This is a genomic window from Rhizobium sp. KNZ14-9A (assembly GCF_056755015.1).
This window is the reverse complement of record NZ_JBPGXB010000004.1, coordinates 1,091,200-2,013,945: the sequence shown is the minus strand read 5'-3', so window position 1 is coordinate 2,013,945 and position 922,746 is coordinate 1,091,200. Positions and strand designations below refer to the sequence as shown.

General features: G+C 60.0%; 809 protein-coding genes, 1 tRNA gene, 34 pseudogenes and 2 riboswitches (2 of these 846 cut by a window edge). Of the genes and pseudogenes, 407 read left to right on the top strand and 437 right to left on the bottom strand.

Annotation, left to right across the window (positions count from 1 at the left end; genetic code table 11):
- Positions 1-1,627, bottom strand: the 5' portion of a protein-coding gene (locus ACR9ZQ_RS39540) for a methyl-accepting chemotaxis protein (RefSeq protein ID WP_481430647.1). 302 nt of this gene lie to the left of the window's left edge; only the first 1,627 of its 1,929 coding nucleotides appear in the window; its start codon is at positions 1,625-1,627; its stop codon lies beyond the left edge, outside the window.
- A 336-nt stretch (positions 1,628-1,963) separates the two neighbouring features.
- Here ACR9ZQ_RS39540 and ACR9ZQ_RS39535 point away from each other — a divergent pair, with 336 nt between their 5' ends.
- A complete protein-coding gene (locus tag ACR9ZQ_RS39535) occupies positions 1,964-3,004 on the top strand; it encodes an SMP-30/gluconolactonase/LRE family protein (protein WP_310380384.1) in 1,041 nt (346 codons plus the stop codon).
- Positions 3,005-3,973: 969 nt separating this feature from the next.
- Here the strand turns inward: ACR9ZQ_RS39535 and ACR9ZQ_RS39530 are convergent.
- Together ACR9ZQ_RS39530 and ACR9ZQ_RS39525 are read right to left on the bottom strand one after the other, a co-directional pair.
- The gene (locus ACR9ZQ_RS39530; protein WP_481430646.1) at positions 3,974-6,280 is read right to left on the bottom strand and encodes a molybdopterin guanine dinucleotide-containing S/N-oxide reductase; all 2,307 of its coding nucleotides are present in this window, start codon (positions 6,278-6,280) and stop codon (positions 3,974-3,976) included.
- Positions 6,277-6,969: an FCD domain-containing protein gene (locus ACR9ZQ_RS39525; RefSeq protein WP_481430645.1), complete on the bottom strand. Its 693-nt coding sequence runs from the start codon at positions 6,967-6,969 to the stop codon at positions 6,277-6,279. Before ACR9ZQ_RS39525 ends, ACR9ZQ_RS39530 begins: the two co-directional genes overlap by 4 nt.
- Before the next feature lie 154 nt (positions 6,970-7,123).
- On the opposite strand from ACR9ZQ_RS39525, the gene ACR9ZQ_RS39520 reads away from it, so the two are divergent.
- The 6 genes from ACR9ZQ_RS39520 to ACR9ZQ_RS39495 are packed head-to-tail and all read left to right on the top strand — an operon-like array spanning position 7,124 to position 13,560.
- Positions 7,124-8,611, top strand: a complete 1,488-nt coding sequence (locus tag ACR9ZQ_RS39520; protein WP_310380377.1) for an ABC transporter substrate-binding protein — start codon at positions 7,124-7,126, stop codon at positions 8,609-8,611.
- A gap of 6 nt (positions 8,612-8,617) precedes the next feature.
- Positions 8,618-9,457, top strand: a complete 840-nt coding sequence (locus tag ACR9ZQ_RS39515) for an ABC transporter permease (RefSeq protein WP_481430644.1) — start codon at positions 8,618-8,620, stop codon at positions 9,455-9,457.
- 4 nt (positions 9,458-9,461) lie between these two features.
- On the top strand, positions 9,462-10,382 hold the full coding sequence (locus ACR9ZQ_RS39510) for an ABC transporter permease (RefSeq protein WP_481430643.1): 921 nt from the start codon (positions 9,462-9,464) through the stop codon (positions 10,380-10,382).
- Positions 10,379-11,728: a M20/M25/M40 family metallo-hydrolase gene (locus ACR9ZQ_RS39505; protein WP_481430642.1), complete on the top strand. Its 1,350-nt coding sequence runs from the start codon at positions 10,379-10,381 to the stop codon at positions 11,726-11,728. The genes ACR9ZQ_RS39510 and ACR9ZQ_RS39505 overlap by 4 nt, the downstream gene beginning before the upstream one ends.
- On the top strand, positions 11,725-12,711 hold the full coding sequence (locus tag ACR9ZQ_RS39500; protein ID WP_481430641.1) for a hypothetical protein: 987 nt from the start codon (positions 11,725-11,727) through the stop codon (positions 12,709-12,711). Before ACR9ZQ_RS39505 ends, ACR9ZQ_RS39500 begins: the two co-directional genes overlap by 4 nt.
- A gap of 27 nt (positions 12,712-12,738) precedes the next feature.
- The gene (locus tag ACR9ZQ_RS39495) at positions 12,739-13,560 is read left to right on the top strand and encodes a sulfurtransferase (RefSeq protein WP_481430640.1); all 822 of its coding nucleotides are present in this window, start codon (positions 12,739-12,741) and stop codon (positions 13,558-13,560) included.
- Between the two features lie 244 nt (positions 13,561-13,804).
- On the opposite strand, the gene ACR9ZQ_RS39490 is transcribed toward ACR9ZQ_RS39495, so the two are convergent.
- Entirely contained in the window at positions 13,805-15,649 is a 1,845-nt protein-coding gene (locus tag ACR9ZQ_RS39490) for an ABC transporter ATP-binding protein (protein WP_310380364.1), read from the bottom strand.
- Positions 15,650-15,822: 173 nt separating this feature from the next.
- On the opposite strand from ACR9ZQ_RS39490, the gene ACR9ZQ_RS39485 reads away from it, so the two are divergent.
- A complete protein-coding gene (locus tag ACR9ZQ_RS39485; protein WP_481430639.1) occupies positions 15,823-16,827 on the top strand; it encodes a 1-aminocyclopropane-1-carboxylate deaminase/D-cysteine desulfhydrase in 1,005 nt (334 codons plus the stop codon).
- 42 nt (positions 16,828-16,869) lie between these two features.
- On the opposite strand, the pseudogene ACR9ZQ_RS39480 reads toward ACR9ZQ_RS39485, so the two are convergent.
- The 5 genes and pseudogenes from ACR9ZQ_RS39480 to ACR9ZQ_RS39460 form a co-directional block, all read right to left on the bottom strand.
- Positions 16,870-17,190: pseudogene (locus ACR9ZQ_RS39480) on the bottom strand (DDE-type integrase/transposase/recombinase); the annotation flags it as partial.
- Between the two features lie 199 nt (positions 17,191-17,389).
- Entirely contained in the window at positions 17,390-19,759 is a 2,370-nt protein-coding gene (locus ACR9ZQ_RS39475; RefSeq protein ID WP_481430638.1) for a CehA/McbA family metallohydrolase domain-containing protein, read from the bottom strand.
- Positions 19,760-19,772: 13 nt separating this feature from the next.
- Complete coding sequence (locus ACR9ZQ_RS39470; protein WP_310380358.1) at positions 19,773-20,543, bottom strand: ABC transporter permease; 771 nt, start codon at positions 20,541-20,543, stop codon at positions 19,773-19,775.
- A gap of 10 nt (positions 20,544-20,553) precedes the next feature.
- Entirely contained in the window at positions 20,554-21,549 is a 996-nt protein-coding gene (locus ACR9ZQ_RS39465; RefSeq protein WP_481430637.1) for an ABC transporter substrate-binding protein, read from the bottom strand.
- A gap of 13 nt (positions 21,550-21,562) precedes the next feature.
- Positions 21,563-22,318, bottom strand: a complete 756-nt coding sequence (locus ACR9ZQ_RS39460) for an ABC transporter ATP-binding protein (RefSeq protein WP_481430636.1) — start codon at positions 22,316-22,318, stop codon at positions 21,563-21,565.
- Positions 22,319-22,534: 216 nt separating this feature from the next.
- Between ACR9ZQ_RS39460 and ACR9ZQ_RS39455 the strand changes: the two genes are divergently transcribed.
- The 3 genes and pseudogenes from ACR9ZQ_RS39455 to ACR9ZQ_RS39445 all read left to right on the top strand — a co-directional run.
- Complete coding sequence (locus ACR9ZQ_RS39455) at positions 22,535-23,257, top strand: GntR family transcriptional regulator (RefSeq protein ID WP_481430635.1); 723 nt, start codon at positions 22,535-22,537, stop codon at positions 23,255-23,257.
- Between the two features lie 137 nt (positions 23,258-23,394).
- A complete protein-coding gene (locus ACR9ZQ_RS39450; protein ID WP_405049686.1) occupies positions 23,395-23,577 on the top strand; it encodes a ribbon-helix-helix domain-containing protein in 183 nt (60 codons plus the stop codon).
- 224 nt (positions 23,578-23,801) lie between these two features.
- Positions 23,802-24,128, top strand: a pseudogene (locus tag ACR9ZQ_RS39445) (4Fe-4S dicluster domain-containing protein); the annotation flags it as partial.
- 124 nt (positions 24,129-24,252) lie between these two features.
- On the opposite strand, the gene ACR9ZQ_RS39440 reads toward ACR9ZQ_RS39445, so the two are convergent.
- The 13 genes from ACR9ZQ_RS39440 to ACR9ZQ_RS39380 form a co-directional block, all read right to left on the bottom strand.
- Positions 24,253-24,744, bottom strand: a complete 492-nt coding sequence (locus ACR9ZQ_RS39440; RefSeq protein ID WP_481430633.1) for a VOC family protein — start codon at positions 24,742-24,744, stop codon at positions 24,253-24,255.
- A gap of 123 nt (positions 24,745-24,867) precedes the next feature.
- Positions 24,868-27,378, bottom strand: a complete 2,511-nt coding sequence (locus tag ACR9ZQ_RS39435) for an ATP-binding cassette domain-containing protein (RefSeq protein WP_481430632.1) — start codon at positions 27,376-27,378, stop codon at positions 24,868-24,870.
- Between the two features lie 63 nt (positions 27,379-27,441).
- Positions 27,442-28,509 carry a substrate-binding domain-containing protein gene (locus ACR9ZQ_RS39430; protein ID WP_481430631.1) on the bottom strand — a complete coding sequence of 356 codons (1,068 nt, stop codon included), beginning with the start codon at positions 28,507-28,509 and terminating at the stop codon, positions 27,442-27,444.
- A complete protein-coding gene (locus tag ACR9ZQ_RS39425) occupies positions 28,506-29,480 on the bottom strand; it encodes an ABC transporter permease (RefSeq protein WP_310380345.1) in 975 nt (324 codons plus the stop codon). Before ACR9ZQ_RS39425 ends, ACR9ZQ_RS39430 begins: the two co-directional genes overlap by 4 nt.
- Positions 29,481-29,900: 420 nt before the next feature.
- Positions 29,901-30,185 (bottom strand): YciI family protein, encoded by a 285-nt coding sequence (locus ACR9ZQ_RS39420; RefSeq protein ID WP_481430630.1) that lies wholly within the window; start codon positions 30,183-30,185, stop codon positions 29,901-29,903.
- Positions 30,186-30,382: 197 nt separating this feature from the next.
- Positions 30,383-31,447 (bottom strand): maleylacetate reductase, encoded by a 1,065-nt coding sequence (locus ACR9ZQ_RS39415; RefSeq protein ID WP_310380342.1) that lies wholly within the window; start codon positions 31,445-31,447, stop codon positions 30,383-30,385.
- A gap of 9 nt (positions 31,448-31,456) precedes the next feature.
- Positions 31,457-32,338 (bottom strand): intradiol ring-cleavage dioxygenase, encoded by an 882-nt coding sequence (locus ACR9ZQ_RS39410; protein ID WP_481430628.1) that lies wholly within the window; start codon positions 32,336-32,338, stop codon positions 31,457-31,459.
- A gap of 15 nt (positions 32,339-32,353) precedes the next feature.
- Complete coding sequence (locus ACR9ZQ_RS39405; protein ID WP_113320222.1) at positions 32,354-33,412, bottom strand: SDR family oxidoreductase; 1,059 nt, start codon at positions 33,410-33,412, stop codon at positions 32,354-32,356.
- A gap of 4 nt (positions 33,413-33,416) precedes the next feature.
- The gene (locus ACR9ZQ_RS39400) at positions 33,417-34,400 is read right to left on the bottom strand and encodes a zinc-dependent alcohol dehydrogenase (RefSeq protein WP_481430627.1); all 984 of its coding nucleotides are present in this window, start codon (positions 34,398-34,400) and stop codon (positions 33,417-33,419) included.
- 10 nt (positions 34,401-34,410) lie between these two features.
- Positions 34,411-35,424 carry a Gfo/Idh/MocA family protein gene (locus tag ACR9ZQ_RS39395; RefSeq protein ID WP_481430625.1) on the bottom strand — a complete coding sequence of 338 codons (1,014 nt, stop codon included), beginning with the start codon at positions 35,422-35,424 and terminating at the stop codon, positions 34,411-34,413.
- Positions 35,421-35,705, bottom strand: a complete 285-nt coding sequence (locus ACR9ZQ_RS39390) for a YciI family protein (RefSeq protein WP_113320225.1) — start codon at positions 35,703-35,705, stop codon at positions 35,421-35,423. The genes ACR9ZQ_RS39395 and ACR9ZQ_RS39390 overlap by 4 nt, the downstream gene beginning before the upstream one ends.
- Before the next feature lie 67 nt (positions 35,706-35,772).
- A complete protein-coding gene (locus tag ACR9ZQ_RS39385; protein ID WP_481430624.1) occupies positions 35,773-36,846 on the bottom strand; it encodes a 2,3-butanediol dehydrogenase in 1,074 nt (357 codons plus the stop codon).
- A 105-nt stretch (positions 36,847-36,951) separates the two neighbouring features.
- A complete protein-coding gene (locus tag ACR9ZQ_RS39380) occupies positions 36,952-37,740 on the bottom strand; it encodes a glucose 1-dehydrogenase (RefSeq protein WP_481430623.1) in 789 nt (262 codons plus the stop codon).
- A gap of 480 nt (positions 37,741-38,220) precedes the next feature.
- On the opposite strand from ACR9ZQ_RS39380, the gene ACR9ZQ_RS39375 reads away from it, so the two are divergent.
- Entirely contained in the window at positions 38,221-39,147 is a 927-nt protein-coding gene (locus ACR9ZQ_RS39375) for an NAD(P)-dependent oxidoreductase (protein ID WP_310380326.1), read from the top strand.
- A gap of 76 nt (positions 39,148-39,223) precedes the next feature.
- Positions 39,224-40,945 (top strand): extracellular solute-binding protein, encoded by a 1,722-nt coding sequence (locus ACR9ZQ_RS39370; protein WP_113320229.1) that lies wholly within the window; start codon positions 39,224-39,226, stop codon positions 40,943-40,945.
- Between the two features lie 82 nt (positions 40,946-41,027).
- On the opposite strand, the gene ACR9ZQ_RS39365 is transcribed toward ACR9ZQ_RS39370, so the two are convergent.
- From ACR9ZQ_RS39365 to ACR9ZQ_RS39355, 3 genes are all read right to left on the bottom strand, one after another.
- Positions 41,028-42,089, bottom strand: coding sequence for a ketopantoate reductase family protein (locus ACR9ZQ_RS39365; protein ID WP_481430622.1), 1,062 nt, complete (start codon positions 42,087-42,089; stop codon positions 41,028-41,030).
- Between the two features lie 43 nt (positions 42,090-42,132).
- Positions 42,133-42,369 carry a ketopantoate reductase family protein gene (locus ACR9ZQ_RS39360; RefSeq protein ID WP_310380321.1) on the bottom strand — a complete coding sequence of 79 codons (237 nt, stop codon included), beginning with the start codon at positions 42,367-42,369 and terminating at the stop codon, positions 42,133-42,135.
- A gap of 489 nt (positions 42,370-42,858) precedes the next feature.
- On the bottom strand, positions 42,859-43,020 hold the full coding sequence (locus tag ACR9ZQ_RS39355; RefSeq protein ID WP_481430621.1) for a hypothetical protein: 162 nt from the start codon (positions 43,018-43,020) through the stop codon (positions 42,859-42,861).
- 93 nt (positions 43,021-43,113) lie between these two features.
- On the opposite strand from ACR9ZQ_RS39355, the gene ACR9ZQ_RS39350 reads away from it, so the two are divergent.
- The 5 genes from ACR9ZQ_RS39350 to ACR9ZQ_RS39330 all read left to right on the top strand — a co-directional run bounded on the left by ACR9ZQ_RS39350 (position 43,114) and on the right by ACR9ZQ_RS39330 (position 48,881).
- On the top strand, positions 43,114-44,367 hold the full coding sequence (locus ACR9ZQ_RS39350) for an extracellular solute-binding protein (protein WP_007812247.1): 1,254 nt from the start codon (positions 43,114-43,116) through the stop codon (positions 44,365-44,367).
- 93 nt (positions 44,368-44,460) lie between these two features.
- Positions 44,461-45,360 (top strand): carbohydrate ABC transporter permease, encoded by a 900-nt coding sequence (locus ACR9ZQ_RS39345; RefSeq protein ID WP_007812246.1) that lies wholly within the window; start codon positions 44,461-44,463, stop codon positions 45,358-45,360.
- A complete protein-coding gene (locus tag ACR9ZQ_RS39340; RefSeq protein WP_007812244.1) occupies positions 45,357-46,241 on the top strand; it encodes a carbohydrate ABC transporter permease in 885 nt (294 codons plus the stop codon). Before ACR9ZQ_RS39345 ends, ACR9ZQ_RS39340 begins: the two co-directional genes overlap by 4 nt.
- Positions 46,242-46,270: 29 nt before the next feature.
- Positions 46,271-47,791, top strand: coding sequence for a DUF5060 domain-containing protein (locus ACR9ZQ_RS39335; RefSeq protein WP_481430620.1), 1,521 nt, complete (start codon positions 46,271-46,273; stop codon positions 47,789-47,791).
- Positions 47,792-47,810: 19 nt separating this feature from the next.
- Positions 47,811-48,881: an ABC transporter ATP-binding protein gene (locus ACR9ZQ_RS39330; protein WP_481430619.1), complete on the top strand. Its 1,071-nt coding sequence runs from the start codon at positions 47,811-47,813 to the stop codon at positions 48,879-48,881.
- A gap of 72 nt (positions 48,882-48,953) precedes the next feature.
- On the opposite strand, the gene glpK is transcribed toward ACR9ZQ_RS39330, so the two are convergent.
- The 9 genes from glpK to ACR9ZQ_RS39285 all read right to left on the bottom strand — a co-directional run bounded on the left by glpK (position 48,954) and on the right by ACR9ZQ_RS39285 (position 58,977).
- Positions 48,954-50,450, bottom strand: a complete 1,497-nt coding sequence (gene glpK / locus ACR9ZQ_RS39325) for a glycerol kinase GlpK (protein WP_481430618.1) — start codon at positions 50,448-50,450, stop codon at positions 48,954-48,956.
- A 117-nt stretch (positions 50,451-50,567) separates the two neighbouring features.
- Positions 50,568-52,298: an ABC transporter substrate-binding protein gene (locus ACR9ZQ_RS39320; RefSeq protein ID WP_481430617.1), complete on the bottom strand. Its 1,731-nt coding sequence runs from the start codon at positions 52,296-52,298 to the stop codon at positions 50,568-50,570.
- A gap of 79 nt (positions 52,299-52,377) precedes the next feature.
- On the bottom strand, positions 52,378-52,659 hold the full coding sequence (locus tag ACR9ZQ_RS39315; protein ID WP_439018778.1) for a DUF2160 domain-containing protein: 282 nt from the start codon (positions 52,657-52,659) through the stop codon (positions 52,378-52,380).
- Between the two features lie 12 nt (positions 52,660-52,671).
- Positions 52,672-53,493, bottom strand: a complete 822-nt coding sequence (locus ACR9ZQ_RS39310) for a carbohydrate ABC transporter permease (protein WP_481430616.1) — start codon at positions 53,491-53,493, stop codon at positions 52,672-52,674.
- Between the two features lie 14 nt (positions 53,494-53,507).
- On the bottom strand, positions 53,508-54,374 hold the full coding sequence (locus tag ACR9ZQ_RS39305; protein WP_481430615.1) for a carbohydrate ABC transporter permease: 867 nt from the start codon (positions 54,372-54,374) through the stop codon (positions 53,508-53,510).
- Between the two features lie 3 nt (positions 54,375-54,377).
- On the bottom strand, positions 54,378-55,448 hold the full coding sequence (locus tag ACR9ZQ_RS39300) for an ABC transporter ATP-binding protein (protein ID WP_481430614.1): 1,071 nt from the start codon (positions 55,446-55,448) through the stop codon (positions 54,378-54,380).
- A gap of 9 nt (positions 55,449-55,457) precedes the next feature.
- Complete coding sequence (locus tag ACR9ZQ_RS39295) at positions 55,458-56,534, bottom strand: ABC transporter ATP-binding protein (RefSeq protein WP_310380297.1); 1,077 nt, start codon at positions 56,532-56,534, stop codon at positions 55,458-55,460.
- Between the two features lie 42 nt (positions 56,535-56,576).
- Entirely contained in the window at positions 56,577-58,091 is a 1,515-nt protein-coding gene (glpD, locus tag ACR9ZQ_RS39290) for a glycerol-3-phosphate dehydrogenase (RefSeq protein ID WP_481430613.1), read from the bottom strand.
- A gap of 112 nt (positions 58,092-58,203) precedes the next feature.
- Positions 58,204-58,977 (bottom strand): DeoR/GlpR family DNA-binding transcription regulator, encoded by a 774-nt coding sequence (locus ACR9ZQ_RS39285; protein ID WP_310380293.1) that lies wholly within the window; start codon positions 58,975-58,977, stop codon positions 58,204-58,206.
- A 243-nt stretch (positions 58,978-59,220) separates the two neighbouring features.
- Between ACR9ZQ_RS39285 and ftsZ the strand changes: the two genes are divergently transcribed.
- A complete protein-coding gene (ftsZ, locus tag ACR9ZQ_RS39280) occupies positions 59,221-60,243 on the top strand; it encodes a cell division protein FtsZ (protein WP_310380292.1) in 1,023 nt (340 codons plus the stop codon).
- A gap of 92 nt (positions 60,244-60,335) precedes the next feature.
- Here the strand turns inward: ftsZ and ACR9ZQ_RS39275 are convergent, their stop codons facing one another.
- Entirely contained in the window at positions 60,336-61,559 is a 1,224-nt protein-coding gene (locus ACR9ZQ_RS39275; protein WP_481430612.1) for a flavin monoamine oxidase family protein, read from the bottom strand.
- A 104-nt stretch (positions 61,560-61,663) separates the two neighbouring features.
- Between ACR9ZQ_RS39275 and ACR9ZQ_RS39270 the strand changes: the two genes are divergently transcribed.
- Positions 61,664-63,205: a cation:proton antiporter gene (locus tag ACR9ZQ_RS39270; RefSeq protein WP_481431000.1), complete on the top strand. Its 1,542-nt coding sequence runs from the start codon at positions 61,664-61,666 to the stop codon at positions 63,203-63,205.
- Between the two features lie 60 nt (positions 63,206-63,265).
- On the opposite strand, the gene ACR9ZQ_RS39265 is transcribed toward ACR9ZQ_RS39270, so the two are convergent.
- From ACR9ZQ_RS39265 to ACR9ZQ_RS39255, 3 genes are all read right to left on the bottom strand, one after another.
- Positions 63,266-65,263, bottom strand: a complete 1,998-nt coding sequence (locus ACR9ZQ_RS39265) for a primary-amine oxidase (protein ID WP_310380289.1) — start codon at positions 65,261-65,263, stop codon at positions 63,266-63,268.
- Positions 65,264-65,330: 67 nt separating this feature from the next.
- Entirely contained in the window at positions 65,331-65,498 is a 168-nt protein-coding gene (locus ACR9ZQ_RS39260; RefSeq protein ID WP_310380287.1) for a hypothetical protein, read from the bottom strand.
- Positions 65,495-66,934, bottom strand: coding sequence for an APC family permease (locus tag ACR9ZQ_RS39255; protein WP_481430611.1), 1,440 nt, complete (start codon positions 66,932-66,934; stop codon positions 65,495-65,497). Before ACR9ZQ_RS39255 ends, ACR9ZQ_RS39260 begins: the two co-directional genes overlap by 4 nt.
- Positions 66,935-67,052: 118 nt before the next feature.
- Between ACR9ZQ_RS39255 and ACR9ZQ_RS39250 the strand changes: the two genes are divergently transcribed.
- Positions 67,053-68,096: an AraC family transcriptional regulator gene (locus tag ACR9ZQ_RS39250; protein ID WP_481430610.1), complete on the top strand. Its 1,044-nt coding sequence runs from the start codon at positions 67,053-67,055 to the stop codon at positions 68,094-68,096.
- Positions 68,097-68,135: 39 nt separating this feature from the next.
- Here ACR9ZQ_RS39250 and ACR9ZQ_RS39245 read toward each other — a convergent pair whose 3' ends face one another.
- On the bottom strand, positions 68,136-68,942 hold the full coding sequence (locus ACR9ZQ_RS39245; RefSeq protein ID WP_481430609.1) for a transporter substrate-binding domain-containing protein: 807 nt from the start codon (positions 68,940-68,942) through the stop codon (positions 68,136-68,138).
- A gap of 179 nt (positions 68,943-69,121) precedes the next feature.
- On the opposite strand from ACR9ZQ_RS39245, the gene ACR9ZQ_RS39240 reads away from it, so the two are divergent.
- Positions 69,122-71,449, top strand: a complete 2,328-nt coding sequence (locus tag ACR9ZQ_RS39240; protein ID WP_481430608.1) for a putative bifunctional diguanylate cyclase/phosphodiesterase — start codon at positions 69,122-69,124, stop codon at positions 71,447-71,449.
- Between the two features lie 23 nt (positions 71,450-71,472).
- Here ACR9ZQ_RS39240 and fhuB (ACR9ZQ_RS39235) read toward each other — a convergent pair whose 3' ends face one another.
- Genes fhuB (ACR9ZQ_RS39235) through ACR9ZQ_RS39225 form a run of 3 tightly spaced genes read right to left on the bottom strand, consistent with a single transcriptional unit; the run spans position 71,473 to position 76,483 of the window.
- The gene (gene fhuB, locus ACR9ZQ_RS39235; RefSeq protein ID WP_481430607.1) at positions 71,473-73,428 is read right to left on the bottom strand and encodes a Fe(3+)-hydroxamate ABC transporter permease FhuB; all 1,956 of its coding nucleotides are present in this window, start codon (positions 73,426-73,428) and stop codon (positions 71,473-71,475) included.
- Positions 73,428-74,345, bottom strand: a complete 918-nt coding sequence (locus tag ACR9ZQ_RS39230) for an iron-siderophore ABC transporter substrate-binding protein (RefSeq protein WP_481430606.1) — start codon at positions 74,343-74,345, stop codon at positions 73,428-73,430. The genes fhuB (ACR9ZQ_RS39235) and ACR9ZQ_RS39230 overlap by 1 nt, the downstream gene beginning before the upstream one ends.
- Positions 74,339-76,483: a TonB-dependent siderophore receptor gene (locus tag ACR9ZQ_RS39225; RefSeq protein ID WP_481430605.1), complete on the bottom strand. Its 2,145-nt coding sequence runs from the start codon at positions 76,481-76,483 to the stop codon at positions 74,339-74,341. The genes ACR9ZQ_RS39230 and ACR9ZQ_RS39225 overlap by 7 nt, the downstream gene beginning before the upstream one ends.
- 146 nt (positions 76,484-76,629) lie before the next feature.
- Here ACR9ZQ_RS39225 and ACR9ZQ_RS39220 point away from each other — a divergent pair.
- From ACR9ZQ_RS39220 to ACR9ZQ_RS39185, 8 genes and pseudogenes are all read left to right on the top strand, one after another.
- A pseudogene (locus ACR9ZQ_RS39220) lies at positions 76,630-77,526 on the top strand (LysR substrate-binding domain-containing protein); the annotation flags it as partial.
- A gap of 250 nt (positions 77,527-77,776) precedes the next feature.
- Entirely contained in the window at positions 77,777-78,022 is a 246-nt protein-coding gene (locus ACR9ZQ_RS39215) for a type II toxin-antitoxin system VapB family antitoxin (RefSeq protein ID WP_481430604.1), read from the top strand.
- The gene (locus ACR9ZQ_RS39210) at positions 78,022-78,426 is read left to right on the top strand and encodes a type II toxin-antitoxin system VapC family toxin (protein WP_481430603.1); all 405 of its coding nucleotides are present in this window, start codon (positions 78,022-78,024) and stop codon (positions 78,424-78,426) included. The genes ACR9ZQ_RS39215 and ACR9ZQ_RS39210 overlap by 1 nt, the downstream gene beginning before the upstream one ends.
- Before the next feature lie 326 nt (positions 78,427-78,752).
- Positions 78,753-79,586, top strand: a complete 834-nt coding sequence (locus ACR9ZQ_RS39205) for a metallophosphoesterase family protein (protein WP_481430602.1) — start codon at positions 78,753-78,755, stop codon at positions 79,584-79,586.
- Positions 79,586-80,749: an ABC transporter ATP-binding protein gene (locus ACR9ZQ_RS39200; protein WP_481430601.1), complete on the top strand. Its 1,164-nt coding sequence runs from the start codon at positions 79,586-79,588 to the stop codon at positions 80,747-80,749. The genes ACR9ZQ_RS39205 and ACR9ZQ_RS39200 overlap by 1 nt, the downstream gene beginning before the upstream one ends.
- Positions 80,742-81,668, top strand: coding sequence for a carbohydrate ABC transporter permease (locus ACR9ZQ_RS39195; protein ID WP_310380261.1), 927 nt, complete (start codon positions 80,742-80,744; stop codon positions 81,666-81,668). The genes ACR9ZQ_RS39200 and ACR9ZQ_RS39195 overlap by 8 nt, the downstream gene beginning before the upstream one ends.
- Positions 81,665-82,504 (top strand): carbohydrate ABC transporter permease, encoded by an 840-nt coding sequence (locus tag ACR9ZQ_RS39190; protein ID WP_310380259.1) that lies wholly within the window; start codon positions 81,665-81,667, stop codon positions 82,502-82,504. Before ACR9ZQ_RS39195 ends, ACR9ZQ_RS39190 begins: the two co-directional genes overlap by 4 nt.
- A 25-nt stretch (positions 82,505-82,529) precedes the next feature.
- Entirely contained in the window at positions 82,530-83,795 is a 1,266-nt protein-coding gene (locus tag ACR9ZQ_RS39185) for an ABC transporter substrate-binding protein (RefSeq protein ID WP_481430600.1), read from the top strand.
- 20 nt (positions 83,796-83,815) lie between these two features.
- Here ACR9ZQ_RS39185 and ACR9ZQ_RS39180 read toward each other — a convergent pair whose 3' ends face one another.
- Both ACR9ZQ_RS39180 and olsE read right to left on the bottom strand, forming a co-directional pair.
- The gene (locus ACR9ZQ_RS39180; protein WP_481430599.1) at positions 83,816-84,856 is read right to left on the bottom strand and encodes a substrate-binding domain-containing protein; all 1,041 of its coding nucleotides are present in this window, start codon (positions 84,854-84,856) and stop codon (positions 83,816-83,818) included.
- An 87-nt stretch (positions 84,857-84,943) separates the two neighbouring features.
- Positions 84,944-85,870 (bottom strand): ornithine lipid hydroxylase OlsE, encoded by a 927-nt coding sequence (gene olsE, locus ACR9ZQ_RS39175; RefSeq protein WP_481430598.1) that lies wholly within the window; start codon positions 85,868-85,870, stop codon positions 84,944-84,946.
- Between the two features lie 414 nt (positions 85,871-86,284).
- On the opposite strand from olsE, the gene ACR9ZQ_RS39170 reads away from it, so the two are divergent.
- The 10 genes from ACR9ZQ_RS39170 (at position 86,285) to ACR9ZQ_RS39125 (ending at position 93,923) form a co-directional block, all read left to right on the top strand.
- The gene (locus ACR9ZQ_RS39170) at positions 86,285-86,617 is read left to right on the top strand and encodes a hypothetical protein (protein WP_481430597.1); all 333 of its coding nucleotides are present in this window, start codon (positions 86,285-86,287) and stop codon (positions 86,615-86,617) included.
- A gap of 70 nt (positions 86,618-86,687) precedes the next feature.
- A complete protein-coding gene (locus tag ACR9ZQ_RS39165; protein WP_113320266.1) occupies positions 86,688-86,945 on the top strand; it encodes a CrpP-related protein in 258 nt (85 codons plus the stop codon).
- A 308-nt stretch (positions 86,946-87,253) separates the two neighbouring features.
- Positions 87,254-87,991, top strand: a complete 738-nt coding sequence (locus tag ACR9ZQ_RS39160; RefSeq protein ID WP_310380247.1) for a dienelactone hydrolase family protein — start codon at positions 87,254-87,256, stop codon at positions 87,989-87,991.
- Positions 87,992-88,261: 270 nt separating this feature from the next.
- Positions 88,262-88,615 carry a hypothetical protein gene (locus ACR9ZQ_RS39155; RefSeq protein ID WP_481430596.1) on the top strand — a complete coding sequence of 118 codons (354 nt, stop codon included), beginning with the start codon at positions 88,262-88,264 and terminating at the stop codon, positions 88,613-88,615.
- A gap of 264 nt (positions 88,616-88,879) precedes the next feature.
- On the top strand, positions 88,880-89,629 hold the full coding sequence (locus ACR9ZQ_RS39150; RefSeq protein WP_481430595.1) for a helix-turn-helix domain-containing protein: 750 nt from the start codon (positions 88,880-88,882) through the stop codon (positions 89,627-89,629).
- 113 nt (positions 89,630-89,742) lie between these two features.
- Positions 89,743-90,702 (top strand): alpha/beta hydrolase, encoded by a 960-nt coding sequence (locus ACR9ZQ_RS39145; RefSeq protein ID WP_481430594.1) that lies wholly within the window; start codon positions 89,743-89,745, stop codon positions 90,700-90,702.
- The gene (locus ACR9ZQ_RS39140; RefSeq protein ID WP_481430999.1) at positions 90,662-91,267 is read left to right on the top strand and encodes a nuclear transport factor 2 family protein; all 606 of its coding nucleotides are present in this window, start codon (positions 90,662-90,664) and stop codon (positions 91,265-91,267) included. Before ACR9ZQ_RS39145 ends, ACR9ZQ_RS39140 begins: the two co-directional genes overlap by 41 nt.
- Before the next feature lie 29 nt (positions 91,268-91,296).
- Positions 91,297-91,788 carry a nuclear transport factor 2 family protein gene (locus ACR9ZQ_RS39135; protein ID WP_481430593.1) on the top strand — a complete coding sequence of 164 codons (492 nt, stop codon included), beginning with the start codon at positions 91,297-91,299 and terminating at the stop codon, positions 91,786-91,788.
- 151 nt (positions 91,789-91,939) lie between these two features.
- Positions 91,940-92,917, top strand: coding sequence for a L,D-transpeptidase family protein (locus ACR9ZQ_RS39130; RefSeq protein ID WP_481430592.1), 978 nt, complete (start codon positions 91,940-91,942; stop codon positions 92,915-92,917).
- A 496-nt stretch (positions 92,918-93,413) separates the two neighbouring features.
- A complete protein-coding gene (locus ACR9ZQ_RS39125) occupies positions 93,414-93,923 on the top strand; it encodes an SDR family NAD(P)-dependent oxidoreductase (protein WP_481430591.1) in 510 nt (169 codons plus the stop codon).
- Positions 93,924-93,962: 39 nt separating this feature from the next.
- On the opposite strand, the gene ACR9ZQ_RS39120 is transcribed toward ACR9ZQ_RS39125, so the two are convergent.
- From ACR9ZQ_RS39120 to ACR9ZQ_RS39090, 7 genes are all read right to left on the bottom strand, one after another.
- On the bottom strand, positions 93,963-95,897 hold the full coding sequence (locus ACR9ZQ_RS39120; RefSeq protein WP_481430998.1) for a polysaccharide biosynthesis protein: 1,935 nt from the start codon (positions 95,895-95,897) through the stop codon (positions 93,963-93,965).
- A 172-nt stretch (positions 95,898-96,069) separates the two neighbouring features.
- Positions 96,070-96,651 (bottom strand): sugar transferase, encoded by a 582-nt coding sequence (locus ACR9ZQ_RS39115; protein ID WP_481430590.1) that lies wholly within the window; start codon positions 96,649-96,651, stop codon positions 96,070-96,072.
- Positions 96,652-97,004: 353 nt separating this feature from the next.
- The gene (gene repC, locus ACR9ZQ_RS39110; protein ID WP_481430589.1) at positions 97,005-98,216 is read right to left on the bottom strand and encodes a plasmid replication protein RepC; all 1,212 of its coding nucleotides are present in this window, start codon (positions 98,214-98,216) and stop codon (positions 97,005-97,007) included.
- 206 nt (positions 98,217-98,422) lie between these two features.
- The gene (repB, locus tag ACR9ZQ_RS39105; RefSeq protein ID WP_481430588.1) at positions 98,423-99,415 is read right to left on the bottom strand and encodes a plasmid partitioning protein RepB; all 993 of its coding nucleotides are present in this window, start codon (positions 99,413-99,415) and stop codon (positions 98,423-98,425) included.
- A gap of 193 nt (positions 99,416-99,608) precedes the next feature.
- A complete protein-coding gene (gene repA / locus ACR9ZQ_RS39100; protein WP_481430587.1) occupies positions 99,609-100,829 on the bottom strand; it encodes a plasmid partitioning protein RepA in 1,221 nt (406 codons plus the stop codon).
- A 748-nt stretch (positions 100,830-101,577) separates the two neighbouring features.
- A complete protein-coding gene (locus tag ACR9ZQ_RS39095) occupies positions 101,578-102,855 on the bottom strand; it encodes an L-fuconate dehydratase (RefSeq protein WP_481430586.1) in 1,278 nt (425 codons plus the stop codon).
- 60 nt (positions 102,856-102,915) lie between these two features.
- On the bottom strand, positions 102,916-103,650 hold the full coding sequence (locus ACR9ZQ_RS39090; RefSeq protein WP_481430585.1) for an SDR family oxidoreductase: 735 nt from the start codon (positions 103,648-103,650) through the stop codon (positions 102,916-102,918).
- Positions 103,651-104,016: 366 nt separating this feature from the next.
- Here ACR9ZQ_RS39090 and ACR9ZQ_RS39085 point away from each other — a divergent pair, with 366 nt between their 5' ends.
- The 3 genes from ACR9ZQ_RS39085 to ACR9ZQ_RS39075 all read left to right on the top strand — a co-directional run bounded on the left by ACR9ZQ_RS39085 (position 104,017) and on the right by ACR9ZQ_RS39075 (position 106,329).
- Positions 104,017-104,802 carry an IclR family transcriptional regulator gene (locus ACR9ZQ_RS39085; protein WP_481430584.1) on the top strand — a complete coding sequence of 262 codons (786 nt, stop codon included), beginning with the start codon at positions 104,017-104,019 and terminating at the stop codon, positions 104,800-104,802.
- Positions 104,803-104,878: 76 nt separating this feature from the next.
- On the top strand, positions 104,879-105,703 hold the full coding sequence (locus tag ACR9ZQ_RS39080; RefSeq protein ID WP_481430583.1) for an amidohydrolase family protein: 825 nt from the start codon (positions 104,879-104,881) through the stop codon (positions 105,701-105,703).
- Between the two features lie 218 nt (positions 105,704-105,921).
- Positions 105,922-106,329, top strand: a complete 408-nt coding sequence (locus ACR9ZQ_RS39075) for a helix-turn-helix domain-containing protein (protein WP_310380212.1) — start codon at positions 105,922-105,924, stop codon at positions 106,327-106,329.
- A 46-nt stretch (positions 106,330-106,375) separates the two neighbouring features.
- On the opposite strand, the gene ACR9ZQ_RS39070 is transcribed toward ACR9ZQ_RS39075, so the two are convergent.
- The 14 genes from ACR9ZQ_RS39070 to ACR9ZQ_RS39005 all read right to left on the bottom strand — a co-directional run bounded on the left by ACR9ZQ_RS39070 (position 106,376) and on the right by ACR9ZQ_RS39005 (position 120,622).
- Entirely contained in the window at positions 106,376-106,642 is a 267-nt protein-coding gene (locus ACR9ZQ_RS39070) for a hypothetical protein (protein ID WP_481430582.1), read from the bottom strand.
- 58 nt (positions 106,643-106,700) lie between these two features.
- Positions 106,701-107,447, bottom strand: a complete 747-nt coding sequence (locus tag ACR9ZQ_RS39065; RefSeq protein ID WP_481430581.1) for a TfuA-like protein — start codon at positions 107,445-107,447, stop codon at positions 106,701-106,703.
- Entirely contained in the window at positions 107,444-108,706 is a 1,263-nt protein-coding gene (locus tag ACR9ZQ_RS39060; protein ID WP_310380205.1) for a YcaO-like family protein, read from the bottom strand. The genes ACR9ZQ_RS39065 and ACR9ZQ_RS39060 overlap by 4 nt, the downstream gene beginning before the upstream one ends.
- Positions 108,707-108,719: 13 nt before the next feature.
- Entirely contained in the window at positions 108,720-108,863 is a 144-nt protein-coding gene (locus ACR9ZQ_RS39055; RefSeq protein ID WP_310380204.1) for a hypothetical protein, read from the bottom strand.
- Between the two features lie 102 nt (positions 108,864-108,965).
- Complete coding sequence (locus ACR9ZQ_RS39050) at positions 108,966-110,921, bottom strand: AfsR/SARP family transcriptional regulator (protein WP_481430580.1); 1,956 nt, start codon at positions 110,919-110,921, stop codon at positions 108,966-108,968.
- A 684-nt stretch (positions 110,922-111,605) separates the two neighbouring features.
- A complete protein-coding gene (locus tag ACR9ZQ_RS39045) occupies positions 111,606-112,418 on the bottom strand; it encodes an aldo/keto reductase (protein WP_481430579.1) in 813 nt (270 codons plus the stop codon).
- A 194-nt stretch (positions 112,419-112,612) separates the two neighbouring features.
- A complete protein-coding gene (nadC, locus tag ACR9ZQ_RS39040; protein ID WP_481430578.1) occupies positions 112,613-113,512 on the bottom strand; it encodes a carboxylating nicotinate-nucleotide diphosphorylase in 900 nt (299 codons plus the stop codon).
- Between the two features lies 1 nt (position 113,513).
- A complete protein-coding gene (locus tag ACR9ZQ_RS39035; RefSeq protein ID WP_481430577.1) occupies positions 113,514-115,058 on the bottom strand; it encodes an L-aspartate oxidase in 1,545 nt (514 codons plus the stop codon).
- A complete protein-coding gene (gene nadA / locus ACR9ZQ_RS39030) occupies positions 115,055-116,026 on the bottom strand; it encodes a quinolinate synthase NadA (protein WP_481430576.1) in 972 nt (323 codons plus the stop codon). The genes ACR9ZQ_RS39035 and nadA overlap by 4 nt, the downstream gene beginning before the upstream one ends.
- Positions 116,027-116,097: 71 nt before the next feature.
- On the bottom strand, positions 116,098-116,994 hold the full coding sequence (locus ACR9ZQ_RS39025) for an NUDIX hydrolase (RefSeq protein WP_481430575.1): 897 nt from the start codon (positions 116,992-116,994) through the stop codon (positions 116,098-116,100).
- Positions 116,995-117,093: 99 nt separating this feature from the next.
- Positions 117,094-117,897 carry a 3-methyl-2-oxobutanoate hydroxymethyltransferase gene (locus ACR9ZQ_RS39020; protein WP_481430574.1) on the bottom strand — a complete coding sequence of 268 codons (804 nt, stop codon included), beginning with the start codon at positions 117,895-117,897 and terminating at the stop codon, positions 117,094-117,096.
- A gap of 50 nt (positions 117,898-117,947) precedes the next feature.
- Positions 117,948-119,174, bottom strand: a complete 1,227-nt coding sequence (locus ACR9ZQ_RS39015; RefSeq protein WP_481430573.1) for an NAD(P)/FAD-dependent oxidoreductase — start codon at positions 119,172-119,174, stop codon at positions 117,948-117,950.
- Between the two features lie 8 nt (positions 119,175-119,182).
- The gene (locus tag ACR9ZQ_RS39010) at positions 119,183-119,497 is read right to left on the bottom strand and encodes a MocE family 2Fe-2S type ferredoxin (RefSeq protein ID WP_113320291.1); all 315 of its coding nucleotides are present in this window, start codon (positions 119,495-119,497) and stop codon (positions 119,183-119,185) included.
- Positions 119,498-119,533: 36 nt separating this feature from the next.
- Positions 119,534-120,622, bottom strand: coding sequence for a fatty acid desaturase family protein (locus tag ACR9ZQ_RS39005; RefSeq protein WP_481430572.1), 1,089 nt, complete (start codon positions 120,620-120,622; stop codon positions 119,534-119,536).
- Between the two features lie 134 nt (positions 120,623-120,756).
- On the opposite strand from ACR9ZQ_RS39005, the gene ACR9ZQ_RS39000 reads away from it, so the two are divergent.
- Both ACR9ZQ_RS39000 and ACR9ZQ_RS38995 read left to right on the top strand, forming a co-directional pair.
- Positions 120,757-121,785, top strand: coding sequence for a LacI family DNA-binding transcriptional regulator (locus ACR9ZQ_RS39000; RefSeq protein ID WP_310380182.1), 1,029 nt, complete (start codon positions 120,757-120,759; stop codon positions 121,783-121,785).
- Positions 121,786-122,000: 215 nt separating this feature from the next.
- A complete protein-coding gene (locus ACR9ZQ_RS38995) occupies positions 122,001-122,813 on the top strand; it encodes a TIM barrel protein (protein ID WP_481430571.1) in 813 nt (270 codons plus the stop codon).
- 5 nt (positions 122,814-122,818) lie between these two features.
- Here ACR9ZQ_RS38995 and cobM read toward each other — a convergent pair whose 3' ends face one another.
- Positions 122,819-123,577, bottom strand: coding sequence for a precorrin-4 C(11)-methyltransferase (cobM, locus tag ACR9ZQ_RS38990; RefSeq protein ID WP_481430570.1), 759 nt, complete (start codon positions 123,575-123,577; stop codon positions 122,819-122,821).
- Between the two features lie 4 nt (positions 123,578-123,581).
- Positions 123,582-124,811, bottom strand: coding sequence for a precorrin-6y C5,15-methyltransferase (decarboxylating) subunit CbiE (gene cbiE, locus ACR9ZQ_RS38985; RefSeq protein WP_481430569.1), 1,230 nt, complete (start codon positions 124,809-124,811; stop codon positions 123,582-123,584).
- On the opposite strand from cbiE, the gene ACR9ZQ_RS38980 reads away from it, so the two are divergent.
- A complete protein-coding gene (locus ACR9ZQ_RS38980) occupies positions 124,810-125,580 on the top strand; it encodes a cobalt-precorrin-6A reductase (protein ID WP_481430568.1) in 771 nt (256 codons plus the stop codon). The genes cbiE and ACR9ZQ_RS38980 overlap by 2 nt on opposite strands.
- Here ACR9ZQ_RS38980 and ACR9ZQ_RS38975 read toward each other — a convergent pair.
- From ACR9ZQ_RS38975 to cobF, 5 genes are all read right to left on the bottom strand, one after another.
- Positions 125,544-126,308 carry a precorrin-3B C(17)-methyltransferase gene (locus ACR9ZQ_RS38975; protein WP_481430567.1) on the bottom strand — a complete coding sequence of 255 codons (765 nt, stop codon included), beginning with the start codon at positions 126,306-126,308 and terminating at the stop codon, positions 125,544-125,546. The two genes, ACR9ZQ_RS38980 and ACR9ZQ_RS38975, sit on opposite strands and share 37 nt — an antisense overlap.
- On the bottom strand, positions 126,305-127,030 hold the full coding sequence (locus ACR9ZQ_RS38970; protein WP_481430566.1) for a precorrin-2 C(20)-methyltransferase: 726 nt from the start codon (positions 127,028-127,030) through the stop codon (positions 126,305-126,307). Before ACR9ZQ_RS38970 ends, ACR9ZQ_RS38975 begins: the two co-directional genes overlap by 4 nt.
- Positions 127,027-127,659 carry a precorrin-8X methylmutase gene (locus tag ACR9ZQ_RS38965; RefSeq protein WP_481430565.1) on the bottom strand — a complete coding sequence of 211 codons (633 nt, stop codon included), beginning with the start codon at positions 127,657-127,659 and terminating at the stop codon, positions 127,027-127,029. The genes ACR9ZQ_RS38970 and ACR9ZQ_RS38965 overlap by 4 nt, the downstream gene beginning before the upstream one ends.
- A gap of 2 nt (positions 127,660-127,661) precedes the next feature.
- A complete protein-coding gene (gene cobG, locus ACR9ZQ_RS38960; protein ID WP_481430564.1) occupies positions 127,662-129,023 on the bottom strand; it encodes a precorrin-3B synthase in 1,362 nt (453 codons plus the stop codon).
- A gap of 77 nt (positions 129,024-129,100) precedes the next feature.
- A complete protein-coding gene (gene cobF / locus ACR9ZQ_RS38955) occupies positions 129,101-129,865 on the bottom strand; it encodes a precorrin-6A synthase (deacetylating) (RefSeq protein WP_481430563.1) in 765 nt (254 codons plus the stop codon).
- A 202-nt stretch (positions 129,866-130,067) separates the two neighbouring features.
- On the opposite strand from cobF, the gene repA (ACR9ZQ_RS38950) reads away from it, so the two are divergent.
- The 3 genes from repA (ACR9ZQ_RS38950) (at position 130,068) to ACR9ZQ_RS38940 (ending at position 133,574) form a co-directional block, all read left to right on the top strand.
- Positions 130,068-131,264 carry a plasmid partitioning protein RepA gene (gene repA / locus ACR9ZQ_RS38950; protein WP_481430562.1) on the top strand — a complete coding sequence of 399 codons (1,197 nt, stop codon included), beginning with the start codon at positions 130,068-130,070 and terminating at the stop codon, positions 131,262-131,264.
- Entirely contained in the window at positions 131,261-132,250 is a 990-nt protein-coding gene (gene repB, locus ACR9ZQ_RS38945) for a plasmid partitioning protein RepB (protein ID WP_310380161.1), read from the top strand. The genes repA (ACR9ZQ_RS38950) and repB (ACR9ZQ_RS38945) overlap by 4 nt, the downstream gene beginning before the upstream one ends.
- A 196-nt stretch (positions 132,251-132,446) precedes the next feature.
- A complete protein-coding gene (locus tag ACR9ZQ_RS38940; protein WP_481430561.1) occupies positions 132,447-133,574 on the top strand; it encodes an RHE_PE00001 family protein in 1,128 nt (375 codons plus the stop codon).
- 140 nt (positions 133,575-133,714) lie between these two features.
- On the opposite strand, the gene ACR9ZQ_RS38935 is transcribed toward ACR9ZQ_RS38940, so the two are convergent.
- The 6 genes from ACR9ZQ_RS38935 to ACR9ZQ_RS38910 all read right to left on the bottom strand — a co-directional run bounded on the left by ACR9ZQ_RS38935 (position 133,715) and on the right by ACR9ZQ_RS38910 (position 141,506).
- Positions 133,715-134,431, bottom strand: a complete 717-nt coding sequence (locus tag ACR9ZQ_RS38935) for a Bax inhibitor-1/YccA family protein (RefSeq protein WP_113185105.1) — start codon at positions 134,429-134,431, stop codon at positions 133,715-133,717.
- Between the two features lie 20 nt (positions 134,432-134,451).
- The gene (locus ACR9ZQ_RS38930; protein ID WP_481430560.1) at positions 134,452-135,219 is read right to left on the bottom strand and encodes an anti-sigma factor family protein; all 768 of its coding nucleotides are present in this window, start codon (positions 135,217-135,219) and stop codon (positions 134,452-134,454) included.
- On the bottom strand, positions 135,206-135,745 hold the full coding sequence (locus ACR9ZQ_RS38925; RefSeq protein ID WP_481430559.1) for a sigma-70 family RNA polymerase sigma factor: 540 nt from the start codon (positions 135,743-135,745) through the stop codon (positions 135,206-135,208). Before ACR9ZQ_RS38925 ends, ACR9ZQ_RS38930 begins: the two co-directional genes overlap by 14 nt.
- A 177-nt stretch (positions 135,746-135,922) precedes the next feature.
- A complete protein-coding gene (locus ACR9ZQ_RS38920) occupies positions 135,923-137,173 on the bottom strand; it encodes an oxalate decarboxylase family bicupin (RefSeq protein ID WP_481430558.1) in 1,251 nt (416 codons plus the stop codon).
- A 31-nt stretch (positions 137,174-137,204) separates the two neighbouring features.
- Complete coding sequence (locus ACR9ZQ_RS38915; protein WP_481430557.1) at positions 137,205-140,315, bottom strand: efflux RND transporter permease subunit; 3,111 nt, start codon at positions 140,313-140,315, stop codon at positions 137,205-137,207.
- A 3-nt stretch (positions 140,316-140,318) separates the two neighbouring features.
- A complete protein-coding gene (locus ACR9ZQ_RS38910) occupies positions 140,319-141,506 on the bottom strand; it encodes an efflux RND transporter periplasmic adaptor subunit (protein ID WP_481430556.1) in 1,188 nt (395 codons plus the stop codon).
- Between the two features lie 318 nt (positions 141,507-141,824).
- On the opposite strand from ACR9ZQ_RS38910, the pseudogene ACR9ZQ_RS38905 reads away from it, so the two are divergent.
- Both ACR9ZQ_RS38905 and ACR9ZQ_RS38900 read left to right on the top strand, forming a co-directional pair.
- A pseudogene (locus tag ACR9ZQ_RS38905) lies at positions 141,825-142,017 on the top strand (non-homologous end-joining DNA ligase); the annotation flags it as partial.
- 58 nt (positions 142,018-142,075) lie between these two features.
- The gene (locus tag ACR9ZQ_RS38900; protein ID WP_481430555.1) at positions 142,076-142,723 is read left to right on the top strand and encodes an HAD hydrolase-like protein; all 648 of its coding nucleotides are present in this window, start codon (positions 142,076-142,078) and stop codon (positions 142,721-142,723) included.
- Between the two features lie 525 nt (positions 142,724-143,248).
- On the opposite strand, the gene ACR9ZQ_RS38895 is transcribed toward ACR9ZQ_RS38900, so the two are convergent.
- From ACR9ZQ_RS38895 to ACR9ZQ_RS38885, 3 genes are read right to left on the bottom strand one after another with little or no spacing between them, the layout of a single operon-like run.
- On the bottom strand, positions 143,249-144,865 hold the full coding sequence (locus ACR9ZQ_RS38895; protein ID WP_481430554.1) for an MFS transporter: 1,617 nt from the start codon (positions 144,863-144,865) through the stop codon (positions 143,249-143,251).
- A complete protein-coding gene (locus tag ACR9ZQ_RS38890; protein WP_481430553.1) occupies positions 144,862-146,010 on the bottom strand; it encodes an HlyD family secretion protein in 1,149 nt (382 codons plus the stop codon). Before ACR9ZQ_RS38890 ends, ACR9ZQ_RS38895 begins: the two co-directional genes overlap by 4 nt.
- A 7-nt stretch (positions 146,011-146,017) precedes the next feature.
- Positions 146,018-146,851, bottom strand: a complete 834-nt coding sequence (locus tag ACR9ZQ_RS38885) for a formate/nitrite transporter family protein (RefSeq protein WP_481430552.1) — start codon at positions 146,849-146,851, stop codon at positions 146,018-146,020.
- 528 nt (positions 146,852-147,379) lie between these two features.
- Here ACR9ZQ_RS38885 and ACR9ZQ_RS38880 point away from each other — a divergent pair.
- Positions 147,380-147,850: a DUF992 domain-containing protein gene (locus ACR9ZQ_RS38880; protein WP_481430551.1), complete on the top strand. Its 471-nt coding sequence runs from the start codon at positions 147,380-147,382 to the stop codon at positions 147,848-147,850.
- Between the two features lie 336 nt (positions 147,851-148,186).
- Positions 148,187-151,498, top strand: a complete 3,312-nt coding sequence (traA, locus tag ACR9ZQ_RS38875) for a Ti-type conjugative transfer relaxase TraA (RefSeq protein WP_481430550.1) — start codon at positions 148,187-148,189, stop codon at positions 151,496-151,498.
- 76 nt (positions 151,499-151,574) lie between these two features.
- On the opposite strand, the gene ACR9ZQ_RS38870 is transcribed toward traA, so the two are convergent.
- Positions 151,575-152,465: a LysR family transcriptional regulator gene (locus ACR9ZQ_RS38870; protein WP_481430549.1), complete on the bottom strand. Its 891-nt coding sequence runs from the start codon at positions 152,463-152,465 to the stop codon at positions 151,575-151,577.
- 88 nt (positions 152,466-152,553) lie between these two features.
- Between ACR9ZQ_RS38870 and ACR9ZQ_RS38865 the strand changes: the two genes are divergently transcribed.
- Entirely contained in the window at positions 152,554-152,796 is a 243-nt protein-coding gene (locus tag ACR9ZQ_RS38865; RefSeq protein WP_442207756.1) for a helix-turn-helix domain-containing protein, read from the top strand.
- Positions 152,797-153,604: 808 nt separating this feature from the next.
- On the top strand, positions 153,605-153,910 hold the full coding sequence (locus ACR9ZQ_RS38860; protein WP_481430548.1) for a hypothetical protein: 306 nt from the start codon (positions 153,605-153,607) through the stop codon (positions 153,908-153,910).
- Between the two features lie 43 nt (positions 153,911-153,953).
- Here ACR9ZQ_RS38860 and cueR read toward each other — a convergent pair whose 3' ends face one another.
- The 3 genes from cueR to treY all read right to left on the bottom strand — a co-directional run bounded on the left by cueR (position 153,954) and on the right by treY (position 159,623).
- Entirely contained in the window at positions 153,954-154,346 is a 393-nt protein-coding gene (gene cueR / locus ACR9ZQ_RS38855; RefSeq protein WP_007812037.1) for a Cu(I)-responsive transcriptional regulator, read from the bottom strand.
- Positions 154,347-154,358: 12 nt separating this feature from the next.
- Positions 154,359-156,905, bottom strand: coding sequence for a heavy metal translocating P-type ATPase (locus ACR9ZQ_RS38850; protein ID WP_481430547.1), 2,547 nt, complete (start codon positions 156,903-156,905; stop codon positions 154,359-154,361).
- A gap of 108 nt (positions 156,906-157,013) precedes the next feature.
- Positions 157,014-159,623 carry a malto-oligosyltrehalose synthase gene (gene treY, locus ACR9ZQ_RS38845; RefSeq protein WP_481430546.1) on the bottom strand — a complete coding sequence of 870 codons (2,610 nt, stop codon included), beginning with the start codon at positions 159,621-159,623 and terminating at the stop codon, positions 157,014-157,016.
- 242 nt (positions 159,624-159,865) lie between these two features.
- On the opposite strand from treY, the gene ACR9ZQ_RS38840 reads away from it, so the two are divergent.
- Together ACR9ZQ_RS38840 and ACR9ZQ_RS38835 are read left to right on the top strand one after the other, a co-directional pair.
- The gene (locus ACR9ZQ_RS38840; RefSeq protein ID WP_481430545.1) at positions 159,866-160,162 is read left to right on the top strand and encodes a hypothetical protein; all 297 of its coding nucleotides are present in this window, start codon (positions 159,866-159,868) and stop codon (positions 160,160-160,162) included.
- On the top strand, positions 160,152-160,727 hold the full coding sequence (locus ACR9ZQ_RS38835) for a type II toxin-antitoxin system VapC family toxin (protein ID WP_481430544.1): 576 nt from the start codon (positions 160,152-160,154) through the stop codon (positions 160,725-160,727). The genes ACR9ZQ_RS38840 and ACR9ZQ_RS38835 overlap by 11 nt, the downstream gene beginning before the upstream one ends.
- Before the next feature lie 108 nt (positions 160,728-160,835).
- Here the strand turns inward: ACR9ZQ_RS38835 and pbpC are convergent, their stop codons facing one another.
- Positions 160,836-162,917, bottom strand: a complete 2,082-nt coding sequence (gene pbpC, locus ACR9ZQ_RS38830) for a penicillin-binding protein 1C (RefSeq protein WP_481430543.1) — start codon at positions 162,915-162,917, stop codon at positions 160,836-160,838.
- Positions 162,914-168,394 carry an alpha-2-macroglobulin family protein gene (locus ACR9ZQ_RS38825; protein ID WP_481430542.1) on the bottom strand — a complete coding sequence of 1,827 codons (5,481 nt, stop codon included), beginning with the start codon at positions 168,392-168,394 and terminating at the stop codon, positions 162,914-162,916. The genes pbpC and ACR9ZQ_RS38825 overlap by 4 nt, the downstream gene beginning before the upstream one ends.
- A 202-nt stretch (positions 168,395-168,596) precedes the next feature.
- Between ACR9ZQ_RS38825 and msrA (ACR9ZQ_RS38820) the strand changes: the two genes are divergently transcribed.
- From msrA (ACR9ZQ_RS38820) to ACR9ZQ_RS38780, 9 genes and pseudogenes are all read left to right on the top strand, one after another.
- The gene (msrA, locus tag ACR9ZQ_RS38820) at positions 168,597-169,307 is read left to right on the top strand and encodes a peptide-methionine (S)-S-oxide reductase MsrA (RefSeq protein WP_481430541.1); all 711 of its coding nucleotides are present in this window, start codon (positions 168,597-168,599) and stop codon (positions 169,305-169,307) included.
- A 225-nt stretch (positions 169,308-169,532) separates the two neighbouring features.
- Positions 169,533-169,973 carry a response regulator gene (locus ACR9ZQ_RS38815; RefSeq protein WP_481430540.1) on the top strand — a complete coding sequence of 147 codons (441 nt, stop codon included), beginning with the start codon at positions 169,533-169,535 and terminating at the stop codon, positions 169,971-169,973.
- A gap of 876 nt (positions 169,974-170,849) precedes the next feature.
- Positions 170,850-172,157, top strand: coding sequence for an O-antigen ligase family protein (locus ACR9ZQ_RS38810; RefSeq protein ID WP_481430997.1), 1,308 nt, complete (start codon positions 170,850-170,852; stop codon positions 172,155-172,157).
- A gap of 210 nt (positions 172,158-172,367) precedes the next feature.
- Positions 172,368-172,555: pseudogene (locus ACR9ZQ_RS38805) on the top strand (glycosyl transferase family 1); the annotation flags it as partial.
- Positions 172,556-172,828: 273 nt separating this feature from the next.
- Positions 172,829-173,053 (top strand): annotated as a pseudogene (locus tag ACR9ZQ_RS38800) (hypothetical protein); the annotation flags it as partial.
- Between the two features lie 86 nt (positions 173,054-173,139).
- Entirely contained in the window at positions 173,140-173,949 is an 810-nt protein-coding gene (locus tag ACR9ZQ_RS38795) for an ABC transporter permease (protein ID WP_481430539.1), read from the top strand.
- Positions 173,950-173,984: 35 nt separating this feature from the next.
- Positions 173,985-174,728: an ABC transporter ATP-binding protein gene (locus ACR9ZQ_RS38790; protein ID WP_481430538.1), complete on the top strand. Its 744-nt coding sequence runs from the start codon at positions 173,985-173,987 to the stop codon at positions 174,726-174,728.
- An 86-nt stretch (positions 174,729-174,814) separates the two neighbouring features.
- Positions 174,815-175,345, top strand: a complete 531-nt coding sequence (gene rfbC, locus ACR9ZQ_RS38785; RefSeq protein WP_481430537.1) for a dTDP-4-dehydrorhamnose 3,5-epimerase — start codon at positions 174,815-174,817, stop codon at positions 175,343-175,345.
- A complete protein-coding gene (locus ACR9ZQ_RS38780) occupies positions 175,342-176,250 on the top strand; it encodes an NAD-dependent epimerase/dehydratase family protein (protein WP_481430536.1) in 909 nt (302 codons plus the stop codon). The genes rfbC (ACR9ZQ_RS38785) and ACR9ZQ_RS38780 overlap by 4 nt, the downstream gene beginning before the upstream one ends.
- 227 nt (positions 176,251-176,477) lie before the next feature.
- Here ACR9ZQ_RS38780 and ACR9ZQ_RS38775 read toward each other — a convergent pair whose 3' ends face one another.
- Positions 176,478-178,847 carry a glycosyltransferase family A protein gene (locus tag ACR9ZQ_RS38775; RefSeq protein ID WP_481430535.1) on the bottom strand — a complete coding sequence of 790 codons (2,370 nt, stop codon included), beginning with the start codon at positions 178,845-178,847 and terminating at the stop codon, positions 176,478-176,480.
- Between the two features lie 332 nt (positions 178,848-179,179).
- Between ACR9ZQ_RS38775 and ACR9ZQ_RS38770 the strand changes: the two genes are divergently transcribed.
- The gene (locus tag ACR9ZQ_RS38770) at positions 179,180-184,129 is read left to right on the top strand and encodes a rhamnosyltransferase WsaF family glycosyltransferase (RefSeq protein ID WP_481430534.1); all 4,950 of its coding nucleotides are present in this window, start codon (positions 179,180-179,182) and stop codon (positions 184,127-184,129) included.
- Between the two features lie 30 nt (positions 184,130-184,159).
- Positions 184,160-184,276: pseudogene (locus ACR9ZQ_RS38765) on the top strand (IS3 family transposase); the annotation flags it as partial.
- A gap of 130 nt (positions 184,277-184,406) precedes the next feature.
- On the opposite strand, the pseudogene ACR9ZQ_RS38760 reads toward ACR9ZQ_RS38765, so the two are convergent.
- From ACR9ZQ_RS38760 to rfbA, 13 genes and pseudogenes are all read right to left on the bottom strand, one after another.
- Positions 184,407-184,697 (bottom strand): annotated as a pseudogene (locus ACR9ZQ_RS38760) (transposase domain-containing protein); the annotation flags it as partial.
- Between the two features lie 108 nt (positions 184,698-184,805).
- Positions 184,806-185,905 (bottom strand): IS3 family transposase gene (locus ACR9ZQ_RS38755; protein WP_130767654.1). Its coding sequence is split into 2 segments (ribosomal slippage): positions 184,806-185,653 and positions 185,653-185,905, totalling 1,101 coding nucleotides; the frame shifts between segments, so codons are not numbered across the junction.
- Between the two features lie 188 nt (positions 185,906-186,093).
- Positions 186,094-187,011, bottom strand: coding sequence for an acyltransferase family protein (locus tag ACR9ZQ_RS38750; RefSeq protein ID WP_481430533.1), 918 nt, complete (start codon positions 187,009-187,011; stop codon positions 186,094-186,096).
- Positions 186,947-187,207 (bottom strand): annotated as a pseudogene (locus ACR9ZQ_RS38745) (acyltransferase family protein); the annotation flags it as partial. The pseudogene ACR9ZQ_RS38745 and the gene ACR9ZQ_RS38750, both read right to left, overlap by 65 nt.
- Before the next feature lie 271 nt (positions 187,208-187,478).
- Complete coding sequence (locus ACR9ZQ_RS38740; RefSeq protein WP_481430532.1) at positions 187,479-188,708, bottom strand: methyltransferase domain-containing protein; 1,230 nt, start codon at positions 188,706-188,708, stop codon at positions 187,479-187,481.
- Between the two features lie 60 nt (positions 188,709-188,768).
- Entirely contained in the window at positions 188,769-189,836 is a 1,068-nt protein-coding gene (gene rfbG / locus ACR9ZQ_RS38735) for a CDP-glucose 4,6-dehydratase (protein ID WP_481430531.1), read from the bottom strand.
- Positions 189,837-189,844: 8 nt separating this feature from the next.
- Complete coding sequence (gene rfbF, locus ACR9ZQ_RS38730) at positions 189,845-190,612, bottom strand: glucose-1-phosphate cytidylyltransferase (protein ID WP_481430530.1); 768 nt, start codon at positions 190,610-190,612, stop codon at positions 189,845-189,847.
- Between the two features lie 177 nt (positions 190,613-190,789).
- Entirely contained in the window at positions 190,790-192,010 is a 1,221-nt protein-coding gene (locus tag ACR9ZQ_RS38725) for a glycosyltransferase (RefSeq protein WP_481430529.1), read from the bottom strand.
- 2 nt (positions 192,011-192,012) lie between these two features.
- On the bottom strand, positions 192,013-193,299 hold the full coding sequence (locus ACR9ZQ_RS38720) for a rhamnosyltransferase WsaF family glycosyltransferase (RefSeq protein ID WP_481430528.1): 1,287 nt from the start codon (positions 193,297-193,299) through the stop codon (positions 192,013-192,015).
- A gap of 99 nt (positions 193,300-193,398) precedes the next feature.
- The gene (gene rfbD, locus ACR9ZQ_RS38715) at positions 193,399-194,289 is read right to left on the bottom strand and encodes a dTDP-4-dehydrorhamnose reductase (protein ID WP_481430527.1); all 891 of its coding nucleotides are present in this window, start codon (positions 194,287-194,289) and stop codon (positions 193,399-193,401) included.
- Positions 194,286-195,368 carry a dTDP-glucose 4,6-dehydratase gene (rfbB, locus tag ACR9ZQ_RS38710; RefSeq protein ID WP_481430526.1) on the bottom strand — a complete coding sequence of 361 codons (1,083 nt, stop codon included), beginning with the start codon at positions 195,366-195,368 and terminating at the stop codon, positions 194,286-194,288. The genes rfbD and rfbB overlap by 4 nt, the downstream gene beginning before the upstream one ends.
- A gap of 13 nt (positions 195,369-195,381) precedes the next feature.
- A complete protein-coding gene (gene rfbC, locus ACR9ZQ_RS38705) occupies positions 195,382-195,933 on the bottom strand; it encodes a dTDP-4-dehydrorhamnose 3,5-epimerase (protein WP_481430525.1) in 552 nt (183 codons plus the stop codon).
- Positions 195,933-196,811: a glucose-1-phosphate thymidylyltransferase RfbA gene (gene rfbA / locus ACR9ZQ_RS38700; RefSeq protein ID WP_481430524.1), complete on the bottom strand. Its 879-nt coding sequence runs from the start codon at positions 196,809-196,811 to the stop codon at positions 195,933-195,935. The genes rfbC (ACR9ZQ_RS38705) and rfbA overlap by 1 nt, the downstream gene beginning before the upstream one ends.
- Before the next feature lie 140 nt (positions 196,812-196,951).
- On the opposite strand from rfbA, the gene ACR9ZQ_RS38695 reads away from it, so the two are divergent.
- The 4 genes and pseudogenes from ACR9ZQ_RS38695 (at position 196,952) to ACR9ZQ_RS38680 (ending at position 199,313) form a co-directional block, all read left to right on the top strand.
- Positions 196,952-197,851 (top strand): glycosyltransferase family 2 protein, encoded by a 900-nt coding sequence (locus tag ACR9ZQ_RS38695; protein WP_481430523.1) that lies wholly within the window; start codon positions 196,952-196,954, stop codon positions 197,849-197,851.
- 7 nt (positions 197,852-197,858) lie between these two features.
- Positions 197,859-198,686 carry a glycosyltransferase gene (locus tag ACR9ZQ_RS38690; protein ID WP_481430522.1) on the top strand — a complete coding sequence of 276 codons (828 nt, stop codon included), beginning with the start codon at positions 197,859-197,861 and terminating at the stop codon, positions 198,684-198,686.
- Between the two features lie 11 nt (positions 198,687-198,697).
- Positions 198,698-198,859: pseudogene (locus ACR9ZQ_RS38685) on the top strand (IS630 family transposase); the annotation flags it as partial.
- Between the two features lie 175 nt (positions 198,860-199,034).
- Positions 199,035-199,313 (top strand): hypothetical protein, encoded by a 279-nt coding sequence (locus ACR9ZQ_RS38680; RefSeq protein ID WP_481430521.1) that lies wholly within the window; start codon positions 199,035-199,037, stop codon positions 199,311-199,313.
- Between the two features lie 112 nt (positions 199,314-199,425).
- Here the strand turns inward: ACR9ZQ_RS38680 and ACR9ZQ_RS38675 are convergent, their stop codons facing one another.
- From ACR9ZQ_RS38675 to ACR9ZQ_RS38665, 3 genes are all read right to left on the bottom strand, one after another.
- Positions 199,426-201,270, bottom strand: a complete 1,845-nt coding sequence (locus ACR9ZQ_RS38675; protein WP_481430520.1) for a hypothetical protein — start codon at positions 201,268-201,270, stop codon at positions 199,426-199,428.
- A gap of 130 nt (positions 201,271-201,400) precedes the next feature.
- Entirely contained in the window at positions 201,401-202,342 is a 942-nt protein-coding gene (locus ACR9ZQ_RS38670; protein WP_481430519.1) for a glycosyltransferase family 2 protein, read from the bottom strand.
- A gap of 544 nt (positions 202,343-202,886) precedes the next feature.
- Positions 202,887-202,962, bottom strand: a tRNA-Val gene (locus ACR9ZQ_RS38665).
- 159 nt (positions 202,963-203,121) lie between these two features.
- Between ACR9ZQ_RS38665 and ACR9ZQ_RS38660 the strand changes: the two genes are divergently transcribed.
- Positions 203,122-203,739 carry a class I SAM-dependent methyltransferase gene (locus tag ACR9ZQ_RS38660; RefSeq protein ID WP_481430518.1) on the top strand — a complete coding sequence of 206 codons (618 nt, stop codon included), beginning with the start codon at positions 203,122-203,124 and terminating at the stop codon, positions 203,737-203,739.
- 11 nt (positions 203,740-203,750) lie between these two features.
- Here the strand turns inward: ACR9ZQ_RS38660 and ACR9ZQ_RS38655 are convergent, their stop codons facing one another.
- From ACR9ZQ_RS38655 to ACR9ZQ_RS38630, 6 genes are all read right to left on the bottom strand, one after another.
- A complete protein-coding gene (locus tag ACR9ZQ_RS38655) occupies positions 203,751-204,776 on the bottom strand; it encodes an NAD-dependent epimerase/dehydratase family protein (protein WP_481430517.1) in 1,026 nt (341 codons plus the stop codon).
- Positions 204,777-205,226: 450 nt separating this feature from the next.
- On the bottom strand, positions 205,227-205,598 hold the full coding sequence (locus ACR9ZQ_RS38650) for a hypothetical protein (RefSeq protein ID WP_481430516.1): 372 nt from the start codon (positions 205,596-205,598) through the stop codon (positions 205,227-205,229).
- A gap of 280 nt (positions 205,599-205,878) precedes the next feature.
- Complete coding sequence (locus ACR9ZQ_RS38645) at positions 205,879-206,001, bottom strand: hypothetical protein (RefSeq protein WP_481430515.1); 123 nt, start codon at positions 205,999-206,001, stop codon at positions 205,879-205,881.
- Positions 205,998-206,309 carry a hypothetical protein gene (locus tag ACR9ZQ_RS38640; protein ID WP_481430514.1) on the bottom strand — a complete coding sequence of 104 codons (312 nt, stop codon included), beginning with the start codon at positions 206,307-206,309 and terminating at the stop codon, positions 205,998-206,000. Before ACR9ZQ_RS38640 ends, ACR9ZQ_RS38645 begins: the two co-directional genes overlap by 4 nt.
- A 171-nt stretch (positions 206,310-206,480) precedes the next feature.
- Entirely contained in the window at positions 206,481-206,726 is a 246-nt protein-coding gene (locus ACR9ZQ_RS38635; RefSeq protein WP_481430513.1) for a hypothetical protein, read from the bottom strand.
- 650 nt (positions 206,727-207,376) lie between these two features.
- On the bottom strand, positions 207,377-207,655 hold the full coding sequence (locus ACR9ZQ_RS38630; protein ID WP_481430512.1) for a hypothetical protein: 279 nt from the start codon (positions 207,653-207,655) through the stop codon (positions 207,377-207,379).
- An 831-nt stretch (positions 207,656-208,486) separates the two neighbouring features.
- On the opposite strand from ACR9ZQ_RS38630, the gene ACR9ZQ_RS38625 reads away from it, so the two are divergent.
- The 3 genes from ACR9ZQ_RS38625 to ACR9ZQ_RS38615 all read left to right on the top strand — a co-directional run bounded on the left by ACR9ZQ_RS38625 (position 208,487) and on the right by ACR9ZQ_RS38615 (position 210,656).
- Positions 208,487-208,846, top strand: coding sequence for a sensor histidine kinase (locus ACR9ZQ_RS38625; protein WP_481430511.1), 360 nt, complete (start codon positions 208,487-208,489; stop codon positions 208,844-208,846).
- A 22-nt stretch (positions 208,847-208,868) separates the two neighbouring features.
- On the top strand, positions 208,869-209,762 hold the full coding sequence (locus ACR9ZQ_RS38620) for a DUF3313 domain-containing protein (RefSeq protein ID WP_481430510.1): 894 nt from the start codon (positions 208,869-208,871) through the stop codon (positions 209,760-209,762).
- Between the two features lie 315 nt (positions 209,763-210,077).
- Positions 210,078-210,656 (top strand): hypothetical protein, encoded by a 579-nt coding sequence (locus ACR9ZQ_RS38615; protein ID WP_481430509.1) that lies wholly within the window; start codon positions 210,078-210,080, stop codon positions 210,654-210,656.
- 74 nt (positions 210,657-210,730) lie between these two features.
- Here the strand turns inward: ACR9ZQ_RS38615 and ACR9ZQ_RS38610 are convergent, their stop codons facing one another.
- From ACR9ZQ_RS38610 to ACR9ZQ_RS38595, 4 genes are all read right to left on the bottom strand, one after another.
- The gene (locus tag ACR9ZQ_RS38610; protein ID WP_481430508.1) at positions 210,731-211,492 is read right to left on the bottom strand and encodes an ABC transporter ATP-binding protein; all 762 of its coding nucleotides are present in this window, start codon (positions 211,490-211,492) and stop codon (positions 210,731-210,733) included.
- Positions 211,489-212,529, bottom strand: a complete 1,041-nt coding sequence (locus tag ACR9ZQ_RS38605; protein WP_481430507.1) for a FecCD family ABC transporter permease — start codon at positions 212,527-212,529, stop codon at positions 211,489-211,491. The genes ACR9ZQ_RS38610 and ACR9ZQ_RS38605 overlap by 4 nt, the downstream gene beginning before the upstream one ends.
- Positions 212,526-213,548, bottom strand: coding sequence for an ABC transporter substrate-binding protein (locus ACR9ZQ_RS38600; protein ID WP_481430506.1), 1,023 nt, complete (start codon positions 213,546-213,548; stop codon positions 212,526-212,528). Before ACR9ZQ_RS38600 ends, ACR9ZQ_RS38605 begins: the two co-directional genes overlap by 4 nt.
- A 222-nt stretch (positions 213,549-213,770) precedes the next feature.
- The gene (locus ACR9ZQ_RS38595; protein ID WP_481430505.1) at positions 213,771-214,817 is read right to left on the bottom strand and encodes a LacI family DNA-binding transcriptional regulator; all 1,047 of its coding nucleotides are present in this window, start codon (positions 214,815-214,817) and stop codon (positions 213,771-213,773) included.
- A gap of 165 nt (positions 214,818-214,982) precedes the next feature.
- On the opposite strand from ACR9ZQ_RS38595, the gene ACR9ZQ_RS38590 reads away from it, so the two are divergent.
- Together ACR9ZQ_RS38590 and ACR9ZQ_RS38585 are read left to right on the top strand one after the other, a co-directional pair.
- A complete protein-coding gene (locus tag ACR9ZQ_RS38590) occupies positions 214,983-215,930 on the top strand; it encodes a dihydrodipicolinate synthase family protein (RefSeq protein WP_481430504.1) in 948 nt (315 codons plus the stop codon).
- Between the two features lie 229 nt (positions 215,931-216,159).
- The gene (locus ACR9ZQ_RS38585) at positions 216,160-217,542 is read left to right on the top strand and encodes an MFS transporter (RefSeq protein WP_481430503.1); all 1,383 of its coding nucleotides are present in this window, start codon (positions 216,160-216,162) and stop codon (positions 217,540-217,542) included.
- A gap of 267 nt (positions 217,543-217,809) precedes the next feature.
- On the opposite strand, the gene ACR9ZQ_RS38580 is transcribed toward ACR9ZQ_RS38585, so the two are convergent.
- The gene (locus ACR9ZQ_RS38580; protein WP_481430502.1) at positions 217,810-218,793 is read right to left on the bottom strand and encodes a zinc-dependent alcohol dehydrogenase family protein; all 984 of its coding nucleotides are present in this window, start codon (positions 218,791-218,793) and stop codon (positions 217,810-217,812) included.
- A 188-nt stretch (positions 218,794-218,981) separates the two neighbouring features.
- Between ACR9ZQ_RS38580 and ACR9ZQ_RS38575 the strand changes: the two genes are divergently transcribed.
- The 4 genes from ACR9ZQ_RS38575 (at position 218,982) to ACR9ZQ_RS38560 (ending at position 223,071) form a co-directional block, all read left to right on the top strand.
- A complete protein-coding gene (locus ACR9ZQ_RS38575; protein WP_481430501.1) occupies positions 218,982-219,338 on the top strand; it encodes an SPW repeat protein in 357 nt (118 codons plus the stop codon).
- 29 nt (positions 219,339-219,367) lie between these two features.
- Positions 219,368-220,630, top strand: a complete 1,263-nt coding sequence (locus ACR9ZQ_RS38570; protein WP_481430500.1) for an MgtC/SapB family protein — start codon at positions 219,368-219,370, stop codon at positions 220,628-220,630.
- Between the two features lie 112 nt (positions 220,631-220,742).
- A complete protein-coding gene (locus tag ACR9ZQ_RS38565) occupies positions 220,743-221,567 on the top strand; it encodes a universal stress protein (protein WP_481430499.1) in 825 nt (274 codons plus the stop codon).
- A 13-nt stretch (positions 221,568-221,580) separates the two neighbouring features.
- Entirely contained in the window at positions 221,581-223,071 is a 1,491-nt protein-coding gene (locus ACR9ZQ_RS38560; RefSeq protein WP_481430498.1) for an acetyl-CoA hydrolase/transferase family protein, read from the top strand.
- Positions 223,072-223,214: 143 nt separating this feature from the next.
- Here the strand turns inward: ACR9ZQ_RS38560 and ACR9ZQ_RS38555 are convergent, their stop codons facing one another.
- The 5 genes from ACR9ZQ_RS38555 to adhP form a co-directional block, all read right to left on the bottom strand.
- On the bottom strand, positions 223,215-224,180 hold the full coding sequence (locus ACR9ZQ_RS38555; RefSeq protein WP_481430497.1) for an ABC transporter ATP-binding protein: 966 nt from the start codon (positions 224,178-224,180) through the stop codon (positions 223,215-223,217).
- Between the two features lie 111 nt (positions 224,181-224,291).
- Entirely contained in the window at positions 224,292-224,576 is a 285-nt protein-coding gene (locus ACR9ZQ_RS38550; RefSeq protein ID WP_481430496.1) for a hypothetical protein, read from the bottom strand.
- The gene (locus ACR9ZQ_RS38545; protein WP_481430495.1) at positions 224,539-224,868 is read right to left on the bottom strand and encodes a chaperone modulator CbpM; all 330 of its coding nucleotides are present in this window, start codon (positions 224,866-224,868) and stop codon (positions 224,539-224,541) included. Before ACR9ZQ_RS38545 ends, ACR9ZQ_RS38550 begins: the two co-directional genes overlap by 38 nt.
- A gap of 2 nt (positions 224,869-224,870) precedes the next feature.
- A complete protein-coding gene (locus tag ACR9ZQ_RS38540) occupies positions 224,871-225,797 on the bottom strand; it encodes a DnaJ C-terminal domain-containing protein (RefSeq protein WP_481430494.1) in 927 nt (308 codons plus the stop codon).
- Positions 225,798-226,130: 333 nt separating this feature from the next.
- The gene (adhP, locus tag ACR9ZQ_RS38535) at positions 226,131-227,183 is read right to left on the bottom strand and encodes an alcohol dehydrogenase AdhP (protein ID WP_481430996.1); all 1,053 of its coding nucleotides are present in this window, start codon (positions 227,181-227,183) and stop codon (positions 226,131-226,133) included.
- A 305-nt stretch (positions 227,184-227,488) separates the two neighbouring features.
- Here adhP and ACR9ZQ_RS38530 point away from each other — a divergent pair, with 305 nt between their 5' ends.
- Genes ACR9ZQ_RS38530 through ACR9ZQ_RS38520 form a run of 3 tightly spaced genes read left to right on the top strand, consistent with a single transcriptional unit; the run spans position 227,489 to position 232,357 of the window.
- Positions 227,489-228,517, top strand: coding sequence for an HlyD family secretion protein (locus ACR9ZQ_RS38530; protein ID WP_481430493.1), 1,029 nt, complete (start codon positions 227,489-227,491; stop codon positions 228,515-228,517).
- Positions 228,514-231,234 (top strand): ribosome-associated ATPase/putative transporter RbbA, encoded by a 2,721-nt coding sequence (rbbA, locus tag ACR9ZQ_RS38525; protein ID WP_481430492.1) that lies wholly within the window; start codon positions 228,514-228,516, stop codon positions 231,232-231,234. Before ACR9ZQ_RS38530 ends, rbbA begins: the two co-directional genes overlap by 4 nt.
- A gap of 1 nt (position 231,235) precedes the next feature.
- On the top strand, positions 231,236-232,357 hold the full coding sequence (locus ACR9ZQ_RS38520) for an ABC transporter permease (RefSeq protein ID WP_481430491.1): 1,122 nt from the start codon (positions 231,236-231,238) through the stop codon (positions 232,355-232,357).
- Positions 232,358-232,480: 123 nt separating this feature from the next.
- Here the strand turns inward: ACR9ZQ_RS38520 and ACR9ZQ_RS38515 are convergent, their stop codons facing one another.
- The 4 genes from ACR9ZQ_RS38515 to ACR9ZQ_RS38500 form a co-directional block, all read right to left on the bottom strand.
- Entirely contained in the window at positions 232,481-232,945 is a 465-nt protein-coding gene (locus tag ACR9ZQ_RS38515; protein WP_481430490.1) for a universal stress protein, read from the bottom strand.
- Between the two features lie 296 nt (positions 232,946-233,241).
- Positions 233,242-233,805: a LysE family translocator gene (locus ACR9ZQ_RS38510; protein WP_481430489.1), complete on the bottom strand. Its 564-nt coding sequence runs from the start codon at positions 233,803-233,805 to the stop codon at positions 233,242-233,244.
- 430 nt (positions 233,806-234,235) lie between these two features.
- Positions 234,236-234,634: a hypothetical protein gene (locus ACR9ZQ_RS38505; RefSeq protein WP_481430488.1), complete on the bottom strand. Its 399-nt coding sequence runs from the start codon at positions 234,632-234,634 to the stop codon at positions 234,236-234,238.
- 49 nt (positions 234,635-234,683) lie between these two features.
- A complete protein-coding gene (locus ACR9ZQ_RS38500) occupies positions 234,684-234,866 on the bottom strand; it encodes a twin-arginine translocase TatA/TatE family subunit (RefSeq protein WP_481430487.1) in 183 nt (60 codons plus the stop codon).
- Between the two features lie 431 nt (positions 234,867-235,297).
- On the opposite strand from ACR9ZQ_RS38500, the gene hemN reads away from it, so the two are divergent.
- The gene (hemN, locus tag ACR9ZQ_RS38495; RefSeq protein ID WP_481430486.1) at positions 235,298-236,650 is read left to right on the top strand and encodes an oxygen-independent coproporphyrinogen III oxidase; all 1,353 of its coding nucleotides are present in this window, start codon (positions 235,298-235,300) and stop codon (positions 236,648-236,650) included.
- 317 nt (positions 236,651-236,967) lie between these two features.
- Here the strand turns inward: hemN and ACR9ZQ_RS38490 are convergent, their stop codons facing one another.
- From ACR9ZQ_RS38490 to ACR9ZQ_RS38480, 3 genes are all read right to left on the bottom strand, one after another.
- The gene (locus tag ACR9ZQ_RS38490) at positions 236,968-237,420 is read right to left on the bottom strand and encodes a pseudoazurin (protein ID WP_481430485.1); all 453 of its coding nucleotides are present in this window, start codon (positions 237,418-237,420) and stop codon (positions 236,968-236,970) included.
- 301 nt (positions 237,421-237,721) lie between these two features.
- Positions 237,722-239,647: a hybrid sensor histidine kinase/response regulator gene (locus tag ACR9ZQ_RS38485; RefSeq protein WP_481430484.1), complete on the bottom strand. Its 1,926-nt coding sequence runs from the start codon at positions 239,645-239,647 to the stop codon at positions 237,722-237,724.
- Positions 239,648-239,664: 17 nt separating this feature from the next.
- Positions 239,665-240,393 (bottom strand): Crp/Fnr family transcriptional regulator, encoded by a 729-nt coding sequence (locus tag ACR9ZQ_RS38480; protein WP_481430483.1) that lies wholly within the window; start codon positions 240,391-240,393, stop codon positions 239,665-239,667.
- 233 nt (positions 240,394-240,626) lie between these two features.
- Between ACR9ZQ_RS38480 and ccoN the strand changes: the two genes are divergently transcribed.
- The 17 genes and pseudogenes from ccoN to ACR9ZQ_RS38395 all read left to right on the top strand — a co-directional run bounded on the left by ccoN (position 240,627) and on the right by ACR9ZQ_RS38395 (position 256,518).
- Positions 240,627-242,249 (top strand): cytochrome-c oxidase, cbb3-type subunit I, encoded by a 1,623-nt coding sequence (gene ccoN / locus ACR9ZQ_RS38475; RefSeq protein WP_481430482.1) that lies wholly within the window; start codon positions 240,627-240,629, stop codon positions 242,247-242,249.
- Between the two features lie 8 nt (positions 242,250-242,257).
- On the top strand, positions 242,258-242,992 hold the full coding sequence (gene ccoO, locus ACR9ZQ_RS38470; protein WP_481430481.1) for a cytochrome-c oxidase, cbb3-type subunit II: 735 nt from the start codon (positions 242,258-242,260) through the stop codon (positions 242,990-242,992).
- Between the two features lie 8 nt (positions 242,993-243,000).
- Positions 243,001-243,153, top strand: a complete 153-nt coding sequence (locus tag ACR9ZQ_RS38465) for a CcoQ/FixQ family Cbb3-type cytochrome c oxidase assembly chaperone (protein WP_007823787.1) — start codon at positions 243,001-243,003, stop codon at positions 243,151-243,153.
- Position 243,154: 1 nt separating this feature from the next.
- Entirely contained in the window at positions 243,155-244,018 is an 864-nt protein-coding gene (ccoP, locus tag ACR9ZQ_RS38460) for a cytochrome-c oxidase, cbb3-type subunit III (protein ID WP_481430480.1), read from the top strand.
- Between the two features lie 12 nt (positions 244,019-244,030).
- Entirely contained in the window at positions 244,031-244,216 is a 186-nt protein-coding gene (locus tag ACR9ZQ_RS38455; protein WP_481430479.1) for a hypothetical protein, read from the top strand.
- Positions 244,217-244,476: 260 nt separating this feature from the next.
- On the top strand, positions 244,477-246,045 hold the full coding sequence (ccoG, locus tag ACR9ZQ_RS38450) for a cytochrome c oxidase accessory protein CcoG (RefSeq protein ID WP_481430478.1): 1,569 nt from the start codon (positions 244,477-244,479) through the stop codon (positions 246,043-246,045).
- Positions 246,042-246,527 (top strand): FixH family protein, encoded by a 486-nt coding sequence (locus ACR9ZQ_RS38445; RefSeq protein WP_310390375.1) that lies wholly within the window; start codon positions 246,042-246,044, stop codon positions 246,525-246,527. Before ccoG ends, ACR9ZQ_RS38445 begins: the two co-directional genes overlap by 4 nt.
- Positions 246,524-248,806 carry a cation-translocating P-type ATPase gene (locus ACR9ZQ_RS38440; RefSeq protein ID WP_481430477.1) on the top strand — a complete coding sequence of 761 codons (2,283 nt, stop codon included), beginning with the start codon at positions 246,524-246,526 and terminating at the stop codon, positions 248,804-248,806. The genes ACR9ZQ_RS38445 and ACR9ZQ_RS38440 overlap by 4 nt, the downstream gene beginning before the upstream one ends.
- Positions 248,803-248,961, top strand: a complete 159-nt coding sequence (gene ccoS, locus ACR9ZQ_RS38435; RefSeq protein ID WP_007823792.1) for a cbb3-type cytochrome oxidase assembly protein CcoS — start codon at positions 248,803-248,805, stop codon at positions 248,959-248,961. The genes ACR9ZQ_RS38440 and ccoS overlap by 4 nt, the downstream gene beginning before the upstream one ends.
- 23 nt (positions 248,962-248,984) lie before the next feature.
- Positions 248,985-249,646: pseudogene (locus ACR9ZQ_RS38430) on the top strand (Crp/Fnr family transcriptional regulator).
- Positions 249,647-249,825: 179 nt separating this feature from the next.
- Complete coding sequence (locus ACR9ZQ_RS38425; protein WP_481430476.1) at positions 249,826-250,557, top strand: response regulator; 732 nt, start codon at positions 249,826-249,828, stop codon at positions 250,555-250,557.
- Between the two features lie 63 nt (positions 250,558-250,620).
- Entirely contained in the window at positions 250,621-251,802 is a 1,182-nt protein-coding gene (gene ccmI, locus ACR9ZQ_RS38420; protein ID WP_481430475.1) for a c-type cytochrome biogenesis protein CcmI, read from the top strand.
- Complete coding sequence (gene ccmE / locus ACR9ZQ_RS38415; protein WP_481430474.1) at positions 251,799-252,353, top strand: cytochrome c maturation protein CcmE; 555 nt, start codon at positions 251,799-251,801, stop codon at positions 252,351-252,353. The genes ccmI and ccmE overlap by 4 nt, the downstream gene beginning before the upstream one ends.
- The gene (locus tag ACR9ZQ_RS38410) at positions 252,350-254,344 is read left to right on the top strand and encodes a heme lyase CcmF/NrfE family subunit (protein ID WP_481430473.1); all 1,995 of its coding nucleotides are present in this window, start codon (positions 252,350-252,352) and stop codon (positions 254,342-254,344) included. Before ccmE ends, ACR9ZQ_RS38410 begins: the two co-directional genes overlap by 4 nt.
- The gene (locus ACR9ZQ_RS38405) at positions 254,341-254,808 is read left to right on the top strand and encodes a cytochrome c-type biogenesis protein (RefSeq protein ID WP_481430472.1); all 468 of its coding nucleotides are present in this window, start codon (positions 254,341-254,343) and stop codon (positions 254,806-254,808) included. Before ACR9ZQ_RS38410 ends, ACR9ZQ_RS38405 begins: the two co-directional genes overlap by 4 nt.
- Before the next feature lie 75 nt (positions 254,809-254,883).
- Entirely contained in the window at positions 254,884-255,576 is a 693-nt protein-coding gene (locus ACR9ZQ_RS38400; protein ID WP_481430471.1) for a CBS domain-containing protein, read from the top strand.
- Between the two features lie 606 nt (positions 255,577-256,182).
- The gene (locus ACR9ZQ_RS38395) at positions 256,183-256,518 is read left to right on the top strand and encodes a hypothetical protein (RefSeq protein ID WP_481430470.1); all 336 of its coding nucleotides are present in this window, start codon (positions 256,183-256,185) and stop codon (positions 256,516-256,518) included.
- Positions 256,519-256,588: 70 nt separating this feature from the next.
- On the opposite strand, the gene lysA is transcribed toward ACR9ZQ_RS38395, so the two are convergent.
- Positions 256,589-257,860, bottom strand: a complete 1,272-nt coding sequence (gene lysA / locus ACR9ZQ_RS38390; protein WP_481430469.1) for a diaminopimelate decarboxylase — start codon at positions 257,858-257,860, stop codon at positions 256,589-256,591.
- Positions 257,861-258,011: 151 nt separating this feature from the next.
- On the opposite strand from lysA, the gene ACR9ZQ_RS38385 reads away from it, so the two are divergent.
- A complete protein-coding gene (locus tag ACR9ZQ_RS38385; RefSeq protein ID WP_481430468.1) occupies positions 258,012-258,932 on the top strand; it encodes a LysR family transcriptional regulator in 921 nt (306 codons plus the stop codon).
- A gap of 56 nt (positions 258,933-258,988) precedes the next feature.
- On the opposite strand, the gene ACR9ZQ_RS38380 is transcribed toward ACR9ZQ_RS38385, so the two are convergent.
- The 6 genes from ACR9ZQ_RS38380 to ACR9ZQ_RS38355 all read right to left on the bottom strand — a co-directional run bounded on the left by ACR9ZQ_RS38380 (position 258,989) and on the right by ACR9ZQ_RS38355 (position 265,391).
- Positions 258,989-260,050, bottom strand: coding sequence for an ABC transporter ATP-binding protein (locus tag ACR9ZQ_RS38380; protein WP_481430467.1), 1,062 nt, complete (start codon positions 260,048-260,050; stop codon positions 258,989-258,991).
- 21 nt (positions 260,051-260,071) lie between these two features.
- Positions 260,072-260,926, bottom strand: coding sequence for a sugar phosphate isomerase/epimerase family protein (locus ACR9ZQ_RS38375; protein WP_310390282.1), 855 nt, complete (start codon positions 260,924-260,926; stop codon positions 260,072-260,074).
- A gap of 31 nt (positions 260,927-260,957) precedes the next feature.
- Entirely contained in the window at positions 260,958-262,196 is a 1,239-nt protein-coding gene (locus ACR9ZQ_RS38370; RefSeq protein ID WP_481430466.1) for an ROK family transcriptional regulator, read from the bottom strand.
- A gap of 41 nt (positions 262,197-262,237) precedes the next feature.
- Positions 262,238-263,080 carry a carbohydrate ABC transporter permease gene (locus ACR9ZQ_RS38365; RefSeq protein WP_310390286.1) on the bottom strand — a complete coding sequence of 281 codons (843 nt, stop codon included), beginning with the start codon at positions 263,078-263,080 and terminating at the stop codon, positions 262,238-262,240.
- Positions 263,077-264,006, bottom strand: coding sequence for a carbohydrate ABC transporter permease (locus tag ACR9ZQ_RS38360; protein WP_025669448.1), 930 nt, complete (start codon positions 264,004-264,006; stop codon positions 263,077-263,079). The genes ACR9ZQ_RS38365 and ACR9ZQ_RS38360 overlap by 4 nt, the downstream gene beginning before the upstream one ends.
- Before the next feature lie 86 nt (positions 264,007-264,092).
- Complete coding sequence (locus ACR9ZQ_RS38355) at positions 264,093-265,391, bottom strand: type 2 periplasmic-binding domain-containing protein (RefSeq protein ID WP_007825914.1); 1,299 nt, start codon at positions 265,389-265,391, stop codon at positions 264,093-264,095.
- A gap of 277 nt (positions 265,392-265,668) precedes the next feature.
- Here ACR9ZQ_RS38355 and ACR9ZQ_RS38350 point away from each other — a divergent pair, with 277 nt between their 5' ends.
- Positions 265,669-266,715, top strand: coding sequence for a Gfo/Idh/MocA family protein (locus tag ACR9ZQ_RS38350; RefSeq protein ID WP_481430465.1), 1,047 nt, complete (start codon positions 265,669-265,671; stop codon positions 266,713-266,715).
- A gap of 15 nt (positions 266,716-266,730) precedes the next feature.
- On the opposite strand, the gene ACR9ZQ_RS38345 is transcribed toward ACR9ZQ_RS38350, so the two are convergent.
- Positions 266,731-267,867, bottom strand: coding sequence for an ROK family protein (locus ACR9ZQ_RS38345; protein WP_481430464.1), 1,137 nt, complete (start codon positions 267,865-267,867; stop codon positions 266,731-266,733).
- Positions 267,868-268,080: 213 nt separating this feature from the next.
- Between ACR9ZQ_RS38345 and ACR9ZQ_RS38340 the strand changes: the two genes are divergently transcribed.
- A complete protein-coding gene (locus ACR9ZQ_RS38340) occupies positions 268,081-271,107 on the top strand; it encodes an alpha-mannosidase (protein WP_481430463.1) in 3,027 nt (1,008 codons plus the stop codon).
- A gap of 147 nt (positions 271,108-271,254) precedes the next feature.
- Positions 271,255-273,285, top strand: a complete 2,031-nt coding sequence (gene tkt / locus ACR9ZQ_RS38335; RefSeq protein ID WP_481430462.1) for a transketolase — start codon at positions 271,255-271,257, stop codon at positions 273,283-273,285.
- Positions 273,286-273,390: 105 nt separating this feature from the next.
- Here tkt and ACR9ZQ_RS38330 read toward each other — a convergent pair whose 3' ends face one another.
- From ACR9ZQ_RS38330 to ACR9ZQ_RS38310, 5 genes are read right to left on the bottom strand one after another with little or no spacing between them, the layout of a single operon-like run.
- Complete coding sequence (locus tag ACR9ZQ_RS38330) at positions 273,391-274,152, bottom strand: ABC transporter ATP-binding protein (protein WP_481430995.1); 762 nt, start codon at positions 274,150-274,152, stop codon at positions 273,391-273,393.
- A 5-nt stretch (positions 274,153-274,157) separates the two neighbouring features.
- A complete protein-coding gene (locus ACR9ZQ_RS38325; protein ID WP_310390299.1) occupies positions 274,158-275,006 on the bottom strand; it encodes an ABC transporter ATP-binding protein in 849 nt (282 codons plus the stop codon).
- Positions 274,999-275,910, bottom strand: a complete 912-nt coding sequence (locus ACR9ZQ_RS38320) for an ABC transporter permease (protein WP_439017381.1) — start codon at positions 275,908-275,910, stop codon at positions 274,999-275,001. The genes ACR9ZQ_RS38325 and ACR9ZQ_RS38320 overlap by 8 nt, the downstream gene beginning before the upstream one ends.
- A gap of 4 nt (positions 275,911-275,914) precedes the next feature.
- Complete coding sequence (locus ACR9ZQ_RS38315) at positions 275,915-276,976, bottom strand: ABC transporter permease (protein ID WP_439017382.1); 1,062 nt, start codon at positions 276,974-276,976, stop codon at positions 275,915-275,917.
- A 21-nt stretch (positions 276,977-276,997) separates the two neighbouring features.
- Positions 276,998-278,599, bottom strand: a complete 1,602-nt coding sequence (locus tag ACR9ZQ_RS38310; protein WP_481430461.1) for an ABC transporter substrate-binding protein — start codon at positions 278,597-278,599, stop codon at positions 276,998-277,000.
- A 123-nt stretch (positions 278,600-278,722) separates the two neighbouring features.
- On the opposite strand from ACR9ZQ_RS38310, the gene ACR9ZQ_RS38305 reads away from it, so the two are divergent.
- From ACR9ZQ_RS38305 to ACR9ZQ_RS38295, 3 genes are read left to right on the top strand one after another with little or no spacing between them, the layout of a single operon-like run.
- Entirely contained in the window at positions 278,723-279,433 is a 711-nt protein-coding gene (locus tag ACR9ZQ_RS38305) for a GntR family transcriptional regulator (protein ID WP_310390307.1), read from the top strand.
- Positions 279,434-279,446: 13 nt separating this feature from the next.
- Complete coding sequence (locus ACR9ZQ_RS38300) at positions 279,447-280,355, top strand: dihydrodipicolinate synthase family protein (RefSeq protein WP_113323839.1); 909 nt, start codon at positions 279,447-279,449, stop codon at positions 280,353-280,355.
- Between the two features lie 11 nt (positions 280,356-280,366).
- Positions 280,367-281,506: a mandelate racemase/muconate lactonizing enzyme family protein gene (locus ACR9ZQ_RS38295; protein ID WP_481430460.1), complete on the top strand. Its 1,140-nt coding sequence runs from the start codon at positions 280,367-280,369 to the stop codon at positions 281,504-281,506.
- 178 nt (positions 281,507-281,684) lie between these two features.
- Here ACR9ZQ_RS38295 and ACR9ZQ_RS38290 read toward each other — a convergent pair whose 3' ends face one another.
- A complete protein-coding gene (locus ACR9ZQ_RS38290) occupies positions 281,685-282,068 on the bottom strand; it encodes a nuclear transport factor 2 family protein (protein ID WP_310390328.1) in 384 nt (127 codons plus the stop codon).
- A 275-nt stretch (positions 282,069-282,343) separates the two neighbouring features.
- Here ACR9ZQ_RS38290 and ACR9ZQ_RS38285 point away from each other — a divergent pair, with 275 nt between their 5' ends.
- The 5 genes and pseudogenes from ACR9ZQ_RS38285 (at position 282,344) to ACR9ZQ_RS38265 (ending at position 287,940) form a co-directional block, all read left to right on the top strand.
- Entirely contained in the window at positions 282,344-283,681 is a 1,338-nt protein-coding gene (locus ACR9ZQ_RS38285; protein WP_481430459.1) for an epoxide hydrolase family protein, read from the top strand.
- 302 nt (positions 283,682-283,983) lie between these two features.
- Entirely contained in the window at positions 283,984-285,129 is a 1,146-nt protein-coding gene (locus ACR9ZQ_RS38280) for an extracellular solute-binding protein (RefSeq protein ID WP_113323835.1), read from the top strand.
- Complete coding sequence (locus tag ACR9ZQ_RS38275) at positions 285,129-286,019, top strand: ABC transporter permease (protein WP_481430458.1); 891 nt, start codon at positions 285,129-285,131, stop codon at positions 286,017-286,019. The genes ACR9ZQ_RS38280 and ACR9ZQ_RS38275 overlap by 1 nt, the downstream gene beginning before the upstream one ends.
- Positions 286,016-286,836: pseudogene (locus tag ACR9ZQ_RS38270) on the top strand (ABC transporter permease). Before ACR9ZQ_RS38275 ends, ACR9ZQ_RS38270 begins: the two are co-directional and overlap by 4 nt.
- Before the next feature lie 24 nt (positions 286,837-286,860).
- The gene (locus tag ACR9ZQ_RS38265; RefSeq protein WP_481430457.1) at positions 286,861-287,940 is read left to right on the top strand and encodes an ABC transporter ATP-binding protein; all 1,080 of its coding nucleotides are present in this window, start codon (positions 286,861-286,863) and stop codon (positions 287,938-287,940) included.
- 6 nt (positions 287,941-287,946) lie between these two features.
- On the opposite strand, the gene ACR9ZQ_RS38260 is transcribed toward ACR9ZQ_RS38265, so the two are convergent.
- Together ACR9ZQ_RS38260 and ACR9ZQ_RS38255 are read right to left on the bottom strand one after the other, a co-directional pair.
- Positions 287,947-288,783, bottom strand: coding sequence for an inositol monophosphatase family protein (locus ACR9ZQ_RS38260; RefSeq protein WP_481430456.1), 837 nt, complete (start codon positions 288,781-288,783; stop codon positions 287,947-287,949).
- A 130-nt stretch (positions 288,784-288,913) separates the two neighbouring features.
- Positions 288,914-289,945 (bottom strand): LacI family DNA-binding transcriptional regulator, encoded by a 1,032-nt coding sequence (locus tag ACR9ZQ_RS38255; protein ID WP_481430455.1) that lies wholly within the window; start codon positions 289,943-289,945, stop codon positions 288,914-288,916.
- Positions 289,946-290,155: 210 nt separating this feature from the next.
- Here ACR9ZQ_RS38255 and ACR9ZQ_RS38250 point away from each other — a divergent pair, with 210 nt between their 5' ends.
- The 5 genes from ACR9ZQ_RS38250 (at position 290,156) to ACR9ZQ_RS38230 (ending at position 297,032) form a co-directional block, all read left to right on the top strand.
- A complete protein-coding gene (locus tag ACR9ZQ_RS38250; RefSeq protein WP_481430454.1) occupies positions 290,156-291,439 on the top strand; it encodes an ABC transporter substrate-binding protein in 1,284 nt (427 codons plus the stop codon).
- 98 nt (positions 291,440-291,537) lie between these two features.
- The gene (locus ACR9ZQ_RS38245; RefSeq protein WP_442207678.1) at positions 291,538-292,470 is read left to right on the top strand and encodes a carbohydrate ABC transporter permease; all 933 of its coding nucleotides are present in this window, start codon (positions 291,538-291,540) and stop codon (positions 292,468-292,470) included.
- Complete coding sequence (locus ACR9ZQ_RS38240) at positions 292,467-293,318, top strand: carbohydrate ABC transporter permease (protein WP_481430453.1); 852 nt, start codon at positions 292,467-292,469, stop codon at positions 293,316-293,318. The genes ACR9ZQ_RS38245 and ACR9ZQ_RS38240 overlap by 4 nt, the downstream gene beginning before the upstream one ends.
- Positions 293,319-293,337: 19 nt before the next feature.
- A complete protein-coding gene (locus ACR9ZQ_RS38235; protein WP_481430452.1) occupies positions 293,338-295,929 on the top strand; it encodes a GH116 family glycosyl-hydrolase in 2,592 nt (863 codons plus the stop codon).
- Positions 295,929-297,032 (top strand): ABC transporter ATP-binding protein, encoded by a 1,104-nt coding sequence (locus ACR9ZQ_RS38230; RefSeq protein ID WP_481430451.1) that lies wholly within the window; start codon positions 295,929-295,931, stop codon positions 297,030-297,032. Before ACR9ZQ_RS38235 ends, ACR9ZQ_RS38230 begins: the two co-directional genes overlap by 1 nt.
- An 80-nt stretch (positions 297,033-297,112) precedes the next feature.
- On the opposite strand, the gene poxB is transcribed toward ACR9ZQ_RS38230, so the two are convergent.
- Positions 297,113-298,840, bottom strand: coding sequence for a ubiquinone-dependent pyruvate dehydrogenase (poxB, locus tag ACR9ZQ_RS38225; RefSeq protein WP_481430450.1), 1,728 nt, complete (start codon positions 298,838-298,840; stop codon positions 297,113-297,115).
- A 231-nt stretch (positions 298,841-299,071) separates the two neighbouring features.
- Positions 299,072-300,931 carry a TPR end-of-group domain-containing protein gene (locus ACR9ZQ_RS38220; protein ID WP_481430994.1) on the bottom strand — a complete coding sequence of 620 codons (1,860 nt, stop codon included), beginning with the start codon at positions 300,929-300,931 and terminating at the stop codon, positions 299,072-299,074.
- 767 nt (positions 300,932-301,698) lie between these two features.
- On the opposite strand from ACR9ZQ_RS38220, the gene ACR9ZQ_RS38215 reads away from it, so the two are divergent.
- A complete protein-coding gene (locus tag ACR9ZQ_RS38215) occupies positions 301,699-308,721 on the top strand; it encodes a DUF4082 domain-containing protein (protein ID WP_481430449.1) in 7,023 nt (2,340 codons plus the stop codon).
- 92 nt (positions 308,722-308,813) lie between these two features.
- Positions 308,814-309,998 (top strand): GTP-binding protein, encoded by a 1,185-nt coding sequence (locus ACR9ZQ_RS38210; protein WP_481430448.1) that lies wholly within the window; start codon positions 308,814-308,816, stop codon positions 309,996-309,998.
- A 69-nt stretch (positions 309,999-310,067) separates the two neighbouring features.
- Here ACR9ZQ_RS38210 and ACR9ZQ_RS38205 read toward each other — a convergent pair whose 3' ends face one another.
- The 5 genes from ACR9ZQ_RS38205 to ACR9ZQ_RS38185 all read right to left on the bottom strand — a co-directional run bounded on the left by ACR9ZQ_RS38205 (position 310,068) and on the right by ACR9ZQ_RS38185 (position 314,960).
- A complete protein-coding gene (locus ACR9ZQ_RS38205; protein WP_481430447.1) occupies positions 310,068-311,249 on the bottom strand; it encodes a M20 aminoacylase family protein in 1,182 nt (393 codons plus the stop codon).
- Between the two features lie 87 nt (positions 311,250-311,336).
- The gene (locus tag ACR9ZQ_RS38200) at positions 311,337-312,116 is read right to left on the bottom strand and encodes an amino acid ABC transporter ATP-binding protein (RefSeq protein ID WP_481430446.1); all 780 of its coding nucleotides are present in this window, start codon (positions 312,114-312,116) and stop codon (positions 311,337-311,339) included.
- Positions 312,113-313,054: an amino acid ABC transporter permease gene (locus ACR9ZQ_RS38195; protein WP_481430445.1), complete on the bottom strand. Its 942-nt coding sequence runs from the start codon at positions 313,052-313,054 to the stop codon at positions 312,113-312,115. Before ACR9ZQ_RS38195 ends, ACR9ZQ_RS38200 begins: the two co-directional genes overlap by 4 nt.
- Positions 313,051-313,941, bottom strand: a complete 891-nt coding sequence (locus ACR9ZQ_RS38190) for an ABC transporter substrate-binding protein (protein ID WP_481430444.1) — start codon at positions 313,939-313,941, stop codon at positions 313,051-313,053. The genes ACR9ZQ_RS38195 and ACR9ZQ_RS38190 overlap by 4 nt, the downstream gene beginning before the upstream one ends.
- A gap of 47 nt (positions 313,942-313,988) precedes the next feature.
- Positions 313,989-314,960 (bottom strand): substrate-binding domain-containing protein, encoded by a 972-nt coding sequence (locus tag ACR9ZQ_RS38185; RefSeq protein WP_481430443.1) that lies wholly within the window; start codon positions 314,958-314,960, stop codon positions 313,989-313,991.
- A 100-nt stretch (positions 314,961-315,060) separates the two neighbouring features.
- Between ACR9ZQ_RS38185 and ACR9ZQ_RS38180 the strand changes: the two genes are divergently transcribed.
- Complete coding sequence (locus ACR9ZQ_RS38180) at positions 315,061-316,389, top strand: aminotransferase-like domain-containing protein (protein WP_481430442.1); 1,329 nt, start codon at positions 315,061-315,063, stop codon at positions 316,387-316,389.
- An 18-nt stretch (positions 316,390-316,407) separates the two neighbouring features.
- Here ACR9ZQ_RS38180 and ACR9ZQ_RS38175 read toward each other — a convergent pair whose 3' ends face one another.
- The 6 genes from ACR9ZQ_RS38175 to ACR9ZQ_RS38150 form a co-directional block, all read right to left on the bottom strand.
- On the bottom strand, positions 316,408-318,093 hold the full coding sequence (locus ACR9ZQ_RS38175; protein WP_481430441.1) for a GMC oxidoreductase: 1,686 nt from the start codon (positions 318,091-318,093) through the stop codon (positions 316,408-316,410).
- A 73-nt stretch (positions 318,094-318,166) separates the two neighbouring features.
- The gene (locus tag ACR9ZQ_RS38170; protein ID WP_481430440.1) at positions 318,167-319,249 is read right to left on the bottom strand and encodes an ABC transporter ATP-binding protein; all 1,083 of its coding nucleotides are present in this window, start codon (positions 319,247-319,249) and stop codon (positions 318,167-318,169) included.
- Positions 319,250-319,255: 6 nt separating this feature from the next.
- Entirely contained in the window at positions 319,256-320,134 is an 879-nt protein-coding gene (locus ACR9ZQ_RS38165) for a carbohydrate ABC transporter permease (RefSeq protein WP_310382205.1), read from the bottom strand.
- A complete protein-coding gene (locus ACR9ZQ_RS38160; RefSeq protein ID WP_442207585.1) occupies positions 320,131-321,021 on the bottom strand; it encodes a carbohydrate ABC transporter permease in 891 nt (296 codons plus the stop codon). Before ACR9ZQ_RS38160 ends, ACR9ZQ_RS38165 begins: the two co-directional genes overlap by 4 nt.
- 74 nt (positions 321,022-321,095) lie before the next feature.
- On the bottom strand, positions 321,096-322,325 hold the full coding sequence (locus tag ACR9ZQ_RS38155) for an ABC transporter substrate-binding protein (protein ID WP_481430439.1): 1,230 nt from the start codon (positions 322,323-322,325) through the stop codon (positions 321,096-321,098).
- 55 nt (positions 322,326-322,380) lie between these two features.
- Positions 322,381-323,334: a sugar phosphate isomerase/epimerase family protein gene (locus ACR9ZQ_RS38150; protein ID WP_481430438.1), complete on the bottom strand. Its 954-nt coding sequence runs from the start codon at positions 323,332-323,334 to the stop codon at positions 322,381-322,383.
- Between the two features lie 233 nt (positions 323,335-323,567).
- Here ACR9ZQ_RS38150 and ACR9ZQ_RS38145 point away from each other — a divergent pair, with 233 nt between their 5' ends.
- The gene (locus tag ACR9ZQ_RS38145; RefSeq protein WP_481430437.1) at positions 323,568-324,647 is read left to right on the top strand and encodes a LacI family DNA-binding transcriptional regulator; all 1,080 of its coding nucleotides are present in this window, start codon (positions 323,568-323,570) and stop codon (positions 324,645-324,647) included.
- Positions 324,648-324,841: 194 nt separating this feature from the next.
- Here the strand turns inward: ACR9ZQ_RS38145 and ACR9ZQ_RS38140 are convergent, their stop codons facing one another.
- The 7 genes from ACR9ZQ_RS38140 to ACR9ZQ_RS38110 form a co-directional block, all read right to left on the bottom strand.
- Entirely contained in the window at positions 324,842-325,045 is a 204-nt protein-coding gene (locus ACR9ZQ_RS38140; RefSeq protein ID WP_481430436.1) for a hypothetical protein, read from the bottom strand.
- Positions 325,046-325,168: 123 nt separating this feature from the next.
- The gene (locus ACR9ZQ_RS38135; protein WP_481430435.1) at positions 325,169-325,906 is read right to left on the bottom strand and encodes a TfuA-like protein; all 738 of its coding nucleotides are present in this window, start codon (positions 325,904-325,906) and stop codon (positions 325,169-325,171) included.
- On the bottom strand, positions 325,903-327,060 hold the full coding sequence (locus ACR9ZQ_RS38130; protein ID WP_481430993.1) for a YcaO-like family protein: 1,158 nt from the start codon (positions 327,058-327,060) through the stop codon (positions 325,903-325,905). The genes ACR9ZQ_RS38135 and ACR9ZQ_RS38130 overlap by 4 nt, the downstream gene beginning before the upstream one ends.
- Before the next feature lie 48 nt (positions 327,061-327,108).
- Positions 327,109-327,327 carry a hypothetical protein gene (locus ACR9ZQ_RS38125; protein WP_310382211.1) on the bottom strand — a complete coding sequence of 73 codons (219 nt, stop codon included), beginning with the start codon at positions 327,325-327,327 and terminating at the stop codon, positions 327,109-327,111.
- An 11-nt stretch (positions 327,328-327,338) separates the two neighbouring features.
- On the bottom strand, positions 327,339-329,177 hold the full coding sequence (locus ACR9ZQ_RS38120) for an AfsR/SARP family transcriptional regulator (RefSeq protein WP_481430434.1): 1,839 nt from the start codon (positions 329,175-329,177) through the stop codon (positions 327,339-327,341).
- Between the two features lie 8 nt (positions 329,178-329,185).
- The gene (locus ACR9ZQ_RS38115; protein WP_310382213.1) at positions 329,186-329,617 is read right to left on the bottom strand and encodes a helix-turn-helix domain-containing protein; all 432 of its coding nucleotides are present in this window, start codon (positions 329,615-329,617) and stop codon (positions 329,186-329,188) included.
- Positions 329,618-329,929: 312 nt separating this feature from the next.
- A complete protein-coding gene (locus ACR9ZQ_RS38110) occupies positions 329,930-330,544 on the bottom strand; it encodes an NIPSNAP family protein (RefSeq protein WP_481430433.1) in 615 nt (204 codons plus the stop codon).
- A 127-nt stretch (positions 330,545-330,671) separates the two neighbouring features.
- Between ACR9ZQ_RS38110 and ACR9ZQ_RS38105 the strand changes: the two genes are divergently transcribed.
- On the top strand, positions 330,672-332,021 hold the full coding sequence (locus ACR9ZQ_RS38105; RefSeq protein WP_481430432.1) for a dihydroorotase: 1,350 nt from the start codon (positions 330,672-330,674) through the stop codon (positions 332,019-332,021).
- 40 nt (positions 332,022-332,061) lie between these two features.
- Here the strand turns inward: ACR9ZQ_RS38105 and ACR9ZQ_RS38100 are convergent, their stop codons facing one another.
- On the bottom strand, positions 332,062-332,745 hold the full coding sequence (locus tag ACR9ZQ_RS38100; RefSeq protein ID WP_310382217.1) for a GntR family transcriptional regulator: 684 nt from the start codon (positions 332,743-332,745) through the stop codon (positions 332,062-332,064).
- Positions 332,746-332,976: 231 nt separating this feature from the next.
- On the opposite strand from ACR9ZQ_RS38100, the gene ACR9ZQ_RS38095 reads away from it, so the two are divergent.
- The 3 genes from ACR9ZQ_RS38095 (at position 332,977) to ACR9ZQ_RS38085 (ending at position 336,417) form a co-directional block, all read left to right on the top strand.
- On the top strand, positions 332,977-334,020 hold the full coding sequence (locus ACR9ZQ_RS38095) for a nitrilase-related carbon-nitrogen hydrolase (protein WP_481430431.1): 1,044 nt from the start codon (positions 332,977-332,979) through the stop codon (positions 334,018-334,020).
- A 16-nt stretch (positions 334,021-334,036) separates the two neighbouring features.
- Positions 334,037-335,365 (top strand): Rieske 2Fe-2S domain-containing protein, encoded by a 1,329-nt coding sequence (locus ACR9ZQ_RS38090; RefSeq protein WP_481430430.1) that lies wholly within the window; start codon positions 334,037-334,039, stop codon positions 335,363-335,365.
- Positions 335,366-335,457: 92 nt separating this feature from the next.
- Complete coding sequence (locus tag ACR9ZQ_RS38085) at positions 335,458-336,417, top strand: PDR/VanB family oxidoreductase (RefSeq protein ID WP_481430429.1); 960 nt, start codon at positions 335,458-335,460, stop codon at positions 336,415-336,417.
- A gap of 156 nt (positions 336,418-336,573) precedes the next feature.
- Here the strand turns inward: ACR9ZQ_RS38085 and ACR9ZQ_RS38080 are convergent, their stop codons facing one another.
- From ACR9ZQ_RS38080 to ACR9ZQ_RS38060, 5 genes are all read right to left on the bottom strand, one after another.
- Positions 336,574-337,392 (bottom strand): ABC transporter permease, encoded by an 819-nt coding sequence (locus tag ACR9ZQ_RS38080; protein ID WP_481430428.1) that lies wholly within the window; start codon positions 337,390-337,392, stop codon positions 336,574-336,576.
- 2 nt (positions 337,393-337,394) lie between these two features.
- On the bottom strand, positions 337,395-338,213 hold the full coding sequence (locus tag ACR9ZQ_RS38075; RefSeq protein WP_310382222.1) for an ABC transporter ATP-binding protein: 819 nt from the start codon (positions 338,211-338,213) through the stop codon (positions 337,395-337,397).
- A 73-nt stretch (positions 338,214-338,286) separates the two neighbouring features.
- Positions 338,287-339,072 (bottom strand): SDR family NAD(P)-dependent oxidoreductase, encoded by a 786-nt coding sequence (locus ACR9ZQ_RS38070; RefSeq protein ID WP_037115559.1) that lies wholly within the window; start codon positions 339,070-339,072, stop codon positions 338,287-338,289.
- Between the two features lie 68 nt (positions 339,073-339,140).
- Positions 339,141-340,133, bottom strand: coding sequence for an ABC transporter substrate-binding protein (locus ACR9ZQ_RS38065; protein WP_481430427.1), 993 nt, complete (start codon positions 340,131-340,133; stop codon positions 339,141-339,143).
- A gap of 302 nt (positions 340,134-340,435) precedes the next feature.
- The gene (locus ACR9ZQ_RS38060) at positions 340,436-341,467 is read right to left on the bottom strand and encodes a nitrilase-related carbon-nitrogen hydrolase (protein WP_481430426.1); all 1,032 of its coding nucleotides are present in this window, start codon (positions 341,465-341,467) and stop codon (positions 340,436-340,438) included.
- 160 nt (positions 341,468-341,627) lie between these two features.
- Between ACR9ZQ_RS38060 and ACR9ZQ_RS38055 the strand changes: the two genes are divergently transcribed.
- Positions 341,628-342,323, top strand: coding sequence for a GntR family transcriptional regulator (locus ACR9ZQ_RS38055; RefSeq protein WP_310382226.1), 696 nt, complete (start codon positions 341,628-341,630; stop codon positions 342,321-342,323).
- 7 nt (positions 342,324-342,330) lie between these two features.
- Here the strand turns inward: ACR9ZQ_RS38055 and ACR9ZQ_RS38050 are convergent, their stop codons facing one another.
- A complete protein-coding gene (locus ACR9ZQ_RS38050; RefSeq protein WP_481430425.1) occupies positions 342,331-343,260 on the bottom strand; it encodes a dihydrodipicolinate synthase family protein in 930 nt (309 codons plus the stop codon).
- A gap of 159 nt (positions 343,261-343,419) precedes the next feature.
- On the opposite strand from ACR9ZQ_RS38050, the gene ACR9ZQ_RS38045 reads away from it, so the two are divergent.
- From ACR9ZQ_RS38045 to ACR9ZQ_RS38030, 4 genes are all read left to right on the top strand, one after another.
- The gene (locus ACR9ZQ_RS38045; protein ID WP_481430424.1) at positions 343,420-344,097 is read left to right on the top strand and encodes an SDR family NAD(P)-dependent oxidoreductase; all 678 of its coding nucleotides are present in this window, start codon (positions 343,420-343,422) and stop codon (positions 344,095-344,097) included.
- Between the two features lie 19 nt (positions 344,098-344,116).
- Positions 344,117-344,800 carry an SDR family NAD(P)-dependent oxidoreductase gene (locus ACR9ZQ_RS38040; RefSeq protein WP_481430423.1) on the top strand — a complete coding sequence of 228 codons (684 nt, stop codon included), beginning with the start codon at positions 344,117-344,119 and terminating at the stop codon, positions 344,798-344,800.
- Positions 344,801-345,009: 209 nt separating this feature from the next.
- Positions 345,010-345,696, top strand: a complete 687-nt coding sequence (locus tag ACR9ZQ_RS38035; RefSeq protein WP_481430422.1) for a dimethylsulfonioproprionate lyase family protein — start codon at positions 345,010-345,012, stop codon at positions 345,694-345,696.
- Positions 345,697-345,865: 169 nt separating this feature from the next.
- On the top strand, positions 345,866-347,149 hold the full coding sequence (locus ACR9ZQ_RS38030) for a cystathionine gamma-synthase family protein (RefSeq protein WP_310382231.1): 1,284 nt from the start codon (positions 345,866-345,868) through the stop codon (positions 347,147-347,149).
- A gap of 190 nt (positions 347,150-347,339) precedes the next feature.
- Here ACR9ZQ_RS38030 and ACR9ZQ_RS38025 read toward each other — a convergent pair whose 3' ends face one another.
- The 3 genes from ACR9ZQ_RS38025 to ACR9ZQ_RS38015 all read right to left on the bottom strand — a co-directional run bounded on the left by ACR9ZQ_RS38025 (position 347,340) and on the right by ACR9ZQ_RS38015 (position 352,662).
- Positions 347,340-350,441, bottom strand: a complete 3,102-nt coding sequence (locus tag ACR9ZQ_RS38025) for an efflux RND transporter permease subunit (RefSeq protein ID WP_481430421.1) — start codon at positions 350,439-350,441, stop codon at positions 347,340-347,342.
- Positions 350,442-350,450: 9 nt separating this feature from the next.
- Positions 350,451-351,695 carry an efflux RND transporter periplasmic adaptor subunit gene (locus ACR9ZQ_RS38020; protein ID WP_481430420.1) on the bottom strand — a complete coding sequence of 415 codons (1,245 nt, stop codon included), beginning with the start codon at positions 351,693-351,695 and terminating at the stop codon, positions 350,451-350,453.
- A gap of 109 nt (positions 351,696-351,804) precedes the next feature.
- Positions 351,805-352,662, bottom strand: coding sequence for a MipA/OmpV family protein (locus tag ACR9ZQ_RS38015; protein ID WP_481430419.1), 858 nt, complete (start codon positions 352,660-352,662; stop codon positions 351,805-351,807).
- Positions 352,663-352,886: 224 nt separating this feature from the next.
- Here ACR9ZQ_RS38015 and ACR9ZQ_RS38010 point away from each other — a divergent pair, with 224 nt between their 5' ends.
- From ACR9ZQ_RS38010 to ACR9ZQ_RS38000, 3 genes are all read left to right on the top strand, one after another.
- The gene (locus ACR9ZQ_RS38010; RefSeq protein ID WP_481430418.1) at positions 352,887-353,636 is read left to right on the top strand and encodes a response regulator; all 750 of its coding nucleotides are present in this window, start codon (positions 352,887-352,889) and stop codon (positions 353,634-353,636) included.
- On the top strand, positions 353,629-354,939 hold the full coding sequence (locus tag ACR9ZQ_RS38005) for an ATP-binding protein (protein WP_481430417.1): 1,311 nt from the start codon (positions 353,629-353,631) through the stop codon (positions 354,937-354,939). Before ACR9ZQ_RS38010 ends, ACR9ZQ_RS38005 begins: the two co-directional genes overlap by 8 nt.
- A gap of 298 nt (positions 354,940-355,237) precedes the next feature.
- A complete protein-coding gene (locus ACR9ZQ_RS38000) occupies positions 355,238-355,531 on the top strand; it encodes a DUF2934 domain-containing protein (RefSeq protein WP_310382237.1) in 294 nt (97 codons plus the stop codon).
- A gap of 174 nt (positions 355,532-355,705) precedes the next feature.
- Here ACR9ZQ_RS38000 and ACR9ZQ_RS37995 read toward each other — a convergent pair whose 3' ends face one another.
- Entirely contained in the window at positions 355,706-355,894 is a 189-nt protein-coding gene (locus ACR9ZQ_RS37995; RefSeq protein ID WP_481430416.1) for a hypothetical protein, read from the bottom strand.
- 76 nt (positions 355,895-355,970) lie between these two features.
- Here ACR9ZQ_RS37995 and flgD point away from each other — a divergent pair, with 76 nt between their 5' ends.
- The 5 genes and pseudogenes from flgD to ACR9ZQ_RS37970 all read left to right on the top strand — a co-directional run bounded on the left by flgD (position 355,971) and on the right by ACR9ZQ_RS37970 (position 359,758).
- On the top strand, positions 355,971-356,405 hold the full coding sequence (gene flgD, locus ACR9ZQ_RS37990) for a flagellar hook assembly protein FlgD (protein ID WP_481430415.1): 435 nt from the start codon (positions 355,971-355,973) through the stop codon (positions 356,403-356,405).
- A gap of 318 nt (positions 356,406-356,723) precedes the next feature.
- Positions 356,724-357,304, top strand: a pseudogene (locus tag ACR9ZQ_RS37985) (TetR/AcrR family transcriptional regulator).
- Positions 357,305-357,425: 121 nt separating this feature from the next.
- A complete protein-coding gene (locus ACR9ZQ_RS37980) occupies positions 357,426-358,028 on the top strand; it encodes a hypothetical protein (protein WP_481430992.1) in 603 nt (200 codons plus the stop codon).
- A gap of 99 nt (positions 358,029-358,127) precedes the next feature.
- Positions 358,128-358,982, top strand: coding sequence for a cytochrome b/b6 domain-containing protein (locus ACR9ZQ_RS37975; protein WP_481430414.1), 855 nt, complete (start codon positions 358,128-358,130; stop codon positions 358,980-358,982).
- Positions 358,979-359,758 carry a molybdopterin-binding protein gene (locus ACR9ZQ_RS37970; RefSeq protein WP_481430413.1) on the top strand — a complete coding sequence of 260 codons (780 nt, stop codon included), beginning with the start codon at positions 358,979-358,981 and terminating at the stop codon, positions 359,756-359,758. Before ACR9ZQ_RS37975 ends, ACR9ZQ_RS37970 begins: the two co-directional genes overlap by 4 nt.
- 82 nt (positions 359,759-359,840) lie before the next feature.
- On the opposite strand, the gene ACR9ZQ_RS37965 is transcribed toward ACR9ZQ_RS37970, so the two are convergent.
- Both ACR9ZQ_RS37965 and ACR9ZQ_RS37960 read right to left on the bottom strand, forming a co-directional pair.
- On the bottom strand, positions 359,841-360,869 hold the full coding sequence (locus ACR9ZQ_RS37965) for a CorA family divalent cation transporter (RefSeq protein WP_481430412.1): 1,029 nt from the start codon (positions 360,867-360,869) through the stop codon (positions 359,841-359,843).
- Positions 360,870-361,077: 208 nt separating this feature from the next.
- Positions 361,078-361,953, bottom strand: coding sequence for an AraC family ligand binding domain-containing protein (locus ACR9ZQ_RS37960; RefSeq protein ID WP_481430411.1), 876 nt, complete (start codon positions 361,951-361,953; stop codon positions 361,078-361,080).
- A 214-nt stretch (positions 361,954-362,167) separates the two neighbouring features.
- Between ACR9ZQ_RS37960 and melA (ACR9ZQ_RS37955) the strand changes: the two genes are divergently transcribed.
- From melA (ACR9ZQ_RS37955) to melA (ACR9ZQ_RS37930), 6 genes are all read left to right on the top strand, one after another.
- The gene (gene melA, locus ACR9ZQ_RS37955) at positions 362,168-363,634 is read left to right on the top strand and encodes an alpha-galactosidase (RefSeq protein WP_481430410.1); all 1,467 of its coding nucleotides are present in this window, start codon (positions 362,168-362,170) and stop codon (positions 363,632-363,634) included.
- 125 nt (positions 363,635-363,759) lie between these two features.
- Positions 363,760-365,847: an ABC transporter substrate-binding protein gene (locus ACR9ZQ_RS37950; protein WP_481430409.1), complete on the top strand. Its 2,088-nt coding sequence runs from the start codon at positions 363,760-363,762 to the stop codon at positions 365,845-365,847.
- A 222-nt stretch (positions 365,848-366,069) separates the two neighbouring features.
- The gene (locus ACR9ZQ_RS37945; RefSeq protein ID WP_481430408.1) at positions 366,070-367,077 is read left to right on the top strand and encodes an ABC transporter permease; all 1,008 of its coding nucleotides are present in this window, start codon (positions 366,070-366,072) and stop codon (positions 367,075-367,077) included.
- A gap of 1 nt (position 367,078) precedes the next feature.
- Positions 367,079-368,209 carry an ABC transporter permease gene (locus ACR9ZQ_RS37940; RefSeq protein ID WP_113323996.1) on the top strand — a complete coding sequence of 377 codons (1,131 nt, stop codon included), beginning with the start codon at positions 367,079-367,081 and terminating at the stop codon, positions 368,207-368,209.
- A 10-nt stretch (positions 368,210-368,219) separates the two neighbouring features.
- Positions 368,220-369,887: an ABC transporter ATP-binding protein gene (locus ACR9ZQ_RS37935; RefSeq protein ID WP_481430407.1), complete on the top strand. Its 1,668-nt coding sequence runs from the start codon at positions 368,220-368,222 to the stop codon at positions 369,885-369,887.
- Positions 369,888-369,909: 22 nt separating this feature from the next.
- Positions 369,910-371,274 (top strand): alpha-galactosidase, encoded by a 1,365-nt coding sequence (gene melA / locus ACR9ZQ_RS37930; protein WP_481430406.1) that lies wholly within the window; start codon positions 369,910-369,912, stop codon positions 371,272-371,274.
- 53 nt (positions 371,275-371,327) lie between these two features.
- Here the strand turns inward: melA (ACR9ZQ_RS37930) and ACR9ZQ_RS37925 are convergent, their stop codons facing one another.
- The 5 genes from ACR9ZQ_RS37925 to ACR9ZQ_RS37905 all read right to left on the bottom strand — a co-directional run bounded on the left by ACR9ZQ_RS37925 (position 371,328) and on the right by ACR9ZQ_RS37905 (position 376,561).
- Entirely contained in the window at positions 371,328-371,822 is a 495-nt protein-coding gene (locus ACR9ZQ_RS37925; protein ID WP_310382251.1) for an RES family NAD+ phosphorylase, read from the bottom strand.
- Positions 371,823-371,831: 9 nt separating this feature from the next.
- Positions 371,832-372,182 carry an MbcA/ParS/Xre antitoxin family protein gene (locus ACR9ZQ_RS37920; RefSeq protein WP_310382252.1) on the bottom strand — a complete coding sequence of 117 codons (351 nt, stop codon included), beginning with the start codon at positions 372,180-372,182 and terminating at the stop codon, positions 371,832-371,834.
- Between the two features lie 76 nt (positions 372,183-372,258).
- On the bottom strand, positions 372,259-373,872 hold the full coding sequence (locus tag ACR9ZQ_RS37915) for a GMC family oxidoreductase (protein ID WP_310382253.1): 1,614 nt from the start codon (positions 373,870-373,872) through the stop codon (positions 372,259-372,261).
- Positions 373,873-373,979: 107 nt separating this feature from the next.
- Positions 373,980-374,852: an amidohydrolase family protein gene (locus ACR9ZQ_RS37910; protein ID WP_310382254.1), complete on the bottom strand. Its 873-nt coding sequence runs from the start codon at positions 374,850-374,852 to the stop codon at positions 373,980-373,982.
- Positions 374,849-376,561, bottom strand: coding sequence for an IlvD/Edd family dehydratase (locus ACR9ZQ_RS37905; protein ID WP_310382255.1), 1,713 nt, complete (start codon positions 376,559-376,561; stop codon positions 374,849-374,851). Before ACR9ZQ_RS37905 ends, ACR9ZQ_RS37910 begins: the two co-directional genes overlap by 4 nt.
- A gap of 220 nt (positions 376,562-376,781) precedes the next feature.
- Here ACR9ZQ_RS37905 and ACR9ZQ_RS37900 point away from each other — a divergent pair, with 220 nt between their 5' ends.
- Both ACR9ZQ_RS37900 and ACR9ZQ_RS37895 read left to right on the top strand, forming a co-directional pair.
- Positions 376,782-377,807, top strand: a complete 1,026-nt coding sequence (locus ACR9ZQ_RS37900) for a Gfo/Idh/MocA family protein (protein WP_310382256.1) — start codon at positions 376,782-376,784, stop codon at positions 377,805-377,807.
- A 27-nt stretch (positions 377,808-377,834) separates the two neighbouring features.
- On the top strand, positions 377,835-378,506 hold the full coding sequence (locus ACR9ZQ_RS37895; protein WP_310382257.1) for a GntR family transcriptional regulator: 672 nt from the start codon (positions 377,835-377,837) through the stop codon (positions 378,504-378,506).
- Positions 378,507-378,510: 4 nt separating this feature from the next.
- On the opposite strand, the gene ACR9ZQ_RS37890 is transcribed toward ACR9ZQ_RS37895, so the two are convergent.
- From ACR9ZQ_RS37890 to ACR9ZQ_RS37855, 8 genes are all read right to left on the bottom strand, one after another.
- Complete coding sequence (locus ACR9ZQ_RS37890; RefSeq protein ID WP_481430405.1) at positions 378,511-379,497, bottom strand: PfkB family carbohydrate kinase; 987 nt, start codon at positions 379,495-379,497, stop codon at positions 378,511-378,513.
- Positions 379,494-380,549 (bottom strand): ABC transporter ATP-binding protein, encoded by a 1,056-nt coding sequence (locus ACR9ZQ_RS37885; protein WP_310382261.1) that lies wholly within the window; start codon positions 380,547-380,549, stop codon positions 379,494-379,496. The genes ACR9ZQ_RS37890 and ACR9ZQ_RS37885 overlap by 4 nt, the downstream gene beginning before the upstream one ends.
- Before the next feature lie 26 nt (positions 380,550-380,575).
- Positions 380,576-381,397 (bottom strand): carbohydrate ABC transporter permease, encoded by an 822-nt coding sequence (locus tag ACR9ZQ_RS37880; RefSeq protein WP_007816916.1) that lies wholly within the window; start codon positions 381,395-381,397, stop codon positions 380,576-380,578.
- Complete coding sequence (locus tag ACR9ZQ_RS37875; RefSeq protein WP_310382262.1) at positions 381,397-382,335, bottom strand: carbohydrate ABC transporter permease; 939 nt, start codon at positions 382,333-382,335, stop codon at positions 381,397-381,399. Before ACR9ZQ_RS37875 ends, ACR9ZQ_RS37880 begins: the two co-directional genes overlap by 1 nt.
- The gene (locus ACR9ZQ_RS37870; protein WP_481430404.1) at positions 382,335-383,666 is read right to left on the bottom strand and encodes an ABC transporter substrate-binding protein; all 1,332 of its coding nucleotides are present in this window, start codon (positions 383,664-383,666) and stop codon (positions 382,335-382,337) included. The genes ACR9ZQ_RS37875 and ACR9ZQ_RS37870 overlap by 1 nt, the downstream gene beginning before the upstream one ends.
- A 52-nt stretch (positions 383,667-383,718) precedes the next feature.
- Positions 383,719-384,378: a GntR family transcriptional regulator gene (locus ACR9ZQ_RS37865; RefSeq protein WP_310382264.1), complete on the bottom strand. Its 660-nt coding sequence runs from the start codon at positions 384,376-384,378 to the stop codon at positions 383,719-383,721.
- 23 nt (positions 384,379-384,401) lie between these two features.
- Positions 384,402-385,286, bottom strand: coding sequence for a dihydrodipicolinate synthase family protein (locus tag ACR9ZQ_RS37860; RefSeq protein WP_481430403.1), 885 nt, complete (start codon positions 385,284-385,286; stop codon positions 384,402-384,404).
- Positions 385,287-385,563: 277 nt separating this feature from the next.
- Positions 385,564-387,192 (bottom strand): GH39 family glycosyl hydrolase, encoded by a 1,629-nt coding sequence (locus ACR9ZQ_RS37855; RefSeq protein ID WP_310382267.1) that lies wholly within the window; start codon positions 387,190-387,192, stop codon positions 385,564-385,566.
- A 354-nt stretch (positions 387,193-387,546) separates the two neighbouring features.
- Here ACR9ZQ_RS37855 and ACR9ZQ_RS37850 point away from each other — a divergent pair, with 354 nt between their 5' ends.
- The 5 genes from ACR9ZQ_RS37850 (at position 387,547) to ACR9ZQ_RS37830 (ending at position 393,296) form a co-directional block, all read left to right on the top strand.
- Positions 387,547-389,448: an ABC transporter substrate-binding protein gene (locus tag ACR9ZQ_RS37850; RefSeq protein WP_481430402.1), complete on the top strand. Its 1,902-nt coding sequence runs from the start codon at positions 387,547-387,549 to the stop codon at positions 389,446-389,448.
- A gap of 66 nt (positions 389,449-389,514) precedes the next feature.
- Entirely contained in the window at positions 389,515-390,519 is a 1,005-nt protein-coding gene (locus ACR9ZQ_RS37845) for an ABC transporter permease (RefSeq protein WP_310382270.1), read from the top strand.
- A gap of 5 nt (positions 390,520-390,524) precedes the next feature.
- Positions 390,525-391,382, top strand: coding sequence for an ABC transporter permease (locus ACR9ZQ_RS37840; protein ID WP_310382271.1), 858 nt, complete (start codon positions 390,525-390,527; stop codon positions 391,380-391,382).
- A gap of 4 nt (positions 391,383-391,386) precedes the next feature.
- Complete coding sequence (locus ACR9ZQ_RS37835; RefSeq protein ID WP_481430401.1) at positions 391,387-392,421, top strand: ABC transporter ATP-binding protein; 1,035 nt, start codon at positions 391,387-391,389, stop codon at positions 392,419-392,421.
- Positions 392,418-393,296, top strand: a complete 879-nt coding sequence (locus ACR9ZQ_RS37830; protein ID WP_481430400.1) for an ABC transporter ATP-binding protein — start codon at positions 392,418-392,420, stop codon at positions 393,294-393,296. Before ACR9ZQ_RS37835 ends, ACR9ZQ_RS37830 begins: the two co-directional genes overlap by 4 nt.
- A gap of 39 nt (positions 393,297-393,335) precedes the next feature.
- Here the strand turns inward: ACR9ZQ_RS37830 and ACR9ZQ_RS37825 are convergent, their stop codons facing one another.
- The 15 genes from ACR9ZQ_RS37825 to ACR9ZQ_RS37755 all read right to left on the bottom strand — a co-directional run bounded on the left by ACR9ZQ_RS37825 (position 393,336) and on the right by ACR9ZQ_RS37755 (position 407,693).
- On the bottom strand, positions 393,336-394,487 hold the full coding sequence (locus ACR9ZQ_RS37825; protein WP_310382274.1) for an alpha-hydroxy acid oxidase: 1,152 nt from the start codon (positions 394,485-394,487) through the stop codon (positions 393,336-393,338).
- Positions 394,488-394,748: 261 nt separating this feature from the next.
- Positions 394,749-395,255, bottom strand: a complete 507-nt coding sequence (locus ACR9ZQ_RS37820) for a GNAT family N-acetyltransferase (protein ID WP_310382275.1) — start codon at positions 395,253-395,255, stop codon at positions 394,749-394,751.
- A 4-nt stretch (positions 395,256-395,259) separates the two neighbouring features.
- Entirely contained in the window at positions 395,260-395,541 is a 282-nt protein-coding gene (locus ACR9ZQ_RS37815; RefSeq protein ID WP_310382276.1) for a type II toxin-antitoxin system TacA family antitoxin, read from the bottom strand.
- A 261-nt stretch (positions 395,542-395,802) separates the two neighbouring features.
- A complete protein-coding gene (locus ACR9ZQ_RS37810; RefSeq protein ID WP_310382277.1) occupies positions 395,803-396,483 on the bottom strand; it encodes a spermidine synthase in 681 nt (226 codons plus the stop codon).
- 69 nt (positions 396,484-396,552) lie between these two features.
- Positions 396,553-397,452, bottom strand: a complete 900-nt coding sequence (locus ACR9ZQ_RS37805; protein ID WP_481430399.1) for an ABC transporter ATP-binding protein — start codon at positions 397,450-397,452, stop codon at positions 396,553-396,555.
- The gene (locus ACR9ZQ_RS37800; RefSeq protein ID WP_481430398.1) at positions 397,449-398,252 is read right to left on the bottom strand and encodes an ABC transporter ATP-binding protein; all 804 of its coding nucleotides are present in this window, start codon (positions 398,250-398,252) and stop codon (positions 397,449-397,451) included. Before ACR9ZQ_RS37800 ends, ACR9ZQ_RS37805 begins: the two co-directional genes overlap by 4 nt.
- Positions 398,249-399,127 (bottom strand): ABC transporter permease, encoded by an 879-nt coding sequence (locus tag ACR9ZQ_RS37795; RefSeq protein ID WP_481430397.1) that lies wholly within the window; start codon positions 399,125-399,127, stop codon positions 398,249-398,251. Before ACR9ZQ_RS37795 ends, ACR9ZQ_RS37800 begins: the two co-directional genes overlap by 4 nt.
- Position 399,128: 1 nt before the next feature.
- A complete protein-coding gene (locus ACR9ZQ_RS37790; protein WP_310382281.1) occupies positions 399,129-400,106 on the bottom strand; it encodes an ABC transporter permease in 978 nt (325 codons plus the stop codon).
- A 59-nt stretch (positions 400,107-400,165) separates the two neighbouring features.
- Complete coding sequence (locus ACR9ZQ_RS37785) at positions 400,166-401,812, bottom strand: ABC transporter substrate-binding protein (protein WP_481430396.1); 1,647 nt, start codon at positions 401,810-401,812, stop codon at positions 400,166-400,168.
- Between the two features lie 44 nt (positions 401,813-401,856).
- Positions 401,857-402,879 carry a glycoside hydrolase family 3 N-terminal domain-containing protein gene (locus ACR9ZQ_RS37780; protein ID WP_310382284.1) on the bottom strand — a complete coding sequence of 341 codons (1,023 nt, stop codon included), beginning with the start codon at positions 402,877-402,879 and terminating at the stop codon, positions 401,857-401,859.
- 26 nt (positions 402,880-402,905) lie between these two features.
- Complete coding sequence (locus ACR9ZQ_RS37775) at positions 402,906-403,385, bottom strand: GNAT family N-acetyltransferase (protein WP_481430395.1); 480 nt, start codon at positions 403,383-403,385, stop codon at positions 402,906-402,908.
- 183 nt (positions 403,386-403,568) lie between these two features.
- Entirely contained in the window at positions 403,569-404,381 is an 813-nt protein-coding gene (gene thiD / locus ACR9ZQ_RS37770) for a bifunctional hydroxymethylpyrimidine kinase/phosphomethylpyrimidine kinase (RefSeq protein WP_481430394.1), read from the bottom strand.
- Positions 404,378-405,013: a thiamine phosphate synthase gene (thiE, locus tag ACR9ZQ_RS37765; RefSeq protein WP_481430393.1), complete on the bottom strand. Its 636-nt coding sequence runs from the start codon at positions 405,011-405,013 to the stop codon at positions 404,378-404,380. Before thiE ends, thiD begins: the two co-directional genes overlap by 4 nt.
- Positions 405,010-405,810 (bottom strand): hydroxyethylthiazole kinase, encoded by an 801-nt coding sequence (gene thiM / locus ACR9ZQ_RS37760; RefSeq protein WP_481430392.1) that lies wholly within the window; start codon positions 405,808-405,810, stop codon positions 405,010-405,012. The genes thiE and thiM overlap by 4 nt, the downstream gene beginning before the upstream one ends.
- 51 nt (positions 405,811-405,861) lie before the next feature.
- Positions 405,862-405,959: riboswitch (TPP riboswitch) on the bottom strand.
- A gap of 210 nt (positions 405,960-406,169) precedes the next feature.
- The gene (locus tag ACR9ZQ_RS37755; RefSeq protein ID WP_310382290.1) at positions 406,170-407,693 is read right to left on the bottom strand and encodes an aldehyde dehydrogenase (NADP(+)); all 1,524 of its coding nucleotides are present in this window, start codon (positions 407,691-407,693) and stop codon (positions 406,170-406,172) included.
- Positions 407,694-407,918: 225 nt separating this feature from the next.
- On the opposite strand from ACR9ZQ_RS37755, the gene ACR9ZQ_RS37750 reads away from it, so the two are divergent.
- Complete coding sequence (locus tag ACR9ZQ_RS37750; protein WP_481430391.1) at positions 407,919-409,796, top strand: DUF4139 domain-containing protein; 1,878 nt, start codon at positions 407,919-407,921, stop codon at positions 409,794-409,796.
- 168 nt (positions 409,797-409,964) lie between these two features.
- On the opposite strand, the pseudogene ACR9ZQ_RS37745 reads toward ACR9ZQ_RS37750, so the two are convergent.
- Positions 409,965-410,398 (bottom strand): annotated as a pseudogene (locus tag ACR9ZQ_RS37745) (pyridoxamine 5'-phosphate oxidase family protein).
- A gap of 172 nt (positions 410,399-410,570) precedes the next feature.
- Between ACR9ZQ_RS37745 and ACR9ZQ_RS37740 the strand changes: the two are divergent.
- A complete protein-coding gene (locus ACR9ZQ_RS37740; RefSeq protein WP_439017461.1) occupies positions 410,571-411,647 on the top strand; it encodes a YihY/virulence factor BrkB family protein in 1,077 nt (358 codons plus the stop codon).
- Between the two features lie 86 nt (positions 411,648-411,733).
- On the opposite strand, the gene ACR9ZQ_RS37735 is transcribed toward ACR9ZQ_RS37740, so the two are convergent.
- The 12 genes from ACR9ZQ_RS37735 to ACR9ZQ_RS37680 form a co-directional block, all read right to left on the bottom strand.
- Positions 411,734-412,186 (bottom strand): hypothetical protein, encoded by a 453-nt coding sequence (locus ACR9ZQ_RS37735; protein WP_481430991.1) that lies wholly within the window; start codon positions 412,184-412,186, stop codon positions 411,734-411,736.
- Between the two features lie 568 nt (positions 412,187-412,754).
- A complete protein-coding gene (locus ACR9ZQ_RS37730) occupies positions 412,755-413,792 on the bottom strand; it encodes an endonuclease/exonuclease/phosphatase family protein (protein WP_481430390.1) in 1,038 nt (345 codons plus the stop codon).
- Between the two features lie 11 nt (positions 413,793-413,803).
- A complete protein-coding gene (ugpC, locus tag ACR9ZQ_RS37725) occupies positions 413,804-414,913 on the bottom strand; it encodes a sn-glycerol-3-phosphate ABC transporter ATP-binding protein UgpC (RefSeq protein ID WP_310382296.1) in 1,110 nt (369 codons plus the stop codon).
- A gap of 13 nt (positions 414,914-414,926) precedes the next feature.
- The gene (locus tag ACR9ZQ_RS37720; protein ID WP_481430389.1) at positions 414,927-415,841 is read right to left on the bottom strand and encodes an ABC transporter permease subunit; all 915 of its coding nucleotides are present in this window, start codon (positions 415,839-415,841) and stop codon (positions 414,927-414,929) included.
- A gap of 10 nt (positions 415,842-415,851) precedes the next feature.
- Entirely contained in the window at positions 415,852-416,736 is an 885-nt protein-coding gene (locus ACR9ZQ_RS37715; RefSeq protein WP_310382298.1) for a carbohydrate ABC transporter permease, read from the bottom strand.
- Positions 416,737-416,863: 127 nt separating this feature from the next.
- Complete coding sequence (locus ACR9ZQ_RS37710; RefSeq protein WP_310382299.1) at positions 416,864-418,222, bottom strand: extracellular solute-binding protein; 1,359 nt, start codon at positions 418,220-418,222, stop codon at positions 416,864-416,866.
- Between the two features lie 523 nt (positions 418,223-418,745).
- Complete coding sequence (locus ACR9ZQ_RS37705; protein WP_481430388.1) at positions 418,746-419,594, bottom strand: HpcH/HpaI aldolase/citrate lyase family protein; 849 nt, start codon at positions 419,592-419,594, stop codon at positions 418,746-418,748.
- Positions 419,591-420,043, bottom strand: a complete 453-nt coding sequence (locus tag ACR9ZQ_RS37700; protein ID WP_113320683.1) for a MaoC family dehydratase — start codon at positions 420,041-420,043, stop codon at positions 419,591-419,593. The genes ACR9ZQ_RS37705 and ACR9ZQ_RS37700 overlap by 4 nt, the downstream gene beginning before the upstream one ends.
- A complete protein-coding gene (locus ACR9ZQ_RS37695; RefSeq protein ID WP_481430387.1) occupies positions 420,043-421,908 on the bottom strand; it encodes an acetyl/propionyl/methylcrotonyl-CoA carboxylase subunit alpha in 1,866 nt (621 codons plus the stop codon). The genes ACR9ZQ_RS37700 and ACR9ZQ_RS37695 overlap by 1 nt, the downstream gene beginning before the upstream one ends.
- A gap of 9 nt (positions 421,909-421,917) precedes the next feature.
- Positions 421,918-423,528, bottom strand: coding sequence for a carboxyl transferase domain-containing protein (locus ACR9ZQ_RS37690; RefSeq protein ID WP_481430386.1), 1,611 nt, complete (start codon positions 423,526-423,528; stop codon positions 421,918-421,920).
- Positions 423,525-424,670 (bottom strand): isovaleryl-CoA dehydrogenase, encoded by a 1,146-nt coding sequence (locus ACR9ZQ_RS37685; RefSeq protein ID WP_481430385.1) that lies wholly within the window; start codon positions 424,668-424,670, stop codon positions 423,525-423,527. The genes ACR9ZQ_RS37690 and ACR9ZQ_RS37685 overlap by 4 nt, the downstream gene beginning before the upstream one ends.
- Before the next feature lie 65 nt (positions 424,671-424,735).
- Positions 424,736-425,812: an AraC family transcriptional regulator gene (locus ACR9ZQ_RS37680; protein WP_481430384.1), complete on the bottom strand. Its 1,077-nt coding sequence runs from the start codon at positions 425,810-425,812 to the stop codon at positions 424,736-424,738.
- A gap of 82 nt (positions 425,813-425,894) precedes the next feature.
- Between ACR9ZQ_RS37680 and ACR9ZQ_RS37675 the strand changes: the two genes are divergently transcribed.
- The 8 genes and pseudogenes from ACR9ZQ_RS37675 to ACR9ZQ_RS37640 form a co-directional block, all read left to right on the top strand.
- Positions 425,895-426,662, top strand: a complete 768-nt coding sequence (locus ACR9ZQ_RS37675; protein ID WP_481430383.1) for a 3-hydroxyacyl-CoA dehydrogenase — start codon at positions 425,895-425,897, stop codon at positions 426,660-426,662.
- Between the two features lie 23 nt (positions 426,663-426,685).
- Positions 426,686-427,873, top strand: coding sequence for an acetyl-CoA C-acyltransferase (locus ACR9ZQ_RS37670; protein WP_481430382.1), 1,188 nt, complete (start codon positions 426,686-426,688; stop codon positions 427,871-427,873).
- 12 nt (positions 427,874-427,885) lie between these two features.
- Positions 427,886-429,013 (top strand): acyl-CoA dehydrogenase family protein, encoded by a 1,128-nt coding sequence (locus ACR9ZQ_RS37665; RefSeq protein WP_481430381.1) that lies wholly within the window; start codon positions 427,886-427,888, stop codon positions 429,011-429,013.
- Positions 429,014-429,073: 60 nt separating this feature from the next.
- Positions 429,074-430,306, top strand: coding sequence for a thiamine pyrophosphate-dependent enzyme (locus tag ACR9ZQ_RS37660; protein WP_481430380.1), 1,233 nt, complete (start codon positions 429,074-429,076; stop codon positions 430,304-430,306).
- A 1-nt stretch (position 430,307) separates the two neighbouring features.
- Positions 430,308-431,321 carry an alpha-ketoacid dehydrogenase subunit beta gene (locus ACR9ZQ_RS37655; protein ID WP_310382310.1) on the top strand — a complete coding sequence of 338 codons (1,014 nt, stop codon included), beginning with the start codon at positions 430,308-430,310 and terminating at the stop codon, positions 431,319-431,321.
- A gap of 3 nt (positions 431,322-431,324) precedes the next feature.
- Complete coding sequence (locus ACR9ZQ_RS37650; RefSeq protein ID WP_481430379.1) at positions 431,325-432,554, top strand: dihydrolipoamide acetyltransferase family protein; 1,230 nt, start codon at positions 431,325-431,327, stop codon at positions 432,552-432,554.
- 3 nt (positions 432,555-432,557) lie between these two features.
- Positions 432,558-433,955, top strand: coding sequence for a dihydrolipoyl dehydrogenase (lpdA, locus tag ACR9ZQ_RS37645; protein WP_481430378.1), 1,398 nt, complete (start codon positions 432,558-432,560; stop codon positions 433,953-433,955).
- A 117-nt stretch (positions 433,956-434,072) separates the two neighbouring features.
- Positions 434,073-434,411: pseudogene (locus tag ACR9ZQ_RS37640) on the top strand (oligopeptide/dipeptide ABC transporter ATP-binding protein); the annotation flags it as partial.
- A 109-nt stretch (positions 434,412-434,520) separates the two neighbouring features.
- Here ACR9ZQ_RS37640 and ACR9ZQ_RS37635 read toward each other — a convergent pair.
- From ACR9ZQ_RS37635 to ACR9ZQ_RS37625, 3 genes are all read right to left on the bottom strand, one after another.
- Entirely contained in the window at positions 434,521-434,841 is a 321-nt protein-coding gene (locus tag ACR9ZQ_RS37635; protein ID WP_481431026.1) for a hypothetical protein, read from the bottom strand.
- 54 nt (positions 434,842-434,895) lie between these two features.
- A complete protein-coding gene (locus ACR9ZQ_RS37630; RefSeq protein ID WP_481430377.1) occupies positions 434,896-435,111 on the bottom strand; it encodes a hypothetical protein in 216 nt (71 codons plus the stop codon).
- A gap of 182 nt (positions 435,112-435,293) precedes the next feature.
- Positions 435,294-435,752: a helix-turn-helix domain-containing protein gene (locus tag ACR9ZQ_RS37625; protein ID WP_481430376.1), complete on the bottom strand. Its 459-nt coding sequence runs from the start codon at positions 435,750-435,752 to the stop codon at positions 435,294-435,296.
- A 316-nt stretch (positions 435,753-436,068) separates the two neighbouring features.
- On the opposite strand from ACR9ZQ_RS37625, the gene ACR9ZQ_RS37620 reads away from it, so the two are divergent.
- The 10 genes and pseudogenes from ACR9ZQ_RS37620 (at position 436,069) to fba (ending at position 446,229) form a co-directional block, all read left to right on the top strand.
- A complete protein-coding gene (locus tag ACR9ZQ_RS37620) occupies positions 436,069-436,950 on the top strand; it encodes a glycine betaine ABC transporter substrate-binding protein (RefSeq protein WP_310382324.1) in 882 nt (293 codons plus the stop codon).
- 101 nt (positions 436,951-437,051) lie between these two features.
- Positions 437,052-437,669, top strand: a complete 618-nt coding sequence (locus tag ACR9ZQ_RS37615; RefSeq protein ID WP_113183801.1) for an ABC transporter permease — start codon at positions 437,052-437,054, stop codon at positions 437,667-437,669.
- 10 nt (positions 437,670-437,679) lie between these two features.
- The gene (locus ACR9ZQ_RS37610; protein WP_481430375.1) at positions 437,680-438,321 is read left to right on the top strand and encodes an ABC transporter permease; all 642 of its coding nucleotides are present in this window, start codon (positions 437,680-437,682) and stop codon (positions 438,319-438,321) included.
- Positions 438,318-439,250 carry an ABC transporter ATP-binding protein gene (locus tag ACR9ZQ_RS37605; protein WP_310382325.1) on the top strand — a complete coding sequence of 311 codons (933 nt, stop codon included), beginning with the start codon at positions 438,318-438,320 and terminating at the stop codon, positions 439,248-439,250. Before ACR9ZQ_RS37610 ends, ACR9ZQ_RS37605 begins: the two co-directional genes overlap by 4 nt.
- Before the next feature lie 15 nt (positions 439,251-439,265).
- Entirely contained in the window at positions 439,266-440,345 is a 1,080-nt protein-coding gene (locus ACR9ZQ_RS37600) for an LLM class flavin-dependent oxidoreductase (protein WP_481430374.1), read from the top strand.
- Positions 440,342-441,661 carry an LLM class flavin-dependent oxidoreductase gene (locus ACR9ZQ_RS37595; protein ID WP_481430373.1) on the top strand — a complete coding sequence of 440 codons (1,320 nt, stop codon included), beginning with the start codon at positions 440,342-440,344 and terminating at the stop codon, positions 441,659-441,661. Before ACR9ZQ_RS37600 ends, ACR9ZQ_RS37595 begins: the two co-directional genes overlap by 4 nt.
- Before the next feature lie 12 nt (positions 441,662-441,673).
- The gene (locus ACR9ZQ_RS37590; RefSeq protein WP_310382328.1) at positions 441,674-442,675 is read left to right on the top strand and encodes an ornithine cyclodeaminase family protein; all 1,002 of its coding nucleotides are present in this window, start codon (positions 441,674-441,676) and stop codon (positions 442,673-442,675) included.
- A pseudogene (locus tag ACR9ZQ_RS37585) lies at positions 442,672-444,155 on the top strand (HAL/PAL/TAL family ammonia-lyase). Before ACR9ZQ_RS37590 ends, ACR9ZQ_RS37585 begins: the two are co-directional and overlap by 4 nt.
- A 5-nt stretch (positions 444,156-444,160) precedes the next feature.
- On the top strand, positions 444,161-444,973 hold the full coding sequence (locus ACR9ZQ_RS37580; RefSeq protein ID WP_481430372.1) for a phosphate/phosphite/phosphonate ABC transporter substrate-binding protein: 813 nt from the start codon (positions 444,161-444,163) through the stop codon (positions 444,971-444,973).
- 191 nt (positions 444,974-445,164) lie between these two features.
- Positions 445,165-446,229, top strand: coding sequence for a class II fructose-bisphosphate aldolase (gene fba, locus ACR9ZQ_RS37575; protein ID WP_481430371.1), 1,065 nt, complete (start codon positions 445,165-445,167; stop codon positions 446,227-446,229).
- Positions 446,230-446,292: 63 nt separating this feature from the next.
- Here the strand turns inward: fba and ACR9ZQ_RS37570 are convergent.
- From ACR9ZQ_RS37570 to ACR9ZQ_RS37540, 7 genes and pseudogenes are all read right to left on the bottom strand, one after another.
- Positions 446,293-448,038: pseudogene (locus tag ACR9ZQ_RS37570) on the bottom strand (glycerol-3-phosphate dehydrogenase/oxidase).
- Between the two features lie 12 nt (positions 448,039-448,050).
- Positions 448,051-449,586, bottom strand: a complete 1,536-nt coding sequence (locus tag ACR9ZQ_RS37565) for an FGGY-family carbohydrate kinase (RefSeq protein ID WP_481430370.1) — start codon at positions 449,584-449,586, stop codon at positions 448,051-448,053.
- A 36-nt stretch (positions 449,587-449,622) separates the two neighbouring features.
- On the bottom strand, positions 449,623-450,465 hold the full coding sequence (locus ACR9ZQ_RS37560; protein WP_481430369.1) for a DeoR/GlpR family DNA-binding transcription regulator: 843 nt from the start codon (positions 450,463-450,465) through the stop codon (positions 449,623-449,625).
- A 138-nt stretch (positions 450,466-450,603) separates the two neighbouring features.
- A complete protein-coding gene (locus ACR9ZQ_RS37555) occupies positions 450,604-451,551 on the bottom strand; it encodes a substrate-binding domain-containing protein (RefSeq protein WP_481430368.1) in 948 nt (315 codons plus the stop codon).
- A gap of 109 nt (positions 451,552-451,660) precedes the next feature.
- Entirely contained in the window at positions 451,661-452,713 is a 1,053-nt protein-coding gene (locus ACR9ZQ_RS37550) for an ABC transporter permease (RefSeq protein ID WP_439017495.1), read from the bottom strand.
- 23 nt (positions 452,714-452,736) lie between these two features.
- Positions 452,737-454,281 (bottom strand): sugar ABC transporter ATP-binding protein, encoded by a 1,545-nt coding sequence (locus ACR9ZQ_RS37545; RefSeq protein ID WP_481430367.1) that lies wholly within the window; start codon positions 454,279-454,281, stop codon positions 452,737-452,739.
- Positions 454,278-454,934 carry a DUF2291 family protein gene (locus tag ACR9ZQ_RS37540; protein ID WP_481430366.1) on the bottom strand — a complete coding sequence of 219 codons (657 nt, stop codon included), beginning with the start codon at positions 454,932-454,934 and terminating at the stop codon, positions 454,278-454,280. The genes ACR9ZQ_RS37545 and ACR9ZQ_RS37540 overlap by 4 nt, the downstream gene beginning before the upstream one ends.
- Positions 454,935-455,740: 806 nt before the next feature.
- Between ACR9ZQ_RS37540 and ACR9ZQ_RS37535 the strand changes: the two genes are divergently transcribed.
- The 7 genes from ACR9ZQ_RS37535 (at position 455,741) to derI (ending at position 462,913) form a co-directional block, all read left to right on the top strand.
- Positions 455,741-457,312 carry an FGGY family carbohydrate kinase gene (locus ACR9ZQ_RS37535; RefSeq protein WP_481430365.1) on the top strand — a complete coding sequence of 524 codons (1,572 nt, stop codon included), beginning with the start codon at positions 455,741-455,743 and terminating at the stop codon, positions 457,310-457,312.
- Positions 457,313-457,347: 35 nt separating this feature from the next.
- Positions 457,348-458,859, top strand: coding sequence for a glycerol-3-phosphate dehydrogenase (locus ACR9ZQ_RS37530; RefSeq protein WP_481430364.1), 1,512 nt, complete (start codon positions 457,348-457,350; stop codon positions 458,857-458,859).
- Positions 458,860-458,869: 10 nt separating this feature from the next.
- Complete coding sequence (locus tag ACR9ZQ_RS37525) at positions 458,870-459,802, top strand: sugar phosphate isomerase/epimerase family protein (RefSeq protein WP_310382339.1); 933 nt, start codon at positions 458,870-458,872, stop codon at positions 459,800-459,802.
- Positions 459,803-459,870: 68 nt separating this feature from the next.
- Complete coding sequence (locus ACR9ZQ_RS37520) at positions 459,871-460,806, top strand: sugar-binding transcriptional regulator (protein ID WP_310382340.1); 936 nt, start codon at positions 459,871-459,873, stop codon at positions 460,804-460,806.
- Positions 460,807-460,902: 96 nt separating this feature from the next.
- On the top strand, positions 460,903-461,679 hold the full coding sequence (locus tag ACR9ZQ_RS37515; RefSeq protein ID WP_310382341.1) for a DeoR/GlpR family DNA-binding transcription regulator: 777 nt from the start codon (positions 460,903-460,905) through the stop codon (positions 461,677-461,679).
- A complete protein-coding gene (locus ACR9ZQ_RS37510; RefSeq protein ID WP_481430363.1) occupies positions 461,676-462,461 on the top strand; it encodes a triose-phosphate isomerase in 786 nt (261 codons plus the stop codon). The genes ACR9ZQ_RS37515 and ACR9ZQ_RS37510 overlap by 4 nt, the downstream gene beginning before the upstream one ends.
- Positions 462,458-462,913 (top strand): D-erythrulose-4-phosphate isomerase, encoded by a 456-nt coding sequence (gene derI, locus ACR9ZQ_RS37505; RefSeq protein WP_481430362.1) that lies wholly within the window; start codon positions 462,458-462,460, stop codon positions 462,911-462,913. The genes ACR9ZQ_RS37510 and derI overlap by 4 nt, the downstream gene beginning before the upstream one ends.
- A 216-nt stretch (positions 462,914-463,129) precedes the next feature.
- Here the strand turns inward: derI and ACR9ZQ_RS37500 are convergent, their stop codons facing one another.
- Entirely contained in the window at positions 463,130-463,804 is a 675-nt protein-coding gene (locus tag ACR9ZQ_RS37500) for an SGNH/GDSL hydrolase family protein (protein ID WP_481430361.1), read from the bottom strand.
- A gap of 106 nt (positions 463,805-463,910) precedes the next feature.
- Between ACR9ZQ_RS37500 and ACR9ZQ_RS37495 the strand changes: the two genes are divergently transcribed.
- The 7 genes from ACR9ZQ_RS37495 to ACR9ZQ_RS37465 are packed head-to-tail and all read left to right on the top strand — an operon-like array spanning position 463,911 to position 471,433.
- Entirely contained in the window at positions 463,911-464,942 is a 1,032-nt protein-coding gene (locus tag ACR9ZQ_RS37495) for a LacI family DNA-binding transcriptional regulator (RefSeq protein WP_481430360.1), read from the top strand.
- A 28-nt stretch (positions 464,943-464,970) separates the two neighbouring features.
- Positions 464,971-466,572 carry an FAD-dependent oxidoreductase gene (locus tag ACR9ZQ_RS37490; protein WP_481430990.1) on the top strand — a complete coding sequence of 534 codons (1,602 nt, stop codon included), beginning with the start codon at positions 464,971-464,973 and terminating at the stop codon, positions 466,570-466,572.
- A gap of 40 nt (positions 466,573-466,612) precedes the next feature.
- The gene (locus ACR9ZQ_RS37485; RefSeq protein ID WP_481430359.1) at positions 466,613-467,884 is read left to right on the top strand and encodes an ABC transporter substrate-binding protein; all 1,272 of its coding nucleotides are present in this window, start codon (positions 466,613-466,615) and stop codon (positions 467,882-467,884) included.
- Between the two features lie 11 nt (positions 467,885-467,895).
- Entirely contained in the window at positions 467,896-468,828 is a 933-nt protein-coding gene (locus ACR9ZQ_RS37480) for a carbohydrate ABC transporter permease (protein ID WP_310382347.1), read from the top strand.
- Positions 468,818-469,660: a carbohydrate ABC transporter permease gene (locus ACR9ZQ_RS37475; protein ID WP_113324584.1), complete on the top strand. Its 843-nt coding sequence runs from the start codon at positions 468,818-468,820 to the stop codon at positions 469,658-469,660. The genes ACR9ZQ_RS37480 and ACR9ZQ_RS37475 overlap by 11 nt, the downstream gene beginning before the upstream one ends.
- A gap of 17 nt (positions 469,661-469,677) precedes the next feature.
- Positions 469,678-470,730, top strand: coding sequence for an ABC transporter ATP-binding protein (locus ACR9ZQ_RS37470; protein ID WP_481430358.1), 1,053 nt, complete (start codon positions 469,678-469,680; stop codon positions 470,728-470,730).
- A gap of 10 nt (positions 470,731-470,740) precedes the next feature.
- Complete coding sequence (locus tag ACR9ZQ_RS37465) at positions 470,741-471,433, top strand: hypothetical protein (RefSeq protein WP_481430357.1); 693 nt, start codon at positions 470,741-470,743, stop codon at positions 471,431-471,433.
- A 24-nt stretch (positions 471,434-471,457) separates the two neighbouring features.
- Here ACR9ZQ_RS37465 and kdgD read toward each other — a convergent pair whose 3' ends face one another.
- The 3 genes from kdgD to ACR9ZQ_RS37450 form a co-directional block, all read right to left on the bottom strand.
- Complete coding sequence (gene kdgD / locus ACR9ZQ_RS37460) at positions 471,458-472,381, bottom strand: 5-dehydro-4-deoxyglucarate dehydratase (RefSeq protein WP_310382350.1); 924 nt, start codon at positions 472,379-472,381, stop codon at positions 471,458-471,460.
- Positions 472,382-472,425: 44 nt separating this feature from the next.
- Positions 472,426-473,406: a mannonate dehydratase gene (locus ACR9ZQ_RS37455; protein WP_310382351.1), complete on the bottom strand. Its 981-nt coding sequence runs from the start codon at positions 473,404-473,406 to the stop codon at positions 472,426-472,428.
- A gap of 66 nt (positions 473,407-473,472) precedes the next feature.
- Complete coding sequence (locus ACR9ZQ_RS37450; protein ID WP_310382720.1) at positions 473,473-474,183, bottom strand: FadR/GntR family transcriptional regulator; 711 nt, start codon at positions 474,181-474,183, stop codon at positions 473,473-473,475.
- A gap of 121 nt (positions 474,184-474,304) precedes the next feature.
- Here ACR9ZQ_RS37450 and ACR9ZQ_RS37445 point away from each other — a divergent pair, with 121 nt between their 5' ends.
- The 5 genes from ACR9ZQ_RS37445 to ACR9ZQ_RS37425 all read left to right on the top strand — a co-directional run bounded on the left by ACR9ZQ_RS37445 (position 474,305) and on the right by ACR9ZQ_RS37425 (position 479,409).
- The gene (locus ACR9ZQ_RS37445) at positions 474,305-475,900 is read left to right on the top strand and encodes an ABC transporter substrate-binding protein (protein WP_481430356.1); all 1,596 of its coding nucleotides are present in this window, start codon (positions 474,305-474,307) and stop codon (positions 475,898-475,900) included.
- Positions 475,901-475,915: 15 nt separating this feature from the next.
- Complete coding sequence (locus ACR9ZQ_RS37440) at positions 475,916-476,944, top strand: ABC transporter permease (protein ID WP_477921355.1); 1,029 nt, start codon at positions 475,916-475,918, stop codon at positions 476,942-476,944.
- Positions 476,945-477,012: 68 nt separating this feature from the next.
- A complete protein-coding gene (locus ACR9ZQ_RS37435) occupies positions 477,013-477,843 on the top strand; it encodes an ABC transporter permease (RefSeq protein WP_481430989.1) in 831 nt (276 codons plus the stop codon).
- Positions 477,830-478,672, top strand: a complete 843-nt coding sequence (locus ACR9ZQ_RS37430) for an ABC transporter ATP-binding protein (RefSeq protein ID WP_481430355.1) — start codon at positions 477,830-477,832, stop codon at positions 478,670-478,672. Before ACR9ZQ_RS37435 ends, ACR9ZQ_RS37430 begins: the two co-directional genes overlap by 14 nt.
- The gene (locus tag ACR9ZQ_RS37425; RefSeq protein WP_481430988.1) at positions 478,672-479,409 is read left to right on the top strand and encodes an ABC transporter ATP-binding protein; all 738 of its coding nucleotides are present in this window, start codon (positions 478,672-478,674) and stop codon (positions 479,407-479,409) included. The genes ACR9ZQ_RS37430 and ACR9ZQ_RS37425 overlap by 1 nt, the downstream gene beginning before the upstream one ends.
- On the opposite strand, the gene ACR9ZQ_RS37420 is transcribed toward ACR9ZQ_RS37425, so the two are convergent.
- The 6 genes from ACR9ZQ_RS37420 to ACR9ZQ_RS37395 all read right to left on the bottom strand — a co-directional run bounded on the left by ACR9ZQ_RS37420 (position 479,402) and on the right by ACR9ZQ_RS37395 (position 487,213).
- Entirely contained in the window at positions 479,402-480,343 is a 942-nt protein-coding gene (locus tag ACR9ZQ_RS37420; protein ID WP_481430354.1) for a glycosyltransferase, read from the bottom strand. The two genes, ACR9ZQ_RS37425 and ACR9ZQ_RS37420, sit on opposite strands and share 8 nt — an antisense overlap.
- A 655-nt stretch (positions 480,344-480,998) precedes the next feature.
- Positions 480,999-482,762 carry a peptidoglycan D,D-transpeptidase FtsI family protein gene (locus tag ACR9ZQ_RS37415; protein ID WP_481430353.1) on the bottom strand — a complete coding sequence of 588 codons (1,764 nt, stop codon included), beginning with the start codon at positions 482,760-482,762 and terminating at the stop codon, positions 480,999-481,001.
- A 173-nt stretch (positions 482,763-482,935) separates the two neighbouring features.
- Positions 482,936-483,895, bottom strand: a complete 960-nt coding sequence (locus tag ACR9ZQ_RS37410) for a sugar-binding transcriptional regulator (protein WP_481430352.1) — start codon at positions 483,893-483,895, stop codon at positions 482,936-482,938.
- Positions 483,896-483,916: 21 nt separating this feature from the next.
- Positions 483,917-485,383: an FGGY family carbohydrate kinase gene (locus ACR9ZQ_RS37405; RefSeq protein WP_481430351.1), complete on the bottom strand. Its 1,467-nt coding sequence runs from the start codon at positions 485,381-485,383 to the stop codon at positions 483,917-483,919.
- 64 nt (positions 485,384-485,447) lie between these two features.
- Positions 485,448-486,404, bottom strand: a complete 957-nt coding sequence (locus tag ACR9ZQ_RS37400) for a transketolase family protein (protein ID WP_481430350.1) — start codon at positions 486,402-486,404, stop codon at positions 485,448-485,450.
- Positions 486,404-487,213, bottom strand: coding sequence for a transketolase (locus tag ACR9ZQ_RS37395; protein ID WP_481430349.1), 810 nt, complete (start codon positions 487,211-487,213; stop codon positions 486,404-486,406). Before ACR9ZQ_RS37395 ends, ACR9ZQ_RS37400 begins: the two co-directional genes overlap by 1 nt.
- Before the next feature lie 212 nt (positions 487,214-487,425).
- On the opposite strand from ACR9ZQ_RS37395, the gene ACR9ZQ_RS37390 reads away from it, so the two are divergent.
- From ACR9ZQ_RS37390 to ribB, 7 genes are all read left to right on the top strand, one after another.
- Positions 487,426-488,409 carry an ABC transporter permease gene (locus ACR9ZQ_RS37390; protein ID WP_310382361.1) on the top strand — a complete coding sequence of 328 codons (984 nt, stop codon included), beginning with the start codon at positions 487,426-487,428 and terminating at the stop codon, positions 488,407-488,409.
- A 116-nt stretch (positions 488,410-488,525) separates the two neighbouring features.
- Positions 488,526-489,455 (top strand): sugar ABC transporter substrate-binding protein, encoded by a 930-nt coding sequence (locus tag ACR9ZQ_RS37385; RefSeq protein WP_113298805.1) that lies wholly within the window; start codon positions 488,526-488,528, stop codon positions 489,453-489,455.
- A 27-nt stretch (positions 489,456-489,482) separates the two neighbouring features.
- Complete coding sequence (locus ACR9ZQ_RS37380) at positions 489,483-490,961, top strand: sugar ABC transporter ATP-binding protein (protein WP_310382362.1); 1,479 nt, start codon at positions 489,483-489,485, stop codon at positions 490,959-490,961.
- A gap of 22 nt (positions 490,962-490,983) precedes the next feature.
- A complete protein-coding gene (locus ACR9ZQ_RS37375) occupies positions 490,984-491,772 on the top strand; it encodes an SDR family oxidoreductase (RefSeq protein ID WP_310382363.1) in 789 nt (262 codons plus the stop codon).
- Positions 491,773-491,776: 4 nt separating this feature from the next.
- Entirely contained in the window at positions 491,777-492,514 is a 738-nt protein-coding gene (gene tpiA / locus ACR9ZQ_RS37370) for a triose-phosphate isomerase (protein ID WP_310382364.1), read from the top strand.
- Positions 492,515-492,588: 74 nt separating this feature from the next.
- A complete protein-coding gene (locus ACR9ZQ_RS37365) occupies positions 492,589-493,371 on the top strand; it encodes a glucose 1-dehydrogenase (protein WP_113321780.1) in 783 nt (260 codons plus the stop codon).
- A 106-nt stretch (positions 493,372-493,477) separates the two neighbouring features.
- Positions 493,478-493,622: riboswitch (FMN riboswitch) on the top strand.
- 117 nt (positions 493,623-493,739) lie between these two features.
- Entirely contained in the window at positions 493,740-494,366 is a 627-nt protein-coding gene (gene ribB / locus ACR9ZQ_RS37360; protein ID WP_481430348.1) for a 3,4-dihydroxy-2-butanone-4-phosphate synthase, read from the top strand.
- A gap of 167 nt (positions 494,367-494,533) precedes the next feature.
- On the opposite strand, the gene ACR9ZQ_RS37355 is transcribed toward ribB, so the two are convergent.
- From ACR9ZQ_RS37355 to ACR9ZQ_RS37330, 6 genes are all read right to left on the bottom strand, one after another.
- On the bottom strand, positions 494,534-495,658 hold the full coding sequence (locus ACR9ZQ_RS37355; protein ID WP_477921336.1) for a Gfo/Idh/MocA family protein: 1,125 nt from the start codon (positions 495,656-495,658) through the stop codon (positions 494,534-494,536).
- An 11-nt stretch (positions 495,659-495,669) separates the two neighbouring features.
- The gene (locus ACR9ZQ_RS37350; RefSeq protein ID WP_481430347.1) at positions 495,670-496,455 is read right to left on the bottom strand and encodes a ThuA domain-containing protein; all 786 of its coding nucleotides are present in this window, start codon (positions 496,453-496,455) and stop codon (positions 495,670-495,672) included.
- Between the two features lie 75 nt (positions 496,456-496,530).
- Entirely contained in the window at positions 496,531-497,559 is a 1,029-nt protein-coding gene (locus tag ACR9ZQ_RS37345) for an ABC transporter ATP-binding protein (RefSeq protein WP_481430346.1), read from the bottom strand.
- A 12-nt stretch (positions 497,560-497,571) separates the two neighbouring features.
- Positions 497,572-498,402, bottom strand: a complete 831-nt coding sequence (locus tag ACR9ZQ_RS37340) for a carbohydrate ABC transporter permease (protein ID WP_113322513.1) — start codon at positions 498,400-498,402, stop codon at positions 497,572-497,574.
- A complete protein-coding gene (locus ACR9ZQ_RS37335) occupies positions 498,402-499,388 on the bottom strand; it encodes a carbohydrate ABC transporter permease (RefSeq protein WP_113322514.1) in 987 nt (328 codons plus the stop codon). Before ACR9ZQ_RS37335 ends, ACR9ZQ_RS37340 begins: the two co-directional genes overlap by 1 nt.
- 83 nt (positions 499,389-499,471) lie before the next feature.
- Positions 499,472-500,737: an ABC transporter substrate-binding protein gene (locus ACR9ZQ_RS37330; protein ID WP_439017524.1), complete on the bottom strand. Its 1,266-nt coding sequence runs from the start codon at positions 500,735-500,737 to the stop codon at positions 499,472-499,474.
- Positions 500,738-501,036: 299 nt separating this feature from the next.
- Between ACR9ZQ_RS37330 and ACR9ZQ_RS37325 the strand changes: the two genes are divergently transcribed.
- Positions 501,037-502,062, top strand: a complete 1,026-nt coding sequence (locus tag ACR9ZQ_RS37325) for a substrate-binding domain-containing protein (RefSeq protein WP_439017525.1) — start codon at positions 501,037-501,039, stop codon at positions 502,060-502,062.
- 122 nt (positions 502,063-502,184) lie between these two features.
- Here ACR9ZQ_RS37325 and ACR9ZQ_RS37320 read toward each other — a convergent pair whose 3' ends face one another.
- Positions 502,185-502,976 carry a phenylalanine 4-monooxygenase gene (locus ACR9ZQ_RS37320; RefSeq protein WP_481430345.1) on the bottom strand — a complete coding sequence of 264 codons (792 nt, stop codon included), beginning with the start codon at positions 502,974-502,976 and terminating at the stop codon, positions 502,185-502,187.
- Between the two features lie 119 nt (positions 502,977-503,095).
- On the opposite strand from ACR9ZQ_RS37320, the gene ACR9ZQ_RS37315 reads away from it, so the two are divergent.
- Complete coding sequence (locus ACR9ZQ_RS37315; protein ID WP_113322518.1) at positions 503,096-503,557, top strand: Lrp/AsnC family transcriptional regulator; 462 nt, start codon at positions 503,096-503,098, stop codon at positions 503,555-503,557.
- 14 nt (positions 503,558-503,571) lie between these two features.
- On the opposite strand, the gene ACR9ZQ_RS37310 is transcribed toward ACR9ZQ_RS37315, so the two are convergent.
- Positions 503,572-504,072, bottom strand: a complete 501-nt coding sequence (locus tag ACR9ZQ_RS37310; RefSeq protein WP_310382370.1) for an Lrp/AsnC family transcriptional regulator — start codon at positions 504,070-504,072, stop codon at positions 503,572-503,574.
- Between the two features lie 127 nt (positions 504,073-504,199).
- On the opposite strand from ACR9ZQ_RS37310, the gene hppD reads away from it, so the two are divergent.
- The 4 genes and pseudogenes from hppD (at position 504,200) to maiA (ending at position 508,443) form a co-directional block, all read left to right on the top strand.
- Complete coding sequence (gene hppD / locus ACR9ZQ_RS37305) at positions 504,200-505,309, top strand: 4-hydroxyphenylpyruvate dioxygenase (protein ID WP_481430344.1); 1,110 nt, start codon at positions 504,200-504,202, stop codon at positions 505,307-505,309.
- 67 nt (positions 505,310-505,376) lie between these two features.
- Positions 505,377-506,738 (top strand): homogentisate 1,2-dioxygenase, encoded by a 1,362-nt coding sequence (gene hmgA, locus ACR9ZQ_RS37300; protein ID WP_481430343.1) that lies wholly within the window; start codon positions 505,377-505,379, stop codon positions 506,736-506,738.
- A gap of 49 nt (positions 506,739-506,787) precedes the next feature.
- Positions 506,788-507,814: pseudogene (locus ACR9ZQ_RS37295) on the top strand (fumarylacetoacetate hydrolase family protein).
- Positions 507,811-508,443, top strand: a complete 633-nt coding sequence (gene maiA / locus ACR9ZQ_RS37290) for a maleylacetoacetate isomerase (protein WP_481430342.1) — start codon at positions 507,811-507,813, stop codon at positions 508,441-508,443. The pseudogene ACR9ZQ_RS37295 and the gene maiA overlap by 4 nt, the downstream one beginning before the upstream one ends.
- 85 nt (positions 508,444-508,528) lie before the next feature.
- On the opposite strand, the gene ACR9ZQ_RS37285 is transcribed toward maiA, so the two are convergent.
- Positions 508,529-511,552 (bottom strand): CHAT domain-containing protein, encoded by a 3,024-nt coding sequence (locus ACR9ZQ_RS37285; RefSeq protein WP_481430341.1) that lies wholly within the window; start codon positions 511,550-511,552, stop codon positions 508,529-508,531.
- A gap of 509 nt (positions 511,553-512,061) precedes the next feature.
- Between ACR9ZQ_RS37285 and gfa the strand changes: the two genes are divergently transcribed.
- Positions 512,062-512,634, top strand: coding sequence for an S-(hydroxymethyl)glutathione synthase (gene gfa / locus ACR9ZQ_RS37280; protein WP_481430340.1), 573 nt, complete (start codon positions 512,062-512,064; stop codon positions 512,632-512,634).
- A gap of 92 nt (positions 512,635-512,726) precedes the next feature.
- Here the strand turns inward: gfa and ACR9ZQ_RS37275 are convergent, their stop codons facing one another.
- A complete protein-coding gene (locus tag ACR9ZQ_RS37275; RefSeq protein ID WP_310382377.1) occupies positions 512,727-512,957 on the bottom strand; it encodes a BrnA antitoxin family protein in 231 nt (76 codons plus the stop codon).
- Positions 512,958-513,125: 168 nt separating this feature from the next.
- The gene (locus tag ACR9ZQ_RS37270; RefSeq protein ID WP_113322525.1) at positions 513,126-513,773 is read right to left on the bottom strand and encodes a TetR/AcrR family transcriptional regulator; all 648 of its coding nucleotides are present in this window, start codon (positions 513,771-513,773) and stop codon (positions 513,126-513,128) included.
- A 136-nt stretch (positions 513,774-513,909) separates the two neighbouring features.
- On the opposite strand from ACR9ZQ_RS37270, the gene ACR9ZQ_RS37265 reads away from it, so the two are divergent.
- Positions 513,910-515,118 (top strand): HlyD family secretion protein, encoded by a 1,209-nt coding sequence (locus ACR9ZQ_RS37265; RefSeq protein WP_310382379.1) that lies wholly within the window; start codon positions 513,910-513,912, stop codon positions 515,116-515,118.
- 23 nt (positions 515,119-515,141) lie between these two features.
- The gene (locus tag ACR9ZQ_RS37260) at positions 515,142-516,737 is read left to right on the top strand and encodes a DHA2 family efflux MFS transporter permease subunit (protein WP_481430339.1); all 1,596 of its coding nucleotides are present in this window, start codon (positions 515,142-515,144) and stop codon (positions 516,735-516,737) included.
- Positions 516,738-516,837: 100 nt separating this feature from the next.
- Here ACR9ZQ_RS37260 and ACR9ZQ_RS37255 read toward each other — a convergent pair whose 3' ends face one another.
- From ACR9ZQ_RS37255 to ACR9ZQ_RS37235, 5 genes are all read right to left on the bottom strand, one after another.
- A complete protein-coding gene (locus ACR9ZQ_RS37255; RefSeq protein WP_310382382.1) occupies positions 516,838-517,911 on the bottom strand; it encodes an LLM class flavin-dependent oxidoreductase in 1,074 nt (357 codons plus the stop codon).
- Between the two features lie 85 nt (positions 517,912-517,996).
- Complete coding sequence (locus ACR9ZQ_RS37250) at positions 517,997-519,373, bottom strand: LLM class flavin-dependent oxidoreductase (protein WP_481430338.1); 1,377 nt, start codon at positions 519,371-519,373, stop codon at positions 517,997-517,999.
- 20 nt (positions 519,374-519,393) lie between these two features.
- On the bottom strand, positions 519,394-520,134 hold the full coding sequence (locus ACR9ZQ_RS37245) for an ABC transporter ATP-binding protein (RefSeq protein ID WP_481430337.1): 741 nt from the start codon (positions 520,132-520,134) through the stop codon (positions 519,394-519,396).
- Positions 520,110-520,988, bottom strand: a complete 879-nt coding sequence (locus tag ACR9ZQ_RS37240; RefSeq protein WP_310382385.1) for an ABC transporter permease — start codon at positions 520,986-520,988, stop codon at positions 520,110-520,112. Before ACR9ZQ_RS37240 ends, ACR9ZQ_RS37245 begins: the two co-directional genes overlap by 25 nt.
- Positions 520,989-521,029: 41 nt before the next feature.
- Complete coding sequence (locus ACR9ZQ_RS37235; RefSeq protein WP_481430336.1) at positions 521,030-522,055, bottom strand: ABC transporter substrate-binding protein; 1,026 nt, start codon at positions 522,053-522,055, stop codon at positions 521,030-521,032.
- 425 nt (positions 522,056-522,480) lie between these two features.
- Between ACR9ZQ_RS37235 and ACR9ZQ_RS37230 the strand changes: the two genes are divergently transcribed.
- Positions 522,481-524,055 carry a diguanylate cyclase domain-containing protein gene (locus ACR9ZQ_RS37230; protein ID WP_481430335.1) on the top strand — a complete coding sequence of 525 codons (1,575 nt, stop codon included), beginning with the start codon at positions 522,481-522,483 and terminating at the stop codon, positions 524,053-524,055.
- Between the two features lie 8 nt (positions 524,056-524,063).
- On the opposite strand, the gene ACR9ZQ_RS37225 is transcribed toward ACR9ZQ_RS37230, so the two are convergent.
- Positions 524,064-524,933 (bottom strand): LysR substrate-binding domain-containing protein, encoded by an 870-nt coding sequence (locus ACR9ZQ_RS37225; RefSeq protein WP_481430334.1) that lies wholly within the window; start codon positions 524,931-524,933, stop codon positions 524,064-524,066.
- 145 nt (positions 524,934-525,078) lie between these two features.
- Between ACR9ZQ_RS37225 and ACR9ZQ_RS37220 the strand changes: the two genes are divergently transcribed.
- Complete coding sequence (locus ACR9ZQ_RS37220) at positions 525,079-525,936, top strand: urea carboxylase-associated family protein (protein WP_481430333.1); 858 nt, start codon at positions 525,079-525,081, stop codon at positions 525,934-525,936.
- 36 nt (positions 525,937-525,972) lie between these two features.
- Here ACR9ZQ_RS37220 and ACR9ZQ_RS37215 read toward each other — a convergent pair whose 3' ends face one another.
- Positions 525,973-527,238: a glycerate kinase type-2 family protein gene (locus tag ACR9ZQ_RS37215; RefSeq protein WP_481430332.1), complete on the bottom strand. Its 1,266-nt coding sequence runs from the start codon at positions 527,236-527,238 to the stop codon at positions 525,973-525,975.
- Between the two features lie 175 nt (positions 527,239-527,413).
- Here ACR9ZQ_RS37215 and ACR9ZQ_RS37210 point away from each other — a divergent pair, with 175 nt between their 5' ends.
- Entirely contained in the window at positions 527,414-528,706 is a 1,293-nt protein-coding gene (locus ACR9ZQ_RS37210; RefSeq protein WP_310382390.1) for an MFS transporter, read from the top strand.
- 78 nt (positions 528,707-528,784) lie between these two features.
- Here the strand turns inward: ACR9ZQ_RS37210 and ACR9ZQ_RS37205 are convergent, their stop codons facing one another.
- From ACR9ZQ_RS37205 to ACR9ZQ_RS37195, 3 genes are all read right to left on the bottom strand, one after another.
- Entirely contained in the window at positions 528,785-530,245 is a 1,461-nt protein-coding gene (locus tag ACR9ZQ_RS37205) for an MFS transporter (RefSeq protein ID WP_310382391.1), read from the bottom strand.
- A 62-nt stretch (positions 530,246-530,307) separates the two neighbouring features.
- Entirely contained in the window at positions 530,308-531,144 is an 837-nt protein-coding gene (locus tag ACR9ZQ_RS37200; protein WP_481430331.1) for an alpha/beta fold hydrolase, read from the bottom strand.
- Between the two features lie 13 nt (positions 531,145-531,157).
- Complete coding sequence (locus ACR9ZQ_RS37195; protein WP_481430330.1) at positions 531,158-532,318, bottom strand: FAD-dependent monooxygenase; 1,161 nt, start codon at positions 532,316-532,318, stop codon at positions 531,158-531,160.
- A 111-nt stretch (positions 532,319-532,429) separates the two neighbouring features.
- Between ACR9ZQ_RS37195 and ACR9ZQ_RS37190 the strand changes: the two genes are divergently transcribed.
- Positions 532,430-533,365: a LysR family transcriptional regulator gene (locus ACR9ZQ_RS37190; protein WP_481430329.1), complete on the top strand. Its 936-nt coding sequence runs from the start codon at positions 532,430-532,432 to the stop codon at positions 533,363-533,365.
- A gap of 2 nt (positions 533,366-533,367) precedes the next feature.
- Here the strand turns inward: ACR9ZQ_RS37190 and ACR9ZQ_RS37185 are convergent, their stop codons facing one another.
- The 3 genes from ACR9ZQ_RS37185 to ACR9ZQ_RS37175 all read right to left on the bottom strand — a co-directional run bounded on the left by ACR9ZQ_RS37185 (position 533,368) and on the right by ACR9ZQ_RS37175 (position 536,062).
- Positions 533,368-534,180 carry an inositol monophosphatase family protein gene (locus tag ACR9ZQ_RS37185; RefSeq protein WP_481430328.1) on the bottom strand — a complete coding sequence of 271 codons (813 nt, stop codon included), beginning with the start codon at positions 534,178-534,180 and terminating at the stop codon, positions 533,368-533,370.
- Between the two features lie 20 nt (positions 534,181-534,200).
- Positions 534,201-535,241, bottom strand: coding sequence for a LacI family DNA-binding transcriptional regulator (locus ACR9ZQ_RS37180; protein WP_310382396.1), 1,041 nt, complete (start codon positions 535,239-535,241; stop codon positions 534,201-534,203).
- Positions 535,242-535,756: 515 nt separating this feature from the next.
- Entirely contained in the window at positions 535,757-536,062 is a 306-nt protein-coding gene (locus ACR9ZQ_RS37175; protein ID WP_310382397.1) for a hypothetical protein, read from the bottom strand.
- A gap of 338 nt (positions 536,063-536,400) precedes the next feature.
- Here ACR9ZQ_RS37175 and ACR9ZQ_RS37170 point away from each other — a divergent pair.
- Positions 536,401-536,610 (top strand): annotated as a pseudogene (locus tag ACR9ZQ_RS37170) (hypothetical protein); the annotation flags it as partial.
- A gap of 21 nt (positions 536,611-536,631) precedes the next feature.
- Here ACR9ZQ_RS37170 and ACR9ZQ_RS37165 read toward each other — a convergent pair.
- The gene (locus ACR9ZQ_RS37165) at positions 536,632-537,588 is read right to left on the bottom strand and encodes a formylglycine-generating enzyme family protein (RefSeq protein ID WP_481430327.1); all 957 of its coding nucleotides are present in this window, start codon (positions 537,586-537,588) and stop codon (positions 536,632-536,634) included.
- 428 nt (positions 537,589-538,016) lie between these two features.
- Between ACR9ZQ_RS37165 and ACR9ZQ_RS37160 the strand changes: the two genes are divergently transcribed.
- Both ACR9ZQ_RS37160 and ACR9ZQ_RS37155 read left to right on the top strand, forming a co-directional pair.
- A complete protein-coding gene (locus ACR9ZQ_RS37160) occupies positions 538,017-539,690 on the top strand; it encodes an arylsulfatase (protein WP_481430326.1) in 1,674 nt (557 codons plus the stop codon).
- Between the two features lie 40 nt (positions 539,691-539,730).
- On the top strand, positions 539,731-540,075 hold the full coding sequence (locus tag ACR9ZQ_RS37155) for a hypothetical protein (protein WP_481430325.1): 345 nt from the start codon (positions 539,731-539,733) through the stop codon (positions 540,073-540,075).
- 56 nt (positions 540,076-540,131) lie between these two features.
- Here the strand turns inward: ACR9ZQ_RS37155 and ACR9ZQ_RS37150 are convergent, their stop codons facing one another.
- The 3 genes from ACR9ZQ_RS37150 to ACR9ZQ_RS37140 all read right to left on the bottom strand — a co-directional run bounded on the left by ACR9ZQ_RS37150 (position 540,132) and on the right by ACR9ZQ_RS37140 (position 543,052).
- Positions 540,132-540,920 (bottom strand): hypothetical protein, encoded by a 789-nt coding sequence (locus tag ACR9ZQ_RS37150; RefSeq protein WP_113325725.1) that lies wholly within the window; start codon positions 540,918-540,920, stop codon positions 540,132-540,134.
- Between the two features lie 201 nt (positions 540,921-541,121).
- On the bottom strand, positions 541,122-541,949 hold the full coding sequence (locus tag ACR9ZQ_RS37145) for a hypothetical protein (RefSeq protein ID WP_481430324.1): 828 nt from the start codon (positions 541,947-541,949) through the stop codon (positions 541,122-541,124).
- 92 nt (positions 541,950-542,041) lie between these two features.
- Positions 542,042-543,052, bottom strand: coding sequence for an HAD family hydrolase (locus tag ACR9ZQ_RS37140; protein WP_481430323.1), 1,011 nt, complete (start codon positions 543,050-543,052; stop codon positions 542,042-542,044).
- A 198-nt stretch (positions 543,053-543,250) separates the two neighbouring features.
- On the opposite strand from ACR9ZQ_RS37140, the pseudogene ACR9ZQ_RS37135 reads away from it, so the two are divergent.
- The 9 genes and pseudogenes from ACR9ZQ_RS37135 (at position 543,251) to ACR9ZQ_RS37095 (ending at position 553,040) form a co-directional block, all read left to right on the top strand.
- Positions 543,251-545,136, top strand: a pseudogene (locus tag ACR9ZQ_RS37135) (sensor histidine kinase).
- The gene (locus tag ACR9ZQ_RS37130; RefSeq protein WP_481430322.1) at positions 545,136-545,771 is read left to right on the top strand and encodes a response regulator transcription factor; all 636 of its coding nucleotides are present in this window, start codon (positions 545,136-545,138) and stop codon (positions 545,769-545,771) included. Before ACR9ZQ_RS37135 ends, ACR9ZQ_RS37130 begins: the two are co-directional and overlap by 1 nt.
- Before the next feature lie 82 nt (positions 545,772-545,853).
- Positions 545,854-546,225 (top strand): response regulator transcription factor, encoded by a 372-nt coding sequence (locus ACR9ZQ_RS37125; RefSeq protein WP_481430321.1) that lies wholly within the window; start codon positions 545,854-545,856, stop codon positions 546,223-546,225.
- A gap of 106 nt (positions 546,226-546,331) precedes the next feature.
- Positions 546,332-547,813: an arylsulfatase gene (locus ACR9ZQ_RS37120; RefSeq protein ID WP_481430320.1), complete on the top strand. Its 1,482-nt coding sequence runs from the start codon at positions 546,332-546,334 to the stop codon at positions 547,811-547,813.
- A gap of 617 nt (positions 547,814-548,430) precedes the next feature.
- A complete protein-coding gene (locus ACR9ZQ_RS37115) occupies positions 548,431-550,392 on the top strand; it encodes an elongation factor G (RefSeq protein ID WP_481430319.1) in 1,962 nt (653 codons plus the stop codon).
- A 438-nt stretch (positions 550,393-550,830) separates the two neighbouring features.
- Positions 550,831-551,636 (top strand): annotated as a pseudogene (locus tag ACR9ZQ_RS37110) (IS110 family RNA-guided transposase); the annotation flags it as partial.
- A 172-nt stretch (positions 551,637-551,808) separates the two neighbouring features.
- Positions 551,809-551,946: a hypothetical protein gene (locus tag ACR9ZQ_RS37105; RefSeq protein ID WP_481430318.1), complete on the top strand. Its 138-nt coding sequence runs from the start codon at positions 551,809-551,811 to the stop codon at positions 551,944-551,946.
- 319 nt (positions 551,947-552,265) lie between these two features.
- A pseudogene (locus ACR9ZQ_RS37100) lies at positions 552,266-552,709 on the top strand (MFS transporter); the annotation flags it as partial.
- Between the two features lie 40 nt (positions 552,710-552,749).
- Positions 552,750-553,040: a hypothetical protein gene (locus ACR9ZQ_RS37095; RefSeq protein ID WP_481430317.1), complete on the top strand. Its 291-nt coding sequence runs from the start codon at positions 552,750-552,752 to the stop codon at positions 553,038-553,040.
- A 442-nt stretch (positions 553,041-553,482) separates the two neighbouring features.
- On the opposite strand, the gene ACR9ZQ_RS37090 is transcribed toward ACR9ZQ_RS37095, so the two are convergent.
- Entirely contained in the window at positions 553,483-554,394 is a 912-nt protein-coding gene (locus ACR9ZQ_RS37090; RefSeq protein ID WP_481430316.1) for an alpha/beta fold hydrolase, read from the bottom strand.
- A gap of 464 nt (positions 554,395-554,858) precedes the next feature.
- Here ACR9ZQ_RS37090 and ACR9ZQ_RS37085 point away from each other — a divergent pair, with 464 nt between their 5' ends.
- Positions 554,859-555,962: a Gfo/Idh/MocA family protein gene (locus ACR9ZQ_RS37085; protein WP_481430315.1), complete on the top strand. Its 1,104-nt coding sequence runs from the start codon at positions 554,859-554,861 to the stop codon at positions 555,960-555,962.
- 77 nt (positions 555,963-556,039) lie between these two features.
- On the opposite strand, the gene ACR9ZQ_RS37080 is transcribed toward ACR9ZQ_RS37085, so the two are convergent.
- Positions 556,040-557,656: a winged helix-turn-helix domain-containing protein gene (locus tag ACR9ZQ_RS37080; RefSeq protein ID WP_481430314.1), complete on the bottom strand. Its 1,617-nt coding sequence runs from the start codon at positions 557,654-557,656 to the stop codon at positions 556,040-556,042.
- A 778-nt stretch (positions 557,657-558,434) separates the two neighbouring features.
- On the opposite strand from ACR9ZQ_RS37080, the gene ACR9ZQ_RS37075 reads away from it, so the two are divergent.
- Positions 558,435-559,238, top strand: coding sequence for a helix-turn-helix domain-containing protein (locus tag ACR9ZQ_RS37075; RefSeq protein ID WP_481430313.1), 804 nt, complete (start codon positions 558,435-558,437; stop codon positions 559,236-559,238).
- Between the two features lie 2 nt (positions 559,239-559,240).
- Here ACR9ZQ_RS37075 and ACR9ZQ_RS37070 read toward each other — a convergent pair whose 3' ends face one another.
- Positions 559,241-560,137 carry a LysR family transcriptional regulator gene (locus ACR9ZQ_RS37070; RefSeq protein WP_481430312.1) on the bottom strand — a complete coding sequence of 299 codons (897 nt, stop codon included), beginning with the start codon at positions 560,135-560,137 and terminating at the stop codon, positions 559,241-559,243.
- 112 nt (positions 560,138-560,249) lie between these two features.
- On the opposite strand from ACR9ZQ_RS37070, the gene ACR9ZQ_RS37065 reads away from it, so the two are divergent.
- From ACR9ZQ_RS37065 to ACR9ZQ_RS37050, 4 genes are all read left to right on the top strand, one after another.
- Positions 560,250-561,356 (top strand): alkene reductase, encoded by a 1,107-nt coding sequence (locus ACR9ZQ_RS37065; RefSeq protein ID WP_113320623.1) that lies wholly within the window; start codon positions 560,250-560,252, stop codon positions 561,354-561,356.
- Positions 561,357-561,440: 84 nt separating this feature from the next.
- Positions 561,441-562,646 (top strand): MFS transporter, encoded by a 1,206-nt coding sequence (locus ACR9ZQ_RS37060; protein WP_481430311.1) that lies wholly within the window; start codon positions 561,441-561,443, stop codon positions 562,644-562,646.
- A gap of 73 nt (positions 562,647-562,719) precedes the next feature.
- Positions 562,720-563,826, top strand: coding sequence for an alkene reductase (locus tag ACR9ZQ_RS37055; RefSeq protein WP_113320621.1), 1,107 nt, complete (start codon positions 562,720-562,722; stop codon positions 563,824-563,826).
- A 12-nt stretch (positions 563,827-563,838) separates the two neighbouring features.
- Positions 563,839-564,498: a peroxiredoxin-like family protein gene (locus ACR9ZQ_RS37050; protein ID WP_481430310.1), complete on the top strand. Its 660-nt coding sequence runs from the start codon at positions 563,839-563,841 to the stop codon at positions 564,496-564,498.
- Here the strand turns inward: ACR9ZQ_RS37050 and ACR9ZQ_RS37045 are convergent, their stop codons facing one another.
- A complete protein-coding gene (locus ACR9ZQ_RS37045) occupies positions 564,499-565,647 on the bottom strand; it encodes an alkene reductase (RefSeq protein ID WP_481430309.1) in 1,149 nt (382 codons plus the stop codon).
- A gap of 286 nt (positions 565,648-565,933) precedes the next feature.
- Between ACR9ZQ_RS37045 and ACR9ZQ_RS37040 the strand changes: the two genes are divergently transcribed.
- Together ACR9ZQ_RS37040 and ACR9ZQ_RS37035 are read left to right on the top strand one after the other, a co-directional pair.
- A complete protein-coding gene (locus ACR9ZQ_RS37040) occupies positions 565,934-566,245 on the top strand; it encodes an ArsR/SmtB family transcription factor (protein WP_481430308.1) in 312 nt (103 codons plus the stop codon).
- Positions 566,246-566,949: 704 nt separating this feature from the next.
- Positions 566,950-567,939 (top strand): zinc-dependent alcohol dehydrogenase family protein, encoded by a 990-nt coding sequence (locus ACR9ZQ_RS37035; RefSeq protein ID WP_481430307.1) that lies wholly within the window; start codon positions 566,950-566,952, stop codon positions 567,937-567,939.
- A 300-nt stretch (positions 567,940-568,239) separates the two neighbouring features.
- On the opposite strand, the gene ACR9ZQ_RS37030 is transcribed toward ACR9ZQ_RS37035, so the two are convergent.
- From ACR9ZQ_RS37030 to ACR9ZQ_RS37020, 3 genes are all read right to left on the bottom strand, one after another.
- Positions 568,240-568,764: a protein NO VEIN domain-containing protein gene (locus tag ACR9ZQ_RS37030; RefSeq protein ID WP_481430306.1), complete on the bottom strand. Its 525-nt coding sequence runs from the start codon at positions 568,762-568,764 to the stop codon at positions 568,240-568,242.
- A gap of 380 nt (positions 568,765-569,144) precedes the next feature.
- Complete coding sequence (locus ACR9ZQ_RS37025; protein WP_113320612.1) at positions 569,145-569,543, bottom strand: nuclear transport factor 2 family protein; 399 nt, start codon at positions 569,541-569,543, stop codon at positions 569,145-569,147.
- 200 nt (positions 569,544-569,743) lie between these two features.
- A complete protein-coding gene (locus ACR9ZQ_RS37020; RefSeq protein ID WP_481430305.1) occupies positions 569,744-570,130 on the bottom strand; it encodes a DUF427 domain-containing protein in 387 nt (128 codons plus the stop codon).
- 269 nt (positions 570,131-570,399) lie between these two features.
- Between ACR9ZQ_RS37020 and ACR9ZQ_RS37015 the strand changes: the two genes are divergently transcribed.
- Complete coding sequence (locus ACR9ZQ_RS37015; protein ID WP_481430304.1) at positions 570,400-571,317, top strand: VOC family protein; 918 nt, start codon at positions 570,400-570,402, stop codon at positions 571,315-571,317.
- Positions 571,318-571,586: 269 nt separating this feature from the next.
- Here the strand turns inward: ACR9ZQ_RS37015 and ACR9ZQ_RS37010 are convergent, their stop codons facing one another.
- Positions 571,587-572,477 (bottom strand): LysR family transcriptional regulator, encoded by an 891-nt coding sequence (locus ACR9ZQ_RS37010; RefSeq protein ID WP_113320609.1) that lies wholly within the window; start codon positions 572,475-572,477, stop codon positions 571,587-571,589.
- 201 nt (positions 572,478-572,678) lie between these two features.
- Here ACR9ZQ_RS37010 and ACR9ZQ_RS37005 point away from each other — a divergent pair, with 201 nt between their 5' ends.
- From ACR9ZQ_RS37005 to ACR9ZQ_RS36960, 10 genes and pseudogenes are all read left to right on the top strand, one after another.
- Positions 572,679-573,524 (top strand): alpha/beta fold hydrolase, encoded by an 846-nt coding sequence (locus ACR9ZQ_RS37005; RefSeq protein ID WP_481430303.1) that lies wholly within the window; start codon positions 572,679-572,681, stop codon positions 573,522-573,524.
- 101 nt (positions 573,525-573,625) lie between these two features.
- On the top strand, positions 573,626-574,372 hold the full coding sequence (locus tag ACR9ZQ_RS37000; protein WP_481430302.1) for an SDR family NAD(P)-dependent oxidoreductase: 747 nt from the start codon (positions 573,626-573,628) through the stop codon (positions 574,370-574,372).
- A gap of 43 nt (positions 574,373-574,415) precedes the next feature.
- Positions 574,416-575,597, top strand: coding sequence for an MFS transporter (locus ACR9ZQ_RS36995; protein ID WP_481430301.1), 1,182 nt, complete (start codon positions 574,416-574,418; stop codon positions 575,595-575,597).
- An 89-nt stretch (positions 575,598-575,686) separates the two neighbouring features.
- Positions 575,687-576,148, top strand: a pseudogene (locus tag ACR9ZQ_RS36990) (cupin domain-containing protein); the annotation flags it as partial.
- A gap of 136 nt (positions 576,149-576,284) precedes the next feature.
- The gene (locus ACR9ZQ_RS36985) at positions 576,285-577,712 is read left to right on the top strand and encodes an LLM class flavin-dependent oxidoreductase (protein ID WP_481430300.1); all 1,428 of its coding nucleotides are present in this window, start codon (positions 576,285-576,287) and stop codon (positions 577,710-577,712) included.
- Positions 577,713-577,722: 10 nt separating this feature from the next.
- Complete coding sequence (locus tag ACR9ZQ_RS36980) at positions 577,723-578,595, top strand: glycine betaine ABC transporter substrate-binding protein (RefSeq protein WP_481430299.1); 873 nt, start codon at positions 577,723-577,725, stop codon at positions 578,593-578,595.
- Between the two features lie 69 nt (positions 578,596-578,664).
- Positions 578,665-579,222, top strand: coding sequence for an ABC transporter permease (locus ACR9ZQ_RS36975; protein ID WP_481430298.1), 558 nt, complete (start codon positions 578,665-578,667; stop codon positions 579,220-579,222).
- Positions 579,223-579,232: 10 nt separating this feature from the next.
- On the top strand, positions 579,233-579,871 hold the full coding sequence (locus ACR9ZQ_RS36970) for an ABC transporter permease (protein ID WP_481430297.1): 639 nt from the start codon (positions 579,233-579,235) through the stop codon (positions 579,869-579,871).
- Positions 579,868-580,798: pseudogene (locus ACR9ZQ_RS36965) on the top strand (ABC transporter ATP-binding protein). The gene ACR9ZQ_RS36970 and the pseudogene ACR9ZQ_RS36965 overlap by 4 nt, the downstream one beginning before the upstream one ends.
- A 136-nt stretch (positions 580,799-580,934) precedes the next feature.
- Positions 580,935-582,052 (top strand): annotated as a pseudogene (locus tag ACR9ZQ_RS36960) (alkene reductase).
- 517 nt (positions 582,053-582,569) lie between these two features.
- Here ACR9ZQ_RS36960 and ACR9ZQ_RS36955 read toward each other — a convergent pair.
- Positions 582,570-583,313 (bottom strand): SDR family NAD(P)-dependent oxidoreductase, encoded by a 744-nt coding sequence (locus ACR9ZQ_RS36955; protein WP_481430296.1) that lies wholly within the window; start codon positions 583,311-583,313, stop codon positions 582,570-582,572.
- A gap of 358 nt (positions 583,314-583,671) precedes the next feature.
- On the opposite strand from ACR9ZQ_RS36955, the gene ACR9ZQ_RS36950 reads away from it, so the two are divergent.
- Both ACR9ZQ_RS36950 and ACR9ZQ_RS36945 read left to right on the top strand, forming a co-directional pair.
- A complete protein-coding gene (locus tag ACR9ZQ_RS36950; protein WP_481430295.1) occupies positions 583,672-583,842 on the top strand; it encodes a hypothetical protein in 171 nt (56 codons plus the stop codon).
- Positions 583,843-584,692: 850 nt separating this feature from the next.
- Positions 584,693-584,989 (top strand): putative quinol monooxygenase, encoded by a 297-nt coding sequence (locus tag ACR9ZQ_RS36945; protein WP_481430294.1) that lies wholly within the window; start codon positions 584,693-584,695, stop codon positions 584,987-584,989.
- A 7-nt stretch (positions 584,990-584,996) separates the two neighbouring features.
- Here ACR9ZQ_RS36945 and ACR9ZQ_RS36940 read toward each other — a convergent pair whose 3' ends face one another.
- The 7 genes from ACR9ZQ_RS36940 to ACR9ZQ_RS36910 all read right to left on the bottom strand — a co-directional run bounded on the left by ACR9ZQ_RS36940 (position 584,997) and on the right by ACR9ZQ_RS36910 (position 591,880).
- On the bottom strand, positions 584,997-585,968 hold the full coding sequence (locus ACR9ZQ_RS36940) for a helix-turn-helix domain-containing protein (protein ID WP_481430293.1): 972 nt from the start codon (positions 585,966-585,968) through the stop codon (positions 584,997-584,999).
- Between the two features lie 598 nt (positions 585,969-586,566).
- Entirely contained in the window at positions 586,567-587,304 is a 738-nt protein-coding gene (locus ACR9ZQ_RS36935; protein WP_481430292.1) for an ABC transporter ATP-binding protein, read from the bottom strand.
- A complete protein-coding gene (locus ACR9ZQ_RS36930) occupies positions 587,301-588,077 on the bottom strand; it encodes an ABC transporter permease (RefSeq protein ID WP_481430291.1) in 777 nt (258 codons plus the stop codon). The genes ACR9ZQ_RS36935 and ACR9ZQ_RS36930 overlap by 4 nt, the downstream gene beginning before the upstream one ends.
- Complete coding sequence (locus ACR9ZQ_RS36925; RefSeq protein WP_481430290.1) at positions 588,070-588,903, bottom strand: ABC transporter permease; 834 nt, start codon at positions 588,901-588,903, stop codon at positions 588,070-588,072. The genes ACR9ZQ_RS36930 and ACR9ZQ_RS36925 overlap by 8 nt, the downstream gene beginning before the upstream one ends.
- An 11-nt stretch (positions 588,904-588,914) precedes the next feature.
- Positions 588,915-589,970: an ABC transporter substrate-binding protein gene (locus tag ACR9ZQ_RS36920; RefSeq protein ID WP_481430289.1), complete on the bottom strand. Its 1,056-nt coding sequence runs from the start codon at positions 589,968-589,970 to the stop codon at positions 588,915-588,917.
- A 12-nt stretch (positions 589,971-589,982) separates the two neighbouring features.
- On the bottom strand, positions 589,983-590,321 hold the full coding sequence (locus ACR9ZQ_RS36915; RefSeq protein WP_481430288.1) for a 4Fe-4S binding protein: 339 nt from the start codon (positions 590,319-590,321) through the stop codon (positions 589,983-589,985).
- A complete protein-coding gene (locus ACR9ZQ_RS36910) occupies positions 590,318-591,880 on the bottom strand; it encodes an FAD-dependent oxidoreductase (RefSeq protein ID WP_481430287.1) in 1,563 nt (520 codons plus the stop codon). Before ACR9ZQ_RS36910 ends, ACR9ZQ_RS36915 begins: the two co-directional genes overlap by 4 nt.
- Before the next feature lie 379 nt (positions 591,881-592,259).
- Here ACR9ZQ_RS36910 and ACR9ZQ_RS36905 point away from each other — a divergent pair, with 379 nt between their 5' ends.
- The 7 genes from ACR9ZQ_RS36905 to ACR9ZQ_RS36875 all read left to right on the top strand — a co-directional run bounded on the left by ACR9ZQ_RS36905 (position 592,260) and on the right by ACR9ZQ_RS36875 (position 600,446).
- Entirely contained in the window at positions 592,260-593,063 is an 804-nt protein-coding gene (locus tag ACR9ZQ_RS36905) for a MetQ/NlpA family ABC transporter substrate-binding protein (RefSeq protein ID WP_481430286.1), read from the top strand.
- A gap of 17 nt (positions 593,064-593,080) precedes the next feature.
- On the top strand, positions 593,081-594,208 hold the full coding sequence (locus ACR9ZQ_RS36900) for a methionine ABC transporter ATP-binding protein (protein WP_481430285.1): 1,128 nt from the start codon (positions 593,081-593,083) through the stop codon (positions 594,206-594,208).
- Positions 594,189-594,842 (top strand): methionine ABC transporter permease, encoded by a 654-nt coding sequence (locus ACR9ZQ_RS36895; protein WP_481430284.1) that lies wholly within the window; start codon positions 594,189-594,191, stop codon positions 594,840-594,842. The genes ACR9ZQ_RS36900 and ACR9ZQ_RS36895 overlap by 20 nt, the downstream gene beginning before the upstream one ends.
- A gap of 19 nt (positions 594,843-594,861) precedes the next feature.
- Positions 594,862-596,103, top strand: a complete 1,242-nt coding sequence (locus ACR9ZQ_RS36890; RefSeq protein ID WP_481430283.1) for an SfnB family sulfur acquisition oxidoreductase — start codon at positions 594,862-594,864, stop codon at positions 596,101-596,103.
- A 7-nt stretch (positions 596,104-596,110) separates the two neighbouring features.
- Positions 596,111-597,337 (top strand): SfnB family sulfur acquisition oxidoreductase, encoded by a 1,227-nt coding sequence (locus ACR9ZQ_RS36885; RefSeq protein WP_481430282.1) that lies wholly within the window; start codon positions 596,111-596,113, stop codon positions 597,335-597,337.
- A 25-nt stretch (positions 597,338-597,362) separates the two neighbouring features.
- Entirely contained in the window at positions 597,363-598,748 is a 1,386-nt protein-coding gene (locus ACR9ZQ_RS36880; RefSeq protein WP_481430281.1) for an LLM class flavin-dependent oxidoreductase, read from the top strand.
- A 1,173-nt stretch (positions 598,749-599,921) separates the two neighbouring features.
- Positions 599,922-600,446, top strand: coding sequence for a pyridoxamine 5'-phosphate oxidase family protein (locus tag ACR9ZQ_RS36875; RefSeq protein WP_481430280.1), 525 nt, complete (start codon positions 599,922-599,924; stop codon positions 600,444-600,446).
- Between the two features lie 394 nt (positions 600,447-600,840).
- Here the strand turns inward: ACR9ZQ_RS36875 and ACR9ZQ_RS36870 are convergent, their stop codons facing one another.
- Positions 600,841-601,713 carry an SDR family NAD(P)-dependent oxidoreductase gene (locus ACR9ZQ_RS36870; protein WP_481430279.1) on the bottom strand — a complete coding sequence of 291 codons (873 nt, stop codon included), beginning with the start codon at positions 601,711-601,713 and terminating at the stop codon, positions 600,841-600,843.
- A gap of 82 nt (positions 601,714-601,795) precedes the next feature.
- On the opposite strand from ACR9ZQ_RS36870, the gene ACR9ZQ_RS36865 reads away from it, so the two are divergent.
- Positions 601,796-602,233 (top strand): MarR family winged helix-turn-helix transcriptional regulator, encoded by a 438-nt coding sequence (locus ACR9ZQ_RS36865; RefSeq protein WP_481430278.1) that lies wholly within the window; start codon positions 601,796-601,798, stop codon positions 602,231-602,233.
- A gap of 116 nt (positions 602,234-602,349) precedes the next feature.
- Positions 602,350-603,339, top strand: a complete 990-nt coding sequence (locus ACR9ZQ_RS36860) for a DUF2332 domain-containing protein (RefSeq protein WP_481430277.1) — start codon at positions 602,350-602,352, stop codon at positions 603,337-603,339.
- A 188-nt stretch (positions 603,340-603,527) separates the two neighbouring features.
- Here ACR9ZQ_RS36860 and ACR9ZQ_RS36855 read toward each other — a convergent pair whose 3' ends face one another.
- Positions 603,528-604,520 carry a quinone oxidoreductase family protein gene (locus ACR9ZQ_RS36855; RefSeq protein WP_481430276.1) on the bottom strand — a complete coding sequence of 331 codons (993 nt, stop codon included), beginning with the start codon at positions 604,518-604,520 and terminating at the stop codon, positions 603,528-603,530.
- A gap of 187 nt (positions 604,521-604,707) precedes the next feature.
- Between ACR9ZQ_RS36855 and ACR9ZQ_RS36850 the strand changes: the two genes are divergently transcribed.
- Entirely contained in the window at positions 604,708-605,091 is a 384-nt protein-coding gene (locus tag ACR9ZQ_RS36850; protein ID WP_481430275.1) for a winged helix-turn-helix transcriptional regulator, read from the top strand.
- 273 nt (positions 605,092-605,364) lie between these two features.
- Here ACR9ZQ_RS36850 and ACR9ZQ_RS36845 read toward each other — a convergent pair whose 3' ends face one another.
- Positions 605,365-606,120: an SOS response-associated peptidase family protein gene (locus ACR9ZQ_RS36845; protein WP_481430274.1), complete on the bottom strand. Its 756-nt coding sequence runs from the start codon at positions 606,118-606,120 to the stop codon at positions 605,365-605,367.
- Positions 606,121-606,564: 444 nt separating this feature from the next.
- Positions 606,565-606,972, bottom strand: coding sequence for a hypothetical protein (locus tag ACR9ZQ_RS36840; RefSeq protein ID WP_481430273.1), 408 nt, complete (start codon positions 606,970-606,972; stop codon positions 606,565-606,567).
- A 471-nt stretch (positions 606,973-607,443) separates the two neighbouring features.
- On the opposite strand from ACR9ZQ_RS36840, the gene serA reads away from it, so the two are divergent.
- The 6 genes and pseudogenes from serA to ACR9ZQ_RS36810 all read left to right on the top strand — a co-directional run bounded on the left by serA (position 607,444) and on the right by ACR9ZQ_RS36810 (position 612,752).
- Complete coding sequence (gene serA / locus ACR9ZQ_RS36835) at positions 607,444-608,682, top strand: phosphoglycerate dehydrogenase (RefSeq protein WP_481430272.1); 1,239 nt, start codon at positions 607,444-607,446, stop codon at positions 608,680-608,682.
- Positions 608,683-609,303: 621 nt separating this feature from the next.
- Entirely contained in the window at positions 609,304-610,056 is a 753-nt protein-coding gene (locus tag ACR9ZQ_RS36830) for an ImuA family protein (RefSeq protein ID WP_481430271.1), read from the top strand.
- Positions 609,977-611,488: a Y-family DNA polymerase gene (locus ACR9ZQ_RS36825; RefSeq protein ID WP_481430270.1), complete on the top strand. Its 1,512-nt coding sequence runs from the start codon at positions 609,977-609,979 to the stop codon at positions 611,486-611,488. Before ACR9ZQ_RS36830 ends, ACR9ZQ_RS36825 begins: the two co-directional genes overlap by 80 nt.
- A pseudogene (locus ACR9ZQ_RS36820) lies at positions 611,485-611,895 on the top strand (PHP domain-containing protein); the annotation flags it as partial. The gene ACR9ZQ_RS36825 and the pseudogene ACR9ZQ_RS36820, both read left to right, overlap by 4 nt.
- A complete protein-coding gene (locus ACR9ZQ_RS36815; RefSeq protein ID WP_481430269.1) occupies positions 611,867-612,055 on the top strand; it encodes a DUF6719 family protein in 189 nt (62 codons plus the stop codon). The pseudogene ACR9ZQ_RS36820 and the gene ACR9ZQ_RS36815, both read left to right, overlap by 29 nt.
- Positions 612,024-612,752 carry a hypothetical protein gene (locus ACR9ZQ_RS36810; protein WP_481430268.1) on the top strand — a complete coding sequence of 243 codons (729 nt, stop codon included), beginning with the start codon at positions 612,024-612,026 and terminating at the stop codon, positions 612,750-612,752. Before ACR9ZQ_RS36815 ends, ACR9ZQ_RS36810 begins: the two co-directional genes overlap by 32 nt.
- 285 nt (positions 612,753-613,037) lie before the next feature.
- Here ACR9ZQ_RS36810 and ACR9ZQ_RS36805 read toward each other — a convergent pair whose 3' ends face one another.
- The 3 genes and pseudogenes from ACR9ZQ_RS36805 to ACR9ZQ_RS36795 form a co-directional block, all read right to left on the bottom strand.
- Entirely contained in the window at positions 613,038-613,541 is a 504-nt protein-coding gene (locus tag ACR9ZQ_RS36805; protein WP_481430267.1) for a GFA family protein, read from the bottom strand.
- A gap of 61 nt (positions 613,542-613,602) precedes the next feature.
- Positions 613,603-613,857, bottom strand: a pseudogene (locus ACR9ZQ_RS36800) (hypothetical protein).
- A gap of 15 nt (positions 613,858-613,872) precedes the next feature.
- A complete protein-coding gene (locus tag ACR9ZQ_RS36795) occupies positions 613,873-614,517 on the bottom strand; it encodes a heparin lyase I family protein (protein ID WP_481430266.1) in 645 nt (214 codons plus the stop codon).
- A 33-nt stretch (positions 614,518-614,550) separates the two neighbouring features.
- Here ACR9ZQ_RS36795 and ACR9ZQ_RS36790 point away from each other — a divergent pair, with 33 nt between their 5' ends.
- Positions 614,551-614,910 (top strand): hypothetical protein, encoded by a 360-nt coding sequence (locus tag ACR9ZQ_RS36790; RefSeq protein WP_481430265.1) that lies wholly within the window; start codon positions 614,551-614,553, stop codon positions 614,908-614,910.
- A gap of 321 nt (positions 614,911-615,231) precedes the next feature.
- Here the strand turns inward: ACR9ZQ_RS36790 and ACR9ZQ_RS36785 are convergent.
- A pseudogene (locus tag ACR9ZQ_RS36785) lies at positions 615,232-615,456 on the bottom strand (Na+/H+ antiporter); the annotation flags it as partial.
- 201 nt (positions 615,457-615,657) lie between these two features.
- Here ACR9ZQ_RS36785 and ACR9ZQ_RS36780 point away from each other — a divergent pair.
- Positions 615,658-616,086 carry a hypothetical protein gene (locus tag ACR9ZQ_RS36780; RefSeq protein WP_481430264.1) on the top strand — a complete coding sequence of 143 codons (429 nt, stop codon included), beginning with the start codon at positions 615,658-615,660 and terminating at the stop codon, positions 616,084-616,086.
- 457 nt (positions 616,087-616,543) lie between these two features.
- Here the strand turns inward: ACR9ZQ_RS36780 and ACR9ZQ_RS36775 are convergent, their stop codons facing one another.
- Complete coding sequence (locus tag ACR9ZQ_RS36775; protein ID WP_481430263.1) at positions 616,544-618,463, bottom strand: ABC transporter ATP-binding protein; 1,920 nt, start codon at positions 618,461-618,463, stop codon at positions 616,544-616,546.
- Between the two features lie 24 nt (positions 618,464-618,487).
- On the bottom strand, positions 618,488-620,341 hold the full coding sequence (locus tag ACR9ZQ_RS36770; RefSeq protein WP_481430262.1) for an ABC transporter ATP-binding protein: 1,854 nt from the start codon (positions 620,339-620,341) through the stop codon (positions 618,488-618,490).
- Between the two features lie 312 nt (positions 620,342-620,653).
- On the opposite strand from ACR9ZQ_RS36770, the gene ACR9ZQ_RS36765 reads away from it, so the two are divergent.
- From ACR9ZQ_RS36765 to ACR9ZQ_RS36755, 3 genes are all read left to right on the top strand, one after another.
- On the top strand, positions 620,654-621,523 hold the full coding sequence (locus tag ACR9ZQ_RS36765) for an aldose 1-epimerase family protein (RefSeq protein WP_481430261.1): 870 nt from the start codon (positions 620,654-620,656) through the stop codon (positions 621,521-621,523).
- A gap of 276 nt (positions 621,524-621,799) precedes the next feature.
- Positions 621,800-623,206 (top strand): FAD/NAD(P)-binding protein, encoded by a 1,407-nt coding sequence (locus ACR9ZQ_RS36760; protein ID WP_481430260.1) that lies wholly within the window; start codon positions 621,800-621,802, stop codon positions 623,204-623,206.
- A gap of 77 nt (positions 623,207-623,283) precedes the next feature.
- Positions 623,284-625,209: a hybrid sensor histidine kinase/response regulator gene (locus ACR9ZQ_RS36755; RefSeq protein ID WP_481430259.1), complete on the top strand. Its 1,926-nt coding sequence runs from the start codon at positions 623,284-623,286 to the stop codon at positions 625,207-625,209.
- Positions 625,210-625,217: 8 nt separating this feature from the next.
- Here ACR9ZQ_RS36755 and ACR9ZQ_RS36750 read toward each other — a convergent pair whose 3' ends face one another.
- The 5 genes and pseudogenes from ACR9ZQ_RS36750 to cyoA all read right to left on the bottom strand — a co-directional run bounded on the left by ACR9ZQ_RS36750 (position 625,218) and on the right by cyoA (position 630,255).
- A complete protein-coding gene (locus tag ACR9ZQ_RS36750; RefSeq protein ID WP_481430258.1) occupies positions 625,218-625,976 on the bottom strand; it encodes an SURF1 family protein in 759 nt (252 codons plus the stop codon).
- 46 nt (positions 625,977-626,022) lie between these two features.
- Complete coding sequence (gene cyoD / locus ACR9ZQ_RS36745; RefSeq protein ID WP_113320590.1) at positions 626,023-626,424, bottom strand: cytochrome o ubiquinol oxidase subunit IV; 402 nt, start codon at positions 626,422-626,424, stop codon at positions 626,023-626,025.
- Positions 626,421-627,041: a cytochrome o ubiquinol oxidase subunit III gene (gene cyoC, locus ACR9ZQ_RS36740; protein WP_007822614.1), complete on the bottom strand. Its 621-nt coding sequence runs from the start codon at positions 627,039-627,041 to the stop codon at positions 626,421-626,423. The genes cyoD and cyoC overlap by 4 nt, the downstream gene beginning before the upstream one ends.
- 6 nt (positions 627,042-627,047) lie before the next feature.
- On the bottom strand, positions 627,048-629,051 hold the full coding sequence (cyoB, locus tag ACR9ZQ_RS36735; protein ID WP_481430257.1) for a cytochrome o ubiquinol oxidase subunit I: 2,004 nt from the start codon (positions 629,049-629,051) through the stop codon (positions 627,048-627,050).
- A 42-nt stretch (positions 629,052-629,093) separates the two neighbouring features.
- Positions 629,094-630,255 (bottom strand): annotated as a pseudogene (gene cyoA, locus ACR9ZQ_RS36730) (ubiquinol oxidase subunit II).
- A 375-nt stretch (positions 630,256-630,630) separates the two neighbouring features.
- Between cyoA and ACR9ZQ_RS36725 the strand changes: the two are divergent.
- Positions 630,631-631,962: an MFS transporter gene (locus ACR9ZQ_RS36725; RefSeq protein ID WP_310382417.1), complete on the top strand. Its 1,332-nt coding sequence runs from the start codon at positions 630,631-630,633 to the stop codon at positions 631,960-631,962.
- Between the two features lie 71 nt (positions 631,963-632,033).
- Here ACR9ZQ_RS36725 and ACR9ZQ_RS36720 read toward each other — a convergent pair whose 3' ends face one another.
- The 10 genes from ACR9ZQ_RS36720 to ACR9ZQ_RS36675 all read right to left on the bottom strand — a co-directional run bounded on the left by ACR9ZQ_RS36720 (position 632,034) and on the right by ACR9ZQ_RS36675 (position 646,694).
- Entirely contained in the window at positions 632,034-632,501 is a 468-nt protein-coding gene (locus ACR9ZQ_RS36720) for a cyclic nucleotide-binding domain-containing protein (protein ID WP_025669918.1), read from the bottom strand.
- Positions 632,502-632,597: 96 nt separating this feature from the next.
- Positions 632,598-635,312: an ABC transporter transmembrane domain-containing protein gene (locus ACR9ZQ_RS36715; protein ID WP_481430256.1), complete on the bottom strand. Its 2,715-nt coding sequence runs from the start codon at positions 635,310-635,312 to the stop codon at positions 632,598-632,600.
- A 194-nt stretch (positions 635,313-635,506) separates the two neighbouring features.
- Positions 635,507-636,640: a glycosyltransferase family protein gene (locus ACR9ZQ_RS36710; protein ID WP_481430255.1), complete on the bottom strand. Its 1,134-nt coding sequence runs from the start codon at positions 636,638-636,640 to the stop codon at positions 635,507-635,509.
- A complete protein-coding gene (locus tag ACR9ZQ_RS36705; protein ID WP_481430254.1) occupies positions 636,637-637,884 on the bottom strand; it encodes a glycosyltransferase in 1,248 nt (415 codons plus the stop codon). Before ACR9ZQ_RS36705 ends, ACR9ZQ_RS36710 begins: the two co-directional genes overlap by 4 nt.
- 11 nt (positions 637,885-637,895) lie before the next feature.
- On the bottom strand, positions 637,896-639,104 hold the full coding sequence (locus ACR9ZQ_RS36700; protein ID WP_310382421.1) for a glycosyltransferase family protein: 1,209 nt from the start codon (positions 639,102-639,104) through the stop codon (positions 637,896-637,898).
- Between the two features lie 95 nt (positions 639,105-639,199).
- Complete coding sequence (locus ACR9ZQ_RS36695; RefSeq protein ID WP_310382422.1) at positions 639,200-640,375, bottom strand: ABC transporter permease; 1,176 nt, start codon at positions 640,373-640,375, stop codon at positions 639,200-639,202.
- Positions 640,375-641,373: an ABC transporter permease gene (locus tag ACR9ZQ_RS36690; RefSeq protein ID WP_025670158.1), complete on the bottom strand. Its 999-nt coding sequence runs from the start codon at positions 641,371-641,373 to the stop codon at positions 640,375-640,377. Before ACR9ZQ_RS36690 ends, ACR9ZQ_RS36695 begins: the two co-directional genes overlap by 1 nt.
- A gap of 3 nt (positions 641,374-641,376) precedes the next feature.
- Entirely contained in the window at positions 641,377-643,281 is a 1,905-nt protein-coding gene (locus ACR9ZQ_RS36685; RefSeq protein ID WP_310382423.1) for an ABC transporter substrate-binding protein, read from the bottom strand.
- Positions 643,281-645,170: an ABC transporter ATP-binding protein gene (locus ACR9ZQ_RS36680; RefSeq protein WP_481430253.1), complete on the bottom strand. Its 1,890-nt coding sequence runs from the start codon at positions 645,168-645,170 to the stop codon at positions 643,281-643,283. The genes ACR9ZQ_RS36685 and ACR9ZQ_RS36680 overlap by 1 nt, the downstream gene beginning before the upstream one ends.
- A gap of 183 nt (positions 645,171-645,353) precedes the next feature.
- Entirely contained in the window at positions 645,354-646,694 is a 1,341-nt protein-coding gene (locus ACR9ZQ_RS36675; RefSeq protein ID WP_310382425.1) for an adenylate/guanylate cyclase domain-containing protein, read from the bottom strand.
- Positions 646,695-647,111: 417 nt separating this feature from the next.
- Here ACR9ZQ_RS36675 and ACR9ZQ_RS36670 point away from each other — a divergent pair, with 417 nt between their 5' ends.
- Entirely contained in the window at positions 647,112-648,461 is a 1,350-nt protein-coding gene (locus ACR9ZQ_RS36670; protein ID WP_481430252.1) for a nucleotide sugar dehydrogenase, read from the top strand.
- Here the strand turns inward: ACR9ZQ_RS36670 and ACR9ZQ_RS36665 are convergent.
- The gene (locus tag ACR9ZQ_RS36665) at positions 648,451-649,626 is read right to left on the bottom strand and encodes a DUF3095 domain-containing protein (protein WP_481430251.1); all 1,176 of its coding nucleotides are present in this window, start codon (positions 649,624-649,626) and stop codon (positions 648,451-648,453) included. The genes ACR9ZQ_RS36670 and ACR9ZQ_RS36665 overlap by 11 nt on opposite strands.
- A 121-nt stretch (positions 649,627-649,747) precedes the next feature.
- Between ACR9ZQ_RS36665 and ACR9ZQ_RS36660 the strand changes: the two genes are divergently transcribed.
- On the top strand, positions 649,748-650,227 hold the full coding sequence (locus ACR9ZQ_RS36660) for a class I SAM-dependent methyltransferase (protein ID WP_439017635.1): 480 nt from the start codon (positions 649,748-649,750) through the stop codon (positions 650,225-650,227).
- Between the two features lie 7 nt (positions 650,228-650,234).
- On the opposite strand, the gene ACR9ZQ_RS36655 is transcribed toward ACR9ZQ_RS36660, so the two are convergent.
- On the bottom strand, positions 650,235-650,690 hold the full coding sequence (locus ACR9ZQ_RS36655; protein ID WP_481430250.1) for an Rrf2 family transcriptional regulator: 456 nt from the start codon (positions 650,688-650,690) through the stop codon (positions 650,235-650,237).
- A gap of 136 nt (positions 650,691-650,826) precedes the next feature.
- Here ACR9ZQ_RS36655 and ACR9ZQ_RS36650 point away from each other — a divergent pair, with 136 nt between their 5' ends.
- Positions 650,827-651,732 carry an NAD(P)/FAD-dependent oxidoreductase gene (locus ACR9ZQ_RS36650; protein WP_481430249.1) on the top strand — a complete coding sequence of 302 codons (906 nt, stop codon included), beginning with the start codon at positions 650,827-650,829 and terminating at the stop codon, positions 651,730-651,732.
- 12 nt (positions 651,733-651,744) lie between these two features.
- Here ACR9ZQ_RS36650 and ACR9ZQ_RS36645 read toward each other — a convergent pair whose 3' ends face one another.
- Positions 651,745-652,623: an FkbM family methyltransferase gene (locus tag ACR9ZQ_RS36645; RefSeq protein ID WP_481430248.1), complete on the bottom strand. Its 879-nt coding sequence runs from the start codon at positions 652,621-652,623 to the stop codon at positions 651,745-651,747.
- On the bottom strand, positions 652,623-654,338 hold the full coding sequence (locus tag ACR9ZQ_RS36640) for an adenylate/guanylate cyclase domain-containing protein (protein ID WP_481430247.1): 1,716 nt from the start codon (positions 654,336-654,338) through the stop codon (positions 652,623-652,625). Before ACR9ZQ_RS36640 ends, ACR9ZQ_RS36645 begins: the two co-directional genes overlap by 1 nt.
- Positions 654,339-654,530: 192 nt before the next feature.
- On the opposite strand from ACR9ZQ_RS36640, the gene ACR9ZQ_RS36635 reads away from it, so the two are divergent.
- Both ACR9ZQ_RS36635 and ACR9ZQ_RS36630 read left to right on the top strand, forming a co-directional pair.
- Positions 654,531-655,625 carry a glycosyltransferase family 4 protein gene (locus ACR9ZQ_RS36635; protein WP_481430246.1) on the top strand — a complete coding sequence of 365 codons (1,095 nt, stop codon included), beginning with the start codon at positions 654,531-654,533 and terminating at the stop codon, positions 655,623-655,625.
- Complete coding sequence (locus tag ACR9ZQ_RS36630; protein ID WP_481430245.1) at positions 655,615-656,382, top strand: polysaccharide deacetylase family protein; 768 nt, start codon at positions 655,615-655,617, stop codon at positions 656,380-656,382. The genes ACR9ZQ_RS36635 and ACR9ZQ_RS36630 overlap by 11 nt, the downstream gene beginning before the upstream one ends.
- On the opposite strand, the gene ACR9ZQ_RS36625 is transcribed toward ACR9ZQ_RS36630, so the two are convergent.
- Positions 656,364-657,194, bottom strand: coding sequence for an MBL fold metallo-hydrolase (locus tag ACR9ZQ_RS36625; RefSeq protein WP_481430244.1), 831 nt, complete (start codon positions 657,192-657,194; stop codon positions 656,364-656,366). The genes ACR9ZQ_RS36630 and ACR9ZQ_RS36625 overlap by 19 nt on opposite strands.
- Before the next feature lie 509 nt (positions 657,195-657,703).
- Here ACR9ZQ_RS36625 and ACR9ZQ_RS36620 point away from each other — a divergent pair.
- The 4 genes from ACR9ZQ_RS36620 (at position 657,704) to ACR9ZQ_RS36605 (ending at position 661,760) form a co-directional block, all read left to right on the top strand.
- Positions 657,704-658,819: an ABC transporter ATP-binding protein gene (locus ACR9ZQ_RS36620; RefSeq protein ID WP_481430243.1), complete on the top strand. Its 1,116-nt coding sequence runs from the start codon at positions 657,704-657,706 to the stop codon at positions 658,817-658,819.
- A complete protein-coding gene (locus tag ACR9ZQ_RS36615; RefSeq protein WP_481430242.1) occupies positions 658,812-659,771 on the top strand; it encodes an ABC transporter substrate-binding protein in 960 nt (319 codons plus the stop codon). The genes ACR9ZQ_RS36620 and ACR9ZQ_RS36615 overlap by 8 nt, the downstream gene beginning before the upstream one ends.
- Before the next feature lie 10 nt (positions 659,772-659,781).
- Entirely contained in the window at positions 659,782-661,461 is a 1,680-nt protein-coding gene (locus ACR9ZQ_RS36610; RefSeq protein ID WP_481430241.1) for an ABC transporter permease, read from the top strand.
- 83 nt (positions 661,462-661,544) lie between these two features.
- The gene (locus tag ACR9ZQ_RS36605; protein ID WP_481430240.1) at positions 661,545-661,760 is read left to right on the top strand and encodes a hypothetical protein; all 216 of its coding nucleotides are present in this window, start codon (positions 661,545-661,547) and stop codon (positions 661,758-661,760) included.
- A gap of 2 nt (positions 661,761-661,762) precedes the next feature.
- Here the strand turns inward: ACR9ZQ_RS36605 and ACR9ZQ_RS36600 are convergent, their stop codons facing one another.
- From ACR9ZQ_RS36600 to pcaD, 6 genes are all read right to left on the bottom strand, one after another.
- Positions 661,763-662,530 (bottom strand): SDR family oxidoreductase, encoded by a 768-nt coding sequence (locus ACR9ZQ_RS36600; protein ID WP_481430239.1) that lies wholly within the window; start codon positions 662,528-662,530, stop codon positions 661,763-661,765.
- A gap of 62 nt (positions 662,531-662,592) precedes the next feature.
- On the bottom strand, positions 662,593-663,639 hold the full coding sequence (locus tag ACR9ZQ_RS36595; RefSeq protein WP_481430238.1) for a 3-carboxy-cis,cis-muconate cycloisomerase: 1,047 nt from the start codon (positions 663,637-663,639) through the stop codon (positions 662,593-662,595).
- 120 nt (positions 663,640-663,759) lie between these two features.
- On the bottom strand, positions 663,760-664,371 hold the full coding sequence (pcaG, locus tag ACR9ZQ_RS36590) for a protocatechuate 3,4-dioxygenase subunit alpha (RefSeq protein WP_310382442.1): 612 nt from the start codon (positions 664,369-664,371) through the stop codon (positions 663,760-663,762).
- 1 nt (position 664,372) lies between these two features.
- Positions 664,373-665,122: a protocatechuate 3,4-dioxygenase subunit beta gene (gene pcaH, locus ACR9ZQ_RS36585; protein ID WP_481430237.1), complete on the bottom strand. Its 750-nt coding sequence runs from the start codon at positions 665,120-665,122 to the stop codon at positions 664,373-664,375.
- A gap of 10 nt (positions 665,123-665,132) precedes the next feature.
- Entirely contained in the window at positions 665,133-665,531 is a 399-nt protein-coding gene (gene pcaC, locus ACR9ZQ_RS36580) for a 4-carboxymuconolactone decarboxylase (RefSeq protein ID WP_113323682.1), read from the bottom strand.
- A complete protein-coding gene (pcaD, locus tag ACR9ZQ_RS36575) occupies positions 665,528-666,331 on the bottom strand; it encodes a 3-oxoadipate enol-lactonase (protein ID WP_481430236.1) in 804 nt (267 codons plus the stop codon). Before pcaD ends, pcaC begins: the two co-directional genes overlap by 4 nt.
- A 93-nt stretch (positions 666,332-666,424) precedes the next feature.
- On the opposite strand from pcaD, the gene pcaQ reads away from it, so the two are divergent.
- From pcaQ to ACR9ZQ_RS36540, 7 genes and pseudogenes are all read left to right on the top strand, one after another.
- Positions 666,425-667,363: a pca operon transcription factor PcaQ gene (gene pcaQ, locus ACR9ZQ_RS36570; RefSeq protein ID WP_481430235.1), complete on the top strand. Its 939-nt coding sequence runs from the start codon at positions 666,425-666,427 to the stop codon at positions 667,361-667,363.
- A gap of 58 nt (positions 667,364-667,421) precedes the next feature.
- Positions 667,422-667,901, top strand: a pseudogene (locus ACR9ZQ_RS36565) (NAD(P)-dependent oxidoreductase); the annotation flags it as partial.
- Positions 667,887-668,324, top strand: coding sequence for an NAD-binding protein (locus tag ACR9ZQ_RS36560; RefSeq protein ID WP_481430987.1), 438 nt, complete (start codon positions 667,887-667,889; stop codon positions 668,322-668,324). The pseudogene ACR9ZQ_RS36565 and the gene ACR9ZQ_RS36560, both read left to right, overlap by 15 nt.
- Before the next feature lie 81 nt (positions 668,325-668,405).
- The gene (locus ACR9ZQ_RS36555; protein WP_481430234.1) at positions 668,406-669,083 is read left to right on the top strand and encodes a response regulator transcription factor; all 678 of its coding nucleotides are present in this window, start codon (positions 668,406-668,408) and stop codon (positions 669,081-669,083) included.
- A complete protein-coding gene (locus ACR9ZQ_RS36550; protein WP_481430233.1) occupies positions 669,080-670,450 on the top strand; it encodes a sensor histidine kinase in 1,371 nt (456 codons plus the stop codon). Before ACR9ZQ_RS36555 ends, ACR9ZQ_RS36550 begins: the two co-directional genes overlap by 4 nt.
- A gap of 70 nt (positions 670,451-670,520) precedes the next feature.
- A complete protein-coding gene (locus ACR9ZQ_RS36545; protein WP_481430232.1) occupies positions 670,521-671,105 on the top strand; it encodes a class I SAM-dependent methyltransferase in 585 nt (194 codons plus the stop codon).
- A gap of 136 nt (positions 671,106-671,241) precedes the next feature.
- Positions 671,242-671,412: a hypothetical protein gene (locus tag ACR9ZQ_RS36540; protein ID WP_481430231.1), complete on the top strand. Its 171-nt coding sequence runs from the start codon at positions 671,242-671,244 to the stop codon at positions 671,410-671,412.
- A gap of 18 nt (positions 671,413-671,430) precedes the next feature.
- Here the strand turns inward: ACR9ZQ_RS36540 and ACR9ZQ_RS36535 are convergent, their stop codons facing one another.
- Together ACR9ZQ_RS36535 and ACR9ZQ_RS36530 are read right to left on the bottom strand one after the other, a co-directional pair.
- Entirely contained in the window at positions 671,431-672,186 is a 756-nt protein-coding gene (locus tag ACR9ZQ_RS36535; protein ID WP_481430230.1) for an IclR family transcriptional regulator, read from the bottom strand.
- A 113-nt stretch (positions 672,187-672,299) separates the two neighbouring features.
- Positions 672,300-673,211 (bottom strand): acetamidase/formamidase family protein, encoded by a 912-nt coding sequence (locus ACR9ZQ_RS36530; protein WP_481430229.1) that lies wholly within the window; start codon positions 673,209-673,211, stop codon positions 672,300-672,302.
- Between the two features lie 231 nt (positions 673,212-673,442).
- On the opposite strand from ACR9ZQ_RS36530, the gene ACR9ZQ_RS36525 reads away from it, so the two are divergent.
- From ACR9ZQ_RS36525 to ACR9ZQ_RS36510, 4 genes and pseudogenes are all read left to right on the top strand, one after another.
- Entirely contained in the window at positions 673,443-673,856 is a 414-nt protein-coding gene (locus tag ACR9ZQ_RS36525; RefSeq protein ID WP_310382724.1) for a YbaN family protein, read from the top strand.
- Positions 673,840-674,211 (top strand): hypothetical protein, encoded by a 372-nt coding sequence (locus ACR9ZQ_RS36520; RefSeq protein WP_481430228.1) that lies wholly within the window; start codon positions 673,840-673,842, stop codon positions 674,209-674,211. Before ACR9ZQ_RS36525 ends, ACR9ZQ_RS36520 begins: the two co-directional genes overlap by 17 nt.
- Before the next feature lie 879 nt (positions 674,212-675,090).
- Positions 675,091-676,371: an ATP-binding protein gene (locus ACR9ZQ_RS36515; RefSeq protein WP_481430227.1), complete on the top strand. Its 1,281-nt coding sequence runs from the start codon at positions 675,091-675,093 to the stop codon at positions 676,369-676,371.
- Positions 676,372-676,422: 51 nt separating this feature from the next.
- Positions 676,423-676,491 (top strand): annotated as a pseudogene (locus tag ACR9ZQ_RS36510) (IS66 family transposase); the annotation flags it as partial.
- A 27-nt stretch (positions 676,492-676,518) separates the two neighbouring features.
- Here the strand turns inward: ACR9ZQ_RS36510 and ACR9ZQ_RS36505 are convergent.
- From ACR9ZQ_RS36505 to ACR9ZQ_RS36495, 3 genes are all read right to left on the bottom strand, one after another.
- Positions 676,519-676,920: a hypothetical protein gene (locus ACR9ZQ_RS36505; protein ID WP_481430226.1), complete on the bottom strand. Its 402-nt coding sequence runs from the start codon at positions 676,918-676,920 to the stop codon at positions 676,519-676,521.
- A 168-nt stretch (positions 676,921-677,088) separates the two neighbouring features.
- Positions 677,089-678,321 (bottom strand): alpha/beta hydrolase, encoded by a 1,233-nt coding sequence (locus ACR9ZQ_RS36500; RefSeq protein ID WP_481430986.1) that lies wholly within the window; start codon positions 678,319-678,321, stop codon positions 677,089-677,091.
- 208 nt (positions 678,322-678,529) lie between these two features.
- The gene (locus tag ACR9ZQ_RS36495) at positions 678,530-680,335 is read right to left on the bottom strand and encodes an adenylate cyclase (protein WP_481430225.1); all 1,806 of its coding nucleotides are present in this window, start codon (positions 680,333-680,335) and stop codon (positions 678,530-678,532) included.
- Positions 680,336-680,642: 307 nt separating this feature from the next.
- On the opposite strand from ACR9ZQ_RS36495, the gene ACR9ZQ_RS36490 reads away from it, so the two are divergent.
- From ACR9ZQ_RS36490 to pcaF, 12 genes are all read left to right on the top strand, one after another.
- A complete protein-coding gene (locus ACR9ZQ_RS36490; RefSeq protein WP_310382456.1) occupies positions 680,643-682,268 on the top strand; it encodes a DUF1254 domain-containing protein in 1,626 nt (541 codons plus the stop codon).
- A gap of 46 nt (positions 682,269-682,314) precedes the next feature.
- Complete coding sequence (locus tag ACR9ZQ_RS36485; protein ID WP_481430224.1) at positions 682,315-684,522, top strand: DUF3604 domain-containing protein; 2,208 nt, start codon at positions 682,315-682,317, stop codon at positions 684,520-684,522.
- Positions 684,523-684,594: 72 nt separating this feature from the next.
- Positions 684,595-685,515 (top strand): peptidyl-prolyl cis-trans isomerase, encoded by a 921-nt coding sequence (locus ACR9ZQ_RS36480; protein WP_481430223.1) that lies wholly within the window; start codon positions 684,595-684,597, stop codon positions 685,513-685,515.
- Positions 685,512-686,522, top strand: a complete 1,011-nt coding sequence (locus ACR9ZQ_RS36475; RefSeq protein WP_481430222.1) for a HupE/UreJ family protein — start codon at positions 685,512-685,514, stop codon at positions 686,520-686,522. The genes ACR9ZQ_RS36480 and ACR9ZQ_RS36475 overlap by 4 nt, the downstream gene beginning before the upstream one ends.
- A gap of 64 nt (positions 686,523-686,586) precedes the next feature.
- Positions 686,587-686,856: a hypothetical protein gene (locus tag ACR9ZQ_RS36470; protein ID WP_310382460.1), complete on the top strand. Its 270-nt coding sequence runs from the start codon at positions 686,587-686,589 to the stop codon at positions 686,854-686,856.
- Positions 686,857-686,916: 60 nt separating this feature from the next.
- Entirely contained in the window at positions 686,917-687,342 is a 426-nt protein-coding gene (locus tag ACR9ZQ_RS36465) for a cysteine rich repeat-containing protein (protein ID WP_481430221.1), read from the top strand.
- 27 nt (positions 687,343-687,369) lie between these two features.
- Positions 687,370-687,939, top strand: coding sequence for an OmpA family protein (locus ACR9ZQ_RS36460; protein WP_481430220.1), 570 nt, complete (start codon positions 687,370-687,372; stop codon positions 687,937-687,939).
- A 31-nt stretch (positions 687,940-687,970) separates the two neighbouring features.
- Positions 687,971-688,660, top strand: coding sequence for a hypothetical protein (locus ACR9ZQ_RS36455; protein WP_310382727.1), 690 nt, complete (start codon positions 687,971-687,973; stop codon positions 688,658-688,660).
- Between the two features lie 94 nt (positions 688,661-688,754).
- Positions 688,755-689,246, top strand: a complete 492-nt coding sequence (locus ACR9ZQ_RS36450) for an ion channel (protein ID WP_309506874.1) — start codon at positions 688,755-688,757, stop codon at positions 689,244-689,246.
- A gap of 573 nt (positions 689,247-689,819) precedes the next feature.
- The gene (locus ACR9ZQ_RS36445) at positions 689,820-690,527 is read left to right on the top strand and encodes a 3-oxoacid CoA-transferase subunit A (RefSeq protein WP_481430219.1); all 708 of its coding nucleotides are present in this window, start codon (positions 689,820-689,822) and stop codon (positions 690,525-690,527) included.
- The gene (locus ACR9ZQ_RS36440) at positions 690,524-691,213 is read left to right on the top strand and encodes a CoA transferase subunit B (protein ID WP_310382465.1); all 690 of its coding nucleotides are present in this window, start codon (positions 690,524-690,526) and stop codon (positions 691,211-691,213) included. Before ACR9ZQ_RS36445 ends, ACR9ZQ_RS36440 begins: the two co-directional genes overlap by 4 nt.
- A 10-nt stretch (positions 691,214-691,223) precedes the next feature.
- A complete protein-coding gene (pcaF, locus tag ACR9ZQ_RS36435; RefSeq protein ID WP_481430218.1) occupies positions 691,224-692,426 on the top strand; it encodes a 3-oxoadipyl-CoA thiolase in 1,203 nt (400 codons plus the stop codon).
- A gap of 7 nt (positions 692,427-692,433) precedes the next feature.
- On the opposite strand, the gene ACR9ZQ_RS36430 is transcribed toward pcaF, so the two are convergent.
- Positions 692,434-693,321: an amino acid ABC transporter substrate-binding protein gene (locus ACR9ZQ_RS36430; RefSeq protein WP_481430217.1), complete on the bottom strand. Its 888-nt coding sequence runs from the start codon at positions 693,319-693,321 to the stop codon at positions 692,434-692,436.
- Between the two features lie 207 nt (positions 693,322-693,528).
- Here ACR9ZQ_RS36430 and ACR9ZQ_RS36425 point away from each other — a divergent pair, with 207 nt between their 5' ends.
- The 3 genes from ACR9ZQ_RS36425 to ACR9ZQ_RS36415 all read left to right on the top strand — a co-directional run bounded on the left by ACR9ZQ_RS36425 (position 693,529) and on the right by ACR9ZQ_RS36415 (position 697,591).
- On the top strand, positions 693,529-694,323 hold the full coding sequence (locus tag ACR9ZQ_RS36425) for an SDR family NAD(P)-dependent oxidoreductase (protein WP_310382468.1): 795 nt from the start codon (positions 693,529-693,531) through the stop codon (positions 694,321-694,323).
- 83 nt (positions 694,324-694,406) lie between these two features.
- Positions 694,407-696,563 carry a glycogen debranching protein GlgX gene (glgX, locus tag ACR9ZQ_RS36420; protein WP_029868496.1) on the top strand — a complete coding sequence of 719 codons (2,157 nt, stop codon included), beginning with the start codon at positions 694,407-694,409 and terminating at the stop codon, positions 696,561-696,563.
- A gap of 17 nt (positions 696,564-696,580) precedes the next feature.
- Positions 696,581-697,591, top strand: a complete 1,011-nt coding sequence (locus tag ACR9ZQ_RS36415; protein ID WP_481430216.1) for a DNA topoisomerase IB — start codon at positions 696,581-696,583, stop codon at positions 697,589-697,591.
- A gap of 161 nt (positions 697,592-697,752) precedes the next feature.
- Here the strand turns inward: ACR9ZQ_RS36415 and ACR9ZQ_RS36410 are convergent, their stop codons facing one another.
- The 7 genes from ACR9ZQ_RS36410 to ACR9ZQ_RS36380 all read right to left on the bottom strand — a co-directional run bounded on the left by ACR9ZQ_RS36410 (position 697,753) and on the right by ACR9ZQ_RS36380 (position 703,803).
- Positions 697,753-698,487 carry a glutathione S-transferase gene (locus tag ACR9ZQ_RS36410; protein WP_481430215.1) on the bottom strand — a complete coding sequence of 245 codons (735 nt, stop codon included), beginning with the start codon at positions 698,485-698,487 and terminating at the stop codon, positions 697,753-697,755.
- A 17-nt stretch (positions 698,488-698,504) separates the two neighbouring features.
- Complete coding sequence (locus ACR9ZQ_RS36405; protein WP_029868499.1) at positions 698,505-698,795, bottom strand: DUF3175 domain-containing protein; 291 nt, start codon at positions 698,793-698,795, stop codon at positions 698,505-698,507.
- Between the two features lie 72 nt (positions 698,796-698,867).
- Positions 698,868-699,182: a hypothetical protein gene (locus tag ACR9ZQ_RS36400; protein ID WP_029868500.1), complete on the bottom strand. Its 315-nt coding sequence runs from the start codon at positions 699,180-699,182 to the stop codon at positions 698,868-698,870.
- Between the two features lie 120 nt (positions 699,183-699,302).
- Positions 699,303-702,026: a hybrid sensor histidine kinase/response regulator gene (locus ACR9ZQ_RS36395; protein ID WP_029868501.1), complete on the bottom strand. Its 2,724-nt coding sequence runs from the start codon at positions 702,024-702,026 to the stop codon at positions 699,303-699,305.
- A 160-nt stretch (positions 702,027-702,186) separates the two neighbouring features.
- Complete coding sequence (locus ACR9ZQ_RS36390) at positions 702,187-702,366, bottom strand: hypothetical protein (protein WP_481430214.1); 180 nt, start codon at positions 702,364-702,366, stop codon at positions 702,187-702,189.
- A gap of 317 nt (positions 702,367-702,683) precedes the next feature.
- Positions 702,684-703,019, bottom strand: a complete 336-nt coding sequence (locus ACR9ZQ_RS36385) for a DUF2934 domain-containing protein (RefSeq protein ID WP_029868502.1) — start codon at positions 703,017-703,019, stop codon at positions 702,684-702,686.
- Between the two features lie 142 nt (positions 703,020-703,161).
- Positions 703,162-703,803 (bottom strand): UdgX family uracil-DNA binding protein, encoded by a 642-nt coding sequence (locus tag ACR9ZQ_RS36380; RefSeq protein ID WP_481430213.1) that lies wholly within the window; start codon positions 703,801-703,803, stop codon positions 703,162-703,164.
- A 117-nt stretch (positions 703,804-703,920) separates the two neighbouring features.
- Between ACR9ZQ_RS36380 and treZ the strand changes: the two genes are divergently transcribed.
- From treZ to ACR9ZQ_RS36365, 3 genes are all read left to right on the top strand, one after another.
- Positions 703,921-705,750: a malto-oligosyltrehalose trehalohydrolase gene (gene treZ, locus ACR9ZQ_RS36375; protein WP_481430212.1), complete on the top strand. Its 1,830-nt coding sequence runs from the start codon at positions 703,921-703,923 to the stop codon at positions 705,748-705,750.
- 76 nt (positions 705,751-705,826) lie between these two features.
- Positions 705,827-707,290, top strand: a complete 1,464-nt coding sequence (locus ACR9ZQ_RS36370; RefSeq protein WP_481430211.1) for a phospholipase D-like domain-containing protein — start codon at positions 705,827-705,829, stop codon at positions 707,288-707,290.
- 94 nt (positions 707,291-707,384) lie between these two features.
- Positions 707,385-708,209 (top strand): endonuclease/exonuclease/phosphatase family protein, encoded by an 825-nt coding sequence (locus ACR9ZQ_RS36365; RefSeq protein WP_481430210.1) that lies wholly within the window; start codon positions 707,385-707,387, stop codon positions 708,207-708,209.
- Positions 708,210-708,223: 14 nt separating this feature from the next.
- Here the strand turns inward: ACR9ZQ_RS36365 and tehA are convergent, their stop codons facing one another.
- Positions 708,224-709,180, bottom strand: coding sequence for a dicarboxylate transporter/tellurite-resistance protein TehA (gene tehA / locus ACR9ZQ_RS36360; RefSeq protein ID WP_481430209.1), 957 nt, complete (start codon positions 709,178-709,180; stop codon positions 708,224-708,226).
- Positions 709,181-709,252: 72 nt separating this feature from the next.
- The gene (locus ACR9ZQ_RS36355; RefSeq protein WP_481430208.1) at positions 709,253-709,591 is read right to left on the bottom strand and encodes a carboxymuconolactone decarboxylase family protein; all 339 of its coding nucleotides are present in this window, start codon (positions 709,589-709,591) and stop codon (positions 709,253-709,255) included.
- A 120-nt stretch (positions 709,592-709,711) separates the two neighbouring features.
- Between ACR9ZQ_RS36355 and ACR9ZQ_RS36350 the strand changes: the two genes are divergently transcribed.
- A complete protein-coding gene (locus ACR9ZQ_RS36350; protein WP_481430207.1) occupies positions 709,712-710,644 on the top strand; it encodes an AraC family transcriptional regulator in 933 nt (310 codons plus the stop codon).
- Positions 710,645-710,657: 13 nt separating this feature from the next.
- Here ACR9ZQ_RS36350 and ACR9ZQ_RS36345 read toward each other — a convergent pair whose 3' ends face one another.
- Entirely contained in the window at positions 710,658-711,563 is a 906-nt protein-coding gene (locus ACR9ZQ_RS36345; protein ID WP_481430206.1) for a LysR family transcriptional regulator, read from the bottom strand.
- A gap of 110 nt (positions 711,564-711,673) precedes the next feature.
- Here ACR9ZQ_RS36345 and ACR9ZQ_RS36340 point away from each other — a divergent pair, with 110 nt between their 5' ends.
- Positions 711,674-712,504, top strand: coding sequence for an SDR family oxidoreductase (locus tag ACR9ZQ_RS36340; protein ID WP_113323710.1), 831 nt, complete (start codon positions 711,674-711,676; stop codon positions 712,502-712,504).
- 6 nt (positions 712,505-712,510) lie between these two features.
- On the opposite strand, the gene ACR9ZQ_RS36335 is transcribed toward ACR9ZQ_RS36340, so the two are convergent.
- Complete coding sequence (locus ACR9ZQ_RS36335; RefSeq protein ID WP_481430205.1) at positions 712,511-713,500, bottom strand: aldo/keto reductase; 990 nt, start codon at positions 713,498-713,500, stop codon at positions 712,511-712,513.
- A 280-nt stretch (positions 713,501-713,780) separates the two neighbouring features.
- Between ACR9ZQ_RS36335 and ACR9ZQ_RS36330 the strand changes: the two genes are divergently transcribed.
- On the top strand, positions 713,781-714,671 hold the full coding sequence (locus tag ACR9ZQ_RS36330) for a LysR substrate-binding domain-containing protein (RefSeq protein ID WP_481430204.1): 891 nt from the start codon (positions 713,781-713,783) through the stop codon (positions 714,669-714,671).
- A gap of 3 nt (positions 714,672-714,674) precedes the next feature.
- Here the strand turns inward: ACR9ZQ_RS36330 and ACR9ZQ_RS36325 are convergent, their stop codons facing one another.
- The 9 genes and pseudogenes from ACR9ZQ_RS36325 to ACR9ZQ_RS36285 form a co-directional block, all read right to left on the bottom strand.
- Entirely contained in the window at positions 714,675-715,217 is a 543-nt protein-coding gene (locus ACR9ZQ_RS36325; protein ID WP_310382729.1) for a 3'-5' exonuclease, read from the bottom strand.
- A 133-nt stretch (positions 715,218-715,350) separates the two neighbouring features.
- Positions 715,351-716,430, bottom strand: a complete 1,080-nt coding sequence (locus ACR9ZQ_RS36320; protein ID WP_481430985.1) for an ABC transporter ATP-binding protein — start codon at positions 716,428-716,430, stop codon at positions 715,351-715,353.
- Position 716,431: 1 nt separating this feature from the next.
- Positions 716,432-718,360, bottom strand: coding sequence for a glycoside hydrolase family 127 protein (locus ACR9ZQ_RS36315; protein WP_481430203.1), 1,929 nt, complete (start codon positions 718,358-718,360; stop codon positions 716,432-716,434).
- 27 nt (positions 718,361-718,387) lie between these two features.
- Positions 718,388-719,251 carry a carbohydrate ABC transporter permease gene (locus tag ACR9ZQ_RS36310; protein ID WP_481430202.1) on the bottom strand — a complete coding sequence of 288 codons (864 nt, stop codon included), beginning with the start codon at positions 719,249-719,251 and terminating at the stop codon, positions 718,388-718,390.
- Entirely contained in the window at positions 719,251-720,162 is a 912-nt protein-coding gene (locus tag ACR9ZQ_RS36305) for a carbohydrate ABC transporter permease (RefSeq protein ID WP_025669883.1), read from the bottom strand. The genes ACR9ZQ_RS36310 and ACR9ZQ_RS36305 overlap by 1 nt, the downstream gene beginning before the upstream one ends.
- Positions 720,163-720,244: 82 nt before the next feature.
- Complete coding sequence (locus tag ACR9ZQ_RS36300; RefSeq protein ID WP_481430201.1) at positions 720,245-721,483, bottom strand: ABC transporter substrate-binding protein; 1,239 nt, start codon at positions 721,481-721,483, stop codon at positions 720,245-720,247.
- A 40-nt stretch (positions 721,484-721,523) separates the two neighbouring features.
- Positions 721,524-722,558 (bottom strand): LacI family DNA-binding transcriptional regulator, encoded by a 1,035-nt coding sequence (locus ACR9ZQ_RS36295; RefSeq protein WP_481430200.1) that lies wholly within the window; start codon positions 722,556-722,558, stop codon positions 721,524-721,526.
- A gap of 175 nt (positions 722,559-722,733) precedes the next feature.
- Positions 722,734-723,087 (bottom strand): hypothetical protein, encoded by a 354-nt coding sequence (locus ACR9ZQ_RS36290; RefSeq protein WP_113323718.1) that lies wholly within the window; start codon positions 723,085-723,087, stop codon positions 722,734-722,736.
- A 37-nt stretch (positions 723,088-723,124) separates the two neighbouring features.
- Positions 723,125-724,071 (bottom strand): annotated as a pseudogene (locus ACR9ZQ_RS36285) (GGDEF domain-containing protein).
- Positions 724,072-724,330: 259 nt separating this feature from the next.
- On the opposite strand from ACR9ZQ_RS36285, the gene ACR9ZQ_RS36280 reads away from it, so the two are divergent.
- Entirely contained in the window at positions 724,331-725,302 is a 972-nt protein-coding gene (locus tag ACR9ZQ_RS36280; RefSeq protein WP_481430199.1) for an alpha/beta fold hydrolase, read from the top strand.
- A gap of 56 nt (positions 725,303-725,358) precedes the next feature.
- Here the strand turns inward: ACR9ZQ_RS36280 and ACR9ZQ_RS36275 are convergent, their stop codons facing one another.
- On the bottom strand, positions 725,359-726,255 hold the full coding sequence (locus ACR9ZQ_RS36275) for a LysR family transcriptional regulator (RefSeq protein ID WP_481430984.1): 897 nt from the start codon (positions 726,253-726,255) through the stop codon (positions 725,359-725,361).
- 772 nt (positions 726,256-727,027) lie between these two features.
- Here ACR9ZQ_RS36275 and ACR9ZQ_RS36270 point away from each other — a divergent pair.
- Together ACR9ZQ_RS36270 and ACR9ZQ_RS36265 are read left to right on the top strand one after the other, a co-directional pair.
- Positions 727,028-728,131 (top strand): NADH:flavin oxidoreductase/NADH oxidase, encoded by a 1,104-nt coding sequence (locus ACR9ZQ_RS36270; RefSeq protein ID WP_481430198.1) that lies wholly within the window; start codon positions 727,028-727,030, stop codon positions 728,129-728,131.
- Between the two features lie 119 nt (positions 728,132-728,250).
- Entirely contained in the window at positions 728,251-729,369 is a 1,119-nt protein-coding gene (locus ACR9ZQ_RS36265) for a flavin-containing monooxygenase (protein ID WP_481430197.1), read from the top strand.
- A 37-nt stretch (positions 729,370-729,406) separates the two neighbouring features.
- Here ACR9ZQ_RS36265 and ACR9ZQ_RS36260 read toward each other — a convergent pair whose 3' ends face one another.
- Together ACR9ZQ_RS36260 and ACR9ZQ_RS36255 are read right to left on the bottom strand one after the other, a co-directional pair.
- The gene (locus tag ACR9ZQ_RS36260; RefSeq protein ID WP_481430196.1) at positions 729,407-729,874 is read right to left on the bottom strand and encodes a GNAT family N-acetyltransferase; all 468 of its coding nucleotides are present in this window, start codon (positions 729,872-729,874) and stop codon (positions 729,407-729,409) included.
- On the bottom strand, positions 729,871-730,860 hold the full coding sequence (locus ACR9ZQ_RS36255) for an aminoglycoside phosphotransferase family protein (RefSeq protein ID WP_481430195.1): 990 nt from the start codon (positions 730,858-730,860) through the stop codon (positions 729,871-729,873). The genes ACR9ZQ_RS36260 and ACR9ZQ_RS36255 overlap by 4 nt, the downstream gene beginning before the upstream one ends.
- A gap of 321 nt (positions 730,861-731,181) precedes the next feature.
- On the opposite strand from ACR9ZQ_RS36255, the gene msrA (ACR9ZQ_RS36250) reads away from it, so the two are divergent.
- The 10 genes from msrA (ACR9ZQ_RS36250) to ACR9ZQ_RS36205 all read left to right on the top strand — a co-directional run bounded on the left by msrA (ACR9ZQ_RS36250) (position 731,182) and on the right by ACR9ZQ_RS36205 (position 741,640).
- The gene (gene msrA / locus ACR9ZQ_RS36250; RefSeq protein ID WP_025668763.1) at positions 731,182-731,694 is read left to right on the top strand and encodes a peptide-methionine (S)-S-oxide reductase MsrA; all 513 of its coding nucleotides are present in this window, start codon (positions 731,182-731,184) and stop codon (positions 731,692-731,694) included.
- Between the two features lie 197 nt (positions 731,695-731,891).
- A complete protein-coding gene (locus ACR9ZQ_RS36245) occupies positions 731,892-734,966 on the top strand; it encodes an ATP-binding protein (RefSeq protein ID WP_481430194.1) in 3,075 nt (1,024 codons plus the stop codon).
- A 25-nt stretch (positions 734,967-734,991) separates the two neighbouring features.
- Positions 734,992-736,170, top strand: a complete 1,179-nt coding sequence (locus ACR9ZQ_RS36240) for a YcaO-like family protein (RefSeq protein ID WP_481430983.1) — start codon at positions 734,992-734,994, stop codon at positions 736,168-736,170.
- A 6-nt stretch (positions 736,171-736,176) separates the two neighbouring features.
- Positions 736,177-736,920 (top strand): TfuA-like protein, encoded by a 744-nt coding sequence (locus tag ACR9ZQ_RS36235; protein ID WP_481430193.1) that lies wholly within the window; start codon positions 736,177-736,179, stop codon positions 736,918-736,920.
- Between the two features lie 45 nt (positions 736,921-736,965).
- Positions 736,966-738,150: a gluzincin family metallopeptidase gene (locus ACR9ZQ_RS36230; RefSeq protein ID WP_481430192.1), complete on the top strand. Its 1,185-nt coding sequence runs from the start codon at positions 736,966-736,968 to the stop codon at positions 738,148-738,150.
- A 19-nt stretch (positions 738,151-738,169) separates the two neighbouring features.
- The gene (locus ACR9ZQ_RS36225) at positions 738,170-738,712 is read left to right on the top strand and encodes a hypothetical protein (protein ID WP_310382507.1); all 543 of its coding nucleotides are present in this window, start codon (positions 738,170-738,172) and stop codon (positions 738,710-738,712) included.
- Between the two features lie 261 nt (positions 738,713-738,973).
- Complete coding sequence (gene queC, locus ACR9ZQ_RS36220; protein WP_310382733.1) at positions 738,974-739,684, top strand: 7-cyano-7-deazaguanine synthase QueC; 711 nt, start codon at positions 738,974-738,976, stop codon at positions 739,682-739,684.
- Positions 739,684-740,040, top strand: a complete 357-nt coding sequence (gene queD, locus ACR9ZQ_RS36215) for a 6-carboxytetrahydropterin synthase QueD (protein WP_310382508.1) — start codon at positions 739,684-739,686, stop codon at positions 740,038-740,040. The genes queC and queD overlap by 1 nt, the downstream gene beginning before the upstream one ends.
- Entirely contained in the window at positions 740,019-740,765 is a 747-nt protein-coding gene (gene queE, locus ACR9ZQ_RS36210) for a 7-carboxy-7-deazaguanine synthase QueE (RefSeq protein ID WP_481430191.1), read from the top strand. Before queD ends, queE begins: the two co-directional genes overlap by 22 nt.
- 380 nt (positions 740,766-741,145) lie before the next feature.
- Positions 741,146-741,640, top strand: coding sequence for a hypothetical protein (locus ACR9ZQ_RS36205; RefSeq protein ID WP_481430190.1), 495 nt, complete (start codon positions 741,146-741,148; stop codon positions 741,638-741,640).
- Positions 741,641-741,836: 196 nt separating this feature from the next.
- Here ACR9ZQ_RS36205 and ACR9ZQ_RS36200 read toward each other — a convergent pair whose 3' ends face one another.
- Positions 741,837-742,391, bottom strand: a complete 555-nt coding sequence (locus ACR9ZQ_RS36200) for a hypothetical protein (RefSeq protein WP_310382511.1) — start codon at positions 742,389-742,391, stop codon at positions 741,837-741,839.
- Positions 742,392-742,681: 290 nt separating this feature from the next.
- Here ACR9ZQ_RS36200 and ACR9ZQ_RS36195 point away from each other — a divergent pair, with 290 nt between their 5' ends.
- Entirely contained in the window at positions 742,682-743,155 is a 474-nt protein-coding gene (locus ACR9ZQ_RS36195; RefSeq protein ID WP_477818639.1) for a hypothetical protein, read from the top strand.
- A gap of 184 nt (positions 743,156-743,339) precedes the next feature.
- Positions 743,340-743,606: a DUF2277 domain-containing protein gene (locus ACR9ZQ_RS36190; RefSeq protein ID WP_481430189.1), complete on the top strand. Its 267-nt coding sequence runs from the start codon at positions 743,340-743,342 to the stop codon at positions 743,604-743,606.
- Between the two features lie 148 nt (positions 743,607-743,754).
- Here ACR9ZQ_RS36190 and ACR9ZQ_RS36185 read toward each other — a convergent pair whose 3' ends face one another.
- From ACR9ZQ_RS36185 to ACR9ZQ_RS36175, 3 genes are all read right to left on the bottom strand, one after another.
- Positions 743,755-745,347, bottom strand: coding sequence for an IS66-like element ISRle3 family transposase (locus ACR9ZQ_RS36185; RefSeq protein WP_016737534.1), 1,593 nt, complete (start codon positions 745,345-745,347; stop codon positions 743,755-743,757).
- 74 nt (positions 745,348-745,421) lie between these two features.
- Positions 745,422-745,766 (bottom strand): IS66 family insertion sequence element accessory protein TnpB, encoded by a 345-nt coding sequence (gene tnpB / locus ACR9ZQ_RS36180; protein WP_003592504.1) that lies wholly within the window; start codon positions 745,764-745,766, stop codon positions 745,422-745,424.
- A complete protein-coding gene (locus tag ACR9ZQ_RS36175) occupies positions 745,763-746,113 on the bottom strand; it encodes a transposase (RefSeq protein WP_082935752.1) in 351 nt (116 codons plus the stop codon). The genes tnpB and ACR9ZQ_RS36175 overlap by 4 nt, the downstream gene beginning before the upstream one ends.
- A gap of 371 nt (positions 746,114-746,484) precedes the next feature.
- Between ACR9ZQ_RS36175 and ACR9ZQ_RS36170 the strand changes: the two genes are divergently transcribed.
- The 8 genes from ACR9ZQ_RS36170 (at position 746,485) to pepT (ending at position 754,729) form a co-directional block, all read left to right on the top strand.
- Complete coding sequence (locus tag ACR9ZQ_RS36170; RefSeq protein WP_481430188.1) at positions 746,485-747,207, top strand: FadR/GntR family transcriptional regulator; 723 nt, start codon at positions 746,485-746,487, stop codon at positions 747,205-747,207.
- Positions 747,204-748,370 (top strand): PLP-dependent transferase, encoded by a 1,167-nt coding sequence (locus ACR9ZQ_RS36165; protein ID WP_481430187.1) that lies wholly within the window; start codon positions 747,204-747,206, stop codon positions 748,368-748,370. Before ACR9ZQ_RS36170 ends, ACR9ZQ_RS36165 begins: the two co-directional genes overlap by 4 nt.
- Positions 748,371-748,406: 36 nt before the next feature.
- Positions 748,407-749,666: an ABC transporter substrate-binding protein gene (locus ACR9ZQ_RS36160; RefSeq protein WP_439017743.1), complete on the top strand. Its 1,260-nt coding sequence runs from the start codon at positions 748,407-748,409 to the stop codon at positions 749,664-749,666.
- Between the two features lie 93 nt (positions 749,667-749,759).
- Positions 749,760-750,695, top strand: coding sequence for a carbohydrate ABC transporter permease (locus ACR9ZQ_RS36155; protein WP_481430186.1), 936 nt, complete (start codon positions 749,760-749,762; stop codon positions 750,693-750,695).
- A 3-nt stretch (positions 750,696-750,698) separates the two neighbouring features.
- On the top strand, positions 750,699-751,529 hold the full coding sequence (locus tag ACR9ZQ_RS36150) for a carbohydrate ABC transporter permease (RefSeq protein WP_113321478.1): 831 nt from the start codon (positions 750,699-750,701) through the stop codon (positions 751,527-751,529).
- Between the two features lie 4 nt (positions 751,530-751,533).
- The gene (locus tag ACR9ZQ_RS36145; protein ID WP_481430185.1) at positions 751,534-752,592 is read left to right on the top strand and encodes an ABC transporter ATP-binding protein; all 1,059 of its coding nucleotides are present in this window, start codon (positions 751,534-751,536) and stop codon (positions 752,590-752,592) included.
- Positions 752,593-752,663: 71 nt separating this feature from the next.
- The gene (locus tag ACR9ZQ_RS36140) at positions 752,664-753,413 is read left to right on the top strand and encodes a metallophosphoesterase (protein WP_481430184.1); all 750 of its coding nucleotides are present in this window, start codon (positions 752,664-752,666) and stop codon (positions 753,411-753,413) included.
- Between the two features lie 83 nt (positions 753,414-753,496).
- Positions 753,497-754,729: a peptidase T gene (gene pepT, locus ACR9ZQ_RS36135; RefSeq protein ID WP_481430183.1), complete on the top strand. Its 1,233-nt coding sequence runs from the start codon at positions 753,497-753,499 to the stop codon at positions 754,727-754,729.
- A 20-nt stretch (positions 754,730-754,749) separates the two neighbouring features.
- On the opposite strand, the gene ACR9ZQ_RS36130 is transcribed toward pepT, so the two are convergent.
- The 5 genes from ACR9ZQ_RS36130 to ACR9ZQ_RS36110 form a co-directional block, all read right to left on the bottom strand.
- Positions 754,750-755,556, bottom strand: coding sequence for a cell wall hydrolase (locus ACR9ZQ_RS36130; protein WP_481430182.1), 807 nt, complete (start codon positions 755,554-755,556; stop codon positions 754,750-754,752).
- Positions 755,557-755,713: 157 nt separating this feature from the next.
- Positions 755,714-756,754: a sulfate/molybdate ABC transporter ATP-binding protein gene (locus ACR9ZQ_RS36125; protein ID WP_310382520.1), complete on the bottom strand. Its 1,041-nt coding sequence runs from the start codon at positions 756,752-756,754 to the stop codon at positions 755,714-755,716.
- A gap of 10 nt (positions 756,755-756,764) precedes the next feature.
- A complete protein-coding gene (cysW, locus tag ACR9ZQ_RS36120; RefSeq protein WP_439017749.1) occupies positions 756,765-757,652 on the bottom strand; it encodes a sulfate ABC transporter permease subunit CysW in 888 nt (295 codons plus the stop codon).
- The gene (cysT, locus tag ACR9ZQ_RS36115) at positions 757,642-758,499 is read right to left on the bottom strand and encodes a sulfate ABC transporter permease subunit CysT (protein ID WP_025668786.1); all 858 of its coding nucleotides are present in this window, start codon (positions 758,497-758,499) and stop codon (positions 757,642-757,644) included. Before cysT (ACR9ZQ_RS36115) ends, cysW (ACR9ZQ_RS36120) begins: the two co-directional genes overlap by 11 nt.
- 8 nt (positions 758,500-758,507) lie before the next feature.
- Complete coding sequence (locus tag ACR9ZQ_RS36110) at positions 758,508-759,533, bottom strand: sulfate ABC transporter substrate-binding protein (RefSeq protein WP_113321472.1); 1,026 nt, start codon at positions 759,531-759,533, stop codon at positions 758,508-758,510.
- Between the two features lie 355 nt (positions 759,534-759,888).
- Here ACR9ZQ_RS36110 and ACR9ZQ_RS36105 point away from each other — a divergent pair, with 355 nt between their 5' ends.
- Positions 759,889-760,911, top strand: coding sequence for a porin (locus ACR9ZQ_RS36105; protein WP_481430181.1), 1,023 nt, complete (start codon positions 759,889-759,891; stop codon positions 760,909-760,911).
- A gap of 90 nt (positions 760,912-761,001) precedes the next feature.
- Here the strand turns inward: ACR9ZQ_RS36105 and ACR9ZQ_RS36100 are convergent, their stop codons facing one another.
- The 10 genes from ACR9ZQ_RS36100 to ACR9ZQ_RS36055 all read right to left on the bottom strand — a co-directional run bounded on the left by ACR9ZQ_RS36100 (position 761,002) and on the right by ACR9ZQ_RS36055 (position 770,674).
- Complete coding sequence (locus ACR9ZQ_RS36100) at positions 761,002-761,457, bottom strand: PTS sugar transporter subunit IIA (RefSeq protein ID WP_481430180.1); 456 nt, start codon at positions 761,455-761,457, stop codon at positions 761,002-761,004.
- Between the two features lie 29 nt (positions 761,458-761,486).
- Positions 761,487-762,179: a response regulator transcription factor gene (locus ACR9ZQ_RS36095; protein WP_007820889.1), complete on the bottom strand. Its 693-nt coding sequence runs from the start codon at positions 762,177-762,179 to the stop codon at positions 761,487-761,489.
- Positions 762,176-764,887, bottom strand: coding sequence for a DUF4118 domain-containing protein (locus ACR9ZQ_RS36090; RefSeq protein WP_481430179.1), 2,712 nt, complete (start codon positions 764,885-764,887; stop codon positions 762,176-762,178). The genes ACR9ZQ_RS36095 and ACR9ZQ_RS36090 overlap by 4 nt, the downstream gene beginning before the upstream one ends.
- 64 nt (positions 764,888-764,951) lie before the next feature.
- The gene (gene kdpC, locus ACR9ZQ_RS36085) at positions 764,952-765,521 is read right to left on the bottom strand and encodes a potassium-transporting ATPase subunit KdpC (protein WP_310382527.1); all 570 of its coding nucleotides are present in this window, start codon (positions 765,519-765,521) and stop codon (positions 764,952-764,954) included.
- Positions 765,522-765,533: 12 nt separating this feature from the next.
- Positions 765,534-767,594 carry a potassium-transporting ATPase subunit KdpB gene (gene kdpB / locus ACR9ZQ_RS36080; RefSeq protein WP_310382528.1) on the bottom strand — a complete coding sequence of 687 codons (2,061 nt, stop codon included), beginning with the start codon at positions 767,592-767,594 and terminating at the stop codon, positions 765,534-765,536.
- A gap of 45 nt (positions 767,595-767,639) precedes the next feature.
- Positions 767,640-767,795: a hypothetical protein gene (locus ACR9ZQ_RS36075; protein WP_310382529.1), complete on the bottom strand. Its 156-nt coding sequence runs from the start codon at positions 767,793-767,795 to the stop codon at positions 767,640-767,642.
- A 9-nt stretch (positions 767,796-767,804) separates the two neighbouring features.
- Complete coding sequence (gene kdpA / locus ACR9ZQ_RS36070) at positions 767,805-769,508, bottom strand: potassium-transporting ATPase subunit KdpA (RefSeq protein WP_481430178.1); 1,704 nt, start codon at positions 769,506-769,508, stop codon at positions 767,805-767,807.
- Positions 769,509-769,560: 52 nt separating this feature from the next.
- The gene (locus ACR9ZQ_RS36065) at positions 769,561-769,650 is read right to left on the bottom strand and encodes a K(+)-transporting ATPase subunit F (protein WP_007825856.1); all 90 of its coding nucleotides are present in this window, start codon (positions 769,648-769,650) and stop codon (positions 769,561-769,563) included.
- A 385-nt stretch (positions 769,651-770,035) separates the two neighbouring features.
- Positions 770,036-770,398 carry a copper resistance CopC family protein gene (locus tag ACR9ZQ_RS36060; protein WP_310382531.1) on the bottom strand — a complete coding sequence of 121 codons (363 nt, stop codon included), beginning with the start codon at positions 770,396-770,398 and terminating at the stop codon, positions 770,036-770,038.
- Positions 770,399-770,473: 75 nt separating this feature from the next.
- A complete protein-coding gene (locus ACR9ZQ_RS36055; protein ID WP_481430177.1) occupies positions 770,474-770,674 on the bottom strand; it encodes a hypothetical protein in 201 nt (66 codons plus the stop codon).
- 239 nt (positions 770,675-770,913) lie between these two features.
- On the opposite strand from ACR9ZQ_RS36055, the gene ACR9ZQ_RS36050 reads away from it, so the two are divergent.
- The gene (locus ACR9ZQ_RS36050; RefSeq protein WP_481430176.1) at positions 770,914-771,957 is read left to right on the top strand and encodes an NAD(P)-dependent alcohol dehydrogenase; all 1,044 of its coding nucleotides are present in this window, start codon (positions 770,914-770,916) and stop codon (positions 771,955-771,957) included.
- 6 nt (positions 771,958-771,963) lie between these two features.
- Here ACR9ZQ_RS36050 and ACR9ZQ_RS36045 read toward each other — a convergent pair whose 3' ends face one another.
- The 4 genes from ACR9ZQ_RS36045 to ACR9ZQ_RS36030 all read right to left on the bottom strand — a co-directional run bounded on the left by ACR9ZQ_RS36045 (position 771,964) and on the right by ACR9ZQ_RS36030 (position 775,671).
- Positions 771,964-772,533, bottom strand: coding sequence for a DedA family protein (locus tag ACR9ZQ_RS36045; protein ID WP_481430175.1), 570 nt, complete (start codon positions 772,531-772,533; stop codon positions 771,964-771,966).
- A 34-nt stretch (positions 772,534-772,567) separates the two neighbouring features.
- Positions 772,568-773,929 carry an FAD-containing oxidoreductase gene (locus ACR9ZQ_RS36040; protein ID WP_481430174.1) on the bottom strand — a complete coding sequence of 454 codons (1,362 nt, stop codon included), beginning with the start codon at positions 773,927-773,929 and terminating at the stop codon, positions 772,568-772,570.
- Positions 773,929-774,387 carry a DUF4126 family protein gene (locus ACR9ZQ_RS36035; protein WP_481430173.1) on the bottom strand — a complete coding sequence of 153 codons (459 nt, stop codon included), beginning with the start codon at positions 774,385-774,387 and terminating at the stop codon, positions 773,929-773,931. The genes ACR9ZQ_RS36040 and ACR9ZQ_RS36035 overlap by 1 nt, the downstream gene beginning before the upstream one ends.
- A 96-nt stretch (positions 774,388-774,483) precedes the next feature.
- Positions 774,484-775,671 carry an acyl-CoA dehydrogenase gene (locus ACR9ZQ_RS36030; protein WP_481430172.1) on the bottom strand — a complete coding sequence of 396 codons (1,188 nt, stop codon included), beginning with the start codon at positions 775,669-775,671 and terminating at the stop codon, positions 774,484-774,486.
- 213 nt (positions 775,672-775,884) lie between these two features.
- On the opposite strand from ACR9ZQ_RS36030, the gene ACR9ZQ_RS36025 reads away from it, so the two are divergent.
- Positions 775,885-776,223, top strand: coding sequence for a cupin domain-containing protein (locus ACR9ZQ_RS36025; protein WP_310382538.1), 339 nt, complete (start codon positions 775,885-775,887; stop codon positions 776,221-776,223).
- Here ACR9ZQ_RS36025 and ACR9ZQ_RS36020 read toward each other — a convergent pair whose 3' ends face one another.
- Positions 776,224-777,168 carry a LysR family transcriptional regulator gene (locus ACR9ZQ_RS36020; RefSeq protein WP_310382539.1) on the bottom strand — a complete coding sequence of 315 codons (945 nt, stop codon included), beginning with the start codon at positions 777,166-777,168 and terminating at the stop codon, positions 776,224-776,226.
- Positions 777,169-777,420: 252 nt separating this feature from the next.
- Here ACR9ZQ_RS36020 and ACR9ZQ_RS36015 point away from each other — a divergent pair, with 252 nt between their 5' ends.
- The 7 genes from ACR9ZQ_RS36015 (at position 777,421) to mmsB (ending at position 784,601) form a co-directional block, all read left to right on the top strand.
- Positions 777,421-778,632: an ABC transporter substrate-binding protein gene (locus ACR9ZQ_RS36015; RefSeq protein ID WP_113321456.1), complete on the top strand. Its 1,212-nt coding sequence runs from the start codon at positions 777,421-777,423 to the stop codon at positions 778,630-778,632.
- 3 nt (positions 778,633-778,635) lie between these two features.
- Complete coding sequence (locus ACR9ZQ_RS36010; protein WP_481430171.1) at positions 778,636-779,421, top strand: ABC transporter ATP-binding protein; 786 nt, start codon at positions 778,636-778,638, stop codon at positions 779,419-779,421.
- On the top strand, positions 779,421-780,122 hold the full coding sequence (locus ACR9ZQ_RS36005; RefSeq protein WP_310382542.1) for an ABC transporter ATP-binding protein: 702 nt from the start codon (positions 779,421-779,423) through the stop codon (positions 780,120-780,122). The genes ACR9ZQ_RS36010 and ACR9ZQ_RS36005 overlap by 1 nt, the downstream gene beginning before the upstream one ends.
- A 4-nt stretch (positions 780,123-780,126) precedes the next feature.
- A complete protein-coding gene (locus ACR9ZQ_RS36000; protein WP_481430170.1) occupies positions 780,127-781,014 on the top strand; it encodes a branched-chain amino acid ABC transporter permease in 888 nt (295 codons plus the stop codon).
- A gap of 1 nt (position 781,015) precedes the next feature.
- On the top strand, positions 781,016-782,005 hold the full coding sequence (locus ACR9ZQ_RS35995) for a branched-chain amino acid ABC transporter permease (RefSeq protein ID WP_481430169.1): 990 nt from the start codon (positions 781,016-781,018) through the stop codon (positions 782,003-782,005).
- Between the two features lie 109 nt (positions 782,006-782,114).
- On the top strand, positions 782,115-783,710 hold the full coding sequence (locus ACR9ZQ_RS35990; RefSeq protein ID WP_481430168.1) for a GMC family oxidoreductase: 1,596 nt from the start codon (positions 782,115-782,117) through the stop codon (positions 783,708-783,710).
- Positions 783,711-783,719: 9 nt separating this feature from the next.
- On the top strand, positions 783,720-784,601 hold the full coding sequence (mmsB, locus tag ACR9ZQ_RS35985) for a 3-hydroxyisobutyrate dehydrogenase (protein ID WP_481430167.1): 882 nt from the start codon (positions 783,720-783,722) through the stop codon (positions 784,599-784,601).
- Positions 784,602-784,608: 7 nt separating this feature from the next.
- Here the strand turns inward: mmsB and ACR9ZQ_RS35980 are convergent, their stop codons facing one another.
- From ACR9ZQ_RS35980 to ACR9ZQ_RS35915, 14 genes are all read right to left on the bottom strand, one after another.
- Positions 784,609-785,658 carry a DUF2218 domain-containing protein gene (locus ACR9ZQ_RS35980; RefSeq protein ID WP_481430166.1) on the bottom strand — a complete coding sequence of 350 codons (1,050 nt, stop codon included), beginning with the start codon at positions 785,656-785,658 and terminating at the stop codon, positions 784,609-784,611.
- Positions 785,655-787,643, bottom strand: a complete 1,989-nt coding sequence (gene fhuB / locus ACR9ZQ_RS35975) for a Fe(3+)-hydroxamate ABC transporter permease FhuB (RefSeq protein ID WP_481430982.1) — start codon at positions 787,641-787,643, stop codon at positions 785,655-785,657. Before fhuB (ACR9ZQ_RS35975) ends, ACR9ZQ_RS35980 begins: the two co-directional genes overlap by 4 nt.
- Positions 787,636-788,511: an ABC transporter substrate-binding protein gene (locus tag ACR9ZQ_RS35970; RefSeq protein WP_481430165.1), complete on the bottom strand. Its 876-nt coding sequence runs from the start codon at positions 788,509-788,511 to the stop codon at positions 787,636-787,638. The genes fhuB (ACR9ZQ_RS35975) and ACR9ZQ_RS35970 overlap by 8 nt, the downstream gene beginning before the upstream one ends.
- Before the next feature lie 3 nt (positions 788,512-788,514).
- Positions 788,515-789,294 (bottom strand): ABC transporter ATP-binding protein, encoded by a 780-nt coding sequence (locus tag ACR9ZQ_RS35965; RefSeq protein ID WP_481430164.1) that lies wholly within the window; start codon positions 789,292-789,294, stop codon positions 788,515-788,517.
- A gap of 91 nt (positions 789,295-789,385) precedes the next feature.
- The gene (locus ACR9ZQ_RS35960) at positions 789,386-791,560 is read right to left on the bottom strand and encodes a TonB-dependent siderophore receptor (RefSeq protein WP_481430163.1); all 2,175 of its coding nucleotides are present in this window, start codon (positions 791,558-791,560) and stop codon (positions 789,386-789,388) included.
- 162 nt (positions 791,561-791,722) lie between these two features.
- Entirely contained in the window at positions 791,723-792,607 is an 885-nt protein-coding gene (locus tag ACR9ZQ_RS35955) for a helix-turn-helix domain-containing protein (RefSeq protein ID WP_481430162.1), read from the bottom strand.
- Positions 792,608-792,724: 117 nt separating this feature from the next.
- A complete protein-coding gene (locus ACR9ZQ_RS35950) occupies positions 792,725-793,480 on the bottom strand; it encodes a fumarylacetoacetate hydrolase family protein (protein ID WP_481430161.1) in 756 nt (251 codons plus the stop codon).
- Between the two features lie 78 nt (positions 793,481-793,558).
- Positions 793,559-794,926, bottom strand: coding sequence for an FGGY-family carbohydrate kinase (locus tag ACR9ZQ_RS35945; RefSeq protein WP_481430160.1), 1,368 nt, complete (start codon positions 794,924-794,926; stop codon positions 793,559-793,561).
- Entirely contained in the window at positions 794,923-795,243 is a 321-nt protein-coding gene (rhaM, locus tag ACR9ZQ_RS35940) for an L-rhamnose mutarotase (RefSeq protein WP_481430159.1), read from the bottom strand. Before rhaM ends, ACR9ZQ_RS35945 begins: the two co-directional genes overlap by 4 nt.
- Entirely contained in the window at positions 795,240-796,265 is a 1,026-nt protein-coding gene (locus tag ACR9ZQ_RS35935) for an ABC transporter permease (RefSeq protein WP_481430158.1), read from the bottom strand. The genes rhaM and ACR9ZQ_RS35935 overlap by 4 nt, the downstream gene beginning before the upstream one ends.
- Complete coding sequence (locus ACR9ZQ_RS35930; protein WP_481430157.1) at positions 796,262-797,251, bottom strand: ABC transporter permease; 990 nt, start codon at positions 797,249-797,251, stop codon at positions 796,262-796,264. Before ACR9ZQ_RS35930 ends, ACR9ZQ_RS35935 begins: the two co-directional genes overlap by 4 nt.
- 10 nt (positions 797,252-797,261) lie before the next feature.
- Entirely contained in the window at positions 797,262-798,797 is a 1,536-nt protein-coding gene (locus ACR9ZQ_RS35925) for a sugar ABC transporter ATP-binding protein (RefSeq protein WP_481430156.1), read from the bottom strand.
- A 72-nt stretch (positions 798,798-798,869) separates the two neighbouring features.
- Positions 798,870-799,865, bottom strand: coding sequence for a rhamnose ABC transporter substrate-binding protein (rhaS, locus tag ACR9ZQ_RS35920; RefSeq protein ID WP_310382556.1), 996 nt, complete (start codon positions 799,863-799,865; stop codon positions 798,870-798,872).
- A 47-nt stretch (positions 799,866-799,912) separates the two neighbouring features.
- A complete protein-coding gene (locus tag ACR9ZQ_RS35915; RefSeq protein WP_025669053.1) occupies positions 799,913-800,725 on the bottom strand; it encodes a DeoR/GlpR family DNA-binding transcription regulator in 813 nt (270 codons plus the stop codon).
- Between the two features lie 209 nt (positions 800,726-800,934).
- Here ACR9ZQ_RS35915 and ACR9ZQ_RS35910 point away from each other — a divergent pair, with 209 nt between their 5' ends.
- A complete protein-coding gene (locus tag ACR9ZQ_RS35910; protein WP_481430155.1) occupies positions 800,935-803,031 on the top strand; it encodes a bifunctional rhamnulose-1-phosphate aldolase/short-chain dehydrogenase in 2,097 nt (698 codons plus the stop codon).
- Position 803,032: 1 nt separating this feature from the next.
- Here the strand turns inward: ACR9ZQ_RS35910 and ACR9ZQ_RS35905 are convergent, their stop codons facing one another.
- Entirely contained in the window at positions 803,033-803,191 is a 159-nt protein-coding gene (locus ACR9ZQ_RS35905; protein ID WP_481430154.1) for a YqaE/Pmp3 family membrane protein, read from the bottom strand.
- A 78-nt stretch (positions 803,192-803,269) separates the two neighbouring features.
- Between ACR9ZQ_RS35905 and rhaI the strand changes: the two genes are divergently transcribed.
- Positions 803,270-804,562: an L-rhamnose catabolism isomerase gene (gene rhaI / locus ACR9ZQ_RS35900; RefSeq protein WP_481430153.1), complete on the top strand. Its 1,293-nt coding sequence runs from the start codon at positions 803,270-803,272 to the stop codon at positions 804,560-804,562.
- An 18-nt stretch (positions 804,563-804,580) separates the two neighbouring features.
- Here the strand turns inward: rhaI and ACR9ZQ_RS35895 are convergent.
- From ACR9ZQ_RS35895 to ACR9ZQ_RS35880, 4 genes and pseudogenes are all read right to left on the bottom strand, one after another.
- A pseudogene (locus tag ACR9ZQ_RS35895) lies at positions 804,581-805,040 on the bottom strand (carboxymuconolactone decarboxylase family protein).
- Between the two features lie 130 nt (positions 805,041-805,170).
- Complete coding sequence (locus tag ACR9ZQ_RS35890) at positions 805,171-806,439, bottom strand: flavin monoamine oxidase family protein (RefSeq protein WP_481430152.1); 1,269 nt, start codon at positions 806,437-806,439, stop codon at positions 805,171-805,173.
- Between the two features lie 46 nt (positions 806,440-806,485).
- A complete protein-coding gene (locus tag ACR9ZQ_RS35885; protein WP_481430151.1) occupies positions 806,486-807,175 on the bottom strand; it encodes a RibD family protein in 690 nt (229 codons plus the stop codon).
- A 32-nt stretch (positions 807,176-807,207) separates the two neighbouring features.
- Positions 807,208-807,870: an HAD family hydrolase gene (locus tag ACR9ZQ_RS35880; protein ID WP_477818593.1), complete on the bottom strand. Its 663-nt coding sequence runs from the start codon at positions 807,868-807,870 to the stop codon at positions 807,208-807,210.
- A 165-nt stretch (positions 807,871-808,035) separates the two neighbouring features.
- Between ACR9ZQ_RS35880 and ACR9ZQ_RS35875 the strand changes: the two genes are divergently transcribed.
- Both ACR9ZQ_RS35875 and ACR9ZQ_RS35870 read left to right on the top strand, forming a co-directional pair.
- The gene (locus ACR9ZQ_RS35875) at positions 808,036-808,905 is read left to right on the top strand and encodes a sigma-70 family RNA polymerase sigma factor (protein WP_481430150.1); all 870 of its coding nucleotides are present in this window, start codon (positions 808,036-808,038) and stop codon (positions 808,903-808,905) included.
- Between the two features lie 152 nt (positions 808,906-809,057).
- Positions 809,058-809,251 (top strand): annotated as a pseudogene (locus ACR9ZQ_RS35870) (c-type cytochrome); the annotation flags it as partial.
- 95 nt (positions 809,252-809,346) lie between these two features.
- Here ACR9ZQ_RS35870 and ACR9ZQ_RS35865 read toward each other — a convergent pair.
- The 3 genes from ACR9ZQ_RS35865 to ACR9ZQ_RS35855 all read right to left on the bottom strand — a co-directional run bounded on the left by ACR9ZQ_RS35865 (position 809,347) and on the right by ACR9ZQ_RS35855 (position 810,935).
- Positions 809,347-810,180, bottom strand: coding sequence for an IclR family transcriptional regulator (locus tag ACR9ZQ_RS35865; protein WP_481430149.1), 834 nt, complete (start codon positions 810,178-810,180; stop codon positions 809,347-809,349).
- Positions 810,181-810,211: 31 nt separating this feature from the next.
- Positions 810,212-810,541, bottom strand: coding sequence for a hypothetical protein (locus tag ACR9ZQ_RS35860; RefSeq protein ID WP_310382566.1), 330 nt, complete (start codon positions 810,539-810,541; stop codon positions 810,212-810,214).
- A 178-nt stretch (positions 810,542-810,719) separates the two neighbouring features.
- A complete protein-coding gene (locus tag ACR9ZQ_RS35855; protein WP_310382567.1) occupies positions 810,720-810,935 on the bottom strand; it encodes a hypothetical protein in 216 nt (71 codons plus the stop codon).
- Between the two features lie 130 nt (positions 810,936-811,065).
- Here ACR9ZQ_RS35855 and ACR9ZQ_RS35850 point away from each other — a divergent pair, with 130 nt between their 5' ends.
- Together ACR9ZQ_RS35850 and ACR9ZQ_RS35845 are read left to right on the top strand one after the other, a co-directional pair.
- Positions 811,066-811,689, top strand: a complete 624-nt coding sequence (locus ACR9ZQ_RS35850; protein WP_310382568.1) for a TetR/AcrR family transcriptional regulator — start codon at positions 811,066-811,068, stop codon at positions 811,687-811,689.
- 75 nt (positions 811,690-811,764) lie between these two features.
- Positions 811,765-811,950 carry a hypothetical protein gene (locus ACR9ZQ_RS35845; RefSeq protein WP_007825756.1) on the top strand — a complete coding sequence of 62 codons (186 nt, stop codon included), beginning with the start codon at positions 811,765-811,767 and terminating at the stop codon, positions 811,948-811,950.
- Here ACR9ZQ_RS35845 and ACR9ZQ_RS35840 read toward each other — a convergent pair.
- Both ACR9ZQ_RS35840 and ACR9ZQ_RS35835 read right to left on the bottom strand, forming a co-directional pair.
- The gene (locus ACR9ZQ_RS35840; RefSeq protein WP_439017782.1) at positions 811,947-812,387 is read right to left on the bottom strand and encodes a DUF1810 domain-containing protein; all 441 of its coding nucleotides are present in this window, start codon (positions 812,385-812,387) and stop codon (positions 811,947-811,949) included. The two genes, ACR9ZQ_RS35845 and ACR9ZQ_RS35840, sit on opposite strands and share 4 nt — an antisense overlap.
- A 73-nt stretch (positions 812,388-812,460) precedes the next feature.
- Positions 812,461-812,754, bottom strand: coding sequence for a hypothetical protein (locus tag ACR9ZQ_RS35835; RefSeq protein ID WP_113323296.1), 294 nt, complete (start codon positions 812,752-812,754; stop codon positions 812,461-812,463).
- A gap of 272 nt (positions 812,755-813,026) precedes the next feature.
- Here ACR9ZQ_RS35835 and ACR9ZQ_RS35830 point away from each other — a divergent pair, with 272 nt between their 5' ends.
- Both ACR9ZQ_RS35830 and ACR9ZQ_RS35825 read left to right on the top strand, forming a co-directional pair.
- Positions 813,027-814,397, top strand: coding sequence for an amidase (locus ACR9ZQ_RS35830; protein WP_481430148.1), 1,371 nt, complete (start codon positions 813,027-813,029; stop codon positions 814,395-814,397).
- Positions 814,398-814,467: 70 nt separating this feature from the next.
- Positions 814,468-815,328 (top strand): sugar phosphate isomerase/epimerase family protein, encoded by an 861-nt coding sequence (locus ACR9ZQ_RS35825; RefSeq protein WP_481430147.1) that lies wholly within the window; start codon positions 814,468-814,470, stop codon positions 815,326-815,328.
- Here the strand turns inward: ACR9ZQ_RS35825 and ACR9ZQ_RS35820 are convergent.
- Positions 815,325-816,215, bottom strand: coding sequence for a helix-turn-helix domain-containing protein (locus ACR9ZQ_RS35820; RefSeq protein ID WP_481430146.1), 891 nt, complete (start codon positions 816,213-816,215; stop codon positions 815,325-815,327). The two genes, ACR9ZQ_RS35825 and ACR9ZQ_RS35820, sit on opposite strands and share 4 nt — an antisense overlap.
- 115 nt (positions 816,216-816,330) lie before the next feature.
- Here ACR9ZQ_RS35820 and pobA point away from each other — a divergent pair, with 115 nt between their 5' ends.
- The 10 genes from pobA (at position 816,331) to ACR9ZQ_RS35770 (ending at position 825,993) form a co-directional block, all read left to right on the top strand.
- A complete protein-coding gene (gene pobA / locus ACR9ZQ_RS35815; protein ID WP_481430145.1) occupies positions 816,331-817,503 on the top strand; it encodes a 4-hydroxybenzoate 3-monooxygenase in 1,173 nt (390 codons plus the stop codon).
- Between the two features lie 69 nt (positions 817,504-817,572).
- Positions 817,573-818,745 carry an ABC transporter substrate-binding protein gene (locus ACR9ZQ_RS35810; protein WP_481430144.1) on the top strand — a complete coding sequence of 391 codons (1,173 nt, stop codon included), beginning with the start codon at positions 817,573-817,575 and terminating at the stop codon, positions 818,743-818,745.
- A gap of 95 nt (positions 818,746-818,840) precedes the next feature.
- Entirely contained in the window at positions 818,841-819,704 is an 864-nt protein-coding gene (locus ACR9ZQ_RS35805; protein ID WP_481430143.1) for a branched-chain amino acid ABC transporter permease, read from the top strand.
- On the top strand, positions 819,701-820,705 hold the full coding sequence (locus ACR9ZQ_RS35800) for a branched-chain amino acid ABC transporter permease (RefSeq protein ID WP_481430142.1): 1,005 nt from the start codon (positions 819,701-819,703) through the stop codon (positions 820,703-820,705). Before ACR9ZQ_RS35805 ends, ACR9ZQ_RS35800 begins: the two co-directional genes overlap by 4 nt.
- On the top strand, positions 820,702-821,466 hold the full coding sequence (locus tag ACR9ZQ_RS35795) for an ABC transporter ATP-binding protein (protein ID WP_481430141.1): 765 nt from the start codon (positions 820,702-820,704) through the stop codon (positions 821,464-821,466). Before ACR9ZQ_RS35800 ends, ACR9ZQ_RS35795 begins: the two co-directional genes overlap by 4 nt.
- Positions 821,447-822,163 (top strand): ABC transporter ATP-binding protein, encoded by a 717-nt coding sequence (locus tag ACR9ZQ_RS35790; protein WP_481430140.1) that lies wholly within the window; start codon positions 821,447-821,449, stop codon positions 822,161-822,163. Before ACR9ZQ_RS35795 ends, ACR9ZQ_RS35790 begins: the two co-directional genes overlap by 20 nt.
- A gap of 195 nt (positions 822,164-822,358) precedes the next feature.
- Complete coding sequence (locus ACR9ZQ_RS35785) at positions 822,359-822,529, top strand: hypothetical protein (RefSeq protein ID WP_310382582.1); 171 nt, start codon at positions 822,359-822,361, stop codon at positions 822,527-822,529.
- A gap of 16 nt (positions 822,530-822,545) precedes the next feature.
- Positions 822,546-823,673, top strand: a complete 1,128-nt coding sequence (locus ACR9ZQ_RS35780; RefSeq protein ID WP_481430139.1) for a tartrate dehydrogenase — start codon at positions 822,546-822,548, stop codon at positions 823,671-823,673.
- Positions 823,674-823,709: 36 nt separating this feature from the next.
- Positions 823,710-825,188 carry an NAD-dependent succinate-semialdehyde dehydrogenase gene (locus ACR9ZQ_RS35775; protein WP_481430138.1) on the top strand — a complete coding sequence of 493 codons (1,479 nt, stop codon included), beginning with the start codon at positions 823,710-823,712 and terminating at the stop codon, positions 825,186-825,188.
- A gap of 10 nt (positions 825,189-825,198) precedes the next feature.
- Positions 825,199-825,993 (top strand): HpcH/HpaI aldolase family protein, encoded by a 795-nt coding sequence (locus ACR9ZQ_RS35770; RefSeq protein WP_310382584.1) that lies wholly within the window; start codon positions 825,199-825,201, stop codon positions 825,991-825,993.
- 19 nt (positions 825,994-826,012) lie between these two features.
- Here the strand turns inward: ACR9ZQ_RS35770 and ACR9ZQ_RS35765 are convergent, their stop codons facing one another.
- The 6 genes from ACR9ZQ_RS35765 to ACR9ZQ_RS35740 form a co-directional block, all read right to left on the bottom strand.
- A complete protein-coding gene (locus ACR9ZQ_RS35765; protein ID WP_481430137.1) occupies positions 826,013-826,738 on the bottom strand; it encodes an SDR family oxidoreductase in 726 nt (241 codons plus the stop codon).
- Between the two features lie 12 nt (positions 826,739-826,750).
- Positions 826,751-827,812: an ABC transporter ATP-binding protein gene (locus ACR9ZQ_RS35760; RefSeq protein WP_310382586.1), complete on the bottom strand. Its 1,062-nt coding sequence runs from the start codon at positions 827,810-827,812 to the stop codon at positions 826,751-826,753.
- Between the two features lie 61 nt (positions 827,813-827,873).
- Entirely contained in the window at positions 827,874-828,080 is a 207-nt protein-coding gene (locus tag ACR9ZQ_RS35755) for a DUF2160 family membrane protein (RefSeq protein WP_439017792.1), read from the bottom strand.
- A 4-nt stretch (positions 828,081-828,084) separates the two neighbouring features.
- Positions 828,085-828,921: a carbohydrate ABC transporter permease gene (locus ACR9ZQ_RS35750; protein WP_113323263.1), complete on the bottom strand. Its 837-nt coding sequence runs from the start codon at positions 828,919-828,921 to the stop codon at positions 828,085-828,087.
- A 4-nt stretch (positions 828,922-828,925) separates the two neighbouring features.
- Positions 828,926-829,801, bottom strand: coding sequence for a carbohydrate ABC transporter permease (locus tag ACR9ZQ_RS35745; protein ID WP_113323264.1), 876 nt, complete (start codon positions 829,799-829,801; stop codon positions 828,926-828,928).
- Between the two features lie 96 nt (positions 829,802-829,897).
- Positions 829,898-831,331 carry an extracellular solute-binding protein gene (locus tag ACR9ZQ_RS35740; RefSeq protein WP_481430136.1) on the bottom strand — a complete coding sequence of 478 codons (1,434 nt, stop codon included), beginning with the start codon at positions 831,329-831,331 and terminating at the stop codon, positions 829,898-829,900.
- Between the two features lie 295 nt (positions 831,332-831,626).
- Here ACR9ZQ_RS35740 and ACR9ZQ_RS35735 point away from each other — a divergent pair, with 295 nt between their 5' ends.
- From ACR9ZQ_RS35735 to ACR9ZQ_RS35710, 6 genes are all read left to right on the top strand, one after another.
- Positions 831,627-832,511, top strand: a complete 885-nt coding sequence (locus ACR9ZQ_RS35735) for a sugar phosphate isomerase/epimerase family protein (protein WP_481430135.1) — start codon at positions 831,627-831,629, stop codon at positions 832,509-832,511.
- 64 nt (positions 832,512-832,575) lie between these two features.
- Positions 832,576-833,790, top strand: coding sequence for an ROK family transcriptional regulator (locus tag ACR9ZQ_RS35730; protein WP_481430134.1), 1,215 nt, complete (start codon positions 832,576-832,578; stop codon positions 833,788-833,790).
- A 26-nt stretch (positions 833,791-833,816) separates the two neighbouring features.
- The gene (locus ACR9ZQ_RS35725) at positions 833,817-834,794 is read left to right on the top strand and encodes a tagatose kinase (protein ID WP_481430133.1); all 978 of its coding nucleotides are present in this window, start codon (positions 833,817-833,819) and stop codon (positions 834,792-834,794) included.
- Entirely contained in the window at positions 834,794-836,068 is a 1,275-nt protein-coding gene (locus tag ACR9ZQ_RS35720) for a D-tagatose-bisphosphate aldolase, class II, non-catalytic subunit (protein ID WP_310382593.1), read from the top strand. Before ACR9ZQ_RS35725 ends, ACR9ZQ_RS35720 begins: the two co-directional genes overlap by 1 nt.
- Positions 836,069-836,092: 24 nt before the next feature.
- Entirely contained in the window at positions 836,093-836,818 is a 726-nt protein-coding gene (locus tag ACR9ZQ_RS35715; protein WP_310382594.1) for an SDR family oxidoreductase, read from the top strand.
- 11 nt (positions 836,819-836,829) lie between these two features.
- Positions 836,830-837,603: an SDR family NAD(P)-dependent oxidoreductase gene (locus ACR9ZQ_RS35710; protein ID WP_481430132.1), complete on the top strand. Its 774-nt coding sequence runs from the start codon at positions 836,830-836,832 to the stop codon at positions 837,601-837,603.
- 89 nt (positions 837,604-837,692) lie between these two features.
- On the opposite strand, the gene ACR9ZQ_RS35705 is transcribed toward ACR9ZQ_RS35710, so the two are convergent.
- On the bottom strand, positions 837,693-838,178 hold the full coding sequence (locus ACR9ZQ_RS35705) for a MarR family winged helix-turn-helix transcriptional regulator (RefSeq protein ID WP_481430131.1): 486 nt from the start codon (positions 838,176-838,178) through the stop codon (positions 837,693-837,695).
- Positions 838,179-838,227: 49 nt separating this feature from the next.
- Between ACR9ZQ_RS35705 and ACR9ZQ_RS35700 the strand changes: the two genes are divergently transcribed.
- The 6 genes from ACR9ZQ_RS35700 (at position 838,228) to ACR9ZQ_RS35675 (ending at position 845,770) form a co-directional block, all read left to right on the top strand.
- Complete coding sequence (locus ACR9ZQ_RS35700; protein ID WP_481430130.1) at positions 838,228-839,742, top strand: FAD-dependent oxidoreductase; 1,515 nt, start codon at positions 838,228-838,230, stop codon at positions 839,740-839,742.
- A 189-nt stretch (positions 839,743-839,931) separates the two neighbouring features.
- On the top strand, positions 839,932-841,485 hold the full coding sequence (locus ACR9ZQ_RS35695) for an ABC transporter substrate-binding protein (RefSeq protein ID WP_481430129.1): 1,554 nt from the start codon (positions 839,932-839,934) through the stop codon (positions 841,483-841,485).
- Positions 841,486-841,552: 67 nt separating this feature from the next.
- Positions 841,553-843,328: an ABC transporter ATP-binding protein gene (locus tag ACR9ZQ_RS35690; RefSeq protein ID WP_481430128.1), complete on the top strand. Its 1,776-nt coding sequence runs from the start codon at positions 841,553-841,555 to the stop codon at positions 843,326-843,328.
- A complete protein-coding gene (locus ACR9ZQ_RS35685) occupies positions 843,325-844,179 on the top strand; it encodes an ABC transporter permease (protein ID WP_481430127.1) in 855 nt (284 codons plus the stop codon). The genes ACR9ZQ_RS35690 and ACR9ZQ_RS35685 overlap by 4 nt, the downstream gene beginning before the upstream one ends.
- Positions 844,180-844,182: 3 nt before the next feature.
- Positions 844,183-845,172, top strand: coding sequence for an ABC transporter permease (locus tag ACR9ZQ_RS35680; protein ID WP_481430126.1), 990 nt, complete (start codon positions 844,183-844,185; stop codon positions 845,170-845,172).
- 115 nt (positions 845,173-845,287) lie between these two features.
- Positions 845,288-845,770: a helix-turn-helix domain-containing protein gene (locus ACR9ZQ_RS35675; protein WP_481430125.1), complete on the top strand. Its 483-nt coding sequence runs from the start codon at positions 845,288-845,290 to the stop codon at positions 845,768-845,770.
- Positions 845,771-845,838: 68 nt separating this feature from the next.
- Here the strand turns inward: ACR9ZQ_RS35675 and ACR9ZQ_RS35670 are convergent, their stop codons facing one another.
- Positions 845,839-848,118: a PAS domain-containing protein gene (locus ACR9ZQ_RS35670; protein ID WP_481430124.1), complete on the bottom strand. Its 2,280-nt coding sequence runs from the start codon at positions 848,116-848,118 to the stop codon at positions 845,839-845,841.
- A gap of 61 nt (positions 848,119-848,179) precedes the next feature.
- Positions 848,180-848,830: a response regulator transcription factor gene (locus ACR9ZQ_RS35665; protein ID WP_439017808.1), complete on the bottom strand. Its 651-nt coding sequence runs from the start codon at positions 848,828-848,830 to the stop codon at positions 848,180-848,182.
- 882 nt (positions 848,831-849,712) lie between these two features.
- Between ACR9ZQ_RS35665 and ACR9ZQ_RS35660 the strand changes: the two genes are divergently transcribed.
- Together ACR9ZQ_RS35660 and ACR9ZQ_RS35655 are read left to right on the top strand one after the other, a co-directional pair.
- Positions 849,713-850,360, top strand: a complete 648-nt coding sequence (locus ACR9ZQ_RS35660) for a response regulator transcription factor (RefSeq protein ID WP_310382605.1) — start codon at positions 849,713-849,715, stop codon at positions 850,358-850,360.
- 51 nt (positions 850,361-850,411) lie between these two features.
- Positions 850,412-850,798: a response regulator transcription factor gene (locus tag ACR9ZQ_RS35655; RefSeq protein WP_113323282.1), complete on the top strand. Its 387-nt coding sequence runs from the start codon at positions 850,412-850,414 to the stop codon at positions 850,796-850,798.
- Positions 850,799-850,804: 6 nt separating this feature from the next.
- On the opposite strand, the gene ACR9ZQ_RS35650 is transcribed toward ACR9ZQ_RS35655, so the two are convergent.
- Positions 850,805-852,340: a PAS domain-containing sensor histidine kinase gene (locus tag ACR9ZQ_RS35650; RefSeq protein ID WP_481430123.1), complete on the bottom strand. Its 1,536-nt coding sequence runs from the start codon at positions 852,338-852,340 to the stop codon at positions 850,805-850,807.
- 317 nt (positions 852,341-852,657) lie between these two features.
- Here ACR9ZQ_RS35650 and ACR9ZQ_RS35645 point away from each other — a divergent pair, with 317 nt between their 5' ends.
- The 3 genes from ACR9ZQ_RS35645 to ACR9ZQ_RS35635 all read left to right on the top strand — a co-directional run bounded on the left by ACR9ZQ_RS35645 (position 852,658) and on the right by ACR9ZQ_RS35635 (position 854,930).
- Positions 852,658-853,404, top strand: coding sequence for an SDR family NAD(P)-dependent oxidoreductase (locus tag ACR9ZQ_RS35645; protein ID WP_481430122.1), 747 nt, complete (start codon positions 852,658-852,660; stop codon positions 853,402-853,404).
- A gap of 309 nt (positions 853,405-853,713) precedes the next feature.
- The gene (locus ACR9ZQ_RS35640) at positions 853,714-854,493 is read left to right on the top strand and encodes an alpha/beta fold hydrolase (protein WP_481430121.1); all 780 of its coding nucleotides are present in this window, start codon (positions 853,714-853,716) and stop codon (positions 854,491-854,493) included.
- Between the two features lie 113 nt (positions 854,494-854,606).
- Positions 854,607-854,930 (top strand): hypothetical protein, encoded by a 324-nt coding sequence (locus tag ACR9ZQ_RS35635; protein WP_481430120.1) that lies wholly within the window; start codon positions 854,607-854,609, stop codon positions 854,928-854,930.
- A 127-nt stretch (positions 854,931-855,057) separates the two neighbouring features.
- Here ACR9ZQ_RS35635 and ACR9ZQ_RS35630 read toward each other — a convergent pair whose 3' ends face one another.
- On the bottom strand, positions 855,058-855,249 hold the full coding sequence (locus ACR9ZQ_RS35630; RefSeq protein WP_439017814.1) for a hypothetical protein: 192 nt from the start codon (positions 855,247-855,249) through the stop codon (positions 855,058-855,060).
- An 810-nt stretch (positions 855,250-856,059) separates the two neighbouring features.
- Here ACR9ZQ_RS35630 and ACR9ZQ_RS35625 point away from each other — a divergent pair.
- The 5 genes from ACR9ZQ_RS35625 (at position 856,060) to ACR9ZQ_RS35605 (ending at position 862,328) form a co-directional block, all read left to right on the top strand.
- Positions 856,060-857,019, top strand: coding sequence for an acyltransferase family protein (locus ACR9ZQ_RS35625; RefSeq protein WP_481430119.1), 960 nt, complete (start codon positions 856,060-856,062; stop codon positions 857,017-857,019).
- A gap of 312 nt (positions 857,020-857,331) precedes the next feature.
- Complete coding sequence (locus ACR9ZQ_RS35620; protein WP_481430118.1) at positions 857,332-859,437, top strand: VCBS domain-containing protein; 2,106 nt, start codon at positions 857,332-857,334, stop codon at positions 859,435-859,437.
- A 486-nt stretch (positions 859,438-859,923) separates the two neighbouring features.
- A complete protein-coding gene (locus tag ACR9ZQ_RS35615; protein ID WP_481430117.1) occupies positions 859,924-860,676 on the top strand; it encodes a Crp/Fnr family transcriptional regulator in 753 nt (250 codons plus the stop codon).
- Between the two features lie 68 nt (positions 860,677-860,744).
- Positions 860,745-861,641 carry a LysR family transcriptional regulator gene (locus ACR9ZQ_RS35610; RefSeq protein ID WP_310382617.1) on the top strand — a complete coding sequence of 299 codons (897 nt, stop codon included), beginning with the start codon at positions 860,745-860,747 and terminating at the stop codon, positions 861,639-861,641.
- A gap of 207 nt (positions 861,642-861,848) precedes the next feature.
- Positions 861,849-862,328 carry a carboxymuconolactone decarboxylase family protein gene (locus tag ACR9ZQ_RS35605; RefSeq protein ID WP_310382618.1) on the top strand — a complete coding sequence of 160 codons (480 nt, stop codon included), beginning with the start codon at positions 861,849-861,851 and terminating at the stop codon, positions 862,326-862,328.
- A gap of 77 nt (positions 862,329-862,405) precedes the next feature.
- Here the strand turns inward: ACR9ZQ_RS35605 and ACR9ZQ_RS35600 are convergent, their stop codons facing one another.
- The 3 genes from ACR9ZQ_RS35600 to ACR9ZQ_RS35590 form a co-directional block, all read right to left on the bottom strand.
- Positions 862,406-862,693 (bottom strand): GNAT family N-acetyltransferase, encoded by a 288-nt coding sequence (locus tag ACR9ZQ_RS35600; RefSeq protein WP_481430116.1) that lies wholly within the window; start codon positions 862,691-862,693, stop codon positions 862,406-862,408.
- A gap of 118 nt (positions 862,694-862,811) precedes the next feature.
- Positions 862,812-863,498, bottom strand: coding sequence for an MgtC/SapB family protein (locus ACR9ZQ_RS35595; RefSeq protein ID WP_310382737.1), 687 nt, complete (start codon positions 863,496-863,498; stop codon positions 862,812-862,814).
- Between the two features lie 91 nt (positions 863,499-863,589).
- Positions 863,590-864,522, bottom strand: a complete 933-nt coding sequence (locus tag ACR9ZQ_RS35590; RefSeq protein WP_310382620.1) for a hydrogen peroxide-inducible genes activator — start codon at positions 864,520-864,522, stop codon at positions 863,590-863,592.
- 190 nt (positions 864,523-864,712) lie between these two features.
- Between ACR9ZQ_RS35590 and katG the strand changes: the two genes are divergently transcribed.
- Complete coding sequence (gene katG, locus ACR9ZQ_RS35585; RefSeq protein WP_481430115.1) at positions 864,713-866,896, top strand: catalase/peroxidase HPI; 2,184 nt, start codon at positions 864,713-864,715, stop codon at positions 866,894-866,896.
- A gap of 372 nt (positions 866,897-867,268) precedes the next feature.
- On the top strand, positions 867,269-869,074 hold the full coding sequence (locus tag ACR9ZQ_RS35580; RefSeq protein WP_481430114.1) for a diguanylate cyclase: 1,806 nt from the start codon (positions 867,269-867,271) through the stop codon (positions 869,072-869,074).
- A gap of 25 nt (positions 869,075-869,099) precedes the next feature.
- Here ACR9ZQ_RS35580 and ACR9ZQ_RS35575 read toward each other — a convergent pair whose 3' ends face one another.
- The 4 genes from ACR9ZQ_RS35575 to ACR9ZQ_RS35560 form a co-directional block, all read right to left on the bottom strand.
- Positions 869,100-869,300 carry a hypothetical protein gene (locus tag ACR9ZQ_RS35575; protein ID WP_310382623.1) on the bottom strand — a complete coding sequence of 67 codons (201 nt, stop codon included), beginning with the start codon at positions 869,298-869,300 and terminating at the stop codon, positions 869,100-869,102.
- Between the two features lie 139 nt (positions 869,301-869,439).
- Positions 869,440-870,459 carry a quaternary amine ABC transporter ATP-binding protein gene (locus tag ACR9ZQ_RS35570; RefSeq protein ID WP_310382624.1) on the bottom strand — a complete coding sequence of 340 codons (1,020 nt, stop codon included), beginning with the start codon at positions 870,457-870,459 and terminating at the stop codon, positions 869,440-869,442.
- Positions 870,452-871,339: an ABC transporter permease gene (locus ACR9ZQ_RS35565; protein WP_310382625.1), complete on the bottom strand. Its 888-nt coding sequence runs from the start codon at positions 871,337-871,339 to the stop codon at positions 870,452-870,454. The genes ACR9ZQ_RS35570 and ACR9ZQ_RS35565 overlap by 8 nt, the downstream gene beginning before the upstream one ends.
- Positions 871,340-871,444: 105 nt before the next feature.
- Entirely contained in the window at positions 871,445-872,443 is a 999-nt protein-coding gene (locus ACR9ZQ_RS35560) for an ABC transporter substrate-binding protein (protein ID WP_481430113.1), read from the bottom strand.
- Between the two features lie 492 nt (positions 872,444-872,935).
- On the opposite strand from ACR9ZQ_RS35560, the gene ACR9ZQ_RS35555 reads away from it, so the two are divergent.
- The 18 genes from ACR9ZQ_RS35555 (at position 872,936) to ACR9ZQ_RS35470 (ending at position 893,950) form a co-directional block, all read left to right on the top strand.
- Positions 872,936-873,724 carry a GntR family transcriptional regulator gene (locus tag ACR9ZQ_RS35555; protein ID WP_310382627.1) on the top strand — a complete coding sequence of 263 codons (789 nt, stop codon included), beginning with the start codon at positions 872,936-872,938 and terminating at the stop codon, positions 873,722-873,724.
- Positions 873,714-874,550: a 5-dehydro-4-deoxy-D-glucuronate isomerase gene (gene kduI, locus ACR9ZQ_RS35550; protein ID WP_481430112.1), complete on the top strand. Its 837-nt coding sequence runs from the start codon at positions 873,714-873,716 to the stop codon at positions 874,548-874,550. Before ACR9ZQ_RS35555 ends, kduI begins: the two co-directional genes overlap by 11 nt.
- A gap of 5 nt (positions 874,551-874,555) precedes the next feature.
- Entirely contained in the window at positions 874,556-875,311 is a 756-nt protein-coding gene (gene kduD / locus ACR9ZQ_RS35545; RefSeq protein WP_310382629.1) for a 2-dehydro-3-deoxy-D-gluconate 5-dehydrogenase KduD, read from the top strand.
- 87 nt (positions 875,312-875,398) lie between these two features.
- Positions 875,399-876,082: an amino acid ABC transporter permease gene (locus tag ACR9ZQ_RS35540; RefSeq protein ID WP_310382738.1), complete on the top strand. Its 684-nt coding sequence runs from the start codon at positions 875,399-875,401 to the stop codon at positions 876,080-876,082.
- Between the two features lie 8 nt (positions 876,083-876,090).
- Positions 876,091-876,744 (top strand): amino acid ABC transporter permease, encoded by a 654-nt coding sequence (locus ACR9ZQ_RS35535; RefSeq protein ID WP_310382630.1) that lies wholly within the window; start codon positions 876,091-876,093, stop codon positions 876,742-876,744.
- Positions 876,728-877,456: an amino acid ABC transporter ATP-binding protein gene (locus tag ACR9ZQ_RS35530; protein ID WP_113320153.1), complete on the top strand. Its 729-nt coding sequence runs from the start codon at positions 876,728-876,730 to the stop codon at positions 877,454-877,456. The genes ACR9ZQ_RS35535 and ACR9ZQ_RS35530 overlap by 17 nt, the downstream gene beginning before the upstream one ends.
- Before the next feature lie 108 nt (positions 877,457-877,564).
- On the top strand, positions 877,565-878,359 hold the full coding sequence (locus ACR9ZQ_RS35525) for a transporter substrate-binding domain-containing protein (RefSeq protein ID WP_481430111.1): 795 nt from the start codon (positions 877,565-877,567) through the stop codon (positions 878,357-878,359).
- A gap of 230 nt (positions 878,360-878,589) precedes the next feature.
- A complete protein-coding gene (locus ACR9ZQ_RS35520; RefSeq protein ID WP_481430110.1) occupies positions 878,590-882,216 on the top strand; it encodes a hydantoinase B/oxoprolinase family protein in 3,627 nt (1,208 codons plus the stop codon).
- Positions 882,217-882,402: 186 nt separating this feature from the next.
- Complete coding sequence (locus ACR9ZQ_RS35515; RefSeq protein ID WP_310382633.1) at positions 882,403-882,933, top strand: winged helix DNA-binding protein; 531 nt, start codon at positions 882,403-882,405, stop codon at positions 882,931-882,933.
- The gene (locus ACR9ZQ_RS35510; protein ID WP_481430109.1) at positions 882,930-884,762 is read left to right on the top strand and encodes an ABC transporter ATP-binding protein; all 1,833 of its coding nucleotides are present in this window, start codon (positions 882,930-882,932) and stop codon (positions 884,760-884,762) included. Before ACR9ZQ_RS35515 ends, ACR9ZQ_RS35510 begins: the two co-directional genes overlap by 4 nt.
- 52 nt (positions 884,763-884,814) lie before the next feature.
- On the top strand, positions 884,815-886,335 hold the full coding sequence (locus ACR9ZQ_RS35505; protein WP_481430108.1) for an ABC transporter substrate-binding protein: 1,521 nt from the start codon (positions 884,815-884,817) through the stop codon (positions 886,333-886,335).
- A 61-nt stretch (positions 886,336-886,396) separates the two neighbouring features.
- A complete protein-coding gene (locus ACR9ZQ_RS35500) occupies positions 886,397-887,320 on the top strand; it encodes an ABC transporter permease (RefSeq protein ID WP_439017842.1) in 924 nt (307 codons plus the stop codon).
- A 3-nt stretch (positions 887,321-887,323) separates the two neighbouring features.
- A complete protein-coding gene (locus ACR9ZQ_RS35495; protein WP_310382637.1) occupies positions 887,324-888,172 on the top strand; it encodes an ABC transporter permease in 849 nt (282 codons plus the stop codon).
- A complete protein-coding gene (locus ACR9ZQ_RS35490) occupies positions 888,169-889,893 on the top strand; it encodes a M14 family zinc carboxypeptidase (protein ID WP_481430107.1) in 1,725 nt (574 codons plus the stop codon). Before ACR9ZQ_RS35495 ends, ACR9ZQ_RS35490 begins: the two co-directional genes overlap by 4 nt.
- Before the next feature lie 241 nt (positions 889,894-890,134).
- Positions 890,135-891,136 carry a sulfate ABC transporter substrate-binding protein gene (locus ACR9ZQ_RS35485; RefSeq protein ID WP_481430106.1) on the top strand — a complete coding sequence of 334 codons (1,002 nt, stop codon included), beginning with the start codon at positions 890,135-890,137 and terminating at the stop codon, positions 891,134-891,136.
- A 73-nt stretch (positions 891,137-891,209) separates the two neighbouring features.
- Positions 891,210-892,031 (top strand): sulfate ABC transporter permease subunit CysT, encoded by an 822-nt coding sequence (gene cysT / locus ACR9ZQ_RS35480; protein ID WP_481430105.1) that lies wholly within the window; start codon positions 891,210-891,212, stop codon positions 892,029-892,031.
- Between the two features lie 3 nt (positions 892,032-892,034).
- A complete protein-coding gene (gene cysW, locus ACR9ZQ_RS35475) occupies positions 892,035-892,922 on the top strand; it encodes a sulfate ABC transporter permease subunit CysW (RefSeq protein WP_310382641.1) in 888 nt (295 codons plus the stop codon).
- Positions 892,919-893,950, top strand: coding sequence for a sulfate/molybdate ABC transporter ATP-binding protein (locus ACR9ZQ_RS35470; RefSeq protein ID WP_481430104.1), 1,032 nt, complete (start codon positions 892,919-892,921; stop codon positions 893,948-893,950). Before cysW (ACR9ZQ_RS35475) ends, ACR9ZQ_RS35470 begins: the two co-directional genes overlap by 4 nt.
- On the opposite strand, the gene ACR9ZQ_RS35465 is transcribed toward ACR9ZQ_RS35470, so the two are convergent.
- The 6 genes from ACR9ZQ_RS35465 to ACR9ZQ_RS35440 all read right to left on the bottom strand — a co-directional run bounded on the left by ACR9ZQ_RS35465 (position 893,934) and on the right by ACR9ZQ_RS35440 (position 901,325).
- Positions 893,934-895,286, bottom strand: coding sequence for an amidase (locus tag ACR9ZQ_RS35465; RefSeq protein WP_481430103.1), 1,353 nt, complete (start codon positions 895,284-895,286; stop codon positions 893,934-893,936). The genes ACR9ZQ_RS35470 and ACR9ZQ_RS35465 overlap by 17 nt on opposite strands.
- Positions 895,287-895,356: 70 nt before the next feature.
- Complete coding sequence (locus tag ACR9ZQ_RS35460) at positions 895,357-896,871, bottom strand: ABC transporter substrate-binding protein (protein WP_481430102.1); 1,515 nt, start codon at positions 896,869-896,871, stop codon at positions 895,357-895,359.
- Positions 896,872-896,890: 19 nt separating this feature from the next.
- Positions 896,891-898,600, bottom strand: coding sequence for a dipeptide ABC transporter ATP-binding protein (locus ACR9ZQ_RS35455; protein WP_310382645.1), 1,710 nt, complete (start codon positions 898,598-898,600; stop codon positions 896,891-896,893).
- Positions 898,597-899,448: an ABC transporter permease gene (locus ACR9ZQ_RS35450; protein ID WP_310382646.1), complete on the bottom strand. Its 852-nt coding sequence runs from the start codon at positions 899,446-899,448 to the stop codon at positions 898,597-898,599. The genes ACR9ZQ_RS35455 and ACR9ZQ_RS35450 overlap by 4 nt, the downstream gene beginning before the upstream one ends.
- Positions 899,445-900,383 (bottom strand): ABC transporter permease, encoded by a 939-nt coding sequence (locus tag ACR9ZQ_RS35445; RefSeq protein WP_113182767.1) that lies wholly within the window; start codon positions 900,381-900,383, stop codon positions 899,445-899,447. Before ACR9ZQ_RS35445 ends, ACR9ZQ_RS35450 begins: the two co-directional genes overlap by 4 nt.
- A gap of 51 nt (positions 900,384-900,434) precedes the next feature.
- A complete protein-coding gene (locus ACR9ZQ_RS35440) occupies positions 900,435-901,325 on the bottom strand; it encodes a proline iminopeptidase-family hydrolase (RefSeq protein ID WP_310382647.1) in 891 nt (296 codons plus the stop codon).
- Positions 901,326-901,450: 125 nt separating this feature from the next.
- Between ACR9ZQ_RS35440 and ACR9ZQ_RS35435 the strand changes: the two genes are divergently transcribed.
- Positions 901,451-902,233, top strand: a complete 783-nt coding sequence (locus tag ACR9ZQ_RS35435; protein ID WP_310382648.1) for a helix-turn-helix transcriptional regulator — start codon at positions 901,451-901,453, stop codon at positions 902,231-902,233.
- A 53-nt stretch (positions 902,234-902,286) separates the two neighbouring features.
- Positions 902,287-903,201 carry a proline iminopeptidase-family hydrolase gene (locus ACR9ZQ_RS35430; protein WP_310382650.1) on the top strand — a complete coding sequence of 305 codons (915 nt, stop codon included), beginning with the start codon at positions 902,287-902,289 and terminating at the stop codon, positions 903,199-903,201.
- A gap of 42 nt (positions 903,202-903,243) precedes the next feature.
- On the opposite strand, the gene ACR9ZQ_RS35425 is transcribed toward ACR9ZQ_RS35430, so the two are convergent.
- From ACR9ZQ_RS35425 to ACR9ZQ_RS35385, 9 genes are all read right to left on the bottom strand, one after another.
- The gene (locus tag ACR9ZQ_RS35425; RefSeq protein WP_310382651.1) at positions 903,244-904,155 is read right to left on the bottom strand and encodes an ABC transporter permease; all 912 of its coding nucleotides are present in this window, start codon (positions 904,153-904,155) and stop codon (positions 903,244-903,246) included.
- Positions 904,152-905,252: an ABC transporter permease gene (locus ACR9ZQ_RS35420; RefSeq protein WP_481430101.1), complete on the bottom strand. Its 1,101-nt coding sequence runs from the start codon at positions 905,250-905,252 to the stop codon at positions 904,152-904,154. The genes ACR9ZQ_RS35425 and ACR9ZQ_RS35420 overlap by 4 nt, the downstream gene beginning before the upstream one ends.
- Positions 905,249-906,772 carry an ABC transporter ATP-binding protein gene (locus tag ACR9ZQ_RS35415; protein ID WP_481430100.1) on the bottom strand — a complete coding sequence of 508 codons (1,524 nt, stop codon included), beginning with the start codon at positions 906,770-906,772 and terminating at the stop codon, positions 905,249-905,251. Before ACR9ZQ_RS35415 ends, ACR9ZQ_RS35420 begins: the two co-directional genes overlap by 4 nt.
- Positions 906,773-906,775: 3 nt before the next feature.
- Positions 906,776-907,876, bottom strand: coding sequence for a BMP family ABC transporter substrate-binding protein (locus ACR9ZQ_RS35410; protein WP_481430099.1), 1,101 nt, complete (start codon positions 907,874-907,876; stop codon positions 906,776-906,778).
- A gap of 23 nt (positions 907,877-907,899) precedes the next feature.
- Positions 907,900-909,279 carry an amidohydrolase gene (locus ACR9ZQ_RS35405; RefSeq protein ID WP_481430098.1) on the bottom strand — a complete coding sequence of 460 codons (1,380 nt, stop codon included), beginning with the start codon at positions 909,277-909,279 and terminating at the stop codon, positions 907,900-907,902.
- A gap of 1 nt (position 909,280) precedes the next feature.
- Entirely contained in the window at positions 909,281-909,940 is a 660-nt protein-coding gene (locus ACR9ZQ_RS35400) for a glutathione S-transferase family protein (protein WP_481430097.1), read from the bottom strand.
- A complete protein-coding gene (locus ACR9ZQ_RS35395) occupies positions 909,937-910,782 on the bottom strand; it encodes an aromatic ring-hydroxylating oxygenase subunit alpha (RefSeq protein WP_113320132.1) in 846 nt (281 codons plus the stop codon). Before ACR9ZQ_RS35395 ends, ACR9ZQ_RS35400 begins: the two co-directional genes overlap by 4 nt.
- Positions 910,782-911,423, bottom strand: a complete 642-nt coding sequence (locus tag ACR9ZQ_RS35390; protein WP_481430096.1) for a Rieske 2Fe-2S domain-containing protein — start codon at positions 911,421-911,423, stop codon at positions 910,782-910,784. Before ACR9ZQ_RS35390 ends, ACR9ZQ_RS35395 begins: the two co-directional genes overlap by 1 nt.
- 150 nt (positions 911,424-911,573) lie before the next feature.
- Complete coding sequence (locus tag ACR9ZQ_RS35385) at positions 911,574-911,858, bottom strand: acylphosphatase (protein WP_081928525.1); 285 nt, start codon at positions 911,856-911,858, stop codon at positions 911,574-911,576.
- A 190-nt stretch (positions 911,859-912,048) separates the two neighbouring features.
- Between ACR9ZQ_RS35385 and ACR9ZQ_RS35380 the strand changes: the two genes are divergently transcribed.
- Entirely contained in the window at positions 912,049-912,606 is a 558-nt protein-coding gene (locus ACR9ZQ_RS35380) for a DsbA family protein (RefSeq protein WP_481430095.1), read from the top strand.
- A 186-nt stretch (positions 912,607-912,792) separates the two neighbouring features.
- On the opposite strand, the gene ACR9ZQ_RS35375 is transcribed toward ACR9ZQ_RS35380, so the two are convergent.
- Positions 912,793-914,055 carry a DUF763 domain-containing protein gene (locus tag ACR9ZQ_RS35375; RefSeq protein WP_481430094.1) on the bottom strand — a complete coding sequence of 421 codons (1,263 nt, stop codon included), beginning with the start codon at positions 914,053-914,055 and terminating at the stop codon, positions 912,793-912,795.
- Positions 914,056-914,274: 219 nt separating this feature from the next.
- On the opposite strand from ACR9ZQ_RS35375, the gene ACR9ZQ_RS35370 reads away from it, so the two are divergent.
- Together ACR9ZQ_RS35370 and ACR9ZQ_RS35365 are read left to right on the top strand one after the other, a co-directional pair.
- On the top strand, positions 914,275-914,856 hold the full coding sequence (locus ACR9ZQ_RS35370; RefSeq protein ID WP_481430093.1) for a BA14K family protein: 582 nt from the start codon (positions 914,275-914,277) through the stop codon (positions 914,854-914,856).
- Positions 914,857-915,044: 188 nt separating this feature from the next.
- Entirely contained in the window at positions 915,045-915,587 is a 543-nt protein-coding gene (locus ACR9ZQ_RS35365; protein WP_481430092.1) for a hypothetical protein, read from the top strand.
- Here the strand turns inward: ACR9ZQ_RS35365 and ACR9ZQ_RS35360 are convergent.
- From ACR9ZQ_RS35360 to ACR9ZQ_RS35325, 8 genes are all read right to left on the bottom strand, one after another.
- Complete coding sequence (locus ACR9ZQ_RS35360) at positions 915,584-916,207, bottom strand: response regulator (RefSeq protein WP_113320115.1); 624 nt, start codon at positions 916,205-916,207, stop codon at positions 915,584-915,586. The two genes, ACR9ZQ_RS35365 and ACR9ZQ_RS35360, sit on opposite strands and share 4 nt — an antisense overlap.
- Before the next feature lies 1 nt (position 916,208).
- Positions 916,209-917,597, bottom strand: a complete 1,389-nt coding sequence (locus ACR9ZQ_RS35355; RefSeq protein WP_439017865.1) for a sensor histidine kinase — start codon at positions 917,595-917,597, stop codon at positions 916,209-916,211.
- 58 nt (positions 917,598-917,655) lie between these two features.
- Positions 917,656-917,826: a hypothetical protein gene (locus tag ACR9ZQ_RS35350; protein ID WP_481430091.1), complete on the bottom strand. Its 171-nt coding sequence runs from the start codon at positions 917,824-917,826 to the stop codon at positions 917,656-917,658.
- 377 nt (positions 917,827-918,203) lie between these two features.
- The gene (locus ACR9ZQ_RS35345; protein ID WP_477920574.1) at positions 918,204-919,181 is read right to left on the bottom strand and encodes a glycosyltransferase; all 978 of its coding nucleotides are present in this window, start codon (positions 919,179-919,181) and stop codon (positions 918,204-918,206) included.
- Positions 919,182-919,302: 121 nt separating this feature from the next.
- Complete coding sequence (locus ACR9ZQ_RS35340) at positions 919,303-920,046, bottom strand: glycosyltransferase family protein (RefSeq protein ID WP_481430090.1); 744 nt, start codon at positions 920,044-920,046, stop codon at positions 919,303-919,305.
- Positions 920,039-921,532 carry a glycosyltransferase family 2 protein gene (locus tag ACR9ZQ_RS35335; protein WP_481430089.1) on the bottom strand — a complete coding sequence of 498 codons (1,494 nt, stop codon included), beginning with the start codon at positions 921,530-921,532 and terminating at the stop codon, positions 920,039-920,041. Before ACR9ZQ_RS35335 ends, ACR9ZQ_RS35340 begins: the two co-directional genes overlap by 8 nt.
- Entirely contained in the window at positions 921,529-922,158 is a 630-nt protein-coding gene (locus tag ACR9ZQ_RS35330; protein WP_007823215.1) for an HAD family hydrolase, read from the bottom strand. Before ACR9ZQ_RS35330 ends, ACR9ZQ_RS35335 begins: the two co-directional genes overlap by 4 nt.
- Positions 922,155-922,746 carry the 3' portion of a PI-PLC domain-containing protein gene (locus ACR9ZQ_RS35325; RefSeq protein WP_481430088.1) on the bottom strand. The gene runs 83 nt beyond the window's last position, so the window shows 592 of its 675 coding nt (coding positions 84-675); its start codon lies off the right edge, out of view; the stop codon is at positions 922,155-922,157. Before ACR9ZQ_RS35325 ends, ACR9ZQ_RS35330 begins: the two co-directional genes overlap by 4 nt.

Here is a 922,746-nt window from a genome sequence, read left to right as displayed (position 1 = left end):
AAGACTGTTCCTGCGCCGATTCCACAATCGCGTTGACGTGCCGGTTGATTTCCTGCACTTCCGCAACGATCGTCGCCAGCGCCTGGCCGGTCTGGCCGACCAGGTGCACCCCGGCATTGACCTGCTCGTTCGATGTCGTGATCAGCGCCTTGATCTCCTTGGCGGCCTTGGCAGAGCGCTGTGCGAGCTCGCGCACTTCCTGGGCGACGACGGCAAAGCCCTTGCCGGCTTCACCTGCACGAGCCGCTTCCACGCCGGCGTTCAGCGCGAGAAGATTCGTCTGGAAGGCGATGTCGTCGATGACACCGATAATGTTGCTGATCTCGCCAGAAGACTTTTCGATCTGTTCCATCGCCTTGACGGCGCGCTGGACGACCTCCCCGGAGGTTTCAGCACCGCTGCGGGTGCGGGCAACAAGGGCGCCGGCTTCCTGAGCGCGCTTGGTGGCGTCCTTGACGGTGGTGGTGATTTCTTCCAGAGCGGCGGCGGTTTCCTCCACCGAAGCTGCCTGCTGCTCGGTGCGCTTGGCCAGATCGTCGGCAGCCGCCTTGATTTCGGACGAGCCGGCTTCGATGCTGCGGGCATTCTCTGCCACCTGCTCCAGAGCCGTCTGCAGCTTGCTGGCCGAGGTATTGAAATCATAGCGGACACCGTCAAGCGTCGCGGTGAAGGGCTTTTCGATGCGGTAGGACACATTGCCGTCGGAGAGATGGCTCAGTCCCTCCGCCAGGTTGTCGACGGCGAACTTGATCTCGGCGGCTTCCCGCGTCTTCTGGGCTTCGCGATCCATGCGGTCGCGTTCGGATAGACCGCGATTGTCTTCCGCTTCCTGCTCCAGGCGAAGGCGCTCGATCGCATTGTCGCGGAACACCGCCACGGCTTCTGCCATCTGGCCGATTTCGTCCTTGCGGTCGAGGCCGTCGATGGCAGCTTCCGTCTGACTGGCAGCCAGCGAAGCCATGCGTTCACGCAAGCGGGCCATCGGTACGGTGATGCCCTTATGGGCGATAGTCATGGACAGGACTGCGGCGATCGCAATCCCCAGAAGCATCCCGCAGATCGCATAGGTAATCGTGCTGGAGACCGATTGGCTCAACGTCTTGGCGCCGTTGTTGAGGATTTCGGCCATGGCGCCGTTATTGGCGCCGAATTTCGGCGAGAGATCGACGATCGCCTGGTCGAGCTTGGCGGAGAGCGTGCGAACCTTTTCTTGATCGCCTGCGGTATGGGCCTTGAGAAGATCGTCGCCGATTGCCTTCAGTGCGTCCGCTCCGGCAAGCAGTTCGTCGATCGCAGTCTTGCGGCTTGGCACTAGCGCCGGGATCTGTGTCAACCGGTCACGGGCGCCGGCAAATTCTTTCGAAAACCGGCCTGATAGATCCTGGAAAGCCGGCGTTGCCGGGTCCTGTGCCAGCGCGCGGCTCAGCCATGTCGTCGCGGTCCACATGCCGGCCGCACCGCGGGGTCCGAAGGTCGCCGCATTGCTTTCCTTCTGCAGGAACCCGGAATAGGCCTCATTGGCAGCGCTGAACTTGCTGGTGACATACATCAGGCCTGCCAGCGAAATGACGGCAAGGACGGCAATCGCCATCAGGAATTTTGTTTTGATCTTTAAATTCTTAAACATCAGATACCTCAAAAAACGCTCAATGAATGAAGGTGTATTGAAAAGCAAAATGCAGGAGCCGCAGTGGACATAATGCGGTAGCGATCAAACTTGATTGTTCGTGGATCATAGGTGCTTTTTCATAATAAAATCTTACCCTTGTCGCAGCGCACAAAAGCGCACGCCGATCTCCAATCTGCATTTCACGGGTGCTTAACCAAGGTGACAGAAGGTAATCCTGGTTTGTTGCGGCGCACAACGGGCTGCCTTTAATTGGAAAGCGAACCGTGGTTTCGGTTCCCCGCCAAGTCGGGCAAATTGATATGAAATCAAAAATCACAATCGAAGGACTTCAATGTGAATTTTTCACGCCGCAACATCATGAAGCTTTCGGCGGCCGCCTTGGCAACCGTCGTCCCGAAAATGGCATCTGCGCAAGCGATCGGCTTTACGCCAAGCCCCATCTATCCCGATCCGGCCATCCAGATTCTCGATCCGAGCTTTGCGAAGTATCGTGTCGCCAGCAGCTCGCTCGAGCAGGTCGCAACCGGCGCTCGCTGGCTGGAAGGTCCAGTCTGGTTCGGCGACGGACGCTATCTGCTCGTCAGCGACATTCCAAACAACCGCGTCATGCGCTATGACGAAGCCAATGAGAGCTGGAGCGTCTACAACGCCAACTCCAACTATGCCAACGGCCACGCCCGCGACCGCCAGGGCCGCCTGCTTTCCTGCGAACATCTGACACGCCGGGTCACCCGCACCGAATATGACGGTTCGATCACGGTGCTTGCCGATAATTACAACGGCAAGAAGCTCAACTCTCCGAACGACATCGTCTGCAAGTCGGACGGCTCCATCTGGTTCACCGATCCACCTTTCGGCATCGCCGGCGAGTGGGAAGGCGAGAAAGCAATACCGGAGCTGCCGCACTCGGTCTATCGCATCTCGCCGGACGGCAAGCTCGATCTTGTCACCGACGAGCTGAAAGGCCCGAACGGCATTGCGTTTTCGCCCGATGAAAAGAAGCTCTACATCGTCGAAGGCCGCGCATCGCCCTACCGTATCATCTGGAGCTACGACATGGGCGCAGACGGCGTGAAGCTTTCGAACAAGACGGCGTTGGTGACGGCCGACGACAATGGCGGTCTCGACGGCTTCAAGGTCGACATCGACGGCAACCTCTGGTGCGGCTGGGGATCGAGCGGCGCTGCGGGCGCCAGGCCCGAGGATCTGAACGGCGTCAAGGTCTTCAACTCGATCGGCAAGGCGATCGGCTTCATCCGCCTGCCGGAGCGTTGCCCGAACCTCGTCTTCGGCGGCCCGAAGAAGAACCGCCTCTATATGGCGAGCAGCCACTCGGTCTACGCGATCTATGTGGAAACTCGCGGCGCCGTCTGAACGCGCGAACCAAAAGCGAAGCGGTCGGGCCACCAGCACCTAGCCGCTTTCATTATCAAAGGCCAAACCGTCTCTTGCGCAGCAAATATAGGCTAATGGAAAGATACTTGTAGTGGCAGCCTGAGGCCGCTCTCCTGCCGTGAGTTCGGCCGTGCGCACTTCGGCTCGCTCGCGAGCAAAGCGACAGCCCGCTCCCTAAGCGGAGGGTGCGGCCGCGGGTGTGAGGAGAAATAGGCGTGAGCTGCGCCTTCACGCCGATGTATTTGGCGAGCATGTTGCAGAGATCGATTTCGTAGCCTACCGGCTCGCGGATGTGCCCCAATCACCTCCTCGACACTGCCCCGTCAAATAGTCGATGAACAGGTATACACCGCCCCATGGGTGCCGTGCCGCCTCGGCATATCCACGCAGATGTCGCGCAGCTTCTGTGCGTAGAAAGGAAGCTGTTGCTGGCTGCGAACGCAGAGATGGAGTTCCGTCGACGAAATAGACGGTGTTTCTGCATGAACGAACCATTACCCAACGAGATCAACTTTTGGCAAACCCATGATTGCCGAGATATGTTGGTTGCAACCGTCATTTCCTTGATCGCATCCCGTCACGACCGACAACCACAGGTCCGACGGCATGCCCCCGTCCAAAGCGACGGCGCATCGAACAGGCCCGCAGCCGCTGCCCTTAGTAAAGACCATAGCAAATAGAACTTTCGAACAGTCGCACAAGGTGCTGACCGCGCGCGGGTCCGAAAGCTGGCGCATTGCAAGGAAGACGCAATTAGACGCACCGATCTCCAGATTGGATTTTACGAACGCGGCAAGATTGCTCGCTGCAAAGCGGCTGGCCTCAGTGTCGCGGTCATCGCGGGTTGATAATGGGTGGAGGAATAAAGGAGAATATGGTGGGCCGGCGTGAATATGAATCGAATAAATAGATACTCTCAGTCCAAACCTGCGACATCGGGTCCAAAAATCATGATGTAAAATCCGGAGTGTTGAAAGCCTCGACCGGCGGTGGGTCGGAATCGAGTCTACGGATAGCGACCAGACATGTTTGGGCGCTGCAGCCCTGTGACAGTGAAGACGCCGGAATGTCGAGCGTTACGGTATTCGGATTGCCATGCCGCTCAATATTGCTATCACGGTCCATATCGAACCAGGCGCCGGTGGAAAGCCTTAACACACCCGGCATGATCGCGTCTGAAACGACGGCCGCGGAGATCAGCCGGCCGCGGGTGTTGAAGACTTCGACCAGATCACCATCAGCGATGCCACGATCAGCCGCATCGGCCGGACTGATATGGATCGGCTCGCGCCCTGCCACCTTGCCTGCCTTGCTGTGCGGGCTGGCATCAAGCTGGCTGTGCAGTCGGCGCACCGGCTGGTCCGAGATCAAATGCAGTTCCTGTTCGCCGCGCGATGCGGCACCCAGCCATTCCGGCGGTTCGAACCAGATCGGGTGGCCGGGGCAATCGGCGAGTGCGAAGCTATCGACCGTCTCGGAAAAGATCTCGATCAGACCAGACGGCGTAGGAACTGGGTTCGCACCAGGCGCGTGGCGAAACGCTTCTAACATGACGACCGGGCCTGCCTCGGGGCCGAGATCGAACAGGCCTGCCTCCCAGAATGTCTCGAAATCCGGCATGGCTATGCCTCTGGCGGCTGCATTGTCTCGGCTCACGGCATAGATGCGCCGCAGCCACCCATCCTCGTCGAGGCCTTCGGAGAAATTGATCTCGAGCCGTTTGGCCAGCGCGTCGAAAATGTCGAAATCGTTGCGCGATTGGCCAAAAGGTTCTTCGACCTTCTTCATTGCGACGACCAGATCCTCGCCGCCGGCAGCGGCGATGTCATTGCGTTCCAGCGAGGTCGTAACTGGAAGGACGATATCGGCGAGCTTTGCCGTCGACGTCCAATAGGGCTCGTTGACGACGATCGTCTCCGGCTTTTCCCAGGCTTTCAGGAGGCGGTTAAGATCCTGATGATGATGGAACGGATTGCCACCCGCCCAATAGACGAGACGGATATCCGGATAGCTGTAGTTTTTTCCATTGTAGGTGAAGCTGCCGCCCGGATTGAGCAGCATGTCGGCGACGCGCGCAACCGGAATGAAGGTCGAGACCGGGTTCTGGCTCTGCGGGAAAGTGCCGAACTTGAACCGGGCATTATCGTGCCCTACGGAATTCAGTGCGCCATAGCCAACACCGAAACCGCCTCCCGGAAGACCGATCTGACCGAGCATCGCTGCCAGCGTCACCGTCATCCAGAAAGGCTGTTCCCCATGCACGGCGCGCTGCAGCGACCAGGAGACATTGATCATCGTCCGGCTTGCAGCCATTTCCCTGGCAAGCGAGGCTATCCGGTCGGCATCGATGCCGCAGATTGCGGATGCCCATTCCGGCGTCTTGGCAATGCCATCCGTGTGCCCGAGCAGATAGGGCCTGAACCGGCCATAGCCGGTACAGTGGCTGTTGAGGAAGACGCGGTCTGCGAGGTTCTCGGTCTCCAGCACAAAGGCGAGCGCCAGCATCAGCGACACGTCGGTATTGGGGCGGACCGCCAGCCACTCGCTATCGACCGGCATATTGTCGGAGACCGGGCTGATATTGACGAAGCGGGTTCCGGCCTTTTCCATGGCCCGCATGCCTGCCGTCACCCGGTGGCGGCCAGCGCCTCCCGGCGACATCTGGGCATTCTTCGTAGGCACGCCGCCGAAGGTGACGAACAGTGTCGTATGCTTCGTCATCACGTCGAAGGACGTATGCTGGTCGAGCAGGATTTCGGTCGAGGCAACCGCATGCGGCAGGATCACCCGACCGGCCGCGAGACTGTAATTGTCAACATGGCTCACATAGCCGCCGATCAGATTGAGAAACCGGTGAACCTGGCTTTGCGCGTGGTGAAACCGTCCGGCGCTGGCCCATCCGTAAGAGCCACCGAAGATCGCCTCATTGCCGAAGGTCGAGCAGACCCGCTCGAACTCGCGGGCGAGAAGATCAAGCGCCACATCCCATTCTACCTCGACGAAGGGCTCACGCCCTCGTAAGTGAGGATTCGAGCCGGGTCCGTTTTCCAGCCAACTCCTGCGGACAGACGGTCTTGCTATGCGCACCTTCTTCAGATCGCCCGACGCCATATGAAGGCCGATCGGCGACGGATCGGAATCCTCTGCGGCGCCCCTTATTGAGGGGCTGCCCACCGGCTGGGGCACGACCTCGTAGACACCCCAATGGGCGGCAGTGCGAATCTTGCTGTTCGATGCCTTGCCTTGGCCCGTCACTTCACGGTCACCCGTTGCGCTTCGCGCTGCTGCAAGGCTTCGATGACGATGCGCGCACCGTCCTCTATCGCATGCTCGATCGCCGCGCGGGCTGCATCGGCCCGCTTATGCTGTAGCGCCTGCATCAGGTCGTCGTAGTTGTGATGATCGCTGGACCCGGACTGAGCCTCCGGATAGAGGTAGTTGAAGCCCGGTCCAGCCCTCAGCCAGAGCATTTCAATAACGCCGAGGAGGGTCGGCATGCGAGCCGCCGCGTAAAGGACGAAGCGGAATTCCTTATTCAGCGTCAGCGCCAGATGCTGGTTCTTTTCTGCCTTCGCGGCGAGGTATTTCTTCAGCAACCCTCGCATCTCGGCGATTTCCGAGCCGTTAATTTTGCCTGCGGCATTATAGGCCGCAAGCCCTTCGACAGATTTGCGGATCTCGGCGATCTCGGAATATTGCGCCACCGTCATCGTCGGCACCCGGAAAGATTGAGCCGGTTCCGCGGCCAGGACACCCGAGGCGGCAAAGCGCACCAGAGCTTCGCGAACGGGTGTAATGCTAATGCCAAGCGAGTGCGCCAGATCCTTCGTGACGAGCCTGGTCCCGGGCTCCAGCCGGCCCTCGATAAGCGCCGCGCGGATTTCATCCTCGACATGCGTAACTAGGCTCTTTCTTGGAGCTGCATTGAACAAAGCCGTACTCACATCACCCTCGTCATTGGAAAATTTGCCTGTTTTTTATCACAGATTCGGAACTGCCCATATCTTGCTCATACAGGATATATCATATATCGTCACGTCATCAACTGCCGTCCTGCCGGACGGGGGAAATGTCAACTCCGGAGAAGGTGAAGGCCGAATGAAAAGACTAGTTGCTTTAGCTCTCGCGGCATCCATGCTGCTGCCAGTCACCACAGCGACCGCCGAGGCTGCCGATCTCGTCGTCGGCCGTAGCGCTTCCACTACCGCCATGGACCCTGGCTTCCTTCGCGAGGCCGCGACCATCGTCGATAATATTTTCGACACGCTGGTCATGCGAGACAAGGACATGAAGCTCGTACCCGGACTTGCGACCTCATGGACGGCGATCGACGACACGACATGGGAATTCAAGCTCCGCGAGGGCGTCAAGTTTCACAACGGCGAGGCATTCGACGCCGAGGCCGTCAAGTTCACCCTCGACCGCGTTCTCGATCCGGCGGCAAAGTCGCCGACGGTCTCTTACATCCGCACCATCGCCAGTGTTGACGTCGTTGATCCGTCGACCGTCCGCATTAAGACCAATGGCCCCGATCCGCTGCTTCCAACCCGCATGAGCCGCTACCCGGCCTATATCGTTCCGCCGAAATACGTGAAGGAAGTCGGCAACGACAAGTTTGCCACCCATCCGGTCGGCACCGGTCCGTATAAATTCGTCGACTTCATTCCGGACCAGCATGTCATTCTCGAAGCCAACAAGGATTACTGGCGCGGCGCACCGTCAATCGACAAGGTCACCTGGCGCTCGATTCCGGACGGCACCGCTCGCGTCACGGCACTTCTGACCGGCGAAGTCGATATTATCGAAAAAGTCCCGGTGGATTTGCTCCCGCTAATCAAGGAAAGTCCCGACGCCGATCTCGTGCAGGTGAAGAATGGCGGTCTTACCATCTATCTTGGTCTTACCATGAAGGAAAAGCCACTCGATAATGTGAAGGTCCGCCAGGCGCTCAACATAGCCATCGACCGCAAATCGATCGTCGATAATATTCTTCAAGGCATGGCGGCCCCACGTGGCACCCAGGTCGGCCCCGCCGACTTCGGTTACAAAGACGTTCCAGTTCCGGCCTACGATCCTGCCAAGGCCAAGGCGTTGCTTGCGGAAGCGGGCTATCCGAACGGCTTCAGCATCAAGATGCAGTCCTCGCACATCTACATCAAGGACAGCGAAGTGGCACAGGCGATCGCTCAGCAATATGGCGACATCGGCGTGAAGATCGACCAGGAAGTGCTCGACTGGTCCGTCTATGCGCAGCAGGTGCCGCGCAAGGGCCCGATCTTCATGCTCGGCTGGGGTTCGACCCAGACGCTCGATGCGGATGCTGCCGTCTATGCCATCATGAAGACCGGCGAGCCCTACTCGACGGCCTCGATCCCGGAGATGGACAAGCTTCTCGACGAAAGCCGGGCGATCGTCGATCCGGCGAAACGCGAAGCCGTGCTCGCTCAGATCCAGGATCTGGCCGCCAAGGACGTGCCCCTCATCCCGCTGTATCAGGAGGATGCGCTTTACGGAAAGGCGAAATCGGTTACCTTTGAAGGGCGTCCGGACGCGCGTATCCCGATCTTCGACATCAGGAAGCAGTAAGACAGCATGGCGCGGTTTTGGAATGTCCGGGACAACGCGGATGCAATATTTGCGACGTTCCTTCTGGTCACGGTTCTGGCGCTCTGCCTCTTCGTGCCACTTTTGTGGCCGATCGATCCGGTGCGCGGAACCCTGACCGCGACATTCAAGCCGCCGCTCTCCGTTGTCGGCGGAGAACTCCATCCGCTCGGAACTGACCAGCTAGGGCGGGATCTTCTCGCCCGGCTGGGTCTCGGCACGTTGATCTCACTGTCGATCGTGACCGCGGCATCTGCCATCTCCGTTGTGCTCGGCACGACGCTCGGCATGATCGCCGGTTATTATCGCGGCTGGTTCGACATCGTCATCATGCGCGCCGTCGATGTTCAGCTCGCCATTCCCTTCATCCTACTGATCCTGTTGATCGTCGCGGTCATCGGACCTAGCATGGCCAATCTGGTCGTGGTGCTCGGTATTACCGGCTGGGCGGTGTTTGCCCGTGTCGCTCGCGCCAAGACGCTGGAAATTCGCGAGCTGGAATATGTCGATGCGTCCCGCTCGATCGGACTGCCGGACAGGACAATCATCTTCCGCCACATCCTGCCGAACATCATTGGGCCGCAGACCGTACTGATGACGCTGGACCTGCCGCGCCTGATTATCCTGGAAGCCTCGGTCGGCTTCCTCGGTCTCGGCGTGCAGCCGCCGACACCGACGCTCGGCAATCTGATCGGCGAAGGTCGCTCCTATATCCTGCTTGCCAACTGGCTGATTCTCTATCCCGGCCTCGTCATAGGGGCATTGGTGATCGGCTGCAATCTCATCGGTGACTGGCTCGTGCGGCGTGCCGACAGTAGGAATGCCTGACGATATGAAACCAGCGAGCTTCATCACCGGACGAGCGCTGCAGGGCATTGTCGTCATGTTCGGCGTCTCGGCTATCGTCTTCTTCGCCCTGTTCCTGACCGGCGATCCGGCCGCCCTTATGATGACGCCCGATGCATCGCGCGAAGAAATCGAGGCCTTTCGCCAGGCCATGGGCTTCAACGATCCGATCTGGGTACAATATGGCCGTTTCCTGGCCGGCGCGCTGAGCGGCGAGCTCGGCACGTCGGTGCGCTTCCACCGTCCAGCACTTGATCTCCTGGTCGAACGCCTACCGGCGACGGCGCTGCTTGCCTGCACGGCACTCGTCTGGAGTTCGCTGCTCGGTTTCCTGCTCGGCACGATCGCAGCGGTGCGCAAGAACAGCGCCATCGATTTCGCCATTCGCGTCATCTCGCTTCTCGGCCAGGCGATCCCGGTCTTCTTGCTGGCGCTGCTGCTGATCATCTTCTTCTCGCTGAAACTGCGCTGGCTGCCGTCGAGCGGTATCGGCTCGGTTGCCCAACTGGTCATGCCATCGATCGCACTCGGCGCCTATTATCTCAGCGCCATCACAAGGCTGGTGCGTGCCAGCTTGATCGAGGTTCTAGGCGAAAACTATATTCGCACCGCCCGCGCCAAGGGCATTTCCTCCTGGCGCATCATCGTTCACCATGCGCTGCGCAACGCGTTGATCCCGGTCATCACCGTGCAGGGCATGTATTTCGCCTCGCTGCTCGGGGGCGCGCTGGTGACGGAAATCATCTTCGCCTGGCCGGGCATCGGTCGTCTGGCCGTCGAAGCCATCCAGAACCGCGACTTCCCCGTAGTCCAGGCGGTCGTGCTGTTTGCGGCCGCGGTTTTCGTGGTCGTCAACTTCCTGGTCGACCTCGCCTATGTCTCGCTGAACCCGAGGATCAGGCTATGATCGACGAGTGGGCGGTCGAGGAGGCGCTGCAACTGACGCATGACTGGTGCGCCATCCCGTCGGTCAAGGGCGACGACAAGGCGCTGCGCGTCCAGGCGGACGAGATCCGCTGCTGGCTCCAGCAGCAGCTCGGCGCCGAGATCATCTGCTCCAACTCGTCGCGGGGCCGCCCGCCCGTGGTTCACGCCCGCATCGACGTGGGAGCCGCAATCACCGTCATCCTCTACAACATGTACGACGTGATGCCTGCCACGTCGCAGGGCTGGTCCGTCGATCCGTTCCGCGGCGGCATCGTCGATCTGCCGGAGATCGGTCCGAGTTTCGTCGCCCGCGGCGCCGAGAACAACAAGGGGCCGCTCGCCGGCATGCTGCTCGCCGTCAAGGCGCTTGCGGATGCGGGAAAGCTGCGCGTCAATGTCGAGATCCTCGTTGATGGCGAGGAGGAAAGCGGCAGTAGCGCCATGCGCGACTACCTGGCCAACGATGCCTGCCCGGTGCGGCAGAGCGCAGCCGCGATCTTTCCCTCCTTCTGCGAATATGGCGGCGGTCCGCCGCGGGTCTATCTCGGTTTTTCCGGCATCGCTAAGGGCGAGGTCCGTGTCGAGGGCGGCGAATGGGGTGGCCCGAAAGCGGCCATTCATTCCAGCAACGCACCCTGGATCGCCAATCCCGCCAGCCGGTTGGTCGAGGCCCTGTCATTGATCGGCAAACCGCCGACCGGCGAACTCGGCGGGATCGAGATCGACGCGGAGGCTGCCGGCATCATCGCGAGGCTGGCCGCGTCTTTCAATCCGGCGGCGGAACTGCGCTTTCGCAGAACCGAAAAGTTCGCACTCGAAGGTGGTGGCAGATCCCTCCTCGAACATGTCCTGTCGGCGGCCTCCTTCAACATTTCCAGCCTCGAAAGCATGCCGCTCACCGCCGATGGAGTCATACCGCATGGTGCCCGCGCTGGCTTCGAACTACGCACCCCGCCGACGCTCAATCCTGCCGATTTTTTGGCCACCTACCGAAATGCATTAAAGGCAACGCCCGGCGCTGTCTTGAATGTTGCGGACAGTTATCCCGGCCATCGGTTTTCCGCCGATGCGCCCGGTGTCGCACCGCTTCTGAAGAGCTACGAAAAGACCGCCCTTGCCGCGCCGCAGGTCTGGCCCTGGGCGATCGGCGCCGCCCCCGCCTATGCTTTTGCGCGGCATGCGAAGTCCTTCCTTCTCGCCGGCGCCGGTCGCGGCGGCAATGCGCATGGCATCGACGAGTTCATGACGCTCGAAGGGTATCGCCGATTCATCGAGTCCATCGCCCTCTGGCTCGATCTTGTCGCCGACGAAGCGGAGGCCGCATGAACACTATCCGCCATCTCTCCCGTGCCGACGCGATCGAAGCCGGTGCCCTTGACTGGACAGAAGCCGTCAAGGACGTGCAGGCAACGATACGCCTTCTGCGTGACGGCAAGGCCGGCATGGTCGCCGAAAGCGTCATGCCGCTCGGCGCCGATCCTCGCAACAAGGCCTATGGTCTCCCCGCCTTCGTCGGCGGCGTCTACGACGCAGCCGGCCTGAAATGGACGGTCCATCGCACCGAACCGGTGGACGATCTTCCCAGTATCAGCAGCACCACATTCATCAACGCCCTGACCGATGGCGCGCCGCTCGGCACTGTCGAAAGCGCGCTTCTGACCCGCATGCGCACCGCCGCCGTCTCGGCCGCTGCGATCCGCGGCCTGATGCCGAACGCTTTCAAAGCCGTCTCTATCCTAGGTGCTGGCGCACAGGCGCAGACGCATCTGGACATGCTGCGCAGCCTGTTTCCGGACCTGGGCGAAGTTCATCTCTGGAACCGGACGAGAGCCCATCTCGATACGTTGATCAAACAGGCAATCCCAAGCGCGATCACGCGGCTCATCCCGCATGATCACCTGCACGACGCGTTGGAAAATGCAGATGTCATTCTCTGCTGCACCTCGGCGCCGGAACCGTTTCTCGAAGCCTCCGCCGTCGGCGCCGGCCGGTTGATCATGCAGATCGGTTTCAACGAGGTGAAGTTCGAGACGATCGCTGCGACGGATCTCGTCACCGTCGATCTCTGGGGCGATTTTGCCGATAAGAGTGCAAAAAGCCTCTTCCAGATGTATCGCGCCGGCCAGTTTGCGCCCTCGCGTGTCGCGGCGGACCTGCCAGCCATCGTCCTCGATGGCTGGCAGCCACCGACAGGTGCATCGCTGTATTTCTCGAGCTTCGGCCTCAACGTTTTCGACATTGCCTTTGCGGCACGTCTGTTGCGACGGGCAAACGAACTCGGGATCGGCACCGCGATGCCGGCCATCTGATGCCTATTGCAAGGAAAGGACCCGGTCATGATCATCACCGCCGAAGAACTGCTGAAGGTGCTACCGCAAGGACAACTTGTCCCAGTCGACGTTCGCCCCGAAGCCGCCTGGCGCGAAAAGACGCTGCCAGGCGCCATTAATCTCAACGTCTACGACTACTTCATTCCCCAAAGCGATGAGACGGGGATAAGAGGCATGGCGGCGGGCGCGCACGAAGCCTTCGAACGGCTCGGCATCGGTCAGGGACGCGTTCCAGTCTTCTTCGAGGAACAGACCGGCATGATCTCGCCGCGCGGCCTCTGGTTTCATGAACTGGCCGGATTCGATGGCGGCCTCGTTCTCGACGGCGGTATCCAGGCATGGGAGGCAATCGGTGGTGAGGTCGCACCGGCGACCGGCGCCACCGACGCCATCCGGCAGTCGGATACCTCTCCGAATGGGTTTCGGCGCGAGCTTGTCGCCTCGACCGACGAGGTTCTCGGCCATTCGGACCGCAACACCGAAATTTTCGACGTCCGACGGCAGTCGGAATTCGAAGGTACCTTCGTGCATCCGTGCTGCGCCCGACCCGGCCGCATTCCGCATTCGCATTTCGCCTTCTACGAGGACATGCTGCGCGACGGCAAATATCGCCCCGCCTCTGAGATCCGCGAAATCGCCAAGGCCGCCGGCCTGACGCCGGATCGCCAGATCATCACCTATTGCCACCGCGGCGCCCGGGCCGCCACCGCGCTCTACGGCCTCAGGCTCGCCGGCTTCGACAAGGTGAAGATCTATACCGGCTCCTGGCACGAATGGGCCGGCAATGCTGCCCTGCCGATCGAGATCGGACCCGCCGAAGAGGTTTAAAGCCAGCTCTGGATTTCGATCGGGCTGCCGTCCTGAACCAGAGGCGGGATGGCGACGGATCGACAGACGGCTTGTCGCCGATGGCGATCTGCGCCAGCAGCTCCGCTCACCCGCCCGATCCCGAAACCCATCCCGCATGGAGCAGTTTTGCTGCAATCGGCGCGCCTCCCCACGCGAAGCGCCACTGAACATCGCCACCGGGCAGGTTGTTGGGCATCGTTCTGCCCCTCCAACCTGTCAGATTTTACGCGGCAACCGCAGCAGTGCCCCATTCGTCGCCCCAGACCTGCACCCTATGTCCAGGAGAGACTTCGAGATAGTCCCGCTTCGGGACCACGTAGGAAGTCGGCCGGATGGGGCTCTTGATCTCGTCGTTGCTGAGGCCCCGCCGGATACCGCGGCGCGACGGATCAGGAACCGGAACCGCCGCCAGAAGCCGCTTCGTATAGGGATGTTGCGGGTTTTCGAAGATCGACTGGCGCGGCCCGATCTCGACGATCTCGCCGAGATACATGACGGCCACCCGGTGGCTCATCCGCTCCACCACGGCCATGTCGTGGGAGATGAACAGATAGGCAAGACCGAGGCTTTCCTGCAGGTCGAGCATCAGATTGATGACCTGCGCTTTTATCGAGACGTCGAGCGCCGAGACGGCCTCGTCGGCCACGATGATCTGCGGCGCCATGGCGAGCGCTCGGGCGATGCAGAGGCGCTGGCGCTGGCCGCCGGAAAATTCATGCGGGTAGCGGCTTGCCATATCCGGCTGCAGGCCGACCTTGAACATCAGGTCGGCGACCCCGTCTCGCGCGTCGCCCTTGCCAGACGCAATGCCGTGGGCCAGCAGGGGTTCCGCGACCGCATCGCCGACGTTTATGCGCGGGTTGAGGCTGGCGAACGGATCCTGGAAGATCATCTGGATATGCCGCCGCATGGCACGCATTTCCGCGCCCTTGAGATCAAGGATCTCCTTGCCGTCGAGCTTGACCGAGCCGGAATTGGCGTCCAGCAGCCGCATGATCGTGCGTCCGGTCGTCGACTTGCCGCAGCCGGATTCCCCGACAAGCGCCAACGTTTCGCCGGCTTTCAGATCGAAGGACAGGTCTTCTACCGCATGCACGCGTCCCGACGTCGCCCCGAGAAAACCTGCGCCGACATCGAACCGGGTTACGAGATTGCGCACCTGGAGAAGTGGGAGCGGTTTGACGGAGACGGTATCGGCAACCGGAGGCATATCGACCGGCACACCGCTTTCGACATCGATCAGCGGGAAACGCGCCGGGCCGGATGCGCCCTGCATGGAGCCGAGTTTCGGCACGGCGGAAAGAAGCGCCTTAGTATAGGCGCGCTGCGGTTGATCGAAGATCGCTTCCGTCTCACCGCGTTCGATCGCCTCGCCCTTGTACATGACGAGCGTCCGGTCGGCGATCTCGGCGACGACCCCCATGTCATGGGTGATGAAGAGAACGGCCATGCCATCTTCTTCCTGCAAGAGCTTGATGAGTTCCAAAATCTGCGCCTGGATCGTTACGTCGAGGGCCGTCGTCGGCTCATCGGCGATCAAGAGCCGTGGCCGGCAGGCGAGTGCCATGGCGATCATGATGCGTTGGCGCATGCCGCCGGAGAGCTGGTGCGGATATTCCGTGAGCCGCGTGCGGGCGGAAGGGATACGCACCTTCTCAAGAAGCCCGAGCGTCTCCTTTGCCGCATCCCGGAAAGGCAGGCCGCGATGGGCAACCAGCACTTCCGATATCTGGTCACCGACAGTCAAAGACGGATTGAGGCTGGTCATCGGCTCCTGAAAGATCATGGCGATACGGTTGCCGCGGATATTGCGCATCTGCCGCTCCGGCAGCGTCAAAAGCTCCTGCCCTTCCAGCCTCACCGAACCCTCGATCCGGCAGTTGTCCTGTCCGTAAAGCCGCATGATCGACAATGCTGTAACGCTCTTGCCGGAGCCCGACTCGCCGACCAGCGCCAGCGTTTCGCCGGCAGAGACATCGAAGGACACTTCGCGGACGACTGGCAGCCAGACACCCTTGCGCCGGAACGAGGTTTTCAGGCCAGAAACGGTCATTACAGGTTCGGTCATGTCCATTCCTTTCATCGCGAAAAGGCACCCGCATGCCCGTGCCTCAATATCTTGAATGCCACAAATAAAAGCACCTTGCCAGGGTCGATATAGGATATATTATATATCATGATCTGGCGGAACCGTCCTTTGCGGGGCGGGTCCGCCTCGGCAGCGATGAAGGAATTCCGCAGATGAAGCTCGAAGAAATCCCCCGGCTCTCCCTCGGCTACCTGCCGACCCCGATCGAACCGATGGAGCGCCTCGGCGCCGAAATCGGCATATCCCTGTCGGTTAAACGGGACGATTTCACCGGCTTCGGCGGTGGCGGCAACAAGGTCCGCAAGCTAGAGTACCTGATGGCGGATGCCGTCGCGCAGGAGGTCAAGGTGCTGATCACCACCGGCGGACACCAGTCGAACCATGCGCGCATGACGGCCGCCGCCGCCCGCAAGTTCGGGATGAAGCCGATCCTCGTGCTGCGCGGCAATCGTCCGGACCAGTATCAGGGCAATCTTCTGCTGGATCATCTGTTCGGCGCCGAGATCGATTTCCTCGATCCGGATGCCTATTTCACCGAAATCAACCCGCGCATGGATCACCATGCCGCGGAAGCAGAAGCCCGCGGTGAAAAGCCCTATATCATCCCGCTCGGCGGCGCGAGCGCGCTTGGCGCGATGGGCTACGTCAATGCCGTCAAGGAACTCTCGGAACAGTACATGGCCGTCGGCACGCCGGCACCGCAATATCTCGTCGCTCCCGTCGGTTCCGGCGGCACGCTGGCAGGCCTTCACATCGGCTGCTCGCTCTATTGGCCGACCACGGAAGTGGTCGGCATTGCCGTCACCGGCAGCGCCGTTCCCTTCAGCGAACGCATCGCCGCGATGGCGAACGCCGGCGCTGCGCTTCTTGATCTGAGGAAACGCTGGACTGGCGCCGACATCCGCATCGAGAACGACTATATTGGCCCCGGCTATTCAATCCCCTCGGAGGCGGGCAATGCGGCGATCAAGCTCGCCGGCAACCGCGAAGGCATGCTTCTCGATCCCGTCTATACCGGCAAGGCCTTCGCCGGCATCATGGGATGTGTCGAGAACGGTTCCATCGCCAAGAGCAGCTCGGTGCTGTTCGTCCATTGCGGCGGCTCCCCGGCGCTCTTCCCCTACGCAAGACTTCTGACCAGCGATCTGGCGGGCTGAATGCATGGTCCAGCGACTGAAGGCGGTTGGTTGAGGCTTCGATTACCTGGCAGCCTCGCGGTTTTCGAGATTCCTAGCGAGCAGTGCTACCGCCTTTGTTAGCGCGCTCGGTCCAATCCCGAAAGCACGTTCAACGATGCATGCTTCTCCACGGATGTCGCCGGTCAGGTTGAAAATCGCAGCCTGTCCTTTGCGCAAAGCGCGCATGACCTCGAAACCTTTGATCGTCGCATAGGCCGTTTTCAGCGTCTTGAATCCTCTCACCGGTTTGATCAGTTGCTACAGCTTGCCGTGATCGGCCTCAACGACGTTGTTCAGATATTTGACCTGCCGGTGCACGAGCTCTACAGGACATTTGGTTTCGGCGCCGAATGGCCTTTGGTTCTCGCTAGAGGCCTTACAATGCCGGAAAGTTGATTGTGGGCGTTACAACTGCATTGCTTGGAACACACGCCCCGCCCTAAACGAAGTCCCATTCCGGTTGGTCACGGTTTGCGGGCCAACCAGGTGGACGCCCGCTCACTTAGCCGAACTTCGGGACTGACGGTTGCTCAGTCTCAGTTCAGGCGGTCATGAATAGCGGTGACGTCCAAATGCGGGATTGATCCCTCTGTCTTGCTGTCAGGAAAAGCGGGTGTTCAGGCCCGTCGTTCAATGGAAGTCCTGCAAGCGGGATCTCACCCAAGAGGTCGCGCGGAAGAGGGTGATCGGTGACGCGCTCCAACAGAAGGCGCAATTCAACACCGGCAAGATCGACCGAGATGGAGCCCTGTGCGATCAGCTCGTTTCCGCTTGCCTCCAGCGACACTTCGGGGGCATGGAGATGCGGCGGCGGCTGGAGCGGATCTCCGATCTTGCTGTAGCCATGGAGCTTCACGGCAATAGCGATGCGCGCGTCGCGAAGGTCGGAAAGCTCAAGTTCGATCCCGTCGACGTCTCCATGCGTTGCCGTCCTAAAGCCGAGCGTGCCGAGCCCAGTGCGCCACACGCTTTGTTCGGGATGATCGAAACCGATCCCGTGCACACCCAGAAGCGCTGCACCGGTCACAACCACCTCCCCGCTCCAATAGGCAGCGCGATAGCGATCCTTGATCCGTGCGCCACCGAAGCGAATGCGCACTCTCCGCGCGCTGAAGCCCGCTTCGGCATGAAGATCGCGACGCCATACGACGCAATCTCCGTCAAAGAGCTGAACCTCCTCCCATCCGGCATCGCCGAGCAGGCGGTAAGATAGCGGCTCTTTGGATTCGGCGCTGAATACCTCGCCCATAAAATGCCTGCCTTGCGACAGAACGGCGAAACTACGTTCGCCAGTCGTGGCAAAAGTGCGCCTCGCCCGAAGCGCGCTGCCGACGCCGGCTCGGTCGAAGCGGTCGGCGATGACGCCGGTGAGCCCGCCGCGCGCGCCGAAAGCTCCGGTGGCCGGCGCACCACCGCCGCAGCGGCCCTGGTGTTCGTCGCTCGCAGCGGAAGCGCCGACCCTGTACCCGCGTGCCAGGGCTTCGGTGTAAAGCCAATGAAATTGTCCCCAGGCGGAACCGACCTCGATCAGTCGTTCCAGCTCCGGATGGTTCCAGTCCAGAATGCAGCGCCTGCCACCCACATGCGGGATTAGCAAATGGCCTTCCGGATCATCCTCATAGGCGGCATAGAGCCTGTCGACGGGCCATATCCCAGGACGGATCGCGCCCGCCGTCGTCTCATTCCATTCGAAAGAGCGAAGGGAATGCCCCTTCTCGTCGAACGGAAACCGGGGCTTGCCGTCGCGCAGAAAGACGACGTTGCGGTCGCCGCCGGCAGCGGAGTTGCCGCACCATTCGGTGCCCGGGTAGCAGACAAAACGACCGGGCTCGTTGAGATCGTGGATGATCTCCACCGCCTTGTCCCAATTCGCCTCGGTGATGTTGAAGTCGTTGACGGTATAGCCCACCACGTCAAGCCCGGCGATGTCGCGCCCGTAGGTGAGATTGTAGGTCGCGTCATTGGTGCCGACAGTGTCGTCGGAATGGACGTGCAGATCCGCATAGAGAGGGCGCAAGGCGCCGTCTTCCCCCTGGACATAGGCGACGCCCGCGGCGACGAAGGGTTCGCCGTTCAGCCGTGCTTCTAGTTTCCACTCGCCGGCGTCGGCGAAGGAAAGGCCGGAGATCCGCGCGAATGTCCAGCCTTCCGCGGCGAGTGCCACTGGCTCCGTTGTTTGCGTGCCATCCGGGGCGGTCATGACGAGCGAGCCCTGCAGGTCGCGACCGCGGCAAGTGTTTCCCCATATATCGTCGACGCGCACGATAGCGTCGAAGATTTGACCGAGGCCAACCAGCCGCGGCGCGATGACCTGAAGCGCATACGGCTCGCCGGCCGCGATTTCCAGAGTGCAGTCGCCTGGAACTTCTGCAAATTTCGAGCTGCCGAGCGGATCGACGAACAGCCGGAAACGGAACGCCTTCTCCACGAAAGTCTGCACCCGCGTGCCGGCGCCGCCCTGCCGCCGATCGCCCAGGCGGATGACGATCTTGTCGCCGGGATTGAGATAGCCGTCGACGACGTCAATGATGACAGCTTTTTGGAAGGGACGCTCGTGTCCCTTTTGATCGAAACGCACCTTCAATGCTTGAATCGTGCCTGGGCTTTGCCCCGAAACCAGAGGGCCGGCGTGGTATTCGGCGGAGACATAGTTGGCGCCCGTCGGCTCCGTTGTCTGGAACAGCGCCCAGTCGGAATAGAACTTGAAGGCGAGCTTCAGCCACGCGCCGTCGGCGAGGCCGACAGCGCCGACCTCATAAGTGAGCTCCAGTTCGGTCCACTCGCCCGCCGTCAACACCTGCCTCTGGCAGGTCAGACGGCCGAGAAAGGGCAGAGTATCGAAATGACCGGCAAGCCCCTTCGGAGAATGAACGGTGGTTTGAAAAGTCCGATGCGGCAAAATCTCTGTCATGGGGAATGTCCGTTTATTGTCCGCGCCAGCCTTCGTAGTGGCGCTCTATCCGTCGAAACACGAGACTCTCCATGAGCCACGCCGTGAGCCCGATCAGGGCGATGCCGAGAAGCACCTGCGCCGAGTTGCCCAGCTGCCCGCCCATGGCGACCATCCAGCCGATCCCCTCGGATGCTCCGATCATCTCTGCCGCCACAAGCGCACGCCACGCCTGGGAAAATCCGATGCGCAATGCGGCAGTCAGGAACGGGAGAGAGGCAGGAAGATATACATGAGCCAGCAATTGCAGCCGCTTGGCACCCAAAATGCGCGCCGCTCGCACTTCGCCACTGCTGATGGAGAGCACGCCCTCCTGAATCGTCAGGGCCATTGGAAAGGCCGATGCGATGAATATGACGACGGCAATGGAGAGATACCCAAGGCCGAAGAAAATCAGTGACAGCGGCGCCCAGGCAATCGGCGGGATAGCCATGAAGAGGCCGACCAGAGGCTGGACGAATTCACGGAAAGGCCGCCAGAGTCCGGCGGATACACCGATGAGCACAGCAGCCATGACGGCCGCTCCGAAGCCGCCGAATTCCCGCAACAAGCTCGCCATGACCTGGCGGCCCAACTCGCCCGACCGGATCCAGCGAAACCCTTCGGCCGCCACGTCCCATGGCTGCGGCAGCACATAGGAGGGAACGCGGCTTGCCGCGATGCACCACACGACAAGCAGGAACGGGAGCGCTGCCCAGCGCCAGGACGGTTGCGGAAAATGCAGCCGCGCTGCCAACTTCTTCATTGATCGGATCTCATCGTTGCGCGGCCGCTTTGACGGCGAAGCTGTCATCAATGATATCGTCGACATTCAAACGCTTATCGAGAAAGCCGAGGGCGACGGAATAATCGATGAGCCTCTGGATGAACGCACGATCGGAAGGCTCGATTTCGGCCGACCACCCAAGGCGCTTCCTTGCCTCCACGACGATCGCTTCCGGCGGAACGACACTTCCGTCCGCGGCCGTCAGAGATTCCAGCTTAAAGCTCCGGGCAATGATCCGGTCGGCCTCCTCGGGGTTCTCCCGCAGAAAGACGATGGCCTTCGAATTCGCCCGCAACAGCTTCACCAGATCCTCCGGTCGCTCCTTCAGCGTCTTGGCAGGCGCGGCGATGACGTACCAGGGATAGCCGGGCAGAGCTTCGTTCACGTCAAAGACGACGCGACCTGCACCACGCAGCAACGATTGGCTGATGAAAGGCTCCCACAAGAAGGCTGCATCGACGACACCGGTATCGAGAGCAGCGTTCATGTTGCCCACGGGCATTTGCGACAGCGCAAGATCCGTGTCCGGGCTGAGGCCGGCGGCCTCCTTCAGGACGTAGCCGCGCAGCAGCACATCCATGCCGCTGCCCCTGTTGACGCCGGCAAGCCTTTTGCCTTTAAGGTCGGAAAGCGCGTGGATGGAGCCGTCCGTCCTCGTGATCAGCGCTGCCTGACCATAATTGACCTTGGCGATGATTTTGGCATCGAGACCACGCGCTGCCCATTGATAGACCGGCGGCGCACCGATATAGGCCACGTCGATTTCGCCTCCAGCCACCGCCTGCTGGATGATCGGACCATCGCCAAAACCCTTGAGTTCGACGTTCAATCCCTCTTCCCGAAAATAGCCTTTCTCCTCGGCGATCAGCGCAGGCGCGTTCGCCATGGCTTGAACCCAGCCAATGCGAAGCGGCTGCGGGTCCCCGGCGTGGGCGGGCAAAGCCGCCGCAAGTGCGAGAAGAAGTGCAGGTAGAATGCGTTTCATCGGATGATCCCCTTCACGTAACGGGTTGATTGTCGGCCGTGACCTTGGCTATTTCCTCGCAGAGCCGTTCGCGCAGTTGTGCGAATAAAGGATTGGCTCTCGTGCCACGCTGGTCGCGAGGACGCGGCAGATCGATCGGCACTTCGGCGGTGATGCCTGCCGGCGGCAGCCCAAGGACGAGAACCCGGTCGGCGAGATAGATCGCTTCGTCGATGTCATGGGTGATGAACAGCACGGTTTTTCCCAAGCCTGACCAAATGCGAAGCAATTCGTCATTGAGAGAGGCGCGCGTCATCGCGTCGAGCGCCGCAAATGGTTCGTCCATGAGCAGTAGGCGCGGCTCAAGCGCCAGCGAGCGCGCTAGCGCAACCCGTTGACGCTGGCCGCCCGACAATCGGTGAGGTGGCTCATGCGCCTGCTCTTCCAAGCCGACAAGCCGCAGAAAATGCAGCGCGAGGGCTCGCTGCTCTTGGGACGATCCACGGCGATTGATGCGTAGGCCGAAGCGGACGTTTTCTAGGACGCTCAGCCAAGGGAAGAGATTTGGCAACTGGAATACATATCCGAGAACCGGATGCTCCGGCGCAACAGGCGCACCGTCTATGGTGATATGCCCCGATTGCGGGCGCAGGAAACCGGAAAGAAGATTGAGGAGCGTTGACTTGCCACAACCGGACGGACCGAGGATTGCCACGAATTCTCCCGGCCGAGCTTTCAGCGAAAACCGTTCGAATACGCCGCGTCGGCTTTCGGGATAGGCGAAAGCCATGCCGTCCACCGAGAACGCGGCGCCGGATGAAATCTGCCGTGGTGTAGATCGAGATGCCATGTTGCCTGAGGATGACCCTGGATTGGAGTTGCCCCAAGATTTAATACATTATAATACAGGCTATCAACGTGAAGAGTTCCCCTTGTCTGGCGACTAAAGGGAACGCTATTCCAAAGCTTTGCTGCTTCGTGGTCTTTTCGACCCAATGGAAGATAGATGAGTCTGATACGGAACAACCCGGTGGCGATGTATCTGCAGATCGCCGACCGCCTTCGTGGCGAGATCACCGAAGGGGCCTACGAACCCTCCGGACGGCTCCCGTCAGAATCGCAGACCATGTCCCGCTTCAATGTCAGCCGCGTTACCGTCCGGCTGGCGCTCGAACAGCTCGACAAGGACGGGCTGATCGAGCGTCGGAAAGGCAAAGGCACTTTCGTAGCAGGCAAGCAGGTGCGCCATCGGATCGATACGCTGCGTAGCTTTCATGAGTCGCTGAAAGTCCAGGGCTTCGATACCACCATGCGAATCGTTGAACTGACCGCCATTGAAACACCACCTGCCTTCATCCCGCTATTCGGAACGAAATGCGCACTTTTAGAACGGCTTCATGTCGTGAATGATGAACCAATTGCGTTGGGCCGAAGCCTGTTGCCGACCTTCATATTGGAACTAGAACCAGCGGTCGCAGAACAGCAACCGACTTATGCACTCCTCAAAGACAAAGCCGGCACCGACATTGTCTCCGCTGAGATTGCGATCGGGGCGCGTGCTGTCTCGCCTCGGATCACGTCGCTGATCGGAGCGACGGAAAATACCGTCCTGCTCGTGCTCGAACGAACCTCCTATTTCGATAACGGCGTCTGCGCCGAAAAGTCTGAATTCTTTATTCGGCCGGAGCGCTATAAGTTTGTCCTCGGTAATCGAATCCTCGAGCGCTGATTGTTTGAGTACTTGCTCTTGATGAGACCAGAACCCAGAGCGCTGCCATTACGATTCTATCTGCAGGAGATTCTGCAGGAATAACGGGAGCTTGGCCTTTGGTAGGTCTAAGACATGCTTGCCGCCGCGCAGCAATCATGTCTAACGTCTCAAAGGTCAGCATTGCAGTAACACCGCAGCAAGCTGAGCTTTTGCGCGATGCGGTCGAAAGCGGTGCTTATGCCAGCAGCAGCAGCGAAGTTGTACGCGAAGCCATGCGTGACTGGTCTGCGAAATGGGCTAGCCGGAAGGACGATATTGTGCATCTCCGCGAATTGTGAGCGCAGGGCAAAGCCAGCGGCGCGCCGCAAGCTATTAATTTCGAGGCAACCCACGGAAAAGCCCGTCAGAAACTGAACGCCGCTCGCAATCATGGCGGTTAAGCTCGTTTGGTCGCCTCAAGCCGAGGACGGCGTCATCAATACTTATGTCGAGATAGGTCTTCACCAACCTCAAGCCGCTGAACGCTACTATGAGCAGTTTAGGCAGAAAGTCGGCCTTTTGGCCGAAGGCCGATGGTGTCCTGACCTTCGACCGGCTGTCCTCGGTGTTCCTGTCGAACACCAATCACGAGGAAGACCAGCCGGTGCATCTCAAGGTCAAGGACATGGCGCTGCAGAAGTCGTCCGAGCACGACATCTATGCCGGTCCCTCGACCCGCTACTGTCCGGCCGGCGTTTGCGAATGGGTCGAGAAGGATGGCCAGGAAACCTACGTCATCAACGCCCAGAACTGCGTCCAATGCAAGACCTGCGACATCAAGGATCCCAACCAGAACATCAACTGGGTTCCGCCGCAGGGTGGCGAAGGGCCGGTCTATCCGAATATGTGACCGTTGCATCGACGCTGCCGCCAACCTGGCAGACGTCCGGTTCTTTGACAGTCACGCGAGGACAACATTCGCACTAGCACCGGCGCGCTTGACCCACCAACAACTCAACAGCTGGCGCCGAAGTTCACTTCCGCTCCACTCTCCATAACCGATGAGGCGAATTGCGCTCATAGCCGAGTTCCGCGAAGCTCGCGACTTCCAAAATCAACCCCCACGGGGCTCGGAAATAGATCCAATTGAATCCCGCCAATGGTCCGCTTTCAACTAAGTTGGGTCCATCCAGCATGTCGATGCCCTGCGCTCGCAATCGATTCGCGCACGCATGAACGTCGTCGACTTCAAAACAAAGATGCATGCCGCCGACCTCCGAGGATCGCTTCGGTCGGCTGTCTTCCTCGCCACTATATTCAAACAGCTCGACACTCGTCCCTTCGCCGCAACACAGGAACACCAGATCGCGTATGGTCGATTGTGCGGATGCGCCCAGCTTTTTTGCCATGAAATCCTGGTCGACATCGAAGGGTCCAGTACGAAAGACCTCGATTGCACCGAAAACCGCCCGAAAGAAAGCAATGCCCTCTTCAATATCCGGCACCGTAATGCCGATGTGGTGCATGCCGTAGACCCTGCCCGCCATATGATAACCTTATCCAATTTGTTGAGCCGCTCGAAAATGCCGGACGTGCGTGTGCTGATAGAAACCGCGGCTTGCCATCAGTCGCGGAGGAGGTCGCCTCAGCTAGTCTGCTGTCCGCCTGCGGGCAGCCGAATAGATCAGCGCCGCGACGACAATCAGGATGCCCTGGAACAGATATTGATAGGTCTGCGTGAGACTGAGGAATGTCACCGCGCTCAGCACTTCCGTCAGCAGGACGGCACCGAGGACCGTGCCGATGAATGTTCCGCGACCACCCGTCAGGCTCGTACCACCGAGTACGACTGCCGTGATGCTGGACAAGGTGTAGTTGACGCCCTGGCGTGGATCGCCGACGCCGATCTGTGTCATCAGCATGAGTGCGCCGACGGCGGTCATCAGGGAGCAAGCGATATAGCCGCTGATATAGGTCAGATCGACACGAATGCCCATTCTGCGTGCGGATTCCTCGTTTGAACCGACCGCCCGCAAGCGCCAGCCAAGTCTCGATCGGCGCAGCGCGTATTCACCAATCAGCGTCACGACGACGAGGATGAGGAAGGCGACGGGAAGCGGCCCCCATTGCCAGTTGATCCAATCTGTGACGGTCGAGCTGATATAGCCGTCCGGATTTTCGCGCAGCAGAAAGCTGAAACCCTGTATCGCGATATACATGGCAAGTGTTGCCGCAATCGGCGTAAAGTTCGCGTATCGGATCAAAACGCCATTCACGGCGCCCGTGACGAACGCACCCGTCAGGATGAGCAGAAATCCAATCAACATCATACCGCTCGACATATCCTCGGTGACGAAGAACGAGGCGACGACGACGAGAAAACCGGCAAGCGGGCCGACGGATAGGTCGATGCCGCCCATGAGCAGCGCGATCGTCTGTCCGAGGGCGATGAAGCCCAGTGCGGTCGACAGCAGGAGGATGTTGTAGATGTTGTAGATCGACAGAAAGTTGTCGTTCTGACCATTGACGAAAAGCCCGAGAAGAATAGTCACAAGCGCCAACGGCACGGCGGGCGCAATATCCGACTGCAGGAAATGGCGCAGCCCGTTCGGTGCGGTCCCCCCTGATATCGAACCGCTTTCGACATCGTGAGTTGCGGCCTTGACGGCCGCCGCGACGATGCGCTCTTCGGTGACATCATCACCGGTCAACGTTTCGACGACGTGACCGCGCGACATGACGATGACCTTATCGCACAGCCCCTCGAGCTCGACCGCATCGGATGAGTTGACGACAACAGGCGTTCCTGCCTCCGAGACGTCACGCAGGATACGATAGATCTCGAAGCGCGCGCCAACGTCCACACCCTGCGTCGGCTCGTCGGCAATGACAATGCCAGGCTCTGACAGGAGGGCGCGCGACATTACCACCTTTTGCTGATTGCCGCCGGACAAGGACATGATCGGTGCTTCGAGACCGGGAGCTTTGACTGCCAGCTCGCCGAAGATCGCGGTGACTTTTTCGTGCTCTCTCCTACTGTTCATGACGCCACTTGCGGCGAATTTCTCCAGCGCAGAGAAGGTGGCGTTTTCGCGCACCGTCAGGCCGCTCGCCACGCCTTCGAGATGTCTGTCAGACGGCATGAAGGCAGATTGACGCAACAGCGTCGGTTGATTGACGGCTTGCCCGTGAAGCGTGACCGCCCCCTCTGCTGTGTGCAGACCGGCAAGCGTGCGCATCAGCTCTGTCTGGCCGTTGCCGGAGACACCGGCGACGCCAATGATCTCGCCGCGCGCTACATCAAAACTTACATTGGTAAATCCGTGGCCGCTCAAACCCGCAACGGACAAACTGGCCTCACCGCCGACCCGCTTCGACTTTGGCGGAAAGGCAGCCTCCAGCGTGCGGCCGACGATGAGATTGACGAGCTCGGCATCGCTCGTGTCATCGACAAGTGCCGAACCGCGCACGCGCCCGTCTCGCATGACAGTGACGCGCTGGGCGATCTGGCGCAGCTCTGCCAGACGGTGGGTGATGTAGATCACCGAGGTGCCCGCCTTCACCGCCTTGCGGATAAGACCGAAGAGCATGTCAGTTGCCTCCTGGTCGAGGGAGGCCGTCGGCTCGTCAAGGATGAGGAGCTTCGGTTTCATTGCGAGCGCCTTGCCTATTTCGAGCAAATGCTTCTGCGCCACCGTCATCTGGCCGGCGCGCATGTGTAACGGTAGTGCCAATCCGACCGTGTCGAGCATCTCCCTTGCGACTTCGCTCATGGGCCTGCCGGAAAACATCGATGGCGGCAGGGCAACGCTCAGATTTTCGAGGATCGACAGGTCGTTGAGGATGGCGGGATGCTGGAAACAGATGGCAATGCCGATGGTGCTCGCGAACTCAGGCGTCATCTGCCTGATGCGCTCGCCCTCGAAGCTGATCTCGCCCTCGCTCGGTTGGAGCGTGCCGGCGATGATGTTCATCAATGTCGACTTGCCTGCACCGTTCTCACCGAGAATGGCATGGACTTCGCCCGGCCGGAATTCGACGCTCACGTCGCGAAGCGCGGCAACACCCCCAAAATATTTGTGGATTCCGGTCAGGCAGATCGTCTGGTCGGAACGGGTCGACAACGGTGTCGCGATTGCATTGATTTCTGCTGCAGCCATAGCTTGTCATCCGCTGGAAGAGAAAACCTGCCCGGAGCTCGGGCAGGTCCTGGATGTTTACGATTACTTTCCCACCGCCTTTGCCTGATCCTCGGCTGAAAGTTCGGAGGACAGGTAGATCGCGCCCGGAAGATCCTTGCGGCACTGCACCGCGCTTGGCTTGCCGGATACCGAATCCTCGAAGGCCGGTGCCTTGAAGACCTGTTCGCTCGGCGGCGTGCCGCCGGTGGCAAGCGCGACGGCCCATTGGACCGCGAGCCTGACATTGTCGTTGCCGGTTGCGACCGTGAAGAGCTTGAAGTCCGGATTGCTGTCCTTGTTGTCCTGCCAGAAGCAGCCGAGCGAATTGCCATCAGAGGTAGCAAGCGCCGGGATCGACTTCCCCTGTTTGGCAAAGAGCGGCAGCGCACCGACGAGAGAGGGACCGAAGTCGGAGATGATCACATCGATCTTCTGGTTCTTGGCGATTTCCGCCGTCAGTACCTTCTGTGTCAGCGCCGGATCCCAGTTGGTGACGGCGAAGGGCTCCTGATTGACGAACACATATTCGGGGCCAAGAACCTTCTTGAGGCCCTTGAGTTCATCGAGGCCCTGGCTGTTGCCGGCAGGCCCGGAGAGGAAGAGGAGGTTTCCGCCTTTCGGCAGGACGCTCTTGATCCAGTTGCCCCAGCTTTCGCCATCGTTTTCAAAGGATGCGCCGACGAATTTCGAATAATTCTGGCTATCCTTGCCACCAACGGCGACGCGATAGGGCACGACGACCTTGCCGGATTTGAAGACGCTGGTAATGGCTGGAAGCACGGCCGGGCCTGCATCGCCAAAGACGACAAGCGCATCAAGACCCTTGGCCGCCATGCTCTTGATGTCGGAGATCGATTTCAACGTGTCGCCCTGACCGTCAGCATATTCGTACTTGGTGATGCTGGGGCAAAGATCCACGGTCTGCTTGCCGGAGGCCGTCGTGACCTGGCGCCAGCTGTTGCCGCCATAACCGTCCAGTAGTCCGAGCGTTGCCTTCTTCGGGCCGCACCAGGATGGGGCCTCGGCCTTGGCGATACCGGTAGTGGCGAATGCAATGGTCGCGGCCACAACGGAAAGCGCCAGGTATTTCGAGAGAGATGCATGTTTCATGTTTTGTCCTCCACTTTTCTTGTCCCAGTCGTTGTCTTGCGGTTTACCGTCCAGCGGATCGAGTAAACACCGATGCCAAAACCCAGAGCCAAGGCCTGGATGATGGTTTGAGCTGAAAACGGCACCCCGACCGTCAGTGCGAATTGGCTCAATTGGTTGAGGAAAAATGCAGCGATGACCGTCGAGACGGGATAACCTCGCCCACCGAGAAGTGACGTACCGCCGAGAACCACGACAGCGACGGAGGGCAGCAGCAGGCTGTCCCCCTGAAAGGCGGTGGGTTCGCGGGTGATGCCGGCAATCAGTGTGCCGGCCATGCAATAGAGAAGCTGCGCATAGACATAGGCCATCATCTGGTGAATGCGCACGTTCAGGCCGGCAGCTCGTGCGGCAAGAGGATTGGCACCGATCGCCTCGAACCGTCGACCCGCCACCGTTTTCTTGAGCGCGAAGCTCACGAGCGCCATGCCCGCCAGCGCGAAGATGACCGAGTTTGGCAGGCCGAGACTTTCGCCGCCCGCGATCTCGGCCAGAAGGTTGGTGGTGATCGAGGGGACGCCGCCCGACACAGCAAAGACGACTGCGTAAAGCAGCGCATTGGTGCCGATCGTGGTGATGATCGCGTTCACCCTGAAGATGCTGACGAGAAGCCCGTTCAGAGAGCCGGCGACGAGCGAAATGCCAATCGACAGAAGGACTGCCTGATGGAGCAACGCATCGTTCTGCTGCGGAAAGTGGGTTGCGATGACGACGGCAAGCGACACCGCGCCAGGAAGGGAAAGGTCGAAGCCACCCTGCTGCACCACGAGCAACTGACCGAGACCGACAATGGCGATGATTGCCGCAAAGGGCAGGCTTCCCGAAAGCGCGCCCCAGGACAGGCTCGACGGCGCAAAGACCGCGCATACGAGAAGGAGAACGAGCGTCGAGAAGACGACGGTCACGAAGCTTCGTGCCAGCGGTATCGGCAAGATTGTCCCCCTTGGATGCTTGTTGGAAGCAATGGGAAAGGCGTTCGTCATCGAAGTCTGTCTTTCGCGCTGAATGTCATGGCTCCGCCGCCGAGCTCCCGGCAAAAACCGGAGGGCCCGTTCGGCAAATGTTCAAGAGAGGAGACCGACGTCAGGTATCCCGTTTCGGAAAAACCCAACTTATCGATGGGCCGGCCTTTGGCGGAGGTCGCAGGCGGCTAGGCCGTCGACGCGCTGACAGTGGGTGGGGCGGATTTCGCGATTCCTGGTACTCGACGTGAAATCCGCTGCAAATGCTCCCGGCTTCTGCGAGCCAGTCGCGGATCTCGTCCCAGTTGATTGTACCTGCCGCTTTCATTTTCCCTCCTCCTCAGAAAATCAGCTGCTGCCGGGACACGCGGGCATCCCGATGCGGTCATCTTAGCGATGGCCGCCGATCGTTGGCCGCCACTCGTAGATGGCGACGCTTGCATAGACGTCGTGGAGGACAAAGGGATCCTCCGCGCTGAAGCGATGCATTTCCTCCAGCGAACTGACGTCAGCCACGACAACTCCTCCGCTGCCTTCGCCGAATTCATCCACGATAGGTCCGGACTGGACGATGCCGACCCGACCGGACCGCAGATGGCGCTTGTGGTCCTCGAGATAGGTTTCGCGTTCGGCCGCCTTGCCGGGATTGGATAGTGCGACACGAACTGCAAGCATGACCTCTCCCTCCCTGGTAGCCAAATCGGCCCTCCGTCTCCCGTCCAATTTCGGATATCGGAAACATCGCAATAGTGATGGTAACCGCACTCTGAGCAAAGGAAACAGTGGAATTATCCATTTTGGATTTCCGGATTTCCCTGCCCCCACTACGCAAAACTCCTCGTCGCGTCCAACGCTCCCGGATGGCGGCGAACCTATTTTGCCCGGGGTTCGTCGCCCCGGAAAGCGCGCTCGAGCAGGTCGGTCAGACCTTCCTTTTCCAGAGCACGCGGGTTCCAGTAAGCATTCGACATGGCTTGTTCGACGGCAGCTCCTACACTGCCTTGTGGCATGCCGAGCTCCTGCAGAGACATCGTCGCACCGAGCCGCCTCGAAAGATCAAAGAGTGCCTGGGCGGGATCGGCGGCACCAAGCTTGCCGCCGAGCATGTCCATCGCTGCTGGTGCGGCACTGGCATTGTAGGCGATGGCATGCGGCAATACGACGGTATGCATTGCTGCGTGCGGCAGGTTGAACATGCCGCCGAGCGTGTGGCAGAGCTTGTGGTGCAACGCCATTCCGACCGACCCGAGACAAATACCGCAGAGCCAGGCGCCATAGAGAGCATCCGAACGGGACATCCTGTCTCCAGGGTTCTGGCTGATCCCGGGCAAGGCGCGAACGATCGCATTGATCCCCTCCAGCGCCATCATCGAAATGATCGGGTTTGCCTCCCGGGCATAGAGTGCCTCGACCGCATGGGCAACCGCATTCATACCGCTCGTGACGGACATTGAAACCGGCAGGCTGAGCGTCAGGTCGACATCGTAGACGATGATTTCCGGAAGAATGCGAGGATCGGATCGCGTCACCTTTCGTCCACCCTCGGTTTCTCCAAGGATCGGCGTTGCCTCCGATCCGGCATAGGTGGTCGGAACAACAATCTGTGCAAGATCGGTACGATAGGCGATCGCCTTGCCGAGACCCGTCGTCGATCCGCCACCGATCGCCACCAGGCCATCAGCTCGGAGTGCCTCGACCTGTCGCATGGCGTCGGCCGTCACATTGGTCGGCGTATGCATGGTCGCCTTGGAATACATTCCGGCCACGCGCGTACCGAGATGAGCGGCGATATCCTGCGCCTGGCTTTCCTGTTCCGGTGTGGAGAGCACGAGCAGGCGTCTTGCACCGAGCCTATCGGCCTCCTCCGCAAGCCTTGAGATCGTGCCGCTGCCGAAAATGACGCGGCCGGGATTTCCGGTATAGACGAAGTGTTCCATGCCGGCCTCCTAGCGCCCCTGCCCGGTGCGCGTGAGGACGAAATCGAAATCGGAGCGCCATATCGTGTCGCCGTTCTCGACAGGTTCGAAAGGCGTGACCAGCGTCTTCTTCACGCCGAAAACGGTGTCTGATTGAAGGTAGGGGTCTTTCCCGACGAAAGTGTGCGTCACGAGCTTCTGAAAGCCGTCGGCGCGGACCATGTAGTGCATGTGGGCCGGACGATAGGGATGGCGTCCGAGCGACGCCAGCATCTTGCCGACCGGTCCGTCATCGGGAATGGGATAGGAAACCGGCTTGATGCCGACGAAGCTGTAGGCTCCGTCGGAGCCGGTGATAAAGACACCGCGATTGTTCCACTTCGGCTGGATATCGGGCTGCTGCACGTCGTAATAGCCTTCCGCATTGTCCGACCAGACATCGATGCGGGCGCCCGCTACCGGATTGCCGTTAAGATCGAGCACCTGGCCGGTGAACAGACAGCTTTCGCCCTTGCCGTCGAGGCAGATCTGATCGCCCATACGGCGTACGGGAGCGCCCTCGACATGGAACGGACCGAAGACGGTGTTTTCGGTCGCCCCTTGTGGCCGTCGGTTGTTAATGGCGTCGACCAGCATGGAAAGACCGAGCGTATCCGAGAGCAGGATGAACTCCTGGCGTTCCTGCGTGCAGATGTGGCCCGTGCGGGTCAGGAAATCGATGCCGAATTCCCATTCCTCCTGCGTGAGCTCGATCTCGCGCGCGAAATTGTGGAGATGCTTCACGAGGGATGCCATGATCTTGGCGAGCCGCGGATTGACGTCCTTGGCCATGCGCGCATTGACGGTCTCGATCGAGTTTTCCTCGGTAAAATATCCCGCCGGCGAAACCGGTGCTGTGAGGTCGGCACTCATGCGGTCCTCCTCCAATCAGGGTATGATGCGATCCGCGCGCAGGCGGTCGAAAGCGTCGGTGAAGGACTGGGTCGTGTCCTGATAATCCATGAAGCCGAGCTTGCGGCTGCGGCCCATATCGTTGAAGGTCTCGACCTGCCGACCGAGATCTGCGTCCGAATGCCAGAAGGAGGCGACCCGCGAGAGCGCATTGGGCTGCAGGTCATATTTTCTGACCATTCCGTTCCAGATCTCGTCAGCGCCCGCCATCTGGTTTTCGAGGGGGTCGGGCGCACCAGAATAGGGTGCTGCCTCAATGCCGAAATAGGCGGCGATCCGCGGCCACAACCATTTCCACCGGAAGACCTCGCCGTTGACGACGTTGAACGCGAGATTGGCCGCTTCCTTCGTGGTTGCGGCCCATCGAAGATGCCGGGCAAGCAGGCGCGCATCGGTGACATCGGTCGTCGCCTGCCATTGCTGCGGCGATCCAGGGAAGACGAACGGCCTTCCCGTCTCCTTGCAGATCGATGCGTAGATTGCGAGTGTTGCAGCCATATTCATTGCATTGCCGACGGCATAGCCGATCAGCGTGTGCGGCCGGTGGATCGACCAGGTAAAGCCGTCGCGGGCTGCGGCAGCAAACACCTCATCCTCCTGGACATAGTAGAAATTTTCCCCCGGCAGGCGCTCCTGCTCTTCGCGGAAAGGGGTCTCGGGCTGTGTCTTGGCGTAGGATTCGAACGGCCCGAGATAATGCTTGGTGCCAGTCGTCAACGCGACATGGCCGACACTTGCGCCCTGCAAGCCATCGAGCACATTGCGGACGATCGCCCCGTTCACCTTGCAGTTTTCCGCTTCCGTCTCCTGGCGCGACCAGGCAGTGATGAAAACGTGGCTTGGCCGCAGACCGAGCAGCGCACCACGGACGGAATCCGGATCCACGAGATCGCACTGAAGCGTTTGCACCCCGGCGATCGGGCTGACGGATCGGGACAGGCCCGATACGCCCCAGTCACCCGCGGCAAGCAGGAGTTCGGCTAGGTTGCTTCCGGTAATGCCGGTCGCGCCGACAATCAGGGCATGCTTTGTCATGGGTTCAACCGTTCAACAGTGTGATCTTGATACTCTTGGTCGGATCCTGTCCGAAGGCAAAGGCCTGGACCGCCTCCGTCAGGGCAAAGTCATGCGTCTGGATCGGCGACAGATCGATGCCTGTTCGTTCCAGAAAGCGAATAGCAGCCGGCCATACACCCGGTGAGCCGATGCAACCGCGCACCGTCAGGTTCTTCATCTGAATCTGGCCGATCACGACCGGCACCTTGCGGCCGATATTGATGCCGACCATCGACACACGGCCTTCCTCGCGCGCGTAGTCGAAGGCTGCCGCAAGCGAGGCATCGTGACCGGAGGCCTCAATGACGAGATCGGCCCCCTTTCCGCCAGTCAGCTCGCGGATCGTCTCTGCAGCACCCCCGTCAGATGGATCGAGCGCGACGTCTGCGCCGAGCCGCTTTGCGACGTCCCGGCGCGAGGCAAGCGGATCGACGACGATCGCGCGCGCGCCCATGCCGATGGCGGCTGCAGCCGACACAAGGCCGATCGTACCGCCACCCGAGATCACGACGGTTTCGCTGGCATTTGTCCCGCCGGAACGAAGGACGGCATAAAAACCGCAGGTAAACGGCTCGATCAGCGCGGCTTTCTTGTCGTCCACGGCGTCCGGCAGCTTATGAAGCCATTCCGGATTGACCGTGAAATACTCGCGGTCAGCGCCGCTGATCGAAAAGCCGAAATGATGCAGGCGCTCAGGCGTGCGCACCACGCATTCGCCGACAACGCGGTCGCCCTTGTTGAAGCCCTGGACGTTGCGTCCGACTTCGACAATTTCGCCGCTCCATTCGTGCCCCGGTGTGACGGGGTAGGAGATCGGGATGATGTAGCGGCCGGCAAGCAGTTCATAATCGGAGTGGCAGATCCCGACAGCCTTGGTGTGAACGAGAACCTCGTTCGGCGACAGGTCCGGTATTCCAACTTCGGCGACGACGGGCTTTTCGGGAGCCTCGAAAACCAGAGCTTTCATGTCCTTCTCCTCAGACCTTCTCGAGCGTGCCGCTCTTTGCGGAGCGTACAATCGCTTCCAGCAGAGCGATATTGTTGATCATGTCCTCACCGGTGATCGGATAATCCGCCTCGCCACGGATCGCCCGGGCGAATGCCCTCAGATTGTCACGGACCGGTTCGGCCGGCGGCAGCTCACGAACGGTGATCTTCTCGTTCTTCCAGCCTTCGGTCACCACCCAGCCATCGGGTGCCTCGACATGGGCCCTGTCGCGCACTTCGATCCATCCCTCCGTCCCGAAGACGGCGAAGCGGGAGATGAAGGGGGTGGCGAGGGTTGCCGAGACATAGGCCGTGCCGCCGCCTGAAAAACGGATATGCGCACTCATCGTATCGCCCTGCGGGATGCTGGACGCGAGATTTTCGCAAACGACGCGCACGTCCGCGGCAGGGCCCATCAGCTTCACCGAGAGGTCGGTCAGATGGATGCCGGTCGCCGTCATGCCGCCTGCTGGCGCCTGATCGGCCTTCAGCCGCCAATTGGAGGGATCGAGTGCCAGAAACTTGTCATGGCTGAAATTCGCCTCGATCTGCAGAAGCCTGCCAAGCTTGCCCGATTTTGCAGCCTCCAGGATTGCAGCGATCGGCGGCTCGAAACGACGCTCGTGGCCCATGCCGAGGACAAGTCCCGCATCGCGACAGAGATCCACCGATGCCTGCGCGCCAGCCTTGGTCAGGTCCAGCGGCTTTTCGCAGAAGACGTGTTTTCCGGCTGCAACGACACGCGCGATCTGTTCCCGGTGCAGCGAATGCGGTGTCGCGAGCACAACGGCTTCGATCGTCGGATCCGCGAGCGCTTCCGCCATGTCATGGGAATATTGCAAGCCCATCTCGGCAGCAAAGGCGGCTGCGTCGGGATTGGGATCGATGCCGCGGACGAAATGCATTTTCGCGCCCCCGGCATTGACGAGGCTCGCCATCTTGCGACCCCACCAGCCGAGACCGACCAGCGCTGCGATGACGGGTTTATCTTCGCGCATGGTCATCGATTGTCCACTCGCTTGTTGAACGGGTGGATGTTGACGGTTTTCCAAACGCCGGCCTTGGTGAAAGGATCGGCCTTGTTGAACGCAACGATTTCTTCTTTGGTATCGGCCTCGAAAACGAAAAGCGAACCGATCATGGTCTCGTTGTCGTCGGCCAGAAGCGGACCGGAGATGACAGTCTTGGTCTTGCCGGTCGACAGATAGGCCTTGTGGGCGTCGTAATTGGCGTGGCGCTTGTCGACAGCCCCCTCGTGATCAAGGCAATGAACAACATAATGCATGTCTAATTCCTTTCGAATTCAGGCAATGGCGTGGTCGTCGAAGGTTTGGCGTTTGGAAGTTCCTTGATCAGGCCTTCATGTTGACGAGGATCTTCATGTGGGAGGCGGCCGGATCGATCAGGGCCTCGAAGCCTTCTTCGACCACGTCCTCCGGGGCGATCTGCGCCGTGACGATCTTTTCGACCGGGAAGATTCCCGCTCCGATCATCTGCGCGATGCGCGGCCAGATCTGCACCGGATAGCACCAGGTGGCTTCGACGGTGATGTCCTTGAGCGCCCAGAGCATTGCATCGATTGCCGCCGGCCGGACGTGAAGCCCGACCTGCACGACCGTGCCCTGACGCCGGACCGCCTTGGCGCAAAGATTGAGCGACGCCTCGGCGCCGACGCATTCCAAGGCGACGTCGACACCGACGCCTTCCTCAGTGTGGCTGCGGAACAGCGCTTCGGTATCGGTCTCGCGCGGATCGAAGACAATCGCTTCAGGAACGAGCGTCTTGGCCAGCGCCCTGCGGTTGGGATTGAGTTCCGAGACGAAAATCGTCGTGGCGCCTGCCGCCTTTGTCGCCAGGAGCACGAGGGCGCCGATCGGACCGACACCAGACACCAGCACCGAGCTTCCGGAGGTGACGCGACCGCGATCGACGCCGTAAAGCGCGACGGCAGCAGGCTCGATCATCGCTGCCTGAACATCGGAGACGCTGTCTGGGACCGGAAAGACGTTATAGCCATTGACGACGGCGCGCTCGCCCATTCCGCCCCAGTCCCATGACAGGCCGACGCAGGCCATCTTTTCGCTGAGGTGGAAGAGCCCACGCCGGCCATAATAATCGTCGCGCGGCGAGATCAGCGGCTGGATCGAGACGCGCGAGCCTGGAGCAACATGCGTGACGTTCCTGCCGACCTCCAGCACACGTGCGGAAAATTCATGACCGAGGATCTGCGGCAGCGTGGCGCCGGAATAGACATGGGGGGTGGCCGGGGTGACGATCGGCCCTGCAATATACTCGTGGATATCGGTACCGCAGATGCCGCAAACCAGGGGGTCGATCAGCACCATGTCGTCGCCCAGGCGGCCGCTTGGCGCCGGCACGTCTTCGACGCGAATATCTTTCTTGGAATAGTACCGTACAGCCTTCATCTTCACGCCTTTCATGATGAACTTGTTATTGAGCCGCCGTCGCAGACCGGTCCGATGCCCAAAGCAAGACGCTTTCCGGTCGGTCCTGTCACAGCGCTCGCCCTTTTAGATCAGCACCATGCCGCCATCGACCATGATGGTCTGGCCGGTGACATAGTCGGATGCCTGGGAGGCGAGAAACGTCGTGACGCCGGCGATATCCTTGGGAAGCGATACCCGCCCCAGAAGGATCGATTGAGAAAAATCATTGATCGCCTGTTCCGGCTTTTCCGTCAGGCCGCGCTCGATGAACTCGCGGTCGAGCTGTTCCCACAGCTCGGTTTTGACGACACCCGGGCCGAAGCAGTTGACCGTGATCTTGTGTTCTGCAAGCGCGCGGGCAGCCGCCTGCGTGATCGCAACAACCGCGAATTTGGAAGCGCAATAATGGGCAAACAACGGGTAGCCCTGCTTTCCGGCGATCGAGGCAGTGTTGACGATCTTGCCACCATCGCCCTGAGCGATCATTTGCCTTGCCGCCTCCTGGGTTCCGATCAGAACGCCGCGGCCATTGATCGCCATGATCCTGTCGAAATCCTCATCCGTCACCTCCATGAAGGGGCAGGTCTGACTGATGCCGGCATTGTTGAACATGACGTCTAGCCGGCCGAAACGAGATATGGTTTCGTCGATCAGCGCCCTGACGCTGGAACGGCTCGAGACATCGACGGCAATTGCAACCGCGCTGCCGCCCGCAGAGGAAATTCTTGATGCGGTTTGTTGCGCGCTATCAAGATTGAGATCTGCAATCACCACGCGCGCGCCATTTTCGGCAAGATCGGCGGCAATGCCCGCGCCTATACCGCGCGCCGCGCCGGTTATGACGACAACCTTATCGTTGACCAAGCCACTCATGGCATTCCCTCCTAATAGAACTCCCGTCGCTTCAGCTGAGACCGTCAGAAGTGACGGACAGGGCGAATGCGACAGGTTGCGGTGTGAGGGGATCCGACCAGAACGGCAGGCCGCCGCCTCATCTGATCTACCCCTCCCCTGAACTGTCCGAACCGCTGAGGACGCGGGATCAAGCGCGGAAGCGCTGGCTTCCGCGTCATCTCCAACATATTGACGGCAATATTCCTCCCACAGGAACCGCCGTGCGATCCGAAGCGAAGGCTAGAGGATCAACCTGCGCTTCGACAAATCCTTAATTGTCCGAAATGGATATTTTCAATGCAGCAATAGGTCTTCGGCTGACGCTAGTATTTCTTCGGGAGGAGACGGCGCTCGCGCCGAGTTGAGGCATGTTTTCGCCCGGTTCGCTGGCGCTCCTTCGACATAGAGCTGCATCGAGAATTCCGGTTGGCGATCACCTCCGGGGAAGGAAGGTTTTGCATGAGCGAGACGTTGAAAGTGGGATGGGCCGGCATCGGCAAGATGGGCGCGCCGATGAGCCGGCGCGTCCTCGAGAACGGATATGCCTTGTCCGTCTATGAGCCACTTCCGGAAAACCGTGCTTCCGTCGTTGCGCAGGGCGCGAACGTCGCCCACAGCCTGGAGGATCTGGTCGAGGCATCCGACATAGTGATCCTGACCATTCCGAATGACGAGGTGCTGCGTCAGCTCACACTTGCACCCTCCACGCTTGTCGAACTGCTCAAGCCCGGCCAGATCCTGGTGGAGATGAGCACCGTTTCGCCGGAGCTTTCGGCCGAAGTTGCAGAAGCCCTTCACCGCAAGGGCGTCGACTATGTGCGTGCGCCCGTTTCGGGCAGTACGATCACCGCATCCTCGGGTCTGCTCTCGGTCATGGTCTCTGGTCCCGAACAGGCATATAAAAAGGTCGAGCCCGTTCTGGCGAGCTTTTCAGCGAAACAGTTCTATCTCGGCGAAGGCGAGCAGGCACGCTATCTGAAACTCGTGCTGAATGCGCTCGTCGGCGCAACGGCAGCCCTTCTTGGGGAGGCATTGACGCTTGGATTAAAGGGAAATCTGACCGTCGAGACCATGCTCAACGTCATCTGCGAGAGTGCTGTCTCGTCACCGCTGATCGCCTACAAGCGCGACCTGCTGGTCAACCGCAATTTCGATCCCGCGTTTTCCGTCTCACAGATGATGAAAGACTTCGACTTGATCCTTGGGGCGGCAAAATCCGATCATGTTCCGATGTATCTCGCCTCGATGATCCGCCAGCAGTACGAGGCAGCCTTCGCCGATGGTCTTGCCGAAAAGGACTTCTTCGTGCTCTTCGAACAATATGAGCGCCTTGCTGGCCTGGGCCGGGAAAAGGCTGCTGCTTCGCACACCCTCAAGGCCATTTAGCGCATTGACGGGGCTGGCGAGCGGAAGAGTTGCCGGCTAGTCTGATTGCAGGCAGCGCGACGGTTGGGAGGCCGACGTGAACGAATATGAAATGCTGCGCGTCATCGATTTCATCGAGAAAACACGCCGCCCCTTCAGAGAGGTCGTCGAAGCGGCCGATGATGATGCGATCTGGCTTATCGTCACGTTCCTGATCAAGTCGCATATTCTGAGCCAGCCTGTCTCGATCTCGACGCTCGGGCAGGAATCCGGTCTTCCCTATGCAACCTCGATGCGATTGATCAATCGCCTCATCGATGCCGGTTACATTCTCAAGGTCGCCAAGGGACAGACAGGAAAGAGCTTCGCGCTGCAGCCGAGCGAGCAATTGCTTCGCTCCTTCGAGCTTTATGCCCGCAAGACGAAATCCCTGCTCGCGCAGACATTGGGGCTGCGGGCAGGCGAGGAGGAGGATGAGTATTATTTCGGCGGAACACCGCTCGGCTCGCAAATCATCCCACCGATGCGGCTGGTGCAGAAGCGCGCGGAATCGCAGATCGAGCTTCGTTTTCTCCTGAACGACGACAATTATTTCTCCGCGATGCGCAACATGTGGGCCGACTTCCGCAGCAACCTCGCTTCGCGCAAGAATTTCGACCTTCTGCCGCTTCCCGACCTTTATCGACGTGCGCGCGAAAATGGCGCCAAGCGGCTTTCCGATTACGACGTCATCGCCATCAACATGCCCTGGCTCGGCGAATTCGCCGAGAGCGGCGTTATCAGGCCGATCGACCAATATATCCAGAAGACGGGCATCAACCCGCTCGATTTCCATCCCTCCATCTGGTCTTCAGCGACCTGGGAAGGGCGTGACTATGGCGTTCCCGGCTATTGCACCATCGAGGTCCTTGCAGCGAGAAAGGACCTGTTTGCCGATGCGAGCCTGTCGTTCCCGAAGACATTCGATGATGTGATCAATGCCGGTCGCAAATTTCACGCTCCCGATGAGGGAATGTTCGGCGCGGTCTGGGATGGTGCGCGCGGCATGCCGATCGCCTCGAGCTTCCTGTTTTTCATGGGCGCCTGCGGTCAACCGGCGATTTCGCTGCGCAAGATCCGCGCGGGCTTCACGCTTGAGGGCGTCAACCTCGAAGAATTGAGCTGCACGATTCTGTCCGACGCTGGTTTTGCGGCGCTTGACTATATGCGCAGGCTGCTCGAAATCTCTCCACCCAAGATCCTTGAAATGGCCTGGGACCAGACGCTCGCAGTGTTCCTCAAAGGAAAAGCAAGTCTCGGCTATTTCTGGACCATGCGCGCGGCTCGCTTCGAATATGACGTCCAGTCGGTCGTCAAGCGCAGGGTCGAATATCTGCCTCAGCCCTCTGGCCCGGGCGGCACGCGCGCCTCGCCGATCGGGGGCTTTCTCTTCTGCATTCCGACAAATCTGCCCGAGGAACGAGTGGAACTGGCCGCCGATGCGATCGCCTGGATGGCATCGAGAGAAGCAATGAAAGCGCATGTGAAAAACGGATTTCCGGTCGCGCCGCGCTTTTCCGTCAGTGCCGATCCGGAGGCTGCCGCAAGTTCGCCGATCGTGCGTTTCGTGGACCAGCTCGCCAAGAAGAACCTTCTGCAGACCTGGCAGCGCCCAAAGATCCCACAATATACGACGATCGAGAAGGTCCTCGGCGAAGAGATCCATGAGGCATTGCTCGGCAATAAGACGCCGCGGCTTGCACTTGAGCACGCCGCCGCTCAAATTGAAGAAAGCCTCAAATCCACGCAGAGGAGCTGGACACGGCAGAGCACGGTTTAGCCAATCAAAATGCACCGGCGATGAACGACGACGGGTGGCCGTGGATATTTACCACGGCCCCAAAAAGCCGCCTGTTCTTATCCTAGCTGTGTGCCATCACGGCCTGGTATGCCTCGATCAGTAGTGCTGCATTCTCCGGTCGCGCATCGATCTGACCGGCTTCGATATCAAAAGCCACGTCCATGACCCGTTGATTGACCGGGGCTTCCTGTCCGTGCACGCGCAGTATATCGACAACCCAGCCATTGACCTCCCCAACTTCCGCTCGGCGTCCCTTGCGCCAATCCTGCAGCGACGTCGTCAATGTGTCGGCCTGTGAAAAGGTCTTCAGCACTTCGTCGAAGATCTGATCGACATAACGTTCCGGATGATTGGTGGTCACCGGCAGCATGCCGATGATCGGAACGATTTTGGCTCCGTCGGCGAGTGCTGCCCGCATCGCCTCATATCCGGCGGCCCGCATGACCTCGAGCATGCCCGGTGCGCGCGCTGCATCGGCGAGCGGCAGATTGATAATGGCCGACGGAATAAGTTCGGCGGCATTGACGACAAGCTTCATCCACTTGGCGGAACGAATGTCGTCCATCACTTCGACCGTGCCGGAATTGCGCAGCAGATCGGCGACTGCTTCCACGCGATCCTGCGTCTTCGGATCGAGCGCGCCGAGCGCAAACCAGGACGTGTCATGATCGTTCTGCCGGTTGGTGACGCCGGGCACGAACATATTGGAGGCGATTTCGATGACGGCGCCGATCGTCCGCTCGCGGCCGACCACGTCGGCAATATCCTCATGCGTCATGCCGTTCTGGAGACCGACGACCAGCCCATCAGGCGCCAGACATGGCTCGATCAGCTGGCATGCCCATTTGGTGTCGTAGGCTTTTACCACGAGGAACACGACATCGAAGGGTTCCTTGATTTCGGCGACCTGACACAGGTGTAAAGCCGGGACCTTCGCATTGATGGTGCGTTTCGGCAGGTTCACCGTGATGCCCTTTTCACGGATCGCCATCACATGCTCCGGCCATTGCTCGATGAAGGTGACATCAAGGCCTGCCAAGGCGAAATCCGCCCCGATGGACGCGCCTTGCGCGCCCGTTCCAACAAATGCAATCCGCGGACCGCGCGTCTCATCCCAACCCATGAACTTCTCCTCTCATACTGTTGCTCCGGCCGGTAACGGCCATTCATGCCTCGATAAGGGTGGCGTTTGGCGGTTGCGCCGAAAGGCTGCCGCGCTCGATGGCGCGGGCGATCTCGACGATCCGTTGATTGACAGGTGCGCTCTGGCCCGCCCTTTTCGAGGTTTCGACCACGTGACCGTTGAGATCGAGGACCTCCGCGCGCCGTCCCTTGCGCCAATCCTGGAGAGCGGTCGTCAGCGTATTCGACATCATCAGCAACCTCCCCTGGCGATGATCCATCACGCTACTCGGTTAGAGGCCGATGTCCGTGGATACGCCGAAATCCTCCCGAGATTTCGTGAGAGATCGTAGGAAAAATCTCCAAAATGTGAAACGACGCAATTATCCATTCTGGATGCCGGGCGTCGTCCAATCACGCAGCCCGACCTCCGAGCCGGGCGAGATCGTCCGGGCCATGACTGGCTGGTGCAGCCTCGCGACGATGGACGCCTCAAAGTCCGTCATGTCGAGACGCATGGCGCCCCGCCCTCGACCGCACGAAGGTCTGCTCGGCTTGCCCGGTCCTACACAAACCCATGAAGGCATGTAGAGGCGCTAGAGCTACGGCCACACGTTGCTGAAGCGCTCACTAAAAGTGACCGCGAACAAAACTGAAGCGTTTCCGCGATTGCTTGGCAGCTAATGCGTAGCGGCGATCAAGGTCGGATTCTCTCTCAGTCAGGATTAGACTAGCGCCCGCCACGAAGGGAGGGCTTAGTCCGACCGTAGTCACACCCCGGCGTGGCGCAGATTTTCGGCGTCTCTCAATCGAGGCTGGACGCCGAAGCTAGAAGGCGCCAGGTTTTTCCAACCTGAAATAACCATTCCAACAAACGGATCCTCCCCGGCCGCGGCCGCCCCCAGGGCCTCAACGAAACTGGCAGCGATCATAAGACGCCCATTCCTATGGTTAGCTCATCATACCAGTTGACATGTCAATGAGCATCCGGCAAGAAAGGCTCCAGCTTACAAGAGGAGGACGTAATGCTGACGCTTTCTGCAAAATTGAAGTCTTCATGCATGGCCGCCATCGCAATTGCGGCTGTTGCGGTCACCCCCGTCAAGGCCGAGGACATCACGCTCTGGACGCTGAACTTCGACAATAATGCCGCCAACGTCGCGTTGAAGAAGGTTGCGAGCGACTTCGAAGCGGCAAACCCGGGAACCCATATCGAGATCGTCCAGCGCGCCGTCGACGAGCACAAGACGGCGCTACGCGTCGCTGCCGGTTCCAACCGCGGCCCGGACATCTATTTCAGCTGGGCAGGCCTTGGCCTCGGCGGCGAATACGTGAAGGCCGGCCTGTCGCTGCCGCTCGACAAGTACTACACCGAATACAAGTGGAACGACGAGCTGCTTCCCTCTGCGGCTGCCTTTGCCGATCTTTATCCGGGCGGCAAGCACGGCACGCCCTTCACCTTCAAGGGTGAGGCCGTCTATTACAACAAGAAGCTCTTCCAGCAGGCCGGCATCACCGAAGAGCCGAAGACCTATGACGAGCTTCTGGCCGCAGCCGACAAGCTGAAGGCAGCCGGTATTCCGGGCTTCACCTTCGGCGGCACCGTCAACTGGCACGTCATGCGCCTGATGGATGTGATCCTGGAAACCAAGTGCGGTGCTGAAAAGCACGACCAGCTGAAGCTGATGAAGCTCGACTGGTCGAAGGAGCCCTGCGCGACCGACGCGTTCACCGAATTCGCCAAGTGGACGAAGGACTATACGCTGCAGCCTTTCATGGGCATCGACAACAAGCAGTCCTATAGTCTCTTCACCGCCGGTCGCGCGGCGATGATGCTGGAAGGCGACTGGCTGGTCGGCCAGCTGTCCGGCAGCGGCGTCAATCTCGACGATTACGGAATCTTCCCCTTCCCGACCAACACCAACCGTCTCTACGGTTTCGCCGAGTACAACTACATCAGCACCAAGACCAAGAACCCGGACATGGCTGCGAAATTCATCGACTATTTCCTGTCGACGAAAGTGCAGCAGGATCTCGTCGGCCAGATCAGCTCGATCTCGGTCAACAAGAATGTCCAGTACACCAACCAGAAGCCTCTGGAAGCCGAGTGGCTGGATATTTTCAAGACCTACAGCAAGATCTACATGAATGGCGACCAGGCCTTTCCGCTTGACGTGACGACGGAATATTTCCGCGTCATCAACGATGTTGCCTCCGGCAGCATCGAGCCGGCCGCAGCAGCCAAGCAGATGCAGGCCTTCATCGCCGGTAGAACCTAACTCCTCCCGAGACGCCGGCTGGCCGACACAATGTCGGTCGGCTGGCGCCGCATTCGCAAGACCGGCAGGGTCGTGCCCTGCCCGGAGGTGAGCATGTCATTGCGCCAAACAACTCATGATCCACGCATGCAGGCCTTCATCCTGCTCGTCCCGGCTCTGGCCATTTACGCGATCTTCGCGCTCTACCCGATGCTGAACGTGGTTATTATCAGCTTCCAGAAGTGGAACGGGCTCGATCCGCAACGGCCTTTCGTCGGCCTCGCGAATTATACGGCGATCTTCACGCGCGATCCGGTCTTCTGGGTTGCTTTCCGGAATACCGTGATCTGGACGCTGATGAGCCTGATCTTCCCGCCGCTGGTCGGGCTGCTCTTGGCGCTCAGCCTCAACCAGAAGATTTTCGGCCGCAACAGCCTGCGCGCCATCTTCTACCTGCCCGTCATCATTGCGCCGATCGCCGTCGCCACCATGTGGAAGTGGATGTACGATCCCTTCTTCGGCCTGTTCAGCCAGATGCTGACCTCCTGGGGCATGCAGACCTGGATCAAGGACTGGCTCGGCAACAAGGATATCGCGCTTTATTCCGTCTTCATCGCCTATCTCTGGCAGACCGTCGGCTTCTCGATGGTGCTGTTCCTCGCAGGTCTTCAGAACGTCTCGCAGACGCTGGTGGAAGCCGCCCGCATCGATGGCGCCGGCCGCTGGGCCGTCTTCAAGCATGTTACGCTGCCGGCATTGCGTCCCACCATTACCATCGTTCTGGTTCTCTCCATCATCTCGTCGCTGAAGGCCTTCGACATCGTCTATGGCCTGACTGGCGGCGGTCCCGCCCAGTCGACCCAGATGCTGGCGCTCTGGGCCTTCACCCAGGCCATGCAGATCTTCGATTTCGGCCGCGGTGCTGCGATCTCGGTGGTGCTGCTTTTAATCACCATGGCGATCGTCATCCCCTATCTGCGCTGGACGCAAAAGCATGAGGAGGTCGAATCGTGACAGTTCTCGGAGCGCAAGCCGACGATCTCGACATCGATACCAAGCCCCTTCGCCTGAAGCGCGACCCCATCCTCATCGGCTTGTGGATCGCCCTCATCCTTGTCGCGCTGATTTGGGTCGCGCCTTTCGTCTTCATCGTCTTCACCTCACTGAAGACGCCGGCCGCGGTCACCAGCACCGGCGCCTTCATGCCGCCGACCGAACTCGCCTTTCAAAACTACGCCGACGCCTGGAGCCGCGGCAATTTTGCCAGCTCCTTCTTCAACAGCGTCATCATTACCGTCATCAAGGTGCCGCTCGGCCTCGCGCTGTCGGCAATGGCCGCCTATGCGCTTGCCAAGATCAAGCTGAAGATCAGCAAGGCGCTCCTGCTGCTCGTGGTCTTCGGCACGATGATCCCCTTCCAGGTGATGCTCGCACCGCTCTTCACGCTGGTGAATTCCTTCGGGCTCATCGACACCTATCCGGGCGTCATCCTGCCCTATATCGCCTTCGGCGTTCCCTATCAGGTCTTCATCCTGCACGGCTTCTTCAAGGGCATTCCGAAGGAGCTGTCGGAGGCAGCCCTCATCGATGGCGCGACGCATTTCACTATTTTCCGGCGGATCTTCCTGCCCGTCTGCCTGCCGGTTCTCGCCGCCTTGCTGATCCTCGACTTCGTTTCCACCTGGAACGAATTCGCCATGGCGCTTGTCCTTTTGCAGGACCAGCACATGTGGACCCTGCCGCTCGGCCTCATGTCGTTCCAGGGGCAGTTTTCCAGCAATTACGGCCAGCTCAACGCCGCGATCGTCATGACCGTGCTACCGGCGACGATCGTCTATCTCATGTTCCAGCGCTACTTCGTGTCCGGACTGACTTCCGGGGCCGTTAAGGGCTGACCGAAATCTTGTTTACGAGGAGAGACAGAATGTCCGATGCAGCAGTCGAAAAATGGGGCGTGTTCGAAGCGGCCTTTGCCGGCCCGTCCGAAGGCAATCCCTATCTCGACGTGGCATTCGATGCCGTGTTCACGCAAAAGAGCCGCGAGGTCCGCGTGCCGGGCTTTTATGACGGAAACGGCACCTACCGCATCCGCTTCATGCCCGACGTCGAGGGCGAATGGTCCTTCAAGACGCGCTCAAAGACGTCGGCACTCGACGGCAAGACGGGTTCGTTTACAGCAGCTGCGCCGTCGGCAGGCAATCATGGGCCGGTGCACGTGCGCAACAAGTTCCATTTCGGCTATGCCGACGGAACGCCCTTCTTCTCCTTCGGCACGACCTGCTATGCCTGGACGCATCAGCCGCTGGAGATGCAGAACCAGACACTGGAGACGCTGAAGAAAACCCGCTTCAACAAGATCCGCATGGGCGTCTTCCCGAAGGACTATCCCTATAATACCAATGAGCCGCTACATGCCTGCTTCGAAAAGGGCGCTGACGGCAAGGAAGATTTCGACCGACCGAACCCTGCCCTCTTCCAGCATTTCGACCGGCAGGTGGCAGCCCTTTGCGCGCTCGGCATCGAGGCCGATATCATCATCTTTCACCCCTATGACCGCTGGGGCTATGCCGACATGCCGGCCGAGCAGGATTTCCGCTATGTCGCCTATCTCGCGGCGCGGCTTTCTGCTTACCGGAATGTCTGGTGGTCGCTTGCCAATGAATATGACTTCCTGATTGATACCAAGCCGATGGAGCAGTGGGACCGCTACTTCCATATCCTGGAAGAAAACGATCCCTACCAGCACCTGCGCTCGATCCATAATGGCGACGTGACGGCAAATTTCGACCATCGCAAGCCCTGGGTCACCCATACCTGCATCCAGAACCCCGACGTCAAGCGCACGCAGGAATGGCGCAACGCCTATGGCAAGCCGGTCGTCAACGACGAGCCGGAATATGAAGGCGACATCCTGCAGTCCTGGGGCAATCTTTCGGCTCAGGAACTGGTGCATCGCTACTGGATCACCATGGCGCGCGGCGGTTATGCCGGCCACGGCGAGACCTATTCGCATCCCGAGGACCTGATCTGGTGGGCCAAGGGCGGTCAGTTGCGCGGCGAGGCCTGGAAGCGCATCGGCTTCCTGCGCGATCTGCTCGAGGCGGATGTGAAGCACGGTTTGGAGCCGCTCGGCGTCATCGGCGAATGGCCCTGGTCGCGCGTCTCGGGCGCACGGGACGGTGATGGTGATTTCCGGTTGATCTATCTCGGCGAGCACCAGCCGGTCATCTGGTCATCGGGCCTGCCGCTCGACGACGACAATTACGATGTCGATATCATCGATACCTGGGAGATGACGATCACACCGGCCGAGAAGGTCGCTGCGCCCGTCCCGCATCCCACCCGCCATGGCGCGATCGTGCGCGGCGGCAAGCCGGATGCTGCTTTCGGCGTCAAGCTTCCCCGCAAGCCGCATCAGGCACTGCGCGTGCGCAGGAAGCGCTAAGGATAGAAGGAGCCCCCCCATGTCCGGATTGAGCATCAACAAAGTCAAGAAATCCTTCGGTTCGGTCGACATCATCCACGGCATCGATGTCGAGATTGCCGATGGCGAGTTCGTCATCCTCGTCGGCCCGTCCGGCTGCGGAAAGTCCACGCTCTTGCGCATGATCGCCGGCCTGGAGGAGATCAGCGCCGGCAAGATCAGCATCGACGGGCGCGTCGTCAACAATCTGCAGCCGAAGGACCGCGATATCGCCATGGTCTTTCAGAACTACGCGCTCTATCCGCAGATGACGGTCGCCCAGAACATGGGTTTTGCGCTGGAGCTTGCCGGCGCCAAGCGGCCAGAGATCGACAAAAAGGTGGGAGAGGCTGCTGCTATCCTCGGCCTGCAGCCGCTGCTGGAGCGCAAGCCGGCCCAGCTTTCGGGCGGCCAGCGCCAGCGCGTCGCCATGGGCCGCGCCATTGTTCGCGATCCGAAGGTCTTCCTCTTCGACGAGCCGCTGTCGAACCTCGATGCGAAGCTGCGTGTCAAGATGCGGGCCGAGATCAAGGCGCTGCATCAGCGCCTGAAGACGACGATCGTCTATGTCACGCACGACCAGATCGAGGCCATGACCATGGCCGACAAGATCGTCGTACTGCAGGGCGGCCACGTCGAACAGATCGGCAGCCCGCTCGAACTCTACGACCGGCCGCGCAATATCTTCGTCGCCGGTTTCCTCGGCTCACCGGCGATGAATTTCCTCGAGGGCACGCTTGAGAATTCCGGTAGCCCGAGCCTCGCTCTTCCCGGCGGCGCCCGCGTCAAACTCTCGCAAGCGCCGGAGAATTCCGCTGGCAAGTCGCTGACGCTCGGCATCCGTCCGGAGGATATTTCGCTCGGTGGCGATGAGGGCGTCGAAGCGATCGTGAAGGTCATCGAGCCGACCGGTTCGGAAACCCATGTCGCCGTCGAGGTCGAGGGCAAGGAACTCACCTGGGTTGTGCGCGAGCGTGTGAACCTTGCACCCGAGCAGCGGATCAAGCTGTCCTTTGCGACCCCGAAAGTGCATTTCTTCGACCGGCAGACACAGAACCGGCTCGACGCTTGAAGCAAGACATATCGATAAGCCGGGCGGCCTGACACCGCCCGGCTCTTTCTCTACGATGGTGGTCCGCCCCGGTCAGGTCACCGTACTGAGTGTTCGCGCAATCGCATTGCGCCAGCCGACAATTCTCGCCTGCCTGTCTACGTCGGTCATATCGGGCTCAAAGCTACGATCGCTCGCCCAGGCGCGTGCGAACTCCTTCCGGTCCGGCCAGACACCGGCCTTCGATCCGGCAAGCCAGGCCGCACCGAGTGCCGTCGTCTCCAAGGTCGCCGCCCGATCGACGGGACTTGAGAGAATGTTGGCGAGATGTTGCATGGTCCATTCGGAGGCCGACATGCCGCCATCGACGCGCAGGACCGTTTCGATCGGATGGTCGCCCCAATCGCTGCGCATTGCCACGAGCAGGTCGAGCGTCTGGTAGGCGACCGATTCCAGGACGGCGCGCGCCAACTCGGCCGGGCCGCTGTTGCGCGTCAGGCCGAAAATCGCGCCCCGCGCCTCCGGATCCCAGTAGGGAGCCCCGAGGCCGGTAAAGGCGGGCACGACATAGACCCTTTGCTGCGGATCGGCTCTGTCAGCCAGAGCACCGGTTTCCGATGCGTTCCCGATTATGCCGAGACCATCGCGCAGCCACTGCACGGCCGCACCGGCAATGAAGATCGACCCTTCCAGCGCGTAGGTGGTCTTGCCGTTCAAACGGTAGGCGATGGTGGTGAGCAGCCGGTTCTTCGAGTGCACGCGGTCGTCGCCGGTATTCAGGAGCGCAAAACAACCGGTGCCGTAGGTCGATTTGACCATGCCCGGCTCGAAACAGGCATTGCCGATCGTTGCCGCCTGCTGGTCGCCCGCGACCCCGAGGATCGGGATCGCGGCGCCGAAGATGTCAGGATCGACCGTGCCAAAATCGTCGGCACTGTCCTTAACCTCGGGCAGCAGCGCCCGCGGGATGCGCAGGATCTCTAGAAGCTCGTCGTCCCAGCGGTTCTCGGCGATATTGTAGAGCAGGGTTCGCGAGGCGTTGGTCGCATCGGTGACATGCGCCCGCCCGCCGGTCAGCTTGTAGATGATCCAGCTGTCGATGGTACCAAAACAGACCTCCCCGGCTTCGGCACGGGCGCGCAGTCCCTCGACATTGTCGAGCAGCCAGCGCAGCTTCGTGCCGGAAAAATAGGGATCGAGGAGCAGGCCGGTCTTGGCGGTGAAGAGCTTTTCATAGCCATCGACTTTCAGCCGGTCGCACATTTCCGCCGTGCGCCGGTCCTGCCAGACGATCGCCTTGTGTAGCGGCCGGCCGGTGGCTCTTTCCCAGACGACAGTCGTTTCCCGCTGGTTGGTGATGCCGATGGCAGCAATTGCGCCAGGGCCTGTGCCACTCTTTGCCAGGGCATCGCGGGCCGTCGAAAGCACCGTGTCCCAGATCTCGTTCGCGTCGTGCTCCACCCAGCCGGTCTGCGGGAAATGCTGGGTGATCTCCGTCTGGGCCGACGAAACGGTCCGCATCTGAGGGTCGAAAATTATGGCTCGTGAGGATGTCGTGCCCTGGTCGATGGCAAGGATATGGCCGCTCATGACATCTGTTTCCTGCGCGCAGCAGCGATCGTTCCGTCGGAACGGCAGCTCTGTCCCCGATATGATCATGGAAATTTAGGGATGGCCGGGCGCTGCTGCGCCCGGCCAGTTCGACGCCTACTTCTTGGCGTCGGCCCAGCTCTTGACGAGATCGTCATAGTTGACGGTGACGGGCTTTTCCTTCTCGTTCTCGATCTTCAGCTGCGGCGCAAGGTTGCCCTTCTTCACCGCGTCTGCGTTCCAATAGGCGAGATCATGCTCCTCCGCGAGTTTCGGGCCAATATCGCCCTGCACCTTCGCGCGTTCCAGGCGCTGCAGCACCTTTTCCTGTTCGCCGCACAGCGAGTCCATGGCTTCCTGCGCCGTCTTTGCACCAGAAGCGGCATCACCAATTGCCTGCCACCACAGCTGCGCGAGCTTCGGATAGTCAGGAACGTTGGTGCCGGTCGGCGACCACTGGACACGGGCTGGCGAGCGGTAAAACTCAATCAGGCCGCCGAGCTTCGGAGCACGGTCCGTGAAGCTCTTGTCGCGGATGGTGGATTCGCGGATGAAGGTGAGACCGACATGGCTCTTCTTCACGTCCACCGTCTTCGAGGTGACGAACTGCGCATAGAGCCATGCGGCCTTGGCGCGGTCGTCAGGCGTCGACTTCATCAGCGTCCAGGAACCGACGTCCTGATAGCCGAGCTTCATGCCGTCCTTCCAGTAGACGCCGTGCGGGCTCGGAGCCATGCGCCATTTCGGCGTGCCGTCATCGTTCATGACCGGCAGGCCGGGCTTGACCATATCGGCGGTGAAGGCCGTGTACCAGAAGATCTGCTGGGCGACCGCACCTTGTGCCGGCACCGGACCAGATTCGGAGAAGGTCATGCCGCCTGCCTCCGGCGGAGCGTAGGCCTTGATCCAATCGAGATATTTCGCGATCGAATAGACGGAAGCCGGACCATTGGTGTCGCCGCCGCGTGCAACGCACGAACCGACCGGACGCGAATTCTCGTCGACCTTGATACCCCATTCATCGACAGGAAGGCCGTTCGGCAGGCCCTTGTCGCCATTGCCGGCCATCGACAACCAGGCATCGGTGAAACGCCAGCCGAGCGACGGGTCCTTCTTGCCATAGTCCATGTGGCCGAAGACCTTCTTGCCGTTCACATCACGACCGGTGAAGAATTCGGCAATGTCCTCATAAGCAGACCAGTTAACGGGAACGCCGAGGTCGTAGCCGTATTTCGCCTTGAAATCGGCCTTGTTCTTCTCGTCGTTGAACCAGTCATAGCGGAACCAGTAGAGGTTCGCGAACTGCTGGTCGGGAAGCTGGTAGAGCTTCTTGTCCGGCGCGGTCGTGAATTTGGTGCCGATGAAGTCGTCGAGATCGAGGCCCGGATTGGTGACATCCTTGCCCTCGTTGGCCATCCAGTCCGTCAGCGGGCGAGCCTGCTGGTAGCGCCAATGCGTGCCGATCAGGTCGCTATCGTTGACGTATGCGTCATAGATGTTTTCGCCCGATTGCATCTGCGTCTGCAGCTTTTCGACCACGTCGCCTTCGCCGATCAGGTCATGGGTGATCTTGATGCCGGTGATCGCAGTGAAGGCAGGCGCCAGCACCTTCGATTCATATTCATGCGTTGTCAGCGTTTCCGAGACGACCTTGATGTCCATGCCGGCGAAGGGCTTGGCGGCATCGACGAACCACTGCATTTCCTTTTCCTGGTCGGCGCGGGAAAGCGTCGAGAGATCGCCGACTTCCTTGTCGAGGAATGTCTTGGCCTCGTCCATGCCGGCATAGGCCGACGCAGTCATCGCCAGCAGCAAGCCTGCTGTCGTCGTCAGTAAGTGCTTTCGCATAATATCCTCCCAGGGTTTGCGATTGCAGGTCTCACGTCTCAGGCGGCCAGTACCCCCGGCCATCCGTATTACCTTGGCATCACACGTAGCGGAACACGCCGATGGCGTAGATCACGGAGATGCCAAGAGCCCACCACAGGTTGGGTCCGATGAGACCCAGCCATGCAAGATGAATGAATGCTGCGCCGAGCAGCGAAATGAAGAGCCGGTCGCCGCGCGTCGTCTCGAAACGAAGCAAGCCAACGCGCGGCGAGCCGCCCGGCGAAAAATATTCCCAGACGCTCATGCCGATCAGCAGCGCCAGGATCGTCAGGAAGAACAGCGCCGTCGGCAGCGTCCAGGCCATCCAGGAAAAGCTCATGTCCGGTCCTCCTCAGACGCGGCCCAGGGCAAAGCCCTTGGCGATGTAATTGCGGACGAAATAGATGACGAGGGCGCCGGGAATGATAGTGAGCACTCCGGCTGCCGCAAGCACGCCCCAGTCCATGCCGGAAGCCGAGACAGTGCGCGTCATGATCGCTGAGATCGGCTTTGCGGCCGTCGTCGTCAGTGTGCGGGCAAGCAGCAACTCGACCCACGAGAACATGAAGCAGAAGAAGGCTGCGACACCCACCCCGCTCGCTATCAGCGGAATGAAGATCTTGATGAAAAAACGCGGGAAGGAATAGCCATCGATATAGGCGGTCTCGTCGATCTCCTTCGGCACGCCGGACATGAAGCCTTCGAGGATCCAGACCGCCAGCGGCACGTTGAACAGGCAGTGGGCGAGTGCGACAGCAATATGCGTGTCGATCAGGCCGAAGGCCGAATAGAGCTGGAAGAAGGGCAGTGCGAAGACCGCCGGCGGCGCCATGCGGTTGGTCAAAAGCCAGAAGAACAGGTGCTTGTCGCCGAGGAAGCGGTAGCGCGAAAAGGCATAGGCAGCCGGCAGTGCTGCGGCGACCGAGATCACCGTGTTCATCACCACATAGATGATCGAGTTGATATAGCCGTTGTACCAGGACGGATCGGTGAAGATGACCGCATAGTTGCGCAGCGTCGGGTTCGTCGGCCACAGCGAGAAGGCGCCGGTGATCTCGGCATTCTCCTTGAAGCTCATATTGACGAGCCAGTAGATCGGCAGGATCAGGAAGATGATGTAGATCGTCGGGACGAGCCAGGAAAGGTTGCCTGCAGGTTTGTATTTTTTGGTCATGTCTGCGCCCTCCGTCAGCCGTTCGCGTCGCCGCTGGTCATCACGGTGTAGAACACCCAGGAGAGCAGCAGGATGATGAGGAAGTAGATGATCGACATGGCCGCCGCAGGGCCGAGATCGAACTGGCCGACCGCCATTTTCACCAGATCGATGGAGAGGAAGGTCGTCGAGTTGCCGGGGCCGCCGCCGGTGACGACGAAGGGTTCGGTATAGATCATGAAACTGTCCATGAAGCGCAACAGCACGGCGATCAGAAGCACACGCTTCATCTTCGGCAGTTGGATGTAGCGGAAGACGGACCAGCGCGAGGCGCCGTCGATCTTGGCCGCCTGATAATAGGCATCCGGGATCGAAACGAGGCCGGCATAGCAGAGCAGCACAACGAGGCTCGTCCAATGCCAGACGTCCATGATGATGACGGTCACCCAGGCATCGACCGGATCGCGCACATAGTTGTAGTCGAGGCCGATCGCTTCCAGCGTATGGCCGAGCAGGCCGATATCGACACGGCCGAAGACCTGCCAGATCGTACCGACGACGTTCCACGGAATGAGGAGCGGCAGCGCCATCAAGACGAGGCAGACAGGAACGCCCGGCCCCGATTTCGGCATGTTGAGCGCGATGAAGATGCCGAGCGGAATCTGCAGCGCCAGAATGATGAAGGAGAAGAACAGATTGCGCTGCAATGCTTCCCAGAAACGGTCGGAATGCAGGGTCTGGACAAACCAGTCGGTGCCTGCCCAGAAGAACTCGTTATTGCCGAACGTATCCTGCACCGAATAGTTGACGACGGTCATCAGCGGGATGACGGCCGAAAACGCCACGAGCAGCAGCACCGGCAGGACCAGAAACCAGGCTTTGTTGTTCCACGTCTTCTGCATGGCTCAGGCCTCCCTGCCGACGCGCCAGCTGTCGGCGTAAATGCTGATGGCTGACGGATCGAAGCTGACGCGGGCGTCATCAGGGATTTCGCCATCCTCAGGCACGACGATTGCAATCGGCTGGCCGGCGAAACGGGCGCGCACGATTTTCTGACGGCCGATATCCTCGACCTTGCTTACCGAGACCGGCATGCCCTCACGTCCGAGCCGGATGAATTCCGGCCGGATGCCGAGCTCGGTCTTGGCCGCACCGTCGGTCTTCGGCGCGTAGTCGAGCGTCAGCGTCTCGTCGCCGACCCTGACGGTGCTGCCGTCGATCTTTGCCGGCATGACGTTCATGCCGGGCGAGCCGATGAAATAGCCGACGAAGGTGTGGCTTGGCCGCTCGAAGAGCTCGGCCGGCGTGCCGATCTGGACGATCTGGCCGTCATACATGACGACGACCTTTTCGGCGAAGGTCAGCGCTTCAGTCTGGTCATGGGTGACATAGACCATGGTGAAGCCGAACTGCTTGTGCAGCCGCTTCAGTTGCGAACGCAGCACCCACTTCATATGCGGATCGATGACGGTCAGCGGCTCGTCGAAGAGGATGGCGTTGACGTCGTTGCGCACCAGCCCGCGCCCGAGCGAGATCTTCTGCTTCTGGTCGGCGGTCAGACCCTGCGCCTTGCGCTTCGCCCAGCCGGCAAGGTCGATCATTTCGAGAATTTCGCGTACACGTTGGTCGACATCTGCTTCCGCCACGCCGCGGTTGCGCAGCGGAAAGGCAAGATTGTCGTAGACCGTCATCGTGTCGTAGATGACCGGAAACTGGAAGACCTGCGCGATGTTGCGGCTTTGGGTCGAAAGGTCCGTGACATCCTTGCCGTCGAACAGGATGCGGCCGTGCGACGGCTGGAGAAGACCGGAGATGATATTGAGCAGCGTGGTCTTGCCGCAGCCGGAAGGGCCGAGAAGCGCGTAGGCGCCGCCGTCGTTCCACTCGTGGTCGACTTCCTTCAGCGAATAATCCTTATCGCTCTTCGGATTGGCGCCGTAAGCGTGGCGGATATGGTCGAGCGTGATGCGTGCCATTGTGCTCTCCTAAACCTTTCCAACCGTAGCGATGGCCTGCCCATCGGCGCCGAATGCCATCAAGTGGCGCGTGTCGAGATAGGCTTCGATCTCCATGTCCGGATCGATGTCGTGAATGCCGTGTGCCAGCATCACCCAGCGCACGCCGTCATAGTCCAGATGAACGAAGCTCTCCGAGCCGGTGATTTCCGAAACCAGCGTGCGCGCCTTGAGGCGAGCCGCATCGCCGGTTTGCGGCGCAAGCCCGAGATGGTGCGGATGGAAGGCGATCGTCACGGGTCCATCGGACACGGTGGAAAGATGGGCCGGAACCGGAAGCGTACCCCCACCCGGGCGCACAAAGATAGGACCTGATTTAGTGACCTCGATGGCGTTCAGCGGCGGATCGGCGAAGATGCCGGCGGTGGCGAGATCGACCGGTCGCCGATAGACATCGATCGTCGGCCCGAACTGCGTGACCCGGCCGGCGTTCAGCGTCGCCGTATTGCCGCCGAGCAACAGCGCTTCTGATGGTTCGGTGGTGGCGTAAACGAAGATCGCCCCCGACTGGGCGAAGATCTTCGGCAGTTCCTCGCGCAATTCCTCGCGCAGTTTATAGTCGAGATTGGCGAGCGGCTCATCCATCAGCACGAGGCTGGCATTCTTGACGAGGGCGCGAGCGAGCGCGGTGCGCTGCTGCTGGCCGCCTGAGAGATTGAGCGGCGTGCGATCGAGATAGGGTGTCAATTTCAGGAGCTCGGCTGCCTTGCGCACGTCGCGGTCGATCGTGGCGCCATCCTTGCCGGAAATGCGCATCGGCGAGGCGATGTTCTCATAGACGGTAAGCCCCGGATAGTTGATGAACTGCTGGTAGACCATGGCGACATTGCGCTTCTGCACCGGCATGCCGGTGACATCGGCGCCGTCGAAATGCACGGAGCCTTCGGTCGGCCGATCAAGCCCCGCCATCAGCCGCATCAGCGACGTCTTGCCCGACAAGGTCGGCCCCAGCAGGACGTTCAGCGTGCCCCGCTCGAGAACCAGATCGGTCGGATAGATATGATAGTCCGCGCCCACCATCTTGGCGGCGTTTCGCAGCTCCAGCATTCCGATTCCCGTGCCTCCTCGCAACGGGGACCACACGCCACCTTATCCGGCCATCTGTGCCGGTATGGCAGCCATGTACTCCTCCAGTGATCTCACCTGCTCCTTCGAAAGACGCAGGCCATCCTTTGTTCTTCGCCAGAGCACGTCTTCCGCGTGCCTGGCCCATTCATGTTCGATCAGGTAGCGAACCTCTGCCTCGTAGAGATCGGACCCGAACAGCCTGCCGAGATCGTCTGTCTTCTGGGCATTGCCGAGAAGCGTGGCGGCTTTGGTTCCGTAGCGGCGGACAAGCCGGCGGGCATGCGGCTCGACCAGGAACGGAAAGCGGCTCTTGAGCTTGCCGACTTCGCCCTCATAGCCCTGCACCGGAAAGTCGCCGCCCGGCAGATGGCTGCCCGCCGTCCACGGCCTGCCCTTGACGCCGATCGCCTCGCCGATCTTTTCGAGCGCATGTTCCGACAGCCGCCGATAGGTGGTGAGCTTGCCGCCGAAAACATTGAGAAGCGGTGCCTCGCCCTGCTTGCCCTCGACCTTCAAGACATAGTCACGCGTCGCTTCCTGTGCCTTCGAGGCGCCGTCGTCGAAAAGTGGGCGCACCGCCGAATAGGTCCAGACGATATCGTCGGGCTTGACCGGCTCCTTGAAATATTCCGACGCCGCATTGCAGAGATAGAGCGTCTCCTCCTCGGAAATCTTCACATCCTTCGGATCGGCGGTGTAGTCGCGATCGGTGGTGCCGATCAGGGTGAAGTCGGTCTCATAAGGGATAGCGAAGATGATGCGGTTGTCGGGGTTCTGGAAGAAATAGGCGCGTGGCCCCTCGAACTTCTTCCTGACGATGATGTGGCTGCCCTGGACGAGGCGCACATGGCGGGCCTCGTTCTGGCCGAAGGCGGAACGGATGACATGGTCGACCCAGGGACCGGCGGCATTGATGAGCATGCGGGCCTGATGGCGCTCACTCTTGCCGGTGACGGTATTGATCGTCTCGATCGTCCAGACGCCATTCTCCTGTCTTGCGGACACCACCCTGGTGCGCGGCATGATCAGTGCGCCCTTGTCGGCGGCATCCCGGGCATTCAGCACCACCATGCGGGCATCGTCGACCCAGCCGTCGGAATATTCGAAGGCTTTGGAAAACAGCGCCTTCAGCGGCTTTGCCGCCGGATCGGTGCGCATGTTCAAGACCGCCGTCGGCGGCAGGAGCTTGCGGCCGCCCAAGTGGTCGTAGAGGAACAGGCCAAGGCGGATCATCCAGGCCGGGCGGATGCCGCCCTTGTGATAGGGCAGCACGAAGCGCAGCGGCCAGATGATGTGCGGGGCCATGGCCCATAAGATCTCGCGCTCCATCAAGGATTCCCGCACCAGGCGGAACTCGTAATGTTCGAGATAGCGCAATCCGCCATGGATGAGCTTGGTGGCACCCGACGAGGTGCCGGAGGCGAAATCATTCATCTCGGCAAGGGCTACCGTATAACCACGGCCAACCGCATCGCGCGCAATGCCGCAGCCGTTGATCCCGCCGCCAATGACGAAAATATCGTTGATACGGCTCATGCTCCCCCTCTTTGAGCCAGGACAGCGCAACGGTTCCCCCACCATTGCGAAAGTGAGGATGATTAAACCGAAAATTTTTCGAATGTCAAACGAATGTTATTCACGGCTAAAATCAGCGATTAGCTTTCGCTGTTTCGACCAGCACAACACCGCTCTGCTGACAGATATTGCGGATAGAAGGCGAATCGCATTGGTCGGTGATGAAGGTATGGACCTGCGAAATCTGGCCGATTCGGACGGGGGCAGTGCGCTCGAACTTGGTCGAATCCGCTACCAGAATGACGTGTCTGGCATTGGCGATGATGGCCTGGGCCACCTTCACCTCACGGAAATCGTAATCGAGCAAAGCACCATCCGGATCGATCGCCGAAGCGCCGATCACGGCATAATCGACCTTGAACTGCCTGATGAAATCGACGGCTGCTTCCCCGACAATGCCACCGTCGGATTGGCGTACCACACCGCCGGCGATAACCACCTCGATATTGTCGATCAGCCGTAATCTATTGGCGACATTGATATTATTGGTGATCACCATCAATTCGTGATGATCGGAGAGCGCCTCTCCGACAGCTTCCGTCGTGGTGCCTATATTGATGAAGAGCGAGCTGTTATTGGGAATGAGATCAGCGGCAGCAACACCGATCGCCTGTTTTTCCGTTGCGGCAATCTGGCGCCGCGCATCATAGCGGACATTCTCCGTCCCACGCGGGAAGGTTGCGCCGCCATGAATGCGTGTCAGAAGCTGCGCATCGCAAAGATCGTTCAGATCCTTGCGGATCGTCTGCGGTGTCACGGCAAACTGCGCCGCCAGATCATCAACCAGTACCCGGCCCGACGACCTCGCAAGCGCGATGATCTTCTCCTGACGATCCGACAGAAACATGCGCCCTCCCTTCGTTTCGCTTTCATCTTTAGCCAAACTTCGCCTCGAGGCAAAGCAATCGCTGCTGGTGCGATCTTCCGGATCAATCTCACCGTGCGGTCTTTTCGAACATGAACGAGTGCTGAAATCCCTTTGGATATTGCAAAGCTCGCCCCGCCTCTGCCTTGTTGCGCGCTTAACGTATTATGCGATTCGCTATCCGCGACGGGGCGGAGCATGCACGAGGGACAAAAGGAGAGTTCGATGACAGACGCCAAGAGCGGCATTACGGGACTACGGCCGCAGATCACGGTGATTGGCGTCGGCGGCGGTGGCGGAAACGCGATCAACAACATGATCGCCGAAAAACTGGCGGGCGTTGATTTCATCGCTGCAAATACGGACGCCCAGGTGCTTGCAACCTCTAAGGCGACGCGCCGCATCCAGCTCGGCGCCCATGTCACGGAAGGCCTCGGCGCCGGCTCCTTGCCGGAAGTCGGTCGCGCTGCTGCCGAGGAATCGCTCGACGAGATCATGGATCACCTGAGCGGCTCGCATATGTGTTTCGTCACCGCCGGCATGGGCGGCGGCACGGGCACGGGTGCAGCCCCCGTCATTGCACATGCGGCACGTTCGGCCGGCATACTGACGGTCGGTGTCGTCACCAAGCCCTTCACCTTCGAGGGCAATCGCCGCATGAAGATGGCGGAAGCCGGCATCGAAGCGCTGCGTCAGGCGGCCGATACCGTCATCGTCATTCCCAACCAGAACCTGTTCCGCATTGCGGACGCGAAGACCACCTTCGCCGATGCCTTTATGACGGCGGACCGTGTGCTTTATGCTGGTGTTGGCTGCATCACCGATCTCATCGTCAAGGAAGGCCTGATCAATCTCGACTTCGCCGATGTGAAGTCCGTCATGCGCGGCATGGGCCGGGCGATGATGGGCACGGGCGAGGCTGAGGGCGAGGCACGCGCGATGAAGGCAGCAGAAGCTGCCATCGCCAACCCGCTGCTCGACGATATCTCGATGAGAGGTGCCAAGGGCGTGCTGATCTCGATTTCCGGCGGTTCCGACATGACCCTCTTCGAGGTCGACGAGGCCGCAAGCCGCATTCGCGATGAAGTGCAGGACGACGCCGAAATCGTCGTCGGCGCAATCTTCGACCGCAGCCTCGACGGCAGGTTCCGCGTCTCGGTCGTCGCGACCGGACTTGAAGGCGCTGGAGCGACCGCTGCCGTGCCGGACTTCGCCGCCGGGCAGCTCCAGGGCCGCACGTTGCAATAAGGCGACAGGATCGCCTTATTGCATTGCCTGTGAAAGCATCATCATCCGAAAGCTGGGCGGCGAAAAACCGCCCGGTTTTTTTATCGCAGCTCTTAACTGATGCTGCCAATCACCTCGTCGGCGGCCCGCAACCCGCTTTCCCAGGCGCCATGCGCTGTCGAGAAGTCCGATTGATGCGTCGCCTCACCGGCGAAGAACAGTCGGTCGCCGACCGGACGCGCCAGGATGGTGCGCGCACCGGCATGGCCGGGCAGCGCATGGCTGTAGGAGCCGCGAACCCAATCCGTGTGGCACCAGGACGAGGCTGCGAGCGGACGCAGGTGGCGGCGGATGTTGTTCCCCAAGAGCGATGACAGCTGGTCGAGGGCGAAGGCGAAGGCGTCGAGCAAGCCGGCCTGTTCGATGACGACGGCGCCCTTACCGCCGAAGAAACCTTCGACAACCGGACGTCCGAGCGGCCGGATATAATAGCTGCCGGTCTCGTCGTTCCTGGCATCGCCGAGCAGATGCGTTTCCGGCTCGAGGCCATGATTGCCGTGAAGCCCCATGAAAAGCTTGTCAGCAAGGCCGAGCGGCAGTTGCGCTGCGGCGTGCAGGTGATCATCGGCCTCAGGGTCAAAGGCGATCATGCCGCGGGCGAGAACATTGGTCGAGACCGTGACGATTGCCGCACCTGCCGTGACCGCGCCGCGATCGGTTTCAACCCGGACACCCTCACCGGTTAGCGCGACACGGCGGACCGGCGTCGAGAGGCGCAGGGTCACGTCTGGAATGGCAGCAGCGATCAGATTTCCATAGCCTTCGTGCACGCGCCAGTTGGCATCGGTTGCGGCGTTGTCATAGGCAAGGAAGTCGGCAACCGACAGCCGCTCCAGCGGCGCGCCGTTCAGATAGCCGCTGAGCGACTGGCAATAGGCATTCCACTCACCATCCGGCTCCAGCGCATCCGAGGCCCTGTCGCTTGCCGGGGGATTGCCCCGCAGCCGCTTTTCAAGCGCCTCCCAGGCAGCGGCAGCAGCCGCACGTTCTTCCGGCGAGAAACCGAGATCACGCCATTGGTTCTGCCAGGCCGTCGGCCCGCGCTCGATCGTAAAGCCTGCCTCGCGGCCGATCGCGACAAGGGGATTGCGCTCGGCCGAATGCAGCCAGCCACAGCCCATATCGAGCGGCATGCCGGAAAGTTCGACCGTCCAGGCCCGACCGCCGACACGGTTGCTGGCTTCGAGGATGACGACCGAGCGTCCGGCATCGGTCAGCCTTCGTCCCGCAGCAATGCCTGCTGCGCCGGCGCCGATAACAGCCACATCGTAGTCCATCGTCACCGCTTCGCCCCGCGTTTCGTCATCACCTTGATAGGCTTAAGCTTTACATGGGAGCCGCACCCGCTTCAATGCGCCCGAAAGCCTGCTACTATGCCGTCATGACCTTCTTCGAAACTCTCGTTGCCCTGCTGGCCGTCGCCATCCTGCTCCTGCAGATCACCAGGCGCATGCATCTGCCCTATCCCGGCATTCTGGCCGCTGCTGGCGTCGGCGTGGCGATGCTGCCCGGTGCGCCTGTCATCCCGATCGACCCGCCGACGGCGCTTGCCCTGTTCATCGCACCGGTGCTCGTCGATTCCGCCTATGATTTCCCGATGGGGGCTGCGCGGCGCATGCTGCTGCCGCTGATCTTCTATGCCGTCATTGCCGTTCTGGTGACGACAGGCGTGGTGGTGTCGATCAGCATGCTGACGGTCGGGTTGCCGATTGCGGTTGCCGTGACGCTCGGCGCCATCGTTGCTCCGCCCGATGCTGCGGCAGCGACCGCCGTGCTTTCCAATCTGCCGGTGGATCGGCGTGTGGATGCGCTGCTCAAGGGCGAAAGCCTGTTTAACGACGCAACGGCGCTGTTGCTGTTTGGAGCAGCATTGACGGTCCAGGCACGCGGCGGGCTCGACGGAGCGACAGCGCTCCAGATTGGCTTTGCGGCACCCGGCGGCATTCTCCTCGGCATCGCCTTCGGCTTTTTCGTTTCGCGGCTCCGACCGATTACCGAAAATACGGTCGGCGGCACGCTGTTGCAGTTCGTCTATGCCTTTTCGACCTGGCTGATTGCCGAGCATCTGCATCTTTCGGCGGTGCTTGCGACGGTTGCGAGCGCCATGACGATCGCCACGCTTTCGACGGTCGACGATTCCCCACGCATGCGGGTGCATTCCTTTGCCGTGTGGACGACCGTCGTCTTCCTGCTGAACGTGGTCGCCTTCCTGCTGATGGGGCTTCAGGCGCGTAGCATTGTCGAATCCATGTCGGCCGAGGCCCTCGAGCGGTCGCTCGGCTTTGCCGCTATCGTCGTGGTCGGCGTCATCCTGGCGCGACTGACGATGGCCTTCCTGCTGCATGCGATCGTCATTTCGCGCCACCGGCGCGGCAATCTGCTGGCGCCCTTCAGGCACGGGGAGACCTTTCTGGTCGGCTGGTCCGGCATGCGCGGCCTGGTCACGCTCGCCACCGCCTTTGCCCTGCCCGCCGACTTTCCGGAACGTGACCTCGTCGTGCTGACAGCCTTTGCCGTGGTGCTGGCAACGCTCGTCATCCAGGGAGCGACGCTCGCCCCGATGATCCATTTCCTGAAACTCGGGCGGCAGGCGCAAGTTCACGACGAACTGGAAGCCGCAAGGCGCTCGCTTGCCGAAGCTGCATTTGAGCGGCTCGAGAAGGAAGGTGGCGCCGAGGCTGAGGCCATCAGGACGATCTGCAAGGATCACTGGACGGTGCCCTCGGACCTTGGCGAGACCTCGCCGCTCGTGCGCCGCCGCAAACTGACGATCGCCGCCGTGATCGCCCAGCGCCAACGCCTCGAAGAGCTGCGCGATAAGAACAGGATCGGCCCGACGCAATATCTCGAACTGCAGGAAGATCTCGACTGGAAACAGCTCTCGGTCGGCTCCGACGAGGATCGGCGCATTACCGAGAGCTAAGGGTAGGCTGCAGATAAGGGGCGACTTTTGCTGTCGCCCCAATACTGCATGCGATCCCCGTCAATGTCCGCAGCAACTGCCGCTGGCTTCATCCCCCTGATCGGAAGCGGCCGAGCCGTGGTTGTCACGGCTATGCTCATTGCGGGCAGCGGGGAGGTTCATGGCAATGTTGCTGTCGAAGAAACCGTTCGGTTTCAGGGTAAAGCCTGCATATTCGACCGGCATGATCGGAAAATCCTCCGGTTTGCAGACATGCGTATGCCCGAAAGAATGCCAGAGCACGATATCGGCGTTTTCGATATTCCGGTTGTTCTCGACATATTTCGGCAGGCCGTCCCCACCTGCATGCACATTCGGATAGTCGCCGGACGCATATTTTTCCTTCGCGTCGAAAGCCGTCACCCAGATGTGCTTCTTGGCAAAGCCGCCACGCTGAGCAACGGTCGACCCCTCCTGGGCGAGCATCAGGGGACTTGGCATGACGACCATTTTATATCCGGGCGCATTGCCCACGGAATTCTGCTCGTTGGAGTTCTGGACCTTCCAATACCTGCCGGTCTCGCCGTTGGCGACGGCGGGACTATCGAGCTCCCGTTTCAATATTTTCGTCTTCGTATCGAAGACATTGCCATAGGGATTGTCCTCGCCCCATGGGCGTGGCTGGAACTCATGCTCGGTGACGGTATTTCCGCCGCCATCGATATCCATGTGCAGGCGGGCATTGAAGAAATGCTGGTGGGTCGGGCCGCCGAGATTGTCGTCGACCATTCCACCCCAGGCATATTTCTGGCCACTCGCCACAGCCGCGGTCTGGATAATGCCAGTCAGCTTTGCTTCGAGCTGGATGGTGCCATCCTGGTAGAGATACCAGTAGAAGCCATAGTCATAATTGCCGACCGTCGCGAAGAAGGAGATGACGAGACGGCGCGATCTCCTCACTTCAAAAATGCCGTTTCTGAACTCGTAGTGCTTCCAGAGGATCCCAAAATCCTCCTCATGCATGCAAACGGCGTTCTTCATCATCACCGGCTGGCCGAAATCATCCGCCGACGGGATATCGAAATAGTGTATCTGGCCAAGGCAATCGCAGCCGAGCTCAAGGCTGTTGGCGAGCCGCCCCAGCCCATATTCTCCGGCGTCGAAAGCGCTCTTCCAATAGTGGTTGGCGGTCGGATCGGCATAAGGCACGACCATTTCGGTCACCGAGGCACGGAAGATCACGGGACGAAGCTTGCCGCCATTTTTAATACCGAGCTCATGCAGGACGAGACCTTCGCGAGGCGTAAAACCGACACGAAACGACCAGTCCTGCCATTGTACTGTCCAGCCATCGACCGAGAAGCTCGGTCCCTGCGGCTGCACGATATTGAGCGGCTTTACATCCTGACGGACATCGGGAAAGGACTCCTGTCCGTAATTGCGCTTCCTCCTCGGCACCGGAATGACGGTCTCGTCGTCGACGAGATCGACCACCTGATTGCTGATGAGGTCGACAACGGCAACAACCCCTTCGATCGGATGGGCGTAGCCATTGTCGCGGATATCTTCGCGCCAATAGGAGACGGCGCGAACGATGCGGGCGCCCTTCTCGAATTCGCGTCCGAAAAAACCCGAGGAAAACGGGTCGATCTGGACGAGCGGAATATCTTCCTCGGTGATACCGCGCTTCTTGACCGCGGCAATCCAGCGGGGGTCCGATTTGACTGTCGCCTCGACGGTCTCGAACTCGCAAAGCATGACGGGTGGCTGTCCGTAGGGCGCTGATTCAAGCGGCAGCCTCTTGTGCTCGACGACAGTTTTTTTCGACAGGTCGACGATCGATTCATGGACTTCGCCCGAGCTGGAATCCAGCGACAGGACAAATGCCAGCCGGGGAAGCTTCCTTCCGTCGCGATGCATTGCCATGTCGGATTTGGTCGGCTCCTCTAGGCGAATGATCGGGAAGCGGATCGATTGCGGCAGTTGCTTTTCGTCCTTCAGAATTGCGACGGCTTCCGAGATCTCGGTCAGGCTCAACGGGTCGAGCGGATAGGCGAGCGTTTCTACAATGGCGTCCATTGTCAGTCCTTCATGTGCTTTGGGTGGTGGCAGTGCGCATCTGGCTGCACACTGCAGGGCTCAGCCGTCAGCGGCCGGAGCAGATGTCCATTTCGGGCATGCGATCACCATGGATGCAGAAGACAGAGCAAAATGCGTGTGCTTCTGCCGCCATCAGGATTGTGGCGATGGTCAAAGCCATCAAGGTCATCAGCGACATCCGGTCGACGAGGGTCAAAGGTTGAAGTCTCGTCATTCGAAGGCCTTCCCAAGCGAAGCATAGAGTTCGGGCTTCACGGTCCTGATGCGCACTGCAAAGGCAGCCCCAATCAGGCCGGTCAGCACCACCAGCAGCGGGAAGGATTTCACAATCACGCTTTCCGATCCCGACAGGAGCGGCAGGTTGACGATAACGAGGACGATCGAGCCGAGGATACCGAGCAGCGCCAGGACCGGTGCCACCGTCGTGGTCCATAGACTGTAGCGATGCGGCAATCCCCGGAAGAAGAGAACGATGGCAACGCAGACGAGGGCCTGGACGGCCAGGATCCCGAGGACGGCCAGAGCAGACATCCAGGAAAAGACGACCGTATAGGGATCGGCGCCAGCTGCGATGAAGCAGACAAGGGCGAGGGCGGCAATGGCGCTCTGCATGGCACCCGCGATGTGGGGCGAACCATGGACCGGATGGACCTTGCCCAGAGCCCTGACGGCGAGCCCTTCGCGTCCAAGCGCGTAGAAATACCGGTTCAGCGTGTTGTGGAAGGACAGGATGCAGGCAAAGAGGCTGGTGATCAGCAGGATATTCATGACCTGCGACGACCATCGTCCGAGGACGGCGTCGGAAGCGACGAAATAGAAGGTTTCCAAGCCGCTGCCGGCAGTCGCCTGCACCTTTGAAGGGCCATAGAACTGCACGATGGCCCAGGTCGACAGAGCGTAGAAGACGGTGATCAGCAAAACGGCGGCATAGGTTGCGCGCGGGATTGTTTTTTCCGGGTTTTCCGCCTCTTCTCCGAAGATGGCAGTAGCCTCGAAACCGATGAAGGAGCCGACCACAAAGACGAGCGCGACGCCGAGACCCGGCGAAAATACCGTGGCCGGGCTGAAGGAGGAGAGGCTGAAACCTTCCGGCCCACCGCCGGTCAGCACAATGCCGATATCGAGAAGCAGAAGGATAGCGACCTCAGCCAGCATGCAGATGCCAAGGATCGTGCCTGAAAAGGCAATGTTTCGCTGGCCGCAAAGATGGACGGCCACCAGTGCGGCAAAGGACCAAGCCCACCACGGAAGCGTCACGATCGATGCCACGGCGCCGCTCATGAAGACGCCGAACAACCCGTAGATGGCGATCTGTACCGACGAATAGGTCAGAAGCGCCATCAGCGCACCACCAACACCGGCCGGCTTGCCGATGCCCTGGGTGATGTAGGTGTAGAAGGCGCCCGTCCCGCCGACATGCCGGCTCATCGCCGTGAAGCCGACCGAGAAGATGAGATACAGGATCCCTGCCAGGACGAAGGCACCCGGGACACCGGGTCCATTGCCGAAAGCGAAAGCTGCGGGCGTCGCGCCGACAACGGCTGTGAGCGGCGCTGCTGCCGCCACGACGAAGAAGACGATATGGGCAAGGCCGACGGAATTTTTCGCGAGGCGATCGGGAGGATTTCCCAAAGTGGTGTGCGTTGTCATGAGAACCCCTGTTTTTGATTTTCATCAACACGGTAGCCACGACCGATTGGCCTCAAAATTGCAGTTCATGCCAATGAATCGATAATTTGCGCCATCACTGGCGGCGGGGAACAAAAACATGTCATCTGCCCAGCAAACCGGCACGTCCGCGCAGATATTTGCTTCAATTCGTGCGTCTGTACTGCTGCCGCTCATCGAACAAATCGACCGGAAATCCGGCAAGGCAGATGTATTGCTTGCCCTTCATGGTCTTCTGCGCAGCCAGCTTGACGATCCCTATGCCATGATCCCCATGAACCGATATGTGGCGATTTTCGAAGATGCGGCATCGATCGTCGGAGATCCGACGATCGGCGCATTGCTTGGAACCCTGTTCAAGCCGAGCGATATCGGCCCGATCGGCGTGCTGTTTTCGATATCGAGCACGATCCGTACCGGCTTCGAACGATTGGCCAAATATGTGAACACTGTCCAGAGCGGCACCAATTCCGGTGTCTTTCAGGAAGACGGCAATCTGGTCTGGAGCTACCGCCTCGACGATCCCAGGCTCTGGCCGAGACGGCAGGACAGCGAGTTCACGCTGGCCGCGTCCTGCCAGCTCGTCCGTGCCTGCTTCGCACGCGGATGGAGACCCGTCGAAGTCCATTTTGAACATCGGGCGCCTCGCGATCCGACGACCTTGCAGCGGATTTTCCGGGCGCCCTTAAAATTCGGCGAGTCTGCCAATCGCATCGTGGTTTCGGCAGAAGACGCCCGCCGTGTCTACCGGCAGGAGCAGCCCGATCTGGCGGCGGTCCTGGAGCGCCATATCGCGGATCTGAGCGGCAAGTTGTTGCAGTCGGACTCGACCGTCGATCATGTGCGATCATTGATCGGGATCTATCTCGGACACAAACCCATCACGCTCGTCGGGCTTTCGCAGGAGCTCAGCCTTTCGCCGCGAACCTTGCAACGGCGGCTCTCCGAGCAGGGGACATCGTTGAGGGATCTGATGCGGCAATACCGCCAAAGTATCCTTACACTGCAGAGACAGAACGGCGCGGTCAGAATGAAAGAGCTTGCGCAAGTCCTGGGTTACGCGGACGAAACGGTGCTGTGGCGCGCCCGCAAACATTGGGAACGCATGCCGCAGGCGGCAAACAATGCTGCGGCGGATCCATAGGACCAGCCGCAACAATCAAGGGAATTCGGCCCGGCGCCCTCAACGGATGCTGAACGGGAAATATTTTGCGTTGATCGTGTCGTAGATGTCGTTAGCCTCGATCTCTGCAAGCGCAGCATTGAGCTTGTCCAGCAAAGGCTTGTCGGTCGGGCGCACGGCGATGCCGGCTCCGTCACCGAAATATTCGGTGTTCTTGATATCCTCGCCCTTGAATTCGCAGCAACCGCCCGCCTTGGTGTTTGCGAGCCAGTCGTAGACGGCGAGCTTGTCTTCCAGGATGATATCGACCTTGCCGTCGGCAAGGCCCTTGTAGAGATCCGGCGATGCCTGGAATACGGTCGTTTCGACGCCGCTGTAGAATTTCTTTGCGTAGGATTCCTGGGAAGTTGCTGCGGTCACGCCGAGCCGCAGTTTCTTCAGATCATCGGCTGACGTGCCGGCAATCTCGTCGTTTTTGCGCGCGATGAAGACCGTCGGGCTGTCATAATACTTCTCGGTGAAGGCAACCTTTTCTCGCCGCTCCGCGCTCATCGACATTGACGAGATGATCGCGTCATATTTGTTGTCGAGCAGGTTCGGGATCATCGCCGTCCATTCCTGGATGACAAATTCGCACTTCAATTTCGCGGTCTCGCAAAGGGCCTTGGCGATATCCACGTCGAATCCCTGAAGCTGATTATTGGAATCGACATAGTTGAACGGCGGAAATGCACCCTCGACGGCTATGCGGATGTTGTCGTTTTCGGCAGCCCGGACAATAGCGGGCTCAAAAATACTGACCGCAACAACGGCCGCACAGGCAAATGCGAAGAACTTCGAACGATAGAGAGATCCTAATCGCAACATATCAATCACCTTGATGTAGAGCTCGATCGCCAACCTTGCATCGGCAAGCGTTGCGCAATGAGCAGCCAATCACAAAACGATTAAAAAGCTCATCATTTTGGGCCATCAATTTTGATGCTGCTTGAAAAGCATTTTGTAAACAATCGCGGTCAGTATCAGGGCGCTCGGGAGAAGACTGCGTGCCTGCTGATCCGTCTTTAAGATTATTCGCTCACAGAGCGACCTGGACATCGTCCGGGTCGATACTGGTGCTGCTTGCCATCAGCGGCCTGGCAATTCTTGGCCTGGTGTTCCTGGCTGCTATCTGGGCCGGTAGGGAAAGCGACGCAGCCGCCCTCGATCGGCAGCGCCAACTCGTCAACAGCCGCCTCCTGGATCAGGTCAAGCGCGTATCGCAGGACATCCAGCTGATGGGCGCAGGCTATGCTTCGCTGCTGGTGGCGGATTCGGCGCCGACCGGCGGCAAGAGCGAGCGCGCAGGCACGACATCGGCCTCGACATTCGGCAAGATCGCGACAACGGTATTCGGCTACAATGCGGCATTCCTCGTGACCCCGGCAGGTGAGCTTGCGCTACAGTCCGATCCCGAAACGAAACGCCGCTTCAAATGGGTGCGACCGCTGCTTCAGCCGATGATCCAGGATCTGGAAGCAAGGAACCACGGTGCGCCGCAGGGGCCGAGTTCCGATCCGGAACCCAGCCGGGTGGAGCTGATGCGGCTTGAGGGCCGCCCTTCGGTCGCCGGCGTCGTTTCGGTCACGGGTTCTTCGAAAGTGGATCCGCAGGAAGGACATGACGGAAACAGGCTCTACCTCGTGGCGTTCCGCTTCCTCGACGGTGTCACGCTCGATACGCTAAGCCGCGAACAGGGTTTGGCCGGCGCTCGTTATGCCCGCACCGCGGACCAGGAACAGAATGAAGTTGCGTTCGAAATCGAGGCAACGGCATCTGGCGACCCGATCGGCTTCATCATCTGGAGGCCGGATCTGCCGGGCTCACGCGTCATCGGCCGGCTTGTTCCGGTGCTCTCCGTGGCCGGCCTTATCATCGCCGGCCTCTTCTTCGCCCTGATGGGCCGTTTGCGCGGCAGCCTCAGAGAACTCAGCGCGAGCGAACATCATGCACGGCATCTTTCACTGCATGACGTATTGACGGGCCTGCCGAACCGGGCGCTGTTTGCAGCCCGTTTCGAGCAATGCCTTGCGGCCATGAAATCGCCCGGCGAGCTCGCTGTCCTTGCCCTTGTCGACCTCGACAAATTCAAGGAAGTGAACGACATCCATGGGCATGCCGCCGGTGACGAGCTGCTGCGCGGCGCCGTCGACAGGATGAATGCTCTGATCGAACCAGGCGACACGCTTGCAAGGCTCGGCGGCGATGAATTCGCCCTGCTTCTTCCTGCTGTCAGGGAGGGCGACGATAGTTACATCCTCCTCTTCAACGCCATTATCGAGGCCCTGAGCAAGCCGTTCCAGCTTCGTGGCGGTGACGTCGTCGTCCGCATCGGATGCTCGATCGGCATCGCGGCCTTTCATGACGCGGCTGAGGCAACCAGCGAGATTTTGCGGCGTGCGGACGTCGCCCTTTATGAAGCCAAGACCAACGGGCGCGGCCGCCTGATCGAATATGATCCTTCGCTGGATCACCGGGTCGAGGCACGGGAAAACCTCAAGAACGATCTTCGCCTCGTGCTGGACGGTCGTACGTATATCCCCGATAGCGTCGAGAATGCGCATTCAGGTGATCCGGGCCATCTGGAGGTCTTCTTTCAGGGCGTGCATCGTGCTGACGCGCATGAAGAACTTTCGGGTGCAGAGGCCCTCGTGCGGTGGCGCCACCCCACCCTTGGGCTGCTGTCGCCGGACAAATTCATCCCGATCGCCGAGGAAGCCGGCATGATCGACCAGTTGGGCGAGTGGGTGTTGAGGAATGCAGCCAAGGCAGCCGCAGGCTGGCCAGCCGACATGTCGGTCGCCGTCAACGTCTCGCCCTCGCAAATCCGTCACCGGGACTTCGACGGCCACGTGCTGTCGATCCTGGCGGAAACCGGCCTGCCGCCATCGCGCCTCGAGCTGGAACTGACGGAAGCAGCCCTCTTCAACATCGACGAGACCGCGCAAGGGACACTCGGCAGGCTTCGGTCCCACGGGATCCGGATTGCGCTCGACGATTTCGGCACCGGCTTTTCTTCGCTCAGTCACCTCATTCAGTTCAATATCGACCGCATCAAGATCGACCGGTCCTTCGTGCGGTTGCTCGGAACACAGGCCGAGGGCGCCGCCATCGTTTCGGCGATCCTGGGCTTGAGCCGCACGCTTGGAAAAGCGACAACGGCGGAAGGCGTCGAGACGAGGGGGCAGAGAGATTTTCTCGTTGCTGCCGGCTGCAACGACTTGCAGGGCTTCCTGTTCTCCCGCCCCTTGCCTCCGGCTGATTTCCTGTCGTCATTGCCATCTGCCGAAGCCGCGCGGCCGCAGTCGGTTGTCGCATCGTCCCCGCGCGGCTGATCGTCCATTTCGACGGGCCGCTCTTACTGCCTTTTGCCTATCATCCAGACAAGGTATGGCGCGCCGGCGAAGGCCGCAAAGAGTCCCAACGGCAGTTCATAGGGAAAAGTGACAGTGCGGGCGCCGAGATCGGCGATCATCATCAGCACAGCGCCGATGACGGCGGAGGCGAGCAGGTTGCTGCCGGCCTTTTCGAAGCCGGCACGGTGGGCGATGTGCGGGGCCATCAGGCCGACAAAGCTCAAGGGGCCGACGAGCAGCGAAGCGGCAGCGGTCGCAATGCCTGCCGTCAGCACCATCAGCATGCGAGCACTGACAAGCGGTAAGCCAAGCGCAAGCGCGGTCGGCGCGCCAAGTGGCAGGATTGTCAGCCATCGCGTGAAGATCAGGCCGATTATCAGGATGACAATGGTGAGCCCGGCGAGGAACACAGCCGTTTGCGGCGTGGCGGCTGCAGCCGAGCCGCCGAGCCAGGAAAGGATCTGCCAGGCGCGCTGATCGCCGACGGCAAGAAGCGCACTCAGGATCGCCGACGAAAAGGCGCTGACGGAAATGCCTGCGAGCAGCAGGCGTTCAGGCGGCAGATGCCGGCGGGCGGCAAAGAGTGCCACGATGACAAGTACGACGATCGCGCCGCCGCCAGCGCCAAGAAAGAGGGCAGGCGCGCCGGCATTGGCGGAGAAGCTCAAGGCAACGGCATAACCGACGCCGGCCCCGCCGCTGACACCCAGCACCTCGGGGCTTGCCATCGGATTGCCGGTGAGGCGCTGCAGCATGGCGCCCGCCATGGCGAGCAGCCCGCCGGCCGCGGTCGATGCCACCAGCCGGGGCCAGCGGGCGGGAAAGAGTTCCCAGAAGAGATCGCCGCTCAGCAGCGTCCAACCTTCCGGCAGGCGCGCAACGCAGAGGGCCGCCCAGGCAAGCGGCGGCAGCAGGCAGGAGATGAGGACGAGGCGCGACAGCGGCGCGCGGGAGACGACGACGCTATCGGGCGGCTGCGGCGGCTCGACGGCCCGCACCTGCGGCAGCAGCCAGAGCAATAGCGGCCCGCCGATCAAGGCCGTCACCGATCCCGTCGGAAAGGTTTCGCCCGCCGAGGAGGCGACGAGCTGGACGATGCCATCGCAGAACCAGAGCAAGAGGCCGCCGGCAACAGGCGACAAAAGCAGGATGCTGCGCGTCGTGCGGATACCAAGCAGGCGCACCAGCGCCGGGGCGGCAAGGCCGACGAAGCTGACAAGCCCGACGACGGCGGCAACGCCGGCGCTCAGCGCCACGGCAAGGCTTGCAATAGCAATGCGTGTGCCGGCAAGTGCCACACCGAGCGAGCGGGCACTACTGTCGCCGAGGCCGAGCACGGTCAGCGGGCGCAGCAACAGGAGGGTGATGGCGAGGCCGAGCAGCAGTTCGAGGCCGAGGCTTACCGTCGCCGACCAGTCCTGCTGGCTGAGCGAACCGCCGTTCCAGGTCACCAATGACATCAGATATTCGCCCTGCGAGAGCGTCATCGCCGCCGATAGCGCATTGCAGGTAATGCCGACGAGCAGGCCGGAGACCACCATGGTGATGGGCTCGAAGCTGCGCCGCCAGCCGAGCAGGAAGACGATGGCGGTTGCCGCGGCCGCACCGGCAAGCGCAACAAGCCCGCGGTAGCCATCGAGCACCTCGGGGAAGAACAGTGTCGCAACGACGATCGCAAGCTGCGCGCCGGAGGAGACGCCGAGCGTCGAGGGATCGGCAATCGGGTTGCGCAGGAGGCGCTGCAAGAGGGCGCCGGCAAGCCCGAGGGCCGCACCGGCCAGAATCGCAATCGCCCCGCGCGGCAGGGCGGCGTAGGCGAAAATGATCTGCTGCGTCGTCATCTGCCCGGCATCGAAGGGCAAGGACGGCCAGTCGGCAAAAGGCAGATGGCTGAGTGCCGCCGACAGGAAGAGGCCGGCGGAGGCGAGAAGCGCGACGGCGAGTGCGGCGGGTCTCATCACGGCCTTTCCCCAGACGACAGCATCGCCGCCTTGAAAAGCCGCGTGAAGCGGGCGGCCGCCGAGATGCCGCCATAGGGATTGATATTGGAAAGCATCAGCACGCGGCCGGAGCGCACCGGCTGCAGCGATTGCCAGATCATGCTGTTCTTCAGGCCGTTGCGGGCTTCGACCGGGATATCGGAGATGATGACGATGCGCGCCTGAGGCTCTGCGGCGAGGTTTTCGATCGGCACCGGCGCGGCGAACGTATAGCGGGAACGGTCCGTCCAGGCATTCGGCAGGCCGAGCCGTGACAGGATATCGCCGAACATGCTGTCGGCGCCGAAAACGCGGACGTGCCTGCTATCACCGATATTGACGAGATAGGTCGGGCGCGCGGCAAAAGCCTGCAGGCTGAGGCGCGCCTCCTCGACAAGGGCTGCCTGTTCAGCCACGACTTCGCGGCCACGCTCTTCGAGGCCAAGCTCCTTTGCAAGTGCCGAAACGGCATCGATCGCCCTCTGATAGGGCGGCTCGCCCCTGTTATAGAAGGGCAGCGACAGGACCGGCGCAATCGCCCGAAAGCTCGCCTCGAACCTGACATAGAAGGGCGAAATCAGAATGAGGTCCGGACGCAGCAGGCGCAGGAGTTCGAGGTTCGGCGATCCGCGCAGGCCGAGATCGGCAACGCTCTCGGCCAGCATTGGCTCGACCGCATCCTTGCGGAACTGTACGAGTTCGGTCGCGGCGACTGGCATAATTCCGAGTGCCACAAGCGTTTCCAGCATGGCCCAGTCGATTGCTGCGACGCGCCTTGGCAGCGATTGGGACGCTTCCGCAAAGGCCTTGCCGGGAATTGCGAAAGCCGCCAGCAGGGTAAGCGCTTGCCGACGGCTGATGCCCCGTCCATATGCGTCTTGAAATTCACTCACCATTGAAAGGTCAGCTTACCCATCACCGTTCTGCCATCGCCATAGGTGCAGCCGAAGGAGCTGCAGCTTGCAACATAATCCTTGTCGGCAAGGTTCTTGAAGTTCAGCGAGGCGGTCACATTGTCCTTCTTGTAGTGCAGTGCTGCATCGAAGAGGGTCACGGCGTCAAGATCGAGCGTGTTCTTGGTATCTCCGTAGCGCTGGCCGACATAGCGCACGCCGCCGCCGAGACCGAAGCCTTCGAGCGCCGTATCCTCAGGGAAGGTGTAGTCGAGCCAGAGGCTGGCCGCATGCTCCGGCACATTGTCAGGGCGCTTGCCATCGTCGACACCGCCGACGATTTCTGCCTGCATGTAGGTGTAGGCGGCGCGCAGATCGAGCCCGTCGGTAAGGCTGGTAACGCCTTCCAGTTCGATGCCCTTGACCGCAACCTCGCCGATCTGACCGGTTCTCGTCGTGCCATCCGGCAGAGCGTAGGTCGCCAGTACGTTCTCCTGCTTCAGGTCGTAGGCGGCGACGGTGAAGAAGCCGTTCCAGCCCTCCGGCTGATATTTGACGCCCACCTCCACCTGCTCGCCCGTCGTCGGCTGGAGAATACCGCTCGTCGTGGAAACCGGCACCGGCTCGAAGGAGGTGGCGTAGCTGACATAGGGGGCGATGCCGTTGTCGAAGACATAGCTGAGGCCGGCCCGGCCGGTGAGCTTTTGATCGTCCTGATCGACAGGACGCGAAATGCCCGTCAGCCGGTTCGTCGATGTCCCATCGGTACTGGCCCAGTCCTGCCGAAGGGCTGCCGTTGCACGCCAGTTCTCATAGGCAAGCTCGTCTTGCACGTAGAGGCCGACCTGCGTCATCTGGGAATCGACATGGGTGCTGACCGTCGGGGCGATCAGCCTGACTGAGCCATAGACCGGATTGAAGGCATCGAGCGACGTGGCGCGCCAAAACTGCGTGCCGACATTGTTGCTGTAATAGCGATAGTCGAGACCAAACAGCATCTTGTGCTGGATCTCGCCGGTGTCGAATTCCGCAAGCAGGTTATTGTCGACGTTGAACGTATTCAGCAGCTCATCCTGGATGGTGGCATTGCGGTTGATCGTCCGGCCGCCGGTAAGGCCGATCGTCGACATGCCGAGTGCCTTATAATTCCAGTCGAAATTCTGGTAGCGCAGGTTCTGGCGGAAGGTCCAGGTATCGTTCAGGCGGTGTTCCAGCTCATAGCCGAGATTGGTCAACGTCCGGTCGGACGTATCGAAACTCTTGTCGCCGACGAAGAAATCCCGCGACAGGCGGTTGGCGCCCGTCGCATTGAGAGTGAGTGAAGGCGGCAGGCCGGATGGCGTGCTCGGATTGTCGTGCTGGATGCTGGTCAGGATCGTCAGCTTGGTATCGTCGTCCGGCTGCCAAGTGAGCGCCGGAGCGATGAAGTAGCGGTCATTGTCGAGTTCATCGACCTGCGCCGAGGCCGTCCTTGCAAGCCCTGTCAGACGATAGGCGAAATCGGAATTGCCGGGAATGATGTCGCCGAAATCGAAATAGGTGCCGTAGGTGTCGTAACTGCCGGCCTGAATGCCGACTTCGCCGAAGCGTTCGAAGACCGGCCGCTTGCTGATGAGATTGATCATGCCACCGGGATTGCCCTGGCCATACATGACAGAAGCCGGGCCGCGCAGCACTTCGATACGCTCGAGCTGATAGGGGTCGACCGCGGGCGCGCCTGCCGTGCGCATCATGCGCAACCCGTTCAGGAACTGCGCCTGGCGGCTGTCGAAACCGCGGATACGCGGCGAGTCGAAACGTGGGTCGGCGCCGTAGGGCTCGCCGACGACCCCGGGCACGTAATCGAGCGCCTGGCCGACGGTTTCGGCGTCCTGCGACTTCAGCTGGTCAGCCGTCAGCACCGAGATCGATTGTTGAGTCTCGATAAGCGGCGTGCCGGTCTTGGTCGCCGTAGCACTCGTCCTGGCAACGAAGCCCTTTACCGGCGCCGTCGGGTCCTCGCCCTTGGAGCCGCTGATGACGATCGGGGCGAGCGTCGTCGGATTGGCCTCTTGCGCGGTCGCCGGAAACAGCGGCGCCAGAAGCACGCTTGCCAGCGCTGTGGTCGAAGCAAATTTGAGGAGGTGAAGAGAACCAGTCATTGGGGGCTCGTTATATGCCGTAAAACTGGATTTTTCTAATCATGTTATTTTTCGAAGGTCCAATAAATGCGGCTCGAATTTTTTATAAGCGCGGGTTATGAAACCTGCCTGATGTCATAGATTTGAATTCTTCTAGGAGAACATGAGTGGCGCTGACCGACCCCGGCTTCGAACTCCGGCACTTGAGGTATTTCGTGACCCTGGTCGAAGAGCGGAATTTCGAACGTGCGGCTGCCAGGCTCGGCATCGCCCAGCCGGGTCTCAGCCAGCAGATCAGGAGCCTCGAAAAGATTGTCGGCACGCCGCTGCTCGATCGGAGCCGGCGCGGCGTGCAGCTCACGCATTCGGGCGAGACCCTGTTCCAGGAGGCCCGGAAAGTCCTGGCCCAGACTGAGGCGACGGTCGCCGCCATTAACCGCGCCGGGCGCGGCGAAAGCGGGCGCATCTCGATCGGCTATGTCGCGTCCGCCGCCTATTCCGGCGCGGTCGTCGGCTCGATCAGGGACTTCAAGCGCCACTATCCCCATGTCGAAGTCGAACTGCAGGAAATGGAGCTGCGCCAGCAGCTGCAGCGCATTGCCGACGGTCTGCTCGATTTCGGCTATATCCGCGCGCCGGCGCCGATACCGCCTAGCGTTTCCGTGCAAGTCGTGCTGCGCGAGCCGCTGGTTGCGATGGTCTCGGCGGATCATGAATTCTCAGAGCGCGCCATCGATACGCTCGCCCGACTGGCCGATAATACCTTCATCACGCCACGCCAACCGCCGGAAGTCGGCTTTCACCGCAACACGCTGCAGGCCTGCCGGGAGGCGGGCTTCGAACCCTCCGTCAAGGCCATCGCACACGACTTTACCGAAATCGCCGCCCTTGTCGGCATCGGCACCGGCATCGCTCTCGTGCCGCAATCGATGAGCCGCGTGGAACTGCCGGATATCCACTACCGGCCGCTTCAGAGCGTGACGGTGACGTCGGACGTGGCGATCGCCTACCGCAAGGGCGAAAGTTCGCCTGCCACCAAGGCTTTCATTGGCCGGTACCGGCAGAAGATCAGCCCTCCGGCATCCGGCGAGATGATAGTCAAAGCGCCGGTGTCTGGCGAACCATCGGACACGACCTTGTCTGCATTGCGCCGTTCGCCGCTCGTCGGGTCCGAACTTGATCTGTCGAGACCGGAAGAGGAAGGGCGTAAAGTCGATCTGTGACGCAGATCCATCTGTCATCCCACTTCAAAGCTTGGAATGAAGAACAAAGTGATCTGCATTATTTAAGGGAATTATCTACATGGAGCTGGCGATGGCCATCAACGTCAACAACGCAGAGGCGGATGCTCTGACGCGGGAGTTCGCCACCATGGCCGGGGTCAGTATTACTGATGCGATTGTGATCGCCATGAAAGAGGCTGTCGAACGTCGTACCAGTAGCGAGAGCCCGGCCGAGACTGCGGCCCGGCTCAGGAAGAAGCATGGCATTTCCCTGACACCCTCCTCCCGCAAGCCGCTTTCCCATGAGGTCATTGATTCCCCGTGGGACAAAGGCTGATGTTCATCGAGGTCTGCGCGATCATCGCCCTCCTGTCGGATGAACCGGAGGCCAAGCGGGTATCCGATGCGATCGCGGCGGCGCGCGACCCATTCACCTCTCCTGTCGCAATGCTCGAAGCGGCTTTGGGGCTCGCGCTACCCGACAAGTTTGGCTTGCCGCTTGATACAGTGGAAGCGCTGCTGATGGAATTTCTGGAGGCTCGCAGGATCGAGATCCGCGACCTTCCCCCGGCTCGTGAAACAACGCACCTCGCTCTTTCAGCTGCGCATCGATATCGCGCCAGCCGCAGAGGCCTTAACCTTGGCGACTGCCTCCACTACGCCTGTGCGAGGTACTATGACGTCCCAATTTTGGCGACCGATAACGAGTTTCGCGAGACCGATATCGAAACCGTTCCGTGATCTCTTCCCGATAGTTGGCCCGTAGGCCTTCGTGACTATCCGGCGCCCGGATAGCCCGATGCGGAAAGACGCAACTCACAGCTACTGCACAGCCAAGAAGAATTGGCCGCGGCCAACTTCTTCTCGACATGCATCGACCGACCTTTCGCGGCCGCCAGGATGCAGGGCATGGCCACGCGATCTGCTCCTCATGACAATTGCACGACACAATTGGAACAATGGTGGAAACGCTTGTAACCCGCCTGACATTGGGGCGCTCTAAAGAGGCGGCATCAGCATTGCCTGCCGCCGGAAACCTGCCGCGGGCCTTATTGGAGAGCGCCGGCATGAAAATCGTCCAGATCACCGACACGCATTTCAGCCCGTCGATACCGCATTTCAACGGCAACTGGCAGCCGCTTGCGGACTGGATCAACGGCAGCGGCGCGGATCTCGTCATCCATACCGGCGATCTTGCCGTCGATGGCGCCGACAAGGACGAGGATCTGACTTTCTGCATGGAGCTGATGCAGCAGGTGAAGATCCCGATGCTGATCGTTCCCGGCAATCACGATGTCGGCCATCTGCCGGGTTCGCTCCAGCCGGTCGATGCAACAAGGCTCAGCCGCTGGCGCAACCTCGTCGGCCCGGACTACTGGCTGGAGGATGCCGGCAACTGGCGCCTCATCGGCCTCGACAGCCTGCTGATGGGCATGGAGAATGACGAGCAGGAAACGCAATTCGCATGGTTGGAAAAGGCGCTTGCCGAGCGCGCCGGCCGACGGATCGCGATGTTTGCCCATAAGCCGCTTTTCGTCGATGCACCCGATGAAGGCGACACCGGCTACTGGAGCATCCGGCCGGCCCAGCGCCAGAGGCTCTATGATCTGATCGCCGCCCATGATGTCGCGCTCTACGCCAGCGGCCACCTGCACTGGGCCTGGAAGGGCCGTTTCAACGATACCTCGCTCACCTGGGGACCGTCCGCCGCCTTCATCATCGGCACGATGGAGCGAGAGATGCCGGGCGAGAAGCTTGTTGGAGCCGTGCTTCACGATCTCGGCGACGACGTCACGAGCGAGATCGTCCCTATATCAGGCATGGTGGCGCATGTGCTCGACGATGTGGTGGCCGAGGTCTATCCGCACGAGGCCCACAAGGTGCAGAAGGAGCCGGCGTAATGAGCGCGCTGACCCTTTCGGCCATTTCCAAATCCTATGGCGACAACGCCATTCTCAAAAACATCAGCCTCGATGTGCAGCCGGGCGAATTCATCGCCCTCGTTGGCCCCTCGGGCTGCGGCAAGAGCACGCTCTTGCGCATACTTGCCGGCCTCGACCATGCAGACGCCGGCGAGATCGTCATCGGCGGGCGGGAAATGTCCAATGTGGCGGCCGCAGACCGAAACATCGCCATGGTCTTCCAGTCCTACGCGCTCTATCCGCATCTGACTGCCGGCCAGAATATCGCCGTTCCGCTTGCCATGCGTCGGCTGAGCCGCATTCAGCGTCTTCCCTTCCTCGGCCCTGTCATGCCCGGCTACCGTGCCATTCGTTCCGGCATTTCCCGCGATGTGCAGGAAACGGCCAAAGCCCTGAAGATCGACCATCTCCTTGAGCGCAAGCCCGGCCAGATGTCGGGCGGCCAGCGGCAGCGCGTGGCGCTCGCCCGCGCCATGGTGCGCCATCCGAGCGTCTTCCTGATGGACGAACCGCTGTCGAACCTTGACGCCAACCTGCGCGTCCATGCGCGCGGCGAAATCGTCGAATTACATCGCCGCGCCGGCGTGCCGACCGTCTATGTCACCCATGATCAGGCCGAGGCGCTCTCCATGGCCGACCGCGTCGCCGTGATGATCGGCGGCCAGCTTTTGCAGCTGGCGCCGCCGCAGGTCATCTATGACGATCCCACCCATATCGAGGTCGCCCGCTTCGTCGGCCAGCCGCGCATCAATCTCTTACCGGCGCGCGCCAATGGCGGAACGATCGCCTTCGGCGATATCAGGCTCACGCTGGAAGAAGCCAATCCTGCCGGTCCCGACGTGACGATCGGCATCCGTCCGGAATTCGTGCGGCTTGCGGCGGAGGGCCAGACCTCTCTTCCCGGCCGCATCGAGCGTATGGAATTCCTCGGCTCCGAGGTGATCCTGTTCTGCCGACTGAATGCGATCGGCGAGACCGTACTTGCCAAGCTTACACCGGCCGATGCCGCGGGCCTTTCTGCCGGCATGCCCGTCACCCTCTCCTTTCAGCCCGACAAGGCCATGGTCTTTGCACCCGACGGCCGCCGGCTGCGCACTGCCGCACTTCCCGCCGATACCAGCAGGGAGAAGGCCCATGGCTAGCATTGCCGCAGGCGAGATCCGGTCGGTTGCACCATCCGTCAGGCATGAGCGACGCGAGGCACAGACGGCCTGGCTGCTGACGCTGCCAGCGATTATCCTGATCGTCCTCTTCGTGCTGCTGCCGATCGTCGCCGTCGTCTTCCTCGGCTTTACCGATTTCGAACTCGGCGCCGGCAAGTTCCGCTTCGTCGGCTTCGAGAACTATGCCGAGCTCTTTAGCGACCGCACCTTCCGCAAGTCCCTGTGGAACACCACGGTCTATACGGCGATCGTCGCACCCGTCTCGATCCTGCTCGGCCTTGGTGTGGCCATGCTGATCGAGAGCGAGGGCTGGGGAAAGAGCGTCTTCCGCACCGCCTATTTCCTCCCCGTCGTCTCGCTGATCGTCGCCATGGCAACCGTCTGGCAGTATCTCTTCCATCCGACGATCGGTCCGCTTAATGCGCTTATCGGTCTCGTCGGCCTGCCGAAGCCGAACTGGCTCGGTTCCTCGTCGACCGCCCTCTATAGCCTCTCGATCATCGGTGTGTGGCAGACGGTCGGCTTCAACATGGTGCTGTTCCTCGCCGGGCTGACGGCGATCCCGCGCGAGCTCTATGCCGCCGCCGAGATCGATGGCGCCAAATCCTCGCTCGACCGCTTCTTTCTCGTCACCTGGCCGATGCTCGGGCCGACGGCGCTCTTCGTCACCACGATCAGCGTCATCAATGCGGTAAAGACCTTCGAGACCGTCAAGACGCTGACGGATGGCGGCCCCAATCACGCCTCCGAAGTGCTTCTCTTCACCATCTATCAGGAGGGCTTCGTCTACATGAAGGTTGGCTATGCCTCGGCCATGACTGTGGTCTTCCTCGCCATTCTCGTGGTGATGATGTTCCTGCAATACCGCTTCCTCGACCGGCGGGTGCACTATTCATGAAGACGCGCTCCCGTTTCACCCTCGGCCGGCTCGTCCGCCTGGCGCTTTTGATCCTCGGCGCGGTCGTCTTCCTCGCGCCCTACATCTTCATGATATCGGCGGCCGGCAAGTCGCAGGACGATATCTTCACCGCAGCACTGTCGCTGATCCCGACGCATTTCTACTACGTGCAGAATTTTACCAAGGCGCTCGACAAGGTGGCGATGGGCACGCTTCTCTGGAACGGCGTGGTGGTCTGCGCGCTGATCTTTTTCTTCCAGGTGCTCGTCGCGATCCCCTGCGCCTACGCCATGGCGAAGCTGAAATTCCGCGCTGCCCGCATGATGATGGTGCTCGTGCTGCTCGGCCTCTTGGTGCCGATCCATGCGACAGCCCTTCCGCTCTATGTCGCCTTCGATAGCCTCTCGCTGCTCAACGGCTATACGGCGCTGGTCGCACCCTTCACCATCTCGGTCTTTGCGATCTTCCTGTTCCTGCAGTTCTTCCGCGCCATGCCGGACGACCTGATCCATGCTGCCCGCCTCGACGGCATGTCCGAACTCGGCATCGTCTCGCGCGTCATCGTGCCGAATGCCTGGCCGGCGGTCACGGCCTTCGCAATCTTTTCGGTCGTCGCCCATTGGAACGACCTCTACTGGCCGCTGATCGTCATCAGCAAGCCGGGTTACGCCACCCCGCCGCTCGGCCTGATGAACTTCCGCGCCGCGGAAGCCGGCGACGATTACGGCGCGCTGATGGCGGCCACCATCATCATCACCATTCCCCTCGTTGCGGCTTTCCTGCTGGCGCAGAAACGCTTCGTCGAGGGCATCACCATGACCGGTCTCAAAGGCTGACCGGCTGAACCCAGGAGAACGAGCGATGAAGCATTTCACCCAGTTCCTCGCAGCAGCGGCTCTGTCCGTGGCGGCAGCACTGCCGGCCCACGCCGAAACGACGCTGACGATCCACTACCCGATGCCGGGCTTCTTCAAGGACGTGATGGACACGATCTCGAAGAAGTTCATGGAAGAAAACCCTGATATCAAGATCCAGTTCGCCGCTCCCTCGGCGACCTATGAAGACGGTATCCAGCTGATCCTGCGCCAGGCCGGCACGTCTGAAATGCCCGACATCACCTTCATCGGCCTCAACCGCCTGCGCATGCTGAACGAACGCAATGTCGCCATCGACATGACGCCGCTCGTCCAGAAGGAAGGTAACATGGCCGAGCAGGGCTTTTCGGACACGATCCTGAAGCTCGCCCAGGTCAACGGCAAGCAGGTGGGCCTTGCTTTCGCCACCTCCAACCCGATCATGTATTACAATGCCGATCTCGTGAAGGCAGCCGGCGGCAATCCCGACACCCCGCCGAAGACCTGGGACGAAGTCATCGCGCTCGCCGGCAAGATCAAGGCGCTCGGCAACGGCGTCGACGGCATGGATTTCCGCTGGCAGGGCGACGACTGGATGTTCTCCGCCCTGCTCTTCGGTGCCGGCGGCAAGATGCTGAGCGACGACGAGCAGAAGGTGGCCTTCAACGGTCCGGAGGGCCAGAAAGCCGTCGAGCTGATCAGCCGCTTCGTCAAGGAAGGCGGCATGCCGGTCTTCACCAAGGCAGCAGGTGAACAGGCCTTCGCAGCCGGCAAGGTCGGCTTCGAATTCCAGACGACCGGCGCGCTCGTCAACACGATCAAGAATGTCGGCACCAAGTTCGATCTGCGCACCGCCCAGATCCCGCTGATCGATCCCGACAAGGGCCATCTGCCGACAGGCGGCAATGCCGTCGTCATCCTCGCCAAGGATGCCGCCAAGCAGGATGCCGCCTGGAAGTTCGCCAAGTTCGCGGCCGGCCCCTATGGCGCCTCCGTCGTCGTTCCCGGCACCGGTTATGTGCCGAACAACGAGCTTGCCGCCAAGTCCGCCGAATATCTCGGCGACTTCTACAAGAAGAACCCACTCTTCCAGGCTGGCCTCAGCCAGATGCCGCGGATGATCCCGTGGTATGCCTTCCCCGGCACCAATGGCGTCAAAGTCACCCAGACGATCGTCGACAATCTGTCACGCATCGTCGATGGTTCTGCTCAGCCGAAGGAAGCCCTCGACGACGCCGCCTCCGACGTCGAAGGCATGCTGCCGCGTAGCTAATTTTTGCAATTGGTCGCGGGTTAAGCCACCCGCGGTCTCGATCCGGAACCGCCGCATCCACGGGTTGTGGCGGTTTCTTCGTTTTGGAGGTTTCGCACCGTGCCGCCTGTCCGCAAGGCATGCGACAATTCCAGATGCCTCAGCGGTGCATCATTCTCGACGATATCGAGCAGCAACGATGCCGCCGTCGCCCCCATGCTGAGATCGGGCATTTCGATCGAAGTCAGCGTCGGATTGATGAGCTTGCCGATGGCGATGCCGTCGAAGCCGGCCACCGAGATATCGTCGGGAACACGCAAGCCCTCGCGATGGATGGCGCCGATGACGCCAAGCGCGATCAGATCGTTGGAGCCGATGATGGCGGTCGGGGAAAATGTCCGCAAGGCCTGGCCGAGATCCATCTGGTCATAGCCGCTGACGAAGGGCACTTCTACGGCCTCGAGCGGAGCCACGCCCGCTGCCTCCATCGTCTGCAGATAGCCGCGGTAGCGCAAAAGCGCACGGTCCGAGGCCTTGAAGCTGCCCGAGACATAAAGGATGCGCCGGTGGCCCATGGATAAGAGATGTTCGGTCATCCGGCAGCCGGCAGCGTAGTTGTTGACGGTGACGGCAGCTGGATATCGGGCCGTTGGAGAGCTGCCAAGCAGTACTGTCGGCGGCAAGTCCTGCGCCAATGCCGGGCTTGTCTCACCATTACAGACCGTCAGGATCAACCCGGTCGGCCGCTCCCCAAGCAGCCCTGCCACGGCATTGGCCTCCTGATCGGGATCGTAATTTGACTGGGCAATGAGAACGCTGTGGCCGGCGACCAGCATGCGGTTCTGGATGCCCGAGAGGGACGAAGCGAAAACCGGATTGGTCACGCTCGGCACCAGCACGCCGATAACAGGCCGGCGGCCGCTGCGGGAAGAGGATGCGGCCGCCCGATAGCCGACTTCGGCTGCAGCACGGCGCACGCGAAGTGCGGCCGCCTGGCTGACTGGACCGCTGAGGTTCAGCACGCGGCTTGCCGTCGCCATGGAACATCCGGCCCTTAGCGCAACCTGTTTCAACGTCGTCATCGCCGTCCTGTCCGTCTCCGTCGAGGTTTGCAGGCTCTTACGGGCGGATTGTCATGAAATGATGACGGCCAAAGGTCGATTTTGGTCTCAGCCGCGTTTGGGCTGACGGCCGAGGATCTGGCGCACGCCGTCCTTGGTGAAGGGCTGCGCCAATTGGCTGACGAAGCCGGGAGCGATCTGACCCTTGATGCCGATATCGGTCGAGGACGGGCGGTCGGGATTGAAATAGGTGCCGAACAGCTGGTCGAACAGCACGACATTCTCGCCGTAATTGGTATTGCCTTCGCGCAGATCCTTCGAATGGTGCCAGCGGTGAAGCCGGGGCGTCGAGAAGACGAAGTCGAAAAGGCCCGTCCGCATATCGACGTTGCAATGGGTCAGGATGCCGATGAAGGCCGTGACGGCACCAAGCCACCAGAAGACCTGCAGCGGGGCGCCGAGCAGGTAGAGCGGGATCTGGCTCAACGCGATCTTGAACAGGGAATCGATGACGTGGAAACGGCCGGTATTGATGACCCAGAGGCGGGTGACGCTGTGGTGCAGGGCATGGAAACGCCAGAAGAACAGCCGCTCGTGGGCGATGCGATGCGCCCAGTAGAGGCCGAATTCTGCGATGACGACGGCGAGGGCCGCCTGGAAGATCATCGGCCAGGATGCCGGCCAGAGGCTGAATTGCATGGCGGCAAGCGGCTGCAGCAGGGCTGCCGCAAGCATCGGAAAGATGACCCCGGCGAGAGCTGCCAGTTCGACGAGCCCCTTTGTCAGGACGGTGTGGGCAATATCGTTGGCCGTTTCACCATCTGCCTGGAGCCAGCGTTCTTCATAGGGAATGATACGCTCGAGCAGGAAGAGGAGCAGCACCGCGCCCGCATAGATTGCTGCAAATGCGACCATCGGATGCCCGCTTGCGAAGCCAAAATAGGCGCCCGTCAGACCGGAGAAAAACACCAGTGGCCAAGACAGATAGGCAAGAATGTACCTCGCGGCTGCGGCAGCTTTCAACGTCAATGTCATGTCCCCTCAGGAGCTCGCCGGCCTCAAGCGCGTTACCCAATTCCTCCCTTGATCGCGCGCCGCCCTCGCTGCACGGATCGATCCGGTAACGCCCCGGCCCGGTGTTCCCGCCACTCATGCCATTGATCGCGGCGGAATGCACGCCCGAGTTCTGCATGGCTGCGTGGAACATCCGGCAGAGCTCAGCAAATCTGGATGATCGGCAATCGCATCAGTCGTCACCAGATTGGCAGTATTTTTTGCACCCTTGTCACTCCGAGTGCGAACATAAACTTCCAAGGCTTGCGCTACGTCAATTTGAGGTGGGGGACGAACCGATTGCCAAATTGATTGATGTTAACCTTTGATTAACCATGGCTCCCTAGCCTTCAGGAGACGCAGCAACACTCTCCCGTAACTTTGTAGGAGGCCAAAATGTCGCTCGTAACCGTGCCCGGTAAGATCCGCCTTTGTGGCACTCATGCTGTTCTGGTCATGGCGGAAGGGAACCTGCATCAGGCCGTATGCATCGCGGGCGATGCCCTTCCTTCCTCTACTGGTGATATGATCCAGGGTCTCATCGAGAGGCTCGACCTGTACGAGGGTATCGCTGACCGCAAGTTCATGGACGGCGAACTGGCATATGACGGACGGGTCTGGATTACCTCATCGGACATCGATCCGCTGCCCCGCAAAACCGGCTTTGATAACCGCTGGCTCGCTCATTCGACCAGATCGTCGTCCGTAAACCAAATCGTCGCGGATTAACCTATTAATTAGTGAACGCTTGCATGAGTGGGCCGTAATGTTAGCTTCATCGCATCGATGAGGGTTGCGTATGACGATTGAAGAGCTGATCGATTTGCAGGAAGCGGGTTCACGAGCTCGAGTGCTCGGATTGAAGGCGCACGAGAACCCGTATCTCGAAGCTCACAGGATACCCATTGGTGACACCAGCGCCCTCGGCGATTGGCTTGCGCGACATGACGCGTGGAAATTCGGTTGGGAAGCAGAACACGCCAGCCGTGAAGGGCGGATTGCCACTCACGTCAAGGAACTGATTTCGTTTTCCAAACGGCCTGCGCTCGGCGCGTAATAGTGTTGCGGGTCGTGCGCCAACGACGAGTTCGCTCTCTTCTCAGCATCACAGCCGCGCAGTATCGAACTTCACTCAAGTGTTCAAAATCATCGGGCTGAGCGTAGGTTGGCTTGACGGAAGCCTGATAGGCTGGGCGATCCGCTTGACCATAAAATCCCTGTGAGCTTGAGGGCCGGATACGCCCCTCAGATATAAGGGAACGAGGATTCCGCCACGCATTCGTGTCTTGAGACTGTCGCCCGCCTTTGCCAGATTGGCGGCGGCGGCTTTGCGGCTGCCAGCAATAAGATCAAAGGGATTGGTCGATGAAACGCGATATTGAAATCACCACGGCTGACGGCGTTGCCAAGGCGTCACTTTTCCGCCCTGACGGCAGCGAGGACAAGGTTCTGCCCGGCATTCTCTACTATATGGATGCACTCGGACCGCGCGACGCAACCGACATCATGGGCGAGCGTCTGGCCAATGCCGGCTATATCGTGCTGCTGCCCGATCTCTTCTACCGGTTCGGCTCCTACGGCCCCTTCGACGGCACCTCCTTCGGCAACGAGACCTCGCGCGCCGAGATCATGAAGATGATCCGCGAAACGACGCAGGAGATGACGAAGAGGGACAGCGAAGCCTTCCTTGACATGCTCGAAGCCGAAGGCGTTTCCGGTCCGGTCGGCGCCGTCGGTTATTGCATGGGCGGCGGCCGGGCGCTGACGGCAGCGGCCACTTATGCCGACAGGATCGCGGCAGCTGCAAGTTTCCACGGCGGCAATCTGGCAAGCGAGGCGCCCGACAGCCCGCATCGCCTCGCCGGCGATATCAAGGCGCGCGTCTATGTTGGCGTTGCAGGCGTCGATGGCAGCTTCCCGCCCGAACAGTCCGCGCGGCTTGCCGAGGCGCTCCGAACGGGCGGCGTCGACCACATCATCGAGAACTATATCGGCATGTCGCATGGCTGGACCGTTCCCGATCGCGGCGAGACCTACAGCGAAAAAGGTTCTGAGCGGCACTGGAAGCGCCTGCTCGAACTTTTTGCAGAAACGCTGAGCTGAGATCAGCGAATGCGACCTCGCCCGGCCTCGGCGGGGTCTGCAAACGCTGCGACCTGCTATAACTTTGCTGACGTGATAGCGCGATCATGCCGGCCATCTGCGGTGCCCTACAGAACGGCACGCCGTTGCACTGAAGCAGGAAGGCGACATTAACCCATTGGGCTTGCACAGCGAATTATCTCGCCGCGTGGCGACAATACGCTTGGCCATCAGTTTGCCACGATGTGCCCTACCCTCCGCAGGCGTGTGCCCCAAACGAGAATTGGATTGATGATCAACTTCACGAAATCTGCCATCGGCATTCTGCTTGCCCTTGGCACTGTAGCCTCCACGTCGAGCATCGCGTCTGCGCAATATTACGAGGGTTACGACAGAGGCCCGCCGCCCCGTTTTGAACCTGACAGGGATTGGGGCAGGCCTCCCCCGCCGCCGCCCGGTTGGGGTCGTCCACCGCGCGGTGGCTGCGATCCCCGATGGGCAGAGGACAAGGCGCGTGATTTCGGCTTCCGCCGCGCTCGCGTCGTCGACGTCACGCCGCGGCGTGTGATCGTTCAGGGCTGGACACGGCGAGGTCCCGGCGAGATCAGCTTTGCCAATGTCCGCGGCTGCCCGGCGCTCCGATAGCGGCTTCCGGCCAATATGAAAAGCCCTCGGTCCGGTTTCCCGACCGAGGGCTTACGGACGAATTCTGTGCCTGGAATTAGAGCTCATTTATCACGGCCATGACTTTGTCCCCGCGTTTATATCCAGCACGAGGCGCCGCGATTTTTCACGCTCAGACTTCTGACGAAGCCGTGAACGGACCGTCATCCGATTGAATTTCACGCTGTCCGGCCTAACATCAGCTCGATGAGCGGATTGCGGGCGCGCACAGCGCAAAAGCGACTGATGGCCGAAAGCTTTGATGTGCCGCCCGGCGGTGGTGCATTCGTCTTGCCACGCATGGCTGTCGGCCTCTTCCTCACCGATCAGCCGGGCCACCGCATCGCCGTCGGATCAGACAGGCGAAAGCCCATTCCGCTTGCCGCGGGCGACGGTTGGATCCTGCCGGCAGGCACATCCGGCATCTGCGAATATGATGCGGCCCTCTCCTATCTGAAGCTCGAACTGACCGATGCATTGCTTGTCGATGTCGGCTTCGACCGGGCACAGGATGTAGGCCCGGTTGTCGGCCGCATCGATCCGCTGCTCGCAGAGTTGGCGCGCCAGGCGGTCTCGACGGCCGGGGAGCCGGCATCGCTCTATCGCGAGACGATGGAGCTCGCGCTTGCCGCCCATCTTGCGCATCTGCTGTCGTCGAGCACGGACGGGGCGGCAGCGGTCGATGACCGGCGCCTGCAGCGCGCCGTCGCCTATATCCATGATAATATCGCCGAAGAGCTGTCGCTGGACGAGATCGCTTCTGAGGCCGCGATCAGCCGATTCCATTTCGTGCGCGCTTTTCGGAAGGCTTTCGGCATATCGCCTTACCAATATGTCATCCACGAACGGATGGAGCGTGCAAAGATCCTCCTGAAGACAACGCGGCTACCAGTCGCGGAGGTCGCAGCCCGCGTTGGATACGACGACGTCTCCCGCTTCGGCCGGCATTTCCGGCGCCATGTCGGCACCACACCAGCCGCCTTCCGAATGGACTGACAGCCACAAAGCGCAAGAAATACCCACCCATCGCCAAGAATGGCTCCAGCTGCCGGCACTCATCCCTGCCAAATTCCCTTCGACCGCAATGAGGAGCGGATGGAGGATTTGCGATGAGACGCCTTGCTCTTTTGACGATCGGTGCGGCACTGATGAGCGCGAACGCCTTTGCGGCCGATATTAAGACGCGGCAGGTCTCCTTCGAGAACGAGGGAACGACACTCGCCGGCACGCTCTATCTGCCAGCCGATTTCCGGCCCGGAGCAAAGCGCCCCGGCGTGCTCGTCACCGGTGCCTGGACGTCGATCAAAGAGCAGATGTCGGGCCTCTATGCCCGCGAGATGGCCGAACGAGGCTTCGTGGCGCTCGCCTTCGATTTCCGCGGCTGGGGACAATCGGGCGGGAATATCCGCTTCAAGGAAGACCCAGCCGCCAAGACCGAGGATATTTCGGCCGCCGCTGACTATCTGGCCAGCCTGCCGGAGATCGATGCGTCCAGGATCGCCGGTCTCGGCATTTGTGCGTCGGCTGGCTATATGGCGGCGGCCGCGACCGGGAATGCCCATTTCCGGAGCGTGTCGCTGGTCGCTCCCTGGCTGCACAATGGCGGCATCGTCGAGCAGGTCTATGGCGGCAAGGATGGCGTCGACAGGCTGATCGCGCTGTCACGCCGGGCCGAAGAGGCCGAACGGAACGGTGAGCCGCAGCTCATCACGGCCGCCAGCATGACGGACAAGACTGCGCTCATGTACCAGATCCCCTATTACACCGAGACCGGCCGCGGGCTGATCCGCGAATATGACAACCGGTTCAACCTCGCCTCCTGGGAGCCATGGCTGACCTATAATTCCGTCGCGATCGGCAACCGCCTCGACAAGCCGCTGCTGATCGTTCATTCGGAGGCGGCCGCCGTGCCGCAGGGCGCCCATGCCTTCCTTTCGCTTTTGACGGGTGACGCCTCCGAGTTGTGGCTCGACAATGTCAGCCAGTTCGATTTCTACGACAATCCCGAGGATGTCTCGCGTGCTGCCGATGCCGCGGCTCAGCATTTCCGGCGCTTCAACAAGCCCTGACCGGACCGTCCTCAAGCCTGCCCTTCAAGGAGAGACCAATGAAACGCCTGACCCTGATGACGGCGATCTGCGCCCCTTTGCCTGCCCCGTTATAGCAGGCGCCGAGCCGATCGACATCGACGACCGCATGGCTATCATCGATACGATCACCAATATCGCCGCCGGCGCTGACCGGCACCAGTGGAGCCGTGTGCGCGGCGCTTTCGCCGATCAGGTGATGCTCGATTATACCAGCCTCTGGGGCGGGCAAGCGACAAGCCAGAGCGCCGACGAGATCGTTGCCCAATGGTCGGGCTTCCTGCCGGGCTTCGAACGGACGCTGCATCTCGTCACCAATCACGCGATCGTCGCGGCCGGCGATAGGGCGGCAACAGCCGAGGCCGATTTCCAGGCGGTTCATCGCATCGATGCCGAAACCTGGACGCTGATGGGCCACTATTGCTACGAACTCGCCAAATACGACGGCGCCTGGAAGGTCACGCGGCTGGTGATGACGCCGACGCATGAAACCGGCGACCGCAGCCTGGTGAACCGTGCCGCGGAGCGTGCCAAGGCTTCCCGCTGAGCAATCCCTCTCGACCCATGGAGATCGACATGCGCATTTCACAGGCTCTCACCATCTCGCTCGCGCTGTTTTCCGCGGGCGCGTCCATGGCCGCCAGTCCCGATGAGAACAAGCAGGTGGTTGCCGATTATTACGCCGCTTATGCGAGCGGCGACATGAACCGTGTCGCCGGCTTCTTTGCCGATGATATCGAATGGCACATTCCCGGCCATCATCCACTTGCCGGTACCAAACGCGGCAGGAACGAAGTCGTCGCCTTCTTCAGGGAACTCGGAAAGTCCGGCTTCCGCGCCGAACTCATTGCGCTAATGGCCGACGAGAACTGGGTGGTCGACATGCATCGCGGCTGGTCCAACCGCGAAGGCGGGACCAATGTCGATACAATCTGGGTGCTCGCCTTCCGCATTGAGGACGGCAGGATCCGGGAAGCCCGCAACTTCGCCTTCGACCAGGCCGCCGCCGACAGTTTCTTCTGGCAGGCCTATCCGCTGAAACCGCTGCCGGAGAGGCTGGCAGAGTAGGACGGGCGAAGGGCAGGCCTACCCGCGGTCATGCCGTAGAGGGGGCTGCAGACGATCCGCCGCCACACCCGGCCCGCCCTTGCCGGATCAAAAAGACCCTGTCCGGCAAAAGTCCAGAAGGAACCATTTTATCCTCCGTGATTTAAACAGCATGATCAAATCCATGCTCATTTGCGGCTTCATTTCGCTTTCAATCCACGGTGTCGGGAACGCCCAGTCCCTTGCGGCTCAAACCATCAATGACGCGTCGATTGATGCCATCTCCTCGGGCCCTCCGAGTGAAAGATCAACGACGCCGGATCCAGCCATCATTCATCTGCAGGTTCTGCTCGATCGCGCCGGCGCGTCGCCCGGAGTGATAGACGGCTTCTACGGCGAAAACGTCGTAAAGGCGATCGCTGGCTTCGAGATCATGCAACGCCTTCCGGTCGATGGAAAACCCGACCCGCAGATGCTCTCCCGGCTCCAGGACGATCGGAAGGTTATCGGTCCCTATGTGATTGCGCAGGATGATGCCGCAGATCTCGTCGAGGACATTCCGAAGGATTACGCAAAGCAGGCAAGGATGACGCATCTCGGCTACACAAGCGTCGCCGAGCGGCTGTCCGAGCGCTTTCATATGGACATCGACCTGCTGAAAGCACTGAACCCTGGCGCCCAATTCGCCCTCGGCGAAACGATTTCCGTTGCGGTCATCGGTACGCAAAGAATGGGGAAGGCCAAGCGTATCGAGGTCCGCAGGAAAAGTGGCGAGGTGCTGGCCTTTGCTGACGATGGATCTGCTCTCGCGGTCTACCCGGCGACAATCGGCAGCGACGACAACCCCTCGCCTGCAGGCCGGCACAAGGTAAACGGTGTCGCTCGCAATCCCAAATACATCTATAATCCCAAAGTAAATTTTCAGCAGGGCCATAACAAGAAGCTGCTAGAATTGCCGAGCGGGCCCAACAACCCGGTCGGGACGGTCTGGATAGATCTTTCCGAGCCGACCTACGGCATTCATGGATCGCCGGAGCCTTCGCTGATCGACAAGGCTGGTTCGCACGGCTGCGTGCGGCTGACCAACTGGGATGTCGAGGAACTTGCCAGCATGGTCAAGCCCGGCGTCATCGTCGACTTCGTCGACTGAACGATCCTCCGACCGAACGGACGCATAGACGAACACTTCGACGGGATCCTTGCTCTGCGTATGTCCACCCGGTCGTATAGCCTGCGTTGACACAGAAAGCGGATGCAGCAATTGAACCGCGGCGATAATCGCGGATCATGCCTTCAAGGGCAGGACTTCCGCTGCGGGCGACAGCCATAAGTGCCGCTTCTCCGCCGCCGTCACGGGCAAGTAGCGACATGCCATTCTGCAGCGTGGCGAAGAAGACGGCAGCGGCCCCGCAGTCGAAGGTGTCGGTCAGTTCACCCATCGCCGATGGCCCGCTCGAATCTTTTCCTAAGCTGGCTAATATTTTCGGCGCGGCGCTGCCTGAGATCCTCGCCGATCGCTTCGATTTCGCTGACCACCGGATGGAGCCAAGCACGATCATGCAGCCGGGCGGCTATAGGCGCGGGCGGTATTGGCGAGAAAGTGTTCGATCGCAGCTGCAATCGTCTCCCCCTCGTCGAGGGCGTTCGTGGAGACCTTCGGCCGCGTTGATATCCTCGTCAACAATGCCGGGATTTTCCATGCCGCGCCGATCGAGACCCTGTCACTTGACGATTTCGATCGGACCTTCTCGATCAATGTCCGCTCGGCCTTCGTGGCGTCGAAGGCAGCGCTATCCGTCATGCCCGATGGCGGGCGCATCATTTCGATCGGCAGCAATCTTGCCGTGCGCGCCACCTCCCCCGGCCTCAGCCTCTATACGGCGAGCAAAGCGGCGATTGCCGGCCTGTCGCAGGCGTTCGCCCGCGAGCTCGGCCCGCGCGGCATCACGGTCAATGCCGTGCATCCCAGCTCGACGGATACGGACATGAACCCGGCAGACGGCCCGCATGCGCGTGAGCAGAAGGGCCTCATGTCCAATCCGGCGGGCTTTGCCGATCCTGGCGAGATCGCCGATGTCGTTGCCTATCTCGCCTCGCCGGCCGCCCGCTCGGTCACGGGTGCAGCGTGGACGGTCGACAATGGGGCGAATGCCTGAAACTGAGAAGGAAAAGACCGGCGCAAAACCGGGCTTTGATCACGCGGCCGTATTGGTCTCGGCAGCGCTCAGCGCGAGATCTGTTACCTCGCCGGTCGAGGCATAGCCGGAGACGAGTTCGGCAAGCATCAGACGGGCGGCGGGAATGTCGTTGCGGTCGAGGGCGGCATCGAGAACCTTCAAGCGCTTGGAAAGCTCCGGCCAGAAGAGGAAATCCTCGCGTGCCTTCATGATGCGCGGATGCTGTGTCGTCTCGGGATTGTCGCCGATCAGCAGTTCCTCATAGAGCTTTTCGCCGGGGCGCAGACCCGTGACCGAAAGCTCGATATCGCCTTCGGGATTGTCGTCGCTGCGCACTGTCAGTCCCGAAAGATCGATCATCCGGCGGGCGAGATCGGCAATGCGAACCGGCTCGCCCATGTCGAGAAGAAGGACATCGCCGCCATCGGCCATGGCGCCCGCCTGAATGACGAGCTGCGAGGCCTCCGAGATCGTCATGAAGTAGCGGGTGATTTCGGGATGGGTCAGCGTCACCGGGCCACCATCCCTGATCTGTTGGCGAAACAGCGGTACGACGGAACCGGAGGAACCCAGCACATTACCGAAGCGGACCATCGAGAAATTGGTGTGCGTACCGGCCAGCTTTTCGGCCGATAGCGCCTGCAGCACCATTTCGGCAAGCCGCTTGCTGGCGCCCATCACATTGGTCGGGCGAACCGCCTTGTCCGTGCTGATCAGCACGAAGTTCGACACGCCGTATTTTTCGGCCGCCTGCGCGGTGATCAGCGTGCCCATGACATTGTTCTTGATACCTTCCACGGCATTCTGCTCGACGAGCGGCACATGCTTGTAGGCGGCGGCATGATAGAGCGTCTGCGGGCGCCAGCTCATGATGATATGTTCTATGCGGTCGCGATCGCGCACAGAACAGAGGATCGGCACGATCTGTACCTGCTGTTCATAAAGCTCCGAAAGCTTCAACAACTCGCCATGGATCGCATAAAGGGCGTATTCGTTCTGATCGACGAGGATCAGTTGCGTCGGGCCGCAGCGCAGGATCTGGCGGCAGAGTTCGCTGCCGATCGAGCCGCCGGCGCCCGTCACCATCACCACCTTGCCAAGTGTGGCCTTGTCGAGAAGCTCCTGGCGCGGCGCCACGGCCTCGCGTCCGAGCAGATCCTCGATTTCGAGTTCGCGGATATCGGAAACGGCGATGCGGCCCTGCGCGAGGGCGGTCAGATCCGGCAGCGTGCGCACATTCACCCGTGCCTTGCGGATTTGCTCGAGGATTTCGTTGCGGCGCTGGCGCGTTACCGAGGGCAGCGCCAGAAGTACGTTGTGAACATTCAGCGTCTGGACGAGCTCGGTCAGGTCGGAGGGATCGTAGATCGGCAGACCGCCCATGATGCCGCCCTTCAGCTTCGGATCGTCGTCGAGATAACCGACGGCGTTGAGCTCGGCACTATTCGTCAGTGCAGCGGCAAGCTGCCGGCCGGAACTGCCTGCGCCATAGATCAGCACCTTTGCCATCGCACCCTGGTGAAGGATGCGCTGATAGGTATCGCCGAGCCAGTAGCGGATGCCGAGGCGCGAAAGGCCGATTGCGATCAACAGAAGCAAGGGCTGCAGAATGCCGACCGTGCGCGGAATGCCGGGAACGCTGAGTGCGGTGAAGATCGTCGCGAAGGCAACGCCATAGATCGCGATCGCCTTCAGCACAGCCAGAAAAGCGGCAATGCCGGCATAACGGAAGATCGCCCGATACATGCCCATGACGACGAAGATCGGGAGCGCAAGACACAGCGACACGAGAACCGCGAGCCACTGTACGCCCGTCAGCACCGTCCATTCATTGAGACGGAAACAATAGGCAAGCCAGATGGTGAGAACACAGAGGCTGGAATCGACGATCAGTGCAAGAATGCGCTTGGCCGGACGCGGCATCGCCAAGAGCGGGCCGACCAGTGCCTGCATCGACATCCAGGACCGGCTGGCCTTTGATCCGTCGTTTGAGGGATCATAATGCATGTCTATACTGCCCACCCATCATTCCAGCCTGACTTCTTCTTGTCCTTTTCGATTTCAAGCGCAACCAAAATAATCGAGGGTCGCGCACGCAATCTGTTTATAACCTTAAGTCGTAACCTCAATGGGTTATGCCCTTGCTGCCCAATACCTTGGAGACAGTCGTTGCGAGAATGCGCATATCCATGAAGAAGGAGCGGCGCTGCAGATAATCAACGTCGAACTTCACCTTCTCCGGGATCGGCAGTTCGTCGCGCCCGTTGACCTGCGCCCAGCCCGTCAGCCCCGGAAGCAGGGCGTCGACACCTTCGGCCGTACGCAGCGCAATCAGATCGTCCTGGTTATAGAGCGCCGGACGCGGGCCGACGAAGCTCATCTCGCCCTTCAGGATGCACCAGAGCTGCGGCAGTTCATCGAGGCTCGACTTGCGCAGGAAGCCGCCGATCGGCGTCAAATATCGGGAGGGATCGTCGAGCAGATGCGTGGCGACCGTCGGTGTGTCGATCCGCATGCTACGGAATTTCGGCATCCGGAAGATCTCGTTGCGGCGCCCCACCCGGTTCGACCAGTAGAGCGCAGGCCCCGGAGAGGTCAGGCGCACGCAAAGCGCCACGACCATAATCGGAATGATTAGGATCAGGGTTGCCACCAGAGCCAGGAAAAGATCCACTGCCCGCTTCAAGTCCGTCCTCGGCTTTCTCATACTCTTCTGGCCTTCAATGGCCTGACTTGCCCTATCGTCTCCGGCCAATTCACGTCAACGACCCTTTCCGGCCTTGGGACGCTTTATGCGTTGTTTCTCAAGCATTTGCGGTAATTCCGCCACCGCCTTGCGAAACGCTGCTTCAGTCAAGCCATTGATAAGACGTGGCTCTCCTTCCATTGCGGAAGTGAACCCAGCCTTCATTTCCGACACCTGTCGTGCACAAGAAGAAGGACGTGCCTTTCGGATAGTCCTGATGACGCTAACCCAAAACGCGTCTTACGGCCATTCAGTAGCTTTCTCCTTCGAAATGAACGGTCACGGCAGCCAGTTATCGACCTTGCTCAAGTCTTTCAAGCCCTGCGCGCAACCGGGCTGTTCTGCCGTACCAGCGCCATCAGCATAGGTCCAAGCGAAAATTCTCCACGCGCTCCCTTGCGGGTCAAATCCCGCAGATAGCCGCCCGGTGAGTTGATATGGGTCGCCCGCTCCAGCATGCAGGCAATGACGACAGCAGCACTTTCCCGGCCAAGGCTTTCGCAAGCCGCGTGATAAGTCTCCGGGGTGATCCCCAGCATGGACCGTACGGTAACGGCAGCGATCACGAGATCTCTCCAGCTCCTGATCGCTCCTCCCTGAGCATAATCGCTGATTTGCGGGCAGGCCTGCAGGATGAGGGCGAGAGGGAATACCTTCTGAGATCCGTTCGGCTGAACCGTCCCGGATGCAATCGGCAGCGTTTCCACTTGCACCACCGGTACAGATTCTAATTCAAGAGATTCTATATCTGAATTCTGTATGTGCGGTTCATTTTGGACCGCAGTGGCGCTCGTTTTTTTGAAATTATCGAAGTTCGTCAACTGATTGACGATGTCGGTGCGGAGAGTTTCGAGGTTCAGTCGCACGCCGTCCAGATCGGAAGCTTCGGGGTTGCGAGACAGGCAGGCGAGGTGACGGGCATAGGCAGCCTCGATGTCGTCCCAATTACCGGGAACGCCGTCCTCGATTGCGGCATCGATCAGCTTGCGGACATCGCGGCGGCAGATGGTCAGTCGCTCACGCGCACGCCGGAGTGCTATCCGGTCGGCCTCGATCTTTCGAGCCATGGCGGACAGTTCCTCGCTGCGGGCAAGAAGCGGCGCCAGGCTGAAGCCATAGGCATCCTCCAGTTCACCGGAGGTCTTGCGGCGGGCAAAACGTTTTCCGTTGGCACTGTCCTTGCGGATGATCAGCCCGGCGTCGACAAGAGCCGCCAGATGCCGGCGCAGTGTGGTGACTGCAATGCCGTGCGCTCGCACTATCAGCTGCCGGTTGGATGGAAAGACGACCATGCTCGCCTCACCGGAGAGATGGTTCTCAGGATAGAAGGAGAGAAGGGCGTTCAACACAGCGAGTGTGCGGTCGGAAATGTCGAGCAGCGGGCGTGCTTCGCAGACGTCGCGAAACACTTTCCACTTGTCGACGGACTTATCTGGTTTAACTGATTCGGCCTGAAGCTGACCTCTCATCAAAGCAAGCGACATCGGCCGCCGCCCGAAAGGCGTCGTCACAAATCCCGTATCCATCCTGGTTCACCTTATACAAAGGCAAATCATCAGCGCCCGCCAAAACGGCGTTCAAAAACCTTGACAGCGATTCCGGGAAGTGCGATTCTCTAGGTGCTAAACGAGAGAAGAGGGCTTCCGGATGTTTGTTCGGGGGCCTTTTTCTTTGCCTATTGGCTCCTTTTCCTAACAGTCAAATCCTCGTCAGCGGCTTAGCCCGCCAACAGTTATCGTTGTGACCTGACGGCGCCGAACTCTTCGAAGAGCTCATCCAGCCGGGTCGTGAGATAATCGGCAAATTCAGGCACCATGCGCTCATCGAAAGTGATGCGCGTCCTGTTGCCGGAGCGCTCGATTTGCGCCGCCTTCTGTCCTTGCCGTGTTTTCCAAATATCGCCCGCCACCTTCTTCGCATCGCGCGCTGCGATTTTCGACAGCACACGCTGCAGACGCTGATCGCTGTCGAGATCGGCAAAGGTATCGTCCTCAATGATCGACTCGACTTTCTTCGGTAAGGAAGAGACAGCGTCGACGAGGGCGAGCCATCGCGCGCGGCCTGCCTTCGGTGCCGGGCCGATCGCCAGAATTACGTTCTGCGGTACGCCACGGGCGACCGAGATGTAACGGCTGAGATCGGCCTTGTCGGTCGAGAGTGCTGCTATGATGACATCACGCGGGTAACCCGCCTCTTCCAGACGATGGGCAAACAGCGCCTTTTCGATGAAGGAGAGATCCTGCCGGTCGAGATTTTCCTTGCCCTGGGCAATCACCAGTTCATTGTCGCTCAAGCTCTGGACGATCGCCTTGACCTTGAGCCCAAGTTTTGCAGCGGCACGTAGACGGCGACGGCCATAAGCGATCTGGTAGTGTCCTTCCTTTTCAGGGTCGGGACGTACCAGGATCGGTACTTTCTGGCCGTGTTCGGAAATACTCGTCACCAGTGCATCGAAATCGGCATCGCGCTCGACAGGGATACGATCGCTGATCGAGGAATTGGAAATATCCGACGGGTCGATTTCCAGAACGGAGAACCCGGAGGAAATCTGGGCCTGCAGCCGGCCGGCGGCACGCGCCGCTTCCGTCATTTCCTGCAGGGATGCACCCATGGCCGAGACGGCGCCGGTGCGCACGCGGTCCGGGTTCTTCTCGACGCCAGCGGAAGGCGCCGGCGTATCAGCCTTGCGCATGAAGATCGAATTGACGGTATCGCGTCGGCTCATCAATTCTCTCCTTTCCAGTTAAAGGCGGGCAAGCCGAAAGAGCGCAGTTGGGAGCTCCCAACACGCTTATGGGCTGCCGATAGATGGAGGGGTTTTTGCCAGGGGCTCACACCGCGCCAGCCCCTGTTGGGAGCTCCCAACAGGTCGGGCGTCCCGCTGAAACCTGATAAATCGCTGTCGATCAGCAAGAACGTCATGTGCGCCCCCATGCCTGCCGGATCAGCGTCTCGACTTCTCTGTTGACGGCATCGAGGGCTTCCATCGCGCGGTCATAGGTCGAGCGTGTCAGGTTCTCGCGGCCGATCTCATAAAGTGTCTGCTTGGTGAGGCCGGCATCGGAGACCGCTGCGGATTTCACCATCGCGTTGATCATGACGTGATCGTCGAACAGATTGCGCAAGAGGGCCGCGACCTTCGTCTGCGGCGCATCCTGCGGCTCGTAGCGGGTGAGTAGATATCGAATGAAATCGTAATTGAGCTCGCCCCCGGCTTCGCGCACGACGGAGAGAAGGTCATGCGTCATCAGTAGAAACTGGCTCATGGAGGCCACGTCCAGCATCTGCGGGTGCACGGTGACGATCATCGAGGTCGCGGCGCAAAGGCCGCTCAGCGTCAGGTAACCGAGCTGTGGGGGGCAATCGAGGACGACGACATCATAGTTCTCGGCGACATCGTCGAGCGCCTTGGCGACGCGCATGAAGAACACGCCTTCGCCGTCCCGGGAGCCGCGCATCAGCGCGCGCGGCGTCGTATGCTCGAACTCCATGAGTTCGAGATTGCCGGGGATGAGATCCAGGCCGTCGAAATAGGTATTGCGCACGACCTCGGAGAGAGGGCGTCGTTCCTCATCGTAACGGATTGCCGCATAGAGTGTCTCGTTGGAACGGACATCGGTCTCCGGCATGACGCCGAGCATGGCGGACATGCTGGCCTGCGGGTCGAGATCGAGGGCGAGCACGCGGTAGCCCTGCAGCGCAAGATATTGCGCAAGATGCACCGATGTCGTGGTCTTGCCCGATCCGCCCTTGAAATTGGTGACGGCGATGACCTGGAGATGTTCGTTCTCCCTGCGGCGCGGCAGGAAGTCATACGCCTCGCGACCACGGGCGGAGGCTGCAAGCAGGGCACGCAGCTCATTGAGCTGGCGCAAGGAATAGAGGCGCCGGCCGTTGGTGCCGACATCAGGCTGTGGGCCTTCGCCGGCAAGCGTCATCTTTCGCAAGGTTGAATCCGATACGCCGATCAGCTTGGCCGCCTCACCGGATGTGAAGCGGCGCAGCGTCTTGCTGGCGGTCGGCGGAAACAGGGCTTCGCTGATCGCCTGCAACTGCGAACTGATCGTCGACGCGTGGGCGCCGATCGTCTCATCGACGCTACGCTGAAGGGTCCGAGAAGTCCTTTGTGGCTTGCTCACGCTCTAATCTTTCATCACGGAAAAACACCAGAAACGGCTGTTTATCCGTGACGATTACCGATCGCAGCGATTCTGGCAAGCTACCACAGCAGAACAGGGCTTTCGCGGCCGCGGTCACGATCATGAGTTTACGACAGAAGGATTACAATTTCCCCTGATATCTCCGCCAGTTAACAGAAATCTGATTCGGCTTGCAATGCTGTGCCATCCTCACATCATTTTTTCGATCGATGCGGCAAACTGATGTTTTGAACCCGCAGACCGCCCCCGGGCGCATCCCATTGAGAAGAATCAGCAATTACCGACTCCTAATCTTCGCCGGCAAAGGATCTGATGACGAAGGGCGAGGCGGCCCTCTTGCCGCAATCACCTGGGCGTTGACGAAGACGGATGGCGCGCTTGTGTTTTCGAAATCCGGAAGACGAGATCGCGCAAGCCATGTCCGCCTGGAAAGTGAATACAAGCAAAAGGCTGTCTGACGCCGCTTTCGACGAAAGGACGTCCCAAAATCGAACAGGGGTGTGACGGAATCAATCCGCGAAATAGATTCCGTATCGATGAAAAATGCGAGAAAAAACAGCGAGATGTAAACGCACCAACAGGCTGTCCGAGCTCGCGAAAATGGTTCTTTCGAGCCCATCTCCACATACGTTTCTTATAAAGCATCCGGGACGTTTCTGCAATGATTGGCATGCTTCTATCCCCAGCAGACAGCTGGGGAAGCCATGCGCGTATAATGCCGTCTGCCCTAGCCGCGGAATGTGTAGCCGGCAATCGAGGCCGGTTTCATCTCAATCGAGAAGCCTGGCCGGGTTGGCGGCATATAGGCCGCGTCCTTGATGATGCAGGGATCGAGGAAATGTTCATGCAGGTGGTCTACATATTCGATGACACGGCCATCCTTGGTGCCTGACACCGCCACATAATCGATCATCGACAGGTGCTGGACATATTCGCAGAGCCCGACGCCGCCGGCATGCGGCCAGACCGGCAGGCCGAATTTCGCCGCCACCAGCAGCACGGCCAGCACCTCGTTCAGCCCGCCCATGCGGCAGGAGTCGATCTGGACGATATCGATCGCGCCTTCGGCGATGAACTGCTTGAACATGATGCGGTTCTGGCACATCTCGCCGGTTGCGACCTTCACCGGACAAATGCCCTGGCGGATCTTGCGATGGCCGGCAACATCGTCGGGGCTTGTTGGCTCTTCGATGAAGAAGGGCTTGGCGAAGGACAATTGCTTGACCCAGTCGATCGCCTGGCCGACCTCCCAGACCTGGTTGGCGTCGATCATCAGGTAGCGATCCGGGCCGATCACCTCGCGGGCGATCCTGAGGCGGCGGATATCGTCCTCAAGGTCGCGGCCGACCTTCATCTTGATGTGGTTGAAGCCAGCATCGATCGCTTCCTGGCAGAGCCGGCGCAGCTTCTCGTCCTCGTAGCCGAGCCAGCCGGCCGAGGTCGTGTAGCAGGGATAGCCTTCCTTCTCGAGCGTGGCGATGCGCTCGGCCTTGCCGGCTTCGGCCTGTCTCAGGATGGCGATCGCCTCATCGCGCGTCAGCACGTCGGTGAGGTAGCGGTAATCGACGATATCGGCGATTTCTTCGGCAGGCATGTCTGCAACGAGGCGCCAGACCGGCTTGCCGGCCTCCTTGGCAAGCAGATCCCAGACGGCGTTGACGATTGCACCGGTCGCCAGATGGATCGCGCCCTTTTCAGGACCGATCCATCGCAGCTGGCTGTCGCTGGTCAGATGCCGCCAATATTTGCCGGGATGGGCCAGCACGTCTGAAAGTTTGGTGCCGACGACGAGATGCCGCATAGCCTCGATCGCCGCGCAGCAGATGTCGTTGCCGCGGCCGATGGTAAAGGTCAGGCCGTGGCCGGCCAGACCGTGCTTGTCGGTTTCTAGGATCACATAGGCGGCGGAATAATCCGGATCCGGGTTCATCGCATCGGAACCATCGAGGCTTTGCGAAGTCGGAAAGCGAAGGTCGAAAACACGGAGGTCGGTGATGCGGGTCATGATGTTCTTCCCGTTGAGGGGCCGGTATCCTTCCTTGGAAGAAGCCGGCCATGCAAAAGCTCAAATCGTCCAGCCGCCGTCGATGGCGTAGGCCTGGCCGGAAGTGTAGGTCGCACCGGCGAGGTAGACGGCGAGATCGGCGATCTCCTCCGGCGTGCCGAGGCGGCCCATCGGCTGGCGGGCGATGAAGGCGGCACGCGCCGTGTCATAATCGCCCTGTGCGCGCATGCGATCCTGCAGCGAGGGGCTTTCGACAGTGCCGGGGCAGATGCAGTTGCAGCGCACGCCTTGCGTCACGTAATCGGCAGCGACGGACTTGGTGAGCCCGATCACGGCTGCCTTGGTCACACCATAGGCAAAACGGTTCGGCACGCCTTTGATGCTCGAGGCGACCGAGGACATGTTGATGATCGCGCCATCCTTGCGCTCCAGCATACCCGGCAGCACGGCGCGGATGGTGCGGATCATCGCCTTGACGTTGAGATCGAAGGCAAATTCCAGATCGGTATCCTTCATGTCGAGCACGGAGCCGTTATGGACGGTGCCGGCGCAGTTGAAGAGCACATCGACGGCGCCGATTTCGGCCACCAGCGCCTTGACCGCCTCGTCTTCGAGCACGTTGAGCTTGTGGGTGGAAATCTTGCTCTCCGCCCCGAGGGTCGCCAGCGCGTCGGTATTGATGTCGGTGGCATGCACCTTGGCGCCGGCAGCGGCGAAGGCAAGCGCGGTGGCGCGGCCGATGCCTTGACCGGCTGCGGTGATGAGAACGGTTTTGCCGGAAAGATTGCTTGTCATGTCATGGCCTCTTTGGGGATTTTTCGCGCGCTGGCGTTGTGCTGAATCTATCTCAAAAGGATCGGTCGGGATAAAGGTCGCGCTCGGCCACGTGCCTTGCAAGGCGATGCCACCTTTGTGCAGGCGATCACGATGTCCATGCGTTGCATGGCCTTCCTCCCTCTCCCGTTATCTTATTTTTGTCTCGCCTTGGCGAGCCTTTCCGGGATTGCGATCGTCCGACGTGAGACTATGCCGAACAACGTCCTCACATTTAATTTGTCTGTTTATAGACAAACAGACGATAGCCCCATGGTCAAGCGCGAACTTTCTCTTTTCCCTGTGCCCGCCTGCGTATATGCAGAATGATATTCACAGGAGGGAAGAATGGAGACCGACGAGTCAGATCGCTATCGCGCTCCGGCGCTCGACAAGGGTCTTGATATTCTCGAACTTCTGGCAAGCGTCGACAGCGGCCTGACGCAGGCGGAAATCGCCAAGCGGCTGGAGCGCAGCCCGAACGAATTCTATCGAATGCTCGACCGTCTCGTGAGGCGCGGTTACGTGACGCGGCTCGATGGCGACCGTTATTCTCTGACCTTGAAACTGTTTGGCCTGGCGCAGCTGCATGCGCCGGTGCGCCGCCTTGCCTCCTATGCCACGCCGCTGATGCGCGATCTCGCCCAGCGCTCGCGCCAGGCAAACCATCTTGCCGTATTCGACCGGGGTGCTGCCGTCGTCATCGCCCAGCAGGAGGCGCCGGACTATTGGGGCCTGTCGATCCGCGTCGGTTCCCATATCAGCCTCTTCGACACCGGCTCCGGCCATGTGCTGCTTGCCTTCCGCAGCGACGAAGAGCGCGAGATGATGATCTCGGAACATGCGCGCAGCCGCAAAGACGCTGATCTCGGCTCGGAATTTTACGAGCGGCTGAACCAGATCCGCGAGCGCGGCTATGAAATGATGGCAAGCGCCCAGACGGCCGGGGTCTATAATCTCTCGGCACCGGTCCTGGGGCCTGATGGGCGCGGTATTGCCGCGCTGACCTGCCCCTATATCGCGTTGGTGAATGCACCGGCAGCACCCGATATCAGCCAGGCGATCGGCATGGTGCAGAAGACGGCGGCCGAGCTCTCGGCGCTTGCCGGCGCCACAATCGCCGTGGCCGGTTAACACCGGCCGGAATTTCTATTTGAATAATCCATTCACCAAAGATAGGTTCTGCCACCACTCTTTGGAGGAGAAGAGCGTGTTTATCGACACCCATCTGCACGTCATCGACCGGTCAGTGCTGAATTATCCCTGGCTTGCCGATGTGCCGGCCCTCGACCGCGATTTTCTCTACGAGACCTATGCGACCGAGGCCAAACGCTGCGGCATCACCAAGGTGCTGCACATGGAGGTGGATGTCGATCCGATCATCATGCAGGCCGAGACCGACTATATCAGCCGCCTCGGCGATCTGATCGCTGGCGCGATCGTCTCCTGCCGGCCGGAAGAAGATGGTTTTGCCGACTATCTGGAGCGCCAGAAGGCCGATCCCTTCGTCAAGGGCTTTCGCCGCGTGCTGCATGTGGTACCTGACGACGTCTCGGAAAGTGTGCTCTTCCGCGAGAATATCAGAAGGCTTTCCGGCACCGGCCTGACTTTCGATCTCTGCACGCTGCCGCATCAGGTCGGCAAGGTTGTGGCGCTCGCCGATACCGCCTCCGATGTGCAGTTCATCCTCGATCATTGCGGCAATCCCGATATCAAGTCGAACGCCTTCGAACCCTGGAGCCGCGGCATTGCCGAAATCGCCCGCCGGCCGAATGTCGTCGCCAAGATTTCCGGCATCGTCACCAATGCCGATCCGGCAAGCTGGACGGCGGAAAACCTGCGGCCCTATATCGAGCACGTCATATCGAGCTTCGGCTGGGATCGTGTGGTCTGGGGCAGCGACTGGCCTGTCTGCACGCTGGCGAACGGACTTTCCACCTGGGTCGCGGCCACCCAGGCGGTGCTGTCAGGCACTGCGGAAACGGAGCGTTCGAAGCTCCTTCACGGCAATGCACAGCGTCTGTGGATGCTCTGAGTTTCACTCAGCTCCGCCCTTTTAGGGTTTAATTCTGCTGGATTCTCGCTTTAAGTGATCTGTCGCTGGGTGCAATCCGCAGCGGCTCTCGGATGGCGCGATGTTTTGGCCAGCCTAAACTACATCCAAGCAATTGCTAGGTTGAACCAACTCGGCTAAAAGTTGTTGTTACCGGCCGTGTAAGTTGTCGGTCCGGTTTTCGCAGGAGGGAATATCAGATGAAAGAAGAACCGCATTCCGTGGATGTTCATGTCGGCAAGACGATCCGTATACAGCGCCTGCTGAGAAAGGTTTCTCAGACGGAGCTGGGCGATCGCGTTGGCGTGACCTTCCAGCAGATCCAAAAATACGAAAAGGGCTCCAACCGCGTCTCTGCCAGCATGCTCGTCGAAATCGCCGGCGCTCTCAGCGTCGATGTCAGAACCTTCTTCGACGACCTGACGGCGCCCGCCGCCAACGCAAACGATAATCCCGCTCCGAGCGAAGAATTCATCATTTCGCGTGAAGGCGTCCAGCTCAACGCTGCCTTTTTCTCGATCAAGAACGAGCAGCTTCGCAAGAAAATCCTAAAGCTCGTCCAGGCGATTGCCAGCACGGAGCAGACTGAAATCGACGCTGCTGAATAACGCGTCGGCCTGATTTTCTAGCGCTCAGTCGCACCCTGCATCAGGGCTAATGGCGATCGATCACGATCAGATTTTCGCCAGCGTCCTTCATTGCGATCTTGGCTTTGCTACCGATGAGTTTTTCGAGGTTCGCATCGAGTTCCCTGTCCGGGTCGATGCCGTCCCAATCGATGACGACCTGCAGCAGCGCCATGTTTGTCAGGTGCATAAGATTGCGCAGCTGAAGTTTTTCAGCCTCGTCCTTGGCTGCCGACAGCAGCCGGAAGAGTCTTGCGTATTCCCTGCCTGCACCTTGGTCCCTTTTTTCGAACATTGTTTCCGCCCTCGACAACAGTCATATCCCCACACGACTTACCTTGGGCTTGGAACCGTTATTCGAGCGTTACAGGCTGCATCTGCTGCGTGACTTCGGCCTGCAGCACCTCGAAATGCGAGGTCGCAGCAAAGGTCCAATCACGCTTCGTTGACGCAAACTCGCCCTTTTGCAGCCATTCCAGGACGAGCCTTGCGTCGCTACGCTTGCGTTCGACGCGATTGGCACGGATCGCCGCCAGGATCTGGTCGCGGCGCGATTTGCGGGCAAAGTGGGACTCTTCGACCACCCTGGCATAGGTCCGTTCGGAGAAATGCAGGAAGCGTCCGGCGAGGAGCAGCTTCTTGCGTTCGCTGACGGTAATCTCACCCTTCGCATGCAGACCTTCGATCGTCGGCTCGAAATCGACCCAGGGAACGGAAAGCGGCAGCCAGCCAAGCTCCTGCGGTGCATGGACGAGCGCCACTGCCTCGTCGTCGACGAGATCGCCGGATTCGTAATCGTCGAAGATCGAGCCGATGCCGATCATGCCGAAGGCGGAGCATTCGGCAGCGCGCAGCGCGCCCATGCTGGAGCCGCCGGCAACGGCAACGCCATTTCCCAAGGCGAAGAGGATTTCCTTGTGCCAGACGGAGGGCAGGTCGCCGAAATAGCCGTCGATCAGGCCGATTGCGGTCGCCCCCTCCTGCACAGCCTTTAGAATGTCGCCGCAGGCGGCAGGCGGGCGGAAATCGATATCGGGATGCTTTTTACGAGCATTCGCAATCTCGCTTGCAAGGCTCGGACCGACGAAGAGGATCTTCATGCCGCAGCCTCCCTGATGACGTTGACGGCGCGCAGGCCGAGCTGGATGTACTGGCCGCTGATATCGACCTCGAGGCCTGGCACGATGACGCGCACGACGGAAACCGGAAGGGTGGGGTGTGACAGCGGCACGGCGATGATCTGGCCGATGCCGACAGCCCTCAGCCGGCCGGCAATGTGGCGGATCGTATCCTGGATCGTCATCGGACGCATCGGGCGCATGGGGAAGGGTTTCAGTGCCGCATCATTGTTGCAGAGATCGACGACCTGGCGCATGCCGGCGCTGCGGTCGATCCGCTGGTAGATCTTCGGCGAGAAATCATCGCGGCTGCCGGCAATCGCCGTCAACCGGCTCTGGGCAGCCTCGGTGATGGCGCGAAGAGCTGCGCGCACCGGATCAGGATGGCAGCCGCAACCACCGCACACCTGAGCCCAGCGGGCATCGACGCGGTCCGAGAGATTGCCGGGAATGATGACGGCCAGAAAAGCCGGGACACCGATATCGGTGGTCATGTCGATTAGCAGCAGGCGCATGCCAGCCTGGCGGATGCGATCGACCAAGACGTCGATCACGGCATCGCCGAAGGCGAGCGGATCGATGCGGTTCTGCTTGAGCTGTTGAGGGGATTTCAGCTGGGTCAGCGCCCAGGCATCGCGTTCGACGAGTTCGCAGAGCCCGTGCAACACGGCTTCGGCTGGCGTATTGCCCGAGGCCAGACCGTCGCTCGATTGTTCGAAGCCCGGCGGGCGTTCGCCGCGATGGTCGAGGCCGACCAGCCACCAGGGCACGAAAGTGGTGCTGCCTGAGAGGAGGTCGAAGCCGGAGCACCAGGGGATTTGACTATCGCCGATCTCGTCGGGCGCACAGCGCGCCACGCTGTCGAGGTCGATCATCGCGGCCCGTTCGGCCTTCATGGTCTCGAGACTGGCGAGCGTCAGGTTGGCTGGCGCAATTTCAGCGGCGCGGGTCTCTATTGCCTCCATGGCGGCAGAGGTCATTGCCGCTTCCTTGTCGATACCCTTGCCCTGGAAGACCGACAGCGTGTGGCTGTTCGGCCTTGTGGCGAAGGCAACCGGAATGTTCAGCACGTCGAGGCCGGTCAGCAGTCCGACGCGGGTGATGCCGAATTCGCGCAGATGCGGCTTGATCGCCGCAAAGGTCTGCGCCGGGGTCATCGACCGGTCGTGGTAGCTGTTGATGCCTGCCGATGATCTGTTGAGGTCAGCGGCAAGCGTTTCAAGGTCGGCCAAAGCAGACATGCTCATCGATTCCTTAGCGGAATCTCAGTGCATGCGTCAGGCTTTCAAGGCCGTTTGCCGAAACGTGGAGTTCGTCCTGCTTGACGGCTGCCTTGGCAGCAGCAGAGAAACGGAGTGCGGGTGCCTGGATTGCAGCGTTGGTTTCAACGGTTTTCATGATCTCTCTCCAAATGGTTGGGCGGCTGACCGCCGTTAACCATTCAAAAAGAACATTGCCTGCGTCATTTAAGCGTTACAGGCTTCGTTAAAAGGCCTTGCATTAGGGAAGACCGGCGAGTTGCAGGCCTTTTATCAACGGATCAGTGAAGGCCGGATCGCGATCGGGGACGAAATGACGGATCTCTTCGCTGCGGAAATCGGGGAAATTATCCAGCACGACCTGAGCGTAGTTCCTGGCTTTTGCGGCATCGCCCGCCATGGCATGGGCGGCCGCAAGCAGGCGCGCCGTCGCCTGTTTTGCCTTCACCGGCTCCAGCGCATCGATCGCCTTTTCGTACTCTTCGCGCATGAAATGGATGCCGCCTAGGTTCCAGTAATAATAGTCCGGCGGCAGCGGATTGAGCTTGAAGGCAGCGCGACTGAGCTCGAGGGCCCGATCGAAATCCCCGTCATGGGAAAGTGCGTCGGCAAAATCGGCCAAAATGTCGGCGTCGTTGGGATTGAGATCCTGAGCTTGCTGGAAGGAATCGAGGCTTTCTTCAAACCGGCGGCGATAGAGCGCCACGAAGCCGAGTTCGCGATAGGCCCGGCCGCTGTTCGGGTCGGTCTGCCGCGCCATCCTTGCGGCACTGTAGGCTTCGTCCAGCAGCTCCCGATCGCGCATCCCGCGGATCAGCCATTCCATGCCGAGGGCGCGCGACATTCCGGCATGAGCCGGCGAGAAATGTTCGTAGCGGCTGAGCGACGACTTGAACCATTTGCGCGCCTGGCGCAGGTGCTGCAGGTCTGTCTGTGAAATCAGCCGCTTGCCTTCGAGATAGAGGCGATAGGCGGAAGCCGGCACGTCGCCGAGCGGCATCGCCAGTTCGTAGCGCTCGATCGTATCGGCAAGCGTCATCACGATACGCCGGGTCAGCTGGCTGAAGGCTTCGCTGATTTTCTGCATCGCAAAAGGAATTTCGACCGCCCAGAGCACTTCGGAGGTTGCCGTGCGCGTCAGCCGGCAGGTGGCATAGACATCCTCGTCGCGGCTCTGGATCGTCACATAGACGGCATAGTCGAAGGAGAGGTCGAGCGGACCGATGGTCGGGCGCGTCGGGTCGAGCGCGCGGCTCAGCATTTCCAGGCTGGTATGAGCGGCAATCACCTTGAAGCCGCGCTGCTGGCTGAGCCCGATTGTGACATCTTCGAGCAGCGCGCGGCCGACGCGCTCCATCAGCGGATCGGTAAAGATGCTCTCGGGCGGCAGGATGACGATACGCGGCTGGCCGACCGGATCGATCAGCAGTTCCGACACCGGATGCGGACGTTCCGTCGCCGCCGGCTGTGCCGCGGACAGGATGCCGAGTTCGCGGGCAAGGGCCGTCGTGGCCTCGTCCGGTTCGATATCGAAATCGTCCTTGAGCTGGCTGCGGCATTTCAGATAGGCCTGACGCGCCGCCGGCAGGTCATTCATGCGGGCGTGGGCGCGCATCAGCGCACGGCAGGCGATCTCGTTGGCAGGGTCGAGCTCGATCAGCCGCTTGGCAAAGGCGACCTGTTCCTCGTCCGGACGCTCGTCCTTGCTTTCCAACAGGCGGACAAGATGCGCCATGCGCGCTTCGTTAATCCGCTGGCGCTCGAAAGTTAGCCAGTCCTCGGCACCCTGCGTTGGAGATTTGACGCTTTCGAGCAATTCTCCGAGCAGGATGCCGCTTTCGTCCGGCCCCAACACATCCTTTTGTTTGAGGATATTGAGGTCGATCTCCCAGCCGGGCGCAAGGCCGAGATGGGTGCGCGTGGCAGTGAGCAAGGGCGGCAGGCCCTCGGGAATGCTCTGTTCGATGCGCGACAGAAGCTGGCGAAGGCTGCCGGCCCGTTTTTCGGGAAGTTCGGATTGCCATAGCTGGCATCGGATGGTTTCGCGGTCCACCAGCGGTTCTGACGACAGCGCTAACATTGCCAGCAGGAAATAGGACTTTTCGGGCAAAGGAAGCTCAGTCCCGGCGGCCAACAATCGCGGCCTGCCGAGCAGACATAATCTGTTCGCTTTCACTTCCCCGGTTGACCCGTCCATCAGGGTTCTCACCTTTAAAAGCCGGAACGCTTGGAACGGACCGACCGATTACATGATGTTAGAGTGAATAGCGGGCAACGGGAAGCGCTTTTGCTTTGCTGGAGCAATATTTTCATCGAATATTTACGCTCCGGCCGATGCTTGCTGCCAACACACTTTACGAATACTGCATATGACGTGAGACGCCGCTCTATTTCGGAGCATCATCCCGCCATGCGAACCGGCGCTGCCGCCATGTATTCGTCCAATGCCGCGGCTTCCTCGATCCCGCCGCCAATGACAAAAATATCGTTGATACGATCGCCCACACCCAATCTCCAAACTGTCGCCCAAATCAGGGCACTGCGCGTTCCGATACCGGGGAGGCACCGGCGTTCTGTATCGCCTCCGAAGACTCAAGCAAGCGCCATTCCGCTACTGCGGCAGCAGCGGTTCATTACTCTGTCAGACCGACTACCGTGCACGTTACGACGTGATTGAGACAATGATGTAAAGGCTGAAATCAGCGGCCAAGCGCCGCAACTGCGGCCTGTCGGACGAACGCTTGGTCCAGTCCGGCTAACGAAAACGAAGGACTGCCTGCATGTGCAACGCTTGCCCTTCACGCCGACACGCGGCTTGGTTTAGCGATCATCGCGACCGCGCTCGATCCAGTCGCACGCGACCGTCGATCGTCGGAAAAACCTAGTCCCACTTCGGGCCCCAGTCCGGATCGACGACGCGGTGATTGCGGTCGATGGTTTCGATGCGGGCGACTTCCTCAGGGGAAAGCCTGATCGAGCTTGCCTGGAAGTTCGAGCGGATGCGCTCCGGCCGGCCCGATGTGGGGATGGTGCAGTAGCCCTTGGCGAGTTCGAAGGCGATCGCCACCCGTTCCGGCGTCGCATCGTGTTTTTCACCGATTGCGCGCAGCACCGGCTCGTCGGACAGAATGCCACGGGCGATCGGCAGGTAGCAGGTGACGAGAATGTCCTTTTCCCGGCAATAGTTTGCGAGCTTCTTGTTCTGCAGGATCGGATTGAGCTCGAACTGGTTGTTGGCGATCCTGCCCTTGCCGAGCAGTGCTTCCGTCTCCTCCAGAAGGGCGATCGTGAAATTCGAAACGCCGATCAGCTTCGTCAGGCCGCGGGCCTGCGCTTCTGCGATCTGGGTGATGTAGACGTCGAGCGGAATGCGGCCATTGGGCGAGGGCCAGTGGATCAGCGTCAGGTCCACCTGATCGACCTTGAGCGCTTCGAGGCTCTTTTCCAGCGAAGGAACGAGTGCGCCGGCACCGAAATTATCGGTCGAGATCTTCGTCGTCAGGAAGACCTCGTCTCGGTTCAGGCCCGAGCGGCGCAGCGCTTCGCCGACTTCGAATTCGGTATCATAAGTCTGCGCAGTGTCGAGGTGCCTGTAGCCGGTTTCGAGCGCACACAGGATCGCATCGATACCATCCTTGCCGTTGCGCCCAAAGGTGCCAAATCCCATCAACGGAATAACATCATGTTTTTGCAAATCTATTTCCTCCAATTCGCCTCACTCCTCCAGCGGGCTCATGGAGCTTTGCAATAGCTTGGGGCTCTGTCCAGCGAAAAACGCCGATAGAATTTCGGGCAAATCCTGATGGGGGTTTAAAGAAAATACGGGCGTGAATTGAGGCCCTGATACGGCAGCCGGCAGAGGTCGGCTACCGTATGGGAGGAATTGCTCTAGAATGCCTGGGCAAGACGGCGGAACGGCGACGCACTTTCGGCAGCGGCTTCGACGAAATCAAGACCGATATCGAGAACCGGGGCGCTGTGCGTCAGCCAGCCGACCGAGATCAGGTCGACGCCGGAGGCGGCAATGGCCGGTGCGGTTGCCGGCGTGACGCGGCCGGAGGCCTCGGTGATGGCGCGACCGGCGACGATGCTGACGGCCTCGCGCAGCTCATCGGGCGTCATATTGTCGAGGAGGACGGCATCGACCCCTTCGCCCATGGCCTCGTGCAACTGGTCAAGCGTGTCGACCTCGACCTCGATCTTGACCATGTGGCCAACGCCTGCCTTGGCGCGGCGGATTGCTTCTGCCACGCCGCCGGCAATGGCAACGTGATTGTCCTTGATCAGCACCGCATCATTGAGCGCAAATCGGTGGTTCATACCGCCACCGGCCCGCACGGCATATTTTTCCAGCGCCCTCAGGCCGGGCGTCGTCTTGCGGGTGCAGACGACGGCGGCTTTGGTGTTGCGGATCGCCTCGACTATGCCTGATGTCACTGTGGCAATGCCCGAGAGATGACCGAGGAAATTCAGCGCTGTGCGCTCGGCCGTCAGCAGCCCGCGCGACGGGCCTTCGATGGTGGCGATCAGGCTGCCTGGCTCTACGGCGGCCCCATCAGGCAGATGCCGCTTCATCGTGATGGCGGGATCGACGAGCTGGAAGGAAAGGTCTGCGGCGTCGAGACCAGCAACCACACCCGGCTGGCGGGCGGCCATGACGACCGTCGAGCGATGTTCTTCCGGGATGACAGCTGCCGAGGTGATGTCACCGGCAAGGCCGAGATCCTCGGTAAGGGCGGCACGCACCAGCGGCTCGACAATGACGCGCGGAAGGGAAGCGAGGTTCATCTCAGGCACTCCTTGCAAGGGGATGGGAAGCGGTCGCCCGGGCAATCTCCAGGGCGTCAGTCAGCGTCATTTTCCGCCGTGCGGCTTCGGCCCGCCTCAGCGGAAAATCGGTGCGGGCATGGGCTCCGCGTGATTCCGCCCGAAGGCTGGCGAAGACGGCAATCAACAGCGCAACGATCGCCGGATCGGAAGCCGGCCCCTCGGCTTCGACCAGCGGCAGCAGGCTTGCGACGGCGCCATGGATGGCGCCTGCATTGCGCAATACGCCGAGATGGCGCGAGACGATCGGTCGGACGGGGGAAGGATCGGCCGCCGCGGGCAGCGTTACTATGGATTCAGCTGTCGAGGGTTTTGCGGCTGGGGTCGCAAGAATGTCACGTGCCGCACGTATGCCCATGACGGCGGCCTCCAGCAGTGAATTGCTGGCGAGCCGATTTGCGCCGTGCAGGCCGGTTGAGGCCGCCTCGCCGGCAACCCACAGGCCTGCAATGGAGCTGCGGCCGGCAGCATCGGTCGCTACCCCGCCCATGTGATAATGGACGGCAGGGCGCACCGGGATCAGCTGACGCGACGCATCGAGACCGGCTTCCCGGCACAGAGCGTCGATGACCGGAAAACGCGTGGCGAAACGATCGCCAAGTGCTGCGCGCGCGTCGAGGAACACCCTGCCGCCACGCGCCAGTTCGGCGCTGATGGCGCGGGCCACCACATCGCGCGGTGCCAATTCAGCGCCCGGCACGCCGGCCATGAAACGGTCGCAGCTCTCATTGACGAGCACGGCACCCTCCCCGCGCACGGCTTCGCTCACCAGCGCCAGTGGCCGGCGACGGGAATCAAGCGCAGTCGGGTGGAACTGCACGAATTCCATGTCGGCAAGTTCGGCGCCGGCGCGCGCGGCAAGCATGATACCCTGCCCGAAATTGCCGGTCGGATTGGTCGTCGCCTCATAGAGGCCGCCGATGCCGCCGGTCGTCAGCACGATCCGCCGTGTCGGAAGGATGACGGCGCCATTCTCGCTCGCGCAGACGAGGCCGCTGACACCGCTCTCGTCCGTCAGGATGCGGCGGGCCTCCAGCCCTTCGAGCACGGTGATGGAGGGTGTCGCGGTAACGGCTGCGACCAGTGCACGGACGATCGCCGCACCCGAGCCGTCGCCGTCCGCATGCACGATGCGGCGGCGGCTATGGGCGGCCTCAAGCCCCAGCGAAAAGCTGCCATCCGGCGTCTTGTCGAAGCCGACCCCTGCTCGCTCCAGCGCGGCGATCGCTGCTGGCGCCTCGGCGACGATGCCGGCGGCGATGACGGGATCGCAAAGCCCGTCGCCGGCGGCGAGTGTATCGGCCAGATGCAGGTCGGCGGTGTCATCGGCGCCGAGACTGGCGGCAATGCCGCCCTGCGCCCAGGCGCTTGACGTTTCAGCGCCGAGGCCAGCCCGAGTAACGATGACAACGGGCTCAGGCGCAAGCGTCAGCGCCGTCATCAGGCCTGCAAGGCCGCTACCGACGATGACGGTGCGGCCGGTGAGTTGATCAGCAATCTCGCTCATATTGCCAGCATCCTCTCGACAGCGCGGCGGGCAGCGACAGCGACCGCGGGATCGACAGTCACTTCGTGGCGGTTTTCTTCCAGTGCCGCGCGGATATTGGAGAGCGTGATCCGCTTCATGTGCGGGCAGAGATTGCAGGGGCGGATGAATTCGACATCGGGATGATGTACGGCGACATTATCGCTCATCGAGCATTCGGTCAGCAGCACGACGCGGGCCGGCTTCTTCTGCCCGACATAATCGGACATGACGGCGGTGGAGCCGGCGAAGTCAGCCTCGGCAACGACATCCGGCGGGCATTCGGGATGGGCAAGCACCGTCACGCCGGGGTGGTTCTCCCGCAATTGGCGAACATCTTCGGCAGTGAAAAGCTCATGCACCTCACAATGGCCATGCCAGGCGATAATTTCGACATTGGTTTCCTTGGCGACATTCTGGGCAAGATACTCGTCCGGGATCATCAGCACCCGGGGAACGCCAAGGGATTCGACGACCTGTTTGGCATTGCCCGAGGTGCAGCAGATGTCCGAGGCCGCTTTGACGGCTGCAGACGTGTTGACATAGGTGATGATGGGCACGCCTGGATGAGCCTGGCGCAGCAGCGCGATATCCTCGGGCGTGATCGAATCTGCCAGCGAACAACCGGCCCCCATATCGGGGATCAGCACTGTCTTTTCCGGGTTCAGGAGCTTTGCCGTCTCGGCCATGAAATGCACGCCGGCCAGCACGATCACGTCGGCATCGACCTCGATGGCTTTTCGCGCCAGAGCCAGGCTGTCGCCGACGATATCGGCCACGCCATGGAAGATTTCCGGCGTCTGATAGTTATGCGCCAGGATGACGGCATTGCGCTTGCGCTTCAATTCCAGGATCGCATCGACATCGTCCTGGAACATCATCCATTCGGCTTTGGGAATGACGCGGCTGACGCGATCATAGAGGGAAGACGCGGATATAAGGTGGTTCATGGCCGGCTCCATCAATTATGCTCGATTTGAGCATATCCTGGGCACAGAGATATTCTCACTATGAGCATATGTCAATTGCGGGAGAGCGGTAATTTCGTTCCGGCGAGCGCGCGCTCTTCGAGAATGGTCTGGCGGAAGCGGAAAAGCTTGGCCGGCCGGCCGCCGGTTTCGCTCGTCGCCTCGCCGGTTTCCTCCACCAGTTCCTGCTGTTCGATCAGGCGGCGGAAGTTCTGCTTATGCAGCGTCAGGCCGGCCAGCGCTTCGACGGCCCGCTGCAATTGCAGAAGGGTGAAGCTTTCGGGCATAAGTTCGAAAACGACCGGGCGGTATTTGATCTTGGCGCGAAGCCTTGCAATGCCGGTCGCGAGAATCCGTCGGTGGTCGGCAAACATCGGTTGGCCGAGATTGTCGTTCTTGCTAGAGCCGGCTTCCGTGACGAGGCCCGCCTCATAGAGCAGTTCGTAACGCTGCAATGTCAGGTCTTCGTTCCAGCCGCCGCCGTCGAGCCCGAAAGTGAAATCGGCGCGGCGGTGGCGATATTCGCGCCTGGAGGGATCGGCGTCCGCCCACAGGCGCAGGCGTGCGATCAGTTCGTCCATGACCGCCGGTCGCCCGTCGCGATGGTCTTCCCAGGGGAAATATTCATACCAGCCGTGCCAGCCCGGCCGGCCGGCGCCCGTCTGTTCGTAAACGAGACCGAGATAGCTGATGGATATGGTGCGTCCGCCCTGGATGTCGTTGTTCCGGTCGCGGTCGGCAAATGTGTAGAGCTGCTCGAGAAAACCGACGGGATGGGCGGTCTGTTCCTGGATCCATTCGCGCAGGCCCGATTGCAGCGTGCGATGGCCCATTTCGAAAGGGCCGGACGGAAGTGCATCGCCACTCTGGATCGTCATGACACGCGGTTCATCGCCCGTCACCGCGACGAGAACCGCGATCAATTCCGCATGTGCAAAGCCTATCGTCACCAGAGCCTGAGAATCTGTTCGTGATCGCTCTATTCTCTGACATAGGCCGGCATCGATGCCAATGGCGGGTTCCTTTTCTCCCCAGCGACCGAGGGCCTTCTATCCCTCGGCTTCCAGCCGATGCAGGAAATTGCGCAATTCGGCTTCGTCGATACCGACAAGGTGACGCTTTTCCGGATAGGCTCCCGAGCGGATATCCTCGACAAATTCGCTGAAGGCCGCAATGCGCTCGCGCTGTAGCCGGTCATATTCGGCTGCGAAGTTGCGGTAGACCTTGGCGTGTCGCGGCGTGTGGTCTCTGGTCGTGCCGAGCACGTCGTCGGCGAAGAGATACTGCGCATCGCAGCCGCGCCCGGCGCCCATGGAGATCATCAGCATCGAGGTGCGGTTGGAAATCGCAGCCGCGACATCGCCGGGAACGACCTCGATCTCGGCCGCGAATGCGCCGGCATCCTGAAGCGCCTTCGTCTGGCGCCAGACGTCGAAGGCGCTAGCGGCCGACTTGCCGACAGCGCGAAAGCCGCCGGTCCAGGTCGCCTTCGAAGGGATCAGTCCGACATGGCCGCAGACGGGAATACCCTCGTCGCGCATGCGGCGGATCGTCTGCAGGCTTGCGGCGCAATAGACGGCGTCGCCGCCTGCCTTCAGCGCCTTGAAGGCCTCGCCTATATAGTCCTCGGCCGAGACATGGTCGCCATATTCGAGGCCGGGAATGGCAAAGGGTGTGGGGGCCGCCTCGCGAAAGACCGGTCCCAAGAGGGTTGGCGGCACGGAGATCATGTCAATGCCGGCTTTTTCCGCCGCTTCCGCCTCATCGAGCGAGGTGACGCGCAGCATCGTGAGCCGCCGTTTTTCCTTGAGCGCCAGGAGGTCGGCAACCGTGGCGCGATTATGTTTTTTCATCGCAATATCCTTTGGACCAGTATTCGTTGGGTCGGTATTCGGGGAAGCGATCAGGCGGCGAGAAGCGTCTTCAGCTTGACGTTGCTGGCCGTCAGCGCGGCCGGATCGGGATGGGCGCGTGCGGCAATCAGCATTTCCGCCAGACGGATGTCGCGGGCGACCGCATTGCCGGGTCCGATGCCGCTTGCTGCGATCAGCCGGCCCTCGGCATCGAGATGGAAAAGGATGAAGGCCCCCTCACCGAGATCGCGGCGCAGATGGGCGACTGCGCCATCGGCAAGCCCTGTTATCTGCAACGTCATCTCATACTGATCCGACCAGAACCACGGCACGGCGGAGACCGGCTCATCGGCGCCCAGCATGTTGGCAGCGGCAAGCGTGCCCTGTTCCTGCGCATTGCGCCAGGATTCCAACCGCACACGCCGGCCGCCATAGATTGTGAGTGGAAAGGAGCAGCAGTCGCCGGCAGCGAATATATCGGCGGCGGAGGTGCGCAGCCGATCATCGACGGCAATGCCGTTGTCGGTATGAAGTCCGGCCGCTTCGGCAAGCTCGGTATTCGGCCGGGCGCCGATGCCGACAAGCGCCATGTCGGCCTCGACCGTCTCTTCGTTGGAAAGCCGGATGACGGCCTTGCCCTCCCGCTCGGTCAGGGATTCGATGGAGACACCGCAGCGCAGATCGACGCCCTCTGCACGGTGGCGCTCGGCGACAAGATGGGCGACATCCTCGGGAACGCCGCGTTTCAGCACGCGCTCCAGCCCTTCGACGAGAACGACATCGGCGCCGAGCTGACGCGCCGTGGCCGCGACCTCCAGGCCGATGAAGCCGCCGCCGATGACGGCAAGCCGCTTGCCGGGCCTCAGCACGGCGCGCAGCGTCACCGCATCATGGTGCGTACGGAGCGACCGGATATGGTTGCTATCAGCAGGCGCATTGGGAAAGGCGCGAGCGCTGGCGCCCGTTGCAAGCAGCAGCCGGTCATAGTTGAGGCGATTGCCGTCTGACAGGGTAACGGTATGGACCGCGGCATCGAGGCCGGTTGCCGTCATACCGGTCAGCAGGCGGATATTGCCGGCCTCAAAGGTCTCCCGTGCTGCGATGAATTTGGGATCGACATTGCCGGCAAGGCCAGCCTTGGAGAGCGGCGGGCGCTCATAGGGAGCGTGCGGTTCGGAACCGACGAGCGTGATCTCACCGTCAAATCCCTTTTCCCGGAGCTCGAAGGCGGCGCGTGCCCCGCATTCCCCTGCCCCCAGGATGACAAAATGAGCCATGGCGCACCTCAGATCGCGATGAAGACGGCGCCGCCTTCGATCTTGACGGGATAGGTTTTCAGGTTGACGCAGACGGGGGCGCCCTTGGCCTCGCCCGTCTTGTAGTTGAAGCGGCCATTGTGCTTGGGACATTCGATGATCTCGTCCATGACGAGGCCGTCGGCGAGATGGATCTGCTCATGGGTACAGAGCCCATCAGTCGCAAAGAACTCATCGTCCGGGCTGCGATAGACCGCGAAGGTGCGCCCGCCATGGTCGAAGCGGATGACATCCTCCTCGTCGATCTCGTCCTTGCCGCAAACCTCGATCCAGTTTCCGTTCATCTCTTTTCCTCCCTCGATCTTGTTCTATTGAGCAGCCTACTGGGCTGCAGGCGCCAGCTCGGCGTGAAATTCCTCGCGATAGGGTCGCGCTGTCGCCGGCAGTTCCCGCTTCAGGAAATAATCTTCGTTGCGAAGCTGGCGCAGAAAGGCCGGGATCATCTCCCTATAGCCGGACCAGATCGACGGATTGGGCGCCGGCAGGTCGTGCTTGATCATCGCGTGCAGCTTCGGCAGCGCGTGGTAAGGCACCATCGGGAACATGTGATGCTCGACGTGGTAGTTCATGTTCCAGTAGATGAAGCGGCTGATCGGGTTCATGTAGACTGTACGGCTGTTCAGCCGGTGGTCGATGACGTTGTCTGCAAGCCCACCATGCTGCAGCAGGCCGGTCAGCACGTGATGCCAGGCGCCATAGAGGCGCGGCAGGCCGATCAGCATCAGGGGCAGGATCGAGCCCAGGTAAAACGCAAGCGCAATAGTGACGGCGTAGATCGCAAGCCAGATACGCGCACTGCGGATCGCCTTCGGCTGCTCCATCTGAGGAATGAAGGTCTTTTCCGCCGCACTGATGATGCCGGCCGAATTTCGGACCATGTCGATGACGGCATGCCAGGCATCGAGAATGCCGAAGAAATTCAGGATCAGCCGAAAGAGATCGGGCGGGCGCATGACGGCGATCTCAGGATCGCGGCCGACGATGACGGTGTCGGTATGGTGGCGGGCATGGCTCCAGCGCCAGGTCACCGGATTGCGCATGATCATGAAGCAGGCGATCTGGTAGACGACATCGTTCATCCAGCGCGTCTTGAAGGCGGTGCCGTGGCCGCATTCGTGCCAGCGGCTGTCGGAGGCCGAACCGTAGAGCACACCATAGGCGAGGAAAAAAGGCACGGCGATCCAGGAGCCCCAGAAGAAAATGCCGAGCGCGGCAAAGATCACCATACTGCCGAGCCAGAGCGCGGTGTCACGGATCGCCTGGTCGTCGGAGCGCTGCATCAGCGCCTTCATCTCCTTGCGGGCAATACCGGTATGATACCATTGCGCGGCCGCAAGACCGGTTTCGACCGCCGTCCTGCCGCTCTCTCCCAAAAGGCTGTAATCGCGCTTCGTTGCCTCGCCAGCCATGCCTTCCTCCTCATCAGCTCTTGGATCAGGAGAATAGGTTGACTTCGAAAGGCGCTCAATGCAGGCTTGATATATTCTATCAAAAGCCATCAAAGACGGCTTTCATTCATGATTGAAAACCATCAGGAATAGCTATGCGCCGCCCAACCATCTCCGATCTCGCTCAGGTCTCCGGCGTTAGCGTTGCGACCGTCGATCGCGTGCTGAACGGCCGCCATCGGGTGCGCGAGGAAACGGCGCGCCGCGTCTATGATGCCGCCCAGTCGATCGGCTACCATGCCGTCGGCCTGATCCGGCAGCGCGTCTTCGAGGATCTGCCGCAATATCGCCTGGCCTTCCTGTTGCAGAAGCCGACGCAGCCTTTCTATCAGGCCTTCGCACGCGAGATCGAAACGGCGGCCCGCAACGTCACGACTGCGCGGATCCAGACGCAAGTGGAATATCCCGCTGCGGCTACGCCCGCCGCCATCATCGAAAAGATCAAGCTGCTGGGTGCCCGAAGCCAGGCGGTCGCGCTTGTCGGGCCGGATTATCCGGCCGTGACGGCAGCCGTCGAGGAGTTAAAGGCGCGCGGCGTTCCGGTCTTCTCGCTGCTGTCCGATCTCGCGACAGGGGTGCGGGACGCCTATGTCGGCGTCAACAACCGCAAGGTTGGTCGCTCCGCCGCCTGGATGATTGCCAAAGCTGCCCGCCGGCCTGGCAAGGTCGCCTGCTTCGTCGGCAGTCACCGTTTTCATGGCCACGAGCTTCGCGAAATGGGCTTCCGCTCCTATTTCCGCGAGGAGGCGCCTGATTTCGAGGTGGTCGAAACGCTGATCAATCTGGAAACGCCTGAGATCACCCATGAGGCGACATTGACGCTCCTGCAGAAACATCCCGATCTCGTCGGCCTCTATGTCTGTGGCGGCGGCATGGAAGGGGCGATCTCGGCATTCCGGGAAGAGGAGATCGGCGGCCGCATTGTGCTTGTTGTCAACGAGCTGACCGCCGACAGCAAGGCAGGCCTTGCCGACGGCATCGTCACCATGGCGATTGGAACGCCGCTGCCGGCGCTCTGCAAGGAAGTTGTGGCGCTGATGACCGGCGCGCTGGAACAGGGCGAGATCGCCATCCCCGGCCAGTCCTTCCTGCCCTTCGAGATCTTTCTGCCTGAGAATATCTAGAGCAATTCCAGCACAAGTGCGTAGCGGTTTTGCGCCCGGAATTGCGAAACAGGCTGTTCTCGAATGATGGAATTCTATCATCGCTCCAGAAAATCTATCAGCGATGATAGGCTTTGATGCCGCGCAACAGATGGATTGGCGGATAAATTCCAGTAGAGATTCGATCAGACATTCACACTGCTTCTCACTCACGAGGGGCGAGGAGGAGATTTCGCATGGCATCCATTCGTTTCGCGCTGAACCATATGGCAGCACCTTCGCTTTCGATCGAGGATTTCTTTGCGCTTGCCGCCTCGCTCGGCATCGATGCGGTGGAAATCCGCAACGATCTCGCCGGCAATGCCATTCTCGATGGTACAAAGCCTGAGGTCATCAAGGAGGCGGCGGCCCGCCACGGCGTTGCGATCATCTCGATCAACGCGCTGCAGCGCTTCAACGAATGGAATGCGACGCGCGAGCGGGAAGCTCGCGAGCTGATCGATTATGCAAGGGCTGTCGGCTCGCAGGCGCTGGTGCTGGTTCCCAAGAATGACGGTACGGGCCGCGCCGATGGCGAGCGCCAGGCCAATCTGCGCCAGTCGTTGACGGCACTCCGCCCCATGCTCGATGCCGCCGGCATTGTCGGTCTGGTCGAGCCGCTCGGCTTCGAAATCTGCTCGCTGCGCTCCAAGGCGGAAGCGGCCGATGCGATCGAGACGCTCGGTGCGCAGCCGACCTTCCGGCTGGTGCATGACACGTTCCACCATCACCTTGCCGGCGAAACGCCCTTCTTCCCGCATCTGACGGGGCTCGTGCATATTTCCGGCGTCAGCGATGCCGCCGTTTCCGTTTCCGACATGCGCGATCCACACCGTATTCTCGTCGATGCAGATGACCGGCTTGGTAATGCCGCCCAGATCCACGCTTTGCTGGAGGCAAGCTACAAAGGCCCCTTCTCCTTTGAGCCCTTCGCGTCCGAAATCCATGCGCTGAAGGACCCCGGCGCCGCGTTGAAGGCGAGCATGGATTATATCGTCGCGAAGGTCTGAAAAGCCTATTCGCGTCCGCGGAAGCGGCGCTGATAGGCGGGGTCGTAGAGCGAGCTTTCGCGGAAATTCTCTGATCCGAGCGAGCGGCCGACAAAGATGATGGCCGTGCGCTCGATCGGCTCGGCTGCCACCTTCGCCTCGATATCGGCAAGCGTGCCGCGCAGGATACGCTCGTCTGGCCAGCTGGCTTTCACCACGATGGCGACAGGGCAATCGGCGCCATAGAGAGGCGTCAGTTCCGTGACGACCTCAGCCAGGGCATGGATGGCAAGGTGGATTGCCAGCGTTGCTCCCGTCCCGCCGAATTTTTCGAGCGTCTCCTCATTCGGCATCGGCGAGGCGCGGCCGGAGACACGCGTCAGAACGAGGCTCTGCGCCACGGCCGGGATCGTCAATTCGCGGCCGAGAGCCGAGGCCGCTGCCGCAAAGGCTGGAACGCCTGGCGTCATCGTATAGGCGATGCCGTGCTTCTCCAGCCGGCGGATCTGCTCTGCGACCGCGCTCCAGACAGAGAGATCGCCGGAATGCAGCCGCGCCACGTCCTGGCCGGCATTGGCGGCATCAAGAAATTCGGCCTCGATCTCGTCAAGCGACATCGGTGCGGTATCGACGATGCGCGCGCCCGGCGGGCAATATTGCAGGAGCTCGGGCGAGACGATGGAGCCGGCATAGAGGCAGACAGGGCATTTGCCGATCAGGTCGCGTCCGCGCACCGTGATGAGATCCGCTGCACCCGGTCCGGCACCGATGAAATGAACGACCATTCTTCTATTCCTTGATCCAGCGCCATTGCGTGACGGGCATGGCCGGGCGCCAGCCGCTCATGCCGCCGACGGGTGCGGCGCGGGCAATTTCGATTTTCGTCAGGAAGCCGCCACGTGCCGCATATTCGGCCAAGAGCATCGCTTCCATTTCCAATGTCACGGCATTGGCAACGAGCCGACCTCTCCGCTTCAGAGCTGCGATCGCGGCATCCATGACACCGGCCCCGCTGCCGCCGCCGCCGATGAAGATCGCATCCGGTGCGGGCAAGCTGGCGAGCGCAACAGGTGCCGTCCCCTCGATGAGGGCAAGCTGCGGCACGCCGAATGAGACGGCATTGCGGGCAATGCGGGCAGCCCGTTCCGGCGCCTGTTCGACGGCAATTGTTTTCAGAGACGGATCGGCCAGCATCCATTCGATACCGACGGATCCGGAACCGGCGCCGATATCCCACAGGAGTTCGCCATGGCGTGGCGACAGCGCCGACAGTGTAACGGCGCGGATCTCCCGCTTGGTGATCTGTCCGTCATGTTCGAAGAGATCGTCGTCGAGACCCGAAGTATAAGGCAGGATGCGTGCTCCTGGCGCTGCCACGATTTCGAGGGCACAGACATTCAGCGGGTCGATCGTGTCGAGATCGAAGCCCGATGCCGTCGTGCTACGGATGCGCTCGCGTCCGCCGCCAAGCGCTTCCAGGACCGTCAGGCGTGTTTCGGGGAAGCCGTTGGCGACAAGCAGGTCGGCGAGCGCCTGCGGCCCTTTCTCGTCAGAGGTCAGCGCCAGAATATGCCTGCCGGCATGCAGGTGCGGGCGGATGAGCTCGAGCGGGCGTCCATGCAGCGACACACAGGCCGTCTCTTGCAGCGGCCAGCCGAGACGCGCCGCAGCAAGGCTGAACGCGGAGGGTGCCGGGATGGTGTGCATTTCGTGTGCCGCGATGCGGCGCAACAGCGTCGCCCCGACGCCGTAGAGGAAGGGATCGCCTGATGCCAGCACGACGACGGGCGTGCCGCGCCGAGCCTCGATCGCCTCGACCGACTTTTCGAAGGGGCTCTGCCAGGCAAAGCGTTCGCCGGTGATCAGTGTATCGGCAAGTTCAAGATGGCGCCCACCGCCGAAGACGGCGGGTGCGGCAGCAATCAGGCGCTTTGCCTCCTCGCCAAGGCCGTCTGGACCATCTTCGCCGATGCCGATAAGAGTGAGCCAGCGCGGGCCGGAGGGGGAACTGTCAGACATGGAGAAGACCCGTATTCTGATCCTCGGCGGAACCAGCGAGGCGCGCAGGCTTGCCGAAGAACTTGCCACGCGGGAAGAGTTCGACATTCTCCTGTCGCTGGCGGGCCGCACGCAGGCTCCCGCCCAGCAACCGGTTCCCGTCCGTATCGGCGGCTTCGGTGGTACGGAGGGGCTTGTAAACTTCCTGACGGGAGGAGGCTATCACCTGCTGGTCGATGCCACCCATCCCTTCGCCGAACGCATTTCGGCCAATGCCGCGATTGCTTCTGAACGCACGGGTATCCGCGCGCTCGCCCTCGTTCGCCCTGAATGGGTGCCCGAACCGGGCGATCACTGGCATATCGCTGCGGATATCCCGGCGGCGATTGCGGCACTTGGCCCCGCCCCGCGCCGCGTCTTTCTGGCGACCGGCCGTCAGGGCGCCCATCACGCCGAGGTCGCCCCACAGCATTTCTATCTGGTGCGCAGCGTCGATCCCGTCGATCCGCCGCTTGCCCTTGTCGATGTCGACTACGTCCTCGACCGTGGCCCCTTCACGCTCGAGAGCGAAATCGACCTGATGCGGAAGCATCGTATCGATGCCGTCATCACCAAGAACAGCGGCGGCACGGCGGCCTATGCCAAGATCGAGGCCGCACGCCTGCTCGGTATCAAGGTTGTCGTGATCGCCCGCGCGCCCGCTGCCATCATGACGTCGGTCGAAACGGTGGAAGCGGCGCTCGAAGCGATCGATCATCTCGTCTCTCCGGCCATGAAGCGCGGCGTATAGATCAGATCCGGCTGTCCTTCACGGGCAATCACCCGGGTCTCGGGCGAACCGATGATGACGCAGGTCGCCATATCGGCAAGAGCGGCATCGGCTCTTTCAAGCGGCTGCACGGTAATGCACTCGTCGGGCCGTCCGGCCGCGCGGCCGAAGATGACAGGTGTGGTGCCTGGCAGATGTTGGCGCAGCAGTTCGAAAGCGGTGCCGAGCTGCCAAGGGCGAGCCTTGCTGATCGGATTATAGAGGGCAATGACGAAGCCCGCTTGCGCCGCAAGCGCCAGGCGGTTCTCAATGACGGTCCAGGGCTTCAGATTATCCGATAGCGACAGCGCGCAGAAATCATGCCCGAGCGGTGCGCCGGCACGGGCGGCAACCGCGAGCATGGCGGTGATGCCGGGCAGAACGGTGAGATCGACGCTGCGCCATTCCGCCGGCCCCTTGTCGATCGCTTCGCAGACGGCAGCGGCCATGGCAAAGACGCCGGGATCGCCGCCCGAGACGACGCAGACATTCGCACCCCTGGTGGCGAGCGTCAGAGCAGCCCCTGCCCGGTCCAGTTCCTCGCGATTGTCGGAAGCGTGACGGGTCTGATCGGCGCGCAATGTCAGGCGGTCGAGATAGGGACCGTAGCCGAAGAAATCAGTGGCCGTTTCAACGGCGGTCAGCGCTTGCGGCGTCATCTGCTCCGGATTGCCGGGACCGGTGCCGATCACGAATAGCCGCCCGATCATCGGCGGGCCTCCCAGCCGGGCACCAGCACCAGCGAGAAATACGGCGCATCGCCCTCGCCCCGTTCGGCGAGCTTGACCATTGCGGCATTTGCCATGGTGCCGCGTTCGACATAAAGCGCGTCGCCAAGACGCCCGGCCGCCTTCAGTGCGCGGCGGATCTTCGGCAGGTTGCGGCCGACCTTCATGATGACGGCGGCTTCTGTATCGGCAAGACGCCGGGTGAGCTCCTGCTCGCCCATCGTGCCCGGCAGGACGGAAAGCACGTCGTCGCCCTGGACGATCGGCATGCCCGCGAGCGACCAGCAGCCGGACATGGCGCTGATGCCGGGAATGACTTCGGTCGGGTAGCGCTGCGACAGCCGCACATGCAGATGCATGTAAGAGCCGTAGAAGAGCGGATCGCCTTCACTGAGGACAGCCACCGTGCGGCCTGCCTCGAGATGAAGGGCAACGGCATCGGCGGATGTATTGTAGAAATCGGTGATGCGGCTCTGGTAGAGCGGGTCGTCTTTGTCGAGCTCGGTCGTGACAGGATAATAAAGCGGCAGAAGCTCAATGCCGGGCTTAAAGAGATGCTCGACGATCGCCTTGCCATTGCCGCTTCTGCCCTGCTTAGCGAAATAGGCAATCACGTCGGCACCCTCGATGGCGCGCACGGCCTTGACGGTCAGGAGCTCTGGATCGCCGGGTCCGGTGCCGACACCGATCAGACGGCCGCTCATAGGCCGGGCCTCGAAAGCGCATTGATGGCGGCTGCCGTCATGGCGCTGCCGCCGAGCCGGCCGCGCACGATGGCATAGGGAACGCCATAGGAATTTTCCGCAAGCGCATCCTTGGATTCGGCAGCCCCGACAAAGCCGACCGGCATGCCGATGATCGCCGCCGGCTTCGGCGCGCCGTCGCGCAGAAGTTCGAGAAGATGGAAGAGGGCCGTGGGTGCGTTGCCGATGGCAACCACGCTGCCGGCGAGCCGGTCGAGCCAGAGATGGATGGCGGCGGCCGAGCGGGTATTGCCGGTCCGATGAGCAAGCTCGTGGGTGCGCGGATCGTGCAGGGTGCAGATCACCTCGTTCTGAGCCGGCAGGCGAGCCCGCGTCACGCCATGCGACACCATCTCCGCATCGCAGAAGATCGGGGCGCCATCCTGCAGGGCGATGCGCGCGGCATGGACGAAATCGGGTGAAAAGACGAAGTTCTGTGCGGCTTCGACCAACCCGCAGGCATGGATCATGCGGACAGCAATATCGGCTTCCTCGGGCGAAAAATGCGAGAGATCGGCTTCGCTGCGAATGATTGCGAAGGAGCGCTCGTAGATTGCGTCTCCGCTGCGGATATAATCGTAGTCTGGCATTGCTATTCCTGTTGCAGCGCCTCGGCGAGGCCGTTGGGCCCAAGCCTTTTCAGGCAATCGGCACTCGACTCGCCGGCGCCTCTTTTGTCGTTGATCAGCCGGGCGAGCCTCTCTATAGCGAAATCGATCCGTTCGCCAGCAATCCTTGCAGCCGGTCTGTCTGCCGCGAGCCCGTTGACGATGAAGTCGTAACCCTCGGCCGAACCGACAATCGCGAGATCTGCGCGCCGATGCGCGCAACCTTTCGCACAGCCGGAGAGATGAAGCTTCAGCGAGCCGTCGAAGAGCGTGGGAATTTGGTCGATCAACTGGTTTGCGAGAGCCCTGGTATCGTAGAAGGCCGAAGCACACGCCCCTGCCCCGGCGCAGGCAGCGATGTGCTCGGCCGGCTCGTTCGCCGTGACGCTGAAGCCATGATCGATGGCCGCTTCTTGAATTGCCGGCATTGCCGTCTCGGTCAGACCAATCACGAAGAAGCCACGATCCGGAGCCAGCCGGATTTCCCTTGCGCCAGCGCTTTCGGCTGACGTGAGAAAGGAAAGCAGATCAGTGGCCCTTGCCTGACCGAACTTCAGGCGCACTCCGAGCACCGTGCTGCCATTCCCCAGCCTCGTGACACCGACGAAGGACGATTTTCTTGGCGCTGGCCGGGTAGATCGGATGCTATCGATCTGCGGATAATGGGCGCGCAGTATTGCTGCGTCGATGTCGCGGGCGCGTGTCCGGCTGCCGCGCGCAATCAGCATCTGGAGCAGATCGCCGACCGCATTGACGGCGGCATCTGCTCCGCCGAGGGCGAGTGGGGTCGCGCCCGCATCATCGCCGGCGATTGAGACCAGCCATTGCCCGGCGGGCTGTGCTGCGATGCGGATATCGGCAATGAGCGCGGAAAGTGAAAACTCACCACCGCCATCGATCAGGATGGAGAGTTTCGGAGCAAGGTGCGGAGAGCTGAGAAGGTCGCCAAGCTTGCTGCGCAGTCCCGCTTCCATGTCTGCCGCATCGGCGATCTCGTCGGCATCGACGCCGTGCAGCGGTGACATTTCAATCGCCACGCCCTCAGGCACAATGATGCCGCTAGCATCGATCTCGGCTGCCAGCGGCCCGACGGAGCCGGTTTGAAGACCCCGGATCTGCAAATTGCCGCGGGCGGTGATTTCAAGAATACCGTTTCCATGTCGCGCCGCTGCCGAGGCCAACTGCCGGAACTGGGAGATCGTGAGTGCGCCGCCCGCTGGCCGCAGGCGAACGAGCAGGCCATCGCCGGTTTGCATGGGGGCTGCGAGCGCCGGGCAGGCGCCACGCTGCATGCCCGTTATATCAGGGGTTTCTGCTTCCAAGATCTTGCCGGCAGCGCTGTGCATTCATCCATCCTTTGGCCCATGTCTTACATGATCGCGCCGGATGCAGCAAAGCGAGATCGGGTGGGATATGGGGATGGCTACTCTTCGAAGTCCCGTCCCTTGCGCAGGAGATAGATATCCATGATCCAGCCATGCCGCTCGCGCTCTTCGGCCCGGAGCCGGAGGATGTCGTCGGCTATATCGCTAAGCCGGCCCGAGCGGATCACCTCGTTCTCCGTGCCGAGATAGGCGCCCCAGTAGATTTCCGCATCGGGATCGTCGATCTTCGAGAAGGCCTGTTCGCCATCGAGCATGACGACGGTGCTCTCACGCGTCAGCCCCGTTTCGCTCAGCCGCCGGCCGGTGGTGATCTCGACCGGCTTGCCGACGAGATTGACAGGGATGCGATGGCTTGCCGCCAGCGCCTGGATGCTGGTGATGCCGGGAATGACACGATAGTCGAAGGAACAGGAACCGGTGTTACGCACCCGTTCGATAATGCGGATCGTGCTATCATAGAGGCTCGGATCGCCCCAGACGAGGAAAGCGCCGGCACCGGTATCCGGCAGGTCGCCGATCAGTCCTTCATAGATATGGGCGATAGCAGCATGCCACTCGTCTACGCTCTGGACGTAACTCCGGTCCTGGGTCGCGCGCTTTGGGATCTCGAATTCAACGATGCGCACAGTTTCGCGGGTCAAATATCGCTCGCAGATTTCCCTGCGAACCTCGGCAAGATCCGCCTTCGCGGCACCCTTGGTCGGGATGAACACGACGTCCGCCGTGTTCATGGCGTTGATCGCCTGGATGGTCAGATGTTCGGGATTGCCCGTTCCAATACCGATGATGTGGATATGCCGCACGCTTTCTGCCTCGCGATTTCCAGCGGTTTGTGCCGCCAAAGCAGGTCTTTGGCAAGGGTGGAGGCAAAAGTTGGCCGCGGCCAACCTTCTATCTGTGTGGTTAGCGATCCGTTTATTGTCGCCACCTCCCGAATCATGTCATCTTCGATACGCTTTTTGACGCTATGTTGATGGAAAAGCGCTTTAAGAAGGGGCAAGTGTTTTGGACAACATTAGCGTATCGACGACGGACGTTCGCATCGAACGGCACGCCACGCAGCTCTCACGCCAGTTGAAGCTGCTGCGAGAAAGGCTCTTCCCGCCGCTTTCGCAAAAGACGCTCAGGACATTCACCTCGGGTGAGGCGGCGCAGATGATCGGCGTCTCCGATGGCTATCTTCGCCAGCTTTCCTTGGACGGCAAAGGTCCGCAGCCGGATGTCTCGCAGAATGGCCGTCGCTCCTACACGCTCGGCCAGATCAACGAGTTGCGCCAACATATGGCGAAGATCAAACCGAAGGATGCGCTCTCCTACCTGCCCTGGCGCCGCGACAGCGAGAAGCTGCAGACGATCGCGATCACCAATTTCAAGGGCGGTTCGGCCAAGACGACGACGACGCTTTATCTGGCGCAGCATCTGGCGCTGGAAGGTTATCGTGTTCTTGCGATCGATCTCGATCCGCAGGCCTCGCTCTCCTCCCTGCTTGGCGTCCAGCCGGAATTCGATCTCGGCGAAGGCGACACGCTCTATGGCGCGATCCGCTACGATGCCCAACGGCGCCCGTTGAAGGATATTATCCGCAAGACCTATTTCGACGGTCTCGATATGGTCCCGGGCAATCTCGAACTGATGGAGTTCGAGCATGAAACGCCGCGTGCCTTGAGTGATCGCCACAAGCCGGAGGAGCTATTCTTTCGGCGCGTCGGCAATGCCATCGCCGAGGTTGAGGCGGATTACGATATCGTCGTCATCGACTGCCCGCCACAGCTCGGCTATCTCACGCTCGGCGCCGTCTGCGCCGCCACGTCGCTTCTCATCACCATCCATCCGCAGATGGTTGATGTCGCCTCCATGTCGCAATTCCTGTTGATGACGTCCGACCTCTTGTCGGTGGTGCGCAAGGCCGGCGGTGACCTGCAGCATGATTTCATTAAATATGTCGTCACCCGCCATGAGCCTTTTGACGCGCCGCAGTCGCAGATCGTGGCACTCTTGCGCAGCCTCTTCGGCGATGATGTGCTGACGGCGACCATCCTGAAGTCGACGGCGATTGCCGATGCGGGCCTGACCAAACAGACCCTCTATGAAATTGAAAAGGGGCAGGTTCGCCGCTCCACCTATGACCGGGCACTGGAATCGGTTAACGCCGCCAATGGCGAAATTATCACCAGCATCCATAAAGCATGGGGCCGCACATGAGCAGACGAGATCGACTGAAGGGATTGTTCACCGACACGGCGCAGGAGTTGGCCGCGGCCAACTTCGAGGAAACCGCTGCGCGCGGTGCAGCCGGTCCGGTGCGCACCATGGCCCTGACACTCGGCCGCATGGAGGAAGAGAGCAGGGCGATGGAGGAGGCTCTGCTGTCCGGCGAACATATCGTCGAGCTCGATCCTGAGCTGATCGATTCGTCCTTCATCCGCGATCGCCTCGCTGATGAGCCGCTCGATCTGGAAGACGAACTAGTTCAGTCGATCGCCGAGAACGGCCAGGAAGTGCCGATCCTGGTGCGGCGCAATCCGCATCACGACGGGCGCTACCAGGTCGCCTATGGCCATCGCCGCCTCCAGGCCGTCAAGCTGCTCGGCCGAAAGGTGCAGGCGGTCATCCGCAAGCTCGACGATACCGATCTCGTCATCGCCCAGGGCATCGAAAACTCTGCGCGCCGCAATCTGTCCTATATCGAGCGCGCCGTGTTCGCGCTCAATCTTGAACTGAAGAAGTTCGATCGCCCTGTTATCATGAAGGCGCTCTCGACTGACAAGACGGAACTGTCGAAGCTCATCTCCGTGGCAAGGGCTATTCCCGCGGATATCATCCAGGCTGTCGGAGCCGCCCCCGGTATCGGCCGCAGACGTTGGATGGCGCTTGCGCAGGATTGGACCGAAGCCGCGGCATCACGTCTGACCAAGCTGATTGGCTCTTCCACCTTTAACGCCGTCGAGAGTGACCGCCGCTTCGAGCTTGTCATCGCCGAGCTTTCGAAGAAGGAAGAGACAAAGCCCGAGGGCACGGAATATGACTGGAAGCCTGCCAGCGGCGGCAAGATCGCCGGCCGCATCAAGAGTTCCGGCACGTCCTTCACCATCGCCCTGAAGACCGGTGACGCGCCGGATTTCGGCGCCTATCTCTCTGGTCGTCTTGATGAGCTCTATGACGCCTATAAGGCGGGGAAAGCCGGTTGAGGCAGCATGGAGGGGGCGAGCCGTTTGCCCTGTGCGCGCAATTCATCAACGCTCGTAAATGGTCCCATCCGAAAACCCGGTGGAAACTTCCGAGGCGCGGGGATCGCGTCATTGTCCGTGTCTGTGCGCCATGAGATAACTGACGGAAGGAAATGCGGGTTTCGCTTCCCTTTGTGAGAATCCACCAAGCCTAACAATGCGATACGATATTGACGCCGCAATGCTCCAAACGCTGCTTCCAGCCATTGCCGGGGCGGAAGATGCCTTGGCACGGCTTGATGAGCGGGTAGCGCGCTCGCCGGTGGGGCAGGGCTTTGCCGAGCGCAGCCATTATCTCGATGCGGCAGGCGCCCTGTGGGTGGCGGGCGAGCTTGTGCATGTCGAGGATCTCGTTCTGCACGATGCGCATATGGATAGCCGCGCGCCAAGCCATGAGCTGACGATTGCCCATTCCGTGCTGCGTGTCCGCAGGCGCATCGAGACGGCCGATCCCGGCTGGGCGCTAAGCCCGGTAGGTCTTGGTGTTTTGACTGCCAGCACATTGGAAGGGCAGGAGAGGGTGCCAGACGCGGGAAGTGCGGAGCCTGGGAGCGAGCCTGATGATGAGGATGACGAGGCCCCGCTTGCCGCCGAAATCGCCGAGCTCGATGCGCTGCTCGCCCGCTCGCAACAACTTCTCGACCGTCATGCCGGAAAGCCTGTTGCGCAGGAGCCGGAGCGGACTGCGCCCTCGCAGCGCGATGACGATCCGCTCGGCCTGTTCGGTGACGACGAATGGAACGAGGAGGAACGGCTTCGGGAATGGCGTGGTCTGATCCCGCTCGTCGAGGAACTGCCGCCCAGTCTGGCCGCCGCCATCCTCTTCGACGCCTGGGAACGGATCGAACCGGTGCGCCGCCAACATTGGTTGGGCGGCCTGCTGATTGCCAGTAGCCTGCGTGTCAGAGGCAAGGTCGCCTCGCATCTCTTTTCCTTTCACACCGGGCTGAAGCAGATCCGCCACGAGCGCCGGCGCTCCCGCGACCGGGTCACGCGCCTGCAGGCCTTCATGGATGCGATGCGGGAGAGTGCGATCACTGGCCTCAAGGAGATCGATCGCCTGTCGCTGGCGCGCACGCAGATGGAGCTGCGCTTTCGCGGGCGACGCTCCAATAGCAGCCTGCCGCAGCTTGCCGATTTCATCCTGTCGCGGCCGATGGTGTCGGCCGCCATGATCGCCCGTGAGCTTGGCGTCACGCAGCGCGGCGCATTGAACCTGATCAACGAGATCGGCATTCGCGAGATCACCGGTCGCGGCCGTTACCGGGCCTGGGGCATCATCTGAAACCACGGGCCGTTGCCACAAACGAAAACGGCCGGGCGTCAAGCCCGGCCGTTTCTTTAGGGTGAGCACCCGATCCGCCATCCTGTCACAGATTTCGAACCGGGCGCTCTGCGCTTCCATTGCCCCCAGAAGCGCAGTCCTTATTCCCGCTCGCCCGTGAAGTTGAGCAGAAGCTGGAAGATGTTGACGAAGTTCAGGTAGAGCGAGAGCGCGCCGAAGACGGCCAGCTTCTGGTTCGATTCCTGATCGTAGTTTTCCGAATACTGTTCCTTGATGCTCTGCGTGTCGTAGGCGGTCAGGCCGACGAAGACGACGATGCCGATCACCGAGATGGCGAATTGCAGGGCCGACGAACCCAGGAAGATGTTGACGATACCGGCGATGATGATGCCGAACAGGCCCATCATCAGGAACGAACCCATCTTCGAAAGGTCACGCTTCGTTGTGTAGCCGTAGAGGCTGATCGCGCCGAACATGGCAGCTGTGATGAAAAAGGTCTGCGCGATGCTCGTCTTGGTGAAGACCAGGAAGACGGAGGCGAGCGACAGGCCCATGACAGCGCAGAAGGCCCAGAAGGTCATCTGTGCGGTGCTCGACGACATCGACTGGATGCGGAACGAGAAGAAGAACACGAAGGCGAGCGGGGCCAGCATCACCACCCACTTGAGCGGGGTCTGGAAAATCGGCACGTAGAGCGCCGGCGTCGAGCCGACGATGAAGGCAACGATGCCGGTTATGACGAGGCCGAGCGCCATGTAGTTGTAGACGCGCAGCATGTGCTGGCGCAGACCTTCGTCGAAAAGGGTCTGTGTTTGGGCGCCGGAGCCGTAACCATAGCGGGGATTGATCGGGTTCATGACTGATCTCCTCGGTTGAACTAGTAGAGTGATCGGGCAAGCCGTTCGGCTGCCTGATCGAGATTGGTGCCGCTGTTGTCGGCGATCAGCGCGTAGGCGACCTCGCCGATCTGCCAGTAGGCGGCTTCTGTCTTTTCAAGGGCAACGTGGCTGACGGGCTTCACCTCGAAGGCGCCCGGCCGGACGGCAAAGAGCGACAGGCGCTTGCCATCGGTCTCCTCGATTGCCATTTCGACGCTTGGACCAAAATCCGACGGGAAGATTTGCACATCGGCGACCTTCCAGCCCTTTGGCAGTTCGGGCATCACGATTGCGGTTGCAGCGCGGATTTCCTCGGCGCTGTAGGTCATTGCCGTCTGCGACGGGATGGTTTCACGAAGCGCTGCCGTGCGATAGGCGCGCACCGCATCCTCGACATAGGCCGGTGCCGGAACAGAAGCTGCGACTTCCGTTGCCGTAAAGGCGCCGAAGGAATTATGCGCCACCCAGCCGGCGGCAAGCAGAACACCGACAGCAGCGATGCGCTGCATCGAATGCAGGATGCGACCATAGGAAAGACCGCGTTCCAGCTTTCGGGCGGCATCGCGCGTTTCGGGGCGGCCAAAGGCGCTTTCGCCTGCTAGCGCCAGCCGCAACTCGCCCTTCATGCTGAGATCGGCCATGACCTTGGCGGCGATCGCCGGATTCTCCGACAGATAGGATTCCACCTGGATGCGCCGTGCGACACCGAGTTCGCCGTCTACATAGGCGTCGAGATCGGCATCGATGATTGGATCAATCGCCTTCATTGCCGTTCCCTCCAACTAATTTCAGATGCGCAATGCGCGGTGTCTTCTCCTCGAACTCGCGCAACTGGGCGCGGGCGCGGGAAATACGCGACATCAGCGTGCCGACGGGAATGCCGAGCGCATTGGCCGCTTCCTGATAGGACAGATCCTCGATCGCCACGAGATGCAGCGCTTCACGCTGCTCTTCCGGCAGATCGAAAAAGGCGTTGCGCACCTGCTGCAGGCGCACCGCATGCTCCTGTCCGGCCGGCAGCGACTGCTCCGCCTCGACCGCCGCCTCGTCATGGCGGCGGGTCAGCGAGCGGGTCTGCCGCACGCGGTCGATATGCGCATTGTGCAGAATGGAAAGCAGCCAGGTGCGCAGGTTTCCGCCGCTGCGGAAGCTCTTGCGCTTCTCGAAGGCCCGGACCAGCGCGTCATGCACAAGATCCTCCGCCTCGTCCGAATTGCGCACCAGCGAGCGCGCGTAGCGACGAAGCGCTGCGAGCTGACCGATGACATCGAAGGGGCGTTCTTTCCGTTCCATGATTGAGTATACGAAAGCATCGCAGATTTTATTCCGAAGCGATGCAGAATTTTTTGTATCGGCCGGAAAGGGAGTGCCGGCTTTCGGGCAACGCCAAAAACCTCCGCCATTTGCCATGGCGGAGGTGGTGTCTCGCAGCCTTAATACAAGGGATCAACCGTTCGCATGATACCGCGGTCAGCCCTCGGGCATGATCCCCGGCTGGTCGGAAGGGAATTTTGAAATGTCCTGGACGCTGACATTGAGATGTTGGGCAACGAGGGCGGGCGGTGTATGCGTGAGCCACGAGGAGAGCCCGACTTCCTGGTATTCGGCGACCTTGAAGACGGCGACGAATTGCAGATCGGTCTTGCCGGTATTCTCGATGACATGGCCCTGGCTGCGTTTGACATAACCAATATCGCCGGGTCGGAAATCGGCGGTCTGGCTGCGCGGGCCGGCATCGAACACCGTCATGCGGCCTTCGCCCTTGATCCAGTACTGCCATTCGTCGGCATTCGGATGCCAGTGCATTTCACGCACGCCACCCGGCTTGATCGTCTCGATCGCCGCAGCGATCGTCTTTGAGACCTTGAAGATGCTGCTGTCGGCAAGCTGGATCGTGCCCGACGCATTCTGCTTCAGCGGTGCCGATGCCGTCAGCCGGTAGGTGAAAGGGTAGGGCGGCAGGCCCGCAGAAGCGACGGCTTCCTGGTCGGCCGAAAGCGGACCCGGCTCCTTGCCCTGGAAGATCCAGAGATCCTGCAATGGGATGTTCTTGAAAGTGTCCTGCGGTACGCCGAAGTTCTTGGCAAGCAGCTCCGGCGATGTATGCGCCAGCCAGTCGGTCAGGAGCAGCGTGCCGTATTCGGACTGGTCGCCCTCGTCGAAGACGAGGACGAATTCGCAGCCCTCGGGCCCGAGGCCCTGCAGCGAATGCGGGAAACCGGCTGGAAAATACCAGAGATCGCCAGCCTCGACGTCCTGTACATAGGCGCGGCCCTGCGGATCAAGCACGGTCACCCGGCAGCGGCCATTGGTCATGATCGCCCATTCGGAAGCCCGGTGCCAGTGCATCTCGCGGATGCCGCCGGGACCAAGGCGCATGTTGACGCCGGAGACCGCTTCGGAAATTGCAAAATCGGCCTTCGTCACCTGCCGTGCCCAGCCGCCGTTCTGGATGCGCTTGGGCGCATTGTTGAACGAGCCCCAGAAGAGCTGCATGTCGCCGACATCGGTTGCCGGCGGGCTGCCGAACGAGGGAAACTGGTCGTTGATGGCTGGGTTCTTCGGGCCGGGATCGGAAAGGCCGGCTGGATTGGCGTTGATCGCACCCTCGGCCGGCTGGTCGGGATTGCCGAAGCTCGCTGCGTGCGCAGCACCCGCCGCAAGTGCCGTTCCGCCCATCGCTCCGAGCGCTAGAACCGTACGTCTAGAAAGAGGTTCCATGGTTTTAATCCTTTCGTGTCGATTGGGTGGATTATTCCGCCGGGGCATCTGCGCCGGCGATGGCGGGTCGTTTCCGGCTGACGAATTCGCTCAGCTTTTCCAGGTAGAGGTAGACGACCGGAGTGGTGTAGAGCGTCATCACCTGGCTGATGAGCAGGCCGCCGACCATGGCGTAGCCGAGTGGCTGGCGCAGCTCCGAGCCGGTGCCGTGGCCGAGCATCAGCGGCAGGCCGGCAAGAAGTGCCGCCGCTGTCGTCATGATGATCGGGCGGAAGCGCAGGAGACAGGCCTGGCGGATTGCGGCTTCCGGCGACAGTCCCTGCTCACGCTGGGCGGCGATGGCGAAGTCGACGATCATGATGCCGTTCTTCTTGACGATGCCGATCAGCAGGATCACGCCGATCAGCGCGATCACGGTAAAGTCGAAGCCGAAGGCCCAGAGCATGGCGAGAGCACCGAGGCCCGCGGAGGGGAGCGTCGACAGGATCGTCAGCGGGTGGAAATAGCTCTCGTAGAGTACGCCGAGGATCAGATAGATCACGGCAATCGCTGCAAGCACCAGCAGGGGTTCGCTTGAGAGCGAGCTCTGATAGGCCTGAGCATTGCCCTGGAACGTGCCGATGACGGTTGCCGGCTTGCCGAGATCGGCCTCAGCCTTGCTGATCGCGGCAACCGCCTGGCTGAGCGCGGTCCCCTTTGCAAGGTTGAAGGAGAGTGTAACGGCCGGAAACTGGCTCTGGTGGTTGACGGCGAGCACGGCCGTCGGCTCCGTCGTCTGCTTGACGAGCTGGCTCAAGGGAACCTGCTCGCCCGTCAGTGGCGATTTGATATAGAGACCGTTGATCGCCAGCGGCGACTTCTGGAACTGCGGCGCAAGCTCGAGAACCACATGGTAGCTGTTCAGGTCGGTGAAATACTGGGTGACCTGGCGCTGGCCGAAAGCATCGTTAAGCGTATCGTCGATCGTTTGCGGCGCAATGCCGAAGCGCGATGCCTGGTCACGGTCGATCGTAAGCGTCACGGTAGCGCCGCTATTCTGCTGGTCGGTGGCGACATCGGTCAGCTCCGGCAGCGTCTTGAATGTGGCGAGCAGCTTGGCTGCCCAGTCGTCGAGTTCTCCTGCATCACCGTCCTGCAGCGTATATTGGAACTGCGTGGCCGAGGCCCGTCCGCCGACATTGATATCCTGCGCCGGCTGCAAGAAGAGTTCTGCACCCTGCATCTGCGCGAGTTTCGGACGAAGCCGGTTGATGATTTCGCTTGCCGAGGCATCGCGCTGGTCTTCAGGCTTCAGCGTGATGAACATGCGGCCGTTATTGACGGTCTGGCCCGCTCCGCTGCCGACGGCCATGCCGACGGTCGCAACTCCGGGATCGCTGGCAACGATATTGCCTGCTTCGAGCTGGTGGCGCGACATTTCAGCGAAGGAAATATCCTGCGCGGCTTCGAGTGTACCGGTGATCAGGCCGGTGTCCTGGATTGGGAAGAAGCCCTTGGGAATATTGACGAACAGGAAGCCGGTTGCCGCAAGCGAAGCGATGAAGACTGTCATGGTCAGCCGGTGATGGCGCAGCGCGATATCGAGCGTGTAGCGGTAGGCGGCAAGAAGCCCGTCGAACGCCTTCTCGCTCATTGCATAAAGTCTGCCATGGTTGACGTCTTTTTCCGGCTTCAGGAAGCGTGAGCTCATCATCGGTGTGATGGTCAGCGAGACGATTGCCGAGACGACGATCGTCATCGTCACTGTGATTGCGAACTCCCGGAATAGCCGGCCGACAATGCCGCCCATCAGGAGCAGCGGAATGAAGACGGCGACGAGCGAGATACTGATCGAAATGATGGTGAAGCCGATTTCGCGCGCGCCGTCGATTGCCGCTTGTTTCGGCGTTTTATCCATCTCCATATGGCGATGGATGTTCTCGACCATCACGATCGCATCGTCGACGACGAAACCGACGGCGATACTCAAGCCCATCAACGAGAGATTATCGAGGCTGAAGCCAGCGACATACATCAGCGCCAATGTTGCCAGAAGCGCCAGCGGCACGGTGACGCTCGGGATCACCGTCACCCAGACATTGCGCAGGAAGATGAAGATCACCATGACCACAAGGGCGATGGTGATGACAAGCGTCGTTTCGACATCTGCCACCGAGGCGCGGATCGTGGTCGTCCGGTCGCTGAGGATGGAGAGGTGGATGGCGGCCGGTGCGATCGCTTGCAGCTGCGGCAGGGCAGCGCGGATCGCACCGACCGTATCGATGATGTTGGCGCCCGGAAGCTTGAAGATCGGCAGGAGGATCGCCCTCTTGCCATCAGCCCAGGCCGCCAGTTGATCGTTTTCCGGTCCGTCGATCGCCTGGCCGATATCGCTGATGCGGACCGGAGCGCCGTCGCGATAAGCGACGATCGAATCGTTCCAGGGGGCGGCCTTCAGGAGCTGGTCATTGTCATAGATCGTGTAGGTGTGCTCTCCACCCTGCACACTGCCTTTCGGTGAGTTGCTGGTGATGCCGGTCACGGCGCTGCGGATATCCTCAAGCGAAAGTCCCATCTCGGCGATCTTGCCGGGATCGATCTGCAGCCGTACGGCCGGCTTCTGCTGTCCGAAGATCAGAACCTGCGAAACGCCGTCGATCTGGCTGACATGCTGCGCGAGCACGCTTTCGGCAAAATCGTCGACTTGCGTGAGTGGCAGGGTATCTGAAGTGAGCGCAAGAACCATGACCGGCGGATCGGCGGGATTGACCTTGCGATAGGTTGGCGGCGAAGGCAGGTCCGTCGGCAATTGCCCCCCGGCTGCGTTGATTGCGGTCTGCACGTCCTGGGCGGCGCTATCGACGTCGCGCGACAGATCGAATTGCAGAGTGATCGCGCTCGAGCCGAGCGTACTCGTCGAGGTCATCTGGGTGACGCCGGGGATCTGCCCGAACTGCCGTTCCAGCGGCTGCGTTACCGCCGATGCCATCGTTTTCGGATCGGCGCCGGGGAGCTGTGTCGAGACCTGGATTGTCGGAAAATCGACTTGCGGCAGAGGCGCAACCGGTAGCAGAGGGTAGGCGACGATACCGATGCCGAAGAGGCCTGCCATCATGAGCGAGGCGGCGATCGGCCGCTCGATGAACCAGGAGGAGATCGACATGGCCTACTCCTTGCTGGCGGCTTGCGTAGCGGCCGCCTGTTGAACGCTGACATGAGTGCCGACATCCAGCCGATACTGGCCCGACGTGACGACCTGTTCGTTGCCGGAAAGGCCCTTTTCGATGACGGCGTGGCCGCTCTCGATCGGCCCGGGGGTGACCTTGCGCACGGCAGCCGTTCCGGTGGCATCGATAACGTAGACGAAGAAGCCGTCCTCTCCCCGCTCAAGTGCTGCGGAAGGAATGGTCACGGCCTTCTGGAGCGTCTGCTGCTTGACCCTCAGCGTCACGAATTGACCGGGCCAGAGCGCATCATCCTTGTTGTCAAAAATCGATTTGATGCGGATCGTGCCGCTTGCCTGATCGATTTCGTTGTCGATGAGCGAGAGCGTGCCTGACGCAAGCTGCCGCGACTGGTCCATCGGCATCGCCGTCACCTCGACCGGGCCGGCCTTCAGCGCGTCGCGCACCGCGTCGAGATCGTCCTCACGCAGTGTGGAGACAACCGTGATTGGCTGTGTCTGGGTGATAGTGACGATCGGGGTCGTGTCGGTCGTGTGGACCTCGTTGCCGGCGTCGATCCGGCGGATACCCGTGCGCCCGTCGATCGGTGAGCGGATTTGCGTATAGGAGAGCGAGATGTCAGCGGCCTCTTTGGCCGCCTGATCCTGCACAAGTTGTGCCTGTGCACTTGCCACCATGCTTTGCTGCTGCTCGACGGTTTCCTGCGTGACGATCTGCTGCTGGCCCAGTTTCTGGTCCTTGCCGAGCAGATATTGGGCGTTGGCGAGATCGGCCTGGTCCTGCTTGATCTTGGCGGCAGCCTGATCGTCGGCTGCCTGGAAAGGGCGCGGGTCGATGATGGCGAGCACATCGCCCTTCTTGACGGCCTGTCCCTCGACAAACATCACGCTCTGGAGCTCTCCGTCGACACGCGTCGTGATATTGACCGTATAATTCGCCTGCACCGTGCCAAGGCCGTCGAGATAGACAGGCACGTCGGTAACGGCAGGGGTCGCGACCTCGACCGGCACCGCCGGCGTGCCGGGCTCCGGGGCGGCAATGGTCGGCCCGGTTCCTGCAAACCAGAAGGCTGCGGCCGATCCGCCCGCAATGGCGAGAATGGCGGCAGCGGCGAGGATCGCCGGTTTCCGGCGACGACGGGGTTCAATCACGGTACGGATGGATGTCACTGCCGGCTCCATAGACTAAAGGTTGAATTATGCTGCAACGGCCGCCGGCATTGGGCGGCCTCCGTATCTGTCTCCTGAACTGACGGGCTGGTGCCGAAGCCAGGGGTCAGACTGCTGATTATCGGCAGGCCGACCGGCGCTTCTGTGTCCTGCTAGATCAATTCAATGCGAGAAGGCTACGTCCGGGCGGGCATCGGCGCATCTATACGCAGGTCTAGTCGCCGTTCCCCATAGGTATACGCTCCCGCATCCGGATAGCCGCCGGCGCGTGGAAGGACCGGCGCGAAAAGCAGTCGCACCGGCTCACTGCACCTATACGACACATTGAAGACGACGACGCCGGCGGTCCCGCTCAAGGGAAGACCCTGGTCTTCGGCGAGCCGACGTTGATTGCCGAGATCGAGTTTCGCGGCTGGATGCATGAAGGAGCCCGCGCCATGCGTCCTACAAGGGACTGGGCGAGGTAGAGGACAACACCACTGTCTTCGATCTGTCCGACGGGCTACCGTGACGATAGGTCGAGATTGGCCCCCTCGATCAGAAGGCCCGGACCTGTTACTCAGCTACTTATGATCGCCTCGACCTACCAGCTTTTTCTTTTTGACTTTGACGGCACGCTGGCCGACAGCGGCGCCTGGATGGTCGGCGCGCTCCGGCAGATGGCCGATCGTCACGGGTTCAGGAAGCCCACCGATTCCGAGATCGATTATCTTCGCGGTCTTTCCAATCGAGAAATCCTCAAATGGCTGGAGATCCCAGGTTGGCGGCTCCCCTTCGTCGCGCGGGACATGCGCAAGCTCGCCGGCACGGCAACCGTCGAGCTCTTCCCGAGCACGGAGAAACTCCTTTCGGAACTCGCCGCGCAGGGTGTCTCGCTCGCGATCGTTAGCTCGAACAGCCGCGTCAACATTGAGCGCGCCCTCGGTCCGTCGGCCGGCCTGTTCACGCATTTCGAATGCGGTGCCTCTCTCTTCGGTAAGGGCAAACGGATCAGACGTGTGTTGCGAGCGACCGGCCGACCGCCAGCCGAGGCCATCGTCGTTGGCGACGAGGTGAGAGACGTCGAGGCAGCGGCCAGCCAGGGTGTGGCGTCAGCGGCGGTGACCTGGGGATACGCCCGACGCGACGCGCTCAAAGCCGCTTCTCCGACGCATCTGGTCGAGACGGCAGATGAGCTTATCCGCCTCGCTCGGGCTAAGGGTCAGTCGCAATCTTAGCGGGGGAAATCGAGGCTGGCGCGGCACTTACGAGTTGTTGCGCAACTCAGCGCGCGGGCCGACGGCCCGCAAGACAAGGGGAGGGCTATGGCGATCTACCATATGAGCATGAAGCCGATCGCCCGCAGGGGCGGCCGCAGCGCCGTCGCCTCGGCTGCCTGCCGTCAAGCTCGGCCTTTTTCAGAGCAAGTTCGACGGTGAAGGCAAAGTCCTCGCCGAGCCGCGGCCGGTAGGAGGCAAGCCGAATTTGCGCATCGTTCAGCCGGTTGCGATAGCTCACCCGTTCGACTTCCATGCCGCCTTGTGCATCGATCGCGGGACGGCTGAGGGCACGATCATTCGCAGCGCAACAGACAGAGGTCGGCCTGGGCCGCGCGGCCCTCAATCGCATGTGGCATGCGCACGCCCGAAATCTGTTCGCTGCAGCGCCGCCACAGCATAGCCAACAGCATCGAAGATCGGAATCCGTCCATGCCGCGATCGATGCACCAAGGCTTATTCGAAGGAATATCGAGCGTCGCCCGGTCAGCCGGCTGAGGCCGGGTGTGCGTCGGCGGCCGGCGGGTTCTTGCGGAAATCGGGATGCAACGGTCCGAAGGGCATGGCGCCCATGCAGGCGACAAGCGCAAGGCCGGCGATCGCAGAACAGAAGGACAGGACGAAGATATCAGCATAGGCGAGCACGCTTGCCTGCGCATGGATATCAGCCGCAACTGCGGAGAGGGCTTCGAGACTCCCGCGATGGCTTGTCCCGAACAGCGTCTCCAGCTTTGCCAATACGCCGTGAAGATTGCTCGACGATCCCGAGATCGGCCCCGTCAGGATATTGGAATGGTACTGCTCGCGTTGTCGGAACCAGGTGTTCAAGAGGCTCAGGGCCAGTTCGACGCTACCGAGCCGGATTACCTGGATATAGGCGGATACGGCCGTGGAGCGTTTCGGGTCGGAATTGGCGATCAGGTAGACGACCGTTGCGAAGAAGGCGAAGGATTGCCCGGCCGTATGGAGGAGCACGACCGGCAGGAAGTTAAAGGGCGCCCATGTAATGGAGAGGTTTGATCCCCAGAGAGAGCCGAGCGCCATCGCCGCCAACCCCATCATGATGCAAAGGCGCGCATCGATCCGGCGCAGCAGGAAGATCGCAAACGCGATGAACAGAAAGACCGGGATGACCGCGCCGAAAATGTAGAGTTCGGATATGGCGATCGGCCGCAATCCGACGACCGACTGCAGGAAGCCCGGAATGGAAATCGAGGCGCCGGAACTGGCAAAGGTGAAGGAAATGATGATCGCATAGCCGATGCCGATATTGCGCGAGAGGATCACGCTCGCATGCGCCCAGGGATTGGCGACGACACTCTCGTTGATGAGGAAGCCGATGAAGAGAATCGTGCCGCCTGCCAGCAGCGAGGTGACGATGCCGGAATTGAACCAGTCCAGCCTGTTGCCCTGATCGAGACCGACATAAATCATCGTCATCGAGCATCCGAGCAGCATCATGCCGCCCCAGTCGGCATCCTTGAGCAGGCTTGAATTGATCTCTTCTTTGGGAGCACCGATGATGAGGAGAAGGGCGATGATCGGCGTGACAATCACATCCTGCCAATAGGCCCACTGCCAGCCGAGATAATCATCGTAGATGCCGACGAGCACGAAGCCGAGATTCTGCGATAGCGGAACGCGAAGCGCGTAGATCGAAAGGCCGATCAGCCAGTATTTCATGTCGAGATTGCGGAAGATAACCATAATGGTGGCCGGAAGGAAGACGCCGAGCAGAAGGGCTCGCGCCGCATGCAGCGCAAAGAGTGCGCCGCCGTCATGGACCATCGGGATAATGAGCGAAATGCAGGCATAGACCAATGTCGTCGGGATCATCACGCGTCGCACACCGAAAACGGTGGCGATCCAGGCGACCGCCGATGAAATGAGGATCTGCGGTGCATTGGCGACGGTGCTGAGCCATGAGGCTTCGTCGAAGCCAAGCGAATAGGCGCCACGGATATCGGGCAGGCCGACGGCAAAGACGCGCGTATCGAAGCCGACCACGAAGGAGGCGAGCAACAGGGCTGCGACGATAAGATACGGATGGCTGGTCGTCGTGCCGCTGGTCAGCGGACCAAAGGCGCGCGGAGCCGCGCTCATTGGTCCGGGTCCTGCTTGGTATCCACCGTAACGACGGCCGACATTCCGGGCTTCAGCCGATCAACGAGTGGCTGGCCGGGATCGAAGACGATCTTGACCGGGATGCGCTGGACGACCTTGGTATAGTTTCCGGTCGCGTTGTCTGGCGGCAGCAGCGCGAAGATCGAGCCGCTTGCCGGAGACAGGCCGATGACCTTGGCATGCAGCGACTGGCCGGGGAAGGTGTCGATGGTAACCTGCGCAGATCGGCCCGGCGTGATCCGGGAAAGCTGTGTCTCCTTGAAATTCGCGGTGATATAGACGCTCGGAAGCGGCACTTCCGACACGAGGCTGGTGCCGGCCGCGACAAAATCGCCTTCATGGACGAGCCTGCGGCCGATGACGCCATCGAAAGGCGCGTAGATGCGCGCATAGCTCTGGTGGATCAGGGCGGTATCGAGCGATGCCTCAGCCGCATTCACCTGCGCCTGCAGCAGCGGGGATTGTCCGTTGAGAACGTTCAGCTGGGCCTTTTGCTGCTCGATCGAGGCTGCCGTCGATTTGACCGAAGCCTGGGCTTGCAGATAGGCGGCCTGCGCCTGCTGCAGCAGCTGTTGCGAGGTTGCGCCGCCAAGGCTGGTCTGGCGGTGGAACTCCTGCTCGGTCTGGGTCTGCTGTGCTAGGGCCGATGCGTTCTGCGCTTCAGCCACCTGCACGACGGCCTTTTGCAATTCGACCTGGTTTGCGAGATTGGCAAGCGACGCATTTGCGGCTGCAAGATTGGCCTTCGAGACGGCGACCGCCGCGTCATATTCCCGCGGATCGATTTCGGCGAGCAACTGGCCTTTCGTCACCGTCTGATAGTCGGTGACCGGGGTGCTCTGGACGATGCCGCTGATCTGGGCGCTCAGCGTCGAGACATCGGCGCTGACCACGGCATCGTCCGTCGATTGATGCGATGCGCCCGCCACCCAACGGTTCCAGTCGACGGTCACGATTGCCACTCCGGCGCCCACGAGCGTGATGGCGAGAAGGGGAATGGCAAGCCGTCTCAACGACACCACGGCTCCCGGGGAGGGCGCAGAAGGCGCGGCGGGAGCTTCCGGCGGCGGCGAGCGCGCGGGCTCGGACGGGCTGAGGCTGGTGATGGTGATCTGCTTGGCCACGCGCGCCTCACTTCTTGCCGCGGTCAGCGGAAATCTTTGCGCGGACGCGAACCGGGGCCGGGACGAAGGAGACGTGGCCGGTGCCATGGACCTGCAGCCAGTAGCCAAGCGCCATGAAAACCGCGCCGCCGATGAGGTTGCCGAGCGTGACCCAGACGAGATTATGGACGGCGGCGGCAAGCGTGACGTTTGCGGGATGCTCGCCCATCAGCGCCATCGAGAAGGTGAACATGTTGGCGACGCTGTGTTCGTAGCCCGCGGCCACGAAGATGGTAATCGGCCAGAAGATCAGCATGACCTTGGCAGCGGCATTTTCCGTGCGTCCAGCCATCCAGATGGCGAGGCAAACAAGCCAGTTGCAGAGAATACCGCGGGCAAGAAGCTCCAGCGATCCCGCCGACATCTTGGCCGAGACAATCGAAAAGAACGCCTGGCTTCCGTCGCCGAGAAGCACACCGCCGCCGGCCAGATGGAAGAGGCCGGCAAGTACCACGGCGCCGATCAGGTTGCCGATCCAGGCCGCGATCCAGACAAGTAGCATATCGGCAACACGGCTGCGCCGCGTCAACACGGCAAGCGGCATGTACATCGCCGTTCCCGTGAAAAGCTCGCTGCCGGCAAAGACGACGATTGTCAGAGCAGAGGAGAAGACCACGCCCATGACGAGATGCGCCCAGGCCGGATCGGCATGAGCGCCGGCGGTAAACATGATGATATCGCCGAAACCGATATAGGCGCCGGCCATCGCCGCCCCGATCAGGAAGGCAGGAAGGTGGCTACGGACCTCTTCGGCTTTCTCTTCGCCGGACTGGGCAAAGTGATCAATCGAATCCTGATACATGACAGTACCTCGTCTCTTTGATGATCGAACCGGGCTTCGTCCCGGACGCTCGAGAAGTTAATCGCGCAAGTCGCATCGCTGAATCATACCTACGTCTAGGCTATCTCCGGACAGGCCGGGACATCTGTTGTCATGCTCGCATGCTACTTCGGTCGCGACGGAAAATCGCGCAATGCTGAAAAAAAGAGGCCGCCTTCCGATACGGAAAGGCGGCCATTTGCGGATCCTCGGGCAATCCGTGACTTCGGGCGGAGGGGAGGGACACCGGGAAGCCTTAACCGAGATTTCTATCGCCTGTCAGGAGGAGGCGTCAGGCGATGGGAAGGAAGTTACGCCCATCTCGAAGCGGGCGGAACTAAACTTTCGTATTGGCCCGCCTAGACCAGCGCGCGATTTCATCCAGTCCGGCCGCACCCCTATTCTCTCGATCGATCGGCGAGCCCTCGTCGACGATGTCGGGCAGTACCCGCGGTCAGCTCCCATGAACTGCGCTGCCGATAGCAACCTCAACTTCGAACAGGACCCATCATGAAAACCACCCTTCTTTCCCTTCTCGTCGCCGGCATGCTGGCCGCGCCTGTCGTTGCAAACGCCGCCCAGGCCGATGTCGGCAAGCTGGATTGCGACGTTTCCAAGGGCATCGGTGTCATCGTCGGCTCCAAGCAGGATCTCGACTGCACCTACACGCCGAGCGCTTCCGACGACGCCAGCCAGCACTATGTCGGCACGATCACCGATTTCGGCCTTGATGTCGGCACCATCGAGAAGGGCCGGATGGTCTGGCTCGTCTTTAGCGCCACGCGCGAACCGGTCGCCGGCCTGGAGGGCAATTATGCCGGTGTCACGGCTGATGCCAGCGTCGGTATCGGCGGCGGCGCTAATGTGCTGGTCGGCGGAACGAGCAAGACCGTCTCGCTGCAGCCGGTTTCGCTCGAAGGCGATGTCGGCGTCAATCTGGCCGTCGGTGTCACGGCCTTGAAGCTGCAGTTCGCAGAGTGAGCGGGATCGGGTCGATTTGTCACTGCGTAAGGGCCACCAGAGCGCTTGCGCCAAGATCAAACCTTTCCACGATCTAACTACACCGGAGCTTGGCAAATCGTAGACGAGGACTCCGGATGCCTTTCATGCGGTTTCGACTTAAACCGCATGAAAGGCCCACAGCTTGGTGCCATCTACTAGCAAAAATGCGAGTTGGCGCAGCCAACACGTTTGCGCATCCTTGCGACCGTTCCGACGGAGCGGAGCTAACAGCGATATCCGTCGCCGTCTTGTTCAGGCGTAAGAGTGTCTCCGCTTTCGACGAACCCATAGGTTTCGTTCGCAAGAGGCTTTTACGTGGCCATATCACATTTCTCCGTCAGAATCGTCGCCCGCGGCTCTGGACGCAGCGCGGTGCAGCTGGCGGCCTATTGCCATTGCGCCAGAATGGAATTCGAACGGGAAGCGCGAACTATCGACTACACGCGCAAGAAGGGGCTTTTGCACGAGGAGTTTTCCATTCCTTCGGATGCGCCGCAATGGCTGCAGTCGATGATCGCTGATCTTTCCGTTGCCAGCGCATCCGAGTCCTTCTGGAACAAGGTGGAGTCTTCCTCGAAGCGCGCCAATGCGCAGCTTGCCAAGGAGGTCACAATCGGCCTGCCGATCGAACTTTCTGCCGAGCAGAATATCGCCCTGATGCGCGACTTCGTGGCGACCCATGTGACTGCGAAGGGCATGGTCGCAGACTGGGTCTATCACGATGCCCCCGGCAATCCGCATGTGCACCTGATGATGACGCTGCGGCCGCTGACCGAGGATGGATTCGGCCCCAAGATCGTCGCCGTGCGTGGTCCTGACGGTCAACCGATCCGCTATGGTGCAGGCAAAATCGTGTACGAGCGCTGGGTGGGCGACATCGACGAGTTCAATGCATTCCGCGACGGCTGGTTTGCCTGCCAGAACCGGCATCTGGCGCTTGCCGGTCTCGACGTCAGGGTCGATGGGCGCTCCTTCGAAAAGCAGGGGATCGAGCTGGCGCCAACCGCCCATCTGGGTGTTGCCACGAAGGCGCTCCTACAAAAGGCCTCGAATTCCGGTCAAGCCGTTGTGCTCGACCGGCTGGAATTGCAGGAGGAACGGCGCGCAGAGAATGCTCGCCGTATCCAGCTGACACCCGATATCGTGCTTGACCTGGTCACGCGGGAGAAAAGCGTCTTCGACGAACGTGATGTGGGCAAGGTGCTGCATCGCTACATCGACGATCCTGGCCTGTTTCAGAGCCTGATGGCGCGGATCGTCCAGAGCCCGCGTGCTTTGAAGCTCGAGGAGGAGCGGACCGATTTTACCACCGGGCTGCGTACGCCGGCCAGATACACGACCCGCGAGATGATCCGCCTGGAAGCCGAGATGGCGAACCGGGCGATCTGGCTGTCGCAGCGCTCATCGCATGGTGTCAGACGAAGAGCTCTGGAGGCGACGTTTGCGCGTCATTCGGCTCTGTCTGACGAGCAGAAGGTGGCGATCGAGCATATTGCCGGCGGGGAGCGGATCGCAACCGTGATCGGCCGAGCCGGCGCCGGCAAGACGACGATGATGAAGGCGGCCCGCGAGGCCTGGGAGGCGGGAGGTTATCGTGTCATCGGCGCAGCACTTGCCGGCAAGGCGGCAGAGGGACTGGAGAAGGAAGCGGGTATTGTCTCTCGCACCCTGTCGTCCTGGGAACAGCGCTGGAGCCGGGGCCGAGACCCGCTCGATGACAAGACGGTCTTCGTTCTCGACGAGGCCGGCATGGTGTCGTCCCGGCAGATGGCATTCTTCGTCGAAGCTGTCACGCGGGCCGGCGCCAAGCTCGTGCTTGTCGGCGATCCCGAACAACTGCAGCCGATCGAAGCGGGTGCCGCCTTCCGGGCAATTGCCGATCGCATCGGCTATGCCGAACTCGACACGATCTACAGGCAGCGCGAACAGTGGATGCGTGACGCCTCGCTCGACCTTGCCCGCGGCAATGTCGGTGGGGCCATCGACGCCTATAGGGCCAACGACAAGATCATCGGCTCGCAGCTGAAGGCGCAGGCCGTCGCCAGTCTGATCGCGGACTGGGATCGCGATTACGATCCGGCCAAGACCTCGCTGATCCTGGCGCATCTGCGCCGCGACGTGCGCGCGTTGAACGAGATGGCACGCGAACGGCTTGTCGAGCGCGGTATCGTGGAACAGGGCTTCGTCTTTGCGACGGCTGAGGGCAAACGCCAATTTGCTTCCGGCGACCAGATCGTCTTCCTGAAGAACGAGGCTTCGCTCGGCGTCAAGAACGGCATGTTGGGCAAGGTGGTCGAGGCAGCGCCCGGCCGCATCCTCGTCCAGATCGGTGTGGGCGATGACAACCGGCAGGTGGTCGTGGAGCAGCGCTTCTACGGGCATGTCGATCACGGTTATGCCACGACGATCCACAAGAGCCAGGGCGCCACCGTCGACCAGGTCAAGGTTCTGGCCTCGCTGTCTCTCGACCGGCACCTGACCTATGTGGCGATGACGCGCCACCGCGAGGATCTTGCCGTCTACTACGGACGCCGGTCCTTCGAAAAGACGGGTGGTCTCATACCGATCCTGTCGCGCAGGAATTCCAAGGAGACGACGCTCGACTACGAGGGCGGCTCATTCTATCGGCAGGCACTTCGTTTTGCCGAAAGCCGCGGTCTGCACCTCGTTCGGGTCGCGCGGACGCTGGTCGCGCATCGGCTGGAATGGATGGTCAGGCAGAAGCAGACGCTCATGAGCCTCGCCGCCCGTCTGGCCACTGTCGGCGAAAGGCTCGGTGTCGCAAGAACCGCATCGACGGCTCACCTTGTCAGCGCAGACAAGGCAGCAAAGCCGATGGTATCCGGCATAACGATCTTCCCTCAGTCGATGGCACAGGCCATAGAGGCCAGGCTCGGCGCCGATCCCGGCCTCCAGAAGGAGTGGGAGGATGTCTCGTTGCGGTTTCGTCTCGTCTATGGGCAACCGGAGGCGGCATTCAAGGCGGTCAATGTCGACGCGATGATCCGGGATGCAAGGGTGGCTGCGAATACAATATTGAAGATCGCGAATACGCCGGAGCTATATGGCGCTCTCAGAGGCAAGACAGGCTTGTTGGCCGGTAAGAGCGACAAGCGCGATCGGGAAACTGCTCTTCTCAATGTTCCCGCCCTATCTCGCTCTCTGGAGCGCTTTCTGAAGATACGCGTTCAGACCGCGCAGAGGGCTGAGATGGCAGAGTACGCTCGACGGCAGAACTTGTCGGTTGAAATCCCAGATCTGTCGCCGAATGCGAAAGCTGCTCTTGAGCGCGTTCGCGATGCGATCAATCGAAACGATCACTCCGCTGGTCTGGAATCTGTGCTTGCTGACGGAGCCGTAAAGGCCGAGCTCGAAGGGTTCGCACGCGCCGTTTCTCAGCGGTTCGGAGAGCGTACTTTTCTCGGAATAGCGACGAAGGATGCTGACGGCGAAGCGTTCAAGACCCTTACCGCCGGAATGAGCACTGCGCAAAAGCTGGAGATCAAGGCTGCCTGGGCCTCGATGCGGACCGTCCAACAACTGTCTGCGCATGAGCGTACTGTCATGGCACTCAAGCAGGCGGAGGCAATGCGGCAGACGAAGAGCCAAGGACTATCCCTGAAATAGCCTATTGATGAATGCAGTCCGCAAAGCCAATCCATGGCAGATACATCGCCCACCGCGACAGCGATTGACCGATATCTTATCGTCGCGGCCGCACCAACGACCGCGCGATATCGATGATGTCGTCACGCGAGGCGGTCGGATCTTCCCTGTTCCAGGCGACGCCGAGCCCGATCTTGAAGTCGACGCCCCTCACCTTCTTCAATTCGAAGCCGCGGTTCGGCAGATCCTGCGTCCATTCCGGCACGAAGCCGATGCCAAGCCCGGCGGAGACCAGCGACACCAGCGAGAAGGTGTCATCACATGTATAGGCGACATTGTCGGTCAGATCGTGTTCCTCGAATTTCTCCGCGAAATAGCGCTCGCTGTAGGACAGGTTCTGGCGGGAGAAGGAGATGATCTTCTCGTTCCGCAGATCCTCGAGACCGATCTCGCTCTTCAATGACAAAGGGCTCTGCTTGGCGACGGCCAACAGATAACGTTCATGGGCAATCGAGAAGAAGCGTAAGGAGCCGATATTCTCCACCGGCCGGATGAAGCCGAGATTGATGCGGCCTGCCTCGATATGGCGGATGATGTCATCGGTGGTGCCGCTTTCGACATGGATGCGGATATCGGGATATTTGCGGGCAATGCGCGCAAGGAAGGACGGCAGCACGCCGATGGTGGCGGGATAGACAGTGCCGATCGCAATCCTGCGTGTCGTCTTGCCGGCCACCGACCGGGCGATCTCGGTCGACAGATCCACCTCGCTTAGGATCCTGACCGAGCGCTCATAAAATGCTGCCCCTGCCCTTGTCAGCTCCACCCGCCGTGTTGTGCGGAGGAACAGCTGCACGCCGAGTTCCTTCTCCAGCGCCATCACCTGGTTCGACAGTGCCGGTTGGGCGATATGCACCTTGGCCGCCGCGCGACCGAAATGCAGCTCCTCGGCCACCGCAACGAAGTAGGATAGCTGGCGTAGTTCCATGGTCTACATGCTCCTATCGACACCTCAAGACGCCATTTACATATTATAGTTGATAAACTTAAAGTGTGTAAACTGCGATCTAATGCGCATGGATATGCGCAAGCTGGTCGGTCGTAATTTTGCTCGCCTGCGTCGGGAAAAGGGCCTGACTCAGGAAGATGTCGAGGTGCGATCAGGATACAGTCAACAATATCTAAGCGGGCTGGAGCGGGGCCGGCGCAATCCCACTGTTGTTACCATTTACGAGCTCGCTCAGGCGCTTGGTGTTAGCCATGTCGAACTTGTTGCTCCGGACGCTCATAACGGTAGCCCGATCCCCGACCGCTTTTGATATTTGTCTTTGTCCGCAGGATCCGGCAACAACGGCTCGCAGTTAAGGCGTTGCTCGCCCCAGCAAAAGCTCTTTGCTAGTCCATAGCCCGCCTCTGACGCGTGCCTGAATTGCAACCGCGCTTCGCAAAAGGTAAGTTGGCCCGTCGTAGCACACGCAACTTTTGTTTTCAATATCTAACTTTCGGAAAAAGAAAGTTTTATGATAAAGCCGCCTCAGTGCCGCGCTGCGAGAGCGCTGCTAGACTGGACTCAAAGTGATCTAGCCGAGCGCACAGCTATCAGTTCGGTTTCTATACGAGCGTTCGAAAAGGGCGGAGAGATGCGGGAAAGCAATCTTCGGCTCATCAAGCTAACTTTTGAATCTGCTGGCATCATCTTTCAGGATGAAGGGGAGACGGTTCCTGGCGGCATAGGTGTTAGGCTCAAGTCGGACTCTGAACCAAAATAAGATTCTGCAATAAATCGCCGAATTCATATTGAGAGTGACGTCCGACGGCACGATCGCCCTTCCGGTCATCCTTGAATAGGTCCTGATGGTCGCTGCTGACTCAGGATACCGATCTCACCTCATCGGCTTTAATGGCCACTGACCGCCATCTCCAATCCACGCCGCTTCATGATGCACTGTCGCCGTGCTCGCCTCGTATTGTCCCTCATTTGAATGGATGACTAAGACTTGCGCACGAACGATCGCTTTTCCACGATTGCACAGCTGACCAATTGTCGACAGATCGCGTTCGCCGGTTGTTTATGACAGTTCTATGACAGAGTATGTGCCCCGCTGATTTGCAAGGGGAACATGGAATATGAAAGAGAAGAAGCGGCTCTACGAGGCTCTCGTGGACGGCGCAATGGATGGACTTGTGGGCGATGCGCTTTATGATTTTGTCCGCAAGCGCTGTCCGAAAGCCTCAAGCAAGAAGATCGTTCGCGCCTCGCTGCTGGCGCTCAGCGACCCGCATCTAAAGGACCGCAATATCCTCGATGTCATCTATACGCTGGCGATCAAGCACCGGCTGGATGACACCACCGTCGAGGACGAGCATGACGAGGAGGTCGAGGAACAGAAAAGTCTCTCAGACGCGGCCATCAAGGACCAATCGCTTTCCTGATTGCGAGGATGAGAAAGGCCCTGGATCTGGGGCACTGGCCTCGTTAGGCGGCGCTATCCGAGAGCTCTTCGAGGATCGGGCAGTCCGGACGGTCATTGCCGTGGCAGGCATGAACGAGATGTTCGAGCGTATGTCGCAACTCCGTCAGCTCGCGGATCTTCCGATCGATTTCCGAAAGCTTCGCCTCGGCGATCCCCTTGACGTCGGCGCTTGCCCGGCTCTTGTCCTCGTAGAGCGCCAGCAACTGACGGCACTCCTCGACTGAAAAGCCGAGGCCGCGCGAACGCTGCAGAAAGCGCAGCTTGTGTACGTCCGAGGCCGCATAGTCGCGGTAGCCGTTTCCGCCCCGGTCAGGACGGATCAGGCCGATATCCTCATAATAGCGGATGGTCTTTGAAGGCAGGCCGGACCGTTCCGAGGCTTCGCCGATATTCATCGCTTGGTTCCTTTACAGCTTTTCGACCCTCAGTCTCAGCGCATTGCCAATGACGGAGACAGAGGAGAGGCTCATGGCGGCCGCTGCAATCATCGGCGAGAGCAACAGGCCGAAGATCGGGTAGAGTACACCGGCTGCCACGGGGATGCCGAGAGCATTGTAGCCGAAGGCGAAGCCGAGGTTCTGGCGGATGTTGCGCATCGTCGCCTCAGCCAGCCGTCTTGCGCGGACGATCCCGTTGAGATCGCCCTTCACCAATGTAATGCCTGCGCTTTCCATCGCAACATCTGCACCCGTGCCCATGGCGATGCCGACATCGGCGGCTGCCAGCGCCGGTGCATCATTGACCCCATCACCAGCCATGGCAATGACGGCGCCCTTTGCCCTCAGTTCATCGACGAGCGCCTTCTTGTCCTCGGGCAGAACATCGGCGCGGACGTCGTCGATCCCGAGGCTTTTCGCCACGGCACGGGCCGTGCGCTCGTTGTCGCCGGTCGCCATGATGATCTTCAGGCCGCTGTCGTGCAGCGCCTTGATGGCAGCCGCCGTCGTTGGTTTGATGCGGTCGGCGACGGCGACGAGGCCGGCCAAAGTACCGTCGATGACGACGAACATGACGGTCTTGCCTTCGCCGCGGAGCACCTCGGTCTGGTCCAGGAGCGCTGCCGGATCGGTGCCGAGATCGGCGAGTAGGGCGGCATTGCCGAGGGCGACGGACGCGCTGCCGACCGTGCCCTTTACGCCCTTACCGGTCTGTGCCTCGAAACCTGTGACCTCGTGAAAGGTGAGGCCGCGTTCTTCGGCCCCTGAGACGATGGCTTCTGCAAGCGGATGTTCAGAGCCACGTTCGAGGCTCGCGGCAAGCGCCAGCAGATGTTTTTCATCAATGCTGCCCAAAGCCACAACGTCCGTCAGCTTGGGCTTACCTTCGGTCAGCGTGCCGGTCTTGTCGACGATCAATGTATCGACCTTGGAAAAACGCTCCAGCGCTTCCGCATCCTTGATCAGGACGCCTTCCTGCGCACCGCGTCCGGTGGCGATCATGATCGACATCGGCGTTGCGAGGCCGAGTGCGCATGGGCAGGCGATGATCAGGACGGCGACGGCGGCGAGCAGCCCATTGGCCAGCCGCGGCTCCGGCCCGACAAAGGACCAGACGAGGAAGGCTGCGATGGCAGCGGCAACGACGGCCGGAACGAAGATCGCCGAAACACGGTCGACGGCGCCCTGAATCGGCGCGCGCGAACGCTGCGCCTTGGCCACCATATCGACGATACGTGAGAGAGTGGTATCGGCACCGACCTTTTCGGCGATCATGATCAATGCGCCGTTCTTGTTCATCGTGCCGCCGGTCAGTGCGTCGCCTTTGGCCTTTTCAACCGGAAGCGGTTCACCCGTGATCATCGATTCATCCAGCGTCGACTGCCCTTCGGTGACGGAGCCATCGACCGGTACGCGTTCGCCGGGGCGCACGCGCAGCCGGTCGCCGGTCTGGATCTCATCGACAGGCACGTCGCGCTCGCTGCCGTCGGCATCGATGCGGCGCGCAGTCTTTGGCGCAAGATCGAGCAGGGCGCGAATTGCAGAGCCGGTGCGTTCACGGGCTTTCAATTCCAGCACCTGCCCGACGAAGACGAGCGCCACGATGACGGCAGCCGCCTCGAAATAAACGGGGACGGAGCCGCTATGACCGCGGAATCTGTGCGGGAAGAGGTCCGGCGCCAAGGTCGCGACGACGCTGTAGAGATAGGCCGTACCGACGCCGAGGCCGATCAGCGTCCACATGTTGGGGCTGCGATTGACGAGCGATGCCCATGCCCTGCGGAAGAAGGGAAGTGCTGCCCAGAGGACGACGGGTGTCGCCAGCAACAGTTCGACATAGCTCGCCAGCGGCTCGCCGAGCGCTTCACGCGGCCAGGACAGGCCAAGCATTGGGCCCATGGTAAGGATCAAGAGCGGAATTGAAAGAACAGCGCTGACCCACAGGCGCCGGATAAAATCCACGAGTTCCGGGTTCGGGCCTTCGTCTTCAGGCGGAATGCCCATCGGTTCCAGCGCCATGCCGCATTTCGGGCAGTCGCCGGGATGGTCGCTGACAACTTCGGGATGCATCGGGCAGGTGTAGAGCGTGCCCTTCGGCATGGCGACTGCCGTTGGCTTTTTGCCATGGCGATAGGTTTCGGGATCGGCCTCGAACTTCGCCTTGCAGCCCGCCGAGCAGAAATAGAATTTTTCGCCCTCGTGCTTGAGGAAGTGTTTCGCGTTCGAGCGATTGACGGTCATGCCGCAAACCGGGTCCTTGGCGGTCAGATAATCCGGCGGTGCCGCCTCGAATTTCTTGCGGCAGCCGTCGCTGCAGAAGTGATAGGTGTGACCTTCATAATCGAGGGAGGGTTTTCCAGCGTTCGGATCGACCGTCATGCCGCAGACGGCATCGCGCACCACCACTTCAGCCTTTTCGTCGTGGCCGCAACCACATTGCGCACCGTCGGCATGGTGATGGTCGTGGCCATGCCCATGATGATCGTGGTCGTGGTGATGATCGTGCTTGTTATCCATAAACTGCGCCTTTCATGCCTTTCTGGCATCCGGACAGCTTTATGAACCTTCCAGCAACTGGAAGGTCAACGTCTTTTTTCGTCCGTGCAGATTTTTTCGCGATTGCCGTCAGGCCGGCACGATCAGAGCCGCCGGCTGGTCTCCAAGTAGCGTGGCAAGCGAGATCTTGTTTCCCGGCTCCAGCATCTTGCCGGTCAACAGATCGGCCTTGAGACCGTGCATGGGCGAGGGCACTGATATTGCCGTATCCTCCCAGAATTCCGGTCCGGCAAAGAGCACGCCGGGATCGAGCCAGCCGAACATCAGTCGCGGCACGACTGTGATGGCGAAGTTCTCCTGATGCAGACGGGCAAAGGCGACGACATGGTCACTCCTGGTCCCGTTGACGGCAACCGGCAGGTAATCGCCTTCCGCAAAAAGCCGGGCGCGCTCCATCCGGAGCCCCAGGCCGATCTGGATGATGCGCTGTTTCAATGCCGCGGCCTGCAGCCGCGCGAGCGCACCCCCTTCGGCAAGCCAGCCGCTCAATGTCTCGAAATCCGGCCCGCGCCTGTTATCGGGATCGACGAAACTGAGATCGAAACCTTCTGCCCCCTGGTAGATGTCGGGAATGCCCGGCGCCGTCAGCTTGATCAGCGTCTGCGACAGGCTGTTGACGTAGCCAGCTTCGATGAAGGGCTGCAGGACGCGAGCGAAATCCTCGATGAATGCGTCGTTGTCGGTTGAGAGGAGCGCGGCCGTATAGCTGCGCACCGCCTCTTCATAATCCCTGTTCGGCGCCGTCCAGTCGGTGCGCAGCTTGGCTTCGCGAATGGCTTTTTCCGCATAAGCGCTGAAGCGGTCGCGTAGCGCATCGGCATGATGGCGGTCGAAATCCTCGGGCCAGGCGCCTACAAGCGCCTGGTAGAGCATCCATTCCAGATTGGGCTCGGGTGCTGCGCCATCCGTAAGCTCGGTGCGGTGGCTTTCATTCAGTCGTCGCCAGTGTTCGACGGCGTCGGCAAAGACGCCGGCGCCTTCGCTCACAGCATAAAGCCGCGCCCGCGCATCCTCGCCGCGCTTTGTGTCATGCGTCGATGTTGCCGAAAGACCGGAGGGCTGAGAGCGTGCGCGCGCTTGCATGAATTGGTGAAACGCGTCGACGCCTTCTGGCACGTGATCCGGCTCGCCGCCGACCTCGTTTACCGCCAGCAGCCGGTTGTAGCGATAGAAGAGTGTGTCCTCCATTGCCTTGGCCATGACGGGGCCGGAGAGCTGCTGGAAACGGAGGCGGAATTCGCGAGCCGCCTCGTTGTCGATCGTGCCTTCAAGGATGGCCGCGATGCTCTGCAGCGGCTGCGCATAGTCTAGATGTCCGGCGGCCGCCATCTCGGCTTTTTTCAGGAGATCGCCATCCCGTGTATCGAGCGGGCCATCGGTCCCATAAGTGCGGTAGACGGAAAAGGTGATCAGAAGCTCTGAGATCGCCCCAGTGATTTCCTCCTTAGACAGTTCGGGAAAGAGGCTTGCTGCAATGCGTGCGATGCGGGCCGTCTCGCCGGCGAAATTCTGTTCGACCATCAGCCGCTTGGCCGTCCGCCGCCCGGCTTCAAAATCGCTATGGCCATCCGCCAGTCGGCGATAGGCTTCATCGAGCTTCTGCAGACCATTGCCGTCCACGAAAAGCCCGCTCAAGGCTGTAATGAACTCGTAGCCGGTCGTTCCCTGCACCGGCCAGTCGGCGGGCAATTCCTCACCTGCGGCGAGGATCTTTTCGACGACGATATAGGTGTCCGCGCCGACCGCTTCCCGCAGGCGGTCGAGATAGGCACTCGGTTCCGCCAGCCCGTCGATATGGTCGATGCGCAGGCCCTGCACCTCGCCCTGACGCACGAGATCGATAACCAGCCGGTGGCTCTCTTCGAAGACCCTGATATCCTCGACCCGCAGGCCGACCAGCCCCGTCACTTCGAAAAACCGTCGATAGCTCAGATGCTCCGAGGCCTCCTGCCAGCGCTGAAGCTGCCAGTGCTGTCTCCCGTGCAGCCGTGTCATAAAGGCATGGTCTTTCGAAAGCGCTGCAAGCTTTCCACTCAGGCTTTTGAGATCGCCGGCCTCGAAGATCACATCGCGCAGGCCACGATGCAGGTCACCGCCATCGACAGAGGCCGTCAGTTCCGCCATCCCGGCGAGAACCGGATCATCCAGTTCCGCTAAGAGCAGAGGGTAGCTTTCCATGCTCAGCGGAAAGAGGCTGTCATAATAGCTGATCGCCAGATTGCCGTGCGCCACGTCGATGGTGATCGTCAGTTCGCCGGCAGCAACGCTTTCATCGAAGCTCTTGCCGAGCTGGGGCAGGGTCAGCCGCTCGCTCCAGTCTATGTCAAAATAGCCTGCGAACGGGCTATGCTTGCCGAACTCCAGGACGCTCCGCCACCAGGCATTCTCAAGTGAGGCGGCCATATGGTTCGGCACGATGTCCAGGAGCAGGCCCATGCCTGCTTCTGACAGCGTCGCCGTCAGGCGATCGAAGGCCGCCCTTCCTCCAAGGGCCGGATCGATCTCGTTGGCGTCAGTCACGTCGTAACCATGCGTCGATCCCTTGGTGGCCGTGAAGACCGGCGAGGCGTAGAGGTGGCTGATGCCGAGCGACTTCAGATAGGGTACGAGCCCGCATGCGTGATCGAATGTCATGCCGTTGCGGAACTGGACCCGGTAGGTCGCGGAGGGGAGCGTCATGGGTCATTTTTGCCCTTTGGAGGAGACATCTTCCAACGGTTGTGAAGCGCTTTTGTTCCCGTCCCTTAAGGGCAGGTTCGTGATGGTAGTGAATTCGAAACCATGAGGAATGGACGTCTGAATCGTATCCGCACCGTGACCGTTCCAATCTCCAGCGCGTACTTCTGGACCGCTTACTCACCATAAAATCTTGCCCCGACGTTCAACGTTATATATGTTGTGTTCAACACAGGGAGAATTTCATGGCTGCCCGATCACCTTCTGCCGCGGAAACGGAAGCAAAGATCGCATTGAATCGCAACAAACTTGTGCTCGAGCAAGCGAAGGCCATTGGTCTTCTTGGCGCGGCGAAGAATACGAGACTGTCCGGGCGCGTCCCCTCAGAGTTGATCGAGGCGGCCAAGAAGCGTGCCCATGTTACCTCCGACACCGAGTTGCTGGAATTGGCGCTTTCCCGCCTTGCTCTTGAAGATGACTTTGGCGTGCGTCTGGTGGACCGAAAAGGCATCATCCCGGCGGATATCGATCTTGAGATTTGATCTTTCCGAAAGCCTTCGCGCGTTAAAACCCGAAAAGCACATGGGAACGCTCGAACGCAGACCCGACGAAACTCTCGCATGGGCTGCTGACGAACCGCCAATCGGCGGGCCTCTGTTCCTGGACACCAGCGTTTATCTGGACGTGCTTCAGGGGCGCTCGCCGACGGAGGTCGATACGCTGCTGACCTATCGCCTCTGCCACCATTCCGCAGTGTGCCTTTCTGAGCTGACCCATGCCTTCGGTCGGCTGAACCCAAAACATCCCACTACAAAAGCGGCTCTGGCAGCGATCGCTGCGACGGTTGAAGACATTCCGGTCCACCGGCTTCATGCCCCGGATGCGCCCATCTGGGGACAGGCAGGCATGTTGGCGGGGCTCCTCTTTCGCCTGAGCAATCTGCCCAAAGGCGAGGGACATGAGCGCCGCTTCGTCAATGACGCCCTCATTTTCCTGCAGGCGCGGCAGCTGGGTGCGAGCGTATTGACCGGCAACGTGCGGGATTTCGACTTCCTGTCGCAGCTTGTACCGAGTGCTCGCGTCATCCTCTATCGAGTGCCTCTGTAGCCGCGCTTATCAGGAACGCTGGGCTTCTACTGATGGGCCATCGTCCGGGAGCCAAGGTCAAGTTTCGTGCTCTGCCAACAGAACGCTTCAATCTGGCCAGGTAAGGCTCTAGTCGACGAAGACGCCGACGCTTGCTGCCCGACCCATGGAATCGATAACCGTCAGCTTCGAATAACCGCCGCCATCAGGCATCCAGCTTTGCGTGCGCCGGCGGGAAAGATCGGGCAGCGGCTTGCCGTTGGCAAGCCAGCGGAAAGGCGCGCGGCCGCCTTGCAATTTTAGCATCAGCGGCGAAAGATCGCCCGCCTTTGCCCCAAGATCGACATGAGCGCCCTCCGGCGGATAGATGATCTGGGGTGACGGCTCGCGGCCGGACGTGACCAGCAGCCCATTGGGATTGACGGCAAAACGGCGCTGGCTGATCGGCAGGTCGGTCTGGGCTATGCGCACAGCGCCTGCCGGCGGACGCGGCAGCGGCGTGGTGGCGATGCCGGATTTCGCAAGCGCCTCAAAGAGGATGGGTGCGGCCGTACCGTAACCCGTCAAACCAGGTACGGCGCTGTTATCAGGCCGTCCGACCCACACACCAAGCACATAGCGTCCGTCATAACCGACCGACCAGGCATCGCGGTAGCCGTAGCTCGTGCCGGTCTTGTAGGCGATGCCGCGCTGCGGCGCGCCGGCCGGCGGTATGACGCCCGAGAGGATGTCGGCGACATTCCAGATCGCGACCGGCTCCAGCAAGGGCTCGCCATCGATCTTGCCCGGCGCATTCGTCACGCCGTCGCCGATCCTGACCGGCTGGCCGCGATTGGCAAGCGCTGTATAAAGCTGCACGAGATCCTTCAGCGTGATGCCGACGCCGCCAAGGCCAATCGCCAGACCCGGCGTCTCGTTTGGCGGCAAAACGGGGCGCACTTCGGCGCGGCGGAAACGCACCATAAGGCGAGACGGGCCGACCGCATCGAGCAGCTTGACGGCCGGCACGTTGAGGGAGAGCTGCAGGGCCTCGCGCACAGTCACGTCGCCCTGGTAACTCATGTCGAAATTGCGCGGCCGGTAGCCGAAGAAATCGGCCGGCCGATCTTCGATGATCGTTTCCTGGCTGACCAGTCCCTGCTCAAAGGCAAGGCCATAGATGAAGGGTTTGAGCGTTGAGCCGGGCGATCGGTTGATACGCGTCATGTCGATCCAGCCGGAGCGGCTGGCATCGAAATAATCAGCTGAGCCCACCTCGCCGACGATCTCGCCGGTCTCGGCGTCCGCCATCACCATGGCGAGCGACAGTTTTGGTCCGAGCTTCATCGTCGCGGCGCGCGCGACGGATTCGAGACCCGTCTGGACCTGCTTCTTCAGCGTCGTCTGGTATCGGATCGCTTTCGGGTCCTTGCGCAGGGCGGCTTCCGCGACATGGGCGGCAAGGGCTGGAAGCTGCAGCCTGCGGGCGGGAATGGCGACACCCTCGGCGCGCTCGGCCTCGCCATCGCCGACCACCTCGGCCACCGCGATACGGTCGAGCACCCGCTTGCGCGCCGCTTCCGCTGCCTTCAGGTTCCGGTCCGGACGGCGCTTTTCGGGCAATTGCGGCAGCGCGACGAGCAGCGCGACTTCGGCCACCGTCAGCCGCTTCGGCTCCTTGCCGAAATAGGCAAGGCTTGCGGCCCGCACGCCTTCCAGATTGCCGCCATAGGGCGCATGGGTGAGATAGAGATCGAGGATCTCATTCTTCGAAAGCCGCCGCTCGATCTGCACGGCGCGCATGATCTGCAGGAGCTTTGCCGAAAACGACCGGCTTTCGCGCGGCTCGATCAGCCTTGCGACCTGCATGGAGAGCGTCGAGGCGCCGGACACGATGCGGCCGTTGCTGACGAATTGCACTGCCGCGCGCCCGAGCGCCCAGACATCGATGCCGGAATGCTCGTAGAAACGCTGATCCTCGTAGGCGACCAGCATGCGAACGAACTGCGGATCGACGTCGGAAACGTCGGTTTTCAGCCGCCAGCGCCCCTCCGGCGTGGCAAAGGCGCGCAGCAATTGCCCGTCGGAATCTAGCACTTCGGGCGAGACGGCTTCGGCCCGCTCCAGCGGCGGGGGAAAGGCGCGGTCGGCGGCATCGAGCGCAAAAAGACCTGCGCCGGCAGTGATGATGCCGGCCGCTGTCCCGATCGCAAACTTGTGCCACCGCCTCATTGTTGTGCCGCAACGACCTCCATCTTGCCGGTCGCCGTCCGCGCAGACATATCGGGACGGTACATGTCCTCGACTGTCGCTGCCGGATGATCGTAGACGCCAGGTGTTACGGCGCGCACGACATAGGCGACGTTGAAGTCACGCGCTGAACTTTCGTCGCGGTTGAAGGCGGCGACGAAGCGGTCGTAGCGGAATTCCGTATGGGCGGCGGACATCTCCCCAACCCAGTCGAAATTCGTCATCTGGGCGCTGTCGACAAGGTTCGGATTGTCGATCTCGAAGCCGGCCGGCAGGAGATCGGTGATGACAATACGCGAGGCCCAGTCGTTCTGCTCGGTCACATGCAGCACCACGACGTAACGCTCGTTCTGCTGCGCCTCGCTGACATTCGCCTCCTCGCCGTCGAGCGTGTAATAGGTCCGCTCGATGGTAAAGCCGTTGCCGCCGGCCGGCAGCGGCTTTACGGGGGCGGCGACCGTAGTGACGACAGCCGAGACCGTGTCGCTTGTGGCACTCGTCAATGTCAGCGGATGGTCGATCAGCGCATTGCCGGTCATCTTCGCCATATAGGCGCCGGTCCGCTCAGCGCCGTTGACGTTGACCTTCAGATCGTCGTCGCCGTTCTGCAGGGCACGCGCCGCCAGAAGCATCCAGGCCTGTTCCTGGGTGCTTGTATATTTGCTGCGATCCCATTCCCGCGCGACCGCCTTGGCGAGTTCGGGAATGACGGGCGGAACCGGCCGGCTTTCGGCGGCAAGCGCCAGGATCGCCGCGCCGTCGCGCAGCACCGAGCCATAGTCGGTGCGCGAGAAATTCACGCGGGTCACCATCGACTGTTTCGACATTTGCAGCGCATCGACGAAAATGTTCTTCGAGCGCGTTGCATCACCGTAGAGCGCCAGTGCTGCAGCGATATGGGCCTTGGCAAGCGGCGTCGGGAAGTCGTTGATCATCGTGTCGGCATAGTAGCGCAGGTCGCTGACAGCGGCCTTCTTGTTGCGGGCAAGCACATAGAGGGCGTAGGCGATCTCATCACCCTTGCCCTTCACGTCCGTCGTATAGGAGAGCGAGTTCTGCAGGTTTTCCAGCGCCTGCACCAGAGCGCGATCCGGCACGTCGTACTTCTGCTCGCGCGCCCGTGTCAGGAAATCCGTGACATAGGAGTCGAGCCAGAGATCGCCGGAATCCGGTCCCCACAGACCAAAGCTTCCCGCATAGGCCTGGTAGGACAGCACGCGGTAGATCGCATCCTGCACGCGCTTGTGGATGTCGTCATCGGTTTGTTTCATGCCGGCCTGCTTGGCGACCTCGGCCAGATAGAGCAGCGGCATGGCGCGGCTCGTCGTCTGTTCGGCGCAGCCGAACGGATAGCGGTCGAGGGTCATCAGGAGAGCAGGAATGTCGAAAGCAGCCGAGCGGGTAACGTTGACGCTGATCGAGGCACCCGGAAGCACGCTGTCGGCCAAGAGGTTCTTGTCGATGGTCAGGCTCTTGCCGGGTGCAAGCGCAATGACGCGCCGTTCGGTCACCGGCAGCGAGGACGGTCGTACCGGCACATCGACCACCTGGTCGAGCGAAAGCCCCTGATCATTCGACAGGTTGATGCCGAGGCTGCCATCGCCCGGCTCGCCGCCGACAAGCGTCAGCGTCAGATCGGATTTGGCGCCGGCCTCAAGTTTCAGCGTCTGTTCCGCAGGCCCGTCGATGCTGAGCGCGCTGTTGCCGGTGAGCGTCAGCTTGTAGTCGCCGGTCGGCGCATCGGTATTGGCAATGTCGAGCCGCAGATTGGCCTTGTCCCCGGGTGCCAGGAATTTCGGCAGGCTTGCGGTGACGACGACAGGATCGCGGATGATGACGTCTTTGGCGCTGTGACCAACGCCGGTTTTCGTCCAGGCGAGCGCCATCACTCGGGCGGTCCCGTTGAATTGCGGAATGTCGAAGCTGACTTTCGCCTTGCCTTCGGCATCGAGCTTTACTGGACCGGAGAAGAAGGCAACAAGCTTCTGCGTCGGCGGGCTTGCCTGCAGCGCGATTGCGCCGCCATCGCCGCCTGTGCGCAGCTTGCCGGTCGCGCCCAGCGAACCGTCGATCAGGCGGCCGTAAAGGTCGCGGATTTCGAGGCCGAGCTGGCGCTGGCCGAAATACCAGTCCTCAGGGTTCGGCGGCTCGTAGCGGGTCAGGTTCAGGATGCCCACATCGACGGCGGCAACCGTAATATAGGCCTCCTCATTCGCGCCGGCGCCGGTAACCTGCAGGCCGATATCAAGCGGTCCGCGCGGCAGCATCTTTTCCGGCGTATCGATCTTGACCTGTAGTGCACGCTCAGCGGGATCGACCTTCAGCCATTTGATGCCGATCGAGCGGGCCGGCATATGGGTGTCGAGCGAATTGCCCGGCCGGAAGAGCGTGGCAGTCACATAGGCGCCGGCGCCCCAGTCGGCAGTGACGGGAATATCGACCTCGCCGCCGGTTTCGCCCATGGTGGCGTTCTCAACGGCAATCAGGTTTTCCGTGCCGGCCGTGATCATCAACTCGCCGCCATAACGCGACGTGACCTTCAGCTTGGCCGTCTCGCCGACATGATAGCTGTCCTTGTCGAGAGCGATTTCGAGACCATCGGGCGTTTCCGTCGAAGTCGAGGCGACGAACCAGCCGGCATCGAACTCGACGCTGGAGGTCGGACCGTCGGCGTCAGGGCTTTCGACCTCGAGCCGGTAACGGCCCCAGTTGACCGGTGCCTGGATCTTGCCGCCATTTTCAGCCGTCGCATCCACCGAGCCGGAGGCGACCTCTTCAGGTGTATAGGTTGGTTCATATTTCCAGGCTGTGCCTTCGCGATACCATTGATAGTCGCGGCGCAGCTTGTAAAATTTCCAGCGCAGGCCCTTCATCTCCTGCTTCTGGCCCTGGGTATCGAGGCCGATCACCGTGAAATTCGGCAGCGCATTCTCCGGCAGATCGCCGTCGAATTCCGGCTTGATGCCGATTGCGGTCGCGTCGGTCTTGACCGGGATCTCCAGCGAGCGCTCGATGGCTCGGCCGCCCGGCTCCTGCATGCGCAGATAGACGGTGGCATTCAAGAGCTGGGTCGTGGCCGGCAGTTCGCCGATCGTCAGATCCGTCGAGGCTTCGCCATTCTCGTCGAGTGCCGGCAGGCCGTCGATCGGCTGGCGCGAATCCTCGCTCGCCTCTTCGTCGGCAAGGCCGAACTGGTAGCCGGGATAGGCGGCATTCTCGCGCGTCGGCTTGACGACGACGTCGCCCTCAATCGTCAGGCCCGCCGCTGGCGCGCCATAGAGATATTTGCCGGAAATATTGATCGTCGCGGCCGTATCCGTGCCGATCTCCTTGGCGGCGGTCTTGATCTCCATATCGGTCCGGTCAGGCACGAAATCGTCGACGAGGAAGGTCTTGGTGGCGATCGCCGAGCCCTTCGGGTCGGTATAGACGTTCATCGTCCAGGTGCCGCGCATGGCGTTTTCCTGCGTTTGCAGGTCCACCACATAGCCACCGAGATTGCTCGTCTGGCTGACGATGCGCCGGTCTTCCACGCCATCCGGCCGTGAGAAGATGAAGGTCAGCGGCAGGTTCTCGATCGCGTTGCCGTCCGTATCGCGGGCAAGGGCTGCGGCATGGACGATTTCCCCGGCGCGGTAGATGCCGCGCTCGGTGAAGGGCAGCACGTCGATGGCGCCCGGCGCGGCGCGTCCGGTCACGCCACGGTCGGAAAGATCGAAGCCGGCGCGCGTCATGTCGAGAAAGACATAGTCGGACGTGCCGTTTTTGGCGCTGATGACGGCAGGCGTCAGTGCTGCGGTGCCGCGCATCAGACCGGCCGTGAAGGTGGCGCGGCCGTTCTGATCGGTCGTGGCAGTGCCGAGCACTTCATTGTTCTTGGCAAGAAGCTGCAATTCGACGCCGGCCATCGGTTTGGCAGACGCAAGCGAGCGGGCAAAGACGTTCAGCCCGTCAGTGCCGGCATAGGTGGTGATGCCGATATCGGAGACGAGGAACCATTGTGTGGCCTGCGAATCCCAGTCCTGCGCGGGGCCGGTCGGTGGGGTTGCGACCATCACATAGATGCCGGGCTTGCGCTCGGGCAGCGCCTCGTCGACCGGGAAGCTGGTGACGACATCCTTGTTGAGTTCGTTCGCGATCTCGATCGATCCCTGCCAGACGAGCTCGCCGCTCTGGTCCTGGATATTCTGGGCGCTGTAGCCGTCGAGCTGCGTCAGGAACTGCGAGCCGGTCAGGAGCGGTGCTATGCCGCGATCGCCGATACGGTAAAGCTTCAGATTGGCAGAGGCCATGTTGACGGAGACAATCGGGATGCCACGGCGCGCCGTCGACGGCAGCACGAAGCTGTCGCCGGTGAACCGCACCATCTGGCTGCGGTCCTTGATATAGACGTCGATCGTGACCGGCGCTTCCAGAACCTCGTCGACCGAGGAGGGCAGGCCGGTGCGGAAGCCGATCTTGTAGGTCTCGCCATGGGTGAGGCCCTCGACACAGATCTGCTTGTCCTTGGCCTCCAGCGCCTTGGGCGCAGCGCCGTTCAGCGTCACGAAGGGCGCATAGTCGACCGTCTTGACCAGCGCCTCGGAGAAGGTGACGCAGGCGCGCGGTGTGGCGCTATCGGCATCGACCGTATGTTCGGTGATGCGGAAGCCCTGCGTCTCTTTGAGCTGCAGGTAGTCCGCCTGCACATCCTTGGCGCTGACGAGCGCAAGGCTTGCCTTGTAGCTATTCAGCGCATCGCGATAGTTGGCATTCCTTTCCAGGGCCTTGGCAAGCACGGCCAGCGCATCGGCGCGCTTGTTGGTGGTGCGCGTCAGCTGGTAGCCGTTCAGCGCGTCGATAACCGCCTGACCGAAGATGCCGCTGTCAGGCGCGCCGAGCGAGGTGGCCGCACGCGCCGTCTCGATCCAGAGGTCGCCATCATCAGGGGTGATCGAGAGGGCACCATGGAAGGCCTTCAGCGCATCGGAAAGATTGCCCCCGGTGAGATCCAGGCGTGCACCAGCCGTCAGGCTGTCGACGCCCTGGCCCTGCTGGTCGTCGGCAAGCGCCAGATCGTTGCGGAAATTGCGAGCCTGCTGGACAAGATCGTCCGAGAGGAAGGGTAGGCGGGGAGCAGCGCCGATATCCGGCTCTTTCGGGACGCTCGCAGCCGTCGTTTCGACGATCCTGCCGGCAATCGCGCCGGGGGCGGCATTCATCGTCTTGAAGTCGGATTTCAGGAAGCACCACTTCACCTTGGGATTATAGGTGAAGGCCTTGCAACTCTTGTCGCCGATGCAGGCCGCCTTGCACTGATCGAGCGAGAGATTCTGCTCGGTGCGCAGGTCGAAGCCGAAATAATCGGCGTCCTTGACGGTGACGATGTCGCGCTTGGCGTCGGCAGCAAAAGCCGACGGGCCTGCAAAAATCATAGATGCGACGATGACGGAAAAAGCGAAGAACGAGCGCACAGACATTGGTTCCCCCCGGATGCTGGCTCTGAGCCGGGCGGCACTGTCCTCACTCTCCAGAGAATTGTCAACTCGCCTTGCCGCCTGTTCCGGTTTCGCACATTCGCTTTCGTGTAATCGTCACATCGGTGTGAGTGAACAGCTTGTGATTTGCGGCTTTTTCGTCGATCGGCGAGGATTGCGCCATGTAGTTCCGGAGGTAGCCCCCATGCCCATATCCACATCAGGCAAGTTACTTGCCGCGCTTTTCGCAGCCGCTGCCCTTTCGCTCGGCCTAGGTTCTGTCGCCACCAAAGCGGCGGAAGATGCCGTCGTCATTCCAGCCCCTGCCATCGACGAGGCGGGTAAGTCCGGCACCGAGACCGCCGTCTTCGCCGGCGGCTGTTTCTGGGGTATCCAGGGCGTCTTCCAGCATGTGAAGGGCGTCAAAAGCGCTATTTCCGGCTATGCTGGCGGTGAAGCCGCAACCGCCCAGTACGAAACGGTCAGCACCGGCACGACGGGTCATGCCGAATCCGTCAAGGTGACCTTCGATCCGAAGCAGGTCAGCTACGGAAAGCTCCTGCAGGTCTTCTTCTCGGTCGCGCACAACCCGACCCAGCTCAATTTCCAGGGACCGGACGAAGGCACACAATATCGCTCGGCACTTTTCATCTCCGACCAGGAACAGCGCAAGGTCGCGAAAGCCTATATCGCCCAGCTCGACAAGGCGCATGTCTTCAAACAGCCGATCGTCACCAAGGTCACCGACTATACCGGCTTTTACCCGGCCGAGCAGTATCACCAGGATTTCCTGACGCTCAACCCGACCTACCCCTATATCGTCTATAACGACCTGCCGAAGATCGAAAACCTGAAAGAGATCTTCCCGGCCGACTACAGCAAGGATCCGGTTCTGGTGCTGAAGGCCAAGGGCTGAGAAGCCTGCAAAATCAGAATTTGGAAGGCGGCCAGAGAGGCCGCCTTTTACGATCTACATAGCTTTTTAGGAATTTATCAATATTAACAAAAGTTTAATTGAGAAATACTGCGTTTCATGCCGGAACATATCGTCACATCGCCCGTTTAACCTGCGAGCCTCGTCGAAGCAGTCTGTCTTCAACGAAGCGGAGTCTCCTAAAGTAAACCCTAAAGGGGATCTGTCATGGCCACGAATGTCATGCGTAGCTGGCAACGGGAACATCTCATGGAACAGCGAGTGCTGATTGTCGAAGACGAACTCTTGATCGCCCTCGATCTCGAAATGACGATCGAGAACATGGGCGTGCATGTCGCAGGCCTGGCATCGGATCGCGAGGGGGCCTTCAGGCTCGCGCCGCTCGCAGACATCGCCTTTGTCGATGTCAATCTCTCAGATGGCGCGACCGGCCCGGAGATCGGCCGGCAGCTCGCAGAAGACCACGGCATTTCCGTCGTCTTCATGACTGCCAATCCGGAAGTGGTTGCAGACGGCGTGCGCGGTGCGCTCGGCGTGGTTCAAAAACCTGTCATGCCAAGGGTGGTCGAACAGCTCCTCAGATATGTCGCCGCACGCCGCGCCGGGATGCTGGCGGTTGTGCCACCGCAAATGATGGTGTTTGCATAGCGCCCATGGAGGTCCTGGAGAAGCCTTGGATTCCATATCCAGCAAATGATCTTGCGTCCCCTTGGTGGCACTGAACAAATCCCGTTCAAGCCGGACCATTCGACCAACGAACTGAGCGACCGAAAGCTCCGCCTCCCAACCTCCTCAGTTGCCAAGCGAGCCTACCATTCCGGGCATTTTGACAGCGAGGTTCTTTGATTGGTGGGGTCTTTACATCCATTGCTGTAGAGCTGGAGGGCTTCGGACCGTTCACGAGGATCTGGCTTTAGCCTATCCATTATTTGTTGACCTAAAACTATGCGGGCCTGCTTGCTTCATCTCAAGAGAGAATGCATGTAACGTTTCTATATCTCATTCTTTAGGTCGCTGCATGAGTGAAAAGCCTACCCGCCACTACACATTTGAGGACATTGTAATCAATATAGGTGCGGCAATAATTATCCTCGCTCTCGGGCTGCGGATCGGAAGTAGCGCTGAAGTATGGTCGGTGATGACATTATCATTCGTCTGCATTGCCGTTATCGGCGCGTGTCTGATAATCGCCGGTATTGTTGATAAACGCCAAGGATCGAAAGACCAAATGCGGTCTAAATTTTCACGAGACAATGACGTTGTTTCGCCGCAGCCGGACTAAAATGTCTGCCAATCGTTCTCTTGACGAGCACGCGTGATCCTTCATTATCGGAAGAATCTGGTGATACACACAAATTGTGCCAACGAGGTCGAATGCTGACGAACATCGAGTAGGCTTCGTCGCCGAATACTGGCGACGCTGAGGAGACCTTTGTTCGCTTCAAAATGGATCGATGGACCCACCAGATCTGCAGTAAGCCAATCTCGATCAGCCGATTATGCAAGAAGGATCAAGTGTTCTCTATGGTAGCGAGCGACGAGCCGATTGCCACGCCCTCACGCCTGAAACCCGTCCTCGTCATCCTGTGGCTGCTGCTGATTTCGGCTCCGATTCTGGAAAGCGATAGCTATCGCTATGCGGCGCTATTGCTGATCGGGATAACCTTTGCCTATTTCAGGCCGAATTTATGGCTGCTGAGGAATGACTGGGTGGCCAATGCCTGCCTTGCCTGGGGCGTATATGCTTTGGTTCGCTTCTGCTATGGCGCGCTCGTCAATCATGAAATGGGTGCGTCGGACTGGCTCTACGCTTTTCCGCTGTTTTTCCCGGCGGTTGGCATCGCGCTTTATTCTAGCCGGAAACATGTCGAAACGGTCTTTGCGATCTATTTCCCGATAGCCCTTGCCGCCCTGCTGATCTCCACCGACTACCGGCTGATCCTGGAAGGCGACGCACGTATTTCGCCGCTCTTCCATAACAACCTGATCCATGGCGCGATTGGCTGCGGCTTCCTGATGATCGGCGCTTTCTACTGGCTGTTGCACGCCTGGGAAACCGGCAAGCTCGCGCGCCGTTCCGGCAGCTGGGTTATTGCCGTCGCAACACTCATCATCGCACTCTGCCTTTTCAATATTTTTGGCTCCAAGGCGAAAGGCGTCTGGCTGAGCCTCGTCCTCGTCGGGCCGCTCATGCTGGCCTCGCTCCTGCTTTACGCAAATAGACGCCGGGCCGCCTTGGTAGGGGCTGTTGTCGCCGCTCTCATCGCAGCAGCGCTTTTTGTCGGCGGCGATGATATCTGGAGGTTTGCCGGCCCGACCTATGAGGCAACCGCACGGATCGAGACCGAAATCTCCGCGCATGGCGCATGGGATGCTGTCGCTGCCGCGATCGCGTCAAAAGATACACCGATTGCTATGAGCGAGCGCCTGCAGTTGTGGGCGAATTCCTGGGAAGTCTTTTCCCAAGCTCCTGTCTTTGGTGCCGGCAACCACTGGCTGACGCTCTGGAACTCGACCACCTATGCCAGCGTGCCCTATACGCTGCTCCATAACGGCTATTTCGAGATGCTTGTCCGTCATGGGCTGTTCGGCATTATTGTTTTCGCCATATTGGCAACGGGCATGTACAGCCGCGTTTTAGCTGCGTGGAGAGCCAAGCTGATCAGCCTCAGCGCGCTACTCGCCTATAGCATGGTGACGCTGTTCTTCCTTGGAACGATCCTGTCCAACTCCAACAACCGGCTGGCAATCGGCGAATCGTTCTTCTTCGTGTTCTCCGCCGTCGCGTTTGCCTGCGGGATCATGTTGAAGAAGGGGAAGGTCACTACATAGTTCGAGCACACGAAATCGCCCGAACTGATAGTTGTTCCAGTCGCGTGGATTTCGCGACATATTTTCCTTAAAAAAATGCCCTGGGCCGGTTGAAGCTACGGAACGTAGGTGTTGGCGCGGGCCCTATGATCAGATCCAGGGGCGTCCGCAGGAGCTATGCTACCTAATTGCTAGGCTCCCCAGCAGTCCCGGACGATATTGAAAGCGCGAATGAGAGTCCTTCATTTCTTCAGGACGTATTGGCCGGATACGTTCGGCGGCGTTGAACGAACTATCCATGCGATTGCGAAGGCAAGCAAAAGTACGGTGTTGAGAGCGATGTTCTGTCACTGAGCCAGGCACCGGAGGCGCACACAAAGCTATTTGACGGCCACATGGCCTACAAGGCCAAGCTTGATTTTGGCGGGTAGCGAATTCAGCGAGCCAATTTCTGGACGGTTTGCTGGGAGAAGAGCGGCGCAACACGGGTTGGATGCGGGCGGAGGCGGCCGGCGATCCCGGTCCATGGCGGCAACAGGCTATTCTGGGCCGTGGTCATTGGGATGGGGATGCCTTGCGCGATATCGTGCGTAATACGCGCTTGAGACATTGGCCGATGCTGACGCGGTGCTGGTGATCGACGAGACTTTCTCAAGCAGGGCAAGGCATCCTGTGGTGTCGGCCGACAATATACAGGATCGGCGGGCAAATCACCAATTGCCAGATCGGTGTGTTCGCATCGTATGTCTCCCGCCATGGTCATGCCTTCATCGAGCGGGCGCTCTATGCCGAAGGTCTGGGCGGATGATCGGGAGCGTATGGCCAGCGCCCATGTGCCGGATAATGTCGGCTTTCTGACCAAGCCGGCACTGGCGCTTGCCATGGTCGAGCGAACGACCTCCTTCGGAATGCGCTGATTGCGACCGACAGTCACTATTAAGTCCAATTCTAATGTGCTAACCGCGAGCCGAGCAATCGAGCCCGACCCGGAGACTGGTACCACATGACTAAAGCGACCTCGCAAATAATCACCGGTTGGGGGGACGTGTTCGGCTCAATAGCGAATTTTCAGCTACCCGCACTTCTCGGCTGGCAAGATGTTGCGCAACGATATCGTCGTTCAAGGGTCGGGGCATTCTGGCTTACGATCAATATGGGAGTGCTGATCGGCGCTCTGGGATTGGTCTTTGGAACGATCTTCAATTCACCGATGTCCGAGTTCTTGCCTTTCATATGCGTCGGTTTGATTGTCTGGGGATTTTACTCACAATTGATCAACGAGGCGTGCGTCAGCTTCATCGCAAACAGCGACACAATGCTCCAGCTGCCGATCCCATTTTTTACGTACATTCTCAGGACGTGGTGGAGAAATACGATAATATTGGCACACAATATCCTTATATTTCCGATTGTTTTGTTGGCCTTTGGAAAGTTCGTAAATCTTTATGCACTTCTTGTCGTGCCAGGGTTCATACTGGCGTCGCTGAATCTTCTATGGATAATGGTGATATTGGCGGTTCTCTGCACCCGTTATCGGGACTTGACGCAAATTATCCAGAACGTCATGCAGGTCTCCTTATACGTAACGCCAATTATGTGGCAGCCGAGTCATCTCCCAAACGGCACTAAATCCGCCCTAATGCTCGGCTTGAACCCCTTCTATCATCTTATTAGTGTGGTCCGCGAGCCTCTCCTCGGGAATCCCGGAACACTGGTCAACTGGATCGTCGTTATCGTCATGGCAGTCGTAGGATGGGCGATCGCGTTGCTATTCCTAAACCGCTTCCGCTCCCGAATTACGTATTGGCTATGAATCTCTACCTTCGAAATCACCCCACGCAGGCGAACATGACCTCCATGCATCTTGAAGACGTCACGGTAGATTTCCCGATCTACAACGCAAAAAGCAGATCGCTCAAGAACCAGGTATTCAGTCTTGCGACAGGGGGGACAATCGGCTCCAACTCTGAAGGTCATGTAATTATACGGGGGCTTGAAAATGTCAGCTTGAGCCTCAAGGAAGGGGAGCGACTGGGTCTCGTTGGCCACAACGGTTCCGGCAAGACAACACTTCTGCGGGTCATGAGTGGCGTCTATCACCCTACAGGTGGTCGTATTGTCACAAATGGCAAATGCACGTCGCTGATCAACATTTCGTTGGGGATCGATCCTGAGGCAACTGGGCGGGAAAATATTGCAATTCGGGGCGCCCTCCTGGGATTTAAGAAACGTGATCTTGCTCTGCATCAGAAAGAGATTGAGGACTTCTCTGAGCTCGGAAATTTCCTCGATATGCCGGTCCGTACCTATTCAACTGGCATGCAGCTTCGCCTGGCTTTCGCAATATCTACTATTATTCAGCCAGAAATCTTGATCATGGACGAATGGCTAGCGACTGGAGACCAAGGCTTCCAGGAAAAGGCAAACGAGCGTCTGCATGATTTGGTTAACAAGACCAAGATACTAATCATTGCGAGCCACTCGAGAGACTTGCTCGTGAAGAATTGCACGCGGATAGTTTGGCTCGAGCATGGCAAGGTTCGTATGGATGGGGACGCCGAAGCCGTAGCAACCGCGTATTTCGGTCATTGATACTGGGAACGATGTGCCTTTGATTGTTTTGGTCATGCGATAAAAATCGGCAGTTCCACGAAACTCAACTTGGAAGGTCTCTGCGATTGAAAATCACTCCAACAACTCTGCCCGGCGTTATGATCGTGAATGTCGACGCAATTGCCGACGACAGGGGCCTGTTTGCCAGAACATTTTGCGCCGACACTTTCAGCAAGAACGGTTTGATTGACCATTTTCCGCAGTGCAACGTTTCCTGGAATCCCCATCGAGGGACATTGCGGGGAATGCACTATCAAGCTGAGCCATATCCGGAAGTTAAACTCGTACGCTGCACAAGAGGCCGTATACTGGATGTCGTGGTGGATCTGCGCGCAGATTCACCGACCTACTTGAAATGGACCAGCGTGGAGTTGGACGCTGATCAGCGCAATGCTCTCTATATCCCGGCGGGCTGCGCCCATGGTTTCCAAACTCTCGTTGGAGATAGCGAGGTCTTCTATCACATGGGCGAAGCCTACAAGCCAGAGTTCGCCCGCGGCGTTCGATGGGACGATCCGGCCTTTGCAATCGTTTGGCCCCTGCCGCCGGAACGTCTGTCAGACCGGGACGCGAATTATCCGGATTTCCAGCCATGAAGCGCGTCCTCGTCACAGGAGCCTCGGGTTTTTTTGGCCGGCATTGTCTGAACGAACTGCGTCTTCGTCGATATGAGGTTCATGCTTGCGCTCGCCATGTCCTCGATCAACCGGATGTAAAGTGGCATAGTGTCGATCTTATGCAGCCCGGGGCGGGCGTCGAACTAGTGCAGATGGTGCGACCGACACATTTGCTGCATCTTGCATGGGACGTGGGTGCCGGATTCTGGTCTGCACCTGATAATATCTCGTGGGTGGCAACCACACTCTCAATGATGCGCGCGTTCCATCTCTCGGGCGGAGAACGTTTTGTTGCTGCCGGAACATGCGCTGAATATGACTGGACTACCTTGCCCGACTATGTGCATGAAGGCGCACATCGCGAACCGGCAACGTTTTATGGAACCGCAAAGGACAGTGCTCGCCGTCTTATCGAGTGCTATTCCCGCCAGACCGGTCTATCGTTCGCCTGGGGTGTCTTGTTTTTATCTTTTGGAAGTCATGAAAGACCGGAGCGGCTGGTCCCTTCAATTATCCGAAATTTGCTTGCAGGGCGTGCGGCGGAAACCACCGCCGGAACACAATTGCGGGATTTTCTGGACAGTCGCGATGTTGCCGCGGCATTTTCTGCTCTCGTAGACTGCGAGGTCGATGGCAGCGTCAATGTTGCTTCCGGACAACCCATTGCACTGCGGGATGTGATCGAACGTGTCGGAAAATTTACGGGACGTCCAGACCTTCTGAAACTCGGTACTCTGCCAATGCGCCCCAATGAACCTCCGCGCCTCGTTGCCGACGTTACGAGACTGCGCAAAGAGGTTGGTTTCGTCCCGCGCATTTCGTTGGATCAGGGACTGCAGGACGCAATCGACTGGTGGCGGCAACAACATAAACCGCGTTCTTGATGATCAAAATCCTTGTCTCTAGTGCGCTGCAGTCTCGAGCAAAGCGGTATCTTCCTAGACGCCGCAGATGAAAACTTCGTCTCGGGGAGCCAAGGCCTAGCGTGAGAGCTAGACAGTCACATCATGCCGGCTGCCGGTCGAGACGGGCCTCCAAATCTATGGCGTCTACCTTCCAAAACTTGGCTTTTTTCTAGACGGACTTTCGCCGGTCCCAATTATCTTCGAGGCTATAAATGACGCTCGACCGGCTCGTATAGCGGAACATTTCGAAGGTTCTTTCTCGAAGCCTTGAAGAACTCCCCGGTCTTGATGTCATCAAAGACATCAAACAAAGTAACGTGTTCCCCGCGTTGATATGTAATGCCAGGCAATTGGAGCTCATAAGCGCTGAGCTCTTTCTCCAGTTTACTACCAACTCTGCCGAAAAATCGGGGCTTCAGGGCCGAGAGCTGACGCAATGTATTCACCTTCATTGCCCAACGCCGTTCTTCCACCGAAAGCTTCTGCAAAAACTCGCGCCCGGCATCCCTTTGCATCCAGCGATACAGAGAACGCTGGGCCTTTAGGAACTGCCAGATCTGATGCTTCCGGTACCGTTGGATGTCGGCCTTGCGCGCCGGATCTCCAATGACCTTTGCGACGTAGGCCATCGTGACGATATATTCTGAATGGTATCGTGAACCGGGCAAGAAGTGTTTTGATACGTCGTTGTAGACAGGATCATTTGCTACATCGTGGTTCAGCACTTTAAATCCGTCGCCAATCTTCGCATTCATCATCGTGAAACCAAAGGAGACTTTGGAGACGCCTTGAAACGCTAGATATCGGGGCTCGCCGACAACCTTGTCTGCAAAGTGCATCGCTAGATTGGCAAAGTAATAGTCCGGGTAGGGGGAATGGAGGACTTCTCCGCCGATGCGCATCTTGTCCAGTAGCTTTTTGCTGCAGCAGAAAGCTGGCATGTTGAACATGAACGATCGCCGCATCTGCAGCGAGTTGTTGACCGACCTATCGATCGTTTCTCTGCCAACGATGAATGGACGATCCTTATCCACCAGGAAATCGGCCATGACTAGGCCATTCACGTACCCTTCGCGCTTTCCGGGGACTACGCCAGGGTGCATGAACTGGTAGAGGTTCGAGATAACCAAGTCTGGGTCTTCAAAACGGTCAGCTAGGTAATTTAGACGCTCGAAATAACCGGGCGCAATTCCGTCGTCATCACCAACCATGGTGACGTAGTCGCCGCGCGCCATGTTGATGGCGCGATTCCAGCTCCCGGTGACTGGCAGGAATTCATCGGATCGCTCGGAACGGATGCGCTTGTCGCCAAGCGCGTTGATGGCCTCTGCGACCGGTTCCTTCGATGCATTATCAAAGACAACGATTTCCCAATTTTCGTAGTCTTGATGGGTAACGGTTTTAATCGCATCCAAGACTAGATCAAGTCGGTTGTGCGTCGGGATGGCGATGGAGAAAAGGCGTTGCTTCGAAGTGCTAGACGAGGTTGGGATTAGGTCGGAAACTCTCTCTTTGAGTGTTGAGGTCTTTGCGTAAGAGGTGTCGAGAAGGGCAATATCGTCGGGAAATTCGGAGGAATAGCCTCCCCATGCCATCACTCGGTGGATTTTCTGCTCTGCCTCAGAATAAGCCTGATAAGCATAAGTTTGATTATCGGAAACAAGGAGATTCGATTGATCGTCTGATCTGAAGCATTTGCTTGAAGGCCACTGTTCCATGCTGTAGCCGGTGCCGTCTGCACCTACCACAAGTATATCGAGGCCTTGCTTCAATATACTGATCGACAGCCCATCTTTCCCGCTTTCAAATGCACACGCGGCCATCTTGCTTTTATCGCTTACTGGAACTGCTAGTAGATCGTCTCGCCTTACGAGGAAGGCATTGCTTCGAATATGGGGGTTCGGGAAATGCGGGTAGTCGCGGAAAACAGAATTGCCGTTCCCCACGCTGAGAGAGTCCTGCCAAGCGGCCCCAAAATCTGGAAGAATCTCATCGATGGGTGGCCGCTGATTAAGAAGGTCGCCGAGTCGCCGCCGGACCAGAGCCGTCCTCGTGCGTAGCGCCGCGACAGTTCCAGGATTGATGTTCTTGATAAGCCACCGATAGCCTTCCAAGAAGCTCCGATCAAACTTTGTCGGCTTGGCCGCAGCCCAGACCGCGAAATTCACCGTCTTGTAGCTTGTGTAAAGGCTCTCGAAGGACCCTGTTGCGCCGACAAGGCCGACACTAGGTCGTGACATGTTGCCCCACAGCTTCGCCAGCCAATTGTCAGTTCGCAATCTCGAGAACGTGTTAAGGCAACAAATGTACTCGTTATCAAGTTTTCGCGCCGCCTCGCGATATGCATGGATGTCCAGTCCGACGTCATCTGGAACGGAAATGATACTGTGGGGGATGCCGGCAAAAACGGCGTTCAGCCCGGCGAATTCACCCGGCTTACTAAAGCCTTTGCAGATGATCACCAGATCATGAGGCTCACCAGCGGGGTGCTGTCTATAACTCTCGGCGAAAGCCTCAAATGCTGAAAATCCCTCGGCCAGACGAGCCAAGTATGCGACGGCGATTCTGGAAGCCATGAGAAATCCCTGCGAACACAATTCTAGGCGATCTAACATCAAGCCATTCGCATTCGCAATTGGCCTCTCCGGAAATCTTAAGCTTTCCAAAAACGACAGTAACTGTCCTCGCTATCCAACTTGGCGGCGTTTGGGAATGGTTCGGTCTGTTTAGTGGAGGGGTAGGAAGGGCCGGTTTTTATGGACGGCTGCCCGATAATAGCTTGACGCTGTCGGGCTTTTTTATATGACTTCCGCAATCCTAAAGCTAGGCCGGTATCATTCGTCCAGCAGACAGCGCTGCTTGTCGGCAGCGATAAGGAAAATGCTTATCCGAAGGGGAGCTTTACGCTGTGCTGGGAAAAATGCGAAAATCCATTTCATCGCTTAAGGCAACGCCGGTTCGAAAGTGGGTCAGGTACACCGCCGAAGTAAAATTAATCGCCTCAAGCGGGCTATTCGTCTCCTCCCACTATTTGAGCAGCTACCCGGACGTGGCAGCAGCCCAACGCAATCCGCTGATGCACTTTTTGAGATACGGCCTGAAAGAGGGGCGCAATCCGAATCCGTTTTTCGACACGCAATGGTATCTGTCCAAATATGAAGATGTCGCGGCCGCAGGGCTAAACCCAGTCACGCATTACATTCGATTCGGTGCAAAAGAAGGGCGTGACCCAAGCGCACTTTTCAATACCAGTTGGTATCTTCAACAGAATCCGGATGTCGCCGCTGCAGGCGTTAACCCGCTTAGACACTTTCTCAAGCACGGGCAGGCTGAAGGCCGACAGCCTGCCCCTTCGACACAGATGCAGCCGCGATCCCAGCGAATGGCGAATCTTTACGCAGAATTTGGGGATCTCACGGCTTCATCGCTGTTTGGACTGCAGGTCGCCGGGCCTTCCAACCTGCAAGGTTTTTTCCAGCCGCATCGACCGCTGAACGTGGTAGTCGACCATCGTCTCAACGCCAGGCCGAGGCTCCGTATTTTGTTGCCTAGCGTGAAGAAAAGGCACGCTACCGGCGGTCCCAACACTGCCTACCTTCTCGGCGCCTTTCTCGCGAAGGAGGGAGCTCGGGTGACATTCGTCGCGACCGACACTGCACCCGACGACGACCTGACGCCGATCAAGCAGCATATCAAACATCTTTCCGGCATCGACCCAGATTTGCATGGGATCGAATTCGAAGACGCGGGAGATCGATCATTACCTTACGCGATTGGTATAAACGACATCTTCGTTGCAACCGCCTGGTGGACCGCGCACGCGGCGGCTGCGGCCATGCGGCTCACTCGAGCATCACATTTCTATTATCTTGTGCAGGACTACGAGACCCTCTTTTATAGCGCGTCGGAGAGACATACCGAGGCAGAGGGTTCATATCGACTGCCATCCATCCCAATTATAAACACGAATCTCCTACGGGATCACCTCATTGAGAATCGTGTCGGACACTTTGCCGATCCTGATTTTACCAGTTCAGCTCTGGTCTTCGAGCCTGCTGTCGATGTCTCGAGGTTCTATCCGACCCAGCGGCAAGACGGTCAACCGCGGCGTCTCCTGTTTTATGCCAGGCCAACTGTGGCGGAACGCAACCTGTTTGGCCTTGGAGTCGCTGCGCTGCAAGCCGCAGTCAAAGGAGGGCATTTTGGCGACAGCGGCTGGGAGTTTGTCGGTATGGGCGAACAGTTCGAGCCGATCGATCTAGGACGGGGCTTTGTGTTGAAGCCCGCCCCTTGGCATGATCTCGACGCTTATGCAGCACAGATGCGTGGCGCCGACGTGTTGCTCTCACTGATGCTCTCTCCGCACCCAAGCTATCCACCGCTCGAAATGGCGGCTTGCGGCGGTGTGACGGTTACAACGACGTTCGGAAGCAAGTCCGCGGAGCGGCTAAAGCTGCTCTCTCCTAACATTATTGGCGTGCCTCCGCGTATCGAGGATCTTGTTAGCGGTCTTTCAAAGGGCCTCGCACTGAGCAAGATCATCCGAGGTTCCGGGGCGACTGAAGCACTTGAAATGCCTAGAGCATGGCAAGAGAGCTTGTCGTCGGTGACAGCAGCCATTGCCGAACAGTTGCTTCCGACCGGATGCGTGAAGGGTCCTGGATCTGAAGATCTTCCTGCACCACGGACCTATATTAGAACGCATGACGTCGAAGGTACCCCTGCCTTCTATTATGAGCGGCTAGCGAAGCGCCGGAAGCTGTACCGCGAGGGTTCGACTGACGATCTTCTGAGCCTCGTGACCACTGTTTACGATACCGACGCACAGTTTTTGTATGATTTGGCCCATTCAGTCTTTGGCCAAGACACGGAGCTTAAGTTTGAGTGGTTGATTCTGGACAACGGTTCGTCGAACGCCGCAACGCTTGAGGCTCTAAACCGTATCGGGGATCACCCTTGCGTCCGGTTGGAGAGGGTGGAAACCAATCTTGGGATCGTTGGAGGCATGAGATGGTGTCTCCAAAATGCGGCGAATCGCTACATCGTTCCCCTGGACAGCGATGATTTGCTTTTCCCAGATTGCTTGCGGACAATTGCTGCCTTTCTTGAGCAGGCCGGCTACCCGCCTATCGTCTATACAAACGAGGACAAAACGGACGGGACGAACCAGGTTGACGCATATATCAAACCCGCGTGGGATCCCGTCCTGTTTATTCATTCCTGCTATATCGCGCACCTCACGGTTATCGACCGCCGTAAAGCGACTGAGCTAGAGTGTTACGCTGACCCACGGGCGGAGGGCAGTCACGATTGGGACACTTTCGCTAGGTTCATGGCGTCGGGGATCGAGCCTTCCCATCTACCTGAGGTCCTCTACAGCTGGCGAATGCATCCAGGATCCACGTCAGCGAACTATAAGTCAAAAAGCTTCATCTATGGTTCGCATCAGTTCGTGCTCGAACGATTTCTCGCCACATACGATCGATCGTCAAGTCTTGTAGTAGCACTCGCCCCTCTCTTTGAGGGGACGCCTGACTATCGCTTTGTGCCGAAGATTCTGCCTACGTCGGCCCAAGACTACGCAACAAGCAAGCTTACAGTTCCGGTCGACCACGGCATCCTCCACAATGACCGGAGACGTAAGGTCGCTACCATTCGAGTGTCGCCTACAGCAAGTCCCTCCGAACTTCTTTCGGAGGTTCACAAGCTGCCGGACGATGTTAGTAACGTCCACTTTCTGGCACTAGATTGCGACCCGACCAGCGACGAATGGCGCGTCGAGGCCGAAGCCATGTTCGACCTCTTCTCCGACTGCGTTCTCGTCGGCGGCCGAATCCATGATGCCTCAGCAATTTCTGAGGCAGGGTATGTGTTTGGATACGGTGGGGGCGTCGGTTGTCCAGACGCCGGTCGAGCCGTTAACGATCCGGGCTACTTCGTGCAAATGTGGAAGCCGCATTCCGTTGGTGCGGTTTCGGCCCGCCATTGCGTCGTCAATCGCCACTTCCTAACGGAATGCCTGTCGTCAATGCCAGCTGACATTCGTGCACCTCTGTTGGGCCCATGGCTCGGGGCATTAGCTGCGAGAGGGGGGCGGCGTGTGATTTACTCGCCTTACATTGAGGCAGTGACACCACATAAGGTGAGCCTGTCAGATAAAGAGATGCAACAGTTCAACGCTGAATTCGGCCAACTGTCGTACAATGTTGTCGGATACGCTGAGCACCTCGATCGATCTGGAACGGCTCCGTACCAACCAAGACTGCTTGAGCAAACCCCGGTTCTTGCTGCCTACGGCGACTACCATGCGAGCCGAATAGCTTTTCGGAAAAGCAAAAGCCGGCCGATTGGGGATGAAGCCCCAACGATAACAATCATTACCACTGTCTACAAAAACACCGATACAGCACTATTTGTGGAGACCGCAAACTCGGTTCGCAATCAGACACGCGCGCCAGTCGAATGGCTCATCTTGGCTCACGGTCCAATAGCGGACGAGCTTCTTGCAACGCTGGAATTGCTTGCCCGTGAAGGGGTCGTGCGTCTCCTCCAAACAGAGACAAATTTAGGAATCCATGGAGGCTTGCGTTACTGCCTGGAACGGGCGGTCGGTGATTTTGTCATTTCACTCGATGCAGACGATCTCCTGACACTCGATGCCATCGAAATTCTTACCCTCGCTACGATTGAAGCTCCCAATGGCGAGATTTTTTACTCGGATGAGGATCATCTAATCGACGGTACTCTGCGGCACCCCTATTACCGCCCTGATTTCGACCCAGCGCTTCTGCTCTCACATTCCTATATCTGGCACGCCATCCTCTATAGACGGAGCACTGCGCTCCAGTTGGGTGTCTACACCAGAGAAGATGCCGAATATGCTGTCGACTGGGACACCTTGGTTCGTTTCTACCTCGCTGGCCATGCAGCGGATCATATCCAAGAGGTACTCTATCACTGGCGCCAACACAGATCGTCACTGTCAAACAGCGGAAAAACGTTCGGGGGAAGCCTAAGGTCCATTCAAGGCGTTTTGGCCTCGATTGCCGATGCAAAAGACATGAGTTCGCGTTTAGAGGTCGCCCGCTATCCTGCCGACGTCGGTTCTCCCGACTTCTATTTGAGGCGACTGCCGATCGATCCCCCGGGGATCGACTTGGTTCGCGTTGGCAACTCGAGCAAGAGCGTGGATTCGGTGGCGCTCCCAGAATTCCCTTTCCGCTCGGTTGTCAGCTCAGAGCTTTTCCGAGGATCGGAAGGGATAGAGGTGGTTCGCAAAGCAATAGGAAATGGCGACAGTGAATTTGTGATGCTGCTCGGTTCAGCGCTTGCGGAAATCGATCAAAGTGGCCTGTGGCAGGCAGTAAAGCACTTCGAGCTTATCGATGAATGTGCAGCGGTGGGTGGGTGCATAATTGACTTCGAGGGCGCTGTCGTTTCTGGAGCGCCAGTCTTGCTCGATCACACTATGCTCGTCGATCCGCTCCTTGGCGCGAATTTCAATAGCGCTGGGCATTTTTCTCTCGCGCTCAAGCCGCATTCCGTGGACGCGCTATCGCCAGATATTCTCATTGCGCGCCGTGCTTTCATCGAGGAGGCTCTCGCTTCCTATCCTTCAGAACTTGGTCTCCGGAGCTTTGGCCTGTGGTTAGGCGTGTTTGCGGCCCAAAGATCGATGACGCTGACATATGAACCCCTTCTGCGCGGCTTTGTCACAGACGAGCGATTGCTTGTGGCAGATCCAATCGACGGGCTGAACCGAGCAATCCAGAAAATTGGGGCTACTCTGAACAGGGCTGGTGGATTGGCGACACGCGGCTATGCGAGCTTCCGTCGCCATTCCGGCCTACACAAATAGAGGTCCACTGCCGGCCCCAGGGGCCTTACGAAATTTCGGGTGCTAACGTTGGTCGACACCTTCTCGCGCTATGTGCCGGTGCTTGACCCCCGGCACAGCTATCGGGGTGAAGATGTCGTGGAAACCTTGGAACGGGTATGCCGGCGTCCCCCGTGAAGAACGCGTAACGTATTGAATCAGCGTCTTTATCCAGAGTTCTGTAAGCGCGATTTTCCACGCACATTGACGTAGGCGGCATCACCGAACCGGCCCCGTTGCGAAGCGATATCCGGCTCTATCAGTCGGCGGAGGTTTCGGAGAAGTTGAACGGCAGCAAATCGGCAATGTCGGCGGCTTCTTCGCGCTGAGGCAACTCAGTGAGTACGTGGCGCAGCCAAGTGAGTGGATCGAGGCCGCAGGCGCGGCAAGTCAGCATCAGGCTGTAGATCACGGCGCTTGCCCTCGCTCCGTCAGCGGTATCGCTGAACAGCCACGATTTTCTTCCGGTTGCAAAAACTCTGATGTCGCGTTCCAGAATGTTGTTATCGATCGGCATCCTGCCGTCGCTGGTGTAGCGTGTCAGGTAGTCGTGACCTTGCCCCCAAGTTTTATCCAATTTTGAGTTCGCTCCAGCGGTTTTTGTGAAGTGCTCCCCGAATTTGGGCCAGCGGGAGCTGGAATTTTCCGGGGTTAAGGCTCAGGTCGGCGGGGGTGCCGATGAGCCGTTCATGAGCAAGATCGGCACCTTGTTGCCGATCGCGCTGTGTGGCCGGAACTCGTTGTAGTCTTTCCGCCAATCCTCCATCTTCGCCCGTGCGTCGTCAAGGCTCATGAACCAGTGGGCGTTCAGGCATTCGGCGCGGAACTTGCCATTAAAACTCTCGATGTAGCTGTTGTCGGTCGGCTTACCTGGTCGCGAGAAGTCGAGCACGACGCCCTTGTGATAGGCCCAGAGATCAAGATCTCGCGAGATGAATTCACTGCCATTATCGACGCGGATCGACGTTGGATACCCGACCTGGCGGCACACCCGCTCGAGCGTCTGAACCACATCCTCACCCTTGTAATTGAAGCGTGCATCGACCGCCGGCGAGAAGCGGGAGAAGGTATCGACGACCGTCAGAACCCTGATCTTGCGGCCGGTGGCCAACTGGTCATGAACGAAATCCATGGCCCAGACATGGTTGGAGTGCGTTGGCTCCGTGCGGTCGGCCCGCAGCTTCGCCTTGACCCGGCGCTTGGGAACCTTGTTGCGGAGCTGAAGGTCCATCTCCTTGTAAAGGCGATAGATTCGCTTCGGATTGACCGCCCATCCTTCACGTTTGATCAGGATATGAACGCGACGATAGCCGTAGCGTACTCGCGTCTGACAGATGTCCTTGATCTTCAGCTTCAGTTCGGCCTGTTCACCGCGCCTCGACTTGTAGACATAAAGCGACCGGTCGATCTTCAGCACCGAGCATGCGCGCCGTATCGAGACCTTCCAGTCGGCCTTGACTGTGTCGACAAGCTTCCGCTTGCGGGCAGGCCTCAAAGCTTTTTTGAGAGCACATCCTGCAGCATGGCCTTGTCCAACGACAGGTCGGCTACGATCCGCTTCAGCTTGGCGTTCTCCTCTTCGAGCTGTCGCAATCGCTTCATCTCCGAAGGCATCAGCCCCGCGTATTTTTTGCGCCAGTTGTAGAAGGTCGCATCGGAAATCCCTGCCTTGCGGCAGACCTCACCGATCGGCGTCCCATCCTCCGCCTGCTTCAAAACGAATGCGATCTGCGCTTCCGAAAACTTCGAGGCCTTCATCGAATTCTCCTCTTCTTCCCAACAGGGATCATAAGTGGAAAATTCCAGGTCCGAATGGCCTAATTTAACGGGGGCACGTCAAACGCAACGCCCGCAATCGGCTAGTCGTCGTTCTTCACAGGCGACGGGTGGATAAAGGCACGGAATTCGTGTCACGCGATCTGGATCTTTTGACCTTGCGCCAAGTGCTATTGAGAGAGTGCCTGGTCTGCGGGGATGGAGGCCGCTTTGTTAGATGAGTAGGACAGACCCAGCCTCATAAACGGCTTCTCGAAAAGCTGATAGCTTATGTAAGCGAAAGGAACTAGCGCCAAAAAGCAGATTAGGGCCCATAACTGGCCCGTGTAATAATAGGAAATGTCGAGTACGTGCTTGTGAACGAAATCGGCCATTTTGAATACAACGAGGAAGTGCCATAGGTAGATCGAGTACGAGTATTTGCCGATGTTACCCACGGATTTTGAAATAAAACCATTCGAGTGGCTGAAGGAGCCGTCGTAGTAAGCGATCAATAGGCCGTAAACGATACCTTCTATTGCCGGCATTGTGATCCATACCGACGAGGATGAAGGCCAACTTGGCATTTGGTAGAGACCGCCAAGGCGATCGTAACAATAGTAGAATACGAAGAAGGCTAGGGCCAAGGCGGCGGCTCGACGATGCTCCTTCACAATCAATCCGCGGAAATGATAGCCGAGAATTCCAAAAACAAACTGATCAAGGCGGCCGACGATCGTCCAATAGGCGGGCCAAAACACCGTCCCATCTTTTAGAAAGAGCGCTGTCCGGAGGACCACAGTCGCCAGGACAACCCCGAGTAGGAGCGTCGGCGATTTGCGGCCAAGAAACAAGAGAAGGGGGAGTAGGGCGTAAAAGTGAAACTCGACCGTTAACGACCAAGCGCCATTTGGCAGCGTTGGCTCAACAATGCCTGTAACCAGGCTACGAAAATAGGCTTGGAGGTCTGCTCCCACGATGTACTGACGAATTCCCTCTACAATCAGCATGGCAAAGAGTAGTGGAAGGAGTTCTGATCGCCCGGCGCGACAGAAAAGCGAAGTAATTGACGGTCTTTCCGTCAAGGATCTTGGCGAACAGGTAGCCACTCAGCGTCATGAACAGGGCAACCCCAGTATGCCCCTCATCTAGGACTGCAAGTGGAAAAATCGAAGGAGCGCCCTCGAACGGAACAGGGTAACCATTGGCAAAGTGCATAAAGTGCCAGCCAAAGACCATAAACGCTGCAAGTGCTCGGACATGATCGAGACCAATGTCTCTGCTTCGTTCTTGGGGCAAGGTCATCTGATTCTCGTACTAAAGGTAGCTTCAGCTAATGCAAATGAGAGCGCTTTTCAATCGAGCAACCGCTAATCACTAATTCCAACCAGATCCGATTTAGCTTCGTCGCCGATATTCGCGTTCCCACCGGTCCCGTGCCTGATCCTGGTGAAGATACTATACAGCGAAGAACGATCTCTTTGTGCGATCGGCACCAAGGTGCCGATCGCACTGATAAATTAGGGACGCGCAACCAGCCCGCCTCCCTAGCCGGAACACTCTAGCGTCTAGTGCCTCAAGGCTGCATCACAGTTAGCTGCGGAACAGCGGTTACGAACTGACCGCCCCACTCTGCGATCTGCTTTTGCTGCTGCCTGACCTCAGGGGCGATATTCCAAGGCAAAATCACAACGAAATCAGGCTTTAGTTCCGACAAGGCAGATGGTTTCATGATCGGCAAATGGCTACCTGGCATGAATTTATCTTGCTTGGATGGCGCCGCATCGCAGACGAAAGCAACGAGATCGCATTTCACGCCTCCATAGTTCAACAGCGTATTGCCTTTTGCCGCCGCTCCATAGGCTGCTACGGTTTTGCCAGCACGTTTTTGTTCGATGAGGAAGGCAACAAAGTCATCTTTGACCTTGTCTGCTTTGGATTGAAAGTCCTTGTAAGTTGTAAGGTCCCCGAGTCCCGCAGAGCTCTCCTGATCAAGAATTTTCTCAACACTCCCACTGGTCGGGCGCTCATCTTCTGCGTGGCAACCATAAATACGCAGGCTTCCGCCGTGCGTCGGCAGCTCTTCCACGTCCCATATGCGCAGCCTGGCAGCCTTGAATATACGCTGAACGGCCACCAGCGACAGATACGAGAAATGCTCATGATATACGGTGTCGAATTGGTTTTGCTCAATGAGGCGCATCAAATGCGGAAATTCGAGCGTGATCGTTCCGTTCTTTTTCAGGGCCGTTTTCAGACCCCGTGTGAAATCGTTGATATCGGGAACATGGGCGTAGACATTGTTCCCGCAAATGAGATCCGCGGTTTGACCCCGGCTCGCGAGAGAGCCAGCCGTCTCTACGCCAAAGAATTCACGTAGAACGGGAACGCCGAGCTTTTCTGCGGCATCTGCTGTGCTTTGTGTCGGTTCGACGCCAAGGCATGGAACGCCCATCTCCACAAAGTTTTTCAGAAGATAGCCGTCATTCGAAGCGATTTCGATAACGAAGCTATCGGTTGTCAAACCGAGACGCTTAGTAATCATCTCGACGTACCGCGCTGAATGATCCAGCCAGCTTTTCGACGTTGATGAGAAATAGGCGTAATCGTGGGAGAAAAGATCTCCGGCCTCGGCATAATCCTCTGTCTGCACCAGCCAGCATTCATTGCAAACGAACAGTTTCAGCGGATAGGTTGTTTCCGGCGCACGCAGTTTCGCAGCAGTCAGATATGCATTGGATGGTGGTGCAAACCCCAGGTCCAGAAATACGTGCTGGAGTTCAGTTGCGCAGTGACGACATTTCATACGACTCTTCCTACGTGATCTCAAGGAATTCGATCTATAAACTCGGCGGATTCAAGTCAGCTATGCCCAAACCAGATCTCGCTGCTTTGCCGTGACGTGGTAAGCATCGAGCTGTCTTTCACTGGTAACCCTGCCATCTTCCAGCCATGTGCGGTACCATTGTGCGGTCACATCTACCCCCTCATCGAAGGACCAAACCGGCTGCCATTTTAACAACTGTCGGGACTTGCTGCTGTCTAGTTGCAGTAATTGCGCTTCGTGGGGATGCGTATCTTGGCTTAGTTGCCATTTGACGTTTGGCCAGTCCCGCGCAAGCGCAGTCAGTAACGCTTCAACAGAACGGTTGCCTTCTCGGTCGGGCCCGAAATTCCAGGCATCTGCAGCCAAACCATTTCGATCTATAAGCGCCTGACCAAGAGTAAGGTAACCTGATAGGCATTCCAAAACATGTTGCCACGGCCGCGTTGATCGCGGTGATCTGATCTCAAGTGCCTGCTGTCCACCAATGGCACGCACAAGATCCGGTATAAGCCGGTCTTCTGACCAGTCACCCCCTCCAATTACGTTGCCGGCCCGCGCTGTTGCCAGTAACGCGCCTCCCGGCGAGTTGAAGAACGAACGCCTGAAGCTCGAAGCAACGATCTCGGTCCCTGCCTTCGATGCGCTATAGGGATCATGGCCGCCAAGTGGATCGACTTCGCGGTATCCCCATACCCATTCCTTGTTTTCATAGCATTTATCTGTAGTAACGACCACTATTGCCGAGAGATTGGTGAGTGAGCGGCATGCGTTCAGCAGATTGGCTGTCCCCATGACATTTGTGGCGAATGTCTCCACCGGCTGGACATAGGATCTGCGAACAAGAGGCTGGGCCGCGAGGTGGAATACGATCTCCGGATTTGCTTGCGCCACAGCCACGCGAAGGGCGCTCTCATCGCGAATGTCGATGAAGTGCGATTCGTAATCGAGTTTTAGGAGCGCCCAATGATTAAGCTCCGGCTCCGGAGCCAACGCCACTCCGGTTACGTCGGCGCCAAGCTTTTGCAGCCAAAGCGCGAGCCAGCTGCCCTTGAAGCCAGTATGCCCGGTTATGAGGACTCTACGTCCACGGTAGATATTGTTGAACATGCCTTTATCTACCAGATCTTCCAGGGAGCCTGTCCCGATGCCCACAGTTCTTCAAGATGGTTCTTGTCGCGCAAGGTGTCCATCGGCTGCCAGAATCCATGATGGAACCATGCGTTAAGCTGTCCGTCGTTGGCCAAAGTCTCTAAAGGTTCGCGTTCCCAAATGCTCGCGTCCCCATCGATATAGTCAATCACCTTCGGGGAAAGAACAAAGAAACCACCGTTAATCCATCCACCATCGCCTTGCGGCTTTTCCTGGAAATGTTGAATTTTATGACCATCCAAAGCGAGGGAGCCGAAACGTCCCGGGGGTTGCATCGCCGTGAGCGTTGCCAGACGCCCTTGTTCCTTGTGAAAGCCCACGAGGGCGGTGACGTCGATATTGCCCACACCATCGCCATAGGTCAGGCAGAAGTCCTCATCACCAAGATAGTCACGCACCCGCTTGAGCCTTCCACCAGTCATCGTGGATTCGCCAGTATCAACCAAGCTGACGCGCCAAGGCTCGGCAGAGTTCTGCAAGACTTCCATCTTGTTTTTCTGCATGTCAAATGTGACGTCTGACATGTGAAGAAAGTAATTGGCAAAATACTCTTTGATTACATAGCCCTTATAGCCGCAGCAGACGATAAAATCGTTGATGCCGTGGTGAGAGTAAATTTTCATGATGTGCCAAAGGATTGGCCGATTTCCAACCTCGACCATCGGCTTCGGGCGAGAACTTGTTTCTTCGCTAATGCGCGTTCCCAAACCGCCGGCCAAAATTACCGCTTTCATAAGCGCTCCTTAGATGATTTTGCGGCTTTAGCCTATAAAGCAAGTCAGAATGGAGATACAACAAAAACAGTCATATCTGTGGCAGGCGACGCCATCTCGTTGTGTGTTAACGACCCGTTCCGGCTGGATGACGCCGCACTTGTTTATTCGCCGGGGCTCCCGATGTTCAATACCGCTTCACAACGCGGCATTCACCGTGGGCTTACTCTGAAAATCAGAGGGGCCGCCGAATACCGATCGAGCAATGGTCGTGGCATGCTGATCCCAGCCATAGGCACCACGTACGTATTTGAAAGCTGCATCTGCTATATCGCAGTAGCTCTCTCGGTTCTCCACAATCGATACCGCCTCATGAAGAGCATCTTCCCACATGTATGACGGGACCAAAAAACCAGTCTCGCCGTTGCGAACACTATTGCGGAACGCGAATGTAGGTGATGCTAGCGTAAGCGTTCCACAAATTGCTGCCTCGAAAAACTTCAGCTCGGACTTACAGTTCGTAAATTCATTGTCTTGCAGCGGCGAAATATTGATTTCGACCTCAGCTATCAAACGTTGAAGATTCATAAAGTCTTGCAACGGATAGACCTCGACGCGCTTGCCATACTTTGTCAATCTCGGATCCAGGTCCGCGAAGCCGACGATACGCAAAACAACCCGCGGATCCGCATCCAAAAGGCGGAATAATGCCGGAGCGGCAACAGCAAAGTCACGTGCGTGGCTTGGTGATCCGCTGAAATAACCAACGTGGATACGACCATCCCGTTCCCAGCTCGCATCACGCTTTATAGCATGCAACCTCTCAGATAGAGCCTGTTGCTGGGGGTTTAGGTAGTTGGGGACGACAGCGGTCGTAAGCCTGCCGCAGAATTCGTTTGCGCGTTGAGCAAGGTATTTATTTGTCGTAATTAGACCGTCACACTGTCGGAGCGTCGCGCCCATCCTGCCGATGTATGAAAACCAGTAATTCCATACCGCCTCGGAGCGCTGGTCTTGATTAAGTGCGTCCACAATTAGATGAAGTCGTTCAGTGTCGAAGACGAGGTCGTCACAATCGAACAAGACGGGAATATCCCGAGCGCGGGCGCGCGATATCATTTGTGCGACAGCAGAATTGTATCGTACCCTGCATAGCACCAATGCGTCTGCGGCATCGATGAAACGATCATCGACCGCAAGATCGCGATGGTCGAACCAAGCGCCCGATACCCCACCTTCAGGATGGGCCGACAATGTCAGGCCCGGATTAAACGCGCGATACCGAAAAGTACTCGTGTCGGGGAGTTCATAGAAGTATGCAATTCGTTTCGGCTGCGAAACAAGCTGCCTTAGTCGTTCGTCATATGTGGATGTCCATGGGTCTCGGTACTCCAATGGACCGGGGATGTGGAGGAACAATTCTATCGGCTCCGTAGGGATAGCAGCCGTTCAAGGGCAGGACGCAGCGATGACTCCCAGTCGCGTGCGATTCGGTCGTCGGCACAGTTAGCAAACCGCGTTTCCGTGTCGCAAGCGAGTGCTACACCTCTGCTTATTGCATTGACCAAGTCGGGAACGCTGGGCGGAACGGCAATGATGTTACGGGACCACTGGTCGAGAGAAACCTTCGGCCCATGTGTGTTAGTGATAACGACGGCGCCTGAAGCGGCCAGATCAAACGGCGGATATGACGGGTGAGGTGTATCCATCAAGGACAACCCAAGGTCCATCTGGGATACTAGATCAGCATATAGCGTCCAAGGCATCTTAGACCAGATCTTTGGTTTAATTCCGCCTGGCAACTCGATGCCACGAATATCATGACCGGCGAAATGAAAATTCCATTTGTCTGCCGGCAGCAATCCTTCACGAACGGCTTTGTCGATGACCTCAAGACCGCGCCAGTAGAGATTGCGAGGATGATTTGGGCGCGCGTAGAAGAAAAAATTTTTCTTTCCATCGGCATGTGGCTTGATCGCGTCGGGTCGCTTAAAGGCGGGGAAGGCAGGCTCGAAGCTACATCCTCGTTCACGAAGACTGGGAAGGGAATCTGGTCCCTCAGCCAAGTGGTCGAACAGCAGCTGTGTATTTACCAGAACCCTTACTCCCGCTTCGCATAAGGTTTCGGCGCATCGGAGACGCATATCGTTGTACGGGTAGAACATTCGCTCGTCTTCCTGCAGAAGATAGATAACTCGATCTGGACTAACAGAACCAAGTACGGCGCGAGTGCTCCACCATGAAGTCGTAAGAATCAGGTCGTCAGGCCCCAATGGAAGTGGCTTTTCAGTTCGTAACGGCATATGCGCGAAGTCCGCAGGCCCATTAAATTCCAACCGGTGTGCCTTTATGATCTGACCGAGGGCAGCGGGGTCGGGCGCGGTTGTTCGCGTGACAAGCCGAAGACGTGCGTTTAGGCGAGAAGCGGCGACGGCGCCGACAACCAGGGCGGTCCCCACGCCACCAAACAGACTGTCTGAATCGACGCTATCGGTAACAATCGTCAAAGTAGGAAGGGAGGCTCGATCCGTGAAGACCGGCAAAGGCGCCCAACCGGCGCCGTACTCCTGAAGGATCAGGTGTGAGTTGGTTTCTATCCGCAATTGAATGCGAGAGAGGCGACGTATTCTCGTCTGGACGCTCGGCGGAAGCCGTCGATAAGCAGATCGCAGAACTTTCCTAATAACGCGTCGCGACCGATTGAGCATTTAAAGCGGAATCCTACTCTTCTGTTCTTCTAAAAGATCCTAGGCCATCGAGCGGTCGGCACGCAAACTGCGCGTTGATGCCTCTCCTGGTCTGCAAATTCAGCCGTTACGATTTATCAGCCGATTAACCACTGACGCCGATGAGTCCTTCCACGAAGGTGCCCGCCAATTGAATACTCCTTCGAAACGCTCAGCGGATAGACGGGAGTTCTTTGGGCGGCGCGCCTTAGTTGGAAATTCCGACGTACTTATTTCTTTGATTTTTGCGTTGGGCGCACCCAGTCTTGCTGCGCATTCGTTTATATGGCTGGCAAAGCCACTCCAGTTCGTATCACCCGTGCCCGTCAAATGATAAATGCCGTAATCCGCGAAATTGCTCGCATTGCAAATGTTTGCAGCCGCATGGAGCACTGCATCCGCGATATCCAATGCCGATGTCGGATTGCCCCATTGGTCAGCCACAACCGATATCTCATTTCGTGTTTCTGCCAAACGTAGCATTGTCTTCAGGAAGTTCTTGCCAAAGGGACTGTAGACCCAAGCCGTTCGAAATATCAGATGCTTGGGATTGGCCGTCGCCACCAATCGTTCGCCCTCAAGTTTTGTCGCGCCATACACACTTTGCGGACCTGTCGGGTCAGATTCTACGTAAGGACGATCTGCCTCTCCGGAAAAGACGTAGTCAGTCGAGATGTGTATGACCGGAACACCGATAGCCGCCGCGGCGGCGGATACTGCTTCTGCACCAAGTGCGTTGACGGCATGAGCCTTGTCTGGTTCATCCTCCGCCTGATCCACGGCAGTATAGGCCGCTGCAGAAACGATTAGATCCGGCCGGGCCGCTCGCACCAACGCATCAATCCCTTCTGGATGTTCAAGATCCAGATCCGGTCGGCCAACAGGGATAATGCTGGATCCAGAATGGTATACGCTTCGTTCGACTAGGCTTTGAACAACCTGTCCCTGACGCCCGGTGACGAGAATTTTCACCTAACATCCTTTCGTGCTTGGCCATCCTGTTCTCCCAGCCGTTCACCAGCGTATTTGCCTTCACGTATGGGGGCCCACCACCAGGGGTTGTCTAAGTACCACTGAATTGTCTTTGCCAAGCCGGTCTCGAAGGATTCCGCCGGAGACCATCCTAGTTCACGATCGATCTTGGATGCATCGATGGCATAACGTCGATCATGTCCCGGGCGATCGGTGACAAAGGTGATCAGGTCGCGATAGGGCATGCCATTGGTCCTCGGTCGCTTCCGATCCAGAATGTCGCAGATCGTCTGGACGACAGACAGGTTAGTTCGCTCAGAGCGACCACCAATGTTGTAACTTTCACCGACGACGCCTCTCGTTGCCACCGTTGCAAGCGCACGAGCATGATCCTCGACATATAGCCAGTCGCGTACGTTTGCTCCCGCGCCATAAACCGGCAGAGGTTTCTCGTCGAGAGCGTTCAGGATAACGAGCGGAATGAGTTTTTCAGGAAAATGGAAGGGACCGTAATTATTCGAACAATTGGATAGGACGACGGGCAACCCATAGGTTTCATGCCACGCCCTTACCAGATGGTCGGACGCCGCCTTAGAGGCAGAATAGGGGGAAGAGGGCTTGTAAGGCGTCTCTTCAGTAAATATGCCACTGTCGAAGGGAAGATCTCCGAATACCTCGTCGGTAGAGATGTGATGAAATCGGAAAGTCTCTTTCCGCTCGTCTGGAAGCTCTCGCCAATAGGTAAGTGCGGCGTTGAGCAATCGATAGGTCCCAACGATATTCGTTTCGATGAATACGGCGGGTCCATCGATAGAGCGGTCTACGTGGCTCTCAGCAGCCAGATGCATGACAACGTCGATGTTTTCTTGGCGCAGAATATCAATTATCGCAGCCTCGTCGCCAATATCGGCCTTCACGAAACGATAGTTCGGATGGTTCTCTATTTGTCGGAGAGATTGCAGGTTGCCGGCGTAGGTGAGCTTGTCGACATTGACGACACGATTGGCCGAATCGCTGACCAGATGCCGGCAGACCGCTGAGCCAATGAAGCCGGCGCCGCCGGTAACGAGAATATTCATAAAGGCGCTTCCCTTACCCAAAAATGTCCGATTCCGCCAAATTTCGCGCGCTTCTGTCTTTATCAGAAAGCTGGACCGCGGATGAGGGAAACGGCCATTCTATGCCGATGTCTGGATCGTCGAACCGAATGGAACGATCATGCTCTGGCGAGTAATAGTCAGTCACTTTATAAATGACTTCCGTGTTCTCTTCCAAGGTGACAAACCCGTGGGCAAAGCCCTTCGGGATCAAAATCTGGTTCCATTCGGCTGCCGAAACGACCAAAGACACCCATTTACCGAAGGTTGGCGAGCTCCTCCTGATGTCGACCGCGACATCGAGAATCGATCCTTTGACCACTCGGACAAGTTTGTCTTGGGCTTGCGGGGGTAGTTGGTAGTGCAAGCCGCGTATCACGCCTTTCGCGGCGGAAAAGGAATGGTTGTCTTGGACGAAGGTGAGGGGAACTCCGGCCGCAGCGAAACGCTCAGCATTGTAGGTCTCGGAGAAGAAACCGCGAGCATCTCCAAATTTTTGTGGGCGTATTTCGAGGACACCCTCAAGGCCCAACGGTATGACTTCCATTATGCGTTCCCTAGTTCCTGCGCTCTGCGCTTCAGATAGCTTGCATACTCAGTCTTGCCCATCCTGGACGCGCGATCCAGAACCTTGTCGACTGATATCCAGCCGTTATCCAGCCCTATTTCCTCCGGACACGCGATCTTAATCCCTTGGCGGTGTTCGATCGTGCGCACGAAAGACGAAGCCTCATGCAGGCTGTCGTGCGTTCCGGTGTCAAGCCATGCGTAACCACGTCCCAGTTGCTGCACAGTCAACTCGCCGCGCTCCAGGTAGATATTGTTGACGGTGGTAATCTCCAACTCGCCGCGAGCCGACGGGCTTATGGACGAGGCAATGTTCACAACGTCATTATCATAGAAATAGAGGCCCGTGACTGCCCAGTTGGACCGGGGCTCATCTGGCTTTTCCTCTATCGAAAGCGCTTTGCCGGTTTTGTCGAACTCGACGACGCCATATCGATTGGGATCGTCGACATGGTAAGCGAATACGACTCCACCCCTATCGAGTTTGGCAGCTCTCTGGCAGATTTCCGGTAGGCCACTCCCGAAGTAGATATTGTCACCCAGGATCATTGCGACGCTATCGTCACCGATGAAATCCCTCCCGATGATGAAGGCTTCGGCAAGCCCGTTGGGCTGAGCCTGTTCAGCGTAGCTGAATTTCACACCGAACTCCGTTCCGTCTCCGAGAAGCTTCTGAAAGAGCGGTAGATCATGCGGTGTCGAAATCACTAGGATTTCACGGATTCCGGCTAGCATAAGAACGCTCAGCGGGTAGTAAATCATAGGCTTGTCATAGATAGGGAGGATCTGCTTTGAAACCGCGATGGTCAAAGGATACAGTCTGGTACCACTGCCTCCCGCTAAAATTATGCCCTTCATTTCGATCCAATCCCCACCAACAATAGATTGCGGCCGTTGTTTGTCGCTGCAATTTTCCTAATTTCAAGCACCTAGTTGGTTTCACCGCCGGGATCAATATGCTACCGACGCCGGACCAGACGATAACCCCGCGAAGTTGTATGCAAAGATCTTCCTGTCCGCCCAAAATCACCGGCGTGATTGTCAGTTACAATCCCGATATGGACGCATTAAGGCATTTGGCCGCGGCGGTCGCGCCGCAATTGGATCAGCTGTTGGTAGTCGACAATGGCTCTTCTGTGGACGTCGGACTTGGCGACGCCGTGCCTGCCGAGGTCATACGGCTTGGCGCCAACTTTGGGATCGCGCGGGCCCAGAATATTGGAATCGAGAAAGCTCGCACCAACGGCTCAGACTATGTGCTCCTATTGGACCAGGACAGCGTTCCCGCATCCGACATGGTTGCGACCCTTCTCACTGCAATTTGGGTCAAGGAAGCAGAGGGCTCAAAGGTCGCCTGTGTAGGGCCTCGTTACACCGACAGCCGCAAGCTGGACGCCGCGCCATTTGTCAGGCTTGAGGGGTTTCGGCTAAAGCGGCAGGCATGCGCGCGCCCAACCGCAATCATCGACGTCGATTTTCTTATCGCATCTGGATGTCTCATCCCTCTTTCTGTCATCGAAGCAGTGGGTGACATGGTTGAGGAAATGTTCATTGATTACGTTGACATTGAATGGGGTCTGCGGGCCCAGAGCAAGGGATACCGTTCCTACGGAGTTTGCGGAGCCCTCATGGAGCATGCACTCGGAGATGAATCGATCTCGTTCGGCAAGCGCCATGTCCCTGTTCACAGCCCACTTCGCCACTACTATCACGTTCGTAATGCGATTTGGTTATGTCGCCAGCCGTGGCTAACAAAGCGTTGGAGGATCGTGCTTCTGTGGCGGGTGGGACGCCAGATCGCGTTCTTCAGTATAATGACTGCTCCTAGACTTCAACATGCGCGAATGATGGTTATCGGTCTGTTCCACGGGATTATAAATCGGATGGGAAGAAAGTAAGGTTAGCGTGAGTGATCAATTGCCTGGAAAGCGACATCACCAGTCTGCGTCCATTTCTGTCTGCATCGTCACTTACAAACCGCGATGGTCAGTCCTGGAGGCGACGTTGAGAAGCCTCAAGACTGCCCTTAATCTTGCTGCAATTGATGCGAATGTCATGATCGTGGACAATTCTCCCGTTGACGATGTTACGCGGTGGATTCAAACGAGTATGCCGGATTTCCAGCTGACAATAATTTCGGGACACGGAAACATTGGCTTCGGCAGAGCCAACAATTTGGCCCTAAAGTGGAAGAGTTCACTGCATCTCGTACTTAATCCCGATGTCGACATGGATTCTGCGGCACTGCAGCAAGGGATACAGTTCATGTTGTCCAACCCGGCCTGCGGCCTGCTGACCCCTGCCGCATTCTCGCCAGATGGAGGCCGTCAACATCTCTGCAAACGCTATCCCGCCGTCTTTGATCTGTTCCTTAGAGCATTTGCACCCGCGTTTCTCCGGCAGCTCTTTGACGAGCGGCTGAATCGCTACGAGATGCGCGACGAGATTGGCGAGCAGCCTGTGTGGGATCCTCCCATCGTCAGCGGATGCTTTATGCTGTTCCGGGGGGACGTTTTTCATGAGCTGAAGGGCTTCGATCCGAGATACATGCTATACTTCGAAGACTTTGATATCTCGCTGCGCGCTTCTGCGATTACCCGGATCGCATACGTTCCTTCGGTCAAAATCGTACATGGTGGTGGAAATGCGGGCAGGAAGGGAGCCTGGCATATCTGGCAGTTTGCTCGTTCTGCCGCAAAGTTTTACTCAACTTACGGTCTAAAAATTCTTTAACCATGACGAGCAACGATGACGAGAACGCCTTCTCCAAACTGGAGGCCATGTTGCGAGGCCGGGCAGAACGAAAGATCAATGCCCTCTGGGACGCGGTCGGTGCTCTAATCCCCCGCTTCACACGGGCAGAATGGGCCAACTACTTCAGGGCTGCCGGATATGACCCGGAATGAACAGGATCTGCTTGTCGATGGCGATGTTCTCTGACGCAAATCGATGGCTCGGTTTTTTCCTCAGCCCGCTCCGTTATTATTCCGAGCACATCGGTGCAATGTTGTCTTCATCGGAACCGGATTGTTACTAGCGTTGAGTTCATGCCCGTTACCGCGTATTTGAAAGGTATAATCAATGGCATGGACGCATATATTCGAAACTGAAGTCGACGGACGAAAGGTCGAGGGCTTCAGGTACGACGAGGGCGATCTGAAGGTAGTAACCGTTCAAAAGACGGACTATGTCGGCGAGGTAATCAGGGACGATTCATCTATAGCAATCACGAACCCGCTTCTCGCGGGCGACAAAGTCGAAATTCATGCTCCAAACTCTGACGAGCTCCATCGAGAGTTAATTATCGATGGAGAGTTCCCCGACGCAGACGCCGCAAAGATAGTTGCGCTATTCGACTGAATTTGTCGGCTTCGGCTCACTGGGTCTCTTCACCATCGATTCATCGATCACAGGATCTGCTCTGGTGCATGCTAGGTCTGAGGTGCGTTCTACGGAACTTCGCTCGATGGGTTTAGCGCAATTTAGCGCGGCAGTACTGGAAGGCCCTCGTTCCGCTTCCAATACCTGCGGTAAACGGCTTGCATGAATTCGCCTCTATCTCGAATCCGTACGTCGCCACCGATTCCGAGGCAAACTGTATGTAATTGCGATTTGAGAGATCGACATCAATGACGTCCGAGGGACGGTTCCCAATTCGGCAAAGCTGGTCGCTATTCTCGATCGGATCGACAGTTGAGCGAAAGTGCATGCGATCCACAACGGACCGCAAAAACTCGCAACCGCTTGGTGTCCGCGTCAAACCTAGTTTACTTGCCATGTCGTTATAATATTGCATCTCCAAGGCGCGCCGATTGTCCTCGCCATTGGTAAATACATAGATGGGGCCTCCACGGTTTTGCGCCGTCTCGCGCACACGATCCGCATAAATCGCCGTTTCAGGAAAGCTGCTCTTGATGCCAAGAAAGGCAGTTTGCGGCGGAAACAAAGTCGCCAACCAACCCAAAGGATTGGTTTTGGGTACAAGGAGGACCGTCGCCCTTTCGGGTTGTTCTAGGGCAGTAAGGTTCGTGTGGTATAGGGGATACGCCCAGCCTTCATGGCCCCATGTGCGACCGCCAATTACTACAATTGCTGTAGCAAATGTGAGAACCCAGGCGCAAATCCGACGGGCGCGCAAATAGGGATACAGTTGGAAAAGAAGAATGAATGTGACAAGCGGCGACAAAACTTCGAAAGCAACGGTATATCTGTAGATGCTGAAAACAATCATCCAGATAAAGAAAGCAGATGAGACGAAGACGACTATGAATTTTGAGCGGTCGTCCATTGGCCTTCCGGGACGTCTCGCAAGTCTTCGCCACAGCGACTGGGAGATCCAAGCGATAAAAAAAACATAAACGACAGACCAAATTATCTGATAGACGTGCAATTCGCCAACGCGGCGCGAATTAATTGACAGAATAAATGGCCACGTTACGTATTCTATTACTCCACGCGGCAGCCAGCGCACGTCGGCAACATTTATCGGCTGGGCCAGAGGGTTAGGGAAGAGATTGCCGAACTGCGGAAAGAGCGGATTTCCAAACTCCTTCCACATCAGGAACATCCAGATCCCACCCGATGCCGAGAAGCCGGCGAGTACGGCGACCCCAAATAGAAAGCTGGTGCAAATCCTCTTCGTAGTCGCGCCCGGGCTGCACACAAGCAGAGAAATGCAGATCGCCAGAGCAGAAGTACCGTTAGTGAGCTTCAGGCCAACAGCCAGCCCTACTAATATACCTGAGAGAAAAAGTAGGCATACGGCTCTCGTGTCGAAGTGGTCGAGCATTCTCCATTGCGAAACAATCAAATATACTGCACCCAAAACCAAGAGTGCTGTAGTATTGTCTCCCATGCCGTTGCCGACTTCAGAACGGAAGTTTGCGGTGAGGCACCCCGCAAGCGCGAGTAAAATAGGTAGCCTATGCTGATCCTCCGGTGCAAGCGACGTCAATACCTTGCGCGCTATGCCAAGAACGAGCACAAAAACCAGCCCGTGCATGGTACCTTGTAGAAAGGCTGACAAGCGCGAAGGAAGATACTCATTCAGCCAATAGGGCAGAAAATCCAAAAAGGGATTGAAATACCCTTGGAAGCCGCCCGCTCCCAGATCCATTCCGAACTTGCCGTTCAGGAGCGCAAATGGACCATATCGATGATAGTTGTACAGGTCCCAGTTCGCATCGGCGCCCAAGTGAACAGAATATAGGCCGAACAGAAACGGCACTATGATGACCGCGTATCGCGTGGCTTCGCGTTTATTCAACCCGGCAAGGATAAAGCTTCGCCTCAGCTCTTCTTGTCTTTGCGTAATCACAAGGTTCCCCAACCGTAGGTAGGCCTGAAAACCCACCGTTTTTTCAAAGCAAAACTAATCGCCAAGCCGCATCGAACCGGACGCCGTAAACCCGATGATACCCACAAGGCCAAAGCGAAAGGGAAGCGGCTCAGTCATTCGAATGGATTCTCCACGAGCCTGGTATCGACAAATAAGCCAATCGTCTCGTTTCGGTGCGGCCACGCGTGACAATGTCCAAAACGAGCCCACATGTCAGCAACAGCATTCCGAATAACGTTATTGACGCGCAAAGAAGGGCGGTCGGCAACCTGGGTACAAGCCCGGTTTCAAGATACGTCACCAGCAGGGGCACGGCTAAAACGATCGCGATGAAAATGCAAACCATGAAGCCAAACGCGAAAAAAGGCAGCGGTTTCTCCGCTTTATATAGCCGAGCTATGGTCAATAATATTCGCAAACCATCCCGATAAGTATTTAACTTACTGGTCGAGCCAAGCGGTCGCGCTCGATACACGGTATCTATTTCGGCAACAGGCATCCGCAATTCTAGCGCATGAATTGTGAGTTCCGTCTCTGTTTCAAATCCGGCAGCGTGCGCAGGAAACGATTTCACGAAGCGCCGTGAAAATACGCGGTAGCCAGACAGCATGTCAGTCAACTGACGCCCAAAAAGGGTCGCGACACAGGATGTTAAGAGTTTGTTTCCGAAGCGATGGCCCGGCCGATAGGCCGCGTTATGATCGGACCGTCTGCACCCAACCACCATATCAAGGCCCTTTGACGTAAGCTCGTTCACCAACACAGGTGCAACAGATGCGTCGTAAGTGTCATCGCCATCAACAAGAACGTAAATGTCTGCCTCGATATCCGCAAACATACGGCGAATGACATTTCCCTTGCCTTGTTCGCCGACGTTATTGACGATTGCGCCCGCGGCTTGCGCGCGCAGAACAGTTTCGTCGGATGAGTTGTTGTCAAAAACATAGATGGTTGCGTCAGGTAAGGCGGACTGAAAGCCCTTAACCACGGCCGTAATTGTTAGCGACTCATTATGACAGGGAACTAAGACGGCAATGGTTCTATCTTGCATATCGGTCGCCAACTGTATGCTGGAAAATGGATGAATACTTCGCCTGCGCCCGTATCGGCCGGAATTGGAGCGTCGGTATATGACCGTGTCCAGACTCTAGTCAATTGAGATCCAGAGCAGGAGATCGGTGGCTTCATAGTTGACTGCACGGTCTGCGGCAATACGATCCCGAATTTTTTGACCGCCGCTGCCGGTTTCTTGGGCGTAGGCTAAACTCGTTGATGTCTTGCGGATTAAGCCGTTCGTGATTGAGGGCTTGAGCAACAACGTGGGGGAATGGTGCAACGAGGCCGGCTTGCCGCAATGCTCGTCGCACGGCCTTCGTAGAGCAGCGCCTCGGCTTCCGAACTGCTGGCGATCTTCGGCTTGATCTCAAGGCGCAAATCTACGTCGAAAAACCAAACAAAAGGCGGATGACGGCGAACGCATTCGACCGCCGAGGACGGTCCATGGAGACGGAAAGTGTCTCACTTTCGCAGCCTCAAAGTTCAGATGAGACAATCGAGGAAAAAAGCGATGCATAATCAAGGAGAGAAAATCGGAATGGTGGGCGATGAGAGACTCGAACTCCCGACATCCTCGGTGTAAACGAGGCGCTCTACCAACTGAGCTAATCGCCCTCGATGCTCTGTGTCATCGTTCGGTGCAGCGTCTCTAACGATATTGAGAAAGAACCGCAAGCCTCTTTTTGAGTTTCCGTGCAATTTGCTTGTGGGCGCCGCTCTTCCCCATAGCGGGCATTCTCTGTAGAGGTGCGGTTGAATAAATTCGGAGCGAAAATGACGACGCGAGAGCAGCGGCTGGCCCTTCGGCAGAGCACCCCCCGGACCTTTCTGGATTATGCCCACACGGAAGAAGCGAGGTTGCTTCCCGACCGCGGCAAGCTTCTTGACAAGCTGCCGAAAGGTGGGATCGTGGCTGAGTTGGGGGTCGCACAGGGCGCCTTTAGCGAGGAGATCGTTGCACGCAACCAGCCGCAGCGGCTCTATCTCATCGATCCCTGGAATATGGACCGATACTCAGAAGGCCTCAAAATCATTAATAACAAATTCGGACGGGAGATCGCCGAGGGCAGCGTTGTCATTCGCCAGGGTACGTCGCTCGATATGCTGTCCCAGTTCGAGGACGGCACGTTCGATTGGGTCTATATCGACACCGATCATTCCTTCGCGCTCACATGGCAGGAGCTCCTGCTGGCGGACCGCAAAGTGAAGCCGAATGGCAGAATCGCCGGTCATGATTTCTGCACGGGTAACACGGTCAAACCCGTCGTTTACGGGGTCGTCGAGGCGGTCAACAAGTTCTGCGTGGAGTACGGCTGGCGCTTCGAATTTCTGACGCTCGAGCCGGATGCTCACTTTTCCTACTGCCTCAAGCGTATCAGCGCATCGCGATAGCCCTCAGCAGCTTACATATCGATCGTGCCGAGTTCCTCCTTGGCTTCCAGATACCACTCGACGAAAGCCTTGGCGCCTTTTTCTAAAGGGGTGTTCGGCTGGTAGCCTGTCAGGGCTAGGAGAAGGTCGGGGCTTGCAAAGGTGCGGGGCACGTCGCCCTTCTGCATGGGGAGCATGACGTGCTTTGCTTCGTGCCCCATTGCATTCTCCACCTTCTCGATGAAGTCCATGAGCCTGACCGGTTGCCCGCCGCCGATATTGACGATGCGGAAGGGTGCCTGATGCGAAAGGGTTTCAATTCCTATTTCAGTGACGCGGTTGGTTTCTGACGGAATGACGTCTGACAACCTGACCACCGCTTCGACCAGATCGTCAATATAGGTGAAATCGCGGCTCATATTGCCCTTGCCGTATATCTCGATCGGCTTGTCCTCGATCATGTTCTTGACGAACTTGAAGAGCGCCATGTCGGGCCGGCCCCACGGGCCGTAGACGGTGAAGAAGCGGAAGGCCGTGGTCGGAATCTTGTAGAGATGCGAATAGCTGTGCGCCATCAACTCCATCGACTTCTTGCTGGCGGCATAGAAGCTCAGTGGCTCGTCGGCGCGGTCGGTCTCGCGGAAGGGGACGGTCGTATTGGCGCCGTAGATCGAGGAGGTCGAGGCAAGCATGAGATGGCGAAGCTCAATACGGCTTGCCAGCTCCAGAATGTTCCAGGAACCCTCGATGTTTGAACGCAGATAGGCCTGCGGATTTTCGATGCTATAGCGCACTCCGGCTTGTGCCGCGAGATGAATGAGAACATCCGGTTTTGCTGCCAAAACGGCGGCTTCCAGCGCTGCCTTGTCTTCGAGCATGGCAACGACAGGGCGGAAGGCAGGGTATTGCATCAGTGCGGCATGACGCATCTCCTTCAGCCTGACATTGTAATAGCGCGTCAGTCCGTCGAAGCCTGTTACCTCATGCCCATCCTGCAACAGGCGGCGGGCCAGATGAAAGCCAATGAAGCCTGCCGTTCCCGTAATGAAGTAGCGCATTTCTACCTTTTTCTCGGGTCTCCTGCCGATGGCAAGTCACCGAATCCGTATTTGATCGCTTCACTTATCGGATAGATGCTCCAGAGATCAACAATCACCTGGATTTTCGGGGCTTTTAAGCGGTCCAAGGCGAGCGCACAAAGGGTGCGGCTTCGATTACAGGAGCTGATGTCAGTAGCAATCTCTCGAGATCGTCGCGTAGGCAATCGGCTCGAACACATATATCTCTATTTCTATGGCAATATCTTGCCAGCTTCGCCTGAGGAACTTCTGAGAAGGCGTTCCTTATAGATTGACGTGGCGGATGCCTGTGCGATCGCCGCCGCGATGGCGCAGAGTCCGAGCGGCCCTTCCCATTAACAGGACGAGGTCGGATTCAGGGAACGGGCGTCAATGGCTATATGCTCCCTCCCGCCGCCAACACCGAAAACCTAATTGCGTGAGTGTGCTTCATCGCTTGAGCACCCAAACGGTCTTGCCGTTCTGCGACGCTTCGATGCCGGTTTTCGTCCGGGTCAGTTGAAGGCATTTTTCGGCATCCCCCGGCCGCGGCCTTATGCAAATCCCGTCCGGAGCGGCCCTCCACGTCGGATTTATGCTCACCAGGCTATCGCTGATCGTTCCACCGCCATCCGGACGAAACACAAGGATGTTTGAGGCTTTTCGTTTGACGACGACCATCTCCCACGGCTTGCCGTCGGCGATGACGCTGGAAAGATGTTCTTCGGCTCGCGCCGGTACGCCGGCGAAAATCGCGAGGGCGATCAATGGCATGAAAAATCGGCAAGAAGAGCGGTCGCTTAGCAAGCGAACTGTGCGCATTGCGTATTCCTTTGCGTGAGTATGACCGTCTAGGGGTGATCGAGGGATAAAACTGAGCGGGCGGAAAGTGGCCATGCTCCTCCGCCGGTGGTGATGTTGTCGCGATAATCGCCAACGCGTTCGGCAAAGTCATCACGAGATTTATTTTGATTTGTTAAGCGCGCCAGGCCTTATGTCTACGCATAGCTGTCACCCGGTGGGATCATTCGGCATGTCTGCGGCAGCGCAAGTTGGTACAAGCGCCGGGCACCGAAATATCCTAACTGTCGTTTCGGCATCGTCACAGCGCAAGTCTTTCCGAAACCAAAATGAGCATCACGATCGGACCGCCGAGAAGCGCACCGTACAGGATCGTCGCGAAGAACAGGTTTGCGAGCAGGTGAAGCATGGTCTTGCGCGTCATGGCTGCACGCCGGCCCGTCTTTCGGATTCAAATCGCACAGGCCCCAATTTCATCTCGGCCATCCGCACCTTGCCTGTCCAGACATCGAAGATCCTTCCATCCCTTCTGAAGATGAGGATGATCAGCCATTGCCCGGTGCCGGGCTTGCCGCATGCCGCCTCAAGGACCATGACGGCAAGTTGAATGGATCCGACAGCCAGCAGGGCCGCAGCTGGTCTTGCTGTCTGTTTTGAAGCCATAGCTCTGTACCAAAAAATGAAGTCGGATGAGGTCATGCTCTGCCGTTTCCAAGTTGCATGGCTTTCCATTTGCGCTTCGACAATTGCAGAAACATGACTGGATTTGCTTTTCTGCGTGCAATGCTGCGGCAATGCGAAAGGAACAGATGGGGTCGCATGGAGCGCACGGACGGGTCATGAGACCGCCGAGCGCACCCCACGTCTCCATGACAGGAAACTGCCAGCTGGAGATTCCGGCACTCAGTCGAAGCTGAAATGTTGAAGAGCGATCGAAACGAGAACTGCAAAAATAGTCGACAGTAAAAGAATGCCCGATGTCGCTAAAAGCGAGCCTGTCACACTCAGTTCGTGGGAGAGCCCTGCAACGTGAGCGATTGCAGACACAGCTGCTGCAGCCAGCGCAATCAGGGTTGCCAAACCGCAGAAGAGCACGACGGCCACAAAGCCATCGATCACAGCGTCTATCAGGGAGTTCCCATCGTTCATGATTGAACTCTCCACGCTTGCCGCGTGTCCCCGGGACCATTTCACCAAAAAATGATCTAAGCTACAACTAAAATAAAAAGTCAGTGTTTCCGAAACGTTATACGTGTGTTCCCAGCAATACCGCGCCGGCAACCGGCGAAACGATATTCGTAGATTGTCCCAGATTTCGCCATTTGCAGGAGGCCAGATCCCTCGTGTTGACCGGCCTCACCTTTTTCTACCTCGTCAGGGCTGAGTGTGGGGGCGTAGGTCAGTTCCCGCCATCCCTACGATCGGCGGCGCCCTGTCGGATTTCTTGACAACCAATTGAAAAAGGTGCCTCCCGTTCAGGGAAAGACACCCTTTTCGTGCCGACTCTGAAGGCGCCAGCAGGACAGAGATTAGCGGAAGGAGCGCGGTCTGTAATCGGACCAAGGTCCCATACTTCCATCGTTCATTCGGGTCAGTGACCGACCTGTGCTTCGGTGGTTATCAAGTCGATAAAATCGTCCCTATCCATCACCCTTGAAACGATGCCGTTCTCATGGTTGCCTCCTGTTTGTGAGGAGAACAACACGGTCCTGGCGGGAGTTCTAACCCTCGGATCTGAGGGGACGCTAATCCTCTTCCGCGGCACGAATAACCTCCTCATTTCCAGCCGGCCGACAAATTCAGTCGAACAGTGCAATTATCTTTACGGCGTCCGCTTCTGAGAACTCTCCGTCGATGATCAACTCTTGATGGAGCTCGTTAGAGTTTGGAGCATGAATTTCGATTTTTTCGCCGGCGAGAATTGGGGCCGCTATTGTTATGGATGAATCGTCCTTGATTACGTCGCCGAAATAGTCCGTCTTTTGAACAGTTACTACCTTCAGATCGCCCTCTTCGTACCTGAAGCCCTCGACCCTTCGTCCGTCGATCTCAGTTTCGAATATATGCGTCCATGCCATTGATCATACCTCCCAAACGCGCGGTGCAGTTTTACCCGGTGCAACACGACCCCGCAACGGGCATGAACTCAACGCTAATTACAATCCGGGTTCCGGTGAAAACGACATTGCGCCGATGTGCTTGGAATAGTAACGCAGCGAGATGAGGAAAGAACCGAGCCATCGATTCGTATCAGAGAACATCGCCATCGCGTTAGGCGTGACGGTGATTTTTATTGCCCTAGGGCTGTGGCCGAGAAGCAGCGCCGAAACATGGTCTCTGGTAACTTTATCATTCATGTGCATGACGGTTATCGGCGCATGTCTGATCATTGCCGGCTTGGTGGATAAGCGAGATACAGCCCGCAAAGCCGCATAGCACTACCCGGCACGTACCCGTAGCGGCACCGGCGACCCGTTCCAAGGGAGATCGCCAGTGCCTTCGCCGTGGGTAACCAGCCCCATCCTCGGCGCAACGGAAGACTGCAGCGGTCGGTGGCCGAAGATATCCTTAAAATGTCGGAGATTTCGCAAAAGGCAGAGGCGCGGTCCCTCGTGCAGACCGGGCCTTCCCCGTTGGCACCTCGTCAGGGCTGAGCATGGCGGAGGGTCGATTACGCGCATCACTGTTTATCGTCAATCCGGGCCGATCTTTGGGCGGCCTTTTCATTATCCGCATGCCGGAGCAGGCGCGCCGTACGATCAGGCTGTCGACATGGACGAAGGGTTTGATCTCGTCGACCTCGCACGGTCGGCGGTCGCAGATCTTGCGGCTTTGGCGCTCGGCACGGCGTATCTGATTGCCTTCGACAGCGACGTGGAGAGCCTTCAACGCAAGGGCAACGCCCGTCCTTGGACAGAGCGATCAGGAACTTCATCCGCAACGCGATCGACCACGGCAACGGCAAAGGAATGATCGAGGTCGTGGTCCTGTCGGGCGGCAAAGTGATCGTCGCCGACGAAGGCCAGGGCATCGCCCCGGAATATGAGGACCTTGTTTTCGAACCATTTTACCGCGCGGTTCCGAAGAGCCGGGGCGCGGGTCTGGGGCTTAACCGTGTCAAGCAGGTCGCCAAAAACGATGGCGGAAAAGTCGGCTTCGAAAGTGGTCCGTCGGGAATAAAAATTTTCGATCCAGCATCTAAGATGCGGTACGTGGAGGTCCATGTAATTGTGTCGCAATTGTTCGCTTCGAATGTCCGGTCATCGTGATGACCGGAGGCCAACGAGCAACATGCCCATCAATTTGCATTCACACCGTCGATTTTTCAACCAGCCCCTTTTCAACCAGCCATCCAGGGCATCGTTCCTGGGATTTATTGCCTTACTGATAACGGCAGCCGTTTCCGGCTGCTCTGCCGTGCCGCTCAAGGAAGCAGGAACGCTTGCCTCCTACAAGAACCTTGGTCCGTCGAAGGGGACGCTCGCCAAGAAACGGCTCTATGTCGACGGGCAGCAGCTGGCACGGGTAAAGACGGTCGCCATCGTCCCGACGGTCTTCTCTTTCAGTGCTGCGTCCAAAATCAAGTCCGAGGCCGACCGGTCCCTGGTTTCCAATGCTCTCGACCGGGCCCTGTGCGCGGCACTGAGTGACAAATACCAGATGGTCCCGGCCGGTCAGCCGGCAGATCTGACCGTTCGCTCGGTTGTCGCCGACATCGTTCCGACCAACAAGGCAGTTGCCGGGGTCGCGACCGTCGTCAGCGTCGGTTCGGGCTTTGCCCTGCCTGTGAGCGTACCGCGCCTCCCCTTCGGCCTTGGCGGCCTGGCGATCGAAGCCGAAGCCGTCGACGCCACGGGAATGCAAAATGCCGCAATGCTATGGGCGCGTGGCGCAAACTCCATTCAGGACAATCCCCGCGTTTCCGAGGTCGGGGACGCCTATGGTCTCGCAGCGAAATTCGCCGGCGACTTCTCACGGGTGCTGATCGCCGGAAAGGAACCGAAGGGACTGAACCTTTCGCTTCCGTCGAGGCAGCGCGCCCGCTCCTGGCTCGGCGGAAAGCCGAAATATGCTGCCTGCGATGCGTTCGGCCGCGCACCCGGACTGCTTGGCGTGCTCGCTTCGAAGTACGGCGCTCCGCCGCAGTGGACGGAAAGGAAGTCAAAGCCTGTAATGACGCATTGACTGAGGTGCCAGCCCAGGCGCCATCCAGCCCTCCGCGAAGGTTTGGAAGAGGCGCCAAGGAGATCGACCGGCCTCGCTGGTCGAGGACGGGCGGAGACAGCGCCGGAACCCCAGGCATTGCTCTGCCCGCCTGCACTTCGCCTGCAGGGAGCGTCAGGTCCTGACGATCTCGCTGAACGGCGACTCGCCTCTGATGACAAGTGCTCGACCCAGCCGGGAATGCGTCGCAGGGGACGACCCGATGCAACATTCTTTCCTTTGTATGGAGACATTGTATTCTGATGTCGCAGACACACTTCGACTTGAGGAAAGAGTATGCGTGTCGACCATTCTAAAATTCGTTCGAAGACAGGATCTGGCCTGGCCGGCTCGCCCGGTGACCTGAAGCGCCAGGTCATGACATGCCGGGACGGTCGGCACCATTTGAGGTGCATGGCGCTCGGTGTGATCATTGTTGCCGCATCGTCTTTGAGCTCGCCGGCGTCCGCCGCCAATGTTCTCGAACGAGCGATCGAGGCCGCTCAGCCCTGCAAGCCTTTGAAGGTCAGGCAGCAGGTTTTGGGCGTCAAGGTCGAACTGGGCATCGACGAGCTCGACTTCGTCAAAATCGACACGATCGAGATCAGAGTGAACGGGGATTTGGCCGAGGCAAGCGCACTCGGCACGCTCGCATGCAAAACGTCGGACGATGCCCCTCTCAAGGGCGGCTTTTCAGCAAAGGCCCGAATTCACCTGCAGGCAAATCTCGCCACCTGCATAACGAACGCAAGTTCGATCGATATCATCGAGGCAGAGGGAGAGTTTGGTGACGTTGTCACGACGTTCGAACCCGAGATTTCGGCCGCCCTTCGCAAGGGTGTGGAGAAGGCGCTGAAGAAGCTCTGCGCGAGCTGAAATCGAAGGGGATATGTGAAACGAGGTGATCGGTCTGCAAGCAGGCAGCTCCGTGCCTCAGGCACGCTGCGTCGTCAACGGAGATAGTGGATGTGCGGCCGGGCGTGATAGGGCGAGGCTTCGACGCGCGCATCCACCGAGAAAACGTCCCTGAGGACCTCTTCGGTCAAGACTTCGGCCGGTGTGCCGGCCGTAACGATCTTCCCGCTCTGCATGACGATGAGCTCGTCGCAAAACATGGCCGCATGGTTGAGGTCGTGCAGGGCAATGATGCTGGTGACCGGCAGACCGGAGACGAGCCGCATGAGGCTGATCTGGTGCTGGATATCGAGATGGTTGGTCGGTTCGTCGAGGATCAGTTCTTTTGGCGACTGCGCCAGAGCTCTTGCGATATGGACGCGCTGCTTCTCCCCACCGGACAGGTTCTGCCAGCGATCATGTCGCTTGCCGGTCATGCCGGCCCGCTTCAACGCTTCCTCAACCGCCTGATCGTCGGCGAGCGTCCAGCCGGAAAACATCGAGCGGTGCGGAAAGCGTCCGAGCTTGACGACATCCACGACCCTCAGATCGGCGTTTGTTGTCGAATTCTGTTCAACGAAGGCGACGCGCTGCGCGATCGTGCGGCGTCCGATTGTCCCTATGTCCTTCAAATCGAGCGAGATGCGCCCGGAATTGGGGCGCTTCAGGCCGGCCAGAAGCCGCAGCAGTGACGTCTTTCCAGAGCCGTTCGGGCCAAGAAGGCCGAGCATCTTTCCCTGTGGCGCTTCGAAGGAGACGCCATCAATTATGGTCTTCCTGCCAATTTTCCAGACGAGGTTTTCGGCTTTGATGCTCATGATGCGCGCTGGAACCGGTAGAGAATGACGGAGAAGAAGGGAACGCCAACCAGCGCCGTGACGACCCCGATCGGCAGGACCTGCTGCGGGATGAGCGCGCGCGAGGCAATGTCGGCAAGCACCATGAAGATTGCGCCGACAATGGCGCAGGCTGGGAGAAGCCGGATATGAAGCGGACCGACGACGAAGCGTGCCGCATGCGGCACGACCAGACCGACGAAGCCGATCGAGCCGACCATGCTGACGATCGTAGCCGTCATCATTGCGGTAAGCGCAAACAGCACGATGCGGACCCTTCCGACGTTGACACCGAGAGATGCGGCTGCTTCGTCACCGAAGGCAAAAGCATCCAGAACCCTGGCATAGAACAGGCAGACGAGAAGCCCGAAGCCGACGACGCCGGAAACCAGCATGAACTCCGGCCAGCGCACGCCGCCGAAGCTGCCAAGCAGCCAGAACATGACGTCGCGAGCCTGCTGCGCATTGCCGGAAGTCGTGACCACGTAGGATGTGGCGGCGTTGAAGAGCTGCGAAGCGGCAACACCTGCAAGAATTGTCCGGTCAGCGCCGCCACGCGTACCGTTGGACAGCAGCGCCACGAAAAAAAATGCCGCAAATGCGCCGGCAAAAGCCCCGGCCGACAGCGAAACCGCACCTGCACCAACGCCGAGAATGACGATGGCGACTGCGCCGGTGGACGCGCCGGCGGAGATACCGAGCACATAGGGCTCGGCCAGCGGGTTGCGAAGCAGCGATTGCATGATCGCACCCGACAGAGCCAGTCCCGCGCCGCAGAAAGCGGCCACGAGCGCGCGGCTGAGGCGATAATCCCAGATCACGGTCTCGTGGATGCGGTTGAGTTCCACCGCAGTCCATCCCAGCCTGTTCGTGACGGCGGCAAACGTCGTGGTAAGCGGGATCGGCAGGTCGCCGATCCCGACACTGATGCCGACGACCAAGCCGACCGCCACAAGGGAGGCCAACAGGAGGACACCGAAGGGGGCAGCCTGCTGGAAGGAGCGGTTCGAGGCGGTCACTTGAGCAGGCCGAGCGCTTTCAGTTGTTCGGCCACCTGTTCGGCGCCGTAGATGGTGCGGATCGTCGGGTTCATGGCCTGGCCGTCCATGACGACGATTGCCTTGTTTTTCACCGCCGGCATCTGGCTGGCGGCCGGATCGCTGTTCAGGAACTTGATCTTAGCCTCCGGCTTGTCGAGTTCCCAGCGGTTGCGGTCGAGATTGGCCACGACGATGACATCCGGATTGGCGGCTATGATGCTTTCCCACCCGAGTGTCGGCCATTCGGCTTCCGCAGTGACGGCATTCTTGCCGCCGAGGAGATCGGCGATGAAGCCGGATGCGGCGTTCTTGCCCCCGAGATAGGCGTCTGCGGAAGGAGACTGGCTGGAGAACCAGAAGACGTAGGAAAGCTGCTTGCCATCCTTGGACACGCTGGTGCGCAATGCCGCTTCACGCTTCTTGAAGTCGGCGATCAGCGCCTGACCACGATCGGCGACGTCAAAAATCTGCGAAAGCTCGTCGATCTCCTTGTACAGCAGATCCATGTTCCAGAGCTGGTCGCGGCTGCCGTACTCGTTCTTGACCTTTTCGGTGCTGAGGCAGGTACTGGGCGAAATGTAGCTTGGTATGCCGACCTTGTCGAAGTCCTCGCGCTTGGCGACCTTGCTCGTCGGTCCGATCAGGCTTGGCAAAGCCGCTGCCACGAAATCCGGGTTCTGCGCCAGAATCGACTCGAAGGTCGGAAACTCGACAGACAGAAGCTTAACCTTCTCATTGGCTTCGGCGAGCTGCGGCAGAACCTTGCTCGGCCAGAATGCGGTGCCGGCCATTTTGTCTTCCAGACCGAGAAGCAGCATGATCTCCGCGCTGTTCTGGCCAAGTCCGATGGCTCGCTCCGGAGCCCTGGCGATGGTAACCTTCGCGCCGCAATTGTCGAGCGTCAGCGGATACGTGGTCGGCGCGGACAATGCCGGCGTCGCGATCAGGCCGAGGACGGTGAGCAGTCCGGGAACCGTAAGGGACTTGAAAACTTTCATGAAAACTTCCTGTTCTTCGAGCCCCCAAGATGGGGATTCTAAGGGCGCGGGCGGTATAACCCACTTGCCCGAGGAAAAACAAGAGTAATGCAGTCACCTTTGGCAATGGCAGATGCTGGCTCCCGTTCCCCCAACGGCCGAGCTGCTTGAGAAAACGAGGAATAGGCTCGATCGGGGGCGGCTCCCAAATTGACTACTGGAACTGCCGGCCGATCAGCGACTTCATCGCGTTGCAATGGAGGCGGGGGGCTTGGCGGAGGACTTTCGCGGTATGAGGGTCGGCGCCGAAACGCGGATCCGGTCCTCTGCCGAAACGGCACCGCTTGTGAGCAGATCCAACGCGTTTGATGCAATCTGCTCAAAGGGGACGCGCAGTGTCGTCAGCGGTGTCGCAAGATGGCTGACGATCGGGATATCGTTATATCCGACGACCGATACATCGTTGGGCACGGAAATCCCAAGGCGCGAAAGACCGGAAAGAGCGCCGATCGCGGTATTGTCGTTCACGGCAAAAATCGCCGTAGGACGATCGTCCAAGCGCATGAGCTGCTCGGCCGCATCTGCGCCCGTATCGATTCCGAAGGTCGACGGAACAATGCAGTCCGGACGGTTCAACACCCCTGCCTCTTCCAGGGCCTGCCTGTAGCCTTCGACGCGTCCGAGCGCGCTGGAGGCGTATGACGGACCGGCGATCACGCCGATACGACGGTGACCAAGGTCCAGGAGATGGCGCGTCGCCAGATAACCACCCAGCCGGTCGTCGCCAATCGAAGAAAGGCTCCGTCCGTCGGTGCGCAGAGCCAGGACAAGCGGCACGCCCCGGGCCACCAGCTCATCAGGAAAGTCATCGTCCTCGCGCGCGGTCGACAGGATCAGTCCGTCAACGCCACGCTTTAGAAGTGACTCGGCGGCAAGTCGATCGGCTTTGGGCTTGTCATCGGTCGTCGCGACAATGGCAAAGCGACCGCTTTTGCTGCACGCCTTCGCCAGGGCCTCGTAGAGCATCGCCATGACCGTATCGGTTAGCCGGGGAACAATCACGCCGACCGTCATCGTGTTGCCGCGTCTCAGGCTCGCAGCTGAGACGTCTCGGACATAACCCATGTCTTCCGCGATCTTGCGAACGCGGCGCGACGTTTCGTTGTCGGACCGGGGAAGCCGCTCGTCGAGGATGCGTGATACCGTGGATTTGGAAACGCCGGCGGCCGACGCAACATCCAGGATGGTGACGCGTGTCTGGCGGTTGCCTTCTTCGGCCTTTGAATCCATTTCACTTTTTCCCATCTGCAGCGTTCTCGCGATTGAGGCCTCAAGCATGCATTAAAAAAAATGTTGACTCCAGCAAAATCGGAAACGATAGTGGGAACGTTCCCATTAACGATCCCATCGCTGGTCGCATAGGCGGACAGCGGCTATCTAGGAGGAGATACCCCGATGCAAGCAATGGATTTGAGAGGCCTGAGCCCGGCACCCGTTACCGCATTCACGCGCGACGGGGAGGTCGACTACGCGGCCAATGCCCGTATCGCCAAGTGGCTTGCAGGCATGGACGGCGTGAAGAGCCTCGTCATTCTTGGCCATGCCGGCGAAGGTACGTTCCTGACCGAGGAAGAGCGCCTGAAGCTCATCCGCACCTATGTTGAAGCGGTCAATGGTCAACTTCCCATCATTGCAGGTATCACCGGTGAGGGCACCAGGGTCGCCGCCGAAGAAGCCAAGAAGTGCAAGGCTGCGGGCGCGACCGGTGCGCTGGTCTACCCGAACCACGGCTGGCTGCGTTTCGGCTTTCAAAAAGGCGCGCCGCAGGATCGCTACAAGGCGATTTGGCAAGAATCAGGCCTGCAGTGCATCCTGTTCCAGTATCCGGATGCCACAAAGGCTTCCTACGATATCGACACGCAGCTTGCGATTGCGACCCAGGACGGGGTCGTTGCCACCAAGAACGGCGTCCGCAACATGAAGCGCTGGTACGTCGAGATTCCGCAACTCAAGAAGGCCAACCCGAACCTGCAGATCCTGAGCTGCCATGACGAATGGCTGCTGCCGACCATGTTCGACGTTGACGGCCTGCTTGTCGGCTACGGCAATATTGCACCGGAGCTACTGATCGACCTCATCAAGGCAGGAAAGGCGCAAAACTATCCGCAAGCCCGCCAGATCTTCGAACGTCTCCTTCCGGTCACCCGTGCCGTCTATCACCGTGGCTCCCATATGGAAGGAACCGTGGCCCTGAAGCTCGGGCTCGTCCATCGTGGTGTGCTTGACCATGCCACCATTCGCGAGCCGCTGAAGAATCTGGGCGAAAAGGCAGAAGCCGAAATCTTCGCCGCCTTCGAGGCCGCGGGCATCGGCCGGGTCGAGCAGTTGATCGCAGCGGAGTGACTGAGAAAGCCCTCGTCGTTCGAACGGGGGCGTCTTCTTAGGGGAGGAAAATTGCGGTCGCATCGGGAGTGACGCGCCGCCGCAGTCGCACGGTCTGTTACGACATGCATACCTCGCCGACGAGAGAGCTTCCGGATCCACAGCCGCACCCAAGAGGATCCCGAAGTGAGCCATCCAACGTGTAGGTTCGAAGCCAGGCCGGGAGAGGGCCGGGCACAGGGAGGAAAACATGAATATGGAACAGCGCATAACCGCGCCGTCACCGGTTGTCGATCCACAAGCAGAAATCAGTGCACGCCTTGAACGGTTGCCAGTGACCCGGGAGGTGTTCTGGGCCCGAAACATCGTCGGCGCCGCGACATTCTTTGACGGTTACACCGTGATCGCCATCGCCTATGCGATGCCGGTTCTTGTCCGCGAATGGGGTTTGACGCCAGGACAGACGGGAATGATCCTGTCGATGGGTTACCTCGGGCAATTGATCGGCGCGGTCTGCTTTGGCTGGCTCGCTGAGCGGATCGGCCGCCTGAAAGTGCTGCTATTTACGATCCTGCTATTCGTCAGCATGGACATCGCATGCCTCTTTGCAGCCGGCGCCGGCATGATGATGGCATTCCGCTTCGTCCAAGGCATCGGAACCGGCGGCGAAGTTCCGGTCGCCAGTGCTTATATCAACGAACTGATCGGCTCGAAGGGGCGCGGCCGCTTTTTCCTGCTGTATGAGGTCATGTTCCTTCTCGGCCTCGTCGGCGCGGGCCTGATCGGCTACTTCATGGTCCCAGTCTACGGCTGGAAGGCGATGTTTGTCGTCGGCCTGGTCCCTGCAATCCTCATGATCCCCCTGCGCTGGTTCCTCCATGAATCACCCCGCTGGCTGGTCGCCAACGGCCGCTATGAGGAAGCCGACCGTATTGTCACCAAGTTGGAGAACAGCGCCCGTGCCGGCGGCAAGGAACTGCCGGAGCCGAAAGTCGTGGCCGCTCCTGCCCGCCGCAGATCCGACTGGCGCGAACTTTTCCAGGGCATTTACCTGAAGCGCACGCTGTCGATCTGGGCCATGTGGTTCTGCGCCTATATGGTCGCCAATGGGACGATCACCTGGCTTCCGACCCTCTATCGCCAGACGTTTAACCTGCCTCTTGAAACCAGTATTTTCTACGGCTTCGTCACCTCGGTCGGTGGCGTAATTGCGGCCGTTATCTGCGCACTGCTCATCGACAAGGTCGGCCGTAAGCGCTGGTATACAGGCGCCCTTTTGATTGCACCGATCCCGCTTGTCATCCTCGCCTGGCTGGGTGCGACGTCGGCGACACAGGTTCTCATCCTCGCCGGCCTCGCCTACGCCATCGTCCAGACCGTAACGTTCTCGCTCTACCTCTATTCGGCGGAGATCTATCCGACCCGTCTTCGTGCCATTGGCACGGGCACAGGCAGCGCCTGGCTGCGTCTCGGGTCCTCTGCCGGTCCTATCGCGGTAGGCTGGGTCATGTCATCGATGGGCATCCAGTATGTCTTCGCCGTCTTCGCAGCAATCCTGCTGGTCGGCGCCCTGGTGACGGCCCTCTTCGCGGTCGAAACCAAGGGGCGCGTCCTGGAGGAATTGTCGCCGTAATATCTACCGTCCGCATTCGAAGGACCCGAGAAGGCTTGGCGGGTAACCGCCAGGCCTTATCGCATATGTGACCTGCAGAATCTCCGGCATCCGTTCGGTGGTTTCGGTTGATTGATCTGGGGTTCGATCCCGCTCAAGGCGACGGCCGAACTCGTCACAGGCACGACGCGACTTCTCTTCGGTGCAGTTCTCCGCCGGTTTCAGGTCAGGAAGCATCGAGCGAATTCGGATGATGCCGCGATTGCCGCTCCGCGATAGCGGTGCCCTTCAAGGTGTCAGGACAGCCGCTCCGCTCAGGCGGCCGGCACGCAGATCGTCAAGCGCCGCATTGGCATCTGCAAGCCGATAGGTTTTCGTGTGGGTGCGCACACCTGCCTGGTGGGCGACGGGGAAGAATTCCTCGGCGTCTTTCCGCGTCAGATTGGCGACCGAAACCACGCTTCGCTCGCCCCAGATCAGCGCATAGGGCATTGCGGGCAGGTCACTCATGTGGATACCACCACATACGACCCGGCCTCCCTTTCGCACCACCTTCAACGCCGCCGGCACTAGTTCGCCTACCGGCGCAAAGATGATCGCCGCATCGAGCGCGACGGGCGGGCGCTCGTCCGAGCCTCCAGCCCAGACGGCGCCGAGACCGCGTGCGAAGCTTTGTGCCGCCTCGTCGCCGGGGCGCGAGAACGCATAGACGTCGCGGCCCTGCCAGTGACAGATCTGCGCGATGATGTGCGCGGCCGCGCCGAAGCCGTAGAGCCCGATCCTCTTGCCGTCGCCGGCCCTCTTCAGCGAACGCCAGCCGATAAGGCCGGCACAGAGGAGCGGTGCAAGGGCGACGGGATCGGCCCGGCTGTCGAGGACAAAGGCATAATCGGCATCCGCAACGACATGGGTGGCAAAGCCTCCGTCGCGGGTATAGCCGGTAAATTGCGGCTCATCGCAAAGATTTTCCTCTCCGCTCCTGCAAAACGAGCAACAGCCGCATGTATGACCGAGCCAGGGCACGCCGACCCTTTGCCCCATGCGCGACGGCGCTATTCCTTCCCCGACAGTCTCGACGATGCCGACGATCTCATGGCCGGGAACGAGCGGCAGCTTTGGGTTCGGAAGATCGCCGTCGCAGACATGAAGATCGGTCCTGCACACCGCGCAGGCCTCGACCCTCAGCATCAATTGTCCTTTTGCGGGCACGGGATCCGGCCGGTCGACCGGACGCAGGGGCATCCCGATTGCCTCAAGGATCATAGCTTTCATCAACCGTTCCTCATCTTCATGATGCCATGATCCTGAAATCGCGGCAAACCGGCATTGACGGCTGTCAAAGACGGCTGGCGCCCGTTCCTCGCACTTATGGAGAGTTCCCCTCGCGGGAGATGTTGATCCAGCTCAATGAGCCGAACCGCGTGTCGTGATTTGCTTTGCAGGGGCAGGGAGACCTAGAAATGGATCGTCGTCGCAGGCAAGACCACGCCGCCTTTATCGTCGGGATATGGCTCATCGCCGCCCCCTGGGCACTCGGAAGCTTCAGCCCGGATTCCGTTCCTCTCGGCGCGGCGGCGTGGAATTTCCTGGTCCACGGAGTTGCCGTCGCCATCCTGGGCGCGACGGCACTCGCATCCTACCGCTTATGGGAGGAATGGGTTAACCTCCTGATCGGTATCTGGCTTATCGCTTCGCCATGGATGCTCCACGACGTTGAAAAGCCGCCCTTTGTTTGGAATGCGTTGATCTGCGGCATTCTTCTCGTCGTCCTCGGCATATCGGCACTTTACGGTACGAAACCGTCCGAGCGCCGCTGAAGAACAGGCCGCGGCGACTGGACCAGCCAATGATGACATTGCTGATGACAACGGAAGCATTCCAGCGCCTCAGCCTGGCGCTTGCGATCGGCATCCTGGTCGGCATCGAGCGCGGCTGGCAGGAGCGAGAGGCGGCACCGGGCGGAAGGGTCGCAGGCATTCGCACCTATGGCCTTTCAAGTTTCCTTGGTGGCCTATGCGGCTTCCTTCAGCCCGCAACGGGGCCGATCCTGCCGACGACGGTCTTTGTGTTCTTTTGCATCACAATTCTCGTTTTCAACTCCATGCAGGCGGCGCGCGACGAGGATTACAGCGCGACCGCTGCCATTGCCGCGATATCGGTTTTCGTGCTTGGTTTCAGCGCCGTAGTTGCCGACATGACGACGACTGCGGCGAGTGCCGTTGCAATAACGGTGCTTCTGGCGGCACGCGAACCGTTGCATGGGTTTCTTCGGCGGCTGACCTGGCTCGAACTCAGGGCCGCCTTGATCCTGTTGACGATGACGGTCGTCATCTTGCCCATCCTGCCCGACAAGCCGATCGATCCCTGGCAGGCGATCAATCCCTTCGAGCTCTGGATGATGACGATCCTCGTGGGCGCCGTCTCTTTTTTTGGTTACATCCTGATCAAGATCAGCGGCGCACGCGCTGGAATCCTGATGACCGGCGCAAGCGGCGGCATCGTTTCCTCGACGGCGTTGACACTTTCCTTTGCTCGCCAGTCGATCCAGGTGCCTGCGCTCTCGTCCCTGCTTTCGGCAGGGGCGATGCTGGCTGGAGCGGTATCCCTCACCCGGGCGCTTCTGATCTGCGGCGTGATTGCGCCGGCGGCGCTGTGGGAACTTGCGCCATTGCTCGCTCCAGCGGCTGCGGCCTTTGCTATCGGTGGCGGCCTCCTCGGAGCGCTACGGCGTCCGGAAGACAGTTCCAACTTCTCGCCGCGAAACCCGCTCGAGGTTATGGTGGCGCTGCGTTTTGCTCTAGTTCTCGCCGTCGTGACAATCCTGACGCGGGCGACCCTGGTTGTCTTCGGAACAAGATCGCTGCCCGTCCTCGCCTTCGTGACAGGACTGGGCGATCTCGACGCGATAACGCTTTCGGTTGCGAAACTGACGTCGATCCAGCTCTCAGCGGATGCGGCCGCCCGCGCCATAGCGGTCGCGGCCTTCGCCAATCTCCTCGCGAAAGCTGTTCTGGCGGCAATCATGGGGAGCCTCGCCTACGCGGTTCGTCTGGCGATCGCAACCGCTGCGGCGGCTCTTGCCGGGCTTTTGGGTTTTCTTCTGACATGAGTGCTCGCCGAGAGGACTGCTTCGGAAAATTGAGACATGTCAATGCGGGGCTTCGAAGGGATGCGACAGTGATGAGGATCTGGTCTCATCGTTTTCCGTTCGGGGTCTCCCAATGAAACAACACCTCTTTCTTCCACTCCTCGCCTATCCGGATATGACTTCCGAGTTCATGATCGCCAATGCGGTCGCACTTGCTCACCACATGCAGGCGACACTCACCGTCTGTGCGGTGGAGATCACGATTCCCGATGTTTCCAATGCGCTATCGTCGCTGATCATCGACGCCGCGAAGATGGCACGGGATGCCGAGGATCTGAGCCGTAAGCGCGCCTCGGTCCTGACCCAAAAGGCGCTCGATCAGGCGAAGGCCGCTTCCGTCGATGTGCGTCTGCGCGAGATCAAGGCGGGTGAGCCTTTCGTCGCTGAAGCGCTTGCGGAAGCATCGCGTGCCTATGATCTCGTGCTTCTGGAATCGGCGGGTGTCTCCCGCCCGATCGTTGAGGCAGTCCTGTTTGCCTCCGGCAGGCCGCTCATCCTTTATCCCGCCGCACCGTTCGGCGGGAGGCTGGATCACGTCGCTATCGCCTGGGACGGCAGCAGGGCCGCCGCGCGCGCTGCCCATGACGCCTCGCCCTTCCTGGACCGGGCATCCAAGGTCTGCCTGCTCTCCGTCATCGACGAGAAGCCGGTCAAATTCGATACGGGCGACCATCTTGTCGAGAATCTGCTCAAGAGCGGGGTGATGGCGGAGACGGTGCGAGCGCATGCAGGCAGCGAGCCCGTTGGCGAAGTCCTGCAGACCAAGGCTTTCGAGTGGCGTGCCGATCTGCTCGTCATGGGCGGCTTCGGCCATTCGCGTCTGCGTGAATTCGTGCTCGGCGGCGCAACCGACGCCGTGCTGACCAATATCACGCTGCCCATCCTGTTGTCGCATTAAGGACTGACCGACCATGTTCAAGGATCGTCTTCGCAGCAAGTCGCTCTGGGGTCGCATCGTCAATGCCGACGAGGCCGCCAAGCTGATCACCGACGGCATGACCGTCGGCATGAGCGGCTTCACGCGCGCCGGCGAGGCCAAGGCCGTGCCGCTGGCACTGGCGGAAAAGGCAAAGCGTGATCCGCTGAAGATTACGCTGATGACCGGCGCATCGCTCGGTAACAATCTCGACAGGACGCTTGTCGAAGCTCACGCCATTGCCCGCCGCATGCCTTTCCAGTCCGATGCCGTCATGCGCAAGGCGATCAACGCCGGCGAGGTGATGTTCATCGACCAGCACCTGTCGGAAACGGTCGAGTTCCTGCGCAGCGGCCAGTTGGCACCCGTCGACATCGCCGTCATCGAGGCGACCGCGATCACCGAAGACGGCGGCATCGTGCCGACCACCTCCGTCGGCAATTCGGCGAGTTTCGCCATCCTGGCGCCGAAGGTGATCGTCGAGATCAACCTGTCGCAGCCGGAAGCGCTCGAAGGGCTCCATGATATCTATATCCCGACCAGGCGGCCAAGTCGCGAGGCGATCCCGGTCGTGGCACCCGACAGCCGCATCGGGGTGCCCTTCATTCCAATCCCGCCGGAAAAGATCGCGGCTATCGTCCTTACGCAAAGTAGCGACAGCGCGTCCACGGTGGAAGCGCCGGATGCGCAGACGAATGCGATTGCCGGTCATCTCACCGAATTCCTGCTCAACGAGGTGCGCCATGCCAGGCTGACGGAGCGCCTCTTGCCACTGCAGGCAGGCATTGGCACGATCGCCAACGCGGTGCTCCAGGGGTTCACCGAGACACCCTTCCACGATCTCACCATGTATTCTGAGGTGCTGCAGGATTCGACCTTCGATCTCATGGATGCCGGCAAGCTGAATTTCGCCTCGGGGTCCTCGATGACACTGTCGACGGAGAAGCATTTGCGGGTATTTTCCGCGATCGAGCGCTACAAGCAGCGGCTGATCTTGCGCCCACAGGAGATCAGCAACCATCCTGAGGTCATCCGCCGCCTCGGCATCATCGCCATCAACACGGCCCTGGAACTCGACATCTATGGCAATGTCAATTCGACCCATGTCGGCGGCACGCACATGATGAACGGTATCGGCGGCTCCGGCGATTTCGCCCGCAACGCCTATATGTCGATCTTCGTGACGAAGTCGCTCGCCAGGGACGGTGCGATTTCACGCGTCGTGCCAATGGTCAGCCATGTCGACCATACTGAGCACGATGTCGATATCCTCGTGACGGAGATCGGCCTTGCCGATCTGCGCGGCCTGGCGCCGCGGGAGCGGGCGGAAGTCATCATCGCCAACTGTGCGCATCCGAATTATCGCGAGGCACTGGCGGATTATTACAAGCGGGCGCTGCTGCGCGGCGGGCAAACACCGCATCTGATTGAGGAAGCGTTCGGCTGGCACGACAATCTGCGCCGGACAGGCAAGATGCTTGCGTAGCCACCTGTTGCGACCTGATGAAATTCGCTAGGGCTTAAGGTGGCATCAGCCGTCCGGTGCTGGCCACGCTCGCTGCGAACCTGAACACGGAAATGACGCGCGATGACCTGTTCGGGCGGACAGGTGGCCACGAGTTCAACTCCTCACGGTCCCGGCTCTACCATTTGCGGCGGGCCAGCGTCCTGCAAGGCAGCGGCATCGATGCTCGCATCGCGGATCATGGCGTATTTGACCTGCGTGACCTTCAAGTCACGGTACCAGTCGACCAGTGCGCCCCACGGGTCGGTTATCTTGGAAAGGCCGGAGATGAAGGCGACGACGGTGCCGATCTCGGTCTTGCCGGTGACGACATAGTATCCGCCGAGCGCGAAGATGCCCGCATATTCCAGCTGCGTCATCAGGTTCATCAGGAAGTTCATCGTGAACTTGATCCTGTAGATGCTCATATTGGTCGAAAAGAGCGTCTGGACGCGGTCGCTCTGAGCATTCAACGTCTCGCTGGTAACCAGGTGCTCGGCCATGCCTTCGCTGACATGGCGCATGACGGTGATCTTGCTCGCCATCCGGCGATTGATCGCCGATTGCATCATGGGAACGAAGCCCACCTGGGGAAAAAAGACGATGGCGACGGCAAACGCCATCAGCGGCTGCAGGAAGATCATGTAGCCGCCGACGGCAACGAGGATGCCGGCCTGCAGCAGCGGCTCGGAGATGCTGGTGCCGACGAAGCCGCCGACGGGTTCGGCTTCGGCGAGCATGATCGAGAGCTGTACGCCTTCGGCAAGCGCATCGAGCGGCGCCTCTCGCGAGCGTTCTGAGACAGCGAGCACCGACATGCGCAGCCAGCGGATCGCGACTTCGCCGATCCAGCTGCGATAAAGGTTGAGCAATAGCTTGGTCAGGCCCTCCAGCAGCACGAGGCCGAGATAGGCAAGGACGAGGAGGAGGATGGCGGCATAGGGCGCGCCCTGCGTCATGGCATTGATGATGCGCCTCTGGACCTCCAGCGGTGCTGTGCCGGCGAGAAAGAGGAGCATCGCAACGCCCGCGATCGCAGTCTGGTGGCGACGGCCCATGAGGAGGACGAAACCGAACAGGTTTCTCGGCATCTTCCCTTCGTCCTCTGCTGTGTTGATGGAATAGAATATCGCCGCATGGTCGTCGTTGCGCGGTTTTAAGGCCTTGCGCCATGATCGGCGTCAAAATTGAGGAATGGATCGCTACTGGATCACCGAGTTCTGAGGGGTGGAAGGGCGCGTGCTGTCGGCCTGCGGCTTGATCCAGAGGATGCTGAATACGCTGGCGATCATGAGAAGGAGGATAATCAACAGAAGTCTGCGCAACGACGTTTCCCGGCAGGGCGGAGAGGCTGCTCCGCCAGAACAGGCGGGCAGCTTGCCCGCCCCGCCATTTTCCATGCCGCGCAAAGCCTGACCTTGATCGTCGTCAAAGTCCGGAACGAAGCTATCAGCGGGCGCTATCGTCGAGCTCTTCGAGCGCGTCAAGCAGGCGTTTCTGGATCTCGGCCTCCTGCCGGTTGATGGCGACGATAAGCCTGCGCATCGCACCGCGCATGCCGTGGAGCTGGTCGACGAGCTCCATGACGACGTCGACGCCGGCCTCGTTGACGCCCATTTGGCGTGTGAGGTCGAGGATCAGGCGGGCGCGGGCAAGATCGGCATCCCGGAACCGGCGCCGGCCCTCGGAAATATCGGGGGCGAGCCAGCCCTGCTCGACCCACAGATCGAGCTCGGTCACGTCGATTTTGAGGTAGAGACGGAATTCGCGATCGTCCATGGTCAGGCCTCCATGTTCTTTCTCGGATCCTGTGTGTCGGCTGCCGCCCAGTCCTTGGCGAAGGCGGTCAGCTGTTCGTCGGGCTGTTCGGGCAGCATGATCTTCAGCGTCACATAGACGTCACCGGCGTCGCCGCCGCGCTTGGCAACACCCTTGCCCTTGAGGCGCAGCACCTTGCCGCTGCTGGAATTCGCCGGCAGCGTCAGGTTGACCGGCCCCGAAGGCGTCGGCACGCGCACCTTTCCGCCGAGTACCGCTTCTCTTAAGGTGACGGGCAGATCGAGGCGGATGTCGTCGCCGTCGCGGGTGAAGAAACGGTGCGGGCGCACATGGATGTCGATCAGCGCATCGCCGGCCGGCCCGCCGCCGAGGCCGGGTTCTCCCTTGCCGCGCAGGCGCAGCGTCTGGCCGTCACGCGTGCCGGGCGGGATCTTGACGTCGAGTGCCGGCCCGTCCGGCAGCCGCACCTGGCTCTGCGCGCCGTTCACGGCATCGAGGAAATCCACCTCCATCGAGAAGCGCCGGTCCTCGCCCTTGGCGCGGAACTGGGCAGCGCCGCTGCTGCCGCCAGCGCGGCGCGAGAAGAAGTTTGCGAAGAGATCGTCGGCGTCTCCAAAATCGGCAAAGCCGGCGTCGTTGTGATAGGCGCCGCCCGGGCCGCTCGAGGAGGCATAGTCTCGATAGTAACTGCGGGGCGCCTGTTCGGCTCCCGTGATGTCGATTTCGCCACGATCGAAGCGACCGCGCTTCTCTTCGTCGCTCAGGATTTCATAGGCGGCAGAAATCTCCTTGAACTTCGCCTCGGCCTTCTGGTCGCCGGGGTTCAGGTCGGGGTGGAGCTTCTTGGCAAGCTTGCGGAATGCCCCCTGAATTTCCTTCTGGGTGGCATCCCGTTTCACGCCCAGAAGCTCGTATGGATCTTGGCTCATACATGTCTCCGTGTAAGGGCAGCGAATACTGCGGACTGGAATCCGCCTTGATATAGGTTGCCGGTTCGATGTCGGGGAGGGGAGGAGGGCAGCGTCCTGTCATTCGGCCTGGCTCGAAGGGACAGCGCTAGCTCCTACGGTGGGCAGGAGCGCCGGCCCCGGCCGTTCCCCTCTTCCGGCTGGCAGTCCAGGCGGCAGGCACGAAGAGCAGCACCGCGCAGGCAACCGTGCCCAAAGGCCGACTGCGGCGTGCCCCAAAGCAAAGGAGCCAGGGCGACGCGGCAAGCCATGTGCCCTGATCAAAGTCAAAATTGACGTATCCGCGGCTGTTTCTCATGCCGTCGCCGGTGTCTCTCCGGCGATATCCAGCACCATCCGGCCTTCGATCGTTCCCGCTTTCAGGCCGGCAAAGATATTATTGATATCGTCAAGCGGCGCCCTGGTGATCTCGGCCCGGACGCGGCCATCGGCGGCGAAGGCGAGCGCTTCGTCGAGATCGCGGCGCGTGCCGACGATCGAGCCGCGCACGGTAATGCGCTTCAGCACGACGTCGAAGATCGGCGTCGGGAAGTTGCCAGGCGGCAGTCCGACAAGGCTGACGGTACCCTTCCGGCGCACTATGGAAAGCGCCTGCGAGAAAGCCGGCGGGGAGACGGCGGTGACAAGCACGCCATGTGCGCCGCCGCCCGTCGCCTTCAACACCTTCTCTATCACGTCTTCGGAAAGCGCGTTGAGCGCAAGATCGGCGCCAACCTCACGAGCGAGGTCGAGCTTGGCGGCGGCGATATCGAGGGCGAGCACCTTGAGGCCCATCGCCTTGGCATATTGGATCGCAACATGGCCAAGGCCGCCGACGCCCGAGATCGCTACCCACTCGCCGGGTCGGGCTTCGGTTTCCCTGAGACCTTTGTATGTCGTAACACCGGCGCAGAGGATCGGCGCGATCTCGGCGAAATTGACGTCATCGGGAAGGCGTGCGGCAAAGGCTGCAGAGGCGATGACATATTCTGCAAAGCCGCCATCGCAGCTGTAGCCGGAATTGTGCTGATGTTCGCAAAGCGTTTCCCAGCCGGTCTCGCAATATTCGCAACGCAGGCAGGCGTCGTGCAGCCAGGCGACGCCGACGGCATCGCCTTCCTTGAATTCAGTGACGCCGGGGCCGAGAGCGGCAACGATGCCTGCCGCTTCGTGGCCTGGAATGAAGGGCGGCGTCGGCTTGACGGGCCAGTCGCCGTCGGCTGCATGCAGGTCGGTATGGCAGACGCCACAGGCGACCACCTTCACCAGTATTTCGCCCGGTCCGGGAACTGGCACCGGCACGCATTCGATTACAAGCGGCTTGCCGAATTCACGCACCACCGCCGCCTTCATCATCTTGCCCGTCATGATCTTCATCCTTTCGCGATGATTGTCCGGCGTGATGATGAAGGGGACGCCCACCGGCGCATTGATCCATCGCAAGACAGACGCGTCCGGTGTCGCAGGTCGGGGCGCGCCCGTCCGGATGCTGCCTGAAGGGCCTCTATATCGCTCCCGAACCGACGATACGTCTGCGGACCCTCCGCGATCAGGCACCACCGCGACAGATGCCTGCCGTCTCCTTCATGACATATGTCAAGGAGGGCGGACGGGATTGCCAATAGAAGGACGAACATCGGCAATGTCCGCAGGTTCGATTGGAGGCTCCGCAATTGAGAAAGCATCAGCTTTGTGTCCTGGTTTCCGCCGCTTTTCTCCTTGGCCTTGGCCAGCCGGTTCTTGCCCAGGATCGCTCCTCGGTCTTCTCGGCTCGCTTCGAGGCCCTCTGGAACAAGATGACAGGCCGAGGACTTCCCGAAAATGTCTCCATGTCCAATGGCCGCATCGAGGCCCAGCAGGTGCTGATTTCGGCGAAATTCGCTGGCCGGCTTGCCGATGTACTCGTCGATGAAGGCCAGATCGTCGACGCCGGCGCGCCGATCGCCCGGATCGATACGGCCGATCTCGATGCCCAGCTTGCTGGCGCCAAGGCCCAGGTTCGCCGAAGCGAGACGAGCCAGGTCGAAGCCGAGGCCTCAATTGCCCAGCGCCAAAGCGAGCTTGCACTGGCCAGGCAGGAATTCGAACGCGCGCGATCGATGAGCAACACGGGCAGTGGAACGATGCAGCAGCTCGAACTGCGCCGCAGCCAGCTGAGCGTTGCCGAGGCTGCACAAAGGGCAGCGCTCGCAAGCCGCGACGAGGCGGAAGCGGCAACAGAAGCGGCGCAGGCGGAAGTGGTGCGCATTCAAACTTTGCTCGACGATGCTGTGCTGAAGGCGCCGCGCCGGGGCCGTGTCGAATACAAGCTCGCGCAGACTGGCGAGGTCGTTGCCGCCGGTGCGCCGGTTGCCACGCTGCTCGATCTCTCCGACGTGTCGATGACGATCTTCCTGCCGGCCCGTGCAGCCGGCACCTTGGCGATCGGCGATGAGGCGCGCATTATTCTCGATCCGGCGCCGCAATATGTCGTGCCGGCGACGGTCTCCTTCGTCTCTTCGCAGGCCCAGTTCACGCCGAAGACCGTAGAGACGCAAGACGAGCGCGAGAAGCTGGTCTTCCGCGTGAAGTTGAAGATCGCTCCCGATCTGCTCAAGGATTATGAATCGCGCGTCAAGACCGGTGTGAGGGGCATCGGCTATGTCCGCACCGACCCCAAGTCGGGCTGGCCGGCCGAGCTGCAAGTGAAGCTGCCGCAATGAGCGAACCGACCGTTCGCCTTACGGCCGTGACGCATCGTTACGGCCAAATTGCCGCGCTCGATGGTGTCGAGCTCGCCGTTCCCGCCGGCTGCATGGCCGGACTGATCGGCCCCGATGGCGTCGGCAAATCGACGCTGCTCGGTCTTGCGGCGGGTATTACCCGCATCCAGCACGGGCATGTCGAGGTGCTTGGCGGCGACATGGCCGATTGGCGCCATCGTCGTGACACCCGTACCCGCCTTGCCTTCATGCCGCAGGGCCTCGGACGCAATCTCTATCCGACGCTGAGCGTGGCAGAAAACCTCGATTTCTTCGGCCGTCTTTTCGGCCAGGACGGTCGGCAGCGCCTGGCGCGCATGGACGAGCTACTGCGAATGACCGGCTTGCTGCCTTTTCGCGACCGGCCGGCCGGCAAGCTTTCGGGTGGCATGAGGCAGAAGCTCGGCATCTGTGCCTCGCTCCTGCATGATCCCGATCTGCTGATCCTCGACGAACCGACGACCGGCATTGATCCGCTCTCGCGGCGGCAGTTCTGGGAGCTCGTCGATCACATTCGTGCGCGGCGGCCGCAGATGAGCGTGATCGTCGCCACCGCCTATATGGAGGAGGCCGAACGCTTCGACTGGCTTGCCGCATTGCACGCAGGCAGGCTGATCGCGACCGGCAGCCCCGGCGATATCATGCGGCAGGCTCGGCAGCAGACCCTGGAGGCGGCCTTCACGGCTCTGATGCCGAATACCGGCAAGCTGGATCGCGGCCCGCTGATCGTCACGCCGCGTGCGATCGTCGACGGACCGCCGGCAATCGAGGCGGAAGACCTGACGTGCCGCTTCGGCGATTTCGTCGCGGTCGATCATGTCAGCTTCCGTATTGCGAAGGGCGAGATTTTCGGCTTCCTCGGTTCGAACGGCAGCGGCAAGAGCACGACGATGAAAATGCTGACGGGGCTATTGCCGTCGAGCGAGGGTGTCGCAAAGCTCTTTGGCCAGCCGCTGAAAGCCGGCGACATCGAGACCCGCAAGCGCGTCGGCTACATGTCGCAGGCGTTCTCCCTCTATGGCGAGCTGACCGTTCGCCAGAACCTCAGGCTGCATGCGCGTCTTTTCGGTTTGCCGGCTGCAGATATCGACGGGCGCGTCGGCGAGATGCTCGCCGAATATGATCTCGACGACTTCGCCGACCAGCGGCCAGAGGACTTGCCGCTCGGCATTCGCCAGCGTCTCCAGCTTGCAGCCGCCCTCATCCACAAGCCGGAAATTCTGATCCTCGACGAGCCTACGTCCGGCGTCGATCCGGTGGCTCGCGACGCCTTCTGGCGATCCCTGATAACGCTGTCGCGGCGCGACGGCGTCACGATTTTCCTGTCGACGCATTTCATGAATGAGGCCGAGCGCTGTGACCGCATCTCGCTGATGCATGCCGGCAAGGTGCTGGCGGTCGGCACCCCTGCCGAACTCCGCGCCGAGCGGGGCAATGCGACGCTGGAGGAAACCTTCATCGAGGTGCTGAGCGAGGCGGGTATGGGAGAGGGTGTTGACGCCGATGCCGGGGGCATTGAGCTCGCCGGTGCCGCCGCCAAGCCCATGCGTCTCTTCGACCCCCGCCGGCTCTTTGCCTACGCGCGGCGGGAGACGATCGAAATCCTGCGCGACCGGGCGCGGCTCGTCTTCGCGCTGCTCGGGCCGGTCCTGCTGATGCTCACTTTCGGATACGGCATCTCCTTCGATGTCGAGCATCTGCCTTTCGCCGTCTACGATCAGGATCAATCTTCAGAAAGCCGACAGCTGGTGGAGAGCCTGCAGAGCTCGCGTTATTTCCAGGAGCAGCCGCCGATTGCCTCGACCGAGGAGCTGCAGCATCGGCTGCAGGATGGTGAGCTGATGGTGGCCATCGAGGTCCCGCCCGATTTCGGCCGCGACCTGCTGCGGCAGGAGGCGCCGGAGGTCTCCGTATGGCTCGACGGCGCGATGCCGTTCCGTGCCGAGACGGCGCGCGGCTATGTTTCCGGTCTCGTCTCCTCCTATCTCGCTGATGTCTCGGCGCGGCACTCAGGCCGCTTCGAACAACCCTATCCCGTCAATATCGAAAGCCGCTTCCGCTATAATCAGGATTTCAAAAGCGCCAATGCGATCGTGCCGAGCGTCATCATGCTGATGCTCGTATTGATCCCGGCGATCATGACCGCGCTCGGCATCGTCAAGGAGAAGGAGACCGGCTCGATTGCCAATTTCCAGGCGACGCCGGTCACGCGTATCGAATTCCTGCTTGGCAAGCAGCTTCCCTATGTGGCGATCGCCTTCGTCAGTTTCCTGATGCTGGTGCTGATGATGCGCATCGTCTTCGACGTACCGATCAAGGGCTCCGTCGGTCTGCTTGCGGCGGGCTCTGTCCTCTATATCCTCGCGACGACTGCCTTCGGTCTCTTCGTTTCGAGCTTCGTGCGCAGCCAGGTGGCGGCGATCTTCGCAACGGCGATCATTGCGGTCGTCCCGGCCGTGAATTTTTCCGGTCTGCTGGTGCCGGTCTCGTCGCTCTCCGGGGCCGGGCGGTTCATGGGGCTGCTTTTTCCCTCGGCCTGGTACCAGCCCCTGAGCGTCGGCGTCATCACAAAGGCTCTCGGCCTTGCCGAACTCTGGCCTAACCTCATCGCCCTTGCCGGTTTCGGTGTCGTGTTCGTCGGTGCCGCACTTGTGGCACTCAGAAAGCGGAGCGCCTGACATGTGGGGCAAGCTCAACCGGATCTTCCGCCTCGGCGTCAAGGAGCTCTACAGCCTGAAGGCCGATCCCGTGATGATGGTTCTCATCGTCTATACTTTCACCATTGCCGTCTATACGGTTTCGACCGGCGCCAAGCTCGAGGTTGAGAACGCCTCGGTCGCCGTCGTCGACGAGGACCGTTCGATGCTCTCGACACGGCTACGGGACGCAATGCTGCAGCCCTTCTTCAAGGAGCCAGTGTTGATTGGCGCTGATGAGGTGGATGCGGCAATGGATGCCGGTCGATTCGTCTTCGTACTGGAGATCCCGCCCAAATTCGAGGAGGATGCGATTGCCGGCCGCAAGCCTTCGCTGCAGCTCGATATCGACGCGACAGCCATGGCGCAGGCCGGCAACGGAGCCTCCTATATTCAGAGCATCGTCCTGCATGAGATGGCGACGGCCTTGCCGAATAGCGCAGCGGCGTCGCCGGTCAATCTCGTCGTCAGCGCACGATTCAATCCCAACCTGCAATCGACCTGGTTCACGGCGGTCATGCAGGTCATCAACAATGTGACGATGCTTTCGGTCATCCTGACCGGTGCAGCGCTGGTCCGAGAGCGGGAGCACGGCACGATCGAGCATCTTCTCGTCATGCCGGTCACGCCGGCGGAGATCATGATGTCGAAGGTCTGGGCGAACGGGCTGGTGATCGTCGTGGCGGCTGTGCTGTCGCTCGTCGTCGTGGTCGAAGGGTTTCTTTCGGTGCCGATCGCCGGCTCGATCTGGCTCTTCGTCTTCTGCGCGGTGCTTTACCAGTTCTCCGTCACGTCGCTCGGCATTCTGATCGCCACGGCGTCCGGCTCGATGGCGCAATTCGGGCTGATCTCGATGCCGATCCTGATGGCCATGAACCTGCTTTCCGGCAGTACGACGCCGATGGATAGCATGCCGCTGTGGTTGCAATATGCGATGGTGGTTTCGCCCGCGCCGCATTTTGTCTCCCTGTCGCAGGCAATCCTCTACCGCGGCGCTGGCTTCGATGCGGTCTGGCAGGAGGTGGCGGCGCTGATCGCGATCGGCGTGCTCTTCTTTTGCAGCGCGCTCATGCGGTTCCGGCGGGCGCTGGCGGATGCGCGGTAGAGATCGTGGCAATACCGTGATGGCGTGCGGTGGCCTGCACCTGCCAGTACCTTTGCGTCATGTGTGGGGAGAAGGTCGCGACAAAGGCGGAAAACACAGCGCGCCATTGGCGAGGTCGCACTGTTAACAGCGCGCGACCGTCTCCACCGCGCCCCTCAGCTTATGCCCCGGACTTTGCTTGCGATCGATGAGGACCGAGCATTTGGCATGACGCACCACGCGGTCGACCACGGCCCCGAAAATATAGTCGGTAATATCCGCCACATGAGTCGACAGTATGATGAGATCGGCCTGCTTCTCCCGCGCGGCGGCCAAAAGCACCCTGGCCGCGCTACCGGTATGGACCTCGACCAGGGCAGGGATCTTCATCTGTCGGCAGAGCAAGGTGAGCTTATCCTCGGCATCCTTTATGGCGGCGGTCTCGAAGTCCTCCGGCAGGCTCGTCGTCATATAGTGTGGCACGGTTTCGACGGCGTGAACGACGAAGATCGAGCCATCCTTGTCGAGGAGGCCGGCTGCCTTGTTCAGGATGCGCTCGGCCGTTTCGCGAGGGCCATTGCCTATTGCACAGACTATCGTTTGGTACATATCGGATCACTACCCTTGTCCGCCAGATCGTCATGCGATCTTAGCCTCCCGCATGGATCAGACATTGACCAACATCAAGAAACGGTCCCAGATCATATCTGATGCGGGACAGAGCGGCTGCGGCAGGCGGTGCCGTATCTTCAAGCCATCGAGGGAACAGCCGAACCGATACCCTGAAAAACTCACTTAGAGCGCCGTGCGTCCATTCGGACGCACAAAGGACGCTCTAACTCTTTGAATCTACGAATTAGGCTTTCCGAAAATCGATTCCGATTTTCGGGCCGATGCTGTAGCTTTCAGGTCCAAAGGGCGCTGATGGCGAGGGTCAGGGAGAAGGCAACCAGTACTGCGCAACCGCAACGCCGTGCAACAGGTGGCATTTGCGCTTGGCGTCCAACAAGCAGACTGCCAAGGCCAAGCCAGATCGCCGACGTCACCGTCACGCAGACGACGAATGTCGCTGTCGCTGCGGGTACCCCCGCTTCGACAGCGGGCACGAGGGTGAGGCCGATGATGATGGCCTTGGGATTGAGCAGCGTGGTGATGAAGAGCTGATCGACGCCGAGCGTGTTCTGCCCGCCCTCCGGCGCCCCAACCCATAGCTTGAGCGCAAGATAGAGAACCCAGATCGCCGAAATCAGCTTGACGATACTGGCAATGCCTGGATGGCCATAAAGGAGCGGAGCGGCGATGCTCGACACTGGAACGATGATTGCGAGATAGGCAAGCACCACCGCGGCGATGAGCGACAGGGACCGCCAGACGGTCAGCGTTGTCGACGCCAAGGCCAGAACCGCATTGGTGGGGCCTGGCAGGATCAGCAGCGAGAAGACGGCGATAACGAATGTCGGCAGGTTCATCAAATCCGGTCCTTGATCGTCTGCCACCCTTCTCATGAATTCTGACGGACGGTCTTGATCTGTATCAGTTCGAGTACCGCCCCGGCCAGATTGAGATTTATCAAGGACGAGCAAGCGGAGGGGCGATAGCAACGGCATGCAATATTCGTCCGTCAAGCGAAGACATCGGCACCCCTGTTGTGCTGCCTCATCGAAGACAAGCGAAGCTCTCGCATCACCATAGGGATGTGAAATCCATGTTTGAAAAGCGGCCTCTCCCAGCATGCTCCTGAGAGATCTCGATCCAGTCACCGCCAGGCGCGTTCTCCACATCTATGACGGTATTGCGGAGGCGTCGTGGTTCAATCGCAACCGCGCCACCGAATGGGAGCTGCTCAAGCTCGTGCTTCGCCATGTCGCGCGCGATCAGGACGAGGAATATCTCCAGAAACTATGCACCCGCGAAGCGTTCGAGCGTTTCTGCCGAAGCGCGCAGCCGAGATGAGGGATCAGTCGGGCGGGGAAAGGGTGTGATGGTGCTGCCGATATCCTGCCACGTCCACAGCGGTTCTGACTGCGAATGACCGCGGCGCCAGCGTCTTACGTCGGTTGCTGTGACGACCAGGGTTTCCGCATGCCTCGGATCGCATTTGCCATAGGCGAGCGCGATCTCGCAAAAGCTATGCAGAAACTGGAAAAGCCGCGCGTCACTCGCGCGCGGCGGCGAGGCGACACTCAGCAGCGATCTCCTGGTGACGATCAGTGGCCTGGTTTGGTCAGCGACTTGAAGATCGATGCGACCGCATTTTTCCGCGTCGTCGAACCGGGCCGAGATAATCGAATACTCCATCCTGCGCTCCCCCTGACGTTCAGGATGACCGAATACGCGTCGATCCGGATCAGGGCCGATCTGCATCGCCGCCCCTGTCCTTTTCGCCGACCTGCTCGTCATCGATGCCCTTCTTGAAGGCCCGAATCCCATGTGCGACGTCGCCGATGAGTTCAGGGATCTTGCCGCGTCCAAACAGGATGAGGACGATGGCAAGGACGATCAGCCAATGCCAGGTGCTAAAGCTTCCCATTCCAATCACTCCTTGTAATGTGACGAGCTTAGACCTTCCGCCTCAGCCGTGATTGATCTGGCGCAAATGCAATGATGTTGGTGAAACTGGCGGTCAACCGCTGGCCGCGGTTGCCGGGGCCGCGGACTCACGGATATGGATGCCCGCCGCGCGGTGTAACGTGCTCGAGCATGGCGTCAAGATCGGCATCCGCATGCATTCGAAAAAGCGGCAGTGACTTCAAAACCGCACCGTCGATCTTCATCGTCGTCCCGCTAAACTGCTTTGAAAGTGGCGCCCTCGGTCGTATCGGCGCGAGCGCAAGTGTCGAGCTGGTTCCTGCGCCCTGCTTGCTATTTTCAGGCTCACGCGGGTCATTATTGATCCAGGACAAGGAAGGCAGCCCCTCATCGGCATATGCGCATCGTGACACTCTCATGAAGGAAGCCGAAATGTCCGATGCCTTGGTTGCCAAATATGGCGAGGCCCGCCTGCCCCGCTACACCAGCTATCCGACTGCACCTGCATTTTCGCCGGCCGTCGGGCCGGAGCAATATGCCGTCGGTCTTTCAGAGATCGCAGCCTCTGGACCTGTCTCCGTCTACCTGCACGTTCCCTTCTGTCGCTCGATGTGCTGGTATTGCGGCTGCCACACGACGGTCACGCGCCAGGATGCGCCCGTGCTCGAATATCTCGACGTCTTGAGCCAGGAGATCGAACTCGTGTCGCAGGCGGCTCGAAACGAGGTTCCGGTCAAGAACGTTCATTTCGGCGGCGGCACGCCGACGATCATGAAGCCGGACGAATTCTCGAGCCTGATGGACAAGCTCAAGAGCGCGTTCCAGTTTACCGGCGACAGCAGCGTTGCGGTCGAGATCGATCCGCGAACGCTGTCGAGCGCGATGATTTCCGCTCTCGGCGAAAACGGCGTCGATCGCGCAAGTCTCGGCGTCCAGAGCTTCGACCCCGTCGTTCAAAAAGCGATCAACCGGATACAGAGCTTCGAGCAGACGCAGGCAGCCGTGGCGGGGCTCAGAGGCTACGGCGTGACGAGCATCAATTTCGATCTTATCTACGGGCTCCCGCATCAGACCATTCGATCCTGCATCGAAACGGTGAGAACCGCTGTCGAGTTGCGCCCGGAGCGGTTTGCGGTCTTCGGATATGCCCATGTGCCGGCCTTCAAGAAGCATCAGCGGCTGATCGACCAGGCAGCGCTGCCCGATGCTGCGCAACGCAACGAGCAGGCCGAGGCGATCGCTGATGAGCTGGAGAGCGCCGGATATGTTCGTGTCGGCCTCGACCATTTCGCATTGCCCGACGATCAGCTCGCCGTCGCCTCCCTCTCGGGAACCTTGCAGCGCAACTTCCAGGGCTACACGACAGACGAATGCGAAACTCTCATCGGGCTCGGCGCTTCGGCGATTGGGCGGCTGCCGGGCGGCTACGTCCAGAACCACGTCGCTCTTGGTCGTTATGCAGAACGGATCACTTCGGGAATTCTCGCGACTGCCAAGGGATATGGGCTGACCGATGAAGACAGGTTTCGGGCGAGAGTGATCGAACGGCTGATGTGCGACTTCAAGGTCGATCTCGCAATGCTTGGTGCGGAGGCCGGCTACGATGTCGGCTTTCTCCTCGAGCGGAACGATCGGCTGGACAATCTCGTGTCGGATGGCGTGGTGACGATAAAGAACGGCTGCATCACCGTCTCGAAGGAGCATCGCTTCATGGTCCGTGCCGTCGCTGCTGCTTTCGACGCCTACTTCGGCTCCTTCGGCCGGACACATAGCAAGGCGGCATGATCTCCGGCTGACCGCCACCTTTTGACAAGCGGCAGGTGATCAACGACGATGCGCCTGCCGGTCACTCCTAGCCACAAGCATTTCCTTGGCTACGGTGGCGAAGCACAAATTCATCATATTCGTCGTCGGCAAAGCGAGCCGCCTTGCCACAGGATCTCGGTGAGGCCTCCCTCGGCCTGCTCGAGAGTGCTGTGGGCCTGCGCCGATCCGACAATGCAAAACATGCCTGTTACTGCGAGCGCAAAATGTCTGATCATGACATGTCTCCTGGTCCGCAGGTGGGGCGCAAGGCGCCGCCACCTGTGAGTGCCTTAACGTTATTGCGTGACCTGCGCGATCTGTGCGAGATCGGCATCGAGGCGCTTGCGCACCATGTTCGGAAGCTTGGCGGTCTTGATGACTTCGAGGTTGGCGGGGTTGTCGCCGACCTGGATCAGCGCCACCATGCCCATGCCTGCGTGCGGCGTGCACTTGATGACATAGGCGCCGGGGAGGTCGAATTTTGCCTGATATTGCTCGCTGGGCGTGGACTTGAACTCTGCAGCCCCATCCGGAATAAGGCCCTTGTAGGTCTCGGCATTGTGGCTCTTGTCGGTGGGCACGAAGGTAACGGTATCACCGGGTGCGATCTTGACGAATCCCGGCTCGAAGACCATTGCGCCGTCAGCGCCCTTGTTGAGCATCTGGATCTGATGGTCGGCGGCCATGAGCGGCGCTGCCGATGCCATCAGAACCGCTCCGGCAGCGATCAGTCCAAATTTCAGACGCATTGCATTTCTCCTATGGTTCGGGGCCGATCTTGGCCTCGGCTGCGGTTCTAGGACATGCAAACGTGCCACTCTTTGATGCCCGTCAAATTGGTGGTGCCAATTCAGGCGACAAGTGGCTCTCTTTGTCCTGTTTCGACGACACGCAGGGAAACGGGAGAGCGGCCCCGAGGCACATTGAAGACAGCATCCTCAGCATCCACTTCGATGCAGGCGTGGATGCAGGTTTGCATCTGCCGAACCGTCAAAGGCTCCGGCGGACAATCGGATTGCTGGATTTTTTGAGAGGTTTACGCGCCCCGCCTCACCGGGCGTCGATGAGCTCACGCACTTTCAGGGCGAGGTCGCGCGCAGTGTAAGGCTTTCGAAGCCATTGCGCGCCGGCGATGACCTCGTTTGCCGCCAGTGCGGGCTCGGAATATCCTGAGGTGAAGAGCACGGCGAGGTCAGGCCGTTCCACGCGGGCGGCCCTTGCCAATTCGTCGCCGGTCATACCTCCGGGCATGACGATGTCGGTGAACAAAAGCGCGACGTCGGGCTGACCCTTGAGCAATTCCAGTGCCCGGCGGCCATTGTCGGCCTCGAGCACTGCATATCCCATTCCAGCAAGCCTGGCGACGGCAACCCTGCGCACGCGCGCGTCGTCCTCGACCACAAGAACGCGTTCGTCGCCACCCGGCAGTGCTGCTTCGACCTTGCCGCCGGCCGTCGCTTCGTCCCTAGCGCTGGCGCTTGAAAGAGCTGGCAGGTAGATGCGGATCGTCGAGCCGCGACCGACCTCGCTATAGATCTGCAGGTGGCCGCCGGATTGCTTGACGAAGCCGTAGACCATGCTGAGGCCCAGTCCGGTTCCGGATCCCACTTCCTTGGTGGTGAAGAAGGGCTCGATCGCACGCTTCTTGACCTCTTCGGTCATGCCGTCACCGGTATCGCTCATGGAGACGAGGACGAAGTTGCCGCTGCGAACTTCCGGATACATTTTCGCGTAGTCCGCATCGAGCTGCACACGTGAGACCTCAGTGGTCAGAGTGCCGCCTTTCGGCATGGCGTCGCGCGCGTTCAGAGCGATGTTGAGGATCGCGTTCTGCAGCTGGGAACTGTCGACCAGCACGTTGAAATCGGATCCTGAAAGGACCGTCGACAATTTGATGTTTTCTCCGAGCGTCCTTCGCAACAGGTCCGAAAAGCCGGTGACGAGCCGGCCGAGATCGGCTTGCTTCGGGTTCAACGGTTGACGTCTTCCGAATGCCAACAGCTGTCCGGTGAGCTTTGCGCCGTCGGCCGCGGCATCCTGCGCCTCCTGCAGCATGTCGCGCAGCGGGCCTGACGGGAGCTTGTCCTCGATCATCTCCAGATTGCCGCTGATCACGGTCAGCAGATTGTTGAAGTCGTGCGCCAGCCCGCCGGTCAACTGACCCACGGCCTCCATCTTCTGGGCCTGGCGAAGGTCCTCCTCGATCTTGAACCTGCTGGTCAGATCGCGAACGAAGCCGGTGAAGATCCGTTCGCCATTTGCCGTTGCCTCGCCGACATGGAGCTCCATCGGGAACTGGCTACCGTCAGCGCGCTGGCCCGTCACGACGCGACCGTAACCGATGATCCGCTTCTCGCCCGTCTGCATGTAATGGTCGATATATCCGTCATGGGCCGCGCGATAAGGTTCGGGCATCAGCTTCTTGACGTTCTGGCCGCAGACTTCTTCGGAGCTGAAGCCGAAGAGCGCCTCGGCCGCCTTGCTGAACGACATGACATTGCCGTTCTGGTCGATGACGACCATCGCATCGGGCACTGTGTCGAGGATCGATGACAGGTGTGCCTCACGCGTCCGCACAGCCTCTTCCGCCTTGCGCAGGGCGCTGACATCGCTGTTTGCCTCGATGACGACGGGATCGCCGTCTGGAAGATTGACGAGAACGCAGCGGGTCGTCACATACATGTCGCGACCGTTCTTGTGACGATGAACGACCTCGCCCTGCCAGAAGCCCCGCGTCGTCAGATGCGCGCGTATGGCGTCCATCGGCTCCAGAAAGCGCGTATCGAGCAAAGAGTAGACGGTCTCGCCCACGGCTTCTTCACGGGTCCAGCCGTACATGTTCTCGCTGCCGATCGACCAATGGGTGATCGTGCCTTCGAGCCGGTGCACGATGATGTCGGCCCCGTCGAGAACATGCACGAGCGCGTCCAGTTCCTGGGGCGATGCGATGCGCGGCGAGATCAGACGGTGAGGCATAGACATTCGTTCCGTAGTCAGTGGACGCTACCCCTATGGCAGGTTCTGTCCGAAAAATCATCCACGTTGCCCGACAACTGTGCGAGGCGGGCTAGATTGACGATGCGCAGATTGTGCCGTCCGTCCGGAATGACGATCTTCCTCTGGGCGAGCTTGCTGATCGAGCGCGAAACGGTCTCGATGGTCAGGCCGAGATAATCGGCGATGTCCTGTCGGCTCATCGGCACCTCGAGCAGCCCCTGGTGGAGCGATTCGCCGTCACGGGTCGCAAGCTTCATGAGAAAGGTGCAGAGGCGTTCCTCGGCATTTTTCCTGGACAGGAGCACGAGCTGGTCGTGAGCCGACGCGGTTTCCCTGCAGAGCAGGCTGATATAGGCCGGCCGCAGAAATTCGGAACGCTCAATCTCTTCCTGGAACTGTTTGCGCGAGAGGCGGCGAATCTTGCAATCCGTCACGGCTTCGGCGGTAAACAGGAAATCGCCCTGCAGGAAAGAGCCGACGACATCGCCGGCGAAGTGAAAGGCGGTTATGACCCGGCGCCCGTCGCCGATGATGCGATGAAGACGTACGACGCCTTCGGTGATCTGGAACAGATGCCGTGCGGCATCCCCCTCCCAACAGATCGCCTTTCCTGCCCCGACCGTTTCGGTTGCCGACATCTGGAAAAGCGACGACAACGAATTGTCCTGAACCGCTTTTGCGCCAAAATCGACGTTCTCGAATGCCTGTTGGCCCTGCATCAACATCTCAATGATCCCCGTGCCCTGATTGAATGTGAGGCCAATAGAAAGGCGTTCGGTCACAGCGGAATGAGCGGACGGTGCCAATGGGTAAGGTTCTGTAACAGTCTGTAACAACGGCCAAAGCCACACCTTCGTTGACCTGGATCAAGGAACAGGAGGGGTCTCCGTGACAGTCGTTCCTCAAAGTACGAGAAAGGCGACCGCGCTGTGGTCGTCTGCGCACTGGGGACGTCATCATGAACTATACTACGGAAACCATGGTGGTCGCCGTGGGAGCATTCCTGGCATTGCTTGGCGCTGCTTTCGCCCACGACCATCTATTTTCAATCCACATGGGGATATTGAGCTTCTGCCTTTTTGCGGGAACGCTGCTTCTCGTCAGAAAGGTGGATTTCTCACCGGCGGGCCGGCTTCCGAAAGCCGATCCGTCTGGCTATTTCGACGAGGTCATCCGCTACGGTTTGATCGCCACCGTATTCTGGGGCGTCGTCGGTTTCCTCGTCGGCGTTGTCATTGCGGCGCAATTGGCGTTCCCGGATCTCAATCTCGCTCCCTATCTGAATTTCGGCAGGCTCCGGCCTGTCCACACTTCAGCGGTGATTTTCGCCTTCGGCGGCAATGCGCTGATCATGACGTCCTTCTACGTCGTCCAGCGCACCTGCCATGCGCGCCTCTTCGGCGGCAGTCTCGCCTGGTTCGTCTTCTGGGGCTATCAGCTCTTCATCATCATGGCGGCGACCGGCTATGTCCTCGGCATCAACCAGGCGCGTGAATATGCCGAGCCTGAATGGTACGTCGACCTGTGGCTGACGATCGTCTGGGTTGCCTATCTGCTTGTCTTCCTCGGCACCATCCTGAAGCGCAAGGAGCCACATATCTATGTGGCGAACTGGTTCTATCTCGGCTTCATCGTGACGATCGCAATGCTGCACGTCGTCAACAATCTCGCAGTGCCGGTCTCCTTCCTCGGATCGAAGAGCTACTCGCTTTTTTCGGGCGTTCAGGACGCCCTGACGCAGTGGTGGTACGGCCACAACGCCGTCGGCTTCTTCCTGACCGCCGGCTTCCTCGGGATGATGTATTATTTCGTGCCCAAGCAGGCTAACCGTCCCGTCTATTCCTATCGGCTGTCGATCATCCACTTCTGGGCGCTGATCTTCATGTATATCTGGGCAGGGCCGCATCACCTGCACTATACCGCGCTTCCCGACTGGGCGCAGACCCTCGGCATGGTCTTCTCCGTCATGCTCTGGATGCCCTCCTGGGGCGGCATGATCAATGGTCTGATGACGCTGTCAGGTGCCTGGGACAAGATCCGTACCGATCCCATTATCCGCATGATGATCGTCGCCATCGCCTTTTACGGCATGTCGACCTTCGAAGGCCCGATGATGTCGGTCAAGACGGTGAACTCGCTCAGCCACTACACCGAATGGACCATCGGGCACGTACATTCCGGCGCGCTCGGCTGGGTCGGTATGATCACGTTCGGTGCGATCTACTACATGACGCCGAAGCTGTGGGGCCGCGAACGCCTCTACAGCCTGCGCATGGTCAACTGGCACTTCTGGCTCGCAACGCTCGGCATCGTCGTCTATGCGGCGGTCCTGTGGGTCGCCGGCATCCAGCAGGGCCTGATGTGGCGCGAATATAATTCCCAGGGCTTCCTCGTCTACTCCTTCGCCGAAACCGTGGCGGCGATGTTCCCCTATTACGTATTGCGCACGATCGGCGGTGGTCTCTACCTGGCCGGCGGCATCGTGATGGCCTGGAACGTCTTCATGACCATCCGCGGCCATCTGCGCGACGAAGCCGAAATTCCTTCCGCCTTTGTGCCGCAGGCACAGGCTGCCGAGTGAGGTGACACATGGCATCAATCCTGGACAAACATCAGATCCTCGAGAAAAACGCGACCCTTCTTCTGGTCGGCTCGCTGCTCGTGGTCAGCATCGGCGGTATCGTCGAAATCGCGCCCCTGTTCTACCTGCAGAACACGATCGAGAAGGTTGAGGGAATGCGTCCCTATACGCCGCTCGAGCTGGCAGGCCGCAACATCTATATCCGCGAGGGTTGCTATCTCTGCCACAGCCAGATGATCAGGCCGTTCCGAGACGAGGTGGAGCGCTACGGCCATTACTCGCTGGCCGCCGAATCCATGTATGACCATCCCTTCCAATGGGGCTCGAAGCGCACGGGTCCGGATCTCGCGCGCGTGGGCGGCCGTTACTCCAACGAGTGGCATGTCCAGCACCTGTCGAACCCGAGAGCCGTCGTGCCGGAATCGATCATGCCGAGCTACGCCTTCCTCAGGGAGCATGAAGTCAACGTCAAGGACGTCGGCATGGACCTCAAGGCGAATGTGGATGTCGGCGTGCCCTATAGCGGCGACATGATCGCCAATGCGGAGGCGGACATGAAGGCGCAGGCCGATCCGAATGCCGATACGACCGCGCTTCTTGAGCGATATCCCAAGGCCAAGGTCGGCGACTTCGACGGCGACCCTTCGAAGCTCACCGAGATGGACGCCCTTGTGGCTTATCTGCAGATGCTCGGCACGCTCGTCGACTTCTCGACCTATGACGACGCCACCGGCTACCGATGAGGTGAAACATGGAAACCTACACCGCAATGCGGCACTTCGCCGACAGTTGGGGCCTCCTGGCGATGACGGCCTTCTTCATCGGAGCGATCATTTTCACGCTGAGGCCCGGTGGCAAGCAGGCCGCGAAGGACGCCGCCAACATTCCTCTGAAGGACGATTGAGATGTCGGAAAAACATATCGATGAAATCAGCGGCGTCGAGACGACCGGCCATGAATGGGACGGCATCCGTGAACTGAACAATCCAATGCCCCGGTGGTGGGTCTGGACCTTCTACGCGACGATCCTGTGGGCGATCGGTTATGCCATCGCCTATCCGGCCATACCGATGATCACATCGGCCACGAAAGGCTATTTCGGCTTTTCCAGTCGTGCCGAGCTGCAGCAGGACCTCGATCTGGCCAAGGCATCGCAGACGAAGTTCCACGACATGATCGCCGCCAAGACCGTGCAGGAAATCGATGCCGATCCCGCCCTTCGCGAATTCGCGATCGCCGGCGGGGCCTCCGCCTTCAAGGTCAACTGCGCTCCGTGCCACGGTTCCGGCGCGAGTGGCGGACCGGGCTTCCCCAACCTCAACGACGACGACTGGCTCTGGGGCGGCGACCTTGATTCCATCCGCACGACAATCGCCCACGGCATCCGTTTCGACGGCGACACAGATACGCATGTCTCCGAAATGCCTGCTTTCGCCGACGTGATCGACAAGGATCAGATCCGGCAGGTTGCAGCCTATGTCTGGAGCCTGACGAACAAGCCATCGGACGAAGCCCTCGTTGAACCCGGCAAGCAGGTGTTTCTCGACAATTGCGCGGCCTGTCACGGCGAGGATGCAAAGGGCAAGCCAGAGATGGGCGCGCCGAACCTTGCTGATGCCATCTGGCTGAAGGGTAGAGGTGAGGACGCCATCAGTCGCCAGGTTGCGGCTCCCAAGCATGGTGTCATGCCAGCCTGGTCGACGCGCCTCGGAGACACGACCGTCAAGGAACTCACCGTCTTCGTCCACTCGCTCGGCGGCGGCCAATGAGAGGCCAACAGAATGGCGAACCATGATCACAACGCGCTCCTTGCACTCTATGGCACTCCGCGTGCGGCGATCCGCTCGCGTGTGTCGATGCGCGCAACGTCCGCTCCGCCGGCCTGCGAACAGGAAGATCCCGCAAAGATCGGCAGTTCGATCGTAAGTTTGATCTGCCTCAAAGATCACAACCCGACCAGCCGCTAAATCTGCAAACGAGGACGTCCCAGCGGCTTCTCCCCGTTGTCCTCCAGGCCGTGCCCTCCTCTCTGGGCGCGGCCCTTTCTCTTTGATCAAGCGCAAAGAATGATGGGACGCAACCGCCTATGCCTGTCGATTGCCCGGCTCCTTCAGGGCTGCATCCTGCCCGGGCAGCGGCTTCTTCGTCCAAACCATGTTCTTGATATGAATCAAGGATCGTCAGCTGGAAACGGAGGAGAAGGGCAGTCACAAATCGGAACAGGCCCATGAACCTCTACACAGCACCCGATCCCAAATCAGTGGAACGTGTCAACGCCGAGCCGGTCAACGCCCGCCGCAACCGTCAGCCACTTTATGCAGCGCGCAAGAAGGTCTTCCCCAAGAGGGTCCAAGGGCATTTTCGCCGGTTCAAGTGGATCGTGATGCTGATCACGCTGGCGATCTATTATCTTGCTCCCTGGATCCGCTGGGATCGCGGGCCCTACGCGCCCGACCAGGCGATCCTGATCGACCTGGCGTCGCGCCGCTTCTTTTTCTTCTTCATCGAGATCTGGCCGCAGGAATTCTACTATGTCGCCGGATTGCTGGTCATGGCCGGGTTCGGGCTGTTTCTGGTCACCTCGGCCGTCGGCCGCGCCTGGTGCGGTTATGCCTGTCCGCAGACAGTCTGGGTCGACCTCTTTCTCGTTGTCGAGCGCGCTATCGAAGGCGACCGCAATGCCAGAATGAAGCTCGACGCCTCGCCGTGGACGCTCGACAAACTTCGCAAGCGCCTGCTCAAGCATGCGACCTGGCTCGTCATCGGCGTTCTCACCGGCGGTGCATGGGTATTCTATTTCGCCGACGCGCCAACCCTCGTCAAAGGTCTCTTCACCGGGCAGGCTCCAGCCGTCGCCTACGCCACCGTCGCCATTCTGACATCGACCACCTACGTCTTCGGCGGGCTGCTGCGCGAACAGGTCTGCACCTATATGTGCCCCTGGCCGCGCATCCAGGGCGCCATGCTCGACGAGAACTCGCTGGTCGTGACCTACAATGACTGGCGCGGGGAGCAACGCTCGCGCCATGCCAAGAAGGCAGAAGCAGAGGGGCAGGCCGTCGGCGACTGTGTCGACTGCAATGCCTGCGTTGCGGTCTGTCCCATGGGCATCGATATCCGCGATGGACAGCAGATGGAATGCATCACCTGCGCGCTCTGCATCGACGCCTGCGACAATGTCATGGACAAGATCGGCAAACCGCGCGGCTTGATCGCCTATGCGACGCTCAGCGAATATGCGAGCAACATGAACATTGCCACCGACGGGGGCAGGACACCCGTCAAGCCGGGGCGCGTCAGAAATCCGGACGGTTCCTTTGTCGACGGCATTCGCCACTTCAACTGGCGCATCATCTTTCGGCCACGCGTCGTCTTTTACGCGAGCGTATGGACCTGTATCGGCATTGCCATGCTCGTGCATCTGTCGATGCGCGAACGGCTGGAGCTCAATGTCGTCCATGACCGCAACCCCCAATTTGTGCTGGAAAGCGACGGATCGATCCGCAACGGATACACGCTGCGTGTGCTCAACATGGTTCCCAAGCCGCGCACGATCGAACTGACCCTGTCGGGCATCGATGGTGCGACGATGCGGATCCCCGAGCTCGGCAAGGAGGAGGGACGTCGGTTCACGATCGATGCCGTCCCCGACGCAGCGACGACGCTTAAGGTGTTCGTCACCCGCAAGCCGACGGGCGACGCCGTCAACGAATTCCTCTTTTCGATCGAGGATGCCGGTCACGCCGACCGCGCGACCTATCGCGCCGCATTCAACGCCCCAGGAGACGTCAGATGAGCACCCGCACGCAAGGATTCACCGGCACGCATATGTTGCTGACGACGTGCGCCTTCTTCGGCGTGATCATAGCCGTCAACTTTACGATGGCCTGGTACGCTTCGTCGAGCTGGAGCGGGCTCGTGGTCGAAAACACCTATGTCGCCAGCCAGGAATTCAATGAGAAGGCGGCCGCCATGAAGGCAATGGCTGCCTCTGGGATCGCGGGCAAGCTGTCGCTGAAGAGCGACGAAATCCATTATGATATCAGCAACAAGGACGGCTCGCCGGCTGTTGTCGACGACGTCGTGGCCAACTTCAAGCGGCCGGTCGGCGATCATGAGGACTTTCGCGTTGCCCTGACCAAGCTCTCGGAAGGGCGGTTTAAGGCGGATCACGCGATCGCGGCAGGCGACTGGATCGTCGAGTTGACCTCGCGCCGTGGCGGCGAGATCGTCATGCACGAGGCCGTGCGCATCGACACTGCGGAGTTCGGCCAATGACCTGCTGCGCAATGAATGCGGACGGCGTCCTGGCGATGAGCACGACCTCCTTCAGCGCTGAGGAGATCGGGCTTGCGAGCCACGCGCTCGGCGGCGGCCTTCGTCAACTCGATCTCAGCGTGCCTGACGTCCATTGCGGCGCCTGCATATCGACCATCGAGCGGGCTTTGGCGGGCCTGCCCTATGTGCGAAAAGCCAGGGTGAACCTCTCCTCAAGGCGCGTGAGCTGCGTCTATGCCGAGGAGATGGACAACAAAGCGGTTGATCCGACCGGCATCACTGCCGCGATCAGTGCGACCGGATACAGGGTCCATCTCTTCGCACCGCTTGCGCCGGAAAGCGACAAGACACGGAACCAGCTTCTTCTTGCAGTCGGGGTGGCCGGTTTTGCCGCGGCAAACATAATGCTGCTCTCGGTATCCGTCTGGTCCGGCGCGGATGCCGCGACGCGCGACATGTTCCATTGGATATCGGCGATGATCGCAGCTCCTGCACTCGTTTATTCCGGCCGGTTCTTCTTTCGATCGGCCTGGAACGCATTGAAGCGCGGGCGCACGAACATGGATGTGCCTATCTCACTTGCCGTGACGCTTTCCTATGCGGTTTCGCTCTGGGAGACGATGCATCATGGCGAGCATGCCTGGTTCGATGCGACCGTGTCGCTGCTATTCTTCCTGCTGATCGGCCGGACCCTCGACCACGTCATGCGCGAGAAGGCGCGCGCAGCGATCAACGGGCTGGCGCGGCTTGCCCCGCGTGGGGCGCTGGTGCTGGCCGCCGATGGTTCGAGACGCTACGTGGCGGTCGAGGAGATCGCTGTCGGCGACGAGATAGCCGTGGCGGCCGGCGACCGCATCCCGGTCGACGGCATCGTCGCCAGCGGCGAGAGCGATCTCGACCTGTCGATCGTAACCGGCGAGAGCAGCCCGGTTGCCGTCAAACCCGGCGCGGAAATCCATTCCGGGGCCATGAACCTGACAGGCTCGCTCATCGTGCGTGCAACCAAGCTCGCGCGCAACTCGCTGCTTGCCGAAATCATCGGCCTCATGGAGGCTGCAGAAGGCGGACGGGCGCGCTATCGGCGGATCGCCGACAGGGCTGCGGCACTCTATTCCCCTGCCGTGCACCTGCTTGCGCTGGTGTCGTTTCTGGGCTGGGGGATCATCGGCGGAGACTGGAAGCAGGCGATGCTCGTCGGTGTCGCCGTGCTCATCATCACCTGCCCATGCGCCCTCGGACTGGCCGTTCCGGTTGTGCAAGTCGTTGCAGCCGGCGAGCTTTTTCGCAGGGGCGTCATGGTCAAGGACGGTTCGGCGCTCGAGCGGCTCGCCGAGGTCGATGCCGTTGCCTTCGACAAGACCGGTACGCTGACGCTCGGGCGACCGAGGCTTGTGCGGACGGAGGCCGACAATATCGGGAGTATCGCGATCGCAGCGGGACTTGCTCAGCATTCCAGGCATCCGCTCTCACAGTCGCTTTCCCGTCAGACGGTCGTGGCCGATCAGTTCGAGTGCGTGGTGGAGGTTGCAGGCGGCGGTCTCGAAACCTCGCGTGGGAATGTCGTCTATAGGCTCGGAAACGCGTCCTTCGCCTGCGGCGAGGCCGAGATCGCGACATCAGACAGTCCGCTTTCCGAAGTCGTGCTTTCGGCAAACGGGATGGCGCTGGCACGCTTCTTCTTCGATGACACGCTTCGTCCGGGAGCAAGCGAGGCGGTCGCCGATCTGGAATCGGCCGGTTTCCAGACGCTGATTTTTTCGGGGGACCGCCAGTCAGTCGTCGAAAGCACCGCACGCAGCCTCGGCGTCGACCGCGCCCTTGGCGCATTGACCCCGAAGCAGAAAGTGGAAGCCTGCGAGGCCCTGCGAGAGGAGGGGCACCGCGTTCTGATGGTCGGCGACGGCATCAATGACGCGCCTGCGCTAGCCGCGGCCTATGTCTCGATGGCGCCGTCCACCGCTTCCGACATCGGACGCCAGGCGGCCGACCTCGTGTTCTTCAACGAGAGGCTCGATGCAGTACCCGATGCGATCCGGATCGCCAGGCTCTCGGCCGCGCTCATCCGGCAGAATTTCGCCCTTGCGATCGGCTACAACATCCTTGCCGTGCCGATTGCGATCGCCGGCTTTGCGACGCCGCTGATCGCGGCCGTGGCGATGTCTACCTCCTCGATCATCGTTGTCACCAATGCCCTGCGTCTCAACGCCTTTACGACGCGAAGCGCTCTTCTGCCGGCTTTGCAGAGACCGATCCACGATCAGGAGGTCGAAGCCGCATGAACATGCTCATCTATCTGATCCCGATCGCACTTTTCATGGGCGGCCTCGGGCTGGCGGCGTTCCTCTGGTCCCTGAAAAGCGGTCAGTATGACGATCTGGAGGGCGCTTCCTGGCGGGTGATTGCCGATGATGATTCCGATCCGACCGCTACGTGATCGCGTCAGCCAGAAAAAGATTGATGCTCTTCAACAGCGAACAGCTTTTACGGTCGGACCTCTTTGACGGGCTGAGCGATACTGTCAGACGACTTGCGACCCTCGCGCGCCGGCGCGTATACGTGCCCGGCGAAGAGATTTTCGCAGAAGGCGAGCCTGGCATCCACGTGGTTTACGTCGCAAGTGGCGTCGTGAGGCTGACACGAACGGAATCGAGCGGGCGTGATGCCGATATCCGCGTCTGCGAGCCAGGCGATTTCATTGCCGAATGTGTAATTGCGCTCGGCGGCAATTATGCGCACGGCGCGTGTGCCAGCGCCTTGAGTGAGCTCGCGCTCTTCGAGGCTGCGGCGCTTCGGACACTTGCCGATAAATGCCCTCAGCTCCAGCGCAACCTGCTGAAAATATCAGGCCGCCATCTTCTTGAAGCCTTCGATTGCATAGCCGGCGATGGTTTGCACATGGCAGCCCAGCGCGTGGCGAATTTCCTGTTGCGCCAATGCCCGGAAACAGCTCTCCAGGCGACATTCCACCTCCCATACAAGAAGCAGATTCTGGCTGGAAAACTCGGGCTTGGACCGAGGCGCTGTCCCGGGCGTTTGCCGCTCTCGCACAGTGCGGCGTCGATGTGAAGGGTCGAACGGTCCGCATCGAAAACGTCGTCTTGCTACGCCAGGTCTGTTAATAACGAACGCGCCGGCTTTTCGAGGCGATTCCGCCGGACGCTATCGTAATGAAGCCGCCAGCCGAGGCAGACATCACCAGGTTTCTTTGGGAACCATCGCATACGGCGCCGGTAGCGGTGGCGTTTGCAGAATTCCTGCGCTATCTGATTGGCAAGTCGAAACGAGCTTAACGAGGACAATGGAACCGGACCGTATTCTGGTGGTCGATGATGACGCGCGGATCAGGCATATGCTGGTGCGTTACTTCGAAGACAACGGATTTAAGGTGAACGCGGTCGCAAACGGTGCGGCGATGCGTTCGGAACTCGCCAAGGGCTCTTACGCGGCAATTTTTCTCGATCTGGTGCTCCCGAACGGCGAGAATGGTCTCGAATTGCTCCGGGAGCTTCGAAGCGCATCCGACGTGCCGGTTCTCATGCTGACCGGTCAGGACGATGTCACGGACAAGGTCGTCGGCCTTGAGGTCGGTGCCGATGATTATATCGCCAAGCCCTTTCACCTGAGAGAACTGCTGGCTCGTCTGAGGACAATCCTGCGGCGCCGCACCTCCTCGGACGCGACCCGCAGCATCGCCAATGGAGAAGACGAAACGCTCGCCTTCGAAGGTTGGCGCCTCGATGTGTCACGGAGGCGACTGACCTCACCCCAGGGCGACGACGTTGCTTTGACGACGGGCGAGTTCGACATGCTTCTTGTTTTCGTGCGCAATCCCGGCCGGGTTCTTTCGCGCGAAACCCTCATGGATCTGACGAGGAACCGGAATCTCGAAGCCTTCGATCGCGCAATCGACGCCCAGATCGTACGCTTGCGCAAGAAGATCGAGGATGATCCGAAGAGCCCGGATCTCATTCAGTCGGTGCGCGGCGTCGGTTATGTCTTCACCGGCCGACCGGGACGAACACCGAGATAATTGATCCTCGTCAATGTCCGGTCCGCCGCTGGCGCTATGTGTTGAGCCACTATGGCTGCAACAATGACGATCTGGATACTCTTCGCGGTGATGACGACCGCAGCGACTGCCATCGTGCTTCACCCGCTTTCGAGGGGCCGCCGGAAGGCGGCGAGCATCGAAGCGGATGCCCGCAAGGTCTATCGCGACCAGCTTTTCGAACTCGACGAGGATGTTGCCTCCGGATGCATCTCGCCGGACGAATACGAGCTGGACAGAGCGGAAACGGCGCGACGCCTGTTCAAGGCTGCAGATGACCGCCGGCCGGCGCAGATCGCGCACCGCTCCGGCAGATGGCTGAAACACGCTATCGCCGTGTTCTTGCCATTGCTCAGCATCGCTCTTTACGTCTCGCTTGGCTCTCCCGATCTCCCCTCCCGTCCGCTGGCCATAAGGCTCGCCGAGCCCGGCGAGGATCTCGCAATCCTCGTGAAAAAGATGGAGGATCACCTGGCTGCTCAGCCCGAGGACGGCCGGGGATTGGACGTCATCGCTCCGGTTTACCTCAAGATGGGCAGGGTTGATGACGCGGCAAAAGCCTATCGCGCGGCGCTTCGCCTCGGCGGAACCAATGTCTCCCGCCTGGAAGGACTGTCGGAAACGCTGATGGCCACGTCAAACGGCCTGGTGACCGCAGACGTGCTTGATGAACTCAAGCAAATCCTGTCTCTTGAGCCGAACAACCCGCGTGCGCGCTTCTATGTTGCATTGAGCCTGGAGCAGGCGGGCCAACCGGATCAGGCGCGCACGGCCTTCGAGGATCTCGCCAGGCAATCGCCTGATGATGCACCGTGGCTGCCGCTGGTCAACGAGCATATCGCCAGGAACGGCGGCACGGCGGTCGCCCCTGCAGCCGAGCCTGAAGCCAAGCCTGCCGCACGACCGTCAGTTCCGGGCGGCCCGACGGCGGAGGATGTGGCGGCGGCCGAGAATCTGAATAGCGGCGACCGGCAGCAGATGATCCGCGGCATGGTGGAAAGCCTGGATGCCAAACTGACTGCCGATCCTGATAATTTCGAGGGCTGGATGCGTCTTGTCCGCTCTTACGCCGTATTGAACGACAAGGATCGCGCCGCCGGCGCCTTGAAGCGGGGGCTTGCCGCCTTCCCGGCATCGGGTGACGAGGGCAGGCAGTTGCTCGCGCTGGCAAAAGAACTCGGCATCGCGACGGAAGGATTGAGGGCCACGGAAGGATTGAGGGAATGACGCGCAAGCAGAAACGCCTGGCGGTGATTGCCGGCGGCATGAGCTTCATCCTTGTCGCGGTGCTGCTCGTGATGTTCGCCTTCAGCCAGTCGGTCGCCTATTTCTATATGCCGGGCGATCTCGCCAAGACGCCGGTGGCGCCCGGCACCCGCATCCGCCTCGGCGGCCTCGTCGGCGAGGGCAGCGTCATGCGCGGCGAAGGTTCTGTCGTGCGGTTTGCCGTGACCGATCCGAGCGGTCAGATCGTCAACGTCCGTTACCAGGGCATTCTGCCGGATCTGTTTCGCGAGGGGCAGGGGGTGGTGACCGAAGGCGCCTTCGAGACGGGCAGCACTGTCTTCACCGCCGATACCGTGCTTGCCAAGCATGACGAGACCTATATGCCCAAGGAAGTGGCCGACAGGCTGAAGGCTCAGGGCCTGTGGGAAGAGGGCAAGGGCCCGGCATCGCAAGGTGAGGTGCCGCAAGGTGCTGAAGCCAAGGGCGAGGCCAAGGCTCAGGAAGCCAAGGGCCAGGAAGTCCAGGCGCAAGAGACAAGGGCGACGCCATGATCATCGAGATCGGCCATTATGCACTGGTTCTGGCGCTCGCAACCGCGATCGTCCTGTCGGTCGTGCCCGTGATCGGTGCGCGGCGCGGCGATCAGGCGATGATGGATGTCGCCCCGCTCGGTTCCGTCCTGCTCTTTGCCCTCGTCGCCTTCTCCTTCGGCGTGCTCACCTATGCCCATGTCGTCTCCGACTTCTCGGTGCAGAATGTCTGGGAGAACTCGCATTCGCTGGTGCCGCTGATCTACAAGTATTCCGGCGTCTGGGGCAATCACGAGGGCTCGATGATGCTCTGGCTCCTGATCCTTTCGCTGTTCAGCGCCCTGGTCGCCGTCTTTGGCCGTAATCTGCCCGATACGCTGAAGGCCAATGTTCTCGCCGTCCAGGCCTGGATCTCGGTCGCCTTCATCCTCTTCATCCTGTTGACCTCCAATCCCTTCGTCCGCCTTGATCCGGCCCCTGCCGAGGGCAAGGACCTGAACCCGGTGCTGCAGGATATCGGGCTGGCCATCCATCCGCCGCTGCTCTACCTCGGTTATGTCGGTTTTTCCGTCTGCTTCTCCTTTGCCGTTGCCGCCCTTCTCGATGGCCGCATCGATGCCGCCTGGGCGCGCTGGGTGCGGCCCTGGACGCTGGCCGCCTGGACCTTCCTGACGCTCGGCATCGCCATGGGCTCCTACTGGGCCTATTACGAGCTCGGCTGGGGCGGCTGGTGGTTCTGGGATCCGGTGGAGAATGCCTCCTTCATGCCCTGGCTTGCCGGCACGGCACTTCTGCATTCCGCCCTCGTCATGGAAAAACGCGAGGCGCTGAAGATCTGGACGGTGCTGCTGGCCATCCTCACCTTCTCGCTGTCGCTGATGGGCACCTTCCTGGTGCGCTCCGGCGTCCTGACCTCGGTGCATGCCTTTGCCAGCGACCCGAGCCGCGGCGTCTTCATTCTCTGCATCCTCTTGATCTTCATCGGCGGGGCGCTGTCGCTTTTTGCCTTCCGCGCTCCACTTCTGTCGGCCGGCGGCCTGTTTGCGCCGATCTCGCGCGAGGGGGCGCTCGTCGTCAACAACCTGATCCTGACGGTTGCCTGCGGCACGGTGTTAACAGGCACGCTTTATCCGCTGGTGCTGGAAACGCTGACCGGCGACAAGATCTCCGTCGGGCCGCCCTTCTTCAACCTGACCTTCGGCCTGCTGATGGCGCCGCTTCTGATCGTCGTGCCCTTCGGGCCGCTGCTTGCCTGGAAGCGCGGCGACCTGCTCGGCGCCCTGCAGCGGCTGTACGTTGTTGCCGGTCTCGCTTTCGTCGCAGCGCTGGTCTTCTTCTATCTCGAACATGGCGGCCCGGTCATGGCCGTGCTCGGCCTTGCTGCCGGCCTGTTCCTGATCTTAGGTGCGGTGGCCGACCTCTGGTATCGCGCCGGTATCGGCAAGGTGAAGGCGGATATCGCCTGGCGCCGGTTCTCCGGCCTGCCGCGCTCGGCCTTCGGCACCGCACTTGCCCATGCCGGGCTTGGCGTCACCGTGCTCGGCATTGTCGCGGTCACCACCTTCCAGACCGAACATGTGGTCGAGATGAAGCAGGGCCAGTCGACGGATGCCGGCGGCTACAGCATCGTCTTCGACGGCATGCAGCCGGCCACCGGTCCGAACTATACCGAGGACCGCGGCCATTTCTCGATCCGCCGCGGCGGCGCGCAAGTCGCCGATGTCTGGTCGGCCAAGCGGCTCTATACCGCAAGGCAGATGCCGACGACGGAAGCCGGTATCCTCACCTTCGGCCTCAGCCAGCTCTATGTCTCGCTGGGTGACGCCACCCATGACGGCGCCATTGTCGTGCGCATCTGGTGGAAACCCTTCATCCTGTGCATCTGGGGCGGGACGCTGATCATGGCCCTCGGCGGCTTCGTGTCGCTCAGCGACCGGCGCCTGCGTGTCGGTGCGCCAAGCCGTAAGGCAAAGGCCAAACCGGCGGCACCCGCCATGGAGCCGGCGGAATGATAAGGCGTTTCCTCCTCGTCCTGGCGCTCATGCTGGCGGCGGCACCGGCCTTCGCCGTCAACCCGGACGAGATGCTCTCCGACCCCGCCCTCGAAGCCCGGGCGCGAACACTGTCGGCCGAACTGCGCTGCATGGTCTGCCAGAACCAGTCGATCGACGATTCCAATGCCGATCTCGCCAAGGACCTGCGCCTGCTGGTGCGCGAGCGCATCACCGACGGCGACAGCGACGAGCAGGTGTTGAGCTACATCGTCTCGCGCTACGGGGAATTCGTGCTGCTGAAGCCGCGCTTCAGCGCCAGAACGCTGCTGCTCTGGGGCGCACCCGTGCTGCTGATCCTCGCCGGCGGGGCCTCGCTCATCGTCTTCGCCCGCAAGCGGGTAGGCAAACCCACCGGCAGCAAACTCACGGACGAAGAGCAGGCGAAGCTCGCCGAGTTGCTCAATCCGACACCGCGACTTTGACGGAGGTCAAGGTCAGTTCGTCCAAGCCATCCTACTCTCATGGCACCAGATGTTTCCGGAAAGGGAGGTGCACGCATGCAGGCCAAGGATATTATGACGAGCAATGTGGTTTCGATCAGCCCTGCGGCAGGGATCCGCCATGCCGTCGCGGTGATGATGCAAAACAACATCAGCGGGCTGCCTGTCGTTGACGACGAAGGGCGGATCTGCGGAATTCTGACCGAAGGCGATCTGCTGTCGCGGCGCGAGATCCGGCTTGCGCCGCGAACCGCGCATCATGCGGAGATCACGTCCGATGTCGATCTCGACCGCTACATTCGCGGCAACGGCTGGTCCGTCAGAGATATCATGTCACGCGACGTCATCGTCGCCAGCCCCGACAGTGAGGTCTCGGATATTGCCGAAAGCCTCGAGGCCCATCGCATCAAGCGTATTCCGGTCGTCGACGCCGGACGGCTCGTCGGGATCGTCAGCCGGCGCGATATCCTCGCTTTGTTAGCGGACGCACCGACGCTCAGGTTACCGCGCGAGGACGACGCGATCCTTCTGGCGGTTCGCGCACGCCTGAAATACGATCTCGGCCTGACGCCGCAAAGGATCCACGTCTCCGTCCATAACGGGCAGATCACACTCGAAGGAAATGTGGAGACCGACTTGCAGCGTCGTGCCGTGCTGGCACTCGTCGAGAATCTCGGATCCGGAGGCTGCCTCGATCGATTGCAGCTTGCCGCAGGTTCAGATCCGGACAAGCGGTCGCAAGGGGCTTAAGTCCAAGCCACTGATCCAGTCGCAGGCGAGGGGCTTCAGATCAGCCGCCGGCAGCAAATGCCTTGTCGAGTGCAGGACCAATGCCTGCCGACAGGGCCGTCGTCGAGCGGGCCGACCTGACCTCGCAGGACGAAGACACCAGACTTTGGGCGCGCAGCCTAACGCGCGACCACGAAGCGAGGAGGTCGCTGTTTACAGGCGAGGGAAGCGCCCGGTCCGTGCGGGCCTCTCCGTCAGATCTGCTGGCCGATTTTCTCCTAAGCGAGATCCGGCAGAGTTCTGCCGAGTAAGGCGATGGGCAACGGCCATAGTCTGGCGGCCTCCGCGGTCCGGCTTTCGCCCGAAGAAGTGCGGTGGCTCGAGAATGGCGAACGGGCTTGATCGAAAATAGAATCCGGAACCGCATCCGGTCGTCAGCCAGAAGGATTGCATGACGCCAGACGTGCTCGTCTGGGGCGGCTGGCAGGGTACGAGCCGGAGCAATCTGCTGCTATCGTCAAGAAACTCCTGGAAGGGGAGAACGTCTGGCCATTCGGATGTGAGCGAGCTTGACAAGCGCGCTCGTCGATGAGAACAAAGAGCGAACCAACGGGAAGGTGAGCATTCATGATACGTTTCGCGCCGAAGATAGAGCAGGACGCTGCCCCAGCAATCAAAATTGCAAAGCCGAACGCCAAGATACGATCCGACATCGAGCTCTCGGACACTTCCAGCGCTGCCGTTAAGAACGAAACCGACAAGATAGACGGGCAGGCTGCCACGACGACATCAGGACCTGCCGGGCCTGCCGCAAAACTCCTTGAGTTATCAGGCGAGGAGCTTCCTGCGAAAGGCAGAAAGCCGGGTTCCCGGAAGCGCAAAGAGGCAACAAGCCCCAAGCCACCCGAAGTCAGCAAGCGGGGGCGCGATCAACGCGTTGGCGATTTGCTGCTCGACCTCTGACGATAGGCTTCGAGTACCCGTGCGGAAGGGCGTTTGCGCTTTTTGTAATCCTGCCTGGATTTTTCAGGGCTCACGCCGCATCCGTAGAATGAGCCGCGATCAATTCCAGCTCGCAAAGCTCATCGATAGTCTGGCGACGGCGGATAAGCCGGGAGTTCTCCCCGTCCATGAGATATTCGGCAGCGTGAAGCCGGCTGTTGTAGTTCGACGACATCGACGCGCCATAGGCACCCGTTCCGTGGAAAACGAGCAAGTCGCCGACCTCGGCAGGAGGGAGCGCACGCGTCTCGACCACGCCATCGGCCCCTTGCGTGAATACGTCGCCCGATTCGCAGAGCGGGCCTGCTACGACAGTAGGGCGTAGCTTAGATGGGCTGAGGCTTCGACCATCGTGCGGGAGCACCGAGATCTCGTGGTAGCTGCCATAGAGGGCAGGGCGCATCAAGTCGTTGAAACCGGCGTCAACGAGGGTGAAGTGATTTCTGCCAACCTGCTTGGTGGCGCGGACCTCGGCCAACAGCGAACCGGCTTCTGCCACCAGGAAGCGCCCCGGCTCGATCTCCAGGCGCACGGCATGGCCGAGCCTGCTTTCTGCTTGCCTGCGCACGCTGTCCCACAAGCTGAAATAATGCGCGGCATCGATCGCCCTGTCCCCGTCGCGATAGGGAACTGACAGGCCACCCCCGGCAGAAATCGCCTCGACATCGTGATCCAGATCGCTCAGGAGACCGGTCATCGCATGACAGACCCGCTCGAGATGGCCGTAGTCGACGCCGGAGCCGATATGCAGGTGAAGCCCGACGAGATGCAGGCGATAGCGGCGAACCAATTCGACAGCCTTGTTAAACTCCGCATGCCAGATACCATGCTTGCTGTTTTCGCCACCCGTATTTGTCTTGCTGCTATGGCCGTGGCCGAAACCCGGATTGGCGCGAAGCCAGACGCGGTGACCGGGCGACAGCTCCCCGAGCTGGTGCAGCATGTCGATGGAGCCGATATTCACCTCAACCTTGTCGTTGACGACGCGGCGCAAAGTCGGGCGGTCGAAAATATCGGCGGTGTAGACGATGCCCGCAGCACCTGAGAGGGTAGGGCCGGCGGAAAATCCGGCCCGCTGCGCGCGATCGATTTCGCCGAGAGACACGGAGTCCACAAGCACACCTTCCTCACGCATGAGGGAGAGGATGTGGATGTTGGAGCACGCCTTCTGCGCATAGCGGATCACGTCGAAGGCGCCGAGCTGCCTTATCCGATCGCGGATCGTCGTCGCGTCGTAGACCCATAAGGGCGTCCCATGCTGGTGGGCGAGAGGGGTGAGGTCATTGGCAGAGATGATGGGCATGGCGCTGATTGTCCGTAGATGGCAGCCCTCCGAACCGAAAGATCGTTTCAAGTTGGGCAATGGGGATTTCACGTACGGGTTGACCACGAAACCGGGCATATGAAAAATATCAATTTTTCCAAACTATACTCAATTGTGATATGAGGTGGGCATGGCTGTTACCCTACGGCATATCGAGGTCTTCAGGGCGGTGATGACGACAGGCAGCGTCACGAATGCGGCCGCTATGCTCAGCACCTCCCAGCCGACGATCAGCCGGGAGCTGGCACGGTTCGAGCATCTCATCCAGATGAAGCTTTTTGAGCGTGTGCGCGGCCGCCTCCGCCCGACTGCGCACGCTCTGCAGTTGTTCGAGGAAGTGCAGCGCGCCTATTTCGGGCTGGACCGGATCATCAGGACGGCGGCGTCGCTGCGCCAGTTCGAGCAAGGGCAGCTCTCCATCATATGCCTGCCGGTCTTTTCTCAATCGCTCCTGCCGCAGACTTGCCGGTATTTCATCGAGCGGTTCCCGAACGTGGGCATCAGTATCGTTCCGCAGGAGTCGCCTCTGCTGGAGGAATGGTTGTCGGCGCAACGCTATGACTTCGGACTGACGGAGGTCGATCATGTCCCGCAGGGTACGGAGGTAACCCCACTCCTGACGCTCGACGAGATTTGTGTGCTGCCGGACGCTCACCCGCTTCTTGAAAAGACCGTTCTCTCACCAGGTGATTTCGAGGGGCAATCCTTTGTCAGCCTGTCGGCGATGGATAGCTACCGGCGGCAGATCGATCAGATTTTTCGAAACGCCGGCATCAGGCGGCGCATGATCATCGAGACCCATAGCGCGGCATCCGTCTGTTCGATGGTGCGGGAGGGAATTGGTCTGGCCATCGTCAATCCCCTGACGGCCCTGGATTATGCCGGCCACGGCCTACATCTTCGCCGGCTATCGTTCTCGATCCCTTTTTCCGTCAACATCGTGCGCCCGATCCATCGGCCGCAGTCGCAGCTGGTCGAGGTTTTCGGGACCGAATTGGCCCGGCAAGCAGGGCTGATCGAAGCCCGGCTTGCCACCCTCATTAATCCCTGATGACTTCGTGAAGGCGCATAAGATAGCGGCGTGTACCGATGCCCTGTCACACGTCATCAGTTCAGCACCGGTTCGCCAGCAGTGATGCGCTGCTCGCCCTCGTCGAACAGGTGGACGGCATCATGGAGCGGAGCAATCCGCAGCACGTCGCCGGGGGCTGCTCTGATCCGCTCCCGGAAGACGCAGCTGATCGTCTGCGTGCCGAGACGGGCAACCACCAATGTCTCGGACCCCGTCGGCTCGACAACGGCGGTTGTCACTTCGATGCCGTCGGGGTCGAGTGTGATGTGCTCAGGACGAATGCCGTAGGTGACGGCGCCGGACGGGCGCCGCTCGCTCGGCAGGATAAGCCCGTCTTCAGTTCGGAAACCTTCATTCGTCATGCTTCCCTTGACGAAATTCATGGCGGGAGAGCCGATGAAACCGGCGACGAACAGGTTGTTCGGGCGGTCGTAGAGTTCGAGCGGCGAGCCCGACTGTTCGATCAGGCCGTCCTTCATCACGACGATCTTGTCTGCCATGGTCATCGCCTCGATCTGGTCGTGCGTGACATAGATCGTCGTGGTCTTCAGCCGCTGATGCAGTTCCTTGATCTCGGATCGCATCTGGACGCGGAGCTTGGCATCAAGGTTCGACAGAGGCTCGTCGAACAGAAAGACGGCGGGATCCCGGACGATCGCGCGGCCCATGGCAACACGCTGCCGCTGGCCGCCTGACAGCTGCTTCGGATAGCGCTGCAGGAGCGCCTCCAGGCCCAAGATCTTCGCGGCATTGCCAACGCGCCGATCGATCTCAGTCTTCGGCATACGCTTCAGCCGCAGCGAGAAGCCCATATTCTTGGCGACCGTCATATGCGGGTAAAGCGCATAGTTCTGGAACACCATGGCGATGTCGCGATCCTTCGGTGCCAGCTCGTTGACGATATGCTTACCGATCTGGATCTCGCCCGAGCTTATATCCTCCAGACCGGCGATCATTCTGAGAAGGGTGGATTTGCCGCAGCCGGAGGGGCCGACGAGGACGACGAACTCGCCATCGCGGATATCGACCGATACGCCTTTGATGGCTTTGAACGCGCCATAGTCCTTGCGCGCATTGTTCACTCTAACATGAGCCATTTTCGTCCTCCCCGGTCGCGCTCAAAGCTTGTTCAAGACGTTTCTGAGGTAGGCGAGCCCAAGGCGTTCACCTTCTTTTCGCGCCTCGAGATCCTTGCCCGGCCATCCATAGGCGGCGTCCTCGTGCTCGATCGAAAGGGTGCCGTCAAAGCCGTTGGTCCGTGCCTGACGCAGGAAGCGCGGCCAGTCGAGAAGGCCGTGGCCCGGCAGCTTGTATTGCCACCAGCCCTTGCCGTGATAGCCGACCGCTTGTTGTGTGGCCGCATCGATTGCGGTGTCCTTGGCGTGGAGAATGGCGATGCGGTCCTTGACCGCGTCCATTGCGGCATAGGGATCGACGCCGATGCGGATGAGGTGCGAAGGATCGAATTCGAGACCGAAGCGCCGGTCGGGTATGCGCCTGAAGAGTTCCTGCCACCCCTTCGGCGTGGTTCCGACGAAATTATCCTTGGGCCCCGGCCAGTTTTCGATCGCGAAGACGAGACCGCTCGACGTCGTCTTGCCAATCAGCCGGTTGGCGAAATCGGCAAAATCATCGTAATTGGCTTCGTCGTCGGCATTGTCGTTACGTCCGGGAAAGATCACGAAGATCGGCACGCCCGCTTCGCCGATCGCTTCGGCAAATTCCTCCGTGCGGGCGCGAAGTTCGCCGCGTTTGCCGCTGTCGGCATCGAGCTGATTGCCGAAATAGGTGACCGAGGAGACGAAGAGGTTTTGGTCGCGGGCAAGTGCCACCGCAGCCTGCACCTTGTCCGGCGTCTTGATATGGCCGCCGACATCGATTTCGATTGCGTCGAAACCGGCCGAAGCAGCGAAATTCACCACTTCTTCTAGCGGCCGGTCGTTGAATGTCGACGTATAAAAACCAATCCTCATCAATATCCTCCCAGCGGCCTTGCCGGCTGTTTCAGTTGTTCAGGCGATCCATGAATTTGAGGGGCGAACGGGTGCGTTGAATGGCGTCCGCGGATGCCAGCATCAGCGCCGCCGCCATCGGCATCGCCGCAGCACCGAGCGCCGAAGCGTCCTCGCCGATCGAGGCACGATGCAGCGAAGGCAGAGTGGTGTCTCCGGCCGTCAGATGTTCGTGAACGTAGCGGAGCAACTCGTCGATCATGCGGATCGGCAATCGGCCGCCGATGATGATGGCATCGGGATCGACGATCATGCCGATATGCTTGACCGCAACGGCAAGGTGAGCGCTCATTTCCTTCAGCCACTTCGACACTAGAGCCTTGCCACGTGCATCGAGTGTGAGAAGGTCCTGAGGCACGCTTGCATGGACGCCATGTTCGCCAAGAAACTTGTAGAGAAAAAACATCGTCACCATCTCGCCGAGAAGATCGACTTTCGGCGCGGTCTTGTCCCGGTCGTCGGCAATCGGCAGCCATCCGATTTCGCCGCTCAGCGCCATGGCGCCGCGATGGCCGTTGCCGTCGAGAACGAGCCCTCCGCCGAGACAGGCGTTGATGGCGATATAAAAGAAGCTGCGGCTTTCCGCCCCGAGGCCGTAGTCAAGCTCGGCAAGTGCTGCGGCATTGGTCTCATTTTCGATGAAGACCGGATGCTGCGTCAGGTTTTCTATTGCTGCGCGTACGTCGAATTCCATCCATTCCGAATAATCGTCGGGCATGCCGAGGAAGGGGATCTCTCCGAGCCAGTCGGGCATGGCGAGCCCGATGCCGGCCAGGTGGGCATCGTCGATGAGGCGGCTTCGCTGGAAATGCGATATCGCATCGGCCGTCAGCTGCATGAACTCGGCCGGACGCACATAGCGTTTTTCGTGGTGGACCCGGGCACGCACGTTGCCGACGGCATCCACAGCGACAATCGTCAGGTGATCGCGATCGATGTTGATGCCGATTGCAAAGAACGCATCGGGGTTGATCTCGAGCTCGATTGCCGGCTGGCCCCTCAGCCCATGCCGCCGGCGAGCTTCGATGATCAGGCCCTCGTCGAGCAGACGATCGACGATCCTGGCGATCGCCGGCTTCGTGAAACCTGTCTGCCGGGCAATCTCGGCGCGCGAAATCGGCGCCTGCCGATGAACGCAACGCAGCACGACGGCCCTGTTGTGCTCGCCCGCATCCTCGACATTGGCCCCCGTCAGATCGGGGGACAGTCTGGCGCCGTTCATCTGGTTCATGGATTGAGATCCTCTATCTGCCACGGACACGCAAACCGACCCTACCCTTTCACCGCGCCGCTGGTCATGGCGCCAAGGATCAGCCGTTGAAGCGACAGGAATGCCACGATCGCCGGAACGACGGAAATCAGGCAGGCGGCGGCTAGCAGCTGGATGGACGAGTCGGTCTGCATGCCACGGAAGTTAAAGATTCCGACGCCGATCGGCATCAGGTCATTTTTGGTGAGCAGCAGGAAAGGCACCAGGAATTGCGACCAGCCGGCGATCACAGTGATGATGAAGACCGAGGCAATGCCCGGCGCCGACAGGGGCAGGATGATGCGCCAGAAGACCGAGAAGCGGTTGCATCCGTCGATCATCGCGGCTTCGTCCAGGCTGCGCGGAATGCCGTCGACGGTGCCTTTCAACAGCCAGGTCGCAAGGGGAACACCGAGCGCGATATAGACCATGACGACGGCAAAATGCGTGTCGAGGAGGCCGAGACGGTTCATGTAGCGATAGAGCGGCACCATGATGACGAGCGGCGAGATCATCTGGAAAAGCAGGAGCCCCATCATCGAGAGGCCCTTACCGCGGAACTGGAAGCGCGAGAAAGCGTAAGCGGCAGGCAAGGCAACGATCAGCACGCCGAAGCCGCTCAAGGCCGCAAGCTTCAGGCCGTTCCAGAGATAGATTGGAAAATAGCTGTTGTTGAGAACGGTGATGAAATTCTGGATGGTGGGATTGTCGGGAATATAACGCGCCGCGCCGCGATAGACCTCACGCTTGTCACGCAGCGCCATCGACAGGAGATAGGTGAGGGGGCCGGCAAAGAAGACGAACATCACCAGCATGAAGAGATAGCTTATGGCATCGCCGAGCCGTGTTCCGGTGCGTCCGCTCATTGCTCTTCCTCCTTCGGCAGGAACGACGCATAGACGAAGGCCAGGCCGAGGCTGATGATCAGCATCAGCACCGAAAGCACGCTGCCGCCGGAGAGATCGTAGTTTCGGAAGACGATGTTGAAGACGTAGAGCGAAATCACCTCGGTCGCGCGTCCCGGTCCGCCGCCTGTCAGCGTGATGATCGCGTCGAAGGTGTTAACCGTCTGGATGGTGATCAGGATCATGTTGACGAGAATTGCGGCGCGCAGCTGCGGAAGTGTCACGAAAAAGAACTGCTGCGAAGCCGTGGCACCGTCAACCTCGGCGGCTTCGTAGAGCGAGGGATCGATCGATTTCAGCGCCGCATACATCACGACCATCGAAAAGGCCGTGCCGCGCCAGATGTTCGAGATCAGCGTCGACCAGGGCGCCATCGCCGGATCGGAAAGCCAGGCAACTGTCGGCATGTGCATCAGCCTCAAAATGCTGTTCAGCGCGCCATAAGGCGCTTCGGAAAACAGCATCTGCCAGATGATGCCGCCGGCGATGCCTGGCACGACCCAGGCGACCAGCGCCGTCGTCCTCAGGATCGTGGTGCCGAACAGGCCGCGCTTTTCGCCGCGGATGACAGTGACAGCGACTGCAAGACCGAGAATCTGCTGGCCGATGACGCTGCCGCCGACGAAGATCAGCGTCGCCCAGAGAATGTCAGGCAATTGCGGCGAGCTGAGCGCATTGGCGATCGAACCCAGCGTATAGTCCTGGTTTTCGCCGATCAGCGTCGCATTGGTGAAGGAAAGCCGGAAAACGTCGATGACGGGATACAGGTAGAATATGCCGATGACGACGATCACGGGCATGATCCAGGGCAGGGGCGCACCAGCGAACCGGCGCATGAACGTTCTGCTTTGAGGCGGGCTGTCAGCCTCGATGGCAATAGGGCTCATTGGCTTCTCTGTCCGGGTTTGGCACTGTCGACGGCGCCTAAAAGGCAGGCGCCGTCGTTATCTGAAGCGTCAAAAAATGCCCGGGATCAGAGCCGCTTGTAGGCCTCCATCGCCGCGCTGAATGCGGCATCCAGGGCTTCTTCCGGTTTCTTCGTTCCCGAGAGCACGTCGCCCATCATGATCTGGATCTGGTTAGAGATCTCCGGATAGATCGGCACGCCGGGACGCGCCTGGCCGTCGACGAGCGCATTGGCGAAGGTCTTGTTGGCTTCCGTCGAGAAGACCTCATACTTGTCGAAGAGCGACTTGCGCGTCGGCAGCTGCTGCTGCAGCGCGTTTGCCGGACCCATATAGACGTCGCGAGCCAGATTGGCGCACATCTCGATCTTCTCCTTGTCCTTGCTGAAGGACGCGATCGTCCAGCCGCCGGTGCCGGTCGAGCGCTCATTGGCCGAAGGGCCGGGGATCGGCGAGAAGGTCCAGTTCTTGAATTCCTCTTCGTCGAGCGTCGCCTTCAGCTGCGCATATTGCCAGTTGCCGCCGATGAAGAGCGCCGTCGTCGCCGCAGCTGCCGCGGCATTCATGTCGTCGTAATTGGCGATAGTGGTAACGCGCTTGGGGGCCGCGCCGGAATCGACGAGATCCTTGAAGTAGTTAAGCGCCTTCAGGAATTTCTCCTTGTTCTCGCCTTCGCCGAAGACCGGCTTGCCCGAGTCGTCGACGAGCTTGCCGCCGAGCGCCCAGTAGTTCGCCAGCCAGTCGAAGGTGGTGCCTTCCCAGCGCCCGCCGTTGAAGAGCACGCCTTCCATGCCTTCCTTGGTGGAGGCAAGTGCGGCCTTCTTCAGGTCGTCCCAGGTCTGCGGCGCATCGGCTACAACAGACTTGTTGCGGTAGAGGACGCGAAGGTCCGTATCCCACCACCAGGCGCGGATCGTCTGATCCTTGTCGGTGATGCCGCTGCGGATGAAGGGGAAGAGATCGTCGACTTCTTCCTTGGTGAAATAGGGCGTAAAATCCGCCAGCACCTTATTGACCATGAACTGCGAGAGCACGAAGGAGTCGACGGCGGCGCAATCCGGCGCATTGCCGGCCTTGGCCTGCTCCAGCATCTTGGCCTGTTCCGTGCCGATGTCGGAGGACATGAACTGCATCTGCAATTTCCAGTCCGGGTGCTTCTTGATGAAGTCGACAAAGAGCTTCTGGTAACCCTCTGCGATGTTGGGGTCGGAATTGTTCGGGCTGTCGTTCGTGAGCCGGACGACAAGGGTTTTTGGCGCATCGGCAGCGCCGATCCTGTCCTTTGTCGCAAGCTCCTGGGCAAATGCGGCAGGCACTGAAAATAACATTGTGCTCAGCGCTAACGCGCTGATGAACGCTCTCTTCATGATGGGTCTCCTCCCCATTTTAAACGGATACAGCCTGGTGGTCGGTTGACCTCTCCTCATTTCCATGCTGCATTAATTAGATTAAGTTACTTTGATTTGATGTCAAGCCGCAGCTTGGGAGGATTGAGATGCCGGCGACATTCAACACAAGTTAGCGGACCGCAGCCGCATTTCCCGATCACAAAAAATCGAGCCATTTCGGGCATCCGCGATGGCGCGGTGAGGTTTTGCCTCGGCTACGTGAAGGTGGCCGAACCTGACATCTATGGAGGATCAGATGCGCTTACTCATTCTCGGCACTGGCGGAATGGCCAACCAGCATGCCGCAAATTTCAAGGCGATCGAAGGCGTGAGCGTCGTGGGCGGGGTTGACGTCGTACCCGAGCGGCTGACGGCCTTTTGCTTGGAACATGGCATCCCCAATCACTTCAGCACACTCGAGGAAGCCCTTGCCTGGGGCGAGTTCGATGCCGTTGCCAATGTCACGCCCGACCGCATCCACCATCCGACGACGCTACAGGCGATTGCGGCGGGCAAACATGTCTTCTGCGAAAAGCCGCTCGCGACCGATGCCATCAAGGCAATGGAAATGACGGATGCCATCGAAAAAGCCGGCAAGGTCGGCATGGTCAACTTCACCTATCGCAATTCGCCCGCCCTGCAGAAGGGACGGCAAATGGTGCTTGCCGGCGAGATCGGCGAGATCAGGCATGTCGAGGCATCGCATCTGCAGAGCTGGCTTGTGGGGCGTCATTGGGGCGACTGGAAGAGCGAGAGCAAATGGCTGTGGCGCCTCAGCAGGAAGCACGGCTCGAACGGCGCGCTCGGCGATATCGGCATCCATATCGTCGATTTTGCGTCCTATGGTTCGGGGCTCGATGTCGCCCACGTCTTCGCGCGGCTGAAGACCTTCAACAAGGCGCCGGGAGACAAGATCGGCGAATATGATCTCGATGCGAATGACAGCTTCACGATGAATGTCGACTTCACGACGGGTGCGATCGGCACCATCCAGGCGACGCGAACCGCGGCCGGCCAGATGGATCAGCTGCGTCTCAGGGTCTATGGCGAGACCGGTTCGATCGAGATGATCTACGACACCGGAAAGTCGACGCTTCGCGCCTGCCTCGGCGAAGATGTTCACACCGCAACATGGCGCGACATCCCCTTCGATCCGGTGGAAACGAACTATCAGCGCTTCGTGCAGGCCGTCAGGGCAGGCAGGACGCAGGAACCCTCGTTCCGCAGGGCGGCGAATATCCAGAAAGTGCTCGACAAGGCGCTTGCCTCGGATGTCAGCCACACGGACGAGGCGCTTGCCTGATTTGATACTAGGACGTCAGGCGGAAACCGGTGGCAGCAGGGTGTTGAGGAAGGGCAGCAGTGCCGCCCCCAGCGCCACGCCGCCGCCGCTGAAGCTTGCCGGCTTCATCGGCGAAATCCACGGTGTCAGGAAGGGCCGCTTGGATGTGTCGCGGCGCTCGACGGAGAGCTGGTGGATCAGTGCTTCGACGACGCTTCGCGGCAGGTCGCCGCCGATCATGATCACACCAGGCGCGATAAAGCCGGCCATGGCGATGATCGGGTCGAGCAGGTGGCTTGCCGTATCACGGATCCACTGTGTCAACTGAGGGGAGGACGGCTCTTCGCCCGAAATGAGGCGCTTGAACTCGTCATCGCTGACCAGTGCGCGCAGCGCGCCGAAACCGACCACCGTGTTCAGCCGGACATTATCGGGGCCGGTCAGCATCTCACCGATGCTGCCTGCGCGTCCGTGGACGCCCGAATAAGGAATGCCGCGAACGAGAAAGCCGGCCTGGACATCTTCGTCGATGATGATCATCGCCAGTCCGCCTTCGGGGGCAGGCGCGCCGATGGTGCGCTCGGCAAGCAGGCTTGCGGTGCACTCGTTCTCCACGTGACTGACGGGAAGCGTGGATGCTGCGTCGAGCTCTTCGCTTTCCTGCGCGGTCCAGTCGTTAGACCCGATCCCCAGGCCTATGATCGGCATGCCGGCATGCCGGCCGATCATCTTGTGGGTGGCTGAAAGAATTGACGGCACGCGCGTTGCCGCGTTGAGGGAAAAGTATTCCCGATCATGGACCTGGCCGCTGAGGTCGATAAGGACGGCTTCGCCTCGGCTCTGGCGAACCCGGACACCGATCGAAAACGCGCCGTCAGGGCGCAGGGCAAATTCGGTGGCGGTCGCGCTGTTGCCCGCGCCGTTGCGGCGGTGCGACGTTACCAACCCTCCCTCGCCGAGGCGGCGCAGAATATTGGTGATGCCCGGCCCGGTAAGCCCGGAATGCTGGCCAAGTTCCATGCGGGTCAATGGACCGTGCCGGCGGATAGCCTCCAGAATGACGCGGATATTTCTGTCGGCGATTTCTCCCGATCGCAGACCGATTGTTTTACCCCGCGTTACGGCCGTTTCCTCTGTCTGACGTCGCCGCGGCCCGGATCGAAGATACCGCATAACCGTCTTCCCTAAGCACCTGGATGCTTGTGTATCACAGGTAAAACTCTCGCAACCTATTTCTTGTGCGCTTGACTGCAAAACAAAGTTACTTAATCTAAGAGCTGCCACGCGCCTCGGTTGGAGGAGACGGGACGCGGTGGCCTGCGGCCTATTTGCGCGACCAGGTTTTCTCCCCATCCGTCAGTTGCTTAATTTCTAATAGGACCCGCCATGTCTCTCACCATTGCCCAACGCCTCGATCGCCTGAAGGTTCGCACAGCCGAGCTCGCTCACTGGCGCGACAGGCAAAGCATCGTGATCGACGGCTGGACCTTCGACGGCGAGCCGATCGCCCATGATCAGGACTGGCCGCACCGCAAGGGGACGGTGCATTTCGCGGCATCGGCCACAGTGCCGCGCGACTGGCCAATCGGAAAGGTTCGCCTGCAGCTCGATCTCGGCGGCGAGAGCCTGATCACGCTGCACTATTCCGGCGGCCAGGCAGAGACATTCGGGCTCGACCCCTATCATCAGGAGTTTCCGATCAAAGCCAGGGAATTCTCGATTACCACTGACAGCGTTGCCCGCTTTCCCTTCGGTGAGCCGAACCGGGCACCGAAGCTCAACAAGGCGCGGCTGATCTGGCTGGACGAACCGGTGCACAGGTTGCACCTCCTGTTGCGGCAGATCGGCGAGGCTGCCGACGTGCTCGAAAGCCATGAGGTCGTGACGCACCTGATCGAGGCGGCCGAACAGTCGCTGCGCAGCCTCGACTGGCCTTCGGACACGTCAGCCTATATTTCACGCACAGCCGGTGCGGTGATGCAGCAGAAGATCTGGGAACTGCCGGAGCTTGAGGCAAACCCGGCCGGCCTTAATGAAGCGCAAAGCGCTTCGGCCGGTGCCGCCTATGATCAGCTGATCGCGCGATTGAAAGAGCTTCAGAAGCGTTTTCCGCCGAACGGTGAACTGCTGCTGACCGGCCATGCCCATATCGACCTCGCATGGCTTTGGCCCTACGACGAGACGCGTCGGAAGATGCGTCGCACCTTCAACACCGCGCTCTCGCTGATGGAACGGTCGGACGACTTCCGGTTCAATCAATCGACCGCCCATTATTATGCGCAGATGGAAGAGGATGATCCCGACCTTCTCGAACGGATCAAGAAGAAGGTCGCCGAGGGCAAGTGGGAAACTGTCGGCGGCATGTGGGTCGAACCCGACACCAACATGCCAACGGGTGAAAGCCTTGCGCGGCAGGTACTGTACGGACAGCGCTATTTCGAGAAACACTTCGGCCTGCGCCACACGGTCTGCTGGCTGCCGGACTGCTTCGGCTTTTCCGGGGCCTTGCCGCAGGTCCTCCAGCTTGGGGGGATCGACAGTTTCTTCACGATCAAGGTGAACTGGAGCGAGACCAATCACATCCCATCCGACTTGTTCTGGTGGAAGGGGCTCGATGGAAGCAAGGTTCTGACCCATACTTTCGACAACCCCATGCATGGCTACAACGGTTTCGTGCAGCCGGATTGCTTCGTGCCGACCTGGAAGAATTTCCGCGGCAAGACGCAGCATGACACATCGCTGCTCGCTGTCGGCTACGGTGATGGCGGTGGTGGCGTGACACCCGAAATGGTCGAACGCGAAGTGCAACTGCGCGACTTCCCGGCAATCCCGAGCGCCCGGTGGGGCACGGTGAAGGGCTTTTACGAAGAGGCCCACCGCACTGCGGCGCAAAAAGAGCTTCCCGTCTGGGACGGGGAAATCTACCTCGAACTGCACCGCGCGACGCTGACGTCGCAAAGCGGCGTCAAGCGCAAGCACCGGCAGGCCGAGCGGTCGCTGATTACGGCCGAGACGATCGCTTCGCTCGCGCATCTCTTGGGTGCCGGCAAACCACAAAGCCTGGAAGCGGATTGGCGCGTCGTCCTGAAGAACGAATTCCACGACATCCTGCCGGGCTCAAGCATCCGCGAAGTCTATATCGACGCCGAGCGGGAGCTCGACGGCGTCATCGACAATGCCGAGGCGGAGAAGGCCAAGTCTCTGAAGACGCTATCAGCTCATCTTCCGGCAGGTGGGGTGACGGATGCGTTGATTGCCGTCAACCCGTCGCTTGCGCCGCGGCCGCTGACCACCAAGCTTTCCGACGGGACGGTCCTGTCATCTGCCGAAATCGTCGCGCCTCTTTCCGTTGCGGTCTTTGATCGCAAGACACTCAAGCCCGCCGGCATGTTGAAAGCCGATACGCAGAGCCTCGAAAACGAGCATCTGTCTGTTGTCATCGGCAAGAATGGCGCCGTCTCAAGCCTTGTTCACAAGGCAACGGGCAGGGAGGCGGTGGAGGGCGGCGCCAATCAGCTCTGGGTCTATCCGGCCGACAAACCTCGCAATTGGGACGCCTGGGATGTCGATGCCGACTATGCCGAAAAGGCTGTCCGCCTCGACAGGCCCGCGAGCATTACACTTGCCGAACAGGGGCCACATCGTGCCGCAATCCGCGTCGTTTACCGATACCGGAACTCGACGGTCACCCAGTTCTACGTGCTGACGGCCAACGCCCGCAGGCTCGATATCGAAACGACGATCGACTGGCATGACCGGCGTACTCTGCTCAGAACGCTGAACCCGGTCGCCGTGCGTTCACGCACAGCCACCTTCGAATGCGCCTTCGGTATCGTCGAGCGGCAAACGCATACGAACACGTCCTGGGAGCAGGCAATGTTTGAAGCTGCCGCACATCGTTTTGTCGATCTCAGCGAACCGGGTTTCGGCGTCGCTCTGCTCAACAATGCCAAATACGGGCACAGTGCGCGCGGCAATGTCATCGGCATGAGCCTCGTGCGCTCGCCGATCTATCCCGATCCACTCGCCGATGAAGGCGAGCAGAACTTCACCTACGCGCTGATGCCGCATGAGGGCGCCTGGCATGAAGGCGATGTCCTCCAGGAAGCGATCGATCTCAATCAGCCGCTCGTCACCACCGAGGCCAGTGGCCTCTCGGCAGGCACGCTGTCGCCTCTCGGCGTCGAAGGCATACCAGTCGCCTTTTCGGGACTGAAGCCGGCGGAGGAGGGAGAAGGCCTTATCCTGCGGCTTTACGAACCGGCGGGCCGGCGCGGCCGGCTTTCGCTCGCCTTGCCCTCGGGCTGGGAGGCTTCGGGACCTCTGAACATCCTCGAAGAGCCGATCGAGCGTGCAGGGCCTGCCGACATCATGCCGTTTGAAATTCGGACCTGGAGGCTGCAGCGAAGCTAATCGCGTCAGTATCTGGAAAGTTGTCGCTACGCGTTCCGAATTCATTGTCGATCGCTCTCGGGAAAAGATTCAACCTGTCGCAGTGGCCCGGCTCGCGCCGGGCCCTATCTTCCGGCTGGTCTTTCACCAGCTCCCGAGGAAACGATCATGACGGAATCCGTGAAGTCCGTACCTGCGCCCCGCGATCAGCACCTGCGCGACATGGCCAATTGCATTCGCTTCCTCTCGATGGACGCCGTCGAGAAGGCCAAGAGCGGACACCCTGGCATGCCGATGGGCATGGCCGACATTGCTGTCGTGCTCTTTTCCGATTTCCTGAAATTCGATGCCGAAGACCCCTACTGGTTCGATCGGGACCGTTTCCTGATCTCCAACGGGCACGGCTCGATGCTGCTCTACAGCCTGCTCTATCTGACCGGCTACCGGGATATGACGATCGACCAGATCGAAAACTTTCGTCAGGTCGGCAGTAAGACGGCCGGTCATCCCGAATATCGCCATGCCACGGGCATCGAGACGACCACGGGTCCGCTCGGACAAGGCATTGCCAATTCGGTTGGTTTCGCACTTGCCGAGCGCATCATGAACGCCAGGTTTGGTGACGATCTTTCAAACCACTACACTTATGTCTTCCTCGGCGACGGATGCCTGATGGAAGGCATCAGCCAGGAGGCCATATCGCTTGCGGGCCACTTGAAGCTCGGCAAGCTGATCGCGTTCTGGGACAACAATTCGATATCGATCGACGGAGCCACAAGTCTGGCGGAATCCGACGATCAGCCGGCGCGGTTCCGCGCATCGAACTGGCATGTGCAGGAGATCGATGGACACGATACTGACGCAATCCGAAACGCGATCGTCGAAGCCCAACGGATCACCGATCGCCCGTCGCTGATTGCCTGCAAAACCATCATCGGCTTCGGCTTTCCGACCCGCGCCGGCACGCAGAAAGCCCACAGTGATGCTCCGGGTGAAGAGGAGATCGCTGGCGCCCGCAAACTTCTCGACTGGAACGCACCACCCTTCGAGATCCCGTCCGACCTTTTGGATGACTGGAGAAAGATCGGCGCCAAGGGACGCAACACCCGGATGGCCTGGGCGGTTCGGGTCCAGACGGCGAAGGCGGATATCCGGGGGGAATTTGAACGCCGCATGAAAGGCGAGCTGCCCTCGGACTGGACCAGAGCAATAGAGGCGGCAAAGCAGGAGCTTCTGTCTGCTGAAAAGGACCTGGCAACAAGGCAGGCGAGCGGGATTGTTCTCAACCACCTTGCTGAGACCATCCCCGAGCTCATCGGAGGATCGGCGGACCTGACACCGTCGAACAACACGAAGGCCAAATCCATGATCGAGATTGCGCCCGGTCAGTATAATGGATCCTATGTCCATTACGGCGTGCGTGAACATGGGATGGCGGCTGCCATCAACGGCATTGCCCTTCATGGCGGGTTGATCCCTTATGGCGGCACCTTCCTGACCTTTTCCGATTACGCCCGGCCGTCAATCCGGCTGGCGGCGATGATGGCGGTGCGTTCAATCTTCGTGATGACCCATGATTCGATCGGTCTCGGCGAGGACGGCCCAACCCACCAGCCTGTCGAACATCTGACGGCCCTGCGCGCCATTCCAGGTCTTGCCGTGTTCCGCCCGGGTGATCCGATCGAGACGGCCGAATGCTGGCAGGCAATCCTTGATGCTCCACGGCAGGCAGCCTTGATCGCACTGTCCCGCCAGCCCATGCCGCTTCTGAGAAAGGAGCCTGGCTCTCGCAACCTGTCGGCAAGGGGCGGATACGTTCTGCTTGAGGCTGAGGGTGGCGCTCGCGAGCTGACGATCATGTCGACCGGATCGGAATTGCACCTCGCCGTTGAGGCAAGGGCGAAGCTCCAGGCGGAAGGCGTTCCAACCGCGGTCGTCTCCATGCCGTGCCGTCTGCTGTTTGAGGCACAGGCACCGGATTATAAGCGTGAGGTTCTCGGAGACGGAACTGCGCGTGTCGCGGTGGAAGCTGCCGTCCAGGATAGCTGGGACCGATATCTCGGGCTCGACGGCCGGTTCGTCGGCATGCACAGCTTCGGGGCGTCGGGCAAGATCGACGACGTCTACAAGAAGTTCGACATCACCACGGACGCCGTTGTGAAAGCCGCGCAAGGGGCACTGGGTTTCCGTCGTCGATGAGTGATCGGCAATCGCGGACGGCTTGCGGTCTCTAACTGCTCATGGTGCAGCCGAAGCTCCTGCGGCTGCCCTTGGCCACGCCCTCATGTGACGCGAATTCCGGCTCTAGCCGGCGCGGCGCGTGGGTTGGTAGCCCCTGCTGCCGTCGAGAAGCGTGCGTGTATAGGAATGTTCGACATTTCCGCTGAGCAAAGCCTCTCTTGAAGCGATCTCCACGAACATCCCGCCCTGCATGACGGCGACGCGATTGCACAGATGAGCAATCACAGCCATATCGTGGCTGACGAGAATGTAGGTCAGTTTTTCCCTTTCGCGCAGGTCCTTCAGCAGATTGAGGATCTCGGCCTGGATGGACACGTCGAGTGCGGATGTGGGCTCGTCGAGGAGAAGCACACGCGGCTTCAGTATCAGGGCACGTGCGATTGCGACACGCTGGCGCTGACCGCCCGAGAGCTGATGCGGAAAACGATGATAGAAGGATGGGGGCAGGCCGACGTCACGCAACACCTGTTCTACGCGCTCCCTGCGCCGGTCGACGCCATGGATTTCAAGGGGTTCGAGGAGCGTGCGGCCGATCGTGTGACGCGGGTGAAGCGAGCCGAATGGGTCCTGGAAGACCATCTGCTGCTTGGCGAGCTGCGATTTTGAGCGATTGGCGGTGATTGCCTCTCCGTCGATCGCAATCGAGCCATCCCATGCTTTGATCCTGCCGGCCAACGCGCCGAGAACAGTGGATTTGCCGCATCCGCTTTCCCCGACGAGGCCGAACGTCTCGCCCGCAGCAACGTCGAAGGAAACATCCTTGACTACCTGTTTGGCGGAGTGGCCGCTGCCGAAGGAAACGGCAAGATTTTTGACTGACATCATCATGCTCATGCCTCCGCCCAGCTCGGGTCTCGCCTTAGGACCTCAAGGCGGTCTCGAGGGTGGTCGAGGCTCGGCAACGCCTGCAAGAGACCCCGTGTGTAGGGATGGGTTGCCTCTTCGAGCTTTGCGGCTTCAAGCTCTTCGACGATACGCCCGGCATACATGATGATCACTCGATCGCAGAAGCTCTTCACCAGGTTGAGATCGTGCGAAATGAAGATCAGCCCGATGTTGCGCTCGGTGATCAGGTCGTCGAGGATCGACAGGACCTGCTGGCGCACGGTTACGTCGAGAGCCGAGGTCGGCTCGTCGGCGATGATCAGCGATGGGGAGGAAATCAGCATCATCGAGATCATGATGCGCTGTCCCATGCCGCCCGAGACTTCATGCGGATAAAGGTTGAAGACGCGCTCTGGATCGCGAATGTTAACTCGTTCTAGCATGGCGAGTGTGCGTTTGCGCGCCTCGCGGCGGCTGACGCGTTCATGCAGGATGACGGTTTCGGCGATCTGCTCGCCGACCGTCATGACCGGGTTGAGCGAATATTTCGGGTCCTGCAGGATCATCGAAATGCGCCGCCCTCGGATCGAGCGCATATCGGCCTCGCTTGCGCGAACGAGATCGACATCCTCGAAGCGCATTTCGTCGGCAACCACTTTGGCGGTCGCCGGCTGCAGCCGCATAATGGCGCGTCCGGTCGTGCTCTTTCCGGAGCCGGATTCGCCGATGATGCCGACTTTCTCACGCCCGACGGTGAAGGAGACGTTCTTCACGGCCGTGACGACGCCCGACAGGGTCGGGAACTGGACCGACATGTTTTTGACCGAAAGGATCGGCTGGGATTGATCAGGCATTTCGGGGATCCATGATGTCGCGCAGGCCGTCGCCCAGCAGATTGAAGGCAAGGCTGACCACGAGGATTGCGATGCCCGGAACAGTCGTCAGCCACCAGGCGTCGAGCAGATATTGCCGGCCCGACGCTGCCATTGCACCCCATTCGGGCATCGGCGGCTGGGCGCCGAGACCGAGGAAACCGAGGCCGGCCGCCGTCAGGATGACGCTCGACATGTTGAGCGTCAGTCGGATGATGATCGAGGGAGCACAGAGCGGCACGATGTGATGCAGCAGGATGCGGCCCATGCCGGCGCCCTGTAGCTCGGCGGCGACGACGAAGTCGGCGGCTCTGAACGTCAATGTTTCGGCGCGCGCCAGGCGGGCAATCGGCGGCCAGACGGTCAGCGCAATGGCGATGACGGCATTCTCAATCCCAGGTCCGAGCGCCGCAGAAAAGGCGAGTGCGAGAACGAGGCTCGGGAAGGACAGGAAGATATCGGTGATGCGCATCAACACGACATCGACCCAGCCGCCGAGATAGCCGGCAGTGGCACCGATCACAAAGCCGATCGGCGCCACGATGACCGTCACCAGAATGCTGATATAGAGCGTTGTGCGTGCGCCGTAGACGAGACGCGAATAGACGTCACGGCCGAACTCATCGGTTCCGAACCAGTTCGCGGCAGATGGCGGCTTCAGCGCCATCGTCAGATCCTGGGCAATGGGGTCGTAGTTGGCGAGCATCGGCGCGAAGGCGGCGACCAGCACCAGCGCAAGCACAACCAAAAAACCCGCAAAAGCCAGCGGATTTGCAAGCAGGCTCAGCCACAGGACATAGGCCTTGTGGAAGCGTGCCTGCCGGGTCGAGGAAAATTCCTCGTTGATCAGCCAATTGTGGAGATCGTTGAAATAGCGTGTCGCCATGATGTCACCGGGTACGCGGATCGAGGAAGCGGTAGGCGATATCGGACAGCAGGTTGATGACGATCGAAATGATGCCGATCAGGAGCACGCTGCCGAGGATCGCGTTCATGTCCGCGAAGAAGAGAGCCGAGGTCAGATATTGCCCGAGGCCGGGCCAGGCAAAGACCGTCTCGATGAGAACCGTGCCGTCAAGCAGGCCGCAATAGGCGAGTGCCACGATGGTCAGAAGCTGCACCCGGATATTGCGGAAGGCGTGTCGCCAGACGATGGCGCGCTGGCCGAGGCCCTTGGCTTTCGCCGTCAGCACATATTCCTGCCGAAGCTGTTCCAGCATGAAGCTGCGGCTCATGCGGCTGAGATAGGCCATGGCCGCATAACCGAGGATCAGGGCAGGGGCTGTGACATGCAGCAAGGCATCGCGGAAAACCTCCCATTCGCCGGCAATGATCGCATCGACGAGAATGGAGTTGGTCGGTCCTTCGACCAGCCCTTCATTATAGACGTCCAGTCGGCCGCTGCCGGGGATGAGCCCGAATTTGGCGTAAAAGACCAGGATGACGATGGTGCCGAGCCAGAAAATCGGCGTTGAATGCCCGAGCAGCCCGACGACACGCGCGAGATGATCGACCCATGTTCCCTTGCGAACAGCGGAGATGATACCGAGCGGAATGCCGAGGCCGGCGCCGATGATCGTTGCGAGCGTCGCAAGCTCCAGTGTCGCCGGGAAAACCCGGGCAAGATCACTTGCCACGGGGTTCTTGGTCACATGTGACTGGCCGAAGTTCAGGTGAGCGACATTGCCGAGATAGGTCGCGAACTGGACATAGAGCGGCTGGTCCAGCCCCATCTCCTTGTAGACCCGCTCATAGGTCGCCTGGTCGGCCTGGTCCCCGATCACGGCAATGACCGGATCAGCCGGGACCATGCGGCCAACGACGAAGGTGATGATCAGCAGGCCGAGCAGCGTCGTCAGGATAACGCTGAAGGATGTCGCCACCTTTCGCACTGCGTCGAGCACGGCTGCTCCGCCGCCCGATGCGGCCTCGGATGTTTGTGAAATGCTCACGTCATTCTCCCTTGGAGGAGGTCACTCGCCCTTGGAAACCGTGTCCCAGCGCGTCAGCCATGTCGAATGGCCGATATAGCCTTTGACTTCCTTGCGAACCGCCTTCGCGTCGGTGCGCAGGAAGGAGGTGATCAGCGGCGGAGACGATTCGAGATAGGCCTTGTTGATCTTCGCATAGAGATCGACCCGCTTCTGCTGATCCGTCTCGTGGGCGGCCGCAGTCACCATATCCTGAATATCCTTCGGCACATCCCAGGCGGTGCGCCAGGCATTCAGGCCCGTCAGCTTGGCGTCGTCGGAATTATTGGCATTGGTTGCATAGGACTGGAGAACCGCGTGAGGATCCGGCAGGCGTTCACCCGATCGCGCCGAAAAGATCTCGAATTCGCGCGTGCGGAACTTGCCGATATGATCGCCGCCCTGAAGATCGAGTTTGATGCCGGCCTTGGCGGCATTCGCCTGCAGGGACTGCGCAACCTCATATTCCGGGGTGACCGGCGTTGCGTAATAGACCTTCGAGAAACCATTCGGATAGCCGGCTTCGGCGAGCAGCTGCTTGGCCTTTTCGATGTCGAGCTTGTAGGGATTGACCTCGCTTGCACCCGGCAGGCCGGCCGGAATGATGGTCTGCTGCTTGATGCCGTAATATTTCATAACGGTGTTGGCGAGGCCGTCATAGTCGATCAGGTATCGGAAGGCTTCGCGGACCTTGGGATTGGAAAGAATCTCGTCCTTCTGGTTCAGGGCGAGGTAATAGAAACCGAAACCCGGTGTCTTCTGGATGTCGGCCTTGCCGCCGGACTCGACGGCCGCAAGATCCGTGGAGGACAGACGGGTCGCGACATCGACGTCACCCGCCTCAAGCTGCAGGCGCTGGCCAGAAGATTCCGGCATATGGCGGAGAACGACGCGTCGCATCTTGGGGGCGCCCTGCCAGTAATCCTTGTTGGCATCGGCGATCAGCAGGTCATTGACGCGCCAGGTGCGCAGTGCATAAGGCCCCGAGCCGGCGTCGTTGGCCTGCAGGAACTCGCGCCCCATATCGCCGTCCTTTTCATGCTCGGCCAGGAACTCGCTGTCTAGGATCGAGGTCGAGAAGCTCGCCAGCGAATAGAGGATCAGGTTGCGGTTCCAGAGGCTGGGCGTTTGGAGGACTACGGTGGTGTCGTCGCTCGCCTTGATCAGATCGTCGACATTCTTGTCCGTAAAGCCCCATTGGCGAAGGTCGACGGATGGCGCGAGCCCCAACTTGACGAGACGCCGCAGCGACCACTCGACGTCCTTTGCCGTCAGCGGATTGCCGGAATGGAACTTGATGCCGGAGCGGATCTTGAATGTGAAGGTCTTGCCGTCCGGCGAGACGCTCCAGCTTTCGGCGACGCCCGGAGCCGGCTTGGTAATATCGTCGGCCGGCAACACGATCAGCCGCTCATAAAGGTTCGCGACAATTTCAGCCGCTTCCAACTGATTGATTTCGTTTGGATCGAGGCCGCGCATCGACGACATGTTCGTCGCGATGACAAGCTGGTCCTTCGGCGTGGCTGCGGCCGCAGCCAGTGGCATCATCAGGCTCACGGCAACAAGCGCCGACGAGATCAATAGCCCGCGTCTTTGGATCTTCATTTTCTTCCTCCCAAGCATCTCTGCAAACACATCAGAGCGAATTTTGATATCGACATCGATCTGAAATCTGGTATATCAGATCTCACAAAACGATTTTGTCGTCAACGGGAGAATTTTCGGCTTATGGAAAATAAGATGGAGGGTCGGGCGGGCGACGACCGCATCGAAAAGATCGATCCGCGATTCCTGACGACCCTTCGTGATCATGTTCATAAGACGCTGCGGGCGGCGATCCTGTCCGGTCGCTTTCGCGCCGACGAGCGCGTCAACGAGCGCCAGCTCGCCGAGCAGCTTGGTGTTTCCACAACTCCGATCAAGGAGGCGCTCCGGCAGCTCGAGACCGAAGGACTGGTTGAAACCCTGCCGCGCCGTGGGGTGCTGATCCGGTTCAACGCCGGATGGGCGGAGGAAATGATCCTGGCTCGCGCTGCTCTGGAATCGATGATCGCGCATCTCGCCGCCAAGCGGATCACCAACGAAGAAGCCAGGAAGCTCAGCGATACGGTCGCATTGATGAAGGCGGCCACGGCCGATGGCGGTGCAGACGATCTCATTGCCCTGAACGAGACCTTTCACGAGCAGATCCACATCGCCTCGCGCTGCCAGTATCTCTCGCGCATGATCGAGCGCCAGCAATTCTATGACGCGAGCATTCGCCGCGTCATTCATTCCGACAACAAGGAGCGCGACAAGGCTCTCGCTGAGCATACCGCCATCGCTGCCGCCATCGTCTCGAACGACAGCGACAAGGCCGAGCGGGTAATGCGCGATCACGTCGTCCGCTCCGGCGAAACCTATCTCAACATCGTATTCAGGAAGAAAGAGGACATTTGACGTGACCGTGGGAATGGACAAGATTCGCAAGGCCCTGACGGGCATTTCCGGCGTTCCGGTGACCCCCTACAAGGCTGATGGCAGCATCGATCTCGCCAAGCTTTCCGCATTGATCGCGCGCCTCGCCAGCGCCCGGGTCCACAATCTGATGGCGGCCGGCAACACGGGCGAGTTCTTCACCCTGACGATGGACGAGGTAAAAGCGGTCCATGCCGCCACGATCAAGGCTGCGGATGGCAAGGCTCTTATCAGTGCCGCCGTCGGGCGTTCGCTGGCGGAAGCAAAGGCGCTCGCCCGTCACGCGATTGCCGAAGGCACCGACGCGATCATGGGTCACCATCCGATGGATCCCTTTGCCGGGCCGAGCTACCAGGCGAAATATTTCCTCGAACTTGCCGAAGCGTCCACTGTCCCTGTCATTGCTTATGTCCGCAGCGACACGTTCTCGGCCGCCGATTTCCGCAAGCTTGCTCTGCATCCCAATATCGCCGGCATCAAGTTTGCATCCGGAAATCTGATGCTGCTTGCCGAGGTGATCCGCTCGACGAAGGATGCGCCGGCGATCTGGGTCTGCGGGCTTGCCGAGGGCTGGGCGCCTGCCTTCTATGCCATGGGTGCTCGCGGCTTTACCTCGGGGCTCGTCAACGTTTTCCCCGAGCGCTCGCATGCCATCCATCAGGCGCTGGAAGCCGGCGACTACGCGGCTGCCCGTGCCCTTATCGATGACATCGCCGGTTTCGAAGCGCTGCGCACCAAATATCTGAACGGCGCCAATGTCACGGTCGTCAAGGAGGCGCTCGGCATGCTCGGAACCGATGTCGGCCCTGTTCGCCTTCCCGGCGTTGAAAGTCTGACGGACGCGGAACGCGCGGAACTGCGCGCAATCGTCGACAATGTAAGCGGCAAGAACCGCGCCGCCTGAGGAAGAATCGCATGCATATCACCGGCTTCAAGACCTACATGCAGCGCGTCGACGACCGGCCGCGGCTGCTCCTGAAAATCGAGACGAGCGAAGGCATTTCCGGTTGGGGCGAGTGCTACAATCACGGCCCCGACTGGGCGCTGCCGCCGCTCTTCGACTACCTCTTCCATCAGATCGAAGGGGAGGACCCCCGCCGAGTGGAATTCCTTGTGCTGAAACTCAATCAGCAGTGCCGTTTTCCGCCGGGCGCGCTGGGGCTTGCAGCGATTTCGGCGATCGATCACGCGCTCTGGGACATCGCCGGCAAGGCCGCCGGCCTGCCGGTTTACATGCTGCTTGGCGGCAACGTTCGGGATCGGGTGCGCGTCTATTGCGGTGTCTATACCGCGCCGGACCCGCAGACGGCGCAGGACCAGACCCTCGAGCTGAACGAAAAATACGGCTACACGGCTTTCAAGCTCAGCCCCTTCCGCCGCGACCTGCATGCCGGTCGCTGGGGCGAGCTTGTAAAGGAAACCGGTGACTGGTTCGCCAAGATACGCGAGATTACGCCATCGCATTTCGAATTCGCATTTGACGCTCATGCGAAGATCTTCGAGCCCTATCAGGCGGTGCAGCTCGCTGCGGCTATTGCCCCAAATGATCCGCTTTTCTACGAGGAGCCGATCCGGCCGGAGCACATTCCGGCATGGGCCGAGCTGAAGTCGAAGGTCTCCGTCCCGTTGGCGACGGGAGAATCTCTCTACAATCGCTTCGAATTCCTCTCCCTGTTGTCGGCCCGTGGCGCTGACATAATCCAGCCCGACATATGCGTTGTTGGCGGCGTAACGGAAATGCGCAGGATCGCAACAATCGCTGAGGCTCACTATGTAACCGTCGCGCCGCATAACCCGATGGGGCCGCTCGCGACCGCGGTCAATATCCACTTCTGCGCCGCACAGCCGAACTTCAAGGTCCTTGAGTTCAAGCCCCATGTCCACGCGCCATGGGCGGCCGATCCGTATATGCCGGTCGATGGCCATATGGAATTGCGGCCCGACCGTCCGGGTTGGGGTTTGGAAATCGATGAAAAGGCATTGCAGAGGGAAGACTACATTCATTGGGAGCGGAAAATCACCCGCAAGCCGGATGGATCGACGGCTTATCCCTGATTGGTTCCGTTGAAATGACAAGCTTGCTTTAACGCTAGGGAAGTGCGCGCCACAGATCGTGATCGCGCTTTCCGCACTTCCCAGCTATGCGGGGAACATGGCCACTTTCCCGGCTCTCGATGACGCGCAAATGCTTGCGTCGTGAATTAAGCGGGAATTTGCCCCATCAAGGAAAAGTCTATTTCGTCATCCGCTCCGTAAGATGTGCCCGAGAAGGTGATGGCTCGAAGCTATCGGCGAAATATTGCGTTTCACGGGCCACCAGCCCGTCACGAAATTCCATGATGCTGACGGCATGAGAGGGCGTGCCATCATAGGTGAGTGTGAATTCGGTGACCCACAGATCTCCGCTGCCGATAATTCGTCGGACTGTAAACTGCTTCTTGTTTGGCTGGACGAACCGGCTTTCGTGAATGTTGTGCCTGCCGCGGATCCGCTCCCCTGATTGCGGATAATCCAAAAAGGCATCTTCGTGATAGATTTCGTGTTCGACGTCGAAATCGTTTGCGTCCGAAGCCTCCCAATGGCGCTCCAATGTCCTTTGCACTGTTCGATCTTCCAAGGGGATCTCCAACCTGCGTTTGCGGCCATAATCCTCGGGACAGCAAATAGTCGTGCTTTCGCTGTTCGCAGGGGCGTCATGGGTGCCCCTGCCAATGCAGCCGACCGCGGATCATTCGAAGGATACGCCTGGTGAGGACTGCCGGCAATCTGCGCCGCCGGTACACGCTGATACACTTCAGCCGATTTTCGAAATATGCGGGACACGTCAATCCTTGAAACCGCTCTTCGTTAACAGGCGCTGCGAATGCGGCCGCAATCGAAGGAGAGTGTTTCATGACGAAGACCGACAATGTTTCAACGCGGCGTGGCATCGCCGATCGAGTAATCGCCATAGCGTTTGGTTCTCTGTTGCTCATTCCGGCAGCCTATGCATTGCCGGCCCATGCCGCCGATCTTGCTTCGGGTGCCGCCACGAAAGCTACGAGTTCAGACGACGGCATCCGTCCGTTCCAGATCCACGTTCCGCAGTCGCAACTCGACGACCTGCGCAGACGCATCACTGACACCCGATGGCCAGATAAGGAGACGGTCGACGACGCCTCTCAGGGTATCCAGCTGTCACAGGTCCAGGAACTGGTTCGCTATTGGGGCACTCAGTACGACTGGCGCAAGGCCGAGGCGCAGCTCAATGCATTGCCGGAATTTGTCACCACGATCGACGGTGTCGACATCCAGTTCATCCATGTTCGTTCGCGCCATCCCAACGCTCTTCCTATCATTCTGACACATGGCTGGCCCGGATCGGTATTTGAGTTCATCAAGACCATAGGTCCTCTTACGGACCCGACGGCATATGGTGGCCGGCCGGAAGATGCGTTCGACGTGGTCATCCCCTCGATACCGGGCTACGGATTTTCGGGGCATCCGGTCGATCAGGGCTGGGGACCGGAGCGGGTCGCCCGCGCTTGGGACGTCCTGATGAAGCGGCTCGGCTATGACCACTATGTTTCTCAAGGTGGCGATCATGGTTCGGTGATCTCCGACGCGTTGGCGCGCCAGGCGCCGAAGGGCTTGCTGGCAATCCATCTCAATATGCCCGCGACGGTTCCGGGCGACCTCATGAAGGCCATCAACAGCGGAGACCCGGCCCCCGCGAGCCTGTCGTCGCCCGAGCGAGAAGCGTATAATTCCTTGAGCACCTTCTTCGGACGAAATGCTGCCTATGGCGCGATAATGGTGACCCGGCCGCAGACGATCGGCTATTCGCTTGCCGACTCGCCGTCTGGCCTGGCGTCCTGGATCTACGAGAAATTTGCCCAATGGAGCGACAGTGGCGGCGTTCCCGAGCGCGTTTTTTCCAAGGACGAAATGCTTGATGACATCACGCTCTACTGGCTGACGAATTCCGGCGCATCGTCATCGCGGTTCTATTGGGAGAACAACAACAACAACTTCAGCGCCGAGGCGCAGAAGACGAAGGACATCAAAATCCCGGTTGGCATCACGGTATTTCCGAAGGAGATCTATCGTGCACCGGAAAGCTGGGCCAAGCAGGCCTATCCCTCGCTGACATACTATCATCAGGTCGAAAAAGGCGGGCATTTTGCCGCCTGGGAGCAGCCCCAGCTCTTCGCCGAGGAAGTGAGAGCGGCTTTCAAGTCACTACGCTGACGACGTCGAAATAGGTGGTCCTCGCTCGAGGGCCACCCCAACCCGACAAGACGTCGCCGCCGCAAACAAAATTGATGTCCTGTCGATCGGGTTGATGATCCGGATCCGGCCGGCGGCGCCTGGAATTTTGCCGCCCCTTCGTCGAAGATGCCATCGTCGGGGAATGCCCGACGAAAATCGGGAGGCGGCCTGGCACACGTGTGCATTTCTCTTCGCTTCTGTCATTCCGATGTTACGCGCCAGGGCTAGCAAGTCTCAGAACTCATCTGGGGCGCAGCCTCGATAGCGAAGGGAGACAGGATATGAATAGACGCGAATTTCTGATCACATCGTCGGCGGCTGCGGGCCTTCTGGCTCTTCCGCGCTTCGCCTCGGCCGCCGCAGGCACGATCGACCTCTACAGCGGCTCGGATTCCAATATCATCGACCTCTGGAACAACATCATCCGTCCGGCTTTCGAAAAAGCTCATCCGGACGTCACGCTGAAGGTCACCGATGCCGGCGACAATAATGGCCTGCGCGCCATTGCCGACCGTACTCTTGCAGCACTTAAGACCAAGACCGATCCGCAGGCCGATCTCTTCGAACAGTTTGATCCGCGCCTTCCGGCCGGTGGTATTGATGCCGGTCTCTGGGTGAAGTTCTCCGCTGAGAATGTCCAGGGCTTCGACCGCGTCAACCCGCTCGCTTTCGATACGCCCTACGCGCTGCCCTATCGCGGCTCGCAGGTTCTGCTTGCCTATGACAAGACCAAGCTCGACCAGAAGGATGCGCCGAAGACCTGGGAACAGCTGACGGCCTGGATCAAGGCCAATCCCGGCCAGTTCATCTACAATCGTCCGGACAAGGGCGGTTCGGGCGGCAATTTCGTCCGCCGTGCCATCCATGAAGCCAACGGCCGCGATCCGAAGAAGTTCAAGATCGACAATTTTACTGCCGACTATGCCAGCCAGACGCTGACGCCGGCCTGGCAGATCCTCAACGATCTCGCGCCGTCGCTCTACCAGAAGGGCGCCTATACCGCCGGCAACACGCAGTCGATCCAGCTGCTCGCCCAAGGCGTCGTCACCATCGCTCCGGTCTGGTCCGACCAGGTCCTGCAGGCGATCTCCCAGGGCGTTCTGCCCGAGACCACCGGCCTCGTGCAGCTCTCTGACCTCGCGCTCTGCGGCGGTTTTTCCGCCATGACGATATTCACGAACGGCGCCAACAAGGACGCCGCCCTCAAGCTCGCAGCCTTCATGCTGACGAGCGAGATGCAGGAAGCCATCATCACCGAGATCGGCGGCTTCCCGGGCGTTTCCTGGGATCACATTTCTGAAGACCTGCGCAAGAAATATGCCGACGTCATCCCGGCGACCATCCCGACCTTCCCGGGCGGCGATTGGGAAAAGGCGATCAATGACGGCTGGTATCGCAACGTCGCTCCCGGAATCAGCCGCACCTGATGGCGTTGGATGCCGCGCAGCCTGCGGTCACGCGCCGCGCTCAGTCTCCAGGCAGGGGGAGCCTTTACGGGCTCCTCCTCGTCGGCATGCCGGTCTTTCTGGTCGGCTGGCTGATCATCCTTCCGATCTTCTCGGCGATTACGACCACCATCTTCGTCCGTCAGCCGGACGGGACGACCGAGTTTTCGCTTGCCTCCTACCAATTCTTCTTCACTGATGGTTACAGTCTGGCCAACCTCTGGCTGACGCTGTGGACGACTTTCATCTGCGGCCTGCTTTTGCTTGTGATCGGCCTTCCGATTGCCCTCTACCTACGCTTTTCCGGCGGTCGCCTTGCCGCCTATGTGCAGGGCCTCGCGATCTTTCCCATGTTCGTGCCCTCGATCATCCTTTCCTATGCGCTGATCCGCACGATCGGACCGAATGGCACGGTCGACATCCTGCTCAATGCCGTCGGCCTTCCCAAGCTGCCGAGCCCCTATCTGACGCCCTGGGGACCGGTCATCGGCCTCGTCTGGGACAATCTGCCCTTGACCGTGCTGATGCTGACGGCGGGGCTCACGTCCGTTTCCAATAGCTCCATCGAGGCGGCCCGCGACGTCGGCGCGACGCCTTTCAGGGTCTTTGTCTCGATCATTCTGCCGCGCATGGGCAATTCCCTGCTGGTCACCGCTTCCTTTGCCGTTCTCGGCATATTCTCAGCCTTCACACTGCCCTATGTGCTCGGTCCCGCCTCGCCGGAGATGATGGGGCCTTTCATGCAGCGCACCTTTGCCGACATGAACGATCCGCTGAGTGCGCTCACGCAAGCGGTCATCACCTTCGGCTTCTGTCTTCTCTTCGGCATCTTCTACGTCTGGTCGATCGCCCGCAATCGCGAGGGCCGATGATGCGCCAGTCGACCGCCTTGAAATTCGATTGGGCAGGCTTTGCTCTTTCGCTCCTGCTCACGCTGTTCATCGCACTGCCGCTGCTGGTTGTCGCCACCTGGGCCTTCACCGAGGTCTGGCGCTATCCTTCCGTCATTCCCCAGCAGTTCGGCCTGCGTTTCTGGTCGCAGACGCTGGCGCGCAAGGATGTCTGGGATGCGCTGTTTCTCAGCCTGCGGCTGACGGCGACGGTGACGCTGCTTTCGGCAATCATCTGCCTTCCGGCCGCCTATGCTTTCGCAAGAATGCGTTTCCTGGCCGCAATATCCTGTTCCTGTCGTTCCTCGCTTCACATGCCTTTCCGAAATTCGGCCTGCTGGTGGCGATTGCCGGCATCTTCCTGCAGATGGGGCTGATCAGCACCTTCTGGGGCGTGGTGCTGATCCAGCTCGTCGGCACGCTGATGCTGATGATCTGGATTCCCGTTGCCGCCTTCCAGAATGTCGACCGGCGCATGGAGGAGGCAGCACGCGACGCCGGTGCCACGCCGCTTCGCGTCTTCTGGTCGATCACCTTGCCGCAGGCTGCGCCGACGATATCGGCGGCAGTGCTTCTGACCTTTGTCGGCACTTTCTATGAGACGGAAGGCGCCTGGCTGATCGGTGCGCCGGAGATCCGTACCATGCCGGTGCTGATGATCAGCTTCATCAACAACCAGATCGTCGTGCAATATGGCGCGGTCCTCTCCGTCATGCTGTGGGTGCCGTCCTTTGCGGCATTGATATTTGCGCGGCGCGTCGTCGGGACGGGCGCCTTCGCGCGGGGCTTCGGCGCCTGAGCGCCGGCAGAAAGGGTTTCAAGAATGGCACATCTGGCGATCGAAGGCGTTGCGAAGAGCTTCGGCCACACCTTTGCCGTCCGTGACTTCTCGCTCGAGGTTGGAGACGGCGAACTCGTCTGCCTGCTCGGCCCATCAGGCTCAGGCAAATCGACGCTGCTTCGCATGATCGGCGGCTTCGAGCGGCCGAGCGAAGGCAGCATTCGCATCGACGCCAGGGATGTGACGAATCTGCCGCCGGAGCGGCGCCCGACCGGCATGGTCTTCCAGAGCCATGCGCTCTGGACGCATATGGATGTCTTCAACAATATCGCCTTCGGCCTGAAGCTGCGGCGCCTGCCGAAGGCCGAAATCCGCCAGCGCGTCGAGGACGCTCTCGCCCTCGTCGGCCTTGCCGATTACGGGCGGCGCGCAGTGACTCAGCTTTCCGGCGGCCAGCAGCAGCGTGTCGCACTTGCCCGCTCGCTCGTTCTTGAGCCGAAGATCCTGCTGCTGGACGAGCCTTTCGCCAGCCTCGACCAGCATCTGCGCGAGCGGTTGCGAGAGGAGGTCCGCGACATCCAGCAGCGGCTCGGCATCACAACATTGTTCGTCACCCACGGTCAGGACGAGGCCCTGGCACTTGCCGACCGCATCGTCGTCATGCGCGATGGCCGCACAGAACAGGTGGCTCCGCCGAGCACAATCTATCGCGAGCCACAGACGGCTTTCGTCGCGGGCTTCATAGGCTCGATGAATTTCGTTGAGAGCGAGATCCGCAACGGGGTCTGCACGCATCCGCTTTTCGGCTTTTCCATTCCCGCTGCGGATGGTCCGGTGACGCTGGCGATGCGCCCGGAAGCCCTGACGGTGCGCCCTGTCAGCCGGGCGGCAGACGCGACCGTCCACCGGGTCAGCGATTTCGGCACGCACAAGATTGTCGATATCGACCTTGCCGATCATGTCAGGCTGAAGGCAATGGTTGCGCCGACCGACATGATCAGAGCCGGGATGGTCGTCACCACCAGCTGCTCCGGCTTCTTCGCCTTTCGCGACAATGCGCTGATCCACCAGTCGGCAGTGGCACAAACGGCTGCAACCGTGCAGCCGCTCTTTACGGCCTGACGTGTCTCAGGCCTTCGGCTGAAAACCTTCCTGCAGCCAGGGATAGAGTGCCTTGCTTGCCGCCAGGATGTCGCCTTTGCCGGTGACGGCGGCGCCTGAAAATCTCGTGACGATACCGCCCGCTTCCTCGACCATCAGTGCCGAGGCGCCAAAGTCATGGACCGACAGGCCGTCCTCGAAAAAGCCGTCCAGCCGGCCGCAGGCGACATAGGCGATCGAAAGCGCTGCCGAACCGAGACGACGCACGCCGGCGGTATTGGCCATAAGGCGCTTGACGGCATCGAAATAAAGCTCTTCCGGGACCGCCTTGACCTGGCCGGGGATCGGCAGGCCGGCACCGACGAGCACGTTCTGGATATCGGCAACCGCGGCGCAATGGATCTGTTCGCCGTTCAGCCAGGCGCCGCTGCCGGCCTCCGCACTGAAGAGCTCGTCCTGCATGGCGTCATAGACGACGCCCGCAACGACACGGCCGCCGGCCTCGGCGATCGAGATCGTCATGCCGAAATGCGGGATGCCCCAGGCAAAATTGGTCGTGCCGTCGATCGGGTCGATATAGATGACCGGTGCATCCGCGCCGGCCTGGCGGTTGCCGACCTCTTCCTCGCCCTGGATCGCATAGGCGGGGAATGCGCCCATCATCTCCTCGACGATGATCCGTTCAACCGCGACATCGATTTCCGTCTGGTAATCGCGCGGCGCCTTGTGGACCATCTCGGCGGCCGTGCGTCGTCTGAGCGCATTGCGCGCCGTCTCTCCTGCCTTGAGGGCTGTTTCGGCGAGTACGAGAAGGCGAGGCGAGGCTGTTGGTGACAGACGCGCGGCGGTCGAAGACAATTTCATGAAGACAATCCGTGTGATGACTGAGGATGGCGAGCAGTTCAGTACTTCTCATTGCAAATGCGCATGATGCTTTTATGAAGCGAACACAATGGTATGCGACGCCGCGCCGATCTCAATCGACTGCTGCTTCTCAGGTTATGCTCTCTGCCCGCTCGGCTGCGGGTGCCGCGCAGGATTCGCGAAGGATCAGCTTTGGGGAAAAGATCGTCCGCGCGGCATTTGGCGGCGTTTTGTCGGAGATCTCGCTGAGAAGCGTGGCGATCGCCTTTTGGGCCATCTCAAGCACCGGGGCCGCAACGACTGTCGGCGGTGGGTTCATGATGTTTGCAAAATCGAAATCGTCTATCCCGATGACCGAGACGTCATCAGGCACTCTAATACCCAATTCGCGCAGCGCATTCAGGACGCCGAGCGTCATCATGTTCGACAGTGCAAAAATCGCGGTCGGCGGATCCGGCTCGCGCATGCGCCCGATCGTGCTGTCGTGCGCGAGCGCCTGGTCGAAACGCCCCTGAAGCAGCAGACCTGGATCAACCGGCAGGTTATGGGCAGCATGGGCTTGCATATAGCCGGCAAGACGATCTTCACCGGTGATGATGTTGTTGCGCCCGACGGTCACTGCAATCCGTCTGTGACCAAGGCCGATCAGATGCTCCGTGGCGATGCGGCCGGCGGCGATATTGTCTAGCTTGATCACGTCATAGGGCAAGCCCTCGATGAAGCTGTCGAGCAGGATCGTCGGCACATGGATCTTGTCGACCATGCGGGCGCCATGTTCGGCATCCGAGCGTGTCGGAATAATGATGAGCCCTTCGACGCGCTGCATGCGCATCATGGTCAGGATCTGCTGCTCGCGATCATGATCCTCGCTTGTCGAATAGACCGCCGCCATGTAACCGGCATTGAGGCAGGCGGATTCGACGACCTTGGCGACCTTGGCGAAATGTGGGTTGGTGATATCGGGCAATATCAGGCCGATCAGCCGCGATCGGCCCATGCGCAGGCTGCGCGCGCCGCCATGCGGGATATATCCGATGTCGCGGACGGCAGCCTCGACCTTGGCGATCACCTCGTCGCTGACGGGAGCTGAACGATTGAGTGCAGCTGAAGCCGTCGATATGGCGACACCCGCCCGTTTCGCCACATCCTTGATGGTGGCCATCCCGTCCCTCCGGAGCTTTTTCTCGGGCCCTCTTGCCATGAGAGCGTTCTGATGCTCTTATACGAAACGTTTCGACTAAGCAAATGACGCAACGCGGAACCGGAGAGGAACTGGGTCCGCGATATCTGAGAAAGAGCATACGAAACGTTTCGACCGGTGGAGGCCGGGACATATGGGAACGCGCCGGAGGTGGCGCAAAGGGAGGATCACATGCATGAGTTCTCGCGGCGTTCGCTGCTGATTTCGTCTGCCGCTCTTGCCGTCGGCGCAAGTGTCGGCCGTGCCTTCGCGCAATCGGATGTCACGGCGACCCTGAAGATGCAGGGCTTCGGCGGTGACGCCGAACTATCGGCCATGACCAACGCGATTGCGCGTTTCAACAAGAAATATCCCAACGTCAACGTCGAGCTTTCCGTCGATCCGATTTCGACCGGCTGGGGCGACTATGTCACCAAGGTCTTCAGCCAGTTCAATTCCGGCCAGCAGGCCGATGTCTATGGCACGGCGATCGAGACCTTCCAGAGCTTCTCGTCGCGCTCTCTCTTTCTGCCGCTCAACGATTTCGTGGCCGCCAACCCGGGCTTTTCCGACTTCGCGCCGAGCCTCTTCAAGCAGTCGAGCTACAAGGGGGATATCAACTATATCCCGATCGGCTGGAACAACATCATGATCAACTACAACAGGGATCTGTTCGACAAGGCCGGGATTGCCTATCCGAAGGACGGCAAATGGACCTGGGACGAATTCCGCGACGTCGCCAAGAAGCTGACGGTCAAGGATGCGTCGGGCAATGTCACCCAGTTCGGTTATGAGGTGCCGAACCAGAACTTCTTCGTCCAGCCATGGTTCTTCTCGAATGGCACCGGCGCTATCAACGACGAGTGGACGGCATCCAACATGCTCGACCCCAAGGTCGCCGAAAGCCTGCAGTTCCTCCATGACCTCATCCATGTCGACGGCGTCTCGCCGATCCCTGGCAAGGATATGATGGACAACCAGTTCATGGCCGGCCAGGTGGCGATGATCAGTCGCGGCCACTGGATCGTCCAGAGCGCCAAGAACAACAAGCTCAACATGGATGTCGCCATTCCGCCGAGCAAGGTGACCGACACGACCGTGATCGGCTTCGGCGGTTACGCTGTCGCCAAGACGAGCAAAGAGCCCGATCTTGCCAAGGCGCTGATCCTTGAGCTGACAAGCGAGGAGACGCAGAAGGAGGAGGGCGAAAAGGGTGGTGGCGTTCCCGGCCGCAAGTCGGCCGCCGAGACCCCGGGGTTCCTGAGCTTCCCGCCGAGTGCCGCGCTCTATTACCAGACGCTGCCGAACACCAAGGCTGTGCCGTCTCCCGCCAATTTCCAGGAAGTCGAGAAGATCTTCATCCGCTACTACACGGCAATGATGGCCGGCGAGGTCTCGATTGCCGATGGCGTGAGGCAGGCAGATGCAGAGCTCAACGCCTCCTTCGAGCGGCTGAAGAAGCGCATGGGCGGCTGATCGATCTAGGGTTCTCACGATCGCCCTCCCGCCGTCGCGGCCGGGTGGCATGTTGCCATACAGGCATCTGCCATTCCGGGCGCGGCGGATGACAAACCATGTCCGCCATTCGAGCAGATGCCATGACCGCCACTTTCGAAAGACACCAGCCTTCACAGCTACGCCGCGCACAGGCAGCGACCGGCTATCTCTTCGTGCTGCCGGCAACGGTGCTTTACCTGACCTTCGTCATCGCGCCTGTCATCGTCACAACGATCCTCGCCTTTGCCTATTACGATCCAATGCTCGGTTCGCAATGGGTTGGTTTCGACAACTTCGTCCGCTTCTTCACCGATCAGCGCTCGCTTCAGATCCTCTGGAACACGCTGCGCTTTGCGCTCTTTGCCGTCACCTTCAACGTTTCGATCGGGCTTGTACTGGCGCTGGCGCTGAACCGCGCCATGCCGGGCTGGCTGCTCTATTTCTTCCGGCTCGCCTTCTTTCTGCCCGTCATCATCGCTGCCGCCTTCGTCTCGATCGTCTGGACTTATTTTTATGGCGATGATCTCGGCGTCATCAATTATTACCTGCGGCTGATCGGTCTGCCGGGTGTACGCTGGCTCACCGATGCCGGCCAGGCGATGACCTCGATCATCATCATGGACGTCTGGAAGAATACCGGCTTCTTCATGATCATCTTCATTGCAGCCCTGCAGGGCGTGCCGAAGAATATCCTGGAGGCGGCGGTGATGGACGGGACGCCTGCCTGGCGCCAGTTCTTCCGCATCACGCTGCCCTATATCTCGCCAGTCGTCTTCTTCTGCATCGTCTACGCCTCGATCGGCGCGCTGCAGGTGTTCGAATCGATCGTCATCCTGACGCAGGGCGGTCCGGGTGACGCCACGCGCTCGCTGTCGATCCAGATCGTCGAGGAGGGCTTCGGCAGCTTCCAGATCGGCTATGCCGCCTCGATTTCCGTCGTCATGACCGTGATCATCCTCATCATCACCGCCATCCAGCAGGTCCTCTCGCGCAAGTGGGTGCAGCAATGAACAGTATGATGCAGACACGCGCGGCCCGGCGCTGGATCGACTGGGCGATCATCGCCACCATGGTGGTGATGGCGATCGGCATGCTGCTGCCCTTCCTCTGGTTGTTTTCGATGTCGTTCCGGCCGGTCTCGGATGCCTACAAGCTGCCGCCGAGCTTCCTGCCGCCGAATTTAAACCTCACCAACTATCGGCAGGTGCTGGCCTCGCGCGTGCCGTTCCTGGAGATCTATTTCAACTCGGTCATGATCGCCGTCATCGTCACCGTCGGCCAGATGGTGACCTGCACGTTCGCGGCTTTCGCCTTCGCCAGGCTGAACTTCCGCGGACGCGATACATTGTTCTTCATCCTGCTTATCGGACTGATGTTTCCAGCCCAGGTGACGATCCTGCCGATCTATCTCGGCTATGCGCGGCTCGGCCTGCTCGACAAGCCGATCGGGCTGGCGCTTATGTATCTCACCTCCAGTTTCGGCATCTTCCTGGTGCGGCAATTCATGCTCAGCCAGCCGAAGGCGCTGGAGGAAGCGGCGCTGATGGATGGCGCCGGCTATTTCAAGATCTTCTGGCGGATCTCGCTACCGCAGCTTCGCCCGGCACTCTCGGCCCTCGGCATTATCACTTTCACCCAGACCTGGAACTATTATTTCCAGGCTAAGGTGCTTTTGAGCTCGAATGAATCGCTGACGCTTCCGGTCGCGATGGACGTGCTGCGCGGCTACATGGCCTCCGGCAATCTCTCGGTGGTGATGGCGGCGATGAGCATGTCGATCCTGCCCGTCGTTCTCCTCTTTCTCCTCGCCCAGAAATTCGTGATCGAAGGCATCACGATGAGCGGCATCAAGAACTAACATCAGGGACATTGATTTCATGTGGGATGATCTCGCTTCCATCGAACCTCGCTTTGCCTATAAAGGCGCGCGCACGCGCCATATTGCTTTTCCTCTCGGCGGCATCGGCTCCGGCGGGCTGTCGATCTCCGGCAGCGGCCGGCTGATCGATTGGTCGATCCGCAACCGGCCGGCGCTGCAGGGCTATAACGGCTACTCGCATTTCGCCATCAAGGCCGAGAAGGGTGGGGAACTGGTCGATGCCCGTGTGCTCAACGGCCCCTATGATCTGAACCCTTCCGGCGCGCCGGGCCTGCGCAAGATGTTCGACGGTTTTGGCCATGGCGCCAACCGCCAGACGCTGGTCGGCGTGCCGCATTTCCAAGAGGTCGATTTTTACGGGCGTTTCCCGATCGCCGATCTCGTCTTTAACGATCAGCGTTTCCCCGGCGGCGTCAGGCTGACGGCGCTGAGCCCTTTCATTCCCCACAACGACCGCGATTCCTCGATGCCGGTTGCGATGTTCGAATTCGATGTTGTCAACGATACCGCGGACGAACTGACCTATACGCTTGCCGGCACGCTCGGCAATTACGGCTCGAACAGCGGCATCCACACGTTCAGACAGGAAGCTGGGATCAGCAGCCTGCATCTGACCTCGTCTGACACGACGGTGCCGGCGACGCAACGCGGCGATCTGACGATCGCAACGGATGCTGATGATGTCGAGCATACCGACCATCACTATCGGGGCCAGTGGTTCGACGATCTCTCGGTCTACTGGAAGGAGTTTGCAAGGCCCGGTCGTCTGCCGAAGCGACACTACGATGAACCGCGCAGCTCCCGGCACATGAGCCTGCAGCCGGAACACGGCACGCTCGGCGCCCGCTTCGTCCTGGCACCCGGAGGACGTAAGAAGCTGCGCTTCGTCATCACCTGGAACTTCCCGCAAGGCGATGTCTACTGGGCCTATCGCGACAAGCCTGATGGGGCCATTCCCGATCGGCCAACGCCGAGCTGGACGAACTATTATGCGACGCAATGGGCGGATTCGACCGCAAGCGCTACTGAAGCCCTGACGCGCTGGGACGCATTGCACTTGCAAACCGAAGCCTTCCGGAACGGACTTTTCGAAACGACGCTTCCGGCAGAAGTCAAGGACGCGGCGAGCGCGACGCTGGCGCTGCTGCGCACCGCGACCTGCATCCGGCTGGAGAATGGCGAACTCTGGGCCTGGGAAGGCCAACATACCCAGGATGGCTCCTGCGAGGGCACCTGCACCCATGTCTGGAATTACCAGCAGGCGGTCTCGCATCTTTTCCCTGCCATTGAGCGGACGCTGCGCGAGACCGAATTCAGCTACAATCAGTTGCCGACCGGCGGGCTGACTTTCCGCCAGAAGCTGCCGCTCGGCTCAGGTTTCGATATTATCGGCCCCTGCGCCGACGGGCATTTCGGCGCGATCATCAAGACCTATCGAGACTGGAAGCTTTGCGGCGATACCGAGTGGCTGCGCCGCTACTGGCCGAATGTCAAACGAGCCATCGAATATGCCTGGTCGCCCGAAAATCCTGACCGTTGGGATCCCGATCGGACCGGCATTCTCTCAGGCCGCCAGCATCAGACCCTCGATATGGAACTGTTCGGGCCGAACTCGTGGCTCGCCTCCATGTATGTGGCGGCCCTTCTCGGCGTTTCCGAAATGGCGGCGGTCCTCGGCGATACCGAGCTCTCGGAAAAGACGGCGCGCATGGGCAAAGCCGGTGCGGCCTATATCAATTCCGAACTCTTCAACGGCCGTTGGTTCACTCAGAAGATCGATCTCTCCGACAAGGACGTGCTGATACCCTTCGATGTCGGCCGCGCCGCCGGCGTTCTCGCCGATGGTTTCATGGAAACCTACTGGTCGGAGGAATTCCAGGAGCTCAAATACCAGATGGGCGAGGGCTGCATCTCCGATCAGATCCTCGGCCAATGGCATGCGGAGGTCGCCGGGATCGGCGGGTTCCTCGATGCCGACAAGGTCAGGATCGCGCTGAAATCGGTGCACAGGAACAACTTCCGCCCGACGCTGGAAGATCACTTCAACCCCTGCCGCAATTACGCGTATGAGGACGAGGCCGGGCTGTTGATCGCAACCTATCCCGAAGGCATTCGCCAGCCGATGGTCGCTGCGCCCTATGCCGAAGAGGTCTGGACCGGCATCGAATATATGGCCGCCTCGCACCTCATCATGCATGGCCTCATCGAGGAGGGCATGGATATTGTCTGCGGCGCCCGCAACCGCCATGACGGTTCGCGCCGCAACCCCTGGAACGATATCGAATGCGGCTCCTATTACGCACGCTCGATGTCGGCCTGGCAGCTGGTCAACGCCTTCTCGGGGCTCAGCGCCGATTTCGTCTCCGGCACGCTTGCCTTCGCACCGAAAGTGCAAGGCGACTATCGTCTATTTTGGTCAGCCGGCAGCGCATTCGGCACATTGACCCGCAAGGGCGATGGTCTCACTCTCGCCGTGCTCGGAGGCAGCCTCAGGGTCGCTGAAATCTCGGTGGACGATTTGAAGCATCGCCTTGCTGGGAACACGCCCATCGAAGCGGGCCAGTCGATTGAACTTAAGACGGTGGCATAATGGCCGGCATTGAACTCAAGGCAGTCCGCAAGGCCTTTCAAAGTCTCGAAGTCATACACGGTATTGATCTCGCTATCGCCGACGGTTCGTTCACCGTCTTTGTCGGGCCGTCCGGCTGTGGCAAGTCGACCCTCTTGCGCATGATGGCAGGGCTGGAGGAGGTCACGTCAGGGGAAATCCGCATCGATGGCCAGCGCTGCGACCATCTTCTGCCATCCGCGCGCGGCATGGCGATGGTCTTCCAGTCCTATGCGCTTTATCCGCACATGAATGTCGAGCAGAACCTCAAATTCGGCCTGGAGAACCAGAAACTTGCCAGGCAGGAGATCGCCGCCCGCGTCGCCAAGGCGGCCAATATTCTGCAGATCGAGCACCTGATGAGCCGTCGCCCGAGCCAGCTGTCCGGCGGCCAGAGCCAGCGTGTTGCGATCGGCCGCGCCATCGTCAAGGAGCCGAAGGCCTTTCTCTTCGACGAGCCGCTCTCCAATCTCGATGCCGAACTGCGTGTAAAGATGCGCGGGGAACTGATCAGCCTGCATCGGCGGCTGAAGTCGACGATGGTCTACGTCACGCATGATCAGGTCGAGGCAATGACCATGGCCGACCAGATCGTCGTGCTCAACGAAGGCCGCATCGAACAGGTCGGCCCGCCGATCGAGCTTTATGCGCGCCCGGCCAACCTTTTCGTCGCCCGCTTTCTTGGCGCACCGCCCATGAACCTTCTCGCGGGCCGGATCGCGCGCAGTGGTGACACGATGGGCGTTTCGCTTGAGGACGGCACCCACATTCCCTTGCCCGGTCGCCAAGTCGATTTGCCCGATGGCGCCCCGGTCACATTCGGCATAAGGCCCGAACATTGCGAAATCGGAGAGGGCAGCCTGCAGATCGTGGTCGGCGACACCGAAGTCCTCGGTTCGGAAACGATCATCCATGCCGGGACGGCGACCGGGAATGGCTTCACCGTGGCACTGCGTGGCATCAGCCGGGCAGTCTCGGGCGAACGGATCCCGATCGTCATACGAGAACCTTTCGTTCATCTGTTCAACGAGGCTGGCATGACGATCGGTTCTGGCAGTGATTGGCGCGATGCCTATCTGAATTGAATCAAGCTTCATCGGCTTCTACAACCTGCCGGCCGGGGTCGAAGCCGTCGGCAGGGTTTCCATCTACTGTAGCGTCCCATTCACCGAGACAGGAAATTCGAGACAGTCAGGTCCACGAGTTCGTCTCCCCGGCCATTCATCACCGCGCGAATGGCCCAGAGACCGAAACCCTTCACTTGCGCTGCTTCGATCCTGGGCGGCATCGACAATTCCTGCGTATTGGTAACGACGTCGAGCAGTGCCGGGCCGGGATGCGCCAGGATTTCCCTGATGGCACCGTCGAGTTCGGCGGGATCCTCCACGCGAACGCCATGGACTCCGGCTGCGCGGGCAACCGCCGCAAAATCCGGATTCTTGAGTTCGGTGCCGGTCTCAAGGAAGCCGGAAGCCTTCATTTCCATCGCCACGAATCCGAGAACGGAATTGTTGAAGACGACGACCTTCACCGGCAGATTCTGCTGAACGAGCGTCAGGAAGTCACCCATCAACATGGCAAAGCCACCATCGCCGGACATGCTGATGATCTGGCGTTCCTTATATGTTGCCTGTGCGCCTATTGCCTGGGGAAGGGCGTTGGCCATCGACCCGTGAACCAGGGATCCGATCAGGCGACGCTTTCCGTTCATTTTCAGGTAGCGTGCAGCCCAGATCGTGGGGGTCCCGACATCGAAGGTGAAAACGGCGTCGTCGGAGGCATGTTCGCTCAGAAGGCGTGCAACATATTGCGGATGAATCTTGCCGCCCTCTCTGCCGGTGGCGAGGTCGTCGAGGCCTTCCCGCGCCTTCTTATAGGCGGCAAGGCAGGCATCCAGATGATCCCGGTCCGTTCGCTCCGTCAGCTTCGGCAGCATTGCCGCCAGTGTCGATTTGACGTCGCCGACGATTGCGAGATCCAGCGAGGCCCTGCGGCCAAGATTTTCCGGGCGAATGTCCACCTGCGCGATCTTGGCGTCGGTCGGGTAGAACTGCCGATATGGGAAATCGGTGCCGAGCATAAGAAGCGTGTCACACTCCAGCATGGCCTTGTAACCCGAAGAGAAGCCGATCAGACCGGTCATGCCGACATCGAAGGGATTGTCCCACTCGACATGTTCCTTGCCGCCGAGCGCGTGGACAATGGGCGCCTTGAGCCGATCCGCAAATGCGATCAATTCGTCATGCGCCCCTTCGCAACCGCGTCCGCACAGAAGGGTGACTTTCGAACTGTTGTTGAGCAGCTCCGACAATCGATCGATCTGATCGTCCGCCGGCACGACGTTCGGCTGGGACAGCGTGAGTGCGGCCGGTGTCGAAATCTTCGCGGTGAAATCGCTCAATGCCACGTCGCCGGAAATGACCACGACGGCAACGCCGCGCTTTCCGATAGCCGTGCGAATGGCCGTTTCGATGACTGCCGGCAATTGCTCCGGATGGCTGACAAGTTCGCAATAGTGGCTGCATTCCCGGAAAAGCTGGTCGGGATGCGTTTCCTGGAAATAGCCTCTGCCGATTTCGGCCGAAGGTATCTGCGCGGCAATGGCCAGGACGGGGACACGCGAGCGATGGCAGTCGAACAGGCCGTTGATGAGGTGGAGGTTGCCCGGGCCGCAGCTTCCGGCGCACACGGCCAGTTCGCCACTGAGGTGGGCTTCGGCCCCCGCCGCGAAGGCTGCCGTTTCTTCATGACGGGTATGGACCCACTCGATGTCGCCTCTTTTTCGAAGCGCTTCCGTAAGCCCGTTCAGACTGTCTCCGACTACGCCATATATCCGCTTGACCCCGGCCGAATGCAGCACCTCTGTCAGGACATCAGCTACTTTGGACTTCATCGAAAGGCTCCCGGGCTTTGGGTTTCAGGTGGATGGTAAAAGGAAGCTAGGCCTCGCTCTACGCTTCTCAACCCGGAGAATTATCAGAGTGGCGGAGACACCAAACTGGACCTTGGTGTAGGTGCCGGCAGAGAAGAAGCCCGTTTGCCCGATACCGCAGGACGCAGCCTATCAGCCGAGAGTATAGGGGTCGCTTCGCGCTCTCCATTGACGTCCTTCTTCTGCCGTGACCTATGCTTCCACCTGTTCCCGCTCTTTCATCGCTTCTGCGACGAGTTTCATGAAGCGCGGATGCCGGCGCAGGTTGTCCAGGTCGGAATCATGGGTGAACCATTTGATGTGGTAGACTGAACTGCGGGGCAGCAAGCCCTCCAGGATATTGATCGCCCGTTCCACATGGCCGAGTACGGAGTGGACGCAGGCGAGATTATATTGGGCGACGATATCATCGGGATCGATGGCGCTTGCCCGTGCGGCCCAATCGCAGGCCCGCGCTGCATCACCGAGATGGGCAAGGGCAAGCGCGCCGCGATGGGCGGGGCCGGAATTTTCCGGGTTCTGATTGAGCGCCCGCTCGGCTCTTTCAATGCCCATGCGCGCCCAGCTTTCCTTGTCCACCGTCCGTCCGAGAGAATGATACGAGGACATCAGGTGGATCGGCGAAACATAGTCGTCGGGGCGGATTTCGGCGGCACGGCTAAAGTAATGCACCGCCTCGGCGAAATTCCCGCGCATGAAGAAGATGCGGGCATAGTGGAAATTTGCTTCATAGAGGTTGGGATCGAGCGCCAGCGCGCGTTCGAAGGATGCCGTGGCCTCGTCGTCCTCGCCGTTTTGATGCAGCGCCAGGCCGCGGGAGGCATGGGCCTCGGCGAGGTCGGGATCGAGTTCCAGGGCTCTGGCGCTCATTGCGAGGATACGCTCCAAGGGCACGTCGTCAGGTGCCCAGTCGCGGATCGCGGCATCGCAATCGGCGATGCCGGCATAGGCGCGGCCATAGTCCGGATCGAGCTCGACGGCCTTGTAGAACATGCGCCGGGCAAGCTGCAGATAGGATTTTGTCCAGGTATGGGAGAGCTGCCTTCCTCTCAGGTAATAGGTATAGGCTTCGACATTGGCCGTCGGCTCGGCGGCGATCGCCTTGCGTTCCTCCGGCAGCAGCCGCACCTTCAGCTGGCCGACGATCGCGTTGGTGATCTCGTCCTGGATGGCGAAGATATCGGTGAGGTCGCGATCATAGCGTTCGGCCCAGAGATGATCGCCGTTCGTCGTATCGATCAGCTGGCCGGAGATGCGCACCCGCTTGCCGACGATGCGCACGCTGCCTTCCAGCATATAACGCACGCCAAGCTCTTGGGCGACCTGCTTCACCTTCACCGATGTGCCCTTATAGGTGAAGACGGTGTTGCGCGGCACCACATGCAGGCTGGAGACCTTGGAAAGATCGGTGATGATGTCCTCGGTGATGCCGTCCGAGAAGTAATCCTGATCGGCATCGCCGCTCATATTGGTGAAGGGCAGGACGGCGATGAAACAGGTGTTGCGGTTCTGCGCGACGAGGCGGGCAGAACTCGGCTTCTCGAAGGAAACCGTGTAGACCTGCACCGGCTGGCGGATATTTTTGAACACGTGTTCACCTAAAAAATCGAAGCCGAGATTGAGGCGTGAACCGACCTGATCCCGAACGGTTGCCGATACGGCAATGCCGCCAACTGGAGCAATGCCTTCCAGGCGCGCGGCAAGGTTGACACCGTCGCCGAAAATATCGTCATTTTCGACCACGACATCGCCGAGATTGATGCCGATGCGGAATTCGACGCGCTCTTCCTTCGGCACGTTTTCGTTGCGCACGGCCATGCTGCGCTGGATTTCGGCGGCGCAAGCCACGGCATTCACGACGCTCTGAAACTCGGCCAGGATGCCGTCGCCCGTCAGTTTGACGATACGGCCCTTGTAATCGGATATGCGGATGTCGACCAGTTCGCAGCGATGGCGGTTCAAAGCCTGCAGCGTGCCCGTCTCGTCCATGCCCATGAGCCGGCTGTAGCCAACCACATCGGCAGCGAGGATGGCACTCAATCGCCGCTCCATGACCCTCTCCATGGATTGTCTCATGTCAGTTTCTCGCTTTTTCCAGATTTTGACCGCGCTAGGACTCCCTCCCTTGCAACCGATATCTTTCGGTTCGGCGTGCTGTCACGGCGGCGCAGAGCCTATATCGTTACGGCGCAGCATCAATACTCCGAACGGGCGAAGATTGCGCCAAACGATAGCTCTTTCGGATGGGAAAGACCCCGGATGTGCTGACGTGCTCAATTTTGAGGCCGTGCGTCGATTTTGGAATGCGTCTCGGAAGAAGGGGTCGGGCGCAGCGCGCTCGAACCGGTCCTAGGACATCGTCTCGTGGCCCGTTCCTTGCCTCTGAGAGCCTGCGAGGTCGCCGTCGTCAAAAGCCGCGCTCCATCGAAGCGCGGTTCGATTTGTATAGGCCCGGTCGGTTACCTAGCAGGTAATTTTCCGCGATCCCGTTTGCCGCGGAAGAGCGACAAAATGCTCTGCCAAGAGGAGTTGGCAATCGACAGCGACTGGATTGTCAGTTTCTGCGTGTGCAAGGCAGCGAGCTTGGCGGGGTGCGCCAGTAGCCGTGCGTGATGCGAAGCAGATCCGACGACCGTACCGCTTGTTGTCTCGCGAAAGGCAAGTCGCGCGTCCACGCAAAAGCCCGTTTGCCTAAAGGATGCAGCCTGTAGGTCGAAAGGGGTAGGACATACTCGTCCACTTTTCGATTATAATCGGAGGTCCGCGTATCGAACGATCCTCATAGATTTGATCCTGGTAATTTCGCGAGAGGGCACACCATGTATCGCAACGCTCGCCGGTGGGCTTCGCGCTCACTCATGATGGATTCGTGGGTTCCCCGGTGGCTGGCCGCCAGTGGAAAGGCAAGGCCGCGCAAGGGCGCCGATCGGCCCGAGGATAGTGCTCAACTTGCGACATCCGCGCAGACAGCGGGTGGAAGCAAGGGGGGTGCCCTTGTCGGCAGTCCCGACAACAATTTTGTGCTCAGCGGACATGATGACGAACCGAGAGCGGAAACGGTCGGCGAAGCAGACGGTCGGGGCGATATTGACCAAGTGTCCCCATCCTTGGCGGATGCTTTCGCAGCGGCGCGCGAAACGGGTGTTGGAAGTGGAAATTCTGCCGCGTCTGTTCTGTCGGCCCATAATCCGGTTTTTGCACCTTTCGAGCGGAACGCGAACGGCGCCGCATTGCCCCCTTATCGCACCTATGCTGGCATGGGCACCATAGGCGACGATCCCCTGGCTCCGTATCTGCCGCAGAGCCCCGCACCGACAGCGTCAGGGCAAGGTTCCGCCACCGTAGCGGGTGCACGCGCTCACTCCGGCAAGGTGGTCATTCTCGAATCGAGCCCGTCAGCAGCGGCTGCTGCGCACCACGGTGGATCGAATTCATTGGCGTTTGGCATGCCTTTTGGTGTCTGCGGATGTGGCTATTTTACATCCCCTACGCGGATCCTCGATTGGGCCCATGGCGGCGCCATGCTTCAACAGGATGGTCAATTGCCGGGGACGAGGCTGACCGAAGGGCCGGACTATGCAGCAACGATCAAGCGGGCCATCGGTGCCTCAGTCAGCGACCCGCTTCTTGATCGTGACTTATCCCCGCTCTCGAGCTGGCGCGGAACCGCAAAGTTGACGGGCTCGACGAACTTGAACGGATCGTTGCCCGGCGGCGGAGAAATGGGAACGGCAACCGGCACCAAGGGCGTCGGCATCCTTTCCGGTTCGGTCACCACACCGCCGATCACGCAGCGGTCGTTAACGACCCAAAATCTGGCAGCCGCAGCGGCAGCGGCGCCTGTCAACAAGACCGTGGCGGAAAACCAGCTGCCGGGCAATCCGGAGAGCGAGTGGGGCATCGATGGCGCCGGCAGCTCCAATATCGAGGGATTTGCGACCGACATCAGTGTCGACAACGGCAAGACGGTCAGCTTCAAGATTGATACGGATTCCAACAACTACCGGATCGATATCTACCGCCTCGGCTATTATGGCGGCATGGGCGCGCGCAAGGTCACGACCATTCAGCACACCGGCGTGCAGAATCAACCAAATCCGTTGCGCAATGCCACGACCGGCACCGTGGATGCCGGCAACTGGGCAGTGTCGGCTTCGTGGGCCGTACCTGAAGATGCTGTCTCAGGCGTCTATATCGCCAAGCTCGTGCGGCAGGATGGCACCTTCGGCGAAAATCAGATTCCGTTCATCGTGCGCGACGATGACAGCCACAGCGATATCGTTTTCCAGACCGCTGACGAGACCTGGCAAGCCTATAACGGCTGGGGTGGCGCAAACTTCTACGGTGGCAACGGTCCGGCGACGGGGCAGGGCGCTGGTCGCGCCTATGCGGTCAGTTACAACAGGCCGATTGCGACCCGCGGCGGGGTTGGCACCTATGCCGGTCCGCAAGACTATCTGTTCGGCGCCGAATATGCGGGCATCTACTGGCTGGAGCAGAACGGCTATGATGTTTCGTACCTGTCGGGTGTCGACGTCGACCGCTATGGCAGCCTGCTGCTCAATCACAAAACCTATGTTGATGCCGGGCATGACGAATACTGGTCTGGACAGCAGAGGACGAATGTCGAAGCCGCACGCGATGCGGGCGTCAACCTGATGTTCTGGAGCGGTAACGAGGTCTATTGGCGCACCCGTTGGGGCAATGCCTACAGCGCCGACGGCACGCCTTATCGCACCCTTATTTCCTACAAGGAGACATGGTCGCCCGGCGCCAGCATCGACCCTTCCAACGAATGGACGGGTACATTCCGCGATCCGCGTCTCAGCCCACCGGCTATCGGCGGCGGAAACCCGGAAAACTCGCTGACCGGGCAGCTGTTCAAGGTCGATGATGTCGGCAGCAATCTTGCCGCGATCACGGTTGGATATGATGACGCCAATCTGCGTTTCTGGCGCAATACGAGCGTTTCCAATCTCCAGCCCGGCCAGACCGCAACGCTGACCAAGAACTATCTTGGTTACGAGTGGGACGAAGCGACCGATAACGGTTTCGATCCGGCCGGTCTCGTCAAGCTGTCTTCGACGACGCTTCCGGTCAGCACCTATTTGCTCGATTATGGAAACACGACCGGCAACGCGACCGCGACCCACAATCTGACGCTTTATCGTGCCCCGAGCGGTGCATTGGTGTTTGGCGCCGGTACTGTCTACTGGACATGGGGCTTAAGCAACAATCACGATAATGAGGCGACCCCGACCGATCCCCGCGTGCAGCAGGCAATGGTCAATCTGCTGGCCGACATGGGCATTCAGCCCGGGACGCTGCAATCCGGGCTCGTCGCCACGACCGGCTCCACGGATCATGTTGCACCGACTTCCATCATCACGGCGCCGTCAACGGCGACTGTTGGCTCCACAGTCACGATTACAGGTACCGCCACCGACACGGGCGGCGGGGTCATTGCCGGCGTCGAGGTTTCGACCGACAATGGAGCGAGCTGGCATCCGGCGGCAGGCGATGAGAACTGGACTTATACCTGGTCGCCGCAGATCGCGGGCAATTACACGATCCGCTCACGGGCCGTCGACGACAGCATCAACCTTGAAGCAGCCTCGGCAGGGCGCACGGTCACCGTGACCGGGGCGAGCTTTTATTCTCTCTTCGGCGCGGGGACGCCTGCTGTCGTCAACACCGACGATACGTCGGCCGTCGAGCTCGGGGTCAAATTCCAGACCTCCGCGGCAGGGACCGTCACCGGCATTCGTTTCTACAAGGGCAGCCAGGACACCGGCACGCATACCGGCTCACTCTGGTCGAGCACGGGTACGCGGATTGCGACCCTCACCTTCACGAACGAGACTGCCAGCGGCTGGCAGACGGCCTATTTCTCGAGCCCGGTGGCCTTGACGGCCGGACAGACTTACACGGCGTCCTACCATACGAATACCGGCCACTATTCGACAACCGCCAACTACTTCGTCTCCAATGTGACGAGCGGCCCCCTGACGGCGCCGGCCAGCGGCAACGGCGTATACGCCTATGGCAGCGCCAGTCTGTTCCCCACGAGCACCTTCGCGTCGACGAATTATTGGGTCGATGTGATGTTTACGACGCCGAGCTCGAACACGACGCCGACGGCGGTTGCCGATGCGGGTGACGCGACCGAGAAGGGTGGTGTGGCGAACGGTTCGGGTGGGGTGGTTGCGAGCGGCAATGTGCTGACCAACGACACCGATCCGGATGGCGGCGATACCAAGACGGTTACGGCCGTCGTCTTCGGCGCGACATCAGGCACGCTCGGCACGGCGCTGAACGGCACCTATGGCAGTCTCGTGCTCAGCGCATCGGGCGTCTACAGCTATGCCGTCAACGAGACCAATGCCGCCGTCCAGGCGCTGCGCCAGTCGACCAACACGCTGAGCGATGTGTTCAGCTACACGATGCGCGACACTGCCGGTGCCACCGCCACGGCAAACCTGACCGTCACCATCCATGGCGCCAATGACGCACCGGTGCTGGCCGTCCAGACGGCCACCCAGAATGCCACCGTCGGCTCTGCCTTCTCCTTCGTGCTGCCGACCACGACCTTCACCGATGTCGACAGCACCGAGACGCTGACCTATACGGCAACTGCTGCCGACGGCACGGCACTTCCCGCCTGGCTGGCCTTCAACGCCACGACACGGACATTCTCCGGCACGCCGACGACAGGCGGAACCTATGGCGTCAAGGTGACGGCGACAGACCTCGGCGGCCTTGCGGCCAACGAGAGCTTCAACATTGCCGTGTCGACGCCTGGCAACACGACGCCGACGGCAGTTGCCGATGCAGGCGACGCGACCGAGAAGGGTGGCATTGCTAATGGTTCGGGTGGGGTGGTTGCGAGTGGCAATGTGCTGACCAACGACACCGATCCGGATGCCGGCGATACCAAGACGGTTACGGCCGTCGTCTTCGGCGCGACATCAGGCACGCTCGGTTCGGCGCTGAACGGCACCTATGGCAGTCTCGTGCTCAGCGCATCGGGCGTCTATAGCTATGCCGTCAACGAGACCAATGCCGCCGTCCAGGCGCTGCGCCAGTCGACCAACACGCTGAGCGATGTGTTCAGCTACACGATGCGCGACACGGCCGGCGCCACCGCCACGGCAAACCTGACCGTCACCATCCATGGTGCCAATGACGCACCGGTGCTGGCCGTCCAGACGGCCACCCAGAATGCCACCGTCGGCTCTGCCTTCTCCTTCGTGCTGCCGACCACGACCTTTACCGATGTCGACAGCACCGAGACGCTGACCTATACGGCAACTGCTGCCGACGGCACGGCACTTCCCGCCTGGCTGGCCTTCAACGCCACGACACGCACGTTCTCCGGCACGCCGACGACATCAGGCACTTACGGTGTCAAGGTGACGGCGACCGACCTCGGCGGCCTTGCGGCCAACGAGACCTTCAATGTCGCCGTATCGACGGCGCCAACGACCTACAGCCTGTTTTCCGCCTCCAGCACGCCGACCCAGACGAACCTCAACGATGGTCAGCAGGTTGAACTCGGCGTCAAGTTCCAGTCGAACGTTGCCGGCGACATTACCGGCATCAAGTTCTACCGCAGCGCCAACGACAACGGCCAGAATGTCGTCGACCTGTGGACCACGACAGGCACCAAGCTCGCAACCGCCACCTTCACCAACACCACGGCGAGCGGCTGGCAAACCGTGAACTTTACAACACCGGTTACCATCACCGCCAACACCAACTATGTCGCCTCCTATCACACGACAGGTGCCTATGTGGCGACCAACAATTTCTATACGGCCGCCGTCACCAGCGGCCCGTTGACTGCCCAGTCGAGTGCGGTGGCCGGTGGCAACGGCGTCTACCGCTATGGCGGATCCGCCACCACAGGCATTTTCCCGAATGCCACCTACAATGCTGCCAATTACTACGCCGATGTGGTCTTCCGCCCGGCATCGACGTCGAACACGACGCCGACGGCGGTTGCCGATGCGGGTGACGCGACCGAGAAGGGTGGTGTGGCGAACGGTTCGGGTGGGGTGGTTGCGAGCGGCAATGTGCTGACCAACGACACCGATCCGGATGGCGGCGATACCAAGACGGTTACGGCCGTCGTCTTCGGCGCGACATCAGGCACGCTCGGCACGGCGCTGAACGGCACCTATGGCAGTCTCGTGCTCAGCGCATCGGGCGTCTACAGCTATGCCGTCAACGAGACCAATGCCGCCGTCCAGGCGCTGCGCCAGTCGACCAACACGCTGAGCGATGTGTTCAGCTACACGATGCGCGACACTGCCGGTGCCACCGCCACGGCAAACCTGACCGTCACCATCCATGGCGCCAATGACGCACCGGTGCTGGCCGTCCAGACGGCCACCCAGAATGCCACCGTCGGCTCTGCCTTCTCCTTCGTGCTGCCGACCACGACCTTCACCGATGTCGACAGCACCGAGACGCTGACCTATACGGCAACTGCTGCCGACGGCACGGCACTTCCCGCCTGGCTGGCCTTCAACGCCACGACACGGACATTCTCCGGCACGCCGACGACAGGCGGAACCTATGGCGTCAAGGTGACGGCGACAGACCTCGGCGGCCTTGCGGCCAACGAGAGCTTCAACATTGCCGTGTCGACGCCTGGCAACACGACGCCGACGGCAGTTGCCGATGCAGGCGACGCGACCGAGAAGGGTGGCATTGCTAATGGTTCGGGTGGGGTGGTTGCGAGTGGCAATGTGCTGACCAACGACACCGATCCGGATGCCGGCGATACCAAGACGGTTACGGCCGTCGTCTTCGGCGCGACATCAGGCACGCTCGGTTCGGCGCTGAACGGCACCTATGGCAGTCTCGTGCTCAGCGCATCGGGCGTCTATAGCTATGCCGTCAACGAGACCAATGCCGCCGTCCAGGCGCTGCGCCAGTCGACCAACACGCTGAGCGATGTGTTCAGCTACACGATGCGCGACACGGCCGGCGCCACCGCCACGGCAAACCTGACCGTCACCATCCATGGTGCCAATGACGCACCGGTGCTGGCCGTCCAGACGGCCACCCAGAATGCCACCGTCGGCTCTGCCTTCTCCTTCGTGCTGCCGACCACGACCTTTACCGATGTCGACAGCACCGAGACGCTGACCTATACGGCAACTGCTGCCGACGGCACGGCACTTCCCGCCTGGCTGGCCTTCAACGCCACGACACGCACGTTCTCCGGCACGCCGACGACATCAGGCACTTACGGTGTCAAGGTGACGGCGACCGACCTCGGCGGCCTTGCGGCCAACGAGACCTTCAATGTCGCCGTATCGACGGCGCCAACGACCTACAGCCTGTTTTCCGCCTCCAGCACGCCGACCCAGACGAACCTCAACGATGGTCAGCAGGTTGAACTCGGCGTCAAGTTCCAGTCGAACGTTGCCGGCGACATTACCGGCATCAAGTTCTACCGCAGCGCCAACGACAACGGCCAGAATGTCGTCGACCTGTGGACCACGACAGGCACCAAGCTCGCAACCGCCACCTTCACCAACACCACGGCGAGCGGCTGGCAAACCGTGAACTTTACAACACCGGTTACCATCACCGCCAACACCAACTATGTCGCCTCCTATCACACGACAGGTGCCTATGTGGCGACGGACGGCTTCTTCAACAATGCGGTGACAAATGGGCCTCTGACGGCTCAGTCAAGCGCTTTGGCCGGTGGCAATGGCGTCTATGCCTATGGCGGGTCCGCCACCGCGGGGCTCTTCCCGACCAACACCTATGATTCAGCGAATTACTATGCCGATGTGGTCTTCCGCCCTCAGCTTGCCGCATGACGCATCGGGAAGGAGGCTACGAACGGGATTCGAATGAGGCTCATACGACGCAAATACCGACGGCTCCGAGTGCTCACATTCAGGGCATGCCGATGAACAGCATCGAGCGGCTCCCGGTAACCGTGCTCGCCGGTTTTCTCGGCGCTGGTAAGACGACGCTTCTCAGTCACGTCCTGAACAATCGTGAAGGCCTGCGGGTTGCCGTCATCGTCAACGACATGAGTGAAGTGAACATAGACGCAAGCCTCATTCGAGACGGTAGCTGCAACCTGTCGCATACGACGGAGACATTGGTCGAGCTCAGCAATGGCTGCATATGCTGCACCCTGCGCAACGATCTGCTCACGGAAGTGCGGCGACTGGCCGAAGAAGGGCGATACGACTATCTGTTGATCGAAGGCACCGGCATTGCCGAGCCGCGCCCCATCGCGGCAACCTTTTCCTTCTGCGATGAAAACGGCGTTTCGCTTTCCGATTTTGCCAGACTAGACACGATGGTCACGGTGGTCGACGCTGCAAACCTGTTAGTCGACTACAGTAGCGCCGATCTGCTTGCCGACCGCGGCTTGCAACGGGACGGTGAGGACCGGCGCACCCTAATCGACCTGCTGGTCGACCAGATCGAGTTTGCCGATGTCGTTGTGATCAACAAGATCTCGGATGCGACCAAAGAGGTCCGCGCGGAGGTCCGCAAGATTGTTGCGTCTCTCAACCCGGATGCGCGTCAGGTAGAGACGGATCTCGGCAGAGTTTCTCTGGCAACCGTTCTCAATACCGGCCTCTTCGATGAAGAAAAAGCCGCCGCACATCCCTTGTGGCACAAGGAATTGTACAGCCCGGGCGAGCATGTTCCGGAAACGGAGGAATACGGGGTATCGAGCTTTGTCTACCGCACGAGGCGCCCCTTCGACCCCAAGCGGTTTCGGGCATTCCTGGACGAGCCCTGGCCTGGAGTGCTTCGCGCCAAGGGCCATTTCTGGCTTGCCACGCGCCCGCGTCACGTAGGCCTTATGTCGGCTGCAGGGGTGCAGCGGCGTTGCGAACCCATGGGGCTCTGGTGGGCGGCCGTTCCGCGACAAGACTGGCCGAGCCATCAGCAGTTTCATCAGCACCTGCAGAGCCGATGGGACAGCGCCTGGGGCGACCGCCGGCAGGAACTGGTGTTCATCGGCGTTGGCATGGACGAGACAGGTGTGCGGACCGCGTTGGACGACTGCCTCGCCAGTGCGGACCCGCGCGAATGGTCAACTCTCGAAGATCCGTTCCCGGCCTGGTAGCGCGCCAGGTTGCAACGTTTGCGCCACGAACGCATGGACGCGAGAGTTCACGGCCTGTGCCGAGATGCCTCAGTCGTCGAGATAGCGTTCGCTCAAGCGTGCCCACATCGCGGCACCCACCGTCAGGGATTTGTCGGCAAAGTCGTATTTGGCGCTGTGCAGGATCGCGGATTCCACACCGTTGCCGAGCCGCAGGAAGCTTCCGGGCTTGTGCTCGAGGAAATGCGAGAAGTCCTCACTACCGGGAATGAGGTTGCAGAGAGCGACCTTGTCAGCACCGACGAGTTCTTCTGCGACCATGCGGGCGAATTCCGTTTCCGCTTCCGAATTGACGACCACGGGGTGACCGCGAGTGTATTCGATTTCGGCGGCTGCGCCGTAACCGTCGGCGATCGTTTCGGCGAGCCTGCGGATCCTGACCTCCAGCGTCTCGCGCACCTTCGGGTCGAAGGAGCGAATGCTGAGCAGCAGTTTTGCACTTTCGGGGATGACGTTTGCGGCCTCGCCGGCGTGGATCGCCCCGACCGTGACGACCGCGGTTTGTGTCGGATCGATGCTGCGGGAAACGACCGATTGCAGGCTGACGACGAGGTTGCAGGCAACGACCACCGGATCGACGGTCAGATGCGGACGCGAGGCGTGCCCGCCCTTGCCCCTGATGATGATCTCGGCGCTGTCGGCAGCCGCCATCAGCGGGCCCGACCGCATCAACCAGGTGCCTTCGGGTGCGCCGGGATGATTGTGCAGACCAAAGATAACATCGAAGGGAAAGCGTTCGAACAGCCCGTCAGCGATCATTGCGGGCGCACCACTCAGCGCACCTGCCTCCTCGGCCGGCTGGAAAATGAGATTGACTGTCCCGTTGAAGCGGCGCGTGCGCGCCAGATATTCGGCCGCACCGAGAAGTATCGTCGTGTGGCCGTCATGTCCGCAGGCATGCATCTTGCCGGCAACCGTGCTGGCATAGGGACGGCCGGTCTCCTCGGTGATCGGCAGAGCGTCCATGTCGGCGCGGATGGCGATGCTCTTCTTTCCGGCGCCGACCGTCATGCGCGCAACCACGCCATGGCCGCCGACGTTGCGGGTGACGTCATACCCCCAGGATTCGAGCTTTTCGGCAACAAAACGCGCGGTCTCGGCCTCTTCGAAGGAGAGCTCAGGATGGGCGTGCAGATGCCGGCGGACGGCCGTCAGCTCCGCTTCCATGGGTTCGAAATCGGAGAGGCGGGCAAAATCATTGTCGAGGGACATGGCAATTCCAGTTTCATGGGCGCGGTATCGCCGGCCGGCTCACGGTAAAGCCAGCCCGCAGGGCAAGAGCATCGAGGAGCCGCCGCGCTAGATAAAGCGCGACAGGAAACTTCTGGTGCGGGGGTGCTGCGGGTTGCCGATCACGTCTTCCGGCTTGCCTTGTTCCACGACCTTGCCGTCATCCATGAAAACGACGCGGTCGGCCGCTTCCCGCGCGAAACCGATCTCGTGGGTGACGACGATCATCGTCAGACCCTGGTTTGCAAGATCCCGCATGGTGGCGAGAACCTCGCCGACCAGTTCGGGGTCGAGTGCCGAGGTCGGCTCGTCGAAGAGCATCAGCTTCGGCTTGATGGCGAGCGCGCGGGCAATCGCCACGCGCTGCTGCTGGCCGCCGGAAAGCTGGCGCGGGTAGCTGTCGGCCTTGGCTGAAAGCCCGACCCGTTCCAGGAGCCTCAGCGCATTTTCGGTCGCGGCCTTGCGGCTTTCACCGTGTATGCCGACCGGCGCCTCGATGATGTTCTGCAGCGCCGTCATATGCGGGTAGAGATTGAACTGCTGGAACACCATGCCGATCTTGCGCCGCTGCAGGGCGATCGCATGGTTCGACAGCTGCAGCAGCCGGTCCTTGTGCAGGCGGTAGCCGATCTGTTCACCGTCCACCTCGATCGAACCCTGGTTGATGGATTCGAGGTGGTTGATACAGCGCAGGAATGTCGATTTGCCGGAGCCGGAGGGGCCAAGGACAACGACGACCTCACCGGGCGCGACGTCGAGATCGATACCCTTCAGCACTTCCAGATCCGCGAAGGACTTGTGGACATTGCGTGCCTTGACGAGAGGCTCGATAGTGGAGATCTCGTTCATACGCCTGCCTCCGTTGCCTGTGCCATGACAGCCGCTTCCTTTACAGGCTTGGCGGCGCCCGTGCGGCGATCGCCGCGGCTGTAGTAGCGCTCGATATAGGCCTGGCCGACATTCAGGACCGACGTGATGAGCAGGTACCAGAGGACGGCAACGAGCAGCATCGGCACGATCTCGAAGGTGCGGTTGTAGATCGACTGCACCGAATAGAGCAGATCAGCCATGGCGATGACGCTGACGAGCGAGGTCGCCTTGATCATGCTGATCAGCTGGTTGCCGGTCGGCGGAACGATCGAGCGCATGGCCTGTGGAATGATGATGCGGCGAAGGGCGCGGATGCGCGTCATGCCGAAGGCTTCCGCCGTCTCGAACTGACCCTTGTCCACCGAAAGCAACCCGCCGCGGATGATTTCGGCCATATAGGCGGACTCATTGAGTGCGAGACCGGCAATCGCAGCCGTCATCGGGCTGATCACCGAATTCGTATCCCAGCTCATGAAGGTCGGGCCGAACGGAATGCCGATCGACAGTGTCGGAAAGAGCGTCGAAAGATTGTACCAGAAGATCAGCTGCACCAGGAGCGGTGTTCCGCGGAAGAACCAGATGAACAGCGAGGCAAGCGAACTTGCCAGGCGATCGCTGGACATTCTCGCGACGGCCAGCACGAGGCCGAGCGCGATGCCGATGATCATCGCGACGACCGTCAGGCCAAGCGAGACGTAAAGGCCGCTGATGACGGTGGGGTCGAAGAAATAATGTGCGACGACCGGCCAGCCGAAATTCTCATTAAGCGCGACCGACCAAGCCCAGTAGGCGGCGATCGCAAACGTGATGGCCCAGGCCGCAACGCGGCCTTTGGGGAAGGGCTTGTGGGCATGGGCCACATCCCGGCTTCTCGCATCGCCGGGGGGCGATGCGAGTGTTTGTAGTTGTGTGCTCATTTCGGAAGCGTCCCACCGAGGTTGATGCCGGGCTCCTTGATCATGTTGTTCTCAAGGCCCCACTTCTTCATGATCGCGGCATAGGTGCCATTGTCCATCAGCACCTTCACTGCATCGCGCAGGACTGGGCCAAGCGGCGAGCCCTTCGCGACAACCGCGCCCTGATAGAGATTCTCGAAGCCGTTCTTCTGTCCGACACCGGTCAGTTCCAACTGGCCGTTGGCCTGCGACACGAAATAGGTGAGCGGCGCCTGGGAGGAGAAGAAGGCATCAGACCGCTTGGAGCGGACGGCAAGGATAGAGCTCGGCTGGTCGGTGAAGGACTGTACCTCGATCGCGCCCTTGCCATCGGTCTTGCACTTTTCGGCCTGCACCTGGATGACCTTTTCGGCCGAACCGCCGGCCATGACGGCGATGCGGTTGCCGCAGGCGGTATCGAGCGAGGTGATGCTCTTCGGATTGCCCTTCTGCACCGAGAAGACCACAAATTCCTGCACCCAATCGACGAAGTCGTTGGACTCTTCGCGGCTCTTGAAATCGCCGACGGGACCGAAGGCAAACTGATAGCGGCCCGAGTTGACGCCAGCCAGCAGCGCCGGCAGACCACCGACGGTCTCATGCTCGATCTTGACGCCGAGAACCTGGCCGAGCGCGTCGGTCAGATCGGCGCTGGCGCCTGTCATCTCGGTGCCCGTGACGATTTCATAGGGAGGAAACGAGCCATTGTTGACGGAGATCATCTTGCCAGACGTGCGGATCGCTTCGGGCAACTGCGCATGAAGCGCGTCGTTGACGGAAAGCTTGGGCAGGGCCGCATCTTCAGCGAAGGCCGTTCCCGAGATCACTACGCTCGTCAGAGCAAGGCATGCAATTTTCCTGATCGACATTGTTCATTTCCCCTGTTTGGTTCGAATTTATGCGTTTCGTGTTGCGTTCACCCGATGCGGCTACCGTCCACATCGAAGGAGAAGAGGTCTTCCGGCGTCATCAGCTGCGGCAGGATGCCCTGGACGTGAAGCTCGCTGGCGAAGTCGGCGATCATCTTGCGGTTGACCGCAAAGCCGCTGGCCTCCCAGCCGACCGGAAGCTCGGCTGCCGACTTCAACAGTTCGTCCATCATGAAGGGCGAGGTGTCGGCGTATTTGCGGCGTTTGCTCAGCCACATCCGCTGCGATTCATCGATCAGCTTGCTGAGCTCCTCGATCACCCACGGGTTCTGCGCGACGATGTCCGCTTTGATGCCGATCAGATGCATGCCGGGAACATAGCCCACATCATCGAAATATCGACGTTCGGCACCTCTGAAATCGGAAACGACTTGCCGGAACGGCGATCCTCCGCCGAAGTAGCCGTCAGGCATGAAAGGCGTGAAGATCGCATCAAGGAAGCTTTCCTTGAGCAGGTCGACCATGGGGCGCTCGCCAGGAGCCGCTTCGATGCGGCCGGGCCGGCCGAACCCGTCCAGGCGATCGACGACCGGATGCGCTTCCGTCAGGCGGCCCGCATACCACATGGCATCCTCGACGCCGACGCCCTCGCGGCGCAGTGCTGCTCTGGTCCAGGTGTTTCCGGAGTCGCGCCATCCGGTGACGCCGATACGCTTTCCGGCCAGTTGGCCGAGTTCGGTGATGGGGCCGTCCTTGCGGGTGATGATGCAGCGGTGACGGAAGCCGCGCATGATGAAGTTCGGAATGCCGACGACGCTCTCGTCGCCATCAATGCGCAGCTGCGTATAGCGGCTGAAGGACATTTCCGCGACATCGTAGTGGTCGCTTTTTCCGAGATGCGAGAGCAATGTGCCGACGCGGTCGACCTTGATGTCAAGCTTGGGAGAGGAGACATCGCCGAGAACCAGGGGCGTCATGTAGTCCCAGTCACGGAGGGCAAGTCGGAGGCTAAGGGGCATCGGCATTCACTCGCAAAGACCTTGTTTTCGGAACAATTAAATGTTCAAAATTATCTGATCAAATGTTATTACGTTATTGAACATTAAAAGTGGCGATAAAATGAGCGATATTGTCGACGCGGCATGGTTTGCCCAAAAATTGACCGATCGGACAATTCGAGGAATTGCGATTGAAACCAGTGCCTTGATCCGCGCCGGGGCGCTCCCCGTCGGAACGAAGCTGCCACCGATCCGCGATCTCGCCTTTGCGCTCGGGATCAGTCCGGCGACGATCTCCGAGGCCTGGAGCGAGCTGAGACGCCAGAAAATCATTACCGGCAGGGGACGGAACGGCACCTGGGTGAGCGGCGATCGTTTCGTGGCGAAACCCGAACGGCTCGGCAGTTCCGGCCGTTATGGAGCCGACGTCCTCGACCTGACATCGGCGGTGCCGGATGTCCGGCTTTTGCCAAAGCTTACCGAAGCCATGGCCTATGGAGCGTCGGCCGAAAATCTCAACAGCTACGAGCGAAGCCGCATTCTTCCGGAACTCGAAGAGGCTGTCCGAAAGACCTGGCCATACGAACCGGAGGCATTGCTGGCGACGAACGGAGGCTATAATGCGGTCTACACGCTTATCCAGGCGCTCGTCATGCCCGGTGCGTCCGTTGCAATCGAAGATCCGACCGCCATGCGGCTTCTTGATATTCTGGAGGACCGCGGCGTGCAGATCATTCCGGTCCAGTGCGATCGGGAAGGGCCGCTGCCTTCGTCTCTCGGGGCCGCAATGAAGCTGCGGCCGGTCGCCTTCATTTTCCAGCCGCGGCTTCACTCGGTGACCGGCCAGCACGTCAGCAGCGAGCGGTTGCAACGACTTGGAGACATTCTCGACGGCACGGACACCTTGATCGTCGAAGATGACGGCATTGCCGACATTTCCACGGCTCCGCGTCATTCGCTCGGTGGCCGGTTTGCCGACCGGACCATTCACATTCTCTCCTATTCGAAGACGCATGGTCCGGATCTCAGGCTTGCTGTGCTCTCAAGCTCGCGGGCGATCGTCGAACAGATCCAGTCCTACCGTAGCTTCAGCGCCGGCTGGACAAGCCGCATCCTTCAGGCGGCCACCGCCTGGCTTCTGCGGGATCCCGTGACGCAAACCTCGCTGCAACACTCTCGCGATATCTATTTCCAGCGTCGGGCCGATCTGGTCGACGCCCTGGGGGGACGTGGGATCGAAGTGCAACATGGCAGCGGCCTGTGTGCCTGGGTGCCGGTCGCATCCGAACCTTTCGCGATGGTCACGCTGGCGGCGCGAGGTATTGCGGTTCATCCCGGTGCTAAATTTTCCATCCTTCCAAGCGCACATCTTCGCGTGGCGACGGCCATATTGTCTGATCGGCTAAACGACGTGGCCGACTCGATCGCGCTGGCCGCCAGCCCGGCCTAGTCTTCGGTGTCGCTCCAGTCATCCCAACACCTCACGGCGTTTGGAGACGCCGGCAGATCCGCGGTACTGCGCCGCGAGCTTCCGGCAGGCGCGAAGAGTCAGGGCCATGACGGTCAAGGTCGTACCCGCCGTTCCGCCACCGGCAAAGGCGCTCGCGTCGGTCACAAGAAGATTGGGCACGTCCCAGCTCTGGTTCCATTCGTTGAGGACGGAGTTTTCCGGCGAAGTGCCCATGCGCGCGCCGCCGCTTTCATGGATTGCCGCACCCATGCACATGGTCTTTCGGAACCACTTGCGGAACAGGAAACGGCTTAAAGGGTCGGCATCCGGGAAAGCGCCACGGCCCATTTCTCTCAGGCCAAGCGGGGATCCGATGAAGTCTAGCTCGCCGCCGGCACTCTTCACCATGTCGATCAGGGTCATTTCCTGCTTGCGGATCAGTTCCTGCTCGGGCTCATGCATCACGCAGCGGATATGCGGTACCGGAATGCCCCAGGCATCCTTGTGGCTGGCATCGAGAGTAATGCGATTGTCGGCGTGCGGCAGCATCAGGCCGAAGCCGAAGAAGGCAAGGCTCGATGGCTCGTTATCGCCGACCGGCGCGCGGCCGACGCTGCCCTGATAGGCGAAGTCGCCGCGCGGCGCCTTTCCTTCCACATTGTCGAAGCGCGGGACGAAGATCCCGCCCGACGGATTGTAGAACGGATCCTGCGGCGCCGAATCGTCATGCGACCAGCCACGGGCAGGCGCAAAGGTTCCAAAGGCCAGACAGGGCAGCTGGTCCATGAAATAGCGACCGAGCGTGCCCGAACTATTGCCAAGCCCGTTCGGGTGCCTTGCCGATGCCGAATTCAGGAGCAGGCGAACGCTTTCGATCGGCGAGGCGCAGAGGACGACGTTTTCGGCCTTGACCGCATGGACGCTGCTGGAATTGCGATCAACGTATTCTGCGCCCGTCGCCCGACCTGTCTTCGCATCCGTGGTAATGCGGCGCACGATCGCATCGTGGCGGATGGTCAACTTGCCGCTGGCGAGCGCCTCGCGCAGCGGGCGCGGCACGCGCTCGGCGTCCGGCGCGATATAACGCCAGGATACGACATGCCGTTCGGGCGCCTGGCTTTCGACAGTCTTCTTGAAAAGCTCTTCGGCCGGTGTCAGCTTGGCGGGGCGGGAATAGACGCCGTCCGGCAAGGTCGAGACATGATCCTGATTGCCGTAGAGGCCAAGCTGGCTTTCGGCTTCGGCATAGAAGGGGGCTAGTTCGTCATAGGAGACGGGCCAGTCGACGCCGCGGCCGCTGCGGCTTTCAATCTTGAAATCGTCGTCGCTCCAGCGCAGCAGCACGCGCCCGAAACTGTGCAGTCGCCCACCCGACTGCCGGCCGCGGATCCACAGGAAGGGTTCGCCGCGCGGCGTGGTATAGGGGTTATTCCGGTCATTGACGAAGAAGCGGCTGAAGCGCTCGGTGAAGAAGGCGGCACGCGCCTGCACCGGCTGGCCCTTGATGGTCGCCCGTGCGCGCTCCCAGATATTGATGGCGCTTGCGGGCGGTTTCTTGCGGGTGGGATCGAAATCTTTCTTGCTGATCTCAGGGCCGGCTTCGAGAAGCAGGACGGATAGACCATTGGCCGTCAATTCCATGGCAGCAAAGGAGCCGGCCGCGCCGGAGCCGATCACCAGCGCATCATACACTTTCTCAGACATGTCGTTCAAAACCTGACTTCATCAATGGAATGGGACGGGCAGCGCGATCTCTCTGCTGCCGGGAGAGCACGGCTCAGAGGCGATTGCCGTCGCTCGCAAAAAGCGATGCCTTGGAGAGATCGAGACCGATGCCGATGACATCGCCCGGTTGGAGCGAGAGATCGCCCATCACCCGCAGCGACAGGGTCGTGTCTTTCCAGGTGAGCCAGACAACCGTATCGGAACCCATCGGCTCCAGGACTGAGACGGCTGCATGAAGCGCGGCGTCCCCGGCTTCCGGTCGGATACTCAGATGTTCCGGACGCACGCCAAGCGTTACCGGGCAGGCCTGCGGCGGCCTTGCGGCAAAAGCGTAACCAGACATGTCGAGGGTGAGGTCGCCCGCCTTGAATAGCACCTTATTGCCGTCCCGTTCGATGCTGCCTTGAATGAAATTCATCGAGGGCGCGCCGATGAAGCCGGCGACGAAGAGATTGGCAGGCCGGTGATAGATCTCCGCAGGTGTGCCCAATTGCTGGATTACGCCATCGCGCATGATGGCGATGCGATCGGCAAGTGTGAGCGCCTCTACCTGGTCGTGGGTGACGTAGATCATCGTGTTGCCGAGCTGCTGGTGCAGCTTCTTGATCTCGACGCGCAGCTCGTTGCGCAGTTTGGCATCGAGGTTCGACAGCGGCTCGTCGAACAGGAAGACGTCGACGTCGCGCACCAGCGCGCGGCCGATCGCAACGCGCTGGCGCTGGCCGCCGGAAAGCTCGGCCGGGCGGCGGTCGAGCAGCTTTTCAAGATGCAGGAGCGATGCCGCTCGCTCGACCCGGCTGTCGATTTCCGGCTTCGGCAGGCCCGCGACCCTGAGGCCGAAGGAGAGGTTCTTGCGAACCGACATGCGGGGATAGAGCGCATAGGACTGAAACACCATGCCGATGCCACGGTCCTTCGGTTCTTCCCAGGTAACGTTTTCCCCCGAAATCCAGATTTCCCCGTCGGTGATGTCGGAAAGACCGGCGATCGCGTTCAGCAAGGTCGACTTGCCACAGCCGGACGGGCCGAGCAGGACGAGGAATTCCTTCGGTGCGATATCGAGCGACATTTGCTCGATCACCGTATGGTCGCCGTAGCTGATCTTCAGGTCCTTGATGGAAACAGCAGAGTGCATTCAGCCTTACCCCTTGACGGCGCCGGCCGCGATCCCGCGGACGAACCAGCGTCCGGACAGGAAATAGATGGCGAGCGGAATGATGGCGGTGAGGATGGTGGCCGCCATGTTGACGTTGTAGTTGCGCTCGCCCATCGTCGTATTGACGATGTTGTTGAGCTGTACTGTCATCGGCAGATTGTCGCGTCCGGCAAAGACGACGCCGAGCAGGAAGTCGTTCCAGATGCCCGTGAACTGGAACATCGAGGCGACCACGATCATCGGAAGCGCCATCGGCAGCATGATCTCGATGAAAATCCGCCAGAAGCCGGCGCCATCGACGCGCGCTGCCTTGAAGAGTTCTTCTGGAATGGTGACGAAGTAGTTGCGGAAAAGCAGCGTCACCAGCGGCAGGCCAAACAGCACATGCACGAGAATGATGCCGCCGAGGCTGTTGTAGAAGCCCATCACCGCCATGGCGCGCACCAGCGGATAGAGAAAGATCTGGTAGGGCACCAGAGCGCCGGCCATCAGCAGGCCGAACATCAGGCGTCCTGCCTTCGGGCGCCAGAAGGAAAGTGCATAACCGTTGATTGCGCCGATCAGGACGGAGATGACAACGGCCGGTACGGTGATCTTCACCGAATTCAGGAAACCCATGCGCACGCCGGTGCATTCGCTCCCGGCACAGGCGCCGGCCCAGGCCGTCTTCCAGGCGGTAAAATCCAGGTGCAGCGGCAGGGCAAAAATCTGCCCCAGCCGGATCTCGTCCATGGTCTTCAGCGATGTGACGATCATCACGTAAAGCGGCACGGCGAAGAACAGCGCGGCGGAGATGAGGAAGGCGTATAGGCCGATGCGCGCGACGGTGATCTGCGTCGGCCTGGGGCCGCGGGGATGGATCATAGCGTACCTGCCTGGCGCCGGGCGCGGATATGTTGGGCATAGCGGAAGGGTGCGACGATGATCAGCACGGTTAAAAGCAGGACGGTCGCCGCTGCTGTCGCAAGGCCGAGATTCTGACGCTGGAACAGATTGTCCATGATGAACTTCGCCGGCACCTCTGTTGCCGATCCCGGTCCGCCATTGGTGAGCGCCACAACGATATCGTAGGTCTTGATCACGCCCATGGAGAGCAGCGTGCCGGCCGCCGCAAAGGCCGGCGTCAGTTGCGGCAGGATGATCGAAACATAGGTGCGCCAGACGGGAATGCCGTCGATACGGGCAGCGCGCCACTGCTCGCCATCGATGCCGCGCATGCCGGCCAGCACAAGGATCATGACGAGGCCCGCGCCCTGCCAGAGGGCCGCGATCACCACCGCATAGATCGCAAGATCCCGGTTGATGATCCAGTCGAAGGAAAAACCCTGCCAGCCAAGCGCACGCACGCTCGCCTGAACGCCGAGCGTCGGGTTCATCATCCATTGCCAGATCAGGCCGGTGACGACGAAGGACATAGCATAAGGATAAAGGAAGATCGTCCGGAAGGCGTTTTCAAAGCGGACCTTGCGGTCGAGAGCGGCGGCAAGCAGGAAGCCGACAAACAGGCAGCCAAGGACGTAAAGCACGCCGAAGATGATGAGGTTCTGGAAGGAGACCAGCCATTTGGCGGTCTGAAACAGCTTGGAATATTGCTCGAATCCGACGAAGTTCCACGACGGGAACAGCCGCGAATTGGTGAAGGACAGGGTCACCGACCAGACCATGGTGCCGAGGTAGACGACGACCACCGCAGCCCAGGTCGGGATGAGAGCGATGAGCGCCGCCTTCGAGCGGTTATGCTTCCGTTTCATCAGAGCGTCTTTGCAAGGGGCTTCGAAAGTCGCCTGCACCAGTGGTGCGGTGCAGGCGACAGGCTTGTTTGATTTTACTCGAAGATCGCGGCGAACTGCGCAGCCGATGCATCGACATCGGCGGACGGATTGGCCCAGAATTCGCCGATGAAGTCTGTCAGAGCACCCACCTGCTCCGGCGTCGTGGTGATGGCGTGTTCGGGAACGATCTTGCCCTCGGCCATGAAGGCCATGCCCTTCTGGGTGCAGGCGTCGAACTTGGACTTGTCGACATCGATGCGTGCGGGGATCGAGCCCTTGTTCAGCGAGAATTCGACTTGAACTGCGGGGTCCATGACGACCTCGGCAAGCAGCTTCTGCGCTGCGTCCTGGTTGGCGTCGTTCGTCTTCAGATAAGCGAAAGCGTCGGAGATATAGATCAGGCCTGGGGAAGCGGGAGAGATGGCGCAGCCGAAATCCTTGTCGGCGACTTTGCCGGCAGCCGTGAATTCGCCCTTGGCCCAATCACCCATGAACTGCACGCCGGCCTTGCCAGTGATAACCATGGCGGTGGCGTCGTTCCAGTTGCGGCCGGCAGAGCCTTCATCGACATAGGCCCGCATTTTGCCGAAGATTTCGAGAGCTTTCTTGACGCCGTCGGAGGTCAGGGCTGCCTGATCCTTTTCGGCATAGATCTTCATGAAGCCGTCCATGCCCACCTGGGACAGAAGCACCATGTTGAAGACCTTCACCTCCTGCCAGCCTTGGCCACCCCAGCCGATCGGTGTCAGGCCGGCAGTCTTCAGCTTGTCCATGTCGGCGAAGAAGGTGTTCCAGTCCTTGGGCTCTTCGGTGATCCCGGCCTTGCTGAAGGCGTCCTTGGAATAGAACATCCAGCTTTCACCGTGGATACCGGTCGGCGTCAGATAAACTTTGCCGTCATAGGTGATGTAATCATAGAGTGCCTTCGGAAGCGCATCCTTCCACTTGCCGGCAGCCGCCACTTCATCCATCGGGTTCATCAGGCCCTGCTCGATGAATTCGGCCGGATCCTTGCCGACGACGACCTGTTTTGCGGTCGGAGGATCACCGGCGACGAGGCGGTTCTGGAATGCGGCATTGGCATTTTCGAAGCCGGCAATCGTGGAGCTCTCCCACACACCGCCGCGCTTTTCGAATTCCTTCTTGATGGCCTCGACGGCGCGGCCCTCGCCGCCTGATGTCCAGGAGGTGAAGACCTCGGCCTTCAGCCTGTCGTCTGCATTCGCAAGGCCGGCAGCGCCAAGCAGCATGGTACCGGCGAGCAGGAGCGTCATTTTCTTCATTGTTCCACCTCTTGAATAGGCCCTCTTTGCGGGGCCGTTTGGTTGCAAGCTACGGTTAGCGATAGATCGGCAGCAGCGCCTGCCGCACGAGGGTCAGACCGTTGGCAATGTCGCCAACGGGATCAGCTGCGGCGTCGAGTTCGAGAATTGCCCAGCCATTGAACTGGCGATCCCGCAAGAGGCGGATCCAGGCCGGCCAGTCGACGCGGCCAAGGCCGAAGCCGCAGAAAAAGGGACGGTGGCGCTCGTGGATGTCGGTGCCGATCGGCGTGTCTGCCGGCATTTTGCCGACCGCATCCTTCCAGTGGGCGATGATCATGCGCTCGTGATGGCGATCGACGAGCTGGATCGGGTCGGAACCCTCGAGAATGATATGCGCCGTGTCCGGGCACATGTGCACGTAAGCCGGATCCGTCAGCAGCATCAGAAGATCGACGTCGCGGGCAGCGGCAAAGATCGAATGCGCTTCCGTATGCACGGCGAGCTTGACACCCTTCTTGTAAAGGATGGCTCCGAGCCGATTCAGGAAATCGGCGATGATCTTGGCCTGTTCGAAATCGCGGAAACGCACGGGCTCTTCGCCTGGCGTCTGACGCATCGGTGCGCCAATGACCATGATATCGCCGCCGCAGGCCTTGATGAAATCGGCATATTGTTCGGCCTTGGCGATGATGGCTGCCTGCGCGGCGGCCTCGGTAAAGTCGCCCGATGCCTCCAGCTCCGCGAAGAAGCCGGATGCGAGCTGGAGCCCGCGGGCAGAAAGCTCGGCGCCGAAGGTGTCCACAGACCCGTAGGTCTTGATCGCATCCTGCCAGTTGAACGGAGAGAAGGTCAGCTCGACACCGGTCACGCCCGAGGCCTGGATGCTATCGAGGATCTTGTCCCAGAACTGCCGCGGCTGAGACTTCGCATGTTCCACGATTGCGTCATAGCTGTCGACGCCCCAGAAGCCCGGGTGAAAGAAGGTGACCAGGTCCACACCAAAACGCAGATTGTCACTCTCAGCCATTATTCAGCCCCTTCATCCAGGCATAGCTCATCCGTCGCGAAGAGTGTCTCACGCGTCGAATTTTATCCATTGAATTCAATGTTTTGACAATTGGCAATCGATTGCCATGCCTGGATATTAGTCAAGCCGATAAAATATGCAACGCTTTTCTTCGAGTTTTTGGCAATCGTTTGCTATAACGGGATTCGTGAGCCGATCAGGATTTGGTTGCACTGGGCTAAGTGGATGGAATGATGAAGAAAACTGAAGATAGCCTATCCACAGAGGGATCATCCGCCCTGATGGCCGATGTCGCACGTCTGGCGGGCGTCGCAACTTCCACAGTCAGCCGCGCTTTGGCCAATCCGGGGCGGGTCAACGAAAAGACCAGAGCAAGGATTGCAGCCGCAGCAGAACAACTCGGCTATACGCCCAATGCCGCTGCCCGCAACCTGCGTGTCGGCAAGTCGAACGTCATTATGATCATCCTGCCGGGCTCGCTGCATTATGGCGCATCCCAGATCATTCCCCAGGTTCTGGAGGCGGTGAATCGCACGGTTATCCGCAACGGCTATAATCTGATGATCGCCAACCTCGATCGTGACGAAAGTTCCGAGCGGCATATCCTTGATCTTGCCTTCGGAGGGACGGTGAGGGGCGCGCTGATCCTGTCATCGCAGCTGCCGGTAGTCGCCAACAGATCGCTTGCCGAGGCGGGACTGCCGATCGTTTCGCTTCTGCTCGACATGAGCGATACTTCTGTTCCGAGCATCATCACCAATGACAGACAGGCTGTGAAAGAGGCTGGTCGGGAGCTCCTGGCGCTCGGGCACCGCCATTTCTTCTACATCGCCGGCCCGACGGGCAACTATCACGACATCGAACGCTATGCCGGTCTCGTCGAAGCCTTGCAGGAAGCGGGGCTTTCCGAACAGCATGTCACGCGCGCCGGTGGCCAATTCACCTTCCAGTTTGGCTTTGAAACGGGTCTGCAGGCTGCCGAAGACTTTGCAAAGCTCGATGAAAAGCCGACCGCTGTCGTGGCGACGAGCGACGACATGGCAATCTCCTTCATGAGCAAGGTTCAGAAGATGGGATGGCGCGTACCAGAGGACCTGTCGATCGTCTCGTTCGACGGATCTCCGGTGTGCGAATATTGTGCGCCCCCGCTCTCGACGATCAAGCAACCCATGGAGGCTCTCGGGGAGACCGCGACAGAATTCCTGATTGCCAGGATGGAAAAGTCGGATGAAAGGCGAGAACTGCGCGTCGTCATTCCGAGCCGGTTCATTCGCCGTGAAAGTATCGCGGTGAACTCGAAATTGACAACCTGACTTTATTCTCGCGATCGGCTCTCTCTGAATTGTTTGGGTGCAGCTTTCGGCTGACCGCATCGACAGGCGCGAAATCACCTGCCGAGTCTCAGTTCGTTTCTGCGAACATTGTTTCCGCGCCTACGAATCTTGGATGAGAGGACATTCAACGACCTTTAGTGAAACAACGACTGAGGCATTGGCCACAGGGCCGATCAGTGCAGCTCGATATTCATGTCCGCGAGCAACGGCTCCAAACCGGGAAGATCGGCATCCGTCGCCCTGCGCAGCTCCCGCGTAACCGCCGTCAATGCCAGATCGAGAGACTGAGCGCCCAGTTCGATCTTCAAATCTTCCGCCAACGCCTTTGCATAGCTGATCATCCGAGCCAAAGCCATGAGCTCGTCAAGATCATCCATGTCTGCCGCCGCTGCGTGCTGAAGTTTTCCCGACCCTATGACCGTCATATCAATTCTCCAGATTGCATAGATGACTATAGGGACAGTTCGGTACTAAAGTGTGTGAAAAACGCGTGAAACACTTTATGGGTGCAATGGGATCCGGGCTTTTGAGCGGGCTAGTTGTTCGGGCCAAAGCGTGGTTTTCCTGAATTCCCAATGGCGATTTATCGGCACTCGCTGATCATCCGCATCGCGAACAACTTCGAGGAGAGCCAGGGCATCGATCCGCTTCTGATCGATTGCGTGGGTCTTCACCATGTTCAGCCAATGCGGCTTTTGCGATGCCGGTATTGCCGTACATGTTCGAACGATGAGAGCCCAGCTTCTCTTCTTGAAGAAGAGATTTGCCGCGGCTTGTTCGAGAGCCAGGCGAAAGGCTTTATCAAAGAGCTGCTGCCTTTCCATCTCGTCCAAAGTGCTGCTCACATTGACCATCGGCACGGTCAGCGGTCTGCCGCCCAGTTCCATCGGTTCGTGCAGAAGCGCGACATCGGCGTCATCGACGATGGTTCCGCTGACATAGTCGTTGAAAATCCGGCCAACGCCGATCATTCCAAATGCTTGGCATTCGGCGGCGCGCAAGGCACCCATGCTGGCCGCGCCCAGAACCGTGACATTGAGGGAGAGAGCGAAGAGAATTTCCTTATGCCAAACCGGTGCGGTATTTTCAAAGCCGCCGTCGACCAAACCTATGACGTTTGCGCCATCTTCCACCGCCCTTAACACATCTCCCTGAACAGCGGGCGGCCTCAGAACGATATCCGTCGCGGCGTGGCTTGCTGCGTTAGGCAAGCTCGGGCCGATGAAGACGACCTTCACCAGCGCATCGCCCTTGCAAGGGCACGTTGGCCGAAACGATGGAGCCTGTTGCCCTCGGGGTTCTCAAGATCGGGTATGAATATCTTCACCACCGAAAATGGCAGGTTTGCAGGTGTCAGGGGAAGGGCAATCACCGAGCCGATTCCGCCGGCGCGAAGTCGCGTCAGCAGGTCATGCAGCAGGACGGATATGTTTCCAGCCGGTCTTGTGATGGTGGCCGCAGATACAGAAGCAGGGACGGCAAGAAAGGTGGCGCGGGTTTGTGCCGGAAGCGGCGTTGTGAACAATTCGGGCCAGACATCGTCGCGGGCGCCGCTGATATAAGTCAGTCTGGACTGAAGCGCTTCCGTTACGGCGCGGATTGCCGCCCGCACGGCCCAGGGATGTGCGCCGCTGCCGCTGGTGACCTCGACGAACCGGAGCGGCACTTTGCCGTCGATCGTTGATGGGGCGACGAGTGCGGTATAGCAGGGGATACCGATGTCGCTCGTGATCTCGAAGAGTTTCAAGATGAGCCCGGCGGCCTCGATCCTGTCGATCAGGCCCGAGAGCGCTGCGTCGGCAAAACTCCTGGGATCGACGCAGCATGCGCAGCGCTTGTCATCGCTGGCAATCTGCCAAAGCACATGGGCATCGCGTTCGATGCGCTCCAGAATGCCATGGAATATTGCTTCTTCCATGGTGTTGCCCGAGGCAAGACCATCCGACGACATCCAGAACCGGTTCTGCCGCGTTCGATCGAGGAGGGCGGCATCCTGCGGGACATGGATCGGCTGGTCGTGAAGCAACTCGCTTGCCAGGCTCCAGGCCAATTCCTCGTCTTCGCCCACGACCTGCTCGCCGCTTGCGATCAGGCAATCGAGCGGTTCGACGCAATCGCCCCGGCGTCGCAGGTCTCGTGCCGACGAAACCGTAGTTATGGTGACGGGTTCGCCCGCCACCGCGCGTTCCAGGGCCTCCATCGCCGCCGAGACTTTGGCGTCGATATCCTCAAGTCCCTTGCCTTGCGCGATGACAATGGAGCGGGAGTTCGGTGTATAGGCGCACCAGACCGGAAGACCGACACAATCGAGATCAGTCTGTCGTGACAGGCGCGTGATGCCCATTGCCTCTAAATAAGGAGCGACACGGGACAATGTGTCCCGCGGTGCAATTGTTCGGTCGGAATAAAGATCGGAATGACCGGTCAGCGTCGCGCGCCTTCAGCCATCCACGTGGCCGGAGAAGACCGTATCAGCCGAGGAGACGGCAATTGCGAAATCGACATTCTTGATGAATACGCCGCCGGCGTCGCGCTGCTTGACGGCTGCCGCCAGATCGCCGCTGGCAGGCACCTGGACCGGTGTTACGGTGCCCGCGTCGATATCCACGAGCCAGAGCCCCTTGTCGCCCGATACACCCAGTACAACAACTTTTGCCATAATATTCTCCTTCAGGTTTTTGAAAAACCGGCCTTGAAAAGACCGTCTCGGTAAAGCTCTTTTTGCCACTGCTCCTTGAAGGGCACCAAGGCGAGCCATTTCTCGACCTCGAAAGCAGGATTGAGGAGCTCGGCGCGTTGCCGATAAAACTGTGCCCGTTTTCGATCGCCGATCATCGCGCAACTGGCGGCCGCGATGCGATAGGCCGGTGCCTTGTCTTTCATCCGATCGACATAGGTGAGCGCCTCTTCGTACTGTTCAAGGAAGTAGCTCGCCCCAGCCGCGCACCAGAGATAGGCGTCGGGTGCGATCGGATTGAGCGAGATCGCTTTCTTGATTTTCTCCAGCGCATCTTGCGGCCGCGATGCATGGACCAGCGTGTCCGCATGGCTATAGATCACATCGGCATAATGCGGGCTGAGGCTTTCGGCGAGGTCGAGTGCTGCAACGCTGTCATCGACAGCACCCTGGTAAAGTTTCGTTACGCCAAGTTCCCGATGCCCGGCTGCCGATTCTGAATCCCTCTCTATCGCCCGAAGTGCCTGATTTTCCGCAAGCTGCAGCAGGGCGGGATCGCCTTGCGTGGTCAACAGCCACTCGCTGGTGAATGTCCGCGACAGGCCTGTGAAAGCAGGGGCATAGTCTCGAGAAAAATGCAGTGCGCGCTTGAAGGATTTCCGTGCACGCCGGATATCCGGTAAGCTCAGCTTGGTAAGCAGACCGGCACCGAGGAGATAGGAATGGTAGGCCTGCGGATCCGCTTCGTTGCGAAGGCGAATGCTTTCGTTCCGCTTCAATTGTCCTGAGACGGCGTCGGCAAGTTTCTGGGCGATCAAGCGCCTCTGTGTCGGCAGCGTTTCGACCGCCATGTCAAATCGGGCTGCCCACAAGATCTCGTCGGTTGGAAAATAGATGAGTTGTGCATAAAGCCCCTCTCCGGAAAGCCGTGTGTCCAGGAGGTAGGAAATCGAATGCCGTTGAACGATGGTAGCCTTGTCGGAGTCGCGGCGGATCTGCTCGGCTGTATGGGGTGCGACGACGGATATGTTGCGCAGGGCGCAGAGCTCGATCGTGACGTCCTCGATAAGGGCGTCGGCAATTGCCGACTCCCGTGTCAGGGCCGCCGCACCGGGGGGCAGCAGTACGAGCCGCGGCACAGATGTCGCCGTTATGATTTGCGGCATGCCGGCGTCTTGCTGCTCGGCGATGAGACTGCGTGCCATTGCCACGGCTCTCGCCTGCGGGCGGCGTTGCGGATGATCCTCTGCCGTGCCACGAAGGATCGATCGGATTTGCTCGTCACCGGGAAAGACTTCAAGAAGTTGAAGTCCCGAGCGGCGCAGAAGGCGACGTTCCTCGTCATCACGAATATGATCTGCAGCCCTGACGAAAATATCCCTTAAGGTGAGCAGGTGCAGCTGCCGTTCGCGCTCAATCCATCCATCGATTGCCTTGGTCGATGCGCTGAGACCGGCAATGAAGCCACGTTGCACGAGATCGCTGACGGCCGCCAATTGCGCCACCGGCTGCTCTTCCTTGCGCAAGATGTCGAGATCAACCGACAGGACGTTCTTGTTCAGGCTGACGAAAGGTGGCCCGAAATTCAGTATCTGTTCGTCGGGTCCTGTCGCTGTGTCGCGAATGCGTGAAATCAACTTCCGCAAATTGAGATCGGCAAGATGATCTCCGGTCTCGTTCCACAAGAATCGCGCGAGCTCTTGTCGGCTGCGCTGGTAATCCGGCGAGCAATACAGATAGGCGAGCATCACCAGAGCCTTGACCGGATAGCGGATCGGCGCTCCCAGGCCGTCTGTCAGTCGCAATTCGCCAAAGGTCTGGAGATGGATCACGAAAGCCCTCAGGCGCCGGTTTCTGGACGAATGACATCGATATCAGGGTGCGTGTTCCTGGCCAGGCTCTTGGCAAGGGCGACGAGCTTCTGGCGGATAGCCGGGCTCTCGATCGCCATGAAGGCGCGATTGAGGGCTTGGGCGTCCTTCGACGCCAAAAACGCATTCAGATCATCCCTGCCGTTGCTGACAAGGTTATAGGTGGTCGGCTCGGTGTCATTTTCGAAGAAGAACTGAACGGGTACGCCCAATGTCTCGGCGATCGTTTGCAGCCGGCTCGCGCCAATGCGGTTTATGCCTTTTTCATACTTCTGGATCTGCTGGAAGGTGACGCCGATCCGTTCGGCAAGTCCGGCCTGTGATAGCCTGAGCAGCTTGCGGCGCGCCCGCACTCTGCTGCCGACATAGGCATCGATCGATGTGGGCGACTTGGCCTTCATGGCTGGAACCTCCGGTCACGGATGATCATTGCGAGGTTTGCGTCAAAATGCAACCGAAAGTAATATAATAATTTTCGTGATCAGCGCTGCGACGCTAGTAACATTTTGCTGAAATTTAGATTTTCTGTATCGCAATCATTCGATCGCGGCCGACGACGCCTGTGTAGGGTTTCCCATTCTTATCGAGGGGAGCAAGTCCGGACAAGAACAGAAGCCCGCCCGCTTCCACGGACGGAAGGAAGCGGGCAATCGGAGCAGGTGGAGGGGGAAGTTCGATGCCGAGTTCGCGGAGACGACCTGCGATGCCCATGCCTATTTCAGATCCGAGAAAGAGGTTGCGACAAACAGTTCCGACTGCAGGTTGGTCAGTCTGCCGGAGCCGCCTGGCGGCGGCCAGATGCCTTCCTTACTCGCCTGCGCTCTCGCCGCCATGCGGGCTTCGATCGTCTGGTACGGCCAGATATGTACCATCTTTTGCGGTCCTTCCTCGATGGATGCCATGTTGGTTAGGAGCGGCGACATTTCATAGCGGCGATCGATGATCTTGGCCCAGGCAGCTTCCGTCTCGGCTAGGCCGTTGGGGGCGAGCGTGTAGGTGCGGAACTCATAAAAAGGACCGTAGGTCCCTGGCGAAATCGGCTTTGCAAAGGACAGCGGCTTGAAGGCCGTGCTCGTCACACCCGCGAGATGCGCGCCGATCTTATAGGGATCTTCTGCCGTCATCAGTCTGGCGCGCTCTTCCGCAATCGCCTCTACCCCCTCATAGGCCGTCAAGAAGGCGAAGCGATTCAGTGTGCCGAACTCGCAGGCAAAGGCCCCGAGCGGCCTGCCGGTCGCAGAAAAGCTCGCGTAGGTCTCCGGCAATACGGGCATGACGACGCCGAGTGTATTCGGCTGCAGCGATAGGATCGTCAGGTCATAGATCATTTTCAGTCTCGCTCTTCCTGAAATTTTGAAGGGGTCTTTTAAAGGTGTTTCCGAGTTGGTACACCAAAGGAATGCCAATTGCACGCCAAAAAATAAAACGCGGCGGAAGAGCAGAGGAGTCGGCGAAATGACGGAACTGGTTCTAAAAGGTCGGGTGGTAGCGGCGTCGGGTCTCATCGAGAACGGCTGGGTTGCCGTTGCCGACGGGATGATCGCGGCGGTCGGGACCGGCAGGGCGCCAGCGGCGCCTGAAACGCAGGATTTTGGCGCGGCCTGGCTTTTGCCGGGAGCGGTCGACGGTCAGACCCATGCGGGAAGCCAGATCGGCTTTCCCGGCATGGCGCCGACGACGAAGGCTGCCGTGATCGGCGGCGTCACCACGATCGTCGATATGCCATACGACCATCCAACCCCGGTCACGACAGCGTCAGTGCTCCAGGAAAAGGTCAGCGCCATCCACCAGCATGCCGTCTGCGACGTCGCCCTGTATGGCACGGTCCCGCCGATACCTGACCTTTCCGATATCAGAGGGCTTGTCGATCTCGGGGTCTGCGCCTTCAAGATTTCGTCCTTCGAGGCGCACCCGGATCGCTTTCCCCGCATCGACAATGCCGCGACGCTAACCTTGCTGCATGCGCTGGAGGGCACGAGCCTTCCGCTCGGCCTGCATAATGAGGATCAGGAAATCGTGGCGCATGCGACGAAAACCCTGAAGGAGGCGGGTAAGATCAGTGCCGAATTTCACAGCCAGAGCCGTCCGCCGGTGGCCGAGCTTGCTGCCACAGGCACCTTTCTCGAACTCGCTGCCTCGACGAGCGCCCACGCCCATATCGTTCACATCTCCGTACCTGAGGGGTTCGAGATGGTGCGCGCCTATCGCGACAGAGGTGTTCAAGCGACCGCCGAAATGTGCGTGCACTATCTCCTCTTCGACGCCGATATCGACATGCCGCGCCTGAAAGGGCTGCTCAAGGTCAACCCGCCGATCCGCCCATGGCAGATCGAGGCGCTCTGGTGCGTGTTGGAGGAGGGGCTCTGCAGCTTCGTCTCTTCCGATCACAGCGCCTGGCCGCTGGAGCGAAAGACCAATGATTCGATCTTCGACGTGGCAGCGGGCATGCCGGGACTGGAAGTGATGTTGCCGGCCTTCTTTACTGCGGCGGCAAAGCGCAAGGGCGATGTCGAAGCTGCGCTGCTGACCGCCAGCTATCTTGCCGATCGCCCGGCGCGGTTCTTCGGGCTTTCAAAAAAGGGGCGCATCGCTCCGGGTTTTGATGCCGACATCGCCGTGCTCGCGCCAGAGAATTATGTCTACGACGCCAACGCAAATCCGGACGGTCCTGGCTGGAGCGCCTATCAGGGCATGATATTCTTGGTCAGACCTTCGGCGACCTTCGTTCGCGGGCGCAAGGTCTTCGACGGCGCCGCCGTAACCGAAACGCCGGGCTACGGCCGCTATATACCGCGTCGAGGATGACACGATACCAGGCACCACATATTCTGGGGCGATTGTCAGGCTAGCGGGCGCTGCCTGCCAACCGGTCGATGATGGCAAGTTTGACGCTTTCGATGTGGTGGGCCATCGCCTTGCGGGCCATTTCCTGATCGCCACTCGAAATGGCATCGAGAAGTGCCGCATTTTCCTCTACGCCGAACTTGTACTTCGACGGATTACGATAGGCGTTGAAGACATGGGTGCGCCGGCGCAGGTCGCGGATCATGCCGGCCAAAAGCGCGTTGCCCGCCGCGTCGGCGATTTCGCCGTGCAACATGTCGTCGATTTCCCAGATCTCGCTGAGTGACGGGGCCGGTTTGTTGCCGAGCTCCTGTAGTGCTGCGCGGATCTCCTCGATGCGTGCCTGGGGGATGCGGCCTGCGGCAAGTCGAGCAGCCTCCGATTCCAGGAGCTGGCGCACATGCAGCAGCTCGACGAAAGCTTCCGTCGAAAACGGGCTGACGGTGACGCCACGGCCCGGCTGCTTGTAGACAAGGCCTTCCGCTTCAAGTCGGCCAAGAGCTTCCCGGATCGGCGTGCGCGAGGCGTTCAATCGATCGGCCATGCGCCGTTCGACGATGACATCGCCCGGCCGCAGCTCACCGCGGATCAGAATGTCGATCAGCTGCTCGTAGACCTGCCCGGTCAGGTTCGCGCGTTCTGACGAAAGCGCTTCGGCAAACTGGTCATGGTCAGATTCGGTCATGCTCACCCCCGATCAAAATCTTCTATCCACTAACCCAGCTTGTGCTCCACTGGAAGACGATAGGAATAATCTTGGTATTCCAAACCCCTGTTTTCTGCGAAGGATCCCACCAACCTGCGTCTTTTCGCGAAAATCCGTTGTGAAACAGGGCTTGGCAAACGGTAAAAGCCGCGCTAAAAGCTTGGTATACCAATGGCGTGCAGTGTGTCTGCCAACAAATGGAGATCGATAGTGGCTGTCAAACCCTGGCGCGCAACCAGTATCCAAATGCGAAGTGAACGGGCAACACAGGCATCCGACGACGAGGCGGCGCGTGCCGTCATTAGGCGCAATCTCGACCGGTTGATCGGCCTGATCGAGACGGCTTGCGCGTCGAACGAGAAGCCGGATCTCGTCGTGTTTCCGGAGTTTGCCCTGCAGGGGCCACCGCTTTCCATGACCGTGACCCCCTGGATCCAGAGAGCCTGCTCGACGATCCCCGGTCCTTTGACCGCCCCGCTGCAGGCGCTTGCCAGGCGCGAAGAAATTTATATCGCCGGCAACATGTTCGAAGCGCCGCCCGAGTGGCCCGGCCGTTACTTCAATTCGTCCTTTCTGATCGGACGCGACGGCGAGATCGTCGTCAATTACCGCCGCGTCAATACGGCGGCCTTTCCCTCGGTTCATGATTTCATGTCCGACTATCTACGTGCGACACCCCAGGACCAGGTGTTCCCGATTGCCGATACCGAACTGGGGCGGCTGGCGCTGATCCCCTGCGGCGAAATTAATGTTCCTGAGGTGGCCCGCTGTTACATGATGCAGGGCGCTGAAGTGATCCTGCATCCGACCAACTCCAAGTTCACGACGGGCCAAGAGGCGGCCAAGGTTGCGCGCGCGGCAGAGAACATGTGTTATCTGATCAGCGCCAATGTCGCAGGACCGATCGGCTTTTCTCCCGACAACTCCATCCTCGGCGGCCGCTCGCATATTCTTGATCATTTCGGCGACACCCTCGCCTTTGAGGAAAGTGCTGCGGAAGGTGTCGGCGTTTCCGGCATCATCGACATCGAGAGGCTCCGCCTCGATCGCCGCACCGATACCGGAACTCACAATCCGCTGCTGCGCGCCCGTTTCGAGATGTACCGGCCCTACTACCAGCAGGCGACCTTCTATCCGCCTGACCACTTTCGCGATGTGCCCATGATGAATGCTGCGGAGACGAAAGCGGCCGTCGACATCTCGCGGGCCAACCTGGAACGCGTGCGCGTTCTCGAACCTCTTTCCAGCCGATGACATCAAGGAGACAAGCATGATCACTGCCGAGGAAAACGAACAGCTCTGCCGCGTTGATAAGGGCACGTTGATGGGCAATTTCTTCCGCCAGTTCTGGATACCGGTCTGCATGTCGTCGGAGCTGAAGGCGGACGGCGATCCGATACGCCTGATGATCCTCGGCGAAAAGCTCGTCGCCTTCCGCGACAGCGAGGGCAGGGTTGGCGTGTTCGACCATCGCTGCCCGCACCGCTGTGCATCGCTGTTTTTCGGGCGCAATGAAATGGGCGGCATTCGCTGCGCCTATCACGGCTGGAAATTCGACGTCACCGGCAAATGTCTCGACCAGCCGAACCTCGAGGACAAGTCGAAATATCCGGCCGGTACGCCGGCGATTGCCTATCGCGTCAAGGAATCCGGCGGTCTCGTCTTTGCCTATATGGGCGAGGAGCAGGCCAACCCGCCGGAACTGCCGGAGCTCGAAGCCATCATGGCCGAGGGCGACGACCGCAACATCGCGCTGACCCACCGTGACTGCAATTACATGCAGGCGCTCGAAGGCGATATCGACACATCGCATCTGGGCTTCCTGCATGTCGGCGGTATCGATGGAGAGAAGCTCGATCTCAGCGATCCGGAAGTCTTCACCGTCACCGAGAAGGCGCCGAAGATCAACGTCTCGGTGATGCCGTTCGGGACCATGTATTCGGCGCAGCGAAACGCCTATGAGGGAACCGAACACCACCGTTTCGCGAGCTATGTCTTCCCCTTCTGGGTCACCTATCCGGGTGGCGAGATCGAAGGCAATATTACCGCCAACGCCTGGGTTCCGATCGACGACACCTCGACCATGATCTTCAACATCGATCTTGGTCGCAAGGATGGCCGGAAGAAGAACCTGAAATACAAGGATGGGACGCCCGTCGGCGGCCTTGCCCGGCCGCTTGAATACCATCCCAACACCACCGACTGGAAAGGTCGCTGGCGCCCGGTCAAGGATCGCTCCAACGATTACGGGATCGACCGCGAGTGGCAGCGTAATGGCGACAGCTATACCGGCATCGTCGGTGTGCCGCTGCAGGACCAGGCCATCCAGGAGTCCATGGGATTTATCGTCGATCGCGATATGGAGCATCTCGCCGCTTCAGACCGCATGGTCATCCTGACGCGCCGCGTCATGCTCGACGCAGCCAAGGAATATGCCGAAAGCGGCAAGCTTCCAGATATCGTCCGCCAGCCGGAACTGGCGCGTGATGCCCGCGGCGGCGACATCGTCGTGCCCCACGGTACCGATTGGCTCGAGGGCTATGAGGAAAAGATGGCTGCGATCAAGGGTTATCGACCGAAGCTGTCGGCCGCCGAATGATGGACGGCAGCTACCCCCATGTGAGCGGTGCGGCAAACGCGCCGGTCCCATCCATCCCGACGAGCGAGCCCGTTCAGGAGCAAAGGAGCGATATGGCTGAACCCGCGGTTCTTTCCCTGCGGATCCTGGCGATCCGCTATGAAGCGGAAACGATCCGCTCCTTCGAACTCGTCTCGCCCGATGGTGGGTTGCTGCCTTCCTTTGCGCCGGGCGCCCATATCGATCTTGCGTTGCCCGGCGATCTCTCCCGCAGCTACTCGCTGACGAGCGACGGCCATAGGCCGAAAAGCTATGTGATCGCCGTCAACCGGGACGCGTCGAGCCGTGGTGGCTCGGCCTATCTCTGCGAGACCGCCAGGGTCGGCGATATCGTCACGGTTCAGCCGCCACGCAATAATTTCGCTCTGGAAGAAGACGCGGATCAGACCGTCTTCTTCGCCGGTGGTATCGGCATTACACCTGTCGTCGCGATGATCCGTCGCATGGAAGCGCTTTCGAAGGCCTGGAAGCTCATCTATGCCGGACGCAGCCGCCGAAGCGCTGCCTTCGTCAGAGAACTCGAGCACCTGGAGGCAATCGAGCCCGGCCGCGTCCTGTTCCATTTCGACGACGAGAAGGGTGCAGTCCTGCAGATTGCGGACCTCGTCGCATCCTCTCCTGACGATGCGCATCTTTACTGCTGCGGCCCGGCCCCGATGATCGACGCCTTCAAGAATGCGGCGGCAGCACGTCGGGACGAGACGGTTCATGTCGAGCATTTTTCGGCCACGGTCGAGCAGTCGGCCACCTCCTTCACGGTGGTTCTGAAGCGTTCTGGTAAGGAATTTCTCGTCCCGGCGGGCAGGACGATCATGGACGTCCTGCAGGACGCCGGCATTCGCGTCGCCTATTCCTGTCGGGAGGGCGTCTGCGGTACCTGCGAAACTCGTGTTGTCGAGGGTGTGCCGGATCACAAGGACAATGTTCTCTCAGCGCGCGAACAGGCTTCCAACAAGCTCATCATGATCTGCTGCTCGGGCGCTAGGAGCGGCCGGCTTGTTCTCGATCTCTGATTCCATAATCCGACAAGCATTAACGACGAAGCCCGGCCAGAGAGCTGGGCTTCGTCGTTTGGGTGCTTCGTCGGTCACTGGCGATCCGCGATCAGTGCAGCCGAAAAGAAAACGCCGCCCGTTGGGCGGCGCGCTCACTACACCTAGCTTGCAGCCCTATCCCCTGTCCGCAACGGCCGTGCTCTCCTTCCAGGGGATGGCGATCCGCTCGATCCGTTCCAGCACGGCAAAGAACATGACGCCGATGAGCGAGATCACCACGACGGAGGCGAATTGGCGAGCAATGTCGAAATTCGCGCCGGCAATCAGGATCAGGTAGCCGAGACCCTTATCCGCACCGATGAATTCGGCGACGATGGCGCCGATGACTGACAGCGCCGTTGCAAGCTTCAGACCTGCAAAGATGCTGGGAAGTGCCTGCGGCAGGCGGAACTTCCAGAAGGTCTGCCAGCCGCTCGCACCCATGGAGCGTGACAGGTAGATCATCTCCCGCGAGGCAGACTTCAGTCCCATGACCGAATTGATGACGATCGGGAAGAAGGACAAGAGGACCACGATGACGATCTTCGGGGCCATTCCGTAGCCGAACCAGGTCAGCATCAAGGGCGCGATGGCAACCTTCGGAATCGTCTGGCTGGCGACGATCAGCGGATAGATCGCCTTTTCCATAAAGCGTGAATAGACGATCATGACCGCCAGTGGCACGCCGACGGCGACGGAACACAGGAAGCCGAGCAGCACTTCGCTCATTGTAACCAGCGCGTTCGGCGCCAGGCGATGTGCGTTTTTGACGATTTCCTCGAATATGTCCGAGGGCGGAGGAAGAATGAAAGCGGGAACCTGAGCAATACGGACGCAGAGCTCCCAGATGATGAGGAGGCCGGCAAGGGCCCAGAGTGCCGGAGGAACTGCGCCGAGGGCGCGTGAAACCAGGTTCTGGCGGTATTCGATGCGAGTGTCGGCAATCGGTGCCATGATCAATACTCCTCGCGAAAAACGCCAAGTCCCTTGAAGATTGCCGTCAGCTCCCGCGTATAGGCGGAAAATTTCGGATCCTCGCGCATGGCAAGTCGCCGCGGGCGCGGCAGGTCGATATCGATGATCCGCTCGATGCGGCCCGGACGCGGCGACATGACGACCACCCGGTCGCTGAGGAAAATCGCTTCCTGGATCGAGTGGGTGATGAAGAAGACCGTCATCTCGTTATCGGCGCAGAGACGCAGGAGATCGATCTGCAACTGGTCGCGGGTCATGGCGTCGAGCGCACCGAAAGGTTCGTCCATCAACAGAAGCGGCGGCCGGTGCAAGAGCGCCCGACAGATCGATACGCGCTGGCGCATGCCGCCGGACAGTTCCTTCGGATAGGCGTCCTCGAAGTCTTCGAGCGAAACCATCTTGAGCAGCTGACGCGCCCTGTCTTTCGCCTGGGCCATATCGGATTTGCGGACTTCCGCCTGTAGCAGAACATTCTGCAGGGCGGTGCGCCATTCAAGCAGCACGTCTTGCTGGAAGACGACGCCTGCTTCTGCGTTGGGTCCGTCGATATGCTTGTCGCCGACCATGATGCGGCCGAGCGATACCGATGTCAGGCCGGCAAGCAGCATCATCAGCGTGCTCTTGCCGCAGCCACTCGGTCCGAGCACCGAGACGAACTCGCCCTTACCAATCGACAGATTGATGTCTTGAAGCGCATGCACCGTACCCTTGCGGGTCTCGAAGGTTTTCGAGACGCCGGAAATGGCGATGTGCTTCGACGTCACCTTGGGAATGCTGTGTTGTGATGGAATGGCGTTCATCTCTGCATCTGGGTCTGACCCATCTCCTGTGAGGCCCCGGGGCCGAGAAATTCCGTACGGGCGAGCCGCCCATTCAGATCGAGCGAATGGCGCCGCCATCGACACGCAGCATGCTGCCGGTGACGTAGCTTGCCGGTACCCCGGCGAGAAATGCTGCGACGGCGCCGAATTCTTCCACGGTGCCGTAGCGTTCGGCCGGAATGGTTGCGGCTGATTCTGCGCTGATATCCTCGACCGGTCGTCCGCTGCGTTCGGCCTGGGCCGCGTCGAGCGATCGCGTTCTTGAGGTTGCGATCCGCCCCGGTAGCAGCATGTTGACGGTCACGCCGTCTTTCGCCACTTCACCGGCGAGGGTCTTCATGAAGCCGACGAGCGTCGAACGAAGCGCGTTGGAAATCGGCAGATGCGGGATGGGCTGGACGACGCCGCTGGAAGCAATGGTGATGATCCGGCCCCATTTCTGCGCCCGCATTGCCTGTACGAGATCGAGTGTCAGCGACAGGACGGGACGAACCATGGCGTCGAACTGCGCAGAAACGATATCGACATCGACTCCCGAGGGAATGCCAGGTGGCGGGCCGCCGGTATTGTTGACGAGGATATCAACCCTACCCTTGTTGCGTGCGGCTTCGCTGATTTTGCTGGCAGCATCGGGATCGGAAAGATCCGCTACTGCGAGATAGCACCTGGCCTGCTGATCCTCGGGCAGGCTCTGTCGCGCGGCTTCGAGACGATTGGGCGAGCGGCCGCTGAGCGTGACGCTCGCGCCTTCGGCAAGAAGCGCCTTGGCGACAGCAAGGCCCAACCCCTGGCTGGCGCCAAGTACCAACGCGTGTTTGTTGTTCAGTCCGAGATCCATGGGGAAGTCCGCGCCCCTGCGGGCATTTCGATGAGATGAAGGTGGCGCGCGCGCCACCCGGGAGCGCATCAATTGGCCGGCAGGTAGGATCCGTCATAAATCTTGGCGGGGGTCAGGCCGGGGGCCATGCCGCTGTATTTCTCAAGAAGCGAGATCGTCAGAGTAATGTCCTGCTCGGCGACCCAGCCATAGGGCTTGCCCTCGGAAGCGGCCGTATGCTCGTATTTCGGCATGTTCTTAATCTCGCCCTTCATCCCTTCTTCGTTGGAGTCAGGGCGGGCTTCCATCAAGATCTTCAGCGCTTCGTCGGGATTGGCCGCAGCTTCGGCCTTGCCCTTCTGCAGAGCGGCCAGGAAACCGCGAACGGCATCCCCGTGTTTCGTCAGATAGTCTTTTCGAACGATGACGCTCGAACCCAAAATGTTCACACCGTAATCGGCAAACAGCATGGGCGGCTCGATGGCGGCCCGTTCGGCGACCTTGTCGCCATCTGGATTGGCCCAGCCGTTGATGAAGTCGACATCGCCCTTCAAAAGCGCGACCCGGTCGCCGCCGCCATTGATCATGATGACATTGACCTTGTTCATATCGACGCCATTGGCCTCGGCGAAGGCTTTGATCATGCCGTCCTCGAAATTACCCGCATCGGTACCGAGCCGCTTGCCCTCGATATCCTTCGGGCTGTTGATGCCGGAGCCCTTGAGGCTGATGATCGATGTCGGGTCCTTTTGGAGCAGACCGGCCACGGCAACGATTGTGTCGGCGCCGGCTGCCTGCTGCGCCTGCGCCAGCGCGCCGAGGCCGGCAATGCCGATTTCGAAATCACCGCTTCCGACGGCCTGAATGGTGCCGGTGCTGCCATTGCCGTCGACGATGTTCACGTCGAGGCCCTTTTCGGCGAAGTATCCCTTGGCGGCTGCAACGAAAATCGGCGCATCCACGCCGCCGGCGACCCAGGCCAGCCGGAGGTTAATCTTCTCATGATCCTGTGCGAGAGCGTTGCTCGCAACGGGCGCGCAGAGCATCGTCAATCCGACGAGCGGCATCACCAGATGCTTCATTTTTTTCCTCATCTCGATCCCCATTTCTTATGTTGGCATTCAGATGGTATGCCAAGGGAATATCGCGTGTCAATGTGTCGATGTTGCAATATTAAGCACCATCACTTTGTGATTATTTTATATGCAAAGCAACGTTTGAAGGGCCGCAAAGTGGCCGAGTTTGCGACCCGCAATTGTTCGTGTCGGGTTCTGAAGTAGGGGCAGCGAGGTTGGCGCCTCAGCGCGCTCCTCATGAGCCCTCCATGGACTTTATACCGGTGCAGCCAGAAGTCTGGCCGTCCCCGTCGTGATGGCGGCGACGCTCAGGCGTCGATATTGCGAATGATCCGTGCGGCCGTCAGGTTGGAAATCGCCTTTTCGTGGACGGGCGAGAGCTCGGAATAGGTTTCGAAAGCCTTCTTGGCGAGCGCATCGACCGGATAGAATTCAGCAGCCGAGAAATAATCGCGATACATTTCCCAGCGCGTTCGCAGGAGGGCATTGCCCATATTCGTATCCCGGCGGGCTGATTGCAGCGCGCCGATATCGATCACGGCACTCGCCGCGAGGCTTTCGGCGTCGGATCCCTCAAAGGCCAAATAGTTTCCGTTGAAGTCGACGATTTGCGAATGCCCGCCGCGCTCCTGGTCCGAAAAGCCGATCTGCCCCGAAACATTGGTGCTGATGAGGTAACACATATTTTCCGCGGCACGGCAGATCTTGGCGGCGTCGGCCCGCGCATTGGCTGGTTCATTGGAAGGATGCAGCAGGACTTCCGCACCCCGCATCATGAAGACGCGTGAGAGTTCCGGCACGCTGACCTCGCCGCAGGGGAAGATGGCAAGCCGGCCAAGTTCGGTATCGGCGACAGGAAAGATCCCGTCTTCGCCATAGGCCTCGCGATACTGGCTGAGAATATCATGCGGCGAGGTCCAGCTTGCCGTGTTGATGCGCCGGTAGCGCAGGATGATCTCGCCTTTGGCATCGAGCAGGAAGGAGGAATTGAAATAGCGGTCGGGCCAGCGCGGATCGACCTCGAAGTGATTGCCGGCAATGTAAATGTCGTGCTGGCGTGCGATGGCCGCAAGGCGCTCGGTGATCGGTCCCGGAATGGTGGTGCAGGCGCGATCGATCCATTCGCTGACGGGCGTTGCGCGCGGCGGGCCTTGAAAGACGAATTCCGGCAGAACAACGAGCCTGGGCGGCAGTTCGCTTTTGCATGCTGTTTCGATCAGCCGGACCGCCTCATCAAGGTTCTCCTCGATGATCTGCCATGCTTCTTCCCGCGTTTTCGCATTGCTGGCGATCTTGCTGTCCATTTGGATGCATGTTGCTCTCCACGGTTGAATCGACATTAATATCTCCTTTAGTAATATAGGTGTTCCAATGGAATACCAATGGCACGCAGTCGTCAATATGGTTCGTGGCTTCCACGCGCGGTGACTGTGCAAGCAAAATCGATTGCTTCACAGGCAAGGTTGGTATATCGCCGGTCCACCAACTAACGGGGTTCGAATGACATTTTCCGATACGGCGGCGGCGGGGCGTGTCTTCCCGCTTTCAGCAGAAGGCGAGCCCAGCCTCAGCGAATTTGCCTATGCGCAGATCCTGGATCTGATCCTGTCCGGGCGCCTCCAGGCCGGTGCCGTCCTGCAGGAACGCAAGCTCGCCGAGATGCTGTCGATTTCGCGTACGCCCGTGCGCGAGGCGCTCGGCCGGCTGGAAACGGAATCGCTTGCCATGCGCCGGCAGGGCCGGATGCTCGTCGTTGCGGATGTGAGCATCGAAACCTACATGAACCTGCTTGATATGCGCCGGATTCTCGAAGTTGAGGCAGCCGCGCGCGCCACTGGGCAACTGGCGGCTGATGAAGCGGAGAAGGTGCGCGTCGCGATCCGCGGGCTGCTGCAGCTTCCTAAGATCACGCCGGCCGACCACTGGTCCGTCGATGATCTCGTGCACGGAACGATCGCCGAAGCTGCCGGAAATCCGATGGTTGCCGCGGCGATCCGAGACCTGCGCCGCCGCACCCATATCTTCAATACGGCGCGCATGCCCCATCGCCTGCAGCCGGGCGGCAGCGAGCATATGGCCTTGATCGATGCGGTTGCCGGCGATGATCCCCAACTGTCGCGCCGGCTGATGGGCGATCATCTCGACAATGTGCGCGATGCCATCATCGACTTCATCCTCGGGCGGCGGAGAGGCTGACACCAGCCTATCGACTAAGCGCGGCCAGACGTCGCTCCTGCCGCAGGATCAACCGCTCGATCTCCTCGATCGCAGTCCTGGAAAGCGGTGTGCCGGGGCGGCGCTGCGCTGAACTGCGGATTGCGCCGCGTCGCGCAAGGACGTGTTTGCGCGCGCCGAGCCCGATGCCCGGCTGCTGCTCGTAGCGAACGAGCGGCAGGTAAGCATCGAATATGTCCTGTGCCCGGTCAATGTCTCCCGCAGCAGCAAGTGCACAGACCTCGACCATCATTTCAGGGTATCCGAAGCCGGTCATCGCACCATCCGCACCCCGCGCAATTTCCTCAGGCAGGAAGATGCCGCCATTACCGCAGAGAATCGAGACGCGGCGGCGGCCATTGACTTCGGCTTCGCGGAGCGCAGTGATCTTTGCAAGCCCCGGCCAGTCTTCATGTTTGATCATGACGATGCTCGGGCAGGTTTCGATAATGCGGCCAAGGCTATCGTTGCTGATTGACACGCCAGTGGATAGTGGAAAGTCCTGCAGCACGACGGGAACGTCGCTGCCGAGCGCGTCCACGATCTGCTGATAATAGCTTATGATCTGCTCGTTGGTTTTCAGATTGCCGGGCGGCGCCACCATGACGCCCGCCGCTCCGAGATCCATCACAGCCTTGGTCAATTCGCTGATTGCCGCAAGCCCCGGCGCCGATACGCCGACGACGACGGGCTTGCCTGCGGCGCGTGCGAGTGTTTGTCTCGTCACGGCCAGGGCTTCCGTATAGGTCAGCTTCGGCGCCTCACCCATCATGCCGAGAATGGTCAACCCGTCGGCGCCTGCCTCGAGATAGAAGTCGGTGACGCTGTCGACGCTCGCAGTGTCGATCGCTCCGTCTTCGGCAAATGGGGTTACAGCGATGACGTAAACGCCCTTGCTGCTGGTACTGATCAGGGACATTGGATGATCCGTTTTTAGCGAGTGGCAGGCCTCTGACGTCTTTTGTGAACGCGTGTCGCTGATGCTGCACGCCGTCTCAACGAAAAAATTGTCGGAGGGAGTTGCGCGATTCTTGTTTTGGTATACCGTTGATATTCCAATCGCATGAAGTGAAATCGAATGTCAACGATCCTTATCTCAGGCGCAAATCGGGGCATCGGCCTCGAGCTTGCCCGGCAGTTTGCGGCAGACGGCTGGACGGTCCTCGGAACCGCCAGAGATCCGTGCACCGCGTCCGAACTTGCCAGCATATCGGGCGCAGAAGTGTTTACCCTGGATGTCACGCAGAAGAGCTCGATCGAGGCTCTTTATGTCGATCTCGATGGCGTTCCGATCGATGCGTTGATCGCCAATGCCGGTATTGCGGTCAATCTCGAAGCCAAACCGGCAGAGGTGACGCAGGAGGACTTTTTGAAGGTGGTCGAGACGAACACCTTCGCACCGCTTGCGCTTGCTGCGGCGCTGAAACCGAATCTGCTTGCGGGAAAGCTCAGGATCGCCACTGCCATGTCGAGCCTGATGAGCTCGATCGGCGCCAATGACTGGGGAACGCAATATACCTACCGCGCTTCCAAAACCGGCCTGAACGCAGTTTGGTCGGCATTGGCGAGGGAATGGAAGGACGACGGGATTATCTGCACCTTGTTGCGGCCGGGTCTTGTCGCGACCCGGATGACGAACTTCAACGGCATCGCCGTGGAAACGAGTGTGGCCGGCATGAAGAAGGTCCTCTCGGGGCTGACGATTGCCGATTCCGGCCGCATCATCGGCTATGACGGTACCGATGTGCCCTGGTGAGAAGGAGGATAGCGACGCGATGCCAACTGTATTGATTACCGGAGCGAATGAAGGGCTCGGTCTGCAGCTTGCGATCCAATACGCGACGATCGGCTGGGAGGTGATGGCCGCCTGCAGCGATCCCCTCGACACGCGCCTGTCTGACAAATTCGGAGAGCTCATCAACGATTTGCCCTACAACGCTCTGGAGGAAGGCTCGGCGCGAAACCTGGTCGACTGCCTTGACGGTCGCGCCATCGACGTCGTCATTCTGAATGAAGGCATATCCGACGAAGACGGCCTGCTGCCCGAAGCGATCACCTTGGCGCACTGGCGGCCGATCATGGTCGCAAACACGTTCGCGCCGCTTCATCTCGCGAGCTTTCTGGAACCAAACCTTAGGAAAGGCGAGCTCAAGATCCTTACGGCGGTGTCGAGCCATGCTGCCTCGATCAGCAGGTTCCAGGAGCCGCGCCGCTTCGCCTATCGCGCATCCCAATCCGCTCTGAACCAGATGTGGCGCAACCTGTCGGTCGAATGGAGATCTTGGGGCTGCATCTGCCTGCTCCTCGAACCTGGAAAGTTTCGCGTTTCGAACGCCGACGATCAGGGCCTCCCCGATACTGATAGCGTTGCAGCCGGTTTTCGGTCCTTCATAACGGCAGCAAACCGAGAACACAGCGGCAGACATTGGGCCTATGACGGAACGCCGATACCGTGGTGAGGCCTGCTGCCCGATCCCGTTCCCGTTCCAGCGCGATTCTGCCAATTCTAGACATCGTCGAGCCTTCATGCAGACTTGGCGCGAAGTTTTGAGAGGAAGTCTTCAAGACGAAACTATCGGATGAGATTAACAGGCGCTCTGCAGATTGATCAGAGTCCTTGCCGGATCTAGGCGGGGCACTGTAGGGAAGGTTCTGCACGGAGAACGTCATGGGCAGGACAATCAAACGAGACGCAGATCTACTCATCACCGATGAGAAAGAGCCGGTGAAACACAGGCTGCGCGAACGAGGCGCCGCGGAACGCCCGGTGGAGCTCGACAATTTCCTGAACTTGCTGGCCCGCGCGATGCTGCATCCATCGGCTTCGACGATGGCGAGCTTTGTCGCAGGTAAAGTCTTTCAAAAGCTTGAACGTACGGGAACGCTGCGCGACAAGCGGCTCCACGATACCGGAATCCCTTCCGGCCTTGAGGCTGCTCTTCAAAATGCAATCGCCGCTCGAGACATTTACGCCGAGGTAGCGCAGAGCGTTTGGCGCTTGGCTGAATCACTCGTGTGGATCAGAGGCAGAAGTGGACCATTTGCCAGTCTGAACTTTGAGAGGGCCCATGCACACAGCGTGATTGTCGGTCCCGGCGGCCTGGAAGACCGGGCGGATATCCGGGTCGGCCTCACCTATATGGAACCCTATAGCCGCTTTCCGGATCACGTACAGCGGTTTTCACGGGCCTTCCTGCTGCTTTCTCCATGCGAACTTTCAATAGCCGGAGACAGCTGGTTTTCGACCGGAATAGGCGGCGTCTTTGCTGCGGAAGCGGGACAGTCATTTGCCATGCGTTGCACCACCACCCCGCTTCTTGCGGTCTGGTGTCACGTTGAAGAGCTCGGAAGGTGATAGCGAATGCAGGCGCCTGCGAACCTGCACACCTCGCACAGGCCGTTCAATTCAGCAAATTTACCTGGCCATCTGCCAACGGGTGTTTCTCTGTCGCCGCAGCGCTCCAGATAAGAACAAGGCGCGGGCACATTGATGCCTGCAAGCCGCTAATTGAGGGAGACGTTCCATGACTGCACCGCATCCTCCAAGAACCCATATCGGCAATCATCCCCTGCATCCGGAAACCCAGATGCTGAACTATGGCTATGATCCGGAACTCTCCGAAGGCGCGGTCAAGCCGCCCGTCTTCCTGACGTCCACGTTCGTTTTCAACTCCGCCGAAGACGGTCGCGATTTCTTCGATTACGTCTCTGGTCGGAAAGAACCGCCGGAAGGCAAGGGGGCGGGCCTCGTCTATTCGCGCTTCAATCATCCAAACAGCGAGATCATCGAAGATCGTCTGGCGGTCTACGAGCGAGCCGAGAGCGGCGCGGTATTTTCATCGGGCATGTCCGCCATCGCCACGGTCCTGCTTGCCTTCGTCCGTCCGGGAGATGCCATCCTCCACTCACAGCCGCTTTATGGCGGGACGGAAACATTGCTTGCGAAGACCTTCCTCAATTTTGGCGTTTCCGCCGTCGGTTTTGCCGACGGCGTCAGCGAAATCTCGGTAAGGGCCGCGGCCGAGGAAGCAATGGCCAGGGGCCGCGTCTCGGTCATCCTCATCGAGACGCCCGCAAACCCGACCAATAGCCTTGTCGACGTCGCGATGATCCGGCGGGTTGCCGATGCGATCGGTCAGAAGCAAGGCCATAAGCCTGTGGTCGCCTGCGATAACACGCTGCTCGGCCCGGTCTTTCAGCGCCCGATCGAGCACGGCGCAGACATTTCCCTCTATTCCCTGACCAAATATGTCGGCGGTCATTCGGATCTGATCGCTGGGGCCGCGCTCGGCAGCCGGGCGCTCATCAAGCAGGTGAAGGCGCTTCGCGGCGCCATCGGTACTCAGCTCGATCCACATTCATGCTGGATGCTCGGGCGTTCGCTCGAAACGCTACAGATCCGCATGGAGCGGGCCAACAGCAATGCCAAGGCGGTGGCGGATTTCCTGAAGCAGCATCCCAAGGTCGAGACAATCCATTACCTTCCATACAGCGATCCCGATTCCGCCGTCGGCAGGACATTCGCGGCCCAATGCAGCGGCGCTGGTTCGACGTTCTCCTTCGATATCCACGGCGGCCAGCCAGCCTCGTTCCGGTTTCTGAACGCGTTGAAAATCTTCAAGCTTGCCGTCAGCCTCGGGGGAACGGAATCCCTGGCATCGCATCCGGCAACCATGACGCATTCCGGCGTGCCAGCCGAGGTGCGCCAGCGTATTGGCGTCCTTGATGCAACGATCAGGCTGTCGATCGGCATCGAACATCCAGACGACCTTATTGCCGATCTCACCCTGGCACTCGACGCAGCGTAAGTCGTTAGCGTAAGCCTCGTCGTCGCCCCCGCAACCATGCGATGGCGGCGTCAGTGCCGAGCCCGATATTGGTTGGCTGAAGCGCCGGGAATTTGAGGTGCAGATGGTGCCGCCATCTGCATACGGCCATCGACTATGCCATCGATCTCGGGTCGCCGAGGAATCCCGGCTGTCGAATTGTCCGACAGCACTAGCCGCGCAAACTGTCTGGGCTTTCGAGGAAGGCGTCGCCTGTGCCATCGACGGCAGCTTCGCCACCCGGCATCTTCTGCGCCAGGCGTTTGACCGCATCGCCGAGGTCGGCGATCAGGACATGGCATGCAGGAACGACGACGAGGGAGAGGACCGTTGAAACCATCAGTCCGCCAATGACCGCTACAGCCATGGGTGCTCTGAACTCGCCACCGATCTCGTGGCCGAATGCCGCCGGCACCATGCCAGCTACCATCGCTAGCGTCGTCATGATGATCGGGCGCAGCCGCTCGGCACAGGCTTCGATGGTCGCCTCGATGCGCGACAGGCCCGACCGCTCGAGCTCGATTGCAAAATCGACAAGCATGATCGAATTCTTCACGACGATGCCCATCAGCATGAGGATCCCGATGACGACCGGCAGCGACACGGGATGGCCGGTGAGGATGAGGGAGGCAACGACACCTGAAAGCGCAAGCGGAAGAGGGGTGACGATCGTCAGCGGTGTAAGAGGGCTGCCGAAAAGCAAGATGAGCACGACCACCACAAGGCTCAGCCCGGCGATCATGGCGAAGACAAAACTCGTAAAAACGCTGTCCTTGGAATCGGAATCGCCGGTTGCCCGCATTTCGACCTCCGCTGGCAGCGCCCTGACGGACGGCAAGTTCTTGAGCGCTGCGATGCCTTCGCCTTGCGTGATCCCTGCCGCAAGGTCCGCGCCGATTTCGACCCGACGCTGACGCTCCATGCGATGGATGACGGACACGCTTTCGCTTTCCTCCAGGCGTGCGACTGCCTCGAGCGGCACAAGCACCCCCGACGACGTCATGACCCGCAACTGGCGCAGCTTCTCGGAACGGTCTATTCCGGCATCCTCGACGAGCGTGCGGATCGGGATTAGTCTGCCGCTGTCCTTGAATGATGGCAGCCTGGAATCGGCATCTCCCAACGTCGCGACCCTGATTGCTGTCGCGACCTCTTTCGCACTGACGCCAAGATCGGCAGCCCGCTCCGGCGACACGAGCACCCCCAGTTCCGGCTGGCGCGTTGCCTCCGACGAAGCCGGATTGACAAACATCGTGTTGGAGCGCGTTTCGGTCAGGATGGCCCGGGCGGCCTTCGACGCCTGTTCACCATTGGCACTCAGGATTGCGAACGACACATCCCGACCGCCGCGGTCGTTGATGAATTCGAAGCGAAGGTCGGGAACGGCCTTCAATAGAACCTCGGCCTTTTCCTGGATTTGCTCAAGCGGAAGCTTGCGTTGGCTACGGTCTGCAATGGACATCACGATGGTCGACTTGCGGATGTCGCGCACGCCGTCGGACCCTGATCCGGCGCGCACGAACACGGTCTTGATATCCTCGATCCCCTTGAGACGACGGGCAACCAGATCGCTCACCTCCTCATTGTCGGCAAGCGTCGAGCCTGGCGGCAACTCGATCGACACCGTGATCCGGCCTGTATCCTGCGCCGGCAGAAAGGCGCTCGGCAGGGAACCGGCAAGCAGGATCGTCAGGGCAAAGAGGCCGGCTGCCAGTCCGCCTGTGATCCACCGCCATCTGATGGCGACGCCAACGAGCGCGCGATAGCGCGCAACCAGTCGCCCTTCCACGTGCGCTTTGCTTGGCGAGGTCAGAAAATAAGCAGCGATCAGCGGGGTTACCAGCCGTGCGACGAGGAGCGAGAAGAAGACGGCAATCGCGACCGTCAGGCCAAACTGGCGGAAATATTGGCCTATTTCGCCAGCCATCATCCCGACAGGGGCGAAGACGGCAATGATGGCGGCCGAGATCGCAATGACGGCGAGGCCGATCTCGTCGGACGCGTCGATCGCAGCCTTGTAGGCGCTTTTGCCGAGCCTCTTGTGACGGACGATGTTTTCGATCTCGACGATGGAATCGTCGACGAGAATCCCCGTCACCAGCGTGATCGCAAGCAGGCTCAACATGTTGAGCGAAAAGCCGGCCAGTTCCATCACCCAGAAGGTCGGGATCGCCGAAAGCGGCAGGCTGACGGCGGCAATGAGCGTGGCGCGCCAGTCGCGCAGGAACAGGAAGACGACGACCACAGCAAGGATGGCCCCTTCGATCAGCGTGCTGCGGGCAGACAGAAAGTTTGCCAGTGTCAGCGTGACGCTGTCGTCGACGATTTTGAACTGCGTTCCGGGCCTCGAGCCCGCTATTTCCTCAAGAGCCGTGGCAACCTTTTCGGCAACGGCGACATCTCCTGCGCCCGCCGCCTTATAGACCGTAAATCCGATCGCCGGCTCGCCATCGAGACGCGCGAAATCCTGCCGCTTCTCCGTCGTGTCGGCAACCACGGCGACATCGGAGACCGAAACACTTTTTCCCTGCGGCAGGGTAAGACGAATGGCCCGGAGCTCGTCGAGGGAGGAAACGGCTGCCTTGGTCGCCACCGTCATGTCCTGCGCGTCGACATTGCCCCGCCCGGACGGCAGATTGAACTGGCTTGCGGCGACCTGGTCGCTGACGGAGGCCGCCGTCAGGCCGAGAGGTGCAAGCCTTTCCGCCTTCAGGAGAACATGGATTTCCCGGTTGACGGTGCCGACGAGTTCGACGCGGCCTATACCGGCCAGCCCCTGGAGCTTCCTCACGACGACGTCGTTGATGAAAAAGGACAGATCTTCGGCCGACATCGAGCCGTTGTGGGCCGAATAGGTGACGACCGGCTGGTTTTCGGAATCGATCCTGTCGATGACAGGTTCATCGATGGCCGCTGGCAGTCGATCGCGGATCTTCGTGACCGCGTCCCTGACGTCGGAGACGGCCCGGTCGACCGGCACGCCGATTTCAAACTCGACCGTGGTCTCCGATCGACCTTCCGAAATTGTGGACTCGATGTGCTTGATATCGGGAAGGGCCGCGACGCTGTCCTCGACGAGCCTGGTGATCTGGATTTCAATCTGGTCGGGTGCTGAAGCGGATTCTTCGACGGTCACGCCGACTGCCGGGACGTTGATGGCCGGAAAATAGGTGACCGGCAACGTTGCATAGCTCTTCAGTCCGAGGCCGGTGAGGATGACGAACAGGAGGATGACGGGCAGCGGCGTGCGGATCGCCCATGCGGAGATGTTCATCGGATGACCTCAGTTGCCCTCGAAGACCGGGCTTGCATCGGCTTGCTCCATGACCGGGACTGCCTGGTCACCGGCCTCCATGAAGCCGCCCGACTTCGTCACCACCAGATCGCCTTCGTCGACGCCAGAGCGGATCTGAACGAAACCGGCTTGGCGGAAACCGAGCAAAACCGGCTTCCGCTCGATGCGGTTGTCCCTGAGGATCTTGATCGATGGTTCCTCACCGGAGTTGGCAATCGCCGAGGCGGGCAGGAATATGCCTTTGCTGCTGCCGATCTCGATGCGCGCCGAGGCAAAGGCACCGATCGGGGCCATCAATCCACGGGGGAGGGTGATCCGTGCGCGTCCGAGCCGTGTCCGGTCGGCGAGCGCCGGTGCGACGAAGCGAACGGAGCTTGTCAAACCGTCACCACCGTCGCCGAGAAAAACATGGGCGACGGCGCCGACGGGCACGGCATCGAACTGAGCCTGCGGGATTTCTGCTTCCAGTTCGAACTGGTCGTCATTTGCGATGATGAAGAGCTGCTCGCCGGATGAGGAGGCGGTCGCGCCGACCTTGGCGGACCGGTTGATGATCCGGCCTGCCACCGGCGCGACAATCCTCGTATAGCTCAGTCGCAATTCAATATCCTTGCGCGCCGCAGCGACGGTCTTGACGGCAGCTTCTGCCGATTGGACGGCCTGCCGGCTCGCCCGCACGCTCACCTCCGCGCGGGCGAACGTCTTTTGTCTCTGCTCAAGCGCTTCCTGTGACATCAATCCCTTGGGAACGAGCTTTTGTGCGCGCGTAAGATCCGCCTCGGCCTCCTCTTTTGAAATCTGGGCATTGTCGAGCGCACTTGAGGCCTGTCCGAGTTGTGCTGCCACGCTCGCCGCCTGCGCATCGTTTTGCTGAAGCTCGACATCGATCCTCGACGTATCCAGTGTCGCAAGCAGCTGTCCGCGGCTGACGAGATCGCCTTCTTCGGCGGCGATAGAGACTATCCGGGCTCCGGAGAGATCGGTGTTGACCAGTGTCGTTTCCCTCGCAACGACCGTGCCGACGACGGACACGCTCTGTTGGAGTACCTGGTTTCTGGCAGCGATAACCGACACTTTCGGCCCCTCCATGTCGGCGGCGAGACCGTGTATTGGAAGCCCGGTGGTCGCAGACAGCAGGAAGATCGATACAAGGCGACCCGTTCTGGCGTTTGGCGACGGGCGGTCGCCCTGTAGCAGGCAGCGCATGCGAGAGAGCGGCGTGAAGGAGGTCATCAATTCATTCCCTGCGCGATTCTTGTTTAATTGCGGGATTTGCAGAGCCGCCGCGTTGGCGACCCTTTTGGTTTTGAACAGCTGGCAATGATGCTTTGGCCGACTGGGATCAGAAACGGTAGCCCAGCATCAGCATGGTTTTCGCCTGAACCTTTTCTTTGACGATTGGGCTGTCTGCAGCGTCTCCGACCAGGAAGCTCACGCCCTGCTCGCCCCTGACCACCCAGTTCTCGTTGATCAGGTAGGTGGCCGAGGCGGAGAGGTCGACGCTCTTGATCCCGGCCCCAGCCTTGTGCTGCGCATGACCGGAGCGGGCCGACTGGGCGGCGTCGACACCGAAATAGGCTTCCATGTAGTTGTCGTCCGCGAAGGTGGCGGAGGCCTCGGCGCCGAGGATGAGATGCTCCGACAGGGGCTGCGAGATTGCCGCGCCGGCGGTTGCGAGCAGGCCCTCGCTTCCGCCGATCGTCTTGTCGACCGAGACGAAGAGACTGGCAGGCCCGAACGTGTAGGTGGCCTTGCCGCCGACCGTCACGCCGAAATCGATGTCGCCCATACCGCGCAGCGCGTCGGCATCGTCTTCGTCGCGGCCCGAGTCGTAGCCGACATTGACGTCGAACCGGAAAGCATCCTTCTCGAAGGCCTTTATTTCGATACCGCTTGGATCGATGGTGATCCGGTCGAAGAATTCGGCCGATACGAAGGGGAAGGGCGAGACTTCAAACTCGTCGCTTCCCTCGTATTTCGGTTTGAAGACAGCACCGGCACCGATGACGACGTGCCAATCGTGCAATGCCTGGCGAACCGGGCCGAAACGCTCCGGGTCCGGCGGTGGCGGTTCCTGCGCGGTCTGCCCGTCGCTTGTGAAGTCGGCGGCTTGCGCGGCAAAGGGCGATAGGAACAGCGACGCCACGGCGATGGAAAGCAGCCGTGACCGATCGGCGGTCAGTTTTAAAGAGGCAGACATGAATGCTCCGAGGTTAACTTTGCGCGCATCCCCCGAGACCGACCTGGAAGCACGCCACGCCTCAGCAGTGCCATGCGCGGCCGGCACCGCGTGTTGGATGTTGTTAAGAGTTGTTTCTGCCTGGGCGGCCGTTCTGCGCTGTAGAAACATTTCTTCATAATCGCGGGCGAGGACGGCCTCGCCTGCCATGATAAGGGTGAGACGGAAGAACGGAGGTGGCGTGATTGGTTGATGAGCGCGCACGAGCGGCCGTCGAGCGGCCGAGGATACTAATCGTCGAGGATGATCGTCAGATCGCCGAAATGCTGCGGGACAGTCTTGTCGAGCAAGGCATGGATGCGGAGGTCGCGGCCGATGGCGCAGCGATGGACGCGAAGATGCGCATGATGCCCTGCGATCTCGTTGTTCTCGATGTCATGCTGCCGGGCGAAGATGGTCTCAGTCTCTGCCGGCGCCTGCGCGCAGGCGGTGGCATCCCGATCCTGATGCTGACGTCCTTGAGCACCGACATCGACCGGATCGTGGGGCTGGAGATCGGCGCGGACGACTATGTCACCAAACCCTTCGTTCTGCGTGAGCTCCTGGCCCGGATCAAAGGCCTCCTGCGCCGGTCGGGCTTGTCTGCGCAGCGGGAGGTAAGGCCCGCACACAGGCTTTTACGTTTCGAGGGCTGGCGGATCGATCCGGCGCGGCGTCAAGTCCACGATCCGGCCCAGGCCAGGATTGCCATGACGACCCATGAATTCGATCTGCTCTTGGCCTTTTGCCGCAACGCCGGCCGGGTTCTGACCCGCGAGCAGCTGCTTGCAGTGACGCATGCCGGCCTTGCCGGTCCGATCGAGCGCAGCATCGACGTGCATATCAGCCGGCTCAGGCAGAAGATCGAGAAGGATCCCCGCGATCCGCTCCTCATCAAGACGGTCCGGCTCGGCGGCTACGTCTTTACCGCGCAGGTGGAAGAGGCCGATGTTTAGACGCCTGCGTCGTGTCACGATGACGATCCGCGGCCAGATCACCATCATTATTCTGGTGGCGCTGGTGACCATCATCACCATGGGCGATGCGGTGGAGCGCTGGGCCAGGGAAGATCTTGCCGCCCCGGATCTCGAAAACATCGCCGAAAAGCTGAACGCCATCGCCGAGCTTCTCGGGCCCGCCTCTCCTGAAGACCGACAGATCATCCTCGCCAACGCACGTCGCGCCGGCTGGGACATCGAACTCACGCCGACGGCGACCGCGAGCCGGTTTGCGCAGTCTTCGAGCCACCAGAGCTTTCTGGACATCGTCGCTGCCCGGTTGTTTCCGCCAGACAACGAACCGCCAATCGGCGGCTGGCAGACCTTTCTCGACGACCGGCGCGTGATCGCCGCACGCGTCGACGACGACTCGATCGTCATCACCGCGGGTTTTCCGGATTCCATGCTGAGCAGCGCGTTCCTGGGACGCGGCCCCTATTTCTTCGTCGCCTTTTTCGTATTGATCGTCTTTTTTTTCATGTTCGCGATCAGGGCGATCACGGAACCCATACAGCGCATCGCCCAAGCGGCGGCGGTTTCCGACATCACCACGGGTTCTCCGGTCTTCGAGGAGAGGGGAACGGTCGAGATCGTTGCATTGGCCCGGGCATTGAACGGCATGCGCCGGCGGATCCGTCTGATGATCGAAGCCCGCACCCGCATGCTGCGCGGCATCGGCCATGATCTGCGCACACCGCTGACGCGGCTGAAGCTGCGCGTGGAGCGGATGGGGGAGAGCGGTCAGAAGGACGCCCTGCTCTCCGACATCGATCGGATCGCAAGCTTGCTCGTCGAGAGCCTGAACTATCTTCGAAACGACTATGCGACCGAGACGATCGAGCTCGTCGACGTCGCAAGCATCCTGCAGACGGTCTGCAGCGAATTTGCCGATATCGGCCACGCCGTCCGATACACCGGGCCGAACCGGCTTCTTGCCAGATGCCGGCCGCTTTCCATCACGCGCGCGGTCACCAATCTTTGCGATAACGCCGTTAAATTTGGAGACAAGGTCGACGTGACGATGGCCGAGCGACTGGAGACCGTATTGATCACTGTCGAAGATGACGGCCCAGGCATTCCGCAGGAGCTTCGAGAGCGGGTACTCGAGCCTTTCTTCAAGTCGGACCAGTCTCGCGCTGGAGGCGGTTTCGGCCTCGGTCTGTCGATCGTCGCAGACATCATTCACTCCCACCAAGGCACATTGGAACTGCGGCAGCGCAACCCGCGCGGTCTCAGCGTTGTCGTGGCAATACCGAAATGAAGGGCGAGCGGTAATCTGCTATCGAAGGCTCTTCAAATCTCCACCACGGCGTCAAAGCAATCGCTGCCGCTCTTCCGGGCGACCCTGTTGCCGCGCGTATCATTATGAGCCCTTGGCCGGCGATGGCCGATCTTTTTCGTAAGCATTCCGTACAAACGCCACAACGGGAACTGGTCTTCGAAAGACGTGCTGGCAGCAGTTCCACTCGGTGGCGTCGGGAAATGCGCACGCAGCCATTGTCCTTCGGGCGCGATGCGCCATCTGATTGTTCCTGGCAACAGCTTCACAGGAGAGACAGATGGCATCGAACGAGGGTCGCATCAGACAACGTGCTTACGAAATCTGGGAACAGGAAGGTCGGCCACACGGCGAGGATCTGAAGCATTGGCTGCTGGCGTTTCAGGAAATCGCCGCGAGTGTTGAGACGGACGGTCAGTCTGCCAAGAAGCCTCGCTCCAGAAAAGCCACGACGGCTGACACTCCGGCGAAGCCGAAAGGCGCAACGAAGGCTAAGGGCGGTGCCCAGAGCGTTCCGACGACAACCCCGCCTCCAAAGCCGACCAAGGCATCCCGGAGCGTCACCAGGCACTGATCCGATCTGGCCGATATCATGCGCCGATCTGGAGTGCGTACAACGCGTTTGTACAGATCGTTTCCGATAAGCGGCACTTGTCGGAAGTCGTGAACTCAGGTCCCGAAATGCGGTTGCCGATCACCGTGTATAAGTGAATTCGCCAGGAGACCTGGGCTCTTCCGCATGTGGCTGTCAGCCATTCGACAGCGGCAGGAACGCGGAGCATCCGGCCGTGATAATCGGCATTGACAGAAAACCTACTAGAAGGTAGGTGATGGTGCGCTTCACAAAATCTGGCGCGTCATCCCCATCATCGGCGCGTCGTTCGTTTGCGCGAAGGAACTGAGCCAACACTGTCTTCATGCCGAAGACGTGCTTCATTATCTACCGACTAGTAGGCAGATGGTGCCCAAACTTTGGTGGACTTCCAACTTAACCCAAACAACCGAGATCGACTATGACGACAAATTCTCTCACAGGCCTCGGCTCCTCCACGGCGGGTAGCCCAGCTACCGCGCAGCAGAAGGCGATGGTGAACTATGACGACTTCTTGCAACTTCTCATCGCGCAACTGAAAAACCAGGATCCGACCGACCCCGTGGATGCCAGTGAACAACTGGCGCAGCTCGCCGGCTTCTTGCAGGTCGAACAGACGATCCAGACGAATCAGAAACTGGATGCCCTGCTGACAGGCTCCAATCTCGCCCAGGCCAGCAGCTACATCGGCAGCTACATCGAAAGCGCAGACGGTACGGTCAAAGGTACGATTGCTTCCGTCAAAATCTATAGCGACGGGATCATAGCCACAACGACGGAGGGCGGAAAGATTCTCGTCCAGCCGGGTGTCAGCCTCTCGCAGCCAAGCGGCAGTAGCGCTGCAGCCATCGAATGATCCTGACCGTCATCGACGTTCTTTGCACCCCGGGGAAGAATATGTCGGGCAAGCCCCTGAGGGAGTGCCCGATAGATCTGCGAAGTTATTCGTTGAACGGTTGCCTCCGGTAAAGACATGGGCCCTTTCTCATCGGGCGCCTCCTCCTCGAGCAGATAGCCAAGGCTACGGGAGATCACCCGGCCAGCCATGCTTGTTGCCGTGATCGATGCGGCCACAGCGGCTCTCTGCCGCCGTTCATGAGTTTTGGGGCACCTTCCGAAATTAGAATAGAATGCACGGTTGACGATCTTCCTACTAGAAGGTAGACAAGGGTGTATGAGCGGTCTTTCGAATACTTATGACGAGATCCTGAACAGTGCGGAAAAGCTGATCGTATCAGGCGGCTACAACGGGTTCAGCTATGCCGACATCGCTGCCGTTGTTGGCATCCGTAAGGCCAGCATCCATCATCATTTTCCAAGCAAGGTCGATCTGGTGCGTGCTCTTGTTGCCCGCTACCGCGTAAACGCCGAGACTGGCTTGGCCGAGGTCGAAAACAAGTTTAGCGATCCGCTCGAACTGCTGAAGACCTATGCCGGTTTTTGGGCCCAATGCATCGGGATGCAAGCCGTCCCTTTTGTGTCTGCGCGCTTCTTGCAAGCGAGCTGCCGGCCCTTCCTTTGGAGGTCGCGGTCGAAGTGCGTGCCTATTTCCACCATCTCTCAGGATGGCTGACATCGGTCATCGAGCGTGGTGATCAGCAAGGAGCCCTGGTGATCTCTTGCCCGGCGCGCGTGGAGGCAGAGGCTTTCATGGCCACCGTTCATGGCGCAATGCTATCGGCCCGAGCCTATGGAACGCCTGCGGTCTTTGAGCTGATTCTTGAGCCAAGTCTTCAACGGCTGCGGCCGCGGTGATCTAATTCCCTGCGACGGGGCGGCGCGTCGATGGGAAAAATGCATGGTAAAACAGCGTCGTCGAAACTCCCAACTAGTAGGTAAGGAACCTCAAATGTTGCGCAGACTTCTTCCAGTCATCATGGTCGCCGGCTTGGCTGGCGTGCCAGTAACGCTTGTTTCGCCGGCGTCTGCCCAGGCCGAAGAAAAAAAGGCCGTACTCAACATCCGGGGCAGTGTTGTCAACCTCGCCGGTTCTACCTTGAAGGTGAAGACGCGCGAGGGAGAAACCGTTGACGTCGCTCTTGCCGACGACTGGCAGGTCGCCAGTGTCGCCAACGCGAAGGTCTCCGATATTAAGCCCGGAGACTATGTGGGCATCGCCTCCCTGCCGAAGGAGCAGGGTGGAGACGGCGCTCTTGAAGTTCTGATCTTTCCACCTGCACTCAGGGGAGCCGGCGAGGGAAGCTTCGGCTGGGACCTCAAGCCGAACAGCAGCATGACCAATGCCACCGTCGCCGATTCGGTCAAGGACGTCGACGGGAGGACCGTTACCGTGTCCTACCATGGCAAGGAAAAGAAGATCTCCATTCCGGACGGTACGCCGGTCGTGACCATCGCCCCGGCAACCAAGGAGGACCTGGTCGCAGGAGCGGTCGTGTTCATCCCGGCCGAGAAGGCTTCGAGCGGGACAGTCGCGCATCGCGTTATCGTTGGCAAGAATGGCGTGGTGCCTCCTATGTGAGCACGTCGCCGCCGGTCAGCTTCCGCCCATTGGCCGACCGGCGGCATCCCGCTGTTCATTGCAACAAGCAACAATCCAGCTGACCGGAGGGCCGCATCCATGAGCGACAGTCCCGACAACGACAATATGCAGTATCCCCGGACCCTGATGATCCATCGTCATTCGCTGGTCACGCGGCTGGCGCATTGGCTGAACGTGATCTGCCTGAGTGTCCTGCTCTTGAGCGGATTGCAGATTTTCAACGCTCATCCCGAACTTTACTGGGGCCACTATGGTGCAGACGGAGATCCATCTGTCCTGACGATCGGCTCGAGCGGACAGGGCGAGGATATGCGCGGTTTCGTCCGGATCGCTGGTGTCGAAGTGCCGACGACCGGTGTTCTTGGCGTCTCGACCTTTGAGGGAGATCCAACGCCGCGGGCGTTTCCGGCCTGGGCGACGATCCCGTCGTTTCAGGATCTCGCAACCGGCCGCCGCTGGCACTTCTTCTTTGCCTGGCTATTTCTCGTCAACGGCATTTTCTACCTCGGCTTCAGCGTCCTGACCGGCCATTTTCGACGTGACCTGGCCCCGACGCGCAGGGACCTTTCCCCGCGTCATCTGTGGCACGAAATTCTCGACCACGCGCGTCTGCGCTTCCCGGAAGGGGAACAAGCAAGGCACTATAACGTGCTCCAAAAGCTCACCTACCTCGCCGTGATCATCGTCCTGCTGCCGACGATGCTGCTGACGGGCCTGACAATGTCCCCCGGCTTCGATGCCATCGTGCCGGCCCTGGTGGATATTTTCGGTGGGCGTCAGTCGGCGCGCACGATCCACTTCATGACCGCAACGCTTCTCGTTCTCTTCGTGCTCATGCATGTGGCGATGGTCGTGCTGTCGGGAACCTGGAACAACATGCGCTCGATGATCACGGGTCGCTATGCCATCAGAGAGAAAGGTCCGCATTCATGACGCGTAGCTTCCTTACCCGCAGGCGTTTCCTGATCGGCAGCACGCTCGGCGCCTCCGCACTCACCCTCGCCGGCTGCGACATACTGGAACAGAATACGGCTGTGGGCAGCGTTATCCGCTCGGCCGAAAATCTGACGATGAAGGCACAAAGGCTGCTGCAGGGGCGCGATGCTCTCGCCCGCGAATTTGCCGAGACGGATATTTCTCCGTCTTTCAGGGTGAACGGCACGAGCGCGCCGGATAGTGAGGACTATGCCGAACTCGTCGAAGGCAAATTCGCGAACTGGCGATTGAAGATCGACGGTCTCGTCGATCGGCCCCAGGAATTGTCCCTTAGCGACCTTAAGAGGCTTCCGGCTCGCACTCAGATCACCCGTCACGACTGTGTCGAGGGGTGGAGCGCGATCGGGAAGTGGACGGGCGTACCGCTTGGGGCTGTCTTAAGCTCGGCAGGACTGAGGCCCAACGCGCGATTTGCTGTCTTTCACTGCGCCGACGAGTTGGAGAAGACACTCGATGGAAGTGGCCGCTACTATGAGAGCATCGACCTCATCGACGCGTTCCATCCGCAGACCATCCTTGCCTATGAAATGAACGGGAAGGATCTGTCCGTCGGACATGGCGCGCCCCTGCGTCTGCGGGTCGAACGGCAACTCGGCTACAAGCAGGCCAAATACATCATGCGCATTGAGATCGTCGACAGCTTTGCCGGTCTGTGGGGCGGCAATGGCGGTTTCTGGGAAGACCGCGGCTATGAGTGGTACGCAGGGATTTGAGCGATCCATTACGCTCATACGATGATCGCCTTGTGTTGAAGCCGTCCGGAAGGGCGGACGTTGGATCTTTGCCTCCAGCCACTTAAAGCCAGTTGATCCGCTTGAGGATCATCAGCGTCGCAACCGATATGATCGCGACGAAGGCAACGATGATGATGAAAGCCCAGGTGTCGTTGACACCGGGGATGCCGCCGACATTCATACCGAAAAGACCGGCCACGACGCTCGGCGGCAGCAGCAGGGCAGCGAGTGCGGCGAGACGATTGGAATTGCGGGCAATGCGCTCACTGATGACCGTGGACAGGTCGTCATGAAGAATGCCGGTACGGTCACGGATGGCGTCGAGATATTCGATGAAGCGCATCAGCTTGTCGATGACCTCGCGGAAACGCAGCTTATCACGCTCCTTCAGCCACGGCGCGTCGTCATGTTCGATACGGTTCAAGGCGTCGCGCTGAGGGGCAAGGTAGCGGCGAAGCTGAACGGAGCGGCGGCGAAGCTGCTTCAGCCGCTCGCGTACTTCGCTCGCTTCGCCGTGAAAGATCAATTCATCCAGCTCGTCGACCTCTTCGTCCATCGTGTCGAGCACCGGCTCGAGGTCGCGGACCAGCTTTTCGCTGACGAGAGCAAGAAGTTCGCCCGTCTGTTTTGGGCCCTTGCCTTTGTCCAGGGCAAGGCGAATATCGCGCAAGGCAGTTATATAGTGGCCGCTGTCGCGCAGGGTCACCAGCCTGCGTTCGTCGGCCCATATATGAAGGGGAACGAGATCGATTTCGGCAGGCCCGGCTTTCGCTTCTTCCGGCGGCGCAGCACAGACGCCGCGAAGAATAATCATGAGTTCGTCATCGATATTTTCGACGCGCGGGCGTGACTCCTCCTGCAGCAAGGCGTCGGCGACCAGCGGATCGAAGCCGCCTCTCGTCGTGACCCATTCGGCAGCGGCCGGATGATCCCGCTCGAAATGCAACCAGACGACGCCGTCATCCGGCGTCCACCGACGCACTGCTTCCATATCAAGGGTGCGACAGCCGCCGTTGCCGTCAAGAAGCACGGCAAAACGCAAACCCGGCTCGGCGCCGTAACTTGCAACGCTCACGACCTGCTCGTGCATGAGTAACCTCCAGCTGCCAAAGCCCACCTCCCGTAAGCGCAGAGCAACAGCTTAGCGAGTTGCTGCCGGGCGGCAAGACGGTCAGTGTCTTGAGAGCAAGCTGCCGGCATCACAAAATTTCGGGACGGTCGGATCGGTGCGATCTCTTCCGTGACCGGTCATGGTGACTGGGTCTGTCGCCGGATACATTCTATCTTCAACCGATCTCTTACCGGCCGCGGCTGATGCTCGCATACATGCCGGTCGTGCGAAATTCGGTCGGCGTGATGCCGTAGACGCGCCGGAAGACCTTGGCGAAATAGTTTGCATCCTCGAAGCCGCACATGATCGAGACTTCTTTGACCGGCAGGAAATCCGCCTTGGTCAATAATTTTGCGGCGCGCTGCAGGCGCTGCTGCAGGACATATTCGGCGGGCGGCACGCCTTCGCTTTCGGCAAAGCTGCGCGAGAAATGGGCGCGGCTGAGGCCCACGATCGCTGCAAGCTCGCTGACCGGCAGCGGTTTTTCCAGATTGGCGTTGATATGGTCGGTCACCGGTTGCATGGCGCTTTGTTCGGCCATGGAGGCGGAAGCACCGAAGATGTCATCATAGAGCGCCATAGCGGCTTCATAGGCGACCGCCGAGGCTGAACCTGGCGTGTTTGCACCTTTGACGAGGCGCAGGCTGCAGTCCGCCAGATGATCGATGGTCGATTGCTGTAGCTTAAAGACCGGGCCCGCCAGGGCCAGCACCATCTTGTGGATGCGCAGCGTTTCTTCGCCATTCATTGAGATCCAGAAATATTCCCAGCGCTCTCCCTTTTCCAGCCAGTAGCGATGATTGTGCGGCACGAGCACCATCATCGTGTCTCCGCTCTGGAGCTTGTAGTTGCGATTCTGGTAGCGTAGGCGGCCGGTGCCGCTGATCGTATGCTGCAGCACCGTGAAGGGCGTCAGGCCGCGCTTTCTGCCATCCCAATCATAGGTCTCGTTTTCACGCACCTCGTAACCGGCGCTTGTCGGCATCGCATGCAGGCGCTGGCGTCCGCGCGGCAGCGAAACGGTTCTCATCGACTGGCCGTTGGCGATCAAATCCTGCAGCACAAAATTACCCTCGAAAGCATAATCCTTCTCTGGCCGCTCCTGCGAATATGCGCATAATCCTTTTCCACAAGAGGAAGAGATCGCGGTCGAAAGAACGGCCGGGAGGAATACAGGCACCATTTTCCGGTATTTTCAGACGGTATGCGCAAGCACGCCGCCTGGCCCTCCTTAGCTGTCTTTCTACCTAGCATTTGATCGGAACGAGGTGAAGGATATGAGTTTCAAAATCGCTATTATCGGAGCAGGCAGCGTCGGCTTCACCAAAAAGCTGTTCACGGACATTCTCTGTGTGCCGGAATTCAAGGACATTGAATTCGCGCTGACCGACCTCAGCGAACATAACCTCCAGATGATCAAGGCAATTCTCGACAAGATCGTCGAGGCAAACAAGCTGCCGACGAAGGTGACGGCGACGACAGATCGTCGCAAGGCGCTGGAAGGCGCGCGTTATGTCATCAGCTGCGTACGTGTCGGCGGCCTAGAAGCCTATGCCGATGATATCAGAATTCCCCTGAAATACGGCATCGACCAGTGTGTCGGCGATACGATCTGCGCCGGCGGCATTCTCTACGGCCAGCGCAACATCCCCGTCATTCTCGACTTCTGCAAGGATATCCGTGAGGTCGCTGCACCAGGTGCGAAGTTCCTGAACTATGCCAACCCGATGGCGATGAACACCTGGGCGGCTATCGAATACGGAAAGGTCGATACGGTCGGCCTCTGCCACGGGGTCCAGCATGGCGCCGAACAGATTGCCGAAGTGCTCGGCGCCAAGTCGCAGAGCGAACTCGACTACATCTGCTCGGGCATCAATCATCAGACCTGGTTCGTCGATCTGCGTCTCAACGGCCGCAAGATCGGCAAGGACGAGCTGATCGCCGCCTTCGAGGCCCATCCCGTCTATTCGCAACAAGAGAAGCTGCGCATCGACGTGCTGAAACGTTTCGGCGTCTATTCGACCGAGAGCAACGGCCATCTCTCCGAATACCTGCCCTGGTACCGCAAGCGGCCGGAGGAAATTACCCGCTGGATCGACATGTCCGACTGGATCCACGGCGAAACTGGCGGCTATCTGCGTCACTCGACCGAGACCCGCAACTGGTTCGAGACCGAATTCCCGCAATTCCTCGCTTCGGCCGAAAAGCCGATCGATCCGGCCAAGCGCTCCAACGAGCACGCGAGCCACATTCTCGAGGCGCTGGAAACCGGTCGCGTCTATCGCGGTCACTTCAACGTCAAGAATACAGGCGTTATCGCCAACCTGCCATCCGATGCCATCATCGAGTCGCCCGGCTTCGTCGATCGCTTCGGCATCAACATGGTCTCCGGCATCACCATTCCGGAAGCCTGTGCTGCGACCTGTATCTCGTCGATCAATGTCCAACGCATGTCGGTGCATGCAGCGATTTCCGGGGATATCGATCTCCTGAAGCTCGCCGTGCTGCACGATCCGCTGGTCGGTGCCGTCTCGACGCCGGAAGAGGTCTGGCAGATGGTCGACGAGATGGTCGTTGCCCAGGCCCGCTGGCTGCCGCAATATGCGCATGCCGTGCCAGCCGCCAAGGAGCGGCTCGCCAATTCCAAGGTCAAAACGAGAGAGTGGGAAGGGGCCGCGCGCCGCAATGTCCGCTCAATCGAGGAGCTTCGTGTTGAAAAGGCGGCGCTGAAGCAGGCCGTCTAAAATCAGGATGAGGGAGGCTGCGGCGGCTCTTCGGGAGGAAGGTCGCCCGCACACAAGCTTCCTTCATTGTCGTTTGAGGAGAAGCGGAGACGCGTACAAGCGCTCCGGAACAAGAGGGAGAGACGATGACGAATTTCCGTAAGATCGGCATCCTGGCAGGACTGGCGCTTGGCGTTTCAGTCGCGGCCCTGAATGCCTATGCGTCCGAGCCGACAGTGCCGCCGGCACCGCCGGCTTTCCCGGCGGAAGGCAAGATTAAATATGTATCCCGCGACTCCATCCTGGAGTTCAAGGCGCTGCCGGAATATCACGAGCCGGACTGGGTCACGAAGAATTTCGTCGACAGCGGCAAGCTGCCGGCGGTCAAGGATCGCCTGCCCAAGGAGCCGCTGGTCTTCAAGACCGAAAACATGCCTGACGGTATCGGCGGCTATGGCGACGTGATGCGCCATGTCATCGGCGGTCGGCCGGAAGGCTGGAATTATGGCGCCGGCCAGACGCAGGGCTGGGGTGGCATCGATATCGGCCTCTCCGAATGCCTGACACGCACGGCGCCGCTCTTCCAGGTGGAAGCAAAGGATACCGAGCCGCTGCCGAACCTCGCCAAGGGTTGGGAATGGTCGCAGGACGGTCACAAGCTGACCATGCATCTGATCGAAGGCGCCAAGTGGTCCGACGGCGCGCCCTTCAATGCCGATGACCTCATGTTCTATTGGGAAGACGAAGTCATCGATCCGAACGTTTCGCCACTCGGCGGCGGCGCATCGCCGGAAGCCTTCGGCGAGGGAACGACGCTCACGAAGATCGACGACTACACAGTCGAATGGACCTTCAAGGAAGCCTTCCCGAAGCAGTACCTCTATACGATGGCCTATCCGAACTTCTGCCCGGGTCCGTCGCATATTCTGAAGCCCCAGCACCCGAAATATTCGAAGAACACCTACGATCAGTTCAAGAACGCTTTCCCGCCGGAATACATGAACATGCCGGTCATGGGCGCCTGGGTGCCCGTCGAATACCGGCCTGACGATATCATCGTCATGCGCCGCAACCCCTACTACTGGAAGGTCGACGAGAAGGGCAATCAGCTCCCTTATCTCAACGAGCTGCACTACAAGCTCTCGACCTGGGCCGACCGTGACGTGCAGGCCGTTGCCGGTTCTGCCGACTTCTCGAACCTCGAGCAGCCGGAAAACTTCGTGGCCTCGTTGAAGCGTGCCGCCGAAAAGACCGCTCCGGCGCGTCTCGCCTTCGGCCCGCGCCTCATCGGCTATAATCTTCGCATGAACCTTTCGGCCAACGGCTGGGGTGATCCTGATGCCCGCAGTCAGGCGATCCGCGAACTCGACCGCAACGAGGACTTCCGCAAGGCCGTGACCATGGCGGTTGACCGCAAGGCGATCGGCGACTCCCTTGTCAAGGGACCGTTTACGGCGATCTATGCAGGCGGGCTTTCCTCCGGCACGAGCTTCTATGATCGCAACTCGACCGTCTACTATCCCTTCGATCTAAAGGGCGCCAAGTCGCTGCTCGCCAAGGTCGGTCTGAAGGATACGGATGGCGATGGCTTCGTGAACTTCCCGGCCGGAACAGCTGATGGCAAGAACGTCGAGATCGTGCTCCTCGTCAACAACGACTATACCACCGACAAGAGCCTTGCCGAAGGCGTCGTCGGTCAGATGGAGAAGCTCGGGATCAAGATCATCATCAATGCTCTTGCTGGTCCCAAGCGCGATAGCGCGCATTATGCCGGCCAGTTCGACTGGCTGATCCAGCGCAACACGACCGAGCTCGCCTCCGTGGTGCAGAACACCGAACAGCTTGCCGCTGTCGGCCCACGCACCAGCTGGCACCACCGTGCCGGCAAGGATAATCAGCTCGACCTCCTGCCTTATGAAAAGGAGCTCGCCGACATCGTCAACAAGTTCCGCACGAGCCAGGACAATGACGAACGCGTGGCACTCATGAAGCAGTATCAGAAGACGGCCACCGAACATGTGGATACCGTCGGACTGACGGAATATCCAGGCGCGCTGATCATCAACAAGCGCTTCTCGAACATTCCCGCGGGTACGCCGATCATGATGTTCAACTGGGCCGAGGATTCCGTCATCCGCGAGCGTCTGTGGGTGGCTGCCGACAAGCAGGGCAAGTACGAACTCTTCCCTCAACAGCTTCCCGGCAAGCCTGGAGACAAGGGTCCAATAAACTAAGAGCAATTCCCAGCAAAAGTGCGCAGCGGTTTTGCGTCTGGGATTGCATAAAAACAAAGAGATCGAGCATCTCCATGGCTCGAAGAAAAATGGAGATGTTCGAGGAGCTCCCTCCCGAACGACAAGAGCTTCCGGTCGCGCGTGCTGCGCGCGGCCGGTCAGAATCAACAAGCCGGCCGCGCTGAGACGAGCGACTGGCGGCAAGGAGAAGCGAACCGTCTGATGCTACGATTCCTGCTCATGCGCATCGCCTCGGCGATCCCCGTCCTCTTCATCCTGAGTGTGGTGACCTTTGCCATCATCCAGGCGCCGCCCGGAGACTATGCCGACTATATCCGTTCGCAGTTGATCAATCAGGGCGGAGCTTCCTTCGCGCAAGCCGATGCCCAGGCTCAGGCCTACCGCATCGAACATGGCCTCGATAAGCCGATGGTCGTCCAGTACGTCAACTGGATCACGGGAATCGTGACCAAAGGCGATTTCGGCTACAGCATGTTCTACAACAAGCCGGTTGCTGACGTGGTCGGCGAGCGCCTGCCCCGCACGCTGGCCTTAGCGCTGGTCTGCCACATTTTTGCGTCCATCCTCGGCATCACCTTCGGCATCTGGGCGGCGACCCGCCAATATAGCTGGATCGACAGCCTGCTCTCCGGCATCTCTTTCCTCGGCATGACGGTGCCGCGCTTCCTGATGGCGCTGATCATCGTCTATCTGCTGGTCTTCCAGTTCAACGTCACGGAAATCGGCAGCTTCTTCTCGCCGCAGTATGGCGGGGCGCCGTGGTCCTGGGGCAAATTTATGGATCTCGTCAGCCATGTCTGGCCGGTCGTCGCGATCGCCACTTTCGGCGGGCTCGCCTACAACATGCGCGTCATGCGCGGCAATCTGCTCGACACGCTCAATGCTCAATATGTTGAGACAGCGCGCGCCAAGGGGCTTTCGGGCGGCGCCGTCGTCATGCGTCACGCCGTTCCAAACGCGTTGCATCCGCTCGTCATGTATCAGGGCGTCGTGCTTCCCTACATGCTGACCGGCGAGATCGAAACCGCGATCATCTTCGCCTTGCCGACTGTCGGGCCGGCAATCGTCGGCTCGATGGCGATCGGCGACGTCTATGTCACAGCGACTTTCATGCTGGTGCTGTCGGCCACGCTGATCGTCGGCAACATCATCGCCGACATGCTGCTTGCCATGCTCGATCCGCGGGTCCGTCAATATGGAGGAGCCTGATATGTTTGCCTTCGACTCTTCCCCGCCGCCACCGCATGAAGAAGCGGTCAAGAATACCCACCATGGCAATGAGAGCTATATGGCGCTGGTCTGGCGCCGGCTGCGGCGCTCCTGGACCGGCATGATCGGCCTGATCCTCGTTGGCCTCTTAATCATCATGGCTGTCTTTGCTGATTTCTTTGCGCCGATGGACCCGAAGGCGACCGATGTCGGCTTTGCGCCGCCGCAGCTCATCAGCATCCATGACAAGGAAGGCAGTCTCGTCTGGCCGCGCGTCTATGCGCTGGCGGATTCCGAAGAGCTCGATCCGGTTACCTTCCAGCCGGTCGTCGGAGTGGATTACGACAATCCGCGTCTGCTCGGCTTCTTCGTCAAGGGTTCGGACTACAATCTGCTCGGTCTCATCCCGGCCAATCGTCATTTCTTCGGCACGGTGGATGGCCAGCCGGTGCATTTCCTCGGCACCGACAAGTTCGGTCGTGACGTGCTGTCGCGCGCCATCATCGGCTCGCGCATCTCGCTGATGATCGCACTGACGGTAGTCTTCATCGTCACTGTCGTCGGCACGACGGTCGGCATGGTCTCGGGCTATTACGGCGGCGCCTTCGATGTCTGGGTGCAGCGTTTCGTCGAGCTGGTACTCGCTTTCCCGCAGCTGCCGCTTTATCTGGCGCTGACATCGCTGATCCCGATCACCGCGCCGACCAACGTCTTTCTCGCCTTCGTGATCTTCGTCATGTCGGCGCTCGGCTGGGCGCAGATGTCGCGCGAGGTGCGCGGCAAGACGCTGGCGCTGGCGCGTATCGAATATGTGCGGGCGGCAATGGCGGTCGGCGCGACCGACCGGCGCATCATCTTCCAGCATATTTTCCCGAATGTGATGAGCCACGTGATCGTCGCCGTCACCATCCATATTCCAAGCGTCGTGCTGCTCGAATCCTTCCTCGGCTTCCTCGGCTTCGCCGTAAAGCCGCCGCTGATTTCCTGGGGTTTGATGCTGCAGGATACGGCCAATTATTCGGTCATCGGAACCTATCCCTGGATTCTCGCTCCTGTCGCTTTCGTGCTGATCACCGTCTTTGCGTTCAATGCGCTGGGCGACGGTCTGCGTGATGCGGTCGATCCCTATTGAGGTGATGAAGATGGCCCTTGCTCTCGTTAGTTCCTTCGCCCCGCCCGTCCGTCACGATCATGATGGCCGCAAGGAGAGCCCGATCATCGACGCGCGCAATATCGGCGTGAATTTCAAGGTCGAGCATGGCACCGTCGAAGCCGTGAAGGACATTTCCTTTCAGCTATACCGCGGCGAAACGATTGCCATCGTCGGCGAGTCTGGCTCTGGCAAGTCGGTGACGGCACGTACCGTCATGGGGCTGCTGTCCAAGCGTGCGGTCATCTCGCCGCGCGCGAGCGTCGAGTATGATGGCGCCAATATCCTGAAATTTTCGGAGAAGGCCCGCCGCAGGCTGCGCGGCGACCGGATTTCGATGATCTTCCAGGAGCCGATGAGCTCGCTGAACCCGATCTATACGATCGGCAGCCAAATCGTCGAAGCGATCCGCGTCCACCGCAAGATGAGCCGCAGACAGGCCGACGCTAAGGCGCTGGAGCTTTTGAAGCAGGTGCAGATCCCCGATCCCGAAGCGCGCCTGCGGCAATATCCGCATCAGCTCTCGGGCGGTCAGCGCCAGCGCGTGATGATCGCCATGGCGCTTGCCAACGACCCCGACGTCCTGATCGCCGACGAACCGACGACGGCGCTCGACGTGACCGTCCAGGCGCAGATCCTCAATCTCATCCGCAATCTGCAGACGGAATTGCGGATGGCTGTGATCCTGATTACCCACGACCTGACGGTCGTGCGCAAGTTCTCCGACTATGTCTATGTGATGCAGCATGGCGAGATGCGCGAGCACAATATAACCGAGCAGCTCTTCGCCAATCCGCAACATCCCTATACCAAGCATCTTCTGGGATCAGAGCCGCGTGGCCAGGCCAACCCGCTGCCGGAGGGATCGGATATCATTCTCGACGCCCGCGGCGTGCGCGTCTCCTTCATGCTGCGCCATGGCGGCTTTTTCAGACCGGAGCTGCGCGAACTGGTCGCCGTCGACAGTCTCAATCTCACGCTGCGGCGGCACGAGACGCTGGGCCTCGTCGGTGAATCCGGTTCGGGCAAGACGACCTTCGGTCAGGCTATTCTCAGGCTCAATGACACGGACAATGGCGAGATCTATTTCGACCGCCAGCCAATCCACGGCAAGTCACGGGCGGAAATGCGTCCCTTGCGCTCGCGCATGCAGGTCGTCTTCCAGGACCCGTTCTCGTCGCTCAATCCGCGCATGACCATCGGCCAGATCATCGAGGAAGGGCTGGTCGTCAATAAGCTCGGCGCCAACAAGGGCGAACGTCTGGACAGGGTTCGCGAAGCTCTGGTCTCCGCTGGCATGCCGGGCAACATCCTTTCTCGTTTCCCGCATGAATTTTCCGGTGGGCAGCGCCAGCGCATCGCTATTGCGCGGGCGATCGCACTGGAGCCGGAATTCATCCTGCTCGACGAGCCGACCTCGGCGCTCGATCTCTCCGTCCAGGCGCAGATCATAGAACTCCTGCGCAAGCTGCAGGACGAGCGGGGTCTGAGCTACCTTTTCATTTCGCATGACCTGAAGGTCGTGCGTGCCCTCTGCCACCGTGTCATCGTCATGCAGCACGGCAAGATCATGGAAGAGGGACCCGTCAACGAAGTCCTTTCCAATCCCAAGACACCCTACACCGAACGGCTCGTCAAAGCCGCTTTCGAGGTAGCCTGATTTCAGAATGCCGGAGGTTCATATGGCAAATCCCAGAATAGCGTTCATCGGAGCTGGCTCCACCGTTTTCATGAAAAACATCGTCGGCGACATCCTGCAGCGTCCGGCGCTGTCGGGGGCTACGATCGCGCTCATGGACATCAACCCGCAGCGGTTGGAAGAAAGCGCCATCGTCGTCAACAAGCTGATTTCGACACTTGGTGTGAAGGCGAGGGCCGAGACCTACGGCGATCAGCGCAAGGCTCTGTCGGGCGCCGATTTCGTGGTCGTCGCCTTCCAGATCGGCGGTTACGAGCCCTGCACGGTGACCGATTTCGAAGTGCCGAAGAAATACGGCTTGCGCCAGACGATTGCCGACACGCTCGGCGTCGGCGGCATCATGCGTGGCCTGCGGACCGTGCCGCATCTCTGGAAGATCTGCGAAGATATTCGCGCCGTCTGCCCCAACGCCATCATGCTGCAATATGTAAACCCGATGGCGATCAACACCTGGGCGATCGCCGAGAAATATCCTGACATCAAGCAGGTTGGCCTTTGCCATTCCGTGCAGGGCACGGCAATGGAGCTCGCCCATGATCTCGACATCCCCTATGACGAAATCCGCTACCGCTCGGCCGGCATCAACCACATGGCCTTCTACCTGAAGTTCGAGCATCGTCAGCCGGATGGTTCCTACAAGAACCTCTATCCGGATCTCGTACGCGCCTATCGCGAGGGACGTGCGCCGAAGCCCGGCTGGAACCCGCGCTGCCCCAACAAGGTGCGTTACGAGATGCTGACGCGTCTCGGCTATTTCGTCACCGAAAGCTCGGAGCATTTCGCCGAATACACACCTTACTTCATCAAGGAAGGTCGCGAGGACCTCATCGAGAAATTCGGCATTCCGCTCGATGAATATCCGAAACGCTGCATCGAGCAGATCGCTCGCTGGAAGGGCCAGGCTGAAACTTATCGCTCGGCCGACAAGATCGAGGTCAATGAATCGAAGGAATATGCCTCCTCGATCATCAATTCGGTCTGGACCGGCGAACCCTCGGTTATCTACGGCAACGTCCGCAATAATGGCTGCATCACCTCGCTGCCGGCCAATTGCGCTGCCGAAGTGCCCTGCCTGGTCGATGCCTCCGGCATCCAGCCAACCTATATCGGCGACCTGCCGCCGCAGCTGACAGCGCTGATCCGCACCAATATCAATGTCCAGGAACTGACGGTTCAGGCACTGATGACGGAAAATCCGGAACATATCTATCATGCTGCGATGATGGATCCGCATACGGCTGCCGAGCTCGACCTCGATCAGATCTGGTCGCTGGTGGATGAGTTGCTCGCCACCCATGGCGACTGGCTGCCGGAATGGGCACGGCCGAGCAAGGTGCGCGCGGCCTGAGGCACACGAATAGGATCAGCGCTGCCCGATACGCCGGCGCTGATCCTGATGGTTCAGGATAACCTGCCTTCGTCGTCGATTAGGGCTAGACGGAAGGGGAGCGTGTCGCTCCATCGCCAAAGCACGAGATTGAGATCGTCGCGTCTGGCCGCGGGAGCAAAACTTCTGACCAAGAGGCCATGATAGCCATCGGATACGAGCCGACGTGCGAAGTTCTGGGTCCTTGCTTCCCCTTTTTCCTTCATCTCGTCGCGCCAGCTTGCTGCGGTAATCGTTTCGGCATCCATGCCGAGCGCCTGAAGAGCGACCTCGTCCCTTGTGTCAAAGACGCGCTCGATATCGGCCTCGTAGGAGACAAGGGTGGTTGGCTGCAGGCTGCCGACCTGATTGGCTTCCCTGAGCGCCGTCAGCACGGATAGCGACGTATAAAGTGCCGGCATTCCCTTTGGATTAAATCGTCCGCCATAGAGTTCGGCGCCCCGGCCGGAAAGTGGCTGGCGTGCATAGATCGGGTTCAGCGCCCGATAGAGCTTCCCTTCGTAGCGCATTATCGGGGATCAGGCGTGGACGCCGGCATCGATCGCATCGATATAATCGAGAACGTCCTCCGCCCGTCCGTCGCGAACCAGCTGCATGGCAGTCTGGCCTGAAAAGCCCGATAAGGGCTCGGAACGATACCAGGCATAGGCCATCAGCGCCGAACCGAAGCGGGATTCGACCTTGTTGACGACTTCAATCATTTCGCGCAGGCGCTTCTGCGTCTTGTCGGAGCGGAGGCGGTCCTTGCGCTGGATCGCATCCTTGCCGAGACCGGCGGTGCGGGCAATCTCCTCGCTCGTCGTGCGGAAGGCATCAGCGATCTTGCGCGGTGCAAACAGCCCGTCATCTGCATATTGTGCGAGGCCCATGATCCATCTCTATGCCGTTTATACTGACGTTATATAGCGTCAAAATAAGCGGCGTTCAATGGCTGAAGTTCTGCCGTTAATCGTTACCGATCATCTCAGCCGCCTTGGAGCCGATTGCCATGGCTGGCGCGTTGGTGTTGCCCGATGGAATGAAGGGAATGATCGAGCAATCGATCACCCGCAACCCGTCGAGCCCACGAACCTTCAGCGAGCCATCGACGACTGCCATCGGATCGTTATCCGGCCCCATGCGCAGGCTGCCGGAAGGATGGTAGTTCGTCTTCACCGTCTGGCCAGCGAATTTCGTCAGCGCTTCCTCGTCTTGCAGCGTTTTCCCCGGCAGGATTTCCATCGCAATCTTCGAACGGAAGGGTTCCGTTTCCAGAAGCCGCCGCGCCGTCTTCAGGGATGCGAGCGTCAGGCGCAGATCATCGGGATCGCCGAAGAAATTGCAGTCGACGAGCGGCTGGTCGGCAGGGTCGGCCGAGCGTAGCTTCACGCTGCCGCGCGCCTTCGGCCGCAGCAGGCAGGAGGTAAAGGTCACGCCCCAGGTCGGTTTAGCCGAGGAGACGTCACGATCGAGATAGACGATCGGCGCGCAATAGAGCTGGATCGTCGGTCGATCACCGCCGTCCGGATCGTAGAAGAGGCAGGACTCGATACCTGTGGTCGTCACCGGCCCGGAATCGAAGAGCAGATATTGCAGCCCGTTGCGGATCATCGGCCAGCCTTTGTCTTCGCCGAAGTAGCCGGACTTGCCCTTCGTGGTGGCGATGACGGGAACTTCGTGATGATCCTGCAGATTGGCGCCGACGCCGGGCAGATCGGCGATGACAGCGATGCCGTGTTCGCGCAGATGATCGGCAGGGCCGATGCCTGACAGCATTAGCAGCTTGGCACTATTATAAGTTCCCGTGGCAACCAGCACCTCGCGTTCAGCCATGGCTTCGCGCGTCTCGCCACCCCGCGTATAGGCGATGCCGACCGCGCGGCCATTCCTGACGATGAGGCGGTCGACGCGCGCTTCGGTGATGATGTCGAGACGGCTGTCTCCCAAGAGCGGGTCGAGGAAAGCCTTCTTGGCATCCGACCGTTCCGTGCGGCGACCCCATTTGGCAAAGGTGTGCTGCATGATGCCGACGCCGTTCTGTCTGGCACCGTTGAAATCAGGATTATAGGGGTGGCCGAGCCCCTGTGCGGCGAGGATGAAATCCTCGGTCGTGTCGGAGATATGGCGCGGTTCGGAAACACGCAGATTGCCGGAAATGCCGTGGAATTCATTGTTGAAGCGGCTATTGGCTTCAATGCCTTTGAAATGCGGCAGCATGTCCGCGTAGGACCATTCGGTTCCGTTGCCGAGATAGGCGGCCCAGCTGTCGTAATCTTCCTTTTGGCCGCGCATATAGACCATGGCATTGACCGCACTGCCACCGCCGAGCGCTCGTGCAACCGGTACGATCGGCCCACGGCCGCCGAGCTGCGCTTGCGGCACGGTATGATGCATTTCGAGGAAATCGTCGCGGGCGAGATATTTCATGTAGCCGGCTGGAAAGGACATCAGCCTTGCGGTCTCGCGCGGTCCGCGCTCGATGATGAGGACCGAAAATCCAAAGTCCCGTACCAGCCGCATGGCGGCGACCGAGGCCGCGGATCCGCCGCCGGCGATGATGAAGTCGTAGGTCTTGTTCACATTTCCTCCGAACCGGGATGATGGTATCCGCCGACTCGCAATCGACTGGCAAAGCGAGCGACAACAATGACATAGACGCCACTGGCGATCGTCAAGGCGCGTTGCGCTCAACGCCCAAAGAACAGCGTTTCGGCATTCTCGATGAAGATTTTGCGGGCAAGTTCGGGGTTGCCGATTGCATCCTGCATCCCGTCGATCAGCTCGGCGTCATCGGGCATATCGCTCCAGAGCTCGGTATGGGGCCAGTCGCTCCCCCAGAGCAGCTTGTCCGGATGGCTGGCCGCAAGCGCCCGCACCACTTCGGCAAAACCTGCATAACCGCGTTCGCGCGTCAGCCTGTAGGGAGCGGTGAGCTTGATGTAGCCGCCGGGATTATCGGCGAGCCTCTGGAGCGCAGGAAGATGTTGGCGCCATGCGCCGTCGGCGAGTGGTATGAAGCCCAGATGATCAATGACGAAGCGGACGCCCAGATGTGGCAGCCGTCCGGCAAGGTCGTCGATCTGGTCCGGGCTGATCTGAAGTTGTAGCGACCAGCCGAAATCGCGGATGTCTGCCGCAAGCGTTTCGGCCGCAATAAGCGGTAGGCCGCCCTTGTTGCGCGTGTTGATACGAACGCCGCGTACCCCAAGCCGGTCGAGACGGGCAATCTCCGTAGGGTCTGTCTCGGGATCGATGACAACGATGCCCCGCAGCCGGTCCGGAAAGGCGGCCAGTGCCTCGACCAGAACCTGGTTGTCGAGGCCATAGACGCTCGGCTGCACGACGATACCCCGGCTGATGCCTAGCCGGTTGGCAAAGGCGATCCAGTCTGCAGTTGTTGCGATATCCGGCGTGTAGCTACGTGGCGTATTCAGCGGCGCGTCCGACCGAAAGACGTGGAAATGCGTATCGATCGTGCCCTGCGGCAGCGGCGTTGCCGGAGCACGGGTCAGCGGCAGGCGCGGTAGGCAGAGTGGCGCTTGACTGTCCACCAGGCTCATTTCTGTTCCAGATCCTCATGCTGGAGGAAATCGAAATCGGCGCCTTCATCGGCCTGCAGCACGCGCGTGTGATAAAGCCTGGCATAGCCGCGCGCCGGCTCGGCAGCCGATATTTCCCCAAGCTCTGCCATGCGTCGGTCGAATTCCGCTTGGTCAATGGCGAGGTCTATGCGTCTCTCCTTGACGTCGAGGCGGATGCGGTCGCCGGTTCTCACGATCGCTAGCGGCCCGCCGGCAGCGGCCTCCGGGGCAATATGCAGCACGACCGTGCCGAAGGCGGTGCCGCTCATGCGGGCATCGGAGATGCGCACCATGTCCTTGACGCCTTGGCGAGCGAGCTTGCGCGGGATCGGCAGATAGCCGGCTTCCGGCATGCCCGGCGCGCCTTTCGGGCCGGCATTGCGCAGCACGAGAATATCGTCGGCGCTGACATCGAGGTCGTCGCTATCGATCCGCAGGGTCATGTCCTCGACGGAATCGAAGACCACTGCTCGGCCCTCATGCTGCAGTAGATCCTTCGATGCCGCCGATTGCTTGATGACCGCGCCGCGAGGCGCCAGATTGCCGTGGAGCACGGCAATCGTGCCGATGGGCTTCAACGGTTTATCGACCGTGCGGATGATCGTCTGGCCGGGCTCGTCGGGAGCCGCATCGATTACCTCGCCGATCGTCTTGCCATAGATCGTCTGCTGGCTGGCGTCGATCTCGTGGCGCACCGCCTTCAAGAGCGTCTGCACACCGCCGGCCTCGTGGAACTGCTCCATATAATGCTGGCCGGACGGCTGTAGGTCGACGAGAAGTGGGATGATCTTGCCGAGCCTGTCGAGTTCGGCCATGTCGAGGCGAATGCCAAGGCGCCCCGTGATGGCGGCAAGGTGAACGACGGCATTGGTCGAGCCACCCATAGCTTGCAAGGCGACAAGGCCGTTGCGGATGGCCGAAGGCGTCAGAATATCGCGCACCGTCGGCGCATCCGGGTTGGCTGCCAGTCCGGCGGCAACGCGGCCGGTCTCTTCGGCAAGCCGCACGCGCTCGGATTCGGCGGCGGGCGCCGATCCTGCCCGCGGCAGGCAGAGGCCCATCACTTCGGTCAGGTTGGCCATGGTGCTTGCCGTTCCCATCACCGTGCAGGTGCCGATCGAGCTGGCGAGCTTGTTGTTGACGTCGGTGATCTCGGCCTCATCGATCTCGCCGGCCCGAAAGCGCCCCCAGAAGCGCCGGCAATCCGTACATGCGCCGAGCCTCTCACCCTTATGGTGACCAACGGCCATCGGCCCGGTCGGCAGGAAGATTGCCGGGATATCGCTGCTGGCAGCGGCCATGATCTGCGCCGGCAGGGTCTTGTCGCAGCCGCCAATGAGGATCACGGCATCCATCGGCTGGGCGCGGATCATCTCCTCGGTTTCCATCGCCATCAGGTTACGAAGATACATCGAGGTCGGCGAGGCGAAGCTCTCGTGGATGGAAATGGTCGGAAAGACCATCGGCATTGCGCCGGCCAGCATGACACCACGCTTGGCAGCTTCGATGAGTTGCGGCACGTTTCCATGGCAGGGGTTGAAATCGCTGTAGGTATTGGCAATCCCCACGATCGGGCGATCGAGAGCATCGTCCGAATAGCCCATGGCCTTGATGAAGGCCTTTCGCAGGAAAAGGGAGAAACCCTGATCGCCGTAACTCGTCAGCTTGCGACGAAGACCGCTCGACATTGTTCCTCCCTCGTCTCTTAAATTGAGTTCAAGCCTAGTGGGATATGTAGGATTGTCAATAAAGAAGATGCGCAGTCGATGCCGCTCACCGCGATGTTCGGAAAATTGAATAGACAAAATCTAAGATAAATCGGGATTTTTCCACTTTCCCATCCCGAATGCGCATTGGCATTTCCAGTGATGATGTCTAAATTATCGATAAAATGAGGTGGAGTGGTTCATGGCAGAGATCAAGCGAAGGCGCGTGGGGATCATTGGTGCCGGCTGGGTCAGCGAATATCACCTGCCGGCATGGATGAAGCAGTCGGCGCGCGCCGAGGTCGTGGCGATCGCCGACCCTTCGGTGGAGGCGCGGGCGGCCAGAAGTGGGGTTTTCGGCATTACGAGAAACTATGCGAGCGCGGAAGCGATGCTGGCGGAGGAAGCGCTCGATGCCGTCGATATCTGTGCGCCGCGCGAGGCACATGTGGAGCTTGTGCGGTTGGCGGCGCAAAACGATCTCGATATTCTCTGCCAGAAGCCGCTGGCGCCCGACTACGAACAGGCAGTTGCTCTCGTTGCCGGTCTGCCGCCGTCCATCCGCTTGATGGTGCACGAGAACTGGCGGTTTCGCGCCTATTACCGCCGGCTGAAGGCCTGGCTGGAGGAGGGGATTGCCGGCAATATCAGGCAGGTCCAGTTCGAATTCTTCTCAAGCGGCATGATTGCCGATACTGACGGGAACAGGCCAGCGCTCATCCGCCAGCCGTTTTTCCGCAGGCAGCAGCGTCTGCTGGTCATGGAGGTGATGATCCATCATCTGGATACGCTGCGCTACCTGTTCGGCGAAATGGAGGTGGTTGCCGCGCGGCTTGAGCGCAGCAATGACGACATTATCGCCGAGGATGTTGCCTCTGTCGTCTTACGCCGCCTGGACGACGGGGTGATCGTCACTGTAAACGCCAATCTGGCGGTGCATGGCGCACCGCCGGCGCCGCGCGATCATCTACGGATTTTTGGCACGCAGGCGACGCTGGAATTGTATGGAAGCCGTCTTTCGGCAACGGGCCATGCCGAGCGCAAGGAGGAATTCGATGCGGATGCCGTCTACCAAGGCGCCTATGATGCGACGATCGCGCATTTCCTTGACGGGCTGGAGGGCCGAGCAGTGATGGAGACTGTGCCTGACGATAATCTGAAGACGCTGGCGCTGGTCGAAGACATCTATCGGCTGAGCCGGTTCGACGCTGAAGACAAACCGCGATAAGATGGCCGGCCCCCGGAGGACGTATTGATGCAGACGCTCGACGATATCAGTGAAGACGAGATCGAACACGACGATCTGAGCATTGCGCGCGCGCTCGAAGAAGACATCATCTTCGGACGGCTGGCGCCTGGTACTCGTCTGACCGAGGATACGCTTCTTGCGCGCTTCCATGTGACGCGACACTTCGCGCGCCAGGCGATCGTCCAGCTGGAGACGATGGGTATCGTCGTGCGCGAACGCAATAAGGGCGCAACTGTCCGCTCGCTGACATCAAGACAGGTGCAGGAGATCTATGACGTGCGCGAGCTGCTGCAGAGGCAGGCGGCACTCTGGATTCCGTTGCCGGCGCCCGACGAGCTGATCGCCGAACTGACGGCCCTGCACGAAGAGCATGGCCGGCACGTCGAATCCGGCTACCTTCGCGGCGTGCACGAGACAAACGACAAGTTCCATCTGACGCTTTTCAGCGCCTGCGGCAATTCCCATCTCGTCCAGTCGATCGAGCTCTACATGCGTCTCAGCCTGCCGGTGCGCGCCAATTCCATGTCGAGCAAGGAATCGCTGCGGATCTCGCACGAGCATCACCGGCTGATGATCGAGATGCTGAAGGGCAGGGACAATTGGGTTCTGGCGCAGCTCTGCGTCGACCACCTGCAGCCGAGCAAGAAGCGCTACCTCGCCTATGTGAGCGAGAATTGAGGTCCTAGACGGATTGACTGGCGATCGTGTCGGCCGCCGCCATCGACCTGCGCTCGGCATCCCCCAGCAAGGCCAAAACCTCCGCACGCTCCGGTGCGCCGAGCCGTCCGCCAAAGATGCTGCATTTCAGTGCCGCGGCGGCAGAGGCCATCCGGATGGCGGCATCTGTCGTCAATCCCTCCGTGACCGCCAGCGCATAGGCGCCGTGGAAAATATCCCCCGCTGCCAGCGTGTCGACCGTCTTGACCCGAAATGCAGGCACATGCGCGACGTCAGCAGTTTCTTCGTTCCACCAATAGCTGCCGCGCTCTCCGGACGTGACCACGATCAAAGCCTGCGGATATTGCTTCTTGAGAAGCGGCACCATGCCAGCGGGATCGTCTATCTGCGAAAGGCTGTTGGCTGCCGGCTCTGAAAAGATGATGTGGTTGGCATGTTTCGCGAGCATGTCGATAACGTGAGGCGGCGCGACATCACCATCGAGAATTGCGGGCTTTCCCGCCGCCCTTGCTGCTTTTAGGACCTTCAGGGCGAGAGCGGGCCAGCGCACATCCACCATGACGGCATCAAACGCCGCGAGATCGTCGGTCGTGACCTCCCTGACGTCTTCGTGCAGTCGCGGATCGTAGAAGGGAACGATCAGCCTTTCGCCATCGTCGTCGATGAGGATTGTCGAAACGGCCGAGCGGGCGCCGGCAACCTGGGCGCTGCCGCCGACATCAATCCCGGCTTGTTCGAGCTCCGACAGAATCTGCTGGCTAGCCGTATCGTCTCCGACCGCGCCCCACAGGCTTGCCAGACCACCGAGACGCACGATCGCGTAGGCAGCGCTGGAAGCCATGCCCTCGGCCACTTGCAGCATTTCATAGGGCAGGACCTTGCCCGGCGTCTGCGGGATCGTACGAACACGAAACAGCGTATCGAGCACGGCGGCACCGACGCAGAGCACGTGGCGCGGCTTGCCGCCGGCATTGGAGAAGGTCGGGCTCAAATGCGTCGGCCGGTTAACTTGTCGAAGAGATGGACACTTGCCGGATCGATCACGATCGACACCATATCGCCGTAAGCGATTGCCAGCCGTTCGCGGAAGAGGCAGGAAATCTGTTCGCCATTGCAATCCAGCTTGGCGAAGATTTCAGATCCGGTTCCCTCGACGATCTCGGCACGGCCACCAATTCCGCCTTGGCTGGCGCGGATATGTTCGGGACGGATGCCGTAGACGAGCTCACCGGCGGGCGGTGCGCTCTTGATGTTTTCCGGCAGTGGCAGGATGAGGCCCTTCTCCGTGCGGAAAACACCCTCTTCGATCCTGCCGTCAATGAAATTCATCGACGGCGAGCCGATAAAGCCGGCGACGAACAGATTGGCGGGACGATCGTAGAGTTCCAGCGGAGCGCCGACCTGTTCGATGACGCCGTCATGCAGAACGACGATCTTGTCAGCCATCGTCATCGCCTCGATCTGGTCATGCGTGACATAGATCGTCGTCGTCTTGATGCGCTGATGCAGCGATTTGATTTCGGCGCGCATCTGCACACGCAGTTTGGCATCGAGATTGGAAAGCGGCTCGTCGAACAGGAAGACTTGCGGATCGCGCACCAATGCGCGGCCCATGGCGACACGCTGACGCTGGCCGCCTGAGAGCTGCTTAGGGTATCGGTCGAGCAGCTTTTCAAGGCCAAGGACGTTGGCAGCCTTGGTGACCCGTTCGGAAATCTCCGACGTATCGGCCTTCTTCAGCTTCAGGGCAAAGCCCATATTGTCGGCGACGCTCATATGCGGATAGAGCGCGTAGTTCTGGAAGACCATCGCGATATCGCGGTCGCGCGCCCGCAGGTCGCTGACATCGCGCGCGCCAATCCGGATTTCGCCATCGCTCATTTCTTCCAGGCCGGCGATCATGCGCAACAGGGTGGATTTGCCGCAGCCGGACGGGCCGACGAGGACCACGAATTCTCCGTCGGCGATATCGACGCTGATGTCTCTGATGACATTGACGGCACCAAAGCGCTTCTGGACGTTTCGAATATTCACATTTGCCATGTTGATGGTCCTTTGAATGCCTTGGGTCAGCCGCCCTTGACGGCGCCAGCCGTCAGGCCTGCAACGATCTGCTTTTGTGCAAACATCGTCAGCACCAGCACGGGCAGCGTGACGATGAGCGCGGCTGCGGCCAGTGGTCCCCAGCTGACCTGCTCGAAGGACAGCATATTGTAGACCGCGACGGGCAGGGTTCTGGTCTCGCGGCTCGCAAGCACGATGCCGAATACGAAGTTGTTCCAGGAGAAGATGACAGACAGAATGAATGCAACGACGATGCCGGGCTTGGCGATCGGCAGTGCCACCAGGCGGAAGACCTGCCAGGATGTTGCGCCGTCGATGCTGGCGGCCTCTTCAAGCTCCATTGGCGTCGTTTCGAAATAGCCGATCATGATCCAGACGACGATCGGTACGGTCACCACCAGATGGATGATGATCTGCGGCCAGAGCGTGCCGAGAAGGTTCAGCCATTGGAACAGCAGAAACAGCGGGATGAGAAAGGACAGACCGGGCGTCATGCGCGCGATCATGATGACCATGGCGGAACGCTCCGCCTTCAGCCGCGCAATGCCGTAGCCGGCAGGCACGCCGATCAGCAGCGCGAGCAGGGTCGCCCCGCCCGTCACGAGGATCGAATTCCAGAAGTAGAGGAAGAAGTTATTTTCCTCGAAGACCTTCATGTAGTTCGACCAGGCGAAGCGCTCGGGGATGAAGATCGGCGGATAGGCGCCGTTGTCGATTTCGTACTTCAACGACAGGGAGATCATCCAGAGGAAAAACAGGATGACCGGGGAGACCATGACGAGGGCGACAAACAGCAGCCCGATACGGTCGATCGTCTTGCGTTTCATCAGCGTGTCTCCGTGTCGGACCAGTTGGCGCGCTGCCGGATCATCATCAGCACGAAGGAAAGCGCGACGATGATGATGAAGAAGACGACTGCCATCGCCGATCCGTAGCCGATGTCGTAATAGGAAAAGGCGGTATTATAGAGGTAGATGTTGATCGTCTCGGATGCGGTGCCTGGGCCGCCCTGTGTCATCGCATAGATGATATCGAAGCTCTTGACCGCATCGATGCTCCTGATCATGACGCCGATCATCAGAAAGGGCGCGATCATCGGCAGGGTCAGATATCGAAATTTCTGCCAGGCGTTTGCGCCGTCGATCTCGGCGCTTTCATAGGGTTCGCGCGGAACGGCTGCCAAGCCTCCGAGAACGATCAGCATGATCAGCGGCGTCCACTGCCATGTCTCGACCAGCACGAGCGAGGGAATGACGCTGTTCTGGTTGTAGATCCACTCCTGCGGCCCGATGCCCACGAGCGACAGAAGGTAGTTGAGAACGCCGAGCTGCGGATGGAACATCATCGTCCAGACGAGCGCGATGGCGACGGGTGTCGCCATCATCGGCATGACGAAAACGCCGCGCAGCAATCCGCGGAACGGAAACTGCGCGTCGAAAATCAGGGCCGCGAGTGTGCCCAGGAATAGCGGGGCAACGACCGCAAGCAGCGTATAGAGCGCCGTGTGCCACAAGGACTCCCAAAAGCGCATGTCCACCAGCAGCCGGGTGTAATTGTCCAGGCCGGCAAAAACCACCGGCTGACCCAAGGTCCAGCTGTTGACGCTCATCCACAGCGTAAATACCCAGGGAAACACGATAACCGCGGCGATGACGACCAGCGCCGGGACAACGAAGGGCCAGTAGTTCGGAGCAAGCCTGCCAGGCTTGCTCCTCCCATTTGCGATGCTTTTCGATCGCGTGGTGTCCATGCTCACGGATGTCATTATCCCTCGCTTCGGGCCAGTACCGGTTCGAACTGCGCGGTGGCGCTCTTCAGTTCCGCTGCCGGATCGGCGCCGCCGATCATGTTGGTCAGGCCGACGCCATAGATGTCGCGGAACTCGGTAACCGGAATGATGACCGGCAGCGCGAGCTGCGAAACCTTTGCCGAGCCCGCAACGGCATCGACCCAGCTGCTCGGCATCTTGACGCCTTCTCGAACCTTCGCATCTTCCAGGATCGAATTGCGGAAGGGAACGCCGGCGCCTGCCTGCAGCAGGCGCGCGCCCATATCATGGGAAACGACCCACTGGCAGAAGAGATAGGCTGCTTCCTTGTTCTTGCTGGCGGCGGTAACGGCGATGCCGTCGCCGGTCGTTGCGGCGGCCTGGGCCTTCGGTCCCTTCGGCATGATGCCGTAACCAACTTTGCCGACGACGCGGGACTTTTCCGGGTTCTCGATCGGCGGAGCAAAGCCGACGCCATCGAGCCACATACCGACCTTGCCCTGCAGGAAGGCAGACTGTGCTTCCGCCCAGTTGAAGCCGGAAACGCCGACGGGCGCGGCCTTCGTCATCAGGCGCTGATAGAGCTTAGCTGCTTCCACGGCTTCATCCGAAGTCGTGCGCAGCTTTCCATCAGGACCGAGCGGCGTCGAGCCATAGCCGAGCAGCAAGGTCGTCCAGACGGGAACGTTTGCATTCTTCAGGCCGCGGGCGACGAAGCCGTAGGTATTGGTGGATGTGTCGGTGAGGGCTTCAGCGGCGCTGGCCATCTCGTCGAAGGTCGAGGGGTAGGAGAGGCCCTTCTTCTCGAACAGTTCCTTGTTCCAGTAGACGATCCAATAGTCCACCGAGAACGGAAGCGAGCGCAGCACGCCCTGCGAATCCTTGGCGAATTGCAGGCCGGCTTCCGCAAAGTCGCTTTCGACCAGAGACGGGTCGGTCAGCGTCGGATCCTTGACGAAGCCGCTGATGTCGGCAAGCCAGCCGCCCTTTTCAAACTGGCGCTTCTGGACGTGATAGCTGAGGTGCACGACGTCGAAGCTCGGCTTGCCGGAGCTGAGTTCGATTGTCGTCTTCTGACGCTGCTGCTGCTCGGGCGTGGCTTCGGCATTGACCTTGATGCCAGTCAGCGCTTCAAATTCGCTCAGATATTTGAGGATCGTTTCGCTGCGCGGGCTTTTGACGAGATTCACCTCGAGCGTCGTCCCGGCAAAGCGCTTCCAGTCGACCGCTGCCGAAGCAGGCTTGATGCCGAGCAGGCCGGCGGCACCGATCGCTGCTGTACCCGCCAGGAAATTTCGGCGTGTGGGACGAATGAATGATGATGACATGCTGCTCTCCTCCTCTTGTGTGGCCTGCGATCTCCTCACCGCAGGCGCCAGTCTAAATTCTCAGCGCGCGACTTCGCGCGTGATTGATATGCGCGGCAAGCGCATCGACGGCCCCTTGCGCGTTCCTTTGCTCAATTGCTTCCAGCACGCGAAGATGTTCGCCCATGACGGGGCCGACGCGCCCTTCGATGCGGAAGCGCTCCTGGCTGATCAGGCGCATCTTGATGGAGTTGACGCGATAGGCGTTCGAAATGATGGTGTTTCCCAGCGCATCGATGAAGGCATCATGCATGCCCCAGTCGACGGCCTGGGCGTGGACTTCCAGTTCATGTGAATGATTGCCGCCTTCGATTGCCGCGACGATCTCGCGATGCTGCTTCAGGAGTGCTGCAATCGTCTCGTCGCTTGCCGTCTCCGTGAAGATGCCAACGGCTTCCTTTTCGAGAAAAAGCCGGAGCTGAAAAGCTTCGCGGATGAGGTTGAGATCGATATGGGCAATCTGCAGACCGCGCTGCGGCACGGTCTTGATGAGGCCCTCGGCTTCAAGCCGCGGAATGAGCTCGCGGATGGCGCCAAGCGTCAGGCCGGTCAGTTCGACAAGCCTGCGCTGCGAGACGAATTGCCCGGGACGGACGTCACGCGCAAGCAGATGCCGGGTAAAGCTCTCATAAGCTTTCTCTCTCAGCGTCGGCGGCTCGTCGGCTCCATCCATCGGGTTCTCCTCGTACATGACCGCTATGCTGCCTTTGCGCGAAAAAGTCCGTCAAAGGCAAGAGCAAGCTCGCGCCTGCCGTCGGCGGAGATTGACGTCAAAGGCGGGCGAACCGCAAGCCACGTATCATCGCCTGTCATCTTTGCCACCATGACTTTCACAGCCGGTGTCACGGGATGCTTGAGAAGCTCGGCGACGAAGTGTTCGGCGCGGGGATCGTCATTGCCGTCGACGGCCATGGCCCGCACTTCATGCGGCGCAAAATTGGCCATGCCGGAAATTGCGCCCTGGCCGCCCATGCGCACACCCTTGGCGAGATGCCGTTCGTCGCCGATCAGGATGATCAGGTCGCCATGCTGGCGCAGCAGCGCTTCGGTGTAGGGCCAGTCGCCGGAGGAGTCCTTGACGCCGGTGACGATCGAGGGGAACGCTATTCGCAACCGGGTGATCAGGTCGACGCTCAACGTGACCATCGTCACCGAGGGAATATTGTAGACCAGAACGTCGCGTGCTGCACTGCCCAGCCGCGCAAAGACGTCGGCGAACCAGGCAAAGAGGCCGTCATCGCTCACATTCTTGAAATAGGAGGGTGGGGCGAGAAGAATATTGCGCGCGCCCTTGGACAAGGCCTGCGACATCTGCTGGGCGGCATCCTCGGCGGCATCGACGAGCACGCCGACAACGATCTGTCGAGGCTGGATGCCGGAGGCAGTGAACGTTTCGAGGATTCGCTCGCGCTCCTGGCTGCCGATGGATGCTCCTTCGCCCGTCGTCCCGAACAGCGTGACACTGGCGCAGCCCGAATCGAGGCTCCGCTTCGCCTGGGCGATCATGACCTCGGCGGCAATGGCGCCGCTGCTTTCAAAAGGCGTCGCCAATGCGACCGACAAACCAAACCCCGTCACCAATATACCTCCTCAATGTCAGTGAAAAATGACTAACATGTCAGTTGTTGGCTGTAAACCTGTTTGTGATGAATATTGCATTCGATGTTCTGGGACTGTGGATTGTTAGAGCACCGCGCCTCGGCCCAGATGGCTCATGCCGGCAATGCTGCAGGGGGGAATGTTTCCGGAGATGCCGGTTATGGCGCGCGGCCGATAAGGTGACGGCCGCGCGCCGAATTGCTTGAGGGCAGTCAGGGAGCGCAACTTGGAGGGTTGCGCTCCCTCTTTTCCTGCCGTCTCACCAGTCCAGGCGAAGGAGAGAAACGCCCTGACGCGGCAGGGAGAAGCGGAGATCGATCTTGCCGTCCGTGACGGAAACTGATGCCTTGTCGTCGATCTTAGCCAGCTTGCCGGAGGCTTCGAGCGTGGTGTAATCGGCGCCCTCGATATGCTCCGGCTTGCCCATTTCCTTCCAGATGCGGAAGGAGTTGGAGTGCTGCTCGTCCATCCGGAAGTGCTTGAGCGCGGCCGGACGGTTGCCCCAACCGTCGATCGAGAGACTGACTTCGGCGGAGGGGCCTGCTTCGTCATCGTCATGATAGTGCCAGACGAGAACGGAGACGCCCTTGTCGTCGCGGGTCGCCACGACATTGACGTCGGGCTTGTCGCGAACGCCGTGGCTCATGATGTCTTCGATATCGCGGCGATAGTCGCTCTCCGATTCGAGCCACAGGCCGCCGAGCTTGCCGAGCATGCGGAAGCCGTTCAGCACCGCCTTGTCGACACCGTTGGTGGCAAGATCCCGGAAGCCGTCGAAATAGGGCTGGTCGTCGAAGAGGAAGGCCCAGGTGACGGCCCCTTCGATCTCGATATTGGCGCGGCGCGACAATTCATAGGTGCGGATCATGCTTTCGACGACATAGACGCCGTAGAGCGGGCCGTTGCGATAGCCGTTCTGCGGATGGACGCGCGCCGAGCAGGCAGCGCAGCCTTCCGGGTCGGATTCGCCGATGACGACGGGCAGGTGCCGAAGCTCGGGAAATTCGTTGATGATGGCAAGATTGGTCTCGATGTCGCGTAGCTGCTTGTGCAGGCCCATGCGTACATGCCCGTCGAAGATGACCGGATTTCCCTTTGCATGGAAGGCGATGAAGTCGAGCGGTGGTTTGTTCTCGACGACGTGGCGCAGGAAGGCGCGCAGAAAGGTCTGCGCTTTTTCATTGGCGAATGCGCCGCAGGTGTGCGGGCCTCCGACACGCGCCTTCGGCAAGGCCCGTTTCACTGCGCGGGCGCTCGCATCATACATGGCGCAGAATTCCGGGATCGTGCCGGTCCAGTAGTGGCCGTCGGGCTCATTCCACACTTCCCAGGGCCAGGACGAGACCACGTCTTCGCCGTAGCGATCGGCGAGGTGCCGCGCCCAAGCTTCGATCAGGTCACCCCATTTCTTCAGATCCTTCGGCGGCGCTGTCCAGCCGGTGGTGATAGTCGCATACCGGTCTGCCGGCTCCCAATGATGCTTGTAGGGGCCATCGAAATCGGAAAGCGCTTCCGGTGTGAAGCCGATCTGGATCAGCGGAATGTTGCCAGCCTCGACATAGGCGTCGAAGATCTGGTCGATGATCGTCCAGTCGTAGACGGGATTGCCGTTTGCATCCTCGGTATAGGCATTGGTCGAGCCCCATTTCAGGGCCGGCTTGCCGTCTCCACTCGTCAAGAGATTATGGGCGCGGATGCGCGGGGCGACGGGGCTGAGTTCGGTTAGCTCTTTCAGGAGCTTCTTGCCGTGCGGGGAATAGGTATAGTTCGGCTCGTCATAACCGAACCAGTTCCACAGCGGTTTATATGGGCCTGTCGGCCTGCCGGCGTGAACGTTGATGGTCACGTCATAGGAACTCGTCATCGTCTTTTCCTCTTGAACGGTCATGCCTCAGCCTCCTCCCGAAGGCCAACCGACCAATTTTTTGATGAAGAGCGGCCGTCTTGGGAGGGCGCCGCGCTCGTCGCAAAAGCTAAGCGAAATGACCATTTTGTCAATAATACAAAAAAGTCACACTTAGGCGACGTTAAAAAACGCCTGAAAATCTGCGAGTTTTTAACATTTTAAAAATTACCTGTTGCCGTTTGCTGAAAAATTGTCGATAAATGCTGAGGAAAAGCCGAGTGTCTGGAGGAGACATAAGGGTCTCAAGGCCCCTATGCAGGCGCTTTTGCCGGAACGCGATCGATAACGGATTACAGGAAGCGCCCGCCCATGCGGGCCAAGGAGGAGGAGCGTCCGATGAAGTTCCCTAGATTTGCAGTCATTGTCTTATTATCTCTCGCTGCCCTTCCTGCTTACGCGCAGGATTTCATTGCCGGCATCCCGCGCAATGAAACGTTGATCATCCAGGGCACGCCGCAGCAGAATGCGGATTGGTTCAACGTCTGGGCGCCCGGCGGTGGCGGCGCGGCCAATGTCAACGGCCTGCAGCAGCTGACGACCGACACGCTCTGGTTCATCAATCCGGAGGGTGGTCCGGATGCCTGGCAGAACGCGCTCGCAACCGAGCCGCCTGCCTACAATGCCGATTTCACCCAAATGACGGTGAAGCTTCGCAAGGGCATCTACTGGAGCGACGGCGTCGAATTCACCAGTGATGACGTGGCCTATACGGTCCAGACGCAGATCGACCATCCCGGCATGTCCTGGAGCGCGCCCTTCACTGTCAATGTCGCCAGCGTGGAGAACCCCGATCCGCAGACGGTCGTCTTCCATCTGAAGAAACCCAATTCGCGTTTCCACACGCTGTTTACCGTGCGCTGGAACGCTGCCTGGATCATGCCGAAGCATGTCTTCGAAAAGGCCGGCGATCCCCTGGCATTCAAAAACAATCCGCCGGTATCGCTCGGTGCCTATGTATTGCAGAGCTACGACAAGGGCGGCAACTGGACCATCTGGAAACTGCGTGACGACTGGCAGCGCACTTCGATCGGCATGGCCGCCAAGGAGCCGCCGCAGGTCAAATATGTCGTCTACCGTGCTGCAGGTAACCCGGAGGCCCGTGTCATCGAACAGCGCAATCACAATCTCGATGTCATCAACGACATGGCACCCGAGGGCATGTTTGCGATGATGCGCGACAGCAAGAGCGTCGCCTCCTGGCTGAAGGGCTTCCCCTTCGCCCATCCCGATCCGACCCTGCCGTCGGTACTGCTCAACACCAAGAAGCCGCCTTTCGATAACAAGGATGTCCGCTGGGCGCTGGCATTGATGATCGATATCCGCGCCGTGGCACTCGGTTCCTACCGAGGCGCTGCCAATCTTGCAGCCCTTGCCACGCCGCCGACCGGCTCAGCACCGGACGATTATTATGCGCCGATGCAGGACTGGCTGACCAATTTCGAGCTTGATACCGGTAGCCGAAAGATCAAGCCCTACGACCCCAATATCTCGGCCCAGATCGCCACCATGGTCCGCGGACAGTGGGGCGATCAGATCCCGACCGATCCGAAACAGCTGCAGCGCACCTTCGGTTTCGGCTGGTGGAAGCAGGACATCCAGGCTGCGACCGAGCTGCTGCAGAAAGCCGGTTTCAAGAAGAGCGGCAATCAATGGCTGAAACCTGACGGCACGCCGTTCGTGATCCGCCTGCAGGTGGAAGGCGATGCCATTCCGACGCTTGCGCGTGCCGGCACTGTCATCGCCCAGCAATGGAGCCAGAACGGCATTGCAACCAAGGTCGACGTTGCCGGCCCGACCAACGGCCAGCGCCTCAGCACCGGCGATTTCGAAGCGGCGATCTACTGGAGCATCGAGACCTGGGGCGGTCATCCGGACCTGTCCTTCTTCCTGGACAGCTACCATTCTGAGTTCATCAAGCCGCTCGGCCAGATCCAGCCGCCGCGCAACCTGCAGCGCTGGCAGGATCCGCGCCTCGATCAGCTGATCGCGAAAAACCGGTCCATCGCTTTCGATTCACCCGATGTCACCAAAGTCGGCCAGGACTTTCTGAAGCTCGCCGTCGAAGAGATGCCGATGATCCCGCTGATGGCTTACAACAAGTTTGCACCGTTCGACACGACCTACTGGACCAACTATCCGAGTGCTGAAAACCCCTATTCCGCCTCGGGTCCGAACTGGTCGAACATCCGTTACATGGTGGTCGGCCTGAAGGCCAATCCGGCCGCTCCCAAGAACTGACCGTGTCGATATGGGGGGTGGCCGGGCAGTCGGCCGTTCCCCTTCTGCTATTGGAGGGTGGATGCCATGAATGGCTTTCTGATCTATGCGGGCAAGCGTTTCCTGCAGTTCCTTTTCGTCGTCGTCATCGGCATCACGCTTGCGTTCCTGATCGCGCATTTCTCGCCGGTCGATCCGGTGGAGCAAACGGTGTCGCTGCTGACGAGCTTCGGCTCGACCGACCCGCAGGCAGTCGAAATTCTGCGACAGTCTCTGCGGGAGCTCTATGGAACCGGCGGCCCGCTTCTCGATCAGTATTTCACCTTCTGGGAGCGGGTGCTGACCGGCGATTTCGGTCCCTCGCTGTCGTCCTTCCCGACGCCTGTCATGACGGTCATCGGCCGCGCCTTGCCCTGGACCGTCGGCCTGCTGACGCTTGCAACCATCATCGCCTGGATCATCGGCAATCTGCTCGGCGCGCTTGCCGGCTATTTCCGCAACAGCCGGCTTCTCAAGCTCGCTGGCATCGTCATCATGGCACTACAGCCGATCCCGACCTACATTATCGGCCTCAGCCTCGTCATTCTCTTCGGTTTCATCTGGCCGATCCTGCCGATCAGTGACGGCGCGCAGGTCAACCTCGCGCCTGCCTTCAACTGGGTCTTCATCAGCTCGGTCATCGAACACGGCATCCTGCCGGCGCTGACGCTGGTGCTCGTCGGCATCGGCGGCTGGTTCATCTCCATGCGCTCGCTCGTCTCCAACATCGTCACCGACGACCATGTGGTCTATGCCGAGCTCGGGGGCGTACGTTCACGCAGCATCTTTTCGCATTATGTGGCCCGCAATGCCATGCTGCCGCAGGTCACAGGGCTCGCGCTAAGCCTCGGCAATGTCTTCGGCGGCGCCGTCATCGTCGAATTCGTCTTCAACTACCCCGGCATCGGCAAGTTGTTGATTTCAGGCATCTATTCCGGTGATTACAGCCTGGTGCTCGGCGTGACGACGATTGCCATCATCGCCGTCGCCTCCGCCGTCTTCGTGATCGATATCATCTATCCGTTGATCGATCCGCGCGTGAAACTGGGATAATTGCGATGTTCAAGATCCTCAGAGACCTGCTCCGCTACAACAAGGAATTCCTGTTCGGGACGATCCTGATCCTGATCATCCTCGGCCTGATCGTGGCCTCCTTCTTCTCTCCCTATGACGAGAATGCCATCTATGTCGTCGCCCCCGACATGCCGCCGTCTGCCGAATTCTGGCTCGGCACGACATCGCGCGGCCAGGAGGTGTTCTGGCAGATCGCCGCATCGCTTCGCAACACGCTCCTCTTCGGCATCATCGTTGCCGTCATCAGCCGCCTCATTGCGCTGGTCGTCGGCCTGGTCTCCGGCTATATCGGCGGACGCACCGACCAGATCATCATGGGCATCAACGATACGCTCGGCGCATTGCCCAACATTCCGATCCTGCTTCTCCTGGTCTTCGTGCTGCGCGACCAGATGACATGGTCGATGCTGGCGATCGTCGCGGCCCTGCTCGGCTGGACACATGACAGCCGGCTGATCCGCTCAGTGGCGCTCTCGCTCCGCCACCGCGAGTTCACCCGGCATGCGGTCTTCGCCGGCATGCGCACGTCGCAGATCCTCATCCGCGAGCATCTTCCTTATGTGATGCCGATCGTCTTCTTCACGACGATGAACAATCTCATCTGGGCGATCGGCCTGGAAGTGACGCTCTCCGTGCTTGGCTTCTCCGACATCAACCGGCCGACGATCGGCGGCATGATCTATTGGGCCAATGCCCATTCCGCCATGGTCGCCGGCATCTGGTGGTGGGTGGCCTTCCCGATGCTCTTCGTGGTGATCCTCTTCCTCGGCCTCTTCATGCTCGCCATGTCGGTCAACGAATATATCGATCCCCGCTCGCGGCTGGCTCGGATGGGAGCCTGAGACGATGCAGAATCTTTTGAGGAAAGCGCCTTTGACCCTCGTCGAAAACTCCCGAGACGCGCTGACGATCGACGGGCTGAAATGCTATTACGTCAACGACTATTTCGGCGTCCGGCGCGAGATTCGCGCCGTCGATGACATCAGCCTGACGGTACGCAAGAACGAGATCTACGGCATCGCCGGAGAATCCTCGAGCGGCAAGACCTCGTTGATCAAGACGCTTGCCGGGGCCATCCGGCCGCCGATGCGGGTCGTCGGCGGCACCGTCAATTTCAACTTCGATGGAAAGCTGATCGACGTCTACGGCGAACCGCAGAAAATGCGGTCTGCGCGCTGGCGCCACCTGTCCTATATCATGCAAGGCTCGATGAACGTGCTGAACCCGGTCCGGCGCGTGAAGCACGCTTTCAACGATTTCGCCTTCCGGCACATGAACCTTGATCCGGCTACCTTTCGTGAGCGGATCGAGGCGCATCTCGCCCGCCTGCATCTCGATCCGCATGTGCTCGAAGCCTTTCCGCATCAACTTTCAGGCGGCATGCGCCAGCGACTGACCATTGCGCTCGCGACCGTCTGCGAACCGGAATTCATCATCGCCGATGAGCCGACGACAGCGCTCGACGTTCTGGTGCAGCAGGATGTTCTGGCATTGATCAAGGAGGTGCAGACGCGCATGCAAGCCTCGGTCATCTTCGTAACCCACGATATGTCCGTCCATGCCGCAATCACCGATCGCCTCGCGATCATGTATGCCGGGCGGCTGGCCGAAGAGGGGCCGACGCAGGGGATTTTCGACAATCCGCAACATCCCTATACGGTCCACCTGATCGGCAGTCTGCCGCGGATCGGTGATACGAAAACCAGAAAAAGCCTACCGGGCAAACCGCCGGCGCTCTCGAACCCGCCTTCGGGATGCCGCTTCCACCCGCGCTGTCCGATTGCGATCGACAGATGCTCGAAGGAGGTGCCCGTCATGCAGCCAAGCGCGACCGGCGGGCGTGTCGCATGTTTCAGGGCGGGGGAGTACAAAATCCAATGAGCGGCGAACACCTTCTCCAACTTGAAAACGTCACCAAGCTCTTTCCGATCGGCGGCTTCTTCTCGCGTGCCAAGATGACGGCGGTTAACGAGGTCAGCTTCGCGCTCGAGGCTGACAGACCCGAGATCTTCACGATTGTCGGCGAATCCGGCTCCGGCAAATCGACGCTTGCCAAGATGATCCTTGGCAATGAGAAGGCTGATCGCGGCACCATCCGCTTCGACGGTGCGGATATCGGTGATATTCGCAGCCGCAACGCCCGCGAAGCCTTCATGACCAGGGTTCAGCCGGTTTTCCAGAATCCCTTCGAAGCGTTCAATCCGCTGACGCGCATTGACGAATATCTGTATGCCACCGCCCATCGCTTCAAGGATGCGAAGAGCCGCGCCGACAGGGAGGCGCTGGCCGACATGGCGCTGCAGCGGGTCGGCCTCTCCATTGCGGAGGTTCGCGGACGGTATTCGCACGAATTGTCGGGCGGCCAGCTCCAGCGCATTGCGGTGGCACGTGCGCTCATTCCCGAACCCAAGCTGATCGTCGCCGACGAGCCGGTCTCGATGGTGGATGCATCGCTGCGCATGTCGATCGTCAATCTTTTCCGCGACTTGCGTGATACGCTGAAGGTGTCGATCATCTATATCACGCATGATCTGGCGACCGCCTACTACATCGCCGACCGGGTCATTATCATGCGCAAGGGCGTGGTGGTCGAAAGCGGCGATGCACGCACCGTGCTAGACAATCCGCAGCACGAATATTCGATCGCTTTGAAGAATGCCGTGCTGCCGCCTGATCCTCGTGAGGCGTCGACGATCATTCGCCAGCGCCAGCAGGATGCCGGCGCACTTGCGCATCGGGAGATCGTCAACGCCTGATAAGGTCACGCCACCTGGGGCGCGGCCATGTTCTCGGTCTCAGGAGGCGCGGAAACGCAGATTTCCGGCCGAAAGTTCGCTGACCGAGGCGCAACCCATCAGCTTCATGCCGCGCTCGATTTCGGTTCGCATCTGCAGGAGCGCCCGTTCGACGCCTGCCTGGCCAGCCGCTGCAAGCGGGAACAGATAGTAGCGCCCGACGCCGACGGCCTTGGCGCCAAGCGACAGTGCCTTCAGCACATGGGTGCCGCGCTGGATGCCGCCATCAACCATCACATCGATCCGGTCTCCGACGGCCTCGACGATTTCCGCGAGCTGGTCGAAGCCGCTGCGCGAACCGTCGAGCTGACGCCCACCGTGATTGGAAAGCACGATGCCAGTGCAGCCGATATCGATCGCACGCTTGGCATCCTCGACCGTCATGATGCCCTTCAGGCAGAAATGTCCGTCCCAGATTTTCACCATGTCGGCGACGTCGTCCCAGTTCATGGCGGGATCGAGCATTTCGGTGAAATAGCGGCTGATCGACATGGTGCCGCTGCCCATGTCGACATGGCTGTCGAGCTGCGGCAGGCGGAATTTCTCATGCGTGAAATAATTGATGGCCCATGCCGGTTTTACGGCAAACTGGGCCATGCCTGACAGATTGAGCTTGAAAGGGATGGCAAAGCCGGTGCGCTTGTCGCGCTCGCGGTTGCCACCGGTGATGCTGTCGACGGTCAGCATCATCACCTGCACGCCGGCCTGCTTGGCTCTCGCCATCATTTCTCTGTTGAGGCCGCGATCCCTGTGGAAATAGAACTGATAGACCTGCGGTCCGCTACTGATCTTACGCGCCTCTTCCAGGCTGATCGTGCCGAGCGACGACACGCCGAACATCGTGCCGAATTTGCCGGCGGCATGGGCGACCGCCCGTTCCCCCTCGTGATGAAAGAGCCGCTGCAGGGCCGTCGGCGAGCAATAGACCGGCATGGCAAGTTTCTGGCCCATGACGGTAACCGACATGTCGACCTCGCTGACGCCGCGCAGCACGCTCGGCAGAAGATCGCAGCTCTCGAAAGCAGATGTATTGCGCCTGTAGGTAACCTCATCGTCCGCCGCGCCGTCGATATAGTTGAAGATCGGGCCGGGGAGGCGCTTTTTGGCTAGGCGACGGAAGTCATGGAAGTTGTGGCAATCGGAAAGGCGCATGATCGAGTCCAAGGTTTTCAGGCCGCCGCCGCGTCATGCTTTCACACGGTGCCGTGGCGGCCAATAAATAGGCCATGTGAGATCCGTTTATCGGCCTCCTCCTGACCCAGCGCGTATGGGATACGATCTTTATGGCACCAATCTCAAGCTCTCTCAGGAGCATCTTTGTCGGTGAAGGCTGTTTTTATTGTAGGACTGTCGTCCGAGCCGGCGCTCGTTGTGAAAAGCGCCAGTTCCAATGGACGCCTTCCTGAATAACAACTAGCGGATTGTTTCCATCCACACTCTGATGTCGCTCATCGAGCGAACGAGAATCGTTGGATTGTCTAGTGAAGGGATAAAGCCCCAGCTCTGCCAGAAACCTTCGGCTTCCTCATCAATGGCGCGAACGACGATCGCTCGGCCGCCGACGAGATCTGCGCCAGCTATACAGCGATAAAAAGCATCCCGGACCAGCGCTGTCCCGATACCGCGACCAAAATAGCGGCGATCGACCGCAAGCTGACCGATGAGCAGACATGGGATCGGGTCGGGTGGCTGACCGGTGCGGATTTTGCGGCTAACAACATTTGGAGCGATCACAGTCGGGGCCAGGCCATAGTAGCCGACGATCACATCATCATCGTGCATGATGAAGACCCGTGTGAAGCCATGTTGCTGGTTGGACCTTGCAAAGGTGGCAAGCCAATTGTCGAGGGCCGGTTTACCGCAACTGAATGCGTCCAGGCGATGACGCTCAGAAAGCGGCTCGATCCTCGACAAACCCACTGGTTTAATGTTCCCTGGGCAATTGGCGGAGCAGACGTTCGGCGACCTTGGTGGGTACGGCAGCGGGGGGCGCTTCGATGGCTGCGACAAAGGCCTCAAAGGCATCAGCCGAAATGCGGACGACGCTCTCGTTGAGCATTGTAATCTGTGCTTCCTGCAAGGCGGCTCGACGCATGAACTCGGTCCGGGAAAGACCGGTCAGTGCAGCTCCGCGATCGATAATCGCGAGATCGTCATCACGGAAGCGCATCGAAACCGGTGTTTCCTTGCGGGCATTGATGGGCATATCTCTTCCTCTTTCTCAAGAGGAAATGTAATGCAGAATGCGTTACATTGCAATAATTATCGGCCCTGCGGTTGATGACCAATTCGAGAGCGCGTGATGCCACATATGCGCGAACGAGAGGAAAGCCTTGCAGGTGGGATAACACTCTTACTCCCTCGAGAATATCAATCCCAAGCTCTTTAGGGGGCATCTTTGTCGATGAGGATTTATTTTATTATCGGACCGCGATCCGAAATAGCCCTCGCCCCGGAGACTGCGAGATCAGTGGCCGGGCTTCACCGCCAGCCAGATGACATGCCGTGCACCGCCGCGCTTGCCGTTGGCGCGCGTATTGATCGCGTCGACCGCAAAGCCGCTATCCTTTAGCCGGCGGGTGAAGGATGGATCAGGCCCTGAGGACCAGACGGCGAGCACGCCGCCGGGGCGGAGCGCCTCGCGAGCGGATTTCAGCCCGGCAAAATCATAAAGCCGGTCGTTGGATTTGCGGGTCAGCCCGTCGGGGCCGTTGTCGACGTCGAGCAGGATAGCGTCATAGCCGGCCTTTCCGGCACTGATTGCCTTGCCGACATCGCCCTGATGGATCGAGACACGCGGATCGTCGAGGCAGCCCTTGAAGACCTCCGCCATTGGACCCCGCGCCCAGGCGACGACCGCCGGCACCAGTTCGGCGACGACGACACCGGCATCCTCGGGCACTACAGCCAGTGCTGCCCGCAGCGTAAAGCCCATACCGAGGCCACCGATCAAGATTTTCGGCTTCGGATGCGATTTGATCCGCTCGTATGACAGCGTGGCGAGCGCTTCTTCCGAGCCGCTGAGGCGGCTGTTCATCAGCTCGTTGGTGCCGAGCATGATGGAAAATTCGGATCCGCGCTGCTTCAGCCGTAGTTCACCGCCGTCGCCAGGAATGGTCGCGGAATCGAGCTGGATCCAGGGAAGCATGGCAGTTTCGTCTCGCTGAAAGGGACCGTCCCCTAGCATAGGGTGACGGTCGAAGCCAGCAAGCCTTGCTCAGACCACGCGCACGAAATGGTCCGGCTCATGTTCCACCACCTGGTCCCGCGGCGCGGCGGAACGGCGGCGGATATCCTCAACCTCCTGCGGCTGCAGGCGCATGCGCGGATCGTCGAAGCGCACATCCGGATCCGGCACGGCAGAGAGCAGCAGGCGGGTGTAGGGATGCAGTGGATTGTCGATCACCTTGGCGGTGTTGCCCCATTCGACGATCTGGCCAGAATACATGACCGCAATATCGTCCGCCACATAGCGGGCGGTGGCGATATCATGGGTGATGTAGAGCAGGCCGAGATTCATCTCCTTCTTCATCTCGTTCAGGAGATTGAGAACGCCGAGGCGCACGGAGACATCGAGCATCGAAGTCGGTTCGTCGGCCACGATCACTTCCGGCTGGGCCGCAAGGGCGCGGGCGATATTGATGCGCTGGCGTTGGCCGCCCGAAAGCTCATGCGGATATTTCGGTGCGACAATATCGGGATCGAGCTTCACGCGCTCAAGCAGTTCACGCACCGTCGCGTTGATCTGATTGCCACGGATATCGGGCCGGTGCAGCTTCAGCGGCCGCTGCAGATGATGGGCGATCGTGTGGGCCGGGTTGAGCGAGGCAAAGGGATCCTGGAAGATCATCTGTACCGAACGGCGGTAGCGGGCGATCTCGTCCGCCTTGGCGCCTTCGACGGGGCGGCCCTTGTAGAGAATCTGGCCTGTGGTCGGCGAATATTCACGCATCGCCATGCGGGCGCAGGTCGTCTTGCCGCTGCCGGATTCACCGACAAGCGCCAGCGCACGGCCGGCATGCAGCGAAAAGGAGATGGCGCGGGCGGCATGAACCGTGGAAGCGCCGAGACCGAAGGTCTTGGTGACCTTGTCGAGGGCGAGGATGGCATCGCTCATAGCAGCACGCCTCCGTGAAGCGAAGGGAAGGAGGCCCAGAGTTTGCGGGTGTATTCGTGCTGCGGCACCTTGTAGATCGCCTCGGCACCGTTCTGCTCGACGAGCTTGCCCTGAAGCATGATGCCGATGCGGTCGCAGAACTGCACCATCAGCCCGAGATCGTGGGTGATGAAGAGCACCGAGAAGCCGAACTGCTTCCTGAGTTCGTTGATGCGCTGCAGGATTTCCCGCTGCACCACCACGTCAAGCGCCGTCGTCGGCTCGTCCATGACGACAAGTTTAGGATCGAGCGCCATACAGATGGCGATAACGATGCGCTGACGCATGCCGCCGGAAAACTGGTGCGGATAGTTGCGCATGCGATCCGGCGCGATATCGACGAGCCGCAGCATCTCGGCCGTGCGCTCACGCGCCTCGGCCCTCGTCATGCCCTTGTGAGTGCGAAGCACATCGTAGAACTGGTCTTCGATGCGCAGCACCGGGTTCAGCGAGTTCATGGCGCTCTGGAAGACCATGGCGACCTCGCGCCAGCGGAAGGCGGCAAGCGCCTTCGCGTCGAGTTCCAGCACATCGCGGCCGGCAAGCAGGATCTGGCTCTCCTTGCGGATCAGCGCCGGCGGCTTGTGCAGGCGGCCGATGGCAAAGGCGATCGTGCTCTTGCCGCAGCCGGATTCGCCGGCCAGGCCGAAGACCTCGCCCGGTGCCACGTCGAAGCTGACATTGTCGACGGCGCGAAAGTCCTTCTCCTCGCCGATATAGTCGATGGTGAGGTTCTTCACGGAAAGCAAGGGTTGCGTCACAGGCGACCCTCCCCGGAGCGGATGAGCAGGGACCAGCGCTTCAGATGATTGCCGGTGCGCAGGCGCGGATTGGCGATTTCGTCGACGGCGAAATTCAGCAGCGACATGCCGATGCCGAGGAAGGCGAGCGCAAAGCACGGCGTGAGGATATCCCACCAGGCCCCGACCGAAAGTGCGGAAGCCTTTTGCGCATTATAAAGCATGGTGCCCCAGGAAACGACGCGCGGATCGCCGAGGCCGAGGAATTCCAGCGTCGCCTCGGTGATGATGGCGAAGATGACGCTGCCGATGAAATTGATGCCGACGATGGAAATCACGTTGGGGAAGATCTCGAATGTCATGATGCGCCATTGCGGCTCGCCCATCATCTCAGCCGATTTGACATAGTCCTTCTGCTTGACTGAGAGCGTTTCGGCGCGGGTCACGCGCGCACCCCAGGCCCAGGATGTGCCGCCGAGGATGAGGGCGATGACGAGTGGGCTCGCCTGGCCGATGAAGGCTGCAAGAACGAGCAGCAGCGGTAGGTTCGGCACGACCAGCACCATATTCGTAAAGAAGCTGATGACCTCATCCGTCTTGCCGCCGCGATAGCCGGAGATAATGCCGAGTGCGGTGCCGACTGCGGTGATCAGCAGGCCTGCGCCGAAACCGACGGCAAGCGAGGTTCGCGCGCCATAAATCAGTCGGGCAAAGACGTCCTGACCGATACGCGTCGTGCCGAGAATATGATCGACGGACGGCGGCTGGTGCGGACGGCCGGTACGGGCCGCGGGATCATAATGCGTCAGCAACGGTGCGGCGACCGCGACAATGATGATGAAGGCGATGATGGCGAGGCCGATCAGCGCCTTGCGATTGCGGAGCAGGCTCTTCATCTCACGCTCCCTTCAGTCGCGGATCGAGCAGCACGTAGCTGACATCGACGACGAAATTGGCAATCAGCATGGTCGCGGTCATGATGAGAAGCTGGCCCTGGATGACAGGATAGTCGCGGGCGAGGATCGCTTGATAGAGGATGTTGCCGAGGCCGGGATAGTTATAGACGACCTCGGTCACCAGCGAGCCGCCGAGAATGGTGCCGATGGCGATGGCAAGGCTGGAAACGGTCGGCAGCAGTGCGTTGCGGGCCGCATACCAGAGCATCACATGCCGGTCGGACAGGCCCTTGGCGCGGGCCATGACGATATAGTCTTCGCCGAGCAGGTTGATCATGTTGTTGCGCATGGTGACGGTGAAGCCGCCGACCAGCACGGTGCAGAGTGTAATCATCGGCAGGATGCCGTGATAGGCTACACTGGCGATATATTGAAAGCTGAAGGCCGGATCGAGCGACGGATCGGCCGCATAGCCGTTCGGAAACCAGCCGAGGGTGAAGCCGAAGAAGAAGAGCACGATCAGCGAGGTGACGACGGCCGGTACCGACGTCGCGAAGATCGCGCCGATCGAGACGATGACGTCGAATTTGCTGCCGCGCCGCCAGGCTGCGACGATACCGAGGAAGGTGCCGAGCGCGAAGCTGATGATCGTCGCCGTGCCCATCAGGCCGACGGTCCAAACCAATGCGTGGCCGAGCACAGACGTGACCGGCAGCGGGAAATATTTGATCGAGCGGCCGAGATCGCCGGTGAAGATGCTGCCGAGATAGGTCAGATATTGCTGCCAGAGCGGCCCGTCGACGAAGCCGAAGGTGAGCTTCAGCGCCTGCAGGCTTTCCGGCGGCAGTTCGGCGCCCGCACTCGAAAACATGATGCGCACGGGATCGCCCGGCATCAGCCTGGGCAGGAAGAAATTGATCGTCGCTGCCGCGATGAAGGCCGCCAGGTAAAAGGCGAGGCGGCGAAGCAGAAAAGCCATGGGGACTCCGTCAAAACGGGAGCGGCGCTTGCCGCGCCGCTCCTGCCGTTTCTAGTGGCTTAATTGACCGGCTCAAGCGCCAGCAGGTTCAGAAGACGTGCCGGGTTGGTACGCGAGATGGACGGATTGACGAAGGGATTTTCCTTGGTCGACCAGCCGGTGAAGCGCTTGGTGTTGTACTGATACCAGTTCGGATTGTTGAAGACCGGGATGACAGGCATGTTTTCGGCAACGATGCGCTGAGCCTTGTTCATCGCTTCCTTCTGCTTGTCGAGGTCGGCCGTGTGGGTGAACTGGGTCACCAGATCTTCCACTTCAGGGCTGAACCAACGCTGCGCGGTGAAGCGGGTCTTGCCCTTATCCGATGCGCTGAAGGCGCGCTTGTAGGGGTAGTAGGGCGATGCCGATGCCGGCAGGCTGTTGATTGCCGCATCGAACTTGCCGTCGATGAGGTCGGAGGTCCAGACGGCTTCTTCCGGCGTCTCGATCTTGGCGTCGATGCCGACGGCCTGCATGCCTTCGATGGCGATGTTGACCGTGTCGATCCAGTCCGTCCAGGCGTTCGGAACGATGATCGAGAAGGAGATCTTCGAGCCGTCAGGATTGTCGCGCAGACCGTCGCCATCCTTGTCGACATAGCCGGCTGCATCGAGCAGCGCCTTGGCGGCATCGGCGTCGTAGGCGCCGAACTTGCCGAAGTCGGCCTTGATGGACGGGTCCGCCCAGCTCTTGTAGAGCTCGCCCATCAGGCCCGGGTCTTCGTTCAGCGTCGGATAGCCGTAGCCGGCCACATCGATCATCGTCTTGCGGTCAAGCGCCATGGAGACCGCCTGGCGGAACTTCACGTCGTTGAAGGCCTTCTTGTTGGCCTCGTTCGAAGTCTCGAGATTGAACAGGAAGGCAACCATGCTGCTCGGCGAATACCAGTAGTGATAATGAGCCGGATCCTTCGAGACATAGACATTGTCGATATCGGGAATGAAGGAAACGCCCCAGTCGAGCGTGCCGTCGGCAGTCGCCGTCAGGATCTGGTTGTTGTCGGCAAGCTGCGGGAAGCGCATGCAGTCGATCTTCAGGTGCTCTGCATCCCAGTAATTCGGGTTGCGGCACTGGTCATAGGTCTGGCCGGTGAAGCGCGGCACTTCCGTCAGCGGGCCACTGCCGACAGGGGTTTCGTTGGCATAGGTGATCGGATCGGCAACGTCCTTCCAGACATGTTCCGGCACGATCGGCAGCTGCGACAGCTGCTCGGCGGCAAGCGAGCTCGGATTGGCGAGCGTGAAGCGTACCGTCTGGGCGTCTACAGCCTGCACATCGGTGATGAAGCTCCAGATGCTGACGAAGTCGAGCGCCGGGAATTTCTTCAGATAGTCATAGGTGAACTTGACGTCGGCAGAGGTCAGCGACTTGCCATCCGACCACTTCAGGTTCGGGCGCAGCTTGAAGTCGATGCTCTTCAGGTCGTCGGAGAGCTTGAAGCTTTCGGCCAGACGATAGACCGGCTTGTTGCTGTCGAAGCGGTTGAAGATGACCAGCGGCTCATAGATGAAGTCGAGAGTCGACTGGCGCGACGAGGTCTGGTTGAACGGGTTGAAGTTGCGCACCCAGGTCGTGGCCGGCTCGATATTGGCCGTCAGGATGGTCTGCGCCATGGCCGAGCCTGACAGCATGGTCAGGGCCGCGGCCGCTAGGATATATTTCTTCATGTCAAATTCCCCTTTTCTTATGCGGTGAAAAATGGCGGCGACGGTCAGGAGATCAGCGCGCTTGCAAACATGGCTTCGACTTCCGCCTGGGCCGCGCGATAGTCGATCTTGAGAGTCCCGAGGCGGGCCTTGCCGGCGGCAATACGCTTCTGCGCTGCGTCGGTCAGCGGGCGCGCGGCCTTGGCTGCGGCTTCGCTTTCCTTGACATCGCCGTGGCTGTGGAGTGCGACGTCGAAGCCGGCATCGAGCACTTGGGCGACGCGTTCCGGCAGGGTGCCCTGCAGCGACTCCATGAAGATGCAATCGGAGATCAGCACGCCGTCATAGCCCATGTCGTTGCGGATCACGTCACGCATGATCGGCGAGATGGAGGCCGGAAGCTCTGCATCATAGGCGGAGTAGACGACATGGGCGACCATCGCCCAGGGCGTATCCTTCAGCGCCACGAAAGGCTTGAAGTCGGTGGCAGTGAGCGTCTCGCGCGAGGCATCGACGACCGGGCGCTCCTTATGGGAATCGAGCGTGGCGCGGCCATGACCCGGAATATGCTTCATGACCGGCATGTTGCCGGTTTCGAGAAGCCCATCGACCACTTCGCGGCCCAGTGCGGCGATGAAATCCGGATCCGGGCCAAAGGAGCGGGCGCCGATCACAGCGCTCGTCGTCTCGAAAACGAGATCGAGAACAGGCGAGCAGCCGCTCGAAAGACCAAGTTCGCTCATCATTGCGCCCATGGCCTGGGTGGAAAGGCGCAGCGCCTTCTTGCCGAGGTCGAGATCGTGGCGAGCAAGCTCGGCGAACTGGCCGAAGCTGCGGAAGAGCGGCCAGGGGCCGGCATCCATATGCTGCACACGACCGCCTTCCTGGTCGGTGAAGACGGGAGCATCCTCGCGGCCGACGGCCTCGCGGAAACGATCGATCAGGATCTTTGCCTGTTCCGGATTGCGCAGGTTGCGGCGACCGACGAAGAGGCCGAGCGGATTGGTCTCGCGGAAGAGGGCGAATTCGTCGTCCGAAAGTGTGGGATTGGGAAGGCCGACGAAGAGAGCGAGCGGGGTCGAGGACACTATTTCAAAACTCCGGTATCAGATGGTCATTTCGGCTGGCTTCGCAGCATGCCTTCGTAAATGCCCTTGTCGGGGGCGGGAATTTCGACCGCGCCGGCGGTCTTGACGTAGAAATCGGCGGGGCCGGCATCGCCGATGAAGGCATAGGCGTGGCCGAGCGTCTTCAGGTTTTGCAGGCAGGCGGAAAAGAGGGCGAGGCCGATGCCCTTGCCACGCGCCGTGGGATCGACGCCGGTCGGGCCGAAAAAGCCACGTGCCGTCGTGTCATAGCAGGCAAAGCCAGCGAGCTTGCCGTTTTCGACGGCGATCAGACAGGCAACGGGCTGGCGGGAGAAGGCGACGGTGACTTCACTTGCCCAGTTTTCGCTGAAGTGCTCGCGCACCCAGCCGGCCACGACGTGAAGTTCCGGCGGCAGAGCCGGACGGATTGTGATGCCGACGGAGCCGGCTTTTTCTTTCAGTTCCGCGAGCTTCGTGGAATATAAGCTCACAAGCAGGTCCGACACCCGAATTCCTCCAGTTGTTCCGCTATTACGGAATGTATCCCCTTTTAATGACATAGCTTTGGATATATGGGCGGCCATGTCAACAGGCTTTTTACGAGGCAGGCTCGGTTCAACTGAGGGTAGGTAAAACAAAACGGCCCGGTTTGACCGGGCCGTTGGGCAATCTTTAAATTGTGATCCGGCTCAGATCCCGGCGTCTATCCACAGGGCATGGAAATGATGGACAGGTCCATGGCCGGAACCGACCTCCAATTCGCCTGCGAAAGCGACCGCTTGCGCAAGATAGGTTTTCGCGGTCGCGACGGCCACTTGCGGCAACGCGCCCTTTGCGAGCTCGGCGGCAAGCGCGCTGGAAAGGGTGCAGCCCGTGCCATGTGTGTTTTTGGTCGGTACGCGTTTCGCCTCGAACCAGTGAAGGCCAGAGGCGGTCGACAGCACGTCGGGGCTTTGGTCGCTGTCGAGATGGCCGCCCTTGACCAGCACCGCGGTGGGGCCGAACGCACGCAGGCGCTCAGCCTGTGACGCCATCTGCTCGCGGCTTTCAGCAACCTCTTCGTGCAGCAGCGCGGCCGCCTCCGGCAGATTGGGGGTCAGCAGCGTTGCGAGCGGCAGCAGGTGCCGCGTCAGCGCATCGACGGCCTGCGGGTCGAGGAGCGCTGCTCCACCCTTGGCGATCATGACCGGATCGACGACGATAGGGATGTCGCGATGAGGTGCCAGCGCCTCGGCAACAGCTTCGGCAATGCCGGCATTGGCGATCATGCCGATCTTGACCGCGTCGACGCGCACATCGGCAAAGACCGCCTTGATCTGCTGAGCGACGAAGTGCGGCGGCACGAGATGCACGCCGGTCACTCCTTGGGTATTCTGCGCCGTCAATGCCGTCAGCGCCGCCATGCCATAGACGCCGCGCGCCGAGAAAGCTTTGAGATCGGCCTGAATGCCGGCACCTCCAGAGGGATCGGAGCCGGCGATGGATAAGACGTTGCGGATCATCGGCGAACCTTTCGGATTCCCTCGGCGATGCGGATCGTCGCTGCTCGCGGATCCGGCGTACCGCAGATTGCCGAGACGACAGCAAACCCATCGGCACCTGCCGCGAAGACGGAAGCGACATGCTCGCTCTTCAGTCCGCCGATCGCAACCGTCGGAACGGGTGCGGCTTTCACCAGCTTCGCCAGCCCATCGAAACCGATCGGTTGCTTGTGGTCGGTCTTCGTGGATGTCGCAAAGACCGGTCCGATGCCGGCATAGTCGACAACAGCTGGGTCGATGGCTGCTGCCAGCGCTTCGGTCTCGACCGACAGGCCGAGGATCATGTCCGGGCCGATCATCGCACGGGCGGCGACGGGTCCCGCATCGTCCTGGCCGATATGCAGACCGTCGGCGCCGATCGCAACGGCTGCCTCGACGTCATCGTTGATAACAAGCAAAGCGCCGGTACCCTTTAGGATATCTTTGAGCGCCAGACCGGTCTCAATCATCCTTGTCGTTCCGCCATGCTTGTCGCGCAGCTGCACCATTGTTGCGCCACCGGCGACGGCAAGCCGCGCAGTCTCGACCATGCCGATTCCGGCGCAGAGATCGGGGTCGAGAACGAGGTAGAGGGAAAGATCGAAGCGTTTCATGCGGCGCTGATCCTGACCTTTGCATCGAGTGTCGCGCCATCGAGCGCGGCAAGCTGATCGAGGAAGCGCCAGGAGAAGGAGCCGGGACCATCCGCATTTTTCGCGGCCTCCTCGCCAGCAACAGCGAAAGTAGCAAGTGCAGCAACAGCGGCTGCGAAAGGGTCTGCGGCAATGGTGGCGGCGAAGGCGCCTGTCAGGCAGGTCAGCGAGCAGCCGAGCGCGGTCACCTGCGGCATCAGCGGCGAGCCGCCTTCGACGCGCAAGGCCTGCGCGCCGTCAGTCACGAAATCCACGACTCCGGTGACGGCGACGACCGCGCCATGCCGTTCGGCAAGCAGCCGCGCGGATGCCTCGGCCTGCTCAACCGGGTCACGGCTGTCGACGCCCTGGCCACGGCTCTCGCCGCCGGCAAGTGCGATGATTTCGGAAGCATTGCCGCGAATGATCGTCGGGCGAAGCGCCAGGAGATCGGCAGCAGCCTTGCGCCGGAAGGATGTTGCGTAATGAGCGACCGGATCGAGGACCCAGGGCTTGACATCCGCACTGGCCGCCGTTGCCGCGGCATGCATGCCGTCGATCCATTGGGTGGAGAGCGTGCCGATATTGACGGTCAATGCGCCGGCGATCGCGGCGAATTCTCCCGCTTCCTCGGCGGCATGAACCATGGCGGGCGATGCCCCGGCCGCAAGCACCACATTGGCGGCGATGTTCATGGCCACGTAGTTGGTGATGCATTGTACGAGCGGCGGTTTCGCGCGCATCGCCGTCAACAGTGCTCCGGGTGTCTTGTTCTCCATAGTACCCCTTTCAGGCGGGGCAGGCGCGGGAACGATTGTGCGATGAAGCAGTCTTCGACCCGAGCGACTCCCTCCGCCGGCATTATCCGGTTCAGGTTCGAAGGGTGCTTCTCAGCCAGTCTTGTGAACGGGCGCCCCTGTCTCTCAACGGCACTCTTTCTTGCAGAGAATGATGCCGGTGTCACTGGCAAAATGACGGTCTTACGAACAAGAATCCGTACCTGGCGCCGACGCGCCGACTGGAGACAGCTGTCGTCAGTCGAGCTGGTGTCTGCTTGCAGCCGGTGCGGGAGCTTGCCAATCTCTCCGGCGGTCCCCTTAGAGACACCGCCGTCTGAAGTCTGGCAAGCTCCGGTACATCAACGCAGCGGAGCCGGAAGCAGGTTACTGGTGAAATCCTGGTACGAAACGGGCCGCAGGAACCTGTAGATAGCGAGCGTCCCGACGGAGGTCGATCTGCCGTCGGCAGTTGCCGGATAGGGGCCGCCATGCACCATGGCAGGCGATACTTCGACGCCGGTTCCGAAGCCGTTCACGAGCAGTCTTCCGGCCAGCATTTCCAGCTTGGGAACAAGGCGCTTTGCGTCCGGCTCGTCTTCGCTCGCAATGTGCAGGGCAACGGTCAGCTGGCCTTCGAGGCCATCGAGGACGCGCTCGAGTTCTGCAAGATCGCGGCAGCGAACGATGAGGCCGGCTGCACCGAAGACCTCGTCCTGAAGCTCGTGATGCGCGAGAAATGCCGAAGCTGTCGTCTCGAAGAGAGCGGCCGTGCCTTCGAATTGACTGCCCGGCTTGCCATTGGCAACGAGACGGACTTCGGGATGCTTTTCCAGCCGGGCGACGCCATCGCAGAATGCCTTGGCGATGGAGCCCGTGAGCATCGTCTGGGCGCCGACATCGGGCAGAAGCTCCCGGCTCTTGGCAATGAAAGTGTCCAGACCTTCGCTGTCGACGGCGAGAATGAGGCCGGGATTGGTGCAGAATTGTCCGGCACCCAGGACCAGCGAGCTCACGAAAGCCGTTGCGATTTCTGCCGCGCGGCTCTTCAGGGCATTCGGGAAGAAGATGACCGGGTTGATGCTGCTCATTTCGGCATAGACCGGGATCGGCTGCTTGCGCTCGGACGAGATCTTCATCAGCGCAGTACCGCCGCGGCGCGAACCGGTGAAGCCGACGGCCCGAATTCTGGCATCGGCCACCAGCTTCTGTCCGACTTCGAAGCCGGTGTCGAAGAGAAGCGCGAATGTGCCGGCATGCAGGCCCGCCTTGGCGACGGCGCGCTGTACGGCGCGGCCAACAAGCTCGGACGTGCCCGGATGGGCGGAATGGGCCTTGACGACAACAGGGCATCCTGCCGCGAGCGCAGACGCCGTGTCTCCGCCGGCGACCGAGAAGGCGAGCGGAAAGTTCGATGCGCCGAAAACGGCGACGGGGCCGAGCGGAACATTGCGAAGACGCAGATCAGGCTTCGGAACCGGCTTGCGGGAGGGATCCGCGCCGTCGAAACGAAGCTCCTGGAACCGGCCTTCGCGAACCTCCTTCGCAAACAGCCGAAGCTGTCCCATCGTGCGAGCGCGCTCGCCCTCGAGACGTCCGCGCGGAAGTCCGGTTTCCGCCATCGCCCGCACGATCAGCTCGTCGCCGATAGCCTCGATCTCACTGGCAATCGTTTCAAGAAAGGCAGCGCGCGTTTCCAGATCGGTTTCCCGGTAAGAGGCGAACGCTTCCCATGCAAGCCTGGTTACCTCTTCGACGTCTTCGGCGGAGGCGCCACCGAAAGAGACGGGCAGTGCCGTCCCTGTGGCTGCCTCGACGCCGTAGAGCTCGCCACGCGTGCCGCGCTTTTCCGATCCCGCGACGAGCAGGCTTCCATTGATAGTCATGACGGATTTCCTTTCAAACAGACTCGAGCCACGTATATAGGCGTTCGCCTTCTCATTTTCACGACATCTTTGCCCGATATCGCATCGAAGATGGACATCTCCTGCAGAGATTTGGTCGCCTCGCCGAACGGGTAGACGACGGCGCACGCAAAAGCAATTTCCTGTCGAAATGCCGCCCCTTTTTTACGCTCATTCTGCGGCGGGATTAAATATCGAGGGGGCCACATGAAATACGCATCCGCTGTCTGTGCGGCGTTTACCGCAGTATTGCTGTCCACAACCGCATCGGCGCAAAGCGGAACGATTAAGTCGATCCGGCTGTCCTCCGGTGGTGTGGCCGAATATGTGCGCAGTCTTAATGTCGGGGACGACGGCAATGCCGTCGTCGAGGTGCCGACAGACCAGATGGATGACTTCCTGAAGACTCTCGTCGTATCGGGACCGGCGCCCGTGAAGGGGCTTTCGACCACCGGCCCGAGCATGGTCGACGAAACATTCAAGGTGCTGCCGATCAAGCCGCAAGATCTGGATTCGGCCGCCGGTGTGCTGAGGGCTCTGAGAGGCGCGCCTGTCTCTGCGAACGGGGTGAAGGGACGCATCGTCGGGGTAGAACCTCCGACGGAGAAGCAGCGCGCTCGGCTGATCGTGATGCTTGACAGCGGCGCGTTTGACGTTGCCGAGATCGGTGGCGCCATGGCTTACAAACTCGACGACGCCAAAGATGCCGAGATGATTGCCCGGGCAGCGGAACTGCTGTCGAGCGACAGAGTGCAGGGGACGCGAACGGTCACCATTGCGCTCGATGGCAAGGCGTCCGCGGCAGTAGACATCTCCTATGTCGTCGCAGCCCCGCTCTGGAAGCCCTCCTACAGGATCATTGTCGACGCCAAGGGCAAAGCGCGATTGCAGGCATGGGCCGTGCTGGAGAACGCGTCCGGCGAAGACTGGCACGGGGTTTCGATATCCCTGACATCAGGCAAGCCAGTGACGCTTCGCCAGAGACTGTACGCAAGGACATGGCCATCACGTCCGGAGGTTTCGACCGCATTTCTGGACGGAGCAGGCGCCAAACGGAGTATGGTTGAGGGTGCGTTGCTGAATAGGCCGGCCGCCGAGGCTCCTGCACCCGTTATGGCCGCTCCGGCCGCCACTGTCACGGCCACTGCCAACGAAGGTGACGTGGTCGCAAACTTCGATCTTCCTGGCGCATACGACCTGAAGAACGGCGAGACGATTTCCGTGCCGATCCTCGATCGCGAGATCGAGGCGAAGTTCGTTGCTCTCTATCGTGAAGGAGCCCAACATCCGGATGCCGCGCTGGTGCTGACGAACGACACGGGTAGCTCGTTGCCGCCGGCGATCGCGGCGGTCTATGACGAAAAAGGGCGCTATGTCGGCGATGCACGCATAGGTAACATGAAGCCCGGCGGAGTGGAAACGGCGACATTTGCAGCTGATCAGAAGATCGAGCAGGAAATGGCAACCACCACGTCTAGCTCCTTCCGAACGGTTGTCGTTAAGGACGGCTATCTCGACGCGACGCTCGAACGTCGCATGCGAAAGACCTTCACCGCCTGGGGCGCGGATGCCGACAGGACGTTCATCGCGGAAGACCTAGGCATGGCAGAGTGGGAGCTCGTTCCATCAGAGAATGTGGAGGAAACGCCGCAAGGTGCACGGGCGACTGTCATCGTGCCCGCCGGCAAGAAGGTTTCGACGACCATCGACTGGCGCATGACCGAGAGCGAGACGCAGGCGATTGCCGATATCGATGACACGGTGATCCTGCAATGGCTCGACGAAGGGCCGTCCCCGGAAATTGCCGAGAAGCTTCGGCGCCTTGTGACGGCGAGGACGGCTCAGAAGGAAGCGGAAAGGGACCTGTCGACGGTTATGCAGGCGATCGAGGACGCAACATCGGAGTCTTCGCGTATATCCGCAATGCTCGCCTCTGTCGGTGATACGCCGCTCAAGCAGCAGTTCCTTCACGACCTGACGGAACAAGAGCGGTCCATCAAAGAGCTACGGGCGCAACGCGACGAGGTGCGCACTCGGCTTGAAAAGCTTCGAAAGGAACTTGGAGAAGCAATCGCGCGTCTGTAGGCGGTCTTGCCATGAATTGGCGTTGCTCGAAGATAGCTGAAATATTTTCGCGGCCAGCTTTTCCACCTGGCCGCGCAAGGGTGATTTCTTGTGTCGATCACCTCTTGGGCATGCTTACGGAGCGTTGGCTTTTATGCGCGCATCAGAGCAGATCATAGCTTGAAGATATTAGAGGTCGACTTTTCCGTTCTCTTCGCCGTCCCGGTATTGAGCCGAAAGCGCTGCAACCTTGATCAGGATAAGCCCAGGCGTGTGTACGCCCTCGGGAAACCATCGTTCCAGCCCCTTGGCCCAATGGTTCTCGAATTGTGAAATGTCCTCGATGAGAGAGGCGTCACCATCGATTGCATGAAGATCCCCGGCTTGCCGAGCAGGTGCGGGGGCGCCGTAAAGGTCAGCAGCACTGCGCTGTCTTTCCTAATCTCCAATATTTTGCGGGTGTCCGCATAGGAGAAAAACCAGGAATCACCGTCATATTCGACGTCGCCATTGTTGCTCATCGGGCGAGTGTTCATCCGTTTCGAGGTTCCGCGTGTCGAAAACATGCAGAAATCCAGCTTCTTCAAGTGCCTGGATAGCTCTTCTTTTGACATTGATGTCATCAGGCGTCCTCCAATCAGATGGAAACAACGGGCGATGACCGAAGTTCCATAGACGCGCGACCTGCATGACGATCAGTTGCCTATCAGTCCACAATATCAATTGCGGAGTTGCACCTTTAGGCGTGATCGCGCGTTCATCGTTATGCCGAACGAAGGCAGAGAGGCGATGCGCATGAATTTTCAAGTCAGCCTGAGATCAACAGCGATCCTGTCGCTCGCTACATTTGCCGGCATCCTGCTTGCGATGCGCCGTTTCGACATCAGTCCGGAGGCGGCCACGCGGGCTGATGTGTCAACAGGCGGCGACAGTCATGGGCGGCAGGCCTCGGTCCCGGAATCCATTCCAAGGAAAGGGTTAAAAGACGTATTCTGGCGTGTCGTGCATGAGGTGTTAGAGGACAGGGTGATGCTGATCGCCGCCGGGGTGACTTTCTACCTTCTGCTTGCGATGTTCCCGGCACTTGCGGCATTGGTTTCCCTTTACGGTCTTTTCGCAAATCCTCTCACCATGTCGGAACATCTGGACGAACTGGCAGCGGTGCTGCCGCCAGGCGCCTTCGAGCTCGTTTCGGAACAGATCCGTTCTCTCGTGGAGCGACGCGACAGTGCGCTCGGCATAGCTTTTTTCATCGGACTGGCTATCGCTTTGTGGAGCACACATAGCGGCACGCTTGCGCTCTTCGATGCCATGAACGTGGCCTATGGAGAGGGGGAGAAACGCAGCCTGGTCCGCCTGAACCTGATCGCGCTCTGTTTCACGGTCTGCGCCATCATCACCGCGATCATTCTCATCGGACTGGTAGCCGTGATGCCCGTGGTGCTGTCTTTCCTCTGGCTTGATCGCTTCCAGGAGCAGATGGCGCTCGTTCTCAGATGGCCGCTATTCCTGGCCGTGGTCGTTGCCGCCGTCATGGCCATCTATCGGTTCGGTCCCAGCCGTGAGCCGGCTCGTCTGAGGTGGATGACATGGGGTGCTCTGGTGACGACATTTGTCTGGTTTCTCATGTCGCTCGGCTTGTCTGTCTACCTCGACCGGTTCGCGAACTACAACGCGACTTACGGAACGCTCGGCGCGTTGATCGGCTTCCTTGTCTGGATTTGGCTTTCGGTCGCGATCCTGATCGTCGGGGCAGAACTGAATGCCGAACTTGAACACCAGACCGCAAAAGATACGACGACGGGAAAACCGAGGGTGATGGGTATGCGCGGCGCCTATGTTGCCGACACGCTGGGTGAAATAGCGGATTGATCCAGGGATTTATTGAGCGGTGACCGTCCCGACGGAAGCCGGCTGCGGCAGAAAACCAGAATCGCTAAATCCTTGGATCGCTTCGTTCAATCGGGCTGCACGGGCCGGATCGTATCCACCGCAATCTCACCCTCAAGCACACCTCGCATAACATCGGTTCGATTCCGATCAATCTCGACAACCGTGTAAAGCTTGTCGTCACGAAATGAACTGGCATTTGTCGTGGTGACATCGTCGGCAGGTGCCGCATCAACCTCCATGAAGTCAAGTTCGCGCCCGGCCGCAATGATCCGTGCGTCACCTGCCGTTCTCGCTGCGACTACCACCACGCCATGGCCCGGCGAATTCACCCATCTCGGATCATCTGCTGTTGCGATCGGTTCAAGCCGATAGATGCCGAGAGGCTCTCCGGTAGGGTGCGTTGAACTTTCCGCCGCAGCGTCTTCCATTTGCGCCCTGCTCTCGACCGATCGCCCGAACGTGTTCGGATTTGTCGCGTTGTTGATCTCGTCCGTTCCTGTTCGTGACACGTTAGACATGTCGTCCTCCATTTGCTGCGAACATAACGATGGCGAGATCCGACTGTTCCGTTGTTTGCTAAAAGGAAATTGTACTGACGCGACTTTCTTATGTCGGATCATGCTTGAGCGCGGGCGAGCCAATCCGAAAGGTCAACAGCCCGTCACAGGATTATCCGGTCGTGTGGATTGTTCCAGGAGATTCTCATCTCGCCGGCGGAAGACATGGGGGCTCTGTCGGCGCCGAAGCCGGAACGGCCTGTTACGAGACGTATTTGTTGCTGTTTGGCTTGCCGATGAGGCGTTCGATTCAAGCGAGTATGGGATGGCCGCAGATACGCAACGCGCAGCCATCCCATTTGAGCAAGCGCCCCCTCGTTGACGCTTGCAACCGGCCCCCGCCAATCGCAGAATGTTAGCAATATCTAAAGCAGCCCCGCTAGTGCGCGAATGCAACACATCATGAAAGGTTTCTGATGAATGACCGCTCGCGGACGCTGCTTATCGTCCGGGAGCAATGAGCGAGCATGAATGCGACCCGACCCCGCGCGCGCTTGCGTGACGACATGCCATGACGAAGGGTTGCCGGTCAGGACGCGAAAAAACGCGCCTTGACCAGTTCGTGATCGGAGATTGCTACGCCGTCGCCATCGACAGCCGGAACGGTTGCGGCGTCGCTTACCGCAAGGCCGCGGGCAAATAGCCAGTCGAGGCGTGCAAAGGGTGGCTGAGGCGTTCCGTCCGGGCGCGTGCGCTGCGAGAGAGCGAAGTCATTGGCCGTTTCCCAGTGATAGCCTGCCTCGGCAAGCAGGCCGAACAGCGGCTCGTGCGCTTCCGGTTGGTGCGTTCCGGCGGGAAGGACATTGGTATTGAAGTCGCCGCCTATCACGACAGGCAGATCGCCGGCGAGCTTTTCTACCACCGCGATCAGCCGGCTTGTCTGCCTGGCGCGATCCTCTGCATCGGTCTTGCTTTCCAGATGCACGCTGACGGCGAGGATTGGACCGACGGCGGTTTCGACCCTTGCTGCAATTGCCATGCGTCCGCCGATGCGGCCTTGACCATCCTTCGCATCCGTCCACCATGTGCCGCCATCATCGAGGCGGATGAGTGCGGCATCCGTGAGCGGCAGGCGGGAGAGCAGCGCATTGCCGTGGAAACCAACCGAATTCGTTTCGCCCTTGTGCCATTCGCGCTCGCGGGAATCCCCGAGGCCGAGCTCGATGAATTCCACGCCGAAGACATAAGACATGCCGAGATCGCGGGCGAGATCGGCAACGGTATGGCGGTTGCCGGCGCGTGCTGTGCCGAGATCTGCCTCGGTCAACAGCAGGATATCGGCGCCGCTCTGGCGAACGAGTTCGATGGAGGGCGCAGGATACTTTAGCCGTTCGGCATTCCATGCGGCGACGACGAGGTCGTTGCCTGCATGAGTGCCGCTCTCGATATGGACCACTTCGATCGTCGAGAGGGCCGGCTGCGTTGCCGCCAGCCGGTCATGTTCGGCCTGCGTCAGCTGTGCAGCCCGTGCCTCGGCGAAGAAGGCGGTTGACGGTGCGACAAGCGTCTCCACGGCGACCGCAACGAGGTTGCGGTCGCCGGCGGCGAGATCGGAAAAGCTGTTCATCGCTGCCAGGCTCAGGCGTCGACGGTCTTTGCGCCGGTGCGAGCCGGGGCGACGAGACCTGCGCCGGTGTCGGCCGAATAGAGATGGATCGAATCCTGATCGATCGCGATGCCGATCCGGTCGCCGGTCTTCAGCGAGACCGAACCGGTCATGGCGACGGCGAAGGGTAGGCCATCGAAATCGGCATGCACGACGCGGCTTGCGCCCAGTTCTTCGATGAAGTCGGCGGTCGCAACAAGCGCACCCGGTGCATCCGGAGAGACGAGGCGGGCAGCTTCGGCGCGTACGCCGAGAACGACACGCTGGCCGGCGAGCTGCTTGCCACGCTCGGCCGGAAGGGCGACGGTACGGCCTTCATCATAGATGAAGGTGCCGTTTTCGTTGACGCGGCCTTCCAGCAAGTTCATCGCCGGTGTACCGACGAAACCGGCTACGAAACGGCTTGCGGGAAAGTGATAGACCTCTTCCGGCGTGCCGACTTGTTCGACATATCCGGAGTTCATGACGATGATGCGGTCGGCAAGCGTCATGGCCTCGTTCTGGTCGTGCGTGACGAAGATCGACGTGGCGCCGAGGCGGCGATGCAGGCGGCGGATTTCCGCACGCATGGCGATACGCAGCTTGGCGTCGAGGTTCGACAGCGGTTCGTCGAAAAGGAAGACCTTCGGTTCGCGGATCATGGCGCGGCCCATGGCGACGCGCTGGCGCTGACCGCCCGAGAGAGCGGCTGGGCGGCGTTCCAGGAAGGGCTCGAGGCTGAGCGCCTTGGCGACATCGGCGATGCGGCGGTCCCGCTCGGCTTTCGGCACGCCAGCGACCTTCAGCGCATAGCCGATATTCTCGGCAACGCTCATATGCGGATAGAGTGCGTAGTTCTGGAAGACCATGGCGCAGCCGCGTTCACGCGGCTCGAGCTGGTTGACCACGCGGCCGTCGATCGCAATTTCGCCCCCGGTGATTTCTTCCAGGCCGGCGACCATGCGCAACAGCGTGGACTTGCCGCAGCCGGACGGGCCGAGGATGACGATGAATTCGCCCGACTGGATTTCGAGATCGACGCCATGAACGACGGCGTTCTTGCCATAGCTCTTTTTCACGCCACGGATGGAGATCGGTGCCAAGGGTCTGTTCCTTTCACTTCTCGGTGGAGATAAGGCCGCGCACGAACCAACGCTGCATCAGGATGACGAGGATCAGTGGTGGCGACATGATGATCAATGTTCCGGCCATTGCGACGTTCCAGTCAGGCAGGCCGAATTCGGAGGGGATGAGTGTCTTGAGCTGAGTGACGGCGATGCCGAACTTCGGATCGGTCGTGATCAGCAGCGGCCAGAGATACTGGTTCCAGGCCCAGACGAACATGATAGTGAAAAGTGCAATCATGTTCGGGCGCGACAGAGGCAACAGCACGTCCCAGAAGAATCGAACCGCACCTGAGCCATCCATCTTCGATGCTTCGGCAAGCTCATCGGGAACCGTCAGGTAGAATTGGCGGTAGAGGAAGGTACCGGTCGCGGTGGCGACCATCGGCAGCACGAGACCCGGATAGGAGTTCAGAAGACCCCATTCAAGCTTGATCTGGATGCCGGTGACCTGGGCGACAAGCCAGCTGATGCCGGTGGCATCAAGGATCGCCTGGAAGGGCTGAAGCGCATTGGCGGCGATCGAATAGGTCGGCACGATGCGCACTTCCAGCGGCAGCATCAGCGTGATGAAGATGATCCAGAAGATCAGATAGCGGCCGCGGAAGCGGAAATAGACGATCGAGAAGGCGGCCATGGCCGAGAGGATGACCTTGCCGGCGCCGACCGTGGCAGCGAAGATGATGCTGTGAAACAGCTTGTTGCCGAGATCGGCGCGAACCCAGGCAGTCTGCACGTTCTCCCAGAAATGGCTGCTCGGGACCAGCGGCAGCGGCACGCGGTTGACGGTCTCGAGATCAAGCGTCGATGCGACGATGACGATCAGGAAAGGCAGAAGTGCGATCACCAGGCCGAGTGCGAGCAGGGTGTAGCAGACGAAATTGAATATTGGCGTGCGTTCGATCATGTTTGCGACCTCACTTGTAGTGCACGCGCCGCTCGATGAAGCGGAACTGGAAAATGGTGAGCAGGATGACGAGCCCCATCAGGATCATGGATTGTGCTGCAGCGCCGGAATAATCGAGGCCCCTGAAGCCGTCGAAATAGATCTTGTAGACCATGAGATCCGTGGCGCGCGCCGGACCGCCCTGGGTCATGACGTCGACGATACCGAAGGAATCCTGGAAGCTTTCGGTGATGTTGATGACGAGCAGGAAGAACAGCGTCGGCGTAAGCAGCGGCAACTGGATGTCCAGCATGCGGCGCAGCGGCCCCGAGCCGTCCATGGCGGCCGCCTCGATCAGCGAGCGTGGAATGCCCTGCAACGCCGAGAGGAAGAAGATAAAGTTGTAGCCGATATATTTCCAGGAAAAGGCGATGATCACGGCGATCATGGCATCCTTGCCGTCGAGCGCCGGGTTCCAGAGGCCAGGCCAGACGTGGTTGATGACCGACAGAAGACCAGCCTCCGGTGCCAGGATGAAGCGGAAGGCAAGACCGAGAGCGGGAGCAGCAATCGCATAGGGCCAGATGAAGACCGACCGGTAGATTTTATGGCCACGCAGTTCACGATCCGTCAGAAGCGCCAGGATGAGCGCCAGCCCCATGGCGATAACAGTCGAACTGAAGCCGAAGATCATGCTGCGGGTGACGGAGTCCCAATAGATCGGGTCGCTCAGCAGCAGTTTGAAATTGTCGAAACCGACCCAGGCATTGCCGCCGCCCCATGGCTGCTCGAGCGTGAACGCCCAATACAGCGCCTGCGCGCTTGGCCAGTAGAAGAAGACGAAGATCAGCAGCAGCATCGGAAATGCGAAGAGAAGGCCGATCGTCGTCGAGGAGAAAGTGACGCGCTTTTCCATGAGTGGTCGTTTTCGTCCTGGTTTGGTTCTGGCGCGGGCGGCGATGTCGCTCCCGCAGCCGGTAGGGGAATGTGCAAAGACGCACCCGGCACGCCAAAGCGGTCCGGGTGCGGCTCACATTAGTCGATTAGGGAAGCTGAACGCCCTTGTAGGTCTGCTGGAAGCGACGCAGGAGCTGGTTGCCGCGATCGGCAGCAGTGTCGAGCGAAGCCTGGACATCGGCATTGTTGACGAAGATTGCCTGCAGGCCGTTAGCGATTTCGGTGCGGACCTGGAGCAGGCCACCGAGACGGATGCCCTTTGCAGAGGTGTCGCCAGCCGGGGAAGCGGTCAGGCTCTGAATGGCGAGTTCGCGACCGGCATAGGGAGCCTTGTCGTAGAAGCCCTGCTTCTTCAGGTATTCGAAGCCGGAATTACGAACCGGGATGTAGCCGGTAACGGTTGACCAGGTGAGAGCTTCTTCCGGCTTTGCGATGAAGTTGAAGAAGGCAGCAGCAGCCTTGTATTCGGCGTCCGAATGACCCTTCAGAACCCAGAGCGAAGCGCCGCCGACGTAGGAGCTGTGACGGGTCGCATCGCCATAGGTCGGGAGCATCGAAACGCCCCAGTTCATGCCCTGCTTGGCGGTACGGCCGACGTTGCCGTGGTCGCCAACCGAGGTCAAGATGACCTGGCAATCGCCAGCAGCGAAGGCTTCAACGAAGGTCTGGCCGACAGCCTTGTTCTTGATGACGGCGAGCTTATTGTCGTACCAGGACTTCAGGTCCTTGACGTAGCTGACGAGCATCGGGTTCTTGTTGAACACCAGCTCGGCGTCGAGGCCTTCAAAGCCGTTCTTCTTCGTAGCGATCGCTTCGCCGTTGACGGCTTCGAACTGCTCAATGTACTGCCAGACTTCGTTGTTGGAAATGTCGAAGCCGAGCGGGCAAGCATAGCCTGCGTCCTTGAGAGCCTTGAAGTCTTCGCCTGCTTCCTTCCAGGTTGCCGGAGCATGGTCCTTGCCGATCTTGGCAAAGGCGTCCTTGTTCCAATAGAGCAGAGCCGTCGAGGAGTTGAAGGGGAAGGAGTACATCTCGCCCTTCGACGTTGCGTAGTAGCCGGCGATACCGGAGAAATAGTCCTTCCAGTCAACATTGTAGCCCATGTCGCTCATGAGCTTGTTGGCCGGGTAGTAGGCGCCCGAAAGCATGATGTCGAGCGTGCCGGCATCCGAAACCTGAGCGATCGTCGGCTGCTTACCGGCGCGGAAAGCGGCGATCGTATTCTGCAGCGAGGCGTCGTAGGAGCCCTGGCTGGTGCAGACGACTTCGTAGTCGCCCTGGGACTGGTTGAAACGGTCGCACTGTTCCTGAACGCGCTTTGCGATGTCGCCCGAGTTACCGAACCAGAAATCAATCTTGGTCTTTTCGGCGGCGGCGGCAGGACCAGCAGCAAGGAAGGCTGTAGCGAGAAGGGCGCCTACGGCGCCGAGAAGCTTGGCTTGCATGAGAACCCTCGAAAAATAGGACACGCCCCCTCTTGAGCGCACGCCCTATTAACTGGTTCAATTTGCGGTAACCAATGAAGTTTATATGACATGAATAGAGTAGAAAGTTTCTGTCACAAAATATTCATGTGCAAATTTTGTGAACTTTTCATCTGACATTGATGCCTTAGGTTCCCGCTGTCCACTGATGTGATCGCCTATATTCCATTTATGTATGAAATATAGCTCGAACGATGAAAGCTACCGTGCCTATTCAATTCTATTAATAGCCATTATTATTAGGCCGATTTCAAAAATCTCTCGAATGCTCGACCGGAAACAACCTACTGTCAGGAGATTTCGACCTCGGAAATAGCTTTGCACAGCTGTGCGTTGAGCTGCAAAAATACGACATAAGATATTCATTTTGCGACATTTTGATCATTTTGCCTATTTCTTGGGCGCTTCCGGTGTCGGTGAACCGCGTATCCAAGTTCCTCCGCCTGCCAGTTTCTCGCTGCCGTCTGACTGGGCCAGAGGCCAGTCATCCTTCATGCGCCAGTTTTCCGGCCTCCAGAATGCGTTTTGCGAGTTTCAGATGCGGCAGATCGAGCATGCGCCCGTCGATCTGGATGACGCCGGTGTCCGGTGAAGCGGCGAAGGCGGTCACGACCTTTTCTGCCCAGGCGATCTCCGCCGCGTCCGGTGTAAAGGCGCGGTTGATCGGTTCGACCTGGCCCGGATGGATCGCCATCATCCCCAAGAAACCATCGCGTCGGGCGCGAGCAGCATAGGCTGCGAGACCGTCGAGATCGCGGAAGTCGGGATAGACGGTCTCGATGGCAGGAACCGCGGCGGCGTGCGCGCCAAACAGCACCAGGGATCGGGCCAGCTCATAGGGGGCGGTATAACGTCCGTCTGCCTCACGGGCGGTCGCAGCGCCGATCGTGGCAGGAAGATCTTCCGCGCCCCAGGTCAGCCCGAAGAGATGAGAGGCGACATCTCTGTAGCTGCCGATCTCAAAGATGGCGGCCGGTGTCTCCGTCGCGATCGGCAGGATAGGGACAGCGGATGACAGGCGGCCTGCGAGCTGGCGTACCGAAGCTGCGCCTTCGGACTTCGGCAACATGATCGCGAAGGGATTGATATCGCCGAGCGCAACGAGATCGTCTTCACAGGCTGACGTAGTGAGGGGATTGATGCGAATAATAAGCGTCGCATCAGTTGCGCGGCGTGCGACAAAGTCGTGTACGGCGTCTCGCGCCAACGGCTTGTTCCGCGCGGAAACCGAATCTTCCAGATCGAGGATGACGGCATCGACGCCGCAGGCGAGAGCCTTGTCAAAACGCTCCGGCCTGTCGCCGGGCACGAACAGCAGCGAGCGCAGCCTCATGACGGCTTCACCTGCAGCATGGCCGTGCGCAGGCACTGGCAGACGATCTCGTTTCGCTGGTTCAGCGTGATATGCTTGAACGTGACGATCCCGGCATCGGGTCGCGAGTTGGAGCGCCTGAGCTCCGTCACTTCGGTTTCCACACGAAGCGTATCACCAATGAAAACCGGCTTCGGCATCGTCACCTTGTCGTAGCCGAGATTGGCGACCAGCGTGCCGAGTGTCGTGTCACCGACCGAGAGGCCTACGGTGAGCGCGAAGGTGAAGGTGCCGTTGACCACGATGCGGCCGAATTCCGTACCCGCCGCATAATCGGCGTCGAGATGCAGTGGTTGCGGATTATGGGAGAGCGTCGTGAAGAGCAGGTTGTCGGTTTCCGTGACCGTGCGGCGGATCTCGTGGGCAACCCGGTCGCCGACCGTCCATTCGTCGAAGTAGCGGCCGGCCATCAGTGCTCTTCCTTCATGACGTTGACGACGAGCTGGTTTTCCGAGACCCGGGCGCCCACGGAGACTGGCAGCTTGCCGACCAGGCCGTCAAAGGGTGCGCGCAGCGTATGTTCCATCTTCATCGCCTCAACCGTCAGCAGCCTGTCGCCTTTGACAACGTGATCGCCCTCCGCGACATCGACGGAAATGACGAGGCCCGGCATTGGCGAAAGGATTGCGCCATCGCCGGCGCCCTGATGCGCTTCGACTTCACTGGCGACGGGAAGGCCGATCGGCCAGGCATTGCCGCCATCGAAGAGAACCGTCATATCGCCGGACTTGATGGCATTGGTGTCGAGACCGGAGCGGACATGCCCCCAATAGAGATGGTCGCCGATGCGAACACGCGCGCGGCTATCGCTTGCTCCCGATATGCGCAGGCCGGCGAGGGCCGACCAGGGATCGGTCCCTTCTTTTGCTGCCAAGGCCGTCGCCGCCCTGTCGATAGTCGTCTCGTCGGGCTCCTTCGGCAGCAAGGTCTCTGCGTGACGGTCGAGAAAGCCCGTATCGATCTTTGCCACGCGGAAATCCGCGTCGGCGGCAATGCGGGCGAGCAGGCCGGCATTGGATTTCACCGGCCAGACTTCGATGCTTTCGCAGGCCCTGGTGAGCCTGGCGAGGGCTGCGTCGCGATTTGGGCCGTGAGCGATGATCTTGGCGATCATCGGATCGTAGAAGGCGGTGATCTCGTTGCCTTCCTCGACGCCGCTGTCGACCCGGACATTTTGGGGCAAGCGCAGATGATCCAGGCGGCCGATCGAGGGCAGGTAGCCGGCAGCAGGGTTTTCGGCGTAAAGGCGAGCCTCGAAAGCCCAGCCGTTCATGAGGATATCGTCTTGCTCCTTCGGCAGCGGCTCGCCGGCGGCGACCTTCAATTGCCAGAGTACCAGATCCTCACCGGTGATGGCTTCGGTGACAGGGTGTTCCACCTGCAGCCTCGTGTTCATCTCCATGAACCAGATACGGTCCGGGCGCAGGCCCTCCGAGGCATCGGCAATGAATTCGATGGTGCCTGCCCCGATATAGTCCACCGCCTTCGCAGCCCTGACCGCCGCCTCACAGATTGAGGCGCGGGTGGCGGCGTCGAGGCCGGGAGCGGGGGCCTCCTCGATCACCTTCTGGTGCCGGCGCTGCAGCGAGCAGTCGCGTTCGAAGAGGTGGACGCAATTGCCGAAACGGTCGGCGAAGACCTGCACCTCGATATGGCGCGGATTGGCGATATAGCGCTCGATCAGCACGCGGTCGTCGCCGAAGGACGAGGCCGCCTCGCGGCGGCAGGAGGCGAGCAGTTCGGCAAAGTCTTGCCTCTGATCGACGCGGCGCATACCCTTGCCACCGCCGCCGGCGACAGCTTTGATGAGCACGGGATAGCCCGTCGCATCCGCCTCCGCAGCAAGCCTTTCTCCGCTCTGATCCGCTCCCATATAGCCAGGTGTGACCGGCACGCCGGCGGCCTGCATCATCTGCTTAGCAGCATCCTTCAGCCCCATGGCACGGATCGCGGCAGGTGGCGCACCAACCCAGATAATGCCGGCATTCTCGACGGCTTCGGCAAACTCGGCATTTTCCGACAGGAAGCCGTAACCGGGATGGATTGCGGCCGCACTCGTCCTGTGGGCGACCTCCAGAATACACTTCTGTGAAAGATAGCTCTCGCGAGCAGGCGCTGGGCCGATGGCAAGAGCCTCGTCTGCCTCTGCCACGAAGGGCAGGCCGGCATCGGCCTCTGAATAAACAGCAATGGTGCGGATGCCGAGGGCTTTCGCCGTGCGGATAATCCGACGAGCGATTTCACCCCTGTTGGCTATGAGCAAGCTTTCCATCATCGCGCCACCTCACATCCGGAAGACGCCGAAGCGCGGCCCTTTGGGGATCGGCCCGTTCAGGCAGGCGGAAAAGGCAAGGCCCAGCACATCGCGCGTCTGGCGCGGATCGATGATGCCGTCGTCCCAGAGGCGTGCGGTGGCGTAGTAGGGATTGCCCTCGGCCTCGTAACCGGCGCGGATCGGCGCCTTGAAAGCTTCTTCATCTTCCACCGGCCAGCTTTCGCCGCGCGCCTCCATCGCATCACGGCGGATGGTGGCAAGCACGGAGGCCGCCTGCTCGCCGCCCATCACGCTGATACGGCTATTCGGCCACGTGAAGAGAAAACGTGGGCGATAGGCGCGGCCGCACATGCCGTAATTGCCGGCGCCGAAACTGCCGCCGATGATGACGGTGACCTTGGGTACGGTGGCAGTCGCGACCGCGGTGACAAGTTTTGCCCCGTCCTTGGCGATGCCGCCTGCCTCATAACGGCCGCCGACCATGAAGCCCGATATGTTCTGCAGAAACAGCAGTGGCACGCGGCGCTGGCAGGCAAGCTCGATGAAATGCGCGCCCTTCAGCGCGCTTTCGGAAAACAGCACGCCGTTATTGGCGATGATGGCGACCGGCATGCCCCAGATACGGGCAAAACCGCAGACCAGTGTCGCGCCATAGAGCGGCTTGAATTCATGCAGTTCGGAACCATCGACGATGCGGCCGATGACCTCGCGAACGTCATAAGGCGAGCGCACATCCTCCGGGATGATACCGCCCAGATCTTCCGGATCGAGTTTTGGCGGACGTGGTGCTTGAATGTCGATGTCGACTGATTTCACGCTGTTGAGGCTGGCGACGATATCGCGCACGAGAAGCAGCGCATGCTCGTCATTTTCGACGACGTGATCGACGACGCCGGAGCGGCGGCCATGGGTTTCGGCGCCGCCGAGCTCTTCGGCCGAGATGATCTCGCCCGTCGCGGCCTTCACCAGCGGCGGGCCGGCAAGGAAGATCGTACCCTGATTGCGAACGATGACTGTCTCGTCGGACATGGCAGGCACATAGGCGCCGCCCGCCGTGCAGCTTCCCATGACGCAGGCAATCTGCGGAATGCCTTCGGCCGACATCTGTGCCTGATTGTAGAAGATCGCCCCGAAATGATCGCGGTCGGGAAAGACCTCGGCCTGATGCGGGAGATTGGCGCCGCCGCTGTCGACAAGGTAGAGGCACGGCAGCCGGTTCTGCATGGCGATCTCCTGCGCCCGCAGATGTTTCTTCACCGTGACAGGGAAATAAGCACCACCCTTCACCGTCGCATCATTGGCGACGATCATCACCTCGCGGCCGGAAACGCGGCCTATGCCGGTAATGATGCCGGCACCCGGCGCCTCGTCATTATACATGCCGTTCGCCGCCAGCGTGCCGATCTCCAGGAAGGGGCTGCCGGCATCGAGCAGCAACTGGATGCGGTCGCGCGGCAGGAGCTTGCCCTTGCCGGTGTGGCGCTCGCACGCTGCCTGTGAGCCGCCTCCACGGGTCTTCGCTGAGCGGTCGTAGAGCTCGTCGATCAGTCCTTTATTATTGATTGTGTTGGTCTTGAAGGTCTCGCTGCCGCGATCGATGTCAGAGGAAATCACCGTCATGATGCGATGAGCTCCCGGCCGATCAGATAGCGGCGAATCTCGTTGGTTCCGGCGCCGATATCGTAAAGCTTGGCATCGCGCAGGAAACGTTCGACCGGCCACTCCTTGGTATATCCGGCACCGCCGAGCGCCTGGATCGCCTCCAGCGACACTTTCACGGCATTCTCGCTGGCAAAGAGGATCGCGGCCGCCGCATCCGTGCGGGTCGTGCGGCCACCATCGCAGGCGCGGGCGACAGAATAGACGTAGGCGCGCGATGAATTCAGCGCGACATACATATCGGCAATCTTGCCCTGCATCAGCTGGAAGTCGCCGATCGCCTTGCCGAACTGCTTGCGCTCCCGCACATAGGGCAGCACCACATCGAGGCAGGCCTGCATGATGCCAAGCGGACCGGCAGCGAGCACTGCACGCTCATAATCGAGGCCGGACATCAGGATCTTCACGCCGTCGCCTTCCCGGCCCATCAGTGCTTCTGCCGGCACCTCGCAATCCTGAAAGACCAATTCCGCCGTATCGCTGCCGCGCATGCCGAGCTTGGAAAGCTTTTTTGAAACGCTGAAACCGGACATCCCTTTTTCGATGATGAAAGCCGAAATACCTTTCGGTCCCGCGGCCGGATCGGTCTTTGCGTAGACGACGAGCACATCGGCATGCGGCGCATTGGTGATCCAGAACTTCGTCCCGTTAAGGAGGTAGCGATCACCCCTGCGTTCCGCCTTGAGCCGCATGGAAACGACATCCGAGCCGGAGCCGGCTTCGGACATGGCAAGCGAGCCGACATGTTCACCGGAAATCAGCTTTGGCAAATAGCGTTGCTTCTGCTCCGGTGTGGCCCAGCGGCGGATCTGGTTGACACAGAGATTGGAATGGGCGCCGTAGCTCAAGCCCACGGAAGCCGAAGCACGCGAGACTTCCTCCATGGCAACGACATGTTCGAGATAGCCGAGACCGGCACCGCCGAATTCTTCTTCCACCGTGATGCCGTGCAGACCAAGCGCGCCCATCTGCGGCCAGAGCTGACGTGGAAACGTATTGCTTTCGTCGATCTCCGTAGCGAGCGGAGCAATCGTATCGGCGGCAAATCGCGCCGTCGCGTCGCGGATCGCGTCCGCGGTTTCGCCCAGCGAAAAATCAAACATGGCATTCCTCCCGCTACAATATGTAGCGCGGGTTGCTGCCGCTTCAAAGCTCTCTCGAACGAAGCCTATTCCCACTGCGCCGATTTCGCTTCCTCGCGGCGGAAGGCATCGGGGCTCTTGCCCAGCCATTTCCTGAAGGCGCGAAAGAAGGCGCTGGGTTCGGAATAGCCGAGCTGCACGGCGATTTCGCCGATCGTCTTCGACGTGTTCAGTAGCATGTCGATGGCAAGGTCCCGGCGGATATCGTCCTTGATGCCGGCATAGCTCTGGCCCTCGTCATGCAGGCGATGGCGGAGCGTCGAGGATGGCAGGCGCATCTCGGCAGCGAGCGTCTGGAAGCTCGACCAGGTGGCGGGAGAGGTTTGCGAGAGACGACGGCGCACGCCAGCAGCAATGCCGGCATCATAGCGATAGCGCACGAGGATATTGGCGGGCGCGCCCTGCAGAAATTGCTTCAGTGCCTGTTCGCTGCGCGAAATAGGCAGATCGAGCAGAGCGCTGTCGAAACCGAGCCGGCTGATCGGTTGCGAGAAACGCACCGGCGCACCGAAAAAGAGCCGGTAGTCGGCGCCTTGGTTTGGCTCTTCGCATCGGAAATCGACAAGGCGGATCGGGATACGCCGACCGACAAGCCAGCAGATGATGCCATGCAGGATGATCCAGTAGGTGCGATAGGCGAAGGCCGAGCGCGGCTCGCCTGCGTCGCGAAGCTCAATCTGAGCCAGCCCGTCGCGGATAACGAGCGTACCACGCGGATCGTCCAGCACCACGTCGAGGAAACGCAAGGCCCGCCGCAGCGCGTGGCCGAGCGTGGGCGCGTGCAGCACGCAATGGCAGAGCAGGGTGAAGCTGCCGCTACGCATCGGTCGGGCGCCCATGCCGAAGAATTCGTCGTCGAGTTCGGCGGCGATCGCGAGCCACAATGCGCCATAGGCCTCAGCTGAAACCGGTTGATCGATCCGTTGCGGCAGGCCGAGCTTGGTCAGAAGAGACGCGGTCGGCTTCCCAAGGCGGCGCAGGCTGTCGAGCGCTTCCTCGACGAAGCCCGGTGCGATCATGCGTCGCTCGATTTCGGCCATCGCTGCTTCACTCCGACAAACAATATGGCAAAACTGGCCGAAATATTGGGGCAATTCTGTCATCGCTTGCAATAGGGCGAGGGAATAGAATTCTTGTTAAGGCGGACTCTGGAGGAGATGTCTGTCGGGCAGGGAGGAGAGATCCGTGCAAATCCGCGGCGCAGGTTTCATCGTTACCGGTGGCGGCTCAGGGCTCGGGGCGGCGACGGCACGCATGCTCGTCGAAGCCGGCGGGCGCGTGACGATCGCCGATCTCAGTCTCGATGCAGGCGAGGCGATCGCCCGTGAGTTGGGACAGGATACGCGCTTCATCAAGGCCGACGTGACCGATGAAGAGGACGGTGCGGCGGTGATTGCCGCGGCCGTGGATGCTTTCGGCCCGCTTCGCGGGCTTATCAACTGCGCCGGCGTAGCGCCGGCCGAGAAAGTTGTCGGCCGCGAGGGGCCGCACCGGCTGGAGAGCTTTGCCCGTACGATCGGCATCAATCTCATCGGTACCTTCAACATGATCCGGCTTGCCGCCGCCGCTATCGAGGCTGTGCAACCGGATGCGGAGGGCGAACGGGGCGTGATCGTCAATACGGCCTCGGCCGCCGCCTTCGACGGACAGATCGGTCAGGCAGCCTACGCCGCCTCCAAGGGCGGTGTCGCAGCGATGACGCTGCCGATCGCCCGCGAGCTTGCGCGTCACGGCATCCGCACCGTGTCGATTGCGCCCGGCATTTTCGAAACGCCGATGATGGCCGGCATGCCGGCGGAGGTGCGGGAAGCACTTGGCAAGAGCGTGCCTTTCCCGCCGCGTCTCGGGCATCCGGCGGAATTTGCCGCGCTGGTGCGTCATATCCTGGAAAACAGCATGCTGAACGGCGAGGTCATCCGCCTCGACGGCGCATTGCGTATGGGCGCGCGATAAGCGCCAGGCCCGAAGGAGGAAACATGGCCCTGCAGGATCCCATCGTCATCGTCGGTGCAGCCCGCACGCCGATCGGCAGTTTTCAGGGTGAACTCAAGGATGCTGCGGCCCCTGAGCTCGGTGCAGCCGCAATCCGCGCGGCCCTGCAGCGCAGTGGCGTCGAGGCGGATGCAATCGAGGAGGTCGTTTTCGGTTGTGTACTGCCTGCCGGACAGGGGCAGGCACCAGCTCGCCAGGCGGCGATCCATGCCGGCCTGCCCTTCGCGACAGGGGCAAGCACCGTCAACAAGATGTGCGGCTCCGGCATGAAGGCGGTCATGATGGCCCATGACCTGATTGCGGTGGGAAGCGCTTCCGTGGCGGTCGCTGGCGGCATGGAAAGCATGACCAATGCGCCCTATCTCCTTGATCGTGCCCGTGCCGGTTACAGGCTCGGCCATGGGCGGGTCGTGGATCATATGTTCCTCGACGGGCTGGAGGATGCATATGACAAGGGGCGCTTGATGGGCAGCTTCGCGGAGGATTGCGCCGAAGCCTATCAGTTCACACGTGAGGCGCAGGATGCCTATGCGGTCGCCTCGCTGACCCGGGCGCAGAAGGCGATTTCCGGAGGCTATTTTGACAGCGAAATCGTGCCCGTGACGGTGAAATCCGGCAAGGCCGAGCAGGTGGCAAGCCGTGACGAACAGCCGGGCAAGGCGAGGCCTGACAAGATCCCGACCCTGAAGCCGGCCTTTCGCGACGGCGGCACGGTGACTGCCGCCAATTCCAGTTCGATTTCCGATGGTGCGGCGGCGCTCGTTCTGATGCGCCGCTCGAAGGCGGATCGCAGCGGCCTGAGACCGCTTGCCACCATCCTCGGCCATGCCACGCATTCGCAGGCCCCCAATCTCTTCGCCACCGCGCCGATCGGCGCTTTGCAAAAGCTTTCGGATCGCACCGGTCTGCCGCTCTCCGAGGTCGATCTCTTCGAAATCAACGAGGCCTTTGCCGTCGTTGCCATGGCGGCGATGCGCGACCTCGACCTGCCGCATGAGAAGGTCAATGTACATGGTGGCGCTTGCGCGCTTGGCCATCCGATCGGTGCGTCCGGAGCCCGTATTCTGGTGACGCTTCTGTCGGCGCTGGAGCGTTACGACCTGAAGCGCGGCATGGCCGCACTTTGCATCGGCGGTGGCGAGGCAACCGCCGTCGCCATCGAGCGGCACTAGGGGAGGGGGCCGATGATCCTTTCCGAACTTCAGCAGCAGATCCGCGATCTCGCGCGTGACTTCGCCCGCGAGCGGCTGGCGCCGGGCGCGGCCAAACGCGACCGGGAATCTCTTTTCCCGCGTGAAGAATTGAAGGAAATGGGCGAACTTGGGCTTCTCGGCATGCTGGTGCCCGAGGCCTATGGCGGATCGGATACCGGTGTCATCGCCTATGCCGCAGCCATTGAGGAGATCGCGGCCGGTGACGGGCCATGCTCGACCATCATGAGCGTGCACAGTTCGGTCGGCTGCGTGCCGATCCTGAAATTCGGCAATGAGGAGCAGCGCCAGCGCTTCCTGCCGAAACTTGCGAGCGGTGAATGGATCGGCGGCTTTGCGCTGACGGAGCCTCAGGCGGGTTCGGATGCCTCGAACCTGAAGACGCGGGCGCGGCGCGACGGCGACCATTATGTGCTCGATGGTTCAAAGCAATTCATCACCTCGGGCAAGAACGGCCAGGTCATCATCGTCTTTGCGGTCACTGATCCCGAGGCCGGCAAGAAGGGTATCACCGCCTTCATCGTGCCGACCGATACGCCGGGTTATGAGGTGATCCGGGTCGAGGAAAAGCTTGGCCTTCATTCCTCCGACACCTGCCAGATCGCCTTCACCGGCATGCGCATTCCGGCCGAGCTCAGGCTCGGTGAGGAGGGCGAGGGCTATCGTATCGCGCTTGCCAATCTCGAGGGCGGGCGGATCGGAATTGCAGCGCAGGCCGTCGGCATGGCGCAGGCGTCCTTCGAGGCGGCGCGCGACTATGCACGTGAGCGGACTGCCTTCGGCAAGCCGATCGTCGAACACCAAGCCGTTGCCTTCCGGCTCGCCGACATGGCGACGCGGATCGAGGCGGCGCGCCAGCTCGTCTTCCATGCGGCCTCGCTAAGGGAGGCGGGACAGCCATGCCTGTCGGAGGCTTCGATGGCCAAGCTCTTTGCCTCTGAGATGGCCGAGCGTGTCTGCTCAGATGCGATCCAGATCCATGGTGGCTATGGTTACATAGCCGACTATCCGGTGGAGCGGATCTATCGCGATGTGCGCATCTGCCAGATCTATGAGGGAACAAGCGACGTGCAGCGCATGGTGATTGCCCGCAACCTATAACGATAAGGTCCGGCTTCTGGAGGAGAGGAGCGGGGCCGATAGAGGGAGGAAAAAGACCACATGGTGGAATCTGCTCGTTTGAGCCTGCATGTCCCCGAACCCGCCGTCCGCCCGGGCGGCCATCCCGATTTTTCCAATGTCAAGATCGCCAAGGCTGGGTCGGTGCCACGGCCGGAAGTCGATGTCGCGTCTGAAGACATCCGCGAGCTTGCCTATTCGATCATTCGCGTGCTGAACCGCGACGGCGAGGCGGTCGGTCCCTGGGCAGGGTCTTTGACGGACGAGAAATTGCTGACCGGGCTTCGAAACATGATGAAGCTGCGCGCCTTCGATGCCCGCATGCTGATGGCGCAGCGGCAGGGCAAGACCTCCTTCTACATGCAGCATCTCGGTGAAGAGGCGGTCAGCTGCGCCTTCCGCAAGGCGCTGCAGAAGGGAGACATGAATTTCCCGACCTATCGCCAGGCCGGCCTCTTGATCGCCGACGACTACCCGATGGTCGAGATGATGAACCAGATCTACTCGAACGAGAGTGATCCGCTGCGCGGGCGCCAGCTCCCCATCATGTATTCCTCCAAGGAGCACGGCTTCTTCACGATCTCGGGCAATCTCGCCACGCAATATGTGCAGGCGGTGGGCTGGGCCATGGCCTCGGCGAGCAAGAATGACAGCCGCATTGCCGCCGCCTGGATCGGAGATGGCTCGACAGCGGAATCGGATTTCCACTCGGCGCTGGTCTTTGCCTCCACCTATAAGGCGCCTGTTATTCTCAACATCGTCAACAATCAGTGGGCGATCTCCACCTTCCAGGGTATTGCCCGCGGTGGCTCCGGCACCTTTGCGGCCCGTGGCCTCGGCTTCGGTATTCCGGCGTTACGGGTCGATGGCAACGATTATCTCGCTGTCCATGCCGTCGCCCGCTGGGCGGCTGAGCGCGCCCGGCGCAATCTTGGCCCGACGCTGATCGAATATGTCACCTATCGCGTCGGCGCCCATTCGACCTCCGACGATCCGAGCGCCTATCGCCCGAAGACGGAATCGGAAGCCTGGCCGCTCGGCGATCCCGTCCTGCGGCTGAAGAAACACCTGATCGTCAGGGGCGTCTGGTCAGAGGAGCGCCATACTCAGGCCGAAGCGGAGATCCTGGATGAGGTGATTGAGGCTCAACGTCAGGCCGAGGGGCACGGCACGCTGCATGACGGCGGCAAGCCCTCGGTGCGCGATATCTTCGAAGGCGTCTATGCCGAGATGCCGCCGCATATCCGCCGCCAGCGGCAGAAGGCGGGGTACTGACATGGCCCGGATGACGATGATCGAGGCCGTACGCAGCGCCATGGATGTCTCGATGGCGCGCGATGACAATGTCGTGGTCTTCGGCGAGGATGTCGGTTACTTCGGCGGCGTCTTCCGCTGCACGCAGGGCCTGCAGGCGAAATACGGCAAGACGCGCTGCTTCGACACGCCGATCAGCGAATCCGGCATCGTCGGCACGGCGATCGGCATGGCGGCCTATGGGCTGAAGCCCTGCGTCGAAATCCAGTTCGCCGATTATATGTATCCGGCTTACGACCAGCTGACGCAGGAGGCGGCGCGTATCCGCTACCGCTCAAACGGCGATTTCACCTGCCCGATTGTCGTGCGCATGCCGACCGGCGGCGGCATTTTTGGTGGCCAGACCCACAGTCAGAGCCCGGAAGCGCTCTTCACCCATGTCTGCGGCCTGAAAGTGGTGGTGCCGTCCAATCCCTATGACGCCAAAGGCCTGCTGATTGCCGCGATCGAGGATCCCGATCCTGTCATGTTCCTGGAGCCGAAGCGGCTCTATAACGGACCTTTCGATGGCCATCACGAGCGGCCGGTGACGCCATGGTCGAAGCACGATCTTGGCGAGGTACCGGAGGGACATTTTACGATCCCGATCGGCAAGGCTGAGGTACGGCGCACGGGCTCGGCTGTGACGGTCATTGCCTACGGCACGATGGTGCATGTGGCGCTCGCCGCCGCCGAAGATGCCGGCATCGATGCGGAAGTGATCGATCTCCGGAGCCTTTTGCCACTCGACCTCGATACGATCGTCAAATCCGTCACCAAGACCGGGCGCTGCGTCGTCGTGCATGAAGCCACACTAACCTCGGGCTTCGGTGCGGAGGTCGTGTCGCTGGTTCAGGAGCATTGCTTCTATAATCTGGAAGCCCCGGTCGTGCGTGTCGCCGGCTGGGATACGCCCTATCCGCATGCACAGGAATGGGATTATTTTCCCGGACCCGGCCGCGTCGGGCGCGCGCTTGCCGAAGTGATGGAGGCCTGAATCATGGGCGAATTCATCATCAAGATGCCGGATGTCGGCGAAGGTGTCGCCGAGGCAGAGCTTGTCGAATGGCATGTGAAGACCGGCGATCCAGTGCGCGAGGACATGGTGATCGCCGCCGTCATGACCGACAAGGCCACCGTCGAAATTCCCTCGCCCGTCAGCGGCACGGTGACCTGGCTGGCCGGTGAGATCGGCGATCGGATTGCCGTCAAGGCGCCGCTGGTACGCATCGAGACGGCAAGCGGCGCCGGAGAGGAGGAACCCGAGACGGTTCCTCAGCCGCAGCCCGCTGAGCCGGTGAAAGCACAAGCTCCGAAACCCGTTCCAAAGGCACCGGCGCCGGCAGCTCCGCCGACCGAAAAGCCACTCGCTGCGCCATCGGTACGGCTGTTTGCCCGCGAGAGCGGTGTAGATCTAAGGCAGGTGCAGGGCACAGGTCCGGCCGGCCGCATCCTGCGCGAAGATATCGAACAGTTCCTGAACCAGGGTTTAGCACCCGCTCCGGCGCGTGCCGGCCTGGCAAAGAAGACGACGACCGAGGAGATCAAGCTGACCGGTCTTCGGCGCCGCATCGCCGAAAAGATGGTGCTTTCGACCTCACGCATTCCCCACATCACCTATGTGGAGGAAGTGGATATGACGGCGCTCGAGGAACTGCGCGCCACCATGAATGCCGACCGCAAGGCCGAGCATCCCAAGCTGACGGTGCTGCCCTTCCTGATGCGGGCGCTCGTCAAGGCGATTTCCGATCAGCCCTATGTCAACGCCACCTTCGATGATGATGCCGGCATCATCACGCGCCATAGCGCCGTGCATATCGGCATCGCCACGCAGACGCCGGCGGGGCTCACCGTGCCCGTCGTGCGGCATGCCGAAGCGCGCGGCATCTTCGATTGCGCAGTCGAAATGAGCCGGCTGGCGGAAGCGGCGCGTTCTGGTACCGCAACGCGTGACGAACTCTCAGGCTCGACCATCACCATCAGTTCGCTCGGCGCGCTCGGCGGCATCGTTTCCACGCCCGTCATCAATCACCCGGAAGTGGCGATCATCGGCGTCAACAAGATCGCGATACGGCCGGTCTGGGACGGTGCGCAATTTGTGCCGCGCAAGATGATGAACCTCTCCTCCAGCTTCGATCACCGCATCATCGACGGCTGGGACGCGGCGACCTTCGTGCAGCGCATCCGCACGCTGCTCGAAACCCCGGCGCTCATTTTCATCGAAGGCTGAGCCATGAAAGAGATTGTCTGCAAGCTCCTCGTCATCGGTGCAGGTCCCGGCGGTTATGTTTGCGCCATCCGTGCCGGCCAGCTCGGCATCGACACTGTCATCGTCGAGGCCGGTAAGCCGGGCGGTACCTGCCTGACGGTCGGCTGCATTCCCTCCAAGGTGCTGATTCATGCCGCAGAGGAATTCGACGCCACGCAGAAAATGCTGACGGGCAAGAATCCGATGGGCATCCGCGTCGAGGGCGCCTCGATCGATCTGGCAAAAACAATCACCTGGAAGGACGGTATCGTCGGCCGGCTGACGAGCGGCGTCTCCGGCCTGTTGCAGAAGGCGCGCGTGAAGATCGTCCACGGCCGCGCTCATTTCCGCGATGGCAAGACGGTCGAGGTAGAGACGGAGACCGGCCAGCAGATCATTCGTGCCGAGACCGTCGTCATTGCCACGGGCTCCGATCCGGTGGAGCTCCCGAACCTGCCTTTTGGCGGCCGCGTTATTTCTTCGACCGAGGCGTTGTCGTTGGGCGAGTTGCCGAAAAATCTCGTCGTGGTCGGCGGCGGCTATATCGGGCTGGAACTCGGGATAGCCTTCGCGAAGATGGGGTCACAGGTGACGATGGTCGAGGCAACGCAGCAGGTGCTGCCGCAATATGATGCCGATCTCGTTCGGCCTGTCATGCGCAAGATGACCGAGCGCGGCATCCGCGTCTTGACCGGTGCGAAGGCGATCGGCCTTTCCGATGCTGGTGATGGACTTGTCGTCGAAACGCCTGACGGCCGGCAACAGGCGCTTGCCGCAGACCGTATTCTGGTGACTGTCGGCCGCCGTCCGAGAACGGCTGGCTCAGGCCTCGAAGAGCTTGATCTCGACCGCGCCGGTCCGTTCCTCAGGATCGACGATCGCTGCCGCACGTCCATGCGCGGCATCTATGCCATCGGTGATGTTACCGGCGAGCCTATGCTGGCGCATCGGGCCATGGCGCAGGGGGAAATGGTGGCGGAGATCGTTGCCGGAAAGAAACGCGCCTGGGACAAGCGCTGCATTCCGGCGATCTGTTTTACCGATCCGGAAATCGTCAGCGCCGGTCTGTCCCCGTCGGAAGCACGCGCCCAGGGTTATGATATTAGGACCGGCCAGTTTCCCTTCAGCGCCAATGGGCGGGCGATGACCATGCTCTCGGAGGAGGGATTCGTGCGGGTGGTGGCGCGGGCCGACACCAATCTGGTCCTCGGCCTGCAGGCGGTGGGCGCTGGGGTTTCCGAGCTCTCGGCCGCCTTCGCGCTTGCCATCGAAATGGGCGCGCGGCTGGAAGATATCGCCGGCACGATCCATGCTCATCCGACGCGCGGCGAAGCGGTCATGGAAGCGGCACTGAAAGCCCTGGGGAACGCTCTTCACATTTGAGCCGCTCGCCGCCTGCCGATAGTGGGGGCTACTCTGCGTCAGGTTCCGCGCCGGTCGAGCGCCGGTCGATGAGTTCTCCCGAAAGGCGGATGGTCGTGGTTGCCCGCAGCAGCGCCGATGTATCTCCCTCGATCATTTCGACGACGACGCGCACGATTTGCAGGCGGAGCGGAATTTTCCTATCTCTTCATCGCCCACGATCTTGCAGTCGTCCGGCATATCGCAGACCGTGTGGCGGTGATCTATCTCGGCAGGATCGTCGAGATCGGACCGAAAAAGTCCGTCTATTCCATGCCGCAGCACCCCTATACGCAGGCGCTGCTATCGGCAGCACCCGAGCCCGATCCCGATCGCAAGGCAAACCGCATCGTGCTGCAGGGCGACGTTCCAAGCCCCTCCCGCGTCCCGCCGGGCTGCAGCTTCCATACGCGCTGTCCGATCGCAAAAGACATCTGCAAGATCAATCGGCCGGCGCTGCGCGAAGTCTCGCCGAACCAGTTCTCAGCCTGCCATTTTGCCGCGCCCAATCCGCTATCGCAGCCAGGCAGGCTGAAGCTATCGATCTTCAGTGCACCAGGCCTGCCGGTACATCTTCGATCGTTCCCTCGACGGGCAGGTTTATGCCGCTCTCGGCGAGATCCTGCAGCAGCGCGCCAAGCGCGAGATCGAGGCAATAGACGGAGAACTCGGCATTGAGTTCCCGGGCGTTCTGACGGGCGTAGGAAACGAGCCGCGCGAGCGAGGCGATATCGCGCAGTCGTTGATCCTTCTCGACGTGCCGAGTTCGATGATGTCTTCCGTTGCCATTCTCACTGAGCTCCCCAGACGTGTTGGAAGGAGTTCTAGCGGATGCGGTCGAGGAAAGCGCGTGACACGGGCGTGACACCAGTTTGGATGGCGTATCGGGAGGCGGCAACACAGTTGAGCCAGGCCGACAGAGCTAGAAGCCTGCCTTTCGCAGAGCCTCGCGATACTGTTCCTTCTGCCACGCCTCTTTGAAGGGCACGAGCGTCAGCCATCTATCGACGTCGAAATCGGGATTGGTTTCGCGTGCCTTGCACATGTAGAGGCGGGCCTTTTTCACGTCGCCGAGCATCGCCCAGCAGGCGGCTGCAACCCGGTCGGCCGGCGTGCGATCATCCATTCTGCTGATCACACCCAGCGCTTCCCTATAGCGGAAGAGGGCCGCGCGGACATTCGCTGTCAGGTCTGTCGAGCAGATAGCAAAGCGTCAACAAACCCTTTTCGGGGAAGGATACAGGCTCCCCCGCCGCGTTCAGCAGCCGCAATGTACCGAATGACTCGAGCCTGAGGGACATGGGACGGTATCGTCCGCTTTTACTCTGTGCGGGATTCCGGCTCGTCCATTCTCAGCGCGTTCAGCGGAATGTCGCTGCTTTCGGCCTGCGCCATCGCCTTGACGAGCGAGATGATCGTCTCGCGAATGCGCCGGTCCTCGATCTTCACGAAGGCCCTGTTAAGGACGAGACCTTCCTTCGACCGCAGAAATTCTGTGACCGGATCGGCAGGGGCAGACAAATTGAGACCGGCAAGGCTCGGCGCTTCCAAATCGTCCTGCTCGAAAAAGAAGGCTGGCGAGGTGCGCAGCACTTCGGCGATCTTCTGCAGGCGGCTTGCGCCGATGCGGTTGATGCCCTTTTCATATTTCTGCACTTGCTGGAAGGTAACGCCGATCTGTTCGGCAAGCCGCTCCTGGCTCATGCCGAGAAGCTGTCTGCGCCTGCGCATACGCATGCCGACATAGGTATCAATCGCGTTCGGTGTCTTGACGTTCATGGCCTACCTTCTGTCTCTTTCGCATTTCAGTCCATTGACTTGTAGACGGCATCGCGCCGCTTTTCTACGATTTGTTTTTGAGATCATATGAAGGCCGATCTTGACCGGCTCTGCTTTCTCCGACCTTCGGTGATCGGGCTGTCCTGTTGTCTATTCCGGTTTTGCCACGCCCATCCTGGAATGTGATGGTCGGGCGTTCTTTGGAGATTAATTTTCATCTAAATTGGTAGAAAATTGGTATTCCATTCCGCGCTCGGATCACGCGAAACCGCTATCACCTCTCCTGAACAACTCGAATGTCAAATGAGGGAACGCAATGCTTTCGAAATCCTTCGCCGGCCTCTTTGCCGGCGCGATCCTCGCCGCCTTCGTGGGCGCACCGGCACAGGCCGATGCGGTAAAGATCGGCAGCAAGAATTTCACCGAACAGTTCGTCGTCGCCGAGATCTACGCGCAGGCGCTTGAAAAGGCCGGCGTCGAAGTCGAGCGCCACCTCAACCTCGGTGCCACGCTTGTTGCCCATACGGCGCTGACGAACGGCGATATCGATCTCTATCCGGAATATACCGGCACGGCGCTTGCCGCCGTCGTCAAGGGTGACCTGTCGGGCTCTGCCGACAAGATCTATTCCGACGTCAAGGATTATTACGAGAAGAACCTCAAGCTGACGCTTCTGCAGCCGACGCAGATCAACAACGGCTATGCGATCATCACGCTTCCGGAAACCGCCGAGAAGTACAAGCTGAAGACGCTGAGCGACCTCGGTCCGGTCTCCAAGAACTTGACCTTTGGCGCGGAGGGCGGCTTTGGCGAGCGCAAGGATGGCTTGCCGGGGCTGAAGCAGACCTACGGTATCGAGTTTAAGGAATTCAAGATCTTCGCCAAACTCGGCATCCGCTATAGTGCGCTGACGAGCAAGGATCTCGACGTTTCCTACGGCTTTGCGACCGACTGGCAGATCTCCGACAACAAGCTGGTCGTGCTCGACGACGACAAGCATCTCTTCCCGCCCTATTACCTCGTGCCGGTCGTGCGCCAGGATGCACTCGCCAAGAACCCGAAAATCACCGAGGTTCTGAACAAGATCAGCCCGCTCCTCAACAACGAGACCATGCGCGAGCTGAACGCCAAGGTCGATCGCGATAAGGAAGAGCCGGCAGACGTCGCCGCGGAATTCCTGAAGGCCAAGGGCATCTGATCGAGAGCGACGCGCAAGTTTCGCTTTCCCTGAAGAAAAAATGCGGCGAAGCTTGCAGCTTCGCCGCTTTGTCGTGATCGTGCAGACAGGATTTCTCGCGTTTGAACTGGGCACCCAAGCATATTCCGGAAATCGCGCTTGCCGTCTGGCAGCATCTGGTGCTGTCGATTTCGTCCGTGCTCATCGGCCTTGCGATCGCGCTCGTGCTCGGCATCGTCTGCGCCCGCCGGCCGAGGCTCTATGCCTTCGCGCTGACGGTGACGAACATCATCTTCGTCATTCCGAGTCTGGCGCTCTTTGCGCTGCTGATCCCCTTCGTCGGCCTCGGTATGAAGCCGGCGTTGATCGGGCTTTCCTCCTATTGCTTGCTGATCCTGCTGCGCAACGTCGTTACCGGTATCCGCGGCGTTCCGGCCGATGTGCTCGACGCTGCCGACGGCATGGGCTACGGCCCGTGGCAGCGGCTCTTCCGCATCGAACTGCCGCTCGCTCTGCCGCTGATCGTCTCCGGCGCCCGCATCGCGCTCGTCACCGTCATCGGTATTGCGACGGTCGCTGCCTTTATCGATGGCGGAGGGCTCGGCACGATCATCCTGATCGGCATCGATCAGGAATATGCCGAGAAGATCCTGGTCGGCGGCATTCTGACGGCACTGCTGGCCATCATCTTCGATTTCATTCTCACCCGGGCCGAGCAGGCCCTGGTGCGCTGGCAGTGAGGGCGCGGCGATGCTGAGCACTGCCTTCTTTTGGATCGTCGATCACCAGGACGAATTCTTCCGCGCCCTCGGCCGCCATCTCCTGATGTCCGGCGTGTCACTGGCGATCGCACTCGTCATTGCGCTGCCATTGGCGATCCTGATCGTCAATCACGGCCGCTTCGCCTTCGGTGTCATCAACATCGTCAATGGCCTCAGGACCATTCCGAGCCTTGCGATCCTGGCAATCATGCTGCCGCTTCTCGGCATCGGCATCCTGCCGTCGATCGTTGCACTGACGGTGCTTGCCCTGCCGCCGATCTTGCTCAATGCCTATGTCGGGTTGCGCGATGTCGATGCCGATGCGGTGGAGGCGGCGATCGGCATGGGCATGAGCAGAAGCCAGGTTCTACGCAAGATCCGCATTCCGCTGGCAGCCCCCGCCATGTTTGCCGGCGCCCGCACAGCGGCCGTCCAGGTACTGGCGGGAGCGACGCTCGCGCCCTTCATCGGCGGCGGCGGGCTCGGCGATTTCATCGCCACGGGCATCGGCATGATGGACATGTCGCGGCTCATCGTCGGCGCCGTGCCGATCGCGATCCTGGCGCTTGCCACCGAATTCATTCTCGGCCGCGCCGAGAAGTATCTATTTGCAGAAAGAACCGCCGCATGATCCGCATGGAAAATGTCACCAAGCGTTATGGCGAAAGCGCTGCGCCCTCGGTCGACAACCTGACGCTTGATGTGCCTGAGGGCTCGACGGTCGCGCTGATCGGTCCGTCGGGCTGCGGCAAGACGACGACGATGCGCATGATCAACCGGCTGATAGAGCCGACTGAGGGGCGCATCTTCGTCAATGGCGAGGACGTGACAAAAGCCGATCCGGTCAAGCTTCGCCGCCATATCGGTTACGTCATCCAGAATGTCGGCCTCTTTCCGCACATGACGATCGCCGAGAACATCGCTGCCGTCCCGAACCTGCTCGGCTGGGACCAGCCGCGGATCGCAAAGCGCACCGAGGAATTGCTTGATCTCGTCGGTCTCGATCCGAAGGAAATGTTGAAGCGTTATCCGCGCCAGCTTTCCGGCGGTCAGCGCCAGCGCATCGGCGTGGCGCGCGCCCTTGCCGCCGATCCCTCGGTGCTGCTGATGGACGAGCCCTTCGGCGCGATCGACCCGATCGCCAGAACGCGTCTCCAGGACGAGTTCAGACAGATCCTCAAGCGCGTGCGCAAGACGGTGGTGCTAGTGACTCACGATCTCGACGAGGCGATCCGCCTTGGCGATCGGATCGCCATCATGCGTGCCGGCAGGATCGTGCAATATGATGCGCCGGATGCGATCCTCTCCCATCCGGCTGACGAGTTCGTCGCGAATTTCGTAGGCATTGATCGTGCGATCAAGCGGCTCAGCCTGTTTTCGGTTGCCGATGCGATGCGGCCCGGTGCTCCCTCCTCACCTTCTGCCAGTGTCACTGCAAGCGCCAATCTGCGCGATGCGCTGTCGCTGATGGTCGCCGCCAACAGCGATGTGCTTTCGGTGGTCGATGGCGGTGGCATTGTTACCGGGCAGCTGACACGCGACGCGATTTTCTCGATCTGAGTGCAGGAGTTTCTGATGCATCTCGGCTTTTCCCTCACACCTTTCGGCCATCACCCCTCCGCCTGGCGTGAGGCCACAGCACCTGAACATCTCGGTTTCGATGCGCTGCTGTCTCAAGTTGCTAAGGCGGAGGAAGCCGGTTTCGATTTCGTCGTGCTTTCCGACCGGCTCGGCGGGCGGCCGATCGATGATCTCTCGCCCATTGCTACGCCCTTCGAGCCGACGACACTGGTCGCAGCTCTTGCGACGAAGGCGCGCCGGATCGGCTTCCTGGCGGCTGCTGCAACCAGTCAGCACGAGCCTTATAATCTCGCCCGGCGCTTTGCGTCGCTGGATCAGATCAGCGGCGGCCGAACGGGTTGGGTCGCTCTTCCCGTATCCGGCGAATTCGAACGCGACCAGGAATATCTCGGTCTCGTTAGCGGGCTCTGGGACAGTTGGGAAGACGACGCTTTCATCTACGACAAGGCTGAGGGACGTTTCTTTGAACAGGACAAAATGCACGTGCTCAACCACAGGGGCGAACATTTCACGGTGCGTGGGCCGCTCAACGTCAATCGCTCGCCGCAGGGCAAGCCGGTTATCGCCCAGCTTCTGAGCGGAGAAAGCAAAGCATTGGCTGCGCGCCACGCTGAAATCGTTCTTCTTCAGGACCCGACGCCGGAAAGTGCCAACGAAACCGCCGCCGACTTCGTCCGCAGGCTCGAAGCGGTCGGCCGTCGACGACAGGATGTTCGGATACTGGCTAATGTCGTGCCGATCGTCGCGGAAGCTCCCGATGCGGCGCAGGCGGCAAGCAATGCGCTCCGATTTGGCGAGGCGGACCGGGCAAGCCAGCCGCTGTCTGCCGCACGTCTGGTCGGCACGCCGGCCGAAATCGCCCGCTCTCTACAGCAATGGCTCGGGCTTGGTCAGATCGACGGTTTTACGATCCTGCCGCCGACGGTCGCGATCGGACATCTGTTCTTCACGCAAGTGGTTCCGGAATTGCGCCGCCTCGGGCTGACAAAGGCGACGGCCGGCGTGACGTTGCGCGATCGTCTTGGTCTCGTCCGTCCGGTCCATCCGGCGGCACCATTGGAGCGTGCATCATGAGCGGCGATTGCAAGATGAGACTTGGCGCCTTCCTGATGGCGGGCGGCCATCACATTGCGGCCTGGCGTCATCCTGACGCCCATGCCCCGGCCGGCGTCGATATCGACCATTTCATCGAGCTTGCCCGTATCGCCGAGCGCGGCAAATTTGACATGCTCTTCGTCGAGGATGCCGCCGCCATCCGCGAGCGCAATCCTGAGATGGCGAGCCAGGCGGCGCGTTCGACGGCTTTCGAGCCGCTGAGCCTGCTTGCTGCCCTTGCCGTGAGCACCACGCATATCGGCCTCGTGGCAACCGCCTCGACAACCTATAACGAACCCTACGGCCTTGCCCGCACCTTCGCCTCGCTCGATCAGTTGAGTGCCGGCAGGGCAGGATGGAACCTCGTCACGTCGGCAAGCGAGCTTGAGGCCGAGAATTTCGCAAGCAGCGGCCTTCGCCCGCATTCCGAGCGCTACGAACGGGCCGAGGAATTTGCCGATGCAGCACTCGCCCTCTGGGACGGCGTGGAGGAGGGGGCCCATCTGCCTGAAGGCGGGGCTCAATTTGCCGATCGCACCAGGCTCCATCCGGTGCATCATCGCGGCAAGCATTTTACAGTCGAGGGTCTGCTCGAAAGCCCACGCTCAGCCCAGGGCCGGCCAATCATGGTGCAGGCTGGTGCCTCCGACGTCGGCAAGGAGCTCGCCGCCCGCACGGCAGACGTCGTCTTTGCTGCCTCCCAGACGCTTGCCGAAGCCCAGGCCTACTATGCCGATGTGAAGTCGCGTCTTGCCAAATACGGGCGCAAGCCCGACGACATCAAGATCATGCCCGGCATATCGCCGATCGTCGGCGCCACCGAAGCCGAGGCGAAGGCAAAATACCGCGCGCTGCAGGAACTCATCCCGGACGCCGTCGGCGTCGCCCTGCTTGCAAGCTACCTCAGCATCCAGGACCTCTCGGCCTATCCGCTCGATGGGCCGCTGCCGGACATGCCGCAGACCAACCTCATCCAGAGCCGCCAGCAGCTGATCATCGATCTCGGCAGGCGCGAGAACCTTTCTATCCGCGAACTCGCACGCCATTTCGCCGGCGCCCGCGGCCACTGGCAGGTTGCCGGCACGCCGGTGCAGATTGCCGATGCGATGGAAGAACGCTTTGCCGAAGGCGCTGCCGACGGCTTCAATGTCATGGCGCCGCTCTTTCCCTCGGGGCTTGAGGACTTTGTCACCCATGTGGTGCCGGAACTGCGTCGCCGCGGCCTCTTCCGGCATGACTATGAGGGCCGCACGCTTCGCCAGAACCTCGGTCTCGGCACACCCGCCAAACGATAAAACGAGATGACAATGGACCCGATCTATATCGACTATCTGAACGCCTTCGACATCGAGGCGCTCGACCTGACCAACGATGAAATCCTGGCGGCGATCGAAACCTCGCTAGCCGCCCAGGGCAGGGGCCAAACGGTCATCGAACCGCGTGTTCATCTTGAGCCGGATGCGAGCTTTCACGGCCATTTCAATGTCCTGCGCGGCTATGTAGCGCCGCTCGGCCTTGCCGGTGTGAAGGTCGTCGGCGACTATGTCGACAATTACAAGCTCGGCTATCCCTCCGAATTCGGCGTGCTCAACCTCTTCGATCCGCGCACCGGCGTGCCGAAGGCGATCCTTGATGCAACCGTCATCACCGACATGCGCACGGGCGCCGTCACCGCGCTTGGTGCCCGGCATCTCGCCCGCAAGGGTTCGAAGGTGCTCGGCCATATCGGTGCGCGTGGCACCGCGTATTGGAACGTGCGCCTGCTCGATCATCTCTTCGATTTCGACGAGATCCGCGTGCATTCGCGCCGGCCGGAAAGCCGTGATGCCTTTGGCGCCAAGCTGGAGACCGACCTCGGCAAGAAGATCATCGTGGTCGACAACTGGCGCGATTGCGTGGAGGGGGCCGATATCGTCGTCGAGGCATCACGCCTATCGCAACCCGAACCGCTTCTGAAGACGGAGTGGATCAAGAAGGGCGCCTTCGTCGTGCCCTACGGCACGATGAGTGCCGTCGAACTCTCGTTGACCGACATCATGGCCAAACTCGTCGTCGACGATTGGGGTCAGTGCAAGACCGGCAAATTCGGCTCGCTGCGCGCCCATGTCGAGACCGGCAGGCTTTCCGAGGAGACGCTGCATGCCGAACTCGGACAGGTCGTCGCCGGCCTGAAGCCCGGCCGCGAGAGCGAGGACGAGACCATCCTGCTCTGGCACCGCGGCCTGTCACTCAGCGACATCGCGCTTGGCCACGCGCTGCTTTCCAAGGCGCGCTCGGCTGGTATCGGCCAGAGGCTGCGCTTCGCATGACGGAAATCCTGCTGACCGGCTCCGGCATCACCATTGCCGACATCGTGGCGATCGCCCGTGGCGATGCCACCGTCGAGGCTTCCGATGCGGTCCGTGAGCGGATGATTGCCGCGCGGCGCATCCTGGAAGGTGCCGCAGCGGCTGGCCAGCAGATCTACGGCATGAATACCGGGCTCGGCGCCAATCTGAAGACGGCGGTGACTGGAGATTTCGAGGCCTTCCAGCTTCAATTGATCCGCGGCCGCGGCATGGCGGTCGGTGAAGCACTGCCGCGCGACGCGACCCGTGCGGTGATCGCCGCCAGGCTCTCGATGCTGGCCCTTGGCGGATCCGGCATTTCGCTGCCCGTCTTCGAGGCGCTGCTTGTCATGCTGAATGCCGGCGTTCATCCGGTGATGCCGTCAATCGGCTCGATCGGTGCGGGTGACCTCGTGCTCCTGTCTGCCATGGCCCGCGCCCTGGTCGGCGAAGGAAAAGCCGAATATCGCGGCATCGTCTATCCGGCGAATGAAGCCCTTGAGCTTGCGGGCATTGCACCGGCGAGCCTGCAGCCAAAGGACGGGATTTCGCTTCTCAATGCATCGGCCGTCTCTGCCGGTCGTGGCGCCCTCGTATTGCACGACGCCAAACGACTGCTCGATGCCCAGCGCCAGGCGGCTGCTTTGAGCTTCGAGGGCCTTGCCGGCAATCCACTCATCCTCTCGCCGGCCATCCAACGCGCCCGGCCAGCAGTGGGGCAGGCAGAGGAAGCCAGCCGGCTGCTGCAGATGCTTGAGGGCTCGACACTTTTCGACGCAAGCGCCGCCATCCAGGATCCGCTCAGCCTGCGCTGTCTTGCGCCGATCCATGGGGCGCTTGCCGATGCGCTGTCGAAGGCGATCGAAGCCGTCGAGATCGAGCTGAATGCCGCGGCCGACAATCCCGTTGTTCTCCTGGAAGAGCAACAGGTGCTGTCATCAGGTAACTTCCAGACGCCAGCGCTTTCTCTTGCCTTCGAGACATTGGGGCTCGCGGTCGCTCAGACAGCTGCGGCATCCGCCGCACGTTTCATCCAGCTGACGGGCTCGGGTCGCAACGGCCTGCCGCGCTATCTCTCCCCCTCGGCGGTCCATCGGCGGGTTTCGTGCCGATGCAGAAGACAGTAGCGGCGCTGATGGCCGATATCAGGCACAAGGCCAATCCTGTCATGCTCGACTTCCTTGCCGTGTCGGAAGGTGTCGAGGATCATGCAACGCAATCGTCCCTTGCCGTGCGCAAGCTCGGCGAGATGCTGGAGTTGTGGCGCCTAATCACCGCCTGCGAAATGCTGGCGGCTGCCCAGGCTGTCGACCAGCGTCCCGGACACCGCTGCGGTGCGGAGACGAAAGGGACTCATGCCTTTGTTCGAGGCCTCGCGCCGGTCATGACGGAGGATCGTTCGCTCGGCGAAGACGTAGCTGTCCTTGCTTCGCACCTGCTCGACGAACAGTACGGCGAGTGAAGAGCATGCATCTTGCTAGCCTTGCAATGTATGTCACGTCGCAACCGCTTGCGGAGGCCACGGCCGAACTCTGGTCGTTCCTTCGGCACTATCTTGCGCAGGCCGGGCTTTCGGATCTGCCAGAGAGCCTCGACATCACGGTCCCTTATGACGAGGCCTGGCTACGTGAGGACCTGCTCTTTTCTCAGACCTGCGGCTATCCCTATGTAAAGCGATTGCGTGGCAAGGTGCGCCTCGTTGCCACGCCTGTCTACGCCCATCCTGGCTGCAACGGTCCCCTGATGCGCAGCTTCATCGTCGTGCGCCGCGCTTCCACCTTCGCTTCGGTTCCAGACTTGCGCGGCGCGACAGCCGCCATCAACAGTCCTGACAGCAATTCCGGGGCAAATCTGCTTCGAGCGGCGGTTGCTCCACTTGCTCGCAATGGCCGCTTCTTCGGTAGCACGGTCGAGACCGGCAGCCATGGCGGCAGCATCGATGCGGTGTCGAGCGGGCAGGCGGATTGCGCAGCAATCGACTGCATCACCTTTGCCAATCTCCTGCGCTTTGCGCCAGATCGTGTGGAAGGCGTCCGCATCCTTGCAGACACACCTGCAACGCCAGGTCTGCCCTTCATTACCGGAGGTAAGGTTTCGGATGCGGACGTGGCATTGATGCGCGAGGCACTTGTCGCAGCGATCACCGCACCATCGCTTTCCGGTGCGCGCGATATTCTCGGCCTCATCGATATCGCGATGCTTACGGACGCCGACTACGAACCGGTTCTGTCGCTTGCCCGAGGCGCGCTTGAGACAGGTTACAGCGACTGGATGGATTGAAGCCTCCAAGGACGCCAACTCGTAAGACCGGTTCTCCGCCCATCACGGCTGAACATTCAGGCGCCAAGAAAAACATCACCAAATTTGTGATATTGTGATTTATGCTTGTTCCAATTTTGTGATTATGCGATCCTTTCTGGCACCGAAGCCAACGATTTCGACGTGTCTCACGTGTGAGGGGAGAGTGTTCAATGGCGCGCATCACGCTCAGGCAGTTGCTGGATCACGCGGCGGAGGAGGGGTACGGCGTTCCCGCCTTCAATATCAATAACATGGAACAGGCGCTCGCCATCATGGAAGCCGCGGATGCGGCTCGCGCGCCCGTCATCATGCAGGCATCGCGCGGCGCGCGCGCCTATGCTCATGACATCATGCTCAAGCACATGATGGATGCGGTCGTCGAAATCTACCCGCATATCCCGGTTTGCGTGCATCTCGACCACGGCAACGATCCGGCCAGCTGCATGACGGCTATCCAGGCGGGCTTTACCTCCGTGATGATGGATGGCTCGCTGAAAGCGGATGCGAAGACACCCGCCGACTGGGACTACAATGTCGGCGTGACCAAAAGAGTGACCGAGATGGCGCATCTCGGCGGCATTTCCGTTGAAGGCGAGCTCGGTGTGCTTGGCTCTCTGGAGACGGGCATGGGAGAGGCCGAAGACGGGCACGGCGCCGAAGGCAAACTGTCTCACGATCAGCTGCTGACGAACCCGGACGAGGCGGCGAAATTTGTGCGCGAGACGCAGGTCGATGCACTGGCGATCGCCATGGGCACCTCGCACGGCGCTTACAAATTCACGCGCAAGCCAGATGGTTCGGTGCTGGCGATGAATGTCATCGAAGAGATCCACCGCAAGCTGCCAAACACGCATCTCGTCATGCACGGCTCGTCGTCAGTTCCAATCGAGCTGCAGGAGATCATCAACAAATATGGCGGCCGGATGGAACCCACATGGGGCGTGCCCATCGAGGAAATTCAGCGCGGCATCAAGAATGGCGTTCGCAAGGTCAATATCGACACCGACGGCCGGATGGCCATGACCGGGCAGATCCGCCGGATATTGCAGGAAGATCCGAGCGAATTCGATCCCCGCAAATATCTGAAGCCAGCAATGGCCGCGCTCGCCAAGCTTTGCAAGGAGCGCTTCGAGCAGTTCGGCACCGCCGGCATGGCGGAGCGGATTACGCCCCTCCCTGTTTCGGCGATGGCAAAGCGCTATGCGTCCGGTGCGCTCGATCCGGTCTTTTCCTAAAGCGTGGCGCGCATGTCGCTATCGCAAACCGCTGCACAGTTTTTGCGCGACATGCTTTAGATCTCATCGGCTGACGGGGCGGGCGCTTTTTTCCGGTTCGATGTCTGGTGTGCCGGCTGCCAGCGTCTGGCCGTGAAACGCCTTGAGCAGGGAGACGACATCGTTGATCTCATGTTCGACACGCGGGGCGTCCCAGCCGAGCGCTTTCGCAGCGATGCCTGCAATATCGACCAAACCTTCGTAGGTCAGCTGGCCCTCGATTGCGATCGTCGTGCGCCGCAAAACGATATCCGAGAGATGGACCACAAGCTCATTGCGCGCGATCCAGTCTATTTCCCGAAAGCTGTAATGTGCGGCTCCCGACAGGCGCCGCTCGTCGGAATGTTCGGAGGAGAATGTTGCCACCGCCTCGACCGTCGTTCCGTAGCGGTTCAGAAGCTGTTCTGCGCGCGCGGCCGTCATGCCTGCAGCCTTCGCGATCCTGTCAACGAAGACCCGTCTTGCCTGCGCGTCGGCTGGAAAAGCCTTTCCGCCACCGATCGCAAGATAGCGGGTTGATTGCTTGCGCGAACGCTCCAGCCGGGAAAGAACACTGTCGGCAACCTCCTCGGCAAAACCGCGAAACGTCGTCCACTTGCCGCCGACCAGCGACATGATGGCAAAAGGCCGCTTGCCATCCGCTTCGATGACCGGCGCTGAATGGTCGCGGCTGATCAGGCCGGGCGCTGTTCCGTCGGAGGCGGGAAGCGGCCGGATGCCGCTATAGGTGTAGACGATCTGGTCGCGATCGAAGCGCAATGTCGGCAGCAGCGATCTGAGGCTTTGCAGGAAGTAATCGATTTCGGGTTCCTCGCAGCGCACTGTGTCGGGATCCCGGCTCGGGATATCCGTGGAGCCGACGAGCGCAAGCCCGAGATAGCCGTACACCAGGCAGATGCGGCCGTCGTCGGCTTCGAAATAGATCATGTGGCCGTTGAGGCTGCGCACCAGTTCGGGATGATCGATCAGGATATGCGAACCCTTCGTGCCGCCGATCAGGTGCGAGGGCGCGCCGAGCGCTTCGTTGACATGATCGATCCACGGGCCTGCCGCGTTCACGACGAGCCTCGGACGCACCGAGAATTCGCCGCCATCCTCCCGTTGGAAGTTCAGACGGCCTTCCGCGCAGGCGGTCAGTGTGACGAAATTTGCCGCGGTACAATGCGGGTTCGCCTCCAGCCCATCCTTGACGAGTTCATAGACGAGGCGTTCCGGCCGGCTGATTTTTGCGTCGTAGTAGATACCCCCGGCGACAATCGCCTAAGTCACATGCGGCATTTCTCGCCTGGCCCTCTTTTTCAGGATCAGCCGGTGGCGCGGCATCACGCGGTCGCGTGAACCGAAGAAGTCGTAAAGGGAAAGACCGATCTTGATGAGAACGGCGCCGCGGCTGCGGGGCGCAGTCTTTGAGCCGAACAATGTCTGCAGTGCCGCCCAGATGCCGCGTGTCCACGAAAAGATCGGAATGAATGTCGGCAGCGCTTCGACGCAATGCGGCGCGTTTTTCAAGAGCAGATTACGCTCCAGTGTGGATTGGGCAACCAGGCCGAATTCTCCGGTTTCCAGATATTTCAATCCACCGTGAATGAGGCGGGACGGCGCAGCACTCGTCCCGGAACCAAAGTCCGATTTGTCGACGATCATGCAGCTGACGCCCTGAGCCGCGAGGTCGCGAAACAGTCCGGCGCCATTGATGCCTGCTCCAAGGATCACGACGTCGACATCGTGCTCGCGGATATCCGGGCTGCGCCCAAGCGTGTCGGGGGTCATGGTGCTGTTGTCCTAAACTGCGGCCTCTGCCGCGCTGTCCTGCGCAAGGCCGGCGATCTTCGGCCAAAGCGGCGTCATTGTTTCTGCAATTTCGAGGAAGAGGCGGTAGCGCTTTTCGTAATCGGCGCTGCGGGCAGCGTCCGGCTTGCAGGTCTTGCCCTGCTTGTCCTTTGTTGGAGCGCTTTGCGGGTCCGGGTAAAGATCGGCGCCTGCGCCAGCGCAAATGGCAGCCCCCCAAGCCGCCGCCTCGTCGGTGCCGGTTACCGTCACCGGCATTGCAAGCACATCCGCAAACAGCTGTGCGACTGCGGGATTGCGTGACACGCCGCCGGCAAGGCGCGCTTCCTTGACGGCAAAGCCGTCACGCAGGGCATCGACATGGATGCGATGGTTGAACGCGATGCCTTCCATGACGGCCCTCAGCATGTCGCCGCGGTCATGCCAGCCGCCGAGCCCGAAGAAGCTTGCGCTTGCCGATGCACCGTAAGGAGAGCCGAAGAGATAGGGATGGAAAAGCACCGACGACGGCCGGTCAAAAGCCGCCTCGATCTCCGATGCCAGCAAAGCGTGAATGGACATGCCCTTGGTTTCGCAGTCCGTCCATTCTCGGCCACATAGTTTTTCGATGAACCATTCGTAGTTCGCGCTCGATGCAGGCGAAATCGACATGCTGTTCCAGACGCCTGGCGCAATTCCATTGCGGCAGAACCAGCGTCGATCGACGCGCGGTTCGAAAGACAGCGTCTCATTGATCGAATAGGTTCCGGCAATGACGGCGACGATGCCGTCGGCATAACCACCCGCGCCGAGCGCCGAAGCGGTCACGTCATGCAATCCGGCAGCCACGGGCGTGCCCTCAAGGAGGCCTGTCAACCGCGCTGCATCGGCCGTTATTCGTCCAACGATCTCGTCCGAACGCGAGGCCGGCGGCAGAGCTTTGGCAAGCGCCTGCAAGCCGAACAGGCGCAGTGCGTCCTCACTATAGTCTTGTGTCCTGACATCGGTGAAGGACGTGCTTGCTTCGGTGCGATCGGTGCCGACGGTGCCGGTCAGGCAAAATCGCAGCCAGTCCTTGCAGCTCATGATGTGGCCGATACGCTTAAACCGTTCCGGCTCATGATCCCGAATCCAGGCCAGCAGCGCCGACGGGGCGGAGACATGCGGCACCTGACCTGTGAGCGCGATCGCCTCGTCGGCGACCTTGTTGGCAGTCCATTGATCGACGATATCACCCGCCCGGCTGTCCAAGGATACGATGCCGTTGCCAAGCGGCTCCTGCGCCTGATCCAGCACATAAATGCCATCGCCATGCGCCGTTGCCGCCACGGCCTGGATATCGCTTGCCGGACGGCCGCTGAGGATGACGGCCTCGCGGATCGCCTCAGCCGTCGCGGTCCACAACGCGCGCATGTCCCGTTCCACGAAACGCGGCCGCGGGATGAGCTGGCTAACGCGCCGCCGGGCGACGGCGATCGGCGTGCCGTCGATATCGAAAATGACGGCTTTCGTGACGGTCAGGCCGCTATCAATCCCGAGAAGGCTCGGCATGCACATTCACCTTTCTATCGCGACCGGGCGGTCCGCTCACATGCGCCCGTTGCCGGTCCTGGCAATCACGACATTGATGTCCCTGGACCGCATCCGGTCGATGTGAACGGGGAGGGTCTTGTCGTCGACGATGACGACGTCGAATTCATCGAGCGCCGCGAAGCTGTGAAGCGCGCGCCGTTCGAATTTGGTGTGGTCGGCAAGCAGGATGCGTTTGACAGAACAGTCGAACATGGCGCGCTTGGTATCGACGGTCTCGGGCGATTGATGCAGCACGATGCCGTCGTTAATGGCCGACATGGAGATAAATGCGATATCCGCCCGCAAGCCCCTGATCTCGTTGATCGTCATGCGTCCCATGAAGGCATTGCACCAGTTGTAATACTGGCCGCCGAGCGCGAGCAGGGTGACGTCGTGCATGCCGGTCAACGCATTCATCAGCGTCAGCGAATTGGTGATGGCGGTGATCGGCACCCTCGAGGAGAGATGCGATGCCATCTGCAGGACAGTCGTGGAATCGTCGAAAAAGATGGCCTGTCCCGGTTCGACGAACTGCATGGCAGCCTCGGCGATCACTTTCTTTTCCGCCGACTGCCGGCTCGAGCGGTAGACATCGCTGGATTCGATAAGGTTGGTGGCAGCCGCCGTGACGATGCCGCGTGTCTTCCGGAAGATCCCGCGGCTCACGAGCTCATCCACATCGCGATGCGCCGTCATCAGGCTGATGCCGAAACGATCGGTCAGATCCTCGATCCGCATAGAACCTTCGCTCATGACGGCCTCCGCGATCATCCGCCGGCGCGCAACCTGGCGTGTCTGGCGGCTGTCGCTGGTCAGCTGGTCCAACAGCTCATCGCCCTGATTGGTCTTCTGTGTCACGGGTCACCCTTGTCGCTGAATTCCATATCCCAGCTTCGTATAGTGATTGCCATGCCAAGGCAAAGAAGGCGAAAGCGGCTTGATGCGGTCGAAAAGGTCAAGGAGGGCGCCCGGTCGAGCGCCCTCTTTCTCACTCAATTACTGGGACAGAACGAACGGGCCGGTGTACTTGTCGACATTGTCCTTGGTGATCAGGAGGCAATCGAACAGCTGCTTTTCGCTCTTGGCGCCGGTGCTGCCCGTCTTGATCACGTTATCAGCCTGCTTGACGGCCTCTTCGGAGAAGACGGCGACGGGCTGAAGGACGGTATATTGCAGTTCGCCTGCCTTGATCGCGGCGACCGCATCCGGCGAACCGTCGAAGCCGCCGACCTTGACGTTGGCGAGCTTGCCCGCTTCCTTCAGCGCCGCGATGGCACCGAGCGCCATTTCGTCATTGCCGGAGATCACGCCGATGATGTCGGGATTGGCCTGCAGCATGGACTGCATCTTGTTGTGACCCTGGGTGCGGTCCCAGTTGGCGACTTCCTTGGCGACCTTCTGGAGATCGGGGTACTGGGTCAGAACGGTCTCATAGCCATTAGAGCGCGTGGCGGCATTGTTGTCCGACGGCGCGCCGAAGAGTTCGGCATACTTGCCCTTGTCGCCGACCGCTTCGACCCACTGTTGCGCACCGATTGCGGCACCCTGGGCGTTGTTCGAAACGAGCTGCGCCTTGGCGAGGCCTTCCTGGTTGATCTCGGCATTGACGAGAATGACCGGGATACCGGCGGCAACTGCCTTCTTGACCGCGCCGATGGAACCGTCGGCATTTGCCGGGTCAAGAATGATCGCGACCGACTTGTTGGTGATGGCGGTATCGATCATGTTGCTTTCGGTATTGGTGTCGCCCTTATGCGCACTGACCGAGGCGGTGTAGCCGAGCTTTTCGGCTGTTGCCTTGGCGACGTTGCCCTCCGTCAGCCAGTAGGGGTTGGACGGATCATTGACGATGATCGTCATCTGGCCTGCCGCCCAGGCGGAGCTGACGAGGATCGGGGCGACAGCCGCGGCTGCCAGAAGAATGCGCATGCCTTTCTTAAACATAGTCTCTCTCCCATTTGTGAGTTCAGGTGCTACCGGAAACCGGCGGTGCTTTCCGCGATCGGCCTTCTGGAAATCCAGTTGCCTTCGCGGATAAGTTCTGTTGCGGACGTCAGGACGATTTTGCCCGGCGCCCGTATTGGATGCTGTTCATGAGGACAGCGAGGACGATGACCGCGCCGGTGAAGACTGTCTGCCAGTAGGCCGAGACGCCGATGATGACGAGGCCGTCCGACAGGAATCCGATCACAAAGGCGCCGAGCATCGTGCCGCGTACCGTGCCACGACCGCCCGTCAGCGCCGCGCCGCCGATGACGACCGCCGCGATCGCCGTCAATTCGTAGGTCGTACCGGCAGTCGGGCCGGCGGAGGTCAGCTGCGACGACAGGACCAGGCCGGCAATTGCCGCGCAGACACCCGAGAGAACATAGACGATGATCTTGACGCGCTTGACCGGCACGCCCGAGAGATCGGCCGCACGCTCGTTGCCGCCAGAGGCATAGAGCCAGCGACCAAAGGCCGTGCGGCTGAGGACGATGCCGCAGATGATCGCGAGGACGGCGAGCACGATGACGCCGATCGGAATGCCCGCGAGACGGTTGAAGCCGAGCCAGTCGAAGCCGGTATTGCCAAGCTCCGGACGGCCTCCGAGATTGTTGTAGGTGAGGCCATTGGTCATCAGCAGCGCGATACCACGGGCGACGTAGAGTACGCCAAGCGAGGCGACGAATGCCGGAACCTTCAAGTAGGCGACCAGCACGCCATTGACCGCGCCGACGACAGCGCCGAGGGCGCAGGTAATGACTACCACGGCCCAGACCGGCGGATAAAGAATGACGCCAAACGAACTCAGCGTCACACCCTGCATGAGGAAGCCTGCAATGCAGCCGGCAAGCCCGAGCGTCGAGCCGACCGAAAGATCGATGCCACCATTCAGGATCACCAGCAGCATGCCGATCGCCAGGATGCCGAAGATGGCAACATGCGAGGCCATGGTCAGGAAGTTACTCAGGCTGAAGTAATAGGGTGACAGGAACGAGAAGACGGCGATGATGACGATCAGCGCGAAGAAGGCGCGGCCTTCCAGGATAAGGCGCACGAGGTTGGTGTTGCGCTTCTGCCCATGCGACACTGACTTCTTTTCGGTGATGTTCGTGACTGACATAATCAGTGCTCCATAATTCCGGGCTAGTGCGCGACCACAGCTTCGCCTGAGGCGGCCATGATCTTTTCCTTGGTGACGTCAGCACCGAATTCAGCCGAGATCCGGCCGCGATGCATGACGATGATGCGGTGCGCGATGCTCAGGCATTCGTTGACCTCGGAAGTCGAGTAGACGACGGCGAGACCCTGCCGGGCACGTTCGGCCAGCAGCTTGAAGACTTCCGCCTTGGCGCCGATGTCGATGCCGCGGCTCGGCTCGTCAAGAAGAATGACCTTCGGGTCGGTCGCCAGCATCTTGCCGATGACAACCTTCTGCTGGTTGCCGCCCGACAGCGAGCCGATGGCGGCCTCTCCTCCATCGGTCTTGACGCGGACTTTGCGAATGGAGGCATCGACAAGCTCGCGCTCTCGACGGCCGGATGTGAACAGCCCCTTGGTAAAGGCGCCGATACTGGCGAGCGACAGGTTGGAGCCGACCGTCATCGTCTGGACGAGGCCGTCGCGCTGGCGATCCTCGGGCACCAGCACGAGGCCGCTTGCGATGCGTCCGGCGATGCTTAAATGTCCGACATCCCGGCCCTCAAGCCGAATGGTGCCGCTGCTTGCGCGCAACCGTCCGGCCACGCATTCCAGAAGCTCGGTGCGGCCGGCGCCCATCAGGCCGTAGATGCAGACGACCTCCCCGGCGCGCACGTCCAGCGAGAGACGGTCGACGGAATTGAAGGCCGATCCGGAGAGGCCTGGAACCGTCAGATTGTCGATCGACAGCGCAGCCTTGCCGAAGTCATAGCCTTCGGGCGGATTGCCGAGATCGAAATTGTCGCCCACCATGTTGCGGACGATCCATTCGAGATCGATGTCCTTGCGTTGCGCATAGGCCGTCATGGTGCCATCACGCAAGACGACGGCGTGGTTAGTGATCTGCAGCGCTTCCTCAAGGTGATGTGAGATGTAGACGATCGACACGCCGCGATTGGTCAGATCGTGGATGACTTTGAAAAGCACTTCGACTTCAGCCGCGCTGAGCGCCGAGGTCGGCTCATCCATGATCAGGATACGCGAATTGACGGATAGCGCTCGGGCAATTTCGACAATCTGTTGCTGGCCGAGACGCAGATCCTCCACCTTGGTCAGCGGATCGATCTCCTCTTCCAGTTCTTCCATCAAAATGCGCGTCTGGCGCTCTTCTTCCGCGAAATCGACCACGCCTCCCTTGATGATCTCGCGGCCCATGAAGATGTTGTCGCGCACGCTGAGATTGGGCGCGAGGCTGAGCTCCTGGTGAATGATCGAGATGCCGCATTCGCGTGCATGGGTCGAAGAGCTGAAGCTGATCGGTGCGCCGTCGAGAATGATTTCGCCCGACGTCGGCTGGACGACGCCCGAAAGGATCTTCATCAGCGTTGATTTGCCCGCCCCATTCTCACCGAACAACGTGGTGATCTGGCCGCGATGGATATCGAAATTGACGCCCTTGAGGGCATGCACGCTGCCATAGGATTTGGCAATATTGCGGGCAGCCAGGACGACCTCGCCAAGGACTTCGGATGTGGAGATCGGCTCGCTCATTTGACGTCGACCTTGACCGGAGTTACGAGCCAGTTTTTCGGGTTGATGAGTTTGAAGACGCCGACGACGGTTGCCCTCTTGCCATCCAGCTGTTCCGGATCAAGGCCGGCGAATACGGCTTTCTTCATCTCGTTATTGATGGCCGAGCCAGCATCCTGATACTGAATCTGATTGGTGAACTGACCGAATTCGATCGTGCCTGTGGCATCGCGGAGGTCCGTGCCATTGACCGCAGGACCGGTCTGGACACGGACCACCGTCTCGGGAGGTAAGCCGTCGATCTTCATTTCGTTGGTATTGGATTTGCGCGCCCCGAAGGTGCCGTTCAGCGTCACCGGGATGACCGGACCGGTGCTCGTGGCAACGCCGTATTTCTCGCCGGCAGCCTTCTTGTCCGCCACGATCGCCGTCGCCAGCTCTGACGCAGCCACGGCCCTCTTTTCGACATCCGCCTGGATCTTCGGAAACTGCTCGGCGCCGAAGGTTTCCGGAGAAAAGGCCTGCTGCCGCACATCGCTCTCCGAGCCGATCTTGACGACCTTGGTGTCGAGCGCGATTGCGCCGATGACCACGATTGTCGCAATGGCACTGACGATGATCTTCAAGTTGCCTTTGCCTGGCGCTGATGCTGCGTGAGCGGACTGAGTATTCATTACTGGCGACCTTTGCGGCTGGTCGGATTACGTCGGGAGGATGAACCTGGCGAAAGCCTCGCGGCTGCTTCATCGAAGACGGGGCGCTTCGAAAACCGCATCGAGGTGCGGAAACCTGCCGAGCCAAGCGGCGTGATGATGAGCGGGAAAAATGCGCATCCGAACCTCCTCCATGTCGGACCGGCGCTTGTCTCCTCCAACCGCCTGGGCCGCAATTCCTCTCAGCAGCGATGCCTGCGTGATAGGTAAATGGTGTTTATGCCAAAAATCATGTTATCAAATCATTCGTCTGTCAACAGGCGTTTTGTGAATTGGCGCTAACAACATCACGCTCGAAGTGTACATAGTGCGACGAGAAGGCGTCTGATCTTGAGCGTGCGCCCCGACCTGAAAGGCGCTTGCTCACCGCGATGCACGAATACATATGATTGATTTAAAAAGGTAAAACAACAACGAGTACGTCTACTCGACGCACGGCCATCGCCGCAAAAGGCTGAGGCTGTCATCAGCACCCATCGCGTCCACGAGCTACATTTTATCTGAAAAAAATTTCATTACGAGAAAAATCTTACTGGAACAATGATATCTTTGTGTTATCTTTTTGATGAGGCTTATGGGAGGTTTTGAAAAGGATCGGGTCTCCAGATCTCGGAGCGCGATCTGCGCGCCAGCTGACTTGCCCGTGAACTCGAAGTGTGGTCGCCTGCGCCCTTTGCTGGGCTGTGCCGACCGGGAGGATATGAGACATGAAATCGACGCGCGTTTTGCCCCTCGCAACGCTCGACGTGATTGCCGGATAATCCGCGATGGACGTCAGCCACCAGGTCATCATCGGTATCGATGCGGGAACATCGGTCATCAAGGCGGTCGCCTTCGACCTTTTCGGCCGCCAGATCGCCGCTGCATCCGTTCGCAACAAATATTCAAGCGGCGGCGATGGTTCGGCCACCCAATCGCTCGCACAGACATGGCAGGATTGCGTCGGTGCGCTTCGCGGCCTTGGCGGGAAGGTCGAGGATCTTGCATCGCGCACCGCGGCGATCGCAGTGACGGGGCAGGGGGACGGAACATGGTTGGTCGGCTCCGGAAATCAGCCTGTCGCCGATGCCTGGCTCTGGCTCGACGCGCGTGCCGCGCCGACCGTGGTGTCACTTGCCGGACAGGAAGCAGACAGGGCGCGTTTCGAGCAGACAGGCACGGGACTAAATACCTGCCAGCAGGGCGCGCAACTCGCTCACATGGATCGGGTGGCGCCGGAGCTTCTGGACCGGGCGGAAACGGCGCTGCACTGCAAGGATTGGCTCTACCTCAATTTTACCGGTGTGCGAGCGACCGACCCTTCGGAGGCAAGCTTCACCTTCGGCGATTTCAGGACGCGGCGATATTCGCCCGTTGCGATCGACGCGCTCGGGTTGACGCATCGCCGCGCGCTTCTACCCGATATTGTCGATGGAACAGAAATCAACCATCCGCTGACGGCGGAAGCGGCGCGGGCCTGCGGCCTGCTGGCCGGCACGCCGGTCAGCCTCGGTTATGTCGACATGGTGATGACGGCGCTCGGCGCCGGTGTTCGCAGCGGTGGGCGCAACGCGGCCTGTTCGACGATCGGTTCGACCGGCGTGCATCTGCGTGCAAAATCAGTCGCTGACGTTCAACTCAACCTTGAGGGGACGGGCTATGTTATTGCCCTGCCGATTCCGGGCACCGTTACTCAGGTGCAGACCAATATGGGTGCGACGATCAATATCGACTGGCTGCTGGAGATGGCCGCCTATCTGATGGCGGAGGTCGGAAAGCCTGCTACTCACGCCGAGCTCGTCGCCAGGATCGACCGCTGGTTTTTCGAAAGCCAGCCGGGATCGGTCGTCTATCATCCCTATATTTCCGAGGCTGGTGAACGTGGCCCCTTCGTCAATGCCCAGGCCCGGGCAGGCTTTTCTGGTCTTTCGGTTCGCCACGGGTTTCCAGACCTCGTTCGCGCGGTTGTCGAAGGTCTGGCGCTGGCGACACGCGATTGTTACGCCGCCATGGGCGATATGCCGGAAGAGCTGCGCGTCACCGGCGGCGCCGTGCGCTCGAGCGCGCTGCGCCGCTCCCTGGCCGCCTCCCTCAAGGCGCCGATCCGACTGTCTCGCCGTGAAGAAACCGGAGCGGCTGGCGCCGCGATGATGGCCGCTGTGGCAATCGGCGCCTACAAGACAATGGACGACTGCATCGCCGACTGGGTCACGCCGCTGCTCGGCGAGGCCGAGGAGCCGATCGGTGAGGAAGCCGCCCGCTTCGATCTGCTTTTTTCCGCTTATGCCGATATCCGAAGGGCCATGCCCGCCGCCTGGGAGACACTGGCCCGAACCGCGGCGATGTCGCCCGCAAAATGAATCGCTGATGCAAAAGGCATCCGAGGGAGCATGACATGACCGAACCCCAAATCCTGGATCTTTTCGTCATCGGCGGCGGTATCAACGGCGCGGGAATTGCGCGCGACGCCGCCGGGCGCGGCTTGAAAGTCGCCTTATGCGAAAAGGACGACCTGGCTCAGGGCACCTCCTCCCGCTCGGGCAAGCTCGTGCATGGCGGCCTTCGCTATCTGGAGTATTACGAATTCCGCCTGGTGCGGGAGGCGCTGATCGAACGCGAGGTGCTGCTCAACGCGGCCCCGCATATCATCTGGCCGATGCGTTTCGTGCTGCCGCACAGTCCCGAGGATCGCCCCGCCTGGCTCGTCCGGCTCGGCCTCTTCCTTTACGATCATCTCGGAGGTCGCAAGAAGTTGCCTGGCACCCGCACGCTCAATCTGCTGCGTGATCCCGAAGGAACACCGATACTCGATCAATATACCCGCGGTTTCGAATATTCGGATTGCTGGGTGGATGATGCCCGCCTCGTCACCTTGAATGCAGTGAGTGCGGCTGAGAAGGGCGCCCTGGTGCTTACCCGCTCGCCGGCGGTGTCGGCGCGCCGGGAAAACGGCAAATGGACGATCACGACGAAAAGCAGCACGAGCGGCGAGACGCGGACCTTCCGTGCCAAATGTCTCGTCAATTGCGCCGGCCCGTGGGTCACCGACATCATCAACCGGGTCGCCGGCTCCAATTCCAGCCGCAATGTGCGTCTCGTCAAGGGCAGCCACATCATCGTGCCGAAGTTCTGGGCCGGCTCCAACGCTTACCTGGTTCAAAACCACGACAAACGCGTCATCTTCATCAACCCTTATGAGGGCGACAAGGCGCTGATCGGGACGACGGACATCGCCTATGAGGGCCGGGCTGAGGATGTGGCGGCCGATGAGGCGGAAATCGACTATCTGCTGAAGGCGGTGAACCGCTATTTCAAGGAGAAGCTGCGCCGTCAGGATGTGCTGCACAGCTTTTCCGGCGTGCGCCCGCTGTTTGACGACGGCAAGGGCAATCCATCGGCGGTGACCCGCGACTACGTGTTCGATCTTGACGAGACCGGGGGGGCGCCGCTTCTCAATGTCTTCGGTGGCAAGATCACCACATTCAGAGAGCTTGCCGAACGTGGCATGCAGCGCCTCAAACACGTTTTCCCGAACATGGGCAGCGACTGGACGGAAAAGGCACCGCTGCCGGGTGGAGAGATGCCCAATGCCGATTACGAGACCTTCGCCAACAGCCTGCGTGACACCTATCCCTGGATGCCGCGAAAACTCGTCCATCACTATGGCCGTCTTTATGGCACGCGCACGAAGAACCTGGTTGCCGGGGCAACGGACCTGCAAGGTCTCGGCCGCCATTTCGGCGGGCAGCTCTACGAAGCGGAAGCCCGTTATCTCGCTGCCACCGAATGGGCGGAGACGGCCGAGGACATCCTCTATCGCCGCACCAAGCACTACCTGCATCTGAGCGAGGCAGAGCGGGCAGCTTTTGCCGACTGGTTTGCTTCATCCCATCTTGCCGCCGCCTGAGGAGGTGTTGATGCCGCTTTCGCTTTCGCTGAATACCAATCCGCTGGTGAACCGTTTTGCCGATCCGGACGACCTGATCGAGACGGTCGCTCGGGATCTGCGGATCCGCGACCTCCAGCTGACACATGAATTCATCAATCCGAGCTGGCAGGCCCCGGTTATCCGCCGTCTGACCCGCCAGATGAAAGCAGCGTTGGAGCGCACCGGCGTTCGCGTTACCTCGGGCATGACTGGACCTTATGGGCGGCTGAACCATTTCGGGCACCCGGATGCCGAAGTCCGCCGCTATTACGTGGATTGGTTCAAGACCTTCGCCGACATTACCGCTGATCTCGGCGGGCATTCCGTCGGCACGCAATTTGCGATCTTCACCTACAAGGACTTCGACGATGCAAGCCGGCGCGAGGAATTGATCAATATCGCTATCGACTGCTGGTGCGAAGTCGCAGAGCATGCCAGGGCCGCCGGTCTTTCCTATGTCTTCTGGGAGCCAATGAGCATCGGCCGCGAATTCGGCGACACGATCGAGTCCTGCCTTGCGTTGCAGGCACGACTGGCTGCCGCCGATATGGCGGTGCCGATGTGGATGATGGCGGATATCGACCACGGCGACGTCACCTCCGCCAATCCCGACGACTACGATCCCTATGCCTGGGCGCGCGCCGTGCCGAAGCTGTCGCCGATCATCCATATCAAGCAGAGCCTGATGGACAAGGGCGGCCACCGGCCGTTCACGGCGGAATTCAATGCCAAGGGGCGGATTCAACCCGCGCCGCTGTTGGAAGCTTTCGCGGCGGGCGGCGCCGATGACAATGAGATCTGCCTCGAACTTTCCTTCAAGGAACGTGAGCCGAACGATCGCGAGGTTATCGCGCAGATTGCCGAAAGCGTCGCCTTCTGGGCGCCGCATATCGACACCGGCGCCGCAGACTTGAAGATATGATCCGGCGATTTACAAAGGCTGGTTGTTGTCAGGCGGCATAGCCGTCGAAGAAATGGGAAGGTGCGGCGATGACGGATGCCGATGATACGCTTGCCGTGCGGGCCGCCTGGCTTCATTACGCCGGCGGACTGACGCAGTCCGACGTTGCCCGGCGCCTCGGCATTCCCTCGGTCAAGGCGCATCGACTGATCGCGCGGGCCGTCGCCGATGGCGTCGTCAAGGTCACGATCGACGGCGATATCGTCGAATGCGTCGAACTGGAGACGCGGCTCGCCGAGCGCTTCGGATTGCAATATTGCGAGGTCGCGCCCGATCTTGGCGAAGAGGGCCTGCCGCTGCGCGCGCTTGGTCATGCAGGAGCTGGCTATCTGAAGCGCGAGATCGAACACGGTGAACACGCAGTCATTGGCCTTGGCCACGGCCGCACGCTTTCGGCTGCCGTTCAATATATGCCGCGGACGAATGCCAAGCATATGCGCTTCGTTTCCCTGCTTGGCGGCCTCACGCGAAACTACGGCGCCAATCCCTATGACGTCATGCACCGTATCGCGGAAAAGACCGGCACACATGCCTATGTCATGCCGGTTCCGTTCTTCGCCAACACTGCCGAGGACCGGGAGGTGCTCAGGGCGCAACGCGGCGTCAAGGAAGTGTTCGATCTCGCCAATGACGCCGACCTGAAGCTCGTCGGCTTGGGGACGGTGGACGCCGAGGCCCAGCTGGTGCTCTCCGGCCTGGTCGAGCCGGGTGAGATCGAGGACATCGCCGCCGCTGGTGGCGTCGGCGAAATCCTCGGCCACTTTTTCAATGCGGATGGCCAGATCCTCGATACGGCTCTGACCGGTCGCACGCTTTCGGCGTCCTTTCCGACGACGACGAAGGAGCGCCTCGTGGCCCTGGCGGGCGGACAGGCCAAGGTGGCCGCGATACGGGCCATCCTGCGCAGCCGCCGTCTTCACGGGCTCATTACTGATGAACGGACCGCGCGTGCGCTCCTGGATTGATGATTTCTGCCACATGTCTTAGCGCATAATCACACTGTATAGTGTTGAAATTAACATTTTAGATGTTATATTGTTATTGAACTGGGATTGAGACGTATGAAACGGGAAGAGCGCCAGCAGCTGATCGTCAATCTGCTCGTTGAGGGCAAGACCGTCGAAGTGGACGATCTTGCCGAACGGTTTTCCGTCTCCAAGATGACCATTCACCGCGATCTCGACGACCTCGAACAGGCAGGTGTGCTGCGTAAGGTGCGCGGTGGCGCGACGATCGATGCCGGAACGCAATTCGAGAGCGATTTTCGCATTCGTGAACGTCAGGGCGGCGAAGCCAAGGTTGCGATGGCGCAGGAAGCGCTGGCCCTGGTCGAACCTGGCATGACGGTCATGGTCAATGACGGCTCGATGGCCGCGGTACTCGGCGAGATGCTGCTGCGTAAGCGGCCGCTGACGGTGATTACCAACAACGCAGCGATCATGGAGCGGTTGAAGGGTGAAAACGGCATAACCCTGATTGCGCTCGGAGGCATCTATTCCGCGAAATTCAACGCCTATCTCGGCGTCGTCACAGAAGAAGCGCTGTCACGCCTGAGGGCAGATATCGCTTTCATTTCGACGCCGGCGGTCAGCGGCAGGCTCGCCTATCACATGGACGATAATGTCGTTCGCGCCAAGCGAGCGATGATCTCGTCTTCGGCCAGAAGCTGCCTCCTGGTCAACCACCAGCGCATCGGCCACACGGCGTTGCATGTCATGGCGGACCTGGCTGATTTCGACACTATTATCACCGACAGCGCGCCGACGGGCGCTGTTCTCAACGAATTCGATCGGGCGGGCATCAAGCTCACCATCGCTCCAGCACAGGATCAGGCATGACGGAGAAACCGCGCTTCTGGATTGGCACCAGCTGGAAGATGAACAAGACGCTCGCGGAGGCCGAGCATTTCGCCCGCGGCCTCGCGGCGGCTGACGCTGCGCGCGACCCTGTCATCCAGCGCTTCGTGATCCCGCCATTTACAGCCGTGCGGGAGGTCAAGTGCATGCTTGCAAAGACCTCAGTCAAGGTCGGTGCGCAGAACATGCATTGGGCGGATCAGGGCGCCTGGACGGGGGAGATCTCCCCCTTGATGCTGAAGGATTGCGATCTCGATATCGTCGAGCTTGGGCATTCCGAGCGCCGTGAGTTTTTCGGCGAAACGGACGAGACTGTCGGGCTGAAGACGGAGGCGGCTGTTCGCCATGGCCTGATCCCGCTCATTTGCATCGGCGAAACCCTTGCCGACCGGGAGAGCGGAAAAGCCGCGGAAATCCTTGCAGTCCAGGTGCACGGGGCGCTTTCGAAGCTTTCCGACGAGCAGAAATCGGCGGAAATCCTCCTTGCCTATGAGCCTGTATGGGCGATCGGCGAAAAAGGCATTCCGGCAACGGCCGATTATGCCGATGCGCGCCAGGCCGAGATCATCGCGGTCGCCGAAGCAGCGCTCGGGCGGAAAATCCCCTGCCTCTACGGCGGGTCGGTCAATCCGCAGAACTGCGAAGAACTAATTTCGAGCCCGCATATCGACGGGCTCTTCATCGGCCGTTCCGCCTGGAACGTCGAGGGCTATCTCGACATCCTTTCGAAATGCGCCGCCAAACTCCAAGGAGAAAGACAATGAAGCTTGCAATTGCTGGAGACAGCGCCGGCGAAGGTCTCGCCAAGGTGCTCGCCGAACACCTCAAGGATCGGTTCGACGTTTATGAAGTGTCACGCATCAACGACGGGCTCGACCCGTTCTACGCCAACCTTTCGGATCGCGTTGCCTCGGGCGTGATCGATGGCACCTATGACAAGGCAATCCTGGTTTGCGGCACCGGCATCGGCGTCTGCATCTCGGCCAATAAAGTGCCTGGCATCCGTGCTGCCCTGACGCACGACACCTATTCGGCCGAGCGTGCTGCTCTTTCCAACAACGCGCAGATCATCACGATGGGCGCGCGCGTCATTGGACCTGAGCTCGCAAAGTCGATCGCCGACGCATTTCTCGCTCAGACATTCGACCAGAACGGCCGTTCGGCCGGCAATGTCTCCGCGATCGATGAGCTCGACGCAAAATACAGCGCGCGTTGAGAGCGTCACGCAAGCGGCCGGCTATCCGCCGGCCGCTGCGAGCGCATCAGCGTCGTCATCACGATCAACCTCAGCTTCAGGCGATGGCTGCGGTCGTGGTAGGGCCGGGTCTATCAAGTCCGTTTCGCCGTTAGAATCTCCCCTGCGGACGAAATCTTCTCGCCGGTCTCCGCGGTGTCGCGCCCGACCCAAAGTCGCCCCGATCTATTGAGAGGCCTAGACCGGTTTCTCATGAACGACGGCATCTCTAAATGCCTCGCAGATGACGCGATGACCGGCATCGTTGGGGTGTGTGAAATCAGGCGAGGCCAGTGCGCCATCGCCATATGCTTTCATTCGTTCATAGACAGGCGCGTAGAAGATGCGAAAATTTTGCGCCAGTTCTCGCACGGTTTGGACATAGACTTCAAAGCCCTGGCGTGTCTGCCCGGTGAAGCCAGCGCTTCCTACCGAAAAACCTCGATCGGGAATATGGGGCGGGCTGCCGATCGCAAGCCTTTCCGCATGGCCTGCCTCGATCAGTTTCTCCAGCATATTCGCATAATCACGACGGAAGCTCTTCGCGTTCATGCTGTCCGGCGCGGCCGTATAGCGGGCGTCGTTATAGCCGTAGAGGATGAGGATCGCGTCGCGATGCGGGGCATCGAGCAGCGCCCCGGCAAATCGGCTGACGCCGTTGTCTGCTCGCGCTTTGCCATCGGCAAGCAGTGAGGCCTGCAGCACCGTCCCCGGGATTGCGTGATTGTAAAGCGGTAAGGCGTCGAGCTCAGCTGCGAAGAGCGCCGGCCAGGCCAGATGCGGCTGGCTGGCGTTGAACCCGGCGGTGATGCTGTCGCCGAAGACGCGGATTCCGGAAATCCCCAGCGATTTCAGATGCTCTGCAAATGTCATCGATCGTCACACATTTTCGCGCTTGACAGCAACTCGGAAAATCCCGTTTATACGTATTAGCTGCTAATACGCATTAGCAGTCAAGAGGAGATCCGGAGGATGCGACGTGGCAGGCACTAAGCGCTTGACTCAGCACGATATTGCCAAACTGGCCGGCGTCAGCCAGGCGACCGTCTCGCTCGTGCTGAACGGTGCGCCGACGGCTTTGGCGCGTATTCCCCAGGAAACCCGCGAGCGCGTCCAGCAGGTCATCCGCACGACGGGATATGTGGCCGATCCGATCGCCCGGCGGATGGCCAAGGGCCTCAACCGCATTCTCGGCGTCTTCACCTACGAGCCGGCTTTTCCAAGCGAGCAGGCAGACTTCTTTGCGCCCTTCCTGCTCGGCATCGAAGAAGAAGCGCAGGCGCAGAATTATGACCTCTTGCTTCTGACCGGCGCCGGCGTCGGCCGGGAGCGGAAGATTTTTGCCGACGGCAACCGGCTGCGGATCGCCGATGGCTGCCTCGTCCTTGGCCGCGAATTCGATCGGGCCGAGCTCAAGCGGCTGGTTACCGGCGACTATCCCTTCGTGGCGATCGGCCGACGGGAGGACGCTGGGGGACCCGTTCCTTACGTCGGCGGTGATTACGCGAATGGCACGCGGGCGCTGGTCGAAAAGGCGCGCGCACTCGGTCATGATCGGCTGGCCTTCATCGGTCCAAGCGGATCGGCTGAATCCATCGTTGATCGCTGGCGCGGATTTTCAGACGCAATCACGGGGGGCGCCGAACTGGTCTTGCATGTGGACGAGGTCGGCCGAGGCGCTGCCGATACGCTCGATGCGATTGTCAGAAGCGGCGCGACCGCGGTCTTCTTCGTCGAACTGGCCGACGCGGTGCGTGTCGAAGCGGCGGCGCGCGAGCGCGGCCTGTCCATTCCGAACGACTTTTCGGCCGTGGTGCTCGGAAGCCACGTACGGGCCGAGCGCAGCCATGTGCAGTTCACCTCCTTCAACATTCCTCGCGAGGAGATGGGGCGGCAGGCGACCGCAATGCTCGTGCGCCGCATCGAGGATGCCGCGCCCGTCGAACAAATTCTTCTGACCTGCGAACCCGTCGAGGGCCAAACCCTTGGACCAGCAAAGAAACGGACCTGAGAACGTGACAGACATGGCGGCAAAAGAGATGCGAGCGGATATTCTGGTGGTGGGCGGTGGCCTCGGCGGCGTGGCGGCGGCGCTCGGTGCCTGCCGGGCAGGCAAGAGCGTCATCATGACCGAGGAATTCGAATGGATCGGCGGCCAGTCGACCAGCCAGGGTGTGCCATCCGACGAACATAGCTGGGTCGAACAGTTCGGCATCACACGCTCCTATCGCAGGCTGCGCAACGGCGTGCGGCAATATTATCGCGACAACTATCCGCTGACCGAGGGCGCCCGCGCCTGGGGTGATCTCAATCCCGGCGGCGGCTGGGTGAGCCGCATCTGCGCCGAGCCGCGCGTCAGCCTGGCGGTCATGGAAGCGATGCTGATGCCCTATCGGGGCGCCGGCCGCCTTAGGGTGCTCCAGCCCTATCGTCCCGTCGCTGCTGATGTCGACGGCGACACCGTACGCTCCGTCACCGTCCGCCATCGCGACACGAACCGTGAGGTCTTCATCTCGGCCGACTATATCCTTGACGCTACCGAGCTCGGCGACCTGCTGCCGATGACCGGCACGGAGTATGTCAAAGGCTTCGAGGCGCAATCCGATACCGGCGAACCGAGCGCGCCGTCCGAAGCGCAGCCCGACAATGTTCAGGCAGTCTCGATCTGCTTTGCGGTCGATTGCGTCGATGGCGACCAGACGATCGACAAGCCTGACAATTACGACTACTGGCGCAAATACCAGCCGCATTTCTGGGGCGGCCCACTGCTCGGCTTCACCGCGCCCCACCCGCGCACGCTGGAATCCACCACGCGCAGCTTCACGCCCAATGTCGACGACAACCCGCTGCTCGTCGATGCCGATCAGCGCAAGGGTGGCGGTGACGAGAATCTCTGGCTCTTCCGCCGCATTGCGGCACGGCGCAATTTTGAGCCCGGCTTCTACCAGTCGGACATTTGCTTCGTAAACTGGCCGATGATCGACTACATGGACGGAACGATTATCGACGTGTCCGAGGAGGACAAGGCCCGACATCTGAAGGCGGCCGCCGATCTTTCCTATTCGGTCTTTTACTGGCTGCAGACCGAGGCGCCACGCATCGATGGCGGCCAGGGTTACCGGGGCTTGAGGCTTCGCGGCGACATCACCGGCACCGAGCACGGCCTCGCCATGGCGCCCTATATCCGTGAAGGCCGCCGCATCAAGCCAGTCACCCGCATTACCGAGCAGGATCTCTCCTATGCGGTGCGCGGCGACAAGGGCGCGATGAGCTATCGCGACAGCATCGGCATCGGCATGTACCGCATCGACCTTCATCCCTCGACCGGTGGCGACAACTATATCGACGTGCCGTCCTGCCCCTTCGAGATTCCGCTCGGCGCGCTGCTGCCGCAGCGCATGACGAACCTCATTGCCGCCGGCAAGAATATCGGCACCACCCATATCACCAATGGCTGCTACCGCCTGCACCCGGTCGAATGGAATATCGGCGAAGCGGCCGGCATACTTGCGGCCCACTGCCTCGACAAGGGGCTGAAGCCTCACCAGGTCCAGGAAAACGACGCACATCTCCACGACTTCCAGCAGGAACTCGTCCGGGAGGGCATCGAAATCCGCTGGCCGGTCATCGGGGCCTACTAAGCAGCCATCTCAGCAACCCATCTTTGGAGGAGGAACGGGAATGAACAAGAACAGGACACTGAAAACGGCAATTGCGGCGCTTGCCGTTGCCGTGCCGCTCGCCTGGAGCGGCATCGCCAAGGCTGAGGACGCGATCAAGCTGCGCATGACCATCTGGAGTGCGGCAGAAGCGCATCTGAAGCTGTTCAATGAGATCGCTGCCGGCTTCAAGAAGGACCACCCCAACGTCACCGTGATCTTCGAGTCGCTGCCATTCGACACCTATACGACGGCGCTGACCACCCAGATTGCCGGCGGCAATGCGCCTGATATGGCCTGGATCTTCGAGACAGCTGCCTATGATTTCGTCAATTCCGGCGCGCTCTATCCGCTCACCGATACGCTGAAGGCGACGCCAGGCTACAATCTCGACGAGGTGAGCGCGACTGCCACGGAGCGCTGGCAAAAGGACGGCACGCTCTATGCCTATCCTTTCTCCACTTCACCCTTTGCGGTGTTCGTCAACAACGACCTGATCAAGGCGGCAGGGGCAAAGACACCTGCCGAGTTGATCGCGGCTGGCGAATGGACCTGGGACAATGCCATTGCTACCGCTTCGGCCGTTGGCGAGAAGGGTAAGGGTGGCCTGATCGTGCGCGATTTCAACTACCAGATCTGGCAGAACCTTGCTTCGATCTGGAACGGCTTTGGTGCGGCCCCCTGGAGCGCCGATGGCAAGACCTGCACAATGACCGAGAAGCCGATGATCGATGCGCTCACCTTCGTCCATGACGCGATCTTCAAGAAGAAGGCGATCCCCGGTCCCGGTGAAAATGTCGATTTCTTCGCCGGCAATGCGGCGATGACCATCACTCAGATCAGCCGCGCCTCGCTGCTGCCGAAGGATAAGCCCTTCTCCTGGGATCTCGTGCCGCTGCCGAAGGGACCGGCAGGAGATTACGCGCTGATCGGCCAGGCCGGCATCGGCGTCATGCAGTCGGGCAAGAACGCCAAGACAGCCGCTGAATTCATCGCCTATATGACGAACGCGGAAAACTCGGCCAAGCTCAGCCAGTTCTTCCCCTCGGCCCGCAAGTCGCTACTTAACGCCGAGGTGCTGAAGAAGACCAATCCGCTGCTCAGCAAGGAACAGATCGACAAGGTCGTCATCGCGGGCATCGCGACCGGCAAGGTCATTCCCGGCCATACCGGCTTTGCCCAGATCCAGCAGACAGTTCGCTCCGGCCTCGATGCCGTCTGGCGTCCGGATGCGGATATCGCCGGCACGCTCCAGACGATCTGCGGCCAGATCGGCCCGCTGCTCAAGCGCTGAGGAGATAAGAGATGGCTGTCACGCAGGATAACGCAATACCGGAAGGCCGCTCCTCGTCGCCGTTCTGGACGGTTGCGCGGCGCGACAGCCTTGCCGGCTTTCTGTTCATTGCCCCGCAATTGATCGGCATCATCGTCTTCGTGCTGATCCCGCTCGGTCTGGTCTTCTGGTATTCGCTGCACGAATGGAACGTGCTTGCCAATACCTTCACCTATACGGGTGCGCAGAACTATCAGATGCTGATTGAGGATCCGAACCTGCTGCAGGTGCTCGGTTCGACCGCCATCTTCTCCGCCGGGCTTGTGGTTCTCAACCTGTCGCTGGCCTTGCTGCTGGCGGTGCTGTTGAACCAGAAACTCGCGGGCATCACAATCTTCCGGACGTTGTTCTTTTCGCCTGTTGTCGTGTCGCTGGTGGCCTGGACGATCGTCTGGGGGTTTCTGTTGCAGAAGAACGGCGGCATCAACGGCATGCTGCTGCTGTTTGGCATCGAGGGTCCGAATTGGCTGCGGGGCGAAACCACCGCGATGATCTCGGTCATCGTCGTGCAGGTGTTCAAGAATGTCGGCCTCAATATGATCCTGTTTCTTGCAGCCCTTCAGGGCGTGCCGAACGAGCTCTATGAGGCGGCCCGCATCGATGGCGCCCCGCGCTTCAAGCAGTTTCGCCGCATTACCCTGCCGCTGATCAGCCCGACTATCCTTCTGACTTCGATTATCACCATCGTCGGATCTCTGCAGGTCTTCGCGCAGATCGCTGTGCTGACGCAGGGTGGTCCGGGTCTCTCGACGACGGTGCTCGTCTATTACCTCTACCAGCAAGCCTTCCAGTTCCATTTCTTCGGCTACGGTTCGACGCTTTCGATCCTGCTCTTCCTGATCGTGGCCATTCTGACATTCGCCCAGTGGCAATTGCGCAAGAGGATCGTATTCTATGAAAGCTGAGATCTCACCGCGGATGAGGGTTATTCTCTACGGGCTGATGTGCGTGCTGCTCATCCCCTTCGTCTTCCCGACCTGGTGGATGGTCACGTCTTCGGTGAAGCCGATCAGCGATATCTTCGCCTTTCCACCGCAACTTTTCCCGCAGAGCTATGACTGGACGACCTATGGCAAGGTCTTCGAGCTGCAGCCTTTCGTCAAGCAATACTGGAACTCTGCCTATATCGCCGCCCTGGTGACGATCGGCACGATGATCGTTTCGTCGATGGCCGGCTACGCTTTCGCACGCATCAGGTTTCCCTTCGCCAACACGATCTTCATGGTCGTGCTGCTCGGCCTTTTGATCCCGTCGGAAGTCACGATCGTGCCGCTCTTCCAGATGTTTTTGAAGGCGGGCATGGTCAACACCCATTGGCCGCTGATCCTCGTGCCGATCTTCGGTGCGCCGAGTGTTTTCGCCACCTTCGTCATGCGGCAGTTTTTCGTGACGTTGCCGGTCGAGTTGGAAGAGGCAGCGCGCGTCGATGGCCTCGGACGTTTCAAAATCTTCCGCAAGATCGCGCTGCCACTTGCCAGGCCGGCACTGGCGTCCGTTGCGATCTTCACCTTCCTGCATTCCTGGAATCTCTATCTCGAACCGATCGTGTTCCTGTCGAGCGCGGAGAAGTTCACTTTGCCCCAGGCTCTCACCCAATATACCGACGCCTATGGCGGGCCGATGTGGAATATCCAGCTTGCCGCGGCAACACTCACAGCATTGCCCGTTCTCGTCGTCTTCATCATCGCGCAGAAGCAATTCGTCGAAGGGCTCGCGCATACCGGCCTCAAGGGCTGAAGAACCGGATTTTCCTCATGGCTGACGTTACCCTTTCCCGTGTCCGCAAGAGTTATGGTGCGCTCGACATCATTCATGGCGCCGATCTCGGCATCCGCGACGGCGAATTCGTCGTGCTCGTCGGGCCATCCGGCTGCGGCAAGTCCACTTTGCTCAGGATGATCGCCGGGCTCGAGACGATTACCGGCGGCGATATCAGGATCGGCGGACGGGTCGTCAACGATCTCGACCCAAAGGACCGCGACATCGCCATGGTCTTCCAGAACTACGCGCTCTATCCGCATATGACGGTCGCGACCAATATGGGCTTCTCACTGGAGCATCGCGGCACCAGCAAGTCGGAGATCGCGAAGCGGGTGAAATGGGCGGCCGATATTCTCGGCCTGTCTCAGCTTCTCGATCGGTATCCGCGCCAGCTCTCCGGCGGTCAGCGCCAACGCGTCGCCATGGGCCGAGCGATCGTTCGCAATCCGCAAGTTTTTCTGTTCGACGAACCTTTATCGAACCTCGACGCCAAACTGCGCGTTGTCATGCGTGGCGAAATTAAGAGCCTGCACCAGAGGCTCAAGACCACGACCATCTATGTCACCCATGACCAGGTGGAAGCCATGACCATGGCCGACAAGATCGTCGTGCTGAACGCTGGCAGAGTGGAACAGATTGGCGCGCCGCTTGACCTCTACGACCGCCCGGCCAACCAGTTCGTGGCCGGTTTCATCGGATCGCCATCCATGAATTTCCTGAACGGCACAATCACCGACAAGGGCTTCGCAGCACCCGGCATTGTCTTGCCACTGCCACAGACTGCACCTGAATTGAGTGACCGCGAGGCTGTTTACGGCATCCGGCCCGAACATTTCTCGCTCGACGACGCTGGCGTGCCGGCCGAGATTGTCCTGGTCGAGCCGATGGGTTCGGAAACCCAGGTGACGATGAAGCTCGGGGAGACGCAGGTTACCGGCGTCTTTCGTGAGCGCATATCGATGTCTCCTGGCGTGAGGATCCGCGTCCGGCCGGAGCTTTCCAATATCCACCTCTTCGCCGCCGATGGTGGCCAGCGTCTGAACTGAGGCCGTTCCCATGCCTTCCTATCCGGAAACCAGGCTAACAAAAGCGCTGCGCGAGGGCGAATTCCCGATCATCGTCTCGCTCGCGCGTCACGATCTCGACCTCGCCAGGGCTGCTATCGACGCGGGTGCCTTTGCGATCAAGGTCCATCTCAACGCCTATCATCGCGCCACAGGCACCACCTTCGGCAGCTTTGCCGAAGAGCGACCGTTTTTCGAGGATCTTGCAACGCTCGGCGTGCCGCTTCTTGTCATGGCCGGGCAGGAAAGGGTTCCGAGCCCGCAAGAGATGGACGCGCTCGCCGAACTAGGTTTCGAGGGATTCAACATCTATGTCAGCGACATGCAGCCGCATCTGCTGCAATCGAAGCTACGTCCCATTCCTGCGCTTGGCGAGGCGAGTACCGACGAGGACTTGACGAAGATTCTCGACATTCCCGGTGCGATGATGGAAGCCTCGGTCGCTTCCTTTGCAGGCTATGGAAAGCCGCTCGACGGGACCGATCTTGATCGCTACCGGACCATCGCGAGCAAGGCGGGTATTCCGGTCATCGCGCCAAGCCAGAAGAAGTTTGTGCCGGCTGATATGCCGAAGCTGAGGGACGCGGGTATCGCGGCCCCTCTGCTTGGCGTTATCGTGACCGGCACGACGCCGGAGAGCATGAGAGCGGCGGTCAAGCCGATCGTCGCCGCAACGCGACGATGAATCTCAGCGCCGATGGCCGCGGTCTTACTCCGCGGCCAGCTTCGCCTGGCCGTTGGCCTCGACAATCGACTGCAGCACGGAAAGCTCCTCGGCTGTCAGATCCGTGAGCGGAGCGCGCACGGCGCCCGGATCGCGGCCGATGACTTTCAGCCCGGCCTTGATGATGGAGACTGCATAGCCCTTCTTGCGATTGCGTAGCGCAACGAAGGGGAAGAAGAAATCCTTCAAGATCTGGTCGACGGTCTTCTGGTCGCCTGCCCTGAGCGCCTTGTAGAACCGTTGCGAAAGAGCCGGCACAAAGTTGAAGACGGCCGAGGAGTATGTGGTAACGCCGGCGGCGAAATAGGCCTGAGCGTAGACTTCGTGGGTCGGCATGCCGCCGACATAGACAAGCCGGTCGCCAATCTTAGTGGTGATCTCGATGACCCGATCGACGTCGCCGACACCGTCCTTGAAGCCGACGAGATTGGGGCACTCATCGCAAAGCTGAGCGATGCTGTCGGCCGACAGGATCGCGTTGTCCCGGTTATAGACGATCACGCCGATCCCGACCGACTGGCAGACAGCCTTCACATGGGCGACAAGCCCGGCCTGCTCGGCAAACATCAGATAGGGCGGAAGAAGGAGCAGACCATCGGCACCGGCCTTTTCGGCATCGCGCGCAATATCGATGGCAAGTGACGTGCCATAGCCAGTGCCGGAGATGATCGGCGTTTTGCCTGCGGCAGCCTTGGCGGCGCGAATGACGGCGGGGATTTCGGCCGGATTGAGGGAGAAGAATTCGCCCGTGCCGCCAGCGGCAAAAAGTGCGCTTGCATCAAAACCGGCCAGCCAGTTCACATGGTCGCGGTAGGCGCCTTCATTGAACTTGTTCTCGCTGTCGAAATGCGTCACCGGGAAGGAGAGGAGGCCGTCGCCCACGGCTTTCTTGATGGCGTTGGGATCCATGTTGAATTCCTTGAATAATTGCTGATTGAAGGTGAGCGCCTCGCTCACATATGACCGGCTTCCATCGCCTCGAGCACCGCGGCTATGTAACCGTAGCAGAAACTGAAGGCGACGCCCGTCGCGTCGCGGCCGCTGATGCGCGGCACATGGTCCGGCATGACCATATATTTGTAGCCGACCTCGCGGTAGACCTTCAGCGACCGCACCATGTCCATGTCGCCTTCATCGGGAAACGTTTCCATGAAGGAGAGTTTGCCGCCACTGATGTTGCGGAAGTGCAGATTGAAGATCTTTCCGCGCGTGCCGAACCAGCGGATGATGTCGTCAATCTCCTCGCGCGGATTGTCGAGCATCTCGCCGATCGAGCCCTGGCAGAAATTCAGGCCATGATAGGGGCTTTCGTGCATCTGCACGAATTTCTTCAGTCCATCCACAGTGCCAAGGACCCTGGTGACGCCGCGATAGCCCGGTGGCGTATAGGGATCGTGCGGATGGCAGGCAAGGCGCACCCTGTTGCTTTCCGCAACGGGAACCACGCGCTCGAGGAAGTAGTCGATGCGCTCCCAGTTCTCATCTTCTGAGAGGACGCCGGCAAGACCGGGCGCGGCCTGCTGATCGGCCCTTTCCCAGCGAAAGGCTTCGTTCAGAGAACCGCCGCGGCCTTTTTCGCGCTCCGTCCTGGGAATGCCGATGAGATTGAGATTGTATTTCGTGGCGGGGATCCCGGCCTTTGCGCAATTCTCGATCATCCGGCAGACGGCATCGATCTGCCGGTCGCGTTCCGGGCCTCCGAGCAGGATATCGGGATAGGACGCGTTTTCGATCGGCTTGGAGGGGAGGGGAAGCTGGATCATGTCCAGAACGAGGCCGAAGCTCTCTACATGATCACGATGACGCTCGAGGTCCTCCAGCGTCCAGCTCGACGGCGCACCGGGCGGGTCAGCGGAAATATGCTTTACGCCTAGCTGAGCAAAAACGCGAAAATCATCGTCGTCCCGCGCAGCGACCTGGGTTCCCAAATACACGATTAACCTCCCGATCATTCAAATCATGTCATATGACATAATATGAATTTCTGCGATTGTCGAGCCTCATTGCTGCTCTGCAAGCATCCGGTATCGTCGCTGGCTCGCCATCATATGCGCGCGCATGGCCTGTCTCGCGCGGTCGGGATCCTGCTCGGCGATAGCCGCCAGGATCTCACCATGCTCTGCATGGACTTTTTCGAGATAGGCGCGGTCATTGGCCTCCGGCAAGGTCGGGAATTGGCCGCGCGGGATCGCGCGCGCTCCGAAATGACGCAGGGCATCGATGTAGAATCTGTTGTTAGAAGCATTGGCTATGGCGGTATGGAATTCATAATCGGCCTCGACTGTGGGCTCACCGCTCTCGATGAGTTGGGCCATTTTCCGGTTGGCAAGCCGAATTGCCGCCTCCTGTTCGGCTGTTCGGCGATAGGCCGCAATAGCGGCAGCTTCTCCTTCGACAGCCATGCGAAACTCCAGCAATTCCAGCGTTTCCGGAATGCTCTTGACTTCGACCGGCGTCAGGATCAGCCTGCCATGTGCCTTGGGATCGGAGACGAAGACACCCTTGCCTTGAATGGGACGGACGAATCCGGCCGCGCGCAGGTCGGCGATCGCCTCCCGCACGACCGTACGGCTGACGCCGAAGGCCGCCTCAAGCTGCGGTTCGGTTGGAAGCTGATCTCCCTCGCGAAGCTTTCCAGTTTCGATCTGCATGCGCAGCTGGTCGATGACCTGCTGCGCCAAACGCTGTCTGCCACGCGTGCCCGCCACCATTTCGTTGTTCCCCATTTTCTCGTCCTCGTCCGCATGGCGCTTGCAAACTTCTTTGAAAAATCATAATACGACATACGGACGACATATTATGTATTGTATAGTAACTCAGGGAGGAGTTGCAATGAAGCAATTTTCTAGAAGCCTGTTTGTTGGCGTCGCATTCTGCGCGCTGACCTTGGCGGCGCCGGCACTTCGGGCGGCCACGCCTGCCGATCAGCTGGTCATCGGCACCTCGCTTGCCCAGGTTCTTTCGCTGGACCCGCAGCAGGCGACGGAGGCCAAGGCCAACGAAATCATGTCGAATCTCTACGACCGCTTGGTTGCCTCGACGCCTGACGGCAAGATCGTGCCGCAGCTTGCTGAAAGCTGGCAGGTCGATGACAAGGGGATCACGTTCAAACTGCGCGATGCGACCTTCGCCTCCGGAAATCCGGTGACGTCCAAGGACGTCGTCTTTTCGCTCGGCCGTTTGCTGAAGCTCGATCAGGCCGCAGCCGCCAACCTCAAGCGCGTCGGCTATACGAAGGACAATGTCGATCAACTGGTCAAAGCCGTCGACGACAAGACGGTGCGCATCGATCTTTCGGGCCAGGTGACATCGGAGCTTCTGCTTTACCGTCTGGCCATGGTCATTGCGAGCGTCGTCGACAGCGTTGAAATCCAGAAGCATGTCGCCAACGACGACTATGGCAACGCTTGGCTGAGAACCCATTCGGCCGGCTCCGGACCGTTTACGTTGAACCGCTGGGCGCCCAATGAACTTGTCATTCTCGACGCCAACAAGAATTATGTTGGGGGTGCTCCGAAGATGCGCCGCGTCATCGTCCGCCATGTTCCCGAAAGCCAGGTGGAGCGCCTGATGCTGGAGCGCGGCGATATCGACATAGCAAGCGCAATGACCGCGTCGGATCTCGCCACCTTCGACAACAAGAAGGGCTTCGAGATCCAGCGTGTGCCCACAGGCGGCTTCTACGTGCTGTCGATGAATGCCGGTAACAAATACCTGTCCAACCCGAAGGTGCGCGAAGCGATCGCCTACGGTATCGACTACAAGGGGATCGAGAAGACCATCATGGGTCCTTACGGGCGTGCGCGTACCGTGCCTGTTCCGGAGAACTTCGAATATGCAATCCCGAGCCCCGACTGGCACCTCGATGTTGCCAAGGCCAAGGCGCTTCTTGCAGAAGCCGGTTTCAAAGATGGCTTTACACTCAGTCTGAAGACCATCGCACAGACGCCCCGCATCGATCTTGCCACTGCAATCCAGGCTTCGCTCGGTCAGATCGGCATCAAGGTCGACATCCAGCAGGGCAACGGATCCGACATCATCGCAGCCCACCGTGCCCGGAATTTCGATCTCCTCATTCCGCAGACAGGCGCCTACATGCCGAATGTGCTCGGGGCAATGGAGCAGTTCGCCTCCAATCCCGACAATTCTCTCGAGGCAAACAATGCAGGTAACTTCGTCTGGCGCTCGGCATGGGACATTCCCGAACTGACGGCTCTGACGGCAAAAGCCTCGCTCGAGGCAGACCCGAAGAAACGCGGCGAACTCTACGTCGAGATGCAGAAGATGTTCGTGGATCAGAAACCGGCCGTCCTGCCGATGTTCGAGCGCTTCGAGCCCATCGTGCTGAATGGTGACGTCCATGGCTATGTCGGTCATCCGAACCAGACGACGCGCCTTGAGGGCGTCACGAAAGTCGAGACCGATTAAGCAAGGTCGCCGATCATGAAGGAACTCTCCGTCAAGGAACTGGCGCTCCGGGTGGCACACCTCGCCGTCAGCCTGTTCATCCTGCTGTGCGTCACTTTCGTGATCGGCCGTATTCTTCCCGCTGATCCGGTCGGAGCGATCGTCGGCGAGCTGGCAGATCCAGCCGCCTATGCCGCCATGCGCCAGAAGCTTGGTCTGGACCTGCCGATCTACCAGCAGTTCCTGATCTACCTGAATGGCCTGGCGCATGGCGATTTCGGAACGGCGGTGCTGACAGGCAATCCGGTCTCTTCGGACCTTGCCCAGGCATTTCCCGCGACCTTCGAACTCGCCACCCTGGCGATCCTGATCTCGACCTTCGTCGGCGTTCCGCTTGGGCTGACGGCGGCGCTCTTTCGAGACACTTTTATCGACAAGATCGCCCGGATCGTGGCGCTTGTTGGTCATTCGATCCCGGTCTTCTGGTTCGGGATCGTCGGCCTGGTCATCTTCTACGCCGGACTGAACTGGGTTGGAGGCCCCGGCCGTGTCGATGTCTTCTACGAGGGCATGGTGACGCCGCAGACGGGGCTGCTGCTCGTCGACAGTCTGCTGCAGGGAGAAACGGAGATCTTCTGGAACGCGGCTGGTCACATCATCCTGCCGGCTGTCATCCTGGCCTATGCCGCCATGGCCTATATCACCCGCATGACCCGCAGTTTCACGCTTGAGCAATTGAGCCAGGATTACGTGATTGCCGCGCGTGCAAAGGGTGTCGGCCCGGCACGCACCGTCATCGGTCACGTCCTGCCGAATATCGCCGTCCAGTTGATCACTATCCTGGCTATTTCCTACGGTGGCCTCCTGGAAGGCGCTGTCGTGACGGAGATCGTCTTTTCCTGGCCGGGTATCGGTCAATACATGACGAACGCACTGATGATCGGCGACATGAACGCCGTCGTTGCCGCCACCATCATCATCGGCTTCATCTTCATGTTCCTCAATTTCCTGGCGGACATCGCCTATGCGATATTCGATCCGCGGACTCGGGAGGCTGCGCAATGAGCGATGCAATCCAAACGGACCTTCCTGTGCGCCCACCGAGCCTGCTCGCACGGATATCAGGCTCAACGATGCGGATCGTCTCAAGGCTGGGGCAGGAACCGCTCGGCATGGCCGGCTTCGTCATTCTGGCGGTGCTTTGCGTCGTCGCGATCCTTGCGCCTTTGCTCGCGCCCTATGATCCCAACATCCAGGTCCTGTCCGACGCGCTGCAGCCGCCGAGTGCCGCGCATTGGGCAGGCACCGACGAGTTCGGCCGGGATATTCTGAGCCGCTTGATCTACGGAACGCGGATCACCGTCCAGACCGTGCTTTCGATCTCCCTGATCGTTGGCCCGATCGGTCTGCTGATCGGTGTCGTCGCCGGCTTCTTCGGAGGTCGAACGGACGCGCTTTTGATGCGGGCAACGGATATCGTCCTGTCCTTTCCCTCGCTGATCCTGGCGCTGGCATTCGCCGCCGCACTCGGAGCTGGACTGACAACGGCGATCATAGCCATTTCACTCACGGCATGGCCACCTATTGCGCGCCTGGCGCGCGCTGAGGCGCTGGTCGTCAGGAATGCCGACTATGTTGCCGCGGCCCGCCTCTATGGTGCCTCGCCCCTGCGCATCCTGTTGGTCTATATCGCTCCCATGTGCATTCCGTCGGTGATCGTACGTCTGACCCTGAACATGGCAGGCATCATTCTGACGGCTGCCTCGCTAGGCTTCCTCGGATTGGGCGCGCAGCCGCCGGCGCCCGAATGGGGCGCGATGATATCGAGCGGGCGCAAGTTCATGCTCGACTATTGGTGGGTTGCCGTGATGCCAGGTGTTGCCATTCTCGTCACCAGCCTCGCCTTCAACGTCGCAGGCGATGCGCTTCGCGACATTCTGGATCCCCGTCATGCCAGGTCCTGATATGAAGCCAGTTCTCTCCGTCGAAGACCTCAATGTCAGCTTCGGCAGGAACGCTGTGCCTGCCGTTTCCCATGTCAGCTTCGAAGTTGGGCGCGAGCGCGTCGGCATTGTCGGCGAGTCCGGCTCCGGAAAATCGACGACCGGTCGCGCGATCATGCGCCTTCTGTCGGCAGGCGCCACCGTCTCGGCAAGGCGTCTCGAACTCGATGGCAGTCCGCTTCTGTCTCTGTCCGAGAGGCAGATGGGAAAGATACGCGGCAAGGATATTGCGCTTATCATGCAGGACCCCCGCTATTCGCTCAATCCTGTGCTCAGCGTCGGCAAGCAGATCGCCGAAGCGGCTCGCCTGCATCTCAACCTGCGTGGCGCAGCGGCGACCGCCGCCGCCAAGGCAATGCTCGGGCGCGTTCGCATCAAGGACGCCGAGCGCGTGATGGCGCAGTATCCGCATCAGATATCTGGTGGCATGGGGCAGCGTGTCATGATTGCGATGATGCTGCTTGCCAAGCCAAAGCTCGTCATCGCCGATGAACCGACCTCGGCGCTCGATGTCAGCGTGCGCAAGGACGTGCTGACCCTGCTGGACGAACTCGTCCGGGAGAACGATTCCGGCCTGCTGTTGATCAGTCACGATATCCGGATGGTCTCCGCCTTCTGCGAGCGGATCATCGTCATGTATGCGGGGCGCATCGTCGAGACGCTGACGAGGCTGGAAGATGCCAGCCATCCCTATACGAAGGGGCTGATCGCCGCGATGCCGGATCCACGACATCCCGTCCGGCGGCTTGCAGTTCTCGACCGCTCGAAGATCGACCTGGAGAGAGCATGATGATCGAAGTCCGCGACCTCAACGTCACATTCTCGTCCGGCAAACAGCAAAACCATGTCGTCAAGGATATCAGCTTCAGCGTCGCGCGTGGGGAAACGCTGGGTATCGTCGGCGAATCCGGTTGCGGCAAGTCCACTGTCTTGCGATGCCTGTCAGGCATGGAAAAAGGCTGGTCGGGCGAAATCGCGCTTGCCGGTCGCACCGTCGGCAAGTCGAGAAGCCTCGATGATCTGAAATGTGCCCAGATGGTGTTTCAGGACCCCTATGGCTCGCTACATCCGCGCCACCGGATCGGCACGGCACTTGCCGAGCCTTTGCGGGCGATGGGCAGACAGGAGATCTGGCAAACCGTCGAGCGTTCTCTGCGCCAAGTCGGCCTGCCGGCCGCATTTGCAAACCGGTTTCCCCACGAACTTTCCGGCGGCCAGCGCCAGCGTGTCGCAATCGCACGGGCGCTGATCCTCTCCCCACCGATCCTGCTTCTCGACGAGCCGACTTCGGCGCTCGATGTGTCGATACAGGCGGAAATCCTGAACCTGCTGGCGGACCAGCGCGACGAGATGGGGCTGACCTACGTGCTTGTCAGTCACGATCTGGCGGTGATTGCCCATATGTGCGATCGCGTGCTGATCATGAAGGATGGTCGCTTCATCGACGAGCTCTCGAAACGGGATTTGCAGGATGGAAAAACGCACGACGAATATGCGCGTGAGCTATTCGAAGCGACTTTCATCTGACACTTCTGTTTTGCGACGACCCGACCATGGGCGCTGCGGCGCACCGCGATGCGGCAACCTCGGTGTAAAAATGCAGTACGTTGGCGATGCCCGTCGTTCGGGAGAAAGGCTCCATGTCGTAGTCCACACGCGCCAAACCGGTGCCGGCGTTGGATCGAAGCGCATCCGCTAGAGCTTCAGACAGGTTTTCGATGGAGCCCGGTTCGACGAAACGCACCGGATGGTCGCGCAAATATTCCGACGGGCCCTCTGTCGCCGTGGCGATGATCGGCAGCCCCTCATGCATTGCCTCGAGAATGGCAAGCCCCGCCGATTCCTCGCGTGACGGCGATACGAAGAGATCGAGATTGCGCAGGAACCCCGGCACATTGTTACAATGGCCGAGCAGATGGACGCGGCTGTCGCTCTTGGCGAGCTTTTCCAGCGCAGGGCGCTGCGGTCCATCGCCTGCGATCACCAAGGCAGCGTCTGCGGGCGCAGCCCGCATAAAGGCCGATATCAGAACGTCGTTTCCCTTGCTGGGATGAAGGCGACCGACCGCACCGACGAGCCTAGTTCCAGGCGGGACATTCAACTTGGAGCGCAGATCCAAAGCCCTGCCGTGCTTGACCTCCGGCAACCAGTTCCAAACTAGGCCCGCATGTCCGGTATAAGCGCCGAGGCGCGGCAACTGCGCCCGGTTCACACAAATCACCCCGTCAAGCCGCGCATGCTGCTTGGCTTTGAACCCGACATGCAGGGTCGCAACCCTGGTGACGGTGTCGGGAACAGTCGCGAGTGCCTTGCAGCCCGAGCTCAGATGACCATGAGCAATATCGATGCCTGCCACGGCGATCAGCCGTCGCAGGCGCATGCGCCGCAGAAACGGTGTCGTGAAGCGGTGAAGGACGACCTGCCGGTTGACAAGCTCGGCGAGCGGGAGGCCGCGCGGCACAACAAGGTGGACCTCGTGCCCGAGGGTGGCCTCACTTCCGCAGCACTGATAGCCTCATGCCAGGGCTTCAACCAGCCGCTGGCGGGCACCGTTTCGGACCATTGTCGTTCGACAGGCTTTGCCGTAGCAACGGTGAGCGCTGCGCCATCGGTCTGTTGTGAGAACGCCGGCCCTCCCTGGCAGACAATCGCTATCCCGAGGATAAGGACAAGCAACACGGAAGGCTGCACGGCGGCACGCGCTTGGTGAGATTGCCGACAGGCGCGGTACTTTAGATCATAGTCCTCGCCGTCGTGCCAATCAGTCGTCCGGTGACCAGGCGCGTTTGCGGCGGCATCACCTTCCGCGCATGTCTTGCCGGTCGGATCGACTTTTGAGCAAACCCTGAAGTGACGCTCGATTTTCGGATGGGCTACTTTCACCGCTATGTTCACAGTCCCGTTCTTCCTGCACGGGATCTATCGGATCGAATATGGCGTGCGGTCAAAGATCGGCAAAGATCGATTAAGATAGATTAAGTCCGTCGGCCGAGGGGCCGCGGCTGCCCTTGTTCCCGACCGTCGTGTGACGCGAATTCCCGCTTTCCCGCGCGAGCGCGGCGGTATGATCAACGCCCGATGTGCTTCATTGTCTCTCGCAGATCGTGGCGGAGAGCTTAGTAAGCGATCAGTGAATAGGGAGCATCATTCGAACCGAAGCGAGGCTGGACGCCGAGCAGCGGGGCTGCTCGACCGATGATTTCCTTCACCATCGGAGCAGCGGTTGACGCTGCAGTTCGTCCGCCATGCTCGCCGGTTTTCGGGGCATCGATGATCGAGAGAACCATGTATTTCGGCTTATCCATCGGAAAGGCCGCGACGAAGGCGTTGAAATTCAGGTCGCTGGCATAGCGTCCATTGACGACCTTGTCGGCAGTTCCAGTTTTGCCGCCGACGTTGAAGCCCTCGACCTGGGCGCCGCGGCCGGAGCCCTTCAGCCCGTTCCAGGTGAAGAGGTAGCGCATATCCGCGCTCGTGCTTTGCTTGATGACGTTTCGCGACGATGTTGCGGCTTGTTCCGGCGACCGCGGCAGGAAGGTCGGCGAAATGAGATTGCCGCCATTGATAAGAGATGCGGCCGCAGACGCCGTCTGCAGCGGGGTTGTCGCGACGCCGTGGCCGAAGGAGATCGTGACAGAGTTGATCTTCTTCCACGTGCGTGGCTGTGTCGGCGTTGCGACACCCGGCATCTCCGTCTCCATCTTGGAGAGAAGGCCGAGCTTGGTCAGAAACTGTTGATGCCCCTCAATGCCGACCATATCCGCGACGGCGGCGGTGCCGATGTTCGACGAATACTGAAAGACTTCCGGGATCGACAGTGGCCTGTGCTTGCCTTTGAAGTCCTTGATCGTGAAGCCGCCTATGCGGATCGGACGGGATGCATCGACGACGGAGTTTAGAGTGATCTTTTCCGCGTCGAGGCCCATTGCCAAGGTGAAGCTCTTGAAGGTCGAGCCCATTTCGAATGTCGCATTGCTGATCCGGTTGAACCAGCCTTTCTCGTAATCCTTGTCCGGTCTGCCGTCCGCCAATGCGCGCGACGGCTCGTTGGGGTCGTAGTCCGGCACCGAGGCCATAGCCAGGACCTCGCCCGTCTCGACGTCGAGAATGAGTGCGCCGGCGGCTTCTGCCTGATAGGCGTTCATCGCCTTGGCGGCGACCTCTCGGGCGATGTTCTGGACGCGGATGTCGATCGACAGCCTGACGGGCTCAAGTGGAACTCCAGACGTCAGTCCGACAGCCCTCAGATCGGCCAGGCCCTGCTGGTCGAGATACCGCTCCATGCCAGCCAGTCCTTGATTGTCGACATTGACATGGCCGAGAATGTGCGAAGCGGCGCGCCCGCCGGGATAGAAGCGGCGTTTTTCCGGTCTGAAGCCTATGCCGGGAAGGCCAAGGGCCAGGATGTCAGCTTGCTGCCTCGGCGTGAGTTGGCGCCGTAACCACTGGAAGCCGCTGTCCGTCTTGAGCTTCTTGTGGGTCTCCCTCCAATCGAGGCTCGGTATGACGGCTGCGAGTTTCTCCACCACTTCGTCGGCGTCGACGATGCGACGGGGGTCTGCATAGAGGGAGACCATGTTCAGGTCGGTAGCCAGGAGCTGGCCATTGCGATCGATGATGTCGGGCCGGGAAGCGACGCTGTTGGGATTGCCAAGCGAGCTGGTGGTGGGATCCTCGGCAAGCCCGTATTGGACAAGACGCCCGCCGATCAGAAGGAACCCGCAGATGAAGGCGCTGATCAAGACTCCCAGGCGCTGCCTTGCCTGGCCGCTTCGCTTCTTTCTTGTGCCCGGGATCTTGTCGTCAACGCCGATCCTCTGACGTGCGACGAGGATGTGGGACCGGCTTTTGATCTTCAGAATTCGGGAGATGATACTCATTGAGCTGATCCGGAACAGGAGGCGGAAGTCGAAGAAGCACTTCCGAAAACGCTGTGCGTTTTCCGGCCTGTTTCTCCTGGGGCAACTGACGACTAGATTTGCGTCGAATAATCTAAGAGTTCGTTAACCGTCGCTTCCAGAAATGCCACCGGGCACAGCGTTCGACGGCCACGTCACGCCGTTGCGTCGATCAATCGCTGAGCGGTAAATTTGTCGGTTACCAGCATGTCGATGACGCCAACACGCAGGGCACCTGAGATCGCTGCCGTCTTCTTCGCGCCGCCAGCCAGCGCGATGACCCGATCCACCCGCGCAAGGTCCTCGAGCGGCAGGCCGATGACCCGGTCATCCAGCGGCGTCTTCACCGGTTTGCCATCCTTGTCGAAGAAACGCAGTGAAATATCACCGACGGCGCCGGCCTCGGCGAGATCGGCGAGTTCCCGCGACGAAAAGATGTTGCCCGAGCGGGCAAGCAATTCGGACGGCTCCACCGCGCCGATGCCGACGATGGCGAGCGTGATGCTGCCGAAGAGATCCATGGTCTCACGGACAAAGGGATCTGACTGCATCAGGAGCCTGGCTTCCCTCGACGTCGTCACGCCCTGCACGGGAAGCAATTTGGGTTCGGCCCCGGTGAGGCGCGCAAGCCGCGTGGTGAGCTGCGTTGCATGTGTCTGCACCGAAGGGTCGCCCATGCCGCCGAGGGTCTGGACAACGTATTTTACCTGGGCGCTTTTCTGCGGATGGATGTTTTCGACCATCTTGAAGATGGTCTGGCTCCAGCTCGACACCCCGACGATCTCGCCAGGCGAAAGTGTGATCTCCAGAAGATGGGCTGCCGCTTCACCGATCCGGGCCATGATGGCCCCGTCCCGGTCCTCACTGCACTCGACCACGATTGCTTCGGGAAGGTCGAACTTTTGTCGCAGCGTCCCCTCGAGCTCGCTGTAGGTGCCGACCGGGGGGATGACGCTGGTGCGAACGATGTCCTCGGCCTCGGCCCTCTTCAGCATTCGCGAGACCGTCGCCTGGGACAGCCGCAGATGCTGCGCGATCTCCGCCTGCCGACGCCCCTCGATGTGGTACATCTGGGCAACCCTGGAAATCAGGCGGAGTTCGTTGAGGCGGGACATGGGCGATACCGGCTTGAATTTTTATTCACATTTAACCGGTGTCGGTCGCGACGTCGAGCGGGCCAGCGCATCATTCCATGTATTGAGAAGGCCGACGCGATCGATCTCTTCGGGGCGGATCACTTCGGTGCTTCGGGGCAGTGCCTCGATCACATCGAGATCCTTCCACAGGCCGAGCGAAAGCCCTGCGAGATAGGCGGCACCGAGAGCGGAAGCCTCCGGTGCCTCGCACTGGATCACGGCATGCTCGATCAGGTTCGACACGCATTGCATCAGGAAACGGTTCTGGCTCGGGCCGCCGTCGACATAGAGAGCGCCGAGTTTACCGCCGCTCTGGGCGTGCATGGCGGCGATCACGTCATGCACCTGGCAGGCGATCGAATCCGTCACCGAGCGGGCCATCTGGGCGCGGGTCGTGGAAAAGTTGATCTGAGCGAAGAGAGCACGGGCGTCGGAGCTCCAATAGGGGGCACCGAGGCCGACGAAGGCCGGCACGAATCCCGGTCCGCCCGGCTCGGCCGTCGCCGCAAGGTCGACGAGGGCGGCCACATCGGGAAGGCCCAGAATGCCGGCCATCCAGGGAAGGCTTGCGGCCGAAACGAGGATATTGCCTTCGAAGGCGAAGGTCGGCACGCCAGCGATCCGCCAGGCGACCGTCGTGGTGATGCCGTTTTGCGGCGCGATGAAACACGGCAATGTCGTCATGACGGAGGAGCCGGTTCCAAACGTCACTTTGCCGTCGCCGGGCTTGAAGGCGCCGTGACCGAAGAGCGCCGCATGGCTATCGCCGATGGCGGAGCGGATCGGCGTGCCATCGGCAATGCCGGGAAGCCCCTGTGTCGTGCCGAAATCGGCAGAGCTGTCGAGCACTTCGGGCAACAGAGCGATATCAACGCCGAAGATTTGGCCGAGTTCTTCGCTCCAGACCTGGCCATTGAGGTCGAACAGCTGGCTGCGGGCGGCATTGGAGGCATCGCAGACGTGGCGGCGTCCACCCGTCAGGCAATGGATTAGCCAGCTGTCGATCGTGCCGAGACGCACGCGGCGTCCGGCCGGAACGCGATCGAGCAGCCAGCGGAATTTCGATCCGGGAAACATCGGGTCGAGGGGCAGACCGGTCAGCGCCTGTACGCGGTCGAGATGACCTTCGGCGATGAGGCGCTCGCAGTCAGGCGCGGTACGGCGGCACTGCCAGCTGAGCACCGGACCGAGCGCTTCGCCGGTCTCAGCATCCCACACCGTGACGGATTCGCGCTGGTTAGACACCGCCACCGCCTCGACGGTCGCGCCGGAGGCATTTTTCAGGCATGCCGCGATCGCTTCGCAAACGGAGGCAAAGATCCGGCGAGGATCCTGCTCGACCCAGCCCGGTTGCGGATAGGAAATGCCGACGGCGGCCGAGCCTCTAGCGAGCACCTCTCCTGTTTCGGAAACCAGAACTGCCTTCGAATTGGTGGTGCCCTGGTCGATTGCCAGAATAACCCGCATCGTCTTCTCCTCAGACAATGGCCGGGGCGGATGCACGCCCCGGCTCAATAGACCTGCTATCAGATTATTTGCGCTTGATCAGCGCCTCTGCCGCATTGGCGATCGCCGTCGGCGCCATGCCGAATTCGTCGAGGAGGAATTCGGCCGAACCCGTCGGCGCATAGATGCCGGGAACGCCAAGACGCTTCATCGGCACGGGCGCGTTGTCGACGACCACTTCGGCGACGGCTGAACCGAGGCCGCCGAAGATCGAATGTTCTTCCGCCGTCACGATAGCACCGGTCTCGTTGGCTGCGGCGATGATGGCGGTCTCGTCGATCGGACGAACGGTCGCCATGTTGAGCACGCGTGCCTTGATGCCGCGCGCGGCCAGGATTTCGGCGGCTTTCACCATGCGATGGGTCAGCGTGCCGTTGGCAATCAGGGTGACATCGGAGCCCTCACGCAGCAGGTTCGCCTTGCCGACTTCGAACTTATGGCCTTCGGGCAGCAGATCCGGAACGCCGACGCGCGACAGGCGCAGGAAGCAGGGACCATTGTAGCTTGCGGCCCATTCGACGGCGGCGGCAGTCTCGATCCGGTCGCATGGTGCGATGACGGGCAGGTTCGGCAGCACGCGCGTCCAGGCGAAGTCCTCGATCGAATGATGGGTTGGGCCAAGTTCGCCGTAAGCCATCCCTGAGGAAATGCCGACCAGCTTGACGTTGGCATTGGAGTAGGAAATGTCGGCCTTGATCTGTTCGAGCGACCGGCCGGTCAGAAACGGTGAAGCACCGCAGACATAGGGCAGGCGTCCGCCATTGGCGAGGCCGGCGCCGACGCCGACCATGTTCTGTTCGGCAATGCCGACATTGACGAGGCGATCAGGGAATTTCGACTTGAAGCCGCCGAGCTTGGAGGAGCCGACCGAGTTGTTGCAGACGGCGACGATGGTTTCATTCTCGGTCGCCAGCCGTTCGAGCGTCGCGGCAAAGGCATCGCGGCAATCATAGAGCTTCGGTGGGTTTACGGGCGCGTTCATTAGAGTGCCTCCGACAGTTCTGCCAATGCGGTTTCATACTGTTCCTTGCTCGGAACCTTGTGGTGCCAGTCGACGCGATCCTGCATGAACGAGATGCCATGGCCCTTATTGGTGTGCGCTACGATGCAATGCGGGTGGTCACTGCGATGCTCGAGAGCGGGCACGATCGCGTGCATGTCATTGCCGTTGATTTCGCTGACCTCCCATCCGAAGGCCTCGAGCTTGGGGCGAAGCGGCGCGAGATCGTTGGTGTCCGATAGGGAGGCGCCCTGTTGGAACCTATTGTGGTCGATGACCAGCGTCAGGTTGTCCAGGCGGAACTGGTATGCTGCCATGATGGCTTCCCAGTTGGAGCCTTCCTGCATCTCGCCGTCACCGGTGATGACATAGGTGTGGTATTTCGCGCCCGAGAGTTTCGCCGCCTTCGCCATGCCGACAGCGACAGGCAGCCCGTGTCCCAGAGGCCCGGTATTGGTTTCGACACCCGGCACCTTGTTGCAGTTCGGATGGCCGTTCAGCCGGGAATGCGGCTTCAGGAAAGTCGCGATTTCCTCTTCCGGAATGAAGCCCCGCTTGGCGAGCGTCACATAGAGCGCGCAGGCCGTATGGCCCTTCGACAGCACGAACCTGTCGCGATCGGGATGTTTGGGCTGGTCGGGCCAGATACGCAGCACACGGAAGTAAAGTGCGGTGAGGAGATCGATCACCGACATCTCGCCACCAATATGGCCGGCGCCTGCCTCGTATACGGCCTGGAGGTCGCGCAGACGTATCTGGCGAGCAACACGTTCAAGTTCGGAAGGCTCCATCGTTTCCTCTTGTGAATAAATATTCATCCAGTTATATTTTTGCATACAGGCTGCCTTAGTCAAGCCCCTTATTGGTCATTGTGCTTCCATCATAAGCCGAAAAGCTGGTTGACAGCATCTAAGCAAGTTGTTAATGAATTTTCCAGCAGGCATGAATAAATATTCTTGCTTGAAGAAATATTGCCCGCCGGCCTTAATCCCAGGGAGGAACGATGGTGGCGATCGACGTGAATGAACAGAGCCGTCCGTCCGGCACGTGGGTAAGCAAGCTCACGGGGGCAACCGGCCCGCTCATCGGGCTGCTTTTGCTCTGCCTGTTCCTGACCTTCAGCACTGATGCATTTCTCTCCGTCCGCAATGGTCTGAACATTCTCGACCAGATCACCGTGCTCGGGATCATGGCAGTGGGCATGACCTTCGTGATCCTGATCGGCGGCATCGACCTTTCAGTCGGTTCGGTCCTGGCTCTCGCGATGATGGTGATGGGCTGGACGGCGAATGTCGCCGGCCTGCCGCTCGGCATCGGCATCGTAGTGGCGCTCATTGCCTCGATGATCAGCGGCCTGATCGTCGGCATCATGGTCACCTGGTTCAGGGTGCCTGCCTTCATCGCGACACTGGCGATGATGTCGGCTGCGCGCGGCGTGGCGAACATGATCACCGACGGCCAGCAGATCGTCGGCTTCCCCGACTGGTTCATGATGCTGGCCATTGATCGCCATTTCGGCATTCTGACTGCAACCGTCTTCCTGATGCTGGCTGTCGTCGCCGCTGCTTGGGTTTTCCTGCACTTCCGCGCAGAAGGCCGCATGCTCTATGCGGTCGGCGGCAATCCCGAAGTTGCTCGTCTTGCCGGCATCAACGTCCAGCTCGTGACTATTCTTGTTTACATGGCGAGTGCCGTCCTTGCAGGTCTTGCCGGTATCGTTCTTGCGGCCCGTCTGGACTCGGTTCAGCCGTCCAGCGGTTTTGGCTACGAGCTGGACACGATCGCGGCCGTCGTCATCGGCGGAACCTCTCTGTCGGGAGGCGCAGGCGGTATTGGCGGCACGCTGATCGGCGTCCTGATCATCGGCGTGCTGCGTAATGGCCTCAACCTTCTCAACGTCTCGCCCTTCCTGCAGCAGGTCATCATCGGCGTCGTCATCGTTCTCGCTGTCGGCGCAGAAACGATCCGGAAGCGGCGGGCTGCCTGATCATTCCGCCCGCAGACGATGCGGGCGTGAAGAAATTCCTCTCCGAGAGGTTTGGAGCGGAGCTATTGCCCGAGGGGGAGGATACCCGAGGGTTCACTAACAACGGAGGAACTGACATGAAATTTGCGCGCACTCTGCTCGCGTCTGCCGCCCTGCTTGGCCTCAGCCTCGGATCCGTTCAGGCGGCCGAAGTCAAGAAGCTCGGCCTTGCCGTCGCCAATTTGCAGGCAAACTTCTTCAACCAGATCAAGCAGTCCGTCGAAGCTGAAGCCAAGAAGCGTGGCATCGAGGTCCTCACCGTCGACGCCAAGGGCGATGGCCCGACCCAGGTCAACCAGATCCAGGACCTGCTGACCCAGAATATCGATGCACTGATCTACATCCCGGCAGGCGCTGCTGCAGCCAGTGTGCCGGTCAAGCTCGCAAAGCAGGCCGGCATTCCGGTTGTCAACGTCGACCGGAATGCTGAAGGCGCTCCGGGCGATACCTTCCTGGCGACCGATTCCGTCGCCTCCGCCAAGGCGGTTTGCGACTACATCCTCAAGGAAGCCGGCGGCAAGGGCAAGATGGTCATCATCCATGGCCAGAAGGGCACCACGCCTGAACTGGACCGCACCAAGGGGTGCCAGGAATCCCTGAAGGCCTATCCGGACGTGAGCGTCGTCGCCGAGCAATATTCCAACATGTGGAGCCAGGACGAGGGCTTCCAGATCATGCAGAATATGCTCCAGTCGAATTCTGATGTCTCGATCGTCTTTGCCCAGGCAGATGGACTGGCGCTCGGTGCGGCCCAAGCGATCAAGGTCGCTAATCCATCGCAAAAGATCGTGGTCGGTGGTTTTGATGGCGACACCGCTGCACTCGAGGCCCTCAGCAAGGGTGTGTTCGACGTGACCGCGACACAGCAGACGCAGAAGATGGGCCGCGATGCGGTGGAGAACGCGGTCAAGCTCGCTGCCAAGGAAAAGGTGCCGCCGGTCCAGCTGATGGATGCCACGCTGACGACCAAGGAAAACGTGGCAGGCTTCATCGCCAACCACCCGTAATCAGTCGAAATCTCGAGGAGGTGTGCTGTGACCGAGCCGGTTCTTTCCCTGAGGGGCATATCCAAGCGCTATGGACCGCTCCAGGTTCTGAAAAATGTAGACCTGGACGTCTATCCCGGCGAGGTGGTGGCACTTCTCGGCGAAAACGGCGCCGGCAAGTCGACGCTATCAGGCATCATTGCCGGATCACGCACACCGTCCGAGGGCACGATGACATGGCTGGGGCAGCCTTATGCCCCAGCCGCTCCACGCGAGGCGATCGACAAGGGCGTCGTGCTGATCCATCAAGAACTGCAGCTTCTGCCGCACCTTTCGATCGCTGAAAATGTCTTCATCGGTCGTTGGCCGATGAAGAACGGCGTGGTCGACCGCACCCAGATGGTCCGCCGCGCCCAGGAACAGCTCGCACGGCTGAACCTGCACATTCCCGCGACCCGAAAGGTCACTGGTCTTTCGACCGCCAACCAGCAGCTGATCGAGATTGCCAAGGCGCTGGCGCTCAATGCAAAACTCCTGATCCTCGACGAGCCGACCGCAGCCCTTGGCGGGGCGGAGACGGAAGCCCTGTTCGAGCAGGTGCGCAAGCTCCGCGCCGAGGGCGTGGGCATCATCTACATCTCCCACCGCATGGAAGAGATCAAAAAGATCACCGATCGCATCGTCGTGCTTCGCGACGGAGAGCGCGTCCATGAATTTGCCGACAGTTCGACGCCGGTACGCACGATCGTCGAAAGCATGGTCGGCCGCTCGCTCGATCGCATGTTTCCGACCCTTCCCGAGCCGACCAGCAGGCCCGTGCTCGAAGTGTCCGGCCTGACGTCGCCGGATGATTCCTTCCGGGATGTAAGTTTCGACGTTCACGCGGGCGAGATCCTCGGCATCGCCGGCCTCGTCGGTGCCGGCCGCACCGAGCTCGTGCGGGCGATTTCCGGTGCCGATCCAATCAGCGCCGGCTCGGTCCGGCTGGAAGGCGAGGCGCTGAAGCTGCGCAGCCCTGCAGATGCGATCGCCAAGGGCATCGTGATGGTTCCGGAAGATCGCAAGGATCAAGGGCTCGTCGTTGCACACAAGATCAGCGAAAACATCATCTACGCCAATCTCGACAAGCTTGGCGGGCGCTGGCTCACTTCGAGCGTGAAGCGCGTTTTCGCCGAAAAGGCGGTGGCGAAATTCGGCGTCAAGGGGCGTGCGGAGCAGTTTGCCTCCGACCTCTCGGGTGGCAACCAGCAGAAGGTCGTCATCGCCAAATGGCTGATGCGCGATCCGAAGGTCGTGGTGCTGGACGAGCCCACACGGGGTATCGATGTCGGAGCCCGCGCCGGCATCTACGATATCATCGTCAACCTGGCCAAGCAGGGTGTCGCGGTCATTGTCGTAAGCTCCGACCTCGAGGAGGTTCTCGGCGTATCAAACCGCATTCTCGTACTGGCTCAGGGCAAGCAGGCAGGCATTTTGAAGCGTGACGAGGCGAACGACGTCTCGGTCATGGAACTGGCGACAATCTAGGCAAAGGCAGAAAGGAAGAGCGGTGTCCGACATCTCTCTGAACGCACCGAAACTATTTGATCTCAGCGGCCAGGTCGCCATCGTGACGGGCGCCGGCAGCGGCATCGGGCAAAGGATCGCCATCGGTCTTGCCCAGTGCGGCGCCGACGTGGCGCTTCTCGATCGCCGCACTGATGACGGTCTTGCCACGACTGCCAGCCATATCAGGGCTGCCGGTCGCCGCTCGATCGAGATTGCCGCCGACGTCACCAGTAAATCGTCGCTTGCCGAAGCCGTCGCCCGCACCGAAGCCGATCTCGGTGCGCTCTCGCTTGCTGTCAATGCCGCCGGTATCGCCAACGCTAATCCCGCCGAGGAGATGGAAGAGGATCAGTACCAGACACTGATGGACATCAACCTGAAGGGCATCTTCCTGTCCTGCCAGGCCGAAGCGCGGGCCATGTTGAAGAGCGGCCGCGGTTCGATCGTCAACATCGCCTCCATGTCCGGCGTCATCGTCAATCGGGGTCTCAGTCAGGCCCATTACAACGCCTCCAAGGCGGGCGTGATCCATATGTCGAAGTCGCTGGCGATGGAATGGGTCGGGCGTGGCATCCGCGTCAACACGATTTCGCCGGGCTATACCGCAACGCCGATGAACACCCGGCCGGAGATGGTACATCAGACCAAGCTCTTCGAAGAACAGACGCCGATGCAGCGCATGGCCAGTGTCGACGAGATGGTCGGTCCTGCGGTCTTCCTCCTGTCGAATGCTGCAAGTTTCGTGACGGGCGTCGATCTGCTCGTCGACGGCGGCTTCTGCTGCTGGTGATGACATGCGTAAGCTGATCGCAGGCAATTGGAAAATGAACGGTCTCGTCTCCTCCCAAGCTGAGATCGAGGCGCTGAAGGGGCTAACGGGCAGTGCGACGTGCGATATCGTCGTCTGCCCGCCCTTCACGCTGATCGACCGCGCCGTGGCGCGGGTCAAGGATACGGATCTCGCCATCGGCGCGCAGGATTGCCACGCGCAGTCGTCGGGTGCCCACACCGGCGAAATTTCTGCCGAAATGCTTGCCGATCTCGGTGCGCGCTATGTCATCCTCGGACATTCCGAACGCCGTGTCCTGAACGGCGAGGACGATGAGATTGTGCTGGGGAAGGCGCTTGCCGCGCATCGGGCAGGCTTGATTTCGATCGTCTGCGTCGGTGAGACACGCCATGAGCGCGACGAAGGCCGGGCAATCGAAGTCGTCGGCGAACAACTGCGGGGATCCGTCCCCGAGGGTGCTACCAGCCGAAATCTTGTCATCGCCTATGAACCCGTCTGGGCAATCGGAACCGGACTGGTGCCGACCCACGAACAGATTGAGGAGGTCCATGCGGCGATCCGGCAGATGCTCGAAGAGCGGCTGGGCAGCGATGGCCGTTCGGTCAAGATCCTCTATGGCGGCTCGGTCAAGGCATCCAATGCAGAGGCGATATTCGGGCTTCGCAATGTGGACGGAGCGCTGGTCGGCGGCGCCTCGCTGAAGGCCTCGGAATTCGCAGGAATTATTTCGGCAGCCGTTTGAACTCTGAGTGCGGAGACAAGTGTCGCCGGTGCAGATCGGTGCGCTCACACCGGCGCCGTTGAAAGGAAAAGAGAATGCAACGTTTTGAAAACAAGACCGTCGTCATTACCGGCGCAAGCCGCGGTATCGGTGCAGCGATCGCCAAACGCTTTGCGCGCGAAGGCGCCAATCTCGTCGTTTCGGCCAATGAAGACAGCGTGCATGGCGTGGCAGAACAGATCAAGTCAGATGGCGGCAAGGCTATTTCCTTCGTTGGCGACGTCACTGACAAGTCAAGCGTCAAGGCCCTTTATGACGCAGCCGAGCAGGCATTCGGCGCTGTCGACGTCTCCATCCAGAATGCCGGCGTCATCACCATTGCCCGCATCGAGGATATGACCGAGGGCGAGTGGGACAAGGTCATGGCCGTCAACACCAAGGGCGTGTTCCTCTGCGCCCAGGAAGCGATCGCCCGCATGCGCAAGCACGGCCGCGGCGGCCGTCTCATCAACACGGCCTCCGGCCAGGCGCGCGACGGCTTCATCTATACGCCGCATTATGCCGCCTCGAAGATGGGCGTCGTCGGCATCACCCAGAGCCTTGCCAAGGAAGTCGCGACCGACGGCATCACCGTCAACGCCTTCTGCCCGGGCATCATCGAGACCGACATGTGGGCCTATAACGACCAGGCATGGGGCAAGCTGCTCGGCAATTACGGCCCCGGCGAACTGATGAAGGAATGGGTCGAAGGCATTCCGATGAAGCGCGCCGGTTCCGGCGAAGACGTCGCCGGCCTCGTCACCTTCCTTGCCAGCGACGATGCAGCCTACATTACCGGCCAGACCATCAATGTCGATGGCGGCCTGATCATGTCCTAGCTCTGTTCGGCAATAGGAAACGGTGCTTTCACCTCTGCGAGGCAGTTCCCGCGGCGAGATCTGCACTCAACCTCTTGCAGAACAAGGCCTTCATCATCTATCTAAGTAATGTTCTCAGGGCGGGGTGCAATTCCCCACCGGCGGTATCGAGGCAACTCGGAGCCCGCGAGCGCCTTCGTGGAAGCGAAGGGTCAGCAGATCCGGTGAGATGCCGGAGCCGACGGTCATAGTCCGGATGGAAGAGAGCAACGCAGAGGACACCGCTCGGCACGCGGTGTTTCATATGCTTGTTCGCCCAAGGGAAAATGGTGGCTTTTGACAGGCCATGTACGCCGCACACTGCGGCTAACCCTTGAAAGGCAGAGAAGATGGCAATTTCCAGAATCGAAGATGCGATCGTCGCGATTGCGCGTGGCGAGATCGTGGTCGTCGTCGACGATCGTGATCGTGAAAACGAGGGCGACCTCGTCATCGCATCCGAGGCAATCACCCCGCAGGCGATCGCCTTCATGATGAATTATGCTCGCGGCCTCATCTGTGTGGCAATGGAAGGCGAGCGGCTGGACGAGCTGCAGATCCCGCAGATGGTCCCCAACAATACCGAACTTTTGAAGACGGCTTTCACCGTGTCGGTTGACTATATTCCTGAAACGACGACCGGAATTTCGGCGGCTGACCGCGCCGCGACGGTTCGCGCACTCATTGCCGAGACGTCCCGCCCCGAGGATTTTGCGCGGCCCGGCCATATCTTCCCGTTGCGTGCGCATCCGAACGGCGTGCTTTCTCGTCCAGGTCATACCGAGGCGGCTGTCGACCTCGCAAGGCTTGCCGGCCTGTCGCCGTCAGGTGTCATTTGCGAGGTGGCCAATGATGATGGCACGATGGCACGCCTGCCCGAGCTTGAGCAGTTTGCCGAACGGCACGGCCTCCATCTGATCACAATCGAGGATCTCATTGCTTATCGGGGCGTGAGAGCGCCTGTTAAGGCCGCCTAGTAAGCGTGTCTTGGCCTGGCGTAAAAGAGCCACGGCGAGCCAAGATCGCGTGGGTGCCGTTTGTGTAGTCTGCAACGAGGCACTCGCGCTCTGGCACGGATAAGCCGCGTGAGCTATTAGCTCGACGAAGGCCCGATCACGCGGGCCTTCGATGTTTCACCATGCCTTCAGACGACGAGTGCTAGCGCCGGTCCCTGATCGTCCGTCTTGCGTTCCTGGCCGGCCGTGCCTTCCAGGCTCTCGGAAGCCAGCAGATTGAACTCCCGACGTTCTTTCTCCGATACGATCGCGAGGTCGATGACCTTCTGCAGGTTGGCGGCATGGCGGAAGGTGGGATCGTCCTGCTTTCCGGTTCTGACCGCTTCGGCAAAGCGCTGGTAGTTGGTCAGCACTGCCGGCACCTCGATGTCACGCCAGGTGGCGCTTTCAATATCGTCACCGAAGCAGCCCCGAAGATCTGAGCCGTCAGGACGATGGATGACTTCGAGGCTGCCTTTTTCGCCATAGATGCGCAGCTTCAGTTCGTTGAGATGACCGGTCGCCCAGCGTGTCGCATGGATGACGCCGAGGGCGCCATTGGCGAAATCGACAGACATGGTGAAGCTGTCATTGGCGTCGAGCATATATTCACCGATCTGTCCGCCCGGCGCCTTGTTGAAGGTCTTGAGGCGCGCAAAGACATGGTCGATATCGGTCGCGGCGCCATAAGCGGCGAAATCGAGAATATGAATGCCGACATCGCCGAGCACGCCGTTCGATCCATGGCCGGTGGACAAGCGCCACAGCCAGCGCGATTCCGTACGCCAATCGCCCCAGGCGCGAGACACCAGCCAGCTCTGCAGATAGGAGGCCTCCACATGGCGGATGGTGCCAAGTTCGCCTGATAGCACCATCTCGCGGGCGCGCTGCAGCGGTGCGACGTTGCGATAGGTGAGGTTGACCATGTTGACGACGCCGGCGGTCTCAGCCGCTTCCGTCATCTCCAGCGCATGGGCGTAGTTTTCTGCCAGCGGCTTTTCACAGAAGACGTGCTTGCCGGCGGCGATCAGCGCCAAGCTCGTCGCATGATGTATCCGGTCAGGCGTGACGTTGGTGGCGGCATCGAATTCGCCCCAGGCGATCGCTTCCTCGAGCGTGCTGAAGCGCTTTGCGATGTTGAAATGATCAGCGAACTCATCAAGCCGGGTCCGATCGGTGTCGACGGCGCCGACCACCTCGACACCATCGATGGCGAGGAAGTTGGCAACCTGGTTTTTGGCCATCATGCCCGTGCCAAGAACAAGTAGACGCATTGCTCTTCTCCTCAGCGGTAACCGGCTTCGCCGGCTTGATGCAGTCTCGGACCACGCTCGACGATCGGCTCCAGTGCCTTCTCTACCGGCACATTTGGGGCATCGGTGATGCTCTTCAGGTCGCTCTGCGGGTTATAGGCCCACTTCACGCCGTTGATCAGCACCTTCTGCACGTTCGCATCGTGATAGGTCGGATAGGTTTCGTGGCCGGGGCGGAAATAGAAGATATTGCCGGCGCCGCGGCGCCAGGTGAGGCCAGACCGGAAGACTTCTCCGCCCTGGAACCAGGAGATGAACACCGTTTCCAACGGCTCCGGCACCGAGAACTGCTCGCCATACATTTCCTCGTTCTCAAGCTCGAAATGCTCGCCGAGACCAGCAGCGATCGGATGGCGCTGATTGATCGTCCACAGACGCTCGCGCTCGCCCGCCTCGCGCCATTTCAGTGCACAGGGCGTGCCCATCAGGCGCTTGAAGATCTTGGAGAAATGGCCGGAATGCAGAACGAGCAGGCCCATGCCTTCCCAGACCCGCTTGGCGACGCGCTCGACGACGACGTCAGAGACTGCGCCATGGTCCTTGTGGCCCCACCAGGTCAGAACGTCGGTCTCGGCAAGCCGGGCTTCGCTGAGGCCATGTTCCGGCTCCTGCAGCGTTGCCGTGGTCGCGGAAATCGCCGGATCGGTGTTCAGCGCCTTGGCGATCGTGGTGTGCATGCCATCAGGATAGATCTCCCGGACAATGGCGTTGGTATTTTCGTGGATGTTCTCACCCCAGACGATGGTGCGAATAGACAAGTTTCTGCTCCTTCACAGCAAGTAGCGGACCGGAACCGATGGGAAGCGGTCGGATCCTGTTTGTTTGATTGGTGGTCAGGCTGCGCCCTTGAAAGGGACCTTTTCGAGTGCGCGTCCGGATTGGTCGAAACGGTGAATGCGATCCTTGACCGGCGACACGCCCAGTTGCTGGCCGGGCTGGTGGCTCGATACGCCGGTCTCTCGCACGGTCAGCGGCTCGGCGGAGCCGATGTCGAGATAGACGAAACTGTCCGAGCCGAGGATTTCTGAGTGGATGACAGTGCCCGTCCAGGCAGGATCCTGATCTCTAAACTCGATATGTTCGGCTCGCACCCCAATCGTATGGGCATTATAGGGAGCCGCGAACGGTCCGGAGAGGAAGTTCATTTTCGGCGAGCCGATGAAGCCGGCGACGAAGATTGAGTTCGGGGTCTCGTAGAGCTCGATCGGAGTTCCGATCTGTTCGACGACGCCATCACGAAGAACGCATATGCGATCGGCAAGCGTCATGGCCTCGACCTGATCGTGGGTGACATAGATCATCGTGGTGTCATGCATGCCGCGGTGAAGCTTGGCGATCTCCAGTCTTGTGGCAACGCGCAAAGCGGCGTCAAGGTTCGACAATGGTTCGTCGAACAGGAAGACCTTCGGGTCACGAACGATGGCGCGGCCAATGGCTACGCGCTGGCGTTGGCCGCCTGAAAGCTGGCGCGGCAGGCGCTCCAGATAGGGTGAGAGCTGCAGCATGCCGGCTGCCTGTTCGACGCGCGCCTTGCATTCTTCTCTGGTTCGGCCGGAGAGCTTCATGCCGAAGGCCATGTTTTCGTAGACCGTCATATGCGGATAGAGCGCATAGGACTGGAAGACCATCGCGATGCCGCGCTTCGACGGGGAAAGACGATTGACCGGCTGACCATCGAAGGAAAGCGTGCCTGACGTTATGTCCTCCAGTCCTGAGATCAATCTAAGCAAGGTGGACTTGCCGCAACCGGACGGGCCGACGAAGACCATGAACTCCCCCTTCCGGATGTCCATGCTAACGCCCTTGATGACTTCGAATGCCCCGAAGCTCTTGCGGATATTGTCTAATCTAATTTGTGCCATGTCGCGCTTTCCTCAGCCTTTGACGCCGCCGGCCGTCAGCCCGGAAATGATCCGGCGTTGAAAAATAAGAACAAGGATGACGACGGGCACGGTAACGATGACCGATGCCGCCATGATATTGCCCCAGGGGATTTCGAACTGACTGCCGCCCGAAAGGAGAGCGATCGCTACCGGCACCGTCCGTTGCGCATCCGACGAGGTGAAAGTCAGGGCGAACAGAAATTCATTCCAGGCCGTGATGAAGGCAAGCAGACCGGTGGTGACCAGGGCCGGCCACATCAGCGGCATGAACACCTGCGTGATGATGACCCAGGGGGAGGCGCCATCGACGATGGCCGCTTCCTCGATCTCGATCGGCAGATCCCGCATGAAAGTCGTCAGCACCCACACCGTGAAAGGCAGAGTGAAGATCATATAGGAGAAGATCAGCGCGAAGGGCGTGTTGAAGATGCCGATCCAGCGGATGAGTTCGAATAGCCCTGCGAGCACAGCGATCTGCGGGAACATCGAGACGGACAGAATGGTCAGCATCAAGAGGGCCCGACCCCGGAAATGCACGCGGGCAAGCGCGTAGGATGCGGTCACGGCGAGCAGCAAAGAGGCGGCGACCACGAGGCAGGCAATGAGCAGCGAATTGCCGAGGCTGCGGATGAAGCTGCCGGTCGTCAACACGCCGGTATAGTTTTCCAGCGAGATCGAGGTCGGCCAGTAGGTGACCTCGAAGAGCGCGGTGCCGACTTTGAAGCTTGTTAGGATCGCGTAGTAGAACGGGAAGACCGCGATGATGACGATGACCGCGACCAGCAGATAAAACAGCGTATTCTTCGTGGCTGTGAGCAGCATCAGCGTTCGCCTCCACCGAGATTGACGCGGCCGAGCCAGATGTAGAGCACGGTAACGGAGGCGATGATAAGAAAGAGAACAGTGGAGGCGGTTGCGCCATAGGCGAACTTGTCGAAATCGAAGAGGTTTTCGCGCGCCATCACCGACATTGTCTTGGTCTGGGCGTTGTTCGGTGTCAGCACGTAGATCAGGTCGAAGATGCGCATGGCGTCGAGCATGCGGAAGATCACGGCGACCATGATTGCCGGGCGGATCAGCGGCAGGGTCAGACGCCAGAACACTTTGATGGGGTTGATGCCGTCGATCTTTGCGGCCTCGTAAATATCGGCCGGAACCATTTGCAGGGCGGCGAGGATCAGCAGCGCCATGAAGGGCGTTGTCTTCCAGACGTCGACGATCAGAACGGCGATCATCGCTGTCTGGGGATCAGCGGTCCACGCGATCTTCTGGCTGATGAGCCCGAGGCTGAGAAACATGTCGTTGAGGATGCCGAACTGATCGTTGAGCATCCAGGCCCACATTTTCGCGGAGACGATGGTCGGGATCGCCCAGGGAATGAGGATAGCGGCGCGCACGACGCCGCGGCCAACGAATTGCGCGTTCAACACAAGGGCGACGATGAGGCCGAGCGCGGTTTCGATCGTCACCGACAACAGCGTAAATTTTGCCGTGTTCCAGACCGCGCCCCACCAGGCGGGATCGGCCAGCAGTCCCCTATAGATCGTGCGGCCGCTCTTCAGGGTAACCCAGGAGAGGTAATTGTCGAAGCCGACGAACTGAGCATCGCCGAGGTTCGTCAGCGACGCGTTGGTGAAGCTGAAGTATATGGTGCGGAACAGCGGCCAGCCGGCAACGATGGCCAGGATCAGCAGGGTCGGAGCCAGGAAGATCCAGGCGGATCGGACACGTTCCGAGCGCAGATCCGAAGAGATTGCCTTCGTGCGCGCGCCCGTGCTCAGATTTTGGGAGACTGCAACTTCACTCATGGAATATCCGCTTCATGAGACAATCGACGACGGCGTATCGGAAGCGGCAGCGACGAGATATCCGACGCTGCCGCCTCGATCTGTTACCAGCCGCTGCCTTGCAGCGTCGTCAGATCGGCTTCGAGAAGCTCTAGATTTTCTTCGGCTGTCCCACTGCCGGAGAGCGTATTGTGCACGGCGGTCCAGAACTTGGCGGAAACCTCGTTATACTTGACCTTGGCAACAGCCGACGGACGCGGCACAGCGTTTTCGAAGATCGGCTTCCAATTCGGCATGAACGGCTGCGCAGCAGCAATGTCCTTGTCGTCATAAAGCGCCGACAAGGTCGGCAGGTTGGAAAGCTCGATGGCACGCTGCTTCTGGCTTTCCTTCGACGTCAGGAACTTGACGAGTTCGATCGCCGCATCCGGGTTCTTCGAATATTTCGAGACGGCGAGATTCCAGCCGCCGAGCGTCGAGGAGGGCTTGTCGCCTTCTGCGGCAACGGGAAGTGTCGTCACGTCGAACTTGCCCTTGACCGGGCTGTCGGCGCCGTTGCCCAGCGCATAGGCATAGGGCCAGTTACGCATGAAGACGGCGTTGCCGGTCTGCCAGACACCGCGGGATTCTTCCTCCTGATAGGCGAGCACACCGCTCGGTGAAATCGTCCCGATCCAGCCCTTGGCGCGATTGAGTGCTGCCGCGGCCTTCTCGTTGTTAATCGAAATCGTGCCGTCGGTCTCGATGATCTGGCCGCCGCCCGAGGACTTGACCCATTCCAGTGCATCGCAGGTCAGGCCTTCATAGGCATTGCCCTGGAAGACGTAACCCCAGAGATCCTTCTGGCCGGCGGCGCGTTCCTTTTCCTGGATTTCCTTGGCGGTTGCCTCCATCTCGTCCCAGGTCTTCGGCGGCTGCTTGCCGTATTTCTCAAGCAGATCCTTGCGGTAGAAGAGGGCCGGCGCATCCGTATAAAGCGGCATTGCGACCAGACGGCCGTTCACGGTCTGGGAGGCAACGATCGCCGGGAAAAAGTCGCCGACGACGTCCTTGGTGGCATCCTTGAGATCGACGAACTGGTCTGCCAGCTGCGGGGCCCAGATAACATCCGTCTGGTAGACATCGACATCCGTGTTGCCGGCTGCGAGCCAGAGCCGATATTGCGAAAACTGTTCAGTGGATGAGGGCGGCATGGTGACGATCTTGACCGTATTGCCGGTCGCCTTCTCGAAGGCATCGAGCTGCTTGCGGAACAGATCGAGGTTCTTGCCGGTAGAGCTCGCTGAAATGCTGATCTCGGCGGCAAAGGACGGAACTGACACGCCAATAAGCGCAGCCGCGAGGGCGGCCGCAGTGAAACGAAACTTCATTTTCTCCTCCCAAAGACCAAATTGAAATCGATTTGGTTGTGAAAAACTGTCAGAAGGTCGATACCGTGTCAAGGGAGGTTCTTGATTGCGACCTATACTTGTTCATAAATGCGGAATATCGTTTAAAATCAACTGAAAACCCAAATGCCGTGATTTCCTAATTCGCGCTAGTGTTCATCTGGCGGCAGATGAAATTGAAATCGATTTGAGAAAATATAATCGACGGCATAGAATGTGGAATTTGCGAGGCCGATGGTATAGATGCCCGGCAGCGCAGGCGATGAAAGTTATTTCGGTCAATGAAACTCAAAGAGTTCGCAAAACAACTTGGATTGTCTCCAACGACCGTCAGCCGTGCGCTCAGTGGCTATCCCGAGGTAAGCGAGGTGACGCGCGCCCGCGTCGTCCAAGAGGCGGTGCGGCTGGGCTACCGGCCGAACGTCAATGCGGTCAGACTGAAGACCGGGCGGGTTGGTGCCATTGGCGTCGTCATGGGGCGTGCCGGCGAGTTTCATTTCGCGGAATTCATGGCCGGTATGGCGGAGCGTCTTATCACGGAAGACACCGATATCCTGGTCATTCCGATGGCCAATCCCGAATATGATGCCGAGATGCAACTCTACAGACGGCTGGCGGAAAGTCAGCGGGTGGATGCGATCATCGTGCATTCGCCTCGACCCAATGACCAGCGTATCGCGCTGCTGCATGAGCTGGGAATGCCGTTCCTCGTTCATGGCCGTTCAGACATCGACGTGCCGCACCCCTGGCTCGATATCGACAATGAAGGGGCTGTACGCCGCGCGACCTCGCATTTGATCGATCTCGGTCATACCAGGATTGCGATGATCAATGGCCGCGAGGGCGCAACTTACGCGCTGCATCGCGACATCGGTTACCGCAGCGCCTTGCAGAGCCACGGGATCGAGGTCGATCCGCAACTGATCGCCAACGGCAATTTCACCGACGAGCTCGGTTTCCGCTTTGCGCGGTCATTTCTCGAGCAGCCGAAGCGGCCGACCGCGTTTGTCGCGGGGTCGATGATGACGGCGCTCGGCATTTACCGCGCCGCACGTTCGCTGGGGCTCCAGATCGGCAGCGATGTCTCGGTCATTGCCCACGATGACGTCTTTCCGTATCTGACAGCCGACAACATGGTCCCCTCGCTGTCGGCAACCCGGTCGTCGATGCGTGCGGCTGGTACGCGATGCGCCGATCTCGTCCTGCAGCTTTTGGCCGGGCGTTCGCCGACGGAGATTCACGAATTGTGGCCGGTTGAACTCATCCTGCGCGAGTCCACCGGACCGGTGCGGACGTCCCCGACCTGAGCGATTGGGCGTTTGTAAAGCCTTCCTGACATCATCGCGCTGTCTTGTGCGATCGCCAGGAACCCGCGCGTCGCCATCGGATACAAGGTCGAGTCGGGACCGGCCGCGATAGTGTCAACGATTCACGAAGCTTTGGCCTCGAAAGTTGGGGCGAAATCACCCAGCGATTTCGCCTTCAGGATCGTGCCTTCGATATCCTGCCCCACGATTGCTTCGAGATCGGCAAAGCTGTCGATGACGTAGTAGATCGGCTGGAGGATATCGATCCGGTAGGGCGTCCTGAGCACGCTCAGCAGATCGAACGGCCGAAATTCGCATGCCTTGCCTTCCATCGCCGCCTTCGCTTCGCTTGGCGATGAGACGATCCCTGCGCCGAAGCAGCGGCGGCCCTGCGGCGTATTGATCAGGCCGAACTCGACGGTGAACCAGAAGATGCGGAACAGATGCCAAGAATAGCCTTTGCCAAGACGAACAGCTATTTCGCCGAAATGCCGTACGAAATTAGCATAGCTCTGGTTGGTGAGCATCGGGCAATGGCCGAAAACCTCGTGGAACAGGTCCGGTTCCTCAATATAGTCGATATGCTCGCGACGGCGCAGGAAGGTTGCGAGCGGGAATTTGCCTTGTGACAGAAGTTCATAAAAGCGAGAGGGCGGAATGAGCGCCGGCACGCCTTCCACGCCGAAGCCGGTGGTCTCGTTCAGGCGTCTGTTCACATCGAGAAGCTGAGGCACCTTGTCGGGCTTCAGCCCTAGCATTTTCACGCCATCCAGATATTCGCGGCAGGCCGTACCGGCGAGCAGCTTCATCTGACGCCGGTAGAGTTCGCCCCAAATCGCATCTTCCTCAGGGGTATAGGCATATAAACCGTGCGGGCCAGGCAGTTTGGCGGTGTAGCTGCTTTCCTTGGTCATATTCTGATCCTCCCGGGATAGCGTTTCTGCCATTATCCCCCGGATTTGGAGGATTTTCTTTTCTTTCGTGCTGCCAATTGCCATAGTGATGGCAAATATTCCCAAATGTGGTACAGAAAATGAAAGAACCTGGGAATTTTCGCCGCAAGCTTCTGCAACTTATCCAAGCCGACGGCAGTCTTTCTCTGGCAGACCTGGCGGAAAAGGTCGGCATGTCGCAAAGTTCGGCCTGGCGGAAGATCCAGGAACTGGAAGCCGACGGTGTCATCCGTAAGCGTGTGACACTACTCGATCCCGGAAAACTCGATCTCAAGCTCTGCGTGATCGCGCATGTGACGCTGGAGGATCACCACGAAGAGGCGGTCGCCTCTTTCGCTTCGGTGGTTCTGGAGCGGCCGGAGATCATGGAGTGCTATGCCTTGTCAGGCGCTTTCGACTACATGCTGAAGATAAGGGCGAGGGACGTGGAAAGCTACGAAGCCTTCATGACCCGCTACCTCATGCGCAATCCGCATGTGCGCACAGTCGTATCGAGCTTTGTGCTGCGGGAGCTGAAATTCTCGACCGAACTGCCGCTCTGACGCTTGGTGCCAGATCACCGCGTGCTGTCGCCATGCCGATGACCCGGCATGTGTATCGGAAAGCCTTCGAATGTCTTCAGCGTGTCGAGCACGATCGAGGTTTTTACGTGCTGCACCGACTCGTGGGGTAACAGGACGTCGTTGACGAATTTGGAGAGGTCCGCGAGCCCGCGGGTCGCGACCTTCAAGTGATAGTCCATTTCACCTGTCAGCGCATAGGCTTCGAGAACTTCCGGCAGTCCATTGATCAACTGCGAAAATCTGCGGGCATTGTCTCTGTTATGGGTGGCAAGCGTCACGGAAATGACCACCAGCATATCCAGGCCTAGCTTCTGTTGATCCAGATAGGCCCGGTAGCTGCGAATATATCCCTCAGTTTCCAGTCTCGTCCGCCGGCGCGAGCATTGCGAGGGTGAAAGCGCGATCCGCTCCCCCAGCTCATTGTTCGTCAAACGGCCGTCTTTTTGAAGCTCCTGGAGCAGGCGCAAATCCAATTTGTCGAGCTGTTCATCCATTGCGCGGAATCTCCAAAACCCTCACGAACCGTGCATAATCTCTTCCTCTGGCATGAAGAATGCAAGAACTTTGCATGCGTTTTGGGCCACACTTTGCATATCGAAGTCCAGTTCCCAGGAGGAAAAAATGGGCCCTTTTCCGCATGATGCGCCGCCCTCGGAAATTACCGCCGACAACCCGGCCGGCACCGACGGATTCGAATTCGTTGAATTCGCCCATCCTGAGCCCGAGAAGCTGCGCGAACTCTTCACGCGCATGGGCTACATCCCAGTCGCCAAACACAAGACGAAAGACATCACCGTCTGGCGGCAGGGCGACATCAACTACGTCCTGAACGCCGAACCCGGCAGCCATGCCGCTCGTTTCGTTGCAGAGCATGGTCCCTGCGCTCCCTCGATGGCATGGCGCGTCGTCGACGCCAAACACGCCTTTGATCACGCGGTGTCGAAAGGCGCCGTTCCCTATGAAGCGGATGACAAGGCGCTCGACGTCCCGGCGATCGTCGGCATTGGCGGCTCGCTGCTCTATTTCGTCGAGACCTATGGTGCAAAGGGATCGGCCTACGATGCCGAGTTTGATTGGCTCGGCGAGCCTAACCCGCATCCGCAGGGGATCGGTTTCTATTATCTCGACCATCTGACGCACAACGTCTTCCGTGGCAACATGGACAAGTGGTGGGACTTTTACCGCAACCTGTTCAATTTCAAGCAGATCCACTTCTTCGATATCGATGGGCGCATCACTGGCCTGGTGAGCCGCGCCATCACGTCGCCCTGCGGCAAGATCCGCATCCCGCTGAATGAATTGAAGGACGACACGAGCCAGATCGAGGAATATCTGAAGAAATACAGGGGTGAGGGCATTCAGCACATCGCCGTTGGAACGGAAGATATCTACGAGGCCACGGACAGGCTTGCCGGCAACGGCCTGCGCTTCATGCCGGGACCGCCGGAAACCTATTACGACATGTCCTACGAACGCGTGAACGGCCATAGCGAACCTGTCGAGCGCATGAAGAAGCACGGCATCCTCATCGATGGCGAAGGCGTGGTGAATGGCGGCATGACGAAAATCCTGCTCCAGATCTTCTCCAAGACCGTGATTGGCCCGATCTTCTTCGAATTCATCCAACGCAAGGGCGACGAGGGCTTCGGCGAAGGCAATTTCCGCGCTCTCTTCGAGTCGATCGAGGCCGATCAGATCAAGCGTGGTGTCATCGGTACTGCGGCGGAGTAAACTCTCGGGGCCACCTCGCGTCTGAAAAGACGCGCGACGCCGAGAGTTTCCGGGGAGGAGTTGAGCAATGGACCAGACATCAATCCAGGCTTCCGAGGGTGAAGCCTCGACGACAAACAAGCTGAAATATATGCCGGGGTTCGGTAACGACTTCGAAACAGAGTCGCTTCCCGGCGCCCTGCCGCAGGGCCAGAACAGCCCCCAGAAATGCAACTACGGTCTTTATGCCGAGCAGCTTTCCGGCTCGCCGTTTACCGCGCCGCGCGGGACGAATGAAAGGTCCTGGCTTTATCGCATTCGCCCGAGCGTGCGTCACACAAGCCGCTTCTCGAACGCGTCCTATCCGCTCTGGAAAACCGCGCCTTGCCTGGACGAGCATTCGCTTCCCCTGGGGCAGCTTCGCTGGGATCCCGTTCCCACGCCCACCGAGAAGCTGACGTTTCTTCAGGGGGTGCGGACAATGACGACGGCAGGCGATGTCACGACCCAGGTGGGCATGTCAGCACATGCTTACGTCTTCAATGAGGACATGGTGGATGATTACTTCTTCAACGCCGATGGTGAACTGCTGATCGTGCCGCAGCTCGGCGCCGTCAGAGTGTTCACCGAAATGGGCATCATGGACGTGGAGCCCCTGGAAATATGCCTCATCCCGCGCGGCATGATGTTCAAGGTTCTCCGTAATGGCGAGCAGGCGGTCTGGCGCGGATACATATGCGAGAATTACGGCGCGAAATTCACGCTGCCGGACCGTGGTCCCATCGGCGCCAACTGCCTGGCGAACCCGCGCGACTTCAAGACGCCCGTCGCCGCTTTCGAGGACAAGGAAAAGCCTTGTCGCGTCCATGTGAAGTGGTGCGGAAAATTCTATGTTACCGATATCGGCCACTCACCGCTCGATGTGGTAGCGTGGCACGGCAACTACGCCCCGTTTAAATACGATTTACGGACATTTGCTCCTGTTGGCGCGATCCGCTTCGATCATCCCGATCCGTCGATTTTTTCGGTGCTGACCGCGCCCACCGAAGATGCAGGTACGGCGAATGTCGATTTCGTGATCTTTCCGCCGCGCTGGCTGGTGGCAGAGCACACGTTCCGTCCGCCTTGGTACCACCGCAACATCATGAGCGAGTTCATGGGCCTGATCCATGGCCAGTATGACGCCAAGGAGGAGGGCTTCGTCCCCGGCGGCATGAGCCTGCACAACATGATGCTCGCCCACGGGCCGGACGCCCTCGCCTTCGAAAAAGCATCCAATGCCGAGCTCAAGCCGGTGAAGCTGGATCACACCATGGCCTTCATGTTCGAGACCCGGTACCCTCAGCAATTGACGAAATACGCAGCCGAGCTTGAAACGCTGCAGGATGATTATCTGGAATGCTGGGACGGCCTGGAACGCAAGTTCGACGGAACCCCCGGTATCAAGTGATGGCCTCAAGTGAGGATCGGTCAGGCATCCTCTGGCACAGGAATGGGATATGAAGCTTGCGACGTTGAAAGACTCCACGAGAGATGGCCGGCTCGTTGTCGTCTCCCGTGACCTTACCCGCTATTCCGAAGTCGGTCACATTGCCCGCACGTTGCAGGCGGCTCTCGATGGCTGGGAGCACGTGGCTCCAAGACTTCGCGCAGATTGCCGAAGGTATCGAGACAGGTGCCCAGCCGACGATCCGGTTTCACGAACACAACGCCGCATCGCCCCTGCCGCGGGCCTACCAATGGGCTGACGGTTCGGCCTATCTCAACCATGTTGAATTGGTACGCAAGGCGCGGGGCGCCGAGATGCCGGCGAGTTTCTGGACCGATCCGCTGATGTATCAAGGTGGTTCGGATGGTTTCCTCGCGCCGCGAGATCCGATCGTGGTGGCTGACGAGACTTATGGGATCGACATGGAGGGTGAGGTTGCCGTCATCGCCGGTGACGTTGCTATGGGTTCCGGTCCTGAAGCAGCGCGCGATGCCATCCGTCTGGTGATGCTCGTCAATGATGTGTCGCTGCGCGGTCTCATACCGGACGAGTTGGCAAAGGGATTTGGCTTCTTCCAGTCCAAGCCGGCATCGGCATTTTCTCCGATCGCGGTGACGCCGGACGAACTCGGAGCGTCGTGGGACGGCGGCAAGGTGTGTCTGCCGCTGCTTGTGAGCTTGAACGGCAAGGCATTCGGCAAGGCGAATGCGGGCATCGATATGAGGTTTGATTTTGGCCAGCTCATCGCCCATGCCGCCAAAACCCGCAATCTGGTGGCCGGAACGATCATCGGCTCGGGAACGGTTTCCAATAAGCTGGATGGCGGAGCGGGCAAGCCCATCGAAGACGGAGGAGACGGCTACTCATGCATCGCCGAGATACGGATGATTGAGACGATCGAGACCGGATCGCCGAAGACTCCGTTCATGAAGTTCGGGGATCAGGTCCGCATCGAGATGAAGGATCGTGCCGGCCATTCGATCTTCGGGGCGATCGAGCAGACGGTCGAAAGATACAGGGGAGCCGGGCTGCAATGAACGAGGTCGTTCTCTACGATTACTGGAGGTCATCGGCGAGCTATCGCGTCCGCATTGCGCTCAATCTCTTGGCGATCGACTACAAAACAGTGTCCATCAACCTGTTGGAGGGAGCGCATAAGAAGCCGGAATATCTGGCGCTCAACCCGCAGGGGTTCGTGCCGACATTGGTGATCGACGGGAACACTCTGACCCAGTCGCTGGCAATCATCGAGTATCTGGCCGAGGTTCGGCCGGAATGCGGATTGCTGCCAGCGGATATTGCCGATCGCCAGAAAGTGCGCGCCTTCGCATACGCGGTCGCCATGGACATCCATCCGATATGCAACACGCATGTCGTGGCGCACCTCATGACCGTAGCGGACAAGACCGACGCCCGCGAGGAATGGATGAAGCATTTCATCACGGACGGACTTCGTAAACTGGAAGCGATGATCGACCCAGCCGACAAAGGGTTCAGCTTTGGGGATACACCGACGATGGCGGACCTCTGTCTTGTTCCGCAGGTCTACAATGCCCGCCGCTGGGGAGTGGACATGACCGATTTCAAGCGCATTGTTGATATCGATGGCAAATGCGCCAAACTGCCAGCCTTCCAGGCTGCCCATCCTGACCGCGCGAAGTCTTAACACAAAACCAGCTTCGGCGTAATGATCCGCGATCTTGCTGGTTGTTTGATTGAGCCACTGCGATACCTGCGTGAGCTGAGGCTGATCATCCCTCGAAGAGAACAAACGCTGCCCATAGCGACGGATCGCTGGCCTTGTCGATTTTGCCGCTTATGGCCTCGATGCGGGTCCTTCGGAGTGCTGCGGCATAATCGAGCTTGTCTTCCGTCAATATCTGATAGTAGCGCGCCATGAAATTGGCGGTGCCTTCGTCATCGACCGACCACAGAGTGAGCAGTGAGCGCCTGGCCCCTGCAATGGCAAGCGCCGTCGGCAGACCGCGAACATTGCCTATGCGGCTTGGATCGCCAAGTGCAGTCTGGCAGGCCGATAACACGACGAGATCGGTTGAGGAGAGATCCCAGTTCATCAGTTCTCGTGCATAAAGAATGCCGTCATTGTCATTGGCATCCGGCTCTTGCGCTGCGACTTTGCCGGCAACGATGAGGCCGCTGCGCCATAGGGCGTCAGTGGTTTCCTCATCGGTATCAGCGTCAAAGAAACCATGGGTCGCAAGATGGATGATGGAAGCGTCGGCTGAAGCCTTGCGGATCGGTACTTCCATACCGGTGGTTCCACTCAACGAAACTACGTCGAGGCCGGCAGCTTTCAGATTATTTCCCACGTCATGGATCTCACGGCGCGTAAAGGGCAGGGGGCGCTGGTGCCAGTATTTCAAATCGCCCACGACGAGCGCCTTTTCGCCCGGTGCCGGCCGGTCGCGCTTGGGTGTGAAGAAGATCGCATCCTCACGCGTCAGCATGTGTACCTCGAATGCCTCGTCAAGATGTCTACCGTCATCCGTCTTCATCATGGCGAATGGGATGCTGTAGAGTGCTCCGTCGGGAACGATATAGAGCTGCGTCCTGTCTTCGAGCACGCCCTTCAGTGGGCCGAAAAGCGACTGGTAGAGCTTACCGAAGCGCCTGTCCGGATTCTCTTCCGCTGCTGCCTGTCGGACGATCGTGCCGAGGGCGCCGAGATCGAAGATGGCGGGTGCCTCACCCTTGCGACGCACGATCGCCTGAAGCCTTGAATCCGCGCTGTTGGCATCACCGTTACGTGCGCGCCGTGAACTGACGAAGAAGTCGACCATCGCTGCGTTTGTACCGAGAACGTCTTCCACGGATTGCGTGGCGATGTTTTGGCCGAGTGATTTCGGCAATCGGTCGCGGGTCGCTTTAAGTTCGGTCAGGATCTGCCGGACTTCGGTGTCTACATCGCCCGAAGAAAGCAGCTCCTGCTGTTGACCCAAAAGCCGCACAACGGTTTCGGCGAGCTTATGCATATCGGGATTGGTGGTTGTCTCTGCTGCCATGCGCAGGCGGGTGCGCTCGCCGCTCTCCATGGTTTTCCAGCGCGCCACTGAATCGGCATAGAGCGTTGCGGCTTCCGGACTGGATAGCGCGAATTCGCCGAATGTGCGCAGCATATCATCGGCGAGGCGACGCGTTGTCTCCGCCACATAGCGGTTGCCTGATGATCCGACCTCGCGCAGCATCCAGTCGAACATCCTCTCGTCGAGCTGCTGGAAACTCTGGAGCGTCTCGGCATCCTTGCGGCGCATGTGGGTTGTCGCGACCTCCAGCAATGCATCGAAGGTCAGGGGATGGAGCTCGCCAAAGGCTCCTTTTGATATCTCATAGGCTTCCTGGCGGAGGGCAAGGGCACGCTTGGTGTCGTCCCGCATCTCGAACTGCTCGGCCGCAAGCTGCGCTGTTTTGATCCGCATCAGGTCGGGTGCGCTGCGCCAGTCCTTTATCGCTGCCATATCCTCCAGCGACTTGTTGTCCATCCGCGCGTAGCGAAGGAAATAGGCCTGCGTGTATTCCTTCCACCTTTCGCCCTGTGCGGCGTGCTCCGAGTGCGGATCGGCGATTTCCAAACCGATCTTGCGCTGCTCTTCGAAGGCCTTTAGCGCTCCATCCCTGTCGCCGAGGGCGAGCAGATCAAGACCGAGATTGGAGGCGCTGACCAGCGCCTGGATGCTGGCGTGTCCGTAATGGGTGATACGCAGTTTGAGGAGGGCTTCATCAATACCACGGGCGACCTCAGGATGGTCGACCATGCGCAATGCCTCGGCATAATTGTTGGCGGTCCGCCAGGTCAGCGGCACGTCATTTCCGAGTGACGAAAGGGCTGTCTGATAGATTTCCTCCTGGATGTTGAGGCCGGATGCGACGGCGCCATTATTGACGAGGAACGAAGCCAGATTGTCGCCGCCTGAGATCGCTTCCTCGGATGTTTCGCCGTATTGCCGTTGCAGCATCTCGCGGGCTGTTTGGGCCGTCCGGAGTGTCGCATCGATGTCGCCGCCGGACCTCTGCAGAAATCGTGAATATTCGAACCACAGCGTGGCGAGTTCGCGGCTTTCGATTTTCGCTGCATTCGTGCCGAGGCCTTCCGTATAAAAGGCTTCGGCTGCCGCCATTTGCCCGCTATCTGCAAAGGACTGTGCAGCCGTCGTGTATTCCGAAAGCGTGAGGCCGTAATTTTTGCCGGCGGCGGCATGGCGCAGGGCTGACTGCAAACGGATGAAACCTTCCTGCGTGTCCCCGGTTTCCAGAAAGCTATAGGCGCCGATGATGCGGGCCATGATCTCGGACTTGCTGTCCTCTCCCGACATGGCGACGGTTTTTTCGATATAGGCCTTGACCGATTTCTGCTGGCCCTCACGATCGCCAACCATGCCCTGCGCGTGCAGGAGCAGGTTGTAGAACAGGGCGATTCCATCACCGTCCAGCTCTTTCGACAGCTCGTCACGAGCCGTGAGCGCGTCTCGTGCCAAGCGCTGCCAGGCATTCACCTCTGCATCGAGCTTCAAGGCCTGGAGGCCGAAACGCCCCGCCAAAACGCGCTCGCCCTCCTTGCGGAAGTCCTGACTTGCCGACCATGCAAGCGTACGGCCGGCATTCGGATCGCGATCGGATAGCTGGTTGACCTGCTGTCCAATTTCTGCTGCGCGCACTTCGGCGGACCGATGTTGGCCGGTGGCGGCTGGAAAGGCGATGAGGAGAAGCGAAAGCAGCGCGGCGCCGATAGTCGGCAGGGGATGTCTTTTCGTTACCATTATCCGGATCAACATAAATTATGAGAAACGCTAAAGAGCTAGAGCGGGGCGACCATTCGTCGAGAGGCAGGAGGATCGCGATATGCCGGGCAAAGGTTGGCATGGGCAAAGGAGCTGGCGGGGAGCAATCCAGACGGATCTGCTCGGTCCCATAAGGTATCAGTGCTGCAATTTTGTGAATCAAGGATTGAGAGGCGGCTGCATTGGGATAGCGGGTTGAGAGCGCAAACGGCGTATCGGGTATGCCCGACGATCCGAGGTCATCGAATGGCTCGCGACCTTTCTCCTGGCGGTCGTCGAGCCGACCGCTGACTGAGCATCCCTAAAGTCGGGCTCGGATATCGTACCTGATCCCGTGGCATGAGCAGAAGAGGGGCGGACGATATCAACCGTGTGGTGATATACTCACCCCAGGAGGAAGTCTCGCGCTGGCAGTCGAGGGTTTGCGCGATGACACAGGGCTTGGCCGCGGCATCCCGCCTCGGCCCAGGAAGGGAAGGAGACAACGCATGAACAATGTAGCGATCCACCCAATCGTGGATTCAGGATACCGGGCGACCGATGCGTCATTTGTCGGCGGCACGCTAGTATGCAATTGCGCAGGCAATCCGGTGAAAGTCCGCGTCAAGGGCGATATTGCCCACAACCATGCTTGCGGCTGCACGAAATGCTGGAAGCCGCAGGGTGCGGTCTTTTCCGTAGTTGCCGTCGCGCCAACGGCGAACGTCGAGGTTCTGGAGAACGGAAACAAGCTCGCGGTCGTCGACGCGTCCGCGCTGATACAGCGCCATGCCTGCAAGGATTGCGGGGTTCACATGTACGGGCCTGTCGAGCGCGATCATGCCTTTCAGGGGCTCTCCTTCGTCCATCCCGAACGGTTCCAGGAAAGAGGCTGGGCAGCACCCGGCTTTGCCGCCTTCGTGTCGTCCATTATCGAAAGCGGATACGACCCCGGGAAAATGGGCGCCGTACGCTCGCGTCTCAAGGAAGTTGGGCTTGAGCCTTACGATTGCCTGTCGCCCGGGTTGATGGACTTGATCGCCACCTGGACGGCGAAAAAGGCAGGGGTTCTCGCGGCCTGACACGTCGCGGAAATTCGCTTTCGGTACCGTCGCGATTCTCGCGGCGGTGCTCCAGGATAAAGGCACTCGACGCGCCTTCACCCAGATGCGGGTCAGTCCTTGTTCGTCATGGCTGCCCGCAACGCGTCGTTGATACGCTCCTGCCAACCTGAGCCGTCGGCCTGGAAGTAGGCGAGAACCTCGCTGTCGAGCTTCAAGGTCACAAGTTCCTTCACATTCGGCAGAGTGGGCCGCTCGACGGCCGATGTCGCCGGCTTCTTGACAGGTTTGAACAGGGCCTCGGCCGCTTCATGCGGGTTAGCGGGGCGTCTCGGGGTGCGCATGCGCGTTTCTTCCTGATTTTTCGAGCCTGACCATTCGAGCTCGAGACCGGGTTTGTCGACAGGATCTGTCGTATCGTCAAGTGGAAACACCGGAGGCGATCTTCAAGAGTGGGAAAACTGCCGTCCACCCCAGGGAGAGCCGCCTTCAATCCCGCATGTCCTATGTCCCTAAGCAGCGCATCCCTTCAGGAAGATATCCGCACACATTCTCGCCCTCGCGGCGATCTCTTCGATGTTGGGCGCCGGCAGCTGGCGCAGCATGGCGGCGCGTTGGGGTTCCATGATCATCATGCCGCGCAGCATGCCGCAGGCGGCGTGCGGGTCTTCGAGCTTGATCAGCCCGTGTTCCACCTGGCGGCGCAGCCAGTTTTCCATCGACGTGTTCGTGCGCACGATCGCCTTCTCGTAAAACGAGGTGGCGAGTTCGGGAAAGCGGTCGGATTCGCCGATGACGAGGCGGGTAATCGTGATCGTGTCCTGCGAAAGCGTCAGCATGCCATAGGCCATCAGCATGCGCTCCAGTCCCTGGCGAAGCTCGGCCGTCGCCAGTGTGCCGGGGTCGAGCGCCAAGAGGAAGCGTCCGGTGCGATCCGAGACCATCTCGGAAAACAGATCTGCCTTCGTCGGAAACAGGCGATAGAGCGTCTTGGTTGAAACGCCGGCTTCCTGCGCGATCGCAGCGATGCTGACCGCGGCATAGCCATTCTCGTGGAACTGCCTGTTGGCGGCTTCGATGAGCACACCGCGCGTATCCTCGTCACACCGTACCTGCGGCCTGCCGCGCGGCTTTTTCTCGATATTGTGATTTTCGACCATCGCGATTTTCCAAATTCTTGTTGACTTCTCTTTTTTAACTTATATTTTGGAAAACATCAAGTTTCCTAAATGAGGCTTGAGCCGAATTTCGAGGCCGCGGCCAAGACGACAGCGACCTTCCACAAGGAGAGAGACGATGTCCGTCAAGAAGCTGCATGCCCTGAACAACAACGCCGCTCCGGCCGATATGCCGGCCGCCGAAACCACCGCTGAAGCCACACCTGCAACGCTTGACGCCGGCAAGACGCCGCGTGTCACCGAGCCTGCCGCCGCGCCCGCTACAGAGGCACCGGTCCGCAAGCGCGGCGGCCGCTCGCTGCTGATCGGCGTTGCCGCCATCGCCATTATCGCCGCCGGCGCCTATTACGGCCATAATTACTGGACGGTCGGCCGCTTCGAGGTCTCGACCGACGATGCCTATGTCAAGGCCGACAGCACCACGGTCTCCCCGAAGGTTTCAGGCTATCTTATGGAGGTCCTTGTTGCCGACAATCAGGCGGTGAAGGCCGGCCAGCCGCTCGCCCGCATTGACGACCGAGATTTCCGCACTGCGCTCGATCAGGCGAAAGCCGATGTCGCCGCTGCCGAAGCCACCGTCAACGCCAAGCAGGCTTCGCTCGATATCCAGCAGTCGACCATCGCCGCCGCTCGCGCCACGCTCGACGTTGACCGGGCCAACGAGACCTTCGCGGAACAGAACAACAAGCGCTATACGAACCTGGCCACCAACGGTTATGCACCAGTTCAGACCGCCCAGCAGGCGGCTTCGGCAATCGCCGCCGCCCAGGCTACGATCGTGCGCGACAGCGCTGCCCTCGACGCCTCAACGAAGCAGGTCGAGCTACTGAATGCCGAGCTTGCCCAGGCCAGGGCGACACTTGCCCATGACCAGGCTGTCATGCATCAGGCTGAGCTCAACCTCTCCTATGCGACGATCGTTGCGCCCGTCGACGGTACGGTCGGTAACCGTACGCTGCGCGTCGGCCAATATGTTCAGGCCGGCACCCAACTGATGGCAGTGGTGCCGACGACAGCTGCCTATATCGTTGCCAATTACAAGGAGACACAGCTGACCGATGTCCATGCCGGCCAGCCTGTTGCTATCGAGGTCGACATGTTCCCGGGCCGCACCTATCGCGGCCATGTCGACAGCCTGGCGCCGGCAAGCGGCCAGGAATTTGCGCTGCTGCCGCCCGACAACGCCACCGGCAACTTCACCAAGGTTGTTCAGCGCATCCCGGTGAAGATCGTGCTTGACGGAGATGCCGCCGAAAAGGGCGATCTGCGACCCGGCATGTCCGTCCAGCCGAGCATCGACACTAAGGTCGATGCTACCAGCAACTAAGCGAAGGGGCAGGAGATCGTGTCATGTCCAGTATCGCAACAACATCAGGCGCTATCCCGCAGCCGGGCGCCAGCACCAAGGCCAGCACAAGGGATTGGATTGCCGTTCTCGCCGGCATGATCGGCGCCTTCATGGCGATCCTCAATATCCAGATCACCAATGCCTCCCTCCTTGATATCGAAGGCGGCATTGGCACAGGCGTCGACAACGGCGCCTGGATCTCCACCTCCTATCTGATCGGCGAGATCGTCGTCATTCCGCTGACGGCCTATTTCAGCAATGTCTTCTCGTTCCGCCGCTATATCCTCGTCAATTCCATCCTCTTCCCGATCTTTTCGATGGCCTGTGCCTTCGCCCATGATCTCGGCACGATGATCCTGCTGCGCGGCCTGCAGGGCTTTGCCGGCGGCGTGCTGATCCCCATGGCCTTCACCATGGTGCTGACCAAGCTGCCGAAGAGCCAGCAGCCGCTTGGCCTTGCCGTCTTTGCCTTGTCGGTCACCTTCGCCCCGGCCATCGGCCCGACGATCGGTGGCTACCTGACCGAGAACTACGGCTGGCAGACGATCTTCTTCATCAACACTATCCCGAGCCTCATCATGGCGGCGGCGCTCGCTCTGACGCTTGAAAAGCAGCCGATGCAGCTTCACCTTCTGAAGGAGGGCGACTGGGCCGGCATCGTCACTATGGCAATCGGCCTTTCGGCGCTGCAGACCGTACTGGAAGAGGGCAACAAGGACGACTGGTTCTCCTCGCCCTTCATCGTCAAGCTCGGCATCGTGGCCTTCGTTTTCCTGGCCGCCTTCATCTGGATCGAGCTGACCGTCAAAAAGCCGCTGGTAAAGCTGCGCCTGCTCACACAGCGCAATTTCGGCATCGGCGTGCTGGTCAACGTGCTGGTCGGTGTGGCGCTCTTCGGTACGGTCTATATCCTGCCGCAATATCTCGGTCAGGTGCAGCGCTATAATGCCGAGCAGATTGGTAACGTGCTTGCCTGGACCGGTCTGCCACAGCTCTTGCTGATCCCGCTCGTGCCTGTTCTGATGAAGCGCTTCGATGCTCGCTATATCGGCTTTCTCGGTATCTCGATCTTCGCAATCAGCTGCTTCATGAACATCACGCTCTCGGCCAACAATGCCGGTGACCAGTTCTTGATCCCGAATATCGTGCGCGCCATCGGCCAGGCCCTGGTGCTGACCCCGATCACTGCGATCACCACAGCCGGCATTGCGCCCGCAGATGCCGCTGCTGCCTCGGGCCTCACCAACATGCTGCGCAATCTTGGTGGTGCGGTCGGCACGGCTTCGCTTGGCACGATCCTGACCAAGCGCGAGCAGTTCCATTCCAACATCATCGGCCAGTCGATCACATTGACCCGTGACGAGGTGCGCGATCGGCTGACCCAACTGTCGGGCTATTTCACGCAGCATGGTGTCACCGATCCGGCCGTCGCATCGCAGAAGGCGGTCGTTGCCCTCGGTCAGATCGTCAAGCGCCAGGCGCTGATCATGGGCTTCTCCGATACGTTTGCGGTCATCGGCGTGGTGCTGGCGCTGGCAGCAATTGCCTTGCTTTTCACCAAAAAGCCGCAGGCTGGTGGAGGCGCAGGCGCGCATTGAGGCGCCCGGTCGAAACAAAAACAGGCCCACCGGGCCTGTTTTTTTGTTGCGTCTCATGCGGACCGATTACCGGCGATGGGGATATGCTTTTCAGACGCCGTCATGCCGCCTTCAGCAAGGGCAGCAGCTGTGCGCCCTGCCGTTTGATCTCCGAAAGATAGGGCGTGTCGGACAGAACGAAATGGGTGATGCCGAGCTCCTGGTATTTGCGCAGCGAACGGGCGACATCTGCGGGGGAGCCGACCAGCCAAGTCGTGCCCGCGCCGCCGCCGCCGAATTTGCCGGGCGTGGTGTAAAGATTGTCGTCGAGCACTTCACCGCGCTGATGAAGGTCGAGCAGGCGCTGCTGGCCGACGGCGACGGCCCGCTGGTGGTCGTGCCAGCCGGCACCGCTATTTTCTGCCATTTCGGCGACCTTCGCCTCGGCATCGGCCCAAGCTTCTTCTGTCGTGTCGCGGACCAGCGTCGTAATCCTCAGCCCGAATTGAAGCGGCGGCAGGTCGCGGTCGAGGTCGCGGCTCAGCCGCTTCAAGCGATCGATCCGTTCCCGCACGCCATCAAGCGGCTCACCCCAAAAGAGCTGGACGTCAGCTTCGGTGGCCGAGACGCGCTCGGCCGCTTCCGATGCACCACCGAAATAGAGTTTCGGATGGCGGCGCTCGCCGCGAGCCTCGATGCGTGGAACGACGGTGGATTCGCTGACCCCGAAATGCTCGCCGGCAAAGGTGACGTTTTCCTCGGTCCATAGTTTTCGCACCAGCCGCATGAATTCCTTGGTGCGGCCATAGCGATGCGCCTGATCGCCTTCGCTGTCACCATAGGCGGCCAGATTGTCTTTGCCGGAGACGATGTTGACGCGCACACGTCCACCGGTGAGATGATCGAGCGAGGCGGCCGACGATGCGAAATTCGCCGGTCGCCAGTAGCCGGGGCGGATCGCGATCAGCGGCTCGAAGGTCGTTGTCCGTGCGGCAAGTGCAGTTGCCAGAGTAAAGGTGTCCGGCCGGCCCCAGCCGGTGCCGATGAGCGCGCCCTTCCAGCCATGCTCTTCAAGTGCCTTGGCATGGCTCGTCAGCGTTTCCAGGCTATTGTGGTTTTCTGCTGCTGAATCGCCGCGGTGGCCGGGTTTGACGGCATTGGGGATGTACCAGAGGAATTCCGGATTGCTGCTCATGCGATGCGCCTGCGGTTTCTATGATTGGATAGGATAGCCGGGTTTCCCTGCGAGCCCGGCTGTCCCGTGTCTCTGCGGTGATGTATTACCCGGCGGCCCGGGCGGCTTCGCCCTGCTGCGCCTTGAGCGCCAAGCCATTCGGCGGGCGGCGAAGGCCGAGGTTCTCGCGCAGTGTCGTGCCCTCGTACTCTTCCCGGAAAAGACCGCGCTTGCGCAGGATCGGCACCACCTGATCGACAAAATCCGTCAAACCTGTCGGCAGGACAGGCGGCATGATGTTGAAGGCGTCGGCGGCACCATTGTCGAACCATTCCTGCATCGCGTCCGCCACCTGTTCCGGCGTGCCGACCACCGAGCGGTGGCCGCGGGCAGTCGCGACCGCCAGATAGAATTCGCGCAGCGTCATATTGTTGCGGGAGACCAGATCGGTGACCAGCTTCAGGCGGCTCTTGTTGAGCTCGGTGTTATCAGGAAGCGGCGGGGCAGGATCGTCGAGCGAATAAGCGGAGAGATCGACGCCCTTGTAGTGCCGCGACAGGATGTTCCAGGCGACCGAGGGGTGAACGAGCGACTGGATGTAGTCGTAATTTGCTTTGGCCTCAGCCTCCGTGCCGCCGAGCACCGGGAAAATGCCGGGGCTGATCAGTAGCTCGTCCGGGCTGCGGCCGTAGCGGGCAAGACGTCCTTTGACGTCGGAGTAAAATTCCTGAGCGTCTTCCAGCGTCTGGTTGGCGGTAAAGATCATCTCGGCGGTGCGCGCTGCGAGCTCGCGTCCGGGCTCGGATGCGCCGGCCTGGACGATGACGGGGTAACCCTGAACCGGGCGTCCGACATTCAACGGCCCGCTGACACTGAAGAACTGGCCCTTGTGATTGAGCTGATGCACCTTGTCCGGATCGAGGTAGACGCCGCTTTCCTTGTCGCGGATGAAGGCATCATCCTCGTAGGAATCCCATAAGCCCTTCACCAGGTCGACGAATTCCTCGGCCCGTGCGTAACGGTCGGCATGGGCCGGGTGGCCCGGGATAGAGAAATTCTTGGAGACATCGGCGCCTGTGGTGACGACATTCCAGGCCGCACGCCCCTTGGAAATATAGTCGAGCGAGGCGAATTTACGGGCGAGCAGATAGGGGTCCTCGTAGGTGGTGGAGGCAGTCGCGACAAAGCCGATATTGCTCGTCACCTGCGAAAGCGCCGCCCATAGGGTCACTGGCTCGAAATGAGCGCCCTGGGCCGTGCGGCGCAAGGCTTCCGGATCCTTGGCGCGCTCCCAGCCGGCGGGGCTGTCGGCAACGAAAACCAGGTCGAACTTGCCGCGTTCGGCGGTCTGAGCCAGTTCGCGATAGTGATCGATATTCAAGCCGGCATCGGCCTGCGCGTCCGGGTGGCGCCAGGCGGCAATATGATGGCCCGTTGCCATGATGAATGCGCCAAGCCGTATCTGTCTTTTCTGACTGGCCATGATGACGATCTCCGTTGGTTTCAGGCGGCGCGGCGGCCGGGGGCATCAACCCCGAGTTGGCTCAGAAGACGGGTTCGGATCTGTGCGAAGCGCGGATCGCCGTGATCGCGCGGCGCCGGCAGGTCGATGCGCAGATCCTCCACGAAACGGCCCTCGTCGAGCACCAGGATCCGGTCGGCGAGCGAGATCGCCTCATCGACATCATGGGTGACGAGCAGAACGGCGGGGCGGTGTTTCGCACAAAGCTCCCGCAAGAGGTCATGCATCTTCAGCCGGGTCAGCGCATCGAGCGCGCCGAAGGGCTCGTCCGCCAGCAGCAGGGCCGGCTCGCGCACCAGCGAGCGGGCGAGCGCCACCCTCTGCTGCTCACCACCGGAAAGCTGGTTCGGCCAGGCAGTTTCCCGTCCTCCGAGACCGACTTCGGCGAGCGCCTTGCGTCCGGCTTCCTGTCCGGTTTCACCCGGCAGGCCGAGCGTGACGTTCTGGATGACCGTGCGCCAGGGCAGCAGGCGGGCATCCTGAAAGACCACCGAGAGTTTTTCCGGCGTCTCGAGCGTACCCGTTCCCTCGACTTCGTGGTCGAGGCCGGCAAGGGCTTTGAGGAAAGTGCTCTTGCCTGATCCGCTTTTCCCGAGCAGGGCCACGAACTCGCCCTCGCCGATATCGAGATCCACGCCGTCGAGGATCGTCTTTGCAGCAAAACGCCGCACGAGATTTGCGACGTGGACGGCAGGCTTTAATTGGCCAGAGTGCGGCGCCATGACAGAACCCTCCGTTCGAGCAGTCGGACGAGACCGTCCGATATGAGGCCGAGCAGCACATAGACCACAAGGCCGACGAGAATGACGTCGGTCTGGCCATAGGTGCGGGCAAGATCGATCATGTAGCCGAGGCCGCTGGTGGAGTTGATCTGTTCGACCACCACGAGCGACACCCAGCAGAGCGTGACGGCAAAGCGCAGACCGAGAAGGAAACCGGGCAGGGCGCCGGGCAGTACGACCTGGAAGACGAAGTCCTTCTGGCTCATGCGCAGCGTCTCGGCCAGCTCGACGTAACGGCTGTCGATGCTGCGCAGTGCATTGTGGGTGTGGATGTAGATGGGGATGATGACGGCAAGCACGATGGTCGTGACCTTCATGCCTTCGCCAATCCCGAACCACAGGATAAAAAGCGGGATCAGCGCCAGCGTCGGGATGGCGCGCTTGATCTGGATCGGGCCATCGATCAGCGCCTCGCCGATGCGGGACAGACCGGCGATGACCGCGAGAGCCGTGCCGATGACAAGGCCGATGCTGAGGCCGAGCAGCGCGCGCGTCGCAGACGTCACGAAGTTGTCCTGCAGGCGGCCCTCGGCGATCAGCCGACCGAAGGCCTCGACGACCGTCCAGGGCGCCGAGAGAATGCGCGGATCGATCCACCCCAACGCTGATCCGGCAACCCAGGCCAGCACCAGCAGTGCCGGACCGATCTGCAGTCCGAAGGGTATCTCGCGTCCGGGGCCGAGCCTGCGGCGGGCGCGGGAGGCCGCGGGTTTTGCCGTCGCTTTTACGCCAGCGCTTTCGCGCGGCGATATCCGCGATGTCTTGACGTTATCTGCATCCCAGGTGGTTGCCATGCATGCGATCTCCTCTCTTCGCTATCGAACGGCACGCGCGATCACTGGCTTCTTGGCAGAGCGCCTGCAGCGATTTTTTGGAAGCGGTTGTCGAAGATCTGTTCAACATCGAAGGGCTTGTAGCCAAGCTCGGTAGCCAAGAGGTTGATGGTTTCCTGATGGCGCTTCTTCACGTCCGCCCAGCTATCGGGGATGACCTGGGTACCTGCGAGCTCGATAAGAAATTCGGCATCCTCGCGGCTCAGGCCCTGCTGGCCGATGTAATATTCCTTGATCCAGATCTCGGGATTCTGATCGACCCATTCGGTTGCGCGCGCCCAGAGGCGGACATATTCGGCAAGGGCGGCTGCTTTTGCGGGATCGTCCAGCACCCATTGCGGTGCGTAGAGATGGGAGGGGTCATCACGCAGGCCGTGCTCGACGAGGCTTGCGCCATCGGAGCCATACTGGCTGATGTAGCGGCGGATATTGACACCGCCGAGCGGCGCGATATCGACCTGCTTGCTGGCAAGTGCCTTCGGATAGACATCGCCGGTGCTCGGCAGCTCGACCAGCGTGGCGTCTTTCTTCGTCAGGCCTGCGGCATGGAGCGCGCGAAGCACGAGCGTGCCCTGGGCCTGGCCGGGGCTGAAAGCGATGCGCTTGCCGCGGAAATCTGTGAGCGACTTGACGTCGACGCCAGGCGCGATGCCGAAACGGTAGATTGGATTGGCAATGGGGTCCTTGCGTTCGCGATAGGCGATGTTGCGGACGGGCAGGTTGTTCCATGTTGCGAAGATCGACGGGATTTCGGCGACGGAGCCGACATCGAGAGCGTGCGCGCGGAAGGCTTCGGAGGTCTGTGGGCCGCCGCTGAGATTGGCCCATTTGACCTCGAAGGTGAGTTCCTTGATGAGGCCGGAAACCTCAAGGGCCTTCTGCGTCACCGGATCGCCGATCGTCAGAACCGTTCCCGACGGCACCTTGTCGAGCAACGGCGCGCCCGTCTCGGCCACTGCCACGTTGCTGAACATGCCGAGGGAGATGAGGCTGAGCACAGCCGTTCCCAATGTTTTTGCCAATGTCATTGTTGATGTTTCCCGTTTGAGGTTGCAATGTCAGGAAGCGATGACGCGAAGGGTGTCGAATTCTCTATAAAATCTGTAGACTATTTATTTCTTTCGTTCGCCGGTTCATGAAAAATCCTACCAATTGTGCAGGCGTGACAGACGCGCGTGTTGCCTGTTGAGCGCGTGGCGATTTCCAGCTCAGGCGAGAAGACGCGGCCTTGCGTTGTGATGTGGTGAGGGCAGAGCAGTGAAGCCAATGCAATACCCAAGCCATTTCGTCGTGGAACATTACATCAGGATCTTCTGTTAACTTTGCAGAAACCTTGTCTTGCTTCGGAGTGTGTATGAAATGCTCGCACTGTGAGGCTTGGTTACATTCCTTTACGTTCCGCTGTTAAAGTCACATCCGAAAGATCTGCTGAAGCGACTTTACGGTTGGACTAATGATGCTTGGTGCCGAGATCCTTGCATTCCTGGAGGCATGTCCGATGGCGGTGATCGTGCTCGACACCACCGGTCACGTCATCTTTGCCAATGCCGAAGCCGGGCATCTCCTCCATCTTGAAGACCGGGCTCACGGCGTAGGTATTACCGAACTCATGCCGGAATGGCCGTTGCTCTCGGGTGTCTCCACTGCCTTCATCAGCGATCATTCTGGTCATCGTCGGCTATGCCGCGTACAGGTCGTGAGCTGGCCTACTGGCACGGAGACGGTCACGGCTGCTTTCCTCGAGCCGGTGGATGACGAGCGTCCTGCTGGTTATGCGGCGCGCGAGGCCAATCTGCGCCTGCGCTATGTCATCGAGATGCTGCCGGAGGCGGTCTGCGTGTTCGACGCCAACGACCGCTATGTTCTCTGGAACCAGAAATATGCCGAGCTTTACGCTGATATAGCCGAGCATCTCAGGCCCGGTGTCGCCTTTGAGGATATATTGAGGACCAGTCTCGCCGGCGACGGGATGTGCGAGCTCGTCGAGGACAAGGAGGCGTGGTTCAGCGCCCGCATGCAGAAATTTCGTCAGCCTGTTTCGCAAGAAGAGCAGCAGCTGCGGGATGGCCGGTGGCTGCGCCACGACGACCGGCGCACGCCCGACGGCGGCGCGATCGGCATGCGCATCGATATTACCGGCCTCAAACAGCGGGAAGACTGGCTTCGCCAATTGTTCAACGCCAACCCCATGCCCATGCTTTTGTGCAATGGCGATAGTCTTACCATTCTGCAGGCCAACCAGGCAGCTGTTGATTTCTATGGCTTCCAACCTGCGACGCTACTGTCGAAGCGAGCCTGCGACATGCATGTCGACGGCGAACTCCAGGCATTTGAGAAAGTCCTCCTTCATCCCGACGGTGACTGTGATGCGCGAACGATCTGGCGACAGACGACGCGGGACGGATCGGAGCGCCACGTGCTGATCTATGTTCGTCAGCTCCACGAAGGGGCCGAGCATCGGCTGCTGCTCACTGTGGCCGATGTCAGCGACAGAATTCTTGCCGAGACTGAAGCCAATCGTTTGGCGCATCACGACATTCTCACAGGTCTGCCAAACAGGATGAAATTCTACAAAGCGCTCGAAAAAGCCCTTGCATCGGAGGACCGGGAAAAGGTCATTATCTGCTGTCTGGATCTGGATGGGTTCAAGCCCGTCAATGACACGTTTGGCCATGCTGCCGGGGATGAAGTGCTGAAAAATGTTGCCAATCGGCTGCAGATGCATGCGCGAGGTCATCTGGTCGCCCGGCTCGGGGGCGATGAATTCGCAATCCTGATGACGGGAGAAAGAGGCGAAGCGATTGATCTCGCCGAGCGCTGCATCGGCGCCTTCGAGCAGCCTTTTACCATCAATGGTCTTGCCATCCGCCTCGGCATCAGCGTCGGCATTGCTGCAGCTGACGGAGTGGACCACGAAGCGCTCATGCAGGAGGCGGACCGGGCGCTCTATCGCGCCAAGGCCGATGGTCGCAACATCTGGCGCATGACACTTCAGGATCTGTCTGTTCCGAAGCGGGCCAAAGCCTGATCGGTCCGTCAGCTCTCGTCCTGCCTTGCTGCAAGCAGCCAATCGCGAAACGTTCTTGCCTCGCGCGAGAGGCCCTTTGCCTCGATGAGCCAGTACGCCTTGTCCATATCGGAAGCCCTCTCGAAGAGGGAGACGAGCGAACCTGCCGCGATCTCCTCTGCGATCAGCGCGGTTGGGCAAAGTCCGATACCCTGGCCGCTGATCAACGAGCCGATCATGAGATTGAAGTCGGCAAAAACAGGTCCGGCCTTCGGTGCGGAATTGATGCCGACGCCTGACAACCAGCGCGCCCAGGCATCGATCGTCTCGTCATGCAGGATTTCACAGGCAAGCAGGTCAGCTGGCTTGTGAAAGGGGCCATGCCGGGCGAGGAATTCCGCAGAACAGGTTGGTCTGGTTGCTGCATCCAGGAGCTTGATGGCGCCGGGGCCTGGTCGCACGCCGTGGCAGACTAGGAGATCGGCACCTGCCGCTTCGGGCGTCCTGGCATCGAGCGCATAGACGATGTTGATCCTGATATCAGGATAAGCAACTCTCAGTCTCGGCAGCTGCGGAATGAGCCATCGCACTGCCATCGAGGGAATGCACGCAACGCTGACCGGGCGGCTGTTTGCTTCCAGCCTCAACTGCCCGGCGGCGACTTCGATATGCGCCAACGCATGCGTGACGGCTGCGCCGAATTCCCTGCCGGCGGCTGTCAGCGTCACGCCCCGGCTATGACGCAAAAACATGGGGATGCGGAGCCAATTCTCCATCGCCCTCACGTGCTGGCTGATGCCGGCCGGTTTCAGGTTCAGTTCGGCAGCCGCCCGGACGAAGCTTTCGTGGCGTGCGGCGGCTTCGAATGCCCGCAGTGATGCGAGGGGAAGGTTTCTCATGCCAGGATGACTAAGCAAAACTTGCCCATAGGGCAAGAAACATCTCGGTTGCCCAATGGCGCAACCTCGCTAAGAGTGCTCGGCGACTTATTGCGTGTCACCGGGCGCAGCACCGGAAGATCGCCAGCGGAGCGGAACTAACCGGATGTCGAAGAAGTCGATAGTGCCAATTCCATCTGACGCAGCCGAGCGGCGGTCAGCACCGCCCGTGGTCGTCTATCCCGTCGAAACGCTGCCGTCTGCCGATCTCGGTCTGCTCGAGGCCGCCCGTCAAACGCTGACGAAGGTCAGCGAGGTGATCGTGCCACCGCGCGAGGCAGGCAGCTTCCACGTTCCACAGGGGCATTTCTTTCGCATCGTCAGCATCGACGGTCCGCAGGTCGGTGACCTCAATCTGTGGAACGCTGCCAATCTCACCGAACGGTTTTTCAGCGGCAAGACACGGGCTCTGCACGCAACCCATGTCGGTGTCGGCGATCGTCTCTGGAGCACATTGCCGTATCTGCGCCCTATGGCGACGATCACCTATGACAGCCTCGGCTGGTATGGCTGGGATGACGACGGTGCCGGCATTCATGATGTCATCGGCACGCGCTGCGATCCCTATACGAACCGATTGCTGAAGGGTAGCGACTACCACCATTGCTGCCATTCGAACCTGACGCGGGCGCTCGCTGCCGACAGCGGCATGCCGCTCGAGCAGGCCGAGATGCATGTGCATGACGTGCTCAACGTCTTCATGTGCACCGGCTTCACCAGGGACACGCATCAGTATTTCATGAAGGCCAGCCCCGTCAGGCCGGGAGATTTCATCGAATTCTTTGCGGAGATCGATCTTCTCGGCGCCTTATCAGCCTGCCCAGGTGGCGATTGCGGCGCAAGCCATTCCAGCGATATGGCCGCATGCTATCCGTTGAAGGTCGAGATATGGAAGCCCGATCCCACGACACTCGCCAACTGGACGCCGCCGGAGCGAAATCCCTATCCGAGGACGCATCGATAAATCGGTAAGTCGCGCGGCCCTTTCATAGAAGAGTTGTCAGACGATCAGGATTGCCCTGAAATCATTCACGTTGGTGCCGGTCGGGCCGGTTTCGAAGAGGTCGCCGATCGCCTTGAAGCCGGAATAGCTGTCATTGCCGTCGAGCACGCGGCGCGGGTCGAAGCCGGCGGCGCGCAGTCGCTTGACGGTACCGCCGTCGGAAAATGCGCCGGCATTGTTTTCCGAGCCGTCGATGCCGTCGGTGTCGGCGGCAAGCACATGGATGGTGTTGTGCCCGTCGATTGCCAATGCGAGCGCCAGCGCGAATTCACCGTTGCGGCCGCCTTTGCCGCCCTTGGCACGCAGTGTCACCGTCGTCTCCCCGCCGGAGAGAATGACGGTCGGCTTCGTGAAAGGCCGGTCGCGGCCGGCGACCTCGCGAGCGATCGCCGCATGTACCAGCGCCACGTCGCGCGATTCCCCTTCGACAGAATCCGACAGGATCGCCGGTGTGATTCCCTGCGAACGTGCAAGTTCGGCGGCTGCCTCCAGCGATACGCCGGCCGATGCGATGATGTAGTGCTCATGGCCGGCAAAGGCCGGATCGTCCGGCCGTGGCGCATCGGCCTTTGGGGAGTTCAGATGATCGATAGTCGCCTGCGGCAGCTTGAGGCTGTACTGCTTGATGATCTGAAGCGCATCGTGCCGGGTCGAACCGTCGGGAACGGTCGGGCCTGAGGCAACATGGGCGGGATTGTCGCCGGGAATATCAGAGACGATCAGGCTGACGACGCGGGCCTTGGTCGCAGCCGCCAGCCGCCCGCCCTTGATGGTGGAGAGGTGTTTGCGCACGACGTTCATGGCCGAGATCGGTGCGCCAGAAGCAAGAAGCAACTCGTTCAAGAGGATCTCGTCCTGCAGCGTCAGCCCTTCGGGTGGGGAAGGCAGGAGCGCCGAGCCGCCGCCGCAGATCAGCGCGATGACGAGATCGTTTTCACCCAGGCCGGCGACGGTTTCCATCAGTCGTCTGGAGGCGGAAAGGCCGGCGGCATCGGGAACCGGATGAGCAGCTTCAATGATCTCGATATGATCGGTCGCGCAACCGTAGCCATAGCGGGTGACCACCACGCCTTCGAGCGGTCCGTCCCACACGCTTTCCAGCGCGCGTGCCATCTGCGCGGCCCCCTTGCCGGCGCCGATTACGACTGTCCTGCCATCAGGTTTCTCCGGCAAATGCGCGGTAATACCTGTCAGCGGATCGGCGGCGCGCACGGCGGCGGAAAATAGCGAAGTCAGGAAATCGCGGGGGGAGGGCATGGACATGATGATCTCTCTGGAGACACGGGCAGAAAGGATGGCTTTCCACGCTCCTAGGCATGGCTGTCGACATATCGCTTGTCAATGCAGGAGCCGTCCCCATCCGTTCGGTGTGATTGATAATCGTCCGGAGGCGGCTATCTATTGGCGAGAAAAGCAACAATCATTTGGAGAATTTGCAATGGTCAACGAACAGCAGTTGATCTCGAAGATTACCTGGCGGCTCATGCCATTCCTCGGAATCCTTTACCTCATTGCCTATATCGATCGTCAGAATGTCAGCTTCGCCAAGCTGGAAATGGTCGGTGCGCTCGGCATGAGCGAATATGCCTATGGCCTTGGCGCCTCGCTCTTCTTTATCGGCTACTTCCTTTTTGAAGTACCGAGCAACCTATTCCTCGACAGGTTCGGCGCACGCGTCTGGTTCGCCCGCATTCTCGTATCCTGGGGCATCGTTACCATCCTGCTCTCCTATACGCAGAATGCGACAATGTTTTACATCCTGCGTTTCCTGCTTGGCGTCTGCGAGGCAGGCTTCTTTCCGGGCGTCCTCTATCTTTTGACGCTCTGGTTCCCCTCGGATTATCGCGGCCGCATGGTGGGTCTCTTCATGATCTTCAGCGCACTTGCCAATGCCGTCGGCGCGCCTGTTGGAGGCATGTTGCTCGATCTCGACGGCTTCCTCGGCCATGCCGGCTGGCAATGGGTTTTTCTGGCGACCGGCATTCCGGCCGTCATTGCTGGTGTCGTTACCTTCTTCTATCTCTATGACCGCCCCGAAAACGCGAGGTTCCTCAGCAACGAGGAGAAGGGCTGGCTGACAGACCGCCTCGCGTCGGAAAATTCCGGCATGGATCACAATGCCGAGAACGGCTTCAAGGCACTCATCGACCCCCGTGTCCTGTTGATGGCGCTCTGCTACATCGCCTTCCCGCTTGCCGCCTATGGTCTCAGCTACTGGCTGCCGACCATCGTGAAAGCCTTCGGCGTCAGCAACACTGTGAACGGCTTGCTCAACATCATCCCGTGGGTACTCGTGGCGATTGCGCTCTGGGCGGTGCCGACTGCCGCCGACAAGGCGAAGGCGAAGACGCCTTATATTGTCATTCCTGCCTTCGTCGGTGCGGCCTGCCTGCTGCTCTCGGCGCTTGTTCCGAACAACACGCTGCAGTTCATCTTCCTGTGCATTGCCGCGGCCGGCATCTTCGCACCACAGCCGGTCTTCTGGAGCCTGCCATCTCGCTTTCTCAAAGGTGCGGGTGCTGCGGCGGGCCTCGCAGCCATCAATTCGGTCGGCAATCTCGGCGGCTTCGTCGCTCAAAACGTCGTGCCTTGGATCAAGGACGAAACCGGCAGCACGATTGCGCCGATGTTCTTTCTGGCCGTCAGCCTTGCGGTCGGCGCCCTGCTCGTCTTTGTCGTCGCTACGGTGATCGCGCGCAAGGAGCATGATGCCGTGCTGCGCGGCGCCTGAGGCCTTGGAGACATCGAAGCCCCGGCATCAAAGGTTACCGGGGCTTCTTTCCGCGAATGCTTCCGGACGGGGCATGAGTTAGGAGGAAATCTCCTCAAGCTTGCGTCCACCGGTCTCGATCATCTGCGTTGCCGCAAGCGCGCCGATAACGGCGACGATCCCGAACATGATGAAGACCGACTTGATGCCTTGCGCGCCGACCATGTAGCCGACCGTCGTCGGACCGACGGCCGAGGCGATACGCAGCCATGATGTCGCAAGGCCTGTTCCGACCGCGCGCATGCGCGTCGGGTAGATTTCCGGCGTATAGAGGTAGAGTACGGCGTTGACGGAGCCGACGACGCCATAGGCAAGTGTGGCCAGCAGAATGAGCGACCAGAGGCTGCTCGCACCACCGGCGGCGAGTGCGGCCAAGAGAACGGCACCGACGAGGAACGAGACGACAGCCCAGGTGCGTCGCCCGATACGGTCGATGCAGAAGGCGCAGGCGAGCAGGATGACGACCTGTGCGACATTAGTCATCGAGGCTGCCCGCAGCGCACTGCCGAGTTCCAGCGAATAGACGGTGTGATAGAGCGTCGGCATCCAGTTGTTGAGGCTGTTGGCGACAAAGAACGAGCTTGCCCAGAGGATCCAGGCGACGATGGTGCGCATGCGGAAGGTCGGAGACAACAGTTCCCGCCAGCGGCTGCGTGTCCGCGGTGCAGCGGCCTGGCTTTGACCGCCGAGCGCCAGCGTCGCTTCGTTATAGGCGCGATCGTCGAAGGAATAGCCGGGATCCTTGCGCCGTGCACTTTCCTCGGCCTGGCGGATCACTTTTTCGGCTTCGTCGAGCCGGCCCTGGCCGATCAGCCAGCGCGGTGATTCCGGCAGCCGATAGAGGAGATAGGCAATCAGCAGACCGGGAATCCCGCCAAGCAGGAACAGTGATTTCCAGCCGAAGACCGGCACGATCAATGTGCCGACCTGGCCGGTCACCATCAGGCCGATCGGAAAGATCAACTCGTAGAGCATGAAATTGCGCCCGCGACCCTTGGCGCGCAAAAGCTCGCTGATATAGGTGGCCGCGACGGGCATTTCGCCGCCGACCCCGATACCCTGGATCAGTCGGCAAATGAACAGCATCTGGAAATCGCCGACCAATATGCAGGCGAGGCTCATGGCCGACATCAGCGCTGTCGCGGATGCGGCCATGTGAACGCGGCCGAGCGTCTCCGCTAGGCGGCTAAAGAGAAGGGCGCCGACGAGCTGGCCGATGTAGCTTGCCGCAATCATCCAGCCGATCTGAGCCGGCGTCAGTGCCCAGAGCTTGATCAGGATCGGCAGAACAAAGGCCAGCGAAAGAGCATCGAAGGCATCGAGGAATGTAGCGCTGCCCATGATGATACGTGCCCGGCGGTGCCATGGCGTAAAGGGGATCGCTTCGAAGCGTGCAGTCAAAACCGCGGCGCGGCCAGCCAACCGCGTCTGCTGCGGGTCGTCATGCGAGACCTCGCCTGCAACCGGGCCGGCAACCAGTATACTATTGTTATCGTGCATATCATCCTCCCAGATCAGCACGGTTCAACACGCCGGCGGCGCCCCCTGCCGCCGGCTTCGCCCTAGTGGGCGGCAGCTTCAATCATCTTGGCGATCGCCTCTGCGATGACATCGCTGCATTCAATTGGCGTCAGATGCCGGGCGCCCGGCAGGATCGTCAGGGACGCCCCGGGGATTGCCTTTGCAAGCTGGCGGGCACTCTCGACCGGGGTCGCATAGTCTTCTTCGCCGACAATGACGGAGACCGGGAAATGAAAACCGGAAAGCGCACTGCGAAGATCGGCATTGCCGAGCATGGTGCAGGTCGCCTCATAGGCATCGAGATCGTTGCGGACAAAGATCTCCATCATCTCCTGGATCTTGCGCGGATTTTCCGCCCTGAAGCGGTCGCCGAACCAGCGGGTTGCCTGGAAGGCGGCCATCGAGGCGAGGCCTTGGGCCCGCGCTTTCTGAGCCCGTTCCGGCCATTCCTGCGGTGCCTTTTCCCCATACCAGGCCGTGGTATCGATAAGGGTCATTGCCGACACCCGTTTCGGGTGGCGGGCGGCAAAAGCCTGCGCGATGCAGCCGCCCATGGAACAACCCGCAACGATCACCTTGTCCCAGCCGACCTTGTCAAGAACCTCTGCAATGTCATCGGCGTAGCGTTCGATTGCGTGGGAAAGGGGCGCGCGACTGCTCCAGCCATGCCCGCGGCAGTCGATACAGATTATCTCGGCCCGCGCCTTCAATCCGTTGACAACATCCGTCCAGATGCTGCCGTCAAGGGCGAGCGAATGGATCAGCAGCAGGCGCGGCTTTCCCGGCGTGCCGTATCGCCGAAAGGCGATAGTTGCCTCATCCGAGACGGTCACGAACTCGTAGTGACCGTCCATCATGCGGGTTTCTTGCTGCAACATTGCGCTGTTCCGATCAGCCGGCCATGGCCAGTTCGTTTTCGCCGACGAGCGGCACGTTCCAGGCGTCATAGCCGTAGAGCCATGTCGTATCCTCGTTTCCGCCCGACATCCATGTATTGGCGCTGGAGATGGCCTGAATGCGAGACGTACGCGGCTTGCGGTTGGCCTCGTAGCGGCGGAAGGCACCTTCGATGTCGTCATTGTCGACGGCCTCAAGACAACGCGCCAGCACGGCGGCGTCCTCGATCGAGGTTGCCGCACCCTGCGCCATATAGGGCGTCATTGGATGGCAGGCGTCTCCGAGAAGTGCAACGCGGCCATCACTCCAGCGCGGCAGCGGTTCGCGTTCGAGAATTGCCCACTTGTGGCAATCCGGGCAGGCGTTAAGGACCATCTGCACTTCCGGATGGAAGCCCTCATAAGCAGCTCTCAACTCCTTGACGTCACCCTTTGCCGACCAGGATTCGGCCGTCATCCAGTCGGCCAACTCCGGAACGCTGGTAACGAAATACAGCGAGCTGCGATCTGCGGCTGTGTAATAGATCACGATGTGCCGGTCGACGCCCCACCATTTCGTTCTTGAAGGCGCAATCTTGCCCCCATTCATCAGGCTGGCATCGAAGACTGCGCGATAGGCGATACGTCCCTTGTGCAGCGGCGCATCCGGGCCGACGATGATCTCGCGCACCAGCGAGTGAACGCCATCAGCGGCAATGACCGCATCGGCTTCAACCTTGGTGCCATCGGCGAAGGAAAGGCTGACGCCGCCGTTCTTCTGATCGAGGCCGACGAGCTTCTTGCCGAGATGAACGATCTCAGGCGGAAGCACCGAGTAAAGCGCTTCATGCAGATCGGCACGATGCATGCAGAGGAACGGCGCACCGTAGAGGCTCTCCGGCATCGGCAGCTCGCGCTTGATCTCGCCGGTGTCCCAGACGCGGTTGAGATGGGAATAGGGTTCGAAGGCAATCTTCTTGAGGCGATCCAGCACGCCGATGCCGCGTAGCACATGCGACGAATTGGGCAGCATCTGGATGCCGGCGCCGACGCGCGCGAATTTCGGCGCCTGCTCGTAAACCTGGACGTCGATACCGACCTTGCGCAGTGTCGCCGCAGCGGCAAGTCCGCCCATGCCGGCGCCAATGATTGCGATCTTCGGTTTGCTCTTGGCCATGTCGTCTCCTCCGTGTCTCGGTCAAGTTGGGAAGAGCCTAGAGGCGTGACATCAGCATGTAAAATATTTATATTGTTCAACACTTAAACTTCAAAAGTCCTAGGGTATCCATTGGAGCTCAGACATCTCAGATATTTCGTGGCCGTCGCCGAGGAGGGGAGCCTCAATCGCGCTGCCGAGCGCCTGCATATCCAGCAACCGCCCCTTGGCCAGCAGATCCGTGATCTCGAATATGAGCTTGGCGTCCAATTGTTCGACCGGTCTCCGCGCAGGGTCGCACTCAACAGTTCGGGCGAGCTGTTCCTTGAAGAGGCACGCGATATTCTGAGAAGGTCGCAATTGGCGATCGACAATGTACGACGCTTCAGCCAGGGCGAAAGCGGCCGGCTATCGGTCGGCTTTACAAGCTCGGCCTCTCTGCACGTGCTTGCACCACAGTTCCTCCAGCAGTTTCGCCGGGCCTTCCCGCTTGCCGAGATCGTGGTCGAGGAGAGCGAGACCTATGAGCTCATTCTGGCCCTTCAGCAACAGCGCGTCGATGTCGCGTTGCTGCACATCGACGCGAAGCGCTGTCCGGAACTGACGGCACGGGCTCTGTCCGAAGAGGACATGCTTGTCGCGGTCCCGCGCAGCCACGCCTATGCAGAGGCGGAAGATGAACCGCTGACGCTCGATATGCTCCACGGTGTCGATATGGTCGTCTACCGGCGCACGGACGGGCCTGGAATATTCGAACGGCTGATGGAAACCTTCCAGACTGCCGGCGTTGCACCGCGGATCGTCGATGAGGTTTCTCGAATCATCGCCGCCATCAATCTGGTGGCCGGCGGCCGTGGCCTGACGGTGGTGCCGGCGTCCATGCGCGTGCTTCATCGGGAGTCTGTGGTCTATCGGCCGCTATTGCCCGGCCAACTACCGCCCCTGCCATTATACGTCGCCCACCGCGCCGATGCGCGGCTTGCCCTCATCCGCAATTTCGTCGATCTGACGGAGAAGATCGCATCGAGCTCGTCCGCGACCAGCGAGGCTGGGCGAACAACCCAGTAGGTTTAGGCCAATTCATCCTGCAGAGAGCAGCTGACAAGCGTCAGGAGATCGTCTCTTAGCCCGGGCGCTGCGGCGATGACCGGGCCGCCGGTCAAAAGTGTGCCCTTGCCGGGGAAGGCTTCGGTCCAGCCGCCGGCTTCACGGATCATCAATAACCCGGCCATGCAGTCCCAGGCGTTGATATGCGGTTCATAATAGCCAGCGAGCCGGCCGCAGGCGACCTGCGCCAGCATGAGCGCACCGGAGCCGTTGCGGATGAACATGCCGCCCGCCTCCAGCAGCAGGTGGATGAAGATCGACACCTGCTTCAGCGGAATGCGGAAATTGGCGCCCACACCGATAAGCCCGGTGCCGATGCTGGTGGCCTTGTCGACGCTGATTGCCTTGCCGTTCAGAAAGGCACCTTCGCCTTTCCTCGCCACGAAAAGATCGCCCGATGTCGGTTGGCAGATGAGGCCAAGCACCGTCTCGTCGCCTTTCATGATGGCGATCGAGATGCACCACTGGTCTATGCCGTGCACGAAGCAGCTCGTACCGTCGATGGGGTCGACGACCCAGAGGTAGCCCGAGGGGCCTTCCGCCAGTCCTTCCTCCTCCCCGAGCACGCCATCATCGGGAAATGCGGCGGTGATGCGGTCGCGGATCATCGCCTCCACGGCTTTGTCGGCCTGGCTCACGACATCCTGGCCGTTCAGTTTATGGCCGGTTTCCAGTGACGAAAGATCGGAGAAGTAGGAGAGCGCCTTTCCCGCCGCATCGAGGATCACGTCTTTGGCAAGTAGGAAGCGGGCATCATCAGGAAATTCGCAATGCATGGGAATCTTTCGGAAGGGAATCAGGGTCTGAAGCTCTGGCGGATGACGAACTCTGGAATGACGCGTTCATAGCCCGGCGGCAAGTCCGGATTTCCAAGGCGTCGCTCCATCAGTTCGACGGCGCGCATCGCCATGACGAGCGGGTCTTGGCGGAAGGTAGTCAGCTGATAGCTCAGCCAGGACGCTTCGGGAACGTCGTCGAAACCAATGATGGCAACATCCTCCGGAATCCGCAGCTTCACCTCCTGCCGCACATAATCCATCAGGCCGAAGGCGATCTGGTCGTTGGCGCAATAGACGGCGTCGGGGCGTACAGAATTCGAAAACAGCGCCCGCCCCGCGGCGATGCCGCTCCCATAGTCGGAATCCGCGCCACGGCCGATGAAGACCTCGGCGCCGAGCCCTTCCGCCGTCGACAGAAAGGCGCTCTCGCGCTCGATAATGCTCGGCGTACCGGTGTTGGAACCGGCAACCGCCAGCCGGCGCCGTCCGGCCTCGAAGAACACCGTCGCCGCCTTGCGGGAGGCTTCCGAATTGCCGGCACGCACATGGTCTGCATCCGGTTCGGAACGGCCGATGACGACGAGCGGCTGGCCATTACGCTGGGCAAGATCGAAGAAGCTCGCCGGCGGCGAGCCCGACAGGATGATGATTGCCTCGGCGCGGTGGCCGATCAGCATCTTCTGGGCGGCCAGCAGTTCGTCCTCGGTCTGGCCGGTGTTGATGAGGATCGGAATGCTGCCGCGCTGGATCAGGAATTTGGCAAGGGCGGCGGCAAGATGGGCGCGGAAGCCGATTTCGGGTTTCGTGGCGACGATGCCGACGAGGCGGCTCTGATTGGCCAGCACGCCGCGCGCAAGATCGTTGACGTGGTAGCCGAGCTCCTGGGCCGCACGCAGCACCTTCTCGCGCGTCGCGGGCGCAACGCTAGCTCCCGGCGTAAAGGTGCGTGATACGGCCGAGCGGGAAACGCCGGCAAGCTGCGCCACCTGTTCGGCGCTCACGAAGCGCATTCGTTCCTTCTTCGGCGTCTTGCCGTCATTCACAGGACCATCCCTCATCGTTTTCCCTCAATGCCCCGCGCGCGACAAAACATCCGCCTCCCAAAACCGCCCGGTATCAGCATTGAAAACTGATGCTGGACGAGCCGCAGAAGGACGGGTGATGCGATCTGGCAGTCTCCGCCAGCACATGTATAGAGGAGCGATGGCAGTAAGTTGACATTGGTCCGCGCCGGAGAGGCTGGCCATGTTTTGCCGTTTCAGGAATCTGTCCCGGTCCATTTCTCTGCCCGTTGCACAGGTGCAATCATGTCGCACAGCCGTGCAATTGCCCGGGCCGACAACTAACGGCGGTTCTTTGCAGACGCATGACAGATGGAGGATTTTTCCGCCTGGGCGGATGGGTCACAACTGATGTTGCCGACAGCTTTCGTCAATTCTGGGGAGCATGGCCGAGATTGCAAACTGCGATCCCGGCCGGGGGCGAAAGGCAGCGGCGATGACCAAGGATCAGGTCAACGCCGCTTCAATGCTGTACGGTATTGGGCTGTACGGTATTGGTGGTCTCGAAGCCGCTAGTCGCAGACCCGGACGGTTTCGGTGTGATATCCGCCGTCGTAACGGTTACGAACGTCACGGTCCTCGTACCAGCATCTCGGCGGCGGTGGGCCTGCATCATAATAGCGAGGGCCGTCGACATAGCGAGGACCACTATTGACTATCGCGCCACCAATCAGGCCGCCAACGACCCCTGCGGCAAGGCCGCCGGCAATGGCACGGCCGGTATTGTCGTGGTGATGATGATCGCGCGCCGCAGCCGGCTGAATAGCCGAGCCTATAAGGGCCGTCGCAATCAACAGACTGCTAATAATTCTCTTCATAACATTCTCCTTAGTCGCAAATCGCCCCTATAGAACATAAAATGCTCCACGGCCGCGTTTGTTCGTTCAAATCTTGCACCTTTTGAGGCAAGCCCGCCAAGAAACGGTGCGTCGGGCCTCAATTTATGTTTTGCACTGAAATCCTCAGGGCGAATTCCACCGAGTCAAACGCGCAATCGCAACTGCGGGCATCAGGAAGTCCGCGAGAGCTGTTCTACGATCCGCCGGATTGCCTCCCGATCACTGATCTCGCCCGTATGGTCCGAAACCGTATTCCGCCCATTGCCCGACGTGGGCCTTCTTTGCAGGGGTATTCATCTTCAGCCGGAGGAACGGCAATGAGCAAGGATTGGCGTGACGATTTGAGCATGAGGCTGGAAGATGTCGTCGACACATTCGTGGTGAAGGGCGCAAAGGCGCCGGACGTCTTTGACGCCATCCAGAATGCACTCGACGCACTAAGAGCCGCGTACGACCGCGACCCGGATACCCCGGAGGATCAATCGGATGACGTGATCGAGGAACCATCGAACGACTGGCCAGCCTCCCAACTGTCCGAATGCCTCGCCTTAGTCCTTCAGGATTCGCTTGACGCATCTGAAGCCAACGTGGCTGGTGGACGTGTCCTCTGGTTCCGCATGGCGGGCGGCGGGACGGTAGCGCCGGCAGTAGTTCGGCGCGCAAAGATGCGATCCGCCTTTCAGCACCCGCCTTGGAATTCGTATTTCCGGCTCGCGGGGATCGAAGCTCGCCTCTCGATCGCCGCCTCGGGGATTCCGCGGAATGCAGCATGATTTCGCCGCAGGCTCCGAATGGCGGGGCGACCAGAAATCCGACGTCCATTCCCAGACGTTGCCGATCATGTCGTGGATGCCGTAGCCGTTCGCCGGGAACGATCCGACAGGTGATGTTCTATCCGCTCCTGTGGGCTTTGTGCTCACTGTGGGAAACGCACCCTGCCAGATGTTGGCCATGAGCTTTCCGTCGGGGATCAATTCGTCGCCCCATGCGAATTCGGCGTCCTCGAGACCTCCCCGGGCGGCCAGCTCCCATTCGGCCTCGGTCGGCAGGTCCTTCCCGGCCCAGTGGGCATACGCTAGGGCGTCACTATAGGCAACATGGACGACCGGATGGTCGAGCTTCCCGCGGATATCGCTGCGGCCGCCATAAGGATGCCGCCAGTCGGCGCCGAACTTGAACGACCACCACTGTCTGATGTCGGCGCCGACGACGGTTTTCGGCTGGGTGAATACGAGCGATCCGGCGCGCAGCATCCTGGGAATCGCGCCGGGATAGTCGGAAGCTTTTGGAGTCTTTTCTGCGATGGTGACATGGCCGGTGGCTTTGACGAACGCGGCGAACTGATGGTTGGTCACGGGCGTCACGCCGATCCAGAAGCCGTCAACCTTCACCGGATGGGCGGGGGCTTCTTCAGGATAGTGCCTGTTCGATCCCATGGTGAACGTTCGGGCAGGCACCCAGGCGAAGCCTTCAAATTCCGTTTCGTGTGCGTCCACTGCACTCATGGTCCTGCCCATCGCTAGAACCTCCCCCTGCGAGCATCTTATGACACGCGGTCGCGGTTGCTGCCTATTGTCCTTTAGGGAGGTCTCGACGCGGGGGCGCGGGAAATGCGGCGCGGACAGCTCCCATAACTGGCAACTCTTAGCCTCGACGGATTCCCCAAAGGGCAATATCTGCTCCCGCCAATACAATGTAGAAAATGGATGGAAGAGTGGAAATCCCTCTTCCGCAAGTCGAGGGTCACCGTGCGGGCCGAGGAGCCGCGTCTTTACCGAAAAGATCTGGTCCAATTTGCTGGTCAGTAAACTTGGACGTCGCCGACAAGCCCTCTTTTGCTCTGACTTGTCTTTCAACTAACCTTGGCCGCCAATGCGGCCCCGTGAGGGAGGAATTCGAAATGAGGCGGACTACAAAGTTCATAACAGCAGCAATGGCGGTCGCAGGCAGCCTGTTGGCGAGCACGGCGGCAATACATGCGCAGGAGAGCAGGAAACCCAACATCCTGTTCATCATGGGCGACGACATCGGCTGGATGCAGCCGAGCATCTATCACCAAGGTCTCGCGGTCGGTGAAACACCCAATATCGACCGCATCGGCCGGGAAGGGGCGAAGTTCATGACCTACTATGCCGAGCAGAGCTGCACGGCAGGGCGGACCGCGTTCATCACCGGCATGCAGCCGGTGCGAGTCGGCATGGTTCTACCGGAGATTCCCGGAAGCCCGTCCTACCTGCGGGCCGGCACGCCTCACCTTGCCAAGTTCCTGTATGATCTCGGCTACTCGACAGGGGAATTCGGCAAAAACCATCTCGGAGATACCACCGAATCCCTGCCGACGGCACACGGGTTCCAGGAATTTTGGGGCTACCTCTATCACCTCGATGCCATGCAGGGGGTGAGCTTCCCCGACATCAACAAGACCGCAACCGAGCAGGGGATCGCACCACCTTGCAAGAACACGCCGATCCCCGGCCTAAGGGAAGACCCGGCTTCCGTGGACGCCAAGACCACGACCTGTCTCACGCCGCCGCGCCCAATGCTCGCATGCGCATCCTCCGACGGATCCCCGGCAAATCAATCCTGTAAGGACGAAGGGCCGCTGACGCTGGAGCGCTCAAAAACCATTGACGAGGAGATCTCGGCCAAGGTCATCGACTTCCTAGACAGGAATGACCCGAAGAAGACCAACAAGCCCTTCTTCGTCTGGTACAATCCGGCCCGCATGCATATCACGACAGTGTTGCCCGACAAATATCTGAACATGGTCGGCGAAGTCGGCGGCAAGGATTGGGGCGTCAACGAAGCCGGCATGAAGCAGATGGACGACAACATCGGCTACGTTTTGAAGAAGCTCGAGGAGATAGGAGAACTCGACAACACGATCATCGTCTTCACCACCGACAACGGCGCCGAGACGATCACATTCCCGGACGGCGGCACGACCCCGTTCAAAGGCGGAAAGCTCAGCACTTGGGAAGGCGGCATGCGGGCGCCGCTTGTGGTTCGCTGGCCGGGGCACATCGAGCCCGGTACGGTCAAGAACGACATGTTCTCGGCGCTCGACTGGCTGCCGACGTTTGTGAACATCGCAGGCGGCCCGAAGGGCGATGGTCTTAAGAAAGAGATCGAGGCGGGTACGTATCCCGGGATTGTCAAGACCACGCTCGACGGCATCGACCAGCGTGACTACCTGGAAGGCAAGTCTCCATCCGCGCGCGACAGTTTCTTGTACTATTCTGGCAAGGAGCCGTCGGCTGTGCGCTACAAGAACTGGAAGATGTATTTCGCCATGGTCTCCGACGATCCGGCTGGCTTTATTGGCGGGGTGATGCCGTACGCCTGGACACAGGTCGTCAACATCAAGCGCGACCCGTTCGAGACCTCGGTCGGGCAGCAGATCAAGACACTCTTCGGTATGGGCGGTGCCATCGCTTCGCCGTCCACCGCCTATGTCTATGACTGGAACATCCTGCCCATCGGGCAGCAGTTGTGGCTGAAGCATCTCGAGACCTACATCGACTTCCCGCCGCTTCAGAGCCCTGCAAGCTACAATCTGGAGCAGGTCATGCAGCAGGTCCGGGAGATGAAGACAGGTCACGATTGACGCGCGCAGTTTCGTAACGACGTCGGAGCGGGCCCCCTTCGTGGCGTCCGCTCTGTGCTTCACCTGTCAGTTCCTTGGCTCCCCCGATCGCCTCTATGCTATCGGTACGCAACGGATCGGGAGCCTCCGCGAGATTGATGAAAACGATGTCGCCCGAGCCTGGCTCGGGGAGCTGACGAAACGAGAACTTCTCTTGAACAGTGCGTTGCACCTGTCTGTTCTGGCCGGAATTGGCGTGACGGTTCTGCTGCTGTTTGGCTTCGGTGTCGCCTTCATGAGATACCGCCACGAACCGGGAGCCGCCGCATTGTTCATGGGCGGCTCTCTGTTTCCTGGGTGCGTCGCTCTTCCGGCTTCTGCAGGACATCAGGCTGTCGCAAGCTGAGCACGACGACCGTCAGTTGCGATGATCGCCGAATTGCTCAAGGCGCTCTCGCCTCATCAGAAATGGAAGGACACCCCGACGATCGGCCCCTGTTGGACGACGTCGAAGACAAAACCATCGTTTTCGTAGTTGACGCCCAGTGCGCGGTATCCGGCCACTGCCGAGATGGTGTCGTTGAATTTGTAGCCGAGGCCGAGGCCCACGTCCCAGTCAACGTCGGCGCCACCACCGCCCACCAGACCCCATCCCGTGAGATAGATTTCCGGGGTGAAGAAGTAGTTCCCGCGCAGGCCGACAACGGCATCCACCCACGTGGCACTGTCTTCCCGCTCCACGCCGGCCAGAAGTCCGCCATTGAAGGAGATGTCTGTCTCGACCGACCAGACTTTCACGCCGCCGACCACGTCAAGGTGGCCATTCTGATCTTCGAGCACCGCGTAACCCACGCCGAGAAGTCCTGCGAAGGTCTTCGATGTCACGTCGACGCTGTCGGCGAAGATGCCGCGGGGGGTATGCGCATCCGCACCCAGTTTGGTGTAGATCACGTCACCGACGATGCTGAAGCGATCATATCGTGCTTCGCCTGTCGCCATGAAGGCGAAGTCGAGATTGTCGAGAATGTCGCCGAAATCGGCATCTATGTCGACCTCGGGAAGCCCGAATTGCCGTACGTCCCCTGAAATCCCGGCAGCCCAGAAGTATGGAGCGACCGTGAATTCCCAGCCGCTCTGGGTCTCGACCGTTTTCGCTTCGGGCGTGAGCGGTGTGAGATCCGCGGCATTGCCGATCGATGCGGCAGAAACACCGGCCAGCAAGACTATCGCATGCAAGTGAATGGTCTTCATGAGAATCCCCCGATCTCGTTTGAACGCAGCACTGCTTCGAGTGAGGACTGTGTGGCGGGAAATGGATTCCCGCAACATGAAACAACTGTTGGGGTTGCTGTCGAGAAGGGAAAACCTAAGGGTGTGGCCCGCCGGCATCAGGCCTGTCTCCCGCTGGGAGGAGAGGGAAACGCGGTCAAAGTGGCGTTTCCCTGTTGAAGATCAATAGCAAGGCGGGTACGGATAGTAGCCGCATTGCTGGTCGTTGTAGTAGGGATAGTAGGGGCGGGCTGCAGCGGCCCCGATAGCGGCGCCGGCGACCACGCCGGCTGCGACCGGAGCACCGCGATACCAGGCGCCGTGGTAGACGGGTGCGTGCCAATAGGTGCCTCCGACACGGTTGATGTTGGTGTCGCCAATATGCACGTCGTCTCCACGGAAGTCGCCGCGGAAATTACCTCCCGCGAAGTCTCCGCCGTGGAATCCGCCGCCCCCGAAGCTGCCGCCGCCATGGAAGCCACCGAAGCCCCCGCCGCCAAATCCTCCTCCACCCCCGAAGTGATCGATGAACAGCGCGGCCGGCCCAGACACACCGCTTAGGGTGCCCTCCAGAATGGTGATGTCGAAGGTCAGCGTCGTGCCATCGAGTTTCGGAGTCTTCAGAGTCACGACGGCGTCGCTGACGTCCGATCCATCGCCGCCCAGCACCGACACAGTCGCATTCGGTGGATCGACTGCGAAATTGTCCTTCCCCTCATCCCATTGCATGATGAACTGTTCGGTTGCCACATGACCGGCGGCTCGCACCGGTCGGTCAGCAAAGACGATCGAGTTTGCGGAGACACCGGTCAGAACGAGCTTGCCGTTTTCGATTTTGGCTCCGGCCGAATTGATGACCGCCAGCGACGGCACCGGGCCGGTTGGCGTGACTATCCCAATAGACTTTTCCAGCGGTACGTGCGGCTTCTTCGGGGTGTCCTGCGCAAAGACCGCGGAGGTCAGCGCAAAACTTCCTGCAAAGATCAGCGTAGCGAAACGATCGATTTTCATGGTGATATCCTCCCAGCGGCGACGGGCGGCATGCCGTCGCCTGATGAACCCATTTGGAATCTGCTGTCACAAGTCTTTGAGGCGCATCATCCTTAGTCCTTGAACATCTGCTTCCAGTCCGCCTTCATGTCGATGATGGTCCAGCCGGTGATCGCCGCCGCGTCGAGCGCCTTGTCGAGGCGGCCGAATTCGGTATTGCGGTCGTAGGCATATTCGCGCTCCGCATCAGTGTGATGAACGAGCATGCCGAGACGCGCAGGCGCACCCGCCATCGTCGTCCACTGCAGCATTTCGAGATCGCCGTCGGAATTGCCGAAGGCGGCAATCGGCCGGCGGCCGATCTGCTCGTTGATCCCGACCGGCTTGCCGGCCTTGTCATCGATGAAGTTGACTTCCGGCAGACGGTGCAAGGTCGGCGTGTCGTCCTGCATCTTGAACTCCGTCTTGATCGAGGAACCGATAACCTGCTCCGGTGGGACGCCATAGACCTTCTCCGTCCATGGCCGCATGAACTCAACGCCGCCACCCGACGCGATGAACGTCTTGAAGCCGTTCGCGCGCAGGTAGGAAAGCAGCTCGACCATCGGCTGGTACACGAGTTCGGTGTAGGGCCGCTTGAACTTCGGGTCGCGTGCCGTGGAAAGCCAGTCCGTGACGACCTTCTGGAAATCGTCGTTTGTCATTCCCGCATGGGTGGCCATGATGAGTTGCAGGAGGCCTTTTTCGCCCGAAGCGGCAAGTGTCTTCATATCGCCTTCGAGCACTGCCTTGAACGGCTGTACATTTTTCCATTCCGGATGCTGCGGAGCGAGCGTCTTCACGCGGTCCAGAGCGAAGGCAAGCTGCGTGTACATGGGATGCTCGACCCAGAGCGTGCCGTCATTGTCGAACACCGCAATGCGTTCGGGTTCCGGCACGAAGTCGGGCGAACCCTGCTTGGAAACCTTCTCGACAAAGGAGACGATAGCTGCCTTGGGCGCTGTATCGTTCCACGACGGCAGCGGATCGCTCTGGGCCTGTGCCGAAGCCGCGAGGAAAAGCGCTGCGATGACAATCGAGATCGCGCTCCGTGCCAAGTTGACGAGGTGGCGGACATTAAACATTGGATGTACCCCATCAGTGAGAGTCCGGCCCGGCGAGTTGCACTCCACCAGCGCTTTCCAAGTCTACCGAATGCGTTCTCCCACCGATATTGCCCTTTGGGGAATCGAAGAACTCCAGCGGCAATCAACAGTGGTGCTTGCAGCGGATGACGCCACACCAAAAAGGTGTTATCGTCGCGCAGTTTGGGGGGACGACCAATGGCCTTGGGCCAGGGGGCAGGTCGATTGCGGTGCGCTGGTGTCTTGCTGGCGTGGGTTTTGCTGATCGCTTCGAACTGCTGCGCCATCGCGTCGGAGACGTCGCAGGCAATCGTTGATCGGGTTCCACGGGTTCTCATTCTCTACCCATACGACGAGAGGCTCGTGGCGACGACCGTTGCCGGAGAGGCGTTGCGAAGCCGCTTGCTGCAAGCCACAGACAGCAGGATCGACCTGTTTTCGGAGTTCCTCGATCTGTCGAGATTCCCGGAATCCGATCACGTCGCGCGCATGGCGCGATACCTTGCGGAGAAGTACGCCAATTACCGCCCGGATGTGGTTGTCGCGCTCGGCAAGGAGTCTGCCAGCTTCATATCGACCAGCCGCGAAACGATCGCTCCCGATGCGAAGATAGTGGCGGCAGGCTTCGGCAACTCCACTGCGGAGAACATCGATCTACCCGATGACGTGATCGGGGCGTTCACGACATTCGACATTCTGAAGACGGCTGAAATGGCCCGCAGCCTGCAGCCCAGTGCCCGTCATCTCTACATCATCGGCGGATCGTCGGAGTTCGACCGAGGATGGCTGGCGACGGCGCGCGCCGATCTCGACGAGTTCTCCAAGTCGTACGAAACGACATACCTCGAAGATTTGACGATCGATGAATTCATCGATCGTGCAGCCCATGTCCCCCCGACAGCATCATCCTGGCGCTGACGGTGTTCAAAGATCGGGCAGGGCGGAATTTCATCCCGCGTGAGGCGATCAGGCAAATAGCAACAACGGCCAGCGCTCCAGTCTATGCCCCCTATCAGACCTACATCGGCTACGGCGTCGTCGGCGGCAATACCGTCACATTCGACACTTTGGGCGTCACCGTCGGAAATCTTGTCCTCGATCTCATAGCCGGGCGGGCGGTCTCGGATATTCAAGCGCCGCAGACATACGTTGTCGATGCCCGGCAGCTCCGGCGTTGGGGGCTTTCGGAGGTGAACCTGCCTGCGGGCACCATCCAGATGCACAAAGAAAAGAGCCTCTGGGAAGAACACTGGCTGGCGGCAGCGGCGACGCTCGGACTCGTTTTGATGCAGGCGGGCATCATCGCCGCGCTGCTGCTCGAGCGACGCCGTCGCCACGATGCGGAGAGCAGGTCACGCCTTCACCTGCTCGAAGCTGTCCATCTCAACCAGTCCGCAACGGCCGGCGCCTTGTCGTCGTCGGTCGCCCACGAACTGAACCAGCCTCTGGCGGCCATCCGAAACAATGCCGAGGCTGCGTCGGTGCTGCTGCGAAGTGGCAGCCCCGATCTGGAGTTGATCCAGCAGATACTTCTCGACATCCAGGAGGACGATCAGCGTGCGGGCGACATCATTGGCCGGATGAGAGGATTGCTCAAGAAGAGAAGCGAGATCGATTGGCAGGAGTTCGACCTGAACGACGTGGCTTCGAGTGCAATCCATATCATTCATGGCGAGGCCGAACGCAGGGGGATCACACTCAATACAAATCGACCGACGACGGAGCTGCCGGTGCGGGCGGACAAGGTCCATGTGCAGCAGGTCGTTCTCAATCTGGCCACCAATGCGATGGACGCCATGTCGGACGCTCCAGCCAAAAGAATGCTCACCTTTGCGACAGGAGTGGCGAACGAGAAGGCGGAGCTTTGTGTCGCGGACACAGGCAACGGCATTCCCGAAGACAGGTTGTCCAGCATCTTCGAGCCGTTCTACACGACCAAGCAGGCGGGCACGGGGCTGGGTCTTTCCATCGCGCGCGCCATTGTCGAAACATACGGCGGCACGATCTCTGCAGATAACCAGCCCGAAGGCGGCGCCATCTTCCGCGTGGTCCTGCCTCTCGCCCGACGGGGGAGCCAAGGTTGATGAAACCGGTCATCCACATCGTCGATGACGACGAATCCTTCCGAACGGCAACTGCACGGCTCCTCTCAGCCTTTGGTCTCAAGGTTGAAGCCTATGAGTCCGGAGATCAGTTTCTTGACCGCCTCCCAACTTGCGAGCCCGGCTGCGTTCTCCTGGACTTGCAGATGCCCGGCTTATCCGGACCGCAAGTTCAACATCGACTCTCCGCGCTTGCACCTCTTATCCCGGTCGTATTCCTGACGGGCGAAGGTGACATAAAGGCAGGCGTCGACGCGATGAAAGCAGGCGCACAGGACTTCTTGGAAAAGACCGGCTCGGCGGCGGTGCTGATGGAGGCGATCGAGCGAGCGCTAGCGCAATATGAGAGGCGACGGGCCGAGCACGACCGTCTGCAGAAACTGAGAGCCTTGATTGCTAGCTTGAGCGCGCGTGAAGCCGAAGTCTTTGGGCTGATCATCCGTGGCCATCTCAACAAGCAGATTGCGTATGCCCTTGGCATATCGGAGCGAACGGTGAAGGTGCATCGCCATAAGGTCATGGAGAAGCTCGCAGCAAAATCGCTGGCGGAGGTCGTATCGATCGCCGCCGACATCGGTCGTACCGCGACCCCCAGTGATCGGACGATCTTCCCCTAAGGGCAATATCAACCGACCGCCGACACGCCTAGAATGACAGACAGTTGCGTATCACGCGCACTGTCACGCATGGGGGCATGAGGTGGGAAAGCTGCGCCGCACTGTCGCTGTCGTCGATGATGATGCGAGCCTACGTCGAAGCGTCGGTCGGCTCCTCAATGCCTACGGATTTGTGGCTGTCGAATATGCATCGGCGGAAGCTTTTCTCGTCCGCGATCCGAAGACGCCGATCGACTGTCTCGTGCTGGACATCGACCTCGGAGGCATGTCCGGCATCGAACTGCAGCGCAGGCTGAAAGGGGCTGGAGCGAAGCTGCCGATCATCTTCATCACCGCCCTGGAAGACATGCGCCTGCAGACCGAGGCGGAGCAGGCTGGATGTATCGCATATTTGCGGAAGCCCTTCGCGGGATCCGTACTCATCGACGCAATCAAGAAGGCGCTCGGATTATGAGTTCTTGATCGAGGAGAGACCGCCACGACGGCAGGTCAAAAGGCGGACCAGTTATTCACCCCTGGCAGGGAGGCTGAACATGGAATGGCTCAGACACTGGCGGCCGATGGCCGAAGCGCTGGCAATGGCATCATGCCTTAGTGTGCATCCGATTCTTGTCGGAACGGCATCTGCGCAGCAAGCGAAGCCCAACATCCTGTTCATTCTCGGCGACAATATCGGCTACGGCGACATCGGAGTTTACGGAGGGGGGGAGTTGCGCGGGTCGCCGACGCCGCGCATCGACCAGCTCGCCTCCGAGGGACTGCGGTTGACGCAGTTTCTGGTCGAGCCTTCCTGCACGCCCTCGCGCGCCGCCTTGATGACAGGGCGGTATTCCATCCGTTCCGGACTGTCACTGGTTGCGGTTCCCGGCACTCAATTCTCACTGCCTGAGAACGAGATCACCATGGCGGAGATGCTGCACGACGCCGGCTACGCTACTGCTATCTTCGGCAAGTGGCACCTCGGCGCGCAAACCTACAGTCAACCGCAAAACCAGGGTTTCGATGAATACTACGGAATTCCGCCCGGCGACACCTGGGACGCGTTTGGAATGATCCGCCAGGGCAAGCAGACAAACACGCTCGATATCCCTCTCGACAAGGGTCCGCAAATTGTCGAGGCGAACCGAGGCGAGCCACTCAAATCCGTGAAACCATATACCGAGGAAGTGCGTCGCGAGATCGACTGGGAGCTGGTGGATCACGGTGTCGACTTCATGAGACGTCAGAAGGCGGCAGGCAAGCCGTTCTTCCTGTACTTGCCGATTTCCCGAACCCACTATCCGAACCTGGCCTCGAAGCGGTTCGAAGGCGCGTCCCGGATCGGCCAGTTCGGCAACTCCCTGGTGGAGGGCGATGCCATTATCGGCACGATGCTGGACGCGTTGAAGGAGCTTAGTGCAGAGGAAGACACCATCGTCGTCTTCGCCTCCGACAATGGGCCGGACGGTCCGGGCGTGATCAGGTTCGGCGCCGACATGCCAGACATGGGAGCCTCGGGACCTTACCGCGGCGCGCTTGGCGAAGTAAGCGAAGGCGCCATCCGCACCGCCGCCATGATCCGCTGGCCGGGAAGGATCAAGCCGCGAACCTCATATGCGATGTTCTCGATCATGGACTTCTTCCCGACGTTCGCCCGCATTGCAGGCGGCAAAGTTCCGGACGACCGGCCGATCGACGGCGTCGACCAGGGCAAGCTCCTGCTCGGCGAAGATGACGGCGGAGCGCGCCAGCATTTGCTGACCTTCGTCGGATCGGAACTAGTCGCAGTCCGCTGGAAACAGTTCCGGGCCTATTTTGCCGACGTAGCGCCGGGCCGCAGCGGTGCGGGCGGCGCAACTCTGATGGGCGGCGTGGGCGCGAGCGCTGCACCCATGAACGGTTATCCCCAGGTGTTCAACATCGAGGCCGACCCGCAGGAGGAGCACAATATCGGCGCGATGTACGACTGGGTTCTCGGACCGATATTGAAGGCAGTGGAGGGATACAAGATGACCCTCCAACGATCTCCCAATCCGCCTGCGGCAAACATGACGAGGTTCTGATCCTGTGCTGCTCTGGGCATGATAAACGACTGGGCGAAAGCCAAATTCTCTGCGGCGGTGAGACCTGCCCGTCATCGTTCGTCTTGAAGCCATTTTGCCCAAAGCTGCATCATGCCCAATGCGCAGAAAATGCAGGCCTTCGACCTTGCCGTTTTTCACTTTCGTACTCACGAAGCAGAATGTCGTTTGGCAGTTAACCGTGAGAATGCGCCGTTTCACGCTACCAATGGCATTTAATCTGAGATTCGCGGGGGCGATTATCGGCCACTAACCGCTTCTAATGCATCAGCAACGTTTTGAAATGGAGGCAATTTCTCGAAGAGATAGCCTCCGACAGCCGACACACTAATCACTGCGATTCTCAAGTAATGTGCCAAAAACGGCATTCTCACGCTAACTGCCGCGTCTCGAATTAAGTGTCGAGGTATCCTCTTGAAGTCGTTGCAGACAGAATCTCATGCATTAAATGCAAAACGACATCAGCCACTGAATGGAACAGCCTCAAATGCAAGTCCAGGTCAAAGCGTTGTGAAACCGAACACCTCTGGCGCCTTGCAGCGGTTCAGGGCATCCTGTGATGGCTGAAAATTGTGTTTATGGCACTTGGAGGAATGCCGATGCGCTGCTTTACCGTGCTTGGACCCTCGCAGACCGGAAAATCAACAGTCGTGGAAAAGCTCGGCTCCCTGGAGGGGGCGCCGAGAAAATCCAGCTCCCCTTATGGATTGAACCTCACAAAATTCACCTTTGGAAACGAGGCGTGGTGTGCGCTGGATGCGCCAGGACCCAACGAAGCGTTGGCGCATGCACAGCACGCGCTTCTTGCCAGCGACGCCTGCATCCTGTGCGTTTCATCGGCACCCGAGGAAGCTGTGCTCGCCGCGCCCTATCTGCGGATAGTCGAAGCCTCGGGGACGCCTTGCATCCTCTTCGTCAACCGGATGGACGAACCGAGAGGGCGGCTGAGGGACGTGATCGCCGCGCTTCAAGACTACGCCAACCACACGCTTTTGCTTCGCCAGATCCCGATCCGCGAGGGGGACAGGATCATAGGCAGTTGCGATCTGATTTCGGAACGGGCGTGGCGCTACCGGGAAAGCCAGACTTCGGCGCTGATCGCAATCCCCGAAAGCGCCGCCGAGCGCGAGCACGAAGCGCGCAGCGAGCTCCTGGAACACCTGTCCGAATTCGATGACTGGCTTCTCGAGGAATTGATCGAAGATCGCGAGCCGCCCAGCGACGCGCTCTATGCCATCTCATCGCGGGTTCTCAGGGAAAACAGGATTATTCCAGTCCTGATCGGTGCCGCAAGTCACGGCAACGGCATGATGAGGATGATGAAGGTGCTGCGCCACGAGGCGCCGCCGGTAGGGGTTCTTCGGCAGCGTCTCGCTCGTGCAGGCAATGTCGATGAAAACAAGCTGACCGCCGTGAGCTTCCATGCCTATCATCGCCAGAATGTCGGTAAGACAGTGCTCGTGCGCGCGCTTGGCGAGGGACTGCGGCAGGGCGCATCACTGGGCGGCTCCAGCCTCGGCGCAGTACAGGATCTCGCAAACGGGCGGTCCAATTCGGCGGTTGTGGCTGCGCCGGGGGATGTGTTTGCGACGGTCAAGTCCGACCACTTGCCCGTCCCTTCGCTGTTGACATCAAACGCGGTGGTCGCCCCGCCTGAGTGGACGGAACCACCCACGCCGATGCTTGAAAGGATCCTAGTTCCGGTCAGCGATCGCGATGAAAATAAGCTTTCCGAAACGCTGGCAAAACTTTCCGAGACGGATCGCGGTCTCAAAGTCTTGCAGGAGGAAGGCACGGGCGCTCAACTCGTCCGCGCCCAAGGGCCGGTGCATCTGCGTGATCTCTGCCGGACGCTGTCCGATGTCTTTCACATCGGCGTAACCGATCGAACGCCCAGCCCGATCTACCGCGAGACAATTGCGAAACCATCTGAGGTTCATTACCGTCACCGCAAACAGACCGGCGGTGCCGGACAGTTCGCGGATGTGAAGCTGAGTATTCGCCCCAATGAGCGCGGCCGGGGCTTCACCTTCAGCGAAACGGTCAAGGGCGGCGTCGTTCCGCGCAACTACATCCCTGCCGTTGAAGCGGGCGCGCGCGAAGCGATGGAGAAAGGGCCACTAGGCTTCCAGGTCATCGATGTCGGCGTAACGCTGTACGATGGTCAGCACCATGCCGTCGACAGTTCGGAACACGCCTTCCGGACTGCGTCGAAAATGGGAGTGCGACAGGCGCTTTCCGAAGGGACGGCAGTTTTAATGCAACCGGTCTTCCGCAGCGAAATTCACATTCCGTCGATCTATTCCGGCAGCCTCGTCCAGATCGTCTCCGCTCTCAAGGGTCAGGTTCTCGGCTTCGACCGGGATGAAACCGCTAAGGGATGGGACATCTTCCGGGCGCTCATTCCGGGCGGCGCACTTGACGATCTGGCGCGGGCGCTGCGCTCGGCGACGCAGGGCATTGGTTATTTTTCCAAGACCTTCGATCACTTCGAGGAGCTATACGGCAAGGAAGCGGACGCCATCGTGAGGGCACATGAGGAACCAGGCGTCGCACACTGAAACGTTCGCGCCACTTCATGCTCATCGCAGAATGGGGCACATGTCGTTTGGCAGTTACCCGTGAGAATGCGCCGTTTTTGCCGCGTCTAGAATTAAGTGTCTAGGTATCCTATTGAAATCGTTGCATTCGCGGCGCTCACCGAAACTTCGCCGCCGATAGACCCGAGCAGGGCAACACGATGGGGTCCGTTGGTGGGAAGCGGGACGAACTCTTCAGCAAAAGCCGGTGAGTGCGAGCTGTTACCGGGCAGGGTCGGAAAATGTCATGTTTGGTGACGCTGTGTCATGTCGCTTGACGCGTGATAGCATCAGGTGACTTGCGACACGGAGTTTGACTGTGTTCCGGCGTCCAAAATTTTGGATACGATGACGTAATTGCTCGCCTTCGTTCTTCGAATGACGCTCAATAGTTGAGCCCCATTCTCGAAGGAGACTCTCATGAAACACTATGTTGGCCTGGACGTATCGCAACGGGAAACAGCCGTTTGCATCGTGGATGAGACCGGAAGACTGATCTTCGAAGGTAGGGCTAAGTCGAATCCCGGAGCCCTGGCAGAGCTGATCCGGAGGAAAGCGCGCCGTTTGCGGAACGCATTGGCTTCGAAACTGGAGCTATGTCGAGCTGGCTGTGGCATGAGCTCAGGCGTATCGACCTACCTGTCGTCTGCATCGACGCACGGCACGCGAAAGCCGCCTTATCGGTGCGCATGAACAAGAGCGACGAGAATGATGCCCGAGGCTTAGCGGAGCTGGTTCGCATCGGTTGGTACAGGGAGGTGAAGGTCAAGAGTGCCGAGAGCCAGCAGGTTCGCTCCCTCCTCGTCACCCGCTCGCGCCTGATCGAAATAAGACGGGCGATAGAAAACCAAATACGAGCGATGGTGAAGGAGTATGGACTGCTCTTCGATCGCGCCATTGGATCGATGTTCCGGCGTAAGGTGGGGGAATTGGTCGATGCCGAACACGCTCTCAACGATGTTATCGCCCCGCTGCTTTCCATTCATGAACAAGTTTGCGGCGAACAGGAGAAGCTCGACAAGCGGATCGCCGCTCTTGCACGCTCCGACGAAACAACCCGTCGGCTGATGACCGTACCGGGCATCGGCGTCGTCACAGCACTGACGTTCCGTCACACCATCGACGATCCGAGTCGGTTCCGATCGGCCGCGACGGTTGGCGCATATCTCGGTCTGACACCCAGGCGAAAGCAATCTGGAGAGAGCGACACGAACGGAAAGACATCGGTCCATTGCTATGCTCTCACAACACGCGTCGCGTGTCTCATATCGGTACTGGTTTAAGCCTCAGGGAAAGGATTCGATAAAAATCGATCAATCGTCCATTTTGTCTGCGTCTTTTAGCCTGGATGAAATGTCTTCCCGACGATTGAGCGCTCGCAAACTTATCGAGGAAAACATGGGACGCTCATCGGCACCGGTTGAAGGCATTGTCGTCATAGTGATCGATACTGACGAAGCCGCCCGAGCAATCGACCGGGCACTCGCCGAGACGGGCGCGGCTACCTTCGTGGCTCACGACGACGAGAGCTGCTAGGCTCTGATGAAGCGGATCTCACCACACTTTGCCGTAGTTGGTACGTCGAGGAGCAGCGGTGGTCGGCAAAGCCTTGTGTGGTATCTCTTCTCTGACCCTGACTGCCGAACGATCATCTATTCCTCGCGGGGAGCAGCTAAAGCTTCTCGTTCGGTTCGTGCGCCGACAAGTGTTCAAATATCCGGGTCGGCCGGATCAGCGAGGTCACCCGGACGGCGGAAACTATTCCCGGTCCATTTGACCATTGCGGGCAGGACGACCTCTGATTTTCGATGTATAGTCGCAATGCAGCTCGTCGATTGTTGCGCGGAGATAGGTGATGCAGGTGTCAGACGCGACAACTACCATCGGTAGTGACGAAAACAGCTTCGCATCGCGAAATATTCGTCGTGTAATATTCGGTTCTTCCCTGGGGACGGCATTCGAATGGTATGATTTCTTCGTCTATGGGACGCTCGCGACCGTTCTTGGGCCTCTCTTCTTCTCGAAGGAACTTGGCGAAACTGGAGTTTTGCTTGCTAGCTTCGCGACTTATGGTACCGGTCTTCTGGCGAGGCCACTAGGATCCGCGGTTTTCGGCAGACTGGGCGACCTCTCCGGGCGAAAGAAGACTTTCATTGTGACGATCACGCTGATGGGCGTATCGACTGCCATGATCGGCCTGCTTCCTACGTACGACTCCGCAGGCGTCAGCGCGACCATCATGCTCGTCACGCTCCGGTGCATTCAAGGTTTCGCAATCGGCGGAGAGTATGGGGGCGCCGCATCCGGAAAAGGCTGACCCTGCGCGAGTGGACTATCCGATGGCACTTGCCACACTGTTCGTCCTCGCTCTGCTAGTGTGCGCGTGCTACGGGGTGCTCGCCGCCTATCTGGCGGAACTCTTTCCCGCAAACATCCGCTACACTTCGGTATCGATGCCCTATCATATCGGTGCCTATTTCGGCGGGTTCATGCTGTACTTCGCGACGCTGATATCGTCAGCCACAGGGAACATCTACGACGGGCTGTGGTATTCCGTAGTCCTCATAGGAGCTTCATTCATGGTCGGCCTCATTGGCGTTCCGGAAACCAGGTATTGCTCCATCAACTGAGGATCCGCATTCACCGGATCTCGAAGCGGTCAAAATTGCAACCGAGCGGTCGTAAGTTGCGATCACGCTGTCCGCCTGCGCTGTCGGTTCCAGTGATCATCTATGCGATGCCGACGGCCGCGATTATGACAATGAGCATCGCGGTGACTAGCGCTGCCTCCCACTTTGTAAGACGTCCAAAATCGCAGTCAGCGGGGCAGCGGTTGTCATTTGCAGGGGACGGTGACGGACGGGGTCTGGCGAGATACATTTGTTTGACGCTGCTCTGCTTGCCTCGGTTATGCCACTTCATTTCGGTCCCGCCGCCCCCAGGTTCGTATGGCGCGTTGATGGATGCGACATGTAACGCGTCCGGCCAGGCATCATTCGAAAACTCCGGCGCTCGCAACGTTGGCGGGCGGACACCAAACTCCCGCTCGCCAACATTCCGCTGTTCGCCCCTTTATGCGGGTATAGCCGGATATCGCTGAAGTTCCGCGGCAGACGCGGTGTCCGAAGCCTCCGTTTCCCAGCTTAGGAATTGCTCCGCCTGAGCCACGAAGAGCTCCGGATACTGGTAGAACGAACCATGGTTGGCATCGGGGTAGAGGATAAGCGAGGCGTTCGGCAGCTTTTGCTGCAAGGTGTAGGAGTTGATTGTCGGGGCAATCACGTCGTTATGGCCCTGCACAACCAACGTAGGCTGTGTGATTTTCGCCAGATAGTCAGACGCGCCTTCAAACTGCTTGCCGTAGTTCCCCAGGGCTTCGATCTGGCGAGGGGCTACCGTTTCATCGACTTCAGGGTCGCGGTCGAGCTGCCGAATGTGCTTGCGCTGGAGGAACCTCCGGCCTGCAGCCTGGCTCGCTGGCGTCGGCGAGAAGTGGACTGAGAGCCACAGAAGCTCAGGTGGGTCGTAGGTTGCGCCAAAGATCCTGGCAGCGTCTTCGGTCATCGGAGCAATGCCGACCCCACCACGCAGACCGGTACCCACAAGGATCAGACGACGCACGAGTGCAGGTGCTTGCAGGGCGATCTCCTGTGCTACCATGCCTCCGATGGAGAAGCCAAGAACGTCGACGGTTTCGAGACCGAGCGCCTTGATGAAAGAAATCGCGTTGGCGCCCATCTCATCAATCGTTGTCGGGACTTCGCCGGAACTGCTCGAAATCCCCGCGTTGTTGAAAAGGATCACTTCTCTGTCTTTCGCAAGCCCGTCCGTGACCGCCGGGTCCCAGTAATCCATGGTGCCAGTGAAGTGCTGATTGAATACCAAAGGGATCGTGCCTGGCTTGCCAAACCGACGGTACGCAAAACGGATGCCGTTGGCTTCAACGAACTGCGTGGGCGATGTCTGATGGGTATGCTGAGTCATATCTCAAATCCTTGGGCGTAGATCGCCGCTGTTAAGCCACCCTGCGGTGGACCGGGTCTATCTAGGTGTGGAAATCGAGCGCTGGTAATGCTTTTAAAGTGCACTTCCATGCCCGACAGGCATGGAGGATGCGTCGCTTAATTCCTGGACGCTGACCGGGAGATGCTAGCGGCGGCCTCGCGAGCCGCCTTGTAAGTTACTGACATAATTTGGAATGTCTTGACTAAACACGCACCGCTTCGGGCTATCGCTAACGCCCCAAGGGACGCGCGCTTGGCTGCTGCTGCGATATGCCCGCTGTGGAAGAGTGGCGGCTTTTGCAATCCGAACCCGCAAGGCGCCTGACAGGAGCGGCCTCGCCTCCCGGGATCAAAATGCGCGTTTTGTTCAAAAGTGTTCTCCAAATCCTATCCGGTTGATGTGTTCCGAGTAGAAGCGAACAATCGAAAATGGAGAAGGTTGCCATGGGCCAGAATGAGAAAATCGGCGTAGGGATCATCGGAGCCGGCAACTGGGCACGGCGCGGACATCTCCCTGTTCTCTCCCTGCTTCCGGAATTCGAAGTGAGAGGGATCTTCGCACGCAGATCTGAGGCAGCAGCAGACGCAGCGCGTGATTTCGGCGTCGAGAAGACATTCGAGGATTTAGAAAGCCTCGTAGCTAGTCCCGACGTCGACCTGGTCTGCGTATTGAACACCGCGCCACAACATGAACAAGCAATTCGGGCGGCTGTATCGGCGGGCAAGCACGTCTATTCGGAGTGGCCACTGACAACTAGCACTGAGGTCGCGCTCGACCTTCGCAACGCCGCCAACGGCAAGGGTGTCAAGCACTACGTCGGGCTTCAGCGACGTCTTGCTCCGGTCGCTCGGGAAATGCGCTCCCTGCTGGATGCCGGATACATCGGAGACGTTCGTTCGGTCCGACTCCACGTCAGCGTGAACTACTTCCAAAAAGTGCTGCCATACGCTCTCCGATGGACCGCGCCTCCCGAAAACTTCTCAAGTTTGCTCGCGATTTATGCAGGGCATTTCCTCGACATGATTTTCGGTGTCACCGGGAGGCCCAAAAGCCTCTTCGCGGCCCTGAAGAACAACTTCCCGGAGGTTACGGTGCGCGAAACCGGGGAGACGATCGTCACAAGCAATGCTGACGAGATCATGATTACTTTCGTACTCGAAACGGGCGCCCTGTTTTCGTTTCATCTTGAAGGGGCGAAGCACAACAATAGCGGCGTCCGCCTCGACGTGACCGGGTTCGAAGGCGACCTCGTCATGACGAACACTTCCGCGTTCGGAGAGGTCGGTGAGGACTACGTTCTGGAAGGTGCCCGAGGCGACCGCCAACCTCTTCAAAGGATGGCAATCTCCCAAACCCACCCGCTGTTGGAATCGTCCGGCCTTCCCTCGAGCGTTACCGAACTGGGCTACAATTACGCCGCCATTGCGCGGAACATACTTTCAAATGAGGGTGGCGTGCCCACATTCGACGATGCAATCTATTTCCAGCGCCTGATTGACACGATCCAGCAGTCGGCAAGCCAGGGGGCTCTGCTTCCCGCGCCTTGAGCGCGCCCATAAGTTCTGTCTTCGAAACGTGAAGCAGCCTGCCACTCGAACGAGCGGCGGCAGCTGACTTGGGCGAGCTAATTCGAGACCGGGAGTCCAGCAGTCTCCAGGGCAGTCCGCATTTTCTCGCGGTAAGAAGGCGCGAAGCACCACATCTTATAATAGGCGTCCGCTTCCTGAACGCTGAAGCCGGGCTTCAACTTCAGCAGCGTTGCAACATGGGCCTTTGCTTCCGCAGTCCTGTCAAGGAAGGGCAGGGTATACGCCATGTGAAGGTGACTGATCCACAATTGCTCCACGTAGGATTTACGAAAGGCGTCGAACGCCAGATCGTACTCGTCATGTGCCCAGGCCCGTTTGGCGATAGCCCACCACCACCAACGCGGTGTGCTGGGAGCTGTAAGCGCGATGCCCTTCTTGGCGAGCTCGACGCCTTCGTCCCAGAAACCCGCGTAGGCCATCAAGTTTCCAAGCGGGCCGAGGGTTTGTGGATCATTAGGGTTGAGTGCAATGGCGCGCCTCGTCTCGATCCTCAACAGATCCGGCTGGCAGGCCATCCAAGCGGCACGAGCCACGAGGCCGCGAACGAAAGCGTCGTTTGGCGCAATCTCAACAGCCCGGTTTGCCGCCTCCACCGCCTTGTCGGCCAGATAAAGGCGGGTGGTGACACTGCTCGCCTCGGCAGAGGGAAGGGAGACGCCCCACGTTCTCTGATTGTTGAAGACAAGAACCAACGCCGCCCACGCAGCGGCATTCCTCGGGTCGGAGGCGGTCAAGCGCTCAAGGCACTCTCGCGCCTTCACAAGAGGCTCCAATATGGTGGCGTCGGTCGGCGTTCCCAAGACGCCCTGCACGATGCACTCGTAGGGCGTCATTTCGGGGATCGGCTTCGCTTGGATCCGCTTGTATTCCGCCGCTCCGATGGCTCCCCAGTAGCTGCCGATCATGGCGCTGGCCTGGCCAGAGATTTCGTCCTGTACAGCGAACAGGTTGGATTCCCTCAAGTCCGCCTCGAAGGTCTTGCTCCACACCTGCGCGCCTGTCCGTCCATCCGACAGCTGTATGTCGACGCGCAGAAGCTCGCCGTCTCGCCTCAGATCGCCTTCCACCAGATAATCAGCCTTCAAAGTGCGGCCAAGCTTCGTGGCGCTGTGAACTTGTCCCTTGAAGACCGATGTCTCGCTTCGAGAGAGAACCCGCAGCTCGCCGAAACGGCCGAGCGCCGAGATGATCTGTCGCGTCAACCCATCTGCAAACAGGTCGCCTCTTGAGTTGTCGGTATTACTCTCGAACGGAAGAACCGCCACGGTAGGCCCGCAGGAGCCCGAAACAGTCGCCCGATCATTCTCCTCGACGGGGGCGATCATGTAGCCTTGGCGTGGCACGGTTCGTATGAGGTCGCGCCCGCCGTCGCCGACCAAACGTCGAATTTCGGAAATACACTGCGTGAGCGAGTCTTCGGTCACCGTCAGGCCGGGCCAGTTCGTTGCCAACAGCTCGTCTTTGCTGACGACGCGTCCGATGTTGACCGCGAGATGCCGCAGCACCCCAAAAGACCTGTTTCGCAAGTCGATACGTGCGCCCGCGGCGTCTCGCAGCTCATGCCTTCTGAGATCGAGCGTCAGATCGCCAATCGCCAATTGATCCACTACGTTTAGATCGTGGGATCCTTCCATTTTCGGAAGGTAGGTCACAGGTCACTCCAAGTATTCAGGGCGCGCTTCGAGCCCTTGTAAAATGCACTCGCGAGAATGCACCCACTGGAATGAGGTTGCAAGAACAGCGCTCGTTTCCACGCACCAAAAACTCAGCGAAATATCAGACTCTTTCACCTCGATCTCAGGACCCACATGCTCCTGGCATTTATAGGATTGTTGCTGATGGCGAACAACTGGCGGGCGTTGGGCCTCCTTTGAAGGACTGCTGGAGAGACCAACAATTTGGGCGTGTGACCAATGTCGCCGTCGGAACTTCCTTGCAGAACACCGAATTGAGAAGGAGGGCGTTCCAATGACCGGGCAAATCAAACCTTTTACAGGCTATTCAAATGCTTGCGATCGGGCCGCTAGCGTTCCACGCGCTCGGTTCCTTGTCTGTCCATCTGCCCGACCTGCTGCTGGAAAGACCACTTTCCGGGCCTCTGAAGACGTCAAACCTGTCACCGTCCGGGGATAGCCAGAGATGTCGACCGGGAATGCACGCCATTTTTCCGACGTTACCTGGGGTGAGCCATCACCCAGCCCGGAAAGGCCGCTCCTCGCTACGGAAGCCACGGGCATTCCTGCACCGAAGGAATCAAGCTACGGCCCTCGTCTTCATACCGTGTCGCAACCTCGGACGAACCTCCCATCAGCGACCAGGGCAAAGAAGTTCGCCCTTCGCGACAACGGAACAATTCTGGACAGGCGGACGCAGGAATGGACACATGCGAGCGCAACGGTCGATGATATAAAATGCGACGGTGCAACAACGATGAGCGTCGAGGCGAGGGCTCCGACCCTCGTCCTGATCCTCGAAGAAGTTGGTCGAAAGCTGGATTTCGAAACTTGCGGAGGCGTCAGTGTGGGTTTTGCCGATGCCGGGCGGGGCTGCGTGACATTCCTGCCTGGTGGCAGTATGGCCACCGGCTACTCCTCGTCGCTGAAGTTTGTTCGCCGCATGGTCCTTGAGTTCGATGCCTGCGAGCTTGGACGCCTCCTTGAGAGACTGGGGCTTGCCGGAGGTGACGATCTTCTGTCTCCGCGTCTGATGGTGGCAGATGACCGCGTTGAGCGCCTGTGCCGACTGCTGGCGGAAGAGTGCTCAGAACCGGGTACGAACTCCGAGCAGTATTCGGACAGTCTCGTATTCGCTTTAATGGTTGGCGTCGCGAGGTGGCGCCGCAAGCCTTCGGGGAAACTTCCTCGGGGCGGCCTGGCACCCTGGCAGCTAAGACGCTCTCAAACCTTCATGCTCGAACACATTTCAGAAACGATACCACTTCAAACACTTGCGGATCTTGCAGGCGTGTCGCTGGCTCACTTTTCGAGGGCATTCAAAAGCTCCACCGGGCAATCGCCCTATCAATGGCTCATTGCCGCGCGCATCGAAAAGGCCAAGGCATATCTGCTCGAAGAGCCACTCCCGATTGCCGAGATCTCAGTCGCCCTAGGCTTCTGCGATCAAGCCCATATGACGCGCACTTTCCTCAAGGTGGTCGGAACCACGCCCTTGGCATGGCAGAGGGCGCACCTGACGGCAAACCCTGCGACCCGCTCTCATGAAGGGCGCCGTTGAGACTACTTCTCGTAGTCCTCCTGGAGGCAGCCTTCGACAAATTCGACGAATGCACGCGCCTTCTGGCTTGTCATTCGTCCAGTTGGGAAGACGGCCGAAAGACTGATGGGTGGCAATCCCCAGTCATCCAGCGCGGTCACGACTTCGCCCGACCGAAGCTCGGGGGCGAACGCAAACTCCGATGCGATGGTCAGCCCGGCGCCCGCGATAACCGCAGCGCGAAGTCCTTCCGTGGCGTTTACTCTCAGTCGGCCGTTGACGCTTACGGCCATCTCTGCCACGCCCTTTCGAAAGGTGAAGCTCTCACCGCCTCCATCTCTTGTATAGACGACGACTTCGTGTCCGATCAGATCGCTCGGGACGCTAGGCTTCCCATGTTGCTGAAAGTAGGACTGTGTCGCCATTACCAGTCTTCGCCGCTGCGCGATCTTTCGAACGGTCATAGTTGGATCGGTGAGTGGCCCCATGCGAAGGGCAACGTCGACTCCTTCCTCGACCAGGTCGACATTTCTGTCTTCTAGCAGCAGATCTATCTCGACATCGGGGTGGCGCGCCATGAAAGCCGGAAGCTTGGGTACGACATGGAGGCGCGCGAAGCAGACCGAAGCTGTTACTCGAAGCCTGCCAGAGAGGCCCGCGGCTACACCCCGCGCGGCCAGCACGGCCTCGCTGGCATCTTCTATCGTCCGCTTGGCGTAGGGATAGAAGTTTTCGCCTGCCTCCGTCGGTTTGAGCCCGCGCGTGGACCGGAGCAGCAGTCGAACTCCAAGCCAGTCCTCGAGTTGGACAATGAGTTTGGAAACAGCGGGCTGACCCATGTTTTGAAGCCGGGCCGTGGTCGAGAACGACCCGGTGTCCACGACCCTTACGAACGTTTCGAGCGCTAACAACCGGTCCACGACTTATTCTCCTTTGGAATAGACCATATCCACCTGACCTTCTTCTGCCAACAGACGAGAAGGAGCAAATAGACGTCGTCGGGCAACTGCCCCGCTCTTATTGGAGATTTCGATGTCAAAACTCTACACGCCAGTCAAGCTTGGCAGATATGAACTCACGCACCGCGTCGCTCTTGCCCCGATGACGCGTCTTCGCACCATCCAGCCGGGCGATATCCCCAGCCCGATGATGGCCGATTTCTACGGTCAGCGGGCATCCGAGGGCGGACTGGTCATCATTGAAGGGACCAGCATCTCGATCACTGCCCGCTCGTATCTCGGTGCAGCAAGCTTCTACCACGATGGCCAGACCGAAGGATGGAAGGCCGTCGCTGACGCTATTCACGCCAAGGGCGGCGTCGCATTCATGCAGCTCATCCACGGCGGCCGCCAGAGCCACGTTGAGATGACCGGAGGAGTCGATCCTGTGGCGCCTTCCGTCGTGCCGTTCGAGGGGGTCGCACTGACCAAGGACGGTTTCGTGCCTGCTTCGCCGCATCGCGCTCTGGCGATCGAGGAGATTCCGGGCATCATCGAAGAGTTCCGCGTGGCGGCCCAGCGAGCCAAGGATGCTGGTTTCGACGGTGTCGAGCTTCATGGCGCGAACGGCTACCTGGTGGATCAGTTCATCCAGGACGGAACCAACAAGAGGGAAGACGCCTACGGCGGTCCTATCGAGAACCGGGTTCGGTTTCTCAAGGAAGCTGTCGAAGCGTTGATTTCGGTTTGGGGAGCTGATCGCGTCGGCGTCCGCATTTCGCCGTCCGGCGAATGGGGCGGAATCTCCGACAGCGATCCGGAGGCGACTTTCTCCTACGTGGCGAAATTCCTTGACCAGTATGGGCTGGCGTACCTCCACGTCATCGAGCCCCGCATCAAGGGTGATTCAACTCTGCATGAGGGCCATCCCGTAGTCGCAAGCCAGTACCTGCGTCCGTCCTTCTCCGGTCCGATCATCTCGGCAGGTGGTTTCGATCGCGAAGGTGCTCAGGCAATCGTCGAGTCCGGTGTCGCCGACATCGTCGCGTTCGGCCGCATTTTCGCGTCGAACCCAGACCTGCCTTATCGCTTGGAACACGACCTGCCTCTCACTCCGTACAAACGCGAGTTCTTCTGGGGCGGCACTGAAGTTGGTTACACGGACTACCCCGTCGCCGGGCATACAGAAAAGGCCGCTTAGCAGGCCTCTCCGGACGTTGGTTTCCCGACGTCCGGACTACGGTGAGAACACCCGACACCATCGGGTATTGAAGGAAGACTGATCGTGTCTACCGCAACGCTGACATCTGCAACCTCGTCTGTTGAAAAGCGCGAACGGATGCCCACTTGGGGTCTCCTTGCTCTCGGGCTGCTCGGGTTCATTGCCATTCTAACCGAAACCTTGCCCGCTGGCCTGCTGCCACAAATCGGTTCCGGCCTTTCCGTCGGAGACGCGCAGGCCGGGCAACTCGTGACCGCATATGCGATCGGTTCGGTCGCCGCCGCCATTCCCGGAGCGGTGCTTACACGAGGATGGCAGCGCCGGACGGTGCTCCTCAGCGCCGTCCTCGGGTTTCTGCTGTTCAATTCCCTTACCGCGCTCTCCGACAATTACCTTGTCACCCTGGTCGCGCGTTTCATGGCGGGTGCCGCCGCAGGGGTTACCTGGAGCCTGGTGCCCGTCTATGCCCGGCTTATGGCGCCCAGCGGATCCGAAGGGCGCGCGATGGCAATCGCACTCGTCGGAACGCCCCTCGCGCTATCACTCGGCGTTCCCCTTGGAACACTGGCGGGGGCAGTGTTGGGTTGGAGGGTGCCATTTTTCGCGATGTCCGGCGTCGCCTTGGTTCTAGTGGGCTGGATCCTCGCTTCGGTGCCCGACTTCCCGGGTTCGACTGACGGACGTTCGCGTTCAGTTCGTCGCGTGCTGACCATTCCGGGTATTGGTTCGATACTGTCGGTCGTGTTCGTCTGGATGTTTGCCCACAACATTCTCTACACCTATGTCTCACCCTTTCTTCGCTTCAACGGCCAGGAGCAAGACGTAGCGGTAGTTCTGCTCGTCTTCGGAGCCGGAGCGCTGGCTGGGATCTGGTTGATCGGACTGATGGTTGACCGCCACCTGCGCCACCTCGTTCTTGGAAGCCTCGCGCTGTTTGCCGTTTCTTCCGCGGTATCCATCTTGGCGGGCGACGTGACGGCGGTCACATTTGGCGCCACTTTCGTCTGGGGCGCGACATTTGGTGGGGCCGCCACGCTTCTCCAGACAGCTTCGGCCGACACTGCGGGTGCAGATGCCGACATAGCGCAGTCGTTGATCGTCACCATTTGGAATTCCGCCATTGCCAGCGGGGGAGTAGGCGGCGGCCTGCTACTTGAGACGCTGGGTCCGGCAGCCTTTGCTCCATCTGTCGCCATTCTTGCTGTTCTTGCTCTCGTGATCGCCCGGCGCGCATCCGTCCACGGTTTCCCGAAGGGAAGGCGGGCTTAGGAGCAGCGACCCCGGCGGGTTTTGCAGCGAAATCCGAGGCTCCAACTTTTCGACAACATAAAGGAATCCTTCAATGTCCAAGCTCTTCTCTCCTGTAAGGATTGGTCGGCTCCAGATCGACCACAGGGTCGTCCTCGCCCCACTGACTAGAATGCGCGCCGAAGAGGGGGCCGTCCCTGGCCCATTGATGGCGGAATACTACTCACAGCGTTCCAGCCGCGGCGGCCTGGTCATAACCGAAGCGACCATAGCTATCGACGGTGGCAACGGCTATCTCGGTGCGCCAGGGCTCTACGACGACAGTCAGATCGATGGCTGGAAAGCCATCGTTGACGCTGCGCACAAAAAGGGGGCCACGATTTTCGTTCAGCTCTACCATGCCGGACGACAGTCACACAGGGATCTCCAGCCCGGTGGAGGCGCACCTGTCGGTCCTTCTGAAATCGCACACGGTGGGGTAGCCTATACAGAGAAGGGATGGGTTCCGAACACGCCGAATAGGGCGCTCAGGACGGAAGAGGTCGAAGATCTCGTGTCAGGCTTCAAGCTTGCGGCGGATCGTGCTCTTGCTGCTGGATTCGACGGCGTCGAACTTCATGCAGCCAACGGGTACCTGTTCGACCAGTTCCTTCAGGATGGCAGCAACAAGAGAACCGACCGATATGGCGGGTCGCAGCAGAACCGATTCCGCTTCCTCAACGAAACGATCGAAGCCGTCAGTTCCGTGTTCGGTTATGACCGGGTTGCTGTCCGATTGGCACCGAGCGGCTCGTTCGGCGACATGTCCGACACGAATTCCCGCGAGCTTTTCGAGTATGTGGTCAGCGAACTGGCAAAGCTTGATCTGGCATATCTGCATTTGATCGAGCCGCGCGTACTTGGGAATGACGCCGATCTTAGCCGGAGCCAGGAACCCGTGGCCACCAGGTCGTTGCGGAAACTCTATCCGGGCATCATCATCGCGGCGGGTGGGTTCACAGGGCTGTCCGCTGAGGAAATTATAGCCTCGGGCGATGCAGACCTGGTCGCGTTCGGACGTCACTTCGTATCGAACCCCGATCTTCCGGAGCGACTGCGCAACGGTTGGCCCCTGAACGATTATGATCGCGAGAGTTTCTTCGGTGGGACGGCCGCGGGATATACGGATTACACGTTCTTCCTTCAAAGCAAGGCGTCGTAGAGGTACATCGCTATGACCACGTCCGACTTTCTCGACCGTGAAGGTGCTCGCTCTACGGACGACGGTCCGAGCGAGACGTTTATGGAATTGATGTCGGTCGCCAAGAGCTCATCAGTAAAAGCAGGGGCGGAAGCGCCCCTCTTCAATCTTAGGACCACAGACGGTCAGAAGGTGTCGCTCGGCGGTTTGATCCGGAGCGGCCCGCTGGTCCTCAGCATCTATCGCGGAACATGGTGCAGTTACTGCTGCGATGCCCTTGAGAGTCTCTCGAGCATCTCTGAGGCTGTCAAGGATCTCGGCGCAAACCTGCTCGCCGTAGGTGCGCCCCCTGCCGACGAGCGCGAGCGGGAATACCTTGATGGTCTCGGCATCACAGCGGGGTTGGACCCGTCGCTCTCGGTTGCCAGGTCGTTCGGCTTGACCGTGGTTCTGCCGATTGAGGATCGTCCGAGATACTTGTCCCTGGGATTCTCGCCCGCAGCGCGTTGGCAGGTCGCGATTCCGGCGACGTTCGTCATCGACCGTTCCGGACGAGTCGTTTTGTCCTCAGTGGACGCGGATTATCGACAACGACTGGGCGTGGAGCACATTCTGTCAACGCTCAGATCGCTCAAGGAGCGCGACGCACGTCGAAGCGCCGTCCCGGCAACGTTCGACGTGCTGCGTCGCTGACTACGCTTGAAGCTCGGCAGGCGTGGCGGTCGGGAAATCCGTGTAGCCTTTCTCGGAGCCACCCCAGAACGCATCGCGCACATAGGGTGTCAACGGTATCCGGTTCTTGAGGCGGAAGGGCAGGTCGGGATTCGAGGTGAAGTGGCGTCCGAAGGCTACGAGATCAGCGTCCCCTCTTTCGACGATTGCTTCAGCTCCTTCACGATCAAAACCGCCGGCAGCAATGATTGGCCCGCGGAAATGGGGACGGAGGTATTCGGAGGCGACGGGTGCATGGCCTTCATGGAGAGTGTCGTCGCCTTTGATCCGCGGCTCGATCACGTGCAGGTATGCGATCCCATATGCCTCAAGAGTGTCGGCGACGTAGGCGAACGTGGTTTCCGGATCGCTGTCCGAAATACCCCCCCATTCTCCGGATGGAGAAATCCGCACTCCGACGCGGTCCATCCCCCAAACGCTTCCCAAAGCCTCCACACACTCCTTCAGAAAGCGGCATCGCTTCTCCAGTGTGCCTCCGTAGGCGTCCGTTCGCTTATTGGTTCCGTCCTGTATGAACTGATCGACCAAGTACCCGTTGGCCCCGTGGAGTTCCACGCCATCGAAACCGGCGGAAAATGCTCGTTGCGCGGCAACCCGAAACTCTTCCACCACGCCGGGAATCTCCTCGAGAGCGAGTTCGCGGTGTGGAGATGCAGCAACCCAGCCATCCCGTATCAACGCCAACCCTTCGAAGGGCACTACCGAGGGAGCGAGAGGCGCGACCCCGCCCGTCATCTCAACGTGGCTCTGGCGCCCCCCATGAATGAGCTGCATGAAGACCCGGCCACCCTTCGAATGAACTGCGCTCGATATCGCCTGCCATCCTTCCATCTGGCCGTCATGAAAGAAGCTGGCTGCACCGTAATAGGATCGGGCGGGGATGGAGATGCTGGTTCCTTCGATTATCACCAAGCCGCCGTTTGAGGCTCGCTGTCCGTAGAAATCCGCCATCATCGGACTTGGAATGTCGCCTGGCTGGAGAGTGCGCAGCCGCGTCATTGGAGCGAGCACGACACGGTGGGACAACTGGTATCTTCCGACAGCTGCGGGACTGTACAGTTTTGCGGTTGAGGTGTTCATAGGCGAGAGGGTTGCTTCCATATCTGGCATGACCTGGCTCCGGATTCTGATGTTTTAGGCGAAGGGTCGAAAATCGTATTGCAGCAGCGCGACATGCGCTGAGGATGTTGTCCGCACCAGTGCACTTGATGCCCGTCATCGAGCCGTCGCTGGTCGCGCCCTGTCCCTGTGCCCCAGGTTAGCCTCGGACTGTCCGAGTGCGATTGTCGGATACCTGCCATTTTTGCAAAATCCTGACGCGAGTGCGCCGCGCCATGGGTCCAATCCCGTCAGTTTTTTTCAATACGCAGCCTCCGGCCTTGGCTAGACAGGACCGATGGAAGCCTTCCCCGAAACCACAGCCGAGCCAACGACAGTAGACGTCCTTCGGGCGATCGCGTCGCCTGTGCGACTAAGGATACTCCGCTTTCTCAGGCCTGACGGCTCCTGCGTGCTGTTTGCCGAGGGGCGGAGCGTGAAGGAAATCGAGCATCACCTGGGCGTTAGCCAATCGACGGTCTCATCTCATCTCCGGATACTCGAAAACGCACTCCTGATAAAAGGATTGCGGATCGGGCAGTGGACGACTTACCGCAGGCTCGACGATGAGATCGAACGGTTTCTGGCGCAGCTTGCCTGCAGTCTGTGAACCGCAGCTGTGTTGGGAAGTCAGCGTTGCTCAGCGCTGCCCGACCTGGCGGGACGCGTGCCGAAGACAATGCTGAGAAGGCTTTCAGCTATACCGGATGAGCATGGGAGCCGACGTATAGGATTGGGTCTCAAACTTTAGCGGAAGATGGCGGGCTCGGCATCCACGCAAGACGCGGGCCGAAAGGCCCTTTGCTAGTCGGAAGTCCGGCCTGTCGCCAGATGCGTGCGCGCTCGATGCCCTGTACAGCCCAGCCTTGGGCCCGTGCGTCCCAAAATTCCTGCGGTGCAGGGGGCGAATGCAGCGTACCCGGAGCCCCGTAACCTCTCGCGTTGGGCCGCCCCTGGCTAAAAACCATGCCGACGCGGCCGACGAGGCCACACGCTCGGCGGCCCTGTGCCGAATCCTTCGGCACGAATTTGCAAAAATGCTCTGATCAAACAATCGAGCCGTGCGGAACTTTCTACAATCACAGCGCGGATGGGCTCACGGGCCATGCCCATGAGGTATGCCAGCGAACCTACAAAGTATTTTCCGTGCCGGGTCAGGGAGGATACGACAATCGGGTGCGGCGCGGACAAATGCGCTTGGTGTGGCGCTCGCCTCCGCTAGGGCGCGAAACCACACAATGGTCCGTAGTCGATAGGCAAGCGCAGCCACAGTTTTCGAATAGTTCTTTCCATTGATCCAAAAGGAAAATCAGCATGTCAAAAGTCGTCAAGTTCGATCGGGCAGGTGGCCCTGAAGTACTGAAGTTTGAGGACCTCGACGTCCGCGCTCCAGGACCGGATGAGGTTCGCGTGAAGGTTCATGCAATCGGCATCAACCGGGCCGAAGCAATGTGGCGGGTCGACGTCTACATCGAGCCCGTGAAGTTTCCGGCTGGTCTTGGCTATGAGGCAGCGGGGGTTGTCGAGGCCGTGGGCGAGAACGTAAAAGCGGTTTCCGTTGGCGACAAGGTGAACGTGATCCCGTCGTTTTCGATGAACGAGTACAACACCTACGGTGAGCTGATCGTTGTTCCTGCATACGCAGTGGTCCATCAGCCGGAGGGCCTCTCCTTTGAGGAAGCGGCATCTGTTTGGATGATGTTCGTAACCCCGTACGGAGCTTTGATCGAGGATGCCAAGGTAGGTCCGGGCGACTACGTCGTGATCCCTGCCGCCTCGAGCAGCGTCGGCATCGCAGCGATCCAGATTGCGAACCTGTCCGGTGCAACGACTATCGCGCTCACACGGACTTCCGCAAAGAAGGACCAGCTCATTGCCCTCGGAGCCAAGCATGTCCTGGCAACCGACGAGGTGGACTTCGTAGCAGAGATTAATCGGATCACGGCGGGCGCCGGGGTTAGGGTAGTATTCGACCCGGTTGGCGGCCCCAATTTCGAGAAGCTCGTATCGCTGCTGAACTTCGGCGGGGTCGCCTACATCTACGGCCTGTTGGCCACCGAGCCGACGACGCTCCCGGTTCTTGACATGATCGCGAAGGTGACTTCGGTCAAGGCTCACAACATCTGGCTGACCAGTGGAGACGAAACGCGACGCAAAGCTGCGGTCGAATTCGTGTCCAAGGGACTTTCGTCCGGCGTTCTCAAACCCGTCGTCGACAAGACGTTCAAGTTCGAGGATATCGTCGAGGTACATCGTTACCTGGAGGCCAGCAATCAGTTCGGCAAAATCGTCGTAACTGTATGATGCGTAGGTAGACGCGACGCCGCCGGCTGCCCTCGGAAGGTGTTGCTTCTACAGTGCTGCCCGCAATTGCGGGCAGCACCACCTCGGGGTGGATGAACCGGTGAGGCTCGCGGCGGAAAGCACTTTCTCACCTTTCATGGCGTTGATCTGGAGAGGAACGTCATTTGGTCTCGGGCGGAGCCATCGAATTCTCAGTCTGGCGTCAAACTCGAATTCAGCGAGAGCTTCTGCGCGAGAAATTTGCTGCGGATATTAGCGCGCACTATCGACGGCTCCACCGTTTCGCTTCCCAACCCACCGTCAGCCTTGCTTGCCTTCGACGAACGCGCGCAACGTTGACAGCTCGAGCCGAAGAAGGCCTCGTCCCAAGAGTTCGACGGGATTCGGGAAAGGCTTCGCCACCGGCGTCGTGGAGTTGACGCTGTACACACGCCACAGTTCGTAGTGTGCTCCTTCCCGCAGCGCCTTCTCGAACTCGCGTCTGGGCCGCTTGAAGCGACCATCCGTTCCGGTCGTCGACTTGACTTCAATGAACAACGGCTCTCCGTCTGTTGCGATCGAGCGGATATCGTGGTCGGCACCCACGTCTGTCTTCGATGTCCAGATGACAAGGTCTTCGGGATTTTTGTGTCCAAGCGCTCTTAGGCGCTCGATCTCAAGCCCTACGGAGAACTCGCCACCGAGGCGGTGTCGCAGCCAGTGCCGACCACGGGACCTCTCAAGGACCCGAAGGACTTTCGTCTTGTCGGCAAGAGTCACAAGAGACTGGATACCCCAGCCAAGGTGAATGGCAGCGCGCAGTTCGGCATCGATGAAGATAGGCACGCTTGCGCTATCGCCTATGAAAGGCGGAAAGCTGAAGTCATACAACGCGGTTGCGGCGAAGGCTGTGCCTGGCGTCCGTGACATCGTCGTGGCGGACGGCAACTCGATCGCGAATCTTACGGCCGCAGCGTTCGAGCCGCCCGGATGGGCAACCGTCAGAAAGATAAAGCTTGGCGAGAGGCATCGCGGACTCCTGGTAGCCGTCTATTCGGCCATAGGCGGAGCCGCGAGCCTAACTTCCTGATCTGCGCTGTATTGTCTCAAACCAGCCTTTTTGGATATTCGTGACGATCGCCTGCAACGAGTTTTGCCGCCTACCATGCGTCAATCATGCCGAACGCTGTGCGCGACCGACCGAAGGCCGAGGTGTGGGTGCCATATCAGTCCTCAGGGAAAGATTCCCCGAACATCGGGTTGCCGCTTTGTGAGTCAGCGCGTGTTACCTCGTCTTGGAGAACATCCCAGTGCTCGGCCAGCTTGCCGTGCTCGATCCGCACGATGTCGGCTGCGACCCAGGCGACGCCTCGTCCATTGCCCGTGAACCTACCGTGGACGATGACGTAGTCGCCCTCCGCCAGAATGACTTGATGCTCGTACTTCAGGGTATCCGGGGCAGACTGGATCAATTCAAACAGGCCTTCCCGGCCTGGCTTGATGTGGGCGCTGTGCTGAATGTAGCTATCAGACCAAAAGTCCCATGCCGCGTCGTAGTCCCGCTTGTTAAACAGCGTGTCGAATGCCTTGAGCACAAGTGCCTTGTTTTCTTCTGGGGTCGTCATCTCAAACTCCATTTTCCAGCCGTAGCTGCATCAGCCCGCAAAGGCATCGTGAATTGTCGAGGCAAAGGTGGGTGGGTAGCCTCAGCCTGTATTGAAGATTGTCAGCGCGGTTTAGACGGACCGTGCAAATTCGGCCGTTAGTCGGCCTTTGAATGGACCAAGTGAACGGGCTGGGACCGTGTATCCCAGCCCCGCACGCCTTAGATCGCCTCTATAGAGTCCACGCGGTCTGGATAGAATGCCACGTGCCCGCCGATTTTCTCGACTGCCTCGTAAGGGCTTTCGTAGGTCCAGACCGCGTTCGTGGATCGCTCGCCACCTGCGGGGATTGAGAAGTAGGCGCATTCGCCCTTGTACGGGCAGTAGGTCGAATGATCGGTTCTCTGGAGCGTCGACATGTCGACGTCCTCGCGGGGAATGTAGAAGACGGGACCATAGCTCGCCTCCTTGAGAACGAGAACGTCTCTGCTGTCGGCAATCGTTTCACCCGCGACTTTGACAACCACGCGCGAACTGCTCCGTTCGATGCTGATCGGATGATCCGGACCGGGTATTTTGATCGTCCTTGTCGCCTGCTGCTCGGCCATGTGCTTGCTCCGTTGTTGTGACTGGATCGGACCGCACCATAGGGCGGTCAAAAGGAGAGCGGAAAGACTTCGTTGGTTGGTCGACATGCCTGTGAGGCATCCCCTTCTTTTGGAGTGATCGCCTGCCAATGGTGCGAGGCTATTGAACAATCGTGTTCGCGTAGAACAATCACGGCGTAAATTTTTCCAGATGAATTGGTGGCGTCGCCGCAAACTTGCACGCCGTGGTAATCCTTACTTCCGGTACGCACCGCGGGGTTACCTTCAGAATGACAGGACAGCTGGGTTTTCACCACGTCACAGCGGTCTGCTCTAACGAAGAGCGGACGACGAGCTTCTACACACTCGGCTTGGGCATGAGGCTCCTTCGTCGAACGGTGAACTACGACGAGCTGACAATGCTCGAGATCCAGTTCTGCGGCGTGGAAACTAGCTCGGCGTCTCTCATGACGTTTCTCGTCGATCCGAAGGCACCTCGGGGTGTTCAAGGCACCGGACAGATCAGCAACCTCGTCTTCCAGGTCCACGCCAGCACGCTGGAACAATGGTCTGAACGGTTGCGTAGCTGGGGAGTCCGGATGGCTGGGTTCGCGTCGAGTTTCGGCGAACGATGCCTGTGCTTTTCCGATCCTGACGGTCTGCCCATCTGCTTGGTCGAATATGACCGAGATGGACCTACGTACACACAAGGACAGCAGATGCGCCTGGGCGCGCTGCGGTCGATAGAGCTGCAGCTCCAAGGATACGAGCTTACCGCCCGCTTCATCGCAAATCTTCTAGGCTTCAACCGCGAAGAGCGAGAGGGAGCGGTGACCCGGTTTAGTGACTCAACCTACATGGGAAGCCCGATACTTGACTTGCTGTCCGCGCCCGGTCATCGCGCAGGGAAAAGAGGTGCGGGGGTAGCTACCCACCTTGCCTTCAACGTAGGCGAGGTCGCAGATCTACAGCAATACAGGGATCGGGCCGTGGCCTTGGGTCTGGATGTGACGCCTGTCTTGGACCGCTACTATTTTTCCGCCATCTACTTCGGAATTCCAGGCGGCATCCGTCTCGGCATGGTCGCCGACACTTTCGGCATTGAAGCCAGCGACAGACCCGCCGGAGACAACGGCCTCGCGCTACCGCCTTGGCTGGAGCCGCAACGCTCCCGTATTGAGCGTCGCCTAGCTGGCGCTCAAGACTAACGCCGTTTTCCGCTGGCGGCTTTTCCGCAGGATCAGACCAAAACGGCAAGTATGATCCAATAACGAACACGACCCTCATGGTCTTCTGAGTGCGCATAACCAGACACAGTCATGGTCGCGCCCCTCCCACGATCATGGCCGCCGCTCCCCGCCGCGTCATAATCTCCCACAGGGCGGGGAGCGGTCAGCGATCACCTGCAAGCGCCGGAAGCGCAGTTACGAGGACGCTGAGAGCCATGAACAGCACAGTGCAGACGACGGAGGGCCGCCTAGTCGCCAACTTCGCTCCGATGGTTCTCCATTCGCGCCAGGAACAGCTTCAGCAGAGGCGACGTGTTCAGCGTGTTGTACCCCAGCATAAGATCGATGGTCGGGATCTCTCCCTTCAGGGGGCGACTAACGACCGACCACGAGAGGAAGTTCTCCGCGTACGCCGGAAGCAGACAGACTCCCCGCGTAGATGCGACGAGCGAGATCGCCATCGCAAAGTTTTCGATCACGTGCGTGGGCTTAAGCTGTATGCCGACCCTTTCGAAATAGCGATTGATAACGTCCCGCAACACATGCGCGATGTCGGACATGCCTATGAAGATTTCGCCGACAAGCTCCCGCGGGTCGATTTCATCATGGGTTGCGAGGCGATGATCGCTGGGAAGCATGACAACCAGCGGCTCGCTGGCAACCTTTTGATATTCGACGTTCGCCTTCTCCTCGGCGCGCAAGAAGGCGACGTCGAGCTTGCCCCTGTGCAAGTCGTCCGCGAGTTGTGGGGAATATTGGCTAACCACGCGGATTTCTATGTTGGGAAGTTCGTCGCGGAGAATCCGCGAGGCAACTGGAAGCCAATCAACCTCCATTCCGGTGAGGAAGCCCATCGAAAATACGGGCTTGTCAGGCTTTGCTGCGCGCCTTGCCGCCTCCACAGCGGCCTCCGCCTCGGCTATCGCCTGGCGCGCGTGATCGAGGAAAGCCCGACCTGCTGGCGTGAGGTCAATACCTTTTGCGCTGCGCGAGAGCAGTGGCACGCCGACCTCGTACTCGAGATCGCGGATTTGCCTCGACAGCGACGGCTGGGCCGTATGAAGGCGCCTTTCGGCCGCCAACGTGAGGCTCCCTTCCTCGGCAACGGCCACGAAATATCGAAGATGCCTAAGTTCCATACGCGGACTCCCATGCCTGGGAGGCATGTCTACCAACTTGCAAAGTCTTTTTCAACAGCGCGAAAGGAGCCTACACCGATTGGCAACGGAGGCGACGAGAGACAGCTAGTGGCACACGCCGCGGGGTCAGGATCGGAAGCCACTGTCGACCGAACATGACGACAGGCTTTTCTTACCAACTCACCTAAAGGGACATTATCGATGACGAACCATCAGACCGCGCAGACTCAATTCATCGAAGCAAACGGCATCAAGTTTGCCTATCGTCGCTTCGGAAGAGCAGGCGGCGTGCCGCTCGTCCTGAACATGCACTTCACTGGCACGATGGACCACTGGGACCCGCTGGTAACGGATGGCCTCGCGCAGAACCGCGAAGTAATCCTCTTCAACAACGCCGGAATCTCCAGCACCTCCGGCGAAGTTCCGACAACCATCGAAGGGATGGCAGCGCATGCAGTGGCTTTCATCAAAGCAATCGGGCTGACCAAGGTCGATGTTCTCGGCTTTTCACTGGGCGGCCTGATCGCACAGGAAATCGCACTTGCCGCCCCTGATCTGGTTCGCAAGCTTGTGCTCGTCGGCACAGGTCCCCGCAGCGGCGAGGGCATGGCTACCTTGACGCCCGAAGCCCAGGCGATTTTTGGCGCCTCGTACGAAAACCCTGACGACCTCTGGCTAGGCGTGTTCTTCACCCCGTCCGAAAAGAGCCAGGCCGCTGGTCGCGAGTTCCTGAAGCGTTTCCGCCTCCGTAGCGAAGGCCGCGATCCGGAGGTCAGCGAGCAGGTCGCTCCGGCTCAGATCGAGGCCCTCGGCAAGTGGGGCGCGCCGCGCGAGAACCCGTATGCGTACCTCAATGCCATCAAGCAACCGACGCTGGTCGTCAACGGCAGCAACGATGTCATCATCTACTCGGTCAACTCCTACATCCTGCAGCAGAACATTCCTGAGGCGCAGCTCATCCTCTACCCCGACAGCAACCACGGCTCGCAGTATCAATACCCGGAGCTGTTCGTGACACACGTGGCGACATTCCTCGACGCCGCGTAGCCAATAGCGATCCAAACGGGAACCAAGGCGGACGCTCTGGCCATCCGATCGGATGGCCAGCAAGGGTTTTGCGCGTCCACGGTCAATGAAAGGCGTGCGCAATGGCAAGTCTGCTAGGAAAAACCGTAGTCGTGACGGGAGCCTCCCGAGGTATCGGGCGGGCTACGGCCCTGGCTCTCGCCAAGGAAGGCGCCCAGGTCATCGTTCACTTCGGAGGCCACGCAAGAGATGCCGACCAGGTCGTCGGCGAGATACGCGCCCTCGGTTCGCGTGCGGAGAAGATCAACGTCGACCTCGCAGCGCCCGATGGCCCGCATAGGCTTGCAAAACGTGCCAAGGAGATCATCGGCGGAAGGCTCGACATACTCGTCGCCAACGCCGGAATATTCGTGCCCTCGTCAGTCAATGACCTGACAGTTGACGAGTTCGACAAGCTCTTCGCTGTAAACGTCCGGGCGCCGCTCTTTCTCGTCCAGCAGCTCCGCCCCATCATGTGCGTCGAGAGCAACGTGATCTTCGTCTCGTCGCTAGCCGTGAGATCGATGATTGGTGGCTTCGCCGCATATGCTGCGAGCAAGGGCGCTCTGGAGACGATCGTAAAATATCTCGCGTCCGCTTTTGGGCCTCACGGGATCCGCGTCAACGCCGTAGCCCCCGGAGTCATGGAGACCGAGATGTCCGCCTTCGCCCGCACGGACGAGGGAACCGAACAGGCGCTCGCGATGCAGGCGATCAAGCGAATGGGCCAACCGGAGGACATAGCGAGCGTCGTCACATTTCTGGCCTCCAACGAGGCCCGATGGATAACGGGCGAGGTCGTACAGGCCGACGGCGGCTCCCAGCTCTAATGGATGGACCGAGTTCCGTCCCACACCAGAAAGGAATACTGCGATGTCGCAGCAAAAGGATTCGAACTGGCTTGGCGTCTTCGCCGTAGCCCTGAGTGCCACGGTATTCTGCACTACCGAGTTTCTTCCCGTCGGCGTGCTGCGCTATATCGGGGAAGGATTGGGCGTATCGGAGGGTACCGCTGGCCTTATGGTGACGGCGCCAGGTCTACTTGCGGCCGTGGCCGCCCCGGGGGTGACTGTTGCGGTAAAGAACCATGATCGCCGCCTGGTGCTTCTTGGACTATCGCTTTTGCTCGTCATCTCGAACTTGCTCTCGATGGTCGCGCCCAGTTTCGCGGTCCTCATCGTAGGCAGGGTGCTTTTTGGCATCGCCATAGGTGGCTTTTGGGCCATCGGCGCTGGCCTGGGGGCACGTCTTGTCGAGGAGAGGCAGGTCGGGCGCGCGACCTCGACCATTTTCGCAGGTGTCTCGCTCGGGATGCTTATCGGTGGCCCTGCTGGCGCGATCATAGGCGATGTCATTGGCTGGCGGGCAGCTTTCGGCGCCGCGTTGGCGATCTCGGTAATCGCATTTCTCGCGCAGCTGTTCTCCCTGCCAAAGCTTGAGGTCGAGCAGCGCGTGCGCCCCGCAGACTTGCTTGGCATTGCGCAGACCCATCAGGGCCGCGTCGGCATCATCGCGATGTTCCTCGTGCTCGTGGGCCAGTTCGCAACCTACACCTACATCACTCCTTTCCTTGCCCAGAAATCCGGCTTCGGCGGCGCGGCGATATCGTCGATCCTTCTCGGCTATACGGCAATCGGTCTGCTTGGCAACTTCCTGGGCGGCGCCGGCGCCTCTCGCAGCATCCGCAAGACATTCATCGCCACGATCATCTTCCTCATGATTCCAATGTTGCTTCTGCCTGTGCTTGGCGCTTCCCAGTCTGGCACGCTCCTCCTGCTCGCAATCTGGGGGCTTTCGTATGGCGCGATGCCCGTCGCCCTGCAGATGTGGATGGCCAAGGCTGCTCCGCAAGTCGCGGAAGGCGGAATGGCCCTCTTCGTCGCCAACTTCCAGATCTCGATCGCGGTCGGATCGTTCGCGGGCGGCGTGGTGGTCGACAGCCTCGGTCTTTTCGACGCGATGTATTTCGGCGGCCTGATGTCGTTCCTCTCCCTGGCGTCCGTAGTCCTCTTCGGTCGGATACACACCCCGAAGCAAGCGCGGGCTGTGGCCTGACACAAGCAAGGCCGGGCGGGGGACTCGTCCGGCCGCCTTTCGAAGCCAAAAGAACCCGATAGGCCGAAAAGGCCGGAAACGGATCCCCAATGAGCAGCGCCGCAAAACTACACCGCCGGGTAGTCACCGGACATAAGGATGGCAAGTCGGTCATTCTTTCCGATGAGAAAAGGCAGGCTTACGTCTTCGAGACAGTCAAAGGATTCCAGCAGACCTACGTCTGGTCTGCGAAGGGTATCGCCGAAGGCGATCCTGCCGTCGTCGACCAGGAAACGCCGAAGTCCGCGCTTCCTGCACCAGGAGGGTCGTTGGTTCAGATCGTGACGTTCCCGCCGCCAGCCGAGCGCGCCAAGACGACGGCCGAACCTGCCGATATCGGCCGCGAATACGCCACACGTCTTCCCGGTCTCGCCGAGACCTTCGAGCGGAACGGTTCCGAGATGCACACAACACCCACCCTCGACTATGCGATCATACTGGACGGTGTGCTGACGCTCGAAGTCGACGACGGCAAAAGGCTGGCCTTGTCGGCCGGAGACATCGTTGTGCAGCAGGGGACACGGCACGGCTGGAGGAATGTTGGCGACGTCCCTGCGACGATTGCCTTCGTAATGCTGGGGGATGATCCCCCCAGCGGTGCCGCCCGCGGTGGGATACCTACTCTATCCCAAGCCTCGCACTGGTCGAATGGAGCCGGGTCGCAACGACTGCTTCGTTTCGTCGACGCCGAGCGCGGAGCTGGCGGCAGCCCAACTGTTTCGAAAAGGAAATCCCATGCCCGCCGGACAGATGATCCTGAGCGCCTTCTTCTTCAATCCCCAGGGCGACCACCGGATGTCGTGGCGTCAACCTGCCGCTCCAACGACCGAGGTTTTCGGACTGGAGTACTATCAGAAACTGGCAGCAGCGGCCGAGGAGGCGAAGCTCGACGCCATCTTCATCGCCGACCACGTGGCAATCTGGGATCTACTCCCGAGCGGGCTTGCTCACTTCGCCAATCCGCGTTTGGAGCCGGTCACGCTTCTCTCGGCGCTCTCTGCGAGCACCAGGAACATTGGGCTGATCTCCACGATTTCGAGCTCCTACTGGGAGCCGTACAACGTCGCACGCCAAATTGCCTCGCTGGATCATCTCAGTAATGGCCGCGCCTCCTGGAACCTCGTTACATCCGCGATGCCCGAAGAGGCGATGAACTACGGCCGCGACGAAAACCAGGAGCACGCGACACGATACCAGAGGGCCGATGAGTTCATATCGGTCGTGAAACGGTTGTGGGATAGCTGGGAGGACGGGGCCATTCTGTTCGACAAGGCGTCCGGCGACTTTGCTGACGTGTCGAGGGTTCATTCGCTCGCTTTCAAGGGCGAACATTTCAAGGTGAGGGGACCGCTCAACGTGCCGCGACCCCCGCAGGGTCATCCCGTGGTGGTCCAGGCGGGTTCCTCGGACGCTGGTAAGGACTTCGCCACCGAGCACGCGGACCTTCACTTCGCCATTCTGAAGAGCAAGGAGGAGGGCGCCGCCTACCGGGCCGACATCGATAGACGCTTGGCGAAATTCGGGCGGTCACCCGGCAGCTTCAAGATTCTTCCGGGAATCCTTCCGGTCGTCGCGAATTCACGCTCCGAGGCCCTTGAACGCCAGGCGTCTCTGGAAACCTACATCCCAGACCGAATGCAGCTCGACTTGCTGTCGAGCTGGAGCGGTGTTGACCTCAGCGGCTATTCGCCTGACGACCAGATGCCGGAACTACCTGATGAAGGCACCTACAATGGTGGTCGAACCGCCTTGGACCGTGTTCGCAAGATCGCCGAGTCAGGCGCGACCATCAGGGAAATAGCGACCGCTCTAGCCAACACGGGAGCGGTGCCGACCGTAGCTGGTACTGCAAGCGAGGTCGCCGACCAGCTCGAAGAGTGGTTTGCTGCTGGCGCGGCCGACGGGTTCAACCTCATGTTTCCCCTGTTGCCTGGCGACTGGCTGGGCTTCTGCCGGGAAGTCGTCCCGGAACTTCAGCGCCGCGGTCTTTTCCGCAAGGAATACCAACCTGGCACGTTCCGAGATCGGCTCGGTCTCCGCCGTCCTTCAAACGTATTCAACCCCGATCGCAAGTGAGTAGATCGCCATGAAGATTGAACAGATATTGACGCTGACCCTGGCCTTGCTGCTCGCCGGGGCCGCGCACGCCGCCGATGCCATCAAGATCGGCAGCAAGAACTTCACCGAGCAGTTCATTGTTTCCGAAATCTACGCCCAGGCGCTTGAAAAGGCGGGCGTGAAGGTCCAGCGACGTTTCAACCTCGGGACCACCGCAATCGCTCATACCGCGCTCGTCTCGGGTGAGATCGACCTCTATCCCGAATATACGGGAACCGCGCTTGCCGACGTCGTGAAGGGCGATCTTTCGGGCAGTGCCGACGAGATCTACGGAACCGTCAAAAAATTCTACGAACAGCATTTCAAGGTGACGCTCCTCAAGTCATCCAATATCGACAACGGCTACGCGATCATGATGTTGCCGACGACGGCCGAGAAGTATCATCTCAAGACTCTTACGGATCTCGGACCCGCGTCGGGAAAACTCGTGTTCGGAGCGGAAGCCGGGTACGAAGACCGCAAGGATGGGCTCGTCGGGCTCAAGGACGTCTACGGCATCAAGTTTAGAGATTACAAGGTGCTCGCCAAGCTCGGCCTTCGGTACTCGGCCCTGCAGAGTGGCGATCTCGACGTCTCGTTCGGGTTCGGCACCGACTGGCAGATCAAGGACCAGGGCCTCGTCGTCATGGAAGACGACAGGCATCTCTTCCCTCCCTACTATCTCGTCCCGTTCGTGCGACAGGACGCGGTCGCTAGCGAACCGAAGATCGCAGAGGTTCTCGACAAGGTCGACCCTCTCCTCAGCAGCGAAAAGATGCGCGAGTTGAATGCCGAGGTGGACCGAGACGAGGAAGAGCCGGAAGACGTCGCTGCCAAGTTCCTCGCTGACAACGGCTTCTAGGCGGGCGCCATGAAATGGACCCTGGGACACCTCTCGGACATCATGCTGGCTACCGCGTAGCACGTCTGGATGTCGGCCGTCTCCGTTGCGATCGGCTTCCTGGTCGCCGGGGTCGTCGCGATCTTCTGCGCTCATCGGCCGAGAGCCTATGCGGCCGCGCTTGTGGTCACCAATCTGCTCTTCGTGATACCGAGCCTGGCGCTTTTCGCATTCCTCATTCCATTCTTGGGTCTTGGGGAAAAGCCCGTGATCGTCGGGCTGTCGTCCTACAGCTTGATCGTGCTTATCCGGAACATGGTCACAGGTCTCAACTCGGTGCCCCCGGACGCTATCGAGGCAGCGAGGGGGATGGGGTTCCGCCCGCGGGACATATGGCTCCGTATCGAGCTTCCCCTGTCGCTCCCTTATGTGATCTCCGGTCTACGGATAGCTTCCGTCACCATCGTCGGCATCGCGACCGTCGGCGCCTTCATCGACGGTGGCGGCCTCGGTTCGATCATCCTGACAGGGCTCGATCAGAACCGGGCGGAGAAAATTGTCGTTGGCAGTCTGCTCATATCTGCGATGGCGCTCCTGTTCGACAAAGCGCTGCTCTTTGCTGAGCGCAAAATCGTAAAGTGGCCATGAGGGAGGATCGATGTTCAGCGAAGCTCTCAACTGGGTCGTGCAGCATCCGGCCGATTTCGAGGTCGCGCTGTACCGTCATCTCGTCATGTCAGCCTTGGCGATGCTGATCGCGATCGCTGTCGGAGTACCCCTTGCGGCTTTCGTTGTCCGCTCGCAGAAGGCCGCTTCAATAGTGATCGGTACGGCCAATGCGCTCCGAACGATCCCAAGCCTGGCTATACTTGCTCTCGCGATGCCGCTCATGGGCATCGGCCTCGGGCCATCTATCGTGGCACTCACCATCCTCGCGCTTCCGCCGGTCCTGATCAATTCCTTTGTCGGCCTGCGCGATGCCGACCCCGTCGCGGTCGAGGCCGCGACCTGCATCGGAATGTCGAGGATGCAGACGATGTTAAAGATTCGCTTTCCTCTCGCCTACCCAGCGATCTTTTCGGGCATGAGGACGGCGACAATCCAGGTGTTGGTCGGGGCGACCCTGGCACCTTTCATAGGCGGAGGAGGTCTTGGCGACTTCGTAGCAACCGGGATCAGCGCGATGAACTTCTCACGTCTGCTGGTCGGCGCCGTTCCGATCGCGGCGCTGGCACTCGCATCGGAGCTGGTCTTCTCGGTGACCGAGCGGATCGCTTTCCGAGGAAAACACTCATGATCACTCTGACGAATATTACGAAGACCTACGCGCAGAGCAGTTACGCGGCAGTGAACGATGTGTCGCTTACAGTCCGGGAGGGCACCACCGTGGCTCTCATAGGCCCGTCGGGATGTGGCAAGACTACTCTTCTGCGCATGCTCAATCGTCTGGTTGATCCAAGCTCGGGAAAAATCGAGATCGACGGCCGGGACATCGCGCAATCCGACCCGGTCGAGCATCGGCGAGGCATCGGCTATGTCATCCAACAGGTCGGATTGTTTCCGCACATGACGATCGCTGAAAACATCGGCGCCGTACCTTCGCTCCTCGGCTGGGACAGGAAAAAGACCCTGCGGCGCGTGGAGGAACTCTTCGACATCGTAGGCCTGGATGCTGGTGAGTTCGCCCGGCGTTATCCGAAACAGCTTTCTGGTGGGCAGCAGCAACGCGTCGGCGTCGCGCGCGCTGGCAGCCGATCCGCCTGTCCTTCTCATGGACGAGCCTTTCGGGGCGATCGATCCGATTGCGCGGGCACGGCTGCAGGATGAGCTGAAACTCATTCTCTCGAAGGTTAGTAAGACCGTGATTGTCGTTACCCATGATCTGGACGAAGCAATCAAGCTGGGCGACGGCGTCGCGATATTGAGGGAAGGAAGGCTGATCCAGTACCAGACGCCGGAAGCGATACTATCCCACCCCGCTGACGAGTTCGTCGAAGATTTCGTCGGCGCCGATAGGGCCGTCCGGAGGCTAAGCCTGTTCCGGGTTTCGGATGTCATGACCAGGGGAGGCCTGCAGGTTGCTGGTTCGAGGAGCATTGCTGCGTCCCTGAACCTCAGAGAGGCTCTGTCTCAGATGATTTCGCACGACGTGGATGAGCTCTCAGTGACGGTCGACGGCGCCGTCGGAGGCTTCATCACCAAGAAAGCGATCATGACCGTCTAGCTGCGAGGGCTAGTTCGACATTTTGGCAAAGAATCTTCTACGCGCACGGCTTCCTGACAATCCATCCTCGTTGCTCGGAGCAAGATGCCAACGCGGGGTGCCGCGACACCTTCCTCCCAAAACAAGGTATGAACTTATGACCATCGAAAACTCCAATGGGCTCTTCTCACCGTTTCGCGTGGGCGAGATGGACTTGCAGCACCGCGTCGTCATGGCGCCCCTGACGAGGATGCGCGCAAATCAGGACACCGACGTTCCGACCGACCTCATGCTTCGGTATTACACACAGCGTGCGACGCCAGGCGGTTTGATTATCTCGGAAGCAACTACAATCACGCCCGACAACAAGGGCTACCTCGGCGCACCGGGCATCTACAATGAGGCGCAGGTTGCCGCGTGGAAGAAGATCACGGACGCAGTGCACGCCAAAAGCGGGTACATGTACCTTCAGCTATGGCACACAGGTCGCACCGCCCATTCGGACATAAGCAACGGCCACACGCCTGTCGCGCCAAGCGAGGTCCCGTATGATGGCCTGGCCTACACCAAGAATGGCCGGGTACCAGCAACCCCGTCGCGCGAACTGTCAGAGCGGGAAGTCGGCGAGGTGGTCGAGCTATATCGCGCTGCGTCGGTGCGGGCGCTTGCTGCTGGCTTCGACGGCGTCGAGATCCACTCGGCCAATGGCTATCTTCCGGACCAATTCCTGCAAGACAAGTCAAATCGTCGCGAGGACCGCTATGGCGGCTCGATCGAAAACCGTGCGCGCTTTTTGCTGGACGTCGCCGCAGCAGTGAAATCGGTGTGGGGCGCAAACCGTTACGGAGTCCGCCTATCGCCCAGCGGCACATTCAACGGGATGGGCGATTCTGACCCGGAAGCGCTGTTCGACCACGTTGCTCACCGCCTCGACCAGCATGAACTCGCCTACCTCCATGTGGTCGAACCGCGCGTCATCGGTTCGATGGACGTCGAGGGGATGGAGCAACCGATCGCCACCACCCGCATCCGCAAGATTTTCCGCGCACCGATTATCTCTGCCGGGGGCTACGATGGTGCAAAGGCCGACGCGGTAATCGGCTCGGGGGATGCCGACCTGGTGGCTTTCGGCCGGAGCTTCATCGCAAACCCCGACTTGCCGGAACGGCTGCGAGCTGGAGCGGCCCTAAACCTTATCATCGCGATACCTTCTACGGGGGCGATGAAAAGGGATACGTCGACTACCCGTTCATGCAATCTGCCGCCGCCCAATAACAACACGAACCAGGCGTGCGACAAGAGGCCGCCTGCCGGGGCCGGATCATCGGCGTCGGCAGGTGTGCATCCGATCTCCTTTGCCCGTGCAAACCACTAGAAGTCTTTCGTGGTATCATTTCCCATGCTGGCAATGCCGACCTCGGCATCAAGTTATTATGGCGGACCGGGGAAGTACATGGACAAAGCGACGATCACCAGGGGATCGACTGCAGCCCGCGCGCGTCCAGCAACTCGGGGTGCGGTTGCTCCGGCTAGCTAGGTCGACAGTTTGATATTCGAATAGTCAAAGAAGGAGTCGATCCTACAATCGGGGCGGCATAATTCGCAGTAATTTGGGAGACGGTAGCTTCCCCGTGGCTACTGGGCGTTCGAGAGGCCCCCTCAGCCTCCGAGAATTGGCTCTTCAGTCCGCCAACTTAGCCGATCGTCCACACCCAAAGTGGACCAGGACGCCCGAACACAAACGCCCTCCCGATCGAAGCGACGGCGGGAGGGCGTTTGTCGACACGCCCGCTTAGAGCCGTGAGCCGCCGTCGACACGAATTGTGTCGCCTGTAACCCACTGCGAGTCGTCAGACGCGAGAAACGCGATCGCGCCGCTGATGTCCGTCGGCTGCGCAACACGCTTGATCGCCTGGATCCCGAGGGCGAACTCCTTGCCAGCATCCGTCTTCGCGAAGTTCGACATGTCCGTTGCAACGACACCCGGAGCAACGGCGTTCACCCGGATGCCGCGCCCTCCAAGAGCAAATGCGAAGTGCTTAACGAGCGTGTCGATAGCGCCCTTGGTGGCCGCATAGGCTGAAAGCGTGCCGACCGCGGTCCGAGCGGCAAGCGAGGACACGAGAACAATGCTCGATCCGTCACCCAGAACTGGTAGCAGTTGCTGCACGAGAAAGAACGGCGCGCGCACGTTGACGGCGAACTGTCGGTCGAAATCTTCGACCTTGGTCTCCTCGATCGTCGCCGCCGTAGAGATCCCTGCGTTTGCGACAACGATGTCGAGCTTCTTTGTGGCCTTTGCCACCTCCGCGGCCAGCTGATGCGGACCCGTTGCCTCAGAGAGGTCTGCCTTGAACTTCTCCGCCTCGCCACCCTTGCCGCGGATTTCCGCGACTACAGCTTCGGCCTCATCGGCTGCCTGGCTGTAGTGGACGAACACCTTCGCGCCTGCCTCTGCGAGGGCGAATGCCGCTGCGCGGCCGATGCCGCGAGACGCGCCGGTTACGAGCGCGGTTTTACCTGAGAGCTTACCCATGGCATAGTTGCTTTCTATATGTTGAGGCGGACCTTGACGGTCTCGCATGAGAGAAATGTATTGTTTGTCAGTCGTTTAGGGAAAGACTTTGTGCGTCATCGGTCATGCCTGATCGGCATGGTCGTGCGACCGCGACATCAGGCGGCTGACATCGACCCCAAGCTATTGACCAGTGATGGAGCTGGCCTATCCGGAGGCACCGCACGCACGCCCCGCGTTCTTGCGAAGTTTGCCCGTCCGGCCGGAGGGCGCGGCCTGCTCCTGGCGTGTGAAATCTCGGGCTGACCTTGTGGTCAGGATTTTACAATAACGGTGACATTCGAAGCTTTAGGCTCGTCGCAAGGCAACGGAGATTTCAATGATACAGCTTGTGGCGGACGCCCGAGTGAGACGCGGCAGGATGGGCACTACGCTGCGCATGCTGGCCGAGATCTCCAGCGTCATCTCAAAGGATCCCGAATGCCTGGCATTCGAAATCACGACCAGCCCCGGCGGCCGCCCGTCACGGACAGCGACATGGTGTCAGTAGTGCTGCGGTGGGCCGACGAAGTTTCTTTTGAGCGCCGCAGGAAGGAACCAGAGGTAGCTGCATATGCCGCACGTCTTCTTGAGAATCTCGCGGTCGTCTCAGTTTACCAGGAGCGCCGAGCTGACGTCTGTGGCGTTGCCGCGGATCGGCGAGGGATGGCGGCGGTCACGTGACAGCCGGAGCAAAGATGCTGGAGCCTGTTGCAGATTTCGTCTGGTGATTTCAGTGGGCTTAACGAAGGCCCGATCTGCCGTCCACGGAACTCGCTCGAACGGAAAGTCTATCACGCTGTTTCAGTCGGTGGACTGATTGAACCAAAAAACGGATCGATGCTCAACGATCTCGCGTGAGGTTAGAGCCATCCGGATATTGGGATCGATGCCATATAGAGAAGGGGCACAAGCCAGCCAGCCCTGCTAGTCGCTGTCACATGCGTCGGAGCGGAAACTCGGAATAGCTCGGGCGCATCGGAGATCCACAGTGAGCACACGCAGTCCCGTGGGTCTGAGATTCTCTCGGGCCGTTTCCTTTTCGAGCGCGAGCGCGTCGTTTCAGTTCCGCAGCGACTTCCTCATCCGTGAAACCGACATGACACTCTCCTTGAACCAACTTTCAAAATCGACGCGTTCCGTACGATTGGCAACGTAACGCTTCAAGCGCGGTAAACAATTTCATCCCCGCATCTAATGATGGGACGGTGGTCGAGATTGCGAACAACTGGCCGTTAAGAAGTGGTGATTGCCCATCACCCGACGAACGCTTTGGCGGGCTGTGAATCTGTCACGATTTTACAATCGAGATCGTCTCCGAGACGATATGGTTTGGCATTACCACAAAAAGGGTTTCAGCCGTGATCCATGTCGTCGCAATTATCGCCGCCAATCCTGGACGGCGGACCTTTGTGCTGGATGAGTTCGAGAAGATGCGCCTGCTGACGTTGAAGGAGGCAGGATGCGTTCAATACGATCCGGTCGTTGACACCGGAAACGGGGACTTGATCGGGCCGGACACATTCATGGTCATTGAGAAGTGGGAAACTCTCGCGAGTTTGGATGCCCACAACACGTCCGCGCATCTCGCTGCCTTTGTAAATACTGTAAAGCCCCAGCTGGCTTCGCTCAAAGTTCACGTCCTTAAGCCAGCCTGACTTATTCCTACAGGCGCTGCCAAGACAAAGGCGTCATCCCGGTGCTCTTGCGGAAGGCCCTGGTGAAGTGGGCCTGATCACAGAAGCCGAGCTTCAGCGCAATCGCGGAAAGAGCGATGCCTCCATCGATCAGCAGCGTCTTGGCCCGCTCAATTTTGCGCTCGATCAACCATTGGTGAGGCGCTTGCCCGGTAGAAGTCTTGAAGGCGCGGCTCAGATGCGCTTGGGAGATATGTAGCTCCTTCGCAATGTCCTGAAGCTTCAACGGCTGTGCGTCTTCATGGAGCATTAGTTCTTGCGCCCGCCTGAGGTGGGTGGGGGAGAGACCGCCGCGAACATATCGCGGCTTCATTCTCCGGCGCTCAAGTCTCGTGAGCGCGACGAGTAGCGCGGTGGTCAGGCTCTCGAGATAAATCTCATCGTTGAGTCCCGGCGCCCGCAGCTCGTCAGCAATGAGCTCAGCAAGTCGCATCACGTCCGGATCCGAAAAGGAAAGTCTTGTCATCGTGATGGCCGCGGAGAGTGCCGGCGGCCGGGGTTCCTCGAGCGGCAAAACCGGGTCCAAACGAAGCACAAGAAGTCTCAGATGCCTCAGGTCCCTGCCAGCTGCATCCACGGTGTGTCCGCTCGCGAGAAGGCTGATGGGACCACGCTTTGTCGGATGCCCTCCGTGACGCAATGGGCTATTTCGGTCGTGGAGGACCAGCGCTCCTCCGACTTCTTCAAGAACGACGACCAAGGTTGTTTTCGAGTTGTCAAAGAGTGCGCGATATTCGTTGTGGGAAGACACGGCGTCGAGTGTTGCGGCCACTCCGTTCCATGAGCGGGAGTAACGCTTGTCGACGGTGGCACCCTCGTACCGCGGCGCGGTGCAAAGGCGGATGTCCCCGTAGTCGCATAGCTCGTCGAGCATCCCGAGATGCATTTGAGTGATCGGCGTCGCCGTGCGTGGGGATACCTGTCTGGTTACGACGTTCATCCTGACCATCCTTTGCGCAGTGCATGCCACTGGCGCGTCTCGGAGATGCCGGGGAAACCCTTGCGCAGCAGCTCGTTCAACCTGTCAGGAGTTGTCTAGGCGGTCTTTCGAAGCTTGGAAAAGACTTAGTTAGTTGGCGGTCATGCCTGCAAGGCATCCTTCCCGAGTGGCGACCTTCTACGCGCGGCGTTCCGTCTGCGGGATCGAAATCCAGCTCCGCGGGTCATTCGACGCACCCGCTTGGACGGATGGTCAGCCGCGCTCTCTGGGGCATATCCGACTCTCACCGATCTCGGGGATTTCGACGGCTGATATGCGCGCATGCCCAACGGTGGGGCAACGGCAACGGAGTTGTGTGATCAGCATACGCCGCCACCTGGGAGATCGAGTACGTGCCTCGGTGCATCGGGTTTGACGATCGATGCAAGATCGCTCATCGCCTCTTCAACCCGGCGCGACAGCTCTTCGGATTGGATCTTGTACTGGTCAAAATCCTTTGCAGACGAGTATATCGAAGTGGCAAGGGTCTGGACCATAAAGTGCCTGAACAGCGGTCGAAGCTGATGCTCGATTATCGGGGCATGGCGATAACGGTTGTTTACACGAGTGTCGCAAGACACCTACGCTTGAGGTCCGCGAGGGTCGCATCACTGCGATCACGGGGCCGCGGAAGGTCGACATCGAATACGTCCCGAATACGCCCCGGATTCGGTTCCATAACCAGCACCCGGTCCGCGAGGTACAATGCCTCCTCGACATCGTGAGTCACGATGACGATCGACACCTTGTTCCTCTCCCAAATCGACAATAGTTCGTCTTGGAGCCTCATCCGCAGAATGGAATCCAGCGCGCCGAACGGCTCGTCCATCAGGAGGACTTCCGGTTCCTGCGCCAAGGCACGTGCGATGGCTGCGCGCTGGGCCATGCCGCCTGATAGCTGTCGCGGATATGCCTTGGCGTAATCAGCCAAGCCGACGAGCTGAAGATAGTGAGTAGTCCGTTCCCTCCGCTCCTGCAGCGAAAGACTGGTGTTGTCGAAAGCCAGATCGACGTTTCCCTGCACGGTCAACCACGGGTACAGACGGTGGTCTTGGAACACCATCCCCACCTTCGCGTTTGAACCGCCCTCGGGGGTGCCCCACGCAATGGTTCCCCGGTAGTCCGCGTCGAGACCGACCACCAGCCGGAGCAGTGTGGACTTGCCGCATCCGGATGCGCCGACAATCGCGACGATCTCATTGTGGGCGACCTGGAGGTTTATGTCCTTAAGGACCTGTCGCTCGACGCCTTCGAGGAAATAGGACTTGCTGACGTGCTCAAGCGCAAGAGCGTTCATCGGGTTTCCTGGCTCCATGGTGATATCTTTGCGGTGACGAGTCTGACAGCAGCACAGAGTACAACTCCGCCAGCAGCGAGTGCGAAGACCCCCACGATGACGATGTCCATCCGGAACTGATCCCGAGCGCTGGCAATGTAGCTGCCCAGTCCTCTGCCGTTCCCGATCGCATACTCGGCGCCGATGGTTCCTATCCATGCCGAAAGAACGGCGATCTGCAGTCCAACGTAGACGCTGGGCAGCGCCGCAGGGAGGTAAAGCTTGCGAGCCCGGGTCCATGGTTTGAGGCCGAGCGTCTGGGCGGCTTCGATCAGGGAGACTGGAGCCTGCCCGACACCTTGTTCTGTCGCCAGGAACAGCGGAAAGAACGTCGACAACGCCGTGAAGACCAGTTTTGTGCTCTCGCCGTTTCCGAACCAAGCCGTGAGCAAGGGAATCCACGCGAATAGGGCGACTTGTCGAACTGTGTGAACAGTGGGCGCAAATCCAAGGGCGGCGGTCCGATACATTCCCGCAATGTAACCGAGCACCAATCCAATCAGGCCACCGAGGATGCCTCCCGAGAGCACACGAACAATGCTTGCGAGCAAAGCCGACCAGAGTTCTCGACCGGAGGAATCGATAAAGGGGGTGGCAATGACTGTAATCGGGCTTACCGCCATGGGGCCGGAGAGTATTCCGGTCGATGAAGCGATGAACCAGAGTGCAGCCGCTGCCAACGGCAAAACCGCTCCCTGAGGTACGCTCATTGTCCGCAACGACCGATCAGCCATTGGCGCCGCTCCCCCGACGGATCAGGGCTTCGACGCGCTTCAAAAGCGAATCCAGCGCGAAGCCCACGACACCAACGACGACCATGCCAACGATGACGATGTCGAGCTGAAAGAGAGTGCGTCCCCAGACCATCATGTAGCCAAGGCCGTCGGTTCCCGCGAGCATCTCCACCACGATCAGCGAGACGAAAGCCTGGCTGAGCGACAGTCGGACACCGCTGGCAATGAAGGGCGCCATTGCAGGGATGGTCAGCTTGAAGAACCGAGTGCGCGCGCGCAGACGCAGCACGTCGGCAACTTCGTTCAAGGCATTGGGTACGTTTCTTGCGCCCTCGGCCGTGCTAATCGCCATCGGCACGAAACATGCCTTGGCGAGAATGACGATTTTCAAGCTCTCCTCGATCCCGAGAAGGAGGATTAGTATCGGCAGCCACCCAAGCGAAGGAACAGCGGCCAACGCCCTGAAGGTCGGTCCTAGATAGGCTTCGGCCGTCTTCGATTTCCCGATTAGAAGACCGAATAGAAAGCCGAGGAATGCCCCGATCACGAATCCTTCGGCGATACGGCGGAAGCTGACGATCGCTGCCGCGATGATGTCGCCGCTTACGATTAGATCGATGAAAGTCTGAAGGACCCAATCCGGCTGCGGCAAGACTTGCGGAGACACCCAGCCCTCGTTGGAGGCTGCCCACCAAAGAGCGAGCAACACCCCCGGACCCATGGAAACGAGAATGGAGCTCACGAAGAACGACTTGAACTTCGTAATGCGTACATCCGGTGCGCTGCGAGCGACGCGAATGTCTTCTTCAGCTCCTACCGTTGCCATGTTTTTCCCGATCAGTTCTGAAGTGCACCGGTGGCGGAACGATCAGGCCACAGCGCCTGGAGGTTCAGCTTTTTCACTGCATTGTCGACGTAGGATCGGTCCACCCACGCATCCAGATCGACGTCGCGGCGAATGAGCTTCTGCTCGCGGTCGAAGGCGATGCCGCTCTGGTACCGGGAGACGAAGAAGTCATCGAGACGGGGATTGTATTTCTGCCCCAGCGAGCTCCCGGCATTCGACTTGCTGATCACTTCGATCGGCGATCCGGCACGTGACCAGATCTTGAAGGCTTCGTCCCGGTTCTTGTCGTCTGCCAGCCACTGAGCCGCCTTGACGAATCCCGTCACGACTTTCTGAGTGGCTTCCGGATATGCCTTGCGGAACTTGTCGGTCACGAGGAACGCGCCAAAGCCATCGCCGGAAGCTCCAGCGTCCGAAGACTTGTAGAAGATCTTGGCAACACCCTTGTCCTCGAGGGGCAGCAAGAAGTCGGCGCCGAAGACAGCGTCGACGCTCTTGGCCGCGATCGCAGCAAGCTGGTCGGCATTCTTGAGATCGACGATCGTGATGTCCTTTTCGGACAGCCCAGCGTTCTTCAGTGCCGTGATGAGGCCCCAGTGGATGATGGTCGCCTTTTGGATCGCGACTTTCTTTCCCTTGAGATCGGCGATGGAGTTGATGTCGAGATCCGGGCGGGCGGCTCCGAAGATCGTCGTGCCGCCATACGAGGCTAGGATTACAGTATCTAGTCCATTTGCCTTGCCGATGATGTTCGGTACCGCGCCATACGATGCGAAGTCTAGCTGGCCATTCGAGAGTGCCTCGTTGATGGCTGGACCTGTTCCGGTGAAATACGTGAATTCGAGCTTTGTTGGAGTGCCCTTGAACTCATCCGCGATGAATCCCTTGGCGTCCGCAATGGCCTGAAGCCCGACGCCGAAGGGGGTGCCAAAGCCGAAGCCGACGTCGCCGAAACGGATGGTGGCGGGAGCGTCTTCCGCGTTTGCCCCAACAGCGGAGAAAACCACAGTCGCTGCGAGCAGAATGGTTGAGATAAGTCGTTTCATGCGTCTCTCCAGTTAAGGTGTAATCGTTCCGGTCTCGAAGATCCGGTAGCTCATGTCGCCTGCGGTCCCCCGCGGCTTCGCATTCTTCCAGCCCATCTCGCGACGAAAACTTCCCATGACGCCTCTCGCGACCAGCTCGGCCTCCGTCGAGCCCTCGATCGCTTCCGAGAGGGGCGACACGTACAAGGCGTCCGTCGGACAGAAGAGTTCGCAGAGGAAGCAGGTCTGGCAGTCGGATTGCCGGGCGATGACAGGCGCGCCGTCGGGAACCGCGTCGAAGACGTTGTCCGGGCATGCGTCGACACAGAGGTCGCACTTGACGCAGCGATCCTCGCTGACGATTTCGATCATGATGCTGCGCTCATTTGTTGCTGAGGTTGGAAGGATGCCCAGAGGCTGTCAGTCCCTCCCGAGTTGATCGGACGGGCAAGCAGAGGATTCGCACCGGGGTAATCCGTCCTCCTTTGCAGGCCTCTGCTCTCCTTGCGCAGAAGGGCGCTTTCGGTCGCCCATCGCGCTGTCGCGATCAGCGCCTCGGTTTCGCGCACCTTTGCCCTATCTCCCGAGCGCCACGCCCCGTCGTTCCATAGATCGGACAGGATGCCAGACGCATCGGACAATGACTCGTGGTTTCTGAAGTAGCCGCCGTCCAGGGGCAGGACCTGCTGTTTCGCCTGGTCCAGAACAGAGTCCAGATCGCCACGGATGCTAGATGACGGCACTGCACCACGCTCGTTTGCCGGGCGAGAAGCTCTCGATCTCCAGCTTGCACCGAGAGTGCGAAAGTAGTTTGCCGCGTCCTCTCCAGCCCACGATCCGGTCGCCATCGCCCAGCTTGAATTCGGGCCGCCGCCACCAGTTGATGCTCCCGACATGCCTTGCCGGGTCGCCGCGTCTCCGGCGGCGAACAGGCCTGGCACAGTCGTCGTCGAGCGATCGTCGATCTTGAGACCACCCGTTCCACGGACAGTGCCCTCATGCCGGAGCGTTATCGGAAAGCGTTCCTTGAATGGATCGATGCCCATGCGGTCGAAGGGTACGAAGATATTCGGCTGGCCGCGACGGAAGCCCTCCTGCAGGCGTGGCGACGCCTTGTCGAGAATAGCGTAGACGGAGCCTTTGATCAGTTCGCTGGCGACGGCGCTCTGTCGATCTCCTGGTGCGGTCAGGACGTTGCCCTGCTCGTCACTGAAGGTGCCCCAGAAATAGACGACGCCTTTGGTCACGCTGGAGTAGGCGGGCGATATCCCGTACTGCGCGGAGAATTCCATTCCGGAGAGAACTGCGCCCGCTTCGGCGGCCATCAGGTAGCCATCGCCAGTCAGGTTGTTGGTGCCCAGCGCTCCGCTGAGGAACGCGCACCCACCCGTCGCGATGACAACGGCGCCAGACCGAATCTCCACGGTCTCGCCCGTCCGACGGAACCGGGCGATTGCTCCGGCGACAGCACCGTCCGAGAGGAGCAGCTCCTCTACTGGACAGTGATCGATCACTTTAACCCGCGCCTTGATAAGCTTCTGGCGCATGAAGCGCAGGTAGTCGGGTCCTCGAAGCATTCCGCGATAGGGACGGCCGTCCTCGTAGCTAGGGAAGTCATAGCCCCACTCGGCGAGGAGATCGAGGTTCTCGAGTGTTCGATCCAGTACGCGCTCGACGCGCTCGGCTTCAGTGAAGCCGTGACCCAAACGAACCCGCTGGTCAACCGTCGCCGCGCGTTCGGCTGTGCCGCGTCTTGTGTAGATCGTGGTAGTATTGCCTGCAGCCGTCGCGCCGCTCGTCCCGACGTATCCTTTCTCGATCAGGACGACGCTGGCACCGTTCGTGGCCGCGTTCCAGGCTGCCCAGCAGCCCGCTGGGCCACCACCAACGACGAGTACGTCCGTATCTAGTCTGCCTGCTGTCACGCTCATGGTCCCTCGCATCTGCGAATTAGACTACAAACTATATAGAGTTTATCGAGAAAGTGCTTGCCAGCTTCTCGGCGATTACAGGAAAAAAATTCTGTGTCCGCTGGTCAGCCGTACAAACGCGCCAGAAGCCTTCGAAGCTAGAACGAAAAGCCAGAGTGGGGTTTGGCGTCCGCCGGAGCGAAAGCCTCACCCACGGGCATCAATGACGATGAACCGGAGCCGTTTACCGCGCTGCCTCCCGGCCGACCTGATCAACGGCCTCCTGGTTTGCTGCAGTGCCGCAAAATTTTTCTCCTCTCACCGCTCCCATCGATAAAATCTGCTTTGTCTACGTCTTTGATGGACAATAGCTTACGTCTCAGAACAACAGGGGACGTTCATGAGAAAGTACATTGCTGGAATCGTCGCGCTCGCGGCTTTGACATTGGCGGGCAGCGTCAGCGCCGAAACGATCAAGGTGGGGGTCGTCCCCGGTGTATATGCCGACTCGATCGAGGCGCTGGTTCCTGAGGCAAAGGCTAAGGGTCTTGACATCCAGGTCGTCGAATTCACAGACTGGACTACGCCCAACATAGCTCTGCAGTCGGGCGACATTGACGTGAACTACTTCCAGCACCAGCCATTCCTGGATAACGCCATCAAGGAACGCGGCTACGATTTCAAGAGCGCCGGAATCGGCGTGCTTGCGAACATCGGCCTCTATTCTCTCAAGCACAAGAGCTTCGACGAGATCCCTGACAAGGGCACCGTCGCGATCGCCAACGACCCGGTGAACCAGGGACGCGGCCTCCTTCTCCTGCAAAAGGCAGGCCTTTTAAAGCTCAAGGATGGCGTCGGCTTCAAGGGAACGCTCGACGACATCACCGACAATCCCAAGCACCTGACATTTAACGAGGTCGAAGGACCGCAGCTCTCCCGCGTGACGGCCGACGTCGATCTTGCACAGGGCTACCCCCACTTCATCGTCGCCTCGAAGGCTTTCGATCCGAGCTCGGGACTGCTGTACTCGGGCGTCGACGACAAGCAGTTCGCGATCGTCTTCGCGGTCCAGTCGGCAAAGGTCGATGATGCTGGCATCAAGGAACTGGTCGACCTGTACCAGAAGTCGGACGCCGTGAAAGGCGCAATCGACAAGGCTTTCGCGTCGGATCCCAAACTCTATACGCTCCCATGGGTACATTGAATGCAACGGCACGACGCGTGTCTGATACGGAAGGCGACCGGTCGGAAGGACCAGCGTTGACAGCAGTCCCGGTAGAGCAGGCTCTGCCGGGGCCACTGCATAACGTCGGCACTGTGTCGTTCGTCAATGTTGAGAAGCGTTACAAGTCCTCAGCAGGCGAAGTGCATGCGCTTCGCGGCATTTCTGTCGACGTGCCCGCCGGATCGGTCTACGGGATCATCGGTCGAAGCGGTGCCGGAAAGTCCAGCCTTCTTCGCACGATCAATCGTCTGGAACGGCCGACTGGCGGATGTGTCACGGTCGACGGCGTCGATGTCTCCTCGCTCGATGAGAACGGGCTGGTTGGGCTTCGCCGCAGGATCGGAATGATCTTCCAGCACTTCAACCTCCTGTCATCGAAGACCGTCTGGGGCAATGTTGCGTTTCCGCTGGTCGTCGCTGGCGTTCCGAAGCGCCAAATCGAGGAGCGTGTCGCCGAGGTTCTGGCGCTTGTCGGACTTGTGGGTAAGGAAAAGACTTACCCGTCGCGATTGTCGGGCGGACAAAAGCAACGCGTCGGCATTGCGAGGGCACTGGTTCACCGACCGGAAATCCTACTTTGCGACGAGGCCACGTCCGCACTCGATCCGGAAACGACATTGTCGATCCTCGCGCTGCTGAAGGACATCAACCACCGACTCGATCTTACGATCATCCTGATCACTCACGAGATGAGCGTCATCCGAGAAGTCTGTGATCAGGTTCTGGTCCTTGACGAAGGAAGCGTCGCCGAAGCGGGCCCAGTATGGCAGGTGTTCGGAAACCCGACCCACCCGGCAACGCAAGCACTGCTCCAACCATTGAACCGCGACATCCCCGAAGACGTTCGAAGTCGACTTCGTGGCCAGCCCGATGGGGAGACGACGAGGACGGTCATGGAACTTGCCTACACCGGGCAGGACGGGCTCGAACCCGACGTCGCAGCTATCGCAGATGCGCTGGGTGCGTCGACGCGGGTCTTGCAGAGTTCGCTCGACCGTATTCAGGGACACGTGAGCGGCCGCCTGCTCATTTCCGTCAACGAGGCGAGAACCACGGTGCCTTCGGGCCTCGACGGACTCGCCCATCAGGTCAGGATACTTGGGTATGTCGGCGATGATGTATGAACGCCTGTGGCAGGCGTTGCTCGACACGATTGCCATGGTCGGCGTGTCGTCGCTGATCGCATTTGCGGCAGGCATTCCGCTCGCGGTGTTTCTGGTGCTCGCCCAACCCGGCGGGCTGATCGACGCGCCCAAGACGCAGCGGGTGCTCGCAGCGGTCATCAACGGCTTTCGCGCAACCCCGTTCATCGTGCTTCTAGTGGCGTTGCTACCGCTCACTCGTCTGATCACGGGGACGACCATCGGCGTCTGGGCAGCCGCCGTGCCACTGTCCATCAGCGCCACCCCGTTCTTCGCGCGAATAGCCGAGGTCAGTCTTCGCGAGGTCGATCCGGGCCTCGTCGAAGCGGCGCAGGCGATCGGTTGTCGGAGATGGCATATCGTCCGACACGTGCTGATCCCCGAAGCACTCCCGAGCATCATCGGAGGTTTCACCATCACCCTCGTCAGCGTCATCGGCGCCTCCGCCATGGCTGGTGCAGTCGGTGCTGGCGGGTTGGGAGACATGGCTATCCGCTATGGCTACCAGCGTTTCGACACGACCGTCATGGCGGCCGTGATCGTCGTCCTGATCGCGTTGGTTTGCCTGGTACAATTCGCCGGCGACAGCGCCGTTCGCTATCTGCGCGCCCGCTGATCTGAAAGTTCGATACGACATGATTGACCAGAGTTCACACGCTCCCGACGTAACCCGACGTCGCCCATCGTCGCCCGTGCGACCTTACCTCATCAGGAGCGATCAGGAAGCGTTGGACGTGGCATCGCGTCTGGCGGAGCGCTTCGTGGTCGGCGCGTCCGAGCGTGATTCCAAGAGACTCCTACCGTGGGACGAGATCGATCAATACACTGCGAGCGGCCTGGGTGGGATCACCGTCCCGAAGGCGTTTGGCGGAGCCGAAGTGTCCAACGTCACCCTGGCAAAGGTCTTCGAGATTCTCTGTGCAGCAGATCCAGCCCTCGGCCAGATTCCGCAAAACGAGTTCGGTGTGCTCGCACTGCTGAGGGACGTGGGCTCAGACGGCCAGAAGACTCGAATCTTCGGTGACGTCCTCAATGGGTTCCGCATTGGAAATGCGGGGCCGGAGAAGAAGACGAAGTCGGTGGCCATCAGCACGACATTGCTGCAGTCGACGCCCGATGGTCTTCGCCTGACCGGCCGCCGCTTTTACTCGACCGGGGCGATCTTTGCTCACTGGATACCGACGAGGGCGATCGACGACCAAGGGCGAGCCGTCCAGGTCTGGGCCGCCTACGATGCGCGCGGCGTGACCGTCATCGACGACTGGTCGTCATTCGGGCAGCGCACGACGGCAAGTGGCTCCGTCGAATTCGCCGATGTCCTGGTCGACCCTGAACTCGTCTTCCCCGTCTGGTCCTATACCGATCGTCCGGGGCTTGCCGGACCGATCTCGCAGCTCGTGCAGGCTTCCATCGACTCGGGGATTGCAGCGGCAGCCATCGGCGACGCCGTCGCCTTCGTGCGTGATCGCGCAAGGCCATGGGTCAACTCGGGTGTCTCATCGGCGATTGACGATCCAACGATCATTCACTCGATCGGCAGTCTCTACACGGATCTGCATGCAGCGCAGGCGGTCCTATACGAGGCGGCTGAGACGATCGATCGTGTTGCCAGGGACGAAGTCACCGACGCCTCCAGCGCTTTGGCGTCAGTCGCGGTCGCCGAGGCGAAGATACTAACCACCGAGATCGCGCTTGCCGCGACCGAGCAGCTTTTCGATCTCGGGGGATCGTCGGCGACAAGGGAGGAGCACAATCTCGGTCGCCACTGGCGAAACGCGCGCGTCCACACCCTGCATGACCCTGTTCGCTGGAAGTATCACCTGATTGGCAAGTACGAGCTGACCGGTGCTTACCCTGCCAGACACCAGTGGAATTGAGGCGTCGATGACGAACGCAGTACCTGGATCTTATGCCGACCTCAAGCTACGCCCTGCGTCCATTGCCAGCGACGAAGAGGCGATTGAGGTCGCAACCCGGCTTGCTGACGAGTTCGCGGTGGGCGCCTCGGAACGCGACCGCGACCGGCTGCTGCCCTGGAACGAGTTGGAGGCGTTTAGCGGCAGCGGCCTCTGGGGCATCACTATACCTCGGGCGTATGGCGGGCCGGGGGTCTCCAGCCGAACGCTTGCTGAGGTCATCGCTATCATCGGCGCGGCTGACGGCTCGCTTTCTCAGATCCCGCAGAACCACTACTACGCCCTTGAGGTGCTTCGGGTTGGCGGCAGCGAGGAGCAGAAGCGCTTCTTCTACGACCGCGTTCTTGCGGGTGATCGGTTCGGCAACGCTCTAGCGGAAGTCGGACAGCGCGACTTCACGCGGCGGACGCGGCTGGTTCGCAACGAGAACGGCGCCTTCGTCGAAGGACGCAAGTTCTACTGCACCGGTGCGCTTTATGCGCACTGGATTCCGACCCTTACCGTGGCGGAAGAGGACGGAAGGCAGACTAGCTATCTGGTCTTCGTCCCCCGGAACGCTGCAGGTGTCACCATCACCGACGACTGGGATGGGTTTGGCCAGCGTATTACAGGCAGCGGTTCGGCAGAATTCGAGCATGTGCGGGTCCAACCTGAATGGATCGTCCCGTTCCAGGCGTCTTTCGACCGGGCGACGACGATTGGCCCGCAGGCACAGCTCATGCATGCCGCGATCGATCTGGGGATCGGGCAGGGCGCCTACCGCGAGATGCTCAAGTTCATCAAGGAGCGCTCGCGTCCTTGGATCGACGCCAAGGTCGAGCGTGCCGTCGACGACCCGCTGACCCTTTTTGGCGTCGGCGAGGTCAAGCTGCGGCTTCGTGCTGCGGAGGCCCTGGTTGCAAGGGCTGCGGCACTCGTCGACGCCGCACAGCTCGACATGACGGAAGGGACTGTCGCAGCCGCATCGATCGCGGTCGCAGAGGCGAAGATACTTTCGACAAAGGCGGGACTGTTGGCCGGGACCAAGCTGTTCGAGCTCTCGGGCACTTCGTCCACTCTCTCGGAGGACAACCTCGACCGCTACTGGCGCAACGTGCGAACGCATACCCTGCATGACCCGGTTCGTTGGAAGTACCAGGCGATCGGAAACTACTATTTGAGCGGAAAGCTCCCGCCGCGCCACGGCGCAATCTGAAAGCAGCCAAAGGCGGAGAGAGACCTTGACTGAGAAGAAGCAGATTCTGCTGAATGCGTTCAACATGAACTCCGTCGGCCATATCAATCACGGTCTGTGGACCCACCCGCGTGATCAGTCGCATCGCTACAAGACGCTCGACTACTGGACTTCGCTTGCCCAGACATTGGAGCGTGGCCTCTTCGACGGTGTGTTCTTAGCCGACATCATCGGCGTCTACGACATATACCAGGGTTCTACCGATCTGACCGTCAGGGAGTCGATCCAGTTACCAGTGAACGATCCGCTTTTGCTGGTCTCGGCCATGGCCGCAGTGACGAAGAACCTAGGCTTTGGCGTCACCGTCAATGTCAACTCCGATGCGCCCTATCTATTCGCCAGGCGGATGTCGACGCTCGACCATCTGACCGATGGAAGGATAGGATGGAACATTGTTACCGGATATCTCGACAGCGCGGCCAGAGCGCTCGGGCAGGACGCCCAGGCAGAGCACGACAGTCGATACGACAGGGCCGACGAATACCTCGAAGTGCTCTACAAGCTGTGGGAGGGAAGCTGGGACGACGACGCGGTCTTGCTCGACAAGGCAAACCGGATCTTTGCGGATCCCGGCAAGATACGGCCCATAGCACATGATGGCGCATTCTATCGGTCGCACGGCTATCACTTGAGCGAGCCATCTCGTCAGAGGACCCCCGTTCTGTACCAAGCGGGAACATCGGGCAGGGGACGCCAGTTTGCGGCCCGCCACGCGGAGTGCGTCTTCATCACGGCAACGGACAAAAATGCTGCCCGAGCCGCTGCTAGGGCTCTTCGTCAAGAGGCCGTCGAAGCCGGGCGTCGCCCAGACGATATCAAGGTCTTCGTCGGGACGACTGTCGTCACGGGCGCGACACAGAAGGAAGCCGAAGACAGGCATGCCGAATATATTCGATATGCAAACCCCGAGGCTGGACTTGCGCATTTCTCGGCAAGCACGGGGATCGACTTTTCGAAATACGATCTTGACGAGCCGATCGTCTACGGGACGTCCAACGCAATTCAGTCGGCGACTCAGCTAGCTAAGCAGCGTGGCTGGACAAAACGCCAGCTTCTCGGCGAACTTAACATCGGCGGACGCTATCCGACGATCGTCGGCAACGCCTCGAAGGTCGCCGATGAACTGGGGAGTTGGATCGAAGAGGGGGAGGTCGATGGGTTCAATCTAACCCGTACCGTCGTTCCGGAAAGCTACGAAGACTTCGTCGATCATGTGGTGCCCGCCCTGCAGGATCGCGGCCTCTACAAGACACGCTACGAGCACGGCTCCCTACGACGAAAAATCTTCGGCGAAAGCGACAGGCTGCCGAATTGCCATCCCGCCGGACAATATCGTCCTTCGACGAAAAAAGGTGCAACGGCGGCACGCTAGAAGTCGCCGTCATCGACCGCGCAGGACTGCAGGTCGTCTCCAGTCGGTCCAACTCGGGAACAAGGGAGGGAGATGAAGGACTTCGGAGAGACCTTGCCCAAAGTCCCGGCAACTCACTACAGACATCCCGCCCGACTCCCACGCGAAGTCGGGGCTATAGCAGAAATTCCAATGACAATCACTCACATCGATCGTCCGGCAGCGTCCCCTCTATCGAGAATGAGCAGCGTCAGGTCGTCAGATGCCGCCTCCAGGAACTGGTCGGCGATCTCGATCGGACGGAGCCATTCCTCGCGCCTACATCGCACTAATTTGCTGTATTTGAAGCATTATATGGAGAAGCTCGCGCGGACCGAATCTTGTAACCTCTGTCATGCCCCCAAACACCCCCTGCGCGACAGAGCGCTTACACCCACGCACCGAGCCCGGAACTTCTTCAGAGACTTCGGGAGAACGACCGACGTGCGGCAGCAGGTTGAGCGCGTTCTCTCGGACCAGCTCGCAAGAGCATGTGAAATAGTCAACCGAAATCGAGCCGGAATGATCGCCTTGTGGCCGCGCTGGAGGAACGTGAAGTGATTCGCGGCGAGGAAGTCCGGGGATCGTGGTTCAGGATGCGAACTCAATATCGAAGGCTACCGGCTCGCCGACTTAGGTACAGCGCATGAGGACGGCGATGCTTGGTCGGCCAATCGCTGCGCGTAGTTGCGAGGATTGGCCGCTGTGGCGGTCCGGCTATGTGAAACCTAGCGCGTCGGGCCGGACGCCCTTAGGATGTCGAACGCTTCTTCGACGTGCTCGTGGCTGATCCGGAGCCGAGGCTCCGAAGGATTGTTCGCGTTCCGCTTAGGAAACAGGGTGCCGAAATAATCCGGGCGGCTCTTGAGAAGTGTTCGATCCACGCGGTGACTGTTGCGCTTCTGGACATTGTTCAGGCGCTTTAGATTGGGCAGTTGCGGGCTCACTGGATACAGTCGCCGAGTTTCCCTTTTCAGGTTAGGAAACTTGTGTGAGGGCGGCGAGCAAGGAAATCCTATGGTTCGCGCTTATGGATAAGAGCCGGCGGCGACCATTGACCGCTGTGGATGGCGTCTGGCGCGACGGTTGACCAAATGGAGTATCCCGATGAAAGACATGCGCCACCTCGATCACATTTGGGAACGTCTCCATGCGATGGCCGATGGATCTGCAGGGTCGGCCGCCGTGCAGCTTGCGACGATCGGCGACACTGGCTTTCCGGGCTTGCGAACGGTCATTCTCCGCGACGCGAACTTCGATCAGGCAACGGTCTCCTTCGTCACGGACATCCGGTCGACGAAGGTTAAGCACATCCGAAATCATCCGATGGTCAGTGCGATTGCCTACGACCTCGAGAGCCGCGTCCAGATCACGCTACTTGGCAGAGCCGCGGTCGTGGAGAACGAGGACGCCCGGCGCTCGATGTGGGATCGGCTTAAACCGCATACCCGCAAACAGTTCGAGGCAGCCTTGCCGCCTGGAATTTCACTGTATGATGACGGAAGACCGATGTCGTGGGAGGACGACACGGATCCAATGGAGCCCTACGAACGCTTCGCGCTCATCTCAATCTCAGTTGCCAGCGCCGAATGGCTGGACGTCTCTGGCGATGAAAGGATGAGGTATGCCTTCTATCGGGATCGGCGGCCCAAGTGGCATGGCCTTAGGGTCTCACCTTGATTTTGCGTCTCGGGCTCGATATGCGGGTCATCATGAAATCACGACAACCGGGTCGGCGGAGAAATCAGCCGGACGGCCGTGAGAGCGAGCGATGGATTCCGGGACAGGCGTGAAAGATCGCTCCTCCCGGGGTTTCGCTTCATATGCCGTAACGCGGCCGCCGTATTGATCTTCTCCAGAAATTGAAACGCAGGAAGACCGGAAACCTCGTCGGTAACCGGCGTGAGCATTCCAGACAGTGATCTTATGCGAGGCTTCATTTGTCCGTCCCCACGATGGCCTCGACGTAGAGCGTGAAGAACACCAAGCCGTCAGCGACGGAGCGTGCCGCGCCGCGTTTCGGTATAGGCGTATTCGATTTGCCCCATCGCGACAGGCAGGAGTATGTGGCGTTTCAGCCCTCGAGGAAACGGCTCGTCACATCTACAGTCAATTTCCACAGACTTCGACGCAGCTCCTCACTGTCCCCTGGCGCGATGGGAGTGAGCCTTTTTGCGTTTTTGACGGAGACGTAGTGCCCAGTGTTCGCGCCGAACTTCGGATCGGTTGCGAGGCGCACGATGATGCCGGCACCTTTCGCCGGATTTCCGATCCCCAGCCAGTTCAGAGCTTTCGCGAGGGGACCTGAAAACCCAAGTTCACGGCCGAGGCTCGTAACATTGAACCCTGGATCCAGGCAGTTTACGGCCACCCCGGTGCTTTCAAGCTGTCGTGCCAGCTCCATCGAGAACATGATGCCCAGAAGCTTGGTGCGGCCATAGACCCTGGAGGATCCACGAGCGGTAAAGGGGGCGGTATCCAGAAGGTCGTTGTTGATGTCGAGACTGCCACTCTGACGGGACGCCTCCGACGCAACGGTGACGATACGGGCAGGAGCCGACTGTACCAACGTGTCGCGCAGTGTCATTGTCAGAAGCCACGGCGCGAAATAGTTCACGGCAATCATCTCCGCAAAACCGTCTTTGGTAATGCGTTGTTCGAAGGCATGCAGACCAGCGTTGTTGACCAGCACATCGATATGCGGATGCCGGGCGGCGATTGCTCTGCCGACCGCGACCACCGCTCGAAGATCGGAGAAGTCCGCGTAAAACACATCGATGGCCGCGCCCGGTGCGGCAGCCTCAATCAGCGCGCTCGTGGTTGCCGCCTTCGACTGGCTTCTTGCCGTCAGGATGAGATGGGCTCCCTGGCGCGCCAGCTCTATCGCTGCGAGCTGGCCGATACCGTCGGTGGCACCTGTTATGAGAACTTTCGGACGCTGAGGCATTTGCAAGACCGTATTTGGTTGACATATATCAACTATGCGTTTTTAGTTGATATATGTCCACCACATTAGGGCCCAGGTATTTATGGAAGAAACGCGCGTCGAACATCTCAAGGAGCTGGGCCGGGAGCTCAATGCGCTGCTTGCTGCCTCACGGGCCATCACCATCGCGTCGGCAGAACGGTTTAACCCGAAGCTTCAGCCGGCTGCCTACCAGATTGCGATGATCCTGTCGGCACGAGGCAGCGCAAAGGGCAGCCAGCTTTCGGAATTGCTCGATATGGACAAGAGCGCGGTCAGCAGGCTGTTGAAGTCCCTATGCGATCTGGGGCTGACGGAATCGGCAACCGATCCCGATGATCGCCGTTCGACAATCTATCGGTTGACGGTAGACGGAATCTCCAGGGTTGAGGCATCTATCGAGGTGAAGGCCGGGGCCTTCTACTCCCGCATCGACGGATGGAGCGACGCCGAGCTTGCCCAGTTCAAAGAATTGCTCCGGAAGTTCAATCGGCACGAATAGGGATGCGATTAGTCCTTGATCATTCGACCACTGCGTATCAGGAGTCCGTATTTGACTGCCATCCGATCCGAAGATCCTGTAGTGTGACCAGACGTCGAAATCGAGGATCAGCTGACATGGACGAGGAGGGTTTGGCTGAGATATCGGCCCGCTATGTTCGCTTCGCGGATGAAGAAGCCTGCGGACGTTCGCCGCTCTACGAGGCGTTAGCCCATGCGGTCGCTGGGGACCGGGAGACACTCGGCTTTCTATCGACGCTCCCGGACATGAAAAGGCAACCGAACCTTCTGTTTGCTGCAGTGCGTCACCTGTTCGGCACGCCGACGGACTGGACTGAGTTCCGCCAGGTGCTCCTGGCCCATCCCGACGCTGTCCGTTCGCTGATGCTCGAGCGTTCGACACAAACCAATGAACCAGGAAGGTGCGCCTCGCTGCTCCCCGTCCTGGCGCGATTGCCGCAGCCGCTGGCGCTCCTCGAGGTCGGGACCTCCGCAGGGCTCTGCCTCATGCCGGACCTCTATGGTTACGACTACGGCCACAAGGCGATCCGCGCACCCGAGATGGCCTCGCAGCCGCCTGTCTTCCGTTGCTCCGCCAGCGAGACGACCCCATTGCCGACGGCCGCGCCGCACGTCGTCTGGCGGGCGGGGTTGGACCTCAGTCCAATCGATGTTTCGGATCCTGCGCAAGTCGCATGGCTTGAGACACTAGTCTGGCCGGAGCAGCCGGAACGGCTTGCCAATTTGCAGGCGGCCGTGAAGATCGCCGCCACGGTCAAGCCACGGATCGTAAAGGGTGACCTGCGCGGGAGCGAGTTCGTTCGGCTCTGCAGCGAAGCTCCAAAGGACGCCACCCTTGTCGTCTTTCACACTGCCGTCCTCGACTACATCTCCGACCCCGCAGACAGGGAGGCTTTCGCCGACCAGGCGATGCGTCTCGCTCCATATTGGGTATCGAACGAGTTCCCCCGCGCATTCCCGTCCATCGCCACGCGCGCAGGAACAAGTTGGCCACCCGGGCGCTTCCTCCTGTCCGTGAACCGCTCTCCTGTCGCCTGGACCGACCCGCATGGAGCTTCGCTCGCATGGATCGCGGACGAGGCTTAAGGGCCTGGCCTGAATATCGCACACAGCATCGGGCTTGACCGGGGGCTGCATCAAGGCGGGCGCGGGCGGAACTTGCCCACCACGACCGACACGAACGATATCTAAGGCGGGTCACTTCTCGGCGCAAATTCCGGGCCAGCTCTCAGTGCAAATCAACGATCCGGCTTCGCTGACCCGGAGCAACTACCTCAAGCGGTCATCACTACACGCCCGAAGGGACGCCCCTCAATCAGATAGCGAACAGCATCGGGCGCCTGGTCGAGCGGGAACGTCTTGGCGACGGTGGGCTGTAGCTTTTTCTCCGCCAGATATTCCCGGAGTTTCGCCTGGGCCGCGCCCAGCTTTTCCGGAGTGAACAGTCTCATCGTAAAGCCTCGGATTGTGGCGGCCTTCCAGATAATGTCGGTCACATCGACTTCCGCTTCACGGCCTCCGGCATAGCCGACAACTGCGAGCATTCCGCCCTGTGCGAGTGACCCCACCGAGTCCTTCGTGAGCGTGCCGCTTACGCCGTCGATAACGACGTCTACACCCTTCCCTTTGGTTATGCGCATCACGCCGTCCCTCATGCCCTCCTTGGAGAGATCGATGACGTGCTCGTATCCCGCGGCCTTGGCCTGCTGGGCCTTGGCTGTCGTGCTGGCCGTGGAAATGGCTTTCGAAGCTCCGAAAACCTTTGCGAGCTGCACCGCTTCCATGCCAACTGCACCTCCGATGCCCGGAGCAAGGATGGTTTGGCCCTCTTTGAACTGCGTGAATTCGGTGAGTACCAGATAGGCAGTCAGGTATCCCGCCCCCGCTAGGAAGGCAGCAGCGTGAGCGTCGTCAAGATGGACCGGGACCTTGGCCAGTCCGGCTGCGGGAGCAGCGACGTATTCGCGCCAGGTGCCGTCAGCGACGAGACCAAAGCCACGTCCGGTCACGAACACCCGGTCACCAACTGCGAAGTCCGCGGATTTTGATTCGGCAACGATGCCCACACCCGTCTGGCCACCGATACGCGGCAGGTTTTCAGGGGTTGCTGCGTAAAAGTGGCCCGATCGGAATGTGTTGTCGAGAGGATTGATGCCGAACGCTTTCATGTCGACGAGAACCTCGCCGTCGGCGGCGTGGGGCTTCGGCAGGTCCACCACCTGATTCTGATGGTAGTCGCCGTAAGCCTGATACTGGACTGCTTTCATGTCGAATTTCCTTGTGTGCGGGGATAAATGTTGCTTGGAGCCTAAGGCGGACTTCCGCAGGTGGTTTAACTTTGCTACTGGATTAGCTATACGCAAGTGGTTTAACTTTGCAACTGATTTCTTTTCATGGTATGGTCTGTAAGATGGTGTGGGCGGCGTCGCCCTCGTGTTGAAGGAAACTGACATCTTGAAGGGAAAGCGCACGAGTTTCGAGAAAAGCGCATGCGCCATAGCGCGCTCTGTGGGCGAAATCGGAGACTGGTGGTCTCTGCTGATCGTTCGCAACGCCTTCTATGGCACGCGTCGATTCAGCGACTTCCAGAAAAGACTGGGTCTAGCGAAGAACATTCTTGCAGCCCGCCTCAAGAAGCTAGTGGACGAACGAATCCTTGAGATGATCCCAGCTTCGGATGGCAGCGCTTATCAGGAGTATGTGCTGACCGAAAAGGGCAGGGATCTGCATGTGATCATTGTCGCTCTCTGGCAGTGGGGGAGAGGCACACGTTCGAACCTGGGGAACTCAAGGCGAGCATGGTGGACAGCAAGCGCCACGAGGTGCTGCTACCTGTAGTACTCAAGGCGTCTGACGGACGTGAACTGGACGGTTACGGATTTGAGTGGCAACAATACGAGGCAACGCAGTAGGCCCGGAATTAATCAAGGTGGTCATCCTGCAGCTTGTTGATCTCTCGTTCACAGATCTGCGGACGCTTTTAAAACTGTATGCCGATGATGGTGAATATGGACGCCGAGCGACAGTCCCACATCTGGCGGTTGAGTGCTCGAGCCTCTTCGTTGGTCGTCGTTTCGACCCACAGCATCCCCGCTGTCATAGAAAAATTGCCTAAACGGGTTCGCCCTCTTTCGAAACGATGGTGGATCCGTATGGCTCGCGTGACGTGATCATGATTGCATCGTCCGGTGCCGGGCGCGCGAGATGCTGCGCTTCTTCCCAGGGCGCGTTCATCCAGATATCCGTCTCCTCCTTCGTCATCAGCAGGACGGGCATCGCCTTCCAGTGGATCGGCCTAACGACCTCATTGGGGTTCGTCGTCAGGAAGCCGTAAAGGTCGTCCGTCGTAAGCCCGTCCTTGACTTTTCGGACGCTGGTCCACTGCGGCACATGGATCCCGGCGAAGAACATCAGCTCCTGGCTTTCATCCCTTCCGAACCAGGCATTCGGGACTTTCCCTCCCGGCTCCTGACTGGCGGGATCGGGTTCTGCGAAAGTCGTCACGGGCACGATGCATCTGTGTTCGATGCCGAACCATTGCCTCCAGTGCTTGAGATGGAGCTTCCGGACGTTCGTCACGCCGCGATCTGGCTCCATCCTGATCAGTTCGTCCATATCGAAGGGCTTCCCCTTCGCCGCGAGTTTCGCGGCCCGGCCCTCGGCAGCTTCCTCTTGGACGCGCGTCGGAGATGGCAGTCCCCAGCGGGCATGGACGAGCTGCTTGCGGCCGTCCGCGGTGTTGCGGACGATGGGACCCATCTGGTCAGGGTTCATCTGATACCTGGGCATGGGGTTGATCATGCTCTCGGCATCGATCGCCCATTTCCGAACCCAATCAATGTCGTCCATGCGGTAAAGATTGCACAAGCCACACCTCCCGTCGGTTGGGATGCGCAACGTAGCCGACCGGAATAAGGGTGCCAACACCCGCGATCTGGAAAGCGCCGACAACCGTTCCTATTTCATGTCGTATAGGAATTCAGGGAGGTTATCATGCCAGAACCTGCCAATCGCGCGGGAGAATGTCCGCTTGTCGAGATCCTGCCCCCGGCGCGGTTTTCGCACTGCGGAAGCGTCGTCTGCGATTGCTGCCATCAAAGAAAGAGCAAGGACGAGTTCGACGAGGATGCTTTCGGCATCTGTTCTGAGTGCATCGGCTCAGATGTGATTGTCGTCAACCTTGTGGTCGGTGTTCGCGAGAGTGACCATCAATAATCAGTTGCGTCGCGGTTGCTCACCGCACATCTGTCCTTGGAGCACCTGCGGGCTTCAATGTTTTGCGAACAATCGGCCCGAACTGGGTCCCGACCATCAAAGCACATGGCCTTCATCTCTGGCGAGGCAATAGAAGTCCGCAAAAGCGACATCGATGTCACCCTTGAATGGAAACTTCATCGGTTCGGTCACACCGAGTTCGCCGTCGCAATGGCAGACACCGCAAGCACGATTGTTCTCTCTGTCGATCGCGATGGTGAAGGCACCGACAGGGATGCACGACGCCATGTCGACGGTGCCTGCGCCATAGAATTCATATTTTCCATTGCCGTCTGTCGTCACTAGGAATGCGGGACCGCGGCGACCCAAAGCCCCGACTAGGACCGTGCGAATGTCGCGATGGATCTGGTGAATGTTCAAAGCTTCTGGCGGTGTCCAATAAGTGCCAGTCGGGTCCTCATAGGGCTCCTCTTCGCACAGGTTATCGTTCGGCAGATTGCTCATCGCCGTCATCCTCCTTCTTGGTGGTGATGTTCTTATTATGTTCTCATTCTTAAAGGAGTCAAGGACGACGTTTCGGAAATGCTAAAATGCCATCTTGAAATTCCATGCGGGGGAGAAAGCCCGATTAAGCGGGCGGCCTTCGGGTTTGCGGGATTCGCGGATGAATCCTGCAAACCTACAATGACTGCTTCGCGCCCCAATTGCAGTCGTTCCACCCGCATGATGTGAGGGGGAGACCAAGCACCAGTTTCAGCCGCAACATTTTGAGGGGCGCGAGCACGCCGCTTGCAGACGTCGCGGGGTTGACTAGCGCAATTCGAGATTAATCGCGGAAGCGCATTCAACAGAAGCAGAGAATATCGGGATTTGTGCTTGCGCTGGTTGTCGGATGGTCGCAAAGCCATGTTGTAATGCGCCGCAAGGCCGCAATCGACATTGACCTATTTAAATTCGGAAAACGAAAGTCTCTCTATGCCTCTCCAGCTTTCCCTGCCCCGTGACCGAATTTCCGTGCTTCTGCTCGAAGGCATCAGCCAGAGCGCCGTGGACTATTTTTCGTCTTGCGGATACACCAACCTCGTGCATCTGCCGAAAGCGCTTGATGACAGGGATCTCAAGAGACATATCGCCGATGCGCACATCATCGGCATTCGTTCCCGAACGCAACTGACGGAAGAGGTTTTCGAATCTGCCAAGAAGCTGATCGCGGTCGGCTGTTTCTCCGTCGGCACGAACCAGGTCGATCTGGAAGCGGCACGCCGCCGCGGGATTCCGGTATTCAACGCGCCTTATTCGAATACGCGCTCGGTGGCCGAGCTTGTGATCGGCGAGATCATCATGCTGACGCGGCAGATCTTCCCACGCTCGGCGTCGGCGCATCAGGGCGGATGGGAGAAATCTGCTGTCGGCAGCCGAGAAGTCCGTGGAAAAACCCTCGGCATCGTCGGCTACGGAAATATCGGCTCGCAGCTGAGTGCTCTTGCGGAAAGCATGGGCATGTTGGTGCGCTATTTCGATCTCTCCGATAGGCTGCGCCGCGGCAATTCAGAATCGATGGCTTCGCTCGGCGAGCTTCTGGAAATCTCGGATTATGTGACGATGCACGTTCCGGAAACGCCATCGACGCACAATATGATCACCGAGGCCGAACTGCGTCGCATGAAGAAGGGCGCCATCTTCATCAACAATTCCCGCGGCACGGTGGTCGATCTCGGCGCTCTCGCAAAGGTCTTGAAAGAGGGCCATCTGGCAGGTGCGGCGGTCGATGTGTTTCCCAAGGAGCCGGCATCGAACAAGGAGCGTTTCGAAACGCCGCTGCAGGGCCTGAGCAATGTCATTCTGACACCGCATATCGGCGGCTCGACAGAAGAGGCCCAGGAGCGCATCGGCGGGGAAGTCTCCAGAAAGCTGGTCGAATATTCCGACATCGGCTCGACGATGGGTGCCGTCAACTTTCCGCAGGTCCAGTTGCCCGAGCGCCCGAACGGTACGCGCTTCATCCATGTTCACGAAAACCGTCCCGGCATGCTCATCCAGTTGAATGAGATCTTCTCGTCCCGCGGGCTGAATATCGTCGCCGAATTCCTGCAGACGCATGGCGACACGGGGTACGTGGTTATCGAAGTCGAGGACATGTCCCAGACAGCCGACGATATTCTTCAGGCGCTACGCGAGATACCGGGAACGATCAGAACGAGATTGCTGTACTGACGCATCGAGCAATTTGCATCGGCATGGAGACGCGTAGGCGCTCCACGCCGCCTGCAAAGGTGGTTTTTAATGCGAGGCGAGAGCAGCCCGATTAAAGCGGCGGGCGGCCTGCTGAAGTACGTGATCGCGGGTGGACTCTGCTAATCTACGAGGGCTGCTGCGCGCCAAAAGGAGACATCCGCCGCGCGCAGAGTGGCGGCTGGCACCGTGTTTTTTGACGAGTTCTGCGCGGACATAGCTTCCTGTTCGGCCGCAGGCCCGGCACTCCACTTCGATGATCGGATCGCGAACCTGACGAAGGGTCGAGGACAGATCGAGGGGCTTTCTTGGCTTACCGGGCAACGATGGCTCCATCACGAGACGGCGGGTCAATATGCGGCCAGCGATGCAAAGGCAATCCCTAGAGGGCCGACAAAATTTTTTCAATAAAGCCGGTTACTTACGAGATTCGGCTACGTCCCTGATTCATCGAAATAATCTTCGGTTTAACTAAAGTAATGGGATCGTTTTCCTATTTTCCAGTGTCTTGACTCGGATTTCCGGAAGGAACATTACAAGAACATCTACATTCAAGCGACATGATGTCGTCAGTCTCAACGATCTGAACAGGATTCGTGATCGATGTCCGCTGTCCGCGCGCACGTCATAGCCGATCTTCGGGAACGCATCAGCTCCATCGAGAGCCATGCGGTGAAGAAGGCTGGGTGCCTGGAGTTCGGCGTGCCCGAGATTGATGCCGTTCTTCCGGGAGGCGGATTGGCCCACGGTGCTCTCCACGAGTTCGCTGGAGGCGGCGCAGGAACAGTTGATGGAGCCGCGGCAGCGCTCTTCGTGGCGGGGATCGCGACCCGCACTATAGGGCCGATCGTCTGGTGCCTGACGAGGCCGGATCTGTTCTTCCCAGCGCTGGCGCAGGTCGGCTTGAAGGCAGACCGGGTGATCTTCGTGGAGTCCGACAAGGAAGAAGACGTGCTGGCGAACATGGAAGAGGCACTCGCCTTTGGTGGCCTCGGAGCCGTTGTCGGCGAGATCGTCCGGCTTCCGACGACGGCATCGCGCCGTCTGCAGCTTGCGGCGGAGAAGACAGGAACGATGGCATTGGCGGTCAGGCGGTGGCGGCGGCAGACCGAGGCCAGTGACTTCGGCCAGCCGACGGCGTCGACCACACGATGGAGGGTGAGTGTCAGGCCGTCGGAAGAGCTTCCGGTGCCGGGGGTTGGACGGCCGAGATGGTTTCTTGAACTGATGAGATCGCGTGCGGGCGAGTGTGCCGAGTTTCTTGTAGGAGCCTGCGATGACAAGGGTCGTATCCATCTATCTGCCCGACCTGCCGACGGATCGCATTCGTCGAGCCGATTCAACTATTCCGCCTGAGCAGGCGATTGCCGTGATTGCCAAGTCGGGATCCAAGCGGTGGGTTTCCGCCGTCGACACTGCTGCGAAAAAGGCGGGCGTGCACGTCGGCATGCAGGCTGCAAAAGCCCAGGCGCTCTTCCGAGGGCTGACGATGATCGACGCGGATCCTGCAGCGGATGCCGCCGCGCTCGAACGGATCACCTGCTGGGCGCTGACCCAGTATTCGCCGATCGTCGCCGTCGACGGTCTCGACGGGATCGTAATGGACACCGAAGGCGCTGACCATCTGCAAGGCGGCGAGGAGCCGATGCTGGCGCGGATCGCCAACCAGTTCCGAGCCAAGGGACTGACAGCTAGGGTCGCGATTGCGGACACCTGGGGCGGGGCCAACGCCTGCGCTCGCGCGACCAGCCGCGACACCGTTATCATTCCTAGAGGTGAAACCGTTCGGGCCGTCGAGAAGCTTCCGATCTCCTTGCTCCGGCTTCCACAAAAGATCGTCAACGATCTGCGAACCTTGGGCTTCAAAACCATCGGTGAACTCGCCAACACACCCCGGGCGCCGCTGGCCCTTCGTTTCGGCCCGGAAATCGGACGCCGCCTCGACCAGACGTTCGGCCGAACGCCGGAGCCTATCGATCCAATCCGCACCGACGAATTGATCGAAGTCACCCGTTCGTTCGCAGAACCGATCGGTGCCGCCGAGACCATCAACAAGTATGTCGCCCGACTTGTGATCCAGCTTGTCGCCGAGCTGCAGAAGAGGGGCCTCGGTGTCCGCCGCACTGACCTCGTTGTCGAGAAGGTCGACGGCACCCGGCAAGCCATCCGCGCCGGCACCGCCAAGCCCGCCCGTGATGTCGCCTGGCTGACCAAGCTCTTCAAGGACAGAACGGAGAAGATCGAACCTGGCTTCGGCATCGAGAAAATGACGCTGGTGGCAGTGATGGCAGAGCCGCTGGGGGAAGCGCAGAAATCGTCGTCGCTGGTCGAAGACGAGGTCGTTGATGTGACACCATTGATCGACATCTTCGGGAACCGGGGAGCGCGGGTCTATCGGGTGGCCCCTGTCGCCTCCGACGTTCCTGAGCGGTCTGTGAAGAGAGTTGCTGCCGCATCCGATCCGCTGGAGGCAACCTGGGTAACCCGTTGGAAGCGACCCGTCCGCCTGCTGGCGCGACCCGAACAGGTCGATGTCATGGCGCTGATGCCAGACCACCCGCCCGTCTGGGTCATGTGGCGTGGCAAGCGACGGAAGGTGAAGGCCGCCGACGGGCCGGAGCGCATCTTCGGAGAGTGGTGGGAGCGCAATTCCGAGATGGCGGCGGTGCGCGACTATTTCGTGGTCGAAGACGATGCGGGCGAACGGCTCTGGATCTATCGATCCGGCGATGGCGTGGATACGGAGACAGGCAGCCACAAGTGGTTCGTACATGGAGTTTTCGCATGAGATACGCGGAGCTTCAGGTCACGACACATTTCTCTTTCCTCCGAGGCGCGAGTTCAGCACAGGAGCTGTTCGAGACCGCAAAGCTATTGGGCATTGAAGCTGTCGGCGTTGTCGATCGGAATTCATTGGCCGGAATCGTCCGTGCCCTCGAAGCGTCTCGATCGACTGGCGTCCGGCTGGTCGTCGGCTGTCGGCTCGACCTGCAGGACGGGATGTCGATCCTCGTCTACCCGACGGATCGCGCCGCCTATTCCCGGCTGACCCGTCTCATAACCTTGGGGAAGTCTCGCGGCGGGAAGAACAACTGCATTCTGCACCTTGAGGACGTCATCGTATACTCGGACGGGATGATCGGCATCCTCGTACCGGATACTCATATTGTGTCTATCTGCGCTCGTCGGTTGCGCCCCCCCGCTTGTTGACAAGGTTCCCGACAAGGGCGCACTCAGGCAAGGGGAACAGGTAATCGTCACGGACGATTCATGCCCGCCCTCGGAGATGAAGCTCGTCACGGGCGGCGGCTTTGGTCAACCCAATGAAGTGGAATGTGTACCAAAGTTTCGTTGAGCAATGCGTTACTCCCGCCGTCCGTTTGATGATGGGGCCTTGCGCCGATCGTATTCATTGTATCGCGATTCCCGCGATGTTATTTCGCTCTGTCGAGTTCATTGGAAGTGACGAGATGAATAACGAGACTGAGGAAGAAGCATTCGATCGAATGGCGAAAGAGTTGGAGGCAGAAAAAGCGATTAAAAACCGACAGGGATCCATCATCCTTGCGATGTTCACGACGTCCGGAATTTCAGTTTTAATTGCATTCGTGTTTTTCGGAAGAAATCCAGCCATTAGCTGCGTATTCCTCGACAATGAAACGCTTCTATGGTTTTGGCCTCCAAACGTGACAATCATGAACGCCCTGAAAAACAGCCGATACTCGCACGCAGACCAGTGTTTGTTTATTGCAACGCGATCCTTCGCAAGCATGACAATGCTACCTGCCGTGATAATCTTCATTTGGCAGTCGTTCAAATCCGAAAGGTCTCACGTGCAAGGATACGGAACCGTCCTTATCATTCTCCTGCTTGCGTCCTTCCTGACAGGATTCATCGGTCCAAGTGATAGTAATTCACGTTTTGGGATGAACTTCACCTTAGCAATAGGCCAGAACATCTGGGTGAGTATGATCCACATCTTCAGCTGTTACCTAGCCGCATTGATGCTTGCTTTCCAAATTCCTGCGTCTTTCAGGTCAATCTTCCGGTAGCTGCCGGCTGTTTGATGCCTCACCGGAGGATGATGGGGCGGTGCTTCGTACGCCCCAGGGTATTGCTTCACCGTGAAATGCAAGCTCGGCGATTTCTTGTTGGGACCACGCCGTTTCAATCGTTTTTGGTTTGCCTGCCTGGTTGGCGGATCGTTCTCTTCCGTCGCATTCCTTGGGCTACAGAGGCTCGCCGTGAGAGCGTTGCGTCGATGAGACCAACGCGCGCTTGATGACGGGGCACTCCTATCGCTTGGCGGCACGTTTCGGAATGCGCTGACGGTTTCGTCACACGGTCGCTTGGGGCGGCCAACAATCAGTGTCGTGATCGGGATGTTGTCTGTTGGAAGCTTTTATCCGCGGAAGAAAGCCTTTCGGATCGACGGAATAAGTCGGCGAATTACCCGGGATCGCAGAAATGTCCTTGAACCAGGAAACTCGGCTTTCGTTGCCGTACTGCACAACTGGGGGCGCCAGATCCGGATTGTCGAGACACCCGGCCAACACCCCGATGTCGGGATATTCCGGATAATCGAAGATCATGGGAGTTCCGCAGTTGCTGCAGAAACCACGGCGCGCCAGTCCCGAGCTCTGAAACCATGAAAACTCACCTCGCGTCACGTGGAAATCCCTCTTCAATATGGGACAAATGACCGCGAACGGGCCACCGACGGCTTTCTGGCACATACGGCAATGACAAACATGGACATTATCTGGAGGGCTATCACATCGGAAACGAACTGCTCCACATTGGCAGCCGCCTGTTAGGGGAGCGAATGATGCCTCAGTCATTTTCGGATCCTATGATGTTGCGCGGTATGAAATTCACCCCGGCAAAATGTTTGCCACCTATTCAGTGCACCGACTGCGACGACCGTGAATTCACCCGCGTGGCCGGAAGTCCGACATAGTTTCCAATGAGTGTCGTCGCCATCTCCTCCACTGATCGACAACCTTCGTTGTAGAGCTCGATCGCTGCCGAACATAGGAACGAGGAAGCTTCATCGTTCCAATCGACTTAGTAGAAGCGATACCAGGCGTGCACCGCCTGGGAAGCCGACGTGGCGGCCCCGAAACTGGTCAGCAGTGGTTGTTGAACTCCTCGCATCCCGCCCCCACGAGTTTAATCGCGACCGACGATCGGCGCTGGGGCACCGTACCTCTTTTCCTGCTCGTCGTCCCTATCCTTCGCTTCCGGCCCCATGCTCTGCTTGAGATTCTGGCTGAAGAACTGCTGCGAGACTTCCGGAGCGTTCCTGCTGATCAGATCGAGGGACTGCAGGGACTTGATCGCGTTCACGTTCCGCTCGTTGAACTCAAGGTTCCCAAGAAGGTTCTGTGCGGTGAGAAGAGCGTCGGGATCACCCTCCGCCTTGGCGACCACACGTCGGACATCGTTGTCCTGGACGGTGATATAGAAGACGCCATTGTCGAAGCGCTGGGCGATCATTGGGCTGCCGTCCCCCGGACCTTTCCATTGTCCGATGACCGATCTTGCACTGCCCGCGGATGGCACGTCACCGGTGATCTTGAAGCTGAACGAGTACCAGACCTCGTCGCCGAATGTCGGCCACGACTTCTTGGCGGTTCGCAGCTCTGCCCTCTGGCAATCGTCTTCGCATTGGAGGCCGTCGTCGCCGTCTTTCGTGATGATGTCGACGGTCGTTTCAGCATCTCGCTCTGGCGGGCGCGAGCAGTCGGGGCGCAGTTCTGAACAGCATTGATTGTGCGCAATGCCTGACGCCCGCGCATGCACTATCTTTGGCAAGCAAGCAACATTTCGTCCTGCGGAGTTACTGCGATGAAGATGGCCATGATCATTGGACTTGCCCTCGTGACTGCCGCTGCCGGGATTGCGCCCGGAGAGGCCCAGCAAAGTAGACGCGAATTTCGACGAATGAACTGGAGTGAGAATCTGCCTGAGGCGGTGCGAACCTATCACGACAGACGGTTTACGATCGTCAGCTATCGGACGGCCGATTTTTCCGAGACCGGCTCACACCCGACACAGGGAAGCGAGGAGCACGTCAAAGCCATCCGCGATGCAATTCGCGCGAACAAATGGCTTACGGCCCAGCTCAAGACCAAGAAGCTCACCGCGAACGACATCGAATGGGTTTCGCGGGCACGCAACGGAAATATGACCTTCTATACGAAGTGACTGGCATTCACGCGGGTTTGCGGCCACGGCAGGCCGCGCCCCGGCGGTCGTTTCGTCATGGAAGCATCTTTGCCCGGAAAGCCAAGAATGCCCCTCGACCTCTCCTCGACTGTGCGTCAGGTTCGCGATCCAATCATCGAAGTGGAGTGCCGGCCTGCGGCCGGACAGGCAGATATATCCGCGCCGACTGGTCAAGAAGCACGGCGCCAGCGCTACGTTCGCAAGGCTCCGGCGGGTGTCAGCGCTCGGACGCCGACTTGTGGACGCCGATGGGACCAAAACGGGATACAGCCTCCCCGTTTGCAACCCGGATAGGATGGTTCAGTCCTTGGCGGAGATGGCGCTCAGTTCTTCGAGATCGAGGTCACGCTCCAGCTCGCGGAGGGTGTCGTCATCGATCTCCCCTGACCGATGCAGTCGTATGAGCTCCGTCCGGCCCACCGCGACTGCCTCGAGAACAACGTCGAAATGGGCGTGAAGCATCGGAATGTAGTCCTCGGTGCGTTCAGCGTAGTCTACGATTGCCGTGGCCCGATGTTCATGGCGATCAACGCGCGAACCGGATTTCGATCTCGGCTGGGGCGTATGGCAGACTGACCCGCGCCACAGGTTACATTCCTATAAAAGCAGTTGCTGTGAACTCGGATCGAGCAGGCAGATGAGCAACGCTTCAAATTCCGAACACGTCACGTCGACTGGGCATACCGTACTGCTGATGATGTCTATCTGGTCGCATGGCGCGATGGAGTGGACGGGCTCGTCTCGAAGATTGTCGAATACGTTCGCAACACCGAACTGGAGCTGAAAAACAGCCCGGCCAATAAGATCGTTCCGAGAGACGCATTTGACATCTGGGACGAGGTCATGACTGGACTGCGGGATCAGGAAGTCCAGTGGAAAGTAGAAGATGCCGGTACGGGGAGGCCTTTGCTTTCGTTCAATGACTATGCGGGGCGGCGGTTCGAACTTGGATCCGAGCCGCCGGTGCCGGTGAAGGTCGATGGCAGGATTTTCGGCAAGCTGGACGCCTATATAGCACGAGAGCTTCATGCTGCCGATGTCGTCTCGAAGATATTCAAGCAGAAGACCCGGACAAGCCGCTTTTCTCTCAACGCGACCCAGACCGACGCTTGCGACCAGCTCGATGATTACGGGAGCCCGACACTTCTGTGCTGACCATCGTGGGACGCAACCCTCCCCGCCGATGGCATCGGGCCGCGGGCCCAATCAGGTTTGCGCCTCAGGGTTGTCGCGTTAGAATCAAGGCGCTGCCGGTAAGGGGCAAACAAGCTGAGCGTAGGGGCCGAGGGGTACGCAATGCATTGGGATGACCATCCCCCGTCACTGCAGGCGGGTCTGCAAGACCAGCCTGACTCGCGGCCCGGAGAATCGCTGGCATCTACTTGGAGATGGGGTGTCTTGTCGATCCTCGCTGCGGCATCAACAGCTGATCGAGGTGACGGTAGGAGACCAGACCTAGATTTGACCGGGGCTGGCCTGACGCTTTGGCGGCCGATACTTGGCTCAGATAATCAGTCACCGGTCCGGCTGGTGACCTCTCTACGATCGTTTTTGGCGTTCCGCATCGGCGACTTCGCCGGATGGCAAAAATGTCATGTTTCATGTCGCAGTGTCATGTTGCGTGTCGTAAATCAGTGGCGTTGGCGCTTTCCACGTGGCTCCCTACAAGCACATCCTCGGGAATATCGTCGAAGGAAGCGTAGTTGAGGTTATAGAGCTTTGAATAAAGCTTGCCGTTTTTCATGAGCTGCTGGTGATTGCCGCTTTCGACGATTTCGCCATTCTGCAGCACGATGATGCGATCGGCTTCGCGGATCGTTGCCAGGCGGTGGGCGATGACGAGGCCGGTGCGGTTTTCGAGCAGCTTTACCAATGCCCTCTGGATCAGCATCTCCGTATAGCTGTCGATATTGGCTGTCGCCTCGTCGAGCACGAGGATCTTGGCGTCTGCCACTAGCGCGCGGGCAAAGGAGAGAAGCTGGCGCTGGCCGAGCGAAAGATTGCCGCCGCGCTCGCCGAGCATGCTGTCATAGCCCAAGGGCAGGCGCATGATGAAGTCGTGCGCACCGACGGCCTTGGCAGCCTCGATCACCTGCTCACGGGTGGCTTCCGTCTTGTGATAACGGATGTTTTCGAAAACTGTGCCCGTGAAGAGGAAGGGCTCCTGCAGCACCATGGCGATCTGCTGGCCGAGAGAATCCTGCGTCAGCTCGCGCACGTCATGGCCGCCGACCACAACCTGTCCCTGTTGCACCTCATAGAAGCGGTGGATCAGCGACATGCAGCTCGACTTGCCCGAACCGGTCGGGCCGACAAGAGCGACCGTCTCGCCGGGATTGACCCTGAAGCTCACATGCTTGAGCACCGGATGCTTGGGATTGTAGCCGAAAACGACATCGCGGAATTCGACAGAGCCGTCCATGTCGGGTGAAAGCACCTTGGCATCCGGAGCATCTTTTATTTCGACCGGCACATCGAGCACGTCGGTCAACCGTTGGCCCGATGCCATGGCGCGCTGCATGACCGAATATTGGAGCGTCAGCGAGCGAATAGGGTCGAAGAAGCGCTGGATGTAGAAGAGGAAGGCGACGAGCACACCGACGTCAAGCGCCTGGTTCAACACGCGCGCACCGCCGACGACGATGACGAGCGCCATGGCGATGCCTGTCAGCGTGTCGACGATCGGCACCATGATCTGGGCGTAACGGGCTGCCGTTAGATGCGTCAGCAGGTTGGCATGCGCCTTGTCATCGTAAAGCGTGAAGTTGACCTCCTGCCGGTCCATGCTCTGGACGGCGCGGACGCCATGGATCGCTTCGGCCAGCGCCCCATTCGCCACTGAGTTCGTCTCATGCGCCGCCATGAAGGACTTGCGGGCGAGCGGCAGCCAGAACAGGCGCACGACGAAGAGTACCGGAAGTACGGACAGCGTCAGCAAGCCGAGCTTGAAGTCGAGATAGAGCATTACGAAGACGATGCCGAAGAGCAGGAAGATATCGCCGACCGAGAGTACGCAGGTTTCCAGGAATTCCTGCATCGAGTTGACGTCGCCCTGCAAGCGCGACATCAACCGGCCGACTTCAGTCTTGTCCATGAAGGAGAGCGATACGCGCTGGAGATGGGAGAACATCGCCTTGCGGATATCGAAAAGCACGTTTTCCGCGACGCCACCAACCAGCGTTTCCTGCCAATAGCTGGCGCCGTAATTGATGAGAATGGCGATCAGGAAGGCGACGATCGCCAAGGTCAGGGCGGAACCGCTGTCGTCCGGCTGCATGCCATGGTCGATGGCATAGCGGATGATCAGCGGAATGAGAAGCTGCATGCCGGTGAAGACCAACACCGAAATCACCGACAGAATGACATCGCGCCGGTAGGGATGCACGAAGGCCCAGATGCGCTTGACGATGTTGGTATCGAAGACTTTGCCGAAGATTTCCTCTTCGACGCGCTGCGATCCGACGACCGCCCTTGGCGGGCGTCTGCCATCCTCGCGAACGTCCGGACGTTCGGTTTCCAGTTCCTCGGCCATGCTGTTTCCTCCTGCGCCGGTTTCTTACGCGCTCAAAGCGTCGTCGCCCGGTCGCACCTGCAAATCGTAAAGTGCCTTGTATCGTCCACCGAGCGTCAGGAGCTCGTCATGCGTGCCCTGCTCGACGAAGCGGCCGTCCTCGATGAAAAAGATCTTGTCGGCATGCATCAGCGAGCTCAGGCGATGGGCGACGATGATCGTCACGCGGTCAGCGGCATAGCGGCGCATGGCACTGCGGATACGCTGTTCGGTCGCCGCGTCGATTGCTGCGGTCGAATCGTCGAACACCATCACGGCGGGTTTGAGCATCAGCGCGCGGGCGATCGAAAGCCTCTGGCGCTGGCCGCCGGAGAGCGATACGCCGCGTTCGCCGACGACCGTGCCGTAGCCGGTCGGCAGGCCGAGCACGTAGTTGTGGAGCTGCGCGCTTTCGCTGGCGCGCTCGATGCGGCCTTCCTTGGCCCAGGGATCGCCATAGGCGATGTTGTTTTCGATCGTCGTCGTGAAGAGGAAGGAATCCTGCTGCACGACGGCGACGGAGCGGCGCAGCGACTGCAGTGTCGCCTTGCGGATATCCTGGCCGTCGATGGTGATCTTGCCGCCGGTCGCGTCATAGAAGCGAGGGATCAGGTGCGCGAGCGTCGACTTGCCGCTGCCGGGCGGGCCCACGATGCCGATCGTTTCGCCGCGCTTCGCCTCGAAGCTCACGTCATGCAGAACCTCGTGCATCGGCGAGCTCGGATAGGCGAAGCTGACATTCTCGAAGCGCAGCGTGCCGTCTGTTAGCTTCAACTCCTTCGCATCCGGCGCGTCGCGAACGGCGATTTCGAGATCCAGAAGGTCAAAAAGGCGTGTGCCGCAGGTCGAAGCACGGGCGAAGGCGTTGACCATCAGGCCGAGTTGCCGCACGGGCATCTGCAGGATGGTCATGAAAGTAAGGAACGAGGCCAGCGTACCAACGGTGATCTCGCCGGAGTGCACCTTGCCGCCGCCAACCCAAAGCACCAGCCCCATGGCCACAAAGAAGGAAAAGGTCATGGCGCTGGTATTGATGACGCGGATGCCAACACGCTGGTGGGCAAGTTCCAGCGCATTCTTCGAGGCTTCTTCGAACTTCGACAGTTCGTGGTCCTGGGCTGCGAAAGCACGCACGACGCGGATGCCGCCGAGGTTCTCTTCCATGATGCGCGTCAGCACCGACAACCGCTGCTGCAGGTCGAGCCAGGTGGCGCGCAGGCGAAGCTGGGTCACAGAAGAGCGCCAGCCGACGAAGGGCACGAAGGAGAGCGCCAGCAGGCCGAGCAGAACGTCGGTCGAGAGTAGCATATAGGCGCCGATGCCGATCAGCATGGTCAACAGGAAGACGCGCACGAGCGCAGTCGAGAAATACATGCGCACGCCTTCCAGATCGAGAAGGCCGATGGTGATGAGGTCGCCCGAATGCACGCTATCGTGAAAGGAGAAGGAGAGACGCTGGATCTTTTCGTAGCAGGCGAGGCGCAGTTCGTAGCCCATGTGGTGGCCGACGGATTCGCTGTAATAGTTCTGGACCATCGTGAAGATGCCGCGCAGCACACTGGCGCCAAGCAGAAGCAACGCCGTTGTCAACAGCGCGTCCTGCGCCTGCTGGCCGAGCGTGCCGCCGTGAAGCGCCACCTGCGTATGGTCGACCGCCTGGCCGAGCAGGCGGGGGATCAGAAGCTGGAAGGTGGAGGCGATCAGGGTAGCGCCGATGGCGAGGCCGGCTTGCCAGGGATGGCGGAAGGCCATGACGGTGATGCGGAACAGTGTGTAGAGGCCCTTGCCCCACCCTGCCGCGGTTGCAAGCGCCATCGAAGCCGAAGGCTTCGTCGCGCGTATAGACGCATCGCTGCTCACGGTATTTTTTCCAATAGATGTGTGCTCGGACCAAGTGGTCCGGAAAGAAGGCAAATCCATGAAGGGATTGATAGCACACCCACATTTGCCGATTCCGACAGGGGGTTCAAGTAAAGAATTCACCAGTCGGTTATTTTTACGTGAGCCTTCCTCGCATTGGACGGTAACGCTGCCGTTATGGCCTGCCGACTGCACGCAGCAGGCGCATTTTTCTGCCAGAAAACGAAAGTCTCGGAGCGGCGCATCGCCAGTGGAAATCTGTGTGCGGCGCATGTATGGTCCGCTCGCCAATCAGCACGAAGAGGGCGTTCGATGTCATCCACGGTCCGGATCGCAAATCAGTTTCTCACTGTTGACGTTTCCTCGCTCGGCGCCGAAATGCAGGCGCTAACATCCAGCGACGGCCGCTCCTGGGTCTGGAACGGCGATGCCGCCTTTTGGACAGGCCGTTCGCCGATCTTGTTTCCGATGGTTGGCAAGGCACCGAACGACATTCTAAAGGTTGGCGGTCACAGCGCGCCGATGGCCCAGCATGGCTTTGCCCGTCGCAGTGAATTTGTGCTGGCATCCTCGTCCGAAGCGAGCTGCCGCTACGAGCTTGCCGCTTCAGAGGCGACCAAGGCCGTCTATCCCTTCGATTTCCTGCTGGCCGTCATCCATAGCGTCGAAGGAAGTGCTCTGACTGTTGCTGCCGAAGTCACCAACCGCGATATCAGGCCGATGCCTTTCGGTCTTGGCTTTCATACGGCTTTCCGCTGGCCGCTGCCGGGTGCTGAGAACAAGCCGCACATGGTCACGCTGGACAACGGCGTCGAGCCGGCGCTCGTCCGGCTCGAAGGGGGTCTGATCTCGCCGAAGAAACTTGCTTCGCCCTTCAAGTCCGGCAGCCTGGTGCTCGACCATTCTATGTTCGAGCAGGATGCGATGATCTTTCCGGAAGGCGCAGGCCCCAGCCTGCGTTATAAGGCTGAAGGCGGCCCATCCATGCATTTCAGCTTTGAGAACATGCCCAATCTGGCGCTCTGGACCAAGCCTGGCGCTCCCTTCCTCTGCATCGAGCCCTGGCACGGGACGGCCGCCGAAAATGGCGGCCCGGACGATCTGGAGGGGCGCCCCTATACGAAGGTGCTTGCTCCCGGCGAAACGGCGCGTTTTTCCTTCAGCGCCGAAATCCTCGAATAGGCCGGACTCATTTTCCGTTTTGGATCAGGGTGTTGGGCAGGTGGTAAAATAAACTTCTTGCCACCTTGGGCTTTTCGCGCTTTCATACACGACTAGTTTAATAGACTATGGGGCGGGCTGAGAATGTCTTATCCGGCCTGTAATGGTTCCGAACGGAACCTGATTTAGCGGCGAACGTTTTCCATGGCCGCATGAACCTGCCCAACGCAGGGCTTCAGATGTTGTGCGTTGAAACCTTGATCGAGACACATGCGGATGAGCCGCAAGGGAGTTGAGATGACGGTTCAGGGACTTTTTTCCGGCAAGGCGAATGCGGCGGCGCAGATTTCCGCCGTGCCGCGCATTGCGATCGTCGGCCGCGGTTTTTCCGGCATGATGATGGCGGTGGCGCTGATGCGCACCGTGCGCACGCCGTTTCACCTCCAGCTTTTCGATCCGAACTCTACGGTCAACGGCGGCCAGGCGTTGGCCTCAGCAAGGTCCTCAACCATCCTCAATACGCGTGTGCGTGATCTCTCCGTTTCGCTCGGCGATCCCGACGATTTTAACGACTGGCTCTGCAGCAACGCCGAATTCCGCGCCGCCGTGCCAGCCGCAATCCCTGGCTTCCGGCAGATCTTCGTGCCTAAGGAAATCTTCAGCGACTACGTCTACCAGCGCTTTTCCGAAGCGCTTGCCGCCCGCCGGGACATCACCGTACAGGTCTGCCATGATCCGGTCGTGGCGATCCGCAGGAGCCATGGCAGCCGCTTCCTGCTTGAAAGCGCCAATCCGTCCAATCCGCTCTTCGATACCGTGATCCTCGCGACAGGCTACGGCCTGCCTCGACCCGAGGCCGAGGAGCAGGAGGTTTCACCCGTCAGGACGCAGCGCCTCGTCGCCCGGCCGCACACAGTGCTGCTCGGCAGCGGCATTCGCGTCGTGGACCAGCTGCTGCAGCTTCGCGACGCGGGTTATACCGGGCAGGTAACGATTATTTCACGGCACGGTTTCCTGCCGCAGAGCCATACGCCGAATTCCGCCGATCCGGTCTTCCCGGCAGAGGCGCTACCGCAAAGCCTGCCTGACATTGTCAGCTTCATCCGCCAGGCCTGCCGCGAGGCGGAAGAGGAGGGGCGAAGCTGGCAGTCGGTCATGAACGGCCTTCGCAGGCACGCCCGTTCGCTCTGGCGATCGCTGCCGGCGCGCGAGAAGCGTCAGTTCAACCGGCATCTGCGGGCGATCTATGACAGTCACCGCAACCGCCTGCCGGAGACCATGCATCTGCGTCTCAGGCGGGAGCTTGCCGAAGGCCGCACGGTGCTCAGGCGCGGCCGCGCCGGGCGTCGAGGTTTCAGCGGCCTGTTCTTCACGCCGGCCGGTTCGTCGAGCGAGGAGGTCATCCACACCGAACGCATCATCGATTGCCGTTGCCATGCGCCCGATCTTTCTGCTCCTCTGATCCAGAGCTTGCTCGCGGCGCGTCTCGCCGTGCCTGATGAGCTTGCGCTTGGACTGGCGGTCAATGCCCGCGGCGAAACGTTTCTGGACGACGGCTCGTCGATCGATGGGCTCTTTGCGGTCGGCCCGCTCGGCCTCGGCAGCCTGCCGGACATCGATCTCGTGCCTGAGATCGTCACGCAGGCCTATTCGGCATCAGAACGAATTGCGGAACGCTTCTATCCGCAGAGCCAGGCCGTCTGAGGGAATTCGTCGTTTCAGCGGGAACCATCGGCCCGAGCCGGCGTTATAGTGCGCTGGTAGATCGTTTAGAGGGGCAGATGGAAGCGGTGGATCGATATGATACGTCCCTTCGGGACGAGGGACGTTTCCGGGTGCTCGTCGATGCAATCACCGACTACGCGATCTATATGCTGAGCCCCGAAGGTCATGTGACGAGCTGGAATTCCGGCGCCCAGCGTTTCAAGGGGTATCGCGCTTCCGAAATCCTCGGCCAGCATTTTTCCCGATTTTATCTCGATGCCGATCGTCGAGCCGGCCTGCCAGCCCGCGCGCTGGCGATTGCCACGAAAGAGGGACGCTTCGAGGGTGAGGGCTGGCGCCAGCGCAAGGATGGTACGCGCTTCTGGGCACATGTCATCATCGATCCGATCCGCCATTCCTCGGGCGAGCTGATCGGCTTTGCCAAAATCACCCGTGACCTGACGGAGCGCAAGGCGGCAGAGAACGCATTGAAGCGCAGCGAAGAGCAGTTTCGCCTTCTCGTTCAGGGCGTCTCCGATTATGCGATCTACATGCTCGACCCCGAAGGCAACGTGACGAGCTGGAATTCCGGTGCCGAACGCATCAAGGGTTATAGGTCGGAAGAGATCATCGGCCGACACTTCTCCACTTTCTACACGGATGAGGATCGCCTTAACGGATTGCCTCAGCAGGCACTGGCCACCGCGAGCCGCGACGGACGGTTCGAAAAGGAGGGCTGGCGCCAGCGCAAGGACGGCTCCCGCTTCTGGGCCAGTATCGTGATCGACGCGATCAAGGACGATTTCGGCGAGATTATCGGCTTTGCGAAGATTACCCGCGACATTACCGAGAAGATGGAGACACAGCGTGCGCTGGAGCGGACCCGCGAAGAACTTTTCCAGGCGCAGAAGATGGAGGCGATCGGCCAATTAACCGGCGGCATCGCGCACGACTTCAACAATCTGCTGATGGCAGTGCTGGGCAGCCTCGAAATCCTCAAGAAGCGCATGCCGCAGGACCCTGCATTGTCGCCGCTTGTCGACAATGCCATGCTCGGCGCCCAGCGCGGCGCGGCGCTGACCCAGCGCATGCTCGCCTTTTCCCGCCGCCAGGAGTTGCAGGTGGAGACGATCGATGTTTCCGAGCTTCTGCGTGGCATGATGGACATGGTCGCGCGATCCCTCGGGCCGGTCTCCTCGCTTGAAACCGAATTTCCCGAGCGCCTGCCGACGATCGCTACTGACCCGGCACAGCTTGAGACGGCAGTGCTCAACCTCGTCGTCAATGCCCGCGACGCCATGCCTGGCGGCGGGCTTATTAGGATCAAAGCCACTGAAGAGGTCGTGTCTGGCGGCGGTACCATGCCGGCCGGCCATTATGTGCGCGTCGCTGTTGCCGATGAGGGCGAAGGCATGGACGAAGAGACGCTGAAACAGGCGGTGACCCCGTTCTTCACGACCAAGGGCGTCGGCAAGGGAACGGGTCTCGGCCTTTCCATGGTGCAGGGGCTCGCCGGTCAGTCCGGCGGCAGGCTCGTGCTGAAAAGTCGGCTCGGTGAAGGTACGACAGCTGAACTCTGGTTTCCTGTCACGGGAGCCGAAGACACTGTTGAAGAGCCTGAACAATCCGTGCCCGAAGCCGCAAATAACTCACGGCCGCTGCGCATTCTTGCCGTCGATGATGACGGGCTGGTCCTGATGAATACCGCGCTGATGCTGCAGGATCTCGGCCACACGGTGATCGAGGCGACGGCCGGCGCCGACGCGCTCGATATTCTTCGCAACGAAAACGTCGATCTCGTTATCTCCGATCATGCCATGCCGCGCATGACAGGCTCGCAACTTGCGCTGGCAATCCGCAGAGAGTGGCCGAAGATGCCGATCATCCTCGCAACTGGTTTTGCCGAGATTCCCGAGGGTTCGGGCATTATCGATATACCGCGCCTCGGTAAACCCTTCTCACAGGCGCAGCTTGCAGAGGCGATCAGCCGCATTGCCCAATAGATCTCTCGTTAAGAGATTCTGCGAAGCCTGGCTTCGTTCCGCACGATATAGATGAGCAGCCCCGCCACCATGATCGCCAGCACATACCAGGTGATTGCATAGACAAGGTGGTTATTCGGGAAATCGAGGACCGTCAGCCCTCCGACGGGCAAGCCGCCGGCATTGGGTGTCGCGTCTGCGTCAATGAAGAAGGGGGCAACGCCCGCAACGTCACGCTTCTCGGCAATGGCTGCGACATCGCGCGAATACCAGCGGTCGGCAGCCGGATCGTTGGAGCGTAGCAGCATGCCCTTCGGTTCGGTCATGCGCATCAGCCCAGTGACATTAGCCGGTCCGGCGATCTCGCTTTCCGGTCGAGAGGCCGGGTCGCGACGGTCGGTCGGTACGAAGCCGCGATTGATTGATATCGCGCTGCCGTCCGCGAGCCTGAGCGGCGTCAGCACCCAATAGCCGGCGCCGAGTGCTGTCGATGCCGTGACCAGCGTTTCCTTGTCGTTTTCGAAAGTGCCTGTAGCCGTCACTCGCCGGTATTCGTCATCGGCGGAGTTGACCTTGCCCCAGTCGCCGCGAGTCGGCGGGGCGACTGGCTCGGCGTGGACGCGGGCATCGACGCGAGCGATGAGATCGAGTTTCCAGGAGAGTCGATAAACTTGCCAGGTGCCGAGCGCGAGCAAGGCGGCGATGAGGGCCAGAAGGCCGAGCCCCAAGATGGCAAGGGTGACGGCTGAACGCGGCCTGTCCTGTTGGTCGGAAGAGATATCGCTCATAGATAAACCGCAACGGGCGGCGTTGTCGCCGCCCGTTCCTCTGCCTTTATGGCATATTCTTCATCATTTCAGGGCTCATCGGCATCATGTTCGCATTCAGATGATACATGACCCAGAGCGAACCCGAGAGAGCGATCGCGACGATGATGATCGTGAAGATCAGCGCCATGATCGTCCAGCCGCCTTCCGACTTCGTGTTCATGTGCAGGAAGAAGATCATGTGAACGACGATCTGCACGGCGCCGAGCACCATCACGAAGATGGCGGTCACGACATGATTTTCGAAGACCTCTCCCATGACCAGCCAGAAGGGGATGGCCGTGAGGATGACGGAGAGAATGAAGCCCGTCACGTAGCTCTTGAAACTTCCGTGACCGGCCTGGTGCCCATGGCTGTGGCCGTGGTGAGCCTCGTGGGCATCCTCATGTGCGGGTGCTTGCGAACTCATCCGAGAACTCCCATCAGGTAAACGAAGGAAAAGACGCCGATCCAGACGACGTCGAGGAAGTGCCAGAACATGGAAAGGCACATCAGACGGCGGCGGTTGGCTTCATGCAGGCCATGCATGGAGACCTGCACCATAAGCGTGATCAGCCAGATGATGCCGAAGGTGACGTGCAGACCGTGCGTACCGACCAGCGTGAAGAAAGACGACAGGAAGGCGCTGCGCTGCGGACCGGCGCCCTCGTGGATAAGGTGCACGAACTCGTAAAGCTCGAGGCCGAGGAAGGCCGCGCCGAAAAGGCCGGTCACGGCCAGCCAGAACAGCGTTTCGGCCTTTGCGTTTCGCTCCATCTGCAGCATGGCGAAGCCATAGGTGATGGAGGAGAGCAACAGCATCGAGGTGTTGATGGCGACCAGCGGCAGATCGAAGAGGTCGGCCGGCGACGGGCCGGCTGCATAGCTGCGGCCGAGCACGGCATGGGTGGCAAACAGCACCGAGAATATCAGGCTGTCGCTCATCAGATAGAGCCAGAAGCCCAGATTGGTGCTGTTCTCCGGATGATGGTCTTCCGTCAGATAGAATTCAGGCTTTTCGGCCGTGTCGATAGTATGATCGCTCATGGTCTCTTACACCTGTTCGGCAAGCAACTGCGTGCGCTTGCCTTCCGTTTCGGTGACTTCATCCGCGGGGATGTAGAAGTCGCGGTTGTAGTTGAAGGTATGGCCAATCGCGACGACGAGCATGGCAACGGCGGAGACGACCACCAGCCACCACATGTACCAGATCAAGCCGAAGGCGAGCGCGATACTGATGGCGGATAGAATCGCACCGGTGCCGGTATTCTTCGGCATATGGATCGGCTTGAAACCGCCGAGCGGACGCTCGTAGCCGCGATTCTTCATGTCGTACCAGCTGTCGTGATCGTGCACGACCGGCGTGAAGGCGAAGTTGTAATCCGGCGGCGGTGAAGAGGTCGACCATTCCAGCGTGCGGCCGTTCCACGGATCGCCACTGTCATCGCGCAGCTCTTCGCGCCTCATGAAGGAGACGACGATCTGGATCAGGAAGGACGCGATGCCAAGCGCGATCAGGCCGACGCCGAAGGCGGCGATGATGAACCAGATCTGCAGCGACGGATCCTCGAACTGGCTCATGCGGCGGGTGACGCCCATCAGACCAAGCACGTAGAGCGGCATGAAGGCAAACCAGAAGCCGATCTGCCAGAACCAGAAGCTCATCTTGCCCCAGAAGGGATCGAGCTTGAAGCCGAAGGCCTTCGGGAACCAGTAGTTCACGCCGGAGAACATGCCGAAGAGAACACCCCCGATGATCACGTTATGAAAGTGGGCGATCAGGAACAGCGAGTTATGCAGCACGAAGTCGGCCGGCGGGACGGCAAGCATGACGCCGGTCATACCGCCGATGACGAAGGTCACCATGAAGCCGACTGTCCACAGCATCGGCACTTCGTAGCGGATACGGCCGCGATACATGGTGAAGAGCCAGTTGAACATCTTCGCCCCCGTCGGGATCGAGATGATCATCGTGGTGATGCCGAAGAAGGAGTTGACGGAAGCGCCCGAACCCATCGTGAAGAAGTGGTGCAGCCAGACGAGGTAGGACAGGATCATGATCACGCAGGTGGCGTAGACCATCGAAGCGTAGCCGAAGAGGCGCTTGCCGGAGAAGGTTGCGACCACTTCCGAGAAGATACCGAAGGCCGGCAGAACCAGGATGTAGACTTCCGGGTGGCCCCAGATCCAGATGAGGTTGACATACATCATCGGATTGCCGCCGAGGTCGTTCGTGAAGAAGTTCGTGCCGGCATAGCGGTCGAGCGACAGGAGAGCGAGCGTTGCGGTCAGGATCGGGAAGGAAGCGACGATCAGGATGTTGGTGCAGAGCGCCGTCCAGGTGAAGACCGGCATCTTCATGAAGGTCATGCCCGGAGCACGCATCTTCACGATGGTCGCGATCAGGTTGATGCCTGACAATGTCGTGCCGACACCGGCGACCTGCAGGCCCCAGATGTAATAGTCGACGCCGACGCCAGGACTGTAGGCGGCACCCGACAGCGGCGGATAAGCGAGCCAGCCTGTCTGAGCGAATTCACCGATGAAAAGCGAGATCATGATGATGATCGCGCCTGCCGTCGTCATCCAGAACGAGAAGTTGTTCAGGAATGGGAAGGAAACGTCGCGGGCACCGATCTGCAGCGGCACCACGAAATTCATGAGGCCGGTGACGAAGGGCATGGCCACGAAGAAGATCATGATGACGCCGTGGGCGGTGAAGATCTGGTCGTAATGGTGCGGCGGCAGTGGGCCTTCATTGCCGTTGAAGGCGATCGCCTGCTGCACGCGCATCAGGATGGCATCAGAGAAGCCGCGCAACAGCATGATGACGGCGAGGATCACATACATGATGCCGATCTTCTTGTGATCGACGCTGCAGATCCAGTCGCTCCAGAGCGAACCCCAGAACTTGAAATAGGTGATGATGCCCAGCACCGCGATGGCGCCGATGACGACGCCGATGAAGGTCACGACCAGGATCGGTTCGTGATACGGGATCGCGTCGAGGGTCAACCGGCCGAAGATGAACTTCAGGAGGTCAGGATTGGAAAACATGGAACAACCCGTTCATTATGTCTTGCGACGCAAAGCGCCAGGTTAATTGTTATTGTTGCTGAGCCGGCGCCGGAGTGCCGCCATTGCTCATGCCGGGCATGGAATGACCCTCATGCTGCATGTCCATTCCGGGCATGTTCTGCATGCTGTTGCCATCGGTGCTTTCGGCCGGCTCGCTGCGTGCCGGTGCGCCCGTTGTAGGCACTGTCGCCGCAGGCGCGACGATCCCTTCGTCCGCATGGCGATTGTCGTAGGTCAGCTTTTCGCGGTTTTCTTCGCTTTCCTTGCCGCCGCCGCCCATCATGTCGATGTGCATCATCTCGCTCGCGCACATCTTGCCGGGCGTGGCGCACATGTTGAGGATCGCGTCGTAAAGATCGGCATCGGCGCCGGCGTAGTAGCGCACCGGCTCCTTCTCGCTCGGCTTTTCGAGCTTCAGATAGGCGTCGCGATTGAGCATCGTGCCGCGCTGCTTGACCTGCGCAACCCAGGCATCGAAGCCCTGCTGGTTCATGCCGTGGAACTTGAAGCGCATGTGCGAGAAGCCTTCACCGCTGTAATTTGCGGAGAAGCCGTCATACTCGCCTTCCTTATTGATGACGGCATGCAGTCTCGTCTGCATACCGGGCATGGCATAGACCTGGCCTGCAAGGGCGGGGATGAAGAAGGAGTTCATCACCGAGGAGGCAGTGATCTTAAAGTCGATCGGCACGTCGACGGGAGCTGCAAGCTCATTGACCGTCGCAATGCCGAGGTCGGGATAGAAGAATAGCCATTTCCAGTCGAGCGCCACCACTTCGACGGTCAGCGACTTGGTATCTGCCGGAATGGCGCGGTCCGCATCGATACGGTCGAGCGGGCGGTAGGGATCGAGCTTGTGCGTGGAAATCCAGGTGACGGCGCCAAGCGCGATAATGATGGCGAGCGGCGCCGACCAGATCACGATTTCGAGGCGTGTGGAATGATGCCATTCGGGCGCGTAGTCCGCGGCCGTATTGGAGCGCCGGTAGCGCCAGGCGAAAAACAGTGTGAGGAAGATCACCGGAATGATGATCAAGAGCATCAGCACCGTGGAGACGATGATGAGGTCACGCTGTTGGGTGGCGATATCGCCCGAAGGCGACATGACCACCATGTTGCATCCCGCCAAAAAAAACAGCGGCAAGATTAATAGAAGGCGGGAAAACTTCTGCAGTTTTGGCACGTCTCTAAGCTCTTTTTGTTTCGTTCGATTGCCGACTAAAGCACTGGCACGATGAGCGATATGAGGTCTTTGGTCGCAGTGCAACATGCATTTTGCACCGCGGGAGAAGTTAGCTTCCACGGCGCCCACAAATCCTGATAAAAGTCAGAAGGAAATTTTTCCGGCGCCGTCTCGTGTATAGCTGAAAAGCGTGGCTTTGCCCAATAAAACTCTGGAATAGGTCGGGATAGGTATCACGCGATTTTTCCATCGCATCGATTTTTGAGAATTCGGCGTCAACTATTTGCGCAACAAGGACTTGATAAGCTGAAAATATGGAACAAGATCAGCTTGAGGTGCTTTGCAAAAGCACCTTAAACGAGGGAGGCGTTTCATATGGCTACTGCCACACATCTAGGACCATCATCTTCATCGCTGGAGCGGGATGCGCGGCGCATTCATGGTGACAAGCCGGTTTCGCCCGGCAGCATCGCGATCGGCGTGGTGATCGGTCGCATGTCGGAGTTTTTTGATTTCTTCGTTTACGGCCTCGCATCCGTTCTCGTCTTTCCGCAGCTCGTCTTTCCCTTCGCGCCGGACCGGCTGACGGCCACGCTCTATTCTTTCGCGATTTTCTCGCTGGCCTTCCTCGCCCGTCCCGTGGGCTCCGTTGTCTTCATGACGATCGACCGTTTGTACGGGCGTGGCACCAAGCTCACTATTGCGCTTTTCCTGCTCGGCGGCTCGACGGCATCGATCGCCTTCCTGCCGGGCTACGATGAAATCGGCTACTGGTCGATTGCGCTATTGGCGCTCTTCCGGCTCGGGCAGGGCTTTGCCCTCGGCGGCGCGTGGGATGGCCTTGCATCGCTGCTTGCCCTCAATGCGCCACCGAATCATCGCGGCTGGTATGCAATGATCCCGCAGCTCGGCGCACCGATCGGCTTTGCGCTGGCGAGCATCCTGTTCGGCTATTTCGTCGCCAACCTCTCCCCGGAAGACTTCCTCTCATGGGGCTGGCGTTATCCGTTCTTCGTCGCCTTCGCGATCAACGTCGTCGCGCTCTTTGCCCGTCTTCGGCTTGTCATGACCAAGGATTTCGGCACGCTCTTGGAACAGCATGAGCTTGAAGCAGCACCAATCCTCGAGGTGCTGCGCGTCCACGGCCGCGATATCCTGATCGGCGCTTTCGTGCCGCTTGCAAGCTTTGCCATGTTCCACCTCGTCACCATCTTCCCGCTTGGCTGGATGAGCCTTTACGGCAACCAGCGGATCGGCGCCTTCATGGTGGTGCAGGTCATCGGCGCCGTGGTCGGCTTCGTTGCCATCATTGCCTCGGGTGTGATTGCTGACCGCATCGGCCGGCGTAAGCAACTTGCGATCTGCGCTGTGCTGATTGCGATCTTCAGCTTCATCGGCCCGTACCTGATTGGCGCCGGCAACACCGGTCATGACGCTTTCGTCATCATCGGCTTCGGCGTGCTCGGCCTTTCTTTCGGCCAGGCGACCGGCTCGATCTCGTCGCGCTTCGGCCGCGGCTACCGCTACACCGGTGCGGCCTTCACCTCCGACCTTGCCTGGCTGATCGGCGCCGGCTTCGCACCGCTGGTGGCGCTCAGTCTGTCGAGCCAGTTCGGCTTGCCCTTCGTTGGCTACTACCTGCTCTCGGGTGCAATCTGCACGCTGGCGGCTCTTGCTTTCAGCAGGGCGCTGGAGCAGCGTGAGTAGCGCATAGGCAGAACAAAAAGGCCCGCCTGGGAAACTAGGCGGGCCTTTTTGTTTGGGATCTATTTCGGGCTTTACTGCGCCATCTGCGGCTGCTTGGCAGCGCGCGCGGCGGTCAGTTCGGCAGTCGTGTGGTTGAGACGGTCGGCGAGCACGCGCATGATCTCCACGGCCATTTCCGGGAAATCGCTCAGAAGCTTGAGGAAATGTTCCTTGCTGATGCGCAGGACTTCGAGCGGCGAGGTGGCACGCACGGTCGCGGTACGCGAGACATCGCAGAGAATGGCAATTTCGCCCACGATGGAATTGACCTCAACATCGGCGACCTTGATTTCGCCGGCAGGTGAGGAAACGATGATATCGGCGGTGCCTGACAGTACGACATAGGCGGCGTCGCCAACATCGCCCTGACGGAACAGGTTCTGGCCGGCGTTGTAGGTCATACGGTCGGAGGTGAACGCCAAGAGCTTGAGTTTCGCCGGTGCGATCCTCGAGAAGATCGGCACCCGCCGCAGCATTTCGACTTCATCTCTCAACAGCATGAGCGTTGTAACCCCCTGCCGCATGGTCCTTGATCATGCGCTAAAAACCAATTCCAAGCGCCTTGCGAGCGCCGTCTCTGCCGCCCCAATAGAATATTACGATAACAGTTCCTTGAACATCCCGTTTTTCTCGGAAAGTTCCGGATAGTTGCCCGCCTCGGCAAGATCGCCGCGATCGAAGAGCAGAATCCGATCGAAGATTTCCGCAAGCTTGGCGTTGGACAATACCCAGATGATCGCCGGGCGCTTGCCTTCCTCGTGCAGGCCTTCGATGATGTTGTGGGTGATCTGGTCCTGGATGCGCTGGTCGAGCGCCGGGATCGGCCGGTTGAAGATGAAGTAGTCGGAGCGCTTGAGCAGGGCGCGGGCGAGATTGAGCTTCTGCCGCTGCACCCCCGTCAGGCGCTTGCCGCCCGACCCGACATCAAATTCGAGCCCGATCGACAATACGTCGTCATAGAGATCGAGCGTATCGAACAGTTCACCCATGATGAGGCGGATGCGGTCGGAGGCATCGGCCTGCTGATAGGCAATGCGGCCGAAGAGCACATTGTCCATCAGGCTCGCGGAGGCCGTGAAGCGGCTGACGTCATAACGCTCGATCAGCTCGGCGAGATCGTCGGGGATGTTCTGGTGGAACTGCTTGCGGGCACTGACGATCTTGTCCATCAGCACCTGGGTCAAGAGACCGAAGCGATGCCGCGGTTCGATATAGGCGAAGCTCAGGCGGATGATGCTTGCCCGGTCTTCCGGCGTCGCATCCTCGAAGCGCTTGCCCTGCAGCTTCTGCAGCAGCGCCTGGTAGGTCGGAATGTCGTCCGCCGTCATGAAGGTGAGCTGCTGGAAGAAGGGGTGATCCGGCGGCAGGTCGTGGAAGAGTTCCACCGCGTTCTCGGCGATTTCCAGGCCCATCGCATAGAGATCTGTGCTGAGCCCGGTATCGCGGAAGAGCTGCTGGAAATAGGGATGGCCGGCAAGCCGGCGGTTGTTCATCAGCGGCCGCTTCATCGTGCCGAACAGCAGGTTTTCGCCGACGGTCGCCTGCGTGTTGTAAGCATCGAAATCGAAGGGCACGACGATGGCGTCGAGGTTTTCCCTGGCAAGCCGCTCGCGCAGCGACGTCCGAAGCTTGACGATATGGCTGCCGAGGGCAGTATGAACCTCGGTATTGACGGTGGAGCGCAGCGCCAGATCCAGAATGTCCTGCGACATCATGACGGCGTCGAGCACCGGCCGGATCGCCTTCAGCAGGTCTTCAGGTCCTTTTGCGCCGGCAGCATTGTAGTCGACCCAGTCGCTGTTGAGGTCGAGTGTCGGGTTGCCGGCCTTCTGCGATTCCGCCACATGCCATTTATATTCCTGCGCAGCCTTGCCGTCATATTCAGGCTCTTTCATCGGAGCATGCTTGAGGCCGTAGACCAGATTGTCGCGGAGCGTGCCGTGGAAGAAATAGCTTTCGGCGGACGCATAGGAAATGCGCCGGCCGGTGATCGATTCCGGCAGATCCAGCAGGTCCTGCCCGTCGATGGTGATGCGGCCGGAATCCGGCCATACGAGACGGCCGAGGGCTTCGGCGAAGGCTTCTGCACCGCTGCCGTTCGGCCCGACGATCGCAACCGTCTCGTTCGGTTTGATCTCGACCGAGACGTGGTCGACGAGGCGGGCGCCGCTGTCGTCGCTGACAGAGAGGTTTGTGACGACGAAGGCACTCGTCAGCGGCGCGACCGGCGCCGTTGCAAGCTCCTGGATGCGGCTGTCGATCAGCGGCTCGACATTAAACTGCTCGTAGACCTGCGCGTATTTGACCTGCACGTCCTGGCGCATCTGGTCCCAGTCGATCAGTTCCTTCAGCGGGCCTGGCAGGTCCTTGTAGGCGGAAATGACGGCGACGAGCTGACCGATGTCGAGCCGGCCCTGCAGAGCCAGATAGCCGCCGATCGCGTAGAAGAGGAAAGGCGTGACCTGGGCGAGGAAGTTATTGATGAACTTGACCAGGAACTTCCACTGATAAAGATCGTAGCGGATCGAGAAGATGCGGCCGAGGCGGGTTGCGATATCGGCGCGCTCGAAGTTGGAGGTGTCGTTGCCGTGGATCGTGCCGATGCCGTCAACGATCTCCCCCACGCGCCCCGACAGTTCACGCGCGGTCAGCTGCCGCTGACGGCCGAGTTCCAAGAGACGCTTGCGCATGCGGGGAATGACGATCGCCTGGACGCCGACGATGCCTGCAGCGATCATGCCGAGCCAGAAATTCTGGATGATGATGAAGGCAAGCGCGGTGATCGCCTGACCGCCGAGCAGGGCGGGCGAGACGAAGGCGTCGCCCGTGAAGCCACCCATCGGCTCCACCTCGTCCTTTATCATGGTGGCGATTTCGGCCGATTTCACCCGCTTGAAATGGGCGGGCGGGAAGCGCAGCACGCGATCGATAAGCTCGAAGCGGATGCGGCGCAGCATGCGTTCGCCGAGCCTACCCTTATACGTATTGATATAGAACTTGAAGAGGCCGTTCAACACCACCAGCGCCAGGAAGACGAGGCTCAGTGCCATCAGCATCTGGAAGCGGTTGAGCTCCAGGCCCTTGAAGAATTCGACATGACCGATCAGCGGGATGTCGTAGGCGATGTGCATGAAGGTCTGTCGCGCACCCGGCCCTTCGAAGCCGTCACCCTGAATAGGTCCGTTGACGATCTGCTTCGGCAGGTCGAAGGACAGGAAGTAGGGCACCATGGAAGCTGCGACGACCAGCAGAATCCAGAGCTGCTGCAGCCGCGTGTTCTTCCAGATGTAGCGCGCGAGGCTTTTTTCCATGGCTAACCGTCAGACTGTGGGAAAAGTCCGGACAGCGATCCTGATGCTGGGAAAGGGGGAATCTCCGAGTACAGGACCATGCAGTCAGACCGCCGATATCGCAACGAAAACAAGGCGGAGCGGACTGATGTCGAAACGCCGATTCTCGCCGGAAATTTTCTTATATCACATGAATTTTAGAATAGGCGAGGGTTTCAGCCGATCATTGAACGAATGATGGCTGCACTTTTTGCAGCTCCGTCGAGATCGAGGGAAACGGCCGGACGCAGTGGGGCGGCAAGCGCCCGTTCGATCGCTGTTTTGACATCGTCGAGGGTCAGCGCCTTCTCCGACAGAATTTCGGCAAGGCCTAGTGTCTGCAGCCTTTCGGCGCGCACGGTCTGCTCCGTTTCACCGTCGGCCACGAAGGGGATGAGGATCGAGCTGCATTGGGTGCGCAGGAGATCACCCACCGTGTTGTAGCCGGCCTGCGAGATCGAGACTTTGGCGCCGCGCAGCAACGAGGGGAAATCCTTGCGGAACTGTACCAGCGTGACGTTGGCAGGTGCATCTTCCGACAATGCGGAAAAATCAGCTGCAGGAAGGTTGGGGCCGGTAATCAGCAGCCAGCGAAGATCGGCAGGCATGAGTGCGGCCGCATCGCGCGCGGCGCGGATCAGCTCCAGCCCGACGGCGCCACCACCGGCCGAAGCGATGATGTCGAATGTCTCGGATGGTTCGGGCGCCGGCGGCGGAGCAACAAGACCGGTATAGCGCAGCCTGTTGGCGATCTCAGCTGTCAGAGGGAAAGTATCTTCCAGACGCACGAAGTCAGGATCGCCATGGACGAGCACGGCGTCGAAATGGTCCTTGACCAGCTTGACGGTTTCCTCGTCGCGGCCGGGCTTGCGGTTTTCCTGCAGGATGTCGCGCACGGAACTCAAAAGCTTCGGGCGCGGGCTGGCCTTTTCGATCGCGTCGAGCAACGGCAGCAGTTCGAAGCGCATCTGTCGGCGTCCGAAGGGAAAAGCCTCAAGGATGACAACGTCAGGCTTTTCCTCGTCGAAGGCTTTGAGAAGCAGCTCGCGGCGATTGGAGAGAAATTCCTCGTCGGCCGGCTTCCCATCGGCATTAGCAAGGCCGGAAAAACCGACATTGCTTGCGACGACCGGCGGCAATTCGACCGTTTTGACACCCTCGCCCGGAAAGCCCGGCACGGGCAGGCCGCCGGTAACGACCGTTACCTCGAAACCGTCCTTCACCAATGCATTGGCGATACGGCTCGCACGCGCAATGTGGCCGATGCCGAGCAGATGCTGGACATAAAAGAAGATGCGGGGAGCCGTCATGACGCCTTCTGCCATTCTGCCTCGAACAGGCCACTCAACTGTCGGATGCTGGAGTGATAATCGAAGTGGCCGCGTACGCGCTCCTCGGCCGCGTCGCCCAGCCGCTTGCGCAGATCGGGATTGCGGATTGCCGTCTCGAGTGCTTTTGCAAGAGCTGACGGATCTTCTGGTGGCACGACCAGACCGTTCTCACCGTCGCTCAGCAGTTCCGGTACGCCTGAGACATCGGTGGAGAGACAGACGAGCCGCTGACTGGAGGCCTCGACCAGCACATTCGGCAGTCCGTCGCGGTCGCCATTGGCGGCGATGCGGCAGGCGAGCGTGAAGAGATCGGCGCGGCGATAATGGTCAAGCACATCTTCCTGCGCCAGCGCGCCTTTCCAGGTGATGCGCTCGGCAAGGCCGAGTTCAGCCGCAAGTTTCTTCAGCTTGGAAAGCTCCTCGCCGCCGCCGATATGGTCCATGCGCCAATTCAGTTCTTTCGGTAGCAGGGCAAGGGCGCGCAACAGTACGTCATAGCCCTTCTTTTCCACTGCGCGGCCGACGCTGAGGATGAAAGCGGGGTCGGCGGGATCGCTGCCATCGCGGTTCGAGCGCTCGCCGGCGAAATGGCCGAAGCGGGCAAGGTCGAGGCCGTGATAGCTCAGATGTACCGCATCTTTGCGGCCGGTCAGCGCTTTCATATGCTCGTATCCGCTGCGGGTGCAGGTCACGGCCCAGCGGGCGCTTCCAAGTTTCTGGCCGAGGTCCCAGTCGGGCGAGGTCCAGATATCCTTGGCATGGGCCGAGCAGGTCCAGGGCGTGCCTGTCAGAATGCTCGCATATTCCGTCACGGAAGCCGGCGTGTGGATGAAATGAGCATGCAGCCATTCGCCGTTATCGGGCCATTCGCGCGCCAGCACCAGGGCCTGGCCGAGCCGGCGGAAGCGGTTGCGGGAGATATCGCGCGGCAGATCGGCGAAGAAACGCTTCATCAGCGCGCCGAAGCCTGGTTTCGAAAAACCGGCGAAAAGGCCCTTCAGCACACGGATCGGCTCTTCGTGCAGATATTCCGGCAGATAGACGACGCGCGCCTTGATCTCGTCATGGACAGGATGACGCTTCTTGTCGGTCGGCCGGCGCATGGAAATCAGCGTCAGGTCGAAGCCGGCCTTTTCGAGACCGAGCAATTCCTGGGCGATGAAGGTTTCCGAAAGGCGGGGATAGCCTTTCAGCACAACGAGGATCTTGCGGCGTGGCGGCAAAGGATGGCTCTTTATTCTGCGCCGACGAGGGAAAGATGGCGTCCGCGGCTGTCCAGCCATGTGCCGACGGTGCGGGAAATATGATCCAGCCCTTCGAGGTGCATGTTGCAGCCGCTCTTCGACGGCGGCAGCCGCGAGGGCAGGCGCTTCAGCGTCTCCGCCATGACGGAGGGGTCGGCCGACTGCTCAGGCAGCAGCATGTCGATGAGACCGAGTTCGCTGGCGCGGCGGGCGCGCAGAAGCTGCTCCTCGCGCGGGGCGACGCGCGGCACGATGAGCGCCGGCTTGTCGAAGGAGAGGATCTCGCAATAGGTGTTGTAGCCACCCATGGCGACGACGGCGGTCGCGCCGTCGATCAACTCTTCCATGTGATTGTCGAATTCGATCACCTCGATATAGGGGATCTTCTCCCCTTTTTTGACCAGCTTTGCACGTTCGGCCGCCGGCATGTAGGGGCCGAGCACGACAAGCGCCTTCTGCGTCAGCGTCTCGTCGGCCTCATAGGCATTCATCACGTCGTGAACGAGATCGGAGCCGTCGCCGCCGCCGCCTGTCGTCACCAGGATATAGTCATCCTTGCGGGCATTCAGCGAGTTCTTGCCCTTGGAGACGCTACGCTGCAGGAAACCGACGAAATCCATCTTGCGGCGGACCCCCGGGGGCACGTCGAGGCCGACAAGCGGATCGTAGAAATCCGGCGGCCCATAGACCCAGATGCTGTCGTAATACTGGTCGATCTTCTGCATGACGCTGTTTCTCTTCCACTCGGCTTCAAGCAGGTGTGGTGCGTCCATGATCTCGCGCAAACCAAGCACCAGAGTGGTGCCGCGCGACTTCAGATAGGCAAGCGTTTCCTCAATCTCGCCCTTCAGGCCCATAGGCTCCTTGTCGACGATGAAGATATCGGGCTGGAAGGTTTCGGCGGTATGACGAATGCTCGATTCGCGCATCTTCAGCGTGTCCTGAAGATCGATATGGCTGGCGAGCGACGTATATTCACCGTTGCGAAGCTTGATGACGCTCGGGATCTTCACGAAATCGACTCGGGCGCGGTAGTCGAAGGCGCCGGCAATCGTCGCGCCCGAGATAATCAGGATGTTCAGGCCGCGATAATCCTCGACGAGGGCATGAGCGATCGTGCGGCAACGGCGCAAGTGGCCGAGGCCGAATGTATCGTGGCTGTACATGAGGATGCGCGCATCTTCGAGGCGTCTGGCCATGTGGGTGCCCTCTGAGGTGGACGACATACTTCTACCACCCCCGTAAATCGGAGGCCACGAGGCGGCGGACGCGAAGCACCCCGCCGAACTCGACGTTATTTGTAGGGATCTGCCGCATCGCGCAAGCCATCTCCCAGAAAATTGAACGCCAAAATCACCAGCACCACCGGAACGATGGGGAACAACAGCCATGGGTAGAAGGCGATCACGCTTACGCTCTTGGCTTCAGTCAGCAGGATGCCCCAGCTGGTGATGGGCGGCCGCAGGCCGAGGCCGAGGAAGGAAAGCGCCGTCTCACCGAGGATCATACCCGGGATGGAAATCGTGGCGGATGCGATGAGATGCGACATGAAACCGGGCACGAGATGCCGGCCGATGACACGGGGGGTGCTGGCACCCATGAGCTGGGCGGCCTGGACATAATCCTCCTCACGCAGTGCCAGAAGCTTGGAGCGCACGGCGCGGGCGAGACCTGTCCAGTCGATGATGCCGAGAATGACGGTAATGCCGAAATAGATGACGATCGGGCTCCACGTCACAGGCATGATGGCGGCAAGCGCCATCCAGAGCGGCAGCGAGGGCAGTGATTGCAGCACTTCGATCAGGCGCTGCACGATGAGATCGAAGACGCCGCCCCAATAACCGGCAAGGCCGCCGATGACGATGCCGAGCACAAAGCTGATGGAAATACCGATCAGCCCGATGGTGAGCGAGATGCGCGCGCCATAAAGGATGCGCGAAAGCACGTCACGGCCGAGACGGTCGGTGCCGAGCAGGAACATCTGCCCGCCGATTGCCGGACAAACGAGATGATAATTGGAAGCGACAAGCCCCCAGAGTTTGTAGCCATCACCACGGCAGAAGAAGCGGATCGGCTGGATGTCCTTCTGATTGTCGGTATAGAGACGGTGCAGGGTGTCGATATCGAGCGTCATCTGCCGGCCATACACGAAGGGGCCGACGAAATTGCCCTGGCTGTCGAAAAGACGGACGCGCTGAGGCGGCGAATGGATAAAGTCGACGTTGCGGGTATGCAGCCCGTAAGGCGCCAGGAACTCGACGATCAGGATCATCAGGTAGACGGCGGCAAGGAAAATGCCGGATGCAAGCGCCAGCTTGTGGCGCTTGAACTTCCACCACATGAGCTGCTTCTGCGAGGCGAGGTGGATACGCGACTGCGCTGATGTCATCGTCTCCGTTGCGATCGGATCGAACGGGGCGGTCGAAACATAATGCGGCAGCGGTGCACCGGGTGCGGGTAGGGGCGACATTATTTGGTGCTCCTGCCTTGCAGACGGATGCGGGGATCGAGGAAGCCGAGTGCGATATCGGAAATCAGCACGCCGATGACGTTCAGGAAAGCGAGGAACATCAGGAACGAGCCGGCAAGATACATGTCCTGGCTCTGCAGCGCCTTGATCAGCATCGGCCCGGTCGTCTCCAGGGACAGCACGATGGCGACGATCTCGGCGCCTGATATGATCGACGGCAGGATCGAGCCGATATCGGCAACGAAGAAGTTGAGCGCCATGCGCAGCGGATATTTGATAAGGGCGCGTATCGGATGCAGGCCCTTGGCGCGCGCCGTCGTCACATATTGCTTCTGCATCTCGTCGAGCAGATTGGCGCGAAGGCGGCGGATCATGCCGGCTGTGCCGGCCGTTCCGACAATGACGACGGGGATCCAGAGGTGAGCAAGGATCGACCTCGCCTTCTCCCAACTCATCGGCTGGTTCAGATATTGCTGGTCCATCAGATGGCCGATGGAGAGCCCGAACCAGACATTGGCGAAATACATCAGGATCAGCGCCAGCATGAAGTTCGGGATGGCGATGCCGAGCAAGCCGAGGAAGGTCAACCCGTAATCGCCCCAGCTATATTGATGGGTCGCCGAATAGATGCCGATCGGGAAGGCGATCAGCCAGGTGAGAAGGATGGTCGAGAAGGAGACGAGGATCGTCAACCACAGGCGGTCACCCACAACGTCGGAAACCGGCAGCTGATATTCGAAGGAATAGCCGAAATCGCCGTGCAGCATGCCCCCGACCCAGAAGAAGTAACGCACGATCTCCGGTTGGTCGAAGCCGTATTGATGGCGCAGTTCCTCGATTTCCTGCAGGTTTGCGGTCTCGCCCTGGGCGCGCAGTTCGGCGATCTGGCTTTCGAAGAAGTCACCCGGCGGCAGTTCGATGATGACGAAGACCAGCGCCGATATCACGAGCAGGGTTGGCACCATGGCGGCGATGCGCCAGAGGATATAGCGGATCATCGCTCAGGCCTCCTTGAACCAGAAGGTGTCCGGCATGTAGACGCCGAGGAAGGAGGTCGGATCGAAACCGTAGAGCGCGTGCTCCGGCACGTTCTGCATTTTGGCGGATCTGAGGATCGGCTGCAGCGTGCTGTTGATGAGGCCGATCGAAAAGACCTGCTGGGTATATAGGGACAGCATCTTGTGCCAGATAACCTCACGCTCTTCCGTCGTGGCACTTGCGCCCCACTGGTTCAGGAGATTCACAAGCTCGGCCGCCTCCGGCAGATCGGGCGCCTTGCCCTCCTGACCGGCCGAAAGATAGTACATACCCCAGAGCGGCCATTGAAGCTGGTCATCCAGCGTAGGGGCTAGTCCATAGGGAGACATGTCGGCGGTCGGCACGCCGTTATCCAGCCCGTACCAGATCGACATCATGATCGAGCCGCTCATGGCGCGATTGCGGAAGACGTCGCGCTGCGAGGTGCGGGTGAAGAGCGCCAGACCGATGTTGGCCCAGTGATCGTGCACGAGTTCCAGAACGTCCGTGTCGAGATTGCTCTCGCCGGCTGTCTCGACGGTGATCTCGGCGCGGCGTCCGTCAGGCAGCAGGCGGATGCCATCGCTGTCGCGCTTGTCGAGGCCGAGTTCGTCGAGCAGCTTGTTGGCGGTGTCGGGGTCGAAATTCACATAGGCGTCGGCATATTCCTGCTTGAAGAGCGGGCTTTCGGGCAGCACCGTATCGGCACTCGCCTTGCCGAGGCCGTAGAAGGCCACCATGTTGATCTCATGCCGGTTGATCGCTAGCGATAGGGCTCGGCGGAAGCGCACGTCGCGAAAGAGCGTGCGCCAGGCTTCGTCGGCGACATTGAGGTTCGGCAACAGTGTGATGCGCGAGCCGCGCGCCATCTTCCACAGATTGACCTTCACCGGGAAGCGCTTTTCCGCCTCTTTCAGGAAGGTGTAGTCGTTGAAGTCGATGCCGGTCGCCTGCAGGTCGGATTCGCCCGCACCCGCCTTGGCAGCGATGATCGAGGAGGAGGATACGTTGAGGATGAAGCGGTCGAGATAGGGCAGTTGCATGCCGTTCTCGTCGACGCGGTGGAAGAACGGATTGCGCTCGAAGACGAACTGATCGGCCGGCGGAGCCGTGCGGTTCTGCCAGGGATCGAGCGTTGGCAGATCGGGATTATTGGGCCGGGAAGCAAGGGCCATCTTGATGTGCAGATCCGCCCACTTCTTGGCGCGGTTCTTTTTCATCAGCTCTTCGAGCTTGGCCTTGTCCTGAAAGCCTTTGTGGAACTGTTTCAGGTAATGGCCTGGGCCATAGATAACGAGCGGCAGAGGTCCGGCAAGCGCCGACAGAAAAACCGGGTTGGGCTTGTCCCAGCTATAGCGCACAGTCAGCTCGTCGAGCACTTCGAAGCGCGGCAGGGAGCCGTGCGGACGCAGCTCCAGAGCGCCGCCGCCGGGCGTCAGTTCCTTGTTGAGGATGACTTCTTCCCACCAGTAGCGGAAGGCTTCCGCCGTGAAGGGATGACCGTCCGACCATCTGTGCCCCTCGCGCAGACGGAAGGTGAAGATCGTGTCATTCTCCGAGGTGAAGTCGCGCAGGATATCGGGCTGGAACTGCAGCTTCGTGTCATAGCCGACCAGCCGGGAATAGCCGTAGACCGTCATGTAGCGGATATCGCGCACACCGCCGATGATGGTGCGCACATTGCCGCCATAGGTGCCGGGCACGCGGCCCATCTCCTTGAGATTGACGATACGCGGCTCAGTCGGAATGCGCTCAGCCATTGGCGGCAGACTGCCGTCAGCGACCCTGGCCCTCAAAAATTCTGGCTCGGCGACCTGCTGGGCCCGAAGCACCGAAGGCGCGATGACCGAACCGATCAGGCCACCGAGAAAGATGCGGCGAGTCACCATCAGACCAGTTCCTTCGCATCGGCGCCCTTGCGGGCGCGCACCAGATGGCCACCGCCGAGATCGGCATAAGCGAGTTCGGAGGCGTCATCATGGTCCGCCCGGAAGACGGGCCCCCAATTCTGCTTATCGGCAGCGCCGTTTTCCTGCAGTGCCTTGAAGTCGAGCGGCCGGTCGAGATCCGGGAAGGGAACGGCGGCAAGCAATGACTTCGTATAGGGGTGAACCGGATTGCGCAGAATGATCTCACGCGGGGCGATCTCGACGATACGGCCCTTGCACATGACGGCGATGCGGTCCGCCATGTAGTCGACGACTGCGAGATTGTGCGAGATGAACAGATAGGTCAGCCCCAGTTCTTTCTGCAGATCCTTCAAAAGGTTGAGGATCTGCGCCTGCACAGACACGTCGAGGGCCGAGACCGGTTCGTCTAGGATGAGAAGCTTGGGGCCAAGGGCGAGCGCGCGGGCAATGCCGATGCGCTGGCGCTGGCCGCCGGAGAAGCTGTGTGGATAGCGGTTGAGGTAGCGCCGGTCGAGGCCGATCGCGCCCATCAGCGCCTCGACCTTGGCCCTGCGCTCGGCGCTATTGCCACGATCGTGGATTTCGAGCGGCTCGCTGAGGATATTGCGCACCGTCATGCGCGGCGAAAGCGAAGAAACCGGGTCCTGAAACACCATCTGGATCTTGGTGCGCAGGTCCTGCAGTTCCGAACCCTTGACGGAGAGGACGTCGATGACATCCTTGCCGTCGTTGAAGACGACCGCGCCGCTGTCAGGCGTGATCGCGCGCATGAGGATCTTGCTGACGGTCGTTTTGCCGCAGCCGGATTCGCCGACGAGCCCCAGACATTCGCCACGGCGGATATCGAAGCTGACGTCGTCGACAGCGTGCACGACCGTGGCTTCCTGGCCGCCGAAGAAGCTACGCTTGCGTGTCTTGTAGGTCTTCGAAAGATTGGCGACGGAAAGGAGCACGCCGGGCGCTTCCTTTTCGACCGGCTTCTTCTTGCCGATCATCGATTCCAGGTTGACCGGAACCTCCCGCAGAGCTTTCAATCGCTCGCCCGGCTTCATGTCGAAATGCGGAATCGCAGCCATCAGGGCCTTGAGATAGGGATGTTGCGGATTGCGGAAGATTGCCTCGACCGGGCCGGCTTCCATGATCTCGCCGTGATAGATCACCACCACTTCATCGGCCATATTGGCGACGACCCCGAGATCGTGGGTGATGAGCAGCATGGCCATTCCAAGCTTGGCCTGCAGGTCGCGCAGCAGTTCGAGAATCTGGGCCTGGATCGTCACGTCGAGCGCGGTGGTCGGCTCGTCGGCAATCAGGAGCGCCGGCTTGCAGATCAGCGCCATGGCGATCATGGCGCGCTGGCGCATGCCGCCCGAAAGCTCGAACGGATACATGTCGTAGGTGCGTTTCGGATTGGAAAAGCCGACGAGGCCGAGCATTTCCTCGGTGCGCTCGCGCGCTTCCTTCTTGTCGGCATTCGTGTGGATCAGCAAAACCTCGCCGATCTGATTACCGACCGTGTGGAGCGGTGAGAGCGACGTCATCGGCTCCTGGAAGATGGTCGCCATACGGCGGCCGCGCAGGTCGCGCATTTCGGCGCTATCACGTGACAGGGAGAGAATATCGGTCGCCTTGCCATCCAGCGGGTCGGTAAACAGGATGCGGCCGCTCGCATGGGCCGGTGCCGGCAGGATGCCCATGATCGATTGGCTGATAACAGATTTGCCGGAGCCGCTTTCGCCAACGAGGGCTGTCACTTTCCCCGGCAGGATGCGGAGATTGGCTTCCTTTACGACGCGCAGTCGGTCGCCGAAAACGGAGAAGGCGACGTCCAGATTCTCAATACGCAACAGATCGGCTGCAGACGCCATACCAACGAAATTCCCCAGTCTTTTGTGTTCCCGTTAAGGCACACTATCGTACCGTAAACGGGGTGTCTAGTTGATGACAGGCATGGGGAAAAACGGCGCATGGCGCCTATTTTACAAGGCGCTTGATGCGAGGGTTCTCATGTACGGTGCAGCGGGTAAAGCGGCTGCAATGTTCGCGCGTGATTACTGAATGAATTTTTCGATCGGCGTACGTTTTACCTGTTTCTTGTCGCGGTGAAGCATGATGACCTGTTCGGCTTCCGAAAGGCCGTTCTGAACGGATTCGCGGAAGCCTTCGTCGACATGGAGGCCGGATGCCGGCGCCCGCGGCTGCAGCACCGTCACCTTCTGGCGGATGCCGCGCAGCTTTTCCTCGCCAAGCGTGATCCATTCGCCGCCGCAATAGCCGGCAAAGGCCTGGCTCGCGACGACCTCGCGGCTGTATTTCTTGGTCAGCACCTGCAGGCGCTGCACCTCGTTCACTGCAGAGCCGAAGGCGGAGAAGGTAAGGCGATCCTTCAGACCGACATTACCGAACATGACGTTGCCGACATGCAGGCCGATGCCGTAGCCGATCTTCGGAAGCCCCTTCGCCTCGCGATCCTTGTTCAGTTCGGCAACCCGCGACTGCGCATGATGCACTGCGGAAAGCGCTGCCTCGCAGGCGATCTTGGACGGGTCCTTGTGGCGACCGCAGGGATAGACGGCCAGGAAGCCGTCGCCGAGGAAGCTCAGGATTTCGCCGCCGTTGCGGTTGAAGGGCGCGGCGATCGCGTCGAAGAACTGGTTGAGCGTATCGATGTAGGCCTGCCTGCCTTCCTTTTCGGCATACATGGTCGATTCGCGCATATCCGCCATGACGAGAGCAGCGCGGATCGTCTCACCGTCGCCACGGCGAACCTGGCCGTTCAACACGCGTTTGCCAGCATCGCCGCCGAGATAGGTGGTCAGCATATTGTTGGCGAGCTTGGCAAGCACCGCCATCTTGGCGGCAACCGCCAGATGGTTCTGCATGCGCAGCAGCGCGTCGATCATATCGTCGGAAAAACCGACCGGGCTATCGGTCGACCAGGAGCCCATCATGCCCTGCACCGAACCGTCGCCGAAGGGTTGCACGAAGGCGAGGTAATCGGTGACCTTTTCCTGCCGGAGATCCTCAAAGATCGGAAATTCGCTCGGGCCGTCAGGCATGATGCGGCGGCGGATATGCTGCAGATTGTTGTCGAGAAGATGGAAATAAGGGCTCTGCAGGAAACGGTCCGGCTTCTGGCCGGCCGGCATGCGGAAGCCCTCGATGGTCACGCCGCTGGAGCGCTTCCAGGTGAAGCTCAACGCGTCGTAAAGCGGATGCAGCATCGAGAAGGTCAGGTGCACGCGCGCGAGTGGCAGGCCGGCGGCCGCAAGCCGCTCGCAGAAACCGCGCACGATGTTTTCAAGGTCGTCACCGGCCAGCGAAGAATTCGTCAGCCATTCAGCAACACGGTCCAACAAAATGGAGGATACGCTGGATTCGATCGTGCTCATTCTTGGTATTATCCTCATGGCGCACGTCCATCCCGAAAGGCAAAACAACCCAGACCTGCCCATTCACGATGAGCAGATCACAAAGAAATCAGGATGTACGAGCGGTATTATCGTGTCAACGATTGCCGATGACCGGCTATGACACCCGCCGGCTTCCGACCTCCTGGAAACGGGCGAGCAATCTTTGCAAAGTGGTTCATTATCATTTGCCAAAATAGGCACGCTGAAAGTGCGAAACAATGGGATTCTGATTTTTTTTGTGCGTCCCGGTTGCTGGGATGGCGACCGCCGAGTCATTTCGGCCAAACCTGCTGAAGAATCCAAGGCGCGGCACGGCCAGACACTGCGAACGGGCTGGGTTTAATTTGCCGCGATCATGCATTAGATCAGCGTTCGGATTCACTTTTTGCAAAAGGCATGGCCTTGGACGCACGCTCTTCCACCTTCGAGACGCTTTCAAAGAAGATTGAGGCCCGCACTGCGCGCGCCGCCATCATCGGTCTTGGTTATGTCGGCCTGCCGCTGGCGATAGCTGTGGCGCGCAGCGGCTTTGCCGTGACCGGCTTCGATATCGATCCGAAGAAGATCGTCGCGCTGGACGCCCGCCGCTCCTATATCGATGCGGTGACGAACGAGGCGCTGACGGCCGAGATCGATGCGGGGCGGTTCTCCTCGACGACCGATTTCGCCAGCCTTTCGGATTGCGACGTGATCGTCATCTGTGTGCCGACGCCGCTCACCAAACATCGCGATCCCGATCTTTCCTTCGTGGAGGCGACGTCGCGGGCGATCGCCGCCCATCTGCGGCCGGGCCAGCTCATCGTACTGGAATCGACAACCTATCCCGGCACAACCGATGACATCGTGAAGGTCATTCTCGAAGGGACCGGGCTGAAATCCGGCTCAGACTTCTTCGTCGGTTTCTCGCCGGAACGCGAAGACCCCGGCAATCAGCATTACCACACCGCGACGATCCCGAAGGTCGTTGCAGGCGACGGCACGCAGGCCCTGTCCCTGATGAAATCTTTCTACGGTGCTGTCGTCTCGACCGTCGTCCCGGTCTCCTCCAATGCAACGGCGGAAGCGGTCAAGCTCACAGAGAACATCTTCCGCTCGGTCAATATCGCACTCGTCAACGAGCTGAAGACCGTCTATGCGGCAATGGGCATCGATGTCTGGGAAGTCATCGACGCTGCCAAGACCAAGCCGTTCGGCTATATGCCTTTCTATCCCGGCCCTGGTCTCGGTGGTCACTGCATTCCGATTGATCCTTTCTACCTCACCTGGAAGTCGCGTGAATACGAGCTGCCGACACGCTTCATCGAGCTTGCCGGCGAAATCAATTCGGCGATGCCGCGCTATGTCGTCGGCAAGCTCGCCGAGGCGCTGGATATTCGTGCCGGAAAGGCGCTCAGCCGCTCACGCGTCCTCGTGCTTGGCCTCGCCTACAAGAAAAACGTTGCCGATATCAGGGAAAGTCCGTCGCTGCGCCTGATTGAAATCATCGAGGAGCGCGGCGGCAAGGCAGATTATCATGACCCGTTCGTCGCGGAGATTCCGCCGACCCGCGAATATCAGGCGCTGAAGGGCCGGAAATCTATCGACCTGACGCCGGAAGCCATTACGGGATACGACGCGGTTCTCATCGCGACCGATCACGACATGATCGACTATGCGGCTCTTTCGAAGAGCGCCAAACTGATCGTCGATACCCGAAACGTCTTCAGCCGGCTCGGCCTTGCAGCCGATCACATCATCAAGGCGTAACGAGCACGCCGGAAAGCTGCTTACCGGTGATCTGGCTGGCGGCGACGGCGTAACCGCCGGCAGCGCCATCAATGAAGTGCATGTGGTCGCGCGACAGCGGCGTCGGTACGAAGCAGGTCATCAGTGCCGATGACTGGCGGTGCAGGCCGTAACGCGCCACGCCCTTTTCCTGCGCCTGCTTCAACAGCATCTCGATGCGGGCGAGGTGGGCCGCGTCGACGTCGATGGTCATCTTCAGTCCGTCGTCGAATTTGCGGAAATCCGAATTGCCCGAGACGTCCTTCTTGTAGCGGCGCGCGTTGAAATGGGCGAAGGTGATGCCGAATTTGTGCAGGAAAACGGTCAGGCCGATCTGCAGGAGAATGAAGAACTTTTGCCGCAAGCGTTTGCCCTCCGGCGCCGTGGCATTCACCTCGCGATTGATGCCCTTCATCGAGAAGGCAAGCTCTGGCCCGTCTTCCGGCACGGGATGCCCGCTGCGGTTCTGTTCGGCTGTGATGGAAACAATGCCGGCAACGAGAGCCTGAAATTCCGGCCCGGGACCGTCTTCGCCGGGCACGGCGATGATCGAGACGATCTCGCCGTTGCGGGCCTCGATCGGGCTCCAGCGACAGGAGAGGCCGCTCAGATCCGGCCGTGTGCCGGGCGCGGCTTTTTCGACGCCGTACCGGCCCATCTTCATGTTCTTCTCGGCCCAGATCGTGCCACCGCCGGAAAACATCGCATAGGTGACGTAAGGACTTGCCGAATAGCGGGCGACGCGCACATCGAGACCTTCCATGCGGATATCGCCGATCGGCACGATGGCGATACGAAGATCGAGGTCAAGATCCTCCTTCACCCAGACCTGCGTTGCGGCAAGCGCCTCGCGCGCTTCCTTCTCAAGCGAAGCGGGCAAGGCAATCAGCGCGCCGTCGCCGGCAAAGACAAAGGGATAGTCACCCTTGCCGACAGCATTCAGCACCGCGGAGATCACGCTGGCGCCGGCCATGTTGACGTCCTTGTAGCGGCCGCCGGAAATCGCCTTCGTCGAGCCGACAATATCGGCCATCGCCAGCACCCACCCTTCGGGCAGCGGCTGATAATTGCTCTCATCGGTAACGCCTTCGAAGTCGCTGAAGACCGGTACGTTGGCGAAGAATGCGTCGTTGGACATCTCGTTCATGGAGCAGAGTTTATCACAGACCCGTGTTGCCGCTGCAACGGCAATTTGCGTTTCCGGCAATCGACTTACACAGCATCGATATGGTAGCACCACTGACATATTTTATGACGGACAGGACAAGATGAGCCGCCTCGACAGCTTCATTCGCCGATTGACGGCTCAACGCGATATTCTCAATGCCATCATCGATCTGGTGGAAGAGGTGGAGGGGCCGGTGCTCGAATTCGGCCTTGGCAATGGCCGCACCTACGACCATCTGCGCGAGCATTTTCCCGACCGCCGCATTATCGCCTTCGATTGGGAAATACGCTCCTATTCCGCCTCCACGCCGCCAGCCGAAAATATGGTGACGGGCAATATCCGCGATACCGGCCAGGCGTTCCTCGGGATCAATGCCGCGCTCGCCCATGCCGATATCGGCACCGGCCATGATGAGATCGACGCCGTGACGTTGACTTGGCTGCCGCAATTGATGGCTGGCGTGCTTACCCACCACGGCATCGCCGTCAGCGGCCTGCCGCTGGAACATCCCGAGCTTTTGCCCCTGCCTCTGCCCGGCGGCATCAAGGAAGGGCGCTATTTTCTCTACCGCCGGAAATAGTCCGGGCTTATGAGGCGCAGAAATAGGACGTAGCCGAGAGCGCGGCAAATTTTGCCTCGAAGTCGGCCGCGATTTCATCCAGCGTCACGCTGCCCAATCGCCGCAGGAGCAGGGCCTGTGCCTCCTTCATCGCATCCTCGAGAGCCGCATTCACGGCCTGTTCCACAAGGCATTTCGGCTGATCGTCGGCTGGGCCGATGGCGAAAAGATGCGGTTCGCCAATGGCGCTGTAGACATCGAGCAGGGTGATTTCCGACAACGGACGCACCAGCGTCCAGCCCCCGCCATGCCCCTTTTCGGAACGGACATAGCCCTGTTCGCGAAGGCCGGCCATGGTGCGGCGGACGACGACGGGATTGGTGTTCAGCATCTTTGCAATCATTTCGGAGGTAGCCGAATGCTCGTGCCTATCCATGTGGATCAGCACGTGCAGCATGCGTGAAAGGCGGCTGTCATTGCGCATGAGATTCTATTCCCGTCGATCGAATGGGCCATTATCACAAGCAGATCGTAACAAGACAAGTAACATGATACTTGACCGCACCGTTTCATGTAACTTATGTTGCTTCATGATCGGGGCGGCGTCAAAGGAGAGTTTCATGTCATTCGAGGTCATCGTCATCGGCGGTAATTTCGCCGGCCTGTCTGCGGCCATGCAGCTTGTCCGGGCGCGCCGCCGCGTTCTGCTGATCGATGCGGGCGCGCCGCGCAATCGGTTTTCGCAGGCGTCACATGGTTTCCTGGGCCAGGACGGCCAGACGCCGGCAGCGATTATGCGGGAGGGAAAGAGGCAGCTTTCGCTTTATCCGACCATCACCATTCGTGACGGGGAAGTTGTTCAGGCACGTGCCGATGGCGACGAATTCGTTATCGGCATCAAGGGCGGTGGCGAAGAAAGAGCAGCGCGCATCGTCCTGGCAACCGGCATAAGCGACACGCTGCCTGATATCCCCGGCCTGCGGGATCGATGGGGCCGCTCCGCACTGCACTGCCCCTATTGCCACGGTTATGAGGTGAGCGGCGGTAAGCTCGGCGTTCTCGCAAACCATCCGCATTCGGCACATGCGGCCATGCTGATTCCCGACTGGGGAGAGACAACCTATTTCACCCAAGCGCTGTTCGAGCCCGATGAAGAGCAACTCGCAGGGCTGACTGCTCGCGGTGTACGGATCGAGCGCAGCCCTGTCGTGGAATTATTGGGGGACACTCCCAGGCTTGAGGCCGTTCGCCTCGCCGATGGCCGGGTCCTGCGGCTGGATGCCGTGTTCGTCGCTCCGAAAACGGCAATGGCGAGCCCGGTTGCCGAACAACTCGGTTGTGTCTTCGACGACGGTCCGTTCGGTCCGCTCATCCGGACCGGCGATAACAAGGAAACAACCGTCAAGGGTGTCTTTGCCGCCGGCGATGCGGCAAGCGCCATGCATAACGCCACGCTCGCTTCCGCTTCAGGCGTGCTCGCCGGTGTGCATTGCCATCAATCGCTGGCGATGCAGTCCACCCGATAGTTCTTCTTCGGTCTAAGGCAGGAACAGCACGTCATATTGATCGAATTCGCCCGGCAGATCACGGACTTTCATCTCCTTCTCGCCGTCCTCGAAAACCACGAGGCAATCCTCGTAGAAGCCGGCGAGCATGCGTATGAAGGCTTTCGTGCCCTCCTGGCCGTAAAAGAGCGGTGTGAATTCCATATAGAGAGGCGTGCGGCGGGCAAGCAGCGGCAGCATTGAGCGGCAGGCAACCGGCTCGTAACCCTCGATATCCATCCAGACGAGGCCAATGGCAGTCTGGTCGATGTTGAGTCCGTCGAGGATGCCGGTCACGGGTAGCACCGGAACGCTGATCTTCTGGTCACTGGGGCTCTGGCGGATGGCGCTGCTCTTGCCGTGATTGGCGCTGTTCAAAAAGAAGTCGATCTCGCCTTCACCTTCGCCGGCGGCGCAGTTGACGAGGCGCACCGTGTCGATAAGACCGTTCTGGCGGATATTTTGTTCCAGAAGGCGGAAATTGCGCGGATCTGGCTCGACGCTGACGATCCCGGCAAATGCGCGGGCGAGCGCAAAATAGACTGTCTGTGTGCCGATATTGCCGCCGATCTCCAGCAGCATGCTGTCCTTCTTCAGCAGGCCGCGCTCGCGCAGGATCACGAGCAGCCGGTCGACTGCCTCGCGTTCGAAATGGCCCTTCCGGAAGACCTTGCGGCCGATATAGTCGGCGGGTGAAAAACTCATCAGGTGATCGCCGGCATCGACCGTCATGGAGGTGACGCGCGGCCCGATATTCTCGATCAGCAGCCGGCGGCCGGTGCGGGTGTCAAAGAAACGTGTGGCCAGCGCATTGCGCGCCTTACGCAAACGGCGCTTCCAATATTTGCCAGTAAGCCATGCTTGGCCGGACATTATTGTCTTTCCTTGAGCGGTTCGGCGGCTTTCTCTCTCGGAATGACATAGACTTTCAAGGGGAGCGCCCGGCCACGCACATTGATTTCGCAGCTTTCGACCGTTTCCAGATCAATGCCGGCGCCTATCGCGACCGGCTCGGATATGACGATCGCAGCATTAAGCTCCTTGGCGGCCGTCTCCAGGCGGCTTGCGACGTTGACGGTATCGCCGACGGCCGTCAGGCTGCGCACGCGCCCATAGCCCATCGTGCCGACGACTGCCGGGCCAGTGTGTATGCCGATAACGATCTGCAGCGGCAATGGCAGTTCGTCGGAAAGTTCGGCGGCGAGCTTCTCCACCTCGGCAACAATCGCGGATGCGGCTGCCACAGCCTGCCGGCAGGCTTCCTCAGGTGTGGTGTTGAGGCCGAATAGTGCCATGGCGCCGTCGCCGATGAATTTGTCGAGCCGTCCGCCGGCCTGTTCCACCGCCTTGCCGACGATCCCGAAATAGCGGTTGAGCAGGAAGACGACGTCGAAGGGCAGGCGGGTCTCAGTCAGCGTCGTGAAATGGCGCATGTCACAGAAGAGTACGGCGATCTCGCGCTCGCGGCCAGGGCTAGTTTCCTGGCTGTTGGCGGGAAGGGTAGCCTCCGTCTGCGGCACGAGCAGCGGCGCGACAGTCAAGTCCTTATCCGGGCGGAGCTGACAGGCGAGGCGTACATCAGCTGCCGCATTGATGCGCTTCAGCGTCGTCTGCTCCAGCTTGTCGGGCGGCGGCAGGGTCCAATAATCGCCGAGGATCTGCACGCGGCAGGTGGAGCACTGCCCCTTGCCACCGCAGACCGAATAGTGCGGCAGGCCGCCGAGCCTGCTTGCCTCCAGCACTGTGAAGCCGCGTGGCACGCGCACGGTCTCGCCGCCGGGATAGTGAACCGCGACTTGGTTCGTCCGCTCTTTCAGCCTGCGGCGCGCCCGTGCCAGAATGACGAGGGCAAGCGCTGCGGAGAAGCTGCCATAGAGCCCAGCGCGGATCGTCGCGATTTTCTCGCGCGCCTCAGGATTGTTGTAATAGCGGGTATTGACCGTTTCTTCGTAGTGGCCGGATTCTGACTCGATGTAGGAGGGATCGGATAGCGTGCGGCCCATCTCGACGAAACCGAGCAGCGCCAGCACCGGCAGGAGGATGGCGATTGCCAGAAGCAGCGATGAGGAATTGTCGTACCAGGGCCGATAGCGAAGCCAGAAATGTATGCCGATACAGCCATGGATCCAGACGGCGAGCAGTGCGAAAGTCTGGCGTACGCCGTTCTGCGGTGAGTTGATCCAGAGCGTGCGAACGATCGTCTCGTAATTATCGGTATAGCTGTAGAGTGCATGGACGATGCGTGTGCCGATGACATGGTCGATGAGCAGCAGCGGGATCAGAAGGCCGAGAACGATCTGTGCCATCTCGTTCTTCGGCATGACGAGGCTACGGCGCATATAGAGCCCGCGCAGCACCAGCGTCATATGGACGAGGACCGAGCCGTAGAAGAGCAGGGTGCCCAGCGGATTACGCCAGATCGCCAGAAACAGCCGGCGCGCATCATCGGCCGCCGTCAGCGAAACGAGCCCCAATGCATGGTTTGACATATGCAGGATGATGAAGACGAACATCACAAGGCCGGAACCGAGCCTGGCCTTCCTGATCGTGCGCTCCGAAAAAATCCCTGTGGCCCAGACTGTCGTCATCAATTCCTGTTCTTGAAGCTCAAATCGCAAATGCACTAGAGAAGACGAAAAAGGGCGGAATTATCGTCTCGTCTAATCACGATCGCTTCGGTATGCCTGTCTGTATCGTTCAAGGATAGTGACAATAGCGGAAATTTTCGCCTACGGCGCGAGCGCCGATTGGAAACACACTGTCATACGCGGAGTGTCGCGATGCGGATTGCCTTCTACGCGCCGATGAAGTCGCCGCACCATCCGGTGCCCTCAGGCGACCGGTTGATGGCGCGGCTGCTGATCCGGGCGCTGGAAATGGCCGGGCATTCGGTCGAGATCGTGTCCGAGTTCCGCATCCATGCCGGCACGCCGGAAGCGGCGGCCGAAGCGCTGGCGAGGGCCGAAGAGGAGCTTGAGCGGCTTCGGCGCAAATGGCGGGAGGAGCCGAAGCCGGAGCTCTGGTTCTGCTATCATCCCTATTACAAGTCCCCCGATCTCTTCGGACCGGCGATCGCGGCGGAATTCACAATTCCCTACGTTACGGCGGAAGCCTCCTATTCGCGCAAGCGCGACGGGATGGGGTGGGCCTTGTTCCAGAAACCGGTGGGCGAGGCGATCCGCCATGCGGCGGTCAATATCGCCTTTACCGAACGCGACCGGAAAGGATTGGAAGATGTCTTTCCCGAAGCGCGTATTGCCGGAGTAAAGCCTTTCGTTGACACAGCGCTCTTCGAGGCGGTAACGCCTGCTCCCGATCCGCAACGCTTGGTGAGCGTGGCAATGATGCGGGCCGGTGACAAGATGGAGAGCTACAAGACGCTCGCTGCGGCACTGCGCATGATCGAGGATCGGCCCTGGACGCTCGGCATCATTGGCGACGGTCCGCTGAGGGCTGAGGTGGAGGCGCTTTTTGCGGGCTTTGCGCCCGGTCGTATCGACTGGCTCGGTCAGAGGGAGCCGGAAGAGATAGCCGACCAGCTTTCGAAGAGCGGCATCTATGTGTGGCCGGGCTGCGGCGAAGCCTATGGACTTGCCTATCTCGAAGCGCAGGCGGCGGGCCTTCCTGTCGTGGCGCAGGCGACTGCCGGGGTGCCTGCCGTGGTAGAAGCCGATATGACAGGACTATTGACGCCGGATGGCGACATAGAAACCTATGCGCGGGCCATTGCCGGACTGCTGGATGACCAAGAGCGCCGTGACGTTATGGCATCCGCCGCCCGCCGCTTCGTCCTCGACGAGCGTTCGCTTGCCGGCGCGTCACATGAACTGGATTTGATCCTACGCAATCATGCAGGAGCAGCACATGATCGATAGCACCATCCGCGAGCCGTTGTATCAGGAGCTGGAGCGCTGGCGCGACGCTGGCCGCGTGGCGCGGCTCTGGCTGCGGGATGACGATGCAATCGAGCCGACGGCGGCGCTGGAGCGACTGCTCGCCGAGACGAAAAACTATGGCATCCCCGTCACGCTTGCGGTCATTCCGGCCTCTACCGGCGCACCGCTCGCTCAGCGGCTTGCGGATGAGGCGCGTGTCAGCGTGGCGGTTCACGGCTGGGCGCATTACAATCATGCCGGGCCTGACGACAAGAAGCAGGAACTCGGCGGGTCACGTCTGGAAGAAACCATTCTGCGCGAGCTCCATGAAGGCTTCCTGAAGCTGAAGGGTCTTTACCCGAAACGCTTTCTGTCGATGCTGGTTCCGCCCTGGAACCGGATCGACAAGGGTCTCATTCCCAAGCTGCCGGCGCTCGGCTTCGAATCCCTTTCCACCTACGGACGCGTCAAGGGCGAAAGCCCGCTCGCCATCGTCAACTCCCATCTCGACCTGATGGACTGGCACGGCGCCCGCGGCGGCCGGCCGATGGCAGACCTGATCGGCGAGCTGGTCGCGGAGCTGCAGGACAGGTTCGAGGGTAGCCGCGAGCCGATCGGCGTGCTCGGGCATCATCTGGTGCATGACGCGGCCGCCTGGGATTTCCTTGCCGAACTCTTCGAGGCGACTGCGGGCCATCCCGCAGTGGAATGGGTTTCAGCAGGCACGCTGGTGCAGGATCAGATGTCGACGACCTGATTGTCTCTGGCTGCGAAGGCGCCGGCAAAGGCGGCCCGCGCCTCGCTTTCCATGACGGCAAGCTGTCCATCGGTGCGCGAGGGCGCATGATGGAACAAGGCGAAGCGCTTTGCGCCTGCCATCTTCGCAAGTTCAGTACCGTGCTGCCATGTGGAGTGGCCAAAGCCCTTGAAGCGCTGCATCTCGTCTTCGTTATAGGTGCAGTCGTAGACGACGAGATCTGCGTCCTTCATCATTTCGAGCGCCACCGGATCATGCGTGCCCGGAATGTGCTCGATGTCGTAGATCAGCGCCACGATGCGGCCCTTCCAGTGGATGCGATAACCGATCGCTCCGCCCGGATGGTTCAGCATGTAGGTCTGCATTTCTACGCCTTCGTGCGGGGTCAGCGTCTGGCCCGCATGGAAATCGCGGAAGTTCATCGTTGCCTGACAGATATCGGTCTTTACCGGAAACCAGGGCGGGCTGATGAACTGCTCGACCATCTCGCGCGTGCTCATCTTGCCGTCCAGGTGGCCGGACCAGATGTTGACGTTGATCGACGGGTAGTAGATCGCTTTGAAAAAGGGCAGGCCGATGATGTGGTCGTAATGGCAGTGACTGAAGAAGAGGTCGACATCGCGGACTTCATCCGCAAGAAGCGAAAGGCCAGCCTCGCGCAGTCCCGAGCCCGCGTCGAAGATCATCCGGTGCTCGCCGCAGCGAATTTCTATACAGGAGGTGTTGCCTCCATATCGGTCGAATTCCGGGCCTGACACGGGAATGCTTCCTCGAACGCCCCAAAATTTTACCTGAAACAGATCGTTACTCATTTTCCTTCAAACCAGCTTTCCCGCTTCGTCATCGTAGTCACCATCGATCCCGATGCGAAGCTGCAGAATTCCACGGGTTTGCCTATATCCCCTCGCACTCTTCTAACGGCTAGCCGAAGAAGAAGTAGATTTTCCTAAGCAATCGGCTTTTGGCTCAGAATGCAAGCCGGTATGGTTCGTTTTCTGTAAACGTTCCGGCGTATGCGAGGTCGCGACATTTCCCGCGGCATCATGCATCTTAAATGGTTGCGCGCGACCGAAAATGCAAATCCTCTGCTTTTGGAGGTGTTGAAGCCGCCGAACGGCCTGAAAAATGCGTCGAATGTGGACAGTGGCAAAGCGCGCCGGCGGGAAGGCTGCGTGTCTTAGTCGTGGACCCCGGCACGAGACGCCAACGTCCGCTTCTGCAGAAGATATTGTCACAAAACTGAAATAGATCTGTCGCATAGCTGTCATCCGGGGTGCCTAAATGTCGCCATACTTTCTTTAAAGCGACATTTGGTCTGCCCATGAACGCCCCCTCAATTCGATCGTCCTCTGCCGTTGCCGCGGCGGGTCTGGAATTGAGTTACGGGCCGACGCAGATCCTCAAAGGCATTGATTTTTCTCTGGAAAAAGGTAAGACGCTGGCATTGCTCGGCCCTTCGGGCTGCGGCAAAACCACGCTTTTAAGGCTGGTTGCAGGCCTGCTTGCGCCGACCAAGGGGACTGTTTCGATTGCCGGCACCATCGTTGCCGATGGTGCGACCGGCGCCTTCGTTCCCCCGGAGAGGCGCGGGCTCGGCATGGTCTTCCAGGACTATGCGCTCTGGCCGCATCTGACGGTCGGCGGCAATGTCTCCTTTCCGCTTGAAATGCGCGGCGTCGGCAAGGCGGAGCGCCAGACCCGGACAATGCGCGCCCTTGGGCGCGTCGGCCTTTCGGCCTATGCCGACCGGCGGCCGAGCGATCTCTCCGGTGGCCAGCAGCAGCGCGTGGCGATTGCGCGCGCCATCGTCGCCGAGCCGCAGCTTATCCTTTTCGACGAACCGCTTTCCAACCTCGACCGCGAATTGCGGGAAAACATGGTGGGCGAACTCGCCGAGCTCATTTCCACACTCAGCCTGACGGCGATCTATGTGACGCACGACCATAGTGAAGCGCTGACGCTCGCCGACGAGGTTGCGGTCATGCGTGCTGGTCTGATCGAGCAGCTTGCCTCGCCGGATGACCTGATCGAGCGGCCGGCGACACCCGAGGTTGCCGACTTCCTGCGGCTTGGCTGTCTTGCCGATATCGAGCGGCGCGGACGTGCCTGGTACTTCAAGGACAGCGACATCATGCTGACCGAAGCCGAAGGAGTTGCCGGCGGCGGCGCCCGCGTGCTGATCCCGGTCGCCTCTATTTCAGCTGGCGAAGTCTCTGCCGAACGCCTTGCAGCCACCGTGCTGCGTTCGCAGTTCCGCGGCGATGGGCATCTGGCAAGCGTTTCGCTCTCCGGTCTGCCCGACCTGGAATTGCAGGTTCTGAGCCGCGCCAAGCTGCGTGCCGGCGAGACGATCGGCCTTTCGATCGACGCAACGCAAATCCGTTGGTTTCAGCAGAAAATACACCAATCCATAGAGGAGAAACTGGAACATGTTTAAGTCATTGAAGAGCATCACTTTTGGCGTCGTCGCCGCCGCCCTCGTGGCCGGTGTCGCCCATGCCGACATCACCGTTTATACAGCCGGCCCGCAGAGCCTCATCGACAAGCTGTCGGCCGGCTTTACCAAGCAGACCGGCGTCAAGGTCAATGTTTTCCAGGCAACGACCGGCAAGGTCATGGCCCGTATCGAAGCCGAAGCCGCAAATCCCGTTGTCGACGTCGTCATCTCGGCTTCCTGGGATACGGCCAACGACTTTGCCAAGCGCGGCTGGCTCGTCAACTATTCGAGCCCGAACGCTGCCAAGGTTCCGGGTTTCCTGAAGTCCGAAGGCGCCGTTGCACAGGGCATCTCGGCTCTCGGCATCGTCTGGAACTCCAAGAGCGGCACGCCGAAGCCGGCCGAATGGGCTGACCTGACGAAGCCGGAATACAAAGACCTCGTCAATATTCCGGATCCGGCACAGTCCGGTTCATCCTTCGAACTGACCGCTGCTCTCGGCGGCCAGGACGACTGGAAGCTCTTCAAGGCTCTGCGGGCAAACGGCGCCATCATCGCCGGTGCAAATGCTGACGCCCTGAACCCGGTTCTGCAGGGTGCCAAGGCCGTCGTATTCGGCGCTGTCGACTACATTGCTCTCGCCGCACAGAAGAAGGGCGAGAATATCGAAGTCGTGTTCCCGCAGTCCGGTACGGTTATCGCGCCGCGCCCGGCCATGATCATGAACTGGTCCAAGAACCAGGACGACGCCAAGAAGTTCATCGACTACATGCTTTCTGACGAAGGTCAGGCGCTTGTTGCCGGCGAAATGCTGATGCCCGCGCGCACCGACGTCGCCGCCAGCCGTCCGCTGATTAGCGACCTGACGCTCCTGAAGTACGACACGGCTGCTGTTTACGGCAAGCGCAAGGAAACGCTGAAGTCCTTCGCCGATCTCTACGGCGCCAAGTAAGGTCTAGCATATGAGAGGAAACGGCATCGGCGGCACGGCTCCGGCCGCCTGGCTGGCAACAGCGGGCCTCGTTCTCGTGGTCGCCGTTCCCTTCATCGCGGTGGTGCTGCAAGGCATCTTCCCCGAACTCGGACAGGGCTCGTTCGCGAGCCCTTTCTCCTCCCTCTATGCGACACTCGCCGATAGTTCGCTGATCCGCATGGGCCGCAATTCCATCCTGCTCGGCGCTTGCGTGGTGTTCGCTTCGGCGCTCGTTGCCGTACCGCTCGGCGTCTTCCGTGCGCTCTACAGAATTCCCTTCGCGCCTCTCTGGGACGTGCTGCTGCTCGTGCCCTTCATGATCCCGCCCTATATCGCCACACTCGGCTGGATCATGACGCTGCAGCCGCGCGGATATCTGCAGCAGCTCGCCGGTTTCAATTTGGCGCCCTTCCTGTTTTCAATCTTCGGCATGACGCTTGTCATGGCCTTCAACACCTTCCCGGTCGTCTATTTCGCGGTGTCGCGCACGGTCGAGGCCGTCGGCGCGCGTTATGCCGATGTCGGTCGTGTCTTCGGCGCCTCGCCAGCGCGCGCCTTCTGGCGCATCACGCTGCCGCTCTCGGCCCCCGGTTTGACGGCAAGCCTCATGCTGGTCTTTGCCGCGGCGATTGAGGAATATGGCACGCCTGCAGCGCTCGGTCGCCGCGCCGGTTTCCAGGTGCTTGTCACCGGCATCGACCTGCGTGTCACCGACTGGCCGATCGATCTGCCGGGTGCAGCTATCCTGTCGCTGGTGCTGGTGGCCATGTCGCTCGTCACCTTCCTCTTGCAGCGCTGGATTCTGGCGCGCCGCTCTTACCAGACGGTCGGCGGCAAACCGACGGCAAAGGACAAGCGTCCGCTTGGCACGCTGAAGGTGCCGGTCATGATCGCATTCAGCGTCGTGGCGTCTCTCGCGACCGGCGTGCCGCTGCTAGCGATCCTTGCGACGGCGCTGGCGCGCACGATCTCTGGCGGTCTCGCCTTCGACAATGTCAGCCTCGACAATTTCATGGCGGTCTTCGGTAATAGCGCTGGCGCCGTCACGGCCCTGATCAACAGCTTCTCCCTCGGCATCGGCACGGCGCTGATAACAGGCCTGATCGGCGTGACTGCTGCCTACACAGTGGTAAAGACCAGGATGTCCGGCCGGACGGCGATCGATGTCATGACCATTCTGCCGAATGCGCTGCCGGGCATCGTCGTGGCCGTCGGCCTCATCCTCGCTTGGAACATGCCGGGCCTGCCTATCACGCCCTACAACACCGCATTCATCTTGCTGCTTGCCTATTGCTGCATTCTACTGCCACAACCGGTGCGCTACACGACGGCAGCATTCCAGCAAATCGGCGACAATCTCGAAGCTGCAGCCCGCGTCTGCGGCGCAAACGGCGTGACTGCCTTCCGCCGTATCCTCCTGCCGCTCGTCTTTCCGAGCCTTGCCTCTTCGATGCTGCTGGTCTTTGCGCTGGCCTCGCGTGAACTCGTTGCCTCGGTCGTCGTCGCACCCGTCGGCATGCAAACGATCGCGACCTTCATCTGGCGTCAGTTCGAACAGGGTTCGATCGGCCTCGGCATGGCCATGGCCTTCATCGCCATCTGCATTACGACACTATTGCCGTTGATCCTGATGGGACTGATGCGCCGCGGCAATCTGGTTGCGGATTAGGACCCATCTGAAGGCAGTTTAACTGGCGCTTGTGTCCCGCGCCGATCGCTGAGACAATTCGGTGGTGGCTTTGGGAGTACGGCATGACGACACTCGCGGAAATTCTCATCGGCCTTGGCGCCGGCGCCATTCTGATCACGTCGGCAATCACCATTTCGTTGTCCGGGAATAGAGTCTGGCCGAAAATATTCCCTGCGGCAGGCCATCCCGCTCACGACAGCTCAGCCAATATCGGTAACAGCTACGAGAGTTACGATGGATTTCACCATAGCGACAGTGGCGGTTATGGCGGCCATTAGCCTCAAAGCGAGGCGGTAATCCCGCCGTCCACCATCAGCATGTGACCATTGACGAAGGACGATGCGTCCGACGCAAGGAAGACAGCCGCACCCACCAGTTCTTTGACATCCCCCCAACGGCCGGCCGGCGTGCGGGCCTCAAGCCATGCGGAAAATTTCGGATCATCGACAAGCGCTTGGTTGAGCGGTGTCTTGAAATAGCCGGGTGCAATGGCATTGACCTGCAATCCGTGTTTTGCCCAGTCCGTCGCCATGCCACGGGTGAGATTGCGCACAGCGCCCTTGGTCGCCGTGTAGGGCGCGATATTTGGGCGGGCAAGTTCAGCCTGTACCGAGGCGATGTTGATGATCTTGCCGCGGCCGCGGCCGATCATCGCCCGAGCGACCGGCTGGCTGACATAGAAGATGCTGGAAACGTTGGTGCGGAAAAGTTCGTCCCACTTTTCGACAGGGAAGTCCTCCAGCGGCGTGCGAAACTGCATGCCGGCATTGTTGACGAGAATATCGATCTGGCCGATTTCCGCTTCGATATAGTCGATCGCCGAACGGCAGGCCTCGGCATCGGTTACATCGAAGGCAGCGCTGACGGCATGGCCTTTGTTTTCACGGATCGCTTTGGCTGCCGCTTCCGCTTTCTGGGCATTGCGACCATTGATGATGACTGACGCCCCGTGCTCGGCAAGCCCGAGCGCCAGCGCATGGCCGATGCCTTGGCTAGAGCCTGTCACGAGCGCGCGGCGGCCAGAAAGATCGAAGAGGGGAAAGGTCACGGGATCACTCCTGAAATCACCATCCCTGCATAGCCGGTTTTACCGCTGCTGCGCAAAGGCGATCAGTCTATCCCTAGACGTTTGATATTCCCTGTCAGTTCCTTTGCCAGCCGCAATGACGCGGCAGTCGCCATGACCATCTGCGGCAGCACCAGCCATTCGAGCGTCCAGGCGGCGCCCGATCGCTCCTGTTCGTGGACGAGCGAGTGGTGGATTGCCGAAAGCTGGGTGGCGTTGAAGCGGGCAAGCGCGACCAATGTTTCGGCGGCAACAGGATTCTGCTTATGAGCCATCGCCGAAGAAGTGCCGCCGCCCGCAAGATCGATCTCGCCTCCGGCTTCGGCGAGCAGCGCCACGTCCTGCCCGAATTTGCCAAGGCTGCCCGAGATCAATGAGTAGAGGTTGGCGAGATTGGCAAGGCGGCTCCGCCGGCTCTGCCATTGCGGCTCGTCGGTCAGCCCTAGTTCCAGCGCCAGCGAGGCGCGCACGGCGGATGCCTCGGCTCCGAGTTTTTCGAGCGTGCCGGCAGCACCGCCGAACTGAACGGGGAAGGTCTGCTCCGTCAGCCGGTCTCGATAGGTCTCCAACGGCAGCCGCCAGGCGCCTATGCGATCGGCAGCGGTGATAGGGATCGCGGCCTGCATGCGCGTATGGCCCATCAGGCGGTTGTTGCCAAGTTGGCGCTCGAGTGCGGCAAGTCCCGTGACCACCAAATGCAAGCGTGCGCCAAAGAGGAAGCTCACAGATTTCAGCCGCAGCATGAGGCTGGTGTCGATGACATCCTGGCTGGTCGCCCCAAAATGGACGTGCTTCGCAACCTCTTCCCCTACTGCCTCCCGAAGCTGCCGAACCAAATCGGGAATAACGACGCCATCCCGGGCGGTTGCGGCGTTCAGGCTTTTCATGTCGGGGGTGAAACCTGCACAGGTCTCGCCGATCGCCCGAGCGGCCTCAGCCGGAATGACGCCGTGTGTGGCCTCGGCACGAGCAAGCGCTGCCTCGAAAGACAGCATTGCCCGGATATCCGCCTCGGCGGAAAAATACGAGGCTATTTCACTGTCGCCGAGCAGGCCGGAGAGGAAGGGATGATCGAAAGGTGAAGTGGTCATTCGGAGTCTCGTTTCATAACCGCCCGTCTGGCCTGTCGCGCCATCAAGCTCAAGGACCAGTTAGGGCAGCACGACGCTACTTGCCCGGCACATTGTGGACAAGTAGCGTCTGCGTGCGGGTCAGATGTCGAGAAACACCGTTTCCTTCGGCCCCTGAAGATGGATGTCGAAGGTCAGGTTCGCACCGTCGCGGGTGGCGATCAGCGTGGGCACACGATCACGGTGCTCGATGCGCGCCAGGATCGGATCGGCGGCGTTGGCTTCCTGCTCTTCCGGGAAATACATCCGTGTGTGCAGGCCGATATTGATGCCGCGGGCAACGATCCAGAAGGTGATGTGCGGCGCCATCTTGCGCCCGTCCTTGAACGGCACTTTGCCGGGCTTGATGGTCTCAAAGCTGTAGACACCGTCTTCTGCGCGGGTGGGGCAGCGGCCCCAGCCGGTGAAGTTCGGATCGGCTGTGCCGCGCATTTCCGAGGGACTGTTATAGAGGCCGGCACTGTCGGCCTGCCAGATCTCAATCACAGCGTCGCGCACCAGCGCGCCGGCGCCGTCGAAGATGCGGCCACTGATGGTGATGCGTTCGCCGAGCGTCTTGTCGTTGACCATCTGAATACCGAGGTCGGTATCATAGACGCCGGTGATGTCGCAGAAATTCGGCGTCAGGCCGATATGCACATAGGGGCCGGCGGTCTGGGATGGGGTTTCCTTGAGGTAGCCGAGTTCCTGCATGTCAGTTCCCCTCCGGCTTGTTTTCGAACATGGTCGAGCGTCGGCCGCGCAGCACGATATCGAACTTATAGGCGCGGCTGTCCATCGGGATCGTATTGCCCCAGTCGAGCGGCGCGATAAGCTGCTCGATCGCCGCCTTGTCCGGGATCGTGCCGACGATCGGACATTTCCAGATCATCGGATCGCCCTCAAAATACATCTGCGTGATCAGGCGCTGCGAGAAACCGTGGCCGAAGAGCGAGAAGTGGATATGGGCCGGGCGCCAGTCGTTGACGCCGTTCGGCCAGGGATAGGCGCCGGGCCGCACGGTGCGGAAGAAATAGCGGCCTTCCTCATCGGTGATGAAGCGGCCACAGCCGCCGAAATTCGGGTCGATGGCGGCAAGATAGGTTTCCTTCTTGTGGCGGTAGCGGCCGCCGGCATTGGCCTGCCAGAATTCCACGAGAACGCCAGCCTGCGGCCGGCCGCGCTCGTCGAGCACCCGGCCGTGCACGATGATGCGTTCGCCGATGGCGCTCTCGCCGGGCCGGGCGAAATTATGGATCAAGTCGTTATCCATCTCGCCAATCATTGAATGGCCGAAGACCGGGCCGGTGATTTCCGAGATCGTTCCATCGAGCGATAGCAGCGCGCGCTGGGGCGAGCGCAGGAGCGAGGTCTTGTAGCCTGGCGCATATGCCGGCGGGTGCCAAGCGCGGTCACGGGCGAAAAAGGCCCCGGTTTCTGGCTTGCGGTTCGGTAAGTCGGACATTCTCTCCCCCTCAGGCCGCCTTGCCGGCGTCCATCTGCTCGAAAACCTGCTTTGCGATCTTGATCGCATGATTGGCCGCCGGCACACCGGCATAGATTGCCACATGCAGCAGCGCTTCGCGAATATCCTCCCGAGAGGCGCCGGTATTGGCGGTGGCGCGCACATGCATCGCCACCTCGTCATCCTGGCCGAGTGCGGCAAGCAGCGCGATTGTTATCATCGAGCGCTCGCGCTTCGTCAGTTCAGGCCGGGACCAGACATGACCCCAGGCGGCCTCGGTGATCAGCTCCTGGAACGGCCTGTCGAATTCAGTTGAGGCCGCCTGCGCGCGGTCAACATGAGGATCGCCGAGAACGGAGCGGCGGGTTACCATGCCCTGGTGATAGCGTTCGGACGCTGTGTCGCTCATGGGCTCTTTTCTCCAACGGATGAGAGGAAGGCGCGGATGATCGCCGTCAGCGCTTCCGGCTGCTCGACGGGCGGAATATGGGCGCAGTCCTTGATGACTTCATAGCGCGCGTCAGGGATCAGTTTTGCCGTTGAGAGTACCAGATCCGGCGGCGTCGAGCCGTCCTGATCACCGACTACGCAGATGGTCGGCACTTTGATCTTGCGCGCGGCTTCGGTGAAATCGGCGTCGCGGATCGCCGCGCAGGTGGCGACATAACCTTCCACCGGCTGGCGGATCAGCATGTTGCGGTAGCCGGTATAGGCGATGTTTTCCGGTCGGCGGAAGGCTGGTGTGAACCAGCGCTCCATCACCATGTCGACAATGCTGGAAATACCGTTCTTCTCGACTGCGGCGATGCGGTTGTTCCAGCTTTCGACCGTGCCAATCTTGTGGGCTGTGTCGCAGAGAATCAGCGCCTTCACCAGATCCGAACGGCGCTGGTAGAGCGATTGGGCGATAAGGCCCCCGACCGAGAGACCACAGATGACCGCATCCTTGACCGAGAGAAGGTCGAGAAGGCCGGCAAGGTCGGTGGCATGATCCTCCATGGCATAGGGCACCTGGCCGACATCGGAGAGGCCGTGGCCGCGCATGTCATAGAGGATGATGGCAAAGTCGCCGGCAAGACGGACGATCACGTCGCGCCAGATTCGGAAATCGGTGCCGAGCGAATTGGCAAAGACGATAACCGGCCTGTCAGCCGGAGCCCCGATGAGCTGGTAGTGGATCGTTACATCGTTGATACTGGCAAACTGCACTTTAAATCTCCTCCATACCCAATTTGGTGAGTTGATCCGGTTAAGTAAAATGATATTTTCCGGCTTTCCAATAACTCATGGGTTATGAAAACAATGATCGATAGCCGCATCAAGTTTCGCCATCTGCAGGCCTTTGTCGAGGTGGCGCGGCAGAAAAGCGTGATGAAGGCGGCCGAGCTTTTGCATGTCAGCCAGCCGGCGGTAACCAAGACGATCCGTGAGCTGGAACAGGCGCTCGGTGTCGGCGTCTTCGAGCGCGATGGGCGCGGCATCCGGATCACGCGCTACGGCGAGGTCTTCCTGCGCCATGCGGGTGCTGCGCTGACGGCGCTGCGGCAGGGGCTTGATTCCGTCTCGCAGGAGCAGTTCGGCGACGCTCCGCCGATCCGTATCGGCGCGCTGCCAACGGTCTCGACGCGCGTCATGCCACGGGCGATGGACCTGTTTCTGAAGGAAAATACCTGGAGCCGGGTGAAGATCGTCACCGGCGACAATGCCGTGCTTCTGGAGCAACTGCGCATCGGCGATCTCGACCTCGTCGTCGGGCGTCTGGCGGGAGCGGAAAGGATGGCCGGCTTTTCCTTCGAGCATCTCTATTCCGAACAGGTCGTCTTTGCCGTGCGCGCCGGCCATCCGCTGCTTGCCTCCGGCAAATCGCTCTTCGCTGAGCTCGGCCTCTATACGCTTCTGATGCCGACCCGCGGTTCGATTATCCGGCCGGTGGTTGAGAATTTTCTGATCGCCAATGGCGTCGCCAGTCTGCCAAGCCAGATCGAAACGGTTTCCGATGCCTTTGGCCGCGCTTTCGTACGCGACAGCGACGCGATCTGGATCATTTCCAATGGTGTAGTCGCACGCGATATTACCGATGGCGTACTTGCCGCCCTGCCGATCGATACCGGCGAGACGAAGGGTCCGGTCGGGCTGACGGTACGCACGGATTCCATTCCTTCGCTGCCGCTGTCGATCCTCACGCAGACGATCCGCGAGGCGGCGCTGGAAGTTTCTGGTCAGACCGCATCTGCGCACTAACCTTCAAGACAGCCGCCACCTTTGTTCGTAGACTTGTCGCTCTTGGCTATCCAAGGAGGCGGCAGCAATGAAAACAGGCTTCATCGGTCTCGGCGTGATGGGCACGCCGATGGCGCTCAATCTCGCGCGGGCAGGCACCGACCTCATCGTCTGGAACCGTTCGCCGGAAAGTGTGGAAAGGTTGCGGGCGGCAGGCGCTGAAGTGGCTGCCAATGTGGATGCGGTGTTCGGCAAGGCCGGAACCGTAATCCTGATGCTCGCGACAGAGGCGGTGATTGACACGGTTCTCGGGCGTGGCACGCCTGACTTTGCCGCACGTGTCGCGGGGCATGTCATCATCCATATGGGAACGACGGCGCCGGCCTATTCGAAAGCGCTTGAAGCGGATATCCGTGTGGCTGGCGGTCGCTATGTCGAGGCGCCCGTTTCGGGCTCGCGCCGGCCGGCAGAAGAGGGCCAGCTTGTGGCCATGCTCGCCGGAGAGGCTGGTGTGGTCGATGAGGTCCGTCCGCTGCTGGCGCCCATGTGTCGGGAGACGGTCGTCTGTGGCGCGGTGCCGAATGCGCTGTTGATGAAGCTCGCCGTCAACATCTTTCTCATCACGTCGGTGACGGGCTTGGCGGAAGCGGCCCATTTTGCCGGCAGGCAGGGGCTGGACATGGGGATTTTCAGGGCCGTCGTCGATGCCGGCCAGATGGCGAGCGGCATATCGCGGATCAAGAGCGGCAAGCTGGTGGAGCGGGATTTCTCCGTGCAGGCAGCGATCACTGACGTGTTGAAGAACAACAGGCTGGTGGCCGAAGCGGCGCGGCAGGCGGGCGTCGCCTCGCCGCTGCTCGATGCCTGCCATGCGCTTTATGCCGAAACCGAAAACCTGGGTTTCGGGCGCGAGGATATGGCGGCCGTCATCCACGCCCTTGAAGCGCGAACCGAGGCAATCAGCCTGCCCTTCGGGGATTGACGCCACACCGCTCTGGCATTTGGCGTCATGCTGACGCAATCTTGCCTGTGCAGAGAGCAGCTTTTGAAGTTGGACGGTTAAATGCGCGTCTTGCTGGCGGAAGATGAACCGGAAATGGCCGCCGTGCTCGTTGCGGCGCTCCGCAACAACAATATCATCACGGATCACGTTTCGACCATCGAGGCGGCCGAGGAGGCCGTGCGGCTGAACAGCTATGATGTCCTGCTGCTTGACCGCAGCCTGCCTGACGGCGACGGGCTGGAGCTGATCGCCGACGCGCGCCGTATCCAGCCGGCTGTCCCGGTTATCATGCTGACGGCGCGCGGCGATCTGAAGGACCGGATAGAAGGCCTCGATCTCGGTGCCGACGACTATCTCGCTAAACCCTTTGCGGTCGAGGAGCTGATGGCGCGTTTGCGGGCGATTTTGCGCCGTCCGGGTAATATCGAGATCGAAAGCCTGTGCCTCGGCCGGCTGCATTTCGACCTGCGCAACCGCGAGGCGCGTGTCGGCGAGATGGCGCTTGAACTGCCTCGCCGCGAATTGCTGGTGCTGGAAGCGCTGATGCGCCGGGCCGGCCGCACAGTTGAGCGCTCCAGCCTCGAGGAAGCGGTTTACGGCATGGACGACGAGATCCAGTCCAATGCCCTCGACGCGCATGTCTCGCGCGTGCGCCGCAAGCTCGATGCGGCGTGCGCCGGGGTCGAGATCCATACGATCCGTGGCGTCGGTTACCTGATCCGGCAGGCCCGGCCATGAAGAAGATGAAGTTCTATTCGCTGAAATGGAGGCTGATCCGCCGGCTGGTGGCGCTGCAGGCAGCGACCCTGGTGCTGATTGCGATCGCCTTTGCCTTCGTCTTCTGGATTTCGGGCATGAGTGGCATCTTCGCACCCGATGAACATGCAATTGATGCGGTCACGGAATCGATTGCCTGGAACGCCGACGGTTCGATGCGTATCACCAACACCGACGATCTGGGTTATCAGCGCGACAAGGCGGCCGACTTCTGGTTTCTGGTGCGCGATCAGCAGGGCCGCATGGTCAGCGAAGGCAATGTGCCGGCGCAATATCTCGCCATCGCCGCGTCGGGTACCGATATCGCCGAAGCCCGTTTCAATGGGGACGAAGACAATCCCGCGACGATTGCCGCACGCCTGCAGAAAATAAAGACGGATCACGGCGATCTGCTCGTCATCGTCGGCCGACAGGGCAGCCTCTCGGCCGGCAAACTTCTGGTCGTCTTCATGGCAATCGCGTCAGGTATCGTGCTGCCGGTCATTTTGCTGACGGGCCTGATCACACTGGCGGTCACACCCTTCGTGGCGCGCGGTATCCACCGCGGATTGAACGAGGTGGCCCAGGCAGCACAAGGCATCGACGGGACGACACGCGGCTACCGCCTGCCGCTCGAAAACGTGCCGGAAGAAGTCGCGCCGCTGGTGATCGCCATGAACGAGACGCTGCAGCGTCTCGACGACGATCACAACAAGCAGCGTCGCTTCATGCTGGCCGCCGCTCATGAACTGCGCACGCCGATTGCCATCCTCCAGAACCGATTGGAAACCATGCCGCCGACCGAGGCGACCAACCGGCTCCTGGAGGATGTCGCACGCCTTTCGACGCTCGCCCAGCAGCTGCTCGACCTGCAGCGGCTCAATCAGGAGCCGGTGCCAGATTGCTCCATCGACCTTGCGACCATCGCGCGGCGGCAGGCCGCCGAGCTTGCACCGCTGATCATTGCCGCTGGCTATCAGGCGAATTTCGAGTTGCGTTCGATGCCGGAGCGCATCCTCGGCGATGAGACGGCGCTGGAACGGGCGATTGCCAATCTGGTGCAGAACGCCATCCAGCATGGCGGCAGGAGCGGTACGATTACCATCGCCGTCGAACGCCCCGCACAAATTTCCGTCAGCGATGAAGGCCCTGGTATCGCGCCTGAGGACCGGGAGCGGATCTTCGAGCCCTTCCAGCGTGCGAACGGTCGCAGCCAGGGCATCGGGCTTGGCCTCCATCTCGTGCGAGAGATCGTCAAGCTGCACCACGGGCGCGTATGGGTGTCGAATGCGGAGGGTGGTGGGGCAAGCTTCAACATGAGCTTCGAGCCGACGGTCCAGACCGCGTGAATCTTTCGGATGGCGCGGGTGCACGTCATGCTCGCATCATTGAAAGGGGAATACCGTAAGCGGACAATCGATGCTGGAGACCCGCATGCAACAGCCGCCGCTGGCCGCCTTCTTTAGTGCGCTTCTCGCCGAGCCCAGGAAAATCGGCGCGATCGTGCCCTCGGGAGGGCGGCTGGCACGGCTGATGACCAGCGAAATTGAACCTTCCGCAGGCAAGGTGCTGGAGCTTGGTCCCGGCACAGGGGTTTTCACGGAGGCGCTTCTGAAACGCGGCCTGCCGGCGCGAGACCTCACGCTGGTAGAACTCGAAACCCGCTTCATCGCTCCGCTGCAACAACGGTTTCCTGACGTAACGATACTCCAGCGCGATGCGCGCGAGCTTGCCGTCTGCAAGGCGGAGCTTGGAGTGCAGGCGGCAATCGTCAGCGGATTGCCCTTTCGCAATATGCCCCCGGAAATCATCCGCGCCATTGTCGGCGGCAGCTTTGGCCTGCTGGAACGTGGCGGCGCCTTTTACCAGTTCACCTACGGCCATGCCTGCTCTGTACCTCCAGACGTGCTCGATGACTTCGGGCTGCGGGCAGAGAGGCTCGGCCGGGTGCGCTTAAATATCCCGCCCGCCAGTGTTTTCCGTATCTCGCGCCGGCCGGAGTGACGCTCCGCCTTCGGTTCGATGGCCGGGTCGCTTTGCTGGAACTATCTGGCGCGCCTCTCCGGGCCTTCGGTCGCTGTCGGCATGGCTGGGGCACTTCACGGTAGCGCGCAGAGCTTCGGGCTGGTACGCGGAAAGCATGACGTGCATGGCGCTGGTGCAGCTCGGGCCGGCCGCACGGGTCTATTTGGGCCTTGCTTCGTCGATGGTCTCGATCGATGCCATCCGTTTTGCGGTTGCCACATTCATCGGCTGCCTCATCTGGAACGGCGCGCTGATTTCGGCCGGCTGGATGGTCCTGCATTTCTAAAGCGTTGCGCGACACGCGTTAGCGCAGGACGGTGCGCAGCGTGGTCTGGGTTTCCTTCAGCAGCGGCAGGTAGCGCGCGACCATCTCAGCCGCCGGCACATGGGCGGCCGGCGCGCCGATATTGATGGCGGCGACCGTCTGGCCGCGATCGTTCTCAACGGGCACGGCGATGGAGCAGAGGCCGAGTTCCAGCTCCTGATCGATCAGGGCATAACCCTCTGCGCGGACCTTCCGGAACTCGGCCATCAATTCCCCAGGATCGGTCTTCGTGTTCGGGGTGTTCGCTTTCAGCTCGCTCCTGGAAAGCACAGCCCGGGCTTCGACCTCCGGTAGTGCTGCAAGCAAGACACGACCCATCGAAGCACAATAGGCGGGAAGGCGGCTGCCGGGCGTGAGGTTGATCGACATGACACGGCGCTGCGAGGCGCGGGCGACATAGACGATCTCAGTGCCGTCGAGCACTGATGCGGATGCGCTCTGGCCGGCTTTCTCGGAGAGTGCGTCGAGGTGCGGCTGGATGAGCACCGGCAGCGGGGTCGCCTCCAGATAGGCATGCCCAAGCCGCAGGATCTTCGGCGTCAGGGTGAAGAACTTGCCGTCGTAATCGGCGTAACCCAGCTCGGCGAGCGTCAGCAGCGAGCGACGCACGGTGGCGCGGTCGAGGCCGGTGAGTTTCGCCGCGTCGGTGATTGATAGCCGACGATGCATTTCGCCGAAAGCTTCGATCACCTTGAGACCGCGGGCGAAGCCGCTGACGAAATCACTTTCCCGCATGGATTTGTCTGGTTTCCTCGTGATGGGTCAGAAGCTAAGGCTTGCCGGATCTTGGCCGGATCGACGATGATACGAGCTTTCGATCCCTGGCTGCCTTCGCCGGTGGCGATCGGTCAGCGCGCTGGAAGCCATTTCTTCGCAACCCGGCAGCCAACCGTATATGCGGGGTCGAAGACGTTGCCTATGTCGTAACGGATCACCTGCCCGAGCAGATGGCTGGCCGCCACCGTGGTCAGGCCGTAGTCTATAACAAGCAGGTTCAACATTTCGGTCGTCGCATGCTGCAGAGCCTGGTCGAGCGGTCTCGCATTGCCGATGGTGATGACGTCATCAGCAGTTTCAGCCCTCGGCCAGGACATTGGCCTTCCCTTTTCAACCGTCAGCCGGACAGTGACTTCGAACGTCGTCTCAACACCGGTGCCAACGATTTCGCCGTCACCCTGGACCGCATGGCAGTCGCCAAGAAAGAACAATGCGCCGGGCGCGAAGACGGGGAACCAGATCGCTGCACCTGGACCGAGCACGCGATAATCCATATTTCCGCCATACGCACCGCTCGTCGCCGTTGAGATCGCCTGGCCAAAGCTCGGCGCCACGCCGAAACATCCGATCATCGGTGACAATGGCAGGACCAGATTTTCGATGCCGGCAACCGGCTCCTTCAGTTTCACAGTCATCGCTTGCCGGTCGATATCCCACAGCGTCTTCTCAGATCTTGGAAGGTCGCGAACGGCCTCGGGATCAATGACATTTGCCGCCAACACGCTGCGCGTGAACCCAGTGTCCCTCGTGGGGTTCATGTCCAGGATTTCGACCTTGAGGGCATCTCCGGGTTCGGCATCCTCGACGAAGACCGGCCCGTTCATGGGATTTGGACCGTGTGCCTGCCGGACGTCATTCTCGTCATAACCCCAAGCGTCAAGTGTGCGGGTTACGACTGTGTCGCCGCTCGCGATCTTCAAAGCCGGAGGCATGGTTCCAATAACGTTGTAAAAGGCAGTTGCGACGAAATGGTGGGTCGTCATTCTATGTGTTCCGCTCGGGTGTTGGGAGTGGGCGCGCAGGGTGATGTCCTGGTTCGACGAACTTACGCGTCTGTTGGGCAACCGTCGACGTGAAATATTCGGGCTTCCATGGGTGTGTGGTGAAATATGGCGCCGAGACTCCAAGATGTGAGGCAGCAGGAGATTTTGATCTTTTCGTTGCAGGCCATCGTGAGGCTGACGATCCGATGAGGAGTGCGTGAATTGAGTTCTATGCCTGACCCGCCGCGCAGTTCGTTCCAACGGGCGGTCTACATTTGCCTTGGTCTGCTGATGGTCGGTCTTGGAATTATCGGTGCCATCCTTCCGCTCATGCCGACGACAATCTTCCTGATCCTGGCTGCGTGGTTTTTCAGCCGGTCATCCCCACGCCTGGAGGCCTATCTGATGCGCAGTCGATTTGGCGGCTCGCTGCGCGACTGGCGTGAAAATGGCGCGATTTCCAGGAAATCCAAGATTTTAGCCTTGATGGGGATGTTGGCCGGATATGCGATATTCTTCGTTACTTCGAAGCCATCGATTTCTATTGCGATCATCGTCGGTGCATTGATCCTGACTTGTGCCGCCTATGTCGCTTCGCGGCCAAGTTCCACCCGACGCTGCGAGCCGGATGAAAGCGGCGGCTAATCTACGTTTAGGACAAGAGGCACTTTACAACGAACATAAACTCAAATTATACGGCGCGCTCGCTATTGCTCCCATACCCCAACATTCCCATCTGAGCGCCATGCCAAAAACTCATAAGCACAAGTTCCTGCGGGAACAATACCGACGCATGCTTGCGTCTGACCACCATATCGATCCACGCTGGCGCGACAGTTTCGACGCGTTCCTGACGGATATTGATCATCTGGCGCCGAACACCGGAAGCCGTCGAATTATTGGTCGCAGGAACCTCAAGCTCGGTTTCGTACCCGGAAATGTCGAATGGCATTGGGAGAGCACGACACTGCCGGCATCGCGGGAAAACAGAGGACGCTAGGCCTGACGCACGACACGGCCGAAAGCAATCCCGCCAAATCGAGCCTTCGCGCAGCTTTGGCCGTGTCTTATCCCTTTTTGAGCGTTTTCTCTTCTGCCGGTCTTGCCTCGGCCGGCCTACCAACAATCTGACGTCATTGAGAACCGGATGGCCGCCTATCCATGGAGGCGGAGCGGCTTTTGCACGAGCCCGGTAGGTCGCGTGTGATCCTGCTCTTTTGTTATGTCTCTGAAGGCCTTTTTTTAACGCCTTTTTTGCGGTCGACGTCATCAGATTTGTCCATCTTGTGCCGTTAGATTTGTCTACAGAAATTCTGCAGTGATTTCAATTGCATATAGGCGCCGGCCATCGGTGGGTTTGAAACGCGGGATCGACGGTTGTCGGCGTCGAAATTTCGGGTCTGCACGTGGAGCTTTGGGCAAGTCCAACAGGTTTCGTCGCAGGATCCTAAGCTGACTGACGGTACTCCCAACGCGGCTCGTCGCATGACTGGAGATGCGCGATGTTTTCCTTTTTCAGCAAAGCGAGACCGCGAGAAACCGCCCACAAGCTCTTGGCCCCGAGTGCTGATCTCAATTGAGCGTAGGAGGATGCCGCCGTGGCCACTTGTTTGGCCACATTCGGAGACGGTATTTCCGAAGATTTTTCCGGACTAATGCCACCAGAGCTCGTACTTCTCACTATCGCAATCTTTTGGCTCTACCTAGCTGCTGGGCGCGCTGCATCTAATACCAGTTTCCCGCCATTCCTATTGCAAAATATACGCTATCTCTATTGCTAATTCCACGCCATATCTAATACCAATTCCGCGCCATCTCTATTGCTAATTCCACGCCGTTAATCTAATGATGATCACAACGTCGTAAGTGGATGGAAATTATGAGCGAATTGCTACCGCGTCATTTAGAAGCAGAGTTGGAGCATGCGCTAGGATCGGCTAAAGTCGTGAACATTGTTGGTCCACGGCAGGTAGGCAAGACAACTCTCGTCCGAGACCTCTTAAAGACAGGAAATTTCATAACTCTTGACGACGAGAACGTCCTTGCCGCCCTAGAAGCTGATCCAAAGGGACAGCTAGATGCTTTGATTGCCGAAATGCCGTCAGGCCCTCTGATCATCGATGAAGTCCAGCGATCGAAGAAACTCGCGCTCGCCATAAAGCGGACGGTCGACGAAAATCGAAATATGGGTCAATTCGTCCTGACGGGCTCCTCCAATATTTTCACATCCTCACAGGTAGCCGACTCGCTTGCGGGCAGAGTTCAGACAATGACGATGCTTCCATTAAGCATGGCGGAAGCAAGACGCATGGGACCTGCGCGTATCCTTGATTGGGCATCCGCCGAGGATGGCCCCGCGCCGACAGCTTTACCAAAGCCAGAGGCAAAGTCCCGAGCGGACTACATCGAGATGATTTTAGCGGGAGGATTTCCAGAAATACGGAACTTTGACGCACCGCAAAGGAGGCGTCGATATCGCGACTACATCGACAGCGTGGTGGAACGTGACGTCGCCGATGTACTGAAGATCAGAAAGTCGGACACCATGCGGCGACTAGTCGATCAACTTGCCGCCCGTGTTGGAAACGAGCTGAATGTCGAGAGCCTTAACAACCAGTTTAATGGGGTTCAGAGAAAAACAATCGAAACCTACATGGATATTCTAACCAAGCTATCGCTCTTGAAGCGACTTCCCGCTTGGACCTCTGGCGAGACAGGAAGGGACATCAGACATCCTAAGGTCCATCTTGTCGACACGGGTATCGCGTCTGCGCTGCGGAGCATGAACTCGCAGAGCTTCAATATCGATGCGAACCCGACGGCCTTGGGAGGGCTGTTTGAAAATTTCGTCCACAACGAACTGGCTAAATCTCTCCCGTTCCAAAAACAGGAATGGCGGCTCTACCATTGGCGATATGATAAAGGACGTGAAATCGACATCATCGCCGAGGCAGACCGAACCATCGTAGGTTTCGAAATGAAGACCTCAACATTGGTCGAAGAAGATGATTTCCGACACTTGCGGTGGTTCAGAGATGATGGACCAGGCAAAACCTGGAACGTAATTGGGATTGTAGTTTACATGGGGGATCGACTACTGTCCTTCGGGAAGAATATGTTTGCGCTGCCGCTCTCCGCCTTTTGGTCTTTTCCCGCATAGCGATTGCCTCGAAAGAGGCTGCGTTTGGTGGCATTTGCTACCTAAGTTCGCATATTCCTGACTGACGGCCGTGTCGAGATCGACAACAACAGTGTGGAGCGCACCATTCGGCCGATAGCCACGTTGTGTTCATTATGCACCCCCTGTTCAAGTATCTGTAAACATTGGAATTTGAATTTCCGGCGACGACTGACACGGGCGCCCCTTACGCCTCATCGCCGTGGCGACTTGAGGATTGCGAAGATCCGAGGCGTTAATCTGGTACGGAGCGCCCGGGACAACCTGTTGTGCACGCAGTATCCCAGCCGCGATAAGGCTTCGAATGCGATGAGGGGTAACATCGCAAGCCTTGGCGGCTTCGGTTAGCGTCAGCCATTCTCCGTCTTTGTCCGCTGATTTGTAGGCGTGAATTCCACGCACGCGCCGGATCGAGCCCACGCGTTTTGCGGTCCAGGTCTTGCCTTGGGCAGTCGGCAGTCCCATACGGTTCAAGGTCGCAGCAATATGCTCATCAGACCAACGGCTCGCCATACTCTCGATGATGGCCAAGGCATCATCGGACGTGACACATTCGTGCTCGCCTGATTGCGGCTTGCGTAAGCGGAGGGTGGAATGTCGACCACCCTTCCGTGCACCTGATGTCTGATGGCTCGGCACCCTATTGTGCGACGCGATCATGATGCGCCTCGACAGGCGACTTAGCCTCTGTCCGCGAAATCACCGCTTGCAGCTAGGCGACGGTCTCAATTGGTCACAGTCCTTGGTGGCGATCGGCTGCGGCTTGCTGGCGGTGCCCGTCAGCCCCCCGACTTGATTGGCGTAGTTATCGCGCGTATCCTGGTCGACGACCGCGATCGGAGCAGCGAGAACCAGACCAGCCACATTGCCCGCCGCGCTGGCAGCCCCTGTTGTGGCCACCAAAATCTGGTCCCCAAGTCCGACGTGACTGTCCGTCAATGTCTGTCCTTCGGAAATGCGCTGACCGATGAGTTGCACGATCTGAGGTGATTCGGCGAACTTGCCGTGGTTCATGCTGTCACCGGATTTGATCTTGGTGAGATCGATGACCATGATCTTGTTGTCCTCCAGTTCCTTCTTGTAGGGAGCCTGCTCCGGATCGATCGCACCGAGGCGGGAGACGTCGCCCCATACCCGACGAGAGAAGGCCAATGCCTTGTCGTCGCGTGACACGAACAGCGTAAACTGAGGATGTTGCTTGCCCATGTCCGCAATTTGCTGGCTGAACACATCGACGTCGACATCTGGAGCCGCCAGCATGACGTTTTTGAATTTATCAGGCAGCCGACCGTTTCGAATGGCCATCTGCCGCAAGGATTCGAGCGCCAGCCAGTTTCCCATGGAATGGGCAAGGATCGAGACCTCCTTCACCTCCGGGTCCTTCGCGAGATACTGGAAAAGCGTCTCCAGGGCGTTGCGCGTATAGTTCGTGCTCTCGCGATCGTAGCCGTAGGCGAGCAGGCTACCGCGCGACGGCCATGTCACCAGAATGGGCGCACTAGGGACTCCGGAATCCTGGACAATCTGCGCGAAGCGGTAGACGGCGTCCTCAAAGCGGTTGTTGAAACCGTGAATGAACACGAGGACGCTGCCGTCCGGGGTCTTCTTGACGCTGGCGTTCAGCCATTTCTTTGCCTCGTCGATGCTGAGGTCCTCGGCCTTCACCGTGGCGAAGTCGGTCGCTGGGTTGGACGGTAGCCTCTTCGGCCAGGCGACCTGCCCTTCCTTGCGGACTTTGCTTGGTGGAATGGAGATCGTCATGTCGGCGAAGGCCGGAGTACGCGCACGCTCGCCGTTGAACATCTCGCCGGGGACGGTCGATCGGGTTCGGGTCGTGGCGATCAGCATGTCGACCTTCGGCGATTGCGGCGAGGTATTCGCCACCGGCGTCAGCACGTCCTTGGGATGACCTCCGCATCCGGGTAGTGCCATGATGACTGCACATACAAGAAGCCAACGACACCAGCTCCTTGGGGCCGACGCCCATGCAACGCTGCTCTGACTACCCACTGATCGCCCTCATCCAAATGAACAACAACAGCCCCTTGACGGTTTATAGGTCCGATCACCTCCCTGGTCCCGTAGCATCGGGTAGGCTCTGCGAATGTTTGGTTGGCATTGTCGCAAAACCGCCACATCCTCAACGGGGTTGATGAGTGGATGAGGAAGCCGACGGAAGCATCATGGTGGACTCCACTTCGTCCACAGCGGGTAGTCCTGCCTTACGGATGTCTGCAATCATCCTGGCTCGATCGGCAGGCTGGAAATTGCGTGATTTCAGTTCGGCCACGATGTTCGGGATGAAATCGGGACGCATTTTGTTGAATAGCGCTGCCTCTCGCCGGGCATCGTCGATCATTCCCGCGTCGACATAGATGACCGCAGCAACCGCATGGTAGAGCGGAAACCTCTGCAGATCGGCCTCCTTGATTTCCACAAGCGCCGTTTCATTGTCGTGGAGCATGTACGCCGCGAGCGCACGAGTTCCGTGATAGTAGTCAGCCCCTCTGGGATTGAGTGCCAGCGCCCGATCGAGCAGTACCGCTCCACGCTTCCATTGCCCACTCATGGCAACACGGGTTCCAAATTCTCCCAGCAATTCAGTGTCGTTGGGATTGGTCTCCAAAGCCTGCTCGCCGACTTTGAGGGCTTCCGGAACCTGGTTGTTGAAAAACAAAGCCGTCATCAGCGCCTGCATGGCACGGACATCGTCCGGATCGTTTTGAACGCCGCGCCGCGCTGCTTTAAGGCTGCGTTCGATCGGCGTTGCAGCGTCGGTCCTGGTATTGAACCTAAAACGCCCCTCGTCGAGATAGACGATGGAAAGCATCGCCGATGCGGTTGCAAAGGACGGATAGCGGGCCACTGTTGCCTCAAGGCAATCTCGGACCTGTGCATGCCGCTCGGCACTCAATTCGGCCCGATACCTGTAGAAGCTCAAGGTGCATGCCCGCGTGCCGAGGCCGTCTGCCGGTGGGTTGGCGGCATCGGCTTTTGCCATTACGCCGTAGGGCTGCGCGACCGCGGAGGCGACCTTGTTGGCGATGTCCGACTGAATTGCGAACTCCTCGCGTGTCCGGATGTCGTCGTCGTAAGTTTGCGACCACAAAATCTCGTTAGTTTCGGTGTCGATCAGCCGCGTGGTGACCCGCACAAGATTGCCGGAAACGCGAACGCCACCTCCGAGGAAGAACTGGGCGTCCGGTTCGCTGCCGGTTTGAGGACTCCCGCCTTCCGGACCCCGTGATTTCAGTGCCTCCCGACTGAAGACGGTGATTTCCTTGAATCGGGGGAAGGCGGTCAGCAACTCTTCCGTCAGCCCGACCGTGTAGTTTTCCGCATTCGGACCATCCCCGAGATTGACAAACGGCGCGATGAACAGGGTGGGTCCATGGGACGATGCGGGACGGAAATGAAATTGCTGGGCCAGCGCGTAGCTGCTTCCGATGACCACCGCTCCCAGTGCGAGAGCTAGCCATCTCCGTCGCACGGCAGGCAGGCGGAGGCCAGAGCCTGCCGTCGCCATAGCAGCGTCTTCCTCAGGCCTGACCACGACGCCATCTCGAGCCGGACCACTCCAGCGGATAGACGGTGCATATCCGCCTTTCGGGATGTCTATCAGGATCGGGTCGTTCTGACCCGCAACGAGGTAGTAGCGCTCCAGTATCCGGCGCAGCCGTCCGGCCTCGATGCGCACAACCGGGTCGTCCTGCGTGAACCCCGCGCTGCGTTTGAACACCTCCACGGCGATGGAATAGCCCTTGATACGGTCCGCGCGACCAGCAAGGGCCTCCTCCATCACATAGATGAAAAATGCGACGCTTCGACCCGATGGAGGGAATTCGGGACTTTTGACGATGCGGTCGAGCTGAGCCCGTATTTCTTCGGGACTGGGAGCAGGACGAGGCGAGGCAGCGGCGGCTCCCGGTGGCAATTCGTTCTGCACGGCCTCGCACCTCACCCGCTCTTGAGGGACTCTCTACCACAGATTTCATTACCGTCGTCAGATGTAACTTACTGCAGATGTCGACCGCCGTCTACGTAGATACTTACACCACTCAAGTTCTTACCTACCCGAAGTTCCGCCATCCCAAGAAATGGCTTCGAACATTGCGTCCCGGTACCACCAACTACCCCGTATGTTACCGTTACATACTTGCGCATTCGCGATGCACGGTCACGATCAGTAGCTCCGTGTCCTGAGTCAGCACGACAGAGCCGCTGGATGATAGGTCTGCAACCGAGGGAACATCATGACGACGCTTAAAAGAACGGTCTCGTTACTCGCGGTCGCGTTGACCACTTCGAGTTTTGGCCAGGTAGCGTTCGCTCAGACCACCTTCGAGGTGCCGAAGACGATAACGACCCCGGATAAGGTCGAAACGCGGATCGGCACGCTCGACTTCAAGGACGGCGCGCCAACGCCGGAAACCGCGCAGAAGGTCTATGACACCCTCGACTTCACCCGCGGCCTCGACGCCTTTCTCAACAGCTATGGCGGCGCATCCGCGCTCGCGCTCGAGCGCGGATTCCAAAGCATCGGTGCCAATGACAACGACGTCGTCATCTTTCCCGAACTGATGGACGCAAAATCGCTGTTCCTCACGGCCAACGCCGACACCGTTTACTACCTCGCTATCATCGATCTTTCAAAGGGGCCGATCGTCATCGAGCAGCCACCCAAGGGGCTGGGCACCATCAACGACATGTGGTTCCAATGGGTCATCGACATCGGCTTTCCTGGCCCGGACCGCGGCGAGGGCGGGCGATATCTGCTAATTCCACCGGGCTACGACGGCCCGCTTCCCGACAGCGGCTTCCATGTGGCCCGTTCCAAGACCTTGCATGCTCTTTACGCCGCCCGGGCCTTCCTGACCGAAAACGATCCCAAGCCGACGGTCGACCTGATCAAGAAGACGCTGAAAATCTACCCGTACACGCCGGGTGGGTTCGGGACGAGCATAGCCACGGCCCTCGAGGGCAAGGTCAGGCTCGCGGCAAATCCGCCGATCCCCGAAACCACCTTCATCGACGCCAGCGGCAAGGCTTTCAACACAATTCCTCCAAACGACTTCTCATACTTTGAGATGATCAATGACAACATCCAAGCGGAACCGGCGGACTCCTACAATCCGGAACTAGCCGGGCAACTGGCGGCGATCGGGATCGCCAAGGGCAAGGACTTCAAGCCGGACGAGCGGATGAAGAAGATTCTCGCGGACGCCGCGGCAGTCGGAAACGCTTCGGGGCGCGTGCTCAACTGGCGTCCGAAGGACTCGCTTGGATGGAACTACTATCCGGACTCGTCATGGGCCAACATGCTGTGGCAGGGCGGTGCGAACTTCGAGACGCCGCCGCCGATGCTGACCAAGGACGGCCTGTTCGATCCGCTTCCACCTACTGGCGCGCGCACGCTCGATTCGAAGGCCGCCTTCTACTACGGTTACACCATGGACTCCCCTGGCATGATCATGCGACTGCCGCGTGTCGGCTCGCAGTATCTCATGGGCTTCCTGGACGGAGAGCAAAGGGCGCTGGACGGCGGCAAGACCTACAAGATCACCTTGCCAAAGGGCATACCGGAAGCGGCCTTCTGGTCCTTCACGGTCTACGACAACCAGACCCGCTCGATGCTCGATACGCCGCAGCGCTATCCACGCGCCGGTAGCCAGACCTACCCGTCGCCCGCGGCGGACGCAGCCGCGGATGGCTCTACCACGATCTATTTCGGCCCCGATCAGCCGAAAGACGTCAAGCGAGGCAACTGGGTGCAGACGGTTCCCGGCAAGGGCTGGTTCACGATCCTGCGGCTCTACAGCCCGCTCGAACCCTTCTTCACGAAGGAATGGCGTCCAACCGAAATCGAGCTTGTCCGCTGAACTTCCAATGACGACAGCAAACCTGAACTCATGAAGGGTCGAAGCAATGCGCAGGTCGAATCTCCTAATTCTCTTGTTATCTTCCGCGGTTTTAACGGTGGGCGTCGGAGCGGCTTCGGCGCAGGAGCGGCATGCATACTTCGGGCAGACCCACCAGCACACGAGCTGGTCATTGGACGCTTACATCATCGGCAACACGGTTACCGGACCGGAAGAGGCCTACCAGTACTCGATGGGCCAGACCATCAAGCATCCGGCCGGGTTCGACGTGAAGATCAAGACACCCCTCGATTTTCAGGGAGTGACCGATCACTCGGAATATGTCGGCGTCATCAGGCTTGCCAACGATCCCACATCTCCGGTCAGCAAGCTGTCGATCGCCGCGAAGTTGAAGGTCACCAAAGATAATCCCGCTACGAAGATTTTCTCGTTTCTGGCGAACAGCATAGCCAGCGGCAAGCCGCTCTCCGAGCTGGTGAACCCGGAACTTACTGGTTCTATTTGGAAGCAGAACGTCACCATCGCTGACAAGTACAACAAACCGGGCCAGTTCACTGCATTCTGCTCGTACGAGTGGACATCAATGCCCAATAACCAGAACATGCATCGCAACGTCTTCTTCAAGGACTGTGCGAAGGTGCCGCCCGCGCCGTTCTCGGCTCTCGAGTCAGACCATCCGGAAGACCTCTGGACCTGGATGGACGGTCAGCGAAAGGCCGGAAACGAGGTGCTGGCCATCTCCCACAATGCGAACCTGTCGAACGGCATCATGTTTCCCACCGATGTCGACAGCAAGGGCAATCCGCTCGACGCCGCCTGGGCGCAACAACGCATGACCAACGAGCCGTTGACGGAACTCAAGCAGGCAAAGGGTGCGTCTGAAACTCATCCCGATCTCTCGCCGAATGACGAGTTCGCCAACTTCGAGATCATGAACTACCTGATCGGGATCGATAACAGTACGGCTAAAATTCACGGCAGCTATGCCCGTGAAGCCTACGAGAACGGTTTGGCCCTGCAAGCGACCCGCGGCTACAACCCCTACAAGTTCGGGGTGGTGGGTGCTGGGGACTCGCACAACACGGCCACGGCCTATTCGCAGTCGAACTTTTTCGGCGATCATGGCCTCATCGACGCGACCCCTGCCGCCCGACTGGCGGGTACGGTCGCGTCGGGAATGAATGTCCTCGAAACAGGAACCTCTGGTCTGACCGTCGTCTGGGCGGAACAGAACACCCGCGACTCCATCTTCAATGCCATGCAACGCAAGGAGGTCTACGCCACCAGCGGCGTGCGCATCCAGGCACGGATGTTCGGCGGCTGGGATTATGACAAGGGCGTTCTCGCCAATGCGGATTGGGCGAAGACCGCCTATGCTAGCGGCGTGCCGATGGGCGGCGATCTTGCTGCCGCCGACGACAAGGTTCCTTCCTTCATCGTGTCGGCGGTGAAAGACCCCGACGACGGCAATCTCGATCGCATCCAGATCGTCAAGGGCTGGACGAAACAAGGACAGATATTCGAAAAGATATTCGACGTTGCCTGGGCTGGAAACCGCCAGCCCGATCCGGTCACCGGGAAACTGCCACCGCTTGGAAGCACGGTCGATATCACAAAGGCGACCTACACCAACGACATCGGCGCGGTGGAACTGAAGGCCGTATGGACAGACCCGGAGTTCGACCCCAGCCTGCACGCGTTCTACTACTCGCGCGTTCTACAGATTCCGACTCCGCGTTGGAGCACGTATGACGCCGCCAAGCTCGGGATACTTCCGCCCAGCAACGTGGCCGCGACGGTTCAGGAACGCGCCTGGACGTCGCCGATCTGGTACACGCCAACACCCGCGGCCGTCGCTAAGGCCGAGCGCGGCCTGACCGTCGAAGACCTGACCAAGGCAGGAGCTGTCGCGCTCACAGATGATCAACTGAAGAAACTCGTCGTTGGCAAGACGGCAAAAGTTCGCAACAGGGTGACCGGGAAGACTTTCGATGTTCTGTTTGGGGAGCATGGACAACGCGTCATCACCGAGTTGAACGGTGGCGCGCCGAGCGCGGACGACGTCTTGCAGATCATGCATCCGAGCACCTCTGGATCGACGGCCGACTACGAGATCAAGAATGGCCACATCATCACCACGATCGACGGGAGCCCGTTCGAGCTGACCGTCTACACATCGGGAGATAAATTCGTGGCCGCCAGAAGCAATGAATTCGGCTACGCCAACTATGAAGTCCAGGCCGTCATTCAGTAAACGGAGGCAGTCGCTGTGGAACTGTTTCCCATCGCACCTGAAGCCAGTCATGTATGGATAAGGGAGTCGCCAATGAGCGGATGGCGGCAAGTCCTCCGCGAACCGCTGCTCCATTTCCTCGTCGTTGGTGCGGTCCTGTTCGGCGCATACCACCTGCTGACGCCGTCACAGGAAGAGGCGGCGAATACGAACCAGATCGTTCTGACGAAGGACGACCTGCGGCAACTGGCGATCAGTTGGCTGGCGCAGGGACGCTCGTCCCCGACACCCGAGCAGATTCGCAGTCTCGTCGACCAGAAGGTGACGCAGGAAATCCTCTTCCGGGAAGCCGTAGCTCTCGGTCTTGACCGCGACGACGAGGTGGTCAAGCGCAGACTGGCGCAAAAGATGGACTTCCTCGCCTCCGACGTAGCCTCGATGCAGGAACCGACGGATGCCGACCTGAAGGCATGGTTCGAGAAGAACGCGGAGGCCTTCGCGCTGCCCGCGCATGCTACCTTCCGCCATCTCTACTTTTCCACGGACCGACACGGGAAGCGTACCGAGGAGGCCGCGACGGAAGCTCTGACTGCCATAGTGGGCAAATTGCCGGACTCGAGCGAAGTTGCCGCGGTCGGCGACCCCTTCATGTTCCAGAACCACTATGGCGACGCGACTCCCGACCAGATGTCGAAGGAGTTCGGACCCGAGTTTTCCAAGGCTCTGTTCCAGCTTCCGGCGGGCAAGTGGGTTGGTCCCGTCAAATCGGGCTACGGATGGCATCTCATCTGGATCGACTCCATCGAGCCGGGACGCATTCCGACCTACGCTGAGGTAACGCCCAACGTGAAGGCCGGCTGGGTTCAGGACCAGTATCAAGAAATAAAGCGCACCTCCCTGGAGGAGATGCGGTCCCGCTATTCTGTCATTGTTCCCCCAATCGAAGCAGCAGACTTCCAAGACTTGCAGGTTCCCCCTGGGTACAATCTGGGACTTGAGGTGTCGGCACAATGAACGTCAGGCGAATAGTGGCAACGATATTCCTGGCTGTCACTGCCTTCCTGGCGCAAGCTGGGCTGGCTACAGCACATGAGATACGACCCGCCTATCTTCAGATCGACGAGATGACGGCCAACCGCTTCAAGGTCGTCTGGCGCACACCCCTGCTTTCGGGCATGCGCCTTCCCGTGGCCTTGCGGTTCCCCGACAGTGTTCGCAACGTGACGCCACCTGCCGAGCGCGAACTTCCGGATTCTCTTGTGGAGAGCCGCATCGTCGAAACGGTGGACGGGAGCCTTGCGGGCAAGCGCGTCGAATTCGTAGGTCTGCAGGCAACGATTACCGACGTGCTGGTGCGTACCCGCCTGCTGGACGGGACCGTGATGACGGCCATGATCCATCCGTCCCAGCCGTGGGTCGACGTCGCGGCTCGACCTGGACGGCTCGATGTGGCGAGGATATTCATCGTGCATGGCATCGAGCACATCCTTTTTGGCTACGACCATCTTCTCTTCGTCCTGGCGCTGATGTTCATCGTACGAAGCTGGCGGGCGCTTTTGTGGACGGTGACGGCGTTTACCGTGGCGCATTCCATCACACTGACGCTGGCAACACTTGGCTTTGTGCACGTTCCCGGGCCGCCCGTGGAAGCCGCGATCGCGTTCAGTATCCTGCTGCTCGCCTGCGAGATCATTCATATCCAGAATGGGCACGCCGGCCTCACTGCGAAACGCCCTTGGCTGGTCGCCTTTGCGTTCGGGCTGCTGCACGGGCTGGGTTTCGCGGGGGCACTGTCTGAACTGACCCTTCCGTCAGGGGACATTCCGCTTGCCTTGCTGTTCTTCAATGTGGGCGTCGAGATCGGGCAGTTGATGTTCATCGCCGCTGTGATCGGGTTAATCGCGTTGGTGAGGCAGACGAGATATCCGGAGTGGCTGAGACGGAATGCCTTCACGACGGCGACATACGCAGTCGGTGCGATGTCGGCATTCTGGTTCGTCGAGCGGGTGGCTGCGTTCTAAATCGGGAGCCGAATACGTCATGAGCGCCTGATGTCAGGCGACATATACGAATGGATAAAACCGGATGGGGAACGGTGTTGAATTCGTAAAGCGCGCCTTCGAGAAGCGCGACAAAGTCATTGATGAACTCGCCGCGCGCAACGAGGGGTTTCGCGACCTCTGCGACGAATTCGAAATTGCCAACAATGAAGAAGAGCGATGGAGGCAATCAACCGCTCCAGAGCGCGACGAGCGTATCGCCGAGTACAAGGAACTGATCGAGATCATGCGGATCGAGATCGAACAGGCTCTCGAGGCGGCCGTCGCAATGCCATTCAAACCGCCACGACGATAACTGCCAAAAAGCATAACAATCGAACGACTACTTCAGATCAATCGCTCCAGGATAGGAACAATGATGAGAAACAGAGTTAGCATCTTTGCGGCGGCGGCATTTGCCTTCCTCGCTCTAACCTCGCTCGGTCGGGCCGACACGATCAGCTATGCCGATGCGGTGACGACCCTTGCCAAGGAATGCGAGGCCGACATCAAGAAGTTCTGCAACGGCGAGAACCTTGGAAACGGCCGCATCCAGGCGTGCCTCGAGAAAAACGCCTCGAAGGTCTCACCGACCTGCACATCGACCCTCGGAAGCGTCATGACGTCGATCGCGCAGCGTCAGCAAGCGCAGGCGTCGGTGTTCAAGGTCTGCCAGCATGACATCTCCCAGTACTGCAATGGCGTGAAGGGCGACGGCAATATCCTTTCCTGCCTCGTCGAGACGAAGCGTGTCGACAACCGGGCATGCAACCAGGCAATCACCGACGCTGGATGGCGTTGAACCATGACCGAGGACAGGGGAAACAAGATGATAGTTCATGGCCTTCGAATAACTTTGGCACTCGGCCTGCTTCTGGCCCCGTGCATTGCTTCCGCCCAGCAGCTCGACAACGGTCAGATCATGAGCACGCTCGGGCAAGTGAAGTCGGCAGCACCTGCAGTCGACGTCGCGCTCCTCGTGGAGGAAGCCAACGCCAATGTCGGCAAGGGCGTCGCAGCACTCCCTAACTGGAGCAAATTGTCGGAGCTGTCGCAGTTGATCGTGGAGATCGATTTCGAGAACAACTCGACCGCCATAGAGCCAAAATCCTATCGGACGGTGGGCCTGATTGCGGACGCGCTGCACCACCCGGACCTGTTCCGATACAAATTCCTGATCGTCGGGCATTCCAGCTCGACAGGAAGCGCCAAGCACAATCTGGAACTCAGTCAGAAGCGCGCCGACGCGATCAACGAGGCGCTGTCAACGACCTTCGCAGTTTCGCCTGATCGCCTGTTCTCGGTTGGGGCCGGTGAGGAATGGCCGATCGATCCCGGTCATCCGGAGTCTCCCGACAACAGGCGCGTTCAACTGATCAATCTTGGGCTCCTGAAATAGGGAGTGGTCATGATCAAACGGAGGATGCATGATGCTAAGACTCTCAGCAATAAGCATGATCGCCGTCGCGGCGAGCCTTCTAGCGATATCGCCGGTCTTCGCGCAGGACGCCATTTCGGCTCCAGCGGAAAAGACGATAGGCGCGACCAAGTCAAAAATGGTGCCGTCGCTTGCCGTGCTGAATTCCGGTGGGGCGAAGCTCGAGGGTGGCAAGCTAACGATGAGTGGCATCTCGGCGGTGTCGATCGTGTTTGCCGACCGCCCGGTCCGATCGGCGGGCCACGTGCTGACCTCCGAGTTCATCAAGCAATGGGGTGAGGGGCCCGACAGCTTCGCGAAGGACCCACCCAACGCAACGATATCGGTGCTCAGCGCCAAGGGTGATTCCGTTGCCGACGCCGTGGTCGTCCTGAAGACGCCGAAGCTTGAGGGCGGAGACCTGACGTTCGACGTAGCAGTGCTCGAAGGGGACCTCGCCGGAGCCGATGGGCCCGCATCGCTATTTATCGACTGGTTCGCGGCACGTGGTCCCTATGGGGGCGTCGCCGTGGGAGGTGCTGGGTTCCGCGCGCCGGTTTGGCGTGGCGGATGGTACGCCCATCCAGGCGCGTACTATGGGGCGGGCGTCGTGGCGGGGGCGGCGATTGGTGCGGCCGCTGCGGAGCGACGTTATTACCCGCCTCCGGCGTGTGGCTATTATCCGTATCCGCCCTGCTACTAGCACTTAGGGCAAAATCCATGCTCGCGCTGGGTTCGGTCGTGGGACGCTCGCACGACGCGTCCCACCGCAGGCTGAACACTGAGGACGCAAACGATTGGACCATCTCACCCACCCGAATCCAGTTCTGGAGATTCTTGTAGGCACCGTGTTTTTGATCGTTGTGATCTTTGTGCATGGCGTCGGAATCCGAAGCATCGGGCTTCAGTTCAGCAAGTCCTGGGCACACGTCACCGCAGCCACGCCGCATTGGCGGCTGAATTTGATGCTCGCCGTAACAATCGCCGCGCTCGCGGTTCTGCACTTCGCGGAGACTCTTATTTGGGCAGTTCCCCTGTATGTCAGGGACATTATCCCTTCGATGCGCGATAGCTACTATTACGTCCTCGAAAGCTATACCACTCTCGGCGAGGGCAACGTCACCCTTCCAGACCGATGGCGTCTGCTCGGCCCGATCATCGGGATGTCGGGCCTGTTCACCTTCGGTTGGACTGGAAGCGTTCTCGTTAGCATCATGACCGATTTTGGCAAGTTCGACCGACTGCAGGCGAGGCGGGAGCGGGTGGAGGAGGGCAAGACGGAGTTGTGAGCAGGCTCGATCTTCGCGATACGCCTGCACCTTCTCGCCATCGGCAACGCTCCCAACCCCGCCCAGACCTCATCGCTACGAGGCGCGATGATGGCCGTCGCCATGAGCTTGGGCATCATAATCACTGCTTCGCGCATGACCGAGAGCCTCTGGCGGTAGCTCGCAATCGTGCAAGCGTCCGCCGCAAGGGACAGCGCCTCGGGCATCGCGACAGCATTGTCGAGCAGTAAGGACAGCGTCTGAAGATAACGCGCAAGCGCCGCCTTGATCATCAACGGACCAAAGACCGGCATTTTGATCCGCGCTGCCGATGCGAGCCCGACAATGGCCCTCCCGCGCGAACGCGATGATTTTTGGCCAAATCTGTTGGCACCTGACGGCCAAAGCTGGGTCTCTAGGGACAGAACTTACGTCCCGGATTCAGCGTGACAGTTCCGCACGCGGATTTATTTTGTGCGATATGAGAACAAATATCAAATAACGCACAAAATTCTTGCCGTCGGGATGGCTCTCGCTTTATGCCTGTTGTCAGGGAGGCACGAGGAGGCCTCATCCGGCAAGGAGAGATCCCGCATGGACAAGACAATCGGGAGCGCGGCTGACGCCGTCTCCAAAATCGGCGATGGTGCCACCGTCATGATTGGTGGCTTTGGAGGTTCGGGTGCGCCGATCGAGCTCATTCACGCCCTGATCGATAAGGGCCCGAAGAACCTCACGGTCATCAACAACAATGCCGGCAATGGCCGCATCGGTATCGCCGCCATGATCGATGCCGGCATGGTCAGGAAGATGATTTGCTCCTTCCCGCGCTCGTCCGATCCGCGTGCCTTCACCGATAGATACCTTGCCGGGGAAATCGAGCTGGAGCTTGTGCCGCAGGGAACGCTCGCCGAGCGGATCCGCGCCGGCGGAGCCGGCATTCCTGCTTTCTATACACCGACCGGCTATGGGACCGAGCTTGCAGAAGGCAAGGTCATCGCCGAGTTCGATGGCCGCCACTATGTGCAGGAACGTTGGCTGAAGGCCGATTTTGCGATCGTCAAGGCGCATGTCGGCGATACCCATGGCAACCTCACCTACAACAAGGCCGGCCGCAACTTTAACCCGCTGATGTGCATGGCGGCTGCCAAGACGATCGCGCAGGTCTCGAGCATCGTGCCGGCCGGCGGCATCGATCCTGAGCATGTCGTCACACCCGGCATCTTCGTCGACCGCCTCGTCGAGATCGCCAATCCGCAACAGGAAGAAGAGCTTATTCGAGCCGGGGTGGCCTACATATGACCGTCGACATTAAAGAAGACATCAAGCTCTCCAACGCCCAGATCGCCTGGCGCGCGGCGCAGGACATTGCCGATGGCGCCTATGTGAACCTTGGCATCGGCTTTCCGGAAATGGTTGCCCGCTATCAGCCGCCGGGCCGGCAGGCGATCTTCCACACTGAAAACGGTATCCTCAATTTCGGCGAGGCGCCGCCATCAGGTGAAGAGGATTGGGATCTGATAAACGCCGGCAAGAAAGCGGTGACGCTGAAGCCGGGTGCAGCCTTCTTCCATCATGCCGACAGCTTTGCCATGGTACGCGGCGGTCATCTCGATGTCGCGATCCTCGGCGCCTATCAGGTCGCCCAGAACGGCGATCTCGCCAACTGGCGCGTCGGGGCCAAGGGTGTGCCGGCCGTCGGCGGCGCCATGGATCTGGTCCATGGTGCCAAGCAGGTCTGCGTCATCACCGAGCATGTCACCAAGAATGGTGAGCCGAAGCTGGTCGACAAATGCACCTTCCCGCTGACGGGGGTGGCTTGCATCACCCGCATCTATACGAGCCATGCCGTCATCGACATCAAGGACGGGCGTTTCGTGCTGCGCGAGAAACTTGCCGCGATGTCGGTCGAGGAACTGCAGGCCATGACCGGTGCGCTGCTCCATATCGAGGGGCCGGTTGCCGATCTCGTCGTTCCCGAACTCTGAGGACAAGTCCATGACCGAAGCCTTTATCTGCGACTATATCCGCACGCCCATCGGCCGTTATGGCGGCTCGCTCTCCTCCGTGCGCGCCGATGATCTCGGCGCCATTCCGCTCAAGGCGCTGATGGCGAAGAACGCCTCCGTTGACTGGGAAGCGGTCGATGATGTCGTCTTCGGCTGCGCCAATCAAGCGGGCGAGGACAACCGCAATGTCGCCCGCATGTCGCTGCTTCTCGCCGGCCTGCCGGTCTCGGTGCCGGGCACGACGATCAACCGGCTCTGCGGTTCGGGCATGGATGCCCTCATCACCGCGGCGCGCGCCATTCGATCAGGCGAAGCCGAACTGATGATTGCCGGCGGTGTTGAAAGCATGTCGCGAGCCCCCTTCGTGATGCCGAAGGCCGATACCGCTTTTTCGCGGGCTGCCGAAATCCACGACACGACGATCGGCTGGCGCTTCATCAATCCTCTGATGAAGAAGCAGTATGGCGTCGATTCCATGCCGGAAACCGGCGAGAACGTTGCCGAGGATTACAAAGTGAGCCGCGAGGATCAGGACGCCTTTGCCGTACGCTCACAGGCCAAGGCTGCGGCCTCCCAGGCAAGCGGCAGGCTGGCCAAGGAAATCACCTCGGTGACCATCCCGCAGCGCAAGGGCGATCCGATCATCGTCGAGAAGGATGAACATCCGCGCGCAACCAGCATGGAAGCGCTCGCCAAACTGCCGACGCCCTTCCGTCAGGGCGGTACCGTGACAGCCGGCAATGCCTCGGGTGTCAATGACGGAGCGGCTGCCCTTATCATCGCTTCGGAAGCGGCGGCCAAGAAATATGGCCTGACGCCGATTGCCCGTATTCTCGGTGGTGCGGCTGGGGCCGTCCCGCCGCGCGTCATGGGCATTGGACCTGTCCCGGCTTCCCGCAAGCTGATGGCGCGGCTTGGCATGAAGCAGGAACAGTTCGATGTGATCGAGCTCAACGAGGCCTTCGCCAGCCAGGGGCTTGCCGTTCTGCGCGAGCTCGGCATTGCCGATGACGATCAGCGCGTAAACCGCAATGGCGGCGCGATTGCGCTCGGCCATCCGCTCGGCATGTCGGGTGCCCGGATCACCGGCACCGCAGCGCTGGAACTTGCCGAAACCGGCGGTCATTATTCGCTGTCGACCATGTGCATCGGCGTGGGCCAGGGCATTGCTGTGGTGCTCGAACGGGTCTGAGAGCTGCCTATTCGGGGATCGACTGCATCATGATTTCGCTGCGCAGGGCCGGTGCCTCGGCGCCGAAATAGGTCTTGAGTAACTTTGGAAAGTCGTTCGAGGTATAGAAGCCCGTCAGCGTGCGGTCGACGAGAAGCCGGAAGGCGGAATCGTCGCGCCGGATCGCGATGCCATAGGGCTCGTGTGTGAAAAGGCGGCTGCCGAGCTCGAGTTCGGAAGGGTTGCCCGCCCGGTCGGCAAGGCCGATGAGAAGGGACCGGTCGGCGAAGTAGGCATCGATCTTGTGATCCTCGAGCGCCTTCAAACCGTCCTCATGCGTCGGAAAATCGACGATGCGGGTCTGCGGCACGTCGGGACCAATGGCATCGCGCAGCGTCGCACCGGTCGTCGTGCCGGCGCGCACGCCGATCGAGCTCTGGGCGGGCGACTTCAGGTCGACGGCGCTGACAGGGCGTTTGTCCAGAAAGAGGATCTGCAGGTAATCGGGCGAATCTTTGCGCAAGAGCGCGCTGGCGCCCGTCAGGAAGATAGGCTGGGAGAAGTCGACGCTTTCGCGCCGTGCAAGATTGATCGTGGTCGCACCACAGAGCAGATCGATCTTGCCCTCCTTCACCGCGCCGAAACCATCAGATAGCGTCGTCTCGATATAGTTCTTCTTGAGGCCGGAAACGTTAAGGCCGACCTCATCGGCGATGCGGCGGCAGAGATCGATCGCATAGCCGGCAGGGCTGCCGTCCGCCTTCTTGAAGGAGAAGGGCTTCTCGTCAGCGATATAGCCGAGACGGATGATCTTGCTCTGCCTGATCGTGTCGAGTGTCTGGGCATCGGCAGGCCTGTAGGCAGAAAGACCGAGAGCAAGGCCCAGAAAAAGCAGCCATTTCATGCGCTTGAGCATGTCTTCCCCTCAAAGAGCGGCAACCCTCACCGCGGACCGAAGGCCGAGACTATGGCCCGCCGGTCATTTGTCAACGGTAGCACCCGTTGCCGCCGGATCGCCCATCTCGCTCTTTCGTGCATTGCCCTTCTGCGATCTCGCCTGCTAAGACTGGCACATATCGTTTCATCACCTATGTCCTTGGTTTTTCGGGAGGCTATCGTCGCCATGGCAGATCTTGCTCAATTGCTTGCATCCATCAAAATTCCAGACCTCGCCGGCAAGGCCGTGCTGATCACCGGCGCCTCGACAGGCATCGGCGCTGCCGTCGCCCGCGCTCTGGCCGCCCAGGGCGTCAAGGTCGGCGTGCACTACAATGCAAGCCGTGAACCGGCCGAAAAGCTTGCCGAGGAGATCAGGGCAGCTGGGGGTACGGTGTATCTGGTGCATGGCGACGTCTCGCGGGAAGGTGAGACGGAGCGCGTCGTCGAAGAGACGGCCAAGACCTTCGGCCATCTCGACGGCCTGATCAACAATGCGGGCGGCATGCTCGGCCGCAAGCCGACTTCGGAATACACTGATGAGCATTATGAGAAGGTCATGAACCTCAATGCCCGTTCGGTGCTGGCGGCAACACGCGCTGCCCATCCCTGGCTGAAGAAGCAGGGCGGTTTCATCATCAACACGACCTCGATTGCGGCGCGCAATGGCGGCGGCAATGGCGCAATTCTCTATGCGGCTTCGAAGGGTTTCGTTTCGACGATCACCCACGGACACGCCAAGGAATTTGTCGCCGACAAGATCCGCGTCAATGCGGTCGCGCCGGGCGTCATCGCCACGCCCTTCCACGAGCGCTATACGAATGACGAGCAGATGGAACTGCAGCGCAAGTCCATTCCAATGGGCTTCGTTGGCACCTCGGAAGATTGCGTCGGCGCGTATGTCTTCCTCGCCTCGCCGACCTTGTCAGGTTACATTACCGGTCAGATCATCGAGGTCAATGGCGGCCAGCTGATGCCCTGATCTGGGGCAAAACGACGCAAACTGAGGGAACTTTCGCACTGCAATGACGTTTCCCGCTTGGCCATTCAGCAAACGGGGGCGTCATGAGCTTTTCCTTTTCCGAACTCGACTTCCTGAAACCGGAGCTGGGGGCGGAATATATCGGTTCGGGCACGCATTTTGCGGTTTTCTCCGCACACGCAGAACAGGTGGAGCTCTGCCTGTTCTCTCCCGATGGCAAGAAAGAGATTGCCCGGCTGCCGCTACCGAAGCGCGAGGGTGATATCTGGTCGGGCTACATCGCCGGCGTCGGTCCGGGTACGGTTTACGGCTACCGCGCGCACGGTCCCTACGATCCGAAGAACGGCCATCGTTTCAATGCCAACAAGCTGCTGCTCGATCCCTATGCCAAGCAGGTGCTCGGCGATCTCAAATGGGACGACGCGCTCTATGGTTATACGATCGGCAAGGACGATCTTTCCTTCGACGAGCGCGATAGCGCGCCTTACATGGTCAAGGGTGTCGTTCAGGATCCGGATTTCGACTGGGCCGGTGAGCAAGCGATCCGGCGGCCATGGCCGGAGACGATCATCTATGAGGCGCACGTCCGGGGACTGACGATGCTGCATCCGAAAGTGCCGGACAGATTGCGTGGCACCTTCCTTGGCATGTGCAGCGATCCGATCATCGATCATCTCGTGAAGCTCGGCATTTCCGCGATCGAGCTGCTGCCGATCCAGTTCTTCCCGAACGACCGCTATCTCGAAGAGAAGAAGCTCACGAATTACTGGGGCTACCAGACGCTCGGTTTCTTCGCCCCTCAGGCCCGCTATCTCTCGGGTGACAAGATCACCGAGATCAAGACCATGGTGAGGAAGTTCCATGCCGCCGGCATCGAAGTCATCATGGACGTCGTCTATAACCACACGGCCGAGGGCAGCGAGAAGGGGCCGACGATGTCGTTCCGCGGTCTCGACAATGCGAGCTACTACATCCTCTCGCCCGACGATCCGCGCCATACTTTCGATACGACAGGCACCGGAAATACGCTGAACGTTGCTCATCCGATGGTCATGCGCATGGTGCTGGACAGTCTGCGTTACTGGGTCGGCGCCATGCATATCGATGGTTTCCGCTTCGATCTTGCCAGCACGCTCGGCCGCCAGGACATGGAATTCGACCGGCAGGGCCTGTTCTTCGGCGCGATCCGCCAGGATCCGATCCTTGCCGGGGTCAAGCTGATCGCCGAACCTTGGGATGTCGGAGCCGGCGGCTATCAGGTCGGCGGCTTCCCGCATCCTTTCCGCGAGTGGAACGATAAGTTCCGTGACGATGTACGCCGCTTCTGGAAGGGAGACGGCGGAATGGTGTCGGAGATCTCGCAGCGCATCACTGGCTCGGCGGTGCAGTTCAATCACTCGGCTCGCGGGGCGACATCATCAATTAATCTGCTGTCGGCGCATGACGGCTTTACGCTGATGGATACGGTTTCCTTCGACGAAAAGCACAATGAGGCAAATGGCGAGGACAATAGGGACGGTCATTCAGACAATCATTCGGACAATATGGGTGCCGAGGGCGTGACCGATAACGAGGACATCAACAGGCTGCGAGTACGCCGGCGCCGTAACATGATGGCGACCTTGATGCTTTCCCAGGGCGTGCCGATGATCCTTGCCGGCGATGAGGTCGGCAACAGTCAGGGCGGCAACAACAATGCCTATTGTCAGGACAATGAGATTGGCTGGACGAAATGGGACGGCCTCGATGATCCGTTCCTTTCTTTCTGCCGCAAGGTCGTCGCGTTCCGCAAGGCGCATCCGGTGCTGAGGCAGGAGCGCTTTCTGACAGGCGACAGTACCGAGGACGGGCGGATCGAAATCGCCTGGTACAAGCCGGACGCCAGTTTCATGGATGACGGCGCCTGGAACGACGACGGACTTCAAGTGCTCGGCGTCTATCTCTCGACGAGTGCACATTCCCCCGATACCGAGGAGATGGACGATCTCTATCTGGTCTTCAATGCCGGCGGCGATTGCGAGGTACATTTGCCCGAAGTCAACGGCCTGAAGCACTGGGCGCGGGTACTCGATACCGGCGCTGAGGAGGATGCTTTCAAGCTCCATGAGCAGGAAGGTCCCGTTATGGTTTATGCCCAAAGCATTGCAGTCTTTGCACCGAAGGGGCAGACCCGGCCGCCAAAGGATGCAAGCAAGGCCGAACGGCGCAGGTGGTTCCATTTCGGCCGGCGGAGCAGGTGACGGATCAATAGCAAGCAATGAATGCCGACGTCTTCACCGAGCTTGGTCTGATTTATGTCAGCGATACCGAACCGGGTATCCGCAGACGACGAAAGGGCAAGGGCTTCAGCTATACGCTGCCAGACGGGAAAACGCTGGCCGACGAGATCCAGCGGGCGCGTATCCATGCGCTCGGCCTGCCGCCGGCCTATGAAAATGTGTGGATCTGCATTGACGAGAACGGTCATCTGCAGGCCACTGGCTTCGATGTCCGTGGTCGCAAACAATACCGCTATCACAAGGATTGGCAGGCCTTCCGCAGCACCGGCAAATTCCATCAACTCATCGAGTTCGGCAACGCACTGCCGAAGATCCGGCGAACGGTGCTGCGCCATCTCGATACCGGCGCGGAGGACATCAACGGTGTGCTTGCAGCCCTGACGATATTGCTCGACGAAGCGCATCTGCGCGTCGGCAACCAGGCCTATGTGAAGGAGAACGATACCTATGGTGCAACAACGCTGCTGAAGCGCCATCTGAAGATCGTTGACGGTCGCATCGAATTGAAATTCCGCGCCAAGGGCGGCAAGCGCGTGCAGCGCAGTCTCAAACATCCGCGCCTGCAGAAGATATTGGAAGAGATCGCCGATCTGCCGGGCAGGCAGCTCTTCGTCTGGAAAGACGAGACAGGTGCACTGAAACCGATCGATTCCGGCCGGCTGAATGCCTATCTCGCTGACATCTCGGGCATTGCCATTTCCGCCAAGACCTTCCGCACATGGGCAGGTTCGCTTGCCGCTTTCGGCGCGGCGCGCAACGCCATATCGGAAGGACGACGGCCGACCGTCAAGGAGATGTCGGAAGCTGCGGCCGACGTCCTGCATAATACGCCGGCGATTTCGCGCTCCAGCTACATCCACCCGGCGATCATTGCGCTTTCAGCCAAGGATGAGACGCTGGAGGAGGGCTGTAGCGAACCCCTGCGTGGGCTTCGGGCGGATGAGAACCGCATGCTGGATTTCCTGACGCGCCACACCACTCCCGAGTGAATAAAAAGAACCCGCGGCGGAGCCGCCGATTACGCGTTCAACAGGCGAGTATGGCTGCACGTTCTCGTGGCGGCCTTCCTAGCTCGACATTTCAAATATGGATCGAAGACAAAACCGATGGCAATGCCGATCGTTCCCAAAAAATTGAAAGCAATGCCTGATCAGGGCGCATCCATGTCGAGTTCCGGATAGTGGCGGAAAATGCCTTCCGTGCTGAAAGGCAGACGGCGGTCGGATTTCAGATAGCGGGCGATGTTGGGGCGATGCTCGACGCTATCATGGAGGGCGGCAAGCAGCGGATATTTGCTGCGGTAGCTGCTCATCGCCTTTGGAAAGGCATAAACGAGACCCTCGACGATCTGGAAGAGCGACAGATCCACATAAGTCAGTGCATCGCCGGCTGCATGTTTGGAGCCATACGGATTTTGCCGCAGCACGCGTTCGAAATAGCCGAGGAATTTCGGGATGCGCTCCTTGATGAAATCAGCCGAACGAGCCTTCGCCTCTTCCTTCTGGTCCTCGTAGTAGAGCGAGGTGGCGATCGGGTGATGCGTATCATGCACCTCGGCGACGAAATCGGTGATCGTGAGCTGCAACCCGTTCACGACATAGCGCAGCCGTTCGTCATCAGGCGCCAGGCCGAGTTTGGGGCCGAGGTACAGCAGAATGTTGGCGACATGGGGGATGATGAGGTCGCCTTCCTTGAGGAAGGGTGGGGCGAAGGGAATATGCGCTTCGCTATCGCTCTGCATGATACTCAGCATCGCGCCGGTGCCGCGCCCGCGACCGGACTGGCGGGTAATGTCGATATAGTCGGCACCCGCTTCCTCGAGCGCCAGTCGCACAAATTCTCCACGGCCCTGGATGCCGTCCCAATAATAAAGCTCGTAAGTCATTTGCCCTCGTAATGTCTTTAACGCCTTGTTTGGCGGCCGAAATCCTTGCGAAGGTCGTCCTTCGCCTTTTCAAGTGTGCCCTTCTGCTTCTTCGTCAACTGGTCTCCAGCGCGGTTGATGTAAAAATTCAGCATCGACATAGCTGACTGGAAGGGGCTCGATTTGCGCCGGTCGCTGTTATCGGCCGAGTGTTTCAGGGAGGCGGCGATCTTCTTCGGATCGTTGGATGTGAAGACACCTTCCTTGAGGTCCATGGCGTCACTGTTTTTGGTGACACCCTGTGACCATTTCTTCCTGCTTTTCGCCATTGCGAGTGTCCTTTACGGCAGCGGCAGGTGGCCTCGCGCCACCTGCCGCGTTGCTGGCGCCTGATGGTGCCGTCAGTGATGGGCGTGGTGTTCGTTGCGCTTACGGGTTGCGGCGCCCTTCTTGGCGGAGGCGGAACGTTCTTCCTTGGAGCGGGATGCGGAGGCATGGCCGCCGATCCGTCCGCCTTTTTCGGAGGATTCGTTCGTATCCTTCTTGCCGCGCCCGGAGCCTGATTTGTTGCCGCCGCCGCTTTCCTTGTTGACCGTTGCCCATGCACGGCGTTCAGCCTCCCCTTGGGATACGCCGCGGTCCTCATAGCCTTCCTCGATATGCTCGGCCTTTCTCTTCTGCTTGTCGGTATAAGCGGATTTGTCACCTCTCGGCATGGCTGCCTCCTCTGGTTGGAAAGAGGCTCAACCGCTGGCCATCCAAAAAGTTCCGGGGCCGTCCCGGCCGCCGCCTGTTCGGGAAATATCCGGAGCTTGAAGGTCCTGAGGCAGTCAGGCCTAGGCAATGGGGCGCTGGCGCGCAGCGGTCTTTACTGCGCGGTCGAGTGCTGCGGTGGTAAACGGCTTTGGCAGCAGCACGGAACCGGAAAAGCGGTTCGCATCCGGCAAATTGCTGTTGCCGGTCGCAAAAACGAGGCCGACCGAAGGGAAAGCTTCGCGCGCCAGCGCTGCGAAGGCCGGGCCGGACATGCCCGGCAGGCCGACATCGGCAACGATAATATCTGTGTTCGTATCTGTGCTGCGCAGGAGTTCGATGCCTTGTTCGCCGCTGTCGGCTTCGATCACGTCGTAGCCGAGATCCCGCAGGATTTCGGCCGTGTCCATGCGGATGAAGGCATCATCCTCGACCAGCAGAAGCTTCAACCTGGCCTGGACGATGTCGCGCGGTTGCTCGCTGGCTGGCAGCGGCACCGGGTTGGTCTGGCGGCGTTGCGCCTGGTTGGCGAGGACGTGGCGTATTTTCTGCGCCAGGGCCTCCCGTGTATAGGGCTTGGAGAGGAGCTCCAGGCCGGGATCGAGCCGGCCGCCATGGACGATCGAGTTTTCGGTATAGCCTGACGTATAAAGCACGGCGACGTTGGGCAGGCGCTCGCGGGCCATGCGCGCGAGCTCCGGGCTCTTCAGCGGACCAGGCATGACGACGTCGGTAAAAAGCAGGTCGATATGTGCGCCGCTCTCGATCACGGTCAGCGCGCTTTGCGCGTCCCTGGCCTTCAGCACGTAATAGCCGAGATCGGTCAGCATCTCGACGACGGTTGTGCGCACACCTTCATCGTCCTCGGCGACCAGAATAGTCTCGGTGCCGCCGGTTGCGGGAACATTATCGCCGGTGGCTATTCGGTCCTCGCTCTGGAAGGAGCGGGGAAGATAAAGCTTTACCGTCGTGCCTTCGCCGGTCTCGCTGTAGATCTTCACATGGCCGCCGGACTGCTTGACGAAACCGTAGACCATGGAAAGGCCGAGACCGGTGCCCTTGCCCTCTGGTTTTGTGGAGAAGAACGGTTCGAAAGCCTGCTCGATGATCTCCGGTGGCATACCTGAGCCAGTATCGGTCACGGCGAGCACCACATATTGGCCGGCTGCGACCTCCGGATGGGTGCGGCTATAGGAATCGTCGAGAAAGGCATTGCCCACTTCGATCGTCAGTTTGCCTGTGCCATCCATTGCATCGCGGGAGTTGATCGCAAGGTTCAGCAGTGCGTTCTCAATTTGGATCGGGTCGGCAAAACTGTTCCAGAGGCCGCCGGAAACCATCGTCTCCACTTCGATTTCCTCACCGAGCGCGCGGCGCAGCATGTCATCCATGGCAGAGACGAGGCGGCCGATATTGATCACCTTCGGCTGCAGAGGCTGGCGACGTCCGAAGGCGAGAAGTTGGCTGGCGAGCCGCGATCCGCGCTCGACGGCCGATAGCGCGTTGGAGATGCGCTCCTTGGCCCGGCCATTATTCGTCACATCCTTGCCGAGAAGCTGGAGATTGCCTGAAATGACCTGCAGCAGGTTGTTGAAATCGTGCGCGACACCGCCGGTGAGCTTGCCGATCGATTCCATCTTCTGCGCCTGCTGCAGGGCTGCTTCCGCCTGCTGGCGTTCGAGGATTTCGGCGGCGACACGGACCTCAAGCGTTTCGTTCAGTTTGCGAAGCTGGGCCTCGGCCCCGCGGCGCTGGACGATCTCAAGTTCGGCAGCGCGGATGAGCCGGGCGTTGTCGATTGCGACGGCAGACTGGCCAGCCAGGCTGACGAGGCTTGCCTCTGCCGCATCCGAAAAGCGGGCGGGCTGGCTGTGACCGAAGAACAGCCCGCCAATGACGTTGCCGTCGCGTGACTTGACCGGCACGGCGAGATAGCTGCGCACAGGCAGGTGGCCGCTCGGCATACCGGAATGTGGCGCGTTCTGCCCGTAGCGTGGATCAAGCAGGATATCGTCGGAGCGTACGACGCCCTCGCCGCTGAAGGTCGGTGCAAAAACCTTGGTGTTGCGTGGCATCGGAAACTTGTCGAAATGTTTCCGGTCGACACCCGACAGCGCGTAAAGCATGTAACTGCCACCTTCACCGTCATCGACATTGTAGAAGAAGGCGCCGAATTCAGCGCCCGTCAATGCTACCCCTGCATCAACCGCGATCTGTGTCAGGCGATCGACATTGAGTTCGGCGGTAATCGCCGAGCCGGCCCTATTAACGACGGCGAGTGTTGCGGATTTTTCCCGCGCCTCATCCAACGCGATGCGCTCTCGGCGCTTGGCAAGCACCTGGTCCGTCACTTCCATCGTCGCGCAGAGAATGCCGGCGACCTTGCCCTCATCGTCCCGTAGCGGCGTATAGGAAAAGGTGAACCAGGTGTCCTCCGTCTGTCCCTCGCGCCGCATGGGAACGTGCAGCTCCTTGTAGAGCTGCGACTGACCGTTGAGCGTGGCCTCCACGATTGGCTCGAACTGCGGCCAGATATCCGACCACACCTGCTGAAACGGTTTTCCGAGGGCGGCAGGATGCCGTTCGGGGAAGATCGCGACATAGGCGTCGTTATAGATGAAGGCGAGTTCGGGACCCCAGGCGACGAATTTCGGCTGGCGTGAATTGACAACCATTTCCGCGATATGCCGGAGTGAACTCGGCCATGCTTCGACTGACCCGATGCCGGCAGCATCCAAACCATTCCGGCGCAACAAATTCCCGATTTCGCTATTGCCTTCCGGCCAGCGGCCCCCAACCCGTGCCATCAAAAATCGCTTTCAATCTTACTGTGGCATCACCCGCGCCGGGTCTGCCCGGTCCACCGTCGACAAAATAGAGGCGTCGGGCAGGAGGGAAAGAGCGAGCTGCAAATATCGTTAACCGAGCAAAGCGTCGATTACTCGCAAAAAAAGCTATTTATATTTGTTATTCTTGGTCCAGCTTCCGCGAGGCGATGGAGGTGCGGCTCAAAGCAAAGGAACGAAGCTGGATCGGTTTGCGCGGATCGCGAAAAAATACGCCGACGATGTTATCAACCAGAAGGATGAGCCCCAGTGCGAAACCGATGTAGAGCAAAGCGGCGATCAGAAGAAGCGACATCTCCATCCCTCACACCGGCGCTGGAAAACCCCGGCCGGAGGCCGCGGGGACTGGGATGACGAGAGCATGGGCAAAACGGCTATTCATGGCGACTTCCCCTGTTTGCCCATAAACAGCTAGGATACTCTTGTTCCCCGTTTCGAGGGGTGGACGCAGCTTCTTTACAAAGCTGTCCAGACGGACGTTTCATTCGGCTTGTGGTCACCCCCGCAGAGAAGCTGGCGCTTCATGAGTTTCTTAGCGCGCAACTAATTCAAACTTATGACAAAAAAAGCTAATGGGCGCCGCGAAGGCGCCCTTTTTCATCGCAAGTTGAATATTTCTCAGGATGCCGACTTGCGTACGGCTGTCCGCTTCGGGGCCGGTTTGACAATGCCGTTGGTCTTTGTGTTTGTTGCTGCCTTCTTGGCAGGTTTCTTGGCTTCGCCGCCATTCGTGACCTCAGCCGTTGCTGCCGGTGCCGCCGTCTTGGCTGCCGCCGCCCGCTTCGCCCGAGGTTTCACTTCCTTGCCGTTTGGAGATTTTGAAGCCCCCTTGAGCGTGTCATGCTCGGCCCTTGCTTGTTCCCAATGGATGGAATCCCGTCCCGTCGGGTGTCCCTCTTCTTCCCAGAGGGCATATGCACGTTTCTTTATCCACTCTTCCCGAGTTTCTGCCATCGCTGATCTCCAGTCACAACATGCCGTCGTTCGAACGCGATACCGTTGAAAAGGTTCCAGACTATGGGGCCGGTTTCAAGTGGATTTGCCAAGTAAATCGGGAATATTTTTGCGTTGCAGTATTTATAGGCAATAACTCGTTCTAGTTGCCTTGATATTGGACAGCACGGTGCAGGTCCTCGATAAAATTGGCACGTTGGCGCGCGACATCCTCTTCCTCGCGAATCCGCAGGAGGAAGGAAGGGTGGATGGTCACGAGAACCGGCGGATGATTCTCTGGTGTGAGGATATGACCGCGCTCGGGTGTCAGTTTCACCTTAGAGCCAAGAAGAGAATAAAGTGCTGTCGCACCGAGTGCGACGAGGAGCTTCGGCCGCACGATGTTGATTTCGGCACCGAGCCACCAGGAGCAGCGCTGAATCTCCCCCGCATTGGGTTTCGAATGCAGGCGGCGCTTGCCGCGAGGCTCGAACTTGAAGTGCTTGACGGCGTTGGTGACGTAGCATCGCGAGCGGTCGAGCCCGGCCTCCTCGAGACAGATGTCGAGCAGGCGTCCGGCCGGGCCTACGAAGGGACGTCCCGCAATATCCTCCTTGTCGCCGGGCTGTTCGCCGACGAGCATGATCTTGGCCTTTTGCGATCCCTCGCCGAAGACGAGTTGGGTGGCATTCTTGTAGAGTTCGCAGCGTCTGCAGCCTTCCGCTCGATGTCTGAGCTGATCGAGGCTGGCAGCGTCGGCGCTTTCAAGCGTGAAGGCGGGGCCGAGTTTCTGTGCGACGTTCATGGCGGCAATCCGTTGGCTTTCACCCTCAACCGATCGCGCTACGGATTGTTCCTGCCCGTTGGGAACAACCCGCAGCCTCAGGAATTTGATGCTGATGGAAATCACACGGGGTGAGGGATGAACCAGATTTCACAGACAGGCGCGATCACTAAAGGCACGAGACGTTGGGGCGCAGAGCTGCTCGCGGGTGGGGGCGCGCGTTTTCGGCTCTGGACGCAGGGTGAGAATGCGATCTCGCTGCGGCACCGCGACCAGGATATCCCGATGCAGGACGTCGGTGGCGGCTGGTTCGAAGCCACTGTTGAGGAAGCATCCGCCGGCGATCAGTACATGTTCGTCCTCCCTGATGGAAAAGTAGTGCCGGATCCGGCGTCGCGGGCGCAGGCCGGCAACGTCCATGGGCCGTCTCTGATCGTCGATCCAAGCTACCAATGGCAGAATCCGTGCTGGCGCGGCCGTCCCTGGCAAGAGGCCGTCATCAGCGAAATCCATATCGGTGCTTTTACGCCCGAGGGTACGTTCCGGGCTGCGGCGGAGAAGCTGAAGCATCTTGCGGAAACCGGCATCACGGCTGTCGAAGTGATGCCGGTTGCGCAATTTGCCGGCAATCGTGGCTGGGGTTACGATGGTGTGCTGCACTATGCGCCGCATTCCGCCTATGGCACGCCGGCCGATTTCAAGGCCTTCATCGATACGGCGCATGGCCTCGGCATCATGGTGCTACTCGACGTCGTCTACAATCATTTCGGACCCGAGGGCAATTATCTCCATTCCTACGCGCCCGGTTTCTTCCGCAAAGACCGGGAAACACCCTGGGGGGCGGCGATCGATTTCGGGCGGGAACCGGTGCGGCGCTTCTTCATCGAGAATGCGCTCTACTGGATCGGTGAGTTCCGGCTGGATGGGCTCAGGTTCGATGCCGTGGAGCAAATCCATGATACCTCTGAAAAGCATGTGCTTTCGGCCATGGCAGAAGAAGTGAAAGCCGCCTTCGCCGACAGGCAGGTTCATCTCGTCGTCGAAGATCAGCGCAATCTCGTGGAGCTGCTGGTCCGTGACGCGAACGGCGCTCCCAAAGCCTACGCGGCGGAATGGAACGATGATTTCCATCATGTGGCGCACATCGTCGCGACCGGCGAAACCATCGGCCACTACAAGCCTTTTGCCGATCAGCTCTGGCATAAGCTTCGCCTGGCGCTTCAGCATGGCTTCATCTATCCGGATCGAACCGATCCGCCGGAATTACCTGTCGGCGAGCGTCGCTACCTGCCGCCGACCGCCTTTGTCGATTTCCTGCAGAACCACGACCAGATCGGCAACCGCGCTTTCGGCGAGCGGCTGGTGAGCCTTTCCAATACCGATATGCTGGATGCGCTGACAGCGATACTCCTGCTCTCACCGCACATTCCCTTTCTCTTCATGGGTGAGGAGTATGGAGAGAGGCAGCCCTTTTATTTCTTCACCGATTACACGGGTGAGCTTGCCAAAATCGTCCGCGAGGGTCGTATGGCGGAAGCCGAGGGTTTCGGTGGATTAAAGGCCGGCAGGACCGCAGCCGATCTGCCCGATCCCAATGCCCTTTCGACCTTCGAGAATTCGAAACTCGGCTGGCAATGGCTGGAGAACGAGGAGGGCCGGAAAAGCCTGGCTTTCGTCGCTGAGCTCCTGAAGCTGCGCAAGACCTATATCGTGCCGCTGCTGCGGCAGAGCTGGGCTATCGAAAGCGGCGCGCTGGAGGCGCCCGAAGGGACGCTCGCCATCTGGTGGAAGTTTGCGAATCTGACGCTGGCGCTGCGCGCCAATTTGTCGAAGCAGGCACAGGTCTTGCCGTCGGTCGCAGGGACGGTGATCTATGAGCGCTACGGCAAGGAAGCAACGCCCGCCGAGAACGGTGCGCTGCCGCCGCATTCTGTCGTCTTTGCCATCGATATTGAGCCGGCAAATTAAGCATCTGAAAATTTCGCGTTGGGAGCGGGCCGCGGACTGATTGAACGCAGACGATTCGCGGCTATATCCTGGGGCGATGTTCCAACTGCTGTCGACCTACTGGCCGCATATCCTCTTCGTCATCTCCATTGCCATGGGGGCAGCGGCGGCGATCCACGCCACCATGACCAAGGAAGAGGTGCGGGCTGCGACCGGCTGGGTGGGTGTGATCATTCTCTCGCCGATCATTGGCGCGCTGCTTTATATGATTGCCGGCATCAACCGTATCCGTCGCAAGTCGCTAAGCCTTCGCCGCGACGCGTTGCTGCCTGCCGCCGATCTAGACGAGCTCGAAAAGTTTGACGCCGAGACCGATGCCGTCATCAGCCAGTTCGGCCGGCGTTTTGCTGCCCTGCAGACGCTTGGCGATCGCGTCACGCGCTATCCGTTGACGACGGGCAATGCGATCGACATGCTGGAAAACGGCGACGAAGCTTATGCGGCGATGAAGACTGCAATCGATGGCGCCGAGCGCAGTATCCTGCTGGAAACCTATATCTTCGACCGTGACAGGATCGGGCTGCGCATCGCCGATGCGCTGATTGCAGCCGCCAAGCGCGGCGTGGAAGTGCGCGTGCTGATCGATGCGGTTGGGGCGCGCTATTCGGTGCCGAGCATTCTCGGATACCTGAAGGACGGCGGCGTGACCGTCGATGTCTTCAATGGCAATGTCATCATGGGCCTGAGGTTGCCCTACGCAAACCTGCGCACACACCGCAAGATCCTGATCGCGGATGGAAAGATCGCACTGACGGGTGGCATGAATATCCGCGAAGGCTTCAGCGAGGAGGCGGTCGGCGGAAGTTTTGCCCATGACACGCATTTCAGCGTCAGCGGCCCGGCGGTTGCCGATCTCTTCGACGTCGCGGCCGAGGACTGGCGTTTCACGACAGGCGAAGTCCTGAACGGAGAGGCCTGGCGCGGCGACCGACTGGAGCGCAAGCGTGGCGATCCGGTTTTCTTGCGCGTCGTTGCTTCCGGACCGGACCGGAGCGTGGAAACGAACCACAAGATGCTGATAGGTGCCTTTTCCGTAGCGCGCCAGTCGATCCGGATCATGTCGCCTTACTTTCTGCCGGATCGGGAGCTGATCAGTGCGCTGACGACGGCGGCCCGGCGTGGCGTGGAGGTTGATATCGTTGTGCCTGCTGCCAACAATCTCGTTCTGGTCGACCGGGCGATGACGGCGCAGTTCGACCAGATCGTCAAGAACTACTGCCGCATCTGGCGTTCGACCGGCAGCTTCAGCCATTCCAAGCTTCTCTCTATCGACGGAACCTGGGCCTATGTCGGTTCCTCCAATCTCGATCCGCGCTCGCTGCGGCTGAATTTCGAAGTCGATCTCGAAGTGCTGAATGCCGGCTTTGCTGCCGAAATCGATGAGCGCATCGACGATGCCATCAAGTCCGCCACGCCGGTTACGCTCGAGGGGCTGTGGTCGCGGCCCTTCCTGGTGCGGCTCCTCGAAAAGGTGCTGTGGCTGGGCTCACCATATCTTTGACAGAGTTTTCGTGATTGCGGCATGGCAAGTTTTGCTGCGCTGCCTATAATCCAGAAAAAGAGCTTTTCGATCAATGGAGCCGGCGTTCCTTCCGATGCAAGTCAAGAAGAAAGACAGTCTGCCCGCCAGTATCATCGCTTCCATCAAGAATAGGAGGAAGCGCGTTGAGACCTGGCGTGCGGGGCCGAAACCGCGCAATGACGGCACACTTATCGCCTCCTACAATGTCCATAAATGCGTCGGCACTGACCGACGCTTTGATCCGGAACGCACGAGCCGTGTCATCCATGAGATCGATGCCGATGTGATCGCGCTGCAGGAAGCTGATACACGCTTTGGCGAACGGACCGGCATTCTCGATCTCGCCCGGCTGGAGCGCGAGACCGGGCTGGTGCCGGTTCCGATCCCGGGTGTGACGAAGGCGCATGGCTGGCACGGCAATGTCGTGCTTGTCCGCAAAGGTCTGGTGCATGATGTGCATCAGGTGAAGCTACCGGGGCTGGAGCCGCGCGGCGCGGTGGTTGCGGAAATCGAACTCGAAGCTGGCGGGACGCTGCGCATCATCGCCGCCCATTTCGGCCTGCTGCGGCATTCGCGGGCGCAACAGGCAAAGACGCTGGTCGATCTCATCAGCGACCGTCACGAAATGCCGACCATCCTGCTTGGCGATCTCAACGAATGGCGGCTCGGCGACCGCTCATCCCTCAATACTTTCCAGATGGCCTTCGGTCCGCTGCCGCCCGCCGTTCCGAGCTTTCCTGCCGGCTTGCCGGTCTTGGCGCTCGACCGCATCATTGCCAACCGGAAAGGTATCATCTCCGCCGTGGAGGTGCATGACACTCCACTCGCCCGCATGGCGTCCGACCACCTGCCGATCAAGGCAGTGGTCGATCTGCAGCAGGAAGTAGCAAGCGCCTAAAATCGTGCAGGCTCTCAGGCTCGGACGGGAGCGGGAAGAAGCTTGCCTCTCACCAGCAGCCAGAGCGTTCCGACTGCAATGATCGCAAGCGTGATGTTGACCAGCACGAAGATAACGGGCGCAAGCTCGCTGATCGCGCCGGTGTCGCCGCGTGCCGTCATGCGCAGTGCTGCTGTCGAAAGCGCAGTAAGGCCGAAGGTGAAGGCCCAATAAGAGCTGGCGAAGGGTTGTTGCATGATCCAGGGCAGCTGGCGGCCGATGATCAAGACCTGCAAGATGGCGTAGCCGAACATGGCATGCAGGAACATATCGGGCATGCCGGTCGTCACACTCAGATAGGCGGCGCTGCCGACGGCGGGCGGGGCAAGCTGGATGCCCAGAGTCGGGCGCAGCGGTGCGGCTAGCTCCGGCGCCATCAGCAGCCGATGCAACAAGACGGATTCGATTGCCAGCCAGGAAAAGAAACCGGCGCCGAAGGCGAGCTGGCCCCAGTCGGCATAACCAAGCGTGCCAGCCGCGATGGCGGTGACGAAGGAACCGGCAACATTCGGCAGATAGAGAACCGGCGTGTTGGTCACCGGATCACGCCCACCACGCCAGAGCAGGCCGGTTCGCCACAGCAGGAAAAACAGGGTGATGGCGAACCCTGCCAGAGCCAGAACCTCAGTCGCGATGCGCGAATAAGGAAGGATCGCAAGTCCCGCCAGCATGGTCGCGACGCCGATCAGACCGACGAAGCAGCACTGGATGGGATGTTCAAGTTCCGCCGTCACCTCCTTCGGCGCGACAAACCATTTCGCGGCGTAGAGGACGATGAGGACGAGCCAGATGGCAAAGCCAAGAAGGCTGATGGCTTCGCCCACGCTGGCCGGAACCGGCCAGATGGCAGCGGCCACGCGCCAGCTGTTGCCGAGCCCGACAACGCCAAGAACAATGCCAAAGAATGCAGCGGGTATGCGGGGGAGCGACATGTTCGTTTCTCCGAATTGGTCCGGCAGGGTCATTTGCCCTGCCGGTGCGGCAAGCGGTTCACTTTGGATGTTTTACTTTGCAATGGCGTCGGCAGCGTCCATCACGCGGGCCGAATAGACAAGAGCCGCACCGGCATTAACGGAGATCGCGACACCGAGGGCCTCAGCAATTTCCTCCTTGGTGGCGCCGACCTTCTGGGCTTCAGTCGTATGTACGGCAATACAGCCATCGCAACGGACGGTGACGGCCACGGCAAGGGCGATCAGCTCGCGCTGCTTGGCGTCGAGATGGTTGGTCTTCTGTCCGGCGGTCGAAAGGGTTTGATAGCCCTTGATCGTCTCTGGCACGATCTTGGTGATTTCACCGATCCGGCCCATGAGTTCACCGCGATATTCCTTCCAATCCAACATGAAAATCATTCCTTCTCATATCAGCGACGGCGTGATTGCCTCGGCTGTCGGAAGTGACTATGACCTTCAAAGATGATAGTTTGAATGCTCAAAAAAGTCATTTTCTAGCGCGATCGTCTCATGGATGTTTTAAGCCGCCTTATCGAGCTCGCCCGTCTGCAGCCGACGCTCGACATTCGCTGCCGGCTGCAGGGCGCGTTTCATATCGATCACGAACCCGTTGCAGCAGGTAAGCTACCGTTTCATCTGATCCTCGGCGGTGATTGTCTCATTCGCCTCGGCTCCGGTCGTGAAATCATCTTGCGCTCCGGCGATTTCCTGCTGCTGCCGCGCGGGGATGCGCATACGATCGTTGGCTTGCGGCCACGCGGCGAAGCACAGCCCCTGCGCATCACCGTGGGTGGCATGCTGCCTTTGCGCGAAAACGGCGAAGGCGAGGCTGATGTCGACTTGCTCTGTGGTCATTTCGATTGCGCGCCGGGATCGGCTGCCTTGCTGCTCGATAGCCTGCCTGACGTCTTTCACGTATCGCTCGCCGAGGAGTCGGAGGAGCTGCTGAAGACGCTGGTCGCCATGCTCTATAGGGAGACGGCTGAAGAGAGGCCGGGAGCATTGGCGATCATCACCGCGACCTGTCTCTCGCTTTTCATCATGGCGGTGAGGGCCGGCAAGGTCTCGCCCGTCGCGTCCTCGGGGCTGCTGCAATTGCTTGGGGATGCCAGGCTCGGCAAATCCGTCGTGGCAATGATGTCTTCGCCCGCCTTTGGCTGGACGATCGATGATCTTGCCCGTCATTCGGCCATGTCGCGGGCTACCTATGCCCGGCAATTTCGCGAGCGCGCGGGAATGACGGTCGGCGCGTTCCTGACCGATATCAGGATGATGCTGGCGAGTGACCTGCTGCTCAGGACGCGCCGAACGGTTGCAGATATCGCTGCAGAGGTCGGTTATGAATCGGAAGCCGCATTCGGCAAGGCTTTCAAGGCAAGACGTGGCATAACGCCGGCGCGCTTCCGCGCTGCGGAGCAGGCGAGACAGAATGGGCAGGGGTGATGCGCGGGGGAGGCTAAGCACCTTGCCGCTCGACCTCCGTCAGCACGGATATGAAAGCCTTGAGGCTTTGCGGCACATGCCTGTGACCGGGATAATAGAGGCAGAGTCCAGGGATCGACGGACACCAGTCGTCAAGCACAGAGATAATCTCACCGCTCGCAAGATAGGGCCGCGCGACCCTTTCCGGCACGTAGGCGATGCCGAGCCCTTTGACCGCCGCTTCCGCCATCAGTTCCACATGATCGAGCGTGAGCGCACCCGATACCTCGATAGTCACTTCCTGGCCGTGTTTCTCAAATTCCCAGCGGTAGAGTTTGCCGCTCGGCATACGCAGGCGGATGCAGCGGTGGCGCCTGAGGTCTTCAGGCGTCTTGGGTCGCTTGTGGTTTTTCAAGTAAGCTGATGAGGCAACCGCGAGGAAACGTGCCTCGCCGCCGAATTCGACCGCTATCATATCAAGCGGCACAGATTCCCGCAGGCGGATGCCGGCATCGAAGCCCTCGCCGACAATATCGACCAGCCGGTTTTCGGTGACGATATCGAGCGATATCTTCGGATAGCGTTCGAGAAAGAGAGGAATGGCGGCATTCAACAGCACGCGGGCGGCAATTTCGCTGGCGTTGATGCGCAGCGTGCCGCTCGGCTGTCCGCCGAATTCGCCGATGGCATCGAGCGCCAGATCGAGATCGCGCAAGACCGGCTTCAGCCTGTCGAGAAGCTTTTTGCCGGCTTCGGTGGCAGCAACACTGCGTGTCGTGCGATGCAGCAGGCGCACGCCCATGCGCGCCTCCATATTGCGCATCATGTGGCTCAGCGTCGAAGGCGACAGGCCGAGTTCACCGGCAGCCTTGCGAAAGCTGCGGTGGGTGACGATTGCCGAGAAGGCATTGAGGTCATCAAGCGTCGGTCGATAACTCATGGGTATTTTTCAACAACTCATACAGATTTGAACGGATTATCACATCAATAAACGTCTCTATCTTTGCTGTCATCAAGCCGCGATCCAGCGGCGCCAGAAAGGTAGAGACGATGACAAAGACGTGGTTCATCACAGGCACATCCTCCGGTTTCGGCCGGATCATGACCGAGAAACTGCTGGCGCGCGGCGATCGCGTCGCCGCAACCCTGCGCAAGCGCGAAGCCCTGGCTGACCTTGAAGCGCAGTATGGCGAACGGCTCTGGGTCGCGACCCTCGACGTCACCGATGACCGGGCCGTTCATGCAGTCGTCGACGCCGCCTTCGAACAGATGGGACGCATCGATGTCGTTGTCAGCAATGCCGGCTATGGCCTGTTCGGCGCCTCCGAAGAGGTGAGCGATGCACAGATCCGCCATCAGATTGATACCAACCTGATCGGCTCCATCCAGGTGATCCGGGCGGCCTTGCCGCATCTGCGTCAGCAGGGCGGTGGTCGCATCCTGCAGGTCGCTTCGGAAGGCGGGCAGATCGCCTATCCGAATTTCAGTCTCTACCACGCGACCAAATGGGGGATCGAAGGCTTCATCGAGGCTGTGGCGCAAGAGGTCGCCCCCTTCGGCATCGACATCATCATTGCTGAACCGGGGCCGGCGGGCACGGATTTTGGCGCCGGCCTCGTCAGGCCGCCGCAGCTGGATATCTATGAGGACACGCCGGCCGGCCAGGTACGCAGGGCAATTGCTGACGGCTCGTTCAAGATCCTGGGCGACCCCGTGAAGATGACCGACGCGATGATCGCGGCGGCCGAAAAGCAACCGGCGCCAAAGCGGCTCGCGCTCGGCAGCACGACCTATCAGTCGATCCGCAAGGCCCTGAACGAGCGTCTTGCCGAGCTGGAAGCGCAGAAGGACATCACGCTGTCGACCGACATCGACGTGTGACCCCCCTCAGCGATCGATGGTCGACATGATCGTGTCGTTGTAGCGCTTGCCCGAGATCTTGCCGGGGGCAAGCGCTTCATCGAGCGCCTTCATCTGCTCGGCATTGAGCGCGATGGAGGCGGCGGCGATATTGTCTTCCAGATAGGTGCGGCGCTTGGTACCGGGGATCGGCACGAAGTCGCTGCCCTTGTGCAGGATCCAGGCGATCGCCACTTGGCCGGGCTTGACGCCGAGCGCGGATGCGACCGAACGCACCGCCTCGGCTGCGCGGACGTTCGCATCGTAGTTCTCGCCCTGATAGCGTGGGTCGCCGCGGCGGAAATCGCCTTCCGGATACTCTTCGGCGCGCTTGACCTCGCCGGTCAGGAAGCCGCGGCCGAGCGGGCTGAAGGGCACAAGGCCGATGCCGAGTTCCCTCAACGCCGGAATCACGTCGGCTTCCAGATTGCGCTCCCACAGCGAATATTCGCTTTGCACGGCCGACACTGGGTAGACGGCGTGGGCGCGGCGAATATTTGCGACACCGGCTTCGGAGAGGCCGAAGTAGCGAACCTTGCCTTCCTTGACAAGCTCGGCGACCGTGCCGGCGACATCTTCCATCGGGACAGCTGGATCGACGCGGTGCTGGTAGATGAGGTCGATGTGGTCGGTGGCAAGACGCTTGAGCGAGCCTTCGACGGCACTGCGAATGGTTTCCGGCCGGCTGTCACGCTCGGCGCCAACCTGCTTGCCGTCTTTCATGCGGAAGCCGAATTTCGTGGCCAGCGTCACCTCGTCACGACGGCCCTTGAGAGCTCGACCGAGAAGTTCCTCATTCTTATAGGGGCCGTAAACCTCGGCCGTATCGAGGAAAGTGCAGCCGAGCTCGATGGCGCGGTGAAGGGTCGCGATCGATTCCGTCTCATCTGCCGGGCCGTAGGACTGGCTCATGCCCATGCATCCGAGGCCGATGGCCGATACTTCAAGTCCCTGGCTGCCGAGTTTGCGCTTCTGCATAGTGATGCTCCTGCTTCTCAAGTAAGGAGAGGTCTATATAGACCTCGGTGCAGGATTATGAATGCGCGAAAATCCCGATAAGCTGCGTGAGCGTTCAGCAGTCCCGGCGCCGCCGGTTATTTTTGCCGTCCGATGCGAAGGTGACAAGGCGAATGGCATCCATCAGGATGGAGACGATTTGCTTCCACATGGCTTCTCTCCTTTTCCTGTTGTTCTCTTCCCCTTGCGCCCGGTCTTCAAACGAGCTTATCGTCGACTTCGGATGACTTGAGGTTATGGGATGAAACGTGGTCGGCTGCCGCTGACGGCATTGCGCAGTTTCGAGGTCGCGGGACGGCTCGAGAGCTTCACGCTTGCGGCCGAGGAGCTGTTCATCTCGCAGGCGGCCGTCAGCCGGCAGATCCGCGAGCTGGAACAGCTACTGGGCGAGCCGCTCTTTGAGCGGCGCCATCGAAGTGTCATCCTGACTGGAAGCGGCCGGAAGCTGCTTGCCGTGCTCACGCCTTCCTTCGACCGGATCGATGAGTGCCTGGACGATATCCGCAGAGCTTCAGTGTCTGCGGATCTGAAAGTCAGCGTCGAACCTTCCTTTGCCGCTTGCTGGCTCGTGCCGCGGCTGCCGGAATTTCGCAAACTTCATCCTGACGTCGAGATATCGCTCGATGCCGATCCGCGGACGATCGAATTCCGTACGGGCCAGGCGCAGATCGCGATCAGGCACAGCGCCACCGTCACCGCATGGCCACGGACAGAAAGCCGGCACTTTATCGATGTGCGCATGGTGCCGGTGATCGCCTCCAATCTTCTGGAGCGTGGCCCACCCATCTCCTCTCCGTATGACATTTTTACTTACGGGCTTTTGCATGAGGAAACCCGCGACGCCTGGAGCCGGTGGTTCGCGGCGGCCGGCATCGCCATGCCCGAGACGGCGAGGGGGCCAGTCTATGCTGATGACGGGCTCGTGCTGCAGGCGGCCCTGCGCGGCCAGGGCGTTGCACTCCTGGATGAAGCCTTTGCCGAGGAGGAAATCCGGGCTGGCCGCTTGCGTCAGCTCTTCGACCTCACCGTTCCGAATGGCGCCTACTGGCTGGTCGCCCGCAGCTTCGACCGTCTTGCGCCCCCGGCTGCGGATTTTTCGCGTTGGGTGACCGAGAGCTTTCACAAACGCTGACCTCTACCCGCCTGTCGCCATCCGCTTCTTGGCCGCCTCGCGGACAAGCTTCCATCGGGTAAGCTCAAGCGTGGCGTCCGCCAATGCGCGATGCGCCGGGATTGCCGCTTTGCTTTCCTCGACGATGCCGTCGATGAGCTTCGATAGCTCTGTTTCCGTGATGGTCGCTCCCGTTAATTCACGCGCTACGGCCATAAAGGCGTCACGTGATTTACCAAGCCGGAGGGCATGCCGAGGAAAGCCGGCGGCGCGCAGGAGAACGCTCAGCCATTTCCCATCCCACGAAGGGGCGCTCGCATAGAGATCGTGCCCGGTCAAAACCTCGACCATTTCACTGGCGACCTGCTCTACCGGCAGGCCCTCCGATGCAAGCAACTCCCGAGAAATCCCATGGATTGCTTCCGCATCGGCCGCCCAGTCGTCCCAGTCGGCGGCGGGTCGGATCAGGGCCGAGCGCGAGCGACCGTCTTCGAACACCCAGGCAATTTCGATGGGAACGCTTTTCTTGCTGAGGGACGAGGCCTCGAAATCCAGGAAAACGATCAATGCAACGCGACAGGCGAGTGCTGTCCTCCAGCGAAAGACTTGTCCCGATCGTCCGGTGCTCATCACCTCGAAATCTATTCAAGCCTTTGGGACCGGTTCGAGCGAACAGGACGCAGCCTACAGCTGCCTGCGTTTATTTGTCGAGCCGCATGCCGTCGGCATTGAAGACGTGCAGATGGGCGGGATCGCACGTGAAGGCGAGCTGGCTGCCGGTCTCGATAACGGAATATCCCCTGTACTCGACGGTTAGGGGCTGACCGTCGCCAAGTTGGCAATAGAGGAATTGCGTGCCGCCGAGATACTCGTCGAAATCAACCCTGGCCCGCAACACATGATCCTCACGTCCCGAGACGATACTCAGATGCTCCGGCCGCGCGCCGAGGGTAATCTTCTGGCCTGCCGCTAGATTGGCGCCGCCGATCGGCGAACGAATGCGATTTCCAGCCACCAGGATGGTGCCGTCACCTGCCCAGCTTGCCTCGAGCAGGTTCATGCGCGGGGAGCCGATGAAGCCCGCGACGAAGACATTGTTCGGCCGTTCGTAGATCTCGCGTGGCGTTCCCGACTGTTCGATATGCCCATCACGAAGCACGACAATCTTGTCGGCGAGTGTCATCGCTTCGGTCTGGTCGTGCGTGACATAGATCATCGTATTGCCGAGCTCGCGATGGAGTCTGGCGATTTCGATGCGCATGGAGACACGCAGTTCCGCGTCGAGGTTCGACAGCGGTTCGTCGAAAAGGAAGACATCCGGCTTGCGGACGATCGCGCGGCCGATCGCCACGCGCTGCCGCTGGCCGCCGGAGAGCTGGCCCGGCCGGCGATCGAGGAGGTGATCGATCTTCAGGATTGCCGAGGCCGCCTTGACGCGGGCCTCGATCTCCGATGCCTGCGTTCTCGCCATCTTCAGGCCGAAGGCGAGGTTGTCGCGCACACTCATATGCGGATAGAGCGCGTAGGACTGGAAGACCATGGCGATGCCGCGATCGGAGGGATCGAGATCGGTGACGTTGCGTCCCTTGATCTCGATCTCGCCGTCGGTGACATCCTCCAGCCCTGCAATCATGCGCAGGAGGGTCGATTTCCCGCATCCCGAGGGGCCGACGAAAACGACGAAGGATCCCTCGGAAATGGTGAGGTCAATGCCATGGATGACTTCCAGATTGCCGAAACTCTTGCGAATTTCTGTCAGAACGACGCCCGTATCCGCCACGTTATTCACCGCGTGCCTCGCCCGCTCTGACCCAGACGAGCATCTCGCCCGGTTCGCGATTATCCCAGAAAGGATAGGGCACGAAACGTGCATTTGCCTGCTTTGCGGCCGGCGGAGAGGTTCGGTAGAGCGCAGCACCCCAGTCGGCCGCGTCGCGGTTGACGGGGAGATCGAGAGCGACCGCCCCGCGAAGACCGGCAATTTCTGATGTCTTCGCCTGCGAGACATCGGCGGAAAGGGTAATGCCATTCAGCCCCTCGCCATTGTCTGTCTCCTCGACGCAATAGACGAGTGGGCCGCGCATCAGCGCCGTGCGGCCGGCATCCTGGCGGACCAGTGGATTGGCAAAGAGCTTGCGGGCAACCAGCGGGATCGACAGATCGACCTTGTCGCCCCTCTTCCAATCCCGTTCGATCCGGGCATAGCCGTCCACTACAGCGGATTGAAGATCGAGCTTTTCGCCGTTGACGGAGAGCGCAGCACCCTCAGCCCATTCCGGAATGCGCAGCGAAAGCGCGAAACGCGCGGGACGATCGAGCGTCAGGTCGAAATGGATCGCGCCATCCCAGGGATAGCGGGTCTGTTGCGAAAGCTCGACCTTGGCGCCGGCGAGATCGAAGCGTGCCTTGCTTTCCCCGTAGAGATGGACGGCAATTTCATCCTCGGCGATCGCATACATGTAGGAGCCGACGGAGGCGAGCAGACGGGCGATGTTCGGCGGGCAGCAGGGGCAATGGTGCCAGATCCAGCGGTGATGCTTGCCCGCGCTTTCCAACGGGTTCTCATAGAAGAAACGGGTGCCGTCGAGTGAAAGGCCGGCCATGGCGCCATTGTAGAGCGCTTGCTCCATGATATCGGCATAGCGTCGGTTCGGACCGCGGCCGAGCATACGGTTTGCCCAGAAGACGAGGCCGACCGAGGCGCAGGTCTCGGCATAGGCGCTTTCATTCGGCAGGTCGTAGTAATCGGTAAAACCTTCATTGGATGCGGCTGGGCCGATGCCGCCGGTGACGTACATCTGCTTGGTCGTCAGATCGTCCCAGAGGGTTTCGAGTGCAGCCGTCAACGTGTCGTCATTATATTCGGTGGCGATATCGGCCATGCCCGCATAGAGATACATGGCGCGCACCGCGTGGCCGACGACCTTCTTCTGTTCGCGCACCGGCACATGTGCCTGGCCATATTCATAGGTCTTCTGGTGGAAGTCGGCGGCACTCCGGCCATCACGGGTCGCTTCTTCGGTGAAGAAATGCGGTTCAGTGCCGCGCTCGTCGATGAAGAACTTCGAAAGGTCGAGATATTTCTTCTCGCCCGTGACCCGCGCCAGCTTGACCAGCGCCAGCTCGACTTCCTCGTGGCCGCAATAGCCTGGCATCTGGTCGGGGCCGTGGCCGAAGACCGTGATCAGGTAATCGGCATAGCGGCACATGATGTCGAGCAGCTTCTTCTTGCCGGTCGCCTGGTAATAGGCGACGGCGCCTTCGATCAGATGCCCGGCGCAATAGAGTTCGTGATGATCGCGCAGGTTCGTCCAGCGCCGGTCCGGCTGCACGCGTTGGAACCAGGCGTTCAGATAGCCGTCCTTGTCCTGCAGCTTCTCATACATGTCGATGATCTCATCGACGCGGGCTTCGAGCTTCGCATTGGGCCGCCGATACAGCGAATAGGCGACGGTCTCGATCGACTTGCCGAGATCGCTGTCCCAGAACATCTGCGTCGTGCCGCCCCAGGGGCCAATTGGAATAACCACGCCGGGGCTTGGCTGGGTCACGTCGATCGCCTGCAGCATGCCCGCCTTGACACAGCGGTCGAGCAGCGTTTCGGCCGTGGAATCGCAGATCGCATCCTGGCGATCGCCAAACAGGACCTGCAACTCGACGCTCGGCACGGGCAGGGGACGGAACTGGCGGTCTCTCTTCAGTTTGTTCATGGCTTCATCCATTTCGTTGAAAGATCATCATTTCACCGCGCCGGCCATCAGCCCGCGCATGTAGTAGCGTTGCAGGAGCAGGAAGACGATCAGGCAGGGGATCGTCATGACGACGACGCCGGCCTGGACCGCGCCCCAGTTGATGGCGCCGAGGCGACCGGCGCGCACCGCCGTCATCAGGACGGGAAGCGTATATTTCTCGTTGCTGGAGAGCAGCACGAGGGCGGCCAGGAATTCGTTCCAGGCATTCAGGAAGGCAAAGATCGCGACCGTCGCAATACCCGGCAGTACGAGCGGCAGAAGTACGCGGATCAGCAGTCTCAGATCCCGCGCACCGTCGATGCGGGCTGCTTCCTCGATCTCCTTCGGCACGGCATCGAAGGCATTGCGCATCATGAAGACGGAGAAGGGAAGTTGCAGCGTGACATAGACGAGGGTGAGCCCCAGCAGCGAATTGTTGAGACCGAGCTTCGCCAGAATGATGAAGAGCGGCGTCAGGATCGACTGGAACGGGATCATCAGCGTCGCGATGATCAGCACGAAAAGCGCATTCTTCAGCGGGAAACGATAGCGCGAGAAGCCGTAGCCCGCGAGCAGGCTGACAGCGACGGTCAGCAGCACCGTTGCCAGCGAAACGAAGAGCGAGTTGATCATGTGCTGCCAGATGCCGGCGCCGAACGTATCGAGCAGTGCATAGGCATCGAAGCTGACACCTGTTGTCGGCCATGGCGGCAATGGCGGCAGGCTCGACTCCGTACCGTGCCTGAAGGAGGCGAGTAGCGTGATGATGAAGGGCGCCAGGAAGAAGATCGAGATGGCGATGCCGGCGACATGATAGGCCGATTGCGATCTGAAGCGCTTGCGGGCGCGGCGTTCCCGTGAGGAGATCATCAGCGTTCCTCCCCGACGCGCAGCAGCCAGAGCTGGACGATGGAGATCGCAACCAAGATCGCCAAAAGCACGATCGAAAGGGCGGATCCGTAGCCCAGATTGAAGGACACGAAGGACTGGTTGAAGATGTAGTAGACGACCGAGATCATCTTGTTCTGCGGCCCGCCCGACGTCATGATGTAGAACTGGTCAAAGGCGAGGATCGAGCCGGTGACCGAGACGATCAGCGCCAGCGCAATCGTCTTTCGCATCAGCGGTAGGGTCAGGTGCCGGAAGCGCTGCCAGCGTCCGGCCCCATCGATGCGGGCCGCCTCCGTCAGTTCGGACGGAATGGCCTGAAGGCCGGTTAGCAGGATGATCATCGTAAAGCCCGCGATCTTCCAGACGACCATGACGATGATCGTTGCGAACGCCGTGTCGAAGCTCGCCATGATATTGGGGCTTCGCTCGACGAGGCCGAGGGCGCGAAGGGCAGGGCCGAAGAAGCCGCTATCGACATTGGCAAGCCAGACCCAGAGAAGCGAGGCCGTCGCGAGCCCCACGACGACGGGCAGGAAGATGATCGTCCGGTAGGTGCTGACGAAGCGGCGCTCCTTCTCCACGAAAATCGCCAGCGGGAAGGCGATCGCAAAGATCGCGATGGTCACGATGACGGTGTAATAGGCGGTGAAATTCAGGGCCGCCATGAAGCGGCTGTCGTTCCACATGCGAGTATAATTGGCAAAGCCGATCCAGCGCGAGGCGCCCATCAGCGGCCAATTATGCAAGCTCATCCAGCCGGTGAACAGCACGGGCATAACGAAGAAGACGATGACGAGCGCCATGGCCGGCGCAATGTAGAGAAAGCCGCGCCATTGCGACTTTCGCCGTTTTCGGACAGCGCGGATGCGCTGCGGACCGGAACCGGTCATCGAAACCTCCGCATTTTACGATTTCTTCAACCTGTGAATCGGCCGGGGAACTGCCACCGTCCCCCGGCCACGGCCGGGAGAGTTATTGGCCGCTGTCGATGATGGACTGCATCTCGGATTGGGCATTCGAGAATGCGCCATCGACGTCATCACCGAAGATCGCGGCGTTGGTGAAGGTCGCCCAGGGTCCGTTGGCGCTGTTGATCAGATCGTTGAACTGCAGCGTATAGGGTGTCTTGGCAACGGAGATCGCCTTCAGGCCCACCTGCATGCGGGGGTCGAGCCCGGCAAGCACCTGATCGGCAATGTCGCCGCGTGTCGGTAGGCTGCCGTATTTCGCCATGACCTTCTGGCCGTCCATCGAATAGATGTATTCGAGGAATTCCTTGACGGCATCGATCTTCTTCGTGCCCTTGGTGATGACGAAATTGTCGCCGCCAGCAAAGGACGAAGTCTTGCCATCGACGCTGGGGATCAGCGTCACGCCGAAGTTGATATCCGGATATTGGGTAACCAGCGTACCGATGGCGAAGGCGCCGAGGCTCTGCTGGCCGATCTTCCCGTTTGTGAAGCTCAGGAAGCTCGTGCCGTTATCGCTCGCAGCACTTGCCGGAACGAGATCCTTCTTGACCATATCGCGATAGAAGCCGACGGCCTTGCGCATTTGCGGCGTGTCGAGCGTAGCGGTCTTGCTGTCCTCCGAGAGGATATCGGCACCTGCACCCCAGACGAGCGGCGTGAAAGTGAAGATCATGCAGCCGCCGCAGCCGCCGCCAGAGAAGTAGAAGCCGTAAGTATCGTCGCCGAGCTTGCGGATCTTCTCGGCGTTGGCTTCGATTTCTTCCCAGGTCGTGGGCGCCTTTTCAGGATCGAGGCCGGCCTTCTTGTAGAGGTCCTTGTTCCAGGCAAAGACAGAAGTTTCGACCGACAGCGGCAGGCCGTAGATCTTGTCCTGATAGGTGCCAAGTTTGACATGTGATGGCGACAGCGAATTGAAATAGGGCAGGCTCTTTGCCCAGTCCGTCAGGTCCTCGAGCTGGCCCGCAGCGGCGAAGGCCGGGTTATAGATCAGGTCCATCGACAGGGCGTCGGGCGCTTGGCCGCCGGCGATTGCCGTTGCATATTTCTGCACCAGTTCGCCGAAGGGCACTTCGGTCGTGACCACCTGGTTTTCGTGGCTCGCATTATAGGCCTCGACAACCTTCTTGAAGGCATCGCCGATGCCTGTGCGGACCCACATTTCGATCTTTTCGGCAGCCGAGGCTGTCGAGACCAGGCAGAGGGTGGCAATACCGGTTGCCACCAATAGACGCTTCATCATGGCTCTCCTCCCAAGTTGGCGCGTCTCCTTCGCGCCGTTGCTATATTCCGAGGGTGTCACCCCCGCATGATTGCCGCACGACGAGACGGCACGGCAATTTCCTGATGCCGGGCTCCACCGAGCGTCCCTCCGCAAGCGCCAGAACCGTCAATCCGGCCTGCCGCCCCAGTTCCTTCAACTCCATATCCACCGTCGTCAGCGGCGGTCGCGTCTGGGCGGCGACAATCTCCCAATTGTCGAATCCCACCACCGAAACATCCTGCGGCACCCTGATGCCGCGTTCGCGCAGTGCATCGATGACGCCACGCGCAATCTGATCATTGCCGCAGAAGATGCCGTCGGGCCTTTCGCCGCCGCCGCTCCACAATCTTGCGACGGCTTCGTGGCCCCAGCTTTCCGACCAGACCCCGAACAGGACCGGCCGCTCTTCTCCCGCGACCCTGCGATAGGCATCGGCACGCTCGCGCACCGAGAAGAAATTCTCCGGTCCGGTGACATGCACCATCCGCTTGCGCCCAAGCTTTGCCAGCCACTCGACGGCAAGCCGCGCGCCCTGCGCATCATCGGAGCGGAAGGTGACACTTCCGGGCGCTCCTTCCGTAAACGCGTAGACCACAGGCACATTCAAATTCGACAGATCGACCGGTAACCGTCTATCCAGACGCTTTCCTGTTGCGATGATGCCATCAACCTGTTTGTCGAGCATAGCCTCGACATGAATCTGCGCCAGCGCCGGGTCCTCCTCAATCGCGCACAGAAAGACCGAAACGCCATGGTCGACGAGAGCATCCGATATGCCTGCCATGACCGGCAGGGTAAAACGGCCATAGGTATCGTTGGTGAGAAGCCCGATCGTGAAACTACGCTTGCTGAGCAGGCCTCTCGCCAAAGCGTTCGGCCTGTACCCAATCTCCGCCGCAATGCGCTTGACCCGCTCGCGCGTTTCCAGTCCCATCCGCCCCGTATCGTTCAGCGCCTTCGATGCCGTCGAGATGCTGATTCCAGCGGCAGCCGCGACATCGTGGATGGTGATCCGGTCTCTTTTTCCTCCTGTTGTGTCCAGCAACTCCTCCATCGAACTTGCGATGAGAAAAGCTTTTCCCTGTAAAATTGTCAAGTGAGAAAAGGTTTTCTCAGCTATCGTTGACCAGGTCTAGGGCCGATGAGCAGAGATGAACTGGTATCAACGATGAGCCGGCTTCTGATCGGAGGTAGGCGCGTCGGGCTTGTCAGTCTGTGATCGCAATCACTTACAGGTATCCGACATGGTCGCCGAATGGGATATCCTCATCCAGGTTGCCGCTGCCGATACGTTCGCTTTCGCCGGACAGGCGTTCTTCGTCCGGATCGGAAGCCTCTGCATGGGGGTGGGAGGAATGATGGTCCAGATGCCGATCCGCTGCCGGATCATCATCCGCATCGATACGATCTTCATCGCTACCGGCGGTATGGTGATCGTCTTTTTTCCCATTGCCGGCGGTGATCTTTGCCTGTCGCTCGGCGACCCAGGCATTGTCAGGTTCGGAGCCGATGGAGGTGCTGTGGTTCACGTGTGTGGCCGAGGAGGCTGCCGTGGGCGAGGTGGGCGCAATCTTTTCGACCATTGAAACTCCCTGGCTTATGGCCCGACTGGCGGCCTGGCTATGATGTCTGTCGCCCAAGCGGGTGCGCATGGGGATCGATGCTGATCTGGTCGCGGCCCCTCATCTTGGCCGCGTAGAGCGCCAGATCGGCTCTGCGATAGATATCATTGGCATAGTCTCCGCTCATGACACAGGCAATACCTGCAGAAAAACTGTAGCGGAAGCTGAGCTGGTCAGCCAGCGGGCGAGACTGCCTGACGGCAACCAGCATGCGATTGACGATCTCTACCGCTTCCTCGGGAACCGTGTTCGGAAGAACCAAAACAAACTCTTCGCCGCCGACGCGACCGAGAATATCCGTTTTGCGCACCATTTTCTGCAGCGTGGCCGCGAAATCCTTGAGAACGGCATCGCCGGCAGTATGGCCAAAGCGGTCATTGATATACTTGAAATTGTCGATGTCCAGAACCGCGAGGCAACCGACCTTCTCTTGTTGGTTGCCATAGCTGCGTACCAGCTCCTCAAGCTTCGACATGACGAAACGTCTGCTCGGGATACCGGTCAGCTCGTCGGTCTGGGAGGCTTTGATCGCGCTGTCGCGATCTTGCCGCAGCGTCCTCTGATCGGAGCGGATCGATGTCACGTCACTTGCGACACAGAGCATCCAGCCATTGGTCTGCATGGTCTCGGTCATCCACAACCATCGGCCGTCATGAAGATCGGTCTCAAAGGCGCGAAATCCGCTTTTGCCTCGACGGGCAAGCGTCGACAGCAGCCAGCTCTCAAAGTCAGCCGCGGCAACAATCGTTCCGCGGCGGCGTTAAAATTGCGCCGCATCAGCTCGGACCAGAGTGGTTGTTCGTCCTCTGCGATAAACCAGGCATCGCGAAATGCGCGATTGGTAAAACGCAACCGGTCATCCTGGTCGTAGACCGCAACCATGACGCCCGCAGCTTCCATCAGCTGCGCCATTTGCAACATCGCTTCCGTGTCACCCAAGGTCATCATGCCCTCAGAACAGATCATCATCTGCTTGAACTATCTGCCTGGCGTGAAGAAACAGTTAGCTGGTTTGCATATGCACAGGTGGTTCTGCGCCGTCACCGCTGGCTGATCGCGATTCCGCCCGTAATGGACTGCGAATTCTTCCTGTAAGTGGAATAATACCTTCCACGTTCTGCCGATTAACGGATTCCGGTGAATGGCTATGTTGGTGCCAGGCCAGCAAGGGCTGTTGGTGAATTTGTCAAAACGGAGAACTGAGATGAACAGACTGATCCTTTCCCTGATGCTGGCAACCGTCAGCATCGCTCCCCTTTCCCAAGCCGTCGCCGCTCCTGCCCAGCAGGTTGCGATCACCCAGCAGGTGCCGGTGACAGTGCACTATCGTTCGGCCAAGATCGATGGCGTCGACATGTTCTATCGTGAAGCCGGCCCGGCCGACGGCCCGGTCGTCCTGCTTCTGCACGGCTTCCCAACATCCTCGCACATGTTCCGCAACCTCATTCCGCTGCTGGCAGATCGCTATCACGTCATCGCGCCCGACTATCCGGGCTTCGGTCAGAGTGATGCACCCGATCACGCCAAGTTCGCCTACACCTTCAGCCATTATGCCGACATGGTCGATACGCTGATGACCCAACTCAGCGCCAAGAAATACGCCATGTATGTCATGGATTACGGCGCACCGGTCGGCTACCGTCTGGCTCTCAAGCATCCGGAACGGGTGAGCGGGTTGATCGTCCAGAACGGCAATGCCTATGAAGAAGGCCTGCGCGAGTTCTGGGATCCGATCAAGGCCTACTGGGCTGACGATTCGAAGGAGAAGCGCGAGGCGCTCTCCAATCTGGTAGTCCTCGATACCACCAAGTTCCAGTACACGGACGGCGTCAAGGACCTCACCCGCATCAGCCCCGACAACTGGGTTCACGATCAGGCCTTGCTCGACCGGCCGGGTAACAAGGATATCCAGCTCGACCTCTTCCACGATTACGGCACGAACGTCCCGCTCTACCCGCAGTTCCAGGCCTTCTTCCGCGAACGCAAGCCGCCGACGTTGATCGTCTGGGGCAAGAACGACAAGATCTTCCCGGAGGTCGGCGCACATCCTTACCTGCGTGATCTTCCGGACGCTGAAACGCACCTCCTCGACACAGGTCATTTCGCCCTTGAAGACAAGCTGGATGAGATGGCGCCCCTCATCCGCGATTTCCTCGATCGCAAGATCGCAAAGTAACAATCGCCTACATGAAGGCCCGCGCATTCAGAGATGAATACGCGGGCCTTTAGTTATCAATTGAAGTGCCTGTTGGATCTCAGCTTTTCCACCGAAAAATCGATGAAGCTTCGCACTTTTGCCGAAGCATACCGGCCTTCCGGATGGACGACATGGATCGGCAAAGCCTCCTCCTCATGCTCAGCCAGGATCGTGCGCAATTCGCCGGCCTCAAGCTGCGGCGCAATCTGGTAGGACAGAACGCGCGTCAGGCCCCAGCCGGAAGCAGCCGCCGAGATGGCAGCCTCGTTGGTGCTGCAGAAGAGACGGGGACTGACGTGGACGGTTGACTTCCTGTGCACACCAAAACGCCATTCGAGCGACGTCCACGCACTGGTAGAGGCGACAATGCGATGGTTCGACAGATCGCCGGGCGTCATCGGAACGCCATGCTTTTCAAAATAGACAGGGGATCCGCAGATGACGCGTCTCACCTGGCCGACGCGCGTCGCGGTGAGGCCGGAGTCGGGCAGATGACCGATGCGGATCGCGACATCGATACCTTCTTCGACCATGCCGACAACACGGTCGACGAACAGGCCGCGACCGATCACATCAGGGTAGAGATCCAGATATTCGGTCATTAGCGGCAGGACGAACATTGTGCCGAACATGGCAGAGGCAGTGACGGTGAGAGTGCCCGTCGGTCTGCCGTAGGCGCCGGCTGCGGCAGCTTCCGCCTCCGAGAGATCGGCGAGCAGCCTCTGGCAGTCTGCAAAATACTGGGCACCTGCTTCCGTCAGCTTGACGGACCGCGTCGTGCGCGTCAGCAGGCGCGTACCGATGATATCTTCCAGGGCAGACACCATGCGAGTGACTGCGGGAGGGCTCATGTGGAGTTGCCGTCCTGCGTCTGCAAAGCTCTCGGCCTCCGCGACCTTCACGAAGACCCTCATTGCCTGCCATCGATCCATGCGGTTCACACTGTCTTCAAAAGCTTAAGTCCCTGACAGAGATTTAAACGCTTTTATTCCGATCGCAATCTATCGGGCCCATAGCGCAAGCCGCTGAACGTCCGGCTTTTGATCTCGCCGTCGACGGCTTCAGCTTCTTGACGAGGGCTCGCAGTTCCGAAGCGATGTCGGGAGCGCCGAAAGCCTTCAATTGCCGACTTCCGAGGGCGCCTGCCGCTCCGTCACCGGCTTCTATCGCTAGCGCGAATTTGACGGCGATTTCGACAAACAGGTCGAAACTGCCTCCGCGCTTTGCAGCGTCGATTTCAGCTCCACTTAGCGCCATTTGCTTCGCCTCGAGCTCCAGGGATCGAAGAGCGTCGAAATCGCTTCTCGAACTTGCAAGTGCAAGTTCGATTTGTATGCGCACCAGGGGAGTGATGAGGTTCTTGCTCAAGCCATTCTCCATAGGCTGCGATAGCCATCGTCTCTTCGGTCACCGTTTGGAGCCTGCCGGCAGATATTGCTTGACGCTTGGTAGGCGGGGCCGTTCGCAGACGGAATATTGTTGGCGGAGCAATACACCCGGCCGCAGCCAGCCTGAACTGACATTCTGCTGAAGGCTTTCTTCCCCCTGACGCAACAATCGGACGAAGCTACCTCGCGAAGCCTCTCCGCAAAACGGACCCACACCAAAGAACAGTTCCTGACATTGGGAGGCTCTGCTAACCGTCGCAAAGATCCGACTGAGTGCTATAAACCAAGACAACCGAATACTGCTTCGAGGAACGTCATGCCCCAACCCGTCCTGTTTACCCCCTTCTCCGTGCCCAATCTCGAACTCGCCAACCGAATCGTGATCGCGCCCATGTGCCAGTATTCGGCCGTCGACGGCTGCATGACGGACTGGCATCTGATCCATCTCGGACAGCTTGCGCTTTCCGGCGCGGCATTGCTGACTATCGAAGCGACCGCTGTCGTCCCCGAAGGACGCATTACCTTTGCCGATGTCGGACTTTACGATGACGCTTCCGAGGCCGCGATGGCTCGTACGCTCGAAAGCATCAGGAAATGGTCGGATATGCCGATTGCCGTGCAATTGGCGCATGCCGGCCGCAAGGCCTCGACCGAGGTTCCCTGGAGAGGCGGCGGTCAGTTTTCGCCGACCGATCCGAACGGATGGCAGACCGAAGCGCCTTCCTCTGTCGCTTTCAACCCGAACTATGTGCCGCCGACTGCACTCGACCGCGATGGCATGAAGCGTGTCCGCGATGCCTTTGCAGCTGCCGCGCGGCGGGCTGCGAAAATCGGCATTGATGCCGTCCAGATCCATGGCGCCCATGGCTATCTGCTGCACCAGTTCCTGTCGCCTTTATCGAACCAGCGAACTGACGAATATGGCGGCTCGCTGGAAAACCGTGCTCGATTTCCGCTGGAGGTTCTCGATGCGGTGAGGGATGCCTTTCCCTCCGATCGGCCGGTGACGATGCGCGTTTCCGCCACAGACTGGGTCGAAGGCGGTCTGGAGATTTCCGAGAGCGTCGAATTTGCCAGGATGCTCGAAGCGAGAGGCTGCGATGCCATCCATGTATCGAGCGGCGGCCTGCATCCCTCTCAGGCAATCCCGATCAGCCCGAGCTACCAAGTGCCGCTCGCCCGGGCAATCAAAAGCGCCGTAAAAATGCCGGTCATCGCCGTCGGCCTGATCACCGAGCCGACGCAGGCCGAGGCAATCGTTGCGACGGGCGATGCAGACCTCATCGCGCTTGCTCGCGCCATCCTCTACGATCCGCGATGGCCGTGGCACGCAGCCGCCGAGCTCGGCGGGCAGGTGAAAGCGGCCAATCAATATCTCCGTTGCCAGCCGTCGCAGCTCAAAAACCTGTTTGCAAAATAAGATGGAGCGCGAATATCCCGCGCGAGGATAACGCTGGCTGCGTGATCGTCTAAGCTGCTGTCTGGCATTACGATTATGATGTACCCTTCCTGCCACGTTAAATGGGCAGGGAGGGGCTCATGACCGTTGCGGGCACAGTAATTGTCGGCGCAGGCCCCGCCGGGCTCGCCTGTGCGGCAGCGCTCGGGGCCAACGGCCGCTCCTCTATAATCCTCGAACGTGCGGATAATCTGGCTGCCTCGTGGCGAAGGCATTATGACCGGCTGCATCTGCACACCGCCAAGGCGCATTCAGGGCTGCCCGGAATGCCCATGCCGAGGGCGTTTCCAAGATATCCGTCGCGACTGCAGGTGATCGACTATTTCGAAGCCTATGCGCGCGCCAACGATATCAGTATACGGTTTGGCAAATCCGTCATCAGCGTCAGGCAGGGCCAAGACTGGATCGTCGAGACGAATGACGGAGACGCCTTGGAGGCCGAAACCGTCGTGATCGCGACCGGGCTTTCCAAAGCTCCCATAAAGCCGGTCTGGAAAGGCCAGGAAAGCTTCACCGGAAAGCTCCTGCATTCCTCCGAGTTCAGCAATGCGGGAGCACTCGGCGCGCGCAGGGTGCTTGTCGTTGGTTTTGGCAATTCGGCCGGCGAGATCGCGCTCGAATGCGCTGAGGCGGGTCTTGAGGTCGGCATGTCGGTGCGTGGGCCGATAAACATCGTTCCGCTGGAAATGTTCGGAATTCCAACCGCGACAATCGCCATCGCACAACAGCATTTTCCATACGGATTCGCTGACGCGGTCAATGCACCATTCCTGCGCTTGCGCTATCGCGACATGGGAAAACTGGGGCTGCAAAAATCCGCCAAGGGTCCTCTGACCGGTATTGCCGAGAAAAGCCGCACGCCCCTGATCGATATCGGAACCCTGGCTGAGATCAGAGCTGGCAAGATCAGGATATATCCGGGCATTGAAAGCTCGGATCGTCAGCAAGTGCATTTCGCCGATGGCCGATCGGCGGATTTCGATGCGATCATCCTGGCGACGGGCTATCGGCCCTCGCTGGAGACGATATTGCCTGATTTCGCCGAGAGGTTTGAGGGCGCGGAAAGGCCGAAAAGAGGAGAGCTCCAGCCCGGAAATGACGGCCTGTATTTCTGCGGATTCAACGCGGCCTCCACGGGCCTGTTGCGTCAAATCGGCATCGAGGCCGTCAGCATTGCCCGATCGATAGCAGAGCGCTGAAGAGCCCAAGACTTTGGGAGCACTTGGCCGGTCCCGTTCAAAGAAGCGGGCGGCACAAATCGATTTCATCCCGGATCGGAATCCCGTGATTGCCGATATCGGGAATGGTGGGCTTCAGTTTTCGTGCCTCATGAACTGCGCCAGGTCGAACCCGCCGCAGCTCGAAGCCTCGCTGTTGGTAGAAGCGCAGTGCTGCGAGGTTGTCGTTGGTCGTCATGACCCAAAGGCACCCAATACCCTGCTCGCGCAAAACATCGGCCAAGGCTTCGATCAATAGGGTACCGACACCCTGGCCGGGAGAGACCGCGTCCAGCGACATCAATTCTGCGTCGTTGCCCTCTAGCCGATACGTCGCCAGCCCGCGCTCGGGGTCGGCCACCAGCGCCGGAAGCGTCAGCAAGTCGAAGGCTTCGCCGTGAGCGATAACCGTTGTGCTACCCCATCGTTGCACGAGGAGTTTCGCAATCCAGTTAGCATCCTCTTTGGTAGCTGCGCGGGCCGTCATGCCTGATCATACCAAGGGTCAGGCCCTGTGACCATCCTGCGGAGGTCCCGGATCAATCCGCCGGGGCCATTCTCGGCCGCCGGATCCACGCCCAGCTTCGTCAGCCAGCACCACATGCTGACCCGATGGAAAAGCGTATAGAGCCAAAGCGTCCGGTCGATATCGGGATGATCGACCGGACCATAGCCTTCAAGAATGGGTCTATAGCTGCGCGGGTCTTCATGTGCCGAACAGAAGAGGGCCTTGGCAAGATCAAAGAGCCTGTCTGCTGCCCGTGCATTGCCGAAATCGACAAGCCCGCTGAGCTGAAGCCGGCCCACGTCGCCACGCAGGGCCAGCACATTGCCCTGGTGAAAATCGTCGTGGCAGAGCACGGCACCGCTGCTTTCCTGCAGAAGGCCGAAGTTTCCTTCTGCCAGCTGTTGCAGACTGCGCCCGAGATCGGCATCGCCGCCCAAATGGCGGAAGCGCCGAAACACGTCCTCGAACGCTGACGTCATATAGTCCGCATTCGTTGATATCGGTCTGTGGATCCCTTGGCCGAGTACGTAGCCATAGGCAGGCATTGGCATTGCATGGATGCGTCTCAGCAATTCTCCCATCTGGCGGTAAGCATTCTCAATATCCGGCTCAGCCATCCAGTCACGCAGCGAGCGGCCGGGTAGCAGCGGCAGCAAGGCGTAGCGCAGCGGCAAGAGGCTTCGCGACTCGTCGATCTCCAGCCACTTTGGAACGAGCGCTGTCAGCTCCGCGCACCAACCCGCCACAAGCCTCTCCTTCGCCGGCCCCCATTCGGGTTCGTCGGGATAGATTTTCAGCACCAGCGGTTCGCGGTTCGCGCCTGCAAGATCGATCCTGTAGACTTCCGTACTGCCGCCGTGCAGACGGGAAAAGCCGCCGGCGATAAAGCTGGGATCGAGGTTTTGGACGATCCGCTGAAATGTTTCCCTATCAAGCTCCAGGGTCATCCGTCTTTCTGGTGCCATGTTTAAACGCCCCCTGTGCGACGCCCGTGGCTGATTTTGAGAGGCGGTGCCAGAAATCACGAACCAGAAAACGCCGCCCGGATGACCGGACGGCGCAACGATTGATTCAGAGTGCTTTGACTTTTCTTGCTGGTCAATCTCGTTCGGCGCAAATTATGCTTTGAGCTGGACGAGTTGCTGGAAACCGGAATGTGTTTCAGGGAAGATCCCGACGCCGCCGCAGTGGACTGGCGATCATTGAGCCGAATACCCATATAGGCGTCAGCGGAGCGCACCTGACGATTCCCGCCCATCTTGCGCACATTTGGAAAGGACATGTCCATGACAACAGAACGTGCAGTACTTGCTGGCGGCTGCTTCTGGGGAATGCAGGACCTTATTCGACGGCTGCCCGGCGTTGTTTCAACGCGTGTCGGTTACACGGGCGGTGAAGTCCCCAATGCAACCTACCGCAATCACGGCAACCATGCCGAAGCGATAGAGATTATCTTCGATCCGCAAAAGACGAGCTATCGCGATATTCTGGAATTCTTCTTCCAGATCCATGATCCGTCGACCCGCAATCGCCAGGGCAATGACATTGGCGCAAGCTATCGGTCGGCAATCTTCTACGCAGATGAAAACCAGCGGCAGACGGCCGAAGATACGATCGCCGATGTGGATGCTTCCGGCCTTTGGCCAGGCAAGGTCGTGACGGAAGTCGTTCCCGTAAGCGATTTCTGGGAAGCCGAACCGGAACATCAGGATTATCTCGAGCGCATTCCAAATGGCTACACATGCCATTTTGCCCGCCCCGGCTGGAAATTGCCGAAGCGGCAGGCAAACGTCGCTTAAACTCGCTCTTCAGCGCGTTAAATTGACCCGACTTCATTAGCGGTGGCCTCTCGGCCGCCGCTTTCATTTTAACCGTTCGATCCGATCTAAACAGAGCCGCTGGAGATCGTACATTTGTCCGCCGACAATGCGGATAACGTGTGTTATCGTTCGCTTTGACGGATATGATTATCGATATCTGAGGGCAGGAGCCGCGTATGACTCGCGACGCGCCAATCGATAAGCAAGGGCGGTCTGCAAGCATCTCGACAGGCGATAGCCGCTCTTCTGAAAATCACGGCGAGCGGCGGGTCGTGACCGCGCTTTGCTATGATCTGGTCGGCTCTACGAATCTCTTCAATCTGATGGATATCGAAGACTATCAGGATCTGATGGCTGCCTTCCTGCAGGCGGCGCGCCAATCTATCAATGCGCATTCCGGCGTCATCCGGGTCGAGGCCGGGGATGGGGGAGTGGCGCTTTTCCCGATCGAGCTCGGACCGAGGGATGCCGCATCGGCCGCGATCCGCGCCGGCCTTGGAATTATCGAAGCGTGCCAGCGCCTCGCCCGCGATTTCCGTCGCGACGATATGCAAGTGCGCGTGGGCGTCGCGACCTCTGTTGCCTTGATCCGGGAGGCGCAGCTGCAGAACTGGATACATGAGCCCGTCACGGGTGCAGCACTCGCTCTTGCGACGCGGCTCGAGGCCGCTGCCCGGCCAAATACCGTGTTGGTTTCGGACGAAACCCGAAACCTCGCCGGCCGTTCGCACGCCTTCGTATCGGAAGGCGCCCGCTTATTGAAAGGCTTCTCGGAGCCAGAAAACGTCTGGAGAGCAATTGGCCATAAACGGGAGGTCGATCGGTTCCACGCCTTCGGAAGGCTGGACAGCACGTTCATTGGCCGCGTCGGGGAGCTTGAGCAGATCGGGAAAGCGTGGAAATCAGCCGTCGGCGGCCAAGGCAAGGTCGTTGTCATCACCGGCGAGGCCGGTATCGGCAAATCGCGGATGCTTCGACAAGTCCGGCAAATGATCCATACGCAGCCCGCAAAATCGCTGCTCTTTCAATGCCTGCCAGGAGGGGTTCGCTCCACGCTTCACCCGCTGCTCAACAGTTTTCCCCAGGCCCAGTCCGACACCGCTGGTGGCGGTCGGCTGACGATGGATATGGTCGCCGCTCAGTTTGCGCGTCAAGGCATCCAGGATCCCGAAGTCATCGACATTTTTTCTTATCTGCTCGGGGCGGAAAGGCGCAATGAAGCTCTCTCCGACAGTTCCCCCAAGGCGATACAGCAACGCGCACGACAGGCCCTGTCAAAAGCATTGAGCGTCATCTGCGAGCAAACGCCGCTGGTCATTGCGGTCGAGGACATTCACTGGATCGATCCTACTTCCGAGCATTTGCTGCGTGAAGCGGCCCGGCTTGTGCCCACGCTTCCCGTACTGCTGATCGTCACCTGCCGGCCGGGTTCCCATGTCGGCATGTTCGACGGGGACCGGCCGGAACATATTTCGCTCGGTCCGCTCGATCACGATGAAACACGACTGGCGATTGCCGCGCGCTGGCCGAGGGATCGTCAGGACGCGCTACCGCAACTGCTCGAAGTAACCGAACGCATATCCGGCGGTGTGCCGCTGTTCATCGAGGAGATATGTCAGTGGGCGTCTGAGATCGCGTCCGAAGACGTGATGCGCGTGCCGCCAAATCCGTCCCGCACTCATGTTTCGGCGTTTGAAGGAATCCTGGATTCTCGGCTCGAACATCTGGGTTCGGCCAGAGACGTGGCGCGCGCCGGGGCGGTGGCAGGTGATCGTTTCACCATTTCGCTGCTTCGCGCATTGCTGCCGGATGCGAGCAGGAAATCTCTCCTGCATGCCGCCGAAACGCTCTGCGAGACCGGATTTTTGACCCGCATGCGTGCTCATGGCGGTGTCGCGTATGGCTTTCGCCATGCTCTGATCCAGGAGACGATCTATAACGGTCTGCTTAAAACGCAACGCCAGCTTCTTCACCGGCGCCTGTTCACAGCCGCAAACAGCAATCGTCCGATCGCCAATTGGCTGGATGCGGGCGCACTCGCCCAGCACGCAGAGTCCGCGGGCCTTCGGGAGCATGCGATTTCGTTGTTCATAACGGCCGGAAAGGAACATGCCAGCCGTTCGGCAATGGTGGAGGCTCGCCACCATTTTGAGCGCGCCTTGGCGCTGTGTGAGAGCATGCCCGGAAGTGCTGCCGATGGCTTGTACCTCTCGGTTTTGACCGAGCTCGGACCGCTCCTGACGGCAACGGTCGGTCCCAACTCGGCACCAGCACGAATCCTTTACGAAAAAGGCGTCGAGGTCGCACGCCGCCAAGCGAAAGAAGATCAGCCCAAGTGGTTTCCAGTCTATTGGGGCTGGTGGCTGACCGGCCAGAACTTCATGGAGATGCGCAGTCGCGCCCGTGAAGTTCAGGTGATGCTGTCAGGAATTGCCGATCGCGAGATCGAACTCCAGGTCAATCATTCGATCTGGGCGATCGAGTTTAATGTCGGAAGACAGGAGGACGCCCAAAATGCGATACGGGCGGGGCTTGCGCTTTACGACGATGAGGCGGCTAAGGCGAGCCGCAATGTCTTCGGCGGCCATGACGCGAAGGTCTGTGGTCTCGGACAGTTGGCGCTATCCCTCTGGCTGACGGGTCAGACCGAGGCTTCCAGCAAGGCGCTTGCCGACATGGTCGCCTTTGTGGACAGCATCGCCCATATGCCGAGCAAGGCGCACTCGCTGGATACCGAGGCAGTATCGGCATTCTATCGCAACGACCATGCTCGTCTGGTCGAGATTTCCGGCAGGATGGGTGATTTTGCGAAAAAGCATGAACTGCAATCCCTGTCGGCACTCGCAATGCTCTTTCGCGGATGGGCGACAGCGCATGTCGAAAACCTGGCTCGCGGTCATGAGATGTTTCGCGCGGGCCTGGCGCTTCTGAAGGAGTTAGGAACCGTCGCCGACCTGCCGATCTATCTCTACATGCATGCGACCATGCTCGGTCATGCACGCAAGTATGAAGCAGCCATTGAGGTCGCCACCGACGCTATTCGTGAAGCGAGGGCGACAGGCCATGGTTACTGGCTCGCCGAACTCCACCGCCGTCGCGCACTGCTACTATCGAGCGCCAAGGCTGAAAAGCCGGCTCTCCTCTCGGATCTGAGGACCGCGATTACCATCGCCGAAGAACAGGGCGCGATTGCCCTGCTGCACCGGGCGCAACGGTCGGTGAAGGAGCTTGGCCTTGCTGGCGAGTTCTGATGTTTGCCCGGCATCCACGAACGAGATGCTCTCGGCATTTTATGCTGGGATCAAGGACGGAAGCGCCTCTCTTACATCTCCGGACTCGGACCCTGAGGAGGCGGCGGCTTATTTCCGTTCCCTGTTGCCGCTCTGCCGTCACGCCAGGATCACACGCATCGCCGATCTGACTGGCCTCGACCGGATCGGGCTTCCAATCATCCAGGCTATAAGACCGGCGGCGTTGTCGGAAGTCACTTCGCTCGGCCGCGGGATGTCCAAAGCGTCTGCTGCAGTCGGAGCAATCATGGAATCGCTCGAGCGCTTCTACGCCGAGGCGATTCCTACCTCCCGTGTCTTCCTGTCGACCGCAGAAAGGCTGGGGATCGGCGCTGAATCTTTCGATGGTTTCTGCCTTCATGCTTCCCGCACAAATTGGTATGACCGCGAGATCGCCTGGATCATGGGCGTTGATATGGCAACAGGCACTCCCACGCCCGTTCCGTTTGAACTCGTGCATACGATCTACACCGATCCGCCACCACCGCGTGACGGCATCTTTCTGCGCAGCACGACAGGCCTTGCATGCCACCGGTCAGACTTCGGCGCCTTGCGGCACGGACTCCTGGAGTGCCTAGAGCGTGACGCGATGGCTCGCGCGTTCGAAACCCATGGCTTCATGGACCGAATGAGGCTACCGATGTCCGGGTTGGGCTCAGCAGTTCGGGATGTTCTGTCGCGCATCGCCGAGCATAGAATATCGGCTGCCTTCTGGTATGCGCCGTCACCAGCACGGGTCCCGGTCGTCTGGTGCCAGACGATTGAAACTGGCGAAGGCGAAGCCATCCTGGCCCTCCCGACGGAAGGTTATTGTGCCGGCCCCGATCTCCATCAGGCGGCGTTCGGCGCCTTGCTTGAAGCACTGGCGGCCCGCGCTGGCGCGATATCGGGTGCGCGCGATGATCAGACACGGAAACATTATGCGAGGCCGGGCAAGGCCATGCTTGCCGACGCGCGCGATCTCATTCTTGGGGAAAATGTTCCATCGGTCGACTTTCCGGATGTTTTGCCCGCGGTTGCCGACCTCGCCGATCTCCTGGTACGGATCGTTACAGGTGGACTGGGGCCAGTTATCAGTGTTCCGGTCGCTTCGCAGAACGATCCGAACATTCATTGCGTACGCACGATCCTTGCAGGCATGCGCCCTTTTGCAGTCGAGCGGTGAGCCGGGATGGATCAGAAAGCGGAGAGCCCGATACTCGTTTTTCTCGGTCCGACCCTCCCTTTGCCGGAGGCGCAGCGCATTCTCGACGCCATCTACCTGCAGCCCGTTGCGCAGGGAGACATTATCCTTGCTGCGCACGCATTTCGCCCGAGGGCGATGGTCTTGATCGCCGGTCTTTTCGAGGACAGACCGGCCGTGCGTCACAAGGAAATACTTTGGGCCTTGTCGCAGGGCATTGTGATGATCGGCGCTGCAAGCATGGGCGCGCTCCGGGCTGCCGAACTGCACCCATTCGGAATGATCGGTGCAGGTCTCATCTATCGTTGGTACCGGCGGTGGCCGCTGACGGCGGAAGATGCGGTCGCAGTTCAATGCGGCCCCGCCGAACTCGGCTTCACGCCTCTTACCGAGGCTCTTGTCGATCTTCAGCGCAGTTTTAAGGCGCTCTTCCGTCTCAGCCTGATCTCGAAGGCCGAGATGGATGCAGGGATCGCAGCGGCCCGGCGGCTTAATTTTCGGGAGCGATCCCTTCGAAAGGTGCTGGTCGCCGCGCAATGGCTGCCGGAGAAGTCGGTCCTGCTGCGCAGCCATCTGATTGCGCAGAAGAAAGCCGATGCTCGATTGGCATTGCGGCTGGCTCCTGAACTGTCGAAGTTAAAACCGGCAAAGTTGCCCTATACGATAACCAATACTTTCCTGCGCGATCTAGAAGCCGGATCTATTGACATAATGTTAATTAGAAACTACTAATATTGTTTGATTGCCATACAACTCATCTCTTCGAGTAGTTGAGCTATGGAATTGTCTCCTGACATATCACTTAAAAGGTCCGCGCCGGCTCTTGGAACGCGATGCTGGATATTTCCCCAGCCGCCTTTTATCCTTGGCTACGAGCAGCCGGATCGTGTCTGGCTGTCGATATTGCCGGACGAGATTGGTGATGGTCCGAGCGACATATCGATGTATGTCGCAGATCCGCTGTTCGACAAGGAACCCTATGGTTTCAGCGGTTTTCCCCCTTATCGCGGCCCTCGGCGGCGGTCATTCCGGTTAGGCCCGGACCGCCACTTCGATAGCCTGGACCCAAGATCGCGCGACTATCTCGGTGTCCATGCCTATGCGTGCATTCATTTTGTTCTGGATGTCTGGCGCAATTATCTTGCCCGGCCGATGCATTGGTTCTTCTCCGATTTCTATCCGCGGCTCGAAATCGTTCCCTTTGTTCGGTGGGACAACGCACATGCGGGCTTCGGCTTCATCGAACTCGGTTGTTCGGAAGCGGCTGGCGAACAGTCGCCCTACGCGTTGAATTTCGACACAATTGCCCATGAGATCGGTCATCTTATCACGCTCTCGCAGACGGGACTTCCCGGCAACCTTTCTCGTGACGCGGATTTCTTTCCATTCTCCGAGGCCATCTCGGACAGCATATCATTGATTTCGTTTCTGCATTTCGATTCCGCCATCGACCGGTTGCTGCGCAGGACTAAAGGAAATCTGCTTCTTTATAACGAACTCAATCGCTTCGCGGAGACTAGCCCGGAGACACAAATCCGCCTTGCGACCAACTTCCGGCGCATGTCGGAAGTCACGAGTGAGGCTCACGATCGCTCACTGCCTCTTCTCGGTGCGATCTTCGATACGATCATCGAACTCTATCACCGGGAACTGGTCGCCAGTGGCTGCGCCGATCATCGTCTGCTCTCAGTCAATCTTCGCGATCTGACGCAGGACGAGTTTGACCGGTTCCGGCAAACAACGGCGGAAGCTTTTCGCGACAGACCGCTTTTCTTCAAGCTCGCCTTGATCAAGGCGAGGGATTCAGTGGGAGGGGCAATCGGTGCTGCGCTTCATAGGCTGGATCCGGACGCGATGCGTCTTGGGGATGCCGCGCTGGCTATTATCTCAGCTGCGGATTTGCGGGCTGCCGCGCAACTAGAGGAAAACTTTACATGGCGTGAAATCATCGGCTCGAGGTGAGCCAGAACAGGAGGGGAAAATGAGCTGCTGCTCTGAAAATCCGTTCGTCGGAACAGGCAATCTGCCATTCAATCCAAGCGAGGTTCGTCTCTACGGACGAAACGAATATTGTCCGCCCGAGGAAGCCCCGCAGCGATCTGAAGCTGCCCAGGCAAAACCCATCCGGGATGGCGGTGTTGAAGCCGGCAAGGACAAAATTAAGCTTAGGGTGGACAACTGCCACATTCTGATCGATCCCGGGAAGGTCGACATAGTCAGCATTGGCGTGATCTATGGCTATGCCTATGAGGGACACTGCTACAAGCTCCCGAAGCCGCGGATCATGTATCTCCCGGTCAAGGCTACGGAAATACCGGGGGACGACTGCGGATGCGATTGCGGTTACTCGAACGCACTTGGCTATTCCGTCTGGTCGTTGGACAAGCTTGAACGCGTGATCGCGCTCGATGTCCGCTCTGACGACATCAAGACGCTGATCCTTGATGAAAATCTGCCCGGCAACCGTTCGCCGCTCGCCTATGCACAGACGCAATCGCTGGCGCCGCAGCGGCCTCGCGATTGAGACCCTGCAAGCGTCCGGATTAAGATCGGGCTGCTCCTTTCGAAGCCTGGATGAGAGATACGACATCACCCGCTCGTTTCTGCCCGACACTGCGTGGCAGCCCGTCTTCGTAGGGAGGGGTTCCGCGTGGTCTGCGCGGACGCATCGGCGTCGATGGTTCCTGCCGGCAAAGTTACTGGACATCGCGGCATCGGAAGTTTAGTACGTGCCCCCGCTAACCGGTCGCAGCCCACCCGGTTCAACAAAACAAGGGATCCTAAAATGAAAGTACTTGTCGTCTGCTCAGGCGGACTTGATTCCATTTCGCTTGCATACAAGATTGCGGCGAACCACCAGCTGATCGGCCTGATCTCCTTCAACTACGGTCAACGGCATGTCAAAGAGCTGGAATTCGCGGCTCTCTGCGCACGAAGGCTCGACGTGCCACACGATATCATAGACATATCGAACGTCGGCAAGCACCTGACCGGCTCCGCCCTCACGGACGATGTCAAGGTTCCTGACGGGCACTACGCCGAAGAGACGATGAAGGCAACGGTCGTGCCGAACCGCAACGCCATCATGCTGTCGATCGCGTTCGGCCTTGCTGCTGCTCGTCACGCAGACGCCGTGGCGATTGCAGTCCATGGCGGAGACCACTTCATCTACCCAGACTGTCGGCCGGGCTTCATTTCGTCGTTTGAGGTCATGCAACAACATGCCCTTGAGGGATATGCCGAAGTCCGCTTGCTCGCTCCCTATGTGAACGCCACGAAGGCCGACATTGTCACAGATGGTGCGACGCATCGGACGCCTTTTGAAGAGACCTGGTCTTGTTATAAGGGCGGCCGTTTCCACTGCGGGAGATGTGGTACATGCGTCGAGCGTCGTGAAGCTTTCCATCTCGCCGGTGTCGAGGATCCGACCGTCTATGACGATCCGGATTTCTGGATTGCTGCGACCGGTGCATTCAGAGCAGATGAGGCAAAGTAATGTACCGGATTACCAAGGAATTCCATTTCTCCGCCTCGCATCAGCTGTCCCACCTTCCTGGCGACCACCAGTGCGCGCGTCTCCATGGCCACAATTACATAGTTGAGGTCGAGCTTGCCGCCTCTGAGTTGAACGAGGATGGCTTTGTCCGCGACTATCACGAGCTTTCGCCACTCAAGCGCTACATTGACGAGAGCTTCGATCACCGGCACCTCAATGATGTACTGGGCCATGATCGGGTGACATCCGAATGGCTCGCCAGGCATTTTTACGACTGGTGCAAGCAACGCCTGCCCGAGACGTCTGCCGTCAGGGTGAGCGAGACGCCGAAGACATGGGCGGAATATCGTCCATGACAGGCCGAGAGCAAAAGATCCGCATCAGCGAAATCTTCGGACCGACGATCCAGGGGGAAGGGCCGCTCATCGGCCTTCCAACCGTCTTCGTCAGAACGGGCGGCTGCGACTATCGCTGCGAATGGTGCGATACCCTCCATGCCGTCGACAGCGCCTTCCGCGACGAGTGGACGCCAATGACGGTCGACGATATCTGGTCGAAAGTGGAATTGCTCTCTCAAGGCTGTCCGCTGACGATTTCCCTGTCCGGTGGAAACCCGGCAATTCAGCCGCTCGGGCCGCTGATAGCTCGGGGAAAGCGCGATGGCTATCAATTCGCTTTGGAAACGCAGGGATCGATCGCCCAGGACTGGTTTGCAGAGCTGGATCATTTGATCCTCAGTCCCAAACCACCGTCTAGCGGTATGGAATTCAAGCTGGACGAACTAAAGGATTGCGTGGCGGCCGCGCGCAACGGTCCCGGGATTGCGATGAAAATCGTCATCTTCGATGACACTGACTATGCGTTTGCAAGGTCTGTCGCGAGGGAGTTCAAAGAGCTTCCGATCTTCCTGCAGCCAGGCAATCACACGCCGCCGGTGGAAGATGAAGCCTTGATCGATCTCGAGGGTATTCTCAACCGTATGCGGTGGCTGGTCGACAGGGTCGCCTCGGATCGGTGGTTTGATGCGCGCGTTCTCCCGCAGCTCCATGTCCTGCTTTGGGGAAACATGCGGGGTGTGTGATCACCTTTGAGGAAGGTTGCGGCCCGCCGCGCAGGAGCGGGAGTACCGATCTGAGGGTTGTCCTCCCGAGGCTTTAAGTGTCTCGGTACAATACCCCGGCTGGGATCGTCACGCCCGCTAGTACCTACAGGCGCTCGGCGGCTTCGCTCAGCTTCTCCGCGATCGGAGGGTTGTGCGGGCCTCTCCTCAATCGCTCGCCCCTCGCCAAAGACCGGAAAAACAAGCTTATTTTAGTGTTTGCTGCGGCATCGGGTAGCAGTCGGTTCGCCGCCGCTAAATTGACCTTATTGCTCCGCGACTTTTGCTCGACCGGGTGCCGAAAGCTCAATGCATCCGGCATGGCGCATACCCCCATGCGTCAATAAAACGGAGGAGAAAACATGTACAGACTTGCTTCTCTCGCGGTCGCCGCAGCACTTGGTGTCGGCGCCTTCATTGCCGCGTCAAGCGCCGATGCAATGACCATGCAGGATTGCAGCGCCAAATATAAAGCGGCGCAGGCAGCCAATAGTCTCAATGGCATGAAGTGGAACGACTTCCGCAAGGCGCAATGCGGAGCAGATGCCGCCGCAGCGACACCGGCAAAGTCCACTGCAGCGACGCCCGCAAAGCCCGCCGCGACCGACGAGCCGACGACCGCCAATACCGAGAATGCGGCCGAGCCCGCGCCGACCAAGGCCGTGGTCCCGAAGGGCGTGGTCTTCCCAACCAAGGTCGATGCAAAATATGCGAGTGAAACACCCGGCAAGGGCCGGATGCATACCTGCCTCGATCAGTACAATGCCGATAAAGCCAACAACAGCCTGAACGGCCTGACCTGGATCAAGAAGGGCGGCGGTTATTACAGCATCTGCAACAGCAAGCTAAAATCCTGAGATCACATATTGCATAATAGGCGTCGCGATGAAGCGGCGCCTTATCTCCATGCAAGGAGGACGCGATGAGTCTTCCCGACGATAGCGGCAGCCTCATCGGCAATGCCGTCAACAGTCATCCCGGCGGCCTCAGCGGCTTGATGTCGGAAGCCTTCACCGATTTCGGCGGGCCTGGTTAGTTGCGATCGAACGCGCATCAGTTCTCGATCTGTTGGTCCGAAACAACGCTGACGATGACCTCGTCGCTTCCGTTCGGATAAAGCGGCAGGTCGAGCGTAATCGCTTCCCGGCGCTCCGGGGACGATGCTTTGAAGAACTTTCTGGCGCGCCCCTGTCCATTCCCTTCTCCGGACGCTTTAGCATGCGTCTCGCTGACCAGCCGTCGTTCGAAGGCCGCAGCATCGATTTCCGCGAACGCCATGGTGCAGCTTTCGACGGTGTTGTCGCCTACGGACGCCCGTGCCACCACCAGCGCCCTGAACGGTACGTCTTCGCCAGCGCTCAGATTCCAGCCCTCCAACGCGACAGGATTTTCCACCGGCACCAGACTTGTGGTCATATCCTCTGCAAGTGCTGGCCAATCCCGTTCCTTTGCTACGGCAACCGTCCGTTGAAAATCCGTTCCCCGGTTGAGGCAGCGTTCATTGAACTGGTCAAAGGGATCTGGCTCGTCTGCCGCAACGACATCGGCAATGCTGGCAAGAAGAAACGTAATTGCGAAGCCATATGTCATCCATCGCATTAAAACCATGGGGTCTGCCTGTGGCCTTCGTCGGTTGTTACTGCGCCGCCTATATCTATCATCCCAATGAAAAAGGAAAAATCATGTCTCTCCACACCGGTGCTAAGTAATCCCGCACTCCGGGAGACATTTGATCGCCTTTAACCGGCTGGAAGATCAACCAACAAACACCTACATGTTGAGATACCAAAACATCGCGTTCGCACTAATCCAAGCGGCCAAGAGCCAGGCGATGACAAAGGCTTCATATCACCGCGTCCTTCAGGACGGCACAAAAGTAAAGAAACGAGACCCGCCATATGATTTTGCTGATAGTCGCGGTGGTGATCGTTATCGTTTTCTTCTTTCTGTTTCCAAAGCCGACGCTGCTTACCCTCACCGCACTCGTGGTCGTGGGCGGCGGTGTTGCGACCTTCATCTACTTCCAGCAAACAAACCGCGATGGATCGAGCGCCTCGATAGAAGGCACGAGCAGTGGAACTAAGGGATGCGTAGATCCTGCCAGGCCCGTTTTCGTTCGGCTTTTCAACGGTTCTCGTCAGCAGGTGGATGTCGTCCGCTTCCGACTGATCGCAAAACGTCGCGGCTTCAGCATTGAGTATTATTCTGATCACCTCACGAGCTATAAAATTATCGAGCCTGGCGGCACCTATGACGACTGCTGGGCGCTAAACCAATATCGAGGCCTGCAGACTTTGCCGGATAAATTGACACCACAGGAACTGGATTGGTCGGTCGAAATATCATCGGTTGAGTTCGCAAGTAATCGGTAGGTGTGGCGGCTCCGCCTTTGTCGCGGCCGAGTTAGAAGCGAGCTTGAACTCTCTTATCGAGGGAGCCGAGTTAAGACCGTTGTCCACACACGATCGGTGGTTGGAGTTGCCGCCCAGTCCGTTGCAATTAGCACTCACGGAACTAGCTTTTAAACGGTGGAGTGACGAAAAAGGAAAGCAAGGCATGTGCCGAAATATAAAGCCCCTATTCAACTTCGATCCACCAGCGACGGATGAGGAAATCCATGATGCGGCGCTTCAGTTCGTACGCAAGTTGAGCGGAACCACCAGGCCATCAAAACGCAATGAGGCCGCTTTTAAACACGCGGTGATATCGATCGCGAAATGCGCCAAGGAACTGCTTAATTCGCTAGAGACCTCTCAACCTCCTCGCGACCGCGACGAGGTGGCCGCGAAGGCCCGGGCACGGTCAGCGATCCGGTTCGCCTAAGAAAGCCGCGTTGCAATTCTTCCATTTGGTGGTGATTCGCCCTCGGACAGCGCCGTCCGATCGACAACTCCGAGGGTGTTTAATGGCGCCGAGACACGCGTCGAACACGACAATCGCAGTCTTATCGTAAGCGACAAGCCGGGGCCGTTCAGGCGGCGTAGTTCCATGGCATGAGCGCGTCGATTTCACTGCTGGGCCATCCATTCGCAAGGCGCTCAAGCGTCTGGGTCAACCAAGCTTGCGGATCGACTGCATTCATCTTTGCCGTTTGCAGGAGCGTCGCGATGGTCGCCCAAGTCCGGCCGCCACCGTCGCTTCCAGCGAATAGACTATTTTTTCTCGTGATCGCTTGGGGTCTGATTGCTCGCTCGACTATGTTGGAGTCGAGTTCGATGCGGCCGTCGGTCAGGAAGCGCTCGAAGATGTCTCGACGCGAGATGGCATACCGCAGAGCTTCGGCGAGTTTGGATTTTCCAGAGACCCGTGGCAGGGTCGCCTGCCAGAGAGTGAAGAGGTCACGGACGATCGCTGCGGAGATCTCCTGGCGTGCAGCGACACGAGCTTCAGGGCTTTGGCCGCGCACACGCTCCTCGATCTCCCATAACCTCGCCATACGCTCGACGGTGTCTGTAGCGACCTTCGAGCTCTTTGCGACATGCAACTCGTAGAACTTTCTCCGGCTGTGCGACCAACAGCCGGCCAGGATGGCGCTGTCATTGCCTCCATCTTTCCGGACGAGCTTGTTATAAGCGGCATATCCGTCGACCTGCAGGATTCCACGATAGCCGCTCAGGTGTCGTGCGACACACTCGGTGGCTCGACTGTCCTCGAAGCGATAGGCTACCATCGGTGGACCGCTGCCCCCAAAAGTCCGGTCATCCCTGGCATACGCCCATAGCCATGCCGTCTTCGCTGATCCGGAACCAGGTGCAAGTGTGGGCAAGGTCGTTTCGTCGGCAAAGATCCGTTCGGCCTTCTTGATCTCATCGAGGATGTAGTCGGCGAGGATATTGAGCTCGAACCCCAGCTTGCCCATCCATTGAGCCATCAGCTTGCGGTCGAGTTCGACCTTGTCGCGTGCGTAGATGGCTTCCTGGCGATAGAGTGGCAGCCCGTCGGCATATTTGGAAACGGCGATCTGGGCCAGAAGTGCTTCCGTCGGAATGCCACCTTCGATGATATGTGCCGGAGCCGCCGCCTGGACGACACCATCCTCGTTCCTAAAGGCATACTTCGGCCGGCGGGTGACGATGACACGGAACTTCGCTGCCACGACATCCAGCCGCTCGGAGACGTCTTCTCCAATCAGGATTTTGGTCTTACCTGCATGTTCTGGAAGCTCTTCCGGTTCGATCACGACCTCGACGCGCTCAAGATGAGGCGCAAAGCCCTTGCGTGGCCGCGGAGCGCGTTTGCTGTCCGCGCTACCGCGGCCTTTCGTGACCTGAGCCTTGATCGTCGCAATGCCGGTCTCGATCTCTTCGAAGACAAAGGCATGCTGCTCGTCATCGACGGTGGATGATGCAAGCCTTTCCGAGCGTCGGCCAAATCGGGCGCGATCGAAAGCCTTCAGGATCTGCGTCAGCCGCTCGATGCGCTCATCGGCGTCCGCGTTGCGGGCCTCTAGATCGTCAACCTGCTTCTCCAAAGCCTCGACGCGGGCTGCTTTTGCGGCCATAGCAAGAACCATGGCTTTGAGAGCCTCTACATCATCCGGGAGCTCAATCTCGGGCCGCGTCATGGGTATGATCAGAGCATATTTTGCCGCGCTCCGCCCATGCTTTCAGGGACCTGATTCACTTCGCCGCAGCGGTTTTACCCAACAATCTCGGGAGGCTTCACCGGCGTGGATCGAACCCGCTTCCAGTCCATTCCGTCGACTAAAGCCAGAAGCTGGGCATGATTGAGCTGGACGCGATGATGGCCGATCCGGGGCCAGCAGAACTGGGCTTTTTCCAGCCGCTTCGCATAGAGGCAAACGCCGGAGCCATCCCACCACACGATCTTGACTCGGTCTGCTCTCTTGGCCCGAAAGACATAAAGTGCACCGTTGAACGGATCACTGCCAGCATCCCGTACCAGCGAAAGCAAGCTGTCCGGCCCCTTTCGGAAGTCGATGGGATGGCTCGCAAGAAAGACCTTCACGCCGGACGGGATCATGCCGACCGCACCGCTCGGATCACCCGCTGCAGGTGTGCTTCGCCGATATCTGCGTCGGCCCGGATAACGACGTCGCCGATGATAAGCTCGATCATCGCACGTGTGCCAATCGTCCCAGTCTCCGTCTGACCAGCCCGATCTTGCGAGGAGGATCGTTGTCCGTCACGAGCATCACGACGCCAGCCAAATAGCTGCGAGGGATGTATGCCGATGCGATGCGCAATGGCCGAGACGCTTGCGCCGGGCTCCATTGCCTCAGCCACAGCCCGCGCTTTAAAATCATCGGACCAGCGGCGCCGAAATTGCCGTGGGGCGCCCTCAAGCCGTTCCGGAACAGCCTCGATCATATGGAAGTTTCTAGTTCCAGAGCTAGGCGCAGACATAGAAGCTCACAGTTTGTGAATCGTCTGTCCGCAATACAGCGGCCAACGCTACTGACGCCAGATGGGGTCAGCTTGTCGCTTACGTCTTATCATCCATTGCCAGCAAACGATTCTCTTGCGGGCAGGAGCGGCGATCATGCCGCCTTGAGATCAGGAAATAGCTTGCTGGACCAAGCTAAGGGGACATTGGTGCAAACCAATGGCCAGCTGGGAATATTCAAACGAGCGTCGCTACCAATCGTAAATACCGCCTTGACGCCTCTCCATCTTTGAGAAATGCTAAGATGTCAGACCAATTTTTAGGTCGGCTGCCTTAGAAAAGAACTTGGGGAACCATGAAGGCAAATGGTAGCGACAGGCCGGTAATCCGACCGCTTCCGGCGATGGACCGCGCCCGTCAGGTGACGGAAGCGCTGGCGCATTATGTCGAGGATGCGCGGCTTCAGGCGGGCGACCGGCTGCCAGCGGAGCGTGAACTGATGGCAGCCCTTGCCGTCGGGCGGTCTACCATTCGCGAGGCAATTCGGCATTTTCAGGCCCTCGGCGTCATCGAGACGCGCAAGGGCAGCGGAACTTATCTGCTGAAAACGGTTTCTCGCGATACGATTCATATGCCGCTATCGTTCGAGACGCCGCATCTGCGCGATGTGCTGCTGCAGACGCTGGAGGTTCGCCGCGGCATCGAATGCGAGGCCGGCATGGTGGCGGCTCGGCGGCGCACGGCGAAAGATCTCGTCGTCATCGAGGAAAAACTCGACGAGATGGAGCGGGTGCATCTTTCCAAAGGCGCCTCAGGTCCGGAAGACCTTGCCTTCCATTTGGCGGTCTACGACGCCACGCACAATCCGCTGTTCCGTCAGCTTCTCGAACAGATGCGCGAGACTTTCGAGCGTTTCTGGACGCACCCTTTCGACCGACAGGATTTCGCCCGCCGGTCCTTTCCCTTTCACCGCACCCTTTTCAACGCCATCGCCGCCCAGGACACCGAGGCGGCACGGCGTGAGACACTGAAAATCCTCGACGTGGTCGAGGAAGACATCAAGGAAATGTCCCGATGACTGACGGCCTCGAACCGTTCGACCTCGCTTCGCTGATCACCGCCCATGACGAGGGCAATTTCGCCGAGGCGGTCGTTCCGCCGATCTTCCAGACCTCGCTTTTCACCTTTTCCGACTACGACGACATGATCGCCTCCTATCGCGGCGAAAAGGTGCGCCCGATCTACACGCGCGGGCTGAACCCGACGGTGCGCATGTTCGAGGAGATGTTGGCAAAGCTCGAAGGTGCGGAGGATGCGCTGGGTTTTGCAAGCGGCATGGCGGCGATCTCGTCTGCGGTGCTCAGCTTCGTGGAGCCGGGTGACCGCATCGTCGCCGTCAAGCATGTCTATCCCGACGCCTTCCGCCTGTTCGGCACGATCCTGAAGCGCATGAAGGTCGAGGTGACCTATGTCGACGGCCGTGACGAAGAGGCCATCGCCAAGGCGCTGCCCGGTGCCAAGGTCTTCTATATGGAGAGCCCGACGAGCTGGGTGATGGAAGCTCATGATGTCGGCGCGCTGGCCACACTCGCCAAAAAGCATGGCGTCGTCACCATGATCGACAATAGCTGGGCGAGCCCGTTCTTCCAGCGGCCGATAACACTCGGCGTCGATCTCGTCATCCATTCGGCCTCCAAATATCTCGGCGGCCATAGCGATGTCGTGGCCGGTGTCGTTGCCGGCTCGAAAGAGATGATCGCGCGCATCAAGGCCGAATCCTATCCCTATCTCGGTGGCAAGCTGTCGCCTTTCGATGCCTGGCTGCTGATCCGGGGTCTCCGCACCCTGCCTTTGCGCATGCGGGCGCACGAGGCGGCGGCCATGACGATCGCGCAGCGCCTGCAGGCGCTCGACGTGATCGAGCAGGTCTGCCATCCGGGCCTCGCCAACCGCCTGCCCGCCGGCCTCAACGGCACCTCGGGTCTCTTCTCGTTCATATTCCGCGAAGGCATCGACATCAGAGCCTTCGCAGATCACCTCAAGCTTTTCAAACTGGGCGTAAGCTGGGGCGGGCATGAAAGCCTGATCGTACCGGGCGAAGTTGTGCTGCAGCAAAAGGCACAGCCGAATTCCGCACATGCCTTCGGTATCAGCCCGCGATCTGTGCGCCTCCATATCGGCCTCGAAGGAACCGAGGCGCTGTGGAGGGACATCGAGGAGGCGATTGCCGTCGCCTCTTAACCGAAACCTCACAACAACTACGGAGGGGAACCAAAAATGAAAAAGCTTATTCTCTCAACACTCTTTGCCACGATGATGGCGGGCACGGCTTTTGCGGACACGACGCTGAAGCTCGTCGAAGTCATCACCAGCCCGGAGCGTACCGAAACGCTGAAGTCGATCGTCGGCAAGTTCGAAGCCGCCAATCCCGGCACCAAGGTCGACATCATCTCGCTGCCCTGGAACGAAGCCTTCCAGAAGTTCGCGACCATGGTTTCGGCGGGCGATGTGCCCGACGTGATGGAAATGCCCGATACCTGGCTGTCGCTCTATGCCAATAACGGCATGCTCGAAAGCCTCGAGCCCTATCTTGCAAAGTGGGAGCACACCAAGGAGCTGACGCCGCGCGCTCTGGACCTTGGTCGTGACGTCAACAACACCGCCTATATGCTGCCCTACGGCTTCTATCTGCGCGCTATGTTCTACAACAAGAAGCTGCTCGCGGAAGCCGGCGTCAAGGAGCCGCCGAAGACCATGGAGGATTTCACCAAGGCCTCCGAAGCCGTCTCCAAGCTGTCGGGCAAATACGGCTACTGCATGCGCGGTGGTCCGGGTGGCCTCAACGGCTGGATGATCTTTGCCGCCTCCATGGCCGGCGACAACAAATACTTCAAGGAGGACGGCACCTCGACCATGAACAGCGAAGGCTGGGCAAAGGGTATCGAGTGGATGGTCGATCTCTACAAGAAGGGCTATGCGCCGAAGGACAGCGTCAACTGGGGCTTCAACGAAGTCGTAGCCGGCTTCTATTCCGGCACCTGCGCCTTCCTCGACCAGGATCCAGATGCCCTGATCGCGATTGCCGAACGCATGAAGAAGGAAGATTTCGGCGTAATTCCGCTGCCGAAGGGCCCGGCCGGCAAGTCTTATCCGACCATCGGCTATGGCGGCTGGTCGATGTTCACGACGAGCCAGAACAAGGATCTCTCCTGGAAGCTGATCGCGACCCTCGAAGGGCCTGAAGGCAATATCGAGTGGAACAAGAAGATCGGCGCTCTGCCGGCCTATACTGCCGCAGAGAAGGACCCGTTCTACGCCGGAGACCAGTTCAAGGGCTGGTTCGAGGAGCTCGCCGACAAGGACACGGTTCCGACTGTTATGCCGACCTACCTCGAGGAATTCGCCTTCTTCAAGGATTCCATGGCGATCAAGACCTCGCAGCAGGCGCTGCTGGGTGACATCTCCGCCAAGGACCTCGCCGATCAGTGGGCCGATTACCTTACCAAGGCGCAGCAGAAGTTCCTCGCCAAGAAGTAAGGTCAACTGCGCAAGCGGCGGCGGAGATTTTCCGCCGCCGCTCATGCAACGACAGACGGCGCGCCGAAGCGCCGCAAGGGGAAGTATCGGGTAATGACTATCACCGCCGACACGCTCGAGACGCGCCGCGACCGCCGGCCATGGCTGCGCCGCCTGGCCGATGCCTCGGAGCCCTATCTTTACAGCGCGCCTTCGTTGATCCTGATCATCGCAGTCATGCTGGTACCGCTGGTGGTCGGCGTTTCCTATGCCTTCCGTGATATCCAGCTGCTCAACCCCTTCTCCGGCGGCTTTGTGGGGATCGAGCATTTCCGCGAGCTGTCCCGCGATGCGGCGTTTTATGGTGCCCTCAGAAATACGCTCTGGTGGACCGGCGCTTCCGTCATTCTGCAGTTCATCTTTGGCCTCATCCTCGCGCTTCTACTCGACAAGCCATTCTGGGGCAGGGGTATCATTCAGGCTCTGGTCTTCCTGCCCTGGGCCGTGCCGTCCTTTCTTGCCGGCCTCAACTGGGCCTGGCTCTTCAATCCGGTCATCGGACCGATCCCGCACTGGCTCTTTGCACTTGGGCTGATGAACGAGCCGGGCAATATCCTCTCCGATCCGCAATATGCGATGTGGGGGCCGATCATCGCCAATGTCTGGTGGGGCATTCCTTTCTTCGCCATTACGCTGCTCGCCGCTCTACAGGCGATCCCGCGCGATCTCTATGAGGCGGCTTCGATCGATGGCGCCGGCTGGTTCCAGCGCTTCTGGTCGATCACCCTACCGTTCCTTGCGCCGACGATCGCCATCACCGTCATGCTGCGCACCGTTTGGATCTCGAATTTTGCCGATCTCATCGTCGTCATGACCGGCGGCGGCCCGGCGGACAGAACACAGATCGTCGCCAGCTACATCTTCACCCAGGCCTTTAGGCGGCTCGATTTCGGTTATGCCTCGGCGATCGCGCTGGTGCTGCTGATCCTGCTTCTCGCCTATTCCATGCTGATCATCCTGCTGCGGCAGAGCCTGCTGGCCAAGGATTGAGCCATGAGACGTTCCATTCTCCCCACTGTCGCGCACCGTCTGGCGATCCTCGTCTATGTCGTTTTCGCGCTCTTCCCGCTCTTCTGGCTCCTGAAGGTCTCGGTCACGCCGAATGATCTGCTCTATACCGAGGGGGTGCGCATGTGGCCGTCGCGGACCACATGGGAGCACTACAGCTTCGTGCTGGAGCACAGCGCCTTTCCGACGTTCTTCAAGAACAGCGTCATCGTCTCCGCTTCGACGGCGGTGACAGTGACGATCTGCGCCGCGCTGTCGGGCTATGCGCTGTCACGCTTTAACTTCCGTGCGAAATACTGGATCGTGGCGCTGATGCTGCTGACCCAGATGTTCCCGCTCGTCATGCTGGTGGCGCCGATATTCAAGATCCTGTCGCCGCTGCATTTGACGAACAGCCTGACGGGTCTCGTTATCGTCTACACAGCCTTCAACGTGCCCTTCGCAACCTTCCTGATGCAGTCCTTCTTCGATGGCATCCCGAAGGATCTTGAGGAGGCGGCGATGATCGATGGCGCCACCCAGTTCACGGCCTTCCGGCAGATCATCCTGCCGCTGACCCTGCCCGGCATTGCGGCGACCCTCGGCTTCGTCTTCACGGCGGCCTGGAGCGAGCTTCTCTTCGCGCTGATGCTGATCAACGGCAATGACGCGGCGACCTTCCCGGTCGGCCTTCTTACCTTCGTTTCGAAGTTCTCCGTGGATTTCGGGCAGATGATGGCGGCAGGCATCATGGCGCTTATTCCGGCCGGCCTCTTCTTCCTGCTCATCCAGCGTTATCTCGTCCAGGGCCTGACGGCCGGCGCGGTCAAGGGTTAGTCACATGGCATCGATCGACATCAAGAATATCCAGAAATCCTATGGTCATATGTCCGTGCTGCACGGCGTCGATCTGGAGATCAAGGACGGTGAATTCGTCGTGCTGGTCGGCCCGTCCGGCTGCGGCAAGTCCACGCTGCTGCGCATGATTGCAGGCCTCGAAGAGGTGACCGGTGGCGAGATCCGTATTGCCGGCAACCGCGTCAACGAGCTGCATCCGAAGGATCGCGACATCGCCATGGTGTTCCAGTCCTACGCGCTCTATCCGCACATGAATGTCGCCGGCAATATGAGCTACAGCCTGAAGCTCAGGAAGACGGCGAAGGAGAAGATCGCCAGCGCTGTTGCCAGTGCCGCCTCCAAGCTCGGTCTCGACCCGCTGCTCGAACGCCGGCCGAAAGCGCTGTCCGGCGGCCAGCGCCAGCGCGTCGCCATGGGCCGCGCCATCGTGCGCCAGCCGAAAGCCTTCCTGTTCGACGAGCCTCTGTCGAACCTCGATGCGCGCCTGCGCGAGCAGATGCGCGCCGAAATCAAGAAATTGCATGGCGACCTCAAGGCAACCTCGATCTACGTGACCCACGACCAGATCGAGGCGATGACGCTGGCGGACCGGATCGTCGCCATGCATGGCGGGGTCGTGCAGCAGGTCGGCAGCCCCTTGGAGCTTTACGACCGCCCCGCCAACCTCTTCGTCGCGGGCTTCATCGGCTCGCCCGGCATGAACTTCCTCGATGCGAGCTATGAAGCAGGCGGCGTGAAGCTGAAGGATGGCACGATCGTGCCGCTCAACACGTCGCTGCCCTTGTCGAACGGCGAAAAGGTGACGCTTGGCATCCGGCCTGAACATGTCGTCATGACAAATGATGGGGCCGGGATTGCCGCCAACGTCGAGCTCATTGAGCCGACCGGCTTCGGCATCATCCTGCATCTTTCGCTGCATGGTCTGCCGTTCAAGATCTTCACGCTCGATCGTGAGGCGTTGACTGCGGGGCCGAAGGTCAATGTCACCTTTCCGGCCAAGCATCTGCATGTGTTCAACGGTGAGGGCAATCGCGTCGATTGAACGGAAGGAAGGCGATAGAATGCAACTGTCGCTTTCGGCATACTGCCTTCCTCAGGGATCGAGGGGGCGATATGCTTGTTGCGCAGATATCCGATATCCATGCCAGTCTAGACAGTCCGTCGCTGCTCACATTCGAAAGAGCAATCGATTGGTTAAAGGCTTTCCGGCCGGATGCGCTTGTTCTGACCGGCGACCTGGTGGATGACGGATGGCAACAGGGCTATCGTCAGATTGCGGAAAGCCTGCATGTGCTGGATTTTCCCACTTATATCTTGCCAGGTAACGGCGATGATCAATCGGTGATGCGAGCCGAGCTTGCTGACGTTGGCAACTGGGCAGACCCGTCGGGGTCGATGCATTTCCAGGCGGCTTTCAATGACGCGACCGTTATTGGCGTCGATGTAACGGTAGCCGGCCAAAGCCATGGCGATATCCGGCCGCATCTGTCGTGGCTGAAGAGCACGCTCGCCGATGTTGCGACACCTTTTCTCCTCTTCATGCATCAGCCGCCGTTCGGCATCGGCATAGAAGTGCTCGATCAGGCCGGGTGCAGAAATGATGATGCGCTTCTTGAGCTTTTGAGCGCGCGGGGATCTCCGCCGCTTGGAATTCTCTGCGGCCATGTTCACCGGCCAGTTTCCAGCAGAGTGGGCTTGATTGCCCTCCAGACATGCGGTTCGCTTTGCCCGCCCAATCCGCTTCTTCTCGGGGATCGGGCTGATCTTCCCGTTCTCGACGCTTCCTCCTTTCTGGTGCACGAGGTCACGAACGACCGGCTGCTATCGCATGTGGTATCGATGCAGACGCTCGCCGGCGCGTAGCCCGCTGGGAGCGGAAAAGAGCTTTCATCACAGGGCCTTCGATGGCTATATGATCAGAGGATGATCATGCTGGAATGGATATTATGACAGACACTGTTCTCGACCGTTTTCTCCGATATGTCGTCTTGGACACCCAATCCGATCCCGCCTCATCCACGCAGCCGACCACCGAAAAACAGAAGGATCTCGGCAGGCTTCTGGTTGAGGAGCTCCTGGAGATCGGTCTTTCGGATGCGAATCTCGATGAGCACGGCTATGTTTATGCGACCATTCCGGCCAATACCGACAAGAGCGTGCCGGTCATCTGCTTCTGCTCGCATATGGACACTGCCCCTGACTTCACCGGCAAGAACGTCAAGCCTCAGATGGTGAAGGCCTATGCGGGCGGGGATATCCAGCTTCCCGGTGATCCGAGCCGGGTGATCCGTGTTTCAGAACATCCTGAGCTGAAGAACCAGATCGGCAACGATATCGTTACGACCGATGGAACGACCTTGCGCGGCGCCGACGACAAGGCGGGCCTGGCGGAGATTGTGGCCGCCGCGCAGATCCTCGTCGATAATCCCGGGATCAAGCATGGGACGATCAAGATCCTGTTTACGCCGGACGAAGAGGTCGGCCGTGGCGTCAACAAGGTCGATCTGAAGAAGCTCGGCGCGGAATTTGCCTATACGATGGATGGCGAAACCGCCGGCCATATAGAGGACGAGACCTTCTCGGCAGATAGCGTCGATATCGTTATCGCCGGCGTGGCAATCCATCCGGGTTTTGCCAAGGACCGGATGGAAAATGCCATCAAGATTGCCGGCGCGATTATCGACCGGCTGCCGAAGGAGATCGCCCCGGAGACGACCGAGGGGAAGCAGGGCTTCATCCATCCGACAGGGGTGGCTGGCTCGATGGAAAAGGCTGCGATCAGCCTCATCATTCGCGATTTCACCGACGAGGGTCTGACCGAAAAAGAGACCGTGCTCGAAGCGATCGTCAAGGATGTGATGAAGGCCTATCCGGGTTCTACCTATCGTTTTGACGTGAAAGAGCAGTACCGCAACATGAAGGTGGTGCTCGACCGTCATCCTGAGATCGTCGAGAACGCCGTTGAGGCGGTGCGCCGGGCGGACATGACGCCGGTGCGCGGCAGTATTCGCGGCGGCACCGACGGTTCGCGCCTTTCCTTCATGGGCCTGCCGTGCCCCAATATTTTCGCTGGCGGTCATGCCTTCCACTCGCCACTCGAATGGGTTAGCCGCCAGGATATGGAAAAGGCTGTCAGGACGGTCGTCGAGCTTGCCAAGGTCTGGGAAGAGCGCGCCTAGCGCTCTTCATTCTTCCGCAATCAGCCGCCGTTTGCCGAAATGCCTGGTCGCAACATCACGCTGTCATAGGCAGGGCGCGGTGTCGGGATGGCGATAGGCGTGCCGGGTTCAGGCTCGATCGCGGTCGCTGCTGGTATCGGCAACGGGTTGGTACTTGCCGTCGGCGCGGGGTCTGGGGACGGGATCGGTACCGGAACATCTGACGGGATCAGCACTTCGAACTGTGGCGGCAGCATGCTCTCGCCGGGGACATAGTTCATCGCGACTTCGTAGGACGGCAGTGGTGGCGGCGTTTCGAGCGTTCCATCTTCGTCGCGCTTCTCGTAGAAGGCGTTGCCGCCCGCGACCGTCACATAGTGCATGTTATTGTAAGGAAATTTCAATCCTGCGGTGTGGAAGAACATCGCGTCCTTCACGGCCGGATGGCGCTCGCCTTTCAGGATCGCGTCAGCCGCGGTTGCAAGCTCAGGCTCTGCCTGCGACTTGACTTCGCGCGTCATGACACCGGGCGCAAACTGCTTCTTCTGGGCCACGACGCCACAGATGGAGTCGGCATAGGCGCCGGAGGTCAGCCTGTTCATAACCACACTGCCGACGGCCAGATAGCCATCTTCATCCGAATGCTGCGATTCGAAGTACATCGCCCGCTTCAGGCAGTCGCGATCTTTTGTGGTGTAATTGAAAGTGACCTTTGCCGGTTGAACCTGTTTCGATTTGGCTTTAACCGGCGCTGCCGCCGGTTTCGGTGTCGTCGTGCAGCTCGCGGCTGCCAGTCCTACGAATAAAATCCCGACCAGGGATTTTCCAAAGGAAATCTCCGCCCTCAACGCCAGGTGCCTCCTATCGATTAGTCCAGCCCTTTTCGATCTAAGCGAAAACGTTTTACCCGGCATGTGACAAAAATACAAACAACCGGAGATCACAAAAATAACAAAGGGTTCCCGCCGAAATACGATTCTGGCGGGAGCCGGTGTTGCAGTTATGTCAATTCCGGAAAAGCTTCCAGCGTGTCGGCTTGAAGGCGACGCGGGACCGGTCGAGCCTATCGGCCTCGCTCGGCGGAAGCTCGATCTCGATATGCGGGCGATCCTTGCCGATGTCGAGTTCGATATGGCGGGTGCCTGCGACGCGCCGGCTGGCGACCGGTTGGCCGGCGATGCAGTTCTCGGCGGATTCGCAGAGCCGGACATCGTGCGGGCGGAAATAGAGCTGCGCAGCACCATCGGCCTCGCTCTCGGCATTGAGGCCGAGCGAGCGACCCTCGAAGTGGATATCGCCGCCGGCGACCTCCACCTGCAGGCAGTTCGACTGGCCGACGAAGCCGTAGACGAAGGGTGAGTTGGGGCTGTCATAGACCTGGTCCGGCGTGCCGACCTGCTCGATCGCACCCTGGCTCATGACGACGACGCGGTCGGCAAGTTCCATCGCCTCGTCCTGATCGTGGGTGACGAAGACGGTGGTGTGGCCGGTGCGGTCATGGATTTCGCGTAGCCATTTGCGTAGGTCCTTGCGCACTTGCGCATCAAGCGCCCCGAAGGGCTCGTCGAGGAGCAGGACGTTCGGCTCGACCGCCATGGCGCGGGCAAGGGCCACGCGCTGGCGCTGGCCGCCGGAAAGTTGTGCTGGATAGCGCTTTTCAAGACCCGAAAGCTGTACGAGGTCGAGCAGTTCCAGCGCCCGCTTGCGAATCTCCGCCTTCGGCGGACGGCGCGACGCATTGCGCACCTTCAGGCCGAAGGAGACGTTGTCGAGCACTGTCATATGGCGGAAAAGCGCATAGTGCTGGAACACGAAGCCGATATTGCGTTGCTGGACTGTTTTCCTCGACGCATCCTCTTCGCCGAAGAAGATCTGGCCCTCGGTCGGGCTTTCAAGGCCGGCGATAAGGCGCAGAAGCGTGGTCTTGCCGGAGCCGGAGGGGCCGAGCAATGCGATCAATTCACCTGAGCGGATATCGAGCGAGACATCGTGCAGCGCCGGAAAGCGGTCGAATTCCTTGCGTATGTTTTGGACGCGTACTTCCATTCTAATTCCTTCAGTGCCGCCGGCTGGCGGCGATTTCGGCGCTATAGCGCATTTCCAGCAGCGTCTTCAAAACAAGTGTGACGAGGGCAAGCAAGGCCAGAAGCGAAGCGACCGCAAAGGCCCCCGTGAAATTATACTCGTTGTAGAGGATTTCCACCTGCAACGGCATCGTATTGGTCTGCCCGCGAATATGGCCCGATACGACCGACACGGCGCCGAACTCACCCATAGCGCGGGCATTGCACAGCAGCACACCGTAGAGCAGGCCCCATTTGATATTCGGCAGCGTGACGTGCCAGAAGGCTTGCCAGCCGCTTGCGCCGAGCGAAAGGGCCGCTTCCTCATCCTGCGTTCCCTGTTCCTGCATGAGCGGAATGAGCTCGCGCGCAACGAAGGGAAAAGTGACGAACATGGTGGCGAGGATCAGCCCCGGCGCCGCAAACAGGATCTTGATATCGTTGGTGCTCAGCCACTGGCCTAGCCAGGTGTTGGCGCCGAAGAGCAGCACGAAGACGAGGCCTGAAATGACCGGCGAGACCGAGAAGGGCAGGTCGATCAGTGTGGTCAGGAACGCCTTGCCCTTGAACTCGAACTTGGCGATCGCCCAGGCGGCGGCAACGCCGAAGGCGAGGTTCAGTGGCACACTGACGCCGGCGACGATCAGCGTCAGGCGGATGGCCGAGAAGGTTTCAGCATCCTGAAGGGCTGTGAAAAATGAACCGACACCCTTGCGGAAGGCCTCGACGAAGACGGCTGCGAGCGGCAGAAACAGGATCAGGAGCAGGAAGAGCAGCGAGATGACGACCAGCACGATGCGGGCGACCTTGCTTTCGGTGACGGCCGAATGAACCTTGTGCGCCCCGGCCGTCGAGGTGATTGCGACGGAATCAGACGCCATAACCGTACCTCCGCCTGCTCCAGCTCTGGATGAGATTAATGACGAGCAGCATCGTAAAGGAGATGATCAGCATTATCGCAGCAATACCCGTTGCGGCCGCGTAATTATACTCTTCGAGCTTGATGACGATCAGCAGCGGGGCGATCTCCGATTTGAATGGCAGGTTGCCGGCAATGAAGATGACCGAGCCGTATTCACCGACGGCACGGGCGAAGGCAAGGGCGAAGCCCGTCAGTACTGCGGGTGCAAGGCCCGGCAGCAGCACGCGTGCGATTGTCTGGAAACGATTGGCACCGAGCGTGGCGGCAGCCTCCTCCACTTCCTTGTCGATCTCTTCCATAACCGGCTGGACCGTTCGCACGATGAAGGGCAGGCCGACGAAGATGAGGGCGACGACGATACCGGCCGGTGTGAAGGCGATCTTGATGCCGAGTGGCGTCAGGAACTGCCCGACCCAGCCGTTCGGAGCATAGAGGGTTGTCAGTGCGATGCCGGCGACAGCCGTCGGCAGGGCGAAGGGCAGGTCCACCATGGCGTCGATAATGCGTTTGCCGGGGAATCGGTAGCGAACCAGGACCCAGGCAAGGATGACGCCAAAGACGACATTGAGACAGGCGGCGATGAAGGCGCAGCCGAAGCTGATGCGCAGCGCGCTCAGCGTTCGCTGGTCGAATGCAATGCCGAAGAACTTCTCCCAGCCGAGTGTGCTCGACCGCCAGGCAAGGCCGGACAGCGGGATAAGGACGATGAGGGTAAGCCAGATCAAGGTAAGGCCGAGCGCCAGTCCGAAACCCGGAATGACGCTCGGCCGCTTGAACCGCCACCGTGTGGGGTTATGTGCGCTCATAAGACCTATTATTGGGCAGGCTTATAGATCTGGTCAAATACGCCGCCGTCGCCGAAGAATTTCGGCTGTGCATCCTTCCAGCCGCCGAAGTCGTCAATCGTGGCGAGCGTCAGCTTCGGGAAGCGGGCAATATCAGCCGGATCGGCTGCTTCCGGCTTGATCGGGCGGTAATAATGCTTTGCCGCGATCTTCTGGCCTTCGTCCGAATAAAGGTAGTTCAGATAGGCTTCCGCGACCTTGCGGGTGCCCTTCTTGTCGACGTTGCCATCGACGATTGCGACAGGCGGATCGGCGCGGATCGAGAAGGCGGGGGTCACGATCTCGAACTGATCGGGGCCCAATTCCTCGAGCGAGAGATAGGCTTCGTTTTCCCAGGCGAGCAGGACATCGCCGAGGCCGCGCTGGACGAAGGTGGTCGTAGCGCCACGTGCGCCGCTGTCGAGAACCGGAACGTGCTGCAGGAGTTTGGTCACATAATCCTGCGCCTTGGCTTCGTCGCCGCCGTTCGCCTGCTTGGCCCATGCCCAGGCTGCAAGGAAGTTCCAGCGGGCGCCGCCGGAGGTCTTCGGGTTCGGCGTGATGACCTGCACGTCGTCCTTGATCAGATCGCTCCAATCCTTGATGCCCTTCGGGTTGCCCTTGCGCACGAGGAAGACGATCGTCGAAGTGTAGGGGGTCGAATTGTTCGGGAACTTGGTCTTCCAGTCAGCCGGGATCTTCCCCGTCGCCTTGGCGATCGCGTTGATATCGCCTTCGAGAGCGAGGGTCACGACGTCTGCATCAAGGCCGTCGATGACCGAGCGCGCCTGGGCGCCGGAACCACCATGAGAGGCCTGGATCGTTACGGCTTCGCCGGTGTCGGCTTTCCACTTTGCAGCGAAGGCGGCGTTGAAATCCTTATATAATTCGCGTGTCGGATCATAGGACACGTTCAGAAGCGTCTGGTCGGCGAAGGCCGGTGCGACGCTGCCGATCGCAAAGCTGCCTGCCATGACCGCGGCCGCGATGAGCCGGGTGAGCCTTAAAGTCTGCATGGGAACCCTCCGTGGTTATGCGCTAAACTCTATCAACTAGGTCGTATAATGAAACGAAGATTGTTCCGGTTCCGGGGACCAACCTTAGAAAGCCATCCCATTTTCAGCGGGTGATTGCGAATGGGACGTGCTGTCAGTTGGCCGCGGCCAATTAAGGCGCAACGCCACAGCCGTGATTTTTCTGCCACAGTTGGATCCCGAAAGTGTCATTGCTGTGTCGATTTTTAGTCATCTTTTGCAGCGCTGACGTTTTCGAGTGCCTACATGGATTTCCGGTCGTTGGGATTCGGCGACCGATGGTGGGGGTGTCCTTGAAGCACTGCTCGCCTCTTTCAAACCTTAAAAGGTCTTTCTGATGTCTATTAAAACTATCCTTCTTGGCTCTGTTGCCGCCCTTGCAGCGGTTTCCGGAGCACATGCAGCCGACGCAATCGTCGCAGCCGAGCCGGAGCCCGTAGAATACGTTCGCGTTTGCGACGCCTACGGGACTGGCTACTTCTACATCCCGGGCACCGAAACCTGCCTTCAGATCAGCGGGTACATCCGTTTCCAGCTTAACGTTGGCGAAAACCAGGGCGGTGACAACGATTCCGACTGGGATGCCGTTACCCGTGGTCAGGTCACCTTCCAGACCAAGAACGACACCGAGTACGGTACGCTCACCGGCGTTATCACGCTGCGTACCAACGCTGACAACGCCACCAACCAGACCACCACGCTCGACGAAGGCTACATCGATATCGCCGGCTTCCGCGTTGGTAAGCAGTACAGCTGGTGGGATGACGATCTGAGCGGTGAGACGGACACGCTCTCAAGCAACGAGACGACCCACAACTCGATCCGCTATCAGTACGAGACCGACCGCTTCGCAGCCGGTATCTCGCTCGACGAACTTGAAGAAGCCTATGACGAGAAGCCCGACGAAGGTCCGAACAACTTCGGCGTAGCAGCTCAGGTTTCCTTCAAGAGCGGCGCATTCAGCGGTTACCTGCTCGGTGGTTACGATAGCGACAACGAGGAAGGCGCTATCCGCGCAATCCTGTATGCCGACATCGGCCCCGGCACCCTCGGCCTCGCTGGCATCTGGGCCAGCGGCGCCAACTACTACTACGAAGAGTCCGAATGGACGGTTGCTGCCGAATACAAGGTGAAGCTCACCGACAAGTGGGCCGTTACCCCGGCCTTCCAGTATTTCGACAAGATCGAGCTCGATGCCGACGGCAAGGGCTTCAGTGGCGGCAGCGCCTACACGACCGGCGTGACCGTCGACTACCAGATCGTTGAAAATCTGCGCAGCAAGCTCAGCGTTCAGTACCACGACGAAGAAGACGGCGACGACGAAACCTTCGGTTTCCTGCGTCTCCAGCGCGACTTCTAATAAAAAGGGGCCGAAGCGGCCCCTTGTTCTCGATTTGCCTTCCCCCCGCTTCGGCGGGGAGAAGGTTCAAAGCGGGAAGCGAATTTTTCCTTACACGCGCGAATCCGCGATGAAATCCGAATAGAATTCATCGACACCTCTGGCCTTGCGCATGGCGGCCAGGACGCCTTCCGATTGAAGCCTGCGGGCGATAGCGGCAAGCACGTTCAGATATTCCCCGCGATTATTTTCTCCGAAGAGCAGTACGAAGGCGATGTCCGCCGGGATATCGTCGATCGCATCGAAATCCAGCGGCTGCGCGAAGCGGATCAAGAGACCGCGCGGGCTCGTCATACCGTCGATTGCCGCATGGGGAACGGCAATGCCGTTGCCGATACCGGTGGAGCCGAGCTTCTCCCGCGATTCGAGCGCCTTCAGCACGGTCTGGCTGTCAATGCGGAAGGCGTTGCCGGCCTTTTCGGAAATCGCCTGCAGCGCGCGCCACTTGGTCGTCACCGACAGGCCGATGAAGGTGTGCTCCGGCCGGATGATATTAGAGAGGTTCATTTCATTCTCGATGCTGTTTTCGGCAGGTATCAGTCAGGTTCACGGAGCCGATAGCCGACGCCGGTCTCGGTGGTGATATAGTGTGGCTGGTCGGGAATCTGCTCGACCTTTTGCCGCAGCTGGCGCACATAGACGCGCAGATACTGCACGTCCGCCGCCGGCCCCCATACCTGTTTCAGAAGAAATTGATGTGTCAGCACCTTGCCGGCATGCTGGGCGAGTACGCGCAGGATGTCGTATTCCTTCGGCGACAGCTTGATCTCCCTGCCGTCGACCTTGACGATGCGCTTGACGAGATCGATCGACAGACCGCCCGTCTGAAAGATGGCCTTTTCGCCCTGCTGCTGCAGCCGGTGGCGGAGCGCCACGCGGATACGGGCACCGAGTTCGTTGACGCCGAAGGGCTTGGTTACATAGTCGTCGGCACCGCTTTCCAGCGCCTTGACGATGCCGGCCTCGTCGGTGCGGCTCGACAGGATGACGACAGGCATGGTGAGCCCGTCCTCGCGCCATTCCTGCAAAAGGTCATGGCCTGGCATGTCGGGAAGGCCGAGATCGAGCACGATGAGATCGGGCTGGTCGTCCTTGACGGACTGACGAGCCGCACCGGCATTCGGCGCTTCATGCACTTCATAGCCTTGCGCGGTGAGGCCGACGCGTAAGAGCTTGCGGATCGGGGGCTCGTCATCAACGACGAGAATCTTGACGGCTGAACCGGTCATTTGAGTTCATCCAGTTTGGGAATGTCATTCGGTTTGGGGAGGCGGATGGTGAAGACAGCGCCGGAGTGGTTGGTCCGGTTGCCGGCGGTGATCGTCCCGCCCATCGCCTCGATGAAGCCCCGGCATATGGAGAGGCCAAGGCCGGTGCCGGCGCGTACCTGATCGCCCTTGCGCACGCGGTAGAAGGTGTCGAAGACACGGGTGAGGTCTGCAGGAGGAATGCCCGGGCCTTCGTCGGAGACCTGTACGACGACATTGTCGGCATCCGCCCAACCCTCGATGTGGATGACGGAACCTTCGGGCGCATATTTGGCGGCATTGTCGAGCAGATTGAAGATGACCTGCTCGAAGAGAACGGGATCGACGCGGACCATGGGCAGGTCGGCGGGGATCGTCATTTCGGTCCTGTGATGATCGAGGATCTTGGCGGCGCGGCGCAGGGCACTACCGGCGATATCGCCGGCATAGTGCAGTGCATAATTCGGTTCCATAGCACCGGATTCGATTTTCGTCATGTCGAGCAGGTTTGCAATGAAGCGGTTGAGGCGCTCGGATTCATCGACGACGGTCGACAGAAGGTCGGTGCGGTCTTCCACCGGCATGGAATCGAAATAGTCGCGCAGTGTGCCGGACGCGCCGAGGATCGCCGCAAGCGGCGTCTTCAGATCATGCGAGATCGAAGTCAGCAGGGCTGACCGCAGACGGTCAGCTTCCGCCGCAAGCTTGGCGCGATCGACATCGGCGACGAGCTGGACGCGCTCGATGGCGAGTGCCGCCTGATCCGCCAGGGCGTCCAGAAGACGCTGCTGCTCGGGCGTCAGCAACGGGCCATCGCGGCGGTCGCTGTCGAGACCGATGACACCGACGGCGGTGCGGCCGGTGCGCAGCGGTACATAGAGGCGCTTGGCACCGGGCAGAGTATCGGCGCCGCGACCGGCGGCATGATTATGCTCCCAGGCCCAGCGGGCGGCGGCAATATCGGCGTCGTCGAGCGTATCGTCGGGCGGATAACCGGCTTTGACCGCGATGGAGTTATCCTCCGGCAGAAGCAGAACGACGCGCACCTTGAGCATCGAGGCGATCTGGAAGGCGGTTGCCCAGAGAACGTCATCGAGCGTGCCGGTGCCGGCGAGCTTTTTGGAAAAGAGATAGAGGTCTTCCGTCGTGCGCGCCCTCTGCCGGGCGGCGACCGCCTGCCGCTGCACCGTCGCCGTGAGATTTGAGGCGATAACGGCGACGCCGAGGAAAAAGAAGAGCGCCAGCACGCTTTCAGGATCGCTGATCGTCAGCGTATAGCGCGGTGGCAGGAAGAAGAAGTTGAAGGAGAGGGCACTGACGATACAGGTATAGAGCGCCGGCCTCAGGCCATGGATGACCGCTGATGTCAGCACCGCCATTAGGAAGACGAGCGCCAGATTGCGTACGTCGAGAACCTGGTCGAGCACCACACCGACGGCCAGCGCAACGGCGACATAGGCTGTCGAGAGGATATAGGCCCTGAAATTGAGTGTCGGCGCGCTCGGAGCCGCCTTGACGCCGCGCTGCGAAGCCGTGTCTTTCTCGTTTCCGGAAATGACATGAACGCTGATATCGCCGGCCCGCCGGATCAGCTCGTCGGTCGTCGAACGGTTCCACCACCCCTCGCGCCAGACCGGCTTCTTCGGGGCGCCGATGACGATGTGGGTGACGTTGTTGGCGGTGGCGTGCCGCACCAGCTCTTCCGCCACTTCGCGACCGGGAATGGTGATTGCTTCACCGCCGAGCTGTTCGGCAAGCCGCAAGGTGGCTGCGATCGTGTCTCGCTGCGTTTCCGAAAGATTGATGGAGCGATTGGTTTCGATATAGACGGCGGCCCAGGGGCCACGTAGGCGCGAGGCCATGCGCGAGGCATAGCGGACGAGCGAGGCAGAGCGGGGATGCTCGTCGATCGACACCAGCACGCGTTCGCCGGCGGCCCACGGGCCGGAAATCGCATGCGCCTGCATATGGGTCAGCAACTGGTCGTCGACGCGCTGGGCGGTCTTGCGCAGGGCGAGTTCGCGCAGCGCCGTCAGGTTGCCGGGCGTGAAATAATTGGTCAGCGCGCGCTCGGCGGTCTTTGCCACATAGACCTTGCCATCGTGAAGACGCTTGATGAGGTCGTCGGGTGTGAGGTCGATGATCTCGATATCATCAGCCATGTCGATCACAGAGTCCGGCACGGTTTCGCGCACCCGGATGCGGGTGATCTGCGAAACGACGTCGTTCAGGCTCTCCACATGCTGGATGTTCAGCGTCGAATAGACATCGATGCCGCGGTCGAGCAGTTCTTTGACATCGAGATAGCGCTTCGGATGGCGGCTGCCCTCGGCATTGGTATGGGCGAGCTCGTCGACGAGAACGAGATCGGGCTTGCGGGCGAGAATGGCATCGAGATCCATCTCTTCGAGCGACTGGCCGCGATACGCGATCTTCATACGCGGAACGATCTCGAAACCGGCAAGCAGCGCCTCGGTCTCTTTGCGGCCATGGGTTTCGACGACACCGATCACCACGTCGAGGCCATCGGCCATCTTGGCATGGCCCGAGACCAGCATCTCATAGGTCTTGCCGACGCCGGGTGCAGCGCCCAGGAAGATCTTCAGGCGCCCGCGCGACTCCGCCCGAGCCCTTTCGAGAAGCGCATCGGGAGAGGGCCTGCCGGCCTGGTCGCGGTTGTCGTCTGGCATGCGGTTCGGTCTTTCTTCACGAGCAAGCCCCGGCCCGCTTGTCGCGCTCCGGGGCTCTCAACCTTTACTGAGTCATAGAAGCATCAAGGCTCTGGTTCAACGCCAGAACATTGACGGTCGGCTCGCCCAGCAGGCCGAGTTCGCGGCCTGTGACAGCTGCATCGACCAGCGCCTTGACCTTGGCTTCATCGACACCGCGGGCCTTGGCGACACGCGGCACCTGGAAATAGGCGGCATCCGGCGAAATATGCGGGTCGAGGCCGCTGCCCGAGGCGGTGACGAGGTCGGCGGGAACCTCGGCATTCGGGTTGGCTGCCTTGGCCGCATCATAGTCGCCCTTCACGCGGTCGATCAGCTTCTGGCTGGTTGGGCCGAGGTTGGAGCCGGAGGATGCAGCGGCATTGTAGCCGTCGCCTGCGGCGGACGGGCGGCCGTGGAAGTACTTGTCGCTGGTAAAGGCCTGGCCGATCAGCGTGGAGCCGATGACCTTTCCGTCCTTTTCAATAAGGCTGCCATTTGCCTGGAAGGGGAAGATGGCCTGAGCGGCACCCGTCATGGCGAGCGGATAGAGGAGGCCGGTGATGGCCGTGGTGGCAACGATCATGACGATTGCCGGGCGAAGTTCTTTCAACATGGACTTTACTCCTTAGGCGAGGCCGACGGCCGTGATGACGATGTCGATCGCCTTGATGCCGATGAAGGGGACGATGATGCCGCCGAGGCCGTAGATCAGCAGGTTGCGGGAGAGCAGCGCACCGGCACCGATCGGGCGGTAGCGGACACCCTTCAGCGACAGCGGGATCAGCGCGATGATGATCAGCGCGTTGAAGATGATCGCCGACAGGATGGCGCTCTGCGGCGTAGCGAGACCCATGATGTTGAGCACGCCGAGCTGCGGGTAGAAGGTCAGGAACATCGCCGGAATGATGGCGAAGTACTTGGCGATGTCGTTGGCGATCGAGAAGGTTGTCAGCGCACCGCGGGTCATCAGGAGCTGCTTGCCGATTTCGACGATCTCGATAAGCTTCGTCGGGTCGCTATCGAGGTCGACCATGTTGCCGGCCTCGCGGGCTGCGACCGTGCCGGTGTTCATGGCGACGCCGACATCTGCCTGGGCAAGCGCCGGGGCGTCGTTGGTGCCGTCACCACACATGGCGACCAGCTTGCCCTTGGCCTGTTCCTCGCGCATCAGCGCCAGTTTCATTTCAGGCGTTGCCTGAGCGAGGAAGTCGTCGACACCGGCTTCTGCTGCGATGGCAGCCGCCGTCAGCGGATTGTCGCCGGTGATCATCACGGTACGGATGCCCATGCGGCGAAGCTCTGTGAAGCGCTCGCGGATGCCGCCCTTGACGATGTCCTTGAGTTGAATGACGCCGAGCAGCTTGCCGTCGCGGGCAACAGCAAGCGGTGTGCCGCCGGCCTTGGAAACCTCATCTGATATCGACTGCAATTCGCGGACGACTTCAGCGCCATTCTTCGAGGAGGCATCGCCATTGACGTAAGCCAGCACCGCATCGACGGCACCCTTTCGGATCGACGAACCGTCAAGGTCGACGCCGCTCATGCGGGTCTGGGCAGTGAAGGGCACGAAGCTGGCCTTCAGGCTCACCATGTCGCGGCCGCGGATTGCATATTTCTCCTTGGCGAGCACGACGATGGAGCGTCCCTCAGGCGTTTCGTCGGCGAGCGAAGCGAGCTGGGCCGCATCGGCGAGATCCTGTTCTGAGATGCCGCGGACCGGGCGGAAGCTGGTGGCCTGGCGGTTGCCCAGCGTGATCGTGCCGGTCTTGTCGAGCAGCAGCGTATCGACGTCACCGGCGGCTTCGACGGCGCGGCCGGACATGGCGAGCACGTTGAAGCGGACGAGACGGTCCATGCCGGCGATGCCGATTGCCGACAGCAGGGCGCCGATGGTGGTCGGGATCAGCGTGACGAAGAGTGCGACGAGCACGATGATCGGGATCGAGCCGCCGGCATAGGCAGCAAAACTCGGGATCGTCGCCGTGGCGAGAACGAAGATCAGCGTCATGCCTGCAAGCAGGATATTGAGGGCGATTTCGTTTGGCGTTTTCTGGCGTTCGGCGCCTTCGACGAGCGCGATCATGCGGTCGATGAAGGTGGAGCCGGCCGCCGCGGTGATGCGGACGCGGATCCAGTCGGAAAGAACCTGCGTGCCGCCGGTGACGGCCGAGCGGTCGCCGCCGGATTCACGAATGACCGGGGCGGATTCGCCGGTGATGGCCGCTTCGTTGACCGAGGCCACACCTTCGACGACTTCGCCGTCCGAGGGGATGATATCGCCGGCCTCGACGAGGACGAGGTCGCCGACCTTCAGACTCGTGCCAGGCACCATGCGGTAGCCGGTACCATTGTTGGCGGTCAGCAGCTTGGCCTGGGTTTCGGTACGGGCCTTGCGCAGCGAGTCGGCCTGCGCCTTGCCACGGCCTTCTGCGACGGCTTCGGCGAAGTTGGCAAAGAGCACAGTGAACCAGAGCCAGAGGTTGATCTGGAAGGAGAAGGCGAGATTGCCGTTGCCTGAGACGAGGTCGCGTAGGAACAGAACGGTGGTCAGCGCCGAGACCGTAGCCACGACGAACATGACCGGGTTTTTGGCAAGCGCGCGGGGGTTGAGCTTGGTGAAAGCAGCACCCACGGCCGGAATGAGAATGCGAGAATCCATGATGCTCGCGGATTTTGCCTGGCTCATAAGAGACTCCAGCTTTGAAACGAGGATGGCGAACCGGATGGCCGGTCAGCCCTGTAAAATTCTGATTGCGCAGACGATGACGAGCAGGCCTGCCATCATCACCAGGATGATGTCGGTGCCCCGTGCCAGTCGCTCACGTTCACGTCCCGGCGTACCGGGACGTGAATTGAAGGCTTTGCGGAGCCTGTGACGGAGGATCATCGCATCACCTCAGAAGGTCTGACCGGCGACCATGACCAGGTGCTCGACAACAGGGCCAAGGGCCAGCGCCGGGAAGAAAGTCAGGCCGCCGACGATCAGGATCGTGCCGACGAGCAGACCGACGAAGAGCGGACCGTCAGTCGGGAAGGTGCCTGCCGAGGCTGGAACCGTCTTCTTGGTGATCAGTGAGCCTGCGATCGCAAGCGCCGGGACGATGACCAGGAAGCGACCCATCAGCATGCCGATGCCGAGCGTCACGTTGTACCAGGGCGTGTTGCCCGTCAGACCGCCGAAAGCCGAGCCGTTGTTGGCCGCAGCCGACGTATAGGCATAGAGGATTTCGGAGAAGCCGTGCGGGCCGGCGGTGCCGATCGAGGCGACGGCGCTCGGAAGCACTGTTGCGATCGCGGTGAAGACCAGCATCGCAAGCGGCAGGCAAAGAATGGCGAGAACGGCCATCTTCATCTCCTTCGCCTCGATCTTCTTGCCGAGATATTCCGGCGTGCGGCCGACCATGAGGCCTGCCACGAAGACGGCGACGATGATGAACATCAGGATGCCGTAGAAGCCGGCACCCACACCGCCGACGATGACTTCGCCGAGTTGCATGTTGATCAGCGGGATCAGGCCGCCGAGCGCCGTGAAGCTGCCATGCATGGCGTTGACCGCGCCACAGGAGGCGGCCGTGGTGATGACCGCAAACAGCGAGGACATGGCGACACCGAAGCGGACTTCCTTGCCTTCCATGTTGCCGCCCTGCAGACCGAAGGCATGCATTAGCGGGTTGCCGGCAGCTTCCGCCCAGTAGGTGATGCCGACGCCGACGATGAAGAGCAGGCCCATGGAGGCGAGGATCGCCCAGCCCTGGCGCTGGTTGCCGACCATGCGGCCGAAGACGTTGGTAAAGGCTGCGCCGATCGCAAAGATCGACACCATCTGGATCATGTTCGAGATATTGTCGGGGTTCTCGAAGGGATGGGCGGAGTTGGCATTGAAGAAACCGCCGCCATTGGTGCCGAGCATCTTGATGGCAAGCTGCGAGGCGACGGGGCCGACGGCGATCGTCTGCTTGGTGCCTTCGAGCGTTGTCGCATCGACATAGGGGCCGAGCGTCTGCGGCACGCCGAGCCAGACATAGGCGAGCGTCAGCACGATGCAGATCGGCAGCAGAATGTAGAGCGTGGCGCGGATCATATCGACCCAGAAATTGCCGATCGCCTTGCCCGATGCGCGCGAGAAGGCGCGGATGAAGGCAACGGCAATCGCCATGCCTGTCGCAGCCGACACGAAGTTCTGGACGGTGAAGCCCATCATCTGTGTCAGATAGGACATGGTGCTTTCGCCACCGTAATTCTGCCAATTCGTATTGGAGACGAAGCTGACGGCGGTATTGAACGAAAGCTGCTCAGGCACGGCAGCCATGCCCGCTGGATTGTAAGGCAGCACGCCCTGCAGGCGCATCAGTGCATAAAGCACGATGACGCCCATCAGGTTGAACATCAGCATGGCGAAGGCATAGGAGGTCCAGTGCTGGTCTTCGCGTTCGCTGGTGCCGGCAACGGTGTAAAGTCCTCGTTCGATCGGAACGAGGACCGGTGAGAGAAATGTGCGCTCGCCGCTGAAGACACGCGTCATGTAACCGCCGAGCGGTTTGACGAGCACGAGGACGATCCCGCAATAAAGCAGGATCTGAAGCCATCCGTTGAGGGTCATGGGAGGAAACTTTCAGTACCTGGCTGCTTCTGGATGAGAAGCACCGGCTCTTTCAGAAACGTTCTGGGCGGATGAGAGCGTAGGTGAGGTAGACGGTGAGAAACACGGTCACGGCACCGCTCAAGACATAATCGAGGGTCATCTGTTCTCTCCTGTCAAAGCCTGTCACAGGCGCGCGTATAGGCAAAGCAAAGTCCGAAGAATACGACTGCAGTGCCGAGTAGAATTATATCCATCATCGATCTTGACTCCGGTTTGTTATTCTTGGAGTCAGACAAGACAAAGGGCGCCGGCTCAGTGGAAACGACACCATTTATGCTTTCTGGCGTGGAGATGATCTTTGCGATCTCTCGGACATTAATATGCGGCCGAAGCGCATAAAGGTTCGAGATTGCATCGGAGGCATCAATATAAAAATCTTATAAATGCCTTTATGCGGCCAAGGGCGCGATTAGGGCCGCCCCATAGACAAAAAAGCCGTGCCCGGAGGGCACGGCGCAATTTCGAACAGCTTGATATCGGAAGGTTCAGGGATCGACCCGGAACTGGTAGTGGCCCTCAGCGCTGTGGCCATCCATAGAGAGTACTCGCCAGTTGAGCGTATAGACGCCAGCCGCCATGGACGGATCGAGCGGGACCTTGAAGACGGAGCCTTCCGGTCCCGAAAGAAACGGCTTGCCGGTCGGCAATGTCAGGCCCTGGGCATCGAGAAGGGTTGCGGTCGAGCGGGCGAGATCGACAGGGCCGGTGAAGGTGAGCTCGAGATTGGCCGGCACCAGCTTTTCTTCTTGCTGCGGCGGCGGAAGCGATGCTTCTTCGATCGCCGCAGACGCCGCGTTTGCGGCAAAGAGAAGAGATGCGAACAGGCAGAATGACACAATCGATTTCATGACGGTCTTCCTTACGTTGCCGATCCGCATGGTGTCGGGAGCGTCATGCCCCCGCCACGCCATGCCGGCGCATGCTTAATAACGCTGTGGAGGGCGATTTCGATCCCTTGCCCGTGCAATAACCCGCACCGGCTGAAGCAGCGGCTGCGGCTGGCGGCCTTCCTGGAGTGCAGCAACAGCCTCATCCAACAGGTTGCGCCAGATTTCGCGGAGCTGTCGCTTGATCTGCGAGTTGGAAGACAGGTTTCTGCCGACATTGTCGTTGTCGTGCTTCATCGCTTTTCTCCTTCCCACTTGTCGTGGTCGTTGATGATCAATGTAGTCCTCGCCGGGCTTTTGTGGAATCATACGGACGTCTAGGGCGAGCTTATCTTTCGGGTGATAATTATGTGAGCATTTCGTCACATAATGAGCAAAAGCCTGATGGAGATGATTGAATTGCTCCGCCTTGCGGTCTTATAGTCGCCGCAACGGCGCCCCATGAATCGCGGGAGCCATAGGGAAGGAAACCGATCATGACCAAAGTCCGTGCGCTGGTACTGGAGCGCCAGCATGAGCTTGCGCTTCGCGATATCGATCTGCCTCTGGAGACAGGCCCCGGGCAGGTGAAGATCAAGATCCATACCGTGGGTGTCTGCGGCTCCGACGTGCACTATTATACGCATGGCAAGATCGGCCCCTTCATCGTCAACGAGCCGATGGTGCTCGGCCATGAGGCGGCAGGCACTGTGGTCGAGGTCGGCGCCGGCGTGACTCATCTGAAAGTCGGCGATCGCGTCTGCATGGAACCCGGCATTCCCGATCCCAATTCCAAGGCAAGCCGGCTCGGCATGTACAATGTCGATCCGGCCGTTACCTTCTGGGCGACGCCGCCGATCCACGGCGTGCTGACGCCTGAGGTCGTGCATCCGGCCAATTATACGTTCAAGCTGCCGGATAATGTCAGCTTCGCTGAAGGCGCGATGGTCGAGCCTTTCGCGGTCGGAATGCAGGCAGCCACCAAGGCGAAGATTGCACCCGGCGACACGGCCGTTGTCCTCGGCGCCGGCCCGATCGGCACCATGGTTGCGATTGCTGCCCTTGCCGGCGGCTGCGCCCGCGCGATCGTCGCCGACCTCGCCCAGCCGAAACTCGATATTGCTGCACAATACCAGGGCGTTATCCCGGTCAATATCCGCGAAAAAAATCTCGCCGAGGAAGTCAGCCGGTTGACCGATGGCTGGGGTGCGGATGTGGTCTTCGAATGCTCGGGCTCGCCGAAGGCCTGGGAGACGATCATGGCGCTTGCGCGCCCGGGCGGCGTCATCGTCGCCGTCGGCCTGCCGGTCAACCCTGTTGGTTTCGACGTCTCGACGGCCTCCACCAAGGAAATCCGCATCGAGACGGTGTTCCGTTACGCCCATCAATATGAGCGCTCGATCGCGCTGCTCGGCTCGGGTCGTGTCGACCTGAAGCCGCTGATATCAGAGACCTTCACCTTCGAGGAGTCGATCAAGGCTTTTGACCGCGCGGTCGAGGCGCGCCCGAGCGATGTCAAGCTGCAGATCGTCATGGACTGAGGCCCTCTACGGGTACTTGATCCCAAATTTCGTCTTGCGAAGCACCAGCGCCGCGCCCGCGATAAGGGCCGCGGCACCGAGTGCGATCAGCAGATGATGATGCAGCGGCAGGCGACCGAATATCTGGTGAATCCCGTGCCCGAAGGCATAGCCGAGTGCCGTGAAAAGCTGGCCCCAGATGAGCGCCGCCAGAAGGTTGAGCACGAGGAACCTCTGCGTCGATATATGCGTCGTGCCGATGACGATCGGGCTGATCGTCCGCAATCCCACGAGAAAGCGGAACGCAAAAATGAACCCGGTCGGATATTTTTCGAGAAGTTGCGTGACCCGCGCGAGCGCCGGCGTCTCCATCACGCGGCGAACGAAGCTCCATTGGGCGGCATAGCGGCCGGCAAAGAACCACATCTGATCTCCGGCGAATGACCCCGCCGAGGCCGCCATTGAGGCGGCCCAATAGGTCAGAAGGTCACGATGCGCGATGACGCCGCCGAGAAAGGCGGCAGTTTCCCCTTCAAAGGCGGTGCCGAGAAAAATCGCCGGGAGGCCGTAATTTTCGATCAGCAGTTCAATATTCAATGACCGGTCTCCGGCTGATTACGATCTTCGGGGATCAGGTCGCCTTCAAATCACCCAGCAGCGTCGGGATCAATTCCGAAACGGTAGGATGTATCGGCACGGACCATCGTAGCACCGGATAGGTCGTGCCGGCATTCATGGCATCGATGAAGCCGTGGATCGCCTCGTCGCCCTCGATGCCGAGAATGGCTGCACCTAGGATTTCCTTGGTCTCGGCATCTGCGACCACCTTCATGAAGCCCTTGGTTTCGCCGCGCTCATTGGCGCGGCCGACCCGGCTCATCGGGCGGGTCGAGACCATGATCTTGCGGCCTGAGGCGCGTGCCTGCTTTTCTGTCATGCCGACGCGGCCGAGCGGCGGGTCGATATAGAGGGCATAGGCCAGAATGCGGCTCGACACCTTGCGATCGTCGCCGTCAAGCAGATTGGCTGCGGCAATCTCGAAGTCATTGTAGGAGGTATGGGTGAAGGCGCCGTGGCCGTTGCAGTCCCCGAGCGCCCAGATGCCTTCGACATTGGTGGCCAGCCGGTCGTCGACGGTGATGAAGCCGCGCTTGTCGGTGGCCACGCCGGCGGCATCGAGGCCGAGGTCGTCGGTATTCGCCGTCCGGCCGGTGGCGATAAGCACATGGCTTGCCTCGATCGTTTCGGAGTCGGCCGTGACGGTTGCACTATTGGCGCCCTTGGCGAAGCGGATGTCCTTGACGTCGGTATGGACCTTTATGCCCTCGGATCTCAAGATATCGGCGATCGCATCGGAAATATCTTCGTCCTCGCGGGAGGCGAGTTTTGGGCCGCGCTCGATCACCGTCACTTCTGCCCCGAAACGTCGGTACATTTGCGCAAATTCCAAGCCGATATAGCTGCCGCCGATAATCGCGAGATGCTTCGGCAGGATGTCGAGATGGATGATGCCGGTGCTGGTCAGATAGTCGATATCGGCAAGACCCGGCATATCGGGGATCGTCGGGCGGGCGCCGACATTGAGGAAAATCTTCGGTGCCGTCAGCGTCTCGCCGTTGACGACGACTTCTTTCGGGCCTGTGAAGCGGGCATGGCCGTAGATGACTGTCATAGTCTTCATGCCGCCGAACCAGCCGCTTAAACCGTTGCGGGCCTCCATGATGATCGTCTCTGCGCGAGCGCGCACGGTCTTCATGTCGATTGCGATTTCGCCTGGAATGTGCACGCCGTAATCGGCGCCGTGCCGCGCCACATATGCGGCGCGGGCGCTTGCTACCAGTGTCTTTGTCGGCATGCAGCCTGCATTGACGCAGGTGCCACCAAGGAACTTGCGTTCGATCAGCGCCACCTTCATGCCCGTTTCCGCCATGCGGGCGGCGAGGAATGGGCCGGCCTGGCCGGCGCCGATGACGATTGCGTCGAAGCTCTTCATCAGACTGCCCAAGCGACGATAATGGCGCCGATGACCGCAACGGCATCCTCGAGCAGGGCTGCCGGACGATCCTGGCCGAAGGAGGCTGCGAGCTTGCCGCGCGCGGCTGCACCGCCGAGCGTGCCGATGACCGCGCCGATGATGCCGGCGATCAGGCCGGCGAAGAGCAGGCTGCTTGCGGCGCCGATGACGGCACCGCACAGCGCGCCAACGATGATGCGGGTGGCGAACTGGATCGGCACCTTGCGCGAGGGGGTGGAGGGCAACTGGTCGGTGATGAGCTCAATGATGGCAAGCGCCGTGAAGATCCACGGCGTCCACTTGTAGCCCATGAAGGCCAGCGGCGTCTGAGAGATATCGAACCAGCCGAGTGCTGCGCCCCAGGCGATGGCGGCAGGTGCGGTCATGGCGCGAAGACCGGCAATGACGCCGATCAGAAGTGCGAGCAGCAGAAGCATATGCAAATCCCCCTTGCACCGCCGGCCTCTCTGCCGCGGCAAGGGGAGGTTTGCACATTGTTGTCAAGGTTGCAATTCGCCTTGCGCGCCACTGAATTAGTTGGAGAAGGCGGCAATGCCTGTGATCGCACGACCGAGAATAAGCGCATGAATGTCATGCGTTCCCTCGTAGGTGTTGACCACTTCGAGATTGACGAGGTGGCGAGCGACGCCGAACTCGTCGGAAATACCATTGCCGCCCAGCATGTCGCGGGCTGCACGGGCAATCTCCAGTGCCTTGCCGCAGGAATTGCGCTTGAGGATCGACGTTAGTTCGACGGGCGGATGGCCCTCTTCCTTCATGCGGCCGAGACGCAAACATCCCTGAAGACCGAGCGAAATTTCGGTTGCCATATCGGCAAGCTTCTTCTGGATGAGCTGGTTGGCGGCGAGCGGCCGGCCGAACTGCTGGCGGTCCAGCGTATATTGCCGGGCCGTCGCATAACAGGCTTCGGCCGCACCCAGCGCCCCCCAGGCGATGCCGAAGCGAGCGGAGTTGAGGCAGGTGAAAGGTCCTTTGAGGCCGCTGACGTCGGGTAGCAGATTCTCGTCCGGCACGAAGACATTGTCCATCACGACTTCGCCTGTGATCGAGGCGCGAAGCCCAACCTTGCCCTGGATCTTCGGGGCTGAGAGACCCTTCCAGCCCTTTTCCAGGATGAAACCGCGGATGAGTCCATCCTCGGTCTTTGCCCAGACGACGAAGACATCGGCAATCGGCGCGTTCGAGATCCAGGTCTTGGAGCCCGTTAGGTTATAACCGCCATCGACCTTCTTTGCCCGCGTCGCCATGGAGCCTGGATCGGAGCCGTGATTGGGCTCGGTCAGGCCAAAACATCCGATCCGTTCGCCGGTCGCAAGTTTCGGCAGATATTTCTTCTTCTGCTCTTCGGAGCCGAAGGCGTCGATCGGCACCATGACGAGCGAGGACTGCACGCTCATCATCGAACGGTAACCGCTGTCGACCCGCTCCACTTCGCGGGCGATCAGGCCGTAAGCGACGTAGCCGAGGCCAGCGCCGCCATATTCCGGATCGATCGTGGGGCCGAGAAGGCCGAGTTCGCCCATCTCCCGGAATATCTCCGGATCGGTCTTCTCGTTGCGAAAGGCTTCGAGGACACGGGGGCCGAGCTTTTCCTGCGCATAGGCATGGGCGGTCTCCTGCACCATGCGCTCCTCGTCGGTCAGTTGCTCCACCAGCCGGAAAGGATCGGTCCAGTCGAAAACCTCGCGCGCGTGCTGCATGTCCAGTCTCCTCACCACTGTTCAGGGTCATTCTAAAGGCATGCCTGATTTAAAGTCGCATAGACCCGCCCGTTTGCGGCGTCAACAAGGCGGTCATCGTGCCAAAGATGCAGCACCCATCTTTTCAAACGGCGGCTGGTGCGCCAGTTTGCGCGCGACGGATTCTCGCCAGATAGATTCTGGCCAGATAGATTCTGGAGTGAGGAGGCAGGCATGTCATCGAGCGATCTTTTCGTATCGGCCGAAAGCGCCGAATGGGTAAACCCCGAGCCAGGTGTGACCCGCCGCATCATGACCTATTTGCCCGAGATGATGATGGTGGAAGTGGCCTTCGAGGCTGGCGCCGTGGGAGCTGCCCATTTCCATCCGCATATCCAGGCAAGCTATGTTGCTGAGGGAAGCTTCGAGGTGACGATCGATGGCCGCACCGAAGTGCTGAAGCAGGGTGGCAGTTTCATTGTGCCGCCTAATCTCGTCCATGGCGTCAAGGCGCTGGAAAAGGGTCGGCTGATCGATACCTTCACCCCGCATCGCGCCGAATTCCTGAAATAGTCACACCTCTGCCTTCGCCTTTCGTGCTGTGCCGATATAAGGTGGGATGAAACAGGCGTCTTCGCTGCGTGCCGTTTCCCTCAAGAAGTCGATGACGGCGCGCACACGTGGCGCCTGCTTCAAATCTCTGTGGCAGGTGATCCAGTAGTGCCGCTTGAGGTCGATCTCGTCGGGCAGCACGCGCACCAGTTCGGGATAACGACAGGCGAAGAAATAGGGCAGAATGCCGAGGCCAAGGCCGTTTCTGGTGGCCGTCAACTGCGCGAAGATGCTGGAACTTTGGAATTGCGGCTTGATGCGCGGATGCACGTCGCCAAGATAATCGAGCCCCGGTGCGAAGATCATTTCCTCGATATAGCTGATGAAGGGGTGGTTCAGCAGGTCATCGCGCGTGCTAATGGGTGCTGCGCGGGCGAGATAGTCGCGCGAGGCGTAGACCTGCAGATGATAGTCCGTCAGCTTTTCTGCAAAGTAGGGGCCGCCTTTGGGCTCATCGAGGACGACGGAAATATCGGCCTCCTTGCGGGAGAGCGACATGATCTGCTGGATGGTGACGAGTTCCAGTGCCAGATGCGGATGGCGGGCGGCAAATTGCGGAAGGACGGTCGCAAAGAAGAAGTTGGCGAAACCTTCGGGAGCGCTGAGGCGGACGAGGCCGCGCTGGCTGAGCGAGCCATCGGCGAGATCGGCCCGCAGCCGCTCCGTTTCCTGTTCCATCTTCTCGGCGGTTTCGACAAAGCGCGTGCCCATGGCGGTCAGCACGTAACCACGCGGATTTCGTTCGAAGAGCTTGACCTTCAGCGCAAATTCCAGCCGATCGATGCGTCGCGAGACGGTCGCATGGCTGGAGCGCAGCTGCCGTGCAGCCGTCGAAAGCTGGCCGGTGCGGGCGACAGCTAGAAAAAACTGCAGATCGTCCCAAGTAAATTGCGAAGCGTGGGTCATCGGTGTCGCCGATCCGTCTACGTCTTTGGTCTAATGCCGCCCGGCAAAGAGAGCGTCGGGACTGTCGCCAGAGCGGCATTATGACGGGTTCTGTTCAAAAACGAGCAGATACTGTTTGGAATTAGATGTAAACCGCCAGTTGCCTCATGGAGGAAATTCCGTGATCGTAAGGGCGGAGCGGCCGCTTTGAGGAGAGCGGGTCGCCAAATTTGAACAGATTCGCGATCTGGCCAATCTCTGGGAGGAGAGAATATGCGAAAGAATTTCATTGCGTCCGTTGCATTTTTGCTTGCAAGCAGCACCGCCGTGTTTGCCCAAAGTGCTGCCATTTCCGATGGTAAGGTCAAGATCGGCATTCTGAACGACCAGTCGGGCGTTTATGCCGACTTCGGTGGCAAGTCCTCTGTCGAGGCTGCGAAGATGGCCGTCGAGGACTTCGGTGGCAAGGTACTCGACATGCCGGTCGAGATCGTCGATGCCGACCATCAGAACAAGCCTGATATCGCCTCCAACATTGCCCGCCAGTGGTATGACACCGAACAGGTCGATGCCATCATGGAGCTGACGACCTCTTCCGTGGCTCTTGCTGTGCAGGCCATCGCCAAGGAAAAGAAGAAGATCGATATCGTTACCGGTGCTGCGACAACGGATCTCACCGGCAAGGCCTGCTCGCCCTACGGATTCCATTGGGCCTATGACACCCATGCTCTGGCCGTCGGCACCGGCGGTGCGCTGGTCAAACAGGGCGGCGACAGCTGGTTCTTTCTGACGGCGGACTATGCCTTCGGCTATTCGCTTGAACAGCAGACCACCGATTACGTGAAGGCGAGCGGCGGCACGGTCGTCGGTTCGGTGCGCCATCCCTTGTCGACCCAGGACTTCTCGTCCTTCCTGCTGCAGGCGCAATCATCAGGCGCCAAGGTCATCGGCCTTGCCAATGCCGGTCTCGACACGTCGAACGCCATCAAGCAGGCCGCTGAATTCGGCATCACCCAGGGCGGCCAGCATCTGGCGGCGCTGCTCTTCACGCTTGCCGAAGTTCATGGCTTGGGCATGGAGGCCGCGCAGGGCCTTACGCTGACGGAAGGCTATTACTGGAACCGCGATGACCAGAGCCGGGAATTCGCCAAGAAGTTCTTCGCCCGCACCGGTAAAATGCCAAACATGGTCCACACCGGCACCTATTCGGCCGTCCTGCAGTATCTGAAGGCGATCCAGAAGGCCGGCACGGATGAGACGGAAGCCGTCGCCAAGCAGCTTCATGAAATGCCCGTCGACGATGTCTTCGGCCGTGGCGGCACGGTCGGCCCGAACGGCCGCATGATCCACGATATGTATCTGTTGCAGGTCAAGAAGCCCGCCGAAAGCAAGGAGCCGTGGGACTATTTCAACGTTCTCGCCACCATTCCGGGCAAGGAAGCCTATATCGACCCCGCCAAGAGCGGCTGCGATCTGGTGAAGTGAACAATGGCGGTTTCCGCAATTGAAACTCAGGCCAAGCCGCGGGTAGTGCTTTCCGCCCGCGGCCTGCGCCGTGATTTCGGCGGCTTCACGGCCGTCAAGAATGTCGATCTCGATGTGCATGATGCGAGCGTGCATGCACTGATCGGGCCGAACGGTGCAGGCAAGACGACGGTGTTCAACCTGCTCACCAAGTTCCTGCAGCCGACATCAGGCACTATCACGCTGATGGGGACTGACATCACCAGGACGCCGCCGGACCGGGTGGCGCGCATGGGCCTCGTCCGCTCATTCCAGATCTCTGCCGTCTTCCCCCATCTTTCCGTGCTCGACAATGTTCGGGTCGCCCTGCAGCGGCCGAACAATCTGTCCACGCAGTTCTGGCGGCCGCTTTCGGCGCTCGACAGTCTGAACGACCGGGCCGAGCAATTGCTTGCCAGTGTCGGGCTTTCCAAGGAGCGCGATCATATCGCCGCCGATCTTTCTTATGGCCGCAAGCGCGTGCTTGAAATCGCCACAACGCTGGCGCTCGATCCGAAAGTGCTGCTGCTCGACGAGCCGATGGCCGGGATGGGGCAGGAGGATGTCAGCGTCGTCTCCGCCATCATCCGCGATGTCGCCCGCGACCGAGCGGTTTTGATGGTCGAGCACAATCTCTCCGTAGTCGCCAATATCTGCCGGCATGTGACCGTGCTGCAGCGTGGTGAAATCCTCGCCGAGGGCGACTATGCGACCGTCAGCCAGGACGAGCGTGTCCGGCAGGCCTACATTGGCACGGAGGAGCACCACTGATGGCGCCGCTTCTCGAAATTCAGGGTCTGAATGCCTGGTATGGCGAAAGCCATATCCTGCACGGGATCGACATGACGGTCGCTGAGGGCGAGATGATCACCATTCTCGGCCGCAATGGCGTTGGCAAGACGACAACTTTGCGCACCATCACCGGTATTGTGCGCTCCCGAAAGGGTACGATTAGCTTTGCCGGCACGGATATGATGCAGGTGCCGCTGCACAAGACCGCACATAAGGGTATCGGGTTCGTGCCGGAGGAGCGCGGCATCTTCGCGACGCTGACGGTTTCGGAAAATCTGATGCTGCCGCCTGTTGTGGCGCCAGGTGGCATGACCCTCGATGAAATCTACGAGCTCTTTCCAAACCTTTATGAGCGGCGCACGAGTTCCGGCACCAAGCTTTCGGGCGGTGAGCAGCAGATGCTGGCGATCGCCCGCATCCTGCGCACCGGCGTGCGCCTGCTGTTGCTCGATGAGCCGACCGAGGGGTTGGCGCCTGTTATCGTCCAGCGTATTGGCGAGGTTTTGAAGACGCTGAAGGAACGCGGCATGACCATCGTGCTCGTCGAACAGAATTTCCGCTTTGCAAGCCGTATTGCCGATCGCTTCTATCTGATGGATCATGGCCAGATGGTCTCGGAATTCCCGGTCGGCGAACTGCCGCAGCGCATGGATATGCTGCACAAGGTTCTGGGAGTGTGACGCGATGACGATGATCTTCGGCATTCCCTTGCAGGCGCTGCTCGGCCAGCTGCTGATCGGCCTGATCAACGGGTCGTTCTATGCACTGCTGAGCCTTGGTCTTGCGATCATTTTCGGTCTTCTGCGCGTCATCAACTTCGCGCACGGCGCCCAGTATATGCTCGGCGCCTTCGTCGCCTACCTGCTCTTGAATTATCTCGGTATCGGCTACTGGCCGTCGCTGATCCTGGCGCCCGTCATCGTCGGGCTTGCCGGCGCCGTCATCGAGCGGCTCTTCTTGCGTCGGCTCTACGATCTCGATCCGCTCTACGGCCTGCTCTTCACCTTCGGTCTGGCGCTCGCCGTCGAAGGCACGTTCCGTTATCTATACGGCTCGTCGGGCCAGCCCTATGCGACGCCGCCGGCCCTTGCCGGCGGCATGAACCTCGGCTTCATGTTCCTGCCGATCTATCGCGGTTGGGTGGTCGTCGTTTCGCTCGTCGTCTGCATCGGCATCTGGCTGCTGATCGAAAAGACCAAGCTCGGGGCCTATCTGCGCTCGGCGACGGAAAATGCTACTCTTGTTCAGGCCTTCGGCGTCAACGTGCCGGTTCTCCTGACCTTCACATATGCGCTTGGCGCTGGCCTTGCCGCTTTTGCCGGTGTGCTCGCAGCACCCATCTATCAGGTCTCGCCGCTAATGGGCTCGAACATGATCATCGTCGTCTTTGCCGTGGTCGTGGTCGGTGGGATGGGTTCGATCATGGGCGCCATCATCACCGGCTATGTGCTTGGCATCGCGGAGGGCCTGACCAAGGTCTTCTATCCGGAGGCCTCCAATATCGTCATCTTCGTCATCATGGCGATCGTGCTTCTCATCAGGCCCGCGGGCCTCTTCGGCCGGGATGCGTGACATGGCTGACATCACCGAAACCATCCGAACGGAAAAGAGCCGCACCGCACTTTCGGTGCAGACAGGGTTCCTGATCATCGGGTTGCTACTTCTGCTGCTGGCGCCCTTCTTCTTCTACCCGATCTTCCTGATGAAGCTGCTCTGCTTCGCGCTCTTTGCCTGTGCCTTCAACCTGTTGCTCGGCTATACCGGCCTGCTTTCCTTCGCCCATGCGACTTTTTTCGGCGGGGCTGCTTATTTCACCGCCTATACAGTAAAGAGTTGGGGATTTCCGCCGGAACTCGGTATTCTCGTCGGCGTTGCCGGGGCGGCCCTTCTCGGCCTCGTCATGGGCTTCTTCGCGATCCGCCGGCAGGGCATCTATTTCGCCATGATCACGCTGGCGCTCTCGCAGATGTTCTTCTTCTTCTGCCTGCAGGCAAAATTTACTGAAGGCGAGGACGGTATCCAGTCCGTGCCGCGCGGCCACCTCTTCGGCTTCATCGATCTCAACAGCTCCACCAACATGTACTATTTCGTGCTGGCGGTGTTCCTGATCGGGCTGCTCATTATCTGGCGCTTCATCAATTCGCCCTTCGGCATGATCCTGAAATCGATCCGCGAGAACGAGCAACGGGCGATCTCGCTCGGCTATTCCGTGGCGCGCTACAAGCTCGGCGCTTTCGTGATGTCGGCAGCCCTTGCCGGGCTTGCCGGATCGGTCAAATCGCTGGTCTTCCAGTTTGCGACGCTGACGGATGTTGCCTGGCAGATGTCGGGCGAGGTGATCCTGATGACGCTGCTCGGCGGCATCGGCACGCTGATCGGCCCGGTTTTCGGTGCAGGCCTCGTCGTGACGCTGCAGAACTATCTCGCTACCTCGGAATTTCCGGTGACGATCATCACCGGCGTGGTCTTCATGATCTGCGTGCTGATCTTCCGCCGCGGCATTGTCGGTGAATTCTATGCCTCTCGGCTCGGGCGTAAACTGGGCTTTGTCTATCGCCGCTGAACGGGCGGACCTCTTTCCTGCAACGGGAAAGGATGTGCAGCGGCGCCGCGAAATCCCGCCTCCTCGGGCCCGGGGAGGCGGGACGCAGCCATTTCGGAGTGCATGATCCATGGATCGCTATGACTATATCATCATCGGGGCAGGCAGCGCCGGCTGCGTGCTCGCAAACCGGCTATCAGCCGACCGCAATACAAGGGTCTTGCTGCTGGAGGCTGGTGGCAACGACAATTATCACTGGATCCACATTCCCGTCGGCTATCTCTATTGCATCAACAATCCGCGCACCGATTGGTGCTTTGCCACCGCACCCGAGGACGGGCTGAACGGACGGGCGCTGAACTACCCGCGCGGCAAGGTACTCGGCGGCTGCTCCTCGATCAACGGCATGATCTACATGCGCGGCCAGGCCCGCGATTACGATCTTTGGCGGCAGATGGGTTGCACCGGCTGGGGCTGGGATGATGTCCTGCCTTACTTCCGCAAATCGGAGGATCATTATCAGGGCGAGGATGAGATGCATGGCGCTGGCGGCGAATGGCGCGTGGAAAAGGCGCGCGTGCGCTGGGCCGTGCTCGACGCCTTCCAGCAGGCGGCCAGGGAAGCCGGCATTCCGGAAACGGCGGATTTCAACCGCGGCAGCAACGAAGGTTCCGGCTATTTCGACGTAAACCAGCGTTCCGGCATTCGCTGGAATACGACGAAGGCCTTTTTGCGCCCGGCGATGAAACGCGGCAACCTGACTGTGACGACCAAGGCGCAGGTGCGGCGGCTGCTGGTCGAGGAAGGCGCCGTTGTCGGCGTCGAGTTCCAGCACGGCGGTACGGCCAAGCGTGCCTATGCCGCGAAGGAAACCGTGCTGTCGGCGGGCTCCATCGGTTCGCCGCATATTCTGGAACTTTCCGGCATCGGCCGCGGAGAGGTTCTGCATCAAGCCGGCATTGATGTGCTGACCGAGGTCAAGGGCGTCGGCGAAAACCTGCAGGATCATCTGCAGCTTCGACTGGCCTATAAGGTAACAGGCGTGCCCACGCTCAATGAAAAGGCGTCGAAGCTGATCGGTAAGGCGGCGATCGGGCTCGAATATCTCATGCATCGGTCCGGTCCGATGGCGATGGCGCCGAGCCAGCTCGGAATCTTCACCCGTTCCGGCCCGGACAAGGAAACGCCGGATCTTCAGTACCACGTGCAGCCGGTGTCGCTCGATAAGTTCGGCGATCCCGTCCACGCCTTCCCGGCGATCACGGCGAGCGTTTGCAACCTCAGGCCGGAAAGCCGGGGATCGGTGCATGTTTCCAGCCCGGATTTTGCCGCGCAACCGACCATTGCGCCAAGATACCTCTCGACGCAGCGCGATCGCGACATAGCTGTTCGTTCGATAAAGCTCACGCGCAGGATCGTTGCGCAGCCATCCTTTGCCCGGTTCCAACCGGAGGAATTCAAGCCGGGACCGAGCTATCAGAGCGAGGCGGAGCTGGAAAAGGCGGCGGGCGATATCGGCACGACGATCTTCCACCCGGTCGGTACCTGCCGCATGGGCATCGATCGGGACAGTGTGGTCGATCCGCGGCTAAGATTGCGGGCGCTCGGCAAGCTCAGGATCGCAGATGCGTCGGTGATGCCGGCCATCACCTCGGGCAACACCAATTCGCCGACGATCATGATCGCCGAAAAAGCGGCGGCCATGATCCTCGAGGACAACAGATAGGAGACGAGCATGGCAAGGATCGGATTTATCGGGCTTGGCAATATGGGCGGGCCGATGGCCGCCAATCTTGTCAAGGCCGGTCACGAGGTTCTCGGCTTCGATCTGGCCGCACCGGTGCTGAAGGCAGCCGAGGAGAGCGGCGTGAAGCCCGCCAGCCATGCCAGCCAGGCGGTCAAGGAGGCTGAGATCGTCATTACCATGCTGCCGCAGGGCAAGCATGTGCTGACGGCTTGGGCCGATATCCTGCAATCGGCGGCACAAGGCACACTGGTGATCGATTGCTCGACCATCGATGTCGAAAGCAGCCGCAAGGCCCATGAGATGGCGAAGGCCACGAGCTGCCTGTCGCTCGATGCGCCGGTTTCCGGCGGGACGGGTGGAGCGAGCGCCGGCACGCTGACCTTCATGGCCGGCGGCTCGGAAGAGGCCTTTGCCAAGGCAAAGCCGATCCTCGAGGCCATGGGTAAGAAGATCGTCCACTGCGGTGAGGCAGGTGCCGGACAGGCGGCGAAGATCTGCAACAACATGATCCTCGGCATTTCCATGGTCGGTGTCTGCGAAGCCTTCGTGCTGGCCGAAAAGCTCGGCCTTTCGCATCAGGCGCTCTTCGATGTCGCCTCCACCTCATCGGGCCAATGCTGGTCGATCAATACTTATTGCCCGGTGCCGGGACCAGTGCCGACTTCGCCGGCCAACAATGACTACAAGCCGGGTTTTGCCGCAGCACTGATGCTGAAGGATCTCAGGCTTTCGCAGGAGGCCGCACTCGCGAGCGGCGCATCTACGCCGCTCGGCGCGGAGGCCGCACAGCTCTACGCACTCTTCGAAAAGCTCGGCAATGGCGGCAGGGATTTCTCCGCCATCATCGAGATGTTCCGCGAAAAGACGTGAGGCGGATTTACCGCTCCCAGTAAGCGCCGATGCTCATCTTGTGGCGGTCATGGCCGCACTCGGTTTTGAGGAAATCGCGGATGCGCTTGGCCTCGGACCGTTCGCAGCCGGCCCAGACGAAAGTGTCGGCATCGGCGTCGGCCAGTGCGCCTTTGATGGCGCTTTCGATGAGACCCATGGTGCCGGCCGGCGCGCCGTTACGATGCATCCAGGTAAGGTCGATCGTGCCAGCGGATGGCAGCGGCAATTCTTCCGAGGGGCCATCGACTTCGAGGAATATACGCAACTGCGTTCCCACGGGAACTTCTGCGGCGATGCGCGAGATAGCGGGCAGTGCCGTCTCGTCTCCGGCAAGGATTATCGACGTGGCATCGGGGACGCCGCCGCCACCGGGCCCGAGCGCACCGGCGATATCGCCGGGCTGCGCATTCACTGCCCATTCGGCGCCGGGCATGTTTTCGCCTTCATGCAGCACAAAATCGATATCGATCTCGCCGCGTTCCAGATCGATGCTGCGGAATGTATAGATGCGCACAGTCAGCGCATCCTCATCCTTTGCCCATTCGATGCGGCCGTCCGAGCGCAGTTTCGGCCAGACGGGCGTGCGACCCTTCGGCGGAATGAGCAGACGGAAATGCAATCCGCCGTGAGCGAAATGCTTGGCATCGTCGCAAGCGACAGTCACCCGACGCATATGCGGGCTGATGTTGCGGGCGCTGACCACGCGGATCTCGCGCAGGTCCGGCAGGCGGTCCGCTTTTGGCGCGTCCGACCATGTGAGCTCCAGAGTCTCTTCTCCCGCGAATTGGAAGAGATGCTCGGCAAGCACCGAGCGGACATTCTGCAGCGCACGGGCACTCTTGCAGGAGAGTTCGATCGCAAGCTCCGGGCCGTCGTGGCGAATGTCCGCCTTGCCGATCGTCATCTCCAGCGTCACCAGATCGCCGTCGCGTTTGACGGTGCTGTGTTCGACGAAATGCGAGCAAAGCTCGTCGAGCATTCGGCCAGGATCGACGGCGATTGCGACGCCGGATGCAGTGAAACGTTCAGCCATCATTGTTTGATGTCCTTTCGCGAAAGCAGCCAGATGAGATAAGGCCCGCCGATCAGCGCCGCGAAGAGGCCGACCGGCACTTGATAGGGGTAGATGACGACGCGGGAGAGCCAGTCGGCCGTCATCAGCACGCCGGCGCCGAAGAGCACGCTTGCGGCAAGCTGATGGGTGGGCCGATGAAAGCAGGCAAGCCGTGCAAGATGCGGCGCGATAAGCCCAGTGAGGCTGAGCGGTCCGACGAGGAAGGAGGCGGTCGCCGTCATCAATGCGGCGAGGATCGCCAGCGCCAGCCGGCTTGCGCCGACGCGAAGGCCTAGCGCGCGGCTGGAATTGCCGCCAAGCGGCAGCATAGCCAGCCAGCGGCCGAGGAAGGGCAGTGGTGCCACCAGCACGATAAGAGAGATCAGCGCCGTCCAGGCTTCGAAGGCTCCGGCGCGGTTTGTCGATCCGGAAAGCCACGTGAGCAGAATATAGCCGCGCATGTCACCCTGCGCGAGTACCATGGTGACGATCGCCATACCGAAGGCACCGATGCCGACGCCGGCAAGTAGCATGCGCTCCGGCGAGAACTGCGCGCGAGCCGAAATGGCGATCATCGCCCCGAAGGCCGCGAGTGCGCCGAGCGCCATGGCAAGCAGCATGACGACGGGCGAGGGGAAGCCGAAGAGGAAAAGCGCGATGGTCAGCCCCGCGCCGGCGCCGCTGCTGATGCCGAGCACTTCCGGACTTGCGATCGGATTGCCGGTCACGCGCTGCATTATGAAACCGGCTGTCGCGAGCATGCCGCCGGCGCCGGCCGCAACGATGGTGCGCGGCAGGCGGAAGGGCAGCAGATCGGTGAAGAGCATACCGGTGGCGAAATGCCAGCCGTCAACGGCTGGGCCGAGGGTGAGGAAGATGATAAAGAGCAAAATGATCGCAGCAGAGAGTCCAGCGAGAGTGACCAGAGGCTTGGACAGCCTCTTGAGGGCCGCAGTCGACTGCGCGGCAACGGCCGAGACGGAATGGACGCGCGGCAACAGGAAAAGCAGCAGCGGTCCGCCAAGCAGGGCGGTTGCGGCGCCGGTCGGGGCAAGATCGGTGAAGCCGGGGCCGAGGATCTGTGTCAAGCAATCGGTGAAGAATAACAGACCAGCACCCGTCAGTGGTGCTGCGATCGTCAGGATCCCGGTGCTGCGCGCGCCGAAGAGCCTTGCAATTGCGGGGGCAGCAAGTCCGAGGAAGCCGATGACGCCTATTTCGGCGGTGACCGAGGCTGCGAGCCAGACGGCAAGAGCGAGAATGGCAAAGCGCGCGGAATGCAGCGCGAGGCCGAGGCTCCTGGCGCTCTTGTCATCGAGTGTCAGAATGCGGAGTGGCCGTACGAGCAGCATGGCGGCAGCGAAACCGAGGATGAGGCGCGGCCCGAGTGAAAGCACGCTAGTCCAGTCCTGCTGGCTGAGCGAACCGGCGCCCCAGATATAAATCGACATGGCATATTCGCCGCGCGCCAGGATGAGCGTAACGCTCAAGGCAGCGGCAATCATGCTGACGATCATGCCCGAGAGCGCGACAGTGACCGGATCGAGCCCGCGTCGCCAGCTGAGCGCCAGCACGATTGCGACGGCGCTGAGCCCGCCGCCGAAGGCGACAATCTCACGCGAAAACCCGATCAGCAGTGGCGAGAAGCTGAGGGCGGCCGTCATCGCCAGTTCCGCGCCAGAGGCAATGCCGAGCGTCGAGGCATCGGCGATCGGATTGCGCAGCACGCGCTGCAGCAGCGTACCGGAAAGGCCGAGTGCTGCACCCGCGATCAGCGCCAGCACGGCGCGAGGCAGAATGCTGTTCCAGAACAACACGCCATCGAGCACAGCGGCTTGAGCGGTGTCGCCGGGTACCTGCGGGCGCGTTGCGATTAGAAGCGTGAAGGCAGCGACGCAGAGAACTGGTAGCACGATTGCGGCAAACGGAATGCTCTGGCCGCGGGCAGGTCGGGCGAGACTAACCATTCCATGCATAGCCAAGCCCCTCCTGCAAAAGATCGGCAAAGCGCAGGGCTGCCGGCAAAGCGCCGTAGGGATTGATGGAGCCGAGCATCAGCACGCGCTTCTCGCGCACGGCCGGCAGCGCATTCCAGAAGGCGCTGGTCGAAAGCGTGGCAAGCGCATCGGCCGGCTGCGGTGCGATCATCACGATCCAGGCATCCGGCATGGAGGCCAGCGTCTCGATGCCGACGGGCGCGGCGGCCGAATAGCTGGTCGCGCCCTGCCAGGCATTGGTAAGGCCGACGCGCTTCAGCACCTCACCGAACATGCTATCAGAGCCGAAGACGCGGAAATGCCTGGCGTCACCGAGATTGATCGGGATCACGGGGCGGCCGTCGCCGGCAGCAAAACCTGTCTTGTAACGATCGAGTTTGGCAGAAAGCTCCTCAGTGAGCTGCCTTGCGGCGGCAAGCTGCAGCCGTTCGCCGATCGCGATCGTTGCCTGTTCGGCAAGCGCATAGGGGCTTTCGCCCGGCTTGTAGATCGCATGGCTTTCGACAGGCGCGATCGGCTGCATTCGGGCATCCGCCCAGGCGTAGAAATTCGAGTTGAAGATCAGCTCCGGGCGGGCAAACCGCAGCACTTCGAAATTCGGCGTGCCGCGCAAGCCAAGATCGGCGACGCCACCGGGAACGACAGGCGTTACCGCCACCTCGTGGAACTGCCGCAACTCCGTTCCTGCAACGACATTGGCGCCGATCGCTAGCAGGGTTTCGAGCAAGGCCCAATCGAGGGTCGCGACGCGCAGGCTGTCACCCGCCCGCAGGAGCGCGGGGGCCGAAAGCGTAGCCGCCGCACCGGCCAGAAACTGCCTGCGGAAGAACAATGCCATGGGCTACAACAGATAGCTGACCGGCTCGTTGCGAACCGGATGCGGGAAGACACCCATGCCGACACCGAAGATCGACTGCAGTTTGTCGGCCTGCATGATCTCGGCCGGCGTGCCTTCGGCGGTGATCTTGCCGTGGTTGAGTGCGATGATCGCGTCGCAATAGCGCGCAGCAAGATTGATGTCATGCAGCACGATGATGACTGTGAGCCCGCGCTCGTGGCTGAGTTCCTGCACCAGCGACAGCACGCTCGCCTGATGGGCGAGGTCTAACGCCGACGTGGGTTCGTCGAGCAGCAGGCAGCGGGCGTTCTGGGCAAGCATCATCGCGATCCAGGCACGCTGGCGCTCGCCACCGGACATGCTGGCGACCAGGCGGTCGGCAAAATCTTCAAGCTCGGTGCGGACGATCGCTTCCTCGACCATCTCGCGATCCGCTGCGCTGAAGCGGCCGAGCGTGCCGTGCCAGGGAAAACGGCCGAGCGCCACGAGTTCACGCACGGTCATGCCGTCGGTCGCCGGCGTGAATTGCGGCATATAGGCGACATGGCGGGCAAAGGCGCGGATGCCCCAGCCAGCCGCCGCCTTGCCGTCGAAGGAGATCGAACCATTCTTCGGGGCAATCTGCCGGGCGATGGTCTTGAGGAGTGTGCTTTTGCCGGAACCGTTGGGGCCGACGAGGCCGTAGATGCGGCCGGCTTCGAGCGTCAGATCGATGCCGTTGAGGATTGTTCTGGCGCCGATGGCATAGTCTATTCCGGAAAGGCTAAGGAAGGACGTGGACACGAGGAAACTCCGGCTTGGCTGCAAAAGGTTCGGGAGGGCCGAGCCCTCCCTTTATCGCAGCTTCCTGAAAAACTAAACTCTATTTGTCAACTTACCATTTCTTGCTGAGCTTGAAAGTGACCGTGCGTGCATCGCCATAACCGCAGACCGTCAGGCCTTGGCAGCTCGATACATATTCCTTGTCGAAGAGATTGGCGACGTTGAGCGAGGCGGCCCAGTTTTCCTTTTCGTAGCGGATGGCTGCGTCGAAAACTGTCGCTGCCGGCACCTTTTCGGTGTTCTGTTCGTCTGCCCATGACCAGCCCTGATGCCGAACGCCGGCGCCGAAGCTCAGGCCTTCCAGCGTGCCCGTCGTGACGAGGTAGTCGACCCAGAGCGAAGCCTTGACCTTCGGCGTGATGTAGGGAGACTTGCCGACGAGAAGGGGATTGGCTTCGTTTTCCAACACTTCCATGTCGGTATAATCGAGGCCGGCGGTGACCTTCCAGTTGTCGTTGACGTTGACCTTGCTTTCGAGTTCGAAGCCGCGTGAGCGTACCTTGCCGAGCTGGCTCTGCTCGAAGGTGATCGGATTGCTGACGGCATTGTTGCGCTTGTCGATCTGGAACACGGAAGCCGTGATAACGCCATCGAAGAAGATCGGCTCATATTTGACGCCACCTTCGATCTGATAGCCTTCCTCGGGCTTGAGGGGGCCGGAGATGCCGGTGCCGATCAGCGGATTAAAGAAGGAAGCCACGCTGACATAGGGCGTCAAGCCATTATCGAATTCGTAGGCGAGGCCGGCGCGACCGCTGACGGCATTATCGTCAGAATTATAAGACGTTCCGATGATGGCATCGGAATCGGTGTCGACGTAGTCATAGCGACCGTTCAACGTCAGCAACCAGCCACCGCCGAAATGGATCTGGTCCTGCCCGTATATGCCGAGCTGCCTTTGGGTGACGATCTGGTCGATCTGTGTGCTATTTACAGGCTGTGGCAGGCCATAGATCGGATCGGTAGCGCTGATCGGCGTCGCGGAGATCGGCCATGTCGGCCATTTCTGCAAATTGTCGAGCTTGTAATATTTATAGTCGAGGCCGACGAGCATGTTGTGCGTGGCGCCGCCAAACTCGGCTTCGCCTTCCAGTCGGTTATCTATGCCGAATGAATCGACGCCCGAGCGGCCTTCGAAGCCGATGCGGGCCAGCTCATAATTCGGTGCCGTCGGCGCACCGCCGACCCAGCCGTTGAGGTACGGGCCGATCTCGTGCTTGTCGAGTCGGCCGTAACGAAGATTCTGGGAGAACTTGATGCCATTGTCGAATTCGTGCTCGAATTCATAGCCCACCATCTTCTGAACATAGCTGCCGTCGTCGATATCAGGCTCGCCATAGAAGGCGTCGCGTGGGATCTTGCCGAAGGGGGCATCTACGACGGTGCCCTCATAAGGGAAGAAACCATTGCCTGTATGGACCTGATCGAGGCCGGCAAGATAGCCCCAGACGGTGAAGCTCGTCGCATCATCAGGCGCGATCTTCAGCTGCGGCATGATGAAACCGCGGAAATCATGGGAGAAATCCGAGTAGTTGTCACCGCCGGCGACCTTGCCGGTGACGCGGTAGGTCATGGTGTCGCTGGAGCCGACCTTGTCGGAAATGTCGAAACCGGTGAAGGCATTGCCGTTACTGTTGATGCCGATATCCGTATAATAGAGCGGCTCATCGAGCGGGCGCTTACGCACGAGATTGATGATGCCGCCCGGATTGGCGCCGCCGTAGAGCACGGAGGCCGGGCCTTTCAGAACTTCGACGCGCTCCAGCATGAAGGGATCGAGCTGGAAGCCGCCGAAACCGTAGCTAAAGAGGTTCAGGTTATCGAAGAAGACGCCGGTCTGTGTGGCGTTGAAGCCGCGGATGTAGAACCAGTCGGTATCGGGGTCATTGCCGAAGGGCTGGGTCGTCACGCCAGGCGTGTAGAGTAGCGCCTCGTCGATCTTGTTGGTGATGCCGCGATCGTCCATTTCCTGCTTGCCGATGACCGAGACCGACTGCGGGATTTCGTTGATCGGCGTATCGCTCTTGGAGCCGGCAGACGAGGTCTTCGCGACATAACCTTTGACAGGAGCAGTGGCGCTATCGACGCCGCCCTGGATGACGATCGGCGCCAGTTGCGTCGGACTGGCGTCCTGAGCAAGAGCGGAGGATGCCGCCATGATGCCAGCGACGGCCGTTCCTGCCAGTAGATATGCCCTGAAGATGAGCCCCTTGGTCTGCGTTCGCATAGATTACCCCACTCGTGCCGCGACTTTTCCCGCCGCGGTATGGCCTTGAATAAGTCGAGTGTTTAACTCAAATTTAATTGGGCGGATTGTCGTGATCGGGTGGAAATTGAACGTTCTTGGGCAATTTTCCGCGCTGCACGCAAAAGCCCAAGCGTGTTGCAATTACGCAATCTGCGCCTTTTTCCAGTTCGCCGGCGTGGTCCCCAGATTCTTCCGGAAAACACGGGTGAAATGGGCCTGATCGGCAAAGCCGGTTTCCACAGCGATGGTTGTCAGGGGGTATTCACCGCGCACCAGCAGGTGTTTTGCGCGGTCGAGGCGGACATTGGTCTGATATTGATGCGGTGCCACGCCGGTCGAGGCCTTGAAGGCGTGGCTGAAATGCGATTGCGACAGGCCAGTGACCGATGCCAGTTCTTCCAGCCGGATATTGCGCAGGCAATTCTCCTCGATGAAATCGGTGGCGCGGCGCAATTGCCAGCCTGCAAGCTTGCTGCGCTTGCGCGGCTGCACCTTGGTAAGCTTCAGCACATCGATGATGAGGGAAAGCGATAGGCCATCGCCATAGAGATCATGCAGCGGCTGCGGATTGACGCATTCGGCGGCAATTAACTGGGCGAGCGACAACAGGCGCTCGTCGGAAAACAGGAGCTGGGCATTGGCAAGGCGCTGCGGATCGAGATCATCGCCGAGCCTTCGGCTGATGGTCTCGACATCGAAATGGATGTCGAGATGGCGCAGCGAATGCACATCCACCAGATCGGCCCAGACTTCCATGTCGGCCGGCACGTAGGAGATCGGCCGCTTTTCGGTGTCCTGCACCGTGCCGTGGGCGCGTGGCGAGAGCTTTACCCGCGAATTGCCCGGCCCACGCTTTTCAAGGAGGATGAAAAGCCGCGGGTCGCGCGATACGTAATAGCCACCGGAATGGGGAGCGCAGTCCACATCCCAGACATCCGCCACGATGCCGTTCCACACCCGGCGATTGACGCCCTTCGTGACGGAAAAGCCGTGAATTCTATTTTGCATGCGCGGTTGAAACGTCATTTCCACTTCCGCCTCCGGCCCGATGGCCGAAATAAACCTTCGTAATATACTCAAGTTTAATACAGGAGGCGGAGCGGGATGACAATCACCCAGTTTATGCGGGCAGAAATGCCCGTATCAGATGACGGAGAAGGTCAGTCGTGCGCTGTCGCCAAAGCGTATGTCGATCTCGCCGGGTTCGGTGAGTTCGACGGCGCCGCTGAGCGTGCCGGTCGTGACGAGCGCGCCGGATTTCAGGGAATCTTCCGGGCGCAGCGGGTCGTTGGCATAGTCGACCAGCCAGGTCACGACGTCGCCCTTCGGATGCTTGGCAAGACCGTCATAGATCGTCCTGCTGCCCTGGGTGACCTTCAGCGGCGTGCTTGCGGCCGTGTCGATGAAGCTCTTTGCAATGGAGGGGCCGAGCACGTAGCCGCTATTGCCGAGACGATCCGCGAGGAAGAGGAGGAAGGAGACAGCACCGCTTTCCTTGACCGCGCTGACCAACAGTTCGGCGCCGAGATAGGCGGTGGAAATTGCCTCCAGCACTTCGGCACGGCCGTAGGGTGCGCCGTTGCGGTAAGGAAGATCCTTGCCGAAGCGCACGGCGATTTCGGTTTCGAATTTCAGGCCCGGATTCCAGGCAATGGTCGCACCCGATACGGCTTCGGCATAGGGATGGAGAGGTGCGGTGACCGGCTGGCCCTCGGGCGAGGCCGTGACCTTCCAGGCGTTGCTCGCGACCTCTTCTTCGGCCTTCAGGAAGTTTTGCGCTTCCATCGCCTTGTGCAGGTCGCTCGGCAGCGGAAAGGCGCTCGTCGGCTCCTGCTTTCCGGCCTGGCGCAGGCTGTAGAGTTTGGCGGCCAGTGCGCGCGGGTCGAATGATTCAGTCATGCTGTTTCCTCCATCAAATCGAGAGGTGCCACACTAGCGGCGCGGCCGACATGAACAAGGGTAGTCTTGGAAAGACTGTTATTCCATCGCGGCGTACCAGCGCTCCCGATAGGCGGAGAGGCCCGGAATTGTCTGGGGTGAGAAGTGTTTTTCCACACCGGATACCGGCTTGATGCCGGCAAGAAGGGCCGCCCCCTGGCTGGTGCCGGTCGAGCCCGGCAGCGCCATCGTATCGCGGCCGGTGATTGCAGCAATCAGCGACAGATAGGTCTCGTTCAATGCGAAAGGGCCCTCGACGATGATTAGGCCCTTGGCGCCAATCAGCCCCAGGCAGGCCTCCGTCATCAATGCGAGATAGAGGCAGGCTGCGGCATAGCGCTCCTGCCGGCTCGCTCCGTCCGCGTGGATCCAACGGCTGACCTTGCCCGGAAAGGGACCGGAGCCCGGTGCCACATTCGGTAGCAGCAAGATGCCTTTCGCCACGACATCAGCGATGGCGGCTTTTGCCTCGGCATCGCCGACCTGACCGATCTCGGCCGAGAGAATTTCGAATTCGCGGCCGCCCATGAAGCGGGAAGAGGGTACGGCGCGGCCATAGGCATCCACATTGGCGAGCGCATCGCGCTTGGCGTCGAGATGGTCCAGGTCACCCCCGACACCGAAATTGATGACCCAGGTGCCGGTCGAGACCACGGCAAAAGGCGCTTCGCGGCCGACGAGATGCGGCAGGAGCGACGCATTTGAATCATGAATGCCGCAATAGACGGGCACGGAAAGACCGATTTCAGCGGCAATATCGGGCAGAACGTGGCCAAGTGCATCGAAGGCCGAATGGATCGGCGCCATCCGGTCGCGAACAGCAAGCGTATCGACCAGCGAGGAGTATGCGCCTGTCTTCGGATTCCAGAGGTCCGTATGACAGCCGAGCGAGGTTGCCTCGTTCGCAGCGACACCAGTCAGCCGCGCCGACCAATATTGTGCATAGGTGAGGATGGTGGCGACCTTGGCGAATTCTTCGGCAAAAGCCGTCTTCTGGTAGTGAAGCTGCGCGCCGATATTCAGGCCCATCGAAAGACGGGGCGAGAAGGTCTCGGTAAAAGATGGCCGCAGCGCATCATAGGCGTTACGGATCTCTTCCGGATATTCATGCTCATAGTCGATGACGGGCATCGCCAGCTTGCCATCCGCGCCGAGCAAGGCAGCGGCCGCGCCATGCGTGGTGATCGAGATCGCGTCGAAACCCGGCTCTCTTGCAAAGGCTTTCAGCGAAGCAACCGCGAAGCTCCAGAGCGCCTCGATATCGTAATGTGGATAGAGGCCGTCACGGATGACCGTATTCGGCTGTTTGCGGACGACAATTTCGGCCCCCGTCGCGCTGTCGAGCACGACGACCTTGGCGTTTGTCTTGCCGATATCGAGAACGGCGATGCGGCGATAATCGCTCATGGCATATGGAAGACGGTCACGAGGTCGCTCTGGACTGGCGAATTATCCGGATTGGATGCCATGATATCGGCCATATGCGCCCACCATTTCTTCATGACGGGATGGTCCGGCAGGCTTGCCATCGTGTGATCCTTCGGCCGGGTCAGCACGCCGAAAAGCATATTGGTCTCGCGGTCGAGATGGATGGAATAGTCGCTGGCGCCGGACTGATGCAGCAGATCGACCAGTTCCGGCCAGATCTCGTCATGCCGCTTCCTGTATTCGGCCTCCATGCCGGGATTGAGCTTCATCTTGAAGGCGTGTTTTTCCAGTGTCATTTGGCGCTCATGGCTTTGATGCGGCGGGCGATGATCGGGATCGCGATGGTGATGATCAGGAGCAGGCCGATGAAGATCGACATGACGATGCCGGGCACGTTCAACAAGCCAAGACCGAAAGTCACGAGACCCATGACGAAGGCGGCGATGACGACGCCGCCGATCGTACCGGAGCCGCCGAGAATTGAGATGCCGCCGAGCACGACCATGGTGACGACTTCGAGTTCCCACCCTTGCGCGATCGACGGGCGGGTCGAGCCGAGGCGCGAGGTCAGGCAGACCGCAGCGACACCGCTCATCACGCCGGTCAGTAGGAAGAGGATGAATTTCACGCGCTCGACCGGAATGCCGGAGAAGCGAGCTGCGAAATCATTGTTGCCGATCGTATAGACCTGCCGGCCGAAATTCGTGGCATGCAGCAGGATCGCAAAGAGAATTGCCAGCACGATGAACAGCACGAATTCGAAGGAGAAGACCCAGACGACGTAGCCCTGGCCGAAATAAGCGAAATCCGCCGGGTATTTGCCATAGGCCTGGTCGCCGAGCACGATATAGGAAATGCCGCGGAAGAGGCTCATCGTGCCGATGGTGACGACGATCGACGGCAGTTTCAGAACAGAGACGAGGAAACCGTTGAAGATGCCGCAGAGAAGACCGGTGCCGATGCCGATCAGCACGAGGCCCGGCGTACCGACGCCGACCTGCGCTGCAGCACCCATGGCCGTCGAGGCAAGCGCGATGATGGCTGCAACCGACAGGTCGATTTCGCCGGCGATGACGAGCAGCGCCATGGCAAAGGCGATCATCGCCTTTTCGGTGAAATTGAAGGTCGCGTCCGACAGGTTCCAGGCGTCGAGGAAGTAGGGCGAGGCCACGGAATTGAAGATGAAGATGAGGACGGCGACGCCGAAGAGCAGCACTTCCCAGCTCGACATGACGCGCTTGAAGGGCGTGCCGAGGCGGTCGGGAATAGCGCGCTTTTCGGTCTTTTGCGTTTCGAGGGGAGCGGAAACCATGCTCATGCTACGACCTCCGCTGCTGCGCGATCACGCAGGATGATGCGGCCGCGATTGCGCTCGCGCCGGGCGTTGAAGACGACAGCGAGGATGATGACGGTTCCTGAGATCGCCATCTGGGTGAAGGGCGAAATGCCGATGACGGGAAGGGCGTTCTTGATGACGCCGAGGAAGAGCGCGCCGAGCACCGTGCCGGCAACCGAGCCAACACCACCGGCGATCGAGATGCCGCCGATCACGCAGGCCGCGACGCTGTCGAGCTCGAAACCGTTGGCAATATCGACATAGGCGACCGCATAGCGCGATACCCAGAGATAGCTGGAAAGGCCGGCGAGCGCGCCCGAGAGCACGAAGGCCAGGAATTTCGTCTTGCCCGTATCGATACCGGCGTAGACAGCGGCGGTCGGATTGCCGCCCGTCGCATAGGCCGAACGGCCGAACGGGCTGTAACGCAGCAGCATATACATCAGCGCAACGATAATGATCGCCACCCAGCTTAAGATCGGCAGTCCGAGGATCGGCGTGCGGGGAACGGCAAGGAAGATCGGCGTCATCTGGTGTGCATTCACCCAGGCGCCGCCCGAGAGCACGAAGGCCATGCCACGATAGATGGTAAGCGTGCCAAGGGTGACGACGATCGGCGGGATCTCGAGGCGCCAGACGAGGAAGCCGTTGATGGCGCCGAGTGCTGCGCCGATCACGATCGCCGCAAGGATGAGCACGATCAGAGGCAGGCCGGGAAAGGCCGCGTTCATCATCGCGATTGCCATGCCGGTGAAGGCGAGGTTGGCTGCGACCGAAAGATCGATCGATTTCGTCAGGATGACCGTCATCTGGGCAAGCGCCAGGATGATAAGGATTGCCGTATCGTTGAAGATGCCGGCGAGATTGTCCGGTGTCGCGAAATCGGCTGCGCGCGTCGAGAAGACGGCGATCATCACCACGATGATGGCAAAGAGCAGGGTTTCTCGTTTTCTGATCAGTCTCATCATGCCCATCACCTCATGCATTTCCGGTCGCCGCGCGCACCAGCGCTTCCGGCGAAAGCTGATCGCGCTCGAAGAGCCCCGCCGACAGGCCTTCCTTCATGACAAGCACGCGGTCCGACATGCCGATGATTTCGGGCAGTTCGGAGGAGATCATGATGATGGAAAGACCCTCTGCAGCGAGTTCGCTGATGAAGCCGTGAACGGCGGCCTTCGAGCCGATATCGATACCCTTGGTCGGCTCATCGAGGATGATGACCTTGGGCATGGTCGCCAGCCACTTGCCGATGACGACCTTCTGCTGGTTGCCGCCCGACAGCGTACCAACAGGCACGGAAAGGGCCGCGGCGCGCAGATCCAGCCGCTCGGCATATTTGCGGGCGAGCGCGAATTCGTCTGCTGCCTGCAGGAAGCCCTTGCGTGAGGTGCGCGTCAAAGACGGCAGCGTCATGTTCTGATAGATCGGCATCGGCAGCGCCAGGCCGTGGCGGCCACGCTCTTCCGGCACATAAACGATGCCGGCGCGGATGGCGTCATGCGGGGAATTGATGGAAATCTCCCGGCCCTCGAGTGTCAGCCTGCCGGAGAGCGGTTTGGTGATGCCGAAAAGCGATTGCGCCAGTTCCGAGCGGCCGGCGCCGATCAGTCCGTAGATACCAAGGATCTCGCCCTTGCGCAGCGTCAGCGAAATATCGCGGAATTCAGTGCGGTGGCTGTATCTTTCGACTTCGAGCACTGCGCCGCCGATTGCCACATCGATCTTCGGGAAGGCGTTTTCAACATCGCGGCCGACCATCATGCGAACGATTTCGTCCTGCGGCGTTTCCTTCAGCTTCCCGTGGCCGACAGCACGGCCGTCGCGGAACACGACGTAATTGTCCGCGATCTCGTAGAGCTCATCGAACTTATGGCTAATGAAAAGGATGGCCTTGCCGCTTGCTTTCAGGCCCTCGACGATACGGAAAAGATCGTCGATCTCCTTGCGCGACAGAGCAGCCGTCGGTTCGTCCATGATGACGATACGAGCCTCGATCGACAAAGCGCGGGCAATCGCCACCAGATGGCGCTGCGCAATCGAGAGGTCTTTAAGGCGAATCGTCGGATCAATATTGCTTTCGAGCGAGGTCAGCAGCGTTCTTGCGCGGCTGTTCATCTCGCTCCAGTCGATGGTGCGCCAGCGCGTGCGCGGCGCATGACCGAGGAAGATATTTTCGGCGACCGAAAGCTCGTCGAAAAGCACGGTTTCCTGGTGAATGGCGGTCACACCCGCATCGATAGCTGCCTGTGCTGTCGCAAAGTGCACCGATTTGCCGTCGACGATGATCTCGCCCTCATTGGGGCGGTAAATGCCGGTCAGGATCTTGACGAGTGTCGACTTGCCGGCGCCGTTTTCGCCGATCAGTGCCGTCACCTTGCCGGGATAGAGCGCGATGCTGACATTATCGAGCGCCTTCACGCCCGGAAAAATCTGCGAGATGCCGCGCATTTCCAGAATGGCGGTTGCGTCATCGGCTTTTGGTTCCGAGACGGGGTGTTGAAGGGCAGGGGTCATCAGCAAGCTTACCACCATCGAAAGAGAAGCCCGGCGGCAGAGCCGCCGGGTGTCCGTTCATGATCTCTGAAATCAGAAGACCTTGGAGAACTGGTCGATGTTCGAGGCATTGTAGACAAAGGGGTCTGCCATAGCGGCTTCGCCGTTGTCTCCAATCTTGATCTTGCCCATGCGGCCGGCTTCGATTTCGCTGCCCGGCTTGCCATCGGCATCACCCTTTGCCAGGTGATAGGCGATCTGCGTTGCAGAGTAGCCAAGGTCGATCGGGTTCCAGATGGCGAATTCCTTGGTCGCACCGGACTTGATCGCGCCAGCCATTTCAGAGGGCAGGCCGAGGCCAGTCACGTAGACCTTGCCGACCAGACCCTTGTCTTCGACGACCTTCGAAGCAGCCAGAACGCCGACCGTCGTCGGAGCGACGATGACCTTGACGCTCGGGTTGGACTTCAGCAGGCCTTCGGCTTCACGATAGGACTTGTCCGAGAGGTCGTCGCCGTAAACCGTGGTGACGAGATTGAGGCCCGGGAAATCCTTGAGCTGCTTCTTCATCTGGTCGATCCAGATGTTCTGGTTCGTTGAGGTCGTCGTTGCCGACAGGATGGCGAAGTCACCCTTGCCGCCATCAAGATGATCCTTGGCGAGCGTCAGGCACATCTTGCCGATCAGCTCGTTTGACGACGGGTTGAGCTGCAGGATGCGGCCTTCAGGGGCAACGCCGGAGTCCCAGGAAATAACCTTGATACCGCGCTGGGTAGCCTTCTTCAGCGCCGGAACGACAGCATCCGGGTCATTTGCCGAGATCGCGATGGCATCGACGCCCTGAGCAATCAGCGAGTTGATCACTTCGATCTGGCCTTCGGCCGTCGTGCTCGTCGGGCCGGTGTAGATGACTTCCACGCCGCCGAGTTCCTTGGCCGCTTCCTGGGCACCCTTGTTGGCTGCGTCGAAGAAGCCGTTGCCAAGCGACTTTACGACGAGGCCGATCTTGATGTCCTTGGCGCTTGCGGCGCCAGCCATCATGGCGACGGCAAAAGCCACACCGATTGCAAGTGTTTTTGCAAGTTTCATGTCATGTCCTCCCACTAAGATTTAGACTTCCACACCTCGCCGACGCCTCATGCGACCGACGAGGAATCCTCCTTCACAGCCTGGGCCACCGGGCTTGCCACTACGAGCCGGACGCCGGCATTCTCGATCATGCGAGCCGCTTCCTCCGAGATACCGTCATCGGTGATGACCACGGATACGCGGTCGAGCGGGCAAAGAATGAGGCTCGACCGGCGATTGAATTTGCTTGAATCGACCATGACGATGAGTTCATCGGCCTGGTGCATCAGTTTCTGCTCGCTCTGGATGATGAGGGCATCTGCCTCCATGATGCCAAGCGGGCCGACGCCCTGGGCTCCGATGAACATGCGCCGCGCATAGAAATTGCGAATCGCGTCATTGTCGAAGGGCGACAGGATCAGGCTCTGCTCGCGATAAATCGCGCCGCCCGGCACCGTCACACTGTTCTTGGAATGCTTCACCAGATGTTCGGCAATGGCGAAGGAATTGGTCATGACCTGCATGCGATGGCCGGCCATGTAATGCACCATCTGGAAGGTGGTCGTGCCGCCATTGATGATGATGGCATCGCCCGCTTCACAGAGATCGACGGCTGCGCGCGCGATTGAGCGTTTTTTATCGATATTGACCGATTCTGAAACCCGGAAGGGACGGCCCGCAAGATTTCCGAGCTGCGGGGGGTGCACTGCCTCCGCGCCGCCACGAACGCGCCGGATCTTGCCCTGCACGTGAAGAGCCGCAATGTCGCGCCGGATCGTCGCTTCAGAAGCGTCCGTCAGCTCGGAAATGTCCTGAATCGTAACGACGGACTTTTCCTGAACGGCGCTTAAGATAATGCGATGGCGTTCGCGTTCGTGCATTGGGCTCCTCCTCTTGTCATATTTATTTCGTATCCGTTAAAGCCTGTCAATCAGAAACGATCATAAATTTTCATATTGCGATGCAACATAATCGAATTTGATCGTTTTCGATTGACAAGCGCCATTTTGATGCGCGATACCGTGAGCGAAAGGGCGTGCTGATCGCGGCGCCCCGCAGGCCTATACACAAGCCTATATGGGAGGATGACATGGCGGCAAAGGTTCGACTTCTCGAGAACCGGTGGGATGATGCTTATGCGGCGGGCCTCGATGAGCCCGGCAGGCTTCTCTATCGCTCGAATCTCCTCGGCGCCGACAAGCGCATCACCAATTATGGTGGCGGCAATACCTCGGCCAAGGTCATGGAGACTGATCCGCTTGATGGTAGCAAGGTCAAGGTGCTCTGGGTCAAGGGCTCGGGCGGCGACGTCGGGACGATCAAGCTCGACGGGTTCGCGACCCTCTATCAGGACAAGCTGGAATCGCTGAAGGGCATCTACAAGGGTGTCGAGGACGAGGACCGCATGGTCGGCTTCCTGCCGCATTGCACCTTCAACCTGAATGCCCGCGCCGCCTCGATCGATACGCCGCTGCACGGCTTCGTGCCCTATACGCATGTCGACCACATGCATCCGGACGCCATCATCGCGATCGCCGCCTCCAAGAACTCCAGGGAATTGACCAAGCAGGTCTTCGGCGATGCGATCGGCTGGTTGCCCTGGCGCCGTCCGGGCTTCCAGCTCGGCCTCGATCTCGAAGCCTTCGTCAAGGCGAACCCTGACGCAAAGGGCGTCGTGCTCGAAAGCCACGGCCTCTTCACCTGGGACAACGATGCCAAGGCCTGCTACGAGCTGACGCTCGATATCATCAACAAGGCGATCGAATGGTTTGCCGGCCAGACTGAAGGCAAGACGATCTTCGGTGGCGCAGTCGTTGAAAGCCTGCCGGTCGCCGAACGCCGTGCCTTCGCCGCCCGGCTGATGCCGGAAATTCGCGGCCGTATCGGCAAGCAGGAGCGCAAGCTCGGCCATTTCGACGATCAGGATGCGGTTCTGGAATTCGTGAATTCGAAAAATCTGCGCCCGCTCGGTGCGCTCGGCACCAGCTGCCCTGACCACTTCTTGCGCACCAAGATCCGCCCGCTGATCGTCGATCTCGATCCGGCAAAGCCCGATGTCGATGCTATCATCGCCGGCCTCGACAAGGCGCTTGAAGACTACCGCGCCGACTATGCCCGCTATTATAACGCCTGCAAGCATGACAACTCGCCGGCTATGCGTGACGCCAATCCGGTCATCTTCCTGGTGCCGGGCGTCGGCATGCTCTCCTTTGCCCGTGACAAGGCGACGGCGCGTATTGCCAGCGAATTCTACGTCAACGCCATCAACGTGATGCGCGGTTCCTCGACGGTCTCGGAATATCAGGGCCTGCCTGAGCAGGAAGCCTTCGACATCGAATATTGGCTGCTCGAAGAAGCCAAGCTGCAGCGCATGCCGAAGCCGAAGAGCCTGGCAGGCAAAGTTGCCTTCGTCACCGGTGGCGCCGGCGGCATCGGCCGCGCAACGGCCGCCCGTCTCGTCGGCGAGGGTGCCTGTGTGGTGCTTGCCGATATCGACCAGGAAGCACTTGAAAAGACCGAAGCCGAATTCGTGAAGAAGTACGGCGCCGATGCAGTGCGTACTTTGAAGCTCGACGTTACCAAGGAAGACGGGGTCATCGCCTCCTTCGCCGAATCCTGCGTCGAATTCGGCGGCATCGACATCCTCGTTTCGAATGCAGGCATCGCTTCTTCGGCGCCGATCGAAACGACCGAATTGTCAACGTGGAACCGCAACATCGACATTCTGGCGACCGGCTATTTCCTCGTTTCGCGTGAGGCCTTCCGTCTGTTCCGCCGTCAGGCGCTGGGTGGCAACGTCGTCTTCATTGCGTCGAAGAACGGCCTTGCGGCTTCGCCGAATGCGGCCGCCTACTGCACGGCAAAGGCTGCCGAAATCCATCTCGCCCGTTGCCTGGCGCTCGAAGGCGCAGAGGCCGGCATCCGCGTCAACACGGTCAATCCGGATGCGGTGCTGCGCGGCTCGAAGATCTGGAGCGGCGAATGGCGTGAACAGCGCGCGGCCTCCTCGAAGATCGAAGTGGATGACCTCGAGGAACATTATCGTAAGCGTTCCATGCTGAAACTCAACGTGTTCCCGGAAGACATCGCCGAAGCCGTCTACTTCCTGGCGTCCGATCTGTCGGCCAAGTCGACCGCTAACATCATCAATGTCGATGCGGGCAACGTTCAGAGCTTCCCGCGCTAAGCTATTTCCGGAGGATCACCCATATCGCGTGGACGATCCCCGGCACGTAGCCGCAGAGCGTCAGCAATATATTGAGCCAGAAATGCAGGCCGAGCCCGACCTGCAGAAATACGCCAAGGGGCGGCAGGATGATCGCAAGAAGAATGCGGACGACGTCCATCGTGGCTCCTGAGTTTTGAAGACATGTAAGTGTTAGAACGCGAACCGTGGTCTGCGGTTCGCGGCTAGGGAGGATTAAATGGCTGAATTCAGGATTGCGCCGGACCTGGTCGCAACGGAAAACGACAAGCGTGCCGCGGCCTTGAAGGCCGATTACGAAGCGCTGGGTGCAATGCTTGCGCGCCGCGGCGTCGATATCGAAGCGATTACCCGCAAGGTGGCGGAATTCACTGTCGCCGTACCCTCCTGGGGTGTCGGCACCGGCGGAACGCGCTTTGCCCGTTTCCCGGGCACCGGTGAGCCCCGCGGCATCTTCGACAAACTCGACGATTGCGCCGTAATCAACCAGCTGACGCAGGCAACGCCGACCGTGTCCTTGCATATTCCCTGGGACAAGACCGACGTGAAGGAGTTGAAGGCGAAGGGCGATGCGCTTGGCCTCGGCTTCGATGCGATGAATTCCAACACTTTCTCGGATGCTCCCGGCCAGAAGCTGACCTACAAATATGGCTCGCTCAGCCACACGGATGCGGCGACCCGCCAGCAGGCGATCGAGCATAATCTGGAATGCATCGAGATCGGCAAGGCGATCGGCTCCAAGGCGCTGACCGTCTGGATCGGCGATGGTTCGAACTTTCCCGGCCAGAGCAATTTCACTAGGGCTTTCGAGCGTTACCTCGCCTCGATGGCGGATATCTACAAGGCCCTGCCTGACGATTGGCGGCTCTTCTCCGAGCACAAGATGTACGAGCCGGCTTTCTATTCGACGGTCGTGCAGGACTGGGGCAGCAACTATATGATCGCCCAGACGCTCGGTCCCAAGGCCTACTGCCTTGTCGACCTCGGCCACCATGCGCCGAACACCAATATCGAGATGATCGTCGCCCGGCTGATCCAGTTCGGCAAGCTCGGCGGCTTCCATTTCAACGATTCGAAGTATGGCGATGATGACCTCGACGCCGGTTCGATCGAACCCTACCGCCTGTTCCTCGTCTTCAACGAGCTCGTCGATGCCGAAGCCCGTGGCGTCAACGATTTCCATCCGGCCCATATGATCGACCAGTCGCACAATGTGACGGATCCGATCGAAAGCCTGATCAACAGCGCCAATGAAATCCGTCGGGCCTACGCGCAGGCACTGATCGTCGATCGCAAGGCGCTCGAAGGCTATCAGCAGGACAATGACGCGTTGATGGCGTCCGAAACGCTAAAGCGCGCCTATCGCGCCGATGTCGAGCCGATCCTGGCCGAAGCCCGCCGACGCGCCGGCGGCGCGACCGACCCGATCGCCACCTACCGCGTCAGCGGCTACCGCAAAAAGGTAGCCGCCGAGCGCCCCGCCTCCGTCTCCGGCGGTGGTGGTATCATCTGAATGAATGGAAGCCGTTGATCACGGCTTCCATTGACCTGCAACCTGCCGGGTGGCGACGTTCAGCCGGTTCCAGACATTGATATTGGCAATTGCGATGACGAGGGCCGCAAGAACTCTTGCCGTCGTAGTGACGGGTGCATTCCTCCCAGACCTCATCCGGCACCGGATCGGCGCGGTCGCTGAGGCGGGTAACCGCCTCCGTCAGCGCCAGTGCTGCGCGTTCGGCATCGCTGTAATAAGGGGCTTCGCGCCAGCCGGCGACGGCAAAGAGCCGCTCGTCGGTCTCACCGTCTTTGCGGGCAATGCGCCAATGGCCGTCGATGCAGACGCTGCAGCCGTTGATCTGGCTGGCGCGCAGATAGATGATCTCCAGGAATCCCGGCGCAAGCCCGGCCGTAGCCGGCAGTTTGCCGAGGGCATTCAGTGCCTGCATGGCTTCCGGGATAACGAGGGCTGGATTTCCCATTCTCTCTTGCATGTTCAATCTCCTGATGATCTGTTTCGTTTGACGCAGAGCCGACTGGCTGCCGGCTTTCGTTCGTCATAGGCTTGACGGATCAGGATCGGGGAGTGTGACTGAACGGAAAGAAAAACGCTTGCTGTCGGATCTAGCGGCGGTCGGCGCCCGAGGCTTTGACGCGAACCATTAGTGATGCCATCGCCTCGTCGGCCGCGCGTTGCCCGCTCTGATAGGCGCCATGCGGCGTCGAAAAATCGGTCGTATGCGTTGCTTCGCCAGCGAAGAAAACCCTGCCGTCAAAGGATTGGGCGAGTTGCATGCGTGTGTTTGCGTGGCCGGGCAGGGCATGGCTGTAGCCGCTGCCGATGGAAGGTGTGCTCGCCCAGTTCGAAGCTGCAAGCGGCTTGAGATATTTCCGCGTGTCCGAGCCGAAGAGATCGGTAAGCTGGTTGATCGCGTGGTCGAAGGCGGCTTCGTGGCCCATCGCGGAAGCAGCCTGGGCGCCGGCTCCGCCGAGGAAGCATTCGAGGACCGGCTGGCCGAAGGGGCGGATATAATAGGTGCCGGTCATACTGTCATGCGGATCACCGAGCACATGGGTCTCGTCCTCGAAAGGACCGCCGTCGAGAACCTCGAAATAGAGTTTTTCGTTGTTGCCGAGCGGCAGAAGCGATGCCGCCTGCCGCCATGGGTCGAACGCCCTCGGAAGCTTGATCGCACCGCCCGCCAGAACATTCGAAGAGATGGTGAAGATGACGGCACTCGTCCTAATCGTCCCGGCAGAGGTCTGCAGGACGATCTTTCGTTCGCTCAGGTCAAGGCCTTCCAGAGGCGTGCCGAGCCGCAACGCCGCATCGGCTGGAAGCGCTGAGGTAATCAGATGCCCATAACCGTCGGCGACACGCCAGTTATTCTCAGTGGAGGCATCGTCATAGGCGACGTAATCCGTCACCGAAATGTGCTCCAGCTCGTCTCCCGAGATATAGCCGCTCAGCGCCTGCAGATAAGGCGTCCAGGGGGAGTTCGGGTTGAGTGCATCGGATGCCCGGTCCGACGCGGGCGGATTTTTGCGGATGTCTTCGTTCCAGAGCGCAAAGGCGTTTCGTGCTGCGGCGCGATCTTTGCTGGAGAAGCCGAGCTCCTTGAATTGCTCGCCCCAGGCCGTGACGCGGCGGTCGACGACAAAACCCAGCTCAGCGGCAATCCTGGTCCAGGGATTGCGATCTGCCGAATGCAGCCATCCGCAGCCGAGATCGACCGGCCCGGCGTTCGTGGCATAAGTCCAGGCCCTTCCGCCGGTGCGCGGCAGTTGCTCGATGATCACGGTGGAATAACCGTGGCCGCTGAGGCGGCGTGCAGCTCCGATCCCGGCAGCTCCTGCGCCGACGATAACGATATCCGGATCAGAGGTGGCCATGGACGTGGATATAGCGCCTCGTCTCTGCGGCTGTCCATCATCCCTGTCAGGCGTGGACCTTATACCGCAGGGCGACAGCGCCGTTGTCTTTCGTCTCGGCGGAGATCAGCGATAGCTGCGTCTTGCCCGCCAGTCCGCCTTCGAAGGTGACGACAGGCTGGCCGCCTCTGGCGTCCAGGGCCGGCGCGACCAGCAGATAGAACTCATCGATCAGCCCCGCAGCAAAGAAGGCGCCGTTGATCGCAGCACCGCCTTCGAGCAGCAGTTTGCAGATGCCGAGTTCCTTGTTCAACGCGTCGAGCGCTGCGGGCAGATCGATCTCAACTGACGGCGAGACGATGTAGGAGATGCCATCGGCGACGAGTTCCGCCAGATGCGCGTCCGGCACATTACTGCCGAGGATGACGACGATATGATCGCCATCGATCTCGGGCCGCGTGAAATGCAGCTTGCCAGATGTGTCGAGGGCTATCGCGTAGTTGTTTGCCTTGCGATCGGCAAAATGGTTTGGCCGTTCGACAGAGCTGGCAGATTGCGGCGGATGCGGCTCTCCCTTGGCCATTTCAGCCATGGTCACGCGCCCGACGATCCAGGCGTCGCCCTGCAGATCTTCATGTGCCTTCTGATAGAGAGCCGTCCATTCCTTGCGGCCGCCATCGGGGCTTTCCGTCCACTTGCTCGGGTGCAGGCCGCCGTCGAGTGACGACATCATCAGACAGACGATTTCCGGTTTCATGGCAATTCCTTTCCTGCAGGTGCGGCAGGCAATCAGAACTTGATCGAAAGGTGACCGCTGTCAGCAATGACAACGGTCGCGTCGGCATAATGTTCGATCTCGGGATAGCCCTGCAGCGAATGCTTGTGGCCGGCAGCGGTGATGACCATGACGTCGGCGCCAGCTGCTAATCCCGCCTTCACGCCGGCTTCGACATCTTCAAAGACCAGACATTCATGCGTCGCAAAGCCGAGCTTTTCGGCGCCGAGGATATAGCATTGCGGGTCGGGCTTGCCGATGGTCACGTCTTCCGCCGTCACGATAGCCTGCGGCATTGGCAGCCCGGCTGCCTCGAGCCGCCGCTCCGCAAGGCGACGCGGCGAAGAGGTGACGATGGTCCACCGGTTTGGCGGAAGCGACGCCAGGAAATCGGCGGCACCCGGCAGTGCGACGACGCCTTCGACATCTTGGATTTCCTCTTCGGTGATCTGTGCAGCTTCTGCTTCTGCATCGACGCCAGGAAGGTTCAGCCGCCGGATCGTGTCGATACCGCGCGATCCGTGCATGATCGGCAGGAATTTTTCCACATCCAGCCCGTGCCGCTCGGCCCAGCGTCCCCAGACGCGCTCTGCTGACGCTGTCGAGCTCAGGATCGTGCCATCCATGTCGAACAGGAAGGCGGCATACTGTTTTGAATTGTCAGATCGGAAGGACATTGGGAAACACCATAGGGAGGGATATGCACGTCATCAGCCAGCGAAAAATGCGGCAGGTCAAGTCTCCAGTAAAATTTCGGGAGGCTTGATGCGATGTCGCTCCTGTCACATCGTCTCGCTTCCGTTCGTCATGGTCTTCGACGCAACAGGATGAGGAATGGACCGATGGACGAGAAAAAATGGCTGGCCGATGAATTCGAGGCGAACCGTGGGCATCTGCGGGCCGTCGCCTTCCGCATGCTCGGCTCCCGCGCGGAGGCAGAAGATGCGGTGCAGGAGGCGTGGCTGCGCCTGACAAGTTCGGACAGAGGCAACGTCGATAATCTCAGCGGCTGGCTGACGACGGTCGTGGCGCGCATCTGCCTGGACATGCTGCGTTCGCGCAAGACACGCCGCGAAGAGCCGCTTGACCTGCCGGCGCACCGCACGATCGTGGATGTCGCCAGCAATCCGGAGCGCGAAGCAGCTTTTGCCGATTCGGTCGGCATCGCCCTGCTCGTCGTCCTGCAAACCCTCACGCCGGCCGAACGTGTCGCCTTCGTGCTGCATGACATGTTCGATCTACCCTTCGAAGAGATCGCCGCGGTCATCGGGCGAAGTGCGACCGCCGCCCGGCAGCTTGCCAGCCGCGCCCGGCGCAGGGTGCAGGGGCAAGCGGAAACGCCAGACGTCGATCTCGCGCGCAAGCGGAGCATAGCCGAAGCCTTCCTCATCGCTTCCCGCAACGGCGATCTGGAAGGGTTGATCGCGGTCCTTGCGCCGGATGCTGTCTTCCGGCCGGATGCGGCGGCGATCCGACTCGGCGATGTTGCTCCACTTCGCGGCGCCCAAGCCGTTGCCGAAAACTTCAAGGGACGGGCGACGTCGGCAAAGGTCGCGCTTGTCGATGGCGAAATCGGTCTCGTTGTCTTTATCGAGGGCCAGTTGCGCGTAGTGCTGGCGCTGAGTTTCGACGGCGACAAGATCTCGACAGTCGACGCGATCGCCGATCCTGATCATCTGCGCGATATCGGCTATTCGATCCTCGAAGGCTAGCGATCACAATCGGTGAGTTTTTTCAAACAGGCGGCCTCCGATCGGGTCGCCTGACCGCCGGATTGCCGCGGCTGGGAACGCCTTCAACAACAATCAAACAGGGCCAAGACATTCCTGGTCAAGGTGGTGACGGCGTGCCGAGAAAGCGGGATGAGGAGGCGATCGGGCGGGGAGCAAACGCTGGCGCAGCGACGGGTGATCTGCCATAGCCCGACGGGTGTCAGCCGCGCCGGCTCTCCCGACCTCGCCGGGTACCAATCCGGTGCCGAGGATCGTCGCCAGCGGCGCGCCGGCGCGTGTGATCGCGCCTTGCGGTTTGTGCCATGGAAGCATCGAGAAGAGATCGATGAGGCAGCGAAATACTATGCGAACAAGGAGCTGCCCTTCCTCACGAGCCAATGAGGGTCCGGACGGCGTTTGTCGTGAGACTGAGGCTGGCGCTCAATGGCTACGCCAGCCCATCAGCTTCTCGATGTGCTCAGCCGAGTTGCGCACCTGTGCTGTATAATGGCCTTCGTCCGAAAAGGCCTTTTGCTCCGGCAGAACAATGGAAATGGTGGCGACGCACTGGCCCTCACGATCGCAGATCGGCGAGGCGATGCAGGCAACCGCATAATCGGATTCGCCAGCCTGGATCGACAGGCGCGATTTAAAGGCCTTTCCGGCGGATTCCGATAGCGTGGCGGGATCGATTTCCGCGCGTCCCGTCGGCGAGGAGCGGGCGCATCGCTTGAAGAGCTCGACACGCTCGTCTTCTTGCAGGTGCCCGACCAGCAGGCGGCCAGACGCTGTCCAGTTGAGTGGCACACGGGTGCCGACGCGGGAGGCGACCTGGAAATGGCTGGGGCCATCGGCCATGGCGAGAACCAGCATGAAATCGCCGTCACGGCCGCAGACCTGAACGGTCTCGCCGGCCTGCCGGCAAAGGTCGTGCATTTCATGCGTCGCGACGCTCATGAAATCGAGTGATCGCGCATAGGCGAGGCCATAATGATAGAGCCGCGAGCCGAGCCAGATCGAACCGTCAGATTGGCGCGTCAGCATGTTCTTTTCGACCAGATCGTCAACGATGACATAGACGGTTGAAAGCGGCGCCTTTACAGCCTTGGCGATGGCATAGACGCCGGCCGGCGATCCCGTCTCGTAAAGATGGTCGATCACCTGCAGCGCGCGGTCGATACCGCTGACGCGTGCACGGCGCGCGCCCTTGGCGCCGGTCTCTTCGGCCGGGCCTTCATCTTCGGAGTAGATTGCGGGTGATGTCTTTCCGTCCAATTCAACATACCTCTGATATCATGCGAACCTGTTACATTACTATGGCATAGCCGTTTAGGAAGCAAATCGCAAAATCTTTGGATATAAAACCTTTGGTAGCAGCCGCAGATAATTCGTGAAGGCGGCAAGTGTTGTCACCGGATATGCTGCGATTGCAGGCGACAAATCTATTTGCGGGCGCCTCATCGTGCATCGTCGATGCTGGAACCGGAACAACAAGCTGCAGCCCGAGTTTTTCTCCCATCAGCGATACCGGCTGATCGGATGTGGGCCAAGTCTCCTGCCAGACATTGCGGTCAGCGGTGGCAAGTCGACGCCCCTTTTGCGGCTTGCCGAAGCCACCGCCGGTGCGTGTCGTCATGAAGACGGCATCGCCGGCGGCGAGCGTCTCTTGGTCGTAAGAATGTATATTCGGGAAATCGATGTGGATCTGCGCACTCGTCGCATCGCAAGGGCTGCCGCCTGTTGACAGCGGCAGCCCGTCTGGGAACAGGGCTTATCCCCAGTGCCGATCGGGCCTTGTAGGGCCAGCGGTCAGATCAGCCGAAGCAGGGCATCGCCGGCAGATTGGCGCGGCTGGCAAAGGACCCGATCATATCGCTCACCGTGGAGGGACGCGGCTCGCGTTTGTGTGCGGCCGTCTCAAGGAGTTGCTTGAAGTCTTCAAGCTTCACGCCATCGGCGCGGAGCACCATGGCGATCAGCGGGTCGCGAAGGGCTTCGGAAATGGTCAAATCTTCTCTGGTCTTTCTCATGGTACGGTCCTCCTTTCGTGGGCGGTCGCCCGTGTTCCACTCCTGCTGCCAAACGCTCCTGGCATTGACTTCTACAAAGAGTGGTGTTACCGGTAAGTAACAATGCATTTGTTACCGATCGGTCACATCGATGTCAAGGACTTCGTCCGCGAAAAAATCAGAATCATTGAATGAAATCTCCGTAGCCACTTCAGACGATCGAATCCCCCCGCGGGAGCGTATTGTCACGACCGCTTCGGAGCTTTTCCGTGAGCGCGGCATTCGCGGCATTGGCGTGGATGCCATTGCGGATGCTGCCGCCACCAACAAGATGACCCTCTATCGGCATTTTGGCTCCAAGGACGAGTTGGTCTGCGAAACGCTACGCCGCGCCTCCGAAAAGGCCGAGAAGATCTGGCGCGATCTTGAAGCCGCCCATCCCGGCGATGCGCGCGGCCAGTTGCTTGCCTGGGTCGAGGACCGGGCTCACTGTCTGAACGGCGAGCCCGCAGGTTGCGATCTCGCCAATGCTGCCATCGAATTGAAGGGCGAGGGCCATCCGGCGCACGAGTTGATCGAGCGCCACAAGGCGATGCAGCGCAATCGTCTTGCGGCACTTTGCGTGGCTGCCGGCGCGCGCGAGCCGGAACTTCTTGCCGATACGCTGACGCTGCTGCTCGAAGGCGCGCGCGTTACTCGCCAGGCCATGACGGACGGTGGCTGTTCCTGCCATTTTGAAAAAGCTTGCAACGTGGCGATTTCCGCCTTCGGCTGATATTGACGCGGCCAGGGAACCTTGGGGGTTGCGTGGCCGTTTTTCTGCTGATCTGGGAGCAATCTGGAGGCAGAGATGAATTACACTTATCTCCGGCGCCTATATGCCAGACGTGCCGAGCTTGAAGCCAAGCTCGAATTGCACGACGCACGTTATTGCTTTGGCGAAGAGGAAGTAGACGACGGTACGGAAAACGATCTGAAACAGCGCATCCAAGAAATCTCGGAGGAGATTGCGGCACTGGAGTATTCTCCTGGCTAGCCGTTGCCGGCGCTCAGGATCGAAATGGTCCGTTCGTCGAATTTCCCGTCGTAAAAATGATCGATCGCTTTGTGAAAGGGCGAGCCGTGATCGCTGACCGCGGCAAACAGCGTCATGGACGAGCGCAGCTTCAGATCATCCGGGGAGCCCATGATATCGTGAGCGCTGCGGTCATTGACGGAGAGGATTGCCTCGACACAGCGCAAAAGGCGGCTGCCGAGGATCGGATCAGCGAGATAGGCTGAGGCTTCCTCCGCGGAGCGAATGGCATATTTCTCCGCCATGGAAGAGGTTCCGAGACCGGCGATTTGCGGGAAGATGAACCACATCCAGTGAGAGCGCTTGCGACCGGCTTCCAGCTCCGCAAGAGCCTGTTTGTATATGCCGTTCTGCGCTTCGATGAAGCGGTGGAGGTCGTAATCTACGTCACCGGCCATGGCTCTTTCCCGTTCCTATGCTTCTCATGCACGTTAGACGAAAAATTCCATGCCCGGCGAAAATCGCTGGCTCTTAGCAGACCCTGTCTGCGTAGGGGCTCGTTTCACGGCAATGGCCGTAGCGCTGGTGGTGCGGCACCAGACTATCACCCGGAGGTGCCGGCTCTTCAATAGCCGAGGTCGTCATCGGATCGGTCGCTGATGTCTGTGCCGACGGTGCTGTGAAGCCTACAAAGCTTAGCAGTACGAGGGCGCCTACGACCACGATCCGCTCCAGGACCGACAGCTTCTGTGCGCTGACGTGGTCGGCGTAGTCGCGTTCAGCTTCGCCGTAGCTCACGTCCTCCTTCACATGCTGGTGCACCATATCCTGGTGACCGGAGGTCCAAGTTTCAGATTGTGTCATTTCAAGTCTCCTGCAATGCACCGGGATGCGGGCTTGGGAAGGCAAGCTAATGGCGCGCCTATCCGCTTCACGCGTGCAGCACCGCATGTGTGTCTTAACTGCGGCAAATTGAAGAGGGCTAAAGCAAACTCAGTGTTCACAAAATCGTACCAATCATCGTGAAAAGCCGTGCAAGGGCTGGTCCTGCGAAATGATAGAGGGTAAATCCTGCGTGATATCCACAGGAGTCTCTCATGGCCCTCACTTTCGGTGCGATGTCTATCGCTCAGCTTTCCCTTCTCATCCAGAGCGGCAAGGCCGATCCGGTTGATGTCACAGAGGCGATCTTCGACGGCATCGAGCAATATGCCGACAAGGCGGTCTTCACCCTATTGTTGCGCGAGCGGGCGATGCGGGAGGCTCATGCTTCCTCGAAGCGCATCCGCGACGGCCGTTCGCTCGGTGCGCTCGACGGCATTCCGATCGCCTGGAAAGATCTTTTCGACATCGAGGGCGTGGCAACTACGGCCGGTTCGGTGGTTCTGGCGGGCGATGCGCCTGCTAAACAGGACGCTGCGATCGTCACAACGCTCAAGAGTGCCGGCATGCTGGCTATCGGCCGTACCAATATGAGCGAATTTGCTTTCTCCGGCCTCGGCATCAATCCCCATTACGGCACGCCGCAAAACCCTCACAGCAAGGACGAGCCGCGCATTCCCGGTGGGTCGTCGTCCGGCGCCGGCGTGGCGGTTGCCGCAGGCCTTGTACCGGTTGCGATGGGCACGGATACCGGCGGTTCGGTGCGTATTCCCGCCGCCCTGAACGGCATCGTCGGCTACAAGGCGACGCGCGGGCGCTATGCCATGGAAGGGGTCTATCCGCTGGCTGCGAGCCTCGACTCGCTTGGTCCCCTCTGCCGTTCCGTGCAGGACGCTGTCTGGGTCGATGCTGCAATGCGCGGGTTGACGGCGCCGACAGTCACCCGGCAGTCGCTGAAGGGTGTGGAAATCGTCGTCCCCGGCAATATCGTGTTCGATGGCCTGGATTCGGGCGTCGCCGAAGCCTTCGAGGGCGGAGTGGAGCGGCTGCGTAGCGCTGGAGCGCATATCAGTCCGATCAACATTCCGGCCTTCGAGGAAATCCTGGCGCTGATGGCAAAACATGGTGTTCTCGTCACAGCCGAAGCCTTCGCTCTCCACCGCGAACGGCTTGCAGGGCCGGAGGCTGCGCGGATGGATCATCGTGTCGTCCTGCGCACGCGGCTCGGCGAGAAGACCAGCATGGCCGATTACATTGCTATTCTGGCCGAGCGCACCCGGCTGATTGCCGAAGTCGATCGGCTTGTCGGCAACCGCTTCCTCGCCTTTCCTTCGGTCGCCCATGTGGCGCCGCCGATTGCGGCACTTGAGCGCGATGACGAGCTTTTCTTCGCCGCGAACGTCAAGACGCTGCGCAACACAGCGCTCGGCAATTTCCTGGACTGGTGCGGTGTTTCCGTCCCCTGCGGCAAGGGCGAGGCGGATATGCCGGTCGGGTTCCTGCTGTCGGCGCCGGCAAACCGTGATGAAGCATTGCTTGCCGTTTCGCTGACGGCAGAAGCAGTCATTCGCGGCGACCGAATCTAGGCGATGGCGAGCTTGATGCGGCGCGTCATTCTTGCCAAAGTCCTCGCAAGGAAACGGGAGGAGATGAAAGATGCAGGCTTTGCAGAACGGCCGGTTTGCGGTTTCCACATGGTCGCTTCACCGGATGCTGGGCGCAACCTATCCCTATAGTCCCGATCCGCAGAAAAGCGCGGGCCGCCAGGAGCCTTATGGGCCAGGCAGCGTGAGCCTGCTTGAAGTGCCGGGCATGCTCTCCGAACGCGGACTTGGCCGGCTGGAGGTCTGTTCGTTCCACCTGCCGAGCCTGGATGCCTCTTATCTCGCCGAATTTCGCGATGCGCTGGAGGCCTCAAGCATCCTTTTCCAGACGCTGCTCGTCGAGGATGGCGATCCCAGCAATGCCGAGACGGCGGAACGTGACATAGGCTGGATCGCCGGTTGGATCGATATCGCAAAGAAGCTCGGCGCCGAGCGCATCCGCGTCATCGCCGGCAAGCAGGCGGCGAATGAGGAAAACCTTGCGCGTTCCGCGCGACATCTGAAGTGGCTCGCCGGACAGGCGGAGAGAACCGGCGTGCGGGTCGTCACCGAAAACTGGTTCGCCCTTCTACCCTCACCGAAGGAAATGAACTGGCTGCTTGATGCACTCGACGGCAAGATCGGCCTCAATGGCGACCTCGGAAACTGGGCGGCACCGGCGAAATATGAAGGGCTGGCGAATATCATGCGTAGGGCCGAAATCTGCCATGCCAAGGCCGATTACCATGCCTCCGGGCTTGATGCCGCAGATTACCGTCATTGCCTGGAAATGTGCGAAAAGGCTGGTTACGCCGGACCCTACACGCTGATCTACGACTCGCCGTTCTTTGCGGATGAGTGGGATGGCATCCTGCTGCAGAAACGTTTCATCGAGGACTTCCTTGAGGATGCCCCGGCGCGTCGCACAGCCTAGGCTCGTTCCAGCCTGCTCTTCTCCCGCTTGCGCCAATCCTTGGGCGTCTCGCCCGCGTGTTTGAGGAAGAAGCGGGAGAAATAGGCCGGGTCGGCAAAGCCAAGCCGATGGCTGACCTCCCGAACGCTCGCGAGCGTGAAGATGAGCTCGCGCTTGGCCGCGTCGACGAGTTTGCCGGCGATCAGGTCGTGAGCCGTCTTTCCGGTCATCGAGCGGACGATGCGATTGAGATGGGTCGGCGAAATGCCGATTTCCCTGGCATAGAATGAAGCGGGTCTGTGCGAACGGAAATGCTGTTCGATGAGGCCAGTCAATTGCTCCATCCGCCTTTCGTTTTCATCGCCGGGGAACAGGCCGATATCCTCCTGACAGGAAATTCTCGCCGTCAGCCTCAGTACCAATGCGACATACGAGGCGAGAAGCTCGCTGCGTCCGCTACGGTTGCTCCAATATTCATCGCCGAGACGCCTCAGGCACTGCATGAGATAGGCGGCGTCGGGATCTTGCGGATCGAGTACGGTGAGATGCGGGGCTGCAAGCCACTCGCCGAGCCGGCTGCGGTCGCCGGGAAGGTGGCTAAGATTGACGCTCAGCATGGTGATGACGAGGCCGTCTATATCCCGCGAAAAACGGAAGCCGTGGTCGAGCCCGGGAGGAATCGTGACGACCGCAGGCGGCTGGATGGCTTGGCTCCGCTCGCCGAAAATGGCATCGCCTGCGCCGGCCTCGATGTATAATATCTGAAAGAAGCTCGCGTGCCGATGTAGCTTGATCTCCCAATGGTGCAGGCTGCTACGCGAGGGAATTGTTTCGCAATGCAGCCAAAAATCGGGTTCTTTCCCCGATTTCTCGCCGTAGAGCTCATAGGTCGGCACATGCCTGATCATAGTCTTCCTCCATTCTCATGTTCGTTTTGTGCAATTTTTGGGTGGGAAAGTCCATTGCCGTTTGAAGGGCTAAAGGTCAAAATCTGGCAAAAAGGAAATTGCAGGGAGGAAGCAATTGCGCACCCAAATCGCCATCATTGGCTCAGGCCCGTCGGGCCTGCTGCTCGGCCAACTTCTGACGGAAGCCGGCATCGACAACGTCATTCTCGATCGGGTGGGCAAGGACTACATTCTCGGCCGCGTTCGCGCCGGCGTCCTGGAAGAGGGCACCGTTCGTCTTTTGGACGAGGCACGGTCGGCTGCCCGGCTGCATGCTGAAGGCCTGCCGCATAACGGCTTTTCACTGGCTTTCGACGGGCGCGATCACCGCATCGATCTCTACAGCCTGACCGCCGGCAAGCGTGTCACGGTTTACGGCCAGACCGAAATGACGCGTGATCTGATGGAACAGCGCGAGGCAAGCGGTGCCTTGACCATCCATGATGCCGCCAATGTGACGCCGCATGATTTCGACGGCAGTTCTCCCTCCGTGAGCTACGATAAGGATGGCGTCACCCATCGCATTGACTGCGACTTCATCGCCGGTTGCGACGGCTTTCACGGAGCCAGTCGCAAGATGGTTCCGGAAAAGGCGATCAGGACCTTCGAGAAGGTCTATCCTTTCGGCTGGCTCGGCCTGCTCGCCGACGTCGCTCCGGTCAATCACGAGCTCATCTATGCCAACCATCCGCGCGGCTTTGCGCTCTGTTCCATGCGCTCTGCGACCCGCAGCCGCTATTACATCCAGTGTTCCCTGGACGAGAAGGTTGAGGACTGGAGCGACGACCGCTTCTGGGACGAATTGCGCCGTCGCCTGCCGACCCATCATGCCCAAGCGTTAAAGACTGCGCCATCCTTCGAAAAATCGATTGCGCCGCTGCGCTCCTTCGTTGCCGAACCGATGCGCTTCGGCCGCCTGTTCCTCGTCGGGGATGCCGCCCATATCGTGCCACCGACCGGCGCCAAGGGACTGAACCTTGCTGCGAGCGATGTGCACTATCTCTTCGAAGGACTAAGTGAGTTCTACGGCGACCGCTCGGACGTCGGCATCGACGCCTATTCGCAAAAGGCGCTTGCCCGCGTCTGGAAGGCTGTGCGCTTTTCCTGGTGGATGACGACGATGATGCATCGTTTTCCCGATACCGGCGATTTCGACCAGAAGATCCAGGAAGCGGAACTCGACTATCTCACCCATTCCCGCGCCGCCTCGACGGCGCTTGCTGAAAACTACGTCGGATTGCCGTTCTGACGGGATGATTTAAGACCGGTGCTCTTGCCATGGAGGGCGGCACCTTTGACAAAGGGAGGAACTGTATCAATGAAAAAACTGGTTATCGCCGCCGTCGCGGCCATGGTGCTTGGCGGAACCGCCTATGCCGACACGATCAAGGTCGGCGTGATCGGGCCGTTCTCCGGCCCGTTTGCCCTGCAGGGCAAGAATTTCAAGGCCGGCATCGACGCCTATATGGCGATGAACGGCAACAAGGTCGGCAATGACACGGTCGAGGTCGTCTTTCGCGACGTGCCGCAGGCCGATCCGGCCCAGTCCAAGGCGTTGGCGCAGGAGCTGATCGTCAAGGAAAAGGTGCAGTATCTCACCGGTTTCTATTTCACGCCTGACGCCATGGCGGTGACGCCGATCCTCAAGCAGGGCAATGTGCCGATGGTGATCATGAACGCCGCGACCTCGGCGATCGTCACCAAGAGTCCGCTCGTCGTGCGCACGTCCTTCACCACCTGGCAGACCTCGACGCCGATCGCCAAGGTCGCCTTCGATTCCGGCGTCAAGAAGGTGATCTCCGTCGTCAGCGACTACGGCCCGGGCATCGATGCCGAAAATGCCTTCAAGGCCGGTTTCGAAAAGGCCGGCGGCCAGGTAGTCGAGGCGATCCGCATGCCGCTTGCAACCAACGACTTCAGCCCGATCATGCAGCGCATCAAGGATTCCGGCGCACAGGGCGTTTTCGCCTTCCTGCCGTCGGGGCCGACGACGCTCGGTTTCGTCAAGGCTTACAATGAAAACGGCCTGAAGGCTGCCGGCATCAAGTTCTTTGCGCCTGGCGACCTGACCCAGGAATCCGACCTGCCGGCGCTCGGTGATGCCGCACTCGGCATCCAGACGACCTTCCACTATGCCGTCTCGCATGACTCGCCGGAAAACAAGGCTTTCGTTGATGCGGCGACCAAGGCGATCGGCAATAAGGCCGAGCTCTCCTTCCCGGCCGTCAGCGCCTATGACGGCATGTATGTGATCTACAAGATGGTCGAGGCGACCGGCGGCAAGCAGGATGCGCAGAAGGCTGTCGATGCGGTCAAGGGTCTCTCGTGGGTCAGCCCGCGCGGTCCGGTTTCCATCGATCCGGAAAGCCGCCACATCACGCAGAACATCTATCTGCGGGAAGTCGCCAAGGCCGATGACGGGACCTACATCAACAAAGAAGTCCAGACCTTCGAAAAGCAGGGTGATCCGGGTCTTGCGGCCGCCAAGTAACAGGCAACTCTCTTCGAAAGGGACATGCGACGGACCCGGCGGAGATTTTCCGCCGGCTTCCGGCAGGGTCCGCCGCATCAAAGCAGGGTGGTTCCATGCAGACAGTTTTCAGCATAGCCGTGGATGCGCTTGCCTATGGCATGGTGCTCTTCGTCATATCGATCGGCCTTTCGGTGACGATGGGGTTGATGCGCGTCGTCAACCTGGCGCATGGCGCCTTCGCGATGATCGGCGGCTACGTGGCGTCTTACGTCGCGCGCGATCTGGGGCTCGGTTATACGGTCGCGATTGTTGCTGCAGTGGCTGCAACCATCATCATCGCCATTCCGATCGAGCGCTTTCTTTATCGGCGCATCTACGGCGCACCGGAGCTGACGCAGGTGCTGATGACGATCGGCATCACCTTCTGCGTCATCGGCATCGCCAACTATCTCATGGGACCGACGCTGAAGACCATTCCGCTTGCCGAGGCGCTGCAGGGGTCGGCCGATCTCGGCTTTCGCACTATTCCCGTGCATCGGCTCTTTGCCATCGTCTGTGGTCTGGCCGTCGCCCTCGGCCTCTGGTTCGTGATCGACAGGACGAGCTTCGGTGTGAAGCTGCGTGCCTCGGTCGATAATGCGGCGATGGCTGCGGCCCTCGGCGTACGCACCGAGATCATCTATGCCGTGAGTTTCGGCGTTGCGGTCGGCCTTGCCGCGCTTGGCGGGGTCGTCGGTGCCGAATTGCTGCCGGTCGAACCCTATTATGCGCTGCGCTACATGGTGACCTTCCTCGTCGTCGTCTCGGTCGGCGGTGCGGGTTCCATTCCGGGCGCGCTGATCGCCTGCCTGCTGCTTGGCGCGATCGATACGACGGGACGTTATCTCATGCCGGAATTCGGCGAATTCTTCTTCTATCTCGCGGTTATTGCCATCATCTGCATCTTCCCGCGTGGCCTTGCGGGGAGGGCGAAATGACGCTCGCTATGCATGACAAGGAAATCCTGGTCCAGCGTCGGCGCAGCGGGCTGAGCCGCGATCTCTCGGGCATCGCCGTCATCATCATCGCCGCCGTCATCGGATACTTCGCCTTTCCGGACAATCTGGCGCTCTTGACCCGCGTCATCGCCATTGCGCTTCTGGTCCTGTCGCTTGATCTCGTTACCGGCTATGCCGGAATCGCTACCCTCGGCCACGCCGCGCTCTTCGGCTCGGGCGCCTATGCAGCCGGTATTCTCTCGGCTCATTACGGCATCAACGATCCGTTGCTCATGACGTTTGCCGGTATTCTCGGCGGTGCAATTGCCGGCCTTATCTGCGGTGCCGTCATTCTGTGCGCCCATGGCTTGCCGCAGCTCGTACTGTCGATCGCGCTCATCAACCTCTTCCACGAATTCGCCAATAAGGCGTCTTCCTGGACCGGCGGCAGCGACGGTCTGTCGGGCATTTCGCCGGATCCGATTTTCGGCATGTTCGAATTCGATCTCTATGGCCACACGGCCTATGTCTTCGGCATCGTTCTGCTGTTGATCGTCTTCGTGCTGTTGCGCCTGCTCGTGCGCTCGCCTTTCGGCATGCTCTGCCGCGGCATCAAGGAGGATCCGCTGCGCATCCGCGCCATGGGCGCGTCTCCGAAAGCAGCGCTTGCGAGGATGTACGTGCTCTCAGGTGCCGTTGCCGGCGTCGGCGGCGCCTTGAACGCGATCTCCACCCAGGTCGTCGGTCTCGACAGCCTCTCCTTTACCCAATCGGCGGAAGCGCTGGTCATGCTGGTGCTCGGCGGCACGGGTTCGCTGTTTGGCGCACTGTCGGGCACTGTTATCTTCATGCTGTTCGAGGATTATGTCTCGGCCGCCAATCCTTTCCACTGGCTGACGATGATCGGTGCCTTGCTGATCGCGGTCGTACTCTTTGCACCCAACGGGCTTTACGGCACTGCTGCAGCCTTCGTCGCCCGCCGCAAGGAGGCCCGTCCATGAGCGCCGTTTTCGAAGTCGCCCATCTGAAGAAGGCCTTCGGCGGTCTGGCCGTCACCAACGATGTCTCGCTCTCCATGTCATCAGGCGATCGTATTGCATTGATCGGCCCGAACGGTGCCGGAAAGACGACCTTGGTCAATCTTGTTACCGGTAATCTGGCGCCCGATTCCGGCGAGGTGCTGCTTGCCGGCGAAACGGTGACGAAAGTGGATGCGATCGGCCGCGTCAGGCGAGGGCTCGTGCGTTCATTCCAGGTCACTCGCTTGTTCCAGGACATGACGCCTGCCGAGCATGTCGCGCTTGCCGTCTTGCGCCGGAAGGGGCGAACCGGGCGCCTTATTGGTAATTTTCTGGCCATGCCTGATGTCATGGCCGAGGTCGACGAGTTGCTCGACAAGCTTGGCCTTGGGCTGCTGATGCATCGCAAGGTCGCCGAAATCGCCTATGGCCAGCAGCGGCTTCTGGAAATCGCGTTGGCGCTTGCGCTCAAGCCCAAGGTACTGCTGCTCGACGAACCTGCAGCCGGCGTACCGCAAAGCGATACAGGTCGTATCGAACAGGCGCTGGCCGATCTTCCGGCCGATCTCGCCGTCTTGATGATCGAACATGACATGGACCTCGTTTTCCGTTTCGCCAAACGCGTCATCGTGCTTGCGGCCGGCGCTATCATCTTTGATGGCGCGCCGTCCGAAGTGACGAAGGATGCACGTGTCCGTGAGGCCTATCTGGGGAGCTATGCCAATGCCAGCCATGTCGCTTGAGGTGGAAAATCTCTCTTCCGGCTACGGTCCGACAAAAGTGCTCGAAGGCGTCTCCTTCTCGGTGCCCTCGGGCTGTCGCCTCGCCGTGCTCGGCCGAAACGGGATGGGCAAGACGACGCTGCTCGCAACGCTCGCCGGCCAGACGAAACGTTATGAGGGGCGCATCCGGCTCGGTGAAGCTGATCTTACCGATGCGCCGAGCGCAACGCGCGCGCATCGCGGTCTCGGCTATGTGCCGCAGGCGCGCTGTATTTTCCCGACCCTGACGGTCGAGGAAAATCTGTTCGTCGGCCTGAAGGGGCGCCCGAGGACGGCGCTGGAGGAAGCTTATGCGATGTTTCCGCGGCTGAAAGAGCGACGCAGGAACCTTGGCAACCAGCTCTCGGGCGGCGAGCAGCAAATGCTCTCGACGGCCCGCACCATTCTCGGCCGCCCATCCGTGCTGCTGCTTGACGAACCGCTGGAAGGATTGGCGCCCGTCATCTGCGAGGAGTTGATGGCTGCCTTCACCGAGCTTGCCAAGGCTGGCGACATGACCATCCTGCTAGTGGAGCAGCGCATCCAGAGCGCCCTCGATTTCGCCGATCGCGTCATTATCTTGGAGCGGGGCCGGCTTGCCTGGAGCGGCACACCGTCGGAACTGTCAGCCGATCACGATGCCGTGGAGCGAGTGCTCGGGGTCGGCGGGCTGCATTGAGTGAGGTTTAGCGGAACGGACGCGCCCACTGCGTGCTCGCCAGCCGCAGATAGGCTTCCTTCGATGGCTGGATATGACGGCCGACGATCTCGACAAGCTTCTCGCGATCACCCTTTTCGATAGTCGATCATCATGCCATGCTTCTACCTCCAAGGGAGGCAGCGAATATCGCAACAATATCGTCGAGAATCTTGGTTGCCTGTGCAAGAACTCAACAGCCATGAAAGCAGGATCGCCGACGGGGTGAAGCTGCTGCATTCCCGAGGAGATCAAGGTCGAGGGCGTGGTCAATGCCTGTTGCTCGCCTCCGACGACAGCCGCATGATTGCCAAGCAGATGCTGCTGATCAATGGCGGCCTCATCTGACTATTAAGGAGGTCCCATGAACGCCAATACCAATACGCCGCTCCGTCGCTACCGCATCGCCTCCGTTCCCGGCGACGGCATTGGCCCAGAAGTCATCGCCGCCGGCCTCGAAGTGCTCGAAGTGCTGGCCGCCCGCAGCGGCGCTTTCACACTCGACGTTGACCATTATGACTGGGGCAGCGAGCGCTACCGCAAGACCGGTGCCTTTATGCCGGAGAATGCCCTGTCTCTGCTGAAGCAAGCCGACGCCATCTATTTCGGCGCGGTCGGGGCGCCTGACGTTCCCGATCACGTGACACTCTGGGGCCTGCGCCTGCCGATCTGCCAGCGTCTCGACCAGTACGCCAATATCCGCCCGACCCGCATCTTCCCAGGTGTGAAAAGCCCGCTGAGGGGTGTCGAAGAAGGCGATCTCGACTGGCTGATCGTGCGCGAAAATTCCGAGGGCGAATATTCCGGCCATGGTGGCCGCGCCCATATCGGCCTGCCAGAGGAAGTGGCGACCGAAACCTCGATCTTCACGCGCCGCGGCGTCGAGCGCATCATGCGCTTTGCCTTCCGCGAGGCGCAGAAGCGCCCGCGCAAGCTTCTGACCGTCGTCACCAAGTCCAACGCGCAGCGTTATGGCCTCGTGCTGTGGGACGAGATTGCCGCCGAGGTCGCCAAGGACTTCCCCGATGTGACTTGGGACAAGGAACTGGTCGATGCCATGACCTTCCGCATGGTCGCAAAACCAAAGAGCATCGACACGGTGGTTGCAACCAACCTGCATGCCGACATCTTGTCCGATCTTGCCGCCGCACTTGCCGGCTCGCTCGGCATTGCGCCGACGGGCAATGTCGATCCCGAACGCCGTTTCCCCTCGATGTTCGAGCCGATCCATGGTTCGGCTTTCGATATAACCGGCAAGGGCATCGCCAACCCCGTCGCAAGTTTCTGGACGGCATCGCTGATGCTGGAACATCTCGGCGAGGCGGTTGCGGCAAAGATACTGATTTCAGCGGTGGAACAGGTCTGCGCTGCCGGCATTCTCACTCCAGATCTTGGCGGCAAAGCAACCACGGCGGATGTGACGAGCGCCGTTTGCGAAGCGTTGCGGGGATCGAACTTCGCCCCCGATGACGAGAATATTCCGGCCGTCTGATCCCCGGCAACCGCGTTTCATGGCGGGTATACAGTCATGAGCAACAGACTTTCGGGCTACAAGCTCCGCCGTCCGGAGCTTTTTCGCGAAGCGAATTATATTGGCGGCCAATGGGTGCAGGCCGATAGTGGCCGTACCTACGACGTCACCAATCCTGCGACCGGCGAGGTAATCGGAACCGTGCCTGCGATGAGTGCTGTGGAGACGAACCGCGCAATCGATGCCGCCTACAAGGCGCAAAAGGCATGGGCGGCACTGACTGCCGAGCAGCGCGCCAACCATCTCTGGAAGCTCGCCGAGTTGATGCACGCGAATCTCGAGGATCTCGCGGCCATCATGACGATCGAGCAGGGCAAACCTCTTTCCGAAAGCCGTGGCGAGGTCGCCTATTCCGCAAGCTTCATCGAGTGGTTCGCCGAAGAGGCGAGACGCGTCTATGGTGACACGATTCCTTCGCCGGTTCCGGGCCGACGCCTGATCGTGCAGAAGCAGCCGATCGGCGTCTTTGCGGCGATCACGCCGTGGAACTTTCCCTCGGCGATGATCACTCGCAAGGCCGGTCCCGGCTGGGCCGCAGGCTGCACCGGCGTCATTCGTCCGGCAAGCCAGACGCCCTATTCGGCGCTGGCGCTTGCCGTGATGGCTGAAGAGGCGGGCTTTCCGGCCGGCGTCTGCAACGTCATCACCGGCCCTTCGTCGGACACCGGTCCTGCGATCACCGCCAGTCCGAAGGTGCGCAAGCTCACCTTCACCGGCAGCACGGCGGTCGGCGCCAAGCTGCTCGCCGAATGCGCGCCGACCATCAAGAAGACCAGCATGGAACTTGGCGGCAACGCGCCTTTCATCGTCTTCGACGACGCCGACCTCGACGAGGCGGTCAAGGGCGCCATGGGCTCGAAGTTCCGCAATACCGGGCAGACATGCGTCTGCGCCAACCGCATTCTCGTGCAGGACAAGGTGCATGACGCCTTTGCCGAAAAGCTCGCAGCCGCCGTTGCCAAACTGAAGCTCGGCGATGGCATGGAGGAGGGCGTCACGCTCGGCCCATTGATCGACGAAGCTGCGCTCAAGAAGGTCGAGATGCATGTCGAGGATGCCGTCACGCATGGCGCGAAGATCGTCTCCGGCGGCAAGCGCGATCAGCGTGGCGGCAATTTCTACCTGCCCACCATTCTCTCGGATGTCTCCCGCGAGGCGGAAATCTTCTCGGATGAAACCTTCGGCCCGGTTGCCCCTCTTTTCCGCTTCAAGACAGAGGAAGAGGCGATCGAAATGGCCAATGACACGCCCTTCGGTCTTGCCGCCTATTTCTACGCCCGCGACGTCGGTCGCATCTTCCGGGTTGCCGAGGCTCTCGAATTCGGCATTGTCGGTATCAACGAGGGACTCATCTCGACAGCGGTCGCTCCTTTCGGCGGCATGAAGCAGTCCGGCATCGGCCGTGAGGGTTCGAAATACGGCATCGAAGAGTTCCTCGAGGTCAAATACATGGCCATTGGTGGCCTGGCGAACTGAGGAGAATGCCATGAGTGCAGCTGATATCGACGGCTTTGCAGCCCGGATCCGGAACGACGAAAGCCGGATGATCTCCGCATGGGTGGGCATTCCCGATCCGCTGTTGGTCAATCATCTGGCTCAGGAGGCCTTCGATGCCGTTGTGCTCGACATGCAGCACGGCATGTGGGACCTGCCGTCTGCAGCTGCTGCTGTCGGCCATGTGCGTATCGCCGGCAAGCCGGCGCTCGCTCGCATTCCGGTCGGTGATTTCGCCTCTGCTTCGCGCCTGCTCGATGCCGGTGCGTCGGGCATCATCGCGCCGATGATCAATTCGGCCGAGGATGCGAAGGCCTTCGTGAAGGCCACAAAATATCCGCCGGTCGGCGAGCGCAGCTGGGGGCCGTCTTTGGCACTCAACCACACCGGCCTTTCGGCTGACGACTATCTCAGGACCGCCAATGATTTGACGGTCGCAATCGCCATGATCGAGACGCGCGCGGCGCTCGAAGCGATCGACGATATCCTTGGCGTGCCCGGCATCGATGGCATCTTCATCGGCCCGTCGGATCTCTCCATCGCACTATCGAACGGGGATCAGGTGGCGCCGAATGCCGCCGAGATCGACAGTGCCATGCAGCATGCCGTCGCGCGTTGCGGCGCGCACGGAAAATTTGCCTGCGCCTTTGCCGGTGACGGCGAGCGCGCCGGCGAGCTTCTGAAATTCGGCTTCGCTTTCGTCATTGCCGGAGCGGAAACCGCGCAATTACGATCCGGAGCCCGCAAACAGATCAACGCCGCCAGGAAGATTGCCTCCGGCGGCTGATCCGTAGGCATATAGGGTTTCACGCGATCATGTAGCCGCCGTCGATGGGCATGGAGATGCCGTTGACCATCGCGGCTTCGTCCGAGAGCAGGAAGAGGATCACCTCTGCCACGTCCTCGGGCTCTGCGAACCGGCCGACCGGGATGCGCTTTTGCATTCCGGCGGCTTTCTCCGGATCGCTCCAGGCCTTGATCGCCATCGGCGTCAGCGTCACCGTCGGATGCACGCCATTTACCCGGATGCCCTGCGGCGCCAGTTCCTTGGCCATGACGCGCGTCAAGCCGTCCAGACCGCCCTTCGATGCACAATAGGCCGCATGATCCGGGATACCCACAAAGGCTGCGACAGAGGAGACGTTGACGATGGCTCCAGGGTGGCCGTTCTCGATCAGGGACCGCGCATACTCTTGTGCGACGATCATCGGGGCGCGCGTGTTAACTGCAATCAGGTGGTCAAAGGCTTCGACCGTGGTTTCGAGAAAGGGCTGCAGCTCGGTTGTTCCAGCGCAGTTGATAAGGAAATCTGCCGGAAGTGCGGCGCGCGCCGCCTCTCGCGTCGTCTTTGCATCGGCAAGATCGACCTGAATCGCTTCGCAACCAAGGTCTTCACGTAGGGAAACGACATCGTCAGCGCTTCTGGTGAGTGCCGTAACCCTGGCCCCACGCTTGACCAGCATCTCTGCGACAACGCGGCCGATGCCCTTGCCGGCACCGGTGACGATCACTTTTTTGCCTTCGAAATTCATTTGTTCCTCACCTTACAATCGCTGTCCCGTTGCCTGATCAAAGATGTGAGCACGCCGCGGATCAATATGAAAATGCAGCGTCCGGCCGGGTTCGACCTCGATGCGCTCACGGATCAGGGCATCGATCGGCACTCCTCCCACACGGCCGAAGATCAACGTTTCTGAGCCGGTCGGCTCGTATACCGACACTTCCACCGGAATACCGTCATCGCTGATGGTTATGTGTTCCGGGCGAATACCGTAGGTTACGGCCTTGCCCTCCTCTGCGTTCACGCGGTCCATGGGGAGGGTAACGCCCTGATCGGTGATGACAACCTGCTTTCCGTCGCGAGTTGCGATCTTGCCCTGGAGAAAGTTCATCGACGGGCTGCCGATGAAACCGGCAACGAAGAGGTTTGCCGGAAAGTCATAGAGATCAAGCGGCTTGCCAACCTGTTCCACCCGTCCGTCGCGCATGACGACGATCTTGTTGGCCATCGTCATGGCCTCGATCTGATCGTGCGTGACATAGACGGTGGTGGTCTTCAGCCGCTGGTGCAGTTCCTTGATTTCGACGCGCATGGTGACGCGAAGCTTGGCATCGAGGTTCGACAGCGGCTCGTCGAACAGGAAGACCTGCGGGTCGCGGACAATGGCTCGGCCCATGGCAACGCGTTGCCTCTGTCCGCCTGACAGCTGCTTCGGATAGCGGTCGAGATAACGCGTCAGGTCGAGGATTGCGGCTGCTTTGCCGACCTTTTCATCGATCTCCGATTTCGGGCGTTTCGCCATCTTTAGCGGAAAGCCCATGTTCTCTGCGACAGTCTTATGAGGGTAGAGCGCGTAGCTCTGAAAGACCATGGCGATGTCGCGCTCCTTCGGCGGGGCGTTGGTGACCACGCGACCGCCGATGCGGATGTCGCCGCTGCTGACGGTCTCGAGACCGGCGATCATGCGCAGCAGCGTTGACTTGCCGCATCCCGAAGGGCCGACCAGCACGACGAATTCGCCATCCTCGATATCGACGCTAACGCCATGCATCACCTGAAGAGCGCCATATCTCTTGGTGACGTCGCTGACCTGTACGTTTGCCAATGTCTTTTCTCCCTAATCCAGCACGGCTTGCGTCTTGATAGTGTTGATGGAATTCACCCGCTCACCCCTTCCAGACGATGTAGGCGCCGAGTACGGCGGAGATTGCCACCGCAAACCATACCGAAAGCCCGAACGGTTCGATGAACCGCAGCCAGAACAGAGAGAGCGCGACCCAGATCACGACGGAGATGAACAGCCGGTCGAACCAGTTCGTCTCGATCGGCAGGAAGCCCGGCTGTTTTTCGTTGTTTCGAGAATCCGAAGCCATCTCGCTATCCTTTCACTGCGCCGAAGGTCAGGCCAGCAACGATGTGACGCTGCACCACCGAGAAGACGATGAGCGCCGGGATCAATGTCAGCATCGAGATCGCCGCCATGATGCCCCAGGCAGTTCCTGTCGTCGTCACGTATTCCGACAGGCCGGTGGTAAGTGTGCGGGCGTTGAAGTTGGTGAGTGTCGCAGCGAGCAGATATTCGTTCCACGCGAAGACCCAGGTGAGGATGAGCGTCACCGCAAGCCCCGGTCGCGCCAAGGGAAAGACGATGTCGTAGAGGACCATCCAGGGGCTTGCGCCATCCATATAGGCCGCCTCGTCCAGTTCCTTGGGAATGGCCTCTACCGTCGGGCGCAGGGTCCAGATGGCAAAGGGAAGGTTGAAGGAGCAATAGACCAGGATCATGCCAAGCCTGGTATCCGCCAGCGAAAAGTCGCCGATCCTGTAAACCTGCGTCAGCAGCAGGAAGAGCGGCAGCAGGAAGACCGCCGGAGGCGCCATGCGGTTGGTGATAGTCCAGAAGAAAATGCTTTCCTTGCCTGCGAGATCGAAGCGCGTCAGCGCGTAGCAGGCAAGAAAGCCGAGGGTCGTCACCAGGATCGCGTTCCCCGACGAAATGACCAGCGAGTTGATCATATATCGCCGCAAGGTCTCGTTCGTCAGCACGTCCTGGTAGTTCTTCCAGAAGAAGCTCCGAAGGATGACGTCCGGCGTGGAAAACAGGTCAAAGGGCTGCTTCAGCGAGATGACGAAGAGCCAGTAGATCGGGAAGAGGGTTGCAAAGCTTATCAGCGTCCACAAGAGAACCGAAAGCCAGGGATTCTGTCTTTTCATCGCATCAGCCTCTCTTCGCGCGGGGAGCAATCAGGCCGACGTAGAGCAGCCAGCAGACGACGATGGTGAGATAAAGTACGACGACCGAGATGGCTGAACCGTAGCCGTAATTCGTTTTCGGAAAGACTTCCCTGAAGATGTGAACGCCGATATAGCGCGTCGACGACCCTGGACCGCCTCCGGTCAGCATCAGGACTTCGTCGACCGTACGCAGCGCGTCCATGAGCCTGATGAACACCGTGGCCAGCAGGGCAGGGCGGATCAGAGGGAGCGTGATATGCCAGAAGATCTGGCTCTTGCCGGCGCCATCGATCTGCGCCTGCTCGAAGGGATCTGGCGGAAGCGAGACCAGGGCGGCAATCAGGGACAGGGTGACCAGCGGCGTCCAGTGCCAGACGTCCATGATGACAGTGATGGAGAACGCCGCGAGCGCACTTTGGCCGATGTTCAGATCGTAACCGAACCAGCTTCGCAGCAGATATGGGATGATGCCAATCGACGGTGTCGTCATCAGCTTCCACACCGATCCGACAATGATGGGCGCCATGATCAGAGGAAGGGTGTGGATGGTGCGGAAGAACGCTTTTCCCGGAAAGTCCTTCATCAGTGCCTGCGCGAGAATGTATCCGAGGATGAGTTCGGAAACGACTGCGAAGAAGACGAAGGCGATCGTGATGCCCAGCGAGGCCAGGAACTGTTTGTCGAAGACGAGACTCCGGTAGTTCGAAGCCCAGTTGAAGACCATCAGCGGATTTGCGGCGAAAGGGTTCCACTGGTGAAACGAAACCCAGACGACGTAAATGAAAGGAAAGATGCCGAAGAGCCCGAGGATCAGGATCGTCGGTGACAGCAGCAGCCATCCAAGCTTTTGTGAATGCATCGCCTCATCCTCTTTGGCACCCTTGGGGCGGCCTATCGAGCCAGGAAAGGAGCGGGTCGCCAAGCGAAGACGACCCGCCAAGGTGGGGAGGATGATTTATTTGCGATAGCCGAGCGAGGTGAGCTCCTCTTCCGTCTTGGCGGCCATCTGGTCGAGGCCTTCGTCGGGCGCGATCTTGCCGGTCAGGATGTCGAAGAAGATCGGCAGGGTTGCTTCACGCAACTGGGCATGGAAAGGATACGGAGGAGCGCCGGCGAAGAGTTTGCCCTGATCCTTCAGCATCGTGTAGAAGCCGCCGAGCTTGACGTCCATCGCCTTGACCTTCGGGTCGTCGAAGGTCGCCTTGTTGGTGATGCGGGGTGCTGCGATTGCCCAATCGGGCTGCACATCGTTCTGACCCATGAATTCGAGGAAGAGCAGAGCTGCTTCCTTGTTCTTGGACGTAATCGGCAGGCCGAAGGCGCCGCCGTCATAATAGCCGATATAGCCCTTTCCTGACTTCGCATCCTCCAGGACACCCGGCTCGAGTGGCGGCAGGGCAAAGCCTACTTTGTCGACCACCTTCGACTGCGCAGGATCGCTCGCGATCCATGCGGCGTTCTCGCCGTAGATCAATCCTTGAGCAACACGGCCGGCAGCGAAAGTCGTCGCTGTTTCCGTCCAGGTCGACTGGGTCGATTCCGGCGGGGCTATGTCGCGCAGATGCAGCCAGTATTTCAGCGCGGCCTTCGCCTTGTCGCTGTTCATTGCGCCGCCATGCTCGACCGTCGCTGCGTAGTTGTTGCTGGCGTCGATGCCCCAGTTGTAGACGCCGAAGGTCGGCGCGATGGATTCGAAATATTCGTACCAGGACGCGGCGTGACCTGTGTGGGCCTGAGCGGTGGTGCCCCAAAGCTCAATGCCGTTATCCTTGCCGTATTTGGTGAAGAATTCGGCGATCTGCGTGTAGTCCTCATGCGTGGTCGCCGGCTTCAGGTCCTTGCCGGTTTCCTTCTTGAAGGCTTCCTTGATCTTCGGATCGTCGAAAAGGTCCTTGCGATAGAGATAGGTCTTCAGGAAGGCTTCCATCGGGACGCCAAAGAGATCGCCCTTCTTGTCCTTGAAATAGTCGGCGAAGCTGGTGAAGTTCGCGTCGTCGTAGGTCGGCGCCTTCAGATCCGCCTGGTCCTTCAGCGTCTGAGTGATGTTGACCAGGAAATTCCGGGACAGATACGAGTAGATGATGTCCTGTTCGATGTAGACCATGTCATAGATGCCGGTCTTGGCCTCCATGTCCTTGATGGCCTTGTCGTACATCTGGTCCCAGGACGTCGTCTCGATTTCGACCTTGATGCCGGTCTTCTTCTCGAATTCCGGGGCGAGCACATTCTTGATGTAGTTCGATGGCGGCGTGCTTTCGGTCACGCCGTGCAAGGTCACGCCTTTGAACTTGGCGCCGGCGTCGGACCAGAAGTCTGCCCATGCCGGCGAAGCGGCGGTGGCGAGGCTGAGCGTCAGCGCAAGCGCGCTGGCCTTCAGAGCGTAATTCATTTCAATCCTCCCAGATAGCAGCGAGATCATTTCGCCGGGCCATTGTGTAGACGAAAAATGCCGCTCACGCAATATTTGTTGTCTAAACCTGCAAATATGTCGGCTATGTCGTTGATTTTGGTAAGAACTAATTCTGGCAAAAGTAACAGAGGCAGAGTCCGTTCGCTAAAATGCTGCAACGCAATGAATTCGTTAGCAATGGCAAAATTCTAAACTGTGAATTTATTTGTTGCTTTACCATACTAAATGGCATAGCTGTGGCGCAACGAAGGGCTTTCAGCGGAGGAAAAAAGCCATGCGCCGATTGGGTATCCATTCATTTGTATGGACAGGCGGCCAAACGCAGGAGGGCCTCGAAATGGCTCTCAACAAAACGGCCGAGCATGGATATCGCACAATCGAATTCGCTTATCTGCGCCCCGAGAAGTTCAATCTCGACCGTCTGGCGAAGCTCGCGCAATCGCTCGATGTCGAGATCGGCGTGACGATGGGCCTGCCGATCGACAGGGATATTTCGAGCGAGGATGCCGCTGCGGTATCCGCCGGCAAGCAGACGCTGGCAGATGCCGTGCGTGCGGTCCGTGACATCGGCGGAAACAAGCTTGGTGGGATCCTCTATTCCGCGCACACCAAGTACAACCGCCAGCCGACGAAGAAGGGCTGGGACAACAGCGTCGCCACAATCGCTGCGACTGCGGATGTCGCGAAGGATGCGAGGGTCGATCTCGTCCTGGAGATCGTGAACCGCTTTGAGACGAACCTTTTGAATACGGCCGCGCAGGGCCTGAAGTTCATCTCCGAAACCGGCTCGGACCATGTCCGACTGCATCTCGACACCTTTCACATGAATATCGAGGAAGCAAATCCGGCTGCCGCGATCCGGCTCGCCGGCGACAAGATTGGTTACTTCCACATCGGCGAGAGCAACCGCGGCTATCTCGGCGACGGCGTCATTAACTTCGACCTTATTTTCGATGCCTTGCTCGACATCGACTACAAGCGCGACATCGTCTTCGAAAGCTTTTCGACCACTGTTGTCGATGAAGGCCTCTCACTTGCCTGCGCAATCTGGCGCGACACGTGGACCGATAACGACCCGTTGGCGGCCCATGCCAAACGCTATATCGAACTGAAATTCGAAGAAGCCAAACGGCGCCGCGTCACGAACGCACGCCCCTGATAATCCTTCTGCCGATCTGCTTCGCAAGTGTGGGCTGGAGCAGTCGATTTGAAGAGAAATGAACATGAACGACACCGTCTCCATCGGAAGTTCGCCGCGCAGGATCAGGCAGAACAACATCGTCGCAGCCCTGCAGACGATCTACAGCCATCGCCGCCTGAGCAGGGCCGATCTGGCGCGGAAGCTCGGGATGAACCGTTCGTCATCTGGGGAGATCGTCGCCGAGCTGACGGAAAGCGGCTTGGTCCAGGAGTTGGAAGACAGCAGCAAACAGCGCTCGGAACAATCCCGTGCCGGCCGTCCGGGGATCATGCTCGAACTGGTTCCGGATGCCGCATTCTTTGCCGGGATAGAACTTGGCGTCGAGCATATATCTGCTGTTGTCGTGGACTTTTCGGCAGATGTCCGGGCCTGCCGCAGGCTGGCCTTCCATGCGCAGTCCTCGACAGTGGAGGAGGCCGTGGCGCGCGGCGTCGAACTGATCATGGACGCCATGTCGAAGGAGATGATTGAGCGCTGCAAAGGGCTCGGAATATCTGCGCCCGCGCATATCCGGCCGGAAGGAATTGTCACGCTGGCGCCGATCATTGGCTGGCGGGAGGTGCCGCTGAAGGAGATCGGCCGCAGTGCCTTTCCAGCCGAGGTGCCGATCGCGGTGGAAAACGACGCCAATGCTTTCGCGATCGGTGACAGCTATCGTCATGGCGTTTCCGGCGTAACGCTCTTTCTGCTCATGGAAACCGGCGTCGGCGGCGGGATCATGATTGATGGAAAGCTGTTTCGCGGCGGTCATGGCCTTGCCGGCGAAATCGGCCATACCCTCGTGCCGGGAAGCGGCGGACAGAAATTCGAGCAACTGATCGGCCGCGAGGTACTGATCAGGCAGTACCGGGAGGCGACCGGCCGCACCGACGTCGATCTGCAGGATTTCCTCACCGATGTTCGCGATCGTGTTCCTGATGCTGTGAACATAGCGGAGATCTGGTCGCGGCATCTCGCCTACGCGCTGCTGCAGGCCTGTCGTCTGCTCGATCCTGATAGGATCGTGCTCGGCGGTTCCGTAGCGTCGCTCTATCCGATGGTAGCGGCCCGTGTGGCGGTCCACATGTCGGAAGGCCAGAACATTCCTTTTCCGACCCCCGAGATCGTCGTCGATGGCGACGCGGAGTTCGGTTCCGCCTTCGGGGCGGCATGCATGCTGCACCAACGCTTCCTCTCTCTCGAAAACGAGGAATTCGGTGGCGAAGACAGTGCACTACAACGATCAACAGCGATTTAGCGACACCTATCGAAAGCAGGATTGCAATGGTTTCAGTGCTGGCTCCGGACCATCTCGGTCCCACGGTTTGCGTCGGCGAGATCCTCGTGGAGATCGTTGCGACGACGGTCGGAGAAGGCTTTCGTGAGGCTCAGCCGCTCGTCGGTCCGTTTGCCAGCGGGGCGCCAGCGATCTTCATCTCGCAATGCGGCCGGCTGGGCGGAGCAGCGGCGATGGTCGGGGCAGTCGGCAGCGATGATTTCGGTCGCGTCAATATTGACCGCCTCAGGTGTGATGGCGTCGATGTGTCGACCATTTCCATCGACCCTGACTATCCGACCGGAAGCGCCTTCGTCCGATACCGCAAGGACGGCTCCCGCGACTTCGTCTACAATATCGCGAAGTCCGCGGCCGCCCGCTTCGGCTGGTCGCAGGGCGTCAGCGATCTCATCAACCGCAGCGGACATCTCCATGTGATGGGTTCGGCTCTCTCCGTTCCGAGCGCTCGGGAAGTAATCGACAAGGCTGTCGACATCGTGAAGGCGCGAGGCGGAACGCTCTCGGTCGATCCGAATATCCGCAAGGAATTGCAGCTCGACGAGGATACCGAGCGTCGATTTGCCAGGCTTGTCGCCACCGCCGATCTTCTATTGCCGTCAGGGGAAGAGCTTGAGCGGGCCGCCGGCATCTCGGGCGAAGCCGAGGCGATCCATCGTCTTTTCGAAATAGGCGTGAAGGAGATCGTGCTGAAGCGCGGAGCGGAGGGCGCGACCTATTTCGGCAGGGACGGCGACCGCATCGACGCTCCTGCATTTCTCGTCGAAGAGGTCGATCCTACCGGCGCCGGCGACTGCTTCGGCGGGGCCTACCTCACCTGCCGGCGGCTCGGAATGTCTCCGGGCGAGGCTCTCACCTATGGTTCGGCCGCAGGTGCGCGCAATGTGACGATCCGCGGTCCGATGGAAGGCGCAGGCACGCGCCAGGAACTCGACGCATTCATCGCCTCGACGAAAAGGCGCTCGTAATGCAGATAAAGCTGAACGAACTGGCTGCGCTCAGGGCTCAGGGCCACCCCGCAGGGATCACCTCGGTCTGCTCGGCCCATCCAATCGTGCTGCGGGCTGCGCTGCGTCATGGGCGTGACCATTCGAGCACGGTCCTAATCGAAGCCACCTGCAACCAGGTCAACCATCTGGGCGGCTATACCGGAATGACCCCTGCGAACTTTGCGGCTCTTGTGTTGCGCATCGCCGAAGAGGAGGGCTGCCCGGAAAACCTCATCGTGCTTGGCGGCGACCATCTCGGACCGAATCCCTGGCGGGAACGTGCGGACGAAGAAGCCATGGCTGAGGCTGAGAGGATGGTGGCGGCCTATGTCGATGCCGGGTTCCGCAAGATCCATCTGGACGCATCGATGGGCTGCATGGGTGAACCCGCCGCATTGGACGACGAGACGACCGCTCATCGCGCTGCCCGCCTTGCCGCTGTCGCAGAGACCTCGGCAAGGCGGGCAGGGAGCGCCATGCCGGTTTATGTGATCGGCACGGAGGTTCCTCCTCCCGGCGGCGCGGATCACGCGCTGACCACGATCGAGCCGACTGCGGCTTCGGCCGCCAGGCGGACGATCGATGTCCATCGCCGCGTTTTCGCCGAGGCCGGCCTTACGGAGGCGTTTGGGCGTGCCATCGGCCTGGTGGTGCAGCCGGGCGTCGAGTTCGGCAACCACAATGTCATCAGGTACGACCGCAGCAAGATCGATAAATTGAAGCAGGTGCTCGAGGACGAGCCGCAATTCGTGTTCGAAGCGCATTCCACCGATTATCAGGGCACCGGTCCGCTGACCGCGCTCGTTGAAGACGGTTTTCCGATCCTCAAGGTCGGACCGGAACTAACTTTCGTTCTGCGCGAGGCCCTCTATGGGCTGGACCTGATTGCATCCGACCTCGTGCCTGATTATGGCGAGCGTCCCCTGTACGCTGCGATGGAGGCTTTGATGCTGGCGCATCGGGAGCATTGGAGCCGTCACTATCATGGCACGGAGGGCGAGCAGCGCTGGCTTCGGCATTATTCGCTGTCCGATCGCATCCGGTACTATTGGACGGCTGAACAGGCTCAATCTGCCGTTGCGCGTCTTTGCGACGCACTCGCCGGAAAATCCGTACCGCTCCCGCTGTTCTGGCAGCACATGCCGGACGCCGAGCGATTTTCCGACACGCCGCTCGATCCGGAGGAGGTTTTGGTCTGGCGGGTGGCGAAGAGCCTTGCCGAATATCATGCAGCATGCGGCGGAGTGAGATGAGGCCGCATAACCGAGGAGGAAAGAATGAACGAGTTGAAAGGGAAGATCGCTGCGATCACTGGCGCAGCGTCTGGTATCGGAATGGCATCGACGGAGGCGATGATCGCGGCAGGGGCCACGGTCGTTCTCGTTGACCGCGACGAGAAGGCGTTAAAAGCAGCCTGCGAGCGTCTCGGGGAGCAGGCGATACCTCTCGCTCTGGACCTGCTGGATCCGGAGGCATGTGCTCAGCTTCTTGACCGCGTGCTGTCGAAGGTGGGACAGCTCGACATTCTGCATGCCAATGCTGGCACCTATATCGGTGGCGACCTCGCGGATGCCAATCTCGACGCCATCGACCGGATGCTGAACCTCAACGTCAATGTGGTGATCAAGAACGTCCGGACCGTCATTCCGCACATGATCGGGCGCGGCACAGGCGACATCGTCGTCACGAGCTCGGTCGCTGGCCATTCGCCCGTTCCATGGGAGCCGGTCTATTCGCCGTCGAAATGGGCGATGACGTGCTTTGTCCAGACGATGCGCCGCCAGCTTCTGAAAAGCGGCATTCGTGTCGGCTCGGTTTCGCCAGGACCGGTCATCAGCGCGCTGCTGGCCGACTGGCCGGAGGAGAACCTCCGCAAGGCGAAGGAGGCCGGCGCCCTGATCGAACCCAAGGAGGTGGCCGACGCGATCATGTTCATGCTGACGCGTCCGCGCAACGTGACGATCCGCGACATCGTCGTTCTTCCAAGCGCATTCGACATCTGAGGGACCGAACCATGAGTTATCAGGAAAAATTCCGTCTCGATGGTGAACGCGCGGTCGTCACCGGCGGCGGACGCGCCATTGGACTTTGCTGCGCCCACGCGCTTGCCGAGGCCGGTGCCGCCGTCGTCGTGATCGAGCGTAATGAATCGGACGCAGAGCAGGCTCTGTCTCTCAAAGACAAGGGATATGACGTCGAGTTGCGTCTCGGTGACGTGACCGATTCCGCCCGCATGGAGGCGATCGCTAATGAACTCGCCGACAGCGGACGGCCGGCGACGATCCTGGTGAACAATGCCGGGATCGGCCAGAACGGGATTGCAGCAGAAGATGTCACGGATGCCGATTGGCTGCGGATGATGAATGTCAACGTCAATGGTGTCTTTTGGTGCTCTCGCTCCTTCGGCCGCCATATGGTGGCGATGAAACGCGGGGCGATTGTCAATCTCGGCTCAATGTCCGGCATCATCTGCAATCGGCCGCAGCCGCAGACGGCCTATAACGTTTCCAAGGCTGCCGTTCACCACCTCACCCGTTCCATGGCGGCCGAATGGGCTCAGCACGGTGTCAGGATCAATGCTGTCGCGCCAACCTATATCGAGACGCCGATGGTGGCTGCAGTCGAAGCCAATCGCGAGCGGATTCCGATCTGGCTTGCCGATACGCCGATGGGGCGAATGGGCACGCCGGAAGAGGTTGCAAGCGCGGTTCTCTTCCTCGCATCCGGTGCGGCAAGCCTGATGACGGGGGCAATTGTCAACGTCGATGCAGGATTTACCTGCTGGTAGGCCGGCTTCGGTTGAGAGTTTCGAGGCGCCTGCGATCCCGCTGGCGCCTCATTTCCGTCCGTTAGCCTGCCCATCTGTACCGTGGCTCGTCAGCTTTTTGCCGGATGATCCATCACGGCATCGGCAAACTTCCGCATCAGGCGGACCAGATTGTCCAGATCATCGGGATCCCAGGTCTTGAATATCTCGATACCTATCCTCTCACGCGCCGCATCGACGCGATCTGTCATCGATTTGCCCTTCGCGGTGACGACCGCTTCGCTGACGCGCCGGTCTGTCGCGCTCGGCTGACGTTGAATGAGGCCGAGGCTCTCCAGCTTGGCGACCTGACGGCTGACCGTTGTGTAGTCCCGGCCGGCGCGGTCAGCCAGATCGACCACGCCAATCGGCCCCAATCTTTCAATGCCCACCAGCAAGGGGAAGAGGGCGCGGTCGAGCGAAATCCCTGCCTCCTTGACCATTGCCTCATCCCGTTGCGGCCGGTTCATCACGCTGACGATCTCAAGCAGCGATCCATGAAGTTCATGGATGCGATTTGAGATATGTGTATTTTGCACATTTTTTGTTGACGACATTCCAGCTCTCCTGTTATGTGCATAATACACATAAATAGGAGCGGCAGCAATGACAGAGGATGACGCAATCGATGTATTGATTTGTGGTGCCGGCGCGGCTGGCCTGACGCTAGCGATCGATCTCGCCCGGCGAGGTGTATCTTTCCGGCTGATCGAGAAGATGGATGATCCGTTCCGAGGTTCGCGCGGCAAAGGGATACAGCCGCGAACCCTGGAAGTGTTCGAGGACCTAGGCATCGTCGACAAGATTGCCGCATCCGGCGGTTACTATCCGCATCAGCGTGAATATCGCGGCGACGGCAGCATGAGAGATGTCGCACTTGTCGAGGCCTGTGAGCCGGTCCCATCGGAACCCTACGGAGTGCCTCTGCTCGTGCCTCAATTCCTGACGGAGAGAGCGATGCGGGAGCGCCTTGCCGAACTCGGCCATGCTCCGGAGTTCGGCTGCGCACTGGTCGCCTTCGAACAGGATGGGCAGGGTGTAACAGCAAGACTTGCCAATGGCGGCGAAGAACAGACTATCCGCGCATCCTATCTCATCGGCACCGACGGCGGCCGAAGCTTTGTGCGCCAGGCGCTCGCCGTCGGCTTTCCCGGAAAGACGCTCGGCGTTCGCGCCATCGTTGCCGACGTGACATTGACAGGCCTCAGCCGCGATGTCTGGCATCGCTTCAACGAGGGGTCGATGGAGACACAGATTTCCTTTTGTCCCTTGACCGAAAAAGGGTCTTTCCAGATGCAGGGACCAGTGCCTCTCGAAGGCGACATCGACCTGTCGGCCGAAGGGCTTACGGCGCTGACTGCCGAACGGACCGGTCGTACCGATATCCTCATCCAGTCTGTCTCCTGGGCATCCGCATTCAACATGAATGCCCGGCTTGCCGACAGCTATCGTGTCGGTCGCGTCTTTCTCGCCGGAGACGCGGCCCATACCCATCCGCCGACGGGCGGCCAGGGTCTGAATACCAGCGTTCAGGACGCCTACAATCTCGGCTGGAAGCTGGCAGCCGTCCTATCAGGCGCCCCGGAGACGCTTCTCGATAGCTATGAGGAAGAGCGCCGTCCGGTCGCGGCAAGCATGCTGGGACTTGCGACCAGATTGCTCGAAGACATGAAGCGTGGCGAAATTCGGCGTGGCCGTGAGGTTCGGCAACTGGACATCGGCTACCTCGGTTCGAGCCTGTCGCTCGAAGACCCCCAGCGTCAGGCTCGCATCGTTGCCGGCAACCGCGCCCCCGACGCGCTGCTGAAAGGCGCCGCAGGACAACCCGCGCGGCTGTTTGACCTCTTTAAAGGCCCTCATTGGACGCTGCTGGAATTTGAAGTGGAGACGGTTGGCCTCCAGCCACGCAAAGGATTGCATATCCAAAGCATCGGGCAAGGCGGCGACCTGATCGATAACAAGAACCAGTTCCGCGACACTTACGAAGTTGCGTCAGGTGACCGGATTCTTGTCCGTCCGGATGGTTATGTCGGCACGATCGTCTCGCAGGGCGACGTGGCGGCATTGGAAGCCTATCTTCATGATGTCGGGTTGAAAACGGGGGCGGCCGCCAGGCGATGAAAATGCCTCCGCGGCATCGCTTCGCCCGCGAAAGCAGAAATATTTATGGCGCGGAATCTTCAAAGCTTTTCAGTAACACGCCGCTATGATTGTGATGATAATGGGCGTTCGACGACGGTGCGTGCCGGGCAATAGCTGCCTTGCGCTTCCGCCGTCCGCGGCCGGTATGACGCAATCACGGATCACTCAATGCCGATAATCTTGTTCGCTTCGATATTCTCACGTTTCAACCGGGTTATCAGTCTTCGCCTGCTTGCATTTTTGCTTGGATCGCTGATCTGCGTCGCGGCCGGTCATGCAGAAGATATCCTGCGGATTCCCTATTCGTCTGATATCGGCACCCTGGATCCGGATAATGGTTTCGAAGTCGCCGGATTGACGACGCTGGACAGCATTTATGAGGGCCTCGTCAAATACGAGGCGGGCTCGACCAGGATTGTCGGATCACTGGCAAGGAGTTGGGAGATCTCCGGCGATGGCTTGACCTACACCTTCCACCTCGTCGAGGGCGCCAAGTTCCACGACGGCACGGCCTTGAATGCCGATGCCGTCGTCACCTCGTTCAAGCGCCGCCGCGACGGCGGTTTTGTGCAGAACTACACACTAGCCAACTTGGCAGATATCGCAGCATCAGACAGGTCCACTGCCGTCATCACGCTACGGCACGCGCAGCCCTCATTCCTGGATGGCCTTGCAAGCCCGTGGGGGCCGAAAATCATCAGCCCGGCCGCGATTTCTGAGCATGCCAAGGGTGATTTTGCGACGGGATGGCTGACCGAGCATGCAGCTGGGACCGGGCCGTTCAAATTGTCCGAGTTCAAGCGTGGCGAACGCTACGTGCTCGAGCGCAACGAAAACTATTGGGGCGCCAAACCCTATTTCAGCAGGGTGGAACTGCCCGTCATCCCCGATATCGGCCAGCAAATTCTCAAACTGAAGACTGGCGAAATCGATGGCGTGCCGACCAATTACCCCTTCGCACAGCTCGGCAGCCTGCCGGCCGATTTGGAAATAACATCCGCCCCCAGCATGACGCAGTTCGAGGCTTTCGTTAAGCCGGGATCGCCGCTTGAAGATGCCGAGGTACGCAAGGCGGTTCTGACCGCAATCAATCCGAATTTGTGGGCAAGCGATGCCTTCGGGCAATATGCCCATGTATCGAAATCGCTCTTTCCGAACATCATGCTGGAGCCGGCGCAACCGGTGCAGTTTCCGACCGATTTTGATGCTGCGAAGTCCGCTATCGCCAAGCACGGCCCTGTCACGCTCAACATCGGGCTTTATAGCGCCAATCCGAGCTATGGGCGTATCGCCGACCTGATGATCGCGCAGCTATCGATGATCGGCGTCGAGGCGACCTCCCATATCATGCCGCCGGGGGCAGCCTATGCCATGAAGGGCGATCCGGCGGCTCCCGATATGCTGTTGATCATCGCCTCTCCGGATGCGGCTCATCCTGATAATCAGGCAAAGGCATTCTTCACCAAGGACGCGCCGCTGAACCTTTATGGCAGTGCCCTTCCGGAGGCGGACGCCGTCATCGCCGAAGGTGCCTCCGCAACGGATATGAGCACACGCAACACACTCTATGAAAAGGCAGGGCGCATGTATTTCGACGCCGGCCATTTCATTCCGCTCGTCGATGTCGACGACGTGGTCGTCCATCGCAAGGATCTAAAGGATTTCGGTCTTCGTCCTGTCTTCCCGAGAGGCAGCATCGACTTTTCAAGTGTGGGGCGCTGATGGTTGAGCGCACGACTCTCGGCAGGATTTATTGCTGCATTTCCACCTGCGGGGAGCTGTGGAGGCTGTGACCAGGGCTGCGCTCTCCATCGCTGATCTCCAAGTCGTCCTTCGGCGAAATGGTCGCGATCACCTCGTGCTCGACGACATCAGCTTCGAGGCTATGCCGGGCGAGATCATCGCGGTCGTCGGCGAAAGTGGTTCCGGCAAAACCACCCTCGGCGCGGCAATCCAGGGCCTGTTGCCGGCCTCCAGCGAAGCTGGTGTCATCGGCTCCATTCATGTTGCCGGCACCGAGATCGTGGGAGCAACGCCGCGGGTGCTGCGGGCTGCCCGTCACGGGCTAGTTCGCGCCATTCCGCAGGATCCGATGGGTGCGCTCAACCCGACGATGACGATTCGCCATCAGCTGCGGGAATCGGCAGGCGGAGACGATAATTTCATCAGGGATTGGCTGGGCCGGGTCGGACTCTTGGATGCGGACGCCATACTCGATGCATTTCCGCATCGCCTATCGGGCGGGCAGCGCCAGCGCATCCTGATCGCGATGGCGCTGATGGCACAGCCGCAGGTCCTGATTGCCGATGAATCGATCACCGCGCTCGACTTCGCCCTGCAAAGCAAGATTCTCGAACTGCTGCGCAAGGTGGCGCGGGAGCAGCAGACCACAATACTTTTCATCACGCATAATCTGACCGCTGCAGCATCGCTCGCTGATCGCGTACTCGTGCTCTACCGGGGGCGTATTCTGGAGATCGGCAGAACCGGCGATGCGCTGACCCATCCCGGCCATCCCTATCTGGCCGGCCTGCTTGCGACCCAGTTCGATTTCGATACGGATCGCCAGCGCTCCCTGCCCGCTCTGCCGGCGGAGCGACTGAGCCTTGCCGATCCTGAGCATGTTTGCTGCTATGCCTCCCGTTGTCCCGTCATTAGGGACAAGTGCATAACCAGCCGGCCCGAACTCATGCCGCTTTCTGCTACCGAACACACTGCCGCCTGCTTCTTCCCTGACTTGGCGCAATCCAGCGCACGTCAGTATCGCTTCACGGAAGCCTGGCCAACCGTTGCGACAGCAAAGCCGGTGGAGGCGCTGCGACTGTCCAATGTCAGCAAAAGCTTCACGTCGACTGTCGGTCTGTTCGGCCGACGCCGGCAGCGGAAGGTGCTGGAATCGGTCGATCTCTCGGTCGGACTTGGTGAATGCGTCGCCCTGCTCGGCGAGAGCGGCGCGGGCAAATCGACGATCCTCAGGCTCGCGGCCGGGCTTCTGTCGCCCGACAGCGGCGAGATTGTCCGGATTGACGATGCCCCACAGGTTGTTTTTCAGGATGCGGTTGCCTCGCTGACACCCTGGCTGCCGATCGGTGAGCAGATCGGCGATCGGTTAAGGCATCTCGGACTCGGCAAGGAAGAGCGTCTCGACAGGGTCGTCGAAGCGTTTGCGTTGGTCGGCCTCGATGAGGGCCTGATGTCTTCGCTACCCGCCAGCCTCTCCGTCGGTCAATGTCAGCGTGCCGTGCTTGCCCGCGCGATCGTCGTGCCGCCGAAACTCTTGCTCTGCGACGAGCCGATCAGCGCGCTCGACGTGTCGCTCGCTGCCACCACGCTGAACCTTCTCGGAGAGATCAGGCGGCGGCTCGGTATGGCGGTGCTGTTCGTTACCCATGATCTGGCTGCCGCCAGAATAATCGCCGATCGTATTGCCGTGCTGGGAGAGGGCAGGGTGACGCACGAAGGGGATCCTGACACGATAACTGCCGGCTTCAATCCTCTATCGATGAACGCCATTCTTGCCTCGATATCGAGAATGCATGTGAGCACAGGCGGGCAGGACACATGAACGTTCCGGAACTCCTCCCCGAGGAGCGGCTCGTCCGCTGGCCCGTCATCCTAGGGCGCATCGGCTGGATCGATCGGATCGGGGTGTTCGGAGCGATTATCATCACGATCATCGCCCTGTTCGCGACGTGGCTGACGCCGTTCAATCCTCAGCTTCGCGTTGCGGCCGCTTATCTGCCGCCTTCATGGGAACACTGGTTCGGGACGGACGAGATTGGGCGCGATCTTTTTTCGCGCATCGTCCTCGGTATCCAATACACATGGCTGCCCGCAATTGTCCTCATTCTCGTCAGCCTGATCGTTGGTGGATGCATCGGCATGGTCCCCGGCCTCGTCAGCCGCAGGCTCGACATTCTGGCGCAATGGCTGGTCGACTTTTTCCTCGTCTTGCCGTCTACGCTTGTGGCTCTTGCGGTGATCGCAACGCTCGGCGCGGGGCTGACCAATACGATGATAGCGATCGGCATCGCTTGGTGGCCCTGGTACGCCCGCATATCCCGCGACGAACTGCGCCGGCTGACCGCCCGCCCGCATGTGGAGGCTGCAAGAATTGCCGGCATCGGCGGCCCGCGTCTGCTGCTGCGCTATATCCTTCCCGGTGCCATTCCGGCCCTGCTGGTCGCTGCGACGCTTGATGTCGCCAACGTGATCATGACGATGTCGCTGATGTCCTTCATCGGGCTCGGCCAGCCGGCGCCGGCACCCGAACTGGGGGCTATGACATCCCGTGCGCTCGATAGCCTCTCTGTCTATTGGTGGCTTCCAATGTTGCCGGCAGCGGTCATTTTTCTCATCTGCCTCTTCGCCAATCTCGCGGGAGATGGTCTACGGACCGCATTGCGAGGGGCCTAGAATATGCTGGCATATTTCCTCAGGCGCATACTGGGTCTGGCTGCCGTTCTCCTGATGATGAGCTTTGCGGTATTCTGCCTGCAAAGCATCATTCCCGCCGACCCCGCGCGCGCCATCGCCGGGCCGCTCACACCTCTGTCAAACGTGAATGCGCTTCGCCAGCAGCTCGGCCTCGATGATCCTATTGTCGTTCAATATGGCCGGTTTCTGTCGCGGCTGGCGCGGGGCGATCTCGGGGCGTCGGTCCGGACCCGTCAGCCGGTCGCCGCCGACATCAGGCAATATTTGCCGGCATCGCTCGAACTGTCATTGGCGGCTCTCTGCATCGGGCTTTTGCTGGCAGGCATTCTCGCGGTGCTACCTCATATTGTCGGTGGCTCCGGCGGGCTGCGGTTTCTCTTCATTGCGGCAGGTTCGGTGCCGATTTTCATGTCCGCCTTGCTTCTGGTCTATGACTTCTGGTTCCGTCTCGGCTGGCTGCCTGGGTCGGGCAGGATGAGCGATGCTGATTTCGCCGGCCCAAGCGGCTTCAATCTCATCGATGCGCTTATCGGCGGCAGGGGCGACCTCAGCCTGGATGCGATCCGGCATTTGCTTCTGCCTGCCTGCGCTTTGGCGCTACCGATCGCCGTCGCGGTGGGGCGAAGCCTCAACAGCGCGCTGCGCGAGGTGATGCAGCAGGCCTATATCGGGACTGCGCGGGGGAAGGGGCTTCGAGAGACAGCGGTGGTCTTGCGCCATGGTCTTCGCAACGCCGCCTCGCCGACTCTGGCGATGATCGGTCTGCAGATCCGGCTTCTGTTCGGCAACCTGCTGATCGTCGAGCTTGTCTTCGGGTGGCCCGGCCTTGGGCTCTATATGGTCCAGTCCCTAACCAGCGCCGATCTTCCGGCCGTTCTCGGCGTCACCACCGTTCTCGGAACCTTCTATATCCTTGTGAACATCGTCGTCGAAATCCTGCAGACGCTCGCCGATCCGCGTATCGAGCTATAACACGCTTGAAACCTATCCCTTCGGCGTAGTGCGCTAGACCTCAACCTTATGGATTTCCCGGGCGATCAGAGTTCATCTGGATATGGCGATCCCGCCAGCTGCATGGGGCGGTCTGATGGATGATGAGATCAGGTTGAAGCAAGGCGTTTCGGCGGTGTCCCGGTACTGTCATTCGTCCGAATCCCGTGTTCGGTCGCAGGCCTCAGAGGCAAATATTCCGGAGAAGAGCCACCGCAGGACCGGGCTCAGCGACTGGCAGGTCAAACGCGTCACCGACTATGTCGATGCAAGATTGGAAGGGCCGGTTCGCGTCGACGATCTGGCGGCTGCTGCAAAGCTTAGCCCCGGCCATTTCCGCCGCGTCTTTTCGATCAGCTTCGGCATGTCGCCCTACGCCTTCGTCATGCAGCAGCGGATCGAACGCGCCCGGACATTGCTGCTCGCCTCCCAGCACGAAATGGGTGATATCGCCTTTGCTTGCGGCTTGTCGGACCATGCGCATTTCAGCCGGCTGTTCCGGCGTTTTGTCGGAACGACACCCAGCCAATGGCGGCATGAGCTCGCGAGGCAAAGCGCCTCTCAAGACGGCATCCGGTAGTCCCGATCACCTTTCGCCACGATCAACCGGTCCGCGAGAACCAGTCGTGCTGCTTGCGTCGCCGCCGGTCATGCTGACAGGGATTCGAGTTCCCTAACCGGTGGCCTGATGTGGATTTCGCGCGGCGCCGGCTTGGCCTGAAGGTCCCGCACCGGCAGGCTGAATGTGATCGATGCACCGCCGCGAATGCCATTCTCGGCCCACAGTCGTCCCCCGTGGGATTCGATGATGGAGCGGCAGATCGCAAGGCCCATGCCCATTCCGTCCTGCTTTGTCGTATAAAACGCCTCGAAAATTTTCTCGGTGTCGCTGATCCCGGTACCCCGGTCGCTCACCTCCACCTCGACCGTATCGTCGTCCCTCAGCCTGGACTCGATTTTCAGAGTACGGGCTCTGGGCTCGATATCGTGCATCGCTTCGATGCCGTTGCGGATGAGGTTGAGCATTACCTGCTCCAGCTGCACATGGTCCGCGCTGGTGACAGGCAGATAAGGGTCGAGATTGATATCAACCTTCACCTTGTTGGAGGTGAGCTTGTCGGCGATCAGTTCGCAGGCATCGTTGATCAGATTGTTCAGATCCACGGCGGTTCTGGGGTAGGCGGTCTTGCCGAACAGCGCCCTGATGCGGCTGACCACTTCGGCGGCCGCATCGGCATCGCGCACGATCCAGTCGGCGGAACGTAGCGCGCGTTCGAGGTTCGGCGGCTCCGCATTCAGCCATCGGCGGAACGCGTTCGCATTGGCCACCACCGCCTGCAGCGGTTGATTGAGCTCATGCGCAATCGAGACGGAAAGTTCGGACATGCTGGCGGCGCGCAGCGCCCTTGCCAGCCTCTCGTCGGATTGGCGCAAGGCCTCCTGCGCGCAAACCTCGTCGTCGATGTCGAGATTGACGCCATACCAGCGAATGATCTTGCCGTTCTCGTCGCGCAGGGGTTCGACGCGTGAATCCATCCACCTGTATTGGCCGTCCTTGTGGCGAAGCCGGCCCTTGTGATTGATAGGCTGACCCGTCGCAATAGCATTCCTGAATGCCTCTGCCACTGCGGCGCGATCATCGGGATGGACCAGATCCGCCTGGGCGGCGACCTGTTCCGTCGTCTTTGAATGAATATCGCCTTTGTTGAGCCCCGCCCATTCGGAGAAGCGCTTGTTGAGATAGCAGGGAAGCCCCTCGGGGGTCATGAGCCAGATCAGCGACGGCACCGTATCGACGATCAGACGCAATTCTGCTTCACGCTCACGCGCTGCTTCGTGCGCTTCCATCTCGTCATGGATGTCGAGGCAGACGCCGTACCACTGAATGATCTGACCGTCAGCGTCGTGCAGTGGCTCGGCCTTGCCGTCGATCCAGCGATAGACGCCATCGAAACGCCGCTGCCGGTATTTCAGCGCGAAGCGCTCGCCAGTTTCAAAGGCCTGCGACAGGCTCCTCTGGAATAGTGCTCGGTCTTCGGGGTGAATGGCCTCGATGATCGCCGTCGCGAACCTCTTTGTGTCCGCGGGATCGTTGCTCGCAAGCGAAATCCCGGTCCAGCGCATAAGTGGCTTGTTGATATAAGAGGTCTCGCCGGCGGCGTTTGCGCACCAGACGAGGGCCGGCACCGTATCGATCATCTGCTGCAATTGCTGCTGGCTCTCCCTGAGGGCAGCTTCCGCCTTTCGTTGATCGTCGATGTCGACCGAGGTCGCGAACCAGGCGGTGATGCGGCCTTGTTCGTCACGCGACGCGATGGCGGAATCGCGCAGCCACCGGTAGGTTCCGTCGGCGCGCCGGACCCGCTGTTCTTCGAAGATCGGCTCTCCGGTCCTGAGACTGTGCTCCCATCTTGCCATGCATCCTTCGACCTCGTCGGGATGGACGAAAAGGCTCCACCATGAATGGTTGTCGAGCTTGGCGATCCTGCTCATTTCCTCGGCACTCACACCGACAAAATCGAGCGCTTTCGGATTGAGGAAGCGCAGGCGACCGTCGGGATAGGCCGACCAGCCGAAGCCGGGAATGTCTTCGATATTGGGCTGGATATTCTTGTAAACGCGGTCGAAGAGGCTCTGCGGCTTGAAGACATTGATGAAAAACCAGAGCGCGGTGGCGCAGCAGGCGAACATGACGACCCGGGCGGGTTCGTGATTGCCGAAATTGGCCGGAGAGAGAACGACAGCCGCTGTCAGCAAACAGCCGATGAGCAGCACGGCCAGACCTGTGCGCCAGCTTGTATAGAGCCAGATAGCGACCATTGCGACGAGAATGCCGGAGGGATCCGCGAAAAGCCCCGCCAGCAGGATGCCGCTGCCGCCAATAGCCATGGCCGTGACGATCCGTTCTTTTGACGATGTCAACTGCATGGAAGTCCTCTTCGCTTTTGCTGTCGTTACTTTTTACGTGACCTAGCGCTGGTGCGTAATTTTAGCCATCGCTCATTCGAACATGCGAAGGCAGCGCCTGCCAGACATTGAAAAGCTGCGCCACCGAACTGACCTGCATTTTCTTCATCATATTGCTGCGGTGAAGCTTCACCGTAAATTCGCTGATCCCGAGGGAGAAGGCTATCTGTTTGTTGACCTCGCCGGAGACGACCAGTTTCAGAACCTGGCGCTCGCGAACGGTGAGGGTTTCAAACAGGGAAACGTATCGATCGGCTGCAGACAGTGCGTTCCTGCGGCTGACATCGGTGGCGATGGCTTTGGACACGGCATCGAGAAAGGTCTGGTCCCGCACAGGTTTGGTCAGGAAATCCTGCGCCCCGGCCTTCATCGCCTGCACGCTCATTGCGATATCCCCGTGCGCCGTTAGAAACAGGACGGGTGTCGTAACGCCATTTCGGGTCAGATGATGCTGCAGGTCCAGACCGCTGATGCCGGGCATGCGGACATCCAGCACGACGCAACTTGGGCGGTCGGGCAGCTTTGCATCGAGAAATTCCCGGCCCGATAAAAATGTCATCGCGTCGATGCCGACCGAATTCAGCAGGTTCTCCAGAGCCGCGCAAACGGTCGCATCATCATCAACCAAAATCGCGATCGGACTTTTCGACCCCTTGGAGGTGGTCACCCCCATGCATGATCCTCCACTGCCAGCAGACATGCCGCTTCCCTGAACTGCATGAGGATACAGTCACAGGCGAGGAAATTGAAGGAGGGGGCGACTAAACCAAATATATATGTCGGAGTGCATTTTTATACTTCTGGTTTCTTGTGGATTCGTTTTCTATCTATACGGGAGTGGGACCTTGCTGAAATGCGCCTCAGTTCAGCTAGCGAGATGCAACCCTGAATGCCGTCGGCCGATGCTGGAGCGATACGGCCAGCGTTTCGCCATTCACGACAAAATATGCGACCTTCGGTTCGGCTTGCGATGAGGAGGATGTCGCAAGCGGCACGTAGATTTTCGTCGACGCCTTGGGCGCCGATGTCGCTCCATAACCGAGATACACCAGTATCCCGATGATCAGGCCGCCGATGACCAAAAGCGGAAACCTCGGCATCTCGAGGGGCCTGTATTGAGAGCTTGGGTCATGCCTCATGATCATCGCCTTTGATTGATCTTCGACATGATCAGCTTACAGGCGGTTTGCGGGCCGGGGAGTTATACGAAGGTGTGCGCAGGGGCAACGAAGGTGTGTCTTGCGATAGTTCTGCGCGGGTTTATCGAGCTTGGGTCGCCTGACGCGGCTGGCGGACTACCTGTTTGCAATTACGAGAGAATTTGACAGACCTGTGGATCGATCTTTCAGCCCAACCTAGACCCTTGGCGTATTTTTGTGATGGGGTCCACGTGTTAGTATGGCAGGCAGGTTACCACGTCGCCAAATGCAATTCCGACGTGGGCCTTGGCGGACGGGAATCCCTTCATGAATGCTGGAACGAGGCAGCGTCAAATTGGCCGCGATGCGGCAGTAGGGTAGATATGCAAAGCCGTCGTTTGGAGGCGCAGAAAGCCATGACGATCGATCAAGTCAGCACGAGGGACGAGCCGGTTGTCTGTATCGTTGACGACGAAGGCCCTGTCAGGGCCTCGCTGGTGGACCTTTTCGAGTCGGTGGCGATGAAGGCCATCGCATTCGAGAGCGCTTCGGATTTTCTGGAGCGCTGCGATATGGGGCAGGCGGGCTGCATTCTTTTGGACGTGCGGATGCCCGGCATCAGTGGCTTGGACTTCCAAGGCCAACTCGCCGCCGCCGGCAACACCATGCCCATTATCTTCATGTCGGGTCACGGAAGTATCCCCCTGACCGTAAAGGCGATGAAGGCGGGAGCAACGGACTTCCTGATCAAGCCATTTGCCGGCAGCGCCGTGATCGCCGCAGTTGGCGAAGCGATCAGGCGGGATGCAGAGAACCGGAAAGAGGCCGCTATCCGCACCCAGGTGCAAAACTGTGAAGCCAGGCTTACTCCGCGCGAGCGGGAAGTCTTGCATTATGTCGCAGCCGGATTGATGAACAAGCAGATTGCACATGAAATGCAGATCAGCGAAATCATGGTGAAACTGCATCGGGGACGAATGATGAAAAAGATGCAGGCAGGCTCCCTTGCAGAGCTTGTCCGCAAATTTGACATGTTGAAACCGGATCTCAAACTGTATCAGTAACCTGCGCGGCGCCTAGCTCATTGCCCGAAAAAGAAGAATTGTACTGACGCAATGGCAAGTTCCCCCAACAAGACTATCGCTGTCATCGATGACCATCGCTATCTCAGGGAATCCCTCAAGGATCTGCTCGAGGCGGCCGGTTATGAATGCGAGCTTTACGAGTCGGCCGAGAGATTCCTGAACGAAAAAGGTTATTCGCTCGTTGATTGCATTCTTGCCGACGTCAGAATGCCGGGAATGTCCGGTGTCGAGATGCTCCAGGCATTGAGCAGGATGCCATCCCACCCGCCTGTCATCATCATGACTGCGCATGGGGACAAGGACGTCGAGGCCGCCGTCTTTCAGGCGGGCGCGATCGCCTTTCTAAAGAAACCCGTCAATGCCGACTTGCTCATGTCGTGGCTGGAGCGCGCGACCAGCGACTATCGCGCAGGCTAGTCGTCATCATGCGTGAGCGGCCTGTTCGACTTCAACCGGCAGGGTAAAGACGAATTTCGCTCCGTGTGGGTCGGCTTGCTCAACGCTTAGCCGCCCGCCGTGAGATTCGACGATGGAGCGGCTGATTGCCAGCCCCATTCCCATCCCTTGGCCTTTTGTCGTGAAGAAGGGCTCGAATATTCTGTCGGGGAATTCGACGCCCGGGCCGCGATCGCTGATCTCTATCTGCACGGTATCTGTCGCACGGCGGGCGCGAATGTGCAGAACGCGGTCATCGCCAGCAGAATCCATGGCCTCCAGGCCATTGCGGATGAGATTGATCAGGACCTGTTGGACCTGAACCCGATCGAAGGCGATCGGCGGAAGGTCGCGCTCGAGCTCGATATCCATGCGCACGCGCCGCCGCATCGCTTCCTCGGCCATGAGGTCGCGCGCTTCTCTGACCACGCTGTCGAGTGCGGCGTAATCTCTCGACGTTTCGGAGCGTTTGAACAAAGCGCGGATGCGGCCGACGACTTCGACGGCCGAATGTGCGCTTGCCGAGATGCGCTCAACTGCTTTCTGCGCCCGTTCGATATTGGGCGGTTCCGCCGAAAGCCAGCGCTGGCTGACATCCGAGCTTGATATGACGGCGGCGAGCGGCTGGCTGATCTCATGAGCGATCGAGGCGGAAAGCTCGGCAAGGCTCGCCGCCTGGCTTGCACGCGCGAGGTTCTGCTGGGCGAGACTCAGGGCCTCCTGCACGCGAACCTGATCCTCGACATCGATGGACAGGCCGTACCATTCCACGATGGCGCCGTTTCTATCGCGAAGGGGCTCGAACCGGCCTTCCGTCCAGTGGAACATACCGTCCGGCCCGCGTCGTCTGTATCGCATCATGAAAGGCTCGCCCACCCGGATGCAATGCGCGGCCCTGCGCTGCACCTCAGGGCTATCCTCGGGATGGACAAGTTCCTGCGCTGCGCGTGCAAATTCCTCGAAATTCGCTTTGGAAAGCCCCAGTTCCTGCATATAGCGCCTGCTGACGTAGGAGAGCTCGCCCGCCGGTGTCCAGCTGCAGATGTGCACCGGCAAGGCATCGATGAGCCGTTGAAGATGCCGTTCGCTGCGTTGCAACGCCTCTTCGGCGTGGACCTGATCGTCGATATCGTGGCAGAGGCCATACCACTGGCTGATGCGTCCATGCCGGTCGTGTATCGAATCTGCGCGGCTCGACATCCAGCGATAGACGCCGTCGTAGCGGCGCAGCCGGTATCGTGTGGAAAAGCTTTCGCCGGTGGCGAAGCAATGATGGAGCGCGTCCCTGAAGACCGAGGCATCATCTGGGTGGATCGCCATCTCGATCATTGCATCCAGCCGGCTCATGCCCGGTAACTGTAAATCGGCAATATCCCGACCGAGGTATACGATCATCTGTTTGTTGAAGAAGATCGGCTCGCCCTCTGCGGTCAACCGCCAGATGTGAGACGGCACCCTATCGACGAGTTCGGCGAGCGCCCGTTCCCGTTTGCGCAATGCTTTGACGCTCCGGCTGACGATCATCCCCTGCTCCTGGCGACACATTCACGTCTCAACAGGCTGAAGTGCCTGCAGCAGGATTTTATCCTACGATACAGCGGAAAACGAAAGCAATTCATACGGGAACGATGGGTCTTGGCTGCCAGTCGCTGCCGATCTGCCTGGATGTCGTCGCGCCGGATGACGAACTGGATGCGTTCATCCGCTAAGCGGGTTTCGTGATAGACGATCGGCCGCGCCCGCTCATTTGTCTGTTGCAGGCAAAGTTCCTTGTCCTCGGACCCGGCTAATAGCGGCCAGCGCAACTGTTTATCTCCTGCGCATCAACAAGGAGAATTCAGATGCCAAGCCTAAAGGATAAGGTGGCCATCATCACTGGTGGCAATAGCGGTATAGGAAAAGCGACGGCGCGGCTTTTTGCCGAGGAGGGGGCGAAGGTCGTCATCACCGGACGCCGCCAGGATGTCGTCGAAGAAGCGGTTCGGGCTATCGGCAATGGGGCAATCGGAATTTGCGGCGACGTCGCCAGCATCGATTACCATCGCCGGCTCGCGGCTGAGGTAACGGAGCGTTTTGGCGCCATTGATGTTTATATGGCCAATGCCGGCATCATCAATCTCGCGGCGTCAGAAACGGTCAGTGAGGCCGAATACGACCAGCATTTTGCGGTGGATACGCGCGGTGTCTTCTTCGGTGTTCAGACCATCGCTCCGCATATGCGCGATGGCGGAAACATCATCGTCACGAGTTCTCTGGCCGGGACGAAGGTTTTGCCGAACCACACTGTTTATGCTGGTACCAAGGCTGCGCTCGCCGCATTTGCGCGCAATTGGGCGATCGAATTCAAATCGCGCCGGATCCGCGTCAACATTCTCAGTCCCGGTCCTGTCGAGACCGAGATCCTGGGAAAACTCGGCGTCAACGAAAGCAACCGTCCGCAGTTCGAGCAGCAGATGGCGGATCTGATACCGGCAGGACGTCTCGGGCGCCCCGAAGAACTGGCTCAGGCCGCGCTCTTCCTTGCGTCGGCCGGCACTTTCGTAAACGGAATCGAACTCCACGTCGACGGGGGTATGTGCGTGGCCTGACGCCAATGTCGTCGGATTTTTGCGCGGCCGGCTCGTATGCCGGCCGTAGCAATCTCTTGTCCCGAAGATGGCCCCCTAGGCGGAGCCCTGTGTCGGTACTGATGGGAAAGTCTTAGAACGGAGGTTTGGGTTGTTGCAGAACGCTCGCCGATACAACGATATGGCTGCTCACGTTGGCGATCGCGGCGCCTGGCCTGACGTCCGAAACGTCCTTCATCCAGTTGGTCGTCACCAGTTGAACAAAAAGTGACTCGACATATGAATTGCGTCATATTAAATTGTGCGCAATTCAACAAAGGAGACCAACCGATGCATAAAATCTTGAAATCCGTATTCGCACTCGGCGCACTGGCAATTCTCGCCGCCCCTGCAGCCGCTGAATCAGCAAAGCCGACGGTGGTGCTCGTGCACGGCGCCTTTGCCGATGCATCGAGCTGGAACGATGTCATCGCTCGTCTGGAAAAGGATGGTTATCCGGTTGTCGCCGTTGCCAATCCGCTGCGCAGCGTAAAGTCGGATGGTGATTATGTCGGCCGCATCGTCGCCGGCATAAAGACCCCGGTCGTTCTCGTTGGCCATTCCTATGGGGGTTCAGTCATCAGCGAGGCTGCTGCGGGGACGAAGAATGTCGAAGCGCTGGTCTATGTCGCGGCCTTTGCTCCTGACAAAGGCGAGTCCGCCGCAGACCTCTCGGGCAAGTTCCCCGGCAGCACTCTGGCGCCGACGCTTGCCGAGCCGGTGGCATTGGAAAATGGCGGACGGGATCTGTATATCCAGCAGGGTAAGTTTCATGAGCAGTTTGCTGCTGATGTGCCGGCAAAGACCGCAAAGCTGATGGCAGCAACCCAGCGCCCAATTACCGAAGCAGCCTTGACAGAGGGAGCGCCCGGTGCGGCGTGGCAGACCATTCCTTCCTGGTTCATCTACGGTGATGCAGACAAGAACATTCCCGCCAAAGCTCTCGGCTGGATGGCAGAACGCGCTCACTCCAAGGAGACCGTCGTGGTCAAGGGTGCCTCCCACGTCGTAATGGTTTCTCATCCCGACAAGGTTGCGAAGATCATCGAAGACGCTGCTTCCGCCAAGTAACGCTAAAACTTCATCTTGTTCTTGAATGGGCTCCGTCCTCGTTGGCGGAGCCCAAATGCTGTTGTCGGTGCGGCCGAAGTGGTGAACAATCTGAAATTGTGTAGTTTATGCCGATGCGGCGTTTCGTATTTGCCTTGGCAATTGGAAACAACGTACCGATGTCTTATGAGCACCTGGAGCGGGATGTTCCAACAGTCTGCATCGTTGACGATGAGGCCTCTATCCGCGCCTCTATGATCGATCTCTTTGAAACGGCCGGCATGCGGGCAGTCGCCTACGAAAACGCCGATGATTTCCTCGATTGTGTCGATCTTTCTCAGGCTGGATTGCATTCTGCTCGACAAAATCGTGGCGGGATGGTCAACGTGACGCCCTTGATGCATCGTCGGCAATCGCACGCGGCTGAAGAAACAGTAAAGTCTGTCACGGCTCATTAGACATCCAGCTCAATCGCTCAGGCCGGCCAAGATCGTCCGCCTAAACCTGCCGCCGTCTTTGGATGTGACGCCCGATCAGGCCGGCAAATCCTGGCGGCCGGACGACCGTCAGCTCGACAACCCGACTTCAATAATCGATTGAATGCTGCAGTTGCGCAATAGTTTCCGCCAGCAGAACTTTTACTACGTCTTTAAGGCCCTCATTTGTGATCTGAGGCTCTTCAAGCTTAGTCTGCGCCGCCACAAGCATGGCAATTCGGTCTTCCACGTACTGAGCTGCAGACTTGGAAGAATTATTGCCCCTATGCATCATATTCATCATTCGCCCCCTGCGAAAAAAATAATATATCTGACGGTTTATCTTCAATCAAAAGATATTCCCTGTCAATGTCTGCGATGTAGAGCGGTTAAATATTAAGGTTATCATGGATATCTGTTTTTATACATCCGACGCTAGAGCCGCGGGATGATTATTTTCAGAATAGAACCGGAATATTTTTGAAGACCGTGCGGCTTCGCGCGATCCTGCAGCTCGCCCTTCTAAAGCAATAACCAATAGTAGAAATTTTCTCGCGGGAGTCGAGGCTTAGATGTGACTTTTTTTGGGCTATGTCAGAATATCGTTAATATCAATCAGGCTGTCGAACTATAAAACACTTGCCTGGCGGTTATGCATCGAATGGTCACGAGGTCCCCACAGTAATCCGAACCATTCTTTGTCGGTGGTGATACGGAAACCGCGATCCTCCACCGGCAACGCCGGCGAGGCGAGCCAAGCTCTGCAATGACTGACCACTATCGCCCCGACCGGCTTCCTGATTTCTGAAGAAGTCACCTTCCATTGGAGAAGCGGTCAATATTGTCTCCGCACGAGGACAGGAGTATAGCCTCTGCCAGCAATATCAACCCAGACAAGCGTAGGTATAGGATCGCGCGTTGCAAATATGCGACCTATGGTGTACTCCGCTCGCGGGACGAGGCTTGGGGGGAATATTGCGATACAAGCAACTGGACGCGCTGCGAGGAATTGCGGCCTTAACGGTGGTTTTCCATCATCTCTTTATGGCCTGGATCTGAGGCTCATATAAACGTTCTCGACCTATCGAGTTGGGCATTCTGAAAAACCTGGGTGAAATACACCCCGCTCCGAGCCTTCGCCAACGGAAGGCCTGCCGTTGTCCTCTTTTTCGTCCTCAGCGGATTTGTTCTGGCGGCGAGCTTTGAGAAGCAGACGATCTCGTATCACGGCTATCTGACCCGAAGGTTTTGCAGGATCTATTTGCCATTCGTCATCGCAATCGCCTTTGCTGCTGCCCTCTTTGTGCTGTCGCCAGGTGGACCGATAGAAGGCCTGACCGAGTGGTTTAACTCAAGTTCGTGGACCGCTGCACCAAGTCCTGATGTGGTGGCCGGACACCTTGCGATGACGGGACGAGATGCGCATATTCAACTGAACAACGTCATGTGGAGCTTGATCCACGAGCTGCGAATCTCTGTCCTCTTCCCGCTGATCGTTTTATTGGCCATATGGAACCGGCGGGTCACAATCGTCGCGCTGGCATCTCTTTGGCTTGTCGGTGAGGCCGCGGGTTGTTTCACCCAAGAGGGAAGCATCCTGGCGTCGATCCTCGACACTGCGGGATACATTCTCTTCTTTGCCATAGGCGCAATCTGCTTCTACCATCGGCAGACGCTCACAGCGACCGCCGGAAAACTGCCGCTCTGGACCGCTGCCATTGCGGCGCTTGTTTTGATGGCGATCCCGGCAGGTGTTCCAGCGTCCGAGCTCTTTTATGGACTGGCCTCCGTTGCATTGATTGGTGCAGGAATCGGGCATGAAAAGGCCCAATCGTTTTTTACCTCCTCTCCTCTTTTGTGGTTAGGCACCATTTCGTACAGCCTCTATCTGTTTCATCTCTCTATAATCCTGTTCGCTCTTCGCCATTGGTACGGGGCGGTCGACAGCCGATTGCTCGTAGCCGGGATCATTGCTGCAAGCCTGTTGGCCGCTCAACTCGCTTACTGGCTGGTTGAGAAGCCATCGGAGCAACTTGGACGAGTCCTTTCCCGCAGGCAGAAACCGGCCTGAAACACGGCTAGCGTCATAGGACAACGCCCTTTTCTCTCTCTTCGGCCGAAATCCGGAGCCACCGCAAAAGGAGTCGGCAGCCACCATGCGAGGCATGGTTGTGTCACATCGCTCTTAACATTCTTCAGATCGCCATAATTCCGAGATCATATCGCGTCAATTGCGAGATAGTACGATAAGCTGTGCCAGAATCGGTATATTCGAAGTATCGAAAATATTGCGATATCTTCTGGATAATAACTCGGGTGGCCTGCCGGCCGTTTCTGTTTAGGATGCGCGGCAGGATCGGCGGACGCTTTTGGAGGCGCACGGATGCCAACGGTCACCGGAACGGATGGAAACGATACGTTGATCGGCGGCAAGGCCGCCGAGGTGATCATCGGCCTTGCCGGCGACGATGTTATCTACGGCAATGATGGCAACGACATCATCGATGGCGGCGCCGGCTCCGACCAGCTCTATGGCGGCGCGGGTGACGACACGATCAAGTCATGGCGCCATGAAGGGCCGGATTATATAGACGGCGGCGCCGGCATCGATACGCTGGCGCTGAAGCGCAGCTACGAATATGTCGTCGAGCACATCGATATTTCCACGGCCGAGAAGATAGCCACGCCCCAGGATCTCGGCGAAGGAACTGTAATCGTCAACATGGAGCGCCTGAACATCACCGGCGGATACATGGGCGACCATTTCGTCGGTGGCGCGCTGGGCGACGAGATCCACGGCTGGAACGGCGACGATACGCTCGAAGGCAATGGCGGCGACGACTACATCGACGGCGGCGCCGGCAATGACGTGCTGATCGGCGGATCGGGCCACAACACGCTGATTGGTTACAGCGGCGACGACAAGTTCGTCTCCGGTCCGGACGCGGTCGACATCATCGACGGCGGAACGGGCATCGATTATCTCGTGCTGGATCGCCGCGCCGTGTCCGCGGATCTCACGCTCGATCTGTCGCTTCCGGCGGCCACCGTCCAGGCGCTGGGCGACGGCACGACAATTAGCGGCATCGAGCAGATCGAATTTTATGGCGGTAGCGGCGCCGATACCGTCACGGGCGGCAGCAACAACGATACCTTCAGGGGCGCCGGCGGCAATGACAGGTTCGATGGCGGGGCAGGCCTCGATATGGCCGATTACGTCGGCCCCTTCGCCGATTATGCGATCGACCGGGTGCTCGGCACGGTCGCAAGCACGGCTGAAGGCACCGATACGCTCGTTCGTGTCGAGAAGCTGCATTTCCTTGACGGCATCTACGATTGGGAAACCGGCGTTTTCAAGCCGTTCAACAGCGCTCCCGTATTGACGGCAGGTGAGCCCAGTAACGGTCTAATCGAAGCCGGCCACAACGGCCCCGGGCTCAGTACCGCCAGCCTGCAGCTGACGGCATCCGATCCCGATGCAGGCGATACCATCTCCTACGTCACCGACGGCTGGACCAGTCTCGGCAGCGGACAATGGAGCCTTTCTGGCGTTTACGGCACGGCAACCCTGAACACGGCGACCGGACAGGTGGCCTACCTGCTGGACAACAACCGTGCGGCAACCCAGGCGCTGGCGGAAGGCGCTGCGGCACAGGACAAGTTCGACCTGACGATCAGGGACAGCCATGGGGCGAACGCCACGCAGAGCATAGAATTCTCGATCGTCGGAGCGGACGACAATATCGTCGGCGCGACGATCCACGGGACCGACGGCAACGATATCATCACGCCGGGCACAACCGTCGCCGGCCAGCCGCTCGTCACTGCCAACGACGACACGATCTACGGCGCAGGCGGTAGCGACTATATCGATGGCGACGCCGGCGCCGACAAGATGATCGGCGCAAGCGGCAACGATACCTACTTCATCGACAATGCCGGCGACCGCGCCGTTGAAACGGCCGATGGTGGCACCGACACGATCCAGGCCACCATCAGCGTCGATCTCCACGACCATGCCTTTGTCGAAAACCTGCGTCTAAAGGAAGGCGCCGGCGCTATCGGCGGCACCGGCAATGATCTCGCCAACCTCATCACCGGCAACGCCTCGGCCAATGTGATTGCCGGCGGCGCCGGTATCGACAGCCTATATGGCAAGGGCGGCGCTGACACTTTCTATTTCAACGAAATGGGCGCGGCAAACAAGGATTCCATCTGGGATTTCGACGCCGACGACAAGATCAAGCTCGGTTCCGCCTTCGCTGGCCTCGACAGCAATCATGACGGCATTCTGGACACGGACGCCTTCATGATCGCCTCCAAATACGGCGCCACGGCCACCGCCGATCACGCGCAACTGATCTACAATGCGGCGATCGGCAACCTTTCCTACGACGCGGATGGCGCCGGTGGCCAGGCAGCGCAGGACATCGTCTTCATCGGCGCCAACAAGGCCTTCTTCGACCACGGGGATATCGTTCTGGTGTGAGAACCTGGAGGGCGGAGTTGCTCGGCCTTCGACCTCTCATCCGCTGCCGCCGCCCGATCGGATATTTCTGGGGCGCGAGTTGTCCTCACCCGTCGCTGCCCGGGCGCAAGTGTGACGGCTAGAAGCGAAGTAGGAAGTGGAGACGGATGCCGATCCGACACCATAAGTCCTTCTCGCCGGGGTCATGGCATCCGCAGCGGGCAAGCGGAAGTGGGGCAGCCGGAAAGTGCACTCGAACGTGCAGATTGCGACTGACTGAAGAAAGCCGCTGTTCAGGTGCAAAATTCACCTACATAGCCCTATGAGATCGCTGATTACCTTTTGATGAGCTTTGTTGCGCCGCTCCCCATTGCGCTTGCGCTGATTTTCGTGGTCGTTGTCCAGGAATGAGCAGTCGACCCGCGGTCGACTGGAACGACAGGCGACAGGATCGGGCGTCCAGGCCATGAAGGTCGGTGCCAGCGACTTTCTGCCATCCTCGGCGTCATGCAGACGGTGCTGGATAGCTGCAATTCCATCATCAAGGACCCGCCGCCGGCGGTTTCGCTTGTCGGCATCGATGCCAGCGCGGTTTATATCGAACTCTATTTTCAAGTCACCAGTCCGCTGCGGCGAGGCCTCGCCCGCAGTGAAGTCATCGATCTTGTGTACCGCCACTGCAAGTCCAGCGGACTTCAGCTTGCGATGCCGCTCAGCAAGGTCATCACCGCAGACGAGCCCGTCGCACAGAATGCACCGGTCTCCAGCGCTGGCCCGGCGCAAAGTCTCATCGAAGCGATCCCCGTTTTCTCTGTACTGACAGCCGACGAGATAACGACGCTTGCGGCATCTGCGGCCAAGCGCACTTTTGCTCCCGGTGACGAGATCGCGAAAGAAGGAGACTCTCTTGCCAGCCTGATGATCATCCGGGCAGGCATCGTTTCGATGCTAAGAGACGGCAGTGAGACGGCGCGCCTGGCGCCTGGCGATTTTTTTGGCGAAGGGGGCTTTCTTGCCGGGATTGGCGAGAGCCATGCGCTTCAGGCGGTAACACGGGTGACCGTCTATGAAATCGGCAAGGAGGCTTTTGCACCGCTCCTGTACGAGCGTCCCGAACTCGCAGAAGACCTTGCGGCAAATCTCGCCTATCGGGAGGCATTGAGCGAGAATATCGGCAATCACGCCATGCAGCATGACCGCAGGCGATCCTATCTGCTGCAAGCCATCCGATCCGTATTCCGCAACCATGCACATGGGTGACCATTGCGGCGCCGCAGCCGATATCCGGGCGTTGCTGCTTATCTGCAGGTCGAATTCGTGGAGGCGAGATGGGCAATTTGCTGGGCGAAACCGCGGGGCTGATAGCTTTTGTCCGAACCGTGGAAACGGGATCCTTCAGTGCTGCGGCGCGCAGCCTGCAGACAACGCCCTCGGGCGTATCGAAAAGCGTTTCCCGGTTGGAAAACCTGCTGGGGGTGAAGCTTTTTCGTCGTTCGACACGTATCCTGACGCTGACGCCTGACGGAGAAACCTTCTTCGGAAATATTGCGCCACTTCTCCGGCAGATCGAGGAAACTTCGGATGTCTTTCAGGCGGATCGCGGCGCGACCGGCCATTTGCGCGTAAGCCTGCCGAGCGAGCTTGCGAGGCTGCTCATGCCGCCTATCTTCACGCGTTTCCTGCCGCAGCATCCCGGCATAACGCTCGATCTCGGGACGACGGATCGCCACGTCGACCTGATTCGCGAAAACTACGATATCGCCTTTCGCGTCGGCAAGGTCGCGGGAAGCGACCTGATGATGCGAACGCTGGTGCATCTGGAAATGGCTCTGGTTGCGTCTCCTGCCTTTGTCGAAACGTGGGGACGGGTGAGCTCGCTGGAGAGGCTGCGCGAAATTCCTTTCGCGAGATATGCGATCGACGGCCACCCATATCCCATTCACTTTGCCGATGGCGCTACGATGAAACCGACGGGCCAGGTGGACCTCGACACGGCGACGGCGATGCGAATTGCGGCATTGAGTGGGGCAGGTGTTGCTTATCTGATGAAATGCATCGTTCAGGAGGAACTGGATCGAGGGGAACTGATCCAGCTTCTGCCCGACCTTGAGCTGGAGACGATGCCGTTCCAGGCTGTCCATGCTTTCGGTCGAATGCCGACCTACCGGCTGCGCCTCTTTTCGGATTTCATCGAGACCGAGATACGGAAGCATGCATCGCCATAAGCAAGCTCGCGAGACCGCCACAGGTGCGGCAGTCCCGCCCGAAATCTCGGTCAGCCACCGCGACTGACAAGGCCGCCTGAGCTCATCCCCCAACCGATGGTTAGCTACCGTTTTTCCGTGCGCTTGCTACTCATTTTGTGACCGCATGCAGGCGCTTGCCTCGGCGGTCGGCTCCCCAAATCAGTAATTTTGAAGGACGAGGATGACATGATGCAAAGACTGAATTACGCCCAACTTTCGCCGGAACTCGTTAAAAAGCTGACCGCCTTTACCATGGAACTGAAAGAGAGTTCCATCGAGCAGACGATAAAGGATTTGGTCGAAATCCGCGCGTCCCAGATCAATGGCTGCAGCTTCTGCGTGGACATGCATTCCAAGGAAGCAAAGATCCACGGCGAACGCGAACTCCGTCTCTATCACGTCGCCGCCTGGCGTGAATCGACGCTGTTCAGCCCGCGCGAGCGTGCAGCGCTTGCCTGGACCGAAGCGGTTACCAAGCTCTCCGACACCGGGGTTCCTGACGAACTCTATGAGAAGGTCCGCGGCCAGCTTTCCGAGAAGGAAGTTTCCGATCTGACCTTCCAGGTCATGGCCATCAACGCATGGAACCGGATCAGCGTTGCGGTCAAGGCCGTGCCGGGCTCGGCCGATAAGCTTTACGGTCTGGACAGGGCTGGGCTGGAATAAAGCGATCGGCCAATATCGCGGTCGTATGGGAATGCGGCCGCGAGGGATTGAGCCCGTGTAACTGCTGCCGGCGTCTATCAGCCAGTGATCAGATCATTGTGTTCCGGGTGCTTTGCGGCGTAGCGCGCCATGAACTCGCATTGTGGGACGACCTTCTGGCCGTTTTCTCTGATCAGCGCGAAAACCCCATCAGCAAGCTTCGTTCCGATTCCGGCGCCAGAATATTCGAACGGAACTTCGGTGTGGGTAAGGACGATCTTGTCGCCTTCCATCCTATAGTAGGCCATGGCCATTGCATCAGTGTTGATTGGCAGCTCATAGCGCTGCATCCGGCTGTTGTTCTGAACAAGAAGCGGCAAGGTCATTCTCCGTTCTATGGTGGCGTCAGCCTTCCGTCATCTCCCAGTTTCGTCAACACAAACGATCGTTTGGCTAGTCATCGTGCTTCCAAACACCTCACATGCCCCACGTGAAGCCGATGCTCTATGTTAGAGTGGTGCGATGCTCAAAGCGCGTAACGCGGAAATTCTGTTCCAGCGATGCAGCAATGTGATCCGCGCCTGGAACGCCGCGAACGGATTTCCACCTGATATCGTAGATTAGCTCGCGATGTCCGTCGTCGAAATCCCTGAGCCCCGTGAAGCTTGCTTCGGAGAGTGCAGGCGTTGCCGCCGTCACATCTGGAATCCCCGCCCCGCCTTCCAGTTTGATCGCGACGGTGCCTTTCTGCTCGCCTGAAATCCAGCGGTCCACATGCTTGAGTGGAGAGAGGATCAGCACCGCCAGAATGGTCACGATGGCGCCGACCGCGATCTGCCCGCCGCCAAAACACAGGCCGATTGCCGTTATCAGCCATAAAGTCGCAGCGGTGGTGACGCCAGTTGCGATGTCGCCGCGCCGCAGGATCGCGCCTCCGCCGATGAAGCCCACGCCGGTAAGGATGCCGAGCGGGAAGCGCAGGATATCCATCGAACCGTTTACGCTTTGGCTCGTCGCCAGGAGGATATTCGCCTGGATCATCGAAAGGCAGGCGGCGAGCCCAACGAGGATGGTCGTGCGCAATCCCGCGGGATGTCCGCCTCGCTCCCTGTCGAGGCCGATGAATGCGCCGGCGATGACCGTTGCTGCCAGACGGAGCGCAATGTCCGTCCAGTTCGGCGCCATGGGCATCAGTTCGATCAGATCCAACTCAGCCGCTCCCCTGTTATTAGTGCAGGAAGCTAGTGCGCGACCGGCGGACCGGCCAGTGGGACAGCTAAAATCACCCTTCGATACCGGGTCGTGTGGGATCGGCGTGTTGATGCAGGCTTGCGGCCGAGTGGCGGATAACCTCCGAAATCTGCAGCAGTTGTTTAACCAGAGGCGTCGAATTGCGCCAGATGATGCCGATCGTTCTTAAGGGCTGGGGTCTGCGGAACCGGGAGATGGAAACATCTGCCGAGCGCGTCTCCACCGGCACCGCCATTTCCGGGATCAGGGTGACACCGATGCCGGCGCTGACCATTTGCACCAGCGTCGAAAGCGAGCTGCCCTCCATGATTTCCCGTGGGCGCGTCGATTGTATGCCACAGAAGGACAGGGCCTGATCACGAAAGCAGTGGCCTTCTTCCAAAAGAAGCAAGCGCATTTCGCGCAAGGCTTCGGGTTCCGGCACGGGCTTGCCTTCGTCCTCGCGATGCCGGACCAGCAGGAACTCCTCTTCAAACAGCTTGATCTCGGTTAACGACGGTTCCGATACGGGCAATGCGACGACCGCCAGGTCCAGTTCGCCCTGCGCCACTTCATGCACCAGTCTCGCCGTCAGCGTCTCGCGCACCTGTATTTCAATATTGTCGAAGCTCCTGTTCAGATCGCTGATAATTGCCGGCAGCAGATAGGGGGCTATGGTCGGAATGATCCCGATTCTGAGCCGTGTCAGCAGCCTGTCCTGTGACGCGCGGGCGAGATCTCCAAGTTCGTCAACAGCACGCAGAATATCGCGAACCCTGAGCCCAAAGAGTTGTCCGAAGGCGGTCAGCCTGACCTCCCGTGCACCGCGTTCGAAAAGATTCCCGCCCAACTCCTCTTCAAGCTCCTTGATTTGCATGGACAAAGCGGGCTGGGAAATCGCGCAGGCATCGGCCGCATGCCGGAACCGGCCATGACGTGCCAGGGCTTCAAAGTAACGAAGCTGTTTCAGTGTAACATTGGTCATAAGGTGAACTTATCGCGCTCATCAGTAAATCCAACTTAAAATTATCACACGCTTCCGATAAAAGGAAATAGAGGGAGGATGCGTGCCGACTCCGGTTGAACCGGAGTGAGGTGCAGGCACGCAATCAGGCCCAATAGTTTAACGGACAAGGCGGCTGTCGAACGGTCGTCTGGAGCAATAGGAGAAAACTATGGACCAGAAACCTGACAGCGCGGGCAAATGTCCCGTTGATCATTCGGGAACACGTCGCAGAGGCAATCGTGACTGGTGGCCGAACCAGCTCGACCTGCAGATGCTTCACCATCATTCCGGTCTTTCCGACCCGCTGGGCAAGGATTTCGACTATGCGGAAGAGTTCAAAAAGCTCGATCTTGATGCGGTGAAGAAGGATCTTCATGCGCTGATGACAGATTCGCAGGATTGGTGGCCGGCAGACTTCGGTCACTACGGCGGTCTCTTCATCCGCATGGCCTGGCACAGCGCAGGCACCTATCGCATCACTGACGGTCGCGGCGGCGCCGGTCAGGGCCAGCAGCGTTTTGCGCCTCTCAACAGCTGGCCTGACAACGTCAACCTCGACAAGGCTCGCCGCCTGCTCTGGCCGATCAAGCAGAAATATGGCAACAGCATTTCCTGGGCCGACCTGCTGATCCTCACCGGCAACGTCGCGCTCGAATCCATGGGTTTCAAGACCTTTGGTTTCGCCGGCGGCCGCGCCGACGTCTGGGAGCCGGAAGAGCTCTACTGGGGTCCGGAAGGCACCTGGCTGGGTGACGAGCGCTATAGCGGCGAACGCGAACTGGCAGAGCCGCTCGGCGCCGTGCAGATGGGCCTCATCTATGTCAACCCGGAGGGCCCGAACGGTACTCCCGATCCGCTCGCATCCGCCCGCGACATTCGCGAAACCTTCGCCCGCATGGCGATGAATGACGAAGAAACCGTGGCACTGATCGCCGGCGGCCACACGTTCGGCAAGACGCACGGTGCCGGCGATCCGTCCTTTGTCGGTGTCGATCCCGAAGGTGGCGAGATCGAAGCCCAGGGGCTCGGCTGGACGAGCAAGTTCAACAGCGGCGTCGGCCGCGATGCGATCGGCAGCGGTCTGGAAGTTACTTGGACGACGACCCCTACCAGGTGGAGCAATAATTTCTTTTGGAACCTGTTCGGCTATGAATGGGAGTTGGAAAAGAGCCCAGGCGGTGCCCACCAGTGGGTCGCAAAGGGCGCTGGTGCAACGATCCCTGATGCCTTCGATTCTTCGAAGAAGCACCTGCCGCGAATGCTCACTTCCGACCTCGCATTGCGCGTCGACCCTGCCTACGAGAAGATCTCGCGCCGCTTCCTCGAAAACCCGGATCAGTTCGCGGACGCCTTTGCTCGCGCCTGGTTCAAGCTCACCCACCGCGATATGGGCCCGAAGGTCCGCTATCTCGGCAAGGAAGTTCCGGCAGAAGACTTGATCTGGCAGGATGTCATCCCGGCCGTCGATCATCCCCTTATCGACGATGAGGATATCGCCGACCTCAAGGTCAAGGTCGCAGCCTCCGGTCTCACCGTTCAGGAACTCGTCTCGACCGCATGGGCGTCCGCTTCGAGCTTCCGCGGCTCCGACAAGCGCGGCGGTGCCAATGGCGCGCGCATCCGCCTCGCTCCGCAGAAGGATTGGGAAGTCAACGAACCGGCTCAGCTCGCCAAGGTTCTCGGCACTCTCGAAGGCATCCAGAAGGACTTCAATGCAGCCCAGACCGACGGCAAGAAGGTCTCGCTCGCCGACTTGATCGTGCTTGCGGGTGCAGCTGGTGTCGAAAAGGCGGCCAAGGCCGGTGGCCATGACATCGTCGTGCCGTTCACGCCGGGCCGCATGGATGCATCACAGGAGCAGACGGATGTTGCTTCCTTCGCAGCGCTTGAGCCGCGTGCCGACGGGTTCCGCAACTACGTCAACAGCAACCGCCTGCAGTTCCTGAAGCCGGAAGAAGCCCTCGTCGATCGCGCCCAGCTGCTGACGCTGACCGCGCCTGAAATGACGGTTCTCGTCGGTGGCCTGCGCGTGCTCACGGCCGGCAAGCCGGAACATGGCGTCTTCACCGCGCATCCGGAAGTGCTGACGAACGACTTCTTCGTCAACCTGCTCGACATGGGCACGGTCTGGGCTCCGGTCGCCGGCAAGGACGGTGTTTATGAAGGCCGCGACCGCAAGACCAATGCGGCCAAGTGGACCGGTACTCGCATCGACCTGATCTTCGGCTCGCATTCGCAGCTTCGCGCGCTTGCGGAAGTCTACGGCCAGTCCGATGCCAAGACGAAGTTCGTAAAGGACTTCGTTGCCGCATGGAACAAGGTCATGAACGCCGATCGTTTCGATCTCGTCTGATTGAAAAACCTGTCTGGACGCGGCGTCTCCGCCGCGTCCAGACGTCAAATGCAGTGAACATCGCTGTTCGCTTGTTGTGCACTCGATCGTCCGTTGCAGCTGGCCAGCCAGGCACACTGCAACTACCTCTTGAAACAAATCCGACAAAGGGCGGCCCACAGGCCGGATCAGTTACACAAAACTGATTGATTGAGACCATTCGATATCGACCTACCGCGCTGCGATTGCCAAGAGCCATGCCCGCCGCTACGCCATTTTGCAGCTATTGCTCGATTCAGATTTTCCCGCTTTTTCGCAAACCGTATACTGCCACAGTATTATGTTAGAGGTTTCTTTAATTCCCCTTCAATCCGATTTCGCTATCATGGCCATATGAGAATAAGCACCATCACCAACTGGGCCTACGGCATAACCGTGATCCTCACGGCGCTTTCGGCCGTTGCTTTCATCATGTCGTCGCGCAGTGCCGAGGACGAGCGGCGTGCGGTTGAGGAACATCTCGCTCTCGATACGCTGACCGAACAGCTTGAGATGGGTGCCGAAGTCTCCAGCGATGAAGCGAGGCTCTACGTCATGCGCGGCGAACAGCGCCACCTCGATGCCTTCAAGGCGGACGAGGAAATCGAACGGCGGCACGAAGCCGAGGCCCGGCAGATTGCGGCAAGGGACATATCCGCTGTGGAGCGGAATATTCTCGATGGCATAGTCAACCAGGCTGAGGCACTTGACGCGGTGGAAGCCGCCGCTGTCGATACTTTCCAGAGGGGGGACAGACAGGCAGCGCAGCAAACACTTTTCGGGCCGGAACATGAGCGGTTGCAAACCGCTCTCCTGGAGTCTGCCGCACATCTGCGCGATATCACGGCGACACGCACGGGAGCAGCACTCGACGATGCACGCCGGCGCAGCGACCAATGGAGCCTTGTCGCCAAGATCATGCTGGCGATAACCGGTCTGCTCTTCCTTGCGGTGCTCTACTTCATCCTGCGGCGCCGTGTGGCCATGCCTCTGGTGCGCATGACCGGCATCGTTACCCGGCTCGCCAGGCAGGATTACGCGGTCGAGGTCCCTGACGACCACCGCCGCGATGAAATAGGCGAGATGAACGAGGCCATCCAGATCTTTCGCGAAAACGGGCTTGAGCGTGAACGCCTGGATGCGGAGCGGCGGGCTGACCAGCATACCAAGGATCTCATCCTGCAGATGATGCATCGCCTTCAGGCTTGTGAAAATCAACATGAGCTGGCCGATGTCGTCGCGCGCTTCGCGCCGCAGATCTTTCCAGGCATTGCCGGAAGTCTTTATATCCTCGACGAGGATAAGTCCGCTCTCGCGCAAGCCGGCACGTGGCTGGAGCCTGTCAACGCGCAGGCGGCCTTTGCGGCCAATGCCTGCTGGGCTCTGCGACGCGGCCGGCCGCATAGGAGCGGCACTGGCGACGGCGATGTGCCCTGCCAGCATGTCGAGGGGAGTGGTGTTGCGGCCTCCTGTTTCCCGTTGACGGCACAGGGTGATATGATCGGTCTCCTCTATCTCGAGGAGCGTCACGCGCAGACGCCAGTGCTGGACAATGTCCGCCTCTATCTGGAGCTGATTGCCGAGAATGTAGGGTTGGCGGTCGCCAATCTGCAGTTTCGTGAAAAGCTGACTGATCTTGCTATCCGCGATCCGTTGACCGCGCTCTTCAACCGCCGTTTCCTCGACGACACGCTGCATCGGCGTGGGCGCGACAATGGCCAAGAGCCACTCGCCTGCCTGATGATCGACATCGATCACTTCAAGCGTTTCAACGACAAGTTCGGTCACGATGCCGGCGACATGGTCATGCAATATGTCGGGCAGGTCCTGCGCAGCGCTGTCGCCGATATCGGCAACGCATTCCGTTTTGGCGGGGAGGAGTTTACCATATTGCTGCCTGACTGCAGCGAAGAGCATGGTTTCGAATTCGCCGAAAAATTACGCGCGCAGATCGGCGGCGCGGCACTTTCATACTCAGGTCAGATCATTGGCGCAGTGACGGTATCAATCGGCGTGGCGGTGTCACCTGCAGAAGGCGCAGTCGATACGCTGGTCAGTCGCGCCGACGCGGCTCTTCTCGACGCCAAAGCCAAGGGCCGCAATAAGACTGTTCTGGCAAGCAATTTGAGCAGGCGATCGCAGGAAACGCTACGCGCCTGATATCGGCAAAGAGGCAGTATGCCGGTCAGTTGCCGGTGACGCCATGCGGCGCATGTTCGGCGATCTCGCGGGCTGCGCCGTAGTCGCGCTCGTGGGCGGAGCGGAAGCGATGTTCGGTGCGGCCGGTCAGATCACGATAGTAGCGGTCGGTCATGCCATCGGCATAGGTGCCGGTATCGGCGTCGAAGTCTTCAGTCGACGGCTTGATCGAGAAAAATTTGAACATCTTCGAGGTCCTCCACAGCGTGCTATCAATCCGGACGTGTCGTTCGGTTCCTTCTCCAAGATCATTATAACGAAAAAATTAACCATGTTTAAACAAACGGCATGTGTTTGGCTGCATGCCGTCTGATTGCTTAAGATTTTCATGCCTGGTGCAAAAGCAGCGCCAGCAACTGCTGCAGCGAAACGCCGCCCAGCGGCTGACCCTCCTGTGATATGACAGCGGCAGAGGAGACGTCAGCGCGAGACATTTCCCGCAATGCCCCTTCGATATCCATATCTTCCGAAAGCTGCAGCTGGCTTTCGACCGGGATTTGTTTCGCGACGGCACCGATCTTGATGACCCGGCCGCGATTGACCTCCTTCACGAAGGCGGCAATGTAATCATTGGCGGGATTGAGGACGATTTCCGCCGCCGAACCCTGCTGGATGACTTCACCGTCGCGCAGGATGGCGATTTTCTCGCCGAGCCGGAGAGCTTCATCGAGATCGTGGGTGATGAAGACGACCGTTTTCTTCAGGTCCTTCTGCAGATCGAGGAGGACGGTCTGCATGTCGACGCGGATCAGCGGATCGAGCGCCGAATAGGCCTCGTCCATCAGCAGGATTTCGGCATCATTGGTGAGTGCTCGCGCCAGGCCGACACGCTGCTGCATGCCACCGGAGAGCTGGTTCGGATAGTGCCCATCAAAGCCCTCCAGGCCGACGCGCTTGATCCAGGCATTGGCCCGTTCCTCACGCTCTGCCTTCGCGACGCCCTGGATTTCTAGACCGTAGACGGTGTTCTGCAGCACGTTGCGATGCGGCAGCAGGCCGAAACGCTGGAAGACCATCGCGGTCTTCCGGCGGCGGAATTCACGAAGCTGCAAGGCATCCATGCGGCAGACATCCTCGCCGCCACAGAGGACTTCGCCCGAAGTTGGGTCGATTAGCCGGTTGATGTGGCGGATCAGCGTCGATTTGCCCGAGCCGGAAAGACCCATGATGACGGTGATCTTACCGCCGGGGATGGTGATGTTGATGTCTTTCAGCCCAAGCACGTGACCATGCACTTTATTGAGCTCGGTCTTCGACATGCCCTTGCTGACGGCTTCCACATAGTCGCGGCCACGCGGGCCGAAGATCTTGAAGAGGCTCCGGATCTCGATCGAATTACTAGCCATGCACGATCTCCCGGTGCTTCTGGAGTCGCAGGCCATAGGCCTGACTGATCCGGTCGAAAATGATGGCAATGCCGACGATTGCGAGACCGTTGAAGACGCCGAGGGTGAAATACTGGTTGGAGATGGCCTTGAGAACCGGCTGGCCAAGCCCTTGAACGCCGATCATGGAGGCGATGACCACCATGGCGAGCGCCATCATGATTGTCTGGTTGATGCCGGCCATGATGGTTGGCAGCGCCAGCGGCAGCTGGACGTTGCGAAGCTTCTGCCAGCTCGACGAACCGAAGGCATCGGCTGCCTCCAGCACATTCTCGTCCACCATGCGAATGCCGAGATTGGTGAGGCGGATCATCGGCGGCAGGGCGTAGATGACGACGGCAATGACACCAGGCACGCGACCGATGCCGAGAAGCATGACGACGGGGATCAGGTAGACGAAGCTCGGCATGGTCTGCATGACGTCGAGGATCGGATTGACGATCCTCTGCATCGTATTCGACCGTGCCATCAGGATGCCGAGTGGCAGGCCGATCACGATCGAAAGCACGGTACAGACGAAGATCATCGACACGGTCTTCATCGTATCTTGCCACATGTCGAAATAGCCGATGACGAGAAGCGTCAAAACGCAGCCGATAACGACCTTCCAGCTGCGGCTGGCAAACCAGGCAATGGCGGCAAAAACAATCAGAATGATTGGCCAGGGTGTGCCGGTCAGCAGCCGTTCGGCCCAGATAAGAAAACTCTGCAGCGGGCTGAAGGCTGCTTCGATGCTGTCGCCATAGGCGCGTGTGAAGGCACGAAATCCTTCATCGACGCTCTTCTTCAGCTCGCGCAGCACGTCGTCATTCATTGTCGGAAATTTCCAGAGCCAATCCATAGCCGTTCCCAAAATAGATAGCGGCGGCGGCCGATTGTTGTTTTGGCCGTCGCGCCGAAGGATTGTCTGGGCAGCGGCAAGGCTGCCCATGTCATGTCTGAGTGATTAGAGCGAAGCCTTGATCTTTTCGGCGGCTTCCGGCGAGACCCAGTCCTTCCAGAGGGGCTCATTATTCTTCAGGAAGTATTTGGCGCCGTCTTCGCCGGTTGCCTGATTGTCGGTCATCCAGGCGATCAGCTTGTTGACGGTGTCATTGGTCCAGGCGCGCTTCTTCAGGTAATCGATGGCAGGGCCGCCGCGATCGGCAAAACTCTTGCTGATCAGCGTCTGCACATCATCGGCCGGCCAGGCATTCGGCTTGGGATCGGCGCAATCGGCAACCGAGGTGCAACGCTTCCATTCGGCCGCGTCATATTCCGTGCCGTATCCGAGCTTGACCATCTCATATTTGCCGAGCAGCGAGGTCGGTGCCCAATAATAGCCGACCCAGGGCTGCTTGCTTTCATAGGCCTTGGCGATCGAGCCATCGAGTCCTGCGGCAGACCCGGTGTCAACGAGCGTAAAGCCTGCTTTCTCAGCATCATAGGCCTTGAAGAGCTGCGCGGTGACGACAGTGCCGCCCCAGCCCTGAGGGCCGTTGAAGACCGCGCCCTTGCTCTTGTCTTCCGGTGCCGGGAAGAGTTCGGGATGCTTGAGAAGGTCGGGGATGGTCTTAACGTCGGGATGGGCGTCGGCGATGTATTTGGGGATCCACCAGCCCTGGATTGCGCCATCGGAGAGGATCTTAGCGCCTTCGACGACCTTGCCGCCTTCAAGGCCACGCTTCACCAGTTCCGGCTGAAGGCTGACCCAGGCTTCCGGGGCGATATCCGGTTCGCCTTTTTCTGCCATGGAGGTCAGAGTAGGGACGGTATCGCCAGTGACGATTTCGGCCGTGCAGCCGTACCCTTCCTCAAGAATGATTTTGTCGAGGCTTGCGGCCACTTCCGCGGACTGCCAGTTCATGCTCGCGATCGTGACATTACCGCAATCGGCTGCAAAAACGCTGCCGCTCGCGAGCATCGTGCCGGCTGCGAAGATGGTGGATGCCAAAAGTACTTTCATTTTTTTGTTCCCTCTGGTCGCGGTGCATCCTTAACCCGGGCGCCGGCGGCACCGCGTGCGCCGACCCTTGCATTGAGCCTGCTTTAGGACCGCAACGGCCATTCTGGTTGCGTCAGAAAATGGCGTATTAGAGCCTTCTTTCAAGGCTGTCTTAAATACGGCGTCGCTGACGGAATGATGGTGTGGCGTAGTCGCGCCGCGGTTGTGCATTTCGTTCGAAGAGTTCATCGGCTAGGTGCTCGGACCACCATTCAATTGGGACAGATGGTTCGCGAGAATCGCTTCGAACAGATCGCTCAACACTCTCGTCCTCTGGGCACCTGGCAGATTTCCCACCACGGCTTCGTTTTCCACAACCGCAAAAATACGGCTCATTCACGCGCTTGTCAGAAGTTGGATACTAATATATTACTTTCACACCAGGCCGATGTGGAGGCGGTCCTCGATGATTTCAAACACTCGATTGCTGATCTGTTGCTTGGAAGGAATGCGATGAATTCGCCCTCCGGAATCGCGCGCAAGAAGCGCTCCCTGCAAGGGGTCACGGTGCTTTCGCATCAGCGGGCAGCTGCCCCGCGGGCAGCGACGCTGGTCTATAATGCGCTTCTCGACGACATCGTCTCGCTACGTCGCAAGCCGATGGAACTGCTGAACGAGAAGGAACTCGAAGCGCAGTTCGGCGTCAGCCGCACGCCGATCCGTGAAGCCATCATCCGACTTGCTGATGACGGCCTCGTCGATGTCTTCCCGCAATCCGGCACTTTCGTCTCCCGCATTCCGCGCCGCGCGCTCTACGAAGCGATCCTGGTGCGCAAGGCGCTGGAGGATACGACGGTTTCGATCGCGGTCGAGAAGATGACGCCGGCAGGACTGCGTGCGTTGGAGCGCAATCTCGCTGATCTGGATGCTTGCCACCGTGATGGCGATGTCGCGGCCTTCCACGTCATCGACAATGATTTCCACCAGCTCATCAGCAATATCGCCGGCTTTCCCGGCATCTGGGCGATCATCCAGCAAGTCAAGGTTCATAGCGATCGTTACCGCCTGCTGACGCTGCCGCAGCAGGGCCGTCTGACGCGCGTCATCGAGGAACATGCCGCGGTCATCGATTGCATGCGAGCCGGCGACAAGGACGGCGCGAAGGCGGCGATGGAGTTCCATCTCGGCAAGCTGCTGCACGAAGCCGAAAAGGCCGAGATGCTCGACCCAGCCTATTTCATTGAGGATGCCCCGCACACGGCGGCATCCGGAGGAGAGAAGGACAATTCCAATGCAGATTGACGTACGACACGCCTCCCATCCTGAAGCTGTCCGGGGTTTCGATACGGAAACGCTGCGGCGCCACTTCCTGGTCGAGACGGTTTTTGCGCCTGGCGAGATCAGCCTGACCTATTCGCATTATGACCGCATGGTCATCGGCGGCGCTGCGCCGCTCGGCACGGCTCTCGTACTCACGGCGCCGAAAGCGATCGGTCAGGACACGTTTCTGGCGGAGCGTGAACTTGGCGTGCTGAATGTCGGCAATTCCGGCCGCGTGGTCGTCGATGGCATGATCTACACTCTGGCGAAATATGACTGCCTCTATGTCGGCAAGGGTGCCGTCGATATCAGTTTCGAAAGTGCGGAGGCTGCCGATCCGGCAAAATTCTATCTGGTCTCGACGCCGGCCCATGCAAGCCACCCGACCGTGCTTCTGACGCGCGACAAGGCGCGGCATCTGACGCCGGGCGAGGCGGCAACCGCCAACAAGCGTTCGATCTATCAGTATATCCATCCAGAGGTTTGCCAGTCCTGCCAGCTCACCATGGGCTTCACCAGCCTGGAGACCGGCAGCATCTGGAACACCATGCCGAGCCATACACATGACCGGCGCATGGAAGCCTATCTCTATTTCGACCTCGATGCCGATCAGCGCGTCTTCCATTTCATGGGAAAGCCGCAGGAAACGCGTCACATGCTCGTCGCCAACGAACAGGCCATTATTTCGCCGCCCTGGTCGATCCATTCCGGCGCCGGCACCAAGAATTACAGCTTCATCTGGGCGATGGCCGGCGACAACAAGAGTTTCACCGACATGGATCATATCGCCATCGGCGATCTCAGGTGATGGCGATGCAGGCTCTTTTCGACCTTTCGGGAAAAACTGCCGTCGTCACTGGTGCCAATACCGGCATCGGGCAGGGCATCGCCGTCGCGCTGGCAGAGGCTGGTGCTTCGATCGTCGCCGTCGGCCGTTCCTCGATGGATGAGACCGAAGCCCTGGTGGCGAAGGCGGGTTCGAAATTCCACGTCATCAAGGCCGATCTCGGTACGATCGAACCGGTCAAGCCGATCGTTGCGGAGGCACTGGAACGCCTCGGGGCGCTCGATATCCTCGTCAACAATGCCGGTATCATCCGCCGTGCCGACGCGATCGACTTTACCGAGGAAGACTGGGACGCGGTGATGAACGTCAACCTGAAGACGGCCTTTTTCCTGTCTCAGGCGGCTGCCCGTCACATGCTCGAAAAAGGGCGCGGCAAGATCATCAATATCGCCTCGCTGCTCTCCTTTCAGGGCGGCATCCGCATCCCGTCCTACACGGCCTCGAAGAGCGGCCTTGCAGGTCTGACCCGGCTGCTCGCCTGCGAATGGGCGGGCAAGGGTGTGAACGTCAATGCCATCGCCCCCGGCTATTTCGTAACCAACAACACGACGGCGCTGCGCGAAGATGCCGATCGCAATGCCAGCATCCTGGCCCGCATCCCGGCCGGCCGATGGGGCGAGCCCGGCGATATCGGCGGTGCCGCCGTGTTCCTGGCATCGGCGGCATCCGATTATGTGCACGGCACGGTGCTGCCGGTCGACGGAGGCTGGCTGGCGCGCTGACGCGACAGCCGCGAGGAGACATGACGTTTTCCTGCGGGAAGGCGAGGCTGCGCCAGTGGAGTTGGCGTGGCCGGAATGGAGGAGGACATGCAGTACCAGTTCGATTTTTCGGCCTTGCTGCCCTACTGGAGCGATTTCCTGTCAGGCGCGCTCGTCACGATCGAGATCACCGTCTTTTCGGTGATCATCGGTCTGGTAATCGGCGTTGTCTGCGCGATCGCCCGCCGCTCGACTATCGGGCCGCTGCGTGCCCTCGTCAGTATCTATGTGGAGACCGTGCGCAACACGCCTTTCATCGTGCAGATCTTCTTTATCTTCTTTGGCCTGTCCTCGGTCGGCATCCGTCTACCGATCATTGCGGCCGCCGTTTTCGCCATGGTCATCAATGTCGGGGCCTATACGGCTGAGATCGTACGCGCCGGCATGGATTCCATTCACCCAAGCCAGATCGAGGCGGCTGAAGCGCTTGGCCTGTCAAAGCTACAGATCTATCGCGACATCATCCTTCTGCCGGCGATCGAGCGTGTTTATCCGGCGCTCTCCAGCCAGTTCATCCTGATGATGCTGTCGACCTCGATTGCCTCGCAAATATCCGCCGAGGAGCTGACGGGTGTCGCCAACAACATCCAGTCGAATACGTTCCGATCGTTGGAAACCTACATGGTGGTCGCCGTTCTCTACATCGCCATCACCTATCTGATGCGGGCAGGCTTCTACGGCCTCGGTCTCATCGCCTTCCCGCGCCGTCGCCGGCTCGGCACGTCGCTCTAGAGGTCGCCATGCTCGGTGGGTTTTCCTTCAATCACCTGATCTATCTGCTGGATGGTCTCGTCTGGACGATGGTGCTGTCTGCGCTCGCCTTCCTGCTGGGTGGCATTGCCGGCTTCTTCGTGATGCTCTGCCGCATCTCGCGCTTCCTGTGGGTACGGCGCGCAGCCCTCATCTACATCCAGATCGTTCAGGGCACGCCGCTCCTGATCCAGATGTTCATCCTCTATTTCGGCCTTGGGGTCATCAATATCTCCGTGCCGCCGCTGGTCGCAGCCGGCCTCGGCATGATGATCTATTCGAGCTCCTATCTCGGAGAGATCTGGCGTGGCTCGGTGGAATCCATTTCGCGCACGCAGTTCGAGGCGGCCGAATGCCTCGGCCTGACACGCTGGCAGGCGCTGCGGGACGTGATCCTGCCGCAGGCTCTGAGGATCGCCACGCCTCCGACGGTGGGTTTCCTCGTCCAGCTCGTCAAGAACACCTCGCTCGCCTCGGTCGTCGGCTTCCTGGAGCTGACGCGTGCAGCGCAGGTCATCAACAACTCCCTGTTCCAGCCCTTCCTGGTCTTTGGTATCGCAGCGCTTCTCTACTTCGCTGTCTGCTATCCGTTGTCGGTCTGGAGCCGCTCTCTCGAGAGGAAGCTCAATGTCGGTCGCCGTTAAACTCACCAATGTCGTCAAGCGTTTCGGCGCGCTGGAGGTGCTGAAGGGCGTCTCCTTCGAAATCAACGCCGGAGAAGTGGTGGCGCTGATCGGCCAGTCCGGCTCCGGCAAGAGTACGGCGCTGCGCTGCATCAATCGGCTGGAGACGATCCAGGACGGCTCGATCGAGGTCTGCGGCCATCGCGTCGAAGACCCGAAGCTCGATCTCAGGACATTGCGTCGTGATATCGGCATGGTGTTCCAGAGCTACAATCTCTTCCCGCATATGACGGTCGCGGAAAACATCATGCTGGCACTGCGCCGCGTGAAGGGCATGCGCAAGGACCAGGCCTTCGAGATCGCCAAGCAGGTGCTGGCCAAGGTCGGTCTCTCTGAGAAGATCGATGCCTATCCGGAGCAACTGTCAGGCGGCCAGCAGCAGCGTGTGGCGATTGCCCGCTCGCTCGCCATGCAGCCGAAGGTAATGCTGTTCGACGAGGTGACCTCGGCGCTCGACCCGAAGCTTACGGGCGAGGTGCTGCGCGTCATGGAAGATCTTGCGCGCGGCGGCATGACGATGATCGTCGTCACCCACGAGATGGGTTTTGCCAAGCGCGCCGCCAACCGCGTCATCTACATGCATACCGGCAAGGTCTGGGAGACTGGTGGCGCCGACATTCTGAGCAAACCGCAGACGCCCGAACTCAAGGAATTCATGGCCGCAGAGCTTTAGCCCCCGTCATCGCGGGAGGAAATGCCTGTCCCGGATGAGCCGGCACAGGTTTGACAGGAGGCCCGACAGAGAGCGGGCAGAGGCAATCAGGTAGAGGAGACTTGGAGTATGCCGAAGACAATGATTTCGAAACTGGCACTGTTGGCGGGCACGGGCCTGCTGGCGTTGGCAAGCGTTGCCCATGCCGACGTGCTCGACAATATCAAGAAGGCCGGCAAGGTTCGCATCGCAGTCGCGATGGGCATTCCGGAATATTCCTTCGTCGATGAAAACCTTAAGCCGACCGGCTCGGACGTCGAAACCGCGAAGCTGATTGCCAAGGATCTCGGTGTCGAACTGGAACTGGTGGAAATCACCAATGCTGCTCGTGTTCCCTCCGTGCAGACGGGCAAGGCCGATATGGTCGTCTCTTCGCTCGGCATTACCGAAGAGCGCAAGAAGGCGATCGACTATTCCGTTCCCTATGCGACGCTCGCGCTCGTCGTTGCCGCTCAGCCGAGCGTTGAGATCAAGAACTATGCCGATCTCGGCGGTAAACGCATCGGCGTCACCCGCGCCACAACAAATGACCAGGACATCACGGCCAATGCAAAGGATGCGGATATCGTCCGTTTCGAGGATGACGCAACACTGATCACCTCGGTCGTCTCGGGTCAGGTCGATATTCTCTCCAGCCAGTCGGCTGTCATCAACGGCATCAACAAGAAGATGGCCGATCATCCGCTGCAGGTGAAGTTCACCCAGAAGGAAACCAACCTCGGCATCGGTATTCCGAAGGGCGACGCCGGCCTCAAGACTTGGCTCGACCAGTGGGTGAAGACCAATTTCGACAACAAGGTGCTGCGCGATATCTATCGCAAGTACCACAATGCAGAACTGCCCGACGATCTGACCTCGCGTTGATCGGATAGAAGCGTTGGCGCCTGAGGGCGCTCGCCCTCGAAGATCGGTCACTTCCACCAATCCTGTCGCCGCGGCCCTCGGGCCGCGGCGTTCGATTTTATGCGCCTGAATATCCAGCCTGTGATACGCCCTGCGTCCATCGATACCCACGGCGACTTTGTCTTCTGTAAAATGTTGACGATTTATCGATAATTTCTTAGTGATATTGGAAACGAACGGCGGAGGCGATTTTGTCGGGCATTGCGGCTGGTAGCTGGGACTTCTGGATCGACCGTGGAGGCACCTTCACCGATATTGTCGGGCGCGACCCCTCCGGCGCCCTGCATGCCCGCAAAGTGCTGTCCGAAAATCCGGAAGCCTATCGCGATGCCGCCGTCCACGGCATTCGCCTGCATCTCGGCCTGAGCGCGGATGAACCAATCCCGACCGGGCTGATCGACGAGGTGCGAATGGGCACCACCGTCGCCACCAATGCGCTTCTGGAGCGCAAGGGCGAACGTCTGGCGCTGGTAACGACAAAGGGTTTCCGCGACGCTCTGCGCATCGGTTATCAGGAGCGCAAGAAGATCTTTGCGACCGAGATCATCAAGCCGGAAGCGCTCTATCAGGATGTGGCCGAGCTCGAAGAGCGCGTATTGGCCGACGGTACCGTCGAGACAAAGCTCGATGAGGCCGCGACCGAAGCGGCCCTGCGCGATCTGCGCGCCAAGGGTTATCGCGCCGTCGCCATCGTCTTCATGCACGCCTATAAATATCCTGATCATGAGGCAGTCGCTGCGCGCATAGCCCGCGCCATCGGCTTCGAACAGGTTTCCGTCAGTCACGAGGTCTCGCCGCTGATCAAGCTGGTCGGCCGTGGCGATACGACCGTTGTCGACGCCTATCTTTCGCCGGTGCTCGGCCGCTATGTCAGTCAGGTCTCGGACGAACTTGACGTGGCGCGCACCGGCGCGCGCGTCATGTTCATGATGTCTTCGGGCGGCCTGACTGCAGCCAACATGTTTCAGGGCAAGGATGCGATCCTGTCCGGTCCGGCCGGCGGTGTGGTCGGTCTTGCCAAGACCGGCGAGCAGGCGGGTTTCGGCCACGTAATCGGCTTCGATATGGGTGGTACCTCGACAGACGTCGCACATTTCGACGGCGAGTATGAGCGAGCCTTCGAGACGGAAGTCGCCGGTGTTCGTGTGCGTGCGCCAATGATGCTGATCCATACGGTCGCGGCCGGCGGCGGTTCGATCCTGCATTTCGAAAGCGGCCGTTTCCGCGTCGGGCCTGATTCCGCCGGCGCTTTTCCGGGTCCAGCCTGCTACCGCAACGGCGGCCCGCTTGCGGTGACCGATGCCAATGTCATGGCCGGCAAGCTGTTGCCGGATTTCTTCCCGGCGATCTTCGGCCCGAACCAGGATAAGCCGCTCGACGTCGCGACGGTGCGGCAGAAGTTCGCCGAGCTGGCAGCCGAGATCGGCGACGGGCGCAGCCCCGAAGAAGTGGCTGACGGCTTCATCCGCATTGCTGTCGCCAATATGGTCGAGGCGATCAAGAAGATTTCCGTGCAGCGCGGTTATGACGTGACGCGTTATGCGCTCAATTGCTTCGGTGGCGCTGGCGGCCAGCATGCCTGCCTGGTCGCCGACGCGCTCGGAATGAAGAGCATCCTGCTGCATCCGATGTCGGGGTTGCTGTCGGCCTATGGCATGGGTCTCGCCGATATCCGCTCCACGCGTCAAAAGGCGCTCGGTGTGACGCTCGATGCGGCCGCACCCGCAGAGATGACCGCGCTTGGCAGGCAATTGCAGGGTGAATGCCAGCCGGAGCTGGTGGCGCAGGGCGTCGAGGCCGGCAAGATCAAGACGGTGTTGCGCGCTCATATCCGCTATGCCGGCACCGATACTCTACTGGCCGTCGAGGCGCTGTTCCCGCCAACTGATGACGCGGCGCGCCTTCGCAAGGAGTTCGAGATCCTGCACAAGCGCCGTTTCGGCTTCGTTGCCGAGGACAAGCCGCTGGTCGTGGAAGCCGTCGAGGTCGAATGCATCGGCGGTGCCGCCGCCGAAATCGATGTCGATCGCGGGGAAGCAGGTGAGGGCGAGGCTTCGCCCATTCGGCGAACCCTGTTCCATTCGCAGGGTGAAAGCCATGATGCGGCGGTCGTCCTGCGTGATCGTATCCTCCCCGGCCAGACCGTGACCGGGCCGGCCATCATCATCGAACTGAACCAGACCATCGTCGTAGAAGATGGCTGGCAGGCGAAGCTGACGGCGCGCGATCATGTCGTGCTGAACCGCATCAAGGCGCTGCCCGAGCGCACGGCGATCGGCACCAAGGCCGATCCGGTCATGCTGGAGATTTTCAACAATCTCTTCATGTCGATTGCCGAGCAGATGGGTGTGACCCTGCAGAACACCGCCTATTCCGTCAACATCAAGGAACGGCTCGATTTCTCCTGCGCGGTCTTCGATGCGGACGGCAATCTCGTTGCCAACGCGCCGCATATGCCAGTGCATCTCGGCTCCATGGATGCGTCGGTGGCGACTGCCATCCGTGAAAATCCGGTCATTCATCCAGGCGACGTCTTCCTCATCAATGCACCCTATAATGGCGGCACGCATCTGCCCGACCTGACCGTCTGCACGCCTGTCTTCGATGATGCCGGTAAGCGCATCCGTTTCTGGGTGGCGAGCCGCGGTCACCATGCCGATATCGGCGGTATCTCGCCGGGCTCGATGTCGCCGCTGGCGACACATATCGAGGAGGAAGGCGTCTATATCGACAATTTCAAGCTTCTCGATCGCGGTGAATTCCGTGAGGATGCCCTTGCCGATCTCTTGACCGGCGCGCGCTATCCGGTGCGTACGCTGGCGCAGAACGTCAACGACCTGAAGGCGCAGGTTGCCGCCAATGAAAAGGGTGTGGCGGAGCTGAAGAAGATGATTGCGCTCTTCGGTGAGGACGTGGTCGACGCCTATATGGGCCATGTGCAGGACAACGCCGCCGAAAGTGTTCGCCGCGTGCTCGACCGCCTGCCGGACGGCCAATTTTCCTATGAGATGGATCAGGGCTGCAAGATCGTCGTGAAGATTTCCATCGATCGGGAAAAGCGCGAAGCGACGGTCGATTTTACTGGCACGTCGGCGCAGCGTCCCGACAATTTCAATGCACCGGCGCCGGTAACGCGGGCTGCCGTGCTCTATGTTTTTCGCGTCCTGGTCGAGGCGGATATTCCGATGAATGCCGGCTGCCTGCGGCCGATCCGTATCGTTATTCCCGATGGCACCATGCTGACGCCGGAATACCCGGCCGCCGTCGTTGCCGGCAATGTCGAAGTCAGCCAGGCGGTGACCAACTGCCTGATCGGCGCGGTCGGCGCCATGGCTGCTGCTCAGGGCACGATGAACAATCTGACTTTCGGCAACGACAAGTACCAATATTACGAAACCATCTGCTCCGGTGCGCCGGCAGGCCCGGGGTTCAATGGTGCAGATGCCGTGCACACGCACATGACCAATTCACGCCTCACCGATCCGGAAATTCTGGAGAGCCGTTTCCCGGTCGTGCTCGAGGATTTTCATATCCGGCCGAATTCCGGCGGGCGCGGTCAGTGGCATGCCGGCAATGGCACGCAACGCACGATCCGCACGCTCGAGAAGCTGGAATTTGCCGTCCTCTCCGGCCATCGTCGCGTCGCGCCGTTCGGGCTGAAGGGTGGCGAAGACGGCCAGACCGGCCGCAATTATGTTCGCCGCAATGACGGTACGATCGATGAGCTGATCGGCGCTGCCCATACGGTGCTGGAAGCGGGCGAAGCCTTCACGATTGTGACCCCGACGGGTGGCGGATATGGGCCACGCAATGCCTGATAATGGTTCGGCTAAAACGGTTTAAAATCAATGGAATAGATGTTCGTTCCTGCATGTCGAACGTGCAGGAAAACAAGATCCGGGAAACGGCGGCGGAATAGAGGAATCTTAGCGATAATTTGTTGACAAATTATCGCTTCCAGCTAACCTGCCACACGTACTTCAGTTCTGAGATGAGAGAGTTCATTGGATAAACCGAGGGAACGAAAGGCGCCCCGCGAATTGATCGTGTCGTCTGCCCATCTGGCGCTCGGCAGTTCACCGGCCCTCTCCGAATTAGAATACGGATCGATCCTCTTTTCTCACGCTTTCAATCGCTGGATGGTGCGCTGCATGGCGGCTGCCGGCGTGCCGAGCCTGTCGCCGGTCGAGATCCTGATCATCCATTCCGTGCGTCATCGCGGTCGTCCGAAGACGCTCTCCGATCTCTGCCTCGTGCTCGATATCGAAGACACACATGTCGCCAATTATGCGGTCAAGAAGCTCGATGCGGCCGGCCTGGTGAAGACCGGGAAATCCGGCAAGGAAAAGGTGATCCAGGTCACCGACAAGGGCCTGGAGGCGCTGACCCGCTATTCGGAAATCCGCGAGCGGTTGCTGGTAGAGGCGACTAAGCTCTCGGGTCTTTCACAGGATGAACTTTCCGACATTGCCTCCCATCTGAGGGCCTTGTCGGGATACTACGAACAGGCAGCGAGGTCAGCGGCAACTTTATGAGTAGATCGACCGAGAGCAACAGCGCCGCCATCCCCGTCGTCCTCTCGGTCCGTTCACTATCCGTCGACTTCAAGTCCGGCCAGTTTCAGGCCGTCAAATCGCTGAGTTTCGACGTCAAGCCGGGCAAGACGCTCGCCATCGTCGGAGAATCCGGCTCGGGCAAATCGGTAACCTCGAGGGCGATCATGCGCCTCACCGATTTTTCGGGCGGCCGCATCAGCGGCGGCGAAATTATCTTCCAGAGCCGCAATGGGCCTCTCGATCTCGTCACCGCCAATCCCGATCGCATCCGGCAGATAAGGGGCGGGGAGATCGCGATGATCTTCCAGGAGCCGATGACCTCGCTCGATCCGGTCTTTTCGATCGGCGATCAGATTGTCGAAGCCATCCTCCTGCATCAGAAAACCACGCGCGCTGAAGCCAATCGTATTGCGCGGAATATGCTCGAAAAGGTTCGCATTCCCGACGCTGATGCAATGATGCAGCGCTATCCGCATCAGCTCTCCGGCGGCATGCGTCAGCGCGTGATGATCGCCATGGCGCTCTCCTGCCGTCCGAAGCTGTTGATTGCCGACGAGCCGACGACCGCGCTCGACGTGACGATCCAGGCGCAGATCCTCAATACGATCCGCGAGCTGCAGCGCGAACTCGGCATGGCGGTGATCTTCATCACCCATGATATGGGTGTCGTCGCCGAAATGGCCGATGATGTGATCGTGCTGCGTCACGGCGAGAAGCAAGAAGAGGCGCCGGTTCGGGTGCTGTTTTCCAATCCGCAGCATCCCTATACGCAGACCCTGCTTGCCGCCGTGCCGCGTCTCGGCAGCATGTCGGGCAAGGCGTCCCCGAACAGCGAGGCACTGGAAGCCGTTCGTTCCGATAGCAAGCCGCCGCTTCTGCAGGTCGATGGTCTCACGGCGCGTTTTGCGGCGCGCAGAAGCTTGTTTGGCAGGCTGACACATCGCATTCATGCGGTCGAAGGCATTTCCTTCGAGATCGCCGCGGGCGAAACGCTGGCGCTGGTCGGGGAATCCGGCAGCGGCAAATCGACGACCGGGCGAATGCTGCAGCAGATCATGGAGCCGACTGGCGGCAAGATCCGTTTCCGTGGCCGCGATATCTCTGAAATGGATCCGCGCGAGAAGCGCTCCCTGCTGCAGAAGGTCCAGTATATTTTCCAGGATCCCTATGCAGCGCTTGATCCGCGCCAACGGGCCAGCGCCAGCATTGCCGAGCCTATGATCGTTCACAAGCTGCAGCCGGACAAGGCGGCGATCGAGGAGCGAACGCTCGCTTTGCTCGATCGCGTCGGCCTTCCGCGCGATTACAGGACGCGGTTTCCACACGAGCTTTCCGGCGGCCAGCGCCAGCGTGTCTGCATCGCCCGGGCGCTTGCCAGCGATCCGGAACTGATTATCGCGGATGAATCCGTTTCGGCGCTCGATGTTTCGATCCAGGCGCAGATCCTCGACCTGCTTCTGGAACTGCAGCGGGAGCGCGGCCTTTCCTACCTTTTCATCACCCATGACATGGCTGTGGTCGAGAAGATCAGCCATCGTGTCGCGGTCATGTATCTCGGACAGATCGTCGAGATCGGCACCCGACAGGAAATATTCGAGAACCCGCAGCATCCCTATACGCGCAAGCTGCTGGCCGCGATCCCTGTGCCCGATCCCGATCGCAGCATCGACACCACGCTTTTGACCGGCGCGATACCGAGCCCGGTCCGCAAGATCGGCGATGAACCGGCGCTTTTGCAATATCGCCGTTTTTCGCCCTCGCACTTCGTTGCGGCCGGGCCGCAGAAGCTGTCCGAAACCCTCCCATAGGACAGATCGCTACAAAACAGTCACCGCACAATAAAAATGGGGAACTAAAACAATGAGATACCGAGATCTCTTCCTGGCAGCCGCACTGTCGGTCCTGCCGCTTACCGCAACCATCGACGCCGCACACGCCGCCGGCACGCTGACCGTCGCGCTCGAACGCGATGATGGCAGCTGGGATCCGATCGACACCTTCACACTGACCTGGGGCCGTATCGGTAGCAACATCTTCGACGGTCTCGTCCAGCGCAGCCCTGACCTGAAGCTGCTGCCCGGCCTCGCCACGGCTTGGGAATTCCTCGACGACAACAAGCGCATCCGCTTCACGCTGCGCAAGGGCGTCAAATTCCATGATGGCGAAGATTTCAATGCGGCCGCCGTCAAGTTCACCTTCGACCGGTTGCTCGGACCGGAAGGCGCCAAGGGTCCGCAGCAGGCGAATTACACCTCGATCGGCGAGGTGAAAATCGTCGATGACTATACGGTCGACTTCATCCTGAAGAGCCCGGATCCGGTGCTGATCACCAAGCTTGCCGGCTATGGGGGCATGATCGTGCCACCGGCATATATCAAGGAAAAGGGCGACGAGTACTTTAATCTGCATCCCGTCGGTACCGGGCCGTTCAAGTTCGTCGACTACAAGCCGAAGATCAGCCTGACGCTGGAAGCCAATCCGGACTACTGGGGCGGCGCGCCGAAGATCGCCGGTCTGGTCTACCGCTTCATTTCGGAAGCGGCCACACAGGTTTCCGAGCTGCAGTCGGGCGGTATCGATATCGCCACACTGGTGCCGATCAGCCTGATCGATACGATCAAGGGCGACCCCAAGCTGGAAGTGGAGAGCATCACCGGTCCTGATGTCTCCATGCTGCGCTTTAATAATACCGACGGCATCACCAAGGATCCGGCGGTCCGCAAGGCGCTCATCCAGGCCGTCGACCGCGACGCCATCATCGAGCAGATCCTGCAGGGCAATGGCAAGCCGATTGCGAGCCTCCAGAGCTCGCTGTCGCTTGGCTACAATCCCGACCTGAAGCCGTTGTCTTTCGATCCCGCTGCCGCGAAAGCTGCGCTCGATAAGGCGGGTGTGAAGCCCGGCACCAATCTCGAGCTTTCCTTCGTCGGTACGGATGCGACCTTCCGCGAAGTGTCGCAGACGGTCGCCGCCTATCTTCAGGCGGTCGGCATCAATGCTTCGCTGAAGTCCTACGAAACCAACGTCTACTACACTGATATCATCGCGCACGGCAAAACCGGCTCGCTCTATCAGTTCCAATGGGGTGGTTGGACCTTCGACTTCGACAACACGGCCTATCTGCTCTATCACAGCGGCCAGTTCTGGAATCCCTACATCAAGGATGCCAAGCTCGACCAGCTGCTGGAAGCGCAGCGCTCGACCTATAATGTCGATGAGCGAAAGAAGATCCTGGGCCAAGTTGCGGCCTATGCCGCCGATCAGGCCTTCGAGATGCCGCTCTACAACGGCAATACGCTCTATGCGATCAACAAGCGGGTGAAGAACCTGGCGCCGACCCCGGACGTGCGTTTCCGCTTCGTAGACGTATCGGTCGAGTAACCGAACCCCGCTCGACTGCCTGCCTGTGGGCAGGCAGTCACATCCTCCGCAGGGTCATGCCATGCCAGCCTATATTGCCAAACGCCTCTTGCAGGCTCTCTTTGTCGTGATCGTCGTCACGCTGCTCGTTTCCTATGCGATCAGGCTGTCCGGCGATCCGACGGCCATGCTCGTCAGCGGCGGTTCTGCCGTCACCGAGCAGGATCTGCAGAATATCCGTGCCGGCCTCGGTCTCGACCAGCCGTTCCACATCCAATATCTGAATTTCATGTCGGGCGTCGTCACAGGCGATTTCGGCAAGAGCTTCTTCGGCGGTACGCCAGTCTGGAGCCTGATCGCGCAGGCCTTGCCGGCGACGCTGCTATTGTCCTTCCTGTCGCTCATCCTGTCCTTCGTGATTTCCATCCCGCTCGGCATCCATGCGGCTGTGAAGTCAGGCTCGTGGGCAGATCAGGTCGTCCGCATCCTGTCGCTCGTCGGCCTGTCCTTCCCGAATTTCTGGCTGGCGATCATGTTGGTGCTGATCTTCTCGATCAAACTGGAATGGCTGCCGTCGAGCGGCTTCCTTGCCTATTCGGGCCTTGTGCTGCCCTGCCTGACGCTGGCGCTGATACTCTCGGCCGTGAACGTGCGCATCGTGCGCTCGGCCATGCTGGAGACCTTGTCGGCGCAATTCATTCTCGTCTCCCGCGCCAAGGGGCTGAAGGACAGGGTGGTGCTCTACAAGCACGCCCTGCGCAACTGCCTCATTCCGCTGCTGACCTTCGTCGGCCTGCAGTTCGGCGACCTGCTCGGCGGCGTCGTTATCGTCGAGCGCGTCTTCAACTGGCCGGGCATGGGCAGCCTTGCCTTCGATGCCATTTCATCGCGCGACTATCCCGTGTTGCAGGGCACGATTACTGTGCTGGCGCTGCTGATCGTCCTGATCAACCTTGCGATCGATATTGCCTATGGCATCATCGATCCGCGTATTGGGAGGAAGTGAGCCATGGCATCCTCCTCGGCTAAATCGTCCTTCTTCCGTCACACGCCGCTGGAACTTCTCTTTGGCATCCTGTTCACCGGCGGAATGGTTCTGCTTGTCGTCTTCTCCGACGTAATCTTCGGGAACAAGGCCGGCATGATGGATCTTCGCGCCCGTCTGCTGCCGCCGTTCGTCAGCCTCAACCATATATTCGGCACCGATCCCCTCGGCCGAGACGTACTGGCGCGCATTGCCGCCGGCGGCAAGATCTCGCTGATCGTTGGAGTGCTATCGGTCGCGGGTGCCACCGCCGTTGGCACGATCGCCGGTCTGATCGCCGGCTATTTCCGCGGGGTCGCCGACATGATCCTCATGCGCATCGCCGATGTGCAGCTCGCCATGCCCTTCATGCTGATGGCGTTGACCTTCATCGCCATCGTCGGACCTGGCCTGCCGATCCTGATTTCGCTGATGATCATCGCCCAATGGGTGCAATATGCGCGACTGGTGCGTGGTCTCGTCCTCTCCTTGCGCGACCGCGAGTTCATCCAGTCGGCACGGGCGATCGGGGTCGGGCGCACGCGGATCATCCTCGTGCATATCCTGCCGAATATCGTCGGCCCGATCATCGTGCTGATGACGCTGAACGTCGCCAACAACATCTTGCTCGAAAGCAGCCTGACCTTTGTCGGTCTCGGCGTCGATGCCTCCATTCCAAGCTGGGGCGGCATGCTCGCCGACGGGCGCACCTATGTGCAATCCGCCTGGTGGGTCAGCGTCTTTCCGGGCTTTGCCATCATGTTCACCGTCCTCGGGCTCAACCTGCTCGGTGACTGGCTCCGCGACTATCTCGATCCGACGAGGGAAAAATGAGCACCATCCTCAATCTCGAAGCGCCGCGCACGCTCGACGTGCTGGTTTCCGAACTGACCGCCAATCCTCCGGGCACGCCTGTTGAGGCCTGGGTCTTCGACGATGCGCCGTCACGGCAGGCCGCCGAAGAGAAACTCGCCGCCGCCGGCATCACCGCGCGGATCCGCAGCTCCTACAAGCCGTTGGTCTATTTCTTCCTTGAAGAACTGCATATTCCCTCGCTTGCCAAGGTGGAAATTGGCTACCCGGTCCACCCGGCCGCAGATCCGCAGCGCTTCCTGATCGAAGCCTATCCGCTGGCAGCTCTTGTGGGCGATGCAGAAGTCGCATTTCACGCCAACACGCTTGATCTTACCTACGATATCAAGCTGACGACAAAGGCGGGGGAAACGAAGACCTATACCGTCTTTGCACCGAATGTGGTGGAGGACGACCACGTCGGAACGCCGGTGCTGCGCTGCTGCGGCTGGCACAAGGGCGAACGGCTGAAAACCGATTTCGAGATCATGTTCCTCGCGGCCGTCGATGCCGTCAAACAGCAGACATGGGAGCGCAAGCAGCCCTATTTCGACCGTCTGCGCATCACGGTCGATCTGCCGGCCAATGATCTCGACCTCGATTTTTGCAGCGAGAGCATCAGTCTCCGCGAAGCAATGCATGAAGAGCTGTTCTTCAGCCTGCGCGAATGCCTCGATGCGGAGATGGGCGCCATGGCTGGACGCGGCGGCGCGCGACCGGGCCAGGTCGTTCCTGATATCCGCAGCACGGACGGTAATCCGCGGATCGTCATGAGTGTGGAGGAATTCGGCGAGCACGAAGAGGCGACTGGCGAGGATATTGACATGGCGACCGCGACGCGGCCGCTGAAGATCGGCCAGATCCGCCGCGAACTGGCGAAGATCGAGGGTGTGCCGATCAAGGCAATATCGTGCGAGGGCCGTGAGGTGCTTGGTCGCTATCACAATGGACCGGGGCCGGCCGTGCTCATCTCGTCGGGCCAGCATGCCAATGAGACCAGCGGTCCGGTTGGGGCGCTACGCGCGGCGCAACAGCTTGCCGCTGATCCCGACCAGCATTTCGCCATCGTACCGGTCGAAAATGTTGACGGATATGAACTGCACCAGCGGCTGATCGTGGAAAACCCCTTCCATATGCATCATGCCGCCCGCTACACGGCCTTCGGCGACGACCTCTCCTTCACCGTGCCGCCGCCGATGTATGAGCGCGAGGCGCGAGGCAAGGCGCTCGAACTCTCATCTGCCAAGCTGCATCTCAATCTGCACGGCTATCCCTCGCACGAGTGGACGCGGCCGATGTCGGGTTACCTGCCGCGCGGCTTCGAACTCTGGACCATTCCGAAGGGATTCTTCCTGATCGTCTGCACGCATCCGGGCTGGGAGGCGATCGGCGAAGCATTGCTCGATGAGGTGGCCAAACGTCTGGCTGAAGACAAGAGCCTCGTCGAATTCAACGCCAAGCAGATCGATTGCGTCCGCCTGCACATGCCGAACGCGCCGTTCGAGGTACGCTACGGTATTCCGATCTTGAAGCAGGTCGGCTCAATGTACCAGGCGCCGCTGACCATCATCACGGAAGCGACTGACGAGACGGTTTACGAGCAGGTATTCGTCGATTGCCACGAGGCGCAGACGCGAACCGTGCTCTATGCCGTCGAGGCCTATCGCCGGCTGGCTGCAGGCAGCGACTTTCCCTCGGCATAGTCGGGAAATAGAACGGCGACAATCTAAGTCTGTTCCAGGAGATGCCGTATCGGCGATCATTGATCTCGGTATGGCCTCCGATACCGGCCCGGCAGTATCCGCGACGGAAGATTAAAGCCGGAAATCACAGCCATTGAGAGAAAATTTCCCACACGGACGCTTCGCGTAACCGTCCATTTCTCGTGCCGGTTTGCTGGAGCCGGTAGCTTGCGGCCGTTGAACTTCTTTGGGGGAATTCCTTATGGGTCGTATTCTTGCGCTTGGCGCAGCCTTTGCCCTGCTTCTTTCAGGTCAGACCTTTGCGCAGACACCGGACAAGATATTGAACGCGTCTTACGACGTGTCGCGCGAGCTTTTTGTTGCCGTCAATGGTGCATTCATTCCGAAATATAAGGCCGACACGGGCAAGGATCTCACCATCGACCAGTCGCATGCCGGTTCGTCGAAACAGGCGCGTTCGATCCTTGAAGGTCTCGAAGCCGACGTCGTAACCTTCAATCAGGTGACCGACATCGACGCGCTTGCAAAGGCTGGGTTCGTTTCGAAAGATTGGCAGAAGAGCTTTCCGAATAATGCTTCGCCCTTCTACTCCTTCCCGTCTTTCTTGGTCCGCGCAGGCAATCCCAAGAATATCAAGAATTGGGATGATCTCGTTCGCGATGATGTCAAGGTGATCTTCCCGAACCCGAAGACATCGGGCAACGCCCGCTACACCTATCTCGCCGCACTCGCCTTTGCGAAGCAGACATATGGCAATGACGATGCCAAGGTCACGGCATTCGTCAAGAAGCTGTTCGACAACGTCCCGGTCTTCGACACGGGAGGCCGTGCCGCCACCACGACCTTCGTCGAACGCAATATCGGCGACGTGCTTGTCACCTTCGAATCCGAAACCCGCGGCATTGCCAAGGAATTTGGTGCAGACAAGGTTCAGGGTGTGACGCCGCCGGTCAGCCTGTTGGCTGAGTTTCCGATCGCCGTCGTCGATAAGGTTGCCGATAAGCGCCGTTCGCTTGAAATCGCCAAGGCCTATCTTTCATTCCTCTATACGCCGGATGGCCAGCGTATCCTTGCCGAGAACGGCAATCGCGTCATCGATCCCACGGTAGCGGCCGCCTTCAAGGACCAATTCCCTGCAGTCAAGCTGCTCAAGGTGGAAGATGTCTACGGACCTTGGGACAAAGTCCAGAAAGAGCATTTTGCCTCTGGCGCACTGCTGGACCAGATTTACGGCCAACGCTAAAGAGCCAGCCATGGATCGGCTTTTACCCGGCGGAACATTCCGCCGGGTAAATCGTGTTTAGGGGGACCATCCGTTGAAACGTCGTGTATTGCCCGGCTTGCCGTTTTCATTGGGCACGACGCTCTTTTATGTCGCACTGATCGTGCTTCTGCCGCTTGCTGCGCTCGTCTTCAAAGCTGCAAGCCTTGGTCCTGCAGACTACTGGGCAATTGTTTCCTCGCCGCGCGCCGTCGCGAGCTATCGCGTAACGGTCCTCTGCGCGCTTGCGGCGACGATCTTCAATCTGTTTTTCGGACTGGCGCTCGCCTGGGTGCTGGTCCGCTACCGCTTTCCGGGGCGCCGCCTTGTCGATGCTATCGTCGATCTACCCTTTGCCTTGCCGACGGCCGTCGCTGGCATTTCGCTGACGACCCTGTTTGCCCCGGGCGGATGGTTCGGCCACGTGCTTGACCCGCTCGGCATTCAGGTCGCCTACACGCCACTCGGCATCATCATCGCCATGGCATTCACAAGCCTGCCTTTCATCGTGCGAACGGTGCAGCCGGTGCTTGAGGAGATCGATCCGGCACTTGAAGAAGCTGCTCAGTCGCTGGGCGGGACCGACCGTGAGATCTTTACCCGTGTCATCCTTCCGCTCCTTTCGCCGGCTCTCCTGGCAGGCATCTCGCTTTCCTTTGCGCGCAGCCTTGGTGAATTCGGCGCGATCATCTTCATCGCCGGCAATCAGCCCTTCAAGACCGAGATTTCGGCACTGCTGATCTTCATCCGACTGGAAGAATACGATTATCAGGCTGCAGCCGCGGTTGCCTCGGTGCTGCTGATCACCGCCTTCGTGATGCTGACGGTCACCGGCATGCTGCAGAAGCGCGCGTTGCGCTATACGGAAAGGAGCTGATCCATGCGTGCAAGACATGTCCCTCCGCGCGTTGGTGACGCTCCTGTCGTTCGCCGTCTGCTGATTGCAGTCGTTCTGGTCATCGGTGCGCTTTTCATTCTGGCACCGCTGATTGTCATCGGCGTCGAAGCCTTTTCCAAGGGGGCAGGGGCCTATGCCGCGGCCATTGCCCATCCCGATACCCGAAGCGCGATCTTCATGAGTGTGGTGACGGCGCTGATCGCCGTGCCGATCAACACGGTCTTCGGCATTTGTGCTGCCTGGGCGATCACCAAGTTCGATTTTCCGCTTCGCCGGCTGCTTCTGATCGTTATCGAAATTCCCTTTTCGATCTCGCCGATCGTCGCCGGCGTCTGCTACCTCTTCGTCTACGGCTTGCAGGGTCTTTTCGGCCCGGTGCTTCAGGATGCCGGCATCAAGGTCCTGTTTGCCCTTCCGGGTATCGTTCTCGCATCGATGTTCGTGACCGCGCCCTTCGTCGCGCGGGAACTCATTCCGCTGATGCAAGCGCAGGGCAGGGATCTGGAGGAGGCGGCGACCTCACTGGGTGCATCCGGCTTGCGGACATTCTTTGCCGTGACGTTGCCCAATATCAAATGGGCGTTGCTCTACGGGGTCGTACTCTGCAATGCCCGCGTGATGGGCGAGTTCGGCGCCGTGTCGATCGTGTCGGGGAATATTCGCGGCGAGACAAACACTCTCCCGCTGCATATCGAACTGCTCTATCACGATTATCAGACCGCCGGTGCCTTCGCGGCAGCTTCCATTCTCGCGGTGCTGGCAGTCTTTACCATCGTCGCCAAGGTGCTTCTCGAACGGCGAGGAGCGGGCCGCGTAAGCCCGGCAGCACAGGCAACAAATCAAGTTTCTTATAATGGGGTAAAGCCATGAAGATCCGTCTCGATCAGGTCGTCAAGACATTCGACACTTTTCGGGCCGTCCATGGCGTTTCGCTGGAAATCGAAAGCGGCGAACTCGTCGCTTTGCTTGGTCCGTCCGGCTCCGGCAAGACGACGATCCTGCGCATGGTCGCCGGTCTTGAATTTGCCGATGGCGGGCAGATCCATTTCGGCGACCGAAATGCGACGGATATTCCCGTGCGCGACCGCGGCGTGGGTTTTGTCTTCCAGCATTACGCCCTTTTTCCGCATATGACCGTTGCTGAAAACATCGCCTTCGGCATGAGGACAGCGAGGGCGGCCAGGCGCTCCGAGGCGCAGATTGCGGAACGTATAAACGACCTGTTGCGTCTCATGCGTCTTGAGGGTCTCGGCCAGCGTTTTCCAGGCCAGATTTCCGGCGGCCAGAAACAGCGCGTGGCATTGGCGCGCGCTCTTGCCGTCGATCCGAAGGTGCTGCTCCTCGACGAGCCCTTCGGGGCGCTTGACGCCAATGTCAGGCGGGATCTGCGGCGGTGGCTTCGGGAGGTTCACGAGGAACTGGGGATTACCACGCTGTTTGTCACCCATGACCAGGAAGAAGCACTCGATCTTGCCGATCGTGTCGTCATTCTCAATGAGGGCAAGATCGTTCAGGAGGGAACACCTGAAGAGATCTGCCGCAATCCAGCCTCCGCCTTCATCATGCATTTCCTCGGCGATACGAACACGATTGCGACGACGGTGACAAAGGGCAAGGCGGCCTTCGATGGAAAGCTGATCGAAGCAGCTGACTGCGTCGATGGTCCCGCAGATATCTTCCTTCGTCCCAACGATCTTGCATGGTCGCCAACCGACGCCGCTGGCATTCCCGCCACGATCAGCCGGGTTCTGGACCGCCCCGGCGCCCGCCGGCTGGTTGCCGTCACCGATTCGGGCCAAACGCTGGAGTTGGACGCGGAACCTGACCTCGAGGTTTCCCGCTCCTCCCGTGGCTATCTCAAAGTGCTGCGGTCTCGCGTTTTCACGCGCCAGGCATAGATGGTCGGCGATAGGCGCCGAGGGCAGCTTCGATGCCGAGTGCGATCTGCAGGAGCGTTCCATCGCCGCCGACAGGGCCGGTCAGTTGCAGCCCGAGCGGCAGATGCCGATCCATGCCGGAGGGCAGGCTGAGGGATGGCTGTCCGGTCATGTTGGCGAAGCCACTGGAAAGCATTTCGCCTTCCTCGCCATCCTCGGTGAATTCCGGATCTTCGATCGGGGCGGGAAAGGGCACGCTTGGCCCGATCAGCACGTCCACCTCGGCAAATGCTGCCTCCACGGCATTCAGCAGCTTCACGCGGAAGTCCTGGGCCTTGATGTAGTCGACGGCTTTCGCCTCGAAGCCTGCTTCCACCTGCGATCGTGTGCGCGGTGCGTAACCCGCAGGGTTTTCGGTGTAGAGGCCCGCATGGATAACCGAGGCTTCCGGCAGGATGATGCGGCGAAGTTCCGAATTGGCAAGCCTTAGCTCCGGAATGTCTATGCGCTTGATGATCGCGCCTGCCGCTTCCAGCTGCTTCAGCGCCTCGGCAAGATTGGCGGCGACGGCCGGCGTCAACTCGGGATTTTCGCAATGAAAGCTCACGGCTCCGATCCTGACGCCCGCAAGTGATGGCGGTGAAAGCGGGACGGTCTTGCCGGCGATTGCCTCGAGCAGCAGTGCCGTATCCGTGACGCTGCGGGCAAGCGGACCGGCATGATCGAGGCTCCATGATAACGGAAACACGCCGTCGAGGGATACCAGACCGAAAGACGGTTTCAGCCCGACGATACCGCAATACGAGGCGGGAATACGGATCGAGCCGCCCGTATCGGTTCCGATCGCCAATGGCAGGATACCGGCGGCGACCAAGGCGGCCGAACCACCGCTCGAGCCACCTGAGGTGCGGCTGACATCATGGGGGTTGTTGGTCTGGCCGATCTCCGGATGGGCGATGCCATAGGCATATTCCAGCAGGTTGGTCTTGCAGAGAATGATCGCACCGACTTCCCGCAGGCGCTGCACCAGCGGTGCATCTTCGCTCGCCAACGCCGATGGCCGCACTTTGCTCCCATAGCCGGTGGGCGCGCCCTGCACTTCGATCAGATCCTTGATGGCGACGGGAATTCCGTGCAGCGGCCCGCGGTCCTTGCCTGATTGCAGCTCTGCGGTCGCCTGTTCCGCTTCGGCAAGTGCCGTCGCATCCAGTCTCTGAGCGGCGGCATTGAGGGCGGGTTCCAGGCTCTCGAGCCGTTGAAGGCTGGCACGCACCACATCGACCGGCGACAGCGAAGCGTTTCGATAGGCTCGTCCAAGCTCTGCAACATCAGTGAATGCGATTTCGTCCGCAGTCATCATCGATTTCCCGTCGGCAGAATGGTCCGCCGCGTTTGGCGCGGCGGACCATGTCACAACGATAACATACTCAGTTCTTGACCGTGTCTTCCAGGAAGAAGCGGCCGAGCGGGTTCTGGTAGAAGTTGTCGATGTTCTTGCGTGCCACGTTGATGTAGGGGCTGTAGTAGAGATCGATCCAGTTGACGTCCTCCTTCGCCGTCTTCTGCAGGTCGATATACATCTGCTCGCGCTTCTTGGAGTTGAGTTCCAGGCGGGCTTTGGCGACCAGCTCCTTCACCGCTTCGTTCTTGTAGTTGGTCGAGTAGTTGTTGTTGGAATCGTGGCCGAGCACGAAGGTCGTCTTCTGGTCCGGGTCGAGAATGTCGTTGGTCCAGTAGTTGACCGAGATGTCGTAGTCGCCTGCAACCGTCATGTCCCATTCTTGGCTCGGATCGACCTTCTGCAGGTTGGCGGTGATGCCAGCCTTGGCGAGCTGTTGCTGCAACAGCACCGCGGTCTGCTCATCCACCTCGTCGCCGGCGCGGATCAGGTAGTTCAGCGTCAGGTTGGAGACACCGGCATCGGCCAGCAGCTTCTTGGCCTTTTCCGGATCATAGGGGCGCTGCAGGTTGTCGGCGTAGTAATAGAGCGCACCCTTCGGAATGTAGGAATTGGCGACCGTGCCCTGACCGAAGGTGACGGCATCGACGATCGCCTTCTTGTCGATTGCGAGATCGAGCGCCTGGCGCACTTCCTTCTTGCCGAGATCGCCATGCGCATGGTTGATCAGCAGATGATCTTCACGCGTCGACGGATCGATCAGCACGTTGAGGCCGGCATCCTTCTTCAGCTCCTCGACGCGCGAGAAGGGTACGAAAATGGCGGCATCGAGCTGGCCTGCTTGCACGTTCAGCATGCGGGTATTGTCATCGGGCACCGAGATCCATTCGACGCCATCGAGCTTCACACGGTCGGCCTGCCAGAAGTTCGGGTTCTTCTTCAGGATGACGCGGTCGCCGCGCCGCCATTCGTCGACAACGAAGGCGCCGGATGCGATCGGCTTTTCGGCGTAAGCGTCCGCGCCCATGGATTCGATGCCAGCCTTGGAGATGACAGAGGCATTCGGCAGCGCCAGCGTCGACAGGAAGGGCGCGGACGGATTCTTGAGCTTGATCGTCAGCGTGTGCGGATCGGTTGCGACGGCGGTATCGATCACCTTGTAGGAATCGCTCCAGAGCGAGCCTGCGTCATCGCGGATACGCAGTAGGCTGAAGGCTGCATCTTCCGCCGTCAGCGGCGAACCGTCGGAGAATTTCGCGTCGCGGATCTTGAAGGCATAGGTCAGGCCGTCGTCGGAGACGGTCCAGCTTTCGGCAAGGCCGGGCTCCAGCTTGGTGCCGGTCTTGTCGACGCGGATCAGCACGTCATAGACGTTGGAGAAGACCCAGTTGTCGATGTTCTGCGCCGTCTTGATCGGATCGAATGTCGTCGAATCTTCTCGACGACCGATGGTAAGCACGCCGGCGGCTTCGGCGTAGGATGCGCTGAGGGTCAGGCCTGCAAGAAGCGCTGCAAGCCCGATTGATTTCCATCTGGTGATCATGCGTTCGTTCCCTTCGTTGTTATGGCATGCGTTTGACGGGTAGTGCCGGAACCGATTGCAGCTCGTCTTCCAAACTGGTTTTGCTCAGAAGAGGCTTGTCCGGATCGATGTCGGGAATCGCGGCAATGAGTGCTGCGGTATAAGGATGTTTCGGCCGCGCGAAGACCTCTTCCGAGAGGCCTTCCTCGACGATCTCGCCGTGATACATGACGACGACGCGTTCGCAGAGATTGCGCACGATCGCCAGGTCATGGGCGATGAACATTAGCGTCAGGTTCATCTTGGCGGTGAGCTCGCGGAAAAGCGCGATGATCTGTGCCTGGATCGTGACGTCGAGGGCCGCAACACATTCATCGGCGATGATGAGCTTCGGATCGACGGCAAGTGCGCGGGCAATGCCGGCACGCTGACACTGGCCGCCGCTCATGCTGCGGGGTTTGCGATTGGCAAACTCCCGCTCCAGCCCGACAAGATTGAGCAATTCGCCGATTCTTTCCGGAATGGCCGATGCCGGCACCTTGCCCTGCACCTTCAGCACCTCGGCAAGCATCTGCCCGATCGTGAGGCGCGGATTGAGTGCGTTATAGGGGTCCTGAAAGACCATAGCCGTCTTACGCCGTAGCTTTGCGAGTCCGGCAGCCCGCTGCTGCGCGAGATCGATCCCTTCGAAGGACACATGGCCTGAGGAGATCGGCGTCAGCCCCAGCACGGCGCGTGCGAGCGTGCTCTTGCCGCTGCCGGATTCGCCGACGATGCCGATGGTTTCGCCCGGCATGACCTGCAGGCTGACGCCGGAAACGGCGCTCACCGTCTTGGCACTGCCCTTGAACAGGCTGCCGCCAACCTTGAAGCGCACGTGCAGGTCGTCGATTTCAAGAAGCGGCTTGGTCGATGCGGCCGAAGACACGACCTGCGGCGCCGGCATTGGCGCCTCGTCCGGCATGGAGGGATGGCTGTTGATAAGATTGATCGTGTAGGCGTCCTGCGGCCGGGAGAGAATTGTCCGTTTCGGCCCCTGTTCAAGCAGCTTGCCGTTGCGCATGACGGCGATGCGGTCGCAGGTCTGGGCGACGATGCCGAGATCGTGGGTGATGAGGATGATCGACAGGCCACGTTTTTCTCGGATCTCCAGCAAGAGTTTCAGGATCTGCGCCTGGATTGTCACGTCGAGTGCCGTCGTTGGCTCATCGGCGATCAGGATCTTCGGGTTGCAGGAGAGTGCCACGCCGATCATGGCGCGCTGGCGCATGCCGCCGGAAAATTCGTGTGGATAGCTGTCATATTGGCGAACGGGATCGGGAAAGCCAACCTGTGTGAGGATCTCGATGGCCGCCGCCCGCGCTTCCTTGGCGCTGAGCCTCTGATGATAGCGGATGCCCTCGGAAATCTGGTCGCCGATGCGCATGACCGGATCGAGATGGCTCGTCGGATTCTGGAAGATCATACCGATCTCGCCGCCGCGAACTTCCAGCATCTCGGCATCGCTTGCGGTCGTCAGATCGCGCCCCTCGAGCAGGACGGTGCCGTCCTCGATCCTGATCAGAGAGGAGGGCAGCAGCCGGACAAGTGAGCGGCAGAGCAGGCTCTTGCCCGAGCCGCTTTCGCCGACGAGGCCGAGGATTTCGCCCTTGGCGAGATCAAGGGAAACATGGTCAATCAGCGTTCGCACGCCGCCATCGAGATGAACCTTGACCGTCAAGTCGCGGACGGAAAGGACCGAAGCGCTCATTCGTGAACTCCGAGAAGTTCGCCGAGCGCATCACCCAGCATGCTGAAACCGAAAGCAAGGCAGACGATCGAAAGGCCAGGGAAAAGCGTGATCCACCAGGCCGTGGTGATGAAACTCTGGCCTTCGGCAACCATGACGCCCCATTCGGCGAGCGGCGGCTGCACACCGAGGCCGAGATAGCTGACCGCTGCGCCGCTGAGCAGCACCAGTGTGGCATCCGACATCGAAAAGACGATAGAGCCGGCAATCGCATTCGGCAGGAGATGACGGAACATGATCCGGAAGCGGCTGAAGCCGAGGCTGACGGCTGCGACTGCGTAGTCGCTGCTTTTCAGCACCAGCATCTGCGCGCGGATAAGGCGCGCATAGGAGACCCAGCCGACCAGCGCCATGGCAATATAGAAGCTGCCGAGGCCCGGCCCGAGGATGGCGATGATCGACAGCATCAGGACAAGGAATGGGAAGGCGAGAATGATATCGACGAGGCGCATGAAAACCGCATCGACGATGCCGCCGAAGAAGCCGGCGATCGTGCCGACCGTCGTGCCGATCAGGAACGGGAAGATAACGCCGATGACGGCGATCTGCAGATCGATGCGGGCGCCCCATATGACGCGCGAAAGTATGTCGCGGCCGAAATTGTCCGTGCCGAAGAGATGGGCGAAGGAGGGTGACTGCAGCCGTACATCGGCATTCTGCAGGATCGGATCATAGGGTGCGACCAACGGAGCGGCGATTGCCAGAAGCAGAAAGAACAGGAGAATGCCGACGCCGATGACGAGCGTCAGCCGGTGGCCGAGGAAACGGCGCCAGGCGACGGGAGAGAGGGTAAAGGCATCGACGCTCATAGCTTCACCCTCGGATCGACGGCGACGGTGACGATATCGGCAATGAAATTGACGAGCACGGTGGCGCAGGCAAAGGTCATGGCGACACCCTGAACGACCATGTAATCGCGCGAGAAGATGGCGCGCACCAGCAATTGGCCCATGCCGGGCAGGGCAAAGACGCTTTCCACGACGACAGTGCCGCCGATCAGCCAGCCAATGTTGACGGCCAGGAGATTGATCGTCGGCACGAGCGAATTCGGCAGGACATGCCGCCAGAAGACGATACTCTCAGGCATGCCGCGAGCACGCGCGGCGGTTGCCACATCGGATTTCAGGGATTCAATCATGGCGGAGCGCAAGCTGCGGGTCAGCACTGTCGAGAGCGACAATGCAACGGTCAACGCAGGCAAGATGAGATGGGAGAGCTTGTCGCCTAGTGTTGTGCCGTAGCCGGAAACGGGCAGGACGCCGAGTTCGACGCTGAAAAGAATGATCAGCATCAGGCCGAGCCAGAAAGGCGGAAAGCCGATCCCGAATGTGGAGATGACGCGTACTGCATGATCAGGCGCCCGGCCAGCGTTGCGAGCTGCGATCGCCGACATCGGCACGGCGATCAGGATCGACAGGATGACACTTGTCAGGACCAGCGCGATCGTCGGCTCGATGCGCGTGGCGATCAGCGGAAATACGTCGATCTTGTAGAGGATCGACTTGCCCATTTCGCCATTCGCGAGGTTCTTGAGGAAGTAGAAATATTGCAGCCACATCGGCTGATCGAGGCCGTATTGGGCGCGGATATTGGCAAGGGCGGCGGGCGTGGCGCGCGTGCCGAGAATATTGCGGGCGGGATCACCGGGGATCAACCGCACCAGAATGAAGGTGATGACGCTGATGCCGAAAATGACAGGCAGAAACTGGACCGGCCGGGTCAGTATGAATTTATAACGATGCATGGCGGCGCTCGCCCCCTTGTCTTCGGCGGGTTCCGATCACCTGATCCTGCATCAGCTTGCCCTGTGCCGCGACAGGAAATCGACCAGCGCGGGATAATAATCATGCGGATTTTCATAAAACGGCATGTGGCTGGCATTGGCGAAAACCTTGAGTTCGGCATTCGGCAAGGCAAGCTTCATGCGCAGCGCGCAGGCCGGCGTCAGTTCGTCATGTTCGCCCGTGGTGATCAGCACCGGCGTCGTCACACCAGGCAGTTCGGGGATGCGATTCCAGTCCTTCAGGTTGCCGATATAGAGGAATTCGTTCGGACCTTGCATGGTCTCATAGGGACCCATGTTCCAGTCGTCGAGTGAGCGGCGCACGGGGGCCGGCCATTCCGGCAGGCGGCAGACATGGCGATAATTGAGGATCGTCACCGCCGCCTGATATTCCGGATGATTATAGGTGCCCTGCGCCTCGTGTTTCTGCATCATCGCCACCGTCTCGGGTCCGAGGGCGGCGCGCAGCCGTTCCAGTTCGGAAATCAGGTGCGGCATGTCGGCAACGGTATCTTCCAGGATCAGCGTCTGCAGGTTTTCCGGATAGGTCAGTGCGTAGTCGATCGCCAGCCAGCCGCCCCAGGAGTGGCCGAGCATATGCACCTTGCCGAGGCCGAGTGCCTTGCGCACCGTCTCGGTCTCCTCGACATAACGGCTGATGGTCCAGAGCGATGCGTCGGTCGGTCTGTCGGAGGCGCCAGTGCCGAGCTGATCGAAGGCCACCACGCGATAGCCTTTGTCGATGAGACAGGAATGGGCCTCGCGCAGATAATCGCAGGGCAGACCCGGGCCACCATTCAGGCAGAAGACGGTCTCGCTGCCGTTCCCGAAGCTGTAGGCGACCACCTTGTAACCGTCGACTTCGATCTCATGTCGCGTCTCAGGCTCGATTTCACGCCACATTGACCGCTCCGGCAGAAGATTTTGCTTGCTCAATAATTGGGCATGGCTAAATTTTTACCTTAAACCATAGCCTTTGCCAGCTATAAGAAGTGATAGGGTGGTGAACCACCGACCGGGAGCCTGCCATGCTTGACGAAATCGGAACGATCAGACGGCAATTCTCAGCCCATCAGACGCTGGACGGGCGTATCGATCAGGTTTTCGCGGCGATGAAAGAGATCGGTTTCGAGGCCCTGATCTACGACTACACACCGGTGCCTTATGACATTGACGGGGCGATCATGATCCCGTCACTGTTGAAGCTGCGCAATATTTCCGAGGACATGCGGGAATACTGGTTCGACCGCGGCTACTTCCGCATCGATCCCGTTCAGCAGGTGGCTCTGCGCACCTCCGCTCCCTTCTTCTGGAATTACGACCGGGATGCAGACACGCTCATCAATCGCTTCATGAGCGATGACACCGCGCCGGTGACGCGCTATCTCAGCGAACGTGACATGTCGACGGGTGTCACCGTTCCCGTCCATATGCCCCGAGGCGACTATGCGACGGTGACCGGCATCCGTTTCGGTGCCAACAGCGATTTCGAGCAGCATGCGCTGCGCTACATCGCCGATTTCAACCTGCTGGCCCATGTCTTCCACGAAGCTGCCTATTCGCTTTTCGATGCCAAGGCGTTGAGCGTCGGCAAGGTCCGCCTGACGGAGCGGGAGCGCGAATGTTTGCGCCATTCGGCAGAGGGCCTCTCGGCCAAGGAGATTTCGCGCATCATCGACCGTTCGGTGCCGACCGTCGTTATGCATCTCAATGCGGCTGCCAAGAAGCTCGGCGCTCGCAACCGCACGCAGGCCGTCGTGCGGGCCACGCATTACCGACTGCTGGAAGATCGCCCATCCTATAACTTCTGATAGCTGCCTTCGCCTTTTCGGCCACGCTATGGTCTCCATCATTGCCCTAGAGGATGGAGATATCTGTGGCCTCAGTTCCGACGAAGGAAGCCTTTTTGCCGTTTCGCGAATACCGGACATGGTATCGCATCACCGGTTCGCTTGATTCCGGAAAACTGCCGCTCGTCGTCGCCCATGGTGGTCCCGGCTGTACGCATGACTATGTCGATTCCTTCAAGGGCATCTCGGAGCTCGATGGCCGCGCCGTCATCCATTACGATCAGCTCGGCAACGGCAACTCGACCCGGTTACCCGAGAAGGGGCCGAATTTCTGGACGCCGGCGCTCTTCCTCGAAGAACTCGATGCGCTGCTGAAGCATCTCGGCATTCAGGATCGCTACGCCTTCCTCGGCCAGTCCTGGGGCGGCATGCTGGGTGCCGAACATGCAGTGCGCCAGCCGAAGGGCCTGAAGGCGCTCGTCATCGCCAATTCGCCTGCCAACATGCATACCTGGGTGGCAGAGGCGAACCGTCTGCGTGAGGAACTGCCGCAGGAGGTGCAGGATACGCTGCTGAAGCATGAGGAAGCTGGCACCATTACCGAGCCGGACTATGTTGCCGCCTCGCGCGTCTTTTACGACCGGCATGTCTGCCGTGTTTCCCCATGGCCGCCGGAAGTCGCGCGCACTTTCGCGATCATGGACGAAGACAACACCGTCTACCGCAACATGAACGGCCCGACCGAATTCCACGTCATCGGCACGATGAAGGACTGGACGATCGAGGATCGCCTGCCGCTCATCGAGGCGCCGACGCTTTTGATCTCCGGCAAATATGACGAAGCGACACCGCTCGTCGTCAAACCCTATGTCGATCGTGTGAAGGGTTGCGAATGGGTGCTCTTCGAGAACTCCAGCCACATGCCGCATGTCGAGGAACAAGAGCTTTGCCTCGACATCGTCTCGGCCTTTCTCACCAGGCATGATTGATCGCAGTCAGCGGCCTGCGCCATCAGTGCGGGCCGCATTCTGCTATCGCTCGAATGGCTCGCCGAGCGAGGCGACGCCATTGAGCTTCAGCAGGCGACGATCTGCCGAGATGATGCCGAGCACAATGATCGTCACGAGATAGGGCAGGCAAGCCAAAAGCTGAGAAGGCACGTCGAGCCCGGTTGCCTGCGCGGCAAGCCCCATCAGCGATACGGCGCCGAAGAGGCAAGCCCCGAGGAAGATCCGCCCCGTCAGCCAGGTTCCGAAGACGACGAGCGCAATGGCGATCCAGCCGCGGCCGGCGATCATGCCATCCGCCCAGAGCGGCGTATAGATCGTCGATGCATAGGCGCCGGCAAAGCCCGCCATCATGCCGCCGAATGCGACAGCCGCGAAGCGTACGGCGATGACGGAATAGCCGATGGCGTGAGCGGCCTTCGGGTTTTCGCCGACGGCGCGAATGACGAGACCCACCTTGCTATAGGCAAACGTCGCCCAGATCGCGAGTGTCACCAAAAGCGAAAGCCAAACGACGATATCCTGGGTGAACAACCCGCCAATGAGAGGAATGTCGGAAAGGCCGGGAATGGTAATCTTCGGCAATGCCTTGACGGTGAGGCTCTCATAGCTCTTGCCGAACAGTGCCGACAGGCCCTGACCGAGAATGCCGATGGCAAGCCCTGTCGCGACCTGGTTTGCGTTGAAGCCAAGGATGATCCCGGCAAAGACTAGCGAGAGCAGGACGCCGCCGATGCCGGCCGCGATAAACGCCAGAATGTGGCCGCCGCCGTGATAGACGATGATGAATGCGATGACGGCGCCGAACGCCATTAGCCCTTCGACGCCGAGATTGAGCACGCCCGCGCGCTCGACCACAAGCTCGCCAAGCGCTGCAAGCAAAAAGGGCGTCGCTGCCGCCAGCATGCCGGCCAGGATGAACTCGATGGCATTCATGATGGGCTCCGGACGGCGACAGGACGCCAGGCAAGGTGGTAGCGGACGAAGGCGACGGCGATCAGATAAGCGAGCAGCAGGCTGCCCTGGAAAACGCGGACGGCTGCGATCGGCAGATTGGCGGAGACCATGGCGTTGTCGCCGCCGATGTAGAGGGCCGCCATGATGATCGACGATATGACGATGCCGATCGGATGCAGCCCGCCGAGATAGGCAACGATGATGGCAGCATAGCCGTAACCGGTCGAGATCGAGCGCTGCAGCTGGCCAAGCGGGCCGGCGACTTCGGCTGCGCCCGCAAGACCGGCGGCTGCGCCACCGATCAAGAGCGACAGCCAGATTGCCCAGCCCTCTTTGAAGCCGGCATAGCTCGCAGCACGTGGCGCCAGTCCGCCAACCTGCAATTTATAGCCGGTGAAGCTCTTCTGCATGAAGATCCATGCTGCGACGGACAGCAAAACGGCGAGGATCAGCGAAACATTGACGCGCGTTCCCTCGATCAGGATCGGCACCATCGCGTCATACTGAAACATCACCGACTGCGGGAAGTTGAAGCCATTCGGATCCTTCCAGGGGCCGAGCAGCAGATAATTGAGAAGCTGCACCGCAACGAAGCTCAGCATCAGCGAGACCAAGATTTCGTTGGCGTTCAGCCGGACACGCCAGAAGGCAGTCAACGATGCCCAGAGCGCGCCGCCAATGGTGCCGAGCAGCAGCATCGCCGGCCAGATCCATTGGCCCGTCGCATCCGGCCACCAGATCGGAATGGCGGAGGCAAAGATTGCTCCGAGCACGAATTGCCCTTCGGCGCCGATGTTGAACACTTTGGCGCGGAAGCCGATCGCCAACCCCTGCGCGATCAGCAGCAGCGGTCCAGTCTTCAAAAGTACTTCGGAGAAGGACGCCCAGGAAAAGAAGGGTTCGATCAGCATCGCATAGATGACCGCAGCCGGATCACGCCCCATGACGACATAAAGGCCGAGATTGAGGATGGTCGTGATGACAAGCGCGATGGGCGGGGCAAGCAGGGTGGCGGCAAGCGAGGCGCGCTCCCGGCGGACGAGGGTTGGCAGGGCGGCAAACAGAGGTCTGCTCATGCGATCGCTTTCTCGCGCTGCGACTGGGCGCCGATCATGTATCGGCCGATATCTTCGGGTTTGGTATCGCGCGTGACGAGCGGCGGGCTCAGCGTGCCGTGGTGCAGGACCTGGATGAAGTCGGTAAGTTCGAACAGTTCCTCCAGCTCCTCGGAGATGACGAGGATCGCCATGCCTTCGTTGCGCAGCGTGATCAGCCGCTTGCGGATTGCCGAGGCTGCGCCGATATCGACGCCCCACGTGGGCTGGGCAAGGAAGAGCAGTTTCGGTGCCAGCATGATTTCTCGCCCGACGATGAACTTCTGCAAATTACCGCCCGAGAGTGAGCCGGCTTCGGCCTCGGGGCCACGCGTGCGCACGTCGTAGTCCCGGATGCACTCATTGGTGAAGGCGGTCGCCTGCGCCTTATCGAGCAGGCCGCGTCTGACGAGGTTCAGGGGATGGGCGGTCAGCAGGCTGTTGAGGGTGAGCGACATCTCGGGAACTGCGCCACGGCCGAGTCTATCCTCCGGCACGAAGGCAAAACCAAGCTGCCGGCGGGCCGCCGAGTCCAGCGTGCCGACATCCTTGCTCATCATGAAGATCTGATCGCGTTGTTCCCGCGGCAGGATCGTTTCGCCGGAGATCAGCGCCGCAAGCTCGCTCTGGCCATTGCCCGAAATGCCGGCAATGCCGAGGATCTCGCCGGCGCGCACGGCCAGGCTGATCTGAGAGAGCGGTACTGCGAAAGGATCGTCTGGCCTGTAATCAAGGCCAATCAATTCCAGCCGCTTTTCACCTTCGGCAAGCGGCAGCGCCGGCATGGGCTCCGGCACGTCGCGGCCGATCATCATGCGGGCAAGGTCATGGGCGTCATGCTCGCGCGGGTCGACATGGCCGGTCACGCGTCCACCGCGCAGGATCGTCGCCCGGTCGCAAAGCGACTGGATCTCTTCCAGCTTGTGGGAGATGAAGAGGATGGAAACGCCGCCATCACGCAGCCGGCGCAAGGTCTCGAACAGCTTCTCCACGGCCTGCGGCGGCAGGACCGATGTCGGCTCGTCGAGGATCAACAGTTTCGGATTGGTCATCAGGCAGCGGATGATTTCCACTCGCTGCCGCTCGCCGACGGAAAGCGAATGCACATGGGCGAGCGGATCGACCTCGAGGCCGAACTCGTGCCCCAGCTTGCGGATGCGCTCAGCCAGTTCGGCTTTCTTGCCAGCCACGATAAGCCTGATGTTCTCGACCACCGTCAGGCTTTCGAACAGCGAGAAATGCTGAAAGACCATGCCGATGCCGGCACGCCTTGCCTCCGCGGGGGAGGCAAGGCTAAGGGGGTGCCCGTTCCAGGCGACGGTTCCGCTGTCCGGCTGCTCGACGCCGTAGATCAGCTTCATCAGGGTCGATTTTCCGGCCCCGTTTTCTCCGAGGATGGCATGGATCGAGCGGGGAGCGACGTCGAGGTCGATCTGCTGGTTGGCATGGACCTGGCCGTAGCTCTTGGAGATGCCGCGCAGCGACAGGAGCGGGCTTACCATGGCTTACTTCGGCAGTGGCGTCTTGACACCCTTGACGTGCCAGTCCATCGCGACGATCTGGGCGTCCGTCAGCGTCGCACCCGAAGCAGCACCTTCGCTGCCATCGGCCTTGGTGATCGGACCGGTGAAAGGCGAGAAGCTGCCATCGGCGATCTTTGCCTCGATTGACTTGATCTTGCTCATCGTATCGGCCGGGATTGCCGGGTTCCAGTCGACGACTTCGACCACCTTGTCTGCGACGCCGAGAAAGGTGTTGGCGCCCTTGAAAGTGCCGGCGAGATGGGCATCGACCGAAGCCTTGAAGAAGGGCGACCAGTCGGTGGCGACGCAGCCGAGATAGGTCTTTTCGGCATATTTCTTCATCGAGGAGTTCAGGTTGAAGGCATAGATGCCGGCTTCCTCGCAGGCAGAGATCACCGAAGGCGTATCCTGCGCATTGGAGAAGATCACGTCGCAACCCTGCGAGATCAGCGCCTTGGCGGCTTCCTGCTCCTTGGCCGGATCGAACCAGGAATTGACCCAGACGACGGAGACTTCGATGTCAGGCTTGACGGACTGCGCGCCGAGCGTGAAGGCATTGATGGAGGTGATGAGTTCCGGAATGGCAAAGGCCGAAACCGAGCCGAGCTTGCCGGTCTTGGAAACGGCCGCCGCCGCCATGCCGAGCAGGTAGGTGCCCTGGAAATATTTGGCGGCGAAGGGTGAGAAGTTCGGCGCGACCTGGAAGCCCGATGCATGCAACACGGTGACCTTGGGATTGCGGCGGGCGATCTGCAGCGCACCATTCTGATAGCCGAAGGAACCGGCGATCAGGAAATGGTTTCCGTCGGCGACCGTCTTGTTCATGATGCGGTCGGCATCCGGGCCTTCGGCGATGTTCTCGATAACGGTGACCTTCACCTTGTCACCATAGGCGGCCTTGATCGGATCGATGCCGGCGGCAAGTGCATGGCCCCAGCCGACATCGCCGATCGGCGAGGGCACGACGAGAGCGATGCCGAGCGGTTCGTCGGCAGCAAGTGCGGAGCGGCCGGCAAAGGCGGTGGCGAGGCCGGCAGCGGCCGCGCTCTTCATGAGCGTTCTTCGGGTCAGATTGTTGGACATGTCAGTTCCCCTCTTTTGGTTCTTCAAAATTCGACGGTCGCGAGCGCCGCTTCGGCGTCCGCAAAAAGCTTGAATTCGTCGAGGCCGGTGAATTCGCCTGCCTGCCAGACGATGCGCCCATTGATCATGGTGAGGTCGGTCGGCATGCCGATCCCGACCTTGGCGATCAGGCTCAGCGGATCGTGGCGCGTGCCGACATAATCCATCCGCCGCGTATCGATCGCGAAGAGATCGGCGGCCATGCCCGGCGCCAGACGGCCGATATCACTGCGTCCGAGTAGGCTTGCGCCGCCCGTCGTTGCGTGGCTCAGGAAGTCGACCGGCGGCGGAACCGGATGACTGCGCGTCGATGCCGCCAGGCATTGCAGCATATAGGCGGAATGGATGCAGTGCATGAGGTTCGAATTGTCGTTCGAGGCAGCCCCATCGCAGCCGAGCCCGACGCGAAGGCTAAAGGCTGACATTGCGGGAATGTCGGTGACCTCGGCGCCGACGAGATAGACCGGCTCGGGGCAATGGGAGACGCCGGTGCCGCTTGCCGCCATCTTGCGCAATTCGTCATGCGTCAGTTCCCAGCAATGGGCATAGAAGGTATCCGGGCCGGCAAAGCCCAGTTCAGCGCAGTAATCTACGGTGCGCATGCCGTGCCGCGCCTCAATGACAGGGCTTTCCCCTTCGCCGACATGCGTGTGCAGAAACACACCGCGGTCACGGGCAAGTGCAACGGATTCGACGAAGGTCTCACGGTAGCAGTTGACCGGCTGGCAGGGGGCGACAACCACCTGCCGCATGCTGAAGGGGCTGGCATCGTGGTAGCTGTCAATCAGCCGGGCGCAATCGGCGATGAATTCGTCCGTCGTTTCCAGCATGGCATCCGGGATCGTCGACCCCTCGGACTTCGGCAGCGTGTTGCCGCCGCGGCCTGCATGGAAGCGCATGCCAAGAAGCTCAGCCGCCTCGAACTGGCGGTCGATCAGGCGTTTTCCGGCATGGCGGGGGAAGCAATATTGATGGTCGAAGGCCGTTGTGCAGCCATGTTTGATCATCTCGGCCATGGCAGTGACTGAGGAATGGTAGAAGCAATCCTCATTTAACCGCGAGAAGATCGGGTAGATCCGGTCCAGCCATTCGATGACCGACAGTTTCGTCCAGTCGAGATCGGCCCGGTTGCGCACGAAGCACTGGAAGAAATGGTGATGCGTGTTGACGAGGCCCGGATAGACGAACCAGCCGGTGGCATCCTGGACGATCGTGCCGGAAGGCAGGGGCTCCTGCGACAGGTTCACGCCAATTGCCTGGATCGCCGAACCATTGGTCAGCACGTCCACGTTCCGGCGCACACTTGGTCCGTTGCCCTCGTCGACGATGACGGCTGCGCAGTTCTTCAGGAGGTAGCCGGCCATATCAGCTTTCCTCCTTCGCAGGATGGGGATCGGGCTTTAGCTCGTGCAGTCGGTGGATGCCGGGCATTTCGATGAAGCCGTCAATGCTTCGGATGGCGCGCAGCCACAACCGGATCGTTGGGTAGGGATCGAGCGAGATGCCGCCATCAGGTGCAAGCGCCACATAGGGGAAGCAGGCGATGTCGGCGATCGTGGCACGGTTCGATGCCAGGAAGCGCATGCCACGAAGCTGCTGTTCGAAGAGACCGGCTTCCAGCTCGCGCAATGCTGCGGTCCCCTGCGTCTGCAGGGTCTCGATATTGCCCGGGCGCAGCAGCATCTCGTGCAGCCGCGCGCCGCCGACGTTCGCCGTCAGCCGATGCGAGAAGGAGAGCCACTGCTGAACCCGTGCCGTCTCCTCAGGCGTGCTGGTGCCTAACCATTCCGGTGCGCTTTTGGCAGCGAGATAGGCGAGGATGGCTGAGGATTCCGTCAGGACGAGATCGCCATCCTGGAGGATCGGTATGGAACCTGCCGGATTGAGCGCCAGGAGCTCGGGTCCGCGATGTTCGGCGCCAGGATGGAAATCGACCGGCCGGATGTCCAGCTTGACGCCGAGGATCGCGGCCATCAGGCGGATCTTGTAGCAACTCGGCGAGAGAATGTAGTCGTAGAGCTTCATTGCGCGACCAACTGTGCACCGTAGGTATAGTTATGGCGCTTGAGCCAGCGTCTGTAGGCGACCGACGTTAGATCGGCCCTGGTCGGGATTTCCATGCCGGGGTCGAGCGGCAGCAGGGAAGGGATCTGGTTTTCGAGGATCGAGCGATCCTGCAGGAAGATCATCTGCTGAAAATGGATGAGGTCTGTCATCGGCGTTTCGTCATCAAAAAGGGCCATCCATGGCCATACGTCGCAAAGGTCTTCTGCAAGCGGCTGCACGAAGAGGGTAATGACATCCCACTCGCCCGGCCGGGGAGGGCAGGTCTTGTAGAGTACCGAGCAGGTCGGCGCCGGCACGCGGTACATATATTCGGTAGTGATCCCGCCACTCGCCGACTTGGCGGCCTGCGGCTGGTAGAACTTCACCTGCGTCGCCCAGACCTCATCCTCGTCTTCGCGGATCTCAACCTTGTAATTCTCGACTTCCGTATGTGGCTCGGCGCCGAGAATATCGGTGTGGACGAAGGGGAAATGGGCGATGTCGAGAAAGTTCTCCACCGCCCGCAACGGTGAGCAGCGCACCCGTACCACGCCGACATCGACGAAGCGGCGGCCAGGCTGATCCGCCTCGGGAATGGCAAAAAGCTCCTTGGCGGGATTGCCGAGGGAAGACCAGACATGGCCGTAGCGGACACGAACCGGGAGGCTGCGCCCATCGGAGTATGTCACCAGCGCATTGCCATCGGATGTGCGCGCCACTTCGATGGGTTCGCCCATCAGAGCGGTTTTGGTCCCTGTCTCGGTGAGTTGGGAAAAGAGGCCAACCGGATACCACTCGTCGATCATCGCGCCAGCCTTCATCATGCGACCTCCTTGCGCCGCGCTTCCGCCTGGCGGCGCACAGCCTCGGCGATACGGGACGCGGCAACACGGTCTGCCGGGCTGCGATCCTTCTCGATCATGACGTGAACGAGCGTGCGATTGATCTGCTCAGCCAACAGCAGCCGGACCCAGGGAAGATCGGCGATGCGGATAAACCCGTCCGTATCGACTTTGGCGCCAGCTGCGTCTTCGAGTGCGCCAATATCCGACTCCACAGTCAGCGAGCGCAACGGCACGAGATCGTCAAAGCGTGGCGGCTGTGCCGCCGGCTCGCCAACAGCCACCCAGATGACACCATCCGATTCCGCGACCTTGTGGACCGCGACACGGATCGTTTCCGGCGGCACGAGATCGGGATGGGCGGGGATGCGGATACATCCTCCCGCCGGAGAATAGCTCCAGCCATGATAGATACAGGAGAGCGCCTCGCCGCGCACGAAGCCATGGGACAATCGCATCCCGCGATGGGGACAGCGATCCGACGATGCCGATGCGCGTCCGGACTGGCTGCGCCAGAGAGCGATCGATCCCGCCGGTGTCCAGGCCGGCATCACGGTCGCCGGCGGCAGATCAGCCGAAAGGGCGACAGGCGTCCAGGAGCCGGCCGTAGCAGATGGCATAACCTATAATTCCCCAATTTTACCAAGGCTTTAGCGCTGTTGGCCGCGCACTGTCGCCGAGCTTGCGGCCTCAGTTTCCAGAGGCTTGCATAAAAAAATCGCATTGGCAACAATGATTAAATAAAGGGCAGGGGATCAATGCAGCCTGCGTTACGGTGTGTCGGCGGGATCTACAATCCTGCGCTGAATCTCATCCACCCAGACGTCGATCGGGCCAAGCGAACATCCCATTTCCAGCATGTCGATCAGTTCCACAGGCCCCGCGACCTCAAGTTCGATTCGGTCGGCGCCGGTGTGAAAGAAATCCTGGGAAAGTCCAAGCTTGTCGGCATGGCGGCGGATCCACGGAATGAACGAGGCGGCATTGACATCGCCGAGGATCGTCATTCGCTCGCGCAATTCGCCCTGCCGTACCTGCATCACTGATTTACCCATCATTTTATCCGTGACGACAGCATAGCGGCTCGATGCATTTGTGAAAGAGGCATGACAGGCCAAACGGTCTTATGCCTTTCATGACACCGTGAATAAATAGAACGGGAAACAACCTTATCATCAGCGACGCCGGCTGCGCCGTTGATTATGGTGGCGGTAATATCGTTCCGCAGGACAAGAGGACATGAATATGACGACGACTTCCTGGCAGGCAGACCCGCTCGTTTGGGGTTCTGGACCACGGGTTTTCGAGGCCTTTCTGGAGCCGACCTGCCCTTATTCCGTCAGGACGTTCAAGAAGCTGGATACGCTTCTGGAGCAAGCCGGTGCGGACAAGATCACAGTGAAGATCCGGCTACAGTCGCAGCCATGGCATCTCTACTCCGGCGTGATCGTACGCTCTATCCTGGCGGCATCGACGCTGGAAGGCGGCAAGGAGACTGCGAAGAAGGTCATGGCGGCCGTTGCCGCCCATCGCGAGGAATTCGAGTTCGAGCGTCACGCCGGCGGCCCGAACATGGATGTGACGCCGAATCAGATCATCGAGCGCCTCGAGCGCTATAGCGGTGTTGCGCTGAAGGAAGCCTTCGCCATTCCCGATCTCGACCGGGAGATCAAATGGCACTGCAAATATGCCCGTCAGAACGGTATTCATATCTCGCCGACATTCATGATCGACGGGCTGGTGCGCCCTGAGATGAGCAGCGGCGATGACGTTGAGGCCTGGGTTAAGCTGCTGATCGGCTGATTGCTTCCTCAGGCGGTAAGGTCGTCGACCTTACGCTCGAGATCGCTGATATAGGCGGAGACCGAAAGGTCTTCGCCTCTCGCATCCATCAGCAACCGACCGGCTCTCTTCAATCTCCGAATTCATGGACATTGTCATTCAGCCAGGCCTTCAGCGGCAGGTAGCCGCCCTCTTCTGGCCTGCGCTCTATGGTCGTTTTCTTGCGAGGGGCGGCGGCTCCCAGCCGAAGACGCTTCGGCCGCCGAAGGTCGAGGATTGCCGGAATTCGCCGGCAACGATTTCCTTGAGGTCCGGGCCGGTGAGGTAACGCTCCATGCTGCGCGATTGGTCGTCCAGACGGCGCAGGGCCTGCAGTTCCTCTTCCCGGCCGAGCTTGCCTTTCATGACTGCCGATTTCATCACATTGATTGTTTCGTCGTAGACCTTGAGCGGCACGGGGAAGGGGTGCCTGTCCTTGCCGCCATGAGCGATCGAAAAGCGCGCGGGATCGGAGAAGCGGCAGGGCGCGCCATGTACGACTTCGGCAACGAGCGCCAGCGCCTTGACTGTGCGGGCGCCGACGCCGGGCACGAGAAGCAGATCTTCGAAATCGACCGGTCCGCGATCGGCAGCTGCAGCAAGGTTGCCGTGCAGACGCCGCATATTGACGTCGCTTTCGCGCACATCGTGATGGGCGGGCATTATGAGATGCGGCAGCATCAGCTGTTCGGCTGCCTCCGGAGCGGGTGCAGGATCGGCGGCCAGGGCAAGGGCTGCCGCCTCGCGGACAATGCCGTCCGGCCCAAACGCTGCGAGAAGATCGAGCTGATCGTGGCGGGATTTTTCCGCGCGCCGGTCGGCCAGATTGATGATCTCGCCTTGCGAGCGGCCTTCGATGGCCGCATGCGGAGAATTGACGAAGCTTTCCAATCCTTCCGAGAACCAGTGGTAGCGCCGCGCCTGACGTTTGTCGCCATTCATGCCTTGCTGGACGATCACCCAATGGCCGTCATCGGCGACGATGAAGCCGTGGAGATAGAGATCGAAACCATCCTGCACGGCTGCGCTGTCCACCTTGGCGACCAGGCGGCTTGTCTTGGCCAGCCCGGCGCCGTCCAGCCCGGTGCGGTCGCCGATCGCCATCAGCTCGTCCGGCGTCTTGCGCGATTGCGCCCCGCGTCCACCGCAGACATGCAGGCCGAGTTCTTTCGAAAGCGGCTTCAGCCCACGTTTCAGCGCGCCGAGCACGCTGGTCGTGATGCCGGAGGAATGCCAATCCATGCCCATGACTGCGCCGAAGGACTGGAACCAGAAGGGATGGGCAAGCCGGCGCAGAAACTCGTCACGTCCGTAGTGGTGGACGATAGCCTCGGCAATCAGCGCACCAAGCGTGGTCATGCGGTTGCCCAGCCATGGCGGCACGCGCCCTCCGTGAAGGGGGAGGTCGGCGCTGCCTGCTCTCTGCGACATGCTTCCTCTTTCTGCCCGCAATCTGCTGCGATCGATCGGATCACCCAATAGAACAGCTATCCGTCAAAATCGGGGCGATGGCAATAAATTCCTATCTCCGAGAGTCCTCCCCATTGCACCAGCAAAATAAGCATCAAAAGACGCGATTTTCGACCTGTCCGCGGAACCGAAGCCCGGCGTTCCTAATTTCTATCTGTACCGGGAATGGGAGATCGCGTCATGAAGTCGCTTGTTGCACCATCCATCTGTCTGGCAGTGGTGGGGACCGTTCTGGTTGGCGGTCTCGGAGTTGCGTCCTATGGGTTCCGCGAACCGGAACCCCATCATTTCGCCAATCTCGATGCGCCGCTCTGGACGACGACACCGACACGCGTTGATCCCCGAACACAAGATTACGAGCGCCTTCCGCCCCTCCAGGCCATGGCGGACGACGCTTCGCTTTCAAAGCCTGCCAATCTCGTCGGCATTGCAGCCATCGCGCCGCCTGATGCAGCCGTGGCGGGTGCGATTGAGCAGCCGAAGCAGGAGTGGATGGCTGACAGTCATCATCTCAGCCTATGCCAGCAACGCTACCGGTCCTATAATGTGGCTGACAATTCATACCAGCCTTTTGACGGCGGACCCCGCAAGCCCTGCGTAATCGAAGACAGAGAGCTTTCCGTCGGACTACCGGCGGCCGATACAAGCCCCAACCCGCATATATCATGGTGTGCCGCGCGCTATAATTCCTATCGCGCCTTGGACAATACCTATCAGCCGTTCAGCGGGCCAAGACGTCCGTGCGTTTCTCCCATTATCTGAGCGAAGGCATTTTTCTTGCCGTGAGAAGGTTGCGTCCCCGAGGGGCGACCGTTGCTTGTGATCCCGGACCAAAGTCCCAGACCGCCTGGCACCTATGTCCGACCGTCTTGCAATTTCGGAACAAGCGGTCAATCTCGTGCTTCCTGCTTTTGAGCAGACACTAGGGAAGAACGACAAGGCAAGTGACGATGGCGATCTCTAAGCGCAATTTCCTGAAGGGCTGCGGCGCGAGTATTCTTGCCGTTGCGCCGTTGAAGGTAGATGTGGCGGGTTCGTTTCCCTCGCTCGCCAGCCAGGCAGCCTTCGCAAAGAACGAAAACGGTAACGGCGGGGGGAATGGAAACGGCAATGGCGGTAATGGCGGAGGGGGTGGAAACGGCAACGGCGGGGGAAATGGAAGCGGTAACGGCGGGGGAAATGGTAGTGGCGGTGGAAATGGCAACGGCAATGGCGGGGGGAATGGAAACGGTAATTCGGGCGGCAGCGGCAACAGCAGCGGGAACGGCCGATCCAGCTCGAACGGAGCCGGCAGTACGAATAACGCGCCCTCAACATCAGGAGAACGGGCAACCGAAGATACTGACGGCTCGATCGATGTCCGGCATACGAATGGAATAACCGAGACCCTTCGTGCTGGACGTTACATCATGAAGGACTCGAGAGGCCGCACGATCATCAACAGGCGGGCGACATCGGCTGACAGCACGCGACTGACGCGTCTCCTGCGCTAGCGTTTTTCGCGCCACCGCAACGCGGCTTCGGTCCTGTTCGTGACGCCGAGCTTTGTCAGGATCTGGGTCATGTGATGCTTTACCGTTTTCTCCTGTAGATCGAGACGCAGGCCGATGTGCTTGTTTGAAAGGCCCTGCGCAACGAGATCCATCACCTCGCGTTCCCGAGGGGTAAGCGCGTCCCTGTCCGATGCCTGCCCGCTCAATGAATATTCCATGACTTTGGCCGACATCGCCGGCGACACGTAGCGGGCTCCCTTGAAAACAGTGCGGATCGCTTCCGCCAGACCGCGGGAACCAACACCCTTGAGAATGTAACCCTTTGCCCCGCGTTGCAGCGCTTCGACGAGCGTATCGACTTCCTCTGAGGCCGTGAGCATGAGGATTTTGGTGTCCGGGCTTATCGAAAGGATCTCGTCGATCACCGAGAGCCCGTCCCCGGGCATCGACACATCGAGAAGCAGCACGTCCGGACGGGTATCGGCTGCGATCATTGCGGCATCAGATGTGTTGGCGCCTTCTCCGACGACGACAAAATCGCTGACCTCGGAGAGGCTACGGGTCACCCCCTCGCGGAACAGGGGATGGTCGTCTACGACGCCGACTTTGATAGACGTCATTCTATTCCTCCACTTCCATAGGCGCGAAGGTCATGATGACAGTCGTTCCGCCTTCGCCGGTTTTTATGTCGAATTCACCGCCAAGGCTATCGATTCGCTCTTTGAGCCCCACAAGGCCGAGGCTCGCCGACCTCACCTGCGTCGGATCAAAACCCTCGCCTCGGTCACTGACTTCGATGCGGACGCCGCCGCCGTGTGATGTTGCCCTGACGGCCTGCTCAGCGCCGCCGCCATGGCGATAGGCATTGTTGAGTGCCTCTTGAATGAAGCGGTAGATACAAATCTTGAGAGCGGGGGCAAGCTCCCGATCGTCCTCGTCAATTGTTGTATCGACGGTGGTGTTGGTCTTCTGCTGGTGGGCCTCGACAACGCGTTTCACGATCTCCGTAGTCGAAGCCTTCTCGATTTGCGGCAGGACCAGCCCCTTGCAGATGTCACGGATCTCCTTCATCGCCTCGGCAAGGCTCGAACGGATCCAGGCGAGTTCCTTCTCGCGCGTCTCCGGCTGGATAGCGGCATCGACCAGCAGGTTGCTGTCGAGACGCAGCGAAGCATAGGCGATGTGCTGGGCGGGGCCGTCATGCAGATCGGCTCCAATGCTGCGCAAATAAGTTTCGTTCAAGGCGGCGGCGCGCCGGGAGGACAGTTGAAGCCTGCGTTGCAGACCGCGATTTTCGGCGAGAAGTGCGGAGAGTTCGTCTACTCTGGCTTTGAGCGCTTCACGCTGGACCTCGATCGTATGGCTGCCGCGAAAGACGAGAATGGAGAGAACGAGGAAGAAGATTGCGGTCAGGCCGGCCACGGCCAGCCAGCTCCAGAGCCGCGCTCGTGCGAGGCTGTCTTCCAGCCCTTCGGCCGTCTCATAGAATTCAAGCACGGCCACAGCCTCTCCCGACCAAGGCTGCAAGACAGGATTGTAAATTTCCATGAGCGCCCTGCCGAGACTGCGCTCCTCGGCGCTTTCGGGGTCGCTTGCGACTTCGTAACGTGCGACCAGCGAGCCCGCAAATGCCTGGGCGAGCTTGTCATTGACAGGAAATGTCTTCCCCACCAGTTCCTTTTCATTGGAGTAAAGGATCGTGCCATCACGGCGCCACAGCTTGAACGACACGAGACGGCGGCCAAGCGCGCCCTGTCCGAGCGTTTCGTCGAGCGCCCTGGCGCTTCCCTCGTCGAGCAGCGATTCCGTCTGCATGTCGGGAAGCAAGGGTGCGACGACGCTATCGACATAGAGCGCTGTTGCAGCCCCGGAATTGTGGATGACGGCATCCTCGATGAGATGGGTGACGATGAGCCCTATGACGAACATTGCGCCAAGGGAAACAAACCCTCCCATGATGAAGAATTGGGAAGCGAGGGAGCGGGCATTCCACCGTATGAGCCAGTTCATTTCCAACCTGATTTGCGACGATCCATGCAAACTATCGCATCGGCTGGACTTTTCCAGTTCACCTGGCCTGGATGACATCGGCGCCAGGAACGCTGGCGGTCAACTGATCGGTATCGCCCGACATGGCTGTGCCGAAGACATAGAGCATGGCGGCAAGAAAGATGACGAGTGCCAGCAGGGATGCGTTCCACGCGCTGGAAATTCCCGGGATTTCGTTCCTGTCACCCATGACTGAACTCCTCTTTCGATGGAGGGCCGAACGGGTGGGGAGGCAGTGCGTTCCGGATCTGGGACTTCAGTCCGCGCGTCATCAGACCAAAGTCCGAGCGTCGGAACGGCGAGTCCGGAGAAAGATCCAGCGGCTTTGCTGTGCCTGTCATCGCGATCCTGTTTGCGATGGCGGGAATTATCGCCGCACTCGTTGCTATAGCGGATAGTGATGACCGTCGCGGCGGCCAAAGGGATGTGAATGCTCGCGATGACCGTAATCGCACGCCTGTGTCAAATGGTTCTCGAATGGCAGTATCCAGGCCAGTCGGTAGCCGTGCCATGAAGACGATTTGAGAGAGCCTACGCCAATCTGGAACGGGCGGATGCTGTCGACCATCAACGCGATAAGGCCTGCCATGGCGAAAGTCTTCCAAAGAACTTAGCGATGGCCGAGAGCGAGGCAGCCCGCATACGCAACAGTCGTTGCCGGCGAAGGGCATCGACGCGCGTTCCCGGTGCCTTCGCGAGCGCCGCCCTGGCCGCCCTTACGGGCTCCACCAGGCTGCCGGCGACATCCGGCAAGGCATCCACTTCCGCCTCGAGGCGCGTGAGGTAGGCGTTCAGACCATCGGCAGCGGCTTGCCGTAGTCGGCGGGTCGGAGCGTTGCGAAGTCTGCGCGTCGCCCAGCGCAGATGTTCTTCGGCATGCCGGTGCAGTGCCTGCGGATGCTTATAGGCCCTGTGGTCGCCAAGCATGTCGGCGACAAATGCCACTTCTCCGAGCTCGCCGCAGCGCCACCAGAGCTCCATATCCTGCAGATATTGCCAGGCGGGGTCCCAGCGGCCGGCCTTGAAGAAGACATCCGTGCGGATCGTTGCGCCCGGCATCGCGACCATATTGTTGAGCAGCAGCAGTTCGCGAAAGGCCTCACCGCTGTTGCTGTAACTCCACCCGAAGCGGCGGCCGGGAATAGGCTCACCCTCGTAGGTGATCTGCCGGAAACGGCCGTGGATCAGGGCAGGGTGGCGCATTGCCGCGCGCCCGATCGCGCGCAACGCCCCCGGTGCGAGACGGTCGTCGGCATGCAGGGTGACGAGGTAATCGGCATTTGCGCCGGCGGTATAGGCGCGATTCCAGTTGTCCGTGCGCGGCACGGTGTCTCGGTGCAGGGCCGGCTTCAGCAATGGAGATGAGTAGGATGCGATCATCTCCCGGCTGCCGTCCGTGGAGCCGTTGTCGCAGATATGGACCTCGAAGTTCGGATAATCCTGTGCCAGAGCGCTGTCCAGCGCCTCCGCAAGTGTCTCAACATTGTTGTAGCAGGGTATGATAATGGCGAGAGAGGGTAATTTGCTCGATATCCCGGCTGTCATGATGAACTCCCGTTTACTAGGTCCCCTGATCCCGCGAACGCGTGTCGAGGGGATCGTTAGCAAGGCTCCGCCCGTCTCCGTCGAAGTGGAACGGCACCGGTATTTTCCCCTATCCTAGCCACTAGCTGGCAAGGGTCACGTCTGCGATCTTGACATCGAACACGTCACGCGCCGGCAATGTCCGGACATCGAAACCGTGTGCGACCACGCCGTTCAGCATCGGGCAGACAAAGAGCAGGCCGTTCTGCGAGAGGCGCGCCCGGTTCTGCAAGCTGTGGGCCAGAGCCAGCTGAAAAACGGCGACGTTGCGGAACGCATAGACGCCTGCCGATGCATTCTCGGAGATGACGACCTTTTCCCTTGCTTCCAGCATCCGGCCATCATTTCCAAGCCTGATATAGCTGTATTGCGGATGGTGGGAGGCAAATGTGAGTGCCAGACCGCCGAGATTGGGTTCGGTTGCAAAGATTGCGGCAATATCCGCATCGCAGTCGAACATGATATCGCAGAGATCAACGACAACGGGCGCATCCGGAAAAGCGACGAGTGCCACACCGGCCGCAGCGCTCCAGGCAGCGCCACCGCTCATTTCGGACAGCCAGACGATCCGCGCTGCCGGATAGCGTGTCAGCAATGTTTCCCGAGCGTAGCGCCGTGATGCAGGCCTGTCCCGCAGCACGAAAACAGGCACAGCCGCGCTGCTCCACCAGGGACGCGCCTCCAGCGTAGCGCCGAGCAATGTCGTCTTTCCAACCGGCATTTCCGCCTTCACCGAGCCGTCAGGCCGCTCAAAATCATTCCCGGCCATGGGAATGATGATGTTCAGCGGCGCCGTCGCGTCCGGCCTGGTTCCGACGTCATGCATAGGCTGGCTCACGGCCCTGCAGATATTCGGCCAGATCCTCGGGCGTACCAAGCCCGTGCATGTTCCTGACATCGATCTCGTAAACGCCGATGCGTGCACCGTTACGGATGGCGTAATTATAGGCCGGGCAGACATAGAACTCGTTGTTGGTGCGATCGTTGTGCACCATCATGTCGAGCGCGCCCTTCATGAAATCGCCGGCGCGGCGGAAGAAGTAGATACCGACTGTTGCCAGTTCGGAGATCGGCTGCTTTTCGGCAACCCTGAGTACGAATCCTGCCGCATCGGTTTCGGCGAAAGACCATTTCGGGTCGCGCTTCGGGTCGCGAAACACGAGGATCGATCCGTCGAGATCGCGCGACATACAGTCATCGATGAAATCGACGATACGCATGTCCACCACCTGGTCGGAATTGGCGATGAGAAGGGGAGCTTCCTCATCGAGATGCTGGCGCGCCAGCAGAACGGTGCAGGCGGTGCCTTCGGTGAGTTGATCGACCGAAACGACCCCGACGCCCTGCGAGCGAAGTTCGGCCACCGCATCCGCCTGGCTGTCCAGATGTTCGCGCAGCAGCAGGACCGTTGGTTGTCCACCCGGCGGCAGCGTGTTTTCGAGCACATGCTGGATCATCGGCCGGCCAAGCACGTCGATGAAGGGCTTCGGGCGGGTGAACCCGACCTTGGCGAAGCGACTGCCCCGGCCGGCGGCCGGCACCACCAGTTGCACGGGTCGCTGGGCCTGTGCGGAGGATAGGCGGCGGACCCCGTTGACCTCGAAATTCTCGATCATTTTCGGGTTGTAGAAGCTGTGGTAGCGGTCCACGGGAACGCTTGCGGAAACGACGCGGCCGCCATCCAGGATCACCTCGTTTAGCGACGAGCTGACATAGTAGCGGTCATCCACCGTCACCCCGTGCCTCAAGGCGGCAGTCGCAGCCTTGAAGAAAATCTGGGCCTCGCGGAAATAATAGAACCCAGCGATCGCCTTGTTGCTGATCACATCCTTCTCGGACGTGCGGTTGACGAAACCGTCGTCGCCGAGCGTCACATAGGACCAGCGCGGGTGGATCGTCTCGAAAGTGATGACGCCGGCATCCGCCTTGGCTGCCTCGAATTCCGCAATCACGGATGCAAGCCGGGTGTCGATGATCTGGTCGCTGTTGGCAATCACCAGCGGCTCGGTGGGGTCAATCTTGTCGACCGCCATCAGGCAGGTGCAGAGCGCGCCGGCCGTCGGGCCTTTCAGCATGACCACCTCGGAACGGCCGTTGGTGCTGAGGTCAAAGATCCGCTCGTAGGAATATTTGACGGCATCCTGCTGGTCGACGAGGAAGAGGAAATGCGCGTCGCTGCCGAGCGACTTCATGTTTTCGATGGCCCATAGGATCATCGGCTTTCCGGCCACTTCGATAAGCGGGCGCGGATAGGAATAGTCTTCCGAGCTGAAATGCGGGCTTGTGCCCGTAGTGGGGAACAGGACGATCATGCCATCACCTCCGATACACGCTTGATCTCCGACACGATCCGGCCGTAGACAACGTCGGCCGGTGTTCCGATCTGCATGACGTAAGCGCCGCTGTCGCGCGCGGCCTTCAGGCCGTATTCATTGTCCTCTAGGATCAGGCACTCATCCGGTCTGAGGCCGAAGCGTTCCATCGTCGTCACATACATTTCCGGATCCGGCTTGGCGCGGGTGACATCCTCATTGGACACGATGAGGTCGATATATTCTATCAATCCGGCGCGCCGCATCATGGACTCGATGGTGACACGGATCGAGTTCGAGCAGACGGCGATCTTGTAACCATCGTGCTTGAGACGGCTGAGCGCGTATTGATGGGCAAACACCGGCTTGCAGCGGGTGTAGATCAGCTCCATCGTATAGTCCTGTTTCAGCTCGTGGATCAGCTCGTTGAGCCCCTTCGGCAGGCCATTGGTACGGGAGAGGATCTCCAGCTTGCGGCGGGTTGGCAGGCCATCGAACGTAGTCAGATGCGCCTGGCGGTCGATCGGCATGCCGAAAAGATCGAGCGCCCGGTTCAGCGCCTCATAATGCCATTCCTTGGCATCGATCAGCACGCCATCCATATCGAACAAAACAGCACGGATCATGTGACTTCCTCCTCAACCATCCAGGCAAAGCTCTGCTCGGCTGCATCGGGCAGATCGGTACAGATCATCAGCCGCTCGAGTGGAAGACCACTCTTTGCAGCCTGTCGCAATGCGCCAGACCAGGCGGCCCAGACCGCTTCATGCGGGCGCTTGTGCAGTTCCGGCGAGACCATCGCGACATATTTGCCGCGCCTCAGATCATCGATCGCGCGTTCGATCGAGGCCGGCTTCTCGGTGAAAGAATCCACCCATACGCCCTCACAACGTTCGTAGAAGGACGGGTAGAGCTCGACCTCACTGTAGCGGGTGAAAACCGGGATATTGCTATCGAGATAGGGCCTAAGATCGGGAACCGACGCGTCGAAAACGAAGGAGCGTTTCGTCACCTCATATTGTTCCAGCATCGGCAGCAGGGCAGGGCAGAGGCCGTCCGCCTTGATATTGATGGCCAGTCGTCCCGGGGCGCCATTTGCTGCATAGCACTCAAGAACGCGCACGAAGGACAATGCCCCGGTTGTGGCAGGATCGTGTGAAATTACCAGTTCGCCATTCAGATCGCGAACATCCAGTTCAACGCCGTGTCCGGCG

Coding starts and splice junctions, on each gene's coding strand:
- ACR9ZQ_RS39520 (WP_310380377.1), top strand. CDS start 7,124: ATGAAAAGACTAGTTGCTTTAGCTCTCGCGGCATCCATGCTGCTGCCA.
- ACR9ZQ_RS39515 (WP_481430644.1), top strand. CDS start 8,618: ATGGCGCGGTTTTGGAATGTCCGGGACAACGCGGATGCAATATTTGCG.
- ACR9ZQ_RS39510 (WP_481430643.1), top strand. CDS start 9,462: ATGAAACCAGCGAGCTTCATCACCGGACGAGCGCTGCAGGGCATTGTC.
- ACR9ZQ_RS39505 (WP_481430642.1), top strand. CDS start 10,379: ATGATCGACGAGTGGGCGGTCGAGGAGGCGCTGCAACTGACGCATGAC.
- ACR9ZQ_RS39500 (WP_481430641.1), top strand. CDS start 11,725: ATGAACACTATCCGCCATCTCTCCCGTGCCGACGCGATCGAAGCCGGT.
- ACR9ZQ_RS39495 (WP_481430640.1), top strand. CDS start 12,739: ATGATCATCACCGCCGAAGAACTGCTGAAGGTGCTACCGCAAGGACAA.
- ACR9ZQ_RS39490 (WP_310380364.1), bottom strand. CDS start 15,649: ATGACCGAACCTGTAATGACCGTTTCTGGCCTGAAAACCTCGTTCCGG.
- ACR9ZQ_RS39485 (WP_481430639.1), top strand. CDS start 15,823: ATGAAGCTCGAAGAAATCCCCCGGCTCTCCCTCGGCTACCTGCCGACC.
- ACR9ZQ_RS39475 (WP_481430638.1), bottom strand. CDS start 19,759: ATGACAGAGATTTTGCCGCATCGGACTTTTCAAACCACCGTTCATTCT.
- ACR9ZQ_RS39470 (WP_310380358.1), bottom strand. CDS start 20,543: ATGAAGAAGTTGGCAGCGCGGCTGCATTTTCCGCAACCGTCCTGGCGC.
- ACR9ZQ_RS39465 (WP_481430637.1), bottom strand. CDS start 21,549: ATGAAACGCATTCTACCTGCACTTCTTCTCGCACTTGCGGCGGCTTTG.
- ACR9ZQ_RS39460 (WP_481430636.1), bottom strand. CDS start 22,318: ATGGCTTTCGCCTATCCCGAAAGCCGACGCGGCGTATTCGAACGGTTT.
- ACR9ZQ_RS39455 (WP_481430635.1), top strand. CDS start 22,535: ATGAGTCTGATACGGAACAACCCGGTGGCGATGTATCTGCAGATCGCC.
- ACR9ZQ_RS39450 (WP_405049686.1), top strand. CDS start 23,395: ATGTCTAACGTCTCAAAGGTCAGCATTGCAGTAACACCGCAGCAAGCT.
- ACR9ZQ_RS39440 (WP_481430633.1), bottom strand. CDS start 24,744: ATGCACCACATCGGCATTACGGTGCCGGATATTGAAGAGGGCATTGCT.
- ACR9ZQ_RS39435 (WP_481430632.1), bottom strand. CDS start 27,378: ATGGCTGCAGCAGAAATCAATGCAATCGCGACACCGTTGTCGACCCGT.
- ACR9ZQ_RS39430 (WP_481430631.1), bottom strand. CDS start 28,509: ATGAAACATGCATCTCTCTCGAAATACCTGGCGCTTTCCGTTGTGGCC.
- ACR9ZQ_RS39420 (WP_481430630.1), bottom strand. CDS start 30,185: ATGCTTGCAGTTCGTGTCGCACTATCCAATCCCGGCAAGGCGGCCGAA.
- ACR9ZQ_RS39415 (WP_310380342.1), bottom strand. CDS start 31,447: ATGGAACACTTCGTCTATACCGGAAATCCCGGCCGCGTCATTTTCGGC.
- ACR9ZQ_RS39410 (WP_481430628.1), bottom strand. CDS start 32,338: ATGAGTGCCGACCTCACAGCACCGGTTTCGCCGGCGGGATATTTTACC.
- ACR9ZQ_RS39405 (WP_113320222.1), bottom strand. CDS start 33,412: ATGACAAAGCATGCCCTGATTGTCGGCGCGACCGGCATTACCGGAAGC.
- ACR9ZQ_RS39400 (WP_481430627.1), bottom strand. CDS start 34,400: ATGAAAGCTCTGGTTTTCGAGGCTCCCGAAAAGCCCGTCGTCGCCGAA.
- ACR9ZQ_RS39395 (WP_481430625.1), bottom strand. CDS start 35,424: ATGACCATGCGCGAAGATAAACCCGTCATCGCAGCGCTGGTCGGTCTC.
- ACR9ZQ_RS39390 (WP_113320225.1), bottom strand. CDS start 35,705: ATGCATTATGTTGTTCATTGCCTTGATCACGAGGGGGCTGTCGACAAG.
- ACR9ZQ_RS39385 (WP_481430624.1), bottom strand. CDS start 36,846: ATGAAGGCTGTACGGTACTATTCCAAGAAAGATATTCGCGTCGAAGAC.
- ACR9ZQ_RS39380 (WP_481430623.1), bottom strand. CDS start 37,740: ATGAGTGGCTTGGTCAACGATAAGGTTGTCGTCATAACCGGCGCGGCG.
- ACR9ZQ_RS39375 (WP_310380326.1), top strand. CDS start 38,221: ATGAGCGAGACGTTGAAAGTGGGATGGGCCGGCATCGGCAAGATGGGC.
- ACR9ZQ_RS39365 (WP_481430622.1), bottom strand. CDS start 42,089: ATGGGTTGGGATGAGACGCGCGGTCCGCGGATTGCATTTGTTGGAACG.
- ACR9ZQ_RS39360 (WP_310380321.1), bottom strand. CDS start 42,369: ATGGATCATCGCCAGGGGAGGTTGCTGATGATGTCGAATACGCTGACG.
- ACR9ZQ_RS39355 (WP_481430621.1), bottom strand. CDS start 43,020: ATGATCGCTGCCAGTTTCGTTGAGGCCCTGGGGGCGGCCGCGGCCGGG.
- ACR9ZQ_RS39350 (WP_007812247.1), top strand. CDS start 43,114: ATGCTGACGCTTTCTGCAAAATTGAAGTCTTCATGCATGGCCGCCATC.
- ACR9ZQ_RS39345 (WP_007812246.1), top strand. CDS start 44,461: ATGTCATTGCGCCAAACAACTCATGATCCACGCATGCAGGCCTTCATC.
- ACR9ZQ_RS39335 (WP_481430620.1), top strand. CDS start 46,271: ATGTCCGATGCAGCAGTCGAAAAATGGGGCGTGTTCGAAGCGGCCTTT.
- ACR9ZQ_RS39330 (WP_481430619.1), top strand. CDS start 47,811: ATGTCCGGATTGAGCATCAACAAAGTCAAGAAATCCTTCGGTTCGGTC.
- glpK (WP_481430618.1), bottom strand. CDS start 50,450: ATGAGCGGCCATATCCTTGCCATCGACCAGGGCACGACATCCTCACGA.
- ACR9ZQ_RS39320 (WP_481430617.1), bottom strand. CDS start 52,298: ATGCGAAAGCACTTACTGACGACGACAGCAGGCTTGCTGCTGGCGATG.
- ACR9ZQ_RS39315 (WP_439018778.1), bottom strand. CDS start 52,659: ATGAGCTTTTCCTGGATGGCCTGGACGCTGCCGACGGCGCTGTTCTTC.
- ACR9ZQ_RS39310 (WP_481430616.1), bottom strand. CDS start 53,493: ATGACCAAAAAATACAAACCTGCAGGCAACCTTTCCTGGCTCGTCCCG.
- ACR9ZQ_RS39305 (WP_481430615.1), bottom strand. CDS start 54,374: ATGCAGAAGACGTGGAACAACAAAGCCTGGTTTCTGGTCCTGCCGGTG.
- ACR9ZQ_RS39300 (WP_481430614.1), bottom strand. CDS start 55,448: ATGGCACGCATCACGCTCGACCATATCCGCCACGCTTACGGCGCCAAT.
- ACR9ZQ_RS39295 (WP_310380297.1), bottom strand. CDS start 56,534: ATGCTGGAGCTGCGAAACGCCGCCAAGATGGTGGGCGCGGACTATCAT.
- glpD (WP_481430613.1), bottom strand. CDS start 58,091: ATGAGCCGTATCAACGATATTTTCGTCATTGGCGGCGGGATCAACGGC.
- ACR9ZQ_RS39285 (WP_310380293.1), bottom strand. CDS start 58,977: ATGTTTCTGTCGGATCGTCAGGAGAAGATCATCGCGCTTGCGAGGTCG.
- ftsZ (WP_310380292.1), top strand. CDS start 59,221: ATGACAGACGCCAAGAGCGGCATTACGGGACTACGGCCGCAGATCACG.
- ACR9ZQ_RS39275 (WP_481430612.1), bottom strand. CDS start 61,559: ATGGACTACGATGTGGCTGTTATCGGCGCCGGCGCAGCAGGCATTGCT.
- ACR9ZQ_RS39270 (WP_481431000.1), top strand. CDS start 61,664: ATGACCTTCTTCGAAACTCTCGTTGCCCTGCTGGCCGTCGCCATCCTG.
- ACR9ZQ_RS39265 (WP_310380289.1), bottom strand. CDS start 65,263: ATGGACGCCATTGTAGAAACGCTCGCCTATCCGCTCGACCCGTTGAGC.
- ACR9ZQ_RS39260 (WP_310380287.1), bottom strand. CDS start 65,498: ATGACGAGACTTCAACCTTTGACCCTCGTCGACCGGATGTCGCTGATG.
- ACR9ZQ_RS39255 (WP_481430611.1), bottom strand. CDS start 66,934: ATGACAACGCACACCACTTTGGGAAATCCTCCCGATCGCCTCGCGAAA.
- ACR9ZQ_RS39250 (WP_481430610.1), top strand. CDS start 67,053: ATGTCATCTGCCCAGCAAACCGGCACGTCCGCGCAGATATTTGCTTCA.
- ACR9ZQ_RS39245 (WP_481430609.1), bottom strand. CDS start 68,942: ATGTTGCGATTAGGATCTCTCTATCGTTCGAAGTTCTTCGCATTTGCC.
- fhuB (WP_481430607.1), bottom strand. CDS start 73,428: ATGAGACCCGCCGCACTCGCCGTCGCGCTTCTCGCCTCCGCCGGCCTC.
- ACR9ZQ_RS39230 (WP_481430606.1), bottom strand. CDS start 74,345: ATGGTGAGTGAATTTCAAGACGCATATGGACGGGGCATCAGCCGTCGG.
- ACR9ZQ_RS39225 (WP_481430605.1), bottom strand. CDS start 76,483: ATGACTGGTTCTCTTCACCTCCTCAAATTTGCTTCGACCACAGCGCTG.
- ACR9ZQ_RS39215 (WP_481430604.1), top strand. CDS start 77,777: ATGGCCATCAACGTCAACAACGCAGAGGCGGATGCTCTGACGCGGGAG.
- ACR9ZQ_RS39210 (WP_481430603.1), top strand. CDS start 78,022: ATGTTCATCGAGGTCTGCGCGATCATCGCCCTCCTGTCGGATGAACCG.
- ACR9ZQ_RS39205 (WP_481430602.1), top strand. CDS start 78,753: ATGAAAATCGTCCAGATCACCGACACGCATTTCAGCCCGTCGATACCG.
- ACR9ZQ_RS39200 (WP_481430601.1), top strand. CDS start 79,586: ATGAGCGCGCTGACCCTTTCGGCCATTTCCAAATCCTATGGCGACAAC.
- ACR9ZQ_RS39195 (WP_310380261.1), top strand. CDS start 80,742: ATGGCTAGCATTGCCGCAGGCGAGATCCGGTCGGTTGCACCATCCGTC.
- ACR9ZQ_RS39190 (WP_310380259.1), top strand. CDS start 81,665: ATGAAGACGCGCTCCCGTTTCACCCTCGGCCGGCTCGTCCGCCTGGCG.
- ACR9ZQ_RS39185 (WP_481430600.1), top strand. CDS start 82,530: ATGAAGCATTTCACCCAGTTCCTCGCAGCAGCGGCTCTGTCCGTGGCG.
- ACR9ZQ_RS39180 (WP_481430599.1), bottom strand. CDS start 84,856: ATGACGACGTTGAAACAGGTTGCGCTAAGGGCCGGATGTTCCATGGCG.
- olsE (WP_481430598.1), bottom strand. CDS start 85,870: ATGACATTGACGTTGAAAGCTGCCGCAGCCGCGAGGTACATTCTTGCC.
- ACR9ZQ_RS39170 (WP_481430597.1), top strand. CDS start 86,285: ATGTCGCTCGTAACCGTGCCCGGTAAGATCCGCCTTTGTGGCACTCAT.
- ACR9ZQ_RS39165 (WP_113320266.1), top strand. CDS start 86,688: ATGACGATTGAAGAGCTGATCGATTTGCAGGAAGCGGGTTCACGAGCT.
- ACR9ZQ_RS39160 (WP_310380247.1), top strand. CDS start 87,254: ATGAAACGCGATATTGAAATCACCACGGCTGACGGCGTTGCCAAGGCG.
- ACR9ZQ_RS39155 (WP_481430596.1), top strand. CDS start 88,262: ATGATCAACTTCACGAAATCTGCCATCGGCATTCTGCTTGCCCTTGGC.
- ACR9ZQ_RS39150 (WP_481430595.1), top strand. CDS start 88,880: ATGGCCGAAAGCTTTGATGTGCCGCCCGGCGGTGGTGCATTCGTCTTG.
- ACR9ZQ_RS39145 (WP_481430594.1), top strand. CDS start 89,743: ATGAGACGCCTTGCTCTTTTGACGATCGGTGCGGCACTGATGAGCGCG.
- ACR9ZQ_RS39140 (WP_481430999.1), top strand. CDS start 90,662: ATGCCGCGGCTCAGCATTTCCGGCGCTTCAACAAGCCCTGACCGGACC.
- ACR9ZQ_RS39135 (WP_481430593.1), top strand. CDS start 91,297: ATGCGCATTTCACAGGCTCTCACCATCTCGCTCGCGCTGTTTTCCGCG.
- ACR9ZQ_RS39130 (WP_481430592.1), top strand. CDS start 91,940: ATGATCAAATCCATGCTCATTTGCGGCTTCATTTCGCTTTCAATCCAC.
- ACR9ZQ_RS39120 (WP_481430998.1), bottom strand. CDS start 95,897: ATGCAGGCACTGGTCGGCCCGCTCTTGGCGATGCCGCGTCCGGCCAAG.
- ACR9ZQ_RS39115 (WP_481430590.1), bottom strand. CDS start 96,651: ATGAGAAAGCCGAGGACGGACTTGAAGCGGGCAGTGGATCTTTTCCTG.
- repC (WP_481430589.1), bottom strand. CDS start 98,216: ATGGATACGGGATTTGTGACGACGCCTTTCGGGCGGCGGCCGATGTCG.
- repB (WP_481430588.1), bottom strand. CDS start 99,415: ATGAGCCGACGCGATACCGTCAATTCGATCTTCATGCGCAAGGCTGAT.
- ACR9ZQ_RS39095 (WP_481430586.1), bottom strand. CDS start 102,855: ATGACCCGCATCACCGACCTCCGTGTTTTCGACCTTCGCTTTCCGACT.
- ACR9ZQ_RS39090 (WP_481430585.1), bottom strand. CDS start 103,650: ATGACAAGCAATCTTTCCGGCAAAACCGTTCTCATCACCGCAGCCGGT.
- ACR9ZQ_RS39085 (WP_481430584.1), top strand. CDS start 104,017: ATGGAGACCGACGAGTCAGATCGCTATCGCGCTCCGGCGCTCGACAAG.
- ACR9ZQ_RS39075 (WP_310380212.1), top strand. CDS start 105,922: ATGAAAGAAGAACCGCATTCCGTGGATGTTCATGTCGGCAAGACGATC.
- ACR9ZQ_RS39070 (WP_481430582.1), bottom strand. CDS start 106,642: ATGTTCGAAAAAAGGGACCAAGGTGCAGGCAGGGAATACGCAAGACTC.
- ACR9ZQ_RS39065 (WP_481430581.1), bottom strand. CDS start 107,447: ATGAAGATCCTCTTCGTCGGTCCGAGCCTTGCAAGCGAGATTGCGAAT.
- ACR9ZQ_RS39060 (WP_310380205.1), bottom strand. CDS start 108,706: ATGTCTGCTTTGGCCGACCTTGAAACGCTTGCCGCTGACCTCAACAGA.
- ACR9ZQ_RS39055 (WP_310380204.1), bottom strand. CDS start 108,863: ATGAAAACCGTTGAAACCAACGCTGCAATCCAGGCACCCGCACTCCGT.
- ACR9ZQ_RS39050 (WP_481430580.1), bottom strand. CDS start 110,921: ATGGACGGGTCAACCGGGGAAGTGAAAGCGAACAGATTATGTCTGCTC.
- nadC (WP_481430578.1), bottom strand. CDS start 113,512: ATGAACCTCGCTTCCCTTCCGCGCGTCATTGTCGAGCCGCTGGTGCGT.
- ACR9ZQ_RS39035 (WP_481430577.1), bottom strand. CDS start 115,058: ATGAGCGAGATTGCTGATCAACTCACCGGCCGCACCGTCATCGTCGGT.
- nadA (WP_481430576.1), bottom strand. CDS start 116,026: ATGAACCACCTTATATCCGCGTCTTCCCTCTATGATCGCGTCAGCCGC.
- ACR9ZQ_RS39020 (WP_481430574.1), bottom strand. CDS start 117,897: ATGAAAAAACATAATCGCGCCACGGTTGCCGACCTCCTGGCGCTCAAG.
- ACR9ZQ_RS39015 (WP_481430573.1), bottom strand. CDS start 119,174: ATGGCTCATTTTGTCATCCTGGGGGCAGGGGAATGCGGGGCACGCGCC.
- ACR9ZQ_RS39010 (WP_113320291.1), bottom strand. CDS start 119,497: ATGAACGGAAACTGGATCGAGGTTTGCGGCAAGGACGAGATCGACGAG.
- ACR9ZQ_RS39005 (WP_481430572.1), bottom strand. CDS start 120,622: ATGGCTGGCGAGGCAACGAAGCGCGATTACAGCCTTTTGGGAGAGAGC.
- ACR9ZQ_RS39000 (WP_310380182.1), top strand. CDS start 120,757: ATGCGCCGCCCAACCATCTCCGATCTCGCTCAGGTCTCCGGCGTTAGC.
- ACR9ZQ_RS38995 (WP_481430571.1), top strand. CDS start 122,001: ATGGCATCCATTCGTTTCGCGCTGAACCATATGGCAGCACCTTCGCTT.
- cobM (WP_481430570.1), bottom strand. CDS start 123,577: ATGGTCGTTCATTTCATCGGTGCCGGACCGGGTGCAGCGGATCTCATC.
- ACR9ZQ_RS38980 (WP_481430568.1), top strand. CDS start 124,810: ATGGAGAAGACCCGTATTCTGATCCTCGGCGGAACCAGCGAGGCGCGC.
- cbiE (WP_481430569.1), bottom strand. CDS start 124,811: ATGTCTGACAGTTCCCCCTCCGGCCCGCGCTGGCTCACTCTTATCGGC.
- ACR9ZQ_RS38975 (WP_481430567.1), bottom strand. CDS start 126,308: ATGATCGGGCGGCTATTCGTGATCGGCACCGGTCCCGGCAATCCGGAG.
- ACR9ZQ_RS38970 (WP_481430566.1), bottom strand. CDS start 127,030: ATGAGCGGCCGTCTGATCGGTGTCGGCACCGGACCCGGCGATCCAGAG.
- ACR9ZQ_RS38965 (WP_481430565.1), bottom strand. CDS start 127,659: ATGCCAGACTACGATTATATCCGCAGCGGAGACGCAATCTACGAGCGC.
- cobG (WP_481430564.1), bottom strand. CDS start 129,023: ATGCACAGCGCTGCCGGCAAGATCTTGGAAGCAGAAACCCCTGATATA.
- repB (WP_310380161.1), top strand. CDS start 131,261: ATGAGCAGACGAGATCGACTGAAGGGATTGTTCACCGACACGGCGCAG.
- ACR9ZQ_RS38940 (WP_481430561.1), top strand. CDS start 132,447: ATGCGATACGATATTGACGCCGCAATGCTCCAAACGCTGCTTCCAGCC.
- ACR9ZQ_RS38935 (WP_113185105.1), bottom strand. CDS start 134,431: ATGAACCCGATCAATCCCCGCTATGGTTACGGCTCCGGCGCCCAAACA.
- ACR9ZQ_RS38930 (WP_481430560.1), bottom strand. CDS start 135,219: ATGAAGGCGATTGATCCAATCATCGATGCCGATCTCGACGCCTATGTA.
- ACR9ZQ_RS38925 (WP_481430559.1), bottom strand. CDS start 135,745: ATGGAACGGAAAGAACGCCCCTTCGATGTCATCGGTCAGCTCGCAGCG.
- ACR9ZQ_RS38920 (WP_481430558.1), bottom strand. CDS start 137,173: ATGGAACCTCTTTCTAGACGTACGGTTCTAGCGCTCGGAGCGATGGGC.
- ACR9ZQ_RS38915 (WP_481430557.1), bottom strand. CDS start 140,315: ATGTCGATCTCCTCCTGGTTCATCGAGCGGCCGATCGCCGCCTCGCTC.
- ACR9ZQ_RS38900 (WP_481430555.1), top strand. CDS start 142,076: ATGATCGCCTCGACCTACCAGCTTTTTCTTTTTGACTTTGACGGCACG.
- ACR9ZQ_RS38895 (WP_481430554.1), bottom strand. CDS start 144,865: ATGAGCGCGGCTCCGCGCGCCTTTGGTCCGCTGACCAGCGGCACGACG.
- ACR9ZQ_RS38885 (WP_481430552.1), bottom strand. CDS start 146,851: ATGTATCAGGATTCGATTGATCACTTTGCCCAGTCCGGCGAAGAGAAA.
- ACR9ZQ_RS38880 (WP_481430551.1), top strand. CDS start 147,380: ATGAAAACCACCCTTCTTTCCCTTCTCGTCGCCGGCATGCTGGCCGCG.
- ACR9ZQ_RS38870 (WP_481430549.1), bottom strand. CDS start 152,465: ATGGAACTACGCCAGCTATCCTACTTCGTTGCGGTGGCCGAGGAGCTG.
- ACR9ZQ_RS38865 (WP_442207756.1), top strand. CDS start 152,554: ATGGATATGCGCAAGCTGGTCGGTCGTAATTTTGCTCGCCTGCGTCGG.
- ACR9ZQ_RS38860 (WP_481430548.1), top strand. CDS start 153,605: ATGAAAGAGAAGAAGCGGCTCTACGAGGCTCTCGTGGACGGCGCAATG.
- cueR (WP_007812037.1), bottom strand. CDS start 154,346: ATGAATATCGGCGAAGCCTCGGAACGGTCCGGCCTGCCTTCAAAGACC.
- ACR9ZQ_RS38850 (WP_481430547.1), bottom strand. CDS start 156,905: ATGGATAACAAGCACGATCATCACCACGACCACGATCATCATGGGCAT.
- treY (WP_481430546.1), bottom strand. CDS start 159,623: ATGACGCTCCCCTCCGCGACCTACCGGGTCCAGTTCCGCAACGGCATG.
- ACR9ZQ_RS38840 (WP_481430545.1), top strand. CDS start 159,866: ATGGCTGCCCGATCACCTTCTGCCGCGGAAACGGAAGCAAAGATCGCA.
- pbpC (WP_481430543.1), bottom strand. CDS start 162,917: ATGAGGCGGTGGCACAAGTTTGCGATCGGGACAGCGGCCGGCATCATC.
- ACR9ZQ_RS38825 (WP_481430542.1), bottom strand. CDS start 168,394: ATGTCTGTGCGCTCGTTCTTCGCTTTTTCCGTCATCGTCGCATCTATG.
- msrA (WP_481430541.1), top strand. CDS start 168,597: ATGCCCATATCCACATCAGGCAAGTTACTTGCCGCGCTTTTCGCAGCC.
- ACR9ZQ_RS38815 (WP_481430540.1), top strand. CDS start 169,533: ATGGCCACGAATGTCATGCGTAGCTGGCAACGGGAACATCTCATGGAA.
- ACR9ZQ_RS38810 (WP_481430997.1), top strand. CDS start 170,850: ATGGTAGCGAGCGACGAGCCGATTGCCACGCCCTCACGCCTGAAACCC.
- ACR9ZQ_RS38795 (WP_481430539.1), top strand. CDS start 173,140: ATGACTAAAGCGACCTCGCAAATAATCACCGGTTGGGGGGACGTGTTC.
- ACR9ZQ_RS38790 (WP_481430538.1), top strand. CDS start 173,985: ATGACCTCCATGCATCTTGAAGACGTCACGGTAGATTTCCCGATCTAC.
- ACR9ZQ_RS38780 (WP_481430536.1), top strand. CDS start 175,342: ATGAAGCGCGTCCTCGTCACAGGAGCCTCGGGTTTTTTTGGCCGGCAT.
- ACR9ZQ_RS38775 (WP_481430535.1), bottom strand. CDS start 178,847: ATGGCTTCCAGAATCGCCGTCGCATACTTGGCTCGTCTGGCCGAGGGA.
- ACR9ZQ_RS38740 (WP_481430532.1), bottom strand. CDS start 188,708: ATGAAATGTCGTCACTGCGCAACTGAACTCCAGCACGTATTTCTGGAC.
- rfbG (WP_481430531.1), bottom strand. CDS start 189,836: ATGTTCAACAATATCTACCGTGGACGTAGAGTCCTCATAACCGGGCAT.
- rfbF (WP_481430530.1), bottom strand. CDS start 190,612: ATGAAAGCGGTAATTTTGGCCGGCGGTTTGGGAACGCGCATTAGCGAA.
- ACR9ZQ_RS38720 (WP_481430528.1), bottom strand. CDS start 193,299: ATGCTCAATCGGTCGCGACGCGTTATTAGGAAAGTTCTGCGATCTGCT.
- rfbB (WP_481430526.1), bottom strand. CDS start 195,368: ATGAATATTCTCGTTACCGGCGGCGCCGGCTTCATTGGCTCAGCGGTC.
- rfbC (WP_481430525.1), bottom strand. CDS start 195,933: ATGGAAGTCATACCGTTGGGCCTTGAGGGTGTCCTCGAAATACGCCCA.
- rfbA (WP_481430524.1), bottom strand. CDS start 196,811: ATGAAGGGCATAATTTTAGCGGGAGGCAGTGGTACCAGACTGTATCCT.
- ACR9ZQ_RS38695 (WP_481430523.1), top strand. CDS start 196,952: ATGCAAAGATCTTCCTGTCCGCCCAAAATCACCGGCGTGATTGTCAGT.
- ACR9ZQ_RS38680 (WP_481430521.1), top strand. CDS start 199,035: ATGGCATGGACGCATATATTCGAAACTGAAGTCGACGGACGAAAGGTC.
- ACR9ZQ_RS38670 (WP_481430519.1), bottom strand. CDS start 202,342: ATGCAAGATAGAACCATTGCCGTCTTAGTTCCCTGTCATAATGAGTCG.
- ACR9ZQ_RS38660 (WP_481430518.1), top strand. CDS start 203,122: ATGACGACGCGAGAGCAGCGGCTGGCCCTTCGGCAGAGCACCCCCCGG.
- ACR9ZQ_RS38655 (WP_481430517.1), bottom strand. CDS start 204,776: ATGCGCTACTTCATTACGGGAACGGCAGGCTTCATTGGCTTTCATCTG.
- ACR9ZQ_RS38650 (WP_481430516.1), bottom strand. CDS start 205,598: ATGCGCACAGTTCGCTTGCTAAGCGACCGCTCTTCTTGCCGATTTTTC.
- ACR9ZQ_RS38645 (WP_481430515.1), bottom strand. CDS start 206,001: ATGACGCGCAAGACCATGCTTCACCTGCTCGCAAACCTGTTCTTCGCG.
- ACR9ZQ_RS38640 (WP_481430514.1), bottom strand. CDS start 206,309: ATGGAAAGCCATGCAACTTGGAAACGGCAGAGCATGACCTCATCCGAC.
- ACR9ZQ_RS38635 (WP_481430513.1), bottom strand. CDS start 206,726: ATGAACGATGGGAACTCCCTGATAGACGCTGTGATCGATGGCTTTGTG.
- ACR9ZQ_RS38630 (WP_481430512.1), bottom strand. CDS start 207,655: ATGGCATGGACGCATATATTCGAAACTGAGATCGACGGACGAAGGGTC.
- ACR9ZQ_RS38620 (WP_481430510.1), top strand. CDS start 208,869: ATGCCCATCAATTTGCATTCACACCGTCGATTTTTCAACCAGCCCCTT.
- ACR9ZQ_RS38615 (WP_481430509.1), top strand. CDS start 210,078: ATGCGTGTCGACCATTCTAAAATTCGTTCGAAGACAGGATCTGGCCTG.
- ACR9ZQ_RS38610 (WP_481430508.1), bottom strand. CDS start 211,492: ATGAGCATCAAAGCCGAAAACCTCGTCTGGAAAATTGGCAGGAAGACC.
- ACR9ZQ_RS38600 (WP_481430506.1), bottom strand. CDS start 213,548: ATGAAAGTTTTCAAGTCCCTTACGGTTCCCGGACTGCTCACCGTCCTC.
- ACR9ZQ_RS38595 (WP_481430505.1), bottom strand. CDS start 214,817: ATGGATTCAAAGGCCGAAGAAGGCAACCGCCAGACACGCGTCACCATC.
- ACR9ZQ_RS38590 (WP_481430504.1), top strand. CDS start 214,983: ATGCAAGCAATGGATTTGAGAGGCCTGAGCCCGGCACCCGTTACCGCA.
- ACR9ZQ_RS38585 (WP_481430503.1), top strand. CDS start 216,160: ATGAATATGGAACAGCGCATAACCGCGCCGTCACCGGTTGTCGATCCA.
- ACR9ZQ_RS38580 (WP_481430502.1), bottom strand. CDS start 218,793: ATGAAAGCTATGATCCTTGAGGCAATCGGGATGCCCCTGCGTCCGGTC.
- ACR9ZQ_RS38575 (WP_481430501.1), top strand. CDS start 218,982: ATGGATCGTCGTCGCAGGCAAGACCACGCCGCCTTTATCGTCGGGATA.
- ACR9ZQ_RS38570 (WP_481430500.1), top strand. CDS start 219,368: ATGATGACATTGCTGATGACAACGGAAGCATTCCAGCGCCTCAGCCTG.
- ACR9ZQ_RS38565 (WP_481430499.1), top strand. CDS start 220,743: ATGAAACAACACCTCTTTCTTCCACTCCTCGCCTATCCGGATATGACT.
- ACR9ZQ_RS38560 (WP_481430498.1), top strand. CDS start 221,581: ATGTTCAAGGATCGTCTTCGCAGCAAGTCGCTCTGGGGTCGCATCGTC.
- ACR9ZQ_RS38555 (WP_481430497.1), bottom strand. CDS start 224,180: ATGCCGAGAAACCTGTTCGGTTTCGTCCTCCTCATGGGCCGTCGCCAC.
- ACR9ZQ_RS38545 (WP_481430495.1), bottom strand. CDS start 224,868: ATGGACGATCGCGAATTCCGTCTCTACCTCAAAATCGACGTGACCGAG.
- ACR9ZQ_RS38540 (WP_481430494.1), bottom strand. CDS start 225,797: ATGAGCCAAGATCCATACGAGCTTCTGGGCGTGAAACGGGATGCCACC.
- adhP (WP_481430996.1), bottom strand. CDS start 227,183: ATGACGGGCAAGATGATGAAGGCGGCGGTGGTGCGTGAATTCGGCAAG.
- rbbA (WP_481430492.1), top strand. CDS start 228,514: ATGAGCGAACCGACCGTTCGCCTTACGGCCGTGACGCATCGTTACGGC.
- ACR9ZQ_RS38520 (WP_481430491.1), top strand. CDS start 231,236: ATGTGGGGCAAGCTCAACCGGATCTTCCGCCTCGGCGTCAAGGAGCTC.
- ACR9ZQ_RS38515 (WP_481430490.1), bottom strand. CDS start 232,945: ATGTACCAAACGATAGTCTGTGCAATAGGCAATGGCCCTCGCGAAACG.
- ACR9ZQ_RS38510 (WP_481430489.1), bottom strand. CDS start 233,805: ATGAACCTGCCGACATTCGTTATCGCCGTCTTCTCGCTGCTGATCCTG.
- ACR9ZQ_RS38505 (WP_481430488.1), bottom strand. CDS start 234,634: ATGGAGTATTCGATTATCTCGGCCCGGTTCGACGACGCGGAAAAATGC.
- ACR9ZQ_RS38500 (WP_481430487.1), bottom strand. CDS start 234,866: ATGGGAAGCTTTAGCACCTGGCATTGGCTGATCGTCCTTGCCATCGTC.
- hemN (WP_481430486.1), top strand. CDS start 235,298: ATGTCCGATGCCTTGGTTGCCAAATATGGCGAGGCCCGCCTGCCCCGC.
- ACR9ZQ_RS38490 (WP_481430485.1), bottom strand. CDS start 237,420: ATGCGTCTGAAATTTGGACTGATCGCTGCCGGAGCGGTTCTGATGGCA.
- ACR9ZQ_RS38485 (WP_481430484.1), bottom strand. CDS start 239,647: ATGCCTCACCGTCTGATCTCGCCGCGCATCGCATCGCCCCAGGAACTG.
- ACR9ZQ_RS38480 (WP_481430483.1), bottom strand. CDS start 240,393: ATGTTGATGCAGGGCCAACAGGCATTCGAGAACGTCGATTTTGGCGCA.
- ccoN (WP_481430482.1), top strand. CDS start 240,627: ATGAACTATACTACGGAAACCATGGTGGTCGCCGTGGGAGCATTCCTG.
- ccoO (WP_481430481.1), top strand. CDS start 242,258: ATGGCATCAATCCTGGACAAACATCAGATCCTCGAGAAAAACGCGACC.
- ACR9ZQ_RS38465 (WP_007823787.1), top strand. CDS start 243,001: ATGGAAACCTACACCGCAATGCGGCACTTCGCCGACAGTTGGGGCCTC.
- ccoP (WP_481430480.1), top strand. CDS start 243,155: ATGTCGGAAAAACATATCGATGAAATCAGCGGCGTCGAGACGACCGGC.
- ACR9ZQ_RS38455 (WP_481430479.1), top strand. CDS start 244,031: ATGGCGAACCATGATCACAACGCGCTCCTTGCACTCTATGGCACTCCG.
- ccoG (WP_481430478.1), top strand. CDS start 244,477: ATGAACCTCTACACAGCACCCGATCCCAAATCAGTGGAACGTGTCAAC.
- ACR9ZQ_RS38445 (WP_310390375.1), top strand. CDS start 246,042: ATGAGCACCCGCACGCAAGGATTCACCGGCACGCATATGTTGCTGACG.
- ACR9ZQ_RS38440 (WP_481430477.1), top strand. CDS start 246,524: ATGACCTGCTGCGCAATGAATGCGGACGGCGTCCTGGCGATGAGCACG.
- ccoS (WP_007823792.1), top strand. CDS start 248,803: ATGAACATGCTCATCTATCTGATCCCGATCGCACTTTTCATGGGCGGC.
- ACR9ZQ_RS38425 (WP_481430476.1), top strand. CDS start 249,826: ATGGAACCGGACCGTATTCTGGTGGTCGATGATGACGCGCGGATCAGG.
- ccmI (WP_481430475.1), top strand. CDS start 250,621: ATGACGATCTGGATACTCTTCGCGGTGATGACGACCGCAGCGACTGCC.
- ccmE (WP_481430474.1), top strand. CDS start 251,799: ATGACGCGCAAGCAGAAACGCCTGGCGGTGATTGCCGGCGGCATGAGC.
- ACR9ZQ_RS38410 (WP_481430473.1), top strand. CDS start 252,350: ATGATCATCGAGATCGGCCATTATGCACTGGTTCTGGCGCTCGCAACC.
- ACR9ZQ_RS38405 (WP_481430472.1), top strand. CDS start 254,341: ATGATAAGGCGTTTCCTCCTCGTCCTGGCGCTCATGCTGGCGGCGGCA.
- ACR9ZQ_RS38400 (WP_481430471.1), top strand. CDS start 254,884: ATGCAGGCCAAGGATATTATGACGAGCAATGTGGTTTCGATCAGCCCT.
- ACR9ZQ_RS38395 (WP_481430470.1), top strand. CDS start 256,183: ATGATACGTTTCGCGCCGAAGATAGAGCAGGACGCTGCCCCAGCAATC.
- lysA (WP_481430469.1), bottom strand. CDS start 257,860: ATGCCCATCATCTCTGCCAATGACCTCACCCCTCTCGCCCACCAGCAT.
- ACR9ZQ_RS38385 (WP_481430468.1), top strand. CDS start 258,012: ATGGCTGTTACCCTACGGCATATCGAGGTCTTCAGGGCGGTGATGACG.
- ACR9ZQ_RS38380 (WP_481430467.1), bottom strand. CDS start 260,050: ATGGCTCATGTTAGAGTGAACAATGCGCGCAAGGACTATGGCGCGTTC.
- ACR9ZQ_RS38375 (WP_310390282.1), bottom strand. CDS start 260,926: ATGAGGATTGGTTTTTATACGTCGACATTCAACGACCGGCCGCTAGAA.
- ACR9ZQ_RS38370 (WP_481430466.1), bottom strand. CDS start 262,196: ATGAACCAGATGAACGGCGCCAGACTGTCCCCCGATCTGACGGGGGCC.
- ACR9ZQ_RS38365 (WP_310390286.1), bottom strand. CDS start 263,080: ATGAGCGGACGCACCGGAACACGGCTCGGCGATGCCATAAGCTATCTC.
- ACR9ZQ_RS38360 (WP_025669448.1), bottom strand. CDS start 264,006: ATGAGCCCTATTGCCATCGAGGCTGACAGCCCGCCTCAAAGCAGAACG.
- ACR9ZQ_RS38355 (WP_007825914.1), bottom strand. CDS start 265,391: ATGAAGAGAGCGTTCATCAGCGCGTTAGCGCTGAGCACAATGTTATTT.
- ACR9ZQ_RS38350 (WP_481430465.1), top strand. CDS start 265,669: ATGCGCTTACTCATTCTCGGCACTGGCGGAATGGCCAACCAGCATGCC.
- ACR9ZQ_RS38345 (WP_481430464.1), bottom strand. CDS start 267,867: ATGCGGTATCTTCGATCCGGGCCGCGGCGACGTCAGACAGAGGAAACG.
- ACR9ZQ_RS38340 (WP_481430463.1), top strand. CDS start 268,081: ATGTCTCTCACCATTGCCCAACGCCTCGATCGCCTGAAGGTTCGCACA.
- tkt (WP_481430462.1), top strand. CDS start 271,255: ATGACGGAATCCGTGAAGTCCGTACCTGCGCCCCGCGATCAGCACCTG.
- ACR9ZQ_RS38330 (WP_481430995.1), bottom strand. CDS start 274,152: ATGATGTCAGTCAAAAATCTTGCCGTTTCCTTCGGCAGCGGCCACTCC.
- ACR9ZQ_RS38325 (WP_310390299.1), bottom strand. CDS start 275,006: ATGCCTGATCAATCCCAGCCGATCCTTTCGGTCAAAAACATGTCGGTC.
- ACR9ZQ_RS38320 (WP_439017381.1), bottom strand. CDS start 275,910: ATGGCGACACGCTATTTCAACGATCTCCACAATTGGCTGATCAACGAG.
- ACR9ZQ_RS38310 (WP_481430461.1), bottom strand. CDS start 278,599: ATGAAGATCCAAAGACGCGGGCTATTGATCTCGTCGGCGCTTGTTGCC.
- ACR9ZQ_RS38305 (WP_310390307.1), top strand. CDS start 278,723: ATGGAAAATAAGATGGAGGGTCGGGCGGGCGACGACCGCATCGAAAAG.
- ACR9ZQ_RS38300 (WP_113323839.1), top strand. CDS start 279,447: ATGGACAAGATTCGCAAGGCCCTGACGGGCATTTCCGGCGTTCCGGTG.
- ACR9ZQ_RS38295 (WP_481430460.1), top strand. CDS start 280,367: ATGCATATCACCGGCTTCAAGACCTACATGCAGCGCGTCGACGACCGG.
- ACR9ZQ_RS38285 (WP_481430459.1), top strand. CDS start 282,344: ATGACGAAGACCGACAATGTTTCAACGCGGCGTGGCATCGCCGATCGA.
- ACR9ZQ_RS38280 (WP_113323835.1), top strand. CDS start 283,984: ATGAATAGACGCGAATTTCTGATCACATCGTCGGCGGCTGCGGGCCTT.
- ACR9ZQ_RS38275 (WP_481430458.1), top strand. CDS start 285,129: ATGGCGTTGGATGCCGCGCAGCCTGCGGTCACGCGCCGCGCTCAGTCT.
- ACR9ZQ_RS38265 (WP_481430457.1), top strand. CDS start 286,861: ATGGCACATCTGGCGATCGAAGGCGTTGCGAAGAGCTTCGGCCACACC.
- ACR9ZQ_RS38260 (WP_481430456.1), bottom strand. CDS start 288,783: ATGAAATTGTCTTCGACCGCCGCGCGTCTGTCACCAACAGCCTCGCCT.
- ACR9ZQ_RS38255 (WP_481430455.1), bottom strand. CDS start 289,945: ATGGCCACCATCAAGGATGTGGCGAAACGGGCGGGTGTCGCCATATCG.
- ACR9ZQ_RS38250 (WP_481430454.1), top strand. CDS start 290,156: ATGCATGAGTTCTCGCGGCGTTCGCTGCTGATTTCGTCTGCCGCTCTT.
- ACR9ZQ_RS38245 (WP_442207678.1), top strand. CDS start 291,538: ATGTCCGCCATTCGAGCAGATGCCATGACCGCCACTTTCGAAAGACAC.
- ACR9ZQ_RS38240 (WP_481430453.1), top strand. CDS start 292,467: ATGAACAGTATGATGCAGACACGCGCGGCCCGGCGCTGGATCGACTGG.
- ACR9ZQ_RS38235 (WP_481430452.1), top strand. CDS start 293,338: ATGTGGGATGATCTCGCTTCCATCGAACCTCGCTTTGCCTATAAAGGC.
- ACR9ZQ_RS38230 (WP_481430451.1), top strand. CDS start 295,929: ATGGCCGGCATTGAACTCAAGGCAGTCCGCAAGGCCTTTCAAAGTCTC.
- poxB (WP_481430450.1), bottom strand. CDS start 298,840: ATGAAGTCCAAAGTAGCTGATGTCCTGACAGAGGTGCTGCATTCGGCC.
- ACR9ZQ_RS38220 (WP_481430994.1), bottom strand. CDS start 300,931: ATGGAGCGGCGATTGAGTGCCATCCTCGCTGCCGATGTGGTTGGCTAC.
- ACR9ZQ_RS38215 (WP_481430449.1), top strand. CDS start 301,699: ATGTATCGCAACGCTCGCCGGTGGGCTTCGCGCTCACTCATGATGGAT.
- ACR9ZQ_RS38210 (WP_481430448.1), top strand. CDS start 308,814: ATGAACAGCATCGAGCGGCTCCCGGTAACCGTGCTCGCCGGTTTTCTC.
- ACR9ZQ_RS38205 (WP_481430447.1), bottom strand. CDS start 311,249: ATGTCCCTCGACAATGATTTTGCCCGCCTCTCCGATTTCGAACCCATG.
- ACR9ZQ_RS38200 (WP_481430446.1), bottom strand. CDS start 312,116: ATGAACGAGATCTCCACTATCGAGCCTCTCGTCAAGGCACGCAATGTC.
- ACR9ZQ_RS38195 (WP_481430445.1), bottom strand. CDS start 313,054: ATGAGCACACAACTACAAACACTCGCATCGCCCCCCGGCGATGCGAGA.
- ACR9ZQ_RS38190 (WP_481430444.1), bottom strand. CDS start 313,941: ATGTCGATCAGGAAAATTGCATGCCTTGCTCTGACGAGCGTAGTGATC.
- ACR9ZQ_RS38185 (WP_481430443.1), bottom strand. CDS start 314,960: ATGCCCCTTAGCCTCCGACTTGCCCTCCGTGACTGGGACTACATGACG.
- ACR9ZQ_RS38180 (WP_481430442.1), top strand. CDS start 315,061: ATGAGCGATATTGTCGACGCGGCATGGTTTGCCCAAAAATTGACCGAT.
- ACR9ZQ_RS38175 (WP_481430441.1), bottom strand. CDS start 318,093: ATGTCTGAGAAAGTGTATGATGCGCTGGTGATCGGCTCCGGCGCGGCC.
- ACR9ZQ_RS38170 (WP_481430440.1), bottom strand. CDS start 319,249: ATGCACTCTGCTGTTTCCATCAAGGACCTGAAGATCAGCTACGGCGAC.
- ACR9ZQ_RS38165 (WP_310382205.1), bottom strand. CDS start 320,134: ATGATCCATCCCCGCGGCCCCAGGCCGACGCAGATCACCGTCGCGCGC.
- ACR9ZQ_RS38160 (WP_442207585.1), bottom strand. CDS start 321,021: ATGAAACGGAAGCATAACCGCTCGAAGGCGGCGCTCATCGCTCTCATC.
- ACR9ZQ_RS38155 (WP_481430439.1), bottom strand. CDS start 322,325: ATGAAGAAAATGACGCTCCTGCTCGCCGGTACCATGCTGCTTGGCGCT.
- ACR9ZQ_RS38150 (WP_481430438.1), bottom strand. CDS start 323,334: ATGGCTGAGAGTGACAATCTGCGTTTTGGTGTGGACCTGGTCACCTTC.
- ACR9ZQ_RS38145 (WP_481430437.1), top strand. CDS start 323,568: ATGAAGAAAACTGAAGATAGCCTATCCACAGAGGGATCATCCGCCCTG.
- ACR9ZQ_RS38140 (WP_481430436.1), bottom strand. CDS start 325,045: ATGGATGATCTTGACGAGCTCATGGCTTTGGCTCGGATGATCAGCTAT.
- ACR9ZQ_RS38125 (WP_310382211.1), bottom strand. CDS start 327,327: ATGGCAAAAGTTGTTGTACTGGGTGTATCGGGCGACAAGGGGCTCTGG.
- ACR9ZQ_RS38115 (WP_310382213.1), bottom strand. CDS start 329,617: ATGAAGGCCAAGTCGCCCACATCGATCGATGCCTATGTCGGCAGCAGA.
- ACR9ZQ_RS38110 (WP_481430433.1), bottom strand. CDS start 330,544: ATGATCTATGACCTGACGATCCTATCGCTGCAGCCGAATACACTCGGC.
- ACR9ZQ_RS38105 (WP_481430432.1), top strand. CDS start 330,672: ATGACGGAACTGGTTCTAAAAGGTCGGGTGGTAGCGGCGTCGGGTCTC.
- ACR9ZQ_RS38100 (WP_310382217.1), bottom strand. CDS start 332,745: ATGACCGAATCTGACCATGACCAGTTTGCCGAAGCGCTTTCGTCAGAA.
- ACR9ZQ_RS38090 (WP_481430430.1), top strand. CDS start 334,037: ATGATCACTGCCGAGGAAAACGAACAGCTCTGCCGCGTTGATAAGGGC.
- ACR9ZQ_RS38085 (WP_481430429.1), top strand. CDS start 335,458: ATGGCTGAACCCGCGGTTCTTTCCCTGCGGATCCTGGCGATCCGCTAT.
- ACR9ZQ_RS38080 (WP_481430428.1), bottom strand. CDS start 337,392: ATGGCACCGATTGCCGACACTCGCATCGAATACCGCCAGAACCTGGTT.
- ACR9ZQ_RS38075 (WP_310382222.1), bottom strand. CDS start 338,213: ATGAACGCCATTCCATCACAACACAGCATTCCCAAGGTGACGTCGAAG.
- ACR9ZQ_RS38070 (WP_037115559.1), bottom strand. CDS start 339,072: ATGGATCTCGGACTGAACAACAAACACGCGTTGGTACTTGGCGCCAGC.
- ACR9ZQ_RS38065 (WP_481430427.1), bottom strand. CDS start 340,133: ATGAAGCATCTGGTGATGCCGCTCGTCGGATTGACGATGCTCTGCGCG.
- ACR9ZQ_RS38060 (WP_481430426.1), bottom strand. CDS start 341,467: ATGTCGATTCAACCGTGGAGAGCAACATGCATCCAAATGGACAGCAAG.
- ACR9ZQ_RS38055 (WP_310382226.1), top strand. CDS start 341,628: ATGACATTTTCCGATACGGCGGCGGCGGGGCGTGTCTTCCCGCTTTCA.
- ACR9ZQ_RS38050 (WP_481430425.1), bottom strand. CDS start 343,260: ATGTCCCTGATCAGTACCAGCAGCAAGGGCGTTTACGTCATCGCTGTA.
- ACR9ZQ_RS38045 (WP_481430424.1), top strand. CDS start 343,420: ATGTCAACGATCCTTATCTCAGGCGCAAATCGGGGCATCGGCCTCGAG.
- ACR9ZQ_RS38040 (WP_481430423.1), top strand. CDS start 344,117: ATGCCAACTGTATTGATTACCGGAGCGAATGAAGGGCTCGGTCTGCAG.
- ACR9ZQ_RS38035 (WP_481430422.1), top strand. CDS start 345,010: ATGGGCAGGACAATCAAACGAGACGCAGATCTACTCATCACCGATGAG.
- ACR9ZQ_RS38030 (WP_310382231.1), top strand. CDS start 345,866: ATGACTGCACCGCATCCTCCAAGAACCCATATCGGCAATCATCCCCTG.
- ACR9ZQ_RS38025 (WP_481430421.1), bottom strand. CDS start 350,441: ATGAACATCTCCGCATGGGCGATCCGCACGCCGCTGCCCGTCATCCTC.
- ACR9ZQ_RS38020 (WP_481430420.1), bottom strand. CDS start 351,695: ATGACCTCCTTCACGCCGCTCTCTCGCATGCGCTGCCTGCTACAGGGC.
- ACR9ZQ_RS38015 (WP_481430419.1), bottom strand. CDS start 352,662: ATGTCTGCCTCTTTAAAACTGACCGCCGATCGGTCACGGCTGCTTTCC.
- ACR9ZQ_RS38005 (WP_481430417.1), top strand. CDS start 353,629: ATGTTTAGACGCCTGCGTCGTGTCACGATGACGATCCGCGGCCAGATC.
- ACR9ZQ_RS38000 (WP_310382237.1), top strand. CDS start 355,238: ATGGCATCGAACGAGGGTCGCATCAGACAACGTGCTTACGAAATCTGG.
- ACR9ZQ_RS37995 (WP_481430416.1), bottom strand. CDS start 355,894: ATGAAGCACGTCTTCGGCATGAAGACAGTGTTGGCTCAGTTCCTTCGC.
- flgD (WP_481430415.1), top strand. CDS start 355,971: ATGACGACAAATTCTCTCACAGGCCTCGGCTCCTCCACGGCGGGTAGC.
- ACR9ZQ_RS37980 (WP_481430992.1), top strand. CDS start 357,426: ATGGTCGCCGGCTTGGCTGGCGTGCCAGTAACGCTTGTTTCGCCGGCG.
- ACR9ZQ_RS37975 (WP_481430414.1), top strand. CDS start 358,128: ATGAGCGACAGTCCCGACAACGACAATATGCAGTATCCCCGGACCCTG.
- ACR9ZQ_RS37970 (WP_481430413.1), top strand. CDS start 358,979: ATGACGCGTAGCTTCCTTACCCGCAGGCGTTTCCTGATCGGCAGCACG.
- ACR9ZQ_RS37965 (WP_481430412.1), bottom strand. CDS start 360,869: ATGCACGAGCAGGTCGTGAGCGTTGCAAGTTACGGCGCCGAGCCGGGT.
- melA (WP_481430410.1), top strand. CDS start 362,168: ATGAGTTTCAAAATCGCTATTATCGGAGCAGGCAGCGTCGGCTTCACC.
- ACR9ZQ_RS37950 (WP_481430409.1), top strand. CDS start 363,760: ATGACGAATTTCCGTAAGATCGGCATCCTGGCAGGACTGGCGCTTGGC.
- ACR9ZQ_RS37945 (WP_481430408.1), top strand. CDS start 366,070: ATGCTACGATTCCTGCTCATGCGCATCGCCTCGGCGATCCCCGTCCTC.
- ACR9ZQ_RS37940 (WP_113323996.1), top strand. CDS start 367,079: ATGTTTGCCTTCGACTCTTCCCCGCCGCCACCGCATGAAGAAGCGGTC.
- ACR9ZQ_RS37935 (WP_481430407.1), top strand. CDS start 368,220: ATGGCCCTTGCTCTCGTTAGTTCCTTCGCCCCGCCCGTCCGTCACGAT.
- melA (WP_481430406.1), top strand. CDS start 369,910: ATGGCAAATCCCAGAATAGCGTTCATCGGAGCTGGCTCCACCGTTTTC.
- ACR9ZQ_RS37925 (WP_310382251.1), bottom strand. CDS start 371,822: ATGCGCTACGAAGGGAAGCTCTATCGGGCGCTGAACCCGATCTATGCA.
- ACR9ZQ_RS37920 (WP_310382252.1), bottom strand. CDS start 372,182: ATGGGCCTCGCACAATATGCAGATGACGGGCTGTTTGCACCGCGCAAG.
- ACR9ZQ_RS37910 (WP_310382254.1), bottom strand. CDS start 374,852: ATGAGCCTGGTGGACAGTCAAGCGCCACTCTGCCTACCGCGCCTGCCG.
- ACR9ZQ_RS37905 (WP_310382255.1), bottom strand. CDS start 376,561: ATGTCGAGCGGTCTTCGTCGCAAGCTGACGAGTTACGGCGATCAGGGT.
- ACR9ZQ_RS37900 (WP_310382256.1), top strand. CDS start 376,782: ATGGCAGAGATCAAGCGAAGGCGCGTGGGGATCATTGGTGCCGGCTGG.
- ACR9ZQ_RS37895 (WP_310382257.1), top strand. CDS start 377,835: ATGCAGACGCTCGACGATATCAGTGAAGACGAGATCGAACACGACGAT.
- ACR9ZQ_RS37885 (WP_310382261.1), bottom strand. CDS start 380,549: ATGGCAAATGTGAATATTCGAAACGTCCAGAAGCGCTTTGGTGCCGTC.
- ACR9ZQ_RS37880 (WP_007816916.1), bottom strand. CDS start 381,397: ATGAAACGCAAGACGATCGACCGTATCGGGCTGCTGTTTGTCGCCCTC.
- ACR9ZQ_RS37875 (WP_310382262.1), bottom strand. CDS start 382,335: ATGACATCCGTGAGCATGGACACCACGCGATCGAAAAGCATCGCAAAT.
- ACR9ZQ_RS37870 (WP_481430404.1), bottom strand. CDS start 383,666: ATGTCATCATCATTCATTCGTCCCACACGCCGAAATTTCCTGGCGGGT.
- ACR9ZQ_RS37865 (WP_310382264.1), bottom strand. CDS start 384,378: ATGGATGGAGCCGACGAGCCGCCGACGCTGAGAGAGAAAGCTTATGAG.
- ACR9ZQ_RS37855 (WP_310382267.1), bottom strand. CDS start 387,192: ATGACCGTTCAAGAGGAAAAGACGATGACGAGTTCCTATGACGTGACC.
- ACR9ZQ_RS37850 (WP_481430402.1), top strand. CDS start 387,547: ATGAAGTTCCCTAGATTTGCAGTCATTGTCTTATTATCTCTCGCTGCC.
- ACR9ZQ_RS37845 (WP_310382270.1), top strand. CDS start 389,515: ATGAATGGCTTTCTGATCTATGCGGGCAAGCGTTTCCTGCAGTTCCTT.
- ACR9ZQ_RS37840 (WP_310382271.1), top strand. CDS start 390,525: ATGTTCAAGATCCTCAGAGACCTGCTCCGCTACAACAAGGAATTCCTG.
- ACR9ZQ_RS37835 (WP_481430401.1), top strand. CDS start 391,387: ATGCAGAATCTTTTGAGGAAAGCGCCTTTGACCCTCGTCGAAAACTCC.
- ACR9ZQ_RS37830 (WP_481430400.1), top strand. CDS start 392,418: ATGAGCGGCGAACACCTTCTCCAACTTGAAAACGTCACCAAGCTCTTT.
- ACR9ZQ_RS37825 (WP_310382274.1), bottom strand. CDS start 394,487: ATGCGCCTTTCCGATTGCCACAACTTCCATGACTTCCGTCGCCTAGCC.
- ACR9ZQ_RS37815 (WP_310382276.1), bottom strand. CDS start 395,541: ATGCCCATCAATGCCCGCAAGGAAACACCGGTTTCGATGCGCTTCCGT.
- ACR9ZQ_RS37810 (WP_310382277.1), bottom strand. CDS start 396,483: ATGCTTCCCTGGATCCAGCTCGATTCCGCGACCATTCCTGGCGACGGC.
- ACR9ZQ_RS37805 (WP_481430399.1), bottom strand. CDS start 397,452: ATGAGCGATGCCATCCTCGCCCTCGACAAGGTCACCAAGACCTTCGGT.
- ACR9ZQ_RS37795 (WP_481430397.1), bottom strand. CDS start 399,127: ATGAAGAGCCTGCTCCGCAATCGCAAGGCGCTGATCGGCCTCGCCATC.
- ACR9ZQ_RS37790 (WP_310382281.1), bottom strand. CDS start 400,106: ATGGCTTTTCTGCTTCGCCGCCTCGCCTTTTACCTGGCGGCCTTCATC.
- ACR9ZQ_RS37785 (WP_481430396.1), bottom strand. CDS start 401,812: ATGAAGAAATATATCCTAGCGGCCGCGGCCCTGACCATGCTGTCAGGC.
- thiD (WP_481430394.1), bottom strand. CDS start 404,381: ATGATCCGCAACGTCTTATCCATCGCCGGCTCCGATCCCTCTGGAGGT.
- thiE (WP_481430393.1), bottom strand. CDS start 405,013: ATGAAACGCTTCGATCTTTCCCTCTACCTCGTTCTCGACCCCGATCTC.
- thiM (WP_481430392.1), bottom strand. CDS start 405,810: ATGGAGAACAAGACACCCGGAGCACTGTTGACGGCGATGCGCGCGAAA.
- ACR9ZQ_RS37755 (WP_310382290.1), bottom strand. CDS start 407,693: ATGACTATCAATGGAAGCCTGCTCGTCGCGGGATCGGAAAAGCGCGGC.
- ACR9ZQ_RS37750 (WP_481430391.1), top strand. CDS start 407,919: ATGAAATACGCATCCGCTGTCTGTGCGGCGTTTACCGCAGTATTGCTG.
- ACR9ZQ_RS37740 (WP_439017461.1), top strand. CDS start 410,571: ATGAATTTTCAAGTCAGCCTGAGATCAACAGCGATCCTGTCGCTCGCT.
- ACR9ZQ_RS37735 (WP_481430991.1), bottom strand. CDS start 412,186: ATGTCTAACGTGTCACGAACAGGAACGGACGAGATCAACAACGCGACA.
- ACR9ZQ_RS37730 (WP_481430390.1), bottom strand. CDS start 413,792: ATGAACAGCTTTTCCGATCTCGCCGCCGGCGACCGCAACCTCGTTGCG.
- ACR9ZQ_RS37720 (WP_481430389.1), bottom strand. CDS start 415,841: ATGATCGAACGCACGCCAATATTCAATTTCGTCTGCTACACCCTGCTC.
- ACR9ZQ_RS37715 (WP_310382298.1), bottom strand. CDS start 416,736: ATGGAAAAGCGCGTCACTTTCTCCTCGACGACGATCGGCCTTCTCTTC.
- ACR9ZQ_RS37710 (WP_310382299.1), bottom strand. CDS start 418,222: ATGCAAGCCAAGCTTCTCGGCGCCGTAGGCGCCCTTCTCGCTACAGCC.
- ACR9ZQ_RS37705 (WP_481430388.1), bottom strand. CDS start 419,594: ATGAGGCTGCGCTCGCTGCTGTTCGTGCCCGGCGACAGGCCGGAGCGT.
- ACR9ZQ_RS37700 (WP_113320683.1), bottom strand. CDS start 420,043: ATGGCCGGCCGCTACTTCGACGAATGGACGGTCGGCGACCGGGTTGCC.
- ACR9ZQ_RS37695 (WP_481430387.1), bottom strand. CDS start 421,908: ATGATGGAAAGCTTGCTCATAGCCAACAGGGGTGAAATCGCTCGTCGG.
- ACR9ZQ_RS37690 (WP_481430386.1), bottom strand. CDS start 423,528: ATGACGGTGATTTCCTCTGACATCGATCGCGGCAGCGAGACCTTCAAG.
- ACR9ZQ_RS37685 (WP_481430385.1), bottom strand. CDS start 424,670: ATGTTTGATTTTTCGCTGGGCGAAACCGCGGACGCGATCCGCGACGCG.
- ACR9ZQ_RS37680 (WP_481430384.1), bottom strand. CDS start 425,812: ATGACAGAATTGCCCCAATATTTCGGCCAGTTTTGCCATATTGTTTGT.
- ACR9ZQ_RS37670 (WP_481430382.1), top strand. CDS start 426,686: ATGGCCCTGCAGGATCCCATCGTCATCGTCGGTGCAGCCCGCACGCCG.
- ACR9ZQ_RS37665 (WP_481430381.1), top strand. CDS start 427,886: ATGATCCTTTCCGAACTTCAGCAGCAGATCCGCGATCTCGCGCGTGAC.
- ACR9ZQ_RS37660 (WP_481430380.1), top strand. CDS start 429,074: ATGGTGGAATCTGCTCGTTTGAGCCTGCATGTCCCCGAACCCGCCGTC.
- ACR9ZQ_RS37655 (WP_310382310.1), top strand. CDS start 430,308: ATGGCCCGGATGACGATGATCGAGGCCGTACGCAGCGCCATGGATGTC.
- ACR9ZQ_RS37650 (WP_481430379.1), top strand. CDS start 431,325: ATGGGCGAATTCATCATCAAGATGCCGGATGTCGGCGAAGGTGTCGCC.
- lpdA (WP_481430378.1), top strand. CDS start 432,558: ATGAAAGAGATTGTCTGCAAGCTCCTCGTCATCGGTGCAGGTCCCGGC.
- ACR9ZQ_RS37625 (WP_481430376.1), bottom strand. CDS start 435,752: ATGAACGTCAAGACACCGAACGCGATTGATACCTATGTCGGCATGCGT.
- ACR9ZQ_RS37620 (WP_310382324.1), top strand. CDS start 436,069: ATGCTTTCGAAATCCTTCGCCGGCCTCTTTGCCGGCGCGATCCTCGCC.
- ACR9ZQ_RS37610 (WP_481430375.1), top strand. CDS start 437,680: ATGCTGAGCACTGCCTTCTTTTGGATCGTCGATCACCAGGACGAATTC.
- ACR9ZQ_RS37605 (WP_310382325.1), top strand. CDS start 438,318: ATGATCCGCATGGAAAATGTCACCAAGCGTTATGGCGAAAGCGCTGCG.
- ACR9ZQ_RS37600 (WP_481430374.1), top strand. CDS start 439,266: ATGCATCTCGGCTTTTCCCTCACACCTTTCGGCCATCACCCCTCCGCC.
- ACR9ZQ_RS37595 (WP_481430373.1), top strand. CDS start 440,342: ATGAGCGGCGATTGCAAGATGAGACTTGGCGCCTTCCTGATGGCGGGC.
- ACR9ZQ_RS37590 (WP_310382328.1), top strand. CDS start 441,674: ATGGACCCGATCTATATCGACTATCTGAACGCCTTCGACATCGAGGCG.
- ACR9ZQ_RS37580 (WP_481430372.1), top strand. CDS start 444,161: ATGCATCTTGCTAGCCTTGCAATGTATGTCACGTCGCAACCGCTTGCG.
- fba (WP_481430371.1), top strand. CDS start 445,165: ATGGCGCGCATCACGCTCAGGCAGTTGCTGGATCACGCGGCGGAGGAG.
- ACR9ZQ_RS37565 (WP_481430370.1), bottom strand. CDS start 449,586: ATGCCGAGCCTTCTCGGGATTGATAGCGGCCTGACCGTCACGAAAGCC.
- ACR9ZQ_RS37555 (WP_481430368.1), bottom strand. CDS start 451,551: ATGTTTAAGAAAGGCATGCGCATTCTTCTGGCAGCCGCGGCTGTCGCC.
- ACR9ZQ_RS37550 (WP_439017495.1), bottom strand. CDS start 452,713: ATGTCAGTCACGAACATCACCGAAAAGAAGTCAGTGTCGCATGGGCAG.
- ACR9ZQ_RS37545 (WP_481430367.1), bottom strand. CDS start 454,281: ATGAGCGAGCCGATCTCCACATCCGAAGTCCTTGGCGAGGTCGTCCTG.
- ACR9ZQ_RS37540 (WP_481430366.1), bottom strand. CDS start 454,934: ATGAATACTCAGTCCGCTCACGCAGCATCAGCGCCAGGCAAAGGCAAC.
- ACR9ZQ_RS37535 (WP_481430365.1), top strand. CDS start 455,741: ATGGACGTCAGCCACCAGGTCATCATCGGTATCGATGCGGGAACATCG.
- ACR9ZQ_RS37530 (WP_481430364.1), top strand. CDS start 457,348: ATGACCGAACCCCAAATCCTGGATCTTTTCGTCATCGGCGGCGGTATC.
- ACR9ZQ_RS37525 (WP_310382339.1), top strand. CDS start 458,870: ATGCCGCTTTCGCTTTCGCTGAATACCAATCCGCTGGTGAACCGTTTT.
- ACR9ZQ_RS37520 (WP_310382340.1), top strand. CDS start 459,871: ATGACGGATGCCGATGATACGCTTGCCGTGCGGGCCGCCTGGCTTCAT.
- ACR9ZQ_RS37515 (WP_310382341.1), top strand. CDS start 460,903: ATGAAACGGGAAGAGCGCCAGCAGCTGATCGTCAATCTGCTCGTTGAG.
- ACR9ZQ_RS37510 (WP_481430363.1), top strand. CDS start 461,676: ATGACGGAGAAACCGCGCTTCTGGATTGGCACCAGCTGGAAGATGAAC.
- derI (WP_481430362.1), top strand. CDS start 462,458: ATGAAGCTTGCAATTGCTGGAGACAGCGCCGGCGAAGGTCTCGCCAAG.
- ACR9ZQ_RS37500 (WP_481430361.1), bottom strand. CDS start 463,804: ATGACATTTGCAGAGCATCTGAAATCGCTGGGGATTTCCGGAATCCGC.
- ACR9ZQ_RS37490 (WP_481430990.1), top strand. CDS start 464,971: ATGCGAGCGGATATTCTGGTGGTGGGCGGTGGCCTCGGCGGCGTGGCG.
- ACR9ZQ_RS37485 (WP_481430359.1), top strand. CDS start 466,613: ATGAACAAGAACAGGACACTGAAAACGGCAATTGCGGCGCTTGCCGTT.
- ACR9ZQ_RS37480 (WP_310382347.1), top strand. CDS start 467,896: ATGGCTGTCACGCAGGATAACGCAATACCGGAAGGCCGCTCCTCGTCG.
- ACR9ZQ_RS37475 (WP_113324584.1), top strand. CDS start 468,818: ATGAAAGCTGAGATCTCACCGCGGATGAGGGTTATTCTCTACGGGCTG.
- ACR9ZQ_RS37470 (WP_481430358.1), top strand. CDS start 469,678: ATGGCTGACGTTACCCTTTCCCGTGTCCGCAAGAGTTATGGTGCGCTC.
- ACR9ZQ_RS37465 (WP_481430357.1), top strand. CDS start 470,741: ATGCCTTCCTATCCGGAAACCAGGCTAACAAAAGCGCTGCGCGAGGGC.
- kdgD (WP_310382350.1), bottom strand. CDS start 472,381: ATGGATCCCAACGCCATCAAGAAAGCCGTGGGCGACGGCCTCCTCTCC.
- ACR9ZQ_RS37450 (WP_310382720.1), bottom strand. CDS start 474,183: ATGGTGGCGGGCACGCGTGGCAGACAGCGTTTGGCGCAGCAGGTCATC.
- ACR9ZQ_RS37445 (WP_481430356.1), top strand. CDS start 474,305: ATGAAGCAATTTTCTAGAAGCCTGTTTGTTGGCGTCGCATTCTGCGCG.
- ACR9ZQ_RS37440 (WP_477921355.1), top strand. CDS start 475,916: ATGAAGGAACTCTCCGTCAAGGAACTGGCGCTCCGGGTGGCACACCTC.
- ACR9ZQ_RS37435 (WP_481430989.1), top strand. CDS start 477,013: ATGCGGATCGTCTCAAGGCTGGGGCAGGAACCGCTCGGCATGGCCGGC.
- ACR9ZQ_RS37430 (WP_481430355.1), top strand. CDS start 477,830: ATGCCAGGTCCTGATATGAAGCCAGTTCTCTCCGTCGAAGACCTCAAT.
- ACR9ZQ_RS37425 (WP_481430988.1), top strand. CDS start 478,672: ATGATCGAAGTCCGCGACCTCAACGTCACATTCTCGTCCGGCAAACAG.
- ACR9ZQ_RS37415 (WP_481430353.1), bottom strand. CDS start 482,762: ATGAGTATCATCTCCCGAATTCTGAAGATCAAAAGCCGGTCCCACATC.
- ACR9ZQ_RS37410 (WP_481430352.1), bottom strand. CDS start 483,895: ATGTCCCGCCTCAACGAACTCCGCCTGATTTCCAGGGTTGCCCAGATG.
- ACR9ZQ_RS37405 (WP_481430351.1), bottom strand. CDS start 485,383: ATGCGGGTTATTCTGGCAATCGACCAGGGCACCACCAATTCGAAGGCA.
- ACR9ZQ_RS37400 (WP_481430350.1), bottom strand. CDS start 486,404: ATGAACGCGCCCGTAAACCCACCGAAGCTCTATGATTGCCGCGATGCC.
- ACR9ZQ_RS37395 (WP_481430349.1), bottom strand. CDS start 487,213: ATGGAGCCTTCCGAACTTGAACGTGTTGCTCGCCAGATACGTCTGCGC.
- ACR9ZQ_RS37390 (WP_310382361.1), top strand. CDS start 487,426: ATGGTGGCGATCGACGTGAATGAACAGAGCCGTCCGTCCGGCACGTGG.
- ACR9ZQ_RS37385 (WP_113298805.1), top strand. CDS start 488,526: ATGAAATTTGCGCGCACTCTGCTCGCGTCTGCCGCCCTGCTTGGCCTC.
- tpiA (WP_310382364.1), top strand. CDS start 491,777: ATGCGTAAGCTGATCGCAGGCAATTGGAAAATGAACGGTCTCGTCTCC.
- ACR9ZQ_RS37365 (WP_113321780.1), top strand. CDS start 492,589: ATGCAACGTTTTGAAAACAAGACCGTCGTCATTACCGGCGCAAGCCGC.
- ribB (WP_481430348.1), top strand. CDS start 493,740: ATGGCAATTTCCAGAATCGAAGATGCGATCGTCGCGATTGCGCGTGGC.
- ACR9ZQ_RS37355 (WP_477921336.1), bottom strand. CDS start 495,658: ATGCGTCTACTTGTTCTTGGCACGGGCATGATGGCCAAAAACCAGGTT.
- ACR9ZQ_RS37345 (WP_481430346.1), bottom strand. CDS start 497,559: ATGGCACAAATTAGATTAGACAATATCCGCAAGAGCTTCGGGGCATTC.
- ACR9ZQ_RS37340 (WP_113322513.1), bottom strand. CDS start 498,402: ATGCTGCTCACAGCCACGAAGAATACGCTGTTTTATCTGCTGGTCGCG.
- ACR9ZQ_RS37335 (WP_113322514.1), bottom strand. CDS start 499,388: ATGAGTGAAGTTGCAGTCTCCCAAAATCTGAGCACGGGCGCGCGCACG.
- ACR9ZQ_RS37330 (WP_439017524.1), bottom strand. CDS start 500,737: ATGAAGTTTCGTTTCACTGCGGCCGCCCTCGCGGCTGCGCTTATTGGC.
- ACR9ZQ_RS37325 (WP_439017525.1), top strand. CDS start 501,037: ATGAAACTCAAAGAGTTCGCAAAACAACTTGGATTGTCTCCAACGACC.
- ACR9ZQ_RS37320 (WP_481430345.1), bottom strand. CDS start 502,976: ATGACCAAGGAAAGCAGCTACACCGCCAAACTGCCTGGCCCGCACGGT.
- ACR9ZQ_RS37315 (WP_113322518.1), top strand. CDS start 503,096: ATGAAAGAACCTGGGAATTTTCGCCGCAAGCTTCTGCAACTTATCCAA.
- ACR9ZQ_RS37310 (WP_310382370.1), bottom strand. CDS start 504,072: ATGGATGAACAGCTCGACAAATTGGATTTGCGCCTGCTCCAGGAGCTT.
- hppD (WP_481430344.1), top strand. CDS start 504,200: ATGGGCCCTTTTCCGCATGATGCGCCGCCCTCGGAAATTACCGCCGAC.
- hmgA (WP_481430343.1), top strand. CDS start 505,377: ATGGACCAGACATCAATCCAGGCTTCCGAGGGTGAAGCCTCGACGACA.
- maiA (WP_481430342.1), top strand. CDS start 507,811: ATGAACGAGGTCGTTCTCTACGATTACTGGAGGTCATCGGCGAGCTAT.
- ACR9ZQ_RS37285 (WP_481430341.1), bottom strand. CDS start 511,552: ATGGTAACGAAAAGACATCCCCTGCCGACTATCGGCGCCGCGCTGCTT.
- gfa (WP_481430340.1), top strand. CDS start 512,062: ATGAACAATGTAGCGATCCACCCAATCGTGGATTCAGGATACCGGGCG.
- ACR9ZQ_RS37275 (WP_310382377.1), bottom strand. CDS start 512,957: ATGCGCACCCCGAGACGCCCCGCTAACCCGCATGAAGCGGCCGAGGCC.
- ACR9ZQ_RS37270 (WP_113322525.1), bottom strand. CDS start 513,773: ATGGTCGAAAATCACAATATCGAGAAAAAGCCGCGCGGCAGGCCGCAG.
- ACR9ZQ_RS37265 (WP_310382379.1), top strand. CDS start 513,910: ATGTCCGTCAAGAAGCTGCATGCCCTGAACAACAACGCCGCTCCGGCC.
- ACR9ZQ_RS37260 (WP_481430339.1), top strand. CDS start 515,142: ATGTCCAGTATCGCAACAACATCAGGCGCTATCCCGCAGCCGGGCGCC.
- ACR9ZQ_RS37255 (WP_310382382.1), bottom strand. CDS start 517,911: ATGAGCAGCAATCCGGAATTCCTCTGGTACATCCCCAATGCCGTCAAA.
- ACR9ZQ_RS37250 (WP_481430338.1), bottom strand. CDS start 519,373: ATGGCCAGTCAGAAAAGACAGATACGGCTTGGCGCATTCATCATGGCA.
- ACR9ZQ_RS37245 (WP_481430337.1), bottom strand. CDS start 520,134: ATGGCGCCGCACTCTGGCCAATTAAAGCCTGCCGTCCACGTCGCAAAT.
- ACR9ZQ_RS37240 (WP_310382385.1), bottom strand. CDS start 520,988: ATGGCAACCACCTGGGATGCAGATAACGTCAAGACATCGCGGATATCG.
- ACR9ZQ_RS37235 (WP_481430336.1), bottom strand. CDS start 522,055: ATGACATTGGCAAAAACATTGGGAACGGCTGTGCTCAGCCTCATCTCC.
- ACR9ZQ_RS37230 (WP_481430335.1), top strand. CDS start 522,481: ATGATGCTTGGTGCCGAGATCCTTGCATTCCTGGAGGCATGTCCGATG.
- ACR9ZQ_RS37225 (WP_481430334.1), bottom strand. CDS start 524,933: ATGAGAAACCTTCCCCTCGCATCACTGCGGGCATTCGAAGCCGCCGCA.
- ACR9ZQ_RS37220 (WP_481430333.1), top strand. CDS start 525,079: ATGTCGAAGAAGTCGATAGTGCCAATTCCATCTGACGCAGCCGAGCGG.
- ACR9ZQ_RS37215 (WP_481430332.1), bottom strand. CDS start 527,238: ATGTCCATGCCCTCCCCCCGCGATTTCCTGACTTCGCTATTTTCCGCC.
- ACR9ZQ_RS37210 (WP_310382390.1), top strand. CDS start 527,414: ATGGTCAACGAACAGCAGTTGATCTCGAAGATTACCTGGCGGCTCATG.
- ACR9ZQ_RS37205 (WP_310382391.1), bottom strand. CDS start 530,245: ATGCACGATAACAATAGTATACTGGTTGCCGGCCCGGTTGCAGGCGAG.
- ACR9ZQ_RS37200 (WP_481430331.1), bottom strand. CDS start 531,144: ATGTTGCAGCAAGAAACCCGCATGATGGACGGTCACTACGAGTTCGTG.
- ACR9ZQ_RS37195 (WP_481430330.1), bottom strand. CDS start 532,318: ATGGCCAAGAGCAAACCGAAGATCGCAATCATTGGCGCCGGCATGGGC.
- ACR9ZQ_RS37185 (WP_481430328.1), bottom strand. CDS start 534,180: ATGCATTGCGAATTTCCTGATGATGCCCGCTTCCTACTTGCCAAAGAC.
- ACR9ZQ_RS37180 (WP_310382396.1), bottom strand. CDS start 535,241: ATGAGGGATGGTCCTGTGAATGACGGCAAGACGCCGAAGAAGGAACGA.
- ACR9ZQ_RS37175 (WP_310382397.1), bottom strand. CDS start 536,062: ATGAAGAGAATTATTAGCAGTCTGTTGATTGCGACGGCCCTTATAGGC.
- ACR9ZQ_RS37165 (WP_481430327.1), bottom strand. CDS start 537,588: ATGAGTGCAGTGGACGCACACGAAACGGAATTTGAAGGCTTCGCCTGG.
- ACR9ZQ_RS37160 (WP_481430326.1), top strand. CDS start 538,017: ATGGCGGTCGCAGGCAGCCTGTTGGCGAGCACGGCGGCAATACATGCG.
- ACR9ZQ_RS37150 (WP_113325725.1), bottom strand. CDS start 540,920: ATGAAGACCATTCACTTGCATGCGATAGTCTTGCTGGCCGGTGTTTCT.
- ACR9ZQ_RS37145 (WP_481430324.1), bottom strand. CDS start 541,949: ATGAAAATCGATCGTTTCGCTACGCTGATCTTTGCAGGAAGTTTTGCG.
- ACR9ZQ_RS37140 (WP_481430323.1), bottom strand. CDS start 543,052: ATGTTTAATGTCCGCCACCTCGTCAACTTGGCACGGAGCGCGATCTCG.
- ACR9ZQ_RS37130 (WP_481430322.1), top strand. CDS start 545,136: ATGAAACCGGTCATCCACATCGTCGATGACGACGAATCCTTCCGAACG.
- ACR9ZQ_RS37120 (WP_481430320.1), top strand. CDS start 546,332: ATGGCCGAAGCGCTGGCAATGGCATCATGCCTTAGTGTGCATCCGATT.
- ACR9ZQ_RS37115 (WP_481430319.1), top strand. CDS start 548,431: ATGCGCTGCTTTACCGTGCTTGGACCCTCGCAGACCGGAAAATCAACA.
- ACR9ZQ_RS37105 (WP_481430318.1), top strand. CDS start 551,809: ATGGGACGCTCATCGGCACCGGTTGAAGGCATTGTCGTCATAGTGATC.
- ACR9ZQ_RS37095 (WP_481430317.1), top strand. CDS start 552,750: ATGGCACTTGCCACACTGTTCGTCCTCGCTCTGCTAGTGTGCGCGTGC.
- ACR9ZQ_RS37090 (WP_481430316.1), bottom strand. CDS start 554,394: ATGACTCAGCATACCCATCAGACATCGCCCACGCAGTTCGTTGAAGCC.
- ACR9ZQ_RS37085 (WP_481430315.1), top strand. CDS start 554,859: ATGGGCCAGAATGAGAAAATCGGCGTAGGGATCATCGGAGCCGGCAAC.
- ACR9ZQ_RS37075 (WP_481430313.1), top strand. CDS start 558,435: ATGAGCGTCGAGGCGAGGGCTCCGACCCTCGTCCTGATCCTCGAAGAA.
- ACR9ZQ_RS37065 (WP_113320623.1), top strand. CDS start 560,250: ATGTCAAAACTCTACACGCCAGTCAAGCTTGGCAGATATGAACTCACG.
- ACR9ZQ_RS37055 (WP_113320621.1), top strand. CDS start 562,720: ATGTCCAAGCTCTTCTCTCCTGTAAGGATTGGTCGGCTCCAGATCGAC.
- ACR9ZQ_RS37050 (WP_481430310.1), top strand. CDS start 563,839: ATGACCACGTCCGACTTTCTCGACCGTGAAGGTGCTCGCTCTACGGAC.
- ACR9ZQ_RS37045 (WP_481430309.1), bottom strand. CDS start 565,647: ATGCCAGATATGGAAGCAACCCTCTCGCCTATGAACACCTCAACCGCA.
- ACR9ZQ_RS37040 (WP_481430308.1), top strand. CDS start 565,934: ATGGAAGCCTTCCCCGAAACCACAGCCGAGCCAACGACAGTAGACGTC.
- ACR9ZQ_RS37035 (WP_481430307.1), top strand. CDS start 566,950: ATGTCAAAAGTCGTCAAGTTCGATCGGGCAGGTGGCCCTGAAGTACTG.
- ACR9ZQ_RS37025 (WP_113320612.1), bottom strand. CDS start 569,543: ATGACGACCCCAGAAGAAAACAAGGCACTTGTGCTCAAGGCATTCGAC.
- ACR9ZQ_RS37020 (WP_481430305.1), bottom strand. CDS start 570,130: ATGGCCGAGCAGCAGGCGACAAGGACGATCAAAATACCCGGTCCGGAT.
- ACR9ZQ_RS37015 (WP_481430304.1), top strand. CDS start 570,400: ATGACAGGACAGCTGGGTTTTCACCACGTCACAGCGGTCTGCTCTAAC.
- ACR9ZQ_RS37010 (WP_113320609.1), bottom strand. CDS start 572,477: ATGGAACTTAGGCATCTTCGATATTTCGTGGCCGTTGCCGAGGAAGGG.
- ACR9ZQ_RS37005 (WP_481430303.1), top strand. CDS start 572,679: ATGACGAACCATCAGACCGCGCAGACTCAATTCATCGAAGCAAACGGC.
- ACR9ZQ_RS37000 (WP_481430302.1), top strand. CDS start 573,626: ATGGCAAGTCTGCTAGGAAAAACCGTAGTCGTGACGGGAGCCTCCCGA.
- ACR9ZQ_RS36995 (WP_481430301.1), top strand. CDS start 574,416: ATGTCGCAGCAAAAGGATTCGAACTGGCTTGGCGTCTTCGCCGTAGCC.
- ACR9ZQ_RS36985 (WP_481430300.1), top strand. CDS start 576,285: ATGGAGCCGGGTCGCAACGACTGCTTCGTTTCGTCGACGCCGAGCGCG.
- ACR9ZQ_RS36980 (WP_481430299.1), top strand. CDS start 577,723: ATGAAGATTGAACAGATATTGACGCTGACCCTGGCCTTGCTGCTCGCC.
- ACR9ZQ_RS36975 (WP_481430298.1), top strand. CDS start 578,665: ATGTCGGCCGTCTCCGTTGCGATCGGCTTCCTGGTCGCCGGGGTCGTC.
- ACR9ZQ_RS36970 (WP_481430297.1), top strand. CDS start 579,233: ATGTTCAGCGAAGCTCTCAACTGGGTCGTGCAGCATCCGGCCGATTTC.
- ACR9ZQ_RS36955 (WP_481430296.1), bottom strand. CDS start 583,313: ATGGGTAAGCTCTCAGGTAAAACCGCGCTCGTAACCGGCGCGTCTCGC.
- ACR9ZQ_RS36950 (WP_481430295.1), top strand. CDS start 583,672: ATGATACAGCTTGTGGCGGACGCCCGAGTGAGACGCGGCAGGATGGGC.
- ACR9ZQ_RS36940 (WP_481430293.1), bottom strand. CDS start 585,968: ATGAACGTCGTAACCAGACAGGTATCCCCACGCACGGCGACGCCGATC.
- ACR9ZQ_RS36935 (WP_481430292.1), bottom strand. CDS start 587,304: ATGAACGCTCTTGCGCTTGAGCACGTCAGCAAGTCCTATTTCCTCGAA.
- ACR9ZQ_RS36930 (WP_481430291.1), bottom strand. CDS start 588,077: ATGGCTGATCGGTCGTTGCGGACAATGAGCGTACCTCAGGGAGCGGTT.
- ACR9ZQ_RS36925 (WP_481430290.1), bottom strand. CDS start 588,903: ATGGCAACGGTAGGAGCTGAAGAAGACATTCGCGTCGCTCGCAGCGCA.
- ACR9ZQ_RS36920 (WP_481430289.1), bottom strand. CDS start 589,970: ATGAAACGACTTATCTCAACCATTCTGCTCGCAGCGACTGTGGTTTTC.
- ACR9ZQ_RS36915 (WP_481430288.1), bottom strand. CDS start 590,321: ATGATCGAAATCGTCAGCGAGGATCGCTGCGTCAAGTGCGACCTCTGT.
- ACR9ZQ_RS36910 (WP_481430287.1), bottom strand. CDS start 591,880: ATGAGCGTGACAGCAGGCAGACTAGATACGGACGTACTCGTCGTTGGT.
- ACR9ZQ_RS36905 (WP_481430286.1), top strand. CDS start 592,260: ATGAGAAAGTACATTGCTGGAATCGTCGCGCTCGCGGCTTTGACATTG.
- ACR9ZQ_RS36895 (WP_481430284.1), top strand. CDS start 594,189: ATGTCGGCGATGATGTATGAACGCCTGTGGCAGGCGTTGCTCGACACG.
- ACR9ZQ_RS36890 (WP_481430283.1), top strand. CDS start 594,862: ATGATTGACCAGAGTTCACACGCTCCCGACGTAACCCGACGTCGCCCA.
- ACR9ZQ_RS36885 (WP_481430282.1), top strand. CDS start 596,111: ATGACGAACGCAGTACCTGGATCTTATGCCGACCTCAAGCTACGCCCT.
- ACR9ZQ_RS36875 (WP_481430280.1), top strand. CDS start 599,922: ATGGCCGATGGATCTGCAGGGTCGGCCGCCGTGCAGCTTGCGACGATC.
- ACR9ZQ_RS36870 (WP_481430279.1), bottom strand. CDS start 601,713: ATGCCTCAGCGTCCGAAAGTTCTCATAACAGGTGCCACCGACGGTATC.
- ACR9ZQ_RS36865 (WP_481430278.1), top strand. CDS start 601,796: ATGGAAGAAACGCGCGTCGAACATCTCAAGGAGCTGGGCCGGGAGCTC.
- ACR9ZQ_RS36860 (WP_481430277.1), top strand. CDS start 602,350: ATGGACGAGGAGGGTTTGGCTGAGATATCGGCCCGCTATGTTCGCTTC.
- ACR9ZQ_RS36855 (WP_481430276.1), bottom strand. CDS start 604,520: ATGAAAGCAGTCCAGTATCAGGCTTACGGCGACTACCATCAGAATCAG.
- ACR9ZQ_RS36840 (WP_481430273.1), bottom strand. CDS start 606,972: ATGAGCAATCTGCCGAACGATAACCTGTGCGAAGAGGAGCCCTATGAG.
- serA (WP_481430272.1), top strand. CDS start 607,444: ATGCCTCTCCAGCTTTCCCTGCCCCGTGACCGAATTTCCGTGCTTCTG.
- ACR9ZQ_RS36830 (WP_481430271.1), top strand. CDS start 609,304: ATGTCCGCTGTCCGCGCGCACGTCATAGCCGATCTTCGGGAACGCATC.
- ACR9ZQ_RS36825 (WP_481430270.1), top strand. CDS start 609,977: ATGACAAGGGTCGTATCCATCTATCTGCCCGACCTGCCGACGGATCGC.
- ACR9ZQ_RS36810 (WP_481430268.1), top strand. CDS start 612,024: ATGAAGTGGAATGTGTACCAAAGTTTCGTTGAGCAATGCGTTACTCCC.
- ACR9ZQ_RS36805 (WP_481430267.1), bottom strand. CDS start 613,541: ATGACTGAGGCATCATTCGCTCCCCTAACAGGCGGCTGCCAATGTGGA.
- ACR9ZQ_RS36790 (WP_481430265.1), top strand. CDS start 614,551: ATGAAGATGGCCATGATCATTGGACTTGCCCTCGTGACTGCCGCTGCC.
- ACR9ZQ_RS36775 (WP_481430263.1), bottom strand. CDS start 618,463: ATGGCCGAGGAACTGGAAACCGAACGTCCGGACGTTCGCGAGGATGGC.
- ACR9ZQ_RS36765 (WP_481430261.1), top strand. CDS start 620,654: ATGTCATCCACGGTCCGGATCGCAAATCAGTTTCTCACTGTTGACGTT.
- ACR9ZQ_RS36760 (WP_481430260.1), top strand. CDS start 621,800: ATGACGGTTCAGGGACTTTTTTCCGGCAAGGCGAATGCGGCGGCGCAG.
- ACR9ZQ_RS36755 (WP_481430259.1), top strand. CDS start 623,284: ATGGAAGCGGTGGATCGATATGATACGTCCCTTCGGGACGAGGGACGT.
- ACR9ZQ_RS36750 (WP_481430258.1), bottom strand. CDS start 625,976: ATGAGCGATATCTCTTCCGACCAACAGGACAGGCCGCGTTCAGCCGTC.
- cyoD (WP_113320590.1), bottom strand. CDS start 626,424: ATGAGTTCGCAAGCACCCGCACATGAGGATGCCCACGAGGCTCACCAC.
- cyoC (WP_007822614.1), bottom strand. CDS start 627,041: ATGAGCGATCATACTATCGACACGGCCGAAAAGCCTGAATTCTATCTG.
- cyoB (WP_481430257.1), bottom strand. CDS start 629,051: ATGTTTTCCAATCCTGACCTCCTGAAGTTCATCTTCGGCCGGTTGACC.
- ACR9ZQ_RS36725 (WP_310382417.1), top strand. CDS start 630,631: ATGGCTACTGCCACACATCTAGGACCATCATCTTCATCGCTGGAGCGG.
- ACR9ZQ_RS36720 (WP_025669918.1), bottom strand. CDS start 632,501: ATGCTGTTGAGAGATGAAGTCGAAATGCTGCGGCGGGTGCCGATCTTC.
- ACR9ZQ_RS36715 (WP_481430256.1), bottom strand. CDS start 635,312: ATGGAAAAAAGCCTCGCGCGCTACATCTGGAAGAACACGCGGCTGCAG.
- ACR9ZQ_RS36710 (WP_481430255.1), bottom strand. CDS start 636,640: ATGACGGCTCCCCGCATCTTCTTTTATGTCCAGCATCTGCTCGGCATC.
- ACR9ZQ_RS36700 (WP_310382421.1), bottom strand. CDS start 639,104: ATGGCCAGACGCCTCGAAGATGCGCGCATCCTCATGTACAGCCACGAT.
- ACR9ZQ_RS36695 (WP_310382422.1), bottom strand. CDS start 640,375: ATGTCGCCCCTACCCGCACCCGGTGCACCGCTGCCGCATTATGTTTCG.
- ACR9ZQ_RS36690 (WP_025670158.1), bottom strand. CDS start 641,373: ATGATCCGCTATATCCTCTGGCGCATCGCCGCCATGGTGCCAACCCTG.
- ACR9ZQ_RS36685 (WP_310382423.1), bottom strand. CDS start 643,281: ATGGTGACTCGCCGCATCTTTCTCGGTGGCCTGATCGGTTCGGTCATC.
- ACR9ZQ_RS36680 (WP_481430253.1), bottom strand. CDS start 645,170: ATGGCGTCTGCAGCCGATCTGTTGCGTATTGAGAATCTGGACGTCGCC.
- ACR9ZQ_RS36675 (WP_310382425.1), bottom strand. CDS start 646,694: ATGAGCACGATCGAATCCAGCGTATCCTCCATTTTGTTGGACCGTGTT.
- ACR9ZQ_RS36670 (WP_481430252.1), top strand. CDS start 647,112: ATGGCCTTGGACGCACGCTCTTCCACCTTCGAGACGCTTTCAAAGAAG.
- ACR9ZQ_RS36665 (WP_481430251.1), bottom strand. CDS start 649,626: ATGAACGAGATGTCCAACGACGCATTCTTCGCCAACGTACCGGTCTTC.
- ACR9ZQ_RS36660 (WP_439017635.1), top strand. CDS start 649,748: ATGAGCCGCCTCGACAGCTTCATTCGCCGATTGACGGCTCAACGCGAT.
- ACR9ZQ_RS36655 (WP_481430250.1), bottom strand. CDS start 650,690: ATGCGCAATGACAGCCGCCTTTCACGCATGCTGCACGTGCTGATCCAC.
- ACR9ZQ_RS36650 (WP_481430249.1), top strand. CDS start 650,827: ATGTCATTCGAGGTCATCGTCATCGGCGGTAATTTCGCCGGCCTGTCT.
- ACR9ZQ_RS36645 (WP_481430248.1), bottom strand. CDS start 652,623: ATGTCCGGCCAAGCATGGCTTACTGGCAAATATTGGAAGCGCCGTTTG.
- ACR9ZQ_RS36640 (WP_481430247.1), bottom strand. CDS start 654,338: ATGACGACAGTCTGGGCCACAGGGATTTTTTCGGAGCGCACGATCAGG.
- ACR9ZQ_RS36635 (WP_481430246.1), top strand. CDS start 654,531: ATGCGGATTGCCTTCTACGCGCCGATGAAGTCGCCGCACCATCCGGTG.
- ACR9ZQ_RS36630 (WP_481430245.1), top strand. CDS start 655,615: ATGATCGATAGCACCATCCGCGAGCCGTTGTATCAGGAGCTGGAGCGC.
- ACR9ZQ_RS36625 (WP_481430244.1), bottom strand. CDS start 657,194: ATGAGTAACGATCTGTTTCAGGTAAAATTTTGGGGCGTTCGAGGAAGC.
- ACR9ZQ_RS36620 (WP_481430243.1), top strand. CDS start 657,704: ATGAACGCCCCCTCAATTCGATCGTCCTCTGCCGTTGCCGCGGCGGGT.
- ACR9ZQ_RS36615 (WP_481430242.1), top strand. CDS start 658,812: ATGTTTAAGTCATTGAAGAGCATCACTTTTGGCGTCGTCGCCGCCGCC.
- ACR9ZQ_RS36610 (WP_481430241.1), top strand. CDS start 659,782: ATGAGAGGAAACGGCATCGGCGGCACGGCTCCGGCCGCCTGGCTGGCA.
- ACR9ZQ_RS36605 (WP_481430240.1), top strand. CDS start 661,545: ATGACGACACTCGCGGAAATTCTCATCGGCCTTGGCGCCGGCGCCATT.
- ACR9ZQ_RS36595 (WP_481430238.1), bottom strand. CDS start 663,639: ATGACCACTTCACCTTTCGATCATCCCTTCCTCTCCGGCCTGCTCGGC.
- pcaG (WP_310382442.1), bottom strand. CDS start 664,371: ATGCAGGAACTCGGCTACCTCAAGGAAACCCCATCCCAGACCGCCGGC.
- pcaH (WP_481430237.1), bottom strand. CDS start 665,122: ATGTCCGACTTACCGAACCGCAAGCCAGAAACCGGGGCCTTTTTCGCC.
- pcaC (WP_113323682.1), bottom strand. CDS start 665,531: ATGAGCGACACAGCGTCCGAACGCTATCACCAGGGCATGGTAACCCGC.
- pcaQ (WP_481430235.1), top strand. CDS start 666,425: ATGATCGATAGCCGCATCAAGTTTCGCCATCTGCAGGCCTTTGTCGAG.
- ACR9ZQ_RS36560 (WP_481430987.1), top strand. CDS start 667,887: ATGTGTCGGGAGACGGTCGTCTGTGGCGCGGTGCCGAATGCGCTGTTG.
- ACR9ZQ_RS36555 (WP_481430234.1), top strand. CDS start 668,406: ATGCGCGTCTTGCTGGCGGAAGATGAACCGGAAATGGCCGCCGTGCTC.
- ACR9ZQ_RS36550 (WP_481430233.1), top strand. CDS start 669,080: ATGAAGAAGATGAAGTTCTATTCGCTGAAATGGAGGCTGATCCGCCGG.
- ACR9ZQ_RS36545 (WP_481430232.1), top strand. CDS start 670,521: ATGCTGGAGACCCGCATGCAACAGCCGCCGCTGGCCGCCTTCTTTAGT.
- ACR9ZQ_RS36540 (WP_481430231.1), top strand. CDS start 671,242: ATGACGTGCATGGCGCTGGTGCAGCTCGGGCCGGCCGCACGGGTCTAT.
- ACR9ZQ_RS36535 (WP_481430230.1), bottom strand. CDS start 672,186: ATGCGGGAAAGTGATTTCGTCAGCGGCTTCGCCCGCGGTCTCAAGGTG.
- ACR9ZQ_RS36530 (WP_481430229.1), bottom strand. CDS start 673,211: ATGACGACCCACCATTTCGTCGCAACTGCCTTTTACAACGTTATTGGA.
- ACR9ZQ_RS36525 (WP_310382724.1), top strand. CDS start 673,443: ATGCCTGACCCGCCGCGCAGTTCGTTCCAACGGGCGGTCTACATTTGC.
- ACR9ZQ_RS36520 (WP_481430228.1), top strand. CDS start 673,840: ATGAAAGCGGCGGCTAATCTACGTTTAGGACAAGAGGCACTTTACAAC.
- ACR9ZQ_RS36515 (WP_481430227.1), top strand. CDS start 675,091: ATGAGCGAATTGCTACCGCGTCATTTAGAAGCAGAGTTGGAGCATGCG.
- ACR9ZQ_RS36500 (WP_481430986.1), bottom strand. CDS start 678,321: ATGGCACTACCCGGATGCGGAGGTCATCCCAAGGACGTGCTGACGCCG.
- ACR9ZQ_RS36490 (WP_310382456.1), top strand. CDS start 680,643: ATGACGACGCTTAAAAGAACGGTCTCGTTACTCGCGGTCGCGTTGACC.
- ACR9ZQ_RS36485 (WP_481430224.1), top strand. CDS start 682,315: ATGCGCAGGTCGAATCTCCTAATTCTCTTGTTATCTTCCGCGGTTTTA.
- ACR9ZQ_RS36480 (WP_481430223.1), top strand. CDS start 684,595: ATGAGCGGATGGCGGCAAGTCCTCCGCGAACCGCTGCTCCATTTCCTC.
- ACR9ZQ_RS36475 (WP_481430222.1), top strand. CDS start 685,512: ATGAACGTCAGGCGAATAGTGGCAACGATATTCCTGGCTGTCACTGCC.
- ACR9ZQ_RS36470 (WP_310382460.1), top strand. CDS start 686,587: ATGGGGAACGGTGTTGAATTCGTAAAGCGCGCCTTCGAGAAGCGCGAC.
- ACR9ZQ_RS36465 (WP_481430221.1), top strand. CDS start 686,917: ATGATGAGAAACAGAGTTAGCATCTTTGCGGCGGCGGCATTTGCCTTC.
- ACR9ZQ_RS36460 (WP_481430220.1), top strand. CDS start 687,370: ATGATAGTTCATGGCCTTCGAATAACTTTGGCACTCGGCCTGCTTCTG.
- ACR9ZQ_RS36455 (WP_310382727.1), top strand. CDS start 687,971: ATGCTAAGACTCTCAGCAATAAGCATGATCGCCGTCGCGGCGAGCCTT.
- ACR9ZQ_RS36445 (WP_481430219.1), top strand. CDS start 689,820: ATGGACAAGACAATCGGGAGCGCGGCTGACGCCGTCTCCAAAATCGGC.
- ACR9ZQ_RS36440 (WP_310382465.1), top strand. CDS start 690,524: ATGACCGTCGACATTAAAGAAGACATCAAGCTCTCCAACGCCCAGATC.
- pcaF (WP_481430218.1), top strand. CDS start 691,224: ATGACCGAAGCCTTTATCTGCGACTATATCCGCACGCCCATCGGCCGT.
- ACR9ZQ_RS36430 (WP_481430217.1), bottom strand. CDS start 693,321: ATGCTCAAGCGCATGAAATGGCTGCTTTTTCTGGGCCTTGCTCTCGGT.
- ACR9ZQ_RS36425 (WP_310382468.1), top strand. CDS start 693,529: ATGGCAGATCTTGCTCAATTGCTTGCATCCATCAAAATTCCAGACCTC.
- glgX (WP_029868496.1), top strand. CDS start 694,407: ATGAGCTTTTCCTTTTCCGAACTCGACTTCCTGAAACCGGAGCTGGGG.
- ACR9ZQ_RS36415 (WP_481430216.1), top strand. CDS start 696,581: ATGAATGCCGACGTCTTCACCGAGCTTGGTCTGATTTATGTCAGCGAT.
- ACR9ZQ_RS36410 (WP_481430215.1), bottom strand. CDS start 698,487: ATGACTTACGAGCTTTATTATTGGGACGGCATCCAGGGCCGTGGAGAA.
- ACR9ZQ_RS36405 (WP_029868499.1), bottom strand. CDS start 698,795: ATGGCGAAAAGCAGGAAGAAATGGTCACAGGGTGTCACCAAAAACAGT.
- ACR9ZQ_RS36400 (WP_029868500.1), bottom strand. CDS start 699,182: ATGCCGAGAGGTGACAAATCCGCTTATACCGACAAGCAGAAGAGAAAG.
- ACR9ZQ_RS36395 (WP_029868501.1), bottom strand. CDS start 702,026: ATGGCACGGGTTGGGGGCCGCTGGCCGGAAGGCAATAGCGAAATCGGG.
- ACR9ZQ_RS36390 (WP_481430214.1), bottom strand. CDS start 702,366: ATGGAGATGTCGCTTCTTCTGATCGCCGCTTTGCTCTACATCGGTTTC.
- ACR9ZQ_RS36385 (WP_029868502.1), bottom strand. CDS start 703,019: ATGGCAGAAACTCGGGAAGAGTGGATAAAGAAACGTGCATATGCCCTC.
- ACR9ZQ_RS36380 (WP_481430213.1), bottom strand. CDS start 703,803: ATGAACGTCGCACAGAAACTCGGCCCCGCCTTCACGCTTGAAAGCGCC.
- treZ (WP_481430212.1), top strand. CDS start 703,921: ATGAACCAGATTTCACAGACAGGCGCGATCACTAAAGGCACGAGACGT.
- ACR9ZQ_RS36370 (WP_481430211.1), top strand. CDS start 705,827: ATGTTCCAACTGCTGTCGACCTACTGGCCGCATATCCTCTTCGTCATC.
- ACR9ZQ_RS36365 (WP_481430210.1), top strand. CDS start 707,385: ATGCAAGTCAAGAAGAAAGACAGTCTGCCCGCCAGTATCATCGCTTCC.
- tehA (WP_481430209.1), bottom strand. CDS start 709,180: ATGTCGCTCCCCCGCATACCCGCTGCATTCTTTGGCATTGTTCTTGGC.
- ACR9ZQ_RS36355 (WP_481430208.1), bottom strand. CDS start 709,591: ATGTTGGATTGGAAGGAATATCGCGGTGAACTCATGGGCCGGATCGGT.
- ACR9ZQ_RS36350 (WP_481430207.1), top strand. CDS start 709,712: ATGGATGTTTTAAGCCGCCTTATCGAGCTCGCCCGTCTGCAGCCGACG.
- ACR9ZQ_RS36345 (WP_481430206.1), bottom strand. CDS start 711,563: ATGAGTTATCGACCGACGCTTGATGACCTCAATGCCTTCTCGGCAATC.
- ACR9ZQ_RS36340 (WP_113323710.1), top strand. CDS start 711,674: ATGACAAAGACGTGGTTCATCACAGGCACATCCTCCGGTTTCGGCCGG.
- ACR9ZQ_RS36335 (WP_481430205.1), bottom strand. CDS start 713,500: ATGCAGAAGCGCAAACTCGGCAGCCAGGGACTTGAAGTATCGGCCATC.
- ACR9ZQ_RS36330 (WP_481430204.1), top strand. CDS start 713,781: ATGAAACGTGGTCGGCTGCCGCTGACGGCATTGCGCAGTTTCGAGGTC.
- ACR9ZQ_RS36315 (WP_481430203.1), bottom strand. CDS start 718,360: ATGAACAAACTGAAGAGAGACCGCCAGTTCCGTCCCCTGCCCGTGCCG.
- ACR9ZQ_RS36310 (WP_481430202.1), bottom strand. CDS start 719,251: ATGATCTCCTCACGGGAACGCCGCGCCCGCAAGCGCTTCAGATCGCAA.
- ACR9ZQ_RS36305 (WP_025669883.1), bottom strand. CDS start 720,162: ATGACCGGTTCCGGTCCGCAGCGCATCCGCGCTGTCCGAAAACGGCGA.
- ACR9ZQ_RS36300 (WP_481430201.1), bottom strand. CDS start 721,483: ATGATGAAGCGTCTATTGGTGGCAACCGGTATTGCCACCCTCTGCCTG.
- ACR9ZQ_RS36295 (WP_481430200.1), bottom strand. CDS start 722,558: ATGGAGGAGTTGCTGGACACAACAGGAGGAAAAAGAGACCGGATCACC.
- ACR9ZQ_RS36290 (WP_113323718.1), bottom strand. CDS start 723,087: ATGGTCGAAAAGATTGCGCCCACCTCGCCCACGGCAGCCTCCTCGGCC.
- ACR9ZQ_RS36280 (WP_481430199.1), top strand. CDS start 724,331: ATGAACAGACTGATCCTTTCCCTGATGCTGGCAACCGTCAGCATCGCT.
- ACR9ZQ_RS36275 (WP_481430984.1), bottom strand. CDS start 726,255: ATGGATCGATGGCAGGCAATGAGGGTCTTCGTGAAGGTCGCGGAGGCC.
- ACR9ZQ_RS36270 (WP_481430198.1), top strand. CDS start 727,028: ATGCCCCAACCCGTCCTGTTTACCCCCTTCTCCGTGCCCAATCTCGAA.
- ACR9ZQ_RS36265 (WP_481430197.1), top strand. CDS start 728,251: ATGACCGTTGCGGGCACAGTAATTGTCGGCGCAGGCCCCGCCGGGCTC.
- ACR9ZQ_RS36260 (WP_481430196.1), bottom strand. CDS start 729,874: ATGACGGCCCGCGCAGCTACCAAAGAGGATGCTAACTGGATTGCGAAA.
- ACR9ZQ_RS36255 (WP_481430195.1), bottom strand. CDS start 730,860: ATGGCACCAGAAAGACGGATGACCCTGGAGCTTGATAGGGAAACATTT.
- msrA (WP_025668763.1), top strand. CDS start 731,182: ATGACAACAGAACGTGCAGTACTTGCTGGCGGCTGCTTCTGGGGAATG.
- ACR9ZQ_RS36245 (WP_481430194.1), top strand. CDS start 731,892: ATGACTCGCGACGCGCCAATCGATAAGCAAGGGCGGTCTGCAAGCATC.
- ACR9ZQ_RS36240 (WP_481430983.1), top strand. CDS start 734,992: ATGCTCTCGGCATTTTATGCTGGGATCAAGGACGGAAGCGCCTCTCTT.
- ACR9ZQ_RS36235 (WP_481430193.1), top strand. CDS start 736,177: ATGGATCAGAAAGCGGAGAGCCCGATACTCGTTTTTCTCGGTCCGACC.
- ACR9ZQ_RS36230 (WP_481430192.1), top strand. CDS start 736,966: ATGGAATTGTCTCCTGACATATCACTTAAAAGGTCCGCGCCGGCTCTT.
- ACR9ZQ_RS36225 (WP_310382507.1), top strand. CDS start 738,170: ATGAGCTGCTGCTCTGAAAATCCGTTCGTCGGAACAGGCAATCTGCCA.
- queC (WP_310382733.1), top strand. CDS start 738,974: ATGAAAGTACTTGTCGTCTGCTCAGGCGGACTTGATTCCATTTCGCTT.
- queD (WP_310382508.1), top strand. CDS start 739,684: ATGTACCGGATTACCAAGGAATTCCATTTCTCCGCCTCGCATCAGCTG.
- queE (WP_481430191.1), top strand. CDS start 740,019: ATGGGCGGAATATCGTCCATGACAGGCCGAGAGCAAAAGATCCGCATC.
- ACR9ZQ_RS36205 (WP_481430190.1), top strand. CDS start 741,146: ATGTACAGACTTGCTTCTCTCGCGGTCGCCGCAGCACTTGGTGTCGGC.
- ACR9ZQ_RS36200 (WP_310382511.1), bottom strand. CDS start 742,391: ATGGTTTTAATGCGATGGATGACATATGGCTTCGCAATTACGTTTCTT.
- ACR9ZQ_RS36195 (WP_477818639.1), top strand. CDS start 742,682: ATGATTTTGCTGATAGTCGCGGTGGTGATCGTTATCGTTTTCTTCTTT.
- ACR9ZQ_RS36190 (WP_481430189.1), top strand. CDS start 743,340: ATGTGCCGAAATATAAAGCCCCTATTCAACTTCGATCCACCAGCGACG.
- ACR9ZQ_RS36185 (WP_016737534.1), bottom strand. CDS start 745,347: ATGACGCGGCCCGAGATTGAGCTCCCGGATGATGTAGAGGCTCTCAAA.
- tnpB (WP_003592504.1), bottom strand. CDS start 745,766: ATGATCCCGTCCGGCGTGAAGGTCTTTCTTGCGAGCCATCCCATCGAC.
- ACR9ZQ_RS36175 (WP_082935752.1), bottom strand. CDS start 746,113: ATGATCGAGGCTGTTCCGGAACGGCTTGAGGGCGCCCCACGGCAATTT.
- ACR9ZQ_RS36170 (WP_481430188.1), top strand. CDS start 746,485: ATGAAGGCAAATGGTAGCGACAGGCCGGTAATCCGACCGCTTCCGGCG.
- ACR9ZQ_RS36165 (WP_481430187.1), top strand. CDS start 747,204: ATGACTGACGGCCTCGAACCGTTCGACCTCGCTTCGCTGATCACCGCC.
- ACR9ZQ_RS36160 (WP_439017743.1), top strand. CDS start 748,407: ATGAAAAAGCTTATTCTCTCAACACTCTTTGCCACGATGATGGCGGGC.
- ACR9ZQ_RS36155 (WP_481430186.1), top strand. CDS start 749,760: ATGACTATCACCGCCGACACGCTCGAGACGCGCCGCGACCGCCGGCCA.
- ACR9ZQ_RS36150 (WP_113321478.1), top strand. CDS start 750,699: ATGAGACGTTCCATTCTCCCCACTGTCGCGCACCGTCTGGCGATCCTC.
- ACR9ZQ_RS36145 (WP_481430185.1), top strand. CDS start 751,534: ATGGCATCGATCGACATCAAGAATATCCAGAAATCCTATGGTCATATG.
- ACR9ZQ_RS36140 (WP_481430184.1), top strand. CDS start 752,664: ATGCTTGTTGCGCAGATATCCGATATCCATGCCAGTCTAGACAGTCCG.
- pepT (WP_481430183.1), top strand. CDS start 753,497: ATGACAGACACTGTTCTCGACCGTTTTCTCCGATATGTCGTCTTGGAC.
- ACR9ZQ_RS36125 (WP_310382520.1), bottom strand. CDS start 756,754: ATGGAAGTACGCGTCCAAAACATACGCAAGGAATTCGACCGCTTTCCG.
- cysW (WP_439017749.1), bottom strand. CDS start 757,652: ATGGCGTCTGATTCCGTCGCAATCACCTCGACGGCCGGGGCGCACAAG.
- cysT (WP_025668786.1), bottom strand. CDS start 758,499: ATGAGCGCACATAACCCCACACGGTGGCGGTTCAAGCGGCCGAGCGTC.
- ACR9ZQ_RS36110 (WP_113321472.1), bottom strand. CDS start 759,533: ATGCAGACTTTAAGGCTCACCCGGCTCATCGCGGCCGCGGTCATGGCA.
- ACR9ZQ_RS36105 (WP_481430181.1), top strand. CDS start 759,889: ATGTCTATTAAAACTATCCTTCTTGGCTCTGTTGCCGCCCTTGCAGCG.
- ACR9ZQ_RS36100 (WP_481430180.1), bottom strand. CDS start 761,457: ATGAACCTCTCTAATATCATCCGGCCGGAGCACACCTTCATCGGCCTG.
- ACR9ZQ_RS36095 (WP_007820889.1), bottom strand. CDS start 762,179: ATGACCGGTTCAGCCGTCAAGATTCTCGTCGTTGATGACGAGCCCCCG.
- ACR9ZQ_RS36090 (WP_481430179.1), bottom strand. CDS start 764,887: ATGCCAGACGACAACCGCGACCAGGCCGGCAGGCCCTCTCCCGATGCG.
- kdpC (WP_310382527.1), bottom strand. CDS start 765,521: ATGTTGAAAGAACTTCGCCCGGCAATCGTCATGATCGTTGCCACCACG.
- kdpB (WP_310382528.1), bottom strand. CDS start 767,594: ATGAGCCAGGCAAAATCCGCGAGCATCATGGATTCTCGCATTCTCATT.
- ACR9ZQ_RS36075 (WP_310382529.1), bottom strand. CDS start 767,795: ATGATCCTCCGTCACAGGCTCCGCAAAGCCTTCAATTCACGTCCCGGT.
- kdpA (WP_481430178.1), bottom strand. CDS start 769,508: ATGACCCTCAACGGATGGCTTCAGATCCTGCTTTATTGCGGGATCGTC.
- ACR9ZQ_RS36065 (WP_007825856.1), bottom strand. CDS start 769,650: ATGACCCTCGATTATGTCTTGAGCGGTGCCGTGACCGTGTTTCTCACC.
- ACR9ZQ_RS36060 (WP_310382531.1), bottom strand. CDS start 770,398: ATGAAATCGATTGTGTCATTCTGCCTGTTCGCATCTCTTCTCTTTGCC.
- ACR9ZQ_RS36055 (WP_481430177.1), bottom strand. CDS start 770,674: ATGAAGCACGACAACGACAATGTCGGCAGAAACCTGTCTTCCAACTCG.
- ACR9ZQ_RS36050 (WP_481430176.1), top strand. CDS start 770,914: ATGACCAAAGTCCGTGCGCTGGTACTGGAGCGCCAGCATGAGCTTGCG.
- ACR9ZQ_RS36040 (WP_481430174.1), bottom strand. CDS start 773,929: ATGAAGAGCTTCGACGCAATCGTCATCGGCGCCGGCCAGGCCGGCCCA.
- ACR9ZQ_RS36035 (WP_481430173.1), bottom strand. CDS start 774,387: ATGCTTCTGCTGCTCGCACTTCTGATCGGCGTCATTGCCGGTCTTCGC.
- ACR9ZQ_RS36030 (WP_481430172.1), bottom strand. CDS start 775,671: ATGCAGCACGCGCGCGAGGTTTTCGACTGGACCGATCCTTTCCGGCTG.
- ACR9ZQ_RS36025 (WP_310382538.1), top strand. CDS start 775,885: ATGTCATCGAGCGATCTTTTCGTATCGGCCGAAAGCGCCGAATGGGTA.
- ACR9ZQ_RS36020 (WP_310382539.1), bottom strand. CDS start 777,168: ATGACCCACGCTTCGCAATTTACTTGGGACGATCTGCAGTTTTTTCTA.
- ACR9ZQ_RS36015 (WP_113321456.1), top strand. CDS start 777,421: ATGCGAAAGAATTTCATTGCGTCCGTTGCATTTTTGCTTGCAAGCAGC.
- ACR9ZQ_RS36010 (WP_481430171.1), top strand. CDS start 778,636: ATGGCGGTTTCCGCAATTGAAACTCAGGCCAAGCCGCGGGTAGTGCTT.
- ACR9ZQ_RS36005 (WP_310382542.1), top strand. CDS start 779,421: ATGGCGCCGCTTCTCGAAATTCAGGGTCTGAATGCCTGGTATGGCGAA.
- ACR9ZQ_RS36000 (WP_481430170.1), top strand. CDS start 780,127: ATGACGATGATCTTCGGCATTCCCTTGCAGGCGCTGCTCGGCCAGCTG.
- ACR9ZQ_RS35995 (WP_481430169.1), top strand. CDS start 781,016: ATGGCTGACATCACCGAAACCATCCGAACGGAAAAGAGCCGCACCGCA.
- ACR9ZQ_RS35990 (WP_481430168.1), top strand. CDS start 782,115: ATGGATCGCTATGACTATATCATCATCGGGGCAGGCAGCGCCGGCTGC.
- mmsB (WP_481430167.1), top strand. CDS start 783,720: ATGGCAAGGATCGGATTTATCGGGCTTGGCAATATGGGCGGGCCGATG.
- ACR9ZQ_RS35980 (WP_481430166.1), bottom strand. CDS start 785,658: ATGATGGCTGAACGTTTCACTGCATCCGGCGTCGCAATCGCCGTCGAT.
- fhuB (WP_481430982.1), bottom strand. CDS start 787,643: ATGGTTAGTCTCGCCCGACCTGCCCGCGGCCAGAGCATTCCGTTTGCC.
- ACR9ZQ_RS35970 (WP_481430165.1), bottom strand. CDS start 788,511: ATGGCATTGTTCTTCCGCAGGCAGTTTCTGGCCGGTGCGGCGGCTACG.
- ACR9ZQ_RS35960 (WP_481430163.1), bottom strand. CDS start 791,560: ATGCGAACGCAGACCAAGGGGCTCATCTTCAGGGCATATCTACTGGCA.
- ACR9ZQ_RS35955 (WP_481430162.1), bottom strand. CDS start 792,607: ATGACGTTTCAACCGCGCATGCAAAATAGAATTCACGGCTTTTCCGTC.
- ACR9ZQ_RS35950 (WP_481430161.1), bottom strand. CDS start 793,480: ATGACTGAATCATTCGACCCGCGCGCACTGGCCGCCAAACTCTACAGC.
- ACR9ZQ_RS35945 (WP_481430160.1), bottom strand. CDS start 794,926: ATGAGCGATTATCGCCGCATCGCCGTTCTCGATATCGGCAAGACAAAC.
- rhaM (WP_481430159.1), bottom strand. CDS start 795,243: ATGACACTGGAAAAACACGCCTTCAAGATGAAGCTCAATCCCGGCATG.
- ACR9ZQ_RS35935 (WP_481430158.1), bottom strand. CDS start 796,265: ATGAGCATGGTTTCCGCTCCCCTCGAAACGCAAAAGACCGAAAAGCGC.
- ACR9ZQ_RS35930 (WP_481430157.1), bottom strand. CDS start 797,251: ATGATGAGACTGATCAGAAAACGAGAAACCCTGCTCTTTGCCATCATC.
- ACR9ZQ_RS35925 (WP_481430156.1), bottom strand. CDS start 798,797: ATGACCCCTGCCCTTCAACACCCCGTCTCGGAACCAAAAGCCGATGAC.
- rhaS (WP_310382556.1), bottom strand. CDS start 799,865: ATGAAACTTGCAAAAACACTTGCAATCGGTGTGGCTTTTGCCGTCGCC.
- ACR9ZQ_RS35915 (WP_025669053.1), bottom strand. CDS start 800,725: ATGCACGAACGCGAACGCCATCGCATTATCTTAAGCGCCGTTCAGGAA.
- ACR9ZQ_RS35910 (WP_481430155.1), top strand. CDS start 800,935: ATGGCGGCAAAGGTTCGACTTCTCGAGAACCGGTGGGATGATGCTTAT.
- ACR9ZQ_RS35905 (WP_481430154.1), bottom strand. CDS start 803,191: ATGGACGTCGTCCGCATTCTTCTTGCGATCATCCTGCCGCCCCTTGGC.
- rhaI (WP_481430153.1), top strand. CDS start 803,270: ATGGCTGAATTCAGGATTGCGCCGGACCTGGTCGCAACGGAAAACGAC.
- ACR9ZQ_RS35890 (WP_481430152.1), bottom strand. CDS start 806,439: ATGGCCACCTCTGATCCGGATATCGTTATCGTCGGCGCAGGAGCTGCC.
- ACR9ZQ_RS35885 (WP_481430151.1), bottom strand. CDS start 807,175: ATGAAACCGGAAATCGTCTGTCTGATGATGTCGTCACTCGACGGCGGC.
- ACR9ZQ_RS35880 (WP_477818593.1), bottom strand. CDS start 807,870: ATGTCCTTCCGATCTGACAATTCAAAACAGTATGCCGCCTTCCTGTTC.
- ACR9ZQ_RS35875 (WP_481430150.1), top strand. CDS start 808,036: ATGGACGAGAAAAAATGGCTGGCCGATGAATTCGAGGCGAACCGTGGG.
- ACR9ZQ_RS35860 (WP_310382566.1), bottom strand. CDS start 810,541: ATGACGACACGCACCGGCGGTGGCTTCGGCAAGCCGCAAAAGGGGCGT.
- ACR9ZQ_RS35855 (WP_310382567.1), bottom strand. CDS start 810,935: ATGAGAAAGACCAGAGAAGATTTGACCATTTCCGAAGCCCTTCGCGAC.
- ACR9ZQ_RS35850 (WP_310382568.1), top strand. CDS start 811,066: ATGTCAAGGACTTCGTCCGCGAAAAAATCAGAATCATTGAATGAAATC.
- ACR9ZQ_RS35845 (WP_007825756.1), top strand. CDS start 811,765: ATGAATTACACTTATCTCCGGCGCCTATATGCCAGACGTGCCGAGCTT.
- ACR9ZQ_RS35840 (WP_439017782.1), bottom strand. CDS start 812,387: ATGGCCGGTGACGTAGATTACGACCTCCACCGCTTCATCGAAGCGCAG.
- ACR9ZQ_RS35835 (WP_113323296.1), bottom strand. CDS start 812,754: ATGGTGCACCAGCATGTGAAGGAGGACGTGAGCTACGGCGAAGCTGAA.
- ACR9ZQ_RS35830 (WP_481430148.1), top strand. CDS start 813,027: ATGGCCCTCACTTTCGGTGCGATGTCTATCGCTCAGCTTTCCCTTCTC.
- ACR9ZQ_RS35825 (WP_481430147.1), top strand. CDS start 814,468: ATGCAGGCTTTGCAGAACGGCCGGTTTGCGGTTTCCACATGGTCGCTT.
- ACR9ZQ_RS35820 (WP_481430146.1), bottom strand. CDS start 816,215: ATGATCAGGCATGTGCCGACCTATGAGCTCTACGGCGAGAAATCGGGG.
- ACR9ZQ_RS35810 (WP_481430144.1), top strand. CDS start 817,573: ATGAAAAAACTGGTTATCGCCGCCGTCGCGGCCATGGTGCTTGGCGGA.
- ACR9ZQ_RS35805 (WP_481430143.1), top strand. CDS start 818,841: ATGCAGACAGTTTTCAGCATAGCCGTGGATGCGCTTGCCTATGGCATG.
- ACR9ZQ_RS35800 (WP_481430142.1), top strand. CDS start 819,701: ATGACGCTCGCTATGCATGACAAGGAAATCCTGGTCCAGCGTCGGCGC.
- ACR9ZQ_RS35795 (WP_481430141.1), top strand. CDS start 820,702: ATGAGCGCCGTTTTCGAAGTCGCCCATCTGAAGAAGGCCTTCGGCGGT.
- ACR9ZQ_RS35790 (WP_481430140.1), top strand. CDS start 821,447: ATGCCAGCCATGTCGCTTGAGGTGGAAAATCTCTCTTCCGGCTACGGT.
- ACR9ZQ_RS35780 (WP_481430139.1), top strand. CDS start 822,546: ATGAACGCCAATACCAATACGCCGCTCCGTCGCTACCGCATCGCCTCC.
- ACR9ZQ_RS35775 (WP_481430138.1), top strand. CDS start 823,710: ATGAGCAACAGACTTTCGGGCTACAAGCTCCGCCGTCCGGAGCTTTTT.
- ACR9ZQ_RS35770 (WP_310382584.1), top strand. CDS start 825,199: ATGAGTGCAGCTGATATCGACGGCTTTGCAGCCCGGATCCGGAACGAC.
- ACR9ZQ_RS35765 (WP_481430137.1), bottom strand. CDS start 826,738: ATGAATTTCGAAGGCAAAAAAGTGATCGTCACCGGTGCCGGCAAGGGC.
- ACR9ZQ_RS35755 (WP_439017792.1), bottom strand. CDS start 828,080: ATGGCTTCGGATTCTCGAAACAACGAAAAACAGCCGGGCTTCCTGCCG.
- ACR9ZQ_RS35750 (WP_113323263.1), bottom strand. CDS start 828,921: ATGAAAAGACAGAATCCCTGGCTTTCGGTTCTCTTGTGGACGCTGATA.
- ACR9ZQ_RS35745 (WP_113323264.1), bottom strand. CDS start 829,801: ATGCATTCACAAAAGCTTGGATGGCTGCTGCTGTCACCGACGATCCTG.
- ACR9ZQ_RS35740 (WP_481430136.1), bottom strand. CDS start 831,331: ATGAATTACGCTCTGAAGGCCAGCGCGCTTGCGCTGACGCTCAGCCTC.
- ACR9ZQ_RS35735 (WP_481430135.1), top strand. CDS start 831,627: ATGCGCCGATTGGGTATCCATTCATTTGTATGGACAGGCGGCCAAACG.
- ACR9ZQ_RS35730 (WP_481430134.1), top strand. CDS start 832,576: ATGAACGACACCGTCTCCATCGGAAGTTCGCCGCGCAGGATCAGGCAG.
- ACR9ZQ_RS35725 (WP_481430133.1), top strand. CDS start 833,817: ATGGTTTCAGTGCTGGCTCCGGACCATCTCGGTCCCACGGTTTGCGTC.
- ACR9ZQ_RS35720 (WP_310382593.1), top strand. CDS start 834,794: ATGCAGATAAAGCTGAACGAACTGGCTGCGCTCAGGGCTCAGGGCCAC.
- ACR9ZQ_RS35715 (WP_310382594.1), top strand. CDS start 836,093: ATGAACGAGTTGAAAGGGAAGATCGCTGCGATCACTGGCGCAGCGTCT.
- ACR9ZQ_RS35710 (WP_481430132.1), top strand. CDS start 836,830: ATGAGTTATCAGGAAAAATTCCGTCTCGATGGTGAACGCGCGGTCGTC.
- ACR9ZQ_RS35705 (WP_481430131.1), bottom strand. CDS start 838,178: ATGTCGTCAACAAAAAATGTGCAAAATACACATATCTCAAATCGCATC.
- ACR9ZQ_RS35700 (WP_481430130.1), top strand. CDS start 838,228: ATGACAGAGGATGACGCAATCGATGTATTGATTTGTGGTGCCGGCGCG.
- ACR9ZQ_RS35695 (WP_481430129.1), top strand. CDS start 839,932: ATGCCGATAATCTTGTTCGCTTCGATATTCTCACGTTTCAACCGGGTT.
- ACR9ZQ_RS35685 (WP_481430127.1), top strand. CDS start 843,325: ATGAACGTTCCGGAACTCCTCCCCGAGGAGCGGCTCGTCCGCTGGCCC.
- ACR9ZQ_RS35680 (WP_481430126.1), top strand. CDS start 844,183: ATGCTGGCATATTTCCTCAGGCGCATACTGGGTCTGGCTGCCGTTCTC.
- ACR9ZQ_RS35675 (WP_481430125.1), top strand. CDS start 845,288: ATGGATGATGAGATCAGGTTGAAGCAAGGCGTTTCGGCGGTGTCCCGG.
- ACR9ZQ_RS35670 (WP_481430124.1), bottom strand. CDS start 848,118: ATGCAGTTGACATCGTCAAAAGAACGGATCGTCACGGCCATGGCTATT.
- ACR9ZQ_RS35665 (WP_439017808.1), bottom strand. CDS start 848,830: ATGGGGGTGACCACCTCCAAGGGGTCGAAAAGTCCGATCGCGATTTTG.
- ACR9ZQ_RS35660 (WP_310382605.1), top strand. CDS start 849,713: ATGACGATCGATCAAGTCAGCACGAGGGACGAGCCGGTTGTCTGTATC.
- ACR9ZQ_RS35655 (WP_113323282.1), top strand. CDS start 850,412: ATGGCAAGTTCCCCCAACAAGACTATCGCTGTCATCGATGACCATCGC.
- ACR9ZQ_RS35650 (WP_481430123.1), bottom strand. CDS start 852,340: ATGATCGTCAGCCGGAGCGTCAAAGCATTGCGCAAACGGGAACGGGCG.
- ACR9ZQ_RS35645 (WP_481430122.1), top strand. CDS start 852,658: ATGCCAAGCCTAAAGGATAAGGTGGCCATCATCACTGGTGGCAATAGC.
- ACR9ZQ_RS35640 (WP_481430121.1), top strand. CDS start 853,714: ATGCATAAAATCTTGAAATCCGTATTCGCACTCGGCGCACTGGCAATT.
- ACR9ZQ_RS35635 (WP_481430120.1), top strand. CDS start 854,607: ATGCGGCGTTTCGTATTTGCCTTGGCAATTGGAAACAACGTACCGATG.
- ACR9ZQ_RS35630 (WP_439017814.1), bottom strand. CDS start 855,249: ATGAATATGATGCATAGGGGCAATAATTCTTCCAAGTCTGCAGCTCAG.
- ACR9ZQ_RS35620 (WP_481430118.1), top strand. CDS start 857,332: ATGCCAACGGTCACCGGAACGGATGGAAACGATACGTTGATCGGCGGC.
- ACR9ZQ_RS35615 (WP_481430117.1), top strand. CDS start 859,924: ATGCAGACGGTGCTGGATAGCTGCAATTCCATCATCAAGGACCCGCCG.
- ACR9ZQ_RS35610 (WP_310382617.1), top strand. CDS start 860,745: ATGGGCAATTTGCTGGGCGAAACCGCGGGGCTGATAGCTTTTGTCCGA.
- ACR9ZQ_RS35605 (WP_310382618.1), top strand. CDS start 861,849: ATGATGCAAAGACTGAATTACGCCCAACTTTCGCCGGAACTCGTTAAA.
- ACR9ZQ_RS35600 (WP_481430116.1), bottom strand. CDS start 862,693: ATGACCTTGCCGCTTCTTGTTCAGAACAACAGCCGGATGCAGCGCTAT.
- ACR9ZQ_RS35595 (WP_310382737.1), bottom strand. CDS start 863,498: ATGCCCATGGCGCCGAACTGGACGGACATTGCGCTCCGTCTGGCAGCA.
- ACR9ZQ_RS35590 (WP_310382620.1), bottom strand. CDS start 864,522: ATGACCAATGTTACACTGAAACAGCTTCGTTACTTTGAAGCCCTGGCA.
- katG (WP_481430115.1), top strand. CDS start 864,713: ATGGACCAGAAACCTGACAGCGCGGGCAAATGTCCCGTTGATCATTCG.
- ACR9ZQ_RS35580 (WP_481430114.1), top strand. CDS start 867,269: ATGAGAATAAGCACCATCACCAACTGGGCCTACGGCATAACCGTGATC.
- ACR9ZQ_RS35575 (WP_310382623.1), bottom strand. CDS start 869,300: ATGTTCAAATTTTTCTCGATCAAGCCGTCGACTGAAGACTTCGACGCC.
- ACR9ZQ_RS35570 (WP_310382624.1), bottom strand. CDS start 870,459: ATGGCTAGTAATTCGATCGAGATCCGGAGCCTCTTCAAGATCTTCGGC.
- ACR9ZQ_RS35565 (WP_310382625.1), bottom strand. CDS start 871,339: ATGGATTGGCTCTGGAAATTTCCGACAATGAATGACGACGTGCTGCGC.
- ACR9ZQ_RS35560 (WP_481430113.1), bottom strand. CDS start 872,443: ATGAAAGTACTTTTGGCATCCACCATCTTCGCAGCCGGCACGATGCTC.
- ACR9ZQ_RS35555 (WP_310382627.1), top strand. CDS start 872,936: ATGAATTCGCCCTCCGGAATCGCGCGCAAGAAGCGCTCCCTGCAAGGG.
- kduI (WP_481430112.1), top strand. CDS start 873,714: ATGCAGATTGACGTACGACACGCCTCCCATCCTGAAGCTGTCCGGGGT.
- kduD (WP_310382629.1), top strand. CDS start 874,556: ATGCAGGCTCTTTTCGACCTTTCGGGAAAAACTGCCGTCGTCACTGGT.
- ACR9ZQ_RS35540 (WP_310382738.1), top strand. CDS start 875,399: ATGCAGTACCAGTTCGATTTTTCGGCCTTGCTGCCCTACTGGAGCGAT.
- ACR9ZQ_RS35535 (WP_310382630.1), top strand. CDS start 876,091: ATGCTCGGTGGGTTTTCCTTCAATCACCTGATCTATCTGCTGGATGGT.
- ACR9ZQ_RS35530 (WP_113320153.1), top strand. CDS start 876,728: ATGTCGGTCGCCGTTAAACTCACCAATGTCGTCAAGCGTTTCGGCGCG.
- ACR9ZQ_RS35525 (WP_481430111.1), top strand. CDS start 877,565: ATGCCGAAGACAATGATTTCGAAACTGGCACTGTTGGCGGGCACGGGC.
- ACR9ZQ_RS35510 (WP_481430109.1), top strand. CDS start 882,930: ATGAGTAGATCGACCGAGAGCAACAGCGCCGCCATCCCCGTCGTCCTC.
- ACR9ZQ_RS35505 (WP_481430108.1), top strand. CDS start 884,815: ATGAGATACCGAGATCTCTTCCTGGCAGCCGCACTGTCGGTCCTGCCG.
- ACR9ZQ_RS35500 (WP_439017842.1), top strand. CDS start 886,397: ATGCCAGCCTATATTGCCAAACGCCTCTTGCAGGCTCTCTTTGTCGTG.
- ACR9ZQ_RS35495 (WP_310382637.1), top strand. CDS start 887,324: ATGGCATCCTCCTCGGCTAAATCGTCCTTCTTCCGTCACACGCCGCTG.
- ACR9ZQ_RS35490 (WP_481430107.1), top strand. CDS start 888,169: ATGAGCACCATCCTCAATCTCGAAGCGCCGCGCACGCTCGACGTGCTG.
- ACR9ZQ_RS35485 (WP_481430106.1), top strand. CDS start 890,135: ATGGGTCGTATTCTTGCGCTTGGCGCAGCCTTTGCCCTGCTTCTTTCA.
- cysW (WP_310382641.1), top strand. CDS start 892,035: ATGCGTGCAAGACATGTCCCTCCGCGCGTTGGTGACGCTCCTGTCGTT.
- ACR9ZQ_RS35470 (WP_481430104.1), top strand. CDS start 892,919: ATGAAGATCCGTCTCGATCAGGTCGTCAAGACATTCGACACTTTTCGG.
- ACR9ZQ_RS35465 (WP_481430103.1), bottom strand. CDS start 895,286: ATGACTGCGGACGAAATCGCATTCACTGATGTTGCAGAGCTTGGACGA.
- ACR9ZQ_RS35460 (WP_481430102.1), bottom strand. CDS start 896,871: ATGATCACCAGATGGAAATCAATCGGGCTTGCAGCGCTTCTTGCAGGC.
- ACR9ZQ_RS35455 (WP_310382645.1), bottom strand. CDS start 898,600: ATGAGCGCTTCGGTCCTTTCCGTCCGCGACTTGACGGTCAAGGTTCAT.
- ACR9ZQ_RS35450 (WP_310382646.1), bottom strand. CDS start 899,448: ATGAGCGTCGATGCCTTTACCCTCTCTCCCGTCGCCTGGCGCCGTTTC.
- ACR9ZQ_RS35445 (WP_113182767.1), bottom strand. CDS start 900,383: ATGCATCGTTATAAATTCATACTGACCCGGCCGGTCCAGTTTCTGCCT.
- ACR9ZQ_RS35440 (WP_310382647.1), bottom strand. CDS start 901,325: ATGTGGCGTGAAATCGAGCCTGAGACGCGACATGAGATCGAAGTCGAC.
- ACR9ZQ_RS35435 (WP_310382648.1), top strand. CDS start 901,451: ATGCTTGACGAAATCGGAACGATCAGACGGCAATTCTCAGCCCATCAG.
- ACR9ZQ_RS35430 (WP_310382650.1), top strand. CDS start 902,287: ATGGAGATATCTGTGGCCTCAGTTCCGACGAAGGAAGCCTTTTTGCCG.
- ACR9ZQ_RS35425 (WP_310382651.1), bottom strand. CDS start 904,155: ATGAATGCCATCGAGTTCATCCTGGCCGGCATGCTGGCGGCAGCGACG.
- ACR9ZQ_RS35420 (WP_481430101.1), bottom strand. CDS start 905,252: ATGAGCAGACCTCTGTTTGCCGCCCTGCCAACCCTCGTCCGCCGGGAG.
- ACR9ZQ_RS35415 (WP_481430100.1), bottom strand. CDS start 906,772: ATGGTAAGCCCGCTCCTGTCGCTGCGCGGCATCTCCAAGAGCTACGGC.
- ACR9ZQ_RS35410 (WP_481430099.1), bottom strand. CDS start 907,876: ATGTCCAACAATCTGACCCGAAGAACGCTCATGAAGAGCGCGGCCGCT.
- ACR9ZQ_RS35405 (WP_481430098.1), bottom strand. CDS start 909,279: ATGGCCGGCTACCTCCTGAAGAACTGCGCAGCCGTCATCGTCGACGAG.
- ACR9ZQ_RS35400 (WP_481430097.1), bottom strand. CDS start 909,940: ATGAAGCTCTACGACTACATTCTCTCGCCGAGTTGCTACAAGATCCGC.
- ACR9ZQ_RS35395 (WP_113320132.1), bottom strand. CDS start 910,782: ATGAAGGCTGGCGCGATGATCGACGAGTGGTATCCGGTTGGCCTCTTT.
- ACR9ZQ_RS35390 (WP_481430096.1), bottom strand. CDS start 911,423: ATGCCATCTGCTACGGCCGGCTCCTGGACGCCTGTCGCCCTTTCGGCT.
- ACR9ZQ_RS35385 (WP_081928525.1), bottom strand. CDS start 911,858: ATGGGTAAATCAGTGATGCAGGTACGGCAGGGCGAATTGCGCGAGCGA.
- ACR9ZQ_RS35380 (WP_481430095.1), top strand. CDS start 912,049: ATGACGACGACTTCCTGGCAGGCAGACCCGCTCGTTTGGGGTTCTGGA.
- ACR9ZQ_RS35375 (WP_481430094.1), bottom strand. CDS start 914,055: ATGTCGCAGAGAGCAGGCAGCGCCGACCTCCCCCTTCACGGAGGGCGC.
- ACR9ZQ_RS35370 (WP_481430093.1), top strand. CDS start 914,275: ATGAAGTCGCTTGTTGCACCATCCATCTGTCTGGCAGTGGTGGGGACC.
- ACR9ZQ_RS35365 (WP_481430092.1), top strand. CDS start 915,045: ATGGCGATCTCTAAGCGCAATTTCCTGAAGGGCTGCGGCGCGAGTATT.
- ACR9ZQ_RS35360 (WP_113320115.1), bottom strand. CDS start 916,207: ATGACGTCTATCAAAGTCGGCGTCGTAGACGACCATCCCCTGTTCCGC.
- ACR9ZQ_RS35355 (WP_439017865.1), bottom strand. CDS start 917,597: ATGAACTGGCTCATACGGTGGAATGCCCGCTCCCTCGCTTCCCAATTC.
- ACR9ZQ_RS35350 (WP_481430091.1), bottom strand. CDS start 917,826: ATGGGTGACAGGAACGAAATCCCGGGAATTTCCAGCGCGTGGAACGCA.
- ACR9ZQ_RS35345 (WP_477920574.1), bottom strand. CDS start 919,181: ATGACAGCCGGGATATCGAGCAAATTACCCTCTCTCGCCATTATCATA.
- ACR9ZQ_RS35340 (WP_481430090.1), bottom strand. CDS start 920,046: ATGCATGACGTCGGAACCAGGCCGGACGCGACGGCGCCGCTGAACATC.
- ACR9ZQ_RS35335 (WP_481430089.1), bottom strand. CDS start 921,532: ATGATCGTCCTGTTCCCCACTACGGGCACAAGCCCGCATTTCAGCTCG.
- ACR9ZQ_RS35330 (WP_007823215.1), bottom strand. CDS start 922,158: ATGATCCGTGCTGTTTTGTTCGATATGGATGGCGTGCTGATCGATGCC.